Below are 922,746 nucleotides of genomic sequence, written 5' to 3'. Positions count from 1 at the left end.
CAATCTGACCCCGCAATTCCTCTTCATTCATCAAAAAGCGGTCTTCAGTTGGTAATTGCAGAGTGTAGCCCAAAGCAGCCATCCCACGGGGAATAATCGAAATCTTTTCTACGCGACCGTTTCCTGTGGTTAACGCCCCGACCATTGCGTGACCAACTTCATGGTATGCAACAATCTTTTTCTCAGTCTCGTTCATCACGCGACTCTTCTTCTCTAAACCGGCGACAACCCGCTCAATTGCTTCGGCAAAGTCTTCTTGAGCAACACTTTCACGGAGATTGCGAGCTGCTAATAATGCTGCTTCATTTACCAAGTTTGCCAAGTCTGCACCAGCAAAACCAGGGGTACGAGTAGCGATCGCTCTTAAATCTACATCATCTCCTAATTTTACCTTTTGAGCGTGAATCTTGAGAATTGCTTCACGACCAGATAAATCAGGACGGTCTACCAACACTTGGCGGTCAAAGCGACCTGGACGCAGCAATGCAGAGTCAAGGCTTTCGGGGCGGTTGGTAGCTGCTAGGACAATCACAGTCGCATCCCCAGCCGCAAACCCGTCCATCTCTGTTAGTAACTGGTTGAGGGTCTGTTCTCGCTCATCGTTACCACCGTAAAAGCCGTTACTGCTACGAGATTTACCGATCGCATCCAATTCATCAATGAATACAATACAGGGAGCTTGTTTTTTGGCCTGCTCAAACAAATCCCGGACTCTGGAAGAACCCACACCAACAAACAGTTCCACAAACTCGGAACCAGAAATACTAAAGAATGGAACTCCTGCTTCCCCTGCTACAGCTTTCGCTAAAAGTGTTTTACCAGTACCAGGAGGACCAACTAACAGCACACCTTTGGGAATCCTAGCGCCAATTTGCGTAAACCGTGCCGGAGTCTTGAGGAAATCTACAATTTCTACTAACTCAGTTTTGGCTTCTTCTACGCCAGCCACATCTGCAAAGGTGATTTTAGCGGATTCACCTTCAACGTAAACTTTAGCTTTACTCTTACCAATGGAAAGCGCACCTTGAGGGCCACCGCCACCACCACCACGAGCAAGAAAGAACTGCCAAATGCCAATAAAAATCAGTGGTGGAATCACCCAACTCAAGAGGGTTGTAAACCAAGTATTCTTGGGTGGAGGTGTAGCAGCGAATTCAACTCCCTTTTCTTCTAGCAGTTTGGGTAACTCTAAATCAAAAATTGGTGTAGTTGCAAACACCTGTCCTGGCTCGGCACTGTCTGTTTTTAGTTGGTAGCGAATCTCATTTTGACCGACGGAAACGCGGTTGACTTCCCCTTCTTGGACTTGATGAATGAATAAGCTATAAGGAACACCAGTAGGGCCAGAAGCAAATAAACCAGGCAAAAATAAATTTAAGAGCAGGAATAGCCCTGATACTGCCAGTAATATATTAGCGATGATCCGAAACCGAGGTGACTTAGGCTGTTCTTTAATTGCCATAGATATTACCAATCCTTAGAATGAAAATTGTTGAGAATGTGACTTTTGCAGAAAGTCTGCTATTTACCATCTGAATAGCTGAAGCAGCAGCTTATACTGTTTCCAACCAATCAAAAATTTGGGCTAACTGATCCAGTGTTACCAGCCCATACTGCCAAAGGGTCATGGCTAGAAAGTTGGGTGTCTGCTCACAATGTCTCAAAGCAAGAGAAATTGCTCCACCAGAAATACCCAACTCTGCTTCTAAAAAATGCACCAATTGATCTGTAGCTTTCATCGCAATGTTAAACAATGTTAAATAAGTTTTATTTCTGAGAAAGTTTGAGTTGTGTGATGCAATGTCCAAGTTGCATCGCAAAGTTGTTTAATTGGTCTTGATCCTCAAGAATACTACTCATCGTCATAATTTTTCCTGTCTAGCAATATTTGCAGCTTTTTTATTTATGTAACTAAACTTAACAATTAAATTAATCTTTGGGAACTAACGAGCCAATACGGTTTACCGTACTCAAAGAGTTAACACCACTAGAAATGAGAAAATTTTGATGAAGAAAACGCTGTTACAAAAAACGCAGATATTATGAGACGCAAAGAGAAATCCCATATCCTCTGACTTGAAAAAGGCAGAAGGAACAAGTCAGAAAGGGATTTGGGCCACTGAAACGGAGTTCAGTGGGGGTCTTAAACCCAAGTTCCATGATTGTCACGGGCAGAGAGCAAGAATCAGAATTCCCTTCTGCCTTCTGCCTTCTTCAAGTGCAATAGACATTTTGGCAGCTTAATAATGCGATCGCGTCTTTCAATTAAGGCAATATCCCTAACACCAAGATTGTTCTCCCGGAGGATTGTGCAGTAACTCCCGAATATTGGCTTCGATGACCCGATAGCCCACATTGCCGTTGAGTCTCTGCCGTCCTTCATTAAAAATTAGGGTGGGGCTGACTGTAACCGTATGCTCTTTGACTAATTCAAAATCCTGGGATAGCTTGGCATAAGCCTCACCACTATCGATCTGAGCTTCGATAGCTGCGATCGGCAGTCTTAATTCCTCCGCAATTCCAAATTGTACCTTGCGGTCAGAAACGTCTGCCAGTTGGGTAAAAAACGCCTTCCGAAATGCTCTGGTTGCTTTTTCAAATACCTGTTGATTTTGCTCTACTAAACTCTTCGCTTCTAGTAATTGAATCGCATGGAGAAACAAATGACAGGATGTGGATGAAAATGGTGTAACTTTAGTCCAAATATCAGGATGAACGGTGATGTGATCGAACTTTTTCGCAACTTCCTGGACATGATCGCTGTATCCTTGCAATCCACCGCGTTCGCGCCATCGGTTTTCCAGTTTTTCACGAGCAACACCAAAGACGGGGACAAAGTGCTGTGCGATCGCAATCTTGTCTTCAAAGGTTGTTGTCAACTCATCCAAACGAATCTGAGCAATATAAGCCCAAACGCAGAGAACATCGGAAAAGTAAAAAATACGAATCGGTTCCATATTACTTAATCCTTAGAGAGTGCTTATAAAATAAAGATAAAATTTATAGTAGGGTGTGTTAGACCGACGACGGTATATGATTTTGAGAGAAAATATGATTCGTAACGCACCAAATATACCTTAAGATTTGATTTATAAACATCCTCTTATCTCTAATCTGCAAATCTATGAAATTGAACAATGGATCAATTTTTGAATAGGCTATGCGTGGTTGGGCATTTTATGGCGACTTTGCGATCGTGGAGATTTCTCAGCCCAGAACAACAAGACCTTGCTACATGGTCTTTGGTAGCAAATAGTAGATTTTGAGGCAGTCTAGTTCCAGTTTATACTTCCTTTGAATCTGCGATGCCGAATAGCCCAACCTAGACATTGCATCAACTACATACACTCAATTTCTCTCGCAGTTCTCCAGAATCAAAAATTAATAGCCAATGCCTAAAATCAAGTATTTCTATTCTCTAGCAATGACAATATCGTTAGACTTAATGACTGCATAAGCTTCTTTTCCCTCAGATAGTTCCAACTCTTCTGCGGAAGCTCTAGTGATAATTGAGGTTAATTCTACTTTATGAATAATCTCCAGAGTTACCTCACTATTAACGGCTCCATAAACAACTCGTTTAACCACACCTTTAAGAATATTGCGAGAGCTAACTTTTAATGATTTCTTTTGAATACTACTTTCTATGTCAGGCTTTTGAGTGTAATAGATATCTTCCTGTTTTTCCTGCTGAGTTGGTGGTGATATTGGTGTTGAGGAGTGCTGAGTGAGACTACGCACAAGTTCCCGCAGAATCTCAGTCTTGGTGCGTTGAGAGTGTTCGCAGAACTCCTCTAGAATCTTCCGCTCGTCCTCTGAGGTTTGAAATGTAACCCATCCTTGTTCTTTTCTTGGCATAATAATATTATCAATTTTGGTTATCTTGGTAAAATTCTACCAAGTATCAATTCTATATGTGGTTTTAGTAATAACATTTTTTTTCAAGATTTTCGGCATTTTTATCGCAAATTAATTAACTAATCTCATATAGTTAACTACATATATATTTATTTTTTTCTAGATGCGAAATATTTTGTTACTTGAAATTGTCTAAATCAGCACTAAACATTACCAACTAAGATGGTATACCATTACTCTATGGTATTTGTTTGGATAGCGATGCCTACGATGGTCTAAGTCTATGCAAGGATAATCTAGCAGAAAATTCTGCTGGCGTAGGCGTAGCCCGTCGCAGACATCGCTAAGTGCCGTAGTATGATTTAATGTGAGTTCACAGCAGGGGGATGAAACACCTAAAATCGCGTTCTCAAGACCTGCGGAGTTTATTTGAGAACAATATCACTATTGAATACGTAGCAGAACCGCTAAAAGCTATGCCAGCTGATGCTGAGGTGACAGAAGTGCTGCATTGGATGCAGGCACAGAATTTTGACGTTATCGGCGTTGAGACGGGAGATATTATCAGCGGTTATGTAGAACGCTCTAATTTGATTCAAGGTAAAGCAGGAAAGTGTAGCGACTATCAACGGGTGTTTCATCCAAAAGAGCTAATAGCCATTTCCACCCCACTTATAAAGTTACTACCAATTTTGCAACAAACTCCGCGATTGTTTGTCTTAGATTGCAATCAAGTGAGTGGTATTGTTACCTGTGGCGACTTGCAGAAAGCACCCGCGCGAATGTTACTGTTTGGCTTAGTAACGCTACTAGAAATGAATCTGCTGCGGCTGGTGCGGATTTACTATCCCCAAGATTCTTGGCAAAAAGTCCTCAAACCTGAACGCTTAGAAGTTGCTCAACGGCTATGGCGAGAGAGCCAAGAAAGAAACGAAGCTACCGATTTATTAGATTATCTGCAATTCTGTGATAAGCGAGAGTTGATTTTAAATCAGCCAGAACTTCTCCAGCAACTAGGATTAAAGTCCAAGCGGTTTGGTGAACGCTTCCTCAAGTCTGCTGAACAGTTGCGAAACCGATTAGCTCACGCCCAAAATTTAGTTAGTGGTTCCTCTTGGATAGAATTGATTTCTCTAGCAGAGGCGATGGAAAAACTATTAATTCTCTGTGAGGAAGTTGAGTAAAGTAGTCAGCTTTCTTTAATACTAAGCTAATCGTCACTTAAGTTGCATAATAAGAAGATGAAGCCGTTTAAAAGCGACGATGCCGCCCCCAGCCAAGAACTTTTTAACGCCAGAACAAGTTAGCTCCTTACAGCAAGCTCTAAAAGAGAGCGACAAACCACACGTCAGGGAAAGAATTTTAATTATTCTGCTACAGAATGATGGGAAACCGCAACATGAAATTGCTAAATTTTTAGGCTGTTCGCACAGAACAGTGGCATATTGGTGTATGCATGGTGATCCAGATGAGCTAGAAACTCTACATAATAAAAGAGAGTATGAACATTATCGAAAAGCGACTCCTGAATATATTGAACTGTTATTAAAAACTGTTGACCAAGAACCATCAGATTTAGGCTACGACTTCGGCAGATGGACGGCAGAAAGATTAGCCACATATTTAACAAAAGAAACAGGAATTGATTTAAGTAGCTCTCAGGTTAGGAGGATATTAAAGAGAAAAAAGTATAGTTATATCTGGGCTAAATATGACCTAGAAGATAAACAAAATCCTATTGAAAGAGCGAAGTTTAAAGAGAAACTTACTCAATATTTATCAATAGCGCGAGAGCAACCAGAGCGTTTACAGGTATGGTTTTGGGACGAGAGCGGTTTTAGTTTACGCGTGATTCGTCGCAAGGGTTGGGGTAAAAAAGGAAAACGCAAGAATGTTCCAGGTCAACGGCGTTGTGGTCGAGTAAATGTAATGGGGGCAATCAGAGAACTAGACCGAAAACGAGTATGCTTTTTTGTTAAAAAAGGGAACGCAGATATTTTTTATGAGCAATTACAACAATTAAATGAATTAATTAAGCAAGAATGGGTAAGCAAAGGAAACCTTGGTGAGGATTTTGCGAAATATGGGCCAAAGATTATTTTAATTTTAGATAATGCTAGTTTTCATAAACGCAAAGATGTTCTAGCTAAAATATCTGAAGAATTCCCAAATTTTGTTCTAGAGTTCTTGCCCGCTTACAGCCCTGATTACAACATTATCGAGTTAGTCTGGCATTCATGTAAAGAATATATTGCTCATCGGTTATTTAAATCAGTAGATGAATTAAAATCACTGCTAGATAAGCTGTTGAATCAAGGCGAGTTAGTGATTAGGTGGCATCGGAATATAAAACATAAAGGTAATTTCAGCTATGTTGCAGCTTAAATGCTGATTAGCTTATTGAACCACCCGATCAAATCTGCTGCTGTCGAGAAATCTAATAGTGCCTCACTCAAATTCTCTAATTGAGTTAGAGATAATGCTTCAATCTGCGATGTCTACGACGGGCTTTGCCTACGCAATTCTAGACCAACTATACCAATTCGCCGAGGAAGTAGGCGCATGACTACTGACAACGCCTCTTCTCTTCTCCCCTGCTCAATTCCTTGCTCAATTCCTTGTCTAATAATTCTTTGATAGACCACAGATTCCTGCATAAGCTCCTCCCGCAATAAGCTGCTGATTAGATTGTTGTCATATTTTAACCCTGCAAGCAACTGAGTACAGGCTGAGATATTTCTTTGCTGGCTAGGTTCTTCAATCATATCTACCTGAGCAGCAACTTGAGAGAGCAAAGATTCAGGGGAATCTGTTCGCGCCAGAACTGCTAAGGGTAGAAGACCAACAGATGCTAACAAAGGAGCGGGGTCTTGCTCCCAAATCCGAATTGAACGGAAGCGATGAACTGTATTAGTATCGGTAAGAAATATCACAGTTTGCGATTATTGAGTGAATCACTAACTTGAGTACCTGTATAATTGGGAACCCAACCTTCAGCGATCGCAAAATAGCGTATCCCTTTGAAATTCAACGATGCAGTTGGGCTACACCAATGCTCAACGTCGGCGGGAATGTAGAGATAGTCTTGTGCCTGAACTAAAAGCTGTACCTGGCTACCATCAGGTCGCACAAAACCATAAATCATTTCCCCTGCCAACACGTAGAGGGGTTCAGCCGCAGGATGAGTATGGTAACGGCCGTAGGTTGCTATCAGGTGGTGAAGATTGAAGGAACCTGGATGCACGTTTAGCAAGTCACACCAGAGAGCGCCATTTTCTTGCTGAATAAATTCAAAGACGCTGTTATGGAGTTCGACACAATAACGTTTCTCTGACTCAGTTAAAACGGCCTGGTCTAACAGATCGGGGAAGAGAAGCGATGTTCCTGGGTCGTAGTGTCTGAGTTGAATGCCAAGAGGCGCAAGTTCACGAGCTATTTCGCCTAAATCGCTCTCAATCGTACCGTCGTCAAGTAGTAGGTTAGCCATGACCAAAAAGACTAATTAACTGTTAAGAAGAGTATACTCAACTTTGAGTTAATAAGCCACTATTCCCGACTGACAAACCGGGGAATGGGGAATGGGGAATAATCAATGCCCAATGCCCAATGCCAAATGCCCATTCACAGAATAAATTTATCGCCAGAATGATGTTCATTGGTACCACTAGCATCTAAGCTAGTACGGGTGAACTATATATAGCATGGAATGTCTGACTTAATTCTGTTTTGGCATCGGCGCGATTTACGCATTTCTGACAATACGGGACTGGCTGCGGCAAAACGGCGGAGTCCAAAGGTGGTGGGCGTGTTTTGCCTTGATCCGCATATTTTAGAACGGGATGATATTGCTCCTGTGAGAGTAACTTATATGATTGGCTGCTTGCAGAAACTCCAAGAGCGATATGCTAAAGCTGGCAGTGAGTTATTAATCCTCCATGCCAATCCTGTACAAGCGATACCAGCTTTAGCAGAGGCTTTAACAGCTAAAGCTGTTTTTTGGAATTGGGATGTAGAACCTTATTCACAAGAACGCGATCGCACCGTCATAAATGCCCTCAAAGAAAAAGGTATTGAGTTTCTTAACCAAAACTGGGATCAAATCCTCAACTCCCCAGATGAAATCCGCACTGGTGGTAATAGCCCTTACACCGTTTACACCCCCTTCTGGAAAAATTGGATTACCAAACCGAAGGCTCAACCAGTAGAAACACTGCAAAATGTTGAAGGGTTAACGGAAGCTGAACAGAAAATTGCAAAACTTGCAGGAGCGATCGCATTACCTTCAGCGAAAGATTTAGGATTTATTTGGGATGAAGAATTGATTATTGCACCGGGAGAGGCAGCCGCGCAAGAACGATTAGAAGAATTTACTAATAAAGCTATTACTGAATACCAAGAACAGCGAAATTTCCCCGCAGTGGACGGAACATCGCAACTAAGTGCAGCTTTGAAATTTGGGGTAATTGGCATTCGCACCGTTTGGCAAGCCACCATAGAAGCACTAGAAAACAGCCGCAGCGAAGAAACAGCAGTTAATATTCGCACATGGCAACAAGAATTAGCTTGGCGGGAGTTTTATCAACATGCAATGTATAACTTCCCCGAATTAGCTGATGGTGCTTTCCGTGAAACCTTTAAAAACTTTCCTTGGGAAACAAACGAAGAACATTTCCAAGCTTGGTGTGAAGGAAGAACTGGCTACCCAATTGTGGATGCAGCAATGCGTCAGTTAAACGAAAGCGGCTGGATGCACAACCGTTGTCGAATGATTGTCGCCAGTTTCCTCACCAAAGACTTGCTAATTAATCCCCAATTGGGAGAAAAATACTTTATGCAAAAGCTGATTGATGGTGATTTATCTGCTAATAATGGCGGTTGGCAATGGAGTGCTTCTAGCGGTATGGACCCTAAACCTGTGCGGATTTTTAACCCAGCTAGTCAAACACAAAAATTTGATCCAGAGGGAGAATATATTCGGCAATGGGTATCAGAATTGCGGTCTGTAGATACCGAATATTTAGTTACTGGTAAAATTCCACCTTTAGAACGTCATGCTGTTGGCTATCCCGACCCAATTGTGGATCATAAAATCCAACAAAACCAGTTTAAACTGCGTTATCAACAACAAAAAAACATTAGTGGTGGTGAGTAAAATAGTTGTTTTTTAATATTTATTTATAGTATGTCAGGCTAATAAACTTTCCTCCAAAAATGTTTGTAGTCAGGACTTCAGTCCTGATTTTGTTTGCGTAGCTTCTTGGAGAAAGGACTACAGTCTTGACTACAAACTTATGAGTATTTTAACGGCTATCATATTACGTCTTGATAGATACACGAGAAATTGTCCATAAGATGAGCAGGAAAATTAAGTAAATTACGCCCACAAGTCCAAACTCAATCAGAGGGATATAAGTTATTTCGTAAATTCTACCCAAACCGCGTTCTGTCAGTGCATAAACGGCCAGTACACTCACTAGAAAGGTTCCGTAGATAGTACGTTTAGTCCAGATACCCAGAGGTAAACCGTGAAGCTGAGTAAGCACCATAATGCCGAGAAAACCAAAGAGAAATGTTGGCCACTTGGTTTGTCCTAGCATCCATGACACAATGACACTATGTAAAAGCACCGTAATTTCCAAAGTGAATGTCCACCAACGATTTACATGGGTACGGTTAAATATCAACGAGGATTGGAGCAGAAGCAAGAACATATAAAGAAAACCAATTAAGTGCCCCGAAGTCGCTTCCATTGGATGATACCAGAAGGTATAGATAGCGGCGAAGGAGAAAAAATAGCCGTGGTACAGTTTGATAATTTGCAAAAACTGTTGATGGAATGGAACAGAATTGCCAAAAAACAAACCGCGTCGAGGCGTTTCCAAAATCAGTACGAACACCAGTAGAAGTACAACCGCACCTTGAGAAGCCCAAATTGAAGTATCTTGAGCGAGAGCATCGTACCAGATATAAGTTTGGAGAAAGTGTAATGCAATGAATGCACCATTAATGGCCAGCATGAGGTAGTTAATCGGGTGCAACGCTGATTTATATTTCAACTGCGATCGCTGCGCCCACAAGATACACGCCCAAATGCTAAACTGATGCCCAAGGTACATACCCCAAGCCGTTGCTCGACTCCAAAACGTTGGTTGGGGAAGCTTCCAGTAGTACCAGTTTAATCCTTGATCAGGAAGTTTGATGATGCTTGCAGGAATGCTCCCACCAATCCAAATTGCGTAGGTAAGGAGGATGCTTACAAAGATGCCTAACAATAATACTCGGCGGCCTGTCATATTAATTCGTAATTCGTAATTTTTAATAAAAAGAGAGAATAACCTTCTCAAAGTCCTCCTTTTTAAGGAGGATTTAGGAGGATCTAAAGTTTTGGATACATCAGCCATAACTTTTAAGAGATCCTCTAAGACCTAGATTAGACTTCTTGCAAAAGTCGGGAAAAGGGGAAGGGGAAAGGGGGAAAGGTTTGTTATTTTCCCTTTACCCTTTAACCTTTACCCTTTTCCCCTCTCTTGCAAAAAGCACTTTTGCAAGAGGTCTATTGTCAGGCGATACGTTCTGTGTTTGATTCAGATACGTTTTTAGTAACTCGCAAACTAAGAGTCAAAGCTACTAGCATTACTAAAAACCCACTCAAAAAAGGAGCAGAACTTCCAAATTTCATAAAACCAACCCCTGCCCATATTGGCCCACCGATGCGTGCCAAAGCAGAGCAAGAACTGGCAATTCCTAATATTTGCCCTTGTTCTTCTGGGGCTGTCATCTGGGAAATCAGACTGTTTAATATTGGTTGGCTGACACTAATTCCCCATGCCACAAGGGAGGTGGCGACCAACAATAAAATTAAGCTTTGTGAGAATCTAATTAATCCAATTAGTAGTAATCCTAAACCTAACCCTACTATCCCCCAGGTAAGTAACTTTATTTCACCCAATTGTTTCTTGAGAAATCCGAGGAGTCCTCCTTGAATGATTGTGCTGACAATCCCCATGAAGGCAAAAAGATAACTAGTTTGTTGAGGGCCCCAGTTTAATTGTTGCTTAGACCACAAAGCCAATGTAGAGTCCATAGCTGCAACAGCAAAGGTAACTAAAAAGTAGATGCCAACAAGCATACAAAACTGTGGACGCTGCAACAGTTGTAGCAAGTTCAGCCGTCGTTGACGGTAGCGATGAGCTTGCATTTTGGCTCTAGTTTCAGAATTTAGGGATTCTGGAAGTAATACCAAAGCACAAAGCAATGCCAATAAAGATAATCCGGCTGCAAACAACGACGGTAGATGAAAGTTAGCGTTGTCTGGATCTGACCCGATCAGAAGACCTCCGATTGCTGGGCCGAGAATGAAGCCAAGACCAAAAGCTGCTCCGATTATGCCCATGCCACGAGCGCGATTAACTGGCGTGGTAATATCTGCGATGTACGCCTGAGCAGTAGAGATATTCCCTGCCATAATCCCCGCCAAACTACGAGCAATAAACAAAATCCATAATGAGTTGGCAAAACCTAACCCTGCGTATGCTATTACAGAACCAAATAAAGTGAGTAATAGAATCGGACGACGACCGTAGCGATCGCTAAATCTGCCCCATAATGGTGCAAATAAGAACTGCATTAAAGAATAAATAGCTACAAGTAGAGTCGCTTCATTAGGTTGTGCGCCGAATTGTTCAGCATACAAAGGCAGTATCGGCAGGATAATTCCGAAGCCGAGCAAGTCTATAAATACAGTCAAAAATAAGACGAATATAGCCCTGCTATTATTTTTACTCTCCATAGGTACAATTCACTTTTATAAAAAATATGCGTCACTTGGATTAGTTTTGTAGACATCAGGGAATGCTTGAGTGTCAATATCCATTGAATGAAATATAATCAGTTCAAGCAAAATGTGTGAATTTGAGCGTGGTTTAGTAAAATAGCGTGGAACAAACCCACTATAAAAATCAACCCAATAATACTACTAATGAAAGCAACTATAGTCTCGTGCTTCCGTATAGCTTTTTGTATTTTAGTGTCTATGATGTGTTCTAATTCTTTGTATGACATTGACTTTAATCTCGCTAAACATAAAAAGTATATGGAACTTACGTGCTTATATATATAAGTTTGAGTATAGGAATCATCTCTGCTTGTTGAACAATATTTTAGATAAAACCTTGATAAAATCGGATTTTTAGTCTTAGCATATTTTCAACAATCAAATCAGACTCCTATATTTATGAAATCTCTAACTTATGAAATAAAAGCTATTTAGACATTGTGGAAGTGCCAAGGCGTCGGCGTCTTTTTAAAAAAGCACTTGAAACACCAAAAGCTAATACAGCCCAGGTATAAGTCGGTTCGGGAATTGCAATAATACTTAACTGATTAATGGCCAAGCCGTATTGTGGAGCAGAACTACTAAAAACAATTCGTGAGATGTTTGGAGTGTCACTACGAATCCCCAAGAACACTGCTGAATTATCTAATGCTAGCGACGAAGTACTCAGAACAGAGAAACTACCCAACAGATTATTGGCATTATCAAAAGCGTTAATAAAAGTTTCAACTTCCAAATTACTAACGTCTACAGCTATCTGAGTACCAGCACCAAAAACAGGCTGGTCAAAACTAATGCTAAAAGGCCCACCGTTCCCCAAAGTACCAGGATCAGGAGTACCAGGAGGAAGAGGGATAAAACCTGTTGGATCTATACCTCCGAAAAGAATAAAATCTCCTTGGGCGAAGTTAGTCCGAATACCAGGAGGAGGTAAAGTTTGAAAGACAAACGGTGGAGTAATCTGAGGATTATTAGTTGGAGCTATATTTATATCCAACCCTAAACCATCCTGAGATATTGTTGAGAAAGAGTTAGGTAAAAAAGCAGAAAAATCAGGAGATACAGGATTAAAGACTTTACCTAAACTTAACCAATCCACTTCATCATTCCCAGCTAAATCAGTACGCTCATTTACTAAAAATGTAGCTGCTTTAGCTGGTAACGGAAGAAAAGTTATTATAGCTGTAATTGCTGGTAAATATTTGACAGTAAACTTAAACAACTGATTGATCATACAATGACACAGAGCTTACTTTTGAATTAGTTAAAAAAAATAATATCATCAAAATGCAAAAATTAAACACTAAAGTAAGGCAATGTAATGCCAATCTTCAAGAAGATTAAACAAGTACTATGCTTAATGTTTATGTTGCAAAAACTAGTTGATAGCTAGCTGTTAATAGTTGACAATCTAACATCATTTTTGCAACACAGGTTTAGCCTGGTTAATACACAAGTAATTATGTATCTACCACACTCAATTTGTTATTGATTCATTACTAGTCAGTATTTCCATAACAAATTTAAAAAGCTTTAAGTTGTCATTGAGTTATGACTAGTAATAGTTTTAGACTAACTGAATACTCAAATCGGATGAGAGATTTTCAAGGAAGGCGAACTGAGTTCCTTGGAAAGACAAATTACCGTTAGTATTGTCGTAAGAAAAGTCACTGAGGCTAGTAGTACCAAACCCTGTTTTAGAAACTTGGATTACGTCACTTTGACCAAAATTGTAATCTTTGATGGTGTCAAGACCGTCCTTGAGGCTGTTGAAGATAAACTTATCTGCACCGAAACCACCGCTAAGAACATCATTACCTTCTCCACCAATGATGGAGTCATTACCAAAGCCAGCGGAGATAGTGTCATTACCATCTTTACCTTCTAACCGGTTATTTTGGCTATCGCCAGTAATGCTGTCACTTGCATTTGTACCAATGAGATTATCAAAGTTGAGTACATTAAATGTTATTGTCCCTAGACTAGGAACGTTAAGAGCAGAGATAGTTTGCTCCTGTAGGTTAGCGATGACAGATACCCCAGCAAGAGATTGGGAGGAATCTATGGTGTTATTGGCAACACTAGCATCAGCAATAACCGTTTCTACTTTCAAAACTTGGTCTGTTCCAAATCCACCAGCTTTGGTAATTGTCCCTACACCTGATAGGGTGATGGCTCTACCCAGTCTGCTGTAGTCTGCGGTATCCGTACCATCTCCACCATCAATGCTGTCATTGCCTCGACTGCCCTTGAAGGTATCATCGCCTGCACCACCGAACAATGTGTCATTGCCCAGTCCACCATCAATACTGTCATTACCACCTCTACCATCAATCAGGTCATCACCAGCAAGACCAGTTAATTGGTTATTTTGGCTATCGCCCTTCAGGGTGTCATTGTTAATTGTGCCGATGACATTGACAAAGTTGACTACATTAAATGTTAATGTTCCTAAATTAGGAACATTAAGGGCAGAGATAGTTTGGGCTTGTAGGTCAGCATCGGCAGGTACTCCAAGTAAAGATTGAGATGCATCTATAGTGTTGTTGGCAACACTGGCATCAGCAATCACCCTTTCTACTTGAAAAACTGTGTCTGTTCCAAAACCACCAGCTTTTTCAACTGTCCCTACACCTGACAAGGTGATACGTCTACCTAAGCTGCTGTAGTCTACAGTATCAAAGCCCTTTCCACCATTGATGCTGTCGTTACCTCGACTGCCCTTAAATGTGTCATTACCAGCAAGACCAGTTAATTTATTACTTTGGCTATCACCAGCAATGAAGTCACTTTCATTTGTACCGATGACATCATCAAAGTTGACTACAGTAAATGGCAATGTCCCCAGACCAGGAACGTTATTGGCTGTCAAAGTTTGGCTTTGTAGATTAACCGTGATCGATACACCAGCTAAAGATGCGGAAGCATCTATGGTGTTGTTAGCAACACTAGCATCAGCAATAATCTTTTCTACTTGAGATAGAGTGTCTTGACCCAATCCGCCAGCTTTTTTAACTGTCCCTACTTCTGAGAGAGTAATGGTTTGACCCAGCTTGCTGTAGTCTACGGTATCCGTACCAACTCCACCATTAATGCTGTCGTTACCCTGACTACCCTTAATGATGTCATTACCTGCACCACCTAACAAAGTGTCACGTCCTTGTCCACCGTCAATTAGGTCGTCGCCACCTCTACCATCAATCAGGTCATTACCAGTTAGACCAGTTAATTGGTTCTTTTGTCCGTCGCCCTTCAGGGTGTCATTGTTAATTGTGCCGATGACATTATCAAAGTTGACTACATTAAATGTTAATGTTCCCAAACCAGGAACGTTAAGGGCAGAGATAGTTTGGGCTTGTAGGTCAGCATTGGCAGCTACACCAGCTAAAGATGCGGAAGCATCTATAGTGTTGTTGGCAACGCTAGCATCAGCAATTACCTTTTCTACTTGAAAAAGTTGGTCTTTTCCGAGACCATCAGCTTTAGTAACTGTTCCTACTCCTGAGAGAGTAATGGTTTTACCTAATTTGCTGTAGTCTGCGGTATCCGTACCATCTCCACCATCAATGCTGTCGTCACCTTGACCACCTTTAAAGGTGTCATCACCTGCACCACCGAACAATGTGTCATTGCCCAGTCCACCATCAATACTGTCATTACCACCTCTACCATCAATCAGGTCATTACCAGCAAGACCTGTTAATTGGTTATTTTGGCTATCGCCCTTCAGGGTGTCATTGTTAATTGTGCCGATGACATTATCAAAGTTGACTACGTTAAATGTTAATGTTCCTAAGCCAGGAACATTGAGGGCAGAGATAGTTTGGGCTTGTAGGTCAGCATCGGCAGGTACTCCAGACAAAGATTGAGATGCATCTATAGTGTTGTTGGCAACAGTGACATCTGCAATTACTTTTTCTACTTGAAAGAGTTGGTCTTTTCCGAAACCGCCAGCTTTTTCAACAGTCCCTACACCTGACAAGGTGACACGTCTACCTAAGCTACCGTAGTCTGCGGTATCCTCACCATCTGCGCCATTGATGCTGTCGTCACCTCGACTGCCCTTAAATGTGTCATTACCGCCATTCCCAGCCAACGTATCATTACCATCACCACCATCAATGAGGTCATTTCCAAGACCACCAGAGATATTGTCATCGCCTCCACGACCAGAAATTTGATCGTCACTACTAGTACCCACCAAAAAGTCATTGTTAGGAGTACCAACAATAATGGACATAATATATAACCTTTATAGTCTTGCAGATCAAGTTTGCCTGAGCAATGTAATACTCGCATGTTACATTCACTGGAATTATGAATTTATGATGAAATATACTTCAACATAAGTAATGGTCTTTTATATATCTGACCAGAGAAAAATGGTCTTGTTTACTAAAATAAATTATTGAAATTTGTTAAAGAAACTAAAAATACGGGTATTCTGTGCCATAAATTTTATAAAACAATGAAATATAAGACTTATACACTACAAATTCATTGTGATTTTAAGTAAAGAGAATAGGTTGTTTTGCTTTTTTAAAGTATTCATTAATAGTAAATAGACCATCAATACTTTTCGGATAAACCCAAGAATCTCTCTTTTCGTCTGGGGAAAGGTTAATGGGCTTGCGGGTAAAGGTAAATTTAAACCCTTTCCCCTTTAACTAAAAAGTATTGAATAGACCATGCTGTAAGGGCACAGCAATATTTATAAGGCTGTAGTAAGATTTATTACTATTTTTACATAATTATACGTATTAAGGTAAGGTTCGCACTTAGATCAAAATTACCTAGCTTTCAGCCTAGTTTGCATAACTTCCGATACATTACCGCAAATGCGCTGATATTTTAATTTCCCTTCTTCATAAATTCCGCAAAAACACCGTTACGCTATTTGTCCTTGTGATCAAAACTGAGAGCATCCAGTTTATGAGGGCGTGTTTATGACCAACCCTGTAAAGACGGTTATCCAAGTCAATCTGGAGATGGCTCTAGAAGTAGCTCAAGAATTGGAGCAGGCTCCATACACTCAACTCAGTACTTATTGTTTAGAGATTTTACGGGAGATAGGATGTCCTGGTACTGAACTCCCAGTTAACTTACAAACTCGCGATCAGCAGCTAAACTTTATCACAGGCTTTGCATCTTATGCTTTTGGGGAGGTACAAAGTGTATAAAACATTAATTGAAGATATATTTTATGATTCGGAAGGGACAGAAGAAACTACTTTTCCTGCCACAGATGAAGATTTATTAATTTTAACAGAAAAATTTTTAGGGTTTGAAATTCCCTCAAAGGTTTTCTTGCAAGCTATAGCCATTGCTGATTACGACGGTGCAGCGGCTTTTCGCTACGTTGATAATTATTTGATTACTCTCAAGAACAAGAAGAAGTGTAAGCAGCAGAAATTACTTGTGTTAGGTTATTCGACTAAGTTTGACAATAATTGACGTGCTTATTCACCGACTAACTAACAACCAATACGATTTAGATAAGATAATTTGCACGACAGATGTAGAGACGTTGCATTGCAACGTCTCTACAGATATTTGTCCCACATCGATAAGATAGAACAATCCTAAATGAGTTGTGAAAATGCGCGATGTCCAGATCCCCGACTTCTTCGAGAAGTCGGGGATCTAATTTTTCACGAATGATTTAGGATTGCTATAGAACAATTAGAATTTATCTAAAGTTAGTGGTGGGTATTTGTTAGACCAAGGATTTTTATGTATGTGCTAATTACGAATTAGTATTACTCTCTCCCAAGACAAACTTGTTCATAGCTTTTACCTGCAATATCCCAAGTGAATTCTGTTTCTACCAGTTGTCTGCCGTTGTGAGACAATTCTGAACGCAGATGTGGGCGATCAAAGAGTTGACTAATAGCGGTGATGTACTCTGCTGGTTTATTTGCTCGTAATGCTCGTAATATATGACTAGCAGCATCTACGGCTAATCCTTCTAAACCGCGATCGCTAGCTACTACAGGTATACCAGCTGCCATTGCCTCTAAAGTTTTATTTTTAATGCCAAAGCCAGTCCGCATCGGGACAACGCAGATGGTGGCTTGATGTAAATATTCTGCCATTGAAGGTACACGCCCAAGCACATTAATCCCTGGCTTTTTATTAAGTGCTAAAACTTCTGGCACCGGATGAGAACCGACAATATCGAAAGTTGTATCAGGATACAATTTTTGGATTTCTGGTAAGACTTCGTTGCTGAAAAAGCAGACAGCATCAATGTTTGCTAAATTATCCATTGCACCGATAAAAATTAAGCGATGTCCTCCGGGATCTGTGGTGCGCTTGGGGAAAGAAACTAAATCTACGCCATTGGGAATAACTGTAATCTCACTATTGGGGTTAAATTCTTGTAGTTGAATTTTATCTTCTTCTGTTGTCGCGACAATTGCCGAAAATTTAGCACAGTAGTTTTGCTCATAACGACGCAAAAGTGGCAGATTAATTTTGTCTCGGAGGGAATTTTCCGAAATGCCGGTTGCTAGTTGGTTACGACAGGTAGCGTAAACAGAACTATGAACATTAACTATGGTTTTTAGCTGTTTCTGAAAATGTGGCTGCACATAAATTTCATTGACGCTATGTTCGCAGGTAATCACATCACATTTCCCCGCTTCCACCCAGTTATCAACCCAGGTTTGCATCTCAGCTGAGTAACGATTGAGTACGCTTGGTGGTGTTCCCTGTTGCAAAAATCTACCAAATCGTTGTATTTTCTGGAATATTCCGGTGGTTTGAGAATCTGGCGGACGTTCAAAAATGGCTAGATGATCCACACAATCGCGTAGTCCTGCTACTTCTGCGTCTGTAACATCCCCCTCCCGTTGAGTCGCGAGGGTAACATTATGGTTTTGACTCAAGTACTTAAGTAAATTAAATGTCCTGACTTGGGTTCCCCCGCGCGTTGGTGGGTAGGGAAAGGTGGAAGATAGCATTAAAATGTTCATACAAGTAATGAATCAAATGTAATATGTACACCATGACCTCATTAGAGGCTGTATGTCATCATTTGATTTATTAAAAAGAATTCAGGAGTCAGAATTCAGGAGCGGAGCCGGAGACGTTTCCGTTAGCTCCGGTCAGAATCAAGACGCTCCAGGATGAGCTAATGCTACGCTATCGTGGACTTGCTAACGCTGCGCTATCCACCACTCGTACAAAATTCATTCTGTTAGCGGATAGCTAAGGTTTAGCCCATTCTGACTCCTGACCCATGAATTCTGTTCCGGTAAACAAATGCACACCCAATCAAGAGAAATTAACCTGCTGACTCCATCTAGAGAGTTACCTCTATATGGGAAGAGAATTTTAGTAACAGCGCCGAGAAATTATGCTTATAGGTTGTCTGAACAAATCATCAAGAAAGGTGGTTTACCTGTTTTCATGCCTACTATCGAAACCTGCTATTTATCAAACTACACTGAGTTAGATGCTGCTTTAGATCACATAGACGAATTTGATTGGATTGTCTTCACCAGTAGAAATGGGATCGCTGCATTTTTTCACCGCATGAATGATTTAGATATTCCCATCTCTGTGGTGCAAAAATGTCACTTATGTGCTTTAGGAAAAGATGCAGAAAGCTTATTGTCTTTTTGTGGCAAGGTGGATTTAATTCCAGCAGAATCTAGCCCAGCCGGAATTGTGGCTGAATTAGCAAAACTTCCGCAAATTCAAGATAAAAAAGTGCTGATACCTGCTCCAGAAGTGGTTGGTTTGCCTGAACCTGATGTTGTACCCAATTTAATTACGGATTTGCAGAAATTGGGTATAGAAGTAACTCGTGTGCCTACCTATATCACGCAGGGTTTAGACAAAAGTATCTACGGTATTGAATTAAACCTGATACGTCAAGGAATTATTGATGTAATTGCCTTTAGTAGCACAGCGGAAGTAGAAAGCTTTTTGACAATGGTCAATTCGCCAAGCGATTATGAAAGTTGCATTATTGCATGTTTTGGCCCTTATACAACTGCTAATGCGCGAAAGTTGGGTATGAATGTCTCTATCGTGTCTAGGGATTATAGTTCATTTGAGGGATTTGCTGAAGCGATGTCTACGACGGGCTACGCCTACACAGCATTTTTTCCTCTGTGATTTTGATGTGGAGCTTTTGATATATATAAACTAGACCCACTAACCGTTTGAGAATCTAAAACAGTTAACCATAATCAACTCTAGACTAGCAGCACATAAACCCGTAGTATCAAAAATGGAGTTTATATTGAGTTAGGATTTTTTACATGGCAACTTACAAAGTTACATTACGTACCCCAGACGGCGAAAAAGTAATTGAAGTCCCTGAAGATGAATACATTCTAGAGATCGCTAACGAGGAATATGAGCTAGACTTGCCCTATTCCTGTAACGCTGGTTCTTGTTCTACCTGCACCGGAAAGCTGATTTCAGGTGAAATTGACCAAGATGATCAGAACTTCTTAGACAACGATCAAATTGACGCAGGATGGGTTCTCACCTGCGTGGCCAAGCCCCTTTCTGATTGTGTAATCGAAACCCATCAAGAGGAAGCGCTTAACGCTTAACTAAGAAATGTGGATTTAATAAAGAGCAAGTTTTGTAGGGAAGGCAGAATCAGCGGTGGCTACTCTGCGGTTTTTCCGAAAAGAGTACCACCCTTAGCGCAGCATCTCGTAGAGAAGCAGACGCATCAAAAAGCATCATAACTGCCGTTGTGTTAGTGATGAATTTCCGTAAGACATCTAAAATCTGAGGTAGTGCCGTACTGTCGGCCATCACACACCTTACTTGATTTAAAATTTTGCACTTTCCTAAAAAATCTCTATAGGCTAAGTAATTCACACTAGAAAGCGCTCCCCTTTTGGAGAGCGCTTTTTATTTAGTTTATATAGTGCTTCGCAGTTGAGTCCAATTAAGCTAAAACACATCTAATTCAATACTTTTCGGTTAAGGGGAAAAGGGGAATGGGAAAGGGAAAAGAAAAAACCTTTAACCCTTACCCTTTAACCTTTTCCCCAAACCCGATTCCGAGTTAAAAGTGCTTAACCGAGAAGTATTGACATCTAATTTGCATATTAAAATTTTCTCAATACCTTGTAAGGTGGGCATCTTGCCCGCCCTGATTATGCAACTTGAATGCTGATTAGCTTACTACAAACTTTTACTTAATGATGTTATCGCCTTCACCAATTCTTCTGGATCTACAGGCTTAGAGATATGCTGTTGAAATCCGACAGCGATCGCTTGCTGATGATCCATCTCACCAGCATAAGCAGTTAAAGCGATCGCTGGAATAGTCCCGCCTTGCTCTGGTTCCAGACTCCTGATCTGTCGCATCAGCATATAACCGTCCATTTCTGGCATCCCAATATCGCTGACAATTATATTTGGCTGGGATTGACTCAGTGCAGTTAAAGCTTCAAAGGCTGAGGCGACAGCTGTAACAGTTGCACCATATTGTTCCAGCATAAAAGGCAAAAACTCTCGCATATCTGCATCATCATCCACCACGAGAATCTCTAAGCCAGATAGGGGAAAGGACTGAGCCGCCACAACTGCGGAATTATCTTTTGCATCCTTGATTCCCTTGCTTTCATCCTGTATGCATGGAAGTCTGACGGTGAAAGTTGCTCCTCTAGCTTCGCCGAGACTTTCTGCTTGCACAGTTCCCCCGTGAAGTTCTACGAGATGATGGACGATCGCTAATCCTAAACCTAAACCGCCAAATTTTCGAGTTGTAGCACCATCAGCTTGACGGAAATAATCAAAAACATAAGGTAAGAAATCAGGTGCAATTCCCTTCCCTGTATCAGTTACACGGATTTGTACCTGTGAGCCAACTTGCTCTAATTTAATTTTTACTTCTCCTCCAGTAGGAGTAAATTTAATCGCATTGGAAAGAATATTCCAAAAGACTTGTTGCAATCGATTAGCATCCCCTAAAACTTTCCCGATACCAGATTCAATACTTCTGTGAATCTGGATAGATTTAGCCTCTGCTGATAAACGCACAGTCTCGATCGCAGCTTCAATCACTGATACCAAATTAATCTGGCCGAAGTTGAGATTAAGTTTACCTTGAAGGATGCGGGAGACATCAAGCAAATCTTCAATTAATTGGGTTTGTAACTTGGCGTTGCGCTCAATAGTTTCGAGGGCGCGATCGCTTGTTGCTTGATCAAGCTTGCGACTCCGCATCAGTTTTGCCCAACCCAGAATCGGGTTAAGTGGTGTTCTCAATTCATGAGACAGCACCGCTAAAAATTCATCTTTGATGCGGTTTGCAGATTCAGCAGCGCTTCGTGCCGTTTGTTCAGCTTCATAGAGATGGGCACGAGCGATCGCTTGGGCGCATTGTTGAGCCACAGCCAAGAGAAACGCTTGATCTTCCTCACTTAGTTGTTGAGGTTGGGCAAATCCCACACTTATACCTCCAACTGCCAAACCCTCTACCATTAATGGAATAGAAATCCAGGCTTTAAAGTCATATTGGGCATATATTTGGGATAAATGTGGGTAACGAGCAACCCGATTTTCTGTTGGTTGTGCCCAAATAGCTTTCCCAGTTCGTACAGCTTCTGCTAAGGGAGAAGGTGAATCGATGGCAAAATGACGCCAACTATCCACCAAATCTTGTTTATAACCAACCGCACGCACAATTTCCAGTTCAGTTTTACTTTCATTCACCAAGGCGACGAGGGCAGAAGTGGCTCCCAAGGCAGCCATGCTCTGCTCTACAATCACTTCAGATACTTGGGCTGGTGTCAGGGATTCTGAAAGGGCAGCTGTGATGGATTGGAGACGGGCAATGCGTTCTAGGGCTAGTTCTGCTGTTTTTTGTGCTTGCTGCGCTTCTTGGTAAAGGCGGGCATTATCGATGGCGATCGCAGCTCGATGGGCAACATCTTCCGCTAGTGACAAGTCAGCCGTGCTGTAACGACGTTCTGATTCAGCAGTAAAAAAGGAAATTGCACCAAAAATTCTTTCACGTGCCACTAAGGGTAAGATTATACATGACTTTAAACCAAGTTCACGCACAATTCTTAGATGTTCTGCGTCTAAGATGTATTTTAGTAAAGCCGCATCTGGAATTTCAGTTACCATTTCAGCAATTCCTGTACGCAGCACTTTAGGCACACCTTGAGGTTCATCCAACTTTCTGGGATAACGTTGATAAAGTTCCCAACCGAGCTTCACTTTCTCTGGATCTCGGTGAGCAACTGCTACCCGATTAATTAATTGGTTATCTTGCAACAGATCAACGGCACACCAATCGGCCAAGTAAGGCACCACCAGGTTAGCCACACTTGCTAACGTACTTTCGTAATCAAGAGAAGAGGCGAGGGTTGCACTGACTTGAGCCAAAAACGTTGCTCTTTGCTGATCGGCTTCTGCTTCCTGTCGGGCGGTTTGCTCTTGAATTAGTTGGATACGTTTGGCTTCAGATTGTTTGCGATCGGTGATATCAAGCACAATACCACTCATGTGTGTGGCAATACCCGCATCGTCAAAAAAGGCTTTTCCCCGACAGGCTAAGTAACGAATACTGCCGTCATCCCAAATAATTCGATATTCTAAATCATGCTCCAAGCCTTCGTTAATCGCTTGACTTAAGGATTGAGCTAGGAATTCTCGATCATCTGGATGCAGACGAGCTAAAATCGCTTCAGAAGTGCCAGCAAAGGTTTCCGGCGTCAACCCAAATAGTTGATAAATCTGCTCATCCCAGTCAAAGCGATCGCTGGCGATATCCCAACTCCAAACACCGATTTGAGCAGATTTTAACGCCAGGTTGAGTTGTGCTTGGCTATTTTCCAAACCTTGATAAAGACGAGCATTTTCTAGAGAAATAGCAATTTGAACCGTCAAAATTTCCAGTACAGAAAGTTTGTCCTGTGTGAAGGCACTGGAGATTAAATTATTTTCTAAATATAAAATCCCAAGTAATTTTGATTGACGAGCGATCGGCAAACAAAGTACAGATTTAGGTTGCTTTTGAATTATATACTCGTCTTTTGAAAACAGATTTTGCTCAGTGGCATTCTGCAAAATCACTATTTCTTGAGTGCGCTGAACATAATTCAGTATTGATTGAGGAATAACTTGTGAAATTTCACTCTCTAATACAAGTCGAGAAACATTGAGCTTTTCTGCTTGGGGATTAACCTTCGCTTCTACTTCAATCACCATATTTTGCTCGTGTTCTAGCAATAAATAACCGATTTCTGCTCCTGCTTGCTCGACGACAATTTGCATTAATGTCTTCAACAACCGCGAAAAAACAATTTCACTAGATATAGTTTGAGAGGCTTTAACTATTGACAAAAAGTCTAAATGCTCACCTGTGGTAATAAACGTTCCATCAGAGACAAGCTGTTGTTGTGGCAATAGTTGAGGATAGGATTCTTCTAAGTGCTTGACTTTAGCAAATGCCTCCCAACGCATATAAGTATTTTTAGCTACTTCTAAGTATGTTTTGGCAATTAATTCAAACTCTCGCTCAAAATAAAAGTTAGCAGCTAGCTCATTAGCTAAAGCTTCATATTGTACAAATCCCTGCTCACGAGTTGAAGTAATTGATTGCTCATACAGGCGCATTGCTTCCAAATCCCGACCTTCAATTCGAGCTATTTCAGCAGCTACTAATTGAGATTTATGTAAAAAGTTTTCAGGGCCGTGTTTAGCCCAATATTGCAATTGTTGCTGATGTGATTCTAGGGTTTGTAAAAACAGTTTTTGCTCTTGAGAAGAGACTATTGGATAAAGAGCCGTTAGACTTAATGAGTAATATAAAACATAATCTGTTTCAATTGGTAATGCCAGTGTCGTAACTGGAAAATTGGATAATTTTAAGGCACAATTAAGAGCCTCTATATACTGTCGATATGTAAAAAAGATAATTAATTTGATAATGTGATAGAAAATAATTCCACTAACAAACCCTGCATCTGTAATAATAGATAAAGCGCGTGATTCATCAAAACTATCATCACTTAGAGTCAGATTTTGGTGAGTTAGTCCGCGCAGATTCATCAGTAGCATCTGCTGTAGTCTGATTGTCTGATATACAGCCTCATGTTTAGACTGGCGGGCAAATGCGGTGTATTTTTCTAGAGATTTGTATGTCTCTGAAAGTGGATAGCCTAACTGGATAATTTGCCACGATCCTTGATAACCGTTGTAGTTTGCCATCGTCACATCACCTGCTTCTACACAGCCAATAAATCCCCGCTCTAAAAAGGGAATATCGGTGGCAATATGGTTACACCAAACGTTGATATGACTTCCATGAATATGTAGAACAACTCCTCTAAGCTTCAAATCATGCAACTTTTCATTTAATTGAATTGTCATCTCAGAAAATGCGTAGCCTGTAGGAATATCATGGAAAATAGAAACTAACAACATGGCATACATGCTGTAAGCAAAACAAGAATCTTCTGTATTACCAAACTTGAGTGAGTAGTTGACTGCTTTGAGTACTACTAAAGGAAAAATATCAGGTCTACCGAGATAAGTAGGTGGCCCCAAAGTTGTCAACAAACTAATGACTGTTTTAATATTAGGGTCTTGAATTAGTGGAGCATCAATTAAATCAGAAACTTGTCTATTATCTAGATTGGTTAATACCTGGTTTTTTTCAACTGCGATCGCACCTTGTATTTGCTCATTTGAATCAGGAAATATCACACCAAAAATTTTTAAAGCTGCTAATCCCAATATCAACGCCTCTTCATACCTACCTGCAACTTGGTAGAGTCGGATTTGTAATATATAAATATTAGCTTTTTCAATAGATGAGTTTGCTTTAATCAATAGTAGTTTAAATAATTCTTCTGCTTGTTCTAAATTGCCTGTTAAGAATTCACACTCAGCTAGCTCTCTAAATAAAATAAATGTTTGTTCATATTGTTCAATCCAAGCATTCTCACCTAAAAGATGCATGGCAACACTAAAAAATTTTTTAGCAGGAGTATAGGCTGTAGATGCTTTTGCTTTTTTACCAGCAATTAAATTCAATCGTACTAATTCATCTTTTTCTGTTTGCTCAACAATTATATCTACCGCGAGATTGAGTTGATTGACCAAATCAAAAATTTGCTCATTCACTTGTTCATAACTAGCATTCTTCAGCAAAAGCTGCCCAATTTTCAAATGCACTGCCGACTTGAATTCATCAGCAATTAAGGCATAAGCCGCTTGTTGAACTCGGTCATGGTAGAAACGATAGTTTTTTTGGGTACTTTCATCTGACTCTATAGGGATAATTAATCCTCTTAAAATTGCTTCAACAAGTGCATTTGCTGTTCCTTCAATAGATTGTTCCCCAACAAGTGCTAAAACTTCTAAATCAAAGCGATTACCAATACAAGAGGCTAACTTCAGCACTTGTTGAGTCGCAAGTGGAAGTTTTTGCATCCGCTCAATCATTAGATTGACAATATTATCTGTAATACCTTGGGCTTCAATTTCAGCTAGTTTCCATTGCCAAACACCATCTTGGTGATTAAAGTTCAGCAGATTTTCTTGATGTAATATTTTGAGAAATTCATTGACAAAGAAGGGATTTCCGTCAGTTTTTTGGATAATCAATTGGGCAAGAGTTTCTACTTGTTCTGCTGAACTATGTAAGGTATCAGCAATTAACTGATTGACATAGATAGGATTCAACGGTGTAAGCAGAATTTCAGTCGTTCTTGCTCCATACTGGCGAACCTTCTCTATCATCAAATTGAAGGGATGTACAACATCAATTTCATTATCTCGATACGCCAAAATGAAGCAGAGATACTGGATACTAGAGCCAGTAATAATAGTTTGAATTAAATTCAAAGTAGCGGTGTCCGCCCACTGCATATCATCTAAAAAAACAGTGAGTGGATGCTCTTTTTGAGCAAAGATGCTGATAAATTTTTGAAACACCAAATTGAATCGATTTTTAGATTCGGCAGGCCCCAACTCTGGTATATGAGGCTGTTTTCCAACGATTAGTTCAACTTCTGGAATTACATCTGTGATTAGTTTGCCATTGTTCCCTAATGCTGCTTGTATTTGCTTTTTCCAGGTAGCAAGTTGATCTTCAGGTTCAGTTAAAATTTGTCGAGCTAATGTTTGAAAAGCTTGAACAATTGTGGAATAAGGAATATCTCGTTTATACTGATCAAACTTACCAGAGATAAAAACCCCGCGTTCTCTAACAATAGGCTTGTGAATCTCCTTCACAAGAGTTGATTTACCAACGCCAGCATAGCCAGAAACTAGGACAAGTTCTGGTTTGCCTTGATTCACTACTCGCTCAAATGCTTGTAAAAGCTTGGCAATCTCTAGTTCTCGTCCATACAATTTTTGAGGAATTTGAAAGCGCTCTGAGATATCTTGTTCACCCAAAACAAAGGATTGAATTTGTCCAGTTGTCTCCAATTGCTTTAAGCATTTTTCCAAATCAAGTTGTAAACCTAAAGCACTCTGATACCTCTGTTCTGCAACCTTCGACAGCAATTTCATGATGATGTCACAAAGTATTTGAGGAATATCAGAGTTTAGCTTTTTTGGAGATAGTGGAGATTTGGCAATATGACAATGCACCCACTCTAAGGGGTCTTTACCTTGAAATGGTAGCTGACCTGTGAGCATCTCATAAAAGGTAACTCCTAGTGAATACAAATCGCTGCGATGGTCAATTCCTCGATTCATCCGCCCAGTTTGTTCAGGTGATAAATAAGGTAAACTGCCTTCAATGCAACTGGAACTGCTAACTATTTGCTGCTGGTATGGAATGAAGGCAGCAATTCCAAAATCGGAAATTTTTACCTGATTAGTTTCGAGGTTAATTAAAATGTTTTGCGGCTTAATATCCTTGTGGACAATGTGATGAGTGTGGATTTGTGCGAGTTTGCTAGTGATTTCAATAGCAATCTTCAGAAATTGAATAGGCTGTTGAAATTGGTATAGGAACTGGTCGAGCGATCGCGCCTCAAAATCCTCCATAATTAAATAAGGGATTCCCTGGTGTATCTCTAAGGCGTAAGCTTTGACTGCTGCTGTGGTGTTTAACCTTTTAGCGATCGCATATTCGTGTTTGAGTTGTTCAATATTATTGGGTGTGCACTGTTCTGGACGTAGCCCTTTGATGATTACCGGACACTGATCTTTAACCTTAATTCCCCGGTATATGACTGCTTTTACCCCTGCTTTTAACAAAGTGACAATTTGAAATCCGGGTAATGCAATCATCATGCCAAATACTCCAGCCGTGCTTCTTCAGGGATAATCCAAGCTTAATTATTGTATTTTAGATACATTTCCTTGGGCAGATGAAATTTAGATGATATCAGATTGGGATAACCACTTCTGCTGACTCAGAAAGCAAAAATAGGCTAAAATTCAAGCAGAGTAAGCATTTCCCGCTCAGAGACTCCCCATGTTTGATAACCTGCAAACCCAAATTTACCAACTAGAACAATTTGCCAACAGCCTCGTTTCTAACCAACTGACACACCTTAGCGTGGTGAGTGTTGGTATCATCTTTGCCGCTGGCTTGCTCACCAGTCTCACACCCTGTATGCTTTCTATGCTGCCAATTACCATTGGTTACATCGGCGGTTATGAAGCCAAAAGCCGCCTGCAAGCAGCTGCCCAATCAACTTGGTTTGCTTTCGGATTAGCAACTACATTGGCAGGATTGGGTATTATAGCAGGGTTAGTAGGAAAAGTCTATGGTCAAGTGGGAATTGGTTTGCCGATTATCGTCAGCATTATCGCCATTCTCATGGGGCTGAACTTATTAGAAGCACTACCTCTACAATTTCCATCCTTGGGTGAAACCAATTGGATTTCGCCAGATTTACCAGCCGGATTGCGTTCCTATTTGCTGGGACTGACTTTTGGTTTAGTCGCATCCCCTTGTAGCACGCCTGTTTTAGCTAGCTTGTTAAGTTGGATTGCTAGTACACAAGACCTCATTTTAGGCGCTGTTTTGCTACTTTCTTACACAGCCGGTTATGTAACGCCGTTGATTTTGGCGGGTACTTTTACAGCTTCAATTAAAAAGTTACTGGAATTGCGTCGCTGGTCTGGTTGGATTAACCCAGTTAGTGGGGCACTATTGGTAGGATTCGGTGTATTTTCCTTAATTTCTCGGATTCCCCTTGGCAGTTTTTAATATCAATACCTGTATTAGCTTTTACACATAATGACTTTAGAAGATTCAGCGTCCAAAGAATTAAAATGGTGGGCACTACCTGGGAAGTTCTTACGCCAAGAGCTTTTGCCTATACTGACTAACTTACGACTAGCGATCGCACTACTGCTATTGATTGCGATCTTTAGCTCCACCGGTACTGTAATCGAGCAAGGTCAATCACCCGCATTTTACCAAGCCAACTACCCAGAACATCCAGCTTTATTTGGTTTCCTAACTTGGAAGGTAATTCAGGTAGTTGGATTAGACCATGTGTATCGTACCTGGTGGTTTCTGGCATTACTCATCTTATTTGGTACTAGCTTAACTGCTTGTTCTTTTACCCGTCAGTTACCAGCCTTAAAAGCTGCCCAGCGCTGGAAATATTACGAAGAACCACGGCAATTTCAAAAGTTAGCTTTGAGTGCAGAACTAGATCATGGTTCCCTAGATTCCTTAAACCAGATATTACAGAAACACCGCTATAAAATTTTTCCAGATCAAGAAAAAGCAAATCTCCTCTACGCCCGCAAGGGAATAGTTGGACGCATCGGCCCAATTATCGTTCATATTGGCATCGTCGCTATTTTGCTAGGGGGAATTTGGGGGGCGATGACTGGGTTTCTGGCTCAAGAAATGGTTGCCAGTGGCGATACATTTAAAGTGACAAATATTGTCGATGCTGGCCCTTTAGCAGCAGCCCAAGTCCCGAAAGATTGGTCTGTGCGCGTCAATCGTTTTTGGATTGACTACACACCATCTGGTGGCATTGATCAATTTTATTCGGATATGTCTGTCTTGGATAATCAGGGAAAGGAAGTTGACCATAAGAAAATTTTTGTCAACGAACCTCTGCGCTATCATGGCGTAACTTTCTATCAAACTGATTGGGGAATTGCAGGTGTTCGCGTCCAATTTAACAATAGCCCCATTTTTCAGCTACCGATGGCGCAATTGAACACCAACGGTAACGGGCGCATTTGGGGAACTTGGGTTCCAACTAAACCGGATTTGAGTGAGGGTGTCTCCCTATTAGCGAAAGACTTGCAAGGGATGGTATTAATTTATGATGCCACTGGCAAACTCGTTGATACAGTCCGCGCTGGGATGTTCACCGAAATCAATGGCGTGAAGCTGAAAATTCTGGATGTCATTGGTAGCACTGGCTTACAAATTAAAGCCGATCCAGGCATCCCAATTGTTTACACAGGGTTTGGTTTGCTCATGTTGGGTGTGGTGATGAGTTACTTCTCCCACTCGCAAATATGGGCATTGCAAAAAGGCGATCGCTTATATGTTGGTGGCAAAACTAATCGCGCCCAAGTTGCTTTTGAACAAGAAGTTCTAGAAATTTTAGATCGCCTAAGTTCACAACCAAAAGGTGAGGAGAAAGAAACGGCGATTGAAGTTTAAAAGCAGAGGAACGCAAAGTAATCCTCCGCGTTCCTCTGCGATTTCCTCCGCGTCCCTTTGCGTTTAAAACTTACCTTACTTTTGGTGACGCACTTCAACCACAGTATGTACATTACCACGAGGCGTAAAATCTGCTTTCACAGCGACTTCCAACGGATCACAAGCAGCTACAAAATCATCCAAAATTTGATTAGCAGACTCTTCGTGGGAAATATAGCGATCGCGGTAACTATTAATGTAAAGCTTAAGCGCCTTCAATTCCACTACCCGTTCATCAGGTATATATGTAATGTAAATTGTCGCAAAGTCAGGATAACCGGAAAACGGACATTTACAGGTAAATTCCGGCAAAGTAATGGTAATGTCATATCGTCTACCCACACGCGGATTCGGAAAAGTAATTAGTTTACCTTCTGCAATGTCGCGTTCGCCATACTTCATTTCCTGGCTTGCTTGAGATGCACTTTCAGATAATTTATCGGTTGTCATTTGTCATTTGTCATTTGTCATTAGTTTACGTCCTTTTAGTAATTTTGTAGCTTGTTAACTCCTAACTCCTAACTCCCCCTCAATACTCTTCCTTCTGCCAATCTGGACAATTCTCATCTTCACAACCGTTGGGATGCATGGCACAAACTAACAAATTACCACCATAAACTTGACCGTGGTAATGAGTACAACCAATGCAAGCAGGATTCTTTTCGGCTGTAGGTTCAACTGAATAGGGAAAACCCGGATCTACATCTGCTACAATGTCTTCCAGTTCCCAGTAAGCCTCCAACATTGGTTCAGCCAAATCCTGTAAATACTGATCGACTTCAGTGAAAATGTTACTGTGTACTTGCTCAGTGACTTCTTCCGTTAACTCAAAAAATGCGTCTACCACTTCACCCATTCCCAGGAAGAAACGCTCTACTTCATCAGCCACCGTTTCAACGATTTCTACTAAATCTTTTTGCCACTGTTCCATAAACTTGACACCTTTGCAGGCTATAAACAGGACGCTTTGTGTTATCTGGCTTGAAGCACTAAATTACACACTAGGCAATGTATCTTATCAAGTTTCTATCCGAAGTGTCATGTCAAGTTGCCACTGATTGCTAATATTTCGATCAAAGAATACTTTTTATTGATCGCGTTGCAATCGTTTTAGCTCGTCTTGCAGGTTTAGCACTTCTTGGCGTAACTTATCTACATTCTCATCAGTTGATGCCTCTTTCACCGTTGGTTCTTCATCGTCCTCTAAAATTTCAATGCGGCGAGGTTCAGAAGGGGGTGTTGTCTCAGAGGTTTCAGCAGATGGTTGGGCTTGTTGGGCTTGCTTCATCATCTCTTCAACGAAGCGGCGGGCTTCTTCGGTGTTCATTTCGCCCTTGGCAACCATTTCATCTGCCAGTTTTTGGACTTGCGATCGCACTTGGGCTAATTTTCCCCCTGCTTTCTCACCTGCGTAAGAAGCTAATCCAACACCGAGGTAAAAAGCTTTTTGAACAATATCTCCAAAACCAGGCATTGTTGCTGACCGCTCCTAAAAATAGGGCGACCCGGAGACTACGCCTACCACAAGCCTCCCGTGTTGCTGCTACCTTCCGGTTCTGACAAGATTTGGGTGTTGCGATCGCATAGATCCAGGTCTTATAAAAGCATAGCATTAAAATCCAGTAAGTGTGTGTTATTCCATAACAATTCGCCATTCATAAAGTTGATAGGTGACGCAGCCGTGTTTCACCAACGGGTCATCAGCTACAATCGCTTCTGCTTCAGCCTTTGAGGTTGCCTCAAACAGCAACATCCCGCCTCTTTGCTCCGCCCAATAGCCTGTTCGGGCTTTGTGTCCTTTAGTAATCAAGTCCTGAATGTAGGCTTTGTGGGCAGGTACATATTGGTCAAAGGTAGGTTTATCGACTTTGCCTTCTTCAATCTTTACAAACCAAGGCATAAGCGTTTTAACTCCAGTTACAACAGATATCCTGCTTTAGTTATTACTATTTTTGAGCAGCATTTGAGTAGCTATTTAATCAAAAATCTGGGCACTCTGCCTCGATCAGGATGGCTTTGTACCCAGAAACAACAATCAGGCTATAGATTAATCATTAGGGATTCAATATAACTACTACTGTGGTTGCGATCGCAAGTCTTGTAATACTCCCTGCAAAAACTTACCCCATTCCGCCGCCAAAGGGATTTCTGTAAACGGAACCCGCACTGAGCCAGTAGATTCGGAAAATTTAAATTCTAATTCTATAGAACGACCTTTCTCTGGTGGATTCTCTACATCTACTGATTTGTCATCAACTAAAAGCTCGATTTGTTTGATATCAAGCAAAGAGAATGTTTCTAGTTTAATTGGCCCTTTAGGCGTGGGTTTTCCCCAAGTTAGATCATTACCTTTTTGACCTAATACAGAATAAATATCATACTTAGCGCGTTCAAATTGCTCTGCCCAGGCGCGATAGGCTTCAACTTTTTGATACTCCTTCGAGCCTTGCCAAGCCAACCAGAAAAACATTACTAACAGCGGTAACCACAAAAGACCACGTTCCATCGTTTAAAAAAATCCTCAGTCCTGAGTGAAACTTGTAACTAAAAGTGCAAAATCCACCAACAAGTGATGCAGATAAGTTATGGTAGTGAGCAAACTGGCAAAAAGCGGTGATGAGTTAATATGAGAAAACTTATATTATTGTGCTTGTTTGTCATTGGGCTGGGATCTGCCATATTTGGTTTCCTGAATTTTCAGGGATTGGCAGCAAAAGGAGAGTTTGAGACGATTTTGCTTGATTTTCGGGAAGATATTCCATCATCTGTGGTGGAACAGAATTTGCAAGCGATCGCCAAACAATATAACGTTACACCCCAATTAGACAACAAGTTTTCCAAAAAAGATAATGTGTATATTATCAAGGGCGATCGCCAACGGCTCCAAGAACTGAAAAAATCTCAGTTTGCCCAAGCTACAGAATTCATTGAACCAAACTATATCTACAGCAAGATTCCTCAACCAGGTGAAGCCGCTTGGCTAGGAGAATTTTTGCGACCCCAAGAAGACGAAGAAGCAAGTCCTTCATTAACTGGCCCCAATGACCAATATTACAGCAAGCAGTGGAACTTGCACAAAATCGGTATTGAAGGCGCATGGAGTCAAACCAAAGGCAGTGGCATCACAGTTGCAGTGATTGACACCGGGATTACCAAGGTTCGCGACTTGTATGAGACAAAATTCGTCAAGGGCTATGATTTTGTTAACGACCGAGAAGAAGCCACAGACGATAATGGCCACGGTACTCATGTTGCCGGAACTATTGCCCAAGCCACAAATAACAAATATGGCGTAGCTGGAATTGCTTACGAAGCCAGTCTGATGCCGCTGAAGGTACTCAGTCCTTATGGTGGTGGTACTATTGCCGATATTGCCGAAGCGATTAAATTTGCTGCTGATAAAGGCGCAGATGTGATTAATATGAGCTTGGGCGGTAGCGGTGAAAGCAAGTTGATGAAAGAAGCGATCGAGTATGCCCATAGAAAAGGTGTAGTTATTATTGCCGCTGCGGGGAATGAAAACGCTAATGGGGCAAGCTATCCAGCCAGATATCCATACGTCATAGGCGTTTCGGCAATTGGCCCAGATGGCGAAAGAGCACCCTATTCTAATTTTGGTGCAGGGGTAGATATCTCTGCTCCTGGTGGTAGTGAAGCTGGTAAGATTCTCCAAGAAACCATCGATGAAAAGGGTGAAGGTGTATTTCTGGGCTTCCAGGGTACAAGCATGGCTGCTCCCCACGTTGCTGGTGTTGCGGCATTAATCAAAGCTGCTGGCATCCAAGAACCAGATGAAATTTTAAAAGTCCTCAAGCAGTCAGCACGAGTTATTCAAGATGACGGTTTGAACTATTATGGCGCTGGACAACTCAATGCAGAAGCAGCAGTCAAACTAGCATTTAGTGGGCAAATCAGTTTCCCAGATTTCTTTCGATGGTTGCGGGATAGCGGCTATCTTAACCCAGGCTTTTGGATTGATGGTGGTGCGGTAGCACTAATACCAAAGGTTTTAATGGTAGTTGGTTCCTATCTGCTGGCTTGGTTTTTACGGGTTTACTTCCCTTTCACTTGGAGTTGGTCTTTATCTAGTGGACTAATTGCCGGCAGTTCTGGGTTATTCTTCCTCAAGGGAATCTATATTTTTGATCTTCCCCAATGGCCTTTCCGGGTTTTGGGCAGTTCAATTCCCGAACTAGGCAATACCCTCCAAGGAACTGATGCCTTGAATCCCCTATTTGCCAGCGTACTGATTCCCATTGTGTTAATGGCATTGTTGCTGGGACATCCTAGTTGGAAATGGTTTGCCATTGGTTCAACTTTAGGTGTAGCAGCGTGCTTAACTATAAGTGCGTTTTTAGATCCAGCAGTTTGGGGATTAGGAAGTGGTAACTTAGCACGTCTCTTCCTCATTGCCAATGCCCTAATTTGTTATGGACTTGTTCGTTTAGCATTGAAAAACGAAGAAAAAATTGCATAAATGGGGAATGGGGAATTGGGCATGGGGCATAGCGCATGGAGAATTAATTTTATAACTCCTAATTCCTAACTCCCTACTCCCCCACTCAGCACGGGCTAAACGCCCCGCTACCGCTAACAGCACTCAGCACTCAGCACTCAGAACTGTTATGAGCATTACACTTACAGGTACAATCGAACGCCGTGATATTGGCACAGGCGCATGGGCGTTAGTCACAGAAGAGGGTGTTACTTACGAAATCCTCAGAGGGGCTGACAAAGACTTACTCAAAGCCGGACAAAAAGCAAAAGTTAAAGGACAGGTGCGCGAGGATATCATGACTACTGCCATGATTGGCCCTGTCCTGGAGGTCAAATCTTTTGATGTAATTAGTTCTGATTAGCTGTGGAATCCAGAACCTCTTGCAGACGACTTCTAAACTCCCCTTTGGGATGACCTCCTTTTACCTCACCAACAATCTTAAATTCCCCGTCTGGAGAATTGCAGAGGATGTAAGTAGGCCATCCCATTTCTGATTTATCGGGATATTGAGTTAATAAAATCTTGCGATACTTGCGGTAAGCAGTCGTATCTTGCATCTTTACATCGATAAATTCTAAACCCAGTTCTTCTACCACCTTTTTGTCATAAAAAGACATTTTGTGGCAGATGCCGCACTCTTCTGAAGAGAACTTAATCACAGCTAAACTCATGGGTTGGTTACTCTTTGATTCTAGGCAAAGTTTTTTAGCATAATGCCATGAAATATTACCATATAGCTGGGCATTAGTGTCAACCTAAGCCTGAAACCCTACTCCGATATTTTTTCCTCCTTCGCTGCTTCTAGTAGGGAAGGTAATTTTGTCTGAGGTTCTGCCTTTAGCAGCGTGGCTGTCCTGTACTAATGCGATCAATTCTCCTAGTTAGTTAAAAGAATTTCTTTAGGGGAATTTATAAGCAATATTTTATACAAGCCTTATTTCTATAGAATATAACCATAAATATCTCCCCACAAAAAATGGCATTCATCTTCAAAGAAAACTGCGAGTTCTCCAGATACTATGTCACGCTGGTGGGCAAAAAGGCACGCTGCTATTTCTAGTTTTTTTAATAACTAAATCCGGGTCTTTGCGGGGATTATTTTTCTGTGTCTTTTTCCAACTTATATTAACCTGCTTAAACAAGTCTTAGCAGCTTTTAGCAATTCCTAAACTGGGATTTAAGTCAGTAGTAAAATTGATTGAAGATTTAAATAATGAGTGTAGTCCGATCTAAACTTCGTTCTAAATTCTGAATTATTGAACCAGCTTTCAAGGGATAATCCTTGTTATACAGCAGCCTACACGGAGAACTTAATATGACATCTCCAGAAACGGTTATATGGCTACAAGAACGCACGACTTTAGGAATTCTCTCACCTGAAGTGTTAAATGCGATCGCTCAACAAATTGAAGAACAAGTAGTGAGTGCCGAAACTGACTTAGTTAGCGAAGGCACTCCTCCAGAAGCCCTTTATATTCTTGTAGAAGGTCAACTAGAAAGCAATAGCACCAATGAAACCAACCCAGCTTTAGCTTGTGGATTCCTTCCAGGAGCAGTGATTGAACTCAAAGAATTGCTGTTGGATGAATTAACTCCATTCACAATTACTACAGTAACTGAATGTCACTTGTGGGTTGTGCCTGCTGCTAAATTTCGTGAATTAGCCACCCAATACCCCGAAATTGCTCAAGCTTTTTCGCGTCAATTGGCTCAAGAATTAGCTCAGGTTACATCTGCACTTGGCTATGAACAAGAACGTTCCGTAGCTTTGCGGCCATATTTAGTCACCAAGGCGCAACGGGGAATTGTTGGTACAAGTCGCTATGCTGTGCGGCTGCGGGAGCAAATTCGAGAAGCTGCTGCTGACAGCAAATCAGTAGATATTTTCGGTGAACCAGGGCTAGAAAAAGACAACATAGCAGCTCTCATCCACTTTGGTTCTCCAAAACGGCGAGAACCAATTATTAAAGTAAATTGTGGTATTCTTCAAACGAGCGGTGCAGATTTATTCGGTCGCGCTGGCGGCAAACCTGGATTATTGGAATGGTTAGGAGAAGGTACTCTAGTTCTCAACAACATCCAAGAATTGCCCGAAGAATTATTATCTCCCGTAACGCAGTTGCTCAAAACTGGTACGTATACCCCCGTGGCTCGTTCTGGAGAACCATTACCTGAACCTCGCCCCAGTAAAGCCAGAATTCTGATTGTTTCAGAAAAAACTCAGCCGACAATTGAACGTTCTGTTAGTCATATTATTAAAGTACCACCGCTACGGGTGCGGAAAGCCGATATTCAGACACAGGTTGAATATTATACCAGTCTCTACATTCGATCTAGAGGCGTTCCGAAACCGCACATTACCCCAGAAGCTTTGCGTCGCCTCCAGTCTTATGATTTTCCTGGCAACCTCAAAGAATTGAAAAATCTGGTTGAAAGGGCGATCGTGCAAGCTGAGGGTGCCAATGAATTAACAGAAGAAATTTTCTGGCCAGCCGAAACTAAGAAAAAACGATTTCGGGTGAATCTGTTAAATGCCTATCCTTCTTTACGGCGCTTTTTACGTAGTCCCTGGTGGCCCGATCGCATTAACTATGGTTTTACTGCAACGGCTTTTGCGATCACAGTTGCAGTATTATTTATTGGGCCACAAACCCGCGATCGCAATTTCGTATTAAATCTATTTTGGGCTTGGTGGTGGCCTTTCTTCTTATTTCTCTTTCCCTTTTTGGGTCGTGTCTGGTGTTCTGTTTGTCCCTTCATGATTTACGGGGAAATTACCCAAAAGTTATCTTTATGGCTGTGGCCTCGAAAACTCAAACGCTGGCCAAGAGAACAAGCTGAGAAATTGGGCGGATGGTTCATGTTTGGTTTGTTCTCCCTAATTTTCTTATGGGAAGAACTCTGGCATTTAGAAAATACTGCCTACCTCAGCGCTTGTTTACTATTGTTAATTACCTCTGGGGCGATGATTTTCTCGGCTCTTTTTGAGCGGCGATTTTGGTGTCGGTATCTCTGCCCCATTGGTGGGATGAATGGTTTATTTGCCAAACTATCAATGACGGAACTCCGGGCACAGCAAGGTATTTGTTCTGCTAGTTGCACAACTTATCAATGTTATAAAGGTGGACCGCAAAAGGGGGAAGGGCTGGAAACCAATGGATGTCCTCTATACTCCCACCCAGCGCAGTTAGAAGATAACCGAGATTGCGTACTGTGTATGACTTGCCTCAAAGCTTGTCCCCATCGTTCCGTTGAATTTAACTTGCGTCCCCCTGGTATTGAACTGTGGACAACTCATGTACCCCGCACTTATGAAGTAGCATTGTTGTTTTTGCTCTTGGGTGGGATATATCTACATCGCTTGCCAGAGTTGCAGTCTTGGTTGGGGTTAGAACTGGATTTAACTCAGTTTTGGCAACATTTGGGATTATCGCTGCTAGTGTTAATTATCCCAGCGATTCTTACCTTTGCGGCTTATGGCTTGCTCCAAGTGTTCAACTTTAACCGTAAGCCTCGATCATTTGTAGAGCTTGCATACGGCTACTTGCCATTAGTTTTGGGGGGAAATTTAGCTCACTATCTGCGTTTGGGCTTGGGTGAAGGCGGGCGGATTTTACCCGTCACCTTTGCTACTCTTGGTTTGAGTGGTGAACAATTGCCAATATTGGTTGCTCACCCTGCGGTGATTGCCTTCTTGCAAGGTGCAACCATAATTTTCTCAGTGTTAATGACTATATTATTAACGCAAAAGATTGCCAAGCAACCAGTGCGATCGCTCCTTTGGCAACACCTAGCTGCGATCGGGTTGGGAGTTAGTATGTGGGCAATTATCGTGTTTTGAGATTTACATCTTCCACCAGGCGGTTTCTAATCGCCTGGGGTAGGTGCAAAATGTGATTTAAGAACATTCTTCCCTACGAACGTGATAGAAAATACTTATATGATTTATGATTTTTGACTCATAGTGTAAGGATTACAGATAATGCACGTTCTAAAAAGATCCATCAAACCTGCAACTTATATATCATTCCTCCACATATACCAAACTACTTGGGGGACTGCTGGTGATATTTGTTTAATCCGTGAATCTGTAGCTAATGATAGTACAGCGAAGTTTATCGGGCACAAAATTGAACTAGCAATTCCAAGAGGGTTGGAGCGCGATCGCATCGCCAACTGTCCAATAATTAAAGTTGCAGGTAATGTCGGCGACGGACATCCCAAAGAGCATCCGTTGGAATGGGAAGCTTATGAAGGTGTTAGTGAAGAAATAGCTTTAGCGGCTTTGAAACCTTGGGGATTCAAGTTAATTGAGCTTTAATGTGGCAAACCAGGCTTCTAAATCCGCTTGAGCCTGAAAATCTAATAATGCTTCACCGAGATTTTCTAATTGTTCTAAGGAAAGAGTTTCAATCCGGTTTAGCATCTCTTGGGGTAATTCTCCCACCCGTCGAGTAAGTTGACGGAGAATGAGCAATTGCCCTTCTGCTTTTCGTCCTTCTTCCCGTCCTCGTTGTTCACCTTCAGCGAGAATTTCTTGATAAATCACTGACTCGCGCATCATACCCTCCCGAAATAATTGTCGAATCAAGTCTTGATTGTATTTTAACCCCGCTAAAATTTGGGTATACGCGGAAATTTCTGGTCGTTGTCTTGGCTCAAGTTGATTAACTTTTCCCACAACTTGTTGCAACAAAGCTTGGGGTTGCGTGGTTGCGGCCAGTGGTGCTAATGGTAACAAAGCTGGCTCATTGAGGAATGGTTCAGGATTTTCTTCCCATAAGCGAATCACGCGATATTCATGACGGGTAGTTTCGACACAGAAGACAGTTTCAATTACTGTTCCTGGTGCAGGGGGAAGCAGTAATACGACAACTTGCGTTATTGGTAGACGATATAAACGATACAAGCGTACTCAGTAATCTAGCATCCGCAGGGGTAGGGGTGGCGTAGATTCTAGTTTGGTTTGAAATTCCAGATGGAGAATGCGTCCTTGTAGTTGTAAAAATGTGACATAATCAGCGCGAATTGGTTCGATACTCAATTCGGTTTTGAGGACTGTGACGCTTGTTTGTGGTGTACCCAAAACCCAACTGGCAAAGGTAGCAGGATGTTTTTCGGACAGTAGTTTGCAAAGGTTATCAAAAGACATTTGCGATCGCTAACAATCGAACGAGGTATTGTTATTATCTCGTCCAGTGGTTTGAGTGGGCGATGTCTACGACTGGCTATGACGCTCGAAGACTCGCTAACGCTTCGCTATCGGCATCGCACCATCGCTCAAGGAAGCTCAGTACTATACTCTGAGCGTATCTTTTTAAATTCCTGTAATATTTACATTAATATTCCATTTCTGGCTAGGTTGAGTTCTCAGACGGTAAAAAGATAACTGTAGCGATTCCTGATTTACTAATAAAAACCTAACCCCCTTCTCTTTTTCTACCAAGGAAAGAACAGAAACAGCCTTTATTTCTAAATAAATTACGAATTACGAATTACGAATTACGAATTATACAAATGCATCTGCACATAATTAAAAAGCGATCGTCGCCCTTTTTCATTTTTCCCTTTATCCTGCTGTTGACTCTCCTCTTCGCCATGCCTTGGGTGAGTGCGATCAAACTGCATATCCCTAAACCAAAAGCGTGGCAGATTGACGGTATCGTAGCTGCCCTTGATGATGGACATGACGGAGTGAAGTCTCTGGCCCTGAATCAATTAAGTCAATATAGGATGCAAGACTTAACAACTGTGGTCAAAAAACCAGAGGACATAGCCAGAAAAATTCTCAGCATTCTCAAGGATAAATCTGTTGAAGCTTCGGTTCGCGCTGGTGCCGCATCTGTATTAGGAAATCTGGGAGATATAGCTAAACCCTATGCCAAAGACATGGCTGATATCCTCAAAGATAAATCTGTTGAAGCTTCGGTTCGCGCTGGTGCCGCATCTGTATTAGGAAATCTGGGAGATGCTGCTAAACCCTACACCAAGGATGTGGCTGACATTCTCAAAGATAAATCTGTTGAATCGTCGATTCGCCTTGGTGCGGCATCGGCATTGGCAAACTTAGGGGATACTGCTAAACCTTACGTCAAGGATATTGTTGATATCCTCAAGGATAAATCAGTTGATTTTCATGCTGGTTTCGGTTTGATATTGGCATTAGCAAATTTAGAAGAACCAGTTAAACCATATGTCAAAGATATAATCAACTTCCTTAAGTATAAAAAGACTGAATCCAACATTATTACTATTACTGATTATTCCGAGAGTGATAACTATTCCGCTAGTGAATTTTCCCCACTAGCAAATCTGGGGGATGCTGCTAAACCCTATCTCAAAGATATTGCTGACATCCTTAAAGATAAAACAGTTGATGCCGAAGTTCGCTCCCGTGCAGCATTAGTATTTCCATATTTCGGACAAGCTACCCAACCATACATCAAAGATATCATCAACTTCGTGCAGGATAAATCAGTTGATTACTCTGTTCGCTCCAGTGCGGCTGATGCATTGATTAAGTTGAGGGATTCCATTAAACCCTATGTTAAAGATATCGCTGACATCGTTAAGGATAAATCTATTGATTCCACTATTCGTTCCAGTGCAGTTTCTATCTTAGGCAACTTAGGGGATGTTGCTAAACCCTACGTCAAAGATATTACTGACATCGTTAAGGATAAATCCGTCGATAATTCACTTCGTTCCATTGCTGCTGATACATTGAGTAATTTAGGGGATATTGCTAAACCCTATGCCAAAGATATTACTAAAATCTATGCCAAAGAAATAGCTGACATCCTTAAGGATAAATCTGTTAATCTTTTATCTCGTTCTAGCGCAGCTTCTACATTGAGTGACTTGGGAGAAGCAGCCCAACCTTATGTCAAAGATATCCTTGATTTCATCCTGGATGAAGTCAAGGATATCACTGAAGCTTACTATGAGAACGATGAGAAATCAATAGCAGCATATGCTTTAGGTAATTTGGGAAAAATTGCTCAACCTTACGCCAAAGATATTATTAAGATTCTCAGCGATAAATCTGTTGACACTTCACTTCGTTCTGCTATTGCACGTGCTTTAGGGAAAATAGAACAACTAGATTTCGATAGTGTTGTTGTAATTTTGGATAACGTTTATTACGCGGGAGAATCTGAATTTGAACAGTGGCGATTCTTGACATATCTTCTAGGGGCTGGCACTGAAGATGTAATAAAACTGCTCAAATGGCTAGGCAGGCCTCAAGCAATTCCCGATCAGCTAAACCATGATGAAGGCGTCAAAACACTAGAGGTTTTTCGTAAAATTTGGGAACCTAGTAAAGAATTAGTGCGTTTTCGAGAAGACTTAGCAAGACAAATTGCTGTAGTTGCCAGAAAAGTTTCTTGGCAACCACAAGATATTGTTATTTTAGAAACTCACTACAACAACCTCAAAAATGCCGGCTACAACGAAGCTGATTCACTGCAATCAGTAATAGTTAACCTCAAAACTTGGCAGTGGTTTTTCAACGCCAGAACTACTATTTTGATTCATGCTGCCTTTTGGCTTGCCCTCATCTTCGCTTACCCCAAATTTCCCCAAGTCCAAGCCATCTTCTTCTGGAATCCTTGGGTGAGGCGCATTCTCGGTATTGGCTACGTCGGCTTAATTCTCACCTGGGTTCCCTTTTTCCGCGAAAAGTTATTTGAACCCTTCAAGCCTTCCCTACTAGCCGATGCTGGGTTAGATAATTTTAACCCCGAAGCTTACTTCCCAAATTCTAAAGTGAAAGTTCCCGGTGTAGATGAACCCGTACCAATTACCCAAGTGCTACCTAACATCAAAGGACAAGTCATCTTGGAAGGTGATTCTGGCTTGGGTAAGTCAATGTATCTGCGCTATTTGGTAAAAACTTCTGGGCGGCTTGTGGTTTATCTACCTGCCCGCAAGTGTGACAAAGGGGTAATTGAGGCAATTCAAGCCAAGCTGCACGGACAAGCACAAGATGCTGATTTTCTCAAGAACTTAATTTACAGTGGCGCATTAGATATTTGCATTGACGGACTCAATGAAGTTACGGCCGACACCAGGGCAAAAATCTGTCAGTTTGCCGAAAGCTATTTCCGGGGTAACATCATCATGACCACCCAACCCCTAGAGTGGACACCACCCTCAACAGCCAAAATATATAAATTGCTGCCCCTTGAGGAACCACAAATTCAGCAATTTCTGATTTCCCGTCAGCCACGATTGCCCAAAAATGCCAAAGTTCAAGGTACTGATTATGAGCAAGCCACTGCTAGTTTTTTAACCAAAGCCCTCAGTAATCAGCAATCACCACAAGAATTAAGCGCGATTGAGAAGGTTCTCTCTAATCCAATGGATTTAACTGTGGTAGCCCTGATGTTATCCCAAGGCGAATACCCCGATTTATTTCACTTGCAACAACATCAATATCAATTGATGGCAGCAGAATACTTGCAAGAGTGGAACCAGGAATTTCCGCTGAAAAAATTCTCCGATGCTGTCTATCAAATGCGGCTTAAGGACGAGCAAGCGTTACCTGCGGATGAATTTTACCAGGTATTACAGTCATTGGAAGACGATAAATATAAAATGGTTGTCAGCCGTCAGTGGCAAGACGAAAAAGGCGAAGCCAAGAGAGAATGGTACTTCCGCCACGATAAGATTATGGATTTCTTTTTGGTGCAGAACTTTCTCGGCGAGAGTGAAGAAGCTAAAAACCGTCTCCTTGACCACATGGACGACCCCCGTTTTCGTGGTGTCTACTTTTTGCTAGCAACTTTACTCCCGTTAGATGCGGCGAAAGAACTGAAGGAAAAATTAGTTCAATATGCCGCCGATACCAAAGACCATACTGTGAGTGATACCTTTGTGCAATTGTTGCGGCCAAGGTCGTGATATTAATTCGTAATTTGTAATGGGCTACACGCCCTGATGCTAACGTAATTCGTAATTAAGAAAGAGACTTATAGTCTAAAGAGAAGTTTTTGATTTAATTAAAATGAGCCTTTGAACTCCATTAATGAGTCTTTGAACTCCATTAATGAGTCTTTTAGCTCCATTAATGAGGCTTTTAGCTCCATTAATGAGGCTTTAAACTCCATTAATGAGGCTTTGAACTCCATTAATGAGGCTTTGAACTCCATTAATGAGGCTTTGAACTCCATTAATGAGGCTTTGAACTCTATTAATGAGTCTTTTAGCTCCATTAATGAGTCTAGGCTGAGGGTAAATTCTTGATTTAATAAAAATCTGACTTCTCACGTTATGTAGAAAAGCTAACGCTAAACCTAAGCCCTGAGCAAACTTCATTACTAGGGAATGGAAGCGAGGTTTTCTAGAGAATAGTGAAAAGTCAGATATTGCAATGAGTACAAAAAGAGATTGTGTCTCTCCTACCCCCAAGTAAAACCAATGCTCAGTCTACTTGGAACTAAGCTTAATAGATAGGCAAACGGATTAATCACGACCCCATTTGCGATCGCGCTCATAGCGACGGTAATTATCACGGATGTTGCGAAGGTTATTATCCCGGTCATAACGGCGGTTATTGTCCCGGTCATAACGGCGGTTATTATCCCGGTCATAACGGCGGTTATTGTCCCGGTCATAACGGCGATTATTGTCCCGGTCATAACGGCGATTATTGTCCCGGTCATAACGGCGATTATTGTCCCGGTCATAGCGGCGATTATTGTCCCGGTCATAACGGCGGTTATTGTCGCGAATGTTGCGAAAGTCGTTCCGACGGTCATCATCACCATTTCTGTAACGACGACTATGACGTTCGTAATTACCATCATCGTTGCGATCGTAGCTGTAGCTATCTAACTCAGCAAGATAAGACACTGGTGTATTAGCATCAGCTTTTGGAGAAATAGCCAAGGCTGAAGCAGATGCTATCAAGCCGGCTAGCAAAATAGAGGTAAAGCGATTCATGATGTGAGTCAAAAATTGTTGACAGTAATTTATGCAAGTCCAGTCTGTTTAGGAAGAGCAGATTCCACAAGTCTTTAGATCAATCCTATCAGTGTTGAATAACTCGAAAAGTTTTCTTGAGTGCGGTGATTAAGAAAAGTTTTGTTATCTGTGATACTTTTTGACTTTTCAAATCCCGTGAAAAGTTAAAATTAAAATGAATCTTTGAACTCCGTTAATGAGTCTTTGATAGTTCGTGATCGGTTAAGAGGTTGTTTGAAAAGTCTAATTTATTACTAGTACAGCACGGCGGAAATAAACCACCCGTTCCCAATCAACAAAACCCTTACGCTGTTTTAATTTTTAATTTTTAATTTTTAATTCTTAGATATCCTTCAGCACTGCTACCAATTTTTCAATATGTGCTGCTTCATGAGTTGCCATTAAAGATATTCTGATCCGGCTTGTAGGCACTGTAGGAGGACGAATTGCTGGGGCAAAAATACCAGCCTCTCTTAGCTGTTTTCCAGCTTTGAGTGCATCTGTAGCACTGGGTAATTGAAAACATAATATAGGTGATTCAGAAGGCAGTAATTTTAAGTTAGGTAACTGTTGTTGCAGTAAATTTTTCAAGTAATGTACGTTTTGCCACAATTGGGCACGGCGTTGCGGTTCTTGTTGCACTATCTTGATTGCTGTTAAGGCCGCTGCCGTATCAGCAGGCGAAAGCCCAGTGGTATAAATCCAACTGGGTGAGCGGTTTCGCAAAAAGTCAATTAGGGCGCTACTTCCCGCTACGTATCCGCCTAAACTACCCAAAGCTTTACTCAAAGTGCCAACTTGAATTAACTGCTTTCCCGTGCAGCCAAAATGCTCGACACACCCAGCGCCAGTTTTTCCTATGACCCCAGTGGCATGAGCTTCATCGACTAGCAGCATACAGCTAAATTGATCAGCGAGATCAAATAGTGCAGGTAATGGACATAAATCGCCATCCATGCTAAAGACGCTATCAGTAAGAATCAAACAGCGTCGGTAGTTTTGCCGCTGTTCACTCAACTGAGTTTTTAGAACTGCAATATCACAGTGCGGGTATTCCACAACTGCTGCACCACTGAGAATCGCTCCATTTTTCAGACTGGAATGATTGTACTGGTCTGAGAAAACTAAATCACGCTTGCCAACGAGGGCAGTAATTGCACCCAAATTTGCTAGATACCCTGAACTAAATACCAAGGCATCTTCTGTTTGTTTGGTAGATGCGATCGCTTCCTCTAACTCCCTGTGTAATTCTCGATGCCCACTGAGTAATCTAGAACCAGTACTACCAGTTCCAAATTCGGCGATCGCAGCAGTTGCAGCTGCCATCAACCGCTCATCCCCAGCCAATCCCAAATAGTCATTACTGGCAAAATTAATGACCTCTTGCCCAGCTAAAACCACCGTTGCACCCGGACGACCATTGATAGGTTGTACCGAACGATACCAGTCTGCCCGATGAATTGTTGCTAAGGACTGTTCTAGCCAAGCATAAGGATCGCTGGGGATTGGGGATTGGTGACTGGGGATTGGGGACTGGGGACTGGGCATTGGGAATTGGGCATTGGAGGAGAGAATAACTAATGACAAATGACAAATGACAAATGACAAATGACCAATGACAATTAAACTTGTTCGCTACTGAGATGAGCGATCGCTTGTTTAATCCAATCTTCGACATAGGCATCTTTGGGTAGTCCAATATCTTCACTGACTACATGGAGGGCATGACTGACCTCATGGGCAGTATATCCCAAGGCGAAGAGAGTCATTTGCACCTCTTCGAGAATTCCTGGTGCTGGCCCACCTGTGGCGACGAAGAACCCGGCTGATTTGCGCCACTCGACTAATTTGCTTTTCAGTTCCAAACAGATGCGTTCAGCGATTTTTTTACCCACACCTGGAGCCTGAATTAAGATTTGTGTATTGCCAGCGATAATTGCTTGGACTAAATCTGGTAGTTCCAGAGTGTCCAGGAGTGCGATCGCTAAGGCTGCACCAATCCCTGTGACAGTCAGCAAGTGGCGAAATAAATCGCGTTCAGATGGTGAAGCAAAGCCATATAGAAAGGGCACTTCTTCGCGAATTTGCAAATGGGTAAAAATTTGCGCTACTCCTCCCGACTCTGGTAACTGGTTTGCTAGCCGTTGGGGAACTTGCAAATCGTACCCCAAGCCATTCACTTCCAGAGTCAGAATCACGCGATTAGCGCCAATTGTTTGGATACCAGCGACTATACCTTTTAGATAACTAATCATTACAAGAGACCAAAATAATTTAAGCCTTCAATAATTCCACCTGCACAAAAACCTTTTGCCAGGTAGCGATGATCAACGGGATACTCATCGTGCCATTGGAGTAACTCTTTTCGGGCATTCCCCACAATGATTCCCCGTTCGTTGCCTACAGCAAATAAAGCAATATCATTACCCGAATCACCACAGACAACTGTTTGTTCTGCTGCAAATTTCCACTTCTGGCGTAAAAACTGCATTGCCTGACCTTTATCGCTGCTATGGGGTACAATGTCAAGGTCAATACCGCTACTGTAGATTAACTTTACATTTAATTTAGATTTCTGCAACTCTGCTTCAAGTTGTGGTAGAACATTCGCAGATACTTCTTGTTCTAGAAAAAAACTCACTTTGAAGGGACGCTGTTCTGAATCTGGTTGCCGAACTAACTCACGGTATTTGCGGGTAATAGATAATACAGTTTCCCGTTCCCATCCCGCAGAGAGGATTTCTGACCAACCTGAATCTGGAATATCAGTACCATCGAGATAAATTTCTGTACCGACGGAAAGGACAAGGGCATCTGGTTGCAAAAGATTTTTTTGAGCTTGGAGTTCTTTGTAAAGTACAGGCGATCGCCCGGTAGAATAAACAATTTTAGTGCCATATTCTTGGCGATGTTGACTCAGCAGTTGATTTAGTTCTGGCAAAGCGCTGTCATCGCCAACGGTGCGGTACACAAGGGTGTCATCTAAATCGGTTACAAAAAGAAATGGTTTCATAATTAAAGCTCTTGCAAAATTTCGTTATTCTACCGCGCGAAGAGAATTTTGCAAGAGATTTATTTGCTGAATTATTTGTGTAGGTTGGGTGGAGTGAAACGCAACCCAACATTAAGCTGTTAAGCATTTAATTTGCACATTGAGATCGCAGGGGGCAGGGAGCAAGGGAGAGGCTTTGCAGCTTTTACCACCATGAAAATGGTGCAATTTAAATGACGGTTAGCTTACCACCTTATTATGTTGGGTTACGCGATCGCTGCACATTGGTGTCAACTTAACGCGAAACCTCACGTCCCCCAGGGATTGTAAATCCCTGTCTCATAGCTAAAGTCCTCTTCAGAGGACTAAAGAGGGCAAAAATTTTTAGTCTACTTCAGTAAACTTGAGCAATTAGTCTCTTAATTATATTCCCTGGCGGGTGAACAACACCTAATCAGTACGCTATTTTTGGCTTAAGTTGACACTAATGGTCGGAGACTGGGAACGAGGAAATGCTTATCAAGCTAGGTTTTTAGGACTTGTGTGTACACCGTAGCCTTAAAAAAGGGGGAACCGGAGTCAAAGTCCCCCAATTTATCGGGGGATTTAAGGGGATCTAAAACTTTTGATACCGACAAGAGGACTTTTCAAACATCCTCTTAATCTAGTTTGATTTATTCCCACTAACTTACTTACAAGCGATACATCCAAAAAGTAAAGAATTACCAAAGTTTGTTGCACAAGATATCGTGTGGGGAATTCTAACCTGAATAGAAGAATTCCCTGAAAAAGTTATGAGCGCAAAAGTGGATATAACTGTGACACTGGCAGGCTACCAAATTAGAGAGCAACTATACTCAGGTTCACGCACACTCGTGTATCGAGCCGTCAGAGAAGCAGATAACCAAGCAGTTGTGATCAAGCTTTTAAAACGGGAATACCCCACCTTTAGCGAACTCGTACAGTTTCGCAACCAATATGCCCTAGCCAAAAACCTAGATATTCCTGGGATTATTAAGCCCTATAGCCTAGAACCCTACAATAATGGCTATGCTTTGGTGATGGAAGATTTTGGTGGCATATCACTGCGACAATTTACAAAAGAACAACCGCAACACTTAGACCAATTCCTAATTATAGCCCTACAACTAACAGAAATTCTCCACCAGTTACATCAACAACGGGTGATTCATAAAGACATTAAACCCGCTAATATCCTGATTCATCCAGACACCTTGGTGTTAAAGCTGATAGACTTCAGCATTTCCTCCTTGTTACCGAGAGAAACCACCGAAATCCAAAATCCCAATGTCCTGGAAGGAACTCTGGCTTATCTATCACCAGAACAAACAGGACGCATGAATCGGGGGATTGATTACCGCAGCGACTTCTATTCATTGGGAGTAAGTTTCTTTGAGCTACTGACAGGAAAAGTGCCTTTTGATTCTCAAGATCCGATGGAGTTAGTGCATTGTCATATTGCAAAACTTCCTCCTAATGTGTGCGATGTCAACTCTGAGATCCCTTTGGTTGTGGGAGAAATCATTTACAAGCTGATGGCAAAAAATGCCGAAGACCGCTACCAAAGCGCGTTGGGACTAAAATATGATTTGCATTTGTGTATAGAACAACTAAACGAAATCAGGAAAATTGAGAATTTCTCGATTGGAGGGCGAGATATAAGCGATCGCTTCGTAATGGCAGAAAAACTCTATGGCAGGGAGCAAGAAGTTAAAATACTACTAGAAGCATTCGAGCGGGTTGCCAATGGGGCATCGGAGTTCATGTTAGTGGCGGGATTCTCCGGCATTGGTAAAACGGCAGTGGTGAATGAAGTACATAAACCCATTGTCCGGCAACGAGGCTACTTTATCAAAGGCAAGTATGACCAGTTCAACCGCAATATTCCCCTCAGTGCCTTTGTCCAAGCTTTCCGTGACTTAATGGGGCAGTTGTTAGGCGAAAGTGACACCCAATTAAAGCAATGGAAGAAGAAGATTCTGAAAGCTTTGGGGGAAAATGCTCAAGTAATTATTGAGGTGATTCCTGAGTTAGAGGAAATTATCGGGCAACAATCTCCAGTGGTGGAACTCTCAGGTAGTGCTTCCCAGAACCGTTTTAATCTGTTGTTCCAAAAATTTATTCAAGTATTTACTACAGTTACACATCCCTTGGTGATGTTTTTGGATGATTTGCAGTGGGCAGATTCAGCATCATTAAACTTGATTCAGGTGTTGATGGGACAAAGAGAAAGCGGTTTCATGTTATTGATTGGTGCATATCGTGATAATGAAGTTTCACCTGCTCATCCGTTGACATTGACATTAGAAGAAATTAATAAAGCTGGAACTACAGTCAATACAATCACACTAGCTCCCTTGAGTCAAGAAAGTTTAAATTTGCTAGTTACAGATACATTGCAATGTCCAGCAGCGATCGCGCAACCTTTAACCCAGTTAGTCTATCAAAAAACTCAAGGAAACCCCTTTTTCAGCACACAGTTTCTCAAGGCATTACATGAAGAGGGAGCTATTGAATTTGATCCTAAAGCTGGGCATTGGCAGTGTGATATTAGTGATGTGCAATTGCTCTCTCTGAGAGATGATGTGGTAGAGTTCATGGCAATGCAGTTGCAGAAGTTGCCAATTGCCACTCAAAATGCCCTGAAACTAGCCGCGTGCATTGGTAACTCTTTTGAATTAGCAACACTGGCAATTGTCTATGAAAAGTCTCAAGCTGAAACTGCTACTGACTTATGGAAAGCCCTTCAGGAAGGATTAGTAATTCCCAGCAATGATATTTACAAGTTTTATCAGTCAAAATCAGAGTTGTTGATTGAGGAGAATGAACAGATAGAAGCAGATAATAAAGTGATTGTTTTCTACAAGTTTCTGCACGATCGCGTCCAACAAGCTGCTTATTCACTCATTCCCGATAACCAAAAACAACTGATGCACTTAAAAATTGGGCAATTGCTTTTAAGTGTAATGAACGAAACGGAAAAAGAGGAAAAAATCTTCGGGATTGTTAATCAATTAAATAAAGGAGCCGATTTAATTGTCTTAGAATCTGAACGGGAAACATTAGCGAAGCTAAATCTAGCTGCTGCCCAAAAAGCAAAATCTGCAACCGCTTATGTTGCAGCAATTGAATACACCACTAAAGGCATACAACTTCTCACAGCAAATTGTTGGCAGCAATCCTATGAATTAACTTTAGCTCTGCATGATTTAGCCGCAGAATTAACCTGTCTGAGCGGTTACTTTGGGCAAATGGAGCAGATAGTTGATGAGGTACTGCAAAATGCTCGTCAATTACTAGACAAAGTGAAAGTCTATGAAGTGAGAATTCTGGCTGATGTCGCTCAGAGTCAGCAACCCAAAGCCATTAAAACCGCTCTTTCTGCTTTGAAATTATTTGGAGTGTCGTTTCCAGAGCAGCCGACTGATGCAGATATTACTGAAAATTTGCAACAGACTCAAAATGTATTAAAAGGAAAACATTTAGAAGATTTGTTGGAACTGCCGGAGATGAAAGACCTCCGAGGTCTGGCAGTGATCCGAATTTTAGCGACTGTGACAGCAGCAGTATATCAAGCGGTTCCAGCATTACTGCCGTTAATTGTGTCCAAGCAGGTGAGATTATCGGTTGTTTATGGTAATGCTGCGGTATCAGCACAGGCTTATGCTTGGTATGGAGTAATTTTGTGCGGTATTGGAGAAATAGATTTAGGCGATCGCGTTGGTGAACTGGCAATGGGACTACTATCACGCTTCGAGAGTAGAGAATTTAAAGCCAGCACGATCAATATGGTTTATCCTTTCGTGAAGCCTTGGAAACATCATATTCAAAATTCACTCGCTCCTTTGCTTGACGGATACCATAGCGGTCTGGAGATGGGTACTTTAGAATATGCTGCCTACTGTGCCTACAATTATTGTTCGCTGTCCTATTTTCTCGGAAAAGATTTGTCAATCTTAGAACCAGAGATGAAGGTTTACAGTCAGGCATTGGCTCAAATTAAACAGGAAGTTGCTCACAATTATTTGAGAGTCTTTTACCAATCTGTTTTAAATTTACTGGGACAGAGTAAGTGTCCTTGGGAAATTAAAGGTGTGGTTTATGACGAAGAAATGATGTTGCCCAAGCATCAGCAGGCTAACGATCTCTATGCAATGGGAACACTGTATATTAATAAACTAATTCTTTGTTACTTGTTCAATGAGTGGGAACAAGCAACAAAAGTGGCAGTGAATGCCAAACAATATTTGAATGGTGTATCCGGTTGTTTCATGATTCCGGTGTTTCACTTTTACGATTCATTAACTCATCTGGCGATATTATCCAACGCCCAAGGTAAGGAATGTAATAGTTTGCCCCAAGAAGTTGTTAGCAACCAGAAGAAGCTCAAAGAATGGGCAAACCACGCCCCTACAAACCATTTACACAAATTTTATTTGGTAGAAGCAGAGCAGTATCGGGTGTTGGGGCGAATGTATGAAGCAATGGATTACTACGATCGCGCGATCGCATCCGCTAAAGCAAATGCATATATTCAAGAAGAAGCCCTCAGCAATGAACTAGCAGGGAAATTTTACCTCAACTGGGGCAAAGAAAAACTTGCCCAAGCATATATGCAAGAAGCGTACTACTGCTATGCCCGTTGGGGAGCTAAAGCCAAAATCACCGACTTGGAAGAGCGCTATCCTCAGCTTTTGACCGCAATTGTGCAACACCCGCAACCATTACTTACTCCATCTAACACAATTTTTGCCCCATCTTTTAATTCGACTCAAACCTCTAGCTCCAGCAATATTACAGAATTGCTCGACCTGGCAACCGCTCTCAAAGCCTCTCAAACTCTTTCTAGTGAAATTGAATTAGAAAAACTCCTAATGATGCTGCTTCAGATAGTGATTGAAAATGCTGGGGCAGAAAAAAGCGTGTTAATGCTGCTGCAAAGCGATCGCTTGGTGATTAAAGGGGCTATCACCGTTAATACTCAACCCATCGTTCTGCAAAGAATTCCAGTGGAGGAAAGCCAAGATATTCCTTTGAGAGTGATTTATCACGTCAAACATTCCTTACAACCTTTGGTGTTGGCAGATGCCACTACTCATCCAGTCTTTGCCAGTGATAGTTACATTTTGAGCCAACAGCCAAAAAGTATATTATGTAGTCCAATTCTCTATCGGGGTGAATTTGTGGGTATCCTCTATTTGGAGAATAAATTGACGACAGGGGCATTTACTAGCGATCGCGTCGAACTGCTTAACCTGTTATGTACTCAAGCCGCTATTTCTCTAGAAAATGCCCGACTTTATGAGCAGACACAACAAACACTGGTAGAACTGCGTGCCAGTGAAGCCCGCTTCCAGAAGGTGGTTGACAATATTCCAGGCATGGTATTCCAATTCTGTCTGGCTACCGATGGCTCTTTTTGGACACCCTACGTCAGTTCGGGTTGCTATGACTTGTATGAGGTTGATCCAAAGGCAGTCATGGCAGGGGTACACAACATTCACCTCATGGCGCATCCAGACGATTCCTCAACGCTGGGACAGTTAGTTGCTGATTCTGCCCGAATGTTAACGCCTTTTAGTCATGAGTGGCGAATTGTGACTCCTTCAGGCAAAACCAAATGGATTCAATGTGTTTCTCGGCCAGAACAGCAAGCTGATGGCTTGATTGTGTGGGATGGGGTGGTGATTGATATTAGCAATGTCTACGACGAGCTTCGTTTACGCAAACTGGCAGAGCAGCAACTACAAGAGAAAGAGGAGTTTCTGAGCAGCATCTACAACGGAGCCGAAATGAGCATTTTTGTTGTGGATGTGTCGGAAGATCGTCGCTTCTATTACGCTGGATGGAATGCTCTTTCGGAACGAGCGTGTGGAATTCGTAGTGCTGATGCCGTAGGCAAAACGCCCGCTGAAGTGCTTGAGGCAGCACAGGCTGAAATTATGCAACAACAGCTTACTGAGTGCGCTAGAACGGAAATGCCCGTTTATCATGAGCAGTGCCTAACCTTTGATGGGCAAGAAAGCTGGTGGATGATCAATTTCAACCCACTCAAGAATAATGAGGGACGGATTTACCGGATTATTGGCACAAGCTTAGACATTAGCGATCGCAAACGTGCCGAAGCCCAATTAAACCAGCGCACAGCAGAATTAGAGCAAACCCTGCAAGAACTCCAGCACACCCAAACCCAGATGATCCAAGCTGAGAAAATGTCAGGATTGGGACAACTGGTGGCAGGTGTTGCCCATGAAATCAACAACCCAGTCAACTTTATCTTTGGCAATCTTAGCCATGCCAATGAATACACCAAAAATATTCTCAGACTCCTGGAACTTTATCAGAAATATTACCCAAACCCCCATTCTGAGATTCAAGAAGAAGCCGAAACGATGGACTTGGAGTTTTTAGTAGAAGACTTACCCAAACTTATTTATTCCATGCGAATTGGAGCAGAACGCATTCAAAAAATTGTTGTCTCTCTACGCACTTTCTCCCGCATGGATGAAGCCGAGATGAAAGAAGTCGATATTCATGACGGCATTGATAGTACAGTGATGATTCTGCAACATCGACTGAAAGCTAAACCTGATTCTCAAGGCATTGAGATTGTCAAAGCTTATGGGGAGTTACCGCTAGTCGAGTGCTATGCCGGACAACTCAATCAAGTGTTTATGAATCTTTTGAGCAATGCCATTGATGCCCTAGAAGAAGCGGGCAATCAACACCAACTATTAACTCCTACCATTACGATTTGCACTACCCTGGTAGAAGGCAAACAAGTTGCCATTAAAATCACAGATAACGGCCCTGGAATTCCTGCTGATCTCAAGCAAAAATTATTTGATCCATTCTTTACGACAAAACCTGTCGGTAAAGGCACTGGAATGGGACTTTCCATTAGTTATCAGATTGTGGCTGAAAAACACAAAGGCAAATTACAGTGCGTTTCCGAACTGGGGCAGGGAGCCACATTCATCATCATAATTCCAATTTGTCAATCTTAAGCCCCCACCAAATTTTCAAGTTGGTGGTGCAACAATTCCTGCGCCGGTCTGAATCCCCGACTGATAGCGTTGCGGAAAGCGAGTCATCGAGCGTCGCGTCTTTATTCTGACTCCTGTTAGCGATAGCGGGGCGTTTAGCCCATTCTGACTTCTGAATTCTTCTTCAATCATCACTCAAAGTTTCAATCAACAAATCTACCTGCTGCTGTCGTTGCTGCAAAAAACTTTCACACTGGCGCAAATATTCAACAGCACTTGCAAATTGCTCAAATACCGCTTCCAACTCCAACTCACCCGCCTCGATGCGAGTAATAATTCCCTCTATTTCAGCAACCTTCGCCTCATAATTCCAATCTTCTTCAGAACTAGAAGCACTCTTACGTTTAACCATTAACCTCTCTGCGTCCTCTGCGCCTTTGCAGTTCGTTCACTTCTATAACCTTCACTTTAACCCCACCTTGCCCCAACTGAATCACTAATTCTTGCCCTACAGCCAACTCTGCCGCATCACGAGCGATCGCCCCATCTTCCCTTCTCACCACCGCATAACCACGCTGCAACACCGCTTTCGGGTCAAGACTAGCCAACTTTTGCCGCAATAATTCTAGATGTTGCGTTGCTTGCTGCGATCGCCCCGTCGTAATTTGCACCAAATGCTGACGCTTCCAAGCTAACTTTTCCACTTCCTGCTGTACTTGCCGATCTAAGCGCAAACGTCGCAAACGGTTTCGGAATCCTTGCAGTTTATTCTCAGCATTTTCCCTAAAGTCATGCACCGCTTCATGTAAAGCTATAACTCGCTGCCGATGCTCGGTATACAACTCTGAAAGTGCTGGCACAACCATTTCTGCCGCCGCAGTGGGTGTATGCACACAAGCATCTGCAACTAAATCTGCTAAAGATTCATCTCGTTGATGACCGATCCCAGTAATTATAGGAATGGAACAACTAGCCAGCGATCGCACCACTCGTTCATCATTAAAACAAGCCAACTCTTCCACCGCGCCGCCACCCCGCGATAAAATTAGCACTTCGGCGCGGCCATCTCTTTCCACCCGCTCAATTGCCTTGACGATAGATTCCGGCGCTTGCTCACCTTGTACTGTGGCTGGAGAAAATAAAACGTGTAAACCTGGATACCTTTGCTTGAGAGTTTTTTGAATATCACCCCAAGCAGCAGCCGTTGGTGAAGTGACGACAGCGATCGTTTGGGGGTGGATGGGGAGCGATCGCTTTCTTTGTGCGTCGAACAATCCCTCAGCCAGCAAACGATTTTTTAGTTGTTGATAGCGTAGCGCCTGTAAACCAACACCAGCCGGTAAAGTCTGCCAAACTGATAACTGATATTCTCCCCGTTGCGGATACAGGCGAATACTACCCAAAATGATTATCTGCTCACCGGGAACAGGCATTTGGGTGAGTTTTGGCAATTGGCTATTCCATACCACACACTTAATTCCGGCAGTGCGATCGGTATCTTGCAGTGTAAAAAATAATCCACTGCGATGGTGGTTAGCGCTGGAAACTTCGCCAGTTACCCAAACTTGCCGCAATTGTTCATCTTGCTCTAACAGCAAGCGGATATAGTCAGTTAATCCAGATACCGAAAGCGCTGTATCGAGAATCAGAGAGTCGGGAAGGTCGAAAGTCATCAAAGATGCCTGAAAGCATTTGTGCTGGAGAGATTCTAGCATTTTAATGAAAACCAAAGCCTAACCCAGTAAACGCTTCAATTTTTTGTAGACATCATCATCATTGTGCCTACCGACTAAAATCACTTCTATTAAATCGCGATCGGGAAAATACCTGTAAATAATTCGATATTCACCACTATCAACTCGATATAAACCCTGATAACCAGATAGCTGCTCACTATCAGCAGGTAAAGGCTCAACATTCAAAGTCAAAACCTTTTTTGCAAATCTTCTCATTTCAATTCTGGCTCAAGCTGTAGGACTCATATTTGATTTATGAAAAAAATAGTACAACTAAGAAGCCTTCTTGCCTGTTGCCTATTGCCTATTGCCTATTGCCTATTGCCTGCCTACGCAAATTAGTTCAGAAATCAAAGCGGATTCCTATATATTGATGTCGGGGAATACTAAGGTTTATGTTGTGAGTGAGCAAAATTCAACGGTTTATTGATCGCGTGGCGTTGTACTAAGCTTTTATCTCTCCAAAATCAAGCAGTCTAGCTATGTACACTGCGTCAGGGTCAGTTGTTTAGGTAATTTTTTCTTTGAAAACCCTTGCTTACCCAGCCAAAAAAAGCTATCTCTGAATGCAAGTTGGTATCATTGTGCAAAACTACCCTAATCTGGTAGCGATCGAGTTACGATCTTGTCACACCCTTTTTTGATTTGAGAAGTCCTATTCCAGAATTTTCTGGTTAAAATAGTATATCTGTTCTACTCAAGCTCCGAAACCAACACTCCTTAAAACCATATATTTAGATTAGAGGCATTAGAGGCAGAAATGGCTATAAACACCGATACTTCCGGCAAGCAAAAAGCACTGACTATGGTGCTAAACCAGATTGAGCGCAGCTTTGGTAAAGGGGCAATCATGCGCCTGGGCGATGCTACCCGGATGCGGGTGGAAACGATTTCCAGTGGAGCGCTTACCCTAGATTTAGCATTGGGTGGTGGTTTACCCAAGGGGCGGGTAATTGAAATTTATGGGCCGGAAAGTTCCGGTAAAACCACAGTAGCGCTACATGCGCTCGCCGAAGTGCAAAGAAATGGCGGTATTGCTGCCTTTGTTGATGCAGAACACGCCCTTGATCCTACTTATGCTGCGGCATTGGGTGTAGATATTGACAATTTGCTGATTTCCCAACCTGACACTGGCGAATCAGCTTTGGAAATTGTTGATCAGCTTGTGCGCTCTGCTGCGGTTGATATTGTAGTAATTGACTCAGTAGCAGCACTGGTTCCCCGTGCTGAAATTGAAGGCGATATGGGTGACGCCCACGTTGGACTGCAAGCGCGGTTAATGAGCCAAGCTTTGCGTAAAATTACTGGTAACATTGGTAAATCTGGTTGTACAGTAATTTTCATCAACCAGTTGCGGCAAAAAATTGGTGTTACTTACGGTAGCCCAGAAACTACTACTGGCGGTAACGCATTAAAATTTTACGCTTCGGTACGCTTGGATATTCGCCGAATTCAAACCTTGAAAAAAGGTACAGAAGAATTTGGTAATCGCGTTAAAGTCAAAGTCGCCAAAAATAAAGTAGCGCCGCCTTTCAGAATAGCGGAATTTGACATTATTTTCGGCAAAGGTATTTCTACCTTGGGTTGTGTTGTTGACCTAGCAGAAGAAACGGGCATTATTATCCGCAAAGGAGCTTGGTATAGTTACAACGGCGATAATATCTCCCAAGGACGAGACAACGCCATTAAGTATCTAGAAGAAAAGCCTGAATTTGCTGAAGAAATTAAGAAACTGGTGCGTGAAAAGTTAGATAAAGGCGCTGTTGTTTCTGCTAACTCTGTAGCTAAAGCCAGTGAAGAAGATGAAGAGGAAGAAGTCGATTTAGAGCCAGAAGAATAAGGAATGTGGATTTATTAATCTGGAACTGCTAATAGATGGTGCGTTATGAAGAGATATAACGCACCTTATTTTTTCCAAAAATCGAGATTTGGGCATTGTTATACCAATTTGAAAAAAGAATGCGACAAATAGACCATTTGTAGAGACACGATTCATCGCGTCTTTACCCAAGTATGTGTTGCAATCATTAATTTAATTGGTATTAAATACAAGAATGTTTGATATGTACGTCTTGCCCAATGATTTTTCGGTAATCAGTTCCCTAATGTGATTTTGCAGGAAATATGATTTTATTTAACTGCTTGCCCACTGGACAATGCCATTAGAAAAAGAGTCAATTAATTTTTCTAAAGCTTTAATTTCATTTGATTTCAAAGCTTTCGACTTCAACAAATTTTGTATTTGCTTTTCTAAATCTGGAGTTAACTTTTTAGTTTGAATAATTTCTTGAACAAATGTATCCAGTGTTAAAGATTGATAAAGCTCGTGAACTTGAGCGGCAACTCCCTGAGTGCTAAAACGAGACTGAACCCAATTTTGTGCAGCATTGCCATAGCTTTGTTTTAGAGTTGGGCTTTGTAATAGACTGTGAATAGCGATCGCTAATGCCTTAGAATCACAAGGAGGAACTAAAAATCCGGTTTCACCATGCACTACCGTATGCTGCAATCCTCCCACATTACTAGCAATTACGGGTGTTCCGGCTGCCATTGCTTCAATCGCCACTAAACCAAAAGGTTCGTAATAACTCGGTACAACGCAGATATCCCCGGCGGCATAGTAAGCAGGTAACAGCGCTTGAGAAATTCTTCCAGTGAAAACTGTAACGGCTTCCAATCCCAGGTCGTTCACCAAAGTTTCAATGCGTTGTTGTTCTTTGAAGTCTGCTCCATCTTCACGACAACCACCAACTAAATAGAGTTGAAATGCTGAAGGCAACAAATTGGCGCAAGCTCTGACTAGGGTTTCAACTCCCTTGCGGGGGTCAAAGCGTCCTACATACAAGATAATCTGAGAATCTGGAGCAATTCCTAACTGTTGGCGAGCAACTTCTTGACTTACAGAACCAAAGTGTTCGGTATCAATTCCGCAGGGAATAACTTTAATACGTCCATGTTGCGAAATTAACTGACGTAAGTCTTCTACTTCTTGAGGGCTAGTGGATATAACATAATCTGCTTGTTCTAAAATTGCCTTCTCCACACAATCACGAATTGCTGCAATCTGCGGCGGATTCTCCACATTGCGGTATTTAACTGCCCCTATAGAGTGATAGGTATGAACTTGAGGTAATCCCAATCGAGATTTAAGTTCTAATCCTACCCAACCAGAAAGCCAATAATTAGTGTGAATCAACGCATAGCTGCGCCCTGTTCGGTTTTGAAAATCCAGCCAAGCTTCTACAAATTCTGGTAGGTATTCAAATAAATTATTTCTAGAAATGAATTCTGCTGGCCCAGCATTTAGACGAATAGTACGACATCCTGGTGCTAACTCCACAATTTCTTCTTGGTTGGGGTATTCGCGTCGGGTAAACATATCAACCTGACAGCCGCGTTTTGCTAATGCTAACCCCAATTCTCGCACGTAGACATTTTGACCACCTGCCCCTTCTTTGCCAATTTCAGCTGTCGGGTCGCCATGAACTGAAATTAGCGCATACATGGGTTGAGAATTTGGCGTTTCTGGAGCAGAATTTTCTAGAGATTTAACTAAATTTAAAGAGGCAAGAGTATTCATAATTACAATTTCCTTGTAAATGACACAAAAATTCATAAATTGGTTACTTGTAGTAAAACTTCTAATTTTACAAGTTACTTATCATCCAAAGAAACGTGCAAAAACCTTCTAGGAAACATAAACGAATGGCTTACACTTTGTTTTTTATTAGTTTGAGAGCATTCTGAAAGAGAATCAATTAATAACCGAATTGCTTCATTAATTGATATTTGATGCTCTCCTGCATAAACTCTTAGCTTGCGATACTCATTGTTGGTAATAACAAGATTAGAAATATTTACTGAAAAACGAGACATAAAAATATCCTTAAATTTCAAATAAACTTCCCAACGTACTTTTGTTCTGATATATTACGCTTGAAAAGTTGAAATATCGGTTAGGAATGGGGGAAAAATCGGTGATTAAAAAAGTAATGCTATCTAACTAAATGAATCTCCATAGGATTCCTATTTGATTTTTGAAAAAAATCAGTACACTTGAAGAGGCTTGTTGCCTATTGCCTATTGCCTATTCCCTAATTACGCAAATAATTTCATAAATCAAAGCGGATTCCTATATATTAGGACTAGTATTTTATTTTTGAAATCTACTTAGGCTATGTTAGCGATAGCATAATGCAGAATTATAAGGTTGTGGTGTGTTAGCGGAGGTCAAAATTAAAATTCTCCAAGTCAATAATTAAATCGATTTGGAGAACTGGTAGTGTAATGAGGTTAATTTCAGTAATTTAATTGCAGTCTAACAATCAATTGTGGAGATAATGGGCAAATATAAGGTAGAAATCGGTTAGTTTTCTAAAGCTGCTTTAATCGATAGCCCAATCCATGAACTGTCTCAATAAAATCATCGGCAGCACCTGCGTCTTTAAGTTTATACCGTAAACTTTTAATGTGAGACTTAACAGTTTCTTCGCTGGGTGGATCATCAAGCGACCAAATACGCTCAATAATTCCGGCTCGACTTAACACCCGCCGACCGCTTGAAACCATTAGTTCTAAAAGAGCAAATTCTTTGGGTGTTAGGTGTAAGGACTGGCCAGCATAGGTGACTTCATAAGTGCTAGGATTTAAACGCAGATTACCCCAACCAAAGTCTAGGAAAGATGTGGTGGCATTATTACGGCGCAACAGTGCGCGAACACGAGCCATTAACTCTGACATTTCAAAAGGTTTGACCATATAATCATCTGCCCCTGCATCCAACCCGGTAATTTTGTCACCAAGGGTATCGCGTGCTGTTAACATGAGTACAGGTATTGTGCGATTGCGCGACATGCTCCGCTCCCCAATAGGCGATCGCAAGCGTTGACAAAAACTCACACCATCTAACTTGGGTAAGGTAATATCTAGCACCACTAAATCATATTCCAAGACTTTGATGGAATCCCACGCTTGTTCTCCATCTTGAGCCACATCTACCACATATTGACGATCAGTTAGGGCTTCCATCAGCATTTCTGCTAGCTGTACATCATCTTCAACTACCAAAATCCGCATTGTTAGAATATTCGTGAATTAAAAAACTAGGATGAATCCCAATATCTAACCTTAATACTTTCAATTTGAGTTAGGACAAGGAAATATATAAAATTAAAATTCTCCAAACAAACAATTAAATTTATTTGGAGATATTTTAGTGCAAAGGAGTTGATTTTATATAAAACTTTAACAACTAGTTGTGCAGATAAAAGGCAAAAATCGGGTAGAAATCGGTTAGTCATAAAAGTAATTCTGAACTAAGCCTCTGTTGGAAAATATTTACTTTGGTGTCAGGTCTTGGATTAAGATATGGACTCTGAACCATTAATTGATTTTTTCTATGAAATGGTCGCTGGAAAGAAAATGGATTGCCTCTGGTTTTGGCTTGTGTTTATTATTAATGGGTACAGTTAGTCTTATTTCTTACCAAAATGCTACTCAGTTAATTGCAAGTAGCAATCAAGTGAAGGACACGCATGAGGTAATGAAAAATATTATCGACATCTTTGCGACACTAACCGATGCAGAAGCAGGACGTAGGGGTTATATCCTATATGGAGAGCAATCAGAACTAAAACGTTACTATCAGGCAATGCAAAGCCTAGATGCCAAAGTTCAAAAGTTGCAGCAACAAATTGCTGATGACTCCTCTCAACAGCAGCAACTAACGAAGCTAAAATTCTTTATTACTCAAAGAATTGAGTTATCTAAACAGTCAATTAACCTCAAAAAAGCAGGTAAATCAAGCTTTGCTATTCAAGCACCTCTAATTATTCAAGGCAACCAAAACCGTAATCAAATCCGTGAAATACTTACCCAAATGCAAGCTAGGGAGGAACAGTTATTGCAAATTTCGGTCAGAGATTCTCAAGATAATATCCGCAACCGGATGTTAATTGAATTCCTCGGTACTTTCTTGAGTTTTGCTATTTTACTAGGGGTTTATGCCTTGCTTTATCAACAATTAGTTAAGCGCCAGCAAGCAGAAACTATTCAAAAAACTCTAGCTCAAGAAAAAGAACTTAGTGAATTGAAGTTGCGTTTTTTTTCAATGGTATCCCATGAATTTCGTACACCATTGAGTATTATCTTAGGGTCGGCTCAACTATTGGCTCAAAGTAATCAGCAGTGGACAGAAGAAAAGAAACTTAAAAATCTGTATCGCATTCAATCTTCAGCTAGGTCAATGAACCAGTTACTGACCGATATTTTAACTTTGACTAGGGCAGAAGCTGGTAAATTGGAATTTCATCCAGAACTGATAGATTTGGAAGCATTTTGCATTAATTTAATAGAAGACCTCCAATTTTGTAATCAACAACAGCATACTATTAAATTTATCAGTCAAAGTAACTGTACTCATGCCAAATTAGATGAAAATCTACTGTATTCGATTTTGACTAATTTACTCTCAAATGCAATGAAATATTCACCTCCAGAGGGAAGGATTTTCCTAATTCTTAGTTGTGAACCACACGCAATCATTTTCCAAGTCAAAGATAATGGTATAGGAATTCCTTCAGAATTTCATCAGCATTTATTTGAGCCTTTTCATCGTGCTAATAATGTAGGCAAGATAGTTGGCAGTGGACTAGGACTGGCTGTGGTGAAAAAATGCTTAGAAATACATCACGGAGAAATTTATGTAGATACTGAGGTAGGAGGCGGAACAAGTTTTACGATAAAATTTCCCCAACAGGGAACAGTAATAATCAAGAATAAATTAAGCAGTCATAATTAATGAAAATATCCTGCTTCTGAAAGACTTCCGGATGGCCGTCCTGAAACAATATAAGAATCCGCTTTGATTTTTGCACTTACTTGTGTCGGCAAGCAATAGGCAATAAGCAATAGCCTGTTTGAGTTGTACGGTGTTTTTCAAAAATCAAATATGAGTTCTAGAGTATGCTAAGGGCTAGGAAATAGTACAGAATATTTTGATAGGTAAGAAAGTCTAAGTTACACATCTGGTACATTAATTTTAACAATCGATTCAGGAAAAATTATGGCACTATATCTAGACTCAGCGATCGCATCGGAAGCTGAAGTTGTTAAGCTTTGGGGATGGGTGAAAGGTATTACAACAAATCCCACGCTGTTGTCTCAAAGCGATACTCCACCAGAAACCACGCTGAAAAAATTGGTTGCCTTGACTTCTGGCCCGTTATACTATCAACTTATGGCATCTGATAAAGCTGGGATGCTAGCTGAAGGTAGAAAAGCTTTCGAGATTATTGGTTCACAAACAATTTTGAAGATTCCCGCAACACCATTAGGTTTTGAAGTGGTGGCGAGTCTATCGCCAGAGATTACGTGTTCAGTGACAGCGATTTACAGTGCAGCACAGGCAGCAGTAGCACGGGAAGCAGGAGCTAAAATTGCCATAGCTTATGTCAATCGAGCTACTCGGTTATTAGGTGATGGTATTGCTTTGGTGCGGGATATGGCTAGCGTACTCAAAGGCAGTGATACGGAAATCTTGGCAGCTAGTATCAAATCTCCTGAAGAAGCAGCCGCATCATTGCAAGCTGGGGCGCATCATTTGACTTTACCACTAGCAATGTTGCAGGCGATCGCAACTCATGAATTTTCACAAAAAACTGTTGAAGAATTCGCTAAAGGAGGCATTGGTTTAACTAATTCGTATAGGAATCTGCTTTGATTTTTGAATTGAGTTGCGTATACAGGCAATAGGCAAGAAGGCAATAGGAAAGAAGGGTTTTTTAGTTTTACGGAGTTTTTTCAGCAATCAAATATGAGTCCTATATGTGATCAATAAGCGAATTTAGCTAAACTATAAAAGTCAAATTTTCTCAACATCTCCAGAAATGTGAACACCGCAGGTACTTGGAGAACATTAGATAAAATTGCAGTTGCAATAACTCTTTCAAGTGGTGCAGGTAAACTATATACCTGAACCTTTGGGGGAATGGGTACAGCTGCTAAACGAGGCATAATAGCTGCTCTCAGTCCTTGATTTACCATGCTAACGACTGTGGAATCTTCTTGAATGTCGCTAGCAGTATTGATTGGAATTGCCAAAGTCTTCAGGTGGTTGTGAAGAATGCGTCCACAGGGTGTACAAGGAAGCAAAACCGGCGGATAGGCTGCTATGTCTTCCCACGTAATTTTCGGACTGCTAATTTTGGTATGTGGTGGTAGTAAAGCTACATATTCATCCCGAAAAATTTCCCAGGTTTCAAATTCCTCACCAGTTGGTAGACAAGTAATACCAATATCGGCCCGTCCATCACGCAAACACTGTTCTACATGCGTGAAAGCAGAGCACTCTATGATTGTGACAGCAATTTCTGGGAATTGATCGTGAAATTGTGCGATCGCTTTTGGTAATAGATGGGTGGCGACACTCCGAAAAGCCGCAATTCGCACATGACCACCGTGTAAACCTTTATGCAGGTTTGCTTCATGTTGCATCATCTCTAGATGCTGCATTGCTTGACGCGCATGATACAAAATCCGCTCTCCAGCTGGTGTCAGCACAGCACCGTGACGACCTCTGGCAAATAAAGGCACACCCAGTTCTTCTTCTAGGGTGGCAATGGCATGACTAATCGCAGGTTGGGAAAGCTGCAATTCAAAGGCTGCCTCACTAAAGTTACCACGCTCTGCTACTGCAACTATGGCTCGAAGTTGGGATAATTTCATGGGCAATTGATGAAAACAAGAGTATACACATCCTGACTTTATTGTGACAAAAAGGTTGTATTAGTGACTTTTCATATCTATAAATCCCATTTATAGAACCTATGCAAGCCATGATTTGATTCCTAACTGAGATGTTGCTACTGTTTTATCTACTGAGCAACTTTCAGAAACAATTCTATGAATAATCACATTAGGTGTCTACCAACAGAAGATATAGAAATAAATTGTAGTCCGTTATCCCAGAAAAAAATTAGCTCAAATTTATGGAAATCTCTGCATAGTTTATGGAAAAACCTTTTCAAAAAACTCCTAGAAAATCCTAACGAATTACAAGTTTTTCAAAAGGTTGACCGCCACGGTAATATTTATTGGCAAGCTTACGATCCTGCTACGGGAAAATATTTTTCTTCAGGTTCTCAAGCAGATGTGTGTATGTGGATTGAACAGCTTTATAGATATTAAAAAAAATGACACAACTTACTTTAGTAATTGGCAATAAAAATTATTCATCTTGGTCACTTCGTCCTTGGTTAGCGATGAAGCAATTCGGTTTAGAATTCAATGAGATTCGGATTCCTCTCTACAACAACCAAGATTTTTCATCAAAAATTCAGCAATACTCGTCATCAGGAAAAGTACCTGTATTATTGCACGATACACAAACGGTGTGGGATTCTCTCGCGATTTGTGAATATCTAGCTGAAACGTTTCCAACTTTGCAATGGTGGCCAGAGGATAAATCGGCAAGGGCATTAGCCCGTTCCATCAGTGCGGAAATGCACTCAGGGTTTCAAAATTTGCGTCAGAATATGCCAATGAACTGCCGTACTAAATATCCTGGGAAAGGTTTAGTATCCGGTGTACAACAAGATATTGACCGCATTACTAGTATCTGGCAAGAATCACGTCAAAAATTTGGGGCTGGTGGCAATTTATTGTTTGGCAAGTTCACTATTGCGGATGCGTTTTTTGCTCCAGTTGTTCTGCGGTTTGTTACCTATGATGTGCAGTTAGATACTATTTCTAGAGATTATGTTGAGGCAGTTTTGGCACTTCCAGCAATGCAAGAGTGGATAAATGCAGCAAAGAGTGAGACAGAAATTATCTCTCAATACGAGTTTTAGAGAAATAGCAAATAAGAAGAATATGAAGGGGAGAAATATTTTAATTCGAGATGCAAATCAAAGAGATATTCCTGCCATAATGGAATTGATTCATTTAAAAGCTGAATTTGATGGTTGTCTTGAATCTGTAGAAGCAACTCCTCAAAAGCTAGAAATTGATTTGTTTGGAGAAAAGCCCCTTGCTTTTGTTCTTTTGGCTGAAGTTGATGGGGATACTATTGGGTTGGCAACCTATCACTTTATCTATTCAACTTTTTTAGCAAAACCTGGAATTTGGCTTGATGATTTATATGTCAAAGTTGAATATCGAAGCCACCGAGTTGGTCAGGCGTTAATGCTACGCTTGCGCCAGATTGGGCAGGAAAAAGGTTGCGGCAGAATTGATTGGACTGTAGCTGTATCTAACGAAGGTGGAATCAAGTTTTATGAAAAAATAGGTGCAAAGCTCATCAATAAAGTGAAATTGTGTCGCTTAGATGGTCTAGGTATTACAGTAAAGTAGTTATTCTAGTACAGCACGGCGTAAATAAACCACCCATTCCCAATCAACAAAACCCTTACGCTGTCTTCATTTTTAATTTTTAATTTTTAATTCCGCCTTGCGGTACTAGTGCCCACCCTACAAGCAACAAAGTTTCAGGTTAATTTACTCAGTGGTGTTGGTAAACCGTCAATGCTGACTAGATTTTTCTGCTGTTGATATTCTCTAACTCCCTCTTCGCCTTTTTTATTAGCCCAGTTTACTAGAGTCTGGCGCTGACCTCGATATTCATAGAGTGGTACACCAAAACCACAGGATATCTGGATTTTTTCAATATCAGCGACGATAATTTGACGAGTTCCAGGTATCGGCAAAAACTGAGAGTATAGAGAGTTCCAGTCTGGAGAACTCGGTAGAATCGTGCTTCCTTGACCGTAAAGACGCAGGATACACGCAGGTTCTTCAAAAGCACAAAACATAAAGGTTATCCGCCCATTTTCTTCCAAATGGGCGGATGTTTCGTTAGCATTGCCTGTGAGGTCTACGTAACCTACTCGGTTGGGAGAGAAGATGCGAAAGCAATCCAAACCTTTAGGAGACAGATTAATATGGCCTGTAGGACTCAAAGGTGCAGAGCCAACAAAGAAAAGGTGTTGGGCAACAATAAAGTCTTGCAGTTCCTCTGTAATACAGTCAAAAAGTTTAGCCATAGACTGTCTGATTTATATTTGCAGATTTCCCATATTCTCAGCCTATGTCTTAGCTAGGAATCTAGCAAGGCCTAATTGCCGATGTCTAGCTTATCAGAAGGGAGTGGGGAGTGGAGAAAAGTGTTACCGTTTGATGTATCGACTAGCCATTTGGATGGCATCAGCAATATCGACATCACCATCGCCGTCAGCATCTAAGAAGGAATTCAGTACAGAATTTCCGCCAGCTTGGGGATTTTGAGCATTGGCACCTGATTGCAAAAAATTCAGTACCAAAGGTACGGCTAAAGGTAGCAATTGTTGAACTATCCCCGCATCTAACCCAGTGCGTTGGGCAGCAATCTGAGCTACCTGTTGTTGTATCTGAGGAGAAAATAGCGAATTGACGGCTTGGGGGTTAGGAGAAGTCCCAGCATATTGATTCACTAGAGTTTGTGCAGCTTCATTCCCATCAGTGGCTTGCTTTTGTTGTAAAGCAGAACGCACTTGGCCACCCACAATTGACAAAACTGATTGGATGGTAGATGGGTCTGCACCTGTACGATCGCTCAACTGCTGTACAGTGTTAACGATACTTCCCAACTGACCTAAACTGCCCTGTTGATTGGGATTAGCGACGGCACCGAGAATTTGATCGAAAAGTCCCATAAGTTTGTTTTTTCCTTTGTTCTCAAAAAGCTTGCTAAAACTAGCTTAGAGTCTTTATGTGTAGGCAGACTTGCGTCAGTCTCCTAAAACATTAGGACACGCAAGCTTCATAATGAACGAATAAAATTTTGCAAGCTACTAGCTTAAGGATGAGAAATTGGTAAAGCCAACGCAAACTCTGTTCCTTGATTTAGCTCAGATTTGCAAGTAATTTTACCTTGATGTTTTTCTACCACAATCTGATATGCGATCGCTAGCCCCAAACCTGTACCAATACCGCGTGGTTTGGTTGTAAAAAATGTTTCAAATATCTTTTGCTGATTTTCTGGTGAAATACCAGGGCCATTATCCACAATTCGCACGATCGCTAAATCATTCTGCCAACATTCTGTGATAATGGTGACTTCGGGTAAAAATTCGGGATTTTCAGCTAATTTTTCCTCTAATGCATCGATGGCATTACTGAGAAGATTCATAAATACCTGATAAAGTAAACCTGTATAGCCTGGAATCGGTGGAATCTCTCCATAATTGCGAACAAGGCTAATCCCATTTTTCAGGCGATTGTTCAGAATCAACAGTGTACTATCTAGACAAGCGTGTAGCTCTACTAACTGCGCTTCCCCGTCATCTAAACGAGAGAAATCTTTCAAACTCCGCACAATTTCTCGCGTGCGGTCAGCGCCAACTGTCATTGAGTTGAAGAGTTTTGGCAAATCTGCTTCCAAAAATTCCAAATCAATTTCTTCTGCTAATGTTTCCACCGCAGGCGAAGGGTGAGGAACTTCGGCTTTGTATGTTTGCAGCAGCGCTAATAGATCGTCAGTATAGGTTTTCGCGTGTACAAGGTTTCCAGAAATGAAATTTATCGGATTATTAATTTCGTGGGCGACACCAGCCAGCATCCTTCCTAAACTAGACATTTTCTCACTTTGAATGAGTCGGATTTGGGACTCGGCTTGTTGTTCTTCTAAAAGGTGCTTCACCTGTTGAATAAGTTGATTGAGGGAGCTACTTAACGCTCCGACTTCATCTTGTGTAATTACAGGTGCTTGCAAGTCAAAATTAGCTTCTTGGGTAACTCTTTGGGCAATATTCGTCACCGCGTTAATGGGATAGGCGATGATTGTGCTTGTGTAGAAAGCCAGGATGGCAGCGATCGCCACTGACAGCAGCATACTAACAATAATAATCTGAGCTTGGATTAACGCAGCCTTTTCTTGAGCTAAATGAGCCTCATCTTGCCGTTGTTGAAGCGTTTTGGCAAAGTCGGTTAACTCATGGGCAAATTGATAAAACTTCAGAGCATCCTGACTTTGACTGAATTTTGAGATTAATTGCTGCGCTTTTGTAGCTCCCGATGGCTGTGAACTTAATGGCAAAATTTGCCGAATCAGTAACCTGAATTGTTCAAAATATCCGGCTATCGTGCTGTTATATTTTGTGAACAGAGCTTGTAAATCTCTTTCCGAAATAGTTTGACTAAATTCCTGCGCTTGAGCAAGCAAGGTTTCGGCATCCGCTAGATCGCTTTTGAAATCAGCAATTCCCCTTTGCAAAGATTGCGGCTGCTGCAAAAAAGGCAGTATTTCTTGTTGGTGAATCTGTATTTCCAAGAGTTCGCCTTGCAAACTACTTAACAAGCTTCCTTCTTCATCAACCACGATCATTTGTTGTTTAGCTTGCTGAAAATAGCGATCGCCTATTACCAACCCCGCTGTTGTTCCCAAAACTGCAATTCCCAAAGCCAGACCGTAGCCATAAAAAATTTTTTGCCGAATACTAAGCTGGTGGAATCCTTGTTTTACCCAGTTTAAGTATCTTAATTTAGGTGTCGCAATCATGGTACAACTCGCTGTTGAATTTTTTTTAGTAGGTGTTTTTTCATCAAAAACAAGAAATCCAGCCGCAAGTGAGTAAGAACACATTTGATCCAAAATGCGCTCTTAGTTTATCAAAAGTTGCTTTTTTCTACCCTAGCGAAAAATACTGAAATTATGAAGATTAGAAGTCGCGGCTACACAGACAAAACCAGCCCGAGGGGGTTAAAAACCTTCAATTCTCGTTAGTCCAGTGGCGAATTATATTCCAATACGTTTGGGTTAAGGGCTACTGGCAAAAATTTTGGGTTTTCGAGACGCGATAAATCGCCGTCTCTACAAGTGTTTTGGTCTTATCTGAACTGTATTGAATTATATTCGCCCTATACTTTTCAAACAAGCTCTTATCCGAACCGTATTGGAATATCACTCAGTTTTCCAATTAGAGGTATGCACCAATGACCAATGACAAATGACAAATAACCAATGACTACTTAATCCAACCGACTTTATATAGTAGAGAAATAATAAATTGCGAGTAAAAAAAATGACCTTCAATTCCTGGGTTATCTGTCCACAACCAAATCCTAAAGCCAACTTGCGTTTATTCTGCTTCCCCTACGCTGGTGGTAGCTCGGCAATTTTCCGCACATGGCCTAATAATCTACCTAGTAATGTCGAAGTTTGTGCTGTGGAATATCCGGGACGGGGAAGACAGATTAAGTTAGCGCCATTGACGCGATTAGAATCTCTCGTTCAAGCGATCGCTCCAGTTCTGATACCATATTTAGACAAGCCATTCGCTTTCTTCGGTCACAGCATGGGTGGATTAGTTAGCTTCGAGTTGACCCGTCTACTCAACTCTCAGTATAGTCTTGCTCCCTTTCACCTCTTCATCTCTGCTCGTCGCGCCCCACAAATCCCCCTGACAAAACCACCGCTCCACGTCCTATCAGACCATGATTTGATTCACGAGCTACGCAATCTTAACGGTACACCTCAAGCAGTACTAGAGAGCACGGAACTGATGCAGATGTTCCTCCCTATTTTACGGGCAGATTTTGCCGTTCTGGAAACTTATATTTACACTCAAAAACAACCACTAGAGTGTCCTATTAATGTTTTTGGTGGTTTGCAAGACCAAGAAGTTAGTCATGAGGAGCTACAAGCATGGCGAGAGCAGACAATCGCTGCTTTCTCATTACATGAGTTCAATAGTGACCACTTTTTTATCCATTCACACCAACAATCATTACTTAAACTTATATCTCAAGAGTTGCAGATGCGTAAGCGCAGTTCGTAAATGAAGAGTGCTGAGTAATAAGAAGAGTATTCAGCACTTATCACTCAGTATGGTAAACATCGCCCCTGTGTTCATCACATAAACTTTTGCTTCCTCTGCTCACTTTACTGAAGCAGAGGGCAGTTTTCCCGCTGCCTTCTGCCTTTACTGATAAGTAATATTTATACTTATTATTTTTGGGTAGCGATCGCTAATTTTGCCCCTGGAACCTCACGGACTCGATCCATCACAGCCACTACCTTCCCGTGGCCAACTTTTTCATCAGCATTAATAATCACTAACATTTCTGAGTTTGAACCAATTAAAGTCCGCACTTGCTGTGTCAAATCATCAACTGCAACTTGTTTCTTGTTTAGGCTTACCACTCCTTGTTCATCTACCGTGATCGTAATTTTAGAGGGAACTTGCTGTTGTTTTGCCGTAGCTGCCTTCGGTAAATTTACAGGTAAACCTTCTGAACGGGTTAAAAACAGAGTTGACATGATGAAAAATGTCAAAATTGCAAAAATCACGTCAATCATCGGCAAAATGTTGATCTGTAGCGGAAGTTCTGGTTCATCTGGTAGACGCATAAGTTTTTTCTCCTCTTTCATAACGACGGCGGTAGAGTAATTCTAGCTGTCCCCCATACTCCTGAATTAAGGCAATTTGCCGCTGATACAGTCCCCGAAAGGTATTGGCAAACATGAGTATGAATATAGCAACTATCAATCCTGATGCTGTTGATACTAGGGCTTCACTAATCCCAGCGGTAACACTTGCCGTTTTACTACCTCCCACATCACCAAGATTTAGGGAAGCAAAGGAGGTTATCAATCCTAATACTGTGCCGAGAAGCCCTAACAGAGGTGCTAGACTAACGATTGTCTCGAAAAGGTTTTGGAAACGTTTTAACACAGGGATCTCAGCCTGCGATTCGCTTTCTAAAGCCAAACGAAATTCCTCTGGATTTGGCTCCTCTAATTCTAAAGCTGCCAGAAAAATCCGGGCGAGTGGCAAATCTGCATTTTTTTGAAGTTTATCCATTGCACCGACAACATTATCGAGTCGGTAGAGATTCAAAACATCCCGCACCACACGGCTTTGACGCTGATTTATCCTTACCCAAAACCTAATCCGCTCAATGATCAGTGCCACACCCAATACCGAAAATGCCAACAGGGGCCACATGACCACACCACCTGCTGCAAACAAATTTTGAATTCCCATGTAGTGCCTCTATAACCTCATCCACAGTACAAAATCAGACTACCAGAATCTAGCGGAAAGCTGAAAGTTATTCTCAATAAAATATAAAATATAATGATAATTTTTTCAAATGTAACTATCATGAATTTTATTTAATTGTTTGTTGGTTTTATATAAATTTATTTAATTGAATTGAAACAAAAATTAATTTTGTCTGAAAACCATGATTTTAGTAGTTTGATAAAGATGTTTTTACTAGTACGTGGTTCCGTAAGGCTATATCAAGTAATTTTAATTTTTTACTTGATATTTGTAACCGTACATTCTAAGATGACTGAGTTAGTGAGAATAGGTAGCAATAGCTATGAGCTTTTCCGGCATTACTGTCGAGCAACGTTCCAAAGAAGTTGAGGCTCTCAAGTCTTTTCTGACTTACAGTCTAATAGGTTCACTGGCGCTGCATATCGGCGTACTGTCCTCAGGCATAGGCAATTATTTGACGAGAGTGCCCACAGAAGAAGATGACGCAATAGAGTTTGCGATCGTGGATTCTCCGATTGCCGAACCAGAAAAACCAATTGCAGAGATTCCAGAAGAAATTAAAGAAGAACCAGAGATTGTCCAAAAACAGCCTATAGAAACTCCACAAGTACAAAAAACAGTACAAGAATTTATTGAAAGACCAAAAATTCAGCCAGTTCAAGAACAACCAAAACAAACTACTCAAAACCCTCAACCAACAAATAGGGAAATTGCTCCCAAGACAGAAGCCCCTGTGACAGCTGTTGCTCCCTCCACAAACCAAGGTAGTGAAAAGTTAAGAGGAGTTTTGAGCGAACTAAGAGATTCACGAGTCAGTCAAAACACTGGCGGGGGTGGCGGTGGTAGTGGAGTTCTCACAGGCTCCGGTTCTGGTGTTGCTTTAGGTACGGGTTCAGGAAGTGGCTCTGGTAGTGGTACGGGTTCAGGAAGTGGCTCTGGCTCTGGTAATGGTACGGGTTCAGGAATTGGCTCTGGTACAGGCAATGGAGCAGGAAACCGTCTGCCAGTAGCAACAGCGCCAACACTTCCAAAAGTTAACACTTCAGGTAATGGTAATAGTAATGGTCGTGCAGCTTGCCGCGAATGTAATGCCAAGTATCCAGAGGCAGCAAGACGGCGAGGAGTTGAAGGCAGAGTAGAAGTAGCTGTAGATACTGATGCCCAAGGTAATGTTACCAATGTGCGGATTGCTCGCTCCAGTGGAAACCGCGACTTAGATGAAGAAACCGCTAGACAAGCGCGTAACTGGAAACTAAAACCCGCAGAAGGAGGTAGACAAGGAGTATCCATAGCAACTGAATTTGCCATCAAAGGTTCACGGCGATCGCGCCAAGTTCAAGAACGGCAAGCACAAAGACAAGCACAAAGGCAAGCAGAAGAAAGAACCCAGCAAACAAGGGCTGCCAATTCCACAGAGGAAAATCCAAGACGCCGGCGCAGAGAGTTGTCACCCCCATCAAAACCAGCAATATCTGGATTTAGTAGACGGTTGCAACCTCAAAGAGTCGAAAATACTGCTACAAGCCCATCATCTGGAGCTAGAACAACTCGCACTCAAGGAACTGCAAGAGAGTCCTTACGCCGCATCCAGCGTGAACGAGCGACTACTAATTCATCACAAAAGCCACAACCAACCACAAATCGGCGGCGGCGAAGAGATAATGCTAGCCAAAACAAGTTGCGGGAATCTTTGCGCGGTTTACGCAAACAACCTCAATCGCAACCTGCTGCTCCTAGTCAGGAGTAATCTGTCAACATAATTCGTAATTCGTAATGACGCTCGCGGACTCGCTACCGCTACGCTAACGTAATTCGTAATTCAACGAATAAAGTCTTGACTACGAACTTATTTATTAAATCACCGCCTCCTGTTTTTAGGAGGCGGTTGTTTTTTAGACAGGAATGGCTTCGTTAGGCGTCACCCCTCTACCATGAGGAAGAGGGGTTAGGAGTGCGGTAATTTTATGATGGGCAATTAGACACACTGGCGATCGCTTGATTTGCAAATCGATGGAAGTGGAAGTGAGTAATTCTGCACTTCTCCATCCCCAATTTCTCTGATGAGGGCAATGAAAATCGCCTGCGCCTAAGGAATGGTAGTAGTGTTTGCTCATCACCAATTATATGCTGAGAAGATAGTCAATGGCTAACTCTCAAGTTGCTCATCTGCACTTTATGTCTAGATGTCAAATTCACTGATTTGAATAAAACTTCTACATAAACACACACTGATGCGGTTTGATTTGCTTGAATAGCTATATTGATAGGACATTGATAACGTCGGCAATTCACAATTCCTAATTATGGCAAGTAAATTCATTGATGTTAGGGAATATACTGTCAGGGCGCACAAAAGACAGATTCATACTCGTGTTTTCCAGTTTGTCTGTAAAGAGTGTAACGATCTGACAAAGCGCGAGACTTTCGGCCCTCGACCCTTATATTGTGAGAGATGTCGCCCTCCCCAAGCGCCCAAGAAATCCCAGCCAACATCTCAAAAAGCAAAACCCAGAGCAATGTCTTACAAAAGTGACATCGATTTAAATTGATTGACGCCTTATGACTCAAAATGGACAATTAGAACCACCTCCGGGGACTTTTCTCTCACCACTGTTAGAATTACGAGACTATTATGCTCGCCTCACAGAAGAGTATGAACGGCTTTTTGTGCAGGCGCGATCGCAACTCGATCATGTAGAAGCATTGTTGTCTAACTGGTCTTTTTCTGATCCGAACAAGCAGATATCTAGACTGACTGCGGCTGATGAAACCTCAAATCTTTCGCAAGAAGGCTCTCTGCGGTTTTTATCACCCCTTGATGACATCAACGAAATCAACCTGGTAGAGTCTGTAGAGTCAGTACGAAAAGACTCAGATCCGGTTGAGATAGATAATTCTGCTGCTGTTGATACAAAAGAGAGTCAACCTCTAACTACATCAACATCTCCAAAAATCGTTCCAGAGAACAACGATAGTTCAACGAAGGTAGCGGAAATTCCCATGCTACCCCAATATCAGCACGCCCTCTCGCGAATGGAAGCTATCAAACAGCTATTGCAAGAGCAGATAGGGACTGTTTGTCATATTGATTTTATCGTGCGATCGCTTTATGGAGAGTTAGATTCCCATCTATTCAAAGTAGTCAAAGGTAGGGTGCAATCTTCCCTCACCCAAGGCAGAGAAAGGAATTACTGGGTAACTATTCCCGATGAGCCAGGTTGTTATACTCTAGATTTAAGTTTGGTAGCCCCAAGTAATCGCAATGGTGCTTCTAGGAGTATCAAAAACAAAAATAAGAAGCCTTTCGTACCCCCAACAAAAACAGTACCGATGCTCAAGGCATTTGAGGGTCAATTCTTAATTGATGCCCTCACCTCTCTGTTAGAAGAAAATCCAGGTAAAGTTTTCAGCGTTGCTGAAGTCATCGCCGGAATTTATGGAGAACTAGATTCTCAGCAAATTAGAGAGATCAAAAATAAGGTGCTGAATGAACTATCTAGAGGCTATCGGACAGGCAGATTCTCTAGGGTTCCTAATCAAATCGGCTTCTATACTTGGGACTCCAATCTGATATTGAAGGGTAGTTCTCGTTAAATTGGGCATTGGGCATTGGGCATTGGGCATTGGGCATGGAAAAGAGACAAGGTAGACAAGGAAGAGGGGGGAGACAAGAGAGAGACTTGTTCAATAATTCCCCCTTGTCCCCTGCTCCCCTGCTCCCCTGCTCCCCTGCTCCCCTGCTCCCCTGCTCCCCTGCTCCCCTGCTCCCCTGCCCCTCCGCCCCTCCGCCTCTTCCCCACCTACCCCAAAAACAGCTTGTATGCCGGATTCTTATTCTCATCCCAATAGCGATAGCCCAAGTTATTAAGAAAAGCTTGCCACTCTTGCATCTCGTGGGGGGGAACCTGGATACCAACAACAATTCGCCCATAGTCTGCGCCGTTGTTGCGGTAGTGAAAAAGACTAATATTCCAGTCAGGACTCATGGAAGTAACAAACTTCATCAATGCGCCGGGACGTTCGGGAAACTCAAAACGATAGAGCAATTCATTGTGAGCCAAGGGAGAGTGCCCACCTACCATGTGCCGCAGATGTAATTTAGTTAGTTCGTCGTCTGTTAAATCAAGGGTTTTAAATCCTTGAGCTTCAAAGTTTTCTACCATCTTTGCAGCATCAGCACGATTTTGAATTTGTACACCTACAAAAATATGGGCTGTTTTTTCATCAGCAATACGATAATTAAATTCGGTCAGATTCCGGTTGCCAATACATTCACAAAACTGGCGAATACTTCCCCGTTGCTCAGGAATTGTGACTGCAAAGATCGCTTCGCGGCGTTCACCCAACTCTGCACGTTCTGCCACAAAGCGGAGGCGATCAAAGTTCATGTTTGCACCGCAGGCAACAGCAATTAAGGTTTGTCCCTCGATTTGCTCTCGTTCGGCGTAGGCTTTGGCAGCTGCGATCGCTAATGCACCAGCTGGCTCTAAAATGGATCGCGTATCCTCAAACACATCTTTAATTGCAGCACAAGTATCATCTGTATCCACCAGAATAATTTCATCTACATACTGCTGACATAAACGGAAGGTTTCTTCACCTACTTCCCGCACCGCTACGCCATCAGCAAATAACCCCACTTGAGATAAGCGCACCCGATGTCCGGCTTTGAGTGATTGAGACATCGCATCAGCATCTACTGGTTCAACACCAATAATTTTGATTTCAGGACGCAACCGTTTTACATAAGCCCCAATCCCAGAAATTAATCCGCCCCCTCCAATTGCGACAAAAATTGCATGGATGGGTTGCTGATATTGCCTCAAAATTTCCATCCCGATTGTTCCCTGTCCAGCAATTACATGGGGATCATCAAAGGGATGAATAAAGGTCAGTCCTTTTTCTACTTCTAATTCACGAGCATAGCTATAAGCATCATCGTAAGTGTTTCCATGTAACACTACTGCTCCGCCCCTCATTCTAACAGCGTCCACCTTGACTTGGGGTGTGGTTACTGGCATGACGATAATTGCTTTGGTTCCCAAGCGATTGGCTGCAAGAGCGACTCCCTGAGCATGGTTTCCCGCTGATGCTGCAATTACACCCTGTGCCAAGATATCTGGTGGCAGTTGCACCATTTTGTTATAAGCACCCCGGAGTTTAAAGGAAAATACTGACTGCATATCCTCACGTTTCAGCAGGAGTTGATTATTCAACCGCGCAGACAGATTTGGAGCATACTCCAGTGGTGTTTCTTGGGCAACATCGTATACACGGGCAGTTAGAATTTGGATCAGGTAGTCGCAAAACATGGGCGTCAAGCTGTTAGCAAATGCTGGATGGAGATTAATTTTACGTTAGAAGCGATCGCACTGGTTTTATTTAATTGCGCTATCTCGAAATTTTGAGTGAATAAAATTGAAAAATTACTAATACTATTTGGATAGAAATAAGTTCAGTGATTGAAATTATTTGGTGACTTCAAACTGAGTGCGATCGCTCGTAGGTTGATTTTAAACTAGTTTCACCAACTGTCCGAATATTTAGAGGATATTTGTAAAGTATTAAGTTGTATAAAGATTGCCCCTACCCTCCTTAAGAACGAGAGAAATAAATCAAAATTCCCCTTTTTAAGGTAAATTGAGGAGGATATACAAGTATTTGTTACATCACAAACAACTTTTCAAACATCCTCTTAACATCAACAAATAAGTATATTGTTGCTTATGAACATAACTTTTCAATTTATGTTAAAATATGCATGGAAGATTAAATTCGGCTGTGTAGTTTGTTTTTATATATACTTGTATTACAGACCTCTCCGGATCTAAATCTCTACACCCCCTGATTCTGGAGACATTCTATGTCAATTTACGTCGGTAATCTATCTTATGAGGTTAAAGAAGAAGACCTCCGGCACGTCTTTGCAGAATACGGAACTGTCAAAAATGTTCAATTGCCTATCGACCGAGAAACAGGTCGCGTTAGAGGTTTCGGTTTTGTAGAAATGGAATCAGACGCTGAAGAAACAGCAGCAATTGAAGCCCTTGATAATGCCGAGTGGATGGGTCGGAGCTTAAAAGTTAATAAAGCGAAGCCCAAAACAGATGGAGGTTCCTCTGGCGGTAGAAGAGGAAACTATGGTGGCGGTGGCTCTGGCCGCTATTAAGGTCTAAAACCAAGAATTTAATAACTCTAAGGTCTTGAGGGCAGACAAGGCGTCTGCCTTTTTTTATGCTTTGATTGACTGCTGACTTTTCACGTTATGTGGAGAAGTCCACGAAAAACCTAACCCCCTAACCCCCTTCCCGCAGCGGGAAGGGGGAAATTCAAAGTCTCTCTCCTTTTAGGAGAGAGATTTAGAGAGAGGTTTTCCAGATGCCGTGAAAAGTCAGGATTGACTGGACTATTCAACACCATCCAACCACTAATTAAATCTATTTAGTAAAAAAAATATAGTATGACTCAAATAATCGTAGGCGAAAGTGAAGGGATTAAGTGTATCTTATGAAGCTATGCGGCCGCTTTTGTCACAGGTGTAGCAACAATGAACCCAGAAGCTAAACATATTGTTAGCGAACTAAGGCATAAGTTCTACTCTAACTTTGCAGATGCTATGAATATGCCAGTGAGCATAACTGGTACATCTTATAGTAGTAATTCACCGATCGCATCTTGGATGGATCATAGGCAAAGACTGAACTATATAAATGTATACGCTTATACAGCACCAGATGAATTTGTGCCACTCCGCCCATTCATTCTTCGACTGGCTATTAACAAAAGTGCTGGTAGAGTAACGGTGATCAGAAAAGGACAAGTATGCCGAGGTCTTAATTTGTTGTGGGATTTTGAGTTAACTGTGCTACCAAAAGAAATCTTAGACTTTCTTCCCTGGATAGTTAATTTAGTTGAGGCCCATGACAAAAGTTCGCCTTTGTTGCTACAGTCACCACCTCATTCATTTGAATTAAAAGTGCCAGAGGTCGGGTTATTTAAAAACGCATGGACTCAGAAAGCTTGGCTGCTTGCAAATTCGACAATATCTTAATGGTTAGTGCTGAAGTTGATTTTTGCAACCAAATAAAAATATATGTACTTGGCTAAGTTTGACCAATCAGAAAATAGCAAGCTTACTTTAGTTTTGTCAAAAATTAAATAAGAATCCTCTAGAAATGTGGGTTCTAAATAGATAAATAGATGAAAACTACTTTAATAAAGCGATCGCATGGTGACGGATATGATCTTCAATAAAACTGGCGATGAAATAATAACTGTGGTCATAGCCTTCTTGGTAACGCAAGTTTAGCGGCTGGTTAACATCTGCACAAGCCTGCTCAAACACTTCTGGCAGTAATTGTTCCGCTAAAAAATTATCAGCAGTGCCTTGGTCAATAAGAATTGGACTGTGATATCCTACTTTTTTAACTAATTCACTAGCATCATAAGCACGCCAACTTTCTTGATTGTTGCCAAGATAACCACTGAAAGCCTTTTGACCCCAAGGACAACGCATAGGTGCAGTAATAGGTGCAAAAGCTGATACTGTTTTGTAGAGTCCTGGATTTCTCATCGCACAGACAAGCGCCCCGTGTCCCCCCATCGAATGACCGAAAATACCTTGTTTCTCAGGTTGGGCGGGGAAGTTGGCAGTAATTAAAGCAGGTAACTCTTGGACTACATAACTATACATTTGGTAATGTTGACGCCACGGTTCCTCTGTAGCATCAACATAAAAGCCCGCACCCGTGCCAAAGTCCCAGTCATCATCCTCACCTGTAATGTCAGTATTACGCGGGCTAGTATCTGGTGCAACCAATATCAAACCGTACTCAGCTGCAAACCGCTGCACTCCCCCAGCCTTCGCCATAAAATTCTCTTCTGTGCAAGTTAATCCAGAGAGGAAATAGAGAATCGGCACAGGTTTTTGAGTTGCTTGTGGTGGTTGATAAACAGCAAAGCGCATTTCACCGTTACAGATTGAGGAGTGATGACTGTAGAAACCGAGTTTGCCACCAAAGCTTTTATATTCTGAAATGAGGTTGAGGCTAGCCATTGGTTGTATTCTATTTCCTGAGCGGTTGCGGAGAATGATTATTTTACCCTGAACTACCTGGTAATTAGCACGCTATTATTTGACTACATCATATTTGCCATGTGTAAGCGGACGTTGAAAGAGGAAAACTCAAGCGATCGCATGAACTAACCGCCGCTAACGATTATAATTAGCTTTATTTGTAAATGCATAATAATCGTGACGCGTCAAAGTTATCGTCGCGGTAGAGGCATTCAAACCTATTGAAACCTTGTTTTTGAGATATCTCATATAAAGTTTGTTGCGTTTCTGGAAAATCACATGAAGAAATATGGTTTTCAATCATTGAATAATCTTGCGCCGTTAGTGTGGAGCAATATTTCGCTAAATTATCTCGGTATCGTGTAAGGTATGTTTCTCGGTCTTCTTCTTCTCTACGAAAAACATCAATAAGAATAAAAACACCACCAGATTTGAGAAGGGGTTTTAATTGACTAATAAAATCTTCTTTTTGCTCAAGTTGAAAGTGGTGGAGAGCAAAAGAGATGAGAATAACATCAAATTTATCCTGCTGAATGTGGAGGTTAATCAATTCAGAATCTAATTGAGAAAAATCACCTTGCATAAAAGTTAAGTCACATGGAATTATGTCCATGTTTTTTTTAGCAATTTCTAGTGCTTGCGTGGAAAGGTCTATACCTTTATAGGCAGCAATGTTGGTATTTAATAAAGCTTGAGCAGTGAAACTGGCATCACCACACCCAAAATCAAGCATATTAAAGGGTTGTGGAAAGTAATTAACTAGGAAGTTGTGCAGTATATTGTAAATATCACGATGTTTCATGAAATTTTCGTTGAGCAACTTCTGATAAATTTTCCATTGCTCATTGAATAACTCTTCAGGGCGCAAGGAGTCCTCTTCAGTACTTTGGAGTTTTCTGTTCACTGACATTTTGCTTATTTCCTTAATGTAAGAGTTTTGTGAAATCAAGGTTAACCCTGGTTACTTATTTCTGGAGTTTATACCAACTCTGTATGAAGATGCACATCATAATATCCCCCTGTAGTCCCCCAAAGGCATCGGGGGATTATATGCAGCTTCACAAAGAAACGGTATTAGAGGGTGTTTGAAAAGTCCTTTTGTCGGTAGCAAAACGTTTTAGATCCCCCTAAATCCCCACTAATTGCATTCTCTTTTAACCGCATTCTCTTTTAACCATATAACCAGAATTTATAAATTTTACTTTAAAGGCAAAGCAATGTGTAAAGTTGTACCTTTTTGGAATACGCTCTTAATACTAATTTTACCACCGTGGGCTTGAATTATTTGTTGGGCAATAGCTAGTCCTAAACCAAATCCTCCAGTTTGACGAGATCGCTTTTTATCCACTCGATAGAAACGCTCAAAAATATATGGTAAATCAGCTTCAGGAATACCAATACCATTGTCTATAATTTGGATTATAGCCCAACGTGATTGGGTAAATAATTGCAATTGAACTTGACCACCAGCAGGAGTATATTTGCAAGAATTATTAAGTAAATTTATAACTACTTGACGGAGCAAGTCAGCATCACCAAGGACAGTTATACTATTATTTGGCAGCTTGGAAACTAAATTAAGATGTTGTGCATCTGGTTGGTTGGCATAATCATCTGTTATCTGTAAAAGTAAATTATTTAAGTCAATTAATTGTAAAGATTCAGTCGGTAATTTACCTTGATAACGTGCTAGAAATAGCAGATTATTTACTAAAACACTCATTGACTTAGCAATATCATAAATCTTTTGGAAGCGCTGACGTTGCAACTCTATATCAGTAGATTTAGATAAAAAGCCGTATTGAGCATTGCTAATAATTGCTGTCATAGGCGATCGCAATTCGTGGGAAGCATCAGCTGTAAACCTTTGCAGATGATCGTAATTGTGGCGAATTGGTTGCATTGCTAGTCCTCCCAACCACCAACCCGTGAGGGCAACCACACCTAAAGTAATCGGCGCTGAGATAGCCAAAACCATACGGAATTCAGCTAAAGCACTTTCAGTAGCCGTCATCGGCATCGCTGCCTGTAAATAACCAATTAATAAACCATTTTGGTAAACAGGCAACGTCACCTGACGTAGCCAGACTTTGCTATCAGTCTTGATAGTATCAAACCCACCTGAGATTAAAAGGCGATCGCTAGGAATCGTACCAAAAAATTGTACAAGTTGCTTTTGCTCATCGTACCAACTTGCATACACTAGTTGACTATCCGGCAATGGTTGTACCATACTTCCCAACAATGGTACATATTCTAAGTTTAACTGCCGCTGACCATTATGCACTTCCAACTTAACATTAGCTGCCATCAAACTTGTTTTTTTATAAAGTAATCGATCTAGTTCCTCCAACTTATCTATCACTTCCCAATAGTAAACTCCCGCCGCAAATATAATTAGAATACTGCCCATTGTTAGCGTGAACCAACTTGCGAGATTGCGACGGCTGCGATTAAACATAAGTAGTCATTGGTAATCTTCTGATTCTTCTCACTCTCCCAGTTTTTACTGCCTAATTCTAATTTTATTCTTGTGGATTTAAGCGATAACCCATACCATAAACTGTTCTAATCCAGTCTCCTGCACCCAATAGCTGCAAGCGCTGGCGCAACTTGCGTATTAGCACAGTTAAAGCATTACTTTCTGGTTCCATACCACACTCCCACAAAGCATCTTCAATCTGGTTACGAGTTAAAACCTGATTGGGATGGCGCATCAAGTATTCTAGTAATTGTCCTTCACGTGGAGATAATTCTACTTTTACCTGACTCCGTTCTACACTTAATTCAGCTAAATGCAATTGTAAATCTGCTATACGTAAGCTATACCCCTGCCAATTAGGGACTCTTCGTCCCAAAGCACGGACTCGTGCTAAGAGTTCCACCAAATCAGCAGGTTTAACTAGATAATCATCTGCTCCTGCATCTAAACCCATAACTTTGTCGGCTGTGGTGTCTTTAGCAGTTAACATCAATACTGGTGCATTTTTACCAGAGAGACGATACTGACGACACAGAGACAACCCACTAATTGTTGGTAACATCCAATCCACAATTAATAGATCGTAATCTTTTTGTGAAATCAGCCATTGTGCAATTTCCCCATCTTCCGCAGCATCTACAATATATCCGGCCTCGGACAGAATACCTTGTAATGGTTCTAATTGTTCCAAATCGTCTTCTACTATTAAAATCCGCATAAAACTTTTTAGCGTAAAGCCTTGCCATAAAATCATCAACTCTCTTTTAAAATTAGATATGTTAATTACCTCTATGTCTTCTATCTAATTTTAGATTTTAACTTTCAGATTATTCTCCATAAGGAATAAGGTATATCTGCCAATAGGTAGTTATAAACCCTGCTATAGCTTCGCGACTATAAAAAAATTTAGCAGAACTTATGCAAAGCAGCTTACCGCAGGTTATTGCCTCTACATGAATAAAGCGCAGCCTCAGATAGAATTGGCATTAGGATTATTTATAAACTGATAAATTCAAAAATATGCCTGATTTACGTCCACAAATTTTACTATTGACTTTGCCTTTGCTATTTGTAGGAATTGCTTTTTGGGCTGGTAGTGATTTTCTAACAAAGCAATTATTAAGTCTATCTTACAGAACGCCAGATAAATTGCAAGCTGATACACTACCACAGGTTTTACTTGCGCTGAATTTTACACTAATTGATATAAAGATAGACCAAGAAGATAAGTTTACTCAAGTTAAAATTATGACAGCAAATTCCATGCTAAAAAGATTAGAGCTAGAAATTCCCAACTCAAAATTTACCGAAGTAGCGATCGCACAAAAATTAGGATTGTATCCTCAAATCAAAAAATTAAAACGTAATCAACAAATAGAGGTGAAAATCCCCCTGAATTTGACAGCAATCAAAGCTGAAATTGAAAAAAAACAAGGATTTAGCTTAGTTGAGATTAGAACTGCTAATAATGCTCTAAAAAAGTTGAATTTTGTGCTACCAGTCACTGAAGTTAATATATTAGAAGTCATGACTGCTCAATTACTTAATTTATCTCCTGAAAATATTAGGAAACTTATAAGTTATCAAGTTAAAAATCAATCGCAGTTTAAACCACAACCTAAACAACGCATACAAACAGAGAAAGCTGCTAAAACTGAGACAATCTCAATTAGTAATTGAAATGGCAAAGGAGCTAGAGCCAAAGCCCAAATAAAAAGAATCCTCCCGTGAATCATCGTAGTAACTGCCTTACCGTCACTTTCTGATCACATTCTTTTTGTAGATTGAATAAATCAGTTGGAATGTTTAGCTACTAAACTAATTTGCGATTATCTTCAATTTTCTCTAAAGGACTAATATAACAGGAATAATTAAATTGGATAAGAGGTAAATAATATGTCAGTAAATGAAATTTTAGGACAATATATACCAGCCCAACTAAATCTTTCTTTATTCAATTTAAGTCAAACAAACCTATCTAGAGCAAGTTTGAGTAGAGAAAAGCGTGATAGCGAGAAGCTTAATAGAGAGGATACAAGTGTTATAATAGCTTCAGAACCATCTCTGATTTTGGCTCCTTTTATATTGTTAATAATGGGCGGGATAGTTTTTTTTCATAAACTCAAACTGTCTGATCAGACTAATAAGCTAAATAATTTATATGGCTCTCCCTGTCAAAATTGTCATTTTTTATCAAAAAACAGTTATCTCAAATGTGCGGTAAATCCTTCTACTGTTTTCACAAAAGCAGCAATTGATTGTTGTGATTACCAGCCATTACAAAAAAGAAAAAAGTTAGGTCTTCCAATATTTTGGAGCAAAAGGAAAGTTAATTAAAAAATAGGAGGTTCATTATGATAGGTTTCATCATTACTTGGTTAGTCACATCTGTGAGCTTTTTGATTATTGCTAGGCTGCCATTTTTGGGAATAGAAATAGATAGTTTTGGTAAAGCAGCAATTTCCGCCATAGTTTTTGGAATTTTGAATGCTGTTTTGCTGCCAATTCTGACATTTTTTACCTTTCCATTCATTATCCTGACATTAGGATTATTTTTCTTTGTCTTAAATGCCATCATCTTTGGATTGTCGGCTTTAATTGTCCCAGGTTTTAGATTACGTCATGGCTTTTGGAGCGCTTTGCTAGGTTCTATTACTTTAGCAATCATTAACTCAATTCTATTAAGACTTGTGGCTTCAATTACCTGAACCAAATATAACAATTTTAACGCCGTGTGCAACTTTCTCTCAGACCTAACCCCAACCCCTTCCCTACTAGCGTTGGGGAGCAAGAATCAAAGCCTCTCTTCCTGTGCTATCCATTACCCGGATCTTTCTCAACATTTGCGATCGCAGTTGGTTCGATTGGGGCGTATATATTCATCACCCTGTTACCTTTGCTAATTTTGCTCATTTATCCTCCACTGACAGGAAAATGAACGCGCAATTTTAAATTAAGAGGTTGTTTGAAAAGTCTAATTTATTACTAGCCCTGGCGACTGTAAGTCGCGATTATACAGACAAAACCCACCTCCGTGGGTTAGAAACCCTTGATTTTTAACGCTTTCCACGGAGGCGGACTTGGTTTGTGTAGTAGCGTTCGCCCTTGGCGTGCCGGAGGCATTATTCTATTCGCCTAATACTGTTCAAACATCCTCTAAAAATATTTTCTCATGCTTTTTTGACAAACATCAAAATCATGATTGATAAAGAATATCTGTTGTTATTTATTACTGGAGTTAGTACTGTATTTAGTGTTAGTGGTTGCACCTTAGAACGTAATTTCGAGGCAGAAAAACAAGAGTCTGCGATCATAATTCAATCTCAAGGAAGGCGAGCAGACGTACCTTATGTAGCAACACCACCACAAGTAGTAGACGCGATTGGAAAGCAAAGCGAGTGATTCGAGTAAACGCCACAACCCTTTACTTATGGGTAGTGCCTGAGAATGTGCCAGCAAATTTGCGGTAAGTAAGTCGGTGGGAGTAAACCCAATAGGTTCGGATAAGGTTTTTTGATGACACGCCCTAGATCATAAAGACGCGATTTATCGCCGTCTCTACAAAGGACTGATTATTGTAAAGACGGCGATTTATCGCGTCTCTTGCCTTAATTGCGCCGACTTACTTAAATCAGTTGAGAGGGTCGAAACGATTTACTATAATTGATACTCCAATCATTGGCAATCCTATAAGGAAGCAAATTAACCATTGATTTAAATTCAGTGGAGCAGTAGAAAATAAGCTATTCATTAAGTTCCACTGACTAAAAATAATCTGCAAAACTATTGTAGTAGCGATACCAATTCCCATTGCTGAGGCATCACTAAATGTCTGTCTGACTCCCCGAATCGTATTAACTAGAGCCGTTCCTAATTGACTAATACTTAAAAGATAAAAAATTCTTCCGGCGACTAAAGCCTGAATTGCCATTGTTCGGGCTAAATCGATATTTCCTGTAGTTTGTCGTATCCATTCAAATACACCAAAAATCAAAATCCAGTTAAAGAGAGAAATTGCTATAATCCGTTTGACTAAACTTTTAGAAAGTAACGGTTCGCGGGGGCTGCGTGGTGATTGTTCCATTACCCGTTCAGACTTTGGCTCAAAGGCTAAGGGTACTGTCATGGCAATGGAATTCACCATATTCAGCCACAAAACTTGTAAAGATAAAATGGGCAATTCTCTGGCAAATAATACACTAATCAAAATCGTCATCGATTCGCCACCATTAACGGGTAGGATGAAGGCGATCGCTTTGAGCAAATTTCGATAAACAGTCCGCCCTTCCTCAACCGCAGCTTCTATTGAGGCGAAGTTATCATCAGTCAAAATCATATCTGAGGCTTCTTTGGCTACCTCCGTACCAGCGCCTCCCATTGCAATACCAATATCTGCTTGTTTCAGGGCTGGTGCATCATTAACACCATCCCCAGTCATGGCAACAACCTCTCCTTTAGATTGCAGGGCTTCAACGATGCGAAGTTTCTGTTCTGGTGCAACACGGGCGAATACTGCCCCATCTTCTATGGCTGTAGCCAGTTCTGATTGATCCATTTGCGCCAGTTCACTGCCTGTAAAAGCGAGAACTTCACCATTTTTATTGAAGCCCATACTTTGAGCGATCGCTCTTGCAGTTACAGCATGATCGCCTGTAATCATTTTGACTTGAATCCCAGCATTTTGACAGGCTTCTACAGCCTTGATAGCCTCACTTCTGGGCGGATCGATCATCCCTTGCAATCCCAAGAAAACCAAATCTTTTTCGATATCTGCATGATCGAGGGAATCTTGAGCATGGGATACAGATTTATTCGCAAAAGCTAGTACCCGCAAACCAAGATTCGCCATCACATCCACTTCTTGATGTATGGTTTCTGCATCTACGGGGGTAAGGTTTCCCTCAGCATTTAACATCTGCTGACAACGTTTCAGAATTGCCTCTACCGAACCTTTAACGTAAATAGTTTTAACTCGTGAAGAATTTTCTCTACTCCCATCTTCATGCAAAGTTGCCATGTATTGAAACTCAGATTCAAATGGAATCACATCCAGCCTGGGCATTTGGGATTCTAAGTGACTGCGATGTAGTCCAACTTTATCAGCAACAGCTATCAATGCTCCCTCTGTCGGATCGCCAAAAACCTGCCATAGTCCTTCCTTTTGTTCTAGATAGGAATCATTGCATAACAAACCGGCTTTGAGACATTCTGCTAAAGCTGGAAGATTCCGCCAATCTATTGGCTGTTCATCTAATAAAATTTCTCCTTCTGGTACATATCCCGTACCAGTGGCCGTATATTGTTCACCACCGACATAAATTGCTTGTACAGTCATCTGGTTTTCGGTTAGCGTCCCAGTTTTGTCAGAGCAGATGACTGTAGCACCGCCAAGAGTTTCCACCGCTGGCAATTTCCGAACGATCGCATGTCGCCGCGCCATCCGCGAAACCCCGATTGCTAGTGTCACAGTTACTACAGCTGGCAATCCTTCAGGAATCGCACTCACAGCAAAGGCAACAGCCGCTTCAAACATTTCTGCCCAGGTATTGCCGTATCCCAACCCGACTGCAAATGTCAGCGCCGCGATGCCGAGAATGATGTACAGCAGGGTGCGGCTAAATTTATCAAATTTTCGAGTCAAGGGAGTTTTCAGGCTCGTTCCTTGCTCGATGAGTTGGGAAATGCGTCCGGTTTCCGTGGCTTCTCCAATGGCCACCACAATCCCACTACCAGTACCAAAAGTGACAAAGCTACCAGCATAAGCCATATTGAGGCGTTCAGCTAAGGCTGTATCTGTACTCAATGGTTGTGTATTTTTTTCAGTAGCGACTGACTCACCCGTAAGTGCTGATTCATTCACTTGCAGATTTCGGGATTTGATCAGACGCAAATCCGCTGGTACTTTATCGCCAGAAGTTAGTAGTACCAAATCCCCTGGTACCAACTCCGTTGAGGGAACTTGTACCTTTTGGCCGTTGCGAAGGATAGTTGCATTAGTTTGTACTGAAGAAGCCAAGGCTGCGATCGCACTTTCGGCTTTTGATTCTTGAATAAAACCGATAATGGCATTAATTAGGGTTACACCCCAAATTACCCCAGCATTTACCCACTGTCCGATTAAGGCTTTGATAGCACCCGCAATCAGCAAAATGTACAATAACGGTTGGTTAAATTGCAACAAAAATCTTAATACTGGGCTGGTTCCACGTTTACCCTTAAGTTCATTAGTACCAAAACGTTCTTGCCGTTTCACCACCTCATCTGAAGTTAAACCTGTTTCTAGATTTGCGTCTAAATGTTGTGCTACCTTCTGTACCGGTAGATTGTGCCATTCACGTGGCTGCATGATTTTTTCAGATGTTGCTGTCATTTTGTTTGCGCCAAAATTGACTATTAGCTGATCAGCAAAATTATGATAAATAAATGTGATGCAAATGTGAGCAAAATGTGGTGTTGCTCATTTGCAGTAATTTAGCGGATATCATAGAACCCCATTAACTCTGGCGAATCTCAATCAAATCTGCGACTAGTAACAGTTTTGCGTAAATAAACCACCCATCTAAAATGTCTAAAATCCTTACGAATTACGAATTACGAATTACGAATTACGAATTACGTAACTTAGTCCCACACCTTTTACAAAACCCAGCATCTAGATCATGAAAAGCCAAACCACAACCTGAACAAACTGTTTCTACCTGATTAGCAGTTTTTACAACTCGCTTAATTAAATCCCCTATTTGCCAAGGAATCAGAGCAATTCCCGTAAAAATCATCAATACAGTTAGCAAACGCCCTAATTCCGAAATTGGAGTAACATCTCCAAACCCCACAGTTGTCATTGTGACAACAGAAAAATAGAATGCATCCAAAAATGTACCATAATTTTGAGGATTAACCGGATGCTCGACTTGATAAATTAAGCCAGAGTAAATAAAAACAATTGCAAATAATGTAAATAATATTCGCGCAAAAATCATTCCATCTTCGGTGCTGACACTGGCGAATAAAAATTTCCGATCAATAAATCTGATTAGTCGTAAAATCCGAAACCATCGGAGTAGGCGGATAAAACTGATATCTACCATTCCGAGAAAAAATGGTAAAATTGCTAATAAGTCAATAATCGAATAAAAGCTAAAAATATACCTAATTTTGTTTTCTGCACTCCACAGCCGGAGTGAATATTCCACCGCGAAGATGATGACGATCGCAATATCAGCTACATTTAACTGAAACCGCATATCATCAGGAATATTATATGTTTCTACCACAAAAATTCCTGATGATATTAGCACCAAAGAGGCAAGTGTTAAATTAATCGCTCTACCTATTGGTGTTTCCAGGTCTTTTAAGTAAAAATCTGTTTCTTGTCTGCTCAATAACATATTCGACCATTAATACATCTTAATTCCCAGTTATAACATTAGAAATACGATATTATTAACCATTATCCTTATGTTAACCCCAGCTTATATGAACCCAGAATATTTTATGCGTTTAGCATTGGCAGAAGCAAAAGAAGGCGATGCGCCTTATGGTGCAGTGATTGTTAAAGATAACGAAGTTGTTGCCGTAGCTCATAATACTGTGAGGAGAGACAACGATCCATCCGCCCATGCGGAAATCAACGTTATTCGTAGTTTAACGGCAAAACTTAAAAACCTCTCTTTAGAAGGTTATAGCATATATACAACTGGCGAACCTTGTCCAATGTGTGCAACAGCTTGTATTTGGAGTGGTTTGTCAGAAATTGTGTATGGTGCTTCAATTGAAGATTTAATTAGCGTAAATCAATCACAAATTAGTATATCTTGTGAAGAGTTAATTGCTAAGTCATTTAGGAACATCAAAGTCACAAAAGGAGTTTTAAAAAATGAATGTTTGGAATTATTTAAATAAATGTGCAAAAAAAAACTTACATTAACAATCAGAATATGATGTAGTTTTACGGCTTCTGCAATACACTGAAAGTCCCAAAATAAAGCTTTAGTTTCAGTATTAACACACACTACAGCTAATATATAAAAATTCTGTTTTTTATCAAAAATAAAATAGAATTGTTATAGAAGTTAAAATTACGAATTACGAATTACGAATTACGAATTACGAATTATTCAACTTGGCTCATTCAAATAGGATAAATAGGTATTTGCCCAAATTGCAGCTTGAGTGCGATCGCGCAAATTTAACCTGTTTAAAATATTCGTAACATGATTTTTTACCGTCCCCTCAGAAATGTAGAGTTCCTGAGCAATTTCTCGGTTACTAGCCCCTGTAGCAATTAATCGCAAAACCTCTTTTTCTCTAGGGGTAAGTTCAGTTAAACTAGATGGTACAGGCGGTGACTGGGTTGGTGTACCATTAGAAAACTGAGTCAACAGCTTTTTAACTATACCTGGGCCTAATTGAGTATATCCTTTATGAACTGCACGAATCGCAACAGCTAATTCCTCTGAGGGTGTATCTTTCAATAAATAACCCATTGCCCCATTTTGCAACGCTGCTGATACATATTCATCATCATCAAAAGTCGTCAGTACTAAAATCTTAGTTTTGACAAAACGTTTTTGAATCTCTCGTGTGGCTGCAACTCCATCCATAATCGGCATTCTGATATCCAGTAATATTACATCTGGCTGAAATTCAGCAACTAAATTAATCGCCTGTTCACCATTTTCTGCTTCCCCCACTATCTCTAAATCTGCTTCTAATTCTAATAAAGCTCTTAATCCTTGACGAATTAAACTTTGGTCATCTACCAGCAACACTTTAATCATCATGTCAACCTCGTTAAGGGAATATCAACTGTAATTTTGCAACCAGAACCAAGAGCGCTATTAATATTAAACTCACCTCCAATTGCTAAAGTGCGATCGCGCATACTATGAAGCCCAAAACCAGTAGTATTTTGCCTGACATCAAAACCTCTACCATTATCTTGAATTATCAATTGCAAATTCCCTCTTGTTGTAGTGAGTTCCAATTCAACTTTAGTTGCATAAGCATATTTAGATATATTAGTCAAAGATTCTTGAGTAATTCGATAAATAGCGGTATTAATTTCAGGTGGTAAAGAATCTTCAATGTTTATTTGATAAAATGGTAAAATGCCATTGGAGCGATGAAAACTTTCTAAAAGACCAGCGATCGCACGCTCTAAAGACTGTTCTTGTAAAGGATTAGAACGCATAGTAGAAACAGATTGGCGGACATCATTTAGTGCTTTTGAGCCTAATTCCTTTGCTGTTGCTAGAAATGTTTCAGCCTTTCCTGGGTTAGATTGCCACAACTTTAAAGCAGTTTCTAATTGTAGATTTAAAGCAGTTAGAGAGTGTCCTAATGAATCATGAATTTCACGAGCAATACGATTACGTTCTTCTAAGGTAGCTTGATTTTCAATTCTTAGAGCATATTGACGGAGTTTTTCGTTAGCGATCGCTAGCTTTTCTCGACTGTGCCGTTCAGATAACACTGCATTCATCATCAACAACACAAAAACTAAACTTAAGCCAAATACCAGCGACCAATTCAAGCTCAGAAATCGAAAGCGTTCTTGTGCTTGTGGTGATGCCTGAAAATTGAATAACTGATATTTTAGTTGTGTAGTAACTAAAAACAAGGTAAATGATAAACTTGTAACAAATAAACGCCCAGGCAACTGAAAAATTAAGCAACTTCGAGTAACTAAAATTATGTAGAGAAAGGGGAAAAGGCGTGCAAATCTCTCGCCAAAAAGCCCAATCATTAAAATTAACAAAATTTCAATTACTGTGTAAATAATCTTAGCTATCTGGCTATTCCTGGGTAATCTTAAGCCCATTAATGCAAAAGCAATCAGACTATAAATTGACAGTTCTGGCAAGATGCTACAAACTGACAAGTCTGGAAATACACCACAAATTGATAGTTCTTGAAGTCTAGGACGAGAACGCCGTAATGGAGGTGGTATAACTGCTATCAAAGCAGTAATTGCCAGTAGTGTCCACTCTAGATAAAGCAGAGATGGAAAAGGGTGTTTTTTAATTTGAATGGGAGGACTCATTAATCGCGTTGCTCCAGTTATAAATTATAAGTTAGGAGTTAGGAGTTATAAGTTAGGAGTTATAAGTTATAAGTTATAAGTTAGGAGTTCTGAAGAGTTGAGCAGCAGTGGAACCCACTTTAGCTTTTCGCAGAATGAGTAATTAAGAGTAATTGCCAGATGAAACCCATTAATTAATAAGCTAAATAATGACTTGATAAATTAATCATAATCAAAATCTTCATTATTCCTAACTCCTAACTCCTAACTCCTAACTATTTATTGTCAATCATCTTTGTCAAAATTCAATCATGACTAAAGTCACGGGTAGATCCATGACTTTCTCCTCATGTAACTACTGAAGATAAATTCTTATGATGGTGGCATCCAACCAGGAAAAACCCACAAGAAAAGTAATGAAACTCAAAGCATTATCGCTAGTAGCTGGAGCGATCGCTCTAACTTTAACTGCAACCTCATTTGCTGTTAACGCCCAAACAGCCTCTCCTTTATCCCTGCAACTCGCACAAACTCCACAAAAACAAAGGGGCCCTTGGAAAGAATTGGGTCTAACAGATGCCCAAAAAACCCAAATCCAGGCAATTCGCCGCGATAGCCGCGCCAAATTTGAAGCAGTTTTGACCCCAGAACAAAAAGCCAAGTTAGAGGCGGCGAAACAAGCACGTCAGGCTCAACGGCAAGCAGGCCAAGGTCAAGGTCAACGGCAACCCGGTCAACGTCGAGGAAAGGGTGGTTTTGCTGAATTAAATCTGACTGAAGCACAGAAAACCCAAATGCGACAAATCCGCGAGTCTGAAAAACAACAGATTCAAGCAGTCTTCACCCCAGAACAGCGCCAAAAACTAGAGCAATTCCGTCAAAACGCTCCTTCCCGCCGTCAACAAGGCAATCCTCAATAATCATCTTTCAAAAATAGTTAATAATTCTGGGGTGGGCAGTGCAGCCCATCTCATACCAAGATAGATTATGATGCAATCCTTTGCCGCTTCCTCAAATCCCGCTCCTCGTCTGCAACAGGTTTTAGATTTACTCGATCGCATTACTGAAGCACAGGGGCGAGATGTTCCCCAAATTGTGGAAATAGCGAAATTGTCTGTCCTCCCAACTGGCACTTTTGGCAGAACTTGGGCAGACTTCCTCAATGAACATAATTTAAAACCCTTCACTACAGGTAGCCGCCGTAAACAACTGCATGACGGGGTTCATGTCCTCACAGGCTATAGTACAGACTTCATTGGTGAAGCAGAAGTACAAGCATTTTTATTAGGAACCAAATTTAGCATAACTAACTTGTTGCTGGGGTTAGGACTGTTACGAGTTATCCATAAAAATTTAAATTATCAACAACAATTTACCTGGGACAGACTTTGGCAAGCATACCAACGCGGTTGTCACTCCCACTTTGACCCAGATACTTGGCAACCAGAATTACTCTGGCACTTACCCTTAACTGATGTCCAGACATTGTTTGCCATAGTCAAAAATTAACAGACTTCTTGCAGAAGATGGGAAAGGGGAAAAACTTCATCCCCTTTCCCTTTCCCTATTTATCCCGGATTTCTCACCACACCTCTCAAAGCCTGCGCTTGTGCAGGGGTGCAGGGGAGAGTTCAAATACCAAGTTCTTTCCCCTCCGCCCCTCTGCTCCATCAAACACCTGAAGCTTGTGAGAAATACGGGTTTATTCCCCTGCCCAATTTAGTAGACTTTCAAGATAGTTTTGAGTTATGAGTTAATCAAAACTCCTAGCTTGATTAAAATGTCCAAAGAATTCGCAATTGGTAGTAAAGTCCGTGTTGTGGCACTACCAACCTACGTCAAAACTGCTGAACCTATGCCCATGCTGCGCCCACCCAATGTAATTCACATTGGCGAAGAGGGTATAGTCATTGACCGTAGACCCGGTGGATATTGGGGTATTCGCTTTGCCAAAGGGGCCTTTCTCCTAGATAGTCAATACATCGAAAGCACAGATACCCCTCCCGAATCTCACTCAGAATAAGATTTCTCGCAACCAAGAATTGTAAACTTGTGTAAAGTTGTGATTTTGGTTTGCACCATGATTTCCCGCCGCACTTTTTTAAGCATATTATTTGCCAGCTGTATTTCTGTCATCAGCTGGCTGAATTTTACCCCTGTTGCTAATGCTCTTGGTGGTAAACTTCCAGCAGTTAATCAACCTGCACCAGAGTTTACTTTGCCAACTAATACAGGTGATGGCAAAATATCCCTCTCTGATTTACGCGGTAAGTGGTTAGTCCTCTACTTTTATCCTAAAGACTTCACCTCTGGTTGTACTATAGAGGCTCGTCGTTTTCAGCAAGACTTACCCCAATACCTCGAAAAAAATACCCAAATTATTGGCGTAAGTGCTGACGACATCGATTCTCACGCCAAATTTTGTGATTCAGAGGGACTAAAATTTCCTCTGTTGGCTGACACTGATGGTTCAGTGAGTAAAGCTTATGGTTCGTGGCTTGGCTTTTTATCTATGCGCCACAGTTTTATCATCGATCCTCAAGGTGTCTTGCGCGAGACTTTTGTCAAAGTCAACCCAACGATTCACAGTTCAGAAGTCCTGGCACGACTAGAAAAATTACAGTCCGCAGCTTCTTAGACCTAAATTAACAAGACTTGGGACTTCAGCCCGAATCGGTACTAACTTAAAATGTAGTCCTCCTAGCTGCCGCCTCCAGTGGCCAGAGGCAAAGCCTCTTAGAAGACATTCCCAGCCCAGAGGCTGGGAACGAGGCGATAAAAGCTTTGGGGCTTTTTTTAGTACAGCTGCCAAATTTAAAGCGTCAACCTAAAACCCCCGAATGTCGCATCTACAATGCTATTACCGAGAAGTTTAACTTCAAGTCCTCCCATAACTGCGGTTATATCTGTCTCAGATAGTTCCCATTGTTCAACTTGAGTTTTAGGTTGCAAGTTAGTAATTTTGATCCTGGACATACTTTTTCCCTGATATTTTTGAAAGTCTAGGAAAATTTTCGTCCGATTACTTGCTAACCTCATCAACCAAAAGTTATAAAGCTTAGTGTTTACAAGCTTTTTAAACAGACATTAATCTCATGAATCTCATTTTTTGATTCCTTTAACGCACAATAAACCCATATTTTTTGAGTACATTTTTAGCTTGACTATCAGATAGAAACTGGACAAATTCCTTGGCGGCAGAAGTATTTTTGCTACTTTTAATTATTGCTAGCGGATAGACAATTGGTGAGTGAAACTTATCATCCGCAGCGACTACTACTTTTACTTTGTTGGAAATCCTGGCATCAGTGGCATAAACTAAACCCGCTTCGGCATTACCACTTTCTACAGCTGCTAAAACTTGACGCACATTGTTAGCAAAGACCAATTTTGACTTAACCCGATCGTAAAGGTTTAATTTCTTTAAGACTTGCTCCCCATATTGACCGGCCGGCACACTTCTGGGTTCACCGATCGCAATTTTTCTAATCTTACTATCTGTTAAATTGTAGAAGCTACTAATGCCAACAACATCCTCAGCCACAATCAAGACTAGACGGTTATTGGCCAGGTTAGTACGGCTACCTGGTAGCAATAGTCCTTTTTCTTCCAAAGCATCCACTTGTCTTTTAGCAGCAGAAATAAAGATATCCGCTGGTGCACCTTGCTCAATCTGTTGCTGCAAAGCACCAGAAGCCCCAAAGTTATAAGTAATATTGATATTTGATTTACTTTGTTGGTACAAAGGCTTAATTTCTTCTAGTGCATCTTTTAAACTGGCGGCTGCGGACACAAGTATGCTGGTGTTCGACTGTGCTATTACAGCAGAAGGAGTAAATAATGGTAAACCAATTGCTAGCAGCAAGCCAGCAACCGCTACACCCAGAAAGCCAAAAATTTGTCTTCTTTTCATGAAAAAGGCGTTTAAGAGGTTTCTTGCATAAAATTTATGTTAGGTAAAATAGTACCAAATATACCAACTTTTGACCAACTATATCGGTAAAATTATGCCCGGAAAACAACAAGGGTGAATCACATTCCAAACGTCAGAATAGGTAAACCTGGCTGTGAAATCTTTTCGTAGCCTGGTTTACCACTCTGTAGCTGATGAAAGCGCTGGTACTGCTTCCAACTTCTCGGCTTTGTTCTTCAAGATGGTTGGTAATTTGCTGCTGAACGCTTCACCTTCTACAACCTCTCACTGATCGGATTTTCCTGCCTTCTGCCTTTTTCAAAATCACTGTCGTTCAAAGATAAATATAATTGAGGCTGGTTTTTTGCTTATGGGGTGAGACGGCTCCAGTAACTTTAGTAATTGGTAGTTCCTGAGATGGAACTCAGCAATCCATGATTCAACTGTTCTAAAGTACCAGGGAGCAGGATGACATGACCCATCTCCGACTCCTGTCCAGGAAGTTTCGCGCCACCCACTCTTATATGGAGAATCACCACAAACAAGATGAGGATGAAGTGTTTGAATAATTATTTTGCCCTTAGACTCCAACATACTCTGACCTGCCTCAGCGATCTCACCAAGAGCACGTTCCCCAAGAATGGAAAAGTTGCAGATGAAGCAGGAGAACTGGTTAATACTGCCAAATCTCTGTGACGGAAGATCCGAATAGGAAGATACAACAAAGCGGATATCGCCCATGTACCGTGCTGATTCGATTAGATTGCTAATGGCATCAACTCCCCAGCCATTAAACCCGCGATACCAGAGTTCACGGCATAACCACCCTTCACCACACCCGATATCCAAGAACGTTCTCGGTTCAAAATCAACTACAGCTTCTACAATCGCTCTATCTGTGACAAGAACACGGCTCTCAAGAAGCTTGTCACGAACTATACGTGTCCACGGTTTGGCATTCACTACCCATGAATGAAGAATTCGTTGTTCGTTCTGATCCATAAATTGAACTAATCAATTGCTACATCAAGAAATTCTTGAATCGGGGACTGGGGATTGGGAAAATTTGAAGGGGATTCAGATCCCAACCGAATCTTACTCGTATTTTCTTCCCCAGTCCCCAGTCCCGGATAGCCCATTACTCACCTTCAAACTGTGCGGAAATTGGGAATCTTCGCTACTTACATACGTACTTACAGTACTTTCATATAAACTTTATGAAATATTTTTATTTTTAACACAAGTATTTCATGTCTTGATTAATTTATACTATAGGATGAAAAATAAACAATTGCATGTATTATGGGATTATTTTGCTAAAAGCTGTAAAATCCTTCTAACTCATTCTGTAGACATAGTAAGAAATTTACTTTTAGCATTACCAACAGTCTATTAAAAATTGCTGGATAAACTTTTATAAATTATAGATAGAGGTTTTTTAACTTAGTGATTTTAGTTTACACAGTAGGTAATATTCATTTGTAACTTCTGAGTTAATCTCAAACTGAGTCTGGCGGTTAAATGGCATAAAAATAAAATAGTTTTAGCCCTTGCAATACTTCTGATAGTAGCATTGGAACTAAAATATATGTATGTTAAGAATCAATCGAATCTAGCGATAATAATAACATTTTGCCCACGTTTATTAAGGCTTTGAGGAAATTGAAAAATACATGAAAAAGCAATCGCCACAGAACTGGATTATTCCTAAATCTTGGTTACGTCTTATAGTAATTATCCTATTAGTAATAGGTGTATTTTTTCGCTTCGTTAATCTTGATCAAAAACTTTATTGGGGTGATGAGATTTTCTCCTCATTACGCACATCTGGCTATATGCAGTCAGAAATGAAGGAGCAATTAAATAATGGTCGTTTGCTCAACATAGAAGATTTACGTAAGTATCAGTATCCTAATTCTGGAAAAAATACAATTGATACAATCAAAGGGATTATTATAGAAGACTCACAAATTTTGCCGCTATACATTTTGATGGCCCGGTTTTGGGTAGAATTGTTTGGCAATTCTGTAGCAGTGATTAGAAGTTTTTCAGTATTTATTAGTCTGTTCACCTTTCCTTGTCTTTATTGGCTATGTCTAGAATTATTTGAGTCTTCACTAGTAGGGTGGATAGCCATCGGATTAGTAGCTATTTCACCTATTCATGTAGTTTATGCACAAGAAGCACGAGCATACAGTTTAGGGATAGTAGCCATCTTATTATCAAGCGCAGCACTGCTGCGAGCCATGCGCCTTAAAACAAAGGTTAGTTGGTTAATTTATGCAGCAACATTACCACTAGGATTTTATACTCATCTATTTTTTAGTTTGGTTGCTTTCGCACAGGGAATTTATGTAGTTGCAATCGAACGTTTCCGATTGAGCAAAACATTAATTTATTACCTGCTAGCATCGCTTGCGGGGTTTATAACTTTTGTACCTTGGATTTGGATTATTATTACCATCCCTCATGAAGAAGCAGTAGCTTGGACGAATGCTAAACAAACATTATTTACATCAACTGCAAGGTGGGCTGGTATCTTTAGTCGCACGTTTCTTGATTTAGGTATTAGCCCTAGCGATCCAGGAAAAATTAAGCTCCTCTTAATTCCTTTTATTTTAATTATTTTAGCTCTAATGAGCTATTCAATTTATTTTCTCTGTAGAAGAACCTCTAAAGAAGTTTGGTTATTTGTCTTAACTTTGATTGGAGCATTAGGGGTTCCCCTATTGATAACGGATTTCGTCTTTCAAAAGCGATACGCTACTAGTAGATATACACTTCCTTCCGTTTTAGGTATACAGTTAGCTGTTGCTTACTTACTTACCACTAAGATCACGTCTATTTATACTAAAGCTTGGCAAAAAAAGCTCTGGTCATTTGTAGCATTTATGGTAATTATGGGCGGAATTATCTCTTGTACAATTCACTCTCAGGCAAAGATTTGGTGGAACCAATTTCCTGAAAAATATCAAGAATATCCTAAAATTGCTAACATTGTTAGTCAAGCCAATAAACCGCTTTTAATTAGTGATGATAATAACTTACTTCCACCAATACAAATACTTGGTTACTTAGTTGATCCAAAAGTACGATTTCAAATCGTAGGAAAAAATCAGTTACCAGAGATTACTAATGGCTTTAGTGACATATTTTTGTTCTTGTACGAGCCGTCTGACTTCTTGAAGGCTGGAGTTGAAAAAGTTTATAACTCAAAGTTACAGCAGGTAAACAACTATCTCTGGAAAATAACAAAACCTAACTAAAATAAGGATACGGGCACATCTAGCCGTATTTCTCACAAGCTCAGGGCGTTTGATGGAGCAGAAGAGAAGTAATGAGTTATGAGTAATGAGTTATGAGTTATGAGTTATGAGTAAAAACTTCTTACTCATTACTTATTACTTATTACTTATTACTTCTCCCCGGTACTTGCACAGGCTTTAAGAGGTGTGGTGATAAATCCGGGATCTAGCGGTTGAGGGACTACAAAGTGGAACCTAAAAGCAGACAGTTGGTATTTGAATATCCCTTGTAGATTAAAAATTAATATCAATTCGTCGAATAAGTGGCATAATTAGAGCCAAAATATACTTTAATTAAAATCACAATTAAGTATATAGTTATACTGCCGCCGCTTATGTCATCGCCCCTTGAGCGCCCACTAAAATTTGAAATCACACTGCCATCCTCCCATCCTCAGTTATTAGAAGGATTAGATATATGGCTGCGCTTAGGTTTGATATCCGATACTCAAGTTAGGCAGCTATGCCGAGAGTTTTTGGTGTGTCCGGTGGTGTTGCAAGCACAAGCTAAAGCTAAAAACAAGGTAGTATTTGCAACTTACGACCCCGTACAGCAGTTGCCTACAGCAGCTTTACAATCTAGTAGCCGTAGACAACCGCAACCAAAAGCAGCTCAACCCAACTTTATCAGCACAATGTTGCAGTCCTTGGGGGCAGAACTTAGTGTCCGTTGGCTGCTTTTTCTAGGGGTATTTCTGGTAGTGATATCTTCTGGGGTACTGGCTGCAAGTCAGTGGGAGAGGTTTCCCGCTTCTGGACAGTATGGAGTTTTATTTGCTTATACTTTGACTTTTTGGGGGTTAAGCTTTTGGGCGGCTAGGCAAAATAACCTCAGATTGACGGCGCAAACTTTGCTGATTGTCACGCTTTTGTTAGTGCCAGTAAATTTTTGGGCGATGGATAGCTTTCGGTTGTGGCAAAATCCTTTAGATTGGATTGTAGTTGCGATCGCTTCGCCTACTCTCACTGCTATAACTGTTTTACTCTCCAAAAATCGGACTATTTTTGCCAATTTACATACTGGCAAATTACCTTTAGTAAATATTTTGGGGCTGAGTTATCTGCATTGGGGTTGGCAATTAAGAGGATTTCCCTTGATTGCCGTTTATGTGGCAATGATCGGCACAACTATTATTACCGTCTATCACAATGTTTACCAACAGCCGAATACTGTCAGCAGGCAAGATGGAAGCGATGGCAGGAGCTTAAATATTACTTTGTCTGCTGCTGTAATTATTTATGCTTTGATAGTTCTGCTAGTACGGGCAATTTTTGTTGCTGGGGTAAATGTTACCCAGTTGGGGTTAGCTATTGGTATTTGTGGTTGGTTAGTGACTTGGTTGGTACAGCAGGGATGGGAGAGGGCAGTAACATTAATATCCTCTTCATCTCCCTCATCTCCCCCATCCCCCTCATCCCTCTTACTCTGGGAAAAACTTGGTGGCATTTTAATCTTTCTGGGTTGGCTGGTTTCGGTAGTTAATTATCCTTGGCAAGCGATCGCTGTAAGCGGTTTGGGTTTGTGGTTTGTGGGAAGTCGCTTGTGGCGCTACAGTTTAAAGGTAGACTTCGCAGCAGTTTTCGTCATTGGCTTACAGACGATTTGGCTAGGTTGGCGATTAGTACCTGATAGCTTCCAGCAATTAGCGATCGCAACTGGTACTCAACTCACCAATTCTCAAAATGAACCTTGGGCGTTACTGGGTATCGCTTTATTTCCCTACGTAGTTTTGATGGTGGCGCTCACAGATAGCCTCTATCGCAGGCAAAATCGAGAATTAGCTAAATTTGGCGAACTCCTCACCCTCTTATTTGGAACTTTTTTAACAACGATCGCTTTAGTAAACCCCACATTGCGATCGCTAAATCTGCTATTTTCTACCGCCACTCTCGCATTCGTCACCAAACGCCACTCCATTAATTCTTCCCCCTCTCTTCCCCTGGTGTATCTAACTCACATCATCGGGGTGCTGACATTTTGCTCTACCATTAATTGGCTGTTACCAACCCTAACTAATCAAGCCTGGGCAAGTATTTTATTAGCTCTGATGGTTGCAGAATGGGGATTTAGCCTGAGCGATGGACTATGGCGACGTAGTGCATGGGATATCGGTTTAGGGTTAGCCGCCGCTAGTTTTTTCTTATTGTGGATAAATGCAGAATCATCTTGGTATGGCATACCTGATAGCCAAGCTCATTGGGGAGTCTTATGGCTAGTTACGCCTTTAGCTCTCACAGGTGTTGCCAATCGGACAATTATCGAGCGGCAGATTCCTAGCCGTTACTTAAGTGTCTTGGCTGTGGCAGTTGCCCAATTACTTACTTTACAGCTACCAGGAACTCGATTAATCGGTTTGGCTGTCGGTGCAGGATTGATGTTTGCAAATACGCGCTATTTGCGAAACCAGACATCTGCGGTAATTACAGAAGGATTTGCTCTGAGTTTCATTGGGGCGCTGCTATGGACGGGTGTGCCTGGTTTACCTCGCCTCGCCCTTGCTGGTTGGTTTGTTGTAGGAGCGATCGCAACCCTAAGTCTATGGTTAGCACGGACTATTTTGAGCCGACGCGGTAACGAATTAGGAGTTATTTATGCAGCCGCAAGTGATAAATGGGCGATCGCCTTGTGTGGTTTTGAGTTGTTTGGTTTGACACTGTATTCAGTACTGATTTACCGAGGGTTTACTACTTCAGGATTTTTGTACTTAATTGCTACTGCGATCGCTTTGGCAGCCATTGTTTATCGCAGTTGGCGTGAACCGACCAATTGGGCATTTTATGGCATCGGTTGGTCTTTGGAATTGTTGACTGCTCAGGTGTTGGGATTTGGGGAACGATCAATTGTTAGGATAGCGATCGCAAATATCGCATTAGGCTTAATTGCTCAACTTTTAGGAGAGTGGTGGCGGCGACGACATCAATTAGAAAGGCTTCCTAGCAGTTTTCACATTTTGCCATTAATTTATGGCGCATTCAGTGTATTGCTACGTTTGAATACCTTCACCGAGTGGACTGGTTTGTATTCCTTGGGTGTAGCTTTAATTATCATTGGCGTGGGGCGACGGCGCGAGAGCTTTAAACCCCTGCTCTACTTAGGAATTATTGGCGTATCAATTTCTGCTTATGAACTTTTGTTCTATCAAATGTTGCAAGCTTCAGGAGGAGCATTAGGTGATGGATTGATTGCCATGTCTGCCCTTGGTGCCAGTATCATGTATGCTTACCGCATTTTGTCGCCTTGGCTTGTTAGCTACTTACGCTTAACTCCTCAAGAATTGAAAGGAATTGCCCATATTCACTGGGCTTGGAGTAGCTGTTTATTAATGGCTGCCATTCCTCTTCCCATTGGAGTGAACCGTTTGGTGGGATTGGGAACGGGGGTATTTTTGATTCGTTATGCCATCTTTCAGGGACGAAATTTGCAGACTTCCCCCCGTATCTTCGGAGGAATCACAATCGCCGAGATGTGGGTTTACCTTGGCTTATTAGAGGTAGCCGGTATGAGGGTTTATTGGCGCGAGACAGCAGTAGGAAAATTTTGGGCTGGGCCATTAGTTCCTTGGAATGGTGCGATCGCCTGTGTGGTAGCCTATTTTCTATACATTCTGCCTTGGGAAAGTTGGGGTTGGTCAAAAAGACCTTGGCAGCTTGCTGCTTACATCACACCGCTGATAATTTTATGGGAAACCAGACTGCAAACTTACCCGATTACCCTGGTACTCGTAGCTGGATTTTACATCTTCCTGGCAAAAGTTGGTGAAAACATCCGTTTTACATATATCAGTGTAGCGTTGATTGATTGGGCACTTTTCCGTTGGTTTGATTCCTTACGCCTAACTGATGCTTTGTGGTATGTAACACCAATTGGCTTATCACTGCTTTATATTGCTCAAGTAGATACCCAACTGAGGCTACCAGAGTATAAAGTTGCTCGTCATATTCTGAGAGTGCTAGGTAGTGGTTTAATTTGTGGGTGGGCAATTTTATTTAATCAAGACACAGCTTGGATACCCGGAATTTTCAGTCTCATCGCCATTTTTGCCGGATTAGCTTTACGAGTCCGAGCTTTTCTTTACATTGGTACAGCCACTTTTTTAATTACTACTATCTATCAATCGGTAATTTTCAGTTTGCAGTACTCTTTTTTAAAATGGATTGTTGGCTTGCTAGTTGGTATCCTCTTGATTTATATCGCCGCCAACTTTGAAACCCGTCGCGCTCAAATAACTTCCTTAATTCGTAACGCTATTGATGAATTTCAATCATGGGAATAAGGCTGTTTTGGGTATGGTAATTCTGCACTTACTTTCAGATTTCATCGACTGCGATTTTACTGTCAGCGACTCATCTTGTAGTTATTGGTACGAAGGGCGTTGTCCTCAAAGTGGCGTAGGCGTAGCCCGTCGTAGACATCGCCTAAAACTACCCCGTACCTCAATGTCGGAAGCGATCGCGAAGGGATTAATGAAACACCTTGCCAACAATGAATTTTATTCTCGTGAAGGCAAGATGTATGGAATACTATTGGTTGAACTGCCTAATGGCGAACAACGTGTACTCAAAGCCTTTTCCGGTCTTTTGAATGGTTGCAGTTTAGTTGAGGGCTGGGTACCACCAATTCCAGGAAGAGACGAGATTGCTTTAGAGGAAGCCCACACTTTGGCACAGTTGGACGCAATTAAGCAGGAAATTCTTACCTTGAAGCAACTGACCGAACGCCAGCAGTATGAAACCCTGTTTAATGAGTTTGAGCAGCAGTTGCAAGCAATGAGCGATCGCCATCGCCATTGCAAACATCAACGACAGGAAAAACGTCAGCAAATCTGCAATACACTCACTTCAGAAGCACTGACTATTGCTCTTGAACAACTTGACGAAGAGAGTCGTCAGCAGGGAATTGAGCGACGACAACTTAAACGCCAGCAAAATGAAGTATTACAGCCGCTACAACAGTTAATTGCAGCAACGGATGCGCGAATTAGCGAACTGAAACAACAGCGTAAAGCCCTATCCCGTCAACTCCAAGCTCAGATGCACGCTACCTACAGCCTGACAAATTTTTCTGGGCGATCGCAATCATTACAAGAATTGATGCCAGGAGGTTTGCCCACTGGTACAGGAGATTGTTGTGCCCCAAAGCTGCTCCATTACGCTGCAACACACAATCTCAAACCATTGGCAATGGCAGAATTTTGGTGGGGTGCGTCTTCAGTAAATCAAGATAAAATCCAGGGAGAATTTTATGGAGCGTGTGCGGAGCGATGTCAGCCATTAATGGGGTTTTTGCTCTCAGGGTTGAAACCTAACCCCCCAGCCCCCTTCCCTGCAAGGGAAGGGGGAGTAAGAAGCCTCTCTTTACCCATTCTTTATCAAGACGAATGGCTAATTGCTGTAGACAAACCTGCTGGATTACTTTCAGTACCCGGTCGTTATCGCGATCGCCAAGATAGTGTGTTGAGTCGCTTACGTAATTTGTTAGCTGATAGCATGGCACTGGTATCTGTGCATCGCTTAGATCAGGAAACTTCCGGGATTTTGTTGTTAGCACGCGATCGCCAAACCCATCGGCAACTCAGCCAACAGTTTCAGCAACGGCAGATTCACAAGGTTTATGAAGCCATACTTTCCGGTGCTGTGAAAGTTGAGCAAGGTGTGATTGATTTACCACTGTGGGGAGATCCGGAAAATCGCCCTGAACAAAAAGTTGATTGGCAACATGGCAAACCCAGCTTGACACACTTCCAAGTAATGGCGAGAGAAGGAGACTACACCCGCGTAGAATTTACGCCGCGAACAGGACGCACTCATCAGTTGAGAGTTCATGCAGCTGATGCGCGAGGACTTGGGGTAACTATTTTAGGCGATCGCCTTTATGGATGCTGTGCAGTTACTAGTCGGTTACATCTGCACGCCAGAGAACTTCGTTTCGAGCATCCGCAGTTAGAAAAAACCTTTCATTTACAAGCAATTACGCCCTTTTGATAGAATATCTCATCGGCGATGACTAATTCATGGGTATTACCTGTTTCAAACCTGCTAGCTCCAAAATTTGCTGACGCGATCGCTCTGTAGCCAGTTCTGGTAAATCTTTGAGGAGAGTTATTAATTGTTTGCGATCTTCAGCTTCTAGGTTGACCATATTTCCTTTTTGGCATTGTGGACGAACGATACATAATCTAGATGATATGCAATACTACTCGGTTAAGCATTTTGAACCAAAGTTTGGTTTTGGGAAAGGGTTAAAGGTTTTTAATTTCCCTTTCCCCCCGCCCCTTATCCCCAGAGGGGACCCCACCTTCCCCTTTCCCCCTTAACCGACAAGTATTGAGATGATATGGACAATTCCGCCTTTCGGCGTTGCTCCATCCAGAACTATGATCAATCGACTTGCTTTTTAAATTTGTATGTGATAATTTCTGCTTGTAGTTAATTCACCGCTTATCCGACCGACTTATAGTATTTAAAAAAAATTAATATAACAGCTAAGAGGCTTTCCAATAAAAATATCCAACTACAAATGATTGTGAAACACCCCATAAAAGTGGATGATTTATTCCTTGGAAATACCCGAATGAGCGTTAAAGACGAGAGTTATAGAGTTGATCTATAGATTCTCATTCTTGTCTTCTCCTTTTATAAAAGGAGCAGAGGAAAAGTTGCATACAGTACGTTTTTCCCCTCTGCCCCTCTGCTCTCTGCCTCCTGTGCCCAGTCCCCAATTCCCAATCTGGCGATCGCAAATCTAAAATTTAAAATTGTATGACTAAAGTATTCATTCTCGATGCCAACAGACAACCGTTATATCCAGTACGCATCAGCCATGCTAGGCTGCTATTGTCACAAGGAAAAGCTACCGTATTCCAGCGATATCCTTTTACTATCATTCTAAAGGAGTCCCTTTCTCATCTAAAACTTGAGCAACTTGGCTTCAAGATTCATCCTGGTATTAAAATAAATCGTAATTGAATTCTTAATTACGAATTATGAATTACGACTTAGTAATTAATCTTAGTCGCCTCCTAAACAGAGGAATATAGATGACAAACCATACTATTTTAGAACCGTTATCAGAAGACCAATGGTTTATTGAGAGCCAGGAACTACGATCTTTTGTAGCAACAGTGCGGGAAATTAGCGCTAGTACTGTTGACGATCGCACACAAACTCTAGCTAGATTAGAACCCTATTTTCAAGAACTCCTTGCCCAACAGGAATGGCTACCCCAAAAGTTTGCCCAAGTCAATCCCGAAAGCCGGATGGGCGGCGGTATTGGTCAGTGGCTACTTTATCGCGCCAAAGACCGTTCCCTGTCAGTTTTCAGCTTGGTAATTCCTCCAGGTTCCACGACTCCTGTACACGACCATTTAGCCTGGGGATTGATTGGTTTATACAAAGGCAATCAAGAAGAAACAGTCTATCGCCGTGTAGATAACGGTGATGCCGAAGGACACGCACAATTACAAGTAACTGAAGTGCGTATGCTTCAACCAGGGGATATCTACCGCCTCTTACCCCCAGATGGTGATATCCACGCCGTCAAAACCACATCCCAGAACGCATCTGTATCCATTCATATCTTGGGTAATGATACTGGTTGCGTCTTGCGTCACCAGTTCATCCCAGAATCTCACAGCGTCAAATCCTTTCGCTCTGGATATTCCAACGCTCCCTGTAAAGAGGAGGAAGAAAAAGAACATGCCCAAGTACGATAGACCACAACCCCCAGTATTCGAGCGAGTTGAAGACGAACGTCTGCACCGCAAGCAGCGCCTAGCCGCTGCCTTTCGCCTGTTTGGTAAGTTTGGCTTCAGCGAGGGAATCGCAGGTCATATTACGGCTCGCGATCCGGAGTTTACAGACCATTTTTGGGTCAATCCATTCGGAACATACTTCGGTCATATCCGAGTTTCTGACCTGCTCTTAGTTAACAGAGAAGGTGAGGTGGTTAAAGGCGATGCTGAAGTAAATCGAGCTGCTTTTGCCATTCATTCTCAGATTCATGAAGCTCGACCTGATGTAATTGCAGCAGCTCACGCCCATTCACTTTATGGTAAAGCCTGGTCTAGTTTGGGGCGTCTCCTAGACCCCTTGACTCAAGATTCTTGTGCTTTTTACGAAGACCATGCCCTCTTTGACGATTTCACAGGTGTTGTTTTAGAAACTTCTGAAGGTCAACGACTGGCGCAATCTTTAGGGCCAAAGAAAGCCATAATCCTACGTAACCACAGCATTTTAACTGTGGGACATACAGTAGATGAAGCTGCCTTTTGGTACATTAGCTTAGAGCGATCGTGCCAAGCCCAACTGCTAGCAGAAGCTGCCGGTAGACCAACTATTATCAAACACGAAACAGCCCGTTTAACACAAACTCAAGTGGGATCACATACAAGTGGGTGGTTCAGTTTTCAGCCCCTTTACGACAGAATTGTGCGCGAAGAACCTGATTTGTTGAATTAACGCTGTGTTTTTTGGCACTGAGATAAATAAGTGGGGAAGGAGTAATTTACCATCGAGACTCCCTCCTGCATCTATTTCTTGTGTCAAATTTCCCTAAATTTATTTATATACTCCGGTAAACCTATAAGTTTATAGTATTTATATAGCTCAGAGAAATCATTTTGATGATTAACCTAATCTTTCGCCGTTTCATTGCCAAGTGGATATCGTGGATCAAATTCAGGAATATCCCATTTAACAACCAACAGAAGTTATTCTTCTCTTCTTCTCCTTTACCAATAGCGGGGGCTTTTGTTACAGGGCTGTGTTTAAGCTTGCTATTTTCTGCTTGTTCATCGACATCTACTGTTAATTCTTCTAATCCCAGTGCCACACCTGTTAGTAATTCTGCTTCCAGCAAAGCCACAGTAGTCAGATTTGGCTATCAAAAATCGAATATTTTGCTGAAAACCAAAGGTGTCTTAGAAAAACGTTTGTCACCAGATAGTATATCTGTAGAATGGATCGAATTTCCTGCGGGGCCACAATTGCTAGAAGCGATGAATGTCGGTAGTATTGACTTCGGACATGTAGGAGAATCACCGCCGATATTTGCCCAAGCAGCGGGAGCATCATTAACTTACGTGGCTGGTATTGCTGCTAGTCCTGCGGGTTCAGCAATTCTTGTTCCCCAGAATTCCTCAATTCAAAAACTGACTGACCTGAAAGGTAAAAAAATTGCCTTTCAAAAAGGTTCTAGCGCCCACTTATTGTTAGTCCAAGCTTTAGAAAAAGCGGGATTGAAATATACAGATATTGATCCTAAATATTTGCCTCCTGCTGATGCCCGCGCTGCATTTGTTAAGGGTAGTGTAGATGCTTGGGTAATTTGGGACCCTTTCTATGCAGCCGCTCAAGAGGCAACTAAAGCCAGAGTCCTGATTGATGGAACAGGAATTAATAAACAGGGAGGATATTATTTGACAACCCGCAAATTTGTCACCGAAAATCCCCAAACTGTGAAGGCAGTTTTGGAGGAAATTCAAAACTTAGAAGAATGGTCTAAACAGCATCGCGAAGAAGTAGCAAAAACTCTCTCATCCGTGTTAAGAATTGACATAGCAACCATGAGAAAAGCTACTAACAGGCGAACCTTTGGTATTGTGCCAATTGATGATGAGCTGATAAATTTACAACAAAAGGTAGCTGATACATATTATCAGTTAAAGCTGGTTCCTAAACAAGTTAATGTCAGAGATGGAGTGCTAACCAAAGAACAATACGCTGTATTCTCACCAAAGATTTAGACCAGAATCATGAAGAAGAATTCAGAAGTTAAAATTCAGAAGTCAGAATACTTTACGCTGTGCTATCACATGGTGGAACTCCAGAGTTCTGAATTCTTCTTTACTAACAACTTTTGAAATGTAAATCTTGGAATTAATTATGACTAATCCAACAGAACTACTGCGATCGCGCTACGGTGAAATTCCCTTCAATCCTGAAATTGAATGGAATGATTCTCTGACAGCACTGCTATCTCACCGTTCAATCCGGTCTTATCTATCCGATCCTCTACCACCAGGAACTCTGGAGTTACTAATTGCAGCCGCTCAATCTGCGTCTACTTCTTCTAATTTACAAACCTGGAGTGTGGTAGCAGTCGAAGATCAACAGCGCAAAGAGGAGTTATCCAAGCTAGCGGGAAACCAAGCACATATTAAGCAGGTGCCTTTATTCTTGGTTTGGTTAGCAGACTTGGCGCGTCTAAGTTACGTTGCTGACAGTCGCGGCATATCTCATGATGCGCTGGAATATTTGGAAATGTTTGTAATGGCAACAATTGATGCAACATTGGCAGCGCAAAACGCCGCAGTTGCAGCTGAATCACTCGGTTTGGGAACAGTATACATTGGCGGAATCAGGAACCACCCGCAAGAGGTAGCAGAGATATTAAATTTGCCGTCCTCGGTGTATGCTGTATTTGGGCTGTGTGTGGGCTATCCGAATCCTGAAGTAGAAGCAGCGATTAAGCCAAGGTTGCCGCAGTCAGCGATACTTCACCGTGAAACCTATAAATTTGCCGAGCAAGAAGAAGCGATCGCTCACTACAACAACATTATCAAAGAATTCTATACTGAACAAAAGATGAATGTCCCTGGCGATTGGTCAGAACACTCAGCCCAACGCATCGCAACTGTAGAGTCATTGAGAGGACGCGATCGCTTGCGTGAAGCTCTCAACAACCTTGGTTTCAAATTGCGGTAAAGAGTACTGAGTTGCGAGTGCTGAGTACCAAGTACTCTTCTTCTTACTCAGCACGGTAAACAAGAAGGAAGCATCAAAATTATGGATTTGCAACTCAGTGGCAAAGTCCTACAATAATCCTTCCACTTCTTGGCAGTGCAGCACATCTCTTAAATAGACATCTTGCACAAGTTACTTTTGCAATATGTTGGGGAAAGGTTAAAAGTAATTATAAAACTCTCAATACGCTACAACAGAAAAAACTCTCTGTTAAACCTGTGAAAAAACGAGTAACACTCACCTTCCCGAAACGCGCCGTGCAAATGCCTGTCACGTATGTACTGGCTAAAGAGTTCAACGTCGCCGCCAATATTATCCGCGCCCAAGTGGCCCCAAATCAAATTGGCAAACTGGTAGTGGAACTAGCGGGAGATATCGATCAATTAGATGCGGCGATCGAGTGGATGCGATCGCGCCATGTTAATGTTTCTTATACATTAGGCGAAATTGCGATCGACGAAGATGCCTGTGTGCACTGTGGCTTGTGTACTGGGGTTTGTCCTACCGAAGCCCTCACCCTCCATCCAGAGACACACAAATTGACATTCACGCGATCGCGCTGTATTGTCTGCGAACAGTGTATTCCCAGTTGTCCCGTACAAGCAATCTCCACTAACCTTTAACAATCCAAAATCCAAAATTGATACTAGTACAGCACGGCGTAAATAAACCACCCATTCCCAATCAATAAAACCTTTACGCTGTCTTCATTTTTAATTTTTAATTTTTAATTTTTAATTCCGCCTTGCGGTACTAGCCCAGCTTGAACACATCCGCAATTACACTAGCATCACCCACTAGCCTAGTTTTTGCTGGAGAGTCATAAACTACCAATAGTGAAGGTATACCAGCGACATCTTGAAACAGCGTCATTCCCTCAGCATGGTCTTCCCGATTTCCGTATGGAATATCTTGAACAAAATCTGGATTTATGAAGACATTTTCTCTCGAATTCAAACCATTTACCCAACGATAAACTTGCACGGGGCCATCTAAATCCATTGTTGGCCCAGCTAAAATCAACAAATCTTTTCCATCTACATACAAATCCCGAATTCCCAAACCATTCAACCAGAGAAAATGCTTTTTATATAACTCCTTCACTTCCCCAATTTGGCTCAGTTTCATCAGTCCAGCAGTAGAGTCTTCTAACTCTATTTCCAATACCACAGCCCAACCCCGCAATACAGGGCCGCGTAAACCCAAAAAAACGCGGTTTTGATAAATGCCTATTCCTTCAATATCAAAGCCATTATCCTTTCCGGGAATTGCTGCCTTAATGAACGAGCCTAAATGTGGGTCATCTACTAAAGCTGTCATTAGCAAATTACCTTCATTCGTCACCTCTAGTTTAGCGGCATTCAATTGCACATCTGGCTTTTGGGGATGTGGGCAAGATGAGAATAATTTACCATCTAACAGAGGAATCCGTCCTAAGAGGTAACGGTTGGGTTCTGATTCAATTTTTGCTATCCTTTTAAAGTTTTTGGCATCATCTTTATCAGGTTTTGGTTTTTTGCGTTTGTAGCTGTGAGAACCAACAAACCATAAGTAATTATCAGTGTAAGCTAGTCCTTCTATATCAATTTCTTCCTCTTCTGGTGCAGGTAAATTGATAAATTCTGCTACTCTAAATTGTTGGTGATCTGCAAATTTATCAGTATCAACCAAAGATAGACGTTCAATAGTTGAAGTTTCATCTGACCCCAACCATAAATGCTTCTGATGTGTAAGCAGTACTGCTGATAAGTCTTCTCTATGTTCTTTAAAATTATCTACAAAAGTCAAGGAAACTTGATTTAGTAAATCTAATTTTGGCATTTCAAATCGTCTTTATATTTAACAAATGTTAATTATGGTATTATAATATGAGTTTTAATTACTTCAAAAGAATTATTTAGAAATCATCACTTGTATAAATCGCTAGATGGATTTTCTATCTAGACCTTTGATAGATATTGCATACTTACAAAAGAGTATGCAACTATCAATAGTCATAAAAAAAGTTTACAATAATCATTGCATAAAAAAATATCACAAGTATATGCAAATATTTAACTAATGTTATTATGCAATAACCTCATGAGGTAGTCATTAAGAGCAGTTATGAAATTAGCCACACAACCCACGGTAAAAACTCTAGGGGACTACGCCTACCAAGCGATTCAAAAACACTGTAAGAAAACCTTGAAGTGGGAAAAATCAGTGAAGAAAGATGAAGATCCAGAAGCGCTGCACCAAATGCGAGTGGGAATGCGCCGCTTACGGACAGCGGTAACTCGGTTTGGAATAGCGGTCGATGTGTCGAAACCAGTCAGCGATAGAAATATTGGTAAAATAGCTCGTCGTCTTGGTAGTCTGCGAGACTTAGATGTGCTCAAAGAAAGTTTGGAAAACAATTACAAACCAAACTTACCCCGTAAAGAGCAAGAATCTCTGCAAATTGCCTTCACAGCTTTGGCTAAACAACGTGAAGATGTACTATCAAGTGTACAGAAAACCTTAAAGAGTGAATCTTACAAATCTCTAAAAGATGCATTGGATAAGTGGTTAGAGAAACCCAGTTATCAACCTTTTGCATCTGTTACCATTCAGCAAGTACTACCAGACTTACTTTTACCAGAAGTCAGTAGCTTCTTATTGCATCCAGGTTGGCTAGTTGGCACTGAAATTGTGGACTCAGAACTGAAAATTCAGAAAAACTGGGAACCAGAAAAAATTGAGAAACAATTGACAAAAGAAGGCGAAGTTCTTCATAGTTTGCGAAAAGAAGCTAAACGTGTACGCTACCAGATGGAGTTATTTAGTGACTTATATGGTGAGTCTTACGCAGCTTATATTACAGAAGTCAAAAGTATCCAAGAAATTTTGGGTACGATGCAAGATAGTGCGGTTTTAACTGAGTGGCTTGAAGATGTATTCAAGTCAGAACTTCAGACATTGCCCACTCTTGTTAGTTTGTTAACTGAAAATCGTTACCAGTCATGGCAGCAATGGCAACCTTTGCAAGAACGGTATCTGAAAACTGAAACTAGACATAGTTTTCATTTAACAATATTGCACCCACTCTCAGGAGTAATAAATTAAAAGTTACTCTTGATTGGGCAAGGATTGGACTAACGAACAGACAATTGAATAGGAGCCTCTAGAGACAAAACATAAACACTGCTCTGAGGAATTTGTACAATACGGGTATTTTCGGCGGAACGCAAACCTGAAATTATTCCAACAGCACTTCCTAGCATAGCTCCCCGGTCAAACTGTTCGGGATCACCTTGGCTAAAAAAGCCCAAGGTGCTTCCACCAATTCTGCCCCAAACGGAGCCATTCTCGACGGCTTTATCATTAGCTCGCATGTGGGTAATGGTAGTGCCGGGAATTATCTGACTTGATGCTTTAATTGAGATAATTCGACCGTTGACAACCAATGACTGCGCTACAATTTTAGCGCCTCCATCAATGGGTTTGAGGGTAATAGTTACAGGGGTATTTTCTGGCGCTACAACATTACCTTGATTATCTTTAATAGCGCTAGCTAAAGGTAGTGTGAGAGGATAATCCTTTTTTTGCCCAACATCTACGGTAACGGATGCTGGAAATGAGACAATAATCGCTGTATCTTGAGGAATGTTAATCTCTTGATTGACTGCTTGATTCGGCTGAGTTGGCTGAATAATTACTGGTTGAGCGTTCGCTGGTAGGATGATGGAACCCAACACAGATATAGAACAGGCGAGGCTCAACAACATTTGCATTTTCATGACCGTTTTTCCCTTTGATGTGAGTAGTTTTTAGGATTAAATCCCTTCACTCAATCAATAGGTTTGCAGTTCTTGATTTATGCAAGCGGTAGTAAAATCAAAGTTTCGGCTATTGTTTGCGTAAGTACTATACTAAATTAAACACAGTAGGGGCACAGAGTTATGCATTGGTGTCAACTTAACCTGAAAGCCAGCCCAGAACAAGCCTTTAGATATTGTCTCGTTCACAGTCTCCGACTGGGAATGCCTGTCTTTGAGGCTCCGCCTCAAGACTTGCGGTAGAGCCGCTTTTGAGTTGCATTTCTAGCCAGAGGCTGGAAACGAGATTTGAAAAGGATTTTAGCTTAAGTTGACACCAATGATAGTTATGTGCGTCTACTGTGTAATCAAGTTTTAGATGCTGAGACTTTAGCTTTTTGTTAACGCCAGTGTTGAGGTATTTTCAGGTTTTCCGGTAGGATGGTTGTGCGATCGCCAATTGCATGTTCAATCTGCTTTGATTCTAGGTTTTCTGAGCCGCTTAAGTTGGCTCCACAGAGGTTCGCTTCTTGGAGATCAGTTTCTTGTAGGTTAGCTGTACTAAGTAATACACTTTCTAGATTAGCTCCAGCCAGTTTTGCCTTTTGCAAATTACTGCCAATCAGGTTTGCGTCTTGGAGATTGCTACCCTCAAAGTTGACTTCTTCCAAATTGGCATCACAAAGGATTGCTCCTTCTAAGTTGGCATCACAAAGAACTGCCCTTGTCAGATTAGCATCACAAAGGATTGCCCCTTCCAAGTTGGCATCATAAAGAATTGCCTCAGAGAGGTTTGCTTTTCTGAGAACTACGCCTTGGAGATTGGCTTCTGGGAGGATTGCTTTTTGCAGGTTGGCTTCATAGAGGATTGACCCACAAAGATAAGTTACTGATAAGTCTGCCTCAGAGAGATTTGCTCGTGTAAAATTGACCCATTGCAAATTAGCTCCTACGAGAATTGCTCTAGAGAGGTTAGCTTCTGTTAAGTCTGCATTACTGAGGTCTGTATTGCGTAAATCCAGTTTTTGATTTACTGGATCTTTATATGAATCGCGTCGTCCAATGACAGTTAAGGCTGTTTGAATATCTGTAGGTAGTTTTGATGATTCCCGTAATTCGTCATCATATTCATGTTTCATCGAGGCATTCTCACGAATAAAAGCAGCGAGAATTTCCATAATTGTCCAATGATCTTTTGGAGAATCTTTGGCAATTCTTTCTAAAGCATAAATGGCAGCAAATCGTGTTTCAATCTTTTCATTTCCCAGTTGTTCAATTGCTTTAGAAAAGCGTTCGGAAACAATTTCTTGGTGAGTTGGTTGTGTGTAATTAATACTAGTGCCGATATTGTTATCCCAAGCTAGTGTCCCAGCCAGGAGTTGGGTTAATAGACTCTGATTTTCATCTAGAGAGAGTCTGGAAGTATAGTAAGCATTAATTATTAATGCCAATCCTCCAATGATTATGGCGAGAGTTGTTAATGCTTGGGTGATGTATTCGATTTTTTCTTGAGTTGAAAACCCTTGAATATATTCAAAGAATGAAAAAATTAAAGTTAATGATAAAATAAATATAACTGAGATAAATGCCAGCAAAGTCGTGAGTCCATTTGTTTTTATTAAAGACATGTCATAAGTCTTCATATTTGACTCCTTACGGAAATAAATTTAGGTTGATTCTAAGAGCAACTGTAGAGTTATGATAGAGTACAAACACGGATATGCTTAAGCGATTCTTAAAAGCACTGCGTGATAATCATTGATGAAATGCTTGCTAAATAAGAATGCTCTAATTCACAATTCAGAATTGAGGATGCTATCAGGTGTAATTACAGATAACTTCCTGTTGCAGTGAAACGATACTGCCAAACTATAATGATTAAAATTCAATACGCTTGGGTTAAGGGCTAATTGTACAAAATTGTGGGTTTTCGAGACGCGATAAATCACCGTCAAGACAAGTGTTTTGGTCTTATCTGAACTGTATTGGATTAAAATTGCAGATTACTTAATTCACTTTTATCAGCACATCTGACTAAATTAGAAATCGCTACAAGCAATTCCTCTGGGGCTACAGGTTTAACAATGTGCTGTTGAAACCCGGCTTTTAGTGCTTTCTGCTGATTGATTTCACCTGCGTAAGCAGTCAGAGCGATCGCAGGAATCTGTTTTCTCCCTACTGCTGCTTCTTGAGTCCGCACCTGTTCCATCAACATATAGCCGTTCATCTCTGGCATCCCAATATCGCTGAGTAAGATATCTGGCTTTGACTGTGCTAGCGCTTGTAATGCTTCATATCCCGATGCTACTGCGGTGACGATCGCGCCAAACTGTTCCAGGACAAAGCTGAAAAAGTCGCGGGTATCTGCATTGTCATCCACAATCAGGACTTGTATGCCCATGAGAGGAGAAGAGTTAAAAACGGCAGTTGAGGAATCAGTATTCGTGTCATCCTTAACTGTTGCACTGTCCTTGAGCAGTGGGAATCTAACTGTGAAGCTGGCTCCTTGATCCTCGCCAAGACTTTCAACCCAAACCGTTCCACCATGCATCTCAATCAAGTGACGAGCGATCGCTAAACCTAACCCTAACCCACCAAACTTTCTAGTTGTTGTACTATCACCCTGACAGAAATAGTCAAACACATGAGGTAGAAAGTCAGGGTGAATCCCCTTCCCTGTATCGCTCACAGTAATCTGCGCTTGAGTGTCGATGCACTCCAATCGCACATTTACTTTTCCCCCAGTCCCAGTAAACTTAACGGCATTTGATAAAAGATTCCAGAAAACTTGCTGTAAGCGGGCTGAATCACCCAAAACTTTCCCCACAGTTGGATCAAGCATCGTCTCAATTTGAATAGTTTTAGCCTCTGCTGCTAGATGCACCGTTTCCATTGCGGCTTCAATGGTGGATACCAGATCGACTGGGATCATATTGAGGTTGAGTTTGCCTTGGAGGATGCGAGAAACATCCAGCAAGTCTTCAATTAGTTGAGCTTGTAATTTGGCATTGCGCTCAATAGTTTCTAGTCCTTTCTGGAGCAATATCTCATCAAATTTTCGCATTTGCAACAGTTTTGCCCAACCGAGAATCGGATTCAGGGGCGATCGCAATTCATGGGAAAGCACCGCCAGAAACTCATCTTTTATTCGGTTAGCGGCCTCCGCTTCCGCCCTGGCTATTTGCTCAAGTTGCAAAAGGCGATCGCGTTCTGATTCGGTGCGTTTGCGATCGGTGATATCAGTTAGCATCGCGATCGCACCTAAGAATTCACTCTGTTCATTCAAAATCGCTCTTGCAGAAATCAGTGTCCAGATGTACGAACCATCCTTGCAGCGCAATCGACCTTCTTTAAGATCCCTCCCCTCTCCCTTGAGCCACTCCAATTTATCTCCGACTGCCATATCATCAGCCTGATCGATAAAATCAAATATGGAACGACCAAGCATTTCTTCTGCCGCATAACCCAACATTTGAGACAACCGCTGATTCACATACTCTGTTTGGGTTTGAGAATCAATCATCCAGATTCCCTCATAAGAGGTATCAACAATGCGGCGATACCTGGCTTCACTCTTCTGTAAAGACTCCTCTATTTGCTTGCGTTCAAGCCGCTCTTTAGCTTCCCGCAATGCCCGTTGCACCGAGGGAACTAACCGCCCTAGTCGTTGCTTCAACACATAATCAGTTGCACCGTTTTTCAAAGCTTCGATCGCTAATTCTTCACCCAGCACAGCAGAAACAAAGATAAAAGGAACCTCTGAACAGCGATTTCGGGCAATCTCCAAAGCAGAAATTCCATCAAAAGATGGTAGGGCATAATCAGCAAGAATTAAATCGAAAGCCTCTGTTTCCAGAGCCGCTAGAAAATCAGCACCGGTTTCGACTCGGATCAGTTCGCAATTAATTCCTCCTTCAGTTAATACGGCTTGGGCAAGCTCCGCATCTAACAGGCTGTCTTCCAAAAGGAGGAAACGCAGGACATTCATCAGTTTCTCTCCTGTTGAGAATGAGGCGCTGGAGGTAAAGCACCAACGGGAGGCTGATTAATCACTGCCCAAAACAATCCCACACCTTTAATAGAATCGACAAAATCGTGATAATCCACGGGCTTCACAACATAGGCATTGACCCCTAATTCGTAGCATCGAACTAGGTCTGGCTCCTCACGAGAAGAGGTCAGTACCACAACTGGAATAACTCGCATTACTGGGTCAGATTTGAGTTGTGCCAATACTTCTAATCCATCGATTTTAGGTAATTTCAAATCGAGCAGCACAACAACAGGATACCCTTCCATTCGCAACCGAAACAACCCCCGGCGATAAAGATAATCCAGTGCTTCCTCTCCATCACGTACCACCACTACTTCGTTGGCGAGATGGTTTTCTGACAAGGCCGCTAGTATTAATTCTGCATCGTTAGCACTGTCCTCAATTAGCAAAATTCGCTTGAGTTCTTTCATTCACTCTCCTTCTTTGACAATTTAGGCAGCGAGAAATAAAAGGTGGCTCCGCTATCAACTACAGCCTCTGCCCAAACTCGACCATTATGCCGATGAATAATGCGTTGCACGTTTGCCAAACCAACACCTGTTCCTTCAAATTGTGGGTCGCTATGCAGGCGTTGAAATACTCCGAATAGCTTGTGAACATATTGCATATTAAAACCAACGCCGTTATCTTGTACAAAAAAGATAACTTCGTTTTCATTGTCAGTACTTCCAATAGTAATTTCTGCTGGGTTTCGAGTCTGGGTATATTTTACGGCATTGCCTATCAGATTGCGAAGCACAAGCCGTAGCATGGAGGGATCGCCCTGCACTTCTGACAATGACTCGATGTGCCAACTAATTATCCGTCCTGGAGTTTCTGCGATCAAATCGCGTTTTACCTCTTGTACCAATTCCTCCATATTCAGGTTGATATAGCGCATTTCGGTGCGCCCCATCCGAGAAAATGTCAGCAACTCATCAATTAGTATTCCTGCCTGTTTTGCCGTTTCTGAAATTATTTTTAAATAGCGCTGACTCGTTTGATCTAAGCTTGTTGAGGTATGCCGTTTCTGAAGCAATTCGATAAATCCGCCAATGTGGCGCAGCGGTGCTCGCAAGTCGTGAGAGACTGAATAGGAGAAAGATTCGAGTTCCTTGTTAGCGGCTTCGAGTTGGACAGTGCGCTCTTGAATCCGTTGCTCCAGCATTTCATTGAGTTGTTGCAGGGCGGCTTCGGCAACTTTGCGATCGTGAATATCGCTGGCAATGCCCACCCACTTGATAATTTGTCCCGCTGCATCTCGAAATGGCAAACCCCGGACAATATGCCAACGATAGCTACCATCAGAAACTCGACGAAAGCGAATTTCTATTTCATAGTTGGTCGCGTTAGCAACAGCCTCCATCGAAGTTTTAAAGACGCGATCGCGGTCATCGGGGTGAATTACATAAATCCAGCCATAACCAGTGGTCTGCTGCATTGTCAATCCGCTGAAATCTAACCAGTATTGATTGCAATAGGTAATACCACCATCGCTATTGCCCATCCAAATAGCCTGTGGCGACACTTCCGTTAAAATTCGATATCGCTCCTCGCTGTCACGTAGCGCTTTTTCTGCCAGGTTGCGATCGTGAATATCAACACAGGAGCCTATATAGCCGAGAAACTCGCCTGTTGCTGCCAAACGAGGTACACCAGTATCAAAAACCCAACGGTATTCGCCATCAAAACGTCTAAGGCGATATTCCATTGTAAATTTTTGTCGGGCATTAAAAGCATTGGTGTATGTGTCTAAGCAACGCTGAAAATCATCGGGATGAACACCTTCAGTCCAGCCATTGCCTATTTCTTGCTCTAGAGTTCGTCCGGTAAAATCTAGCCAGGGTTTATTAAAGTAGTTACAGAGTGTGTCAGTGCCGGACATCCAAATCAGTACAGGGGCGGTGTCTGCCATTTGGCGAAAACGGGCTTCACTTTCGCGCAACGCTGCTTCTGCCCGTTTGCGATCGCTGATGTCAGTAATCAACGCTGCATACCCTTCAACAGTTCCCTGTTGATTAAACTGGGGAACGTAAATAGCATTAATGTAGCGTGTACCACCATCTTTATAAGGAATTTGACTTTCAAAAGTGACCTGCTCTCCTGCTAGTACTTGTTCCACATAAGGACGAAGCACTTTATAAGCGGATTCACCCAAAACTTCCCAAAGTGTCTTCCCATAAACTTCTGCTGCCGGATGCCCAAACCACTCTTCATAAGCTCGATTGTTGAAGCGGTAGCGTTGTTCTGCATCTACAAAAGAAATCAGAACTGGTAGCGTATCTGTAATTAGGCGAAGTTCTGTTTCTCGTTGCCGCAGTGCTTCCTCATTGGACTCTGTTAAGCGACCAAACCGTACCTGGCTTTCGTGTAGTAACTTCAGATTTGCCTCAGCTTGCTGTTGGGCTATGCGGCGTGATTCGTTGAGCCAACTAATTAACCCTGCTGTTAGCATGAACACAACTAGCGGGATTACAATATTTAGATTGGTAATGTTCTGCGGATAAAGTGGCTTAAAAAAGAAGTAATTGATTGCCAAAGTAGACAAAACAGTTGCAAGTAACCCTGGCCCTAAGCCACCGTACCAGGCACTCACCATCACCGCCGCAAAAAATAGTGCCGCAGGTGTTGGAGTGAGATATGGATTGAGTAGCAGAGTTGCCCACAGTGCTAAGGCAACGGATAGGAAAGCAACACCATAGTGCAACAGTTGCTCCCGAATGAATGTGCCCTTGTCTCTACCGCCAGCAAAGAGGTTTTGGGGTTTAGATACCTTTGCCTTACGACTCATAACCCTACTCTGCTTCTGGGAAATATTGACTTAGCAAACTTTTGCCGGGTTCACCCATTTTCCGTAATATTTCTTCTATTAGTTTTAGCGCTATACGTGAAGAGACTGTATACCCATTCTCCCAACGATTGACTGTTTTGAAGGAAACTCCTACTTTAGCAGCAAACTGTTTCTGAGAGAGGTTAAGTTGCTGCCGAAGTTCCCGAATTAAATCTAAAATTTCCAACCGCTTTGTTAGAGACATCTCCCTTTTTTATTTTTACAGGATCATTGAGGATAGGACACCTGTCTTATTATTTGTCTCTTGCTTAGGGAATATTTCTAAAGTAAGTTGGTTTTGCTGTCACTCTAAGCAACTTTACGCGATGTGCGACTTATTCTTAAAACCCCTCTCCAAACCTCTCCCCGAAACGGAGAGAGGCTTTGATTCTTGCTCCCCTTCCCTTGTAGGGAAGGGGTTGGGGGTTAGGTCTGAGAAAAAGTCGCACACGGCGTAACTTTATCTTTTAAAAGACTCACGTTGAGCCTCAGAAGGTCAAACTTAAGCTTCCCAATGTTCGGGTGGTTGAAGATTTTCCGGTAAGATTGTTGTGCGATCGCCTTTTGCCGATTCAATCTGGTGTTGTTCTAGATTTTCGGCTCCCCAGAGGAATGCCTTCTGTAGGTTGGCTTCACTAAGGTCTGCCCCTTGCAAATTGGTTTTACTGAGATATGCCCCTTGCAGGTTGGCTTCATTGAGATATGCCCCTTGCAGGTTGGCTTCATTGAGATGTGCCCCTTGCAGGTTGGCTTTTCTCAGGACTAACTCTTGCAGATTGGCTTCATTGAGATGTGCCCCTTGCAGATTGGCTTTTCTCAGGACTGCCTTTTGCAGATTGGTTCCTCTCAGGATTCCCCTTTGCAGGTTAGCTTCACTAAGGTCTGCCTTTTGCAGGTCAGCTTTTCTGAGGTCTACTCCTGTAATATCGATATTACTTAAATTCAATCTCTGATTTTTCAAGTCATTCTCACACTTACGCCGTCCAATTACGGTAAGGGCAGCTTGAATATCTGTTTGAAGTTTTGGTTTTTGCTCTATCTCCTCTAACTTCTTACTATTCATCCAATAATTGATTAATGGTTTTGCATTCTCTACCTTTTCCTCGCCTTTTTTCAATGGAGCATTCTCTCGCACAAAAGCCGTGAGGACTTCCATAATTGTCCAGTGATCATCTTTGGAATCTTTGGCAATTCTTTCTAAAGTATAAATTGCCCCTAATCGCGTTTCAATCTTTTCATTTCCAAGCTGTTCAATCGCCTTCGCAAAGCGTTCTGTGATTTGCTTGTCTTGTGCTGCTTCTGCATTTCTTAAAGCAGCTTCGGCACTTTTATTTGCAGCCTCAGCACTTTTATCCATAGCTTCCGCACGTTTAGCTGCATAGAACGCATTGATGAATACAGCAATTCCAACAAAAATTGTTCCAGTAGTTGTTAAAGCTTTAATTCCATAATCTAACCTTTGCTCTGTTGATAAACCTTCAGCATTCACAAAGGCTAAAAAAACAATAAATAAGCAAACAATAAATATAAATGGTAGAACTATTAACCAATTTCTCAGAGAGTCTGTGTTGTTATCGGACATATAGCGAATGGCACTAAGAAAAGCCCAAAGGCTTGTGTAGTCTCGTTCCCAGCCTCCAGGCTGGGAATGTATTTAAAGAGGCTCTGCCTCTTGTCAAGCTACTGGAGGCGGAGCCTACCAGAATGAGTTCCCAGCCTAGAGGCTGGGAACCAGTCAGAGTAAGGGCTGTATCTTTTCTTAGTGCCATTCAGACATATAGCCATATAAATAGAGCCACTTTTTGGAAGTATTAGCTGTCCCATGATAAGCGTTCTTCTTGTAGTTGTCTGTCTATATCCTCAGCAGTTCGAGAAGGGTGTCTACTACGGCTTTCTTCTATAATGTCGAGTACAGAACGATGTTTTGGTTCAGCTTTTTCTGGTAAAATCACAAATACATCAACGCTATCGCCTATTTCAGCTTCTGGAATTTCAATTTCTATTTTGTTTCCTGGTAAAACTTTGGTTGTGATACGTAAAGCTGATTGCATGGTTTTTCCCTGAGCATTTATTAATACTGTAGGCAAGATTGTTCTCTTTTATATTCTCCTACAAGTTATAGAGGGCGGCAGTACCTCATTTATTTCTTGTTTTTCGCTAAATGAATAATCGAATAAATAAAATTAGAAATATAAACGAATTTTTAGGTGTGTCTGTCTTGTTATCAGACATAAATTATGTTTCTTCCTCATCTCCAGAATTATTACGGAGACTTTTGGTAAAAACTATAGCATTAAGTGAAACTGGTAGAATGCGCCCAAATAACGAATGATGCTGTGATAACTTAACCAGACTGCCGCCAATGTGTCGGTGCTTCGATATAATCAGGTAGACGAGTGGTGCGATCGCCAAGTGCCTTTCTAATCTGCTGTAACTCTAAGTTTTTAGCCCCTGTCAAAATTGTCCCTTCCAGTTTGACATCACTGAGGTTAGCTTGGGAAAAGTTAGCTCCCATCAGATTTGCCTGAGTCAAGTTAGCTTGATAAAAGGTTGCCCTATATAAGTTTGCTCCAATGAGGTTGGCTTGATGTAGGTCAGCTTCCGTTAAGCTAGCTTCTGAGAGATTGGCAAAATAAACTTCTGTTTGGTGAAGTTTGGCTGCATTCAAGTTAGCCCCTGAAAGGTTGGCTCCATTCAAGTTAGCCCCTGAAAGGTTGGCTCCAATCAAACCCGTCATTTGCAGGTTGGCTTTCCCCAATTTTGCTCCTTGCAAATTAGCTAGAAACAGCTTTGCTCCAGAGAGATTGGCGACTTTTAAGGTTGCTTGTTGCAAGTTAGCTTTATAAAGGTTTGCTCCCTGTAAATTTGCTGCACGCAGACTTGCTCCAGAGAGGTTAGCTGAACGCAGGTTTGCTCCAGAGAGGTTGGTACGATTGAGGTTAGCCCAACAAAGGTTGGCTCCACATAAGCTAGATTTTAGTAATTTGGTTTCATAGAGAATAGACCTAATGAGTTTAGCGCCACTCAGGTCTGCTTCGCTCAAGTCAGCCCCACGAAGGTCAGCACCACTCAAGTCAGCCCCACGGAGGTCAGCTTGTTGCAGGTTAGCTTTTAGCAGGTCTGCTAGTCTAATATCGGTGCTACGTAAATCAAGTTTCTGATCTTTTGGGTCTTCGAGTAAATTACGCCTGCCGATAACAGTCAGGGCTGCTTGAATATCGGTGCGGATTTTTGGCAATTCTTCATGGAGATTTTGCTCCAACGGCTGTGTCGGACGCGACCCGCCTCTACGCCGACTTGAGTAAACTGCCCCTTGATATTCCGGCTTTTGTTGCTCCCCTTTTAGGTGCTTGATAGGTGCATTTTCTCGCACAAAGGCAGTGAGGATTTGCATGATTGTCCAGTGTTCTTTGGGAAAATCCTGAGCAACTCTTTCTAGTGCATAAATTGCGCCTGTCCGGGTTTCTACCTTTTCATGACCAAGCTGGGAAATTGCCCCCATAAAGCGTTCTGCAATCAATCTGTCTTGATTGATTTTTGCATTTTGAATGCCAATGTCCAGGTTTTTCTCAGCTGCGATCGCATTTTTCTGCATCGCTTGGGCACGCCTTGCTGCATAATAAGTATTAAACATTGCTGCCGATGCGAGAAAAACTATTGCAGTAGTTGTTAATGCTTGGTTTCTATACTGAATTTTTTCCTGGATTGACAATTCTTTAATACTTGACAATACGAAGAAAATTACAGTCAATGAGAAGCCAAATATAACTGTTATAGTTATTAACCAATTCAACAGAGCATCTGTCTTTTTAGAAGACATGGTAAAGATTTTCCTTACAACCTAGAATTATTACTTAGATGTTGCGGAAAAATAGTATAGCATTTAGCAGAAAATTATAATAGGTGTCAAGATACTCATTGAACTAAGGAATAATATTGAATATACTTCTATATTACGGCAGAAACAAACCACCCATTCCAAATCAATGAAACGCTTGCGATACAAGAATTATGAATTACGCTGTACATAGGAAATGGGGAGTAGGGAGTAGGAAGTCGGGAAAATTAATCAAGCGGGCATGATATTAGTATTTTACTGAGAGAATTGGGTTTCTCTAAGGTTTGCCCCATCGAGTATGGCATCATTGAGAATTGCCCCATGCAACCTAGCTAGATATAAACTTGCACAATGCAGGTTAGCTCCAGAAAGGTTAGCTCTTTTTAGATTGGCTACACTGAGGATTGCTCCTTCTAAATTGGCTAGATATAAGTTAGCTCCTTCTAGGTTAGCTGCACTAAGTATTGCTCCCGTTAGATTAGCTTTTATGAGATTGGCACCAGCAAGATTAGCTTGATAGAGATTTGTTTGTTCTAGATTCGCCCCATTTAAGTTTGCTCCTCTCATGTCCGTAAAGCTCAAATCAAGTTGCTCATTTTCTGGGTCTTGATTTGCATTTCTTCTGGCGATAACAGTCAGGGCTGCTTGAATATCTACACGAACTTTTGTTGATAGATTGCTTGTTACTTCCTTTTGGGGCATATAAGGAGCATTCTTTCGTACAAAATTAGTAAGAATGTCGATGATGATCCAGTGGTAATGTGGATGATTATGGGCAATATACTCTAAATCGTTAATTATAGCTAGGCTGGTTTCTATTGTGCTATTTCCCAGCTTTTCACTTGCTATTCTTAAGCGTTGTTTTGGTGACTTATGCTGAGTTTTTTTGACTTGTTCCTGGAAAGCAGGTATCCACAGGAATATTTTTGCTAGCTGGATGTTATTTTTTGATAAAATATCTTTCATGGCATGAAAAGCATTAATAATTACTGAAAAAATCTTCAAGTGGTTACAGTATTTTTAACAATTTATTAGCCCATGCTATTGTTTCATACATGGTTAATATTTGAATATGATAATGCAACAAGCAAAATAGAGAATATAGCGATTTTAGTGTGGATGCATTACAGTCTAACCTCTCTCCTTTTAAGAGAGATACTTTGAGTTTTATTCCCCAATGCTAGCAGTGAAGGTCATGACGGTTAGCCCGCATTTCTCACAAGCTCAAGGCGTTTGATGGAGCAGAGGAGAAGTAATGAGTAATGAGTAATGAGTAATGAGTAAAAACTTCTTACTTCTTACTCATTACTTCTCCCTTGCACAAGCGCAGGCTTTAAGAGGTGTTGTGAGAAATCTGGGTTAGGTTTGTATTCCATGCAATTGAGAACCGCTATATAACTGTTGAGTAAGTAGACATGAACATACATGCTGCTGACTGTCCTCAATTATCAATTGTACTCACTAGTCTTTATTCTTCATTGACAATTAACCCTCGTCATGATGATTTTAACAAGAAAGAATTCAGGAGTCAGGAGCTAGAATTCAATTATAAATTCTGTATGACTGGCGGATAGCGCAGCGTTAGCGAGTATTTTCGAGTCGCATCTAAATAAACGGGTTTAATTCCCCCACTCAATCTCAGATTGAGTAGTCTTGAATGAGTGGCGAGTCTAAATCCTCAACTCATTGATTTTGACTCGTGAATTCTTCTTCAATTTATTCATAATTCTTGATTAACTAAATCTGAGTATCGAAATGCAGCAAAAAATACAGCCAATAGTTAAAGACTTGGTGTTAATTGGTGGGGGTCATAGCCATGCTATTGTCATGAAAATGTTCGGAATGAAACCGTTACCTGGAGTACGCTTAACGTTGATTACCGCAGCATCAGAGACAGCCTATTCTGGAATGTTACCAGGACACATTGCCGGATTTTACACCCATGACGAATGCCATATTGACTTGCGACCCCTGGCGAACTTTGCTCAGGCACAGTTGTATATTGACACGGTAGTTGCCCTAGACTTGGAAAATAACAAAGTTCTTTGTGCGAAAGGACTTGCGGTAGATTTTGATGTGCTGTCTGTTGATATTGGCAGCACTCCGGCCACAATATCTGTATCAGGTGCAGCAGAATATGCGATCGCAGCTAAACCAGTATCGCAGCTATTAGAGCATTGGTATGAACTAATTGCAGCTGTAGGTAAAAATCCTCAAGAACCAATTAGTATTGCGATCGTCGGTGGAGGCGCTGGCGGTGTAGAATTAGCGCTAGCAATGCGATCGCACTTACATCAGATTTTGGATAAAACTCAACAACCAATTGAAAACCTGAAAGTTCATTTATTTCAGCGTGGACAAGAACTGATGCCCAATTACCATCAATCAGTGCGGCATCAACTTCAACAAATTTTAACTGAACGGGGTATTAAGCTCCATCTTGGGGAAACTGTATGTAAAATTGCACCCCTAACCCATAGAGAAACTAAAGCAGTATTTGAAATTAAATGTAAATCTGGGTTGAAAGTAGAGTGCAATAAAATTTTTTGGGTAACACAAGCCTCAGCACCCGAATGGTTAAAAACCGCTGGACTAGGAACTGATGAGCAAGGCTTTATTCTGGTAGAAGACACATTACAATCTCAAACACACCCGCAGGTATTTGCAGCTGGTGATATTGCCACAATGGTAAATGATCCGCGTCCGAAAGCTGGGGTATTTGCTGTTAGACAAGGTAAGCCTTTGTTTGAGAATTTGCAGCGAATTTTATTAGGTAAGTCGCTTAAACCTTATAGACCACAAAAAGAATATTTGAGTTTAATAGGTACAGGAGACAAACGAGCAATCGCAACCAGAGGTATTATCACTCTACCACCCCACAAATTATTGTGGCATTACAAAGATTGGATTGACCGCCGCTTCATGGAACGCTTTCGCTTTGAATAATATTATGTATGGATAATTTAGTTGCGATTCCCACAGTCATTGCACCCCATCCCTTAATCCCTCGGTGTACACATAAGTCAAATTTCCCCCCTTAATTCCCCCGATGCATCTATGGTGTACACACTTATTTATACACAATGCAAAACATAGTAAGATCCCCCTAAATCCACCGATAAATTGGCGCAGTTAGAGGGAGTCAGAAAGAATTGTGTGTACACTGTAGTCTAAAAAAAGAAAGGCTTTGAGTATTACTCCTCAACGCTACAAGGGTTAGGGCTGTTTTTGTTAGGTCTATGCCCTCTTCACTTTCCTTGTGGTCTGGGAAAAGGTTAAGGAAGGGGTAAAGGATGTATTTAAAACCTTTTCCCCTTTTACCGAACCGTATTGGTCTATATTGGACTCAATTGGGAACCGTTATATTATGTGAGACATACCTGATTTGCTTTATGCTTGCAGTTGACAGAGCAGTAAACCAAACCATTGATTTGGATCTGTCCACACATGAAGAGGTAATAAACCCTGTGCGGTGAGTTGCTGTTTGATAGTATTAAGGTCAAATTTGCGAGAAATTTCGGTAAGGATAGTCTCATCTAGGGCAAAATTAACCTTGAGGTTAAGAGCGCGTAATTCTACAATTTGCGATCGCAAGCTGCGTAAATGCATTTCTATTTGATGCTCGCTTTCATTGTAAAATGCCCAGTGTTCAAACTGCGTGGTGTCGAAATTACCCTCAAACCGCTGATTTAAATGCTCCAGCATATTAAGGTTAAAAGCTGCCGTTACTCCTTGGCTGTCGTTATAAGCTGGTTCCAAAATCTGTTTCGGCTTTCGTAAATCTATCCCCAATAATAAATACTCACCTACTTGTAGAGCATTTGTAATTTGAGAGAAGAACACATCACACTCATCAGGTGTCAGATTACCTAAAGTGCTACCAATAAAACAAATCATCCGACTGGGTAATTGCGTCGGTAGGAGTTTTGCAAGGGCTAATTCATAGGTTCCCGCCAGTGCATAAACTTGCAGTAAGGGATAATCTCCTAATAACTGCTTGGCGCTACTTTCCAACATACCTGCACACACATCAATTGGTAGGTAGTGCAGGGGATAACCTAGTCGTTGGTAGGCATCTAGTAAAATGCGGGTTTTGTTAGAACTGCCACTGCCAAGTTCTACCAATTCACAAGGGCCAGTTATCTGGGCAATTTCACTAGCAAACTGCTGTAATATCGTCGTTTCTGTGCGTGTCAGATAATATTCTGGCAAATAACAGATTTGCTCAAACAGATCAGAACCACGGTCGTCATAAAAGTAACAAGGGGGTAGAGATTTAGGTGTTTGAGTTAATCCCTTAACCACATCACTCCCAGCACTAGGTGCAACTATTTGGCTTGCTCCTACCAAACGTTCTATCTGCAAGCGTTTTTCAACGCTGCTTTGAGAAGTAACCTGGCTGTTAACAGCTTTAGATATCGACATTAAACCTCCGTATGCTTGGCGTAATAAGTTACCTTTTCTGGCAGACCTTTACCCCAATCAGTGAAACACATTGTCATAGCTAATAAAATCATGCTTGAGCAATATTGCTCAAGCATTAGTGCTATTTATAGCGATTTTCCCATTAAAATGACAGCAAGTAAGCGTTTAAGTGCTATTACTAACCCGTTACTTCCCCATGACCCATGCCCTATTCCCCATGCCCAAAAACTCCATGCCCTTGTGGGTGGAGTTTTTCATCAGCAGCACAGCGAAACCCTGCGAAAAGTTGGCGTACACCGGGATGATACCAATTGCGAAAACTAGAACGCAGTGCCCAAGAACGAGTTGCCCAACTACCGCCTTTTAAAACACGGTGCTGGTGGTCAAAATAAACTTGCGAGTAACCTCTGTAAGGGTAACTTTGGAAACCGTTGTAGCCATCAAACCAGGAATCTGTCCACTCCCAGACATTGCCGAGAGTATCGTACAAACCATAGGTACTTTGCCCAGCAGGGTAGGCATTTACTGCTGTTGTCTTTCCAATTAGGCTATGTCTAGGATGGGTTACGCCTACACAATTACACTGTTGGGCGGTTGGTTTTTCATCTCCCCAAGGATAGGTGCGGTGACTATTAGTCTGTGCATCCCAACTGACTGCTTTTTCCCATTCGGCTTCTGTGGGTAGCCGCTTACCCACAAACCGGGAGTAAGCCTCGGCCTCATACCAGCTAACACCGCAAACCGGGTGACTATCATAACTCCGTAGCTTGCTGCTGTAGGCATCGCTGCACCAGTAAAGTGGTTGAATCACTGACTCAACTTGTAACCATTGCCAACCGTCTTCTGACCACCATTGAGAATTTTGGTAGCCTCCCGCCTCGATGAATTCACGATACTGTCCACAAGTCACAGGGTAGCGGTCAATCAGATATGTATCCAAATACACTCGATGGGCAGGGCGCTCGTTATCTAGTGCATCAATTGAGTCGCTTCCCTGTTCAAATTCACCTGCTGGGATTCGAATCATTTCGGTAAAAGGAGTGGAGGATGTCGGGATGTGGAGGGTAACAACTTCTGCCTCCTGCCTCTTGTTTAATTCCAAGACAAAACTAATAATTTCACAGTGCTGACTTTCGTGCTGAATCAAAAAGTGCCATAGACGTTCTTGCTGCTCAATGTCAGCTAATTCTAGGTATTCAAGAACTTTTTCTCTAACTGTGTCTAGGTAATAACGAATTTCCTCTAAGTTTGGTAAATGAACACGTTCTGATTTGGGTAAACCATCAGCCGCAAATAGCTTACGGTATTGCGGAAACAAACAAGGGCTACCTGCACTGCGCTCTAGCAACCATAAAGACTCGATATAGGCAATATGCCCCAAGTGCCAGCCAACAGGGCTAAAGTCAGGATGAGGCTGACTACAGAATGTGGCTTCGTCCATATCCTGGAACAGTGCAAAAGTTTGCAGACGACATTCATAAAAGGCTTGAAAAATAACCTCTTTCACACTAGATTTGCTCAATTTGGATCTCACAGTCTGCTCCCACACTAATAATGCTATTTTCTGGGCAAGCAATCCAATTACCTATAAATAGAGGTTCGGATGCAATAATTACAGATTTTGGAAAAGTCGGATCATCTCTTATCCAGTAAAGAGATGGAACTGGTGAATTGGTAGCAAATCGAGAAGCTATCAGGCGATGCCCATCACTAAAAACTACGTTGAGTGAGGCTTCTACTTGATAGCGTTTTGCCATCTCTAAAAGCGTTAATAATGTGTTGCGTAAAGCATATTCTGGAGGTCGATGTTTATTGATTTGACTTTGTGAAAGTAACAAGGCAAAAATGTGTTCAGAGTCAGTACTACCATTAATTTTTTCGTAAAATTCTTGGGTTAAAGTGCTGCGGATTTTTCTGTGTAATGTTTTGTGGAAATTTTCGATTCGTCCATTGTGAATAAATAGCTGTTGTTGATGATTAAAGGGCTGACAATTAGCAAAATCTACAGCTTGGCCTGGTGTAGCACTACGGACATAAGCAAGTACACATTTAGATTCAACGTAACGGCTGAGACTGGGTAAGTTTATATCATTCCAAATAGGCAGGGTATTTTTGTAGATAAAAGGGTCAGTATCTTTTTGACTATGATACCAACCCACACCAAAGCCATCTGCATTTACTACCCCAGAGGTCATTTCGCGGGGTTGATAACTCTGGACTATCAGTGAGTGTTCTGGTTTATACAGAAGATATTCTAAAGAAATAGGCGAACCGAGGTAAGCAAGTAAACGGCACATGATTAAAGTATTTGCTCCCAATAGCTGTATGGAGTAAGCTTTTTCACTGAGAATTAGCTGACTTTTGGATAAATTTGCACTATCGTTGTTAACGAGTGCTACCTCATATCACCCTATTGACCTCCTCACTACACAAAACATTTAGCTTACTAATGTTTGATACAAACTTGTATTATTTTGGCGTAATTTTGAACTTCAGGAGTAATGTTCAATAAAATAGACAAATAATAAAGATTAATTACCAATAATTAAAAACCAATGACTGATGCTTAACTCAATAATGGTAATTTTTCCATATAGACATAATAAAACATGGGTATTTGATGATGAGCTAATGGAACTAATCCAAGAACCATTTGTCAGTGGTATACCCAAAATGATTGATATTTTGGTTGATGGTATTGCTAATGATAATTTAATATAAGAAAAAATTATGAAAATTCCAAACTCTATTATAACAATTATTGAACAACAGCCTTACCCGCTTTTATTTGCAACTATCAGCGGTTCTCACTTATATGGCTTTCCGTCAGATGATTCTGATTATGACTTGCGTGGTGTGCATATTTTACCAGTTACAGAAGTGGTGGGATTAGAGACGGGGAATGAAACTATTGAAGTTTCAGAAGTTCGTGAATCTTTGGAAATTGATTTAGTCACTCATGATGTCAAAAAATTATTTTTGATGCTACTTAAAAAGAATGGCTATGTGTTAGAACAACTGTACTCACCCTTAATATTAACAACTTCACCCGAACATGATGAATTGAAAATTATTGCCAAAAATTGTATTACCCGTCATCATAGCTACCATTATATTGGTTTTGCTACGACACAATGGAAACTTTTCGAGAAAGAAGATGCGTATAGGATTAAGCCGTTACTTTATGTTTATCGAGTCCTGTTAGCTGGGATTTATCTGATGCAAACAGGGATAGTTGAAGCTAATTTAATTAATCTAAATGAGGTTTTTAATTTACCATATATTCCTGATTTAATCGCCCAAAAGTTAGCGGGTACAGAAAGGTCTATTTTGTCAGATTTTAATATAGATTTTCATCAAAGAGAATATGAGCGTCTGCGTAATAGGTTGCAGGAAGCATATGCATCTAGCCCATTACCTGAAGTACCTTCAGCGAGTGCGGCTTTGCATAATTTGTTGATACATTTGAGAACAAGAAGCTATGAATCATGAGTTCATCACTTCTCGCTCATGATTGTTTTAAAATACAGAATTTTAGTAAATTTAAATTATGTATTACTTGTAGATAATGGTACTATAGCAATCCTAAATGAGTTGTGAAAATGTGCGATGTCTAGATCCCCGACTTCTCGAAGAAGTCGGGGATCTAATTTTTCACGAATGATTTAGGATTGCTATAGTTTGTTTATGTTTTAATAGGTAAAATTATTGCAAACTCTGTTCCTTCTTCTAATTCTGAAATTACTTCTATTTTACCTTTGTGTTTATCAATGATCTGATAACAAATACTTAAGCCTAATCCAGTACCTTTACCCACTGGCTTAGTTGTGAAAAAAGGATCAAATAGTTTATTTTTAATCTCTGGTGGAATTCCAGAGCCGTTATCTCTGATCCCTACTTTGATATAATTATTATCTATATTTAATGTATTTATAATAATTTTTCTACTTTTAACTGAATGAGCTTTTTGATCTAGCAGAGCATCTATCGCATTACTCAAAATATTCATAAATACCTGATTTAGTTGTGATGGATAACACTCAATCAAGGGTAAAATTCCATATTTTTTAATTACTTCAATGTCTTGTTGAAGTCTGTGATTAAGAATTAACAGAGTATTTTCAATACCTTCATGAATATCTACCTCTTTCATTTCAGCTTCATCTAATCGAGAAAAATTCCGCAAAGATAACACAATTTCTCGAATACGTTGAGCACCAATTTTCATAGAACAAAGTAGGCTAGGCAAATCTTTATGAATAAAATTTAAATCAATTTTTTCAATGTTTTCTTCTATTAAATGAATAGGATTTGGATATTGTTTCTGGTATAAAGTCACTAGATTTAGCAAATCTTGAGTATAGTCACTAGCGCATTCAATATTCCCATAGATAAAGTTAACAGGATTATTAATTTCATGGGCTATACCTGCTACCATCTGCCCAAGAGAAGACATTTTTTCTGTTTGAATTAATTGCCCCTGAGCTTCTTTTAAGTCTTGCAGAGTTCTTTGAAGTTCTTGGGTTCGTTCTTCTACGCGTTGCTCTAAAGTTTGGCGAGCTAGTTCTAGTTCTTGGGTTCGTTCTTCTACGCGTTGCTCTAAACTTTGGTGAGCTAGCTTTAGTTCTTGGGTGTAATCTTCCACCCATTCCACTAATTGATTAAGAGAAGTAGCTAATGTTCCTACTTCATCATTGCTTGTAATATTAGCTCTCAGTGTAAAATTTGACTCTTGCGTAATTTTTCTGGCAACGCTAGTAACTATTTGTAGGGGACGTGCAATTAACTGACTGGTATATACTGCTAGTATAGCTGCGATCGCACCTGATAACAGCAAGCTTCCAACAATAACTTTAATTCGCAATTTTTGGGCATCACCAAAACTAACATTTGCTTGCTTTTTTTGAATTTCAGCATATCCTATAATCCGAATTAATTCGTCTGAAAGTTTCTCAAACTCAACCGAAAGATTAGCTTCTTGATTCAAAAAAAATAATAACTGTGCCTGGTTAGCTTTTGCTTTGTTTACGGATAACTGATTTTGTTCAATCTGCTGCCAAAAAGCTTTTACTTTCTGAGTATATATTTGGCTATTTTTTTGATAATTGTTCAATAAATTCAACAAGTCCATATTATTTATTGTCAAATCATGGGGGTGTGTCTTTATAAACACCCGTAATTCAGCCAACTGCTGATTAACCTGATTAATTTCGTCAATGAATTTATTTTTTTCAAATTCTAACCAAATAGTATTTTCTAATACAGTAACTAACCTTTGTGGATGGAGCCTTACTCTAGTTATTGTATTTTCTAAATTTTTTAATAGAGATTGTTGTTGATAAGATAAATTTAACTGTTCTTGGGCAAGTGTTTCATAGCGGTATGCAATTAAAAAGCCACTTGTTGTCCCTATAAAAGCAATACTAATTGCTACAGTATAGCCATAAATAATTTTTTTATAAATGCTCCAGTTATCGCTTAAGTAACTAGGATATCTAAAAATAACTTCCAAGCATTTTTTCGTATTAATTATCATTAATTTATCAACTATTTTATTATAAAAAGTTTCCTTGACCGATTTTTTGATAAACTTCACGAATTATATTATAATCAGCATCGTTTGCTAGAATTAACTTGCTTCCTTTATACTTTTGGTTCGCTTTAGCTGTCACCAAACTTTGAATTAGTTTATCTTGATGCTTAATCATACGGGATTGCATATCTGCTATAAAGCTAGATGCAAAATGGTTACTAGCAACAAATACATCATTGGGAAGTAATGGCCCTTTAAATATTACAGAAAAATCTTTTTCAATTAAGCCCTCAGATTCCAAAATGTTTTTGTATCTGTCAGATGCAGTCGCCCAGGCATCTACTTCACCTTTTTTTAATGCTTGTACTCCTCTATCATCCAACATGACAGTTTTGAAGTCAGTTTTTGGATCTAATCCAGCGTCTATTAGTAGCTTTGTGGGAGCAATATGTCCAGAAGTTGAGCCAACTGTTCGCATAGCAATTGTTTTGCCTTTCAATTGAGATAATAATTTAATTTTGCTATCTGCACGAACTACAATAATGCAATGGTAGTTTGTGCGCTCAATAGCAATTATAGGAATAGCCTTTGCCCTGGCATTTAAAATCAAGTATTCTGAAGGCCCTGCAAATACAATATCCACCTCTCTCGATAACAATGCTGGTGCTGCTGCTGTGGGATTTTCCACAGGAAAAAACTCAACTTTTATGCCTAATATTTCTTCTAATGTAGTGCGGAAAATTCCAAAATCTCGTTGTAAATCTTCAATCCCAGTGACATCTGTAACTGCAAATTTAAGGTTTTTTGGTGCAGTTATTGCTATTTGATCTGAGCTATTATTAGTAGAATTTACTCCTGTTGTGCAGCCAGCAGCAAACAGTAGCGAATACCAAAGCAGGTTGCGCCGTTTCATAAGTCTAAATAATATTACAAATGTAAAATTCTTAACTGCTATTTAGTAATATACTTGTGCAGTTTATTGTTTTTTTGTATTCATGACTTCTGTAATATTACGGAAATAAGTTTTATGAATTGGTAATCCTATTTGTTGGAAAATATTAGGTGCGCCTCACTTTAGAAAAATATTTAATTACTAGAAATCGCCGTTCATGATTTTGCAGATAAATAAAATCTGTTATAAAAAGGAGGGAATTTAGCCTCTAATAAATGGAGTTGGGAGTTAGAAACTCCCAACTCCTAACCCAGTAGAGACGCGATTAATCACGTTTCTACCACTCCTAACTTTTTTACAACTTCAAATTCCAAGCAGCGAAAGCTAAAGCACCCCAACCACTAAGAAAGGCTACACCGCCTAGTGGTGCGATCGCTCCCAAGGATTTAATACCGGTTAAGCTAAGGGCATACAAGCTACCTGAGAAAATAGCAATTCCAATGAGAAACAGCCATCCACTGGCGATGAGAGTAGGTTGAGGGGACTCGGTACGACTAATTAGTATGGCTACTAAGAAAAGTGCCAGAGCATGATACATTTGGTAACGAGCGCCAGTTTCAAAAATTTCTAGCGATCGCTCACTAATTTTTTCCCGCAAGGCATGGGAAGCAAAAGCACCAGCCGCAACTGACAAACCGCCTAAAATGGCAGCTACGCTCAAAAAAATCTGCGTCATTACACTTAGCCGTAAGTTTATTATTAGTCATTAGTCATTAGTCATTGGTCATTAGTTAATAACAAGGGACAAATAACAAAGGACAAATGACAATTAGACATCAAAATGATATGATACAGCCCCTTCTTCGTTCACCTTAAAGTTTGCATTGAATTCTTTAGCTTTTTCATCTAAATATTGTCTGGCGTTAGCTGCGGGTATTTGTGATTGTATGGCAAAGCCTAAAACAGTTACGCGCCCATGATTTTCTTGTAGCATCTCATAAAAAATCGATTGCAAGCGATCGCTACGTTGTTGATTAAGTGCCTTTTTCTCCTGCCGACTTTGACGATACAATCCCAATGCTAACCATGCCCCCAGTGTCAGGCTAGGGACACCAAAAATTAGACCACCAACAGCAGTATTATCATCTTCAGGAGTAGGATTTGGTGCGGTAAAATCATACGCATCTTTTACTGGTATGTACACTTTACGTGTAGCAAATTTTTCTAGTGCTGCTGATGCTGAGAGCGTTAAAAACATGAATCCGAGTGTCAGTAGCCAACCGGCAGCCAATTTTTCAGCAGTTTTCATAGTTCCACTTCAGATTTGAACTTTGCTAGAGATTCTAACCTTACTTTTGCAGAGGTTCCAATATATCAATCTACTCCCCTGGACAGTTTTTTAGTGATTGCACCGGACTTCTTGGTGTACCTAGCTTGAAAAAGCAAGCATAATTAAGCGCTTACAAATTACACTAGTAATCATGTAATATTTTAAATATACTTAATTTTATGTAAAGATTCGAGCTTACACCAACTCAGGATGATTGTAGGGCAGGGATTGTGCCTGATTTAACAATGACAGGATAGGGTAGATGTCCATACTACAAAACCATCAATATCATCTCGTCAATATAAAAATTTCTGTTAAAGCTTCTAAGGATAAAATTTATCGGAATAGAGGGGAAATCTGGTTAATTCCTGGGATCATTTTCTTAGGAGCAGCTGCGATCGCTTCCTTTATGATGATTGTTTATGCTCACAATCAGAGCGATAGCCAAAATCGAAAGCTAAACTCAGTACCAAATCCAACATCTTCCAGTGTTAACACTTAAGATTGTCAAATCGCAGCAAAGATATAGTATTTTTCTTGCTGCGATTTTCACATCAGTTACGTGTAGCTTCTAGTAGGCGGGAAAAATAGAAGCGAGTCTTTGTCATTGCCTGTCGTTGCAAAGAAAAGCCATTACTTTCCAAAATTCTCACCACATCAGCCTCACGATGCAAATATGCACGAGTCGCTTTACTTGGCCCAGGAAAGAAACTGCCAATTTTCTTGAGTATACTCAGAGCGCAGGTCTTCGGTGCAAAACTGAGAATTATCCGCGACTGTGCTAAAGAACAGAGGTGAGATATCATCTCATCCGCTTTTTCTTGGGGGTAGTGGATGAGAACATCCAAGCAAATAACGGTATGGTAACTACCACTCAACGATTCCAAATCCTGCACAGCAAAAGTGGGATTTTCACCATTTCCCAAAGTTTCCTTTGCTCTGTCCTTGCCTTCTTCCACCATTTTTTCCGAAATATCGGTGGCATAGACTTTAGCACCATCTCCCGCCAGAGGAATGCTGAGACTACCAACACCACATCCAGCATCACAGATTGATAGCTCTGGTAAATTGTTATCAGCCTTCAGCCAGCCGAGAACTGTATCCACGGTTTGCTGGTGTCCATTGCGGATGTCTAGTTGGACTTTGTTGACTTCGCCATCGCCGTAAATTCGCTTCCAACGGTCAAACCCTGTGGAATTGAAATACTCGCGAACAATCGTTTTGTCGTCGGCTGCGTTCATAAACTTTGATTTTTAGGAGTTCCCAATGCTTAAAATTATCATTGATAGGAACCTATAAAAGCGCTCTTCCAGATTTTTCCAGATGATAGTTCACTCATAAGCAAAGATACTTACGTACACAGAGAAGTTAGAATGCCGAATTCCAGCCAGACGAGCAAAAATCAAGCTGTATAATCAACGGGTTTGAAGTTCCACACAAAACAATAAAATTTAGTGTTCTACAACTCCTGGCGGGTCTGTAGTTTGCTTCCCGTAGGATATCCCCAACTATAGGACTCATATTTGATTTTTGAACAAAACTCAGTACACCTTTATTCCTTCTTCCCAGTCCCCATTGCCCCTAATCCCCAGAGGGGGCCCCGAGTTCCCCAATCCCCAGTCCCTTGCCTCTACGAGTGATTCAGAAATCAAATCGGATTGCTATATATTGATTCTGAATTCTGTATTCTTCTTCAACTTGAGTTTCATCGATTTTAGCTATACCCTTTGCATATAAGAGCAAATTACTTCCAAATAAATGAGTAGATGGTGAGACTTATTCGATTGCTCTCCATTGCTTGGGATTACCAAACTTTATGTTTGAATTTCGCTACTTATTAGCATTATTTTTATCTTTCAATCTTTGTTAAGCTAATATTTTATTTAAACAAAAAATTCTATTTTTCTATGGTTTGACGATTGATGAGCGCTCAATATTATCTATATTCATTTAAATATCCATAAATTTTGTAAGTTAAAATTCCATCGATATTTATATCTATGGATGTAAAAAATCCCTCCTTAAGATAGAATTGACATTGCGATCGCAACATTTATCCTGTTAAAGATTTAATGATCTGTCACTAATGAAACCGAGTATACAAAAATTTTAAGTAAGATTTCGTATGCTTATTGTACATCTACCATTTAGGCTGATTGATTACATATGACACTGAACTCGCTCACAGACAGTCCTATCGTTGCATTTACAATTCTCCTAACAGTAATCTTTACTATACCTCCTATCTTTGAGCGACTGCGACTACCTGGATTAGTGGGTTTGTTAGTAGCAGGCGTAGTACTAGGACAGAATGGATTAAAACTGTTAAATTCTGAGTCTGAAACTATCAATTTGCTCTCGGATATCGGCAAGATTTATTTAATGTTTGTGGCGGGTTTAGAAATTGACCTAGAGCAGTTCCGTAAAACTAAAAATCGCTCAATTGGCTTTGGTATACTGACATTCTTAGTGCCACTAATTGCTGGTATTGCTGTTGGACGTTTATTCAATTTTAGCTGGAATACTGCCGTCCTCATTGGTTCTTTACTAGCCTCTCATACTCTCTTGGCATATCCGATTGTGAGTCGTTTGGGAGTGGTTACAAATGAAGCTGTAACCGTCACAATTGGTGCAACTATTTTTACTGACACAGGTGCTTTGCTGGTGTTAGCAATTTGTGTTGGAATTCATGGGGGGCAATTCTCGGCTTTAAGTTTAGCTACTTTGTTAGGTGGATTAGCAATTTATTCTGCTGTTGTTTTGTTTGGCTTTGACTGGGCAGGAAAAGAGTTTTTTCGCCGCTCTGGGGATGAACAAAGTAACCAGTTTTTGTTTATATTACTAGCATTGTTTTTGGCATCTGTCGGAGCACAGGTAATTGGAATTGAGAAAATTGTTGGTGCATTTTTAGCAGGTTTAGCAGTTAATGATGTTCTAGGACGTAGCCCTGTTAAAGAAAAAATTGAGTTTATTGGCAGTGTTTTATTTATTCCATGTTTCTTTGTGGACATGGGATTATTGATTGATATTCCTGCATTTATAAGAACTCTCAGTTCAGTTTGGCTGACTGTGGTAATTGTAGTAGCTTTGATTGGCAGCAAGTTTATTGCAGCATTCTTAGCCAAACTGTTATACCGCTACAATACGCCAGAATTGCTAACGATGTGGTCATTGTCACTTCCACAGGTAGCAGCCACACTAGCAGCAGCCTTAGTTGCATATCAAACGGTAAATCCTGCTGGTGAGCGCTTAATTAATGAAGGTGTTTTAAACAGTGTGATTGTCCTCATGCTGGTGACAGCAATTTTGGGGCCCATAATAACAGCACGATTTGCTTCTGCGTTACAGCTTTCTCAGACAGATTTTGAAACAGATAGTTTGACAACTTGGTGGGAAAGTAGTGAAACTCAACTAGTAGAACAAAAGCAATATCCATTTACTGTAGTAGTACCAATTTACAATCCCCAAACCCAGCGCTATCTAATAGAAATGGCAGCACTGCTGGCTAGTCATGAATCTGGAAGAATTGTGCCATTAGCTATTACCAGAGCACATATTCAGATGGACAATCCGCAATTAGTAACAGAACTTGATCACAGTCAGCAAAGATTAAGTTTAGCTAGAGAAATCAGTCAAGAATTTGATGTAGAAGTTTCACCTGCCAATCGGATTGATGATGATATAGCTTTGGCAATTAGCCGCACCAGTCGAGAACAAAATGCTAGTTTAATAGTGATGGGTTGGTCACGGACAACAGGTTTACGTGCCCGCTTATTTGGTAATGTCATTGATAGCGTGTTTTGGTCTTCTCACTGTCCGGTAGCAGTTACACGCCTATTGAGCAGTCCCAAGACAATCAAAAGAATTCTTGTACCAGTTGGAGACTTAACGCGCCAAACCATCGGTGCTTTACGGTTTGCTCAAATTTTAGCTGATGTTAATCAGGCGGAAGTTGTGCTGTTACACGTATGCGATCGCAAATCACCCCCGATTCGGGTCGAAAAATTTGTGTCTCAATTGTCTGAAATTGCTTCTAAAAGCCAGTTACAGGTGAATACCAATATCCAAACAATCAAGGGTGATGATGTTGCTAGAGTCGTAATTCGGGAAGCTGAGGCGTTTGATTTAGCAGTATTACGTTCCGTCCGTTATCGCACAGCCGGGGGATTAGCCGTTAGCGAAGTGACAACGCAGATGATTCAAGAATTGAAGTGCTCAATTGTGGTGTTGGGAGAGCCTCATTCGTAATATTGGAGTCAACCTAAGTAAAAAGAGTTGCGATCGCTTTTGGTTCAGTGATGGGAATCGACAAGAGCGATCGCATCCAGCAGTCACGCACATTAGGTTGAGATAACGTTAAAAATTAAAAATTAAAAATGAATACAGCATAAGGGTTTCGTTGATTTGGAATGATTGGTTTATTTCTGCCGTGTTGTACTATAAAATTCATATTTGATTTTTGAAAAAACTCAGTACAACTAAGAAGCCTTCTTGACTATTGCCTATTGCCTTTCCACGCAAATTCGTTCAGAAATCAAAGCGGATTCCTATAGCCTTAATCTATTACCCATTTCAATACCTCCGGGTTTTTGTTATAGCGGTAGGTTACACCATCCTTAGTAGTCACAGACTTTTCTTGACTAGCCTTGCTTCTGATAGTACTAATAGAATAGTCAGTTAATGTCTGAAGCTCTTTATGAGAAAGTCCTATAATTGTGGCGTAGACGCTTTGCGGTGAGGGAGTCGCAGTCTTATCTACGAGAGGCTGCGTCAAGTCGGTTCCCGTCGATTGCGATAGCGTAGCGTTAGCGAGTCTACGAGCGTCACTCTCGATCCCGAAGGTCTTGTCGTTAGACATCGCTGCTGATTCTAGTTTTATTTTGAGTTCATTTTGAGGGTAAATATCTACCGTAATTTGCTCTTTTTGTGATGAGTTAACAGCAATTCCTTTTTGCAATTGATAATCTTGTATAGAAACAAGTTGCCAATTAGATTCTTGTGAAAGTTCTAACACCCATTGATGATAATTAAATAAGCTTTCCCGATGTCCAACACTAATAAAGGTTGTTTTTGTCTCTTGTAACTGTTGATACAACCTTCCTTCATTTTCCAAATCCAAAGCACTCGTTGCTTCGTCTAATATAGTGAAGCTAGGATGAGTAACTATTAGTCGTGCAAAAGCCAGACGTTGTTGTTCTCCCAATGATAATATGTTCTCCCAAGGAACTTCTGTATCGAAGCCATCGACTCGACTTAGCAAGTTTTGCAGATTAACTTGTTGTAGAACCTCTTTGAGTTCTGCATCGGTCATTTGACGACTGGTATTAGGATAAAGTAACTGTTCGCGCAAAGTTCCCAAGATGATATAAGGACGTTGTGGCAAAAACAAGACTTCTTCTAAGGGAGGTCGCACCAGACGACCAGTCCCTGCATTCCATAAACCAGCGATCGCTCTCAATAAAGAACTTTTTCCTCGACCACTTGGCCCCACAATCAATAAACCTTCTCCCGGTTGAACAGACAAAGACAAGTTTTCAACGATTACCTGTTCATAATTGGGCGTTTGTAAGGTGACATTCTCAAAAGCAAGATGATTTTCTTCTAGTGTTTTAATGGTACTTACATTCTCTGGTTGTTTGGTCACTTCTTCTAACGCGCCCGAAAACTCAGCTAAACGCTCAACATAACTCGAAAAATTTCCAGAAGTGCCAAATGCAGTTATTAGTTCTCCCAAAGCAGTAGCAAACATAAAGCTAGCTACACTAGCTTGTCCAACTTGTCCGAAATCAATTTCACCTTTAATATATAAAGGTGCAAGTATGAATAACATAAAAAGTTCGATAGCAACCTGATATGCTCTGTTAAAAACGTCTCTATTTCTCTCCCAATCAATCTTGCGTTTAATGTTGGTTATCAACTTACTAAATCGACGCTCAATTATATTTAATTCTTGTTTTTCTCCTCTAAAAAAAGCTATCGATTCTGCGTGATTGCGAACATGAGTTAGGCAGTAATTATAGTCAGCTTTAGATTCAATTTCCGCTTGATTAATACTATTTAATTCTTGATTTAAGTAGACAGCGATAAAATTACCCATAATCGTATAAATAATCAGAGCAATAGCAATCTGTTGGGAAATTGACCAGATAATTATTGCAAAAGTTATCATTTCCAGTACTTTTTCTAGGAAAGTAGCTGAAAAATTGAGGGCATTACTGGTAATTGGTTCAATTTCTTGGGATAAGCGTTGATCCGGGTTATCAATGTCAGTTTTAAAATTAATTTGATAATAAGCACGATTGCTTAAATATTTATCTAAAATTTGATTATTAAGCCATTTGTACCAATCAAGAGCAATTTGTTTTCTAACAAATCTAGAAAATCCTAATAAAAGCGTTACCAAGACAAGTCCAGCAGCATAAAAGTATATAATATTAACAAATTTAGAATAATCTTTTTCTTGAAGTATGATATCTACTATGTAGCGATTAATAAAACTATTAAAAGCAGTTACACCTACAAATCCGATGATTAGTAATATTAGGAGAATAAGCATTCCCCATGCGCGAATTACGTCTGAGAATGCTCTTTGCCCTGGTTTTGTTGGATACCAGTAAGGCCCAGCGATCGCTTTGACATTCTCCCAGAATTGGGTAAAATCTGAAAAAACATTTCTTGAGGGTTGAGCTTGAACAACTTGGGTTGGCATATTTGAGAAATAAATAAAAATCTTTTATCAACTTTAATACTTTTCAGTGCTGAATAATTAGTAAGAAGTACCGAATAAGTAACTCCAATCAGCGCTAATTTTTCAACTGATATTACCTAGTTGTTGAGTGCGGCTTAAAGCAGCAAGCACTGCATTAGAAATAACAGTTCGCATACTACCTTTTTCTAACTCGTAAAGACCAGCAGCAGTCACTCCGCCAGGACTAGTTACCTTGTTTCGTAAAACTGCTGGATGTTCATCAGTCTGAAACATAAGTTCTACACTACCAGCAATCGTATGCAATGTTAATTCTTGGGCTTGTGTCCGAGTTAAACCCATTTGAACCCCAGCATCAATCATCGCTTCGATGTACAGAAACACAAATCCAGTCCCAGCGCTACTTAACGCCGTTGCCATATCAAGGTAATGTTCATTTTGGGTAGCAAATTCCTTACCTAATGCTTGTAAAATTATTTGGGTATGCGATCGCTGTATCTCTGTCACACTTGATGATGCACTCCAAACCGTAGTCCCATGACCAACTTGTACTGCAATATTGGGCATTGTACGGACAACAGCAGAATGATTCAACCCTTGGCACAGAGATGAAATACTCGCTCCACTCACAATACTAATTACTAAAGCATTAGGTGGAATTTTATCCTTAAGCATACCCAGAACCTCTGCCAAAACCTGCGGCTTCACCGCCAATATCACAATAGATGCGCCAAGAACCGCTTCTATATTGGAGGTTGTAGTACGTACTCCATATTCCCTTTCTAAATGAAGGCATCGCGCAGAAACTGGATCGCTGACTATAATTAGATCGGCTTTTGGAACAATTTTCGTTGATAACAATCTAGTAATTATCATTTCGCCCATCGTGCCACCACCGATAAAGGCAATTTGTAAATCTTCGAGCATATCTTATTCCTATTATTTGATATATTGGCATCAAGATAGATTAGGTTGAATCACAGCTTTTAATACAGAGCCTTGCTCTACATCTGCCAGTGCTTGATTAATTTCTTTTAGTGTATATGAACGACTAATTATGCTTGACCAAGCAATATTTTTACTTGGATCGCTATGACGTTTTAGTAATTCAATCATTCTATAAAAATGGCTGAAATCAATTCCCCAAGTCCCGCGAATATCAATATGTTTTAGATTAATTTCTAGGTGTGGATTGATGAGAATCTCACCCGTATTTGTGTAATGCCCGACAATAACATAGCGACCTCCATTTCGGGTCATATTTAAGCCCTCTTTGACAGCAATAGGAATGCCTGTGGCTTCAATAGTGACATCAGCACCGTGTCCGTTGGTTAATTCCAAAACCCGCTCAATATGTTGTCGTGGATCATCAGCCTTAATTGCAAGGGTTTCATCTACACCGAAGGATTTTGCAACTACTAATCGGCTCTCAAATTTATCTATGACAATTACTTTGCCTGCACCTGATAGCAAAGCTAGAATTGCCGCACTCAAACCCACAGGCCCGCAACCCTGAACCACGACAACATCACCAATTTGAATCTGCGCTCGATCAATAGCGTGTAGTGCAGTTGGTAAGGCACATCCTCCAGCAATGAATTGCTTTGGTGAGACTTCTTCGGGTAAAGTGAGAACTTTAACTCCTGGTTTGAGGTAAATCAGTTCAGACCAACCACCGAGCAATCCATCATTTGCTGAGTAGGTGACACCATAAACTTTACGTTTTGGACAGCGAGTGGATGCTTTGGCTACTAGACAATACCAGCAGTTGTAACAGGTTTCATGGACATCTAAAAAAGTAGCGATCGCTCCAGGCTGAATTAATTTACCATTGACATCACTAACTGCTCCACCTGTTTCCACCACACGACCAACTGAGAAGTGTCCAGGGATGATGGGATACGGTACTCCCTCTAAACGCCCATGTAGTAAATGTACATCAGTTCCACAAACCTCAGAATATAAGGTTTCAAGAATGATTCCACCCTTTTCCAGAATCGGCTCTGGTAATTGTTGCACTTCAACTGGTTGATTAGGTGCAGTCATTACAGCTGCTAAGGGCATGAATTACTCCTCACTATATTTACCAAATTGCTTCCTGCTGCTCACATTCAAGACCACAAAATAATTTCACCGTTAGGTAGTAATCCGATCGCAGAGGTGAAAGTCACACGTTGTCCATCCATCGGTTCAACAGTGTGATAGTTGCGTGTATTGAAAATGAACACATCTCCTACATAAGGTTGGAAGGCGATCGCGTCTGCATCTGCAATTACTGTATCACCATAGCCGTAGGAATCGAGTTTGTATTGGTCATCTCCTGGTTGCCACTGGCGATCGTAAATACGTGTTTGACCATGATTGTTTGGAGAAAATTTCAAGTACAAATTCCAAGAAAGTTGATAAATAACTGTACCAATTTCCCATTTTGATTGTTCTAACGGAGCATAATCAATATGAAGTTGAGTACCCCGTTCTATTTTTCTGATCAGTCCTGCATAATAACTACCATAGAGTGGTTCCGAAGCAATTCGTACAGTCGCACCTGTACACTCTCGAATTTTCACCATTAAGCGTTCTAATGGATTAAAAGAGGCTGCCATAATGCAGTCTCTTAATTTAGTTGTGCGTTCTACTGCTTGAAAATAAGCTGCTTTACTAATGCGATTATATTCAAACACTGTGATACCAATTCGCTCAATCTTAGGATTCACATTTTGATAGCAATCAAAGTTGAATAATTCAGCTTGATTGACTAACATCTCACACTCTTGGGGTGTAGCAAATTCTTTTAGCCGAATTAAAGGAATTCGGTTTTCCAACAGCATTCTTAAAGACTCTGTAGTTAAGGGATACTCTTGTTTTTTGTCCCAAACCTTGGATTTAATCTGGTTAGAAGTAGCAGTCATAATACAGTTCCTTACATTTAAATTTCAACTCAAATGAACTCACTTAATATCTACAGGATGCGGGTTAGATAAGAACTTTAGAGGGCGAATATGATTATCAAATTCAGAGGATGTCTGAGAAGTATCAAATATTTGTTGATCCCCCCTAACCCCCCTTAAAAAAGGGGGGAATAAGATTCTTAAAGTCCCCCTTTTTAAGGGGGATTTAGGGGGATCTCGAAGGGTTAGGTGTATACAAAAAAAACTTTTCAGACATCCTCTCAGGTTTATATTCATCACCTCTAACTTCTTGTGCTTGCTCAATGCAAGATTTTAACTGTTCCGCTAAGACCTGAACGTGGGGTAGATTCATCATCGTCACATGATTCCCTGGGACAAAATGGACATTCACTGGTTCGGCAGAAAATTTGCTCCAGCCCCAGTGCAAATCCTGCAAAATATCAGAAAGTATTTCACTATTAGATTCATCAACCTTGACGACATTCTCCTTGGCGCGTAAGAGAGTAATTTTGGTTGGATAAATCTCTTGTGGTACATAATTAACTACAGCGTTAGCTTTCAGCAGTTGCACCATATTATTAAGCTGCGTAATTTCATCATCAGGAGGTAAGATATCAGCATTTTTTAACCTTTCTAGAACGTATTTCAACTGATCTTCCCAAACCATAGATTGAAGAGTATCAACAGAACAATCCATCTTTTTCCCATAAACAACTTCGATTGTGTCTGCTAATTCAGCCAACCATTTAGTGTTATCCAAATCAAAAGCTGATGGATTTTTCTGATGAAATGGTGCTGTAGTATCAAGAATGGCAACTAAAGCAACCTTATGACCTTTACGAAGTAACTGCTGCGCCATTTCAAAGGCTAATTTACCGCCAAAAGAATGCCCTGCCAAAAAATAAGGCCCCTGCGGTTGAACAACTAAGAGTTCTTGAATATAACGGGCGGCTACATCCTCAACTTGGATAATTAGTTCTTCTCCTTCACCAGGAGCAATTGCTTGGAAACTGTAAAATGGTTGGTCTGAACCCAGACAACGGGCTAAATCATACAAGTAGAAGGGATAGCCCGCAGCCCCTGGAAGACAAAACAAAGGTGGCTTAGAACCGTGCGGCTGAAGTATTACCAAGGGAGATCCACTCTTAGAATCTGAATCGAATGGTACAATAGTTGCCAATTGTTCAATAGTTGGATTTTGGTAAAGGCTGGCGATCGCAATATCTTTACCAAACTGCTTTTTAATTTGAGCCATTAAGTAAGGAGTTAAAAGAGAGTGACCACCGAGGTCAAAAAAGTTATCTTTTACTCCCACTTTGTCAACTTTCAAAATTCTTGACCAGATTTGCGTTAGTTCCAGTTCTACTTGGTTGCGTGGAGCAACATATTTGTCTGAATTACTGCTGTGTAAATCCGGTGTCGGCAATGCACGGCGGTCTACTTTGCCGCTAGGAGTTAGTGGCATTGATTCCAACATTACAAAAGCGCTTGGCACGATGTAGTCTGGTAGCTTTGCTTTCAGGAATTGCCGCAGTTCGCTGATTGTGGGTGTAGAATTCTGATGTGCTACCACGTAAGCAACTAGCCTTTTATCACCCGGAGTGTCTTCGCGGGCAATGATACAACATCCCTCCACATCTCCATGCTGGCTCAGTACTGCTTCAACTTCTCCCAATTCAATGCGGAAACCTCGCACCTTAACTTGATTGTCAATGCGCCCCAGGTATTCGATGTTGCCATCCGGTAAATAGCGGGCTAAATCCCCTGTTTTGTAGAGGCGATCAGAATTAAAGGTTTCCCCTCTGCTCCCCTGCTCCCCTGCTCCTCTGCTTCTTTTGAAGGGATTGAGGATAAATCTCTGTTGTGTTAACTCTGGCCGGTTGAGATAGCCTCGCGCCAAAGAGACACCACCAATGTGCAATTCTCCTGCTACACCCACAGGTACAGGCTGTAAATACTTATCCAAAATGTAAATTTGCGTGTTAGCAATGGGACGACCAATCGGAGGCAGTAGCGGCCAAGTCTCTACTGGATCAGCCAAAGTAAAAGTGATGATTACATGGCTTTCCGATGGCCCGTAATGATTGTGCAAAGTACAATCATTTAATTTGCTTAACCATTGAGAAATCGCGGGAGTAATCTGCAACTGTTCCCCAGCAGTAATGATTTCCCGCAGATGACTATTAACTAATTCACTGCCAACAGCGATTTCAGCTAGTTGCTGTAAAGCAACAAAGGGAACAAACAGTCTCTCAACAGCTTTTTCTTGGAGAAAACCTAACAAAGCTGAGGTATCTCGGCGCAATTCCTCCGTAATTAAGAACAATGTGCCTCCCGAAAACCAGGTAGTGAATATTTCTTGGAAGGAGACATCAAAGCTAATAGGAGCAAATTGCAGCGTTTTTGCTCCAGTGGAAATTGTATTATTTTGCAGTTGCCACAGAATTAGATTGCAAAGAGCAAGCTGATTCAAGGCTACACCTTTAGGCTTACCTGTAGAACCAGAGGTATAAATTACATAAGCCAAATTAGTTGCTTGCACACCAGAGATGAGATTATCCTGACTCGACTGAGAAATCATCTGCCAGTCAGTATCCAAAAAGACGAGGTGAGCTTGATGCTGAGGTAATCTGTCGAAGAGTGAATGTTGGGTTAGCAACACTGAAACTTGGGCATCTTCTAACATGAAAGCCAAACGCTCTTGAGGGTAGTTTGGATCGAGTGGCACATAAGCTCCACCAGCCTTAAGAATGCCAAGTAATCCTACTACCATCTCTAGCGATCGCTCCACACAAATGCCTACCAGCACATCTGCGGATACTCCTAAAGACTTCAGGTAGTGAGCCAACTGGTTAGCACGGCAGTTTAACTGCTGGTAAGTGAGTTGTTGATTTACTCTCCGAGAAGCCTCGCTGCGCTCGTCTACAAACTCCACCGCCACTGCATTGGGTGTACGCTCTACTTGTTCCTCAAACAACTGATGGATAGATTTATCACGGGGATAATCCGTCAGAGTATTGTTCCATTCAACTAATAACTGCTGTTGCTCTGTCTGTGACAGCAGAGGCAATTGCGAAATCCGCTCCTCTGGGTTAGCGACAATTCCAGAGAGCAATGTCACAAAATGTCCAGTCATCCGTTCAATTGTGCTGGCATCAAATAAGTCAGTGTTATATTCCCATACACCCACCAGTCCATTACCAGTGTTTTGTATTGATAAAAACAAATCAAACTTGGCAGTTGTGCTTTCTACTGGCAAAGAACTGATAGTTAAATCAGTAAGCTCTATCTCAGACATAGGCACATTCTGGAGGGCAAACATGACTTGGAAAAGTGGTGTATGACTGAGATCGCGTTCTGGCTGCAATACTTCTACTAGCATTTCAAAAGGTAAGTCCTGATGAGCATAAGCATCTATTGCCATCAATCGAACGCGACCAAGTAATTCGTTAAAGCTGCGATCGCCTGATAAGTCAGTACGTAATACTAAAGTATTGACAAAAAAGCCAATTAACCCTTCAATTTCATTACGATTACGGTTTGCAATTGGCGAACCCACCAAAATATCTTCCGTACCTGTGTAGCGGTAAAGTAGCGTATCAAACGCTGCCAACAACGTCATAAAGAGAGTACAACCTTGCTCCTGGCTCAGTTTTGTCAGCTTATTGCTTAACTCAACTGAGAGTGCAAACTCTTGATGTCCACCAGCGAAAGTCTGCACAGATCCTCTGGGTCGATCTGTTGGTAGGGACAACAAGGCTGGTGCAGCTTTTAGTTGTTGTTGCCAGTAACTTAGTTGAGTTTGCAGTACCGAGCCTTGCAACCAATTTCTTTGCCAGATAGCAAAATCTGCGTACTGAATCGACAGTGGTGTTAAAGGTGATGGCTCACCTTGAGAGTAAGCGTTGTACAGTGCTGCTAGTTCTTGGATAAACACACCCATTGACCAAGCATCAGAGACAATATGGTGCATACATACACTCAAAATGTGTTCTGTCTCGGACAGCACAATTAATGTTGCCCTAACTAATGCTTGATTTGCTAAGTCAAACGGTTGATTAGCTTGTTTTTGCGCTAATTGCTGTGTAGCAATTTCTTGTTCAGTTGTTGATAAATGCTTCAAGTCAACGACTGAAACTGTCCAATTCGTTTGTGTTTGAATAAGTTGAGAAGGTTTTCCATCAACTATCACAAAGTTAGTGCGTAAGGCTTCGTGGCGATTAATGATTTCATACAAGCTTTGTTCTAAGGCAACTTGATTAAGTGTTCCGACTAGACGCAAAGCCATAGGAATGTTGTATATGGCACTGTTCGGCTCGAACTGGTCTAAAAACCATAAACGCTGTTGGGCATAAGACAGTGGTAATTCTGCATTCTCTGCCCTTGGTAAGATGGGTGGGGAAACCAGTTCTAAGTCTTGTTGCTGCAATTGCTCAATCGAACGCGCCAATTCCGCAACTGTTGTTTTGGCAAAGAACTCACGCAATGGTAGTTCCACTTTGAAAATGTTGCGGATACGTGAAACTAGTTGCGTTGCTAGCAGTGAGTGTCCCCCAAGTTCAAAGAAGTTATCATATATACCCACTTGGTCTACTTTCAGGGCTTGTGTCCAAATTTGCGTCAGGATTTCTTCAATCGGAGTGCGCGGGGCGACAAAACTTATTTCCAGTCCCTCACGAGAGTCTGGCGCTCTCAATGCGCGACGGTCTACTTTGCCGTTGGGAGTCAGAGGTAAAGACTCTAGCATCACAAAAGCATGAGGTATCATGTATTGTGGCAGTTGACTAGAAACAAACGATCGCAACTGGCTGATTGTAGGTGGATGCTGTTTATGTCCTACCACGTAGGCGACTAAGCGCTTATCACCAGGATTATCTTCGCGGGCAATAACACAAGCTGCCTGCACATCGTCGTATTGGTTCAGTAATTCTTCAATTTCTCCCAACTCGATACGGAAGCCCCGAATTTTTACCTGATTGTCGATGCGTCCCAGGTATTCAATGTTGCCATCTGGTAAATAGCGTGCTAAATCTCCGGTTTTATAAAGTCGGGGATTAGGGATTGGGGATTGGGGACTGGGGACTGGGAATTGGGAATTGGGAAGAATTTCTGCTCCTCTGCTCCTCTGCTCCCCTGCTTCCCTGCTTCGACCGAAGGGATTGGGAATAAATTTTTCTTTTGTCAACTCTGGACGGTTAAGGTAGCCTCTGGCTAATCCCGCACCACCAATATGCAATTCACCTGGTACACCAATCGGTACTGGTTGCAGATATTCATCTAAAATATAAACCTGGACGTTGGCGATCGCCTTACCAATAGATATTTTATCGTCATCTTCAGTGCATTTTGCGATCGCAGCACAGACACTAGCTTCTGTTGGCCCGTAGGCATTGAAGAAGTTTCTGCCAGCAGACCATTGTCTGATTAATTCAGATGAACTTGCTTCTCCCGCTACAATTATTGTTTGCAGTGCCGGAAGTTCCGACCCAGGCATAACTGCCAAGGCCGATGGTGGTAGGGTGATATGGGTAATGCTGCGATCGCTTAATTGCTCAATTAATGGCTTCCCTGGTAGTAGGGAGTCTTTTGTTCCCAGATACAGCGTTGCACCTGACCCCAGAGCCATCAAAATTTCTGAGATGGAAGCATCAAAACTGAAGGATGCAAACTGAAGAACGCGACTATCCGAAGTCAAGCCAAAATTTTGAATCTGAGCTTGAGCTAAGTTGCATAATCCCTTATGCTCAACCATCACACCTTTAGGTTTACCTGTTGAACCAGAAGTGTAAATCAGATTAGCTAGATGAAAAGCTTTGACTTCACTGGTTGGGTTATCTTGATTATTTTGGGCAATTTGTTCCCAAGCTTCATCTAAACAGATAAGTTTTGCTTGATGCTCAGGAAGTCTGTCAATAAGTCGCTGTTGAGTCAACAGTATAGAAACTTGAGCATCTTCTAACATGAAAGCCAAACGCTCAGTAGGATACTCTGGGTCAAGTGGTACATAAGCTCCACCTGCCTTGAGAATCCCCAACAGTCCCACTACCATATCTATTGAGCGTTCCACACAAATACCCACCAGCGTATCTGGTTTTATATCCAAAGACTGTAAGTAATGAGCTAAATGATTAGCCCGACAATTCAATTGCTGGTAAGTCAGTTGTTGATTTTCAAATACTACAGCTATAGCATCAGGTGTAAGCTCTACCTGCTCCTCAAACAACTGATGAATACACTTATCAACAGGATAGTCTGCTTGAGTATTGTTCCATTCAACTAATAACTGCTGTTGCTCTTTCTCTGACAGCAAAGGCAATTGCGAAATCCGTTCTTCTGGGTTAGCAACAATACCTGAGAGCAATGTCACAAAATGCCCACTCATCCGCTCGATTGTGCTGGCATCAAATAAGTCAGTGTTATATTCCCATATTCCCACTAGTCCAGCACTTGAATTGTGCATTGATAAAGTTAAATCAAACTTAGCAACTGTGCTTTGGGCTGGCAATGAACTGATAGTTAAACCAGCAAGCTCTACTCCAGACATGGGCGCATTCTGGAGGACAAACATCACCTGGAATAGTGGTGGATGGCTGAGATCCCGTTCTGGTTGTAATGCCTCAACTAGCATTTCAAATGGCAACTCTTGATGAGAGTATGCTCCTAGAGCTATTTGCCGAACGCGAGAGAGTAATTCGCTAAAACTGGGGTTGCCCGATAAGTCAGTACGCAACACTAAAGTATTGACAAAAAAGCCAATTAACCCTTCAATTTCACTGTGTTCGCGGTTTGCGATCGCAGACCCTACTAAAATGTCTAATTGTCCTGTGTAGCGGTAAAGTAGGGTATCAAAGGCTGCCAAAAGTGTCATAAACAAAGTTACCCCTTGTTTCTGGCTCAGTTGTGTCAGTTGATTACTTAACTCAACTGAGAGGGCAAACTCTTGAATTGCGCCAGCGAAAGTCTGCACAGCAGGTCTTGGTCGGTCTGTAGGTAGGGACAACAAGGCTGGTGCATCTTTTAGTTGTTGTTGCCAGTACGAGATTTGATTTTGCAGTACCTCTCCTTGCAACCACTCTCTTTGCCAGATGCCAAAATCTGCGTACTGAATCGGCAGTGGTGTTAAAGGTGACGGTTCACCTTGAGAATAAGCGTTGTACAGTGCTGCTAGTTCTTGGACAAATACACCCAATGACCAGGCATCAGAGACAATATGGTGCATACACAGTAACAATATGTGTTCTGTCTTAGACAGCACAATTAATGTCGCTCTGATTAGTGCTCCCTCTGCCAAGTCAAAAGGCTGAATCGCTTGTTGTTGCGCTAATTGCTGTGTAGCGATTTCTTGTTCGCTTAGTGGCAGATGTTCGCACTCAACAACTGAAACTGTCCAATTAATTTGTGTTTGAATAATTTGAGAAGGTTTTCCATCAACCGTAATGAAATTAGTACGTAACGCTTCATGGCGATCGATAATTTCTTGAAAACTTTGTTCTAAGGCAGCCCGATTGAGATTTCCCACTAGATGCAAAGCTAAGGGGATATTGTATATAGAACTGTTCGGCTCTAACTGGTCTAAAAACCACAAACGCTGTTGAGCATAAGATAGGGGTAATTCTTCATTCATCATCTTTTGCTCCTTGGTAGAATGCGTGGAACAGTTAGGTCTGAGTTTTGTTGCTGTAACTTCTCGATTGATGGAGCTAATTCAGCAATGGTCAGGGTATTGAACAATTCGTGTAAAGGGAGTTGGACTTTAAAGCGATCGCGGATGCGTGAAAGTACTTGTGTTGCTAGTAGCGAGTGTCCCCCAAGTTCAAAGAAGTTATCATGTACGCCTACTTGCTCTACTTTCAGCACTTGTGACCAAATTTGTACCAGTATTTCTTCAATCGGAGTGCGCGGGGCTACATATTTTTCTGTGCGTTCACTGTGTAAATCTGGTGCAGGTAAAGCGCGACGGTCTACTTTGCCGTTGGGAGTAAGTGGCATCTCCTCCAACATCACAAAAGCACTTGGAACCATGTAGTCTGGTAGCTTTGCTTTCAGGAATTGCCGCAGTTCATTGATTGTGGGTGTATGCTGATGCGGCACGACGTAGGCAACTAAGCGTTTATCACCTGGATTGTCTTCGTGGGCGGTGACTACAGATGCCTGCACATAATCATGTTGGTTGAGTAATGCCTCAATTTCTCCCAACTCGATGCGGAAACCACGGATTTTTACTTGGTTATCAATTCGTCCGATGTATTCAATTGTGCCATCTGGTAAATAACGCGCTAAATCTCCAGTTTTATATAATTTTGAATTGTCAAAGGGGTTGGAAATGAATTTTTCTTTTGTCAACTCTGGACGGTTGAGATAGCCTCTTGCTAATCCTGCACCAGCAATATGCAATTCTCCTGCTACACCTACAGGAACAGGTTGCAGATGCTCGTCTAAAATGTAAATTTGTGTGTTGGCTATAGGCTGCCCAATCGGTACTGTCCTAAGATTTCCATCTGGAAAGCATTGCCAATAGGTGACATCAATTGCCGCTTCTGTTGGGCCATACAGATTGTGCAATTCACACTCTAACCGAGCAAAAAAGCGTTCCTGAAGTTCTACAGGTAAAGCTTCACCACTACATATAACTCGTTTCAAGCTAAGGCAATTTTCAAGATTTTGTTCTTCTAAGAAAACCTGGAGCATAGAAGGAACAAAATGCAATATTGTAATCTGCTGCTCTAAAATCAGGTTGACCAAGTAAGCACTATCTTTATGTCCTCCTGGTTTAGCCACAACTAAACGCGCTCCTGTGATTAATGGCCAGAAAAACTCCCAAACTGAAACGTCGAAGCTAAAAGGAGTTTTCTGTAAAATGCAATCTACTGCTGTTAATTGATAAGCTTGTTGCATCCACAGCAGGCGATTGCAAATTCCCAAGTGGGTGTTCATTGCTCCTTTGGGCTTGCCAGTGGAACCAGATGTGTAAATTACATAAGCCAAGTTACTAGCTTGCACGGTAGTAATTGGATTTTCCTGACTTGACTGAGAAATAAATTGCCAGTCAGTATCTAAATATACAACCTGCCCTTGATGCTGAGGTAACTTTTCCTTGAGTTGCTGTTGTGTCAGCAGCACTCTCACTTGAGCATCTTCCAGCATGAAGCTCAAGCGTTCTTGTGGATAGTCTGGATCAAGTGGTACATAAGCTCCACCTGCCTTGAGAATCCCTAATAGTCCCACAACCATTTCTATTGAGCGTTCCACACAAATACCCACTAGCACATCTGCTCCCACTCCCAAAGACTGCAAGTAGTGTGCCAACTGGTTAGCGCGATTATTCAACTGCTGGTAAGTGAGTTGTTGATTTTCAAACTCCACTGCTACAGCATCAGGTGTACTCAAACACTGCTCCTCAAATAACTGATGGAGACATTTATCTAGTGGATAATCTACTTGAGTATCGTTCCATTCCACTAATAATTGATGCTGTTCGACTTCTGTCAGCAGGGGCAATTGTGAGATTTGCTGTTCTGGGTTAGCAACAATTCCCTCAAGCAATATTTGGAAATGTCCTAACAAGCGAGTAATTGTTGCATCATCAAAGCGGCTGATATCATAGCTAATCTTTACCAACAATTGCTTACCAGCAGCAGCAATTACAGTCAGAGGATAATTAGTTTGTTCAATAGCGTGAATCTTGTCTATAGAGAAACTGTAATTATGCGATGCCTTCGGCGGCTGGCTACGCACTGCCTCATCAACTGGATAATTCTCAAAGACAACAATGCTCTCGAACAAAGGCGTTCCTCTGTTGATTTCACTCTTACCTTGAATCTCCACCAATGAGCTATATGAATATTGCTCAGATTCAACTTGTTGCGCCTGTAAATCCTTCAACAAAGCCAACACTTGGGTATCGTCTGAAACTTGAACTCGCACTGGCAAGGTGTTAATAAATAGCCCCACCATCGACTCGATACCAACAAGAGATGGCGGACGACCAGATACAGTTACACCAAAAACTACATCAGTTTCTTGGCTGTAGCGACACAGCAGTAATGCCCAAGTTGCTTGCACCAGATTATTGATCGTCAGTTGATGCTTCCGTGCAAAAGTCTGGACTGCGGCTGTCGCTTGCACCGTCAGTTGAATTTGTTGTTCGCTATAGCTAGAATCTAACTTTTTACGGTTTGATAATTGTTTTTTATCAACACTTAAAGGAGTGGGTGCAGTAAAACCTTGGAGTTTTTCTCTCCAAAATTGTTCAGCTTGGGCTAAGTCTTGTTTCTGTAGCCAAGCAATGTAGTCGCGGTAGCTTTGAGTTGGTTGAACAGCTAATTTTTCACTCTGAGAAATTGCTTGATAAAAGTACAATAAGTCTTTAAAAACCAGAGGCATTGACCAACCATCAAGCAATAAGTGATGAGAACTCCAAATAAATTGATAAGTATCTGCACTCAATTGGATGAGGCTCAGGTGTATCAGTGGTGGTTGAGACAGTTGGAAACCTTGTTTTCGTTGTGAGTGCAACAAAAGCTCTAATTGCTGTTGTTGATCTTGTGTAGATAGCTGTTGCCAATCATGGCTGTTGAGGTTAACATCCACCTGCCGATACACTACTTGAAGTGGCTGGGCTAATTGCTCCCAAACAAAAGCAGTCCGCAAGATTGAATGCTGTGCTACCACTTGCTGCCAAGCTTGCTCAAATGCTGTCACATTCAACTTTCCACTCAAAGTTAAACTTAACTGCTGAAAATATACTCCTGAGTCTGGAGCGTACAAACTCTCAAACAGCATACCCTCTTGGGTTGGCGAGAGCGGGTAAATATCTTCAATATTTCTGGAGTTAGTTTTGCCTGATTGATTTTTGAATACTAAACTTGCCAACAGTTGGTCTATTTCTGGCTGATTGAGCTTGACTAGCGAGAAATCTGAAGGTGTATAACCTCCACTCTCAGGCGATGAACAATGAGTAATTAGTCCAAGCAATGTCTTGACAAATTCTTGTGCCAGACTTTCGATTGTGGCGTGCTGGTGGATATTTGGGCTGTAAGCCCAATTTATTTGCAACCGTTCTTCAGTAATAACGCTGTTGATATCTAGTAGATAAGGGCGGTTGTTCTGCAAACCGTGGCTGCGTCCCGCAGACTCAAAAGCTTGCTGCATCCAAGAAGATGTATTGAGCAGTTGGTCAAATTGACCCAAATAATTAAAACTGATTTCTGCTTGCGGTAATGCCTGTAGTTGGGTAGCAACTTCCGCATCCTGACTCAGATAACGCAATAAGCCATAGCCAATTCCTTTATTAGGAATAGCTCGCAGTTGTTCTTTGACAGATTTTAAGGCATCGGCTGGATTTGTTGTTGCTCCCAGTTCCAAAAGTACAGGGAAGATGGTTGTAAACCAACCGATAGTACGCGACAAATCTACACCATCAATAATATCTTCCCGCCCATGACCTTCTAAGTTGAACAGCACAGAGCTTGAGTTAGTCCATCTGCTCAAAACCAGCGCCAAAGCAGTTAGTAGGACATCGTTAATCTGAGTGTTGTAAGCTTTTGGCACATCTTGTAGCAAAGCACGAGTTTGTGCTTCATTTAACGAAACTGTTACTGTACTAACTGCTTCAACAGTGTTTGCCCCTTTTGTATAGTCTACTGGGATAGGAGGAACTGCGGCGCGAGATTCATTCAACCAATAAGCCACCTCAGATTTGAGAGTTTCTGACTGTGCATGTTCGGTTAATTTGTTAGACCAATCTTTGAAAGAAGTTGTTTTAGCAGGCAGTGCGATTACTTTACCTTGAGCAAGTTGCTGATATGCTGTCTGCAAATCCTCTAACAAAATTCGCCAAGAAACGCCGTCAACGACCAAGTGATGGATAACGATAAGTAATCGCGCCCTTTTGTCAATACCCAGATAAAAAAAGGCAACTTGCACTAGATTCTCTGACAGATTCAAACTCGCCTGTAAGCAAGTTGCGCTAGCTTCAATGGCTGCTTGTTGCTCACTCTGTGGGAGTGCCGATAAGTCTATATCAGAGAAAGCAACGCTATCAGTCACAGCAGAGTGAATTTGCTGCCAAGTAGAGTCAGATTGTGTAAAACGTAGGCGCAGAGCATCATGATGTACTAGCAATTGCTGTAACACTTGCTTTAATAGCTCTGGCTTGAGGTCAGCTGGTACTGAAAGCAGAAATGATTGATTAAAGTGATGCGGCTGTTGTAAATTTTGCTCAAAAAACCAGTGTTGAATCGGCGTTAGAGGTAATGTCCCTGTTACCAAACCTTGTTCTATTTGGATAACACTCGCTATGTTTGCTACTACGGCTAATTGTGCAATTGTTTGATGTGCAAATAATTGCTTGAGAGTCAGTTGCAATTCTGCTAGTTTTGCTCTGTTGATGATTTGAAGACTGAGAATAGAATCTCCACCGAGTTCAAAGAAGTTATCGTGAACTCCTACTTGCTCTACTTTGAGAACTTCTGCCCAAATCTGCGCTAATATTTCTTCGATTTGATTGCGTGGGGCTACAAAATTGACTTCTAGTTCTCCACGAGAGTCTGGTGCTTTTAATGCGCGGCGGTCTACCTTGCCGTTGGGAGTAAGAGGCAAGGACTCCAGCATTACAAAAGTATGTGGCACCATGTAGGTAGTCAGTTGGTTAGACAGGAAGGAGCGCAACTGGCTAACTGTAGGTGTCTGTCCTAGATGCGGTACTACGTAGGCGACTAGGCGTTTATCACCTGGGGTATCTTCGCGGGCGATAACACAAGATGCTTGCACATCCTCATGTTGGCTCAGGACTGCTTCTATTTCTCCCAACTCAATGCGGAAACCACGTATTTTTACTTGATTGTCAATTCGCCCCAGGTATTCAATTGTGCCATCTGGTAAATAGCGGGCTAAATCCCCTGTTTTGTAGAGGCGATCAGAATTAAAGGTTTCCCCTCTGCTCCTCTGCTCCCCTGCTCCTCTGCTTCTCTTGAAGGGGTTAGAGATAAATTTCTCTTGTGTCAATTGTGGGCGGTTAAGGTAGCCTTTTGCTAAACCTAAACCACCGATATGCAATTCTCCGGCTACACCTACAGGAACTGGTTGTAAGTGTGAATCTAAAATGTAAAACTGAGTGTTAGCTATGGGACGACCAATGGGCGCGATTGCGCGGAGCGCAGCGCCAGAGGCGATCGCACTTCTAGTTTCTAGTTGCGTTGACTCATTCCTAAGTTGGCAAATACTCGACCAAATTGTTGTTTCTGTCGGCCCATAGAGATTCCATACTTGGGCACCAGTTTCTAGTAATTGATGGGCTAATTGAGGTGGTAAGGCTTCTCCCCCACACAAGAGTTTCATTCCCAACCGTTGAGTAGATAAGCCGGAAGCTACCAGCATTTGCCAAGTCGCTGGAGTCGCTTGCATCACCGTTGTGCTTGAGTGCTGTAACTCCAGTAACAGCCTAGCGCCATCACTGGCGACTTCACGCCCAACTACTACTACCTTTGCTCCTACTATGAGTGGCAGATATAGTTCCAAAGCCGCAATGTCAAAAGATATGGTAGTAAGGGCACAGAAAGTATCAGAGTCAGTTAATCCTGGACAATGACTCATGGAAGCTAAAAAGTTGACTACACCCTTGTGGCTAACTTGCACTCCTTTTGGCTGGCCTGTGGAACCTGAAGTATAAATTACATAGGCCAAGTTTTCTGGTTTGCTGCCAGTGAGTGGATTTTCTCGACTGTGTTGCTCAATGAGTTGGCGATCGCTATCTAAACATACTACCTGTGCGGTATGCTCTGGCAAAGATTCCAATAATGATTGCTGAGTTAACAACACTGGCAGCGCCGCATCATCTAATATGAAACTCAAACGTTGTTGGGGATAGTCTGGGTCAAGTGGCACATAAGCCCCACCTGCCTTGAGGATGCCCAGTAATCCCACAACCATTTCTATGGAGCGCTCCAGACAAATACCCACTAGCACATCTGCTCCCACTCCCAAAGACTGCAAGTAATGTGCTAACTCATTTGCACGACAATTCAACTGTTGATAAGTCAGTTGTTGGTTTTCAAACACCACCGCTACAGCATCGGGTGTAAGCACTACTTGCTCCTCAAACAACTGATGGAGACATTTATCAAGGGGATAATCCGCTTGAGTATTGTTCCACTCCACTAATAATTGATGCTGTTCAATTTGTGTCAGCAGGGGCAATTGTGAGATTTGCTGTTCTGGGTTAGCAATAATTCCCTCAAGCAATGTCACAAAATGCCCACTCATCCGCTCAATTGTGCCTGCATCAAATAAGTCAGTGTTATATTCCCATACACCCACCAGTCCATCAGCAGTATTCTGCATGAATAAATTTAAATCAAACTTGGCAGTTCTGCTTTCTGGCATCAATGGAGTGACGCTTAACCCAGCCAACTCTACTCCAGACAAAGGCACATTCTGAAGTGCAAACATCACTTGGAACAGTGGTGTATGGCTGAGGTCTCTTTGTGGTTGTAATGCTTCCACCAGCATTTCAAAAGGCAAATTCTGATAAGTGTATGCCTCCATTGCCATTTCACGAACGCGACCCAGTAATTCACTAAAGCTCGGATTACCTGCCAAGTTAGTACGCATAACTAAGGTATTGACAAAAAAGCCAATCAACCCTTCTATCTCACTGCGATCGCGGTTAGCAATTGGCGAACCCACCAAAATGTCTTCTGTACCTGTGTAGCGGTAAAGCAGGGTATCAAACGCTGCCAACAACGTCATGAACAAAGTAACCCCTTGCTCCTGGCTCAGTCTTGTCAGCTTATTGCTTAACTCAACTGAGAGTGCAAACTCAAGATGTCCACCAGCGAAAGTCTGCACAGCAGGTCTTGGTCGGTCTGTGGGTAGAGACAACAAGGCTGGTGCATCTTTGAGTTGCTGTTGCCAGTAACTAAGTTGGCTTTGCAGTACACCTCCTTGCAACCATTGTCTTTGCCACAGTGCAAAATCTGCATACTGAATCGGCAGCGGTGCTAAAGGTAACGGTTGAGCTTGAGAATAAGCGTTGTACAGTGCTGCCAGTTCTTGAAGAAACACACTCATTGACCAGCCATCAGAGACAATATGGTGCATACACACTAATAAGATGTGTTCTGTCTCATTAAGCACTACTAATGTCGCCCTAACTAATGCTTGATTTGCCAGGTCAAAAGGCTGAATAGCTTGTTGTCGCGCTAATTGCTGTGTAGTAATTTCTTGTTCGGTTGTTGATAAATGCTTCAAGCTAACAACTGAAACTGTCCAATTCGTTTGTTTTTGAATAATTTGAGTTGGTTGTCCATTAACAGTGACGAAATTGGTGCGTAACGCTTCGTGGCGAGCAATAATTTCATGTAAGCTTTGTTCTAGGGCAACTTGATTCAGAGTTCCGACTAGACGCAAAGCTAAGGGGATGTTGTATAAAGCACTGTTCGGCTCGAACTGGTCTAAAAACCAAAGACGCTGTTGAGCAAATGACAGTGTTAATTGAGCATTCTCTGCCCTTTGTGTGATGAATGGTGTAGAAAGTTCTAAGTCTTGTTGCTGCAATCGCCCAATCGATTGCGCCAATTCGACAACTGTTGCTGAGGCAAACAATTCACGCAATGGTAGTTCCACTTTGAAAATGTTGCGGATACGTGAAACTAGTTGCGTTGCTAGTAGTGAGTGTCCGCCAAATTCAAAGAAGTTATCATGTATGCCTACAAGCTCTAGTTTCAGCACTTGCGCCCAAAGGAGTGCCAGCATTTCCTCAATGGGTGTGCGCGGGGCGACATATTTTTCTAGCAGTGTGGTGTCTAAGTCTGGTTTTGGTAAGGCGCGGCGGTCAACTTTGCCATTTGAAGTCAGGGGTAAGGATTCCAAGATTACAAAAGCACTTGGCACCATGTACTCTGGCAGCTTTGTTTTGAGGAATTGCCGTAGTTCGCTGATTGCGGGTTTACAATCCTGATGTGCTACCACGTAGGCGACTAAGCGTTTATCACCAGGAGTATCCTCACGGGCGATCGCACAAGATACTTGCACATCACTATGTTGGCTCAATACTGCTTCAATTTCGCTCAACTCGATGCGGAAACCACGTATTTTTACTTGGTCGTCAATGCGTTCTATGTATTCTATGCTGCCATTATTGAAATAGCGTGCTTTATCCCCGCTTTTGTAGAGGCGGGAATGTGGTTCATCATTAAAAGGATTGGGGATGAATTTTTCTTGTGTTAATTCTGGACGGTTAAGGTAGCCTCTTGCTAATCCTGCACCACCAATATGCAATTCTCCTAGTACACCTATAGGTACTGGCTGTAAATAAGAGTCCAATATATAGATTTCAACATTGGCTATAGGGCGACCGATGGGTGGTGAAATATTATTATCCCGCCCATTAGAAACTACTAGTCCTGAAGTTGAGACAACAGTATTCTCAGTTGGGCCATAATTATTCACTACCTGGAAAGGGAGTAAACCTGATGGATATCGATGAAGCTTATCCCCCCCAGTTAGCATTGTTCGCAAAGTTGTACTTTCTGGCCATTCCAGAGACAATAATTGCTCTGCCATTGGTGTTGGCAGAAAACTGATTGTGATCTTTTTCGATTCCAACCAATCTTGCAAATCTACTGGAGATAAAAGAATTTCCGGTTTGACTAAATAGATACTTGCTCCTGCGGTCAGGTAAGGCCACAACTCCCATACAGCAGCATCAAATGCTGTTCCTGCTAGCTGAGTAGCTTTGTCTAAGGTCGTGATTTTAAAAGTGCGTTGATGCCAGAACACCAGATTTAATAATGCTTTATGGGCAATCAGCACTCCCTTGGGTTGACCTGTAGAACCGGAGGTGTAAATCACATAAGCCAAGTTAGCTGCTTGTGTCTCAGCGATCAGATTATCCTGACTTAACTGAGAAATAACCTGCCAGTCAGCATCTAAACAAACACGCTGTGCAGTATGCTCAGGCAATCTGTCGAGGAGTTTCTGCTGAGTCAGCAATACTGAAACTTGAGCATCTTCTAACATCAAGCGCAAACGCTCGGTAGGATAGTCTGAAGCAAGTGGCAAATAAGCGCCACCCGCTTTCAGAATCCCTAGCAGTCCCACCACCATTTCTAAGGAACGCTCTACACAAATACCCACTAGCACATCGGCTTTTACACCTAAAGACTTGAGGTAGTGCGCCAACTGGTTAGCGCGACAGTTTAATTCGTGGTATGTAAGATGTTGATTTTCATACACCACTGCTACAGCATCGGGAGTACGTTCAACCTGCTCCTCAAATAACTGATGAATGCATTTATCTTGGGGATAATCTACTCCTGTATCATTCCACTTTAGTAATAACTGCTGTTGTTCAATTTCTGTTAGCAGAGGCAATTGTGAAATCTGCTTTTGAGGATTAGCAACAATTCCTTCGAGTAATGTTTGGAAATGCCCCCTCATCCGCTCGATTGTGCTGGCATCAAACAAGTCAGCATTGTACTGCCACACACTCACCAATCCAGTTGCAGTATTCTGCATTGATAAAGTTAAATCAAACTTGGCAGTTGTGCTTTGGGCTGGCAAGGAACTGATAGTTAAGCCAGCAAGCTCTACTTCAGATATGGGCGCATTCTGGAGGACAAACATCACCTGAAACAGTGGTGTATGGCTGAGGTCGCGTTGTGGCTGCAATGCTTTTACCAACTCCTCAAAAGGCAGGTCTGGATGAGCGTAAGATAAGAGTGTCAGTTGCCGCACTCTACTTAGCAATTGCTGAAAACTTGGGTTGCCCGACAAATCGGTACGTAATACTAAAGTGTTGACAAAAAAGCCAATTAACCCTTCAAGTTCCAAGCGATCGCGGTTAGCAATAGGCGTACCTACTACAATGTCATCGGAGCCTGTATAGCGATAAAGCAAGGTGACATAAGCTGCAAACAGCGTCATGAATAGGGTGGCTCCCTCTTGCCTAGTGAAATTAGCGATCGCTTCACTCAGTTCAACTGAAAATTCTCCATATTGAATTTCACCCCGGAATGTTTGAATCGCTGGTCTTGGTCTGTCTGTGGGTAACTCTAGTAAGGTAGGAGCGTTTTTGAGTAGTTGCTTCCAGTAATCAAGCTGCGTTTGGAGTACTTCTGATTGCAACCATTGTCGCTGCCAAATCGCAAAGTCGGCATACTGAATTGGTAGCTCAGGTAGCTGTGGTGACAAGTTATTGCAGAGGGCTGAGTAAATAGTTGCTAACTCGCGCATCAATACGCCTATTGACCAACCATCCACTACAATGTGGTGTATTGTTAATACCAAAGCGTGTTCTACCTCTGTGAGTTTAACCACAGAAGCTCGGATTAAAGGAGAACTAGTAAGGTTAAAGGGTTGATTAGCTTCAGTTGTGGCTAATTGTTGGCAAGCGATTTCTCTTTCACTTTCAGGTAATTCTGATAGGTCTACTATTGGCACATTTAAGTTTAAGCTGTCAGTAATTGCCTGGACTGGCTGCTCATTGATAGTGCGGAAGTTAGTACGTAAAGCTTCGTGGCGATCGATAATTTTGTTGAGGCTTTGCTCTAGCGCCACGACGTTTAATTTACCGTGAAGTTTTAGAGCGGCTTGTTCGTTATAGGAGGGGTTATCTGGTTCCAACTGGTTTAATAACCAGAGTCGTTCTTGGGCAAAAGACAGAGGTAAGTTCTGAGGACGCTCGGCTTTGATCGGGGGAAAATCTGTATCGGTGTCCGCATTTTTCTCGTGCAGCAAGAAGATAAGTTCTGCTTTATTTTTAGTTAATAAGTCACGAGTTTCTAGTGTCAATACCCCTTTTGGAGCATTAACACGCAACTGCTCACCTTCAACCCACAACTTTACACCCTGTTTACTAAGATCAACTACCAATTGTTCGATATTCACAGAAACATTACCTCTATTCGCCTAATTCGTAATTCGTAATTCGTAATTCGTAATTTAAAATTATTTGTTACTCAGATTGTTATTTCTTCTCTCTCACCTGCGCCAAAGCTTGTATCTGGATCTATTTGTTTTTCTAGCTTTGGTGCTATTTCAGCTATTGTGGGTGACTCAAATAAGTTTGCTACAGATAATCGAATATAAAAAATATTTCGTATTCGGGATAAAACTTGAACAGCTATTAAAGAATCTCCTCCTAATTTAAAAAAATTGTCATTGATTCCCACCTGTTTAATTCCCAATAATTCTTCCCATATATCGGCAATTTTTTGCTCAATCTCATTGCGGGGAGCTAGATAAGAATTAGGTAAATCAGGTCTTGAGTGGAGTGCAGATAATTTTTCTGGCTGAAAAATATCCGACTTTCTTTGTAATGAAATCTCTGATTTCTGGTTATTCTGTTCTAGCCTAGATTTTATGATAAAAGCGGCTGATGCAGAAGCTTGAGCCAATGGCAATAATTTGACCACCTGTTCCAAACTTGAGTGCAAAATAGAGTTGTAGTAAGTATTTAAGGGAGATTCTGAATATGAACCGTTGTTTCCTTTTTGGTAAACCAGTTCATTGAAAATCTCTGAGGGTTCTTGTTCAACAACAATAGCAGCTAAATTTTCACCACAGCGTTGCACTAAATCTAAATCTACTAAAGATGAAGTAGCAAACCTCGCTTTAACTTCTTCTAAATGTTCATTAATATAATCTTGTGAACATGGTAGTAGCTCAGTAAATAACCCCTCCTGTTCCTGTAGCTGTCCTTGCTTAACTAATATTTGCAACCATCTAGAAAACAATTGTTGATAGCGAGGAGAAATATGGCATTGCGTCAACAAATTCTCCAAAGAATACTTTTCTTCGGCATTGCTAAAAGCCCCTAATTGTCTAAATGCAGAGTTGATGTAGGCTGTACATAAACGATTCAACCACTGTATGTTTTCCTGATGTGTTAACTCGTTGAGTTCTACATTTTTAGTATTTGCTTGATTTTGACCTTCTTGTACAAGCGATGTCCATAATTGTGATGGTGTGGGTAATGCTTGCAACTGTCCCCAAGCTGTTTTTTGTGGGGGGTCAATCCAATAACGTTGGCGCTCAAAGGGATAAGTCGGTAAAGGAAGGCGGTAATGCTCTTGGTGACTATAGAATCCAAACCAATCTATATTGACTCCAGCCAGCCAGAGTTGACCTAATGTAGTGAATAAAACATGATTATCAGATTGTTTTTCTTGAGGATGACGTACCGAAGTCAAGACAGTTTGTGCGGCTGCTTTATCTGGATGTCTTTTGACTAATGTAGTTAGTGTGTGTCCTGGGCCTACCTCTAGCAAGACTTGCTCAGGTGTTGCCAAGAATTTCTCGACACCTTGGGCAAACAGCACAGTGGAACGCAGATGTTGAGCGTAGTAGTCGGGATTTGTGGCTTGTGCAACTGTAATCCAAGTACCAGTCAAGTTGGAGATATAAGGAAGTTTTGGCGGATTTAAAGTAACTTTTTTGACTCGTTCTGCAAATGCCTTTAAGATTGGTTCCATCATTTGCGAATGGAAGGCATGGGAAGTATGCAGTTGGCGACATTCAATCCCTTGAGCAGCAAGCTGATTTTGTAGTGTATCTACTGCTGCTGTGGAACCGGAAACTACACACTGGGAGGGTTGATTAATCGCTGCAACAGAAAGTTCTTGCCCTAGTAGGGATTTTATCTTGTCTGCGGGTAGTGGAATTGAAAGCATTGCTCCAGTAGGCAGTTGCTGCATCATCTGTCCGCGTGCTGCTACTAGAGATAAGGCATCTTCTAGGGAAAAAACTTCTGCAAGAGTTGCTGCTACATACTCGCCAATACTGTGACCGATCGCAGCTTGTGGCTCCACTCCATAAGACTGCCATAATTTAGCTAGGGCGTATTCAATTACAAAAATAGCAGGTTGAGCAACGGCTGTTTGTTGAAGTTGCTTTGATGCTTCATCAATCTTTTCTTCACTGGGATAAAGTATGTGACGTAAATCTAGCCCTAGTAATGGTTTAAGAACTTCTGAGCAATAATCAACTTGTTCTTTAAATACTGTCTCAGTTTCATAAATTTCCCGCGCCATGTTGACATACTGAGAACCTTGACCAGGAAACATAAAGACAACAGACCGTTCTGTAATCTCTGTATAGTTGGTAAAAACTTGTTGGGCTGCTAAATTACTGAGAGTTTTGACAGCATCTTCTAAGTCTTGACAAATCAACATCCGTCGGTAATTAAAACCCCGCCGACCACTATTGAGGGTATAAGCTACATCGCCTAAGTCCAGTTCTGGATGCTGTTTTAAATGCGTGATTAAATTAGCTGTTGCTTGCTCAAGCGCACTCGCAGTTTTAGCTGAAAGTACCAACAAGTGTAAAGGACGTTCAATAGCATCTTTAGAATTTTTAATTTTTAATTTTAAATTTTTAATTTCTAAAGGGGCTTCTTCTAAAATTACATGAGCATTAGTACCCCCGATACCAAAAGAACTAACTCCAGCACGGCGAGGAGTGTTATTTGTTTTCCATTCAGTCAGGGTTGTATTGACGTAAAAAGGACTGTTGGCAAAATCAATTTTGGGATTAGGTGTCTCAAAGTGCAAACTAGGAGGCAGCATTTTATTTTGCAGTGCTAATACAGTTTTAATCAAACCTGCCACACCTGCTGCTGTATCTAAATGTCCTAAGTTGGTTTTTAACGAACCAATAGCGCAAAAACCTTTTTTATCAGTACTTTGATTAAAAGCTTGAGTTAAAGCGGCAATTTCAATGGGATCTCCTAAAGGTGTAGCAGTACCATGAGCTTCGATGTAGGAAATTGTTTCGGCATCTACACCAGCTATAACTTGAGCCTCGCCAATGACTGCTGCTTGACCACTAATACTAGGAGCAGTGAAGCCCACTTTCATTGCACCATCATTATTAATCGCCGAACCTTTAATGATTGCATGGATGTGGTCGCGGTCTGCGATCGCATCCTTTAATCTTTTCAATACCACAATCCCAGCACCGCTACTGGCAATTGTTCCTTGTGCCTTAGCATCAAAAGCACGGCAGTGTCCATCAGGAGAAAGAATCATGCCCTCTTGATGCAAATAACCTATTTTTTGAGGAATGCTGAGAGTAACTCCCCCAGCTAAAGCCATGTCACATTCATAATTTAATAGGCTTTGGCAAGCTAAGTGAACAGCAACCAAAGAAGTAGAACAGGCTGTTTGTACATTCACTGCTGTCCCAGTCAAGTTAAGTTTATATGCAACTCGTGTTGGCAAGAAATCTTTATCGTTGGAAATTATTAATTGCAGTGGGTCAACTGTCTCTAATAATTGATGATGAGGGTAGAGATTGTTGACAAGATACCTGTTCATTCCCACACCAGCATAAACCCCGATTAACCCATTATAGGTATGCGGATCATAACCAGCCTTTTCTATTGCCTCCCACGCCAATTCTAAAAATAAGCGTTGTTGGGGATCTATTAATTCAGCTTCTTTCGCACTATAAGCGAAAAAGTTTGCATCAAACAATTCAATGTCTGATAAAACAGCACTAGCTTTTACATAATTAGGATTGTTCAGTAAATCTATAGAAACGCCAGAAGTTATCAATTCTTCATCCGTCAACCTGGAGATAGATTCTATGCCATCACGCAAATTTTGCCAAAAAGAGTCAATATCTTTGGCTTTTGGGAATCTACCAGCAAGAGAAATTATTGCTATTTCAGAATTATTGAAATCATTTATATTAATGGAATCTATCATAATTTTTTACCCTTCCTTTGAGAAAGATACTGTTGCCTAAGCTGTAATTGTTGATTTCTGAAAGCTTTACTTTCAGTTGGAGATTGAGGGCGAGAATTATTTTGTTTTATTAATGTATCTTCTTTATTAAGTTTAGTGCTTAAGTATTGGCTTAATCTATGGATAGTTGGGTAATTAAACATATCAACTATTGACACTTCTAACCCAAATTTCTCTTGCAATTGCTGATTAATTCGTATCAGTAGTAATGAATGACCTCCTAGTTCAAAGAAATTATTGTAAATTCCCACTTTTTCTACTTCCAGTGTTTTTTGCCAAATGCCAGCAATGATTCTTTCTACTTCAGTATTTGGCATTACATAATTTGATAGTTCCTGTTGTAAATCTGGAGCAGGTAAGGCGCGACGGTCTACTTTACCGTTGGGTGTCAGGGGTAAGGACTCCAGCATCACAAAAACACTTGGCACCATATACCCAGGCAGTTTATCGTCAAGAAACTGACGCAGTTCGTCCGTTGTGGGTGTCATCTGTAAATGCGGCACTACGTAGGCGACTAAGCGCTTATTACCTGAAGTTTCTTCACGAGCAATGACACAACATATCTGCACATCATCATGTTGTCCTAGTAATGCTTCAATTTCTGCCAACTCGATGCGGAAGCCCCGAATTTTTACTTGATTGTCTATGCGTCCCAGGTATTCAATGTTGCCATCGGGTAAATAGCGTGCCAAATCCCCAGTTTTATAAAGCCGAGGACTGGGGACTAGGGACTGGGAATTAGGAAGAATTTTTGCTCCTCTGCTCCCCTGCTCCCCTGCTCCCCTGCTTCTTTTAAACGGATTGGGGATGAATTTTTTAGTTGTCAGTTCGGGACGGTTAAGATAGCCTTTTGCTAACCCGACACCAGCAATATGTAACTCTCCTGGGATACCAATGGGAACTGGTTGCAGGTTGCTATCTAGAATATAGATTTGAGTGTTAGCGATCGCTCGACCAATACTCGGTGATATCTGATCTTGCTCCTTGGCAACTACCAGCCCAGAAGTTGTAACAACAGTATTCTCAGTTGGGCCATAATTATTCACTAGTTGGAAGGGGATTAAATCTGATGGATACTGATGAAGCTTATCTCCTCCAGTCAGTATGGAACGCAAAGCCAAATTTTCAGTTGGCCATTCCAAAGACAATAATTCCTGTGCTAGTGGTGTTGGCAGAAAACTGATAGTAATCTGCTTGGAAATCAACCAGTCTCGTAGCTTCACTAACGAGCTAAGGAACTCAGATTTGACTAAGTAGATACTTGCTCCTGCTGTCAGGTAAGGCCACAACTCCCATACAGCAGCATCAAATGCTGTTCCTGCTAGCTGAGTGGCTGTGTCTAAGGTCGTGATGTTAAAAGTGTTTTGATGCCAGAACACCAAATTTAATAATCCTTGATGAGCAATCAGCACTCCCTTGGGTTGACCCGTAGAACCGGAGGTATATATCACATAAGCCAAATTAGTTGCTTGTGTCTCAGTGATGAGATTATCCTGACTTGACTGAGAAATAAGCTGCCAGTCAGTATCCAAACAAACCAGTTTGGCTTGATGTTGGGCCAATCTATCAAGGAGTTTCTGCTGAGTCAGCAACACCGAAACTTGAGCATCTTCTAGCATAAAGTGCAAACGCTCAGTCGGATACTCAGGGTCAAGCGGCAAGTATGCCCCACCCGCCTTAAGAATACCTAGTAGTCCCACCACCATTTCTATTGAGCGTTCCACACAAATGCCCACCAGCATATCTGTGGACACTCCCAAAGACTTGAGATAGTGCGCCAACTGGTTAGCACGACTATTCAACTCGTGGTAAGTGAGTTGTTGATCTTCAAACACAACTGCCACAGCATTAGGTGTACGCCCAACCTGCTCCTCAAACAACTGATGGATACATTTATCTAGTGGATAATCTACCTGAGTATCAGTCCACTCTACTAATAGTTGATGTTGCTCAACTTCTGTTAACAGTGGCAGTTGAGAAATTCGTTCCTCTGGGTTAGCAATAATACCTTCAAGTAATGTCACAAAATGACCCGTCATTCGCTCAATGGTGGATGCATCAAACAAATCAGTGTTGTATTCCCACATCCCAACCAGTCCGGTGGCAGTGTTTTCCATTCCTAAAGTCAGATCAAACTTGGTAGTTGTACTTTTTACCACCAGTGGACTGACAGTTAACCCAGTCAACTCCAATTGTTGAGATATAGGAGCATTTTGGAGGACAAACATCACTTGGAACAGCGGTGTGTGACTGAGATCCCGTTCTGGCTGCAATGCTTCTACTAGCATTTCAAAAGGCAAATTCTGATGAGAGTATGCATCCATCGCCATTTCACGAACACGACCTAGTAATTCGCTAAAGCTAGGATTGCCAGCCAAATTGGTACGCATGACTAAAGTGTTGAGAAAAAAGCCAATTAACCCTTCTATCTCACTGCGATCGCGGTTAGCAATTGGCGAACCCACCAAAATGTCTTCTGTACCTGTGTAGCGGTAAAGTAAGGTGTCAAACGCTGCCAACAGCGTCATGAACAAAGTAACTCCTTGTTGCTGGCTTAGTTGCGTGAGTTTATCAGTTAGTTCCTTGGAGAGGGCAAACTGTTGATATGCTCCCGCGAAAGTCTGCATAGATGGTCTAGGTCGGTCAGTAGGTAGTGACAACAAAGCTGGTGCGTTTGCCAGTTGTTGTTGCCAGTAACTCAATTGGCTTTGTAAGACATCTCCTTGCAACCAATTTCGCTGCCAAATTGCGAAATCTGCGTACTGTATCGGCAGTGGTGTTAAAGGTGACAGATCACCTTGAGAATAAGCATCGTACAAGGCTGCTAGCTCTTGAACAAACACACCCATTGACCAGCCATCGCTAACTATGTGATGCATACACACTAATAAGGTGTGTTCTGTCTCGGACAGCACTACTAATGTTGCCCTAACTAATGCTTCATTTGCTAAGTCAAAGGGCTGTTGTGCTAATTGCTGTAAAGCTGTTTCTTGCTCGATTGTAGATAAATGCTTGAAGTCAACAACTGAGAGTGGGCAATTTTTTTGTGTTTGAATAATTTGAGAAGGTTTTCCATCAACGATGACAAAGTTGGTGCGTAACGCTTCGTGGCGATGAACAATTTCTTGTAAGCTTTGTTCTAAGGCAGTTCGATTAAGAGTTCCGACTAAACGCAAAGCTATGGGGAAGTTGTAGAAGGCGCTGTTTGGGTTTAACTTGTCTAAAAACCATAGCCGTGTTTGGGCATAAGACAGTGGTAATTCTGCATCCTCCGACCTTGGTAAGATGGGTGATGCTGTTAATTCTAAATCCTGTTGCTGCGATCGCTGAATGTTTTGGGATAATTCAGCAACGGTTGGTGCAGCAAATAAGCTACGCAATGGTAGTTCTACTTTCAAGCTGGTACGCACGCGGGAGATGAGTTGCGTTGCTAGTAGGGAATGTCCTCCAAGTTCAAAGAAGTTATCATGTATACCCACTTGCTCTACTTTTAGAACTTGCGCCCAAATTAGTGACAGGATTTCTTCAATTGGGTTACGTGGGGCAATATATTTGTCCAATAATTGGCTATGTAAATCAGGTGCGGGTAATGCGCGACGGTCTAGTTTACCGTTGGGGGTAAGCGGTAAAGCTTCTAAGATAACGATCGCACTTGGCACCATATATTCTGGTAACTTTGACTTCAGGAAGCTACGCACAAAGCTTACTGTGAGCGTCTGCTCTTTTTGAGGCACAATGTAAGCGACTAAGCGTTTGTTCCCAGGAATGTCTTCACGGGCGATGCCTGCGGCGGGCGTAGCCATCGCACAAGATGCTTGCACATCAAGTTGGCTCAGTACTGCTTCAATTTCTCCCAACTCGATGCGGAAACCCCGAATTTTCACCTGATTGTCAATACGCCCCAAGTATTCAATATTGCCATCACTTAAATAGCGTGCTAAGTCCCCTGTTTTGTAAAGGCGATCGGAATTAAAGGTTTCCCCTCTGCTCCCCTGCTCCCCTGCTCCTCTGCTTCTTTTAAAGGGGTTAGGGATGAATTTCTCTTGTGTTAACTCTGGTCGGTTGAAGTAACCTTGCGATAAAAGGACACCAGCAATGTACAATTCTCCTGGTATACCAACGGGTACAGGCTGTAAATACTTATCCAGAATGTAAATTTGCGTGTTGGCAATGGGACGACCAACGGGAGGAAGTAGCGGCCAAGCCTCCACTGAATTAGTCAGAGTAAAACTGGTGGCTAAATGGCTCTCTGATGGCCCATAGTGATTGTGCAAAGTACAATCAGTTAGTTTGCTTAACCATTGAGAAATAGCGGGAGTAATTTGCAACTGTTCTCCAGCAGTAATGATTTCCCGCAAATGACTATTAACTAATTCATCGCCAATAGCAACTTCAGCTAGTTGCTGTAAGGCAACAAAGGGGAGAAACATTCTCTCAATTGCTTTTTGTTGAAGAAAACCTAATAAAGCTGAGGTATCGCGGCGTAATTCCTCCCCAATTAAGAACAATGTGCCTCCAGAACACCAGGTAGTGAATATTTCTTGGAAGGAGACATCAAAGCTAATCGAAGCAAATTGTAGGGTTTTTGCTCCACGAGAAATTTTCAGATTTTCCCGATGCCACAAGATCAGATTGCTAAGGGCAAGCTGATTCATGGCTATACCTTTAGGTTGACCTGTAGAACCAGAAGTATAAATTATATAAGCTAAGTTAGTTGCTTGTACGTCAGAGATGAGATTGTCCTGACCCGATTGGGAAATCAGTTGAGCGTCAGTATCTAAACAAACAAGCTGTGCTTGATGCTGGGGCAATCTATCAACGAGTGACTGCTGGGTTAGCAACACCCTAACTTGAGCATCTTCTAAAATAAAGCTCAAACGCTCAGACGGATATTCCGGGTCAAGTGGCACATAAGCAGCACCCGCTTTGAGAATCCCTAGCAGTCCTATGACCATCTCTAAAGAACGCTCTACACACAGACCAACTAGGGCATCAGATCCTACACCCAAAGACTGCAAGTAGTGTGCCAACTGGTTAGCGCGGTAGTTTAATTCATAGTAAGTCAGTTGTTGATCTTCATATACAACTGCGATCGCATCGGGTGTACTATCCACCTGTTTCTCAAACAACTGATGAATGCACAAATCTTCTGGATAATCTACCTGAGTATCGTTCCACTCGACAAGTAACTTTTGTTGTTCCGGTTGTGTCAGCAGTGGTAATTGAGAAATTCGCTCCTCTGGGTTAGCAATAATACCTTCAAGTAATGTCACAAAATGACCAGTCATTCGCTCAATAGTACTAGCATCAAACAAGTCAGTGTTGTACTCCCACACCCCTACCAAACCGGTAGGAGTGTTCTGCATGATTAAGGTTAAATCAAACCTTGAAGTTGTACCTTTTATTGGCAATGAATTGATAGTTAACCCAGTTAGTTCTAATCCAGATGTCGGCGCATTCTGGAGGACAAACATTACTTGAAACAGTGGTGTATGGCTAAGATCCCGTTCTGGCTGCAATGCTTCTACCAGCATTTCAAAAGGCAAATGCTGATGAGAGTACGCCTCCATTGCCATTTCTCGAACACGAGTCAGTAATTCGCTAAAACTGGGGTTGCCTGATAAGTCAGTACGCATGACTAGAGTATTGACAAAAAAGCCAATTAACCCTTCTATCTCACTGCGATCGCGGTTAGCAATTGGTGAACCCACCAAAATGTCTTCTGTACCTGTGTAGCGGTAAAGCAGCGTATCAAACGCTGCTAACAGCGTCATGAACAGAGTCACCCCTTGCTCTTGGCTGAGTTTTGCCAGCTTATCAGTTAGTTCTTCAGAAAGTGCAAACTCTTGATGTGTCCCTTGGTAAGTTTGCAGAGCCGGTCTGGGTCGGTCTGTGGGTAGCGATAATAAGGTTGGAGCCGAAGCCAATTTTTGTTGCCAATAACTCAATTGGCTTTGTAGTACTTCTCCTTGCAACCACTGTCTTTGCCACAGTGCAAAATCTGCATATTGAATCGGCAGTGGCGCTAAGGTCGAGCTTTTACCTTGAGAATAAGCATTGTAAAGTGCTGCTAGTTCTTGGAGAAACAAACCGATTGACCAGCCATCTGAGACTATGTGGTGTATACACATTAACAGTATGTGTTCTGTCTCGGATAGCACTACTAATGTTGCTCTTACCAATGCTTGTGTAGCCAACTCAAAGGGTTGAATAGCTTGTTGTTGCACTAATTGCTGTGAAGCTATTTCTTGTTCGGTTGTAGATAAATGCTTCAAATCAACAACTGATACTGTCCAATTCGTTTCTGCTTGAATGATTTGTGTTGCCTGTCCATCAACCGTAATGAAATTAGTACGTAACGCTTCGTGGCGATGAATAATTTCTTGGAAGCTTTGTTCTAATGCGGCAACTTCCACAGTTCCTGCTAAACGCAAGGCTATAGACATATTGTAGAAGGGACTGTTTGGCTCGAATTGGTCTAAAAACCACAGACGCTGTTGAGCATAAGACAGTGCTAATTGTGCATTCTCCGCCCTTGGTAAGATAGGTGGTGCAGACAGTTCTAAGTCTTGTTGCTGTAATTGTTCAATTTCTCGTGCTAATTCGGCTAGTGTGGCGGCGGCAAACAACTCTCGCAATGGTAGTTCCACTTTAAAAATGTTGCGGATGCGTGAAACCAATTGTGTTGCTAATAGTGAGTGTCCCCCAAGTTCAAAGAAGTTATCATGTATGCCTACCTGTGGCAGTTGCAGTACTTGTGACCAAGTTTGCGCCAGTATTTCTTCAATTGGAGTACGTGGGGCTACATATTTATCTTTGATTTCGCTGGATAAATCCGGTGCGGGTAAAGCGCGACGGTCTACTTTGCCGTTAGAAGTGAGTGGCATTGACTCCAATATTACAAAAGCACTTGGCACCATGTAGTCTGGTAGCTTTGCTTTCAGGAATTGCCGCAGTTCATTGGTTGTGGGTGTATGCTGATGCGGCACGACGTAGGCAACTAAGCGTTTATCCCCCGTCGTACCTTCGCAGGCAATAACACAAGATGCCTGCACCTCCTCATATTGGTTCAGTAATACCTCAATTTCTCCCAATTCAATGCGGAAACCACGTATTTTTACTTGGTTATCAATTCGTCCGATGTATTCAATTGTGCCATCTGGTAAATAACGCGCTAAATCTCCAGTTTTATAAAGCTGGGGACTGGGGACTAGGGACTGGGAATTAGGAAGAATTTTGGCTCCTTTGCTCCCCTGCTCCCCTACTTCCCTGCTTCTTTTAAACGGATTGGGGATAAATTTCTCGGTTGTCAGATCAAGACGGTTGAGATAGCCTTTTGCTAACCCAACACCAGCAATATGTAACTCTCCTGGGATACCAATGGGAACTGGTTGCAGATGCTCGTCTAAAATGTAAATTTGTGTGTTGGCTATAGGCTGCCCAATCGGTACTGTCCTAAGATTCCCATCTGGAAAGCATTGCCAGTAGGTGACATCAATTGCCGCTTCTGTTGGGCCATACAGATTGTGCAATTCACACTCTAACCGAGCAAAAAAGCGTTCCTGAAGTTCTACAGGCAAAGCTTCACCACTACATATAACTCGTTTCAAGCTACGGCAATTTTTGAGACTTGGTTCTTCTAAGAAAACCTGGAGCATAGAAGGAACAAAATGCAATATTGTAACCTGCTGCTCTAAAATTAGGTTGACCAGGTAAGCACTATCTTTATGTCCACCTGGTTTAGCCACAACTAAACGCGCTCCTGTGATTAATGGCCAGAAGAATTCCCAAACTGAAACGTCGAAGCTAAAAGGAGTTTTCTGTAAAATGCAATCTACTGCTGTTAATTGATAAGCTTGTTGCATCCACAGCAGGCGATTGCAAATTCCCAAGTGGGTGTTCATTGCTCCTTTGGGCTTGCCAGTGGAACCGGATGTGTAAATTACATAAGCCAAGTTACTAGCTTGTACTGTAGTAATTGGATTTTCCTGACTTGACTGAGAAATAAATTGCCAGTCAGTATCTAAATATACAACCTGCCCTTGATGCTGAGGTAATTTTTCAAAAAGTTGCTGTTGTGTCAGCAACACTCTCACTTGAGCATCTTCTAGCATGAAGCTCAAGCGTTCTTGTGGATAATCTGGGTCAAGTGGTACATAAGCTCCACCTGCCTTGAGAATCCCTAACAGTCCTACTACCATTAAGAGCGATCGCTCTACACAAATACCCACCAGCACATCTGCTCCCACTCCCAAAGACTGCAAGTAATGTGCTAACTCATTTACGCGACTATTCAACTGCTGATAAGTCAGTTGTTCGTTTTCAAACACCACCGCTACAGCATCGGGTGTACGCGCTACTTGCTCCTCAAACAACTGATGGAGACATTTATCAAGGGGATAATCCGCTTGAGTATTGTTCCACTCAACCAATAACTGCTGTTGCTCAACTTCCGTCAACAGGGGCAATTGAGAAATGCACTGTTGTGGGTTAGCAATAATACCTTCAAGCAATGTCACAAAATGACCCGTCATTCGCTCAATAGTGCTGGCATCAAACAAGTCAGTGCTATATTCCCAAACACCCACCAGTCCATCAGCAGTATTTTCCATTGACAAGGTAAGATCAAACTTGGCAGTTGTACCTTCTATCAACGTTGAACTGACACTTAACTGATTTAACTCAAAAGTCGATATGGGCGCATTCTGAAGTGTAAACATCACTTGGAATAGCGGTGTATGGCTAAGATCCCGTTCTGGCTGCAATGCTTCCACTAGCATTTCAAATGGTAAATGCTGATGCGAGTATGCCTCCATTGCTATTTCGCGGACACGAGTCAATAATTCGCTAAAACTGGGGTTGCCTGCTAAGTCAGTACGCATCACTAAAGTATTGACAAAAAAGCCAATTAACCCTTCGATCTCACTGCGATCGCGGTTAGCAATGGGAGATCCCACCAAAATGTCTTCTGCACCTGTGTAGCGGTAAAGCAGGGTATCAAACGCTGCCAAAAGTGTCATGAACAAGGTAACTCCTTGTTGTTGACTCAGTTGTGTCAATCTACCAGTGAGTTCAGCAGAAAGCGCAAACTTTTGATATGCACCAGCAAAAGTCTGCACAGCAGGTCTGGGTCGGTCTGTGGGTAGGGACAATAGAGATGGTGCGTTTGCCAGTTGTTGTTGCCAGTAAGTTAGTTGGTTTTGCAGTACATTTCCTTGCAACCACTCTCTTTGCCAGATAGCAAAATCTGCATACTGAATTGGTAGCGGTGCTAAAGGTGACGGCTGACCTTGAGCATAGGCATCATACAGCGCTGCTAGTTCTTGGACAAACACAGCCATTGACCAGCCATCGCTGACAACATGATGCATACAAACTAACAATATGTGTTCTGTCTCCGACAGCACTAGTAATGTTGTCCTGATTAATGCTCCATTTGTCAGGTCAAAAGGCTCAATAGCTTGTTGTCGCGCTAATTCTTGGCTAGTAATTTCTTGATCGGTTGTAGATTTTAAATCAATAACTGAAACTGTCCAATTCGTTTGTGTTTGAATAATTTGAGAAGGTTTTCCATCAACTGTAATAAAGTTGGTGCGTAAGGCTTCGTGGCGATGAATAATCTCTAGTAAGCTTTGTTCTAGGGCTGGTTGATTCAAATTTCCCACTAGACGCAAAGCCATAGGAATATTATAAAAGGCGCTATTCGGCTCGAACTGGTCTAAAAACCATAGACGCTGTTGAGCATAAGACAGTGGTAATTCTGCATCCCTCACCTTTGGTAAGATAGGTCGTTCAGAGAGTTCTAAGTCTTGTTGCTGTAACTGCCTAATTGATTGTGCTAATTCGGCTACTGTCGCTCTTGCAAACAACTCACGTAATCCTAGTTCCACTTTAAAAATGTTGCGGATGCGTGAAACTAATTGTGTTGCTAGTAGCGAGTGTCCGCCAAGTTCAAAGAAGTTGTCATGAATGCCTACTTGCTCTACTTTCAGCACTTGTGTCCAAAGGAGTGCCAGCATTTCTTCCATTGGATTACGAGGTGCAACAAAATTATCTTGTTGTTCGCTATGTAAATCCGGTGTGGGTAATGCACGGCGGTCTACTTTGCCGTTGGGAGTAAGCGGCAGTGACTCCAAGATAACTATTGCATTTGGCACCATGTAATCTGGGAGTTTTGCTTTAAGGAATTGCCGCAGTTCGCTGATTGTGGGTTTACAATCCTGATGTGCTACCACGTAGGCGACTAAGCGTTTATCACCAGGGGTATCTTCCCGGACAATGACACAAGATACTTGCACATCACCATGTTGGCTCAGGACTGCTTCGATTTCGCTCAACTCGATGCGGAAACCACGTATTTTTACTTGATTGTCAATGCGTCCTAAGTATTCTATGTTGCCATCTGCTAAATAGCGTGCCAAATCCCCCGTTTTATAAAGGCGATCGGAATTAAAGGTTTCCCCTCTGCTCCCCTGCTCCCCTGCTCCTCTGCTTCTTTTAAAGGGGTTGGGGATGAATTTCTCTTTTGTCAATTCAGGGCGGTTGAAGTAGCCCTGTGCTAATCCTGCTCCACCAAGATATATTTCTCCTGGCACACCTACTGGTACAGGCTGTAAGTTTTGGTCAAGGATGTAGATTTGCGTATTAGCGATCGCCCGACCAATAGGAATAGTTGTGGCTGTCGTTGCTAAGTCCTCTACCAAATACCAAGAAGAAAACGTAGTGTTCTCTGTTGGCCCATACACATGGAGCAAATGCTGGGGAGCGCCTTTATCTAGTACTTCAAGCACCCATTTGGGATCAACCGCTTCACCACCAAATAATAGATATCGTAGAGAACTAAATGCTTGCGGGACAACGCTGGCTAACTGATTAAATAAAGCTGTGGTTAAAAATAAGACACTGATTTGATGCTCGCGGATATTGACAGCAAATTCTTCTGGGATCAGCAATACGGATTTAGCGATAATGACTAGCTTGGCTCCGGAAAGCAATGCTCCCCAAATCTCAAAGGTGGCTGCATCAAAAGCAATATTTGCCGCTTGAGCAACGCATTCATCAGCTGTTAACTGTATATAGTTGGTATTTAACACCAGTCGATTGACGGCCTGATGAGTGACGGCGACTCCCTTGGGTGTGCCTGTAGAACCAGAGGTGTAAATCACATAAGAGAGGTTTTCTGCACTGACTGTGATATTGAGATTACCCTGATTTGCTTGGCTAATGCTGCGCCAGTCTGTGTCTAAGCAAACGACACAGGCTTGATGTTGAGGAAGAGATTCTACTAATTTCTCTTGAGTCAACAGCACTTTTACTTGAGTGTCTTTGAGCATGAAGCTTAAGCGTTCAGCAGGATACTCAGGGTCAAGTGGTAGGTATGCCCCACCCGCCTTGAGAATCCCCAATAGTCCCACCACCATTTCTAAGGAACGTTCTACACACAAACCCACCAACACATTTTCACCCACACCCAAAGATTGCAAGTAATGGGCTAATTGGTTAGCGCGACAATTCAGCTGTTGGTAAGTCAGTTGTTGATTTTCAAACACAACTGCTACAGCATCGGGAGTACGTTCAACCTGCTCCTCAAATAACTGATGGATACATTTATCTTGGAGATAATCTACACCTCTATCATTCCACTCAACTAATAACTGCTGTTGTTCAATTTCTGTCAGCAGAGGTAATTGCCAAATCTGCTCTTGAGGATTAGCTACAATGCCTTCAAGCAAGGTAACAAAATGCCCTGCCATACGCGTGATTGTACTAGCCTCAAACAAGTCAGTATTGTATTGCCAGCAGAGTTGCAATACTCCCTGAGCTTCCATCACCATTAAATTCAGATCAAAGTCTGCACCCCTTTGATGTCCCAGCAAGTATGGTTTTATCTCAAGCAGTTGTTCTCCACTGTGCAAAAAATTTTCTGTTGGTTCACACCAACGGTGTGCTTGCCAAGTAAAACTAACTTGACATAAAGGAGAACGACTGGGATCTCGTTGTGGCTGGAGTTGTTCTGCTAACAAAGAAAAAGGGTAATCTTGATGCTTTTGGGCTTCTCTAACTGTCTTGCTGACTTGAGCGAGAAATTCTTTGAACGTGGCGTTTTCCTGGACAGAAACTCGTAAAACGTTCAGGTTAACGAAGTAGCCAACAATCTCTTTAAACTCTCTACCCCATCTACCTCTCATCGGGCTTCCTATGAGGATGTCTGTTTGATTGGTGTAGCGGTAAAGTTGCACGTAAAATGCTGCTAGCAGAATCTGATAAAAGCTTGTTCTAGAGACTAGAGCTAGATGATTGAGTTTTTGAATTAACTGTTCATCTAGCTTTGAAATATGTGTTGCTCCTTGAGAAGTCTTTACCGGGGGGCGGGGTTTATCTACAAGCAAATTCAAAATTGGCAATTCGCCAGCTAATTGTTGTTGCCAGTATTGCCAAAGTTTCTCTCCCCTGGAACCTGATAGCATTTCTGACTGCCAGTGGACAAATTCTAGATAAGATTTATTCTTGGTAAAAGAATCTGCTGCCTCTGTCTGCTCTTGACTAACTTGCTCAATTTCACTAACATACAAACTTTGAAATTCACTCAGCAGTAAATCAAAAGACCACATATCACCTGCAATGTGATGCATTGTTAGCAAGAGAATGTGTTCTTCTGCTGAAAGAGTAAATAAATTAACTCTCAAAACTGAATCTTTTTCTAAGTTAAAAGGGCGGTCAGTTATAGCAAATACTTTCTCTTTTAATTGGTTTTCACTCCAATTACTGGCATCTATTACCTCAACATTAAATTTCTGTTGTTGATTAACTTGCTGAACGGGTTTGCCTTCAAAACTGGTATATGTAGTTCTGAGAATAGGATGGTATTCAATAATTTTTTCCCATACACGATTGACAGTAGCAATATTTAAATATGAATTAATTTTTACGGTAATAAATATATTATAAGCAACACTCTCTGGAGCAATTTGGTAGATAAACCACATTGCTTCTTGACCAGAAGACAGTGGGAAAGTTGTTTTTATAATTCTATCCATTAAAACTCCTTAAAACCCTGACAATCTTGGTTATAAAAATACAAATAATGCACAAATAGAGTCTTTGCTACTAAAAAATCTCTTTATTTAGATGAACTTACTCTTTTTATCACTGTTACATTTGCAGTCTTAGAATTGTTTTTCTTGGCTAATATCTAGCTTTTATAGCAAGATATATTTCGCTCTTGTGAGAGTGAAATTAGCTAAATATAATTATGCTCAGACTGAGTTGAGATTAACTAAAAAATAACTATCAAAATTATTTATCAAAAACTTATTTTTTTTGAATTTAAATATCTTGGCATCGGTAAAATTTTCTGTACTAAGTTCATTTTTTCAGTTTGATTTTTTGCTCCTCTGTAATCGGTAAATTTTTAATTTCTTGTGAGGAGAACTTGAACAGATTCGATTTTGCTACGTTCTTTATGAATAGCCTTAATATACTTATCGCTTAATAAGGTAAAGTGAAGTATCATCGGCTAGAATGAAACAGGAAAATGCTAGATAACAATCCGGTACTAAAAGCAGACCACCTACTTAGTGCATTTACTGGGTTAAACTGCAAGGCATTTGATGAACTGTTACAAACGTTTGAAATTGTACTTAATCAGGAGGCGTAGCTTGCCGCCGTAGGCATCGTCTCATCTAGAAAAAAGCAACGAAAACGTTCCCTGTGAGGAGGAAAAAAGGCGAGATTGCGGCAAGTAAAAGACAAGCTATTTTTCATATTGTTCTATTTAAAGTGTTATTCTACCTTTGATATCGTAGGGATGTTGTTTGACGACTACACCACAGTCGGGCACATCGTTGGATACTAAAACTACAATCTTGCTATTAATTAAAATTATTAATTTGTAAGCAACATCATAATTTATTTTTAATCATTCAGTAGATATATTCAGATAAATAATCCCAGTTTTTTCAATAAAACACAAGACCAGTTAAGACAGTTAATAAGATATTTAAGAAAATAGTTAAGAAGTTTAAGAAAGTTAAGAAACTTAAGAAATTTAAGAAAGTTAAGCAGATATTAGGATTCATATTTGATTTCTGAAAAAACTCAGTACAACTAAGAAGCCTTCTTTCCTGTTGCCTATTGCCTGTCTACCCAAATTCGTTCAGAAATCAAAGCGGATTCCTATAGATATTTAAAATATTTTAATGAATCATAATTCGATATGATTCAGTAAGGCTCAAAGCTTTGTAAATTAGGAATTCTAATCAAGATTAAAAATAAACTGTAGTGTATCTTAAAGACTTCTCCTTGTTGTCGCCAATGATACAAAGCAATAGAAGCAGCGCTGCAACGGTTATTGAGCAAGCAATTACCACAAGCAAAACCAGTGAAAAAAGAAATCGTTCTTTGCCCTTCTCCTAGCAAAGACGCTGCGCGAACGGGTGATGCTTACAAACTCGCTAACGCCAGTTCAACGGGACGGAAACCGACACCGCAGACTGGACTCACCAGCACGACAGGTTAGTTTGTTTGGTGGTAACGATGAACCTGTAGCCGAGAGATTCAATTTTAAAATCACTTAATGAATTACAAAGTGTAGTAGTTACTAAAGCAAAAAGTTACTAAAGCAAAACGTCAAAAAGGAAATTTCAAGACCAGTTATAAATTTGAGTAAGCTCAGGCTTTTTCTTACCAGATAACAATCGCATTTTCTTGATTTAGAATGGTTGTGTGATTATTTTAATAATTCTTTAGTTCAAAACACAACTTACTTTTTTATTAACTGTCTTAACTAATACTGCTCAGTTACGCTTATTTGGGCATTATAGACAAAGATATTTCAAGGGGTTGAGCTTACTTTCATCCTTAACCGAGCAGTATTGATGTCTTAACTCTCTCAAGAATTTACTTAAATGTCTTAACTTTCCTTGATTTTTATTTTTAGCTAAGAGAAGATAAGTCTGCACATGATAGAGTAATCGACTTTGGCAGTATCTCTTGAGGAATTATTCTTTAATTATCTAAAAATATATAATTTTTTATAAACAACTTTGTTTTCTTCATAGGCTAATTTAGTTTTCCTTTCCCACTACATATCTGCTGTGAAAAATTATGACCTGTGTTGATTTACATCCTCATTTACATTGGTAATAAGTAGATGAACCTAATTAAATACAAAATGCTTTTTTATTGACTATGCAGGCATAATGCCCACCTCATAACAACAATTAACCTCTTATGGGTTATGGAGTAAACGTCTCACCTGCCCTATCTTCACTTTATTTATGTCCATCTACTCATCACGACGCTTTATTTACTAACCTAGACAAGTTGATTGAGTAATTATATGTGGCGATCAGCTACGCTGGGTGGTTACGCCATCGCTAAAAATCTCAATCTATATTTATCAAAGTTCAATTCAAAAGCGTAACGAAAAGGAAGTAAGCGTAGTGATTTAGAAAGCTAGGTATATAGCATAAAAGTTATGAATAAACTATTCACTGATAGTGATGAAACAGGGCGATCATCGTAAGATAATCCAAGGAAAGATAAGACAGTTAAAACTTAAGCAACAGTAAAAAAAATGAAAACAATAGTTAAATTACATCAGAAAATTTTTGCATTTAAATATAGTATTTTTTACCAAAGTACAAGTATCGCTATTTATAATCATTGACTTGACTATGAGATATCAAGTCGGTGGTAGCCTGAAGTATGATGACTCTACATATATTGTTCGTCAAGCAGACGAACAACTTTATACTGGATTAAAAACAGGAGATTTTTGTTACGTCTTCAACTCCCACCAAACAGGCAAATCATCTCTCCTACACCGGACTATTCATCACTTAGAAAAAGAAAATCATATATGTGTTTATCTGAGTTTAGCTCTATTAGGTACTAATCAAATTACACCTATACAATGGTATAAAGGCATTATTTTCAGCCTGTTTCATAAGTTAAATCTGACAAAACAGGTCAACTTTGAAAGTTGGTGGGAGCAACAATCAGAGCTTGATCCTGTACAACAACTGTATAAATTTGTTGAACAGGTGTTGCTGAAAGAAATTCAAAATAATCGCATTTTCATCTTGATCGACAATATTAATAGCCTCCTAAGTTTGAATTTCCCGATCAACGATTTTTTTATCTGGATTCGTTACTGTTATGAACAGCAAGCACACAACCCAAACTTTCAACGCTTGGGTTTTGCTTTGTTTGGTGTAGCCAGTCCATCTAACCTCATTGTTGATGTTGATCGACATCGAACGCTCTTTAATATTGGTAGAGCAATTAAATTATGTGACTTTCAATTAGATGAGGTTATGCCCCTACTTGCAGGTTTAGAAGAAGTAGTCAGCCAGCCACAAGCAATATTGCTGTATATTATTCATTGGACACAAGGACAACCGTTTCTCACCCAAAAGCTTTGTCATTTAGTTGTGCAAGTTGCCTTAGAAAGTTATAAAGGAACAATTACTATACCGAACGGTACTGAAAGATATTGGGTAGAACAATTGGTGCGATCGCGCATTATTCACCATTGGGAATTCCAAGATGAACCTGAACATTTCCGTACCATAAGAGATCGCTTACTTTTTGACGAACACAAAGCAGGAAAGTTATTAAACATTTATCAACGGGTGTTACAAGTAGAGGAACTAAGGAATAGGAACCCGATAGAGAACTTGATACCAGCCGATAATAGTGAAGAACAGACGCAACTGTTTCTATCTGGTTTGGTGGGAAATTATAACGGCTATCTGAGAGTTAAAAATCCGATTTATCGGAGTATTTTCACTCCTCAATGGGTATTAAGACAGTTAGAAAATCTTCCCTTTTCTTGGTAGGAGCTAGTAATCAGAATACATCTATATAGATAAGTTCTGCATTGTTTATCCGAGAGATAAGTATAAATTATTACTTATTCATGGTGCATCTACTCGTCTATCTTTGGATTTTGCTTGTGCATAATTTCTGCCAAGTTTTTAACCAAGTCTTGATTACAAGTAGTTCCACAACTATTAATAGTCAATATTTAGAGTTCTAATAAAGCGATAATCTTTTCGCAACACACAAGCAAAAAAGTCATAACTTATACAAGTTAAAAATATTACATTATTTAATTACATTTGTACAAATTCAGGTAAATACAAGGACTTCATTTCTTTAGAGAGTTTTTGCAACACAACCATCAAAACACCCAGTGAAAAAGTAGGAAAAGTAGGAAAAGTAGGATAAATAGATAATTGATGTCAGCGTTTACTATCAAGCTAGTATAATGTAACTTGTTTGTTAGAGTTCCAATATATCTTAGGAAAAGATAAAATAAAAATGTATCAAAAATTACCATACTAAATTATAGCTTCAGTATGTAAAAAGAAATATTGCTTGTGACACTCATTTATAACAGCTACTTGGGACAGCAATGTATAAAACTAAACGCGCACGAGGAGTTGTACTAACTTCCACAGGAATTAAACGGTTACAATCAGCAATTCTTTATGCGGAGATAGTAGAAAACAAAGGTGGACACTTGAGTTTAGAAGAAATAAGCTCGCGCATTCATGTTTCTACTAGAACTTTGAGTAAATTATGGTCTTTAAGTGAAAGTGTAGATCAAAAAACTATAAAACTCTGCTTTAGCGCTTTTAATCTAGAATTACACAGCGAAGACTATACCATAGTCAACAAAGCAAATGAGGCTGAAACATCTGAGTTATTGTCTATTGCAAATATAGAAAAAGATTTATCTCAACGTTCTGAATCAACCTCACTTGTCGAAGAACATCACATACAAACTGAACAGATAGAAAATTTTTGGTCATACCCGGATGGCCCAGTGCCTTTAGATTCTCAATTTTATATTGAACGTCCTCCACTAGAGAGAAAGGTTTATCGAGAAGTAACTACTAGTGGCTGCGTGATTCGGATTAAGTCTCCCAAACAGATGGGTAAAAGTTCTCTTGTTTTGCGGCTTTGTGCCTTTGCACAGAAACAAGGGTATCAGACTGTGAATCTGAATTGTTACCAATTCGATAGTGAGTGTCTAACTGATTTAAATAAACTGTTGCGTCGTCTTTGCTGGAAAATTGCAACTCAATTAGGTATAGACCCAAACCTCAAGGAAAACTGGAATGAAGAAATTGGCTACAACTTGAGTAGCGGCTTCTATTTAGAAAACTATTTGCTCGAACAATGTCAAAGCCCAGTAGTTTTAGTGTTGAATGAAATTGACCGTTTTTTTGAATATCCTCACATTTGTCACGAGTTTTTTACATTGTTGCGGTCATGGTGTGAGGAAGCACGACACAATCCCAATTGGCAAAAGCTGAGGTTAGTAATGGTTTACTCAACCGAAGACTATATCTCGATGGATATTAATCTCTCTCCTTTTAATATTGGTCTACCTATCCGTCTGAACGATTTTACTCAACCACAAGTAGAAGATTTAGCTAGGCGGTATAGTTTAGACTCGTTTAAAGCTAAAGATTTTGCCCAACTAATGTCACTAATAGGGGGACATCCAGCACTAATTCAGATTAGTTTGTATTATCTTAGGTCTCAAGAAATGGCCCTGCAAGAAATAATAGAGGAAGCGATCGCCAATGGTGGCATCTACCGCGATCATTTATGGCGACAGTTGATTAAACTGCAAGAAAATCCTAGACTGGCAAAGACTTATGCTGAAATTCTGGCAGCAAAGCAAGGTATTTCTCTTAATCCTATTGACACTTACAAGCTTGAAGGTTTGGGATTAATTCGCTTTGAGGGCGATCGCATCTTACCGCGTTACGGACTCTACCAGTCCTATTTTGCAAAACAGCTATCCACAATTGTTTGATAAAGCAACTATAAGGCACTGACTCAATATCAAATACTGCATAGGCGCAGCCCAACCTAGGCATCGCAGTATTACAGGATCAAATTCGAGGAAATTTTAGTTCTGCGTTTTCAACAAGAGTAGTTAATAGCTGTTTGATATCAAGCGTTTAATTATAATATATTTTTAGTTTAAAATAATTTTTTGCTAACTTTCTTAACTACCTTAACTTTCATTGCATTTTCGCTCTGATGCTGAGAATATCTGGCGTTGCAGAATAGAAATATCGTAAAACTGATGTTTTAGATTGCCAGTGGCTACAACAATTACATACTTACGGTTTACTGTCGGGTTCATTCCGTCCAGAAGACCAAATTTGTATTCTCCGTAGCTACGTTGGTTTAGATCCTACACGTTTTCCCACAGTCAAGTATTTTACTTCGTGGCTTGGTTTATGCTTTGGTAGCCGTGTTACTGGTGGCCAAAGTTAAAAGTTCTAAAACTCGTCCTGTTACGAACCGTGCCGCCACTGCTTTCCGCATGGCTGGACAAACCCTATGTCGTAGTCATTCTGCTTTGGGTGCTTACTATCGTCGTATGCAAGCTAGAATGGGCGCTCCAAAGGCGATTACTGCTATCGCTCATAAACTTGCACGTATTTTTTACTGCCTTTGGACATCTGGCGATCGCTACACTGACCCTGGTATAGATGCTTATGAGCAACAATCTCGAGAGCGCACGCTGAAATTTAGCTGATATGCTAGTTGTTTGCTTAGTTCATTGCTAAATTCGTACAATAATTGCTTGTATAATTCAGTATTTAATCGCTGCTTTAGTTGCTTTTGAATAACAATTTTTAGACCAGCATAGGGACTATCACAAAATATAATTTCAGGTTTTTGTTTACGAATTGCTATATACCCAGCTTTTACCGATTTTGCCGCTTTTTCACGATCAATCCGCTCAGTTGAAAATGCGATCGCTCTCCACTTGTCCCGATAAACTGGAATTAAAGCCTCTTGCTCAGGCGTTAGCGTGTGAATCATTTTTACTAATCAAAAACTTTCATCGAATTGAACGACTTCTAAATGGGGAAAGCATCTTAAGCAATTATGTTTGCACGCCAAATGTCTCTGGATCTACACCCCAATTTACCCAGCGAATCGCTTCACGCGCTGAGTTTATATTTGGTGGAACTCGCAAGGCGTGAATAAACCCTGTGCTAGGACAAGTCATTTTTAATAAATAAATTGATTCTTCATCAACATCAGCATCAATTTTTAATAACGTGTATTCTTGCCAACTATCTAATTCAATAGCTTGTAATTCTTGGCAAAGTCGGGCGTAACCAATACCTTGAATTAACACTCGGCGGAGTTCGGCATTATGCTCTGTTAAAAGCCAGTTAGCTTGCCATTGCTTCGGGTGGATTTTACCGTATTTTTCAGGTAAGGTTACACCGTGGAAGGAGTAGAGGCTATATCCATCGGTAAATTCAATGGCGGGTTCGCCTTCAGCGTGGAGGCGGTTTTCATTGTCGAAGCGCAGGTGAAGGGGGCGATCGCAGATAATTGTTACTTTTTCAAAAGCAAAAATCCAGCCACTTTCTGTAATTAATGATTGATAGTCCTGGAATTTTTTGACATCATAATCAAAACTTAAAACCTTAAAATAAAAATCATGTACACTAGCCTCTGTTGTTTTTCTATTTGGTTGCCAGCATTGAAAATAAATGTTCTCTATATAAGATTCTAAACGTTTTTTTACAGAAACCCATAATTGCTGTCCAATACTATTTTTTACTTGTCTCCAAGGTTTATTTAGTAATTCTTCATTAATTTTGATAAGCAATTCGGACATTAGACATCCATAGAATAGTCTATATCCATCATCCCAACCATTGCTATCTAGTTTAAAATAAAGATAATCGTATGTTGTAATATCTACTATTCCCTGAAATATTGGCGAATTGATTAACTCATTATAAAAATTTATTTGCTTTCCTATGATTCCTGGTAAAGACTGATGAAATTGTTGTTGATTTTTTATTCTAATTCTAAATGATTTATTTAATTTAATAATATTTGAAAAATCAAATTTTCGTCTTAATTGGTCAATTCTATCCAGAAATATCTCACTGAAAGCAGCATAAGGGCTATCGCAAAAAATAATATCAGGTTCTTCAAAGCCAAAAGCAGCATAGGCAACTTTTACAGCTTTCGCCGCTTTTTCACGATCAATTCGCTCAGTTGAAAGCGCGATCGCTCTCCACTTGTCCCGATAAACTGGAATCAAAGCCTCTTGCTCAGGCGTTAACTTCTCAATCAGCGACATAACGCCAACCTTCAGGCTCGTATTCCCTCTGAATTTTCACCATCCAGTCACCTTGGGGAATAGAAATAGCTCTATGCTCCTCATGAGCTAGTAATGCGGACCCTGAAATAACACGTAAGTAGAGTGTGCCATCTTTTTCAGATAATTCCGCCTTGCCATCAGTAATCTGATGTTTATGACCTGTAACTTCGCCTTCTGCCAAAGTTAAATGAGGTATTTTTTGTCCTTCAACCTGCTGCACAGGTAGTAAGATAACATCACCCTGACGAATTGGTTGCATGGTTTTGCTTTCCTGACATGGGTACAAACCCACTTCGCTTTTGCTCTCAAGTTTGATTTAATTTTGGCACAAGCTCTATTAAAGTTGGGAATTGGGCGTTAGTAGTGCTGAGTTAGGAGTTAGGAGTTAAAAGTTAAGAGTTAGGAGTTAAGAGTAGAGACGCGAAAAATCTTTGTCTGTACAAGAGTTAGGAGTTTTGTTTATCTCCTTGTCCCCTTGTCTCCCTTGTCTCCCTTGTCTCCCTCATTTCCCTAGTACAACACGGCGTAAATAAACCACCAATTCAAAATCAATGAAACGCTTACGCTGTATTCATTTTGAATTTTGAATTTTAAATTTTGAATTCCGCCTTGCGGTACTAGTCCTCAGTCCCCAGTCCCCAAATTTAAAAACTGTAGTCGCCAATTATGCGTTAGATAAGTTAAAGATTGAAATAGCTGGAAATTCAGACCCAGCGTACCCTCATTTATCCTCTGGGACAGACTGGGCCCTAAGTTCAGCGAATTTTCTCCCAAGCAGGCAGTTTATGTGAGGATTAAATCACCGCCCTAAGCGTGACCATTTATCTTGACAATTTGCAAAAGTTAACTCAATTTGACTGTTTGGCTTAGTAGCTCTTCTTTTTATTGAAATTTCCATGTCAACTCTCGTCATCGTCGAATCTCCAACCAAAGCTCGTACCATTCGCAACTACCTGCCAGCAGGCTATCGGGTGGAGGCGTCTATGGGTCATGTGCGTGACTTACCCCAGTCGGCTAGTGAAATTCCCGCTGCCGTCAAGGGGGAAACATGGGCGCAGCTAGGGGTAAATGTGGACGCCGACTTTGAACCGGTATATGTTGTCCCGAAAGACAAAAAGAAAATTGTCACCCAGCTAAAAGAAGCCCTCAAGGATGTAGATGAACTGATTCTAGCAACGGACGAAGACCGGGAAGGTGAAAGCATTAGTTGGCATTTATACCAATTGCTGAAGCCAAAAGTTCCCACTAAGCGGATGGTGTTTCACGAAATTACCCAAGAAGCGATCAAAAAAGCTCTGAAAAACTGTCGCAATATTGATGAGCAGTTGGTTCGCGCCCAAGAAACGCGGCGGATTTTAGATCGACTGGTGGGCTATACTCTGTCTCCCCTGCTATGGAAAAAAATCGCCTGGGGATTATCTGCTGGGCGAGTGCAATCTGTAGCCGTGCGACTTTTAGTCACTAGAGAACGCCAACGCCGCGCTTTCCATGAGGGTACCTACTGGGATTTGAAAGCCAGTTTGTCAAAGGAAAAAACCCCCTTTGCTGCCCAGTTGATCACATTAGGAGGAACCAAAATCGCTAACGGTAGCGATTTTGATGCAACGACTGGAGAAATTACCGCAGGTCGCAATGTCTTGTTGCTCAACGAAGAACAAGCGGTAGCCCTCAAGGAACGCCTAACTGGGAAAATCTGGAATGTTAACGACATTGAAGAACGCCCTGTGACGCGCAAACCGTCGCCACCGTTCACCACTTCGACACTGCAACAAGAATCTAACCGGAAATTGCGCCTCTCAGCCCGCGACACAATGCGGGTTGCCCAGAATTTGTACGAGCAAGGGTATATTACCTATATGCGGACAGATTCGGTGCATTTGTCAGATCAAGCGATCGCAGCAGCTCGGAGTTGTGTAGAAAAGCTCTACGGTCAACAATACCTCAGTCCCCAACCCCGGCAATACACCACCAAATCCAAAGGCGCACAAGAGGCACACGAAGCAATTCGTCCAGCGGGTAGCACCTTCCGCACTCCCCAAGAAACTGCTTTGGGCGGTCGAGAACTTGCCGTTTATGATTTGATTTGGAAGCGGACTGTCGCCTGTCAAATGGCTGATTCCCGCCAAACTCAAATTACCGTGCAATTGCAAGTTGAGGACGCTGGATTTCGTTCTTCTGGCAAACGGATTGAATTTCCAGGATACTTACGTGCCTACGTTGAAGGTTCAGACGACCCGGAAGCAGCGCTGGAAGACCAGGAAGTAATTTTGCCGAATCTGAAAGTGGGAGATCATCCAAATTGTACAGAATTGGAAGCGGTCGGGCACGAAACCCAACCGCCAGCTAGATACACCGAAGCTTCTTTGGTGAAAACCTTAGAAAGCGAAGGTATCGGTCGTCCCAGTACCTACGCCAGCATCATTGGCACGATCATCGACAAGGGTTATGCCCATTTGGTGACTAATGCTCTCATTCCCACCTTCACCGCTTTCGCCGTCACCGACTTGCTGGAAAAACATTTCCCAGACATCGTTGATCCTAGTTTTACCTCGAAGATGGAGCAAACCCTCGATGACATTGCCACAGGTGAAGCAAAATGGCTACCCTACTTGCAGCAATTCTATCTGGGAGAAAAAGGGCTGGAAACCCTGGTAAAAGAACGGGAAAGTCAAATTGATGCCACCAAAGCTAGGACTGTGGAACTAGAAAATCTAGATGCCAAAGTCCGCATTGGTAAATATGGCCCCTATATTGAAGTCGAAAATGGTGAAGGAGTGATCACCGCCTCAATTCCCAAAGACCTGACGCCAGCTGATCTCGACCCCAAACAGGTAGAAGTATTGCTGCGCCAAAAAATCACTGGCCCTGACCAGGTAGGTCGCCATCCCGAAACTGGCGAACCGATTTATGTAAAAATTGGCGCTTATGGGCCTTATGTCCAATTAGGGGACAAAACCGACGAAAACCCTAAACCGAAACAAGCCTCCCTACTCAAAGGTGTTACCCCAGAAACCGTTACTCTGGAAATGGCTGTTGGTCTATTGGCACTACCCCGGACATTGGGAGTTCATCCAGTCACTGGCGGCAAAATCCAAGCAAGTTTGGGACGCTTTGGCCCTTATGTCGTTCATGACCAAGGTAAGGAGGGGAAAGACTACCGTTCCCTGAAAGCTGCTGATAATGTATTGGCAATTAGCTTAGAACGGGCATTGGAATTGTTATCCGAACCAAAAAAGGGACGCAGTTCCACTAACAGCAAGTCCAAAGCAGCCTTACGCGAATTGGGTACGCATCCAGAGGACGGGGAAACAGTTAACATCTACGATGGCCCTTATGGCCCTTACATCAAGCATGGCAAAACTAATGTAAGTATCCCAGAAGGTCAAACAGTAGAAGATATAACCCTGGCTGAGGCGCTGAACTTGTTAGCAGCTAAGGCATCGACTGGGAAATCGACTCGCAAAACGAGTAAATCAACGAGTTCCAAATCTAAGTCAACTGCTAAATCATCAACGACCACTGCGAAAAAAAAGGCGATAGAAGACTAATTGTAAGTCAGGCAATTTTGGATTTTGGATTTGTTTCACTCACAAGAAGTGTTAGCATCGCTAGCGTCTCGTAGAAAAGCCTTAGGGCTATCGGCAATCTAAAATCTAATTTTGGCACTCAAGAGTTCAAAGTCCGACTCTTGACCAATATCACTAAGTTAAGATATGGCACTTGCCCTGACTGATTCTCAGTCTGAAGGTTGGGAAGCAGTCAGGGAAACTCCACCAAAGGTAGCAACCTTCTCGGAATACATTCCCAGTCTTAAGACTAGGAACGAGGCAACACAAGCCTTTGGGCTTAACAAGAGTGCCATTCGACTCTTGACCCTTGATATCCATCCTTGATAGGATACAGTTCGGTAGGTTGCAAGTGTGATACTCTAAAAAGTAAGGGAAAACACAACGCTAAATTTTAGAAGTGGCTTATCTCCCAAATACGGGATTGTGTATCAGCCCGATTGGAAGCCAGAGGTGCGAAAATATACCATTTTCTGCGTACCTGTTAATCAAAATTGAGGTAGTATCTCAGGAGCGGTCAGTTCATGGACTATATAGAAAAGGTGCTGGAAAAGGTTAAGGAATTAGCTCGTAGGCTTATTGAGAGCCTATTAGGGCCAGAGGCTGAACCGGAACCGGAACTGATTCCGATTCCTGTAAACGATCGCTCGCGCCGTCGCCACTAAAATCACAGTGGTAAACTCGACCTTACAACCCTTAAGCATTCTGGCATTGCATGGGCCAAACTTAAATTTGCTAGGACAGCGAGAACCAGGAATTTATGGTTCCTTGACACTAGCTGAAATTAACCGCCTGTTAAAAGAAGAAGCATTCAAGTTACAGGCGAAAGTTTTTCCTTTGCAGTCAAATCATGAAGGAATTTTAGTAGATACTATTCATGAGGCGTTAGGGCAATATCAAGGAATTTTGATTAATGCAGGGGCGTACACCCATACAAGTGTGGCATTGCGAGATGCGATCGCTGCTGTTAACTTGCCCACAGTAGAAGTGCATCTGAGCAATATTTACCGTCGGGAAGATTTTCGCCATCATTCTTACATCGCTCCAGTCGCAATTGGGCAAATAAGTGGTTTTGGGGTCCAAAGTTACTTGTTGGGCTTACAAGCTTTAGTGAATCATTTAAGAAAAGACGAAACGTAAAGAATGAAAAATGAATCGATTTTAGAGTTTAGATTTTGGATTAAATTCTTCAATCCAAAATCCAAAATCCAAAATCCAAAATCCAAAATTCTATGCGTTACTCTCCTATAAGTCGGTTTAAAGGAACTTTACTCGGAGCATTCCTGGGAGAAAGTTTAGCCTCTGGTAGTGAAATAAAGTTTCAGGGTTACCTAGATTTAGGCAGAATGGCGGTTGTGGGTACCCAGAGTTTGATAGCATTGGGTAGATTAGATTTAGATGATTGGATAAGGCGTCAGCAACAAGAGTCTCCTCATTTACTAGAAACTGATGACATATCAATAAAAATAATTATTTCCACACTACCAGTAGCACTCTTTTTTCACGAAAATCCAATTAAGCTGCGACAAACCTTGTTGCGTGTGCTAAAAAACTGGGATGATGACCCAGTAGTAAGGGATGGAACACTAGCAGTAGGATATGCGATCGCTCTTGCCCTAACTGAAAAACTCGACCCCCTAACCCTTATCCCCCAAACGGTTTCTTTTCTCGGAGAAACATCGACATCAATACCAAAAAACTTATTAAGAGTCCAGAATTTATTACAACAAGGGGCTGGATTGTCAAGGGCGCAAGCTGAGTTTGCTCAGAAAGAAAAACTCAGTAACGCTATTGCTATGGCATTTTACTGCTTTTTAAGTACCTTGGAAGACTTTCGCCTTGCAGTTTTGCAGGCTACTCACAATGGCAATACTAAAGTGCAAGATGCTACGCCTCTAATCTCACAGGCTACAGGTGCAATTACTGGTGCTTTATCAGGAGCATATAATGGTACAGGTGGAATTCCCGTAAATTGGCAAGTCTTGCTCTTGCAGAGGAATTCTCCAGCATGGGGACTAACTAGCTTTTCTCAAATGTTAGAATTGACCGATGCATTTGTGGCGGTGTGGTCAGGAGTGTATGATATTGCTCTAAATCCAACGGAGTTAACAGAGGAGGAATGTGAGGTGTCTCTGCTTTCAGTTTATGCAGCTCCTCGCGTTATTCGGTCGCGTTAATCTCAATTGACCAAATTAACAAGGGGCTTAAGTACCTTGTTAAAGGTAGGCAAATTTCTGCCATAGTGTACTAGTACAGCACGGCGTAAATAAACCACCCATTCCCAATCAACAAAACCCTTACGCTGTCTTCATTTTTAATTTTTAATTTTTAATTTTTAATTCCGCCTTGCGGTACTAGTCTTATATACTAGAATTTTTCAGTAAACTCTCGGACTGATTCTGTAGGTAGCTATTGTGGTAAATCGGCAACAACAAAGCCCCACCACCATAGTTGCAGCAGCCACAGAGCAAACTTCCCTGATAATTGTCTTTTTTTGAGCTATCAAAGTCGGCAATTGCAGGCAAAGATGATGAAAATGCAGCAATTTTTGCAGTTATTGACCCAGCAATTGACTCACTGGCGGCGACAGTACAAAGGACTACGCCGTAAAGGAAAGTTAATGAGAAGTCCCAAAAGTAAAAGCCATAGAAGGGAACTTATCAGGACTATGGCCACAAATGTATTCCTGTTTTTATCAAAAACCAATGAAAAAAGCGCTCGCCGAAAACAAGAAAGAGCGCTCAGGTTAAAGGCAAAATCGGTCAAAACTAAGAGTGGTATTTATACAGTCGGTTTAGAATGGGTACATGAACAGCGTTCCTTGGTGATTTTAGCGATCGCTGTAGTGTCCCTCACAGGGGTTATTGGGTATAAATTATACAATCAGACTCAACTCCAAGTAGGAAGTCCCGCACCCCAGACATTTACAGCGCCCTACACAGCTAACATCGAAGATCAGAAACAAACAGAAGCCGAACGCAAAGCCATCAGTAAAAGCTCCTTACAAGTGTTGATGGTTAACGTGCGAATCAACGAACAAATCAAGGAAAAATTGCAACAATTTCTTGATGATGGCAACGAAATTCGCGCCGTTGCTGGAGCTTTTCCTTTTTTTGATCCTCTAGTTTTGTCCATCTCTATCCAGCATTACCTCCGCTCCTGTCCTAACCCAGAATGGCAAGCACTGCTATTGGCTCTAGAAAATAGTAAAAATCAGCAGAAGAAAGGAATAGGACAAACTACCACCTCATTCCGTTCATCATTGATAGCCGCTCCTAATCAGGAACGCCAGCCGCACACAACACCACCTAAATCTGATTCCCAGAGTCCAGAAGAGACACAGACAGTTGATTTTTCTCAAAACAGTAATTTTGCTCAAGCAAAAGCAGAACTAGAATCTTACGGCATCGCCACTTCTGAGAAAAACTTGTCCTTACTGATTGCCAAAATTTCCCAAACCCGCCAAAAATTCACCCAAGCCACTGCCAAACTTTTACAGTTGGAGAGCATTAGCCCAGAAGCAGTATATGAGGAATCCCTCATTTTGGATTTGTCAGATGGGGAGTGGGAAAAAACACAAATAGGAATTTATCAGAGTATAGAGCGAATTCTTACCCAGGGCATCCCACTGGGACTGCCACGAAATATCTTACAAGATGCGGTGAGCTTACAAGTGCAGACTTTTGTACCAGAATCCGCTGAACCTTTAGCAAGCAAACTTTTGTTAGCTGTACTCAAGCCGAATCTGCAAAACGATGAGGAACAAACGAGAGAAAACGCTCAAAAGGCTGCTGCGGGGATACCACCGGTGATGGTGAAGGTACAGCGTGGTGAGGTGATTGTCAAAAAAGGAGAACAGATTAGTGCATGGAACTTTGAGGTGCTGGAGCATTATCACCTAATTCGTCGGGAGGTAAAATGGCACGAGTTAGTGAAATTAGCAGGCGTTATTGCGATCGCTATTGGCATTTTTGTCTGGGTAGAACGGCATATTGATTACGAATTACGACAACGCGATCGCCTATTAGTATTACTGCTAACTCTAAGTGTGCCAGGAGTAATCACACTCGGATTGCCATATACCACCTGGAGCGCCCTTGGTTTATTGTTGGGAAGCTTCTACGGCCCCACTTTGGGCTTGACAGTTGTCGGACTGCTGTGGCCGATATTAGGCATTAGCTTGGATATGAGCAAGGCTGCCCTTTTAGCTGGTGTTGGGGGAGGAATATTAGGTAGTTACATTGCACAACGATTGCGATCGCGTGAAGAATTGGCATTATTGGGTATTGCGATCGCTTTAACTCAGGGCGGTATTTACCTGGCTGTTAAAATCTTAATTGGTCAAGCATTTGGTTCAACTTGGTATATCGTCCTCCGAGAAGCCGGATTATTTGCTTTATCCGGTTTAGGCTGGAGTGTTGTCGCTTTAGGGTTGAGTCCTTATCTAGAAAAAGTTTTTGATTTAGTTACCCCAATCCGCCTAGCAGAACTGGCGAATCCTAACCGCCCTTTATTAAAACGACTCGCTACTGAAACTCCCGGAACTTTTCAGCACACGCTACTTGTCGCTACCCTTGCCGAAGCTGCTGCCAAAGAACTAGGATGTAATGTTGAGCTAGTCAGGGCTGGCACATTATATCATGATATTGGCAAAATGCACGACCCTCTTGGCTTTATTGAAAATCAAATGGGGGGGCCGAATAAACATGATACAGAGATTAAAGACCCTTGGAAGAGTGCAGAAATTATTAAAAAGCACGTAACTGAAGGGTTGGTGATGGCGCGGAAACACCTTTTACCGACAGCAATTCAAGCTTTTATTCCAGAGCATCAGGGAACGATGCTAATTGCTTATTTCCATCACCAAGCGTTGCAAATGGCTCAGGAAGATCCAAGTTTAATAGTAGACGACGCAGATTTTCGCTACGATGGCCCAATTCCGCAATCACGGGAAACCGGAATTGTGATGTTAGCAGATTCTTGTGAAGCGGCGTTGCGATCGCTCCAAGGGTCAGATTCAGGTAAGCGTTCCCTTCGCGGCTCGTCTCCCGCAAAAGAGGAAAAGCGATCGGTTAATGTCTCCACCGAACAAGCTTTAACAATGCTAAATAATATCCTGCGTGCCAAATGGCAAGATAATCAACTCGTTGATTCCGGCTTAACACGAGAAGAAATGTCACAAATTGCCCAGATATTTGTGGATGTTTGGCAGCAATTTCATCACAAACGGATTGCTTATCCAAAGTTGAAGGCTGGTAGTACTGCACGTAATTCGTAATGCGATCTCTATCGACTGGCTACACCTACGCATATCTGTTGGCGACCTAATTTAAAAGATGAAGCTGACAACCAATTATGTTAAAAAAACAGTAATACGACCACGTAAAGAAGCATCTGTTGCTGTTTAATACCTAAGATTATTCGTACTTTTGCTAAGTCTCTGATTAACTCAGCCCTGCTGGGTCAAGTCGCTTCTCTACGAGACGCTGCGCGAACGCTCCAATTAAAAATTAAAAATTAAAGACAATTAGTGGGGGCTTGAAACCACCACTAATTGAAGACCGCTAAATTTTCAATTTAGCGGGGGCTTGAAACCCAGAATTAATTAATTCAAAATTATTTTCACTCTTCTCTTCATTTTGAATTTTGCATTTTGAATTCAAAAAAGGTCATTTTGTATGGCTTAGTCTAAACTCCAGTTTAAAGCCGGAATTGTTGATTCCCATTCACGAGTTCTGTACTGCCCCGAACCACCACAACCCGAAAACCCACAAAGTAGTACCAATTTTCACGCCCGTGATAGCGGCGAACCGCCGAGCGGCAATTCCTGGGATTATGTTCCCACGAACCACCACGCAAAAGCCGAAATTTATTATTATCAACTAACCAAGCGCTTTCGTCTGTTGGCGCTCCGTTATAATTTTTGTGCCACTCATCCTGACACCATTCGCATACATTACCATGCATATCAAATAAACCAAAAGGATTGGCAGGAAATTTTCCTACATCTGTTGTTTGCTCACGATATTCACCCTTTGGGCCAGAATTATAGGCGTAATCGCCGTTGTAATTGGCTAAATCAGTTGTAATCGTTTCGCCAAAATAAAACGGCGTAGTAGTTCCCGCCCGACAAGCATATTCCCATTCTGCCTCACTGGGCAAGCGATAGGTTTTCTCAGTATTTTTAGATAGTCGAGCGCAAAACTCAATTGCATCATCCCAAGAAACCTGTTCAACAGGTCGATTAGCACCTTTAAAATAGGATGGTTCGGGATTTAAATCAATATTAACCTTGGGTAAAGCGGCAATAGATGCCCATTGACTCTGAGTTACTGGAAATTTCCCCATAAAAAAGGGTTGAATGGTAACAGGATGCTGTGGACTTTCATCGCCACTTCTTTCTGGCTCACTCTCTGGCGAACCCATGAAAAATTTACCACCGGGAATTGCAACCATCTCCAGAACTACACCATTACCCAGGTTTTCTGTAAAAAACTCAGTGCGTCCACCTGCTTGTCGTTTTTGATACTCTACTTTTTGTTCTTTCTTTAAGCGATCTACATCCTCATCTTTAAGCAGATAGTATTTCCGTAATTTCTCTAATTCAGCTTCGGATTTTTCACGCAACGGATATCCTTGTTCATCTACAAACTTTGTCAAGTATTGCTTGTATTTGTCTAGGTTTTTCTTATATATACCGTAAGGCTCTAATGCTTTTTCTCTAACTGCACTAGCTTCTGTATCTGTTAATTTTAACTTTTCTTGTAAATCTTTTAATATGTCAGATTCCACCAGAGAAATCTCGCCATCAGACGCAAATTCTTCAGCCTTATAACGATACTCAGCTATTGCGGCTTCCCTGCTTACCCGTTTTTGTTCACGTTCCTTAATTAGTTGTTCAGCCGCGAACTTAATTCCCTGAGCTACATTCGTGAATGCATCATCTTGATTACTCCAAGACTTAATAGGTTGGGCATTTTTGGGCAAAGCTTGTAGTTTAGCAAATGGTGCATCTTGCCAAAAAACGTTTCGCAGAATAATTGGAATGACACAAGCTTCTCCCTTTGCGTGGCGTTCTATTGCTGTGGTAACTTCAACATCCGAGCAGTATTCAGAAAATATAAAGTCTGAACTGACTAATAATAAAATGATATCGGCTTTATTTAAATTTTCATTAATCTGCTGATCCCATTCTTTTCCTGGTGGTATTTTGCGATCGTGCCAAGTTGAAGTTATACCTTGGCGTTCCAACATCGTCAGGTGTTTAGCCAGTTCATCCTTTAGGGGTTCGTCGTTGTGAGAGTAGGAACAAAACACCTTGAGTGGTTCCAACGAAACATCTGCCATTTTGCGTCTTCAGGGGTAGTATAAATTACGCTTCTCACAAATTATAGTATTTTTGCCTGATTTCCTTGATAAACTAACTGCGATCGCCAGTGCAACTCCTCATCGTCTCAACCCGGAGATATGATATTGCGATCGCTACATGCTTTGATATATTCTGATGGGACTGCGATCGCTCATAGCATAGAAGGCGAGGCTTTTTCTGATATTGCGATCGCTATATGTTCTTACCTATTTTGATGGTAGTGCGATCGCTATAATTTGCAATTGCTGACACGTAAAGCCCATGTAGAGAAAACCCGTAGAGAGAATACAAAACGATAGTCTTCCAGCGATATCTCTGTATCCATAGGTAATCTGAAATTTTCTGGTTTGGCAGGTTTAAAATATATGGTGTCACTCAAAAGAGACTTATGACCTTAACCCTGAACTTGCCGCCAGAATTAGAACAGTATCTTGCACAACAAGCTAAACAGCAAGGGCTTTCTGTCGAAACATATACCTTGCAGATTTTGCAAGAATATATTCTGCGAGAAGAGAAACAGTCTAAGTTAGTCAATGCGCTTCAGTCTTGGATTGATGAAGGTGACGCTGATGAGCAGCAAAAAACAGGAGAGTACTTAATTCAAGCCTTAGATGAGGATCGTTTATCCGATCGTAAATTATTCCCTTTTGAGTTAAAAGGTATAACTTGGTGAATCAGGTTATTCTGTTAGATTCAGGGCCATTAGGTTTAGTCACAAATCCAAAGTTGTCTGCTGAAAGCTTGGCTTGCACCCAATGGTTGCAAACACTCGTTTCCTCTGGCAGTCGAGTTATAATTCCTGAAATCGCCGATTATGAAGTGCGGCGAGAATTATTACGAGCAAACAAAGTCAAAGGTATTGCTCGTTTAGATGAGTTAAATCAACTTCTAGAATATTTACCCATCACAACAGCTGCAATGCGTCAAGCTGCATTATTCTGGGCACAAGCTCGTCAACAAGGACAACCAACTGCTGGTGATAAGACAATTGACGGTGACATAATTTTAGTAGCCCAAGCTGTAACTATTATCGATGCAGATGTTGCGATTGCAACAACTAATGTTGGTCATTTATCTAGGTTTGTTGCAGCCGATTTGTGGCAGAACATAAAAACAAGTTGAGTGAAACCCAACATCTAATTGGGTTAACGTTGGGTTTCACAGAATTTAACTACCTTGATTAGGCGGTATTTCTTCAGATGGCGGTTCCGCTGGGGGGGCGAGTACCGCATCCGGCGCAATTTCTTCTACGGGAATCGGTTGCTTATCCTCAATTTCTAAATCTGGTTGCGCTGCTTCCACTAATTCGGGAGATGGGGGATGTGGTGGAATCGCTTCCGGTACACTCTCGGTTTTGGCTTCGGTGTCAGTAGTAACTGTCTCCTCTACTGGTTGTTCTGGTATGACAATAGTTTTGTCGATAATCTCAACAGCAGGTTGCTCTGATATTACAGAGATAATATCTTCAGGCTTAGGGGTTGTGGGTGTTTTTTTACTCACAGTCTGCTGCACCTTGTCTTTCGCACCACTGAAGGTACTACCCAGACCTTTTTGCAACTGGCCCAGCCGTTCCTGAAGGGACAACTTATTCACCTGTTCTTGAATGCCAGTTTTCACCGTCTCAGGACTGGGTACTTGGGTTTGTTGTGCCTGCGGGGTCAGTTGGCGACGTAATGATAGAGTTTGCCAGCCAAACCAGACCAAAAGAGCCACACTAGCCACATGACCCAGCAACAAACCCCCAGTAATGCGTGGTGCAAACACCCATAAGACTAAGGCGTAGAACAGTCCCACACCACTCCAGATAAAATCATTCTTGCGGTGGATTTCTGGAAAAAAGAAAGCTGCTATATAAATGGCTAAACTACCAAGACCGACCACCAAAGCTAGGACAAATGCCAGCATTATTTGGTTACTCCTTTAACTAGAGATTGGGGACTGGGGATCGAGTACTGGGGATCGGTTACTGGGTATTAGGTATTAGGAAGAAAAAGTAATTTAGTGAATTAAATTATTTCCTAGTCCCCAGTCTCCAGTCCCCAGTCCCCAGTCCCTCAAATAACAATTTTGCAAATTTTGCCAGTCAATTGTTGATTTAGATACAATTTAAAATTAATTATCCATGTTAGTTGTGAATTTTTGCCCTTTATTCAAGTCTTAAGGTCTTCTTTAGGGGAGAACGGAAAATATCGGACTACCCTTATAGGTAAAGGATCTGCAAGAGTTAGCCAGAAATTTTTTATGACACTACAAAGCTTTGGTGTGATTGGATTAGCCGTTATGGGTGAGAACATCGCTCTCAACGTAGAGCGCAATGGCTTCCCAATTGCAGTTTACAACCGCTCCCGCGAAAAAACGGATGCGTTTATGGCGCAGCGTGCTACAGGAAGGAACGTCAAAGCCGCCTTTACTCTAGAAGAATTCGTTGCCTTATTGGAACGTCCCCGCAAAATCCTAGTAATGGTGCAAGCTGGTAAGCCAGTGGATGCGGTGATTGCTCAACTAAAACCCTTGTTAGACGAAGGCGATATCATTATCGACGGTGGCAACTCTTGGTTTGAAGATACGGAACGACGCACTCAGGAATTAGAACCCGCTGGGCTTCGGTATCTTGGTATGGGTGTCAGTGGCGGTGAAGAAGGGGCGCTAAATGGCCCATCTCTGATGCCTGGAGGTACAACAAGCTCTTACGAGTTTCTATCACCAATTTTCAACAAAATTGCTGCCCAAGTCGATGATGGCCCTTGTGTAACCTACATTGGCCCTGGTGGTTCTGGCCACTATGTCAAAATGGTACACAACGGCATTGAGTATGGCGATATGCAGCTAATTGCTGAAGCCTACGATTTGTTGAAAAATGTCGCTGGATTAAACCCCAGTCAGCTACATGACGTGTTTGCTGAATGGAATACCACCGATGAACTCGATTCATTCTTGATTGAGATTACGAAGAATATCTTCCCATATATTGACCCAGAAACAAATAAACCCCTAGTGGATTTGATTGTTGACGCAGCCGGTCAAAAGGGAACTGGACGCTGGACTGTACAAACTGCATTGGAATTGGGAGTTGCTATTCCCACAATTACAGCAGCAGTTAATGCCCGGATTATATCTTCGATTAAAGATGAGCGGGTTGCAGCATCGAAAGTCCTCACAGGCCCCAGTGGCAAGTATGACGGGCAAACCAAGGACTTTATCAACAAAGTCCGTGATGCTCTCTATTGCTCAAAAATCTGTTCTTATGCTCAAGGGATGGCGTTGCTATCCACAGCTTCAAAAACATATAACTGGAATTTGGATCTGGGCGAAATGGCGCGGATTTGGAAAGGTGGTTGTATTATTCGCGCTCGCTTCTTGAATAAGATTAAGAAGGCTTTTAGCGAAAATCCAGCTTTGCCTAACTTGCTGTTAGCTCCCGAATTTAAGCAGACAATTCTCGACAGACAGACTGCTTGGCGGGAAGTGATTGCGACAGCCGCAACAGTAGGAATTCCAGTACCCGCATTTAGCGCATCCTTGGATTATTTTGACAGCTATCGCCGCGATCGCTTACCTCAAAATCTAACTCAAGCACAACGCGACTACTTCGGCGCACATACCTACCTGCGTCTTGATAAGCCCGGAAGTTTCCATACTGAATGGGTTCCCATTGCTGAAGCCGAGAAGTAAATTTTCACTCATCTAAATTCTCAATTTATTGAGTAAATTTAGACTGTTTCAGAATAAATATTACAAGTGACTCTGAGTTTCAGAGTCACTTTCTTTTTAATACTGAGTTAAATGCAAAATAAAACTGCTGTATCTTATTGATTGATTTTAAGGCAATACGCTTGGGTTAAAAGTTATTGGTGTAGGTAATTGGTCTTTGAAGACGCGATAAATCGCCGTCTCTACAAGTGTTTTGGTCTTATCTGAATTGTATTAGATTTTAAGGATTATTATTACCAAGATATTTGGCTTTTAATTGTTCTAATTCTTCATCTATTTTATTTGTACTAGAAGGCTGAGATGTGGGATTTGGTGGCTGTATTTTATTTGGTTGAGGTTTGCTGCTACCCAAAAACTGGGTTTTCATTTCCTCTAATTCTTTCTCAAGTTGACTCGGAGATTTCGATACAAAAGCGGCTGGAGATTTGAGTGGTGATTGAGGGATAGGTTTTAGTGGAATAGCTGGTGTGGTTGCTACTTGCGACTGTTGATTTAAGTCTTTGAGAACTTCATCTACTGTTTGATAACGCCGAATTGGGATACTTTCTAGCATCTTGTTGAGAATGCGACTCAACTGATTACTAACAGGAGTTTGCAAGTATTGCTGCCATACCCATGTATCGTTATTGGTATCATAAGAATCGAAAGGCGATCGCACTGTTAATAAATTAATACAAGTCGCACCTAAACTGTAAATATCGCTGGCAAAAACAGCCCTACCTCTCATTTGTTCAGGTGCAACATATTCTGGACTCCCAATACTAGTACCAGTTCTATTTAAGGCAGTGCCAGTGGCAGATTTAGCAGCACCAAAATCTACTAATACTAGTTTGCGATCGCTCTCGCGTAAAATAATATTTTCTGGCTTAATATCGCGGTGAATTACGTGTCTAGTATGACAAAATTGCAAAACTGGTAATAAATCACTTAGTAATTGCCAAATTTGTATTTCACTAAAAGCACCTCTATGTGCCAATTCCTGGGCTAAGTTTTGCCCGTCAATAAATTCTTGTACAAGATACTGCCGATTTTCTTGGGTAAAATATGCCAGTAGTTCGGGAATTTGGGGATGTTTGCCCAATTCATCTAACTGCACCGCTTCTTGGTTAAATAACTCTACGGCTTTGGCCAGCGTGTTAGTGCCTTGGGATTGGGGATAAAATTGCTTAATTACGCAGCGTGGTTTTGAGGGTTTATCCTCATCCACAGCTAAGAAGGTTTTGCCAAAACCACCTTGTCCGATTGGTTTGATCGCACGGTAACGTTCTTTGAGGAGTAACTTGGAACCACAAGTCACGCAAAAATTTACATGATCGGGATTTTCAGGCTTGGGACAGTGGGGATTAAGGCAGTAGCTCATACAGGCGATCGCTCTTATATCTCTTTATTTTACTGGCGTTGAGCATGTGGACTTCTGCGAATCCGTTAAACTATGAGCGATGTCTACGACGGGCTACGCCTACGCACTGCTTAACTAGTACAGCACGGCGGAAACAAACATACCATTTCAAATGGCGCAAAAGCTTAGAATACAATTCTTTTGACTTTTGACTTTTAACTTTTGACTTCCGCCTTGCGGTACTAGCCTATACCTTCTATAACTGGATGGAAGTAGAAGGCGAATCCCAACACTGTATAGGTAGCTAATAACAAAGTGCCTTCCAGCCAATTGGACTTACCATCAGAACTAATACTGTTTGCAATCAACACTGACGCAACCACAGCTACTAATTCAAAGGGTTGGAAATCCAAATCCATTGGTTTACCCATTATCCGTCCTGCGATCACCAACACGGGCGCGACAAACAAGGCAATCTGCATACTTGATCCCACTGCTACCGAAAGGGAAAGATCCATTTTATTTTTCATCGCCACGGTGACTGCTGTGGCGTGTTCAGCCGCGTTACCGACGATGGGAACCAAAATCACCCCTGTAAACAGCGCCGTCAAACCTAGCTGAGATGTGGCCACTTCCAGAGAATCTACTAGCATTTCTGACTCAAATGCCACTAGTAAGGTGCATACTAGCAACACGCCAACCCACAACATCATATTTGGTTTAGCATGAGGGATTTCCTCTTCTTCTGTCTCTGCTACACCCACATCATAAAGATAGGAGTGGGTTTTCATCGAAAATAGCAGCGTTAAGGCATAAACCAGGATTAACACTACAGCAACAGCAATAGAAAAATTTTGCAGTGTTTGTTCGTTAATTCCTTGAGAGGTATAATTCATGGCTGTTGGCATCAAAATGGCAATCACCGCCAAATTCATCGAATCAGCATTCACCCGCGCCACTATTGGCTGAAATGTCTGTTCTTTGTAGCGCAGTCCCCCCAAAAGCATGGAAAAACCCATCACCAATAGTAAGTTGCTAATAATCGATCCCGTGATGCTGGCTTTGACTACATCTATTAACCCAGCGTTCAGCGCTACTAGGGCGATGATTAATTCTGTAGCATTGCCAAAGGTGGCGTTTAACAAGCCCCCCAATGATGGCCCGACTACGACAGCAATTTCTTCTGTGGCTGTACCCATCCAAGCTGCTAAGGGCAGAATTGCTAATCCAGCTGTAATGAAAACTATCAATTCTCCCCATTCCAGAAAGTGGGCCGCTACAGAAATCGGGATAAACAGTAATAAAGCGAAAAGAATAATGTTTTTGGTTGACATTTGTTGTCTTAAGTTGAGGGTATCATTCACAGCGAGCAATCCTAATGTTGAAATTTTGAGTGTTGAATTAACAATCGCTTTCACTCATCACTCCGATATGATACTCTCAACCGTCTGTAGACTAATTCAGGAATTGTACTGTTTTCAGCTCACTGCTGTATATGTAAAATTCAATTGCGATATAATAAGTGTTTGTAATCTTTTGTTGCAAAACTATGAAATTGAGCCAAAATATTACACCAAAAATGGGGTTTAATATATTAAAAGACAATTAAAATTTTGATTGGCGCTGCTAACGAGAAACCCCTAACTAAGGCCTTGTTCGATGGCTAATTACTTTGAGCCTTCAGGGAAAGGGCTGTGCGATAACGCAGATTTCCCACTACAATAAAATCGCTTTGTCAAAAATTTCGTTGGATTTTAAAGTTGTTGTTTATACCGGATTTTGTGTACAAACCATTGTAGAAAGGTTTATGCACAATGTTTTCGGTGCAACTGCAAGTTTTTTGTTTTGGATAAATATACATGACTTCTGCTGCTGAAATGCCAGCTAGCTCTGGCTCAACGTTAACATTACATTCAGATCCCAAAAACGCTCACGAAACCGATCCCCTGAGAAAGGCTAATGGTGTTTATGTGACGGTGCATGGTCATTTTTACCAGCCACCAAGGGAAAACCCTTATCTGGACGCAATTGAACGCCAACCGAGCGCTGCGCCTTTCCATGACTGGAATGAGCGGATTCATTGGGAATGCTATCGTCCGAATGCCTTTGCCAGAGTCTTAAATGACCAAGGCGAAGTGGTGGGGATCGTCAACAATTATGAGTATTTCAGTTTTAATATTGGGCCAACGCTGATGTCGTGGCTAGAACGCTACGATGTGGAGGTTTATCAGCGGATTTTAGAGGCGGATGCCAAGAGTAGCCAACGGTTGCATGGTCATGGCAATGCGATCGCGCAAGTATACAATCACATCATCATGCCTCTGGCGAATGAGCGCGACAAATACACCCAAATTCGCTGGGGTAAAGAAGACTTCCGCTCCCGCTTTGGTCGTGATCCCGAAGGAATGTGGCTTGCAGAAACAGGTGTGGATTATGCCACCCTGGAAGCTCTGGTTGCTGAGGGTATTCGCTTCATTATCCTTGCACCATCTCAAGCCCTGCGTTGCCGTCCCCTCCCCACTCCAGATCATCCCCATCCTGAATGGCACGAAGTCGGTGGTAGTCAGATTGATCCCACACGTCCCTATCGTTGTTATTTGAAGCCCACACTAGATACTTCATCTTCACCTCTGAGTGCGATCAAGGAAGGGAGTAGGGAATTGGGAGTAGGGAATGGGGATAGTAACCACTCCCAACTCCCGACTCCCGACTCCCTCCCCTACATTGATATCTTCTTCTACGATGGCCCGATATCGCGAGACATGGGTTTTAGTGATGTCGTTTATAATTCCACTCACTTTGCTGGACGTATTGGTTCGGCAGTACGTGGGGATCATCGTCAAACACAGTTAATCTCTGTGGCGACAGATGGGGAAACCTTCGGACATCACAAAAAAGGAACTGAGAAAACTTTAGCCTACGCCTTTACTAAAGAGTTTCCTCAACAGGGTTGGACTGTAACAAACTTCGCTCATTACCTCAGCTTAAATTCTCCCGGTTGGGAAGTGGAATTAAAGTCAGTCACGGCCTGGAGTTGCGCCCACGGTGTAGACAGATGGCAAGATGACTGTGGTTGCGGTGGAGAAGGCTCAGTTTGGCATCAGAAATGGCGTCGTCCCCTGCGGGATGCCCTAAATTGGCTGCGGGATCAGTTAACTGAGGTGTATGAGGAACATGGTAGGCAGTTATTTCGTGATCCCTGGCAAACACGAGATGAATATATCCAAGTGATGCGCGATCGCTCTGCTACCAATGTCAACCGTTTCCTAGCCCGTCATCAAACTCACAAACTAACCGCCGCCGAACAAGTAGACGCTCTGCGTTTATTGGAAATGCAGCGTCACGCTTTGTTGATGTTCACTAGTTGCGGTTGGTTTTTTGAAGAAATTTCCCGTCCAGAGGGGACACAAATTCTGCGCTACGCCGGCCGTGCTTTGGAATTAGCAGGGGAAGTGGCTGGTGTGCAGTTGGAAAAAGGCTTCGTCAAACGTCTTGGTTTAGCCCCCAGCAATGTGGATGACTTTAAACACGGTGGCGAAATTTATCGGCAACTCGTGTTAACTGCCCAGCTTGGCTTTAAGCAAGTAGCAGCCCATTACGCTATTACTTCTCTGTTTACAAATCAGAAACCAGCACAGACGCACAATTCTTTGCCTAGAAAAGATGCTGCTGATAAACAGTCTCAGCGTTACCACAAAAAAGTTTATTGCTACGCTGCCAATGAGCTAGATTACCAGATGCAACGGATGGGATCGCTAACTCTGGCTGTGGGGAATTTAAAGCTGGTATCAGAGATTACTTGGGAAAGCGAGCATTTGGTATTTGCGGTTCTCCATTTAGGAGGCTGGGATTTCCACTGCTGTATTCAACAATTTACTGGACGGCGTGACTACAGCCAATTAAAAGAAAAGCTGTTCGGCGCACTAAAACAAGCTAGCGCGGCTCATACGATCTTGGCGATGACACAGCTATTTGGCGAAGAAGCTTTTAACTTGCAAAATCTATTTGCTGAAGAACGCCACCGGATTATGCGGCTGCTGAGTGAGGAAACACTGACGCGTTTAGGACAGTTGTATACCCAAGCCTACCGTGATAATTATGGTGTGCTGATGGCGTTTCATCGAGATGAAATAGCAGTACCGCAAGAATTGCAGGTAGCAGCAGATATTGCTTTAGGGCATCGTTGTTTGATGACATTGCGATCGCTAGAGCAAGATATCGCTGATCCCCAAAAGAGTTGGAGTCACATATTAGAATTGGAAGCGATCGCAACTGAAGCAAAACATCTGCGTTGTCGGCTGAATATTCCCGACGGTAAGCAGATGTTAGAACAGTTAATTGCGCGATCGCTCTGGCAATTGTTGCATGATGCTAATGGTAGCTTTAATGCAGATATCCAACTATTGGAGAGATTGATTGATGTCGGGGATCAACTAAATATTGACATTTCCTTACAGCGATCGCAGGAACTATATTTTAGTTGTCTGCACAGTCAGATCGCGCCGGTGTGTATCACTAGTCTTGGCAATGAAGGAGATAATCAGTGTCTTCAGTTGCTCAAGTTGGGTAAAAAGTTAGCCGTTGATGTCAGCATGATCTCAAATCAGTTGGGATAGATGTGGCACATCACAGCGGTGCATTGATATCAACTTAAGTCAAAACCTCGTTCCTAATCGGAGACTGGGAACGAGGTCAATCTTTGGTTAAGTTAGTTGAGGTAAAAATTTTACATAGAGAGAAGGGGAAAATTTTCCCCTTCTCTTTTTAATTGCCTTTACTTAACTTGGGAGCGATCGCAATGGTAAGGATAAAGCCACTCACACCTAAAGAGTCCAAATGTATGTTTCTCAAAAAAGGTTCCTGCGTGGCGGCTACGTGATATATCGATCCCAGCTTTCGTTTTAATCTCATATAGCCAGGGAAAGGCTACTACTAAAACAGCTATGACAGTGAAGAGGTAGAAAAAAGTAGTTTTAATGTTGAGGAATTTTTGCGAATTGCTATTGTGATTTTGAGGCATAGAAATGAGAAACTAATAGCTCATACCATCGTAACCTATAGCTGAAAATATCGCCGGAAACGAGGATCAATTTTGTCTATTTTCTGCTGATTGCAGGTAAAACAAAGAGTTTGGAGATTGCTGATATCGTTTTGACCGCCACGGGCAAGGGGAATGATATGGTCAATGCTAAGGTTAGTTTCTACAGTGGTTTTACCGCAGCTTTGGCATTGATATTTGTCACGTTGAAAAACATAAATTCTTACTTCCGGTGGGATACGAATGCGGGGAGTTTTGCTCATTTATTTAGTTGCTAAGAAATCCTTCCAAGCTGGGTACATCTATCCAACTTGCTTTTGTATGAGATTCATGGGATAAATCCATCAACAACTGAGAATAAATTCCTTCTCGTAGGGATGGTGTAATTTCCTGATTGCGGTCAATTCCTTGCACCCATTGGTCTACTACGCGGATAAATGCAGAAATGCGTCCATCAGCATAATTTTTGGGGAAAATTAACCGATTTGGTATTTCTATTTCCGTTAGAGGTTTACCTGGCTGGGAACCCCAAACACGAAAACCATGTATATAATCTTTTTGATTTTCACTGCCCACTATTAATGTACCGCGATCGCCATATACTTCTACCCAATGGGTTCTTGGTGCATAAACAACTGCACTAATAGAAAGTTGGCAAGGTGTACCATTAGCTAATTCCAGCGTTAATATACAGTTGTCATCTGTATTCACTGGCTTGGATTCCCCACTAACAGGGTCAACTCGCGTAGGAATAGCAGTAGTTAAATGGGCGTTTAATCTACGGACTGGCCCGAATAACCAGTGAATATAATCGAAGGCGTGGGAACCCAAAGATCCTAATGCACCACCTCCTTTATCCTTTTCAGAATACCAATTCCAAGGGCGTGAATTATCAGCACGAGAAGAACCTAACCAATCAATTTTAATTAGGCGTAACTTACCCACATAATCTTCTGACAATAATTCAGCAAATAACTGCCATGCTGGGACAAAGCGAAATTCAAAGTCTACAGTTGCAATGGCGCTTTTTGCTTTCGCTAACTGATAAAGTTCTTTAGCTTCAATTGCATTTAAGGTTGTTGGTTTTTCTAATAATAAATGTTTCCCAGCTTGCAGTACAGTTTTTGCCATTTCATAGTGCAAAAATGGCGGTGTAGAGATGCTGACTGCTTGCACTTCAGGTAATGCCACAATATCTGCAAGTGAGTCAGAGGCATGGCGGATATTATGGGATTCTGCTATAGCTTTAGCTTTATTTATATCTCGATGATAAACAGCAACTACCTCCGTGCGAGGATGTGCTTGAAATCCAGGAATGTGGACTTTTTGACCAAATCCCGTGCCTGCGATCGCAACTCCAATCATATTATTATATACTCCCATATTTATACATATTAGTTATTTAATAATATCATTTTGTCTATCATATCTAATATATCCGAGTCTTTACTTGCATCAAACTTCCTAGCGAATAACTTTTCTGATTGCCTGATTTTTTCAAAATCCTTTTTCTCTAAAATTCTTGGATGATAGGCATTAACGTCACCCCAATCTATATATCTCATGTTATTGTTAACTATTTTATCTTTAAAGGGCGAATTTAAAATAAGTATTTGGTAGAATAGTTCATCTGCCATTAAAGTGTAATTAAACCGATTAACAAACTTAGGGTTGTGTTGGACAAAATCATTTATATAGTTTACACATTCTCCGGTTAAACACCAAAATGCAGAACCTCCATAAAGAGCAAAGTCTTTAGGAAATTTACGTTTATTAGGTAAAAGCAAACTCAAAAATGAATACAAGGAAGATGCAATAGCAGATTTAAATTCACGTTTTTCAGGAAAACAAAAATAATCGTCGTTCCAATGAATATGCCAATATTCTATTCTTCTTAAGCCACCTTCTCTCCATTTACTACAAGGTAGGGGGAAATACTCTATAAATTCTCTACCTTTATTCTCTTGGAGAAATTTACATATTTCTGTATTGGACTTTATTAAATAATCTTGACCAGATAAGTGAATAATATAATCAAAGTAAGTACCTGTTTCGACTATTGATTTTATTCCTTCAAGAGTAGCTATTACAGCGTTAAAACTTCCCCATTTTGAATTATATCTCTTAATAAAAAGTACATTTGGAAAATCTTTAAAATGAGTGAATAAGTGATAGTATGTTTTAGTATCTGCGTTTTTATCTATATGTATAAAAAATGATATATTATTGACATTTAATTTATGAATAAGGCGCACCAATTGTTCAGTATGATTATGGGCTAAAATTATATATGCTATTCTCATAAAAATTATTTAGGTATATAAATAAATTTAAATTTGTTTTTTGTCATTTCAATACTCTATCATTTAATTTCAGTTTCATCATAAAAACTGAACCCCTAAAAAATTAACCAGATAAAAGGCAATATTTAAGATTGTATTATGCTAGAATTCTATACCATAAAGTGAGCCAATAAAAATATAACACTTTAATGTTTATTTGAGAATCATCAATATTACATAACAGAGATATAATCATTTTTATCGTAAAAATCTAACTGTTAAAGGGTAACGATAATGTTCTCCATTGTAAGCTTTGACAGCCGCAAAAGTTACTAAGAATGATTGGAGTAATAGTTTTAATGAAATTAAAGCTATGAGAAAAAATAATAAGCTATCTAAAGTAGTTTTGATTTCATTAAATGAACCATTGGTAACCAGTGCCAGACTAAAGCTAATTAACAATAAAAACAAGGAGATTGCTATGAAAATCAAAGTATAGAATGTTAAAGAAATTTGAAAATTCAGTGATTCCTTCCCTTGTAAATCAATCCAGGGATATTGTGATTTTTTAAATTTCCAGATGATGAGTGGGGCTAAAAGATTGAGGGGTAAATATAAAGGGATACCAATAAATACTAGAAAACATAATAATATCCATCCCAATAAAGCTGATAAATGACACAACATCGCCCATATACGCATTTGTTGTTTAGGTTTTGCTCTCATGGCTTTTTATATGTAAGTGATTTACCAGACACTTCTCCACTGTAATTATCTATAAAAAAGCCAAATAAGAGTTTAAAATCTGAGTATTTCTCGGTCATAATTTTCGGGAAGAGGTTCTATTTCCCAGACTATGCCTTCTCCTGGCAGCAGCGCAACTTCTACGTAAAGTTGTTCTACAGCAGATATAGCAATATCTTCGTTGTTGGGAAAAGGCTGTAAATCTTCAGTGAGTAGTCGGAGTTTAAAACCACCAGGAATAGCTGCACCCACTGTCAGGTTGCGTAACTCAAAGCGCCAAACAGTCGCGTCTGGTTCGTCTTGTGGTGTAATCAGCAATTCATAGATTTGACCTGCGATCGCCAGTTCACGAGATAAAATAGATTCTGGTTGCCTTTGGTCAACACTCCGCGCCCCAGCCGCACTCAGTTGTAAATCAAAGCTTCCCCAACCGGCAGCTTCAGCAACTTGGGAAACACCGCTTTGCAACCATTGGAGAACCGACCACTGTTCTGGTAGTCCCAAGCGTCGTTGATATAAGCTTTTTCGCCACCCGCCATGTTCAATTAACCCTCCCCATAATTGAAAAGGGATAGCTAATCTCGGTGTAAGTATTTCTGGATTTCCCAGACGGGTAATTAAGTTTTGTGCTTGTGGTTGCGGTATAGGAAGAATCTCTTCAATAGCGATACGTGTTGATTCTTCTAAACAAAGTTGCCGCGCCACAGCTAAAACACTGATATCATTGATGATGTCAGCAGCATCAAGAGAATAAGTGCGATCGCCTGGATCATAACTACCCTGAGATTTGAGTTGTGTATGGGTGCAATAACCCCAAACTCTAACATAGCCTTCATCTGGTTCTACCTGCACAGCTAAGTAGTAATCACCTACCCAACTGGGAATATCCACCCATTCTTGCGGTACTCGCAATTCGCTTAAATCAATTGTCTCACTGGGAATCAAGATAAATCGAGTTACATCTAAAGTGATTGCGGTTCCATTTACTATTTCCCAGAAACTCGATAAAACGGTTGTATTTGGCCAGACCTTTGCTTGAGGCGTGAAATCTTCTTGTAACCATAGCAAAATAGCACTTAGGCAAAGTTCATTAATATAACCTTGATAGCCAGAAGTGGGGTTAGAAAAAGATTGACTGTAAACATCCGCTTGATTTTGAGTGGCGGTGGGGATTTCTAAAATCAGGTCAGTTGGGTTAGCAAAAGTAAATATAGTAGTCATGGGGATTGGGGATTGGGGATTGGGGATTGGGGATTTAGGATTGGGGATTGGGGATTTAGGATTTAGGATTTAGGATTGGGGATTTAGGATTAGGGATTGGAGATTGCTTATTTACCCAGTCCCCAGTCCCCAGTCCCCAGTCCCAGTCCCCAGTCCCCAATCCCCAGTCCCTAGTAATAATTTCTCAGCCATTCCTCCATGACTGTATTTATACTTTTGAGTAGGTCTGAGGTAATAGAAATATGCAAATTATCTTGACTCCAGTTAGCCAAAGACCGCAACAAAGCTTCCTGTGCTTTTTTCAGTCGCCGCGAGACAGTATATTGCTGCATTTGTAATTGTTTAGCAATTTTGTCTTGAGTTAGTTCTTGCCCATAGTAAAGTTGTACAATCTCTTGTAATTGCGGTTCAAGTTGAGCGATCGCTACAACTAAAACTTTGTTAATCTCAGTTTGCTGAGAAATTCTAGTTTGTTCTTCTTCTTGGGCGACAATTTCATTGATTAGAGATTCTTGTTGACCTCCCGTAAGATTGTCCAGCCACTCCCAGGAATCATCGCCACCTTTGGGAGTATTCAGAGACTCCGGGGTGGGATAACAATACTTGCGTACAGATTTAGCAGCATTTAGCAGCCATTTTTCCAAAGTTTGGGGATTGACTTGCTGACTACTTTGTGAATTATAAGCTTTAGCGATCGCTTCCCAAACTTTATCGTCGGGTCGAGAAAGTTGGCGGGAAGTACCAGTTTTTGTAGGAATATATAGGGTTGTGAAACAATTCCAAGCCAGGATATAAGCATTAATATTTTCTGGGGATAAGCCAGCATTTTGCAAAGACTCCACCAAAAGCTTTTTAGTGATTTTTCGCAACAGTCCCCAATCTGTACAAATGTCAACTTCCCTCTTTTGGCGCAAAGTTTCGCGGATAGCACCGCTAAAAATGGCATTGGCGTAGTTTTTTAAGGTAAAACCTTGATTAGGGTTAAAACCTTTGAGGACTTTATCAACTTGTGCGATCGCAATCTGAAAACAGTCTGACAGTTTATACTGAGTACTGGCAAAACTAGTAACCGTCTTTTGAGATACCCAATAGCAAGGTTCTTGCAAATAAGCTATAAGATGTTGCCTAGCTATTGACTCAGTTTCGGGAAGCTGCCAAAACTTATACCAATAAAGTGCCCAAAAGTATTCAGAAGTTTCTTGTGGCGTGCGGTTTAAACAACTTTGAATGCTGCGACGCAAATTTGATTCCGTCCCCCAACGACTAAAGCGTTCGCCAGCAAATTGCACAAAAGTTGAAAAGATTTCAATGATGCCTTGTCGAGGTTGCATAAAAATTGGAAAATCCCAAATTAAATCTAGTACACTGTGGCAGAAGTTAGCTTATTTTATAACAAAGGGTTTAATACCAATTTTCTGTAAAGCTGCGTATTATTTTCATCCCTCCCAACCTCCCCTTTATAAGGCTACGGTGTACACACAAGTCAAATTACCCCCCTTAATCCCCCCTTGGAAAGGGGGGAAATAGAAAATCCAGTTCCCTCCCCTTTGCAAGTTATAATCAACGCCTCTTATCCCTTTGGAGTGCGAAAAGGGGAAATAGAAAATCCGGTTCCCTCCCCTTTGCAAGGGGAGGGTTAGGGTGGGGTAAAACGCTGCTTAATCTAAAACGTTTTTTACTAACAAGAGGACTTTTCAAACATCCTCTAACTGAAAAGCGTCTTACTCGTGGTCTAAATACGTAAAATCTACTGCGACATTGCAAGATTCATCATCAAGATTGCAATGTTCTTCATCAAGATTGCAACATTCATCATCAACGTTGCAATGTTCTTCATCAACATTGTAATATTCCTCATCAACATTGCAATATCCCTTATCAACGTTGCAATATCCCTTATCAACGTTGCAATATCCCTTATCAACATTGCAATATCCCTTATCAACATTAAAGCAATTGTGAAGAAAAACAGGTACAGGCTAAAAATTAAGAAAAATTACTCAGACTTAGTTGTTTTTTTTAATAAATACAATTATTCCCTAATTTTACTGAACCAGAAAACAGCCTTGGTAAGGCAAAGTAGCTTTATAAGCATCTCGAAGGAATATATTTATGTCTCGTAAAAAACGTACATCCCGTGTTCTCAAAAAAGCTGAATTGAGATCCGCTGGACTGAAAGCAATTGATTCAAATATGGATTTTGGTGATAATTGCGATTTGCAAAACTTGACTAAATCAATTGAGCAATTACGGACTATGCTTGATGCTTATAACACTGCTTTAACTGTAATTGACTCTTCCAAAACTAAAATTGATGAGATGGAAAAAACTTTAAGCAATCTTACAGATAAGATGGTAAGAGGAGTTGCTTTTAAATATGGTAAAGACAGCAGCGAATATGAGATGGCAGGTGGTATTCGTGATAGCGAACGTATTCGCAAAAGCAGATTGAGCCGCTTGAAAGCTGTTTCAGAAGAAATATCAGATGAAAATCCTAAAACCGCTTAATAAAGTACGACGGTAAGCAGGAGGGAAAGGATAAAAAAGATTCTCGCAAGGGATGTGGAAAATGAACAAACGCTACATTGTTTATTAAACCCTTTTTTTGAACTCCTGCAATTGCCTATAGTGAAGCGTAACCTATTGCAATTTCTTCTAGCTACTGATTCTCTTTGATAAGCAACAATTATATACAGCTACTATCAGGCATTTTCACGCATATTAGATTATGCATTTTGTAGTATAGTTTCATCTTTTATAATGTTGAAAACACTGCAAAATGGGAGTTTTAACCATTTTACTTGTCTAAATACTGATTAGAGTTTATAGTGGTACGGTGTTTTCCGTTCCACTTTACTCGGCAGGTTTATACCATGATTTATTCTGGCAAATTACAAAAGTATTTTGCAGGTTTTTCTGTATCTGTAATATTAGTAGCTGATTTTGTACTCACCCAAAAAACTCTTCCAGTTTCAGCCCAAACGGTAAATACATCTATCGGTAATGCTGTAACATTCAGTTGCAACGATAGTGAAGCGACAATTAAAGGTAAAAATGGGCCCAGAGTATTTAATGGAAATACAAGCATTTACATTGGTTATCAGCAACTTTCAAATAACAAAAACCCTATAACTATTCGCTTCAATAATGGGATAAAAGCATGGTGTCGTACTGATTACGAAACAACCAGGGATGATGGTACAGGTTACGGATTGTATTGGAATGGAAGTAATGTTTTATATGGCGTTTACTCTTCTACTGGTAGTCAGTCTGGGAATGATTTTCGCCGTTTTGCCATTGGACGTTGGTTGCCTAGTTATGGTAGCGGAGGCGGGCCAAAAGTCGCAGTTATAGCCCGGATTAATCCAGCTAATGGCGATGTTTCCGATGCCACATTTTTATCTGCTAGAAAGGCGGATAATGGACAAACTAACTCTTTAGTTGTCAACAACCTATCATGGAATAGCATAAATTCAACTTTGACTGTGCAAGCAAAGTCATGGTGGACTCCCCGTCGCGCTAATACAAATTCTATGAGTTGTTCTGGTTCATCACCTTATCAATATACAGCCATATTTACTGGTGACTTAAGAAAGATGAACTCGGCTTCAGCAAATACTTGTAGTTAAAAAGTTAGGATTCAACTCTCAAATTGAAGAAGCATATTTTTTTCAGTTGTTTGAGAATTGAAAAAAGCCCTAGCGAATAAAATTCACAGTTACACAAATACAGCAGTTGTTTTTTACATAAAGTACAAAGATTCGAGTTTTGAAGCAGGAAGTAAAAACTCTTTCTAGATGATGTGTGAGTCCTACCTTTTGTAACTCAGTTACTTGTAAACTGTTGTAAGAGCTACACCAACTTGAGCTAATAGAACATGAAAATTTCTTAACCCGCCTGTGCGGGTTTTGTCTGTGTAAATGCAGTTTCTAAGGGCCAATTGAACTTCTGATTTCTACCTCCTGAGTTCTGCTGTATCTATCCCTAATTTTTCCCATTTGGACGCTGAATAATCGTCTCCACCACGCGCCGCTTCGCCTTTGGATCAATCCCTACCAAACGCACATATTCACCGCTATATTCTGTTAGAGTTGATTCCAAATTGGAGATTGCATCAGACTCAGCATCAATGTGGCTATTAACACAACTTTGCCAAGAACCTGTGCGAAAACGACGTTCATCTACGTGTTCAATACTAATTTTGTAACCTTGAGATAATAATTGCCGAATCTGTTCTTGTGTCTCTAGAGTCAAATGTGGACTTGACGCTTGCTGTTTCTGGAATCCATTAGTTTTTACTTCTTGAGTTGCACGATTTGACGGTTGACTAATTGGTGTTACAGCAGCAGGTGGTGCAGATTGATTATAATTACCACCTCGATTTAGTCGGTTGTAATCATCAACCAAGTGGGAATTTTCTACCCGTTTTTGTTCACCAACGAGGAAGTTACCAGATTCGATTAAGTGAGACAGCCTGAAATCTGGCTTTTTAAATTCTGGTGGCCCTTGAGTGCTGTTAACTACATTTAAGGATATCTGCTCAAAACCTACCTTATGAATGTAGTTGCGGATTTGTTCGTCATAAATGCGCGATCGCAAAGCGCTAAAAAAGTCAATGGACTGATTGATAAAAGTATCAACTAGCTGTTCAACTTCTTTTTGTGACAGTCCATCCGGTTCAAAAATCCCCTTGACAATTCCCACTTTGTCGTCTCTGTCTGGTTCCCAGTAGAATTTCTCCATCCGTCCATCCCGAATTAACGGTGCATAGAGGGTAGAAAAATCATTACCTGTGACAATAATCGGCACACGATGCAAAGGTGTGGAATCATAGCTTCCCGGCAACTGCACATCTGTGGGATTATCAGCAATATTCATCAGTGTGGCATTTACCAACTGGGTATTGACGGTATATTGAGTACCTTCATCAAAACGTCCAGCACCAGCATCTAAATCGTTAATCATCAGTACACACATTTTGCCGCGTACTTTGATCAGTTCCGCTGTTTCCCGATAGCGTAGCCGAATCAACCGCGCTGGATCTCCTGCATCTGGACTTTCCAATTCGCCGCCAGATACGTGAGTCACTTCGATACCCATTTTTTCGAAGACTAATTGACATTGAAATGTTTTGCCTTCTCCTTTGCGTCCATGAATACCCAAAATCACGGGAACTCGCACGCCAGGAAGTTTCAGGAAATTTTTAGTGATGTGGACAGCCAGTTTGTCCAAAAAGCGGGGAGCGATGTAGTAACCCATGAGCTTGTATGATGAAAAATTAACACTTCTAAGGTTAATGTTAAGTTTTTTTTGAGGATAGCGATCGCTTTTCTTTCACACATGACACAGTTTAACTACGCCTAAGCGCAGCTAAACCTAGTACAGCACGGCGAAAATAAACCACCCATTCCCAATCAACAAAACCCTTACGCTGTCTTCATTTTTAATTTTTAATTTTTAATTCCGCCTTGCGGTACTAAGCATCGCCGCAATCAGTTTAAATTTTATAAAGGAATGTTACACAGTTATTTAACTTTGGGAATTCTACTATTTTGCGATTTCTCTAAGGAATAGCTTGTAGTTAGGCGATAATAATTACATTTGCCAATAAAAGCACAGTTATGATCTGCTGCCTTAATTCAGATTGCCACAATCCGCCCAATAGCGATCGCACAATGTTTTGCTTCAACTGCGGTACAGGATTGGTAGTGCTGAGAAACCGCTATCGCCCGATTAAATCATTAGGTGCTGGGGGATTTGGTAAAACTTATTTGGCAGAAGATATAGACAAATTGAATCAAAAATGTGTCATTAAACAATTTGCCCCACAAGTGCAAGGAACTGGCGCACTGCAAAAAGCCACAGAATTATTTGAACAAGAAGCAAGGCGACTCGAACAATTAGGCGAACATCCGCAAATTCCCACACTATTGGCGTATTTTGAGCAAGAGAATCGTCTGTATTTAGTGCAGCAATTTATCGATGGGCAAAATTTATTGGCTGAATTACAACAGCAGGGAATTTTCAACGAGGAAAAAATCAGAGAATTATTGCTCGATTTGTTAGATATTCTCAAAACAGTTCATCACCACAAAGTTATTCACCGCGATATCAAGCCAGAGAATATTATTCGTCGCAGTGATGGCAAGTTGGTACTAATTGACTTGGGTGCATCCAAGCAACTGACAGCAACAGTGATAACGCAAATAGGAACAACCATTGGTTCCTTTGGTTATGCGCCACTGGAACAAATGCAAGGAGGTGAAGCTTACCCAGCCAGTGATTTATATAGTGTTGGTGCAACTTGCTTTCACCTGTTGAGTGGAATTCACCCTTGGGAACTTTGGCAACGACAAGGTTATGGTTGGGTTACTAATTGGCGACAATATTTGCAGCAACCAGTCAGTCAAGAATTAGGGCGAATCCTGGATAAGTTGTTGAAAGAAGAATACCAGCAGCGTTATCAGTCGGCGGCGGAAGTTTTACAAGCGTTAAATTCACAGCCAATACCAGTAACTCAGCCTCTTACACCTCCAATTACTCCATCACCCCGCCAAAAAAATTCTATTCCAATATATCTTTTTGTTATTCCATTAATTGTATTGATGGGTGGTGGTACTGTTTATTTGCTAGGGCTGACAAATCCAATAAAAATAGAACAGAAAAGTGCTGTTACTTACTATAAAGAAGGATTAGAAAAATACAACAACAAAGATTTTCGCGGTGCAATTGAAGACTACAATCAAGCCATCAAAATTAATCCCAACTATGTAGATGCTTATATAAATCGGGGTTTAGCTCACGATGATTTAGGAGATAAGCAAGCAGCAATTGAAGATTACAATCAAGCCATTAAAATTAATCCTAACTATGCACTAGCTTATTACAATCTGGGTGTAGCTCGCTCTGCTTTAGGGGATAAACAAGCAGCAATTGAAGATTACAACCAAGCCATCAAAATTAATCCCAACTATGCAAATGCTTACTACAATAGAGGTATAGCTCACGATGATTTAGGAGATAAGCAAGCAGCAATTGAAGATTACAACCAAGCCATCAGAAATAATCCTAACTATACACTAGCTTACATTAACCGGGGTGTAACTCGCTCTGCTTTAGGAGATAAGCAAGCAGCAATTGAAGATTACAACCAAGCCATTAAAATTAATCCCAACTATGCACTAGCTTACTACAATCGGGGTGTAGCTCACGATGATTTAGGAGATAAGCAAGCAGCAATTGAAGATTATAACCAAGCCATTAAAATTAATCCCAACTATGCACTAGCTTACTACAACCGGGGTGTAATTTACTATGAATTAGGAGATAAGCAAGTAGCAATTGAAGATTACAACCAAGCCATCAAAAATGATCCTAACTATGCAAATGCTTACTATAACCTGGGTTTAGCTCACTCCACTTTAGGAGATAAGCAAGCAGCAATTGAATATTTTCGTAAATCTGCCAATTTGTATAAACAACAAGGAAAAGAACGTGACTATGAATCTGCTCTAAAACGCATTATACAACTTGAGAAATAATCAAATTACCAACTTGTTCAAAAGTCAGAAATATTATTTGCAAAAGAGAAAAATTATAGTAATTAGAGTTAATCAAGATGACCACTGTAGAAATTGACCAGTTACGGGAACAAGACGCTATCAAGAATTGTTAGCTAAACTCAAAGAAAAGGGGGCGTTGCATATTTGCGGGATGATTTTGCTAGTTTTGTGGGATGGGCCGAAAAGCCATTGGTGTCAACTTAACGCGAAACCGCACGTCCGCCAGTGAACAACACCCAATCAGTACGCTATTTTTGGCTGAAGTTGACACCAGTGGCTTTTCGGCCCACCCTACAAGAATCATCCCTTGATTCAGCAACGCTGAAAAGGGAATTGACACAGATAATTTGTAATTGCTGCTGTTGATGGTGCGTTATGCTGTCGCTACTGGTTATGTCTAAAACGCCCTACTTGTTGATGCGTCCTAGCGCTGATGCCGGTAGATACTTATGATGATATGGGAATTAAAAATTTAACTATGGAAACACAACCGATACAAGTAATTGGAGGTGGACTAGCTGGGACAGAAGCAGCTTGGCAAATAGCCCAAGCTGGAGTGCCAGTAATTTTGCATGAAATGCGTCCAAAGCGATTTAGTCCGGCTCATCATACAGAACATTTGGCAGAATTAGTCTGTAGTAATTCCTTTGGGGCAATGGCAAGCGATCGCGCGGCGGGATTATTGCACGAAGAGTTACGCCAACTCGGTTCGATTGTCATCTCAAAAGCTGATGAACACGCCGTTCCTGCGGGTGGGGCGCTAGCTGTAGACAGAGGACAATTTGGCCAAGATTTAACTGAAACTTTAGCAAATCATCCTTTAGTTGAATTCCGTCGGGGTGAAGTGTCTGCAATTCCTGAAGGGATTGTGGTTTTGGCAACCGGGCCTTTAACTAGTCCTGATTTAGCAGAAGATTTGCAGCGCTTTACAGGGATGGAATACCTCAGCTTTTTCGATGCAGCTAGTCCGATTATCGTGGGAGAATCGATTAATCGTGACATTGCTTTTATGGCATCACGTTATGACAAAGGTGAAGCTGCTTATCTCAACTGCCCAATGAATAAAGAGCAGTACTTGCACTTCCGCGAAGAACTCTGTAAAGCTGAACAAACAGAACTCAAGGGTTTTGAACGGGAAACAGCGAAATTTTTTGAAGCTTGTTTACCCATAGAAGAACTAGCACACCGGGGGGAAGATACCATGCGCTACGGCCCCCTCAAGCCAGTCGGATTGTCAGATACTCGCACAGGGGAACGTCCTTATGCTGTGGTGCAGTTGCGACAAGAAGATAAAGCTGGTCAACTGTGGAACATGGTAGGATTCCAAACTAACCTGCGTTGGGGTGAACAAAAGCGTATATTTCAGTTAATTCCCAGTTTGGAAAAGGCGGAGTTTGTGCGGCTGGGAGTGATGCACCGCAACACTTTTATTAATGCTCCCCAATTAATGCATCCTACCCTGCAATTTAAAGAGCGTCCCACATTATTAGCCGCTGGACAGTTGATTGGTACTGAAGGTTATACCGCTGCGGCTGCGGGTGGCTGCTTGGCGGGAATTAATGCAGCAAGATTAGCTTTGGGTAAAGAAGCTTTGGTTTTACCACCAACAACAATGATGGGTGCGTTATTGGAATTTATTAGTTCCGCTTCGCCGAAGCATTTCCAACCAATGCCACCCAACTTTGGGATTTTCCCCGATTTAGGAATGAAAATCAAAAGTAAACCAGAGCGTTATGGACGTTACCGCGATCGCTCTTTAGCTGATTTGGCAACCTGGAAAGCTAATTGTAATTAATGGGCATTGGGCATGGGGTAAGGGGAAAGATTAAATTTATTCCTTTTCCCTTTAACCTTTAACCTTTTCCCCTGCTCCCGCTGCCCCCATTTCCCCACCTCTATCTATTTTTTAATAGTGACTAATCCATGTATACCTAGCGCCGTAATTACACCTCCCAGTAATCCCCAGGTACCATCGGCAAATACGTTGATGCGATGAATGTAAGTGCGATGATAGGCATACTCTAACTGTCTATCATTGACTTTTCCGACCTCTACCAGGTTTTCCACATTATTTTCAGCTTTGATCAGTGCTGCATAATCGAGATTAAACCAATACAACGATACTCCCACCACCGCCAAACCTGGAAAAACCAAGGTAATTAAGAGAATTGCTATACGTGCGTTCATACACCTCACCCGCTGACCAGTTTTAATTAAAAATTAAAGATTAAAAATTAAAAATTGAAAGAAATAATAATTTTTAATTAATTAATTCTGAGTACAAGCCCCTACTGATAGCGCAGCGTTAGCGAGTCCGCAAGCGTCTTGCAATTTTTAATTTTATATTTTTAATTTTTAATTGGTTTGACATACCTGCTTAATGCTGACATAGCTGGAACCCTTGTGTTACAACTTGGCAGACCAATTTAATAATGTGTTGGCGTGGGTGAATTAGATTTTGGGAATAATCCTCATAGTGTTTGAAAGTATCGTTTTGATTAGGTTCGCACTATGAGAGGGCGATTTCTAGGAAAAAAGCAGATTTATTGTTGTTTTTCTATTGCATTTTGCTGCATTTTGTGGATTTGTTTGGCACTAATTCCAGCCCACGCAACGTCTACAGGGTCTATTGATACTCTGCGACAACAGCAGCAACAAATGAACCAGCAGCAGCAGAGTGTGGTTAACGAGCGCGATCGCTTAACTAATCTCCAACAAGAGGCCCAAAAACACCTCACTGGTTTAAAGCAAAATCTGCAAACTACAGATAGCTATCTTCAAGAGAGTGAATCACGATTACAACTCGCTACCCAACGCCTCCAGCAATTGGAAACTGATTTAGCTGTGGCGGAACGTTCCTATCAGGAGCAGCAAATAGCAACAGTAGCACGATTGCGTTATCTCCAGCGATCGCCTGCATCTGCTGGATGGGCGGTTTTGTTGCAAAGTCAAAATATCAGCGACTTTATCAGCCGTCGTCATCAGTTGAAGTTAGTGTTTCAGGCAGATCAGAAAATTTTGGTAAAACTCAACACCCAAGCAAACCTGATCAATCAACAAAAAACAGACGTAGAACAGCAAAAAAACGAAATTGCTTTAATTCGTGAGCAACTTTTAGCACAAAAATCCGATTATCAAACCCAGGCGCAATCGCAATCAGAATTGATTCAACGCCTCAATAGCGATCGCCTAGCCTTGGAAGCCGCACAAAATCAGCTAGAGAGGGAATCCAAAAATCTGGAAGTCTTGATTCAACAAAAAGTAGCAGAAGCCCAAGCAAAAACCAACAGCCGGACAAGTGTGATCATTCGCGGAACTGGTGTCATGGCATATCCTAGCAATGCTTCTACTAGCAGTCCCTTTGGCTGGCGGATGCACCCTGTTCTCGGCTATCGTCGTTTTCACGCCGGCTTAGATTTTGCCGCTAGCTATGGCAGTACAATTCGAGCAGCCGATTCGGGAACAGTAATTTTTGCTGGGTGGTATGGTGGTTATGGCAAAGCGGTAATTATCGATCACGGCAATGGCATTACAACACTGTACGGACATAGCAGTGAATTATATGTTGCTGACGGACAAGCAGTTGAACGCGGACAAGCGATCGCAGCTGTTGGTTCCACAGGTTTATCGACTGGCCCCCACCTCCACTTTGAAGTGCGTCGCAATGGTACACCTGTAGACCCGACTAATTATCTTTAAAGCTGCAAATCCTATCACAGACGTGCTATAATATGGAAGATTAAGGGCGCGTAGCTCAGTGGATAGAGCAACAGATTCCGGTTCTGTGGGTCGGGGGTTCAAATCCCTCCGCGCTCGTTACCTTTAGAAGACTAAGCACAAAATCGAGAGGTCATTTTCTCTCATAGGATAAAACCAATTTACCCTATGAGACAGAATGCTAACCGATAGTCTGGAACACAAAAATTAGTGTGTCTATGTGGTGAGTGATATAACACTACATATCTTCTTTTCTCATTCAGTCTCTCACCCCTATAACTACCCCAAGCTTTTTTAAAAAATAAAACAATGGGGCATTTGTTGGGGGGAATTCCTAAAGTAGAGGTAGAGGCTAAATCTTCCCTATTAGCAGGACATGGGTTTGATGCAACTAGGATTTTTGTGGAGCGCAATTAATTATGACTGCTTTAACCTTGCAATTACCTTCTAATCTGCAATTTACTGATGAGGAATTTGCACAGATTGTCGCTGTGAATAAAGAATTACGACTAGAGTTAACTGCTGAAGGGGAATTAATTATCATGTCACCGACTGGGGGAGAAACGGGAAACCGTAATTTTGAACTGTATCTTGATTTAGGAGTTTGGAACAGACAAAATAAGCTCGGAAAAGCTTTTGATTCTTCTACTGGGTTTAAATTGCCAAATGGGGCAACTCGTTCCCCTGATGCTTCTTGGATAAGGATAGAAAGATGGGATGCTCTTACCCCAGAACAAAGAAAGAAATTTCTCCCTTTGTGTCCTGATTTTGCAGTGGAATTGGTTTCTGAAACTGATGATGTGGAAGATACTAAATCTAAAATGGAGGAATATTTAGCAAATGGCTTGCAACTGGGTTGGTTAATTAATCCTAAAGATAAACAAGTAATAATTTATCGCCCAAATCTTGCACCAGAAGTTTTACAATCTCCCACAACTTTATCGGGTGAAGATGTTCTTCCTGGTTTTGTTTTAAATTTACAGCAGATTTTTGCATAGATGACTGATTATCTTGATTTTATTTCTACTAAAATTCGCTTAAACCATCGACACTCCCTTTAAACATCAAAAGCCCTGTTAATGTGGGCTACTGGAACTATACTTACAATTTAATAGCGATGCCTACGCATTCTCAGAAATCCCCGTCCAGGAACTTGTAGTAATAACTTCTGATCTTTGATACCACAGCTTTCTTGACGCTCAAATTTATGCTGGTTAAATTCCCATCACCTGTATTTACACTTCTATTAGGACTTGCCATAACTCAAACCTTTGGATGCACAACTCAAAAAGATAATTCAGCGATCGCTCAAACTTCACCGAAGCCAGCACCCCAAATAATTGTGCAACCAGGAGAAGTTCGACCTTTACCAGGCAAGTTAGATACAATACCCGTTTTTAACAGCAATAGCCCAGAATGGATTAAAACTGAGGGTATTTTACTTTCTACCTTTCCTCCAAACGGTAAAAAAGTTCCAGCAGCGCACCTCAATTTTCCCTTTCAGGGACGCTTTGACTTATTTGCCCACCATTACACCCACACTCCCAAGGATTTACAAACGCTATATTTGGGCGTAATCGTAAATAACCCTGGTAAAAAACCTGTAACAGTAGATGTATTGCAAGCCGCAAGTTATTTAATGCAGGATGCACCCTTTGTCACCTTACCCCCCTACATAGAAAATAACGATGGTAAGACTTACTCAGGCCCAGGCGCTCGTGCTGTTAGTGATGTACTCCGAGGTGTTCGACAAACAGATTTTCCCGCAAAGCTGATAATTCCCCCAGGGCAAAGCCGGATGTTATTAAATCATCCGATTCCTGTACGCAATCTAGAAAAGCCAGTGAATGGTCGCTCTAGCTTTATGCGGTTGCGTAGTAGCGATCAAGTTTATGGGGCAAGTTTAGCAATGTTCGCTAAGAAAAATTCTGATAATACAGACCGCCCACCCACTCTTGCAGAATGGCAAGCTTTACTAAATACTGGGAACTTTGCTGGGCCAAGAGATAAAACCCCTACTCCTCTAAATGCTACCAGTGGCGCACTGATTTATGGGCGTGTAGCTGGTGTATCTAGTGGTTCTCAGTGGAAAGCAAAGTTGGTGGATAATCCCCAAAGCAAAAATCTGACTATTCCCCAGCGTGGCAAAGCTATTTCTTATGCTTTAGACACATTGCTCAGTGGACGATTGGGCACTCAACAAATCCAAACGGCCAAAATGCTGGTACGTTATCCAGATACGGCTTATGAAGCACATGGTAATTATGGGGTGGAATATAAACTCACCTTACCCTTAAGCAACGATACCAACCAAAACCAGACCGTGACTGTTACTTTAGAAACACCTTTAAAGGAAGATAAATTATCCCAAGGGGGTCTGCGTTTCCGCAAACCATCGCTAGATTTTCCTTTCTTCCGTGGTACAGTCCGGCTACGCTACTTTGATGACCAAGGTCAACAAAAGACGCGCTACATACATCTATGGCACAGAACTGGTCAGGTGTTAGAACCATTAGTGCAGCTTGTACTTCCACCTTCGACTCAGCGAATAGTACAGGTAGATGTGATTTATCCACCAGATTCGACACCACCGCAAGTGCTGAGTGTAAGAACTTTAGAAAAGTGAGAGTCTCAAAAAAATCAAATAACTTAAGGCTTATATGGTTTTTCAGTACACTAACGCATTTATCGCCATAGCATCGGTTAATTGCGATAACTTAGTAAATTTCTATACTAAATTGCTAGAGCAAAAGCCAGTTCCTTTGATTCCGAATGTCTATGCTGAATTTAATTTGGTTAGTATGCGATTAGGTATTTTTAAACCAAAGAACACAAACGAATCTGAATTTGAAACGATGTCTAATGCCAAAAGTAAGATAAGTTTGTGTTTAGAGGTAAGTAATTTAGAAGATGCGATCGCTCACCTAACTGCTTTGGGCTATCCTCCACCAGGAGACATTTCCATTGCTTCCCACGGCAGAGAAATTTATGCCTATGACCCTGATGGCAATCGTCTGATTTTACATCAAGCTGCTAGAGGGAGTCATTAGTCATTTGTCATTGGTCATTTGCAAAGGACAAAGGACAAAGGACAAAGGACAAATAACAAATAACAAATAACAAAGGACAAAGGACAAATGGCTATAACTCAAAACTATAGATTAAACCTGATTCAATGGTATCCAGGTCACATTGCTAAAGCTGAAAAGAAACTCAAAGAACAGCTGAAGCGCGTAGATGTGGTGTTTGAGGTACGAGACGCCCGGATTCCGTTAGCGACTCACCATCCCCAAATGGCTGAGTGGGTGGAGGGTAAGACACGGGTATTGATACTGAACCGAGTAGATATGATTACGCCGCAAATGCGATCGCTGTGGATAGATTGGTTTAAACGTCAGGGGGAAGTCCCTTATTTTACCAACGCTCAACATGGTAAAGGTATAGCAGAAGTAGCGCGGGCAGCGCAAGCCGCTGGGGTAGAGCTAAATCAAAGAAGAAGCGATCGCGGAATGTTACCCCGTCCAGTGCGGGCTGTAGTGATTGGTTTTCCCAATGTTGGTAAATCAGCTTTGATTAACCGTCTGTTGGGAAAGCGAGTTGTGGAAAGTGCAGCTCGTCCTGGGGTAACCCGCCAACTCCGCTGGGTGCGAATTTCCGAACATTTGGAATTGCTAGATGCTCCTGGTGTCATTCCTGTAAGATTAGAAAATCAAGATGCAGCATTAAAATTAGCTATTTGTGATGATATCGGTGAAGCATCCTACGATAATCAGCTAGTAGCAGCAGCCCTAGTGGATTTACTAAACTATTTGGAAGCTGTAGCCGCAGATTTATTACCAAAAAAACCATTACAGTCCCGTTACCAACTCGATTCGGCGATATCAGACACCGGAGATATCTATTTGCACGCCTTAGCAGAGCATCGTTACAAAGGTGATATAGAGCGAGCTGCAAGGCAACTTTTAACAGATTTTCGCAAGGGGTTGTTGGGTGAAATTAGTTTGGAAGTACCACCCAATTAGGTTAGGTTACAAGCATTTTCAGCCCGTTTTTGAAGCGTTTTACTAAACCTCTCACACATGGGGTGAACGTGAGCGAACCTATCGTCTTTACAACACCCTGAGCAAAAAAGAAAAACAGCGAATTCTGCAAATTTTACGGGTGTGGTTGCGTTACAAAAAGTGAGGAATACTTTGGCGCACTCGCCCACGCCGCCAAAGTCAGTACGAAAATAAAAATAGTCTTTACTAAAGGAACCCTCATCTGCTGTTGGCTCAGAAGAAGTTAGCAATTATCAGGGTAATATCATGTCTACAACAGGCTGCACCTACACACTCCAATAACAGCCTAGTCACAATCAAACAGACATTTCTACTTTCGTGTCGATTTCTGTTCGTATTTGCGTAAAATTGTTTTGCTTGTACGCAAGACACCTAGAGCTAATATTCCTAATGTAAAAGAAGGTTAAGGAATAGAGTCAACTCGACGAGACTTAATGAATCGGCGTAGTAAAAAGCAGATTACTATTGGCCCTTTTTTGAGACAGCAACACTAGAAATTACCTTAATACCTATTGTAGTAATTACATAGAAGCTTGTGGATTATCTTTCAAAAGAAATAGTATATTAGCGGGTTACAACTAACCCTTAGCACCAGTAGCATATAACAAAACATATATCACTTGCTACATTAAATGGTGTTTTAAGTTAGATGATGATTAAAAACTCTTTAGTAATAATCCAACAACCAGAAGTTGGCAAGCTAATTTTTAAACTTCGCACAATCGTTGGTTTGACACAAGAAGAGTTTGCAACATCATTAGGTGTTACTTATTCCACAGTTAATCGTTGGGAAAATGGACATTCCAAGCCATCGCGCCTAGCTATGCACAGAATTGAAGAGATGTTAGCAAAGATAGGTACACAGAGAGAAGAGTTATTAGCAACATATTTACCAAAGAAATTTTAAAGTAAAAAAATATCCTAGATTTATATTGATATTATAAAAACTTGTTAATTTAAAAGACTTGTATCTAAAATAATCTAGCAATTTTATTTACCTATTTAATTTAAATAGACAATTTCTTAGCTTAAATATGTAACATGCCAGCAAAATTAATAGCTTTGTAAAAAGTAGTTGGAGACAAAAAATGATTGCTAATTCAGAATATAAAATTATAGAAAAAATTTCGGATGGTCTAGATACTGTTGTTTATCGGGCACAGGAGCTTACTAATGAAAGAATGGTTATCCTTAAAATACTTAAAAGTGACTACGCTAATCTTGAATGTGTAACAGATTTTAAACATGAATATGAAATTGCTAAATCATTAGATTTACCAGGGGTTATTAAAGCTTATAGGCTAGAAAATTATCAAGATAGTATTGCTTTAGTTCTGGAAGATATTGGAGGACAAAACCTCAAACAATTTGTTACTAATAATAAAATTAATATCATAGATTGCTTAAAACTAGCTATTCAGCTTACGGATATTATTATAGATTTGCATGAACAACATATTATTCATAAAGATATTAAACCACAGAATATAATTATTAACCCTAAATCAATGCAGGTGAAAATTAGTGATTTTAGTATTGCCTCACGCTTGTCAAAAGAAAATGCAATGATTGGCAATCCTAATTTGCTTAAAGGAACACTTGCTTATATGTCTCCAGAGCAAACAGGTCGCATGAATAGGTCGATTGATTACCGCACAGACTTTTACTCTTTAGGCGTAACTTTTTATGAGATACTGACTGGCAAATTGCCATTTAATTGCACTGATCCCTTAGAAATAATTCACTCTCATATTGCCAAACAGCCGATACCTCCTCATGAGATAAATCGAAAAATTCCGGAGGCTGTATCTAATATCATAATGAAACTATTATTTAAAACTGCTGAAGAAAGATATCAAAGTGGCTTAGGGTTAAAAGCAGATTTAGAGATTTGTTTCACGCAGTTGTTAAATAATGGTAAAATCGAAAACTTTATTCCTGGAAAGTTAGATAAATTTAGCCAATTTGCAATTCCTCAAAAGCTTTATGGACGTGAGCCAGAAGTAGAATCTCTTATGTCAGCTTTTGAGCGAGTAAGTGTTGGTAGAAGTGAGATGATCTTAGTTTCAGGTTATGCAGGAATTGGTAAATCTTGCTTAGTTAATGAAATTCATAAGCCTATTCTTCAACAACAGGGATATTTTATTTCTGGTAAATTTGATCAACTTAAGCGAAATATTCCTTATACGGCTCTAATTGAATCATTTCAAGAATTGACCCAACAGTTATTAACAGAAAGCTCTGAAAAAATAATTGTTTTGAAACAGCGACTTTTAGAAGCATTCGGTGAAATTGGTCAAGTTATTATTGATGTTATTCCTGAGATTGAAAAAATTGTAGGTCAACAGCCACCTGTGCCACAATTAGGAGCAATTGAATCCCAAAACCGTTTTAATCGAGCGTTTCAAAAGTTTATTCAAGTATTTACTCAAAAAGAACGCCCACTTGTTCTATTTTTCGATGATTTACAATGGGCAGATTTAGCATCTCTAAAATTGATTCAGATGTTGATGCTTGATGATAGCCAATATTTTTTGATGATTGGGGCTTATCGAGATAACGAAGTCATATCAACTCATCATTTGAATCAAACCTTGAATGAAATCCAAAAATCAGGAGCGATTGTAAATAATATTACACTCAAGCCTTTAAATATTAGTGATGTGCATGAATTAATAGTCGATACACTTCATACTGCAACAGAAAAAACAAAACTACTAGCTGAACTTCTTTTTAATCAAACTCAAGGAAATCCTTTTTTCTTAACTCAGTTGTTCCAAACTATGCACCAAGAAAAGCTATTAAATTTTGACTTTAATAGTGGAACATGGCAGTGGGAAATAAATCAAATTCAGACCATTGGGATTACAGATTATGATGCCTTAGAATTAATTGTCAGAAATATTAAAAAATTGCCCCAAGAGACACAACAGGTATTAAAATTAGCTGCTTGTGTTGGCAATCGGTTTAACATAGATATTCTAGCAATTGTAAATGAAAAATCTCAGTCAGAAACCGCTTCTGAATTATGGGAAGCACTTCAAGCCAGCCTAATTCTGCCCTTGAGCGATAACTATAAAGCTCCATTGTTTTTTGACAAAGACATATCTATATCTTTAGAATCTCAAGAATTAAAAGTTTCATATAAGTTTTTCCACGACCGCATCCAGCAAGCAGCTTATTCCCTGATTCCAGAATCGCACAGAAAACAAACTCACCTCAAAATTGGGCAATTAATACTAGAATCTTGCCAAATTGAGGAAATTGAAGAAAATATTTTTAATATTGTTAACCACTTAAATTTTGGTACTGAATTTATTTGCGATCAATCTCAAAAAGACCAGATAGCTAAATTAAATCTGATAGCTAGCCAAAAAGCAAAAGCATCATCAGCTTATGAAGCTGCTCTTAGCTATTCAACAGGTGGACTAGAATTACTGACACCATCGAGTTGGGAAAACAACTATGACTTGATACTAACACTTCATCTAGAAAGCGTAGAATTAGAGTACTTAAATACTAATTTTACACGAGCAGCTATCCTAACTGAAATTATTCTAGAAAAAGCTAATAATCTGCTCGATCAAGTCAAGGCTTATCAATTACAAATCCAGTTTTATATGGCTCAAAATCAGATGCTTAAAGCCATTGATACTGGACTAGAAGCGATCGCAAAGTTGGGTATTTCTCTCTCAGCAACGCCAAATAAGCAAAGTACTATAGCTAACTTACCTCAGCTTCAAGATTTAGAAAATTTTCCAGTTGTCAAAGATCCTTACATACTTGCGGCTTTAAAAATCCTTGTTACTGTGGGTGGTGCTGCTTTCATTACTGACCCAACAGGGAAAACTTTTCCTCAGATCATCTTGACTGTAGTTAATCTCTGTATTGAACACGGTCATTCGCCTTTGGCTGCTGCTGGATATTCTTGTTATGGCATGGTGTTGTGTAGCCATATAGAAAATATTGATGCTGGATATCGCTCTGGTCAAATAGCTTGGCAGATATTAGAACAGTTTCAAGCCAAGGAACTTAAAAGTAAAGTATACGCGCCATTTTATGGTTTTACTTTTCATTGGAAAGAGCATGTTAGCAAAAGTATTGCTCCTTTACAGGAAGGAATTCAGAACGCGTTAGAAATTGGAGATTTAGAATACGCTGGTTATTGCTCTATCCACTATTGCGGCCATATATTTTTTAGAGGAGAACAACTCGAATCAGTAGTTCAGCAGCAAGCATCATATATTAGTTTACTACAAAAGTTTAAACTAGATTTCCCAATAAACTACATTAAAGTTTGGCATCAATTGACATTAAACTTACAGGGGATGTCACAAGATAAATGTCATTTGGTTGGCGATAGTTTTAATGAAGTAGCAATGTTGCCATATCTCCAAGCTACTAATAATGTTACTTCTTTGTTTGCTGCTTATGTTGCGAAAATGATTCTTCTTTACTTGTTTAAAGATTATACTAAGGCACTTGATAATGCCAAATTAGCTTCAGAATATATCAGCAGTGTGATGGGGATGATTACAATTAGCATCCACAACTTTTATTATTCTTTAGCCATGATTAAGTTATATCCCAATGTTGAAGCTAAAACTCAACAAGAATATATGGCTGCTATCAATGCCAATCAGGAAAAAATGCAGATATGGGCTGGTCACGCTCCTGCTAACTATCAGCATAAATATGATTTAGTAGCGGCAGAAAAAGCGCGAGTTTTAGAACAACCCTTTGTAGCTATGGAGTATTATGAGCTAGCTATTCAAGGGGCCAAAGAACAGGGATATCTTCAAGAAGAAGCACTAGCCAGCGAGTTAGCAGCAGAATTTTACTTTTCCCGTGGTAGAGATCAGCAGGCGATCTTCTATCTGAGAGAATCTTATCATGCTTATATCCGTTGGGGAGCGATCGCAAAAGTCAGTGATTTAGAGTCAAAATACCCCGATTATTGCCCATTGAGGATAAATCAAGAATCATCTAGTTTGAAGGCTAGCTTGCGAACCACTTCAAGTAAGATCAATAATTTGGCATCTTTTGATTTGTCTACAGTTTTTAAAGCTTCGCAAGCTATTTCTAGTGAAATCATGCTAGATGAATTGCTAGCTAAGTTAATGAAAATTGTTATGGAAAATGCTGGTGCACAAACTAGCTGTTTCCTTTTAGAGAAAAATGGTCAAATGGTAATTGAAGCATTTGTGGGAGTTAACAACAATGAGATGTTTTTGGAAACTTCTATGTCTTTAGACAATAGTCTATATGTACCAATATCTATACTCAACTATGTGATGAGAACTAAAGAAAGTGTCGTTATTGGTGATGCTAGCTCTGAAGGAAAATTTACGAGTGATCCTTATATTATTCAGAATCGATGTAAGTCAGTTTTATGTACGCCGATAATTCATCAAAGTAAACTTATCGGAATTTTGTATCTGCAAAATAACTTAACAACTAATGCATTTACTACTGAACGTTTAGAAGTTTTGAAAATTCTGGCCTCTCAAGCAGCTATTTCTATTGAGAATGCCAAGCTGTATACTAATCTATCTAAACTAAATGATAATCTGCAACAAGCTAACCAAGAATTAGAGAATCATAGCAAAAACCTAGAACTAAAAGTTGAAGAACGAACACAGGAATTAAATGAGAAAAATGTGTGTTTGGAAGAGCAAGCACAACAATTAGAACTTACACTAAAACAGCTACAAACGACACAATTACAGATGATTCAAAAAGAAAAAATGTCTGGATTAGGTCAATTAGTTGCTGGTATAGCTCATGAGATTAATAACCCCATTAATTTTATTTATGGCAACATTTCTCATGCTAGTGAATACATTAAAGATATATTGTATCTAATTAAGACTTATCAAAAAATATCACCCAATCTGACTCCTGAAATGCTGGCAGAACAAGAGGATATAGATTTACCATTTTTGCTTGAAGACTTACCAAAATTGCTGTCTTCAATGAAGGTTGGAGCTGATCGGATTCGCCAGATAGTTCTGAGCTTACGTAACTTCTCCCGTTTGGATGAAGCAGAAATGAAGCCAGTAAATATTCATGAAGGTATTGATAGTACTTTACTAATCTTGCAACATCGACTCAAAACTGAGTCAGTCAATGGTAATATTCAAATTATCAAAAATTATGCTTCTTTACCATTAGTAGATTGTTATCCAAGTCAGCTTAACCAAGTATTTATAAATTTATTAGCTAATGCTATTGATGCTTTGGAAGAGTATAACTCTCACCGTTCATTGGAGAAAGATGAACTTAATCCAGGTTATATCAAAATAACTACTGAGTTATTAGAGCCAAATCTGATAGCTGTTCGCATTGCTGATAATGCTTCCGGTATGAGTTCAGATATACTTTCTCAGATTTTTAATCCTTTCTTTACTACTAAACCTATTGGCAAAGGTACTGGTTTAGGATTATCTATTAGCTACACAATTATTGTAGAAAAGCATGGAGGTAAAATCAGTTGTAACTCATTCCCAGGAAAAGGAACTGAGTTCATAATAGAACTTTCAGTCAATCGTAAAAGCTCTAAATTAGTCAAGTAAAAAAATCCAAAACAATTATGATGATTAACAATTATCAAGTTCCAAATGTTGCGAATATATCAATTGATGAAATATTCATGGCTTTGGTAAAAGGAACCATATTAGATGAGTCTTTTGAATCTACCAGGATTGGGAAAATATCACGGTTGACAACGACACAAAGAGATTTATATCTGGATAATCTGCTCCATCCAGATAGCACTATTTTTACTTTAGTAATTTCCGTAAATTTGCCACATAATCTAGACAGATTTATTTGGGAACAAGCAATCAAAATAGTATGCCAAAAAGATGATGCTACTAAAACTAGGTTTGTTTTTTATAAAGGAGAACCTTTTCAGTTTGTAGATCATAATACTGATGTTAATTTTGAATTTATTGATTTAGCAATTAGTCAGAGTTCTTTCAATAGTTTGCAACAAGTTATCGAAAACAAAATTAAAATAAAGTTAGAATTGCAAAAAAGTGATCTATTTAAAAATGTTTTAGTCAAAGATAAACAGGGTAACTATACAGCTATTTTAGGTGCGCCTCATATCCTTTTTGATGGCTATTCTGGGAAAGTTTTCTTTGAAAGAGTTGCAAAAATCTACCAAGATTTAAAAATAGGCAATAACCCTCAAAAATTTGAGGGTTATTCTTTTCATGATTTTATTGACGATGATGTGGCTCGATTTGATACTTCAGAGATTGAGCAGTATTGGCTAGAAACTTTAGGTAAGGTTATTCCTGTTACGCCTTATATCAAAACTGAAACAGAAAACAAGGCTAAATCAAGGAAAGTCCAAATTACTGGGAAAGAACTAGCACAAATTAGAAAATATTGCCAATTAAACAAATGTAGTGTGCCTACATTTTTTAGGGCTGTTTATGGCATTTATTTAAGTAGATATTTACAAGCACCAGCAGATTTTGTGCTTTACGATATTTTTGGCAAAAGAAACGAAAAATTGCTTAATGTTTTAGGTTGTGTTTACCAAGTAGTTCCTATTGTTATACCTCAAGGAAATATTGGAAATAAATCAAGTCTAATCGATTATATTTTATATATAAAAAACTATCGTAAAAATCTAGATAATTTACAAAATATTTCGGTTCTCTTGCAAAGAAACTATTTAAAAGATGAACAAACAAAATTTTTCTATAATTTTTATAATTTCAGTATTCTGAATATTCCTTTTGCTGAAGCCGATTCTAAATTAACTATCCACAATTCTTTTGCCGACAATGAAGTTCATCTTGTCGTTAATGACTTCAATAATAGTTTAGATATAGAAATATTTTATAATCAAAAATATTTTACAGATATAAATTCTTTGGAGAGATTGCTTTTTATCGCAAATCAAGTTAGTCAAGGATGTGAATATTTTCATCAACTGAATATATTGCTAGAAACTGAGCAGAAAGAATTAGGAGAAACTTGGAATGATACTAGTAGAGATTATGCATTAGATAAATGCGTTCATCAACTGTTTGAAGCGCAGGTGGAGCGATCGCCAGATGCTATCGCAGTAGTATTGAAAGAGACACAGAAGCATGAACAGTCTTCACTCACTTACCGAGAGTTAAATCAGCACGCGAACCAGTTAGCACACTACCTACGTTCGCTAGGTGTCAAACCAGATATGCCCATAGGAATCTGTGTAGAGAGAACCCTGGAAATGGCGATCGCAGTTTTGGCAGTTCTCAAAACTGGTGGGGCTTATGTACCAATGGATTCAGCGTATCCCAAGGAACGCCTAGCCTTTATCCTTGAGGATACTCAAGTATCAATACTACTAACTCAACAACAACTATTAACAGAACTTCCCAAAACCAAAGCGCAGATTATCTGTTTAGATACCGACTGGGACAAGATAGGCCAATACAGTCAGGAAAATCCCTCTAGTGAAGTAACACCAGAGAATTTAGCCTATATCATCTACACTTCTGGTTCTACAGGCAGACCGAAAGGCATCTGTTTAGCTCACCGTCCTTTAGTGAATTTACTGCAATGGCATCTAAACTCGCTATTAACAGGTGCTCGTACCCTGCAATTTGCCTCTTTGAGCTTTGATGCTAGTTTTCATGAGATGTTTGCTACTTGGTCTTCAGGAGGAACTTTGTTTCTCATCTCAGAAAACTTGCGTCGGGACACCACAGCTTTAGCTCGCTTTATTCAGAGTCAAGAGATTGAAAAAGTTATCCTGCCTGTTGTCGTATTACAGCAAATGGCAGAAATGGCTGTATCTCACTTGGAATTATTTACTAGTTTAAAAGAAGTTACTACCACAGGTGAGCAACTGCAAATCACCCCAGCCATTGTCAAATTATTCAAATCGCTACCACACTGCTCATTTCATAATCACTACGGGCCATCAGAAACCCATGTAGTCACAGCTTTGACGTTAGATAAAAATCCTGATTCCTGGCCAACTTATCCGTCTATCGGTCGTCCCATAGCTAACACCCAAATCTACATCCTTGATGCAGAGTTAAAGCCAGTTCCTATCGGTGTTCCAGGAGAGCTTTATATTGGTGGCGATAGTTTAGCTAGGGGTTATCTCAATCGACCTGATCTGACTAGTGAACGCTTTATTCTCAATCCTGATGCGAAATCGCACCGCTTATATAAAACAGGTGACTTAGCTTGCTACTTACCAGATGGGAATATTGAATACCTGGGTCGGATAGACCAGCAGGTGAAGATTCGCGGCTTCCGCATTGAGTTGGGGGAAATTGAAGCAATGCTGTTGCAGCATCCTGATGTGCGTGAAGCCGTAGTCATAGCGCGTGAGGATGTGCCTGGAAATAAATATTTAGTCGGTTATGTTGTCTGTGGCTTGATTCCAGAGCAAGTACGCACAGTAAGTAGTAATCTGCGTAAATTTCTCAAACAGAAGTTACCAGATTATATGATGCCTTCCAGTTTTGTGATTTTAGATGCATTACCACTAACAGCTAACGGGAAAGTAGATCGTCGTTCCTTACCAGCACCCGATCGCACTGGACGGAATTTAGAGCAAGATTTTGTCTCACCTCGTACCACCATTGAGGAAGTACTAGCAAAAATTTGGGTGGAAGTTTTGCGATTGGAGCAGATTAGTGTCTACGATAACTTTTTTGAGATTGGGGGACACTCACTGCTAGCAACTCAGGTAATCTCTCGAATACGAGATACCTATCAATTAGATTTACAATTGCGGGGTTTATTTGATGCACCTACTATTGCCAGCTTGGCGGAAAGTATCGAGACACAACTCAAGCAAAATCTGGAATGGCACACTCAAGCGATTGTACCTGTAACACGCAACCAAAACTTGCCTCTTTCCTTTGCCCAGCAGCGATTATGGTTTCTTGAGCAGTTCTTACCCGGCAATCCTTTATACAACTTACCGCAGACTTTTCACCTTGTTGGTCAAGTAAATTTAAGTGCCTTAGAACAGAGCATCAACGAAATTATTCGCCGCCATGAAGTTTTACGCACCACTTTTACTTTCTTAGATGGGCAGCCAGTACAAATTATTGCTCCTACCCTAACTGTATCTCTGCATTTAATAGATTTGAGATTGCTGTCTGACTCGCAAAAAGACACAGAAATCCAGCGATTAACAATTGAGGAGTGCCAACGACCCTTTAACCTCAATGACGGGCCGCTAGTACGAACCACCCTTTTACAGTTAGGTGCAGAAGAATATATACTGCTTTTGAATATTCACCATATTGTTTTTGATGGTTGGTCTGTCGGTACATTTTTCCGAGAACTGAGACTGCTATATCAAGCCTTCGTTAATGGTCAACCTTCTCCCCTTGCTGAACTTCCGATTCAGTATGCAGACTTTGCTCTTTGGCAACGGCAATGGTTGCAAGGAAAAGTATTATCAGAGCAACTAGACTATTGGAAGCAGCAGTTAGCAGATTTACCCATTTTACAGTTACCAAGCGATCGCCCCAGACCAGCAATCCAAACTTATCGCGGGACGCGTCAACCTTTAGCCCTTTCCAAATCTCTCAGCGAGACACTAACTCGCTTCAGTCAGCAGGAGGGAGTTACTTTATTTATGACGCTCTTAGCAGCGTTCCAAACATTGTTATTCCATTATACGAGTAGCGCAGATATCCTAGTAGGTTCGGTAATTGCTAACCGTCACTATCAGGAAATTGAGAGTTTAATTGGATTTTTTGTTAACACCTTAATACTACGCAGTAATTTTTCTGACTCTCCTACTTTTCGCCAGTTGCTCAAGCAAGTGCGAGAAGTGACTTTAGAAGCTTATGCTCATCAAGACCTACCCTTTGAAAAACTGGTAGAGGAACTAGAACCACAACGAGATTTGAGCCGTCATCCCCTGTTCCAAATCGGCTTTGCTCTGCAAAATGTACCCATACCAGCGATAGAACTTTCTGGTATGACCATTAACCATCGCTTAGAACACAATGGCACAGCCAAGTTCGATCTGTTCTTAGAACTATTTGAAACACCAGATGGGATTAGTGGTTGGTTTGAGTACAGTACCGATTTATTTGATGCTGCTACCATCTCTCGCATCGGGGAAAATTTTCAGACTTTAGTTGCAGGTATCGTTGCTAATCCTGACCAGAAAGTTGCAGATTTACCCCTATTAACAACTACTGAGCGCCAACAATTATTAGTGGGATGGAATCAAACTCAAGCAGATTACCCTGAGCAAAGTTGCATTCACCAACTATTTGAAGCGCAAGTAGAGTGTGAGCCTGACTCTGTAGCAGCAATTTTTGCAGAACAGCAAATAACTTATCACGACTTGAATGCCAGAGCCAATCAATTAGCCCGTCATTTACAAACTTTAGGTGTCGGGCCGGATGTATTAGTAGGGATTTATGTGGAGCGATCGCTAGAAATGATTGTAGCTCTATTAGCGATTCTCAAAGTCGGTGGAGCTTATGTACCTCTAGATACCGCCTATCCACAGCAGCGTTTATCCTTAATGTTGGCAGACTCTCAAGTAACAGTGCTATTAACCCAACAAAGTTTATTGGAGCAGCTTCCCGAACATCAAGCTAGTATTGTCTGTCTGGATAGAGATTGGGAGGATATTGCTACTCAAGCCCAAGATAATCTGGATATTAATATCCATCCTGACAATTTAGCTTATGTTATCTACACTTCCGGTTCTACTGGCAAACCAAAAGGTGTAGCGATGCCGCACCGTCCCTTAGTCAACTTAATTACTTGGCAATCGCAAACTTCCACAGTTGGCTTTGGCAGCAAAACACTGCAATATACACCGATTAGCTTTGATGTTTCCTTCCAAGAAATCTTTGCCACCTTAACTACAGGCGGGACATTGGTATTGATTTCGGAATCAATGCGGCGTGAACCCACACAACTGCTGCAATTTCTGAACCGAGAAGGGATTGAGCGCTTGTTCCTACCGTATGTCGCTTTGCAACAATTAGCCGAAATGGCAAGGATAGAAGGCATAGTACCCCGTAGTTTACGCGAAGTGATTACGGCTGGAGAACAGTTACGCATTACAGATGCGATCGCACATTTATTTCACCAATTACCTAACTGTACTCTCCACAACCACTATGGCCCTTCTGAAACTCATGTAGTGACTGCCTTTACCCTCACAAATTCACCTACAGATTGGTCAATTTTGCCCCCCATTGGACGACCGATTGCTAACAGTCAAATGTATCTATTGGATTCTCAATTACAACCTGTTCCTATAGGTGTGCCTGGAGAACTCTATATTGGTGGTATTGGTATAGCACGTGGCTATCTCAACCGCTTGGATCTTACAGATGCTCGGTTTATTCCCAACCCCTTTGAGAATTCAAAATGCGATCGCCTTTATAAAACAGGTGACTTAGCACGTTATCTACCAGATGGCAATATCGAATATCTCAGTCGTATCGATCATCAGGTGAAAATTCGCGGCTTCCGAATCGAGCTAGGAGAGATTGAAATTTTACTAGCACAACATCCCTCTGTCAAAACAAGTGTTGTTATAGATCGGGAAGATGTACCTGGACAAAAGCGTTTGGTAGCTTATGTAGTGCCAAATCAACAATCTGAGAATAACAGCCAACTTACATCAGAACTCCGCCACTTTCTCAAACAAAAGCTACCAGAATATATGTTACCTACAGCTTTTGTATGCTTAGAGAAGTTACCACTAACACCCAGTGGGAAGTTAGATCGTCGAACATTACCTACTCCCGATCAATCCAGACCCATTCTAGAAGTAGCATTAATTACACCTCGTACTCCTACTCAAGAAAAAATGGTCGGTATCTGGACTAAGATACTTGGCATTGATAATCTGGGTATTCAAGATAACTTCTTTGAACTTGGCGGTAATTCCCTATTAGCAGCGCAGTTAATGATATATGTGCGAGAAACTTTTCAAATACAGATGCCTGTAAGATGTATTTTTGAGCAGCAGACTATAGAAGGACTGTGCCAAATAGTTGAGAAATTACATCACGAAGGAAATGCTGCTCTCAATAATGTTATTAGTTTCAAAGCTGAAGCCGTACTCGATTCAAACATTTATCCCCAAGGAGTGCTTGCTAAAGATATCAGTCAGCCAAAACATATTTTCTTAACAGGTGCTACCGGCTTTCTCGGTGCTTTCTTACTACATGAATTGTTGCAGCAAACAGAGGCGAAAATATATTGCCTTGTGCGTGCTGATAATGAAAGTGAAGGTTTTAGAAGATTGCAGAAAAACCTAGAAAAATATTTAATATGGGACGTAAACCAAAGCTCAAGAATTATTGCGATACCAGGAAATTTAGATGAACCTCGTTTAGGACTTTCTTCAGAGCAATTTGAGAGGCTAGCAGAGCAGATTGATGTTATTTATCACAGTGGTGCTGAAGTCGGCTTTGCTAAACCATATTCTCTAATGAAGGCGGCAAATGTTCTTGGCACTCAAGAAGTTCTGAGATTGGCATGTCATGGTCAACTTAAGCCACTACACTACATCTCAACAATTGCTATTTTTAGCACAATTGCTTGTTTTAATCGATTGAATGTCCTTTATGAAGATGATGATATTGATCGTAGTGAAACTTGTCTTTATCAAGATATTGGTTATATACAAAGTAAATGGGTAGCCGAAAAGCTTGTTTGGATTGCGAAATCTAGAGGTATCCCCATAACAGTTATTAGATCGGGATTTTTAATGGGTCATCCGCATACTGGTGTAACTAATACAGATGACTACATATCTAGATTGATCAAAGGTTGTATTCAATTAGGGAGTTTTCCCGATTTAGTCAATCAAAAACAAGATTTAATTACTGTTGATTATGCCAGTAAAGCTATTGTTCAAATATCTACAATGAAAGAATCTTTAGGAAAGGCATTTCATATAGTGCCTTTGGCATCGCAAAATATTGATTTAGCTAGATTATTTGAACTGATATCAACTTGTGGATACCATCTGAAAAAAGTATCTTATGAAGAATGGACAAACGATTTAATTAATCAAGCTCGATACTCTCAAGAAAATTCGTTATTTCCTCTCATCCCCATGTTAACTGAAAAAGTTCATGAAGGGGTGACTGCATGGCAACTATATCAAAACACTCCTGATTTAGACTGTCGCAATACCCTTGAAGCAATTGCTGATACTTCCATCTACAATCCATCAATGGATACTGAATTAATCAGTAAATATTTAGCTTATTTCCAAAATAGCGGATTTTTAAATACAGAATTTGTATAGTAGACAAATTTTTTGAGGAATTTAGCTATTTAGAAATAATATTTGATTTTTTAAATACATGTAGGGTGTGTTAGCAAAGTATAACTCACCCTACTGGCCTGTCAAATCGAGAAATTAGATCGATGTTGGTTTACCTTGGGGAATCTTGCTACATTCTTTAACCCAACCTACATTTTTTTGCAATTGCAATATTTTAGCCTTGCCATACTGATACGTATATTTCAAAAATTAAATACAAGCTTTATAAGTATTATTAATTAATGCTTAAAACATTTATGAACAATTTGAAAACATTTGAGTAATTTAACCCATCAAAAATAATTAAAGCCATTTAAGTGTTCCTCGCAATGTCCCTAAATTTTAAAAGAGTTAAATTTTAATTGTTCATATATCAAAGGGTTTAGTATGTACTTAACAGAAGAACAATTATCAATCTACAAAAATCAAGGATTTCTTTTGTTGTCAGAATACTTTTCTCGTACTGAAGTCGAAATTATGAAAGCAGAATTATCTGCTTTATCTACAGAAAACTCACCAAAGAAGATTCTTGAGAAAGATGGTAAAACTATACGTTCACTTCACGGTTCACATAGTAACAATGATGTTTTCAATTGCCTAACGCGACATCCATTCATTGTTGAGCCTGCTATGCAAATAGTTGGCAATCAAGTATATATATATCAATTCAAAGTAAATCTTAAGGCAGCATTTACTGGTGATATTTGGAAATGGCATCAAGACTATATATACTGGCGTAAGGAGGACGGAATGCCAAAACCACAAGTAGTCAATGCCATGTGTCTGCTAGATGATATGAATGAGTTTAATGGCCCGCTATTTGTTATCCCTGGTTCCCACAAAGAAGAGATGATTGATATTACGGCTGATAATCCTAGAATGAAAAATACAAATACTAATAGTTCTGGTGATAACCCTGCATGGGTATCAAGTTTTAGTGCTAATTTGAAGTATTCTCTGAGCCAGGAATTAGTGGTTGATTTAGTATCAAAGTATGGAATTACTTTGATAAAAGCTGTAGCTGGCTCCGTATTATTTTTTGATAGCAATATTGTACATGCTTCATCAAATAATATCTCTCCGTTTGGGCGTTCTACTGTGATTATTACTTATAATAGTATTGAAAATATTCCCTTACCAGTTCAAAATCCCCGACCAGATTTTCTTGTGAGTAAAGATTATCGACCAGTCACTCCTCTCGCGCCTAATGCGTTATCGCAGTTTTCTCGCATCAAGCTTTAAAATAGATAGGGTAAAACTTATACAGCCTTTCTGCTCAAATCACAATCAATCTTAGATAATAGCTGGGTTTTGGCTTAAGTTGATACCAATGATAGATGTGCTCCCTTTCTGAGGGTTTTATCAAGAAAGGCAGGAGAACTCACCGTGCTGGTCTGGCTGACAAAATTGCAAATTTGGTGGCTCCTCTTCACCAAGGGATCAAACACTCTGAACTGAACCTCCAGCAAAATTGCCTCATTCAATGTAATATTTGTAACATACAGTTGTCGGAATGCAGTTAACAGTGTCATAAAGAAAAGGTGAAGGTTAACCTGTAGGGTATAACTTACCTCACAGCTTTGCACCTCTAGCCTCGATGGATCTATCACACTCATGACTGAACTCACGCTACGCCTACAAGAGGGAGATACCGAGACAACGATCGCAGTTGACCAAGATGTATTTACAATTGGTCGTTTGCCGGAATGTAACTTGTACTTACCTTTTGCTGGAGTATCCCGCAACCATGCTCGCCTGGTGAAAACGGCTGACGGTGTGTGGACTATTGAGGATCTGGGCAGCAAAAACGGGACGCAAGTCAATAAATATCTTGTTAACTTTCCCCAAGAGTTACATCACGGCGATATCATTTGGCTGGGCAATGTTAGCCTGGTAGTGCTGCTCACAAGCCCTGTTTTTCAACCGACGCCTGAATATCTCGGAACTTCGGACAATAATGAGCAAAGAACAATTCTTCACAATGTTGAACAATTACAACAGCAATGGATCGCCGCTGATAGCAAAGATGGCAACATCAACAATAAAGACAAAACTATTGCCCGTCTCAAAGACTTAGTGGACATAGCGAAAAATCTCTGTGCGGCGGCGTCTATAGAAGAAATTTTTTCTCAGGTGCAGCAAGTAGTTTTTCGTTATCTTGATAGTATCGATCGCTTGGCATTATTAATTGATGTCAATGGTTCCGGCCAGTTGGAATTAGTAAATGCTGCCACTAGAAACGTTTCCCAACAAAAACATCTCGCCTCTGATGGTAGTTGGATTAGTCGGAGTATCTGTCAAAAGGTATTTGACGAAAAAGTAGTCATTCAAACCGGTGATACTCATCAGGATGAACGGTTTGCTAGTGAACAGAGTATTTTGGTCAAAGGCATTCGCAGCGCGATGGCAGTGCCTTTATGGGATGAAAATAAAGTTGTGGGCGTACTGTATGCCGACGCCAATCTTTCTTCTTACCATTGGGCAAATGAAGGTGAAGAAGAACTCAGCTTTTTTTCAGCTTTAGCAAACCTTGTAGCTTCGAGCGTGCAGCGTTGGCTACTGGTAGAGAAACTCAAAACTGAAGAGATGATTCGTCACCGACTAGAACGCTATCATTCTCCAGCAGTTGTACAGCAGTTGATATCTGTAGGCGGATTACCGGGTGGTCGTTTAGCTCCCGCCGAGAGTGAAATCAGTATTTTGTTTGCAGATTTGGTTGGCTTTACGGCAATTTCTGAACGATTAACACCAACTGCGATCGCTAAATTATTAAATAATTTATTTGAAGAAATGCTAAAAGAAGTTTTTACTTGCGGCGGCACTTTAGATAAGTATATTGGCGATTGTATCATGGCATTTTTTGGCGCTCCCGAACCACAACTAGATCACGCCGATCGCGCTGTTACTGCTGCTAAGGGAATGCTCACTCGTCTCGAACATCTTAATGCCAATGGTTTTTGGCACGAACCCCTGCAATTACGTATTGCGATTAATAGCGGTAAGGCTGTTGTGGGAGATGTCGGTAGTTCCCAAAGGGTAGACTATACGGCATTAGGCGCGACAATTAATCTTGCGGCTCGTATGGAAGCAGTTTGTCCCCCTAGTGAATGCGTGATTAGTGAAGCCACCCATAAAATGCTTTCACAACCCTCAGACTTCCAGGAAATGGGAGATTATCGTTTCAAGGGTATTGATCGATTAGTAAAGGTTTATCAGACAAATTTGCAGCCAGTACCAACAATGATTGGTCATTAGTCATTAGTCATTAGTCATTTGTCATTTGTCATTTGTCATTTGTCATTAGTCATTAGTCATTTGTCATTGGGCGCTTTTACTGAGTTTTGCCGCTGGCGCCCTAACAAAGAACTAATAACTAATGACAAATTTATCAAGATAAATACATAGTCAAGTTGTATATTTTATTTCCAAAATAATTGCGAGATTGTAATATTCAGCAACTAATTTTTGTTTAAAAGACTAAAATTTGGGTGTAGCTTCCAGAATTGATCTGTGTAACACTAGGAAGCCAACAGTCAAGCTATTTTTTAACGGGAGGTCAGGTAATGGCGATCGCCACTATTAATCCCGCCACTGGGGAGACGCTCAAAACCTTTGATGCGCTCAATGATGCAGAAATTGCCGCTAAACTCGATTTGGCTAATCAGGCTTTTGAACAGTATCGTCAGACTAGTTTCTCTCAACGATCGCACTGGCTACAAAAGGCTGCTGATATTTTAGAGCAAGACAAAGCAGAATTTGCTAAGTTAATGACTCTGGAAATGGGTAAGCCTTTCAAAGCTGCGATCGCGGAAGTTGAAAAATGCGCCGTCGTCTGTCGCTACTATGCCGAACACGCCGCTGGCTTTTTGGCTGATGTTTCTGTAAAAACAGATGCTAGCCAGAGTTTTGTTCGCTACCAACCAATGGGTGCAATCCTCGCGGTGATGCCGTGGAATTTCCCCTTTTGGCAAGTTTTTCGTTTTGCCGCACCAGCACTAATGGCGGGGAATGTCGGCTTACTCAAACACGCTTCCAATGTGCCGCAGTGCGCCTTGGCAATTGAAGATATTATCCGACGAGCAGGTTTTCCTGAAGGTGTTTTTCAAACTCTATTAATCGGTGCTGCTAAAGTTGCCGATTTAATGGCTGATGAACGAGTAAAAGCTGCCACCTTGACAGGAAGCGAACCCGCAGGCATATCCCTCGCCGTCGCCGCCGGCAAACAAATCAAAAAAACAGTTTTGGAATTAGGAGGAAGTGACCCGTTTATTGTGTTAGAAAGTGCTGACTTGGAGACAGCAGTTGTCACAGCAACTACAGCGCGGATGTTGAATAACGGGCAATCATGTATTGCAGCAAAACGTTTTATTGTCGCAGATGCGATCGCAGACAAATTTGAAAAATTGCTTTTAGAAAAATTTGAGACGCTGAAAGTAGGCGATCCCATGCAACCAGATACCGATTTAGGCCCACTGGCTACACCTGGCATTCTCCAGGATTTAGACCAACAAGTGCAAAGTGCCATCAGCAGCGGTGGTAAAGTCCTCACCGGTGGATATCCTTTATCAGATCGTCCAGGGAACTTTTATCCGCCAACGATTATCATAGATATCCCGTCTGACACACCAATTGCAAAAGAAGAATTTTTTGGCCCAGTAGCTTTGCTATTCCGGGTTCCAGATATCGATGCTGCCATTAAACTCGCTAATGACTCACCCTTTGGACTAGGTGCGAGTGCTTGGACAACCAATAACCAAGAGAGCGATCGCTTGGTTGAGGAAATCGAAGCAGGTGCCGTATTTATCAACAGTATGGTCAAATCCGATCCCCGATTGCCCTTTGGTGGTATTAAGCGTTCTGGATATGGCAGAGAATTGAGTATCCAAGGTATACATGAGTTTGTAAATGTCAAAACCGTGTGGGTGAAATAATCAGTCATTAGTCATTGGTCATTAGTCATTAGTCATTGGTCATTGGTCATTGGTCATTAGTCATTAGCCAAAAAAATCACAAGTGACAAAGGACGAAGGACAAATACTTAGGCTTTACCTCGATTTCGCTCGGTACAAGTGGCTGAGTACAAATGACAAATGACAAACGACAAAGGACTAATGACGAAGGACAAATGACAAAGGACAAATGACTAAATAAATAGTTAGGAAATAAAATGAATACAGCAGAATTATTGGTGCAGTGCCTAGAAAATGAAGGAGTGCAATATATTTTTGGACTCCCTGGCGAAGAAAACCTGCACGTTTTGGAAGCGTTGAAACATTCTTCCATAAAATTTATTACGACTCGTCATGAACAGGGTGCAGCATTCATGGCCGATGTCTACGGACGCTTAACTGGAAAAGCCGGAGTGTGTCTTTCTACTCTTGGGCCTGGAGCAACTAACTTGATGACTGGGGTAGCAGATGCTAACCTCGATGGTGCGCCTTTAGTGGCGATTACCGGTCAAGTTGGAACAGATAGAATGCATATTGAATCCCATCAATATTTAGATTTGGTGGCAATGTTTGCACCTGTTACCAAGTGGAATAAGCAGATTGTGCGACCGAGTATTACACCAGAAGTAGTGCGGAAAGCATTTAAGCGATCGCAATCGGAAAAACCTGGTGCAGTTCACATCGATTTGCCAGAAAATATTGCTGCTATGCCCGTCGAAGGCAAACCTTTGCGTAAAGATAATAGCGAAAAAACCTATGCATCTTTTGCTAGCATTCGGGCAGCCGCCGCCGCAATTTCCCAAGCAGTTAACCCGTTAATCTTAGTAGGAAATGGGGCAATTCGCGCTCATGCAAGTGATGCAGTCACACAATTTGCCACCTTGCTGAATATACCTGTTGCCAATACCTTCATGGGTAAAGGCGTGATTCCTTACACACATCAATTAGCTTTGTGGTCAGTAGGATTACAGCAAAGAGACTTCATTACCTGTGGCTTTGATAACACAGATTTAGTAATTGCGATCGGCTATGATTTGATTGAGTTTTCCCCGAAGAAATGGAATCGTAGTGGTGAAATTCCCATTGTGCATATTGGGGTAAGTCCGGCGGAGATTGATAGTAGTTATATTCCCAACGCTGAAGTTGTGGGAGATATTTCAGATTCCCTTTATGAAATTTTAAAATTAGCAGATCGACAAGGTAAACCCGATCCCTTTGCTATCAGTTTAAGGTCAGATATTCGGGCTGATTACGAACAGTATGCCCATGATGATGGATTTCCTATTAAGCCGCAAAAGTTAATTTATGACTTACGGCAAGTGATGGGCCCAGATGATATTGTCATCTCTGATGTTGGCGCACATAAAATGTGGATGGCTCGTCATTATCATTGCCATAGCCCCAATACTTGCATAATTTCCAACGGCTTCGCGGCTATGGGTATTGCCATTCCTGGTGCTTTAGCAGCAAAACTGGTTCATCCCAACCGGAAAGTAGTTGCTGTCACAGGGGATGGTGGCTTTATGATGAATTCTCAGGAATTAGAAACAGCCTTGCGTGTCGGTACGCCCTTTGTCACCATCATCTTTAATGATGGTGGCTACGGGTTAATTGAGTGGAAGCAAGAAAATCAATTTGGCAAAGGAAACTCAGCTTTTGTGCATTTTAGCAATCCTGATTTTGTGAAATTAGCCGAAAGCATGGGTTTAAAAGGCTACCGAGTTGAATCGGCTTTAGATTTGATTCCCACTCTGAAAGAAGCCCTCGCTCAAGATGTACCTGCGGTGATAGATTGTCCCGTAGATTATCGTGAAAATCACCGCTTTAGCCAAAAAGCCGGCGAGTTGAGTTGTACAGTGTAAAAAGTTAGTAGTCTGTCGCATTAGTTCTGAAGGCTTATAAACGTTTGTAGTAAGGACTTTAGTCCTGAATTTTTAAGCACTTAAGTGCTTACTACAAACCCAGCAAAATTAATGGGACAGACTCCAATACTTGTCGGGTTTTGGGGAATTGGGTTTGGGGAAAGGGGAAAGAAAAAACCTTTAACCTTTACCCTTTAACCTTTTCCCCAAACCCAATTCCGAGTTCAAAATGCTTTACCCAAGCAGTATTGGGACAGACCACTCGCGTGTCATTTTGCGCTCTTACTGTGAAGCAGCAAGGCTTTGAGGTTATTGATGCTCAATTAAGCACAGGTGAAATTACAGCCAAGCTCGGTCGTATTGAACAGGCCAGAGTTTATCGTATCCCAGTTGTTTGGCTGCTAGATGTGGCCAGTAAGGATTGCGGAGTAGTTCACGTCCCAACAGCACTATATCAGCTACTTCTGTACGAATAATCTCGTCAGCTTGTTCAGGAGATGTAATTAAGCCCACGGCTCCTGTCGGAATATTAGCTTCGCGGCGGATGCGTTCGGCAAACTCAGTTTGATAACCAGGTTTAATTGGTATATTAACGCCAGGTATAATACCGCCTGATGAAGTATCGATTAGATCAACTCCTAAAGACTTGAGTTTGTTGCTTAAAGCAATACTTTGCTCAATGTCCCAGCCATTATCTGCCCAATCGGTGGCGGAGATGCGTACCCAGAGGGGATGTGTCTGGGGCCAAACCTCTCGGACTGCTTGAACTACTTCTCTGAGAAGACGAGTCCGGTTTTCAAAGCTACCACCATAATCATCTTGACGGTGGTTAGAAAGAGGTGAGAGAAACTGGTGCAGTAAATAACCGTGGGCAGCATGGATTTCAACTACCTTGAAACCGGCTTGCAAAGAACGTTTGGCAGCTTCGACAAAGGCATTAATAACTTGTTGAATTCCCTCAAGACTTAGGGCTTCTGGAACTGGGCTATCTTTGCTAAAGGCGATCGCACTACTCGAAACCAAGGGACGCCAACCTTCCTGAGATTCATCTAGTGCTTTTCCTCCCTTACTCGGTTTGGCAGTACTGGCTTTTCTGCCTGCATGAGCAAGTTGAATACCTGCAACAGCGCCAAAGTTATGAATCAATGCCACAGCTTTGGCTAAAGTTTCTATATGTGCATCTGACCAGATTCCCAAATCTTGCGGGCTAATGCGTCCACGCGGTTCCACAGCTGCTGCCTCTGTGATCACTATACCTGCACCGCCAACTGCGCGAGTAGCCAGATGAATAACGTGCCAATCATTAGCATATCCATTTGTACTGGAATATTGACACATGGGTGAAACGGCGATGCGGTTGCGAAAGGTAACTTCACGAATCTTGAATGGTTCAAACAAATGTGCCATTGATATTGATTCCTTCTCTTGCTAGATAAAAGAAATTGGGGATTGGGGATTGGGTTTACACCATATCAGCCAGTAGCGGCTGATTGTAGTAGACATTGGCCACTGCTAAACCACAAGCGATCGCTAAAGTTAAAACGGTACTGCACTGCGTCAGCGAATTACCATCAGTAGACAGAGCAGTGTGCTCTTTAGAACTCATTATGATGCACCAAAATATAGAATAGTAGCTTAAATACTTGTTGAAGTTTATTGACGCTGTGACGTACTTGAATCTCGATCAAGACTTGAGGAAAGACGAAGTAAAAAAAATGTCATCCTTAATTCTTTCGTATTATTTAAAATAGAGGTATTATTCGACCCTAATAGCTCGAACGACTTGGACTCCTTTTACGTCCTTGATTTGCAAGTTTTTAATTTGTCGATGTTGTATGTTCATAAGCAATATTCTTGGTTAAACTTAAACGAAGCGCTTCAGACGCGGAGGACGCAGAGAGAAAATAGAAGATTCAAGAGTTGAGCAATTCTGGCTCAAGACTCTCCATGTAAAAAGTCTCACCAGTAGCCAACCATAAACTTTGCACCAATTCTTACCCTTGCATCAATGAACCTCCACTTCCAACTCTGATTTTGGTAAATATTTCAAGGTTTGGGCGACTTTTAATCCTTCTAGTTCGATAATTTATTTATATACTACGATAAGTCAATAGATTAATAGTAGTACTGACTATAAGATTTGCATAGATTTTTGAAAATGGTCAAGATTTACGGACAAGCAACAAAAAATTAAACTACCGACACCATGCCTTCCAGGCATGTGAATCGCTGGTGAAGCGTGATACCAATTCACAATAGGCTAACGCCTCGCTCCGCTAACGCAATTAAAAAACTTAGATGTAGCAACGCTTTCAGGGTTTACATCTGCATCGAATTTTTCGTGAAATGGTATGATTTAGAGAAGTTAGGAATCTGAGCCTTTCATGACTCAATCTCTAATTAGATGCTCCCCACTTTCACGAAGAAACAGCTTTCAAATGTGAGGCGTGAGATAAGTAGTTCGAGTCAATCACCCGATTACGCCCAGAAGTTTTAGCCTGTAACAAACATTGATCGGCACGGTGCAGCAGACTTTCTCCTTGCTCATCATCCTCAGATCGCAGAGAAGCTGTACCCAAACTAATGGTGATATTAATTGTCAGTTTATTGTTGAGTGCAAATGGTTCATCGCTGACTATGCGATTGAGACGACGGGCGACTAATAGTGCTTCGTCATCGCTAGTGTTAGCCAGAAGAATTACAAATTCTTCGCCACCATAGCGGAATGCTGTGTCTTGACAGCGCAGATTGTGGCGCAAACGCTGACATAGTATTTGCAAAATGCGATCGCCTGCTAAATGTCCGTGAGTATCGTTAACTTTCTTAAAATGATCTACATCCAGAATAATCAAACTCAGAGAAGTTTTTTGAGTCCTAGCTCTTTGAATTTGCCTGGGCAAGTCCCATTCTAAAGCACGACGATTATTTAATTCTGTCAAGGAATCGGCTAAGGCGATCGCAGATAACATATCATTTGTCCGAATCAAATCTCGGTATTTTTGCGCTTTCCGCAAGCCAACAGTCAATTGAGCAAGTATTAAGCCATGATTAGCAGTCAATTCTGCCAAACTATGGTCTGTTTTTTCTTCAATAAGATGCCAAATATAAGCATCTGCTCCTTGCTTTAGGGCCGCAGCACTCATCTCTAATTCCCTATGCCAACCCTTATTTCTATCAGCTAGCTGTTGGGAACGATCCTCGAAGAGAATACAGTATATCCACGATAGTTTTGTCTGGTCTTTCAACCAAGCGCACAGTTCCATGCTGCCATCTAGGCTAGCCTGTACAAGTATTATATCGGGGGCTGTTGTTTGAATCCGCGATACTGCCTGATTCAAATTGTCCATAACTTCTACACTAAAAGCGGTCGCATAACGGATCTGATCTGGAAGTGTGGCGATAAAGTTATTTTTTCCAAAGACCAGAATAGAAATATTCATTGCTTTATTTTTTATCCTATTTAAATTTTAAAGAATTAGATTGAGTAACTTAATGCTTTTGCCTAATACTAAATATGATGTTTTAGGCTGAGTTAATTTTTTGATATATATTTTTAAAACAACAAATCCACACTATTATTCCAAGTTCAATCTCCTTTTTTGGCTTTAAATTTACTACTACAATTTCTGAAATATCTCCTTCTGACAACTAATGTCTTCTTTACACTTTGTTTTTCAAACAGTAAAAATACTGAATATTATATGGATGTATAAAAATGATTGTTGTAGTTTCTTAAGTGCTATTTCCCTGATAAAATTACCAAAATAAATAGCTTGTAATAACCGTCTTGTTAGGCAGTTAAATTTCTTTTCAAGTAGAAAAATAAAGAAAATATAAAGTTTTTTCATCCAATTATAAAAGCCCAAATTGTATCGTTGAATTAAAAATGTTATTTCCCATAGAAAACCTCAGTCTTTTTCTTTGGAAATCAGGCTTTGATCAAGTATCAGGGTAGGAGTGGAATTTCAAAAAATCATGCAAATCAAATAGACAGGAAAACTCCTTACTACTATGGTTAGTAGCTTTTTGTCACCAATATTCCCTACATTTGCAGAGCAAAGTTATAGGGTGAAAGATTCATAATTTAAGTGAGTTATGAAACTTTGGTTAACAACGTTTTTGCAGGCAAAAGAAAATGTTTCTACCTACGCTTTAATAACTGTTTGTTTATTTAGTTAATTCACATCTTTTTTGTTTGCTGCAACATCATAAATCCAGAAAAAAAGCTAAATAAAAAACTTGATGTCAAAACCTGCCCCTAATGCGGGGAAATTAGTTAGATTCCGCCCGTCGAAGGGCAGAAAAAATATAAAAAATTTTGTTAGCCTCGTCTGGGATATTAAAATCTAAATTTCTGTGACAAGTTAGAACCGATCAGTAACCTTCAACAGTGTAACCAGCAGCAACAATCACCTGTTTGATTGACTCCTCAGAAGCTGCGGATTCCACCATGACGGTTTTAGCGTTAACATCAATATCCACCTTGGCATCAGGTTCCATAACGTGGATAGACTCAGTAATTGTATTTGCACATCCCTCACAAGCAATATTTGATACTTTCAGTTTTAGTGCCATTTGTTACCTCAGTATGGGTTTTTTAAATTATTTCTTAAGGATTAATCTTAACAATCGAAGCCAGATTGTGCATCCCGCCAGAGTCAGATAATGGTATACAAGCGTCCTAATCACTGCATCTTGCTCACCGACTGGCACAATTTGCTGGCAGTAATATGAAACAAAATGCAAGAATATATAAAGTTATTTATGAAAATACACTTATTTAGTGCCGCCACGCCCAAGTTTAAAGTTAAAAACACCTATGTCTTCAAATCCCCAGTACCTAAGCGGTAACGAAATTCGCAACATATTCCTCGACTTCTTTGCCAAACGGGAACACCAAATTCTCCCAAGTGCCTCCCTCGTGCCAGAAGACCCAACCGTGCTGCTGACGATCGCGGGGATGCTACCATTTAAGCCAATATTCTTGGGGCAACGGACACCAGAATTTAAACGGGCCACGACTTCGCAAAAGTGTATCCGCACCAACGATATCGAAAATGTCGGACGCACCAAACGGCATCACACGTTTTTTGAGATGCTGGGTAATTTCAGCTTTGGTGATTATTTTAAAGAACAAGCGATCGCTTGGGGTTGGGAAATCTCTACACAAGTCTTTGGCTTTTCCCCCCAAAATCTGGTTGTCAGCGTTTTTAAAGATGATGATGAAGCTTTTGGAATTTGGCGCGATCAAATCGGTGTACCGATAGCGAGAATTAAACGCTTGGGCGAAGATGATAACTTTTGGGTATCTGGCCCCACTGGCCCTTGTGGCCCTTGTTCCGAAATTTATTATGACTTTCACCCAGAACGCGGTGACGAAAATATAGATTTAGAAGACGATACCCGGTTCATTGAGTTTTACAACCTCGTGTTCATGCAATATAACCGGGATGCTTCCGGGAATTTAACGCCGCTGCAAAACAAGAATATCGACACCGGCATGGGTTTGGAGAGAATGGCGCAAATCCTCCAAAAAGTGCCTAATAATTACGAAACTGACCTGATTTTCCCAATTATCCAAGCAGCAGCCCAAATTGCTGGCATTGATTACCAAAGCAGTGATGAGAAAACCAAAATCTCTCTAAAAGTTATTGGTGATCATGTTCGTTCTGTTGTCCACATGATTGCTGATGAAATCCGCGCTTCCAATGTGGGACGGGGTTATGTGTTGCGGCGGTTAATTCGGCGGGTGGTGCGTCATGGGCGATTAATTGGGATTTCTGGCGAATTTACTACCCAAGTTGCTGAAACTGCGATCGCACTTTCCGAATCAGCTTACCCCAATGTGCGCCAACGAGAAGCAGCAATTAAAGCTGAGTTGCAACGGGAAGAATCGAATTTTCTTAGAACTCTGGATAGAGGCGAAAAACTCCTAGAAGAAATTATCCAAGAGGTGAAACAGCGAGGGGAAACTCAAATTAGCGGTGAAAGTGCATTTACCCTCTATGACACCTACGGATTTCCTCTCGAACTTACTCAAGAAGTTGCCGAGGAAAATAATCTCACAGTCGATGAAGCGGGATTCAATACCGAAATGCAAAAGCAGGTAGAACGTGCCAAAGCAGCACATGAAACCATCGATTTAACTGTGCAAGGTTCCCTCGACAAATTAGCAGAACACATCCAAGTCACTGAGTTTTTGGGTTATACCCAACCTGCGACGACAGCGAAAGTCGAAGCGATTTTGGTAGAAGGTGTTTCCCAAGAGGAAGCAGAAGTGGGGACACAGGTACAAATTATCCTTGACAAAACGCCATTTTATGCTGAATCTGGGGGACAAATTGGCGATCGCGGTTATATCTCTGGTGATGGTATCGTAGTTCGGGTTGATGACGTTAAAAAAGAATCTGATTTCTTTGTTCACTTCGGACGCATCGAACGCGGTACACTGCGCGTAGGCGATAATGTTACAGCCCAAATTGATCCAGCTTGTCGCCGTCGCGCCCAAGCCAACCATACCGCAACGCACCTGTTGCAAGCGGCGTTGAAGAAAATTGTTGATGATAGCATCTCGCAAGCAGGTTCCCTGGTTTCCTTTGACAGATTGCGCTTTGACTTCAACTGTCCCCGTGCGTTGACAGCAGAGGAAGTTCAACAAATTGAGGAACAGGTAAACAGTTGGATTGCCCAAGCACATGCTGCAAAGGTGGAAGTATTACCAATAGCCGAGGCAAAAGCTAGGGGTGCTGTTGCTATGTTCGGGGAAAAATACGGCGACGAAGTGCGCGTGATTGACTTCCCTAGCGTATCAATGGAATTATGCGGTGGAACTCATGTGAGTAACACTGCTGAAATTGGCGTGTTCAAGATTATCTCGGAAGCTGGTGTGGCTTCTGGGGTGCGGCGGATTGAAGCTGTTTCGGGACCAGCAATATTAGATTATCTCAACCTGCGGGATAAAGTAGTTAAAGATTTGAGCGATCGCTTTAAAGTTAAACCCGAAGAATTACCAGATAGAATCACAAGTCTGCAAAGCGAACTGAGAAATAGCCAGAAAGAATTAGAAACCTTGAAGGTACAATTAGCGATCGCTAAATCAGACAGCTTGCTACAAACAGCAGAAATCGTAGGCGAACATAAAATTATTGTCGCCCAATTAGAAGATGTTGATCCAGAATCATTGAAAACCGCAGCCGAACGCTTATTGCAAAAAATCGGTAACGGTGCGGTGGTGCTGGGTTCAGTTCCCGAAGAGGGGAAAGTTAGTATAGTTGCAGCTTTTAGTCCAGAAGTGAACAAAAAAGGACTGCAAGCTGGTAAATTTGTAGGTGCGATCGCTAAAATCTGCGGCGGCGGCGGCGGAGGAAGACCGAACTTAGCCCAAGCTGGCGGACGCGATGCGAGTAAATTACCAGATGCGTTGGGACAAGCAGAAAGTGATTTAAAGTCCGCGTTGGGTTAACCATCTTCCTCAATCCGGTTCGCTTAAGATACTCCCCTCAAAAAGCTACGGTGTACACACATATTTGTACAAAACCAAAATCGTTGTAGATCCTCCTAAATTCCCCTTAAAAATGGGACTTGGAAGTTGTATGTACACCGTAGCTTACTAAGCTTGGTAACAAAACGTGAGTTCGATGAACCTCTCCCTCCCAGCCTCCCTCTGGGAAACGGAAAGGGAGGAGCAACAATTCAGCCTTTTGCTCCCCTCTCCGTGTCGGAGAGGGGTTGGGGGAGAGGTCAAATAAGACTTGTCGAACTCACGTTAACAAAGATTTGGGTGTTCCTCAGTTGCTTAGGAAACGCTATAACCCTCTTCCATCAACCTAGTACCGCAAGGCGTAATTCGTAATTAATTGTTTGCAAAGTTTTCAGACATTTAAAATGGGTGGGTCTTAAGTACTTGTTATGCCAAGAATCAATTCCCTGAATTCAAAATTATTATAAACAAAGGTTTTAATCATATTCACTGTCTACATAACAGTAAATTTTGACTAAAGTTCTTATTAGTAAAAAGTTTCAGTGCATATTATAGCTTAATAGCATAATATGTACTGAAAAAATAATTATTCTTTGCCTGTGTTTGTTTACCGATTTACCCAAAGACTCTAATTACTATGGGTACTAAGCGAATGGATTTTGACCGCCAGCAAATGGATTTGAACCACCAGCAAATGGATTTGAACCACCAGCAAATGGATTTGAACCACCAGCAAATGGATTTGAACCACCAGCGAATGGATTTGAACCACCAGCGAATGGATTTGAACCACCAGCGAATGGATTTGAACCACCAGCAAATGGATTTGAACCACCAGCGAATGGATTTGAACCACCAGCAAATGGATTTTGACCACCCGCAAATGGATTTGAACCACCAGCGAATGGATTTGAACCACCCGCAAATGGATTTGAACCACCCGCAAATGGATTTGAACCACCCGCAAGTGAGGGGATTACGTTATCACCCAGTTCCTCGTTAAGCCTTGAATTAATCTGGTCGTTAATAGTAACTCTCAAACCAAACCCATCTGGTATTTCAGTTGTGCTGATTTGGTTGCCAGCACCAGTCAAAGGGTCACGGCCGCCACCTGCCGATGGATTTACACCGCCTGCAAAGATATTCCAGAAGTTATCATCAGCGAAAGGATTACCGCCATAAGGGAAATCAGTTCCATTATTGCCACTACCACCAAATGGACTACCGCTACCTTGTCCATTACCAACACCGCTAAATATGTTGGAGAGGTCTTCATCACTCAGAACTTCACTCAGGCTACCGAAGGGTGAATTTATCAACGGATTGTTCCCACCAGTAGAAGAGTTACCGCTATCACTATTAATCAAATCTGCCATTAGAACTAATCCTCCTATTTTTAGCATGAAAATCTTGCTCGCATATAGGAATCCAACTTGAGTCTTGCGAGGTCTTGTAAGAACCAAAACTTTATCCGGCAAGCTTTAAAGCAGATTGACTTTTCAAAAAAAGTATGGGATTCCTATAGCTATTTGAACAGACAAAGTTAAGTCTGCTTCATGAATTTCTTGTTTTTTTAGCCAAATAGTTATTAGTTCTTAGTTTGTAATCTATGCTAATTACATCTACAATTTATTTGATTTAGGTTCTCAAGACAATAAAAAATATTTTGATAATTTTGTCAAATCTTTAGATATTTTAATGCAATGATTTAGAAAAAGTGATTAAAGTACTTGATAATAAAGTGAAATTTCCGTTAAATATGATACCGCAATAAACAATGTTTTGATAAATTTGCCAAATTTTTAGATATTTAGCATCATGACTTTGGTTTTGTTCGTCCGAGACACTGTAATTACTTTGAGTTGTTACCGTAATTTGCAAAATACGCATTTACATCAGAGGCTCTGACTAAATAATATAGACAAAGCCTCTGAAAAATAATTGATCAGCAGGAAACTAGAACTCTACACCATGTTTCTTAGCAACTTCAGTTAGTTTTTCATACTGATGTTGTGATGCTTGAGTTAATATCTCTTCAGCCTGTTCTTTAGTACTTCCCTCTTTAGGAATTAAATACTTGACATAAAGAGATACAAAATCAGCAGCGATCGCTAAACCAGATAAACCATGTTTGTCAGCTTCTTTGCCTGCGATCGCAGCTACCAAACCAGCTTTAATTGGGTCTGGTTTAACTTTCATAAACTGCTCAACCAGTTTAGGAACATAGTCTTCTGGTGGCAAATTATCTAACTTACTTCTATCAGGAGTAAAGTTACATTCTGCGGCTTGAGCCTGCTCTAAAACACACCATTCTATGTATTCTTGCAATGCTGCATCGGGAACGCGAGGGAGATAATTATGTAGCGCTAAATCAGACACAAGCTTACCGTGTAAATTGCTGTTTTATGCAAATGCATTAAGGCAAGCCTAACGCACTGTTTCTATAAGTTTTAGTGTGTTACGCTACGAGTTTTGAATATAAGGCATTGGGAATAGGGCATTGGGAATAGGGCATTAGAAAATCTCTGCTCCACTTCCTAATTTCTATTCCCTAATAACTCGCTTTAGATGTTCTTGTCCCCAGTCGCAAAGAGCTTTTAATACAGGTATAAGAGTTCTGCCATAATCTGTAAAAGAATATTGCACTTTTAAAGGTACATCTGAGTACACTTTTCGGTTAACAATTCCATCATTTTCTAGTTCACGAAGTTGTTGAATCAACATTTTTTCAGTAATCTCAGGAATCAATTGTTTCAATTGGCTGTATCGTTTGGCTTCATCCTTCAAATGCCAGAGAATCAAAATTTTCCATTTGCCACCTAAAACTTTTAGTGTTGCTTGCACAAATGATGTGCCTTCAGTTTGCTTTTCTGACATATATTATGCGAACTTACAAAAAAGTAAGTACTTCCCAAAAAGTAAGTATAAGTATATTTTTGGATTAGAGTAATTCCTATTTCGACGGTATATAAGGAAAAGCATGGAAATTTTAGGTGCAATTGCCCTGGTAACTGGCGCAAATGGAGGTCTAGGTAAGTACTTCGTAGAGGGATTGAGAGCGCAAGGTGTAGCCAAAATTTATGCTGGCGCTCGCAAGGTGGATGCTTTAGCTGAACTGGTTGCAACTGATCCGCAGCGAATTATCCCGATTCAGTTAGAAATTACTGATGAAGAATCTGTTTGCCAAGCTGCACTAAAATGTCAAGATGTCAACTTGTTGATTAACAATGCTGGTGTGGGCTTGAACCAAGGATTGATTGCTGCACCTGATTTGTCTTCCGCTAGGGCAGAAATGGAAGTTAATTATTTTGGGACGTTGATTATGTGCCGTGCTTTTGCTCCCATCTTGAAACAAAATGGAGGTGGAGCGATCGCTAATATGGTGTCAATGGTGGCGCGGGTAAATCTTCCTTTGAATGGTAGCTATGGCGCTTCTAAAGCAGCAGTTTTGTCATTGACTCAGGCGGTTCGGGCAGAGTTGGCGGCTCAAAAAACGCTGGTGGTAGCAGTGTTACCAGGAGCGATCGATATTGGTATGGGTAAGTCTTTCCCCGATCCAAAAGTACCTCCAGAAGAAGTGGTTCACGATGCACTGCAAGCTGTGGTTGATGGCATAGAAGAAGTTTACCCAGGTGAACAGGCCAAGCAACTCAATGAGCAACTGATGCAAGACCCCAAAGGAGTTGAAAAGTTTATTGCGACATTTTTACCAGGTTAAAGAGTTGATGGAGCGATCGCATTTGCTATTGCGTCTTTGTCTAGATATATAGAGCGGTTGAAGCTCTTGGACTAGTGGACAAGTGCTACACATCATTCAGATCCCCAACTTCTTCGAGGAACGCTGGCTGATTATCGCCCGCCAGTTTTTTCTAGTTTTCAGCGCAAAAAAATCGCCCCCTGAATTCAGGAGGCGCATCACCAAGGTGGTGTAGAGACGCGGGATTTCGCGTCTTTCGTTTTAGCTAGCAACGTATTCTTTGACATTGGCACGACGGCGACGCAGATGAGCCAAAGCCTGATGCTCTAACTGGCGGACGCGTTCACGGCTGAGATTTAATCTCTCACCCACTTTCGCCAATGACATTTCGTTACCATCTTCTAAACCAAAGCGTAAAGCTACAACTTCTCGCTGTTGTGGTGTTAGTTCTGCTAGCAGGTTGTTCAAGTCTTGGCGTAAGAATTCCTGGTTGGTGTAATACTCTGGTGATGGCCCGTCATCTTCGAGCATTTCTTGCAACTCAGTATCCTGGTTATCACCAACTCGCACATCTAAAGACACTGGTTGACGCGCCATATTCAGGTACTCCCGAATCTGAGCAGGTTCTAGTTCCAGTTCTTTGGCAATTTCCGCTGGAGTCGGCGATCGCCCCAAGGTTTGAGCCAACTCGCGTTGCACTTTTTTGATTTTGTTCAGTTTCTCGGTAATATGGATCGGTAAGCGGATAGTACGACCTTGTTGAGCGATCGCACGGGTAATTGCTTGGCGAATCCACCAGTAAGCATAAGTCGAGAATTTATAACCCCTCATTGGATCAAATTTCTCCACACCCCGCTCTAATCCTAGTGTTCCTTCCTGGATTAAATCCAGAAACTCCATATTCCGCTTTTGATACTTTTTGGCAATAGCAACAACCAAGCGCAAATTCGCTTCGATCATTTTTTGCTTTGCCCGCTTACCTTGGGCCACCGTTTGTTGTATCTCGGTTTCCGATTTTTGAACGTGGTCAGCCCACTCTTGTGAACTCGGTTCCCGTTGCAACTTCTTCGCCAAAGCTTCCTTGGCGTCAATGAGCGTCATCATTTGTTGCACCTGCTTCCCGAAGACAATTTCTTGCTCACGGGTTAGTAGTGCTACACGACCAATTTCTCGCAGATAGGTTCGCACCATATCAGCCGTGAATTTGGTGTTGAGGTTTTCCGTTTGGGTATTGACAGTAGGCATTGGTGCGATGTCCTCTACTCCGTAAATAAAATGTATGTTTTCTTACTAAAATGGGTTGGAAAAAGTAGTACATCTATCACGAAATATCGGGAGCTACCAAAAGCAATTAATCAATTGATACAGCCGTCTTTAAGACGGTAAGCTCCCAATGATAGGTTCCCCTACCTTTCCTAAATTTTCAATCTAATCTTTTATAAGCACGCTGGTTGTTTTGGAGAATTCTTCTTTTGGGCAGTTATGATAACTGGCAAATCCGAAGTCGGTATGAGTTCTACTTAGCTTTATAGTACGATAAATCAGGCAGATAGTAAAGTATCTTAAGATAAAGCCGCTAATTATAATTCAAAATTGCCCGTTTGCAAAAAAATAAACTTCCTTGAAATTACTGACTATATCTATAGTGACGCCAAAAACCCCTCTTCTGTTGCCAAAAACTAGCCGGATAACCGAACTTAATTTGCTGTGAGGATGGAGGGATGTTACGAATTAGTCATTGGTCATTGGTCATTGGTTGTTTGCAAATGACAAATGACAACTGACAAATGACAATCTAGAAACCAAGGTCAGCTTTGGCTAGTTCAGCCGCTGCGAATACTTCTGCGTCAGGTTTTTCTTCCCAGGCTGGCTCACCAATTTCTTCGTAAAAAGTTGCGTCATAAGGCCGGGTACGCACTACTACCGGCATAGGAACAGCGTGACCCAATATTAAAGCTTGTTGCTTCGAGTCTAACTTTGCCAACACCGATCGCAGTCCGCTACCACCAGATACACCCGTAAAAATTGCGTCAATGTCTTTTTCATCATTCAGCAAAGCGGTAATGCGAGTCCCGATCTGGGACATAACTTCATTATCTATGCCCGACGGACGTTGATCAACTACCAAAAGAGTGACGAAATATTTCCGCAGTTCACGGGCAATAGTCCCAAAGATTGTACTTTGTACGATCGCTGGATCAAGAAAACGGTGCGCCTCTTCAATGGTAATCATCAATGGTGTAGGGCGATCGCTAGGATTTTTGCTTTGCAAAAATTTATCTGCTTTCTTGACGTAATGCTCATGAATCCGCCTGGTGATCATATTTGTCACCAACATATAAGAGAGCATATTAGACTGGGAACCAAATTCTATCACAACATTCTTCCCAGATTCCAGACATTGGACAATTTTACTAATGTAATTCTGGGGGCAAACTGCTCGCATATACTTCAAACTATCCATCCGCAAGAGTTTGCGTTGCAATGCCATAATCGAGCCTTTGTGTCCCCGCTTCTCGTCGCAGAACATCTCGATTTCTTCGTTAGTCATATTTAGCAACTGGACAATCCAAGACTTGCCAAACTCGCTGTATAGAATGTTGGCGTTATCTAAGGCTGCGTCAGAGAGTCCTAAATCTCGACTACATAACTTTATATCTTCAACTTCTATTTGCTCATAACTTAAATAAAGTTCTTGAGCATCACGTACACCCCGGCGCTTTGTAGATTCTGGGTCGAGGGTGTAGACTTCCACCTTACTAGGAAATAATTGCTTTAGTCCCTTAACAGTATTGACGTTCTTACCTTCTGCAACGGCTTCCCAGCCATACTCAGAGTGCATATCAAAAATTAAGTTGACTGCCGCGTTTTTACGGATAACGCCAGCTAAAAGTAACCGCGTCAGAAAGGATTTACCAGTACCAGATTTTCCAAAAACCCCATTACTCCGTTCCACAAAGCGGTTTAAATCAATGCAAACGGGCACATCCATATCCAAAGGTTTGCCGATGGAAAAATTGCGCCTTTGGGGGTCATCTTCCCAACCAAATACCCGGCGAAAATCGTCAACACTGGCTTCGTAAACTTGACTAAAGTGGCTAGGAATAGTTTTAACAGGTAACAATTCCATCGTCGTGCTAGTTTGTGGCACAAATGAAGCCAAACCCTTCACTGATGGGAGAAAGGGATTTGCCGATTTGCCATTTGTTGGAGAGAAAGATTCTTCAGATTCGGGAGTAAACATCAACATCGGCGCGAGGTTGATAGTACCATAAGTCCCACTTCCGGCTAAAACATCTCGTAAAAAAGTGTCTTCCCAACTGGGAGGATTAGCAATAATTCGTGCATTAGCGGCTCCCAATGCTACATCTGTCAGCATACAAAAAAAACGCGATCGCATCCCTTGGACAACGAGAAACTTACCTACTCGCATATCTTCCACAGAAATGTCAGGATGCAATCGTACTTCTAAACCTTCAGTTAGAGAACCTTGAATGACCGAACCTAATGGCTGTCCCGAATTCATCTGATTAGTCATTTGTCATTTGTCATTGGTCATTTGTCATTGGTCATTGGTCATTTGTCATTGGTCATTTGTCATTGGTTATCCTCTCCCAATCCCCAATCCCCAATCCCCAATCCCCAATCCCCATTATCTAATCAATTTGAATCGAAGTTGGCGCACTCCCTGTTGCTGAAGTGGTAGTGATTAACGGCCTGCGGAATTGGGCATAAAGGCGATCGCGCCAGGTAAAGAATGGTTCATAATCTATATTCTCTGAAAATATTGGCAATCCTTTACCTCTGATAGAAGCTGGTAAATCCAGATAGGGGCCAGAGGGAAACTTTAGCAATATCGATAACCCGGCTACTGCCAAGTCAGCTAAAGTCGGCTCATCTCCTGTTAAATAAGGACTATCTGCCAATAATAATGTTAAGGCTTCCAAGTCTTGTTTTAAAGATGCGATCGCTGACTGAATCAAATCTGGGCTATAACCTACGCCAAAACCCAACACTGTTAGTAAGTCGCTAGGTACTCCTCCAATCAGACTTTTAAATATATCTGGTGTTGAGGTGGGTAATAAAGACTTACGGAAATTTTGATCTTGACTTATGGCTGCAAATAGTGCTTTGCGACCTTTAACGCCTATGGACTCATCGGCCCATTCTTCTATTAATAAAGTTAAACCCCGTTTTTTAGGATCTTGCGGTATTATTGGGCGATCGGGGTACTCTAAGTCTAAATACTTAGCTATTTCCGTAGAATCCGCAATGTATCTATTACGATCCTTTAATACTGGTACTTGTTTCTGACCAGTCAGCCGGAACAGTTCTACCTGTCCAATCCCAGGCGTTACTTCTATTTTGCGGTAATCTAGTCCTTTAAAATCTAGAATTAGGCGCACTTTCTCTGAGTATTGAGAGAGTTCCCATTGGTATAATTCCAGCATATTGTATACCTTGTAACTGCTCAACTTCGTTAACTTTAACAATTGTATCTTTAGTTAAAGTAATTTGTATTGGCGTTAGTTGCTTAGTTGTCTATTTAATTGACATCAGCGTTGAAGGGATGCCTGATTTTTGGCAAAATTATCGATTAAAAAATATTATTTTCTAATTGATTCAAATATCAAATAATTAAATAATTTAATTCGGCATACATAAATAAACCTAACCGCTCAGTCGCAAGTCTTCAGTCGTTAGTTGAATTTCTGTCACCGTCAGCCTATTTAGATAATTAATTTCTGTACTTTTGTTGAATAATCAATAATTAATTCAGAGATATAGCCTTCTTGCATCTGGGATGTAGGATTTGTGAAACTACTATTTTACGTACAGATTTGTATATAAATTGGCTTTTAAGTAGAATCTTTCTCCAAGCCTATTGTAATTCATAACTTGTAGATGTAAGATTTTCACACTTTCTTATATCTGACGCTACACCAAATGGGGCTTTTTAACTATTTATTTGGTGTCATTGAGAAAATTTGCTCAATTTACATAAAATGTATGCTAGATATGTTTCATACATGTCAGCGTGAGCCGGAGTTAGATATTTTACCTCACCAGCACAAATTATTCTGGTGAAAAATCTTACTTCCCTCTTAAGTTAGATTTTGTGCGTAGCAAAATGTTATAAATCTTTATGTAATGTGTGGACAAAAAGACAAACAAAATTTATGAAGACAAATTACAGCAAATTGCTAACTATGTTAGCAGGCATAGCGGGATTTACTAGTTTCAGCGTCCTCACTACTTTACCATCTGATGCAAAATCGGCACTAAATCCTAATCCTAGTATTTTCAACGAAGCCCCTTATAACCAGGGACAACGCCTTCAAGCAAACGCTCAATACACACCTACTGAGGCTGTTTCCGAAGTACAAAAGGGTAATACCAAACGCCAACAAATAGCACAGAAGAGTGGTGGAACGCTAAATCCCAGACCAAGTATTTTTAACGAGCCTCCTTATAACCGTGGTGGTGCTACGCCTAGTGAACCTACACCCCGCACCCCACGCCCTGGAACTCAACCGACTACACCGACTACTCCACCAGTACCAGGGGCAAGCGATAATCAAGGCAAAAATTTGTTAGCGTTGGCAGAGTCAAATGCTTCTTTTACAACTTTAACCAAGGCTTTGAAAGCAGCAGGATTAACCGGAGCTTTGCAAGGCACAGATAACTTAACTATTTTTGCACCCACTGATGCAGCTTTTGCTAAGTTGCCACCAGATGCTTTGCAAGAATTGTTAAAACCAGATAACAAAGAAGTGTTGCTCAAGATTTTAACTTACCATGTAGTATCTGGTAAGGTATTGTCCACTGATTTGAAGTCTGGCGAAGTTAAAAGCCTGGAAGGTGGTGCAATCAATGTTAAAGTTGATCCTGCTACTGGTGTGACTGTCAATGATGCTAGAGTGACACAGGCAGATATCACAGGCAGCAACGGTGTAATTCACGCAATTGATCAGGTGATTTTGCCTCCTGACTTGTAGTTTTGAAATCATAGTGCAACCTTTAGTAGATTAGGTTGGCATCAAATCTTAATAGGAAAAAATCCCGTTCAGATGGTAATTTTGGACGGTTTTTTTTGTAAATCTCTGCTGCGAGTCAGGGAGGCGGCAACCCCAACAAGGGGCGTTCCCAGTATCCGACTGGGAACGAGGTAATGTTTCAAAGCATTCTCGTTTACTAACTTTCACCTGGTCGTGGCGAAGAGTCCCCCACTATACCTTTATGTTAGTGGCGCGATGTTCGCCCCTCCGGGACTGGGGACTGGGAAAACATTCTAAAATTTGGGAGGGGTTAAAGCCCCGAACATCATTATTTCGTTTGATGACCCAATCCCCAATCCCTAATCCCCAGTCCCTTTGACGTTAAGTTGACACCAATGAGTATTGCTGTGCTTAGTAAGTGGGTTGCATCCAAACGAGAACTGCTATTGATTCACATCACAGGCTAGACATTACATCCCTTGCTACTGCTAAAGTCTGATCAATATCTTCTTCGGTGTGAGCAAAAGATGTAAACCCAGCTTCAAATTGAGAAGGTGCTAAGTAAATACCATGCTCTAACATACCCCGATGAAAGCGTCCAAATTTTGCTGTATCAGACTTTTTCGCATCTTCGTAGTTATGAACTGGGCCAGAGGTAAAGAATAAGCCAAACATCGCGCTGATTTGACCACCGCAAACTGCATGACCAGTCTCTTTAGCAATTTGCAACAAACCATCTGCTAGCTTTTTAGTAATCCGGTCAAGATACTCGTAAGTACCTGGCTTTTGCAGCAATTCTAAAGTCTTAATACCAGCAGTCATCGCCAAAGGATTACCAGAAAGTGTCCCAGCTTGATATACGGGGCCTGCGGGGGCAACCATTGACATAATATCTCGACGACCGCCATAAGCTCCCACTGGCAAACCACCACCAATCACCTTACCCAAGGTGGTTAAATCGGGAGTGACGCCAAATTTTTCCTGAGCGCCACCGTAAGCAATGCGGAACCCAGTCATCACTTCGTCAAATACTAATAATGCTCCATACTCGTGAGTTAGTTCCCGTAATCCTTCTAGGAACCCAGCATCAGGCGCAATAAACCCAGCATTGCCTACGACTGGCTCAAGAATGACACCAGCAATCTCGTCGCGGTTTTCTTCAAACAAGGCTTTGACGGATTCTAGGTCGTTGAAAGGCGCGGTTAGAGTAGTGCTAGTTGCTGCTTTAGGTACTCCCGGTGAGTCTGGCAAGCCAAGTGTGGCAACACCAGAACCCGCCTTCACTAGAAATGTATCGGCATGTCCGTGATAGCAGCCTTCAAACTTGATGATTTTGTCTCGTTTAGTGAAAGCCCGCATCAACCGCAAAACTCCCATACAGGCTTCAGTTCCCGAATTGACAAATCTAACCATTTCGATGCTAGGAACGGCATCGATGACCATTTCTGCCAAAACATTTTCGAGGACTGAGGGAGCGCCGAAACTGGTGCCTTTTTCTAAAGCTTCATGCAACGCTGTAATTACTTCTGGATGAGCATGACCGCAAATAGCTGGTCCCCAAGTGCCTACATAGTCTATGTATTGGTTGCCATCTACATCCCAAATATATGCGCCTTTAACATGATCAAATACAATGGGTTGTCCACCCACAGATTTAAAGGCACGAACAGGAGAACTAACTCCTCCTGGCATCAGGTTTTGAGCAGCGGCGAAGACTTCTTGTGATTTGGTTGTTTTAATTGTGGTATTTACCAAAGTTCTCTCCTAACAGTGGGCAATAAAAAGCTCTATCTTAGGATAGGGTCAAACAGTGCTTAGAATTTCTATCCTATAAAATTAGCTGAACCATAGAAATAACAATATGTTATGCAAGTCCAATGAAGACTTGACTTGAGATATTCAAACTTGATGATTTAAGGCATAATCAGGATTTTTGGCAAACTTTATGATTGCATCAGTCTAAGAGTGTGTCACAGCTAGATCATATAGTTCAATTAAAAAAACTTACCAGTTGCCCTATTCTGAATGGTATCGTGAATCCATAAGTTATTCTCATTAGAACAAACTAGCTGGTATGTCTTCTAACGATTTGCGATCGCTGCATTACACCATCCCTGTTGAAAAAATTCGCTATGACGAACGGGGTCTAGTGCCTGCAATTGTCCAAGACTATCTGGATGGTACTGTCCTGATGATGGCGTGGATGAATCAGGAGTCGTTACAAAAGACTTTGGAAACTGAAGAAACTTGGTTTTGGAGCCGTTCGCGCCAAGAATTATGGCACAAGGGGGCGACTTCGGGGCATCTTCAAAAGGTGCAGAGTATCCGTTATGACTGTGATAGTGATGCGTTGCTCATTGGGGTAGAGCAATTAGGAGATGTTGCCTGTCATACTGGAGAGCGCAGTTGTTTTCACCAAATAGAAGGGAAAATTGCTGCACCACCAGGGGATACATTGTCGCAATTGTTTCAAATAATATGCGATCGCCGCGATCATCCGACTGAAAGTTCTTATACCTGTAAACTATTTGCAGGTGGTGATAACAAAATTTTGAAAAAGATTGGTGAGGAAACCGCTGAGGTGGTAATGGCTTTTAAAGATGATGAAGCAGATGCGATCGCAGGTGAAGTGGCTGATTTGCTGTATCATACTTTGGTTGCCTTAGCTCACCATCAAGTTGATTTGAAATCGGTGTATCGCAAGTTGCAAGAACGTCGTCAATAAAGAATACAAGCAAATGGTAATAAAATAAGCAAGCAGGGAAAGTAGATTAAAAACTTGATTCCCCAAGTTTGTCATGTTTAAACAGGCGTTCCCTTTATGATTGGCCATAACACAATACGGTTCAGTTAAGGTTACTGGTGTAGATAATTTGTCTTTGAAGACGCGATGAATCGCCGTCTCTACAAGTATTTTGTTGCTCATTCTGAACTGTATTGGGCTATAACAGGTTAACTTAACCGTGTGCCTACAGGTTGAACCTCTCTGGCTAAACCAATTGGTGATTAATCAGCCAGAATTCGATTGAGGTACTGTAAAATTGCGAGAGCGATCGCTACACTCAAGATGAAGCCTAGCCAGTAACTATTGGTAATAATTTGTGGTTGATCTAATGCCCATCCACCCAAGGGATGACCAATAAAAGAGCCAACAGCCCAGCACAAAGCATTGATGGAGAAATAGATACCGCGTTGATTTTCCGGGGCTAACTCAGTCACTAAAGAAGCAGAAGATGGAGTATAGGAGACAATCGCCACAGCAAAAACTCCTAATGCCAAAATTACCCAAACCAGATGATGAGATGTGGCTGTACCGCTTACCCAAATCAGTCCAAAACCAATTGCCCAGAAAATGGCAGAAACAGTAAGTGCGAATGTGTGAGAGCAGCGTTTTAAAATACTGGTGACAGGTAACTGACAAATGATGGCGAACACCAGATGCCAAGCAAATAGCCCGCTAATGGTAGTTTCAGTAAATCCCGTGGCAGTACTTTCTACAAGGACAAAGTTTTTGAAGTAAAGCGGCAGGGTGCTGTGGATTTGAGAAATATAGATTGTAAAGAATATATTAACTGCTATGTAGACTAAGAAACGGCGATGTCTAACGACAAGCTGCTTTGCATCTACGCTTAATACTGCCATCCAAGAAGCAAAATGTTCTGTTTTTTCAGATTCCTCTATCTGCTGTTGTTCTGTTTCAATAATTCCTACATAGACAACTCCAAAAAATACCAGAAAAGAGATGGCATCAATCACAAATAGCCAGCGATAACTCCCAATGATCGCGATCAATAACCCAGCAAGTACAATTCCGATCGCTAACCCCAGATTATCAGCTAGTCTGGCGATCGCAAAAGTTTCCCGACGATTGTCAATTTGGCTGGCGTCAGCCACCACAGCTTCAGCCGCCGGCCAATAGAAACCTATCCCTAAACCGCTAATCAAGCTACCGATTACCAAAGAAGTGAAATTATTGGTTGCAGCTAAAACCAGAGAAGCAATTGCTGAAATCGCCGTCGCTAGCAACAAAGTGCGGCGACGTCCCCAGTGTCCAGAATCAGCCAAAAAACCACCCGCAATCCGCCCTACAACGCCGGAAATCGAGGCGCTACCCAAGGCTACCCCCACACTGGTTGCAGATAAACCAAGTTGATTGACAAAAAAGATGGGGGCATAAAACAGGGTACAGCCGGTGCCAACTTCTGAAAGAAATCTACCAATTGCGAAAATCCATACCTGGGGATGTATCGAAGGCAGCCACGATGACAACTGAGACTGAGAAGCTAATTTCATGAGCCTAAAAGTCATAGTTTGGTGACATTTTTGTAATTCTTATCATTGGCTACAATTTTCCTCACTGATTCCACAGGGTTTCCACAGGGATTTTAACAGTTTTCCACAGGTGCTATACGAGCCAATAAGCTTCTTGCCGCCTGACTGGGGATTGTTAATTAACAGCAGCAAGGAACTTCAAGGACTGAGTTTTTGTAAAGTAAAGTAACGAAAAATAGGCTTAAAGCCTTATTCTTTCGTTCGCATTTATTTTTTATACAATCGTTTTTAACATTTCGCAGCATTGACAAACCCACCCCCTCTTGGCGCACAATGATTCGGCTTGCTTTTGTAATCCGTTCAACCGTCAGCATCAAATATGTAAAATATATTACAATTAGATGTAAGCGTAGATTGTCGGCTAGCAAAAGAGCGTGTGAGGTGGACTAATTGCCGTTTCACCGCAAGCAACTTGTCCCTCTTGATTATCCTCATAGGAGGAAAATCTCATGAAATCAACGGTTAGCATCTTTACAGAAATTCCCGAAACACTCCACGAATCCTTAAAAAACTACTTAGAAACCCATCCTGATTGGGATGAAAACAGAGTATTGACGGCGGCGCTATCATTGTTTTTACTCCAAAATGGAGATAGCGATCGCCGTGCTGCGCGAGTTTACCTAGAAACTTTGTTTCACCACTCCTCAGTAGAAATGCCCTGTATCGATTCACCAGCAACAGCTAATTTACTAGACACTCCATAAGTACTGGTTATGAAGGTCGTCATTCTAGCTCATGTTGTTAATGGGGCACAGCGTACACTTGCTCCATTCATCGGATTTTAAGCCAAAGCGATCGCCCATCTGGGGAGTAATACTTCAACGAAAATCGGCGTGAATCCCATACCAACTCTTAGAGACGCTGCGCGAACGAGGGTGGGAGGGATAACCGCCCGCCGATTTAGTCATTAGTCATTGGTGCTAATGACTAATGACCAATGACTAATGACCAATGACTCGAAATCCCCCGGCTTCAAGCCGGGGGATGAGTTAAATAACTACCTATTTTGATTGATTGTCTAAATTTATCTTTTTACTAAAGCTAAAGAAATTCAATAACAGTTTCCTCAAGAGTCAACAGTCAAGAGTTAAAAAAACTCTAGACTGTTAAATCAAGACTTCGCTTCCAAGTGCTGGGAATGAGCAGGAGATTCAAACTTATACCCTACGCCACGTACAGTTTGAATTAATGCTGGCTGACTCGCATCAATTTCAATCTTTTTGCGAATTTGACCGATATGGACATCTACAACCCGCTGGTCGCCGACATACTCATAATCCCATACCTCTTGGATTAGTTCTGCCCGCCGCCAAACTCGACCTGGATGACTGGCTAAAAAATGCAACAAGTCAAATTCCAGAGCAGTTAAGGGTACTGCTTGGTTATTAAGTGCTACCTCCCTTCGCACTGGATCAATCATCAGTTTTTCAAATACCAAGCGTTTTTGCTCGGCCGTAGTTATCACTCGCTGACGCCTCAAAATAGCTCCGACTCTGACTTCTAGCTCTCCTAGCCCAAAAGGCTTGGTGAGATAGTCGTCAGCACCTTTAGCAAAGCCGCGAATTTTGTCAGCTTCGTCAGCACGGCTAGTCAACATTAGAACAAAAACACCATTACGACTTTGCATCTCTTGGCAGAGGTTAAACCCAGTTACATCTGGTAGATTCACATCTAGAATCACCAAATCTGGGTTAAATTGCTCAAATAGAGTTAAGGCTGTCTTTCCATCTTCGGCAGCCTCCACCTGATAGTTCTGTTTAATCAAAAAGCGTTGGATTAAATTCCGAACCGCAGGGTCGTCGTCAACTACAAGAATCTTGGCAGGAGCCATGACCATTACTTTGCACAAAAATTCGTAAGATTAACAAGAGGGTTGCGTAAAAACGCAGTTGCCACTTTGGGACTAACTAAGAATCTACATGGCTCCGGTATAAGAATCCTGACTATTTAAAAATAAATACTCTAATCAGGATTGTGGGCAATGAGAACGCGAAACTTCTGTTAGCCACAGTGTATGAGCGCTCTGACTTTAGCCGCAACAGTTCTTAATACCAAGACACCTTCTTGATCTGAGTTAGGTGGTAACTTAAAACGTTTCAATTTTAAATCGATATGCGGATATATACCACAAGCGATTATTCAGTATAATTAAAAAAATTCGATTAAGGCACAGTAAGTTGCCAAATTTGAAACAGTAAAGTTGATTTTTTCATAAAAACTCTGCATTTTTAGCTACTCTCCGTTCAAATTCTAGATTAGAGCCAGAACTAGGCAACGACATGAGGGTATACACGGAGTTATAGCGATATGTTAAAGTGACTATGGTTGAAATTACAAAGTCGATCAAACTAACCCGTGCTACTATCCTGGTAGGGAATAAAATAGGTTGAGATTTTAATTTCGATCAAAATAAAACCTAAAGCTGTTTTTTCTTCGACAAAAAACTGCCCCTGACTGAGGCTGAAGTAACAAACTCCCATGAGCGATCAAAATCCCTACGAAAAACTTGGGGTATCAGAAGAGGCTAGCTTCGATGAGATTCAGGATGCTCGTAATCGCCTATTCGAGCAACATAGTGGCGATGCCAAGCATTTAGAAGTAATTGAAGCGGCTTACGATGCGATTTTAATGGATCGCTTACGGATGCGCCAGGAAGGTAAAATTAAAGTCCCTGAACGCATTCGGTTCCCAGAGTTGCGAGTGCAATCGCCTCCTAAAGAAAGTCCAACGCCTCGTGAGCAGTCACCTGCATGGCTGCAACGGATGCTGGATCAGCCAACGCCTGCGGATATATTCTTACCAGGGGCTTGGTTTCTTGGTTTGAGTTCTATTAGCCTGTTTTATCCAGAGGGAGGCGATCAGGTTTTGCAGTTGGCATTGGTGGTTGGGGTAGGTACGAGTATTTATTTTCTCAATCGCAAGGAAGGTAAGTTTGGCCGAGCAGTTTTGTTCACCCTGGTCAGTTTAATCATTGGCTTAATCGCTGGGGGACTCTTTGCTATGTGGCTCTTACCACAAATACCATTTCTCAATCTGTCATCGAATCAGTTCTCTAGTGTACTGACGTTTATATTCTTGTGGTTGGTTAGTAGCTTTCTACGCTAAATCTATATACGTAAGTAAGCTTCTAAAGAGAAGATGTGATTGATGTGTATTGTTTATTTGGATGTGATACGTAGTAAGGGCACATAGGTATGTGCCCTTACTACGTATATAACGCGATGTGCGACTTATAGCCGTAGCCAGATTAATTAGGACGCTGCTTGTTTGAGAACGATTTCCATTGGATCACGTAAATTATCCGATGTGGATAAAAGCTTACGAACCCTGCTTTTCAAAGTTGCCCAACACTTTTCAATCCGATTGAGATCAGGTGAATAAGGCGGTAGGTAAACTAACTGACACCCTGCGTCTTCAATTATAGCCGTAGCCACATAGGTTAGGACATTTTGAAAACCCCAAGGCTAGGAATAGTAATACTTTTACCTCCTGCCTCCAGCAAGAACTGCCTTCTGCCTCCTGCTATAGCAATACAAAGCGATGCCGAGAGAAACATTTCAGTGCATAACATATTCACATATTCGGACACCCTGGCATGTTATCTCCAAGCAGCAACCGTGCCAGACTGGGTAAAGCTTCACCATAGGTGGGATGGATGTGAACCGATCGCTCTAACAACTGCCAGGTTGCTCCTGCTTCCATCAGGGATAAAAATACATGCACCAGTTCAGCAGTTTCGTACCCGACCAGGGTTGCTCCCAGGATTTTGTCTGTGTCTCTGTCGATTACCATACGATAAAATCCGAGGTCATGCCCCCACTCAATCGCACGCGCAATTTGGCTCATGGATAAGGTGACAGCAAGCGCGTTGATCCCTTGTTTCTGAGCCTGTTCTAAGGTCATACCCACTCGCCCAACCTGGGGTTCTGTGTAGACTGCATACCCAAGGACGCGATCGCTCCGTGTCCGGTTTTCTCCACATAAAATTGCTTTTAAGCGGCGATAGTCCTCCCACGATACATGGGTAAAGGCCGGCTGTTTGGCAGCATCCCCGATCGCATACACTCCAGAACAGGTGGTATGAAACTGGTCATCAATTTTGACAAACCCTTTATCATCTAGCTCAATTCCACTGTTCGCTGCATTTAATGCACTTGTATTAGGTTTCCGTCCAATCACAATCAGCAACGCTTCTCCCTGGAGTTGTTCGCCATTGCTCAGGGTTAAATTAAACACATTATTATCGTGGGTGACGTGATTCACATTGACTCCAAAGTGGAGCTTAATCCCATCCTGCTTTAATGCTTCTGCTAAGACCGCGCTGACATCAGACTCTTCCTGTCCGAGGACGCGATCGCCCCGGACAATTAAGTGGGTCTGACTACCCAAACGCGCCAGTCCTTGTCCCAATTCCAAGCCAATATAGCCACCTCCAATCACCAATAAACGGGCTGGTAAGGTGTTTAAGTCAAAGAAATTGCGGTTGGTCAGGTAAGGAGTTCCTGCAAGTCCGGAAATGTCAGGAATCAGCGATGATGTGCCCGTGTTAATGATTACCAGAGGAGCCTGAAGGGTAACATCCCCACCTTTGACCGTCCGTTCACCGACAAAAGAAGCTTCGGCACAAATGACTTTGACACCCGCACTTTCCAATCGCTTGCGAATCCCCTGATTAAAGCTGCTGCGGATTCCCCGAACTCGCTCCATGACTGTGGGAAAATCCACTTCAACCTCTGTGTGGATGCCTAACTTCTTGCCCTGGCGCGATCGCCCTGCTGTATGAGCCGCTGCTAAGAAAGCTTTGGATGGAGTACAGCCATAGTTGATGCAACTGCCGCCTAAAGCATCCCGCTCAAACAAGACAACCTTACGTCCCTCATTGGCAAAATCAGCCGCCAGTGGAATGCCACCTTGACCACTGCCGATGACAATGACATCTGCTGTTTCCATCAGTGCTAAACTCCTTGGGGATAGTTTGCTTGCATAAAACTCTCACACTCAAAGTCAAAAATTCTCTGCCATTGAGGTAGGGTTTGGATTGAGTTATGACATCTAAAGCTAGCGAAGCCCACCCGTGATGTACAGCGTTTCGCCAGTGATCCAGCCCGAATCGGAGGAAGCAAGAAAGACAACGGCAGGGGCGATGTCCTGTGGCTGTCCAATGCGACCTAATGGTGTTTGCGCTTCAGTCTGTTGGCGACCTTCGCTCTCGGTAATTCCTGCTGTGTGCGTACCCTCCGTTTCCACCATACCAGGATTGATGGAGTTAACACGGATGTTACGTGAACCTAACTCTTTGGCTAGCGACTTCGTGACGGCATCAACAGCCGCTTTGGTAGCGCTATAGATTGAGGCATTCGCGGGCGCGAGGGTGCTAACGATGGAACTGATATTGATAATGCTGCCGCCCGCCGAGCCGAAGTGCTTGACGGCTTGTTGTGAAGTAAGGATTAATCCCAGCACATTCAGATCGAATTGCTTGTGGAAGTGTTCTTCCGTGATGTCTTCAAGTGGGGAAAATTCATAAATTCCCGCATTGTTGACCAAAATATCAAGCTTGCCAAATGCTTGCTGTGTCTCTGCAAACAGATGTTCGATCTCTGCCTTTTTGGCAACATTTGCCTGAACTGCGATCGCCTTACCACCCGTGCTGACAATCTCATCAACCACGTGATTGGCTCCTTCTTTGCTAGATGCATAGTTGACAACAACGCTTGCACCTTCGGCTGCGAGATGTTTAGCGATCGATGCACCGATGCCTTTAGACGCACCTGTAACGACTGCGATTTTTCCATCTAGTTTTGTCATGCCTTTTATTCCTGTGGTTGTTGGGTTTAAAATATCTGTCCTAAACAGGTGCGAACCTACAAGAATGCACCAATTTAGATTTTTAACGATGTCTCACATCCGTGCATCTGCATCAGGATTTAACGAATTCCAGCAGGTCAGCGTTGAGCTGTTCCTTGCTTGTGTCGCCCAGACTATGCGATCCGCCGGGATATATCTTCAAAGTCGAATTCTTGATGAGCTTCGCAGACAGGAGGGCAGAAGCACCAATCGGCACGATCTGATCGTCATCACCATGAATGATTAACGTCGGCACATCGAATTTCTTCAAATCCTCGGTGAAATCTGTTTCCGAAAACGCCTTAATGCAGTCATAGGAGTTCTTATGGCCAGCCATCATCCCCTGCATCCACCACGAATAGATTAGCCCTTGGGAGACTTTAGCACCGGGTCGATTGAAGCCAAAGAACGGGCCACTGGCTACATCTAGGAAGAACTGCGAGCGATCGGCCAAAAATGCCGCACGAAAGCCGTCAAAGACCTCAATGGGTAGCCCACCCGGATTTGCCTCCGTCTTGAGCATGAGCGGCGGCACTGCGCCCATCAGCACTGCCTTGGAAACGCGCTTGGTGCCGTGGCGGCCGATAAAGCGTGCCAGTTCACCACCGCCGGTAGAGTGTCCGATCATCACTGCATCCTTAATATCCAGCGCCTCCAAAAGCTCTGCCAGATCGTCGGCGTAGGTATCCATATCATTGCCGTTCCACGGTTGGCTTGACCGGCCATGACCGCGACGATCGTGCGCGATGCAACGATAGCCATGTGAGGCGAGAAAAAACATCTGCGATTCCCAAGCATCCGCGCTCAGTGGCCAGCCGTGGCTGAAGACAATGGGCTGTCCTGTGCCCCAGTCTTTGTAATAGATTTGCGTACTATCCTTAGTCGTGATTGTACTCATCTGGCTCCTATGTAAATTGTGATTTCCCAATCTGTATATGGTTTGAACCGTAAAGATAACTGCATCCGCGATCAGTAACTGAATCGATCAGTTGATACATAACTGATTTCAGTCAGCGATCTTCTTGATTTGTCAATACATATAAGCAAATTGCTACTTGATCAGTTGATACATAACTGATTTCAGCAGTCTGATTTTGATGACCTGATTGCTCGCTCAGGTGGCTTATCTACCTTTCAATCAGTTGTCTTTATTATTCAATTTTGGTTCAACTGAGACCACTCAAGTTCTTTAATTTAAGATACCAGTTAAGTTAGGGCTTACACACTTTGTAAGATCAACGGGTAACGATAAAGGCAGCCAGAGCGATCGCTACAACATCCTCAGCAAGGGCAGCAGGAACTGCACCAATCCTTTCAATGGCGGCTATCCGCACCGCCCGACCCCCATACGCACCGACCAGTGCACCCACAATACCAAAGAGCGCTCCAATTATTGCAAAACTGCTGTTTGCTCCGGTGACTAGCCATCCCACAATGCCACCACTGAGAATCCGAGCAATCAACGCAGGGGGACTGGTACGAGAGGGAATTTGCGGCAGCATGTCGCCAATCAACTCAGCCACTGCCAGTACAGCCAGAACGATCCCTATAATGCCGCCACGTGCCAGAAATAAAGCAGCAGGGGCTGTCAACGCTCGCAGTCCCGCAACTAACCCAAGGACAAATGCAGAAATCAATGTCATGAACATAAATAGCCTTTCTGGTATATTTGGATGCCATCTTTAGTCATAATCGTGAGTAACAATCGTGCTCATGAGATTATTCTTCCTTCAATGGGTTGATAATAGTCTGATTAGTCATTCGAGGGTTTGCAGTTAGGTGTTCTTATTCTTCAACACTGGGTTCCTGTCAAACCACTCAAGTTATTTGAGTTAAAACTCAACTTATCAGGTTGTGCGTGATATTCGCGATCTTCTCTGTGAGAAACTGGAAGATGTATTAAGCTGAGACAAGCTAGGGCGAAGTTTTCTTACGACTAAGCCTTCTGCTCCCTACCTTTCTTTGTAATTTATTAACTTGCCAAAAAAATGTAGAAATATCTATTTTAAAACCTGTGTTATTTAATCTTTGAAATAAATAAATCTCGCATACTTGTTAAGCTATTATCCAGGCTATAAGATAGCCAGCACTCAATGAACAAACAAGTGTTCAATACTTACTAGATAATCGTTTTTTGGCAGTTCTCTCAAGATACCTTTGACAATTTTCGGAAATGAATTTATAGTAACTGCTCAACTAAAATATTTTAATCTTTTGTCCAGCGTCTCACATATTTTTGGCTATTTTTATCAGATTTTTGCTAACATTCAACACTTCTGGTTGTATCCTAAAGAGCCTTTTTAGACAAGGTGTTTAGGTTCTAGGACTAAATCTACAGCAGTGCTAAAATCCTTAACAATTAAATCGGGGTAGTAAAGTTCCAATTGGGTGCGATCGCGGATACCAGATTCCACAGCCATCACCTTAATACCATAATTTTTTGCAGCGGTGATGTCGGCTTCCGTATCTCCCACCATCCAGGTATCAGCAGCTGCGGGCAATTCTTTTAAAGCCCTAGCCATCAACAAAGGCTTATCTTCAATATCACGAGTTTTAACGTAGTCGTTACTCAGGCAATAACAACGGTTTTCTGGGAAAAATCTACCTAAATCGTATTTTTTAAAGGCATAATCTAGTTCCCGAACTCGGCGCATGGTCATAACTGCTAAATCAATTCCAGCTTGTTGAATTTTTAACAGTGCATCCACGGCACCTGGTGCGAGAGTGTCATAGTTAAAATAAGCTTCTGTATGAACAGTTTGCCGCCGTAATTGGGCGAATTCTTGTGCTTGGGCTTCGTCTAACCCTGAATTTAAGGCGATTTGTTTTTCGGGAACACGCGATCGCTTTAACTGCCAAAATTCCGCTTTCGGAAGTTCTTGCACTGCTTGGTCTGAGCGACGGGTTTTTTCCAAGCAAAATTGATAAACACGGTAGTACCGTTCGGAAACATCAATAATTGGGCCGTCGAAGTCAGTAATCAGTCTTAGCATCGCTGCAAAATGTTAATTTTTATCAAAATTATCTCAGATATCTGGCTATTTTTAGATCAATAATCTCCACTATTGAATTTAACTAAGTATTTTTTCGTAAAGGCTTTTGTAAAAAGTATCGACGATGACGTAGAGAAAAATCATCTACCTTTAAGCATCTTTAACTATAGTGACAGTTTGAAAAAATACAACTAAGATGTAAGCGTCAGATATCTGGCTGTATCAGCTAACTGATATTGACTAAATACAATACATAGATATAAAGAATGAGTGGTTGACTAGCAGCTATCAAAGTTAAAGACTATCTACGAGTGTTCCTCGTTCTTGTGTAATTGGTATTCGCCGCAAAAATCCTACCAACAGGTTCATCTAATTTTTGGAGACATTGCAGTGTAGTGTCTCTACATTAATTTGGGTTTCTATTTATGAAGAAGGGAAAGGGGAAAAAGTAAAAACCTCGCCTGCAAGTGGCGCGACCTGTTCATCCCTTTCCCCTTTTCCCTTTAACCTTTTCCCTTCTTGTTTATATATCAGGTCTACCAATGAATAATTTTAAATATTTGGGTTGCATTACTTTGTTTGGAATTTTAGCTTCTGCGTCAACGGCTATTGCTCAAACAATACCAGAAACAGCACCGATATTTACCCCCCGCTTTGGAGTACGCTACACCACAGAGGGAGCAGGATATGAATCATTTAGCAGTTTTGAGGGATTTTTGCCTGTTTTACAAACTCCTGGCAATACTTTGACTTTCTTACAAGGGAAGGTTTTATTAGACAATGACTCGAATTTAGCTGGCAATATATTGTTAGGACATCGATTGTTTAGCGAAAAAGCTAATCGGATTATTGGTGGCTATATTTCTTATTCCACCCGTGACACAGGTAAGAGTAATTTTGATCAGTTAGGGCTAGGTTTTGAAGCTTTAGGTAGTTGGGATTTTCGCTTTAATGCTTATCTTCCCTTGAATTCTTCAGAAAACCAAGTTGATCAAACGAATCTGCCATACTTTCAAGGCGATTCATTAATGATACAGCGATCGCGCTTTTTAGAAGTGGCGATGTCTGGTGTAGATGCAGAAGTTGGTACGCGCTTGGCAAGCATTGGTAGTGGCGACTTGCGTGGCTATGCAGGTGTATACTACTACTCTGGAGGTCAATCTAAGGAAGCTTTTGGTTGGAAAACGAGAATCGAAGCTCGTCCTAATGATTTTTTGGGTTTGAGTCTTTCTCTACAAAATGATGACCTATTTGATACTAGGCTGGCTTTTAGTATTGGTGCAAATTTCCCTGGTAGTGGCGCTAGGAGAAGCAAGCCGAAGAAAGATAGCGCTTTAGCGCGGATGGCAACAACAGTAGAGAACCAAGCTGCTATTCTAGTTGCTGTTGAAAAAAGAACTGATGCTTTTGCTGCAACGGTTGAATCAGAAAGCCAAGGTTCTGCAAATAATACTGATACTCCGACAAATAATACTGATACTCCTACCAATAATAACCGCTCCATCATTATCCACGTAGCCCCTGGTGGTACTGGTAATGGTACATTTGAGTCTCCCTTTGGCACAATTGCCGATGCTTTGGCGGTAGCTAAAGCAGACAATGTGATTTATGTTCGTTCTAATCAAGATACTGCTTTTTCACCATTTACTATTCCCGATGGCGTTCGAGTATTCTCTAGTGGGCCTCTACAAGTAGTTAATGTCAAAGATTTGGGAGTCGTCACCCTACCTTTATCGGGTAGTGGGATACATCCAATAATTACTGGTATGGTTCCCACTGGAAATGGATTAATCACACTGGGTAACAATACTGTTATTTCTGGATTTAATATTCAAATTCCTGGTACTGATGATGCCAGAGGCGTTAAGGGAACTAATATTAGTAATGTGAGAATTTTAGATAATAAAATCACCAATGCTTTTAGCGAAGCTATTTATTTAGAAAATGTGACAGGTACGGTAGAAATTGCCAGAAATGCTATCACTGATACACGCAGTCCAGTAATTGATTCTAGTTTAGAAAGTGGTATTTTTGTTTGGAATTACCAAGGTATTACAGATTTAACAATTACCGATAACCGCATCATCACCAACTTTGATGTTGATACTAATTACAGAGTAGATGGCATTGAAGTTAATCTCTGCCGCGATTTTAATGCGCTCTTTGTAGATAAAACTTGTACTAGCAACGCTAGCATTACAGCTAATATCCTCAATAACCAGATTACTTACAATGGTCAAGTTAATGGTGGTTCTGGTGCAGATGGTATCGATTTGAATTTTGGCAATTTAGGTCAAGGCACGTTTGTAGTTAGTGGTAACACCCTGACTAAGATTGTTGATGAAGGAATTTCAATAAATGCCGTTGCTAATTCTAAGGGTAATTTTACTATTACCAATAACATTATTACCGATGTTGGCAATAGTAGTATTAAGGTTGATTTGTTCAAACCTGAAGCTGGAATTCCGGCTGTAAACTTGTTTAACAATAGTATTACTAACTTCACAATTACAGGTAATACTTTAGATACGGCTGCTAATAATGGTATTGACTTTGAAGTGGCAGATAAAGCAGATGTAACTTTGACTATTGCTAATAATATTATCCAAAATATTGGCAATGGTGATAGTAGCGATCGCGCTATTCAATTACAAGCAATAGATAATGCGATCGTTCGTTCTACAATTAGTAGTAATACTATCAACAATATTTCTGGAGATGGTATACAACTAGCTCAAGTTCTTTCTCCCACAATTACTACCAACACCATTACTAATATAGGCGAGCGAGGTATTGTAGTAGAAACTGCTAGCGGCACTACAAATATTAGCGAGAATACCTTAACCGATACCAACCAAGAAAGCATTAAGTTATCGGAAATCACAGGTACGGTAACTATTAGTCAGAACAACATCAATGGTAGCAACAATAATACTGGTATTGACTTTACCAATACCATAGGTGATGTCAATTTAACAATTGCCAATAACCAGTTGACGGAAAACTTTAATGATGTTCGTGTCAGTTTATCTAGTACAACTGGTACAGTACAAATTAATAACAATACCATTGCTAATAATGGTACTGCTGTGGATCTTCAATTAGGGGAAAATACCAATTTAAGCACTGTAGATATTCAAAACAACCAAATCACAGGAACAGATACAAGTACCACATCAAGTGGTATCAACTTCCAAGCATTTGAAAATGCCGCTGCGGGTGATGTCACCGTTTCCGATAATACTATCGATGCCATAACTAATGGTGATGGAATCAGCTTCCAACTCAATGGTACTAATACTGGTAAATTGACAATTTCTAGTAACACAATCAGCAATATCCAAGATACAAATTCAGGAGACTTTAACTTTAGTGATGGCATAAACATAGAATTATTAGACAATGCTAACGCCAATGTCACCCTCTCCAATAACAACATTTCCCAAATCACAGCAGGTAATGGTATTTATATGCAGTTGGCTGGTGGTGATAATGCTCAACAAATTGTAATTACTGACAATACTATTTCCCAAATTACTACAGAAGGTAATGGTATTGACCTGCAATTCTTGGATAATTTTGATGTTTCTAACATTAATACAACGGTGAATCTTGCCAGAAATAATATCTCTGAAATTCAAGGAACTGGTATTAACGTCTTCAACGAAACTTTAGATAATACTGTTAATATTACAGTTGATGCTAACATCATTACTGATACTTCTGGAGATGGGATACAACTACAAAAGGTAACTAATCCTCAAGTTATCAACAACAACATTAATAATGCAGGTGAGCAAGGTATACAGGTAGAAAACGCAAGCGTTACTACTAATGTTAGTAACAATACAATTACAGATGCTCAACAAGAAAGTATTAGCTTATCTGAAGTCATAGGTACAGTTAATGTTAACCAAAATACTGTTAATGGAATTAATAGCAACAATGGCATTGTCATCAGCAATACTACAGGTGCAACAGCTTTAACAGTAAATAGCAATAATTTGACAGAAAACTTTAATGATATTCGCGTCAGTTTAGCTGATACCGCTTCGGGAACCTTACAAATTAACGAAAATATCATCACTAATAATGGTACTGCTGTAGATGTACAATTATCAGATAGTGCTAATTTTAGTAGTGTAACTATCAACAACAACCAAATTAATGGAGTCGATGCAGATATCACATCCAATGGTATTAATCTCCAAGCTTTTAACAATGTCGTTGCTAATAATGTTAGTGTCTCAGGCAATACTATCAACACCATAACCAATGGAGATGGAATTAATCTTCAACTCAATGGAAATAGTAGTGCTGCATTTACCATTTCTAGTAACATAATTAGCAATATTAGAGATACCGTTACTGGAGATTTTAATTTTGTTGATGGCATCAATCTAGAATTTTTTGATAATGCAAATTCTACAGTCAATGTTACTAGTAATAACATCTCAGACATAGCTGGACGAGGTATTAGTGCGGGTAACTTCAGCAATACAACTACTTTGGATGTGCAGATTACAGACAATCAAATTTCAAATACCACTGCTGAAGGTATTGGATTAGATGATTTGCAAGGCAATTTAGAGGTAGTAAATAATAGTATTCAAAATACCCAGGCTATAGGAATTAAACTAACTGGTGGTGAGATAGCAAAAATTACTGATAATACTATTACCAATGCAGGTATGCAAGGTATTCAGGTAGCAAATTCTAACGGTACTATCAATATAGATAGGAATACAATTACCGATGCTAATCAAGAAAGTATTACCTTATCTGAAGTTACAGGTACAGTTACCGTTAATCAGAATATTATTAACGGTTTGAATAACAGTTCTGGTATTTTTACCCAAAATTCTACGGGTAGTGTGGATTTAACAATTGACGATAATAGTTTATCAGAAAACTTAAATGATATTAGCGTCAGTTTATCTGGTACGGCATCCGGTACAGCACAGGTCAATAATAATACCATCTCTAATAATGGCAGTGGTGTGGATGTTCAATTAACAGATAGTGCTAATTTGAGCAGTATAACTATTAATAATAATCAAATCACTGGAGTAGATACAAGTACTGCCTCAAATGGTATAAATTTCCAAGCTGCTGATGATGTTGTTGCTAACAATATTATTGTTTCCGGTAATACTATTAACACCTTAACTAATAAAGATGGGATGAGTTTTCAAGTCAGGAATAATTCTCAGACCATCTTTACAATATCTGGGAACACAATTACCAATGTGCGAGATTTTAATCCAGGAGATTCAAGTTTAAATGATGCTATTAACCTAAAATTCTTTGATGATAATGTTAGCAGTAGTGCTACCATCTCCAACAATGTTCTCTCAGTAATTGATGGAAGTGGTATCGATGCAACTAATAATGGCAACGATAGCACTAATTCAGTAGAGGTAACAATTACAGGAAATCAATTTAGTAACATAGACGATATTAATATTCGTCTTGAAAATATTTCGGATTTTCAAATATAGCCATAACGGAGTAATATATCCTTGGGTGAAGACGCGATTCATCGCGTCTCTACAAAATGGTCTATGTTGTCGCGTTCTTTTTTAAAATTGGTATAACTTGCATAATTAGAGCGGGTAAGATGCACACCCCACTAGAGTTATGTTTAATTCGGTTATTTTAGCTTAGAAGTAGTTATTGCAAAGTACCGCGTTTGATTTGTTCGCTTTCAATGGCTTCAAATAAAGCGCGAAAGTTTCCTTCCCCAAAGCCTTGAGCTTGGAAACGGCGCTCAATAAATTCAAAGAAAAATGTTGGCTGCTCAAAAATTGGCTGGGTAAAAATTTGCAGTAACAAGGGTGCGGAATTTCCTCCCTCTAAAGGAGTATATTCTTGCCAGTCCACGAGAATTTCTTGTTGGGCGATCGCTTCTAGTTCTAGAGGTGATAGTGTCAGTCCTGGACGCTGTTTTAGCTGTGAATAGTAGGTTTGGGGAACTGAGAGTAAGGATAAACCACTGGCACGAAATTTAGCGATCGCACTTACAAGATTAGTCGTCCGTAAGGCAATATGCTGAATTCCTGCGCCCTGGTTGACATCTAGAAATTCCTGAATTTGAGAATTTCTGGAAGCCGGCTCATTAATTGGCAATTGGACGCTACCGTTACGCGAAATCATCACCTGGCTGTGTAAAGCTGAACGATTGGTTTTAATTTTAAATGCTTGCTGGGGTTGAAAATCTAGGATGTTTTCGTACCAAGCCACAGCACGCTCTAATTCACCAACTGCCACATTCAGCACTACGTGATCTATGGCGGTAAAAGTGTTGTCATTTGTCTTTTGTCCTTTGTCAAAAACTAATGACCTTTCTATCAACGTATGAGTAAGTCCACCCCAGGCGGCAATTTTGCCACATTTGAGGAATGCCGTACCCACCTGGCGTTCCTGGACGGGTTGTAGGATTGTAGCACCGTGTTTTTGAGCTAGTGCGATCGCAGTTTCTACATCTTCCACAGCAAAAGCGACATCTGCCACACCAGGTGGATATTGACGCAGAAACTCAGCTACCGGACTTGTGGGTAACAGTGGTGAAGATAGAAAAAAGCAGACAGCACCACTTTGCACCACTTCTGTAGAAGTGTGAAATGAACTGATGCGATCGGCTACTGGTTGAAAACCAAGATGGTGTACAAACCAATCCCGCCATACTTTGGCATCTTCTACATAGAAATGAACGTGATCAATTTTCATAGATACTGAAAATCCAGCATAAAAGTTTATATATCTGTAAATTTTGCCTTTTTTGCTAGATTTTCACGTCTTTCCTAAGCAAGAAATATGTAGGCGCACTCCTCCTTTAAAAGAACAGATGACTATCAGGTTGAATGTTAATTTCCATTGGCACAGCTTGCGGTTCGGCAGAAAGGGCAAAGAAAATAGCATTGGCAGCAGTTTCAGCACTGAGCATTTTTTTTCGGTCTACTTTTAGGTTGACGTTATCCCAAAAAGGAGAATCTACCCCACCAAAGTAGAATAGCGTGAACTTGATACCAAAACGTTTGAGTTCCTCTGCCATGCACTTGCTAAAACCGACAACACCAAACTTAGAAGCAGAATAAGCCGCTGCCATTCCCATCGAATGCTTGCCTAAAATTCCCACCACATTACAAATGTGACCAGACTTGCGCTTTTGCATCTCTTCAGCAGCCGCCTGAGTGGTGTAAAAGCTGCCTTTTAAGTTGACATCTAACATCTTGTCTAAATCAGCGGGTTCCAGGCTGTTGTAGGGCTTGAGTATACCAGCACCAGCTGCATTAACTAAAATATCGATTTGACCAAACTCAGCGATGGTCTTTTCTATCAAAGTATCTACCTGTTGGGGATCAGTAATATCAGTAGGAATGGTCAAAACTTGCCCTGGTAAATCATTTGCCAGTGTTGTTAAACGAACCGCATCTCTCGCAGCCAGTACTAACCGGACTCCCGTAGGCGCAAGTTTGTGTGTTAAAGCTGAACCAATACCACCAGTAGCACCGACAATAACAACGACTTTATCTTGCATCGTATTATTTACATTTCTTTACATCTTTTTACATAATACTGAATTACAGGCTCAGATTGTACGTAGACATCCAGAAAGTATTTACTCGCAGAGTACTGCTGTTACCTCGTATTCCTTGCCATTTGCTTTTAATGTAAATGTGGGAGACGATTTTAGATATTTAAGAAAACTAGAACCTAAGTTTAATTCTTGAATAATTGAATTGGGTGATTTTCCGGTGATTTTTCGTAACTCTGAGCCTAGCCTAGACACAGATAATTTAGTTTTAGGAGATTTTCTTTGTGTATCTTGAATAACTTTTAATAGTAATTTATCTAATGCTTTTTCATTAGTAACTGTCGCAAAAGCTTCTTTTTTTACTTCTTCAATAGATTCTGTAAAAGAGTTATCTAAGACAGAAATTAATTTATCATTTTCTGGTTGACTCGAATTATTTTGAATATTGATATCACATTTTTCTTGAAATAACGTCGCAACATCTACTAGCCTGTTTAATTGGGCATTGATTAATTCCTGTTCACTTTTAATTACATCTTGAATTGTCTCAACAACTTTTACTTTTTCCAAGGATGGAACTTCTGTTGCCATTGATAGTGAATAATCAGTAATCTTGCCACTATTTCGGTTGTCTATGTGCAAACTTTGCCCTTGCCTACGTACCCAATAGACAATCAATCCTTGGTTTTGGAGTTCGTTACAGAGGTGAATTAAAATTCCATCGCTAGAACAGACTAATATTTCTTTAACTGTTGGATAAGAGCGTAAAATACAAGCACCGAATGCAATCATTTTTGCATCAGCACTATTTTTACCTTCAGGTACATGGACAAGTTGATAACCACGGTTATATAGTTCAATATCTTGCTTCCCAATACTGGGATTTCTCCAGTTAGCAAATGCAATTTTAACTTGGAGAGGATACTCACAAATACTAGCTAAAAATAATTCAGAATTAATATCTAATTTTAAGTTTTCTGCATCCAAAAGTAGAAGAGAGATTCCTGTTTGTAACTTCTGTTTAATTTCATCCTTTTGCTGATTTTTCAGGATCAATTGGCTGAACACAGCAGATTCTAGCCAATTAGACGATAATATAGTTTGCAGCAGTTCTTCAGCTAATATAAAATTAAAAGAACCAAGACCTTTCTCTGTAGTTTTTTCTTCTGGCAGGTTTTTTACTAAAGAAAGTTCTGTCTCTTTAGCCATAGATACTTTAGTATGACCATTGCTGTTAGCAAGCAAGTCACTTTCCAAGGAATGAGGAAATGCAGGCTCAAGGAATTGTTTACCACAATTTTTGCAGAGGTAACTCTGCTTGTCATTGTGACGACCATTTTTATAATATGAAGTAGATTCGCACAGAGGACATTTCATTTTGTGATTCAGGTGGTCTAAAAAAGATACCTGTCTTTAAGTATATAGTATAAAAAAAGACTGTCAACGTCAGTTCATATTGCTCAACACAAGAAAAACTCAAAGCAAGCGGAAATTAAATTTAATCCTCATTTTTGCTTGCTTGTACTATTTCATAGCTCTCTGAATAGCTAGAATTTAAGAAATACTTCAACTAACGCGGGCGAAAACATAGTCACGAGTGCGACAATCCACAGGGTTAGTAAAGATTTTATGTGTAGTACCAAATTCAACCATTTGAGTAATACGATTTTCATTGTTATAAAAGAAAGCCGTAAAATCAGATAGACGAGTAACTTGCTGCAAATTGTGAGTAACAATCACAATTGTCAACTCAGAGCGTAAGTTATGGATCAAATGCTCAATTTTTGTACTACCAGCAGGATCAAGACCTGAACAAGGTTCATCCATCAATAAAACATTCGGTTTGACTGCTAAAGCACGGGCAATACATAATCTTTGTTGTTGACCACCTGAAAGCTCTAAAGCAGATTTATGCAGCTTATTTTTCACTTCATCCCAAAGTTCGGCAGCTTTGATGGCAGATTCAACAATCCCATCTAATTCTACTTTCGGATGCCATCCAACTAATTTCACGCCATAAGCTACATTATCGTAAACGCTCATGGGAAAAAGATTTGGCTTGGGAAAAACCATACTCACTTGGCGACGTAAGCGATTGATGTTGACACGACGCTCATAAATACTTTGTCCGTAAAATTCTACTCTTCCTTCAACCTTCACATCTCCTTCTAATTCAGTCATGCGATTTAACGATTTAAGAAAAGTAGACTTGCCACAACCACTAGAACCAATAATTGCCGTGACTTGGTTTTGGTAAATATCCATTGACACGCCTTCAACTATCTTTTGAGTGTCGTAATAGAAGCTGAAGTTTTTGACTCTGATGGCTGGAATTAGTTTACTCATATTCCCAAAACGTGTGAAACAAAACTTGATTCAGTAAAACAGTACAAATCAGCAATGCTGTTTCACTATGTTACTCCCAAAATGAGATATTCATGGAAATTACGTAGCTATACAGTAGTCATCCAGCAGATAAGTGGTTAGTAGATATTTATATAAGGCTGCGTCCCAAAATTGATTTTTTACAGACATTTTCTACCACTTTCTACACATTTACTAATACCTCTTAGTTAAGGGGGAAAGTAGAAAGATTGCTTGCCCTGACTCGTCATATCTTCATGACTTAACCTTTCTGACAAATTGATAAAAATATGATCAGTAAAAAGCAAAGGGTATTTTAAAAAGCAAAATTGTATTTCATTTTTATAATTTTTGCTCTTTGTAATCCTACTTAATTGAATCATTAGATTAGTACCTCATCATTAAAAAGATTAGTCGCTAAAAAATGCCTCAACAATCATGATATTTTAAATTATATTTTTCTGCTGTTATAGTTCAAGTTGAAAAGTTTTGACAATATTTAGAGAGCGTATTTTCTTCTAATTAAAAATAGTGGCTTAACTGCTATAATTTGCCGATTTGGTTTAGATAAAATAACTTGATCAATTAATTTTTAGGTGCTTTTTATTCAAGATGATATAGAAAAATATGTCAAATTCAACAACTATTTTCGGTTTTTGGAAGCTATGTCTGGGTTAAACTAAATCTCGGAATTGGCAAAATTCCCTTGTTGAATAAAGCTAAGATAGAATTCCGCTACAGTGTACTAGTTTACTACCATCGTAGGAACTGTGAAAGTTCAAAGTACTGAATGTGGGTTGAAAATGCTTGTATAGTCTATGTTTTAAGATTTTTTGTTATATCTTCAGCCCCACAGACTCACTAAAAATAGCAGGGGACAGGCAATAGGCTTGAAAATCTCTTTGTGTCGAGGTTTTAGCATAAGTTTAGCTCCGAACCTAGCTGGCAATTGCTATACCTAAAAACTTTAATCATCATTAAATTTACTACGAAAATAAAAAAATAAAGCGCCTGTTGATGCCAAGCGCTTTATCGCAACTTTTAAGTGATTATCATTCTTAGCTGAACTTGTTCTATTTTCGCAAAGTGCGATCGCTCTGTCCAACCCATACATCGCTTGAAGGGGCGAGAAACCAGATATAGCAAGCTTTGAGTTTTCTATAAAATATTCTTATCCAAAACGACCATTCACATAGTCTGCCGTTTGTTGCTTCAAGGGGTGATTAAAAATCTTTTCTGTCCGATCAAATTCCACCAACTCACCTAAATACATAAACGCAGTGTAATCAGAAACACGAGCGGCCTGCTGCATATTGTGAGTGACAATCAAAATCGTCACCGTTTCTTTCAATTGATCGATCAACTCTTCAATGCTGGCGGTAGCTATGGGGTCTAAGGCTGATGTCGGCTCATCAAATAGAACAATCTCAGGGTCAGTCGCCAAAGCGCGGGCGATACACAACCGCTGCTGTTGACCACCAGAAAGGTTAAAAGCTAAATCATTCAAGCGATCCTTGACTTCATTCCACAAAGCTGCTTCATGCAAAGCTTTCTCTACTTTTTCATCAAGGATTGCACGTTTCGATTCACCCCGCACCTTCAAACCGTAAGCTACATTTTCATAAATGGACTTAGGAAAGGGATTAGGTCTTTGAAACACCATACTAATCCGCATCCGTACCTCAATTGGGTCAACTTTATTACTGAGCAGGTTAATCCCATCTGGCTCAAGAGTGATTTCCCCCTTATAGCTATTTCCAGGGTAAAGGTCGTGCATTCGATTAAAACAACGTAACAGGGTGGTTTTACCACATCCAGAAGGCCCAATCAGTGCCGTTACTTGTTTTTCACCCACTGACATATTAATGTCTTTGAGAGCGTGGACTGTTCCACCGTAGTAGAAATTTAGATAATTGACCGAAGCTTTGATGGATTTTTCTAAGGTTGATGATGCAATTTCTACCATTTGATTTTTTTGCGTAAACGATAGCGGATATAAATTGCTACAGCGTTCATAGCCAAAGTAATGGCAATTAGAACAATACCTGCTGCTGCTGCATTCACCTGAAACTCAGCTTGGGGACGAGATACCCAATCGAACATTTGAATGGGCATAACTGTAAACGGAGCGAGTAACCAAGAGAATGAGATGTAAGGAAACTGCCCAGTAATTGGTGGTTCTGGCAAGAAGGCTATAAATGTCAGCGCACCAATAGTAATTAAGGGTGCAGTTTCACCAATAGCTCGTGCCAAGGCAACAATAATCCCAGTGAGAATTGTGCCTGTTGAGTAAGGCAAAATATGATCCCAAATCATTTGCCACTTAGAAGCCCCTGTTGCATAAGCAGCTTCGCGGATACTATTCGGTATAGCACGCAGAGCTTCACGGGTAGAAACGATTACCACTGGCAAAACCAATAACGCCAAGGTAAACCCAGCGGTAATAATACTTCGACCGAAATTGAACCCATAAACAAATACGCCCAAAGCCAAAAGTCCGTAAATAATCGACGGAACACCAGCTAAGTTGGTGACATTAATTTCAATTACATCAGACAACCAATTTTTTCGGGCATACTCTTCTAAGTAAATACCTGATGCTATACCAATGGGTATGGCTACTAAAGACGTTACAAACATTACTAAGAGCGTTCCCATCCAAGCTGAGAGAATGCCTGCTTCTTCCGCCCTGCGACTAGGAAACGAAGTTAAAAATTGCGATGAAAGACGTGGGAAACCATCGGTAATTAAATCAAACAATAATGCCAGTAATGTGACAATACCAAACAGCATTGACAAGATGCCAATAATGTTGAAAATATATTGCGATCGCTTATTCCGGCTAATAGTCTTACGGACTTCTTGAATATTAAGAGTTGTCATATCAATAAATTTCTCGATAGCGCTTGGTGAGAAAATGACCAATGATGTTGAAGACTAAAGTCATTAGCACTAACGTCAGTCCAACTGCAAAGATGGTCTGATATTCCAGGCTGCCATGAGGTAGGTCGCCGAGACTCACTGATACAATGTAGGCTGTCATTGTAGCGGCTGGTTCCATCGGGTTAAGGGTCAAGTTGGGTTGTCCACCCGCAGCAATAGCCACTATCATCGTTTCACCGATCGCACGAGAAATCCCCAAAATGTAAGCCGCAGAGATGCCAGAAATAGAAGCTGGTAATACGACTCGCAAAGCTGTCTGGAAACGGGTAGCCCCCATTGCATAAGAAGCCTCGCGTATATGTGCGGGTACTGTACGCATGGCATCTTCACTCAGGGAACTGACATAAGGAATAATCATAATACCGATGACGAGTCCCGCACTTAACATACTAAAACCAGGTAAATCTGGCAAAATTACCTGCAACAATGGTGTGAGAAATAAGAGCGCAAAATAACCGTAAACTACTGTAGGAATACCCGCCAACAATTCTAAAGCTGGCTTGACAATTTCCCGAATGATGGGTGAAGCAAATTCACTCAAGTAAATAGCAATAATTGTACCTAGTGGTACTGCCACTAATAAAGCAACAAATGTAGTGACTAATGTTCCTGTCACCAGGGGCAAAATACCGTAATGCTTATCATCAAATAACGGTGTCCATTGAGTATCTGTAAGGAATTTCCATAAAGATACTTTTTGAAAAAATAGAATAGATTCGTAAAATAAGATACCGATAATGGCTAGTGTTGTTGCCACAGAGGAAAGTGCCGCTAGAAACAAGACAGACTCTATTGCCCGTTCTTGTAAATCACGCACTAGCTTTCGAGAAAGTTGAGTTTGTTTTACACTACTCATGCTGGGATGCGATCGCTCTTTGGATGATAAATTTAAATAGACAAAGAGAGGTACTACACCTCCCTTTGATGAATTGCAGATTTTGAACTAATTCAAAATTCACAATCAGGCTTATTCTTTAGCTTCACGACTTAATAGTTCTTCAATTTTCAACCCAACTGATTCTTGACCACCAAAAATAGTGCCATATCTCTTCTTATTGAAGTGATTCTGGGCGGTAGTGTATGCTGACGCTGGCAGGGGAACGTATTTTACTTCTTGAGAAAACTTAGCTGCATTTTGCAAGTAAAATTGCACAAACTGCTTGACTTGTGGCTTGTCAATAGACTTGGAACTAACATAGATAAAAATGGGACGAGATAGCGGACTATAAGTGCCATTTTTAACTGTTGTTTCCGAGGGTAATATGCCGTTAACTGGCACTGCCTTCAGTTTATTTTTGTTTTCTGCGTAATAAGCATAACCGAAGTAACCAAGGGCGTTCTTATCACGGCTAACACCTTGTACAAGTACGTTGTCATCTTCGCTAGCAGTAAAGTCACCCCGGCTAGACTTCGATTTGCCAACAACAGCTTCGGTAAAGTAGTCAAAAGTTCCAGAGTTTGCACCAGGGCCAAACAATTTCAGAGGTGCATTGGGGAATCCGTTACGAATCTGATTCCAGTTGTTGACCTTGCCCTGTGCCCCAGGTTCCCAAATTTTCTTCAATTCGGCGACTGTAAGATTTTTTGCCCAGGAATTTTGGGGGTGAACCACCACTGTTAAAGCATCATAAGCTACTGGTAGTTCAACATAACGAATGCCCGCAGCTTTGCAAGCATCGATTTCTTTTTGTAGGATGGGCCGAGATGCACCAGAGATGTCTGTCTCGCCACGACAGAACTTTTTGAAGCCGCCGCCAGTACCAGAAACGCCTACTGTAACTCTCACTCTACCGCTTTGCGCTTTTTGGAAGTCTTCTGCTGCTGCTTCCGTAATTGGGAAAACGGTGCTAGAACCATCAACTGTAACTGTGCTGACGCTTTGGGAATGAACCGCAGATATTGATAGACCAAATGTGGCGGTTACTATTGAGACTAGACCTAATACTGTCAGGCTGTTAAGCTTAAAGTTCATCTTGTTCATAACAAAATTCCTAGTTTGTTGGACATTGAATTTCCGCTAATTCACCTCAATAAATAACTACTTTTTCAAGTTAAAAGTTTAGTGAATAAACGGAATGTCCATAGTCAAGAAGATGACATGAGTAGTTAATGCATGAGTTAAATTTTAGTTAATGAAAGGTTAATCATAATTGATACATTTATTGGGAAAAATATAGCCGGAGTCAGCTATGTAAGCAGCAAATATAAATATATCAATCTAAGAAATATGTAAACTGCTATTTTAGTAATTTAAAATGGATGGTTGATTTACGTCGTTCTGTACTATAAAACTTATATTTTGTTTTTGAAAAAACTCAGTACAACTCAAAGATGCTTCTTTCCCATCGCCTCTTGCCTATTGACTATTGCCTGCTTAAGCAAGTAAGTTCAAAAATTAAAGCTGATTCCTATAGATTGTTTCTAAGCCTTTGGCTACAAAGGTGTCTGACACTGCTTGCTCCTGCAAAACTCACTTTACTACTACTGAATCCCATCCTGCGAAAATATTGATGTTCCTGCAAACTTATAAATGCTTCTATCGGAGTTAAGCGATCGCAACTACTTGTAGCCTAAATCCTGCTTTCTTTTGTTCGTAAGTTTTTGACCTCGATATCAGTCATTAGGGACTTCCAAGAAATAAATTATCCATTTTGTGGGGTGGGTCGAAAAGCCACTGGTGTCTACTTTTGCCAAAAATAGCGTACTGATTGGGTGTTGTTCACCCGCCAGGGATTTACAATCCCTGGCGGACGTGCTGGCGGACGTGCGGTTTCGCGTTAAGTTGACACCAATGGTGGGGACACCCATCCCACAAGAAAATTTGGGATGTTTTTCTATTTGGAAGTCCCTTATGTAAGTAGCTTATACTACGAAAAGTCAATCGGCATTTAGTAATTAAGCAATTTCTGTAAGTATGACACAAACTGCTTTCACAGAGCAAGACAAACCAGAAGATTCAGCGATCGCCCCACTTAACGAATCGCCAAATTGCATACAATTGTGACGAGATGTAAAATCAAAAAACAGTTTAAAAATTGGTCATTCCACACTTTTAACAAAACTCAATATATATACGTTTTATCGTGCCGACTTACTTATTTCCTTATTTCCTGTTAAGAGTTCCCTCTCTACGCAAGTAAGTTTTCCAAATCAAATCGTATTCCTACGCATTTAGTAATTTACTTGATTGCATCGCATTCCTAGAGTTTTAAAAAACGAACTTGCGACTTCTTCTCATTTTTTTAACTATAGGCTCATTTCAACATGAGGGATTTTGTTCAACTTATATCAAGCTGCAATACGCATTTCTGCTATATCCTCACATGGTGAAAGTGCTATGGTTGTGGTAATTTACTAGTGTGTGTGCTTGATCACAGTATTAACGTGTTTAACCTCACTGCTAATTCAAGCAACTTACTATATGCCTTAAGCAGACAACATCTGCCACCATCACTTCCGTCATGCTACACGGCCTATCTGCTTAAAGTTTTCATATATAAATGGTTGTAAATATATTTTTTCTGCTAGAAATCATCTATTAGGTGATTTAAAAAAAAAAATACATTAAGAAAGTACTAAATTCTTCCAATTCCAAGTTGATCGGTGTAGACTAATGGTGTCTCATGATGTAAATATGATGTTTGCAAATCTTTTTTAATCACTTGCATTTATGACACTACCGGAGGTATGATATAAACTTAAATGACTTTGCTAGATGTTCCCCTTAAAGATAATAAACATAGCTGCCAAAAGATTCGCTGTAGAATCTTGCAAGCCAACTTAGACAATACTTGTTTAAGTGAGATTTTTCCTGATTAGTAAAATCTCTAAAAATTATGATGTGCTTTAGAATTTTTATAGTCCTCTAATTCCTGTAGCCTACCCAAAGCTAGCTTTTCAGTGAGTGATTGAGGCTGCACCCTTGAAACTGAGGCTATCCCGGAGGCTCTCCCCTAGACTCGCAAAACCCTAGGGGAATAGCACCGGGCACTAATTGCACATTGTGTAAATCTCTGATTAACCCTACAAGGTTAATCAGATATGTAGTTGTGGTATTTTTGCTGTCAGGCTTTGGTCACACAACTGCAATGGATTAACTTTGCCCATAATTTACGACTCAATGCAATTTATACAATTATGTCACACCATTTTAGTCAAGACAAGGCTGTTAAAAAATTAGGAATGCCTGAAATCGGTCTTTTAAGGCTATTTCCGAGTTAGGTCTTGTTTAAGAGCCTGAAAAATAATCTTCAGCCAGGACAAACTCTTGACAGTCAATATCTGGAAAAATTTTTGACAGTTAGTGATTGATAACTGGAAGAATTTCCATAGCTATCGCTGCATATACCAAATTTTGTTCTGAAGATAAATCCTCTTAATCATCAATTACAGACGCCGCTGATTGTCGAAATGAGCGAACTATAAGGGTGTCGAGTATGTTGATGCAATTAGTTGATGTTTGCCTAAGTCTAGCTAAACAAAGCTTTAGCTCAATTCTTGAGCATTCACATTAGTGATTGTCACATCAACATTGATCACATTAATACTTGGCTTGGTGCAACGATAAAGGCTGTCCACCAAACAAAAATACCTTGTATTTAAGAGAAGGTTTTTACCTTGCTCTTTCCTCCCAACATTACTTTAGGGAGGTTTGGAGTTTCCTCGGTGAAAATACGGCATTCCAAAATATTTTTAATTAACTTTTGTATCTGATTCAGGCTGATAACTAAATTCTGTTGTGGAGATGAGAAAATGCCACCAGTGCTTTCTGAGCAAAATCTGGATGAAAAGCTTTTGCACACTTTGGGTGTAAAGCTTTCAGAAAAAGAATTACAAAACTTCTTAGCAGAAATGGAGATTGTGGAGCCACCAGTAGCAAAGCAGTTTTGGCAATCTGCACAGACTAATCCTGGTATCTACATTATCCTGACAGGGAAAGTTCGACTGTTAGATAGCTCTGAGAATTTAATCACTACCTTTGGTGCATGGTCTTGTTTCGGCGAACTGACTCTGTTTCCCGAAGCTAACTTTAGTCCTTATGTAGTCAGAGCTTCGACAGGCTTAAAACTTGGCTATTTCAGACAAGAGGCATTGCAAATATTAATAGACAAGTATCCCAGCATTCGCGATCGCCTATTTGCCCGTGCAGAACTTTGGGATTTGCTATTGTTATGTCGCCAAACCTCACAATTTCCGGGTCATACATCACAAGTTCCAGGGATGCTCAAAGCCTTATCTCTCTTCGAGCGACACCAGTTAGATCCTGGCTCTATAAGTCCACAAATATCCCAAGATTCCCAGTTGTGGCTATTGTACAGAGGTCAACTACGGCATTCTCAAGGCCATTCTTTGACACCAGGCACTATCTTTGCACAACCAGAACAAGGTGATTGGCAAACAACGCAACCAACAATTACTTACATTCTGAAAAACGACCAGCGGCAAACAGCACTAGAATACCTCCCAGAGTTAGGAAACTGGGGACTGGGGACTGGGGACTGGGGACTGGGGACTGGAGACTTGGGACTGGGAGCTAGGGAAAAAACTTACCAATCTCCAAAAGCCAAAATTATTCCTTTTCCCCAAAGAGAGAAGCAGTCACAACAACAGCCAAAAAAATCCAATTTTTATTTTCCCAGTCCAAAGGTGCAAGTGGGGCATTGGTGGAAACGCCTCACTAAGAGCTATCCCTTTTATGCCCAACAAAGCGCAGCCGATTGCGGCTCTGCTTGCTTGGTGATGGTTGGTAAGTATTGGGGCAAGCATTTTAGTATCAATCGCCTCCGGGATATGACCAACGTTAGCCGCAGTGGTGCATCCCTAAAGGCCATGGCAGCAACAGCAGAAAACCTGGGTTTTTCTACCCGTCCGGTGAAAGCGACTCTTGATAAATTGGCAGAACAACCTTTACCTGCAATTGCTCACTGGGAAGGCAAACACTTTATTGTTGTCTATGAAATCACCAAAAAGCGGGTGATTGTATGTGACCCTGCTCTTGGTCAACGCAGCCTGACAAAAGCTGAATTTCAAGCAGGTTGGAGTGGTTATGCATTGTTACTGCAACCTACAGCTCTCTTAAAAGATGCTAAAGACGAAACTATAAGTTTTTGGAAGTTTTTTGACTTAATTAAACCTCACCATCGGGCACTACTAGAAATCTTTATAGCTTCGATATTAATCCAATTATTTGGGTTGGTAACGCCAGTATTCACCCAGCTTTTGCTCGATCGAGTACTTGTGCAGCGTAGCGTTACAACCTTAAACGCCATTGGTTTAGGGATGATTATTTTTGGGTTGTTTGGTGTTGCTGTCAACGCCCTACGGCAATATCTTCTATTTCATACTGCTAACCGCATTAGTGTCTCCTTACTCGTAGGTTTTATCAAACATACCTACCGCTTGCCCCTTTCCTATTTCGAGTCGCGTTTTGTTGGAGATATCATCTCGCGCATCCAAGAAAACCAAAAAATTCAGCGCTTTCTGACTGGTCAGACACTCTCCATCTTGCTGGATATGCTGACATTGGTAGTTTATCTGAGCTTGATGTTTTCCTATAGCTGGCGAATGTCATTATTTGTATTGTGTACAGTACCGCCATTTTTTATCTTGGCGCTGGCTAGCACAAGTATTTTGCGCCGGATGTCTAGAGAGATTTTTACTGCTGGTACTCAAGAAAAAAGCTATCTCATTGAATCCCTCAGCGGAATTCGTACCGTCCGTTCACTGGCAATCGAACAGACCGTGCGCTGGCGTTGGGAGGAACTGCTGAATGATTTGGTCAAAAAAGGCTTTAATGCTCAGATAATTGGTAATCGCCTGCAAATTATCAGTGGCGTCATTCAAACTTTTGTCAATACTGCATTGCTATGGTATGGAGCAACCCAGGTAATTAATGGCGACCTGACTATTGGACAATTAGTTGCTTTCAATATGTTGGTGGGTAACGTCTTAAGTCCTTTTCAACGGCTGTCTATGTTGTGGAATCAATTACAGGAAATTGTGATTTCCACTGAACGCATTAATGACGTGTTGGAGGCGGAACCAGAAGAAGACTTAGAAACTAAGCCCCGGAAGACTTTGGGTAAGCTCAACGGTAATATTCGCTTTCAGAATGTCACCTTTCGCTATCACCCAGAAAGTGAGATTAACGTACTAGAAAATCTCAACTTTGAGATTCAGCCAGAACAGATGGTTGCAGTGGTGGGGCGCAGTGGTTCTGGAAAAACAACCCTTAGTAAATTGATTTTGGGTTTATATCCACCAACAGACGGCAAAGTATTGATTGATGATCATGACATCACTGCTGTTGCCTTGCGATCGCTCCGTTCTCAAATCGGCGTTGTAGACCAAGATACTTTTCTCTTTGGTGGGACTATTCGTGAAAACATTGCGATCGCTCATCCAGATGCCTCTTTAGAAGAAATTATCCAAGCAGCAAAATATGCCGGAGCCGATGAATTTATTCAAAAACTACCAATGGGTTATGAATCCCAAATTGGTGAAGGCGGCGGTATGCTCTCTGGGGGACAGCGCCAACGTGTAGCGATCGCCCGTGCGTTGCTCGGAAATCCTCGTTTATTGCTGTTTGATGAAGCCACAAGCCACCTAGATTCCGAATCAGAACGAATTATTCAAAACAACCTGAAAACAATTCTTCAAGGACGCACAAGTGTAATCATTGCCCATCGTCTCTCTACAGTCCGCAACGCTGACTTAATCTTAGTTTTAGACCAGGGCGTTTTGGTAGAAAGCGGTACTCACGACGAATTAATCGCCAAAAAAGGTCATTACTACTACCTGAATCACCAACAACTTGCTCAAACCGGTTGAGTCTAGGAACTGAGGACTTGGGACTACTTTGTTTTTTCACTCCATCTACCTTTATTGGAAATAAAACTATGCCATATCCCAATAGATCATCCCCACTTCCCCAAGATGAGCGGGATGAGTATCAAAGTTACACACAGCAAGAAAAACCTGTAGAAGTTAACGAGGAGACAGAGGCAGAAAGTAACAGTCAAGACTTGTACTACGGTACTGAAGAATTGCTAGATGCCTTACCTCGAATTTGGACTCGTGGTTTGTTGTATCTACTCATAGTATTTGCTGGTCTATTTTTGCCTTGGGCAACTCTATCGCGAGTAGATGAAACTGGTACTGCCAGAGGGCGGATAGAACCTAAAGGTGCAACTCAAAAATTAGACTCTCAAACTGGTGGGAGTGTCAAAGCGGTTCGGGTCAAAGAAGGAGATACAGTCAGAGCCGGTCAGGTTCTACTGGAACTCGATTCTGATGTCCTGGAAACGGAGTTGCAACAAATCCAGAGCAAATTGCAAGGGCTACAAAATCGGCAATCGCAACTGGAACTGCTCAAAAATCAACTCCTGATGTCAACTAGCCTTTTGGAGCAACAAAGTAAATCCCAAGAATTAGAAAAAATGGCTCAAGTGAACCAGGCACAGCAAGACCTTGACGCCAAACTAAATAGCTATAACCTCCAAAAGTTAGAAAAACAAGCATTAGTTAAGCAAGCAGAGCAGCAGATTTATACCACTCGCAACGATCAGCAATCGGCTAAAACTCGTTTGAGTATAGATTCTAAGCAAGTTGAACGCTTTAGTAAGCTCGTTCAGGATGGTGCAGTTTCTGCCACCCAAATTGATCAACTCAAAAAAGAAGAACAAGAAAGCAAACGACTCTACAACAAGTCTTTATCAGATATAAAACAAGCACAGTTGCAGTTAACAGGAGAACTAAATCGTTATCAAGTCACTATCAATACATTGGAGTCTGAGATCGAACAAGCAAAACTCCGGCTGCAAGGGGAACAAAGTAGCTATAAAAGCGTGATGCAAGCAGGCAAACTGGCTGTCATGAAAAATCAAGAACAGCTAAAAGACCTACAAACACAAATAACAGCAGTGCAATCAGAAGTTGCTCAGACTAAGAGCCAGATTCTATCTATCAGACTCCAAATGCAGCAACGAGTGGTGCGATCGCCGGTTGATGGGGTGATTTTTGAATTACCCACCACTAAACCGGGAGCAGTAGTCCAACCCGGTCAACGGATTGCCCAAGTCGCACCCCAAAATGCAGACTTCGTACTCAGAGCAAGTATGCCTAATCAAGATAGTGGTTTCTTGAAGCTAGGAATGCCAGTTAAGGTCAAGTTTGATGCCTATCCCTTCCAAGAATATGGCATTGTTGCAGGGAAAGTTACTTGGATTTCTCCTGACTCAAAAGTAAGCCAAACACCTCAAGGGAATGTCGAAATCTATGAGCTAGAAATCACCTTAGATCAGCAGTATGTCGAAAATGGCAACAAACGTATCCCATTAGGTGCCGGTCAGACAGCAAATGCTGATGTCATCATTCGTCAACGGCGCGTGATTGACTTTGTTCTAGATCCGTTCAAGAAACTGCAAAAAGGCGGTTTAGAGATTTAGTTCAGAGTGATCGGGACTGAGGAAGAGTTTCTCTAATTCCCAATCCCCTTAATTATTGGAGATATCATGTTATGCCCCATAATCTAAACATTTCCAGTTCAGATATCATTCACAGTCTCAAACTCTCTTGTCAGATACCTGATCTAGTGGAAGCAATAGCATCGCAAAGCATTATTGCCGAAACCGCCCAAGAGTTAGGAATTACAGTCACACCAGAAGAACTACAGCAAGAAGGAGATGACTTACGGTTCGCTAAGAAGCTTGTTAGAGCTAAAGAAACCTGGACATGGCTAGAAAAACACCACCTGTCTGTGAATGAGTTTGAAGAATTAGCCTACAACAACGTCCTTTCGCGGAAGTTAGCAAATCATTTATTTTCTGCTCAACTCGAAAAGCACTTTTATGAACGTCAACTAGATTATGTCAGTGCTGTTACTTATGAAGTCGTCTTAGAGGATCGAGATTTGGCTTTAGAGCTTTTTTATGCTCTAGAAGAAGGCGAAGTCAATTTTCCAGAAATTGCTCGTCTATATATCTCAGATCCAGAAGTCCGCCGTGCTTATGGATATCAGGGAATCCGATACCGAAAAGATTTTCGTCCAGAGATTGCAGCCGCCGTATTTGCTGCTGCACCACCAGAAGCTCTCAAACCGATTACAACTCCCAAAGGAGTGCATTTAATTTGGGTGGAAGAAGTCATTCAACCCAAATTAGATGAACAGTTGCGCCAAAAAATCATTACAGAATCCTTTGCTGGTTGGTTAAAGCAACAAATCAACGCTATGAAAATAGTCACTCGGCTAGACTCGGACGCAAATATGCGATCGCAGGAGGAATTACTAGAGCAAGTTTAAGTCTGTCATTGACCAACACCCAATAGCTAATTAAGTGTCAAATATTTTTATGGCTGAAAATCTCCCTTTTTTAGGGTTAATTCTTAGAAATATAAAATATTTGAAATGCCTATTTGCTGCGCTAAAAAGCTAACTTGTTTTTTAGCTTCGTCATTTAAAAAATAAAATTTTGCATTACAAAATTCATGTATCTAGAAATTAGAATAATTTCTAGAAGCTTTTGCTGGTATTGATTAAATGGATCAATGCCATATTTTGCTGTTCTTTTTTAGAGCAGAAAACAAATTATTAAATATGATGATTATTGGCTAAATCTATCTTTCTTCTATAAGTAAATCTAATTAAAAAACTTTCAAAAACCTATTGACTTTCACTGTAAATCAACTATAGTTATTACATAGCCAAAAAGAACTTGGCTAGCCGAAAAAAACTAAAAAGATTTACATCATTTCAGGAGAAAATCAATGATTATTGCAGACTTGAACTACTTAGAAATCACCTCTGAAGAAGTTATCGGTGGCTTTGGTTTCGGTTATGGCGATTTCGACATCGACAAAGACGTAGACATCGATGTAGATTTCAATGAAAACATCGATATCGACAAGAACGTAGATGTTGATGTTAACGTCAGCGGCAACCTAGCTACTTCTGAATCAGGCGCTACCGCATTGGGTAACAACAGCTTTGCTGAAACCTTCGCTTTCACCTTCACAAATGATGGTGTTGCTTCTGCTAACGCACTCAGCGTATCTGGTACTAACTAAAAATTAAACTCCACTTACAATGAGTATAAACTCTTGCAAGTAGAGTCGGCTCGAAAGCCTACTAGATTCATAAATTACCGAAAGCTCTCTGCTCATTTGAGCTTTCGGTATTCATTTAAATTACACTGTTTAATTTCAAATAATAGTTTCAGCAACAAATTTTTACAAAACTTAGTCTTCAACCCAACCTATAGTGTATGTAAAGTTCGACCGCCCTGAGTTAAAACTCTAGGGTAGTAGCTATGTGTGCGATGCTTCCCTATAACAGCGTCCTGATCGTAAACCCCTGAAGGTTAGATGAGGATGATTCATTTTAGTATACTAAAAATCAGAATTTTAATCGGTTAAAACCGACTTCAGCTATAGGTTACAGAAACTCAAGTTCCTGGTGGGTGTAGCAATAGAAAGACATATCAGATGTATAAGTTATGACTACACTTCCTGAGTCTCTAGAACTCGCTGTTCAACATTACCAAGCCAAGCGCTTCACCCAAGCCGAACAGGTTTATCGTCAAATTATAGAGGTAAATCCCAGACAAGCAGAGGCACTATACAGCTTAGGTATGCTGGCGCAACAGCAAAAAGAATATCAAAATGCAGAATCATTTTTTCAAGCAACCTTACAATTACAGCCAGAGGTAGCGGCAGTACACAACAGCTTAGGGTATAGTTTACAACAGCAAGGTAAACTAGAGGATGCGATCGCTTGCTATCAAAAAGCACTGGAATTTCTACCCGACTGCATAGAAGTGCAAGCAAATCTCGGTAATGCTCTCCACCTCCAAGGAAAGCTGTCATCGCAGGAAAAAATTTACTATGCAGACTTAAATCAGCAATTTGCTTTAGGTAGACAAAACACGGGTGATTTGAGGATTGCAGAGTTATACTATCGGCAGGCTATTGCATTGCAGCCAGATTTAGTATCAGCTCATAATAATTTAGGAGATGTGCTTCAAAAACAAGCACGGTTAGATGATGCCATCAAGTCTTACCAACAAGCAATAAAAATTCAACCAGACTCTTTTTATGCCTATCACAACTTAGGGCATACTTTGCAGCAAAAAGGTAAGCTGAAGCAAGCAATAGCAACTTATAAAAAAGCGTTAAATATTAAACCAGATTTGGCATTAACCCATAATAATTTGGGAAATATTTGGAAGAAACTCAACAAATTTGATGCTGCTATTGAATCTTATCAAGAAGCAATCAAACTTCAGCCTGATATAAATATCATCCATTACAACTTAGGAACTGTTTTCAGACAAAACGGTAAATTAGAGTCAGCAATCAGAGCATTTGAGCAAGCTTTAAAAATTGCCCCAAATTATGCTCCTGCTAAATTGGGTATTTGTATCAGCCAGCTACCAATTATATATTCTAGTGTTGATGAAATTGAATTCAGCCGCAATCAGTATCAACAGCATTTGCAAAATTTAGCTGAAAGCTATAAATTAACTCAACAGGAAGAACGAGCAAATTCATCTGAAGCTGTGGGCACATTACAGCCTTTTTATCTCGCATATCAAGGCTTAAATGATCGAGATTTACAGCGAACTTATGGACAAATGATTTGTCAGATTATGTCAAGTCGCTATACCCAATGGAGCAAACCGCTTGTTCTCCCGAACTTAGATAAAAATGAAAAGGTTCGGGTTGGTATTGTCTCTAGATTTTTCTGTAATCATTCTAATTGGAAAATCCCTATTAAGGGTTGGGTAGAAAATCTCGATAGAAGTGAATTTGAATTATTTGGTTATCACACTGGAACAACCAAAGATGATTCAACAATCAAAGCCGCCCAAGTTTTGGATAAATTTGTTCAAGGCGTTCGCTCAATTGAACAATGGTGTGATGCGGTAACTGAAGATAAATTACACATCCTGATTTTTCCAGAATTTGGAATGGACCCAATGACTGTACAAATGGGTTGCTTAAGACTAGCACCAATTCAAATGACATCTTGGGGGCATCCTGATACTAGTGGACTACCAACTATTGATTATTACTTGAGCAGTGATTTAATGGAATCAGAAAATGCTCAAGAACACTATACAGAAAAACTAGTTAAACTACCAAATTTATCTATTCATTATACACCTTTAGCAATTAAACCGCAAGCAATTACGAAGGCAGATATAGGTTTAAAAGAAGATGAAATTCTCTTCTGGTGTTGCCAATCTTTGTATAAATACTTGCCCAATCATGATGATGTATTTCCCCTAATTGCGAAGGAATTAGGGAATTCTAAGTTTGTATTTATTAAACATGAGAGTGAAGAAGTTACAGCAGTATTTCGCCAGCGTTTAAACCGTGCTTTTGAAGAATTAGGGCTGAATTACCAAAATCACTGTTTATTTTTGCCTCAGATGAAGAGTCAGACTTTTGCTGGTACTACAGCCTTAGCTGATGTCTTTTTGGATAGTATTGGTTGGTCTGGATGTAACTCTACTTTGGAATCTATTGCCCACAATATTCCGGTTGTTACTTTACCCGGAGAACTGATGCGGGGACGACATACTCTGGCCATCTTGAAGATGATGGGTATAGAAGAAACGATCGCCTCCAATAAAGAAGAATACGTAAAAATCGCTATCCGGCTGGGGAAAGATGCTGAATATCGTCAATATATCTCCCAGCAAGTCGCAGAAAACAAACATAAACTATATGGCGATTTAAAACCAGTCAGAGCGCTGGAAGATTTTCTTTTGCAGCTGGTTAATAAATCCAGAAAATTTGACACCAAAGATGTTACTGAAGCTTTTAAACTTGCAGTTCAACATCATCGAGCCAATCGCCTGGATGAAGCAGAACATTTATATCGTCAGATTATCGACAAACAGCCAGATTATGCAGAAGCACTATATGGGTTAGGAATGCTGGGACAACAGAAAGGTGCATTCGAGGAAGCAGAGAAATTCTTGAGTGTAGCTTCTCAAGTTCAGCCTAACTCTGTAAAAATTTGGTTTAGTTTAGGCAATATTCGTCAAACTCAAGGGCAATTGCCAGAAGCTGAAGTAGCTTACAAAAAAGCTATTGCTCTCCGACCAGATGCAGGGACAATTTACAATAATTTGGGCTATACCTTGCAACAACAAGGTAAATGGGAAGAAGCGATCGCATCTTATCAAAAAGCTCTGGAATTTCAACCCAACTGCACAGAAGCAGATGTCAATTTAGGTAATGCGCTTTTTGCCCAAGGAAAGCTTTCAATCGAGAAACAAACTTACTATGGTCAACTCAACTATAAGTTTGGCATTGCTCGCCAACAAGCAGCTGATTGGAAAACTGCTGCTCTTTACTATCGAGCTGCGATCGCACTACAGCCAGATTTGGTAGAAGCTCATTATAACTTAGGGGTGGTACTGCAAAAACAAGGAGAGATAAAAGCAGCGTAGGCGTAACCCTCAAAAAGCTTTAAAGTTCAATCCTCAACATGGGGAAGCAAACATGAATTTAGAACAGATTTACCAAACTCAGCACCAAGAACTTATCCAATCTAAGTCACCATAAATTTGGATAAGACAATTACTTCAACTTAATCGGAAAACTCGAAAAATTTAAAGTGAAAAATTAAGGAGATAAAAATTATGGTTTTCAGACGAGGAAATAGTAGCAATAACTTACTTGAAGGAACTGCTGAAGACGATCAGCTCTATGGAAGTTTTGGGAACGATACTTTATTAGGGTTAGGAGGAAATGATTTACTTCAGGGCGACCAAGGAAACGATTCCTTAGATGGTGGCGCTGGTAATGATCTCCTCTTTGGTGGTCTTGATAGTGGTAGTGACACCTTATTGGGCGGCACGGGTAATGACTTCCTGGATGGAGGAAGTGGCAACGACAGTCTAGATGGTGGCGATGACGATGACACCATTCAGGGTGGCCAAGGTAATGATACGATTCGCGGTGGGACAGGCAATGATGTCCTCTCAGGAGTCAGTGGCAATAATTTCATCGATGGCGGTGACGGTAATGACTTTATCCAAGGGGCTAGTGGTAGCGATATTAATGGCGGTGGCGTAGATATACTGCGAGGCGGTGCAGGAGAAGATACCATCTTGGGTAATGGACAGAGTGACCAGCTCTACGGCGACGATGGTAATGACTTCCTCGATGGCGGTGGAGATAATGACCTCCTTGATGGCGGCAGCGGTGATGATTCCCTTGATGGCAATATTGGTAATGACACTCTGGCTGGTGGGGCTGGCGCTGACAACCTGAATGGTAACAGTGGTACTGATTTGGTTGATTATTTATCCAGTACAGCCGCAGTCAATGTCAACTTAGCGACTGGTAGCGCTAGCGATGGATTTGGCACTACTGATACATTGATCAACATTGAAGATGCTGCTGGTTCTGCTTTCAACGATATCTTAATTGGCAATACGGGCAATAACCGTCTCATCGGAAACGCTGGTAATGACAGTCTGGATGGAGGTTCTGGTAACGATATTCTAATTGGTGGAGCGGGTAATGACACCCTCAATGGAGGTGCCGGTTTTGATCGGGTAGATTATTCCTCCAGTACGGCAGCTGTCAACGTTAACCTTGCCACTGGTATCGCCAGTGATGGGCTGGGTGGCAGTGATAGGCTACTTAACATAGAAGAAGTTGTCGGTTCTGCTTTCAACGATATCTTAATTGGCAATACGGGCAATAACTTCTTTATCGGTGGGACTGGCAATGACAGCATTGATGGCGGTGCTGGTACTGACCGGGTAAATTATTCTTCTAGTACAGGGGCAGTTGTTGTTAATCTGACGACTGGCATCGCCACTGATGGCTTGGGTGGCACCGATACGCTACTCAACATTGAAGATGTCACTGGTTCCAGTTTCAACGACACCTTAATTGGCAATGCAGGGAATAACGTCTTTGTTGGAGGGGCTGGCAATGACTCCATTGATGGTGGTGCTGGTACTGACCGTGTGGATTATTCCGGCAGTGCAGGGGCAGTTGTTGTTAATCTGACGACTGGCATCGCTACCGGAGGGTCAAGTGTTGGTACTGATACCCTAATTAATATTGAAGATGTCATCGGCTCCACATTCAACGATAACCTGACTGGAAATACTGCAAATAACATTTTCGTAGGCGGGCCTGGTAATGACACCATTGATGGTGGCGATGGTACTGACCGGGTTGATTATTCCTCCAGCATTGCAGGAGTCACCGTTAACTTGGCAACTGGTACTGCTAGCGATGGGTTTGGGGGAACGGATAGCCTGACCAATATTGAAGAAGTCGTTGGTTCTGGCTTTAATGATAGTCTGATCGGAAATACTGCAAATAACCTCTTTGTGGGAGGGGTTGGTAATGACACCATTGATGGCGGTGCTGGTACTGACCAAATTGATTATTCTTCCAGCTTTGCAGGTGTCACCGTTAACTTGAGTTCAGGTACCGCTAGTGATGGATTCGATGATACTGATACGTTGTCCAACCTGGAAAACATAGTTGGTTCCAATTTCAACGACAATTTGACTGGAAATGCTGCTGCTAACTTGCTCAATGGTGGCACTGGCAATGATACGCTGAATGGTGGTGCTGGTAATGATACGCTGACTGGTGGTGCTGGTAGCGATCGCGCCGATTATGCCTCTAGTACCTCAGCAGTCAACGTTGACCTCACAGTAGGTACAGCCAGTGATGGACTAGGCGGCACTGATACCCTAATCGAAATAGAAGAAGCTTCCGGTTCAAGTTTCAACGACACCCTCACCGGGAATACAGCCAATAACTTCCTCAGTGGCGGGTCTGGTAATGACAGCCTGGATGGGGGTGCTGGTAATGACACCGTTGTGGGAGGCGCTGGTAACGATACCCTAAATGGTGGTATTGGAAGTGACCGAGCAGATTATTCTTCCAGTTTAGGGGGAGTGATTGTTGACTTAGCAACTGGTACAGCTAATGATGGACTCGGTGGTACTGACACACTAACTAGCATTGAAGAAGTTGCAGGTTCAAGTTTCAACGACACCCTCACTGGCAATGCAGGTAACAACCTCTTGCTTGGAGGTGCTGGCGATGACATTATTGACGGCGGCGATGGCAATGACTTCATTGATGGAGGTGCTGGTAATGACATTATTGATGGCGGACTTGGTATCGATCAGGTAGATTATTCATCCAGCACAGCAGGTATTATCGTTGATTTGGGAACCGGAACTGCTAGCGACGGACTTAGTGGTACGGATACACTCGCCAACGTTGAAAATGTGACTGGCTCTGCCTTCGCAGATAGGATAACTGGCGACGCTAGCAATAACCTCTTAATTGGAAATGGTGGCAATGACACCCTAGTTGGCGGTGCTGGCAATGATGTCCTCATTGGTGTCGGAGCTAGTAGCAGAAATGCTTCTGCAATTACTATCGGTAGTTTTGGTAATCGAGGATTCCAAGAGGTTGATGTCTTAACTGGCGGAACCGATAATGATCGATTTATTCTGGGAGGTAGTAATGAATTTTACTACTTGGGCAGTGGTACAACTGGTGCCGACATTGCCATTATCGGTCAGGAAACGAGTACAGCTGGAATCTTTGCAAGAGACTTTAATGCAGGTGATTTGATTCAAGTGCAAAAAGGCTTAATTTACAGAATCCAGAACGTATTTAACCCCACTACTTCAATTACCGACACTTATATTTTCGGGACTAATGCTGTTAGTACATCGCCATCTTTCCTTGATTTAATAGGAGTTGTAGTTGGAACCTCCATCAATGAAGTCGCAGGTACTTTACGAGATCAGACTAACGCTAATCTCACATTTCTTAATCAAGCTACTAGTGGAGGTGTTCCAGTTATCCAATGGTTCAACTAGATTAAGGATCTGCAATAAGATTTAGACAACATTTAGTCATAAATTAAGAGGAAAAAATGGAAACAAGCAAAAAAGCCAACCAACAAATGGAAATAAATGACCTAATTGCTGATGCCGTTACTAATGCAGTGACACGAAGAGAGTTATTAGAAACAGAAGAGGCTTTGTTAGGTTTATCTGAAGAAGAATCCGCAGGGATTATGGGTGGCTTAACCTCGCAAATTACAGATACAGATTTGAAGAAAATTGATCTATTGTGTCCACCAACTGTAGTTGGGCTGATTGCGTTGCCTGATGATGAACCAGTTGTTTATCCAACAACTAAACTTCCAGTGAAGGGGATTTGTCCTCCTATTGTAGTTGGGCTGATTGCATTACCCGATGACGAAAACTATCAACTTTCCTAACTCTTAGCCTTCAAATTTTAAAAATACTCTTTCGGTGGAGGGACAATTTATGGAAGACATTACTACTGTTCAGACTACCCTTTGCCCAAGTGCTAGACCCGAATCTGTGGATGGTGTTGTCTTTGGCGTAATTGCTGGAGCGATCGCAGCACCTCGTGTAGCTTATCTCAAACAGCCTCTACCCATCACAGATGAAGTGATGGCAAAAGCTAGCCCAGTTACACCCGCCGAAATTTTTCGCACGGCCGCATCCTGCGCGGAATCGGGTTGTCAGCATTTTGACGGCAAAGACTGTCGTCTCGCAATGCGAATTGTTGAGAAATTGCCCGCAGTAGTAGAGCAACTACCACCTTGTTCTATCCGCCGAGATTGTCGCTGGTGGCAGCAAGAAGGTAAAGCAGCCTGTATGCGATGTCCGCAAATCATCACAGATAACTATTCTTCATCTGAGCAGTTACGTCAAGCAGCAGATCCTTCTATATATTTGCAGACTTGATGATTACTGGAAATACTAGCTGACTTTTACACCCCCAAACTGATATCAAAGGAGACAGCAAAAATATGTCCTTAGCAATTTTTGAGAAAGTTAAAGAGTTCCTTGTCAGAATAGTCAAAGACGAAGCTTTCCGCAGTCAACTAATGAGCGAGAAAGCTGAAGAAGTGAAAAAAGCTTTAGAAAATGGTGGCTATAATTTTTCTCAAAAAGAATTTGAAACAGCCGCTATCCAAATATTAGAATTAAAAGAGCTAGGCGAATTTCACGATCTCAGCGAAGAGGAATTGTTAGGAGCTTTTGGTGGCTTGACAAGAATCAGTGATAGAATTGTCCAGCCACTATATGGGGTAATATACTGGCCTCCCGAAGACGATCATCCACAACCATGGCCGAAACCAAAGCCAATTGACCCGCAGCCAATGTATGGCATAGTAATTGACCCGCTTGATCCGCCTCTACAACCAATGTATGGAGTAGTTATTCCAGAAGAACTAGCATAGCCTAATCAAAGAATGAAATTTCAGGGTGCAAAGTTTAAAGTAATGTCAAAAAAGTTCATTGTCTAAGTATGCAAATAGTTGATTTACCCTATTTAGAGAGTGTTCCCAAAGACGATTTGATTCTAGGTTCTGCTGGAGTGAGCGTCACATCTGAGGCATTCGCTTTTGGTTCAACAAGTTACCTTTTTGTTAGTGCAAATAGTAGTGCTACATCTGCTTCAGACGGTGATTTTACAGAAAATGCTACAGGAGTAGCTGGAGCATTTGGCGATAATGCTATAGCTACTGTAACAGTCGCAGTTGATGGTGATCCGGTGATTGAGAAAACATCCTCTAACTTGTTGCAAAATACTGCTGTTGAAAGTGGTTTTGTAGCCGTGATTAGTTTGCCCTCCAAGCTGACTTTTTACGACTTGTGGAAAAATTTATTTTGAGAATTTTCTAAGTCCTGATTTTCCGTCGGTTCAAGTCAACTTCTAAAACCGAGATTGAGAGTTAACTTATGACATATCATCGCAAAAGCTACGCAGTTTGGGAAATTACCTTAAAATGCAATCTAGCTTGTAGTCACTGTGGTTCCCGCGCCGGACATGAACGCACCAAGGAACTCTCCACAGAGGAAGCTTTGGATCTTGTGAAACAGATGGCCGAAGTTGGAATTAAAGAAGTTACTCTCATCGGTGGTGAGGCATTTCTGCGTCCAGATTGGCTAGAGATTGCCAAAGCTATCAATGATGCAGGGATGCTATGTGGTATGACTACCGGCGGTTATGGCATTTCGTTAGAAACTGCACAGAAAATGAAAGAAGCAGGGATTCGGACTGTCTCTGTTTCTATTGATGGCTTGGAAACAACTCATGATCGTCTGCGGGGAAAAAAAGGCTCTTGGAAATATGCATTTAAAACCATGAGTCATCTACGAGAAGTAGGTATTTCTTTCGGTTGCAATACTCAAATTAACCGCTTGTCAGCACCAGAGTTTCCGCGCATCTATGAGTGCATTCGTGATGCAGGTGCTCGTGCTTGGCAAATTCAGCTGACCGTGCCAATGGGGAATGCAGCCGACAACGCAGACATCCTTCTCCAACCCTATGAACTGTTGGATATTTATCCGATGATCGCCCGTGTCGCGGGACGTGCTTACCAAGAAGGTGTACAACTCCAGGCGGGAAATAATATTGGTTATTACGGCCCTTATGAACGGCTGTTGCGGGGACGGGGTAAGGAGCATGAATTTTCATTTTGGCAAGGTTGCGGTGCAGGACTCTCCACTTTGGGAATAGAAGCTGACGGAGCGATTAAAGGTTGTCCTTCGTTGCCAACTACCGCTTATACAGGTGGTAATATTCGAGAGCGATCGCTGCATGACATTATTGAAAATACAGCCGAATTGCGCTTGAATCTGGGAGCAGGAACACCTGAAGGTACAAAACACCTGTGGGGCTTTTGTAAAACCTGCGAATATGCCGAGCTTTGTCGTGGGGGTTGCAGTTGGACTGCCCATGTTTTCTTTGACAAGAGAGGTAATAATCCTTACTGCCATCATCGCGCCCTTGTTCATGAGGCACAAGACCTGCGGGAGCGTGTAATTCCCCATGTGAAAGCTAAAGGTCTACCTTTTGATAATGGTGAGTTTGAGCTAATTGTCGAGCCTATAAACACTCCTTTGCCAGCAAACGACCCATTACGATTTAGCGCTGACAGCATTCAGTGGCCTGAAAGTTGGCAGCAACAACCCGAAGTTTCTTACTCGCTAGCGAGGCAATAAATCATGGCAGAAAATCCAGAACAAACAACAGACCTAGATTTATCATCATCTGAAGACTTAGAGAAAATACCCCTGCTTCCACGTTCAGCTTGGAATAGTCAATTAACTTATTTAAAGCTGCTGTTAAAAGCGAAGCAAGTCCTCGATAAATCAATACAGTTTAGATAAGACCAAAACACTTGTAGAGACGGCGATTTATCGCGTCTCGAAAACTCCAAAATAATTGCTCCCTAAATATTTACACTTTAAATTCTTTATTAATAAGATAAACAGAGAATTATATGTCAACAATAGCTACACTTTCGGACTTATTGACTCCCAGTCTCAATCTCGATGTCGATTCCACTCTCACCCTCAATTCCTATCGAAATCCCGATCCTAATCCCAGTCCTAATTTTGTTACCGCTCAAGGGGGGACTATTTTTTCCAATTACAGTCAGAGTCCTTCAGCGATTTTGACTACTGCCCAGACAGACACATTAGTTCAAGGTGGCGTTGCTTTAGCTATTGCTGAAGCTCAAGCGATTTTTTTGAGCAATGATCTAACTTTTTCAGCCCTCTTTACTGATACTAGTATTACTGGATTAAGTGGTCAGTTTACAGGTAGTGCCGACAGTGAAACAAAGGTACTTGCTAGTTTTACAGTTGGTGCTAATCAAAGCTTTTATTTTGATTTTTCAGCAGATTTAGCACTAACGGCTAAAGAAATTGAAAATTCCAAAGTTGAATATAACAAAGCTCAGTCTAAAAGTACTTTTTTGGTGTTAGACACCACAGATATTAATAAGCCCAAACTTTTAGATTATTTTGGCATCCAGGGTAGCTTAATATCCTCTAATCAAACCGGCGATCTCATCCTTGGTAATAGTCGCAATATTACGATTAACAGTCGTGATAAAAGTTCTGATATTAATGGCAACAATGGTACTGACTTCCTGAATGGTACTGCTATTGGGACTTATAGGCGGAATTTTACTAGCAATACCAATATAACTGTAGTCGAAATTAATATCAGTGCCGTTGAATTGGCAGGAGATACTTTAATCGGCAATCTAGGTAAAGATGTTATCTATGGAACGATTTGGAACGATAATCTAACAGGAACCAGCGGTGCGGACAAAATTTATGCCAGCTTGGGGAATGATAAGCTATATGGAAAAAATGGTAATGATAACCTCGATGCCGGTCAAGGTAATGATTGGCTAGATGGCGGCGATGGCAATGATTCACTCTATGGCGGTTTTGGCAATGATATCCTGATTGGTGGTAGTGGTAATGATGTCTTAGTTGGTGGTGATGGTAATGACACATTTACTTTCAAACGTGATGATACCTTGCTTAGAAATGACTTTGATGTTATTAAAGATTTCCAGGTTGGTATTGATAAGATTGTATTCAATGATTGGGGTTACATTAATACTAGCCTATGGTTAAAACTAGGTAACATAATAGATACTGAAAATGGTGCTGTTCTCAAATTAAATTTTCTCTTGAATCAAGAAACAATACTAATCTCAGGTGTGAGTGCTAGTCAGATTAACTCTCAATCAATAACATTTACTTAAAGCTAATTACTCTCTAGGAAAACTACTTCTATCCTGGATGATTCCCTCTTAATAAAGTAGGGCTGTTTCTTTTGCTAAAAGGTTCTGATTTACAAGCTTATCAGTCAACTAGTCGCGGCGATCGCACTCCTTAATAAAATTATTGGTAGTACTCTTTACTAGATAATAGTAAATTGTGATAAATATGTTCTTTATTCAAAGCCTCTTCCAAAATCTTGAGGAGTGAAAACTAAGTCACCAAATCCTTACTTAGTTCCTAGTCAATAGTCTCTTTAACTAAAATTTAGTTGCTACTAAATTTTGTTAAGTTATAAATCTAGCTATATAAAGCAAATATAAATTATTAATTTTCAAGTCTGGAAAGCTAAGTAATACCGAAGATCACTGTGAAACTTTGATGAAGTCAACTATTTGTAATACGGGAATGTAGTAGCCTATTACAGAAAACCCACATAATAGGATAAGCAGAGGTTTTATGCCATCAGAAACTATATTTTTACAATCAACTGCTACAAATCCAAGCCCAAACCCTAATTTTGCTAACGCTCAAGGATCTGCTGTTTTCTTCAACTATAGTCAAAGTCCTTCAGGAACTTTAACTCAAGCTCAGACTGACACATTAGTTAAAGGTGGTGTGACTTTAGCTATTGCTGAAGCTGGAGCAACTTTTTTTGACAATGATCCAGCTTTTTCAACACTATTTACTGATAGTAATGGCATTGGGTTAGATGGTTCTTTTTCGGGAAGTGCCAATAGCAAAACAAAGGTGGTCGCTAATTTTGCCGTTGGCGCCAACCAAACTTTCTCTTTCGATTTTTCCGCAGATTTATCACTGTCAGCTAAAGAAATTGAAAATCGTGATGCTGAATATAACCAAGCTAGGTCAAAAACCTCTTTCTTGGTACTAGATACCACAAATCCCAATAAGCCAAAAGTCTTAGATTATTTTGGTATTGAGGGTAACTTAGTTTCCTCTAAAGAAATTGCCAATTTGAGGCTTGCTGGTAGTCGGAATGTTACTCTAATCGATCGTGATAAAACTTCTGATATTGATGGTGACAATGGACAAGACTCGCTAACAGGAAATGCTATTGGTCGTTATCACAATAGGTTTAAGAAAAGTACCAACATAACGATAGTAGAAATTAACGTCAGTGAAGTTAAATTTTTGGGAGACACTTTAATTGACAACTTGGGACAAGACGTTATTTATGGCACGATTAAGAATGATAAGCTGAAAGGAGGGAAACGTGCAGACAAAATTTATGGCAGTCTAGGTAATGATTGGCTGGATGGAAAGAAAGGTAATGATATTCTTGAAGGCGGTCAAGGTAATGATTGGCTATATGGTGATGAGGGTAATGATAAACTTCATGGCGGCTGGGATAATGATGTTTTGATTGGTGGTTGTGGTAATGATATTTTGGTTGGTGGCGAAGGTAATGACAAATTTGTTTTCAACCGTGGCGATAGCTTGTTCAAAGGTGAGTTTGATATCATTCAAGATTTCGAGGTTGGTATCGATAAGATTGTATTTGATGGTTGGGGTAAGCTTAATAGTGAACAATGGTTAGATCAGATGTTTTCTCAAGGTCAGATAACCGATACTGCTGATGGTGTTCTCTTCGATTTTAGTACTGGAATAACTCAAGGAAAATTACTGATTTCAAATGTGACTTCTAACCTGATTACCTCTGACTCAATAACATTTATTTAGTGCTGATTGTAAAACAAGTGCATCTCCATCTGAATTATATAGATATTTCCCCTACGAGGGTTTTAGTATTTGATAATTTCGGCTATTGTTTAAAGACAATTCTTGTCTAGGAAGTGTTTTATCAATTATTTAGGTGCATTTGCCCTACATAAAAATTTCTAAGCTGGCCTAAAAGATGCCAATTTAACATGCAAATTCATTTATGAGTTGTAAAAACAGTTCCAAATACAACATTAAAATCATCACAAAAATGTTGATTCAAAAGCAAAACTTACTCGCCTAATTGCTGTAATTTAAATGGAAATAAGCCAGATTTTTTAGCTAATTAGCCGATTCCCATTTCAATGAAAATTACGGAGTAATAATTTATTTGAAATGACGCAAACAAGCATCACACTAATTTTAACTTCAATGTAAAGGTATAAAAGCTATGGCAATTATCCAAGTTGAGCATCCAGTCATTAATGAATCTTCCTTTGAGCCACAAAACCGACTAGACGGTATCAGTGGTGTGATGCTAATTCATAATGAAGAAGAATTTCTGGCACAGGTAATTGACAGTTGGATTGATGCCGTAGATGAATTAGTTATTGTTTTTAATGACTGCACAGATAGTTCTCCTCAAATCATCGAAGAATATGAGAGGAGGTATTATCCTAAAATCCGAGCTTTTCATTACTTACCACGGGTATATTCACCCAATACAAAGGAGCAATTAGAATTAGATGTAAACAATATTAACTCTTTTACTTTTTATTCTAATTTTAACCTCAGTCAAACGCGATACAAAATATGTGTCGAGATTAGTGGAGATCATGTTGGTATTCCTGAATACCTGAAGAGAATTTATCATTTTCTGAAGACAAATTCGTTGCAAAATACTGCCTTATTTTTCTCCGGAATTAATCTTTGGAAACACCCCAATGATAGTCGGTACTACATAAATTTAAAAGATATTGCCATTGGGAACGGAGACTTAGCATATTGGACTGTTTCACCGCAACATATTTTTGTAAAACATACAAAAAATCCTGTTTTTACTATAGTAAGATTTCCTGGTCTGGAATACCATTATCTAGGTTTTCTTTTTTGGCATACACGTTATTTAAAAAAAGACTATGGACTAGGGAACTATGGCACGTATTCGCAAAAGATAAACCAATTATTATTAGAGAGTAAAATCAGAGAAGAAAAACTGCGTCCCTTATCTCCACAATTAAAGCAAATAAACAAAGATTTTCAATGTATTTCTGTAAAACATTTTCCGCTTTATTTTGATTTTGGCTCTTTGCCTGAGGTTGTAGGTGTTGACAGTGTAATTGAAATATTGCAACAAGCTATTCAACATTACCAAGCTAATCGCTTTACTCAAGCTGAACAGGCTTACCGTCAAGTTTTAGATATTCAGCCCAAACACCCGGAAGCATTGTACAGATTAGGTATCCTAACTGAACAAATGGGTAATCCTCAAAAGGCTGAGGAGTTTTTGAGTAGGGCGTTAGAAGTCCAGCAAAATTCGGTAAAAATCTGGTTTAGTTTGGCTAATTTACGGCAATCACAAGGAAAATTTACCGCGGCTGTAGATGCATATCATCAAACATTGAAACTGCGTCCAAATTCAGCGCCAATATACAACAACCTGGGTTATACTTTTTATCAACAAGGTGAATGGGATGAAGCGATCGCTTGTTATAAAAAAGCTTTAGAACTAAAACCTGAATTTACTGAAGCTGATGTAAATTTGGGCAATGCCCTCCACATTCAAGGGAAACTCTCACCAGATCAACAAGCCTATTATGCACAATTAAATTATAAATTGGGTTTTGCTCGTAAGGATGCAGGCGATTTGAAGACTGCCGAGACTTACTGGCAAACAGCTCTAGAACTAAATCCCAACTATGACGAAGTTTGTCTAAGTTTAGGAGAGATTTACCAAACACAAAATAAACTCCAAGAGGCAGCAGCAGCTTTTCGGCAAGGCTTAACTCTGATTAATCCTCACTATGCCAAAGCTGTAAAAGCTGGGGAAGAAGCTAAAATCCCTCAACAAGCACCAGTAACACCTCAAATTCCTCAAGGGGAAGTAATTGTAGGCAACTATAGTTTTCCCGCCATTCCGAGAGTAGCGGATAGTATAGACAAGCGGCCTTTCTGGAGTGTGGTGATACCAGTATTTAACCGCACTGAATATGTTCTCGAATGCCTGGTGAGCGTGCTACGGCAATGGCCAGGAGAAGAGGAGATGGAAATTATTGTTGTGGATAATGCTAGCACACCACCGATGTATGAGCTAGTAAATGCGATCGCTAAAGGAATAGTCCGCTACTACCGCAATCCACAGAATCTTGGCCCATTACAAAATTTCAATACTGGAATTGCCCTCAGCCGTGGTCAGTGGATTCATCTACTCAATGATGATGACTATGTACTACCTGGATTCTATTCCCAATTACAGCAGGGTCTAAAAGTATGTCCAGATTCTGTAGGAGCAGCTTTTACAGGTTATCAAAATATCAATGAACAAGGGAAAGTAGTTTTCTCCCAAAATATATATGGAGATTACAGAGGTGTAGCTCATCAAGATTGGCTATGGAAGATTGGAGTATCAAACCCATTGAATATGGTTGCAGTGGTAATTCGTCGAGAAACCCATGAAAGGTTAGGAGGCTATCATCCTGAGTTGAAATATACTAGCGACTGGGAACTCTATAAACGCATTGCCGCTGCTTATGATTGGTGGTATGAACCAGAGATATTAGCTTGCTACCGTCAACACTCCAACAATATAACCAGCGAACATTTATTGACTGGAATACAAGGGAAATTTATCCGCCAGGCAATTGAGTTTTCCGAGAGTTATCTGCCGAAAAATCTCTGTTCTCAAATTACTGCAAAAGCTCGTAATCATCATTTTGATTATTGTTTGACAGAAGTAATAATTCCCTTAAAGTCTGGTAATCTTGTCGGTGCTTTTTGTCTACTGCAAGAGACCCTCAAAATTGATAGTTCTCCACAAGCGATAGCAAAGTTATTCACTTGGTTGACTCAAGATGAAGCAGCTCCCCTCCGGGATGAGATTGCTACTAAATTATTTGCTATTTCTGGAGAAAATATTTCAGATAGTATCCCTACTCAATTAAAACCCTTACAAACTGCGATCGCACCATAGGATATGAAAATACTTGTAACTGGAACCGAAGGTTATATCGGCTCGTTATTAGCTCCCCTCTTAATTCAACAAGGTCATGAAGTTATTGGTTTAGATACTGGCTTTTATAAAATAGGTTGGCTATATAATGGCACCAAGGTAACTGCCAAAACCCTCAACAAAGATATCCGTCACATCACAACAGAAGACCTGCAAGGGGTAGAAGCAGTAGTTCACATGGCAGAACTCTCCAACGATCCCCTAGGTCAGTTAGCCCCTAATATCACCTACGATATTAATCATAAAGGCTCAGTACATTTGGCCAAGTTGGCGAAAGCGGCTGGAATCCGCCGCTTTATCTACACCTCTTCATGCAGTGTCTATGGTTTTGCTACTGAAGATTATGTTCACGAAGAGTCTACCATCAATCCCCAAACAGCTTATGCTAAATGCAAAGCGCTTGTCGAACAGGATGTGAAACTCCTTGCTGATGATGGTTTTTCACCCACCTTTCTCCGAAATGCCACAGCCTATGGAGCCTCTCCCAGGATGCGCTTTGATATTGTTTTGAACAATCTAGCAGGTTGGGCATGGACAATTAAAGAAATCAAGATGAACAGTGACGGTACACCTTGGCGACCCCTAGTGCATCTGTTGGATATCTGCAAAGCAATTATCTGTACCTTAGAAGCTCCGCGTGATGTAATTCACAACCAAATTTTTAATGTTGGTGATACAAATAGTAACTATCAAGTCAAACAAATTGCTCAGATAGTTGCAGATATATTTACAGGTTGTCAATTGAGCTTTGGTAAACACGATCCTGACAACCGTAGCTATCGAGTTTCGTTTGATAAAATCAACCAAAATTTACCAGGATTCAAATGTGAGTGGGATGCCCAATGCGGTGCTCAACAACTCTATAATATCTTCCAGCAAATTGACATGGATAGAGAAACATTTGAGTCTAGAGGCTTTACTCGCCTGAAACAACTGGAGTATCTCATTCGCACTCAGCAAATCGATCAAGATTTCTTTTGGCGGACTGTTTAAATTCAAAATCTGATTTTGGCAAAAAAATATAAATTATGAATTTACCCAAACCAATAACTGGTAATTGTATGTTTTGTGGAACAGGGTTGCACCATACCTTTGTCGATTTAGGTATGTCTCCTCCTTGTGAAAGTTATCGCAGTCTCAAACAACTTAATGAAGTTGAGCCTTTTTATCCTCTCCATGTCTATGTTTGCGAAGAGTGTTTTTTAGTTCAACTCCAAGAATACATTAGCCCAGAAAATATTTTTAGCGACTACGCTTATTTCTCCTCTTACTCTGATAGTTGGTTGCAACACGCCAATAAATACGTTGATTTGGTAGTAGAACGTTTTCAATTAAATCAGAAAAGTCAGGTAATAGAAATTGCTAGTAATGATGGCTACTTGCTGCAATACTTTGTTGGTAAAGACATCCCAGCCCTGGGAATAGAGCCAGCAGCAAATGTTGCTGAGGTAGCAATTCAAAAAGGCATTCCTACAGTTGTCAAATTCTTTGGACAGGAGACAGCCAAAGAACAGGTTGCAAAAGGCAAACAGGCAGATTTATTATTGGGAAATAATGTCCTTGCTCACACACCTTATCTCAATGATTTTGTTAAAGGGATGAAAATTATCCTCAAACCGCATGGTGTAATTACTATGGAATTTCCCCACCTGATGCGGTTAATTGAGCAAAATCAGTTTGATACTATTTACCATGAGCATTTCTCTTATTTTTCTTTCCTCACCGTCGAAAAGATTTTTGCTACTCACGGGTTGACAATTTTTGATGTAGAAGAATTAACTACTCATGGCGGTTCTTTGAGAATTTATGCTCGCCATAGTGAAGATTCTTCTAAAGCAATTAGCCATCAAGTATCAGAACTTAAATATAGAGAAGAAGCGGCTGGGTTTACACAATTAGAATACTATTTTTCCTTTGGTGAACAAGTCAAAGAAACTAAACGCAAGTTATTAGATTTCTTGATCAAAGTCAAACGAGAGGGAAAATCGATTGTTGGTTATGGTGCTCCAGGTAAGGGAAATACTCTCTTAAACTACTGTGGTATCCGCACAGATTTTCTTGACTACACAGTAGACCGTAACCCTTACAAACAGGGTCAATTTTTACCAGGAACTCATATTCCAATTTTCCATCCAGACAAAATTGCAGAAACCAAGCCTGACTATGTACTAATTTTGCCCTGGAATTTGAAAAATGAAATTATGGCACAAATAGCTTACATCCGGGATTGGGGAGGTCAATTTGTTGTGCCAATTCCTGAAGTTAATGTCTACTCTTAATTATTTTAATATTTTTTTCATCATCAAAAAGGAGGAAGTGACATGAAAGTAGTTTTATTTTGTGGTGGTTTAGGAACTAGAATGAGAGAGTATTCAGAAAGTATTCCTAAGCCAATGGTGAATATTGGTTATAGACCAATATTATGGCATGTAATGAAATACTACGCTCATTATGGGCACAAAGATTTTATCTTATGTCTTGGTTACAAGGCTGACCTAATTAAAAGCTACTTTTTAAATTACAATGAATGGTTATCTAATAATTTTAGCCTTTCACAGGGTAGCCAAATTCAGTTGTTTAACCGTGATATTCAAGATTGGAATATTACATTTGTAGATACAGGTTTGACTGCCAATATTGGTCAAAGATTCAAGGCAGTAGAAAAGTATCTAGAAGGAGAAGAAGTATTTTTAGCTAACTACAGCGATGGTTTGACAGACTTACATCTACCAACGCACATTAAGCATTTTTATCAACGTGATAAAATCGGTAGTTTTTTGTGTGTCAGACCAAGCCAAAGTTTTCACCTAGTTGACATGGATCAGGATGGCTTAGTCAGGGATCTCAAAGATGTCAAACAACGTGATATTTGGATTAATGGAGGGTATTTTATCTTTAAAAAAGAAATTTTTAACTACATTGAGAAAGGGGAAGAACTTGTCCTTGAACCTTTTCAAAGACTGATTGCCAAAGAAGAACTGATTGCATATAAATACACTGGCTTTTTTGGGGTTATGGATACGTTTAAAGAAAAGCAACAGTTGGATGATATGTATGGTCAAGGCGAAAGACCTTGGGAAGTATGGAGAGATAAACAACTAGAAGTAACCCATGTATGATCCAACTTAGCTTCAACAAGCCAGAAGAATCTGAGTACAAAATCCTTTGTCTAGGTTCTCATTGCGATGATATTGAGATTGGTTGTGGAGGCACAATCTTAAAGCTGATAGAGAATTATCAGTATGTTGTTGTCTATTGGGTTGTCTTTAGTTCCAACGAACAAAGAGCACAGGAAGCAACGACAAGTGCCAATCTTTTTTTAAAAGAAATTCCGGTCAAGAAAATTATCATTAAAAATTTTCGAGATGGTTTTCTACCTTTTCAAGGGATAGAGGTGAAGGAATGCTTTGAGCAGTTGAAGCAGGAATTTGCACCAGATATAATCTTTACTCACCATCGAGACGATCGCCATCAAGATCACCGCTTAATTTCCGATATGACTTGGAATACTTTTAGAAATCATTTAATTTTGGAATATGAGATACCTAAATATGATGGTGATTTGGGTATTCCTAATTTCTTTGTCCATTTAGATGAGTCACTTTGCCGTCGAAAAATACAATATATTTTAGAGGTATTTCCTACCCAAAATAATAAGCAATGGTTTACGGAAGATACTTTTCGCTCAATTCTCAGAATTCGTGGAATTGAATCAAATTCGCCCAGTAAATATGCTGAGGCATTTTACTGTCGAAAAATATTTTTCTAAAAAATTAGATGTTTAATTTTTCTCTCAAATTTGTAAATTCATGATATTCACCGAAACTAAAATCAAAGGGGCATTTATTATTGATTTAGAGTTGCAACGAGATATTCGGGGCTTTTTTGCTCGGACTTTCTGTATTCAGGAATTTAGGGATCATGGTTTAAAACCAACTATTGCCCAATGCAATTTATCTTTTAACTATAAAAAAGGAACGTTGCGGGGTATGCATTATCAAAAGCCTCCTTCTCAAGAAACAAAATTGGTACGTTGCATCCAAGGGGCTATTTATGATGTAATTATTGATTTACGTCTAGAATCTCCTAGCTATTTATCCCATATTGGTATAGAGTTGACCGCTGAAAATCGTCTGGCTCTCTATATTCCCGATAGGTGTGCTCATGGGTTCCAAACGCTGATCGACGAAACTGAAGTAACTTATCAAATGGGTGACTTCTACGCCCCAGAATATGCCTCTGGTTATCGTTATGATGATCCAGCTTTTGGAATTGAATGGCCGTTACCAATAAGTGAAATATCTGAGAAAGATAGGGCTTGGACTTTATTTGAACAGAAAAAGATCGAGACACATCGGGGAGTATAAAAACAGTGAATACAATCTATTTCGATGCCACTGTCAATGACGATGTGAGAAGAGATTATCTTTACAAGGGACAGCTATTTGTTTTTTCTCCCTGTCCCAGCGCGATCGCATTTTGCGAATTTGCTCGTCAAATGGTCGAGGAGGCCTTTGCACCGCTAGATCCTAGAACAGCACAGCATAATTTGCCTATAGAAGCATACGTTGAAATTTTAGCGGAACTCAAGCCAGTCTTTATTCACCACCCTGAATCTAAACAATTCATTCAAGATATCTTGAAGGAAACTGGATGTGACTTAAGGAAAACTTACTTCGATGTACCTCGCCTGAGAACTGCAACTAGTGATGGCTATCTGACATCCGGTATTGCTTACGCTTTTCATCCTCATCGTGATACCTGGTACTCGGCTCCTCCCTGTCAAATCAACTGGTGGCTTCCCATCTACGATATTACGTCAGAAAATGTCATGGCGTTTCATCCTCGCTATTGGAGTCAGCCAGTTAAGAATAGCTCAAGTGGTTATAACTACACTCAATGGAACAAAGAAAGTCGCAAAACTGCTGCCAAACACATTAAAACAGATACGCGCCAGCAACCTTTTCCAGAAGAAACTTTAGAATTAGAGCCACAATTGCGATTGGTTACAAAAGTTGGTGGTATGGTTCTCTTCTCAGGGGCGCAGATGCACTCAACAGTACCCAACACTTCAGGCTATACACGCTTCAGTATCGACTTTAGAACTGTGCATCTAGATGACGTGATTGCTCAACAGGGCGCACCAAATATTGATTCAGCCTGCACAGGAACTTCTTTAGGCGACTTCTTACGGGGTACAGACTTTTGCCGTATACCTGAATATTTGGTGACTCTCTATGACAGCCAAGTACCAACAGAAGCGATCGCTTCTAAATCTTTGACGATCGGCCATTCTGTGTTTGACATGAAATCTTAGTCAAGGAGAAAACTCATGTCTTTGATTAGCTTTAACGCTTTAAAGAAACAGTCTTTTGAAGAATCGCAGGCGTTACAACAAAAAAGTCATTCTCTGATTCCTGGTGGTTCCCATACTTATGCTAAGGGTGATGACCAATTTCCCGAAACAGCACCAGGCTTTATTGTCAGAGGTGAAGGTTGTCATGCGTGGGATTTAGATGGCAATGAATTTATTGAATACGGAATGGGGCTACGTGCTGTAACTTTAGGACACGCTTACCCACCCGTCGTAGAAGCTGCTTATCGGCAAATGCTCCTTGGCAATAATTTCACCCGACCGGCAACTATTGAAGTGGAATGTGCTGAGGAACTACTCAGTTGGATTCCTGGTGCAGACATGGTGAAATTTGCCAAAGACGGCTCAACGGTAACTACCGCAGCCATTACCCTTGCAAGAGCTTATACGGGAAGAGATATGGTTGCCATTTGCGCTGATCATCCTTTCTTTTCATACAATGACTGGTTTATTGGCAGTACTCCTATGTCTGCTGGTATTCCCCAAGTGATTCAAGATTTAACGGTGAAATTTAATTTTAATGATGTTGAAAGTTTAAAAAAGGTTTTTGCTGATCATCCAGGGAAGATTGCTTGTGTCATTTTAGAACCAGCTAAATATGAAGACCCATCCCATAATTTTCTTCATAAGATACAAAAACTCTGCCAAGAAAATGGAGCAATTTTTATCTTTGATGAGATGATTACTGGATTCCGTTGGTCTAGTGGTAATGCCCAAACTTACTACGGTGTTGTTCCTGACTTATCAACATTTGGGAAAAGTATGGGAAACGGTTTTGCTGTTTCGGCATTAGTTGGTAAACGAGAGATTATGGAGTTAGGTGGAATTTATCACGATCAAGAGCGAGTATTTTTACTCTCGACTACTCATGGAGCAGAAAATCATGGACTAGCTGCTGCGATCGCGACGATGAAAATTTTCCGACAACAAGGAGTAATTGAGTATCTATATCAGCAAGGAGAAAGATTACGCCAGGGAATTAATCAGGCGATCGCAGCTAATGAACTCCAAGATTACTTCCAAGTTGTTGGCAAAGCTTGCAATTTAATTTACGTAACTCTTGACGAAAAAAAACAATCATCCCAGGCATTTAGAACTCTATTCCTGCAAGAAACCATCAAACGAGGATTGCTCCTGCCTTCTTTAGTTGTCAGCTTTTCTCATAGTAATCAGGATATTGATCTCACAATTGATGCTATCAGTGAATCTTTAAAGGTTTATCGCAAAGCTCTAGAATCTGGAATTGAAAAGTATTTGATTGGTCGTTCAGTAAAACCTGTATTTAGGAAATATTGTTGATGAAAATACTTAATCTTAATAAGATGCTTTTGCAAAAATTTTATGAGTTTTGTAGAGTGCGTTACGCTATCGTTAACACACCCTACCTATCTTTAAAAAATTAAGCATTAGTTCTATATAAGTCTTTCTTACATTCTTAAATATATATAAACGAGGGAAATATAATGCTAAACAATAATCAATCTGTAATTGATTACAAGATGCAAACTACTTTCACAACAAGTGATATTGCTGAAGATATCTATCAACTGATAACTAAACTATATCCTATCTGTCGTAGTATTACAGGTAATGGCTTTAGAGAAACACTGAAAATTATCCAGCAATATATTCCTTTATCAATCCAGCAAGTACCGACGGGGACTGAGGTATTTGATTGGATAGTTCCGAAAGAATGGAATATTAAAGAGGCCTACATTAAAAACTCTCAAGGTAAGAAAATTGTAGATTTTGCTAACTCGAATCTACACATTGTTAATTATAGTATTCCAGTACATCAAAAGCTATCTCTTCAAGAACTCAAAGCACATTTATTTACACTTGTCGATTATCCTAATTGGATTCCCTATCGGACTTCCTACTATCAAGAAACTTGGGGCTTTTGTCTGAGTCACAATCAATATTTAGAACTAAAGGATGAAGAGTATGAAGTTTTTATTGATTCCTCCCTTGAACCAGGTCATCTGAGCTATGGTGAGTATTATATTCCAGGAGACAGTACTGATGAAGTCTTAATTTCTTGCCATGCCTGTCATCCTTCACTGTGTAATGATAATCTTTCGGGAATTGCGATCGCTACTTTTATCGCTAAATATTTAAGTCAAACTACACCAAGATATTCCTATCGATTTCTCTGGATTCCAGGAACCATTGGCTCAATTACATGGTTAGCTCTCAACGAGGCTAAAGTAAATAATATCAAACATGGCTTGGTATTATCTTGTTTAGGAGATTCAGGAAATTTTACTTACAAAAAAAGCCGTAGAGGTGACGCGGAAATTGATAAAGTTGCTGCTTATGTACTCAAAAACTCAAAACAAAATTGCGAAATTATAGATTTTTTACCCTATGGCTATGATGAGCGACAATATTGCTCACCTGGATTTAATTTAGCTGTAGGTTGCTTGATGCGATCGCCTCATGGTACTTTTCCTGAATACCACACCTCAGCAGATGATTTAAATTTTGTTCAACCCCAATATCTTGCCGAGTCATTCTTCCAATGTAATTCGATACTGGATATCCTCAATAATAACGAAATCTACTACAACAAAAATTCCAAATGTGAACCACAGTTAGGTAAAAGAGGAATATATCGGGCAGCTGGTGGTCACAAAAATAGCGAACTAAATGAAATGGCAATATTGTGGGTTTTAAATTTATCTGATGGTCACCATACTCTCCTAGATATTGCAGAAAGGTCGGGAATACCATTTGATGCGATTAAATATGCTGCTGATACATTATTAACACATGACTTGTTAACAAGTGAAAAGCAAAAATAATCACTCTGAGAAGATATTTGGAAAGTTTTAAAGTGTACTAAAAAACCTCTCTCCGTTTTGGGGCTACGGTTACACACAAGTCCTAAAAACCTATCTTGATGAACCTTTCCTCGTTTTCCTCGTTCCCATACTCTGTATGGAAATGCATTCATTGAGTCTCTGACTCAATATCTGAACATCCTCTTTCCTTATGTGCTGCGTAATAACACTTATTTCTCCTACATATTTTGATCTTATTTTTACATTTTATTTACAATTGCTGCCCGGAAAGTAGCTAAACTTTATACTCTAGGATATACTTTACCTCTTCACTATTGTTTAGAAAAATATCCTATCCAACTTCATGATTACTTGAATTAAATGTCATTACTTATACCATTGTAGTAGCAGTTTACATGATTGATATTAGAGAAGTAGTTTAAAACATAGCTTGTCTAATACATATACATGAATAAAAAATGGGCTGCTAAACGACTTACAATCAACCTCACATCAAGTGAGGCACAGAGACTTGAACAATACTGTTCAATAACGGGAAGACCCGCAACTGATGTAATTAGAGAGTTAATTCGCTCTCTTTCTTCTAAAGAGGAAAAAGCCTCTGAAAACTAGGAAATCACACTGTAAAAAAAGAAACCCAGGGTAAGTACATTTCAATTTGTGAGTGAAATATAGTCCTTAACAGTTATCAGCTAACGGTTAATCCGCATTAAAGTTAGGGGATTTCAATAAGAACACTTTCTTACAAGGTGACGCTCCGATGCCGCTAACAGAGTGGAGACTTCCTCCACTCTGACTTTTTTTTGGGATATTGTGCAATCATCTTGATACACTTGCGTAAGAAAGCGGGAAGCTGACGCAACAGTGGGAGTCTTAAACCGTGAGCTTCCCTCTGGTCGCGGCAGGAAACAGAGAGCATCAAGCAGTTTTCCTCCAGCAATAACTGCCTGATGCCTTCCTTGATAAATAGTAATATTACTGATTTTTTTTAGAAAAATTTAAGTTAGATATAGTGGCTGCCATGTATTTACTTATACTTTAGAAGTATTAAGGATTCGATCTGTAATTTAATTTATTTAATTACAAATAATGATTAGAAGAACCTTGGTTATAAATCAGCCAGAGGTAGGCAAGTTCGTGGGCAAACTGAGGATTTTTCCTGGATGTCTAACACTCAGTTTTGCGATCGCAGCAGTATTATGCAACTATCAAAATGCGATTGCCCAGACTCCCAATCCTCAGACATTACCCCCAGGTCGATTAGAGGATATTCCTGAAACTCCGTTACCATTGGATGTACTACCCAAGCCACCAGACAATAATCAATTGCTTCCATCCCCACAACTACCGAATCAGCCAATTTGGGAACAGGGTGACCCTAATACCAGATTTCGGGTTGATCGCATTGAAGTTTTGGGCAGTACAGTTTTCAAAGCAGAACAGTTTACCGCTATCACAGATCCCTTTGTGGGAAGGGAACTGACCTTTGCTGAGTTGTTGCAAGTTAGAGATGCCATCACAAAGCTATACACTGATAATGGCTATGTAACCACGGGGGCGTTGATTACACCGCAGACAGTAGAAGCTGGGGTGATCAAAATTCAGGTGATCGAAGGCACTGTGCAAGAAATCAAGATTATCGGTAATAGACGATTGCATAGTCAATACATTCGCGATCGCATCCAACTTGGTACTGGCAAACCGCTAAATATACCGCGCTTACTAGAAAAACTACAACTACTCCGTCTCGATCCGCGGATTCAAAACCTGTCAGCCGAGTTGCAAACAGGACTGCAAGTGGGAACCAACGTATTGCAGGTTGAGGTTGAAGAAGCAGAAACTTTTAAACTGACAGCAAATCTGGATAATGGGCGATCGCCAAGTGTCGGCAGTTTTCGTCGGGGAGTGGATCTGCAAGAAGCCAATTTATTGGGCTTGGGCGATACTCTGAGTGTAGGATACGCCAACACCGATGGCAGTAATACCATCAATGTCAATTACGCGCTGCCGATTAATCCCCGTAATGGCACCGTATCCTTCGGTTTTAGCCAGGGATGGAATCGCGTCATTGAAAAGCCATTCAACGTTCTTGATATCCAGTCAAATAGCCGTTCTTACGAATTGGGCTATCGGCAACCACTGCTACAAAAAACAACCCAAGAGCTAGCAATCGGGCTGTCATTTTCGCGCCAGGAAAGCCAAACTGAGTTGGGTATTGATAACATTGGCCCGTTTAAACTCTCCCCTGGTGCAGATGCGAATGGAAAAACTAATATTTCGGCTCTGCGCTTTTTTCAAGAATATACCCAACGAAGTAACCAGTATGTATTTGCGGCGCGATCGCAATTGAGCTTTGGCGTAGATTGGTTCGATGCTAATGTCAGTGATAATGAACCAGATAGCCGCTTTTTCGCATGGCGGGGACAGGCGCAGTGGGTGCGGCAATTAGCGCCAGACACTCTATTTTTAGCTAGGGGCGATTTCCAATTGGCAGCAAATTCCCTAGTACCTTTAGAGCAATTTGGTCTTGGTGGACAGCTAAGTGTACGAGGCTATCGCCAAGATGCATTACTCACAGATAATGGTCTGTTATTATCCGCAGAATTTCGATTCCCTATTGTCCGCGCTAAGAAGATTGGCGGGGTGCTACAACTGACACCCTTCATTGAAGTTGGCAAAGGCTGGAATGTTAAGGGCGAAAATCCATCACCAAGTACACTTCTTAGTACTGGGTTCGGGCTATTGTGGAAACAGGGCGATGACTTCTTAGCCCGCCTAGATTGGGGGATTCCTCTGATCTCAGTGGATGGTGAAAGGCGATCACTCCAAGAAAATGGGCTATACTTCTCGATACGCTATTCACCGTTTTGAGATCGGTTAAATACTATACCGTTTTGGGCATCCTAAATACAAAATATAAATAAAGGCTTGGCGATGAATGCGACCTCTACCAATACTTGTCGGTTAAGGGGAAAAGGGGAAAGAAAAAACCTTTAACCTTTAACCTTTAACCTTTTCCCAAACCCTATTCCGAGTTAAAAATGCACAAAGCGAGCAGTATTGCGACCTCTACTTGGTTGTTTCTGTGTGGTGGAATAGTGCCATTGATGGTAATGCCAACCTGGTGCAGCTTTGCCAATGCCCAGATAACTCCCGATGGCACATTGAATACTACTGTCTCCCAAAGCGGTAATAACTTCACCATCACCAACGGCGATCGAGTTGGTAATAACCTTTTCCATAGCTTTAGCCAATTCTCAGTTCCTACAAACGGCTCGGCATTCTTCAACAACGCCTCAGATGTGCAAAATATTTTCAGTCGCGCCACTGGAGGCAATGTTTCATACATTGATGGTTTAATTCAGGCGAACGGTAGCGCTAATCTGTTTTTGCTTAATCCTAGTGGGATTATTTTCGGCGCCAATGCTCAATTGAATATCGGTGGTTCGTTTATCGGTACAACTGCCAACAGTATTAAATTTGCCGATGGTGTTGAGTTTAGCGCGATTAATTCCCCAGCGACTCCACTGTTGAGCATCAACGTTCCCGTTGGTTTGCAAATGGGTAGCAATCCCGCATCTATAACCGTTCAAGGCACAGGACACTCCTTGAGTAATCCTGGTGGACTGCCTCTTGTGACTCAAAATCCAAGTCTTACAGAATTGCGGATACAGCCGGGAAAAACCCTAGCTTTAGTGGGTGGCAATCTGGAGTTGAAAGGGGCAACGCTCACCGCCAAGCAAGGGCAAGTAGAATTAGGCAGTGTGAGTGGTGCAGGATTGGTTAGTTTGCTCCCAACTTTACAGGGGTATACTTTGGGATATGAAGATGGGCAAAACTTTGGTGATATTCAGCTAGCAGAGCGATCGCTATTAGATATCAGTGGGGTGAATGCAGGTTCCGTTCAAATTCGGGGGCGACACATTCAATTCACCGATGGCTCTCTGGTGCTGGCACGAAATTTCGGCAATCTCCCCGGCGGCGACATTCGCCTTCAGGCTACAGAAGCGATTGATTTGATTGGCAGAACAGCTGATGGCGCAATTCCGAGTGGGGTACGTACCGAAGCTGTGGGTGTCGCAGCTAGTGGGAACATCAGTGTAATTACTCCCCGTCTTACCCTTCAGCAGGGAGGGGGGTTGAATAGCAATTCAGTTGGAGTGGCCCCCAGTGGCAATATCCACATTGATGCAACAGCAATTGAAATGTCTGGCTTCTCACCAATCAATCCAAATAGCGTTAGTACCCTTTCTACTTCTGTTTATGGTTCTGGAAACGCTGGCGATATCTCCATCAAAGCCAATAGTTTACTGGTGTCAAATGGTGCATCACTGATTTCAGCTACATTTGGTAGAGGCTCCAGTGGTAAAGTAGCAATTCGCACTAATCACACCACTGTGATGGGACAAAGCCCCGCCGGGCAATATAGCAACATTAGCTCAACTACATTTGCAACCGGAAACGCCAAAACTTTGACCCTAGATACCGCCAAGTTGCAAATTCTGGATGGGGGAGCAGTTGCGACAACGACATTTTTTGCAGGTAATGGGGGAGATATAAGCATTAACGCTACGGAATCCATCGAAATCAGTGGTCGCAGTCGGAACAATAACAGCAGTATCAACTCATCTACCACTCGACTAATTCCAATACTGCGGCAGAGATTCGGTTTGCCAGATATACTCACAGCGAATGCCGGCAGTGTGAGCATTACCACGCCGAACCTGACGGTGACAGATGGCGGAACAGTCAGTGTCACCAGTCAAGGTAGTGGAAATGGTGGCAGTCTCAACATTACAGCCAATACCATCCGATTAGACCGTCAAGGAAGCATCCAGGCACAAACAGAATCAGGTGATGGAGGTAATATCGCCTTACAAGTTGGGAAGTTGTTGCTGCTGCGTGACAATAGTGCGATCGCAGCAACAGCAGGTGGTAATGGCGATGGAGGTAATATAAACATTAATGCACCCATCATCGCTGGATTAGAAAATAGTGATATTTTTGCCAATGCAGTTCAAGGAAGGGGTGGCAATATTCAAATCACCACCCAAGGCATATTTGGTTTACAATTCCGTCCTCAACTCAGCCCAGAAAACGACATCACCGCCAGTTCGCAATTTGGCGTAAGTGGCACTGTTCAAGTTAATACTATCGGTGTTGATCCAAATTCCGGCTTAGTCGAACTACCAGCAAATGTCACCGATTCATCCCAGCAAATTGCTACAGGTTGTGCTGGCAGTGAAGGCAGTCGGTTTGTGGCAACGGGGCGGGGTGGTATGCCCCAAAATCCTAATCAGGAAGCAAGGAGCGATGTCTACGACGGGCTACGCCTACGCACTTGGTCTGATATTCGCAATTTGAACGCATATCGTCAAAATAGCCCAATTATAGCCAAAATACCAGAAACTCAAAAATCTTTTGTGCAAGCAACTTTCTGGCATCGCAACCCCCAGGGCAAAATCGAGTTAATTGCAGATAAATACCCTGCTCAGACCCAACAAGTATTAACTTGCGCTGATCTACTTACAAGTCTTAACAATGCTAGCAATAATACCATTTATGGGAACTCTAAATACAGAGTATAAAAGGAAACTTGGCCATGAGTGTGAATTCTGCTTGGTTGGGTTTAATTGGTGGAATATTGATCGGTGCGATGTGGTGTGACTTGAGCAATGCCCAAATTATTCCCGACGGAACCCTCAACACCACTGTTTCCGCAAATGGTAATAATTTCACTATTACAAATGGAAATCGTGCTGGCAATAACCTTTTCCACAGCTTCAGCCAATTCTCAATTCCCAGCAACGGCTCGGCATTCTTCAACAACCCCTCAGATATTCAAAATATCTTCAGTCGTGTCACTGGGGGGAGTGTTTCCCAAATTGATGGTTTAATTAAAGCCAATGGTAGCGCCAATCTGTTTTTGCTCAATCCTAGTGGGATTATTTTCGGCACTTATGCTCAATTGAATATTGGTGGTTCATTTGTGGGGACAACGGCGAGTAGTATTAATTTTGCCGATGGGACTCAGTTTAGTGCAGTAAATTCAGCGACAGCACCATTATTAACTATGAGTGTACCCATTGGTTTGCAACTGGGTATTTCTGCTGGTCAGATTCAGGTGCAGAGTAATGGTAATGATGGCATTGTACCTACCAGTAATTTGGGAATAGTAGCTTCTCCAGGAAAAACCATTGCCTTAGTTGGAGGAGATGTTACGTTTACAGGTGGTGTAATTACTGCTCTTGCAGGTCGAATTGAAGTGGGTGCAGTGGCTAGTGGGACTGTAAATCTGACTCCCACACCCACAGGATGGCAATTAGGTTATACACAAGTTGAAAATTTTCGAGATATAAAATTTACGGGGCGTTCTTCTCTGTGGAATCCCGATCCTGTCGGCAATCCTTTTGGGGGTATTCAAGTCGTAGGGCGAGATATTACCCTGGATCAATCCCAAATTGCCGCCGCCACAGCCGGAACTAGGCAGGGTGGTAATATTACGGTGAGTGCAGAGCGATCGCTCTTTTTGGGTGGTGTAAATCCTCAAGCTCAAGCTCCGAGCGCCTGGATTGTCAATCAGGTGGCTCCAGGAGCAACTGGGAACGGGGGAGCAGTGAAACTTCAAGCAGGCGATTTGACTTTACGAGATGGTGCAGCCATTGAAACCCTGAGTTTAGGTGCAGGAGCCGCAGGTACGGTGGAAGTGGTAGCAGATACCATTGCTGCTAGTGGTGTCGTCACTCTGCAATCTCCCTTATTTATATCTGGTACTACTAATAGCCGGATCGCCAGTCAAGTCTATGGAGCCGGAAATGGGGGAGATGTTTCTTTGGTGGCTCGAAAACTCATACTAGAAGATGGTGCTTCAGTCACAACAACCGTCTTTCCGGGGACAACTGGACGGGGTGGAAATATTTCGGTTGATGTCGCAGATGAGATTTATGCCTTACGAGTGAATTCCATTGGGTTTCAGTCCAGTGGTATTACTGCTTCCACATTTGGAATTGGTAATAGTGGAAACATCTATGTTTCTTCAGATAAATTAAATCTCATTGATGGAGGAACAATTAGCACCATTACTTCTCGCTTGTCAGGAATACCTGGTACGGGAATTGGTAACGCTGGAGATGTTACCTTAGTTGTACGTGAAGCAAGCAATTTAGTCGGAGTATCACCCATTTCTCCCTCCCAAAATAGCTTTATTGGCAGTCTCAGTACTGGCTCTGGTAATACTGGCGATGTGTTAATAACGACACCGATACTATCTATCCAAGATGGTGCTACCTTGGGAGTGATTACTGTGCCAGTGGTTGGTGGACTTGGAGACCCCAACCAGGTAACTAATCTGGGGAGCAATGGCTCTGTTACTTTAAATGTAGCCGATCGCTTAACTGTTAGCGGTATCAGTCCCATAACTGGCGGCAGTAGTGTTGTCAATAGCGCCAACTATAGCAGTGCCAAACCTGGAGATGTCACAATCACAACCAATCAATTGCTCGTTCTTAATGGTGGCATCATCAGCAACACAACTGTGGGAACTGGTGATGCTGGGACTTTGACAATTCAAGCCAATGATATTCTGATCGATGGTGAAAATAATTTCGCACTAATCGTTGCTAATGCCCCCCTTTTGGATGCCACTAATCGTAGTTTGTTTAAGCTTCCAGACTCTCCCACCGGTAACACAGGTGTTATCAACATCAGTACTCAGCAATTAACCCTCCGTAATCAAGGTATTATCAGCGTCACTCATCAAGGTATGGGTGATGCAGGAGAGTTAAATATCCAAGCTGATCGAGTTTCTCTAGACGCTGGGACAATTACTGCGACTACGGCATCTGGAAAAGGCGGTAACATCAATCTAGCATTAACCAATACACTTTTGGCTCGTAATGGGAGTCAAATTAATGTCGAAGCACGTGGTAATGGTGATGGTGGCAATATCAACATCAATGCTCCGGTGATTATTGGGTTAGAAAACAGCGATATTATTGCCAATGCTTTGAATGGTAATGGTGGCAATATTCAGATTAGTACTCAAGGCATCTTTGGCTTAAAATTCCGCGATCGCCTCACCCCAGAAAGTGACATCACTGCTAGTTCCCAATTGGGTATCAACGGTATGGTAGATATTAATAATTTCGGTGTTGATCCCAATTCTGGTTTAGTAGAACTAGCAGCAAATATAACAGACCCATCTCAGCAAATTACCGCAGGTTGTTCTGATAATAAAGGCAGCAGTTTTGTAGCGACTGGAAGAGGTGGTGTGCCGCAAAATCCAACGCAGCAAGTGACAAGCAATCGCACTTGGTCTGACATCCGCGATATCTCTGCATACCGCAAAACAGGTAATATAACTGCCCAAATAACAACCTCCCCAGAAACTCTTATTCAAGCTACTTCTTGGCATCACAACGCTCAAGGAAAAATTGAGTTAATTGCAGATAAATCCACCACCCAAATGCAAACATCCTTAACCTGTACTGCGGTTCCCAACTGAAGTCCGAGCCATTGGCATGTCTACAACAAGTTCAGTTTTCATCAAGATAACTACTAAAACTGTTGATGCTGTTCAAAGGCAATGCCATTTAGGGAATTCTATTTATATAAGTATTAATGGGAACCGAGCGATGAAAGCACCCTCTGTTTGCCGGGGTTTGATCAATGTAATGCTGACAGGTGGGATGTTCCTTTGGTGTGGCTCTGTGAGTGCCCAGGTAACTCCTGATGGCACCCTCAATACTACTGTCTCCCAAAGCGGTAATAACTTTACCATTACTAACGGTAGTGCCGCCAACAGTAACCTATTTCACAGTTTCCAGCAGTTTTCGGTTCCCACTGGCGGTTCAGCTACCTTTGATTTAGTGAACACGCCCAATATTTCTACCATCTTCAGCCGTGTTACTGGCGGTAATATCTCTAACATCGATGGCTTGATTCAGACAATTAACAGCAACAACTCCGTTAGTCTGTTCTTGATCAACCCTAGTGGGATAATCTTTGGAGCCAATGCCCAACTAAACATCGGGGGTTCGTTTATTGGTACAACTGCCAACAGTATTAAATTTGCTGATGGCGCTGAGTTTAGCACAATCAATTCTCAATCTACCCCGTTGTTGAGCATCAATGTTCCTATTGGGTTGCAACTGGGCAGCAATCCCGCACCCATCAACGTTAAAGGCACAGGACACTCTTTAATTAATCGTAGTGGACTGACTTTGGTTCCCCCGATTCAGATTCCCGGTTCTACAAAACTGCAGATACAGCCGGGAAACACCCTAGCTTTGGTAGGTGGCGACCTAGATTTAAATGGGGCAAACCTGAGCGCTGAAAAAGGGCGAGTTGAATTGGGTAGTTTAAGCAGTGCAGGATTGGTAAATCTGATACCAAGCGCACAGGGCTATACACTGGGATATGGGAATGTACAAAGCTTTGGTGATATTCAGCTGGCACAGCGATCGCTATTAGATATCAGCGGTGTGAATGCAGGTTCCGTTCAAATTCAGGGTAGGCAAATTCAATTCACTGATGGCTCTCTGGTGCTGGCACAAAATTTTGGCAATCTCCCCGGTGGTGACATTCAACTTCAGGCTACAGAGTCTATTAATCTGATTGCCAAAACAGCTGATGGCACAATTCAGAGCGGAGTGCGTAGTGATGCTTTGGGTATGGGAGCTAGTGGGAATATCAGCGTTATTACTCCCAATCTCACTATCAAGTCGGGAGCGGGGTTGAATAGCACAACTCTTGGAGCAGCTCCCAGTGGCAATATTTACATTGATGCGATCGCCATTGAACTGTCTGGCTTTTTACCCACTAATCCTGCTAACGTCACCACGTTAAACACTACTACACTAGGCACTGGAAATGCTGGTGATGTTTTCGTCAATGGTAATAGTCTACTAGTATCAAGCGGGGCCTCACTATCTTCGACTACCTTTGGTAGTGGTTCTAGCGGTAAAGTGACAATTCGTAATACCAATACCACGGTGATCGGAGAAAGCCCATCTGGACTTTACAGCAACATTAGCTCAACTACATTTGCAACCGGAAGTGCCAAAACCTTGACCCTAGATATTGCCAAATTGCAAATTTTGGATGGAGGAGCAGTTGCCACCACCGCATTTTTTGCAGGTAATGGGGGAGATTTGAGCATCAACGCTACCGAATCAATCACAATCAGCGGTCAAGGTCGGGCAACTAATAGCAGCATTAACGCCTCCACCATCCGACCCGATCCGTTATTGCGGAAACGATTTGGTCTGCCGGATAGATTAACAGCGAATGCCGGCACTGTCAGCATTACCACACCGAACCTAACGCTGACAGATAGCGGGACAGTCAGTGTCACCAGTCAAGGCAGTGGAAATGGTGGCAATATAAACATCAGTGCAGACACCATCCAATTAAAGAATCAAGGGTTTATCCAGGCACAAACAGAATCCGGGAATGGTGGTAATATTGCATTGTCCGGCAGAAACCTGTTACTTCTGCGGAATAATAGCCTGATTACCTCAACAGCTGGCGGCTCAGGGAATGGGGGTAATATCAGTATCAATGCACCCATCATCGCCGGATTAGAAAATAGTGATATTGTCGCCAATGCAGTTGTAGGTAATGGTGGTAACATCCAAATCACCACCCAAGGCATATTTGGCTTACAATTCCGTCCTCAACTCAGCCCAGAAAACGACATCACCGCCAGTTCGCAATTTGGCGTAAGTGGCACTGTTCAAGTTAATACTATCGGTGTTGACCCAAATTCCGGCTTAGTTAAACTACCAGAAAATATCACTGACCCATCGCAGCAAATTACTACAGGTTGTGCCGGCAGTGAAGGCAGTCGGTTTGTGGCAACGGGGCGGGGTGGTGTGCCGCAAAATCCCAGTCAGGAAGTGAGGAGCAATCGCACTTGGTCTGACATCCGCAATATCTCTGCATACCGCAAAACGGGTGATTTAAATGCCCAAATTCCAGCATCACCGAAGGTTCTCACCGAAGCCACAACTTGGCATCGCAACGCAAAGGGCAAAGTTGAGTTAATTGCAGCTCAACCAGTCAACATACAGCCATCTTTAACCTGTGCTGTGGTGTCAAACTAATGGTCTGTCCTATTAGTTCTGAAGGGTTATAAAAGTTTGTAGTAAGGACTTTAGTCCTGGATTTTTAAGCACTTAAGTGCTTACTACAAACCCTGCAAAATTAATGGGACAGACCACTAATCAGTCCCGATGCTGGAAATTCTAGGCAATAGTTGTTCTCAACACGACCATTTCGGGAATCTTAAGAGTATCAGTTAAAAGTAAGTATTTATGCCATGAGAGCAATGCCTAACGACAAGCCGCGAAGCGTCTACGCTTTTCTATCTGCACTCACAACAGGATTTTTGGCTTCCGGGATGGTGTTACCTGTGATACTCATTTGCAGTAGCTACGCAAATGCTCAAGTGATATCTGATAGTACTACCAACAGCCTTGTCAATCCAAACGGTAATAATTTTACTATTCTTAATGGTATTGAAAAAGGTGATAATTTATTTCATAGTTTCAGTAATTTTTCAGTACCAACTGGTGGTTCCGCTAGCTTTGATTTAATCAATACACCAAATATTACAACTATATTTAGTCGAGTTACGGGTGGAAGTGTTTCCAATATTGATGGCTTAATTCGGACTCTTAATAGCAGCAACCCCGTTAGTCTGTTTCTGCTCAATCCCAGTGGCATTGTATTTGGGCCCAATTCCAGCCTAAATATTGGGGGATCATTTGTTGGTACAACTGCCGACAGTATAATATTTGCGGACGGGTTGAAGTTTAATGCCATCGATGCCACACCGCCCTTATTAACTATGAGCGTGCCTGTTGGCTTACAATTTGGCAGCAATCCGGGAGCTATTACAGTCCAAGGGTCAGGGCACAATGCCCAATTAGGCGACTCACTTCAGGTTTCTGGACTGAACATCGGCACAAGAGGATTACAGTTGCAACCTGGAAAAACGCTAGCATTGCTGGGTGGGAATGTTGCCTTGGATGGAGGGTTGCTCTCTGCACCAGGAGGACTAATAGAACTGGGTAGCATCACTAACGGAAGCGTCGCCCTCAATTCCATCCCTCAAGGATTTGCGCTAAGTTATCCCAATGCTTCGAGTTTTGGCGATATTCAGATCAACCAACGAGCTTTAGCATCTACACGCGATCTCAGTAATGAAAGTGGAGGAGCAATCCAAATTCAGGGGAAACAGGTCAGTATCCGAGATGGTTCGCTGATATTAGTGCAAAATCGCAGCAACCAAACTGCTGGTAATATTGCAATCAATGCTACCCAGTCCGTCCAGATCATCGGCAAGTCTCCTGATTTTAAGAGTTCCAGCAGTTTAGTTAATGAAACTATATCCTCCGGCGCGGCAGGGAATATTATCGTCACCACCCCACAATTGAATATTGATCAAGGTGGGTATATCTTCAACCGTACTTTTAACACAGGGCTGGGTGGCAATATTGCACTCAATACTGGTGAAATGCGGGTCAACGGTTTTGCATTTGGCGACCCTTCTCCTTTTCGAGCAGTCAGCCAGATATTAGCCGCTTCCTATGGGACTGGGAAAGGTGGAAATGTTGCCATCTCCACTCAAAACCTGTCTATTTTAGCTGGCGGCAATATAGCAGCAAGACCCTACGCTTCAGGCAATGGCGGCGATGTCACCGTGAAGGCAGATACGATTCAGGTGACAAATGAAGGAGCGCCAAACGGTCTTTATTTTAGTCTCTTGTCTACTGCCACATTCGGGTCTGGTAACGCAGGGGATTTGAAAATCGATACCCGTACACTGTCGATTCAAGCTGGCGGCAGAGTGTCTGCTTCTAGCATAGTTTTAGGAAATGCGGGTTCACTGACTATCAATGCGTCTGAATCGATTGATGTCAATGGTGTAAAAGATGCCCAAAATCCCAGCTATATTGGTACGGCGGTTCGTCCTGTTTTTCGAGTTTCTAGGGCTAATTCCGGTAGTACCACGATTAACACCCCAGTTCTTAACATCAGTAATGGTGCAACGGTTTTTGTCCAGAATCTTGGCTCCGGTAACGCTAGCACCCTGAAGATTAATGCCAACACCCTACGACTCGACAATGGGGCAAGCATTTCAGCATCCACAAAAGCAGGCGAAGGTGGTAATATTAATTTCCAACTGCGGGATCTACTACTGATGCGTCATGGCAGTTTCATTAATGCAGAAGCTGGTGGCAGCGGTAATGGCGGCAATATTACGATCAATGCTCCGATCATTGTGGGTTTAGAAAACAGTGACATTATTGCCAATGCATTTCAAGGAAGGGGTGGCAATATTCAAATTGCAACTCAGGGGATTATCGGACTAAAGTTCCGTCCCGAACTTACTCCCGAAAATGACATCACCGCCAGTTCGCAATTTGGCGTAAGTGGCACTGTTCAAGTTAATACTATCGGTGTTGATCCAAATTCGGGTTTATTCCAACTACCAGTAAATGTCACTGACACATCGCAGCAAATTGCTACAGGTTGTACTGACAGTGAAGGCAGTCGGTTTGTGGCAACGGGGCGGGGTGGTGTGCCGCAAAATCCCAGTCAGGAAGCGAGGAGCAATCGCACTTGGTCTGACATCCGCAATATCTCTGCATACCGTAAAACGGGTGATTTAAATGCCCAAATTCCAGCATCACCGAAGGTTCTCACCGAAGCCACAACTTGGCATCGCAACACAAAGGGCAAAGTTGAGTTAATTGCAGCTCAACCAGTCAACATACAACCATCTTTAACCTGTGCTGCGATGTCAAACTAATCAGTCCCGATGCTGGAAATGGTCAATTCAAATTATTTTGATTCTAGGCAATAGTTGTTCTCAACACGACTATTTCGGGAATCTTAAGAGTATCAGTTAAAAGTAAGTATTTATGCCATGAGAGCGATGCCTAACGACAAGCCGCAAAGCGTCTACGCTTTTCTATCTGCACTCACAACAGGATTTTTGGCTTCCGGGATGGTATTACCTGCAATACTCCTTTGGAGTGGCGACGCAAATGCTCAAGTGATATCTGATAGTACTACCAACAGCCTTGTCAATCCAAACGGTAATAATTTTACTGTTCTTAATGGTATTGAAAAAGGTGATAATTTATTTCATAGTTTCAGTAATTTTTCGGTGCCAACTGGTGGTTCCGCTAGCTTTGATTTAGTCAATACACCAAATATTACAACTATATTTAGTCGAGTTACGGGTGGAAGTGTTTCCAATATTGATGGCTTAATTCGGACTCTTAATAGCAGCAACCCTGTTAGTCTGTTTCTGCTCAATCCCAGTGGAATTGTATTTGGGCGCAATTCCAGGCTAAATATTGGCGGTTCATTCGTTGGTACAACTGCCGAGAGCATAGTATTTGCGGACGGATTTAAGTTTAATGCAAACGATGCTACACCACCTCCCTTATTAACTATGAGCGTGCCCATCGGACTGCAACTCGGAGCTAATGCTGGAACAATTCGCACCCAAGGAACGCCAGCACTCAATTTCCTTTTTCGCCCCTCGCAAATATTCAAGGCTCAAACTGTGGCTTTGGTGGGTGGTGAAATCGACATCAATCAGACCAGTATTGCTAATCCAGACGGAAGATTTGAATTATGGGCATTGCGGAATGCTGAAGTTGGGTTGAATAATCAAACCGGATTGCAACTAACTAGCCCCATTTCTGCTGATTGGGGAACAATTGCACTACGCCAATCCTCGCTCATTGATACTAGTGGGATTAATGGCGGAGCAATCAACATTCGGGGGCGGGGTCTGACACTTGCTGAAGGTTCAGGAATTTCTTCTGCTACTGGTAATTTTGGCCAAGGGCAGGGTATCACTGTCAAAACCACAGAATTTGTAGATTTGTTGGGACTCTCTGCCCCAGCGAATTATGACACCCCTGGATTATTCACTAATGTATCGGGAACTGGGGCAAAAGCAGGAGACATTATCATTGAAACTGAACGTTTACGGATTCTGAATGGAGCTTGGTTGCAGTCCATTAATAATGGCTTTGCCTTTAACTTTTCGACTTTTCAGTCAACCCCAATCAAAGATGCTAGTACTGGAAATATTACTGTTCGTGCTAAAGATGTGGAAGTGAACGGATACAATCCATTTCCCTCTCCTTTTACTGGTATTGCTAATTTCCGACCTAGCGCTATTACTACTTTGGTAAATGGTGGTAACAATAATAATAGTGGCAGTATCACCATTGATGCAGATCGAGTTCATCTGCTCAACGGAGGTCGCATCAGTACAAATATCATTGGCTTTAACTTCCCTGGTTTTGAGTTCATTACTACTGGCAATGCAGGGGACATCTCGATCCGTGCTGAGAGTCTCAAAATTAAGGGGGTCACACCTTCTGGATTGACTGGTGCTGTCATCAGTGGAATTCAACCTTTTGCAGAAGGTTCAGGCGGCAATATCACTATCGACACTGGACATTTGCAAGTAGCAGATGGTGGGGCTATATCTAGTGCGTTATCAGGTACTGGCAAAGCTGGAAATATCGAGATTCATGCAAAAGATGTAGAAGTTAGCGACCCTATGATCGATAGTTTTAGCAATACAGTGAGTGGTATCACTGTTGCAGTAGCTAAGGATGCAGTTGGCCAGGGTGGAAATATTAACCTGCAAGCTGAACGCCTGCGTGTTTTCAACGGTGGACAGATCACCTCATCCAGTTTGGGTCAAGGATCTGCTGGCAGTGTCAATCTGCGAGTTAATGATATAGATGTGCAGGGCATCTCTCAGGCTTTACCCGATGGTCGAATACTACCCAGTACTATCACCGCATCCTCAGCGAATGCCTTTACTGCTCGGTCAGTGAATATCACGACTGATAGCTTGCGTGTCCGTGATGGGGCAGAAATTACCGTCAGCAATTCTGGAACAGGGGATGCGGGTAATCTCAATATCAACGCCCGTAATATCTTCTTGGATAATGGAGCAAACCTGCGGGCCGAAGTGAATGGAGGTAGCCGTGGTAACATCCGTCTTCAAGCAAGTGATTTGCTCTTGTTGCGACGCGGCAGTAACATCATCACCAATGCCCGTGGTGCTTCTACAGGAGGCAACATTGAAATCAGTGCGGGGTCTATTGTTGCTGTCCCAAAAGAAAACAGCGATATTTCGGCTAATGCTGTACTCGGACAAGGTGGCAGCATCCAAATTACCACTCAAGGTATCTTCGGATTGCAATTTCGCGACCAACTCACACCAGATAGTGACATCACCGCCAGTTCTCAATTTGGAGTGAGTGGCACTGTTCAAGTTAATACTATTGGTGTTGATCCAAATTCCGGCTTAGTTGAACTACCAGCAAATGTCACCGATCCATCCCAGCAAATTGCTACAGGCTGCGCGGGCAATGAAGGCAGTCGGTTTGTGGCAACGGGGCGGGGTGGTGTGCCGCAAAATCCTAATCAGGAAGTGAGGAGCAATCGCACTTGGTCTGATCTCCGCGATCTCTCTACACACCACAAAACTGGCAATGTAACAACACAAATATCACCATCATCAAGAACTCTTATTCAAGCTACTGGTTGGAGACGCAATGCTGACGGTAAAATTGAGTTCATTGCTGCTCAACAAGACTATATACAACCATCTTTAACCTGTGCTGCGGTGTCGAACTAATTAGTCCCAACCTTGGAAATGGTAAAGTCAAAACAATCGGAGGTTTTGATATGGCTCAAGTTTTACCCAAAATCTTGAATTTTGAAGAATTTATTGCATGGCTGCCAGAAAACACCGGGAAGCGTTATGAATTACACGATGGGATAATTGTAGAAATGTCTCAACCCAGTGGAAAACATGAAAAAGTTACGGGATTTTTAGCTGGGGAAATTACTGTTGAATATAAGCGATTAAAGTTACCCTACTTTATCCCCAAAACAGCATTAGTAAAACCACCGAGAAAATCGTCGGGTTACTTGCCAGATGTCATATTAATCAATGATGCGAATCTACACAATGAAGAATTATGGTCAAAAGAATCTACTGTAACTCAAGGTGAATCCATCCCTTTAGTTATTGAGGTTGTCAGTACAAATTGGGAAGATGATTATTACACCAAGTTAGGTAATTACGAATCAATGAAGATTCCCGAATATTGGATCGTTGATTATGCAGCTTTGGGAGCAAGAAAATTTATTGGTAATCCGAAACAACCAACTATTTCTATTTATAATCTAGTTGATGAAGAATATCAAGTAGCTCAATTTAGGAATTCTGAACGTATTATATCTGCTACTTTTCCAGGTTTAAACCTGACTGCTAATCAGATTTTTCATGGTGCTTTTTAGAGCATTTTTTGAGGTACAGTTTTGGTAAGTGTAATAATTGCTAATTGTTTTGATTTCAGGAAATAAGTCTTAACTAGACGACAATTTTGGGAATCTTAATACCAGAAGGTCATAGAATTATTTCTGGTATGAGAATAATGGGCAGAAAGATCAGCTTCCGGCTTGACACTTTTCTATTTATAGTCACAACTGGGTTATTCACTCTAGGAATAATGCCATCGGCGATAATCCTGTGGAGTCGCTGTGCGATCGCTCCCTAAAGACTAATCGATGAAAGTTGCAATTGATAGATCCCCCGATCCGTTGGGCAATATGTAAGTGAGCGTTGTGACTGAATCTTTAAACTATCAGTAATTATTTATGCTTTTCCAAATTAAACAACGTCGCTGGCTATATATCAGTCTCAGTATTTTGAGCTTGTGTTTAGCAGTGACCATTACACCTGCTAGAGCATCTCTGCAAGTACCAACAACTTCTACCCTGAATGTGTCTGCATCCACTTCCCAGCCGATCAATTGGCTAGAACAGGGACGAAATCTCTACCATTCAGGACGCTTTGCGGAAGCTGTTACAGTTTGGCAAACGGCAGCACAACAGTATCATACCCAAGGCGATCGCCTAAACGAAGCTCTAAGTTTAAGTTACCTCTCACTAGCACAACAGGAACTTAATCAATGGGAAGCAGCCCAACAGTCTATTGAGCAAAGTCTGAAACTATTGCAAACCTCTATTCCCTCTGCTGATGCAATTCTTTGGGCACAAGCACTCAATACCCAAGCAAACTTGCAATTACATACTGGCAAAGCCGAAATTGCGATCGCCAGTTGGCAACAAGCTCAAAAATATTATGACCAAGCAGGTGACACAATGGGAAGCCTGGGTAGTCAAATCAACCAGGCACAAGCTTTACAAAGTTTAGGATTTTATCGGCGTTCTAAACAACAGTTGGAGGCGCTGACTGAAAAACTCCAAGGGATGCCAGATAATGAAATCAAAGTTAGCGGATTGCGATCGCTTGGTTTGGCCTTGCAAATAATTGGCGACTCTAGTAAAAGTCAACAGGTTTTAGAGCAAAGTTTAGCGATCGCTCGCCAAATTTCAGCCCAACCCCAGTTAAGTTCTATTCTGATCAGCCTGGGACAAACTGCTGTTGACTTGCAAGATCCAGAAACAGGACTAGATTACTTTGAGCAGGCTCAACTCTTAGCCACCAACCCAAGCGATCAGTTGCAAGCGCGTTTAGCTCAGTTTAAGCTTTTCCTCAATTACGACAAACCGAAGTTTGCTAACCCACTCGCACCTCAACTACTCCAACAACTCCGAGAACTCCCCCCCAGTCATACATCTCTCTACGCAGCAATCAATTTTGTTGCCACCGTCAATCATCACCAGTCAAATTCTGACGAAATCCTACCACTCAAAGATTTGGCGCAACTAATGGCAGTCACAGTCAAGTCTGCACAGCAAATCCAAGATACTCAAGCAGAAGCTTATGCATTGCATCAGTGGGGAAAACTCTATCGTCGTACACAGCAGTTATCACAAGCACAGGAGTTAACTCAGAAATCCCTCAACATTGCCCGTCAACTCCAAGCTAACGATATCATTGCTCAATCGGCTTGGCAGGTAGGACAGTTATATAAACAACAAGGCGATCGCGATCAAGCAATTACTGCCTATACAGAAGCAGTCAATGCTTTAAAGGCACTGCGGGGGGATTTGGTGGCTATCAACCCTGATGTTCAGTTCTCTTTTCGCACCAGTGTGGAGCCTGTCTACCGGGAACTGGTTGATTTACTTCTACAGAGTGAAAAACCAGGGAACAGGGAGAATAAAGAGGAATTGGGGCAAGGGTACAAACCCAAGGCATTCGCCTCTGCACTCCGCCCCCCTGCCTCTGATCAACCCAGTCAAGCAGCACTGATGCAAGCTCGTGAATTGATTGAGGCACTCCAAATTGCCGAACTCGATAACTTTTTTCGGGAAGCCTGTTTAGATAGAACTCAACAGATTGATCAAGTTGATCCCACTGCAACTGTCGTTTATCCGATTATTCTGCCAGATCGTTTAACAGTAATCCTCTCAAAAGCAGGGCAACCACTCCGTTCATATTTCATTCACAAATCTCAAACTGAAATTGAGCAAACTCTGGAAAGCTTTTTGGTTACTCTTAACCCTGTTTCGGATTCCAAAGATCGGGATCGATTATCCCAACAGATTTATGATTGGTTGATTCGCCCAGCAGAGGTGGATCAAGCATTCATTGATACTAAAACATTGGTGTTTGTTTTGGATGGTCGGTTGCGAAATATTCCTATAGCAGCTCTTTTTGACGGTAAACAATATCTGATTGAGAAGTATGCTGTGGCGCTCTCACCAGGATTGCAATTAATGGCTACGCGATCAAACCACATCAGTGCGATCGTAGGTGGTATCAGCCAATCCCGCGCTGGTTTTAGTGCTTTACCCGCTGTGGAATCAGAAGTGAAACAAATCTCCAAGGCGATGTCCTCCTCTCTGTTGCTGAACCAGGAATTCACCAGTCAAGCCCTTGCTGAACGAGTGAAATCTAGTAGCGCAGGTATTGTCCACCTAGCAACCCACGGACAGTTTAGTTCTCGTCTCGAAGATACCTTCTTGCTCACTTGGGATGGACAAGTCAACGTTAAGGAGTTATCTGAACTCTTGAAAAATCGGGGTAGCGATCCATCGAAAGCCATAGAGTTGCTGGTATTAAGTGCCTGTGATACAGCAGCCGGAGACGATCGCGCCGTCCTGGGATTGGCGGGATTGGCTGTCAAATCCGGCGCTCGCTCAACTATTGCCACCCTATGGCCCGTCAAAGATCGGGCAGCTGCAATGCTGATGACTCGCTTTTATGACCAACTGCGACAACCTAAAATAACTAAAGCCGAAGCACTAAGACAAGCACAAATTAACTTAATTCGCCAAACTGATTTCCACGATCCCTTCTTTTGGTCTGGCTTTGTTTTGATCGGCAACTGGATTTAGCTACGTAATAACACTGGTTAAAATGTAAGATAATTATGCTGTTTTTTTACATTTTTTTAGTGCTAATCGCTTATACTGATAGTAGAAGTTACCTAACTTGACTGTTACTTAGACTTATTCTCTAAGCTTCTGTCCATAGTCGAAGGAAACATATTTTGCATCACATTGCAATTAAATGAGGTCAAACATTATGAAACGTCGATATTTAGCTAGTACATTGAGCGTTATCGCTCTGATCACTAGCAGTGCATGGACTACTGCCCATGCTGTTACATTTACCCCGCCCACCAACAATGGTGCGCCTAGACAAGCAACCGGAGGTGCTTCTCGCGGTAGTCTCTTTACTCCTAGTGCCGGCAGAGGTGCGCCCAGACAAGCAACCGGAGGAGCTTCTCGCGGTAAACTCTTTACTCCTAGTGCCGGCAAAGGTGCTCCTAGACAAGCAACCGGAGGAGCTTCTCGCGGTAAACTATTTACACCTGCCGCCGGAAAAGGCGCTCCCCAACAAGCAAGTGGAGGTGCTTCTCGCGTTGGTACTTACTACTTGAATCCATCAACTGTAAGCACAACACAACCAGCAGCACTAATCGCCCTCTTGCCCCAAAGCTTTTATGGCACAACTGTGTCTGAACGTCCCACAATTCTGGTGTATCTCCCGTCTTCCAATGCCCAAGAAGCCTTGTTCAGCCTCAAGGATGAAGCTGGCAATATGCAACATCAGATGAGCATTCCAGTTGCGGGAAAAACTGGGGTAATCGCGATCAAATTACCGGACAATGCGCCCGCTTTAGCTGTTGGTAAAAACTATCAATGGTTCCTAGCGCTCAAAGTAGATGGACAACTCAGCCCCAGTACACCTTATGTCGATGGTTGGGTTCAGCGTATCCAGCCCAATGCTGAGTTGGTAACAGCAATGCAAGAAAAAGATGCTGTGAAACAAGCTACAGCTTTGGGTAAAAATGGTGTTTGGTATGACTGTGTAGCAACACTTGCAGCGACATACACAGCCCAACCTAACAATGCAACTCTCCGCAAACAATGGGAAGAACTTCTGTCTTCAGTGAGTTTGAAGGAGATTGTAACAGCGAACTTATTGGCATCTACCAACTAATGCCAATTTGGGCATGGGGCATTGGGCATTGGGCATTGGGAATTGGTGAAAAATTACCCCTCTGCTCCTCTGCTCCTCTGCTCCTCAGCTCCTCAGTCCCCAGTCCCCAGTCCCCAATCCCCATCCCCCTTGTATGGCACAAATATGTGGCGCAGATTCCAGGCTTTAATCCAACGCACTCGTAGCGTTTTGATTATTACTCCCAGCGTTGCTTTAACGGTTATGGTTGGGCAATCGTTGGGACTTTTCAATTTACCGGAATGGAAAATCCGCGACGAATGGGTTCGTCAGCGATCTTCACAGGCGATGCCTATGGCGGGCTACGCCTACGCAGATGAAATTGTGATTGTTACAATTGATGAGCGCGATATCCAATCGGTACGTAAATGGCCAGTTCCAGACTGGGCACTAGCACGATTACTAGAAAAAATTCGGGCGCAACAACCCCGCGCCATTGGACTGGATCTCTATCGAGATTTACCGGAAGGAAGTGGACATGACCAACTTGTTCAAGTCTTCCGCACTACTCCCAATTTAATCGGAGTTGAGAAAATTACTGGTGAACGAGTCAATCCGCCACCGGAATTGAAAAAAAAGGATCAGGTAGGATTAGCAGATTTAGTCTTGGATGGCGATCGCTTTGTGCGTCGTGCCCTGCTGACAGCTGAAGATGCCAAAGAGCAAAACACCATTAAAGCCGGACTGGCAACCCTTGTCGCCCTCAAGTACCTCGAAGCTGAAGGAATTAGCTTAGAAAGCATTGACCCCCAAAAGCAAAAGTTCCAGTTGGGCAAGGAAATTTACCTGCCACTGCAAAATCAAGAAGCAGGTTATACTGATGCCGATTTAGGAGGCTATCAAATTCTACTCAATTGGTATGGTTCGGAATCAGCATTTCGTAAAGTTGCTATGCGCGATGTGTTAGCAGGGAAAATTCCGGCAGATTTGATGCGCGATCGCATGGTATTTATCGGATCAGTTGCCTCCAGTACCAATGATTTCTTCAGCACACCCTTCTCTTCCTGGATATCTGCTCAAAAACCGACTCCAGGTGTCGTTATTCATGCCAATATTGCTCATCAACTAGTACGAGGGGCAAAAACAGGAAAAGCCAGCCTACATGGCGTTTCTGGCACTTTCCTGTCGCTGTGGATTGTTTTGTGGTCTTTTGCTGGTTCTACTGGTAGTTGGTTGTTATCCAATAGCAAGCTGCGGATTCCCGGCGGCAAAATTCTTTGGGCAACTCTAGGCATCAGTGGAACCTGTGTATGGGGTAGCTATGGGATGTTTTTGCATGGTGTTTTAATTCCGGTAACACCCGCCTTAGCTGCGTTTATCGGTAGTGTGATTGCCACAACAAATGCCTATAAACAACGGAAGTTAGAAGAAACAAATCGCCAACTAGAAATTGCCAACAGTCAACTCTTGGATTATTCCAAAACCCTGGAGACAAAAGTCGAAGAACGCACTCATGAATTGGTTGAGGCAAAGCAAGCTGCCGATGCTGCCAATCAGGCAAAAAGTGAATTTCTCGCCAACATGAGCCACGAACTACGTACACCTCTCAATGGCATCCTTGGTTTTGCCCAAGTACTAGAAGGATCGCCAAATATGACAGCTAAAAACCTCGAAGGAGTCAGCATCATCTACCAATGCGGATCGCACCTCCTAATGCTGATTAATGACATTCTCGATCTCTCGAAGATAGAAGCGAGGAAATTGGATTTGGTTGTCACCAGTGTGCATCTGCCCAATTTCTTACATGGTGTGACTGAGATTTGTGGTATCCGAGCTGAACAGAAAGGGATTGGATTTAACGTATTAATTAGCGATCGCTTACCACTTGCCATTGAAGTCGATGAAAAACGGCTGCGGCAAGTGTTGATTAACTTGCTGGGCAACGCGATCAAATTTACAGATAGCGGTGGCGTAACGTTCAAAGTAGAGGTGCTGGGGACTGGGGACTGGGGAGCAGAGGGGCAGAGGGGCAGAGGGGCAGAGGGGCAGAGGGGTAATTTTTCACCAATGCCCAATGCCCAATCCCCAATCACCAATCCCCAATCCCCAACAATCAAGATTCGTTTTCAGATTGAAGACACGGGTATTGGGATGTCACCAGACCAACTGGAAAAAATATTTTTGCCCTTTGAGCAAGCGGGTAAAGCAGGGCAGCGATCTGAAGGTACTGGCTTGGGATTGGCGATTAGCCAAAGAATTGCGGCATTGATGGGGAGCGGAATTCAGGTGCAGAGTCACCTGGGTGAAGGAAGTTGTTTTTGGCTAGATTTGACAGTACCAGTACCACTCGCTCATGACTGGCACGGAGGAGCAATCGCCCCAACTACCCAGAAAATTGCCGGAATTCGGGGTAGTGCGCCTCAGATTCTCATTGTTGATGACGATCGCAACCACTGTTCTATGTTGACCAGTTTGTTGCAAGAAATTGGTTGTCGAACCTTAGAAGCGAGCGATGGCAAAAATGGGCTACAGATGGCAACTGAACACAATCCAGATGTGATTCTGCTCGATTTAGCCATGCCCAATATGGATGGTTTTGAGCTAATGGTTCACTTGCAAGGAAATCCGCAAACCCGCTCTATTCCCATTATTGTCTCTAGTGCCAGTGTCTTTGAAGAAAATCGCCAGCGGAGTTTAGAGGCAGGGGCAAAAGCATTCCTGCCCAAACCCCTGCAGATTGACGAACTACTTAATAGACTGCGATCGCTGTTGGGAGTGGAGTGGATGTATGCCAAATCTTCATCTCAACAGTCGTCTCCCAAAGCTGAATGGGTTCTACCATCCCAGGATGTTTTGCAACAACTCTATCATCTGGCAATGATGGGAGATATCTCAGCGATCGAGGGAATGTTAGGAGAGATAGTTGAGCAAAACAGTCAGCTAGCTCCCTTCGCGGCAGAGTTAAACAAACTCACTGCCAATTTCCAAACTGGAAAAATTCGTAAGTTCCTCAAATCATTTGTCACAACGGAGTTACATCCATGATCGCTGTTTCTGTCTCGAAACCCATACATATTTTGTTGGTGGATGACAATCCCAACAATCTCAAGGTTCTATCTGAAGCGATTCAGGGGTGTGGCTGGAAAGCGCTCATGGCAACAGATGGAGAGTCAGCGATCGAACAAACAGAATATGCCCGTCCCGATCTCATTCTCTTGGATGTGATGATGGCTGGTATTGATGGATTTGAAACTTGTCGCAGGCTGAAAACCAATCCCATCACTCAGAATATTCCGGTGATTTTCATGACTGCCCTGGCCGATTCTACAGATAAGGTGACAGGATTGGAAATTGGTGCAGTTGACTACATTACCAAACCCTTTCAGCAGGAAGAAGTTATTGCCCGTTTAAAGTTACACCTGAAAATTTCCCATCTCACCCGGACATTAGAAGAACGTGTGCAAAACCGCACCGCAGAATTAACTCAATCTCTAGAGCAGTTACAACAAACCCAACTACAAATGATCCAGAGTGAGAAAATGTCCACTCTCGGACAGATGGTTGCAGGTATTGGTCATGAGATTAATAATCCGGTTGGTTTTATTGGCGGGAATATATCTTATATTGAGGAATATGTAAACAATTTGCTTCGTCTGGTGAGCCTCCAACAGCAGAAGCTAGCGCAGCCAGATCCGGAAATTCAAGAGCTTGTTGAAGAAATTGACTTGGAATATCTAGCAGAGGATCTGCCAAAGCTACTGGGATCAATGCGTCAGGGAATTACCCGTCTTAAAGATATCAGTCTTTCTCTGAGAACTTTTACTCGCACAGATATTTCATCTCAGGTGGAGTTTCAGATTCACGAAGGAATTGATAGCACCTTAATGCTGTTGAAACATCGACTCAAAGGCAATGGCGATCGCCCTAAAATCCAAGTTTTAACACAATACGGTGAATTACCTGCAATTAGTTGCTATCCAGGACAACTGAACCAGGTGTTCATGAATATCATCGCCAATGCTATTGATGCATTTGATGAACTCGATCAAAATCACTCCGATCAAAATATTAATGCTTATCCGAACACCATCACCATTACCACATCAGTTGATTCTCAGCAACAAACCGTCACAATTTGCATCCAAGATAACGGCCCCGGTATGCTTGCTGAGGTGCAAGCTAGAATTTTTGAGCAATCTTTCACAACCAAGGCTGTGGGTAAGGGAACCGGGCTGGGATTAGCTATTAGCCACCAAATTATTGTTGAGAAACACAATGGACAAGTCAACTGCTTGTCAATCCCCGGTGAGGGGACAAAGTTCATTATTACTCTGCCCATGTGACCGAAACAGAAAAATACTCTTTAGATTCTTATCTGGAGTATAGCGATCGCCTCTGGGACATTTAAGAATCTAAATGAGAAGTGCGTCAGTGTAGGTATGGCTAATTCTCAATTCCGACGAAAATTTCTCTTGCGTTGTTTGTGCCTTGCGACTTCCTTGCGCTTGTGTTTTTCCAAAGGCGTTTCAAAGTGACGATTCTTTCTCATATCTGGAAAAATACCAGCTTTGGAAACTTCCCTCTTAAATCGACGCAAGGCTGACTCAATTCCTTCATTTTCGCCCACAAATACTTGGGTCATTTTTATCTCCTACTTAATTGATACTAGGCACTTTTAACAGGAAAGGCACTTTTCCTCCTACCTCCTACCTCCTGACTTCTCCCAAGGGGAGACGCTAAAAGCGATCTGCCTTCTGCCTCCTTCACGCCATCCAGTAGACCGGAGCGCAAAAAGGGCAGATAATAATTCTGCCCTTAAGACGTTAAAACTTAATTTTTGATCTTAAAGTTTAGTAGCGATTTCTGTTATATCCGCCGCCACCACCACTGTTGCCTCGGTTTCCACCACCAAAGGAACCGCCTCTATCTTCTTTTGGTTTAGCCTTATTCACTTTAAGGTCACGTCCCATCCACTCAGCACCATCAAGAGCATCAATGGCAGCTGTTTCTTCAGCTTCTGTGCCCATCTCTACAAAAGCAAAGCCGCGTGGACGTCCTGTTTCACGGTCAGTAGGCAACTGAACCCGTTTTACAGTACCGTGTTCGGCAAAAACAGAATTGAGGTCTTCTTGTGTGACCTCGTAGGATAGATTACCTACATAAATTGACATGCATTATCTCCAAAATCATAGGTGTGTAGAGATTTAGATTTCGGAGACAAGCTTGTTAAGACCAAAAGGGAAAAGCCTGTCAATACTAAAAACAAACACTGTAACCGAATTTTATTCTCACTTGATTACCTTAGCACATCATTCAGTTCTTACCCACCGTAAAAAAGGAACTACTAAGAGTTCAGAGGGCTACGGGCGGTATTGGGCATGGGGCATGGTGCATTGGGAATGGGGCATGGGGTATTGGGCATTGGTGAAAAATTACCCCTCTGCTTCTCTGCTCCCCAGTCCCCAGTCTCCAATCCCCAGTCCCTAATCCCCTCAATATAATTAGCAGAAATTCCCCAAATAATTGCAAAATAAATGCAGTTCGTCATTGTTACTACCTGGAAATGCCGACTACACTTGCTGACACCCAAAATTTACTTTCTGACCTGATCGCCCGCTATTCACAGCGTGTAGATTATCTGATGATTCGCCTTGAAGAAGCAGAAGGGACTGATATCTTGTTGCGTGGCGACAAGGTAGAAACTCTCAGTGAAGGCATCTCTATTGGTGGACATATTCGCGCTTGTTATAAAGGTGGATGGGGTTTGAGCTGCTTTAACCAACTGGCGACAATTAAGGATCGTATTGAAGAAGCGATCGCAGCTGCGCGGATGGTTGGTGATGAAGAAACTTTACTTGCACCCATTGACCCGGTGCAAGCAGTATGCATTCTCCCCCTACAAGGTACTGATCCCCGCAAAATCTCCCTCTCGAAGAAAAAACAATTGTGCGATCGCTATGCCCAATTGCTCAAAAGCGTTGATCACCGGATTACCACTACCTCGGTGCGTTACGGTGACAGCGCCCAAAAAGTGATCATAGCTACCTCAGAAGGCACTTTGATCGAGCAATCTTGGGTGGATATGGAAATGCGCTTTGCCGCCACCGCCAGAAATGGCGAAACCGTACAAACTGGACGGGAAACTACTGGCTCTCGCAAAGCTTACGAAGATTTAACTGATTTGGATGAACAGGTAAAAAGTGCAGCTCAAAGAGCGATCGCCGCTTTATCTCTACCATCGGTGAAAGGCAATACTTACACCGTAGTCATTGACCCGATTCTCACGGGTTTATTTGTCCACGAAGCCTTCGGACATCTTTCTGAAGCTGATATGGCTTACGAAAACCCCGATCTCCTGGAAGTTATGACCATTGGACGGCGGTTTGGCCCTGACGAACTCCAAATTTTTGATGGTGCGGCCCCAGAGGGACATCGCGGCAGCTATTTTTATGACGATGAAGGTACACCTGCTACTACAACTCAACTAATTAAAGATGGAGTTTTAGTTGGACGTTTACATTCTCGTGAAACCGCTGGCAAATTGGAGGAAGCACCCACGGGGAACGCTCGCTGTCTCAACTATCACTTTACTCCCATTGTGCGGATGACAAATACTTGGATTGAACGGGGTAAAACCCCAGTCGAAGACTTATTCACCGATATCAAAGAAGGAGTTTATGCTCGTAATTGGTTGGGTGGGATGACAAATGGAGAAATGTTCACCTTTAGTGCTGGGGAAGCGTGGATGATTAGGAACGGCAAAATTGCTGAACCTGTGCGGGATGTGACGCTTTCAGGAAATGTATTCCAAACATTAGCGGATATTGAGGCACTTGGTAATGATTTTTACTGGGATGAATCCGGCGGTTGTGGCAAGGGAGGGCAAAACGGTTTGTCAGTGGGCTGTGGTGGCCCTAGTCTGCGAATTCGAGATGTAGTAGTTGGTGGGGAAACGTAAACCAAAGAGCGAGAACACGCCCCATCTCGCAGAGAATAACTAAGTTTGTAGTAAGAATTTAAGTCCTTACTACAAACCATCAAAATTAATATCCCTCAACATCCCTCCCAAGTATGAAAAAAACTCACAACTCTAGGTAGTAGCGCGAGTAGTTGAAGATGGCTAACCTAAATATTAGGTATTCGACATTCACTCTGGCTTGATATCACTACACCAATCCTCCGTGGCGCGTACTGTGGATTTAGTGCCTGTCTGAATAGCCTTAATCAAACGTTCCTTAGCACAGCGACAGATATGAATGCAGATCAACTCCTGAAAAACTATGCCGCAGGTGTCAGAGATTTTACTGGTGTCAACTTGAGCGAGGCAAACTTAAGGGAAGCTAATCTCAGTGGCATAATTTTAGATAGAGCAATTTTAGATGGAGCTAATCTGAGTCACGCTAATTTAGCCCACGCCAGTTTGATTGAGGCAGACTTAAATGGAGCAGATTTGAGTAATGCTGACCTCAGTGGTAGCAACTTGAGCGGAGCCATCTTGGATGGAGCTATCTTGGATGGAGCAGCAATGGAAGGAGCTAATTTGAGTCAGGCTGATTTAACGGTTGCTAAACTGATTGACACTAACTTGAGTGAGGCAGATTTGCAGGAAGCAAGCTTGATAGCGGCGAATCTAGATGGAGCAGATTTGAGTGGTGCAGACTTAACTGTAGCCGATTTATCTCAGGCCAATCTCACTCAAGCAGATTTGAACCAGACAAATTTGAACGGAGCAAATTTGGAGGGAGCCAATACAGAAGGAACTATCTTAGATGAGAAGGTGTAACATCTCTCGCTGCTAAATTGCAGTATCAACTATAGCGGCGGGATATAAGAGGCTGTTTGAAAAGTGTTTACGCTGTGACTTTAGGCACTTTTAGATCCCCCCTAACCCCCCTTAAAAAGGCTACGGTGTACATACAAGTCGAATTACCCCCCTTAATCCCCCCTTGTCAAGGGGGGAAAAAGAAATCTTGTTCCCTCCCCTTTGCAAGGGGAGGGTTAGGGTGGGGTAAAACCCTGGTTAATCAGCTATTTCAGACTTGTTGTATACACGGTAGCTTAAAAAAGTGGGAACTGGAATCAAAGTCTCCCAATTTATCGGGAGATTTAGAGGGATATAAAACTTTTAATACCAACAAGAGGACTTTTCAAACATCCTCTTAGGCAATTGTCTAGAAGTTTAAAATATCTAAAGATTCTTCTATTTCTAAATCTACGATTCTTTCTCGTGTGTCTTTGAGTGCTTCTAGCTTACCATCTTTACGATATATATCTGCCGCTTTTTGAAAGTCTGCAATTGCTCCCTGTTTATCTGCGATTTCTAAACGAATATTGCCACGATTGTAATAAGCATCAGCATAATTTGAATGAATCTGTATAGCTTGAGTATAATCTTCAATTGCTCCCTCAAAATCTCCTAAATCTGAACGAGCATTACCACGGTTATAAAAAGCATCGGCATAATTAGGATTCATCTGAATTGCTTGAGTATAATCTTCAATTGCTCCCTCAAAATCTCCTAAATCTGAACGAGCATTACCACGTTTTTTATAAGCTATGGCATCTTGAGGATTAATCTTGATCGCTTGGGGAAATCCCGGTTGAGATCCTAATAAATAACGAGCAATTCCACGGTTTTTATACGCATCAGCATAATGGGGGTTAATTTTAATGGCTTGGGTATAATCCTCAATTGCTCCTTGGTTATCTCCTACATGAGAACGAGCTTCAGCCCGATTTTTATAGGCTACGGCAACATTAGGATTAATTCTAATAGCTTGGGTATAATCATTAATTGCTTCTTCTAATCGACCCAGCTGATATAGGGCTAAACCTCTTTTGTTGTAAGATTTTGCATCATGAATATTTATCTGGATTGCCTGAGAATAATCTGCGATCGCAGCTTCGTAATCTCCTATTTGATAATGAGACAAACCTCTTTTGTAATATAAATCAAAATCATTATAATTAGCTTTTAAAGCTTGATCATAGTTGGTAATTGCATTTGTATATTCTCCTTTTTCAAAACATTCATCACCTAATTTTGCATAAAGTATATTTAAATCTTCATCACGATATTCAGGTTGAAAAGAAGATTTTATTAAATGATTATTAGTTGGCTTAGATAGAATTTCCTGTTTCGGAAGATATTTATAAATTGGTGGTTGTTGCCTAGAAGAATTATTTATAGAAGATTGTAACTGTTCTAAATAGCACCATAAACCACCACCATATAGTAATTGCTCTATTCCAAAGGAAATTTTACCAGTTTTCAACTTAATCATCCGGGTTGGGAGAAAACCAGCCAAAAAAAGGTGATACTCAGATTGTGCTTCACTCACATCCTCTTGAATCAAAATGCAAACTACAACTGCATTTTTTTCGACCTCTTCAGAACTAATTGACCATCTTACTCTGTCAATTCGACCATGACGAGATTTAACCTCAATACCAATAGATGGGTCGGAAGTCAAGGTGAAATCTATATTGCCATCACCCCCGAATCGCTTTTCATAATCGACTTCGGTAATAAAATCGGCTAAACGTTCTTTGACAACTTCCTCACCCAACTTCCCTTTGAGATAGCTAATAAAAACATCACGGACTGGTAAAACACGCTTATATTTCTCAGCCATCAGCCAGCAAAATTCCCGTAATGCTCTTAACCTTTCTCCAGAGATAATAGTTAATTCACTATATTGACCTTCTGTTTCACAATGAAGCAGAGAACCAGATGTTAACCTTTTAATAAAATCAGACTGTAGCGATCGCAGTAGTGTAATCCAGTCCATTTATATTTCTGCGAATCTTTTAATGAGATTATTCTATTAAAATATCCATTCGGCGTAAACCTTTTAATTATCTTGCAGGATTTACATCAGTTTTAAAGGTGCAACCATGTCTGATTATGCCAGAGTTTGAGGAGTTGGGAGAGCGCGATCGCTGGGGATAATACATGAAATATTAATTAGTTAACCACCCAATACTTGTCGGGTTTTGGGGAAAGGGGAAAGGGGAAAGAGAAAACCTTTACCCTTTAACCTTTTCCCAAAACCCAATTCCGAGTTCAAAATGCTTTACCCAAGCAGTATTGGCTAACCACCAAGATCGCAAATGACCCCAAATTACAACCCCAAGCTAAAGCCTCTCACCGACCTCGCTTGCGGGGAGAGGGTGGTGTTGTCTACGAAACACTCTTGCGTTCGACCTCCTCCCTCCTGAATCTAAAGCATTAAATGATTCTGTTGACAATTGTCCAAACTTCCCCATCAGAGCGGACATAGGGAACAGAGATTGTTTTGAATCCAGTGATGAAGGGTTTGTAATAAATCTGCCAATACATTGGACTCAGTTGATTGGCACAAGCCTTAAGAAAACGGACTTCTGCCGCCAATTCACCTGCTAGTTGATTGATGCGTTGAGCATGAACCTGTGCGACTTCTTTAGCTTCCTCTAACTGCTGCTGGATGAGAAGTTGTTTTGATTCACCTTGCGATCGCACTAACTTACCTTGTTTTTGTTTTATCTGGCCTTCCAAAGCGGCGATCGCTGCATCTATGCCCTGGAGTTCAACTGATAATTGGGCATTTTCCCTGGCTTGACGGCGGTAAGCTTCCACCATTGCCTGGGGTGATTCATTCTCGCCAGAGATGACATTATTAATAGTGAGTGCAGCGCGTTCTTCTAGGAGAATCTGAATTTGAGATTTAAGCGCCGCCATTTCAGCCTGAATTTGCTCCATAAATCGAGTTTTAAGTGCTGAGTAAAATATTAAAAGCTTTTTGCGCCTTGGGTATCGAGAGAAAGCGATCGCACCTCGGCTGTAATTCCTTCTTCTTGCCAAGCAGCTAACATCGCCGCTTCCACAGCCTCCGAGTGTAATTTATCCGCCAAAGCTAACAGTGTTGGCCCCGCACCACTAATTACCATACCATAAGCACCAGCACTAACAGCTGCGATGTTGAGAGCATCATAACCAGGAATCAAAGCTTTGCGATAGGGCTGATGCAATCTATCTTGCAAAGCCGTCTTTAACCATTGTCCGTTACCAGTTTCCAAGCCGCGTAACAATAATCCCAAATGTGCTGTATTGAAAATCGCATCGGCGCGACTCACTTCAGTGGGGAGAACACCCCGCGCCTCTGAAGTAGAAAGTTCAAAATTAGGAATAGCCACAACTGGTACAACATCTTTATGCCAGGGGACATCACAAATTTCCCAAGCTGTACCACTGGTAGCAGCAAGACGACATCCTCCCAACAAAGCTGGAACTACATTATCAGGATGTCCTTCCATTGCGATCGCTAACTCCATCACCTGCGACTGACTCATCGGCGCACCCTCCAGTTGATTCGCAGCAACTAACCCACCAACAATTGCTGTTGCCGAACTACCCAAACCCCTCGCCAATGGCACACCTAATTTAATCTCTATTTTCACAGTCGGCGGCGTCTGCTCTATATGCTGATAGAACTTGACAAAGGCTTGGTAAAGGAGATTACTCTCATCAGTTTGGACTCGTTCAGCTTCCGAACCCGTGACATGAATAGTTAACCCACCTTCTTCTAGGCGAGTGAACTTGAACTCGTTGTACAGCTTTAATGCTGCACCGATGCAATCAAAACCAGGCCCCAAATTCGCAGTTGTGGCAGGAACAGTAACAGTGATGGCAGAAACAAGAGACATTGGTAAAACTCACTAATCATCAACTAGCATCCCATGTAAAGGGTTGATTTGTTCATGAGTTATGGTAATTGTCTGTAATACCAATTCTCTATGAAGATGCACAGAATAACACATTTGAAGCTCCATGCTAGACAAGGTAATTATTCTATGCAGGCTCACATAGATTTGGTATTAGAAGTTTTATAATACTAGATTGGAATGACGAATTACTTTGACTTACCCTCAATCTACATCTAGTTTATCGAATAGTCTTTTTCCATGAATCACTGCTGCAACAGTTAAAGTGTCACCCTGAATTTGATAGATGATTCGATAGCTATATACAAACTTTTCCCTAATAGTATCATCGCCAAACTCTGGTACTATTCGACCTGAGAAAAGAAAGTTACTCAAGTTAGGAGGAGCAGAGGACACGAGTCAGAATTCCTGAGCCTCCTGCCCTCTGCCTTTCTTGATGATCAGCTATCAATAATCTGTTCTGCTTCGGAAATATACCTAGAAGTTCTCGAAGTTAGCGATCGCTCTTTTCCACAGAAACAAAAAACCTACTTCAAAGTTCCCAAAACGGGCGCTGCCTCAACCTCGGAAATTTGCGGAGCCAAGAATCCCTTAGCATAAATCTGGGGATTTGTTTGCGAGACTATGGCATAAGACTGGCGAAGATTAGCATTGACTGCGACAGTCTTCACGTCGTACATCTGCATCGCCATCTTGGGATAGAAACCAATGCCAATAATCATCAGCAGAAAACAGGCAGCGATAAACACCTCACGGGGTCTAGCATCCTCGTATACTGCATCTTCTGGCACGAGACAGTCTGTACCAAAACAAACTGTTCCGTCATCTTCTTGATTTTCTAAGCCTGCATTATTAATGTCGCATAGCAGTGCTGCGTCTTTACCATAAAACACTTCTCGCAGCATGGAAAGTAGATAAATCGGTGTGAGAATAACTCCAACTGCGGCGAGAAAAACTGTGACGGTGCAGAAAGTCGAACTGTAAACGTCACTGCTTGTCATTCCAACAAATACCGAGAGTTCGCCAGCAAAGCCGCTCATACCGGGAAGCGCTAGAGATGCCATTGCTCCGATTGTAAACAGGGCAAAGACTTTGGGCATGGCTTGACCAATACCGCCCATATCTTTCATTACCATTGTGTGGGTGCGATCGTAAGTAACGCCCGCTAAGAAAAACAGCACCGATGCAATCAAACCATGCGAAATCATCTGCAACATCGCGCCGTTGATTCCCAAATCAGTGAATGAGGCAATCCCCAGCAGTACAAACCCCATGTGAGAAATCGATGAATAAGCTAAACGCCGCTTCATATTGGTCTGAGCAAAGGAGTTCAATGCACCATAGATAATGTTGACAACACCCAGAATAGCTAGAACTGGCGCAAAGTAAATGTGTGCATCGGGAAGTAGTTCAAGATTCAGGCGAATTAGTCCATATCCGCCCATCTTCAGCAATACACCAGCCAAAATCATTGATACAGGAGAGGATGCTTCGCCGTGGGCATCAGGCAACCAAGTATGCATCGGGAAAACAGCAAGCTTGACACCAAATGCAATCAACAACCCTGCATAAAGTAGCAGTTGTAAACCAATGGGATATTCCTTCTTGGCGAGGGCGGTTATATCAAATGTCATATCACCGCCGCCGTGTAGCCCCATTGCTAAGGCTGCCACTAAGATAAATATAGAAGCTGCTGCGGTATACAACAAAAATTTCATAGCCGCATAACGCCGCCTTTGCCCACCCCAAATGCAGACTAGTAGGTAGACGGGGATTAGCTCTACTTCCCACATGATGAAAAATAGCAGCAAGTCTTTGGCAACGAAAACCCCTACTTGTGCAGAATACAGCACCAGCATCAAAAAATAGAAGAGGCGAGGGCGGTGATCAACTTGCCAAGCCGAAAACATCGAGAGTGTGGTGACAAATCCTGCTAGCAGCACAAGTGGTACTGATAGTCCATCGACTGATACCGCCCAGTTCAGACCCAACTGAGGCATCCAGGCATAACTTTCCACCATTTGAAAACTAGCATTGCTGGCATCGTAATGCTTCCAAAAGGCGTAGCACATCAAGGCAAAGTCTGCAATACCTACACCCAGTGCATACCACCGCACGCGCTTGCCATCTTTATCAGGCAGCACAGGGATGAGCAGGGAAGCAACTAGTGGCAGCAAGACAATTGCGGTAAGCCAGGGAAATTGATCCGCTATCATGTATATGAGAAAAAATACTTATTTGGGATGATGTCATTGTACTAAACTTTGTAACAATTTCTTCATAAGTATTTGTCCCAGTTAACCATAAATATTTGTCCCAGTTAACCGCTTTGACTCAAAGACAATTGACTTGAAAATGGCGACTGGGGCCTGGGGAAGAAAGATTTTTAGTTGCTCACGGTACTAATCCAGCCCGCAAGGCACGGACGGCAGCCTGTGTCCGGTCAGCAACACAGAGTTTATTGAGAATACCTCGAACATGAGTTTTTACAGTACCGACTGTTAAATAGAGCCTTTTCGCAATTTCTGCATTGTCACAGCCAGCGACAATCAACTCTAAAACATCCATCTCTCTGTGAGTTAAAGGATAGCTGACTATACTTTTCTCTGTATCTGGGTCAATACCTTCAATCAAGACTCTTTTGCCAGATGCACCTCTGCTGCCATCGGGAAAATCTTGACGTATTTGTTGTAGTACAAGGTCTGCGATCGCTGGATCAATCCATGAGCTACCTGAGTATGTGGTTTGTACAGCCTCCACTAGTTTCTCAGTTTCGATATCCTTCATGCAATAAGAATCTGCACCTGCTGCAAACGCTGCTAAAACTGCCTGTTCACTATTCTGCATCGTTAAAATGAGCAGCTTGGTTGTATAGTCTTCATTTTCTGCTTGATATTGCCTAAATGTGCGTGTTAGCTCAATACCATCCATGTCAGGCAAACCAATGTCAATAGTAGCAACATCCGGCTTGAGACTTTTCAGAAGCTTGATGCCATCAGTTGCATTGGCTGCTTCACCAACAATGTTAAAGTCTGGCTGGGTTTGTAAGGCAGACCGTAAACCGATTCTTGTCAGGTTGTGATCTTCAATCACAAGGATCTTGATTTCACTCATAGTTGCTTAACTTTACTGTTATTTATCTCAAAGTACAGATTAAAATAATCTCGTTCTTCTATTCGGTATCTTATACAAAAAGCAATCTCTTTGGTATTGTTCCCTGAACTTCATCTACCATTAGGCATAAATATGGCAGTTCTTGCTTGAGTGAGGTACAAAAACCCCACCCCCAACCCCTTCACCTTAGCAAGAGGAGAAGACTATGATATACCTCATGTAATTAACGCCATAACCTTATCCCCTGACATCCTCCCACGGAATATAGCCGATAGGATTCCAAGAATTACTTCTTGGGTTTTCTCTTTCCATGACTCGACTTACTTGGAGGAATTTATCCAGCCACGCAGAGGTCGATGTCTCCAAAGAGAATTAACATCACTATGTGCTGCATATTGCAATAATGTATACGTTTAATTACTTAAAAAGAGATTAGATTCGGAAAACTTTAAAGGAAAATATGAATCCTTAATCATCTCAGCGCTGGTGAAGTAAGCTATTACTAGATTTGCTAGGGATAGCCAAGCACTTCTTTTTTTTATTTAGCCATGTCTTTAACTAAAACTGTCAAAAAAGATAAAATTCTCGTTGTCGATGATGTTTTTGACAATCTACTGGTGTTAGAAGCAGTCCTAGAAGATGAGGACTATGAAATTAGCTTGGTGGAAGATAGCAAAATTGCTCTGGCTATGGTTGAGGAGTTACTCCCAGACATAATTCTCTTAGATGTGATGATGCCGGAGATCGATGGCTATGAATTTACTCGCCGCGTTCGACAGAATCAGGCGTTGCCATTTATCCCCATTCTGCTGCTCACGGCTCACTATGAGTCTAGCGTTGTGGAAGGACTTGATGCTGGTGCCGATGACTTCATTCGTAAACCATTTGATCCTGACGAACTACATGCACGAGTGCGATCGCTCCTGCGTCTCAAGCATAGTATCGACGAACGAGATCAGATGGCTAACCTCCGAGCAGATTTTGTCTCGCGTTTTACTCACGATTTACGTATACCACTGGTAGCCTCCAACCGCGTATTAAAATTATTGCTAGAAGGCAGATTTTGCGAAGTTTCGCCACAGTTGCAAGAAATAATTGATACCATGATTGGCAGCAATCAAGACCTGCTGGAAATGGTAAATACCTTGCTAGAAGTTTATCGTCATGAAGCGGGCTGTAAAACCTTAAAAATTTCTCCCTGCAATATTCAGGAATTAGTTAGTGAAGTTTCCCTAGAATTAACTCCCTTAGCTGAAGAAAAAGGATTAGCTGTAAATATTGATCGAGATGAAACTGCAATCACCATCATGGGCGATCGCGTAGAACTGCGACGAGTATTGACAAATCTCATCGGCAATGCTATCAAATTTACAGACAAAGGCTCTGTAGATATTCACTGCTATCTCACTTTGGCAGATGTGACTATTGATATCCAAGATACGGGGCCAGGAATTTCTAAACCAGACCAGGCAAGATTATTCGAGCGATTTCGTCAAGGGAAACACCAACGTTCTGGTAGTGGTTTGGGACTATATCTATCTCGCTACATTATCGAAGCACATCAAGGCACAATCGATGTCATATCTGAACCAGGGCAGGGTAGTACATTCACTATCCGTCTACCTATAGCTAGCGAAAACTAAAAGTGGGGATTCATAGAAAAACCTCGTCTTGGCTAAAGAGGAGAAATCCTGATGAGCAAAGTCGTGGGTTGAACTTTCTAGAGATGAGTAACGTTTTAGGAGAATCGCTCTCTAAAAATAAAGATTCATTTCTTTAGTTTATCTAAAGTCGCGTCTAAGTTATCAAATTACCTTTCTAAGATAGAAGCAGCAACTATAAGTTGCCATACACGACTAAAACCCAACTAACAGCTAGTGGCTGCGGAGAACATAAAAATGGCTAAAACGCCAGAATCCCTAGAATCGCCTATCAATGAAATTACAGACAGAGCCTTAGATCGTGATTGTACAACCTTATCCCGTCACGTCCTCCAACAACTTCAGAGTTTTTCGCCAGATGCACAAGATTTAAGTGCGCTGATGAATCGCATCGCCTTGGCCGGCAAACTGGTTGCTCGGCGCATGAGTCGCGCTGGTTTAATGGAAGGCGTTCTCGGATTTACTGGAGAAGTTAATGTCCAAGGGGAATCCGTCAAAAAGATGGATGTCTACGCCAATGATGTATTTATCTCAGTGTTTAAGCAAAGCGGCTTAGTCTGTCGCCTCGCTTCTGAGGAAATGGAAAATCCCTATTATATCCCCGAAAATTGCCCCATTGGTCGCTATACCCTGCTGTATGACCCAATTGATGGCTCATCTAACACTGATAACAATCTCAGCTTAGGTTCCATTTTCGCCATTCGCCAGCAAGAAGGAACTGATAGCGATGGTAAAGCAACTGACCTCCTCACCAACGGACGTAAGCAGCTTGCTGCCGGATATATCCTGTATGGGCCCTGCACGATGCTGGTTTATACTATAGGTAAGGGCGTTCATTCCTTTGTCCTCGATCCCAGTTTAGGAGAGTTTATTCTCACAGAAGAGAATATTCAGATTCCTAAGCACGGTTCTGTTTACAGCGTCAACGAAGGTAACTTCTGGCAGTGGGAAGAATCGATTCGAGAATACATCCGCTACGTTCATCGCACAGAAGGCTACAGCGCTCGTTATAGCGGCGCAATGGTTAGCGACATCCATAGAATTTTGGTTCAAGGCGGTGTGTTTCTTTACCCAGGCACAATTCAAAACCCAGAAGGGAAATTACGCTTGCTTTATGAAACCGCTCCTCTCGCCTTTTTGATTGAGCAAGCAGGTGGTCGTGCTACTACAGGACTGGTAAATATCTTGGATGTGGTGCCAAAAAAACTGCATCAACGCACGCCTTTAATTATTGGTAGCAAAGAGGATGTCGCAAAGGTGGAATCTTTTATTCAAAACGGACACTAGAAGACTATTCGTAATTCGTAATTCGTAATTCGTAATTACTGTTACGTAAGGGTCTTAGACGTTTTATAAGGGTGACTCATTTTCTGTATGCTGTACTCTCATCTGCCATTAATTAAACGTTAATCATGGTGATTTAGGATTGGGGATGCAAAATAGCGCTTTTTGAAGATCAATTAAGGATTATCTCAGCTGGCCGATGTAATAAGTGATTGGCAACGCCACAATTCAAAAGTAACCATCAATAATTTGATGCGTTTTGCCAACTTTACTTAGAAGCATCACAATACAGGAGTGAAATAAACTAGCTATGTCTACCAATCATCTACTAGAAATTAAGCAATACGGTCAAAGTATCTGGATGGATAATTTGACCCGTGACATTATTCAATCAGGCGAACTCAAAGACCTGGTGGAAAATCAAGGTATATCTGGGATAACTTCTAACCCAGCTATCTTTGAAAAAGCGATCGCTGGTAACGTTATTTATGATGCCGATATCGAAGCTGGAGTTCGGGCTGGCTTACCGACATACAAAATTTACGAATCCCTAGTTTTTAAAGATATCCGTAATGCCTGTGATATTTTACGCCCTGTTTATGAAGCCTCGGATAGACTCGATGGTTATGTGAGTATTGAAGTCCCGCCAACCATCGCCCATGATACTGAAGCAACAATAGCCGAAGCTAGACGCTATTTCCAAGAAATTGATCGGGAAAATTTGATGATTAAAATTCCCGGTACAGAACCTGGTTTGCCAGCAGTGGAACAAGCGATCGCAGATGGTATGAATGTCAATATTACGCTGCTGTTTTCTGTAGAAAGCTATATCAACACAGCTTTGGCTTATATTCGTGGCTTAGAAAAACGGGTAGCTGAGGGTAAGGACATTAGTAGAATTGCTTCAGTCGCTAGCTTCTTCCTCAGCCGGATTGATAGCAACATCGACGCCAAGATTGATGCTAAGTTGAAAAAAGGTGTTGATGATATTGCCGTGGAAGCAAAGCTAAAAGCTGTTAAAGGAAAAGTAGCGATCGCTAACGCTAAGATTGCGTATCAAGAATACAAGAAAATCATTAGAAGCGAGCGTTGGCAAGATTTGGCAGCAAAAGGAGCCACAGTACAACGGCTACTTTGGGCTAGCACCAGTACCAAAGACCCCAACTACAGAGACGTGATGTATATCGAAGAGTTGATTGGTCATGATACTGTCAACACCGTACCACCAGCGACCATTAAAGCTTGTGCCGATCATTGTAACGTAAGCGATCGCTTAGAAACAGATTTAGACAAAGCTTACACGCTGATCGAAAACCTCAAAGATCCCGACATCAACATCGATCTCGATAACGTCATGGATGAACTGTTAGTCGAAGGCATTGACAAGTTTATCCAGCCCTTCCAGTCCTTGATGAACTCTTTAGAAGACAAGATCAAGGTATTGTCACCAGTGTAGGGAACAGAAGAGGGGAAAAGGTTAAAGGGTAAAGGGTAAAGGTATAGTTCTTCCCCTTTCCCCCCGCCCCTTATCCCCAGAGGGGGCCCCACCTTCCCCTTTCCCCCTTTCCCTTTCCCCAATCCAAAATCCAAAATCCAAAATCCAAAATTGTTATGGTTAGTCTGCTAGAAAATCCCTTGCGCGTTGGTCTGCAACAACAAGGGATGCCTGAACCCCAGATTATAGTCATTTTTGGCGCTTCTGGTGATCTCACCTGGCGCAAACTAGTGCCAGCGCTTTACAAATTGCGGCGAGAACGGCGGATTCCCCCAGAAACGACCATTGTCGGTGTGGCACGTCGAGAATGGAGCCACGAGTACTTCCGTGAACAAATGCAAAAGGGCATGGAAGAGGCGCATCCTGATGTCGATTTAGGGGAACTCTGGCAAGACTTCTCTCAAGGTCTGTTCTACAGTCCTGGGGATATAGACAACCCCGAAGGCTACCAGAAACTAAAAAACTTATTGAGTGAATTAGACGAAAAACGGGGCACGCGAGGAAATCGCATGTTCTACCTCTCAGTTGCTCCCTCATTCTTTCCTGAAGCGATTAAGCAGCTAGGAAGCGCCGGGATGCTAGAAGATCCCTACAAACATCGTCTAGTAGTTGAAAAACCCTTTGGTCGAGACTTGGCTTCTGCCCAGAGTCTTAACCAAGTGGTACAGAAATATTGTAAAGAAAACCAAGTATACCGGATTGATCACTACTTGGGTAAAGAAACAGTCCAGAATTTGCTGGTGTTTCGCTTTGCCAATGCGATTTTTGAGCCGTTGTGGAATCGCCAATTTGTTGACCACGTGCAAATTACCGTGGCAGAAACCGTGGGAGTGGAAGACCGGGCTGGTTACTATGAAAGCGCCGGCGCACTACGGGATATGTTGCAAAATCACCTCATGCAACTTTACTGCCTAACGGCAATGGAAGCACCCAACGCAATGGATGCCGACAGCATCCGCACAGAAAAAGTGAAGGTACTCCAAGCTACTCGTTTAGCTGATGTTCACAATCTGTCGCGGTCAGCAGTCCGTGGTCAATATAGTGCTGGCTGGATGAAGGGTCAAGCAGTGCCAGGATATCGAGTAGAACCAGGTGTTGATCCCAACTCCACCACACCCACCTACGTCGCTATGAAGTTTTTGGTAGACAACTGGCGCTGGAAAGGTGTTCCTTTCTACTTGCGTACCGGAAAGCGGATGCCGAAAAAAGTCAGTGAGATTGCCATTCACTTCCGCGAAGTTCCATCTCGGATGTTCCAATCGGCTGCCCAACAGACAAACGCCAATATTTTGACGATGCGGATTCAGCCAAATGAAGGTATTTCCCTGCGTTTTGATGTGAAAATGCCGGGGGCAGAATTCCGCACCCGTTCCGTTGATATGGACTTTAGTTATGGTTCCTTTGGCATCCAAGCAACATCTGATGCCTACGATCGCTTATTCCTTGATTGTATGATGGGCGATCAAACATTGTTCACCCGCGCAGACGAAGTAGAAGCAGCTTGGCAGGTAGTAACACCAGCCCTTTCCGTTTGGGATGCACCCGCCGACGCAAATACTATTCCCCAGTACGAAGCCGGTACCTGGGAACCAGCGGAAGCAGAATTGTTAATTAACCAAGATGGCCGTCGCTGGCGCAGACTTTAAATATTAGTCATTAGTCATTTGTCATTAGTAACTAGTCATTAGTCACTAGTAAAAACACAAATGACAAATGACTAATGACAAAATCCAAAACCCAAAATCCAAAATCCAAAACTTCCTATGGCTCCCCAAGCTTCTACAATTTTTTCACTTCAGGCGCCAAAAGATATTTCGCTTAACGAAATAGAAGCGGAACTTAATCAAATTTGGCAAAGCTACGGCATTACCGGCGAGGACGGTGGGCTTCCTGCTGCGACTCGGGCCACGACATTTAGCTTAGTGGTTTACGAACCAGAAGAAACCCAATATCTTTTGGCCACTTTGGGATTTTACAACGGCCCGCTTGACGGAATTTTAGGGCCTCAGATGGTAGCTGCTTTGCGGCAAGTGCAGACAAAATATGGACTGCCGGATACTGGCACAGCAACACCTGAAACTTTGGCTATCTTGAGAGAAGAATTCACCAAGCGTCAAGGAAACGGGGCTGGTGGGGATAATGGTTCTATTGATCTTCCCAGCTTAAATGCCCCAAGTCCCAGAATTGCCGATGAAATCGCCCTCCGCAACCCTTGCCGGATTATTGCGCTGTTTCCCATTGCTGGCGAAGATGAAGGAGTCAAGGCTCAAGTTTCTGCTTATTGCCCCATCCAAAAGCAATCGTCAAGTACACTAATTTGCTGCGAATATATAACTCTTAGTGGAACTGCTGCTGCCTTGGAACGCATAGGTGGGATGATTCCAGCATTGTTAATTGGCGGCTTACCAAAGTTTCTTTGGTGGAAAGCAACTCCAGTCCCCAACAACACTCTATTCAAGCGCCTGGCAGCAGTTTGTAACAATGTAATTGTGGATTCTTGCCGCTTTAACGAGCCAGAAAGTGATTTACTCCGCCTCCAAGAATTGGTGGAAAGTGGTGTTCCTCTGGCTGACCTAAACTGGCGTCGCCTCTCAGCATGGCAGGAATTGACAGCTGAAGCCTACGACTCACCTCACCGTCGGGCGGCCCTCAGAGAAGTTGACCGAGTAACTATTGATTACGAAAAAGGCAACCCCGCCCAAGCTTTGCTGTTTTTGGGTTGGCTGGCAAGTCGTCTAGAATGGCAGCCAGTTTCATATCAAAAGGAAACGGGAGATTATGACATCACTCGCATTCGTTTTATTGCCCAAGACCAACGGCAAGTGGAAACCGAATTAGCGGGTGTTCCCCTTGCTGATGTGGGTGAGATTGCTGGCGACTTGATTGCCTTGCGCCTCAGTTCGACAAATCCCAAGGCAGACTCTGGTACCGTAATTTGCTCGGAAACTGGTGGCTGTATGCGGATGGAAACCCACGGTGGCGCCCAATCTGCCGGTCTGTTTCAACAGGTGACTTCACTTTCGGAACAAAAGGCGGAAGCATTGCTGAGTCAGCAGGTACAACGTTGGGGACGCGAATCACTTTTTGAAGAAAGCCTGGGAGTGACAGCGAGTATTTTCAAATTGGAAACAAACTAGTAGTCTGTCCCATTAGTTCTGAAGGTTATAAAAGTTTGTAGTAAGGACTTTAGTCCTGTATTTTTAAGCACTTAAGTGCTTACTACAAACCTTGCAAAATTAATGACATAGACTACTAGTATTCTGACAAGAAAACAATGCTTGCTTTGTAGTGAGCGCTAAAACGCTCAAGTCAAGGACTAAAATCCTGGCCCCTATCCTAACGGAGACGCTGGCGTAGCCTGTTGTAGAGAAGACTCGCTAACGCTGCACTATCGTTAGTCACTCATGAGGGAAACCCCCTTCTCTACGAGACGCTCCGCGTTGGCGTCAGCCTCTCACTTTGGGCTACGAGTTACCAAATGCGAAAATCAAACACAAACTCTTCAGATTTTTGGATATTTCAATAATCTGGAGGGTTTTTTATTTTCCTTGGTTTTTGAGTTTTTGAGACGCGATAAATCGCCGTCTCTACAAGTGCAACGTTTGATGCATTGACCTGCAAAAATTAATTAGCCTATTGGCGTGACAAGAGTAGTAGCGTTGGCGTAGCCCACCGTAGGTATCGCTACTACTCTTGTTATAGCCGTAGCCACATAGGTTAGGACATTTTGAAAACCCCAAAGCTAGGAATAGTAATACTTTTACCTCCTGCCTCCAGCAAGAACTGCCTCCTGCCTCCTGCTATAAAATCAATTATCTTAAAACTTTGCAATATAAAATATTCAAAAGTAACTAAGTTGATTCACCAATACTAAACACATCCAACTCGCACCGCCCTAGTAGCAGCTTCCGTGCGGTTGGTTGCTCCTAACTTATTTAGTACCTGACTGACATGATGCCTAATGGTAGAAGGACTCAATTTCATCCGTTGAGCGATCGCATCATTACTCAATCCTAAAGCCAAAAGTGTTAACACCTCTGCCTGTCGCCTGCTCAGTTCATATACAGGAGGGGATGATGGTTGAATCGGTTGCAGCAACGCCTGAATCACCTCTGCTGCCAAAATAGATCTACCAATGGCAGCAGAACGTATGGCATCCGCTAACTCATCAATCGAGACACCCTTGAGCAAGTAGCCGATGGCTCCCGCTTGCATTGCTTTCTGTACTAAGCCCTTGTCTAGAAAACTGGTCAAAATTAAAACCTGAATTTCTGGGTATTTTTTGCGGATAACTTTTGTTACTTCTGCTCCATTCATCCCCATCATCATCAAATCCATCAGCACTACATCTGGTTGCAAGTTTTCGCAAAGACGTACTGCTTCATCTCCATTACCGGCTTCCCCTACTAACTCAATGTCATCAAAGGCTAGCAAGAGAAATTTAATACCTCCCCGCAAGATTTGATGATCGTCAACAGTTATGACCCGAATTGGTTTGACCAATTTATCTGTTTCCATATTTAAATCCGGGCTTTTAAGAGTCTTTTTTTAATATATTGATATTATTTTCTATTATTCCATCATTCGTTTTTTAGATAAAATTCTTAATCTTTAATTTTTATTTGTCAGCAATGAATAATATAAAAATTCACAATCATGAATCATAATGTGTATTTTCCAAATAAGTCAAGATAAATAAATATAACTATATTGCAATCAGGCCAGTTAGGAATATTCTTCTGTAAAAGTAAGGGAATAGGGAATAGGAAACGGAGAACAAAAGCGAAAAAACAAACTTATATGAATTGAAGTGAATTATATTACGAAAAGTAAATGCGTCTACAAACCTTACTATTGAGCTATAAAAAAGCAAAAATGTCGATTGTATCTAGTTAAGTTTATTTGTACCCAGCCTAATGCCTGATTCCCAATTATCAATTTTCTATTCTTGATTCCCTATTTTCAAGATAGGGAGTGACCAACTTAGGGAAATCTCAGTCCCCCTTCCTAAATGGCTTGACAAATGGAAATTAGCGCCAATGCACTCAGCTCGTTCTTTCATAATTGCTATTCCCAAATGGCTAGATGGTATCGGTATCTGTCTGGAGTCAAAACCACAGCCATTATCGCTGATACGCAAGACTATCTTTTGTGAATCGTACTCAAGGCTGACTGACACAAGCGTTGCTTGGGCATGTTTAATAATATTATTCAGTGCTTCTTGAGTAATCCGGTAGAAGACAAGTTTTACCTCATTAGATAAAGGAAAATCGCCTTCTACCGTTGTTGTTATCTGTAAACTTGCTCGTCCAGAAATTGCCTTGGTTAACTGCTGTATTAATTCACCTAATGGTTTCTCTGCTAAACCATCGGGACGTAACTCGATTAGTAAATTTCGCATCTCTGCTAACGCCCCTTGTGTGAGTTGGGCGAGTTCCTCTAATCCTTGTTGGGCTATGCCTGGGTTGCGTTTCCAAACTCTAGGTAAAGCTTCAGCAATGGTCGCTACAGTAAACAATGTCTGCGAGACTGAATCGTGTAAGTCGCGGGCGAGCCGATTTCGCTCGACTTCCACGGCAATTTTTCGTAGCCGTTCGCTTTCTAACAATTGTTCTTGTAGTTTCACCGCTTGGATTAAATCTTTGGATAAGCGTAGACTCATAATTATCACGAAGGACATAAATCCAAACTCAGCCATGTATATAAATTTGATCTTTCCCAAATCTACCAGGCGATCGTGTTGAACAGTTGCGATTAAAATTGCCAAACTTAGTCCGAGAGTGAGTGCCGCTTGCTTCTCACCGCGCCGATATTGAAAGTAACAGGCAAAAAAAAGGAAAACAGTATTACCGATCAAAGCTAATAATTGCAAACTGAATAGGGGATTGAGCGTACCTTCTGGGTGAGGAATCGATTCGCCCCAAGGCAAAGAAATACTTGATAGGTGGCTGATATGAGAGTAGAGAATCCCTGTAGGAGAAATTTCGTTGATTAACAGGCTGATAAAGTACAGGATATTGATTACTAAAATTAAACGCACTGGTCTGAAATTCGTATAGAGAGCCACAAACCAAGCAGTACTTATGCCGTAAGCATATCCGACAGAAGTTAGTAGTTTTCTGGCATTTATGTAATCGTCTACATTCATGGCTTTATATTCAGCTATAAGAGCCAAAATAGAACCAGCAACGGCCAAGCAGCTTAACCCAAAGCAGAAGTTTAGTGCAGGTTTTAATCGCGCAGAGGCAATTATCAAGTGTAAAAGACCAACATATAGGCTAATACCAGCAACTATATTTAGAACGGTTAGAATCAAAGTCATTACTTATTGCCTTAAAAATTTATATCTAGTACCAAATAAGTAATATCACTTAAATAGAAACGTTTCGCTTTTTCTATATAGATTCTCTATTCTTAAATTAGCTAAATGCATCGGGTTGCACCTTTGTTGCATCGACTTGCACCTTTGTTGCATCGGGTTGCACCTTTGTTGCATCGGGTTGCACCTTTGTTGCATCGACTTGCACCTTTGTTGCATCGGGTTGCACCTTTGTTGCATCGGGTTGCACCTTTGTTGCATCGGGTTGCACCTTTGTTGCATCGACTTGCACCTTTGTTGCATCGGGTTGCACCTTTGTTGTATTACAGCAGCTTTCATTAGACATCTCCAGAAATTAATTCTGCGTTAACCGAAAATCCTGTAGAGACGTAGCATTGCTACGTCTCTACATTATTTTTTGGAGATGTCTAGGTTATTCTTCTCACTCCTGTCTTCTACCTCGTGCCTCCTGCCTAAAAACTTCATATAAATGAAAAGTGCTGTAAATCTTCTACTTTACTGATAGTTTTATAGTGTCAATGGGTACATTAAATACATAACTGATAACAGTATGCTAATATGGCTACCCAAAATACAACACGCCGTTTGCGCCCTCAATTAATTAGTGAAGATGTAAGTTCATGGTACGGTTTACAAACCGTCAGTACCTATGAAACTAACCGTGCTGATGCCTCTGCTGTCAAATTACAGCAAGCTTATCAAGCTATGTTAGCCCAGCAACAAGCCGAAACCGAAAAACAAGCTTTATACCGTGCTGCGGCTGATGCTGCACGATTAGCAGAATGGGAATTTCACAATACAGTATTAGCAATGAAACAAGTTGTGCGCGGACAATATGGATTAGATAGCGATCAAGCTCAAGCAGTAGGATTGAAGAAAAAATCGGACTACAAGCGTCCTAGCCGCAAAAAGTCAGTCACATCATGAGCTAAGTAAAATTAAGACATTTTAACAGAGCGATCGCATTTGACATTACTTGTGCGATCGCTTTTTTCATAGATGAGAATCCTGCAAAACTCTCTATCACTTGTCAATACTTGTCGGGTTTTGGGGAAAAGGGGAAAAGGTTCTGTATTATCCCCTTCCCCTTTAACCTTTAACCTTTACCCTTTTCCCCCAAGAGTGCAAAAACCAATGAAAGCAAGAAATCTAGTATAAGTAACAGTTATATAGGACAAAGATCCTAGTCAAAACTTGGATCTTTGTCTGATGCGGTGATTGAGGCGATCGCTATATAATCCATCTCGCTACAGCAAAATTTAAGTAATTACCTCAGCCGACAATGAATAAAATCTGGTTTGGCAATACTTTATTGTTTAGTTCAGTTTTGGCAAGTACCTTACTTGCTAGTCCTAATGTTGCTAGGAGTAACGACTTCACCGTACCCGAAACTCTAGCAAATACAGCACCTTGTCGCCTTAATGTCACTGGTGCTTATCTAACAACAATCTTCAACGCAGATAAAAGCGTCTCCTCTCGTGGAGTCATTACACTAACCGCGGATAGTAACTTTTTTGTCACTGACTCCAATTAAGGTGGTGTCGCCAACGTTTTCAATCCCTTTACTAGCGGACAAGGCGCTTGGAAGTGTAATGGCAAAACTAAGGTGAGTGCTAGGTCTATCACCTTTGCTTTTCCTGGGAGTGCAGGAGCAGGTAGCATTGGCCGCGCCGACTACCAAGCTACCTTTAATCCCCAAACGCAAACAGTACAAGGGACTATCACACTGCGCCTTTTCAACCTCAATGCTAATCCGTTGTTAAATAATGTCCCACCTTTAGGAACATTCAACTTCTCTGGGCAAAAAATCAAACCTAATTAATTATTGAACAAAGAAAGGCAGAGAGAGTTAAAGGTATAAATTATTTCCTTTGCCAAAACGGTATTGAGCCACTTAGATATAGCATTCTCGTTTGGATGCAATACGCTGTAGGGGCGATCGCAAAGGCGATAACCCAAGAAACCAAAACCATGAATAAATTCTTTTTAACTCTTAGCTTTGAACAAACTAGAGCTAGAAAAAGGGCGAAATCTTCCATCAAGTTTTAGTAAATTCAACTTTATGACGAAATTCACCAACACATACCCTAATAACGACGACTCTGGCTCATTGCACAATGCGATCGCTCAAGCTAACAGCGCCAGCGACAATGACATGATCACCTTTGGAGTTTCCAGCCATCAACAAGAGCCAACTGATGACAACCTAGCTAGAACAGCGCCAGAAGCAACCAGTCGCCCAGAGTTAGAAATCAGTGGTTCTCGCCAGTTTACTAGCTGGCTATTTGAACAGAATCTCAGTCTGTCCATCAGCACCTATCAAGCTGGCAAGCTATTTTTCATCGGCTTGCAATCGTCGGGGAAATTGTCAGTTTTCGAGCGCACCTTCGAGCGGTGCATGGGTTTATGGGCAGAAGGCAACAGCCTGTACATGAGTTCGCTCTATCAACTGTGGCGGTTTGAAAATGCCCTAGAGCCTGGCAAAAATCACAATGGCTATGACGTATTGTACGTCCCGCAAGTCGGGTATGTCACCGGAGACTTGGACGTGCATGATGTGGCTTATTCGGGAGAACAAATCGTCTTTGTCAATACATTATTTAGCTGTCTAGCCACAGTCAGCAATACCCATAGTTTCGTCCCGCTATGGCAACCGCCATTTATTTCCAAACTAGCAGCAGAAGACAGATGTCACCTCAACGGTTTGGCAATGGTCAACGGACAGCCGCGCTACGTCAGTGCCACCAGCATGAGTGATGTGGCCGATGGGTGGCGCGACCACCGAGCCAACGGCGGTTGTGTCATCGATACAACCAGCAATCAAGTAATTGTCAGTGGTCTATCGATGCCCCATTCACCGCGATGGTACAGAGACAAGCTGTGGTTACTCAATTCGGGAACCGGAGAATTCGGCTATGTTGACCTGGAAAGGGGAGCATTTGAGCCAGTCACTTTCTGTCCGGGTTACCTACGCGGCCTAACCTTTGCTGGGGAGTTTGCCATTGTCGGGCTATCTTTACCCAGGCATAATAAGACATTTTCGGGTTTGGCTTTGGATGAGAACTTGCGGGTGAAAAATGCCGTACCCCGTTGTGGATTGCTGGTGATTAATTTAACCACAGGGGATATCGTCCATAGCTTGAGGATAGAGGGCGTAGTCACCGAATTGTATGACGTGGTGGCCTTGCCAGGGGTACGGCGACCGATGGCCATCGGCCTCAAAAGTGATGAAATTCGCCGCCTAATTACGATCGGCTAATTTCTCAAGGTTTTCAATTGCTAAAAACAACTAAAACAGGAAAAAATCATGCCTAATTCATCATTAAACCTCTCAGACCTCAATGGCAGCAACGGCTTCGTCATCAATGGCATCGATGCAGGTGACTTCTCAGGCTGGTCGGTAAGCAATGCGGGAGACATCAACGGCGATGGCATCGATGACTTGATTATCGGGGCAGACGGTGCCGACCCCAACGGCAACATTTATGCTGGGGAAAGTTATGTCGTGTTTGGCGGCAGCAGTGTTGGCTCCACGGGCAGCCTCAACCTCTCCAGTCTCAATGGCAGCAACGGCTTCGTCATCAATGGCATCGATGCAAGAGACGGCTCAGGCAGATCGGTGAGCAATGCGGGAGACATTAACGGCGATGGCATCGATGACTTGATTATCGGGGCAAGAAATGCCGACCCCAACGGCAACAGAGATGCTGGGGAAAGTTATGTCGTGTTTGGCGGCAGCAGTGTCGGCTCCACGGGCAGCCTCAACCTCTCCAGTCTCAATGGCAGCAACGGCTTCGTCATCAATGGCATCGATGCTTATGACAACTCAGGCTTCTCGGTGAGCAATGCGGGAGACATCAACGGCGATGGCATTGATGACTTGATTATCGGGGCAATAAATGCCGACCCCAACGGCACCAGAGATGCTGGGGAAAGTTATGTCGTGTTTGGCGGCAGCAGTGTCGGCTCCACTGGCAGCCTCAACCTCTCCAGTCTCAATGGCAGCAACGGCTTCGTCATCAATGGCATTGATGTTCTTGACTACTCAGGCGTCTCGGTGAGCAATGCGGGAGACATCAACGGCGATGGCATCGACGACTTGATTATCGGGGCACAAAATGCCGACTCCAACGGCAACAGAACTGCTGGGAAAAGTTATGTCGTGTTTGGCGGCAGCAGTGTCGGCTCCACGGGCAGCCTCAACCTCTCCAGTCTCAATGGTAGCAACGGCTTCGTCATCAATGGCATCGATGCTTCTGACATCTCAGGCTTCTCGGTGAGCAATGCGGGAGACATCAACGGCGATGGCATTGATGACCTGATTATCGGGGCAGCCAATGCCGACCCCAACGGCAACAGTTTGGCTGGGGAAAGTTATGTCGTGTTTGGCGGCAGCAGTGTCGGCTCCAGTGGCAGCCTCAACCTCTCCAGTCTCAATGGTAGCAACGGCTTCGTCATCAATGGCATCGATGCTTATGACAGATCAGGCTTCTCGGTGAGCAATGCCGGAGATATCAACGGCGATGGCATCGACGACTTGATTATCGGGGCAAGATTTGCCTCCCCCAACGGCAATAATAATGCTGGCGAAAGTTATGTCGTCTTTGGCGGCAGCAGTGTCGGCTCCACTGGCAGCCTCAACCTCTCCAGTCTCAATGGCAGCAACGGCTTCGTCATCAATGGCATCGATGCAGGAGACATCTCAGGCAACTCGGTGAGCAAGGCGGGAGACATCAACGGCGATGGCATCGATGACTTGATTATCGGGGCACCCAATGCCGACCCCAACGGCAACAGTAACGCTGGGGAAAGCTATGTCATCTTCGGTTTCCGCAATAACACTCCCCCTGATGCCGTTGACGACAATGCCAGTACCAACGAAAACACCCCCCTGAGTGGAAATGTCCTGAGTAATGACACCGATGCCAATAACGACCCGCTAACGGTCACGGCGGTCAACGGTAATGCTAGCTATGTGGGCAATCAAATTACCCTGGCTTCCGGTGCTTTGCTAACCGTCAACAGCAATGGCTCTTACACCTACAACCCCAACAGTCAATTTGAATCTCTAGGAACGGGACAGACGGCTAGTGATAGCTTCACCTATACCATCAGCGATGGCAGCGGCAGCGATAGTGCCACCGTTAACCTCACCATCAACGGTGTTAACGATGCACCCACAGTCGCCAATGCCATCGCCAACCAAACCACCTTAGAAGATGGCTTCTTCAGCTTCACCGTTCCAACCAACACCTTTGCTGATGTTGATGCTGGTGATAGCTTAACTTATACTGCCAGCCTCGCTAACGACAACGCCCTACCTAGTTGGTTAAGCTTCGATGCCAATACGCGTACCTTTAGCGGCACACCCAATGACCCAGATAACGGTACAATTAGCATCAAAGTCACTGCAAAAGACAGCAGCAATGCCAGTGTTGACGATACCTTTAACTTGACAGTAACTCCTGTCAACGATGCACCTGTAGCTGGTGATGACTCTGCTAGCGCCAATCAAAATACCCCATTAACCCTGTTGGCTGCTGACTTGTTAGCTAACGATACAGATGTAGACAGTTCTACTTTAAGCATCACGGCTGTGAGTAACGCTGTTAATGGTAGTGTCACCTTAAATAACAGTGGCAATGTCGTCTTTACTCCCACCGCAGGTTTCACTGGCAATGGCAGCTTTAACTATACCCTCAGTGATGGCAATGGTGGCACAGATGTGGCAATGGTGACGGTAGCAGTTGGGGTCAACCTCAACGGCACTAATAATAACGATAACCTCAATGGCACATCTGGTAACGACATCATTAACGGACTCAACGCTCAAGATACCATTTCTGGCAATGCTGGCGATGACTGCCTTGTGGGTGACAATGGTGACGACAAACTTTATGGCGGTACTGGGAACGATAAACTCTATGGTGGTAACGGTCAAGACACATTGTATGGTGATGCTGGTAATGACCGTCTCGAAGGTGATAACGGTGATGACAAACTTTATGGCGGTGACGGTAACGATAGTCTAATTGGTGGTAACGGTCAAGATTTTCTTGTTGGCGGTGCGGGTAACGATTTCCTCGACGGTGACAAGGGAGATGATAACTTAACTGGCGGTATTGGTAGTGATATTTTTGTGTTGGAGAAAGCCGCAGGTCGAGATACAATTACTGATTTTAGTTTAGGTGAAGGCGACAAGATTGGTTTGTCTGGTTTGAATTTCAGTCAGTTGTCTTTCGTTGGTGATGAGATTCGTTTGGGTAATCAAACTTTGGGCATATTGACTGGTTTTGATACTACGACGCTAACGCAAAACAACTTTACTTCTGTTTAAGTCTTTTGGGTGGGCAAATGTTTGCCCACTTCCCCTGCACCTTTGTTGCATCGACTTGCACCTTTGTTGCATCGGCTTGCACCTTTGTTGCATCGACTTGCACCTTTGTTGCATCGGCTTGCACCTTTATTGCATCGGCTTGCACCTTTATTGCATCGGCTTGCACCTTTGTTGCATCGACTTGCACCTTTGTTGCATTGGCTTGCACCTTTGTTGCATCGACTTGCACCTTTAATGCATGAGCGTTGCAAAAATTAGCTTTGCTCTGTCTTGTGAGAATGGAGGCGTTGGAGTAGCCCACCGTAGGTATCGCTACTCTCACGATTCACATAAGTATTAATTATATAGGACAAAGATCCTAGTCAAAACTTGGATCTTTGTCCGATGCGGTCGTTGAGGCGATCGCTATATAATTCATCTCGCCATCAAAAATTTAGACAACTGCCTAGTCAGCAGACTATCAAGCGCTAGCTTTCATCCCCCAATGCAGACAGCATAGGGGACGATCGCGCTGCGCTTTTTTTTAGCCTCAATGCTAATTCGTTATTAAATCATGTCCCACCTAGAGAAACATTCAATTTCTCCAAGCGACAAATACAAGCTAATTAACCATTATGAGTGCCAAAATCCACTTTATCTCCGGCTTACCTCGTTCCGGTTCTACCTTACTTGGAGCCTTACTGCGGCAAAATCCCCGATTTCACGCCAGTATGTCTAGCCCTGTGGGTAGTCTAGTAAATCGAATGCTCGAAGCTATGAGCGAAGACAATGAATTTTCTGTCTTTATCACCCCTGAGCAAAAACGGGCATTAACTTTAAATATTTTTTCCACATTCTACCAATCCCAAGCCGATAAACAAGTCATCTTTGACACTAACCGCTTGTGGTGTAGCAAATTGTCCTTAATTCATGAGCTATTTCCCGGCTCAAAGGTAATTTGCTGCGTGCGGAATGTGGCTTGGATTATGGACAGCATCGAAAGGCTAGTCAGAAAAAACTCCTTTGATGTTTCTCGCTTATTTAACAACTCCACCGAACGCGCCACCGTTTACACCCGTACCGAAGCCTTGAGTCAAGGGGGACGGTTAGTGGGGTTTGCCTATAACGCCCTTAAAGAAGCTTTTTATAGCGAATATAGCTCGCGGTTATTGTTAGTCGATTATGACTTATTAGCGCAAAAGCCGGATAAAGTCTTGCATTTAATTTATCAATTTTTAGAGGCAGAACCATTCGACCATGACTTTGAAAATGTCCAATATGACGCACCAGAATTTGACAACCGACTCAACCTGAAAGGACTGCACACAGTTCGTTCTAAAGTCGAGTTGCAAGAGAGGCAAACCATCTTGCCACCGGATTTATTTACCCAATTTAATCAGTTGTCTTTTTGGACAAATCCTAGCAATAGTTTGGCGAATTTGATTGTTGCCCAACCAACAGACACAACGGTTAAATCTTGATTCCCCTTTTTTTCGGGTGAAAGTCTCTACTCATTCAATTCACACAATAGGAAAAAACCATGCCAGCAGAATCAAATAATTTCATCGTTACTGAATCTACAGATAACGGTCTTGGAAATACTGAAGGTACTCTCAGTTGGGCAATCCTCCAAGCGAACCAACTAGCAGGGGATGACACCATTACCATTAATAGCGATGTCCGTGTCACCGGGGTAATGAAAACCCTGGTGAACAGCAACATCAGCATTGTGGGTAACAACCATAGCATCAGTGGCGATGCCAACAATAACGGCATTAATGATGATGGCGACGTGCGCCCTTTATTCATCTTGTCGGGAACTGTAGGAATTTCTGACTTAACCATCACCAACGGACGAGCTAAAGGCGGTAACGGTAGCGGTGGCGGCGGCGGTGGTGCTGGCTTGGGAGGTGGCTTGTTTATTTATGATGGCAATGTCTCCCTAACTAATGTCGCTTTTAGTAATAATACGGCACAAGGCGGTAATGGCTCGACCGGCTTGGGTGGCGGCGGTGGTGGTATGTTTGGCAATGGCGGCGGCGGCGGCGGTGGACTATTTGGCAACGCCAGCGGCGGCGGCGGTGGCTACGGTGGCAACGGAAACTACGATGGTGGTTCCAATAGCGGCTACAGCGGTAGCACCAGCTTCGGTGGCGGTGGAGACCCTAAAGCTCTTCCCGAAGGCGGCTTCGGTGGTGGCGGATTTAATGGTAACGGTGGCTTTGGTGGTGGCGGTGGCAGTGGTGGCTTCCCCAGTACTGGTGGAAATGGTGGCTACGGCGGCGGCGGTGGCTTCGGTGGCTTCGGTGGTGGCTTGGGTGGCTTTGGCGGTGGTAATAAAGGTTTGTCTCTTGATGGTGGCAGCGGTGCTGGCTTGGGGGGTGGGATCTTCGTTCGCAGTGGCTCTTTAACCCTCAACGACACCAGTTTTACTAACAACACGGCTGTAGGTGGTTCAGCGTTTTCAGGTCAAGGCTTAGGTGGGGCAATCTTCATCATGCAGTCCACCACCAACACCAACAGCAACAACCAGGGAATGCCCAGCGTCCTTGGCACTATCGATTTTGTCGGTTCGTCTACCTTCAGCGGCAACAGTGCAGCTAACGATGCGGGAACTCTCACCAATAATGATGATGTCTACGGTACACAAATACCTGTCACTGCTCCTACTGTCAGCATTACAGCACAAACAGCCATAGCTAATGAAGGCGGTAGCAACGGTGTTTATCGCTTAACTCGCACCGATACCACAGGGGATTTAACCATTAACCTAACTATTGATGGTGTTAGTACAGCTTCGACAGTTGACTATACCCTTAGTGGTGGCAGCGTCAACGTTTCCGGCAATACTTTAACTGTCACCATTGCTGCTGGACAAAGCTTTGTTGACCTTAACCTAGCCGCCATTGATGACATCCAAGCAGAAGCCGACGAAACCCTCAAACTCAACTTAGACACTGGTACTGGCTACACCGTTGACGGCACAAATAATACAGCTACAGTTACCATTGCCGCCAACGATACCGTCGTCACCAACACCAACGATTCTGGTGAAGGTTCATTGCGGCAAGCGATTCTCAATGCTAACGCCTTTGCAGGTGCAGATACAATTACCTTTGCGGGTAGTGTTTTTACCGATGCCACGCCCGATACCATTACCTTAACTTCTGGGCAATTAAATATTACCGATGCACTAACCATCAATGGGCTGGGGGCAAACAACCTCAGTATTAGTGGGAATAATTCCTCTGCTGTTTTTCGAGTAAATGATGGCAATAATAGCAATCAAATTAGTGTAGTAATTAATGATCTAACTGTTACGGGTGGAACAGATAATAGTTTAGCTGGTGGCATTTTTAATCAAGAAAACCTGACTCTATTCAACAGCAGTGTTTCTGAAAATACCGGGAACTATGGCGGCATCTATAATGGCGGTACACTCAGTATAGCTAACAGCACCGTCTTAGGAAATAATGGATCTATCGGCGGCATTCTTAACTTTGGTTCTTTGAGTCTAACTAACAGTAGCGTCTCTGACAATATAGGTACAACCTACGGTGGTATTCAAAACCAAGGTACTCTCCTGAACATAACGGGAAGCACTATCTCTAATAATACGGCTACCAGTGCAGGGGGGGCTGGCGGCATTGCCCACTTTAACGGCACGTTCAATCTAATTAACAGTACCGTCTCTGGTAATACGGGAGTAGTAAATGCTGCTGGCATTTTAAGTATAAGTATTGCCAACCTGACCAATAGCACTATTTCTGGAAATACGACAAAAAATGGCGCTGGTGGCATCTCAAACTCTGGCACGCTAAATCTGATTAATAGTACCGTCACCAATAACACTACTGACTCCGATAACAATGGTACTGGCAATGGTGGCGGTCTACTAAATTTTGGTAATGTCACCGCCCAAAACACAATCATTGCAGGTAACTTCGATTTTGGTAACGAAGCCCCCGATATTTCCGGCGCAGTCAATGGAGATGGCAACAACCTTATCGGTAGCCTAGCTGGCGCATCGGGCACTATCGGCACAGGCAGCGACATCACCTTTGCCTCGGCTGGCATCACCAATATTAACCAAGTCATCGCCGCCCTTGCTAATAACGGTGGTGCTACCCAAACCCACGCTTTAGTTACAGGTTCAGCCGCTATCAACGCCGGCAATAACGCCCTTGTCCCTGGTGGTGTCACCACCGACCAACGCGGAACAGGTTTTAACCGCATTAGCGGCGGCACAGTCGATATCGGAGCTTACGAAGTACAAAATAACAACCCAACAGCTACAGACGACAGCGTAACCACAAATGAAGATACTGCTGTTAACGGTAATGTCTTAACTAATGATACTGACCCCGATACAGGTGATATCCTTACTGTCAGTGCCGTCAACGGCAATTCGGCTAATGTCGGTAATCAAATTACTTTAACTTCTGGTGCGCTGTTAACACTTAATGCTAATGGCACATTTGCTTACAACCCCAACGGTCAATTTGAATCTTTGGCTGTGGGAACAACTGCTGCCGATAGTTTCAATTACACTATCTCTGATGGCAACGGCGGAACTGATACGGCTACCGTTAACGTTACCATCAACGGTGCCAACGACGCACCCACACTAGCAAATGCCATTGCTAACCAAACAACCCTAGAAGATGGCTTCTTCAGCTTTGCTGTTCCCGCCAACACCTTTACCGATGTTGATGCAGATGACAGCTTAACCTACAATGCCAGCCTTGCTAACGGCAACGCCCTACCCACTTGGTTAAGCTTCGATGCCAATACGCGTACCTTTAGCGGCACACCCAATGACCCAGATAACGGTACAATTAGCATCAAAGTCACTGCAAAAGACAGCAGCAATGCCAGTGTTGACGATACCTTTAACTTGACAGTAACTCCTGTCAACGATGCACCTGTAGCTGGTGATGACTCTGCTAGCGCCAATCAAAATACCCCATTAACCCTGTTGGCTGCTGACTTGTTAGCTAACGATACAGATGTAGACAGTTCTACTTTAAGCATCACGGCTGTGAGTAACGCTGTTAATGGTAGTGTCACCTTAAATAACAGTGGCAATGTCGTCTTTACTCCCACCGCAGGTTTCACTGGCAATGGCAGCTTTAACTATACCCTCAGTGATGGCAATGGTGGCACAGATGTGGCAATGGTGACGGTAGCAGTTGGGGTCAACCTCAACGGCACTAATAATAACGATAACCTCAATGGCACATCTGGTAACGACATCATTAACGGACTCAACGCTCAAGATACCATTTCTGGCAATGCTGGCGATGACTGCCTTGTGGGTGACAATGGTGACGACAAACTTTATGGCGGTACTGGGAACGATAAACTCTATGGTGGTAACGGTCAAGACACATTGTATGGTGATGCTGGTAATGACCGTCTCGAAGGTGATAACGGTGATGACAAACTTTATGGCGGTGACGGTAACGATAGTCTAATTGGTGGTAACGGTCAAGATTTTCTTGTTGGCGGTGCGGGTAACGATTTCCTCGACGGTGACAAGGGAGATGATAACTTAACTGGCGGTACTGGTAGCGATATTTTTGTGTTGGAGAAAGCCGCAGGTCGGGAAACGATTACTGATTTTAGTTTAGGTGAGGGCGACAAGATAGGTTTATCTGGTTTGAGTTTTAGTCAGTTGTCTTTCTCTGGTAATCAGATTAGCTTAGGCAATCAAACTTTAGCAGTGCTGACTGGTTTTAATACCACGACGCTGACACAAAGCAACTTTGTCTCTGTTTAAGTCTTTTGGGTGGGTGACTGTTTGCCCACTCCCCCTGCATCTTTGTTGCATCGACTTGCACCTTAATTGCATCGACCGACAACTTTATTGCATCGACTTGCACGTTAATTGTATCGACGGACAACAAAGTGGTATTGGCTTGCACCTTTGTTGCATCGACCAGCAAGTTTGTTGCATTGGCTTGCACCTTTAATGCATGAAAGTTGCAAAAATTAACTTACCTCAATCTTGAGTGAGTGCTGGCGATGTCTACGACAAGGCTTACGCCTACGCTCCTCTCACCTTTCATATAAGTATCAATTATATAGGACAAAGATCCTAGTCAAAACTTGGATCTTTGTACGATGCGCTCACAAAGGCGATCGCTATATAATCTATTTCGCTACAGCAAATTTAGGTAATTACCTAACTAAAAAATGATGCCTCAATTGATGAGGCGATGAATCTTACGCTTTTTTTCCCCAGTTGCGCTTTAGTTGCATTGACTTGGAAAGTTAACTTAACAGACACACAATCATGAATAAATTCTTTTCGACTCTAACCTTAACAACAGCTACAACTGTAGCTATTGCACTCACTGGAGCAGCAATCGGTAATCACCTTGTTTTAGGACAGACATCTATTGACTTAGCCAAGTTACGTAGCGATGCTGTATCTGCACACAATACTCATCGAGCCAAGCATAAAAGTCCTAACGTCACCATTGATAATACTCTCAACGAGAGCGCCCAAGCTTGGGCACAAACCATAGCAGCTAAAGGTGACTTAGAACACAGTACCAATCGAAACAATGTCGGAGAGAACATATACTGGGGTGGAGAGTCACCAAACTTAGGTAGCGAAGCAGTTGACAGCTGGTACAGCGAAGTTAAAGACTATGACTACAACAACCCTGTATTTTCTGGCGACACTGGGCATTTTACTCAAGTAGTCTGGAAGGGCAGTACCAAAGTAGGCTGTGGTGCAGCACCTGGCCCTGCAACAATTGAGGGTACTAAGTACGATGGCGTCTATGTAGTTTGCCAGTATGCTCCCGCAGGTAACGTGAAAGGACAGTTTGCTGATAATGTACTAAAACCGTAGTAGTTGATTAGCGATCGCTAGGTTAAACGTAAAAGGCGATCGCTACATCATCGATTTTGCCACAGCAAAAGTTTAACACTGCCAACAAGTATAAGCACTGATTATATCGGACAAAGATTTTAGTCAAAACTTGGATCTTTGTCCGATGCGGTCACTGAGGCGTAGACGCGTTGCTTCGGCTTGTCGTAAAACATCGCTCTATAATCCACTTCACCGCAGCAAAATTGTCACAACTGCTTAGCCTGTCGAATCACAACCCATAGGTGCAAAAGCTTTTATATCAAAGCCAATTCATCGTGATGACTGCCAAAATCCACTTTATCTCCGGCTTACCTCGTTCCGGTTCCACCTTACTCGGAGCCTTACTGCGGCAAAATCCCCGGTTTCATGCCAGCATGACTAGCCCCGTCGGTAGTCTGGTGAACCGAATGCTAGAAGCGATGAGCGAAGACAACGAGTATTCTGTCTTCATCACCCCAGAGCAAAAACGGGCGTTAACCTTAACAATATTTTCCACATTCTACCAGCCCCAAGCTGATAAAGAAGTCATCTTTGATACTAACCGCTTGTGGTGTAGCAAATTGTCCTTAATTCAGGAGCTATTTCCTGGCTCCAAGGTAATTTGCTGCGTGCGGAATGTGGCTTGGATTATGGACAGTATCGAACGGCTGATTAGAAAAAACGCCTTTGATGTGTCGCGGATGTTTAACAATTCTGGCGAACGTTCCACAGTTTACACCCGCACCGAAGCTTTGAGTGGTGGGGGAAGGTTAGTCGGGTTTGCTTATAACGCCCTCAAAGAAGCGTTTTATAGCGAACACAGTGCTTGTTTGTTGTTGGTGGACCTTCGGCGGCGGTGCCGGTTTCATCAGCGGTAATCAGGGTTTTGCAGGGGGATTCGGTGGTGGTGGCGGCTTCAGTAATAGATTCAGCTCAAGTTTCTCTCCTGTCTTTGGCGGCAATGGTGGCTACGGTGCTGGCGGTGGTGGTTCCAACGGCGCTGGTGGTTTCAGCTCTGGAGGCTCAGGTGGATTTGCTGCTGGCAACGGTAATTCTAGTAGCCAAGGTGGTGGCGGTGCTGGACTCGGCGGTGGTATCTTCGTCCGCAGTGGTTCTTTAAGCCTCAGCAACACCAGCTTTACTAACAACACAGCTACAGGCGGCACGGGTGCTAACTCCGGTCAAGGCTTAGGTGGGGCAATTTTCATCATGCAGTCCACCACTAACACCAACGGCAATAACCAGGGAATGCCCACCGTTCTGCCTACTGTTGATTCTCTAGGTAATCCTACCTTCAGCAGCAACAGTGCAGCTAACGACGCAGGGACACCCACAAATAACAATGATGTCTACGGCACAATTAACGTTACCTCAGCCACTCCCACTGTCGGCATCACGGCACAAACACCAACAGCCAATGAAGGCGGTAGCAACGGTGTTTATCGCCTAACTCGCACCGACACCACAGGGGATTTAACCATTAACCTAACTATTGATGGTATTAGTACGGCTTCGACGGCTGACTATACCCTCAGTGGTGGTAGCGTCAACGTTTCCGGCAATACCTTAACTGTGACCATTGCTGCTGGACAAAGTTTTGTGGATCTTAACCTTGCTGCCATTGACGACATTGCAACCGAAGCAAACGAAACCTTAAAACTTAACTTGGACAGTGGTACTGGTTACACTATCAACAGCACGAATAATACAGCTACTGTCACCATTGCTGACAATGATACCATCGTCACCAACACCAACGATTCTGGTGAAGGTTCTTTGCGGCAAGCGATTCTCAATGCTAATGCCATTGCTGGGGCAAATACGATTACTTTTGCAGGTAGCGTGTTTACCGATGCCACCCCTGACACTATTACTTTGACATCTGGGGCAATGTTAATTACTGATGATGTCACCATTCAGGGAACTGGGGCAAATCAACTGACAGTGAGTGGCAACAATGCCTCCAACGTGTTCAGCATTTTAAATATCGGAACAGATGCTACAATTGACGCTTTGACAATTACCGGAGGTAATGGTAATCCTGGTTCATTTGGTTTTGGTGGAGCGATCCGAAATGATAGTAATCTCACCATTACTAACAGCACCATTAGCAACAGTCAGGCATTTAACGGTGGTGGTATCGGAAATACCGGCACTCTGACTATAATTAACAGCACCATCAGTGGCAATAGTGCTGTGGGCAACTCTGGAGGCGGAATTGTTAATAGTAGTGGCACTCTGACTATAATTAATAGCACCATCAGTGGTAACACAGCAGATCGCATTGGAGGTGGCATAGGCTCTTTTAATGGCAGTACTACCATCATCAGTAGCACCATTACTAATAACACTGCCAAAAATATCCAAAACGATGTAGCAGGTGGCGGAGGAATTTTTAGTAATGACAATCCAACTGTTCAAAATACCATCATTGCGGGTAACTTCGATCTTAGTAATCAAGCCCCTGATATTTCCGGCGCAGTCACAGGCAATGCCAACAACCTCATCGGTAGCCTTACTGGAGCATCTGGCACTATCGGCACAGGCAGCGACATCACCTTTGCCTCGGCTGGCATCACCAATATTAACCAAGTCATCGCCGCCCTTGCTAATAACGGTGGTGGTACCCAAACCCACGCTTTAGTTACAGGTTCAGCCGCTATCAACGCTGGCAATAACGCCCTTGTTCCCTCCGGTGTCGCCACTGACCAACGCGGAACAGGTTTTAACCGCATTAGCGGCGGCACAGTCGATATCGGAGCTTACGAAGTACAAAATAACAACCCAACAGCTACAAACGACAGCGTAACCACTAATGAAGATAATGCTGTTAACGGTAATCTCCTCACCAACGATACTGACCCCGATACAGGTGATATCCTCACCGTCAGTGCCGTAAACGGCAATGCTGCTGATGTAAGCAATCAAATTACCTTACTCTCAGGTGCGCTATTAACGCTCAATGCCAATGGCACTTTTGGCTACAACCCCAACAGTCAATTTGAATCCTTAGCTGCGGGTGCTACTGCCAGCGACAATTTTAATTACACCATCTCCGATGGTAATGGTGGTACTAGCACAGCAACAGTGAACCTGACCATCAACGGTGTTAACGATGCCCCAACTTTAGCAAATGCGATCGCAGATCAAACAACCCTAGAAGATGGTTTCTTCAGCTTTACCGTTCCAGACAATACCTTTGCTGATGTCGATGCTGGTGACAGTTTAACTTATAATGCCACTCTCGCTAACGGCAACCTCTTACCTACCTGGTTAAGCTTCAATGCCAATACTCGCAACTTTAGCGGCACACCCGATGACCCAAATAACGGCACAATTAGCATTAAAGTTACCGCAACTGATACCAGCAATGCCAGTGCTAACGATACCTTTAACCTAACGGTAACTCCCGTCAACGATGCACCTGTAGCTGGTGATGACTCTGCTAGCGCCAATCAAAATACACCTTTGACTTTGCTGAGTGCCGACTTATTGGCTAACGATACCGATGTAGACAGTTCTACTTTAAGCATCTCTGCTGTCAGTAACGGTGTTAACGGAAGTGTCAGCTTAAATGGCAGCGGCAATGTCGTCTTTACTCCCACAGCCAATTTCACTGGTAATGGCAGCTTTAACTATACCGTCAGCGATGGCAATGGTGGCACAGATGTAGCGATGGTAACAGTCGCAGTTGGGGTCAACCTCAACGGCACTAATAATAACGATAACCTCAATGGCACATCCGGCAACGACATCATTAACGGACTCAACGCTCAAGATACGATTTCCGGCAATGCCGGCAATGATAACCTTGTGGGTGACAATGGTGACGATTCACTCACTGGCGGTACTGGCAACGATACTCTTTTAGGCGGTAACGGCCAAGACACACTCTCTGGTGATACTGGTAATGACCGTCTCGAAGGTGATAACGGTGATGACAAACTCTATGGCGGTGACGGTAACGACAGTCTTATCGGAGGTAACGGTCAAGATTTACTTGTTGGTGGTGGGGGTAACGATTTCCTCGACGGTGACAAGGGAGATGATAACTTGACTGGCGGTACTGGTAGCGACATCTTTGTGTTGGAGAAAGCCGCAGGTCGGGAAACAATTACCGATTTTAGTTTAGGTCAGGGCGATAAAATCGGCTTGGCTGGTTTGAGTTTCAATCAGTTGTCTTTCTCTGGTAATGAGATTCGTATAGGTAATCAAACTCTAGCGATACTCACTGCGTTTGATACGACGACGCTGACGCAAGGCAATTTTACTTTGATTTAAGGCGTTGCATATTTGCGGGATGATTTTGCTAGTTTTGTGGAATGGGCATCTTTGCCCGTCCCTTATATTTCAGGGTGGGCGAGACGCCACTGGTGTCAACTTAACGCAAAACCGCACCTCCGCCAGCACGTCCGCCAGGGATTGTAAATCCCTGTCTCATAGCTAAAGTCCTCTGAAGAGGACTAAAGAGAAAGAGCGCAAAAATTTTCAGTCTACTTCAGTAGACTTGAGCAATTAGTCAGGGATTTACAATCCCTGGCGGGTGAACAACACCCAATCAGTACGCTATTTTTGGCTGAAGTTGACACCAGTGGCTTTTTGGCCCACCCTACAAGAATCATCCCTTGATTCAGCAACGCCTGATTTAAGTCTTTTGGGTGGGCAAATGTTTGCCCACCCAAATGCACCTTTGATGCATCGCCCTGCACCTTTGATGCATCGCCCTGCACCTTTGATGCATCGCCCTGCACCTTTGATGCATTGCCCTGCACCTTTGATGCATCGCCCTGCACCTTTGATGCATCGCCCTGCACCTTTGATGCATCGCCTTGCACCTTTGATGCATCGCCCTGCACCTTTGATGCATCGCCCTGCACCTTTGATGCATCGCCTTGCACCTTTGATGCATCGCCTTGCACCTTTGATGCATCGCCTTGCAAGAACGAGCTTACCCTTTGTTTAACTTTGTTTTATCTAAAAATCTCATCTTACTGTTAGCTTTAGGGTTGCAATGGGCACATTAAATATGTAGATTACAACAGTATACTGATATGCCTATCCAAGATAAAACACGTCGTTTGCGCCCTCAAGTAATTAGTGAAGATGTGACTTCATGGCACGGTTTGCAAACGATCGCTACTTATGAAACAACCCGTGCTGATGCCTCTGCTACTAACTTACAGCAAACTTATCAAGCTATGTTAGCCCAGCAACAAGCCGAAACTGAGAAACTAACTTTATACCGTGCTGCTGCTGATGCTGCGCGATTAGCAGAATGGGAATTTCACAATGCGGTATTAGCGATGAAAGAAGTTGTGCGCGGACAATATGGTTCGGATAGCGATCAAGCCCAAGCTGTAGGACTGAAGAAAAAATCAGACCATAAGCGTCCTAGCCGCAAAAAGTTAGTCGCTTCATGAGCTAGGAAAAATTAACGCATTGTACAATGTGCGATCGCTCTACACCAAGAGCAAGAGACGCGATTTATCGCGTCTCTGTGATATAGTCATACTCGCCTCCACGCTCAAGGGCGCGTTTGTAAGCAGGTCGCGCATGAATGCGATCGACAAATTCTTTTAGCTTTGGCCGGTTCTCGATCTCTTCTTTTTGCATAGCGACTACTTCCAGGGGAAAGCTCATTTGGATATCGGCGGCGGTGAATTCCTCTCCTGTAAACCACGTATTTTTACGAAGTTCACCTTCTATATAGTCAAAGTGAAGTTTAATCTGGGGCGCAACAAATCCCCTAACTACGTTGCTGTCTCCTTCCCCGAAATTGTTTAAGACCAGCTTCATTACCAACGGTGGCATTGCAGAGCCTTCGGCGTAATGCAGCCAATATGTATAGCGTAGATGCTCCGGTGTATCGGATGCGGGAACTAGGCGACCATTGCCGTAGCGATTAACGAGGTATTCGATGATAGCACCCGACTCAGCAATGGTGAGGTCTGCATCTGTGATTACTGGTGACTTACCGAGGGGATGAACTTGGCGCAGCGACTCCGGCGCCATCATCGTCTTTGAATCGCGTTCGTAGAATTTAATCTCATATTCGATACCTAATTCCTCAAGCAGCCACAGCACCCGTTGCGATCGCGAGTTGTTAAGATGATGAACAATGATCATAAAAAGGTTCCTTTTCTGGTGGCTGATTACTATCCAATCTGAGCTAATACCAATTCAATTAATGATTACAACACATCCTTGGGTAAAGACGCGATGAATCGCGTCTCTACAAATGGTCTATTTGTCGCATTCTTTTTTCAAATTGGTATAATCTCTAGCTATTAGTCATTATTAGACAAACTTTTTCAGATTAACTCCCCTAATTGGCTAGTTTTCTGCTTTTTAATTGGTATAAAAACCACATTTGTTTCATTTATGGCTTTAATCATTGCCGGAGAACGTAGTGGGGTGGGTAAGACAACAGTCACGCTCACCCTTTTAGCATCTTTACGTCGTCGCGATCGCTTGGTGCAATCTTTCAAGGTAGGCCCAGACTACATTGATCCAATGTTTCATCGACACGTAACTGGTCGTCCTTGTCGGAATTTAGACCCTGTACTGACTTCTGAAGCCTACGTTCAGCAATGTTTTGCCCGTCATAGCCAGTTGAGTGAATATGCCCTAGTAGAAGGGGTGATGGGGTTGTTTGATGGTGTTTCGTCATTGGTCAATAGTCATTTGTCATTTGCAACTGACCAAGGACAAATGACAAAGGACAAAAGACAAATGACTGACTTTGCGAGTACGGCGCACATTGCGCGGCTTTTAGATTTACCTGTGGTGTTGGTGATTGATTGCAGTCGTTTATCTGGTTCTGTCGCTGCGATCGCTCACGGCTATCGATCTTTTGATCCCCGAATTAAAATAGCTGGGGTAATATTAAATCGCGTGGGTAGCGATCGCCATCTCTCTCTCCTCAAAGATTCTCTAGAACCCCTACAATTACCCATTCTCGGCGTACTGCGGCGTCAAGATAACATCACAATTCCTGATCGCCATTTAGGTTTAGTACCTACAGCAGAACTTCCCGAACTCAACGCTTTAATCGATCGTCTCGCCGATTTAGGAGATACTTGCTTCAATTGGCAACACTTATTACCCCTGTTAAAATCAGAACCTCTCCCTCAGCCCCATCATCCCCCTCATCCCCCCTCATCCCCAGTTAGAATTGCTATTGCTCGCGATCGCGCTTTTAATTTCTATTACCAAGACAATCTCGATTTGCTGCAACAGCTTGGTGCAGAACTGGTTTTCTGGAGTCCTTTAGAAGATGCTGCAATACCAAAAGATGTGCAGGGAATGTATTTTGGCGGTGGTTTCCCGGAAGTTTTTGCCCAGCAATTAGCAGAAAATACCAGGGTTCGTGATGCAGTGAAAACGGTAATAATTAAAGGAATGCCTACAATTGCCGAATGCGGAGGATTGATGTATTTATGTGAGCAAATTATCGATTTTGAGGGTAAATCTTGGCCAATGGCGGGAGTTTTACCGACATCTGCTGTGATGGGTGGGCGTTTAACTTTAGGGTATCGTCGCGCAGTAGCTTTGCAAGATAATCTGTTAGTTAAAGCAAATACAACTGTTTACGGACATGAGTTTCATCGTTCCCATTTAACCTTAACTCCCACTCAGCCCCTCTTTGAAACTTCTCGCTACGATTGTGAAGAAAATATGGGATGCGAGGGATGGGGTTTACCTGCAAATGTTCATGCTTCTTATGTTCATCTGCATTGGGGAGAAAGTAGAGAAATTCCCCAACAGTTTCTTCAAGAATGTCTGAAAGTAGCATCTTCAGGAACATGGATTTAAGAGGATGTTTGAAAAGCCTCCTTCAATAACAGATAAACTTTAAACCTAAGAAGAGAGCCGCAACAGTTCCGGAAACAGAAATTTCTCCTTGCATAATTTTATCTAAAACTGATTCTAGAGGAATCAATACAACTTCAATCTCTTCTGTAATATCTAGTTGTTGTTCTCCAACTTTACTCACATTTTCTGCTAAAAATAAATGTATTTGATTGGTATCTTTACTCGGCTTATCGTATAGAGTTACAATTTTTCTAAATTCTTGAGCAATATAACCAGTTTCTTCTGTCAGTTCTCTAATGGCTGCTACTTCTGCGCTCTCTTTTGTAGGATCAAAATTTCCTGCCGGCAGTTCTAAGAAAAATTCACCTACAGCGTGTCTATATTGCCGGACAAAAATAATTTCTCTATTATTGGTGATGGGTAAAACCATCGCCACGTCAGGCTTAATACTGACAAAATAATCATCTACAATTTTACCATTTGGTAATTCTATTTCATCTTGTCTCACCTGACACCAAGGATTATCTAAAACCATTTTTGATTTTAAAATCTTCCATTTCTTTAAGTTATTCATAAAATAAAATGTATGTATAAAAACTTTGTAATTAATGTAAAAAAGTATAACAGATACATCCGATAATCTAAACTTTGAACTTACACTGACTTTGGCAATATCATAATTATGTATAAAAAATATGCAAATAAATGTACATTTATTTACTGTAAATAAGAGATTTCCGTTGACTATTAGTCGAGGTACAACGGCACAGACAACGAATGTATGGGTGAGAATTTCACAGGATGATATCGAAGGCTGGGGGGAAGCATCGCCATTTGGTGTGGGTAATCATCGGCAATCAACTGATGCAATCAAAAATAATCTAGAGCAAGTTGTGCCACTGTTACAAACATTCAGCCCCTTACAACGTCAGGAAATTGAGCAAGTTTTAACACAAAACCAAGTTCCTTCTGCTGCGAGAGCTGCCTTGGATATGGCAATGCACGACTGGTTGGGTAAGCGTGTAGGATTACCGTTGTGGCAAATTTGGGGACTCGATCGCAATCAAATAGTCCCGACCTCTGTCACAATTGGGATTAATTCGCCTGAAGGTGCGATCGCTAGAGCGCAAGACTGGTTAAAATTTACCGATGTCCGCCTTTTCAAGGTGAAGCTAGGTAGTCCAGATGGCATAGGTGCAGATAAAAAAATGCTATTGGCGGTGCGAGAAGAAGCGCCTGAAATAGAATTATTTGTTGATGCCAACGGGGGTTGGAATTTAGAAGATGCGATCGCAATGTGCAATTGGTTGGCAGATTTAGGTATAAAGTATGTAGAGCAGCCATTGCCACGGGGGCAGGAACCAAGTTTAGCAAAACTCAAAGAACATTCTCCCCTCCCCATCTTTGTCGATGAAAGTTGTTTTACAAGCGCTGATATTCCCGATTTGGCAAATTACGTGGATGGTATTAATATCAAACTGATGAAATCAGGGGGACTAACAGAGGCAATGCGAATGGTACATACAGCACGAGCATATCGGTTGCAAGTAATGTTTGGTTGCTATTCTGACAGTTCGCTAGCTAATACAGCAGCATTACAGCTAGCGCCACTAGCTGATTATTTAGATTTAGATAGTCACCTGAATTTAATTGATGACCCTTTTACGGGTGCATTACTAAAAGCAGGAAGAGTTTTGCCAAACGATTTACCAGGTTTGGGAGTACAACACAGTGCGTCTACCACTTAATCAACGAGTAGCTATTTTACTTCATGAGGGAACTATTGGGACTCACGGCAAAACAGGGCTAGCGATTTTACGTTACAGTGAATCCCCAATCGTAGCTGTAATTGATCGCGATTGTGCTGGCAAATCCCTACCAGAATTAACAGGTATCAAGCGTGATGTGCCAATTGTGGCGTCTGTAGCCGCAGCCCTTGAGTACAAGCCGGAAGTTTTAGTAATTGGCATTGCCCCAGGAGGTGGTGCTGTACCAGATGATTACTGGCTGGAAATTAAAGACGCTTTAGAAGCGGGAATGTCGCTGGTGAATGGTTTACATACACCAATGGCAAGCATCCCAGAATTAAATGCACTGCTCAAACCAGGGCAACTAATTTGGGATGTGCGGAAAGAGCCATCTAATATCGGTGTTGCGAGTGGAATGGCACGCACTCTCCCTTGTCGGCGGGTGTTGACAGTGGGAACCGATATGGCCATTGGTAAAATGTCAACTAGCCTAGAGTTACATTGGGCGTCAAAACTGCGGGGTTGGCGTTCTAAGTTCCTCGCCACAGGGCAAACTGGGGTGATGTTAGAAGGGGACGGCGTAGCTTTAGATGCCGTGCGGGTAGATTTTGCCGCTGGTGCTGTGGAACAGATAGTCATGCGCTATGGCAAAAACTACGACATTTTGCACATTGAAGGACAAGGTTCACTTTTACATCCTGGTTCAACGGCAACCCTACCCCTAATTCGTGGTTCCCAACCAACTCAACTGGTGTTAGGACATCGCGCAGGACAAGTTCATGTACGTAATCATCCCCATGTCATAATTCCACCCTTACCAGAGGTGATTCGGCTTTATGAAACTGTTGCTAGTGCCGGTGGTGCTTTTGGAAGTGTTCCTGTAGTGGGTATAGCACTGAACACAGCCCACTTAGATGAAGATGCGGCACAGGAAAGCATCGCTCAAACAATAGCAGAAACGGGGCTACCTTGCACCGATGTAGTCCGCTTTGATGCCAATATTCTTTTGGATGCGGTGATGAAGAATTAGGTTCTCTAGAATGCTTCAACCACTCCTGAAGGAGAAGGAACACTGCGATCGCTTGGCGGCAAAACTGCGAGAATAAAATATAGATCCTTTATCCAGATACTATTTAACTTCTACGCTGTCTTGCTTGTGCCTGTCGCCCGGAATATTATGGATCTTCAGGAAAAACCCATTTTGGCGGTTCCGTCATTTTTTGTCGCAGACGTTCTTGTGCCAACTCCAGCATTTTTTCTAAAGGAGTTTCTTCAATAAATTTTGCGGCTGCTTCTCTAAACTCGATATTGGGACATTTATCCCCTAAAACACACCCGTTAACGCAGGCTTGGGCGCAGTCAATCTTTTGCTCCACAGTAAATTCCTCTTTCTAAAAGCTATGAGGTATGAGTTGTGAGTTATGATTTTCACCCCTAACTCTTCACTCTTAACTCTTGACTATCAGGCATAACCCTCCAGGTAAATTTTACCTTGCCAGTTACCCCTCGACCCTACCTAAATACTTACCATTTAGAAAGTTATGAGTTATGAGTTATGATTTTTACTCCTAACTCCTAACTCCTCACTTTGATAAAGGGCGCTCATGTCGGAAATCTTTGCTACTACTGGAACTATAGCCGCGATCGCTACTGCTGTTGTCCCCCAACAGGGTAGTGTTGGGATTGTGCGGGTGTCAGGTTCTCAAGCAATAGCGATTGCCCAAAGTCTTTTTCATGCACCAGGGCGACAAGTTTGGGAAAGTCACCGGATTCTCTACGGTTACATTCGCCATCCCCAGACGCACAAAATAGTGGATGAAGCCTTGTTGCTGATTATGAAAGCACCCCGTTCTTACACCCGTGAAGATGTTGTAGAATTCCATTGCCACGGGGGAATTATGGCAGTGCAGCAAGTACTACAACTGTGTTTGGAAAATGGGGCTAGACTAGCGCAACCGGGAGAATTTACTCTCCGTGCTTTTTTGAATGGACGATTGGATTTAACTCAAGCCGAAGGTATTGCCGATTTAGTGGGAGCTAAATCACCCCAAGCGGCTCAAAGTGCTTTAGCTGGTTTACAAGGAAAATTAGCTCATCCGATTCGGCAGTTACGCGCTAACTGTTTGGATATTTTGGCAGAAATTGAAGCTCGGATTGATTTTGAGGAAGACCTTCCGCCGCTGGATGATAAAGCAATAATATCAGAAATCGATAAAATTGCCGCAGAAATAACTAAGTTATTGGAAACCAAAGATCAAGGTGAATTGCTACGCACTGGTTTAAAAGTGGCAATTGTTGGGCGTCCGAATGTGGGTAAGTCGAGTTTATTGAACGCTTGGAGCCGGAGCGATCGCGCCATTGTGACTGATTTACCTGGTACAACCCGCGATGTGGTGGAATCCCAGTTAGTTGTCGGGGGAATTCCCGTACAAGTACTAGATACAGCGGGGATTCGGGAAACAACAGACCAAGTGGAAAAAATTGGCGTCGAGCGATCGCATCTTGCCGCCAATGCAGCTGATTTAGTCTTGCTTACCATTGATGCTTCCGCCGGTTGGACAGAAGGCGATCAAGAAATTTATGAAAAAGTACAACACCGTCCGTTGATTATAGTGATTAACAAAATCGATTTAGTAGAAGAAAGCAAAAGAACAACTCTGCAATCCAAAATCCCAAATCGTTCGACTGAGCGTAGCCGAAGTCCAAACTCTAAAATTTTCACAGCCGCAGCCCAAAATCAAGGTATTGACGCTTTAGAAACAGCAATTTTAGAAATAGTTCAATCTGGAAAAGTACAAGCTGCTGATATGGATTTAGCCATTAATCAAAGGCAGGCAGCAGCCTTAACTCAAGCTAAAATATCTTTAGAACAAGTGCAAGCAACAATTGTTCAGCAGTTACCTCTTGATTTTTGGACAATTGACTTACGAGGTGCAATTCAAGCTTTAGGAGAAATCACTGGAGAGGAAGTAACAGAATCAGTTTTAGAGAGGATTTTTAGCCGTTTCTGTATTGGAAAATGACTTTATATAGAACCCAAAGTTTTCCTTTGTTAATTTCATAAAAAAGCGGATAAGTATTATGCCAGTTTTTAGAGAAAATGTTGATTTCTTCTTTGAAGAGTTTATCAAAGTTAGTATTGGAGGAGGTGGGGATGCTAGTGTCTGGGCAGTCGGCAGTTATCAGAGAGAATTCATTTTAACTGTCATTGAGAAAAAAATAGATTCTTTAACTATAGATGACATAGTTGATAAACCAGCTTTTTTTATGTTACAAGACCTAATGAAATTTTCTCCTTATTGGAAATACGATGCGGCAGCGCTTGCTTTAGCAAACCAATTAGCAATATCTAGCTTGTAATTGACTTAGAAGTAGAGTGCATTAGGCACTCATCTCATGTTTTTCCAACCTAAAATCAAATTAAACTTCTTGTCTAATTGGTAGAAAAAAGGCTAAATAAGGATTATGACCGTAACTACCTATAAATGGACAATTCAACGTTATCACCAAGCAATAGAGGCAGGCATCTTTGACGACCAGCCCATTGAACTATTGCGCGGCGACCTCATTGTTATGCCCCCAGAACGAGAACCTCACGCCTACTACAACACAGAAGCAGCTGATTATCTTCGCACACTCCTCGGTGAACGGGTAAAAATCCGCGATGCCAAACCCATTACCTTACCCAACGATTCAGAACCGGCTCCCGATGTTGCGATTGTCAAACCATTAGGTGAGGTCTACCTAGAACACCATCCTTATCCAGAAGATATATTCTGGGTTATTGAATTCTCCAAAGCCACCCTGAGCAAAGATTTAGGTGACAAAAAAGACATCTACGCTGAGGCTGGTATTGTTGAATACTGGGTTGTCAACCTGAAAACTCCGCAGTTAAAAGTATTTCGTGACCTAAAAAATGGGGAATACAAAACTGAACTGACACTAACTACAGGTACTATTTCACCCCTAGCCTTTCCTGATGTATCCGTCCAAGTTGAGCGCTTTATAAGTAAAACATAATACAGTGTATTGTGAAAAGCACGAAAGTACCAAATACCTATTAGAAGTGGGGGACTATGGCTCCCAACTTCTAACTGATAACTGTATAAATAGGAGTTATAAGTTATGAATTAAAAATTCATAACTCATCACTTATAACTCATAATTTATAACTCATTTTCTGTAATCGCTCTTGGAATATTGCCAACAGTTGCCAGTTGCACTGTAAAAGTAGAACCTTCATATAATTTACTTTTTACAGAAATAGATCCACCACAACGCAGTAGCAATTGCTGTACGATTGTTAACCCCAACCCAGCACCACCATAATCTTCTGTTGCTGCTGTACGCACACGATAAAAACGGTCAAAGATTTTGGGAATTTCGTTTTCGGCAATACCGATACCTGTGTCGCGGAATTCTAATTGGACATGATCACCTTGAAGACGGGCACGCACCCATACTTCACCCCCATTAGAGGTAAACTTAATGCTATTGTGCAGCAGATTAATCACAATTTGCCTCAGACCACCACTCACGCACCAAACAGATGGGAGTTCAGTCGGTATGGTGTAGGCTAGCATAATCCCTTTTTCTTGAGCTACAGGTTGGTAGGTACTGACTACTCCAGGCACAATATCTGAGAGCCGCACTGACTCCAAAGCCATTCCTTCCCAATTACGTTCCAGTTGTACCAGTTCCAATAAACCAGTAATCAGGGAATTTTGATGATCGCACTGGGTATTTAACATCTGTAAATAACGTTGTCGCTGGGGGGGTTTAAGATTAGGGGAATTTAATAATGAAAGTGCTGTCTTCATGTGCGTTAGGGGTATACGCAATTCCTGACATACATTTTTTAGATATTCATCTTTGAGTTGCTCTTTATTGTGCAGTTCTTGATTTTGCTGCTGAAACTTGGTGGTGCGTACTGTGATTATTTGACGATTAATTTCATCTTGTCGCAGGAGTTGTTTTGCCAATAATTGATTCATCAATCCGGCTTGAGGTACGCTTGGACAAATAAAATCAGCAGGTAAAATTGGGGATGATTCTGGCGCAATCGCTTGTTTGATACCATCTAATACTTGCTGAATTACTCTCCCCTCAACAGTAGTTATAATCAGCAACGGCTGGTTTTTATTAGTATTTACCTTCCCCAATGTCTGAGTTTTGCGTTTTTTAAGTGGTCGATGAGCCAAAATTAAACTGCAAAACTGGGGCGATAACACCATCAAAAAGTTTTCCCGTCGCAGTTGGCTATCTGGTGGTAGGTGAACGAGGACATGATGGGAAGATGAGGGGGATGAGAAGGTATTTAATTTTCCTTCTCCCTCATCTCCCCCTTTTCCATTTTCGTCAATCTGGCAAGTATAAATGAGACTAGACGCACCTACCGAGGATTGATAACGCGCTAATTCTGATTGCCAAATTTTTTCTGGTGGTAGCTTTACCCATAAAGTGGCTGCAATTTGCTGCTCAATTAGTAAGTCAATTTGTGCTCTCACCAGTGATAGCAGAGTCGCAGGACTGAGGGACAATGGTTTAGGAGGCACTTGCACTCCCATAACCAGTTGATAAACAGACAGATCCTTAGCCAGAGAAACATTCATGAGTCAAGCACAAAAAGGATGAAGCAAGAAATAATTCTGTCTTCGATTTTCACCTTTATGTGTGCATTTTTTACAAAATCCCCACGGAAAGAAATATTAACTATAAAAAACTCTACCCACGAGGGAGCAGGGGAGCAGGGGGAGATGAGGGACAGGGGAAAAGGTTAAAGGGGAAAAGGTTAAAGGGGAAAGGGTAAAGGGATAAATTTAACCTTTCCCCTTACCCCTTTCCCTTTCCCCATGCCCCATGCCCCATGCCCCATGCCCCATGCCCCATGCCCAAATTAAGCTTGTACGTTAAGTCTTTGCTGTAAGGCGTCGCGTGCGTGTTCTCGGTCGTCAAAATGGATTTTTTCGGTGCCGAGAATTTGGTAGTCTTCGTGGCCTTTACCAGCAAGTAACACTCCATCACCGGGTTCTGCTTGTAAAATAGCGGTACGAATTGCGATCGCACGATCGCAAATTACAGTTGGCTGCACTGTGTCAGCGATTCCCGTCAAAATATCTTGCAAAATCCTCTCTGGATCTTCAGTCCGGGGATTATCTGATGTCACTACTGCCACATCAGCTAACTCAGCAGCGATTTTACCCATTTTTGGACGCTTGGTGCGATCGCGATCGCCTCCACAACCAAATACACAAATCACTTTACCCGGTATAAACGGACGTGCAGCTTTCAGTAAATTTTCTAAACTATCGGGTGTGTGGGCATAATCTACAATCACGCTAATATCTTGGTCAGGATTAATCTGTACCCGCTCCATCCGTCCGGGAACTCCTGGGAACTCAGGTATCACAGATGCCACTAACTGCAAATCTAGACCTAAGTGTAAAACTGCTCCTACGGCTGCGAGAAGATTTTCTAAATTATATTGTCCGACTAGGGGCGATCGAAAAGCTACGTCACCTTTTGGTGTATGTAATGTCCCACTGACACCATTCGGCTGGTAATTTAAATCACTCATCCATAAATCAGCGCTGTTGTCGTTGACGCTGTAACTCCAAACGCGTTGGGAATCTAAGGAGGCAATTAACCGCTTCCCGTAGGAATCATCAGCATTAATTATTGCCTGTCCCTTGAGATAATCAGGGCTAAATAACAACGCTTTGGCAGCAAAGTAATCTTCCATGTCGCTGTGATAGTCGAGATGGTCTTGAGTAAGATTACTGAATACCGCTACCTCAAATTCACAACCCAATACTCTACCTTGGGCCAAAGCGTGAGAACTTACTTCCATCACCCCGAACTCACTACCAGCCTTTACCGCCTCAGCTAGCTGCTGTTGCAGTTCTACAGCAAAGGGGGTAGTGTGGGCAGCAGTTTGCTCAAAACCTGCCCAACGAGTGTAGAGAGTTCCCATCAAAGCTGTAGCTAGATTAGCTTTGTTGAGGAGAAATTCAATTAGATGAGTAGTTGTAGTTTTGCCATTTGTACCAGTCACACCCACCAGCTTGAGTTTTTTCCCCGGATAACCGTAAAAAGCACTGGCTATTTGGGCACAAGCTTGAGTTATGTTGCTTGCACTGATGACCACAGCCTGATTTGTGGGAGGATTTTTTTGTGCAGCTTCGGGAGAAACGATCGCAGCCACAGCCCCCGATGCGATCGCACTTTGCCAAAATTCCCCACCATCAACCCGCGTTCCTGGCATCCCAATAAACAAATCTCCCACACGACAAGCATGGGAATTCGTCTTCAAACCCCTAACTTCCACATCCTCCAAAGTCGGATGGCTAGGTAATTGTTCAACACTGTCTACCGCTGTTAGTAATTCCCGCAATTTCATTTTGTGAACCTCGTCACATTCTTAATCTTGCGCTTATTCTGCATTATTTTTTTCTAATTGGCTAAATACTTCCGCAACATTTGCTCCAACTGCTGCACACTAGCACGAGGAGAAGGACGCGGCAATGGTTTCTCACTCGCCTCTTTTTCCTCCTCGCCTCTGTGGTTTGATAAATAAAGTACCGGCACTTCATACTCATACGCAGCAAACCAATCTTCACGAGTCGTAATATCCCTAATTTCCAACTCGAAACTGAGATTTTGGATTTGTTCTAGCTTTTCTTGCAAGCCTTCACATAAATGACAGCCGGGTTTACTGTATAAAATTAATCGCATTGTTTATTTGAGTTGGCGTTAAGAACTTATTTAACTTTATTTGGAAAAATCCGTCAAAAACCTAACCCCCTAACCCCCTTCCCGACGCGGGAAGGGGGAAAATTCAAAGTCTCTCTCCTTTTAGGAGAGAGATTTAGAGAGAGGTTTTCCAGATGCCGTAAAAAGTCAGGAAGTTATAAGTTTAGAATAACGAACCGCGAAGGAGGAGAGATGAAAAGAGAAGAGTTTGATGTGGGTGAGTATGTTGATCAAATGGCGTTGTTGTTGGATTTGCAGCTAAGAGATGAGTATCGTGATGGTGTGGTGGCAAATTTTGAGAGAATTAGTGCGATCGCTAGTCTTGTAAATTCTTTCCCTCTACCAGAGAAAATTGAAGTTGCACCAGTGTTTGAACCATAATGACTTCAACAATAGCTATGTTGATGTTTTAGTAAAATTACTGAGCTTGCAGTATAACTAACGATACTAAGATATTAGCCGACTATATCTTGGAAAATCAGATGAATAATTTCAATGCTTCTAGTTCATTGAAATCTGCGGGTGTCGGTAGATTGTTGATGCGGTTGCTTTGGATGCTGTTAGGATTTGGTATTGCTTCTACGCTATTATCTTTGTTGGAAGTCATAGCAAAGCCACTTTACCAGCTACTTGCTTCTCTTGATGCACTTGTATCAATCATTTCGTTATTTATCAGCTTAATTTCAATCATTGTTTTTTTGGTTTGGCTATATCGTCTCCATGCCGATTTAAAGAATCTATTTAAGGAATATCCGATTACGCCAGGAGGTGCGATCGCGCGATTTCTAATTCCCATATATAGCATTTGGGGAATAGCTAACACGTTGTCCACTTTTGCCGATCGATTTAAAGGGGAAGGTGATGATTTAACACGTTTAAGTGAACAAGTGCGATTGTTAATAGGGCCGCTATATGGTTTTATGATCGGGTCAAACCTTATGACTCGTATGGCTCTTACAGAAAGTTTTAAAAATCCTGAAAACCAATTTTTGCCCTTTTGGTTTTTATTATCTTGTATTCTAGATTTAGGTTTTAGTGCTACTTTACTACAACTAACAAAAACTATGCGGACTGCTATTACTCAAAAAGCTAAACGCGCTATCTCTTAATATTTCAGCATGAATTTTAATTCAGCCGATGCCATCACAATATCAACTGCTGTCCGCGAAGGTAAAGTTAGCGCAGTGGAAGTTACTAAAACTGCATTAGCACGAATAGCAACGCGGGATGATCAACTCAATTGTTTTACGGCTGTCACTGCTGAAACAGCTTTAACAGATGCAGCCCGCATTGACAGGGAAATTGCTCAAGGTAATCATCCGGGAGTGCTGGCTGGTGTGCCTTTTGCGGTGAAAAATCTTTTCGATATTGCTGGTTTAACGACTTTGGCGGGATCGAAAATCAATGCAGAAAATCCAGCAGCAAGCCTTGATGCGACAGCAGTAGCGAAGCTGAAACAAGCGGGTGCTGTGCTGGTTGGCGCTTTGAATATGGATGAGTACGCTTATGGGTTCGTAACGGAAAATTCTCATTACGGCGCTACTCATAACCCCCATGATTTACGGCGAGTTGCTGGTGGTTCATCAGGTGGTTCAGCGGCGGCTGTGGCTGCTGGATTAGTACCGCTGACGCTGGGTTCTGATACTAATGGTTCAATTCGCGTTCCGGCGGCGTTGTGCGGCGTTTTTGGTTTCAAGCCGACTTACGGGAGGTTATCTCGTGCTGGGGTAGCTTTATTTTCTAGCAGTTTTGACCACATTGGCCCTTTTGCGCGATCGGTGCAGGATATCGCGACGGTGTTTGATGTGCTTCAGGGAGAAGACGATCGCGATCCAATTTGTACAAAGCGTCCGCCTGAATTGGTTTTACCACAACTTAAACAGGATATTTCTGATATCAGAATTGCGTTGACGAAGTCCGCCGAAGGCATCGCTGGTGATTATTTCACCAAAGGCGCAGAACCGGAAGCTTTAGCAGCAGTCCAAAAGGTAGCTGATGCAATAGAAGTCACTGAATACGTAATCATACCAGAGGCACACCGCGCCCGTGCAGCAGCCTTTGTGATTACAGCTAGCGAAGGGGCAAATCTGCATTTGGAAAAATTGCGATCGCATCCTCAAGATTTTGATGCGGCTACACGCGATCGCTTTTTGGCTGGGGCGCTAATCCCAAGTAGTTGGTATCTCCAAGCACAACGGTTTAGAAGATGGTATCGCGATCGCGTGCAGGAAGTATTTCAAAATGTCGATGTAATTCTTGCCCCAACTACACCAATTTCCGCACCGTTAATTGGTCAACAAACGATGATTTTGGATGGCGAAGAAATTCTTGTCCGTCCTCATTTAGGGTTATTTACTCAACCATTATCTTTCATTGGTTTACCCGTTTTATCAGTGCCAATTCATCGCCAAAATGCATTACCATTGGGTGTGCAATTAATAGCAGCACCATATAATGAAGCGTTGATTTTAAGGGTTGCGGCTGCGTTAGAGGCAAAAGGTATAGTTTCAGCACCAGTGATTTTTAATGAATAATCGATGATTTGTTGTCATCCCATCTAATACCAATTTAAAAAAAGAATGCGACAAATAGACCATTTGTAGAGACGCGATGAATCGCGTCTTTATCCAAGGATGTGTTGCAATCATTAATTGAATTGGTATAATCTTGGTGCTGTTGCACAATAAAAAGTTAATTTGATTTAAGTAAGTCAGTGAAAAGAATTCAATAATATAAATTAGCTGTAGGGTGTATTATGCCGTAGGCTAACGCACCTGAGATTGTTGACGGTGCGTTGCGCTCTGCGACAACACACCCTACCTTAAAATTCCTTAACATAACTGGAAATATTAGCGAGATGATAAAATTAGTTTAGTAATGTCAGTATTCCAGCATGATGAGAAAATTATGATAACTGCTGACACAACTTCTCAAATTTTGGCAATTCCGCCTTTAGAAAATGGCGACAAGCTCACCCGTCATGAATTTGAGCGACGCTACCATGCCATGCCTAATCTGAAGAAAGCAGAATTGATTGAAGGAGTTGTTTACATGGCATCGCCTGTACGAGCAAAACAACATGGTAAACCCCATAGTCACATTATGACTTGGTTAGGGACTTACGAAGCAGCTACACCAGGAGTAGAAGCACTGGATAACACTACTGTTCTCCTGGATGCTGATAATGAACCCCAACCAGATGCCATATTAAGAATAGAACAAGGTGGACAGTCGCGCATTAACAAGGACGATTATGTAGAAGGTGCGCCAGAATTAATTGTAGAAATTGCCGCTTCTAGTGCTTCCTATGATTTGCATAAAAAGCTGAAAGTGTATCGTCGTAATCAAGTACAAGAATATTTAGTCTGGCGAGTTTATGACCGTCAATTTGATTGGTTTAGGTTACAAGAAGGCGAGTATATTAAACTTGAACCGAATACAGATGATATAGTTTACTCTCAAGTTTTTCCAGGGTTATGGTTAGCGAATTCCGCATTATTATCAGGAGACTTAGCTAAAGCTTTAGCCATTTTGCAGCAGGGATTATCTACACCAGAACATCAAATTTTTGTTGATAAAATATCTATTTAGAGATAAATCTTCCAGGTAGAATTTCAGCACCAATCATTTTTAATTACTAATAAAAAATTAGCGAGATTGCCAACTTCTTCAATAAAGTCAGTAATCAAATTACAGTCAACCACTTTTAAAACAACCTCTCATCTTTGAATCTGTGCGCGATTTATACTCCATCAAAAGTAGATGGATAAACAACCTTTCCCTTATAACTTTCCTGATAGCTTTGCAGTAGTTTAACCATGAAGAATTCCTCTGGTATTGGAAAGGGAGACTCGATTTCATAAACAACAGAAGTTTTAAAGCCAAAACGAGTATAAAATTGGGGATGACCTAGTACAATTACTACGGCTTCTTTATTTGCCTCTGCTATCTCTAACCCGGCTTTGATTAATGCACTACCAATTCCTTGTCTTTGAAACTGTGGACGAACTGCCAAAGGTGCTAAACCAAGTACCTGCAATGTTTCTTCACCCACCAGGTCAATATAGCTAAATAAAATATGACCGACTACAACATTTTCAATTTCTGCAACTAACGAAAGTTCTGGAATATAGCGGTCAGAATGGCGAATTACCTCTACAAGTTTAGCCTCATTCTCCTGTCCAAAGGCTAATGTATTCACCTCAGCTATTGCTGGGTAGTCTGTTAAAGTTTCACAACGAATATTCATGATTTTAAAATCAATTCCATAAAAATCCAGTTTGCACGATGTTCTAAAGGAATTTCTGTTTTTTTCAAATATGGTTTGATATCCTGAAAGCCAAATGCACGATAAAGTGCCTGTGCTTTCTTTACAAAAGGGGCGCTGTCTAAACGTATCCTTGAGTAACCAATGTAGACAGCTTCATTGATGATATCTTGTAACAATGCCCGACCGATTCCTTTTCGGCGAAATTCTGGTCTTACATACATCCTTTTAATTTCCCCAACATCTTCACCAATCTTTCGCAAGCAAACACAGCCGACTATTTTTGACTCGGATTGTCCTAGAAGCAAGCGTCCTGAAGGGGGTAGAAATTCATGAAGTTGAGTCATATATTGCTCAAGGAATGTATTAACATCTAAATTAATGCCGAATTGATCGCTGAATATTAACTTAGTCTCGTTAAAATATTCCCAAAATATTTCCTGTATATGAGATTTATGTTCGTCAGTCTCTATCTGAATAATTTTAAGCAAAGTTTATTTCCCCGCTAAATAATTAAACAAAATCAAAAATCTCCAAATATCAATGGTCATCATTCCAGTAATTGATTTAACTATGTTTCTCAATGGCAACGCAGCAACTCGGCAAGCTCTTGTGAAACAAATTTATCAAGCTTGTCATGAGATTGGTTTCATGTACTTGCAAAATTCGGGAATATCAAAAGAACTCATAAATCAAGTATTCACTCACAGCAAATCTTTCTTCAATTTATCTTTAGAAGTCAAGCAAAAGCAAGCTTGGAGTGATGAATTTAGTAACACGGGTTACGTTGGGATTGAAAGAGAACGTCTTAATCCCAATAACCCAGGCGACTTGAAAGAGGCGTTGAATGTAAACAAACAAGCGGCTGTAGGAATAGATGCTTCTATTGTCACTTTTTATGATAGTTGCATAGAACTTACCAACACGATATTACAAGCTTATGCATTGGCGTTGGAATTGCCAGAAAATTATTTTACAACAAGACATAATCAACAAAATCATACCTTGCGATTATTACACTATCCCCCATTGCAAACACCATCCAAACCCGGACAAGTACGTGCTGGTGAACATTCCGATTATGGCAGTATTACCTTACTTTTCCAAGATGACATTGGCGGGTTGGAAGTACAGATAACATCTGGAGAGTGGATTGCCGCGCCTGCAATTCCTGATACTGTAATAGTCAATACTGGCGATTTAATGCAACGCTGGACAAATCATTTATTTTGCTCAACTAAGCATCGAGTGATGATTCCTAGTGATGATAGGGTGAAGCAGTCCCGGTATTCTATCGCTTTTTTCTGTCATCCTAATGATGATAGCGAAATTACTTGTTTAGAAAGTTGCCAGAAAGAACAATCGCCTATTTATCCCCCTATCCTGGCGGGAGAATATCTTTTAAGTCGTTTACAAGCAAGTTATGGTAATTCGTAATTCGTAATTCGTAATTCGTAATTCGTAGTTAAGAAAGATATTTAATATGAAAACCTACGACTGGATTGTGGTTGGTGGTGGAATTACGGGTGCTGCACTCGCTTATGAATTAGTAAAAACAGGTTTTGCTGTACTTTTGTTGGAGCAATACAGCACACCACAGAATGCAACTCGCTATAGTTATGGTGGACTTGCTTATTGGTCTGGCAATACGCCACTAACTCGGCTATTGTGCGAAGAAGCGATCGCACGTTACCATATCCTATCTCAAGAGTTAGACGCTGATATCCAATTTCGGGAATTAGATTTATTACTGACTATTTCAGCCGCTAATGACCCAGACGCAACTGCGGCATCATATAATCATTTTGCCATTCCACCTCGTTTACTCAGTGTCCAAGAAGCTTGTGAGTTGGAACCGCAGCTAAATCGAGAGGCAATATCTGGTGCTTTAACTGTCAAACACGGTCATATTCACCCAGAAAAAACATCACTTGCTTACATCCAAGCCTTTGAACGTGCTGGGGGTGAAATGCAGATTACCCAAGTTTTGCAAGTCTTGCAAGATGGTGTCAAAACCTCCACTGCAACTTTCCACAGCGCGAATGTTGTCATTTGTGCGGGTGGAATCAGCCGCCAGCTTCTAAAATCTGCTGGTGTTTCCATCAAGCTGTATTTTACCCATGCAGAAATCATTGAAACCCCACCTGTTGATATCAAGCTACGCACTTTAGTTATGCCGGCTAATCTACAACGGTTTCAACTAGAAGCTGAATCTACTCAAGTTGATGAATTGTGGGATGAACTTGGTAATGATTTAGTACCGCCAATTTTAGATGCGGGTGCAATTCAGTTTCCAGACGGTAGTATCCGCATTGGTCAAATTAGCCGTGCGATCGCAGATCCTCATGCCAAGGTAAACTCAGAGGTAAGCGAAAAATGGTTGCGAAGAAGTGTTGGTCAAATTTTACCAACATTGGAGAATTTACCAGGAACTTGGTATCATTGCTTAGTGGCATTTAGTGGCAATCAACTACCCTTAATTGGTGCTATCCCAGGATTTGAAAGCGTTCATGTTTTTTCTGGGTTTAGCAATCCCCTAGTACTTATACCACCTTTGGCAAAACGCTTTGCTAATTTTGCAACTGGCAACGAAGATGAAATAATTACAAAAATGCTAATCTAAAAGCCCCGCAGTGAAAAACACAAAATATTACTGATATTGCTGTGTCAAGCAGCTATCTGTTCAGTAGCGACTAGCATTTTGAAAAAAGACAGATGTTTTCAACTCAATACAGTTCAGATAGAGCAACAAAACCCTGATGTAGAGACGCGATAAATCGCGTCTTCAAAGACTGTCTAGAATCTCAGACATTCGTGGAAGAGAAAGATTTTTCTTCCTCCACAACATAATTGCATAGATATGAAAATATTTATGAAGTTAACAAAGCTTAATATTAAAAAGTTTGTTTTTTATTACAAAAATGAACTTTTTTGTATAACACGTCACTTTTTACTAGTAAACTATCGCACTAATATCACACTTTGAAGATTGATATTGTCAGCTTTCTATAAGTTGGCTGATTCATCAAGAGGAAAATTCATAAAGATATGAGAAGACAATTTAACCGACGCAAGTTTTTAATCTACGGTTCTGCAACTTTTGGAAGCAGCTTTTTTTTGAAAGCTTGCGCGAATAATTCTCCAACTGCAACAGAGACTCCAGCCGCGCCTCCTGCTGCTTCACCAGCGGCGGCGACTGCTGGTGACACCATCAAGATAGGTATTTTGCACTCTTTGAGTGGTACCATGTCTATTAGTGAAAAAAGCGTTGTCGATGCTGAAAAATTAGCAATCAAAGAAATTAACGCTGCTGGTGGTGTCTTAGGTAAACAAATTGAAGCAATTACTGAAGATGGTGCTTCTAACTGGGATACTTTTAGAGAAAAGGCAACCAAGCTAATCGATCAAGATAAAGTTGCTGTAGTTTTTGGTTGTTGGACTTCTGCTAGCCGCAAGAACGTAAAGCCAGTATTCGAGAGCAAAAATCACATGCTCTGGTATCCTGTGCAATATGAAGGTCAAGAGTGTTCTAAAAACATTTTCTACACTGGCGCTGCGCCAAATCAACAAATCGAACCATCTGTTGATTGGTTGTTAAAAAATAAGGGCAAGGAATTCTTTTTAGTTGGCTCTGACTACGTTTTTCCCCGGACAGCTAATACCATCATTAAAGCTCAACTAGAAGCTTTAGGCGGAAAAACAGTTGGTGAAGATTATTTACCTCTTGGTAACACAGAAGTTACACCAATTATCACTAAAATCAAACAAAATTTGCCCAATGGCGGCGTAATTTATAACACTTTGAATGGTGATAGTAATGTTGCTTTCTTCAAACAATTGAAAGGGGCTGGATTGACACCAGATAAATATCCCTCTATGTCTGTAAGTATTGCTGAAGAAGAAGTTAAAGCAATTGGTGTAGAGTATCTCCAAGGTCACTATGCAGCTTGGAACTATTTTCAAACAGTAGATACACCTGCAAATAAAAAGTTTGTGGCAGCTTTCAAGAAAGAGTACGGTGAAAATCGGGTGACAAATGACCCAATGGAAGCAGCATATATTGCAGTTTATTTGTGGAAGCAAGCAGTACAAAAAGCTGGGACTACTGATTTAGAGAAAGTGCGGGCGGCGGCTTATGGTCAAACTCTAGATGCGCCTGAAGGTAAAGTGACAATGGATGCCAATCATCACATATCTAAAATTGTGCGGATTGGTCAAGTTAGACAAGATGGATTGTTTGATATTGTCTATGCTACTCCAACACCAGTTGAGCCAGTTCCTTGGAATCAATTTGTAAAAGAAACTAAAGGATTTGCTTGCGATTGGACTGACCCGGCTAAGGGTGGTAAGTTCAAGAAAGCCTAAATAATTCGTAATTCGTAATTCGTAATTAATTACAAATTACGAATTAGTAAAATTTTTTCTCGTTTCCAGGTTCTTCCGCTTCTATAGGAGGCGGAGCCTCCTAATAGGCATTCCCAGTCTGAGACTGGGAACGAGGCAACGAGGCACACGAGACACTAACTAATCGCTGATAGCTGTTATGGAGAAATAAGTGTTAGCAGGATTTTTAGAAGCTGTATTTAATGGCATTAGTATTGGCGCTGTATTATTGATTGCCGCGTTGGGACTAGCCATTATATTTGGATTGATGGGCGTCATTAATATGGCGCATGGTGAATTGATGATGTTCGGTGCTTATACAACTTATGTTGTACAAAATGTATGTAAGCAATTGGGCGGAGTATGGTTTGAAGTTTATATATTTTTGGCTTTGATTATCGCTTTTCTTTTCACGGCTACCGTGGGATTAATTCTAGAAAAAGGCGTGATTCGTTATCTCTATGGACGCCCGTTAGAAACTCTATTGGCAACTTGGGGAGTAAGTTTGATTTTTCAGCAGTTTGTCCGCAGTGTGAATTGGGTATTAATAATTGGTATCGCCATATTTTCTCTGTTGTTTTTTGGAGGTTTATGGATTTTAAATTCCCGCACAGATTTGGGAAGAGTTCGTAACTGGATTGTGGCGGTGATATTTTTATTATCGCTGGGGGTGACAATCACAACAGGCAATTTATTGAGTCAAACTTATCAGTTAGCAGTAACTCAACCTTGGTTTGGCGCTCAAAATGTGGATGTTACAGCACCGACTTGGTTACAAGCAGGAGTATCTTTAGGTGGTGTCCAATTACCCTTTGCCAGATTATTTATTATTGCTTTAACAATAATCTGTGTATCAGGAATTTACTTATTTTTACAACGTTCTAGCTGGGGTTTAAGAATTCGGGCTGTGACGCAAAACCGGAGTATGAGTGCTTGTTTGGGTATCCCAACTCAAAAGGTTGATGCGATTACTTTTGCACTGGGTTCTGGTTTAGCTGGTGTGGCGGGATGTGCGATTAGTTTGCTTGGTTCTGTAGGGCCAAATACGGGACAAAACTATATTATTGATACTTTTATGGTTGTTGTCGTTGGGGGTGTGGGCAATTTAGCCGGTACTATTTTGGCTGCTTTGGGTATTGGTACGGCTAATTTTTTAATTGGTTCTGGGACTTTGGCTTTGTTGTTGACTCCTGTTAAACCTTTAGCTGATTTCTTTACTTTTTTTGCCACGACGAGTATGGCCAAGGTGATGGTATTTGCGCTGATTATTGTGTTTTTACAGTGGAAGCCTGGGGGGATTTTTCCACAGAAGGGACGTACTGTTGATGTTTAAACCGCAGAGATGCAGAGGATACAGAGAATGATAAAGAAGGGGGGAAGGTTAATTTTAATTGAGGTTGGGGTAGTGATTGCGATCGCACTCTTCCTTATAATTATCATGCCACTGGTGCTTTCGGAGTTTCGCCTAAATTTGTTGGGGCGATTTTTGTCGCTGGCGATCGTGGCTTTGGGTATCGATCTGATTTGGGGTTATACTGGTTTACTAAGTTTGGGACATGGTATTTTCTTTGGTTTGGGTGGATATGCGATCGCAATGTACCTGAAACTGCAAATCCCGACTGGAGAATTACCTGATTTCATGGGACTTTATGGGGTTACGGAACTTCCTGCGTTTTGGCAACCTTTTTATTCCTTTCCTTTGACAATAGCTGCTGTGGTACTAATTCCAGGGTTATTGGCGGGAATATTAGGATATTTAGTATTTCGGAATCGTCTCAAGGGAGTTTATTTTTCTATTTTGACCCAAGCCGGAACTATTGTATTTTTCAACTTCTTTAACGGTCAACAACAATTTTTCAACGGTACGAACGGACTGATAGATTTTACAACTTTCTTTGGGGCAACGGTCAGCGATGCCAAGACGCAATTGATTTTCTACACGCTGACGGTAGTGTTTCTCGCAGCCACCTACGGCGTTTGTCGCTGGTTGACAAGCGGACGCTTTGGGAGGTTGTTGATAGCGATTCGTGATGATGAAAGTCGGGTAAGATTTTCTGGCTACGACCCTACAGATTTTAAGGTGTTGGTGTTTGCAGTTTCCGGTGCGATCGCAGGGATAGCAGGAGCATTTTACACCATTCAAAGTGGTTCTGTATCACCCAGAGCAATGGATATTGCCTTTTCGATTGAAATGGTGATTTGGGTAGCTGTAGGCGGACGCGCTACTTTAATTGGCGCGATTGTCGGAACTTTATTAGTAAATTATGCCCGCACTTTTTTAAGCGAACAATTTGCCGAAATCTGGCTATTTTTCCAAGGCGCACTATTTTTGATAGTCGTCACAGTCCTTCCTGATGGCATAGTGGGATGGTTGCGTAGTCAGAATATTTCCTTTTTCAACCGCCGTCAAGAAATTGCTACATATCCCACCTTGGAAGAAGACCCGGAAGTGCAACATGAACGCGAAAATATTGGAAACTGAAAATGTAACTGTTAATTTTGACGGATTTAGGGCGCTAAACCAGCTTAACTTTAGCATGGATGTAGGTGAATTACGGGTAGTAATTGGCCCAAATGGAGCGGGAAAGACAACGTTTCTGGATGTGATTACCGGGAAAGTGCAACCAACCGTAGGACGAGTTTTATTCAAAGGAAGAAACCTACGTTCTTTACCTGAATATCGAATTGCACGATTGGGAATTGGGCGCAAGTTCCAAACACCCCGAATTTACCTGAATTTAACGCCCCGCGAAAATCTAGAAATTACTATTAACAAGAAGAAAAATGTCTTTTCTACTTTGTTTGAACATTCTAATGCTGTTGAAAAGAATAATATTAAAGGATTGTTAGAAACCATCGGTTTAACGCCAAAAGCAGATATTAGAGCAGGTTTACTTTCTCACGGTGAAAAGCAACGGTTAGAAATTGGAATGTTAGTGGCACAGTCACCAGACTTATTACTCGTTGATGAACCTGTTGCGGGTTTAACAGATGAAGAAACTTATAACATTGGTGAATTACTTTTAGCATTAGCGCAAAGTCATTCAATTTTAGTAATTGAACATGACATGGAATTTGTGCGCCAAATTGCCAAGAAAGTAACGGTTTTACATGAAGGTTCGGTGCTGTGCGAAGGGAATTTTGAAGAAGTTCAAAATGACTCTCGTGTTATTGAAGTATATCTAGGAAAACAGGAAGAGTAGATTTTTACCTTATGCAGATTTAAATACCATTCTATCCCTTTGTTAGCTTAATTCATACCGTAATAAACCATGTCTAACTTTCTATAAGACTCCTGATTTTTGAACAAGACCAGGAGAAAATACGAGTTGTTAAACAGGTGTAAGAAGAGACATATAATTGATGAGATCATTTAATGTGGGGAGACTTAAGTTCTCCTTCCCTATGAGGAAATGGGGGTTTCCAAACCTCTTTCTTTGCAGGAAAGAGGTTTCGAGTATATTTGTTGACTTTCCAAATATCCTCTCACAGATTTTTTTGCACTAAAATTCTCAAGACTATTTCATTCCCAAAAAATCAATAAAATGTAGCAGTGAATATCAGTAAGCTTCTCGTTGATAGCATCTTAAAAACTCCAAGTTTCCTCTATACTCTGATTCTCCAACGCTAGGCACAACAAGCTTTAAAGTGACCCCCAGCACACTTTTTTTGTTCATACTGTTGACATAGTTGATGATGACACGTTATAAACTGTGAAGAAAAATAAATCAGTCTGCCTAATCCACTATATTCCCTGAAAAGTTTTGTGAGTAAGGGTAAACCGGAGCGGAGGAACCAAGTTTGGGGCGTATTTTGAAGAAAGTTAGAGTTAAGAGTGAGGAGTTAAGAGTGAGGAGTTAAAAGTTACTAAATAGATAACTCATAATTCATAACTCAGAACTTATAACTTTTTCAAGAAGGACATCTCTCAGTCCTAGCCCGTCAGCTAACTTCGTCGGCATTGAGAAGAGACTGAACGAGAAGCATTCTTACAAGTAATGCCTTGTTCTCGTCAGTGTCCTTTGGCTGGTAACTTTGTGGTTCGTTGTGCCTGCCCTCGGCCTTGAGAGAGGATAATAATATCTTGATTTCTGGCGTCTGAGGTAGGATTATTTGCCTTGAGGTGAAAATCAGCTATGTTCCAGAATAAGAAACATCGCATTGCTCTAATTTCTGTCGATGGTGACCCGGCTGTTGAAATCGGTCAAGAAGAAGCTGGGGGTCAAAATGTCTATGTGCGTCAAGTAGGTTATGCCCTAGCACAGCAAGGTTGGCAAGTGGATATGTTCACTCGTCGTAGTAGTCCTGACCAAGCTGCGATCGCTCAACATAGTCTGAATTGTCGTACTATTCGATTAAACGCTGGCCCAGCTGAGTTTATTGGGCGAGATAACTTGTTTAACCATTTACCTGAATTTATCGAAGAATTCCAGCGATTCCAGCGACGCCAAGGGTTCCATTACTCCCTAATCCATACCAATTACTGGTTGTCTTCTTGGGTTGGCATGGAATTGAAAAAGCAACAACCACTGATTCAGGTGCATACTTACCACTCTTTAGGAGCGGTTAAATACAGAAGTATTGGCGATGTTCCCGTAATTGCAGCCCAGCGACTAGCTATAGAAAAAGCCTGTCTAGAAACTGTAGACTGCGTGGTTGCGACCAGTCCACAAGAACAGAAACACATGCGGATACTCGTTTCCAGCAAAGGGAACATTGAAATGATTCCCTGTGGTACTGATACTGACAAATTTGGGGAAATTCCGCGGTCTGCTGCACGGGAAAAGTTGGGAATTGCACCAGATGCCAAGATGGTTCTCTATGTTGGTCGCTTTGACCGACGCAAAGGTATTGAAACTTTAGTACGAGCCATTGGCAAGTCGAGTTTAAGGGGTGAGGCTAACCTCCAACTAGTGATTGGGGGTGGTAGTCGTCCAGGTCAGAGTGATGGAATTGAACGCGATCGCATCGCCAGAATTGTCAATGAACTCGGATTAGAAGATTGTACAACCTTTACCGGTCGCCTAGATGAAACTGTCCTCCCCTTCTACTACGCTGCTGCTGATGTCTGCGTAGTTCCCAGTCACTACGAACCTTTTGGTTTAGTTGCCATTGAGGCGATGGCGAGTAAAACTCCAGTCGTAGCTAGTAATGTCGGTGGGTTGCAGTTTACTGTTGTACCAGAGGTCACAGGGTTACTAGCGCCCGCCAAAGATGAAGTGGCTTTTGCTGCTGCCATAGACCGCATTCTGATCAACCCAGCTTGGCGAGACCAGTTAGGTGAAGCAGCAAGGCAACGGACAGAAATTGCTTTTAGTTGGTATAGTGTGGCATTCCGACTGACTCAGCTATACAGTCGTTTGCTGGCTCCAACTGCACCCAATAACCGACCCCGGATTGCAGCTTAATTTTACAGTTTTGAGCGCGGTAATATCCTCAAAGTGATTTTATCGCGCCCAAACAGTCAAAAACAAACTACTCAGCCTAGTTAATTAGGGAATCAGAATTATGCTGAATATTGGAGATTATGCTTTGCATCAAAGAACAGGGCAAGTTGGTCAAGTTTGTGGTTATGGACATCAGGTAATGGATGGAGTTTACACAACTACCCTGAAAGTAAGAGTCAGCAAGGATAAGGGAACTCGTCATCAAAGCAGATTTTTTGAGGATGCTTACTCTGCTTGGATGCTGACAGAGGAAACTTGAAGAAGTGATTGGGGATTAGGAACTGGGGACTGGGAAAACTTGGAAGGGAATTTAGACCCCAATCAAGTTTTGTTCGCGCAGCGTCTCGTAGAGAAGAAAACTCTTCCTAGTTCCCAGTTTTCAGTAAAGATATTTATGGGGAGAATGGCACTAAGAAAAGGGAAAATCGTTGAGGCAGCAGGGGTGTAGAGGAGCAGGGGAGAAAGAAGAAGTTTTAGATATTGCGAACGGACAGTTTAGAAATTCCCCTCTGCACCCTTGCCCCCTGCCCCTCTGCAATCCTTACGCTGCATACTCTTCAGCTTAACAAGCGTGCCATTCATTTATGGGGATTCCTTCTGCCTTCTGCCTCCTGCCTCCTGCCTCCTTAACAGAGTTTGCACCGTAGATTCTGGTTGCTGACGTGCTACAGGTTTTTGCTGTCCGAAACCATCAAACAATTCGTCAAGCTTGACCGTGAAGCCCAAATACGCCCCACCTGCGGAACGTGTCCCAGAAAAATCCCGGTCATCAACTTTACCAAAAACATATCCAGCAGAAAGGCGTAGATTAGGAGTAAGGTAATAACCTGTTTCCAGAACAAAGCCTGTTTCGCTGTAGTTAGATTGACCAATCCAACGAGCCTCACCAACTAAATCCCAGCTATATCCCAAACGATAAGTAGCTCGCAATTGTCCCAGATTAACCATACTTGTACCAACTAAATCGTTGGCTAAATAAGAAGTGCTGTTACGCAAAGCATACTTACCGTAGAATTCCCATTGCCAGTTAGGGGCATAAATAGCCTCTAAAGCAAAGGTATGGTCTTGGGAACCCGTACCACTACCTAACAGAATAGTTTCAGGAATAATTGTCGGATTTTGGCGATATTCATAACGCAACAAAGCATTAAATTTATCGCTATTGGGGTCGCGGTAGGCTAAACCCAGCTTCAAATTAGCGGTATCTCCCAATCCTGAAAGCTTCTGATTGGAAGAGTTTGCTTGTTGATAACGTACCAAAGCCGTCAGAGCCGGAGAAATTTTACCCGCTGCACCTGCGGTAATTACTGTATTACTACCACCAGAAGAGGAGCGATGTTCGTAACGAGCGCTGGCTTGAAACTGGGGATTATCACTGTATTCCAACCCAACGCTGTAACTATCGCCACCCTCAAATCCGATCGCTGATGCTGCTTGACCAAAGGCGTAGGGTTGGGCATATTGTTGACCCGCCGCAGTTCGTCCTAAGAAGTTGCCAAATACGTGTTCGTAAGCTAAATTCAGCCGCAATCCCGGAGCAATAGTCCAGCGGTTATTTAGACCAATTGCACCTTGAGTAGTCAGTTCATTTGCACCACCCAAAATTGAGTAACGACCAGTCAAGGTAGTATCAGTACCGAGTTTGTGTTCACCATTGACACTTAAGCTGGTGATAGAATTACCCGAAAATTGACCGCCAGTATAAAACTGTTGAGCTAAACTGACGCTGACACCAGGAAGTACTGCCCAATTCAACCCTAAAATAGTCCGGTCTGGGTAAACAGTATCTTTTTGGGAAGATAAGCTGAGTTCATTTTGGGCTTGGAAAGTCAGGTTTTTCGCAATGGGAACTGTAAAACGCGATCGCAATTGATTAGAATTACTATTCAGAGCGCTGTCGGGGATACGGTCTTCCCGATTACGATGAATCCAATCTACATCCAGAATAGCTTTACCCAAACGTTGTTGAATCCCAGCGGAAATCGTCGTCAGTGAATTATCAACTTTGCTCCCAGGTATGGCCTCATAACGAGGTGCAAACAGTTCTTCAAAGGTGTCTAGAGGTTGGGGAGCAATCCCAAAATTGTCTTCGTGGTCGTATTGCACCCTAACGTTGGTACTTGAAGTTAGTTTAGCTGTAACCTGCGCTCCATAACGGGTTTGCCCCGGTACAAAGCTGATAGTGGCATTATTGGCAAAACCCGTATCAGCAAAACGATAATAGGCACGACCTTGAATCCCACTGGCAATTTCTCCCTCAGCCTCCAAGCGGTAGGCATCACCACTAACTTTTCCCACAACATCAGAGTCATTAGTGGAATGGGCATATTCTGCGATTAACTTCCCTTTGTCACCCAAAGCAATCAGCGCATCTGCACCGTAGAGTTGAAAGTCACGCACTCCATGATTTTCTTGAACATAAGTTGCTCCTATCCAACTTTCTTGGTTAAGTTTGCGGGAAAGGTTATATTGCAAACGACCAGCATAGATATTGCCGTCAGAGTTTTGGTCGTCATATTGGTAGCTAACAATAATCCGACGTACCAACACTTGTCCAGTTTGATCAATATCGGTGCGAAGAATCGGTTCGCGGAATATTAATGTACCGCGATCGTAGTCGATTTCATAGTCTGGGCCTCGGTTAAGCTGTTTCCGTTCTAATACAGTCCCAGGACGATTGAGTTCTTCTAACTCGATAAAGACATTTTCACTACCTGGTTGTAGTAGTCTGCGAGAGAGGAAGTAATAACCACTAGTACCATCGGGAGCAATGGTATCTCTTTGAAACCCTTCTAAGTTATTCCCATAGAAACCTGTAATTTGTAGGTTTCCTAAGTTGTAGTTAGCTTTAAAACCGTGGAGTTGACGAGTGATAGAAGTAAATTGCTGCGATCGCCGCGCAAATTCTTCTGTGTTGTAGTCACCCCACATACCATAATCTGGATCGGAGCCGGGGATGCGAGCTGAACGCTCGAAACGCAGAAATACACTGTCAATGGAAGGCGCAACTACATCAACTTTCGAGCTATCGCCGTAGACAGGATAATTTTGCTCACTGAATTGGTAAGTTCTAAACAGGCGATTATCGCAGTTACAATCTTCATTCAGGCTACGAGAACTGTTGTATGCACCTGTAAATAACCATTCCCCGATCGCACCAGTGGCAAATATCGCGGAATTGAAATCTAATTGCGTTCTGTTGTCTTTATCTGGAGGGAGGAAATCACGGAAACTGCCGTAATAATTTGTACCTCTAGCACCCAAGCGTAAATCTATGACCCCTGTCACCAAACTCGGACGTAGTGACGTTTCAAATTGCAGTTGAGTAAAGGCTTCTAAATCATTAGCGATCGCGCGAATTGTCACAGTTTGCGCTTTTAGCTGCGATCGCAACATCACTGTAAATTGCCCAGCTTTCGCCTCCACTTGAAATCCCGGTTCATCGGGTTTGAAGTCTTTCCCAACCAACTCGCCAGCAGTAGGGATCAAAGTGACAACAGCATCACGGTTAGAGCGATTACCACTTGCATCGATGAGTTGACCCCGAATTGTCGCCGTAGAACGTCCATCTGCTGGGATACGGGACTCAACTGTTTCTAAAGTTAGTTTTTGTGGCGCTCCCCGAACAGCAACTTGCACTGTTACAGGAGGTTCTGTCCCGCCAACAACTTGTGCAGAGATGGTGTTTGCACCTTCTTTTAACGAGACACCATACCATGTCTGCGTTACCAAGTTTGTGGTGGCATCAGTTTCCGTCCGTCCCACCAAAGAAGGGTCTACCAACGCCCCATTTACCCGCAATTCCACTTGACTACCAGCGGGAAACTGTACAATTACCGTGCTAGCTTGTACATCTACAACACTGTCAGCCGTTGGAGTCAAAATTTTGATTGCTGTAGAAATAGGGATAGTGGGGGACACGGGAATATTTTCCTTCACCCCTTCCGTTGTCCCCGCGTCCTCTACTCCTGCTATTTTGCGTAAGCCTCTAGGTAAATCAACAGAAGTTGCTGGTTGAAATGGTTGTATTTCTGTTGGAGAAGCTTCAAACTGTGTCTCAGTGTCTTTGTATGCTGCTATTTTACGTAAGCCTCTGGGCAAATCAACAGAAGTTGCTGGTTGAAATGGTTGTATTTCCGTTTCACTTGGCTGGATATCTGGAATTGAAGTATCAATAACTGGTGCTGAAGAAGTTGAGGGAAGTTCGAGGGGTGAAAGTTGCTTGTCAGAACTTCCCAAAACATGGGGAGAATTCAAAGTCTCTCCCTTTTTAGAACTTGAAAAGTCAGGATCTTCTACACTCTTATTTGCTTGTGAAAGAGAATCGGGGAAAAGTAGGTTTTCGCTAGTGATTTCAGCTTTGGCGATCGCAGGATACAAAACAAGGCTGAGAGCTACTACTGGCATCGCCCCCATCAATCTCAGGTTAAATGTAGTTGTACAGTGCAGTCTGGGTTTCATTTCTTCACTGACTCCTGAAATGTGGGGGTGACAGCGAAGTTCATACGTACCAAGCCACCAGGTTCTAAATGCACCAAGCGAGATTGGCTATTTCGTTCGCGGAATTTTTCGTTACGAGCTAGGGCGTAACCGGGTACACTGCTGAGGTCTAGAACACCTGTGTGGTATCCAGGTAAAGCATTAGCTAAGGAGAACAAACCATTCGGATCTGTAGTGATGCGGTTCCCGTCTTCTAGAAAAATCACCGCATTTGGTACTCCTGGCTCACCACGCTGTTGTTCACCATCAAAGTTTTTATCAACAAACACTCGACCGATAATCGTGCCACAATCAGAAACGATTCCTGGACGAATTTTCAACTGGTGGGTTGCTGGACCATCCTTGGTGCTAAAACTGTTATCAGCTCGTTGGCCATTCACGATCGCACTATTACGACCATTCCCACGCAGTGAGTCGGCTGTGAGTTGAGCAGCGTAGGCAATATTCAGAACTTTCTCTGTGGGAATCGTTACGTCTGTGCGGAATGTGACTGTGTTTCCATTGCGTTCTGAGGTGATAGTGACTGGTTGACCATCCAACTCTCCCCGCACAGATTTCGGCAAGAAATTGAATCCTAAAGGTAGGTTGTCGGTGATAAATATATTATTTAAACCAGCATCAGCGAGATTTTTCACCGACAGGCGGTAGATTACCGTATCTCCAGGTTCAGCAGCAGCGCGATCGCCTGTTTTGATAATCTGTAACTGATTGGCTTGACACAAATTTGTGGTGAATTCAAAGGCTAATAAATCCAGTCCCACTGTTTCTGCATTGGGAACTAAAACAACTGTTTGCTCTACCCTGGTTTCGCCTGTAAGACTAATTGGTTGACCATCTAGAGAAGTAGCGACATATCGCACGACACCATTACCTTGTGTACCACTACTAGCAAGGATTTCAATTTTGACCCGCCGCTGTTTGTAGATAGAATTTGGTGGTGGATTAACTACAAAAATGTAGGTTCTACCTGGATCAGTTTGACCCTTATTCGGATCAAGTAAAAAATTGTAGACACCCGCAGGGTTATTCGTCACGAAGTAAGGGTTACTATTCTCGATATTTGGCGATTTACCACCAGGAATGTTGTTATTAGGAATATCTGGTAACTCTGTTCGAGTCAGAGAAACCAAACTGCCCAACTCTGTCCCCGTTGGATCACTAGAGTTAGGTTCGTATACCCCAACTGAAAAACCTGTATAGTCAGGTAAGATTGTGCCAGCACAACCTAAAATTCGCCCTAATGGATCAACTAATGGGCTAGGACTAACATTGATCTGACTAGAACTGCCTTGATATTGATAATTACTGCCGGAATCTGTATAAGTATAAGTAGCTTGGTTTATTAATGGCAAAGACGCAACCAGATTGTTATTCTGTTGCGCGATCGCTGGTATAGGTATAGTAGTATGCAAAAAACTTCCCAGAAGAAGAGTAGCTGTTAACCGTCGCCACCATCTACTGCTATAAGTAATTTGCTTTTGGTTTTGAGGACGGCTCACTGAACATATCTCCTCTGGGATACCAAATTTTTTGTTAAGAAAAACACTTATTTATTTGTAAAAATCCGAAATTATTAATCCGATTTGATTTATTAAATGTTGCGTGAGGGTTGTCCTTAGTAGAAAAAACCAAGGAAGACCCCAATTTCAATCAACGCACTTGGGTTTGATAAGTCGCCTTGACTGTCGTTTTTGCTGGAACTGACGGAACCTGTAAACGGATGTGGGTGTAAGCAATGGCCGGTGCTGGTTTAGTTTCCACTTTGCCGTCAGGAAGAATAACTTTAACAGTGGGATTTTCTCCAAAGCTGCGCCCACCATCAATGCTGTAAGTAATTTTTCCATTATTAGCCACATTTGCAGATTTCAGTACGTATATCATTCCCTTGGGAATAGGTTGATTCAGAGTCAAATTCTTCACTAAGCGATCGCTTTTATTTTCGCTACTCAAGGTATATCGCAACACATCTCCCGGTCGTACCACCGCTTGACCTTTTAAAGGTTCCCATTTTTGGCTTTGCTTACCCTGCTGATCCTGTGCCACCACTTGCTTTTCTGCTTCTAAGCGCAATTGAATTTGCCCTTGAGTTTTGATATTCTGAGCAACGGCACTTCCTGAATGCCATCCCGGAATTTGACTGAGAAATGGAACTGTAACAATCAGTGCGATCGCTCCTAAACCTGCAAGAGAAACACGCCTCATATAAATAACCTCAAAAAACTTCCAGAATGTTGATTGTTGACTTATCTTTCCCTGCTTTTACTCAGAAAGAGTCACTCTCTTCTTTACTTCCTGTTTCGGGGTTGGGAATGAGGAAAACTGGTTAGTTTGCAAACCTTGGAGTCCCCAATTCCCAACGAATTAGTTCACCTTACGTTGGAAGGTAAATGTTCTTTGAATACCCGGTGCGATCACGCCAGTTACAGTATCTACATACTTAGTTACATCAGTATTTACCGTAGTTCCAGTTTGGTCGATGCCAGAGCTATTAGCTGGATTACCACTGAAGAATTGGATGGTTGCAGCCCCAGAATCCTTGCCTGAACCAACAATATTGCTAGTATCAATTTGAGTGTTGTTATCATTGTCTAGCGCCCAGTTATTGGGGCTTTGCGTACCATCTTCAACAATCACAACTTTGTCAGCATTCAAAATCACATTCCCAGTTCCAGATTGAGGCTCAGAAATATTGCTGTACTGAATTTGGTACTCAATAATGTTTCCTGGTGCGGGCTTCTTCGCATCGGCACTCAATGTGCCATCATTCCCCTGAACTACAGGCCCAGTTCCTTGTAAGACTCGTGACACTTTTCGCAGTTTCAAGAAGCCAGTGTACACGCGATCGATAGTCTTGTTGGTTGAATCAAAGATATTATCGTTGCCAGTATCCTTAATTCCATCAGCGTTACTATCCGTTGTGTAGTTGTCAATAGAAGCAATGATGGGGACTGGAAAGCCTCTGTCAATATCAGTGGATAACTGCGTACCAGCAGGTAAATCGACTTCTACACCATAGTTGAGAGTTGCATTAGGAGCAAAGTTGGGAATGGTTATTGGTGTAACTGGTCCTGTAAACACTCCATTATTGTAGGTATAAATAGCAGACTGACTATTATAGGTAATAGTCACTTTCGTACCATTCGGTAAATCTCCTGGAACTGTTGGTGGTGTTGGTTCTAGCTTCAAAACGCCTGGATCAGTACCACTGTTTTTAACTGTGTTGGTGAAGCCAACTGACTGAGGATCGAGTAAACTACCAGGGGCCGTACCAGCAGGAACCAGAGAAGATTTGTTCGTGAAGTCATCGTCGGTTCCACCCGATGGCCCAGTTGCATCCGGCGCATTCTGCGGCCCGTTGAATATCGCTGAAGCAACAGGTGCTTGCAGTGTGAAAACGTTTGCTTCACCTCCTGGTGTACCATCACCAGTGTTGTTGTTACCTGTATCAGTTCCAGTTTCTGGAGCTGCTGGAGTAATAATATAGCCATCATCAACGTCGCTAGCCAATAGAGTATCGGGAACACCATCACCATTGGTATCTGTAACCCCATGAGGTGTCATATTCCCTGGTGGGCCACTGTAGTTGCTGGGATTTTGGTCGCCGGAGTCGTCGTAGACTGGGAGATTGCTGCTGGGTGTTTGACCAAATAATTGGGCAATGTTAGCGACGGTTAAGGGTGAAGTTGCAGTTGATTCAACGCCTAGCTGAATCGAGAAGCCATTCACCGTTGTACCAGGAGCAATGGAAGTAATAGTCGCTGGATTATTGATAAAACCAACGCGAGTAATACCAGGGAGAGTGTCAGCACCTTTCAAAGGAAAGGTTTTCCAATTAGCTGTATTCGCATCAGCTGTAACTGGGTCAGTAGTATAAACAGCTTGCCAACCAGGTGGCGGAGTTGGCGCTACTGCCAAATCTGTACCCGCAGGAATCGCATCAGAAACCAAGATATAAGTACCAACAGTACCATCAACATTGATGCTTGTGCCGGTCAAAGCTGCTGGTGTAATTCCCTGTCCTGTGGGATCGTTGGACTCAACTCGCAAACTCAAATCGTAAGTCAGCTTGTCATCTGTAATTGCAGTAGTACCAGCATTGTTATAGCCACTACGAATCTTGAGAACGGTGGCTAAAGTGTAGGTCTTCACCGTTAAACCAACCTGAATTTGCTCGGTGGCGCTAGCCTCCCGTGTACCGTTAACTGGTGCGCCAATTACCTCACCAACAGCACCACCATCGGCGTTATCTACGGTGAAGACGTCACCACCATCAGGACTCCGCAGTTGGTTTTGAGCATCACCAGGAGTATTACCAAGAGTAACAGTAATGATGTCGTTAGTTTGAGCGCCAGCTTGTACGGTAACTGGTACGCGCACCAACACAGTACCACCAACCGGAACTGAGGGTGTATCTACGCCACCTTGGGGAATATTTATCCAAGTTTGACCACCGTCAGTACTATATTGCAGGCTATTAACTGTACCACCATCTGGTAATGTTCCAGAAACAGTACCCGGCCCAGTTGTTGTGGCTTGGTTAGGAATGCGGAATCTGGTTGGGTCGTTACCTACGTTGGTTAGGGTGTAAGTGTAAATGAGTAAGTCACCAACCTGGACTGTGGTATTGGTAGGACTAGAAGTGGCATCTGTGACACCAGACGCAGTGACGGTAATACCAGCAACCTCTGCTACGGTGACAATGACAGTGTTAGAAGTGGAATTAATTGTTGTCCCTGGACTGTTGGGATCTTCGTAGGTTGCTGTTGCGGTGTTACTTATAGATGTACCCGCAGTCGTTCCGTCAGCTAATACAGGTGCGATGAATTGGAAAAAGCTACCAGTTAATAATGCTGTTGCTACTAGAGATTGGTAAAGTTTACGCTGCTTGTTGACAGATTTATTTCGGTTTACCATAAAAGTAGTTTGTTTGTTTGCTGAACTTGTATCTTGGATTTTGAGACAGGATAAAGTTCGGCAATTCCTTAAAGAATTGCCGACTATAGCTGCCCAAAACTTCAACGTTTCGGGAATGCATATTTAAGGAGTGAAATGATTGACACTCCTTGAAAATTATATTGAGGCAATAACCAGAAATAACTTGTCTACTTGTTTTACGCTTACCCTTGAAACTCAAGGCTGGCAATCGCAAATATGTGTAATTTATTACTGTATTTTGCTAAGTTGTTGATGTAAATAGCAATGTAGCTTTTACAGCAAAAAAAATCTTCCGTATAAATAAGTAACTTATCTAGCTATGAATGAGTGCATCAAAGTTGAAAAAGTAACTTTATTTTGGCAACACACATAAAAATTTGACTGGTTTAACTCAGGTGCTAAAAACACTAAAACTTATATCTGAAAATACTTTTGCGTCTTTCCCATCAGAAAGACATACTGCTCAATAGAGTCGTTTAGATAAAAAAATTGAAAGTTAACTAAGTAATCTAAATTACTTAAATGAGATAGTAATTTAAATAAATGCAAATTAAGCATGACTGGAATGCAATTTAGTCATATTATTTAGCCGTGTTAATGCTGAGTAGTTGAAGCTGTTTTCTTTTTTTATAACATTAGATGTATAAGTGTAAATACTAAATGTAGGGATTACTGATGTTAAAGTTTTACAATAATTATTCCTTTCAATACCAAACATACCCGACAATTTTTGTCGGGTATGTTTGACTGGTATTTTTACTCGTGTTACTATCAGGCGACAGTCGACAGACAAACAGGGAAAGCTAGTTTATGACTCAGGCAATCAAAACCCAAACCCAAACCCAAAGCAGCACTGCCTACTTTCAAGCCTTAAAGTGTAAAGAATGTGGTGCGGAATACGAACTCAAAGCCAGTAATGTTTGTGAGTTATGTTTTGGCCCGTTAGAAGTCAAGTATGACTACAACGCCCTACGTCTGACTGTCACTCGTGAAACAATTCAAGCTGGACCCAACTCCATTTGGCGCTATCGTCCCTTTTTGCCTGTCGCAACTGACAATGTTATAGATGTGGGAACGGGTATGACTCCCTTGGTTCGTTCCCATCGTCTTGCCCGTCGCCTGGGTCTAAATAAGCTTTATATAAAAAATGATGCCGTGAATATGCCCACCCTGAGCTTTAAGGATCGGGTGGTGTCAGTTGCTCTATCGAGAGCGCGAGAATTGGGTTTCACTACTGTTTCTTGCGCTAGCACTGGTAACTTGGCAAATTCTACAGCTGCGATCGCAGCTCACGCCGGTTTAGACTGCTGTGTGTTCATCCCCGCAGATTTAGAAGCCGGTAAAATTCTAGGTAGCCTAATCTACAGTCCCACCCTCATGGCCGTCAAGGGCAACTACGATCAAGTAAATCGTCTCTGTTCGGAAGTTGCTAATACACATGGCTGGGGTTTTGTCAATATCAATCTGCGTCCTTACTACTCTGAAGGGTCTAAGACGTTAGGTTTTGAAGTTGCGGAACAACTAGGTTGGGAACTACCGGATCATGTTGTTGCTCCTTTGGCATCTGGTTCATTATTTACAAAAATTTATAAAGGTTTCCAAGAATTTGTAGAAGTTGGTTTGGTAGAAAACAAGAGTGTTCGTTTCAGCGGTGCTCAAGCTGAAGGTTGTTCACCCATCGCCCAAGCCTTCAAAGAAGGACGCGACTTTATTAAGCCAGTTAAACCGAATACAATTGCTAAATCGCTGGCGATCGGCAACCCAGCAGATGGCATTTATGCTGTGGAGTTAGCTCAGAAGACTGGTGGTAATATTGAATCAGTCAATGATGCCGAAATTATTGATGGCATCAAGCTGCTGGCAGAAACCGAAGGCATCTTCACAGAAACGGCTGGTGGTACAACTGTGGCCGTGCTGAAAAAACTGGTAGAAGCTGGCAAGATTGATCCAGATGAAACTACCGTGATTTACATCACTGGCAATGGTCTGAAAACCCAAGAAGCAATCCAAGGCTACGTTGGTGAACCCTTGACTATTGACGCCAAACTCGATAGTTTTGAACGTGCCCTAGAGCGATCGCGTACTCTTGATCGCTTGGAATGGCAACAAGTCCTCGTTTAGTTAGGAGTTATGAGTTATGAGTTTTTTTATTCATAACTCTTTACTCTTAACTTATTCCTAGCTCCTGACTCCTCATTCTTGATTCTTCACTTTTTACTTCTATGGCTGTAAAAGTTTTAGTTCCTACGACTCTTCAAAGTTTTACCAATAATCAAGCTACTCTAGAATCCAGTGGTAGCACCATTGCGGAATTGTTGGAATCCTTAGAAAAAAGCTTTCCTGGGATTAAATCGCGCTTATGCGATGAACAAGGTAAACTACGTCGGTTTGTAAATTTTTATGTCGATAGCGAAGATATCCGCCATTTAGATGGTATAAACACAACTCTTAAAGATGGCGATGAAGTAAGTATTGTCCCAGCTGTTGCAGGTGGTTAATACAGAGAACACTCAATAAAGTAGAAGCATGACCTCGTTCCCAGTCGTCGCAGACTGGGAATGCTTATTAAGAGGCTTCGCTTACCTTACTCACGGGCAAATAATGATGTCCGTTGAGTTTTTGCGATCGCACCAGCGGAATCCGGGTTTAACCTTTACCCTTTTCCCACAAGAGTGCAAAGCACATTTGTAACCATCAATAGCGAAATACCGCAGCTAATGGTGTATTATCTGGCATATCTGCCGACTCAACCGCATAGACAATACCGCCATTCAAAATAGTCTGAGTTGCTGCGAAATCTAATAATTCTTCATCGTTAGGTTCTGCATTGGGATGCACCTGAACCGTTTGCGTGTCTGGGTCAAAAGTACCCCACTGCTGTTGATTGAGAGCGACAATTAACTTGTCAACGCGTCCCTGAGAAGCTGCTGGAATAGTTTCGGTAATTTGGCTGGAGGCTTTTCCAGTTCCCAACAGTTCCCTGTATTGAGCGATCGCCTCTTGTTGTGCTTGTAAAAAGTAAGGTTCCACTATTTCCCAGGCTTGGGTGTGCAATTCCTCTGCTGAGAGGAGTTCTGGATTGCCGATTATACCAGTATCCATGAGATAAGGATAAGTATTTGCTTCTCGATAAATTGGCAAGAGATATTCGACTCCAGCCAGCACCAAAGGAGCATGTTCTTCTTTGAGTAACTCCTGCAATACCTCATTTACCCGATGGAAATATAGGCTGAGATTTTCCTTCTCATCCTCATCACCAGCACCATGACCATGAAATACAGTAACTCCACCAGGAGCGGCGCGTCGTCCACCTACTGCTCCTGGAGTACCTGTATGGGAAGGGGTTTGCCGTTCTGGCTCCTCAAACCGCAATACTTCTTCCAAACTTGGTAATACACCAGTCAGATCAATTTCTTCAATGTGATGGTGCGTACCTTCTAATAGCCGAATCAGATTATGGCTGAGAGCAAGAATATAGAAGTGTCCATCGCTATTAAAGAGAGGGAATAGAGGTTTAAGGTAAAAACGGTTACTAACAATTGCTAATTCTTCAAAATCTATGGGTAGAGAGTAATACCGCAACAAGTCCTGGGAGCGGAAGATTGCTAAACCATCACTCTGATGTTGCCAAAATTCATACTCATCCAGTTCTTTGACTGGTTCAAGTAAGTTTTTCGCATCTTCAGAGCGCCAACTATGTTGTTTAATCAGATATTCTTCAGCTTCTCGAATTAAATTTCTAAACCGGATGGGATTCTGTTGTGTATCTGCCCCTGCGTGATAAGTTGGTAAAAAAATAGATACGCAGACTTCTCTAGGTTGTTTTGCTAGTGTTTCGAGTTCCGCAATAGAGAGTAATTTCATTCCTTTGCCTCGAATATTCGTGATTTAAAACTTGATATTGCAACTTGATTATTACCCTTGAAGCTTTCACTTCAATGTGGGCTGGATATAGCAAGTTACTGAAGAAATGGCGATAAAACCCTTTTGCAAATAAGAATGCTTTTGCCACTATCTTTAGGCTAAAAAGAAAATGTGAAAAACTTGTGAGGAAGTGGTTGATCCTTGAAGAAGGCACTTATGCTGGAGGCAGAGAGCAGAAGGTTATTTTCACTTATAGGATTCAAACCCCTCCTGAAAAGGAGCCACCAAATTTTCAATGTGGTGGGGGTTTAAACCCAAGTTCGCTCCGGTCACGGGCAGAGGGAAAGCACTATTCCTTCTGCCTTCTGCCTTTCTTGATAAAAGCCATCTACCTTCTTCAATGCCAATACTACTCGGGTTTTGCATTTTGAACCCAAAGTTTGGTTTTGGGAAAGGGTTACTGGGTTTGGGTTAAAGGTTTTTAATTTCCCTTTCCCCCAAAACCCGACAAGTATTGTCTTCAATGCTTATTGCCTTCTTGACTTTCCGTACTTGCTATTTCTAAAAGAGTTTTCAGTACAGAGTCAGGGTTAAGACTGATAGAATCAATACCTTGTTCAACCAAAAATTGAGCAAATTCTGGATAGTCACTGGGTGCTTGTCCACAAATCCCTATTTTGCGTCCGTGCTTTTTAACTGTGGCTATGGCTTTGGCAATCATCCGCTTCACAGCTTCATTGCGCTCATCAAATAAATGTGCGACTAATTCAGAATCTCTATCTACTCCTAATATCAATTGTGTCAAGTCATTCGAGCCAATTGAGAACCCATCAAAAATTTCACAAAACTCATCTGCCAATTGCACATTACTAGGTAACTCACACATCACATAGACTTGCAAACTGTTTTCTCCCCGCACCAAACCATGCTTCGCCATCTCGGATAGCACGCGCCGACCTTCTTCGGGAGTACGACAAAATGGCACCATTAAAATTACATTAGTTAAACCCATGCGATCGCGCACATTTTTCATCGCTAGACATTCCAAAGCGAAGCCTTCACGGTAGCGTTCATCGTAGTAGCGAGAAGCACCACGCCACCCCAGCATCGGGTTTTCTTCTTGTGGTTCAAACTGCTTGCCACCCAAAAGATTAGCATATTCATTACTCTTGAAGTCTGACAGGCGGACAATCACAGGTTTTGGATAAAAAGCCGCTGCGATCGTGCCAATACCTTGAGCTAGTTTATCGATAAAGTACGCGGTTTTATCTTCGTATTGGGCAGTTAATTCGGCAATCTGGGATTTAGCCAACTGATCTTCTAATTCATGAAAGTGAATTAATGCCAGCGGATGTGTCTTAATATGATTAGCAATAATAAATTCCATCCGCGCCAATCCCACTCCATCATTTGGGATAGCGGCATAACTTAATGCTTCTTCTGGATTGCCCACATTCATCATAATTTTGGTGCGAGTATGGGGCAAATTTTCCAATGCTAATTCTGTGACTTTATAGGGCAATAAACCTTGGTAAACCTTCCCAGTTTCACCTTCTGCACAAGAAACGGTAATTTCTTGTCCTGTTTTCAATGCGGTAGTGGCATTACCACAACCAACTATTGCCGGAATCCCTATTTCTCTAGCAATAATTGCACTATGGCAAGTACGTCCACCTTGGTTAGTGACAATTGCACTAGCACGTTTCATAATTGGTTCCCAGTCGGGATCCGTGCGATTTGTGACTAGCACTTCTCCAGGTTGAAACTGGTTAATTTGATGCACATCCAAAATAACTTTGGCTTTACCTTGGCCAATCATCTCACCCACACTCCGCCCTGTACTTAACACTTCACCTTTTTGGTGTAATTGATAAGTGCGGAGAACATTTTTAGATTTTTGAGACTGTACTGTTTCGGGACGCGCCTGTACGATAAAAAGTTCATTGGTAATCCCGTCTTTTGCCCATTCAATATCCATTGGTGTGTAGATACCACGGACTTGTGAGTAATGTTCTTCAATAAGGCAGCAAGCTTGGGCTAATTGTAAAATTTCTTTATCACTAAGGGCATATTTTAGGCGATCGCACGACGCGACAGAAATATTTTTGGTCAATTTCGATCCGCCAGGGTCGTAGATCATCTTGATTTCTTTTGTACCCAAGCGCTTTTCTAAAATTGGGCGATATCCCTGCTTTAGGGTAGGTTTAAATACTAAATACTCATCAGGATTGACTGCACCTTGTACTACATTTTCTCCCAAACCATAGGCAGCGGTAATTAGTGCGGCATCTTGAAAACCTGTTTCAGTATCAATTGAAAACATCACTCCAGATGTTGCCAAATCAGAACGCACCATTTTTTGTACACCTACTGAAAGGGCGATGTTGAAGTGGTCAAAGCCTTTAATTTCACGGTAGGAAATAGCGCGGTCAGTATAGATTGAGGCAAAGCATTTGTGGCAGGCTTCTAATACAGCTTGCAACCCGTGGACATTGAGGTAGGTTTCTTGCTGCCCAGCAAAGCTAGCATCAGGTAAGTCTTCAGATGTGGCACTAGAACGGACTGCAACATCCGTATTAGTGCCATATTGTGCTTCAAGGTCTTGATAAGCTTGGGTAATTGCTTGTTGCAATTCTAATGGAAATGGAGTTTGCAGCATTAAAGCCCGTACTTGCTTGCCAACAAAATGGAGATTGTTCACATCTTCTACATTTAAATCTGCAAATAATTGCCGCAATTTAACTTCCAAACCTGCTGAAGAGATAAAGTAGTGATAAGCATAAGCTGTAGTAGCAAAACCTGTAGGAACTTTAATGCCTTTGGGTACAAGCTGCTGAATCATTTCTCCCAAAGAAGCGTTCTTGCCACCTACTAGAGGTATATCTGCAATTCCAACTTTGCTTAAAGGTAATATTAAAGCTTTATCTTGGGAAAGTTGATGAGTAGTTTGTTGATTAACTAGTGCTTCTGGCATGGAAAACTTCCTTTTGTCGAGCTAATCACGAGGTTTATAGTCGTCTCATACTTATGGTTATAGGAAGATTATTTGAGGAACTTGTGAGGGTGGAGGTCAAAAGAAAAAGAGACAGGGGGGAATGGCACTAAGTTAAGCTGAAGGGTAGGCGGCGTAAGGATTGCAGGGGAGCAGGGGTGCAGAGGGACAGAGGAGAATTTCTCTTGCTTCTGTCCGTATGCTTCTTCCTTCTTCTTTCTCCCCTGCTCCTTTGCTCCTCTGCACAAGAGCTGCCTCAACGATTTTCCCTTTTCTTAGTGCCATTCGAGACAGGGGGAGAGACTGAGACGGAGCTTAGACCTCTTGCAAAAGTGCTTTTTGCAAGAGGGGAAAAGGGTAAAGGTTAAAGGGAAAGGGGACAATACAGAACCTTTCCCCTTTTCCCGACTTATGCAAGAAGTCTCTTGTACTTTGCCAAGCGTCCTGGAATGACGGGGCAACTCTTAGAACATAGGTGTCAACTTCATGCGAAATGGGCGGTTAGAAACCGCACGCCAGGTGCTTCAAGTCGGCGGAGCCGCCCAACGCACTGGCTCGTATACACAAACAAAAGCTACCGATCCTGGATTTCAAAACCTTCATGTTTTGACGATCGCTGGAGTAATGTTACCAATATAAGTACTGAGCGATCGCGCAGTTTGCACTAAGAAATTATTGGGATCTACCAGACATGGACTGCAAGCCAAAACTGCCTCTAAAGGAACTGCTACAACTTGTCCATTTTGCCAAGCTACCATCTGTGCAGATTGCCCATTAGCTAATAAATCTACGGCAGCTTTGCCAAAAGCGGTTGCGATCAAACGGTCTAAGGCTGAAGGAATACCACCTCGTTGGATATGTCCTAAAACAGAAACCCGAATATCAATTTGATGATTACTGCAATGGCGAATTTCATCGGCAATATATTGACCCATACCACAGGATGGCTTTTCACAGGATGGATGGCTAGATGAATCGGCTGCTATTTGAGCACCTTCCGCCACGACTACAATTGCAAATCTGCGTCCCCAGCGATCGCGTAATTCTGCCAAATGCTCGCACACACCTTTAATTGTGTAGGGAATTTCGGGAATCAAAATCACATCTGCACCACCTGCAATGCCAGAGTGCAGTGCTAAGTGACCTGCTTTCCGTCCCATAACTTCGACAATCATCACGCGATCGTGACTAGCTGCTGTAAATGTCAAACGATTTAGAGCATCAACAATTGTGTTGACCGCAGTATCAAACCCAACTACTCTTTCTGTCTTGCCTACATCATTATCAATTGTTTTCGGAATGGCAATGAACTGCCAGTTACCTTTGCTTTGCAGTTCGTTGAGAATTGCTAAACTGCCATCTCCACCAATACCAATCAAGGCAGCTAGTTCTAAAGCATGATAGCCTGCAACAATCTCGTCAACATGAGCCAGAGTATCTCCTTTGTTAATGCTACCCAGAATTGTGCCTCCCATATTTAACAAGGGGTCAATACCACGTAGGTCTAGACCATGTATGCTCAGAGGAATTGCCTTTTTCTCTAAAAGCCCTCTAGTCGCATAAGGAATACCCACTACCTCCCAGTTATATGTAAGAGTAGCGTGGTTTACAACTGCCCGAATTACAGCATTGAGTCCAGGACAGTCGCCACCACTGGTAAGAATTCCAAGTCGTTTTTGCATGGTCATAACTCCTCAACAAGAAACAAAGGAAGAGGCAGAGGGCAGAAAGTATAAATAATACTGTCCTCTGCCTCACTTTCTAACCCTGTTTCGGCTATATGTTGAGGTTAATTCAAAAAACTGAGGAAGTTGTGAGGATCTAACTTAGGTATTATGCATCGTTAGTTATCAGCTATTACTATTGATAACTAAGCGGAAATTTAGATATTACTCCCGAAATATAATCTTCCCTCTGTGTCTGGAGTGTGATTAATTGTACGTTCATCCAGCAACGCCGAAAATTCACTTAACTGTCCTCACAAGTTTCTCAAATTGTTTTTTTATTATCTTAACTGTGAGACTCGCAATATCCTGAAGAGACAAGAGGCTCAAACCATGAATTCAGCATCTGCTGTTAAAATTAACAACACGGCAAAAGCACCCTCAGCAACTCGCGGTGATCAGCGCTTTAAGATGCTGGATGCAACTATAAAACGCTATCAGTATCAACAGGATGCACTCATTGAGATATTGCATAAAGCGCAAGAAATTTTTGGCTATTTAGAAAACGAGGTATTAATTTACGTTGCTCACAATCTCAAGCTGCCACCTAGTCGAGTTTATGGTGTTGCCACGTTCTACCATTTGTTTTCACTTGCTCCTAGTGGTGTACATACCTGTGTGGTGTGTACAGGTACAGCTTGTTACGTCAAAGGCGCTCCAGCTATCCTGGCAAATTTAGAAAAGTCTGTCCATATTCACGCTGGTGAAACTTCAGCGGATGGTCAAATTTCACTGCTAACAGCAAGATGTTTAGGTGCTTGTGGAATTGCGCCTGCTGTAGTATTTGATGGCACTGTTTTAGGCAATCAAACTGCTGAATCAGTCCTTGATCGCATCAAAGGATGGTTGCAAGATGGATCTACCTGAATTAATTGAAATTGCCCAAAAAGAACGTGCTTCAGAGAAACTTGTGCAAATTCGCTGTTGTGTTGCTGCTGGTTGTCTGTCTGCGAATTCCCAAGTTGTCAAACAGCGTCTAGAAGAGGCTGTAACAGCAGAGAATTTGACAGAAAAAGTAGAAGTTCGTGGCGTTGGCTGTATGCGTTTGTGCTGTCAAGGGCCATTAGTACAGGTGGAGAAACTGGGGACTGGAGATTGGGTACTGGGGACTGGGGAGGACTCTAAGCAATCTCCACATAGCAAATTGTATGAGAAAGTTACACCTGATGATGCACCATCAATTATCACCGCTATCAATGGAGGAGAGACAACAGTCCAACAGGGTGATTTAACACATCCATTTTTTACATCCCAAATGCCGATTGTTTTAGAAAACAGTGGCAAAGTCGATCCAGAACGCATTCAATCTTATATTGCTGCCAACGGTTATCAAGCGCTTTACCATGTTTTGCGGGAGATGACTCCTAGTGAAGTAGTAGATGCTATTAGCCGCAGCGGTTTACGGGGACGTGGTGGTGCTGGTTATCCTACAGGTTTAAAATGGGCAACAGTTGCTAAAGCAAAAAGTGATGCCTACCATGACCGGAGCGATCGCAAATTTGTAATCTGCAATGCTGATGAGGGAGATCCAGGGGCGTTCATGGATCGCAGTGTACTAGAAAGTGATCCTCATCGCGTTTTGGAAGGAATGGCGATCGCAGCATACTCTATCGGCGCAAACCAAGGCTACATTTACATTCGGGCAGAATATCCCATTGCCATTAATCGTCTGCAAATTGCCATTCGTCAAGCACAACGCCTTGGTATCTTGGGCACACAAATTTTCGACTCTCACTTTGATTTTAAAATTGATATTCGTATCGGTGCTGGTGCTTATGTCTGTGGTGAAGAAACCGCTTTAATGGCTTCTATTGAAGGTAAACGCGGTACTCCTCATCCCCGTCCGCCTTATCCTGCTGAGTCTGGTTTATGGGGCTATCCAACCTTAATTAATAACGTTGAAACTTACGCCAATATTGCACCCATTATTCGCAAAGGTGCTGAATGGTTTGCTAATATCGGCACTCAAAAGAGCAAAGGCACAAAGGTTTTCGCTCTAGCTGGCAAAATCCGTAACACAGGTTTAATAGAAGTACCGATGGGAACTTCACTGCGGCAAATTGTGGAAGCAATGGGCGGTGGCGTACCAGATGGCGGTGTGGTAAAAGCAGTCCAAACTGGTGGCCCTTCTGGGGGATGTATTCCAGCAGCAGCTTTTGATAGTCCAGTAGATTATGAATCACTCACTCAACTGGGTTCGATGATGGGTTCCGGTGGGATGATTGTCATGGATGAAACTACCAACATGGTGGATGTCGCCCGCTTCTTCATGGAGTTTTGCATGGATGAATCGTGTGGTAAATGCATTCCTTGTCGGGTGGGGACGGTGCAGTTGTATAAATTGTTGACAAAGATTAGTGAAGGTAAGGCATCTTTTGCTGATTTGGAATTGTTGGAAGAACTATGTGACATGGTGAAACATACTAGCTTGTGCGGTCTTGGTCAGTCTGCACCCAACCCGGTACTTAGTACCTTACGTTACTTCCGTGATGAGTATTTGGCTTTGATTAGTCATTAGTCATTGGTCATTTGTCATTGGTCATTTGTGATTTTTCGTTTGTATTTATAAAAGACCAATAACTGGAAAAAATGTGCAATTTGAAAGTACATTAGCGTTACCAGGAATCAATAAGAGATGGTTGTAAAAACTTTAACAATTAATGAACAATTAATTAGCGCTCGTGAGGAGGAGACTATTCTCCAAGCGGCGCAGGATGCGGGAATTCATATTCCGACTTTGTGTCACCTAGAAGGAGTTGAAGATGTAGGGGCTTGTCGGCTTTGTTTAGTAGAAATTGCTGGTAGTAATAAACTTCAACCTGCTTGTGTGACAAAAGTTACTGAGGGTATGGAAGTTGAGACAAATAGCGATCGCTTGCAAAAATATCGTCGCACAATCATAGAAATGCTATTTGCTGAAGGCAATCACATTTGCTCAGTTTGCGTAGCTAATGATAATTGCGAATTGCAAGACTTGGCCATTGAGATGGGTATGGATCATGTGCGGTTGCATTACCATTTCCCCGATCGCAAAGTCGATGTTTCTCACCATCGCTTCGGTGTTGACCACAACCGTTGTATTCTTTGCACTCGTTGCGTGCGTGTTTGTGACGAAATTGAAGGAGCGCACACTTGGGATATGGCGGGTAGGGGGACAAATTCTCATGTAATCACTGATTTGAATCAGCCTTGGGGAACCTCAGATACTTGTACTTCCTGTGGGAAATGCATTAATGCTTGCCCTACAGGTGCGCTTTTTGACAAAGGATCAAGCGTCGGAGAAATGAAACACAATCGCGCCAAACTTGATTTCCTAGTCACAGCACGGGAAAAACAACAATGGCTTGTTTAGCTACTGTTCATGAATTAGCACAACGAGGTAAACCTCATGTTACGCCACATCTTAAAAATCTTTTGGTGGCTCCTATTGCTAGCAATATTAACAATATATATATACCTGGGTTTAGCAACTTTCACATCTCAACAGGTGATTGCTACTGTTATTCAATTAGAAGATGCGCCAGGAGAAATCGTTTATCGCTCACAGCAAAAATTAAATGATGAATTAGGAAATTATTGGCAGGTTGTCTTGTTTAAGCGAGTTCATTCTAATAGCAATAAAATATCTTCAATAAGTCTCCGGTTGGTGGGATTTCCTGGTTCTCAGGAACTAGCCCATCCTTTCCCTCTAAAGATTACTAGTGATACAGGTAAAGTATTGACTGCTCCCGATATTTTCCTAGATGAAGCACCAGCACCAACCATCGGTCAGTATGACTTCAAGAATGTTTTGCCTCAATTACCAACTGAAGATTTGTTGATTGGTATACCTGTAGATAGACAACACTTCATTAATCTTTCAATACCTCAATATATCGTGCAGGAATGGCAAGAAGTTGCACTAAAGTCTTGAGTTATAAGGTCAAAGTTCATCCCTATCACCCTCAAAAAAAAAAGAAAATGGCTCGTTTAAAATTAGCAACGGTTTGGCTAGGCGGCTGCTCTGGTTGTCACATGTCTTTTCTCGATTTGGATGAATGGCTAATTGATTTAGCAGGACAGGTAGATTTAGTTTATAGTCCCTTCGCTGATACCAAAGAATATCCTCAAGGGGTGGATGTGGTGTTAGTTGAAGGTGCAGTAGCCAATGAGGAGCACTTGGAAACCATTCGGAAGGTGAGAGAGCGATCGCACATCCTTGTCTCTTTTGGCGATTGTGCTGTCACTGGTAATGTTACTGCTTTACGCAACCCTTTAGGTAGTGCCGAACCTGTTCTTCAGCGTTGTTACATCGAAGCCGCAGATATTCACGCCACAATTCCCCATGAGCCTGGTATTGTACCAACCCTACTAGATCGGGTGATACCAGTGCATACAGTAGTCCCAGTTGATATTTATTTACCAGGTTGTCCACCTGATGCAACTCGGATTAAAGCAGTGTTAGAACCACTTTTAAAGGGAGAAAAACCACAACTAGAAGGACGTGAATTTATCAAGTTTGGTTAACTTCACAAGTTACTCAAATTCTTTATCTAAGTTGAAGGTATTGAATTACAAAACAATTTTAGAAGCAATTATGGTTATGGCAGTTAATTATCGGGAAAGAATCATTGCTATTTGGACAGTATTTCTACTAGGAACATTGTTCCATACACAACTAAATTTAATACCGCTTTTTCACGGGTTACCTGTTGTCGAATCTCAAAAAGCTACAACTATCAATGATATTTCTGGAATTATGTGGTTGATGTTGGGCTTTTTTGTGCTTCCAATGCTGGCAATTATTGCCACTGCTTTTACTGATTCAAAGCGTTATCGAATCGTGCATTTTGGCTTAACTGTCTTTTACAGCATTATGAACTTACTGCACGTGATTTTAGATTTATTTGTCCAGCCACTTCTTTGGTATCAGATAGCCTTGATGGTCTTGTTATTCTTTGTGGGTTTATTATTAAACATTACTGCTTTTAAATGGATGCGGTTGCCAAATATGGCTAATAAATCACAACAACAACTAGAAAGATCACATTTTTAGCTTTTATCGAAACAGAATTCAGGAGTCAGAAGTTATTTTGTACAACTGATTGATTCTGATTTCTGAATTATTCTTCAAGAAACCCGTATAGCATTAGCTTTATTAGAAATTTGGAGAGCATTATGTTGAAAGCATCTGACATTATGACTAAAGATGTTGCCACTATTCGTAGTTCCGCAACAGTGGCCGAAGCAGTCAAACTCTTAAGAACAAGGGACTGGAAAGCGCTGGTTGTAGATCGTCGCCATGAACAAGACGCCTACGGCATGATTACTGAAAAGGATATTGTCTATAAAGTGATTGCTTATGGTAAAGATCCTTGTAGCGTGCGTGTTCATGAAGTGATGACTAAGCCTTGTATCGTCGTCAATCCTGACCTTGGCTTAGAATACATAGCGCGATTATTTGCTGACCATAATTTGCAAAGAGCGCCTGTTATTCAGGGCGAACTACTGGGTATCATTTCCCTCGTTGACATTCTCGCTAATAGTAACTTTCTTCAGCAACCCCACACTATTTTACTAGAACAACAACTTCAGGAAGAAATTAAAAAAGCTCGTGACATTTGCGATCAGAAAGGCATCCATTCAGAAGAATGTGCTGCTGCTTGGGATGCGATTGAGGAATTACAAGCCGACATAGCACATCAACGAGCAGAGAAAGTCGTGAAAACAGCCCTTGAAGAATATTGCGATGAATATCCAGAAGCCAAAAAAAATTATGACAATTGGTGTAGTGGGTAAGCGGCTCAATATATTAAGTTGCTTGTTTAAATAGAGAGCAATTGGAGGAAAAAATATATAGGATTCATATTTGATTTCTGAAAAAACTCAGTACAACTAAGAAGCCTTCTTGACTGTTGCCTATTGCCTATTGCCTGTCTACGCAAATTCGTTTATAAATCAAAGCGGATTCCTATAATTATGACAAAAGATTTAAGAGATTCAAAAGAGCCAAGAATTTTATCTGAAAAATTTGCAAGTCTAGAGTTAGTAGATGGAAAAATTAGTGAAATATCTTTAGTTAATGGAACACTATATGTTCATTTTCAGACTGATGATGAAAAACAATTGACGCTTGTGTTTACAGACGTAGCTGGAGTTGAGATGTTCAATATCCAGAATGCTGAACTGAGTAAATGGACAGTTAGCTTAAACGATCCTTTCATCGAACGAGCTAGAAAACTATCAGAAAAACATACTGAAAAGCTTGTGTGCTATGGTTTTTGGTCGCCTTGGCTAGAAGAGCCACTGATGCGTATTTTAGCTAGTGATTTTGAGATAAATACCTGATATTACCTAGATTTAAAGCTACTTCAACTAGTTAGCAAAATCATTATGAAAAAAGTAATCATCGACCCGGTTACACGAATTGAAGGACATGCCAAAATCAGTATTTATCTGGACGATACAGGACAAGTGAGCGATGCTCGTTTTCATGTCACAGAATTTCGTGGTTTTGAAAAGTTTTGTGAAGGTCGTCCGCTTTGGGAAATGCCAGGAATTACGGCGCGTATTTGTGGGATTTGTCCGGTGAGTCATTTGTTAGCATCAGCAAAGGCAGGCGATCGCATCCTTGCTGTTACAATTCCCAAAGCTGCGGAAAAATTGCGCCGTTTGATGAACTTGGGACAAATTATCCAATCCCACGCCCTGAGTTTCTTCCACCTCAGCGCCCCAGATTTATTATTAGGGATGGATAGCGACCCCCAAAAACGCAATGTATTTGGATTAATTGCAGCTGAACCAGAACTAGCGCGTGGCGGAATCCGCTTACGTCAATTTGGACAAGAAATTATTGAACAATTAGGTGGGCGAAAGATACATCCATCATGGGCGGTTCCTGGTGGTGTCCGTGAACCCTTATCGCCAGAAGGACGCATCCATATTCAGAACCGCATCCCGGAAGCACGCACCACAATATTAGATGCACTGGGTAGATTTAAAGGCTTACTCAATAATTATCAAAAAGAAGTGCAAACCTTTGGGAATTTTCCTAGCTTATTTATGGGTTTAGTTACTTCTGATGGTTTGTGGGAGAACTACGACGGACATATTCGTTTTGTAGATAGCGCTGGAAATATTATTGCTGATAAACTTGATCCAACTCATTATCAAGAATTTATTGGTGAAGCAGTTCAACCAGATTCTTATTTAAAATCCCCTTATTATCGTCCTTTAGGTTATCCTGACCAGAGCGACCATTGTCGTTTAGATAGTGGTATTTATCGGGTGGGGCCGCTAGCACGTCTGAATATTTGCAGTCATATTGGTACACCTTTAGCTGATGCAGAATTGAGAGAATTTAGAGATAGAGGTAAAGGCACTGTCACCTCATCATTTTTCTATCACTATGCTCGATTAATTGAAATTATGGCTTGCATTGAACGCATAGAAATTATGATAGATGACCCAGATTTAATGTCTAAAAAATTGCGTGCTGATGCTGGCATTAATCAATTAGAAGGAGTGGGTGTAAGTGAAGCACCACGTGGGACATTATTTCACCATTATCAAGTTGATGAGAATGGTTTACTTCAAAAAGTAAATTTAGTAATTGCCACAGGTCAGAACAATCTAGCAATGAATCGTACAGTCGCGCAAATTGCCCGACATTTTATTCACGGTTCAGAAATTGCTGAGGGGATGTTAAACCGTGTTGAAGCGGGAATCAGAGCTTTTGACCCTTGTTTGAGTTGTTCAACTCATGCAGCCGGACAAATGCCTTTGCATATTCAATTAGTTGGGAAAGATGGGAATATTGTAAATGAAGTTTGGCGAGATTAATCTATTCAAAATTCTGGATTCTGAATTCTTGCTTGAAAACAACACAGCCACAAAAGTTCTCTCGTAACATTCAATATTTCTTCTTCTGTGATTTGCATTCCAAAACGCAAATCTACCGGGCGCGATAATGCCTAATGGTAGGATAACAGAAGCATGAAAGCGTGAATACAAAACTCCTCATTTCTCCTCAAGAACTCACGTCGCTGTCAGCAGAAAAGTCGTCACAGGCTGTCATTATCGATACGCGAAGCCCCGAAGATTATGCTATTTCTCATATTCCTCAATCCCTAAATATTAGAGATTTTTTCACCTATCTTTTAGAGAATTCTTCTCCAGCAGGATTAAAGGAATTACAAGAGTATTTTGGAGAAATCATGAGCAAGCTGGGAATATCGGGTGCAGAACGGTTAATTGTGTACGAAGATGCCTTAAATAGAGGTTATGGTCAATCTTGTCGAGCAGCTTTCTTACTGAAGTATTTAGGTTGCACTCAGGTATCTATTTTACACGGAGGATATAGAGCATGGCTGACAGAAGGATTACCTACTACCAATGAAGTACCATTACGTGAAAGCAGCATATTTAGATTGCATCCTAACACTGACATGATGGTGACTACCGCCGAGATGTTGCAAGCAATTGACAATCCAGCAATTATTAAATTAGATGTGCGCGATCGCAACGAATGGCTTGGGTTGAATTCTTCTCCCTACCATCCTGATTTTTGTCCCCGCAAAGGCAGAATCCCTAACGCAGTATGGTTAGAATGGCATCATCTAATGAATTCTGAATCGGAAATCCCCACATTCCGATCGCCAGATGAAATCCGAGAAATTTGTCAGTCAGTAGGTATTACTTCAGAGTCCATTGTGTATATTTACTGCTTTAAGGGTTCAAGGGCTGCGAATACATTAATAGCCCTTGAAGAAGCAGGAATTTCTGCTAGAAATTATTTTGGCTCTTGGAATGAATGGTCACGTGACTTATCATTACCCATTGATAGTAGAGTCATGTCAGCTTCAGATAGTTAGTTAGCGAATGTCCAGCCGGGGTATCGACCACAACAACTATTTCCGGCTCTAAGAAAAACCTGCCTGCAATATTGACTAATACTAGAGTTACAGGCAGGTTTAAAACCACTATAAAAATGGATGGATGCAATCTTTAACTAACTGGAATAGGTTGACCACTAGACAGAACCAAAGGAAAATTATGGACATTAGGAGCGTGCATTGCATTTATACCAAGATTGGCACGGTTCAGCATATCAGCGTTGGTTCTAATTACTTCACCCCGACTATCTAAAATGGAATGATTAAAGTTTAACCCATTGATATTAAATGCCATCGAACATACACCCATCGCTGCGAACCAAATACCTATCGTTGGGAATGCTGCTAATAATAAATGGAAAGCACGATGATTTTTACTAGCAAAGATAGGAATCAACAACCGTCCCAAAAAGCTAGAGTGTCCTGCTAGGTACTTGTAAGTAAATTGCTTCTGACCCAACTTATATCCGGCATTAATTGATTCATTTTCATCGGTCTTCCGAATGAGTGTTGAAGTCACCAAAGAACCATGTAAAGAACTAAATAGTGCACCACTGAATATACCTGCTACACCCAACATGTGAAACGGATGCATAAGGATATTGTGATCACCTTGGAAAGCCAACATAAAGTGGAAAGTTCCAGTTATTCCCAAAGGTAAACCATCAGAAAAACTACCTTGACCAATGGGATAAACTAGCAAAACGGAAGTAGCGGCAATAACGGGTGCAGAATAGGCAATTGCTATCCAGGGGCGCATTCCCAAACGATAGCTTAGTTCCCAAAATCGCCCTAGATAGCACCAAATACCAATGAGAAAATGCAGCACAATCAATTGATATGGGCCACCATTGTAGAGCCATTCATCCATTGATGCCGCGTCCCAGATAGGATAAAAGTGCAAACCAATAGCAGCAGAGGTCGGTACAACTGCGGCTGTAATTAAGTTATTACCATCCATCAATGACCCCATGATTGGCTCACGGATGCCATCCATATCTACGCTGGGAGCGGCAATAAAAGCCAAAATAAAACAGATGGTAGCAGCTAACAAGGTGGGAATCGCCAACACACCAAACCAGCCGATGTAAATCCGATTTTCTGTACTAGTAATCCAGCGACAAAAACTATCCCAGAAATCAAAAAAATTAAATTCTCTTTGAGGTTGAACAATGGTACTCATGGTGTGTATCTCCTAAGTAACTCCAAGTTCAAAAAATTTTCACCACTTTTGGTAGATGCCTATTTATAAGAAGGGGAAGGGGGAAGGGGGAAAGGTAAAAACCTCGCCCGCAAGTGGCGCGACCTGTTCATCCCTTTAACCTTTTCCCTTTTCCCTTTTATTCTGCTTGACCTATCTTTTTTGGCTCACAAATTTTCAAGCTAATGAATGCAATAGTTGGGCATCTTTATCTTGAAGGTAGAAAAAGAATTTGAGGAACTTGTGAGGAAATACAGTGCTTATTACAACTTAAATTTTGTCAGGACTCAGATTCACATACCCGCAAAAAAGCAGGAATTATCATGGAACTGGGGGATGTTGCGTCAAAAATCTCAGGCTAACGTGAGCTTCCAATGAACCTCTCCAGGGGATTTTATGAGTTCTTTCCATCACTTCTGCTCATCATCATCCTCCAAACAAAAGATTTACCAGACTATAGAGGTGCTTGGTTGTTGATAAAAATCACAATTCTTGTCTTGACTGGAGAGAATTTGACTATGTGCGATCGCCTGTAGTCATAATTTCTGCTACAGAATACTGATTAGTTTTAATGTTGACTCACAGGTTTATTTATATGTCAACAATCTGAGCAAATTGTGAGCATTTCTTCCAAGCTTCTCTATATCCTCACAAGTTCCTCAAGTTTTGTCTCTAATTTCAGAATAGTGTTGGACAGCAAAAAGTATGAATTTTAATGCGATGGGCTACGCCCCGCCAGAGGCGATCGCAATTGGTTATGGTAATGAGTTGCGTAGTGATGATGGCATTGGGCAACGAGTAGCTAAGGCGTTGCATCTATCAAACGTGAAATCTCTGGCTGTCCACCAACTCACACCCGAATTGGCTGAAGCTTTAGCCCATGCTAATTTGGCAATCTTTATCGATGCTTGTTTCACCTCTGAAAGTTCTCAGGTGCAGGTACAATTGCTCTCACTTGAATCTTTCAACATGATTGCCGGACATACAACCGATCCGCGATCGCTCTTAGCTCTCACTCAAGCTATATACGGTCGTTGTCCACCAGCTTGGTGGATCAAAGTACCAGGCGTAAACTTTGAATTAGGTTGCTATTTATCACCATTTGCTGAAATTGGAGTGGCGATCGCTTTACAAAAAATTACTCAAATTATAGACGAAAATTTCAGCTTACTTATTTAAAATTTTCCTCAAAGGTTACTTTCCACCGCAGGTAACAGCGAATTATGCAAAAGCCTATCCAGTCATCCGTTGATAGCTACGCTCGCCAAAGGCAACGCGTCTATGATATTTTGCAAACTGAGAAAGCGAATCCCCTTGATGCGATCTTTGCACCAAAAAGTGTGGCTGTAATTGGTGCTAGCGAAAAAGCTGGTAGTGTTGGACGCACTCTACTATGGAACTTGATTAGCAATCCTTTTGGTGGAACTGTTTTCCCTGTCAATCCCAAACGGCACAGCATATTGGGAATCAAAGCATACCCGACTATTTCTGATGTACCAGAACTAGTGGATTTAGCAGTGATTGCCACCCCAGCACCAACAGTCCCAGGTATTATTGCTGAGTGTGTAGATGCAGGTGTCAAAGGTGCAATTATTCTTAGTGCTGGTTTTAAAGAAGCTGGTGCAGAGGGTATCGCTTTAGAACAACAAATACTTCAGCAAGCACATCGTGGCAAAATGCGGATTATTGGCCCTAATTGCTTGGGTGTAATGAGTCCACGCACAGGTTTAAATGCAACTTTTGCCAGTGCAATGGCCCGTCCTGGGAATGTGGGCTTTATTAGTCAAAGTGGAGCACTTTGCACTGCTATCCTGGATTGGAGTTTTCGGGAAAACGTTGGTTTTAGCGCCTTTATTTCCCTTGGCTCAATGCTGGATGTGGGTTGGGGAGATTTGATTTACTATTTGAGTGATGACCTGCATACCAAAAGTATTGTAATTTACATGGAATCAATTGGGAATGCGCGATCGTTTTTGTCAGCAGCGCGGGAAGTTGCTCTAACTAAACCGATTATTGTCATAAAAGCAGGTCGGACTGAAGCCGCAGCTAAAGCAGCAGCTTCCCATACTGGCGCACTGACAGGAATTGATGAGGTTCTTGATGCAGCTTTCCGACGTTGTGGAGTGTTGCGCGTCAACAGTATCTCTGATTTGTTCGATATGGCAGAGGTGCTGGCAAAACAACCCCGTCCAAAAGGGCCACGGCTGACAATTTTAACTAACGCAGGTGGGCCTGGAGTACTTGCCACTGATGCTTTGATTGCTGCTGGTGGAGAAGTTGCACCAATTTCTGAAGAAACTAGCGCATCCCTGAATCAACTATTACCAGCACATTGGAGTCACGGCAACCCGATTGATATTCTAGGAGATGCTGACCCACAGAGATATACCAAAGCGTTGGAAATTGCTGCGAAAGATCCCAATAGTGATGGTTTATTGGTGATTCTCACTCCTCAAGCAATGACAGATCCCACCCAAACAGCCGAGCAATTGAAACCCTACGCACAGATAGCTGGTAAACCTATCCTTGCTAGTTGGATGGGAGGAGCAGATATTGCAGCAGGTGAGATGATTCTCAATCGTAACCATATCCCCACATATCCTTACCCTGATACTGCTGCTCGGATATTTAGTTATATGTGGCAGTCTAGTTATAATCTGCGCGGTATCTACGAAACTCCTGTAATGCCTGTATTTGATTCCGCTTCAGGGATACCAGACCGTAACTGTGTGGAAAAAATTATCCAAACAGCCCGTCAGGCTGGGCGAACTATTCTCACAGAGTTTGAATCGAAGCAGATTTTAGCTGCTTATGGTATTCCGGTGGTTGCAACTTGCGTTTCAAAAAGCGAGGATGAAGCAGTTCAATGTGCTGAAACAATTGGCTATCCAGTTGTTTTAAAGCTCTTTTCCCACACAATTACTCATAAAACAGATGTTGGCGGTGTGCAATTAAATCTGAGAAATGCTGAAGCTGTACGACATGCTTACAACGCTATTGCCGAATCTGTGAGTGAGAAAGTAGGTGTTGAGCATTTTTTAGGTGTAACCGTGCAGCCTATGGTAAAAATGGCTGGTTATGAACTAATTATCGGTAGTAGTCTCGATCCACAGTTTGGCCCGGTGTTGCTGTTTGGTACAGGGGGACAACTAGTCGAAGTTTTTCACGATCGCGCGATCGCACTTCCACCCCTCAATACCACTTTAGCGCGGCGCATGATGGAGCAAACGCAGATTTATAAAGCGCTTAAAGGAGTTCGGGAACGCAAAAGTGTTGATATTGCTGCCCTTGAACAATTAATGGTAGTATTTAGTCAATTAGTTGTGGAACAGCCTTGGATTAAGGAAATCGATATTAACCCGTTGCTAGCTTCATCTGAGCAATTAATTGCCCTCGATGCGCGGATTATCCTCCACGAAACAAATGTTGAAGAAGACCAACTACCAAAGTTAGCAATTCGACCTTATCCTACAAAATATGTTAGCAAGTGGACGATGAGAGATGGCACTCCAGTTACCATTCGTCCCATCCGTCCAGAAGATGAGCCGTTGATGGTGCAATTTCACAAGACACTCTCAGAGCAAAGTGTTTATTTTCGTTATTTTCACTTAATTAAGCTCCAGTCGAGAGTAGCCCATGAACGGCTAACACGTATATGCTTTATTGATTACGATCGCGAAATAGCCCTAGTTGTCGAATATCAAAATCCCGAAACGCAGACACGGGAAATATTGGCAGTTGGTCGATTAAGTAAAATACATGGTACGAATGAAGCAGAATTTGCTATTGTGGTGAGCGATCGCTGTCAATGCCAAGGTATAGGAACCGAGTTACTACAAAGGTTACTGCAAGTTAGTCGAGATGAGCAACTCAGCACTATTACTGCTGATATTTTGATTGATAATTATGGTATGCAAAAAGTTTGTGAAAAACTTGGTTTTCATATCGAACGCACAGAAGATCCTACTGTAGTCAAAGCCCAAATCTATACTTAGAAAATTAGTGTAAATTATATTACGGACGTTCATGGCGTTCTTGTTCAGATCGTATTCTTGTTCTGCGTTGCTAGTAATTCTCCGTCTAAAGTCTCCCAACGTAACCAAGTTGCATCAATTCCTTTGTAATTTTCCTGCCAGCGCTGTAATGCCAACTTTAAGGATTCGCTCACCAATTGATGGCGATCGGTAAAGGTTTTGTATTTAACCCTTCCCCTTTAACCTTTTCCCATAAGAGTGCAAAAAGCACTTTTGCAAGAGATTTACTTACCTTACTGTGATGGTTTACACCGAATATGAGGTAATCTAGGTAACTATTCATTTGTGTTGATAGTAAAATTTATAGCTGATAAAAATATCCAATTACAGATAAATTAATATTCATCTTCTATTGGTAAGTATTTGGCAATTTGGCACATTGTAATTAGAGTATTTTGATATATTGCAGAAATTACCAAGATGTTTTTACTTATTATACATAAGACGGGCTAAAGCCCGTCTTTTTTATTGCTGATTATTTGGCATTTTGGCATTACATTCAAATAAAAATATGATATTTTTGCTAAAATGCAAATAATTAAAATATTAAAAGTAAGCTCAACTATTTTTTTTGTTAAGATTATTTGCTAGCCTTACAATCTATTGAGTTTTATTTGTGCTATTTTTCCACAGTTCAAGGTGTATTTCCACTTTCAAGCTATTTAGACGGGATGGTTTATCCCGTCTTTTATTTTGCTTGCTAGTTGGAAAAATCGCTTGAATGTAAGTTCTGGATATAAAAATACTTCTAGTTTTTTTGCTAACTTTAACATCTAAATTAATCTGCCATAGCCTCTAACCTATGGCAGATTAATTTTATATTTTAGGTATTCAATAATACTGGAGTAATGTCTTATCAGGTTTCAGGATATTTGCACACATCCTATAGGAAGATGCCCTATGAATAGAATAATGAGTAAATTAATTCGGGATGTTGTTATGCACTGGATTTATATATAGGTTTGGCTCACCGCCAAACCTTTTTTATATCTATTGAAAATTAGCTATGAGTCATAGAGAATTGAATATGGGGTATTTAAAAATAAATTGGGTATAAGCATTTGTCAATACTTACAGCAAATTTTAAGTTTTTGAAGTACACAATCTAAGTCTCAAACCCTGGCATCAAGACTGTTTTACTCCTGTTAGCCCATTCTGAGTCCTGAATTCTGCTTTCAGTTCTATAATATTTATCTACGAAAAATTAAAAACTAAAAGTACTTCGCAGAATACCAATGGTAACTGAGTCACTATCTGGTGTGTGGCCAGGTTCTAAGATATGAATTATTCCTGGTGTAATACTGATATTATTTGTTAGCTGAAAACGATAAAATGCCTCGATTTGAGTGGTCGTTCCTGGTTGTCCACCTGCACGTCCTAAACCAGTATTTACAAAATCAGGGACATTATTCCCTACAGGTAAGTTGCTACTGGTAATTTTAGGAGGTTGACCAACATAAATCCCCCCCAAATTCCCTTTAGCAAATAAATCAGGGAAATTCATAAACACCATATAATTCGTAGTTTCTACATTTCCTGATTGCCCAGGAATATAAGATTTAGTATAACCACCCCACGCACCTGCACTAATGCGGGGAGAAATTTGCCAAGTTACAGTCGCACCCACGGCGTTAGTTTGCAGCGGTGCTGATTTTCCGGTAGTGGTATTAACTGTAGTTAAGCATTCATCGCCAACAAAGGTTAGTAAACAACCATCAGAAGAGTAATTGTTAACGTAATACAAACTTAAATCGAGAGTATCAGTTGGTGTCAGCAGTAATTGCACACCTGTAGTGGTGGTTCCATCAAATAAACCACTAGCTGTCCCAGAATTTCCTGGTTGATAACTAGTATAAATTGCCTGCAAACTAGCGCGTTTAGTAAATTGCCAATCAATAGCTATACCGCCGTGACCGTATCCCATATTTAAAATTGGGTTTCTTTGGGCAAAATAAGACAGCGGCCCTGTTGCAGCACTTTCTACCCGATTGGGGCCTCGGAAAGCAGCTGGCATACTTACGCCTTCTGTTCCTACCATTACTGCTAATTTATTTGTCACCAGCCAATGCAAATTTAGGTCACTTACAATCAAGCTATCTGTAGGAAATTCGTAGCCAAGTAAAACGTCATTTCGGGAAACACTATTGGTAAATCTAGGCGTAGTTCTTCCTTCACCATCTATAAGACCTGTAAACAAGTAACTGCTGGGAGTGATTTGGCTAGTTAAATATAGTTGCGCGAGGGAGATAACATTAGTGTTTGTCCCCGCATCATCTGTATCTTTTTGTCCATCTCTAGGATTTACATCACCACGATTGCTAGTCCGTCCTTGAATGCCAACTATTAGTAGTCCGTTGAGTTTGGTTGTTGCTGAGAATTGGTTGGCTTTGATTTCGGCTGTTCTGGCTTCTAAACTATCGACACGACCCCGCAAAGTTGCTAATTCAGGGGAAAATTCTGACTGCAATTTTTGTAATATTGCTAAATCTTCGCGAGTCACTAAATCGCTGGTGGCTGTAGTGATTAATTCGTTGACTCTATCTAAACAAGCATTCACACCAGCGGCAAATTCATACCTAGTTAAGGCGCGATTACCGCGATAGCTACTATCTGGATAGCCGGCTATACAACCATAGCGTTCTACTAAAGACTGTAATGCTTGGAATGCCCAATCGTTTGGTTGTACATCCTTGAGTTGAGAAACCGATGTAACTTGCGCCATCGGTTCTTCTGGGGAGGGAGATGAGGGAATAATATTATCGCTCTTAACTCCTGACTCCTGAGTAGTTATTGTATCTATGTACTCTTGTGCTAGTGCTTTTTGTGCAACTCCATTTACTCCCGCAATTAGTAACCATGCGAGCATCCAGGTTTTGCGATGACTGCGGCTAATAAGTCTACCTTTCAATTTTTTACACTCTGCTCACATACTTAAGTGAAGAGTGTATTCGCGATCATCTAGGGTTCACATGGGGACATTTACGGATTTTGTCCCAAATTAGACTTAATGCTTCTGGGCAACTTCTGAAAGGACGAGTATAACAGGGTATTGGGGACTGGGGACTAGGTACTGGGGATTGGGGACTGGGGACTAGGAAAGAGTTTTCTCAATCCCTAATCCCTAATTCCCAATCCCTAATTCCCTATCCCTAATCCCTAGTCCCTAATCTATGGCAAATCGTTCACGAAAGCTGACACCAAAAGCCTCTAAACAAAATAAACCTCATGCAGGTGCAATGAAACGCGTTGTTAAAAAACCCCAGAAAAAACTAAAACGGGGAAGTTGGTTGCCGTCAACGCTAGCGATACCTACGGTGGCAAGCTACGCAATTCTGTTCAGTAGTGCTAGTCTAATTATGGCTTTTGCCTGGATTAGCGTTCTCTTCATTTTCAATCCAGACCAGGTAAGCTGGCTAAATAAAATTTTACCTGCATGGGCACAAATCCCCCTTGGTAATCACGAACGCCCCCAAACTCTCGAACAAATTAAACTCGATTTGAGTAAAAAAAACCAAATATTGGGGGAAACTCTGCCTTTACATCAAGATGTGAAAAAATCATTTTTACTGCCAGTTTTTCAGCAGCGTGCTAATTGTCAATCTGATTGTGAAGAACTGGTGGAACTCAGGGTTTATGAGCGCTCAGAAGAGTTAGAGTTTAAATCTCAGTCAGAAAATTATTACTATCTAGCAACTCAATTACCTATAACTGGCCCAGATGAATCCTTTGTGATTTCTCCCTTACTTGATGGAACATTAGAACCCCAAGATATTAATATTCCCCTACCTTTAAATAAGGTACAACGTTTTGAAGGTGGGACACCATCACCTGGGGTTTGGTTTGATTTGCAGGGTCAACGCCAACAAGGAACTGGTGCGATCGCATACGGTCAGGTTGTATACTACAATCCAGAACGCACGAATTTACTACAAATGTTGTCTTGGACTAGTCCTAATGGACAATTGCCCAAATGGCAGCAGGTAACTGGTGATGGTACAAAAGAGTTAGTGGTTGATCAAACTATAGGTTTAGAACCGCACTTACAGGTTTATCAAGTCAAGCCTCTGAAGTTATTCCTCAAACCGATTCAATTGGAGGAAATTACCCTCAAATCACCAGCTTTCAAGGATTCTGCATACCAAAATGCCCTGTCAATTGCCCGTAGTGGACTGTGGACACCAGCCTTTGAATGGTTGAAGTCAATCAAAAAACAGCGCAAGGGAGTTTTACCAGAGGCGGCGCAAGCGCAAATGGATTTGATTCGTTTGCATTCCCAACTTACCAAAACTCAAGCCCAAAAAAATTGGGCAAGTCCTAGTCAAGAAGCACTAGCAGATTTGATTGATGGTCGCTGGGAGAAGGCTTTACAGGTGTTTGAAGCGTCGCCACATAATGCCCAAGAAATTGCCACCCTACTCAAAGCTGATGAAAAACGGTTGTGGAATCGCACAGCGGCGGCGTTGCGGGTGAACCCAAATAGACGAGAGGTGCAAGCTTGGTTCGCTTTGATTTTAGCGGTTCAGCGGGGAGAAGGACATGCTAATTCTTGGTTAAAGGCGCAACCAAAAATTACAAAAGATAATCTTGCTTATATTCAAGGTCTGTTAGCAAGACTCAATGGTGAGGGTACAAAATCGCAAATATCCTCTACTCACCCTAGTCAGATTGTTGGTACAGTCCAACCAATCACTCAAGTTACTAACACCGACTGGCTGCAAACAAATTCCTCAGCAGATTTGAAACTCACAGATAACCAAGTTTGGTATCAGGTGGAGGTGAGTGCATTTAATGACGGAAAACGCTGGCTAAATTTCCCTTTTGAGAATTTCAACCCACCCAAAACTGACGCCGCTAAATTTTTGGGGAAAACTTTGGGAATCACTTCTGACCCTGAAATCCAGATTGTGGTCTGGTTACCAAATGGAGAACAACAAATTACTATAGCCGCTATCAAAGCGGTGCAACTACGGGGTAAAGTTTTGCGCCTATTAGCCGCTGGTCCAAAAATTCCAGATAATCAAAACGATGTTCTTCAACCAAAACCTTTAGCCCTGACCAATGCAGCACTAGAATGGGTGCAACCATCTCCCATTACTCTACGGGAACTGTATCAACAAAATCCCCAAGGGTTGAAGGTAATGCTATCGAGTTTGTGGCAATCTTTACAGCAATCTGGTGAAGTTCCGGCTGGTGCTATTCCTAGCTTTGAACAGATGCAGGAAAAATTGGGTGACTGGCCTGTTCAAGTGATTGATTTAACAAATAATGCTCAACCAGAAATAATACTGACTATCTCAGCAGAAGCAATAACATCCTTAAATCAGTCTACACCTGGAATTCAGGGGGAGAACACAGAGCAACGCCGTGACCGGACTATAATTTTGTCTGATGGGAATAAAGTCATTTACACTGATTTTACAGGAAATTACTTACAAAGACTCTCTGCGATCGCCAAGCTTTCAGGGGTGCAATCCTTAGCTTTGTTGGTAGAAAATGCTCATAACTACAGTTTGAAGCGCTGGTCAGAGAAAAATCAGCGCTTTGAATAACGCACCCCTGATTCAAATTTCCCCTTTACTCAAATTTAAATTAAAGAGGGGAAAAGCGTGGGCGTAGCCCGTCGTAGACATCGCTATCTATGAAGTCTAACTTATTCTTTTTGGTTAGTTTCGGCTAGACGTTGGTGTTTTAGGTTTTCCAACTGCTGCAACAGAGAGTCTACCTCTGCCTGTAAATGCATCAATTTAGCTTGCTGATCGTCTTGATAGTAAGACTTGGTTAACTTACTGACCCAGTTAGCCTGGGACTCGCGATCGGAAACATTAGATAAACAAGTAGGCATCGCTAATTAAATCCACAACTTAACTCACACCATTAGAAATAATATAATAATGCTCTTTTAAGCTTTATTACATTATTGTATATTTTCAATCAATTACTCTAATGGATTTTAGGTTCAATCATAAGAGACGGTGATCATAATGGCTGTGTTCCAAATAAAACATCGCCCCAACTGTGTAAAGCTTCCATCCAGTGAGATGGTACTTAACAGTACTTAATTGATAGCCTGTCAATTATGGTTGTACGAATTATTATCGCTCTTTTTAGTGAATTTACGCAAGAAATTATATGTAGACTCTATCAAGAATTACGCCAAATTATGAAAAACTCCATCGGTGGAGTTTTTGGGCATGGGGAATGGGAGAAGAGTTTTCCCCTCAGCAAGAGCAGCCCCTCGCTCTTTTAAGTTTCCGTAGGTTAAAAATAAGAGTTTTATAGAGTTATTACGTAACTCCCAGATATTTACCGATCATTTTTCATCCCGTGAACATCCTCAAGCTAATTTGTTGAACCTAATGTCACCGTGGCGGTTATGATAAACTGACGTTCTAAATAAAATAAAAAATAGCAAGTGAAACGCCTGCACCACAAAAAATAATATTCTTAATGGAATTAAGGGACTCTTAACTGGGAACTAGCAAAGAAAAATTCACTTTCTTCCTCTTCCCTATTTTGCACTTCCTTATCCCACCCTCTCTAAAATATCCAATCCTTACATTAAGAAATTTTAAATCCCGTGACTTTGAGCCTGTCTGTTGCTACATCTTATCGCCAACCCTGGCCCGGACTGATAGAAGCCTATCGCGAATATTTGCCTGTCAGCGAAAAAACACCGGTTGTCACTCTATTAGAGGGAAATACACCGCTAATACCAGTGCCAGCGATCGCAGAACGTATTGGCAGACAAGTTCGGGTTTTTGTAAAATACGACGGTCTGAATCCTACCGGCAGCTTCAAAGACCGGGGGATGACTATGGCAATTTCCAAGGCCAAGGAAGCAGGGGCAAAAGCGGTAATTTGTGCCAGCACAGGCAACACCTCAGCCGCCGCCGCCGCTTATGCGAGGCGTGGGGGCATGAATGCCTTTGTACTGATTCCCGACGGCTATGTGGCACTGGGCAAATTAGCTCAAGCGTTGCTGTACGGGGCAGAAGTATTGGCAATTAAAGGTAATTTTGACCAAGCGCTAGAAATTGTCCGCGAGATGGCTGAAACCTATCCAATCACTTTGGTGAATTCGGTCAATCCCTACCGCCTAGAAGGGCAGAAAACAGCAGCCTTTGAAATCGTCGATGCGCTGGGTGATGCCCCAGATTGGCTGTGTATACCTGTGGGCAATGCCGGGAATATAACAGCATATTGGATGGGATTTTGTCAATATCATCAAGCCAAAAAGTGCGATCGCTTACCCCGAATGATGGGATTCCAAGCCGCAGGTGCAGCCCCCTTGGTACATGGACAGCCAGTGGCGCATCCCGAAACCCTAGCGACAGCAATTCGCATTGGCAACCCCGCTAGTTGGGATTTAGCGATCGCAGCCCAAACCGCAAGCCAGGGAAATTTCCATGCCGTCACCGATGCAGAAATTCTCGACGCTTATCGACTTTTGGCAGCGTCAGAAGGCATCTTCTGCGAACCCGCTAGCGCCGCTTCTGTAGCCGGTTTATTGCAGGTGAAAGACCAAATTCCCACAGGGGCGACAGTGGTTTGTGTCCTCACAGGCAATGGTCTTAAAGACCCAGATACAGCCATTAAACACAATCACAGTCAATTTAAACAGGGTATTGCAGCAGAATTGGGCGCAGTTGCTGAGGCAATGGGATTTTAAGATTAACGTGAAGCGTTAGTGTTAGGTAACTCCAATACTTTTCGGTTAAGGGGGAAAGGGCAAAGGGAAAGGGTTTAAATTTACCATTATTGCTTGCAATTGGACAAATTTATCCACCATTTGTAAATATCATTTATCGATTGATTGGTATAGACAAAGTGAATTCAAAGCAGAGAGAAAATTTGGATATTGGAATAAATCGGGGTTATGCAGAAATACCTAGGAAATAGAAGGTTTTCTATTTTTTGTAGTACAAAGGGTTAAAACCGATAAGCAAATATACTTGGCGATTAGAAATCGCGGCTACACAAACTAAGTCCGCCTGCGCGGACTTAAGAAATTGGTGTTTCTTTGTCTCCGACTCCTAGCGATCGCTCACGTGTCAAGCTATCAATAGCATCGCCCAAGGCAGTAGTAAGGCTATTGCGGGTTTGGGCGTGGTTATCTTGCTCGGTTTTCAAAGCTTGGAAAAAGCGATCGCGTTCTTTGATTACGGCGATGAGTTTAGCTTGCAAGTCCTCCACAGATTTTAGCTGCTCTATTTCTTCTTGGATCGCTGTAACTGATGTCCCAGCAGCCAGTGTCTCTGCTTCAATACCCTTAAGTTTATGCAAATCTGCCTTGAGGGATGCGATCGCCTGTTGGGATAATTGGGCATCTGTGCGGCGTTGTTCTGCTTCTGTGTTATAAAGCTGACGCCATTTTTGGGCACTTTCCCAAGCTGCATCGCGCTCGTGTTGCAACTCTGCCATCTGCTCTTTAATTGTCTGGATTTCTGTCAACCACTGTTGTGTTAAATCTTGATTCATAAATAAATAGTCAATAGTCATTAGTCAATGGTCATTAGTCAATGGTCATTAGTCAAGAGAGACGCGATTAATCGCGTCTGTACAAGAGTTAGGAACTCTCTCCCATCCCCCACTCGGTATTATTGCGGTAAAAAGATAGATGCGATCGCTACGCAAAATTTGGCAAAGTAGTTAATAAACCTCATCAGTTTTAACTCTAAATCATGCCAAAGCTTCGTTTTTTCCGCTTTTTTCGCCATCTTAATTGGCGCACGCTCAAAAAAACTTTTTCCCGGACAATGGAAAGACGACTTTTGGGACTCGCCTCGGAAATCGCCTTCAATGCCATGCTATCGCTGTTTCCAGCAATTCTTGCGATCATCACAGCTATTGGCTTATTGGCAGAATCTTTACAAAACACCTTTAAACAACTGGCAATTCTACTAAGTCAAGTCCTACCTGAAGAAGCCCTGGTTCTGATTCGTGATTTTGCGACTACAGAAATTACCAATTCTAGAAATAGCGGTTTGTTTTCTCTGAGCTTTATATTAGCAATTTGGACTGCTTCTGGAGCGGTGAGTACTGCAATGACAGCCCTCGACCAAATCCATCAAATTCCTCCAGAAAAGATCCGCCCCTTTTGGAAAGCCAAGCTAGTCTCTTTGGGATTAACAATCGGTACTATGTTGCTTTTAGTATTGGCTTCTTTGTCAGTGTTTACCAGCGATTGGTTGTTGGGAATGGTAGTAAGCGGAAATAGTTCTTTGATGTTTTTGTTGCATCTTTGGCAACTGTTACGCTGGCCCTTAGCTTTAAGTATTGTTGCTGTTGCCTTTGGCTTTGTCTATCGCTATGGCCCAAGTCAGTGGAACCCAGGTACGCCAATGATGCCTGGAGCAATTTTAGCAGCTGTTTTTTGGGCGATGTTGTCTGCCATATTTCGGCTATATGTAGCGAATTTTGGCAATTATAATAAAGTATATGGTGCTGTAGGGGCTGTGATAGTTTTAATGCTCTGGCTGTCGATGAGCGCTGCTGTTATGCTAATCGGCGATCAGTTGAATGTGACTGTGGGCGATGATATCCGCTTAAAAGCGCAGTCGCAATCTCACGAAAAATATTAATTAGTAAATCCTTGAGAAAATTTTTGCAAAAGCTCATTAGGGGAGTAAAATGTCTAACGATTCAATACAAAGTTAGCGATCGCCTTCATGCCTGATTCTCCTCCTCGATTTTCGATGATTGAACCTGATGCCAAAGCACCCACCTTAAAGCGCCTGCGTCAGCTAAGTCGTTTGCTGGATAATGTTATTACTATTCCTGGCACAAAGATTGGTTTTGGTCTAGATCCAATTTTAGGACTCATACCGATTGGTGGTGATTTTTTGGGAGTGATGTTTTCTTGCTACATCATCCTAGAAGCAGCGCGACTAGGTGTATCTAGAGCCACTTTAGGTAAGATGGTTGTGAACGTTATCATTGATGGCTTGGTAGGTACTGTCCCAGTTTTGGGAGACTTTTTTGATTTTGCTTGGAGAGCTAACACTAATAATATCAAGCTATTAGAAGAGTACTTAAAGTTTCCCAGCGAGCAAAAGAGTGCAGACAAGTGGTTTATCCTTGCCGTTTTGGCTGGGTTGTTGCTAATCTCTATTGTTTTAGTCGCGTTGCCCGTGATACTAATTAGAATCCTGTGGAATGCCTTAACAGGCGGTTAGAATAATTCGTAATTCGTAATGACGCTCCTGCGTCGCTAACGCTGCGCTAACGTAATTCGTAATTAGCGTTCGCCGAACGTCTTGTTAGTTGCTATGCAACTTAAAACCCATAATTGCTTAAATCATTTATTGATAACGGAATGAAAGATTGGTGGCAAGCTACTTTTCCGAAAGGTCGGCAAAGTCTAATTATTACTGATGCTAAAGGGTATCCTGTACAAATTGCTTATGGCGAAAAAGGTAAAGGGAAACCGCTAATTTTATTACATGGCATGGGTAGTTGGAGCTATAATTGGCGCCACAGCATAGCACCATTATCTAAACATTATCGGGTAATTTGTTTTGATGCCAAAGGTTTTGGTTTTTCGGAAAAACCATCATTTCGTAGAGAAGATAATGGTCATCAAGTTATTGAGTTTCAAAGAATTATTCAGGCATTATGTGATGAACCAGCGGTAATTGTGGCTGAATCTCTGGGGGGATTAGTTGCCCTTGCCCTTGCTCAAGAAAACCCGGAGTTAATCGGGCGGCTTGTAGTAGTAAATGTACCTGTTTTTACAGAAAAACTACCCCATTGGGCTATGTGGTTACTTGCCCAAACGCCCTTGGAAGTAATGCAAACAGTTGACTCTTTACGTCTGGCATATTTGTTTGCACCTCTATTTAGAGAAATTATGGCAATAGAAAGACGTGGAGTACTATTTGATCCCTCAATCTTGACAAAGGAAGATGTCTATTGGATAACTTACCCGTTTATTGAATTACCTGGTGCGATCGCAAAAGTTGCCGAAGAGTTACAAATAGCAGCGCTAGAAATTGAGAATTGGCAAGCAAATAAGCCAAATATGCTCACCAAAATTCAAAATAAACTGAGTGCAATTGAGTGTCCTACACTAGTTTTATGGGGTGAACAAGATAGTTGGTTTCCTGCTAGTCATGGTGAAAAATTGCATCGGCATATCCCCAATTCAAAATTGCAGATTTTGTCTAACTGCTGTCATGATGCGTCAACTGGTGCTTTTGAAGTACTAAATGCAGCGATTATTAAGTTTTTACGAGAAACTAACTTCTAAAGGAAAATTCAGAATTCAGAATTCAGAATTCTGACTCCTGACTCCTGACTCTTGAATTCTGTTCCGATAAAAAGAGAGTGAGAGGAAGCATATCCGTTAGCTTCAAACTCCCACTCTGCCATTTGCTGCTGAAGTGAACAGGAATGTATATAGACGTTGCCCGTTATTTGGGGGCTAATGCGTATTTCAACAACAACGCCCATACGCATTTAATATTCCTGTCGCAGCAAATGCCAAACTTGATTATTGATATTTATTTACTGAGAAAAATACTCTGTAAATAATTGGTAGGGATAGTTTTTTATTTTTGTAAATCACTTAGTAAATAGTGTTTTACAAAAGGAATTTGCTTACGTGGTAGTCCCTGACAACAAAACCCTTGAAGTCGTTTATCTTCATACAATTTAACTTGGTTAGTCAAAAGCTGGTTGCCATTTTGGCATGTTTTTAAATTTCCTAATTGCTCATATCTAACTTTTTAAAAGCAGTTAATCAGCTATGTGGCGTTTAGGAGGATTTTCGGCGAACGCCCTCCTATCTTCTCTTATCAATCATTCATATAAGTAGGTAGGCGGGAATAAACTAAACTATATTACTAAAAGTAAATATGCCTAAAATATTTACCAATGATGAATGACAAAGGACAATCCTCGCCAGTTAACTTTATTTACGCCCACCTACTTATAACAAGATTCCCAACTTCTTAGAGAAGTCGGGAATCTGAGCCAAGCTAATTGGCGAAAAGTGTTAATTTAACCGGGTTTTACTTTACGGTAGTATTAATACTGGCGTAAAATTGCAGACAATGAACTATTTTTACGAAGATCCATTAGGTCTGCTAAAGGTTCTATGCGCGTATCCAGGTGGTGCTTGTGTTCTGCTGGTAGAACCGTTACCAGATGCTTTGTTTTAGGTTGCATCTGCATAAGGGGCATCAGTTGTGGCTGTGGCACAAAAATTGGTTGGTTCTTGGGAAGACGTGGTTCCAATCTTTGGTAATGATTCTGTGCCAAGCGTGCCTGATGGCGGTTAACCTGTTTTTGGACTTTTTGCGGTTGCGTTGTCCGGTTAAGCATTCGGAAAATGAGCAAACAACCACTACCACAACTGAGGACGATCGCAGCTACCATCCATAAAGGTGTAGGATTACTACTCTCAGAGGGCACGTTGATTGGTTCTTCAACTATAACTGGGATTTTTTCTGGTTCTTCTTGTGTTACCTGGCCAGCATTACCTAAGCTATACAGGGCAAAAGCACCACCTCCTAGAAACATGGCTAAACACCCAGTTAACAATAGCCAAGGATGATGTGTGACCAGATATATCAGAACATTCGAGCTTTGTTTTAATCTCGATTTCCTGTTTGTCAGCTCTGGAGTAGCCCTTCTTAGTTGGGTTCGCTCGCGCTGTACACTCTGACTTTTTTCCATGATTACTTTCAGATTTGTACCCCTCTAGTCAATAAATTGTACTGGAGGAGTTAATCATCAGGTATCCGTAACAAAATTTCAGATTTTAGTAGCTTTTTTGTAAAACATAAGCTACCAAATCTGGCTAAATTTTGCCACAATTCTGTATTTATTGTGACTTTTTGCTGTGATTATCTAAAAGTCTGTTAGTCTATTTTCTCCCTTAGCGAGGAGAATGTCTTTCAAGAGCAAGTTGAATTAACCGATCAACTAATTCTGGAAAAGAGACTCCACTCTGGGCCCAGAGTTGGGGATACATACTCGTTGCAGTAAAGCCTGGCAAGGTATTTATTTCGTTAATAAAGACTTCTTGTGTCGCTTCCACATAGAAAAAATCTACCCTTGCCAACCCCGCAGCATCAACAGCTGCAAAAGCTTGCAAAGCCATGTCCTGAATTTGACGGGCGATCGCATCTGGAAGTGGTGCAGGTATCAGTAAATCTGCGCGACCCTCAGTATATTTAGTTTCATAATCATAAAAATCGCTGTCATAAGTAATCTCTCCAATGACAGAGGCTTGGGGTTGATCATTACCCAAAACGGCGCACTCGACTTCTCTGGCTACAACACCAGCTTCTACAACTAGCCGACGGTCATAACTGGCAGCACTATCTAAGGCGGCTTCTAATTCTTGACGCGATCGCACTTTGGCAATACCCACTGATGAACCCAAATTAGCAGGCTTGACAAAAGCAGGATAACCTAACGCTGCCTCAATGTCATCACACAATTTTGGAAACACACAAGGATTAGACCAAACCTGCGCTCTAGTTACGGCCTTGTATTTTACCTGTGCTAGTCCCGCTTGCTCAAAAGCCATTTTCATGGCAATTTTATCCATCCCCACCGCCGAACCTAACACCCCAGAACCAACAAAGGGGACTTGCATCAAGGTGAGTAACCCTTGAATTGTCCCGTCTTCACCGTTGGGGCCGTGGAGAATGGGAAACCAAACATCTACTTCCGCAACTTGAGAGGGAGATTGCCACTTGCTCAGGGTTTGAGCTTGAGGGTTGGATGTCAGATGTCCAACAGATGTTGACTGTTCTGATTCCAGTAGGGGACTGCCAGTTCCTAAAACCTTTTGGGGTGCTTCTCCCGCCAGCCAGCGTCCATCTTTTTGGATGTAAAAAGGCAGTATTTCGTACTTATTAGCATTTTCCTCTGCACTCAAAGCTTTAGCGATCGCCCGTGCTGATTTGATCGAAACTTCATGTTCTCCCGAACGACCGCCAAACAGTAACCCCACGCGCAGCTTAGTCATTTTCGGTTCCTCCACACTCCTAAAGCAGATAGCGTATCACAACCTACAAAAGTTGCCATATTTTTCTATATTATTTTATCAAGGAAGGCAGGAGGCAGAAAGCAGAAAGCAGGAGGCAGGAGTTATAAAAATTCCCCATTCCCCATTCCCCATTCCCCATTCCCCATTCCCCATTCCCATTTATTTAACTACTCGTTGTTGATATTCCTGCTCAGTAATCATATCGAGAGTGTTCTCTAGGCGATCAACAAATACGATGCCGTCGAGATGATCATACTCATGTTGAAAAATCCGAGCGATAAAATCGGTTAATTCTTGCTTTTGTAAGTCGCCTTGAGAATCAGTGTATTCTACTTCAATAGATTTATATCGAGGAACTAACCCCCGAATTCCTGGAACACTTAAACAACCTTCCCAATCTTTGACAACTTCCGTTGAATGAGCAATGATTTTGGGATTAATCATCGCCGTGGGTTCCATTTCCGGGGCATTGGGATACCTGGCATTAGGACGGGAAGCCACAATAAATAAACGATAGGATTGTGCTACTTGAGGTGCAGCAATTCCCACACCGTTAGCTTTGGCAACAGTGGCTATTAAGTCTTCAATTAATTTTTGGATATGCTCATCTTGAATATTCTCAACCCAAGCAGCTTTTTGGCGTAATGTTGGATTGCCTAATTGAATTATTGGCGCTAACTCACTCATGATAAAACTCCATTAAGCAATGGGGAATGGGGAATAGGGAATGGGGCATTGGGCAAATGACAAATGACCAATGACAAATGACAAACATCATCCTTCACGTCTTACTGGCAAAGGAGCAGGTTGAACTCTTACTTGAACAATTTGCCCATTGCGTTCCACTTCTATTGGTAAGGTAGTACCGATTTTGCTATTTTCTACTAGCTTTTGTACTTGGTCAATTTTAGTCACAGGCTGGTTACTAATGCTTTTAATCACATCACCAACTCGTAGTCCAGCCTCAGAAGCAGGCGATCGCGGCACAATCTCAACCAGCAAAACGCCTTCATCTGCTGTAAGATTTAAGCGATCGCCTGCTCTACTTGTTATTTTTTCTTTAATATCTGGTGTCAGTGTCACCATCTGAACACCCAAATAAGGATGATCCACCTTACCTGTAGCAATTAATTGCTGGGAAATTCTTTGCACAGTGTTAATCGGGATAGCAAATCCCAAACCTTGAGCGCCTTGAATAATCGCTGTGTTCATCGCAATTACCTGGCCACGAGCATTTAGCAATGGGCCACCGGAGTTACCAGGGTTAATCGCTGCATCTGTTTGAATGTAATCAACCCGCTTGTCACTAGCACCGATATCGCTACCAGAACGACCTGTAGCACTAATAATCCCAGAAGTGACGGTATTATTCAAGCCCAATGGATTACCGATGGCAACTACTGCTTCTCCTGGTTGCAAGGCATCGGAATTACCCACAGCTAGGGTTGGCAGATTATTAGCATCAATTTTGATCACAGCTACATCCGTTACTGCATCTTCACCCAGTACTTTCCCATCAAAAGTCCGGCCATCTTTGAGTGTGACAGTCACTCTATCAGCACCATCTACCACATGGGCATTAGTCAAAATTTGACCTGAAGAATTAATGATAAATCCAGAGCCGCTACCCCGCTCTACTCTTTGTCTAGGCTGTGGCGCTGCGCCTCCAAAAAATCGCCGGAAAAATGGATCGTTGAATTCGTCTGGTACGCGAGGACGAGAAGTGATTGTTCGGGAAGAATCAATGCGAACTACCGCAGGCCCCACATTTTGCACTACTTTCACCACAAAATTAGGATCTCCAGACGAAGAGAAAATTGGTGGTGGGACAATTACCGGATTAGGTTCTGCTGTATTTTGGGCTTGAGTCTGGTTTTGTCGAGTCTCAAAAGTCTTAGCAGGTAGAAGAGAGCAGCTACCCAGTAACACCACTCCTACCCCATATAAGAGCATCCATAACCTGTGGGGCAAACGCCTGCCATCAATATTTTTGGGTGCTGAGTGATGGTTTGTTGTCTTCATGTGTTGTTGCTTCTCCGTGTCAGTCGGTGAGTGTTAGGATCTTGCCTACTGGGTATGTCCCAAAATGATTACAACTTAAAAGCTTATTCTAGGTCTAGCGTGTCTCAATGCTAAATTGGTGCTTTCTCTTCTATTGTGACAATTAGCAGCAAAGGTGGTGGATAATGGAAATTCCCGAAATTCCCATAGAAAGTCTGTGGAGTCAGGTACTAGAGCGCCTACAGCTTGAACTATCCCGACCAACCTTTGAAACTTGGATAAAAACTGCTAGTGCGGAACGATTAGAAAATAATTGCTTGGTTATCCGCACTCCTAACCCATTTGCTCGTAATTGGTTACAGAAGTATTACATCAATACCATTGCTCATGTAGTACAAGATATTCTCGGTCATCCCGTGGGAATTTATATTACTGTTGCTCAAGGTGATGAAGTTTCTAATTTTAGTGAACGAGAGGTTTCTTGGGAATCACCAAATCCTAGCAGTATTTCTGAAGCTGTTCCTAATCACAATCATAAAACTACTGAATTAAACTCTAAATATGTCTTTTCGCGATTTGTAGTTGGTGCCAACAATCGGATGGCTCACGCTGCTTCTTTGGCGGTTGCAGAATATCCAGGTAAAGAGTTTAATCCTTTATTCTTATGCGGTGGTGTCGGCTTGGGTAAAACTCATCTGATGCAAGCTATTGGTCATTATCGCTGGAAAATTTGTCCTGATTGTAAAATATTTTATGTTTCTACTGAGCAGTTTACTAATGATTTAATTACAGCAATCCGTAAGGATAGTATGCAAAGTTTTCGAGAGCATTACCGAGCCGCTGATGTTTTATTAGTTGATGATATTCAGTTCCTTGAAGGGAAGGAATATACCCAAGAAGAATTCTTTTATACTTTTAATACTTTACATGAAGCTGGCAAACAAGTAGTCATTGCTTCTGACCGTCCTCCTAACCAGATTCCTAGTTTACAAGAACGTCTTTGTTCTCGGTTTTCTATGGGGCTAATCGCCGATATCCAAAAGCCGGATTTAGAAACTAGAATGGCAATTCTACAGAAAAAAGCTGAGGATGAAAATATTCAGCTTCCCCGCGATGTAATTGAGTATATTGCTTCTAACTATACTTCTAATATTAGAGAGTTAGAAGGAGCTTTAATTCGGGCTGTGGCTTATATTTCTATTTGGGGTTTACCGATGACGGTGGAAAATATCACACCAGTTTTAGAACCGCCTAATGAAAAAATGGCAGCTACCCCAGAAGCAATCTTAAAGGTTGTGGCTGATAACTTTGATGTTTCAATAGACGATCTCAAAAGTAACTCGCGGCGAAGAGAGATTAGCTGGGCGCGTCAATTGGGAATGTATCTCATGCGCCAACACACGGCTTTGAGTTTGCCGAGAATTGGGGAGGAGTTTGGTGGTAAAGACCATACAACGGTGATTTACAGTTGCGATAAAATTACTCAACTCCAGGAGAGCGATCGCACTTTAGCACAAACTCTACGCCAACTGAGCGATCGCATCAATATGACTAGCCGTTCCCAAAAACCATCGTGAAGATTTATTTTAAGTTTTCCACAACCAGCACCATGAACATTAGCCTTGATGGTTGAATAATTAGTCAAGAATATTAAGTAACGTATAAAAATTGATTAAATTTAACTTAGATTGTGGAAAAAACTGTGGAAAACTTGATATTTTGCTATTAAAACTTAATTAAGTATAATTACCTTGTGGAAAAGTGCCATAGTTTTTCCACAGGTTTTCCACAGATGTAAAGTAGTTTCTGTTAATAATTTTTTCCTTCTGTCTCCTGTCTCTTAGCTCCTGCCTTTCTTTGTAATTTAATAGTAATGACTCGAAGAATTATAACAAGCCGACTTAGAGGATGTTTTAAAAGTGGTTGGCAGTAATTTTAGGCACTTGTTGATCCCCCCAACCCCTCTTAAAAAGGCGGGCAAAATCTCTAAAAGTCCCCCTTTTTAAGGGGGATTTAGGGGGATCTAAAACGTTTTGCTATCGACCAGAGGACTTTTAAAACATCCTCTTAGGAGATGGGAGACGAAACCAGCGGTTAGTTTTGCCAGCGCATCATCCAGAAAGTTTTCAGGTTCGCAAGCGATAACCCATCCCTCTAACGGTTTCAATGAGGTTACTGCCTAGTTTCTTGCGGAGATAACCGACATATACATCGACAATATTAGAACCTGGATTATAGTCGTAGCCCCAAACGTAATCTAGCAGTTGTTCTCGACTTATAACTTGTCCGGGATGACGGCAAAACATTTCTGCCATTGTAAATTCACGAGCAGGTAATTCTACAAAGCGATCGCCTACTTTTACCTGCCGAGTTCGCAAATCAAGCACCACATTACCCGCTTGGAGGAGAAATTCTTGGGCATCTCTCACAGGTCTAGCACTTCGCAAACGCAACTTTACCCGCGCCAGAAGTTCTTCAAATCGGAAGGGTTTGGTGACATAATCATCTGCGCCTCCTTCTAATCCAGCAACTTTATCGTGAATATCACTCCGAGCCGAGAGGATAATTACAGGTAAATCTTCTCCCTGTCCCCGCAGTTCTTCGAGTACCTGAAATCCATCTTTTCCAGGTAATCCCAAATCCAAAATTAGTAAGTCAAAGCTTCCACTATGTGCTATGTCTAGCACATACAACCCATCGGTAACAGTTGTTGTTGTAAAACCTTGCGATCGCAATCCTTTCTCAATAAATGAGGCAATGCGGGGTTCATCTTCAGCGATGAGAATGTTGGCCATAAGCACTCATTTCTTGCGGGGGATCGAGGGGTAAAACGATGGTAAACATCGAACCTTTTCCTAGTTGACTCCGAAGTAACACTTGTCCACCGTGGGCTTCTGCGATCGCTCGGACAATTGACAGTCCCAATCCCGCACCCTCAGAGCGACGACGACTGTTAGAAGTTCGAGCAAAACGTTCAAAAATCCGTTTTTGATCGACAAGGGGAATGCCTTCGCCTGTATCGCGTACCCAGAAACGCACCTTGCCTTTAGCGATCGCACAACCTATGGAGATAGTATCACTCTTTGCTGTATGCTGAGTTGCATTCTGCGCCAGATTAATCACAGCCTCAGTAATTCTTTGGCGGTCAACTATAATCTGACCCCTTGCGATCGCATCTATTTGCCAGTCCCGCTCTGCCAGTGCTTGGGCTTTGACAAATAACTCTTGGGTTAAGTCTGCTACATTCACCGTCGCCAACTGCAAAAAATCTAAGCGTTCTGCCTTCGCCAACAAAATCATGTCATCCACCAGACGGCTCATCCGGTCTAATTCTCCCATGACCAGCGCCAAGGTTTCCTGTTGCTCTTGGGGGTCATCTCCCATCAGTTCCAGATGTCCGCGAACAATGGTAATGGGAGTCCGCAATTCATGCCCAGCATCGTTGACAAATTCCTGCTGGGTAGTAAAAGCTGCCTCTAGTCTGTCCATCATTTCGTTGAATGTCTTTGCTAATTCTGCCAGTTCTCCCTTACCTCGCGCAGGTAAGCGTTGGGTTAAATCTGACTCACTAATTGCATGGGCAGTGGTGGTAATCATTCGTAGGGGAGCTAGCACCCGTCCCGCCGCCAACCATGCCAGAATGAAGGACACCACAAACACTAAACTGGAAACCTCAATAATTACGGAAACTGCTTCTAGAGCTTCTGCGCGTTCACCAACTGCACTATGGGCAACAACGAAGACTCCCTGAGTTTGTCCATTAATTTTAATCGGTTCCACCATGTAAAGGATCTTACTAAGGGCAGGGTCGGAAAATTCTTTTTCTCCCTGTTCTGGTTGAGTTTGCTTTGCCCACCGTTCCATGAGTGGTGAGTCTTTGGCAAGTGGTTTAGGACGCGCTCTGGGGCTAGATTTATAAAATTCACCATCAACAAATGTGATGAAATAAGAGTCATCCTCTGGTAGTCGATATAACAGATAAGCTCTGAAAAGTCTGATCAAATCTTCTTTGGAAGTTGGAGGAGCGATTTGTTTTTTGCCAGCCAGCAACCATTTCAATTGCTCTGGCCCAATCACTATGTCTTCTGAATCATCCTCAGCGAGTGCATCATCTGGAGCAAAGGTTTCACCTTTAATTAACGCATTAAAAGCCGCCATATCTTCTACCATATCTCGACGAACCCGTTCATCAATGCGCTGATCGAGCTTATAGCGAAAGGCGGGAATGGCAATGAGAAATGTTATCCCCAAAATCAGCAAGTACCAGAATAAAATTCGGGTGCGTGCTTCTCCAAATACTTGCTGCCAACCTAAAAACAGTTTCGGTATTTTAATCCCAAACCTGCGATCGCGTTGATGGCTGGTGATGCTGCTCATTTTTACCCCTCCCCACTTGAGACAGTCTATCGCAATTGGGGATTTGTCATTGGTCATTTGTCATTGGTCATTTGTCATTGGTCATTTGTCATTTGTCATTTGTCATTGGTCATTTGTCATTTGTCATTTGTCATTGGTCATTTGTCATTTGTCATTTATCATTTCTCCCCAATCCCCAATCCCCAATCCCCAGTCCCCAATCCCCAGTCCCCAGTCCCCAATCCCCAATCCCCAGTCCCCAATCACTGAGATAAACGCCAAATCTTAATAGTATTATCCTCACAACCGCTGATAAGGGTTTTGTCATCAGGACTGAAGGTAACGGATGTCACTGTGTTAGTGTGCCCCGCCAATGTGAGAATTTCTTCTCCTGTGGCTGGATTCCAAAGTTTGATGGTGCGATCGCGGCTACCACTAGCAATCATTTTACCATCGGCACTGAAGGCTAGGGTTGTGACAGTGTTTACATGTCCCACCAGTGTGCGAATTTCTTTTCCGGTAGCTAGATTCCAAAGTTTAATGGTGCGATCGCGGCTACCACTGGCTAAAGTTTTACCATCTGGACTTATAGCCACTGTTGTTACTGTTTGAGAATTTCCTTCTAATGTCCGGATTGAGTACCCTTTTGTGAGATTCCAGATTTTGATCGTCTTGTCAAAACTCCCACTAGCAAGAATCACGCTATCAGGGCTGATGGCCACTGATCGCACCCAGAATGTATGCCCTACCAGTGTCCGAATTTGCTCTCCTGTTGCTAAATCCCATATTTTGATAGTGTTATCATCACTACCACTAAGTAGGGTCTGGCTATCAGCACTGATGGCTAGGGCATGAACTGAGTCAGAATGCCCTGTAAGAGTGCGAATTTGTTTTCCTGTGCCCAAATTCCAGATTTTGATCGTGTTGTCATCATTACCACTCACCAGAGTTTTGCCATCTGGGCTAATTACCACGGCATTCACCTGCTGAGAATAGGTGTTGAATGAAGAGATTGGGCTTCCGGTTGCGAGATTCCAAAGTTTAATTTTGCGATCGTCGCCACTACTGGTTATGGTTTTGCCATCGGGGCTGATGGCGACGGATAAAACCGAATTTTCATGTCCTTGAAGGGTATTAGCTAAGGAAGCCTTTCCCAAAGTAATATTTAGTGGCTGACCTAAAAACGCTTCATCTTTAGTAGAACTATTATGCTGACTCAGCCTAGAGACTAAACTGGTTTGGATGCGGCGAAAATGTTTATACCAAGATTCTTGAAATCCGAACAACAGAATGAAAGCACTTACCAAGATGAAAGTTTTCAGTAAGGGATAACTTTTTGGTAAATATGGAGCTTTAGTTGGTGGTATTTTCCCAGATGACTTACCCGCTGGTGGTAGTGCGAGGAGTTGTTTTGGAGTCAAGTCTCTGAGAACTTCATCGACTGACTGGTAACGTTCATGGACATCTTTTTTCAAAAGCTTGTCGATGACAAAATCTAACTCAGGATTTAATGGACTCCGTAAATATTCCCGCCAATTACTCACCCAGGCGTACCCAGATTCCATCCACAACTGAAAGGGGGAATTTCCCGTAAGCAGATGAAAGCAGGTAGCCCCCAAACCGAACAAGTCACTGGCGGGGAAAGCTTTACCATCTCTAATCTGTTCTAAGGGAGAATAACCATGTGAACCAATGGATGTGCCAGATTTATGCTGAACTTTGGCGGTAAATTGCTTTGAGGAGCCAAAATCAATCAGGTTTAATCGCCCATCATTTTTATTGCGGATAATATTTTCTGGCTTGATATCGCGATGAATGATTTTGCGATCGTGGATAAATTTCAGGATGGGCAGTAAATCTAACAAAATAGATTGAATTTCCCTAGAATTATATGCCTTGCGCTGTTGCAACTCCTTTAACAAATTTTCTCCATTGACAAACTGCTGCACTAAATATAAGCAGCCATCTTGTTCAAAGTAAGCTAGCAAAGTCGGAATTTGGGGATGTTCCCCAAGGTCTTGTAGTCGCTGCGCTTCTTCAGCAAACAACTCCATCGCCTTTTTTTGCGACCAAGTTCCTTGAAATTTTGGCGCTAATTGCTTGATAACACAGCGTTCATTGAGTTTATCGACATCTTCTGATAGATAGGTTCTCCCAAATCCCCCCTCATCTGAAAGGACTCGGATGACACGGAAGCGATTTCTTAAAAGTGACACCAATGGGGTGCTACAACTTTGGCAAAACTTCTTTCCATTAGGATTCAGGGGATTTGGGCAATCGGGATTTAAGCAGCAGATCATGATCTGACAGGCGCGACTGCATGACAACTTAGGCTAAGTTTGCCCCGAACTTTCCCTTAAGAATATTGACTCTCGCTTACTTGTGGTAGAAAACCCTGTTCTGGGGATTGGGGAATTACTTATATAGCTAGCGTTTGTAAATAGTAGTCAGTCTTCCTCATCTGTGGAAAACTACGAGAGCCATAAGATTAATTATTCTATCGATTATATATTAATCTGAATAGAAATATTTTTCTGAACTGTTAAACCTAGTAATCTTGCTTGTATATTGGCAAGCGATAACTTACTAAGTATTAAAGATAAACCCTGATTAATTAATCATTACTGATAAGCAAATATAGTTAAAATGCTTACTAAATTTGTTTTCGCTATTTAAAATTGCTCATGATTAATTATTCATTTGATACTTTAGGTAAAAAAAGGCTTCAACTAAACTATGCTACCTTGTTTCCTTAAGCCTTGATCTCCATTTCCGAATGGCACTTGCAGTTCTGGCTACAGGTGGCATGTATACATCATAATTGTCGTGTTGTGTAATTTCGTGCTGTGTAATACTTTTATTATTTAATTTTTGGGTAGTTAGACAGTTAGCCAAAGTAGGCAAATAGCTTTCATAACTTAAAGCTTTCATCACTTCCTCAGCGCTCTTAAAGCGTTCATCTAAGGTAAGTTTCACCATTTTTGCTAAAATCTGGGCGAAACTGTCACTAATATTTAGCTGTTTTTGCCAACATATCTCACCAGTATTTGGGTCATAGTCAAATTCTAAAGGACTTTTAGCAGTCAACATATAAATACAAGTTACACCCAATGCATAAATATCACTGGCATAAACTGGACGTAGAGAAAACTGTTCTGGTGGTGCAAATCCTCTAGTCCCGATAAAGTTGGTGTTTGCAGCTTGATTGATAGAGTTTTCACAAGCATTAACTAATTGCTGTTTCACTGCACCAAAATCAATCAGCACTACCCGCCCGTCATACTCACATCGCAATAAATTCTGAGGCTTAATATCGCGATGAATCACATGATGTTTATGAAGATACTGTAATACAGGTAATAATTCTTGCAAAAACTGTTTGACAGAGGCTTCGCTTTTAGGCCCATTTTGTCGTACTTCTCGTGCCAAAGTCAAACCCGGCACATATTCTTGAATTAAAAAAAACTCCCCATTTGCCTGAAAGTAGTCTAGTAGCATGGGAATTTGCGAATGACTGCCGAGTTGGCCCAAAGTTCTTGCTTCTTTTTCAAAGCGTGTACATGCTCTTTGCCAACTTTGAGGACTAGTCACTTTTGGAGAAAGTTGTTTAATGACACACAGGGGATTCCCTGGTAATACGGCATTTTTGGCTAAAAACGTGATGCCAAAACCACCTCTACCCAAAATTTGCAGTATTTCATAGCGATCGCGAAATAGACGTTTAGAACCACACATCTGACCCAACTGAGTTTGTTGTGAAATGCTCTCTTGAGAATTCGTTATTTTCTGAGAAAAACGATTCATTAGTATAAAATATCTGCTCTGAAATGTCTCTAATTCTACGACAATTATTTGTTGGCAACAGTAAGATTACTGAAACTTTGCCAAATCCTCATTACTCTCCTATTAAAAATTCAAAAAGTAAAAATAAATTTTTGTATAACTAAGTAAGTCGGCAAGGATAAATCAAACTATGTTATTTTATTGAAATACACGTAGGGTGTGAAAGAGTTGCGTAACACACCGTCCAAAGACTTTGGTGCGTTAGGACTTTGTTCTAACGCACTCTACGTATACTTAAATTTTTTCAAACATCAAATCGTATTGCTATAAATAAAAATATTAATATTTGCTTGTAGTGATGGCTTCAGCCATCACTACAAACCTTGAATTCAAGGTATTTGTGACTCTTTTATGTCGCTGTCTTGAAGTCTGCCACTTTACTGCTAGAGTGCAGATTCAATATTTGTGTCCAAAGTTCAATTTTGTACTTAAGTACCAATATGTCTTTTAATACAAAACTGGTATAAGACTCATATTTGATTCCTGAAAAAACCCAGTACAACTAAGAAGCCTTCTTTCCTATTGCCTATTGCCTATTGCCTACCTACGCAAATTAGTTCAGAAATCAAAGCGAATTCCTATATAATTCCTAACTTTTTCTAAGCTGGTGGAATTTCTGGAGAGAAAATATCTGTGAAATTTTCCTCAAGTAGCAAATCTGGTGTTTGGATAATAAATGGGAGTTCGGCTCCCACAAGGCCCCTTTGGATGCGTTCTAAAGTCTCACTAAAAACGACAAACAAAGGATATATAGTATTCGCTCCCTCACTCAAAATATGACTGTGCCGGAGAGGCATCAGCCACTCATAATCATTATCGAGGAAAACTTGGGTTTGTCGCCAACGTCCCAACAAATCAGAAAAGTCTTCGTGAGCACGATGAATAAAAACTAAAATTTCAGCTCCAGTTTTGATTTTCCACTCTGGATCGCACATCAAAATTGCTACATCACAGGGTAAGCAAATCGTTTGTGGGGCTGTTGTAGCAGTGTTGCGAAGCCGAACAATTGGCAAGGGGATAGTGATGACACTTTCATCAGGACGGCGCAGACTGGGAATCATCTCCAAGTATGGCCGATATTGCTTTAGTAAGGCGATCGCAGCTAGATGATTGCTGTACTCTGCCAAACTCGCTTCGTACTGAGATTTTTGCACAGTCATAGTTTATTAAATAGTGAGGAGTTAGGAGTTAAGAATAAAATTAATCAGTTAATAGTTAAGAGTTAAAAGTTAGGAATAAAAAAAATAATTCCTAACTCATCACTTCTAACTCTTAACGGGAGGCGGAGCGTCTCCGGCTCCGCTATTAATCCTTTATCCCAGCTTTTCAAATACCGCAAACATCGGTAGATACATAGCTAACAAAATGGTTCCAACCATTCCCCCTAAAACTACAATCATCACTGGTTCTAAAATACTAGTCATTGCTTTTACAGCTTGCTCGACTTCATCTTCATAGAAATCGGCAACTTTCATCAACATTGCATCTAATTCTCCAGTTTCTTCTCCGATACTAATCATCTGAATTGCCATAGCCGGAAAAACGGCATCTTTTTGTAAAGCAAGGCTAATCATACCTCCTTGTTGAATCTCCATGCGGGCTGCATCTATGGCATTGGCAATTACTTGGTTTCCTGATGTATCTCGGACAATTTCCAAACAAGTTAAAATTGGTACACCTGAACGAGTCAAAGAACCAAAAGTCCGGCTAAAGCGGGCAACCGAAGATTTTTGAATTAAGTCACCAAACAACGGCATTTTGAGGGAAAAACGATCAATTGTGATGCGACCAACAGGAGTTTTACCGTATTGTGTAAAGGCAACTTTCAGTCCTACAAGAACAGCGATAAGCACGAAAACTTTCGGGCTTCTTAAAAATTGACTAGCATCCATCAAAAACTGCGTTAAAGCTGGTAATTCAGTTCCGAGTTCTGTAAAAATCTTGGCAAAAATGGGAATAAGAAAAATGGTCATACCAAGAAAGATCGCAACTGCGATAAAACCTACGACCGTGGGATAAGATAATGCTGATTTAATTTGGTTTTGTAGGCGAGCAACATCTTCTAATAACTTGGCTAAACGATTTAATACTTCGTCTAGAACACCACCAACTTCGCCAGCTTGAATCATACTCACATATAATCCATCAAAGCAGTCAGGATGCTTCCGCATTGACTCTGAAAGATTCATTCCGCTTTGAACATCGGTACTAATTTCCACAAGGGCTTGTTTCAATTTAGTATTACTACACTGTTCAGAAAGCACCCCCAGACTTCTAACGATCGCAACTCCCGCATTCATCAAAACGGCAAATTGACGAGAAAAAACGGCTTTGTCCTTCACAGAAACCTTCACTAAGGAATTCTGGAATTTTTTGAAAGCAACATCTGGCTGAAATCCTTGAGATTGCTTGAGTTCTTGAACTACAAAACCTTGATCTCTGAGATTAGTACGAGCTTGCGTCAAGGATTCTGCAACAATTTTTTCCGTTCGGGATTTTCCTTGAGAATCCCGAACACGGGCTACGTAGTTTGGCATAAATTAATTTTTTCAAAATACTCGTTATTTATTGGGCATGTGGCAAAACAGTTCCGTTAGCGGTTGCGGGGCGTTTATCCCGTTCTGAGTAAAGAAGTGAGATTTCCAACTCAGCACTCATAACTGGGAACTCTTGAGGGGCATAAGGGAAAGACTTACTGCAACTTCCTCTCTACTCCCTCATCCTCCTCATTTCCCCAGTTCCTTTAATGCGCTTTGGCAGTCGCACCAGGTTTCGCACCTGCGGCAGCTGCTTGCGGTGTAGAATTACCAATAAGACGTTGGATTTCATCTGGCTTAGAAGTTTTAGACATCGCCGCTTCAAAAGAAATCGTTCCTGCTTTGTAAAAATCGGCTAAAACCTTCTCCAGAGTTTGCATTCCCAATTTGCCGCCAGTTTGAATAGCTGAGTAGATTTGAGATGTTTTGCCTTCTCGAATCAAGTTAGAAATAGCAGGAGTGACAATCAGAATTTCTTGAGCCATCACCCGACCATATTCATTGGGTTTAGGGTTTTTCTTAGACACCAAGGTTTGGCTAAATACCGCCACTAAGGAGTTAGATAACTGCACCCGCACTTGGGTTTGTCTTTCATGAGGGAAAACGTCAATAATCCGGTCAACTGTCTGTGCGGCAGAACTGGTGTGTAGCGTGCCAAATACCAAGTGTCCTGTTTCCGCAGCGGAAATTGCCAAAGAAATCGTTTCCAAATCGCGCATTTCTCCCACCAGAACAATATCTGGATCTTCTCGCAAAGCTGCTTTCAAGGCATTAGCAAAGCTCTTAGTATCTTCACCCAGTTGCCGCTGGTGAACCAAGCTTTTTATTGGTTCGTAGACAAATTCAATTGGGTCTTCCACCGTCAAAATATGCTCTGCCTTGGTGCGGTTAATCAAGTCAATCATTGCCGCTAGGGTAGTTGTCTTACCGGAACCTGTAGGGCCTGTCACCAGAATTAGCCCTCTGGGTTTATCTGTCATTTCCCGCACAATATCTGGCAACCCTAATTTTTCAAAGTTAGGAATCTTAGAACTTAATGCCCGTAAGCAAGCAGCATAAGAACCACGTTCTTTATAGACATTGACCCGGAAGCGAGCTAAACCCTTAACACCATAAGAACAATCCAACTCCCAGTTTTGCTCTAGAGTTTTACGCTGGGTGTTGTTGAGCATACTAAAAATCAGCCTTTGACATTGATCTGCTGTCAATACATCCTCACCTATGGGGGTGAGTTTGCCACTGATACGGAAATAGGGAGGCAAACCTGCGGATAAATGCATATCCGAGCCACCCAATTCAATCAGTTGCTCCATCAAATCTTCAATCATCATTTCCATAGTTATGCTTCCTCTTAATGTTTGTTATTTGTTATTTGTCCTTTGTCATTTGTCAGTTGTCCTTTGTCATTTGTTTAAATTTACTAAGCATCGACTTAATGACTAATGACTAATGACCAATGACTAATGACCAATGACTAATGACTATCAGTCTTAAAACCGAGGTGTCATACAGTAAGGACAATCCAGCCATTCTTGTTTCAATGTGGCATCACAACTCCGACAGGTAAGACCAGTCTTGCGTTTGGCTTTTAACTCTGCTTCTAAACCAGTATCGGTAAACGTCACTCGTTCTACTTCTTCTAGAGTGGTGGAACCTTCACGCACTAAGTCCAAACTGTAAGCCAGCAAGGTTTTCATGCCCTCTTCTATTGCTACTTCCTTGATACGTTCCGTGGGTGCATCTTCGTTGATCAGGGTTTGCAGGTTTTCGGTGACTCGCATAACTTCATAAACACCACAACGCCCTTTGTAGCCGATACCATTACATTTTGAGCAAAGGTGATTTTTGGTTTTGGCTTCGGCGATCGCATCTAATGTCAAGGTGTTAGCTTTATAGAAGGTGATTCCCACATCAGAGGAAGCTGATAGACCATAACGAGCTAGTTCCTCGGTTGTAGGAGTGTAAGGAATGCGACATTCAGAACATACACGCCGCACCAGACGTTGAGCTAGAACGCCAATTAGGGAACTAGAAACCATGAAAGGCTCAATCCCCATTTCTCCCAAACGAGCGATCGCACCTGGGGCATCATTGGTATGTAAGGTAGTTAATACTAAGTGACCAGTCAAGGCAGCCTCAATTGCTGTTTTTGCCGTTTCTTTATCCCGCGTTTCACCCACCAGTAGCACATCTGGATCTTGTCGCAAGAAAGCCCGCAATGCGGTAGCAAAATCCAGCCCTTTTTCCCGAATTACCTGTACTTGAGTAATCCCTGGAAGACTGTACTCAATTGGGTCTTCTACGGTACTGATATTAATTCCGGGATCATTCTTTTCTGAGAGTGCAGAATATAGCGAGGTTGTTTTCCCAGAACCAGTTGGTCCAGTCACCAAAATTAGCCCAAAGGGACGGCTGACCATATCCTTGACAATATCTAAAGTCTCTGGGTCGGTAATTAACTTATCTAATCCCAGTTGGGTGGAGGAGTTATCCAAAATCCGCAGCACCACCTTTTCCCCGTAGCGACTGGGTAAGGTATTCACCCGGAAATCCACTTTGCGTCCCTCAAACATCCGCCGGATACGTCCATCCTGGGGTAGACGGCGTTCAGCAATGTCTAGATTGGAAATGATCTTAAATCGGGCTGTAACTGCTGGGATGATTTTTTTCGGTAGGGGATCAAAAGCTTCACGCAATACGCCATCCTTCCGAAAGCGAATGCGTAAGTTTTCTTCTTGCGGTTCTATATGAATATCAGAAACGCCCTCATGCAAAGCTTTAGCCAGGATTCTGTTAACTAGGTTGATGACTGGGGCATCCTCTGCACCCTTCATCGCTGCCCCTAGATCAGCCTCCATTTCTTCAGGAGCATCTGCAAGATCGAGATTTCCGAGGTTTTCTAAATCCTGATTAATATCTGTAAACTTTTCTTGTTCCAGGTGCTTCTGCTTAACAGCCATTTCATCCAGATATTGGTTGATTAGCTGTTGGTAATCTTCCTGTGTAATTACCATGCGCTGCAACGCCAAACCTTGGGGGCGCAATATGCGGTTCAGGTCATCGGAAGCCTCTAGATTATCTGGAGCGACCATCGCCACTAAAACAGAGGGTGGGGTTTGGTCTTCGTGTTTCGATAGTGGTACTAAACGATGACGACGACAGATATCCACTGGGATGAGGGTTTCAATCAGGTTCCCCATCATCGTGTTGCCAACGGAGTTGACTTCCGGATCAAGGAATTCAACTCCGTATAGTATTTTCAGTTCAAATAGCTGTTGTTTTTTGTATTGCCTGAGTAACTCAGGCGATAGTTGTTGCCCAGTGATTGACTCTAAGACTTCCGTTAAGGGTCTGCCAGATTTGCGGCTTTCAATTAATGCCTGCCTCATCTGTTCGGTATTGACATAGCCAGATTGCACTAGCTTGTTGCCAAAAGGCGAAAACTCTGTTCTGGTAGTTAGAGCGGTACTGCGCCGTTGTGGTGACGAGTTCATAAATGAGCGAATGAGTAGGGAAACCTCTGCTTAAAGTATTCCCAGGCTGTGAGACAGAATTCTCATTTGCCAAAAAAGTCCTGAGTCATAACTCAATACAGTTCAGATAAGACCAAAACACTTGTAGAGAGGGCGATTTATCGCGTCTCAAAACCCACAATTTTCTACTATTAGCCCTTAACCCAAGCGTAGCTAACAGCATAAAAAATCCCAAAGCCAATGCCTTGAGCTATGGAAAAAGAAAAAAAGATTTCCAATAAGCATTGCTAAACCCCTATAGCGCGGATCTATTTACCAATCTCCCCAGTCCCCAGTCCTACTCGTTCGGGTTCCCGCCTTAGTGGCGTCTGGGCTAACGTGTTCACCATTTGTCACAATAAGATGACGGTTATATCAGTTCCAGGAACTTGTCGGCAATAAAATCAGCCTCAGCGGCACGTCGTGGATGACGACGGTTGCAAGCTGTGGAGATACACTGCCATAAATAGGATCTGGAATGAGTAGATAATGATGGATGAAAATAAACAGATAAACAATACAAGCCAGCAATTGGGTGAACCAACAGAGGTAAAGCAAGCAATGAAGAGTGACCCCCCAGCCCAAATTAATTTCAATGAATCTGGAAGCGAGGTGACAGAGCAAGTGGCAGCCCAAACAAATATGTCAGGGGATGCTGCTACTCTCAATTCTGAAAATAGCGTCGCTGCAACTGAGAAAACTGAAGTGGAAACAGCAGCTTTGGCAGAACTAACTCAACAAATCGAGTCCGTTAAAACGCAACTAGAGGAGCGTAGTACTCAATATATGCGGATTGCCGCTGATTTTGAGAATTACCGGAAACGCACTAGTAAAGAAAAAGAAGACCTAGAGTTGCAGGTGAAGCGGAATACGATTTTGGAATTGCTGCCAGTGGTCGATAATTTTGAGCGGGCGCGATCGCACCTGAAACCTCAATCTGATGGCGAAATGACCATGCACAAAAGTTACCAAGGCGTTTACAAACAATTAGTAGATAGCCTGAAGCGCTTGGGTGTATCACCAATGCGTCCTGAAGGTCAAGAATTTGATCCTAACTTGCATGAAGCAGTAATGCGGGAACCTACGGATGAACATCCTGAAGGAACAGTGTTAGAAGAGTTAGTGCGCGGATACTTCTTAGGCGATCGCGTGCTACGCCATGCAATGGTCAAAGTAGCTGCTCCCAAGGAAGATAGCCCTGTAGCATCAGAAGATCAGTCGAGTTCAGCCAACAGTTAAGCTGTAATCGCTCGCCTCGCTGACCTCAAGTGCCTGGGTTCTAGCAAGGACGAGCATCGCGTACCTATACAAGGACAAGGCTTTGGATAACTCTCTGTGTTTCACCTTCTCTCTTGCTACCAGTAACAGGGGTTCCACAGACGTTATCCGCTAGCCTTGGTTCGTAGCACAAAAGTTAGTCCGCGACACATTACAGCAGAAAGACTGAGTAAAAATACTGTCAAATATGGGAAAAGTTATTGGGATCGACTTAGGCACTACTAACAGTTGCGTCGCAGTTTTGGAGGGCGGTCAACCACTTGTGATCTCCAATTCTGAAGGTGGACGAACTACTCCAAGTATTGTGGGATTTGGGAAGAGTGGCGATCGCTTGGTTGGTCAATTGGCAAAGCGCCAAGCCGTAACCAATGCTGAAAACACAATTTACAGTATTAAACGATTTATCGGGCGACGTTGGGAAGACACTGAAGTAGAACGCGATCGCGTCCCCTACAACTGTGTCAAAGGTCGAGATGATACCGTTGATGTCCAAATTCGCTCAAAAAACTACACGCCACAAGAACTATCCGCCATGATCCTGCAAAAGCTGAAGCAGGATGCAGAAAATTTCTTGGGTGAGGAAGTCACTCAAGCAGTGATCACCGTACCAGCATATTTTACAGATGCTCAAAGACAAGCAACTAAAGATGCTGGCACAATTGCAGGCTTAGAAGTCCTACGAATCATTAATGAACCAACAGCTGCGGCTTTAGCTTTCGGATTGGAAAAGCAAGACCAAGAGCAGCTAATTTTAGTATTTGACTTGGGAGGCGGTACTTTTGACGTATCGATCCTGCAACTTGGAGATGGCGTTTTTGAAGTTAAAGCGACTTGTGGTAACAACCACTTGGGTGGAGACGACTTTGATAATGCGATCGTTCTTTGGATGATGGAACGCTTTCAGGAACAAGAGAAAATCGACCTTTCCAAAGACAAGATGGCATTGCAACGCCTGCGGGAAGCAGCGGAAAAGGCAAAAATTGAACTCTCCAATATGGTAAGTACTTCCATCAACTTGCCATTTATCACAGCTGATGACGGCGGGCCAAAGCATCTGGAAATGGAACTCAGCCGCTCTAAATTTGAAGAACTGGCAGGGAAATTAATTGAAGGTACCATCGAACCGATGATCCAAGCACTCAAAGATGCGGATCTCAAACCATCAGCCATAGATCGGATTATTTTGGTAGGTGGTTCTACGCGTATTCCCGCAGTCCAAAACGCCCTGATTAAGTTTTTCAATGGCAAAGCTCCCGATCGCTCCATCAACCCTGACGAAGCTGTAGCATTAGGAGCGGCTATCCAAGCAGGTGTATTGGGTGGCGAAGTCGATAATCTCTTACTATTGGATGTCACCCCTCTATCTTTGGGAATTGAAACCTTGGGTGAAGTATTCACCAAAATTATTGAGCGCAACACTACAATTCCTACGAGTAGATCACAAGTTTTTTCCACAGCAGTTGATGGGCAAACCTCGGTAGAAATTCACATCCTCCAAGGTGAACGAGCAATGTCACGAGATAACAAGAGTCTCGGCAAATTTCTGCTAGCAGGAATTCCCCCATCGCCCCGTGGCGTACCGCAAATTGAAGTATCCTTTGAAATCGATGTTAACGGCATCCTGAAGGTTTCTGCCCAAGATAAAGGTACTGGTAGAGAACAGAGTATTAGGATTACCAATACAGGTGGTTTGAGTAGCAACGAAGTCGAACGGATGCGCCAAGAAGCCGAACTGTTTTCCGAAGAAGATAGAAGACGTAAAGAACTGGTTGAACTTAAAAACCAAGCAGATAATTTGTTGTTCAGCTATGAATCTACTATCAAGGACAATAGCAACTTTATCGGCGAGCAGATGAAAACCTTGGCTAGTGAAAAAGTTTCACAACTCCAAGCTGCAATGATTGACTCCAGCATTTCCACAGTGGAATTTAAGCAGCGCTTAGACGACTTCCAACAAACCCTATTTGCAATTGGTGCTGATGTCTACAACCGAGCTAACAATCAAAGTGATGAGATTGAGGAGTCTTCAGGTAGTCACTTTACCCCAGAAGTAGACTCACCAATGAATGGCACACTAATACCACAATTCAATTTTGATTTTGACGAAGAAAGTACTGCACAGGCTGATTATGAGGCGATAGATTAAGGATTGGGAATGGGGACTGATGACTGGGGACTGGGGACTGGGGACTAGGGACTGGGGACTAGGGACGCAGAGCGAAAATTCCTTTTCTCTGAACTCTTCTCTACCCCTACACTTGTAAATCCTCAATCCCAATCCCCAGTCACTAAGTTGCAAATTTTCATTAAGACATTTTAATATATCTAAATATTTAGCGAAGTTTCACAAGACCCCAGCGGTTTGCTAGATTGTAGAAGCAAATTACTTTGAGCTAGGCAGTGTGCCAGTTCAAATAGACTTCCATTGCATAAGGGTGGTTTTCCACACCTAATGGTGCGGCTAGCCCCTCTGGTTGATGGGCGGGGTTTTCCTCTCCTAAGTAGCACAATTGTAAAAGAGACAGCCGACTCGGCAGTGAGAAGTCTGAGCAGAGGCTTCCCCTGTTCCTAACTTCTATAGCTTTTGTCGTCTCCCACGAGGAAAGCACCTGTTGCTCAAGATTTGTCGGTGATTTTTGTAAAAGGTAAAGGGTAAAATCAGTTATTAACAAAAATTAATTTTATCTTCTGCCTGGACTCCGGCAAGCTTTCCTTTAAAGGATACTGTGTTGCTCTTACATATTCTGTAAAGCAAAACGCCTTCCCGTAAAGTAGCAAGCGACCGTGAGTGACGTTCTACTGACTTCTGCTTTCTTCCTTCTAACTTTTACCTTTGCTATATGGCCCGCGACTATTATGAAATCCTGGGTGTCTCTCGTGACACCGACAAAGAAGAAATCAAACAAGCCTATCGCCGTTTAGCCCGGAAGTATCACCCAGATGTGAACAAAGAACCGGGGGCGGAGGATCGCTTTAAAGAAATTAACCGCGCTTATGAGGTACTCTCAGAACCCGAAACCCGCGCTCGTTACGATCGCTTTGGGCCAGAGGGTGTGTCGGGTGCTGCTGGCTCGGGCTTTCAAGATGTCGGCGATATGGGTGGTTTTGCCGATATCTTTGAAAGCATTTTTAGTGGCTTTGCTGGCGGTATGGGTAATCCCACTCAACAAAGACGGCGCAGTGGGCCTGCGAGGGGCGATGACCTGCGGCTAGACCTGAAGTTAGACTTTCGGGAAGCGGTATTTGGTGGCGAAAAAGAAATTCGCATTTCACATTTAGAAAATTGTGAAGTCTGTAGCGGTTCTGGTGCTAAACCTGGAACCCGCCCTCGGACTTGTTCAACTTGTAGCGGTTCTGGTCAAGTCCGCCGTGTCACGAGAACACCCTTTGGCAGTTTCACCCAAGTCTCTACTTGTCCCACCTGTAATGGCACTGGGATGGTGATTGAAGATAAGTGTGATGCCTGTGATGGTAAGGGCGCAAATCAAGTCACCAAGAAACTCAAAATTACCATTCCCGCTGGGGTGGACAATGGCACACGCTTACGGATTTCTAGTGAAGGAGATTCCGGTCAGCGCGGCGGCCCACCTGGGGATTTGTATGTTTACTTGTTCGTCAATGAGGACGAAGAATTCCAACGGGATGGGATTAATATTCTCTCGGAAATCAAAGTTAGCTACCTGCAAGCAATTTTAGGTTGTCGGTTAGAGGTAGATACGGTAGATGGCCCAGTGGAACTAATTATTCCAGCGGGAACTCAGCCGAATACGGTGATGAAGTTGGAAAATCGCGGCGTACCCCGCTTGGGTAATCCCGTCAGTCGTGGGGATCACATGCTGAACGTCTTAATTGATATTCCCAATAAAGTCACCCCAGAGGAGAGGGAACTGTTGGAGAAGCTGGCTAAAATTAAGGGAGACCGCACTGGTAAAGGCGGTCTAGAAGGATTTTTGGGAAATTTATTTAAGTGATCAAGCCCTCTTCTGTTTCAACTCCCGATGCTCAACTTGATTTACGCGGCACTCCTTGCCCAATTAATTTTGTGCGGACAAAATTACGTCTGGAAAAAATGCCATTGGGAGGTTTGCTAGAAGTCTGGCTAGACCCTGGTGAGCCGATTGAGCAGGTTCCCGATAGTCTGACAATGGCAGGTTATCAGGTGGAACAAATTACAGATTGTGCTGGTTATTTTTCTCTGTTAGTGCGCCGTCCACTTGCTGGCCAATGACAGGGGAAAATTTTGCCGCAACTGGACAGTTATTGGGTACGGTGGTAGCTGTACAGGCTAATTTTTACCGAGTACAGATGGATCAAGAGGATGGGGAGCAGAGGAGTAGGAGAGCAGAGGAGAAACTGAATTTAAATCCCCCTCTGCCCCTCTGCCCCTCTGCCCCCTTGCCTCCCCTCCTGCTTTGTACTCGGCGAACACGTCTGAAAAAAATTGGACAACAGGTGATGGTAGGCGATCGCGTTGTGGTAGAAGAACCAGATTGGGCTGGGGGACGGGGTGCGATCGCTGATGTTTTACCCCGTCAAAGCGAATTAGATCGTCCAGCGATCGCCAATGTCAACCAAATTCTATTGGTATTTGCTGTTGCTGATCCACCTTTGGAACCTTATCAGTTGAGCCGATTTCTGATTAAAGCTGAGTCTACTGGCTTGGATGTGCTTTTATGTTTGAATAAAAGTGATTTAATTTCACCCCAGGAACAGCAGCAAGTTAGCGATCGCCTACTGGATTGGGGCTATGAACCAATATTTATCAGTGTTAAAGATGGTATTAATACTGACCAAGCAGCCAAATACCTGAGCAATAAAATTACTGTAATCGCTGGGCCTTCCGGCGTTGGCAAATCCAGCCTGATTAATACGCTAATTGACTCTGCCAAGCTGCGAGTCGGAGAAGTTTCTGGTAAACTGGCTCGTGGTCGTCATACCACTCGCCATATAGAATTATTTGAGTTGCCTAGCGGTGGTTTACTGGCTGATACTCCCGGCTTTAATCAGCCGGACATGGATTGTATCCCAGAAGAATTAATCCACTATTTTCCAGAAGCCAGAAAGCGGTTAGCAGTTGCTAGCTGTCGATTTAGTGATTGTCTGCATCGAGACGAGCCTGAGTGCGTCGTCCGGGGAGACTGGGAACGATATGAACATTATTTAGAATTTTTGGACGCTGCGATCGCTCATCAAACACAGCTACACCAACAAGCCGATCCAGAATCCACCATGAAGTTAAAAAGCAAAAGCAAAGGCAAAGGGCAGAGTCAATACGAACCTAAGCTAGAAAGTAAAAAATATCGTCGAATTTCTCGGAAGACTCAGTTACAAGACTTGCAAGAGTTATATCGGGATGAGGAATAAAGGAGTGTGAGCGCACTTCTATGCAAAGGTTGGTCACGATAGCATAGATACAAACATAAAAACTATCTTCTATGTCTCAGCCCCTTGCTGCCACCCCTAGTTTAGAAGATGTCACTGAGAGTATAATTTTCCCACCAGGTGATATCTATAGTGACGAACCCCCCTTGGAATCTGATTTACACCGCGAACAAATCGATTTACTCATCCGCTTGATTAAATGGTGGTGGCGCGATCGCGAAGATTTTTATGCTACCGGCAACCTGACGATCTATTTCAGCCCCAATCAGAAAAAGTCAGAAGAATTTCGAGGCCCTGATTTCTTTGTGGTTTTAGATACAGAGAAAAAAGACCGCAAAAGCTGGGTTGTGTGGCAAGAAGACGGCAAATATCCCAATGTGATTATTGAGATGTTATCTGATTCCACTGCCTCGGTTGATAAAAGTTTGAAAAAGCAAATATACCAAAATACATTTCGCACTCCAGATTACTTTTGGTTTGACCCAAATAACCTAGAATTACAGGGATTTCACTTAGTTGATGGGCAATATCAAGACATTGTACCCACTGAGTCAGGTTGGTTGTGGAGTCAGCAGTTAGGGCTGTATTTGGCAGTATATTTGGGCAAATTACGCTTCTTTACACCAGATGGACAGCTAGTGATGTTGCCAGAGGAAGAATCAAATCAACAGTTACAGCAGGTAAACCAACAGTTAGAGCAAACAAATCAACAACTAGAACAAACAAATCAACAACTAGAACAAGAACGTCAACGGGCTGCAATATTGGCAGAACACTTGCGAGCCGCAGGTATTGATCCTGAGCAAATATTCTGAAAAATAGAATTTTATCTCTAAACTAGGCATGGGAAAATAATGCTATGAACCAAACAATATCCGATCAAGTCCGTTGGACAACCTCAGACTTAGAATTACTCACAACTGACGAATGGAAGCGCTATGAAATTGTTGATGGAGAGCTATTTGTGACTAGAGCGCCTCACTGGAGACATCAAGGGACTGCGGGCAATATATACTTAGAATTACAAATTTGGTCTCGCTCTAGTGGGCTGGGGGAAACCCGTCAAACTCCCGGTATAATTTTTACAGATGCCGATAATGTTATACCCGACGTAGTTTGGATTAGTCATGAGCGTTTAGCACAATTACTAGATGATCAAGGGCATTTGAGAGGAGCGCCAGAACTCATTGTGGAAGTGCTTTCTCCTGGGACAACTAACGAACGTAGAGATCGAGAAGCCAAGCTAAAACTATACTCATCCACAGGAGTCCAAGAATATTGGATTGCAAATTGGCAATTACAGCGGCTAGAAGTTTATCGCCGAGAAGCTGCTCAATTAAAACTGATCGCAACCTTTCTGGCTGATGACGAAATTACATCACCGCTGTTGCCAGGTTTCTGTGTTCGAGTTCAGCGTTTTTTTGTATAATTCTGGCGTAGGCGTAGCCCGCAGTAGGCATCGCTCATTAAACTCAGCTGCACCAACTAGCTAGGCAAAGGTCAGAGTCAGTACAAACCCAAGTTAGAAAGTAAAAAATACTGCCAGATTTCTCGGAAGACTCAGTTATAAATGACGTTTTTTTAAACCAACGTGAGTCTCCTATAGAAGCGCACGTTAAGCCAGAATATTGCCGGGAGAAAAACCAAACCCGCAATTGAGTTAAGTCGGCGATCAAAATTCAATATATGTGAAGAAATATAAACTTGAAGTAGGGTGTGTTACGCCGTAGGCTAATGCACCTTGAATTGTTGAGGTGAGTTAGGTGAAAAATTGACAGAATGCTTACGAACCATAGGTCTTGAACCAGAGTAAATATTTTCAGTGCAGGATTATACAATAAACAAATAGGCAGATATTACAACTAGTTAACAACAAAAGGCGATGGAGGCATAACAAATGTTGTGCCCTCACAAGCACTGTAATTAACTCAATTGAAAACTATTCTTACGATCCCCATAAAGTCTTAAAATATTGTTAATTTCAGCCAAACCTCTCGACCTTCAACTTACAAGTATCACCCCAAAATCACTATGGCTATCGGCTACGTCGCGCTTGTACTCCACGCACATCTACCCTTCGTTCGTCACCCGGAAAGTGACTACGTGCTGGAGGAAGAATGGCTCTATGAAGCCATCACAGAAACCTACATCCCCTTATTGAAAGTATTTGAAGGCTTAAAGCGAGACGGTATCGACTTTAAAATCACGATGAGTATGACACCACCTCTAGTGTCGATGCTCCGCGATCCTTTGCTTCAAGAACGCTACGAAGCACACTTAGCTCAACTAGAAGAACTTATAGCACTAGAAGCAGAACATAATGTCAACAACGGGCATCTTCGTTATTTAGCCGAACATTACGCGACTGAGTTTAGCGAAGCGCGTCAGCTATGGGAACGCTACGGCGGTGACTTGGTGACAGCTTTTAAGAAGTTCCAAGACAGCAACAATCTGGAAATCATCACTTGCGGCGCTACTCACGGCTATTTACCGTTGATGAAAATGTATCCACAAGCAGTGTGGGCGCAAATTCAGGTAGCCTGCGAACATTACGAACAAACTTTTGGAAAAGCACCTAGAGGTATTTGGTTGCCGGAATGTGCCTACTATGAAGGTTTAGAGCGGATGCTAGCTGATGCTGGGTTACGCTATTTCCTCACTGATGGGCATGGCATCCTTTACGCTCGTCCCCGGCCGCGCTTCGGCACTTATGCCCCAATTTATACAGAAACTGGTGTTGCTGTTTTTGGTCGAGATCATGAATCTTCCCAACAGGTATGGTCTTCTGAGGTGGGCTATCCTGGGGCGGCAGAATATCGAGAATTTTACAAAGATTTGGGCTGGGAAGCAGAATATGAGTACATCAAGCCCTACATTATGCCCAATGGTCAGCGGAAAAATACGGGTATTAAGTATCATAAAATTACTGGGCGGGGCTTAGGTCTCTCAGATAAGGCGCTCTACGATCCTTATTGGGCTAGGGAAAAGGCCGCAGAACACGCTGCTAATTTTATGTATAATCGAGAGCAGCAATCTGAGCATCTCTATGGTATAATGCAGCGTCCGCCAATTATCGTTTCGCCTTATGACGCAGAGTTATTTGGACATTGGTGGTATGAAGGCCCTTGGTTTATCGATTACCTATTCCGCAAGTCGTGGCATGACCAAAAAACATATCAAATGACCCATTTAGCAGACTATTTGCGTGAGCAGCCGACGCAACAAGTCTGTCGTCCTTCCCAGTCGAGTTGGGGTTTTAAGGGTTTCCACGAGTATTGGTTGAATGAAACGAATGCGTGGATTTATCCGCATTTGCACAAAGCTGCTGAACGGATGATTGAAATTTCGCACCTAGAACCAGAGGATGAGTTGGGGGAAAAAGCATTGAACCAAGCGGCGCGGGAATTGTTATTAGCACAATCTTCCGACTGGGCATTTATTATGCGGACGGGAACGATGGTACCCTATGCAGTTAGACGGACGCGATCGCACCTAATGCGGTTTAATAAGCTCTATGAAGACGTTAAAGTTGGCAAAATTGACAGTGGTTGGCTGGAAAAAGTCGAGTTAATGGATAATATCTTCCCGGAAATTAACTATCGCGTCTACCGTCCGCTATAGTCTCACATAAAAATAATCAACAGCAGTAGGGTGGGCATTGCTCACCCTATATTATTATTAGCTAAAGGCTATCTGGATCAATATTTAATTCTCGAAGTTTAGCGGCTAATCTTTGCGCTTTCTCTTCTGCGGCTTGTCGTGCGCCTGCTTCCTCTTCATGAGTTAGGAGTATTTGACCTGTAGCTGGATTGTAAAAACGCAGTTTTCCCGCCTCCAAGCGTAACTCTAGCCCCAAAACTTCACTCGGTAGAGACACTGTACCATCCGGCAAGATATTGGTTGCCACTGGGAAATAATTCCCATCGACCAAGTGTAAACCCTGAAGTTGGGGATTGAGATAATCGCCTGTGGGGTCATATTGGAAATATTCACGCACTCCCAGAAAGGCATAAATTCCTTTCTTTGCACCTTGGTCTTTGCTGCGGGTGGTTTTTGAGGTAATCTCTAGAACAAAATCTGGGGTTTGATTATTTTCTTCCCAGGTTTTGTAAGAGCGTCTGTCACGGTTTTCCACTCCAAAGACCACAAATACATCTGGTGCGACAACCGATTCTGGATAACCTTTTTCGTAGTAAATAAATAGATTACCAGCGACGTATACATCTGGGTGATTTTGGAAATAAATCCGTAGCGCATTTATTGCATAAGCCAAGTAACTGAATTGGATATCACCTTCAGCCATTGGCTTACCATCCTCATCTGGGTACTCAATCGGGGTAACGGGGATATACTCTACTGAGGCTGTCATGGGCAAATACCTCAACTCAACTAGGGCTAGATTTAATTTAACCTTGTTTTAAGTTGTAGGTACCTGCACATCAATTTAATTATCAGACTTTAACTTATGCATCAAACCAGAAAATTATTCTTATCTCATTAGGAGATCCTAATTCGAGAATTTCTTTAATAAAGTGTTCAGAACAACCTACATATTCTTTATAACTTGTCACCCAAGATACTTCAGTTGTTTCAGGTTCTTGTTTCCAGTTTGGCAGCACAAAATAGAGCTTTTCTCCTGCTGGAAACTCAGCCGGAAACGAAGCACTATCCTGAAATAAGTGTGCATACTGATGTTTTACGTATGCCCATTGAGTTACATACTGATTTTCCCAATCATAATCAATAATCTCTTGAAGCAATAACCAAGAATGTCCAAAATCCAAACCACATTGGTTTTCTGAAAAAGATTGCTTGTAGAAATCATTCATATCTTCAGGAAAACCTCGTGGTTCTGAAATCGGCTCTACGACAGCGTACATTGTTCGGCGTAGATTATCTTGACAAACGCCAGCAAGTGCCGCAAATAATTCATAGGGTCGTCCAATTTCAGTAGATTCTACAGGTACAGTTTTTCCTTTAGACCATTCTTTTTTTACAGGATCGGGAATGGGTTCCCACTTTCCATTTCTATGAATCTCTGCGTAAAGATGTATATCTGTCCCCATATTTATAACTTTCAAATACAGCTACTAATTATTTAGCGTTTGGTAAATTAACTAATCTAATTAATTGATAAAAAAGCCATTAATCTATAATTACATCAGCTAGTAACTCATCCATTTCATGGCTCATTTCTTGAGTATAAGGAATTAGTTTATAAGGTTTCTGCATAACATCATTCATCAAAAAGTCTCATTATAATGCCCTCATCTTCATCAAGATTAACATTCATTATCAGTTTCTAATCTAACTAAGAAATAGACTTGGAAGCTAACATATAAAAAAGACAGGCAAGATGCCTGTCCTACAAATAATGATTTAGCAAAGAATTTAGAAATTCATCTCAGCAGCTTGAACTTTCTCAACCTGCTTCTTCTTCAGCACAAGCATAACTTGAGCCAACATTACAAGAGCGGTGAATGCAATCATCCATTTGACTCTGGAAGCGTCTTGTAATACGATTTCTGCATCTATTTGACCGAATCCACCGACGTTCGGGTTGCTGGTCAAAGCATCACCAGTCTTAACTGCTTGCCCTTCGGAAACAAGTAGGTCTGGCCCTAAAGGAATCGTATCAACGACAACATCACCCGATTCAGGTTGGATGCTTACTAAATATTTAACGTTACCGTCTCCATCTTCCTCTTTGGCAATCTTGGTAATTGTGCCAGTAGCGGAAGCGTTGTAAACAGCGTTATTGCTCTTTTCGCCTGTGGGATAAACTTGTCCGCGTCCCCGATTACCACCTACGTGAACTGAATATTTACCGAAGTGGATGTTTTTGTCGGTTGCGGGGTTAGGAGAAAGAACTGGGAAGACGATTTCCTGATACTGTTCGCCAGGTAAAGGGCCGACGATGACGACGTTATCTTTGCCTTCGCTGTAGGGTTGGTAGAATGTGTCGCCAACTTCTTCTTTAAGTTCTTCGGAAAGACGGTCTTCAGGAGCAATCTTAAAGCCTTCGGGTAGCATCAGTACTGCACCTACGTTCAAGCCAACCTTAGAACCATCGGCACCAACTTGCTGGGCGCTTAGATCGTAGGGGATTTTCACCACAGCTTTGAATACAGTGTCAGGTAGCACCGATTGGGGAACTTCCACTTCTGTAACCTTGGCGGCTAGGTGACAGTTAGCACAAACAATTCGCCCTGTTGGTTCGCGGGGGGTTTCGGGATAGGTTTGCTGCGCCCAAAAGGGATAGGCGGCAGCTGATTGGGGAAGGGCTAGATCGCTGGTGAAGTAAAATGTCACAGTAGCGATCGCTATGAGCAATGTTTTTACAATCGCTCTAGCACTGCGAGTTAACCTCGCTGTTAGGAAAACATTTCTCATCTCTATAAGGGCGACAATTGAATTAGTCATTAGTCATTAGTCATTGGTCATTAGTCATTAGTCATTAAGCCCTGAACGAAGGACAAATGACTAAGGACTAAGGACAAAATTATTAACCCCACCAAGGTGCATCACCGGTGCGGAAGTCGGTTTCAGTCCAAGGGGTTAAAACGATTTTGTCGTCGTTGACGCTGGTATGGGCTAGAGCCAGAGACAGAGGTGCTGGGCCCCGAATCACCTTACCAGTTTCGTCATACTGGGAACCATGACAAGGACATTTAAATTTGTTCTCAGCAACGTTCCAAGGGACGACACAACCTAAGTGGGTGCAGATGGCGTTAATGCCATAATCTTTGATCGCTTCTTTGCTGTCTACCACAATATAGGTAGGATCTCCCTTTAGTCCTTGGACTAGGTTGCGATCGCCTGCATTCCGGTTTTCTAGGAATTTAGCGACGCTAACATCGTTACCTAGCTCATCTTTTGCCGTTGTACCGCCACCAGCGCCACCGGTTGCGGGTGGAATAAAGTAGTTGACAACGGGATACAATGCACCCAGAGCTACTCCAGTGACAGTCCCAAAAGTGAGCAGATTCATGAACTGACGACGCCCCATATCGGGCACGTCTGCTGATTCAGAAAATTGAGCCATAATCTACGCGCTCTTTGTGTATTTTGTTAAGCATTTTGACAAAAGTACTAGTACTTGAGGAACTCTTGTCTAAGTCGAAATGCTAGCGCTCACAACGATGCCATACTTCTTTGTTCCAAGATATAAAAAGCATCTTTTCTGTTAGCATTACATTTCTTTATATCCTTATCATACTGGAGTCACGGAACTTAACATCATAACTAAATGTAAAATCTGATTGAGAAAAGCTATGACAGGACAGGAATTACGCCAGATGTTGCTTGAGAAGTGGGGATATTCTTACGATGTCCAGTTCCGGCGGGCACAGGGAAAGATATTTTTGCAAGTCATGTGGAAATATCTGGAGCAAGCTTCTTTTCCCTTGAGCGAGGCAGAGTACCAAGAACATCTCGATAGCATTGCCAATTATCTTCATGCCTTGGGTGGGTCAACACAGGTACAAACTTTTATTGCCCAAACACGCGATCGCCCCCGGCTCGGCAAGGCTGTTAGCATTCCTCTAGATTTGGGTGAACGTACTTCGGAATGGATATTATGACCTGCTATTGCATTAATGTTAATAAATTTCTGAATATTTACAGTATTTTTATCCCAAAAATACCATAGTATGCTACAGAATTCTTTTGCCCACTGCTACATCTCTATCTGGCTGAATTAATACAACTTCTCCATCGTCTAGCACTACTCCCAAGACTAAAACTTCCGAAATAAAATCGGCAATTTGACGGGGTGGAAAGTTAGTAACAGCTAATATTAATCTGTTGATTAATTCCTCTTGCTCATAAAGTTTAGTAATTTGGGCACTAGATTTTTTAATGCCCAAATTACCAAAATCTATCCACAATTTATAAGCTGGTTTTTTTGCTTTAGGAAACTCTTCAACTTTGATGACTTTGCCAACATGAATCTCAATTTTTTCAAAGTCACTATAACTACTAAACATTTGGTCAAAAACTAAGCACGAACATCTTTTTAGCTATTCCCTGTAACCTGTAACCTGTAACCTATTCCATCTGTTATTTACCTGTGAGCTTCACCAGTCCAACACCACCGAAATAAAGCCCTAAAACTGCTCCAGCTAAAAGACTTTGAGTCAGGGGGTCAGTAGAAGGTGTAAGGACGGCTCCTAAAACCACTGCTCCCATAATTACGTAACGCCAACCAGAAATCATGCGTTCAGACGAGACAATGTTCAAATTACCGAGCAAAAGTTGGATGATGGGAATTTGAAATGCTAAACCAGTGCTGAATAACAGTAGCAGCACAAATTCAAAATATTTATCAATTGACCAAAGTTGTTCGACTACATCTGCTCCGTAGCTGATGAAAAAGTTCAAAGCTGCGGGGATAAGAAGTAAATAGGCAAATATTAACCCCGCCCCAAATAACACACTTGAACCCAAAACCACAGGCCCTAGTAAACGGCGTTCGCGGCGAGTCAGCCCTGGAACTACAAACTGGATAATCTGGTAAAGAATGAAAGGACTAGAAAGTATCAAGCCAGTGTAGGCTGCAACTTTGAGGGAGACAAAGAAATATTCTCCGGGTGCAAGTTGGAGAAACTTTACTCCTTGTGCTGGAACCTCAAGTAGCTGGACAATTGGCTTAACGGCAAAGAAACAGCCGATAATGCCCACTGCTACAGCAATCAGCGAATAGAAAATCCGCAGTCGCAACTCTTCTAGGTGGTCGAAAAGGGACATTTCGATTTCACCTGGCAACTCATCAAGAGGATCGTTGTCTGAGTTGCCATATCCTTCTGAATCGAGATTGGGAACGTTTACAGTATCTACGTCTTGTGAAGGAGTCATGAGTCAGCTAGTAGGCAACATTTATAATTGAGTGATTGCTGAGTGAGGAGTAATTGTTTTTTGTGAGCAGTATTTTAACTCAGCACTCTTCATTATTTTATCTGGGGAATGCAGCTACCTAAGATATGTTTTTGGGTGCTGTGGGTTTTTTGTCCTGTTTTTTGGGCTTGCATCTGCATAAGTTAGTAGGAAGCCATCTTGTAGGCAATGCCTAACCTAAAAAAGGGTGGAACCGATAATTTAAAAATCACGTCTCTGCGGCTAGTAGCGCTGAGTAAATTCACACAACATCAACATATAATACTCAGTTTTGAAAATCCGGTTCATCAAGGTGGCATCTCATCTATACATAGCGCAATCGGAAATTTTTAGCTGAGGTTGGGTATGAACCGGACAATTTGCATTGCCCTGATGGCATTGCCTATTTATTTATACAATGTTGAGCTAAGTACTACAAGTCGTAGTGACGTGCCAATTGTCAAAAACCAGTTTCCCATAATAACTGCTTTAATTGCTTACAGTACAAATTCTCAGTCATACATTTTGCCGTGGCAAATATTGGCTAGAGATGACCAAACCGAAGATTGCCTTCGTGCTGGCATTTGCAAGGATTGATAAAAGAAGGCAGTCCCATTATCAAAGAAAATTAATGGTTGTAAAAAATCAACGTACAGTAGTGGTTACAGGAGCCTCAACAGGAATTGGTCAGGCGTGTGCTTTGCTTTTAGACCAGTTGGGCTTTTCTGTTTTTGCTGGCGTGCGTCAAGATATTGATGCTCAAACACTGAAACAAAAGGGATCACAAAGGCTCATTCCGATTTTTTTAGATGTTACCGACGCTGAATCGATCGCAGCTGCGGTTGATACGGTAACAAATGCAGTCGGTGGTGCGGGGATTTTAGGTTTAGTTAATAATGCCGGAATTGCCGTCCCTGGCCCCTTAGAATTATTAGCGATCGCAGAATTTCAACAACAAATGCTCGTGAATGTCACCGGACAATTAGCAGTGACCCAAGGATTTCTTGGTCTATTACGCCAAAGTCGGGGTCGAATTGTCAATATGGGTTCCATCGCTGGTAGAAGTCCTGCGCCGTTCATGGGAGCTTATAATGCGTCAAAATTTGCCCTCGTTGCACTCACTGATGTGATGCGGATGGAATTACGACCTTGGGGAATCTCAGTTTCTATTATCGAACCTGGTGCGATCGCTACTCCAATCTGGGAAAAGTCCCTAAGTCAATCTGAAATAGCACAGCAGGATCTACCACAATCGGCACAAAATCTTTATGGTCAGGCGATGAATATTGTACGTAAGAAAATGCAGATTCTCGCATCTAAAGGAATTTCTGCGGATATTGTCGCTCAGGCTGTTGTTCACGCGCTCACTGCAAAACAACCCAAAACACGCTATCTCGTTGGACAAGATGCCAAACTTGGAGCTGTGCTGAAGCACATTTTGCCCGATCATCTGCATGACCGGATAATTTTATACTCAATGGGTTTGTAAATTACTTGTTTGTCAGTTCACAAGTACAGCACGGCGTAAATACAACCACCATCTTAGGACTTACGCATTGACGCCAAATAGAAAGCATACAGGGCTTGAAAAACCATATCTGTCGTAGGGGCACAGCATTGCTCATTGGTGTCAACTTAACCCGAAAGCCTGTCTAGAAAAAGCTTTTAGATATTGTCTCGTGTCTCGTTCCCAGTCTCCGGCTGGGAATGCCATCTTAGAGGCTCCGCCTCCCTTGCTGGCGGCAGAGCCGCCAAGAGCAGCATTTCCAGCCCAGAGGCTGGAAACGAGATTTGAAAAGGCTTTTAGCTTAAGTTGACACCTATGAGCAATGCTGTGCCCCTACAGCGCGGGTTTACCGATCATCAAAGAACAATTAATAAAGGCATGAAACGACCTATTTTCGTAAATACATACCATGATTAATTTGTACAGTGCATAAGTCCTATAATCATTCTTTTCGGCTGATATTTGTGTCAGTTAATACTTAATTAGTGGGCTACAGCTTCGCATTCTATGGCAATTTATTACTGAAATCAAGAAAAAATAATTATACTAACCTATTCCAGCTAATTGGTATTAGGTAGACAACTCTTCTTGCCCTATCCATTCAGTGATAGATTGCCATTGGCTTACGTAAACAGTGGTATTTCTACGTTTTTCTTTTTGAGCTTTTTTAGGTAGTTTTCCCATAACAGCATCGGCGAACGAGCTAGATTCATTCCATTTATAAATAGGCATCTCTTGCCAGCATTGGCGACAAAACCAGTAAGTTTCTGCACCGCGTATATGTTCTAAAAGTACGCTTGAACAGCAAGGACAGTAATTCATATTTTTCTCAAATCCTGTGAATAAAAGTGTTATTGCAAATTAGGGAGCCAGTTGAGAAGCCCGTAGATATCTAAAACAATCTGTCTATATTTTGACTATAGTCTTTGAATATGAGGAACTTGTGAGGAAAGTTAAAATACTTAATATTTCTACAAAACTTATACACACTTCTTAAGTAATACTCTCAGGCTTATTGATCTATCTCTTCACAAGATCCTCAAATTATTTTTCGTATCATCGATTAATTTCAAAGATTTCATCCTAACAAGACTATGAATTAAGGTAATCTCTTTAGATAACAGATCATCTATCTCTAATTTGACAATAGAATGAGTTTGGCGACTCTAAAAGTCTATCTACTTCCTGGTTTAGTTACTAACTTGTTCTATATACCCTGTATTTAGTCTTATAAGATTTACAGGGCAGATTTATCAATATAAGTGATTTATTCTCTATTAGAGCCGAATAGTTCCCTATTTTCAACAATTTACTTCTTCTAGCGAACGCTAGCTTCTACTAGTTTGTCCTGATATCAAAAAGATCATTAGAATTGACAAATTAACCATGCGATTCAACGATCAACTGATTAACTTACCTAGCTTAAATCATGTTATTAATCGTTCTCCATTAACGATTAGCCCTGATAGTTTTGTAATTGAAGCTATTATCTTGATGAGTCAGGAAAGATGTAGTAATTATGCACCTACAAGCTTCAACTTTTCATTGGATTTAAACCGCAGAAATCAAACATTAACTGGTTGTGTCTTGGTTTTGGAGAGAGGGAAATTATTAGGCATTTTTACTGAAAAAGATGTAATTAGTCTTATAGCTTCGGGAATAAACTTATCCACGATGACAATGGCTGAAGTGATGACACAGCCAGTAGCTACCCTTATAGAATCAGATTCTCAAGATATTTTCACCGCTTTATCGTTATTGCGTCAGCATCAAACTCACTATTTGCCCGTTTTGGACGATCGCGGGCAAGTGCTAGGAATTATTACCCAGACTAGCTTGCTACAAGCCTTTGACCTGATCAAAATGGTTGGGGTGGTTGACGGTTTACAGCAATTTTTACAAAAACCCACAGATGAATTCCAGCAGGTTAATCAGCCAATTGAGATAGAGCAAGTCCGCTGCCAAACTCAAAATAACTTAAAACTATGGGTTGAGGCTCAATCGGCTGAAATCATGGAAGTTAATCAGGAACTTCAGCAAGCTCTTGAAGAACTCCAGGTAGTGGAAGAAGAACTGCGCGAACAAAACGAAGAGTTAGCCGTTGCCCGTGAGCTAGTAGAATTGGAACGAGAGCGTTACCAAGATTTGTTTGAGTTCGCTCCAGATGCTTACTTGGTAACTGATGCCGCAGGAATTATCCAAGAAGCTAACCAAGCAGCAGCAAAGTTGCTGGCTGTCCGCCAAAAATATTTGGTAAATAAACCATTAATTTTATTTATTGCTCGCCAAGATCACCAGACTTTTACTACCCGACTGAATAATTGGCAGCAGCTACAGGAATGGGAAGTTTACCTAAAACCACGGGGAGGTAGAATTTTCCTGGCTAGCATTAGAGCCGCTGCCATGTACGATTCAGACGGGGATCTTGTTGGTTGGCGCTGGTTAATTTGCAATATTAGCGAACGCCAACAGGCAAAGAAAGCACTGCGCCAAGCTTACGAGGAATTAGAAAAACGAGTGGCGGAACGGACAGCAGAACTTGTCATGTCCAACGTTCTGTTGCAACAAGAAATTACCGAACGCCAACGCGTAGAAGTTGCATTACGACACAGCGAAAACCTCTATCGCCAACTCGTGGAAAGTCAAACTGACATAATTATCCGCGTTAATTTGCAAGGGCAGATTACCTTTGCCAATGTGACTGCTTGTCAAACCTTCGGCTGGAAAGAAGATGAGTTTTGTGGACAGTCATTTTTCCAGTTTATTTATCCAGATGACTTGCCTAAAGCGATGGAAGATATGGTAATTTTAGAATCTTCATTCCATCCCTTGACTAATCTTGAGCGACGTGCATTGACCGTCAATGGTATCCGCTGGTTTCAATGGAATGCGATCGCAATTCGTGATGAAAAAGGAGAGGTTGTTGAAATTCAAGGGGTAGGTAGAGATATTACCGAACAGCAAGCCACGCTACACGAACGCCAACTTGCCGAAGCAGCACTGCGCCAAAGTGAGGAGAAATTTCGCAGTTTTGCCAAACACACCCACGCAATGATCTGGATTGGTAGCCCAGATTCATTTCATCCTTTGTACATTAGTCCTGCTTATGAGAAGATTTGGGGTCGTTCTTCCCAGCATTTATTTGAGCAGCCAGACTCCTGGATAGACAACGTTCATCCAGACGATCGCGATCGCGCCACCCAATCAATTGAGCAACTGCTTAGTGGTAGTCAAACTACTTCAGCAGAATATCGGATTTTGCGACCTGATGGATCAGTGCGCTGGATTTGGAATCGGGGCTTTGCTGTCTATGATGACCAAGGAAAAATTAACTATTATGGTGGCATTGCCGAAGATATCACAGAGCGTAAACTGGCAGAAGAGTCACTGCGCCAGAGTGAGGAGAAATTTCGCACTTTTGCCGAAAATACCCACGCAGTTATCTGGATTGCCAGCACAGATTCATTCCAAACCTTATATGTTAGTCCTGCCTATGAGAAGATTTGGGGTCGCTCTTGCCAAAGTCTATTGGAGCAACCTGAGTTATGGATAGACACCGTTCATCCAGACGATCGCGATCGCTTAACCTTTACAGCAAAGCAACAGCTTGTTAGTGAGTCGGTTTCAATAGAATATCGAATTTTGCGATCTGATGGATCGATGCGCTGGATCTGGGATCGAGGCTTTGCTATCTATGATAACCAAGGAAAAGTTCAGTACTATGGTGGCATTGCCGAAGATATCACTGAGCGCAAACTGTCCGAAGAGTCACTGCAAAAAAGTGAAGCGCGATTGAGTTTAGCTACCGAAGCAGCCCAAATGGGTATATGGGATCGGAACCTGATCGCCAATACTTGTATTTGGTCTGCCAATATGGGGCCACTTTATGGTCTGCCGAGCGACACTTTGTGTCCAACCTTTGAAGACTATTTCAATTTCATCCATCCAGAAGACCACGAATCTGTGGCTGCGAATATCGCTCGGATGATTGAGCAAGGAAAAGGATCTACAGAGTATCGAGTTATCTGGCCCGACGGCAGTTTGCACTGGTTAAACTGCAAAGGTCAAGTCTACTATAACGAACTCGGTCAGCCGATTCGGATGATCGGCACAAATCGGGATGTCACAGAGCGCAAGCTAGCGGAACAAAAAATCTTTGAACAAGCCGCTCTAATTGATATTGCCACCGATGCCATCTTAGTTCGAGATTTCCAATCTCAAATCTTATTCTGGAATCAAGGTGCAGAGCGGATGTACGGTTGGCTGTCTACAGAGGTTATAGGAAAAGATATCCAGGAGATTTTATATCCAGCAGGAACTCAGCAGCAACAAGAAGAACCGCTAAAAAGCGTAATTGAGAGTGGCTCGTGGCAAGGTGAGTTACATAAAATTACAAAATCCGGTCAAAAAATTATTGTGGAAAGCCGCTGGACATTGATGCGCGATGCTGCGGGAGAACCCAAATCTATCCTGACTGTTGATACTGACATCACCCAAAAGAAACAACTCGAAGAACAGTTTTTTCGTACCCAGCGATTGGAAAGCCTTGGTATCCTTGCAGGTGGTATTGCCCACGACTTGAACAATGTATTGACACCAATTTTGGCAGCGGCTCAATTGGTACAGGGAAAATTTTTCCAAGACGAGGAGCATTCTGGGCAACTGCTAGCACTTGTAGAAAGCAATGCCAGACGCGGAGCAGCTTTAGTAAAGCAAGTCTTGTCTTTTGCGCGAGGATATAAAGGAGAGCGGACAATTATCCAAATCGAGTACCTGATTTCAGAAATTATCCAAATTGCTCAACAGACATTTCCCAAATCGATTGAATTTTCCACAGTTATTCCAGAAGACATTTGGGCGATCGCTGGGGACACTACACAACTGCATCAAGTGCTGATGAATCTGGCAGTAAATGCCCGCGATGCTTTGCCAGATGGCGGTAAAATCAAAATTTCTGCGGAAAATAAGTTTATTGATGAAGCTTATGCCGGGATGAATCTCGATGCCAAAGTCGGGCATTATATTGTGATTACCGTCGCCGATAACGGAATTGGCATACCACCAGCAATATTAGATAGAATTTTTGAGCCATTTTTCACCACAAAAGAAGTCAATGCAGGTACGGGACTCGGCCTTTCAACAGTGCTGGGTATTATTAGAAGCCACGATGGTTTTATCAAAGTGTCTAGCAATGTTGGTAAAGGCAGCAAATTTAACCTGTTCTTACCAGCTGTGGAAGCAATCCAAGAGTTCAAGATAGAAGAGATGGAACTGCTCCCAGGACAGGGAGAATTGATTTTAGTTGTAGATGATGAAGCGCAAATTCGGGAGATTGCCACAATCATCTTAGAAAACCATAACTATAAGATACTGGCAGCCAGTAATGGCATAGAAGCGATCGCACTTTATGCCCAACACAAGCATCAAATCAATGCTGTATTGATGGATATAATGATGCCGGAGATGGACGGAATTACCGCTATTCGCACCTTGAAAAAAATGAACAGCCAGGTTCAAATTATTGCCTGTAGCGGATTGAACTCAATGGAGGTGTTTGCTCAAGCCACTGATGCTAATGTGCAAGCAGTTTTATCAAAACCCTATACCGCCAGAGAATTATTGAGCAGTTTACACCACTTATTCAGAGGGTAGTGGGTAGTGCTGAGTGCTGTTAGCGGTAGCGGTAGCGGGGCGTTGAGCCAGTGCTGAGTGGGAAATCTCCCTTCTTTACTCGGAACTGTTTTACCCAATGACAAATGACAAATGACAAATGACAAATGACAAATCCCTCACAAGTTCCTCAAATTGTTTTCCTAACATTAGAATGTGGGCAACGTCGGCAAAATGGGGTTAATCCGGCTGATGAATATTGTTAGGAAAATTAATGATGAGTTAGCGATCGCAGGGCAAATTACACTAGATCAGCTAAAACAAATAGCTGATGAGGGTTATAAATCTGTACTTAATCTACGTTTGCCCGACGAAACAGGCTTACTGGTTGATGAACAGGAGAAGACTGAGCTTTTGGGATTGTACTACGTTAATCTCCCAACTAAATCTGAAGATATTAATAATCAAGATACGCTCCAAATATATCAGACCATCATTGAATTACCCAAGCCAATTCTGATACATTGTGATAATTCAATTCGTTCAGCCGCAATAGTATTGTTGTATATCGCCATCAAACAGGGCATAACATTTGAAAAAGCACTAGAAAAAATTATTAGCTTAGGTTTAATATAAATAATTCGTAATTTTTGAGTTTAACAGATTGCGGAAATTCCCACCTTGTTTGCGTTCGCGCAGCGTGTCGCAGACAGAAGCTAACGCGAACAATGTACTAATACCAATTTGAAAAAGAGAATGCGACAAATAGACCATTTGTAGAGACGCGATTCATCGCGTCTTTACCCAAGGATGTCTTGCAATCATTAATTGAATGGGTATAACAAGGTGGGGATTGATTGTGAGTGGGTGATGACGATTGCATCGAGCAAGACATCATAACTGGCTATTGTCTTTCATTAAACGGCTGTAAGTTCGTTGGGGAATAAAGTGGAGTGGATTGTAACCAACGAAACGCAAAATCAGTACACAAGCCCAAGAATATCGTCCATCGGTAATGGCTTCCATAACCTGCTCTAATTGTTCTGGACTAATGGCTTTGTGAAAATTTTTCTGAGAAGAAGAAATGTGGTAGTTCATAGCTAACCCTGATGTAAGTTATCTAAATCGAGGTGTATCAGTTTATTCCACCATATTCTGTTTTCTGAATTGGCTTGAGCAATATATCTGCAATACAACGACGACGGATGATAATTTTGGCAGTGACTATATTGATTAGCCTTTAATCTGCTTACATTTGGTTTGTTTATGCTACAACTTGCTGGATTTAATTTATTTCAGGGCTTACGCAAACAATAGCCGAAAAGAATGATTTTCAGGTAGGGGCAATTCATGAATTGCTCCTACAGCATATAGTTTTGCGTAATTCCTATATTTATAGGATGATGTTCTACTGGCGTTGGCGTAGCCCACCGAAGGTATCGCTCAAATTTTGCTGTATTGCTTAATCGGGAATAGTGTTTTATGCCTGATTGAGAACTAACTTATATACATAGAATAATCTGTCTTTGCTGCCACTTCAGCCAATTTGGCAGTTTTTTAAATTTGGGCATTGGGGAAAGACTTGCTAACACTTCCTCTCTGCTCAATAACTGCCTTTTTAGTACAATACCCTACACCCAATCTCCAATGCTCTAATACCATAGACTTACAGAGTTTCATCCCAGAGCTAGACGTAAAGATTCTTACAGTTATTTAGCATTATAGGGGAAATGTACCTCAGAGAACCGGAGACTGAAAAGAAAATGAGGTCGTGACCTAGCTAAATTTCTGGAATTCGTCATCATGTATGAACTAGTTCAAGCTGTCTTCAACGGTGATGAAAAAACTGCTCTACATCAGTTAATTTATGCGTTGAGTGTTTCAGGTAAGCGTTACTTCCTGAGAAATGAGATTTTGCAATCTTTTGCCGATTACTGTCATCAATCCCAAAAGCCAGCCTATTTTTACTACTCTTCTTCTGTTGGCAAACTGATACAGTACACCCACGAAATAATTCTCGAAGAGGAAAGTACTTGGTTTGTGATTCGACCCACAATTGCTAACCAAGAAGTTTGGAAATTGACAGCCGATTTGAGTCGGTTTGAGCAAATGACGCCTCAAGCGCTGTTAGATGTGAGAGATCGCTCAGTCAACCGCTACCAACCCCACATCCTCGAAATCGACCTCCGCCCCTTCTATGAAGGTTCCCCAAGAATCGACGACCCCAGAAATATAGGTCAAGGTTTAGCATTCCTCAACCGTTACCTGTGCAGTCAATTGTTGACTGACCCCCAATATTGGGTAGAAATGTTATTTCAAGCGTTACATGGACTGCAATACGATGGTATTCGCCTGTTGTTGAGCGATCGCATTCCTTCTGGTATTCAGTTAGCCAAACAAATTAAGCCAGCCCTCAAATTGCTGAATGAGCGATCGCCTGATGAACCTTATGAAAACTTCCGCTTTGAACTCCAAGACCTCGGCTTTGAGCCAGGTTGGGGTAACACTGCGGCGCGAGTCTCTGAAACCTTAGAACTTCTTGACCGACTTATTTACTCCCCAGAACCCGGCATTTTAGAAACATTTGTAGCCCGCGTCCCCGCCGTCTTTCGCGTCGTCCTCGTTTCCATCCACGGCTGGGTTGGACAGCAAGATGTTTTAGGAAGAGATGAAACACTCGGTCAAGTTATCTACGTCCTCGAACAAGCTCGCAGCTTAGAAAACGAACTGTGTGAACAAATTAAACTCGCTGGACTCGACCAGCTAGGCATTAAACCCCATGTAATTATTCTCACCCGGCTAATTCCTAACTGTGAAGGGACATTTTGTAATCTGCACTTAGAAAAAGTTGACGATACTGAAAATGCTTGGATATTGCGCGTTCCTTTTGGTGAATTCAATCCAGAAATCACGAATAATTGGATTTCTAAATTTGAGATTTGGCCTTATTTAGAACAATTTGCGGTAGATGCAGAAAAACAATTACTAGCTCAATTTAAAGTCAAACCTAATCTTATTATTGGTAACTACAGCGATGGCAATTTAGTAGCTTTTCTCCTATCTCGTCGGATGAAAGTAACTCAGTGTAACATTGCCCATTCTTTAGAAAAACCTAAATATCTATTTAGCAATTTATATTGGCAAGACTTAGAAGAAAAATATCATTTCTCGGCGCAATTTACCGCTGATTTGATTAGCATGAATGCAGCCGACTTTATCATCACATCATCTTATCAAGAAATTGTCGGCACACCTGATACTGTAGGTCAATACGAGTCGTATAAATGCTTTACAATGCCGCAGTTGTATCATGTGGTTGATGGCATTGATTTGTTTAGTCCTAAATTTAACTTAGTGCCGCCGGGAGTAAATGAAGATATTTTCTTTCCCTATAGTCAAAAAGAAAACCGAGATTCTCAGCTTGGTAAGCAAATCCACGACTTACTCTTTAGCCGCGAAGACCCCCAAATATTTGGTCATTTAGATTACCCTAACAAGCGACCAATCTTTGCCGTTGATACTATTACTTCAATCAAAAACCTCACTGGTTTAGCTGAATGCTTTGGTAAAAGTCAGGCGTTGCAAGAGCATTGTAACCTGATTCTTTTAAGCAGTAAACTACATCCACATGAAGCTATAAATATAGAAGAAGCAGAAGAAATTCAAAAACTCTACAACGTTATTGATCAATATAATCTTTATGGCAAGATTCGCTGGGTGGGAATGCGTATCCCTAGCAGCGAACTCGGCGAAGCCTACCGAGTAGTTGCAGATGCTCAGGGATTTTATGTCCATTTTGCCCGCTTTGAATCCTTCGGACGGAGTATTTTGGAAGCAATGATTTCCGGCTTGCCAACTTTCACTACTCAATTTGGCGGTTCTTTAGAAATTATCGAGAACCAAGAAAACGGATTTAATATTAATCCGACGAACTTAGAAGAAACAGCAAATCAAATTCTAGATTTCCTTGAAAAATGCGATGCTCATGGTGAATACTGGCACGAAGTTTCAGAATGGATGAGTCAGCGAATTCATCACAAATATAATTGGCATTTACATAGCAATCAATTATTACTACTGGCTAAAATGTTTAGTTTTTGGAACTTTGTTGCTCCCGAAAATAACGAAGCCAGAGATCGGTATATGGAAACCTTATTTCATCTCATTTATAAGCCCAGAGTCGAGAAGATTTTAGAAAAACATATAGGTGGGTGAGGGATTGGGGACTGGATTCATCCACCTCAAAGACTCATTCCCCATTCCCCCTTCCCCCTTCCCCATTCCCCATTCCCCCTTCCCCATTCCCCATTCCCCCTTCCCCAGTCCCCAGTCCCCAGTCCCCATTCCCCATTCCCTACTCCCCAACTTATGCACACAAAAGGTCGTTCTCGCCATTTTATCTACACAGATTGGATATTAATCGAAACCCAGTTTGATCCTGAGGAATTGCACTCTAAAGAAACCGTCTTTACAATTGGCAATGGATATCTGGGAACAAGGGGTTGTTTTGAGGAAGGTTATCCTCATGCATTGCCAGCTACTTTTATCCACGGTGTCTACGACGATGTGCCGGTGGTGTACACTGAACTGGTAAATTGCCCTGACTGGCTACCCTTGATAGTGATTGTGAATGGCGATCGCTTCCGGCTCGATCAAGGTGAGATATTGCGCTACGATCGCCAGCTTGATTTACGTCAGGGACTTCTCAGCCGTTCTTTGCGTTGGCGCTCTCCTAGTGGAAACACTATAGACATTGGCTTTGAACGCTTTGCTAGTCTTGCAGATCCGCACGTGTTGGCGCTACGCTGCCATTTAACGCCAGTAGATTTTGATGGATTAATTGAAGTTCAAGCTAGTATCAATGGCTATCCAGAAAATCAGGGTTTTAATCACTGGGAAGGACTAGATCAAGGCAAGACCGACCAAGGAATCTGGTTGCAACGCCGCACCCGCAGTTCCCGAATTGAACTCTGTATGGCAGCTAAGGTGACAATATCGGGCACTGAAGCATCTTTACAAGTCAGTACCGCACCTGGTTATCCCACTTTAAGCACGACCTTCTTAGGTAAAGCGCAACAGACTGTAACTGTAGAAAAACTCGTGACAGTTTTCACCTCCCGCGAGGTGGAAACACCAGTCCTAGCCGCTCAAGAAAAACTCGCGCACCTGCCAGACTACGCAACCTTATTAAAAGCCCATGAGCAGGTGTGGGATGAGGTTTGGCAGCAAAGTGACATCCTCATTGAGGGGGATAGCACAGCTACTTTTGCTGTTCGCTACAATCTATTTCAACTGCTGATTGCGGCTCCACTCCATGATGATCGAGTGAGCATTCCGGCGAAAACCCTTTCGGGGTTTGGCTATCGCGGTCATATTTTTTGGGATACAGAAATTTTTATGCTGCCCTTGTTTGTGTTTACCCAACCAGCGATCGCTCGTAATTTACTCAGTTACCGCTGGCACACCTTACCAGGAGCTAGACGCAAAGCAGCCCATTACGGATATAAAGGGGCAATGTTTGCCTGGGAAAGTGCTGGTACCGGAGATGAAGTCACACCACGTTGGGCACTCGAAAGTAATTTTTATGGTGAAGACGTGCGGATTTGGTGCCGCGATCGCGAAATTCATATCAATGCAGATATCCCTTACGCCATTTGGAACTACTGGCAAGCCACTGGTGATGATGACTGGATGCAAAAGGTCGGCGCAGAAGTGATTTTGGATGCCGCTATTTTTTGGGGTAGCCGAGTCGAATTCAATTCTGAGCGCGAACAATACGAAATTCGGGGAGTAATTGGAGCGGATGAATACCATGAATTAGTCCACAACAACGCCTTTACAAACCGGATGGCGCAATGGCATTTAGAGAAAGCGATCGCAGTTTATGATTGGTTGACTGACAAATTCCCCGAACGAGCGGCTGAACTAGAACAGAAACTAAAACTCACCTCCCAAGAGCGAACGCACTGGCAAGATATCATCGCCAAAATATTGTTTCTCTATGACCCATCAACAGGATTAATTGAGCAGTACGAGGGCTTTTTTCAATCGGAAGATATCGATTTAGCAGATTATGAAGGGCGCGATCGCTCTATGCAAGCCATCTTGGGTGTTGAGAAAATCAACAAATATCAAGTAATCAAGCAGCCAGATATCTTGATGCTGCTTTATTTAATGCGGGAATCAGCAGATTTTCCTTACAGCGAAAAAGCATTGCAGACCAACTGGGACTACTATGCACCCCGCACCGATATTACCTATGGTTCGTCCCTTGGCCCGGCAGTTCACGCCATCTTAGCTTCAGATTTGAGCAAATCAATCGAAGCTTACGAACTGTTTATACGGGCGTTAATGGTGGATCTTGAAGATAACCGAGGTAACACCAGTGATGGAATTCACGGCGCTAGTGCTGGTGGCATTTGGCAAGCTGTAATTTTTGGATTCGGCGGCATTCAACTAACCGAAAACGGGCCAGTAGCCAACCCCCATCTGCCCCCAGGCTGGACGCGCCTAAAGTTTAAACTGCACTGGCGCGGGAAATGGCACGATTTTGATCTGCATCAGGGATTGGGGACTGGGGACTGGGGAATGGGGGCTGGGGAGCAGAGGAGCAGAGGGGCAGAGGGGCAGAGGGGTAATTTTTCACCAATCCCCAATCTCCAATCCCCAATCCCCAATCCCCAATCCCCAATCCCCAATCTCCAATCCCCCAACATTCAAGGATTTATTTTTGACCTAGATGGTGTGCTAACAGATACAGCAGAACTTCACTATTTAGGTTGGAAAAAGCTCGCAGATGAAGAGGGTATACCGTTTAATCGGGAGGCTAATGAGGCGCTACGGGGTGTATCCCGTCGTGCTTCCCTCATGCTAATTCTTGGAGATAGACCGTATTCGGAAGCACAAATCCAGGAGATGATGGAGCGCAAGAATCGCTACTATGTGGAATTGATTCAAAATATGACGCCCCAGGATTTGTTGCCAGGTGCGATCGCTCTCTTAAATGAACTGCGGCAAGCTGGGATTAAAATCGGTATTGGTTCAGCTAGTAAAAATGCCCAGACTGTGATCGAGCGATTGGGCATTGCTGACAAAATAGATGCGATCGCTGATGGTTATAGTGTGCAGCAACCAAAACCAGCACCCGACCTATTTCTATACGCAGCCAAGCAGCTAGGAATCGAACCAGAGCAATCTGTGGTTGTAGAAGATGCCGCTGCGGGCATTGAGGCAGCTCTTGCCGCTGGCATGTGGGCAGTAGGACTTGGCCCCGTTGAACGAGTTGGAGCCGCTCATGTTGTCTTACCCAGCCTAGAAGGCATTACATGGGCAGACTTACGAGAGCAATTGAGTCACGTTTCCAGACAAAAACGTTAAAACAGATGAAATTCTGCGATCGCTCTCTTAAAGTTTTTATTTTCATGTCCTGGCTGGCTGAGTTTAATCAAGGCAAAACGCTGTAAGGGCGTTAAAGCTGCCCACTTTTGCTGTGTCAGGGTTACATCTATTTCTTGAGCTTTTTCTTGAACGCTAGGTGGTACATTAGCAGAGTCTAGCCATGCGGGATGAGGCTCAATAGGCAATTTTTTCGCTGGTATACCTGTACGTTGTAAAATTAATTCCTCGATATGTTCGCGGTAAGACTGAATTTCCGTTTCTGTAGTGCAAGGTAATTCGGCTAAAGCTTGACGCTCGGCTGTAGTCATTTGATTCCAATCAGGCAATTTTAGCTTGATGCCACAAGTATCTAATTTGCAACGCACCTGCATAGGAATGCAACGCAGGGAATCAACAAAGTCTGCTTCAAATTGAAAGAAATCTGTCATTGTTCGGCAAACCTAAAGTTGATGGGGAATGGGGAATGGGGAATGGGGAATGGGGAATGGGGAATGGTCTAAATCCCCATTACGAATTACGAATTACGAATTACGAATTACGAATTATTTTAATTTGCGTTTTTGGAATTACTGAGACGAATTATTAAATAACTAATTGATAAGGCAAGAATAGCTATCCCTAAACCAATTATATCAATACCTCCAACTTTTTCTAAGTCAAGAATAATAATTTTTCTGGCAACTGCTATTAAAGAAGTAACAATAACTAATTCAACTTGAAAAACGTGTTTTCGCAAATATGCCGTAATATTTTCTAAGATTTCTAAAGCAATTAAAATATTTAAAAACAAACCGAAAATTTTATATAATGTTGTGTTAAACTTGCCATAAGGTGCTGTAAATAACTCTTTAAAAATAAAGAATCCTAAATCTGCGATCGCTACCAAAATCACAACTACCATGAATAGAGATAGAGCTTTAGAAACTAGCACTTCTATGTTTTCAATAAAGTGCATGAAGTTTTCATCTTTGGTAGCTCCTAAAATTCGCCTCACTAGCTTTTTCATAATGCTGCACCCGATTCTAAAATAAAAGAAAATCCCATAGATTAATCTAAAGGATTAAAAAAGATGACTTGCTAATACTTTGTAAATTTTCTATCTGTTTTTATTCTTTATCCATAGCTAAAATCGAAGCAAGTCGAACCTTTTGTTACTAGATATTTTACCTCTTTGAATATGTTAATTGGTAACAGTCAAAATTAGAGAGTCATAAAAAATAATAATAACTATTGATTATTGCTCATTGACAAAATAGCTTATTTCTGATTATAAATTACCACTTTAGAGGTACACTTAGCAGCTTACCATTGTGAGGATTGGAGTTGATGATGTTTGATTGTAACTTCCACAGAAATTGGTATCAACTGTACCGCACAGGCTTTTAATTCTGGTTGCAGCGAATCGGGGCAAGATTCTGGATGGGTGAGGGCGTTAGCTTCGGCATTATCTGCCCATAGCGAACCCCAATGCATGGGGACAAAAACTGTACCAGGTGCGATCGCTTTTGTGACTTTAGCAGGAAACTTCGCTTTACCCCGACGCGATCGCACTTCCACATACATACTATCTACAATACCTAACCGAGCAGCATCACGGGGATGAATTTCTATAAACGGTTCGGGATGCATTTTGCAAATTTTTTCAATCCGGCCGGTGCGCGTCTGGGTATGCCAGTGTCCGTAAAGTCGCCCATTAGTTAGCACAAACGGATAATCTGGGTCTGGTGGTTCTGCCAATCCCTTTGAGTAATATGCCCCAAATCGAGCGCGTCCGTCAGAGGTGTGAAAGCGCAAATCAGTATATAACCGCTTTCCTGAAGTTTCTCCCCCTGCCTCCCCTGCTCCTCTGCTCCCCCTGCTCTCTTCTGGATGAGGCCATTGAGTCGGCCCTTCTGATTGTAATTGCGCGTGACTGATACCCGTCATATCGCAGGGGCGATCGCTAGTTAGTTTGACAAACTCAGCATAAACTTCAGCAGAGTTAGCAAAGGCAAATTCTTTTTCAAAACCTAATCTCCGTCCAACTTCGGCAAAAATTTCCCAATCGGCTTTCGCTTCTCTTGGTGGTTGACGGAATGCTGAACACAGAGTTACCACCCGTTCGGAGTTTGTCATCACACCAGTTTTTTCACCCCACTGGGCTGCTGGTAGCAGAACATGAGCGTAGGCAGAGGTTTCTGTAGGATAATATGCGTCTTGGTAAATAGTGAAAGGCGATCGCAATAACGCCTTTTTCGTCCGCTCTAAATCTGGCATACTCACAGCTGGATTAGTAGCCGCAATCCACAGTAAGCCTACAGCATCATTTTCCAACCCAGTAATCATGTCCCAAGCAGTCAAACCGGGATTGGGCGAAATCTGTCCTGGCTTGAGTCCCCAAAAATCCTCAACTTCTGCGCGGTGCTGGGGATTTTTTACCACCCGATAACCTGGTAATAAATGCGCTAAACCTCCGGCTTCTCTTCCTCCCATTGCGTTTGGCTGACCAGTGAGGGAAAAAGGGCCAGCGCCAGGTTTGCCAATCTGTCCAGTCATCAGGTGCAGGTTAATGATCGTTCTTACCTTAGCTGTTCCTTCTGAGGATTGATTCACACCCATTGACCACAAAGACAGTACCCGTTGTGATTCACCCCAATAGCGAGCTGCTGTTTCTAAATCTTCAATGCTGATTCCACATCGATGAGCTACTATTTCTGGGGGATAGTGGCGAATCACTTCCGCATAAGCCGGAAAGTTGCTAGTGCAGTCCTCCATAAATATGGTGTCGATGTAGTCCCAGCGCATCAACAAATGAGCAATACCGTTCAACAGGTCGATATCTGTACCGGGACGAATGGCTAAATGCAAGTCAGCGGCTTCTGCGGTTGGCGTGCGACGGGGATCAACCACAATCATTTTGACTTTGCGGTTCTTTTTGTGATATTTTGCCAGCCGATTGAAAACGATGGGGTGACACTCAGCGGTATTGGTACCAATTAAAAATGCACAGTCGGTTAACTCTAAGTCTTCGTAACAGCAAGGCGGGCCATCTGAGCCAAAGCTTTGAATATAGCCAGACACAGCACTAGACATACACAAACGGGAGTTGGCATCAAAATTATTAGTACCCAGACAGCCTTTCATGAGTTTCTGGGCTATGTAATAATCTTCAGTTTGAAACTGACCAGAACCATACATACATAAGGCTTCTGGCCCTTGGGTGAAGCGTATTGTTTGAATGCGCTGCGTGATGAGATCAAAAGCTTCATCCCAACTAACGCGGCGAAACTCTTGATCTAAGGAGTCTCGCATCATTGGGTAATGTAATCTATTTTTATCTAAAGATTCTGCGATCGTTGCACCTTTGACGCAAACCATACCCTGACTGGATGGATGAGCTTTATCGCCCCGCACCCGCCAAATTGGATTACCTTGGCTATCTCGATTAGTTGCTTTGTTATGTTGGGCTGGGGGTGAAACTTCTAAACCACAGCCAACACCACAGTAAGGACAAAGGGTTTTGGTAAATTCACTCATGATTGTGCAACCTCAGATGTAGCGACTGTTTGAAAAGCGCAAGTTAATACAACTTTGCGTAAAATCGTGGTGAATTGAGGGATGAAATTTAAACGCAGAGGGGAGGCAGCGCGTTGCGGGGGTTCCCCCCGTTGTAGCGACTGCCGTCGCGCAAAGTAGAGCGCAGAGGAGCGCAAAGTTTGTTTGAGTCTATTGGCTACGAACTATAAGAATTTATGACAGGTTTATTCTTCGGCTAAAAAGGTAGGATTTTTAGTTACGGTTTCTGGTGCTTCGCCTTCATAAGCAGCAGCAAAGGAGCCTTTTGGTTCTTTGAGGAAGAAGGCACACATAAAAGCACAGATTAAAGCGGCTATACCCATTGTGGTAAAAAGTGTTGGAGCGTCGGTTAAGCTAAAAATTGTCAGGTAAATTACGCCGCCAAAATTACCGTAAGCGCCCACATTACCGGCAATTTGTCCAGTGGCTTCTTTCTTAATCATGGGTACGATGCTGTAGGTTGCACCGCAGCCAGCTTGGGCAAAGTAAGCGGCAAACATTGTAACTGCGATCGCTAGCGGAATTGGCCAGCTACTATTAATAAAATGTGCCGTCAAATAACTAAAACCAATGCCGATACTGATTATTGTCATTGTCCATTTACGGGAGCTAAATTTATCAGAAATTAAGCCACCACTGGGACGAGAAACTAAATTTAAGAACGGATAGGTAGCGGCAATCATTCCAGCGACAACATGCTCTAAAGCAAAGGTTTTTTCAAAGAATGCTGGGAGCATAGAAACAACTGCCAATTCGCTGCCAAAGTTAGTTATATAAGTGAATTCGAGTAAAGCTACTTGACCAAATTGAAAGCGTTCCGATGGAGCGTAAGTTTTTTTACCAGTTAGAAGTTCTCGGTTTACCTGCCAAGCTTGGTAACTTTGGTAAGCAAACAATCCTGCTAATAGCAACCAAGCCAGATACATTTGGCTTAAAGTCAGGAAGTGAATATTCTTTTGTTCTAAGCGCCAAGCTAATAAACCGAGAGCGAAAATCAAACCAAAATTTGAGACAATTAACGCCCAGAAGCTTTTGATACTAGTCACTTCTAGGGAACCATTTTTCTTCGGTTTCTTGTAGACTTTGCCTGCGGGCGTATCTTGAACGCTGTTGTAATAAATTATGCCGTAGATGGCTGTAATGATCCCTGTAAGTGCGATCGCAAATCGCCAGTTAGAAGCACCACCAGCAAAAAAGCTAGTAGAAACTGCAAGTATCGGCAAAGCAAACTCTGCGCCAAAAGCCCCAAAGTTGCCCCAACCGCCATAAATGCCTTGAGCAATTCCCATCTCCTTCGGCTGGAACCATTCCGCCACCATGCGAATACCCACAACAAACCCAGATCCGACAATTCCCATCAGCAAACGACTGATGACTAATTGATTAAAGTCTTGCGCTAGCGCCGTCGCCAAACAAGGAACCACCGCAAACATTAGCAGCATTGAATAGGTGATTCTGGGGCCAAAACGATCCAGAAGCATCCCAATAATTAACCGTGCAGGAATTGTGAGGGCGAGGTTACAGATGCCCAAAGTTTTGATTTGCTCAGGCGCTAAACTTAGTTCTTTGCCAATAGTTGTAGCGAAGGGAGCAAAGTTAAACCAACAGACAAAGGTGAGAAAGAAGGCAAACCAAGTTTGATGTAAGATGCGGTAGCGATCGCTGAATGAAAATAATCCTTTAAGCATTCAAATCTTCCTAATTGAAGAGGACGGCAGAGGAGCAGGGGGGCAGGGGAGCAGAGGAGAATAATAATTCCTGACAAATGACAAATGACAAATGACTCCGCGAAGCGGTCACTCGTCAGCGTGAGCAAATCGGCGGAAGAGGAAGTCTAGAGCGTAGTTTCGCAGGTTGTAGTATTCTGGGTCTTCCATGATGCGGCGACGATTGCGGGGGCGGGAGAAGGGAATATTCAGGATTTCGCCGATGTGAGCAGATGGGCCGTTGGTCATCATCACAACTCTGTCTGCGAGGAAAAGCGCTTCATCGATGTCATGAGTAATCATTAGTACGGTGACTTGATGTTCACGCCAGATTTGCAGGAGTTCTTCTTGTAATTCTTCTTTTGTGATGGCATCTAACGCCCCGAAAGGTTCATCGAGAATCAAGACTTGTGGACGGATGGAAAGGGCACGAGCGATCGCAACTCGTTGTTTCATCCCACCAGAAAGCTGATTGGGTTTCTTGTCAGCCGCTTCTGTGAGTCCCACCATTGCCAAATGTTCTCTGACGATCGCCCGTTTTTCAGCCTGGGGTTTTTTCGGAAACACCGAATCAACAGCCAGATAAACGTTATCAAAGACACTCAGCCAAGGCAGTAGACAATAATTTTGGAATACCATCATCCTGTCGGGGCCTGGTTCGGTGATGGGTTTGTCTTGCAGCAGGACAATACCATCGGTGGGAGTGTTAAACCCAGAAACCATGTTGAGCAGAGTTGATTTGCCGCAGCCAGAGTGACCGATTATGCAAACAAATTCGCCCTCGCGTACTTTCAGGTCAACTCCATCCAGTACGGTATAAGGGCCTTCAGAAGTTGGATAAATTTTGCTTACACCTTCAATCACCAAAAAATCTTCTGCTTTTTTCGTTTGCAGTTTATTAGTTTGGGTTTTGCTGTTTACTATTTGCATCGTGAGTTTATCTATGAGTAGTTTGTTATTTGTTCTTTGTCAGTCACAAATGACTAATGAACGCGATGTGCAACTTAATATTTTGACCTCTCTCCAAACCTCTCTCCTAAAAGGAGAGAGGCTTTGATTTTTGCTCCCCAACGCTAGTAGGGAAGGGGTTGGGGGTTAGGTTTGAGATAAAGTCGCACATGGCGTTATGGCGTTAATGACTAAATAAATACTTCTTCAATACGTATTTGCCGTTTAATTTCCAAGCTTTTGAGATACTCTATCGGCTCTGATGGGTTAAAAACTTTCCCATCAAATAAGTGAACAGGGTCATCTTCTCCGATATCGAGTAAGCCGAGTTCGCGGGCAGCTGCACCAAATATGTCTGTGCGACAGACTCTTTCAATTACCTCCACCCAGTTTTTTGGGAAGGGTGTTAAACCCCAACGTGCCATCTGAGTGGCCATCCATAAAATTTCAGTGCGGTTGGGATAGTTGGTTTGATTGAGATAAAACTGGTTGTATGCTTTGAATTCTTGGGGTTCTGTACCATCGCCGCGATCGTAGCGATCGACGAAACCAGGACGAACATATACAGGATCTATGTCTAAGTACTCAGGACGGCAGAGGATTTCTAAAATTTCTTCGCGGTTGCGGAAATCGTCACAGTATTTACAAGCTTCTAGCAGTGCTTTAACCAGAGCAAGATAAGTTTCTGGATATTTCTGCGCCCAATCTTCCCGCACTCCCAAAACTTTTTTTGGCTGTCCTGACCAAATTTCTAAAGCTGTGGCCGCAACAAAGCCTAAGTCTTGATGAACAGCAAGATAATTCCAGGGTTCTCCAGCACAGTAACCGTCAATATTTCCGGCTTTGAGTTGAGAAACCATTTCCATTGGTGGAATCACCGTTAAGCTGACATCTCTATCGGGATCGATGCCGCCAGCCGCCAGCCAATAACGCAGGATTAGGTTCACCATTGAAGTAGAGTGAGCTACACCCAAAGTCAGAATTTGATCGGGAGCGGCGTTAATCGCTACTTTTAAGTCAGCCAGATTTCTGACACCTTGGTTATACAATCTTTTGCTTAAGGTGATGGCGTTCGCATTGCGAGAGATATTTAAGGCATTGATTATAGGAATTGGTTTTTTACCACCAGCACCCAAAGTTAGGGCTAAGGGCATTCCCGCCAGCATTTGGGCTGCGTCTAATTTGCCAGTAACAACCCCTTGAGCTATTTCCTTCCAGCTATTGGCACGAGTGAGGGTGATATTTTCTAAACCGTACTGGGCAAAGAAGCCTTTTTCTTGAGCAACGATTAAAGGTGCAGCATCAGTCAGAGGCATAAAGCCAATTTCTAAATTGACTTTTTCTAAGCCGTTGCGAGATATGGCTACTGGTGCTGAAGTCTGCTGTGCTTTGCGTTTTTTAACCAGCTTTTGTTGGTTGAGGAAGTAAATCATTTCATTCCGCAGACTGTAGTAGCTGGGATGTTTGACGACTTCCAAGCGTTGACGCGGGCGAGGGATTGGCACTTCGAGGATTTGCCCAATATGAGCTTCTGGGCCATTAGTGAGCATGACAACGCGATCGCTCAACAAAAGCGCCTCATCTACGTCGTGTGTCACCATCACACAAGTAACGTTGTGTTCGTTGCAGATTTTCATCAGTTGTTCTTGCAAACTACCCCGTGTTAGGGCATCCAACGCCCCAAAGGGTTCGTCTAGCAGTAATAACTTGGGACGAGTTGCTAAGGCGCGAGCGATCGCTACCCGTTGTTTCATTCCCCCAGATAACTCGCTAGGACGTTTATTCGCCGCCAGACGCAGCCCCACCATATCAATATGTTCTTCGATAATGCTTCTGCGATCGCCTTTGGATTTACCCTTGTACACTTCATCCACAGCTAGGGCGATATTTTCCCGTACTGTTAACCAAGGCAGCAAAGAGTAGTTTTGAAACACAACCATCCGATCTGGGCTGGGTTCTCTAACTTCCCGCCCTTCCAACGTCACACCTCCAACACTTGCCCTATCTAAACCTGCAATGATGTTGAGCAAAGTAGACTTACCACAACCAGAATGTCCAATTAGAGAAACAAATTCCCCTTCTTGGATTTTCAAATCAATATTTTTTAGAGCAATATATTTGCCGCCATTCGGAAGTTCAAATACACGGTCAATATGGTCAACTTCAACAAAAGTAGTCATTTTTAATTCGTAATTCGTAATGACGCTCGAAGACTCGCTAACGCTGCGCTAACGTAATTCGTAATTGGGGAAGTAACTTATTTCCTATTCCCTATTCCCTAGTCTGGTACAACTTTGCTAGCTATAAAGCCAACCATTCTATCTAGAATTAAGCCGACTAAACCAACATAAATTAGTGCGAGGATAATTTCACTTAAGTTAGTTTCTGTGGTTGTGTTGTAAGCATCCCAAATAAATGAACCAATTCCCACGCCGCCGACTAACATTTCTGCTGCAACGATTGCTAGCCAAGATAAACCAATACCAATGCGTAATCCTGTGAATATATAAGGAACAGTTGCAGGAAACACGACTTTTAGGAAATACTTTAGTCCTTTCAAACGTAAAACTCTAGCTACGTTTACATAGTCTTGAGGAATTTGTTGTACGCCCACCGTGGTGTTGATCACAATCGGCCAAATCGATGTAATGAAAATCACGAAAATAGCTGAAGGATTCGCTTGTTGAAATGCTGCTAAAGAAATTGGTAGCCATGCTAGAGGCGGTACTGTCCGCAACACTTGGAAAATAGGATCTACGGCATTATAGAGTAACTTATTAGCACCAACAAAAATCCCCAATGCAATGCCAACGATTGCTGCTAACGAAAAGCCTAAAGCGACTCTTCCCAAACTACTAAGTATCTGCCAGCCCAAACCTTTATCACTTTCACCATTATCGAAAAATGGATCAATTATAAACGGGTTCCAAGTTTCTGAAAATGTTTCTATTGGGCCCGGTAACCCAAAGTTAGGAGTTAAACAAACTAGTTGCCAAATCGCTAGGAAAATACCTAATGCTACCAGTGGCGGCACAATTTTTTGCGAAACTAATTTATTGAGATTTTTTCGGTTATTTTTTCTGAAATTGCGATTTCCAAGAATAGCTGCCATTACCTTTTTTCTCCAGTTCCCTTTATGTAGCCAAGCGTAAAAAATTAAAGTTTGTAGTAAGGACTTCAGTCCTAACAAACCTTGCTATTAGCGAGAATCATCTCACTAATAACTAGAATTATGTTAGATATTTGATTGTCCCTAAAAGCTTCATTAAACCTTCTTGATTTTTAAGCTTTTCAAATATTCTTCTGGTTTCTCAGGGTCAAATTTTACACCATCAAAGAAAGTCTCAATTCCACGAGAACTACTCTTAGGAATTTCAGCATCAGCAACACCAATAGCTTTAGCTGCTTGTTTCCACAAGTCCTCTTTATTCACTTGATTCACTATTTCTTGAACTTTAGTATCTTTTGGTAAATAGCCCCAGCGGATTTCTTCTGTTAAAAACCAAATATCATGACTTTTGAAAGGATATGAAGCATTATCTACCCAGAATTTCATCGGATGTGAAAAGTTTTGCTCAGTCCGTCCATCGCCGAAGTCAATATTGCCTTTAGACCTTTCTAAAATATCTGCAACAGCAACGTTAAAGTATTTCCGGTCAGAACATATTTTGCACATCTCCTCTTTATTTTCGGCGCGATCGCACCATTGTTGAGCTTCCAAAACTGCCATCAACAATGCCTGTGCAGCATTAGGATTTTGATCAACCCAATCTTTCCGCATTGCAAAAGCTTTTTCTGGGTGATCTTTCCACAACTCGCCTGTAACTAAAGCTGAATAACCTAATTTTTGGTTCACTAATTGAGCATTCCAAGGCTCTCCCACACAGAAAGAATCGATGGTGCTGACTTTCATATTTGCCACCATTTGCGGTGGTGGTACAGGTGATAAAACCACATCTTGATCTGGATTGATACCACCAGCCGCTAACCAATAGCGCATCCATAAATCATGAGTGCCGCCAGGAAAGGTCATACCAAATTTCAAGGCTTTTTGCTCGGCTTTGGCAAGATTCGCAGCTTCTTTCAGCGCCTTACTTTCTAATTTTACATTCAGGTTTTTAAATTTATTTGCAACAGAAATAGCCTGACCATTAGTATTTAATCTTGCCAAAATATACATTGGCACTTTATCGTTAATGGTCATCAAATAAGGCATGGGGCTGAGGATGTGTGCGCCATCAATACCACCGCCAGATGAGCCGATTTTTAAGTTATCACGGGTAACAGGCCAAGATTTTTGTTTGATGACTTCAACATCAGTCATCCCGTATTTGGCAAAGAAACCCTTTTCTTTAGCAATAATTAGGGGAGCAGCATCAGTTAGAGCAATGAATCCTAATTTTGCTTTGCTTGTTTCTACCTTTGGCGCATTCGCTACTGTAGAGACATTGGCAGCCGGAGCCGCAGAGGGTGCATTACCACCTGTTGACGCTGTATTACTACTGGAAGAACAACCATGAGCCAGGATAGAAGCCGCTGCCGCAGTGGTGGTGGTTAAAATAAATTTTCTGCGCGAAATATTTTTCATTTTTCCTTGATTTTTTGTCATTTGTTAAGCACTAGCAATTAAGTAGCAAGGCGTAAATAAATTCAAGTTTGTAGTGACGACTTTAGTCCTAATAATCATTGCTCACCCACTACGAACTAGGATTTTATTTCATGTTTAATGATCCCTACCTACTTACTTACTAACTGTTAATTACTAAAGCTTCTTGCTTGAGCTTTGCCCCAAAGTTTTTGATTAGTAATTCTTGCAATACTGGCTGTAAGTCTTCGCATGGTATGCCTTTGATAACGCAAGTTCCTAAATGAGCATCTTTGCCAACTTTGCCGCCCATATATATATCAACGCCTTCCAAAGTTTTGCCATTTTTACGAGTTTTAGTTCCCATCAAACCAATATCTGCAACTTGGGGTTGTCCGCAAGAGTTGGGGCATCCTGTCCAGTGAATTCGCACTGGCTTGGTGAAGGTTAAGTCTTCTTCTAAGGCTTTAATCATTTCCAGGGCGCGGTTTTTAGTTTCGATGAGGGCAAAGTTGCAAAATTGTGCGCCTGTGCAAGATACTAGCGATCGCGCCAGTAAACCAGGATTAATCGAAAACCTTTCCAGCAAGGGTTCTGTTGAAAATATTTCTAAACGCGATTCAGCAATATTGGGGATAACAATGTTTTGCTCAACTGTAAAACGGATTTCGCCACTGCCGTAAACTTCCGCTAGACGCGCAATTTCAAACATATCTTCGGCATACAACCGCCCGACGGGAATGTGCAAGCCTACATAATTTAATCCTGGTTGTTTTTGTTTATATACCCCGATGTGATCGCGTTTTTCCCAATCGATTTCGTCTTTTGCGGCTGCGGGTAATAATGATTTACCCAAACGGCTTTCTACTTCTGCTCGAAACTTATCTAAACCCCATTCATCAATTAGCCACATCAGGCGAGATTTTTGCCGATTAGCACGCGGGCCATGATCACGAAAGACTTCCAAAACCGCTCTACATACAGCTACCACATCTTCTGGAGCCACCCAAGCATTCAGAGGAATCGCCGCCTCACAACGTTTAGCTGAGAAAAAGCCACCCACAAGGATGTTGAAGCCAAATATTGGGGACTGGGGATTGGGGATTGGGGATTGGGAAGATTTTTCCCCAGTACCAAGTACCCAGTCCCCAGTCCCTTCCTTAAATGCTGGAACAAAAGCTAAATCGTTAATTTCAGCGTGAACTGAATTGTCTCTTCCACCTGCGATCGCAATATTAAACTTCCGTGGTAGATTGCTAAACTCTGGGTTCCCTTCGCCTTTGTTGGTGAGCATATCTTGAATTTGCTGTACCAACTCTCGTGTGTCGTACAACTCATCTGCATCCAACCCCGCCACCGGATCGCCTGTGATATTGCGGACGTTATCCATCCCTGACTGGATAGTGGTTAAACCAACTGCGTGAAATCTATTAAAGATATCTGGTAAATCTTCAATCCTGATCCCCCGTAATTGAATGTTCTGTCTCGTAGTAATATCAGCGCAGCCATCATCTCCGTAACGCTGCACCACTTCAGCCAAAACACGCGTTTGACTACTGGAAAGGATACCGTTAGGCATCCGTAACCGCATCATAAATTTCCCTGGGGTAACTGGACGGAAAAACACGCCCACCCACTTGAGCCGATGATCTCGATCGATTTCGTCCATTGCTTCCCAGCCGAGGGCAGCAAATTTCTCTATCTCGCTCTTGATGGCGAGTCCATCTTTTTGAGCCTTGAATTTCTCGAACTTATTGAGGCTGGTAGTGGTAGTTGCTGTGTCTGTCATGATCTGACTCTCAATGCAAATTACTAATATGGTGAGGATCTGTAGTGGTAATTGCCCAATATCAATCTGTAGCTACATCAGATGCTGTATCTACAAGGGCTAGGGAATAAAAACTTAATATTTGATTACGGCTGATTATTGTTACTCAAAATCATTCCAACGTGAAACTTCAAATCCGTGGTTAGTTAAAGAAAACTTGTCGTCATTTACATTTGGGAAATTTGTCAAGCAGGTTTAGATAATGTTCATGTAACAATTTCGATACTCATAAGTTAAAGCGAGATTTCTGTTAAAATCGTATAAATTGTTACGATTTTTTAGTAAAATTGCTGAAACCGTATAAAGTAAATGCATTTTTTGCATCAAAGTCACCGGCAAGTAAGGCAAAGTGCTTAGTGAAGGGTATTTGAAATGACCGAAGCAATAATCCAGAATTGACTAAAACTTTAGATATTATTTCAGCAACTATGAAACGTCGTGATTTTATGAATTGGGTAGGTTTGGGTTTGATTGGGAGTTCTCTACCTGTTGCGATCGCAGCCTGTTCTTCTCAAACAACTTCAACATCTGGAGATTGGCAAACAGTAGGCACTTCGGCAGAATTAGATAAAACAGGTCAATTGCTGGCGAAAAACTCACCTGCTGGGCCTGTGTTGGTAGTCGGCACATCTGCTGCAAATCTGACAGCTGTCAACCCTACCTGTCCTCATTCAGGCTGTACGGTGGGATGGCAAGCTGAGTCCAAAAAATTCGCCTGTCCCTGTCACGGTTCGGAATTCGGGATTGACGGTAAAGTGCAAAGAGGCCCAGCAACAGAAGCGCTTAAAACTTACGCCGCCAAAATTGAGGGCAATTCAGTTGTAGTCAAGCCAAGTTAAAATAATTCGTAATTCGTAATTCGTAATTCGTAATTTTTAATATGCACTTTAGTGCTTAAATCAGAGATGGAGCCGCTGTTAATAATTTGTGTAATGATGTACTAAAATGCAGAGCAAGGGCAGTTAAAAGCAGCGATTTATTTACGAATTTGTACTTTTATTGTATTCACATAATTCACAATTCAGGGTATGGTGAGTAATATCAATCAGCTTTTAGTGCAAGCCCAAACAGCACATGATATGGCTGATTGGTCATCACTCATTCAATATTTACAACAATTAATTTTAGGGACAGATTCGGAACATCTAGAGATAGTTAAAAATCGAGAATATCTTCTGAAGTTAGCAATTTCAATGTTAGAGATGGGGGATTTTCAACAGCGCTGGGAAATTACCAAAGTGTTGACTAATTTGGGAAATATTGCCATCCCACCACTCATTGAGATATTAGAAGATGAAGAAGCAGAAGAAGAATTACGCTGGTATGCAGCAAGGACTTTAGGCGAATTTCAGCACCCAGAAGCGATCGCACCTTTGCTTGAATTGTTGAAAAGTGATGATGATGAAGAACTCAAAGCGATCGCGGCTACAGCATTAGGGCAAATGGGTACTGTTGCGATCGCTGGACTCTCTGAACTTCTATTAGATGAAGATACAAGGCTTTTTGCGGTGCGATCGCTTTCCTGTATTCCGCAACCAGAAACCATCACACCGCTGTTGAGTGTAGTTCAAGATCCACAACCCGCAATCCGCGCCGCTGCAATTGAAGCCCTCAGCAGCTTTCATGACGAACGTGTACCACCAGTATTGTTAAACGCTTTGGATGATATAGCCGCCATAGTTAGGCGTATAGCCGTGGTTGGTTTAGGTTTTCGCCCCGACTTACGCCAAGCATTAGATTTGGTGACGAGATTGCAACCCAAACTTTACGACTTTAATCTTGATGTTTGTTGTGCAGCCGCAGTTTCCCTTTCTCGTATGGGTTGTGATGAGGCTGCAAAACATTTATTTGATTTGCTTATTTCACCTCACACACCGATAAAGCTGCAATTAGAAACCATCCGCGCTTTCAGTTGGGTGGGGACACCATCCAGTTTGGAATATTTGCAACAAATACTTAATCAAAGTACTTCCGAGACACTTTGGCAAGAAATTGTCACAGTTTTAGGACGAGTGCAAAAACCGCAGTTAACTAAACCAGCCGCAGAAATTTTATTGCAAATACTACGATGCCTTTCCTGCGGAACGCTACGCGAACGGCTAGCTTCTCTACGAGACGCCCCGCGAACGCAACATCCAGCCACAAAGATTGTCAACATCAAAAGTGCGATCGCCTTATCTTTAGGACAGTTAGGCGAAATGCAAGCTATTGAACCATTGATTTCACTGCTAGCTGATTCTAATGCATCGGTGAGACTACATGCGATCGCTGCACTAAAAAATCTGGATGGGGAAGCCGCATATAAACAATTGCAGCAGTTAGCAAATAATGACGCAATCACACCAGATTTAAAACAAGGAATAGCGATCGCTTTGGCTGAGTGGTAATTTCTCTTGAAGATGATGGGGAGCAAGAATTATCCTGAATTTCTTGAACGGGTTCGCAACGGTTTGTAGCTATGAGATGACGATAATATTGTAGTGCTATGTTTGTGGAAATTTGGTAGCTATGACAGAGTTACTTCAAAAGGCGATCGCCAGGTTGAAAACCTTACCCGCCAGTCAACAGGATGTGATTGCTGCAATGATTCTGGAAGAACTTGAAGACGAAATCCGATGGGATGAAGCATTTGCAGGTTCTCAGGATACCCTTGCTGAACTTGCAGCCGAAGCAATGGCTGAGTATCACGCAGGGAAAACACAAGAGTTAGATCCAGAAACTTTGTGAAGTCACGCACAACTGCCAAATTCCGTAAAGCATTTGCTGATCTACCTGAGCAAGTTCAGAAGCAGACACGCGAGGCATATCGCCAATTTAAGCATGATTTTGGACATCCAAGCCTGCGCTTCAAAAAAGTACATCCAGAATTACCAATCTATTCTGCTCGGATCAATAAAAGTTATCGAGCAGTTGGACAGTTAGAAGGCAATACAGTCATTTGGTTTTGGGTTGGTTCACATGCAGAGTATGACATGTTGCTTTCTCAGTTGTAGCCATACAATTTAAAAATATTATCTAAAAATTCACATATTTCAGCAGAAAATAGTCAATTCTTTTTTGGTGAGATTTTCCGAAAAAATCTGTGCAAAGCGGATAATTGACGAGAAAGGCGGTAAAACCTGATTTACTTAAATATAAATCAGAGAAAAAGACCTTTGAAGAAGGCAGAAGGCAGAGGGCAGAGGGCAGAAGGAACAAGTCGTCGATAGGATTCAGACCCCTCCTGACTTGGAGCCACTGAACAAGAGTTCAGTGGGGGCTTTATACCCTTACTCCTTTCAGTCGTGGGCTTTAGCGCGGAGGCAAAATTCCCTTCTGCCTTCTGCCTCCTGCCCTCTGCCTTTCTTGGTAACAAACTCTACTAAATTATGGTTAAAAATCCGTTAACTTAATGAAACCGATAAATGTAATTCAGGCTACATAAAAATGCGCCTAGAGCAGTTGCAAGCCTTTTTAGCGATCGCCCAAACCGGCAGCTTTCAACAAGCAGCGCGAACGTGTGGTATTACCCAATCGACGATTAGTCGCCAAATTCAAGCATTAGAAGCAGATTTGGGGACAGAACTATTTCACAGAACCAGTCATGCCAAGCTGACGTTGGGAGGTGAACTTTTACTACCCCGTATCCGCAAAATTTGCCAAGAATGGCAAACAGCTAAAGAAGAATTAGCCGATTTAATCGCCGGAAAGCAACCAGAACTTTGCATTGCCGTGATTCACTCGCTTTGTGGATCTTACTTACCACCAGTGTTGCAAAAATTTTGTCACGATTATCCAGATGTGCAATTGCGAGTGACTTCATTAGGAAGCGATCGCGCTCTGAAAGTCCTCAAAGATGGATTAGTGGATTTAGCAATTGTGATGAATAATCGCTTTTTAACCACCAGTAGAGAAATGGTAGTAGAAGTGCTTTATGATGAACCTATAGAAATTTTAACCGCAGCCAATCATCCTCTAGCACAATATGAATTTGTCCCTTGGTCGGAGCTAATTCGTTATCCCCAAGTGGTTTTTAAAGATGGTTATGGGATGCAACGCTTAATACAAGATAGATTTGAGCGAATGGAAGCTACACTCCAGTCGGCTTTAGAGGTAAATACCCTAGATGCCTTCCGGGGAGTCGTGCGCCAAGGAGAACTGATAGCTTTGCTACCTCAATCAGCATTACTGGAAGCTCGTCTTGACCCTACCCTGGCGATTCGTTCCTTAGCCAGCAATAATACTAGTGGTTTAGCAGATAGTTCCAGTTTGACTCGTCGAGTAGTTATGGTGACAACTCAAGACCGTTTGCAAATTCCCCCAATCAAGCACTTTTGGCAACTCGTGCGGGAAAATATCCCACTACAAATTGACCAGCAGCGATCGGCTTCTTAATTGCTCTTGATTTACGTGGCGATCTCTTCATCCGGCGGCGGCGTACCATTCCAGTTTTTCCGCCAGCCGTCTTTGGCGTAGGCATCGCACTCAGCGATGAGTAGTATAAATAGAATCAGATTTTTGATACACAGATAAAAGCAGACATTCCCAAACTAGCCTTGGTTGAGCGTAAACAAGTAAGTATTTACGAGCTTGTTCTAGCTGATTGATAATACTAGGCTGATGCCACTGTTGCCAGTAAAACTGCTGAAGATAATCAACTAACCACAATTGTGCTTCTGTATCTAAATCCTGATCAATTTTCTTGGCTAACTCCAAGGCGTTACGGTAAGATTTAGGCGCTTTTTTCAAATCTTCGAGTAATTCCGGGGGAATAGTTTGTAATTGCTCATAAGATGCGATCGCAGTTCCAGCACTACCAGATGCTATGCTCAATACTGCCTGATTTTGCAAAATTTCTTGATGACCTGTTTGCGTAAGTACAACAGCTAAAGACTGTGCATCTAAGCGATAAAAAGGAATGCGTTGACAGCGTGAAACCAAAGTCGGCAACACAGACTCAGGTGTAGGTGCAATTAAAATTAACGTCGCCTGTCCCGGTTCTTCCAAGGTTTTGAGTAAAGCATTCGCTGCGGCTTCTGCCATTGTTTGAGCCTCCTCCAGCACTACCACATTCCTCGGCGCTTCCAAAGGCGGACGACCTAAAAACTCAGTAATTTCCCGAATTTGCTCTAGCCGAATTACAGGTGGCGCTTTACGCTTCAGTCCTTTCTCGGCTGCTTCTGCTGCTGTTAATCGTTGTCCCTGGTGTTGGTATGTTGGTTGCACCCACAACAAAGCTGGATGGTTCCCCTGACGCAAACGGTTTTGTAAAGATGCAGTGACTCCCATTTCACTAGAAAATAGCAATTCCACAAAGCATCTGGCTGCTAAACTTCTTCCTACACCATCTGGCCCCACAAATAGGTAGGCTGGAGCAACCCGGTTTTGTCTAACAGCCTGAGTCAGTAATTCTATACCTTGCTGTTGTCCTATAAGTGGTGTAAATGGATCATTAGTCATTAATAATTACTTAGGAGTTAGGAGTTAGGAGTTATTATTTTTTCTCTGCTCCCCTGCCTCTCTGCTCTCCTGTATAGTTTTAGCTAATTCATAATTTATTCAGTTTTTATGAAGAAAAGCAAATGTTGTCAAACATTTTTTTATAGTTTCGATAATCTGAATACATAAAGGATGAAGAAAAAAGCTCAGACTCTTAAATTATCGCCTACTAATCTGCAAGTTTTCACGGTTATTTGCAGCTAAATTTTGTGGTTACTTTAAATCAGTGAACAGTTCAACATCCTTCAGGGTATCTAAATGTTAGCTAGTTATTTAACGAACATTTACCCCAGCTAAATATCAAAATATTCGGTGATGTTGCAATGACTACTATCAACTATAAAAAACCTTACACTTTCTATGAATGTTTCTTCTACCTGATTTTCATTTAATGAAAACTACAAATCTAGCTAAAGAACCGCCGAGTAATTTGGGTTTTTTACTAATAAAAAAAAATGGTGAAATAAAACCATAACACCGAAATCAAGAGAAATCAAGATTGCCAAAGGAGACTGATATGGAAATCTTCGATTATGTAATTCTGGGAGCCGGACTAGGTGGACTTTCGGCCGCAGCCTGTTTAACTCGACAAGGTTATCGGGTAGCAGTTTTAGAGCAACATTATTTACTTGGTGGATGTTGTCACACCTTTGATTATGGGGAATATAGTTTTTGTGCTGATGTGCATTACATCTCTCAATGTGGTTCTGGTCAGACTATAGCCCAATTTCTTGACTATATTCACCAAGATATACCCTTTAATAGCCTCGATCCTGACTGCATTGATCGAGTCATCACACCAGAGGCAGATTTTAAAATTCCCTTGGGATGGGAGAATTTGCGATCGCGTTTACTCTCCACATTTCCCGAAGAAGCTAGTGCTATTAACCGTTACTGCAATGAAATTCAGCAACTCCACCAAGAAATTCGCAGCCTAGTGCAGGAGGTACACTGGTTTGATCAGAAGTTGTCTGACTGGTTGAAGTTACCAAAATATTTAAATTTATTTTGGAAGCGCAGTTGGACTCTACAAGATTTGTATAACCATGTCGGATTATCGCCTAAACTGCAAGCAGTACTGGCGGGACAAAGTGGCGACTATGCACTACCACCCCAAGAAATTGCCCTACTCACGCACACTTCCCTTGTTTGGGACTACTCAGAAGGTGCTTATTATCCAAAACATCACTTTAAACACTTTGTTAACACCATTGCAGACGTAATTACCGCAGGTGGAGGTGTCATCAAATACTTAACGCCAGTAAGCCATATTCAAGTTAGTAACCACGCTGTTCATAGCATCCTTGCCGATGGTATCAGCTATCGCGCCAGCAAAGCTTATATTAGCGACCTCGACCCGAAATTAACAGTAGAGTTGATGCATGATTCTCAAGCATTGAGTCAAAAAGAGCATCAACGTCTCACTAGTTACGAATACTCAGCCAGTGCTTTCAATATTTACCTGGGTTTAGATAGTCGCTTCGATCCCCAACGCTACGGCATCGGTAACTGGAATATTTGGTATTATCCCACAGGCGACCTAAACAGAGAATATCAACGACAATTGGCAGGTGACTTCAGTCATCCGTGGATTTTCCTCTCTTGTCCGACGATGAAATCTAGTGAACCAGGGGTGGGGCCAGAGGGACATCACGTTTTAGAGATTGCTACTGTCTGTTCTTATGAACCATTTGAACATCTACACAAAACTGACCCAAAAGAGTATAAAGCCAAAAAGCGGGAAGTTTATCAGCAGATCATGACAAGTGTACGAGAGTTAATTCCAGATGTAGACAACTACGCCCGGATGAAAGTTTACGGCACACCTACCACCAGCGAATTTTATCTGGGACAACCGCAGGGTAATATTTACGGCGCGAAATTAATACCTAAACAGGTTGGTTTAAATCGTCTGGGATATACTACAGAATTATCTAACCTGTTTTTAGTAGGGGCAAGTGCTGGGTATCCGAGTGTACCAGGTGTAATTGGGAATGGGATGGATGTTGTAGAACTGCTGACAGGGCAATCTGTATGGCACAAAGCTGAAATATCTCAGCCTTTGGTGGCAGTTGGTTCATGAGTGCTGAGTGCTGAGTATAATTTGTACTTTTTTACTCAGCACTCTTTAGGTTAAGTCATAATTTGATGGAAATGCCTTACCTTCACACCTTAGACGTGAGAAATCTGGATATCTCCGCATGTGCTAATATAGCCGCAGGTTCGCGCTGGAGAGCATTGTAATACTTTCTCTCGAAGGTATTGCCCGTCTCTAAGGGTACAATCAGTGTGCGGACATCAGTAATCAACTTTTGGAAATCGTCCAGCGATATCGGTTCATCTGCTTCGAGCATTTCATCAACTTGCACAACCACTTCAGAAATACGATGTAGCCAAGCAAATTGTTCATGAGCGATGACGAGCTGAAGAAGTTCTCCGTTTGATACTCGTCCACTAACCTGTTCGTAGGCAATACGTTCTGTCTCTAGCAACATCTTGTGAAGGTAGAGTAATTTGTTTCGTAAATCACGCAGATATTGATGTTGACGTATTCTTTGTGAAAGTGTGTTAGAAGTCAATGTTACCCATCCTCTCGTTACAATAGTCTTTGATGGCTTAAATAATTTCTGCGTCAGTATTAATCGCGAGTAGACTATACCGAACAATTACTTCGTGAAGTGATACGCTAGCGATGAGTAGCATCTCCAATAGTGGCGTAGACACTCGCTAGAAGACTTGCAGCTCTTATCATAACTTTTGCTTGCTTTCTCTTCTTTACGAGAGGTTGAACCAACAAGAGCGGCACTCAAGATACATCGCTACTTTCTCACCGTCTTGTGCAAACAGCACCATTTGCCATCTGCCCAACCTCAGTTTATATATTTGGTTTCCTTGCTAAGAAGCATTACGATCAACATATATTTTTATAGTCGTTATATCTTATATCTGATTAATCATATATTAGCATAAACTTATAAGAAGTACATAGTGTAGAACCTATCGAGAAAATATCAATTATGGGAAAACCGTCTTAATGTCGCTAGCATACGTAATTCTAGGTCTTCTTCAGCAGCAAGAAATGACGGGCTACGACCTCAAAACGAGCTGCTTTGATCAATGTATTGCCCATTTGTGGCCAGCAGACCAGGCACAAATTTACAGAACTCTCGATAAGCTAGTTGAGCAAGGCTGGATTACCTGTACGATTGAGATTCAGCACGATCGCCCCAACCGCAAAGTCTACAGTGTGACGGAACCTGGGAAAGCCGAATTCGCCCAATGGCTTGGGATTCATCAGCCCTTACCGACTTTACGAGAGCCAATGCTTGTCCAGTTGCATTTTGCAGATCAGTTGTCAAATGAAACCATTATTCACCTACTGGAGCAACAATTGGCAGCTCGAAGCAAAAAACTTGCTGAATGTGAAACCATCGATTTGCCATTACTCAGTGATGAGTCTGCCAACCGTGAGCAGGTGATGCAAAGGCTCGTGCTGGAGTTGGTAATCCGAAGAGAACAGACCTATATTGATTGGTTGAAAACAGCGATCGCACTTATCAGTCAGCAAAAGCCATTACCCTACTCTACTACTGGTTCATCGCATTAGTTCTGAGGTGTTAGCGGTGGTCAGATTCCCAACTTATTGAGGAAGTCGGGGATCTTGCAGCCCATCAAAATTAATTTTACCTCAGCAATCTCAGACCACTGAGAGTAACTAACACTGTGGAACCTTCATGGCCGATAACGCCGATGGGTAGGTTAATATTTCCCAGAAAGTTGCCTACTAAAAGCAACATAATGAAACCCAACGCTACGACTACATTTTGTTTTACTATGAGTTGCGATCGCCTACCTAAATGTATCGCTACAGCAATTTTTTCTAACTTGTCTGCCATCAGTACTATATCTGCGGTTTCCAATGCCACATCACTACCAGATACTCCCATCGCTATACCTACAGATGCTTGGGCTAAAGCTGGTGCATCATTGATTCCATCGCCTACCATTGCCACAGTTTGATATTGTTGCTGTAGACGGCGGATAACATCGAGCTTATCTTCTGGCAGGAGTTGAGCATATACCTGATCAATTCCTACTGCTTTGGCGACACTGTGAGCAGTTTCCTGATTATCCCCGGTTAACATGACAATTTGTTCAACTCCCAGTTTCTTTAACCGGGTAATAGTTGCAGCTGCTTGCGATCTTACTTCATCTGCGATCGCAATTACACCAATCACCTCTGCCCCTCTGCCCCCCTGCTCCCCTGCTCCCCTTCCTTCCTGTGCTACCCAAACCACAGTTTTACCTTCTTGTTCCCAAGATTGAACTATTTCTCGCAATTCTTCAGGTAAATTTGTGACATACTGTTGGACAAAAACAGCGTTTCCCACAATTACCTGTTGTTCTTGGGCAATTCCCACAATTCCCTGTCCAGGTATAGCTTGCGCTTGGATTGCACCAACCCAATCTAAATCACCAGCCGCCTGTACAATTGCCTTACCGATGGGATGTTCGGAAGATGATTCGACACTAGCAGCAACTTTTAGGACATCATCTTTAGTGTATTTACTAACTGAAATTACCTGAAATACCTGCACCTGCCCTGTTGTGAGAGTACCAGTTTTATCAAATGCGATCGCTCGGACTTTGCCAATCTTCTCCAACTGCGCCCCATTTTTAAACAAAATCCCCTGTCTTGCACCATTGGCGATTCCCGAAAGCAGGGTGGGCATAATTGCAGCCATCAGCGCACAGGGAGAAGCCACCACTAGGAAAGTAAGGGCGCGATAAATTGTGGTTTCCCAATCCCAACCCCAGAGAAATGGCGGTAAAGTTGCCAGTAATATCCCGGCTACTACAATGACTTTGGCATATCCTTTCTCAAAGCGATCGATAAACTCTTGGGAAGGTGGTGCTTCTGTCTGCGCTTGTTCTACCAGGCGAATTACACGCTGAATCAAACTGCTTTGGGCTGGTTTGTGCACCTTAATTTGCAATGCACCATAGCCGTTGAGTGTGCCGGCAAATACTTCTTCGCCCACTGTTTTCTCTACAGGTAAAGACTCACCTGTAATTGCAGCTTGATTGAGGGTGCTGTAACCAGATAAAATTATTCCATCAGTAGGAATTAGCTCTCCGGGTTTGACGACAATCTCATCACCCACTTTTAACTGACTGATAGCAACTTCCTCTTCTCTGCCCTGATGCAAAACCCTTGCTGTATCTGGTGTCAGACTCATCAAACTGCGGATACTCCGCTCAGTGCGCGCCATTGCATAGCCTTCTAGTGCGCCACTGATGGCAAAGATGAGAATCAAAATTGCTCCATCAATAATTAGATGATATTCTCTTCGCCATAAGCCGAGACTAGCAGCACCAATCGCTGCCACAATCATCAGCAAATCTACATCGAGTTCTTTTTCTTTGAAGAGAGTAGTTAATCCTTCTCGCGCACTTTCGTAACCACCAATTACATAAGCAGCCGGTAGCAGTAGAAACGCCAATCCCAACCATCCGAGATGCAAGGCGAACCATCCGAAAAATAGCAGTAAGCCACACAAAAGGGCTGCTACGGTATCTGCGTGTTCTCTGGTGAATTGGCCGAAACGTTGGGGGTAGAGCATGAGAGGTAAATTAACAAGGACTCTCTCACGCTAAACCTTGACATTAATGTTAATGTCAAGGTTTTAACTTAATCGCCTAACCCATCCACGGCGGTACACGGCGGTAGCTCTCCAACCTAGGGCAATACTTTTCGGTTAGGGACTTCCAAAAAATAAATTACCCAATATTGTGGGGTGGGCGTCTCGCCACTGGTGTCAACCTAAGCCAAAAATAGCGTACTGATTGGGTGTTGTTCACCCGCCAGGGATTGTAAATCCCTGACTAATTGCTCAAGTCTACTGAAGTAGACTGAAAATTTTTGCGCTCTTTCTCTTTAGTCCTCTTCAGAGGACTTTAGCTATGAGACAGGGATTTACAATCCCTGGCGGACGTGCTGGCGGAGGTGCGGTTTCGCGTTAAGTTGACACCAGTGGCGTCTCGCCCGCCTTTGCATACGGGCGGGCGCCCACCCCACAAGAAGTAGTTGAGTATTTTTTTATTTGGAAGTCCCTTAAAGGGTAAAAGAAAAGGTTTGAATTCACCTTTCCCCTTACCCTTTAACCTTTTCCCAGACAAAAAGTTGAGATTGTTAGGCTTATTCGAAAAGTATTGCAACCTACGGGAGTTGATGGTGCGATTTGGTGATTTGTCTAATCGGAATTTCAATCCAAAATTCTGTTCCTAACCCCGGCTGAGAATCACATTTAAACACACCACCGTGTTTATCTACGACAATCTGGTAACTAATTGACAACCCCAAGCCAGTGCCTTTTCCTACTGGCTTAGTAGTAAAAAATGGGTCGCAGATTCTTGCCTTCAAGGCTTCGGGTATTCCTGAGCCATTGTCTGCAATGCGAATTACTACACTCTTGACATTGCCTTCAAGTTCCCCAAGAGCAGTACTGATGGTAATTTCACTGCTATGAGGTTGTGATTGAGATTCCCTGTAATCTTCTAGAGCATCGATCGCATTGCTTAAAACATTCATAAATACTTGATTCAGTGGCCCGGCATAGCATTCTACCAAGGGAAGGTCACTGTATTCTTTGACTAATTTAATCGCCGGACTTTCCGGTTTTGCTTTCAAGCGATGCTGCAAAATTAGCAAGGTGCTATCAATGCCCTCATGAATATCAACTGGCTTCTTTTCTGCCTGATCGAGGCGAGAGAAATTCCGTAAACCCAAGACAATCTGCCGGATACGATCAATGCCAACTTTCATGGAAGATAGAGTTTTGGGTAAATCCTCCATGAGAAATTCTAAGTCGATCTCGAAGGCGCGATCGCGAATCTCAGGGCTGGGGTTAGGGGCATTTTGCAAATAAAGGTCTAGTATACTCAGTAAATCTTGGGCGTAATCGTTGACATGATTGATGTTGCCATAAATGAAGTTGACGGGATTGTTAATTTCGTGGGCAATACCAGCTACCAGTTGACCAAGTGAGGACATTTTCTCAGTTTGGATCAGTTGGGTTTGAGTTTGCTGTAAATCATGCAAAGCTTGAGCCAACTTTTGGGTCTGCTCTTTGGTTTGATTATGTAATTGGGCTTGTTGGAGCGCAACCCCAAGCTGATTGGCAATTTGAGTAATAAACTTAATTTCCGAAGCTTCCCAATGGCGGGGTGCAGAATTCTGATATGCTGCTAGCAAGCCCCATAGCTGTTGCCCAATAAATATAGGTGCGATCGCATAAGCCCTTGCCTGAATTTCCTCTAAAACTGCAATGTGGCATTGAGAGTGGCCAGCTTCATAGATGTCATCAACTACAAAAGTTTCATTGTGACGATATCGCCCACCTTGGGTTTCTTGCAAATAGCTATCTTGCCAAATTGTTTTGGTATGGTCACTTACTAGCTTTAACCAGCCATCGCCCACAAACTCGGCGATATATTCACCACTCCAATCAGGCTGGAAGCGGTAGACTGCAACTCGATCGGCTTGTAGTGATTTACAAATTTCTTGGGTGGTTGTCTGAAAAATCGCATCTAGATCAAGGGATTCCCTAACTTTTGCCACAACTTCAAACAATACCCGTTGTTGTTCTGCTGCTTGTTGCAAATCTAACGTCTGTTGTCGTGTCTGATTGAGTAATTCAGCTTGCTGAAGTGCTACTCCCATTTGGGCAGCAATCTGACTGAGAAAGTTAACTTCAGAACCTTTCCATTGCCGAGGGCCGGTGTGTTGATAAGTTGCCAGCAAACCCCAAAGTTTTTGCCCAATAAAAATCGGAGCAAGCACAAAAGCGTGAATTTGAAACTGCTCTAGATTGTCGATATGACACTGAGTAAACCCCATACTATAAATGTCATCGACTGCAAATGTTTCATTGTTGCGGTAACGTCCTCCCTCTGTGTCTTGTAAGTAGGTGTCATTCCAAATTGTATTAATACCTAGTTCAGACTCATTCGACCAGTATGGACTAGCAGCCTCAAAGTCCCCAACAAATTCACCACCCCAACTAGAATCGAAACGATAAACAGAAACGCGATCGGCTTTAATTAATTGACAAACTTCTTTAGTGGTTGTTTGAAAAATAGTATCTGTGTCTAGAGATTCACGAATTTCGGCAATAACTTTAAACACAGCCTGTTCTTGTTCAGATGTCCGTTGTAACTCAATTGTGCGTCTTTTAACTTGTTTTTCTAAATTTTCATTGAAGACTTGTACTTGTTGGTGTAGTTCATACTGCTGAACTGCTGAAGCAAAGTGTTTACCGAGGTTTCTAGCCAGTTCAATGTCTTCAACCGTCCATTTTTGAGCTTGTGCTTTTTTAGATTCGCGCCAAGCCTCAAAGGATCGCCGGGGATACAGTTGCCTGCGATCGCACTCATACTGCCCCGCCCATAAAGTTTCTGTATCTACTTCGTTGCGGAAAATACTTAAGTAGCCTAGTAACTGCTGGCGATACTGGAGTGGAATTGTCAATATGCTGCGAATTTTAGTTGGTTGAAAAGCAACTTGCAAACTTCGCAAGTCAGGGGTGTTATATATATCTGAAATCGCCCAAACATCGTAGTTACTAGACTTATAGTGTTCTTGCCAGATACTATACTGCTCTATGAGTGGATATATAGTTTGTTCTGGCATCACAGGTTGTTCTCCACAGATATAAAGCTTAATACAGTTATTTCCTGGTATTAAGCATTCTGTGAAGCTGGTGATGTTGCCACTGTGGAAATCAAAAGCTGCATTTCTAATACAAAGTCTGCCACCAACACCATTAAAGGCAGCAACAGCCGCTTCTAAGGCTGGTTGTAATACAATCGTCGGCAGTGAATGCAGTAGAGTTGCAATGCGGTTAACGATCGCTTCCCGTTCGGCTGTTTTGCGGACTTGAGCCAGAAGGGTACTTTGAGCGATCGCCACTGACAGTTGATCAACTACCGTCTGTACTGCTTCTAGTTCATATTCTGAAATCAAATGCGCTTGGGAATTATGAGACACCAGCAGCCCCCAGAGTTCATCTTGATAGAGAATAGGCGCTACTACAGAAGACTTTACCCCCATTGCCGTCAAATATTCAATATGGCAGGAATCTACAGGGCGGTAACAGATTTCCTCTGATATAGTTTCTCCATTTTCCAAGTCACGCAGATGAATTTGACCAATTTCTTGAGTCTCAAGATTTACAACAGAACACACCCGTGATTTGATAAATAGTTCACGGGCGCTGAGGGGAATATCGTCAGCAGGAAAATTTAGTCCTAGTAATGATGGCAACCGATTTTCGTAAATTGACTCAGCAATCACTTGACCACTACCATCGGGATGAAATTTGTAAATCATCACGCGGTCAGTTTTTAATAGCGATCGCACCTCTGACGTTGTCACTGTGATAATTTCTTCCAACTCTAAGCTACGTCGGATACGGTTTGTAATGCGACGTAATAAACTTTCTTCATGGCGACATAAGGGCAAATGTTGTTCAATGTTAGAAGTCATTGCTTATAATATATTCAATAAATAATTTACAAAACAAAGATAATTAAATCTAATGACATTTTCAAATTTATTTCATCATTTTGTCTTCAGTAAAACTACGGCAAATTACTAACAAAAATATTTTTGCTTTTTATAAAGATTCACCAAAAATTATAAAAACAGACGCTAATAAAATTGCGTCTGTTGAACTTACGAGGAATGATTCTTGCTGTTTATTTGTAATTTTTTGTTGACAGAAAAACGCCCAACATTAAATTTTTGCGCTGTCAGCAAAGCGGATTTTTAGATAATCGTCCTCCATCTTTGCCCCTGCTGGCTGTAGTGCTGCCAAGGCTTGCGGCAAAACTAAATTACGACGATGGTTGCCAATTGTAATGTTTAATTCGTCTCCGGTTTTACTCAATTGAACTTGGTCTTTAGGAATACCAGGTAAGTAAAGTTCTAAACTGTATTGGTTTTCCTCTTGTACAACTCTTAGAGTTGTTTCTTTGTAATAAACCTGAGTTGGATCTTCATCTTTGTAAAGGGTTTCCTTCAGGCGTTCTAAAGAAGCTAAACCGCACATCTCTTCGGAAAATAGAGGAACTTCTTTTACAGGTAGAGGGTGAAAATCATCATGAATTTCTCGGCGATATTGTTCCTGACTTTCCTTCCAACGTTGGAAAAATGGGTCTTGGACTTCACTTGGAATAATCCGATTAGCCACTACTAAATCTGTTGCAACATTATACAAACTCAGATAGGCATGGGCACGGAGAGACTCTTTAATCACCATCTTTTCAGGATTAGTGACAAGACGCACTGAGGTTTGAGTATTATCTGTTAATACTTTTTCCAGAGCTTCAATTTGTTCGTAAAACTCATAAGGTGCATCCATTACCTCTTTATCAGGTAGCGAAAAACCAGCAATTGGTCTAAACAAAGGTTCCACTAGAGGTCGAAGTGCCACCGAGATGTTTTGAAATGGTTTGTAAAAACGGCGCATATACCAGCCACCGACTTCAGGCAAACTTAGCAAACGCAGTGCTGTGCCGGTGGGGGCCGAGTCGATAATTAAGACATCAAACTCACCTTCATCGTAATGGCGTTTCATTCTCACCAAGCCAAAAATCTCATCCATGCCTGGTAGAATAGCCAATTCTTCCGCCTGTACGCCATCTAAACCCCTTGCCTGTAAAACTTGGGTAATATAACGTTTCACAGCACCCCAGTTTCCCTCCAGTTCTTGTAGCGCATCCAGTTCCGCACCCCACAGATTTGGGCGAATTTTTTGGGGTGCATGTCCCAGTTCCATGTCAAAACTGTCTGCTAGGGAGTGAGCAGGATCTGTACTTAAAACCAATGTCTGATAGCCTAGTTCCGCACAACGGAGTCCAGTTGCAGCAGCGACGGAAGTTTTGCCCACGCCGCCTTTACCGGTCATCAAAATTACACGCATAGATGCTTCTATCCTGCCTGAGGATTTTTTACATTTATTTACATTATCGACTGTTTAAGGAAAATAAATGTTGTTTCAACACGTCTAGGCATTATTATGAACGTTTACCCTAACTCGTCTGTTGGGTTTTGCTGCAATAACTGATCGAGTTTAGTTTCCAGTGCTGAGAGTTTTTTGAGAATTGTGGGGCGATCGCCATCGAGAGAAACTAGTAAATTGGTTATTCTCTCTTGTATGGTGGTTAATTGTGCTACTGCATTCTGGATTTGGAGCATTCCTTCTCGGAGTTCTTGGCGTTCCTGACGTGCTTCCGCCATTTCATCTAACATAGCTTGGACTGTTTTAGCGTTACTCTCAAGTAGATGTTTGAGTTCTTTATCAGTCATTGCGATCGCGCTTTGGAATTGAGTTTATTATTAACTCTAAAGTATTGAGGGATTTTGTTCAGCAATTCCAAATTCAAATTTTGACCTGAGTTTTGGAGTAATGCTGGGATTTCTCCAACAAGCGATGCCTACGGCGAGCTTCTCTACGAGACGCTCCGCGAACGCTAACGCTTAAACCAAAGACCCAAGGCTTGCCAGTAATGCAACTCGCTACAGCATAAAAGATACCGTGCTGGCAGGATGATTTTCAATACCAACAAATCCGCTTGCAGCGTGGCACTCGCACTTGTATTCTTTCAAGATATCCTCAGCCTCACCAAGTATAGTATTTCCTGTTTGAAAGTTGGCAGCATTTAATTGACTTCATGCTCAACGACTCACAACTCTCTCCAGCGACTGATTCCTCTTAAATTTTTGAATTTGGAATTGCTGCCTTTTTCTGCACCCTCTTGACAAATGTGCAATTATCTTAATCTCTTGCTGATGGTCACTGTACAACTTTTTCTCACCATTTAGTCTAAACTTCAGTCATAAATATATAGGACTCATATTTGATTTCTGAAAAAACTCAGTACAACTAAGAAGCCTTCTTGACTGTTGCCTGTTGCCTATTGCCTATTGCCTATTGCCTGCCTACGCAAATTAGTTCAGAAATCAAAGCGGATTCCTATATCTTGGGTGAAAAAGTACTTAAGTTCTGTGCTAAATCTATCTTTGTCTGTAGAGGAATTTGGGTATGCTAAGACGTAAGCGCGGAGTTATACTCACTTCTGTTGGTTTACAGAAGTTCGAAGAAGCAAGGCACAAGTTTGAGTTTCGAGATAATTTTGGCAAGAGATTCACTCTTGAAGAGTTAAGCTACCGCACTAACTTAGACCCTCTAACAATTAGAAAAGTTTTAAACCGTAGAAAGGGAGTTGACAAGCGAACACTTGAGGCTCTCTTTCTTGGTTTTGATAGCCGCCTATGCGAAGGCTACTATTCGACCTCAGACCCCAATTGCCGTCAAGATTGGGGGGAAGCTGTTTCTGTCTTAGCATTTTACGGACGTACAGAAGAACTCAGTACTCTGGATGAGTGGTTGCTGAAGGATCGCTGTCGATTAGTGACCATTCTCGGAATGGGTGGAGTCGGGAAAACTAGTCTGTCGATCAAATTGGCAGAACTTATGCAGGACAAATTTGATTGTATTGTCTGGCGATCGCTATATGACGCTCCACCCATTGATACATTCTTAGCTAGCATCATTCAGTTTCTATCTGACGAGCAAGAAACTGAGGCAGAATTGCCGGAAAGCGTTAGTGATAAGATTTCCCTGCTGCTTAACTACTTTAAGGAGATGCGCTGCTTGGTCGTGTTCGATAATGTAGACGCTGTGTTACGTGGTGGAAGTCGAGCCGGACAATATAACCTTGGATATGAGCAGTATGGCGAACTCCTCAAACGAGTAGGTAAATCAGACCACCAGAGTTGCTTGCTACTCACAACGCGAGAAAAACCTAAAGAGGTTGCCTCTCTAGAAGGAGAAGTCTTACCAGTGCGAACTTTGAGATTGGGTGGACTAAAAGAAGGAGAGGGAGAGGAAATTCTTAAGAGTAAGAGGCTCAAAGGTCTAGAAACTCAATTTAACGCACTGGTCAAACGCTATGGAGGCAATGCCTTAGCCTTAAAAATTGTGGCAACTACGATTCAAGATTTATTTGATGGTTATATTTCTGAGTTTTTAAAAGAGGAAACCACCGTATTTGGCGATCTTCGTGATTTATTAGAGCAGCAATTTGAGCGTTTATCTGATGAGGGAAAAGATGTAATGTACTGGCTAGCGATTAATCGGGAGCCAGTAACCCTCTCCAAATTACGAGAAGATTTAGTATCACCTTTTCCCCAACTCAATTTAATTGAAACGCTGGAATCTTTGGGACGGCGATCGCTCATCGAACGAGATACAGCCTACTTCACCCTACAACCAGTTGTGATGGAGTATGTGACAAGTCGCTTGATTGAGCAAGTTTGTGAGGAGATTGTTAAGCAGGAGTTTTCGCTTTTTAGAAGCCATGCTCTGATCAAAGCTACTGCCAAAGACTATATCAGAGAGACTCAAATTCGTCTCATTCTCTGTGCCGTGATTAACCGATTAATTCTACTGTTGCAAGGCAAAAAAAACTTGGAATATGAACTGACTCAAATCTTACTCAAACAGCGAGAGAAGTCACCCTTGGAGCCGGGATATGTAGCAGGTAATATTCTTAACTTACTCAATCAGCTAGGAACTAATTTAACGGGCTATGATTTTTCTGGCCTCAGCATTTGGCAGGCTGACCTACGAGATGTAAATTTGCAAAATACGAATTTTGCTTACGCCCATCTAGTGAGGTGTACGTTTACTGAAACCTTTGGTGCTATTCATGCGATAGCCTTTAGTCCTGATGGAGAACTTCTGGCGGTAGGTGACAGTAATGGAGAAATTCATCTGTACCAAGTTAGCGATGTGCAACCACTCTTGATCTGCACGCGACATAAAAGTTGGGTAACATCACTGACGTTCAGCCCTGATGGTAAGATTCTCGCTAGCGGTAGCACAGATTACACAATAAAGCTATGGGATGTTAGTACTGGTCAGTGCCTTCGCACCTTAGAAGGGCATACAAATGAGGTTTGGTCGGTTGCATTTAGCCAAGATAATTGCACGTTAGCAAGTGGCAGCGATGACTGCACCGTGAAGCTATGGAATAGCAGCACTGGAGAATGCTTCAAAACACTCCAGGGACATCTTAGTTGGGTACTCTCTGTTGTCTTTAGGGGAGATACTCAACTGTTGAGTGGTAGTGACGATCGCACTCTTAAATTGTGGAATATCAACACTGAACAGTGTATGCAAACGTTTGAAAAACATCATAATAGTGGAATACGGTCAATAAACCTCAGTCCAGATGGTCAGATACTGGCAAGTGGCAGCGAGGATCAAACTATTAGGCTATGGAAAACTCAAACGGGTGAATGTCTCAAAACACTTCTGGGGCATTCAAATCGAGTTTTTTCAGTGGACTTCAGCCCGCAAGGCGACCTTTTGGCTAGCGGTGGGCACGATCAAACTGTGAAACTATGGAGTGTTGATACAGGTGAATGCCTCAAAACGCTTCAAGGACATTTCAGTTGGGTTTTTGCAGTTGCCTTCAGTCCCCAAGGCAAGCTTTTGGCTAGCGGCGGACACGATCAAACCGTGAAGCTATGGAGTGTCGATACAGGTGAATGCCTCAAGACCCTACAAGGATATACCAATCAAATACTCTCTGTTACCTTTAGTCCTGTTAGTGCTAGCTTACCAAGCATTGGTCAAATTTTTGCTAGTAGCAGCCGCGATCGCACTGTGAGGTTATGGGATACCGCAACTGGTGAATGCCTCCAAGTGTTAAAGGGACATTCCAACTCGGTTCATTCAGTTATCTTTAATCATGAAGGAAATATCCTAGTCAGCAGTAGTGTAGATAAAACACTAAAAATATGGGATGTTCCTTCAGGTAAAACCTTAAGAACCTTACAAGGACATCGTGCAGCAGTTTTGTCGATTGCCTTTAGTCCAGATAGCCAGGCGATCGCCAGTGGCAGTGAGGACTGTACTATAAAATTATGGGACGTTCGTTCAGGTCGAACCTTAAGAACCTTACAGGGACATAACGCTGCGGTTTGGTCGGTTGCCTTCATCTCTCAAGGAGAGATATTGGCGAGTGGCTCCTGGGATCAAACGATCAAGTTATGGGATATTCACACGGGTAACTGCCTCAGAACGTTGGCAGGACACACGAGTTGGATTTGGGCAATTGCGATCGCCCCTGATGGTAATACACTAGCAAGTGCTAGTCCAGATCGAACAATCAGACTGTGGAATCCGCACACGGGTGAGTGCCTCAACGTTTTGCAAGCAGACACAAACTGGTTGCAATCGATCGCCTTTAGCCCTGATGGCAAGATACTGGCTAGCACGAGTCACGATCTGACAATCAAGTTGTGGGACGTTTGCACGGGTGAATGCCTGAAAGTTTTGCACGGACATACAGGCTTGGTTTGGTCAGTTGCCTTTAGTCCAGACAACCAAACCTTGGTTAGTGGCGGTGACGATGAAACGATTAGACTTTGGGATATCGGAGCAGGCAAATGCTTAAAAACCATGAGAGCGAGTAAGCCCTATGAGCAAATGAATATTGTCGGAGTTAAAGGTTTAACTGAAGCGGCAACTGCCACGTTGACCTCTTTAGGAGCAGTTATCTAAGCTCAAACCATTAGCCTAGTGGTTCGCCAAGTTCACTTGGCGGGGAAAGGGTAAAGGGTAAAGGGTAAAGGGTAAAGGGTAAAGGGTAAAGGGTAAAGATTTTGAGTTTTTTCCCCTTTACCCCTTCCCCCTTCCCCCTTACCCCTTCCCCTTTACCCCTTCCCCGACTTTTGCAAGAAGTTCACTGAGACATGACTGTTCGGGCTGCTTCGAGGGTGCGATCAATGTCTGCTTCGGTATGAGCTAAAGAAGTAAATCCGGCTTCAAATTGAGATGGAGCTAAATAAACTCCATGTTCTAACATCCCGCGATGGAAACGAGCAAATTTACTTAAGTCAGACTTCTTAGCATCCTCATAATTGCGAACCGGGCCTTCGTTAAAGAAGAAACCAAACATCCCGCTAATCTGACCACCGCAGGCAGCATGACCTGTTTCTTTGGCAATCTCCAGCATCCCCTCTGTGAGTCGCTTTGTAATGCGATCGAGATGCTCGTAAGTTCCAGGTCGTTGCAACAACTCTAACGTCTTGATCCCTGCCGTCATTGCCAGTGGATTGCCCGAAAGCGTTCCGGCTTGATACACGTTTCCGGCTGGAGCAACCATCGACATAATTTCTTGGCGACCACCATAAGCACCGACTGGCAGACCGCCGCCGATCACCTTACCCAAGGTAGTTAAGTCAGGAATGACACCAAATTTCTCCTGCACTCCACCGTAAGCGATCCGAAAGCCTGTCATCACTTCATCAAATACCAGCAGCGCTCCATGTTCTTGCGTCAGTTTTCGCAAACCTTCAAGAAAACCCGCAGCAGGTGGAATAAAACCTGCATTTCCAACCACTGGTTCAAGAATTACACCAGCAATTTCACCGGGATTTTGCTCGAACAATACTTTTACTGCTTCTAAATCGTTGAAAGGAGCGGTCAGCGTGTTGCTAGTCACGGATTTGGGCACACCAGGAGAATCGGGCAAGCCGAGAGTGGCAATACCAGAGCCAGCCTTAACGAGAAACATATCGGCGTGTCCGTGGTAGCAGCCTTCAAACTTGATTGCTTTCTCCCGCCCCGTAAAAGCTCGCATCAGACGAAGAACAGCCATACAAGCTTCCGTGCCGGAGTTGACAAAACGCACCATCTCGATACTAGGAACAGCATCGATTACCATCTGTGCCAGTACATTTTCTAGATAGCAGGGCGCACCGAAGCTAGTTCCTTTTTCTAGGGCATCGTGCAGAGCAGCAATGACTTCAGGATGAGCGTGACCGCAGATAGCCGGCCCCCAACTGCCAACATAATCGATATATTGATTGCCATCCACATCCCAAATGTAAGCGCCAAGGACGCGATCGAATACGATTGGCTGTCCACCAACAGATTTGAAAGCCCGCACGGGGGAACTAACTCCTCCTGGCATTAATTTTTGGGCAGCAGCAAAGATTTCTTCCGATTGAGTGGTTTTTAAGCGAGTCGTTGCAATCATAATTTTTCTCCTGAGATATTTGATCTGATGCGATCGCAAAAAGCGAGAATCTAGTAGTTCGTCAAGGAAACTTGGCGGGGTAAGGGGGAAGGGGGAAGGGGTAAAGGGGAAGGGGGAAAGGGGAAGGATTTTGAGTTTCTTTACCCTTTACCCCACCCTTTACCCCGACAAATGCCAAGAAGTCTATTATTTCAATTCGAGCATGACTTCATTGCGTCTAAATGCGGGCAAGATGAACGGAGAGTCATAAAAAGCATAAATCGCTTTACCTTTTGTCTCGATACCTTGCCGAGCCAGAAAAGCAGATAATTTGGCTTCGTTTTCTTGCAATTGTTCATCCTCAGCTAGACCGGAGAAACGGATTGCCGCTACTTTGTTGCTGGGAACTTCTTTGATAGTAATGCGAGAGTCTTTTGGTTTTGGCAGCGTTGCTAGCGTATATTCTGAGGGCATCACGAACTGTACCGCCCAAGTAGCCCGATCATTTTCCCCCGCTTCTTGTTGAATCACAGGCGCAGTCATGGCGATTTTTTCACTTGGCTGGGATTGCGTGACAGGCGCAGTCATGGCAATTTTGGTTACAGATGTGTTTTCACCAAATATGTAAGCGGCAAGAATCGAAAATGCAGCCTTGTTTGCTCGATCTCTTTCAGTTTGAATTACTGTTTCAGCAACAATTTTTGGCTCGTATTGCCGAATTTCAATATCATCATAAGATTGCAATACGCAATATTTTGGTTCTTCGGTTTGACTCATAAGACTTTCACAAATAGCTAAAATTAATCCCAATAAAAAATCACGATCTCACTAGCCAAATTAGATAGTTTCTTACTTTCCCATTTCTTGTACTAACCGTCCATCTTCCATGTGGATAATGCGATCGGCAATATCGAGAATTCGATTATCGTGAGTGACGAGTAAAATGGTGCAACCCTGCTCTTTAGCTAAACGCTGCATGATATCTACAACATCGCGGCCTGACTTTTTATCGAGAGCAGCAGTAGGTTCGTCGGCAAGAACAATTTTAGGACGACTGACTAGGGCACGAGCGATCGCAACTCGCTGCTTTTGCCCTCCAGAAAGACTATCTGCATAATAATCGATGCGATCGCCTAAACCAACACTTTTCAGAGTATCCGTTGCCAGCCGATCCATATCTTGCTTTAGGTACTCATCGTGTAATTCCAAAGACATTCGGACATTCTGCTTTGCAGTTAAGAAAGTTAATAAATTGTGTGCTTGAAAAATATAACCAATCTGTCGCCGCACTTGCATCAGTTGCCGCTTACTAGCCCCAGATATTTCCTGTCCCAAAACTTTCAGGTTGCCTTCCCGCGCGGATCTCAATCCACCTATTAGTGTTAGTAAAGTGGTTTTACCAGAACCGGATGGCCCAGTCATAATCACAATCTCTCCAGAATAAATGTCGAGATTAATATCAAACAAGACTTGCTTGCAGAGTTCTCCCCGACCGAAGTAGTAATCGAGATGGCAAACTGAAATAACGGGTTTTTGGGAAGTGTTTTGAATTTTGAGTTTTGAACTTTGAGTTCCCTGACTCATTTCTTGCAACATGAGAGTTAAACCGTAAATTTGGGTTTTGTTCTAGAAAACTATGAGTTTTAAAATGCGATATTTTTCTAAGAGGATGTTTTAAAACTCATGATTGATGTATCAAATATTTCTTTACCCCACCCTAACCCTCCCCTTATAAAGGGGAGGGAACCGGATTTTCTTGTTTCCCACCTTTATAAGGCTACGGTGTACACACAAGTCGAAAAAAGCTTGATTTTCCATTCTTCTCTTGTTTATCTCGTTTACCTCGTTTTTATCTCGTTCCCATGTTCTACATGGGAATGCTCCTCGTGGAGGCTCTGCCTCCAATCTGGCATTGAGTCAGAGACTCAATGAATGCATTCCCAGTCGGAGACTGGGAACGAGGAAAGTCTTATCAAGCTAGGTTTTTAGGACTTGTGTGTACACCGTAGCCTTTATAAGGGGGGATTAAGGGGGGTAATAATTCGGTTAAAGTCACAGCTAACTACTTTTAAAACATCCTCTAAACTTCAACTCAAAATTCATCACTCGATTGCTCAAAACTTAGAAGATATCAGCCGGATCGGCTGCTCGTAACTTTTGCATAGCGATCGCTCCGGCTCCAATACACATGACGAAAGTCAAAATTAGCACAGTTCCCGCACGAGCTAGTTTCATCGTAGTCGGTAAAAACGTCACAGACTGAAAAAAGATGTAAAATCCACTCGATAGCAAAAAACCTGGAAGAAAGCCTAAAAGCGCTAAAGTAAAAGCTTCTTGAGCGATAACTCCAATCAGATATATATCGCTGTAACCCATTGCTTTTAACGTTGCGTATTCGGGCAAATGATCGGAGACATCAGTATAGAGAATTTGATAAACGATAACTGCTCCGACTAAAAAACCAATTGCAACACCGAGGTTAAAAGTCGGGCCAATAGAGGAGCCTGTAGACCAATATGCACTTTCACGGGCAGTGAATTCAGCAAGGTTTAGTACTAGTAAATCATCCGGTAGCTTGGCTCGTAAATCAGCCTGGATCTGCTCAATCGAGGCATTTGTTTCTACGTCAACAATACCCAGATCGATTTCGTTTGATCGGCGTTGGGGAAAGAGCCGTAAAAAGGTAGAATCGCTGACGATTAGATTACCGTCAGCAGAAAAAGAAGAACCGAGCTTAAATAATCCAACTATTTTAATTTGATAATCGTTAGCTTGAACAGAAAGCGGATTCTGTTTTTTCAGCAAACTAGGAACGTCCCCAAGCTGAGGAACCAATCCGGCTCTGTCAAACAGCGCTCGATTTAATAATTTTAGTTTATTCAGTTGTCCATCGAGTTCTGGTAAGTCAAATGCTGGCTGATTCGGATCGATTCCGTAGACAAAAATTTGACGGCTAGCTCGATTTTCAGGATTTCGCCACGATGCTTGACTCACATATAGCGTCGCTAGGGATTCTACACCGTTAACACCTGCTATTTTATAGAGCTTATTTCTGGAAAAACTTTTGATAGATTGCAAGTTATCAGACAGTTTATTGACTAAAAATAAATCTCCTTTAAGGGTGGTATAAGGGGTAACTTGCGAATCAAAGAGTGCATCTCTAACTCCTAATTGAAAAAACATCAGAAAATCAGCAAAGGCAATTCCTGCTATTGCAACTAATAAACGGGTCTTTTGACGGCTCATTTGCCGCCAGGCAAGTGGGGTTTTGCGGAATAATTTACCGAATATAAATGTTTTGATAGTCAAGTCGCTTCGCTCCAATTAAAAATTATAAATTCAAAATTCAAAATTCAAGGAACACATCTTTGGGTGAAGTGAAGACGCGATGAATCGCATCTCTACAAAATGGTCTATTTGTCGCATTATTTTTGAGCATTAGTATTAATTTTGCCTGTTGCCTCTTATTGGTTGATATTGTTATTTGGCTGAATGGCAACCTGTACTTGCAAGTTAGTTAAGTTCGCAACTCGTTTGCTATCTTGGGGATCGAGTGCAATTCTCACTTCAATGACTTTGCGATCGAGGTTTTCTCCAGGTTCGCCGCTAGTTACTTCTTGTTGGATCACTTGTAGTCCAATGAGCCGAACGGTTCCGCGTAACTCTGGGGAAAAAGACTCACTCGAAATTGTTACCTGTTGACCTTCACGAACTTTGCCAATATCAGTTTGATATATCTCTGCGATCGCTTGCATGGAGCTAGTTTGTCCGAGTTCGGCAATGCCTTTGGAGCCAACAACTTCTCCGGGTTTGGCTTTAATATCGAGAATGCGACCTGCTATGGGGGCGCGAATATAAACTTCTGCAAGATCAGCTTCAGCCTTTTTGACTGCGGCGATCGCTTTATTGACCTCGGCATCAGCTGCTTGCACATCTACCGGACGTACCTCAGCAATCTCATCTAAGGTTGCCTTAGCTTGCTTGATCTGCTGCCGTAGAGTATCTACACTCTTATTTTGGTTAGCTCTCGCTTCAGTAAGCTGTGCTTGCGTTGTTTCCAGAGCAAGTTGTTTTCGATCTACTTCCACCGCAGAAATCGCTCCGTTTTGGTAAAGCGAGGAATAGCGATTGTACTCACTATTGGCAGTTTTGACTTCGGCTTGCCAGCGAGAGATAGTAGCATCTCTAGTAGCTATTTCGCCCTTTAACTCTTGTTCAAGGCGAGCGATTTCAGCTTTTTGGGCGGCAATCTCTCCAGATTTTGCGCCAGCTTGTACCTTGGCTAACTGTGCCTGGGATACTTTGACTTGTGCTTGTGCTTCTAGTAGAGCATTTTGCAAACGATCGCGCGAATCCATAATGGCGATCGCTTGACCTGCTTTAACGCCACTGCCACGCTGTACAAGCAATTTGGCGACGCGATCGTTGCTTAACGTAGCAGGGACGGATACTTTGATGACTTCCGTTGCTGGTTCTATCCGTCCTAAAGCGGTAATTTCCTCAATCTTTGGTCTGGTTTGCACAACTTCAATGGGTTTGCTGGTTGGTTTTGATTGAGAATTTGATTGAGAAATACCATAGAAAGCGATAATTCCTGTAAGGGCGGTACCACCGACAACGACAGCCAGCGTCCATTGCTTTGAAGGTTTCGAGAGCAATTGTAAATTCATGTCAATCCTTCAAATTTCAGTGAGGACTTTAGTAAAATCGTCCTTGGTCATTAGTCATTTGTCCTTTGTAAATACGAATGACAAATGACAAATGACAAATGACAAATGACAAATGACGAATGACAAGTCTTATGTTTTGACGGCAAAAGTTAAACCAGAAGCGATGTCAGGCTTGCCCAATCTTGAGGCTTTAAGAATACTTGGTATAACTCGGCTTCTGGGGTGTTTGGTTCGGGTTGATAGCCATACTCCCAACGCACTAATGGAGGTAAAGACATCAAAATTGACTCGGTGCGCCCGTTAGTTTGCAGACCGAAAATTGTGCCGCGATCGTAAACTAAATTGAATTCAACGTAGCGTCCGCGCCGATATAATTGAAAATTACGTTCGCGATCGCCATACTCCATTGACTGCCGCCGCTTGACAATTGGCGTGTAAGCAGGTAGAAAAGCTTTACCGCAATCCTGCACGAATGCAAATAATTCTTCCCAATTGCGGGATGCTGGTATGCCAAGGCGATCGCTGGTGATTGCTGCTGTACCTTTGGGATCGGGGCCTCGATAAAGCTGACCTTGACCGTCCTGATAGTCAAAAAAGATCCCACCAATGCCCCGCATTTCTTGACGATGTTTGAGATAAAAATACTCGTCGCACCAAGGTTTAAAGACTGAATAATATTCGGGATCGTGCGCGTCACAAGCCTGCTTTAATGTGTGATGAAAATGGGCTGCATCTTCAGCAAACGGATAGTAAGGCGTTAGATCGATGCCGCCACCAAACCACCAAACCGGGCCAGCTTCAAAGTAGCGGTAGTTGAGATGAACAGTTGGCACGTAAGGATTGCGCGGATGCAATACCATTGAAGTTCCGGTGGCATAAAACTGATGTCCCTCTGCCTCTGGACGTTGTGCCAAGATTGAAGGCGGCAGGTGAGAACCCCAGACTTCAGAAAAGTTAACTCCACCTTGCTCGAATACTGCACCGTCGCGGATGACGCGGGATCTGCCGCCGCCTCCTTCAGGTCGTTCCCATGCATCTTCCTGAAACGTGCCTCCGCCATCTAGCTGTTGCAAACCCTGAGAGATTTCGTCTTGCAACTGTCGCATCAATTGACTGACTCTAATCTTGGCATCAACTGGGGGTAGAGATTTGGATTGAGTTACTTGAGGAGTTAAAGTAGTCTTCATAAGATCAACCTATTTTTCCTAATAACGAACATTTGAAGAAATTCGATAAATTTTGAAAGTTTGTAGGTGTATACACAAATCTTTTAGAGTTGTTGCGTAACGTAGGGAAAGTTAATTTTTGCAGGTCGATGCATCAAAGGTGCAGGTCGATGCATCAAAGGTGCAGGTCGATGCATCAAAGGTGCAGGTCGATGCATCAAAGGTGCGGGTCGATGCATCAAAGGTGCGGGTCGATGCATCAAAGGTGCAGGTCGATGCATCAAAGGTGCAGGTCGATGCATCAAAGGTGCGGGTCGATGCATCAAAGGTGCGGGTCGATGCATTAAAGATAGGGCTTTAAGAACTCTTGGTGTTCTTGGCAGTAGCCTACTCAACTAAGAAGCGCAATATCAAAAATTTACTGTGCTAACACAGGCAAAAACTTCCGAATTAATCCGATAATTACTTCCGGCACTTCCAGTTCTGGATTTAACCCTACATCTTCTAGTTCTATAAATGCTTGGATTGCTTGTGGATTTAGATTTGCAAGGCGACGCCCTACCTCCGGCCCTGTAAACTTCGCTTGGCTTCCCCAAATAAAGATGGTAGGCGTTGTCAATTTTGGAATGTATTCTGATAGATCGAAGCATGAGCTACCTTGTAAAAATGACAGGGCAGCATACTCGGCATTTGGCTGCTGTGCCGATTGCACAAAAGCTTCTACAATTTCGGGAGAAAGACGATTGGGTTGAGCAAACACTCGCTCAAAAAAGTCACGAATGCCAAAGCTGCTGACTTGGCCTGCGTAAAGAACGCGATCGAGAATAGGAATACTGGCAATTTGAGCGAAAAAGCTATTGCTGTAGTATTCTCTAAAATCTTTGACGCCTGAAGGAACCGTGAGAATGAGTGACTTAAACAGGTCGGGACGTTCGATTGCCGCTCGAATTGCAAATGCTCCAGTTAGGGAAGCAGCAATTATTGTTGCAGGGCCTTCGCAAGTCTTCTCGATGAACTCAATCAGCATCGCGATGTAGTCGCCTGGGAGATAATTTTGTTCGGGATGATCCGATCGCCCCCAGCCAATTAAGTCGGGTGCTAACACTCTATACTCCCCTGCAAATGCTGGATACACCTTCGACCACCCGTAGGCAGATGCTCCACCTCCAATACCGTGGAAGAATATCAAAGTTTCGCGGTCGCGCAGCGTGTCCGATGGCGTATCGCCCATTCCATCGGTTGCCCAAAGTTCACCTTGGTTAGTGTAATAGGCCATTTTTCCCAAGGTGGTTAAAGCAGAGCGTTGAACAAAACCGAGTGGAATGAACATACAAGACTTCCTTTTCTACGCCAACGACATTAAATCAAAACTATTGGTCTGCCAACCCAAAAATGTGCTTGTGAGCGCTGGGGAAAGGGTAAGGGATTTAAAACCTTTTCCCCTGCCCCTTATCCCCAAAGGGGGTCCCACCTTCCCCTTTACCCTTTACCCTTTACCCTTTACCCTTTACCCTTTACCCTTTCCCCCTTACCCCTTACCCCGCTTGCGTCACGAAAGCGAACTACTAGAAACTTTAATTGCCAAGTTTCGCTAACCAACGAGCAGCATCTTTGGCATGATAGGTGAGAATTAAGTCAGCGCCAGCCCGTTTAAAGCCAGTCAATGTTTCTATTACCACTCGTTCTTCGTCAATCCAACCGTTGAGGGCAGCAGCTTTAACCATCGAGTATTCGCCAGAAACGTTGTAAGCTGCAACGGGTAAGTTGCTTGCTTCCTTAACGCGCCAGATAATATCCATGTAGGCCAAGGCTGGCTTAACCATTAACATATCTGCACCTTCGGTAATGTCGAGTTCGATTTCTCTTAAGGCTTCACGACCGTTACCGGAGTCCATTTGGTAGGTTCTGCGATCGCCAAATTGCGGTGTTGAGTCGGCGGCATCGCGGAAAGGCCCGTAATAAGCCGAGGCATACTTGGCGGCGTAAGATAATATTGGCGTATCTTGGTAGCCTGCTTCATCTAAACCCGAACGAATGGCTTGGACGAAACCATCCATCATTCCAGATGGCGCGATGATATCTGCACCCGCTTTGACTTGTGAAACTGCCGTTTTTTTCAGCAATTCCAGGGTTGGGTCGTTGAGAACGCGCCCGGTTAAATCTCCTACTTCTAAATAGCCGCAGTGACCGTGACTAGTGTATTCGCACAAGCAAGTATCGACGATAATGATTAAGTTGGGTACAGCTTCTTTAACGGCAGTAGCAGCTTTTTGAACGATCCCGCAATTGTGCCAAGCGCCCGTTGCATCTGAATCCTTATCTTCAGGAATGCCAAATAAAATAATAGCTGGAATGCCGAGGTCGTAGACTTCCTTCGCTTCTTCGACGATTTTATCTACAGAAAGCTGGTAAACTCCAGGCATGGATTTGACTTCGTTAGCGATCGCCTCACCCGGTACGGCAAAAAGCGGGTAGATTAAATCGCTAGTTGTCAGGACGTTTTCGCGCACCATCCGCCGCAATTGGGGATGGCTTCTCAGCCGGCGCGGGCGATGAATTGGAAACATAGTATTAAAATGAACGATCAAAGGCTTTACTTAGCCAATAGACTTCTTGCAGAATATGGGTAAAGGGTAAGGGGTACACACAAGTCTGAAATAGTTTACTCACTGAGTTTTAGTGTCAGTTTTACCCCACCCTAACCCTCCCCGTATGTATTGGGGAGGGAACTAGATTTGCTGTTTCCCCCCTTTCTAAGGGGGGATTAAGGGGGGTAATTCAACTTGTGTCTACCTAACTACGCTGGACTGTCTGGAAAATTTCAGCCAAAATCTCTGTAGCTCCCTGTTGCCGCAATTTATGAGCTAATTGAATACCTAAATTTTCTGCCTCGCTAACAGTGCCGGTAACAGAATCTTTGACTAGACGTTTGCCATCGACGCTGGCGACTAATCCTGTTAATGTCAGTGTATTTCCGTCCAGTTGCGTATCAACACCGATTGGTACTTGGCAGCCACCTTCTAATTCTCGCAAGAAGGCACGTTCGGCTAAAACGCGATCGCGGGTAGGGATGTGTTCGATTGCTTTGAGTAATGACAGCACTTGCAAATCATCAGCGCGGCATTCAATCCCTAACGCTCCCTGTCCGACAGCATAAAGAGAAAGTTCGGTTGGCAGAATTTGATGAATGCGATCGCTCATTCCCAATCGCTGCAACCCTGCTGCTGCCAAAATCAGCACATCGTACTCTCCATCATCTAACTTTGCCAAGCGTGTATTTAAGTTGCCGCGCACATCCTTAAAAGTAAAATGGGGGAAGTGATAACGCAATTGGGCAAGGCGGCGCAAGGAAGAAGTGCCGATAACTGTGCCTTCTGGCAGCGTATCGATTTGCTTATCTTTGTGCTTTTCATGCACAACTAAAGCATCTGCTGGGTTTTCCCGTTCTGTTACGGCTGCTAAGGCTAACCCCTCTGGCAAGCAGGTTGGCAGATCCTTGAGAGAGTGAACCGCAAAGTCAATCTCCTGATTGAGCATTCCCAATTCAAGTTCTTTGGTGAATAATCCCTTATCGCCAATCTTGGCTAATGCCACATCCAAGATGTTGTCGCCTTGGGTGGACATGGTGTGGACTTCAAAGGAAATATCGGGAAAATGCTTTTGGAGTTGTTCTCGAACCCAGTAAGTTTGCACGAGTGCGAGTTGGCTTTTACGAGAACCGATGCGGATGGTGCGAACGGGACTGGAAATATTAGATGAAGCGGGTTGCACTGAAGTCATAGCTTTTAGTTGAGATTGTTTGACGCGTAGTTGAGCTGCTTGACTGTCTCGAAAAAGAAAGCAACATTCTCTTCTGGAGTGTTCGGTAAAATCCCGTGACCGAGATTAAGGATGTGCTTCTGATTCCCCGCTTTGCGGATTGTGTCCAGAATGCGATCGCGGATTAGTTCTTTAGTACCGAATAACACGCAGGGATCGATATTTCCTTGCACTCCAATATTTGCGCCGAGTCGCTGCCGTGCTACTGCCATATCTACAGTCCAGTCTACGCTAATGATATCGACACCCGATTGTGCCATTAACTCTAGGATTCCAGCACTGTTGTTGATATACAAAATCAGAGGCGTGTCCGGGTGCGTTGCTTTCACCTGTTGCACAACTCGTTGCAGGTAAGGTAGAGAAAACGTTTGGAAATCTTCAGGGCTGAGTTGTCCTGCCCAAGAGTCAAACAGTTGCACGATTTGGGCCCCGGCATCAATTTGGTAGCGGGCGTAAACTGCGATCGCATCTGCCAGCTTACCTAAAAATTGATGCAGCATTGCAGGTTGACAGAAAGCCATTCTTTTGATGATGGCGTAGTCTTTCGAGCTTTTACCTTCAATTGCATAGGCAGCTAGCGTCCAAGGAGCGCCAACAAAGCCCAAGACGGTAGCTTGACCGTTAACTTCTTGGCGTAGCGTCCTCAGAATTTGCTGCACGAAGGGTAAAGAAGCTTCGGGATTGAGGTCAGTCAGCGCTTCAATTTGGGCTGGCGTGCGGATTGGCTGCTCGAATATTGGCCCTTTACTTTCGATAATGTCAAAGGAGATACCCATACCAGGCAACGGTGTGAGGATATCTGAGAACATGATCACCCCATCGGGTTGGAAGGCACGGAAAGGTTGCAGCGAGATTTCCACAGCTAAATCAGGGTTCTCGGAGCGATCGCGGAAGGAAGGATACTTCTGACGCAAGTCTCGATAAACTTTCATGTAGCGACCTGCTTGGCGCATCACCCATACCGGAGGGCGATCGAGTACTTCACCTCGCGCCGCTTGCAGTAACGTATAATTCCCCATACATTTCTCCCTGGATTTAATAATTGTCATTTCAAGTATTTGGGATTTGCAACAATCCAATCTTGTGGGGTGGGCATCTTGCCCGCCGCCCTAGTTATGCGAACTCTAAATTTAACGTGAGTTCGACAAGTCTTATTTGACCTCTCCCCCAACCCCTCTCCGACACGGAGAGGGGAGTAAAAAGCTTAATTTTTCGTTGCTCCTCCCTTTCCGTTTCGGAGAGGGCAGGGTGGTTTCATACAACGAGAGAAAAACTAAAACTGGGTTTCAAAGCCTCTCTCCGCTTCGGGGAGAGGTTTGGAGAGGGGTCAAAATCTATGGTTATACATGAAGCAATAAGACAAAAGCTGTTCATGAGCGATCGCCCACTATGGCTGAAACAAACCATTCTGTTTTCTCAGAAGAAGGTGGCGTTAAATTTCCGTTCGAGTTATCTGATTCGGTCTGATAAGGTTTCATACCCCATCCCATAGCCAAACATTTTTGCCGAAGTTTGCGATAAGCAAGAGATAAGTTATCGCAAGGAACGTGAACTTCGTCTGACAACTTATCGGGGACTGCCATCGGATATTCGGACTCAACCACTCCCTTATCTTCCATTACAACTTTATAAGCTGCTCGTTGAAAGATGCCATCAGCCCAAGGGAAAGTTAAAAAACTGCGAAACTGAATTCGCTTGGTAATTGTGGTGCGATCGTCAACAGGAACGTGGACAGTAAAATTAACCAGCTTGCCACGACCGAAGTCAACCACTAACCGAGTAATATTAGGCATATAAAAGCCTAAAGTCACCTTCACATTGGCTTTCAATGGGCGAAACACAAAGGCGAAAAGGTCTTTTGCTTTGGTATAATCTCGGACATTAACTTTAGCGTGACCTTCCCACTCCCCTACATTCAGCTCGTAATCTTCCATTTTTTGCTCTAATGCAAACCCATTGCCAAAGGACTTGGAATGAATAATAGATACATGAGACATATCCATATCATTCTCTAGCGTGCGGGTGTAGTGAGCATTCAGTTCGTATTCAAAGAAAATTTTCTGTAGGCTTGGGTCTTCAAATTCTGGCAAGGGTGGGATTGGTGGACGTTCTTCTTCTGGTAAGTCTCCATAAAATAGCCAGATAAAACCGTATTTTTCCTGGATTGGATAGCTATCTACACGAGCATTCTTGGGAATAGGAATTCCGGGTTGATTAGCAGGAATATTAATACATTTCCCATCTGCTTGAAACTTCCAAGCATGATAGGGGCAATGGATACAATCATCTTTTACCCAACCGAGAGACAAGGCAGCACCACGATGGGGACACCGATCTTGGAGAGCTATCAGTTGTCCTTTAGCGTTACGGTAAAAGACTAATTTCTGATTTAATATCCGCACTTGCTTGGGCTTGTTAGTAACGGCGGCGCTAAACTCACAAGCGTACCAGAAGTTTTTTAACATACTTCCTTCTTGTTATTGCTATTAAGAATCATGGATTTTCTTAAGTTACGCTTTAAGCAATAACTTCTTCGACTTTTGCATGGACTTCAATACTTTCAAGTCTCATTTGAGCAACTTTGAAATGTTCCCGATTCAGTTGAGCAACATTGATGTTTTTTGCTGCTATCTCTACGGTGCTTATTGATAGGGAGGATGTTTGGGCAACAAAACTAGATTGCACCTCTCCTGTATCTAGGTTAAACAACTCTTGCAGAACTTGGAGGACAAGGCGTTGAGCTTCTACATCCCTCTGCGTCCGCAGTTGCACCATCGGTTCGTGGAGAATTTTGTTGATAATCCTTTGAGTTAAGGCTTCAACGGCTTCTTGATGTTTTTTAGCAAAATCAGACCCCATACGGGACAAAGCTTTTTCTAACTCTTGTTCACGAATTTTTTCGAGTTTATCCCGTAAACAGCTAATAATGGAAACGGTTTCTCGCGATCGCAACCAAGTTTGAAATGCGTCTAAATCCTCTTGGATTAATGCTTGCGCCTCTATTGCCATTTGCCGACGACTTTCTTGATTCTGGGCAACGACGGTTTTTAAATCATCAACATTAAACACTCGCACGTGAGGTAACTCATTAACGTCCGCGTCAACGTTACGAGGCACTGAAATATCGACCAGCATCAAAGGCTGTTCGGGTTGCAATGCAGCTTTGAGTTTGGCTTTATCGAGTAAGGGTTCAACTGAAGCAGTGCTGGTAAAGACCAAATCCGCAGTTGCCACTAATGACATCAATTCAGCAAGGGGATAATATTGCACTCCAGCATCACTAAATTGATTCGCCAATTCCTCAGCTCGTTCCAGGGAACGATTGACAATCGAAATTTGAGTTGCGCCTTTAGAGATTAGATGTTGCACCAGTCGCCGAGCCATGTTGCCAGCGCCGACAATTGTCACTCGGCAAGCCGATAACTTCTCTACTTTGATTTGGGCTAATTCTACTGCCGCAGAGCTAACCGAAACCGCACCCGTACCGATTGATGTTTGCGTTCTCACCCGCTTTGCAGTGGTAACGGCTTGCTTGAACAACTGATTGAGGATGCGATCGCCCTGATTGTATTGCTGAACCAGTTGGAAGGTGTGTTTGACTTGAGCTAGAATTTGTCCTTCTCCCAACACCAAGCTATCTAAACCGGAAGCAACTTGCATCAAATGCCTAACAGCATCTTGCTGTAGCAGAGTAAACAAGTATTGATGCAAATCTGCAAAAGGCAGTTTACTATACTCGCAAAGAAACTCTGTAACCTCTTGAGCCGCCCGATCTATCTGGTTTACAACTACGTAAATTTCTAAACGATTACAAGTGCTAAGAATGGCAGCTTCTTCAATGTGAGAGTATTTACACAGCTGAGCGATCGCGTTTTCAATTCGTTCTTCTGGAATACTCAGTTTTTCCCGAATTTCAACCGGGGCTGTTTTGTGACTAAGACCTACAAGTGCGATATTCATGTTTCCTCTTTTGAAGTTTGTCTTCTTCTAGAGCCTCGGTCAAGTAATATGGATGGTTCTAAACAAGATGATTGAGAAGTGACTTATACTGCGATCGCAGACTTAGTAGCAACATTCCCAACAAGTTGGTTTTCCTGTGGCGCGATCTGTTCGTACTCAAAAAAGCCAGAGTTAAATATTCCTTTGGGATCGTACTTACTTTTGATTTGATTAACTTTTGGCCAGTAATCGCCAAATTGGCTTTGCCACTGTTGAATCGTAAAATCTATCCAGCAAGTTAAATATCTTTTTCCGCCCATCTCTAAACTCAGGTTACTGAGCTTTTTCAATTCAGCTAAGATGGGTTGAACTTGCGATTTCGGAATGCTGGGATAAATTCCAAACCCAAAAATTAGTTCTTCGTCTTGCGGTAAACGAAACATCGGCATCTTATTATTCCGGTTTACCAAGCAAAAGCAGCCCATTTGGGCTTTACTAATATCGAGAAAAGAAGGCAACTGTTTGAGAGCCGTTTCAATGTAATTTTTAGCCGATGATGCGGGAAGAAAAACATCCATCCAAGGGTGAGCGATATCCTTACTATCTACTTGAATCATCGGTTCGATGAATTGTGCAAATCCCAAGTCTTCAGTATGGATATGACGGTAAAAATTTAAGCCAGCAAGGATTTCTTTGTCATCAATAGCTTCAATAGAATTTGCTTCAACAGTAATCCGCAAGGTGTAAAACCATTGAATCAAAGGTTGCATTATTCCTGTTGCTCTAGATACTCCTTGCAAACAGGGAACTGGGAAAGATACGAGATGATCCACCCTTTGTTCGGTGACTAAAACCCGTTTGTCATCCAAAAGAGCATCTAGGTTGTCATAGAACAACAAATACGTGCGGGTTTGGGAAGGATAAACTTTGAGTTTGTGCTGAACTTGGGTAATAATTCCAAACTGACCGTAACCACAAAGTACGTGATTAAAAAGTTCGCTGTTTTCTTCAGGCGAACACCAGAGAATATCACCTTCTGCTGTTACGACTTCTAAACCAAGACAATTATCAGCTTGATTTCCGTAACGAAAAGAGGCTGCACCTATACCACCCGCAGAATGAGTTCCTCCTACAGAAACACCAAAATAATTGGTTAATACGGGAGGAACTAAACCATCAGGAATACAAGCATCAATTACTTGATTCCAAGAAGTCCCCGCATCAGCTTTAAACCAGAGTTGCTCTTTTTGGATCTCTCGAATTTTATCGAGATTCCTCATATTTAAAACGATTCCATCTTGGTTTAAAGACTGACCGCCTAACGAATGTCCCGCAGCGCGTGAAGAAACTACTAATCCTTTTTGAGCGGCATATTTAACAGTTTGGGCAATATCGTTAGCGTTTTGAGGAGTGACAACAACTTGAGGAGACTTTTGGAATATACCACCAAAATCTTCGGAAACTTCTGTCAAAATTTCTGAAGCGTTGCTGACTTCACCTGCAATCAAATGCTTGAGGTCTTGAAGAATGCCATTCATAAAAGTTACGATCCTTTAGAAAGAGATGTTTTTAAAAGATTCATCCCAATCTGCAAGATTTTAGGAGTCAAGCGAATCAAATCGAGAATATGAGAGAATAAGCTCGGTGTTTTTTGCGGCTTTACTTCTAACCCTTTGGCAGGTCTTTCATACTTGAACATACAAACGCAGTCACCATCTGCTTGCTTGCTAATAATTGCAGCTTTCATCCCAGGAAATGCTCTCCTGGTTGCTTCTTGTTCCATCTCACAAATAACTCGGCAAGGGCTTTCAAGTCCATATTCTTTGGCAATTGAAAGCACCGGGCAAACTCGTTGAATTTCTAGTGCAGCATCTTTTCCTTCTTGGGAAATATCTACGACTTGCATTTTGAAGCCCATGATCCGAAAGATCGGAATTGCATCGGTAAAGCCTTTCGCTATGGTGGTATTGTCAATGAAAGCACCCATGAACGCTTTTTGATGACTAGGGTAGGCTAACATCATTTGTTCAAAAGCTGCATCTTCTCCAATTTCATCTGACAGTTTCTTGTAGGCTGCAAATCGATTCCTAAACATACTTACTGCTTTGGAAGAATCCATTTGCATCACATCGTTCATGGTAATGTCGCCAATACCTATAACGTTATCCATTGCCAGTTCTCCGTGTTTGTTACTCATTTAAATGACCTAAAAAAACGAGCTAATCGATGGCTAATTACTGCTAAATTTCAGACAGCGATCGCCAGAAACTTTTTTGCTCCTATAATCCTACGATTGACTTCAGGGCTAGCATGTCCTTGGTGATTCAGGGCTAGTATGAATTGAACTCCATAAGTATAGTAAAATGATCGTCAACGTTAGATATCTGCTAGCGAACATACACAAGAATACAATGTCAACTTCTTGCAGTTGTTTGATGGAGAGAGAACTCAACCATTGAGCTTGGAAAAACTTGCTAATTTCAGTTTTGAAGTTGGCGAATTCAGTTGAGTTAGACCAGCGAAATAATTGGTTAATTTTTAGCAAAATACTTGTCGGCAATTTTTCCATAAACACCTTGTTACTTCCTATTTAGAGGCTATCTCTAAAGAAATGTAAAGAGTAAAAATTGGGCGCTTGTTATACCATTTCACTCAATTCTTGATACAAATTACTTTTCTTACTTTCCCTGGCTCAAGAACAGGCTGCCATCTGTATCAATCTTCAGGTGAAACGGTATTAGCCCTCTTTTATCACTTTGGGAGAACCCAATCACTGAAAGCCTTTCAGAGCTTAAATCTTCAGGTTTTGGTTCCAAATTTCAGTTCCTGTTAGAAAATAAACACTCAAAGCTTGACTCGATCAAAGTTTCGGAATCTTGCTTCGATTATTGTTTTCCGAGAGTAACAAAACAGGGTTAGGATTTGGGTAGCCAACATTTTTTATCAGCTGCTGTTTTCAAATCTGCTCTTGACCGTCTTTACACCCATTCCTGGGGATTTCTCAGTACCTCTAGAAGCTTTGCTTCTTGGCTATCAGCGGTGGGTTGGTCATTATAGTTCCAAAAAGCTTCTCCAGGCATACAATTAAGAACACTTTGTGTACTCACGATGCCGCTTTCCAATCCGAATCGAACACCTCTGTCATGCAGTAGAATAAATTCGGCATAACGTCCGCGTCTGATGCGCTGCCAATATTTATCCTGTTCTGTAAACTCCATATCCTTACGTTGTTTGACAATCGGAAAATAAGCAGGGATGAAAGCTTCAGAACAAGTTTTTACGAAGGAAAGTAAAGTTTCGACATCGGAATGTTGTAAATTGTCAAAGAAAATTCCACCTACACCTCTACACTCACTGCGATGAGGAAGATAAAAGTATTCGTCACACCACTTTTTCAAGCGTGGATAGAGTTCTGCATCGTGCTGGTCGCAAGCTGCTTTATGTACTTGATGAAAATGAACTGCATCTTCTTCAAATAAGTAAATTGGTGTTAAATCACCTCCACCGCCAAACCACCAAGAACCAGGTTCAGTGCCATCACCCAATTGGAAGTAGCGATAGTTAACGTGTGCTGTCGGTATCATTGGATTAGATCCATTAATAACAACACTGGTACTCGTAGCGAAGAAAGAAGTACCTTTTTGATCTGGCGTTATAGTTGTTGGGTCAGCCATCACAACATCCGATCCTCGGAAGGTGACACCAGGAGGTAACTCACCTTGCATCGATACGTAGTTGATACCTACTTTTTCAAATACATTCCCGCTCCGCAGCGACTTGTCGATATATATAGCACCATTGCTGTTTTCACCTTGTACCCATTGGCCTCTTTCATCTCTTGTCCAGCGTTGTTCGTCAAGTTTACTTCCATCTATTTCCTCAATAGTTTGGCAAACATTATCGAACATATCTAGCAAAAAACTTTCAACTCTATTACTAATGGGTGGTTGCTTGACTGCTGGATTTTCAAGAATTTGAACCATGACAACTGACCTCGTAGTGACTAAATAGTTATTTGCAAAAAAGGAATTTTGGAATCTAGAAAAATTGGAAGTTGCTTCTCAACCTTTCATCTTGAGGTTGCATTGATTAAGTATGTTTGCTCTGTAGCAAAATTCTGGGAAGGAAAGAGCTAGCATTTCGCGTTAATTACTTTTGGTTTTCGCGTTACCTAAGTCCTTTCACTATCTATCTTTTTACTTTAGTCAGGTTTTTACTAGTGAAGATATAGAATTTTAGGAAAATTATAAAGAAAATATTAAAAACGTAAGTGCCTAGTTTGGACAAGAAAAATAGGATAACTTCAATAGCTATAACCAGTCACACTTCAAATCAGTGTTTGACATTATTTTGACTTAACTAAAAAATAAGTTATTTTTATCTAATATTTAACTTAAACATAATCAATATCTCAGTCTTTAGATAGAAGACAGACTATTATTGTAAATTATTGGTATTTGTACTATTTTTTTAGCTTTTTCAAAAATCGAGACTTCCAGAAAATAAAATATACAGTTAATTGAAATGATAATCATTTTTAAAAGCGAAAAATATGCAAGATAAATATCTGCACTCAAGAGCAACTTAGGAGCAGCCGCACCACCTACTACGAATGAAATAAACACTTTTTTCCCTACTCTCCGTATTTCTTGAAAGTGCAGTAGGACATGACTTTTTTAGTTAAATGTATCCATCAAGTAAGTTTGACTGACTAACTTAACAACTGAATGCTTATCATTCCCAGTCATAGTTTTAGCAAAATATAATGCTGTTTAAATCCCATCATTTTTTTTATTCTAATGATTCTCTAAAATTCAGTTTCGGGTATTTTTTTGAGGTTTAATCTTGGCAATCGGCTTGAGGCAATACCCTAAATCATTTAACTTGACACGAATTGTTTCCGAAGTTGGTAATTCTTCATAAGTATAACCAAATTTATCAATTAACTGCTGTCTAACTTCAGCAGCAGAAAGAGGTGTATACAGTCTTTGGCTTTTACAAATTGGGTCTATTTGGCTTTGTGAATCGACAATTTTTTTGATATTTTCTAAAAGATTTGGTAGTTTTACTTCTGCTTTATAACGCCCTCTACTTCGATAATTATCCACGCAAGTGATACTAGTGCTTAATTCTTTAATTCCTTTACTAATAGTTACACGATTCCATCCTAACTCTCGCTCCGCTAGAGACTGTCCCCCCTGTCCTAATGCCACAACTGTTTGTGCTATAAATTTACGTTTGTCCGCACCTTTTAATTGCTGTGCGGTTTCCTTCAACAACTTTTTCAGTGAATCCGTTAATTGTATTGACATCTTTATCCACCCCAAAATAAAATCATCATTAAATTTACTACAAAAAGGGAAGGGAGAGGCTAAGAACGGCAAGCTCTCCCACTTTTATATAATGATTATCATTATTGTGTTTGTATATTTTATTTTCTGGAATTTTCTTAAAATGCGTGCAGTGTTGTCACTACTAAATAACTTTTTTCTTAACTTCACTAGTCTTTACTGGTGAAAATTTTTAGAAAACTTACCCTAGATCACAAAGGACTTTTGAACTTTTGTTTTTGTAGCCTGGATGTATAAGGAGGAGCAAGAGTCATATACGGTGATTAAAGGTAGTATGCCGAAAGCGCTTAAGTTTCGGTTTAAAGCGCTCTGTGCACAATATGGATTAAAGATGAGTGAAGTCTTGGAAGTATTAATCAGCGAATGGGTAAAGGCTGATGGCCCAACTTCTTCTTTCATGACTAACACCTTAGATGAAGACCGAGACGATATCACGCATATCAAGGCATACATTCCCTCCTCCCTGAAGATACAATTTAAAGTTCTTTGTGCTCAAAGAGAGGTTATGCAACGCTTTATCCTCCACAACCTTATTCGTGAATGGGTAGAAACAACCCATGAAAATGAAAGAAACTTGCCATGAATCTATTATTCCGTTCAACTAACATCGACAAACCTAACAAAAGTAACCAATTAAGTCTAAAGAGTAGTAATCCCTTTATCCAACTGATATTTAACAGGGACACTATATCTGAGACTCGTAAGCTTCTAGATAGAGCTATAGTATCTGCTGCCAAAGATACATTACCCAACTGCAAGCCACCGGCCTTAACTCCCTCCCATTGGATCTGGCAACTTGCCGCTTCCTACCATTTAACTCACTCTACTGGGGTATTAATGGAAGAAGCAGCTGGGCGCTTTGCTGAATTGGGACGCTGGAGTTTAGCACAGTGGGCGGCACAGAAAGCTCGTGAAGAACAAGGTCACGATCGCCTCGCCTTGCTTGATATTCAGTCGATGGGATATGAGGCGGAAGCTGTAGTCAAAGCACTCCTCCCTCCGAGTGCTATGGCTTTGCTGAGTTACTTCACTCAGAGCGTACAAGCAGCAGATCCAATTGGTTGCGTTGGGTATTGCTATACGATGGAACGTCTAGCAATGAATATCAAAGCAGAGCATATTCAACAGGTGGAAGCGATACTACCACCTAATACCTATGCTACTCGCTGCCTGCGAATGCACAGTTGTTTAGGTAGTGACGTAAAGCATGTGGATGAGACAGTTCAAATAGTGGCAGCACTAAGTTCAGAGGAGCGCACTAACATAACTGTCGCCTGCTATGAAACTGCACTGTTGTACTTCGGTTCGCTTAAGGAGAAGTATATATCAGAAGTGGAATTACAGCAGGTATTGAATCAGTTGAGGTTAGATCCTTGTAATCAGAATAATTCTATTCCTCAATACATTTGCTAGTGCAGAGAGCGCTGAACAATGATTAATTTGTTGGCGTTGCAGAGAAAGCGGAATGATTTAGCAAATTGTAAAATTTCTCCGTCTGCTTCCCCTGTACAAGAACTGCCTAAGAACAGCTTGCTACAATTCATCAACTTGTTGTGGAACGCCAATTTGTTTAACCAATTCTTAATTACATACTTGAAACAATCTGAGGAAAATACAATGAACGTCGCAATCACAAGCATTGGGCAGCAATTTTTTGGCTGGAAATCTTTTAGATACTTTTTGAAGCACAACTTCGAGACTTGGTTTCAAGTTCCAAATGACGACGAAATTGAACTGGAAGACTTTTTGAAAGATCAATTCGACCAAGGAATATTTTTTAATATTCCTTCCTCTTTCTAAGCTCTTGTGAGAGGTTAAGATAATGCGTATTTTGTCAATCAGTCAAAATACCCTCTAGACCTCAGTAGAGCGAAAATAGCGATCGCTTGGGCGCGGGCACTCCGCGCCATCACTCAATTATTCAAGCCAATACTAAGTAAGTATCTAGGCATAAATAAATTTAAAGTTTGTAGTGAGTTAGCGCGGTCTTGGGGGTTTCCCCCATGAGCGACTAACGAACCCGAAGGGTAAGGACTTTAGTCCTGATAATCCTTGCTCTGAGCGATAAATCGCTCACTACAAACTAGGAGTTTATTTTATATTTAATTATGTCTATAGCAATCCTAAATCATTAGTGAAAAATTAGATCCCCGACTTCTTCGAGAAGTCGGGGATCTGGACATCGCGCATTTTCACAACTCATTTAGGATTGCTATACCTACTTATATAAGTTTTTCATCTTATTTAGTTGATTATCTAATTTCAGATAATCAACTAAATAATTACTAGATGTTAACGCAATGTTTACAGCTTTTTAACCTCTCTTTATACAACCATAGCTATATTGCGATTGGTAAGTTTTACTGAATTTCTGTAACTTTAACAGAAACAATTGTAGTTTGTTTAAACAAATAAATAGTAACAAATGAAGAAGTCTAATTTTCTCAGGGCTATTCTAACTATTGCTGTACCAACAGCAATATCTTTCACTCTGCTTAATTATCTACAAAAGCCACTAACAGCCCAAACCTCAAGTGTTCATCTAAGAATGGGCAATCCTAGTAATGCTGGCAGTAGTTACAGTAATCTTTTGTTGAGCAAATCTCAATACGCAGTTTCTCACAATTGCTATAGAGGGACACCAAATTGGGTAAGTTGGCAGCTAAACACATCATGGCTAGGAAGCGCACCTCGCCAAGATGATTTTCGTGCAGATACTACATTACCTTCAAACTGCTACAGAGTCACTTCTTCCGATTACACTGGTAGCGGTTTTGATAGGGGACACATGACTGCTTCAGCAGATAGGACAAATACAGTTACCAATAACTCTGCTACTTTTTTAATGACGAATATAATTCCTCAGTCACCTGATAATAATCAGGGGCCTTGGGCTGCACTAGAAAACTATTCTAGAGACTTAGTAAACCAGGGGAAAGAACTCTATATTATTTCGGGTTCCTATGGCACTGGTGGAACTGGGTCGAATGGAACAAGAAACACAATTGCTAATGGTAACGTTACAGTTCCGAACAGAACATGGAAGGTTATTGTAGTATTCAATTCATTAAATTCTAATGCTAGCAACGTCACTACTAACACAAGAGTAATTGCAGTGAATGTGCCTAATTCGCAGGGAATTAGAAATAATAGCTGGAGAGACTACAGAGTTAGTGTTGATTCCATTGAAATAAACACTGGTTACAATTTGCTCTCTAATGTTTCTTCGTCTGTTCAAAGTGTAATTGAGTCTAGAGTTGACAATTTGTAAGGATACTTACTTCACTTAAAACTTAAAGCCTGTCTGTAATTCAATACGGTTCAGTTAAGGGCTAATTGTACAAATTTGTGGGTTTTCGAGACGCGATAAATCGCCGTCTCTACAAGTGTTTTGGTATTATCTGAACTATATTGGTCTATAATTTATAGACAGGCTGATGTTTGATTAGTTAGGTTTCTACAACTTTTGTCGAAATTCCGGCTAAATCTCCAGATGGAGTTTTACCAACAATATAGACATCAATATTTATCGTACCTATGCGATAAACTTTAATATCAGTGAAGGTGTCTTGTAGTATTTTGACAAGTGATTTAAACTTTGGCACATTTTGTTGTTGTATTTCATCGTGCCATTCTTTTTCTTGGGCACAGTTCCGAAAAAAATAATCTAGTTCGACTTCTTCAACTGATGTTTCTTGAGGATGTCCTGCTAACTGGAGAAGTTTTTGAGCGGTCATTGGTTCTTGCGCTTGATTAGACCACAAAAAAACTTCAAAAGGATACTCTGATTCACTTATCATTAACAAACCATCGGAAGCTTGTTTAAGTTTTTCCGTAATCTCGTTAGTCATAAAATTTATTTATGGTTATGAGCATTGATTTTTGAGTTTGCCAATCAGAGAATTAAGATTAATTTGGGTAGGCCAAACTTGAGGAAGATTTCCAGAATTATATCCTCTGTCTTTCAATCCTTGAATAAAAAATTACCTATTTCTCCTCTGCTCCCTGCTCCCTGCCTCTTTTCAATGCCCCATGCCCCATGCCCCATTCCCCATACATGATTCATCAACCTAGTGGATGAGCTTTTAATCTTTCTCAGTTAAAAATGATTCATCTTTTTGATAGAGGGAGCAAATATATCCACTTGTGAACATGGAAAGAACCTTTAGAGGTGGATAAAAATGGCTAAGGCAAATCCAGTTGAAATACAAAAACACTTGAAAGGTGTTGACTATCCCGCGAGTAAGAAAGAATTGACTAAGCACGCTAAAAAGCAAGGAGCAGATAAGGAAATTCTCTCTCTGTTAGAGAAACTGCCAGATGATGAGGAATTTGATAGCCCAGCCGATCTCAATAAAGCTATAGGTGAGATAATCTAGGTTCTTGCTCTGGCGGGGAATAATCTCCTGATTTCCCGCCACTTTTACTGATTAAATGAATTGATTCAATCTGAATCGACTTTTCTAAAGCTTTTGCCATATCGTATAAAGTCAGGGCGGCCACAGAAACGGCAGTTAAGGCTTCCATTTCTACACCAGTTTCAGCTTTAGTTTTAACTGTGGCTTGAATTTGATAACCAGGTAGTTGCGGGTCGGGTATAATCTCGACTGCGATTTTTTGCAAAGGCAAAGGATGACACAGAGGAATTAAAGTGGCTGTTTGCTTGGCTGCCATAATCCCAGCCAATCTTGCAGTTGCCAAAACATCCCCTTTTGGAACATTTCCAGCTTGAATGGCAGCGAAGGTGGCTGGCAGCATCCGCACATTAGCAGCGGCTACTGCTTGGCGGATAGTGGGTGCTTTATCAGACACATCTACCATCTGTGCCTGTCCGTGGTGATCTAGATGGGTTAAGCTGGCAAAATTAGATGGAAAATTATCTTGCGTCATTTAGTTAGAACGTGTTAATATAGATTGTCGGTGAGGGCGTGTAGCTCAGTGGACTAGAGCACGTGGCTACGGACCACGGTGTCGGGGGTTCGAATCCCTCCTCGCCCGTTTTTGAAGGCTAAGAGTTAAAAGTTAGGAGTGAAGAGTTAAATTTCTTCACTCCTAACTTTTAGGTTGTTCAATGAGTAGGCATCTGGAGCTAAACCTAGTGCAAAGCGCAGGGAGTTAGATAGGTTTTTGCTCGACTGGGTGAGGAAGATGACAAGTGCTAGAGAAGTCATCACAGCACCATAGCCAAACATATTGCGGTAGCCTACAAGTTCTGCAATAGTACCCAGAAGAGGAGCAGCGATCGCAATTCCCAGGTCAAGTCCAGCTATGCATATAGCAAAAATTTTCCCCCGTTCTTGCGGCAGTGAGCGGTCTGCCATCATGGTGATGATCATCGAGATCAGTGTACCACCACCAGCACCTTCAACGATCGCAGCCAGTAAGAAAACGATCGCACTGTGAGCTTGCCACAGCAATATTAACCCCAAAACATAGCAAAAAATACCAAAGGTAATAAACAAACCACGACCTAAGCGATCGCTTGCCTTACCAGCAAACACCCTGATACTAAAACTAGAAATTGCCGCAACTGTAAAAAACAGTCCGCCATTGAAGTCCAACTCAGTGGATTTGAGAAACAACGATACAAAGGTATGTACAGCACCGACGGACAAACCAACCAGCAACATAACTATAGTTGGAACTCTCACCTGTGGACTGCTCAAGGTTTGCCAAAAATTGTGATTTTCTCCCTGAGTTTGTTCCTGTGTCTGCACTGGTGGATTATTAACTTGGACAATCCCCAAGAGGGCGCAAAAACCCAATTCAGCAGATAGCAGAAATAATATCCCGTAACCACTGGTAGCTTCTAAATACCCTCCCAAGGCGGGGCCAATTGCTAAACCAAGGGGAGTTGTGAGGCTCATGTAACCTATGATTTCACCACGAGTTTCAGCCGGAGCTAAATCTGCGATTAAGGCACTGTAGCCAGTGGTAAAAGCAGCTACGCTAATGCCGTGAAAAATCCGCACCAGGATGAGTAGCCCAAGTGATTGAGTTGCCAAGTAACCAAAGGGTGCGATCGCAGCTACTATCGTACCAATCAACAAGACAATTTTTCGGCCACGTTCATCGGCTAATCGTCCCAACATTGGGCGAGACAGCAACAACCCAATGGCAAAACTACCCATCACAATCCCAATTTCTTGATTGTTTGCGCCCACATGATCGATGTAAAGCGGTAGGGTTGGTAAGAGCGAAGACAAGCTCGACCAGAATAATAAACCTGCTGTAAATAAAACCAGCAGGTTGCTCCGTAGTTCGGCATCAAAGGTATTAAATGCTTTCAAGGTAGATGCTATTGAATGAGTTTTTTGTTATTTGTTATTTGTCATTTGTCATTTGTCATTTGTCTAGAGTCAACCAAATATTATTTACTTCTAACTATTTACTAATGACCAATGACCAATGACCAATGACCAATGACTAATGACCAATGACCAATGACCAATGACAAATCAATACCATTGTTACCTTACTTAACATTTTTTGCTACTACTTCTCGCACGCGATAGATAGGCCTTCCTTGGGATTCATGGTATGTACGCATGAGCAATTCTGCCAAAAGACCGAAGCAAAACAACTGCACACCAGTTACTAGCAGGAGAACTGCCAAAATTAGCAACGGGCGATTGCCAATCATTTCACCTAAAGCCAATTTGACAAAAGTCAAGTAAATTCCGATCCCCGTTCCCGAAACCATTGAAATCAAGCCCAACAGTCCAAAAACGTGCATCGGGCGGGTGAGGAATTTTTTCATAAACAGAATGGTTAACAAATCCATCAATACCCGGAATGTCCGCCAAATTCCATATTTACTGCGACCAAAGCGACGGGCGTGATGGCGCACGGGTACTTCAGTAATTCTAGCTCCTTCAATGTACGCCAAAGCAGGTAAAAATCGGTGTAATTCCCCGTAGAGATTCATATCTGCCAAAAGTTCTGCACGATAGGCTTTCAGCGAACAGCCATAGTCATGAATATTCACGCTAGTGGTGCGGCGAATTAACCAATTGGCAATTTTGGAAGGAAGTAAGCGATTTACGGCACCATCTTGGCGTTTTTGCCGCCAACCACTGACCAAATCGTAACCTTCATCTAGCTTTGCTAATAACATGGGGATATCAGCTGGGTCATTCTGGAGATCAGCATCTAAAGTGACGATCGCTTTCCCGACTGCATAATAAAATCCAGCAGCCATCGCCGCAGTTTGTCCGTAGTTGCGACGCAAAATTACCACTTTTAAATTAGTACGAATTTGCGCCTCTTTCTTGAGAAATTCCCCGGAACCATCTGTAGAACCATCATCCACGCAAATAATTTCATAATTTATTTGACTAGAGGATAAAGTAGATGCGATCGCTTCTAGTAAAAGCGGCAAACTTTCCACCTCGTCATGTATTGGCAACACCACTGAAACATCTGGGACAATTGCTGAAATAGCCCCATTCTCCTCACTTAACCCTTGATTAACCAACCCACTCCTCATATACCTGTGCGCCCTCAGCGTCTCTGTGGTTCGTAACTCTTGATAACTCTACCAGCACCTCGCAGCTGCTGATAGTACGACTGACTAACCGCATCTCCCTGTTCCGAAAGAATATCAATCCCAATTCCATCGCGTCCCTGATCTTTCCCAGAACTATGGATGTAATAACTATCGGCCAAATAAAGTCCGACATGGGTTGCTTTTTGGCTAGTTCCAAAAAATACTAGATCCCCGGCTGCTAATTCTGCAATAGTAATTGGTTTCGTGAATCCTTCCTGTTGATAGGCATCTCTAGGTAGCCAAATACCCACCGAAGCAAACGCCGCTTGCATTAACCCAGAACAGTCATAATTTGGCCCAACCGTACCACCCCAAAGATAATAATTTGATTGTTGCATCGCTTTTTGGGTAAAGGCGATGACCTCTACTAGGAGTTTTTTAATTTCAGCTTCAGAAAATGTTGCAGCCTGATAAGGTACAGTAGCAGATTGTAATGAATCCAAATCGGAAAAGGATACCCATCCCGGATAGTCATCTTCACACAAACACACCTCAATCGCTGAATTTTGCTGATTTGATGTTACCCATAAATGTCGCCCAGATGCGGCTTGAGTTGCCAAGCGTGTACATTCAGGAGAATCATATAAATTCAGGTCAGCTAAACACTGATACTCCCCTGATTTTGGATTTTGGATTTTGGATTTTAGATTAAAGGACATTATTAGAGAATGATTTTTTTTAATAGAGACGAACAACTCGAAAATATTGGTAATGGCATTTTAGATGCAACTTGGGCAGCCTTTCCGACCTTAGCCCGGAATCAAATTGCCATGACTTGGGTTGTTTATGATCCCCCTGTGCTAGTAAATACTGGTGGGGCGCTGACTCCCAATGCTTTTTGGGATCATCCAGTTCGTGGTTTTACTTATCGCGGTGTTGAACGAATTTATCCCGCTAGTGTAGTCAAGCTATTTTACCTGGTGGCGGTAAACGAATGGCTAGAAAAAGGCATGAGTCAAACTTCCAAGGAGTTGGAACGAGCCTTACGGGATATGATTGTCGATTCTAGTAATGATGCTACCAGCTTGGTTGTGGATATTCTCAGTGGCACTACATCAGGGCCAGAATTACCAACCGGGCCCTTTGAAACCTGGAAATATCAGCGTAATATTGTTAACCGCTATTACCAATCTTTGGGTTGGGAAGAATTGGAGACGATTAACGTCTGTCAAAAAACGTGGGGTGATGGCCCTTATGGACGGGAACGGGCGTTTGTAGGTGAGTTACTGGAAAATCGGAATATGTTGACCACAAATGCGATCGCTAGGTTACTGCATAGTATTGTAGGTGGGGTGGCGGTTTCAAGTGGGCGATCGCAAGCAATGATGGCTTTACTCAAACGGACTCTCAACGATTTACCATCCGACACTGAGGAAAATCAGATCACAGGTTTTTTAGGTGGCGGACTTCCTGAAAATACTCAAATTTGGTCAAAGGCAGGTTGGACAAGTCAAGTTCGCCATGATGCTGCGTATATTGAGTTACCAGAACAGCGTCCTTACCTCTTGGTGGTATTTACTGAAGGCAAAGCACAGGCTAAGAGTCGGGAGATTTTGCCCTTTGTTTCTAAACTAGTTGCCGAAGCGATCGCTAGTTTATGACACAATAATGTTGAAACGATTGGCAGATGCGATCGCTAATGGAGATTATGGCACTGGCGATCGCAGACATTAATCCTGAAACTATGTTACTTGCCCAATCAGGCTTTATTCCCGAAGCGTTGCATTACGCAAAAAAGCGATAATGCTATGATATTATAGGGAATGCATTAACATTTCCCTCAATTCATGACATTTGAATATGAAATAGACACTCAAATGTGTGAATAAATATCTGGAGAGGTGTCCGAGCGGTTCATGGTGACGCACTCGAAATGCGTTTTGGGGAAACTCAACGGGGGTTCGAATCCCCCCCTCTCCGTTTAAAAAAATTACTGAAAAACTAGTACACTGTGGCGGAAGTTTGCCTATCTTTAACGAGTTGCTCAAGTAGGGGCAATTCATGAATTGCCCCTACTTGTCTCTGACTTTTCAGCGCATTTGGAAAAGGTAAGGATTAACCTAACCCCCTAACCCCCTTCCCGATGCGGGAAGGGGGAAAATTCAAAGTCTCTCTCCTAAAAGGAGAGAGATTTAGAGAGAGGTTTTCCAGATACCGTGAAAATTCAGACTTGTCTAATTAATTGAGATGATATCTGGATTCAAACATTCAAACCGTGTTGTACTGGTTCATTATTTGCAACTGAGATGAGATGATGTTTCAGTGCTTACTTAGTCAAGTATTTCCCGAAAAACACTAAAATATACACAGCCAACACAGTTTTTTGGGATAATTGAGATAAACTAATGCCATCGTGTGAGGAGTGAACGATGGTAGATCGCAGCCTGGGGCGAGTACTCTCATTTAGTTTTATCAGCATTTGTTTATATCTGGGTATTAGTATAGGAGTCATTATCCGGCTTGGGCAATCACAGCGATTAAACGCTGCTACTACACCTACTGAGCCGGTGCAATTTCCATTAGTTATCCCTGAACTGACGCCATCAACAACAGAACAAAAAACCTTTCCAAATACTATTACCATCAAAGCCGTTGGAGATATTATTCCCGGCACTAATTTCCCAAACCATAGATTACCTCGTTTTCGAGATCAACTATTACCAAAATCAGTGAGAACTCACTTGCAAGGATCTGATATTTTATTTGGTAATTTTGAAAGTAGTCTAACTAATCATCCCTATACTGACAAAGATATTAGTCGAGGCCAAGTCTTTGCCTTCCGCTCTCCACCTGCATACGCCAAGCTATTTGCTGAGGCTGGTTTTAATGTGTTCAATATGTCGAATAACCATGCAATGGACTTCGGGCCTGTAGGATTCAAAGATACAAAGAAAAATCTTGAGGCTGTGGGCATTGCAACATTAGGTCATAAAAATCAAATTCTTTATTTGGAAGCTAACAATATCCCTGTAGCTATGGTTGGGTTTTCTCCTTATGAGATGTATAATTCCATTCATAATTTAGGAGCAGCCCAAGCACTCATAGCAGAAGCCAAAAATAAAGCCAATATTGTAGTAGTCTCGATGCACGCTGGAGCCGAAGGAACCGGGGCGCTACACGTTAAGAATCAGACAGAGTTTTTTTATGGAGAAAACCGAGGTAATTCGATCAAGTTTGCTCGAAACATGATTGATGCGGGAGCAGACTTAGTACTAGGACATGGGCCTCACGTTCCGAGAGCGATGGAAATTTATAAAGGAAAAATCATTGCCTATTCTTTAGGAAACTTTTTGGGATATAGGACTTTATCTACAAATGCCCAAACAGGTGACTCAATGATTTTAGAAGTTAAACTCAACCCGGCAGGAGATTTGGTATCAAGTAAAATTATTCCTGTTCGGATGGATAGACAGGGAATCCCTCAGATTGATCAGAGTTTTCGGACTGTTAAACTTATGCGTTATTTGAATAATCAAGCTTTTCCCAAGAATCCGGTGAAGATTAATAAGAAAGGGGAAGTTGTTGTACAAAATAGGCTTGCTCCTCGCGAACTCTCTTTAAAATAATTCGTAATTCGTAATTAGTTAAGAGGAGCCAGTACTGTGCTGGATTCACTGCGCTGCTTGATCAAAATCCAAAATTGACTAGTTATTGATTTTGTAGCTTTTCCTCAAACTTTTCAACATTCTGGGGTTGAATATTAGTTGGTGTATTTTGCTTTTCCAGTGTTGGTACTACTACAGCAGAAGGATCTGATTGTCTGGATTCCTTTGGTGGCAATGGTGGTATAACCACAGGGTTGGACGGACTCACGGGTTGAGGAGATACAGAATCTTGATTAGAAGCGGGTAAGTTATTTTGGGGCAAGGGTGCGGGAGAAGCATTCCGAGATGAGCGGATTGCCCGTAGTTTCTCCACTAGCGAGGGTGTGGGTGAAACACTAGGTGAAGGTGTGGATTCTTCAGAATTGCCGCTTTGTGATTCTTCTGTAGGGATGCTACGGGGAGATTCTTCTTGGGAAGAACGACGATTACGCCGACGCTGTTTGGAATTAGAGGCGGGTGCTGATTCGGTTTTTGACGTGCTGTTAGTGTTTTCACCCGGAGATGACGATGTACTATTGAAGTCAGGTACTTTCGCGTCTGGTTGTTGAGTGGGCTGTTCAAAAAGCGGCTTTGCAGTTGGCTGCTGCTGAGATTTGGGTAATATGCTCGTGATCCCAAAACCTGCTGTAGCAGCAACTAGGGCTACACCTATACCAATAAATACCTGAGATGATCCCAGCTTTTTAGCCAGTGCAGGTTCCTTAGCGATGCCTGGGTTGGGCTGCGCCAACGCAGATGGTCTATGAATACGATTTTGGCCGGTTTTCCCAATTATAGTTGCTGCCTGCTGTGCAGATAAATTAACAGTTGGCACTGCGTAAGTGGGTAAAACTTGCGGTGTTCCATTCACCCCATTTCCAGGTAGCAATTGCAGCCACTCAGCAACCGTCGCTGGCCGAAAACGAGACTCTACCGCCATACCGCGCATTACTGCCTGGTTGACAGCAGCGCTTAAATGTGGTTGCAGTTCACGAGGGGAAGGCATTTGCTCGCGATCGCGCAATAATGCTGGCATGGGAACTTGGGCTGTTAATAGTGCATATAAGGTTGCAGCTAAACCATAAACATCTGTGGCGGGTGTACGTGGCGCTTGCGTCAAGTACTGCTCAATGGGGGAATACCCTTCAGAAACCAGACCTGTGTGAGTTTGCCTCACACCCCCATTAAATTCCCTGGCAATGCCAAAATCAATTAATACTACTTCCTGCGTTCCCAGGCGAAGGATGATATTATCTGGTTTGACATCACGATGTAACAAACCATTGTTATGTACTACCTGCAACGCTGCCCCAATTTGCCGGATGTAATGAATTGCTGTGGCTTCTGGCAAAGGTATTCCTGGTAATACAAATGCGTCTCCCAAGGTTTCCCCAGGAATGTATTCCATTACCATATAAGGCAGTCCAGCTTCCACAAAAAAGTCACTAACTCTGACTATATTTGGGTGTATACACGTAGCTAATCGTCTGGCTTCATCTTGGAATTGGCGCTCGAATTTAGCAAAATCAGGATGTTGTCGCAGCCGTTCATTGATGGTTTTCATCACCACCTCCTGACCCAAGTAGTGATGCGTAGCTTTAAAGGTAATGCCAAAGCCACCCCGCCCTATTTCTTGAATTAGGGTATATTTTCCATCCTGCAAAATTGTGCCTGCTAACATAAAGAGTCCTGAGTCCTGAGTGAGCAGATAAGTAGCGAGTCCTGAGTCTTGAGGGATTTCCCAAAAATTTTCCCATATTTTTATCAGGCAGGGTTCTTGCCTGTCTATCCTACGGGATGATTTCGTTGTTGGAATTCCTGAAGTGAGAAAGACCTCCCCATGATCACAACAGTTTTATCTTTCTCAGATGATAGCGCGGGAATGCGGCAAGCCTAAAGCGGAAGACGAGCTAATACCAATTTTGTATGAAGTTCCATCTTGGCATTACCAATGCATATAGAAGAAGTTTCTTCTATAACAGTCATGAATTTATACCTGATTCATGAAAATTCTAATTCAATTGCTCTCCAACTTGCCTAATTATATAACTCCTGAAATATAATCTACGGTAATTATATCGACAAAAAGTATAATAAGCTCTAATCATCACTAATTCTATCGGCAAACCGTATATTATGGATAAAGCAATAAAATAACCTACTTCAAAAGACAGATTTTGAAGTAATCAAGCAATATCTTTTGATATCTGGCTAATTTTGCCGTTTTTATTGAATATCTTCTCAAAGCTTGCTCCCTTAGAGTATTTACCAAGCTGGCAGACATTAGAAAGTTAGAAGGAGTGAATGTGATCAACGCCATACAAATTAACGAAAACTTGACAACTACAGGACAAGTCATACCAAAACAGCTTGAGCAAGCTATCCAAGAAGGTTTTAAGTCTGTTCTCAATTTGCGATCGCCTGATGAACTAGGATTTTCTCAGGATGAGCAAAAAGTCGCGGAAGCATTGGGGCTGTATTATCAAAATGTTCCACTCAAGGTGGATCTGAAAAATTTGAATGAAGAGGTGATTACCAAAATCCTCACGACACTCGAACAAATCCCGAAACCAGCAGTTGTGCATTGTGCCGCCGGGATGCGATCGACTGGAATTGCGCTATTGAGTATCGCTATCCAGGAAGGATTAACACCAGAGGAAACCTTAGCAAAAGCAAGAAATCTCGGCTTTGGATTCTTTGAACACGCTGGCGTTAGTCCCCGATTGAAGGAATTATTTGTGGACTACGTTAACAAACACGCCAAGGTAGCTGTACCTGCTAGCTGATCTTAAATATTAGTGATTTCTAATTGTTATGTCCTAATAGACTAGTACCGTAAGGCGGAATTAAAAATTAAAAATTAAAAATTAGAAATGAATCCAGCATAAGGGTTTCGTTGATTTGGAATGATTGGTTTATTTCCGCCGTGTTGTACTAGACGGCTGTTATACAAATCATTAAATTAAAAACTGCTCTTGCTGAAAGTAGACAAGAGCAGTTTTTAATCGCAAAGCCCAAAACAAGAATTTAGGCATCTTCAAGTTCAAATTGAGCCACCGTAACAGCATTCAAAGCGAAAGCTAAAACTAATGGCATTGGCGACTGAAACCAAAAGGTAAAAAGAATAGCTAGGATTGTGCCGATTACTGCGGACATTGACCACAGTCGTTCTTCAATAGTCAGTCCTTTTTCGGCTTTAATCAATCTAAGAACATGAACTGGGATTGGTTCTGGCATTACCCCACCCGGAGGGAAAGCCCAGAAGTTGTTACGTCGTTCGACAAATAAATCTGTCCAGCCATTTTCTTGGCACCATGCCTCAATCCATTGAAGTGAGTAATGATTCATCATCGGGTTTCGGAGTTTGGTTTGTGGAAGTTGTGTACTTGGTGAATGTAAACTCTTGGAGATTCCTGAAGAACTAACTAATCGCTATAAAATTAACGCTAATTATCCAACTTTTAAGCTTTGTTAAGCAATTGAGACGCATATAATTACGCTCAAACCTTGCTTTCATTAATTAAAAGACTAACAGTTGATCGGGTCTGTTGAATTTAAAAGACAATAAACTTTACTTGAGAAATTGAAAGTCAAGAAACGTAAATAAGTTGGTGAGTATTACTGCTCAATAAAACTCTTTATATCCTGAAATTCAAATCTAAAAATGAAGAATTGTGAACAAATCAATAAGTGTAGACATAGCTCGTTATATGGATTGCTTTATCCAGCTAAACTATTCCTTTAGAGTTAGAAATCTCAAGTTTTATCTGCATCAAAAGCGATAGATTATGCTCTGGGTCTATGTTTTGCTAAAACTTGCTTGATGTGACAGGTAACTTATACTTAGTCATTGCGATTTATTATCTGATATTTAATTTTAGTGCGATCGCAGATTGCCACTCTCTACCTCAAGTAGCAGGGATAATTTCGCTAAGGTAAGAAGTTTCTGCTCTTTTTGCGTTACAAAATATTAAGCAACGGAAATACACGTTCTCCAAGTCCAGTAGCAAGGCTGCGAGTCTCAATTAGTACGATCCAGTCTTGCTAATATTCAAGTGCGGTAATGAAATGCGGCGATTATACACTAAATTGGCTCTCAATATATTTTGGCGGCAAGGGTTGGCATTCCTTCTCGGAATTTTTATCTGGTGTGTGGCCGATCCAGCAGTGGCAGTAGACTGGACTCATCCACTGTCATTTAGTAATGCAGAGTTATCAAGACGTGATTTTTCTGGACAGAGTTTGCAAGCTGCGGAGTTTTCTAACGCCAATATGGAACTGGCTAACTTTTCAAACGCTGACTTACGGGGAGCAGTTATGAGTGCTTCGGTGATGACAAAAGCAAATCTCCACGGAGCGGATTTAACGAATGCAATGGTCGATCAGGTAAACTTGACTAAGGCGGATTTGAGCGATGTAGTTTTCAAAGAAGCTCTTTTGCTCCGCGCCATATTTAATGATGTAAATATAGACGGTGCAGATTTTACAGATGCAATTTTGGATAGAGCGCAAATTAAAGAACTGTGCGAAAAAGCCAGTGGTGTGAATTCCAAAACAGGCGTGCAAACTCGTGATTCTTTAGGATGTCAATGAAGCGTGTTGGTGTAATTGGTGGCGGACAACTAGCCTGGATGATGGCGGATGCAGCACAGAAGCTAGGAGTAGAATTAGTAGTACAAACTCCAAGCGTTCACGACCCGGCCGTGTCAATCGCTCAGGAAACTGTTTTCGCGCCAGTTGATGATGCAAGTGCTACGGAAATATTAGCTCAAAAATGCGATGTTATCACCTTTGAAAACGAATTTGTTAATCTGCAAGCTTTATCTGGTTTAGCACAGCAAGGCGTTTGTTTTCGTCCCAAATTAGAAGCTTTAGCTCCTCTTTTAGATAAATATCATCAGCGTTGCTATTTACGTGATTTGGGCTTACCAGTTCCTCAATTTTTCGCTCTTGAAGAGGGGGAAAATCTTCAATCCGAAATAGAATATCTAGGTTTTCCAGTAGTTTTGAAATCCCGCCGTCATGGTTATGATGGTCAAGGTACTTTCATAATTCAGGATTTTGCTACTTTAGAACAAAAGCTAAGTGATGAAACCACAACAAAGACTTTAAATCAATCACTATTCTTGTTAGAAGAATTTGTTCCTTTTGAAAGAGAACTAGCAATAATTGCAGCTCGTTCTGTGGAGGGAGAAATTGTCACTTATCCAGTAGTGGAAACCCAACAAGAACAACAAGTGTGTCGGCGGGTGATTGCGCCAGCCGAGATTACACCTAATCAAGTAGCAGAAATCCAAGCGATCGCACATACTCTATTAAATAGCCTGGAAGTAGTGGGGATTTTTGGAATTGAGCTATTTCTCAGCGCTGATGGCAAAGTACTGGTAAATGAAATTGCACCCCGTACCCACAATTCTGGGCATTTTTCTCTTGACGCTTGCGAAACTTCTCAGTTTGAGCAGCATCTTCGAGCCGTTTGTGGTTTACCTTTAGGGAATCCGGCTTTGCAGTGCGCTGGTGCTGTAATGGTTAACCTACTGGGGTATGAAAATTCTCACAGCGACTACCAAAGCCAGCGTCAACAAATAGCAGAAATTCCCCAGGCGCACGTTCACTGGTATGGGAAGACAGAATCACGTCCTGGGCGAAAGTTAGGGCATGTCACTGTTTTGCTAGATAATCACGATACAGAATCGGCAGGTGCATACGCCAACAACATCGCCCACACCATAGAATCTATCTGGTATTCCAGGTAAATTGAGCAGAAACTTTTGATGTTGAACACACAACATCTTTTGAAAAGCTATAATGAGTGAGTTGCACTACGACGTTGGTGACTGCCATCAAGTTTTTTGATCTATGCCTTTAATGACAAGGGAGTCAACTGTTCTCGCGGCAGTATACCGGGCATGTACCCGGAAACTTTAAACGAGGAATTTAGGTTCCCACCTGGATAAACCCAGGTCATAAACTTAGGTAAAACGGCGTCGCGGTGAACTTAAAATTATTAGCCCCCAAATTCTAATTGACTTTGGGGGCTTTAATTATTTCAATCAGTTTAAAATAAGCGAACTGACAGCAAAAATTGCCATGTTTTTGGGAAACCTAGATAGTGAGGTTTCAAGAATTAAGCCCTATGGTCAGCATTCCCGGATATCAAGTTAGCAAAGAACTCTACAACGGTTCTCGAACCTTGGTTTATCGCGCTAATCGAGAAACCGACCAAAAATCTGTAGTGATTAAGCTGATGAAAACTGCTTATCCCAGCTTCAGCGAATTGGTACAGTTTCGCAACCAGTTCACCATTGCCAAAAATTTGAATCTACCTGGAATCATCCAAACCTATAGTCTGGAACCCTATCAGAATGGCTATGTGTTAGTGATGGAAGATTTTGGGGGAATTTCTCTTAAAGAATGGGGAGTAGGGAGTAGGGAATGGGGAGTGGGGGGAAGAGTAGAATCTCTGATGGAGTTTTTACAAATTGCGATCGCACTGTGTAATACATTAGATATTCTAATTCGTCATCGGATCATTCACAAAGATATTAAACCCGCCAATATTTTAATTAATCCAGAAACTAAAGAAGTTAAGTTAATTGACTTTAGTATTGCATCTCTACTGCCACGCGAAACTCAAGTCCTGATGAGTCCTAATGTATTAGAAGGGACACTCGGCTATTTGTCTCCAGAGCAAACTGGACGGATGAATCGGGGAATTGATTACCGTAGTGATTTTTATTCTTTGGGTGTAACTTTTTACGAGTTGCTAACAGGGGAATTACCATTTAAATCGCACGATCCGATGGAATTGGTGCATTGTCATATTGCCAAACTTGCGCCAGTTTTAGGGAATAGGAAAGAGATTCCGCAAGTGTTGTCAGACATTGTGATGAAACTGATGGCGAAAAATGCCGAAGACCGCTATCAGAGTGCATTTGGGCTGAAATATGATTTAGAAAATTGTTTACACCAGCTAAAAGAAACGGGGGAAATTGTAAGTTTCCCAATTGCCCGACGGGATGTGTGCGATCGCTTTATTATCCCAGAAAAACTCTATGGTCGCGAGCATGAAGTTGAAACTCTGCTTAAAGCATTTGAACGCGTTACCAACAATCAGACGGAATTAATGCTGGTAGCTGGTTTTTCTGGTATTGGTAAAACGGCTTTAGTTAACGAGGTTCACAAACCCATTGTCCGGCAAAGGGGTTACTTCATCAAAGGCAAATTTGACCAATTTAATCGGAATATTCCCTTCTCTGCTTTTGTGCAAGCGTTTCGAGACTTAATGGGACAATTACTAAGTGAAAGTAATGTCCAATTGTCAACTTGGAAAAATAAAATTTTACAAGTGCTGGGCGATCAAGGACAAGTCATTCTTGAGGTAATTCCTGAACTAGAACAAATTATTGGTCAACAACCACCTGCAACGGAACTTTCACCAAGTTCAGCACAAAATCGCTTCAATTTACTCTTCCAAAAGTTCATTCAGGTATTCACTACAAAAAAACATCCATTAGTAATTTTCCTCGATGATTTGCAGTGGGCTGATTCTGCATCACTCAAATTGATGCAGTTGTTGATGAGCGAGTCAGGAAGTGGCTCTTTACTTTTAATTGGGGCTTATCGAGACAATGAAGTATCTAGCGCCCATCCGTTGATGTTGACTTTAACAGATATTCGCAAGGCTAATGCCACAATTCATAGCATTACTTTAGCTCCGTTAAGTAAAGCTAGTTTAGCTCAATTAGTGGTTAATACCTTGAGTTGTTCAAATGAAATTGCCCAACCTCTAACGCAACTCGTCTATCAAAAAACTCAAGGAAATCCATTTTTTACTACCCAATTTCTCAAAGCATTATATGAAGATGGGCTAATTAGTTTTAATTTTCCTCAAAGTTACTGGCAATGTGATATTTCTGCTGTGAAGGCACTTGCTTTGACCGATGATGTGGTAGAGTTCGTAGCGCTACAGTTGCAGAAGTTGCCAGCAGCAACGCAAAATGTGTTGAAATTAGCCGCGTGTATTGGCAACCAGTTTGATTTGCTAACCTTAGCAATTGTTTCTGAACAATCGGAAACCGAAACGGCAGCATCTTTATGGAAAGCTTTGCAAGAAGGGTTAGTTTTACCTACTAGTGAAGTTTATAAATTTTTTCAAGATAATGGGTATAATTCCGACTCCAACCCCTTGAATTCTAATTTCCAAATCCCTATCTACAAATTTTTACACGATCGCGTGCAGCAAGCGGCTTATTCTCTAATTCCAGATGAAGAGAAACAATTTACCCATCTTAAAATTGGTCAATTACTCTTGCAAAACACCTCTGAATCTCAGCAAGAGGAGCGAATTTTTGAGATTGTTAGTCAGTTGAATTGTGGAATAGCGTTAATCACCCAGCCAAGTGAACGTCAACAATTAGCTCAGTTAAATCTGAATGCTGGTCGAAAAGCAAAAGAAGCTACCGCTTATGGTGCAGCAATTCATTATCTCAAGTCGGGAATGCAGCTGCTACCGATTAATAGTTGGGAAATCGCCTACGAATTGACTCGAAGTTTATACGAAGAAGCTGCCGAAGCTGCTTTTCTCAACAATGAATTTGAGCAGATGGAATCTCTTGTCCAGGTTGTCATCGAAGAAACAATCACCTTACTAGATAGAGTGAACGTTTATGAAGTGCAACTCCAAGCTTATCAGGTGCGGAATCAATCATTCAAAGCGATCGCAATTGGGCGTGAACTTCTCGCTCAACTTGGGGTAACATTACCTGAATCAGTGACACCTCCAGACATTCAGCAATATGTAGTCAACACCCTCTCAGCTTTGGCAGCCAGAAGTATTGAGGGCTTAGTTGATTTGCCATTGATGGACGATACCAAAGCTTTGGTTGCTTTGCGGATTATGGCTAGCATTGCTCCCGCCATCCACCAAACTGCCCCTTATCTGTTTCCAATTATTGCTTGCGAAGAGGTGAATTTATCTCTTAAATACGGCAATGCACCACTTTCTGCACCAGGATATGCAGATTTTGGAATTGTACTTAATATTTGTAACCAACTCGAATCAGGCTACGAATTTGGCCAGCTAGGTTTAATGCTTGTGGATAGACTTCAAGCAAAATCTGTTCAAAGCATGACTCTATTTAAGGTGGGTGCATTGAATCAATTTAATAAACAACATATTCGCACCTCAATTAGGTTATTACAGGAATCCCATACTTTTGGATTAGAGACGGGTGATTTTTTTCATGTGCTGGCATCGATGATTTTTAAGTTATTCTATGTCTATTTAAGTGGCACAGAAGTTTTGGAAATTCTCTTAGCAGATATCAAAGCCTACGAGTCTAATTATGCCCAAAATAAACGCTTATTAAATTTGTCTAATATCGTCTCTCAAACCATTAAAAATCTCACCGAATATAGCAACTATCCAGACTCCATGATTGGTGAAGATTGTCAAGAAGAACTCTTATCTGCGCTCCTCCAAGAAAAGGATGAATTAACACTCCATATATTTTTCTTAAGTAAATTAACACTCAGTTATTTGTTTGAGAATTTTCCAGCAGCAGTTGAAAATGCAAATCAGGGAGAGCAATACCTCAACGGTGGCGCAGGAATGCTATCTGTGCCTGTTTTCTACTACTACGATTCTCTGTCTCGTCTGGCTGTCTATCCAACGGCTGAACCATCTCAACAAGAGCAATTACTCTTAAAGGTTGGCGAAAATCAAGAAAAATTGCAGTTTCGAGCCAAATTTGCACCGATGAATTTCCAGCACAAATTTGATTTGGTGGAAGCAGAACGGCATCGGGTTTTGGGCGAAAAAATAGCGGCAATAGAATTATACGATCGCGCCATAACTCTTGCGAAAGAAAACGAATATATCCAAGAAGAAGCCTTGAGCAATGAACTAGCTGCCAAATTCTATCTCGACTGGGGCAAAGAAAAAATCGCCCAAGTTTATATGCAAGAAGCTTATTACTGCTATGCTCGTTGGGGCGCTAAAGCCAAAACTGAGGATTTAGAAAAACGCTATCCTCAACTCCTGGCTCCCATCTTCCAAGGGCAACATCATCGCTTTCAACTAAGTCCAACTGTCGATGCATCATCATTTCCACATCAAACCATCCACACAAACCTTTCTAGCAGCAGTATTTCGGAAGCCCTCGATTTTGCCACCATCTTTAAAGCCGCACAAGTTCTCTCCAGTGAAATTCAATTAGAGCAATTACTCACTACACTTTTGCAAGTAGTGATGGAAAATGCTGGGGCACAAAAAGCTGCATTACTTGTACTCCAACAAGAAAATTTAGTGGTTGAAGCCATAGCCACTATTGATGAAGGAGTCACCCTATTATCTGCACCATTGTCAACCAGCAAAGATATTCCCATTACACTGGTTAACTTTGTCAAACACAGCTTAAAAACAGTTGTACTGGATGATGCAACGGCACAAACTGATTTTATCGCTGACCCATATTTTATGCAGCAACAACCCAAGAGTGTGTTGTGTACGCCGATATTAAATCAGGGAAAAATCATTGGGTTGCTATATTTAGAAAATCCGCTGACAATTGGTGCATTTACTCGCGATCGCACTGAAGTTATCCAACTGCTATGCGCTCAAGCCGCCATCTCTCTAGAAAATGCCCGTCTTTATCAAGAATCTCAAAATTATGCCCATCAACTAGAGCGATCGCTCGTTCAACTTCGTACTACCGAAGCCCGCTTCCAGAAACTCGCTGATAATATTCCTGGGGCAATTTACCAACTATGTTTAAATACTGACGGTTCAGCTTCAATGCCCTACGTCAGTTCTGGCTGCTACAACCTTTATGAGGTGACAGCAGAGGAAATAATGACAGGAACGCAGAATCTTCGTTCTATGGAACATCCAGATGATTTTGCCAGTATTCAGCAGGCGATGATCTACTCTGCTGAAAACATCACACCATTTCGACACGAATGGCGAATTATCACATCTTCAGGAATCGTAAAATGGCTTCAAGGTGCATCCCAACCAGAGCGACAAGCTGATGGCTCGATTATATGGGATGGCGTAATCATAGATATTAACGAACGCAAACTTGCTGAAGCCGCACTACAAGAGTCTGAAGCTGATTTACGGCAGAAATCTCAGGATTTAGAAGAAGCGCTGCAAAATTTCCAACAAGCCCAATTACAAATGGTGCAAAATGAAAAAATGGCAACCTTGGGTAACTTAGTTGCTGGAGTGGCACATGAAATTAATAATCCCATTGGGTTTCTCAAAGGCAGTGTCAACAATGCCGAAGAGTATATTCAAGACTTACTCGCCCATATCCAATGCTACCAAGAACATTATCCCAATCCGGCGATCGCAGTCATTGAGCATGGCGAAGAAATTGACCTAGAATTCCTGACTGAGGACTTACCAAAGTTAGTAGACTCAATGAAGGTGGCAAGCGATCGGATTAAAGACATTAGCATCAGTCTCCGCACCTTCTCTAGAGCCGATACAACCGAAAAAGTTGCTTGTAACCTCCATGAAGGGATTGAGAGTACCCTGTTGATTTTGAAATATCGCCTCAAAGCTAACGAAAAACGTCCAGCAATTGAAGTGATCACTCAATACGGTAAATTACCACCAGTTAAGTGCTTTTTAGGACAGTTAAATCAAGTATTTATGAACATCCTGGCTAACGCAATTGATGCCTTAGATACATCAATTGAGGGGCGTTCTTTTGCCGAAGTGGAAGCCGAACGTCAGCAAATACTGATTCACACCGAAGTATCCAGTGACCAAAAGATAGTGAAAATTTGCATCAAAGATAACGGTCAGGGAATACCAGAGGAGATTAGAGCGCGGATATTTGACCACCTGTTTACAACCAAGGAAGTTGGGAAAGGAACAGGATTAGGACTCGCGATCGCTCGTCAAATTGTCGAAGAAACCCATGATGGACGGTTGAGTTGCAATTCTGTGCTTGGCGAAGGAACAGAATTTGTCATTGAGATTCCAGTATTTTAACTAACTTGCGATTTTCCTCTCAATGCATAACACTTCTAACTTTTCAGTAGTGCGGAGAACAACAATAGCATAATTCTACAAATCTGTATAACTTGATTCTAAATTAGGTATCGTTCAGAGTTAAGATTACACAATTGCGTCAAATTGTGGTTAAAGCTACAAAAATTGTTAAAACAACTAACTAATACCGTATTTCCAGCCTCGGTCTTCCGACTAGAGAGTGGTTTAACTTTTATTCATCAAGAAATTGCCACCACTCCTGTAGTGGTTGCGGATGTTTGGGTGCGTGCTGGAGCCAGCCTAGAGCCAAAACCGTGGTTCGGTATGGCGCACTTTTTAGAACACATGATTTTTAAAGGTACGGCGACGCTACCCCCTGGAATGTTCGATTCCAAAGTTGAAAACCGGGGTGGCGTGAGCAATGCGGCGACAAGCTATGATTATGCTCATTATTCACTCACCACAGCCGCCCCTTATTTAAAAGATACTCTGCCCTACTTGGGAGAACTCCTGCTGAATGCGGCAATTCCAGAAGATGAATTTAGCCGCGAACGGGATGTGGTACTAGAAGAAATTCGCTCTTGTCAGGACGATTCCGACTGGATAGGATTTCAAGCGCTGATTCAAAGCATCTATCCGCATCACCCTTATGGACGTTCGGTGCTGGGTACTGAGCAAGAACTGATGCAGCAATCGCCAGAAGCAATGCGCTGTTTTCACCGCACTCACTATCAGCCGGAAAACATGACGGTAGTAATTGCAGGGGGTATAGGCCAGGAATCGGCTTTGGAAATGGTAAATCATTCCTTTGCTGATTTTGCCGAACGCTCGAATTGTCCGCAGTTTGAGAAAGTGGCAAAGCCAGTGATAACAGGAATTCACCGTCAAGAACTGTGTTTACCACGCATAGAGCAAGCGCGATTGTTGATGGCGTGGCTTGTACCAGGAGTAGAAGAAATCCGCACTGGCTATGGTTTAGATTTGTTGTCTGTATTATTGGCAGAAGGGCGGACTTCGCGTTTAGTGCGCGATTTGCGAGAAGATTTGCAATTGGTACAGGGAATTTGCAGTAGTTTTTCTCTACAACGGGAATCAAGTTTATTTACAATTACTGCCTGGTTAGAACCAGAAAATCTGGAGGAAGTCGAGTCCTTGATTTGCGCTCATTTGGATGATTTGCAGACTACAGGAATTAGTGAACAAGAACTTGCTCGTACACGCAGGCTGCTATGTAATGAGTATGCGTTTTCTACCGAAACACCAAATCAACTTACAGGGCTTTATGGATATTACAATACCATCGCTCAAGCTGAATTAGCTGTGACATATCCCCAACAGATTCAGTCTTTTGATGCCAAAGAACTGCAAAAATTAGCTAAACAGTATCTATCGCCGGAGAATTACGCGGTTACTGTACTTAAACCGTGTTAGTCATTAGTTATTAGTCATTAGTCATTAGCAAAAGACAAATGACCAATGACAAAAGACAAATGACCAATGACAAAGGACAAATAATAAATGACAACCTTGCTGCAAAAATCGCCTATGCATCGCACCGTATTGAACAATGGCATTGTCGTGCTGGTGGCAGAAAATCCGGCTGCGGACATTATTGCAGCGCGAATTTTTGTGCGTGCCGGTAGTTGTAACGAAAACCGGGAGCTAGCAGGGTTGGCACATTTGTTATCGGCAGTGATGACAAAGGGATGCGATGGACTTTCTAGCTTGGAAATTGCAGAAATCGTCGAGTCTGTAGGGGCGAGTTTAAGTGCGGATGCTGGCACTGATTATTTTTTGCTATCTTTCAAAACCGTAACATCCGATTTTGCGGAAATTTTAGCATTAGCAGGGCGAATTTTGCGATCGCCTACTTTTCCCGAAACTCAAGTGGAATTAGAACGGCGTCTAGCACTCCAAGATATTCGTTCGCAAAAAGAGCAACCGTTCACCGTCGCCTTTGAACAAATGCGGCAGGTAATGTACCAAAATCACCCATACTCTATGTCAGTGCTGGGAGATGAATCCACCATGAGCCGCTTAACTCGTGAGGATTTAGTAGAGTATCACCAAACTTATTTCCGTCCAGATAATGTAGTAATTAGTATTGCTGGCAGGGTTACACCTACAGATGCCGTGACATTGGTGGAAGAAGTTTTTGGTAATTGGCAACCTACAACCCAAGCACTGCCAATACTGAATTTACCTGAGATTAAGGTGGAACCGCAGGTAAGGGTAAAGCCAGTACAGACACAACAATCAATTGTGATGCTCGGTTATTTGGGAACATCGGTGAGTTCTATTGACTACGCCCCACTGAAGTTGCTGTGTACCTACTTGGGAAATGGGCTTTCTAGTCGCTTGTTTGTGGAATTGCGGGAAAAACGAGGTTTAGCTTATGAAGTATCCGCTTTTTACTCCACAAGGCTATTTCCAGCCTCCTTTGTGGTTTATATCGGTACAGCACCGGAGAATACCAGCATTGCCCTAGAAGGACTGCGTACAGAAGTAGATTTATTATCTACGACCGAAGTATCCGAAAGCGCACTCCAGGCTGCAAAAAATAAGATTTTGGGACAGTATGCTTTGGGTAAACAAACGAATGGGCAAATTGCTCAGATATACGGCTGGTATGAAATTTTGGGATTAGGAATTGATTTTGACACCAGATTTCAAGAATTGATTGCGGCGGTGAGTGCCCAGGATGCGATCGCCGCAGCTTGTAAGTATTTAAAAGAGCCTTACTTGTCTTTAGTTGGTCAAGAAGAAGCAATTAATCGTGCGATCGCATCATAATGCTTTTTGAGAAGGATTAGAGAGCAAGCCTATGGGATTATGCGCGTAGCCTAGCGGAGACATTGTAAAATGAAGCAGCTGTTTTTTAGACCAAGCGGCTGTACCATTAGCATGAGAATATTCTGGGAGTAAATTCCATGCAAAGCAGCCTGACAGCAAGTATTTTGAGTTACTTAAAATTACTAGACCCAACTGTAAACCGCTGTAGAATGGAAAAACGGCAAAAGGGTTGGTGGCCAAAGAGGTCTAAATCTTTATCAGCCATTGAAATACTCTTGTTCTCCACTACGCCTCTGCTCATTGCCTCAACGGCTGTAGTATCGATAGCAGCACCGCAAAAAATTGCCCAAGTAAACCCTGGAAATAGCATCAACCGCCCTATCCTCAAAGTTGGTAGCCAAGGCGAACGTGTGGCTGAACTTCAAGCAGCTCTAAAACTTTTGGGTTTTTACTCTGGTGCTGTAGATGGTACATATAGTGAGAATACAGCCAGCGCTGTTTCCCGATTTAAACAAGCCGCTGGCTTGAATCCAGATGGTATTGTTGATGCCAGCACTTGGCAACGACTTTTTCCTAGAGAACCAGTAGTAGCATCAACAGTCCCTTCATCCCAGCCAAGATTTAACTCAGCTACAAATTTCCCTGTCCCAACCCAAGCTAGCAACCTCACTAATGTTGCAAATCCTAACCCCAACCCCCCCAGGCAAGCTGTAACGCAAGTTGCAACTAGCCCTGAACCAAGACCTGCCACCCCAAGACAAGCTGTAAGACCAGTTGCGAATAGCCCTGAACCAAAACCTGCGACTCCAAGACAAGCTGTAAGACCAGTTGCGACTAGCCCTGAACCAAGACCTGCCACCCCAAGAAAAGCTACAACTTCAAGCACACAGAAAACGCCAAATCGTACTACATCAACTACTCGAACTCAGTCAAACACAACTACCAAGCGAACCCCTGGCATTCAATACACCTCAGAAGGATTACCTATTTTGCGTATAGGATTACGTGGTTCTGAAGTTGTAAAGTTGCAACAACAACTGAAAAAGCTTGGTTTCTTGAAAGGTGATGCCGATGGAGACTTTGGCGTGACAACAGAAACCGCTGTGAAAGCTGCACAAAAGCGCTATGGTTTAGAAGCTGACGGCGTAGTTGGTGGCTCTACCTGGGAGGTTCTTTTGCGGCGTTAACCGTATCCCATTGGTGTCAACTTAAGCTAGAAATAGCTTCGCTGCGGGCTTCATAACCCGCCAGAGAATGAATTCTCTGGCTCATAGCTAAAGTCTACTGAAGTAGACTGAATATTTTTGGGGATATCTAGTCATCTGAAGATGATTTTCGCTATGATTCTTGGAACTGAAGTTCCTTGCGGGACATAGTTTTTGCGTTAAGTTGACACCAATGACCGTATCCCTACTCTTCAAACTTGCTACAGGTAGCATCTCACTCATCAGTAACTAAAGATACGGGCAAGATGCCCATCGGACAAAACTGGATAATTTATTTTTTTGGAAATCCTTAATTACAGAGGTTTATCTAAACTGAGAAACCTCTGTAGGGGTTTTGCGATTCACACCATTTTTTATGGATTCACTGCGGTACATCCTGCAATACGATCAAGATACACTGATTAGAAGTATCTCTCTTGCCAACACTGAAAAATTACATTGCTTTTAGCCTGACAAAAGATGATGGCAACTTTAGGAGTCAAGTAGAGCGACACCTGATAGTGTTATAGATCACAACTGGCAATAGTGAAATTAATTAAACTTACTGCTAATTACTCTAAAAAGACTTATGCAACACTTTTTATTAACTTGGCTCGGTACTGCGGTGGCGTTATTTCTTACTGCTAATATCGTTCCGGGATTCCTTATCAAGAATTTTGTGACTGCCTTGGTCGCTGCCCTTGTTATTGGTCTGGTTAATGCATTTATTAGACCAATTTTGCGGATTTTGACGTTTCCGATTACCTTACTCACCTTTGGTTTATTTACATTAGTGATCAACGCCTTAACTCTTTGGCTGGCAAGTGCCCTAACTCCTGGTACTGGTTTTGAGATTCAGGGCTTTTTACCTGCTTTATTAGGTTCAATTGTGCTCGCAATTGTTTCTAGCATAATTAACTATTTTTTGAGAGTTGTTACCTAGAAAATTAGTGAGATTCTGTAATACTAATATTTAAAGCTTGGGCAACAGCTAATGTTACTGCTCCTGGTTGCCCTTGTAGCTGGAAAATTTGTTTAGGAATCAAGAATCTCACCGACAATTTCTCTATGCTTGTGAAGGGAAAAATAGTCAACGATGTGAGTTGAGCGGCTGCAAGAATAGCAGCTGCCTCTGCTACGCTAGGTGTACCTACTTTGAGGTTGGTAATTGTGGCAGGGTTGGGGACACAGACAGAGGCAAGGATTTCCGCAGAAAAGGTTTTTAGGGGCAGATTGCGTAGATGGCAAAATTCTACTAAGCCAACTTCCGAGGCTTTATTGTCAATGGTAGCAATCCCTGCGATCGCACTTGGAAAAAGTTGATTTTCTCGAAAGACTTCCTCAATTGCCCGATCAATCAACTGCCATGAAGTTCCCAGTTTACAGCCAATTCCTACCCATAAAACCTTTTCTACTTGGTTTATTTCCTTATTCAGTTCGTTTTTTCCATTGAGGGCTTGAGGATTGTTTGACATGCTTGAGTTTACTCTAAGAGGTTGTTTGAAAAGTCCTCTTGTTGGTATCAAAAATTTTCGATCCCCCTAAATGCCCCGATCAATTGGGGGACTTTGATTCCAGTTTCTTCCTTTATAAACATCTTTTCTTTCTTAACAGAAACATTGACAAAATCCAGAAAATGTGTGCGTTGAACATTCCATAACGATCGCACTAATTCATATTTCTATTCTGCAACGCCCAAATTATAAATTATCAGAATTGGGATAAACTCTTCCTTTCCAAGCACCGCCGCGCCCTTGCCAGTGACGTAGTGCTGAGTCTAGAGTCATCAGGGTATAGAGAAAAGCGATCGCAGGTAAGCTAAAAGCTAACCAGGGAGAACATTTATAAAAGCGGATCGTCGGGTAGTAAGCCAACGTCATTAACAGCCATCCAAATAAACCTGTAAGTGCGATCGCCCAATCGCTCCAAACTGCACCTAGAATTACACACACAGGTGGAACTAGATAAATCAGAGGCATTCCTACTAAAGTTCCCAATAGTAGTAATGGAGAATAATTCAGTTGGGTATAGGCAGTACGAGCAACCATATCCCAAATCGTCGCCAGCGAGTCATAGGGACGCAGACTCCGAGTCAAGCTACTCAATCCTAGCCAGATACGACCTTGACTGGGGATTGAGCATGGGGCATTGGGCATGGGGCGCTGGGCATGGTTATCTTCTTTGTCCCCCTTGTCTCCTCTGCTCCTCTGCTTCCCTGCTCCCCCACTCTTCTTAACAGCCTGAGCTAAAGCACAATCGTCAATTAGAGCTTTGCGAATCACTTGAATACCCCCAATTCGCTCTAAAGCTTCACGGGCGATCAGAATAGATCCCCCAGCAGCGGCGGCTGTGTGATTTTTGGGATTATTAACCCAGCGGAAGGGATAGAGTTTTTGGAAGAAAAACACGAAAGCTGGAATCAAAAGTTTTTCCCAAAAGCTTTCACACCTGAGTCGCACCATTACCGAAACCAGGTCTAAATCTTCCTGCACAGCTTTAGCAACCAGCCGACGGAGATTCCCAGGATCATGTTCGATATCTGCGTCAGTTAGCAAAAAATAATCGGGTGCAAATTTACTAGCGCTCTTTATACCTTGTTCAACTGCCCAAAGTTTACCCGACCAACCAGGAGGCAGTGATTCACCAGTGATAATATGCAATTGCTGGGGTTTACCTACAGCGTGTGCAACTCCTTCGGCAAAATTTGCTGTCCGGTCTGTGCTGCGATCGTCTACCAAAAAAACGTTGAAAGAACCAGGATAATCTTGGAGAAGGAGCGATCGCAAACTAGTTGGTATTAATTCAGCTTCGTTACGCGCAGGAACGACGACACAAACCACAGGTAAAGATTGTAGCTGAGTTTCTCTAATCTCTAATTGCTGGTCTGTCCGCCAAAACTGTCCCCAAAAACACAGTAATCCTAACCAAATTGTCAAGGATAAGAGGATCAATCCTAATACAATTACATCCATGACCTATTGCAAATTTTCAGCGACTCAGACAGAATACTATGTCTACTGAATATAGGAAAAATTTTTTTATCGGATTGCCGTATTCAAAACTAGTGTTGGGTGTTGAGGTTAAATAGTATTTGATGCAAACACAAGACAGGGTAAAAGTCAATCTCGCAGAAGCGATCGCAGCTAGCCAAGAATATCTGCTTTCAATTCAAAATTCGGCAGGTTACTGGTGGGCAGAGTTGGAATCTAATGTCACCATCACTGCTGAAGTCGTCCTTTTACATAAGATTTGGGGAACAGACCAAGCCAGACCTTTACACAAAGTTGAAGCATATCTGCGTCAAGAGCAACGAGAGCATGGCGGTTGGGAACTTTATTATGGTGATGGCGGAGAACTTAGCACCTCAGTTGAAGCCTACATGGCGCTGAGGCTGCTAGGTGTACCAGCAAATGATCCGGCGATGATTCGGGCGAAAAGTTTTATTCTCCAACGCGGTGGTATCAGCAAAACTCGGATTTTTACCAAGTTACATCTAGCTTTGATTGGCTGCTACAACTGGCGCGGTATTCCCTCGCTACCACCTTGGATAATGCTGTTGCCAAAAGCTTTCCCTGTCAATATCTACGAGATGTCTAGCTGGGCACGTTCCAGTACAGTACCATTATTGATTGTATGCGATCGCAAACCTGTTTTTATCACTGACCCAACTATCAACTTAGATGAGCTATACGCTGAAGGTGTTGATCGAGTCCGGTGGGAATTACCTCAAAGTGGCGACTGGACAGATTTATTCCTCACCCTAGATCAGGGATTCAAGTTGGCAGAAAGCCTGAATTTAGTACCTTTCCGCGAAGAAGGCATCAAAGCCGCCGAAAAATGGATTTTAGAGCGCCAAGAAGCTACAGGCGACTGGGGCGGCATTATTCCGGCGATGCTGAATTCAATGCTAGCTTTGCGGTGTCTGGATTATGACCGAAGCGATCCCATTGTGGAACGAGGTTTGCAAGCAATTGATAACTTTGCCATTGAAACCGAGGATAGTTATCGAGTCCAGCCTTGTGTTTCACCCGTTTGGGATACAGCTTGGGCGATGCGTGCCTTAGTAGAATCTGGCTTTGCACCAGATCATCCGGCTGTGGTAAAGGCTGGAGAATGGTTATTACAAAAACAAATTTTAGATTACGGTGATTGGGCTGTAAAAAATCGCCAGGGAAAACCAGGGGCTTGGGCGTTTGAGTTTGACAATCGCTTTTATCCCGATGTCGATGACTCGGCGGTGGTGGTGATGGCGCTACATTTGGCGAAACTCCCCAATGAAAAAATCAAGCAGGCTGCGATCGCTCGTGCTTTAAACTGGATTGCATCTATGCAGTGTAAACCAGGCGGGTGGGCTGCTTTTGATTTGGACAACGATCAAGATTGGCTTAACTCTATTCCTTATGGCGACTTGAAAGCCATGATCGATCCAAACACCGCAGATGTTACGGCTAGAGTACTAGAAATGCTTGGTGCTTGTGATTTGTCAATTGATAGTGATAGTTTAGAGCGATCGCTAACTTATCTTCTGCGCGAACAAGAAACTGAAGGCTGTTGGTTTGGTCGTTGGGGTGTAAATTATATCTACGGCACTAGTGGCGTTTTGTCAGCCTTAGCCTTAATTGATCCTCAAAAGCATAAACTCAGTATACAACGGGGAGCAACTTGGTTAGTTGGATGTCAAAACCCAGACGGTGGCTGGGGCGAGACTTGCCGCAGCTATGATGATCCCAGTCTCAAAGGCAAAGGAAATAGTACTGCATCTCAAACTGCTTGGGCCTTAATTGGGTTGATCGCAGCAGGTGAAGCTACTGGAAAATTAGCTCTTGAGGTGATTGAACGGGGAATTAGCTACCTGATGGCAACTCAAAAGCCTGATGGTACTTGGTTTGAGGCGGACTTTACAGGTACTGGCTTCCCTTGCCATTTTTATCTCAAGTATCATCTGTATCAACAATACTTTCCTTTAATAGCTTTAGGGCGCTATCAAGCATTAACGAGGGAGTAGGGAGTAGGGAGTAGGGATGTGAGTATTTTCGAGTCGCGTCTGAATAATCGGCGTTTTTGCATCCCCACTAAATTGAAAAATGCCCAATGCCCAATGCCCCAAGCGACGGGGCAACTATCAATACTTGTCGGGTTTTGGGGTAAAGGGTAAAGGGAAAGGGGAAAGAAAAAACCTTTAACCTTTAACCTTTACCCTTTAACCTTTAACCTTTAACCTTTACCCTTTAACCTTTACCCTTTACCCTTTACCCTTTAACCTTTACCCTTTACCCTTTACCCTTTACCCTTTAACCTTTTCCCCAAAACCCAATTCCGAGTTCAAAATGCTTTACCCAAGCAGTATTGGGGCAACTATCCCTCTCCACCCATAAGAGGATAGAGTTTCCCGTCGCTTTCATTAAACTACAACGCGATCGCGTCCTTTTCTTTTTGCTTTATAGAGTGCTTCCTCGGCAGCATTAACTAAAGTAGCAGGCTCAGTTTCTATTGCCGGAATAACACTAGCCACCCCTAAACTCACAGTTAAAACAGCAGCAGGTAAACCACCAATGCTAGGATACTCACACTTAATCCCCAAAGCTTTTACTTGATCTCGAATATGTTCGGCAATGTCCATTGCAACCGTAATCTCTACTTGAGCAAGAATGGCGAATTCTTCACCACCGTAACGAGCCACTAACACTCTACTGCTTTCTTCTCTAAAATCTCCTCTCTGGGAAATCACAAAAGCACTAGCAGTAGAAGAAATCATGCTCTTACTGTATGAAAAACTGCTATTATTTGGTGAGTGGTTGATGCAGTTACAGATAGTATTAGCGATTTGCCGTAAACACTCATCTCCTGCCGAATTTCCGTAAGTTTTATTATAAATTTTAAAATAGTCAATATCGCACAAAATCAGTGATATGGGAGTGCTTTGACGAGCGGATCTTTGCCACTCAATTTGTAGGTAGGTTTGAAAGTAGCGGCGATTAACTAATTGAGTTAGTTCATCTAAGCTAGAGAGGACAAACAACTGTTGATTTTCTTGTTTCAACCGTTCAACATGACTATTGTTGAAATGCTCACTTTTTTTCAGATATTGTCGAAAATATAAACGATATAATTCACATGCAGGAGTACTGCGTAGGCGTAGCCCGTCGTAGACATCGCCTTCTAAATTAATTAACCCTATACTCTCTAATTTATATGCCAATGCTGGCTCTAATTTCACATAATTTGTAGTATTAATCACTTCATAAAAAGCATTTCCCAATTCTGGCTCATCTCGTAGTGCTAACACATACTGCTTTAAATACTCGTGATAAATTCCGGCTTCTGTGGTTGCTTGTTGCAATAGCTGTCCTAAATCCCGTTGTAATCCACCTTTACCTACAAAGTGATACAATGCCAATCGCACTAAATAAGGATTTCCTCCCACCATTGCCATCAAACTGTCGGCATTTTTACCATCTGTCCAATCTAAGCCGTGACGTTGGGCTAAATCCTGCACCTGCTCTTTCGTAAAGGGAGGTAAATTAATTGTTAAACCGATATTAAACGGCGATTGAGTAAGTTTTGGGGGAATCAGAATTTCCGTTGAATAAACCAGAACCAGACGCAGCTTTTGCCAAATTTCTACCCTTTTGGCTTGTTCATGCCACGATCGCACTAATGGTAGCAATTCTCCAGCAATTTCCTGATACTCAAACACCCAATCCACTTCATTTAATACCAAAACAAGGGGACTTGAGAGCGCAGGCAGTAAATATTGTTGAAAATATATAGAGCAGCTGACTTTGCTACCCATATCTTCATGCCAATAATCATTGAGTTTTGGTTCTAGCTGTAACTCCCGACTGACGTTTGCACATAACCAGCGCAAAAATTTATCCAAACTGGCAAAAACTGCTTTATCTGCTTGCTGAAAGTCCAAAGTTACGGTGTGAAAGCCTTGTTTGTTAGCGCGTGCAAGTAACCGGAGAATCAGAGAGCTTTTCCCCATCTTCTTGGGCGCTTTGATACAAATGACACTCCCCGCTTCAGCCATTCCTGCGTAAGCCAGTTCTTCAATTGGCGGGCGAGAGATGTAAAATCTGGAATTAAGGGATACTGGCCCACTAGGAAATTCTAAGGATATCGCCGTAGCTGCTCGGTTGAATTCTTTAACTAACTGCTGATGTGCTTTGCTGAGACGATGATTTTCTAGAGTCTGGCGGAAATTGGACTTATTTATCGGTTCTTTGCATAAACAGCTCAATAATTGCCATAAATGAGCAGCAATTTTCTTGACACGTTCTTCGCCGTAGTCAGCTTCACAGGCTATATTAGCATAGGTTTTTCCTTCCCACGAAGAACGCAATATCAACTCTTGGAGTGTCGTTAAACCGGTTGCTTGACTGGCTTTTAGTAGCAATACTATTTCATCTATAGTCATTACTCATTAACTCTAATTCAGCATGACATTTTCTCACACCATTAAACTTTGCAACTCAATCTACCCTGCTTTGTATAGATAGCAGCCAGTCTTGGTCAAAAAAGCTACAGATAAGCCTTGGCAATTTTTTGTATCCTCAAAAATTTGACGTCACTTAATCATAGAATTTTTTTTACAAAAATTTCGGAGTTTTTAGGTAATTTTATGTGATTTGAACTACTTTTTTTCGACATATCTTAGAATGTAGATGCACACAATGTAGCTATTTTTTTTCTAAAAAATTACCATTGCGATCGCAACACAGGTTACATTCGTCTGTTTACCTTTTTCTCAATTCCATCCCAGTTGATGATATGGGCTGATATATCTCTGAACCTAAGTTACAGCCCAATAAAACCAAGTAGACGATTTGTCCATAACTGGATCGTCAGGGTGCTAAGACAGCGTAGAGAGAGAGCTACAGGATATCTTCCTCATCGTACCAGCAGCTATGCATATCGAAGAACCCACTACCCATGAACCGGAAGTTCCATTGTCAGTACAAGATTCGCCGAGTTTGCCAGAACCAGAAGACTTATCTCAAGAAAATTTAGATGCTTGTCAATACTCACAAGCCGCCTTACAAATGGCATTAATCGCCAGTGGCTTGGGGTTGTGGGATTGGAATCTCATAACTGACAAAACCTATTATGATCCTCAGTGGAAGCACATTCTGGGATATGAAGTAGACGAAATCGACAACGATTATAAATCCTTTGAGCAACTTATACATCCACAAGATTTACCCAGAATTCGCCAGGTATTGGACGATTATCTCCAAGGATGCACACCAGTGTTTGAAGTCGAATTCAGAATGTTGACCAAATCCGGAGAGTGGAAGTGGATTCTGACTTGTGGCAAAGTATTTCAGTGGGATAAATTCGGGAAACCAGTGCGGATGGCGGGGACGCACAAGGATATTACTCAGGATAAGGCGATGTCTACAACGGGCTGCGCCTACGCTACTCAACAATACCAACAATTTGAACAACTCCAAAGAGAAATTGCCCAACGCCAATTTACCGAAGACCAAATTCGGGAAAAATCACAGCAGCTAGAAATTACCCTTGATGAACTCAAATATACCCAAAAGCAGTTATTGCAAAACCAGAAAATGGCTAATCTCGGTCAACTGGTGGCGGATATGGCTAATGAAATTAACAACCCGGTTAGCTTCATCTACGGCAATCTCCATCCCGCCAGTCAATACGCTGAAGACTTAATCAGAATCATAGAACTTTACCAACATCACTATCCCACACCCAGCCCAGTCATTGCCTTACATCTGCAACGCCTCGACCTTAATTTTGTGAAAACAGACTTTTTAAAATTGTTGTGGTCAATGCGAGCCGGCTCTGAGCGCGTCAAAGAAATCGTTTTCGCCTTGCAGAATTTTTCAAGCTCCGACGAAGGTCAAATGAAAAAGGTTGACCTGCATAAAGGACTTGATAGTGTTCTGAGAATTTTGCAGCATCGTCTGAAAGAAAGGCCTGATAGAGCCGGGATTGAAGTAATTAAAACCTTTGGTGAATTACCCTTGATTGAGTGTTATCCTGGTGAATTAAATCAGGTATTTATGAATATCTTAACTAATGCTATTGATGCCTTAGAAGAGAGGATGAAACATGATTATTCTTTTACTCCCAAAATTTTGATTAATACAGAAGTGGTTAGCAGTCATTTATCATTGGTCAATAGTAATGAACCTTGGGCAAATGATAAACAACTAGGGAAAAAATACAAAGTTATAATTCGCATTTCTGACAATGGGAAAGGTATACTTCCCCATATCCAGAGACATATATTTGAACCATTTTTTACGACCAAAACAGTAGGGAAAGGTCAAGGATTAGGGTTATCAATTAGTCGGCAAATTATAGTTGAAAAACATCAAGGTAAACTGAAGTGTAATTCTCAATTAGGTCAAGGTACAGAGTTGGTCATTGAAATGAATACAACAGCAAGACACTATGCCGCTATGAGAAAACACGCCAGCTTTTAGGTAATATTTAAGAAATCCATAAACACAAGCGTTGCCAACAGCATCGGTTGTTTATTTTACCCCATTACCATGATGGGCCAAGGCTGCCATTCCATATTCTGAAGCACGTAACTCCTGATCAGAGATTTCTGGCTCCTTGGTATAGACCGAACTCAGTAAGATATTCAGAACTCCACTTTCTTCAGCTTGACTAACAGCGCGATGTGTAATCAATTCACCTACATTCAGAATCACGTTGTCTTCTGGGTCAAGAATGACACGGGTAACTGGACGACCCAGAGCTTGTTCAATTCGTTGCTTCTTCATTGCCCGTGTGCCGCGTCCTTGTAAGTTTTCTGCCTTCGCTTTCAAGGCTTGCCAAAAAGTATTGAGATTCTCTTGAGCAATACTTGCCCTGTCGCGCAGTTGAACTTTGTTTTCTAACCATCTGTCACTTGCGGTAGAACCGACTGCGGTTGCCAGAGTCAGACCGACTGCATTCAGCAATTCTGCTTCTTTACCGTAAGTCTGGGCCCGATCGAGAAGGGATTCCGTCACAATCTGCCCAGATGCCGCAATAATTAAGCCATCGTTGGCACGCACTGTTTGTACGACTCTACGCCCTCTTGCCTGCTGGATCGCCACATGTCCTACCAGCGAATCAACCGAGTGACGCAGATTAGCGGCGCTACTGTGAGTTAGGCTCCCAATTCGATTACTAGTAGATTCTGTTGCTGCTTGCAAATTGCGACTGATATTGACAGTCAGGCTACCACCCGTAGCTCGATAAAGTTCATCAAGGATACCCATGCGATCGGCCGCTTCTGCATCGACTAGCGTCACTTCCTGCCCCTGTAGTAGCAGTACATTGCCGTCTGGAGTCAGCACATCCCGCTCAACATCCTTGCCAATCACATATACCTTTTGCTCGGCAGGATCAACCAAATTGTTTGTTAGGGAAGCAGTTGCATCTCGAAACAGTCCTTTTTCTGCAACGAGAAAACCCAAAAGTTGATTGCGTTTCTTTTGGACAAGATGGACAGGTCACTGGTGGTGATTACCATGAGCAGGCGTTGGATATTGGTATGGGGATTCGCCCTGACTTGACCGGACGAGGAAAAGGCACTGAGTATGCCAATGCCGTATTGGAATTTGCAGACAGTTTATTTCAGCCAAAAGCTTTTCGGGTGACAATCGCAGCATTCAACAAGCGTGCGATCAGGGTATGGCAGAAATTGGGATTCAAGCATCAGCAATCCTTCGAGCTAGGAAGTGATGGAATGCAATTTATCGTGTTGTTACGAGCAGACTACTGTAACAGCAATCGGTAAACGACGTTAGCCACACTTAAATTGACAGTTAAATAAAACAGCAGTGAATATCTTTACCAGAAGACTGAATCATAAAATGGGAAAATAAGGGTGAGCAATACCACCCTCGAATTTGCAGAGGTATTTATCCAAGACTGATACTTGTGTCCGGTTAGACACAACAAATAATTAAAGTCTCTTTAGCTATGACCAATTCCCATTGCCCCATACCCAATTTTTAGGACAGATAAGCAGCGAATTTTATCACTCAAAATTTATGAATTCGACCGTTCCTTCTCAAACTCGAAAGCCACCTACCCAAGCAATAGGAGCCAAAATTTTCCACTGGTGTAACATCATTAGTCTGTTTATCATGCTCACCAGTGGACTACAAATTTACAACGCCAACCCTGTTTTTGGTGGACGTGCAGGTTTGCACATTCCTCCGATATTTACTTTAGGAGGTTGGCTTGCAGGAGGTAGACACTGGCATTTTGCAGCAATGTGGCTATTCTCCCTAAATCTCTTATGGTATGGAATTTACATTTTAATTACCCGGCGTTGGCGACATCGGTTTGTCGGTGTCAATGACTTCAAAGCATTACAAAAAAGTCAAAATTCTAAGCGTCTAATTTATGCTTGGCATCGGATTGCTTATACAGCAATTATTCCTATTTTGCTGCTGGCATTATTTACAGGAATAGGAATGTATAAACCTGCTCAGTTTCCCTGGATAGTGGATTTGTTTGGTAATTGGCAAGCATTGCGAATCGTTCACTTTGCCTCAGTGCCGCTGGTTATCTTATTTGCAGTGATTCACTCTCGATTAGGGGAGAAAGCTGGAGGCAATCAATTAACAGAATCAATGTTTTAGTAAAAAACTCTGGTCATGGAGATAGATAGACGCGGGTACTAATAACCAATGACAAATGACCAATAACACATGACTAATGACTCTTTTTTCTGCCTCAATTCAAGCTACCGGAGGCGGAGCCTCCCAGAATGGATTCCCAGCCTCCAGGCTGGGAACGAGACGATACAAGGGCTGTATCTTTTCTTAGTGCCATTCGCCCAATGACTAATGACAGATGACAAATGACCAATGACAAATGACCAATGACAAATGACTCTTTTTAAAAAATATGAACTTTTTTGATAAATTGAATGGAAATATCTTGCAAAATCAAAGCTTACTATTTGTAGGACTTGACCCAAATCCAGAGATGATGCCTGTGCGTTATGAATCTGAAGAACTCATTGCTGGTTTGGAGAAGTGGTTACAATTCATTATTGCTGAAACTGCTGATTTCGTTTGTGCTTATAAACCAACACTTGGCTTTTACGAAGCGTTAGGTATTCCAGGTTTAGAACTGCTGTATAAAACTTTAGCAGCTATTCCAGCCAACATCCCAGTTATTTTAGATGCTAAACACAGTGACTTAAATACTAGTACCATCTTTGCTCGGACTGTGTTTACAGAATGGCAGGTAGATGCAATAACTCTCAGTCCCTACACAGGACAAGATCATGTAGCACCTTTTTTGGTCTATCCTGATAAAGCGGTATTTATTTTATGCTGTACTTCTAATCCAGGTGCAGAAGCTTTACAGCAATATCCTACAAACGAATCACCTCTTTATTTACAGGTGGTAAAAGAATCAAAAACTTGGGGAACTCCAGAACAATTGGGTTTGGAAGTGGGAACTACAAATCCTGAAGTTTTAGCACTTATTAGAGCGATCGCGCCGGAACGAATTATTATGGCGCGTAGCATCTGGGCGGAGGGACAAAACCTGAAGCAAATTTTAGAAGTAGGCTTGAATGCTAACGGTGATGGTTTGCTGATTCCTGTTCCTCAAGATATGTTGGGAAACACACAATTATCTGAGCAAATTCAGTCTCTACGCGCAGAAATTAATCAAATAAAAGCTGAAATTATTCACGAAAATTCCACATGTTCTGTGTGGTTTCCTGATGTTTGTTTGCTCAATCAGCATCCCCACCAGGATTTAATTTTACAACTTTATGATATTGACTGCATTATGTTTGGCAGCTTTGTCCAAGCATCGGGAGCTATATTTCCTTATTACATCGACTTACGCAAAATTATTTCCAACCCTCAAGTTTTTAATCAAGTTCTCACAGCTTATGAGGATATTTTGAAAAATCTGAATTTTGATAGGTTAGCAGGTATTCCTTATGGTTCTTTGCCTACTGCGACTGGTTTAGCTTTGCGCCTTCATTGTCCAATGATTTTCCCTCGTAAAGAGGTAAAGGCACACGGAACTCGGAGAGTAATTGAAGGTAACTTTCATCCTGGTGAAACAGTTGTGGTAGTTGATGATATTCTCATCAGTGGCAAAAGTGTTATGGAAGGGGCAGGAAAGTTAGAATCAGCAGGATTAAATGTTAATGATATTGTGGTATTTATCGACCATGAACAAGGAGTAAAAGATAGATTACAACAAAATGGTTATCGTAGTCATGCGGTTTTAACTATTTCAGAAATTACTAATACTTTGTATCAAGCAGGGCGAATAAATGAGGAGCAATTTTTAGCTTTTTCTGAAAGTTAAAAATTGGAATAGTAGGGAGCAAGGAATGGGGAAATATTTTTCTTATCTATTTTCCCTTAAGTCTATTTAATTCTCAAGTTCAATGTATAAATTAGAATAATTTTGATTTTAAAATTAACTATGAATTTTTCACTGAATCAACTACTTAGATGGTTAATTTTTACGCTACTATTTCCTCTAGCTTTTCTTAATGGTTGGCTAGTATTTTTACTGGTTAAAAATTTTCAACCTGTCGTAACAATTCTTGTCTTGGCTACCTTGCTGGCATTCGTTTTAAACTATCCTGTTTCAATTATTCAAAAGCGAGGACTTAAACGTGGCTATGCAGTAGCGTTAGTTTTTATATCAGCATTGATAATTATCATTGCTCTGGGCATTACTTTATTACCCATTGTTTTAGAGCAATTTAATGAGATGGTTAAAGTCTTTCCCCAATGGATTGATTCTAGCGAAGAAAAACTTCAGATTGTAAATGAATGGTTTTTTAGACACAGAATAAATGTGAATCTAAGTCAGTTATTAGCAAAAATTACTGAGCAATTACCCAATGAATTAGAGTTTGTTTCAGACAAGCTTTTAAGCATTATCATAGATACAATTGATAGTATTTCTGAGGCGTTAATCATTGTAGTTCTGACTTTTTATCTATTGTTAGATGGGCCAAGGATTTGGGAGGGTATATTTAAGAAGTTACCTGGAAGTATAGCTCAACAGGTAAGCCAGTCTATTCAGCAAAACTTCCAAAATTATTTGATTGGTCAGGGAACTTTAGCTTTGCTGATGGGTGTTTCAATAACATTATTATTTTTAGCTTTTCAAGTCCAGTTTGGTTTACTCTTTGGTTTGGGAGTTGGGCTTTTGAGCTTAATTCCCTTTGGTGATGTCGTCAGTCTTGTTGTAATAACTTTCATCATAGCCACACATAACTTTTGGTTAGCAGTAAAGGTTTTTGCGGTAGCTGTTGTCATTGACCAGTTAATTGATCAGGCGATCGCACCACGTCTTTTAGGTAAATTTACTGGCATTCGACCAATATGGGTGTTAATTGCTTTGCTTATCGGAACCAATGTTGGTGGAGTCTTAGGTTTACTAGTCGCGGTTCCTGTAGCTGGTTTTATCAAAGATGCAGCAGATGGTTTTTCTAAATCTAGTGATTCCGAGAATGCTGTTGATGGGGAAGCAGCATCAGAATTGTTGGCAGAAGAATCAATATCGCCATGAGTCATTCTGGAGTAATGAGTTATGAGTTATGAGTTATGAGTAAATACCTATTTCTCATCCACTCATTACTCATTTAAAGTCCTTTGACATCCTCACCGGGTTAAAGCTACGGTGATTTCAATCTTGACTCCTGACTCCTGAATTCTGTTCGATAAAAGATTGACTCAGGTTTCCATAAGCTTACGATAACTGGAAGACAGAACTGTTGTTTGGATCAATATTTGTACTAATGTCAGCTTGGGTAAAGGTAGTGCCAAAGAGGGTCAATAACAACTGTCCAGTACCAAAACCTGCATTATTAGCGATGCCATCTCCTAATCGAAACTGACTATTACCGTTAACAATACGCACATCTATTGCACCAATACCACCAAAAGAAAGGATATCTCCCCCTGTTCCCGTTACAAATTCGTTGATTCGGTCTTGACCATCACCCAAGTTATAGCGAATGGTACCGCTGCCATTCCCTCCAGTAAGTGTGTCATTGCCAGCGCCACCATTGAGGTAGTCATTACCTCCACCACCGGTGAGATTGTCAGCGCCAGCACCACCAAACAAGGTGTCATTTCCGCCACCACCAAACAGAGAATCAGCGCCTAAACCGCCGTCTAGATAATCATTCCCTGCATTACCAATTAAGGTGTCATTCCCAGCAGAGCCAAAGAGATTATCGTTGCTGCTGGTTCCGGTGAGGGTGTTGTTAAATTCATCTCCAATATCTAGACCAATTGCATCATCTGGGATCGCACCTGTAAGATCCGCTCCCACAAAAATGGCATCTGTGAAATTTGCTTTAGACAGATCAGCATTTCTCAGGTTGGCATCTGTGAAATTTGCACCAACAGCAAATCCATTAAAAGAAAAACCTTCTGCGTTAGCTTGGGTAAAGTTAGCTCCACTCAAATCAGTATCAGCAAAATCAGCCCCACTCAGGTTTGTTACTGTAACATTGCCATTGGCATCTATAAAGGAACTAAAATCAGCACCAGTTAAAATTAAATCTTCTGCGGAAACGTTGCTGAAATTCGCACCACGAAAACTAACATTACCTGACTGTGTTGGATTTAGTAGTTCTACATCACTGATGGAGAGATCACTGAAATTAGCCAGGTCAAAAATAGAGTTTTGTAAGGTCAAATCCGTGAAGTTTGTCAGACGAAAGTCAGCCCCCGTTGCATCGACGTTGACCAAAATAGTACTATCCAACTCAGCCTCTAGAAAGCTGGCATTCACGAGCGTTGCACCTGTAAAGTCAGCGGCTTTTAGCTTCGCCTTAAATAAATCGGCTCCCGTAAAGTTAGCACTTCTCAGGTTGGGGCGCTCAGATTGTTCACCACTGAGATTAGCTTCCCGCAAATTAGCATTAGTCAGGTTAGCGTTTGATAGATTGATGAATTTCGTGTTAATCAACGATAGATTAGCCTGTCTCAAATTGGCTCCACTGAAATTGACATTTTCTAATGTCGCCTTGAACAAATTCGCTGGTTGAGAAAAGTTATTATTAGGGGCAAAAATTGCACCAGATGCATTTACGTTAAATAGCTTTGCTTCTTCAAAGTTAGTGCCTCGCAACCCTGTATTGACGAATTGAACATTTGTAAGGGTAGCTTTGAAAAAATTGGAGCCATTTAAATTTTGACCGTTAAAATTGTTTCCGGCTAGGCTTTGTTCACTAAAGTTGAAAGCTGTCATATTATGCTCCTCAAAAAAAATTAAGCGGTTTCAAAGTTAAGGAATCAAGCTGGTTTTTGTACTTCAACTTGTTGTTGAGAAGTCTGTTGTTGCAGTTGCTCTTGCAACCAAGAAGAGAAAAGTTCGTTGAGCAACCGTTGCTGCATAGGTTCGTTAAGTTGTGCTGGTATCAGCTTTTCTAGCCGCACAATTACCCACCAATCTCCGATGTGGGTTGGTGGCGATACCTGCTCTGGTTGGCTGATGGCGAGGATTCGCGCTAGTTTGGGATGGGGTGTACTCAATGCAACTGGCCCCACTAAGCCACCAGCCTGAGCTTCTCCACCTTGAGAGTATTGCCTTGCAACTTCAGCAAAGGACTGTTCACCTTCTACCAGGCGGAAGTAAAGTTCTTGAGCAACAGCCGCATCCCGAAGGCGAATTAAAGAGTAGATAACATGATCAAGCTTTGGCTTGAGTTTGTAAAAGTGGGAGTCTAATTTACTACCCCAAGTTGCTTGTTTAAACTTTTCAATTCTCAGGTTGCGGGTTGCTAAATCTAAAAATTGTGTTTCAGTCATGTTCTGCTGCTGCAACCAATTTTGACGTTCAGCTTCTGATGTCAATTGATGCTGTTTGCACAAGTCTTGGTAACACTTGGCTTCTTCTTCTGGTGTGCAGCTAAAGGGTGTGATTGCTTCATCAATCAAAAGTTCTTCCCGGAGCTTTGATAGCAGTTGGTATCGATTCAAGAGAGGGACAATATCTTGAGTTGTTACCGTCTGGTTATGCACTTGTAAGAGTGTTATTGATGAATTTGAGTGATTATCTTGAGTCGTGGTGATCAGTTCTAACTGAGCTTTTTTATGTAGAGAAATTAGATTACTGCTCTGATTTTCTTGCTGTTGTATCCATTGCAGATGTTGGGGTAATAACTGCGACAAGTTATAGCGCTCTAAGATTGTTTCCCTGGCTTTGACCCTGATTGAGTCCATTTTGTCTGGATGGGTGAGTGCTTCTGTAATGCGATCGCAAATTTCCTGGGGTGAAAAAAAGTCTACCAAAAGACCATTAACACCATCTTGGATCACCTCGGTTACAGGAGCAGTTTTGGCAGCTACCAACAAACAACCTACAGATAAAGCCTCCAACATTGACCAAGACAAGACAAAGGGACGGGTGAGATAAACATGGACAGAAGAAGCTTGGAGAACTTGCAGGTATTCAGAATAAGGTAGCCAACCTGTAAAGTGAACTCTGCTTAGGTCAAGATCATATTTTTCCAGCATCACCTCTTTGTAGGTTTTGCCATCAGGTAGTTGTTTGCCGTAAGCTACACGGTTTTCTCCCACAATTACGACATGGCAATGCGGGCGTTGTTGTTGGAGTAAAGCCACCGCCTCGATAAACTGGGGAAATCCCCGATAAGGCTCCATACCCCGCGCCACATAAGTGACGATTTCTTTGGCGTGAGAAAGGTCTAGATTGATGCGTGGGAGAATTAACTTTGCTCCTGGTTTGGGGCAAAAGAATTCCGTGTCAATGCCATCATGAAGGACATTGATTTTATTGTGATATTCCGAGGGAAATTGCTGACGCTGCCAATAAGTGGGAGAAAGACCGCGATCGCAACTATATAAATCCTGTAGAATCGGAGCATTTTTAATCCGAATCCGGGCTTTATCGTCAGCGGTTAAGGGTTCGCTGCGATCGAAGTCGGCATCGGAGCCATGAGCATGATAAAACCACTCGAAATAGCATAGTAATTTGGCATCGGGAAAAATATCTTTGATGAATAAGGTCGGCCCCCAACCCGAATGACCATAGACTACATCGGGAATAAAGTTTTGGGCTTTGAGTTTTTCTGCCAGCCTATAGACACCTTGACCCTGAAGGACAGCATTTTCTAGAGGTCTAACATAGTGATGAGTTTCGGGACGAGCTTCTCGTGTAGGGCTATAGATGACCTTATTAACGCCTGGTAAATTATCTTCCTGACGAGTAGTTCCAAAGAATACTTGGTTATCTTTGTCTTTGGCTAAAGCAGCAGCTACATGGCGAAATTGGGCAGGAAAATTTGGATGCAGAAATAAAATTCGCATTGCTCTTTGATTATTAGTAGTTCTCCAAGGGAACTTGGCGGGTAAAGAGAAAAGGGTAAAGGTGAATGGCACTAAGAAAGATACAGCCCTTGCTCTGTAAAGGCTGGAAATCCATTCTGGGAGGCAGTAGTTTGACAAGAGGCAGAGCCTCTTTTAAATACATTCCCAGCCTCCAGGCTGGGAACGAGACTACACAAGCCTTTGGGCTTTTCTTAGTGCAATTCGGGTAAAGGTGTTTTATCCTTTTCCCCAATCTTCACCCTGCATTTTTGGGTTGGCAGACTATTAGTCTCCTGCCGTCTTCAACTATAAAGACAGCAGGAGAGATAAAATTGAAACAATCAACCCCAAAAGTGGCTCAGTACGTTATCGTGACGCTGCGGCTGCTCTGTTGATTTTCTGGGTACTATCAGGTGTGTGCTACTTGGCTGGTACCCAAGTACACCGCCTGGTTGCCCATTTCTTACGATAGAAAATCGAATTCTGTGACCAGTGCAGGAGCCACGTTAATTACAGTCGCTAACAGTTCGCCAGTTTCAGTAATGGAAATCCGACTACTAGCTTGACCATTAATAACAACACGGCTGATTGTGAGTTCCTCAAACGGTAAGTCAACCTGGAAGAAATCTACACCATCCTGGAAGTCAGTGATAATGTCGCCTACAGGAGCAGGTACAGCTGGCTCACCGGGATCTGGTACTTCAAACCCTACTTCTTCCAACACAAATATGTCAGTACCCGCACCGCCAGTCAGGGTGTCGCGTGCGGTTTGACCTTCCTCGGCGTCTTGTCCACCGAAGAGGGTGTCATTGCCAGCACCGCCTACAAGGCTATCAACTCCTGTTCCACCATCAAGATTGTCATCACCACCTTGACCCAACAGGGTATCATCGCCAGAACCGCCCACTAGGGTGTCAAAACCACCCCCACCTAAGAGGGAGTCGTCGCCGTCAAATTCTTCGGGCCCACCTTCTAAGTAGTCAGCTTCAGCGCCGCCTTGGAGAGTATCATTGCCAGTTCCCCCAAAAAGGGTACTAGTACCAAGACCACCATTGAGGCTGTCATTGCCATCCCCACCATCGAGGGTGTCAAAACCATCCCCACCTAAGAGGATGTCATCACCACCTAAACCATCGAGGAAGTCATCGCCGGTTCCGCCATCTAGGAAATCATTGCCACCACCACTTAAGCTATCAGCATCTCCTTGGAGAGTGTCATTACCATCTCCACCAAAAAGGGTATCAGCGCCAGCCGCACCCAAAGTGTCATCACCGATAAGGAAATCATCACCGCCTAAGCCATCGAGGAAATCATTGCCAGCTCCACCATCAAGAGTGTCGCCTTCGATAAAGCTGTCACTGCCAACTAGCGAGTCGGCACCTGCACCACCGTTGAGATTGCTCTTACCGAAACTGTTATTAGCAGTTGTCAGAGTGTCATTACCAGCTCCGCCGAACAGAGTATCCTCGAAGCCACCAAAGAGCAAGTCATTACCAGCGCCGCCATCGAGGAAGTTTTTCTCATCAAGAACATCGTCCTCACTCTGTCCACCATAGAGGGTGTCATTACCGCCCTCACCAAAGAGGGAGTCCTCGCCAGCATCCCCAAATAGTCTGTCAGCACCGGCTCCACCAAACAAAGTATCTTTATCTTCCCCACCTCGAATGAGGTCATTACCACCTGATCCTAATAACAGATCATCACCAGCAAAGCCGCGAATCGTGTCAGCTGCACTAGTACCTTGAAGGGTATCGGAATCGGGTGTTCCATTTCTAATTGCCATACATTAATCCTTGCTTTTGGGTTTCAAAAAAGTATTTGGCTTGTTTACAACTAAGTTAGTTTTTGTAATTCTCATCACTTCCCCCTCTCCCAAGTTTGAGAGAGGGGCGATTAAGAAATGATGAGAATATATTGGGAGAGATCATCAAACTTACACTGCATAACTACACGATTAAACATCTGCAAATCACATCCTTTGAATTGCTTGAACAATCACAATGTCATTCGTGAATCATTCGCATCTGTGTATTTTTGGTAATACCAAATTGTCAGAGATATTATTTTGTAAGCAAAATAATATTCCTGGCTCACCTAATGATTACCAGAGATTTCATTGCCTTCATTTAATGTTGTAAATGAAGTTATAAAAAAGTATCTTTTGCAACTTGGTATAATGCGGCATCACAAAATTGGACAGTTGTAGCTTCTGCTAACAATTAGAAGCAACAATGACCACAATTCAAATATGATGCGATCGCACACCTTTACTTACCACTTTCTTAAAGTTAAGTTTCACTAACCAGAACTCCCATTTTGCATGAGGTAAAGGTAAAGGTTATGATTTCGACTTTAGGTAAATAGGTCTTTTAACCTTTGATTTCTTTTGAAAACAAAGTGTGCGTCAACCTTTTGTCGACTTTCTTTGGTGATGCATATTCTGTGTAAGACATATATATACTATTTGGCAACTTAGCCACAATAGTAAATCATGACCGCACAGTTATTTGATTTGCCTAATTCATTTCACAATCCGAATTTACATGATTACGTTTTTCCAATTAGGTTATAAATCGATACACCACTGAACACTAGCCGAGAACTGAGAGCCGAGATCGATATACACACTGAACACTAGCCGAGAGCCGAGATTGATAATGAGAACTGTAGGGCTTTTAATAAGATCACTATCAGACAATAATGATCTTTTGCATTAATAGCTGCACGAACACTCTTATGCAAGCAAGAAAAGCTGCTGAGTTTTCTCCAAGTGCCAGAATTTTCACTCCGAAGTTTCAAAAACTTCTTAATCTGTAAAAACTTCTGACTACACCTGATGATATTTATGATGATGGATTAGTAAGCACAATCAAGTTTTCATCCATGTTACATATATTTGTATAGTAAGTTATTTCTGTCAATAGAGGTATATAAAGTTATGCCTAAAGACAGAGAACAGAGCTATTTAATAACTCTTTTGCAGCATTTTATACTAGCTTTTAAACACATTTTTTCTTTTTAAAGAATAAAATAGTCGCATAAATTTTGCCGAAATAGACTAAACTAAATGCGAATTTAGCTATTAAGTAAAACGACAATCCATACAGAGGGTAACAAGATGGTAAAAATTGATTCCCAAAAAACCACACATATTTTCACTAGTTAAAAATTTTACTTAATAACAAAAAATCTATGTTTAGGTTTTCTTTATGTCAACTCTGGTAAGTGGGTGAAGTTATTACTCAATAGATAGATGTTGATGGATTTTGCTTAACTTCAATATATTCTCAAATTTATGGTAAAAATGCAAGGACAGATAAGACATTTAAGCAGCTAGTTATCACGAAATAAATAAGAAGGCACGAATAAACATAAGTATAATAAAGATAGGTAAACGACGCTAAAAGCTTATTCAATAGTGGTTTGAATCTTTTAATTCTATCTTGTTTTAACAACAAATATTTATTTTAAAATCTTGAAAAGAAAGAAAGATTTCGTAAATTAGTGGTTAATTGCGAGTTTAAATAGTCTATTATTTTATTTTTTGAGATTAAAATAAGGGCTAAAGATTACTTCATTAAGCTAATTAGGCGGACAGTATATAAGTGATCAAATTCATACCACGTTAATGCAGGAGTCTTGAGAACTAACTGTATTGCCCCCGTGTGTTGTTGTATCCAAAAAAATTGCATAAAAAAGCCCCTGGTAGAAATACCAGGGGAGAAAGATATAATACCATTTCACTTGATGTTTGTCGGAGATGCCCCTGCTTATGCCTCTAATTAGATGAGAGGCTAGAGTATTTCTCAAATATTACAACAAAAAGTGATCGGGTATAAAATTAACCAACATTTGCCAAGAGCAATTCTCGTTTTTCTAATTTTTGCACTCTCACCTTAGAGTCATCATCAACATCGACAAGTGCTGTGTCTCCATCTGTAATTTCACCAGACAGCATTGCTTCAGCGAGAGAATCTTCTAAAAGGCGCATAATTGCTCGACGTAATGGCCTAGCACCGTAGCTGGGATTGTAGCCTTCTTGTACTACAAGCTCTTTGAAGCGATCGCTAACTTCTAAGATAATTCCCTTTTCTGTCAAGCGCTTAGAAACTTCACGAAGCATAATTTCAGCAATTTGCTTCACTTCATCCCTAGAAAGCTGGGTGAAGACGATAATTTCATCGAGACGGTTAAGGAACTCTGGACGGAAGTAAGCTTTCAATTCTTCATTTACCAAGGTGCGGATGCGGTTATAACTAGCGTCGGCTTGAGTGTCGAAGTCAAAGCCTAAACCACTACCACCTTTTTCAATCACCTTGGAACCGATGTTAGAAGTCAAAATGATCAGCGTGTTCTTGAAGTCAACTTTCCGACCTTTGGCATCGGTAAGATGACCGTCATCCAAGAGTTGCAGCAACATATTGAATACATCGGGGTGTGCTTTTTCGATTTCGTCGAATAGCAGCACTGAGTATGGTTTCCGCCGCACGGCTTCTGTAAGTTGTCCGCCTTCGTCGTATCCGACATAACCAGGAGGCGAACCAATTAACTTGGCGACGGTGTGACTTTCCATGTATTCGGACATATCTAGCCGAATCATTGAGTCTTCCGCACCGAAGAAGTAGGAAGCTAGTGCCTTCGCCAATTCTGTTTTACCGACTCCAGTAGGGCCAGAGAAGATAAAGCTAGCAATGGGACGATTGGGATTTTTCAAGCCTACGCGGGCGCGACGAATACCGCGAGATACAGCCGAGACTGCTTGCTCTTGTCCGATGAGCCGTTGATGCAGAGTGTCTTCTAGGTGCAGGAGCAACTCTGACTCAGATTCAGTGAGTTTGTTGACTGGTACGCCAGTCCAAGAGGCAACGATTTGGGCGATGTCTTCTTCATCAACTACAGTCGAGTTGACAGGTTGCTCGCTTGATGTGAAGGTTGCTTGCAGTTGTTCTGCAAGTTTTAATTCTTGGTCGCGAAGTTGTGTAGCTTTGTCAAAATCTTGGACTCTGACTGCTGCTTCTTTTTCTTTGGTAACGCCAGCGAGTTCACGCTTGAGTTCTTTGTTAGGAGAACTTTGAGAGTTCCGCAGACGAACGCGAGAACCAGCTTCATCAATCAAGTCAATTGCCTTATCTGGCAAAAAGCGATCGCTAATATAGCGGTCTGATAATTCTGCTGCTGCAACAAGTGCCGCATCCAAAATCGTGACTTTGTGGTGTTGTTCGTAAGCACCGCGCAAGCCGTAGAGAATTTGTACGGTTTCCTCTACTGAGGGTTCCCCAACCTTAATCGGTTGGAAACGACGCTCTAGGGCAGCATCGCGCTCGATGTGCTTCCGATATTCATCAAGGGTAGTTGCGCCGATGCACTGGAGTTCTCCTCGTGCTAAGGCAGGTTTGAGGATGTTGGCTGCATCCAATCCACCTTCTGTACCACCAGCGCCAACCAAGGTATGAATTTCGTCAATTACCAAGATGATATTGCCCACGGTGCGGACTTCTTCCACGACTTTTTTGATGCGTTCTTCAAAATCGCCACGGAAACGAGTTCCAGCTACCAATGACCCCATATCGAGGCTGATAACTTGCTTGTCCTGTAAGGTTTCAGGTACATCCTGGTTGACAATCCGTTGAGCTAGACCTTCTGCGATCGCAGTTTTACCAACTCCTGGTTCTCCAATCAAGACTGGGTTGTTCTTAGTCCGGCGACCGAGAATTTGGATTGCCCGCTCAATTTCTTTCTCGCGACCAACTACAGGGTCGAGTCTGCCTTCTTGGGCTAATTTGGTCAAATTTCTGCCAAATTCTTCCATAGTTAGCGGTTGAGTGCGCTTTTGACTACCACTACCAGCGAAAGCCGGTGCATTTTCACCCAAACGGCGAACTATGGCACTGCGGACAGCCTTGAAGTCAACCCCTAGATTTTGCAGTACTTTGGCGGCGACACCTTCACCAGCCTCGGTTAATCCTAAGAGTAAGTGTTCAGTGTTAATGTAATTCTGTCCTAGACTATGAGCTTCTTTAAACGATTGCTCGAAGAGGCTTTTCACCTTAGGAGTAAAAGGAATTTCTGGTGGTACAAAGCCAGAACCCCTACCAATAATTTTTTCTACCTCGCGACGTGCGTCTTTGAGGGTAACGCCTAATTCAGCCAGCACTTTAGCAGCAACCCCAGTTCCTTCTCCCATCAAACCCAGGAGAATTTGTTCAGTTCCTACGAAATTGTGTCCCAGGCGACGTGCTTCCTCCTGAGCTAACATAATTACTCTAATGGCTTCGGAAGTGAAGTGTTCAAACATAATGGGTTCTTGCTCCCTCGCTGCTTGGACTTTGGGTGAGATAAATTCACCCTCATCTAAAGTTTTTTGTATTTTCTTAAGGACTAATGTAACTTTATTTAAAGTTAAGTGGCAGTGTTGAGAGCCGTAAGACATCAGGTGTACTTGCCGTCTACTAGGAGTGCTGAGTACTTAGTAGTGAGTGCTGAGTGGAGTATGTAGGAAGTCAAGAGTTACAAAGTTGACAGTTAAGTTTTCGGTATTTGACAATTTTCTTTTGTCTGTCCTGTTTTTCACTGTCAGCTAAACTTAAAACTCAGGACTTAGCACTCTAAACTCAGGACTGACAATGACTGAAGCAAAGGCCGGTAAAGATCAACAACATCCACTTTATAACCGCGATCGCCCCCTTATTGATATTTTACTCGCTCAAGAGGCGACAGACTATAACTTAGCAGAATTGGCTAGACTGCGAATGCGTTATCAAGGGTTTCCAGGGGCGAGAGACATCCAGAAAGACCTAGATAAAGTCTTGCAGCAGTGGGGTTTGAGCGAAGCCGAGCTTTTTGAGAAAACTCGTCAAATTCACGATTTGGGGGGAATTTACAAAAGTCGTGGTAAGAAAGACGAACAGGATTGGAATTAATTATGGGGGATGGGGAATGGGGAATGGGCATTAGTTATTTTTTCCTATTCCCAACTCCTAACTCCTAAGTCAGCACTGCCTACTGGAATGGCGATCGCTAATTCTGTGCCTTAATCTCATGGGCAATGGCTGTAACAAGATTGCCCAGTACCGACATTTTTTCTTTTTGCACGAGACTGTATTGTGTCTCTTGCAGGTCGTGTAATGCTTGAGTTAATTGTGCTGTTGTGTCGATGAGCTTCAACACACTTGCGTTACACTAAAATATCTTACTTAAAATTGTCAACAGTTCCGCTTGGCTCACTGTTAATCCTGAGCGCAGCCGAAGGTTCAACTTGAATTGCCTCTTCTCCTGTCTCCAGTTGCTCCCGTTGCTTGCCATACTCCCGCAGCTGCTTCAATAGGTTTTCTTGGGACGAGTTAGGAATAGACGGACTGGGGGTTGTTTGAAGGTTGGTATCGATATTTCCAAAATTAGTAGGTGAGGGATTAATCACGTAAACGGGTAGCGACTTTTCATTAAACGTCGCCTGTTGGGTTGGTTCTGGGGTAGGAATTAGATTCTTTGGTTTCCTCACAGCAGCTTTTACCGAATCTAGAGTGGTAGCAACTTGCACTTGTTGCTGCATCTGTTGTGTAGAAGAGACTAAACCACTTAAACCATTCACCAATTGCCGCAGATTTTGGCGAAAATTAGGATCACCTGTCAATTCATCTAAATCAGATGTAATTTTTTGGGTATTTTCAAAGGTTACTCGTGCTGAATCTAAGGTTTGTTGCAGCAGCACCGCATTCTTTGGATCATTTAAGGTTTGAGAAGCATCGCGTAAATTAGCTGAGGCTTGCGCTGCATTTGCTGAAAGAGCTTCTAAATTGTTGAGTAATTCACCTTGAGTCAATCGATTGACAGATGGTGATAAGCTACTGACTGTAACACGCAATTGGTTGCTGGTTTCGGTGATATTGTTCAAAGCACCAACTAGCGCCGAACGATTTGTTGTCAACAGATTATCCAGGTTGTTCAGCAATCGATTTGCTTGAGTTGCAGTTGCACCAAATTTATTTACTGTTTGATTGGCGGATGTATTAAGTTGGTTTGTCGCCCGTTGCACTGAATTAGCTGTGGCTGAAAAGGTAGTAAGTTGTTGTTGTAAACTTTTGGTTAAACCTTGTAAATCCTGACTTAGCTCAGTAAAACTGGATGCTGCACCTGTGGTACTTTCTAGAACCCTATTAATATTTCTATAAAATTTTGGGTCATTGTATACAGCGGCTAGCTCAGTTGAACTGCGAATGAGTGCATCAACACTGATACCAACCTGACCTTTTAACCGAGAGCCATTACAGACTATGAGACTAGTATCACAACTTTTATCTAGGGGTTTAGCAGTCACGACCCCAGAAGGTAAGGTTGTTCTTGGTGTGATATCGATAATACTTTCGCTAATTAACCCGCTTTGATTAGCTTCCACCACTACATTCCGGGGCATAATTAGGTCAGTTTGGGCAATTTCAATCTCTACATCAATAACATTTGCCCTTGGTTGAACCTGGGAAATAGTTCCTACCTTAAAGCCACGATAGCGAACTGCTGCTCCCTTTTGCATTCCGCCAGCGTTGGCAAATTCTACAATAATTTTGTATGAACGACCAGCAGCAGTATACCTATTTAACCACAGAAAAAGTAATCCAAATACCCCTAGTCCTAGCAGGAGTAATAACCCCACAGAACCTTCTCTAAATGTTCGCCCAGACGCGAAGCGGCTTGTCATAAGACCTCGCATTTTTTTACCTCCACCAACAACCAACAACCAATTAGGAGTTAGGAGTTAATAGTTAGGAGTTAATAGTTAGGAATGAATAGTTAGGAATTAATAGTTGAATTTAACTCCTAACTTCTCATTTTTAACTCTTAACTCTTAATTCCTCATTCCTCACTTTTGAGTTTCTAGCCGGCGACTTTAATCGGGCCTTGAACGCTTCCACTAATAAATTGTCTGATCAAGGGATTTTCTGTGTTGTATATTTCACTAACTGTACCCTCCCACTGCACTCTACCTTCATAGAGAAATATAAGTCTATCAGCTGTACGGCGGATAGTGCTGTCTTGGTGGGTAACAACAGCATAAGTACTACAAACTCCATGTAAACATTGTAAATGGCGGATTAAATCTTCGATTACTGTTGAGGCAATGGGATCAAGTCCGGCTGTTGGTTCGTCGTATAGTAGAACTTCTGCGCCTTCGCTGGGACTGTCGGGGTTAGACATAATCGCACGGGCAAAACTCACCCGTTTTCGCATTCCCCCGGAAAGTTCGGCTGGGTAGAGGTGGCCTATTGCTGGTAAACCTACCATCTCCAATTTTTCTTTTACCAAATCTCGGATGCGCGATCGCGGCAGCTTTGAATTTTGATAAAGTAAAAATCCTACATTCTCCTCCACTGTCAGCGAATCAAATAGCGCCGCCTGTTGAAACACCATGCCAATGCCAACCTGTTGGCCACCATCTTCAATCAAACCGTCTCGCCGCACTCCTTGCACATAAATTTCTCCTTCATCGGGAGTAAGTAACCCCGCCATTACTCGTAAGATAGTTGATTTACCAGTCCCCGATGGGCCAATAATCCCCAGTGCTTCTCCCCGGTAAATGGTCAAGTCTACATTATCTAGAACTTTATGGCTACCAAAGGACTTAGAAACACCTTTCAGTTCAATCAATGGTTCAGTCATTAGTTATTAGTCATTGGTCATTGGTCATTAGTCAGTAGAAAATAAACAAATGACTACTGAGAACTAACAAAGGACAAATATGCCCAATAGTGATGTCAGAGTTATTGGTAGGGCATTGTATAGTACATCATAAGTATAAGTATATGATTAGTATTCTGATTAGCAAACTTTATTTTTTTAGCATAATATCTAGTTATTTGCGATGTTTAACGTCCCAAAATACTCTCAACGCAAGGCTGGCAAAGACACCGTAGTAAATAAACGTCTCAGTGATGGTAAAATAAGACTCTAATTTTCTGTAGACATCAGCAAAATTGTCTATTAGTATAAATGTACTTAACTGATATTATAACTACTAAGAAAAAAGCTCCGACAATAAAAATATAATTAATAGGTTTATACCAGATATAAAAATCAAATTTAATTTCTGAAAATCAAAATATTCAGATTTTCAACTTTTTATATAAGTCCAAAACCTTTTTTCATAAATGATTAAGTATAGCTATAGAAAAATTTATTTTCCTGCCATCCAAAGTTATTGCAAGTAACAGAGTTATTAGATGATTGGAGAGTTTAATAGTCTTACCTGTCAATCCTGGAGTTGGCAAAGTCCAAAAATATTTACTAGTATTGTAACAATTACTGTTAAAAAATCAAAGTAAAAATTATGAGTAGCCAATTAGAACAGTTTGCTAGTGATAATTCTTCTGGTATTTGTCCTGAAGCACTGGAATATATGATTAGGGCAAATCATGGTAGTGTTCCAGCTTATGGAAATGATGAATGGACTCAAAAAGCCACAGATTATTTTCGGGAACTATTTGAAATTGATTGTGAAGTATTTTTTACCTTTAACGGTACAGCAGCAAATTCTTTATCTTTAGCTGCTCTTTGTCAGTCATATCACAGCGTTATTTGTCATGAGACATCTCACATAGAAACAGATGAATGTGGCGCACCTGAATTTGCATCTAATGGTTCTAAACTGTTACTAGCTCAAGGTAAAAATGGTAAATTAACATCAGAGTCGATAGAGGCAATTATCACTAAGCGGACTGATATTCATTATCCAAAACCTAAAGTTATTAGTATTACACAATCAACTGAATTAGGGACTTTATATTCTATTGAAGAACTTTTAAGTATTAAAGAAGTTGCGAAAAAGTATAACTTAAAGATTCACATGGATGGCGCTCGTTTTGCAAATGCAGTTGCCGCTATGAATCAAAGCCCTGCTGAAATTACCTGGAAAACTGGAATCGATGTATTGTGCTTTTGTGGTACAAAGAATGGCATGGCATTGGGTGAAGCGATTCTTTTCTTCAACAAAGCATTAGCAGAGGATTTTGACTATCGATGCAAGCAAGCAGGCCAGCTAGCTTCAAAAATGCGGTTTATTTCCGCTCCCTGGTTGGGTTTATTGGAAACCGGTGCTTGGCTAAAAAATGCTAGACATGCTAATCAATGTGCTGAATACTTGGAAAATCAACTATTAAACATAGAAGGCGTGGACTTAATGTTTCCTAGAGAAGCCAACGCCGTATTTGTTAAATTACCTGAACAAGTAATTCACAGCTTAAAAGCCAAGAACTGGCAGTTTTATACATTTATTGGTGTAGGAGGAGTACGTTTTATGTGTTCTTGGAACACTACTCAATCAAGGATTGATGAATTGATTGGTGATATTAAAAACGCAACTCTTGACAAAAAATAAATATAAAAAATGGAAAATAATGAAATAAGTATAGCAATCTTAAAGCTGCTCTAAATTAAGTAAATGCAATTAGTGATAACTGGCAATACAAGTGCTTACTTGGTATTAAACTTCAACCGCACTTTTGGTTGCTGCCACAATCCCAAGCGCTTATTTTGAGCATTAGCTTCTGCAATTAAAAATTGGGTTTTGCTCTCGTAGCAATTTTGTAAAGATTCTCGGTCAACTATAGCATTACCTGACTCTACCAAAAGGAGATTTACTGACCGATTATTCACAAACACTTCACCAGCTGCGTGACCGTTTTTGAGTTGTTCTGTGTTTCTAATTACGACAGGAGTTTGAGGTGGTAGTAGCTGTTTTAGTTTTTGTGTTGCTGCTAAACCAGATGGCTGACCATTTGCCTCTGGCGCATTAATACACGCTAGCTTTATTGTGGTTGTTTGTCCTGCATTATCTTTAACCAAAATTGTGTTCCCGTCTGCAATACCAACTACTGTAGCTAGCACCAAAATTAGTTCAAGTAACTCCATCATTTTGTCCGTAATATTTTATGCATAAACATAATTTTATTTCAGTGCTTAGATTGCTAGTGTGATTTAACTCACAAGTTATAAGTAAAAGTAATAGATATTGCCTGTAGTGGTAAGATGCATTTACGTAAGGAAGTGCGATCGCGTAACTCCTTAAGCTATAGCGATTCTCCTTTGGATTGAATGTATCATAACTACACGTACATTTTTTGTTAGCGATCGCCTACCTTTAGTCTAAGAGGATGTTTGAAAAGTTTTGAGCGAATATAATGCGCTACTACACAAGCTAAGTCCACCTGCGTGGACTAGCAGAAAATCGAGTTTTATAACCCAATACAGTTCAGATAAGACAAAACACTTGTAGAGACGGCGATTTATCGCGTCTCAAAAACCCACAATTTTGTACAATTAGCCCTTAAATAAACCGTATTGTTTTATAACCCGCTTAGGCGGGTTTTGTCTGTGTAGCCGCGACTTCTAGTCGCAGAGGCAAGTAATAATTTAGACTTTTCAAACAACCTCTAAACTCTAGATTGACAAACTTTTTGCCCTTATGGATAAAATAGCCCTGCTTTTTAAAGGGGTCGCCACAAGCAGAAACTATCTTCTTGGGCAAAATATCACTTGGTGTTTATTTAAGTTTTTCGTGAGCAGCCAAAATGATTTTTTCGGTTTCTTCCCAGCTAATACATTTATCGGTTACAGAAACACCATATTTTAATTCTTCTTTACCAGTAATCGGTTGACTACCTTCATACAAATGCGATTCCAGCATCATGCCAACTATTGATGTATTACCATCCACTATTTGCTGAATAATATTTTCTAAGACAGCACCTTGTAATTTGTAATCTTTATTAGTATTGCCGTGGCTACAGTCAATAACAATTCTCGGTGGTAAATTTGCCTGTTTTAATTTCTCTTCTACCACTTTTACATTTGCTGCATCAAAGTTGGGTTGACTACCACCTCTTAAAATTACGTGACCATAACCATTACCTTTAGTTTGAAATACGCTCACCTGTCCGTTTTGATTAATTCCCAGAAAATTATGCGGATTTCCGGCTGATTGGAGAGCATTCAAAGCTACTTGAATATTGCCGTCAGTACCGTTTTTAAAACCCACAGGCATCGAAAGTCCACTTGCCATTTCGCGGTGAGTTTGTGATTCGGTGGTGCGTGCTCCAATGGCAGACCATGTAATCAGTTCACTAATATATTGGGGGATGATCGGATCTAGTGCTTCTGTGCCAGCCGGTAATCCCAACTCTGTAATTTTTAATAATAGCTCTCGTGCAATTAATAACCCATTTTCTACATGGAAAGAATCATCCATATCTGGATCGTTAATTAACCCTTTCCAGCCTACGGTTGTTCTTGGTTTTTCAAAGTAAACTCTCATAATTAGTAGCAGCTTATCCTGGACTCGCTCGGCCAATATTTTCAACCTCTCAGAATATTCGAGCGCTGCTTTTGGATCATGGATTGAGCATGGGCCAACTACTATAAATTTTCTACGATCCTGAAAATCTAGGATATGTTCTATTTCTTGTCTATATGCTAAAACTCTTTGTTCTGCTAATTGTGTTAAAGGGAATTTTGATTTGACTTCATTGGGAGTTAATAAAATGCGATCGTTCTCAATGTTCGCGTTGTCGATATTACTATTAAATAATGTGTTGTGCATGGGATGATTTTGAAACTTTATATACGCACTTCAACTCAGAATTGTAACACAAACTCATGATTTTTTTAAATAGCCTTTTTTATGCTTGACAAATTTCTAATTAGACTGTAGATGATTAAGATCATAAAATAAAAAGGGGGAATATTTTCCCCCTTTTTATTTGCTATTAGACTACTGATTGAGTTGTAGTGTATATTTTTACTGCCATACAAATACTTTAGCTTCGTATGGTCCTAAGTCAGTTATGATGCCATCATCACCAGATTCGACATCATAATTGCCTGTCCACTCGTGCCATGTACCAGCACTAGGAAAGTTAGGAACATGATAGCCAGCGAGGAAGTTTTCTGAGAAATTTGCTATTACAACTACACGAGAACCTTCATCATTCCAACGAGTATAAGCTAATACTTTTGCATCGGCATTTTCGTGGATAAAGTCAATATTTTCTGTGTAAAGTGCATGATTACTTTTACGCAGGTTGGTTAGACCTTTGTATGATTCAAATAAACTACGATTGAGATCATTACCTAACAGTGTCCAATCAATTTTTGATGATTCAGGTTGTTTAGGTTTGTACTCGCCAAATTCTTCTCCCATCCAAATCAAAGGTACGCCAACAGCAGTCATGAGGATGGCTACTCCTAATTTGGCCCGCCTAAAGGCTTCTTCGTTAAAAATCTCACGGTTTCCTAATTCAACCATCACATGGTTATGGTCATGATTGGTGAGGTAATTTACTACATTGGTAGCACCCAAGAAGCCTTGGCGCTTGCAGTCAATAACATCTTTGAGACGCTCTAAATCAAATGTATCACCGCAGATATGTTCTAGAATGCAGTGATAAAAACTGTCATGCCAGCAACCATCCATTGGCCCATCTACATTGGTAATGCTGGTAGTTTCAGGAATGTGTTCAGCAACATTATAAAAAGGCTTTGCACCAGCAGTTTTTTTGGCTTCCTGAACAATCCAGTGCATGAAGTCGTAGTTAGCAATTTGCCTGGCTGCATCATAGCGAATACCATCAAGATGATATTCCTCAATCCAGAAACGGATTGTTTCGCCAATAAATTTCCGCGCTGGATGAATCTCTAATTTTTCGTCATAATGTTCATAATTAAACTCAGGCCCCCAGTTATTATCAGGATCACGAGGTTCATGATGATACCAGTAATCGTGGTCAATTTGTGTTAAGGGAGCAGATGCTTCTGAGTGGTTATAAATACCATCAATAATTACACGAATACCTCTTCCATGACACTCGTCAATCAATTTTTTCAACCCAGCAGTCGAACCATAACTTGATTCTGTTGCAAAAAAGTGGCGCGGATTATAACCCCAGCTATAATCACCAGGATATTCTTTAAGTGGCATCAACTCAATAGCGTTGATTCCTAGTTCACACAAATAATCTAACTTTTCAATGACATGTTTGTACTTACCTCGTGCATAAGGGTCATCCTCGCCACCAGAAAAGTCACCAACATGCAATTCATAAATTACTAATTCGTGGTCAGCAGGTAAAGGTTTATCATCATGTTGCCAAACGTAGGTATCAGTAATCCTTTGCCCATCTTTGATGTGGATAACACCATCATCTTTTCCACTCAATTCATCTATATCTGTTGCATAAGGGTCTGTAACCTCAACCCATTGTTCTGGTTCAAAAAACCATGAATTTGATTGAACGCGAAATTTATATTTATAATCGCCATCTTCTAGTTCAACACTTGTACGAAAATAACCATCATCACCTTTTTCCATTGGAATGTCTTGCCAATCAGAAAAAGAACCAATTAATGCGGCTCCTTTGTTGTAAGGTGCAAATAAATTAAATTCAATTGGCTTTGCCATAGAAGTGTTTGTAATATCAAGGGTTGATAGGAGTATTCTCTGATGCTAAATTGAATTTGCAAATCGCTCTAGAGAAATAATTAGATCAGCAGTGCTTCTATCTTCAGGAATAATTGATAAAAACTTTATAAAATTTAACTATGCTTTTTTGCTTTTTGGCTGTTTGTAACACTTAATGATTGACTAAAATACAGATTTACTGTATTGTATATTTTGCCTATAAAACTAATATTTTTAAATACCTATTACATATAATTGCAAAAATTAAGTACCTAAATCAATAGTTTTTTATTAAACTCTAATATGGTAGATATAAGACTCATGTTTGATTTTTTAAATACATGTAGGGGAGCCAGTGCTTTGCAGAGGTTATCGACGCTCCATAACTCGCTCTAAGCGTACTCCTTCCTAGGTCGAAACAAGCTATGCGGTAGCGTCTCGTAGAGAAGCCATACCGAAGGCATTACCTCTCATACCACTTCGTGGAAGCAAGCTATGCGTTAGCGTCTCTGAAAGAGAAGAGAAGGCTTTACGCTGCGCTTCCGTTGTGGCAAATGGCGTTGTGTTAACCGTAGGCTATGCACCAAAAACTTCGGGTGGTGCGTTACAGAAGCCTTAACCATAAATAATAGACTTGGAGTTTTTCACCCAATCAAATCGGATTGATATAGTCGTTAAAAATAGGATATTTTTTGCCACATATCTGCTGATAAGATTACTCAATTGTGCCGTTAGTTTGTTGCAGATAACTTAACAACCAATTTGCAGCTGTTGCTCTACGAGTTTGCCGAGGTCCAAATTCGCCAATTTTATAACCTTTGAAGCCCAGTTTTTCTTTTAACATTTGTTTATTTTCAGCAGGAATAGAACGAGTCAACTTAACTGTTGCGGGGCGAGATTCCATAAAATCTGGTGGTTGTGGGTAATCATTCTGCCATTCTGGTGCAACTTGGCTAGCGTCCCATTGTGCAGTTGAGGAGTCATAGCGATAGCCTAAATAATGCCATAGCAACTGATTAACTGTGGCATCATCAAATTTCTCTTCGATAATTGCCCAAATTGTTTCTGTATTGAGTGGCGGCAGGTTAGACATAAACAGTTCAAAATTATAAGTGGAAAAATGGACTATTAATTAAATTTACAACAATTAGTAGGTAGTAAAAAATACTTTATCACTACCTTGCTACAATTCCAAAGATAGGGATAATTTTATTTTTATAATGATCATTATGATGGAAATAAAGGCAGCCGTAGGCGACCTGTAAAAGAACGTGGTATTCTCTGGAAACAGAAGTATAAAGAAGAATTACATTTCTATTCTCGTCCTTTGGCAAGCAGTAAATTAGCTAAATACTAAGTCTGCTTGAAGAGATAGGATTTATTAAAAGAGTAAAATTTTAGGAGTAAACCTCTGTCTTTACAAGTTCTTACCGTTCCTAGAGCCACTTCTCAACCCCCCGCAGGTTTAATTGTTACTTTGCATGGTTGGGGAGCTAATGCTGAGGATGTAGCATCATTGTTACCCTTGCTCAACTTACCTGATTACCAGTTTGTATTACCCAATGCACCTTATCCTTATCCCTATTCCCCTGTAGGGAGGGCATGGTATGACCTGCGGGTAGAAAATATGTATGAAGGGTTGGTAGAAAGTCGGCAACTGCTAACAGATTTTTTGGAATCTTTAGAAAGTACCACTGGCGTACCTTTATCACGCACCATTTTATGTGGATTTTCTCAAGGTGGGGCAATGACTTTAGATGTCGGATCAAAATTACCTCTAGCAGGTTTAGCTGTTATGAGTGGGTATTTACATCCTGATGCACTAACAGCAGCTAAAAGTGGAATTTCACCGATTTTAATCAGCCACGGGAGATATGATGAAGTTGTACCTCTGAAAGCTGCTTTGAAGGCACGAGAAACTGTAGAGTCTCTAGGAGTGGCGGTAGAATATCACGAATTTGACATGGGGCATGAAATAAATCCACAAACGTTAGAGGTGCTACGGAATTTCGTTGTAAATCTAATTGGCTAGTCAGAATTACGAATTTTTTATAAATTCTGGTATAAATGCTAAAAATTTCACGAAATGAATCACCTCTAATGAGTAATATATATAGGGTGGCTGCGTTCAGCGCAACTTAACCCATGCTGAAAGCGCGTGCTGCATAAGGGAGGGGCGAGCATTATGACAACTCTAAGCATTTCCAGGAAAGAAATTGCTGCCATGACTGCGGCAGAAGTAGAAGAACTGGCTACACGTCTGGAGCTAGATAATTATAGTAATGCTTTTGAGGGTTTAAATGATTGGCATCTATTGCGAGCGATCGCATTTCAGCGTCCAGAGTTAGTTGAACCCTATATCTACCTCTTAGACTTGGAAGCCTACGATGAAGCGTAGTTGAGAGTTAGAAGTTAGGAGTTAGGAGTTAGAAGTTAGGAGTTAGGAGTTAGAAATTAATATTCGTAACTACTTGCTCCTAAGTTACTACTTAGTCCTAACTTTTTACCATGACTAATCCAAAATTTAACAGGGTTCTAATAGGTGTAGGTGGCGGTATCGCCGCCTACAAAATTTGTGAATTGGTTTCGACGCTGTTTAAAACTGGGGTGGAGGTTCGAGTTATCCTCACCCGTTCGGCGCAAGAATTTATCACGCCTCTGACAATAGCCACTCTATCTCGTCATCCCGCCTACACCGATGATGATTTCTGGAAACCAATTCACTCTCGTCCGTTGCATATTGAGTTGGGTGAATGGGCAGATGTCATGGTAATTGCTCCTTTGACAGCTAATACATTAGCAAAGTTAGCCTACGGGATGGCGGATAATTTACTCACAAATACCGTGCTGGCTTCTACTTGTCCCGTGCTGTTAGCACCCGCAATGAATACGGATATGTGGGAACAGCTATCAGTGCAGCGAAATTGGCAACAGCTATTGATCGATAGTCGATATCATGGGATGAATACAGCATCAGGATTATTAGCGTGCGATCGCATCGGTGCTGGTAGATTAGCAGAACCTCCAGAAATATTCGCTCACATCCAATCGTTGTTACACACTCAAGGTAAACGAGATTTAGTCGGTAAACGAGTGTTAATTAGCGCTGGGGGAACGCGAGAGTATCTTGACCCAGTAAGGTTTATTGGCAATCCTTCCACAGGTAAAATGGGATTAGCTTTAGCACAAGCAGCACTTCACCGAGGCGCAAACGTTACTTTGGTACATGGCCCTGTTAATTGGAATGTACCATTGGGAGTACAAGGGATTCCCGTCATTAGTGCAGACGAAATGCAGCACATCATGGTGGAATGTTTACCCAACGCTGATATCATTGTGATGTCAGCAGCCGTGGCAGATGTGAAGCCAAAAGATTATAGTACAGAAAAATTGCCCAAGCGATCGCTCCCCCAAGCTTTACCTTTGGAACCCGTAGCGGATATAGTCGCCCAGTTAGCAGAACTCAAACAGCCGCATCAGATGTTAATTGGTTTTGCAGCACAAACTGGAGATATTGTCAAGCCCGCATTAGAAAAGTTACAGAAGAAAAAATTAGATGCGATCGTTGCTAATCCCATCGATCAACCTGATAGTGGTTTTGGTAGCGATAATAATCAAGCGATATTTTTAGATATTCAAGGAAATCAGGTAGAAATTGCACCTTGTTCTAAATTAGAAATGGCGCATCAATTATTTGATTTTCTTTCCTTTCCATAGTCTGAAACAGATGAGACAATTAGCAACCGAGTCACCATCTACTTGGCGTTTCATCCCGATGCTTCAGACATCAGGAGCAGTGCAAATGGCGATCGATGCTTGGTTGTTCAACCAATGTGAAAAGGGACAGCACCAACCTACCCTCCGTTTTTATACCTGGTATCCCCACGCGCTCTCTTTGGGACATCTGCAAAAACAATGGCCTGCTGAATGGCATAATCTGATTTACCAGGGACAGGGACTCGATCTAGTTCGTCGACCAACGGGAGGTAGAGCTGTTCTCCATCAGGGAGATTTAAGCTACGCCCTAATTACCTCAGCAAGTAGTGGAAAAAGCTGGGGTACTTATGAAAAAATCTGTAACTTTTTAATTCAAGGCTGGCAAACCTTGGGTATTGAGTTAAATTATGGTTCTGCTGGACGGGGTTACATTCATAATCCCAGTTGTTTCAACACAGCAACAGCCGCGGACTTAGTTACTACCGATGGAAGTAAATTCATTGGTAGCGCCCAACGCAAGGGAAGAAATACCATTCTTCAACACGGCTCAATGATTTTGTCTACAGACAAAGGTTTATTTCAAGAAATCTTTGAACAACCGGCTCCGTGGAATACCTCGCTTTGCAACACACAGGAACAGGATGATTGGATTGTCAAGATTGTGGATACACTGACAGAGACAGCCAAACAGTACTTTGACATAGAACTAGTTACCCAACCATTCACTGATCTCGAATGGCAAGATATCCTGAAATTGCGATCGCTTTATGAGGTGCAAACGCCTATTCCCAAACTTTAGCTTATGTAGAAAATACGTAGAAAGCCAATTCTTTTTAAGTCAAATAGCTGTACAGCGTAGTTTTGCAGGGCAAATGAAAATGCTAAGAGCATAAGAGCAAATCTTACCCCAGAACAAGCCCAAAAGCTGGTAAAGGAAACTACTACTTTCAATTGGGTATAACCCGTATGGTCTATGGCTTTAAGTCACTTTTATAGATTCTACAATATAAGTAAGGCATAAAAATAACGCTTCAATTATATGAAAATACTCTCATCAGAGCTAGTCCATTTGGGATTTGGCAAATATGTGCGTTCTGACCAAGTAACAGCAGTTATACCAATAGAAGAGGAGCGAGGCCCAGGGCGACGAACCTTTGTTCACATTCAAGGGCAAAGCGATCCAATTATCGCCTCTCGCGCTGAAGATACCATCGTGCGTGATTTAGTACAGGAACCACGCGAGGTTACTCAAGCCCGTCAGCAGCAAGAAATTCTTCAAGATTTATTGGTAAATCTAGGTAATGTTAATTCGACTGTGCGACGAATTAGCCGTGATGAAGGCACTTTGGATCTTGATTTGTTAGAGCGACGACTTAAGCAAGTCCTTGAAAATTAATTGTAGAAGTCAGCAAACTTTCATAACGGAGAACGATATTGCTGAATACCATTACAGACCAAGTTTCAGTATCAGATACACAAACAAGATCGCCAAAGTTGTGGATACCTGAACGGGTACTGTTTACACCTGCTGCCTTAGATGAGGATTGGGGGCAGCAGATTCTTGCGCGTGTGCAGTCACTCAACTTACCAATAGAAGAACTATCACAGAACCGTCTGAAGGGTCTGCGCGGTGAATCTGAGCGGGATACTTACAACATCGCCAAGCGTACCTTAGCGGTGGTTACTGCACCACCCAGTTCTTTTAAACTGAGTCCGATCCCACCTTCTGCGGATTGGCAGTTTCACCTTGCCGAAGGTTGTCCGGCTCATTGTCAATACTGCTACCTAGCGGGTAGCTTGTCAGGGCCACCTGTCATCCGCGCTTTTGCCAACTTACCGCAGATATTAGAGAACTTAGCGAATTACGAGCAGAAGGGGAAAACCACAAGTTTTGAAGTTAGCTGTTACACAGATCCATTGGGTATTGAGCATTTAACTGGAAGTCTTGCTGAATGTATCCGTTACTTTGGCACTCGTACCAATGCACATCTACGTTGGGTATCGAAATTTGATGCTGTGGATGGATTACTCGACTTACCACACAATGGCAATACTCGCTGTCGGATGAGCGTTAATGCTGCACCGATTTCTGGTAAGTTTGAAGGTGGCACAGCATCCGTAGCATCCAGACTTAATGCATTGCGACGGTTGGCGTTACCACAAGAACGTGGTGGTGGCGGATATCCTGTAGGCTTGGTGATTGCGCCAATTATGCCGATAGACGATTGGCAGATGCACTATAGTTATTTATTTGACCAGATAAACGAGGCACTGGATTTTGACTGTGATCTTACCTTTGAGTTAATTTCCCATCGGTTCACGCCTGGGTCAAAAGAAGTGTTACAAACTTGGTATCCGCAATCCAAATTAGAGATGGATGAGGCAAAACGCAGTGTCAAGCGTAATAAGTTTGGTGGGACGAAGTACGTTTACGAGAAGGACACCATGAAGGCGTTACGTTGCTTTTTTGAGAGTGAGATTACTAGACGCTTTCCAAATGCTGAAATTCTTTATTGGACTTAGTAGATCACTTCGCTCAAATACAGTTTGAGCAAATTAATTATTGGGCAAGAGAGCGATCAATAGAAGATGCGATCGCTCTCTTTTTAGGTTGCTCAAAAGCTGGTGCGTTAGGCTAAAGCCATAACACACCCTACTTAAGATTTACTTTATAAACTGTCTCTTATGCCTACCCAAAGCTGCATAATTTGGGCAGACGACAGGCGGCGTTATACATTAATAAGTGTATCTGCAATACCGGACTTGTTCTGGCTTAGTCTCAATAGCAAAGGTTTGGAGATGTTTACTTTATCAGAAACTTCTATCCTGGCAGCAATCCTACTGTTAGCTTTAGGCATTTTGGGCTGGGGCTTTTATCGCGCCAGACCTTTTGGTAAGCTGGGAATCTTAGCCTGGTTACAGTCGGTGGTGTTGATGACTCCCTGGCTTCTGTTTTTTGGATTGTTTGCCGCAGGGATTTACGTCAATATAGCGGGTATATTGTTCTTAATAGTGACTTCCGCTGGATTGTACATCTACTTGGGCAGACAGTTACGCGCCGCTGGGCAAGATGACATCCTTAAGCAACGCGCAACAGAAAGGCTTGCTGCTGCTTCCTCAATTGAAGCAAATTCCCCACAACCAACAGCAGCAGAACAAAAAGCGGAGATTCCGCCAATACCGGAAGATGACTTGAATGCAATTAAAGGTATTTTCGGTATCGATACGTTTTTTGCCACAGAAACCATCGCCTACCAAGACGGAGCCATTTTCAAAGGCAATTTGCGGGGAGAACCAGAAGAGACTCACAACCGTCTAACGGCAAGTTTACGGCAACGCCTTGGTGATCAATATCGCCTGTTTTTAGTGGAAAATACAGATGGTAGACCAGTAGTGATTGTCCTGCCGAGTCGCAATGATCCCCGGCCGATGTTGTTATCGCAAAAAGCTTTTGCAGGTATTCTGTTGATAGCGACCATTGCCACAAGTTTAGAAGCTGCGGGATTACTGCTGAATTTTGATTTCTTTGGCAATCCAGCGCGGTTTCAAGAAGCTTTGCCCATCGGTGCTGGGATATTTTCGATTTTAGTCGCTCACGAAATCGGTCATTGGTTACTTGCGCGGCGTCACCAAATCCGCCTTAGCTGGCCTTTCTTTCTACCCGCAGTGCAAATTGGCTCTTTTGGTGCAATTACCCGCTTTGAATCTTTGTTGCCCAACCGCAAGGTATTATTTGATATCGCCTTAGCAGGGCCAGCCGCAGGTGGTATCGTTTCTTTGTTAATGCTGGTGACAGGCTTGCTGCTTTCCCACCCAGGTAGTTTATTTCAATTGCCCAATCAGTTTTTTCAAGGGTCAATTTTGGTGGGAAGTTTGGCGCGAGTTGTCCTTGGTTCGGCTTTACAGTCATCCCTGGTAAGTGTTCATCCCTTAGTGATAATTGGTTGGCTGGGGTTAATTATCACGGCTTTAAACTTAATGCCCGCAGGACAACTAGATGGTGGCCGGATTGTTCAGGCGATTTATGGACGCAAAACCGCAGGACGGGCAACGATCGCAACTTTAATTTTACTGGCGCTAGTGTCTCTCGGTAATATGATTGCCATGTACTGGGCGATCGTCATTTTCTTCTTACAACGAGATCAAGAACGCCCCAGCTTGAATGAAATTACTGAACCCGATGACGCTAGAGCCGGTTTGGGGCTTTTAGCTTTATTCTTGATGATTACTACCCTATTACCTCTGACTCCAGGTTTGGCTGGGCGTTTGGGAATAGGATAGAGAGTGCTGAGTTAGGAGTTGGGAGTTAGGAGTTAGGAGTTAGGAGTTAGGAGTTGTAGGGACGCGATTAATGGCATCTCTACAACTCTCCACCTTTCTACGGTTTCCAACCTGCTAGCAAATTCGGGTAAGCCGTTGGTGTCGGGAAAATTTTCTGGAAGCCGAGTTGACGTTCTTGGGGCTTTTCTTTGCTCATGTTCCAGAGGGTTTCATAGAAAAAGAAAGAGACTCCAGCAAAATTGCGATCGCGTGCTTTTTGCACTTGTGTTTGAATCTGCTGCATCGGTACAGACCGATTTTTCAACCCAGCTAAAATGCCAATACTGACCGGAATATGACGCTGTGCGGCTTTCACTTCTGGGTATTCTAATTCCTTAACAAAAACATTTAAATCATCACGATAGATTTGCAAAACCAAATCTTCAACAATTCCCATGCGTTCCCACTTTTGCCAGTCTGCTAAAAAGTATTCGTAGGAAAAACGTTGAGGATTAGGAGCAACAGAAACTAGGCAATTTTTTTTAGTAGCTTTAATAGCTGTAAATACCCGTTTCATAAAGTCGGTGATTTTGTTCGCTCTCCAGCGCACCCATTCTGGATCTTTAGAGTTTTTGGAGGGAGCTTTACCACGGTGTTCTTTTTTGTAAAGCGCCACCGTATAAGCATCGTATCCTAATTCTGATGGTAAGCCAAAATGGTCATCAAATTGAATGCCATCGATATCGTAGTTTCTGACAATTTCAACGATTAAATCTTGAATAAATTGTTGTACTTCTGGGCGAAAGGGATTTAGCCAAACGCGATTATGTGTGCCTTCTTTGATAATCCGCGTCCCGTCACTCTTACTGGTGAGCCATTGGGGACGATTTTTAGCTAATAGAGAATCCGCTGGTGCCATGAAGCCAAATTCAAACCAGGGAATTACTGTTAACCCTTTTTGATGTCCTACATCAACAATTTCTTTGAGGATATCTCGCCCTTGGAGTCCGGGTGTTGGATCGAGCGATCGCCCGATAACTTTTTGAGCAACTTTGCTAGGATACAATGTATACCCCCAATTCCAAACTGCCGGATATATGGTGTTAAAATTGAGTTCGTCAAGGCGTTGCAAAGATCCCTTGAGGCGATCGCGCTCAAATAACACATCACTATCAATATTTGTTAACCACACCCCCCTTAATTCAGATGTGGGCGTTTGTGGCAAATTAATTTGAGCGTTCAAAGGGAACGATAGCATTACCGTAGCTACCACGCTCAAGGTAAGCATAACGACAAATAACCCCGACTTTCTGCTTTGGCGAATATTCCACCAAGAAAGAAACTCAACACACCACTTTATAAACCTTTTCATCATTTGGTTACAGACATCATCAAATTATGAACGATCAGCATAAATAGCGATCGTTTCGATTGTAAGCGCTAAAACAATCGTCATGAAGTGCATACACCAGAAAACATGAAAGAGGGAGTGTGGACTGGGGATCGTCAATCTTGCCCTTGCCAATCCCAGCTATCAGCTAGTGATTGTCAATTATAATACGAGCGATCGCACTGCGAAAGTCCTGACTCTGATTACAATTTTAGAATGGGAACAATCATTTTCAAAGCTTTGGCGTCAGAGGTGATAGAAAACTACTTGAAGCCGACAAGACATTTTTTGTTAATCTCTATGATGCGACGAATGCTGCGATCGCTAAAGACTTTCCTCGTTCCCAGTCTCCGACTGGGAATGCATTCATTGAGTCTCTGACTCAATGTCTGAGTAGAGACAGTAGCCCCTCATAACTCATTCCCATGCTCTGCATGGAAACGAGATAAACAATGGTAAAAGTACCTCGCCCTTTGTTTGAACGTTTGCGGCACATTGCCGTTTATGCCGCGTAATTTGATAAAGTCGAGCTTAGAAAATAGTCAATCTGTATCTACCGCGTTCCTGTGGATTCTTAGAAGTAACAACTATATAGTAAGTATCATCTTCAGGCAACCTAGCTCGGTCAATTAAACCAGTGTACACACCATTTTTGTCTTTGTCTTTATCGATAGCGATCGTCTGTCCTTGAGAATTTAGCAAAGCTACGTAAGGAGAAAACTCTTCATCAACACTATCTACACGAATACTAACAAGCTGATTTTTTCTTCCTTGAAAATTGGAAATATTGTAAGCGCCGCCATTTTGTTTCAGGGTTGAGCTTTTAGCAGTTAGTTGACCTGTTTCATCCAAAGTATAACTAGCTCTATCATTCCTCAGAGCCAAACTATAGCGACCTATCTCACCGGCATCTCGGCTAGTAACTGCAATCTTATAAGTGCCACTGACAGGTAATCGTGCAAAAATGAATGCATCATCACCACCACTATTTTTATCCAAAGTGCCTTTTTTGACGATGATATTATTATCAGGATCGTGCAAAAACAACAAAGGATTTAAACTCAAGTTATTTGTCCTGCGTGTGTCATTACTACCAATCAGCCGAATTTGGACTAATTGATTTTCTCTACCTTCAAACTCATAGAAATGAAAATATCTACCTTGAGATTGAAAGTCATCCTTACTTAAAATACCCAATGCCACATCTACAAAGTTAATCTCCTTGTAAGTAGGTGTCGCAGGTTGAGAAACTGGTGGACGGTTGGCACTAGCTTGGCGACGTGTCCCTGAATTAGAACTAGCTTGACGACGTGTCCCTGAATTAGAACTAGCTTGACGACGTGTCCCTGAATTAGAACTAGCCTGACGACGTGTCCCTGAATTGGAACTAGCTTGGCGACGTCTCCCTGAGTTCGCACTGGAACTATTGGATGTTGGCTGTGAATTTGCTGGCTGAGACGATACACGAGGAGACTGCTGTACTGGTGACTCAACAGATGTCTTCGGTCTTGGAGATATTGACGCTTGAGAAGGAGGAATTTGCTCAATTCCTTTCGTTACTGCTTCTGGTTGTCTCTCATCTGGTGATTTAGCAATTAGAAAGTCTTGATAATTTTGCGGTCTTCCCAAAGCATTGATAGGTAGCAGATTACTCGTGACCAAAAAACTACTACTCAAGCAACAAATAAAAATGCGGCTTAATTTGCGACCATACTTGTGGTTTTCTAATAGCATAATTATGCTCCTAATTTTGCTGATTTTTTATCTTTAAGCGATGGAATTATTTAATTTTTCATTTCCTGTTTCTTTCCAGCAAATAAAACTAACTTATTTTGAAGACTAAACTAAAATTTAGCCTTTGCCCGTCACCAATTTAATGTGCACCCTACCATGCAGCCCAAATTTTTGTCACCATTAAGCCAGAAAAACTATATATTCAATTGAAACTTCTAGAGTAAATCTCAATTTTGTACGTATCTACTGACCTACAACCTGAAATTACTGTTTTTCGGAATTTTGCTCAGATATTTGTGCAAAACTGAGCCGGATGCTGCCGGATTAATAAATTTTAAGCACAAGTAGATTAGATGCCAATCAATTCGTCAAAAGGCATCGCTCAAGCACAACTTTCTCCAAGTTATTTAAATTGTTCAATACCTGATGAGGTAAGGAAATTGGGGATTTGTATGGTGTCTAAGTGATATTTACTAACAAGAGAGATTATACTGCATGACTTAAAATGAATATATACTCCAATTGAAATGGATTCCCAGTATGCTCTGTTGTGTGAATCCCGATTGCCAAAAACCCCTAAATCCTGACAAAAACAACTATTGCCACAGTTGTAAAGCGGAATTGATACCCTTACTGGGAGGTCGCTATCGGCCTACTCAGGTTTTGTCAGACGAAGGCGGATTTGGTAGAACCTATCTAGCGAAAGATGTACATAAACTCAATGAATGCTGTGTTGTTAAGCAATTCGCACCAAAACTTCAGGGAACTGGGCCACTAACAAAGGCCGTTGAATTATTTAAACAAGAAGCTAGCCGACTTCAAGAACTGGCAGAACACCCGCAAATTCCAACTTTATTGGCTTATTTTGAGCAAAATAGCTATCTATTTTTGGTGCAGCAATTTATCGATGGACAAAACTTGCTCAAAGAATGTGAAACGCGGGGAACCTATAACGAAACAGAGATTCGTCAACTTTTGCTAGATTTACTGCCGGTACTGAAATTTATCCATCAGCGGGGAGTGATTCACCGGGATATCAAGCCACAGAATATTATTCGCCGTCAAAGTGATGGGCGATTAGTGCTAATTGATTTTGGGGCTTCCAAAGTCCTGACGGCAACAGTACAAACTAAAATGGGCACTGTTATTGGCTCACACGGTTACACTGCACTTGAGCAGATGCAAGATGGAAAAGCTTATCCAGCCAGTGATTTATTCAGTTTGGGGGCGACTTGTTTTCATCTACTGACTGGGGTTCGCCCATCTCAACTGTGGATAAAGCAAGGTTATGGTTGGGTTGGGTCTTGGCGGCAATATTTGACCAACCCAGGTAAGGATGAGGTTTCTGTATCTATAGAGTTGGGTGAAGTTTTGGATAAGCTGTTGCAACTAGAAATCCCAAAGCGTTACCAATCGGCTGATGAAGTCATAACAGACTTGACATCTCAGCTATCACCATTGTCATCAGTTCCCCCAACTATACTTACACCAACATTTACAGCCACCGCAGCAAACAAAGGGCCCGTTTCATCAAAAACAAATATCAAGCTGAAAAGTCAACTGCTGCTAGGTTCTAGCATTTTAGCGTTGGGATTAGGGGGAGTTTGGTATTTCCAGAATCGCCCCCATACAATAAGCGAATATTCTGAGCCTATTCCTGAACCTATTTCTGAGCCGATTCAGTCCCAAAAAAGCAAAAGCGTCTCGGAAAATTATTTTCTACCCAAACCCCTGAAGGGACATTACAGCGATGTGAATTCCGTAGCTTTCAGTTCTGATGGTACAACCCTGGGTAGTGCCAGTGATGATAAGACAATCAAGCTATGGAATCTGGCAAGTGGACAGGAAATCCGCACCCTAAAAGGACATTCCAATTGGATTTGGACTATAGGCTTCAGTCCTGATAGCAAGACCCTCGCCAGTGGTAGTGCGGACATGAAAATCAAACTGTGGAATTTGGAGACAGGAAAGTTAATCAGAACTTTGGAGGGACATAGCGATGGAATTACTTCCGTCGCTTTTAGTCCTGATGGCAAAACCCTTGCTAGTGGCAGTGCTAGTAAGGACATGAAAATCAAATTATGGAATCTAGAGACAGGAAAGTTAATTCGCACCTTAGAAGGACATATCAATGGTGTTCCATCTGTAGTTTTCAGTCCTGATGGCAAAACCCTCGCTAGCGGTAGCTGGGACAAGACAATTAAATTGTGGAATGTGGAGACAGGAAAGTTAATCCGCACCTTAGAAGGCAATGCAGAGTCGATTCTTTCAGTCGCTTTTGCTCCCGATGGCGTCACCCTTGCCAGTGGCAGTAGAGATAAGACAATCAAATTGTGGAATGTGAAGACCGGAAAGTTAATCCACACTTTAAAGGGACATAATGATAAGGTTAATTCTGTTGCTTTTTTGCCAAGCAAAAGTTCAGATGGTGTCACCCTTATCAGTGGCAGTAGTGACAAGACAATCAAATTTTGGAATCCAGTCACAGGAAAGGAAATCCGTACTTTAGAGACGGGTTCTGGATATATTTATGCTGTTGCCATTAGCCCAGATGGACAAACTATTGCTGGTGGTGGTAGTGGTGAGAACATTCTCAAGATTTGGCAGATGATTAATTGAAAAGTGCTGATAGTGAAGATTCGGGATAGGTGTCCACTTTTTCGCATTGCATCCCATAATATTTAGTTTGGCTAAAACCTCAGCTAAGTCGTAGCTTCAAGAGATGATATTACTGAGGACTGTTTTATGATAATATTTTTTACGTGATCAGGATTTTAGCTTAAAAAAATATCACAATCCCTTTTTCAACCTACCTGCAAGTGTGGATTGAATATAGGTTTTTTGTTGTCAAAAAATATCCACAACTAAAAGGTTATGATTAATATATTTTTCTTGCTAATACTATTTTCTTCGCTTCTAGGGCGGATTAAATTTCCGGGAATAAATATTGGCATTCATTATTTATTACTTCCTGCATTTAGCTTTGGGATAATCAGTTTATCTACCAAAAATATACCAGAAGTTTTAAGAAAGCATAGAATCATTTTAATATCTATCAGTCTACTGTATTTGTGGATGTGGCTCTCTTCATTCATGAGTCAATTTCCCAATACTGCAATTCTTTATAGTATTAAATATTCTACTTACTTTATATTGTTTTTTGCTTTTTTAGTTCTAACTTTTAGACATTTAAAAACCTCATCGTTAACATTTTACTATCGGTGTATATTATACTTACTACAAGTAATTGCAGTTTTTGGTTTTTTAGAAGCTTTATTCCCCAATCACTGGATTTTTGAATTATTAAAATTTCCAAGTTATTATCCCCAGATTGGTTCAATCATGCAAAATCCTAATCAGTTTGGGGTAATAGTTGCCATTGGATTATGTTTGAGCCTAATTTTAGAAAAACAGAACAATATATCTAAACTTGAATTGTACATAAGCGAATTTGTTTTTCTCATTTCTCTAGCTTTATCTGCTAGCAGAAATGCTTGGTTAGTTTTGATTTTTGGGTTGTTTCTTTTATTGATATATAAAATTATCAGTATTAGAAAAATGATTTTTATTATGAGCTTATGGCTTTTATGTATCGTATCCATACCAGTATCTACATATAGAATTGGTTTGGGAGATAGTAAAATATTTCCCTTAATTAATTTATTTGTAAACAATGCCAGCGAAATAGAGCTTCCTAGTCCTGTAGGAACAGCTTTATCAAGGTTTGCACTTTGGCAGGCAGCTATTACTGAAACTATTAAAAGACCGATTACTGGTATAGGTGTAGGAGTTTTTGCAGAACATATAGGAGTGAAAGTTTTTGGAGTTAAAGGTTATCACGCACATAATATATTTTTAAATGTATTGGTAGAACAAGGAATTATCGGATTATTGTTATTTACTAATTTTTTAGTAAGAGTAGCATCTTATCTTAAATATGCCAATCCTGTGACTATCATTCCAATTATGATGTTTTTAGCATCTCAAATGCCAGATTTTTTTGCCGAAGACTATACTTTTACAACTATTGAATTTTATTTTCTGGCAGCAGCTATCAATTCTCAAAAAGATTTTGTTATTGAATCAAAACCTCAAACTATTTACAATGTTCAAAAAACCCGCAATTGATAAACGTCATTTCAACTTAATATTTCCGAATATATTTGGTTTTAAGGGAGGTATCCAAGTTTACTCAACATTTTTGCTGAAAGCTTTACAAGATGTGTATCCTGATGCTGAGTATGATGTGCTTCTCAAGTATGACAAGCACAATTCAAGACAGCCACAAGACTTGCAATTTTTACCTTCAACAAGATTTCATTATTTTGGAGCTTTCCCAAAATTATTACAAACAATTATGTTTGCCACAAACATAATTGTTTTGGCTATTTTTAAACGTCCTACTATAGTCATATCAACTCATGTTAACTATGCCGTCGCTTGTTATATTCTAAAACTTTTGACTGGGACTCCTTATTGGGTAGTTGCTCATGGCTTAGAAGTTTGGGATATTGAAAATAATGCTACAAAGTTAGCATTACAAAAAGCAGATAAAATTATTAGTGTTAGTAATTACACTCGCCAGCGCTTGCTTCAATCTAATAATATTGACTCAGATAAAGTAGTTATTTTACCTAATACGTTTGATGCCAGTCAATTTAAAATAAATCCTAAACCAACCTATTTACTCAAACGATATAATTTAAAAGATGAGCAGCCTGTAATTCTAACAGTAACGCGATTGGGACGCATGGCAAAATACAAGGGTTATGACCAAATACTTCATGCTTTGGTTAAAATCCGTTTTTATGTCCCTAATGTTCACTTTATTCTTGTAGGTAAAGGAGATGATTTACCTCGAATTAATGCTTTAGTCTCCAGCTTAAATCTACAAGATTGTGTCACTATTGCAGGGTTTGTACCAGATGAAGAATTATGCGCTCATTACAATCTCTGCGATGTTTTTGCTTTGCCTAGTAAAGGGGAAGGATTTGGTATTGTTTATCTAGAAGCTTTAGCTTGTGGTAAACCTGTGTTGGCGGGTAATCAAGATGGTTCTATAGACCCTTTGGCTGAAGGTAAGTTGGGATGTTTAGTTGATCCTGATAACGTAGAAGAAATTGCCCATAATCTAATTAAAATTCTGCAAGGAGATTGCTCTAACCCAGTAATTTACCAACCAGAGTACTTGCAACAAAAAACTATTGAGTCTTATGACTATAGCAATTTTCGTGCGAATTTAGCAAAGTTAGTTGTAGATATTAGTGTCAATTAAAATAAACATTTTGGAAGAATGGACGATTCAGTATTTGTTATATTTCTTGCTTTTGGGTGTATCTGGATTTTGATGGGAGTTGTAGGTTGGATTGCATTTTTAAAATCGGAGGGTGAGGAAATTAAGTTTGGTAAGTGGGGACTTATAGTTGCTATTCCAATCCTAATACCAATAATTGTTTCTCTTATTATTGGTGTATTTTATCACTAGTAAAAATGATATAGTGTTTCCAATATTTTTCGGTTAAGGGGGAAAGGGGAAGGGTTTGAATTTACTTTTCCTCTTTACCCGTCGGGCACATTCACATAAAGTCTTTGAAGGGTTAGTTGGATGGGGTAAAAATTCCGTGGGTTGGCATTATGGCTTGAAACTACATTTGATTATTAACAACAGAGGAGACTTACTTACTTTTAAGCTCACTCTTGCCTGCGCTACCTCCTGCACTTTTTTAGTTCCATCGAACTCACGTTAATTTACGAACTGGCTCAGGCTAAACCTTAGAACAATTTAAACATCTTCTCATCAGGAAACGAAATTAAAATTTGGGAATGAGGTCATTGTCTCCGATACACTCCCCAAAGACAAGAATAAAAATAGCGATTGATAAGGCTTTTTGTTGTCGATGAAACTTTCATTAGTAGTTTGGGAATAATAAATCGTGCCTGAGAAAATTTTTAAATAAATCTCAGCGCATTAGGTGTGTTTTCTCATCGGCAATTCCAGGAGTAAATTGTTCATGAAAGTAAGTTCATCAGGGATTAAGCTAGGTTGTGCAATTGTTAGCAGCACTTGTTTAGCAGCAATGACGATCGCTTTAAGTGGAGCAAGTGCAATTGCTGCTCAATTCATCACAATTCAAAGCACTGGCACATTATCAGGGACTATCGAACTTCCCAGAAACAATCCCAATTTCAATCAAAGTACTACTCGGATTGATACGGATGACACTGGAACTTATTACCGGAACTTAGGAACTAATAATAATCCTGATTATGTTCCTGTATACGAGTCAGACTATTTAAAGGTAGAAACACGCTCTGATGGAAGTCTGCATTACTTTGTTGACTTTAAAGGTATTCCAATTGTCTCCTTTGATGGTGTTCTCACATCGCCGGTTCTCTCTGGTGGTCAGTTGACTGCTTTTCTTTACCAGGGACAATTGCCAGGAACCACATTTCAAGGAGTGGTTCAGGATGAATTTAATCTTACAAAAGCCTTCTATACTGGTACTGTAATCGACCCAGACACCGGAAAGCAGTATCAAGGCACTTTTGAAGTCAGCGGATATGGAGTGCGATATAGCGATCGCAATGGTAGTTCAACTCCCACAGTCTTTGATTTCCAGTCTGATATCCCAGGTTTGCCCAGTGTAACATCCTTGACCATCACTAACGCTACCTTGGCAAGTTTAAGAATCAAAGTACCTATCGATGAAACCTCTATTCCAGAACCCGCTAACATTCTTGGAACCCTAATGGTAGCTGGTTTTGGTATTGTTTTGAAAACGAAGAAAAGACCACTCCCCTAAGCTCGATTTTATCCATTTTCGCCTTCGGGTCATCACGAGGTCATGCGATCGCTAAAAAATGCAGTTTTCCTGCATACATAACATTTAAATAAAGTCTTGGACTGGTTACTTGCACAATACACTGAGACTGCAAGATATTCATCAGTAGCCAGGATGCAGAATGAATTAGAGTAGTGGCGTATTCCAATACGCCACTACTTTTGAATAAAGGGGTTTAAGTAGCTAGCTCAATCTACAATTTAGTGGTTTTCAATTATATGGTTTGCCTGAATTCCTCGGTAATTAACCTCGTCTGAATTCTGAATTTTGACTACTGTATTCTTTTTGAACGCCGTATTAGCACCTACCAAGTATCGGCTGTACGCTTATCATAAGGCTCACCTGTAAAAGGTTGTACGCCAATAACAGGATAAGCATCATCCGTAGGGCCAAAAATCCGCATTGCAGCTTCAGAAATATACTGGGTGATGTTAGCAATGATTTGGGAAATAGCCATAATATTTGGACTCCTTATTTTTGAGTCGCTTTAATTGTGCTACCTCTACTCTAATACTGATATTTAAGGCTGGCTCTAATTCTCAATATATTGAGAATATATGCAATGTTTATTCAGATAACTTCGCAATACTTTAGCTTGTAAAAAAATCAAACTTTTCTCACTCATTGTAATTGTAACATAGTTATTTCTTCAACCCCAGTCTGGAAAATAGGCTGGCAAACAAACTTTCTCTTAAAGGATATTGTTTCTTTTCATTAGCCGCCCTGTCAGATTAACATTATTGCCAGCTTTTACTATTAAAAAACATTAAGTATTTTATAAAGTTAGTATTAATTTGCCGATAAATCTACTGATAGACGGCAATCTCTGAAAATATACTTGCCAGGAGTTGACATTATTTATGGTAAATATTACCATAAATAAAAGAAGCATCTTGTAAGGAAGCTCTTGCATGACAACTTTGCCAGATTTGGACTATGTATATAAACAGCAAAGCCAGCAGAACCAGGAACTAAACCTGTCTGCGGATGATTACAGCTTACTGACCGACCTTTACCAGTTGACAATGGCAGCTTGTTACACAGGTGAAGGTATAGAACAACGACGGGCAAGCTTTGAATTGTCTGTCAGACGATTGCCAGAGGGTTTTGGTTATTTAATTGCAATGGGGCTGACGCAGGCATTGGAATATTTAGCCAAAATCCGCTTTAGTTCCTCGCAAATTGCGGCATTACAAGCAACGGGAATTTTTGCTCACGCAGGTGATCGCTTTTGGTCACTTTTAGCTGAAGGAAAATTCACGGGTGATGTTTGGGCAGTACCAGAAGGGACAGCCGTCTTTGCCAATCAACCACTGTTGCGGGTGGAAGCACCCCTTTGGCAAGCGCAACTAGTGGAAACTTACCTTCTGAATACGATTAATTACCAGACTTTGATTGCGACAAAAGCAGCACGGTTGCGGGATGTAGCAGGGGAAGAAGCAACACTTTTAGAATTTGGAACCAGACGAGCATTTAGTCCGCAGGCTTCCTTGTGGGCGGCGCGGGCGGCCTTGGCAGGTGGGTTAGATTCCACCTCCAATGTGTTAGCAGCGCTACAACTAGGACAACAGCCAAGTGGTACTATGGCACACGCCTTAGTGATGGCGTTATCAGCAATAGAAGGCACTGAAGAACAGGCTTTTAGTGCATTTCATCGATATTTTCCGGGTGCGCCATTGTTGATTGATACTTACAATACCGTTGCTGCTGCCCAGCGCTTGTCCGAAAAAGTAAATTCCGGGGAAATGCAATTAACAGGAGTGAGATTGGACTCAGGAGATTTAGTTACCTTATCAAAACAGGTGCGATCGCTCCTTCCCGGTGTGCCAATTTTTGCCAGTGGTGACTTAGACGAGTGGGAAATTGCCAGATTAAAAGCAGCTGGGGCTGAAATTGATGGTTACGGACTGGGAACACGACTAGTTACAGGTTCGCCCGTAAACGGAGTTTATAAACTTGTAGACATTGATGGCATCCCAGTGATGAAGGAGTCGAGTGGTAAGGTTACTTATCCAGGGCGCAAGCAGATTTTTCGCTCGTTTACGGGAGGTAAGGTAAAAGCAGACAGATTAGGACTCTTAGGTGAAAGTCTTCTGGATGAAGAACCTTTGTTGCAATTGGTAGTGCAGGAAGGTCAACGGGTGCAACCGTTAGAGTCTTTGGCAACAATTCGTCAACGTACCGCAGCCTCAGTTGCCAGTTTGCCACAACAAACACGGCTTTTGGATCATCCTGTGGCTGTAGAAGTGGAGATTTCTGAGGCGTTACGGCTGTTGACTGAAGAAACTAAGAAACGAACCGCAGAGGCACAGAGAACACATAAGTAAAAGTACTCTTTCAGTCTGTCTTAATTACGAACTACGAATTACGAATTACTATGAGAGTTGCTTTGTTTGGAACGAGTGCCGATCCACCAACTGCTGGTCATCAAAAAATTCTGAGTTGGTTGTCTGAGCGTTATGATTGGGTAGCAGTTTGGGCAGCGGATAATCCATTTAAGTCCCATCAAACACCCTTAGAACATCGGGCGGCAATGTTGCGATTGTTGATTGCGGATATAGACGCGCCACGGCACAATGTTGCTTTGGAACAAGAATTGAGTAGCTTTAGAACACTGGAAACAGTGGAAAAAGCGAAGCTTATTTGGGGTGAAGACGCTGAATTGACGTTGATTATTGGTTCAGATTTACTGAGTCAGCTACCACGTTGGTATCGCATTGAAGATTTGTTACAGGAAGTGCAACTACTGATTGTACCGCGACCCGGATATGCAATAGATGAATCTAGTTCAGAGGTAGTGCAAAAGCTGGGAGGGAAGATTGCGATCGCTAGTCTGATCGGTCTAAATGTTTCCTCAACAGCGTACCGCGAACATGGAGATTCTGAAGCCCTCACAGCCCCTGTAGTTGCCTATATTAATCAAGAGCATTTGTACGAATGCCAGGACGTTCCCAAAAAAAGATACCAACTCCGTTAAACCAACAACCTTTGGCCGATTTCAAGGTTGGTGTTGATAATGTAATTTTTTCTGTAGATACTGCCCAAAATCGGCTGTTAGTTCTACTAGTAATGCGACAGCAAGAACCATTTTTAAATCATTGGAGTCTTCCTGGTACTTTAGTGCGTCCAGGAGAGTCTTTAGAAGATGCCGCTTATCGCATTATGGCGGAGAAAATTAAGGTCAACAATCTCTACTTAGAACAACTGTATACCTTTGGCGGGCCGAATCGCGATCCACGGGAAGCAACTGATAGTTATGGTGTGCGTTATCTATCAGTTAGTTACTTTGCCCTAGTGCGATTTGAGGAAGCCGAATTAATTGCCGATCGCATGACTGGCATCGCTTGGTATCCAGTAAAACAAGTGCCACAATTGGCTTTTGACCATAATGAAATTCTGGCCTATGGCCACAGGCGATTACGAAATAAATTAGAGTACAGCCCAGTGGCTTTTGAAGTCTTGCCAGAAATGTTTACCTTGAATGATTTATATCAGTTATACGCCACAGTTTTAGGCGATAACTTTTCTGATTATTCTAATTTTCGGGCGCGTCTACTCAAGTTAGGTTTTTTATGCGATACCGGAATTAAGGTATCACGGGGTGCTGGTCGTCCAGCTAGTTTGTATAAGTTTGACGCCGAAGCTTTTGCCCCCTTAAAAGATAAACCCTTGGTGTTTATTTAGCCAATCACTTGAACGTAAGTTCGATGAACCTCTCCCTCCCAGCCTCCCTCTCCGTTTCGGAGAGGGAGGAGCAACGAGAAATTAATTCAGCTTTTTGCTCCCCTCTAGGCGTCGGAGAGAGGTTGGGGAAGAGGTCAAATAAGACTTGTCGAACTCACGTTACTTTGTAGAGTCCAAAGTCCAGAGTAACTTATGACTCTTGACAAATGACAAATGACCAATGACTAATGACAAATAATATGAAAATTGCGATCGCTCAAATTAATCCTACTATCGGTGATTTGCTTTTAAATGCCCAAAAAATCTTGGAGGCGGCACAACGCGCAGCATCTAGTGGTGCGCGTTTGTTGCTAACACCGGAACTTTCTTTATGTGGCTATCCACCAAGGGATTTATTACTAAATCCTAGTTTTGTGGAAGCGATGGGTATCACTTTACAAAACTTGGCCCAAGATTTACCACCAAATTTAGCTGTGTTGGTAGGAACTGTTGAACAGAACCTCCAAGCACATATTAGTGGTGGTAAAACTTTATTTAACAGCATAGCTTTGTTAGAAAATGGCAAGGTAAAGCAAATTTTTCACAAGCGACTTTTACCTACTTACGATGTATTTGATGAACGTCGCTATTTTGAACCAGGTTTGGAAGCTAATTATTTCACTCTAGATGATATTCATATTGGCGTAACTATTTGCGAAGATTTATGGAATGATGAGGAATTTTGGGGCAAACGTAGTTATACAGTGAATCCGATTGCTGACTTAGCAATCTTGGGTGTAGATTTAATTGTAAATTTGTCTGCTTCCCCCTATACGGTCGGCAAGCAGGAGTTTCGCGAAACGATGCTCAGTCATAGTGCAGTACGTTTTCAACAACCGTTTATTTATGCTAATCAGGTTGGCGGAAATGATGACCTAATTTTTGATGGACGTAGTTTTGCTTTGAATCGGCAAGGTGAAATTATGTCTCGCGCCCGTGGGTTTGACACCGATTTATTAGTAGTTGAATTTGATGAAACACAGCGGGATTTGCAGCTAGGTTCTGTAGAACCGATGTATGAATCGGAAGATGAGGAAATTTGGCAAGCTTTGGTTTTGGGAGTCCGAGATTATGCTCGCAAGTGTCGCTTTTCTAAAGTAGTGTTGGGTTTAAGTGGCGGGATTGATTCTGCCATAGTAGCTGCGATCGCCACAGCTGCACTTGGTAAAGAAAATGTCCTCGGTGTTCTCATGCCTTCCCCTTACAGTTCCGAGCATTCCATCAGTGATGCTTTGGCATTAGCGGACAATTTGGGGATTAAGACTAATCTTTTAGCAATTGGCGAGTTAATGCAAGGCTTTGATCAAACTTTAGGTGATTTGTTTGCGGGTACTGAGTTTGGACTGGCTGAGGAAAATATACAATCCCGGATTCGGGGTAATTTATTAATGGCGATCGCTAATAAATTTGGTTATCTACTTTTATCTACCGGTAACAAGTCAGAAATGGCAGTTGGTTACTGTACTCTCTACGGCGATATGAATGGCGGGTTAGCGGTGATTGCAGATGTTCCTAAAACCCGTGTGTATTCACTTTGTCAATGGTTAAATCGCGATCATCAAATCATCCCACAAAACGTCTTGACTAAAGCACCCAGCGCCGAACTCAAACCAGGTCAAGTGGATCAAGACTCTCTACCGCCCTATGAAATTTTGGACGATATTTTGCAAAGGCTGATTCACAATCACCAATCAGCCACACAAATTGTTGCAGCCGGTCACGATCCGGTGATTGTAGACCGAGTAATCCAAATGGTAGCGCGGGCTGAATTTAAACGGCGACAAGCACCCCCCGGCTTAAAAATCACCGATCGCGCCTTTGGAACTGGTTGGCGAATGCCAATTGCTAGTAATTGGGTTGGTGTCAAAAACGCTTACCAGACTAAAAGCATAGCTACACCTACCTTAGTCTGTTGGGATGGACAAGGTGCTCATCCGCAAATCAAATAATTTTTGTGGTGTATCTAATAGTAAGCTGTAGTCATTACAAAAATCAGTGCGTAATTCTGGAGTAATAAGTAATAAGTAATAAGTAATGAGTAAATACCCATTTCTCATCCACTCATTACTCATTACTCGTAAAATAGATAATTTTCTTTGCGCCTTTGTGTGAGACATTATCCACTAGGAATAAAAAACGATACCTGCGGCGGGCTGCGCCAACACATTCCCATAGCCTAACCCCGCACCTGTCGCAGTGCATTAAAAGCCTTACCTCGCAACCCAACTGGTAACAACGATAACCCTAAACCAGTCCAAGCTTTAGGAGTAGAAAAAGACTGTCCTGCTAAAACTAGCTCTCTGCCTTTTTGCGTTTCACCCTTTTCAATTAAACGCAAACCTAATAATAATTGCGTTTCAGTTAGACGATTTTTCCTGATTGTCTCTATTTTTTCAGACTCAAATTTATAACTTTCTAAATACCGGATTTTATCAAATAAGTAAGGAATGGCTCGATTAATACCTTGCTGCTCTGCATGGTAGCGATATTCCATCAATAATTCTGGTAAGTAATAGCCATTTTTCCCAGCTAAAGCGAGACGCACAAATAAATCATTATCCTCACAATTTTGGAGATTTGGTTGCATATATCCTAATTCTTGCAATGTTTTACGGCGAAATAATGTCGCCCCAACTTGAAAACTTTGCTGAATAAATACAACTTCCAACAAATTATTTACAATACCTGCTGGTAAATTCTTCCTACCCCAGCGTCGAGTATTTTCTTGAGTTTTTACCTCATCCCGCACATTATTAATATCAATTATCCAATGATCTGTACCAACAAAATCAATGCTAGAGTCTTGAGCAAGAATAGCTGCGGTACTTGCGAGAAAATCGGGTGTTAGCCGATCATCATCATCAAATTTAATAAAATATTTACCGGTGGCTGCATCAAAGCCAGAGCGCATATTATTACTTTTACCAATATTTTGCAGATGACGGATATATTTAATCCGCTGGTCTGTGTACTGTGACATCAATTCAGGTGTACCATCGCTAGAACCGTCATCACAAATAATTAGCTCAAAATCTTGCTCAGACTGATTGAGCACACTCTCAATGGCATAAGGGAGGAGATGAACACGATTAAAAGTAGGAATGCAAACAGTAATTTTAGGCATATTGTATACTAATAATTTAAAAATAGAGAAAATAGAACTTTTACATCATAATCAATTGCTAATTTAATCCATCGACAATAAAGCTATATTTAGCGGATACTTCTTTGAATTTTATTCATTGTTTTATTGAAAAAAATATTAGTTTTTGCAATTATGCTGAGTGGTCTTAGCTGTTTTGGTCTTTGTTCTGGCTGTTTGAGAAAGCGATAGTGTAAAAACTCATTTGCATAACAGATATTAATATCTTTTCCTTGACTTAAGTGGGCGAAATCACGAGCAGAATAGCTCATGTAATGGATGCGGTGAATTGGTTTTAAGCCGTCTTGATTGTAAAGAACATTATTAATATTAACGAAGGGATCTGCATTGGCACAGTTACCTGTTCTATCTTCGCCATTAGGGCTAAGTGTAAAGTTAAATAATGGGCGATCGCAGCGCAAAGTCATATAATTAAACAAAAAAGCATCATCCCACCAGCCATATCCATTAATCCATTCAACTTCCCTATGGGTAATTAATCGCTCCTTCATTATTTCAATTTCTTTAACAGTAAATAACCCCCGTTTAGATCCAAAAAAGCTAGAGCAATGCAGTTTAGGACGTATATCTGCTTCTGTATACAGTCCAGTTTTTTCTATAACTGAAATATTTAAAGCTGCAACAGGTCTATCTTTAAGATGTTCCCAGTCATCAAAAACAAAATCGGATGTTTCTAACTTGTCAATTACATTATTAAGTGGCTTCATTGCCAAGCTATCACCATCATAAAATACAAATTTATCAAAAATCCCTTCAAAGGCAACAAACTTTCTTTGTAAATGACTTTTGTACCAGCTAGAGTGTGATAATTTTGTATCTTGTTGTCTGGAATGAGCACCCCAAACCTGATGAGCAAATTCTTCCCAGCGTTGAATTACCTCCCAATTATCAAACAGAATTACATTTTTTCGAGCATTAACTTCTTGCCTAACTAAGTCTAGTTGCTCATCATAAGGAATAATGCAAATAGGAATATCTGCACTAACATTCACCTCAATGCTGTTTAGCAAAGCTACTAGTTGGTCAAACACCACATCATTCGCAAGGGTGTAAATACCGAAAGTATCCATTTTGATAAATCCTTTTTATGTTTAGTCACTGAAGGGATGTTTGAAAAGTATTGTCGGTAACAGCAATACCTCACAAACTTAAGCACCGAGCAAACCTTCCCTATGAGGGAATGGAAGCGGGGATTGTAGTATATTTTGCTACTTTTTAAACATTCTCTGGGTAACGCAAATAATATTATTGTTATTTTCTAATCTATTATTCCCAAGTAATTAATAATATACACATAATTGAAACCTGGCGAAACGCTGATGATTTCAGACGAGTTCTTCTGCTTGGGCAGAGCGAACAGCTTACTGAGTTATTGTTTATGCAATTATGATACTTGGTTGCAGTTGTAGATGTGACTTTAATAATTGATATTTCCTAATCCGCATTACCTCTATAGTTTGCTAATTGGCATTAAGTACAGTATCTTTATCAAGATATCGTATTTATTTGTGAGCGAAGCGCCTGCTGCGATCGCTATGAACATCACTGATGGGAGGGATGAAATACATAGATAGTCTTGGATGGAAGCGGCTAATTTAGTGTTCTAAACTTGGTAATCAGAATAGCATCCTACAATAAATATACGTATGCAAACTATTCATAACCGTAAAGTCAAAGGTGGAGGCTAAACGTTGGCACAATTCCAAGCACAACCTCTGGCTTTGTCAAGCTCTCAAAAAAATTGGGTATTACTCGGTGTCGGACTTGGGGTGTTCATGTCTACCTTAGATGTGGGAATCATCAATGTTGCTTTGCCCACATTGGTGAAAGCCTTTGACACCAGTTTCCCTACAACCCAATGGGCTGTGTTGAGTTACCAGTTGGTCAGTTCCGGCTTAGTTTTGGGAGCAACGCGCCTGGGTGATATGTGGGGCAAGAAGTCCTTATATCAAGGGGGACTTGTTCTCTTCACTTTCAGTTCGCTGTTGTGTGGTTTTGCACCTAGTATTGAATGGTTGATCGGCTTTCGGGCACTTCAAGGACTAGGTGCTGTCTTCGTCTCTGGGCTTGGTTTGGCAATCGTCACAGAAGTTTTTCCCACTTCCGAACGAGGTCGGGCTGTTGGTGTCATCGGTAGTGTAGTATCACTGGGAATTGCTTTTGGCCCTTCTGCTGGCGGACTGCTCTTAAGCTGGTCAGGTTGGCATAGTATATTCTTCATCAATGTACCGCTGGGGATCATAGCTAGTTTCTTAATAGCTAGGGTGGTGCCACCTTCTGTAGGTATTCAGGGCAAACAAAAATTTGACTTTTTTGGAGCCATATTGGCTTTATTGACTCTGGGTAGTTTTGGTCTGGGTATGACACTGGGGCAAAGCCTTGGCTTTAGCAGTATCAATGCATTAGTCTTATTAGCGATCGCCGCCGTGAGTTTTACAACTTTTTTGGTAGTTGAAGCGATCCTAGAACAGCCATTACTAGAACTGCACCTGTTTCGCAATCTTCAATTGAGTATGGGTTTACTGAGTGGCTGGCTAGCATTCACTGTCATTGGCGGTTCGTTACTCATCGTCCCTTTCTTTCTAGAAGGGGTCAAGCAATATCCGACGCTAAAAGTGGGGCTGCTACTAGCCGTGTCGCCTATACTTAGTGGGTTAATTGCCCCCCTGGCTGGAATACTTTCAGACCGCTTTGGTGCGCGACTGATCAGTTCAATTGGACTGGGGTTGATGATTGGCGGCTGTTTGGGGATTAGCACTTTTGATGCTCAAGTTACTGAGCTAGGCTATGTATCGCGCTATTTTATTTACGGCATTGGATTAGGTTTATTCCAATCGCCCAACAATAGCACTGTTATGGGAGCAGTGCCGAGGGAGCGGCTAGGGATTGCTTCTGGGCTGCTGTCTTTATCACGTACTTCAGGTAACACCGTAGGAGTTTCTCTAATCGGGGCAGTATTTGGAGCGTTAATCGCTAGCATGTCTGCGGGCGCAGATGTATCTGTTGCTCCTACTGATGCGATCGTTGCAGGCTTCCAAGGAACTTTTCGTTTTGCAGCCCTAATACTATGTGGCGCAGCAGTTGCATCTGTTTTAAGGATCAGTAAGGAGCAGAGAGCAGGGTGAAAATTCCTCTCCTCAGCTCTCTGCCTCTTTTCAATGCCCAATGCCCCATCCCCAATTAGCAAATCACTAAGGAGTTAGATAAATGACAGGTAAATTAGAAGGAAAAGTAGCAATTATCACTGGTGCTTCAGCGGGAATTGGAGAAGCAACTGCGATCGCTTTGGCTTCAGTTGGAGCAACAGTAGTACTTGCTGCTAGACGTGGCGATCACATTCAGGCATTAGCAGAACGCATCGAAGCTAGTGGTGGCAAGGCATTGCCCATTGTCACCGATGTGACCGATGAAACCCAGGTAAATAACTTGGTGGCAAAGGCAAATGCAGAATTGGGAAGGGTTGATATCCTCGTCAACAATGCGGGGATTGCCTTACTCGGCACCATTGAAGCGGGAAATAGCTCAGACTGGCGGCGATCGTTTGACCTCAACGTATTAGGATTGCTATATGCTACTCATGCTGTTTTGCCTCTGTTGAAGGCGCAAAAATCGGGACATATAGTCAATATTTCCTCAGTAGCTGGCCGGACAGCGCGGGCGGGCGTCGGTGTTTATAATGCGACCAAATGGGGTGTGAATGCCCTCTCGGAAGCATTGCGCCAAGAAGTCCACAAAGAAAATATCCGCGTCACTATTATCGAACCAGGTTTGGTGGATACAGAAATTGACAACCAAATTACCGATCCAGTTGCCAAACAAAGGATCGAAGAACGACGCAAGTCAATTCAACCTCTGCAAAGCGAAGACATCGCTGCTGCGATCGTTTACGCCCTCACCCAACCACCGCACGTTAATGTCAACGAAATCCTTATCCGACCAACAGGACAAGAACACTAAAGTTAAAGGGCACGCTCGTTAAGCCTGCCCTTTTTTAAATAGGAAAAACATAGGTAGAGGTTCAGAAGGCAGAAGGCAGGAGGCTCAGTTGGCAGAAGGAACCCACCCTTACTCATAGTGGGATTGAAACAAGGACGCTTTATACCTCGCTGCAAGCAGTCTCGGTATAATTATTTTTTTTGAAGTGGGCTTTATACTCGTAACTAAAGTTTTTATTGATACTTCTTTCCTTCTGCCCTCTGCCTTCGTACTTCTGCCTTTCTTTGTAAAATATCTCACTCAATTCTGAACAAGTAGCGTTTTTCTACAGCCCTACAATCTTTGATCTTCTGGATGCAAATTGTACCAACTATACCAGTGACGAACTGCTAGCCAAACCGCTGAAAGCAAACCCGCTAGGCTGAGGGTGAGTCCGCTGAAGGGTACTAATAATCCAAAAATAGGTAGCACTGCTCCAGCAATAGTAGGGACGATCGCAGCCAAAGAAGCTCTGCGGCTGCCTCCCAATCCCCATGTTAAAATTAGTAAGATGATGGAAATTAAAGTCCAAGCCAACTGAGCATTGATAACGCGAGCTAGATAGGTCAAAGTCAATAGACAAGCAAAGAAAATACTACCAGCGATCGCTACATTTTTGAAACTCATGGGCAGCGATAAATATAACAACAATATCCACCATAAAAATATTGCTGGCGCTAGTAATAAAAGACGCGGAATTACCCCCGTGTTACCAATAGGCTCGGTATTGGTAAATACTCCAAATGGATTTTTAACTGAAACATTATCGTCAAATTTCCAAGTAAATTGCGTACTGCGTCCGTCAGATTTAATTTCATCAGGTTCAATACCACTGGCAAAATTAGCTGGAGCAAAGTTAGCAATTGCTATAAGGCGGAAGTTAGATAGCATCTGTCCCCCCGCACTATAAACCCAGCGAGGCCCGCCTCTAGCCTGATATGTGACTCGAAAGGTGGTTTCTTCCCCTGGTTGCAGCCGAAAAGGAAAACCATAGTCTCCCGGATTAGTTGGTTGTAACCTAGTCCCGTCACGCTCGATTTTGTAGCTCTTAAGCAGTATGGAGCCGTTGGGTGGCGGTGCTTCAAAGAAAAAATTATTAATATCTTTGAGTTGGTTAACTACTTTATAATCAGCAGTATAATCTGCGCGATAAATTGAGCTACGACCTGGAACATCTACACTTTGGTCAAGCTTGACTTGAATTTGTGAACCAGCCAGCATTAAGAAGCGATTGATCTCTCGCGTCTCATTTACCTTAACTATTTTGCCATCAACTTGAGTGGTATATGAGTATGGCTCTTGAATAGAGTAGCGGACTTGAGGCGCAAATTGTTCAAGCTTTTCACCAGCAACACTTTCAGCTACTTGAGCCACCTTTGCTTGTTCCCAGTGGTGATAGCGATTGCTTAAAGTTGAACAGAGAAAAAATCCTGGTACTAACAGAACTAATACTAGAGTTAAATGCTGCAATCCCCGCAACAGTTGGGAATAACGAACAGCCCATTCGCCAATGAATATAAGTTGTTCAGGCTGACTTCGACGCAGGGAAAAACTGATCAGTGCGATCGCAACTCCCAAAGCTACGATCAAAAATACTAATAATAATGAAGCTTTGAGCGCCTCGGTTCCAAATTGAACAAGCTCAATTGGATGCGTCAAATCGGGTAATCCGGGAATACCTTGAGCAGAAGATGACATTAGCTGATTTTTGCAGAATTTGGACAACCAGACCAATAAAATCTCTTAAAAGTTTCTCGAAAGAGGTATAAATTATTATCCAATCTGGTGACAGTTCTGAATCCCCAATTTAACTTGGTTGCGGCTCTCTGCCTTTAATTAGGTAACGGTAAGCACCCTCAATGACTCCAATAGCAATGGAAAAACCAAAAACTAAGAACTTTAACTAATTAGAAGAATTACCTTGACGAGTTATAATATTTCTTAGAATTGGAAATTTAGCTACAATCATGCCAATTATTCCTGAATAAATAAATATTTCAAGAAGCCACTTCCAATTTCTCCTCACGAAATGTTTGAAACTATTTTTCACTTCTACAGGTTTTCTAATAGTTTTTAAGGTGTAGATTTCTTGACTCCCATCTGGTAGCTTCAACCTTGCAGATACTTTTAAAGTTAAGTCATTTCTACCAACTTCTTTAGGCAAAACATTCCATTCCCATTGAAATATACTTGAATTCGCAAGAATTTGATTGGTTTCAGCCAGAGGTTTAATCTCAAAGTTAAAACCTATCAAGTCAACTTTCATGTATGCATTAATCTTTAATCTTTCTACCCTTACATCAATCCCAAATTCCCTCGATATATCAGCAGACAAATCTTTCGTTAAATTAACTTTTATCAAATTCGGTTCACCAATAAACATTGCCGAAGGCATATTATGAGCAATTTGTCCTTCAGTAAGTTTATCTAAATCAATAGCTACTTTATCATCAGCTTTTACAGGTTGCATAATTGCTGGAAAAACCGTAACTGAAACATCACCATTTTCAGGGTTTATAACACCGACAAATGCAGCAAAAATTAAACCTAAGCTAAATCCTATTATCTTTATTTTATTGCTCATGAAATCTTTCCCGACTGAGTCTTCATGGTTCTATAAACTTGATATTCGTTTTTCTAAAACAGCCGCATCTATTCAACTTTGTATATTCAGAATTTCCTGTAATTTATTCTCATAGAAAAATTCCTTTTCTCCCATTGCTGGAACTAAATCAGTTAACCAGGTTGCTTTCTCGTCATAACGTGCAAAGAAAGGGCGTTTACACCAATTGGGATCGCGTCCTTGCAAAAAAGAAATTACAAATACTTTCTCGCCATAAATCTCAGTTACGCCATCCACTGCAACTTTACCCGGTAGTGCTGACATGACTGGGCCACGAGCTGTACGAGCTAACCCAGACACCTTTTGTATTGCTGCTTGATAAATTTCCCAAGCTCGAATAATTGGTACTTCAAAACAATGTTTTGCTCCAGTATCTCGTTCCATAAACATATAGTAGGGAATGCAACCAAGACGAACTTGTTCTTTCCACATCTTTATCCATACTTGGGGAGAATCATTAATTCCCCGCATCAGTGGCCCTTGGGTGCGAATCTGTGCGCCTGTACTACGAATACGTTGGATTGCTGTTTGAGCAATTTCAGTTTTAATTTCTGTCGGATGATCGTAGTGCGCCATAATCGACAGATGTTTGCCTGAATTAGTCACTTTCTCAAACAAACGTAAGATATCATCAGCATCTTCATCTGTAACAAAGCGATAAGGCCAGTAAGCGACTGATTTAGTACCAATCCGAATTGTTTGGATATGTTCAAAATCAGAATTTAACAGTGGTTCAATATATAAAGCCAGATGTCTAGCTTTCATTGTCATAGGATCTCCGCCAGTAATTAAAACATCTGTGACTTCCTGATGTTGGCGGAGATACTCTTGGAAAAGTCCTGATTCACGGGTAGCAAATTTCATTCCGTCCATTTTCACAAACTGCGGCCAACGGAAACAAAATGTGCAATATGCGTGACAAGTTTGGCCTGCTGTCGGAAAAATTAAGACTGTTTCGGGATATTTATGTTGAATTCCTGGTACTTGTTTTCCATCTAAAGTGGGAATATTATGTTCTGCTTGTCCGGCTGGATGAGGATTGAGTTGCGATCGCATTATATTTACTACTTGACGCAGGTCTTCTGGTGTAGAATTTTGCAGATGCCAAATAACCTTGTCTAGAGATTCAGGAGCCAACATTTCTTTTTGAGGAAAGGTAAGGCGAAAGATGGGATCATTAGGAATATTCTCCCAGTCAATTAGTTCTTCTACTACGTAATTATTGACACGGAACGGCAATACTTGGGCAACTGCTTTCATTGCCAAGCGGTCTGCTGTTGAAAGTTTTTGCAGTTGAGGCAGCCGATCTATATCTTTAATTTCATATAGCTCAATTTTTTTAGGTTTAAGTTGTGACATTTAATTATTATTTTTAATTTATATAAAATACAAAAATTATCTGGAAACTATAATAGAAACAAGTTTGTTTTGGTAAATCATCCAACCGATATAATTTGGCATAATGGCAATCCTCAAAAAAATAATTAGATTTAACAAAAAGAAACTAATACACATTTAAAATAGTGCAATTAAAGAGCATTATGATTAATTAGCCGATTAATCTTCAATAGCACCCAATTCTTTAAGTGTATTTTTTTGTTCTTCCCCTAGACCGGAAATACCCTTGATATTCATTCCTTCATAAGGTCTTTTTGACATGAGTGTTTTGATACACTCTCCAGTTTTGACATTCCATTGCTTAATAGCTCCATCCTGGGAACCACTATACAAAGTTCCATCAGAACTAAAGGTAATAGAACGAACCCAATTATTATGTCCTTGCAAAATAATCAGACGTTTACCTGTGTCAACATCCCAAATTTCTACAGTGTGATTAACGCAAGCACAGCCAATAATCTTACCATCAGGACTAAAAGCAACAGAACGTATCCAATCATTATTGACTAAAATTTTGCAACATTCGCCAGTCTGAACATCCCATAGCCGTACTGTTTTGTCATCACCGCCACTAGCTAATAACCCTCCAAATTGCCCTTGAAAAGCAACAGACCATATTCGCATAGTATGTCCTTCCAAAACCCGAATACATTCCCCTGTATGAACATTCCATAGCCGCAGTGTTTGATCATCACTTCCACTAGCGAGGATTTCACCATCAGGGCTAAAACTGATAGACTGCACCCAATTTGTATGTCCGTGTAATGTTTCAAAGCATTGGCCAGTCCTAATATTCCATAGCTTAATGTTGCAGTCAATACTGCTACTAGCTAAAATTTGACCATCATAACTAAAAGCAATAGAGCGGATGCGATCGCTATTTTGCAAAACTTTCACGCACTGTCCACTCAAAGTATCCCAAAAGCGGATGGTTTGGTCATCACCACCGCTAGCTAATAGTCCCCCAGGAAGCGGACTAAAAGCAACAGACCAAAGTCGGCCAGCGTGTCCTTCCAAAGTGCTGATACATTGGTTAGTCTGAACATCCCACAGCCTGACGGTTTTATCATCATTGCTACTAGCAATTATCTTCCCATCTGGACTGAGGGCTAGATCATGTACCCAATTGGTGTATCCCTGCAAGATTTGGATGCATTGATAAGTCTCGATGTCCCAGAACCGAACGGTTTTGTCATAGCCACCACTAGCGAGTGTTTTTCCATCGGGACTAAATGCAACAGAGAGAATAGAATTACTGTGCGCTTCTAAAGTTTTTAATAATTTTCCTGTTTGAATATCCCAGAGTTTCACAGTTTTGTCGTCGCTACAACTGGCAATAATCCCTCCTCCTTCTGAAGAAGAGATGGGACTCAAGGCTATAGAATGGATTAAATTGGTGTGTCCTGACAAAGTGTTTAATAACTTCCCCGTTTTAACATCCCAGAGTTTCACAGTTTTGTCGTCGCTACAACTGGCAAGTATTTCACCATCAGAACTAAAAACTACAGACTGGACTAATTTGGTATGTCCCTCAAGAGTTTTCAAACATTTACCTGTTTTTACATCCCAAACCCTAACAGTTTGGTCAGCACTACCACTAGCGAGTATTTTTCCATCAGGACTAAATGCAACAGAACGAACAAAATCATTATGATCTTCTAAAATTTCCCAGCATTTTTGGCTATCTAGATCCCAGAGTCTAATGGTTTTATCACTACTAGCGCTGGCGACAATTTTGCCATCATGACTGAAGGCAACAGACCTGACCCAGCTATTGTGTCCATCAAGTTTCATCAGTTGTTTTTGGCTATCAACATCCCAAATTTTCACAGTATGATCATCACTACAACTGACTAAAGTTTTACCATCGGGACTAAAAGCAACAGTTCTTACCCAGTTATCGTGTGCTTTCCAATGAAATAGTTGCTCACCATACGTAGCTTGCCAAAAGCTAATCCGACCATCAGCGTCACCTGTAGCAACAATTTCTCCATTTACAGGGTTAAATGCGACTGATAAAATACTATCGAATATTCCTGTAAATACAGAGTTAGACAAGTCAGAGTTAGCAAAGTTTACATTATGCAAATTTACATTTATTAGGTATGCTTGCCATATTTTTAAATTACTAAAATCACATTCACTTAAATCAATTCCCTGATGACAAAGAAGGTTAATAATATTCCCACCAGCATAGCCCGATGTCAGAGGGGTGTTTACTTGCAGCAATTCTATTATTTTTAATAAATGTTCTTTAATTCGGACTTTGTTACCAAATTTATTAATTAACTTTTCCACAACTGGTTCCAAAATTAAACGAATTTGAGCATTTCTGACCTTTCCTTCTGTTTGCGCTTTGAGTAAAGCGTGGCTTTTTAACAAATAAATATTTTCTAGATTAATCTCGGAAACAATTTCTTCACAAACCTGGTTAACAAATTGGCTAATGATGTATTCCATCACTACAGCCTGAAGCATGAATTTCGCCAAACCCTTCTCGTTAAAAATTAGCGATCGCCGACGCAGAGATTCTAAAGCTTCAATTAATTGTGGTTGTGATGTAGTTGAAATAATATCTGCTTGTAATTCTACAAATGAAGTGGGTTTGCAATTAATTCCTAACCAGTATAAAATTTCTTTTTCTAAATTTGATAGCCGATTAAACTGCTGTTCTAGAAGGTTGCGAATATCTCCAAATAATACCGAAATATCACAACTAATAAACTCTGATATATTGCTGCCAAAAACTTCTTGAATAGTATTGCAAACGATTTTTAAGGCTAAAGGATTACCTGCATATTGATTAATTAACTTGTTCCAGTCTTTCTCTGAACCAAGAAAATCACCTTTGCCTACAAATATGCTTTTTGCAGCGATGTTTTCTAGCCCACTTAGCTGCAATGATCGAACTTTAAGATTGTTCCCTTCTAAGGTGACGATTTCTTTCGGACTTTCACGACTAGTTAAAATCAAACAGCTTTGATGCGGCATTTCCCCAACTTGCCGGAAAAATTCTCCATATTCTTCATATCCTTCTCGATATTGTCCAACATAATCACCTCCAAGTAGGACTGACTCGACATTATCCAATACCAATAAACAGCGATGTTTCCGCAAAAAGGCAATCAATTGCGAAATTCCTACTTCTTTAGGTTCATTCTTTTTAGAGAAGAACTCAATCAGGTCTGCAAAAATCTCCTTAACAGAGGGTGCATGACGTAGCGATCGCCAGATAACATACTCAAACTGTCCCTGAATTTTCTGTGCCAGCTTAATAGATAACGCTGTTTTGCCAATTCCCCCCATCCCAAATATTGCCACCAGTCGGGAACGGTCTTTATTTATCCATTGCTCTAAAACCTCTAACTCCGACTCACGCCCAAAGAAAACCGGGACATCAGGCGCTTCGCCAAAATCATAACAGGATGAGGCATTAACTACTATTGATAACTGATATCTTTCCTGAAAGAGACTCCTAATCACCTCTAATTTCCCAGGAGTACTCCCAGCAATGTCAAACTTTTGGTAAACCGAACCAAGTCGCTTCCGCACTGCGGCTGCACTAATTTCGAGAGTGGTTGCAATAGATTCTGCCGTTTGGCCAGCTAAAGCTAGAAGTAAGGCACTTACCTCAGCCTCAGATACATTGTGTTCGGCTGTAACCGCTCTCAAGAAACTTTCAGGAATTTCCGTCATGAAGTAAATTTCTCCAGCCAAAACTATTTATATATATATGTGAGGTAGATATGAGGTAGATGTGAGATATATTTTTACTGCTTTACACCCAAATCTTCTCTTTTATTCTTACTCCCCTTCCCTTATAGGGAAGGGGTTGGGGGTTAGGTCTGTATTGGACTCAACTTTCCCATGCCCCAGTCCCGTGCCTTGGCGTAGCCCATTATAGACATCGCCAGCCCATTATAGACATCGCCTAGCATTTTACAGAAAAGCGTATTGACAAGCCACTACTAACTATACTCTAAATTATCAATTGTTATCAACTTGTTAATTTCATTTATCAACCTGATTGACAAGATTAATCAAGTAAATGTAGAATCTATAACAATAAATGTAAAATCGATAACAAATTAGGTGTGAATCGCGAGGATAGCTGAAGTAACTAGCACTGAGGTACCCCACACTATGCCAACACCTGAAACTTCAAATTCTGCTCAGGAATTATTTGAGTTGCTTGAAAAAGATATTCTTGCCTGTCACACTTGCAAGGATGGAATAATTGAAGTGAGTATCCGCAAGATCGGAACCGAAGAGTTTGAAGTGCGTGTCATCTCCTTCCGAGGTTCTTTTCGTTGCGTTCATGCGGATCTAAATAGGTATTTAGAGGAGTTACCGACAGATACACAAAGTCAGGTATCTATCTATCGCGATCGCTTTCGAGTGGGATTGAGGGGATTGTTAAAGAAGGGGTTTGGATTACTCAGCCTAGACTTTTCTAAATGCAAGAAGGGAAATACCGCGCCGATATTTGGCTTGATGGTATCTGAGTTGTTGGATATTGACTGAGTTTAGTTGTTTTTGTTGATTATTCTTAGTAATTACAAAAGCCACTGATTTCACCTCAAGGTTTAGAGAAACAGTAGAAAATTGTTTTCGTTCTTGAGGTGAACAAGTGAATAATTTTCCAGCCCAAGAGAGTCTAGGAAAAGACTACAACAGGGTTGATATGGTACTAAAAAGTGCCACGTCAACCCTGTTATTTTGTATTTATTTATCAGGAGGAAAACATGGATACGAATCGTCACAGCTTTTTATTTCGTTTGACTTCCCAATTCATTAAATATTTTGCGTTGGGATTATTTGGTCTAGCGATCGCTTACGTTTTATCAGCTATTTTCGGAAGCTCACATATTGCGATGAGTCTACTACCCTTTGTTTTATATTGGGTTATTTTCCGGTGCGGACTTATTCTTCTTTGCTTAATATTGACGACAGTAATTTTGGAATCTGTTCGTTAAAATCTCACAATATTCGACTTTCACATCTCGAATCACTCTAAGATAATATCCTCGTCCACTCTCAATGAAAAATTTGGCTGCTAGTGTGAAAGTCTGAATTCCTTTGCAAAACTTTTTATAGATGTGAAAAGTTTAGTCTTTAAGTATCCCTATGTGCTAGAAAAGTTTACCAATCTAACACATTAATTTTTTGTCAAAAGTCGGTTAATAAATTATATGGAGATGGAAGTAAGAATGCCAAAAAAACACAGCAATTTTTCTGAACAAGAACAGCTTAATCCTATATTAGTCATCTTAGTAGCAGGTTCGCTCTCTTTGGCAATTGTTGATCAAAGTAATCGCCCTGCATACTTTGATATTGTGAAAATCGCAGTCGTTTATTTTTTTGGCACAACTAAGAGCCAAGGAAATACTAATAAGTCTAACAACACAGATGATTTAGAAATACCAGAAAATTCAAACAGTACAAAATATAAGGATAGTCACGACAAGCCTAAATAAAGAAATGAACTAGTAGTCTGTAAAGAACTAATTGACGGATAAATTACCTGTAGAGATGGCTATTTATCGCGTCTCTCTAAGCATCAAAATGAATTTGACAGACTACTAGTTAAAGAAACGGAAAATAGAAATAAAATCAAAAACCCGGTCATAAAGACCGGGTTTTTGAGCGGAAACAATGGGGCTATATTCCCCGAAGGTTAGTTATAGAGGTTCAGTATAATATCGATGCTCTTGATATGTACTACCACCCCATTGGTATCGATTCCGGAAAATTAACTAAGAATTTGTGAGTAGCCTTGCTTCGTCTCCCAAGATACAGCAACTAACTGGTAGCGTCAGAGTGTAGGATGGAGAAATATTAATTTTCCTACTTTTGCTGATGAACAATGCATTTGGTAGCTGGCAAGAATGGCTAACAGTATTCGCCTATCTAGGTTTCACAGTCTTCATTATCTGGCGCGTGTTTACCGTCGAGAAGAATTAAAAAAGCTGCACACCATCTCACCAGGGTCTTTTTGCTCAAAGGGCAAAACAGTCCCATCTTGTTGAACCTTTACTCGTTCACGACAATTGTAAACCTCGGTGGGTCTTTTTACTCCATCTACGCTAACGGTTGCCCTGTATTCCCAATAATTTTTGGCACTTCGGCTGATACTGAGAATACAAATCTTGTGGTGTAGCCCGTCTGAGACATTGTAATTGTGGCATACAGATGCAAAAGCCGGATTTACCACGGAGAAAGGCAGTATTAATAGCAACATAGATATTATGTATTTAATTCTGTTCATAAAAAATTATTTGGAATTATTTGAAAATATTATTAAATTTTTAAACCCTTTGAGTTGAGTCAATTACTTTTCCCAGTTTGATAGACCAGAGATTTTAACTCCTTAGCACACAAAGCATCAGAACCGCAGCAAAAAAAGCTCACATGTTTTATGTACTATTTTCGGCTAAAGTTTACTAAGCTAAATTGAACCATGCCCAAACACCTCCTCTACTTTGAGGATAAACATCTAGTACAACACAGCGGAAATAAACCAATCATTCCAAATCAACGAAACCCTTATGCTATATTCATTTTTAATTTTTAATTTTTAATTTTTAATTCCGCCTTGCGGCACTAGTGCGTCTGTTCATGTACCATACCCTAATACCAATTCCTAATATCCTGCGGGAAGCAACACTTTGTACGTCTACGTAATTGAGAAAGTCAGATTACATCTGGCTGGGTTTCCGCCATTTGTATCTGTATGTAGTCTTATTTTGGAGAGTTGACACAACATAATGTGCAAAAAAAGTCAGTCGTAAGGACGATAAAATTGCAACCAAAAACAAATTTTGAGCAACCTTGGATTACACGCTGTTTTGCAGCAGTATTGCTTTTCGGTCAAGTGTGGCTACATTTACTCCAAGGAAAAACTTACTATCGCAAGATTCTGCAACATCTGGTGACTGCTGGGCCAGGTTCTATCTCTCCAGTTCTCCTTGTCAGCGGTTTTGCCGGAATGATTTTTACTATTCAGACAGCGAGAGAATTAGTACGATTTGGTGCTGTCAATGCTGTGGGAGGTGCTTTCGCCTTAGCTTTTTGCAGAGAATTGGCTCCAATTTTGACCGCTAGTATTATGGCTGGACAAGTTGGTTCTGCTTTTGCAGCAGAAATAGGTGCAATGCGAGTCACCGAGCAAATTGATGCACTTTATATGCTCAAAACTGATCCTATTGATTATCTAGTACTTCCTAGAGTAATTGCTTGTTGTTTGATGGTGCCTTTGATGACGGTTTTGGCTTTAGTTACGGGCATTATCGGCGGAGTTTTTGCTGCATCACAGTTTTACAAAATTATTCCTGAAACATTTTTAGAATCAGTCAGAAATTTTTTACAACCGTCAGATTTGTTTATTATTTTGCTAAAAGGGTTTATTTTTGGAGTGCTGGTTGCTGTCATTGGCTGTAGTTGGGGTTTAACTACTAGAGGGGGAGCAAAGGAAGTAGGAGAATCGGCAACAAAAGCAGTTGTTACTAGTTGGGTGTCAATTTTTATTATGGATTTTTTCCTCTCTCTAATGCTATTTGAACAGCCTGCATTTTGAACCTAAGCTATTGAAGAACAAGAAAATAAAAAGATTCCCGACTTGTTTAAGAAGTTGGGAATCTGAGCCAAAAAGGAAGTTATGGGTAATGTAATAGTGATTCTGAAGCGTTGGCGCAGCCCAACCCAGGCATCGCTAGCTTTATCGGTTATATTTGATCACGTTAGCGGAATTTGGGAATATATTAACTTGTAGATTAGCGCACCCAAAGCTAAACCTCCCAATGAAAAAATAGACGCAGTGTAAAAGGCTAGTCCTTCCCTAAGACCCGCTCTTTGAAAATCTATCCTGACTAATATAGTCGCTGAAATGATGAGTAAGGTATCAAGAAATACTCGAAACCAGGCAATCATGATAAAGAATAAGAAAGCTGCTAAGACGGCAACGCCGAAAGACCTGGTATTTGATTGAAGCAAAATACTGTAGTAATATGTCATCTTCGGCCAAGGAGCAGTCAACGTTACTAGTAAAAGCAAGATAGCAACTACAGTTGCCACCCACACAAACAGAGGGGCACGTGTTTCAGATATTACCCAGCCCAAAGTACTGTAACTCAGCAGTACTAGCGCCAGCGACACCCAAGGAACTCTTTTCAAAATTGACATGGGTTTATATTTCTAGTACAGGGTCAAGATCCCATAACGTAAGTCTAGTTAATCAAGACTTTATTTTGCTTGAGGGCTTGCTCAGTTGATGATGGTTGTCCTCCCTCAAAGATATCCCAGTATAAAAGGAGTTTTTCACGATGTGGATATCAATGAGACGAGAAACTAGAAGTTCTTGGAGATGAAATTATGTAGATTTTGAGTATATGGCTTAAACTAGTAAGTTTAACATCATATTTCTTATAGCTTCAATCAATAGGCTGTTATGCTGTTCCCAAGAAAGCCAAACAAGTTTGTAGAGAATTGCGGTACAAAGTAGTTAAATATGTTGTTAAACATTTGTAAACTGTTAGCAGCCGAGTAGCCGCGTGTCACATCTTGTTAAGGAATTATCATGAGACAACTTGTTATTGCTGAACGCGTATGCCTCATTGGTCATATCGTGTCAAAAGCCTTTGGACTGGTAGGGATGCTACTGGTAGTACCTAATGCTGAAATAATTTTCAACTTATCGCAGGTTGGAGAAACTGCCATACAGTTAAGTATGGCTGGTGGCGGTGTTGTTGATATTATCTTGGGGACGGTAGCTGTTTCTATTTATGCCTACCGAACCTTGGGATTAGGAAATTGGCTAGCATTTATGCTGCCTGCTGTGTTTATATCTTTGGGGAGTGAACTGCTGGGAACTAGCACAGGGTTTCCATTTGGTGATTATAGCTACTTAAGTGGCTTGGGTTATAAGATTGGCGGGCTAGTTCCTTTCACTATTCCTCTATCTTGGTTTTATGTTGGGCTGTCATCTTACTTAATTGCTAGAACTGGTTTGAAAGTAGCTCAAAAACCCAGTTGGGGACGCCATATTGCTGCTATTGCTGTTGGTGCTTTGCTCTTTACTTGCTGGGACTTTGCTCTTGAGCCAGCTATGAGTCAATCTTCTTTACCTTTCTGGTATTGGGAACAACCAGGAGCTTTCTTTGGGACACCTTACCAGAACTATGCAGGTTGGTTTGGTACTAGCGCACTGTTTATGAGTGTGGCAGGATTATTGTGGAGAAAAGCTTCGATTAAATTAGAGCGATCGCAACTCAATCTGCCCTTAGTCGTTTATTTAACTAACTTTGCCTTCGCCGCCGGACTCAGCTTGGCAGCTGGATTCTCTATACCTGTGTTGCTCGGTTTATTGCTAGGTGTAACTCCGGCTGTGGCGCTGTGGTTAAGGAGTTCAACCACACCCGCCCAAGTTACTGTTGAATCAGTGAGCAAAGAAGTATCGGTAGCAAAAGTTGAAGTTGCCTTGAAATAAGGCGAGAAATTAGGGAGTGGGGAGTGGAGGAGATGAGGGAGATGGGGAAGACAAGGGTAATAGTCAATGCCCCATGCCCCATGCCCTATGCCCCATTTCTAATGACCAATGACCAATGACCAATGACCAATGACCAATGACCAATGACTAATGACTAATGACAACGCTTTGATAGTAGAAAGCGCTATCTCCCTTTTATTGCTATTTATCCAGTTACCAGCAACGGCAATTCTATTTTCGCGCCTGTTAAAGGGGCCAAGACGCCATCCTCCAATAGAACCCCAACAGCCGACACCGGAGCTTTTGGGTAAAGTTAGCGTCGTCGTTCCCACACTAAATGAGGCGCTTCGCATTAGCCCTCTGTTGGCTGGTTTAAGTCAGCAAAGCTATGAAGTTCGGGAAATTATGGTTGTAGATAGCAAGTCTAGTGATGGTACTCCCGACTTGGTAAAAGCCTCACAGCAGAAAGATCCGCGCTTTCGCATAATGACAGATGATCCCTTACCCGATGGTTGGGTAGGGCGTCCTTGGGCGTTGCATAACGGTTTTTTATATAGCTCAGAGGCTAGTCAATGGTTTCTGGGGCTAGATGCTGATATCCAACCACATCCTGGTTTAGTTGCTGGTTTGCTGAAGACGGCCGAAGCACAAGGCTATGACTTGGTTTCCCTTTCACCCCAGTTCATTCTCAAATATCCTGGGGAGTGCTGGCTACAACCTGCTTTGTTGATGACTCTGCTTTACCGATTTGATCCAGCGGGGATTAATACAGAGCAGCCAGAACGGGTGATGGCTAATGGGCAGTGCTTTTTGTGTCGTCGTTCCGTTCTTGCTGCTGTGGGTGGTTATAGTAGTGCAAGGAATTCTTTTTGTGATGATGTCACCTTGGCACGGAATATTGCTGCTCAAGGGTATAAAGTGGGCTTTTTAGACGGCGCAAAGGTGTTGAAAGTACGGATGTATGAAGGGGCGATGGAGACGTGGAAGGAATGGGGGCGAAGTCTCGATCTCAAAGATGCAACTTCTCGTTCTCAGTTGTGGGGAGATTTATGGCTACTCACATCTGTTCAAGGTCTACCTCTTTTAATTGTCTTCACTTACCTGTTGATTTCTTCCCCACTCTTACACTTGCTACAGACGCGATTAATCGCGTCTCTACCCATCCCTACACTTCTCCTGCTGGGACTGAATTTATTCCTGCTGGTGATTCGCTTTGCTATGCTGATAGCGATCGCACCTTCTTATGATCGCACAAACGCTAAAGGCGGCTGGTTATTCTGGCTTTCCCCTTTAGCCGATCCCTTAGCTGTGCTACGAATCTTCTTATCTGCGTTCCGCACCCCGCGCGAGTGGCGAGGACGCAAATATAGTGCTGAGTGATGAGCGCTGTTAGCGGTAGCGGGGCGTTTAGCCCGTGCTGAGTGAGGAGTTAGAAATAAAATTCCCCATTCCCCATTCCCCATTCCCTTAATCCTCTTCACCTCCTACTTGATCCCCACGTTCCAATTCCCAAAGAATTTGATTTCCTTCACGACGTACCCGTGACACTATCCAGTTTCGCCAGCGCCATTGATCTCCACGACTAGTGACAGCGCTAGCGTGGACATCCATCAAGTCTGCTAACTCAGAACTGGTGATTAAGTAGCCTTTTTCAGAAATTTCATCAGCAATACGCAGAGTTTCGACCAAGCTGCGGAGTTGCGAAACCCTCATTTCTGGCGGTTTTTCATCTGTTGCGGCCGCAGTTGGGCCAGTTGATGGTTCCATAACGGTTATTTCTGGTGCAGAAGTACTGATTTCTTGCGGACTTTGGTTAGTTATTCTAGAGTTTTTTTCATAATCAGCTACTTTTGCTACATTTAGTTCATTTTTAGAGGGTAAAGATTTGTAAAGATTTTTGGGAGATAATTGTTGCAGGGAAGGGGTTTTGCCACTAGCGTATGTACGAGCGATCACATCACAACGTTCGTTACCTATGTTACCAGAATGTCCTCGGACGTGTTGCCATTTTACCTGTTGGGTATTGAGTTGATCCAAAATTTCTAAAAGGTCTTGGTTTTGGACTGGTTTACCATCTGATTTTTTCCAGCCTTTCATTTTCCAGCCTTTCACCCACTTGGTAACGCAGTTAATCAGGTATTCGCTATCGGTATGCAGGGTGATGGGTTGAGTTTGTTCAGATGTTTGCAAAAATTGGAGGGCTGCGATCGCAGCTTGCATCTCCATTTTATTATTAGTGGTATGAGGGGATGCATCGCCCATTTCGTGGATTGAACCATCGCTGAAGTAGACAACAACACCCCAGCCGCCAGGGCCAGGATTACCGGTGCAAGCACCATCGGTGTATATGCTTTGAATTGTGGGTTGGGTGGACATGGTTAGGGTATCGAACCGCGAAGGACGCTAAGGCAAGAGTTATTAGCGGCGAATTTTTTTAACAGTATATTTTACTTGATGGCAAAGTTAGACGGGTCTTGATCTCGTCGATGCTTAGTGGGAATGGGGGCTGGCTGTCCATCACCCGCAAGGGCTGCGGTTTTCTCCAGAGATTCCCTCAATCGCTTGGCTGCGTAGATAGACATGTCTCGTGGTACATTAATGCGATCGCGCAAATATCGGAGAGCAACATCAGATCCCGATGGAGGTACACAGTCTTCACCTGTCATCATGTGTGTTAAAGCACAACGTAGCGCTTGATCAAACAATTTATCATCTAAGGGGTTGACTCGGATAATATTGATGCGGTGCTCGATAGTTCGTTTAAGAGCTTCCATGCGGGAGTTTTCTGGTTCTGGATAAGTAACATCTGGTAGCCCAAACCAGGGGCCGTTATCCACCCGCGCTTTATTGAGAAGCATCTGGTTTTCGCCGTTTTCCCAGCAACCCCCCATCTGGGGCGGTAAATCATGTGCATGGGTGTGAAAGTCGCTCTGGGTACCGCAGTAGGTCGGTCGGCTTTCCATTGCTGCAAACCATGCGCTCAAACGAGGGTTTTCCTCCCGCAGTGAGTAGCCTTTGTAGTAGTAAAGGCTCGCATTCATCCGTTCGAGATATGGCGTAAAAATGACATCGACGATGCCGAAGCTATCTAGAAAGTAAGGGCTTGGGGTGCTACCTAGAGCCGACTCTACCCTAGCCACCACGCCGATAAATTGTTCTCGGTTGCGTTGTTCTTGTTGAGAGGAATCGGTTCTAGAGCATAGCCAAGTGCACCAGGCTCTAAATAAAAGTCGTTCTAATTGACGTAGAGGAAGCACCGTGCGGTCTTCCATCCCTTGGTTCAATGGAGCAAATACCTTTTCCAAAGCGATCAAAATGTCATCGCTTTCCTTAATAATCCGTCCATCTAGCTCGATCGCGGGGAGCATTCCTGATGGTACTTTACGTTTGTACCAACTTTCTTTCTCCCCATAGCAGAACATTGTCACTTTTTCGATGCGGTAGGGGATCTGTTTTTCCTCTAGCCATAACCAAACTTTTTGACAGTAAGGACACCAAGCGTGGTTATCGCGATACAGCGTTACCCGCACATCAGATTCGGACTGACCAAACAAGCGCAACCTGGCTTTAGCGTTGGTGAGACCATTAACGGTATCTATTTGATAGTCCGTGAGGGTTTCTAGTTCTTCCCAGCTTAAGGGTGCGGTAGTCATAGGGTGAGTTGCGTAGGGCAATACTTAGGACAATTCTGTACTCTACAATATTATGAACTACCCACAGTTGGCTTCGCCTGAACCTGTTTCTACAGGCAATCCAAAAGATTTGAGAACTTCTAGTAATGCGAATCCGCCCTAAAGGGCTGGGGTTTCTGACTATGTAGAACGTTGAAACACTACTGAAAGATTATTTGCTGGCATTTGGTAAATCTGTTTCAAGGTGAGATTTTGTGCGCTAGCTACTGCTACAACATCATCCAAGTTACGTACACCCCACTCTGGGTTCTCGGCACGTAAATATTCGTCAAAAGCTGTATTACTTGCTGCTTCCAGTTTTCCACTTTGTTTGAAGGGGCCATACAAATAGAGGATACCTCCTGTTTTTAAGATCCGACCTGCTCCTGCCATTAACCCCAAACAGGCTGACCAAGGTGAAATGTGAATCATATTGATGTTGACGATGGCAACAATTGGCTTCTTAGAGAGCCAATCAAATGAACTATTCTCCACTACCCAAACTGGTTCTCTGACATCAAGATGTTGCGGTGGATAAACGTTATCAGATACATTGTGTTCAGTCCATGCAATAATGCTAGCTCTTGATTGTGGATTTGCATCTGTTGGCAGCCACAAACAATCCCTGAGCCTGGAAGCAAAAAAGACTGCGTGTTCACCAGTTCCACTTGCTATCTCTAAAATAGTGCCACTCTCCGGCAACACTTGTAAAAGTACTTCTAGAATTGGTTCGCGGTTACGCTCGGTTGCTGGTGCGTATTGTCGTGCATCTTGGGGTATCATCTCTAGATTGATTTGTAAATTATCTGATCGAATTAAGCTTCTACTTGAGCCAGGAAAGTGCTATGGGGAACCTGTAGCGATCGCGATCCAAAAAAACTCGGAACAACAAAGTTACTAAAATCAAGAAATTCCCACTTTTGATGGTGCTTCTTACTCATTACTCCGAACGATAGGCAACGCGGAGACTTTGGATTAAAATCACCAGAGATGCGATCGCCATCAAGCCGCCCCAAAACCAGTAAGGTAAAAGCAAATACCTCTGCATTTGCGCTGTATCAGAGAGTCCAAGGGAACCAGCAGAACTACTAAATAGATAATTAAGTTGATGGAAGGTACTCACACAAGCTTGTACACCCAAAAATTGAATAGCAAATCCTTGTGCCCAACGAGGTGCTTTCAGGGCGATACCCAAGATTATTAAACCCAGCAAGGGAATTGCTACCAATCCAAACCAGGAACGTACCCAAATTAATGTGGAAAACAGCAAAAAACCGCCTAAAATTTTCAAACAGAGGGTTGCTGCTGTAAAACTGCGGGAAGCCAAAATCAAAGCTGCACCGGCAAGAGGTGGCCCCATTGGGCCTGCTGCTGCAATCAATGCCAGACCAATTGGCCCCAATGACGACCGGATACCATAAGTTGCGACACCGGAACCATTGCTAAAAATCTGCAATTTCTGGAACTGTCCCCCTAATAGGAGTGCCATTAAGCCGTGACCCATTTCATGAAACCAAGTTGCCAGAATTGTAAACGGGTATAAGATATAATCCCCACCTGGTACTTGCCACAGTAAAGCAGTTGCGATCGCTGCTGCAATTAGCCAGGTTAACCCCATGCGTTCAACAACTGGCGGGGCTTCTTTGGTGAGCAAGGTTTCAAAATTTTTACTTGGTTCCCTCATAGGTCACTCAATTTTGGATTTTAGATTTTGGATTTTAGATTTTAGATTTTCTGAAAAATTCAAAATCTAAAATTGGCAGTGTATTTTCATCCATCCTAATGTAATTATTAAGGTAATGGAGTTGCTGGGCAATGCAACAATTCGCACCTCGAAGCGACGGCTGTCAACTATGGCGCTATCAAGAACAACATAGTTATCCGTCGCTTGTCCGATGCGGTTTATTTATTGATCCTCCAAAAGGGATGCCGGAGGGTGGGCAGAAAATGCTTAGACTGATGTCACAATTGATCAAGAATCAGTTAAGCAAGTTGAAAGAGGAATGTCATTAAGTCTCCTTTACCCAAGCTGATGCGATCGCCTGGTCGCAAGCGATGACGGTTTCCTGGTAAAAGTGGCAAATTATTAATGTAAGTACCATTAGAACTTCCCACATCCTCTACATAATGAGCATCTCCCTCGACGCGAATATCTGCATGAATCCGCGAGACAATTTCTGAATTGGGAAATCCTGAAACATCTATATCTGGAGGAATCCGGTCATTGGACTTGCCTATATGAATTACAGAGAGATTTTGCGGCAATTCAATTAGCAAATCGCTTTGAACGTGGATTAACTTCGCTGTAACCTGCTGCAATTGCGTTCTGGCAGCAGTTACAGTTGGTGCTGGTGCCGCTGGCGGGGGTAATTCGGCTTCAGGGGCGGGCGCTGGTTCTAAGGGTGGTGGAGTAGGAATACTTTGTACAGAGACTACAGGTTGAGCTACAACGGTTGGTGCAGGTTCTGGAGGGCTACTGTTTGAAACAGATACCTGTGGTGATGGTTCTGGAGGAACTGCCACCTCTGTTGGTGGTAAAGATGAACTGGGAGGATGGGAGTTAGTAGAACTGCTTATTCCCAAGGAATCTGGTTGTAAAAGTTCTAACAATGGATCGGGTGGAACTAACGCTGGCACTTCCACAGGAACATCGGGAGTAACTGTTGTAGCTACTGTTGCGGGATGAACATGTGGAACTCCTGCTGAGTGAAGGTTATAGCCACACTGACCACAGAATGCAGCATCTGCTTGCACAGTTGCCCCACAACTGGGACAGTTAGTAGTTGCGGGTAACGGTGTATAGCAAGCTTCACACTGGACAGCGCCATCAGGGTTGGGATGATTGCAATTAGGGCAGACGATCATCGATATTTAGCCTTTGTTCAAGATCATCATAGATATAAGTAGTAATCTGTCAAGTTTAAATTGATGGGTAAGCAAGTTTGTAGTAAGGACTTTAGTCCTTATTTTCTAAGCACATTTTGTGCTTACTACAAACCCTCAAAATTAGCTTGACAAAGTAGTAGGACTGGCAAGCAGAAGGCGGCCCTAGTTTTAGATTCTAGCAATTACTGCTGATGGAACGATGAATTGGATACGGGGAGCAGGGGAGCAGGGGAGTAGGGGAGCAGGGGAGCAGGGGGGAAGTTGCAGTAAGTTTTTCCCCTCTGCCCCTCTGCCCCTCTGCCTCTTTCCCATGCCCCATGCCCAATCCCCAATTCCCCATTATTCAATGTTGGAGTTCCAAACCTGCTGCCGCATCTAGCAGCCACCAAAGTTCACCTTGGGGCTGAATTAAGCGGGATGGGTAAGTGAAGTCATCGGCTACAGGTGCAAAAACTTGCGCTAAAGCTGGTCGTTTATTAGCACCAGCAACTAGAAAAATCACGCTACGAGCAGAGTTGATGAAGGGGTATGTGAAGCTTATTCTGGGGTTTCCGTCTTTGTTACCCACAGTCACGAGGCGATCGCGTACTTTAAGAGCCTCTGTATGGGGAAACAAAGATGCAGTATGTGCATCATCACCCATTCCTAGTAATACTACATCCAACGCGGGGAACTCAACCCCAGAAGAATTGAAAAATTCTTTGAGATGTTTTTCATACTTACCAACAGCCAGTTCTGGATTGGCTTCTAAAGTTGGTACGGGGTGAATGTTAGCCGCTGGGATGTCAACACGATCTAGCCAGGCACGACGCGTCATCAGCTCATTGCTATCTGGGTGATCTGGTGGTACATAACGCTCATCCCCCCAGAATATATGAATTTTATCCCAAGGTAGTTTTTGAGTGGCTATCGCTTCGTATAACGGTTTAGGTGTACTGCCGCCAGATAAGGCAATGGTAAACCGCCCACGCTGCTCAATGGCAGTTTCTAATTTGGACAGAATTAATTTTAGCGCTCGTGCAACCAGCGCTGGCTGATCCGGTAGAACTTCAACGGTTTTGTTCATGGCTTCATCATCATATTGCTGGCTTCTGGCAATACAATACCGAACTTATTACAATCCTCCTTTTTAACTTTTGAAACATTTAACATCGTGAATTAAGTAGGCTTGAAAAACCTAGACCCTCCTTATCACCTTCAACGGTAAGTTGTCAGTAGTGAGTCGTACTAACTACTAACTATTCTCATGATTATTTTTATTTACATCCAGCTACTTGATACTTTGTTGATTAACACGATCAAGGATGCATTTATTAATTCTTATTAAAAATTAATAAAACTAATTAATCACAAACAATGCTTCCGAGTTAGCGATCGCTTCACGTTGGGCAATTAACAATTCCTGAATTCCTTTTTGGGCGACATCTAGCAGTTGATCCAACTGAGTGCGGCTAAAGCTACCTTCTTCGGCTGTTCCTTGAACTTCAATTATTCCCAAATGTTGATTCATCACCACATTAAAATCTACGGTTGCAGCCACATCTTCGATATAATTCATATCCAAAAATGGCTCTCCCTCCAGTAATCCTACGGAAACTGCTGCTACCTGTCCACATAAAGGCGATCGCTCCAACACACCCTCTTGCAACAATTGAGAAACTGCATGAGCCAATGCCACAAATGAGCCTGTAATGGCTGTTGTCCTGGTTCCAGCGTCAGCTTGCAACACATCGGCATCCACAGTCAACGTGTATTCTCCCAATGCATCAAAATCCACTGCTGCACGTAAGCTGCGTCCAATTAGACGTTGAATTTCTTGCGTCCGTCCAGATAATTTCAATAATTCCCTTTCTTGGCGTTTTTGGGTAGCAGATGGTAGCATCCGGTACTCAGCAGTTAACCAGCCTTTACCAGTTCCTTCGAGAAACTTCGGAACTCCCTTATTAACGCTAACGGTACAAAGTACCTGAGTATCACCGCATCTTGCGAGAACAGAACCGGGGGCAAAGCGGGTGAAATTGGGGTAAAAGCTGATCGGACGTAGTTCGTAGGGAAGACGACCGTCAGGACGCTGCCAAGCCATTGGATTTGCCTCAAGTTTTACAATACTGACTTAAGATTACCTTAGTGTTGCAAATCATCTTTTTGGGCATTGGGCATTGCCAAGAATTATTTCCTAACTCTTGTACAGACGCGATTAATCGCGTCTCTCCTAACTCTCCCACTCAGCACTCTTCAAGGAACTGAAAACAGAGTCAAAATATTTTGCTGCACCATCTCTGGTGATTGGTCGCCGTTGATGGTCAACAAGCAACGGCGACGGTCGTAATATTCTAGGATGGGAATGGTGCGATCGTAGAATAATTCTACACGGCGCTGCACGATTTCTGGTTGGTCATCTGGTAGCGATCGCCCCAAGGAACGACTAACCATGACTGCTTCTGGAACTTGGAGATAAATTGCCCAGTCTAGCTTTTGCCCTAAATCATCTAATAAAAAATCTAATTCTTCAGCTTGGAAGGCAGTACGGGGATAGCCTTCTAACACCCAATCGCAGTTAATATCTGGTTGTCTGAGGCGAATTCGGATCAATTCAATGATCATTTCGTCTGGAACTAACTCCCCTTTTTGCATATAGGGGCGTGCGTGATATCCTAGTTCACTCAGGCTAGCGTAAACCGAAAGAGAAGTCCGAGGATCAGCTTCCGACCATCGAAATCCCGGCAGGGGCTGATTGCCAGATATTGCTTCCCGTAAAATCTCACCTGTAGAAATCAGAGGAATCTCAAAGTATCTGCAAAGCCTTTGTGCTTGAGTGCTTTTCCCCGATCCTGAACCTCCCAGAATCACCAATCTCACAACAATTTACTCCTCATCCTGTCAAATTCACTACTTGCTAAGTCTGTTTTGCCCAAACAACCAGGAAATCTAACATTTAGCGCTTTTCAGACTTATGCCCAGCTTTTTTAATTAATTGGAACTGTAACTCTTATGTTTTCATTTTTACAAGTACTTTCAGAGGAAAGACAAAAATTTACATCAAAACAACTCTTGACTTCAACACAAACGTAGTGATTGACTAAGAATGCAATTTGCCAAATCCACCATGCCTCTGAAAAACAAATTGATTATACAGACAGATTTGCAATAATTCGCGTCAGCAATAACTCTTAACCTATTGTATTTTTTTAAACTTAACCTTATGGTTGCTCAACTAGAAACTCAAAGTATCAATTCAACCCTGACCCTACCATATCCAGTTGAAGGGCTAGTGCAAGTTTTCACTAGCTCCCATCGCAATTTTTTTACGAGCGTCATGGCTCAATCACTTAGAATAGCTGGACAAGGAACGCCAGTGTTAATAGTGCAGTTCCTTAAAGGAGGTATTCGCCAAGGACAGGAAAAGCCCATACAATTAGGACAAAATTTAGATTGGATTCGGTGTGATTTGCCTCGTTGTATCGATACACCACATCTTGATGATACGGAAAATAAAGCTTTACAAAAGCTGTGGCAGTATACACAACAAGTAGTGTGCGAGAGTAAGTATTCTCTCGTAGTGTTAGATGAGTTAAGTTTAGCGATTAACTTTGGTTTAATTCCTGAAACGGAGGTTTTAGCGTTTCTGGCAAAACGCCCTCCCCACGTCGATATCATTCTCACAGGGCCAGAGATGCCAAAATCTCTCTTAGATGTGGCAGATCAAATTACAGAGATTCGTCGCAGTTATCGACCTTAAACATAAATACTCAGTTCGTGCTACCATATCAAGTCTGTTTGAATTAACGTTAGTAGCGAACTTGTGATTAAGAACGATATCTGGATTACTGAAATGGCTCAACAGGGTTTGATTTCACCCTTTGAGCCAAGCCTAATCCGAAAAGTGCAAAAAGATGAGTCTGTAGCAGTTCAACCCGTAATTAGCTACGGTTTGTCTTCTTATGGCTACGATATACGCCTTTCCTCAGCTGAGTTCCGCATATTTCGCCACATTCCCGGAACTGTAGTTGATCCCAAAAACTTTAATCCCCAAAATCTGGAGCCAACAGCACTGCATACAGATGCCAATGGCAGTTACTTTATTTTACCTGCTCATTCTTATGGACTTGGGGTTGCTCTGGAAAAGCTGGAGGTTCCTGAGAATATTACAGTGATTTGCATAGGTAAAAGCACTTATGCACGTTGTGGAATAATAGCAAATTTAACGCCCGCTGAGGCTGCATGGCGAGGTCATTTAACTTTAGAGTTTTCAAATTCTTCCAGCGCTGATTGTCGTATCTACGCTAATGAAGGCGTGGTGCAATTGCTATTTTTAGAAGGTGAACCCTGCGCTATTAGTTACGAAGCACGTCGGGGTAAATATCAGGATCAGCAAGAAATTGTGACTTTGGCTCGTATTTAGACTGAATGATATCTAAAAAAACTTTACACATTTGGCAAGTCCGAGTTGGTTTGCAACTTGGACATAATCCAATACGAGAACCTAGAAAAGAGTAAACTAGCTTCGGGCTTTCTTCATCGCGTTTCTAGCCAAACCGGTAAATCGGACAAACTAGTAAAATCTAACAGTGCTTCACTCAAATCTTCCAAAACAGGCAAAGGTAAACCAGAAATTGAGGAGCGTATTTCCTGAGAAAGTTCCCCAAATCGCTTAGTCAATTGCCGGAGAATAAGATTAGCTGTTGCTTCCTCCCGTCCTTCTTCCCGTCCTTCCTCCCGTCCTTCTTCCTTTATTTCTTGGTAAACTCGCGTTTCCTTAAGCGTGATTCCTAACATAGACTCTACCTCCGCTTGAGTTAATTGTTCAAATCGGTACACCATGATCGTCGTTATTAATTCAATTATGGCGCGACTCGATGGTGATACCACTTCTTGAGTAGTTCTTGTTAATAAATACCTTGCTTCTTCTGGTGCTTGTTCTTCATCCACTGTAGTTAATACCATCAGCGCCACCCATATAGGTAACTGACGAATATCCCCTAATTCATCTAAATACACCCGATGTATTTGTTCGCCGTTCAGCAATGAGCGGTGAGGATGAATATTGCTTTGCTCAATACTGCGTGACGGGTAAATTATCACTGCTTGCCAGTCGCTAAATCTGGCATGGTTGCGGTAAAAATATAACGAAGATTCAGCCCATACTCTTCATAAAGTTGTTCATCTGTCTTGGAAAGTTGCTCTACTTGGGGAGACTCCAAGACCGCACTTTCCGCTTTCTGGAACTGCACTTCGCAAAAATATACAACCCCAGCACCATCACTTTCAGGTGGTAGAAATACTCCATCAATTTCAAATTTCGGCTCTTTGACGGCGACTGAATCAAAACGATAACTGTCTGCATTATTTGGAGGATTGCTCAATAGCTCAAACAGCAAGGTTGGAGACTGTTGAAACAGTTTGTAAAATATTGAGTCTCGACGCATGAAAGCATTTTACAAATTTTTTATAAGAAGAATTCAGAACTCAGGAGTCAGAATTCAGAATTCAGGATGTAATTTGCCCCAAAAATGATTATGGTGCTAATCTTGCCTTGCCTAGACGCTGCTTTTCATACCATTGTGCGATCGCAGGTGCCCAATCTTCAAAATGAGGCCACATCATTTCACACAACTTTTGAATTTCCAGTTGAGCATCTTTCTTATTTCTCAGATCACAAAAATGCAAGAAAGACCTTAAATTAAAACTAACTACAAAATGCTGGCGATAATCAAAAGGCACTTTACCTCTTGCGTGTTCTTCAGACATTCCAGCCTCAAAATCAGCTTTATATCGTTTAGCTGCTTCTAGACACCACTCCAAGTCTGCTGCTCGTTGCTCTGGTGAATAGTAGTATTTTTTGCCTTGTCTATCAGTGTAATAACCAACGGGACGTAGGTAAAAAACATCTTCTATGTCTTTTTTACCTTCTACTACATCAATAAATTGGTTGCCTGTGTATCTAAAAGATTGGACATCGAATGATACGCCTACACGATGAGTACGAGCCTGCTGCATCACATTGTGAGGAAAGTAACCACAGTTGAAAACAATCTGGGGATGCTCTAAAGGCCCATAGTGTCCCCTCTCACCTGCTAAAAGTCGCTTAACAATAACTTCGCCACTTTGTGACTCCGAAGGCCAGGAGTCGCGCTCATCAAACACGAACCCATCAGTATAGTCCTGGTGCATCGCGGCATAAATCACCTGCTGCGGGTTTGGTGTTTTGGCAATAACCTCTACTCGAAATCGATGCATTAGCTTATCGGGAACGGATTTGTGAATGAAAGTGCTTACGCAGAAGGAGCGGAGCCTGTTCGTTAAACATGGCTTTGAACTCGATCCACTATCATATCTCTGGCTTGGATTTCTACTTGAGCAGATTCAGATACTTTACAAATATTAATAACTTTGTTACAGTTGTTTACATAAGAGAAAAACGAAGGAAAATCACATGCGTACAAGCACTGCTATAATCGACGACCAAGGCAAACTGAACAACTTTGCGATCGAACCAAAAGTTTATATAGATGAGCAAGGCGATCGCACTGGCTTCACTCCTTATGCAGAAATGCTCAACGGTCGTTTAGCAATGATTGGTTTTGTTTCTCTGATAGCATTAGAAGTATTCACCGGACACGGTATCGTTGGCGTTTTGGCAAGTCTGTAAAAACTAATTTTTATAACTTAATTATCAACAAATGTAAGAGACGGTAAATTTACCGTCTCTTAATTTATGTAAAACTTAGTGCTAGAGTGAAAATATACTGATAGCCAAAGCAGTTATCAGCGTAAAAATATTGGGTGAAATATGGCTTTAACTGCTTCAACTATGTTGCCATTAGGCACGAAAGCGCCAGATTTTAATCTACCGGAAGTAGTATCTGGAAAGGCAACTTCACTTTCTACCTTTGCAGATAAAAAAGCACTGTTGGTAATGTTTATTTGTCGGCATTGCCCATTTGTAAAGCACATTCAAAAAGAATTAGTGCAGTTAGGAAAAGATTATTTTACAAGTGATTTAGCGATCGTTGCCATTAGTGCTAACGATGCACACAATTATCCAGATGATGCGCCAGAGTCGTTACAAGCATTTGCCACAGAACAAGGGTTTAATTTTACCTTATGCTACGACGAGAGCCAAGAAACAGCAAAAGCTTACACAGCAGCTTGTACACCAGATTTTTTTGTATTTGATAGCGATCGCCAACTAGTTTATCGGGGACAATTGGATGATAGCCGTCCCAGTAATGATAAACCCGTAACTGGCGCAGATTTACGCGCAGCCATTGAAGCAGTGCTGGCAGATAAACCTGTTACAAACGAGCAAAAGCCGAGTGTTGGTTGCAATATTAAATGGAAACCTGGAAACCAACCCAGTTATTTTGGTTAAAAGGGATTGGGTATTGAGATTAGGGGAGAGGTGACAGGTGACAGGTGACAGGAAATAATCTATACCCTGTAACCTGTAACCTTTACCCTGTTCTCTTCTTCACTCCCCACTCCCATCAATGTTTAATTTCCAAATTCAGTATGTAGCATCCTAATTGGACTTTTTCTGCCCATAATTCATATTCCAGACGCAAATGTTCTGGTAAGGGATGTCCGTTGAGAGTTAGGCTACTAGTAAAATTTCGCAAACGAATAGGATCGTTAGGTTGCAATGACTCAGTTGGCAACCAATAGCGACTAATGCCATAAACGCCCTGTTCCCAAAAGTGACGGTAACTCACTTGGCCGTTACCTTGCATAGTCATGATGACGCGATAAGGAGAAATCTCTAGCCACAAAATTCTGGGACTGTTAGGGGCGTAAGCTTTGCTCTTAGTTTGGGGAAGTCTGTCCTGTGGACTTACTACACTCTCTACTTCGCAGCTAATTAGGGGCGGTGCGGTCAGTAACAAATGGAATCTATCAGTATCTTTTTGATACAATGTTGCGGCAGCTTCGACAACAGACCAGATTGGTAGGTCAGTGGAAATCAGTGATAAGCACACGGGCTTGCGGTGATGGGTCAGCATGGGAGCGATAAGGGCTAAAAGCTATTGAACAAAATGAAATGAACACTCTAGCTGTCTAATAGGTCAAGGGTAAGAAACTAAATACTAAAGCAGCCTTAATATTGATGAATCCGCTGATTTGTTAATAAGCTATACAAATCTGGATAGAAATAGGATGAATATCAGCTTAGACAGCAAAAACAGTACTTTCTCTAGAGAGAGCTAATTCGTAAGTAAAGCTTGTAAATATTCTAAGCCTATAGCCTCAAAACAGTGGGGTCGTTTTAAATGCTAAGAAACCTTTTTGAGGGAGACTTACCGTAGATTAGAGTAAGTTTCATACAGTCAAAAGCAATAAGATACCAGCAAGGAAGTCACCAGCAGCGACAAACTAAGTCCCTGATGAATTTCAGGTGTATTCAAAGCCAGTCTATACTAATGTCGGCTTCTGTTATATCCGTAGAAACTCACGAAAACCTTTCTTATTCAAAACAGTGCTGTAGATGGATAGCGGAGCGTTGAGCCAGCACTTAGTAACAAGTGCTGAGTGAAAAAGCATTAAATTTGTCTCTTCCTTGTGCGTCTCGTAGAGAAGAAAGAGCAAAGATTTCCATGTCAAAACAGCAAAACATGAGTATTCGTGAACTGAGAAGTAATGCGATCGCTAAAGTTAGTTAGTTTGCTTTTATCCCCGTTAGGGGAAGTGGTTATGTAAAGCTACATCCATGCAAACTTAAATTGGGCTGGTTGCAAGTTTACATCCCCGTTAGGGGAAGTGATTATGTAAAGTCTAGTGGTTCTAGTTCAGCACAAATACGTCGATGAGTTTTAGCATACTCACCTCAAAGTAAAATATCTTACTTAAGTTTGTCAAGCTTTTAATACCCCATCAAGTCGATTTCAATAAGCAAAATGCCTGATTGCTTTCTCATTTCAGTGGATTTAGCAAGCAAAAAGGCATATTGCTTTCTCAAAATGCTTAATTGCTTTCTCATTTCGGTATATCGCGCATTCATTTCGGTAGATTCAGCAAGCAAAAAGGCATATTGCTTTCTCAAAATGCTTGATTGCTTTCTCATTTCGGTAGATTCAGCAAGCAAAAAGGCATATTGCTTTCTCAAAAGCTTGATTGCTTTCTCATTTCGGTATATCGCGCATTCATCACAACGATCGCTATGTAACAAAACCATTGTAGAATTGCCGGAGTTTTCTCAAGCTGATCGATACGGAAGTTTTTTAAAGTAAAGAATATTAACCGTACTGAATTAAAAGCTTCATATTATGGCTCGGAGAAAAAGAACCTCTCAGGTGTTAGAAAAAGCAGCGCGTCGTGCTGCTAGCATGAACTCAATTGATCCGAATTTAAGTGTAGGCAATGGACTCACTCTACCGACTTTCTCAAGCCTAATTGAGACGATGCGAACTAGAGAAAATTTATACAATACTGCTCTTTCCAACTTGGATAAGTTGTACCATGAAATGCTCCAAACAGAGCGCGAGTTGGCAGATATGGCAGAACACATGCTCTTAGGAGTTGCTACTCAATATGGTAAAAGTAGTGTGGAGTACGGTATGGCGGGGGGTGTTCCTAAAAACCAGCGCCGAAAGGGACTGCGAGGCGAGTCACCAGTTTCTAATTTACAGGAACCGTCATTCATTGCCAGTGTGAATGGTAACAGCAACAAAAATGGCAACCAGAATGGAAACAAAGCAGCAACGACAAGTTAGCTTGCATGAAAAAGCCCACGAATTCATCCGTGGGCTTTAATAATTAGCATAAAAATCATTCTGATTTATTTTTATTCATTAACGATGCCATTGCACTTGTGAACAGGTCACGAGTGTTACAGCTTAGTACTTATTTGGGAATACTTTTATAGGAGTGATAAGGAAGGCGATCGCGCTAAGACTTTTAATTTAAATGTACTACGTTACGTTGCAATCACTCTATTTTACAAAAAAGACGTATCAATAAACACTAATGTATCAGGAGTAAGCAAGATGGGATTCACTGAAGAGATTGCCAAGCTATCTGAACAAGTGCGTAAGCGATTTGACCAAGTTGTTGGCGAAGAAGCTACTAAAATGGCACTGATTGTTCCTTTTTTGAGCGCTCTTGGCTACGATGTCTATGATCCTAGTGAAGTCATGCCGGAATATGTAGCAGATTTTGCTACTAAAAGATCAGGACAATTTGAAAAGGTAGATTATGCCTTAGCTATTAACGGTACTAAAGTTATGCTCGTAGAAGCAAAAGCCCGTGGTCAAAAAGCTGAGGCACATGATGGACAATTGAGCCGCTATTTTAATGGACTTTTGACAACAAAAGTAGCTATCGTCACTAATGGGGTTGAGTACCGTTTTTTTACAGACTTGCATGATAAAAATGTCATGGACAAGGAGCCATTTTTTACCTTTAACGTTCTGGAATATGATACCAAAGATATTGAGAACCTCAAATTTTTCCATCGTGATAATTTTGAGGTTACAGCTATTACCAACCATGCTGAGGAAATGGTTTATGTAAAAGGCATGACTCAGCTTCTAGGAAATCTTTTACGTTCTCCTTCTGAAGAATTTGTTCGTTTTTTAGTGACGGAACTCGGTACACTTGCCCCTAGCTATGAAATTAAAGGTAGAATTACTGGTAAAATTATTGATAAATTCAAACCAATTGTTAAAAAATCAATTCAAGGAAGTTTAGTAGAGTTAATGACTCGCTCACTTAGTCAGGAAATAACTCAGCCTGTTGAAGTGGAAGTAGAACAAAAGATTGAAGAAGATGAAAAACAACAAGAATCTCAAGAATCAAAAATAGTAACAACTGCTGAAGAAATTGAAGCTTTTGAAAAAATCAAAGCAATTACTAAAACTTCAATAAGTTACAATTTTGAAATCCAATACAGGGATACTGCTTCATACTTTGGTATCAATCTTGGCAAAAGTAATTGGTGGTTTTTAAGACTATATCTGTCTTCGCAGAAAAAAAGTTTTATTACTCGGTTAAGTGTAGATGAAGTAAAGTCTTTAGCTTCAAACTTTGAAGTGCAGGAAGTAGCAGCTTCTCTGGGGGATGCTGCATCAAAAGTAATTATTTCTTCTGTCAGTGATTTTGATAAGCTAACATCACTGATTCTCAGATGTTATGAGGTAGAAGCAGCCAAGCATAAAACATCCACCCCAGATATAATCAGAATGGAAAAATCAGCTTAACTCAAAGTATCTATAGCGATTCTCGAATGGAAGCAATACGGTCTGACCTCTCTCCAAACCTCTCTCCTTTTAGGAGAGAGGCTTTGAATCTTACTCCCCTTCCCTTGTAGGGAAGGGGCTGGGGGTTAGGTCTGTATTTCACTCAACCCAGAAGTACTATAATACAAAACTACACTACCCAAATATCTTTTTGCTGTCTCCCATTCTGAGTTTTGAATATTTGTAGACAAAGGCAGATTGGGAATAACAATATACTCAAAAGACAAATTTATTAAACTAATTTCTTTCTCAGCTACGATTTTTACCTGCTAGCAAATTAGCGATCGCAGTACTAATCGGCTGACCTGTAAACTGTTGGTAGTAAGTAAACCCAGGTGAAGGATTAACCTCGAAGCAATACCAATCATCTCCAGGTGTGCGGCGCAAATCGATGCCGCAAAGAGGTAGATTTATCGCTTTTGCCAAGACTTTACACTGCTGTTCTACTTCTTCAGGAAGATGACAAGCACGGATTTCTGTGGATTCATCATTCTCTGCGGCATAGCGGTAATCATCAGCTTGGGAAATTACCTCGCTGGCAAAAATCTCTGTCCCGACAACATGAACGCGATAATCTCTACCGGGTATATATTGCTGAAACTGAGTCGGACACCAAGATACATTATCAAGGCGTTCTAGATGCTCAATTCCCACACGCGAGACTTTGCTACGAATACCACTGATGGATTTATAAATAATATCGCCGTGGAGTTCCCAAAAAGCTCGTACAGCTTCGGGGTCTGTGGTGACAAGGGTTTCGGGAACTTTGAAGCCGAGTGAGCGAATTTGCTCTAACTGATAAGGTTTAGAGCCGTTAGCAGCCATTGCAGATGGACGGTTAACGACAAAGGCGGGTGTCATTTCTGACCAAGACATTAAGGTATCATCAACTGCGATCGCATGTTGCCAAGCTGGACTATTTACACCTGCTTGGGCAATTTGAGGAAGACGGCGCGAGTCATAGGGGCGTAAGTAAGCAGCAGTGATTTCACTCAAATCAATTTTTTGATACCAAGTGCGAATTTGTCCTTGGACTGGTAAATCTAAAACATCGCCTACAGAAAGTTCAATTTCAGTATCTAAAATATCTCGTTGGTCGAGGAATACTGTAGGTATGCCTAGACTAGTTAGTTCTGAGTGAACTGCTGCTAAAGGAGATTCTTCGGTAATACCCCACAACAAAATCAGCATAAGGTATTACCTCTATTCAAATACTCAAGGATGGCATCACCTACATCTGGTGCAGAAATATCAGTCCACAAATCAGCGCCCAAAAACTCTGCTGGAGATTCACTGCTGCTAAAATGAACAGTCAACAAGTCAACTTCAGCAGCATCAGCGATACGTCTGGCGTATGAAGCTAGGGTTTTTTCAACCTCACCCAAACAGCGATCGCCTACCACCGTTACCTTTACTGAAGATTTTTCGAGAACCTGGGCACACACATTTGCCGACATCGAACTTTGCCGTCGCACTGGACGTACTGGAATACCCAGTTGAGCGGCCGCATAAACCCATTGTTCAGGTCGCCAAGCAGGCCCTAATAAATATGTTGGGGTTGGTCGGTTTAAGACTGGACATTTTAAGCTGGACAACCAAGCAATTAAAAAGGCATTCATTTCCGTAGCGACGTATGCTCGATCTTCAGGGACAATGTGTAGAAGTTCCTGTTCAAAAATAGAAGGTAGGCGACTTAGAACGCCAGTGATTTGATCGAGAGCGATCGCGCAGCCCGTCGGAGACATCGCAACTCCACCTACCACTGCTGAGGAGGATAAGGGGGAATTGATTTCCCCATCAATAGAACTCAAGTAATGTCGCCATCCAACCACTGACAAATCTTCAGGCGTCAGTAGGCTGACACCATGACCATGAGCCGCCCAATTAGCAACCAGCGCCTCAGCGGCTTTGTCATGACGACTGGCGACAATAACCAACACGCTTACTTAATTCCTTGGTTGATTAACTACTTGTTGACCGACGCTTGGGCGTTCTTGGGGCTGGATGAAAGCTTGCCCATTTGCCTGTTCTATTTGATCAAGACGTTGAGCCATCAGACCGATTAGCCGCTGTAGGTCATTTGAACCATCTGCCGAAGTCAGATTTTCAACTTGACTTGTCTCAGGGAGTTTTTCAGCCTGAATTTTCTCGAAGTCTTTATCTTTTTGAACTTTCTCAAATTCTTTAACTTCTATCTTCAGTTCCTTGCTCTGTTTAGATACTGGCGCTGTAAGGGTAAACAGGCTTCCACCAACAGATGTGGGCAAAGAATAAGCTAATTGATCGAAGTCTAAAGCAGAACGAGATACTAATAAGTTCTGAGGCAGGAATGTACCTCTATGTTCAGGCGTCAATAACAGGTTAACTGGAGTTGTTCCTGAAGAAGAGATTAAAGAGATTTCCACATATCCACGAATCTCTAATTTAGCTGCTTTGATGATATCTAGCTTAGTGACATCAGGCAGTAAAGTAACCAAAGCCGTATCGTGGGCAGGAATTTTCAGAGAGTAAGTGAATTTTCTGGGATCGCTTGTAGGAGTTAGGTCTTGAAATTGATTGTCTACACTGACATCCTGAATAAGCACTGTATCAGCTAAGATATCGGGCTTGGGATCACCTAGTTTTAGCGGTGTAGTTAGAGCAAATTGCAGCTTTACTGCAATATTTGAACTGCTAGTATTAGCAATTGTCAAAAAGTAACCTTGGACAACAGTACGGGCAACAGCCTCAGTACCAGGAGCCGCAACAGGTGTAATTGGCTTTACTAAAAGTTCCAAGGTTGAGACTAAAGTTGGTCTTGGTCTAATAATTCCAATTCCGTTTGATATGTCTGTCATCTGTTTGTTTACATCGAAACTACATATCAAACTTAACTGCCTAGACTTATTGACGGATAGTACCCCATAGGGTAGTATTGTGGACAAAAAAAAGTGGTTCTGTAATCAACAGAACCACTAAAGCTTTCGCAAACCTGTTATAACTTAACGAACTGACCCTTGAGCAGAAACAGTATCAATCGGTTTCATCAGGTACAGGCGCAATAACTGCCAGCCATTGGAGATATAAAGTGGCAATTTCTGGAAGATTTGCAGGAATTTGGGAGTGCTGGAGTTAGCGATCGCACCCAACTTCTCATTATTGGATATACAAGTATCCAATCGCTCATAAAACTCTGGATTCTCTACATCCAGCATCAGCGGAAACACGCGACCTGCGTTTTCGTTAGTCTTCTTAATTACATGGATGTCGTATTCTCGCGCATCCAATCCCAGGGTGGCATAAAAGTCCTTGCGTTGGATGTCATTGAGATACATGGTCGCAAACACCGACAACAGGAAGAACCGACTCCACAGCCGTGCTTTCCAATCATTCAACATTTGCGGTTGGGATTTCATAATGGCATCAAAGAAATCACCATGACGGTTTTCATCTTGACACCAATTTTCAAAAAACCGGAAGATGGGATAAACCCGGTCTTCGGGATGTGCTTCTAAATGGCGATAAATAGTGATGTAGCGCCAATAACCGATCTTCTCAGAAAGATAAGTAGCGTAGAAGATGAATTTCGGCTTAAAGAAGGTATAACTGCGGCTCTTAGTCAAAAACCCTAAATCTAGGGACAGATTAAAGTCAGACAAAGCTTTGTTCAAAAAGCCAGCGTGACGTGCTTCATCCCGTGACATCAGGTTAAAGCACTCTGCCAAGACGGGGCTTTTTCCTTTCAAGCGACGGCCAAGTTCTTTATACAGCAAAAAGCCGGAAAACTCTGCTGTACAAGAACGTTCTAGAAATTCAACAAACAATTTGCGAGTTTCCCCGTCAATATGATCCCAGGATTGGTCAAACTCGGCATCCCTAACAAAGTGATGGCGGTTGTAGTCGGTGCGGAACTCTTCGAGAATGGCTTGTAACTCGTCTTCATTGACGGAGATATCCATCCGCGCCATTTCATCAAAATCGGTAGTATAAAACCGAGGTGTTAACAGGGTTTCTTTTGCCGGGACTTTAATCCCTGGCCGGATTTCTTCAAAGCCTGGTTTTTTGAGGGAATCTACCATGTCTTGATTGCTCTTTCGTCTTTATTATCTTAAGTAGACCCTTCGGGTTTGGCACTTCCTCATCGGGAAAACACCCTATGAGCGACTGCTTCACCAGAAAGCCAAGGGTAATGTTCTGTTAAAACGTAACAGCCCACAATAATCCAATTGTATAAAGTTCAGTCTACCAAGGTGCGGGTGAGAAATTTGTAAGCAAAAGATTAAGAGTTGCAACAATCATTCAATGTTTGCGGAACCAAGAATCGCGGATTAGTAGTCAAATAAACTTAGTTCAGTGATAATCACTGTTTCGATCAAGGGAAATAGCACGCGCTTTTTTTTACTTTAAAGCACTAACATCTCAGTAATTTTTCTTGGTTGTGAATACAACATGGAAAACCCATCTTAGACAACAAGAGCAAATCCAAAGGGTTGAAAAGCAAGATGAACCTTGAAAACAATCAACAGAAAGACCGACTTCTTGTCTCTTACATTTTGTGTGCAGTTGGATTTTTCGGGTTGGGAGGGCTGCACCGCTTATACAATGGCAAAATAGGGACGGGTTTGTTGTGGCTGTGTACTTTTGGTTTGTTTTACATAGGGCAGACAGTGGATCTGCTTCTCATCCCCAACATGGTTGACGAATACGAACGCAATTTGAGATTAAAAGCGGGTGTATCTCCCTTGGGTGTGCCGTTGAATCAAGCAGTGGTTGCTTCTCAAGTCCACCGCCCAACAGGCAACCAACTCATGATTAAACTAATTGAAGCGGCGGAAAGTAAGGGTGGTTTTTTAACTGTCACTCAAGGGGTGAAGTTCACGGGAGCTAGCTTTGCTGAAGTGGAAGCTACTCTCAATGAGATGTACAAATCAGGTTATGTAAAAATTGATAACGACCCCAATACTGGAGCCGTTACCTACCATTTCCATGAACTTTAATTTGTCATTTGTTCTTTGTCCTTTGTCATTAGTCATTTGTCCTTTGTAAAAAACAATGACTAATGACTAATGACTAATGACTAATGACCAATGACCAATGACTAATTTATACCTAACCACTTTTGACCATCTAGGCGCTGAACTAAGCCAAATACCAACAAATCGAGGGTAATTTTGCGCTCATCGATTAAGAATGACTCAAGAGTGCTAGGTTTTTTGCCTTCATTACAGGAAAATCCCTTTTTCCCTTGAATATCTTCTTCGGGGAAATACAGATTAAACTGACGCTGACCTGTTTCTTTCCAACTGCCGATAATTTGCCAGCATTCTTGGGCAGATTCAAAGCCAGTGATTGGCACTTTTTGCTTGGCAAAAGACACCTGTAAATCTTGCACACCTTGTTGAGCGATCGCTTTTTGTAAAGCTGGCAAATAGTCTTGCTCGATGAACTCTACAAATGGCTTATCTTCAACAGATGGAGCTTTTTCCTTTTTGGCGGCTTTAGCTGCGGCGGGTTTTTCGTCTACTGCGGCTTTTTCTGCGGCTGCGGCTTTTTCTCGCTTGGGTGGTACTGCAACTGGTTTAGCAGCATTGGGATTATCTTCAGGGTTTGCGGCTTTAGGATCTGGCGTGTTGGCAGTAGGAAGGTTTGTGGCTTCGGGTGATTTTGTACTAGGAACCTGCTGTTCAGCAGTGGTGGGAGCTACTTCTCCCGCTTGATTTTGATTGGTTTGGTCTGCCATTGCTCAGGTCAATCCTTTAATCTTGCTTTGGGAGCGATCGCTCACCTTGATGTATCGGGTATTTTTATTTTGACATACTAGTACCGCAAGGCGGAATTCGTAATTTGTAATTCGTAATTCGTAATTAATTGTTTGCAAGGGTTTCAGACGTTTAAGATGGGTGGCTTATTTACGCCGTGCGGTACTAGTACCGCAAGGCGGAATTCGTAATTTGTAATTCGTAATTCGTAATTAATTGTTTGCAAGGGTTTCAGACGTTTAAGATGGGTGGCTTATTTACGCCGTGCGGTACTAGTACCGCAAGGCGGAATTCGTAATTTGTAATTCAGATAGTGCAAGGATTTCATTGCTTTACCCTTAATCAACCCCTCCGGAAATTAAAATCGAAAATTTATACAGGGCAATTTGGTAGCTCAAAAAAATATTTTTAATAGGTGGGGGCATGACTAATGACTATAGTGAAATTGATGAACTTGAAATGGCAGCAGCTAATTCTGAGCTTAGGCTGTTTCCTACTGATCATTGCCTGTAACAAGTATTATCCAACTCCAAATCCAGATGCTCAACCTCTCAAAGTGGCGACAGATCCCACTTTTATCCCCTTTGAAATCCAAAAGGCTAGCAGTCACTTAGAAGGTTTTGATATTGATTTGATGAATGCGATCGCTAAAGTAGCAGGTTTTGCAGTCCAGTTTGAAACTCTGCCTTTTGATGGGATGATCTCGACCTTGCAAGCCAAAAGAGTCGATGCAGCCATTAGTGGGATTACAATTACTGCTGAACGCCTGAAAACAATTGCTTTTTCCAGACCCTATTTTAAAGCTGGACTAGCGATCGCTGTACGCGAAGACAACCAAAATATTAAAGACTTCAACAGTCTCAAAGGTAAAAAAATTGCTGTACAAATTGGTTCTACTGGGGCAGATTTTGCCAAAACTATCCCCAATGCCAAAATTAGTACGTTTAATTCTGGGCCAGAATTTTTCCAGGACTTACTCAATGGCAATGTTGATGCTGTAGTTAGCGATGCTTTCGCTACTTTATATGCGATTAAAAATGACAAACTCAAAGGCATCAGAGTTGTTGCCGATCTGCTCACTGAAGAATACTACGGAATTGCCACGCCCAAAGATTCCCCTCATCTGGATGCAATTAACAAAGGTATAGCGATTTTGTTATCCAATGGCACTTACAAGCAAATTTATCAAAAATGGTTTAACGCTGAACCTCCAGAATTGCCAGACTCTTGGCAATAGGGCATTGGGCATGATTATGAAAAAGGGTAAAGGGTAAAGGGTAAGGGTGAAAGGGTTTGTTTCTTTATCCTTGTCCCTTTGTCCTCTCATCTCCCTCATTCCCCATTCCCCATTCCCCAATCCCCAATCCCCAATCCCCATTTATAAGCAATTGGCTGCCAATATATGAAATATTTATCTAATATGAGTCACAATTAATACTGCCACCAAAATTCATTGATAAACTACAATCTCTTGTAGGTCTACTGTAGTCAGGGACAGCCAATTGTGGCACCTTGGATCTTAGTGGCTAGAAGCACCTTGGAACGGGAATAAAGGAACTTCCACTATGCTGATTTGCCCTCAGTGTAAATTTGAAAACCCCAATAGCAACAAATTCTGTCAAAACTGTGGTACGTCCCTGACTCACAAGGTCTGTCCTGAATGCAGTACCGATGATGTACCTGTGAATGCACTACGTTGTCACAACTGTGGCACGGAATGTGGAACAGTGCTTTGGGCAATTATTGCTAAAGAAACGACTGGGGAAGCTTTGAGAGTAGACGAGGATGAGGGAGATAAGGAAGATGTGGGAGTAGACGGAGATGAGGAAGCAATACCCTCCGCATCTCCTGTATCCCCTAGTTTTCAGATTGCATTAGGCTCCTATTTAGACTCCCAAGAGCGCTATCAATTGTTAGATACGCTACCTATCCAAACGGAAACTACCTCCATTACTGATGTAGGTGTGAGAGTTCTAGACTGCCAACCGTATCAAATGTCACCCATTGAGGCAATGCTAGCAAGTCAGCAATCAGATTTGCTAACGCCATCAGTAGAAACAAGTGAAATTCCTCACCTTGCTAGACTTTATATTGCCTTACAATCCCAAGGTGAGCGGGGAATACCGCCGATTCATGATGCATGGCAGCAGGGTGATATACAGGTAGTAATAATCGAAGACCGCTCGGATTGGCAGCATTTACTCGATCGGTGGCAAGAAGAAACAACAAGTTCGTTAAAAATTTTACACTGGTGTTATCAAATGGCCCAACTTTGGGCAGTATTGGAACCAGTAAATTGTTGTCAAAGCCTTTTAGATTTGTCGAATTTGCGATTGGATGAAGACCAAACTCTGGCGCTACAAAGATTGTATGTAGAATCATCGAATTCTCAGCCTGCCGTCGAGTCGCCAGAAGATGTCCAAGCCCAAACATCCGATATTCCAGAGGAACCGTTAACTATCCAAGCTTTGGGGCGGGTTTGGCAATCGCTATTTAGGCAATCTCAACGTACTCAATTTGGCTCTGTAGTCCAGATGTTAGGGGATTTAGATGTAGGTAAGATTCAGACGATCGCACAATTGCGATCGCGTTTGGAGGAAATCTCTATTGAAATAGAAGCACTAGGAAACCCAACTTTGCCCCCAATAAAGGAGAAAAACACGGCTGTGTCCACTATCCCGCAATCAGATGAGCCAGAAGATATCATTAGCAAAACTGATGATATGCCAACTGTTGTGTTGGCAATGCAATTAAGTAGCTTAGAAGATGCAGGACGCACAGATGTGGGGCGTCAACGTCATCATAACGAAGACTACTTTGGTATTGAAACCAAAATCCATAAACTGGAGTTGCCCAAAAGTCGAGTCCTGGAAGGGCATGGTTTGTATATTCTCTGCGATGGCATGGGTGGACACGCTGGCGGCGAGATAGCCAGTGAGTTAGCAGTCAAGACCCTAAGGCAATACTTTCAAGAACACTGGATTGCCAACCAACTGCCAACAGAAGAGAGCATTCGTGAGGCAGTGTATTTAGCTAATGAGGCGATTTTTAAGCTCAATCAACAAGATGCCCGTTCTGGAGTTGGGCGTATGGGTACAACTTTGGTAATGCTCTTAATTCAAGATACTGAAGCAGCAGTTGCTCATGTGGGAGATAGCCGTCTCTATCGTCTGACGCGCAAGCGGGGACTAGAACAAGTCACAGTAGATCATGAAGTTGGACAACGGGAAATTACTCGCGGAGTGGAAGCAAGCATCGCTTATGCCCGCCCGGATGCGTACCAACTCACTCAAGCCTTGGGGCCTCGTGACGAAAGCTCGATTAATCCTGATGTTGGCTTTTTCGAGATTAATGAAGATACTCTTCTGCTGTTGGTATCGGATGGTCTATCAGATAATGATTTACTAGAAACCCATTGGCAGACTCACTTAGAACCCTTACTTAGTTCTGGCGCTAACTTAGAACGGGGTGTTACAGACTTAATTGATTTGGCAAACCAACACAATGGTCATGACAACATTACTGGTATACTAATTCGGGCAAAAGTACGCCCAAATCTGGAAAGTTGAAAATTAAGGGACTGGGGACTGGGGACTGGGGACTGGGAAATAATTTTTCTACTCTCCAATCCCTAATCCCCAATCCCTAATCCCCAATCCCCAATCCCTAATTCATTTACCTTGTAGGTTGTATTGTGGTTAGTCTGACCCTGTTAGAACCGCAACAGAAAACGCCCCTCCAGCAGTGGTGCTTTGAGAACTCCTCCATAATTCGGATTGGTCGAGCGGCAGATAATCACGTTGTTTTAACTGATAGTTTAGTTTCGCGGCATCATCTAGAACTTAGACAAGTCGGTTCCGCTAGCAATGGTGATGCTTGGCAGCTGATTAGTCAAGGTACAAATGGGACTTTCCTCAACGGTATCCTTGTAATTCAGAGTCCGTTACCAGATAATTCCCTTTTGCAACTGGCACAGGGAGGCCCAATACTGCAATTCCAACTTCAGGATGTAACAGTACTGGAAACTGGTTTGCGATCGCAACAACAAATGCAAGGCACAGAAGAAAATGCTGCTGCAACACTCTACTCAGCCCAAGGTATAGCAAATTCATCCTACATTTGCACCCACGAAGGTAACTCCCCAAACAATCTGTTTTGCATCCACTGCGGTCAACCTCTCTCAGTGCAACAGAAGATTCGCCATTATCAGGTGTTGCAAACTCTTGGACAAGGAGGTATGGGTACTACTTATCTCGCTTGGGATGCAGCTGGTTTGATTGCGGGTATGCCACAACTTCTGGTGTTGAAGCAAATGAATGCTGATATGCTAAGAATTGCCAAAGCTCAAGAATTATTTGAGCGAGAGGCATACACTCTCAAATCCCTTAACCATCCTGGAATTCCCAAGTATTACGATTTCTTTGTAGAAGGCGGAAAAAAATACTTGGCAATGGAACTAATCCACGGTCAAGATTTAGAAAAACGTGTCTATACTACTGGCCCAGTAACACCAAGCCAAGCGATCGCTTGGATGATCCAAACCTGCGATATCTTAGACTATCTTCATAGCCAAGAGCCTCCACTAATTCACCGCGATATTAAACCCGCCAACTTAATGGTGCGAAGTGCAGTAAATCGCATAGTGGTGCTAGATTTTGGCGCAGTTAAGGAAATTGGCACAGCGCCAGGTACTCGAATTGGTGCAGAAGGTTACTGCGCTCCTGAACAAGAACGAGGACAACCTTTGACTCAATCTGATTTATATGCAATTGGGCCAACATTGATTTTTCTGCTCACAGGGGAAAACCCTTTCAAGTATTATCGCCAAAGAGGGCGAAACTTCAGGTTTGATGTGGCAAAAGTTCCCACCATTAGTTCCCAATTAAGAGATGTGATTGATCGCGCTACAGAACCATTGCCACGCGATCGCTATCAAACTGCAAAAGAATTAGCTGCGGCTTTAGCTGCCTGCAAAGTTTAGAGAGTGGAGAGAAAGGGAGTGGTGAATATTGAATAAAAATTCCTATTCCCTATTCCCTACTCCTCATCCCAAGTTTCTACAGCTAGCAATTCACTAACTGGGTCTTGCATACTAAAGCCAAAGTCAAGCAACTCCTGTTTCCAGTGCTGCCATTCATTACCATAGAGCAAAGCGATTTTCCAGATGCTATCGCTTGGCTTAATAATGTTCGATTCTATGAGTGATTGCACGTTGCGCTGCAATTTCACCATTGGGTGAATCACTTGCTGAGTCATAACCTCGATTGAATTCAGATTTTGTTGGTAAATGCTTAATTAAAACTGCTTTCCATTCTGCAATTGTTGCCGGCCCGTAGAGTGGTGTAATTTGGTAAAGCTAGTCTTAACTTTCTAACTATACCATAACAAACTCTACTAAGTTACTGGTAAATTCGGTTTTGTACGGTAATTACCACCACAAAAGTCCAATTCCACCAAGTAGTCCTTAAACTTTTTGCAGAAACTAGGCATAGATTGAGAGGAAAGGGTTAAGGGATGAGGGGTTAAGGGATGTTTCTGTTTCCCCTTTTCCCTTTAATCTTTCCCTGTCTTCTTTTTCCTCTTTACCTTTAGCCTTTTTCCACAAGATTACAACACTACCTTTTGTAAGAGATATATTCTGGACACTGAGCAGAATCATTATTCGTCTGTGAAGTTTCACTAAGTAGTGTGACTAAGGACGACTAGGAAAATTCTATTTGTTTTAATCACAAAAAATGTGTGTGCTTGTTGAACAACCTATATGACAAGGGCTGGTTTGAAAGTTTTTGACTTACGGGCAAGTTTGCAATTGAGTAGAAATAGCTACTGTTTTTGTTTATTTAAACGTTATTCAGAATATCGCAAACATCTGTCATTAGGTAGAATCATCGCAAATCTTTATATAATTTTAATATTTTGCTCAGAGAAGAAGACTTGTAGGGTTGGTTCTGTCTAGCTGCGGGAGAGGATTTTGCTTTGAAGTATGGGAGCGATCAGATGGCAAAATTGTCGGTGCAGTAGGGTTTAACATAAAGTTCCCTCGTCTTCAGAGTCAGCATTTGAAGTTTGTGTAAAAAATTTTTAGCGAGGATGTTAGTTTCTGTTGGGCAGATGGGTATCTTCATAACGGGAGGCTTGCTAATACCTAAGTATTTACCACAGCAAGTATGTGAGGCATGGCTGGTTCTGATGAAGAATACCTAATCACCCGCAAAAAGCAGATTCAACGGCGACAAAAGATTGTCACGATAGTGTCGATGTTCTCGTTTTTTGGTTCTACGGTATTTGCAGTAATTCCGGCAATTCAACAGGCTAGTCAACCTAAGCCAGCAACTGCGTCTGCTTCTCCTGAGTCAGGATTACAGCAACAGGCGCGGGGCTACGAGTTAGTTTTACAACGAGAACCAGAAAACCAACTTGCTTTGGAGAAACTGTCTTTAGTGCGGTTGCAATTGAAGGATGCCAAAGGTGCAATGGAACTTTTGGAGAAACTCGTGAAGTTGCACCCTGAGAGGCAAGATTACAAAGTTGTATTAGAGCAGGTCAAGAAGCAAGAGGGAAATAGCGTTCGCAGAATAGATAAACAGCCAAAATCCAAGTAAGAATTTCACTTAAATATTTTTGGGAAATAATAATTTTGAGATTACAAAGAATTACAAAATGTTTAATGGCAAATCGATTTTAATTACTGGTGGTACAGGCTCCTTCGGCAAACAATTTGTGAAAACGATTCTCAGCCGATATCAGCCTCAGAAAGTCATAGTTTATTCACGGGATGAACTGAAGCAATATGAGATGGCACAAGAGTTTAACGCACCTGTGATGCGCTATTTTATTGGAGATGTGCGCGATCGCGATCGGCTGCGTCTGGCAATGCGTGGTGTTGATTATGTTATTCATGCTGCGGCACTCAAGCATATTCCTGCTGCTGAGTATAACCCAATGGAATGTATTAAAACAAATATTCACGGGGCAAATAATGTCATTGATGTTGCCATTGAGCAAGAAGTAGAAAAAGTGATTGCTCTATCAACCGATAAGGCAGTTAATCCAATTAATCTTTACGGCGCAACCAAGCTAGCTGCGGATAAACTCTTTGTTGCAGCTAATAATATTGTTGGGACAATGAAAACCCGGTTTGCTGTAGTTCGCTACGGCAATGTTGTCGGTTCAAGAGGATCAGTAGTACCTTTTTTCCAAAAATTGATTCAAGAAAAAGCTACGGAGATTCCTATTACAGATGAACGTATGACCCGTTTTTGGATTACGCTCCAACAGTGTGTAGATTTAGTAATTAATAGTTTTGAAAGAATGCATGGTGGAGAAATATTTGTTCCCAAAATACCTTCAATGAAAATTACCGATTTAGCGGAAACACTTGCACCGGGAGTTACAATTAAAATTGTTGGTATTAGACCAGGCGAAAAATTGCATGAAGCCATGTTTTCTTCTGAAGTTTCACATTTAGTCTTTGAGTTTGCCGATCATTATGTAATTAGACCAACTATTGAATATGCTCATTCTGTGGATTACGCTTGCAACGCTTTAAGTGAAAAAGGAGTCCCTGTTCCAGAAGGTTTTGAGTATAGTTCTGAGATCAATACAGAATGGCTAAAAGGTTTCCAACTATTAGATATGTTAAAGCAATGAGTGGCTACATTCCTTATGGAAGGCAAGATATTAATCAAGAAGATATTGATGCTGTAGTTGAAGTTTTACGCTCAGACTGGATTACTCAAGGTTCAGCTATAGAGAGATTTGAGCAAGCTGTTTCCAACTACTGTGGAGCGAAATATGCCGTAGCGGTTTCTAGTGCGACAGCTGCATTACATATTGCTTGTCTTGCTGCCAGTTTGGAGCAAGGAGATATTCTCTGGACATCACCAAATACCTTTGTTGCTTCAGCTAATTGTGGACTTTACTGTGGTGCAAAGGTTGACTTTGTTGATATTGATCCAAATACCTACAATTTGAGCGTAGATGAATTAGAGCGTAAATTGACTTGGGCAGAAAAGCAAGGTTGTTTGCCTACAGTATTAATACCCGTGCATTTTGCAGGACAATCTTGTGAAATGGAACAAATTGCTGCTTTATCACAGCGTTATGGTTTCAAAGTTATCGAAGATGCTTCTCATGCAATTGGCGGAAGCTATCAGAGACAACCTATTGGTTCCTGTCAATTTTCCGATATGGCAGTTTTTAGCTTTCACCCGGTAAAAATTATTACAACTGGTGAAGGCGGTATGGTGCTAACAAATCAGGAGGAGTTATATCAGAGATTGATTAGATTGCGATCGCATGGCATAACTCGCAATTCAGATTTGATGCAAGGAGAATCTCACGGTTCTTGGTACTATCAGCAGCTGGAATTAGGCTTCAACTATCGCATGACAGATATCCAAGCAGCATTGGGCACTACCCAAATGCAACGACTGGATGAGTTTGTAGAACGTCGCTCCTTTTTAGCCAACCGCTATAATCAGCTACTGCAAGATTTGCCATTGATGCTGCCGTGGCAACATCCAGATAGTAAGTCTAGCTGGCATCTTTATGTGATTAGGCTCAAGCTAGATAAGATTAGTAAAACTCATCGGCAGGTATTTGAAGAACTTCGTCAAGAAGAGATTGGCGTTAATTTGCATTATATTCCCGTTCACATACAGCCTTATCACCAAAAATTAGGTTTTAGCTGGGGTGAATTTCCCCAAGTTGAGAAGTATTACCAGGAAGCAATTTCCCTTCCTTTGTACTACAGCTTGACTCAGGAAGACCAAGATAAGGTGGTAACGACACTGCAAAGGATTTTTCTATGAAAACTGTTGCAATCATTCAAGCTCGTATGGGATCTACTCGTCTACCTGGAAAGGTGATGAAACAACTTTGTGGCAAGACTGTTTTGGCACATGTAATTTATCGGGTTCAAGCTTGTTTGTTAGTTAATGAAGTGATTGTGGCAACAACTACATCTTTAGCAGATGACGTGATTGTTGCAGAAGCAGAAAAATGGGGAGCAAAGTGGTTTCGGGGAAGTGAAGAGAATGTTCTGGAGCGTTATTATCTTGCAGCTCAAGAATATAACGCTGATGTGGTGGTGAGAGTGACTTCTGACTGTCCACTTTTTGATCCTGAGGTACTCTCAAACATGTTGGTATACTTCAAAGGTGGAACAATTAAAGGGTTACAAATACACTATCTTAGTAATTGCTTAAATCGTACCTATCCCCGTGGTTTAGATACAGAAATTTTTACTTTTAAAGCTTTAGAAAGAGCATTTATAGAAGCACAAGAACCATACGAAAGAGAACACGTAACCCCTTATATATACGGGCATCCTGATTTTTTTTCACTACATAATCAAACAAATCATGAAGATATATCTAACTATCGCTTGACTTTAGATACCGAAGAAGATTGGAAATTAATAGAATTAATTTACATAAATTTATATCAAGATGGTGAAATTTTTTCAACCGAGGAAGTAATTTCACTCTTCCAAGAAAAGCCAGAATTGGCAACACTAAATACTCATATTCAGCAAAAAGAAATACATAACTAATTTAATGAATCAAAGTAAAATTGCAATTATTGATTATGGGATGGGTAATCTGCGTTCAGTTGCTAATGCTTTTGCATCTCTCAATTATCCTGCATTTATTACCAAAAATCCAGAGGATTTATCCCAAGCTAGCCATATAGTTTTACCTGGGGTTGGTGCTTTTGGTGATGGTATAAAAAATCTTCAAGCTGCTGGCTGGGTAAATATTCTAGAAAAAGAAGTTATAGAAAACGGTAAACCATTCCTCGGAATTTGTCTGGGTATGCAGTTATTAGCTACTGCTGGAACTGAGTATGGTTATCACAAAGGCTTAAATTGGATTCCTGGTACAGTTAAACGCTTAGAAACCAACGAATCATGTATCCGAGTTCCTCATATAGGATGGAATGATGTTCACTTTTTAAATAAGCACTGTTTATATACTGGATTAGGTGATTTTCAAGTTTTTTATTTTGTACACAGTTATGTATTTTATCCAGAAGATACAAGTAGAGTCTGTGGAGTTACTTATCATGGTTTAGAGTTTGTTTCTAGTATTCAAAAAGGTAATATATATGCAACTCAATTTCATCCAGAGAAGAGCCAAAAAGCTGGATTGACAGTATTAAAAAATTTTATTGAATCATCAACGCAAGATCATGCTTAAAAAAAGGCTTATACCTATCTTACTTCTAAAAAATGGCTTATTAGTTCGTAGTGAATTATTTAAACTTCATCAAATTATTGGTAATCCTATTCATGAAGTTAAACGTTTTAATGAATGGAATATAGATGAATTAATATATCTCGATATTAGTCACAATCACACATACGACTTGCGTCGAGATGACCACAAAGTTAAAGATTTAACCGAACCACTAGCAATATTAGACGAAGTTAGTAAAACTTGTTTTATGCCATTAACTTGGGGAGGGAAAATTCATTCCATTGACCAGATGCAACAAATAATTAATAGAGGTGCTGATAAAATTACAATCAATACAGCAGCTGTAGAAAATCCAGATTTAATTACTCAAGCTGCAAAGTTTTTAGGTAGTCAAGCAATTGTAGTTAGTATTGATGTGTTTCGACATCCTAATGGAGAAACAGAGGTTTTTATTGATGGCGGTAGTAAGCCTACAGGTATGAAACCTGAATTCTGGGCTATAGAAGCAGAACAAAGAGGAGCAGGAGAAATTTTACTAAATAGTATAAATCGTGATGGGACTGGACAAGGCTATGATTTAGAACTCATCAATGTAGTGACCTCTAACACTAAAATTCCAGTTATTGCTTGTGGTGGTGTAGGTAGATATGAGCATTATGTAGAAGGTATAAAAGCTGGCGCTTCTGCTGTTGCTGCTGCTAATATCTGGCATTTTAAGGAATTGTCAGATAGAGGAGGAAAGCGAGCATTGGCAAAGGCTGGGGTTGAAGTTAGATTGTAATATAAATAATTAAAAAAGTAAGATAAATTATGTCAGTTCAATATTGTACAAAATGTGTTTATCCTTCATCAAGTGCAGTTCCTTTAATATTTGATGAGGAAGGAGTCTGTTCTGGGTGTTGTGTTCATAAACAGAATAACTCTATAAATTGGGAGCAGCGCTGGCAATGGTTAAAAGAACTTGCTGATGAGTATCGTAGTGATAGTAACTATGACATTGTTATCCCAGTTAGTGGAGGCAAAGATAGTTACTTTCAGACTCACATTGCTGTTAAGGAATTAGGTCTAAAGCCACTTTTAGTAACTTATCACGGCAACAATTATCTACCTGAAGGCGAATACAATCTTTACCGTATGCGGGAGATATTTAATTGCGATCACATAATTGTTCGCCCCAGTGTAGATACTCTGATTAAAATGAATCGAATTGGTTTTAAGTTACAAGGTGATATGAATTGGCATGGGCACTGCGGCATTTTTACAGTACCTATTCAAGTAGCAGTTCGCTATAAAGTGCCATTAATTTTGTGGGGTGAGCATGGCTTCATGGATTTAGGAGGGATGTATTCTTACAATGATCTTGTGGAATTTACAGCAAAGTTTCGCTTAGAGCACGCGTTGCGGGGGTATGACTGGTATGATTTCACCGATGAAGGTTTAGAAAAGCTTGGGCATCCAGAACTAAAAGAAGGTTTAAGAGGCAAAGACTTATTGTGGGCAAAATATCCATCGGATGAAGAGATTGATGAAGTAGGTGTACGGGGTATTTATCTCAGTAACTTCGTCAACTGGGAGGCAAACGAACACACCAAAATAGTTATGGAATTTTATGGATGGCGTTCAGCACAGCAACCATTTGAGCGTACATATCGAACAATCTCCAACCTGGATGATATGCATGAAAACGGTATTCATGATTACCTCAAATTCGTTAAGTTTGGCTACGGACGTGGTTCTGATCATGCTTGCAAGGATATTAGAGCAGGTCTTATGACTCGTGAACAAGGTATTGAGATGGTACGTAAATACGATCATGTTAAGCCATACCGAGACTTAGAGAGGTGGCTGAAATATGTGAATATGACTGAAGAAGAATTTGACCAGATTTGCGATACCTTTCGCGATCGCCGTGTGTGGCGCATTGAAAATGGACAGTGGGTAAAAGATAACATTTGGGGAGAACCATCAGCTTATGAGCCTGTTCATCAGAGTTAAAAACTCTAAAAAAAGCGTGTAAAAAATAGTGATTATTTGTATACAGGGTATACAAGTTAAATATGCTTAATAACAGTCAGATAGAACAGTTTCATCACGATGGATTTATACTCATACCATCTGTTTTAAAACAAGAGCAAGTAAGACAATTAAGAACTTCTCTGATCAAATTGTTTAACTCGGAAATCAAGTTTGAAGGAGACAACAATAATTTACGAAATGATATTTGTAATAGATATCAAGAATTTAGATGGCTACTTATACATCAGTCTATAGTCTCTTCTTTAAAGTCTTTATTAGGAACAAACTTCGTTTATCTTCCTGAAATTGCAGCGCATAAATCTTTTTATTCAACTTGGCATAAAGATACAACATCACAAGAAGCTACCGGACTTAAGTTTCAATGGGAACCTAATTATTTAATGTTAGAAGCAGCCATATATCTTCAAGATAATGATGAGTATGGTGGTGGTCTTGATGTTATTCCAGGTTCTCATTTATATCCCGATCTATCAATAAATAGTACAGCGCATGATTTTTGGTCAAAAATCACGCCACCACCTTATATTCATTCAATTCCAAGTAAGGCTGGTGATTTGGTTTTATTTGATTTTCGTATTAACCATAAAGCCTCTTTGCCAACCAAATGTGCTGTAGATTCAATACCAGATTCAAAGCAAAAATTTGCAATTTTTATTGCTTGTAGTACCAATAATGGGCATGTTTTTAGTTACAAAAAATTTATTTATAGCCGACCAACATATTACTATTTGAAAGATTATCAATACCAAGAAGATTTTCTTCAATTAGTTAAAGATAACGGACTAATACTTGCTTAATTAATAAAATCAAATATTTATGTTTAAAGAAGCAGACATTCGCCCAAAAGAATTATTAGCAGGACAAGCTGAACTATTAGCTCATGATATAAATCTTTTACTAAAACACAAAAATGATTTTATCTCTGTCACTTGTCCTGCTTGCTGTTCAATAAACAGCGATCGCATTTATGAAAAGTATGGTATTCAGTTTGTGACTTGCCGAGAATGTGAAACAGTTTACGCTAATCCAAGACCTAGACTGGAACATCTAGAAGAGTATTATAAATACTCAAAAAATTATGCTTATTGGAATAAATATATATTTCCAGCTTCTGAAGTAACAAGAAGAGAAAAAATTTTCAAGCCAAGAGTACAAAAAGTTATTGATATTTGCCACAGATTTAATGTATTAACAGACACGATATTAGAGGTTGGAACAGGATTTGGTATTTTTTGCGAAGAGATGAAAAAAACTGGTGTTTTCCAAAAAGTGTTAGGAGTAGAACCTACTCCGGATCTAGCTGAAACTTGTCGTCACCGTGGTATAGAGGTAATTGAAAAACCCATAGAACAAATTGATTTTGGGAATAACCGAATTAATGTAATTGTTAATTTTGAAGTAATTGAGCATCTATTCTCGCCTAAAGAATTTGTATTGAAGTGTTATGAATTTCTAGTTGAAGGAGGAATACTTATTTTAACTTGTCCAAATGTCAAGGGTTTTGATATAGCAATTTTAGGCAATATCTCTAGTGCTATAGATAATGAACATATTAATTTGTTCAATCTTCAATCTTTAACTATTTTGTTAGAATCTTGTGGTTTTGAAGTTATTGAGAAACAAACTCCAGGTCAGTTGGATGCTGAATTAGTACGCAACAAAATTATTTCTGGTGAGTTTGATGTAACTAATCAACCTTTTTTACAACAAATATTAATAGATGATTGGGAAAGCAAAGGCGAAGCTTTCCAGAACTTTTTATCAGAAAATCAACTTTCATCGAATATGTTGTTAGTAGCTAGGAAGCCTTAAATGAATTTGGTAATTCGTACAGATGCTTCAAGGGAAATTGGTACAGGTCATTTAATGCGCTGTTTTGCTTTAGCCCAGACCTGGCAAAAGAATCAAGGGCAAGTTTTTTTCTATATAAATGATAAAGCATCAGTTTTAGCATCTCGATTAATATCACAATCCATACAAGTTGTTTACTTAAATTCCTTGCCGGGAAGTAATGAAGATGCTCACAAAGTATCAAATATGGCACAGCAACTTAGTTGTCAATGGATTGTAATAGATGGCTATAACTTTAACGCAGAGTATCAACGTATAATTAAAGAATATGGTTTAAATTTGTTATTTATTGATGATTATGGACAAGCAAAACATTACTATGCCGATATTGTCTTAAATCAAAATATTTCTGCTCATGAGAGTTTGTATATAAATCGAGAATCTTATACTCAATTATTACTTGGCACGTGCTACACATTATTACGACAGGAGTTTTGGCAGTGGCAAAGATGGCAACGAATAAACCCACCTATAGCCAGTAAGCTACTAATTACAATGGGAGGTGCTGACCCTAATAACGTCACTTTGAAAGTGATTGAAGGGTTACAGCTACTATCAGTTCAAGAACTAGAGGTTGTGGTTGTTGTCGGAGCAAATAATCCCCATTATGAACAACTGAAATTAGCGTCACAAGCATCGCAGTTTACCATTCGGATAGAAAGGAATGTTACAAATATGCCTGAGTTAATAGCTTGGGCTGATCTGGCAGTAACTGCTGGTGGTAGTACTTGCTGGGAACTGGCTTTTATGGGTTTACCCAGTTTGATTTTAATTTTGGCTGAAAACCAACGAGCGATCGCACAAAAATTAAATGAGATGGGAGTATCTGTTTATCTTGGTTGGCATGAAGATGTTTCTGCTGCTGAAATAGCATCGGCGGTTGCTCATTTATTAATAGCTGCACATACACGAGTAGAAATGACTAGATGCGGTCAAGAGTTAGTAGATGGCCAAGGAAGTAAGCGCGTATTGAAATATCTAGAAGCCAAGTTGTTAAAATTACGCTTGGCGTGCCAAGAAGATTGTCGTTTGTTATGGGAATGGTCAAATGACCCAGAGGTAAGGGCTGTTTCCTTTTCCACAGAACTTATACCTTGGGAACATCATGCTCAATGGTTTCAATCACGACTGCACTCTCCTAATTCTATTGTCTACATTGGCCTTGATAGAAATGATGTGCCTATTGGTCAAATTAGATATCAGCTAGAGGGCAATAAAGCCATTATTTCTATTAGTATTGATAGAAAGTTTCGTTATCAAGGGTATGGTATTTCTCTAATTAATTTAGGATGTGAAAAATTATTTTTAGATTCAGAGATTACTGTAATTCATGCCTATATCAAACTCAATAACCAAATATCAATTAACACTTTTTTAAAAGCTGGGTTTCAAAATATGGAGACAACCAAATTAGAAAAAGATGATGTAGTTGATTTAGTCAGGCACAAATAAAACTTCAATTGTAAAATAAAATGCGAGAAATTAACATTGCAGGGAAAAACATCGGTGCTAGCCATCTACCCTTTGTGGTTGCAGAAATGTCTGGGAATCACAACCAATCATTAGAAGTAGCTCTAAAAATTGTTGAAGCAGCGGCAAAAGCTGGGGTACATGGTCTAAAAATCCAGACTTATACTGCCGACACAATGACTTTAGATATAGACGAGGGTGAATTTTATATTAAAGATCCTCAGAGTTTGTGGCTTGGTAAATCACTATATCAGTTATACCAAGAAGCTCATACACCTTGGGAATGGCATAAACCTATATTTGCTCGCTGTAAAGAATTGGGAATAATTGCTTTTAGTACTCCTTTTGATACTACTGCTGTAGATTTTCTCGAATCTCTAGAAGTACCTTGTTATAAAATTGCTTCTTTTGAAAATACTGATTTACCTCTAATTCGTAAAGTTGCCAGCACTGGTAAACCGATGATTATTTCTACTGGTATGGCGACAATTTCAGAGTTAGACGAAACAGTGCGGACAGCGAGGGAAGCTGGTTGTCAGGATTTGATACTACTTAAATGCACCAGTACTTATCCAGCGACACCAAAGGATACTAACTTGCTGACTATCCCTCATTTGCGCGATTTGTTCAATCTACAGGTCGGGTTATCGGATCACACAATAGGGATTGGTGTTGCTGTTGCAGGCGTTGCTTTAGGTGCGACATTCATTGAAAAACACTTTACCCTGCGTCGGGCTGATGGTGGCGTTGATTCTGCTTTTTCAATGGAACCAGAAGAAATGCATCAACTGGTTGTTGAAACTGAAAGTGCTTGGCAAGCGTTAGGTAAGACAAATTACGGCCCGATGGAAGCTGAGAAAGCATCTTTGGCTTTTAAGCGATCGCTCTACATTACCCAAGACATGAAGAAGGGGGATATATTTACGCCAGAGAATCTAAAAGCAATACGTCCTGGTCTTGGCTTACCACCAAAGTATTACGACTTTCTTCTCGGTAAACACATAAAACAAGATGTCAAAAGGGGGACACCAGCTAGATGGGATTGGGTAAATTAGTTAGAGCTAAGATAATCGCCCTAAGTTGTTGAAAATCTCAGAACGAAAGATTTTTTAAAAGATATATTAGCAAGTTAGGAATTTTTCAATTAATTGAATACTAAAATACGGAATGTTTAAAATGTTAACTATCGAAGATGTAATTGCCAGTCAAAAAGACCTTGTTCGGCTATGTGCTGACAGACCATTACAAACTCATGAAGTATTTTTTGGAAATTCTTTCTATGGGATGGACTTTATTATTAAGAAATATGTAAATTTCCCTGAAATATATCCGCTAAAAGTTTTATTGGTACATGGGCCGGATCTGAGCAACAACCATCTCTGGCAAGCAGAGATAGAATCTCCCTTGCTTAATATATATTGTTATCCAAGTTATCGAGAAGATGTGTATATTAACGCAGTTAAAAACTGCGAAACGAAAAAAAACATTATCCCAGCAGCATCACCATTTTTATACGCAACAGAAATTCTGAAAAAAGAACTAAAACCTAATCGAAGTGGAACTATCTTTTTTCCTTCTCACTCTACTGGTTACGTTACAGTTCAAATGGACTTTGAAGCCCTTGCAGAAGAATTAATACATCTTGATGATGAATATCAACCGGTGACAGTATGTCTGTACTGGAAAGATTTTAACTTAGGTAGGCATATTCCATTTCAAAAAAGAGGAATACAAATAGTTTCTGCTGGACATGTTTTTGATCCTAATTTTTTATTCCGTTTTTATCATCTTTGTTCCATGTATCGCTATGCTTCTGGCAATGAGCTAGGAACACACATATTTTATTCCATCAAATCTGGTTGTTCTTACTTTCATTTAAATTCAATTGAGAGTATTTACACGGCTGAAAGTGAAGCTCTACTTAAGCATGACATTGCATACACACCTCCTGATAGAGAATTAGCTTTAAAGTCGCTTTTCGCCGTGCCTAAACCTCAGACTACACCAGCACAAATGGCGATAGTTGATTACTACCTCGGTGCTAAGAATTTCAAATCGAGTCTAGAACTTAGTCAAGAGTTAATTGATGCTGAACTTATGTTTAGGAATCAAAGAAAATCCAGAATTATTTGTCGCTCTCGTAACTTTATACCTAATAGCAGTTTAAAAAAAGATAACAATCATAAGTCCAGTCAATTTAATCAGGTAGAAAGTAGTTTTTTGAAAAGCCAAGAATTACCTTTGGTTAGTATTTGTATTCCTACTTTTAATGGAGAATCTTTTATATTAGAAGCTATTTCTAGTATAATGTCTCAAACTTATCCTTATATAGAAATTATTATTTCTGATGATGATTCTAACGATAAGACCCTACAACTTGTTAAGCTAAGTCTAGAAAAGACTACTGCCATTTTTACAATTATCAAACATGAAAGATATGGATTAGCTAATAATTGGAACTTTTGTATTACTCAAGCTAAAGGTAAGTATATAAAATTTTTATTTCAAGATGATTTATTAGAGTCAACTGCTATTGAAGAAATGGTTAATTTGGCTGAACAAGATGAAGAGATAGGTTTGGTTTTTTCGCCGCGAACACTTTTCACTAATATTGGTCATACCGTTTATGATTCAAACTTTTTAATCGATCACGAAGCTAAAGATGTACACAAATCTTGGTCAAGATTAAAGCCAATTCAATCAGGAAAACAACTTTTGCTAGATCCAAATATACTTGACAATCCAATTAATAAAATTGGAGAGCCAAGCACAGTACTTATTAAAAAAGATGTTTTTGAAAAAGTAGGATTATTTAATTCTGAGTTGTGTCAACTTGTAGATTTGGAGATGTGGCTCAGAATTATGAGCCAATACAAAGTTGGTTTTATTGATAAAGTTTTATCTCATTTTAGGATACATCCACAACAACAAACTCGTCGAAATATTGCTTTAAAAGATGCTATTTTATTAGATTACCAAAAATTCTTTCAGACAATTTACAGTGATATACGGTATCCTCAAGCAACAAGACAACAAGCTCTTTATAGATATGCAGCTTTGAGTGACCAGAATACTGAATTATGTCAACTACGAAAACAAATAGCAGAAGAATGGTTAAATATTTCAGAGGAACAAATAAAAGATAGGTACGCAAGTCTGCTAGGTAAAACATATCAAATATTACTGAGTAGTAGCATTAAATATGAAAGCCTAACTGATGAAGAAGAAAATTTTGCTAATGATATAGTTAAAAATATATCTCAAGGTTTTGAGCAGCCAAAAGCAATTCAGTATTTACTAGCAGCTATGCTGTATTGCCGTGCTGACCAGTTACCATTAAAGCATGACCTCTCTCGTATACCTCGTTGGTTACTTAAGGAGTATCTGCAATTCCTATTTTCATCCCCAGTTAACTTTCAAGAACCGGGTGATGCAGATAATTACTATTACTATATGCAGGGATGGATTGATTACTTACACACATCAATACTAATAAAAAATCCTGATTCTCCCTTGTGGCATGAAATAATTAATAACTTTACTTCCATTGCTAATTTTATCCCCCTATATTTTAATGATCATAATCTTAAAGATATCTATGTTAAACGTGGAGAGATTATAGAATTTTTACTGAACCTGAAAGGATATCAGGTAGATTACGAGTTTGGTGATAGACCTACAAGTAGAAAAAAAATACGCTTGGGTGTCCTGGCTGCACATTTTCTACCTGGTTCTGAAACATTTGCTTACCTGCCTGTTTATGAGTATATAAGTAGAGATTTTGAAGTAATTTTGTACTCTCTTAATCAAACTGGTCATAAACTAGAGCAATATTGTCAAAGCTGTGCTAACTCTTTTAAACTACTGCCACAAGATTTAGTAGAACAGGTAAATATTATTCGTGCTGATGATCTCGATATATTATTTATTGCTACCAATGTGACGGCAGTAACAAATCAAATTTGCTTTTTATCAATGCATCGGTTAGCCAGAATACAAATTACAAGTGGCGGATCTGTGGTAACAACAGGAATGCGGCATATAGATTATTACATTTCTGGTACTCTAACCGATCCATCGCCAACGGCAGAACAGCAATATCAAGAAAAGTTGGTGAAACTTGAAGGGTCTGCTCATTGCTTTAGTTATGGTAATGAGGAAGAAAATGTAACTGTCAAAGTCGATCGAGAAAGTTTGGGTATATGCGAAGAAACAGTTATTTTTATCTCTGGTGCTAACTTCTTTAAAATCATCCCTGAACTAATTGATATTTGGGCAAAAATAATTTCTGGAGTTCCTAACTCTGTTTTAGTGCTTCTGCCATTTGGCCCAAATTGGTCAAACAATTATCCTAAGAAAGCTTTTGTAAATCACTTAATGAAAGTGTTTTCAAAGCATGGAATACCGACAGAAAAATTAATAGTTTTAGATCCTCAGCCCGTGCCAAACCGCCAAGAAGTTAAAGAATACTTCAAAATTGCCGATATTTATCTAGATTCTTTTCCATTTTCTGGAACAACTTCTTTAATAGAACCACTACAGGTTAATTTACCAGTAATTGCTAGACTGGGAACTAGTTTTCGCTCTGCAATGGGGGCTGCAATGGTGCAGACATTAGATATACCTGATTTAGTCGCAGATAGTGAAGAGTCTTATATACAGTTAGCGATCGCACTCGGCAATAACCCTGAATTGCGCCAACAAAAGAGCGCCGAAATCAAGACAAAAATGCAAGCTAATCCTAGTTTTCTAGATAGTCGCTCTTACTCAGATAAAATAGGTAGTCTCTTCCAAGAACTATTTAGTAAATATCTTGCAGATACTCTGAGTCAAAATTTCCGCTTAGGAGATATTAACCTAATTATTTTTCCAGATTGGTTACAGCCAGAAGACTTACTATATCAAGATTTAGCAAGTGTCATTTCTACTCTCACTACTCACCCAGATAAAAGTAACTTAACTCTCCTGATAGATACTCAAAATATTTCAGAAGAAGAAGCCGATATGCTTTTATCGTCTTTGACCATGAATTTGCTCATGGAAGATGATGTCGATATAACTGAGGGGCCAGAAATTTCTCTGCTTAGTAAGATGAGTGATACACAATGGAAAACTCTTTTGCCTAGAATTCAGAATCGAATTGCTTTAGCAACAGATAATCAACAGGCGATCGCACAAGCTAAAGCAGAAACTCTTCTATCCTGCGATGTAGATAGCTTGAGCGCATCTTAAGAAGCGCTTTATAAATAAGTTTGTAGTAAGCACTTCAGTGCTTACTACAAACTTTTCATTATTAGCTTAGACATTGTACTAGTGGTCTATCGCATTAATTTTGATGGGCTGCAATATCCCCGACTTCTTCAAGAAGTCGGGGATCTGACCACCGCTAATTCCTCAGAACTAATGCGATGAACCACTAGCTTTTATTAATATTGAATTTGAGGGGTAAAACCCTCACTAAGAGCTTATTTACCCTCAATATACCTTTGCCACATCTGCTCGTAAGCCTTTTCCATCTCACTGGTAAACTGTTTGCCATTCCACAACGGGGCTGTTTGTCGAGATGCTTTCAATTTCAAAGCCACCTGCTGGCGTAAAGTCTCATCTTTCCCCAAGCGGACACCCCACTCTATATACTCTTCATCAGTCCAAGCAATACCTTCTGTGATACCCGCATTTATCATCATGGTGTAGCTGTTACGCGCTGCAAATTGTTCGCCGACTCGCGTTACTAAAGGGATACCCATCCACAATGTTTCTAAGGTTGTTGTCGCTCCGTTGTAGGGAAATGTATCTAATACAATATCAGCAATTCCTAAATTAGCACGATGAACTGACTCTGAATGAACTTGGGGTAAAAATCGTAAACGAGAACAATCTACACCTTCTTCTTCGGCAATTTGGTAAAAGAAACGTTTAATTGTTCCCTCCTCAGCAAGTCCCTTAATCAAAAAGTAGCTGTTAGGTACTTGTTTGATAATTTGCATTTGCCACTTTGTCGTTTCTGGATGGCGTTTATATCCTCTTTGGGCGCTGAGATATACAACGGCATCCATAGGAATATCCAAGTCATCGCGGCGGAGAGTTGGGACACCAACTTCAAAACCATCTACTGCTATGTAAGTTTGAGGTAATCGCCAAATTTTCTCTGTATAGTAATTTTGTGCATCATCTGGCAGTACATAGGGGTCTGCGATAAAATAATCAATTGCAGGTATGCCTGATGCATCCCACCCCAACCAAGTAACTTGAATTGGGGCTGGCTTGAGTGCCATCACTTCACTAGTAATATCTAGAGTGATGCTATCAAGGTCAATTAAAATATCAATTTCATCTTGATATATCTGGTCAGCAATTTCTAGACCATTCATACCTAATTGACGTGCTTTTCCTGCCTGACCTAGATACCACTCTTGGAGATAGTCGTTTACTAATTGGTAGTTAACAAAATAAGTATGAATATCAAATTTATCTCGATTATGATGCTGAAATAGCCAGCGAGCTAGCCAACCAACAGAATGATTTCTTAAGGCGTAAGATACATAACCAACTTTTAATTTTTTAGTACTAGATAATAAAGCTGCATTATGGATACTTTTGTGAAAATATTGTTTTCCTTCCGACTGGGCGAGAGCTTGGATGTCACCATTAAAAATGTCAGCTAGCTTGTTATGAATTGCTCGGAACGCAGCAGGATTATCTTTAATGTGAGGTATCGCAAAAGATGGTGTAAGTAACCGTAGTATTCTTGCCTCTTCTAAGGGAATTGGTTGGTCTTGGATAAACTGTTGAGATACAGTTTCTAATTCTTCACAAGTTGCACATATCTCTTTCCAATATCCCCCTGCGGACATTAAGCCTCGTAACAGCAAATGGAGTGCAAAAATTTGATCAGCTAAACCTTTTGATAGGGAATAGCATAACCTAGCTGTCTCTATTCCCTGAGAATAATCACGAGCATTTTGATAAAAAACTGCTAAATGTCGCAAAATTTCTACATTTTCTGGCTCTAATCGCAAATGTAATTCCAGAAAAGATGCTGCTAACTTTGGCTGTAGTAATGTGTGACCAATTTTTAAAGCAGATGTAAGCAGTATATCGAAGCATTGATCAGTATCAGCAAAGTAAGGTAAACAAGCTTCTGCTAAATCTAAGTTGATTGGATATAAAGGAATAGTATTTAAGAGTTTTTGTAAAACTTGTATTAATAGTTCGGACTTGATATCTGTTCTTTCTTTTTGTTTTAAGCTTTTAATTAATTCTCCATTACATAACTCCTCAATTACTTCAATATTTTCTAGATTAATAGAATTTAATATAATGTAAAGTAAATTATTGGTATCAATAGGATTAATTTCCCGCATGTGCTGACGAATTAACCAAGCTGTAGAGTATTCTGTCAGATTTTCACGCCTTTCTGCTTCCGTTTGCAAAAATTGAAACAGTTCATTTGTCCAAACTTCTAACTGTTCTTCATCTGCCTCTACCATTGGCAGCATCCAATTCATTTGAGCTTCCGTTTCTTGCCCTTGCAATAGCAATATTAATCCTAAATACCAGTAATAAGAGATAGTATTGGGTTCTATATCTATAGCTTGTAAGTATAATTTTTCTGCTTGCAGATAGTTGCCTTTAATAAAATATTCTTCAGCCTGTTTTTGCCAATTATATGTATCAATAATCATTAGATTCTCTTAGAAAAATGAGGGGGTACATAATGGAAACAAAGTGGATAAAATAATCTACCCACTTTGAAAACTATCTAATTTAATTAAATACAAACTACATGAACAATTAGCTTTGCTATGAAATGGCTCAGATCAACTGTGTTCTCACGCAGTAAGTTACTTTTATACTTATCTCAAAGCAGTGAAGTTAGTGGGACAAGAAGGCCCGTTTACGCCAGCGGTAGCAACACTAGTAGCATCTGCTGCTAAACCACCGTTAACTCTTGCTTTGTCTGCTTCACACAAAATAGCTATGGTAGTAGCTTCACTAGTAGCGGATTGTGTTGCTATACTTACACCACCAACATAAGTTTTTAGGGGTGCAGTACCAATCACTGTATCTGCTTGGTTACTTACTAGGCTAGGGCTACCAGTACCACCACCCTCAATTTTGTATATGTAATTTGTGGTTTGTGTTGCCACCCCAAGACCTAATTTACCAAAGTCAGCTTGGGCTGCAAATTGATTTTGTTCCAAGTAAAAAGCTTGTTGCGCACGGTTCATCGAACCTGTATAAGTTTTAGCTTCTGACTGCTTGGCTTTGTTAGCTTGGTTCAAGAAAGAAGGTAGAGCGATCGCAGACAAAATACCGATGATGATAATTACTACTAGTAATTCAATAAGTGTAAAACCCTCATTTTCATTCTTTTTGTTGAGGATATGTTGCAGAAACTTGGCTTTTAATTCGGTTTTCATAAGTGTTTTCCTGGGGTAGGAAGTGCTTGGGTGTTCTAGATGTAACTTACCCAGCTGCGATCGCTTTCCTATCACCTTCAGAAAAAAAGTTTGGCAAGATCCAGTTACACAATCCAGAATCCTTGTATCCCAATTCACACAGATATAACTAAGCCCCTGGTGTTCACCAAGGGCTAGATTCTTAATTTCGTTTATAAGAGTACTTTATTCAAACTCAGGTGGCCACAGTTCTGATACTGCTAGTTCCCAACCTGGTAGCAAGTCCGGTAATACAAGTGTCTCTCCATTTTGTAATACCACTGGAGTTTGGTTTATTCGATAAATCGTTACTGTCAATTTGTCAGGGTCAATCAATATGCCGACTGTAGATCCAAGTTGCAAAAATAACTGAATCTTCTCTTCAAGCGGTTTAATTCTGTCGCTTTTAGATTTAATCTCAACCATCAAGTCTGGAACTAACTCTACAAAGTCGCGCTTGGTCTTCTTCAGCTGATCAGCTCGAACAAAAGACACGTCAGGGGCACGCAAGTTTCTTTTTTCCGAGTCGTCCTCTTCTATTGTAGGTAATATGAAACCTGCGCTAGAGCCAGTCACTCGCCCTAGCTTGCGCGACATTACCCAAATATTCAAGAAGGTACTCAACCGAGTGCCAATTTCTTCTGACTCGTAATCTGATGGCCCCATAACTATAATTTTCCCTTCTACCAGCTCCATCTGCCATTCTGGATGCTCGGTTTGTAGCTCTTCTAAGTCTGTAATGGTGAAAGACATAATATTACAGAAAATACTCTTATACATATCATAAGTACCACACTCTAAGAAAGTAGGACTTACGCATTGACAGAAAATACCAAATATGTGTTCTTTCAAAAAGCACGTCTGTCGTAGGGGTTTAGCAATGCTAAACCCCTACAGATGACCATCGAAGAACGATTAATAAAAGGCTGAAACGACCTATTTTCGTATGTGCATACCATGATTAAGTTGTACAGTGCGTAAGTCCTAGAAAGCTAAAATTTATTGTATTGAAATAAAAACGGCTATATAGGTTGCCATTAATAGCATCAATGAAAACAGATGTAATTTTTGATGAACTCATCAAGGAACTACCACAGATATTTTTTCAACTTATTGACAAACCTGATACTAATCCCAATATCTATACATTTATTGCACATAGCACCGTAGGCATTTGGCATAGGTGTAGCCCGCCCTTAGACATCGCTTACCATCTGCCATAGCCAATCGTAAATTGTTATGCTATATTAAGCGTAGTCGTTATGAGTTCATATATTTTCATGACTAACCCAACTGTAGAAAACTTGGTAATTATCGGTTCTGGGCCAGCAGGCTACACAGCCGCCATCTATGCTGGACGCGCTAACCTTAAACCCGTTGTATTTGAAGGTTTCCAAGCCGGGGGATTACCTGGTGGGCAACTAATGACAACGACGGAAGTTGAGAATTTTCCGGGATTTCCCAAAGGAATTACTGGGCCGGAACTGATGGATCAGATGAAGGCGCAGGCGGAGCGCTGGGGGGCTGAACTCTATACTGAAGATGTTATATCAGTTGACTTGAGTCAGCGTCCATTTACAGTGCGATCGCAAGAAAGGGAAATAAAAACCAACAGCATCGTCATTGCTACTGGTGCAACAGCAAAGCGTTTAGGTTTACCCAGCGAACATGAATTTTGGAGTCGGGGTATCTCTGCTTGTGCGATTTGCGATGGTGCAACACCAATTTTTCACGGTGCAGAATTAGCTGTAATTGGTGCTGGCGACTCAGCAGCGGAAGAGTCAATTTACCTCACCAAATACGGCTCTAAGGTGAATATGTTAGTACGCACCGATAAAATGCGGGCTTCTAAAGCCATGCAAGACAGGGTTTTGAGCAACCCAAAAATCCAGGTGCATTGGAACACAGAAGCCGTGGATATATTCGGTAGCGATCGCATGGAAGGGGTGAAAATCCGCAATACTAAAACTGGTGAAGAGAGCCAACTGCACGCTAAGGGTTTATTCTACGCCGTTGGTCATACTCCCAACACCTCTCTATTTAAAGGACAATTAGAACTGGATGAGGTAGGTTACGTTGTCACCAAGCCCGGTTCTGTAGAAACCAGTGTAGAAGGGGTTTTTGCTGCTGGCGACGTACAAGATCATGAGTTTCGGCAAGCAATTACGGCTGCTGGTACTGGGTGTATGGCGGCAATGTTGGCAGAACGTTGGTTGTCATCCAGTGGCTTGATTCAAGAATTCCATCAACAGCTAGAAACAGCAGACAATGAATTAGAACATCAGCCAGCCAAAAAGACTGAAGCCGAGGAAGAAGCTGGATTTAACTTGGATGGGACACGCCATGAGGGAGGTTATGCTTTACGGAAATTGTTCCATGAAAGCGATCGCTTACTCCTTGTTAAATACGTCTCTCCTGGTTGTGGCCCTTGTCATACCCTGAAGCCAATTTTAAATAAAGTGGTGGATGAATTTGACAGCAAAATTCACTTTGTGGAAATTGACATCGACAAAGACCGAGATATTGCTGAAAATGCTGGTGTGACAGGAACGCCAACGGTTCAATTGTTCAAAAATAAGGAACTGGTGAAGGAAGTCAAAGGTGTGAAGCAAAAGAGCGAATACCGCCAGTTGATTGAAAGTAGTCTTTGAGATATAGGACTCATATTTGATTTCTGAAAAAACTCAGTACAACTAAGAAGCCTTCTTGACTGTTGCCTGTTGCCTATTGCCTATTGCCTGTCTACGCAAATTCGTTCAGAAATCAAAGTGGATTCCTATAGTAACGTGAGTTCAATGAACCTCTCCCTCCCGGCCTGCCTCTGGGAAACGGAAAGGGAGGAGCAACGAAAAATTCAGCTTTTTGCTCCCCTCTCCGACACGAAGAGGGGTTGGGGGAGAGGTCAAATAAGACTTGTCGAACTCACGTTATAGTAGGTATTGGGGACTGGAAAAGACTTTGCCCAATACCCAATATCCACCATAGCCCAATACTGTTCAGCGAAAGGTTATTGTTGTAGATAATTGGTCTTTGAAGACGCGATTTATCGCGTCTCTACATCAGGGTTTTGTTGCTCATTCCGAACTGTATTGCGCCATAACCTACAACTTTAATGCTCATAATTTGCACCTTGAGGCAATTGCAAATTATGAGCCTACCCCAAAACTGTTCCATTCCTCCTTGACTGCTGAATTAGTCTAAGAGAAAAACTTGTATTTTTAACTATTGAGCTAATTAATATTCATTATCTTTATGATGCTCACTTGTATCTTGCTGAGTTTCTAGTAGCCGTGAAATAAGCATGTCTGGTTTTCTACTAATAATAGACTTAACTTTATCAATAGCAATTACTTCACTGATTTTCACAACCATTTCCCAGAAAGTATCTTCCTCTGTATCTTTGTTGTAAGTTCTATGTTTAAACCACAACAAATCATCCCAAACTCCGATAATTGTGGCGAAATACCACTTATCTCTTACTAGTATCCAGATTTCTTGTTCTAAGTAAGTCTGTAAAAGAGGTTTCACAATGACTAAGATAATGAAAAATATTGTGCAACATATTAAGTAAGTATTAACCGCTAAGACAACAGTTAAAATACTGAAAGTGTGTCAAAAAAATCAAAGGCTGCATCATCAAGATGACTGATTCGTTGATAAAGATTATCACAAACATTGTAGTACTCTGAATAGTAGTTAAAAGCTCTGGCAAAAATAAGGCATAATTTCACCTCTAACTCAGTCTAGCTCTGTATAGACCGCGAAGCAGTCAAACTTTTATTCAGGATGTTTACGCAATCCCCTATCTAATATGTAAAATGGTCAGCGTATCAAGCTTTGCTCCAGGCGATCGCTTTATGGCCATTACAAAACGGCGACTACCGACATTTTTACAGTTTGGCAAAAGTCTCAATCTTTCCCAAAAACTCATGCTCATCGGGTTAGCCATCACCCTATTTTTCATCTTCCTGGCATTCTTCGCTCCCGTATTCCAGGCTTGGGGATGGCTGCAAAACCCTAAAGATTTTCTCTCTAATCCAATTCACGAGCCACCCTCAGCTAAATATTGGTTTGGTACTAGTCGCCTGGGTTATGATGTGTTCTCGCGGACATTGTTCGGCGCTCAAGCTGCTTTGCAGGTGGTAATTTTGGCAACGGCGCTGAGTATGATTATCGGTGTACCTTTGGGGATGCTGAGTGGTTATCTCGGCGGGAAATTGGATAAAGTGTTGCTATTTATTATGGATAGCATCTACACTCTACCAGGGCTACTGCTGTCTGTGACGCTGGCCTTTGTGGTAGGGCGGGGAATATTAAATGCAGCGATCGCTATTAGCATTGCTTACATTCCCCAATATTATCGCGTTGTTCGCAATCATACCGTGAGTGTGAAAACTGAAGTGTTTATCGAAGCTGCTCAAGCAATGGGCGCTTCCACTTGGGTTGTGCTTTCTCGTTATCTGTTTTTCAACGTCATTCAAAGTGTACCCGTCCTCTTCACACTCAACGCCGCTGATGCAATTTTGGTGTTGGGCGGTTTGGGTTTTTTGGGGCTAGGACTTCCCGAAGAAGTGCCAGAATGGGGACATGATTTAAAACAAGCCTTAGAAGCTTTACCTACTGGCATTTGGTGGACTACACTTTTCCCCGGTTTAACCATGACATTCATGGTGGTAGGGTTATCACTACTCGGTGAGGGGTTAAATGAATTTGTCAATCCCCGTTTACGGAGAGAAAATAGAATCCGAAAGTAATCATTGGTCATTAGTCATTAGCAAAAGACGAAGGACAAGGAACAAATGACAAATGACCAATGACAAATGATAAATGACAAATAAACAATAGAGAGATTTGTATGAAAGATAATCTAACGTTAATTGCTGCCGCTACTGGCGGGTTTATGCTTTCCGTTGCCCTTGCTGGTATCTTAAGAGGTACTCCAGTTACAGCTTGGCAGGAGCAATCGAGTTTCCGTACCAAGACTGTTGCTGATTTACGACTCGCACCCAATAAGACAGAAAATTTAGAATTTTTTCGTGCCAAAATCCTAAAACCCTGACGAATTGTTGATTTTGAACTGGAGAATAGGGAATAGGGAATAGCTGTTAACCAATTACCAATGCTCTATGACAAATGACAAATGACAAATGACAAATGACAAATGACAAATGACAAATGACAAATGACAAATGAAGTAATTGGCATTGATGTAGGGGGAACAGCAATTAAGTTGGGGCGTTTTGCCGATGATGGTACTTGTCTGCAATCTTTGACTGTGGCGGCTCCCCAGCCAACAATACCGGAGGCGGTGCTGGCGGTGATCTTAGATGCGATCGCGCGAATTGATCCAGATAATCAAGCTGTAGCTATTGGTGTGGGTACTCCTGGCCCATCCGATGCCGCACAACGCATTGCCAAAATCGCCATTAACTTACCTGGATGGATCGATGTGCCTTTAGCAGACTGGTTAGAAGCTAAAACTGGTAAACCGACTGCGATCGCTAATGATGCTAATTGCGCTCTTTTGGGAGAAGCTTGGCTAGGAGCCGGTCGTCACTTTCAAAATCTAATTTTGCTAACTTTAGGAACTGGGGTTGGTGGCGCAATTATCCTCGATGGCAAACTATTTATTGGACATCAAGGAGCCGGCGGAGAATTGGGTTTAATTTCATTAAATCCTGATGGGCCAATTTGTAATAGTGGCAATCAAGGCTCTTTGGAACAATATGCCTGTGCTACTGCAATTCGCCGCCGCACTCTCAAGGAACCCATCGAATTAGGTGTTCTTGCCCAACAAGGAGATACCGGAGCATTGACTTTTTGGCAAGAATATGGTAGGTATTTGGGAATTGGTTTGACGAGTTTGATTTATGTACTCACACCACAAGCGATCGTCATTGGTGGCGGTATCAGTGGTAGCTTTGAGTTTTTCTTACCAGCAGTGAAGGCGGAAATTGAGAAGCGAGTGCAGCCTTTATCACGAGCGGGTTTACAAATATTGCCAGCGGAGTTAGGCAATTTTGCAGGGATAGTAGGTGCAGCAAAGTTGGCATGGCAACGCTATTCGGAATGTTAGATTATGGTTCAAACAATCCCAGCTAGAGACATCAGTCTTTACGAATTAGAAGAAAAATTTGGTTTACAACTTGCCACAGACAGCAATTTCTTTCCAGAATGGACAGAAAATTTACCAACTCTGACTGATGCAGAGAAGCAAGCGCTGACACGAGTCAAAAGCAACTATTTAAACTTGAATAAGCACCGTCTGATGTCAGAAGAGGCGGTAAAAATGGTAGTGCTGTCTCCTCTACTCGATTTAGCTGGGTTTTATCAACCTCCTTTTGAGATTGAAACCGAGACTTCTGTGGAGATTTCTGCTGAAGACGAAAGCTTTATCGTTAAAGGAAACATTGATGTTCTTGTCATCCAAAAACGTTTTTGGGTACTTGTCATCGAATCTAAAAGCAGCAAATTTGATGTGATGACAGCCCTGCCTCAAGCACTCGCTTATATGCTTGATCGTCCAAATTCTGCACAACCGACTTTTGGTTTACTAATCAACGGTAGAGAATTTGTGTTTGTCAAATTGATTCAACAAGAACATCCTTGGTATGCACGATCTTATGCACTATCAATTGAACGTGATTCAGAACTACACCAAGTACTCAGTATCTTGAAACGCCTTGGAGAATTAATTGTGCTTTTCCCCCCTGAGAAATAGGGATTGACGCTTATCGCCTAACTATACTTGCAACTCAAATCCAGGTAATATATCCTCTCCAGAAAGAATCGCCGGCATTTGAATAACTTCTACAGCTTTTTCGAGTCGGTAAATTTCCACTTGCTGATCTTGAGGATTAATTAGCCAACCTAAACGCAAACCGTTTTCTATGTATTCCTGCATTTTCGCTTGGATAGGTGCAAGCCGGTCTGTCTCGGAACGCAGTTCAATTGCAAAATCAGGTACAAGTGGCGGAAATTTTTTTCGTTGTTCTAGTGTTAAAGCTTCCCACCGTTCCAACTTTACCCAAGATGCATCAGGGGAACGTTTTGCACCATTTGGAAGTATAAAGATAGTTGAAGAACTAAAAACTTTCCCTAACTTAGCTTGACGATTCCAGATTTCTAAATCGGTAATTAGTCCAGCTTCTTGATTTCCGCTTTCTCCTCCTACTGGTGGCATAATAATTAATTTTCCAGCTGCATTCATTTCCAGGCTTAAATCGCCATTAGCAATACATAATTGATAAAATTGCTCATCGGTTAAATGAGCAATCGGTTCTAGATTAAGCACAACAGTATTCATTGAATCTTCACTCGTGCCTTTATTGCTAAAATCGTTATCTTTAGTTAAAAGTTTAGCAAGACTAAGACAAAGAATATCCAGTTGCTTTCTTAACGTATTTCACAACTTTTTCATAAGATTCAGGGTTACTTACAGGGTTGATGATGATGGGAATAGTTCCATCTGGCAACCAAAAAGTTATTCTGCCGTTCGGTTCATGACAAAAAGAACTGATGCAGTTGAGATTAATTACATATTCGTTTTTTTCGTAAATAATTTTCACCCAGTGGGCATGATCTAATTCTAATCCTGTCACACATTCTAAATAATCAAGGATCTTTTGATAATCTTCTAAGTTAGTTTGCGGGTGAATTACTATTGGAATGGCACTATCGGGTAGCCAAAAAGTAACTCTGCCATTCAGTTCATAACAAAAAGCATGGACACGTTCAAAATTCACTACATATTCTCTCCTCTCGTAAAGGATTTTCACCCAGTACGCCACAACATCTCCTCAAGTCCGAAATTTACGAATGATGCACCCTGGATGTCCAAATCTATTGAAACTTTAAGTTAATGTTGCTATGCACCAATTCAAAATCTAAAAAATTAATTTTGAATTACGTTAGCGTAGCGGTAGCGAGTCCACGTACCCTCACTCTTAAGCAAGCTACGCTTTTAGCGTCTGTCTTCGACACGCTGCGCGAACGTAGAGAGCGTCATTACGAATTACGAATTACGAATTACGAATTTTTATGACACCTCCAATGGTGTTGGCGTGCTAGATGTCGAAAGAGAAAGAGCGATCGCTGTTTGAATAAACCCTTTAAATAAGGGATGAGGGCTACTGGGGCGTGATTGAAATTCTGGATGAAATTGGCAAGCAAGAAAGAATGGGTGCTTGGTTAATTCCACAATTTCAACTAAGCGTCCATCGGGAGAAGTACCACTGATCACATAGCCAGACTTTAACAACAAATCGCGGTAAGCATTGTTGAACTCATAGCGATGTCGATGTCGTTCATAAATCACATCTTCTTGATAGAGCTTAAAAGCTAGAGTATCAGGGAGAACACGACAAGGATATAGTCCCAACCGCATTGTACCCCCTAAATCAACCACTTCCTGTTGTTCTGGCAATAAATTAATTACCGGATTAGTTGTATAGGCGTCAAATTCAGCACTGTTAGCACCTGTTAATCCCCCTACATTTCTGGCCCACTCAATTACGGAACATTGCATTCCCAGGCATAAACCCAAAAAGGGAATTTGGCGATCGCGGGCGTATTTAATAGCGGCAATTTTACCATCTACTCCCCGAACCCCGAAACCTCCTGGTACAACTATGCCATCGACACCCGCAAGATAATTTTCGGCTGGTTCAGCTTCCAAGTTTTCTGAGTTCACCCAACGTAGGCGCAGTTTGCCATAAGTGGAAATTGCCGCATGGTTCAACGCTTCCACTACAGATAGATAGGCATCACTTAATTGCACATATTTACCAACAATGGCAATTTCTACCTCATGCTTGGGACTATGTAACCGTTGTACCAGGGTTTGCCACTGTGTCAAATCTGGTTTACGTTGTTCCATGTGCAGCAAGTTCAGTACTTGTTCTGCCATTCCTTCCCGTTCCAGATTTAGCGGTACTTCATAGATACTTTTGGCATCTTGGGAAGTGATGACACATTCTTCGGGTACATCGCAAAATCCCGACAATTTTTGCTTTAATCCCTTGGGTAAGGGGCGATCGCTCCGACAAACTAAAATATCTGGTTGAATACCAATGGATCTCAGTTCTTTAACTGAATGCTGTGTCGGCTTCGTTTTCATCTCACCCGCAGAGGCAATCCACGGTACCAGGGTTACGTGCATGTACAGCACATTCTGCCGTCCCACCTCTTTACGGAACTGGCGAATTGCTTCCAAAAACGGTAGTGATTCAATATCTCCTACCGTACCGCCGATTTCTGTAATGACTACAGAGGGATTTGTGCTTTTAGCAACTCGCAGAATCCGATCTTTAATTTCATTGGTAATATGAGGAATTACCTGTACAGTGCCGCCATTGTAGTCTCCGCGCCGCTCTTTATTGATCACCGCCTGGTAAATCGAACCAGTAGTAACGCAATTCAAACGCGACATCGAAGTATCGGTAAAGCGTTCGTAATGCCCCAAGTCTAAATCTGTCTCCGCACCATCTTGGGTAACAAATACTTCTCCATGCTGAAAGGGACTCATCGTCCCAGGATCGATATTTATATAAGGGTCAAGTTTTAGAATCGACACCGAATATTCGCGCGACTTGAGCAAACGCCCTAAACTTGCTGCTACAATGCCCTTACCAATACTGGAAACTACGCCTCCAGTAACAAAGATAAACTTAGTCATAGTAGTTTGAATTTCTAACAACTTCTAAAAATACATCCCGTCATTGTGCCACAGTTATTGTGGTGTACTATTCTGTGATTTTGCTGTGAAAAACCTTCTAGGATTAGTAATATTGGGCTGTATTCTCACCTCCTCAATTGCATCGGCAGAGCCATCGCTCAGAGTCGTTTTTCCCCAGACAAACTACCAGACGAGTGCCCAAAAAATCTTCTTTCTGGGCACTGCACCACCAGATGGTCAGGTTTTGATCAATAGTAAGCCAATTACCCGCAGCAAAGCTGGTCATTTTTCCCCTAGTTTACCCTTGGAGTTGGGGGAGAATCTTTTTACAGTGCGTCACCAAAATCAAGAACTCCAGATTAAAGTTACAAGGCTTACCACTGGCCCTGAGTTACCACAGGGGTTAGCCTTTGCTAAAGATTCCCTGACTCCCGCAGTTGACATTGCCAGACTACCGGGAGAACTAATTTGTTTTAGCGCGATCGCACCCCCTAACGCTAATGTCTCTGTTAAACTAGCTAATCAAACGATTGCCCTTTCACTTCAACCCCAACAGGCACAACTACCAAGTAATTTGGCAGCTTTGACAGGGCAAAATCAGCCTCATGCCCAGTCTAGCGTAGGTAATTACAAAGGTTGCATCACAGTGCAACAACCTGATCTTGACTCCTTAAGCCTGATTTACGGTAACAACATCATTTCTGGTGCTGTTGTCCCAGACTCAAGTCAAGAGGTAGATTTAGGACAACCTCAGTTTCAACTGACGCTCAATGGCAAGACGATAACTCAACCAGGAACTGGCAAAATTCAAATCCTCTCAAGAGCAAAGTTACCAGTTGTTGAGGTAATTGCAGACGCAGGTGTTGCTCGAACTGGCCCGAGTACCGATTATTCTCGACTCACACCACTGCCCAAAGGCACACGAGCAACAGTTACAGGTAGAGAAAGTGAATGGTTACGCCTCGACAATGGCACCTGGATTAATAGTAAAGAAACGCGCATTTTACCTGGTGCAATTCCGCCACAGACAATAATTCGCAGTGTCGGATACCGTCAAACCCCTGGTGCGACAGAGATAGTCTTCCCCTTGCAAGTTCCTGTACCTGTGAGCGTACAACAAAGTGAGCAAGCTCTCGCCCTCACTCTCTACAATACCACTGCCCAAACGGACATAATTCGCCTGGATGATGACCCCCTAATTAATCGCCTAGACTGGCAACAGGAAGCTCCAGGACAAGTAAAATACACCTTTAACCTCAAAAAAGCTCAACAGTGGGGATATAAGCTGAGATACGACGGAACAACCCTGGTTTTAGCTTTGCGTCATCCGCCTAAAATTGGGAACACAAGACGCAAGCCTTTAGCTAATTTCAAGATTGTACTAGATCCAGGGCATGGCGGTAAAGAATCTGGTGCCAGTGGCCCAACTGGATATTTAGAAAAAGATGTAAATTTGGTGATATCTAAGTTGCTACGCGACGAGTTGGTGAAGCGGGGAGCAACGGTAGTGATGACGCGGGAGGATGACAAGGAGGTTTCTTTAGTAGAACGTCAGGCAATTATCAGTCGAGAAGAACCTGCGATCGCTCTTTCCATACACCACAACTCTCTACCCGATAATGGTGATGCCGAAAAAACCAAGGGATTCGGCACGTTTTGGTATCATCCCCAAGCTCACAGCCCCGCAATATTTTTACAGAACTATGTAGTCAAAAAACTCGGCAGACCTTATTATGGCGTGTTTTGGAACAACCTAGCGCTGACACGTCCCGCTGCTGCGCCATCAGTGTTACTGGAATTGGGTTTTATGAGTAATCCTGATGAATTTGAGGAGATAGTTAACCCAGAAGAACAGAAAAAAATGGCTTATGCGATCGCTCAGGGGATTACGGAGTGGTTTCGGAGCGTGAGATAAATTTTGCTTCTTAATTGTATTTGGTGGAGTGCGATCGCTCTTTGTTCAAACTTTGTGACTTTTATAGTGCGATCGTCAAAACCGTTCCTACTGTATCAATCAAGTAAAATGAAAGTTCAGTAGTTTCTGAGAGGTGTCCGATGACTACGCTTGAGCGCCGCCGTCAACTTCAACAACAAATTGCTCAACTTTCAGATGACCAACTAACTCAGGTTGAGCAATATCTAGCATTTCTTAGTTTTCAGAGAACAGTTCCATCTCCATCAGAAGCGACCAAATCACCTTCCACTGGAGCTTCGATTCTGGCATCTTTAGAGCAAGCACACATTCCCCCCGATTCTCTTCTGGAGAATGAGACTCTAGCAGAACCACCTGAAGATTTTGCTGCTAAGATCGCTGAAATAAAACAACGTGGCGATCGTTCTCAATCTGTGATCCGACGAGGTTCTACAGGTCAAGACTTGCTCAAATTTGCTGGTACTTGGCATGGAGACGACCTAGAGGAGTGCCTAGAATTTCTTGTCAATCAACCAAGCACAACGATGTCAAAGTCTGTCTCTGTCTGTGGTCTATAGATTCGAGGCTTTTCTCTGGGTGTTTTTTGGCTAAGTCCCACTAATGAATTCTCTCGATTCCTTGGTTTCCAACTATCAATAATTTCTTGAATAGACACTAATTCACTAAGATATTCACTCACTTTAATTCTTTGACTTTCGAGAGTATCAATAACCTCATAAGCTTCTACTTCCCTTCTTTGCCGTTGCTTAAGTAAAGAGTCAAATTCATGTTTAAACCTATTGATGTAGTCATTGATTTGCTTCTCGGCTTTACGAAAATCATCTGATACTTGTTGTTCAATAACACGCTGAAGCAACTTTAGGTTTCTCTCTACTTGTAAATCAATATTTTGCTGGATTCCTTGAGAAGTCAGTCGTAAATCAATTTCATAGTAAAATACTGTTTCCTCATACGAAACATCTACTTTGTAGACTTCATCTGATTGACAGCATTGGCTATTCGTCCTTGATTCTTTCTTGCTTCTAATAAATACTTCTTGCTGATGTTGAATTTTAGCATCAATCCCAGAAAATTCAAACTCAGGAAATTGAATTGGATTATTACCTATTTCTACTTGCAAATCAATTTTAATAGACTCAGATAGTTCATCAGAAATAGGCTGTATTTCTTGTTTAATTTTTTGAACTAAACCTTCACGAATTATTCTTGCCTCTCTAACTAATGTGTCCTGAGTATCTAACCAAAAATTTTGTATTATAGGAGTGCAATACTCATTAATGGTTTTACCAATTTTCTCAGCATCGTTTTTATTTTTAACCTTGATTTTATAGGGATCAGAAGTGGAAGAGTCTTCAAACAAAGAACTGAAATTATCCCATATATATGTGAGAAGATTTTGATTATTTTTGTCATTTAAAACCTTTTTAGATTGATTTTCAGCCACTCTATCAATTTCTGATTCTATGCGTTTTTTAGCAGTTTCGGCAAATTTATTAATCCCTTGGCTGAACGTAGTGATTAATGTTTGCTTTTGTGCTTCTACGGACTTTTTTACACTATTCACCTGATATTGGGCTGAATCAGAATGTTTTTTGTACTCTTCTACTTTTTGTTGCAGTTCCTCAACCTCTAACTGCCAGCATCCGATATCTGTAATAAATGTCTCATCAATAGCTTTGGCTGCTTTGTTCAATTCATTTAAAACATCACTCAATAAATTCAATCCTGAATTTTGAGTAATAGTTTGAATTACTGTCTCTTGAATTATCGGAATACCACTCTCATTTAAAGCTTGTGGTGCAATTTCTTCTGGTAAGGGAATGACATCCCTTCCTTTTTCATCTATTTGGGCATATTTAGCACTAAAAAAATGTTTAAAGTCTTTAATATGACTATCAGTTGCCTTACCTTGTTGAATAAGCTTGGATAACAACCCTTGCCATCCACTAACTGAATCAATTCTTGGTTCAGGTATACCAAATTCAATTAAATCTATTCTTAAAGATTCTATAACATCTGCGACAGGTCTATCTCTGTCTGCTTTTCTATCTACTTTATTAAGAATAAAGTAAATCTTACCTGTATTCTCTGCTAAAAATTCTTTACGCTTCTCAATTAAGTCTTTAAGCAATTCTGAGTTCGTGTTGTCCCTAAACGATGTGTAATCCAGAATGAATAATATGGCATCACAAGTTCGGAGAGCTTCTAAAGCAGTCTGCTTTAAAGAAGTGGTGTTAAACGAGGCAGATTCCCACTCATTGGGGCCAGGAGTATCAACTAATGTGAAACCTTTCAGTGATGGCATTGTACTAATCGCTTCAATGGGATGTTCTAATTCAAAGCGTGTAGTATTATCTTGATTAGATTTAGCTCGAATCTCATGGGTACGCTCTAAAAATCTTTGCCGAATTTCGCTTGCTTCACCTTCTATTAAAACTATAGGTTCTCGTTTACCTGCTTGATATTCTAAAAGCCTGGGTGTTTGTCCAACATCAATTGGACGGATATCTGTCCGACAAACTGTGCAAGCTTCTGATTCGCTTGCTAAGACATCTGCACCAATTATGGCATTCAAGAAGGTACTCTTACCTGCTTTCATTGCTGCAATTACGGCAACCTGATATTTTTGCTCTACTAAGGCTTTTAAAGCTTTGGTAAGATTATCTTCAACGCTCTGTAATCCTTGGGTACTATCTCCTTCTTTGAATCTTCCAGCCCGAAGTTCTTTCAAGTACTTTAAAAGTTGATCGCCAGTATCACGAATTCTGTTATAGGTTTCTTGAAATTCTTGTTCAGACATACTTTTAGCTTCTAATTTCATTGTAATTCCCTCCTCGTTTATATTTGACTGATTTGAAACATCTACTGGCTCCCAAATTATTTTGCTTTGTTCAGCAGCTATAAAATTACGTGCATAATAGTCACTGGGTACACAAATTAACTCTTCCTTTATTTTGCAGAGAACATTATTTGTAAGTTCTACTGCGTTGACAAATGCCTTCAAAGCCGCTTCTGTTGGATCTCTATCAATATCCCACATCAGAGAAATAAGACTATGCTGTAATCTAACTGCTAAACGCAAACAATCTTTTTCAACTTCATCTAAAGCGTGCTGGTGAGTTAAATGAATAATCTGTATTTCTGTTTCATCAGCTAGTTCATAGTATTTTTGCTCCAAGTTTGTATATTTATCAGCTAGTTCATTTGCAACAGTCCTATGATGTTTAGCAGCTTGTCTATCACTTTCCCCAACAGCATGAGTAGTAAAAGCACCAACAACTGCTCCAACAGCTAATCCAAGAGCGCCGAAAATAAAAGGAAGCATAAAAACTATGTAATCCTCTAAAATTTAATTCCTATTGTTCTGTGAAAAGATGAGGCAGTTGAGAACTACCAAGCAACTTACTATCTGCTGATGTTAATCCTAGAGACTGAGCAATAGCGACTGATTCACGTAAACGTTGCATAGCCCCTTCTATCCCCGGTGCAATTGGGCGATTTGTAATTTCTTGATTAATTGCTTCCGCTTCAACCAAAAACTCTAGATTTTTCTGGTGTTCATAAATTAGTTCGTTCTCAATTGCTTGTAATCTTTCTAATTCTTGTTGAGTTAAAGATTCATAATAGATTTTCACCGTTTGTTTATGGTCATCGAGGATTTTGAAAAACTCGTAAACCATACCCGCAGTTCCAACAACAGCTAAAACTGGTGCTGCTGCGGTTAAAGCGATCGCAATTGGTGGACAAGCTGCTGCTAATGTTGTGGTTACAAACGCTGTCACGCCCCCAACTGTGCCGCCTTTTACGGTATCTTTCAATGTTTCTATAGCGGCTTCTTGTGCAGAAATTTCACCCCGAACTACGCGCAACGCGTTGGTTAGTAACGAAAATGGTGCTGTCGTCGCTACACCAATGACTGCTCCAAGGGGCGCGGCTTTAACTCCTGCTTTGACTGCACCTGTTAGGTTATCAAAATGCCATTTAGCATCTAGTCTCATTTGCTCCTGCGAAGTCATGGGTTTATCGCCACGGGCTAAATTATCTTTGGCGTTTTCCCACTTGATATTTTTGGGATCATTTGAGCCGCCTTTGCTATGCGGTTTGATATGACTAGCGTGCTTATCTGATAGGTATTTTTGGGTATTAACATCAGCCGATTTGCCATCAATCCCTGCTCTTTGAGATGGAGGGATTTTATCTAACATTTCTTGGGCTTGTACTCTGGTTCTGATCGGATCGCCAGATCGAATCCCACCTTTATATAATCTACGGGCTGCACTTAAGGATAAATCCTGTAATTGGGCGTGTTGAACGTTAATGTTGGCAGCAGCGTTAAAAGCGGAATTACGCTCTTGTTCGTCAGACATGGGTAGACCAATCTAGTGTGATTATTAGCTTATTTTTTTATGGTTCCCATTTGAACACAGATGCGATCGCCCGACTGCCAAACCCAAAAGATGGAATAATGCAGAAGATAGCAAAAATAGCCCTCAATTTATTGAAAGGTGCGTTGGCGTAGCCCGTCGTAGACATCACTGATTTGCCTACTAATGAAAAGCTAGTTGAAGTCTGTGATCAGCTTTTGCCCGTGATTACTAAATTTTTTGGCTTACGATAGCTAAAAATTACTCTACGTCTGGGTCGATACCCATTGCCCTGAGCCGTTCTGCTAATTGTGCAGCCTTTCGTTCTGCTTGCTCGGCTCTTTGCCTTTGCAACTCGGCTTCTTCTTGACCAATCAGTAACAGATTTCCTTCTAAATCCCACCAGCGTAACCAAAATTGCTCAGGATTATTCAAGTAGCTTCCCTGCCATAACCCTAGTTCTACTCCTAAAGGAGGAATTGGGTAGTGGCCTCGCTCATTAGGTTGCATTTTGTGGTAAGAAAAATCTACCAGGTGATAAACTTCCAGTTTGTCATTACTAATTTCATAAATAGCATAGTAGGGAATTCGGATTATTCGCTCATATACCCAGAATTTACCTGGTTTTGCGCCTTCCCGACTACCAGCTAGAGGTAAAGGAGTGATATCTCGTTCTTCATCGCCATTACCACTAGCTAGTTCTATAGCAATCAATGGCGGTATGTATTCCCGCCATAAAACATAGGAGCGGCGGTTTTTGCCATCTAGCCTTGATGGTACACCAGGGACATAAAACCAGTCCGGTGCTGCTGCTCCTTTTTCTGGTGGTTCAGTCTCTCGCCAATAAATACCACAATCTTGACCAATGCAATACTGTCCATCTGGATGTAGGCTTTGCAAAACTTGAGCAATTGAGTCTGTCAAAATGACGGTTTGAGGATGCTCTTGAAAATTTTTCACAAACGTACCATCAGACTCTGGTAGTTGAGTGTGATCGGGAAACTGGGGCGGGATGGCAAGATCAGCAAGTCTTTCACTCATGCTTTAAGAAGTATTGCAGCTATTTATTTAATGCTTTACGCTTCCCATAAGGTGTTAGGAAGTAGTATAACACTCTGCTCCGTCTTGATTTCAGTACTTCTACCCTGCTAGAACCACTTTGATTGCGGATAGAAATATATGAAATCTTATATTTTTAAAGCGTATGTATTTTAAGATAGGCGGGATGGTGGGAGCGATCGCTATTTTATTGAGTAATGGTAGTGCGATCGCTCAAGATGCACAAAGATATCTCACTGTAGGACATGATAAATTAGGAAACAGTGTAGCTCTGGATACAAAAACTATTAAGGGCACTACATACAAGCTTTACGGTATCTATGGAGATGGTATCTTTGAGACTACGTTCGATGCTTCGTGCAAAGAATCGCGGCTTTTTCTTAATCGCATTGCCATTTATGGGTTGGATGGACAACTACTTCAAGAAGATCAGGAAAAAGGAGAAATACCTTTTGTAGCTAATTCTTCACCAGGCAAAGGAATGCAAATTGTTTGTCAAAAGATTGGTGCAGGTGGTTGGTAGGTGCTAAATATTTTACAAGTAGGGAATGGGTAATAGGGAATAGGGAATAGAGAAGAAACTTAATCACTAAATACCCATGCGCAATGCCCAATGCCCCATTCCCAATCAATATACAACTAAGGACAAAACAACGTGTCACGCGTATCTCGTCCTGTAATGGGATTAGTTCCTTTGGCAAGTTTGCACAATTTTTTTTGCTCATCGGAACGCAGCAGCGTATCAGTAAAATCTGCCCCATCAATGATTGCACCGTCAAATCTGGCATTAGCAGCAAAAGCACCCTCCAACAGTGCATTTGTCAAATTTGCTCTGACTAAACGAGCCGAATCTAAAGTGGCATTCCTCAAGTCAGAACCCTCCAAATTCGCAGATTCTAAATTTGCTGCAAAGAAACTGACACCGTTCAAATTAGCGTGGCTGAAGTTGCTCTGGCGAAGATTAGCTTTGGTAAAGCTGGAGTCTGTTAAATCACGTCCTGAGAAATCAGCCTCAACCAAAATTTCTTTATTATATTCGAGTGCCAAAGCTGTTGGAGCAAAACCGACCGTTGCAGTGATGACAATCATTCCCCAGAGGAATAAGCTGAGTATGCTTGCCCAAATTCGATGGTCTGTTTTATGTTTCAACCCTAACTTTGTTGGGGATGAGTCGAGTTTAGAATCCGCTGTGCGTAGGCGTAGACCGCCGCAGGCATCGCTTAACCTAGAATTCGTAGAATTCATGATATTTTTAGTCAATGGCTAACCTTCCTCCATCCCATTATCCAGATATTGGTCATTTAGGAGAAGACCTAGTAGCCCAATGGTTGCAATCTACAGGTTGGATAATTCTGCATCGTCGCTTTTCTAGCCGCTGGGGAGAAATTGATATTATTGCTGAATATCATGCAGCAACTAGCGAACAGAAGAGGAGCAGGGGAGCAGGGGAGCAGGAGAGCAGAGGAACAGGCGAAGAATTCCTAATTCCTAACTCCTCACTCCTAACTCCTCACTCAGCACTGTCTCAACGCAACAGCACTCAGCACTCATTATTGGCATTTGTTGAAGTCAAAACCCGCAGTTCAGGTAGTTGGGATGCTGGGGGAAGAAGTGCAATCACTACACAAAAGCAAGCAAAAATTTGGCGTACAGCTGGAATATTTTTAGCCCAGTATCCTGAGAAGGCAGATTATTCTTGTAGATTTGATGTTGCTATTGTCTACTGTCAAAGAATATCAAAAAATCTGACTGGGGTTACAGCAAGCCAGGAAGCTCTAGCTACTTCATCAGTAGACGGATATAAGTTTAAGCTGCAAGAATACATTCCAGCAGCTTTCGACTCTTCAAGTGATAATGGTTAATCGGTAATGGATAAGATATCTTCATTACCAATGACCAATAATTTTGTAGTGGCGTTACAACCAAATAGTGTCACGCCAAGGTTTCTGGGCAGTAGCCTAAGCCCCGGACAAACTGTTGCCGGAAGGCCTCGATTTCGTCTCTCTCTGGACTACCATGAGAAACGATCGCTACCTGATAGCGACGCATTACGTCCACAGGGCACTGTCCCGCTTCCAAACTCCAAAGTGCCATTTGCACCCTCATTGGCGGTTCATAGCTAATTCCTAATTCGTTTAGAAAAGCCCGAAAGTCGCCATCTTCTTGGGGCGAGACTTGACCTCTGAGTTTGATCCTAACCACCCAGCCATCAATTTGATGAATTACGGTGACGAACGAAACTGGTGTCTGGGGTCTAGCGTGGAGGTGTTGAACGACCCTCAGGGTTAGACTGGCATTTGCCAGATAGTACAAGTATTCCATGTTTGTTGGTGCTTGGGATCAAAGCCAATCCTACATATCTATATTCGTCAATCAGTGCCTGTTCCCGGTAGGGTAAAAGCCCCCGTTTTTAGATGGGGAGGTTTACCCAATTTTTATGTTAATTTTTCCGTGTTACTTAATAGTAACAATCTTATAGCCTAGCGACAAAACTGAGCGAAAATGCCTTAAAGTTCCTTTAGAAGGGAAAGCTAAAACTAGCTTTTTTAAGAGAGTATAAATACTAGATAAAGCAAAAACTAGTACAAGCCAATTTGAAAGATACCTCTCGCCCACAAGCAAAAGATTTGGAATTAGATTGCTCGGTAGCTGGCTATGACTACGAACTACCTCCAGAATTCATTGCCCAAAACCCAGCAGTTCCTAGAGATAGTTCGCGATTGCTGGTAGTTAATTCTTCTACTACAGGCATCGAAACAGCACCCCTACACCACATTTTCCATGATTTGCCTGCACTGCTGCGCTCTGGTGATTTGTTGGTTATGAACAATACAAGAGTCATTCCAGCGCGGCTTTATGGTCATAAATCTACTGGTGCTAAAATCCAGGTGTTGTTGTTGGAAGAACGGCAGCATAACTGTTGGTTAGCTTTAGTTAAGCCAGGAAAAAGCTTCAAACAGGGAGCTAAGATTATTTTTGAACCAAGGCAATTAGGAATTAGGGATCAGGAAGATTCCTACCCAGTCCCCAGTCCCCAGCTAACTGCTACGGTTTTAGAAACAGACGTAGCAACTGGGGGGCGTTTGTTGCAATTTGATGTGCCAGAAGGAAAGTCTTTGGTGCAACTGTTAGAGGTGTTTGGTGAAATCCCGCTACCACCATACATCACAGCTTCAGAAGCTGCTGACGGACAGTATCAGACAGTTTATGCCAAACAGCCAGGAGCGATCGCAGCACCGACGGCAGGATTACACTTTACCCCAGAATTATTAGAAAAGTTGCGCGATCACAATATCAATCAAGCTTTTGTAACGCTGCACGTTGGTGTAGGCACATTCCGCCCTGTGGAAGTGGAGGATGTAACTACCCATCAAATGCATGAAGAATGGATTGAAGTTCCCGCCGCCACAGTAGAGCAAATTCGCGCCACTAAAGCAGCTGGCGGTCGGATTATTGCTGTGGGAACAACGGCAGTCAGGGCTTTAGAAGGGGCGGCTCAATCTGGGAATTTACAACCATTTTGCGGGAAAACAGATTTGTTTATCTATCCCGGCTACCAATGGCGAGTGGTGGATGGTTTGATTACCAATTTTCACTTACCGCGTTCCAGTTTGCTGATGTTGGTAAGTGCCCTAATTGGCAGACAACGGTTATTAAATATATACTCTGAAGCGATCGCTTCAAAGTATCGCTTCTATTCCTTTGGTGATGCCATGCTAATTTTACCGGAAGCCGTAAGAGTCCTTAGCCAGGCATAAGGGCAAGAGGTTTGCTGAAGTTTCAAATGTCACGAAAAGCTATAAACTTTGATCCAAAAGGAAAATGAAATTACCAATTTTGGTATATCATACGTCATGTTAGCTTGAAGTGACTGAACTTCAGCAAATTTTATTTTTTTAGAGAATTACAACATCCAATCCGAGTAATTTTATGCGTGATTTCGCCATTAAATTGGTCAAAACTTTCATCCAGATAATGAATGCTCCAATGCTCATACCGTTTATGGTTAGTACAAATAAAGAAGTAATTCTTGTGGATGTAAGACGATGGGCAAAGATTGTTCATCTAAATGATAGTTTTGACTGGCTTAACTTGCTATATTTGCTTTATAAATATCCAGAATTTAGAACTCTTTACTATTACAGAATTAAGAAAGGGAACTTTATTGGATTGATATTTATGCATATTATCAAGTTTTTTTATAAAGGATGCCCAAGCCTATTTTTATATTGCGAAAATATTGGTTCTGGGCTATTTATTCAACATGGATTTAGTACTATAGTTTCAGCAGAAAGTATTGGTGATAATTGCTGGATTAATCAACAGGTTACGATAGGATATAGCAGTGAAAATAAGCGTCCAACAATTGGCAACAATGTAACGATAAATGCAGGAGCAAAATTGATTGGTAAGATAATTATCAATGATAATGTCACAGTAGGAGCGAATGCAGTCGTAGTCAAAGATGTTCCTAATAATTGTGTTGTTGTCGGTGTTCCAGCCTATGTAATCAAGAGAGATGGCGTGAAAGTAAAAGAGCTGTTGGTTTGAATTTATTTGTTGATTACCAGATTATAAAATCTGTCCAATACTCCGGAATAATGACAGGGATGTTTTCACAAAAGTGGAATGCTCCCAGTGTCAGAAATTATTAATTTTTTGATTTGTAATTTTTTATGCTGTGGTGGGTACTCTGACTTATAAACATATAAGCATAAGTACAGCTATGCCACTCATGTCTAAAAAATGTCAACCTCATCAATGGTTTAACTGGTTATTTAAGGTGACATTTCACCGAAGCCCTGTTCAGCAAAAGCCAGTACTCAGATTTCTGTTTGCTTCCTCTGCATTTTTGGTTTTGGGTGCACCAACAATTACTAATTTTCCAGGAAGCAAGCTGCTGGCAGAAACCGCAATTTCTCAGGATCTCCAAGCAGCTAGCTTTTTTCAGCAGGGAGTGACGCGCTATAATCGCAAAGATTTACAGGGTGCGGAATATGCCTTTCGCCAAGCGTTACAGCGAGATCCTAGCCTTGGGGCCGCGCGAAATTATCTGGGTAATATATTCATGGAGCAAAATCGCCTGGATATAGCTTTACAAGAATATACAGAGGCGATTAGAATTAATCCCAATTTGAGTGAAGCTTATTACAATTTAGGGTTAGTGTTGCACCGACAAGGAGAAAAAGATGCAGCGATTACGGCTTATCGCCAGAGCCTTGTAATAGATTCCACAAGGGTAGCAACGTTATATAATCTGGGTTTGGTGCTTTATGAACAAGGACAACTACAAGAAGCGATCGCAGCATATCAACAAGCAATCAATCTAGATAGCAGCAATGCCAATGCTTATTTTAACTTAGCGATCGCCTTGCAACAACAAGGTCAAACAGAGCTTGCGATCGCCACTTATCGCCAAGCCTTGCAACTAGATCCTAAAAATGCCACAGCCTACAACAACATGGCAAGTTTACTGGCAATCCACGGCCAAGCTTCAGAGGCTATTTCTGTTTATCGGCAAGCTATTCGCCAAAATCCTAAAAATGCCTCAGCTTACTATAACTTAGGAGTCACTTTATATAATCAGGGCGACATCAAGAAAGCTAGTGGAGTCTTGAAACGCGCTCATAACGAATATCGTCAGCAAGGCAATATTGAACAAGTTGAGAAAATTGAGCAGCTAATGCAGCAAATTGCCCAGAAGGCTGGACAACAGCAACCTCAAGCCAGTCAAACAGCTACTCCTGCTCAGAGTTCAGATTCTACAAGTAATGTAGTACAAACACCTGAGCCAAAGACGCCGAATCAACCAGAAACGCCAGTCAACCCTGGCGATGTCCCTGTCTCAGTTGAGCCACAATCTACTTCAACGAGTCCTGGACAATAAAAAAGTCAGAGTTAGGAATAAATTAATAATCTCTAACTCTGCCAATTTTAGATTGAAGGAAAAATCTAAAATCTAAAATCTAAAATTGAATGATCTCTAACTTTTTTTTAAATCGGCAAACGATTGATATCTTTATTGCAACCAATAACGACCATTGCTGAACCACGTTCTAAACGCTTAGTAGGGTCAGGATTAATTTGAAATTTACCATCCTGACTTACTGCTAGCAAATTTAAACCGTAGCGATTACGAAGTTGCAACTCGGTGATTGTTCTGCCGTGAAATTCATCAGGCACAATCAACTCTACAATACTGTTATCTGGGTCGAGGTCAAACCGATCTAAGATTGCTGGTTTGGTAAGAGTACGCGCTAGGGCACAACCTGCTTCATACTCAGGAAAAACAACATGATCTGCACCTACTCGCCGCAAAAGTTTACGGTGAACTTCACTAGAAGCTTTGGCAACTACATGGGGAACACCAGCCTCTTTCACATTTAGGGTAGTTATGATGCTTTCCTGAACGTAGTTACCTATCGCTATAATCACAGTATCAAATTCAAAAATGCCGGCTTCTTTAAGTGCAGCCGGTTCTGTAGAGTCTAGTTGTAAAGCATGACCAACTATTCCCTCGGTTAATGCTTCTGAAACTCGTTTTTCATCAATATCTGTTGCCAGCACTTGATAACCAAAATTGTGCAGGGTGGAACAGACAGATCGACCAAAACGACCTAACCCAATTACAGCAAATTGGTGGTTATCTTTACGTAAACTGCGAAAAAAACTTAATGATGAAAGATTCACCTTTGTTATCCTTATTATGGCTCCCTGTATTTAGGGCAAAAAACGCTTATACTGTTTGAATTAAAAATTTTATTTTTTGCCTTCCAATGTATATTTTATCAGTTTCGTGATTAGTCATTAATCATTAAGTCATTAGTCAAGAATTATTCTCTCCCATTCCCTACTTCCTCTTCCTAACTATCCCACTAGTAAATTTTCTTCAGGATAGTGAATTCTGGTAGGGCGAGGATCTCCTAATACAGCGGACATTAGTAGTAAAACACCTACTCTTCCAACGTACATAGTGAGAATTAATATGAGCTTTGCGGCTGTGGAGATACTTGCTGTAATACCTGTAGAAAGCCCCACGGTAGCGAAGGCTGATACCACTTCAAACAAAATTTGAATAAAATCCAATCTTGGATCTGTAAGGCTAATTAAAATGGTGGCTAAAATCACGGTTGCCACTGAACCCACCAACACACCCACAGCTTTCAAAATTAAATTTATTGCTATTTTGCGATCGTATAACAAAACGTCTTCCTTTCCCTGGAGAATTGCTTTAGTGCAACTGGTCAAGACTCTCAGAGTTGTTGTTTTCATTCCTCCTCCTGTACCACCTGGACTTGCACCAATAAACATCAGTGCAATCGTAATGAATAGTCCAGCGGTAGTCATTTTGCTAATATCGATGGTGTTAAAACCGGCAGTTCTGGGAGTAACTGATTGAAACCAAGCTACTAATATTTGGTCACGAAAGTTTAGAGAGCCAAATGTTTCAGGGTTTCTAATCTCTATACAGAAAAAGGCCACTAACCCTATTACTAATAATATAATAGTGGTGCTAGTTGCAACTTTGAAATCTAAGGAAAATATCTGATTATGATTTTTTCTGAGGATGCGATCGCGCAACCAAAGATACATTTCCATAATTACCTGATAGCCAATCCCCCCAAAGATAATCAACATGGTGACGGTGAAGACTACTAAGAAGGATGACTGATAGCCAATTAAGTTATCTTTAAACAAACTAAAGCCAGCATTGTTCCAAGCATTAATGCTATGAAAAATTGCTAACCAAAGTCCTTGACTCCAGCCATATTTTGGAACAAAAGCTGGTATAAGTAAGAATACGCCTGTAATTTCAAAAATTAAAGTTGTGGCAATAATTGAACGGATAACTTGGGAGCTACCACTCATTCCCGGTCGATCTAAAGCTTGTTGAATAGCAATTTTTTGCCGCATATCAAATTTACGACCAATGAGCAAAATCAGAAATGTGGTAGTTGTCATGTAGCCCAACCCGCCAATCTGAGCTAATAGCGCAATAAATAACTGACCCCAAAAGGAAAAATGAGTACCAGGATCAACTACTGATAAACCTGTGACACAAACTGCGGATGTCGAGGTGAATAGTGCCACAATCAGGTTATCCCATGTACCATTGCTAGTTGAGAAAGGCATCATCAAGAGGATAGTACCGACAGCGATGACAGCCAGAAACCCCAAACAAATTGTGCGAGCAACAGTCATATTAAGGTAAAATTTATAAAATTTTTTCCAGGGAAGATAAACCGGGTCACCCTCTCTGGAAACAAAAACATCTTATTTAATTAAAAACATACATGGTAGCCTACCTGTATGTTTTTTTTGAATTCTACTTCGTCTCAATACTACTTTTTTCATGAGTGCAACACTTTACCAGCAAATCCAGCAGTTCTACGATGCTTCCTCTGGTCTGTGGGAACAGATTTGGGGCGAACACATGCACCACGGCTACTATGGCGCTGATGGCAGCCAGAAAAAAGACCGTCGTCAAGCTCAAATTGATTTAATCGAAGAATTGCTCAATTGGGCAGGGGTACAAGCAGCAGAAAACATCCTGGATGTGGGTTGTGGCATTGGCGGCAGTTCTTTATACCTGGCAGAAAAGTTTAATGCTAAGGCTACAGGGATTACTTTGAGTCCTGTGCAAGCGGCGAGAGCAACGGAACGCGCAATGGAAGCAAATTTGAGTCTAAGAACTCAGTTTCAGGTAGCCAATGCTCAAGCAATGCCTTTTGCTGACGATTCTTTTGACTTGGTTTGGTCACTGGAAAGCGGTGAACACATGCCAGATAAAACTAAGTTTCTCCAGGAGTGCTATCGGGTGTTGAAACCTGGTGGCAAGTTAATTATGGTGACTTGGTGTCATCGAGCGACTGATAAGTTACCACTGACGGCAGATGAGGAAAAGCATTTGCAGGATATTTATCGGGTGTATTGTTTGCCTTATGTAATTTCTTTACCAGAGTACGAAGCGATCGCACTTCAACTTCCATTAAACAATATTCGCACCGCCGATTGGTCGCAGGCTGTCGCCCCCTTTTGGAATGTAGTCATTGATTCGGCATTCACTCCCCAAGCGCTTTGGGGCTTACTAAATGCCGGTTGGACTACTATTCAAGGGGCGTTATCGCTGGGGTTAATGCGTCGCGGTTATGAACGCGGGTTAGTTCGGTTTGGCTTATTTTGCGGCAATAAGTAGAAGGTAGGAAAAAGAGGGAAAACTGCCCTCTTTTTCCTGCCGCGACTCGTTGAACCAAGAATCCTCACCCTAAAAGGGCGGTAGAGTGTCAATAGTTGTTAGAATCACTGTAAGAATTTCCACCATGATGCTCAGTTTTCACCCAGTGCGATCGCTCCTTTTGCACACACATCTTTAAAGTTGCGACAATCATCACAGGAATCCAATGCACCATGTATAATGACCCTTGAATTGTTGCCCAAAGCAAAGACCATCCTCGTAAACGTTGAAATTGGTAAATTCCAGCAATAAAAGCAACCGTCAGAATGATGCTGAGTATTGTCTGGAGGGGAAAAAGAACTGGACGATGGTTATAAAATATAGTCCAAAGTAAATCGGGGATTAGTCCAATTGGCAGAATAAATTGCAATAGAAAAAACAATAACAAATCAATTTCTTTTGCCCAACCTAAAGTAAGAATTTGCGGAAAATAATCCAGGTAACGCTGATAGCCACCTTCAGCCCAACGACAGCGTTGATTCCAAAGTTTTTCCCAAGTAGTTACACCTTCTTCCTGAATTGATGGAACTGTAACAAACTCGATTTCCGCACCTGCTAAATAGAGTTTGAAGCAAAGATCCAAATCATCGGTGACAGTGTTCTCATTCCAACCTTGACACTTTTCTAACAATTCCCGACTAACTAACATTCCATTACCGCGCAGTTCAGACATTCCACCAATAGCAATGCGATGGGTTTGCAGAAAGCTATCACAATTCATTTCCATCTGCTGACAACGCGTTAAAAAGTTGGTATTAGCATTAGAAATTGCTTTTCGCACTTGCACTGCACCGATACCTTGCTTCTGAAATAGAGGTACTGTTTGCCGGAGAAAATTAATAGGTAACTGAGCATCCGCATCACAAACTAGGATAATTTCCCCTCTTGCAAAGGGAAAAACCGCATTCAATGCCCCTGATTTACCACCTTTTGATTCCCGTCGATGAACTTGTAAAGCTGGAAATTGAGTTTGTAATTCCCTCAAAACCTGGGGGGTTTCATCGGTACTGCCGTCATCAACGACCCAGATATCTAAGCGATCGCTTGGATAATTCAATTGATATAAGCTGTAAACTAGATCAGTCAAGACTAGACTTTCATTTTTAGCCGGAACTAAAATCGAGACTGGCGGTAAATAAATTTCACTCTCCATCACCGCCGCAGCTGGTTTTGCTAGCAGCATTCGTAATGTTTGCACAGTCAGGATTGCCGTTAATCCCAGCATCAACCATTGTGTTTCTGGTAGCCAGTGCAGCAAACTCACGCCACCCCAGACCAATAAAACTATTATGGTTGCTTTGAGACGGCGATGAAAGCTAATATTTTTACTGGGCTGATCAGTGTTTTTTCCCACTTTATTTGCTATATCTTTTCGGTTTAGGTTTTTTGCTTAGTCCTGCGACGTAATAGTAGCATCGTCACTACTCCCAAAATAAAACCGCCCACCCCTGCTGCAACTGCTAGAATCCGCCCCAATTGTTGAGCAGAATTCAATACCGGATTATTCAGCAGATTGGAGGAAAAATGCAGCGATTGAATTGTCCATTTATCTTGAAGTTTTTGTAGCACTGCTGTCCATCGCAACGCCATATCAGCCGCGTTGCCATCTTTGAAAGAGAAAGATGCGATCGCCTCTCCAGAGGCAACATCTATCTCTGGAGTGAGAAATGTTCTGAGACTATCTCCCTTCAGTTGCATTTTTATATCTTTAATGGAACTGGAAAACTGCTGATTCCAGTACTTTTCAAACTCAGGAACTTTGTGAAAAATCTGGTTATCAACTGTTGTTATGGTGAAGTTTGGATGCAAGTAAGGCTCGATTTTGGCAAAATCGCGAGTGTTTAGGGCTTGCAGCGCAATATCCCGTGTGCGAATAATTGCATCTATCTCCTGTGGATTTACATCTGCCAGGGCATATTGGGGTAGATTCCAAATTACTAACATTAACAAAACACTCCAAAGTAGCTGAGTGCATTTGTTTATGCTTGCCCATTTCTGTTTGATCATATAAAAAACCTGTAGATTAAGTGACGCTTAATGATAATTTTTTTAATGTTACTACCCACATTCCGCACTTCATTTTATAGGACATAAAGAAATACAATAATCTTGCTTTTCTCCAATACCCCCAAAGTCAGCTAGAGAAGCTACGTTCTTTGGGAAGCGCTGGAAAGATATAGTACATGGCAAATGTCATTTCTACAGACAAGAGTGGTAACTTTAATAAAAGAGAGCGCATGGTTAATACAGGTGATGCAGACTACACGCAGTATTAGTAAAAGGGGAAACCCTGCTTTCCTCACAAGTTCCTCAAATTGTTTTGCTACAAATATAAATGTGGGGCGAAAACTTTTAAGAAATTTAAAATTCAAAAGTTGCTAAACATAGTTGAGGGTTTGGTCATTTTTGACAATCCAACATCTGGAAACCCGAAACCGTAAAGACCAATAACCAATGAAATCGGAGGTCTATATGATGTTTAAAAAGATTTTAGTTGCATTAGATCGCTCAGAAATGGGGCAACGGGTTTTTGAGGAAGCATTGAGTTTAGCAAAGTTAACACAAGCTAGCTTAATGCTATTGCATGTCCTATCTCCCGAAGAAGAGGGTAGTCCTTACGGGCCTATGCTGTCTAATTTTGACTACTATCCGGGATTGAGCCATCAAAGCTTTGAGGTATATCAAAAACAGTGGGATACCTTTAAAAATCAAGGAATCCAAATGTTGCAATCTTTTTGTGTTCAATCTAATACAGCAGGTGTAACTACGGAATTTACACAAAATGTTGGTAATCCTGGTCGGATTATTTGTGACTTAGCCCGTACTTATGGCGCTGACTTAATTGTTATGGGGCGTCGGGGTCATTCTGGACTGATGGAACTATTTCTCGGTAGTGTGAGTAACTACGTCCTTCACCATGCTCCTTGTTCAGTACATATTGTGCATCTTTCAGTTACTCCTAAAAAAGATGAAGTTGTCCAAGAAACTACAAGCAATTTAAGCATTAACTAACTACTAAGATTGCTTGAAGAATAATGCAGAATTAAAAAATAAATCTTAGCCAGCTAAATTCTGAATTTGGTTTATTCTCATCTACCCAGAATTTACTTAAATAGATGATCTCTGTAGAGTCAATCTCAACAACTAATCCTTAACTGTACGGTATTGGGCTAAAATTAAGCGTAGGCGTAGCCCGTCGTAGACATCGCTTTTTCAGTGAGAAGTCCGCTACCGAAAATTAGAGTTGAGAGCGAAAAGTGGATCTATGAAAGAAGATACTATCGAGATCGCTGGTTTTCATGCTCACGTTTACTTTGATACCGAAAGTCGGGATGTAGCTGCGCGTGTACGGGAAGGATTGAGTGCTAGATTTGACGTGCAACTTGGACGCTGGTTTGACAAGCCCATCGGGCCGCACCCACAAGGAATGTATCAAGTTGCTTTTTTACCAAATCAGTTTGATAAAGTCGTTCCTTGGTTAATGCTCAATCGTGAGGGATTGGATATTCTAGTCCACCCTGAAACAGGCGATGCTGTAGCAGACCACGCCGAGCATTCCCTATGGTTAGGAAAAAAGCTAGATTTGAATCTTGAGTTTCTTCGACAGCCTAGTTCTACTTTATCCAATTAAGGGAAGTAGCCTACTTTAATTATGATGACTAAAGCCCCCACTACAAACCTTTAATTATTTATGCGATCGCAAGAAAGGAAAAATGAATAAGGTCGAGCTTAGACTCTGATTGAAACTTAAGCGCAAAAAATTGCTCCTCTTGGCGAAACCCCAAGAGGAGCAATTTTCGTTCTAAGAGAGACGTAGCCTTCCGCATCAGCAGGAAATGAGCATTAAACCCCTTCATTCCACGTAATTGTTTAATAATGTGACCTTTCCCCTGAAAAATAAGGAATCAGTTGCATGGAACAGTATGCTATTAAGCAGCATTCTGATAAAAATAAATTTGTCTAATGAAAAATAATTCTGCGAAGGAAAAAATTGCAGGCATTTCCCGATTTGGCAAAGCTAATTTTAGAGTTACGAAGAAACAAATTTTATTTAGTACCCTTATTTTATGCCTTGGTTTGCTGGGAATAGGTGGTTTCTGGTTTAAGTCCAGATATAAATTTGATGACAAGATGAGTGTCAAGCTACAAGAATTATCGAATGTCGATTATCCAGTTAATCCCGCACCTTTAGGCAAAAACTTTCAAAGATATTCTCAGAGAAAATTAACAATTATTAAGAGAGATGATACGCATTTCGATTTTGTGATTGAGCCAACAGACAACAAAACGGCACAAATAATTATAAAAAATGTTGATTTAGAGCTATTAGTCCCGAAAGCACCCGAATGGGTTAAAAAAGATCAAGGTTTAGAAATAATTGCTTTTACAGACCGGGAGTGGAATAGACAACAGATTAGTTTTCCCGCTAATTCAAAAAATCTGGAAATTGTTGGAGGAGATGGTTTTGAAAAGCAAAACCTCGTAGAGGTCGCTTTGGCGAATAATTGCTTAAATGCCGGATTTTGGGAAATTTTGCTTTTCACTAAAGAGGATGGTAACAAATCCCTTTATTATCAAAGCTGGTTTACCTTTCCGATGGGACATTACAAAAATATTTTTGAAAAAATTAATAATATTTCCTATTGGAAGCATTGGTGGAAATTAGAACACTGGCAAGACCCAAGTGGCACAACATTAAAGACTAATCTTCTGAGAAATATAATTGATGAAAAAGAAGTCGCTACTCAGTTTCCCCTAGATGAAAGGATAATTGTATCGGGAGAACAAGGTAGAAAAGTTAGAACTACGCTAGCGACTAATGTCACAAAATGGGGAGATTTTTACGACGCTAACAAGGAAATTAAATTTGCAAGTTTTCGACCACCAGGATTTTATGATCAAAATAAGCCTTGGGGAAATCAATACTGGAGAATAGGCAAATTTGATAAAGCTATTTTAAGGAACATTAAACCGATTGGTGTTGAACAAAATTTACAGGAAATTGAGTTACTGTTCACAGATACTAAGACTAGTGAACAAAATAGATTATTCATTAGTGGGGTTAATCTCAAAACACTCCCTCAATTGACTGTACAAGAGTATCCTAACGGCTTATATATGCCAATGGGAATTGGGATACCTCCTTTTTATCAAAGCTATGATGAATTAACAAAAAATCATCCAGATGTCAGTCCCTACTTTAGTTTTTTAGTAGATTCACAGGAGCGTTGGATAGATCATCACCACGTAGCGGTTGATGGTTCAGTAATGCACCTTGATAAAAATAACCCAAATCTTTTGCATCTTTACTTGCTATCCTACGAAAGGAATACTTTAATAGCTCATTTATTGATCAATTTAAAATAACGTGAGTTCGATGAACCTCTCCCTCTCCGATACGGAAAGGGAGGAGCAACTAAAAATTCAGCCTTTTGCTCCCCTCTCCGTGTCGGAGAAGGGTTGGGGGAGAGGTCAAATAAGACTTGTCGAACTCACGTTGAAATAGATAACTAACTTCTCTCATTATCTAGCAAGAGAAGAAGAGTTTTCACTTCTGGAATTAAAGTAACTAGTACCGCAAGGCGGAATTAAAAATTAAAAATTAAAAATTAAAAATGAAGACAGCGTAAGGGTTTTGTTGATTGGGAATAGGTGGTTTATTTCCGCCGTGCTGTACTAGTTGATCTTAATATTTAGTCAATCGGTATTTGTTTGAGCAAAGCTATCCACATATCAGACGGATCGGAGTAGTAATCAACTTCTTCAACTTGATATTGATAAGATTCACAACCTTCTCGTAAAATAATGCGATCGCAGGGTTTAATACCTTTCCCGACTCCAGTCATGTACCCGATCATTCCTTCATTGAGGCGCTCAAATACGTAGTCGCTTCCCCAAACTTGTTGGCTATAATCATGGATTTTATTCTTTTGTTTTAATGGATTAGCTGGAAAGCTAACCAAAGATAATTTATTTAAAAAACTAAAACTTAAGTTCATACCTGTTCTGATTGAAGAGAAGGCACTTAAAAAAATTGGAAAATAGGAATAACAGTTCAAAAGTCAGTTTGTTTAAGACTTAATTCTGAGATATTAATATTTAATTTATACTAAATGGATCTTCTGTAAGATAAACCATTGATGTCAGTATGATGCTGTTTTTTAGGTAAAAGTTCACTATTTTTCATATTATTGACTAGTTTGTTACCTTTAATCTTCAGTATTTCATACAACACCAGATGTTATAGCAGCTATTGTTTTACTATTTACTTAAATTTACAGTACTAGGAACCGCATATTCAACTGTAAAATCACCGAATTATTGAACAATATTTGGTCAGATATGAGTGTTTTTTTGTTAGAAATATAATATTTTTTATAAATGTTTTATGTCTTAAGAATGTCGTCTATGTAACTTTTTAAGACAAATAGACTTTAGTCTCCACTCCTGGCTTTTAGGACTATATCTACCTGTTTCAGTAGTAATTCTAGGGTAGAGGAGTTATCTAAAACGACATCTGCATGAGCAACTTTTTCTTCGATAGATAATTGGCTGTTGATCCTGGCTTCTGCCTGTTCTCTATTTAAATGGTTTCTTTGTATCAATCTTTGTAGTTGTTGCTCTTGGGAACAATGCACTACCCAAATTTCTGTAACCAAATCAGTCATTCCCGCTTCAAATAATAGAGGAACTACTAACACCAGTGTTTGTGAGGAAGATTGGGCAATTTCTGTGAGGAAGCGATCGCGCACATAAGGATGAATCAAATTGTCTATCCAGTTGCGTTCATCTTGACGATTAAAGATAACTTCGCCTAACTTTTGGCGGTTGAGGTTGCCATCTGGTAGTAAAATTTGTTCGCCGTAACGTTGAGCGATCACACCCAGAATCGGCGAACCTAAAGATACTGCGTCTCTAGCATAAATATCTGCATCCAAAATCGGCAAGTTATAAGCGCTAGCCAAATAATTTGTGACGGTGGTTTTGCCTGTAGCAATACCGCCAGTTAAGCCGATTATACGTTTTGTCATTTGTCATTTGTCATTTGTCGTTTGTCGTTTGTCGTTTGTCGTTTGTCGTTTGTCATTTGTCATTTGTCGTTTGTCATTTGTCATTTGTCATTTGTTATTTGTCATTTGTCATTTGTCGTTTGTTATTTTCGTCTGCTTCCTCATCTAAGAATTGGTTGCCCATGTGATCAGTGCTTGGGTTAAACCGTCTAAAGTATATTCTTCAGCTTCTATGTCCACACGCCCAAATAAAGAATGGCAAGTTTTGGAGGTTTGGGGGCCGATAGAGGCAATACAAACTCCTTCTAAGAATTGGCTAGGATCAGAGTTGTTAGAAAATATATTGTTAGTAAGTTGACAGAAAAATTGTACAGTTTTAGAACTAGCAAAAGTAATCACATCTACCTTGCGGTTTTGGAGAGCTAACTTTGCCGCATCTGGAATCCCACTAGGACAACAAGATTGATATGCGGCAACTTCTATCACCTTTGCTCCCTTGAGAGTTAATTCCTGAACTAAAATTTCTCTTCCGCCGCTTTCAACTCTGGGAAATAAAACCTTTTTACCATCCAGTTTCTCTGGAAATTTTTCCACTAAAGAGTCGGCGACAAAGTTGGGGGGAATAAAATCTGCTTGGAGAGAGCGTTGTTTAAGACCTTGGGCTGTTTTCTCGCCAACGACGGCAATTTTGACGCCAGCTAAAGCACGGGTATCTTTACCTTGGGTGACTAATCTTTCAAAAAAGTAGTCTATGCCGTTGGTAGAAGTGAGAATTAACCAGTCGAAGTCAGATAAATGAGCGATCGCATCATCCAAAGCTTCCCAACTCGAAGGTGGGCCGATTTCTAAGGTAGGCATTTCGATGACTGTTGCACCTGATGCGATGAGGCGATCGCTAAATTGACTCGATTGGCCAACTGAACGTGTTACCAAGATTGTTTTACCAGTAAGGGGAAGGGGAGAGAGGGAGAAGTTGCTTGACATAGCAGGGAGGCTAGGAGTTTTGGCTGTAGTTGAATCCTGACAATCTATTTTCTCAGGTTGTAAGTACTTGCGTAGCCCAACAACTTCACCAATCACAATTACCGCCGGAGAAAGGGATAATCCGGTGGTTTGTTCCAAAATATTGCCCAGTTGCGCTGTCCAAATTTGTTGATCGGGAGTTCCTGCCCAACGGATGATGGCAATAGGTGTTAAGTGCGATCGCCCGTGTCGCACCAGTTTATGTACAATCTCTGGTAAATGTTGGCCTCCCATCAAAATTACCAGTGTCTCTAAACGTGACAGTGCCTCCCAGTCTAAAACCTCTGGTTCGTGAGCTGTAAATACTGCAAAACAGCGGCTTAAAACTGGATCTGTCAGGGGAATTCCTGCTAACAAAGGTGCTGCAAGGGCTGAGGAAATTCCTGGTACTAGTTCAAAATCACAACCTGATGCTTTCAACGCTTCAATTTCGGAAGCGCAACGCCCAAAAATCAACGGATCACCTGATTTGAGTCGTACAACTTGTTTTCCTTGTAGACAGTGTTTTACCAGTAACTTGTTAATCTCTGCTTGCGTTGTACTGGGTTTGCCACCGCGTTTGCCGACATCTAACTTTAGGCAATCATCTGGTACGCACTGCAATAATTGAGCATCTACTAAAGCATCGTAGACTAACACCTGAGCCGTAGCTAAAAGATTGTAAGCTTTTACTGTTAGGTATGCCACATCTCCAGGCCCAGCACCTACGAGGTAGACTTTACCTCTGTTATTTGTCATTTGTCATTTGTCATTTGTCATTTGTCATTCTTCTCTTGCTCCCCCTGCTTCTTTCCTAGTACAGCACGGCGGAAATAAACCACCCCTTCGGGTTCGGCAGTTCCTCATGGGGGGAACCCCCAAGACCGGACTGCCTCACCATTCCAAATCAATGAAACGCTTACGTTGTATTCATTTTCAATTTTTAATTTTTAATTTTTAATTCCGCCTAGCGGTACTAGTCCCCAATCCCTTCATTGCGTTAATTTTTGGATTAGCTGATCAACTTGCTCAACCATTTCCTTGTTTTCCTCTGCTTGGAATAACTCTCTGGCTTTTTTGAAATTGAAAATCGCTTCTTCTAGTTGTCCTTGCCTTCCCAAAGTGACGCCCAAATTATAGTAAGCATAAGCATTGTTGGGTACGAGGCTAATAGCTTTTTTGTAATGTGCGATCGCTTCTTGTGGTTTGCCTTGATCGTCCATCGCATTTGCCAAACCTGTGTAAGCTTGTGCATGTTTCGGATCAAGGCGAATCGCTTGGGTATATTCGGCGACTGCTTCTGTTGGTTTTCCTTGAGCGTATAAAGCACTTGCTAAATTATAGTGAGCGTCTGCATACTTGGGAGCGAAACTTATGGCTTTTTTGTACTGAGCGATCGCTTCTTCTAGTTGGCCTTGAGCGTACAGAGCATTTCCCAAGGCGTTATAAGCTGCTGAATTTTTCGGATTAAAGGCAATGGCCGCTGTATATTCGGCGACTGCTTCTGTTGCTTTTCCTTGAGCATACAAAGCATTCCCTAAGTAATAGTGAGCGTCTGCATACTTGGGATGGAAGCTAATAGCTTGATTGTATTGGGCGATCGCTTCTTGGAGTTTGCCTTGATCGTACAGAGCATTTCCTAAGTGAAAGTGGGCTTGAGGATACTTAGGATCAAGGCTGATGGCTTTATTATATTGTGCGATCGCTTCTTGAAGTTTGCCTTGATCGTCGAGAGTATTTCCCAAAGCAATATAAGCTTGGATAAATTTTGGTTCTAGTTCAATTGCTTTCCGAAAAGCTGCCTCTGCTCCTTTTAAATCTCCTTGTGTTTGGAGATTGGCTCCTCGCTCGAAGTTAGCAACTGCGTTTCTGTTCTGAGGAAGTGCTGCTTGATTTGAGTTTGGAATTTTTGATAAAACAACGCCAACATCTTTACCAAAGACAGTATTCCCATTACTCAAACACAAGCAGATAATAGCTGCTACCAGTATATTCTTGTTTTTCAGCATTGTTATTACCTTACCTGCTTGGTTTACATGTAATATTGAGTTTGGCTGTCATCGTAAAAACACTCAACTCTCAGTCCCTCTGGGGATTAGGGGCAGGGAGCAAAAGCGTAGCTTTATCCGGGTTCTAGCAGGAATTATAAGTTATTAAACCAACTTGATACAAGTTTCGTCTCATGCAACTGTCCATTTGTACAAAATAGATGGTGCTTTATTAGGAGTAAAAAGTTGTTTTTTAGGTAATTTATGACACTTTTATTTCAAGAAGTTGAGCAATGGCTGCAATTAATTCTTCTGGGTTAAGAGGCTTGGGTAAATGCATCTGAAACCCAGCTTTTAAGGCTTCTTGCTGGTCATCATTTCTCGCAAAGGCAGTCAAGGCAATTGCTGGGATTTGTCCAACTTGTTCTGGTATCAAATTTCTCACTTGATGTATTAACATATAGCCATCCATATCGGGCATACTAATATCGCTGACCAACACATCTAGCTTTACCTCTGCTAGGGTTTGTAATGCTTCATAAGCGGAAGATACCGCAATCACAAAAGCCCCATCTTGCTCTAATACAAAAGCAACAAAATCTCGTGAATCAGCATCATCATCAACAACTAAAACTCGGATGCCATTCAGGGGTAAGGAGTTAGGAACTAAAAACGCAGGGTAGTTTTGTTCATCCGTCAGACTTGGGCTTTCATCTGGCAGAAGCGGTAAGCTCACAGTAAATATTGCCCCTTTCCCCTCACCGTGGCTCTCTGCTTTGACCATACCGCCATGCATTTCGATGATATTACGCACAATTGCCAATCCCAGTCCTAATCCACCAAAATTTCTCGTAGAGGTGCTATCCGCTTGACGGAAATAATCAAACACGAATGGCAAAAAGTCAGCGCTAATTCCCTTACCTGTATCGCTAACTACAATTTGAGCATAGCCATCAGCTTGCTCTAATCGCACTTCTACCTTTCCTCCCTTGGGTGTAAATTTGACAGCGTTAGAAAGGAGATTCCAGACAACTTGCTGCAAACGAGTAGAATCGCCCAAAACTTCTCCCACATCCGGTTCAAATGCCGTATTCACCTCAATCAACTTTGTTTCTGCCGCTAACTGCATTGTTTCTAATGCCGACAATACCGTAGACTCTAGGTTAATCTTCGTAATATTCAGCGTCAGTTTGCCCTGTAAAATTCTGGAGATATCCAGCAAGTCTTCAATGAGTTGAACCTGTAAAGTGGCATTTCGCTCGATTGTGGCTAGTGCTTCAGATGTCTTTACTTGGTCTAACCTGCGGGTTTGCAACAACTTTGACCAGCCGAGAATTGCATTCAGTGGAGTGCGTAATTCGTGAGAAAGAACGGCTAAAAATTCATCTTTAATTCGATTGGCTGTTTCTGCTTTCGCTCGTGCTACTTGTTCTAATTCCAGCAGGTGCGCCCGTTCTTCAAGTATTTGTTTCTGTTCGTGGATATCTGTACAGGTTCCAAACCACTTCACTACAAAACCTTGCTCATCTTTGAGTGGTAAACCTCGCGCTAATTGCCAACGATAAGAGCCATCAGAAGCCCGTTTAAAGCGATATTCATTGTTATACATAATGCCATTTTTGACAGCATTAGACCACACTTCATCAGCACTTTGAATATCATCTGGATGCAATGCAGCCAACCAACCAGAACCCAAAGACTGCTCTAATGTTAGCCCAGTGTAGTCACACCAATTTTGATTAAAATAATCACATTCACCGTTAGGATTAGTTGTCCATACAAGTTGAGGAATTGCCTCAGCTAAGTAACGGTAGCGTTCTTCGCTTTGTCGGAGAACTTCTAAAATGCGTTGGCGTTCCAGGATTTCTTGTTGTAATTGTTCGTTAGTTTTGGTAATTTCATTGGTGCGAACAGCAACCATTTCTTCCAGATGATTCTGATATTTTCGCAGTTCCTTTTCTATCCGTAAGCGTTCGGTTATTTGGGTTTGAAGTTCTTGATTTGCTTGTTCTAGTTGAGCGGGGCTAGGAAATGCCAGTGCTTGGGGAACTAGAGACACAAGATTTGCTGCTGTAATTAAAGATATTGTGGCAGTTATTGCTTTGACAAACCCGGATAGCCAATAGGTTGGATGCCAAAGTGTCCAAATTTCTATTAAATGTGTAGTGCCGCAAGCTACGATAAATGCACTAAACAATAGAAAAATCCAATCAAAGGGCAAATCCTGCCGCTTACGCACAAAGTAAAATAGTGTAGCTGGAATCGAATAATAAGCTAGTGCTATGAGCGAGTCAGATAATATATGTAACCAAACTAAATTGGTTTGCCATAGATAGCAGTGTCCATGTGGAATAAATGATCCTGATGTAAAAAAATTAGTCCACAATTCTGATATTATGTCTGGCATAAACACTTGATTTGTTTTATCTATAAAATTTACTGCTAAATTCCTGTCCTCATTTGATACTATTCTAGTACTAAAATATTATTGATATGGTGTGTATAATTTCTGTAATGCTTAAGGAGAATATAATATGTCTTTACAAACCAAAAAGGCTGTTAGTAGCATCGCTGTTTTGCAAGAAGATAAGCTTTTAAAACTCCCAATATTTTCTAGTCTAAAATCTAAATTAATTCATTGTGGCTATGGTGCTTGTAGCGCATCAGGTTGCAATTGTAAAGGTTATGAAGGGAGTGGTGAAACTTGCGAAAATTGTGGACATAACTACAGTAAACACTGGTAAATTTAAGTCAGAATTCAGGAGTCAGAATAGTTAAAGAATCAGAAGAACATTTGATAAATATACTAATTATTCTAAATTATTTATAAATTCTGAACTTTTACAAATTTCAAAATAAAAACCATTCTCATCATTATGATGAAAATGGTAAAAAATTAGGAGACAGAACAGGAAAATTTAATCTCCGCAACTCTCACTCAACTTAAGATTCACTTGACTTAGCACTCATTTTATCTAACAGTTGAGTGATTTTTTTAGCTTTTTCAGGTTGGCGCTGTTTTTGTAATAAATCTTTAGCTTGTAACAGGTTAGTTTTAGCTTCTTCTTCTCGCTCTTGCTGCATGAGAATATTTGCCAGACGCAAGTAAGCATCAGGATTTTTCGGACTGCGGCGAATTACTTCTCGGAATAATTCTGTTGCTTCCTCTACTTGGCCTTGTTGGTTTAAAACATCTCCCAAAAACAAGCGCACCACATCATTAGTAGAGTTGATGGAAATCACCTTGCGAAAAGCTGCTTCTGCACCTTGGTAATCTTTTGCTTGAGCAAGATTGATTCCTTTTTGAAACAAGTCTGAGGTAATCAAAGTTTTCCAAGCGAAATAGCCCAGGATTGACAGACTGAGAACAACTACAAGAGCAGCGATAATAGAACTAGTGGGAAAGGTTTCTAGCATTGTCTAAGCCAAAAGGCAGGCGATAGGAAAAATTAGATATTCCATAAAAAAGAGTTTCCAGATAAATTGGTAGAATTGAGCGATCGCACTTTTATCTTGTAAGTCTACCGTCGAACTCCGCAACCACAGCCAAACCAACAGCCCCAAATGAGTAACTATCAGGAATATGGGATTAATGGAGGCGATGCGTAGCACCCCAACCAGAATCATTCCCAAATAGCAGACAGTTATTACCCAAAGAGACAGATTAAACACAGCTTGGGGCCCAAGTTTGATGGTGAAAGTAGTAATATTGTAGAGGCGATCGCCTTCCATATCGGGGATATCTTTAAAGATAGCGATCGCAAAGGTAAACACCAAAATAAATAACGTCAGCACCCACACCACAGGCGGAATTGTTTGGCTTTGTTGCAACGCCCAACTGTAATGCAGATATAATCCTAAGTTAACAATCGTACCGCGCACCGAAAAAATACACAGCGCCGCCCAAACAGGAAACTGTTTCAAACGAATTGGCGGTAAAGAATAAGCAGTACCAATAGCCAAACTAATAGCCACCATACCCAATAAAAACGGCCCAGTTAGCCACGCCACAACTAGCGCCAAAATCCCAGTAAAGGCAACAATCAATTGCCCAGTTTGCTGGGAAAATTCACCAGATGCCAACGGTAAATGAGGCTTATTAATCTTGTCAATTTCCACATCTTCTAATTGATTCAGCCCCACAATGTAGACATTGCCACACAGACAAGCAATCCATGCGCCGAAGACAGGGAGTAGAGAACTTGTAGAGACGCGATTCATCGCGTCTGTAGAGATATGATTAATTGCGTCTGTACTAATGGCAATGGCAATTAAATATAAACCTAAAACACTTAGACTTGTACCAATAATTGTATGAGGGCGAGAGAATTTCCAGAAAGCATATAACCAATTGAAAGATGATGGAACAGGGTTGCCTGGTAAAGGGCTGTTTTGAGAACTTTGGCTCATGAGTAGCTTAGATACAGTATTCTGGCTTGTTGTTAATCATTGTCACAGAATTTGGTCATTTGTCATTTGTCATTTGTCATTTGTCATTGGTCATTTGTCATTGGGTATGGAGCATGGTTTCTTTCTCTCTCACTCCCTTATCTCTCTCATTGCCCCATTCCTTCAGACTGTGGGTAGGCATAGCCCCTTGTAGACATCACATTTACCAGTGGGAATCATAACAAACAGATTGACCTGAGTAAATAACCAATGGCTTACCAAAATATTACTGGGTTCCTCCTGCCTCCTGAACGCCTCCCTTTCTTCAAATGACTCTCGATAGATCCAATAACAACCAAAGGGCAAAAAGAATCATGTTGGATTTGCTGATTCAAAACGGGTTAATTTTCGATGGCTTAGGCTCTCCAGCTATTCGCAGAGATATCGGCATTCAAAACGGCCGCATTGTCACCCTTGCACCCTCCTTAACTACCCCAGCGCGTGAAGTGGTTGATGCTTCTGGGTTATGGGTGACACCTGGATTTATAGATATTCATACTCATTACGATTTAGAGTTAGAAATTGCACCAGGATTGAGTGAATCAGTGCGTCATGGTGTTACCAGCGTGGTTATTGGTAACTGTAGCTTGTCTGTTGCGATCGCTCAACCCCAAATCCTGGCTGATATTTTTCAGAGGGTAGAGACACTTTCCCATCGGCTGATTGCAAAATGGTTGAAAAAGTCGGTTTCCTGGCAGACACCAGCAGAATATTTACAGCATTTGCAACAGTTACCCCTTGGCCCCAATGTTGCCCCAATGTTTGGACACAGTGCCTTACGCGCTCATGTGATGGGATTAGAACGCAGCTTAACGGTTCAGCCGACAAAATTTGAACTAAAACTGATGCAGCGCATAGCCAGAGATGCAATAGATGCTGGCTTTATTGGCATTTCTATTGATATGTTTCCCTGGCATCGGATGAGTGGAGAATGGCAAGGCTGCACAATTCCTTCTCAACACGCCAAATTTAAAGAATATGCAATGTTGGCAGATTTATGTCGGCGGTGCGATCGCGTTTTTCAAGTCACACCCAATTTACAACGACTCGCTTCCTTTGTGGATATCCTGCGTATGGGTTCAGGGATTGGAAAAAAACCACTGCGGCTAACAGTCCTCTCAGCTTTAGATGCCGTACACGATCGCAAACTATGGCGAATATTTTCCCCCCTACTTTTTATTTGGAATCGACTTCTAAATGGTAATGTGCGTTTTCAAACCCTAACCGAACCCTTCACCATTTACTCTGATGGATCTGTGACTCCCTTATTTGAAGAATTTTCCACAGGTGCACAACTCAATGGCTGTCAGTCACGAGAAGAAAGGCAACAACTATGGGCATCGGAAATATTTCGTCGTCAGTTTCGCCAAGAATGGCTCAGTAAAAGGCGTAAATCATTCCATCGCCGATTAGATTTGATGGAAGTTATTCACTGTCCCGAAGCAAGTTGGCAAGGGTTAAATTTTGCAGAAATTGCTCATCAAAACCAACAAGAACCAGTAGATTTATTTATCCACGCATTACAAAAATACGATACAGATTTACGCTGGGTGGCAACAGGAGCGAACGATCGCTTAAAACCCCGTTTAGCGATGATGCAGCATCCCCATATTTTGCCTGGTTTTACCGATGCTGGCGCTCATGTCCGCAACCTGGGCTACTATGATGGAGCTTTGTCTTTGCTCAAACAAGCAGTTGCAACAAAATTCATTTCACCTGAAGCTGCGATTTGCCGCGTTACCGGAGAACCGGCTCGTTGGTTTCGTCTTGATACGGGAGTTCTCAAAATTGGTGCTAAAGCCGATATAGTTTTACTTGATCCCAATGCTTTAAATCAGCCAATTAGCCCGCAAGTGCAGATATCAGATCCAGTTTTAGATGGTGAACCTCGAATGGTTAAGCGCGGTTCGGATGAGATTGTGCAAGCGGTTTATATTAATGGGATTCAGGTTGTTTGTCGAGGGAAAGTGAGGGATATTTTGGGGCGTGAAAAGTTGGGAAGTGTTTTGTCACCATTTACTTAAAGAGTATTTCGCGGTGTTCAATCGGGGGAGTAAATTCACGAATAATATTCCAAATTTCGTCATATTCATCTCCAATACAGGTCAGTATAGGAGCCATAATTTTGTTAAATTTTATTGAGGTTTCATAGCTATATCTTCGGGTAGAAGGAAAACAATATTGTAATTTCTAAGCTAGTTATGAAGTTTTCTGATGGATGAAATTATGCTGAACATTATTGCTTGGATAATCCTAGGTTTGATTGCTGGAGCTATAGCGAAAGCTATTTATCCTGGTCGTCAGGGTGGTGGAATGGTTTCAACGATGATTTTAGGTATCGTAGGTGCTGTAATTGGGGGAATTTTAGTTACTCTTTTAGAGACAGGAAGATTTCAATTAACTGCTGCAACCCTCAGTATCCCCGGTGTAATTGTTGCCGTCATTGGCGCAATAATTGCTATCTTTCTATGGAACTTATTAGCTGGGCGTACCAGTTATTAGTTGAATTAAATTGTAGGAAAATCATGCTTAGGGCCAAGTTGTTAGTGATTAACCATTTCAGATTTTGCGTACAGCAAAAACTCCACTTTCTAAAAGTTAGTGGAGTAATTAATGTAAGGCTATTAGTAATGAATCATTGTTAGTAATTCTATTTGCACTGCAAGAACTCGATTAATCTAAAGCTTTCTTAAGTTCGTCTTTAATGTTTTCTACAGTGTGACTAACTTGGGCTTCAGCTTGCTTTGCTTGTCCTTCGGCTTTATCTTGTGGATTACCGGTTATTTCACCCACAACCTCTTGAATTTTTCCTTCAATATTTTTTGCAGTAGCTTCTACTCTTTTTTCGGCACTCATGGTTTTATTCCCAGCTTGTAGTTGATTCATCTATTACATAAATTAACAACAGAGTATTGTTTTTAACTTCCATCAACCGATAGAATAATTTGGTAGATTATGTATCTTAGGATAGATACGAAACGCTACATGAGTACGCAAGTAAAAAAATATTAAAAAAAATATTAATATATCGCAATCCTAAATGAGTTGTGAAAATACGCGATGTCCAGATCCCCGGCTTTTTTGATAAGTCGGGGATCTAACTTTTCACGAAGTATTTATGACTGCTATATGCATCTTCATAGAGAATGAGATCAGTCAAAGCAAATTTTTAAATATAAAGGAAAGTAAAGGAGTGCCAACAAAACGTCAAAAAAATGTCTGGAGGAGTGAGATTAATGACATCATTCGGGGTGCTTGTGGAGGTTTTTTATTTGGCATACCCTTGCTGTATACAATGGAGGTTTGGTGGATTGGATCGCTGGCAAAACCACAACTGATGATGATGGCGATCGCATTGATGTTTGTTGTAGTTTACTTGCTTAATCAGATAGAAGGCTTTCGGAAACGCAGATATACCGGGCTAGCTCATCAAGCCGCAATGGATACTGTCGAAGCGATCGCGATCGGACTAGCTTGCTCTACCTTCGTACTGTTACTACTACGAGAATTGACACCAGAAACTTCCCTAAGGGAATCTTTAGGTAAAATCATCTTTGAAAGTGTGCCCTTTGCTCTCGGTGTAGCATTAGCCAACCAGCTTTTGGGAGATATTGAAAACAGCAATGCAGAAGGACAAGCAACCAACAGCACAACCAAGAACAAAGGGAATGAGTTAAACGCCACCTTCGCAGATTTGGGTGCAACTCTAATTGGTGCAACTGTAATTGCATTTAACATTGCTCCAACAGATGAAATTCCCATGTTAGCAGCCGCAACTTCGCCAGCTTGGGAATTAGCAATGATCGCCGCATCTTTGTTGATTTCTTATGGCATTGTATTTCAGGCAGGCTTTTCTGATCAGCAAAAGCGAAGACAGCAAAAGGGAATTTTCCAAAGACCATCTAGCGAAACTATTATGTCCTACCTAGTTTCGTTGCTAGCAGGGGCTTTTATGCTGTGGTTCTTTCAAAAGTTAACTTTTAGTGACCCCTGGACAATGTGGTTAGATCACACTTTGATACTGGGATTACCTGCAACTATTGGCGGTGCAGCCGGAAGGTTAGCAATATGACTAAAACAGAACAACGACCAAAACGCTCAATCGCTGAGTGGGTAACATTTAGCATCGCCTCATTTATCCTAGCAATCATTGTCAGTCTGGTAGGCTACACTTGGCTGAATGAAAAAAATCAACCTCCCATCCTTGCTGTTACTAAAAAAGAAACAATTCGGGAAATTGATGGACAATTTTATGTTCCCTTTGAAGTAGTTAATAGTGGAGGAGATACGGCTGAGTCAGTTCAGATTATGGCTGAGTTGCTGATTGACGGTAAAGTTACAGAAACAGGAGAGCAACAGATCGACTTTTTATCTAGTGGGGAAAGTGAAGAAGGCGCATTTATATTCAGCAAAAATCCGCGCCAAGGCCAGTTAAATCTGCGTGTTGGTAGCTATAAATTGCCATAACTGAAGCATTTAAAACCGCAGACAAACGGGGGACTTTGATTCCAGTTCCCCCCTTTTTAAGGGGAGCCAGCGCGGTCTTGGGGTCTCCCCAAGTGGAGCGACTGGCGTGGGCTAGCGGGGATCTAGAAGTACCTAAAATCACAGCCAAACACTTGGAAAACAACCTCTAAAGGGCGACAATATACCCACCAAATAAGATTGGATAATTTATGTCTTGGAAATTCTTAAGCTTTAACCTTAGCTTTTGACCAAACGCCATTTTGATCTTCATCATATTGCTGATGAACAGACTCCCAGGCGGCTTGTTCAGCAGTGAACTCGTCATTTTTCTCATTTAAAACGGTGTTATAACACTCAATGAATGTACTCTGAGCTTCATTAGAAAGATGAGCGCGAACCTCTGGAGACAAATCTTCTGGACTATTGCACTGTCCAGGACAAGGACGAGCAAAGGTTTTTTCAATTGTGTTAATTTCTTCGGCACCAGCACTTTCGAGTAGCAATTGAAATTCGCCAGTGCGATCGCTCGGAACTTCTGCCATCAATAAGAATTCGCCAGCTTGTAAGCGGGTTTGGTAGATAGTCGCTTTATCTTCTGGCATTCCTAAAGTAGTTAGAACCGATACTAGACCGGCACCTGCACTACCTGCGATCGCTCCACTAGCAGCCCCCAGTAGCACTGCGCCTATAGGCCCTGCTGCCACGATTGGGCCAACAAAAGGAATAAACAGTACACCTACACCCGTGAGCAAGCTGAGAAAGGAACCAAACAAGGAACCAAAAACTGCCCCTGTTCTCAAACCTCCCAGAATCACATCTTTTTTACTAATAAAGCCAGCAATTCTCGTTTCCGACTGGAAATTTCTGCCCATGACCGAAATATGATCTCTAGGCACACCCCTGTCTAATAAACGTCGAATCACATCATCAATTTGCTTCTGTTCTTTGAATACAGCAGAAATGGTACGTTCTGCTTTATAAACTTCTGCCACTTAAATACTCCTTGTATGTATTATGTTGTTTTTGCAATAAATACGGTGAACAGGTAGATGCAGGCAGAATGAACCCTGTGTGCAACTTTCTCTCAAACGTAATCCCAACACCCTCCCTACATTCGTGCAGCGTGCCGAAAGCAGGGAAGGAAAGCAATAATCAAAGCCTCTCGGATTCTGGGGAGATAAATAGAATTAGGGTCTTAAAAAACGTTATGACTACACACCCACAGCAGTCTTACCTTTTGTTGCTGGCTGTTTACCATCTGGATCTACTCCTTCCCCTTCAATAAATGAACGCAGCATCCAAGCTATCTCTTCATGCTGTTCTAGTAGTCCAGTTAAAAAGTCAGCAGTTCCCTGATCGTGAAACTCTTCACCAGACTGGTCTACATGGTCTCTTAAGTTGCGAATAACCTGCTCGTGATCATGTACTAGATTAGCTACCATTTTCGTTGCTGTGGGAACATTACCACCATGTTCCTTGAGGGTAGCAAGCTTGAGAAATCCCTCTAATGTGCCAACCGGATAACCGCCCAAAGTACGAACCCGTTCTGCCAAGGCATCAATATTTAGAGTTAGCTTTTGGTAGTGTTCTTCCCAAAGCTGATGCAAAGAGCGGAACTGAGGGCCGACAACATCCCAGTGGTATTTTTTGGTTTTCACCAACAGTAGATAGGCATCTGCCAAATCTTGATTCAACAGATTAATTACACCTTGACGCTGTTCTTCGGTCAAACCAATGTTTATCGCACGCATTGTTTTCCATCCCTAAGCAAACTTCTTTATTAACTTCTCAAATTTCCCACCTAATCCACATCAACCAAAGGAAACATTATGAGTTTAGATTAATTATCACATTACATAGTTATACCTATGCCTTAATGGGTAGTATTATTCAGCCAATTTAATAATTAACGATAGAATTCCTATTTTATTTGTAATATTAAAAACCCTAAAAACCCCAACTTTTTAAATAAATCAGGATTTTTGTTTATCATTTTTATATTGAATTGAAGTTGAGATATTAACATTACTAAGTAGTAATGGGTCACTGCTTTTAAGCAATCACCCATTCGTTACTATCGAAAAATTACCAAGGTATTAACTCTGTTACTTACCTGTAACTTTTTCCAACAAATTCTTTACATTCTCTTCCACTGAGGTTGCACCCTGTGAATTTTCAGGACGTTTTTGCTTGTCAATATCAGCAGCTCCCTGAACCTCATTGAGTCCTTGATTGGACTCCTTTTGAACCTTTTTCAATCCTTGGGGTGGTTCTTTAGCGGCTTCATCAGTTTTGCGCTGAATGTCAAGCAGTTGTGTAGTACCTTCGGTAGGGTTACTTTGGTAGCTATCCATTGCAAAAGCAGGAAAAGCATTAGAGAACAATAGTATGGCGCAAGTAAAAGCGACAACTAGAACACGTACTGGACGTAACACGGATAAAACAGAAGCAACAATTTTCATTTGAAGTCCTCAATAACAGCTTTAACAACGCAAAACTTTCACTGAAAGAGTGGAAGCAAGTAACTTTATTTTGCAAATTTGAGCAATAATAAAACTAGCAAGTTACACTGCAATAGGAAAGTTATTGAAAAACGAACCTGACGAAGGAAGAAATTGTCTTTAGTATTTCTGCATATAAGAATTAGCTAGGGATAATAGGCAAATACCACCTTAATTCTTTAGCAAAATGATTACACTTCATATTGACGTTCTTCTTTCCAGGTTCCCTGTTTATACTTTTACTTTGAAAACGCTAACGTCTGCATCAATCTCTAGAATGAAGTTCCCTATATCTGTAGTTACAATAAGATCAGTCTCTAGGCATATCGACTTAATATAGTTTTGGCAGGCTAATGCCTCTACTATATTTATGTTCATTTAGCTCAATTTTATCCAATCAAAGGAATTTAATTGCTATGCACCTTAGAGGATATTTGTAAAGCATCAAGTTATATAAATATCTCCTATGACCCCGCTTTTTAAGCTACGGTATACACACAAGCCCTAAAATCCTTGTTTGGTAATATACAAGCATTAGTACACAAGGTTTTGAGTTCATGTAGAGACGCGATTTATCGCGTCTTCAAAGACCAATTACCTACACCAATAACCCTTAAACCAAGCGTATTAGATTATCAATAGTGTAAATTTATTGATAAAAGCATAACGAAAAATCAAGGATTTAAAAAATAATTTTCCGTTCTTTTCTGTCCATTTGATTCTCAACTAGACTTGTGTATACACGGTAGCTTTTTAAAGTAAGGAGGAAAGGAATCTTACCTTTAAAGTTGATAAGTCTGCCTTATTACTTCTTCTATTGAACTTAAGCGATGGAACATTTCTATTAATTCATGGGATCTTGTTTTTCGCTTCGCCAGCAGCACTTTTAACGGCGTTAAATAATGAATATCTGGGTCATCTCCTAAAGCAACTTCGGCTGCTTGCAATACTTTTGTTGCATTCCCAAAAATATCCTCATTGTCAAATGCTTCTTTTGCAGAAAGTTGGTGTAACATTGCATTGGGTACAGTTGCTCTACCCAGCAAAGTTTTATCTAACACCAAACCTTTCAATAATGTCAGCAAAGCCGCATAGATAGAAAAATCATCACAACTATCACAAGCTTTAAATTCGATGCGTCCTACTTCAGCCGGAATGCGGGCGATTTTTGTCAAGGAAGGTATGCTATTAATCAGTTGTTCCTGCTCCTGAATAAAAACCAGGGCTGCTGGTCTTTTTCCAGTTCTGATAAACGTTCGTACCGATAATCCATCCCATAAACCTCCTTTATAAAAAGGGGAACTATAACTAAAAGGGACAATATAGGGACTGTAATAGGTTAACTTTTTGCCAATATCAATTACATCTTCAGTAGATAAATCTGCCACTGAGATATTTAAATCTGGTCCATAAGACACCATGTGAATATTAGCAGTTTGTTCGTCAGGATAAGCCTCTAGCTGTTTGATTTCATAATCGTTTAATGGAGGTTGAGGCTCAAAACCTGGATTGTAGGGATTAAAACTGACCAAAACTGGTAATAAACCAAAGTTAGCGGCAACCTCACGTAGCAAGTGAAAACTTTCTGATAATTCGGTAATAGCGCCTTGAATATCAGAATGTATAGTTGTTCTAATTTCAATACCTTTAACATGACAGTCTATCACTTCATCGGAATCTGCAAATCTTTCAAATCCCTCAATGTACCATCTTTTCATCTTAATACCCGCATCCCCAACCCGCAGTTGAGGATAGTCGCTAGGGTATGTGGGTAGCTTTTCAATAATTTGATTTAAATCAGCAAATTTGGTGTGGGAAAAATCAGCAAACTTTCCTTCTTTATTCAAAAAAGCGACTTCATGCTCAATGCCAAATAGAAACATTATATATACCTTAAATTTTTAGATTTAACCTAACTTAACTAATGCCAAACGAGACGAATCGCACAGAGGAGGAAATAACATCAGGAAACGATTTATTAGAGAAAACCGTCGGCGATATTTAGTTGGCAGATTGGCATAATTACAGACTTCCATTACTTCGTAACATGAATTCCAGTCTTTAATCTTATGAATATTTGAGATACACCAATCAAATTTTGCTGAGGTGTATTTGAGTGAGTCATGGTGCTTTTGATTCTTCACAATTAGCGGTGAGAAGGAATCAAAGGCAAACCATGAACCAGGAAAATATTGCAAAAGATTTGCAAACAACAGCTTCACTTCCTGTTCATTGAAATACTGCAATACGCCTTCGGCGACAAACATAACAGGTTGTTTGCTAGTAGACTTGATATGCTCAATCCAATTGGTATCTAGAGCAGAAGCAGCGATTAATTTACGGCGTTCCGTTTCTTCAAAAAACTGTCGTCGCAGAACCATGACATCCGGTAAATCTATGTCAAACCAGCAAACCTTGCCGTTATCTACTCGCTCAAAACGTGTGTTCAGTCCTGCACCAATCTCGATAACAGAACCTTGGGGATGTTGATTAAGGTAGTTGCGTACCCAGTTGTCGAGGATAGTTCCTCGTAAACAAGAGCCTATCTGAGAAGATTTAGCAGTAGTAAATTTATCAAATTCGTAGTCGAGCGCTGCAAGAATCTCAGATGATTTAGGATCTACTATGATTGGATCTGCTGCCTGAAGCTCACAAGCTCTAGCCCAGAGGGTAATTAGTAGTGTTTCTTGAACTATACCGAGGTTAACTTTGGTTTTATTCATGAATACCTCCACAACACAGATTAAATCCCCCTTTTTAGTTTAAGTAGAAAAAATTCTCAAGATTACTCTCAAATGGATTTTACCCCAAGACCGACTGTTGCGATTTGAAAACTTCTCTGGTTGATTTCTTGAGGTGGCTACGCTTACGCACTTTCTTGATTTTTGCTGTCGCCACTATCTTCATAGTCACTGTGTAGGGTAGCTTAGTAGTGACTGAGGAAAGCTTGAGACGTGAGTTTATGACAAGTACCGTTCAATCCCCCTACAGCAGCGAACAAATTGCCGCTTGGTTGCGTGGGCTGCTTACTATTGCTTGGGCTGATGGTAATTTTGATGCTCAAGAACAGGAATTAATTGCCAACATCACCAAAGATGAATTAGCTCCTAAGATTCAATGGGACTCACTAGAGATAATTACGCCAGAAGAATTGGCCGCAGTCTTGGGTAAAAGTACACCAACAGCGGAAAATTTTTTAAGGACAGCGGTGATGGTAGCGATCGCTGATGGTACTTATTCTCCCAGTGAAGATCAAGTTCTGCAACAGTTCTGCCAAGCTTTAGAACAGCCGGAGAATTTCCTGGAAGCCCTTCGCCACACCCTGGAACACCCAGAGAAAATTACCCCTACTCCCCTGACAAATGGACTTACAAAACGTCAAATTGATGCACTACACCCCCTACGCGAGTGGCTAGATGGGCTAGATATCCAAGACCCAAGAGTAGCCCGCTTTTTGTGTAAAATGATTCCCTCCCAGTGTCCCTTTGAGCGGGATGTTACCTTATTTGGACGCAAGATTGTCCACATCCCGCCGATGTGTAAAATTAATCCCTTGTATGATCAACTGGTGGGCTTACGTTTCCGCGCCCTCTCTTATCTGGCAGATAAATGTGGTGAAGATGTTTCACCATATATTTGAGTGCTGAGTGGGGAGTGCTGTTAGCGGTAGCGGGGCGTTTAGCCCGTGCTGAGTGCTGAGTGGCGAGTGTGAGTTACAAGTAAAGAGTGAGAAATGAGGTTTTAAAACTTATAATTTATAACTCGCAACTCATAACTCAGCACGGGCTAAACCCTAGCTATCCGATAACAGGACTCTAGAAATATGCAATTTATCGACCAAGCAAAAATTGAAGTTGAAGCTGGTAAGGGCGGCGATGGTATTGTCGCCTTCCGGCGGGAAAAATACGTGCCGACTGGTGGCCCCTCTGGTGGTAATGGGGGACGAGGCGGTTCGGTAATTTTCGTTGCCGATGAAAACCTACAAACTTTGTTGGACTTCAGATACAACCATCGCTTTCAGGCAGAAAAGGGAACTCGTGGTGGGCCAAGTAACTGCACCGGAGCAGGAGGAAAGGATTTGATCATTGAAGTTCCCTGCGGTACAACCATTTATGATGCTGAAACTGGCGAATTGCTGGGGGATTTAACTGAGCCTAAGCAGACTTTGCTGATTGCCCAAGGTGGTAAAGGCGGACTGGGAAATCAGCATTTCTTGAGTAACCGTAACCGCGCCCCAGAATATGCCCTCCCAGGATTACCAGGGGAAATAAAGCAGCTACGCCTGGAGTTGAAACTTTTGGCAGAAGTGGGGATTATTGGCTTACCAAATGCTGGTAAATCCACTTTAATTTCATCTTTATCAGCGGCACGTCCAAAAATCGCAGATTATCCTTTCACTACCCTGATTCCAAATTTGGGTGTAGTGCGGAAACCTACTGGCGATGGTACTGTTTTCGCCGACATTCCTGGACTAATTGAGGGAGCAGCTCACGGAGCAGGGCTGGGGCATGATTTCTTGCGCCACATCGAGCGCACGCGAGTCCTACTTCACTTGATTGATGCCACTAGTGATGATGTGGTTAGAGATTACAACACAATTAAGGAAGAATTACAAGCTTATGGACGGGGTTTAGCAGAGCGCCCGCAAATTTTGGCGCTGAACAAAATTGATGCAGTTGATCGCGAAACTGTCGATTTGGAAGCGTTAGCAACCCAACTTAATCATCTCTCCTACGCCCCGGTTTTTGTGATTTCAGCCGTTACTCGCACCGGATTAGAGCCAATGCTACAAGAAATTTGGGGAATTCTCGACCAAATGAAGGTTCCTGAAGAAGTTGAGGCATTTAGATAATTCGTAATTCGTAATTCGTAATTCGTAATTCGTAATTAATATTTTCAGAAGGGGTAGCTGTCGGCAGTAGAAATACTTTGTTTTTTACTTACGGGTTAAAATTACGAATTACGTAGATTGCTTCTTGCTAGAGGCAAGTATTATTAATTACGAATTATGTTGACGAATCCTGGATCAGGGGAATCTTAATCACAAATTCAGCGCCTTGTCCTGGCTGTGAAATACATTCTAAAGAACCGCCATGTATTTCTGCAATCATCTGGTAGCTGATAGCAACCCCCATCCCCGTACCTTGACCAATAGGCTTGGTGGTAAAGAAGGGGTCGAATAGCTGTTTTTTAACATCTTCTGTTACTCCCAGGCTTCATCCAAGCGTGAGAAAGTTCGCAGAGAACGAAGCACCTCACTATTTTGCATGAGTCCAGTAATATCACTAGTACAACACGGCGGAAATAAACCAATCATTCCAAATCAACGAAAACCTTATGCTGTATTCATTTTTAATTTTTAATTTTTAAGTTTTAATTCCGCCTTGCGGTACTAGCTCTGTCACTCACACCCAAAACTTTATCTAGGAGGTGTGGGAAAAATAGATAATGGCATAGTGACAGTCAATGCTTATGGAGTTTATGCTGATAAAACATTCCCATTAATTGTGAAAATATTTAAACCTAAAAGGACGCTAAAATCAGGAGATAAATATAAAACGAAAATAGATTTAGCGTCGGAAATTATTACAGAATTAATTGATGAAGGTTTTAATATTGAACTAGTATTAGCAGATAGTTTATATGGTGAAAGCAGCCAATTTATTGAAAAGTGAGCGTTATACAACTTAGCTTATGTTGTTGCAATTAGAAGTAATTACGGAGTCTGGTTTCCAGCTATTCAAAGCGTTATCGCTAATAAGTGGTGTAAATTTGACAGAAGTTTTAGTCATCAAAAATCATAAACAAGATATATCTGAGAAATAGTTTATGGTAAAAGAAGAGCCATAAATTACTGGAAAATTACTACTGTTCCAGAAACAATGCCTGAGAATTCTACGTCTTTTGTGATGACAAATCTTCAAGGAAATCTCAAGAAAACTTTAGGCGACCTATATGGATTAAGAACTTGGGTAGAATATGGTTTTCGGCAGTGTAAATAGGAATTGGGTTGGACAGATTATCGTTTTAATAATTTCCAGCATATTGAAAGGTGGTGGGAAATTACTTTTTGTGTTTACACAATGATTACTTTAAATTCTCCAGCCTTTTTATCCTTAAATCAATCTCATCAAATTAAAACTGAGGTACAAGAAAGTCAGGGGAGTGATTTGCAAATTGCAAATTGCAAATTGCGAATTGCGAATTGGACTTACACCTATGTAAGCCAAGTCATGCTGTAGATTCGGTGCTATCCCCGTAATGCCGCCAAGATCAATTTACCCATAGCGCTTGTACTCCTAATACTGTATTCTCTGATAGATTAGCGTCTGCAAAAACAGGGATTAGCAGTAATTCCATTTCGGTTTACATCTGAAAAAGGAACTTTGTAGATTTGTCTATAAAATTACAAACTCTCAAGAGTAAAAATACTATCAATCTCTTTGCCTACTCAGCCAATGTAGGTTAAAAATCTCACCAAACAAACATTTTAGACCTATCCAAGACCCCAAGATGCCTTCTAAGCGAATCTTGTTTATCAGTAACGGCCACGGAGAGGACAACCACACCTCTCACGTTATTCAGACCTTGCGCCAATTGTGTCCTTCTATTGAGATGGCGGCAATGCCGATTGTGGGGGAAGGAAAAGCTTACCGCAGCTTGGACATTCCCATTATTGGGCCCACACAAACAATGCCCTCTGGGGGATTCTTTTACATGAAGCGCCTCTATTTGCTCAAAGATTTTCAATCGGGATTGATTGGGTTAACGTGGCGACAGTTACAAGCGGTGTTAGAGTATGCTCCCAACTGCGATTTAATTATGGCTACTGGGGATTTTGTCTCCCAGACATTTGCTTACTTAACAAAACGTCCTTTCGTTTCGTTTATCTCTTGTCTTTCTGCTATCTATGAAGGGCAATTGCGGATCAATCCGCTGCTGTGGCACGATCTGAATTCTTCTCGATGTCTGACAGTTTTTACCAGAGATTCTTATACGGCTTCTGATCTTCAGCGGCAAGGTATAGCTAAAGCTCAGTTTGGTGGTATTCCGGCTTTAGATCGCCTCGTCCCCGTTGGCAAAAACTTGTACCTAAAACCGGACGTTCCTGCGATCGCACTTTTACCAGGATCGCGGATGCCGGAAGCCGCACGAAATTTCTGTTTGCAGTTGCAACTGGTGGTAGAAATTGCCAAGGTGATGCCTTCAGGATTCCAGTTTCGCGCCGCCTTGGTACCAAATTTGATGGAACAATTAGACGACATTGCTAAAAGCCAAGGTTGGGAACTGAATCAAGGCATACTCACCTATTCTCCTCCAGGAAGTTCTGCTGAGGAATCACCGCTTGTAGAAGTGAGATGTTACTCAGATGCCTTCAGTGATATTTTGTATTACTCTACCCTCGTCATTGGCATGGCAGGGTTGGCAGTGGATTTAGCTGTAGCGATCGGCAAACCGATCATCCAGATTCCCGGAGAGGGCCCGCAATTTACCTATCAATTTGCAGAAGCGCAAACGCGCCTGTTGGGCATAAATGCCCAAACCATCGGCACTAAGCCAGCAACCCCTGAGATTCTCAAGCAAGCAGCGAAACGAGTAGTTGAAACTTTACAAGATTCAGACTACCTCGCTAAGTGCAAAGAAAATGGCCCTGAGCGATTTGGCCCACCCGGCGCATCTGAGAGAATTGCCCGCTTTCTACTAAACTCTCTAGGAGAAACTTGAGTAGAAATTTCGTCAGAATTTAGGAGTCAGTACGGTTCGGTAGCATGGTGTGGTAGGCTAACGCCGTAATGCATCTCAATTCTGACTGGAGGCAGAGCGTCTCCGGCTCCGCTCCTGAATCTTGTACAGACGCGATTCATCGCGTCTCTCTTGTACTCCTAACTCCTGAATTCTTACTTACCTATGAAAGTCCGCTCTAGTTACTGGCAACTGTTGCCTTATCTCTGGCCCCAATGGCCGCTGTTAATTCGGGGATTGGCTTGTATTCTAGGATTTGTGTTATTCACCCTAGCAGTGCCCTATTTAGCAGGTCAGGTCGCTTTTTATCTTGGCCAGGGAAATGTTAACCAGATTGCCTACTGGCTCGGACTAGCCACTGTGGTATTTTTGGTTCGAGGGCTTTGTCAATACGGGCAGAATGTCTTTATGATTGCTGCTGCCCTGAACATGGTTTTAAACTTGCGTAAGCGGGTTTATGCTCACCTGCACAAACTTGGATTAGATTACTTTGAAACCACACAGACAGGAGACTTGACTTATCGCCTGACAGAAGATATTGATCGCGTCGGCGAGATTGTAGACAAGTTATCCCATCAGTTTCTTTCCAATTTTTTGCAGTTAATTGCAATTCCCATTTACATGCTCTACCTGAATTGGCCGCTCACTCTTGCAGGTTTGATTTTGGCTCCTTTAATGGCTTGGTTAATCGGGCAATTTGGTGAGCGATTACTCGTGCTATCTCGCCAGAGCCAAAATCAGGTTTCCAATTTGTCGGCGATGCTAACTGAAGTATTTAGCGGGATTCGCATCGTTCAAGCTTTTGCAGCCCAAGAATATGAGGTGAAGCGATTCAATAAAGAAGCAGAAATCAATCGCCAAGCTAAATATCGCGCTCTACAACTCAAATCCATTCAGTTTCCCGTTGTTGGTTTTTTGGAAGCAGTTAGTATTATGCTGCTGTTTTTATTGGGAGGATGGCAGATTTCTCAGAATCAGCTGACTGCTCAAGGGTTTATCAGTTTCTTAGCTGCTGTGGCTTTACTGATTCAGCCAATCGACTTGTTGATTAGCAATTACAACGAGTACAAACAGACTGAAGCTTCCGTTGAACGCATCTTTGAACTGATGGCGAAGGAGCCTAGTATCAGCGAAAAATCCAATGCTCAGGCAATGCCAAGGGTTATGGGCAAGGTAGAGTATCGTCATGTCGATTTCGCCTACAATCCCGATCAGCCAGTGCTAAAGGATCTCTGCCTGAACGCTTCTCCTGGTGATGTCATTGCCTTGGTTGGTTCTTCTGGAGCAGGTAAATCGACGTTAATTAATCTTTTACTTCGCTTTTATGACCCTCAGAGGGGTCAAATTCTGGTTGATGATATTGATATCCGTGATGTTACACTCACCAGCTTGCGCCATCAAATTGGCATTGTTCCCCAAGATGTTACTCTTTTTTCGGGAACGATCGCTGAAAATATCGGTTATGGTCAGGAAAAATTAGATATATCAGCGATTCAAGAAGCAGCAAAGATTGCCAATGCTCACTCCTTCATCACCCAGTTTTCCCAGGGTTATCATACCTGGGTGGGAGAGCGGGGAGTTAACTTATCAGGAGGACAACGCCAAAGATTAGCGATCGCCAGAGCAGTTGCCAACGATCCTCGAATTCTCATCCTGGATGAAGCCACCTCTGCCCTAGATTCTGAATCAGAAGCACTAGTTCAAGAAGCACTAGAACGAGTGATGCAAAATCGTACCGTGTTTATTATCGCCCATCGCTTGAGCAGCGTTCGTCGGGCTGACTGCATTCTCGTAATCGAACAAGGAGAGGTGGTTGAAGCTGGTACTCACACCTCCCTGTTGTCTCAAGAAGGACGGTATGCCCGTTTTTACGCCCAACAGTTCTACTCTACAGATGAGTAGTAGTCTGTCAATAAATGAGTAATGAGTAATGAGTAATGAGTAATGAGTAATGAGTAATGAGTAATACTTATTACTTGTTACTCATTACTTCAAAATTAAAGACAGTTGGAGTCGGCGATTTATCCCGTCTCTCTAACTTTATCAAATCAACATCCCAGCAACACAAGCGGTGATAAAACCCGCTAACAATCCGCCAATCATTGACCTGACACCCATACGAGCTAAGTCATGCTGGCGATTTGGTGCTATCCCCGCAATGCCACCAATGGTAATGCCAATTGAACCTATATTCGCAAAATTACATAAGGCATAAGTCGCAATAGTTACTGCACGCTGGGAGATTTTACCACTCTCAATTAGTGCCTTCAAATCTAAAAAAGCAATAAACTCATTCAAAATTGTCTTTGTACCTAATAATGCCCCAACTTGCCGACAATCAGCCCAAGGTACGCCCATTAGCCACGCCACGGGAGCCATAATAAAAGACAAAATCCACTGTAATGAGAGTTGCTGTAAGCCTACAAATGATCCCAACCATCCCAAAAGTGCATTGAGAGCAGCCAATAATCCCAAAAAGGCGATAATCATCACCCCAACGTTAACTGCTAGCTTCACACCGTCAATTGCTCCAGTAGTAGCAGCATCAATGACATTTACATAATTCGTTTCTACATCTACTTTTGCTTTACCAAGCGTCTCTGAAACTTCTGTTTCTGGGTAAAGTAATTTTGATACCACCAATGACATGGGAGCAGTCATAAAGAAAGCAGCAATCAGGTGTTCTGTTGGGATGCCAAAGGAAAGATATGCCCCTAGTACTCCACCGGCAATTGTGGCAAAACCACCAGTCATCACGGCATGGAGTTCTGATTGCGTCATATTGGCTACATAAGGCTTAACCATCAACACTGATTCTGTTGGGCCCAAAAAGATATTACCTGCACAGGATAAAGATTCAGAACCCGATGTTTTCATCGTTTTCATCATTACCCACGCCATTACCTTTACCACCATCTGCAAAATGCCGTAGTAATACAAGACGCTGATGAAGGCAGAGAAGAAGATAATTGTCGGCAGCACTTGAAAAGCAAAGAAATGATCTTTAAAATTTTCTCCAAAGACAAATTTTGCACCGACATCAGAAAATGCTAAAAATTGGCTGACAACATCTCCCAGAGATTTAAACGCAGTCAAACCCCAAGGAGTTTTAAGAATCACTAGCGCAAATGCAAACTCCAATCCCAAACCCCATGCTACTATGCGCCAACGCACCGCACGACGATTAATAGAGAAAGCGTAGGATATACCGATAAAAACTAAGATTCCCAACGCAGAGATGGCGCGTTCCATGTTGACTCCTGGAAAGGTATTGCTAAGGCACTTAGTCACAGAGCATACACAAAATCTGCATTTTTTTGTGATTTTGTAGCCAATTACTAGAGTTTTGATGCTGTAAATCAGAATTTAGCGATCGCACATTCATTAAAAAGAGGCAGAGGGCAGGGTGCAGAAGGAAAAACTTTTCTCCCTTTCTCCCTGCTCCCTTGCTTCTTCCCCATTCCCTTCTGCGTGGAGTTTTTCATATCTTGTTACAAAATTGTCTCCCCAAATCTTAAGCACATTTGCATTAATGGGAACAATCAATGTGAACAACAAAAAATTAATCTTATAGGGAAAAGACAATCATGGCAGCACTAATTGGTTATCAAATAAATGAACTAATTTATTCCGGCTCAAAAACCCTAGTACATCGCGGCATTAGAGAATCAGATCAAAAACCAGTCGTGATTAAACTATTACGGCGTGAGTATCCCACATTTTACGAACTCGTGCGGTTTCGCAATCAGTACACCATTGCGAAAAATCTAGATATTGATGGAATTATCAAAACTTATAGTCTAGAGAACTATCAAAACAGCTATGCCTTAGTTATGGAAGACTTGGGTGGCATTTCTCTCCAAGAAGAGATGGCGAAATGGGGAGATAAGGGAATGGGGGGAAGTGCTGATGGGTTGCAGACATTTTTTCACATTGCTTTGCAAATTATCTCCATTCTTGACGGACTATATCACAACCGAGTGATTCACAAAGACATCAAACCCGCCAATATTTTGATTAACCCCACCACAAAAGATATAAGACTCATCGATTTTAGTATCGCTTCCTTACTTTCTAAAGAAACGCAAACTCTGACTAATCCAAATATTCTAGAAGGGACATTAGCATATCTTTCTCCCGAACAAACCGGACGAATGAACCGGGGAATTGACTACCGCAGCGACTTTTATTCCTTGGGTGTCACCTTTTTTGAACTCCTCACCGGACAGTTACCTTTCAAATCTGATGAACCGATGGAATTGGTGTATTGTCATTTGGCAAAGCTTGCTCCACAGGTACATAGTCTCAATCCCAATATTCCCCCAATTCTGTCTGAGATTATCAGCAAACTGATGGCAAAAAATGCCGAAGATAGGTATCAGAGTGCATTAGGGTTGAAATATGACTTAGAAATTTGCTGGCGTCAGTGGCGAGAAACTGGCAGTATTGATGTCTTTGAGTTAGGAGTGCGAGATATTTGCGATCGCTTCATCATCCCAGAAAAGCTCTATGGTCGGCAAGCAGAAGTAGAAAGCTTACTCGCAGCATTTGATAGAGTAGCACAGGGAAACACTGAGATGATTTTAGTAGCAGGTTTCTCTGGTATTGGTAAAACTGCCGTTGTTAACGAAGTCCATAAACCCATTGTGCGACAACGGGGTTATTTTATCAAAGGGAAATATGACCAATTCCAACGCAACATTCCCTTGGGAGCTTTTGTACAAGCATTTCGAGATTTGATGGGGCAATTACTTAGTGAAACCGATGCTCAACTTGAAAAATGGAAAGCCGCAATTCTCACAGCTTTGGGTGAAAATGCTCAAGTAATTATCGAAGTTATTCCCGAACTAGAAAAAATTATTGGGCAACAACCGCCAGTATCTGAACTTTCTGGGACTGCTGGACAAAATCGTTTCAATTTACTGTTTCAGAAATTTATCCAAGTTTTCACAACCAAGGAGCATCCTTTAGTGATGTTTCTTGATGATTTACAATGGGCAGATTCAGCATCTTTGAAGTTTATGCAATTGCTGATGATTGAAGCTGAAATTCACTATATGTTAGTTATTGGTACTTATCGTAATAATGAAGTTTATCCAGGACATCCGTTAATATTGACATTAGAAGAAATTCATAAATCTAGAGAAATTATTAATACTATTATTTTAGATAATCTCAATCGCATAGATGTAAATCATCTAATTAATGATACTCTTAAAGGTGACTTAGTAATTACCCAAAATCTTACAGATTTAGTATATCAAAAAACTCAAGGGAATCCCTTATTCACTAATCAGTTCCTCAAATCGCTGCACGAAGAGAAGTTAATTAACTATAACTTTGATATGGGTCATTGGCAATGTGATATTGCTCAGGTTAGAGCATTAGCTTTTACTGATGATTTAGTAGAGTTTATGGTGCTTCAGTTGCAGAAGTTACCAGAAGCAACTCAAAAAGTTTTGCAGCTTGCAGCTTCTATTGATAATCAGTTTGACTTAGCAACTCTCGCAATTGTCCATGAAAAATCTCTATCAGAGACAGCAGCAGACCTATGGAAAGCTTTGCAAGAAGGTTTAGTCATCCCCACAACTGAGGTTTACAAGTTTTATCAACAGGAGTCAGGAGCATCTCTAATTGCTACTGATTCTTGGATGCTGAATTCTGGCTCCTGTTCATATAAATTTTTGCACGATCGCGTTCAACAAGCTGCTTATTCTCTAATTCCTGAAGACCAAAAACAGACAGTACACCTGAAAATTGGGCGATTAATTTTGAGGAATATTTCTCTTGAACAGCGCGAAGAATATCTCTTTAAATTAGTCAATCAGTTAAATTTGGGAGTTAAACTAATTACTCAGCCAGAGGAACGAGAAGAACTGGCAAAATTAAATCTAACTGCAAGTCATAAAGCCAGAATTTCGACTGCTTATGAAGCTGCTATAGAATACATAAATTTTGGAATTAGGTTACTCACAGAAGATTGCTGGCAAGATCAGTATGAGTTAGCTTTAGCAATGTACTCAACATCTGCCGAGGTAGCCCATCTTAACGGTGATTTTGAACAGATGGAGCAATCAGTACAAGTAATATTAGAACATGGCAAAACCCTGAGCGATAAAGTCAAAGCCTACGAAGTTAAAATCTTATCTCTGGTAGCACAAAATAGAATGTGGGAGGCGATAAAAACGGGACTAAAAGTTCTCAAATTATTGGGGATAGAACTACCCGAACAGCCAACACCAGAAGATATTTCCCGTGGACTACAGGAGACACAATTAGCTTTAGAGGGTAAAGCCATTGAAGACTTACTAGAGTTAAAAGTAATGACTGAGCCAGATAAGTTAGCAGCCATGAGTATATTGACAAATATAGCTGCTGCTGCTTATTTAGTTATCCCAGAACTCTATCCCCTAATATTGTTCAAACAGGTTATGTTATCCCTCAAGTATGGAAATACCGCTAATTCTCTCTATGGATATTCATGTTATGGACTGATTCTGTATACTTTTCTTGGAGATGTTGAATCTGGTTATCAATTCGGTCAATTGACTCTCAGGTTATTAGATAAATTGAATGCTAAAGAATTCATAGCTAAGACCTATGCAGTTGTTTATGGCTCTTTGAATTCTTGGAAAAATCATATTAGAGAACTTTTGCATCCTATACAATCAGCCTATTCTAGCGGGTTAGAAACAGGAGATTTAGAATTTGCAGGTTATTGTGCATTTATTTATTCCTTGAATTCATATTTGGCTGGTAAAGAATTATCTTCCGTAGTACAGATAATAGAAAATTATAGTCAAGGACTCGCACAACTTCGTCAAGAACCATCGCGAATTAGAAATGAACTGTATCGACAAGTAGTGCTTAACTTACTTTCAAGAAATGAAAATCCTTGCCGTTTAATCGGTGATGCTTACAATGAAGAAACCATGTTACCGCTTCATTCCCAAAGTCATGACAAAACCATGATTTGTTCATTGCATTTTAATAAATTGGTTCTCTGTTATTTATTTGGTGAGTATACTCATGCGATTGAAAATGCTGAAATAGCACTGAATTATTTAGATAGTCTGATTGGAAGTCTGATTGTTCCTCTATTTCATTTCTATGATTCTCTAAGCCAATTAGCCGTATATTATGAGGCTTCTGAAGACGAGCAAGCATTCATCTTCAAACGAGTTACATCCAATCAGGAAAAAATGCAGAATTGGGCGCATCATGCACCGATGAATCATTTACATAAGTTTTATTTAGTGGAGGCTGAACGTTATCGCATTCTTGGCGAATATATTCAAGCAATGGAAATGTACGATCGCGCCATTTATGGAGCCAAAGAAAATGAATATATTCAAGAAGAAGCTCTGGCTCACGAACTCGCCGCCAAATTTTATTTGAGATGGGGTAAAGAGCAAATTGCCCAAACCTATTTGACAAATGCTTATTACTGCTATGTTCGTTGGGGCGCTAAAGCCAAAGTTTATGATTTAGAAAAACGTTATCCTCAATTACTCGCCCCAATTCTCCAATGGGAAACAATTCGCCTCAATCCCACAGAAATAGCATCTACTCTCCATAAAATACCCTTGTCTAGTTTTAATGCTGGTATGACAATTTCATCTTCATCTAGTAGCACCAGCATTTCCGAAGCTTTAGATTTAGCAAGTGTTCTCAAAGCATCTCAAGCACTTTCTAGCGAAATTCATTTAGAGAAGTTGCTTTCTACATTAATGCAAGTGGTGATGGAGAATACCGGAGCGAAAAAATGTGCTTTAATTTTACTCAAGGATAATGTTTGGGTGATAGAAGCAATCGCAACATTTCAGAAAGTGCCAACTCTTCTGCAATCTATTCCTATTGAGTTGAGCCAAGATATCCCTTTAACTCCAATTAACTATGTCAAACGCACTTTAGAAACATTGGTAGTTGATGATGCGATTGTGAAAAATTCCTTCACCTCCGACTCCTACATTATCCAACAACAACCCAAGAGTTTGCTGTGTACCCCAATTCTCCATCAAGGGAAGTTAATCGGCATCCTTTATTTAGAAAATAATCTCGTTGCCGGAGTATTCACCCATGAGAGACTCCAAGTAATCAATCTATTGTGTTCACAAGCTGCCATATCTTTAGAAAATGCTTCTCTCTATCAGCGATCGCAAAATAATTCCCAACAATTAGAACACTCACTCACAGATTTAAAGCAGATGCAACTACAATTGGTGCAAAGTGAGAAAATGTCAGCATTGGGTAATTTAGTTGCAGGTGTAGCCCACGAAATCAACAATCCTGTAGGCTTTATTGCAGGTAATATCCAACCTGCTGTTGATTTGGTTGGAGATTTGTTTCACCTGATCGAGCTTTATCAGGAAAAGTTTCCGAATCCGGGTGTAGAAATTGAAGAAGAAATTGCCACAATTGACCTAGAATATATTAGAGAAGATTTGCCAAAAATGATTTCTTCGATGAAATTAGGTATTGACCGCATTCGGAATATTAGCAACAGTTTGCGAACCTTTTCTAGAGCAGATACAGAAAATAAAGTTGCTTTTAATATTCACGATGGCATCGACAGTGCAATTTTGATTCTGAAGCATCGCTTAAAAGCATCGGAACTACATCCAGATATTAAAATAGTGAAAAAATATGGGGATATATCTTTAGTCAAATGTTTTCCTGGGCAACTCAATCAGGTATTTATGAATTTATTAGCAAATGCCATTGATGCTCTAGAGGAGTCTAACATTGGACGTAATTTTCACGAGATTAATAATAGAATTGAGATTAAAACTTGTTTGAATGAAGACAAACATCATGTTTTAATTTACATTCAAGATAATGGTATGGGAATGTCTGAGGAAGTCAAACAAAAGATTTTTAACCATTTATTTACAACTAAATCTGTAGGTAAAGGTACAGGATTAGGATTAGCGATCGCCCGTCAAATTATTGTCGAAAAACATGGCGGCACTCTAGAGGTTAATTCTGTACAGGGAGAAGGTACAGAATTTGTGATTCAAATTCCGATTTAAAATTACCCCTCCGGGCGTGGGTAGCCAAAGCTGAGATGGCTACCAATGAGTGTGTAGAAGTCATTGGGGGCGTGTGCAGCACCCCCTGCACAACCAGGAACCTTGCACTTATCGCTAACAGTTCGGGCGACTTTGTAAAGCTTGGTGGTGTGTGGTGTCATGTCCCAACCTTCGCCACCATAACTTGTGGTTTTTTCAATATTATGTAAAACGATCGCTTCCAGCCGCCAACCATTGATTTTGCATTCGCCCAAACGATAGATATTAGACAATGCTGGATCTGATAAAGCCAGACGTAACTCTCTTTCTATTTGTACAAAGTCAGGCTTTTCCGGCTGCATCTGCAAGTAAGCAAGCAATTCTGCGGCTGATGTGCCAGTTCTAAAAAACACCGATGCATAACCGTCTCCCCCAGAAACGACTCTCCAATCAACTAAGGTGAGTTCTGGTGACTGCGCCAGGGTAACAATCAGTGAGGTATCAGCTTGGTTATCTGTACCAGTTATGCCACCATAACCAGACTCAATGCCAAAATTGCGATCGCAAACACCAATAATTTGCCAGACATAGTGTGCAACAGTAACTATAGGTTCATCTCTTTGTATACCCGACATAACTTCAGCATAGTTGCTCTGGTCAACATACAAATCATAAGAACCTGGAGTATTGGAGTTTCCACATGGCGCATTGATTAATTTGCCAACAAAGTGGCAGTGTTTAAAGCCAGCCAGTGGATGCTGGCGCACCAAAGTAGCAAGGCGTTCAGCATCAGATGGAGCAAAAGTGGCACTGAAGTAGTAATGAGGACCTTGGCCGCATTCTTTGATTTCCCAGAACCAATCCTGAAATGTACTCATCTGTAAAGGCACACACAACAAAATAAGACCAAGATAACTGGTGGCAGATAAAATTAAACACCCAGGATATAACCTCTAGGCGATCGGGTGCAGTAATTTGTTAGGTGGCGTTGGGTTCTTCAGGATCTTCACCCAGGATTTGCTGTGCAGCGTGTCGGATGTACAGAATACGCACCATAGATACTTCTTGATCCTCCAAAATAGTGAAAAGGATGCGATATGAGTTGCGTCCTCGACCATAAAGTAGTTGTCGAATTTCTTGGCTGAAATACTCATTTTCTGGTGCTAAAGGACAGCGCTTCGGCATTTGAGACAAAGAATCAATCGCTTGCAGCAATTCGGCATACCATTGACTTGCCCTTGAAGGGGATGTGACTTGGGACAACCGAAGGAAGGCACTGTCTGCTTCAAACTCCGCCACACTGGAAATTTCGATGCGATATTTCATGAATCAGCTGGCAGATTATACTTGCGACGCTGTTCTTGAGCAAACTCATGAAAAGACCGGAATCGTCCTGTCTCAAAATCATCTAATCCTTGTTGAATCCCCTTTATTGCCTCCTCTGATTCTTGTACTTCCCACTCTAGGACACTGGTAAGCAACTCAGATGCTACAAAACTAACATCTTGACCTTGGCGAGTGGCTTTGTCACGTAATAATGCTTCTAATTCTGGGCTAAGGGTAATGACAATTGGCATAGAGCTACTTCCTTTGGCATTGAGCCTCTGCGCGATATTCTAGCAAACACAGCAATCAGTAGCTATCTAAATATTTTGTATCTTTCATCATACTGTTGATCCTAACCAGAAAGCCTTGTTTCATGGGGTGCAACTGACTTGTTAAGTTATATCTTTATGTACTCTCCAATATTCAAATAGATTTTTAACTTTCACCATCTCTACAGGTTTAAAAATAAAGTGCTGATCCTCTCTATCGAGGTCACTCTGAATATGCCTTCCGATATCTGAATCATCTATCTCATCCAGTTTATTTAAATTATTCGAGAGATAATTCTCAAATTCCTTACGCTCATCATGATTTCTGTATAACAGAAATATAGCCTCTCCACCCCTGCTCTGAAAGTCAATTTTGCTATCTGTCATGAAATTTAGAAACGCTCCATTCCTGCTTTGAAGCACATAGTAGATATACCAAACTTCACGTCTTGATACTCGAATATGACCATTACTAGGTACTGCTAATTCAATCCTCATTTCATCGCAGTACATATAAGGCAGAGTGAACAATGTTGTAGATAAGTATTTAAATTCTGCTTCTCCTATAAACGAACTTTTATTTATATAGAAATAACTAAATATATCCCTAAACTCTTTTGGCTCTCCGAATTTTATTTGATACTCAGGATTATATTTGTGATAAGCACACTCTTTATTTCCTATATCCTTGTCCCATTCCTCTGGCTTCCATAAGAAATCAACGATTCTATCGCTGGGCTGGACATCCAACCCAAAACGTTCTCGCCACATCATTTCAATTATTCTGATGTCAGCACTTTTGTCAATAGGTGTATTCGTATCAATGTTTCTTGTGTAAATGCTGTTTGCTCTTATTTGCTTGTCCCTATCTCTGTACTCGTCTCTTAAATAGTAAGGTTTAAAGGGTTTATCAAAGATTATTAAAACATCTATTTCATGGCTTTCTAATTCAAATGTCCTTAATTCGATCTCTGGTCTTATGTCGCCAGCAAACGGCTTTGAGCGCAAAAAATCGATCAAGTCAGTTTGTGACTTTCTATTTTCGTGCTCTACTCCTTTTATTTCACAGCCAGCTTGAGGATCGCCCACTCCAAATATTAGGTACTTATTTCCCTTATGTAACGAATTAGCGAGACAAAGAATATCGTGAAGCAGTGAAGCCTTATTGTCATGATGCTTCTCTTTAAAATCCCAATATTGACCTTCTCGCTTCGTTGCCACTAACTGTTTGATTTCAGCCTGTAGATTGAAATCCATTAAGACTCCGGACTGCAAAGGTGCAGTTTAACACATTAAATAGGGTAATCATAAGGCACAAGGGGATTGAAGCGTGTTTAATTGGGTTTCACAACCCCATAACCGTGCGATAATGAGCCTCGATTTGTGCTACAGTTTCAGACTTACGCTTTGTCTCCCATTGACTGCGGTTAAATAATTCTTGTCGCAATTCATCAACGTTAATTGTTGTCACTTTCCCATCAGCAACAATTTGCTTACCATTCACCCAAGCACTATCTACAACATTACTAGGACGACCTAAAACTAGCAAACCAATAGGATCTGTACGGGGTAATAATGATAAATTGGTGAGATCATAAAGTACCAAATCTGCTTGTTTCCCCACAGTTAAGGAACCAAGCTTATCTGCTATATTCAGACCCTTTGCACCTCCCAAAGATGCCATTTCTACTGCTTGTCTGGGTGTAATCCAATGCTGATAATCTGAGTCTGTAATATTATGTAAAATAGAACCAATTTTAATAGCTTCTAACAAATCTTGTGAGTCATTACTCGAAGCACCATCACAACCAAAAGTTACATTTATCCCAGCTTGGCGATATTTTAAAATGGGAGCGATGCCACTGCCTAAACGCAAATTACTTAAGGGATTATGAACAACTGTAGATTGAGTTTCGGCGAGGATGGCGATATCAGCATCATTTAACCAGACGCAATGAGCAAGTGAAGTGCGATCGCTCAAAAATCCGATTCTTTTCAAATGTTCCACAGCAGTACAACCGTACTTTTCTTCGGCGAGTTTTTCCTGTGCCCTGGTTTCAAGTAAATGGGAGTGACGACAAAGATTGTAGCGATCGCTTAACTCAGTACATCCCTGAAATAAAGCATCAGTACACAATTGAATTCCCGTTGGCGCAACTAAAATATTTACACCCTCATCTGGGCGATGAAACTGTCTTACCGCCTCTTCAATAATTTCCAATGTTGCCGCAGTTGAGCGAAAATAAGGCTCATGAGTTTGAGTTGATTCCCCGGATGGAATACCTGCGGTGAGAGATTCATCTTGAATTAAGGGGGCGATAAAGGCACGAATTCCTACTTCTCTGTAAGCGCGAGTTGCAATGGCGATCGTTTCTAACTCAAGTCCGGGAATTAACACCAGATGATCTACCACACTCGTCCCGCCGGAAAGTAAGGTTTCCACCGCAGTCCCCAAGGCGCTGAGATAAACCTCTTCGGGATCGAGGGGGGCAAAATCATACAGTTCCGCCAACCATAATTCTAAAGGGAACATTGACATGATTCCTCGCTGCCACATCTCTGATGAGTGGGTGTGGGCGTTGAAAAAGCCAGGTAGCAACAGCTTATTTTTGCCATCTATGGCAGTGCCGATTACTTGTAGATTAGGGGAAATGGCTGCGATCGCACCATCTACAATCTGTACGTCTACCGTTGCATAATCATCACTGACGGCAATCAAAACATTCTGGATGGTGAAATTTAGCATATTTAACCTTGATTAAGTAATTGTATTTTCAACTGAATTTCAAGTTACAAAATAGGAACTGGTGTTGGGTATTGCAATTTTATGAATTTACCATTACGGACATTGGGAGTTGCACCAAATGCGTGGACAGTGAATGATGCGATCGCAGATATCACTCGTCCTCAAAAGACCCCACAACCCGTTATTTTATCAACAGAAACTAAAACCCTGCGCTTAGACTTGGCAAAAGCTGCTATCCTCGTCATTGATATGCAAAACGACTTCTGTCACCCTGATGGCTGGTTAGCGCATATCGGTGTGGACGTAACTCCGGCGCGTCAACCTATTGAACCTTTGAACAACTTACTTCCAGAACTGCGTGAGGCTGGTGTTCCGGTAATTTGGTTAAATTGGGGGAATCGTCCCGACTTGCTCAATATTAGTGCTAGTTCGCGTCATGTTTATAACCCCACAGGGGGAGGTGTGGGATTAGGTGATCCACTGCCAAGCAATGGTGCTAGAGTACTCATGGCAGGTAGTTGGGCCGCAGCAGTAGTAGACGAACTAGAACAACTTCCCGAAGATATTCGTGTGGAAAAATACCGCATGAGTGGGTTTTGGGATACCCCATTAGATAGTATTTTGCGAAATCTGGGAAAGACAACATTATTTTTTGCTGGTGTTAATGCCGATCAATGTGTGCTAACCACGTTATGTGATGCCAATTTCTTAGGATATGATTGCGTATTAGTTAAAGACTGCACTGCTACAACTTCTCCTGAATATTGTTGGCTAGCGACATTGTATAACATCAAACAATGCTTCGGTTTTGTCGCTGACTCGCAAGCAATTTTAACAGCGCTGCAAAAGGGTGAGGAGTAAATCAATTTTGGATTTTGGATTAATTCCATGTATAAATGCTCTTTCTTAGATCAAGAATTTTAGATTTTTTATCGCGGTTCAGTTCGCTTTCTCTCAGACATTTTGAAATTTGGAATAATTAAAAATTTAAAATTCTGTGATTTAGGAATTGGATCTTAGTGTTAGGAATTTTCATACCCATCGATAACTTCAGAGGGGATAAAAAATGTACGCTACTCGTTGTGTAATTCCGGTTATCAAATCTCTCAAAGATTACCAGGTATATCGCATCAGTCCCAACGACTCTAATCGATTAGCAATTATTTTCGATTCGATAAATGCTAATACTTCCTTGACTTGCTGCATAGAAATTTTTGATGTTGGTGGACAAACACCGCCAAATCGCCATCAGTGGGCGGTGGAAATGTTTTTTGTCCTCAAAGGGGAAGCGATCGCCATGTGTGACGGCAAAAGTGCCACAATCAAGGCTGGAGATAGTTTATTAGTGCCTCCTACTGGTACTCATTTGATTAAAAACACTGGTTCTACTCGCTTGTATACGTTGACTGTGATGATTCCCAATGAAGACTTTTCGGAATTGATTCGCAGTGGCATTCCGTCGGAGTTAGATGAAGAAGATATGGCAGTATTGGGGAGATTGAATGCTTTGATGCCCTGTTAAAATAATTCGTAATTCGTAATTCGTAATTCGTAATTCGTAATGACGTTCTCTACGAGACGCTAAAAGCGTAGCTTGCAACTCTTACAGAGTACGCGGACTCGCTAACGTAATTCGTTTCTCGTTCCCATGCTCTGCCTCTGATCAAGCCAAATCCTCATGTAGAGACGCGATTTATCGCGCAATACAGTTCAGAATGAGCAACAAAACACTTGTAGAGACGGCGATTCATCGCGTCTTCAAAGACAAATTATCTACATCAGTAACCTTAACCCAAGCGTATTGGGTAGAAGGCGCAAATCATTTAGAGATTCGTTCTCTCGTTCCCATGAATAACATGGGAACGAGAGAATATTAGGAATGATCAATAATTTGTTTAACAACACCAATAAAGCGTTCCATATCAGCGTGAGTAATAGCTCCCATTGTCGATACTCGAAAGATAGATTGAGCTAAATTTCCCTGTCCAGAATAAATTATGTAGTCCTGTGCTTTCAGTTGGTCATGAAATTCCTCATACTTGAAACCGTCTGGCAAGTAGTAGGCATTCAAGACAACGGATGAACTACCAAGAGGAAGTAGGGGTTTAATTCCCATTGAGGCTAACCCGTCTCTGACTAAGCCGGCAAGTTGGTTGTAATGGCTGTGTCTGACACGCCAACCCCCGGCTTCTGCCATTTCTTGCAGAGCTTCTGTTAAAGCATAAAATGTCTGTACTGATTGCGTAAAAGGTGTGCCACCTCGGTCTTGTTGCTGGCAATAAGTTGCTAAATCTAAATATAATGTGCGGGGGATTGTGTCTACTGACGGCAGTGCATCCCGTTGCAGGATGACGAAGGATACTCCGGGGACACCATGCAGACATTTATTGGCTGTCGCAGCGCAAGCGGTGATTCCCCAATCTGCAAAATTTAATTCTTCAGCACCAAAACTGCTGACTGCATCTACTAATAGTTTGATGCGGCGTTCTTGGCAAATTGGCGCAAGTTCCGCTAAATTATTTAGGCGACCCGTAGTAGTTTCGTGATGGACGACAGCAAGATGGGTGATGTCGGCATTTTCATCCAGGAGTTTGATTAAAGCGTTGATATCGATTTCGGCATCCCAAGGATGGGAAAGTGTGATGTAATCAATGCCGTGGATTTTGGCGATTTTGGATAGTCGTTCGCCATACACACCGTTTTCAATTACCAGCAACTTCCCGTCTGTGGGTACTAGACTGCTAATCATCGCTTCCATCGCGGCGGTTCCAGAACCAGTGAGAAGAACTGCTGCCCAGCCGCTCCCAAGACCATAAACTTGAAGTAGCTGTTCGCGGATTTTGCTTTGAAGTTGGGAAAATTCCACCTCACGATGACACAAGTCGGGACGCAACAGGGCATTTCTAACGCGATCGCTTAAATTAACTGGGCCGGGATTTAGTAAAATCATTTTGTCATTTGTCATTTGTCATTTGTCATTTGTCATTTGTCATTGGTCATTTGTCATTGGTCATTGGTCATTTGTCATTGGTCATTGAGCATTAATAAATAAAGAGTTTGTACTTTGAATTTATTAATTACGAATTACGAATTACGAATTACGAATTACCAATGTGTTTCATGAAGCGTTGTAAAACTGCTTCCGGGGTAAGGTTGGGTCTGGGTAGCTTTTCTAAAGTTCCGGGACGGATTTTTAAATGAGCGAATTTAGGTCTATTGTTAGCATCTGCGGTAAATAAGGCATCTAAAAGCGAAGGGTCGTCTCCGGCTAATGTCACGCCGTAACCGCACGCTTCGGCAATTTTGGCAAAGGAGATACCCGCAGAGACGGTTGCTTGTGCGCCTGTGGAATCGTGGACTTCATTATCTAAAAGAATATGGGTTAAGTTAGCACCGCCATAAGTGCCGATGGTAGCAAAATTACCCATTCGCATCAGTGCTGCCCCATCGCCATCAATGACTACTACCTTGAGGTCTGGACGTGCTAGAGATAATCCCAATCCCATTGAGGAAGCGCAGCCCATCGAGCCGACCATATAAAGATGATTGGCGCTGTCTTTACTAGCAAAGAGTTCGCGTCCCGTATATCCGGTGGTGGCAATTATTACAGTGTTTTCTGGATCGGTAAGTTCCACAATCCGAGCTAATGCTTCGCTGCGAGAGACGCGTTGTTCTTTGTGATCCCGAAAAAAGCTTTGCTGAATATGAGTGCTACTACTATTTTCTCGTTCGGGGATAGAAGAACGGGTGAGGGCATGGGGGGCAATTGTTCCCTTACGCATAATTAGAGCATAAGGTCGGCGCTCTTGTTGCATGTAAGCTGTGGCTCTTTGCAAAACTGGTTCTATCTCTGCTGCATCTGTGGGAAAAAATTCCCAAGGTATAGTAATAGTTTCCAACAATTTATCTGTGATTTGCCCCATTAATTCATGTTGCGGTTCATCTTGTAAATTGTGATCGCCTCGCAGGGTACAAATCAGCAGCAGCGGAATCCGAAAGATATAAGCTAGGGAAGTTAGCGGGTTGACTGCATTCCCCAAACCAGAGTTTTGCATCATCACCACCGCTGGTTTACCAGCAATTGTGGCTCCCGCTGCGATCGCAACAGCATCTCCCTCATTGGCTGCGGAGATATATCTAAGTTGAACGTCATTGATGACGTAGTTAATAAAAGGCGTGAGAAAAGAACAGGGTACACCGGTGTACCACCCAAAGCCAAAATTACGCGCAGCTTCTACAAATTCTTCTGCCTGGATCATATTAAGGGGATTGGGGATTGGGAATTAGGATTGGGAGGAAAGATTATTATTTCAGCTTTAGAACACAAAGACAAAGCATCAAGCTTAAAACTTCCTATTCTCCAGTCCCCAGTCCCCAATCCCTATCGCTTCAATTGAAAAGCAAGGTCAAGATCATCTAAAGAATTAACATCTAACCAGTTACCGCGAATATAAAGTACCTTGATTGGTTTTCCTTGCTCGATTAAATAATTGCATAATTCTGGCAAACCCAAACTGTTAAAATCCGGTCGTTTTTGCAAATCATTGAGTGCTTCACTCAGCCATTCTCTACCTTGACTCCGCAGGCGCAGCATCCCAATCCACCGTCCGCTAGACTTTCCTAATTGCGTTTGTGTTGTTTTAGAAACGCCCAATAAGTTGACATCTTGTCCAAACAAAGAAAGGTCGTCTGGAATTGAGCAATAGGCGTAGTCAGGTGAACCGCTAACAGACTTGTTGTTTGTCACAGAATCAACCACAGCTACAATTTCTCCGGGACATTCTAATAAATCTCGCAAGATGTAGCTTCTAAATAGTAAATCGCCGTAAAGCACCAGCATTTCTTCGCCAAAGCTGGTTTGAGCTACGGCTAAAGATGCTAATTCTCCCGTTGTTTCATAATCTGGGTTGCGGATGACTTTAGTCCCCGGAACATTAATCGTTTCTGCTTTATAACCTGCGACAACAGTAATATCGTTGATAGCAAGTTTCTTAAATTTGTCCACCAACAACCTGAGTAGAGGTTTACCTCCAAGGGGTAACATCACTTTTGGTTTATCTTGCGTCAATCCTGCTAATTCTTTTCCTCTGCTAGCAGCCAGAACGATCGCTTGAGTATTTTGTCGTCCGTTGTTAAAGTAGCGTTTTTCAGCTTCTATGAGTTCATCCGCCCCTTGTAGCCGGAAAATTTCTTTTACGGGAGCAATATCATCTTCAATGTTGATTAAAGTTTCGCTGGCTTTTACTTCACGTGCGATCGCTTGCATACTAGCAACAGCAGCTCGAATCAGATGGTTTGCCCAGATGACCAAATTCACTTCAGCTTTGCGAAAGACATCAGTAGCCGTGCTGTAATATTTAGTCGGTATAATCACTAACGGCGAACGACCCGCCCATTCTTTAGCAAAGGCTAGTACTTGATCAGGACGCGATGATTTACTGTGAATCAAGATCGCGGTTGCTCCGGCAGCGTGGTAAGCTTCAGCTCGGCGCATTGCCTCTGAGAGATCCCACCCGGCAATCAAAGCTTCTAGTCGGGCGACGATGCAAAAATCTGGGTCTGTCTGACTATCTTTGCCTGCCTTAATTTTGCCGCAAAATTCATCAATATCAGCCAAAGCTTGGCGACTACCGTTGATGAAACTGTTGGTTTTAGGAAAAAGCTTATCTTCAATACAGACTCCAGCAATACCTCGCTGTTCTAACTTCTTAACTAGACGACGCATATTATTAAAATTGCCATAACCCGTATCCCCGTCTAACAAAATGGGGATACTGGTGACATCAGACATAAACTCAAGCATTTCCACAATTTGAGTCCAACTGGCTTCATTATTATCTCGAACGCCATATTGAGCCGAAAGGGCTAATCCACTCGCCCAAATTCCTTTAAATCCAGCCTCTTCCACAATGCGGGCGCTAATCCCATTGTGAGCTTCCATGATGAAGTCGAGTTGAGGCGATTCTAGTAATACCCGCAATTGGGCACACTTATTTAATTTTGCAGCGGTATCAATGGGTGCAAATATTTGATGCATCTATTCTGCTTTTCTCAACCTAGTATAATATTGCGGTTCTCAATTACATGGAATACAAGACCTAACCCCCAGCCCCTTCCCTACAAGGGAAGGGGGGTAAGATTTAAAGCCTCTCTCCTAAAAGGAGAGAGGTTTGGAGAGAGGTCAAACTGTAATGTATCCAAACCAAAACCACTATAAATAAAGATATTTTCAGACATTTTCTGCGACTTCTATCTGAGGTAAAATCTCGTTTTGGGCACGTTGAATATCCTGGGGAAAATCGATTTCGAGCCAAGGTAATCCAGTGATGTCTTCATAGCCAAATGTTTCTGGAGTTTCTAACAGCAGATCCCGAATTACTTCTTCATAAGGTTCATTATCCAATCCGTCTGTAACATACTTTTCTGTATGAGTAGCAAGACGGTGAGCAACAGCATTTCCAAAACGAAAGAATCCCACTGACTCGCCGGCAAAATCATAAGTCAAACCAAGAGCTACTTGTTTGCGAAACTCTACTAGATAATTATCTCTGACACAAAGCTTCACGGGTTCATCTCCCGGTTCAAAATCCCGATCCAGCAAGAAGCTGTTGGGTATATTTGTCTTTACCAGTCGTTCGATGATGCGGCGATCGCACAACACGTCTGCATCCATTAATAGTATGTCATCGCCAGTAGCTAAATGTTGACGTAAAGTCCAAAGGCTGATTACACTACCTTTAGTGTAGTCAGGATTATAAATTGTACTGACCCAATTTTCGGCTCCTAATACTTTGATTTCATCCTGAATTCTTTCAGCTTGATAACCCACAGCAATAACTACTTCGTCAATCTGATAATGACGGAGATAGTTGAAATGGCGCTCTAATAGAGATTTGCCGTTAAATTTCAATAAGCATTTGGGTTGGATTTGCCCGTCTTTACCTAAGCGTCGTCCAACGCCAGCAGCTAATATAATTGCCTTCATCGTCAAGTCACCAACAGAGCTACGACACCAGTAAATTTGGAAATTTTCCCAGTATTTTATAATGACTGTATTTTGCTCAATTGAACATATATTAACTAATTCTTAACATGGAAGAAACAGTAACTCTGTATCGCCCTACTGGGCCAAAAGAGCTAGAACTGGTTAAACAAAGTGACTAGACCAAATGACCACCGAGATTACCTGAACAGCCAATTTTGGTTAAGGCTGCGGAAGTGCCCGAAATTGCCAAATTACCCACACAGCAAAAGCTGGTGCCCCAATTGTGGCTGCCATTAGTAACGGCTCTAGTCCATTTAGTAAGGTAACTATGGGAAACAAATACAACACATCTTCAATGTCAAACCCGGCGAAATTTGGTTGACGGCTGGCGTGTTTACCTAAACGCTGTTCCATTTGGTTTCGCAAATGAAATATACAAGCAACAGACACGCCAGATACTATCCCCATCAGCAACGCCCACCAACCAAATTTTCCCTCCCTAAGACCATATCCAATACACACAAACAAAAGAATATGGATGATGGCATCACTAGCTAGATCATACTGATGTCCCCATTTGCTGGTTTTGCCACTTAAACGAGCTAATTCACCATCTGTGTGATCTAGAAAGTTAGATAAAGCAAACAACCATGCCCCAATGTTAGCCCAAATGACATCGCCAACTGCGATTGCAATGGCAGCCGCCAACCCAGTTACAAGTCGCACTGTGGTGAGATGATTGGGATTTACCCAACTGTCTTTTAGAGGTCGAACTAGCCAGTAAGCAAGTTGAGCATCCCAAGGCTTTTTGGTCATAGATGAACTTGAATTTTATGTGGTCTTTGAATATGTATAACACTGACAACTACCACATCTGTCTCAAGATATAGATTTTTATTTTCACTGGTCGCGGAAGTTACCAGATAGGAAGGCAATGGGCAATGGAGCGATCGCTTACTATAGCTCTATCCAAATGTTCTATTCTTTCATGGTTCATTGTCATTAAAACTAATTTGTTGATAATTAAATAGAGTGTGTCGCACAAAGTGGCATAACTTAATCGATAGAAAGAGTCTTAGCGCTAACTTAAACTCGTATATCAAAATTTGAATTTTACTTTTTAGGAAAAATTTCACTCTTCCTCTATATAAACATACTTTTATAGACTCAAATTTTGAATTAGTTTAGTATTAATAAATAATGATTTAGCTTATCTGAAGCTAAATCATATTATTCAGAAATAATTTATTAATTTTATTTATCATATTATCGATTTTTCCAATCATCTATGTCATTTTGAAATCTCTCTTAGTTTTTATTAGTAAATAAGGTGCGTTTCCCCTATGGTCAGAACAAACCATACCCACATGATCAATGCCAGTAGTTTTCATAAAATTTAGGAGTTAAGAGTTATTTAAAAGACTATTCCTGTAAAACGGTCTTTGATACAATCCTAGTCTTCTTCAAGTCTGCTTCTGAAAGTTCTTCGCCAGCTTGCAGGCGAGTGGCAGAAGTTTGCAACACTGTCGCTGCACCTTTATCTCCAATTTGTAAAGCGGTTTTAGCTGCTGTTTGCAGCATCGTGGCTGCACCAGTGCGATCGCCTTGTTGCAATTTCGCCTCGGCTAACTGGGTTTGGCGATACTTCGCTAATGCTAAAATAGACTGTTGTACCTGGGGATTGGATGTTGGTTGATACGCCCGAACTACATCTGCATACACTGGCATGAGGGCCGAAAGTAAACCTTCTTCATTAACTAACGGGTCATCATAACGAATTTGCAGATGCCCGATCACTTGTTTCCCTTCTGGCAACTGTCCCAGATAAATGTTAGCCAAAACTACCCGTTCTACATCCTGCATCAAATCTCCCAAACGCACAGCAAAGCTACCATCAGCTTCGGGTTCCACTGGTAACTCGATTGTGTCTGGGGCAACTTGGGCAATGGGTTTCAATTCTGCTAATCGGACATTGGGCACTAGAGATAATAGCAAGTAAGCATTAGTTAGCCCAATCGATTGAATCCGCCCAAACAGGCGGCTAAATTGCTCCACAGCTTGTTCGGGACGTTCAATATGAGCTAAAGTCCCACCTCCGACATCGGCAATGTTTTCTAGCAAATCCTGATTCCAGCTATTGCCAAATCCAAAAGTGTTGATAGTTAGGTTCAGCTTGGCAGCCTTTTGCGCCAGTTTAAGACAGCGTTTGTTATCATCTCGCCCAATATCCCATTTCCAAATTCGCAAACCGCTTTCACCATGCCCATCCGTCAGCAGAAATGCTTGGGAAACAGCGCCTCTTGTACCCTTCATCAGTTCTGTAATTCCCAGTTCCAAACCATCAGCGATCGCAGTACCGCCGCTAGCAGTCAATTTGCTTTTGATTTGAGATTTGATGCTTTCGGGGTCTTCAATTGCTTGGTTGGGGATAATGACTTCCGCAGTACCGGAAAAAGCCACAACTGAAATGCGATCGCCTACTTTCAACCGATCGATTAATCCTTCCACTGCTTGGATCACCGTTTTGATCGGTTGTCCATGCATGGAACCACTTCTATCCAAAATCAAGCAGAGGTTAAGGGGAAGATTTTGATCGGACTCACCAGCGATTGCAAAAATTGTCATTGCCAGTTGACGTTGGCTACTTGTTTGAGCCACATCAACATTATTGTCATTTAACGCCGAGAGCAATTTAACTTTCATCTAAACCTGAGTTTACTGGGGAGGGGTATCTTGCAAAACTGTTTTCGAGACAATTCTGGTTTTCTTGCGATCGCTTTCAGATAAATCTCCGCCAGCTTGTAGCTGGGTGGCAGAAGTTTGCAACACCGTCGCTGCACCAGTATCTCCCATTTGCAGCGCGGTTTTCGCAGCCGTTTGTAACATCGTCGCCGCACCAGAGCGATCGCCTTGTTGTAATTTCGTCTCGGCTAGCTGGGTTTGACGGTACTTCGCTAATGCCAAAATAGACTGTTGCACCTGGGGATTAAGGTCTGCTTGGTAATTTTTCACTACATGGGCGTAAACTGGGATATTTGGTGTAACTAAACCTACCTTGTTCGCGGCTGGATCATCGTAGCGGACTTGCACATTAGCGATCGCTTGTTCACCTGCTGGCAATTGTCCCAAATAAATATTAGCTAAAATTACCCGTTCTGAATCTTTCATTAAATCTCCCAACCGCACAGCGAAACGTCCATCAGCTTCTTGTTGCAGTGGTAACTCAATTGTGTCTGGGGAAACTTGGGCAATCGGTTTGAGTTCCGCTAGCCGGACATGGGGCATTAGGGACAATAGCAGATAAGCATTGGTCAATCCCACCGTTTGAATCCGGCTAAACAGACGATTAAACTCATCCACTGCCTGTTCGGGTTTTTGAATATAAGATAAAGTACCTAAACCAGCATCAGCAATTTTTTCTAAAACATCTTGGTTCCAATTGTCACCAAATCCCAAAGTGTTTAAAGTCAAATTATAACTAGCAGCCAATTGGGCAAATTTCAAACAGCGGTTGTTATCACCATGTTCATTTTCCCCATCGGTTAATAGGAAAGCTTGAGAAACAGTATCTTTTTTGCCCTTTGCCAACTCCTCAATCCCCAAACGCAATCCTTCATCAATCGCAGTTCCACCATCGGCATTGAGGCGATTAATTTGCTGTTTGATTTTCTCTGGATCTTCGACACTTTGACTAGGTACTAAGACTTTGGCACGGTGATCGAAAACTACAACACTGAGGCGATCGCCAGGATTGAGTCTATCTACCAGACTATTCGCGGCTTTTTTGACCGTTTCTAGCGATCGCCCGTTCATCGAACCACTATGATCGAGAATTAAGCATAAATTCAGGGGTACATTCCGATCTTGAGTCTCTGCGTTGACGAAGCCCGCCGAAGGCATCGCCGAAATCGAAATTCCCAACTGACGTTGACTATTCAGTTGATTCGCGTCCAAATTACCATCATTCAAGGCAGGCTGCAAATTAACCTTCATAACTCAGAGTCCCTATTCAGGATATACATATTAATAAATAACTTCAAAGCACTACTTTAACTCTACGGAAAACCTATCCAACATAAATACACTAATATAATCAGAATATCTTAGAAGCCAAGCATTGGCAGATGCGAAGCCGCCTTCAGCATTAGGGAGAAATCCGCACCTTGAGGAAGACTGGCATCGCGCTAGGATGTATTACAGTTAACGGCATAGTTTCAGGCGATCAGTTGCTATGGACATTTCCCCAATCAAAGCTGTTCAAGCCCCATATTACGGCGATAGCTCTTACCGGACACCACCGCCAGATTTACCTTCCCTCTTATTAAAGGAGCGAATAGTCTATATTGGGATGCCACTGGTGCCTGCTGTCACGGAATTAATCGTGGCCGAATTGCTATTTTTGCAATCCGACGACCCCGAAAAACCGATTAAAATCTACATCAACTCCACCGGCACTTCCGGTTACAGTGGCGAACCTATTGGCTTTGAAACCGAAGCCTTCGCCATCTATGACACCATGAAATATATCAAGCCTCCCATCCACACCATCTGCGTCGGTTCTGCAATGGGTATGGCAGCAATGCTTCTCAGTGCTGGTACAAAAGGCTGCCGCGCCAGTTTGCCTCACTCCTCGATTATCCTGCATCAGCCCAAGAGCTACGCCCAAGGTCAAGCAACGGATATTCAAATTCGCGCTAGGGAAGTTTTGGTAAATAAAGGAGCCTTAGTTGATATCTTGCATCGCACTACTGGACAGCCTCCAGAAAAAATTACTAAAGATATGGATCGGCTGTTATACCTAACACCTTACGAAGCGAAGGAATACGGACTGATTGACCGAGTTTTTGAGAAAGAAGAACTCGCCAATCCCCCACTTCCTGCCAGTGTCCTTTAATTTAGTTAGGAGTTATAAGTTAGGAGTTATGAGTTATGAGTTATTGAAAACTCCTCACTCCTCACTCCTAACTCCTAACTCCTAACTTTCCCACCGCCCCCAAATTATTAAGAACGGAGTAAATTATGCCTATAGGCGTTCCTAAAGTTCCTTACCGGATGCCCGGTGGACAATATACAGATTGGATTAGTATCTACGATCGCCTTTACCGGGAACGGATTATATTCTTGGGGCGAGATATTGATGATGAAATTGCCAATCAAATTATCGCTGTAATGCTGTATCTGGACTCAGATGATCCAGGTAAAGATATTTATATATACATCAATTCTCCCGGTGGGATGGTTACATCTGGCATGGCTATTTTTGACACCATGCAACATATCAAATCAGATGTAGTGACTATTTGCGTCGGTTTAGCTGCTTCAATGGGGTCTTTTTTGCTGGCAGCTGGCACAAAAGGCAAACGGTTAGCATTGCCTCACTCACGGATTATGATTCACCAGCCATCTGGTGGCACCCGTGGACAAGCAACTGATATCGAAATTGAAGCTAAAGAGATTCTTAGGATTCGTCACCAGCTTAATGGCATTTATGCTGATAAAACCGGTCAGACCATAGAAAAAATTGAAAAAGATATGGATCGTGACTTTTTCATGTCTGCTCAAGAGGCTAAGGAATACGGTTTAATTGACCGTGTAATTGAAGACCGAACCTCTGTATTGACAGGGGAATAGGGAGGCAGAGGGGCAGAGGGGCAGAGGGGCAGAGGAGCAGGGGAAGAATAATTAATTGCCCCATTCCCAATGCCCCATTCCCAATGCCCTTCCCAAAACAAACTGTCAACATTGAACTTTAAAATAGCAAATTAGCCCTTATTATTAATAGTTCAGGCTTAAAGCTCATAGCTGGTAGCCCCTATCTCGATATTCGATAGCTCATAGCTCAAGATGGATCTTGGAGATTGCTACCGTTTACTAGGTTTAAGATCGGGAGCTTCTTTTGCTGACATCAAAGCGTCTTACCGACGGCTGGCGCAGCAATATCATCCCGATATCAACCCAGATGACAACAAAGCCAAAGATAAGTTTATTGCCTTGACAGAGGCTTACAAACTCCTGCTGACGGTAGTACTGCCAGAGGAAACTGTTGCCCATTCAAGTCATGTGTCAACTGCGCGTAATGACACCAAGGCAACGCAGCGGCAGAAAACACCAGTAACAACGGTGACAAGCCAAGAATCAGGGAAACCAAAGCCGCCGAATCTATTGGAAATAGAAGAACGGCTAAAGTGGAAGACTTATGAACAATTGCAGCGATTTTTGCAAGAAAGACGATTTCCGCAAGCGATCGCTCTGGCGGAAGCTTTAGCAGATCGCTTGTCAACAGATGCAGAAGTCCGCCAATGGCTAGCGATCGTCTATCAAATTTGGGGACGGGCGCTAATTTCCGAAAAACAACTGCTCAAAGCCAGAATTTATCTCAAAAAAGCTCTGAAGACAGACCCCCATAATAAAACTCTCTGGTATGAAGTCCAGCGCGATTTCCAACGCTTAGAACAAATTTTTTAAGTTTACAAACTTTATCGAGGATGTTGGAGGCAGATAGCGTAGCGTTAGCGAGTCCGCGAGCGTCGGGCAGGAGGCAGGAGTAAGACTGCCCGACGCCTTGCTTTTCTGTAAGAGTACGCGGACTCGCTAATGCTGCGCTATCTGCCTCCTGCCGCGAACAGAGGGAGCAAGAGTTTAAGACCCCACTGTTGCGTCAGCTTTCCGAAGGGTACGAGAGCTTATACCTGCCAAATCATCCAAGGATTCAGCCCCAAATGATTTGTTCCTCCTGCCTCCTGCCTCCTGCCTCCTGAAGAATTACCGCCATCCGCGCAACACTGCTCCCAAAACAGCGATTCCCTCAACAATCTTCTCGGTTGGTTGAAAGCTAAAAGCTAACCTGATGGCATCATCTCCCTGTCCATTGGCATAACAGCGAGTCCCTGATAGAAAGCTGATGCCATGTTCGTTGGCAGTGTTTAGTAGTGCTGTGGCGCTGATATCTGGTGGCAATTTACACCAAACGAAAAAGCCCCCATCTGGTCGCAAAGCAACTACATCACTGGGAAACTCGTGAGCGATCGCTTCTAACAACAAATTACACTTATGCTTGTAGCAAGCGATTAACTCCTGAATGTGATCATCTAGTTTGCCTGTAGCACAGTAGCGGGCAACCACATGGCTGACAAACGGCCCCACTGGCCCCTCACTTTTGAACATTGCCAACCGCTCAATAATTGCTGGATCGCCGCAAGCCCAGCCCAGGCGGATACCAGGCGCAATAATTTTTGAGAAGGTATTCACGTATAAAACCCACCCCTCCTTGTCAAGGGTTGCCAAAGGAGGCACAGCTTCCCCTTGGAAGCGCAAATCGCTGTAAGCATCGTCTTCTACTACCAACACGCCATACTCTGCCGCCAGTGCTACCAGCTTTTGGCGGCGAAATAACGGCATAGTAGTGCCTGTAGGATTATGAAAGGTGGGGATAGTATAAATAAACCGGGGTCGAATGCCCTGTTTCTTCAAATCGCTCAAAGTTTCTTCTAATGCGTCCACATCCATCCCCGACTCATCCACAGGAATGGTAATTACGCGTGCGCCAGCATGGACAAATCTACTAACCACTCCCAAGAAGGTTGGCCCTTCCACAATTACTATGTCGCCAGGTTCGATAAATACATCTGGTAGCAAGCCCAAAATCTGACCAGAACCGTAGCCAATGATCAGGCGATCGCGATCGGCAGCGATTCCTTTAGCCTGCAAGCGGAGGATAATTTGTTCATACAATTGGGCAGAAGGTGGCCCGTAATTCAGGGCGATCGGAGCCTCTTCTGCCAGTACAGCAGCACTTGCAGCAGCCAAGTCAGCGTGGGGAAAGAGAATTGGGTCAGCTAAACCGTAGGCAAAGCTAACAGTAATAATTTTGGTTAACTCAGTGCCGTAAGTTGGTGGTGTGAGGTTTCTAGCTCGTTCGGCGAATAAATCAGTAATTTGGTAAGTAGAGGTGGTGAGAGCCATACAGAGCGAGTTGTCTTCTAGGTTTATGAATATATCAGCATTGCCCGCAAGAAATACTGATAGTCAGCTTTATTCTAAATCTGAACAATGCTACCGTGTTTTCTAAGTAAAGTTTAGTTTTGTCTAATGTCTCATCAATATCTCGACGAGCAAAAATTTTAGACTATTTTTGAATCGATAGTTTATCATCTTCTAGTATTTTCAATATTTTGACTTATTCAAAAGCTAAAAAACCTACCTTTTGTGTCATAAATGATGAGTAAATAAGTGATACATGAAAATATTCATATTAATAACCTATACACAATAATTAAAATCCCAAATTTAAAAATGTTTCACAGCAAGAAAATTGATCCTCGCTCTGCAATAAGCAAGCTACGTGAAAAAATCCAAAATCTAAAATTCAAAATTGATGAACTCAAACATGCTATGGTTACTAAAAATTACATCATTTACTAACATTGATAGTGCATAACTAATGGAGATGGAACAGGACGCTCAATTTGTAACCGTGGTAATTACACAACTTGTCAAACCAGGATGCGAAACTGCTTACGAAGCTTGGTTGAAAGAGATTACCAGAGTTTCCAGAACATATATGGGTCATCTGGGAACAAATGTGATTCGTCCCCAACTTGGGGTGCGAAATGAATATGTGATCATTTTCCGGTTTGACGGTTATGAAAATTTAAAGGTGTGGATGACATCACGCGATCGCGAATATTGGCTCAATCAAGGTAAACATTTGGTTGAATCTGATCCTCATGTTCAACAACTTAGCGGATTAGAAGCTTGGTTTTCTCTTCCTGGTCAACCACTGAAAACTCCACCACGCTATAAAACAGCATTGCTAACTTGGGGGGCTGTATTTGTGTTGATTAATTTGTTGACTACATTTGTAACGCCCCTACTTCGCGCTTTACCTCCCTTAATTATTTCGTTGATAATTACAATTACTATGGTTTTGCTGTTGACATATATTGTCATGCCTAGAGTTAGCCGTTTATTTAGCTTTTGGCTATATCCTAAATCACGAAAAATTTAGCAATTGAAAGGTTGTTCTTGTTCAAGTGCGTAGTTGATATTTGAGAAACTGTCCTAAAGCAGTACTAAACTCAGTTGTAGTAGATGGAGCAACAAAGCTTTTGACTTCAACCGCAATTTTTTCTTGATTTCGTTCAGCTGCTAAAACTTTTTCTGCACCAAGGCCGATGTACATATCCAAACCACCAAAACGCAGGAAAAGTGGGTCATTAGTGATGAGCCAACCCTCTTTCTCCAAAGCGCGTTTTACTGCATCATGGAATATGTCTTTCGCCGCCATAGATTCCTAGAATTTTGATTTCGGTACTATAAAACTAGCTTACTCCCTACCAAACCTGACTTAAATCCAAAACAAACCCAGGTAGCAACGGTTCACCAGAAAGTATCTTAGGATTATCTAATACCTCAACCGCAATATTAGGACAATAAATAAAAACTCGGCGCTGTTTTCTATCAATTAACCAACCAAGTTGAGTGCCATTATCAATATACTCTTGCATCTTGTCTTGCAAAATTCGTAAGTTATCGCTCTCAGAACGCAATTCAATTACAAACTCAGGACAAATCGGTGCAAATTTTTTTCGCAGTTCTGGTGGTATGGCTTCCCAGCGATCGCGTTTTATCCACGCTGCATCTGGAGAACGCACCGCACCATTAGGCAAAGTAAACCCACCACTGGAACCAAACCCTACACCTGTACCATCTTGCTTTGTCCAAATACCCAACTGAACAATAATGTCAAAGTTATGTTGATCAGTTTCGGAACCAGTAGGGGGCATAATTACTAATTCTCCAGCAGCATTGCGTTCGATGCGAAAGTCGTGGTTTAGCTGACAAAATTCATAAAACTGATCTTCGGTTAGTGCGATCGCAGGTTGCAATTGCAAAACCACTGGTATAATTTCTGTGGCTACAGGTAAGTTGGTGGTCATAATTGCTTTGTGGCTACTTCACCTGCTTTAACTATAATCTTTTCACAATTTACGGTGAAATGAGGGTTAACTCATGAAGATTGGAATTATTGGCAGTGGAGACATGGGACGCTCTCTACGAAAAGTTTAGGAATTTAAATTACTTATATGGCACAAAAAGTAGCGATTATTACGGCTGCTAGTCGAGGAATTGGTGCAGGTTGTGCGCGAGAGTTAGCAGCGCAGGGTTATAGGGTTTCACTGATGGCGCGATCGCCTGAGATTCTGGATTTAGCAGATGAATTGGGCGGTATTGGCACTCAAGGATCAATTACCAATTTTCAAGACTTACAGCGATTAGTAGAGACAACTTTAGCTCAATTTGGTCGTATTGATGCAGTCGTAAATAGTTTTGGAGATCCACCTCGACCAGATTTGCTATCTATTTCTGATGAAATGTGGATAGAAAACTTTGAAATGCTGTTTTTGAGTGTTGTCCGCATCGCCAAACTAGTTACAGAAGCAATGCAATATTCAGGAGGCGGTGTCATCGTGAATATTTCCGCGTGTGACTCCCATGAACCAGAATTAGGGACACCCTTTAGCGGTACACTCCGCGCCGCAATGGAAGGGTTTACAAAACTTTATGCCAAGCGTTACAAAGCAGATAGAATTCGCATGGTTTCCGTAGCGCCTTTTTTTGTAGCAGATTCAATGGCAGAGTTAGAGGGATGGAATGTGCCTTCGGATTTGATGCTTGGTCGTCCTACTACCTATGCAGAGTTTGCTAAAATAATTGCTTTTCTGATTTCTGATGATGCCAAGTTTATTACAGGCACAACTTTGAAGGTGGATGAAGCCTATTCTGCTGCTATTTAGTTTTATTTCTAGGTCGGGAAATACAAGCAATCGCACCTGATCGCCCCTCCAAAATGCCAAAATTTTAGGGGTAGTTATCTAACCACCCCTTTATTGCCCTAATAATTTAGAATTTACTTGCAGACCCCTTAATGGGAAGTTAATTTACTCAGAAATGTTAATTGAACTCTCAACTTGAGAAGTAGCCAATGTTGGCGCAGAGAAAATCCGCGAGTACAGACTTGATGGTTGTTGATGAGCAACGACTGGTAGAACTTCACGAGCATGGGCAGCTAATTCTACTGCCTTCACATCATAAGTCTGCGTTGCCAATTTGGGATAGAACCCGATACCGATGATTGGCAGCAATAAACAAGCGGTAATAAATATTTCGCGGGGTTTGACATCAGATATTACAGCATCCAAGTGCAACTCTTGACTTTGTTCACCGTAGAATACTTGACGCAGCATCGACAGTAAATAAATTGGTGTCAAAATCACGCCAACTGCTGACAGTAGCACGACTACAACTTTGAAGCTGGAACTGTAAACATCGCTGGTGGCAATACCCAGAAATACCATCAACTCACCCACAAAACCACTCATTCCGGGTAAGGCGAGAGAAGCCATTGAACCAATGGTAAACAGAGCAAAGGTTTTAGGCATTACCTTAGCCATACCGCCCATTTTATCCATCATCAAGGTGTGGGTGCGATCGTAAGTCACGCCAGACAGGAAGAACAAGCTAGCAGCAATCAAGCCGTGGGAAACCATCTGTAACACTGCACCGCTGATACCTATTTCTGTATAGGACGCAATCCCAATCAGCACAAACCCCATGTGGGCAATTGAAGAGTAAGCCAAGCGCCGTTTGAGATTGGTTTGAGCAAAGGCACAGCAAGCACCATAGACAATGTTAACCACACCCAAAATTGCCAGCACTGGGGCAAAAGTCACATGGGCATTTGGTAACATTTCCACATTGAAGCGGATGAGAGCATAACCACCCATTTTTAACAACACACCAGCCAAAATCATTGAACCGGGTGCTGATGCTTCACCGTGGGCATCAGGTAGCCAAGTGTGTAAAGGAAAAATCGGTAACTTCACACCGAAGGCAATCAAGAAACCCGCATAAATCAACAATTCCAAGGTTTTGGGGTATTCTTTCATTCCCAGAGTCGCCATGTCGAAGGTAACGGTATCTCCAGAGAATGCCATTGCAAAACCGGCAATCAAGATAAATATTGATGCAGCGGCGGTGTAAAGAATGAATTTAGTAGCGGCATAACGGCGATTTTGTCCTCCCCAGATGGAAATCAGCAGGTAAACCGGCACTAACTCGATTTCCCACATCAGGAAGAACAACAGCAAATCTTGGGCGACAAATACGCCAAGCTGGGCGCTGTACATCGCTAACATCAAACCATAAAATAATCGCGGCTTGGTGGTAACTTTCCAAGCCGCGAATATTGCGAGGGTATTTATTAAGCCTGTCAGAAGCAGTAAGGGCATCGATAAACCATCAACCCCCACAGCCCAATGCAAACCTAACTGCGGTATCCAAGGATAGTTTTCTACAAGTTGGAGTGTTGAACTCTGAAAGTCGTAGTTATACCAAAAGGCACAAATCATCAGTGCAAAGTCGGCGATCGCAACTCCCAGACCATACCACCGGACAGTTCTACCTTCTTTGTCTGGGATTAAGGGGATGGCTAAGGCAGCCACCAAGGGTAAGAGGATTATGGCTGTTAGCCAGGGAAATTCAATAGCATTCATCACTTCTGACAATCAATTTGCCTTCTCGCTTTTAATTACATTATATTAAGGAATCAATACTTTTGTAAACATTCTTGAACTCCAAAAGATTAAATTTTTGCTTTTGACAAGAATATATACTCATCGAATGTTGGTTTTTCAGGATAAATAAGAATAAATACTTATCGATTTTTGCCGATTACATTCTAAATGTAAACTTTTGCAACGTCAACGTTAGCTGTCGTTACAATATCGTTGCATTTTCTGTTTAAGCCTACTTGTCAGGGCTGGGTGGCAGCCCAGGAAGGAGGAAAGCCTTATCAAGCTAGGTTTTTAGGACTTGTTTGTACACTGTAATATTCAGTCTATTCTTGCCACTGCTTGACCCCGGATTTCTCACCACACCTCTCAAAGCCTGCGCTTGTGCAGGGGAGAAGTGAGAAGTGAGAAGTGAGAAGTAATAAGTAATGAGTAATAAGTAAGAAGTAATAAGTAAGAAGTTTTTACTCATAACTCATAACTCATAACTCATAACTCATTACTCATTACTCATTACTTCCCCTCTGCTCCATCAAACGCCTGAAGCTTGTGAGAAATACGGGTTGACCTCTGGAGCGCTTCGGTGTGGCGACCAGTCACTTTGGCTATTTGCACTTGTAGAGACGTAGCAATGCTACGTCTCTTTTTGGTAACATGTATTGACAAAAATAAATTAATGTGTAATAACGCAGATAATTGTTGTTCAAATAAATGAAAAAGGAAAGAAACTTGCCCTGATTTGAACATTCACTTTAAGCTTTGTGTAAAAGTAGCTAATTTTGATCTGTTACTGAAAATTCTTCTAAAAGATCATATAGTAAGAACATCTAAACGATAGATGAAATTTGCATTTAACTAATTATTTTTCCGAAGTATATAGAATTTTTACGTAAATAGTAAAAAAACAGTATTTTACTTAAATTTTATTAAGTATTGATAGAAAATTATATGGCTGAGGCGTTTATTTCCTACTCTCGCAAAGATAAAGAGTTCGTCAAAAGGCTTTATGAAGCACTCAAGCAACAGAAGCTAGATATCTGGGTAGACTGGGAAGGAATTCCACCCACGGCAGATTGGCGGAAAGAAATTTATGAAGGAATTGAAGCCGCTGATAATTTTATCTTTATTATTAGTCCAAATTCAGTCGCTTCTAAAGTCTGCTGTGAAGAGATTGCACACGCCCGAAAGCACAATAAACGTTTAGTGCCAATCGTGTGGCAGTATGCTGAAGGTATTGATCCCGAATTAGCTAAAATTAACTATATTTTCTTCCAAGAAAGTAATGATTTTGAGCAAGCTTTTCAATCATTACTCAAAGCACTTGATACTGACCTAGCTCATGTTAAACAGCATACCCGTTTACTCATGGGAGCCTTGGAATGGGATCAGAAAAAACGCAATAATAGTTATTTGCTACAAGGTAGTGAACTCGAAGAAGCAGAGCAATGGTTCACCCAAGGAGCGGGGAAAGAACCTTTGATTACATCACTCCAACAAGAGTATATTGGCGAAAGTCGTAAAGCCCAGAAGATACGTCACAGAAAAAGACTAATTGGCCTGACTTCTGGGTTGTTGATTTCAACGGGATTGGCTATATTTGCAGCTATTGGCTGGAAGCAGGCTGATAAACTGCGGATAGAAGCACAAAAATCGGAACTCCGAGCCTTAATTTCAGCGTCAGATGCACGTTTTACCTCCAATAGAAATACGATTGATGCCCTGATAGAAGGTTTAAAAGCCGGCAAGCAACTCAAACAATTAACTCAAGCCAAAGCCAACATTTCAATTCAGGAACAGCAAGAGGTGATCAAGTTGCTGGGACAGGCGGTTTACTGGGTAAGAGAACGCGATCGCCTCCAGGGACACAGCAATTATATCCAAAGCGTTAGTTTCAGTTCCGATGGAGAAGCGATCGCTACCGCTAGTGGAGACAACACAGTAAAACTTTGGAACAAACAAGGTCTTTTGCAGAAAACTTTAAAAGGACACCTAGATCAAGTACTTAGTGTAAGTTTCAGTCCTAATAGTCAAATCCTTGCTTCTGCCAGTTTAGACGGAACAGTGAAACTCTGGAAACAGGATGGCAAGGAACCTAAAACCTTGAAAAAGCTGAATACTAAAATTCGATCTGTAAGTTTCAGTCATGATGGCAAGATTCTTGCCTCTGGTAGTGACGACAATATAGTGAGACTTTGGAACATACAGGGTCAGGAACTAAAAATCCTCAAGGGGCATACAGGCACTATCTATAGTTTGAGTTTCAGTCCTAATAGTCAAATCCTTGCTTCTGCCAGTTTAGACGGAACCGTGAAACTGTGGAACAAAGACGGTAAAGAACTTAAGACCCTAGAAGAACATAATAATACAGTGACTAGCGTGAGCTTCAGTTCTGATCATACCCTTGCCTCTGCCAGTTTAGATAGAACGGTGAAACTTTGGAATACTGAAGGGAAATTGCTTTCAACTTTTAAGAAATTAGAGGCACAAAGTAGTCGGATCTACAGCGTCAGTTTCAGTCCCGATGGTCAGACCCTTGCCACGGGTAATGATGATAATAGCGTGACACTCTGGCAGAAAAATGGCCAGAAACTTACTACCTTTAGAGGACATAGTAGTAGAGTTAATCAAGTTACTTTCAGCCCCGATGGTCGTACCCTTGCATCTGCTAGTCAAGATAAGTCAGTGAAACTGTGGCAAATTGACCGCCCTTGGCAGACTATTCTTACTGGACATCAGGCTGGTGTCAATCGTGTGAACTTCTCAAGCGACGGGAAAGCGATCGCTACTGCTAGTGATGACGGGACGGTGAAACTCTGGAATCAGCAGGGTAAGGAGATCAAATCGCTTCAGGTAAATAACTACACAATCTGGGATGTGAATTTTAGTCCAGATGGTCAGATAATTGCCGCTGTCAGTTCTGACGAAGGGGTGGTGAGACTGTGGAATTGGCAAGGTCAGCTACTCAAGACTTTAAAGCATGGCGATCGCATTCGCATTCATAGCGTGAGTTTCAGCCCAGACAGCAAAATTATTGCCACCGCTAGTCAAGATAAAACAGTGAAACTTTGGAATCGCCAGGGTCAGATGCTAAGACCTTTAGACCATAGCGCCACTGTCTATAGCGTCAGTTTTAGTCCAGACGGCAAGATGATTGCCACTGGTAGTAATGACGGGGCAGTGAAACTCTGGAATCGGCAAGGTCAGTTACTCAAGATTTTAAACCATAACGCTTCTGTCTACAGCGTCAGTTTTAGCCCTGATAGTCAGACCCTTGCCAGTGCTGGCGCAGATGAGAGAGTAAAACTTTGGCAGCTTGATGGTCGTGCGATCGCTAGTCTTAATGGGCATAGTGCTGCAATCTGGCAAGTAACTTTCAGTCCTGACGGCAAGATGATTGCGACTGCTAGTGATGACGGAACGGTGAAACTTTGGCACAAAGACGGGACTTTGATTATTACTCTTACTGGTCACAGTGGTGAGGTCAATGGGATCAGTTTCAGCCCTGACAGTAAGACTCTCGTTTCTGGGAGTAAAGATGGTACAGCAATTTTGTGGAATGTGGAAAATCTCACCCTAGATAATTTGATGGGGCGTGGATGCGATTGGCTGCATGATTATCTGAAGAATAACCCGAATGTGAGTCAAAGCGATCGCAATCTGTGTGGTGGAGTTCAAACTCAGGCTAAATATTGATTTCGACAATTTTCACTATTATTTCAGGTAGTCAAATGCTTCAAGAAAAGCAATAAATTTTAACTACTTTTTTGCATAAAAAAAACCAAAACCATAGATAAACATAACAGCATAAATCTGAGAGGACATCACCATGTATAAAAAATCAACAGGTTGGATACCAGACTACCCCGATTTTAGAGACTATCGTATGGACGAAATCAATCAGAAGTTAATGATCACAGTCCAAGATATACAGATAAATAATGATAATGATTCCCAAAACAGTATAGAAGAATTGTTTGAGTTATTAAAATTAATAAAAAATGGACTAAATCCAACTCTCGAAGAGACACTTGCCTCAAAGTTCAACAATTTTCAGCAAAAGATAAATAAAGGTTTCAAATTAGTCAATGCTAAAGCTCTTAAAGAACAGATATTTTTAGCTCATGGTTGTGCAGGGCAGGAAGTCTATAATCTTCAACAGAAGTTGCTGGAATTTAGCGAATATGAGCATATTTTTGGAACTGAGGGACAAAAAATTAGGAAATTTGTAGATGATTTTTCAAAATCAGATTATCTGGAATATGGTTATTTTGGTGAAATTACAAAGGAGGCAGTAAAACTATTCAAGAGTATTTTTGGTCTCTCAATTGTCTCAGATGAAAGTATTGATAGGGCTAACACTGATGACAAGGTTGATAGTGTTGTAGATCAAGTAACACTCTATACTTTAAACCAAATTTTAGAAATCTTAAAACTTCAAAAAACAGAAGAAACTTCTAAAGCTAAAAGCACGGAAAAAACAATTAAAAAATGTGGAATGTTTGATCCAGAAATTAAAGAAATTCAAATAAAACTGAATAAACTAGGCTATCTCAAAAATTTAGGAGAAAATAACGGGGCAATAAAAGGATTCTTTGACTATCTAACAGAGGATGCAGTTCAAGAATTTCAAAGACAATATCATCCTTCAAAGGTTGATCATGTTGATGGGATAGTTGACGAAAAGACAAAGAGAATCCTAGATGATCTATATAATGCACAAGCAAAACAATCTTTCGGTGATGATAAACTTAAAAAGGTACAGCAGCTTTTATGTGAGTTAGGAGAATTTGATGGACAAGTAACAGGGTATTCTAGTCGACAGACAGATACAGCTATAAAATCATTTCAAGCTAGATATGAAATAGAAAGAGATGATGTTTATTTCACAAAAAGCTTACAAGTATTAAGTGACTTAGTTGCACTCAAAAAACAACAGCAACGGGAAGTTTTACCTGCATCCTCAACAATACCCATAACCCTTTATGAAATAATCTTAAGGGTTTTTGAAATTTCTGAATTGAAACCTGAACATTTTGTTAATGAAAAAATAATTCCAAAAGCTACGGATAGTATTAATTCTGATCTCGCCAAACACCGAGATGCGTTGAAACGAGCAATTGACATGATAGTTAAATTGGTTGCTCAACTAATTTCTCCTTTAGCTAAACATAGAAATCTTGAAAAAGCTGTAAGAGACGTATTAGATAAGCTAGATCAATGGTTCGATAAATCTGAATACGTTAACTATATCCGTCAAGAAAATAATCAACAAGGGAATAATAAATCAGGGATTAATGCTAAAAACAATAAATATTCTCAGCAAAAGTTGTGGGAAAAATCTAGTATTTTTTCTCAAGCAGAACAGGAAAAAAACTTATTTAAAGACTGGGATTTAAATCCAGTGTCTTTATATATAGCTATTTCAGCAATTTTAAATTTCAAACAATCCCTGAGTAATATTGATAAGAAAATTACTGATCAAGTTTGCCTAGATAAAGATAGAAAAAAGAAATTAGCTACATCTTTAAAAAAGATAGATGATATATTTAAATCTATCAAAGATTTAGAAGTAACTATCAAGAATTTAAAAATTAGTCTGAATTATAATCCTCAAGTTCAGGGAGAAAATAATTCAAAAACTCAACCGAATAATCTGAGAACAGTCATCCAAATCTTACCCGAACGTCAAGATTATCCAAAGCATTTGGAGAAAAGTCTAGAGTTTCAAAGTGATTTACAACTTCCGTTAGAAGGACATTTACAAAAATGTGTAAAACAAAAACAAAAACAAGAAAATAGCAAGAATGTAACTGTATATTTATTAATGCCAGAATTTGTAGATTTAACCTTCTGGTGTTCCCCAATTGAAGACCAAGGCTCATTGGATTCATGTACGGCACATGCCGGTGTTGCTTTAATGGAGTACTTTGAGAAAAGAAGTTTTGATAGATATGTCGATGCTTCTCGGCTCTTTCTTTACAAAGCAACACTCAATCTCATGCATCGTCACGACGATGCAGGAGCATCTCTTCGGGAAACCATGCGGGCAATGGCATTATTTGGCGTGCCTCCAGAAGAGTATTGGCCCTATCAAGAAGACAGGTTTAAAGATGAACCAACCCCTTTTTGCTACTCTTTTGGTCAAAGTTATCAAGCGCTGAAATACTTCCGTCTAAATCCCTTAGGTACTACAGGAAATATACTGTTATTCCGAATTAAAACAGCTTTAGCCGCTGGTTTTCCCTGCGCCTTTGGGTTTACTATGTATTATTCCATCGAGGATTTAAACCCAAGTGGGTATATTCCATACCCAGTTAAAAACGATAAGGTAAAAGGAGGTCATGCTGTTGTTGCAGTTGGCTACGACGACCATAAAGTAATAGAGAACGCTGATGGTAGTAGATGCTCACAAGGAGCATTGCTAATCAGAAACTGTTGGGGAACCCATTGGGGTGAAGGGGGCTATGGTTGGCTTCCTTATGACTATGTATTGGAAGGATTGACAAATGATTGGTGGTCGCTGCTCAAGTCTAAGTGGTTTGAGACAGGACACTTCGGGTTAGAAGCAAACGATTGGGTGTCTAATTTGGGGGGAGGGTCTACAGATGGTACACCAATAGATAACTCTAATCCCTCTAATCCCTCTAATCCGCCTGGAAAATAGCTCAATTGCCTTGGCGCACTATTTTCGGTCTGTTTCTGACACCCGGTTTTGCTTATGTTTTCATTTTTATCCGATCGCACTCTCCTTCTGACAATAATTTTTACAACACTATCCGAACTGACCTATTTACGCGGCGGACTTCCGGTCTAATTTCTGATATTGTGTTTGTCTTCAAAATACCAGGCGGACGAAAGTTTGTGTAGCCGCGATTTCTAATCGCCTGGTATATTTGCAAAGGTGAGATGCTTTCTAACTCTTGACTGTAGTCACCACAGCTTCAACTGTAGCTTTTTGTTCGTCAGCATCTACAGAAGTGACTGCCCAACGTAGTGGTTCGCCTTGTTTCTTTAACTCTGTTTCAATTACTTCTAGTAACTCTGCGGGAGTTTCTTGTAAATCAATTTCTGCGGTAATAAAATGAGTCGTCATTTTGGTAAATCCTGTTGATTTGTAGTTTATAGAATAGCTGACTTCATCTGCGATGAAATACTTATGTAATTTATCAGATTTGGTAATCTCAATGAACAGTTATTCAGTGATGAATAATCATCCGATATACTGATAACTGTTCGCTGATTATTTGCCTTTGCCAAATTGTAACTGATAAAGTACATCTTCCTTTTCCGTCTGAATTTTCAAATCAGAAAGGGGTTTGGCAATACAAAGCAATACGTAACCTTGCTTTTGCAAATCTGGACTAACGCCCATACCATCAGTTTGATCTACAGTTCCCTCGCTTATTTGACCGGCGCAAGTTGTGCAAACACCAGCATTACAAGAACTCGGCAGTTCCAAACCAGCAGCTTCGGCAACTGATAAGATCGTTTCATCTTCGGGAACCTGCAAGGTATGAGTTTTGCCTTGGTGATCAATTTCTACGGTGTAAGTTTTGGGCATATACAAAAGAAGCGTGATGCAACGGACAAATGTATTAGTTTATCTGAATTAGTTAAAAATATCCAGATTTTACTATAAAAATTTAGGTTAAATAGTGAGAATTATAGCAACTAATTCTGAATAAATTATAGATGAGTAACATTATTTACTATACAATACACAAATAAATTAGTTAAATTTGCTTATTATGAATATGCGCGTAGGCGTAGCCCAACCTAGGCATCGCATTTCCTTAGAGACTGTATCTGTTAAGTCTGCCTTTTGGCATTGGTTTGATGTCTTGGAAAGTTGACACCACACAAAAGAAGGCGGCTTGGTCGCTTTATGTAGAATTGGTGACACGGATTGCCCCTTTGGGTCTACGTTCCTCAACCTCAACCTACGCAGTTTAAGTTTTTTGGCCATAACTGAACCGTATTAAATTGTGAATTGCGTTAGCGGAGCGGGGCGTTAGCCCATTGCGAATTGCGAATTATAACTTTACTATTACTGCCAAATGTAATCCTAAAGCATCTAACAAAGAATTTAGACTATAAAACTCAATCTCTCCTTTTTCGCATAGCATCTGGTCAAGTTTATTGTAGAGTTCCTTAACTTGTGCAGAAAGCTGGTCAATTCCACCATGCGCTTCTATGACATTTTTTAGCGCCTTGCTCAACATTTTTGGCTCGCCTTCTTCTAAAACAACTTCGATATAAGCTGCTGCTTCTAGTGGATTTTTTAAGTCTTGAATCAGTTTTTTATGATAGCTTGTACTTTTAGGCATCATCTATCTCTACTCCTGTAGTCTTCCCAATATTCCTTGGCTTTAGCAATATCTTTATCTTGAGTACTTTTATCGCCACCACACAAAAGAATAATAACTGTTTACCCTTCCTGTCCAAAGTATATGCGGTAGCCAGAACCATAGTCTATTCTAAGTTCAAAAACACCATCACCAACTGATTTACACTTCCCCTAAATTACCTTCCTCTACTCGGTCAAGCCTTGCTCGGATTTTAGCCTTTGCTTTTCTATCCCGCAGAGAGTCAAACCACTCAGAAAAAATATCTATACCATCAAATCTTAAATAATTCCTGATTTCTTTTGGCTGAACTTCCATGTTGAAATTTTCCCAAATGCCCGATCGCGTTATCATTGATCGATTCAGGGTGCGATCGCTGTAAATCAACAATATAGACTATGTAGCGATGATTGCACTCACCAACCAACTTTAGTCATCAATGTTATAAGGTTGACTCTTAAAGTTACAACATTAAGCCTTAGAGCTAGAACATAAAGCCTTAAGGTAATAACATTAAGACTTCAGGTTATAACATAAAGCTTTAAGCTTACAACATTAAGCCTTAGAGCTAAAATATAAAGGCTTAAGATTACAAAATTAAGGCTTAATGTTAAAGCAATATGGAATACAAACCATTTGTAGGGGCACAGCAATGCTCACTGGTGTCAACTTAACGCGAAACCGCACGTCCGCCAGAGATTGTAAATCTCTGTCTCATAGCTAAAGTCCTCTGAAGAGGACTAAAGATTGCAAAAATTTTCAGTCTACTTCAGTAGACTTGAGCAATTAGTCAGGGATTTACAATCCCTGGCGGGTGAACAACACCCAATAAGTACGCTATTTTTGGCAAAAGTAGACACCAGTGAGCAATGCTGTGCCCTATTGTCTATTGCTTAAACATAATATTATTTTGTTGAAAATCAGCCTTTGATGATTAAATTCCGAGAAATTACTGGCATAAATAAAAACTTTTACTAAAAAAATGCGCTTTTTGCTGAACCAGAATCTAGGTTAATTGAGACAAAATAGCTCTGTAAAGCTTTTAAAAGTGTAAATTTATGCCTCGAAGAAAACGTAGCTCCCGGATTTTAGAAAAAGCTGAGTTTAGAGTTGCTGGGCTGAAAGCTATTGATCCAAAGATCAATTTTGATGATACTTATAACTTGCAAAACCTGACTCAATTAATAGATAGTTTTCACAATATGCTTGATGAGTATAACGCTGCTATAGCTATGATTGACTCTTCTAGAAAAAAGCTAGATGAAATGGAAAAAACCTTAAGTCAGGTTTCAGATAAAATGCTGATGGGGGTTGGTTTCAAGTACGGCAAAAACAGCAACGAATATGAACTTGCAGGTGGCGTTAGAGACAGCGAACGTATCCGTAAAAGCAGATTGACACGCTTGAAATCTAACACAGATAAAACATCAGATGAAAATGCAATAACCGTCACGCCCTAGCGGGAAGTCAAAAGTCACTGTGAAAATTAAATGTGTCCAGCAGATCCCCGACTTCTCAAAGAAGTCGGGGATCTATTTTGTCACGAATGATTCAGGGCTGCTATATAATAAGACTTTGCATTAACCCAGAACTTCTAAAATCTTAAGATTTAATGACCAGGTTTATACATGATCAATTTGCCAAAGACTATCTAGAAGAATTATTAAAAGATTACGGTGAAGTCAAAGCATCAGAAAAAGTATCAGGAGAGATTAAAGAAATAGATGTTTTATTTACTCCTGCTAAACAACAAAACTCTAATATACAAATACTGGGTTTGTTAGGGAGATTTGCCCAATAGCCTGCGATTATAGAACCATACCGTAATCCAGCTTCTACCGATGAAATCTGCGACTGTATTCTCAAATTATTAGAAATCAAGGCTCTCCTGCGACGAGAAGCTAAGGCAAATAAAACCAAACTTCAAGACTCAGAAATTCCCAAATTGTGGGTTCTTACACCAACCATATCTGAAACTAGATTGTCTAGCTTTGGAACTATTCAAAAACAAGGTTGGTTATCAGGAGTCCATTTTCTGCCAGATGCGTTGCGAACAGCAATTGTAGCAATACACCAACTACCGCAAACACCAGAGACATTATGGTTGAGGCTTTTAGGTAGGGGAAGTGTGCAGTCACAAGCGATTATCGAGTTGCAAGCGTTACCATTAGATCATCCATACCAAAAAGCAACTCTCGAATTAGTTTACAACTTGCGCGAAAACTTGAGAGTAAATCAAGAATTAGAAGCAGATGATAGGGAGTTAATTATGCGACTAGAACCACTTTATCAAAGAGACAGAGAACAAGCCAAAGAAGAGGGCAGGCAAGAAGGAAAAGAAGACTTAATACTGCGTCAACTAAATCGCCGTATTGGTGATATTGATGCATCATTAATCGAGCGAGTTCAAGATTTATCGATTGAACAATTAGAGAATTTAGGAGAGGCATTACTAGATTTTTCTAGTGTTGCTGATTTAGAAGCTTGGTTAAACCAACAATCAATCTAATTTATTACTACACTTGGCGATTAGAAGTCGCGGCTATACGAGACTTTACCCACCTACGTGGGTTAAAAATCCTTGATTTCCTCTTAGTCCACGGAGGTAGACTTTGTTTGTGTAGTAGCGAATTCTATTCGCCTCATACTTTCCAAACTTTCAGTATAAAAAAGTTATTAATAACTGATTACCAGTAAGGCTTTCAGTAATAAAAGTAAGCTAAACTCTTATAGCCAAGTATTGACTAAAAATATTTCATAATTAAAGATAGAACATCCCAATGGAGAACATAAAAATGCTAGAACAATATCGTAAACACGTTGCCGAAAGGGCAGCACTCGGTATTCCTCCTTTACCATTGGATGCGAAACAAACCTCAGAATTATGTGAATTACTGAAAAATCCGCCAAAGGGTCAAGAGGAGATATTATTACATTTATTGCGCGATCGCGTTTCTCCTGGTGTTGATCCAGCAGCTTATGTCAAAGCTGGATTTCTCACCGCTATTGCCAAGAAGGAAATCACCAGTCCGTTGATTGCGCCCATCGAAGCGGTGCAATTGCTGGGCACAATGATTGGTGGTTACAACGTGCAATCTTTAATCGATTTGCTGCAATTGCCCACCGTATCCGTCTCCGACTCATCTGAAACACCTCTGGTAATGGGCGGACAAGGAAAGGAACCCATCGCTGCTTATGCCGCCAACGCCTTAAGCAAAATCCTTTTGGTATATGATGCCTTCCACGATATTTTAGAGTTGTCTAAAACCAATCCTTTCGCCAAGCAGGTGATTGACTCCTGGGCGGAAGCTGAATGGTTTACCATTCACCCCACTGTACCAGAAGCGATTACTGTCACTGTTTTTAAAGTTCCTGGCGAAACCAATACCGACGATTTATCCCCCGCCCAAAGCGCCACAACTCGCCCAGATATTCCCTTACACGCCTTAGTGATGTTAGAGTCACGGCAACCGGGAAGCTTGGCAACTATTGCCGAATTGAAGAAAAAAGGGCATCCTGTAGCTTACGTAGGCGATGTAGTTGGTACAGGTTCCTCGCGTAAATCTGCCATCAACTCCGTATTGTGGCACATGGGAAATGATATACCTTTTGTGCCAAACAAACGCGCTGGGGGTTATGTTTTAGGTGGTGCGATCGCGCCAATTTTCTTTAACACAGCAGAAGATGCCGGTGCTTTGCCTATTCAGTGCGATGTCACCAAACTAGAAACCGGCATGGTAATTACCATCCATCCCTACAAAGGCGAAATCACAAACGTTGCAGGCGAAGTCATTTCCACCTTTGCCCTCAAACCTGACACTATCCTCGATGAAGTCCGCGCAGGTGGACGCATCCCCCTACTAATCGGACGTACCCTCACCGACAAAACTCGTCTTGCACTTGGTTTAGAACCCAGCAAAGTTTTCACCCGTCCCCAGCAAGCCTTTGATACAGGCAAAGGCTATAGCTTGGCACAAAAAATGGTAGGTAAAGCTTGCGGATTACCTGGTGTGCGTCCCGGCACATCTTGCGAACCCATCATTACTACTGTTGGTTCTCAAGATACCACAGGCCCCATGACCCGCGACGAATTAAAAGAACTCGCTTGTCTTGGTTTCAGTGCAGACTTAGTAATCCAAAGTTTCTGCCACACAGCAGCTTATCCCAAACCAGTAGACATCCAAACCCATCACGAACTCCCCGATTTTTTTGCATCTCGTGGCGGTGTCGCTCTCCGTCCCGGTGATGGTATCATCCACTCTTGGTTAAACCGGATGCTGCTACCCGACACCGTGGGAACTGGCGGCGACTCTCACACCCGCTTCCCCTTGGGTATTTCCTTCCCTGCCGGTTCTGGATTAGTAGCCTTTGCAGCCGCCTTGGGTGTGATGCCTTTAGATATGCCAGAGTCAGTTTTGGTAAGATTTAAAGGAGAATTGCAACCAGGTATCACCCTCCGGGATGTTGTGAATGCCATACCCTACGTGGCAATTCAAAAAGGTTTGCTGACAGCAGAGAAGCAGAATAAGAAAAACGTCTTCTCCGGGCGAATTCTGGAAATAGAAGGTTTGCCAGATTTAAAAGTTGAACAAGCCTTTGAACTCACTGATGCAAGTGCCGAACGTTCTTGTGCCGGATGCACAATTAAGCTGAGTGTAGAGACAATTTCTGAATATCTGCGTTCTAACATAGCGCTGTTGAAAAATATGATAGCACGGGGCTATCATGATGCCCGTACCATGCTGCGCCGTGTAGCAAAGATGGAAGAATGGTTAGCAAATCCCGTGTTATTAGAAGGCGATGCCGATGCAGAGTATGCCGAAATAATTGAAATTGATTTGAACGAAATCAAAGAACCAATTGTAGCTGCTCCCAATGACCCCGATAATGTTAAGTTATTATCGGAAGTTGCTAATGATCCAGTGCAAGAAGTATTCGTCGGTTCTTGTATGACGAATATTGGTCATTATCGGGCAACAGCGAAAGTTTTGGAAGGTGCAGGTGAAGTAAAAACTCGCCTGTGGATAGCACCACCAACCCGCATGGATGAACACCAATTAAAAGAAGAAGGTGTATACAGCGTTTTTGGGGCTGCGGGTGCGCGTACAGAAATGCCAGGATGCAGTTTGTGCATGGGTAATCAGGCGCGAGTTGCTGATGGCACAACAGTATTTTCTACCTCTACCCGCAACTTCAATAATCGCATGGGTAAAGATGCGCGAGTGTATCTTGGTTCAGCAGAATTAGCCGCAGTTTGTGCGCTGCTGGGACGGCTTCCCACAGTGCAGGAATACTTGGATATTGTGGCGAGTAGAATTCATCCTTTTGCAGATGATTTGTATCGGTATTTGAACTTTGATCAAATTGCCGGTTTTGAGGATGAAGGGCGCGTGATTGCGTTGGAAGATATGCCAAGGCTTGAAGATATTTTGGGTATGCCAGCTAGTAGTTTGCGTTAGTAAATATAGTAGGGTGGGCAATGCCCACCATGCTAAAATAATCATTTTTGAAAAAGCTGATTAATAGCCAGTAACTCAGGCCCTTCTACAGGTATTGTAGACGAGTCTTTTCTTGTAAAAGCTGTTTTTCCAACAAATGATACTGCTATTTGAGGAGGAACCGTAATTCTAATTACTGACAGTCCTTTATATAATATTGTGTCAAACTTTGCTAGTACCTGTGTTTTAAGTGGTTCAGTAAGAGCAGAGTTTTGAATAGCATTGCTTAATATCCTTACATATTGCTCTGTATCTTTAGTTTTGTTGTGTAAATTTGCTTCTCTGTCAATTCCGACGACATATCTACCATTAATTTCAATAGGTTGAATTTTGTCTAGTTCTTCGATTTTATCAGCATCCTTTTTCGAGTCAGTTACTCCAATATGAATATATCCATCTGTGGCTGAACATAAATTTGCAATTCCACAAATTGTCTCAATAATTCTTTCTAGTAGATCGTAATTGAACTTTCTGCTAATAGACAAATCAAGAAAGCCTTGCTTACATTCATACCTCGTTGTTTCTATACGAGAACGACGTAAAGAGTTTTCAAAATCTAGTGCTAACTCAACTCCATGTCCGAGTAATGGTGGTTCTCTTCTAGCAAAAAAATCTTGAATCAATCCCTTTGTTTGGTTAATATTATTTTTTCTGTCTTCTGTTTTTGTGTAGCGATGACTTAAATCTAGTCGTTGTTGAAGATTCTTTAAAGCAATCATAATACCTGATGGATCTGTTGGAGAGAAATATTGGTGAATGATTAAATCAAAAAAAGCCATAAAAATAGTATAAAATGCAGTTGGGATTGGATTATTACTTTTAGGATTTACTATTTTCAATAAGCACTTTGATTCTGAACTATAAGATTCTATAGTTTCCCTAAGTATAGAAAAAGTTTTTATTATTTCTTCTTCAAGCCTTTTAGGTAGATAAGCGATCAAAGCATGTTCAAGTTTTTGAGCGAAGGAACTATTTGGATCGTAAAGATCATCAAAACGTTCAGTACTTCGTGACAGTGGCTCATGTAACAAAATAGAGTCGGTAAGCCTCATTAACGGTCATTTGACGAGGTGCAGTACTCATAAATTATGATTTTAATATAACTTTAATAACAAATTATACTCTAGGAATTTAAAAACCTGGGTTATATTTAGAACAATTGTATTGTAAAAAATACGCGATCGCACCTTTGTACTTCGCACACAGACCTAACCCCCCAACCCCCTTCCCTACGAGGGAAGGGGGAGAAATCCGGCTCCCCTCTCCGCTTCGGAGAGGGGTTGGGGGAGAGGTCAACCATTATCTAAAGATAAACACCTATTTTCATACTTAATAAATGAATAATCCAACACCCGAAGAACCCTATCCACCGAAAAAAGAGGGAACTCGCAATATTGTAATCGGATACAAAGCAGACTTAGTTAAAGTGCAACGTGCCAAAGAACTTCGTCAGCAAATGACACCAGAAGAAAAAATCCTTTGGCAACATCTTCGTGCTAATCGCCTGAATGGTTTGCACTTTCGCCGTCAGCAGATTATCAATGGCTTTATTGCAGATTTCTACTGTCACTCAACTGCATTAGTGATAGAAGTAGATGGCAAAATTCATGAACGACAAGCCGAATATGATGCAGAACGGGACAAAGTTTTGTCAGCTAGGGGACTACGTTTGTTGCGAATTAAAAATGAAGAAGTGAGACACGAACTTGATAAAGTTTTGATGCGTATTTCCACAGCTTGTTCTCAACAGACCTAACCCCCCAACCCCCTTCCCTACGAGGGAATGGGGAGAAATCTGGCTCCCCTCTCCGCTTCGGAGAGGGGTTGGGGGAGAGGTCAATCCATGCGATCGCGATAAACTGTTAAAATCTAATTACCTGACACCAAAATTTTAACAGGTAGGTGAAAACCAATGGATTTCTACACATAGGAGTTATTAAAATGCTTGAACTTCACAAAACCTATGTTATCGATGACAATCAACGACCTATTGCCGTACAAATTCCTATCGCTGAATTTGAAAAGATTGAAGAGATTCTTGAGGATTATGGTTTAGCAAAACTCATGGAGGAAGTAGAGGAAGAAAAACCATTATCAAAAGATGAAGCACTACAATATTATCAATCACTAAAAAAAGAAAATGTGGCAAGTTGAATATACTAAAAGATTCTTGAAATAACTTGCTACTTTACCAGTTGAGATTCAAAGCCGCATAGAACCTATCGTGTTTCAAGAAATTGAATCAGAGAATCCTTTTTAATTAGGATATCTTGAAAAACTGAAAGGCTATAGTGATAAATATAAGATTCGAGTTGGTGATTATCGGATTGGCGCTACTCTTGATCAAGAAACAAAAACATTAATCTGCCAACTAGTTGCTCATCGCAAAGACATCTACAGAATTTTTCCTTGAAACAAATTAGGAAATGCGATCACTATCAATAGTGTATCTTTGTCAGATACATACATCATGTAATATCTAGGAATTTCGTTTTTGAAACTTCTCCGAAATACTTTCACTAGACAACCTTAGTATTATCTGCCTTTCAACGCCTTTGGTGGTTAGCATAGGCATCGCCTATTTCTTAAGTTCATTTTCTGCGTATTTTGTCAATACCCAAGTCCTGAATTTATTTATTTGTCGGAAGTCCCTTACCCAATAGTCAATTTGGGGGTAAAACTGGGGTAATGTAAAAGGGTCAGGGTGTTTACAAAGCAGCTGTGTTGAATAAAAATTATGTTGTCCGATCAAAGCAGATTTTATCCCATGACGACGAGGGTCTTCTAAATAAGCATTGGTTTCTATGAATTGCGATTTGATACACGGGTGTATATCCGTTAAACGGAATTTGCGCTCCTTAATACCATATATTGTCAAGTTAAGCGCTTATATCTTGCAATAGACAACTTTTACCCTCACGACTGGAGAGCAAAATCTTGGGAATAGAACTACGCAGTTTCGTATTTCTCGACAACCTGCAACCTCAACATGCAGCATATATGGGAACAGTAGCCCAAGGCTTCTTACCATTACCAGGAGATACATCACTGTGGATTGAAATCTCTCCTGGTATCGAAATTAATAAGATTACGGATATAGCCCTGAAATCTGCCTCTGTCCGTCCAGGAGTACAGGTAGTTGAACGACTTTACGGACTATTAGAAGTTCATTCTAGCTCCCAAGGCGAAACACGAGCTGCTGGTCAAGCTATTTTGGCGGCACTGGGAGTCAAAAGAGAGGAATGTCTGAAACCGCGGGTTATTTCTAGTCAGATTATTCGCAACATCGATGCTTATCAAACACAACTGATTAATCGCACGCGCCGGGGACAGCTACTACTAGCAGGTCAAACACTATATGTATTAGAAGTGGAACCTGCTGCTTATGCCGCACTGGCTGCCAATGAAGCGGAGAAAGCAGCGAGGATTAACATTCTTGAAGTTCAAGCTGTAGGTAGCTTTGGACGGCTTTACTTAGGTGGACAAGAACAGGATATTCTAGCAGGGGCGGCGGGAGCGTTAACGGCCATTGAAAGTGTCGCTGGTCGGGTAAATTCTCTGGGTGGGCGTCAGGAGTAAAGGAGAGAAAATGGCAAATCGAGAGCATCTAACTTTACTCAAAGCAGGTGCAGTTACATGGATTGAGTGGAGAAAGAAAAATCCCCAGATTGAACCAGACCTCAGCAGCGCGAATCTGCAAGGCGATAACCTCAGAGGTGCAAACCTTCAAGGGGTAAACTTGAGAAAAGTGGATTTGAGTAATGCTTTACTGGTGCGAGCAAACCTCAGTGGTGCTGACCTCAGTAGTGCCAACCTCTACAAAGCCTTTTTAATTGAAGCTAACCTGAGTGCGGCTAACTTCAGTGTTGCTAACTTGAGTGGTGCTGTACTTACGCAGGCAGATTTGAGTCATGCCAATCTGATTGGAGCCGATTTGAGTCAGGTGGATCTTAGAGGTGCTGCGATCGCATGTGCTAATCTGATTGGCACTGACTTAAGAGGCGCTAACTTGAGAGATGCCGATTTAGGTTCAGCAAAGCTGATGCGGACTAACCTCTCTTTTGCCAACCTCATTGAAGCTAACTTGATTGCAGCTGACCTTAGCGAAGCGAGTTTGTATGAGACGGAAATGTTGGGTGCTTATCTTTACAAAGCTGACCTCTACAAAGCTAATCTGAACAAGGCTCACCTCAGTGGTGCATACCTGTTGCGGGCTAACCTTAGTGAAGCTGACTTGAGTCAAGCAGACTTGAGTTGGACTAACCTCAGAAGCGCGAATTTAGCAGGGGCAAATCTCAGAGGAGCTAACCTTAGAGGAGCCGACATTAGGGGAGCTAACCTCAGTGGTGTAAATCTTCAGGAAGCAATTATGCCTGACGCTTCAAGGCACAATTAGTTTACAGCCGACATTTTGCACCTCAGGCTATCACAATCAGTTTTTTGGGATTTTTATTATTAGACATCTGGTGAAAATTAATTCTGCGTTCCTCGAAATCCTTGGTAGGGACAATTCATGAATTGTCCCTACATCATTTTTGGAGATGCCTAGTAGCTAACGAACCGTTCCCCGCAATATTTCAGTATCAATGGGTTTGATTAGATAAACTAACAGCAGATTCCAAACAATTGCTGCAATCAAAGGTAGTTTGCGAATTAGCTTCACAACTTTTGGTGCAGAACTGCTCTCAATCTCTGCAATTTTCAAGTTGTAACCTGCACAGCGTTGCAGCCGTGGGAAAAACTTGGGGTGTTCAGTATTCAGCATCACCGGAAAAGCCCGTCCCGCAGTTTCATTGGTATTGCGGACAACTTGGAAATCAAATTCTGTGGCATCAAGTCCCAGTGATTTGTAGAATCCGGAACGTTCATGAACTGTCAAGGTGTGGGTAGCAAATACCGAGAGTAAGAAAAAGCGACTCCACAGCTTAGATTTCCAGGTGTTCCAAAGTTGCGGTTGAGAACGCAAAAGCGCTTTGAATATATCTCCGTGGCGGTTTTCGTCCTGACACCAACTTTCAAAGTAGCGGAAGATAGGGTAAAACTCGTTTTCTGGGTGCTTTTCTAGATGTCTGAAAATAATAATGTAACGCCAGTAGCCGATTTTTTCTGATAGGTAAACGGTGTAAAGTACCCACTCAATCGGGAAAAAGGTATAGGTGCGAGTTTTAGTAACAGTGGCTAAATCCAGGGAGACTTTAAAATCGCCCATTGCTTTGTTGAGAAATCCGGCGTGGCGGGCTTCATCACGCGCCATCAGTTGAAATATTTCCGCTAACACTGGACTGCGATTTTTCAGCTTGCGGGATAATTCCTTGAATAGCAAAAAGCCGGAAAACTCAGAAATGCAAGAGCGTTCCAAATACTCTATAAACGCCTGTCTTGCTTCACCACCAATGTGTTCCCAAGACTGCTCAAACGCTTCATCACGAACAAAATGGTGGCGGTTGTAGTCTGTCCGCATTTCTGTCAACATCGCCTGCAACTCCGTTTCCTGGGCAGACAAATCCAGCTTGGCTGCGGTTTCAAAATCTGTAGTATAAAACCGGGGAGTGAGTACCGTTTCTTTACTGGGGGTTTTAATTTCTGGCTTGGGTAGGGTGTTAACCATGAGTGATGAGGCGATGAATCAATAGTTCTATAACTATAAAGTTATGATAAATGTCATTATTTGGCTAGCCCTCTTCACAATCCTTTAGTAAAGTCGGAATTATCGGGACTGCCTTTTTCATAACACAGATACTATATCCGCGAAAGTGTAAAGGGAAAGCCTTTGAAGGCTAGGGTTTAAATATTTTATTAAGTTTTTAAATTTCCCTATCTAAATCAAGTATATAGATATACAGGTATATACTAATATTTGGTTAACCTTACTCAAAGTTTCAGAGGTTTTAATCAGGGGAGTCATTCCGATGATAATTCTCTGCAAGAATCTTGAAATCACACAATATTGCTTTAATCTTATCAAATCACAGTAGTCTAAATAAAAATCCCCGCCACAGTGGGCAGGGATAGTAGTTTTTAGCTAAGACTTGTCTATTAGCTAACAAAATCTTTGTGAGCAGTGACAAGCATCTGAGCTTGTCTTAAAACGTTTCCGAATAAATAAATAGGAATCTGCCAAGCTGCAACGGTAACTTCTTTGACAATATCCTGTACACTAATTGCGATTAATTCATGTTCTGGTGGCTCTCCCTCAACTGCACCAGACCAAGTAAAAGCTAATAAGAAATCCTCGTCTCCAGGTAAGGATGCAATCAAGCATTCTTCTGGTGTTGGCTGGCAAATAATTCCATGATCGTTTGCAAGTTCTACTAGTCTTTGAAAGTTGTTTACGTTCGTCATTTGTCCTTGGGATGTAATGTAATCTCAGTTTTAGAAAAAATCATATTTTTATCTCCAGAACTCAAGTTAGTTGCTCTATACCATAAATTACGAATTATTAATTATTCGGTCAGAGTTAGGAGTTATTGGAGTTGAATCAGACTTAAGTCCAAAATCTTACCGCGATCGCCTGGTTCTATCAGCAACAATTGTTACTGTTTTAAAAAAAGCTAGAGTACCTACTTTTTCGGTTTACCCTATTGACATACACCTCCCTTCTTTACCATTCCAATATTGATGCCCTAATTTCACCCAGGCTGAAGCAGTGCATTGAGAATTGCACTCACTTTTGGGGGAATAGCTGTAAACCGAAGCAGAAAAAGATGCTCGTCAACATTAGATTGTTGAATCACCTTGGCATAGATATGTTCTTCTTCTGTAGCCATTGCTGCTTCAATCAATAGCTTGAGTTTGAGATTACTCAAGAGTTCTAAAGAATGCGGTGATTGCAATTGTGCCCCTTTTTCTGAGAGACTAATCAATGCTCCCAGAAATATTGTTCCCACTGCATGTTTTCCCTGCAAAATAGTGTATTCCACAGGTATTTCTTGATTGAGAATGACAATTTCTTTATCATCTTCAGGCAAGAATAAATTATATTGACCACCAATGCCACGAATTTCACAAATTGTCACAGGGTGTTTTATCCCCTTGGGTTCTATTTGTAGTTGCCCAGCAATGTGGAGGTCAATATTAGCATCCTTACATGTATTTTCGGAAATTAAAATCTGTCCTCCCACGGTATAAGACTCTATTCGGGCAGCCAAATTAACATGACTGCCAATAACTGTATATTGAGCGCGTTTTTGAGAACCAACATTTCCCGCCACAGCTTCACCTGTATTAATTCCAATTCCCATTTCGAGGATTGGGAAATTCATTTGCCGATTTTGTTCATTCACTTGCTGCATTGCCAATTGCATCGCAATAGCACAGGCGATCGCTCGTTGGGAATCATCTTTGCGACTAATTGGCGCACCAAATATTACAAAAATCCCATCACCCATAAACTCATTAATCGTGCCTTTATACTGGTTAATCACATCTGTCATTGTTCCCAGATAAAGATTCAAAATATTTACTACTTCTTCAGGTGGTAATTGTTCAGAAATAGCCGAAAATCCTCTTAAGTCAGACACAAGAACCGTAACTTTTCTTCGTTCTCCCCCTAGCTTTAACCCAGAAGGAGTTTCCAGGATATTGGCAACGATTTCATCAGTTAGATAGCGTCCGAGGGTTTTTCGCATATCGGTAGCACTTTGAGCAATATACTGAGTAAGTGCGATCGCAGAACCTGCAAATGCCAGCATTGAAGGGACAACGGGAATCCACCAACCAGCCAAAAACGCCAGAAAACTACCACCAAGTAAACCGCCACCTGCCAATAAAACACTAACAGCCATGAGGGTTTTCTGGTTGCTACTGTGGCGTTGTAGCCAACACAAGCTAGCACCAATAATTGACCAAATCAAAATTGATAGCCATTCTAGCGACTCAGGTAAACACTTAATTAGTGAACGACCATCCATTGCCGCACTTAAAATTTGACTAATCAAATTAGCATGAATTGTTACACCCGCCATCCGTTCCGGGTCAGTCAATACATTACTGCTGTAAGGCGTATAAAATAGATCCTTCAAACTCTCAGCGGTAGCACCAATTAATACCACCTTGTCTCGCATTAAGTCTCGTGGGATAGAGTTCTCTTGTACTGCGGTAAGAGAGACTTTAGTAAACTGCTGTATGCGTCCTCGATAGTTCAACAGCACTTGGTAACTCCCCGCATCGGCTCGGATATAACCTCCATCATTAGCTTCAAAAATTGGGAAAACACCCCGATTTAATTGCAAGTAATTAGAGTTAGTTGCTGATGGTTTCGCGGTAATACCTTCAGGTTTCAAGTACAGCAATGCCAGTTTCAACCCAAAGCTTTCGAGAATCTCGTCATTATTTAAATTTACGTACAATAATGCTCGCCGAATTTTGCCATCTCCATCTATAGGTAAATCATTCGACCCCACTTGATTAAGTTTTTTCAGTTCTGGAGACGAATCAACCGCCGAACTATCAATAGTATCCGAGACTTTTTGGACTCCAATCAAATTGGGAGTAGACTTAAACACCTTAAGTAAGTCTTGATGACCGGGATTGACAGGTAAATCACGATAAATATCTAAACCAATCGCTCTAGGTTGCTGCTGTTTGATTTTCTCTAACAAACTGGCAAGTTTTCCATCAGACATAGGCCACTGTCCCTGTTTACGCACATCTGCCTCATTAATCTCAACTATGACGATGCGAGTATCAGCCGACTCTCGTGGACGGAGAAGAAAAAATTGATCCAGTGCTGCTAGTTCCAACAATTGCAGTAATCCAGTCAAGCGTAGTGCAATCACCAAGGCTGTAATATTGGGAACAGCAAGTAAAACACCACGCCATTGCCAGATTTGCGGTTTCAGCTTTGCCCACATAATATTTAGTGCTGAGTGCTGAGTGCTGAGTTAGGAGTTGAGAATTCTCTTTGTGCCCAATGTCCTTGTTTAATTTGGTGGTGAATTCTTAGATGTGCAACAATCGATCAATGGTTCTGAAGCGATCGCACTCAAACCTACTGACTTGAAAAATTGTCTCCAATCCAGCCTCGCCTTTAAATTATTCGGTTCAGTCTGGCGTAGCTGCACCAAACTAGTCAACGCTTCATGCCAAATCCCAGCTTCCGCATAGATGGTGGGCAACTTGTACAAATTTGCCTTTGCTAACGTCTCCGATAAAGATGTTCCTGGTTGAGTGCGTTCCACCCAACCATCTACAGTAGGATTTGTACTAGAGTCTTGAGTATTACAAACAATTGTTAAATACCAATGATAAGTTTTACCTACAGCGAGTGCAGGGGCACTGTCAGGAAGTTTGAAGCTAACAATTCCTGGTTTATTCGGTAGTGTAAAAGATGTTTCATAAAATACGTTCTGGTCTTCAGCTAGCAGCAGAAACTTGGCTGTTTTGACTTGAGATGGAGGTACATACCAGAAAAATGTTGGACGTTGAGCAAATGTCAGCCCTAATTTATCTGGAGGTGTTAAGGGAATTATAAGTTTTTTCCCTGTTAGGCAAGAGTTACCACGGGTAGAACCACCAGCACTTGCTGGAGGTTTTCCCCGTTGTGGTGGCTTAAATGTCTGACTAATTTGCCAAGTTTTACTGGAATGGTACGACTGAGCCTGTACCTGCGCTGTTAAAGCAGAAAGCAAACACAAAGGTAAAGAAAAGGCTACAAAATATAGAGATGGTTTAATCCATTTCATATTGATAATGCCTGGGTTTTAGATTAGTCAGGTGAATAAATAGAGTATTCCCAAAAGCAAGATCAGATTTTGCACTCAACTACGAACTATTGGGTATTGGCAAGAGATAACAGCACAAACACTGAACAATTAAATTGGCAGTAAAAATAATTACAAAAAATTGGATGGTTTAGGATTTAGCAGCACGACAAGCGGCTTGATACACAGTTACTTTTCTTACAGTAAATTTCGTGCAACAATTAAGAATCTTTCTTATTTAAGGATATAGCCAGTTAGGGTACTGACTGTTGGAGCGTTAGCTACGTCTCTTCGAGACGCTAGGCCAACGCCGCAGGCATCGCACAAGCGCTGACTTGTCAATTTTCACTGAGCATTGCATCCAGTATTTAGGTGTTTCCTTTCGGATAACTTGAAAAAGCGCTTTAGTTTCAATCATATATCAGCTTGATAATGACAGTAATTATTATTAAACTATGACAAAAATTCTTACAGATACAGATTGGCAAGAATTATGGGCAGAAAGTGAGCAAAATGGTCACGCTTCTTTTCAATCAAAGGGTTTTGAAACTACCCGTAAAGGGAAACTTCTAGATGTCTCTCATACCTTTCAGTGCTGGTCAGAATTACGTAATGGACTATCTATTTCAATACATCAGGAAGAGTTTACTGATGATATTGTGTGGCTTAGAGATATTTTTGATAAATCTCAATTTGGCTTGAGTTTTTTTCTCTCAGGAAAAGTGAGAATTGAACGCCACGGTTTAACTGACAAGACAGACGAAATAGTAGGCAAATATTATTCAGAATGTAACTGTGACATCAAAGAAACTGAATGCTGGAAAGCTGGTGAGAAGTTTTCACGAATTTATCTGAAAATCGAACCGCAGGAATTTTTTCAAAGTTTTGGCGAAGAAGAATTAGAACAAATACCAATTTCCCTGCGCCAAGCAGTGATGAATGGTAAGGTACAGCCTTACTACCAGCAAGGGGAAATCACACAGCAAATGTGGAAAGTCTTATATAATATCCTCAACTGTCCCTATCAAGGCTTAATGAAGCGAATGTATTTGGAAAGTCAAGCAATAGAATTGATTACGCTTCATTTTCAGCAAATTCAGGAGCAGGAGATACGTAATCATAGCTTTCCAGGGAAGAATTTGAGAGATGTTGAGAGAATTTACCAAGCTAAAGAAATTTTGTTGGGTAATCTAGAAAATCCACCCAGCCTGATAGACTTAGCACGACAAGTAGGGATAAATGAATTTAAATTGAAGCGTGGGTTTCGTCAAGTTTTCGGGACATCTGCGTTCAAATATTTGCACAACTATCGCCTGGAAAAAGCGAAACAACTTTTAGCATTAGGAGATATGAAGATTGAAGAAGTAGCATTTAGGGTAGGCTTTGACAGTCGCAGTTACTTTGCTTTAGCTTTTCGCAAAAAATTTGGATTGAATCCCAAACAATACTTTCAACATCATCACAAATCCCTCTAGCATTCAGAAAAAATCCCTCTAGCGTTCAAAAAAAATCCCTCTAGCGTTCAAATTAGAAATCTGAATCCCTTATTGTACATAAACTACTAGTTTAGTTAAGAAAGATTCTTAACAGCTTGTGGGGATAGATGGAGTGGTCTAATACCCTAACCTGTAACGGGAAAGGGGTCAAAAGTCTGATGAATATGTTGGTGTGAGGGAGATTTGGTGATGAGATTAATAAAATCGCTTTCTGGGCTGATGTTTACAGCCTCATTTTTTATACTCGTAACACAGTCAGTGTTGGCTGAAACTGATGGAGTAAATTCAGTAAATGTTAGAGATAAACGCAAAGTTATATCAACTATTCCCCAGTTGAGTGAGGTAGAACTTCCCCAGACGAAGGCCGCACTGTTATTAACTCAGAACCCCGGTGTAGAGGCAATAGTAGAAGTTACAGGGGTACGCATCACCAAAACCGAAAAAGGTGTTGAGATAATTTTAGAAACAACTAAAAGTGATACTCTCCAGCCTGTTCAGAAGAATGAAGCCAATAAATTAATTATCAATGTTCCCAATTCGCAATTGCGTTATGAGGGTGGTAATACATTTCGCCAAGAAAAACCATTTGCCGGAATTGCGGAAGTATTGGTAGTTAATCAAGATAATAATACTATCCAGGTGACAGTAACGGGGGAGACTGAACTCCCAATAGTTGAGTTATTTGATGGAGATGAAGGGCTGATTTTTGGTGTGACACCTGCTGCAACTGCAATGCAGCCACCACAGCAGCCAACAAGTGAAACACCGCAAGAGGAACCAGCAGCGCCAGATGATGAACCAATTGAGTTGGTGGTAACAGGGGAGGAAGACAAGTATCGCGTCACGAATACCACCACTGGGACAAGAACTGATACACCTCTACGTGACCTTCCCCAATCGATTCAGGTTATTCCTCAAGAAGTGCTGCGCGATCAACGCGCTGATATTTCCAGTGCGCTTATTAATGCCCCAAGCGTCCGCACTTCATCTCCAACTAATTTTGAAACATTGCGGATACGAGTTCGAGGATTTTTTACCCAGCCTACGCTAAACGGTTTCAAAGACTCTTTATCTTCTAACCTTGGGCCTGATCTTACAGGAATTGAAAGAATAGAAGTCCTGCAAGGCCCAAACTCTATTTTATTTGGTTCATCATCACCAGGGGGAACGGTTAACTTTGTGACCAAACAACCCCTGCGCGATCCTTACTACTTTGCCGAAGCAACTATTGGTAATTTTAACTTTTACCGTGGTGAAGTGGATCTGTCTGGGCCGTTAGACGATGCAAAGAAAGTACTATATCGGCTTAACGCCTCATACCGAGATCAAGAGTTTTTCATTGACTCTAGCAAAGCTAGAAATCTAGTGATTGCACCGGTAGTGAGTATTGAACTTGGGGAGAATACAAATCTAACTGTTGAAGGCATTTACAAAAACATAAAATCTGAAGGAATTAGTTTTGGCTTGCCTGCAATTGGAACAATACTTTCTAACCCTAATGGCAAAATACCCCGCGATCGCAACGTAAATGAAGGTAGCATTAACACCGAAGTTTCTAGAATTGGGTACACATTAGAGCATAAATTTAGTGAGGCTTGGTCATTTAAAAATTCATTTCAATATAGCAGGTTTTATTCTCCTGATTTAGGCACTTTCCCCGTAGGGCTTTTAGATGATAATCGCACTTTGGAGAGAATCTACATAGAAGGACTCTACGATCAACGCGACTATAGGCTTTTGACCAATGTTATTGGTAAGTTTGCAACTGGCTCAATTAAACATCAATTACTATTTGGCTTTGATTTGGGCAGACAAAGTATAGATTCTAGCGGTATTGATCGAGAAATTGCTCCACTTGATTTGTTCAATCCGATTTATGGTCAGCTACCTGGTGCAATTACATTTGAATCTGATACCAATACCGTGACCGATGAGCTTGGCTTTATCGTGCAAGATCAAGTAACAATTGCAGACAATTTAAAGCTGCTCCTCAGTGGTCGATTTGATAACTTCAAGCAAACTGACAAAGACTTTCTCGCAGATACAGAAACAAGTCAATCTGGGAGTGCCTTTAGTCCCCGTGTGGGCATTCTATATCAGCCAATCCCGCCTATTTCTCTCTATGCTAACTACAGTCAATCGTTCCAGCCAGCAATTGGTCGAGCCTTTGATGAGAGTGAATTTAAGCCAACCAAGGGGACTCAGTTTGAAATTGGAGTCAAAGCAGATTTGAATGACAGGCTTTCAACTACATTGGCGTTGTACGATATTACCCAATCGAATATTGTAACTGACGATCCAGATAACTTAGGCTTTTCTGTTCAAACTGGAGAACAGCGTAGTCAAGGAATCGAACTCAGTCTGGCGGGTGAAATTTTATCAGGATGGAACATCTTTGCTAGCTATGCTTACAACGATGCCCGCGTCACTAAAGATAATATAATTCCAGTCGGGAACCGGGCATTGCAGACAACTCCCCATGCTGCCAGCTTATGGACGACCTATGAAATTCAACGAGGAAACTTACAAGGTTTGGGCTTTGGTTTGGGACTTTTTTATGTAGGCGATCGCGCCGGAGATGCTGGAAATACATTTGAAGTACCCAGCTATTTAACAACTGATGCTGCTATCTTCTACAAGCAAGACAGATTACGTGCTGCGATCAATATCAAAAACCTCTTTAATGTGGATTATTTTGAAAATGCCTTCAATCGATTGCGAGTCTCTCCAGGTGCGCCATTTACTGTGCAGGGAACTATTTCTTGGACGTTTTAAAAAATCAGGGTTTTCATGAAGAGGTTTCTACGCCGTCTCACCTATCTGCTATGTCTGGGAATTGTGGCATTTATACTTGTTTGTGCCTGTAGCCAAAGTAACTATCAAGATGCCATATCTCCAACATCTTCAGCGGAAAATTGTCGAATTATAAAACATCCAATGGGGGAAACCTGCGTTCCACTCAATCCTCAACGAATTGTAGCTTTAGATATCCTGAGTCTTGGTGAAACCGTTGCTTTGGGTATCAAGCCAATGGCAGCAACAATATGGTCTCGGACAGAAATCAATTCCGAAGTTCCCCCTTATTTAGCAGAAAGAATCAAAGGAATTGTTTTACATAGTTATTCTACTAGCCAACCCAATTTAGAGAAAATTCTGCAACTTAAGCCCGACTTAATAATTAGTCCTTCAGATCCGTCATCACGACGGCAGTACAAGCAATTATCACAAATTGCTCCTACCGTATTAGTTCCTTGGGCAGAGATTTCACGAGATTGGAAACAACACTTAAAAGAAACTGCAAAAGTTTTTGACAAAACAGAGGTAGCGACTCAACTCTTAAATGGCTACTCTCAAAGAGTTGAAAAACTAAAACAGAGATTACAGAATAATCGTCCTCAGCCATTTCTGGCATCATTTGTATATGTCAACTCTGGAGGAGTATATCTTGGTATGAAAAAGTCCTTTTCTGGCACAATTTTAAATGATATTGGACTGCTATCTCCCCAATCATCTAATAATTTATCCTTGCCCATTTCCGAGGAAAGTTTTTCTGAAATTGATAGTGATGTTATTTTTATCGGATGTTATCAAAAAAATGATTGTTCTACTTTAGAAAAACTTCGGGGAAAACCCTTATGGTCTAAAGTTAAAGCTGTCCAAAACAAACAAGTATTTCCTGTAGATTTTCAGAGTTGGTATGGGTTTGATTTTCTTGCCGCTCATGCTGTACTGGATGACATTGAGAAGTATTTATAAGACATCTTGCAAAAGTAACTTTTGCAAGATGTTGGGGAAAGGTTAAAGGTTAAAGGGAAAGGGAAAATTCCATCCTTTCCCCCTGCCCCTTATCCCCAGAGGGGGCCCCACCTTCCCCTTTACCCACTTCTGCAAGAAGTCTATAGCAATCCGATAGCGAGTCTTGTCTACGACACGCTACGCAAACGAGCATCTTTGATTTCTGAATCACTCGTAGAGGTAAGGGACTGGGGACTGGGGATTGGGGACTGGGAAGAAGGAATAAAGGTGTGTCCTATAGATTAACAAACCTCTAACTCATGAAAGGATGTCAGTGAGTGTTGCTTTCTTCAGACAGTTAGGTGAGGAGGTACACCATACTCAGGACTCTTCATGGCGTGCGGTACTAGGGAAGGAAGAAGAAGCACCCCTTTTGCTCACAATATGGCAATATATAAAGTTGTAGCTGACCGCCTACGTAGAGGTTTAACGTGGATACCATTGCAATTCCTGCTTTAAATCGGCCAGTGGATGCCACGGTAGAAATTCCCGGTTCTAAAAGTCTTACCAATCGGGCGTTACTTGTTGCAGCTTTGGCGCAAGGTGACTCCCTTTTAGAAAATGCCTTATTTAGTGAAGACAGCGAGTATTTTGCCAAATGTGTAGAGCAATTGGGCATTCCCATTACTTTGAATCCCAATCTGGCTCAAATTCAAATTGCAGGAAGGGGAGGTGAAATCCCAGCTAAACAGGCAGATTTATTTGTGGGTTTGGCAGGTACAGCAGCACGGTTTATCTCGGCGCTGGTGGCATTGGGTAACGGCGAATATCGGCTAGATGGCGTTCCTCGAATGCGAGAACGTCCGATGGGCGATTTGCTGACGGTGCTTGAAACGAGTGGAGCAACTGTTAACTTCGAGGGAAACTCCGGGTTTATGCCCTACACCCTCTATAGCCAGGGATTCACTGGCGGAAATTTTCGCTTGAAAGCCAACCAAACAAGTCAGCAACTTTCGGCATTGCTGATGATTGCGCCGTATGCTCAACAGGATACAAGCATTGAGGTTGAAGGGACATTAGTTTCTCAATCTTACGTCAAAATGACCTGTCGTCTAATGGCAGATTTTGGCGTTGAGGTGATTCAAATCGGTGATAATCAATTTCAGATTAAAGCGGGTCAACGTTACCAAGCTCGACATTACACAATAGAACCCGATGCGTCAAATGCCTCTTACTTTTTCGCTGCTGCCGCCGTCACGGGTGGACGAGTGCGCGTCAAACATTTGACCAAGCAATCCTGTCAGGGTGATATTCTCTGGCTGAATGTTTTAGAACAGATGGGTTGCCAAATTAATGATTCCGATGATTACACCGAAGTGACGGGGCCGAAGCAATTGCAAGGCATCGACATTGATATGAATGATATATCGGATTTGGTGCAAACATTAGCAGCGATCGCACCCTTTGCTAGTTCACCGATTACCATTCGTAACGTGGAACATATTCGATATAAGGAAACCGACCGGATTAAAGCTGTGGTCACAGAGTTGCGTCGGCTAGGAGTGAAGGTTGAAGAATTCGCAGATAGACTGAAAATTGAGCCTGGCCCCATTACCCCGGCGGCGATTGAAACCTATCACGATCATCGAATGGCGATGGCTTTTGCTGTCACTGGCTTAAAGGTTCCAGGGATTGTAATTCAAGATCCTGGCTGTACAGCTAAGACCTTTCCAGATTACTTTACCCGATTCTTCCAAATGTTAGAACAATAAGAGACTGACCAAATAATTACTAATTCGTAATTCGTAATTCGTAATTAAAGAAAGATACAAGTACCTTGATTTATTTACGAATTATGTTGACCAGTATTTTTGTCGCGTCTGTTATACCGGGCGTTGTATATAGCAATCCTAAATCATTCGTAAAAAATTAGATCCCCGACTTCTCGAAGAAGTCGGGGATCTGGACATCGCGCATTTTCACAACTCATTTAGGATTGCTATATTTGCGGGATGATTTTGCTGGTTTTTAGGACGGGCATCTTGCCCGTCCCTTGTATTTACAGACTTCCAATGAGCTAGTTGTCAGCCCCTACAGCAATTTGCTGTAAACCTTTAGAAGGTGAAAGTTGTTCTCAACGTACCGATAATTGCATCGTCGTTATCACTGTTTTGACCAGGAGAGGTCAACCAGATGACACCAGGGGTAATTGAGATGTTATCTGACACGCGATACTTGTAAAATCCTTCAATGTGATAAGGCACATCATTACCAGTTAAACCTGGTCGGTTAAAGGCATAGGGTTCTGCACCAGCGAAAATACCTAAAACGTTACCCTGTTTACCGAAGTCAGGCAAGGCTATGCCAAGACCATAGCTCCAAGCTTCATAATCATCATCAGCACCAAAGCCTGTGACATCGTGGTAAGAAACAAAGCCACTAACTGATAATTTGTCGCTGGGTCTAAAGGCTGCCGATATCCCGTATGAATTACTGGCAGATCCGTCTAGGGCACTTAGGGTGTTAGATTGATTGGTACCTACGACGCGGCTAGTGCCAGTCAAACCACCACCTGCATCAAATAAACCACCACTTCCAGCACCATGATAACCGTGAACGTAGGTAGCAGCGATCGCCAAGCGATCGCCAACACTAAAGTTCAACTGCCCCAGAGCTGCATAGTTACCTTCCAACAAACCTTGACTTACTCCAGGATTATTAGCATTTGACGCTAAGTAGCCTACAGTCAGTGAACTTGGTTTGAAAAAGCTGCCACCGCTACCAAAGGGTAAAGTCAGGGCTGCACCTGCACCACCACCAATCCGATAGATGGGGCTTTCTGAAGCAAAGGTAGACAATGCACCATTACCACCATCAAAGTCCTCAAAGTAAGGATTGTTGGTGGCAGCATAATCGCTATGAATACCTCCGGTGGCTGCAAAGTAAGCTTGGGCTGGGCCTATGGGTACGTAATACGCCAGCCAGTCTATAACGACACTGTTATTTGTACTTCCACCGTTGAGTTGAAAGGTTTGTGTGCCTTCAGCAGTACCACTAATAAGAACATCATCATTTCCTACTTGTGAGAAAGCTGTTGCATTACCGGCTGAAAGACGGGTATGTAAAACGTCTTTACCTGTGAAGCTGGTTTGCAAGTCTAAACGCACCCTATCTTGGAAGACAGTATTGTTCGCATCGCCAGTATTACCGCCAAAGATGTCAGTAACGGCAAAAATAGCTTCACCCACCAATTTGGTGGTAGTAGAAAACTGATTTGCTTCTAGTTCAGCAGTTCGTGCTTCTAGAGAATCTACTCGACCACGCAAAGTTGCCAATTCTGCCGAGAATTCCTCTTGCAAACGCTGGAGGGTCGCCAAATCCTGTTTTGACACCAAGTCAGCAGTTGCCGTCGCAATCAGTTCATTAACCCGATCTAAACAAGCATTCAAACCTGCGGCAAACTCATAACGAGTCAGTGCCCGGTTGCCGCGATAAGTGGAATTTGGGTATCCTGCTATACAGCCGTAGCGTTCAACTAGGGATTGTAAAGCTTGGAATGCCCAATCAGTCGGCTGTACATCAGAAAACTGAGAAACTGATGTGACTTGAGACAGTGAATTCTGATTCTTGCCTTCGCTGCTGTAGCGATTAACTTGTTCTAAAACCTGATTTCCATCAGTCTTTGCTTGGGCAAATAACTGCTGATTAATTTTTGGTTGTTCTGTTTTGATCGATAGTGAAGTACCAATCGCTTCTGGTGCTTCTGTCTGAGCGTATTTTACCTTTGGATCTTCAGAAAAGCTTGCTACTTCAGTAGCCATAGCCTTAGCGGAAACCAACACCGTCACTCCCAAAACTACTGGACTTAGTACCAGAGTTTTCCACAATAGATGAGACATTTTTTATTTTCCTTTCCCAAAAAATAACCCAACTCAGTAGGTTTAAGAAAAAGAGAACAAGCAATTATTCTACTTGTTGGAAATCTTATCAGATTGTAGTGATCTAAGCTATATCTAAGAAAATTTTCCTGGATAAAGAATCGTAAAGTCTTGCTGATGGCTTGTTTGCCAAAGGTCGTGTTTATCCGGGAATTTAGCTCTATTTTGTGCCATTTATGGACTTTAGCTTCTTGTTTTTAACTCTGGTTTTTGGTAGAGCCTTTTTATATCAAATACAGTTCAGTTAAGCATTTCTTGCTTCTCTTTGCGTCCTATCCTTCTCCTTCTGCTGACGGAAATACTGCGCGTAGCTTGCTTCCACGAAGTGGTACGGGAAACCACGTCATATCCATGCGTCCTTTGCTGCTGCGGCAAGCTGCTTTGCGTCTAAGTTAAAAAAATTGACTTTAACAAAGAGTTTTAGCCTTAACTGAACTATATTGCTTTTTATCTTGGTAGAATAGTAGATTTTCACTAGAGTTGGTCATATTTATAGAGAATTGTGAAATTGGCTGAAACTTTTACTTTGCCGCAATGGCAAAGAAATGGTTGAAAATTGATGCAGCTTTTTGAGCTAAACACAATTCACGAGTCAGAATTCAGAATATCGATTTCTTGTCTAAATTCAGAGAGATGATTCATGAGTGAGTTTACCTCCAATCCATAAATTACGAACTACAGCAAATGCTTCCTCAGATTTAGGTAGTCAATTTTTCATAACTATCAGCAGTTGTTTTTTCTAATCCTAGAATGGGATACATATAGGACTCATATTTGATTTCTGAAAAAACTCAGTACAACTAAGAAGCCTTCTTGACTGTTGCCTATTGCCTGCCTATCGCGCTTGCGCTGCGCTTGTCTGCGACACGCTCCGCGAACGCGCACCACGCAAATTAGTTCAGAAATCAAAGCGGATTCCTATATCTGGCTCAAATGTTCCCTGAATGGTCAGAACCAAAGCGTCGATTAAGGCTTTGGCTTTAAGCAGCGTTTCCTGAAACTCCATCTCCGGGTCAGAAAGCGCTATAATCCCGCCACCGATACCGATAGAGGTTTGATGAGGAGTCAAAACAGCAGTCCGAATGACAATATTCAAATCGGCTGAACCATTCAAGCCCAAAAAGCCGATCGCTCCTGAATACACTCCCCGCGCCTCTTGTTCTAGGCGATCAATAATTTGCATGGTGCGGATTTTGGGCGCACCAGTCATCGATCCTCCGGGAAATGAAGCCTGCACACAATCCACCGCTTGTAAGTCTGAACATAACCGCCCGCGTACTGTTGTCACCAACTGATGTACTGTTGTGTATGTTTCTACATCCATTAATTTTGGTACATGGATGCTACCAACTTCACAGACTCGTCCCAAATCATTGCGTAACAGATCCACAATCATCAGATTTTCAGCTCGGTCTTTTTCGCTGTTGCGTAGCTTCTCACGGAGGATGAAATCGGCTTCGGGGGTTTCTCCTCGTGGTAGGGTTCCCTTAATGGGCTTAGTTTCTACCCATCCTTGGCAATCAATCTTTAGAAACCGTTCTGGAGATGAGCAGGCGATCGCTACACTCGCCGCAGGCATCGCAATTTCACCAAAGCGCAAAAATGCAGAGTAAGGAGCAGGATTGATTTTACGTAATGTCCGATAGAACGTCAATGGATTGGGGGTTGCATCGGTGTAAAGCTGATTCGTCAGGCAAACTTGATAAGTTTCCCCTTCGTGAATTTCGTCCAAGCATTGGTGAATATCTTGGATGTAATTTTGGTAAGTACGACTCAAACGGAACTTAACTGGCTGACAATTTTCCTGGGGGAGAAGGGAAGAAAGAGGATCTAAAGTTTCCAGTTGTTGTTGGATAGTATCAAACCAAGTTTCTACCGATTCTGTTTGTCCTTTTTTGATTAATTGCAGTAAATAAAGGCACTGTTCTTGGTGATCAATGGCAATCATGCGATCGGCAAGTAAGAAAATTGCGTCAGGTAATGGTGAAGAATGTACCAATGATGAGCCACACTCTGCCTTGAGTTCATAGCCAAAATAGCCAACAAATCCACAGTTAAAATCAAAGGGTAACTCATCAGCTTGGCAACTTCGGAGGTCAATTTCTCGTTTGAGATACTCAAAAATACTTTCGCTGCGATGAGTAACACGATCTGACTGTGTAACGATAAGTTTTTGCGTTTGGGTATGATATCGCACCAATAGACTGTTTGCTCCGCTGCCATCACCCATAAAGGAGAAGCGAGATAGACCAGGTTCTACACGGCTGCTATCTAGCCAAAAAGCATTTACTGCATCCCCAAACAGCTGTACAAATATTTGTTCTGTATTTGGGCAGATATCTAACTTGCGTGTATACAATTCAAACTTCTCTTCCTGTTTTTGGTGTGGTCGATCGATCACAGGAGTAACAGATCCATATCCAATCCAATATTGCTTTTGTGGACTTCTTGACTCTGCCAAAAGGCTTTCAGACCCCACCCCTTGTGCATGGCTCCCTCTCCTGCCTTCTGCCTCCTGCCTCCTGCCTCCTGCCTCCTGCCTCCTTGACGATTTCTCTATAAATTGCAGCGTTATATCTCGAAAGTTTTCTAGTAATCTTTGCCCATATTCTGTACAAATAGACTCTGGGTGAAACTGCACACCCCAAAAAGGTAGATGCCGATGACGCAATCCCATCACCAATCCTTCTTCAGTCCAAGCAATTTTTTCTAGACACTCAGGTAGTTCATCAGCAACTAGCAACGAGTGATAACGCACCACAGAAAAATTACTAGGAATACCTTGAAATAGTGCCGAATCATTATGATAAATTTTACTGAGTCTACCATGTTGAACTTCCGGTGCATAAATCACTCTTCCACCATGTAGGTAGCCAATTCCTTGATGGCCAAGACAAACTCCTAGCAAGGGCACATCAACGTTCTCAATTATTTGTCGGCAGATTCCAAAATCTTCTGATCTTTCTGGACGACCGGGGCCAGGTGAAATCACAATGTTGTCAAATGCAATTTCTTTTAATTCATCCCAATTAAGCTGATCGTTACGAATTACCAGCGGTTGCTCCCCATTTACTTCAGCAATCATCTGGTAAAGATTAAAAGTATAAGAGTCATAGTTATCAATAATTAATGTTTGCATACATACTCAATTAACTACCATGTAGAACATTTTTGCACTCAGAATAGCACCTAGATTAAGTTATCTGCTACTTTAAATTTTCCGGTTCTACTTTTGTTAATAAATGATGCTCCCATTAACTTTGCAGTCCTTGATTCTGGTTTTGCAGGTACTTCTCAATGACTATTGACAGATTTTTTTGGTTAATCTTGTCTCTAGTGCTTGTGAAGTATCCTAGCACAAGGGATTTCCACCAAAAAACTATCTAATTTTTTGGGGGTGGATGCCCACTTTTGCCTACAAGCATCCACCCCACAAGAAGTAGTTGAGTATTTTTTTTATATTTGCAAGTACCTTGGAGGATGTTTTAAATGTCCTCTAGTTGGTAGCAAAATGTTTTAGTTCCCCCTAAAATCACCGTTAAATTGGGGGAATTTGATTCAGGTTCTCCCCTTTTCAACATAATCAACAAGTGCCTAAAATTACACGCAACTACTTTGAAAATATCCTTTTATGTCTAAGAAAATTTTACCAGAAAAAGAATCGTCAAATATTGCCGATGGTTTGTTTGTTGAAGATCACGTTTATACGGATATCTCACTTGATTGTGTGCCATTTCTGGATTTTACTTTCTTGTTTTTAACCCTGATTTGTGGTAAGTCTTTTTTGTCTTTGTAAAAGTAACAGATTTCCACTAGAGTTGGCCATATTTCTAGAGAACCGTGAAATTGGCTAATAACATCATCGATAATTCTGGAAACATTTTGCTGAAAAAAGTCTGGTTCAAATCCATAGAAGACTCTCGATAAATTCTCAGCAAATAATTGAAGTGACTGCTTGCGTTCTTCATTCTGAGTAGAGATTGAGGCTTTGACTACTTGCCTGTGAATAGCAGAGATTTTTTCCAGAATTTCCTCAGAATCTTGTAAAGTGACTTCGCCTGAGTAATCAAACTTGATTCCCAAATCGTCAAGATGATAAACACTGTTTTTAATCTTCTTTTTCAGCAAGCTACATATTTCTTCATTAAATAGTTCGCTAGCTAGAGGATTACGCATATAGTTATTTCTAATATGGTTTTGGACAGCATCAACGTGTGCAGCTGCAATTCCTTCTTGCTGTATCCAAATCCTGTAGATATAATCTTCAAACCTGAGTCGAGTAGGAAAAAATGGTGGTAAACCTAGCGTATTATCATATCCAGCGACTCCACAATCCATTCTCCAGTTTTTGTTAGTAATCACAGGTCTAAAATTGGTAAGAATATAAAAATCATTCAGGTCATTTGGACTAATTTGGTTTTCATCATTTAGATACATGTGAATGAAATCAAGAGTATCGATATCATTGGTTCCTGTGCGAAAAGTTTGAGCAATTTTGACAATTGCATTATTCAATACTCTCCCCTGTTGTAATAAAAGGCTGTTTTCCCGAAAGTAACCTTTGGTAGTGTTAGTTTCTAAATCCATTGCTGTATCAACAACCAATTCTCCAGCCTCAAAATTTTCCGGTACATGGCTAGCTTTTTGACCGAGAACATCACCAAAAGCTGTGAGTAAGTCAAAAGATTTATGAACATAGCCGCCTTGTTGGCTGGACTTAATTAATTTTCCTCGACATATTTCATCACCTGATAAAGATTCTGGACTAGTTTCAATTAATGCATCTGGTCGCATATCGTCATCTGCACTAACCATTAGATGACCAAGGGTATACATCAACGTGAAGTTGCGATTTCCTCCATAACTAGGTCGGAATAAGTTTTTGACTAGTGATTCTAGTTTCTTATCCCGCAGTCTTTCATTTAAAAATGTAATAAATTGCTCTTTCTGCTGGGGGCCGACATAAAATACATCATTGACTGTCTTTGTCTGTTCTAAAAGTGGGTAATATTTCTCGTGGTTGGCAATACTGGAATCATCAAAGACGATAATTTTTAAAGCATGACCATTTGCCCAGAAATTCTCATCATACTTTTCGATGGTCTGTGCTACATCTCTTAATCGATGAGTTGGAATAACAAATACAGTTTCTTTGTGTTTCATAAAATGTGTTCAGGTTTTTGAAATAAAGTTTAAAAGTTCTCAGCCTAGCAATCACTGCATCGCTGTTGTTGCGCTTCCATCAGGATTAGTCAACTAAATTAAATCGATATGTCGTGGTCTATTCCCAGCTTATTTTTACTATCTTCTAACTGTTTCCAGAGTGCTTCAATTTGACCAAAAGCTTTTTCTGGAGATAGTTTACCACCAGTTTCTAAACAAGTGATGTAGCTAATCTTTTGAGCAAAATCTTGGAGGTTGACATTAAATGCTAGGTTATTTTGCTTAATTTGACCGTAGTAGCGATCGCGCGGATACAAAAAGCTATTTTTAGCTTCATTATTAGGCTGTATCATTAATTTATTCCTGGTGGATGACCTGATTTTTTAGGTATTAAGTAGCTTTCTGAATATTTTTAAAAAGCCTTAGAGCATAACTTTCAAGCGAGAGACTCACTTACTTTGGATTGTAATCAGAGCAATGAAGTGCTTGTTTAGTTAGAGCATTATCAGGGTGTACCGCACAATTTAGATAATGGTTGTTGTTGAAAAATTGGCAGGTTTTACAGGGATGTTGCTGTAAATGTTTGATGCTTATTACTTCGTCTTTATCTTGTGATGCATTTTGTGCTGCATCTTGTACAGCTTTACAGGTATATGAAACGAGATAAACGACAATTGTCCAAACAATCATGAAGGAAATGTGAGCTAAAAACACAGCTACAAAAGGAATGTCACCTTCCTGTGGTTTTGTGTTATTATCTGTTGCCTTTGCCAGATTAGCTTCAGTCAGGGTGGAGTTATGAACACTTTTTTGGGCGGATACATCAAGTCGGACAAGCTCCGAGGTATGCATATTAAAAACCTTTAGTTAGTTGAAATTACATTCAGCAAAGGTTATCTAAATTAAATGTTTGAAGAAGTAAATTTTCATCTGTCTAATAAGATGTGGGATTGAAACTATTTGGTATATCTAAGTCATCGGAATTAACAAGTTGGCTGGCTGCTGGTCTAGCTTCCAGTAGGCAATTGTTGAGTGAATAGTAAACAGAATTAATTTTCTTGAGAGTGACTTTGAGAGCGGGAATCATCATGGGATGTGTTGCTACTGCTAAGATGTAGTCTCCAGCAAAAATATTAGGATTATCTGCTGCCGAAATTACTTTGCTTTCTCTTAAAATTCCAAGAAAAATGCATTGATTGGGTAACTTTATTTCAGTTAAATTAAGACCGCAGTAAACGCTATTGGATTGGATTAAAACACCAAACAGGCTTGGTTCTAAAACTTTTTTGTTTTTCAGCACAAAGCATTTTTTGAACTCTCATATTATTGTGCAGCATTTTATATAATAAATACTTTTTATTAGGTATATTTTCAAGATATATAATATGTATTTAGCAAAGAATATATATGTTTATTTATTAGCTTAATAAGCATATATTTAGAGATATATTTTTAATATAGCAATCCTGATGTAGTCGAAAAAAACATATCCAATACTGCTCAGTTAAGTCTAAAACGGAGTAGTGCTTAGGAACGAAACCCAACATTTATAGAGCTTTGTTGGGTTACGCTTTGCTTCACCCAACCTACGAGTCTCCTTAACTGAAGTGTATTGTGCTATAGCTTTAATTAATCATTCTTGAATAAAAAAATTCCCGACCTATTTAATAAATCGGGAACCTAAAGTTTGTTATTTTAAGCAATCATTAAGAATTGCTATAGATAATTATTCTGAATAGGAAGTGTAGCAATAATCAGAAATACCCCCTTTTTGTTATTTCCTATGCCTTTATCCTTTAATCTGATCCAGAGCTAAATTCAACTTCAAGACATTAACTCCAGGTTCGCCAAAGATGCCGAGAAAGCGTCCATCGGTGTTTTGAGCAATCAAAGTTTCCAATTGGGTAGGCTGAACTCCTCGCGCTTTGGCTATTCGTGCAATTTGTGCGATCGCAGCTTCGGGCGTAATATGGGGGTCAAGGCTAGAACCGGAGGTGTAGACTAAATCGCCATTCGGCTGTACACCTGCTGTTTTCAGACGATTGAAGTCGCCTTCAACTTTTTTACTGGGATCTGGATCATCTTTTCCTTTGATGCGTTCCATTAATGCGGGATTACTGGGAGCCAAGTTACTAGCACCGGAAACTCCGGTTCTTAAAACTCCCGCGTCGTCCTTTTTGGGATCGGCTGTGCTGTAACTGGTGGTACTGGGACGGCTGTTAAAATAGCGATCGCTACTAAAAGGTTGACCAATCAAAGCAGAACCTACAACTTGACCTGTGGTATTTTGCAGTAGACTGCCATTTGCTTGAAAGGGAAACACAATCTGCCCAATGGCAATCATCGCCAAAGGATAAATAATTGCGACTATTACCCAGAGTACCAAGGTAGAACGAATAGCTCTGCTAGCTTCACGTGCAAAACTCATTAGAATTTCTCCGGTACAAACATTACAAAAAATAAATAGATGGAAAGCCCTAGTGTCACCAGCCCTAATAGCCCCAATCCCCAAGATTGACTGCGGGAAAGTTGTTCACCAGTAGCGCCATAGACTAGAGGTGCAACCACGAGGTTGAAACACATCGCCAAGAACAAATACAGTGGTAGCTTTTGTCTACGCCACTGACACCAGATTTCAGTTATTTCTTCTAATACTTGGGATGCTGCAATTGCGCGGCGGATATGAACGGGTTTCATAGTAAATTAAGACAAAGGTAGGATAATATCTATCAGTTTGATGGCAATGAAGGGAGCAACGATGCCGCCAAGACCAAAGATGAAGATGTTGCGACGTAGCAGTTGATCTGCGGTTAAAGGTAAAAACTTCACCCCTTTGAGTGCTAGCGGAATCAGTGCCGGAATAATCAAGGCGTTGTAAATCAGCGCTGAGACGATCGCAGATTGGGCACTCTTTAATCCCATAATATTAAGTGCGCCGATTCCAGCAGCGGCAAATATCGTGGGAATGATCGCAAAATACTTAGCAATATCGTTGGCGATGGAGAATGTTGTCAATGCACCACGGGTAATTAGCAGCTGTTTACCAATCGTTACTAGGTCAATCAACTTGGTGGGATCAGAATCTAAGTCCACCATATTAGCAGCTTCTTTAGCAGCTTGCGTCCCAGAGTTCATTGCCACACCCACGTTTGCTTGAGCCAAAGCAGGCGCATCGTTTGTACCATCCCCGGTCATTGCCACCAGTTTACCCTGAGATTGTTCCGAGCGAATCACCTCAATTTTGTCTTCTGGAGTTGCTTCGGCAATGAAATCATCCACCCCGGCTTCCTGGGCAATCACCGAAGCGGTAATCCGATTATCACCTGTGAGCATGATCGTCTTAACACCCATGCGGCGGAGTTGATCAAATCGTTCCCGCAGTCCAGCTTTGACTATATCTTTGAGATAAATGACACCAAAAATCTCGTCATCTTGGCAAACAGCTAAAGGTGTACCGCCTAACCGGGAAACTCGCTCATAAGCTGCATCTATATCATCAGGAACGTCGCCGCCACGGGAACGGACAAATCCCTTAATGGCATCTACTGCCCCTTTGCGAATTTGTTTGCCATCGGGTAGATTCGTGCCACTCATCCGGGTTTTGGCGGAAAATTCCACACCTTCGGCTTTGTCAACGTTAAAGTCTACCGCCGCCTGGGATTTTTCTGCTAAAAGTACAATTGATTTGCCTTCTGGCGTTTCGTCAAACAAGCTAGCAGCGAGGGAGACTTGCGCCACATCTTTGATTGAGTGATTATTTAGCGGAATAAACTCGTCAGCCATCCGGTTTCCCAAGGTGATTGTGCCTGTCTTATCCAGCACCAAAGTATTGATGTCACCACAAGCTTCTACTGCTCGTCCAGAGGTGGCAATCACATTAAACTGGGCAACTCTATCCATACCAGCGATGCCGATCGCACTGAGTAAACCACCGATAGTTGTCGGAATTAAAGCTACCAGTAGGGAGATTAAGATAGCAACGCTAGCACCCGCCCGCAAACTGTTTCCCGCCTCAACTCCAAAGGCCGTGCTGATAAAGCTGGCGATGTAGTCCACGAAGGGAGGCATAGTTGCCACCACAATTAGGAATACCTGCGTTAACACTGCCAATAATACCGTCAAAGCAATCTCGTTGGGAGTCTTGCTGCGTTCTGCCCCTTCTACCAGGGAAATCATGCGATCGATAAAGCCTTGACCAGGATCAGCACTGATACGAATTGTCAACTCATCGGAGAGTAAGCGTGTACCACCTGTCACCGAACTGGCAATATCTGTACCTGGTTGCTTCAATACAGGGGCAGATTCCCCAGTAATCGCCGACTCATCCACTGAGCCGATGCCTTTAATTACATCCCCATCGGCGGGAATCATATTATTTGCAACCACTTTTACCAAATCGCCCCGTCGCAGTTCCGTAGAATTGACTTTTTCTATGGAACCATCTGGGAGGATTTTATTAGCGATCGTATCCGATCGCGTCGATCGCAGCGAATCAGCCTGTGCTTTACCGCGTCCTTCAGCCACAGCTTCGGCAAAATTGGCAAAAACGAGTGTGAAAAAGAGAATAAAGGTAATTAACCCGTTTAACAGCCGTTGTTGGTTGACATCCGCCTGGATTGTGCCAAACAGATTTGGGTTGAGGGTAACAAGAAAGGTAACAATTGTCCCCACCCAAACAACAAACATCACCGGGTTTCTGACAGTAATTCGCGGATCAAGCTTGACAAATGACTCACGAATTGCCTTTTGGTAAAGCCCCCGCATATCTGTTTTGGGGGTATGTTTGCGCGAGTCACGAGTTCCAGATGGAATACGGGGTGAAGGAGAATCAGTAGTAATTGGCATAGATTAGATTTTGAGCATGAGTCTTTGAGGTCGATGAACGGAGTTCAGAGGTGGATGAATGGAGTTCCGAAATCAATAAACGGAGTGCCGAAATCAATAAACGGAGTTCCGAGATCAATAAACGGAGTTCCGAGATCAATAAACAGAGTGCCGAGGTCAATAAACAGAGTGCCGAAATCAATAAACGGAGTTCCGAGATCAATAAACGGAGTTCCGAGGTCAATGAATAGAGTTCTGAAGTGATGAATCAGTCTCTAATTCCCCTTGTCCATTGGTGTCAAATTAAGGTGAAACCCTTATCAAAACGTGATATTCAGTTCTCTGGCTTTTCATCACGATCTGCGTTACCCCACCCTAACCCTCCCCTTATAAAGGGGAGGGAACAAGATTTTCCGGTTTCCCCCCTTTATAAGGGGGGATTAAGGGGGGTAAAACGCCTGTAGAATAAGCGTTTGAGCTTAAGTTAACACCAATGCCCCTCATCCCCACTCCCTACCCAATACCTTTGGCGATAAAAAATGCTTCACCAATGGGGCCTAATGCTAATACTGGGAAGAATGTCAGTGCGCCCAAGATTAAAATTACGCCTGCGGTAACGCCTATAAATAATCCGGTATCAGTTCGCAATGTACCAGTCGTATAAGGAACAGCTTGCTTACGAGACATACTATCTGCTAAAAACAGCAAACCGATGATGGGAATATAGCGTCCAGCTAGTAAACTGAAGCAGGTACTTAAGTTCCACCACAAAGCGGTTAAAGTTGGTGCCGTACCTGTAGCGATCGCCAAAGGTGAAGGTTGTGAATCTCCCAAGCCTTCAAAGCCAGAACCGTTGTTAGCAGCAGCGGAGGCATATTCATAGATAACTTGAGCAAAGCCGTGGAAACCGGGATTGCTAATTCCTGATAGTTGATCGGGAAATGCTAGGGCGATACCTGCGGGAATCATAATTGCGATCGGGTGAACTAGCAGAAGCAAAAAACTAGCAAGGACAACCTCGCGCTTCTCAATCTTGCGTCCGAGAAATTCTGGTGTGCGTCCCACCATCAACCCTGTGGCGAACACAGCCAAAATTAGGTAAGCGAACAAGTAAGCGGTTCCAGTACCCTGTCCACCCCAAATAATTTGCAGGAACATATTAGAAAGGGTAATAAAACCACCGTTGGGCATAAATGAGTCGTGTAAACTGTTGACTGCGCCGCACATAGTACCAGTTGTACTCGTTGCAAATAGTGCAGATTGTGCCCAACCAAACCGGACTTCTTTACCTTCTAAATTCGGTTGCTGACTACCCAGCAGTGCATTCACAGCCGGATTGCCGTTGTATTCACCAATAGCGGTGACGATGATAAATATTACATAGAGAACGCCCACCATACCGTAGACTAACCAAGCTTGCTTAGTGTTGTTTGCAAACAACCCATAAGTGTAGATTAGGGAAGTGGGAATCGAAAGCATCGCCACAATTTGAATCAAATTAGAAAATCCGTTGGGATTTTCAAAGGGGTGTGCCGAGTTGATGGCGAAAAAGCCGCCGCCGTTTTCCCCTAATTCCTTGATAATTTCAAAATGGGCAACAGGGCCACGAGCGATCGCTTGACTGATATTCGGATCTTCCAAGGTGGGGAATACAGCTACACCCGCCAGTGTTTCGGGAACGCCAGCTGCCATGAGAGCGATCGCGCCGACAATACAAATAGGCAGCAAAATTCGGGTAATCGAGCGAATCAAGTCTACATAAAAGTTGCCCAACGATCTACCAGTCAATCCCCGAATAAAGGCAATCCCCACGGCTAACCCAGTCGCAGCAGAGGTAAACATGTGATAACCAAGTCCCCACATTTGGCTGCCATAGCTCATGTAAGTTTCACCAGAATAATGCTGCTGGTTGGTATTAGTAATAAAAGAAATAGTTGTATGCAGCACTGTATCCCAGGTTGGGGCATCTATCTTTGTTGGGTTTAATGGCAGCCATCCTTGATTCATGATGATCAAGAAAATCAGTAACCCCATTGCTAGGTTGCTGTATAAAATTGCCCGCCCATACTGCCAGCCAGTCATATTTTCTTTAGTTTTAACCCCAACCAAAGAATAAAGTACTCGCTCAACCGGATTCAAAATCGGGTCGAGAAAAGTACTTTGTTCTAGGTATACACGCGCCATATAGCGCCCAAAAACTGGAGTAATTGCTACTACAATCAGTAGAGTTAATACAATTTGAATCCATCCTTCTAGCATCAGTTAATCTAACTCCAACATGAGTAAACTTGAGATATTATCTTGCTATAAATCAGAAATTTTTATGAAGTATATTGGCATCATTGTTAACCAACCTGTAATTATGGGCTTGATTCGTAAATCATGAAGCTTTTTGTTCAAGAATACAAGGTATAAATTGATATTTGAACTAGGCTATAGAAGAAATATATTTCTATATATACAAGTCTTCATAGCGTTTATATATATCTATATCTGCAAATATAGAAAGACAGCTAAATCCTAAACAAATAGCTATCCTTCTTCAATCACTCTAGGCATAGTCAAATAAAAGTAAAAGACTGAATCTTCCTGATATGAAAATATTAGATTTTCTTCGCCTAGCATCTCGCAAAGAAGAAAAAAAATAAACATGATAAGCATTTTCTCGTTCCCAGGCTCCGCCTGGGAATGCATTCATTGAGTCTCTGACTCAATATCTGACTAGAGTCAACAGCCTAGATTAAGGGGGGTAATTTGACGAAGAAAGGCAGAGGGCAGAGGGAAAGAAAAATGCTTGGGTTCAAGCCCCGCCCCTTGTGGGCGATTAACATTTTTTGGGGGAAGGTTCCAGCCCCACCCGCAAGTGGCGTGGCTTTTTCCTCCTTCTGCCTCCTGCCTCCTGCCTTCTGCCTTCTATTGACTTGTGCATACACCGTAGCCTTGAAAAGGGGGAAAAGTTTCTAAAAGTCCCTCAATTTATCGGGGAATTTAGGGGGATCTAAAACGTTTTGCTACCAACTAGAGGACTTTTCAAACAACCTCTTAGAAACTTTAGTAAAAACATGTGTTCTTTCTGCCTCCCGCCTCCTGCCTTTCTTTGTAAGCAATCAACTGGTACTCTGAAACCAAAAATGGGATAAAGCTTACATGCTGAGGCCACTATAAGCCAAAATTTTTATAGACACTCACACAGGTACAGTCAAAATGGATATTAAAAATGGCTTCGTCGGTGCTATTGGTAACACACCTCTGATTCGCTTAAACAGCTTTAGCGAAGAAACAGGGTGTGAAATCCTTGCTAAAGCAGAATTCCTCAATCCCGGTGGTTCCGTCAAAGACCGCGCCGCACTTTATATTATCGAAGACGCAGAAGAGAAAGGTCTACTCAAACCTGGTGGCACTGTCGTAGAAGGAACCGCTGGTAATACTGGCATTGGATTAGCACATATTTGCAACGCCAAAGGCTACAAATGCCTAATTATTATTCCCGATACTCAGTCCCAAGAAAAAATAGACGCACTGACAACACTAGGAGCAGAAGTTCGTCCCATCCCTGCTGTACCGTACAAAGACCCAAACAACTACGTCAAGCTATCTGGCAGAGTCGCTGCTGAGTTAGAAAATGCCATTTGGGCAAATCAGTTTGATAACTTAGCCAATCGCCACGCTCACTACGAAACCACAGGGCCAGAAATTTGGAAGCAGACAGATGGTAAAATAGATGCATGGACAGCTGCAACTGGTACTGGTGGTACTTATGCTGGGGTAGCGTTGTATTTGAAGGAACAAAATCCGGCAATTAAATGCGTTGTTGCCGATCCACTGGGTAGTGCACTTTATAGCTATGTCAAAACTGGCGAAATCAATATAGAAGGAAATTCCATCACCGAAGGCATTGGTAACGGTCGCGTCACAGCCAATATGGAAGGCGCACCCGCTGATGATGCTATCCAAATCGATGACCAAGAAGCTTTACGAGTAGTTTACCAACTGCTGAGAAAAGATGGGCTATTAATGGGTGGTTCAACGGGTATTAATGTTGGGGCTGCTGTCGCCTTAGCCAAGCAGTTGGGCCCAGGACATACCATTGTCACCATTTTATGTGATAGTGGTTCCCGATATCAGTCGCGGATATTCAACCCTGAATGGTTAGCCTCAAAAGGACTTTCAATAGATTAGTCATTAGTCATTGGTCATTAGTCATTAGCAAAGGACAACTGACGAATGACAAATGATAAAGGACAAATGACAAATGACAAACATAACTCAACCATCAAACTTCCCAATAATAGACCAACCCTCTTCTCCTAGATGTGTACGGGTTTGTCAAAATCGCACCTGCAAAAAGCAAGGTGCCCTCAAGGTATTAGCAGCTTTTGCCGCTTTGCCAATCCCCGGTGTGGCGGTGACGGCTAGCAGCTGTTTAGGACAATGTGGCAATGGGCCGATGGTGCTGATATTACCCGATGAAGTTTGGTATAGCGGCGTTCAACCCGATGAAGTATCTCTACTGGTAGAACATCATTTACTAGGTGGACAAAGAGTCAAACAGATGCTCTATTATCGATTTCATCCCCAAAATTGAAGAAGAATAGAGAATTCAATTCTGTTAGCGGATAGCTAAGGTTTAGCCCATTCTGGTGACTGACTTCTAAATTCTGTTTTGTTAAAAATATCAATGTCTGCAATCTTGTTGACTGAAGCGAGGCATCTAATGAATATCCAAAATCTGCGTCAATCCTTAAAACACAAATGGCTGATTTACTACGATCAAAATATTTCCTGGCTGGTAAAAATGCGAGTTTGGGGGACTTATGATGGTCTGCGGCGTCCTTTGTCCGGTTTTATTTTGGCAACCCTGTCTGTTTTGGAACCCCAGTTTGATGAAATACTTGCTTTTATGCTGGATCTGAATAACGATCCAGATAAAATAGTCATCGCTTTAGGTCTTAATTTTAATCCTGATGAAGAGTTACGTTTAATAAAATCAGAACTTTCTGTGGCTACAAGCCAAGTTGACAGCGAGTCGCCATACCAGAAATATTCTGAGGATAAAGATGTGTCATCGGTTGTAACTGCTAGCAAGATTGCGTCTCATTCTCTCGCTGAAATTCTAGACTCAAACTTGCCGCACGCCGATCAACCAGTGCCATCATTTACAGCTAATACTGATACTGAGGTAGTTCGTACACGCAAACCTGAGTTGGTAGTTGCATTTGCAACTAAAACGGCTCCAGATACTCCAGTAAAAACTCCATCATCGGGTTTTATCAGTGAATATCAGCCACTACAATCACCCCTTAAACGCCTCCCTTCAGGAGCATCGCTGACAATGACCACTGAGGTTAATAGTAAAGCCAAAACTATGCCATCTCTAGTATTAGCAACAGAGGTTTCTAGCAACAGTAAACCAGTGCGTAGTCGTCAGACTTCGCCATCTGGGCGACTTCCTTTAGGTGCATTTCTGGCAATTACCACCGAGATTAACAGCAACGGCAAACCAGTGCGATCGCTATCAATTACTACTGAGCTTAAAAGCAACGGCAAACATCCGAATATTCAACCACAAGACGTTAAAAGCAAAGTGAATTTATCAGCCACTAATGCCCGTAGTCTAGCCTCTTGGGTAGATGAATTTTGTCAAGGTACTAGATGGGACGATAAAGACGATATTTTTATTTGAACAATCATAACAATAGATGAAGTACCAAAAAGCAATTACCACTAGAGACGCGTTAGCGTACCACGCTACGCTAACGCATCTCTGTTCTTTCTTAATTACGAATTACGAATTACGAATTACGAATTACAAATTACGGGTACTCGTGAGAAACAAAAGGGATTTCTACTACTTCACCCTCAGTTTCTCCCACTTGGACTTTTAAGCCCACGCCACCAGCTTTAGTGCGAATATAACCCAATCCAAAGTAACCATCAGCGGTTTGGGTGTAACTGGTAAGTTTGCCAACCTTTTCATCTCCAACTGCGATCGCACTTCCAATTTCCGCAGGAGCACTGAGACGAATACCAAGTAAGTGTTGCTTTACACCTTTATATGTATTTAATCTGGCGATGGTTTCTTGCCCAATATAGCAACCTTTATTAAAAGAAATTGTTTGCCACAAACCAACTTCCAAAGGATTGTAATCATCTGTGAGTTCCGAATCTGGGGCGGGGCGACCTTGTAAGATTCGCAAAGTATCCCAGGCGCGATCGCTCATTTCTATCGCCCCAGCTTCTAACAATTTATTCCACACCGTTTCTTTGTCAGTATATGGGAAAGTGAAGGTGTATCCGGGAGCAGCTAACCCACTACCCACAGCAACCCGCACTCCTTCAGCCGGAGCGATGGTGTATACTTGATGACTACCGTAAGGTTGCCCGATAAGTTCGCCAATACCCAACTTTTCTAAAACAGCATCGCTTCCTGGGCCAATCAGGCTGAAGGTGTTGGTGTATTCTGTGATATCAGATAATTCCACCTTATCGGCATAGAAAATATATTTATCCAGCCATTCCATAAGAAACTGGCGGCGGTTGGGTGAAACCAGCAAGATTACCGCATCTTCTCGAACATAGGCGGTTGCTAAATCAATTGTTCTGGCTGTGGAAGTGACAAAAACCGTATCACAACCTTGTCCAGGCTGGAGTATTTGGAAATTGTTAGTACTTTGGTTGTGTAAAAAATTGAGGCGATCGTCGCCAGATACCTTGATGCGTCCCCAGGCGGTGCGATCGCAGATTGCAACCCCAACTCTGGCGGCTTCGATAGCTGCTGCGTCTTGATCGTCAATTGTAGATGTTGGCATGGTGATGAGAACTTGCCCTGTTTCAATGTTGTCGCACTGGAAATCTTAGCAAATAAGCGTTTGCGGCTTCAATCTACCTCTGGTTTTCTTCTGGCGTATAATCAAATCAACAGAAAGTGCCGAACAATAAAAACTTATGAAACGAACTTTTACTGCAAGTGTATGGCAGGAAAGTAACTGGTTTGTAGCACAGTGCTTGGAGATTGATATTGCTAGCCAGGGCGAGACTGAAACTGAGGCATTGGCTAATCTTGAAGAAGCTCTGTCACTGCATTTTGAACCACCAGTAGCTACTATTATTCCTCAAATTAAGACACTTCAGGTAGAAATAGATGCCGCTTAAACCATTACCTTATCGTGAGGTTAAGCGTAGATTAGAGGCAGCAGGCTTTGAGGAAGTTAGCCAAAAGGGTAGTCACGTAAAATTTGTCAAATCTACCGATGAAGGAACCCGTACTGCGATCATACCTCGTCATCGAGAAATTACTATCGGTACGCTGTGCAGTATTTTACGACAAGCTGGGATAAGTGTAGAAGAGTTTGAGAGTTTGTAAGGGCGGCGTAGAAGTGAAAGGGGTTATGGTTAAAGCGATCGCCTAAATTACGAAAAGTACCTATAAACATCTTTACCTGTGCAACACTCTCATAAAAAGCACAGTTTATTCCAGTAATTACTCAGATCATAACTTGGCTAAATCTTGCCGCAAACCCTGCCCAATATATAACTTGAGCAAGGCTTTAGGCGACATATCTTGACTGGCTGCTACTTTTTGGAGCGATCGCAATGTATCTGTTGGTATCTTTATTGATACTGTCTATTTGAGATTTGCTTGCGTACAGTTCCTTCTGCACGTCCCCTAGACTGAGCAATCTCATCATTAGTGTATCCAGCCAGCAACAATTTCAACACCTCTACTTTGCGAGGTGCTTTCCTTACCTCATTAACCCACGCAGGTGGGTTTCGTTTGTATAGCCCCAGAATTCTATTCTGAGGGCATTTATTACCCTTCTGGCAATTTAGCAAACGCCTGCTCAACTAACGCCTTTGACTTAGCATCCAAACGCAACCAATCCACTTCACCAAGTTCATCAATTAAACTAGTATCAATATCAGCAGATTCCTTTTGTGGGGTGTATTCAAGAAAACACACTTCATAACACAGTTCCCACAAATCGATACTTGCTTCTTGCTGTTGACGCTGCAAACGTAGATGATATCCTGGATGGGGCATCGGCAGACGAGTCAGAGTCTTTCTGATTTCATCTGCTTCTTGGGGCGTTGCAGTTTCCATTGCTTGCAACAGTTCAGTCACCAATGCTTTGATTTCATCAGTGGTGCTAGGCGGCCAAATCAGGACATCATGGTAAGTTCCCGTCCAGGAAGATTCATCAAGCTGCTTGCGGATGTTGTCGATAACGCGAATGAAAGCAGGTTGCATGAGAATTTCAGCCTGCTGCCATGCAACTGGATTTGTTATTTTAGGTGGCATTGGTAATAAACAGGGGCACTAAAAGAAAAATAAACAGTCTGCGTTTATTAAAAAGCTGCGTTTTTAATCTAAATCTTTTCTCAAGATAGCGGATTTCATTGAAGAAAATTTGGAGATATTTATTACCAGCTGGAAAATTAGGTAATAACTCTGGGGAGGGAATATGATAGGCAAGCTACTAGACCATCGTTACCAAGTAATTCGAGTCCTCGCGATGGGAGGATTTGGTCAAACATACATTGCCCAAGATACTAGGCGGCCCGGCAACCCTATTTGCGTTGTCAAGCACCTCAAACCCGGAACTGACCCCAGAGTTTTTGATACTGCTAAACGCCTGTTCAACAGCGAAGCTGAAACCTTAGAAAAACTGGGCAACCATGACCAAATACCCAGGCTACTAGCGTATTTTGACGAAAACCAAGAATTCTATTTAGTACAAGAATATATTGAAGGACACACCCTAGCTGAAGAACTTATACCTGGTAAGCGCTGGAATGAAAGCCGAGTAATTCAACTGTTGCAGGAAGTTCTGGAAATTCTCGAATTTGTCCATCGCCAAGGCGTGATTCACCGCGATATCAAACCGGATAATATCATCCGTCGCGCCTCAGATAATAAGTTCGTTTTAGTTGATTTTGGAGCAGTGAAGCAACTGCGTACACAGATGGTAACAGTGGGCGGACAAGCCTCTGCCACAGTAGTTATCGGCACTCCTGGCTATATGCCCACAGAACAAGGGCAAGGTAAACCCCGTCCTAACAGCGACATCTATTCCCTTGGCATCATTGCCATTCAAGCACTAACAGGATTACAGCCGACAGAATTGCAAGAAGACCCAGAAACGGGGGAAATCATCTGGCGTCATTCCGTAACCGTAAACCATCGACTGGCGGCAGTCTTGACTAAGATGGTGCGTTATCACTTCAAAGACCGCTACCAAAACGCTACAGAAGCACTGCAAGCGTGTAAAGACGCGATTAATCCTATACCTACACTTTCCACACCTCAAGAAGCCGCTAAAAATTCTAGTTACCAAGCAGGCAAATCTCAGCCTCAAGTATCTCGGTTGCAAACTGTTGCAGTTGCACCAGCAAATCCTGTCCCCGCGAAACCTGCGCGTAAAGACTCTAGTAAATCCGACCCCTGGCCGATATTAATCGGTATATTATTGGCGGGTGGTGCGGCTGCCTTGGTAGCAAATGTATATCCAAATGTAAAAAATTTAGCTTTAAATCTTACAGGTAAGGATACCGCCTTAGCAAACAAATGCTCGGCTGTTGTCGTCGGAAATTCTAATATTCGTTCTGAACCTAGTTCGATAAATTCTGATAATGTTTTGCAAACTGTTGCTGATAACACCAATTTCGAGGTGACTGGCAAGCGGACAAGACGAGGTTGGATAGAAGTTAAACTTAAATCTGGTCGTTTGGCTTGGGCACACTCGGCTGTGATCACCAATAATCAAGAATGGGGTTCTTGCCTACGCGACAAGGGCATTGCAACTAAGATTGTAGATGATAGTAGCTTGATTGCGACTCGAACAATTCCCAAGGCAAAACCAAAATCGAGGAATGTAGTCACTCCATTACCAGAAAAGCCAAAAGGGTCAACTGATGATGGTGGGAAATCAGAACGATCGCAGCCTAACGATAACAGTGCCAATATTATAGAGCAAGCAAGACAGAAGTACGAATCAGGAGATATAGTTGGAGCGATCGCACTTTTAAGATCGATTCCAGCAAATGCTGCTTCTGGTATCCAAGAGACAGGCAAAATGATTGCTCAGTGGCAGGAAGATTGGGCTAAGGCGGAGGCGTTATCTAATGAGATCAACAAAGCAATAGATGATGGTAAATGGGATAAAGTTTTAGATTATAGAAACCATCCAGAAAAATTGCCTAATACTCAATATTGGCGAAACAAAATAGAACCATTATTTAAACAAGCAGCCGAAAATCTAGCAAAACAGGCATTACCGAAAGTAGAAAATCAAGGTAATCACAAGAGTACCGAACAAAAACTTCCTGATACTAACCAACCTGCCACTACAGAGAGTCCTAATGCTACAGAAACTCCTCAAAGTGGTTTTTAATACCAATTTGAAAAAAGAATGCGACAAATAGACCATTTGTAGAGACGCGATTCATCGCGTCTTTACCCAAGGATGTGTTGCAATCATTAATTTAATTGGTATATAGGAATCCGCTTTGATTTCTGAACTGATTTGCGTAGGCAGGGAATAGGGAATAGGCAATAGGCAATAGGCAACAGGAAAGAAGGCTTCTTAGTTGTACTGAGTTTTTTCAGAAATCAAATATGAGTCCTATAACAGTTACAAGTGTTTACCATATTCAGTGCTGAGTGAAGAAAGAGTACTCAGCATTCTTCATACTTTCAAATTACAATAAACCTCGTTTTCCATTGGGGCGCACAGTCATCCAATTTGTTTTTGCTAGTGCTAACTGCTCATCAGAAATTTTGGCACTGGTGAGATTAGCACCACACAAATTAGCTCCTCGGAGGTTAGCATTGCTAAGATAAGCATTGCTGAGGTCTGCACCTCGCAGGTCTGCCCCTTCTAAATCAGCATGGTTAAAGTATGCTTTGGTCAAATTAGCATCTTTAAGATTTGCTCTAGTCAGACTGGCTCTGCCAAAGTCACTATTGTGAAGATTAGCTCCCTGAAGATTGGTTTTTTGCAATTGAGCAGAATGGAAATTTGTTTGGGATAAGTCAGCCCCTTGCAGATTCAGCAAATTTAAATTGTGTAGGGCAAAATCCCGTCTTCCCTTCAGATAGGCTGTTAATAAACTTTGAGTATCTAACTTCCGCTCAACTCTAGAATTTTGAACTTGTGAACCATTACTGTTGCTGTTAGCTAAAGTGGTTGATTTGGCCATTCCAGAACCCTGGTGCAATCCACCTGCTTCTGCTGCCTTGGCTCGTCTAGCGCGAATTGCTGCCGCTACCTGTGCTACTCCTGTATTGCTAACACCAGTAGAAGGGTGATTAGATAAAACAGCAGAATTTTCCAGGTAGTTATGTGTTCGCTCTTTAGATCCACTATCAGATTTAATCAGTAAACCCTTTGCTAAACTATCTAAGTATGGTTCTATTTCCAAGGCTCTGAGAACTTCTGCCGCTGACTGATAGCGACTACGTACAGACACGTCTAACATTTTTCGCAAGACATTGCTCAAGTGGTCACTCACTTGCACAAGCTGCTCCCACATCATCTCGCCGGTGTTGGGATTGTAATCTAAATCTTTAGGAGTTTTGCTAGTCAGTAAATAAATGCATGTCACCCCTAGTGCATAAATATCACTGGCGTAGACTGGACGCATAGCCATTTGCTCTGGAGGTGCAAAACCAGGAGTACCAATGGCATAAGCAGTTAATGCTGTCTGTCCTGATGGACTTGCCGCACCTTGGCTGATTTGGTTTTTGACGGCACCAAAGTCGATGAGTACCATTCTGGCATCTTGAGTGCGGCGAATTAAGTTGGCTGGCTTGATATCACGGTGGATCACCTTTTGCTCGTGGATGTATTGGAGAAGTGGCAAAACTTCGCTCAAAAATTGCTTGACTCCAGTTTCGCTCAAGATGCCGTTAAGTTTGACCTCCTCCTGCAAGGTATCACCACTGATGTATTCTTGAACTAAGTAGAATTGCTCATGATCTTCAAAATAATCTAACAATCTTGGTACTTGGGGATGATTGCCAATCTTACCTAGAGTTTTGGCTTCTCGCTCAAAGAGTTCTCTGGCCATCTGTAAAACGTGTGGGGCGCTTCCTGATGGGCGTAATTGTTTGATTACGCAACTCGGTTCTCCTGGTAGGCCTTGATCATTGGCTAAGAAGGTTGCTCCAAAGCCACCCTGACCTAATGGTTTGATCACCTGATAGCGATCGCGCAACAGTAGTTGCGAGCCACAAGACTGACACCTTTGGCTATATGCCAAATTTTCTGGATTGGGACAGGTAGGATTTAAGCAGTAGCTCATGCACTCTCAACTCGCTGCACGAATAATCACGGGGAGTGTTATACTCCCTTTCAATTATTTAGATATTCATCAACTCCTGCCAGGTCATTTTTGCTGGAAATCCTTTGAAGAGTTGCTAAAGTTTAGCTAATTTTACGTAAAGCACTCGCTAGAACAAGATAATTTATTATACTTACACTGATAAATTTGGAGGGCAGTGCCCAATGCCAGTTGCTTTACTTGGAGAAACCCCAAGACCACACTGGCTATCCAACAGAAAATCACTGTAGGATTTTGGATGCCCAAATTTGCAGGCAATTTAGCTAGCTTTCATGTTTACACTAATCAACTGTTCGATAAGGGCAAAAACATCACTGCGGCTGAGTTTCTCTTTACCATTAGCAAGGGCGTCAAGAGTTCCATTAGCCAAGGTTAAGGGAATTTGGCAAAAATCTAAGGCTGGGCCAGTAGGAAGGTCTTTAGTATAAGCTTCTGCCAGGGCTAGATTGCGCCGGGCATACTCTTGCATATTTTCTACATTCCAACCCTCTGGGAAGAATTCTACCCCACGCCCCAAATCTTCAGTATGGTTACGCAGGATATTAACTGCTTGTAAGCCCCGACCAAATCCAATTGCCTGGGTACGGTTCGTTTGTGTTCCATCATACCAAGCCCATAAGTCTGAAAGTAACAATCCCACTGCACCTGCAACCCCAAAGGTATAACGATCCAAATCAGCTTCTGTGTAAATTTTCCAGTTTCTTTCTGCCCAATAAGCCATCCGGTCTGCCATTGCAGCAGTGGCATCCCAAATTCGAGGTGCAATGGTGTCTGGTGCTAGCAGCGACCATTCTCTAAGGCTCAAAGTGACTTCTTCTAATGAATTCTCATACCCACTAAATCCTGCAAAGAAAGCATCTACCGCGAAGCCATCAACCCCTGCCTGTAATGTCAGGCTAATGCTTCTTAATAACTTCGCTTTAGTAACATTATCTAATTCAGGATGATCTTCAATTTCATCAATGGCACGCATACACAAATATGCTGATGCTACTGCTTCTTGCAATCCTGGCGGTAAAAGACTAATTGGTATATAAAAAGTTCGGCTAGTTTCTTTGAGGATTTGCAATGCATCTCTACGTAAATTCATGTTTTCACTCCCCGCTTGATTTTTGCACCACATGAAGTTTGCAGTTTTTTGATGATACTGGATATAGTTTTGACTAAACCTTAAAAACTATAGACTATAAGATACGCTAGTATTTCATCTAAAAATTAATAGTTTTGGTGTTGCAATTAACAAAAGTCTCAAATTGATCAAAGTCTAGTCCAGTATATAGGTTTTTGGTTGCAAAAATGTGTGAGGTGTCGTTTGATATAGCTTTCATAAACTTTTAATATAGATATAAAGAATTATGGTAATATTTGGTTGAATATCACAAAATTTTTCCATGAGCAAACATCCATTTTATGGATTTGAAAGCGTTTAATGTCTGCGTTAATCTGACTAAAAAAGTGTAATTATTGTATATATAAAGACAATTTAGGAACAGATGACAACGAATAACAGCATTTGTACGCACCTTGAGATGCGAACAGCGGTTTCCCGAAGAGTTAAGGTAAGTTAAATTGGACACAGATGACTGCGACGGTCTACGTCTACGCTAATCAAATATTGACCATAACCCATAACCATAAGTTCCCGTATATTTACTACATTGACAATAAAAAAGTGAGCTATTTGCCCACTCAACAAAAAATTTATCAATATTTTTACCTAGAACTGATGCGACCAAAGGAATTAAGGGTTTAACAAGAGAGGCAGGAGGTAGGAGGAATAGAAGAATATTGTCCTCTGTCTCCTGCGGCAACCAGAGGGAGTAAGGGTCTAAGTTCCCCACCAAAATCTCTGCCTACTTCATTTGTTTTCCATTGGTGTCAGTCCATTAATGGCTGGGCCGTTGATTACCTCTCCCTGCGTATTAAACCGCGAACCGTGACACGGGCAATCCCAGGTTTTTTCTGAAGAATTCCAGGCGACGATACAATTGAGGTGAGTACAGATTGCAGAATGTTCGTGTAATGTACCGTTTTCATCTCGATAGGCTGCGACTTTTGTCAAACCACGCCGCACTACTGCACCTGTACCGGGAGTGACTTTTTCGACGGAATCAACATCTCCTGGTGTCACCCACTCTAAATACTGGGCAGCAACGTTGAGATTCTCAGATATAAAATCACTTACTCCACCAATTCTCGCACGCGATGGGTCATAAAGCTCTGCCCAGGTATTCTTTCGCCCTAAAATCAAATCAGTTAAGAGTATGCCTGCGATCGTCCCGTGGGTCATTCCTATGCCTGTATCACCGGTGACGATGTAGACGTTTTCCTCATCAAAGGGGTTTTTGCCAATGTAGGCTATACCATCATCAGAATTCATTACCTGACCTGACCAGCGAAATAAAACTTCCTGTGCCATCGGGAAACGTTCTCGCGTCCATGTCTCGAGTTTGGCATATCGTGAGGAGGCATCGTCAGCTTGTCCGGTTTTGTGGTCTTCACCGCCAACAATTAATACATCATACTGTTCGTCAATGCTTTGCGTTCGCACGTAGTGGTAAGGATCGAGGGTATCCCAGTAAAGTGCTTTAAAAACAGAATCGTGAGGCACTTTTGCACCGATGACAAAAGTCATATATGGAGCCTGCTTAAAGTGCATAGTAGCCAAGTTACTGATGGGTGAGTTGGTGGCTACTACCACAGCATCAGCTGTTACAACTTTACCACTGCTCGTCTCAACGCGGGCGGGTAAACCACCTTTGATTTTTTCTACGTGCGTCCCTGTGTAAATTCTCCCGCCACGGCGTTGAATGGCTTCTGCAAGTCCACTTAGATACTTCAGCGGGTCAAATTGTCCTTGTTGGGGAAAGCGTAGACACACTCCTGTATCAAAATCAGTTAGCGGCGCTTTTTTCACCATTTCTACATCAGTCAGTCCAACTCGATGTACTGCTTCTAACTCCTGCTGAATCTCATCTATTGATTTTAGGTCTGGGGGAAAAAGATAGCCGTCAAGTCGCTCAAAGTCACAGTTAATGTTTTCTTGAGTTGCGATCGCCTCTATAGTATTAATTGCTGTTGCATGACTTTGGGCAACAAGTTTTGCACCCTCTTTACCGTGTATTTGCTCCAGTTCGTGGTAGGGATAACTTAGCACGTTCGATAGGTGTGCCGTTGTTCTTGCCGTTTGACCACCACCAATGGGGCCATCATCTAACACGACTACTGACTTACCTTCACGGGTTAACATATAAGCAGTTGACATCCCCGCTATCCCAGCACCGACAACGCACACATCTGCATGAGTATTTTCGGTAAGCACAAGTTGATCTGGGACTTCTGCCGTTGTCATCCAAATAGAAATAGTTTTACCAGAGTCGTTTCGCATATTCTTATAGAGTCTCAAGCCAAATTTAGTTGCTGGAAAGAAAGTTTTAGGGATAAGGGCGATGGCAAGGTAATAGGACTTATGCACAAGATATCTTTCAACTCCTTAACAAGTAGGCTCTAGAGAGTCACCCTTTTTTAAGGCTTGATTGAGGGAGCGATGTTTCAATTTTTCAGTGTGTAGGTCTTGACTAAAAAGGAAGGTAAAATGAAAAATATTTTCGCATTTTCCTTTTTTTGCTGTGCCTCTATATACCTTACTATCCTTGCTAAAACTAAGTTAAGATGTGTATTCCAGCTTGTTGTTTTGTAAGTCTAAACTATTATTTATAAATAAAGTATCTATACGATGATAGACATTGAAAATATACTTTATTGGGGATGAAACTGGCAGAAAAATATACTATGAAAAGAGGTGAGATTATTCTATAATTTCTTTAAATTTTGATTAAGCATGAATTATCAATATTGGTGAAGCTATTAGCTTGTAGTGCTAATCCCAGATTATGGTGAGTAGGGTCAAGGCGTAAGGCTTTTTGGTAGGCGGCGATCGCCTTTGATTTCTTGCTCAGGGATATTGTGCGATCGCTATTGGCTAATTCTCAAAGTCAACAAAGCGATGCCTGCGGTGGGTTGCGCCAACACCTTTTTAACTTGACAGTTCGTGTTCAAAGGTGCAAGCTTGGAGTTCAGAGATGGAATGATGAGGTTGTGAAGGGGAGCGTAGAACCACAGGATCGCACATTGCCTCAATGCGATTCTTGATACAGGCTACATTACTATAAAAGTGAGAATTGTCTCATGAGGAAGACAAAAATAAATTCCTTTCCCCTCGTGGTCGCTACTACGGACAAGTTAAACCAGAAAACTTAGTGTTTAATGCTAACTTGCAAGAATTTGCTCAAAAAGTTAGCATGATCACCAGTTTAGAAAGCAATGGTAAGCTTGACCCAGAAGATGCTTATCAGCAAATTAAGGGACTTTGGAAACAGTTAAAGCATAGTAAGAAGGAACTGGGAATTGGTGAGGAGCCATCAGCAACAGCCTGAAATTCTTCTAACTTTGGGGTAATCACCTCAAACTCATTGCGCCTGAGTGACACTAGAGTTAAATTAATGGTCAACTAACTAATGGCACGCTTGTAAACGTGAAATTATCGCTAGGTCTGGGTGTGGGGGGTTGGGTGTCGGGTGTAGGAAACAATATTTACCAGTGTGGATGTGAAGACTACCCGCGAATACCATTCACATAACCAGCCGTCAAATCGTTCTGTGGTGCGGTAAAAATCTGTTCGACTGTACCATACTCGATTAATCTTCCCATTTCTGCTTGTACCCAAAACAGGGCAGCGTAATCGCCAATGCGTCTAGCTTGAGCGAGGTTGTGGGTGACAATTACCACTGTGTAACGTCCTCGCAAACTGGCAATTAAATCCTCAACTACCCCACTAGAAATCGGATCGAGGGCACTACAGGGTTCATCAAATAATAAAACTTCTGGTTGCAGAACTAAAGCACGAGCAATACACAAACGCTGCTTTTGTCCGCCAGACAGAGATAAGGCAGAGGTATGGAGTCGATCCTTGACTTCGTTCCACAGTCCGACATCTTGGAGTGTGGTTTCAATCAGCCAATCAAGTTTTTCGCGGTTTTTGATCCCGTGTTCTTGTAGTGGAAATGCCAGATTCTTCCAGATTGAGAAGGGGAAAGGATTTGGCTTTTGAAAGATTGTACCCACACGCCGACGTAGGGCGATGCCTTCGGCGAGCGGAGCTAACGCATCTATCCGATTATTAAGAATTTCTAAACCATCTAAACGAATGCTTCCTACAACTTTGGTATGAGGTATTAAATCAGTCAAGCGATTGAGACAACTCAAAAAACTGGTTTTGCCACAACCAGAAGGCCCCACCAGTGCAGTAATCTTACCTGCTGCGATCAGCATGGTTACGTCTGTAAAAGCAGCTTTTTTGCCATAATATAAACTCAGCTGCTCGGTTTGCATTGAAGGCAGAGATAACCGAGAATTTTGTCTAAGTTGCGATTTGTTCATTAAGATGTAATCCTCCTACCTAACCAAGATCGGGCTGTCCACGTTGCGATACCATTTACCAGCAACAATAAAATCAACAACACCAAGGCAGAGGCGTAGGCGTTAGCATCCCCACCAGCAACATTCATTGATAAATCGAAAATGTGAATCGATAGCGATCGCCCAGAATCAAGTAATGACTCTGGCATTCGATCTACATAACCACTGGTAAAAATCAGTGCGGCTGTCTCAGCGATCGCTCTGCCAATTCCCAGAACCAAACCCACAACTAATCCAGGTGTCGCTGCTGGTAATAGCAATTTGCCTAATGTGGTAGTGCGTGATAATCCTAAAGCCGCAGCCCCTAATCGGTAATCAGCCGGAACACTCCGAAATCCTGCTTCTGTGGAACGAATCAGAATTGGCAACACCATACAAGCCAAAGTCAACCCACCGGACAAAATCGAAAAGCCTAATCCCAAGTGAATCGAGAAAAAGGCGTTACCAAACAAGCCAAAAACAATAGATGGGACTCCCGCCAACACATCCAAACTGCGACGCACTAAACGCCCAAAGACACTTTCAGTGGCAGTAAACTCGGCTAACAGTACGGCAGTACCAACACCAAGGGGGAGAGAAACCGCCATACAAACCCCCAATATCAGACAAGTAGAAATCAGAATCGGGGCAATTCCTCCCTCTCGTCCCGCATTCCGAGGTTCAGTTGTCAAAAATTCCCAGGAAATGTGCCCTACACCGTGCCACACGATATCGCCTAAAATCCAGCAGAAAACGGCACTGACAAATAAAGCGATCGCCCAAAGGACAAGAGTAGGTAGTGGAAGCGATTTTTTAGCCATAAATGTTTTTCCTGCTTATAACTTCGGCAACGCCTACTAAAGCGGCGATCGCCACCATCAGCAACAAGCCACTGACAAACAGTGCTGAACGGTGATTTCCTGTGGCATAAGCCATTTCTAAAGCAATATTGGCAGTGAGGGTGCGAAGGGGGTCAAATAAGCTTGTGGGTATTTGGACGACATTGCCACAAACCATCAAGACTGCCATTGTTTCGCCAATGGCCCGTCCCGTTCCTAAAATCAAACCAGTAAATATACCAGACTTAGCAGCCGTTAAAACAACGCTTCTGATTGTTGCCCAGCGAGAAATTCCTAAAGCGGCTGCACCCTGTAAATACTCAGTCGGGACTTCAGAAAAACTGGCTTGTGCTGTTAAGGCGATCGTTGGCAAAATCATTAATGTCAAAATAGCGATTCCCGCTAGCAGGCTAGCTCCTGGTGGTTGGAGTTTGCCAATCAGTGGCACGAGGACAACCAAACCCCAAAACCCGTAAACTACAGAAGGAATACCCGCCAGTAACTCAATTAACTGCCGATAAAATCCGCCAACCAAAGGAGGAGCATAATACTGACAAAATATTGCCGAGCCAATCCCTAAAGGTGCAGCCAACAGTACAGAACCGAGTGTCACCAACAGACTTCCCCACAGCATCGGCATCAGGTTATATAATCCTTCAGCTGGATGCCAAGAGCGATCGCTGACAAAACGCAACCATCCTACTTGTCGCAGTATTGGCAATGCTTCGAGTAATAAGAATCCGGTAATTAATGCAACAATAATACTTGTGATTAGAGCTAATAGCCGTAATATCCACAGAAGAACGATATCACTTTGAGACGGGGACAAAATCTTGCTTTTTAACAATTTCATGGACTTGCGGCGACTGTGCAAACTCAATAAATGCTCGCTCTAACCCTGCCGGCTGAGTTTTAGTAACCAAATTCAGGGGACGGGAAAGTGGAAACTTCCCATTTCGGACATTTTCTGTGGTAGCTGCGACTCTATTCAAAGGCAATAACTTAATCGGATCGCCGTTGTTGATACTAAATTCAGCAGTACCAATAGATACATATCCAATGGCGTTAGGATTACCTGCTACTGTCTTAATGCCTTGCTGATTGTCCCCAATCACAACCGATGATTTGATATCGCTATTCTTAAGTTTGAAGTAGCCAAGAAACAATTCGAGGGTAGAACGTCCCTCAGCTTTGTTGACAACTGTAATCGGTGCATTTTTGCCACTAACTTGTTGCCAGTTGTTAATCTTACCAGTGTAAATATCGATAACTTGTTGATTTGAGAGGGATTTTATGGAATTTTCTTTATGCAAAATAATGCCAATTCCATCGCGGGCAATAGCAAAAGCTTTTAAGTCTTTTTCTTCCTCTTTGAGGCTACGAGATGCCATCCCAATGTTAGCAACGCCTGTACGCGCATCAGCAATACCGCGAGATGAACCTCCTGTTTGCACATCCACTCGTACATCAGGATGCTCTGATTCAAATCGCTTACCAATTTCTGCTGCCAACGGTGCTACTGTACTAGAGCCTGTTAAAACTAACTTTCCCTGTAATTGATTGGTTGGTTGAGTAGCTGTTTTTGAAGATTGCGTACAAGATAGTAGTCCCAAGCAAATTGTGAAACCGACAGTAATAAATGCTAGGGTTTTGAGTTGTTTCATCGAAAAATTGCGTCTAAATTTTTATTCAAAACAGAGCAGACAACAGCCTAAATCAATTGCTTTACCAGTGTTGACCTGTCGAATCGTCGGTACAAAATGATAAAGTACTGCCTTGCCATCTCGTGTCGCCTCCACAAAACCTGCTGACCGCAAAATTTTTAAATGGTGGGATAACAAACTCTGCTCTAGCTTCAAGACAGCATTCAGTTCTCCGACGTGTTTCGGGCCTTCCATGAGAATTTTCACAACAGATAGACGTGTCGTATCTGCTAAAGCTTTAAGTTGACGGGCGCAAAAGTCTGTAGATGATGCATTTTTAAAGTTCATCACTTATCCTTGCTATGGCTTGAATAATCATTGATATGAAAAATTTTTCAAACTTTCTAGAGTCTATCATATTTCTTTTCCTAGAGTGATAGAAAGTGCGGAACGGATCGCACAATTACAGACTATGCATGAATAGCGATCGCAATCTGGCATTTTTGCTTTGTATCTTTATATTGCTAATGAACCTAGCATTAAACCATGCTTTATCTGCGTACACGTGTTCCAATTGCCACGTCTGCAATAACCTCTTAACTTATTCGGTTTCATTGACTAGATGATGACTCTACCATCGCTACTAGAGGAAGAGTTTTGGCAAGAATATCGTGATTTTGAGGAGTCTTTAAGTATGCAGTATGTTACTTCTGTTGAACGATTTGGTATTATCTGCTTCACTGGGAGCAATGCGATTTTGTGAGGTCGGACAAAAAAAGTGCGATGCCTTCGGCGGGCGCAGCCATCGCTGTTTTACAACGTTCGCCCGTAGCTTCAAAGATAAATTCATCCATCTGCCTAATTATGTTTATTGTGGCAAGGTCAGATAGAGCCAATTCAGGCTTTATTTAATAATTGCCGAGGCAAACAAGTTAAGAAGTTTATCGCAAATCTAGTAAAAACATCGCTCTCGCATTATTAACTACAGCTATTACACAAGCTGAACAACTGTGTTCTATTGGTTCTGGTTATGTCGAGTCTGCTATTAAACAGATTGGAGCAAGGATTAAAATTTCCGGCGCACAGTGGAATGTTGAAAGCGTCAACCAAATCCTTTCCCTTCGTTGTGCTTATCTCAATGGTTTACTTGCTATTTGAGTCTTTCTGCCAAAACTGGATGCTCCCCATGTATGTGTCAAAAAATCAGTTATGTTCATTGGCTTGAGGAGATGATGTTATGTTGACTATTTTTGGCTTTTTAGAATTACTCTAACCAAGTATGTAAAGTTTTATATCAACATTCAACGTTTCTGTATAGAATCTAATTCTGGCACAAAAGCGGATGTGTTAACCAATTTGCCTGATAGAACTGAAGCATTAGAATCTGCCTTAAAACTGAATCATATTGTCAAGGACGCAGGATACAGAGGTAAGGCTTGTAAAGTTGTTGACCATGATGGCGAAAAATGATGCTGGAATAATCGAAACTGAGAATTTACATCAGGAGAAAAATATTCAGCCGAGCGTTTTATGGGAAAATTTCAAGCCGTTTTGATAATAACCCATTTTGACTTTTTGATATTGTTTAGATATTGGTCAGCGTAGCGAAAAGCTGCTGCCTTATCGTATTTCGCTATATTCAGGGCTTGTAACAATACCTCTAAAGGAATTGCCACCTGTGTGAGCTTTTCGGCTAATATTACTGACTCTTCTTCTGTTGCTGCTACTGTCGATTCTAATGGTTCAAATTTTATTTGCTTATTTATACGGTTATCTAACATTGCAGTATCAGTCATAAATGCACCTTCAAAACTTGTATAATGCAGTTTTACTGAAAGGCAGCAGGAATGAATCAGTGTTTATGCGGGACTTATTAATCAGCTAACTTCATGAATCCGCACAATTGCCATAGCGAACGCATCTTGATTAAAAATCTTGTTCGCCATCTTTTTCCAAGATGGAAATTAATTCAAACACTTGCATATTTTCTCTCGTCCAAATTTTATCTAGTAACCGCAAATTTTCATAGGGTTTTCGCACGAAAAAAAACTGCGTTTGATCGCTGATTATGACTCAACCAGGATTTAGAAAGATTGTAAAAAATTGACCTGCTCTCTAGTATGACTTCTCGAAAAGCCACTACTCAAATAAGCGTTAGGCATTGTTATTGCCGCCATTAACTGGTATGTCGAAATGCAATACGTCTTCGCGCTCGCCCAGCTTTGTATAAAGTTTAATAGCTGGATCGTCACCGATATCCGCCTGGACGAAAATGACATAAGCTCCACATGCTGCTGCTACTTCCTTCAGCTTCTGAATTAATGCCGTTGCGATCCCCTGCCGTCGGTGTGCAGCAGCAACAGCTAGATCGTAGATATAAATCTCACTGCGCTCCTGCTCGAACTTTTTAAGCTCGTAGGCAGTAAGACCACCAACGACCTCACCTTCTTTCAATGCGGCGATCGCAATGAAGTAGTCACTATCAAGCAGTTGCAGCAGATAATCTGCACTAGGCGGATTCCCATAGGTTTCCACCTGATCGAACGCCTCACCAAAGGTCGCTAATAAAGCTTCCATTAATGCAACGTCCTCCGGCACAATCTGTTGAATGGTTAAATTCATTGGTATTTCCTAAGCTACATTCCTGTTGAGAGGCTATGATTGCAGATGTCCTCAAGTTTTGCACGTTCAAAGTTTAATCCCACCCTCTCTCGCATTACAGTGGCAGCATTTAATGAATGTGCGCTCAAAGCATGGCAAAAAGGCGGATTCCAGCAGGTACAGCCATTTTAAGCACTAGACGATAAGGAACTATTTATTATATTGGTGCAGCATGTTTGAGAAGTCTACTGTAGAACGACGAATTATTTGACCAGAATGGCAGATTGTTTGTCATCAATCTAAATTTTTCTAGGTTTCCTGTTCCAGCAATTTCTATAACTCCATGCCAGAAACCCTAAAAATTAGATACTGAATGCTTACATATCACCTGTGCTGCTATTGAAAGGTTAACCAAAATATAGTCAGCAATTCCTAAACGAGACATTTGGGGCTGGGACTGATTACCCTGATCTATCAAAATCGTTTTACACCCTGCACTATGTCCAGCTTCTACATCACTGAGATTATCACCAATAAACCAAGAATTTGCTAAATCTATATTTTGTTCGCTAGCTGCACGTAAAATCAAGCCTGGTTTTGGTTTACGGCATTCGCAAGCAATTGCATACTCAGATATTACACCATTTGGATGATGGGGACAGTAGTAGAACCCATCTAGCGATAGATCCGCTTTTTCTAATATTTCATTCAATCGCGCTTCCACTCCCGCCAAGGCAGATTCTGGGAAATAATCCCGTGCTACTCCCGACTGGTTAGTAATCACAATTAATTTATATCCAGCTTTGCTAAGTATTTGTAATCCTTCAATAGCACCGATTTTCATTTCGATTAATTGCGGATCAACATTGTTTGGTACATTTTCAATTAAAGTGCCATCTTTATCTAGAAATATCGCCGGCATTTGAGATTGCGAATTTAATTTGTTAGTTCGATGCCAAATTTTCTGATTTTCCAAGAAGTATATTTCCCCATCTTAAATCTAATACCACTTGCAAAAGATGACAACGGTGTTGCCGTGTCTCCCGTGAGCGATCGCGTCCAGCATTATCGCACAGTATAAAACTCGCCAATATAAAAAAGCAAGTATAGTCATTTACAACAGTGGCGAGATTTGATATGCTGCAATTTTAACCAACCTCGCCACAGTACCTGGATACCAATTGGTGTTTTGCTTCGATGTTCTAGGTAGCCGCCAAGACGAGCGATCACTTCGACAGCCCAATTAACTGTTAACACCTTGGGTAGTTTCGGAGATTTAGCTTTCAACAAGGAAAGTTGTGTCTCCGATACACAGCATTACATCATATTCTGCAACAGTTTCCGCCATCATTTGACAGTGCGGCTCTATTATTTTGGCAAATTCAACTTTTGGGTTAGCAAAAACTCATAGGTTCTCTTGAGTACGGTTGCTCCACTGAAGATTTCTGACAGGGCTTTGCCGAATCCAAGACTAAGAGCATAGCCTATGGACATTGCACGCTCATTCAAAGGTTATTTAAACTTGCATAGTTGAGAAGTTAAGACATTATAGACAGGAGAAATTGGTAAATAATAATCTGCGATCGGATCGATAATGACGTATCGAACAGAGTTACCACTAATATCTAATATGGCTAGAATGTTTTTCTGATTCAAGCTAAAAATTTTAATTCCTCTTTGAAACAAACGTTGAAATAAGTATGTGGTCTGAATTTTGAGCAGTTGACGCTTTTGTTCGGGGTCGAGGAAACGATGCAAGGAGAACCTGGATTTGCGAAGGATTTCTGGAAAATCAGGAATGTTGAATGTCTGGCAGAATTCAGGACTAAATCCAGTTTCTGTTTCCCCCAATGGAATACCCTCAATTTTTGGCATAAAGAGTACTCGTTTAAATAAGGCACTCTTGACGCAAGTTTGGAAATGCAAGTAAGCAGGACAAATCTGAAGTAGCACTTTCTCTTGCTCGTTTAACTTGGTTTCAAATTCCCTGGCTAATTGTATGCTCCTAAAAAATTGTTTTCTGGGATTTTCTGCACAAGGGCGAGCTTCAGAACATTTCAATGCCAGATTTGAATCAGGAAACACTCCTAATTTAGAATCATGGCAACCTAAGATGTGGATTCCTCTATGGAATTTCTCGGCGTAAGGATTGATATTGTATTTCTCTTTATTGTTTTCTAGCGTAGCAATCAAATGAACTAACCTGCGGATGAATTCAGAAGGGCTGACAGATTGTTTCTGTAATTGCTCATAAATGCATGGTTCCAGGTCAATTGCGATTTTACCTTGGGAGTAAGTCTGAACACCCAAAGTTGAAGCTATTTTGTTCATATTTTAGAGTATTTACGAGAGGCATACCATCGAATAAATAGCTTTTCTGCTTCAATCCAGACAAATACTAGAGAACTAAATCCAATACAAACCAATAGCTCTAATCCACTCAAGTAATAAGTATTGAAGAAGGAACGGAATGGTTCAACATAAATAAGCATCAGTTGCAGGATACTGGTGACACCAACGGATAGGATAAGGTAGGGATTTGAGAAGGGGTTCACCTCTAACATTAACCGCGTGTTGGAACGGATAGCCAGTGCGTGTCCCATTTGTGCTAAACAAAGCGTAGTAAACACCATAGTCTGCCAGCGATCGCGATCTAACAATTCACTTTGTACCTGAGCAGTGTAGCCGTATGCCCAGACCATCATCAAGATAGTTATCACTGCCAAAATAATGCCAATCCGCTTAGGAAGTTGTTGCATGACGATTGGTCTACCGGGTTCTACTGCCAGTGCTAAAGCCGGAAGTCCATCAGTTACCAAGTTCATCCAGAGAATTTGCAGAGGAGACAACGGTACACCACCCAACCCCAACAATGGAGCAGCTGCGATCGTTAATACCTCACCGATGTTGCTGCCAAGGATGTAGCGAATAAAGCGACGAATGTTGATATAAACAACTCGACCTTCTTCAACTGCCGAGACGATTGTGGTAAAGTTGTCATCCAGTAGCACCATGTCGCTAGCCTCTTTACTGACATCCGTACCGGTAATACCCATTGCCACACCAATATCTGCTTGTTTCAAGGCTGGAGCATCATTAACTCCATCCCCAGTCATAGCAACGACATGTCCTTGGTGCTGGAGAGCTTGGACAATTCGTAACTTATGCTCTGGTGTGACACGAGCATACACGCTAACTTGTAGCACTTGTGCTTCCAGTTCTGTTTGGGTGAGCTTTTGGAGTTCCTGCCCAGTCAGGCAGCGATCGTCTACTTTTGCAATGCCCAAGTCTTGGGCGATCGCCTGTGCGGTCAACTGGTGATCGCCTGTAATCATCACCGGACGAATGCCTGCGGTACGGCATTTCACCACCGCATCACGCACTTCTGGACGGGGGGCATCCAGCATTCCCACCAATCCCAACCAGGTCAAGTTAGTTTCAGCCGTATCTTCAAAATCGCGGTCTGATAATTTTGTCAGGTTCTTACTAGCAAAACCTAAGACCCGTAACCCTTGACTAGCAAGCTGATTATTCTGCTCTAAAATTTGTTGCCGTTGTTGTGCTGTCATGAACACAGACCGATCGCCCTGCTGAATGTGAGTGCAGAGTTCCAGAACGAGTTCGGGCGAGCCTTTGCTAAACACGATCGACAGGCCCTCTCCCAGTTTGTTGGACGTATCCTGCACAATAACGCTCATCTTTTTGCGTTCGGATGAAAAGGGAAACTCAGCAATACGCGAGAACGCTTGCTCCTCTTGGTCTTTGCGAAACCCTCCTTTTCCGGCAACTGCCAGTAACGCTCCTTCGGTTGGATCGCCTAATATTGCCCAGTTGCCATTCTCCTTATGCAACACGGCATCATTACAAAGCACGCACGCCAGAAGCAGCGATCGCTCTTGAGCAGCCAAAGAGTTTTTTGAGCCTCAATAGTATGCCAGGCATGGTTATCAACCGGTTGATAAACTTGAGAATGCGATAGGTTAGCAGACATGGGTAAAATAAATTGCACTAAAAAATAGTTCTTATATCATGGCACTGCACTAGAAAATAGTGCAAGCAGAGATGCATCGAAAATTCTTCTGGCGTTGTTAGAGAAAAGTAGATAGTTTTTCAGTTCAGGTTGGCTCAAAGTGAGGAGAATTGGTTGACAATGATGAACGATGCTTTTAAGCCACAAAGTTTAATTGGCAGACAGCCTGAGCTAGAGCAAACCTGTAAAATTTTGGCGGCTGACCAAGATTTGATGCTCACAGGCGTGACGGGAAGTGGACGGCGAGCGTTGATTCGCTATGCCGCACAGCAAATGGGAGCCAGGATTTTGGAGATCGACTGCTTGCGAGCCACTACCTCTTCTCGCTTTTTAGAGTTGATGGCTTCAGGGATTGTGCAGATATTTGGCACATCGGAAGAACGAACTTTTATTCAGCAGTGCGCTTGTGCCTATCCCTTGCAATTAGAGCAACCAACCGCACATCAAACCCGCTTGGTTTGGCAGGTTCCTCCAAATGATGAATGGCTGATTCTACAAGCCTTATTAAATTTACCTCAGATGATGGCAGAACAGTTAAGCTGTCGGGTAGTTTTTGTCTTTCAGAATTTTCCCCATATTCGCTCCTGGGATCGGGCAGGCCAATGGGAATCATATTTGCGACAAGAAATTCAACGCCAAAACCGGGTTAGTTACGTTATTTTGGCTATAACTCCAGAAGATTGGGTGGAAGATAGCTCGGTTCAATTTGTTTCCTTGCTCCCAATGCCAGACCAAGAAATTCAAACCTGGGTTGTTGAAGCAATGGCAGCAGCAGACTTAAAGTTTGAAGTAGATGCCTTAAAACTGTTTTTGGACTATTCACAAGGACATGTTGGAGATGCCATTGCTTTGGCACGGCGAATTTGGAGCGACCATCATTGCTTTTATCAGGATGAACAAACCAGTTTTGCGCTCCAATCCTCCCCAAAACTCATCCAACTTCATCACGTATATTGCAGCACGTTACGATTGGTCGAAGATTTGACTGTTACCTTTGAATCTCTCCTTTTACTGCTGCCTCCCATTCAGGCACGGGTACTGGAAAGTTTAGCGATCGATCCTACTGATAGCCCTCATTCACGTCCCTATCTTCAGAAACACCAATTTTCACGAGGTGGTGGTTTTCAAGGTGCTCTTACAGGATTGGAACACAAAGGGTTAATTTATGGAGCCAAAGGCGGGTATCGAGTGGCATTACCACTTCTATCGTTTTGGCTCAAACATCGCATTTTGTAACTTTAGTTACTTCCTTTACTTAAATGTTAGGTCAAATCTAGCGGTTTCCCTCATTACTCTTAAGAGTTGATTCGTAAAGAAAATCTAAGGAGAACAGAGCCTCGTTTGACTTAGGCTATAGGCTAAATCAATAACACTTATGTTGTTGTCGATGAGTCGTCTACCCGCAATTAAGAACCAAGAGCGCAAACCTTACCCAAGCGATTTAAGCGATGCCGAATGGTTAATTCTTAAGCCTCTTTTACCCACACCCAAGGGATTTGGGCATCCGGTAGAAGTAGATTTACGAGAAATTCTGAATGCGATTTTCTACGTGCAACGCACCGGGTGTCAGTGGGAAATGCTGCCTCATGACCTTCCTCCTTACACAACGATGTATGGTTACTTTCAAAAATGGCAACGTAAAGGCATTTGGCAACAGATTCACGACCAAGTGCGTCATCAACTGCGACAAAATTTAGGGCGAGATGAATATTCTACCGTTGCGTAGGCGTAGCCCGTCGTAGACATCGCTGATTCTCAATCAGTAAAGACAACGGAAAAAAAGGGGAGGTCTACGGTTTTGATGGTGGCAAGAAGGTTAAAGGACGTAAACGCCATATCGTTGTAGACTCTCAAGGATTGTTACTTGGGGTTTTCGTCACCGAAGCCAATGCCTCAGAAAGACTAGGGGCAGTGGTTGTGCTGGATGAAGCAAAGGAAAAATTGTCCAAATTAGAAGTGATATGGGTAGACCAAGGTTATTCTGGCAAGAACTTTGCCAATGCTGTTACCCAGGTCTGTGGTGAGAAAGTACGGGTGGAAGTGATTGAACGAACCTCCAACACCTTCGAGCAATTGCCCAAGCGATGGATTGTTGAGCGCACTTTTGGCTGGCTGAATCGATTTCGGCGGTTGAGCAAAGATTATGAGGTGTATTCTGAGGTGAGTGAAGCGATGATTTATGGTTCTTTACTTCGTCTCATGGTCAGGCGATTAGCTATTTAACATTTACTTTACGAATCAGCTCTAAGTCTGCACCTGATAAATCAATGTTTGGAGCTTCTTTTGTGCTGATTAGTTTATCTAAGTCAGATTGTACAAAAGCATAAGCTGGGGCATTTATTACTCCAAATAATATAGTTACAACAACAAATGTTAGTACAACTATCTTTTTAATGCTCATTGAGTTCTTCCGTTTGATGAACTTTGCCATAAAACTCTACCTATGATTGGTCTATTAATTAATTGCGGGCTTTTTTAGAACTAATGTTTGTATTGTCTTGTGATAACTCTTAAAGATGCAAGGACAGTTAAGACAGTTAAGAAAATTAAGCCGATCATTTAAATAACTTATAACAAACTAATTGCTTTATAGTAACTTTATAATACCAAGTTATTTTAGTAAAAATCTAAGAACCTATCCCACTAATAAAATTCTATTAATCCAAATGTGAACTGTGGCTAGAGAAAGAAAAGCATTAAAACAGGCGGAAATTCGTTCCCATCGAACAACAAGCCTGCGATATTTTCGTTGAAACCACGCAAAACAACGTTCCTGTTGAAAACGTGGAACTGAGATTTTAATTGGTCTACCCCCGATTTTTCTTTTTCTTCCAAACTCGCTTAGGCCATTGTGGTCTGATACCACGTTTACGTAAAGCAGCACGTTTTTCCTTTGAGTCATAGCCTTTATCAGCAGCAAGTACTTTCAGGCGTTTACGCGGTCTACCGGGTCTATTAGTTTTGACTATAGGTACTAAAAGTCAGCTCCTTTGACATTGCAATATATTCTATGCGTTATGTTGTAATTTTAAAATAGCTAATATCAATTATTGGCAAAACCATAAATTTCAATTTCTTCTTGGCTAAAAGTATCCTTTAATATCTTGCGGAGAACGCGCTGAATGTGAAGGTGTTTTCCTGGCTTAACCTTTGTTAGCGTCAGCAGCAATAAATTATTCTCCCCAAAATTTTCTATTCCAGCTACTCGTGTGGGTTCTAAAACATCCTGCTCATCCGCCTTTAACTGCTGTCCCACTTTCTCAACTACCCTGTACACATGATCCAAATTGGAGTGATATGAAACGCTAACTTCCACCCTTGCATATATATACTGCTTGGAGAAATTGATAATTGATCCAATATCTCCATTCCGAACAATCTGCAATTGTCCATCAGGATGGCGTACTTGAGTAGTTCGCAGTTCAATCGCCTCTACAATCCCCTGAATATTTCTCTCCTCCACTTTGCTAACTTCAACATAATCACCCACCAAATAATAGTTTTCAAACAAAATCAAAAATCCGCAAACAACATCGTTAATCAGGTTTTGCGCCCCCAGACCAACTGCTATGCCCACAATGCCTGCACCTGCTAAGATAGGCGCAGGATCGATACCAATGAGCTTGAGTATGGTAACTGCGGCAGTAAAATAAATAAAATATTTGGCAAAACTCCGAATTAAAGGAATTAGCGTCAGCCGTTTCTGTTGCTGTGAGTCATTCATCATTAGCCTTAATTTGATCGGCTTTCTTGGCATAATCGCAAACCCAGTCTATACCCCGACGCAAGGGTGGGATGCTAAATTTGACTAGCATTAGCAAGCTTACACTTTTCAAGCTTGCCGTGAAGAAATTGACCCAAAATTGACGAGGAATATTGCGAACAAGGTTAAGTTGAAAATCTTGAATGTTTCCACCTCGATAAATCACCATTCCGTTCACACCAATCAGCGCAAGACACAGAATTACAGTAATTAAAATTACAAATTTGCTGATACTCCGGCGCAAGAAAGTAATATTTCCAGTTTTTCCTTGAAGCCAAGAAACTTTAGCGGACTGCTTGAAGATTATGCCAATCAGCCAGTTAAACAGCGAAAAAATGAGAATTAAAAATATGACTTCACCGACGATAATTAGTATGTTCATCTTTATATTAAAAAATGTGGTTATATCCCCGACTTATTAAAGAAGTCGGGGATTTACTGGGCTAATCGACTACTGTATTTCTCATCCTAGTTTGGCTTGTTACGGGTTCTGCGAAACCGTAACGGGGAACTGGAGGAGTTGGGCGATGACCTGGTTCGGCGCATTGACAGGCGCGAGGTCTACGGGTGCTTGCAGCTGGTAAACAGAACCCTGCGGCGGAAACACCGTGAGGTTGTCGTTGAGCAGTGCAGCCGTCTTAGTGTTCGACAGCACCCACGGGGAGCCGCCGCCTGGCGGCTTCTCGATAGTTACTGTGATATCTAGAAACATCGTCTGCCGGAACATCGGCGGTGAATTGCGGAGGACTTCGAGCAGACTGAGTGGTGTCACATCGATATCAGCCTGACTGATAGTAACTCTACCAACCACAGGACTATCAGCCGAGACCTCGAAGCCGATTACTTTTAGCTTGACGCCGCCGAGACCACTAGCGAGGTTCGCCTCTACTCTGACCGTGATCCCTCCCTTAAAGTCCAGCATAAGGGTTCCGAGAACGTCCACTCGTAGGGGTACGTTGACCGCATACATACTCATTGGAATCTCCAAACCGATCGGGGGAAGAAGTTCACCTAGCGCCATAATGTTAATCTCCATTTTTATGATCTCAATCTGGGAATAATAACCGCAGAGAGCGGTTTAGCATTTCTCCCCAGTGATTTTAGTACTCAACCAACCCAAAATTACTGCGTAAAACAACCTCTAATTGAGATTTTGGATTCTGCTCAATTAAGCTAAAACATCAGTTTGTAGTAACGCTTTACGTAATGCAGTTACGGATTCTTCTGTTTCTATCAATCTCTCAAGAGCAAGTGCAATATCATCTTCAACCTTTAACAGTTTAGCTGCTTTTTTTACAGCTTCTTGCTCTTCAGTTGCGTAATGGTCAACACGAGCCATTTGAATTGCATGATACAGTAATGACCTTGATTTAGACCAAGTAGGAACATCAACTGTAATCTTACTCAGTAAATTTCCTAAGTCAGCATTTTTGTATTGAAATGTTTTGTATTTCTCTATTACTTCTTCAGGAGCGCCAGCCAATTGCTGATGATTTACTAACCAATTAAATTCAGCTTCTGAAACCTCTCCATCCGCTCCAGCAATAGCGAGAAGTGCATATCCATAGTTAAGGTATGCTTCAGTGGGAATTGCGGAAATTCCTAAGTTCTTCTTCAAGAATTCTGAAGCTGGTAGCACTTCTGTGGTGTTGCTCATAATTTACCTCTTTGATTTTTTTGAAAGTTTACTGCTTGGCAAATACCATTTATAAATGCAATAGTTATTGCAGTTTTTTAGCCGTATGTTAAACCATTAAATCCCTTGTAAAACTTTTGAGGTGCTATTGGTACACACGCATTTAAATATTCTTAGTGTTAGAGCGAAAATACAAGGAAACTTAAGACACTTAAGCAAATTTTTCAGAAAGTTAAGAGAATGTTTGAAAGTCGCCTTTATCTGTGTGCATGGATGTAGTCTACAAAGTAAAATCTCGGACGAAGCCAGAATTTTAGCCAAGCGTAAGCTCCTAGAGCTAATAGCGCGATCGCAATTAAGGGTAAACCCAGAGTCAGCCGCAATTCATCGCTAAAAAGAGCAACAGCGCAAACAGTAATAGCAAAGTAGATTAAAAGCAGTGCTTGCAAGCGTTGCACAACCAAAAGTGCTTTTTGACAGCTACTACAATGCTGGGTGTGTTGTTTGTAGCGATCAAGGATTTGTTGGCGATCGCCATTGATATTCCTTGTTGCTGGAACATCGATTCCAACTTCGTTCCAAGGTAGTTGTCCGTGACAATAGCGATCAAACCAATTTCTAAACTCTATTACTAAACGGTCTGCACTTGTAGGTAACTGATAGGCATTTTTCCAGCTAGTAGTAGATTGTTGTTGTTGGAGATAATACTCTTGCTGCATCAGAAGCACCATATCTCCATCAATCACCTGATTACGCTCTTTGATATGTTCCCACCAACGAGGCGTGAGATGATGGAGTGTTTTGCCAAAGTTACGGGCAAATTGAATAACAATTCTAGACTTACCTGGAGACACGGGTATACAGTAGCTGACAAGTCCAAGCTGTTTGCTGTTATCGCCAAAATTAAACGCATACTCCAAGCGACAAGGTGGTTGAAAAGTGATTGTTCTTTGCAAACCTCCAACTGTAGTCGCTTCAATCAAATTGGGTGTTGATTCCACAATTTTGAGCGGGATTGGTCTTGCTTTTTTGCGATCGCCTTGCACACCGTGATGAGAAAAAGGAACATGACTCGGATCTGCCACATTTTCCACAAGAGTTTGCCAGTCATACTCTAAATCCCGTACATAAGAAGACCAAACATAGTCTTTGCTATTGTCTACTTTGGGTGACAAAGGTAATGGTATATCGATAGCTTGTTGAGTTGATTTTGCATCTGGCCAAACCCAGAGTAAATCATGGTGCTGACGAGTTGGTAGTGCGGTAGCACACAGATTTTTTTGATTATTGCTGACAAGTTCGGGATTTTCTGCTTGGGGAATATGAGTACAATTTCCCTGGCGATTAAATTGCCAACCGTGATAATTACACATTAAATTCCCTGTTTCGTCGTCAATGCGCCCCTCACTTAAGGGAGCAAGACGATGGGGACATCGATCTAAAAATACCTGAAAAGTTTCAGATGATTTGGGTTTCCAGATAACTAAACGTAGTCCCAAAAGTGTCACTGAAGTTGGTTTTTTGGGATCTAAATCTTCTACTGGTGAAAGCGGATACCAATTTTGAAAAAAATTAAATTCTGGCTTCATTTGGCAAAAATTGGGATGTCGAGTTAGTTTTAGAGGATGTCTGAGAAGTATTAAATATTTCTCTTGATCCCCACTAGGGCGTGTTTTCAAAGTCTTAGATCGCCCCAACCCCCCTTAAAAAGGCTACCGTGTACACACAAGTGACTTATTTTGCTCAAAGCGCTCCCAGACCTAAACCCCAGCCCCAACCCTTGTAGCGTTGGGGAGTAAGATTCAAAGCCCCTCTCCGACACGCAGAGGGGTTTGGGGAGAGGTCTACTGACTTGCGTGTACACCGTAGCTTATAAAGGGGAGAAACGGAATCAAAGTCCCCCTTAAAAAGGGGGATTTAGGGGGATCTACAAGTCTTAAATACAAGACAAAAAGTTTTCAGACATCCTCTTAAAAAATAAGTAGTTTTGAAATTTCCATAAAAACTTGACTTTTTATTAAAGCCTTTATTTATGTCGGCAACTCTTTAGGCAGAGGTTCATCAAACTACGTTAAATAATCTCTTTAAGAAAGTTGAAAATTGTAATTTTTACCGTAGTCGCTGTCGTAATAACGAGTGTTATTGCTTCCCGAAGTGTCATAGGGATCGTATCCATAATTTTCAAACCAGATATTGACCTTCTGAGCATTTTTTGGGATATCAATTTCTACAGGTGAAAGGTAATTATTTTGTGCTTGCCTCAGAGATTTATATTGAACTTGACCGTTATCTTCAAATTGAAGACCTACATCGATTTGCCAACTTGGTGAACCTCTATAACTTGTGCGAAAGTAAGGTAAGCGGCTTTCGTCATAATTGATTGTAAATTTCCCACCTTGGGTTAATTCACCTGTGAGGTTTTCTTGCCAATCTTTAGTAAAATTAATTGTAGCTTTCATGATTTAATGTTGTTTAATTTTGTACTTATACCAATTCTCTATGAAGATGCACATAACAAAACCCCCCTGTAGTCCCCCCCTTGGCAAGGGGGGACGGCGACAGCCGGGGGGGTAAATATATGCAGCTTCACAAAAAAAACGGTATAAGAGCATGAGCTTTTTACGTGAGGTTTTTAAACATCAGTTCTTGGTATTTTTGCTCATAGTAATCTATTTCAGGATTAGAACATTGCCCAGCAGTTATGCACATCTGGTAAAATAAAATAGCCAGTCTGTGAGCAGTAGCAGTAAGAGCTATGGGTGCGACCAAGCGAGGACGTAAGTGGCGATAAAATGCACCCATAGAAGAACGACTTTGAGTCAGAAAAAAGCACCAATGCAGAAAGCATTGGCTGCACGATTGACAACAGTACGAGAGTGAGAGGTTTTGACCTTAGAGCCTGTCACCAGCTCATAATGATTATCAGTATATTTTAGGTATCAGCTTATGATTGTTGCCGAGTAATTTATTACTTGGAAGTCCCTCAGGAGCTTGGTACATCTGTAGACCAATTACAAACCTCAAGCTCAGGATCGAAAACCAGCCTGGTAGTTGCGGTCTCCATTGGACAGTTCTGAAGAACTGGCCTAAGTGAACCATCGCTATCTGCATAGGCGCATTGATAAAAACTTGATTTATCATCAGGATTTGGAAGGCGCTGACCCAGGGATTCACACACAATAGCAGGAGTGCCACTGTCACTATTAGTAGTCTCGGCATTTGCTAATTGTGCTTCGCTAAACCATAAGCCAAGGACGACTAAGCAAACTTGAAAAAGGCAAACTAGATTTTTGATGATTTTCATGGACTTTACCTCGAAAAAATGCAAATGCACGGGATTTCCAAACCGATTATCGATTAAATCCTTTGTAAAACCTTTGAGGAATTACTATTGGTATATATGCCTTTAAATTTTTTCAGTGTCAGAGCCCAAATACAAGGAAAGTTAGGACACTTAAGCAAATTTTTGAGAAAGTTAAGAGGGTGATAGAAAATAAAGCCACAAAGCCAACCCTAGTCTCAGGTTGAAATCTTATTTTTAATTTGTGTTCTCGAAGAGTGACAAAATACAGGTAATCCCATCTGAATTTGCTACAGCATCAAAAGCGATCGCCTACGGCACAGCTACGCTTAACGCAGATTCTGGAGATGACAAATAGAGCGTTCGCTCTTTTCTAAAGCTATATTAGTTTTCAAATAATCTTTGACTATACTGCAACCATAAGTTAGTACATCTAGATTGAGAATGCGCTGCAAGTTCCAAATAATCAGTGTGTTGTCATCACCCCCCGAAACCAAAAAAGTTCCATCGCGGCTGATGGCAATTTTCCTAATCGCTGCGGTATGTCCTTTGAGGGTCGTTAGTTCCGTACCATCAAGTTTCCAAAGCTTGACAGTACCATCTACACTCCCAGAAGCGATTATTTTGCCAGTGCCTGACGGCAGACTATCGCCAACGGGACTGAACGCCACACCCCAAATTGCACCTGTGTGACCTTTGAATGTTCTGACTAATTTGCCGTCAAGTGTCCATAACTTAACGGTATTATCACCGCTTCCAGAAGCCACCATTTTACCGTCAGGACTAAAGGCAACGCTCCATACTACTGCTGAATGTCCGACAAGGGTTTTGAGCAATTTACCCTCCAGCGTCCACAGCTTAACAGTACCATCGCCACTCGCTGAGGCAATCAGCTGCCCGTCGGGACTAAATGCAACTTGCCATACTTCGGCAAGATGTCCTTTTAGAATTTGTGGTGCAGGGCGGTCTCTAGGCCATATCTGAACATTATTGATTACACCAGCTATAGCGATCGCTTGACCATTGGGACTCAATACTGCTGCTGTCATTCTGCTATAAGGATTTTTGTAACTAGCAGTTAATGTCCCATCTGGTCGCCTGAGTTTTATCGTATCATCGTAAGCGGGAAGAGCAATTAACTTGTTATCTTCACTGAAAGAAACCTGAAAGACTATGCTTTTTTCAGTCCAAGCTTTGAGCAATTTGCCTTGACGACTCCAAAATTTAACAGTATTTTCGTGGCTAGCTGTGGCGATGGTGGAACTATCTGAAGCGATCGCTATTGACCAGATCCCTGCACTATGAGCGATCGCACTCTTTTGGAATGGATTTTCACTCTGCCAAAGTCTAACAAGATTTTCTGCGCCCGCAGAAGCTATAAAACTACCGTCAGGACTGAAAGTAACTCCCCAGATAGATGCACTATGTCCTCTGAGCGTTCTTAGTTCTGTTCCATCAATGTTCCAAAGTTTAATCGTTTTGTCGAGACTGGCTGAGGCAATAGTCTGACCATCAGGACTAAACGCTACTCCCGAAACTCCTGCACTATGACCTTTGAGAGTTTTATCAAGGCGATAATTGCCATTGCTGTCTCGCTGCCAAAGTTTAACAGTTTTGTCTTCACTTGCGGTCGCAATAGTCTGACCATTCCGACTAAAAGCTACACCGACAACCCAAGCTGTGTGACCGAAAAGAGGTTGTAGGGATTTGGCGTTCTGCCAGCCATTCGTGTCTCGTCTCAAGAGTTTTACTGTCCCGTCTAAATTCGCAGCCGCAATGGTTTGACTATCAGGACTAAAAGTTACTCCCCAAAACCCAGTTTTATAACCTTGAAACGTTTTCAGCAAAGTGCCATCTAGCTTCCATACTTTCACCGTTTTGTCCCAACCAGCAGAGGCGATAGTCTGACCATCAGGACTAAAAGCTACTCCCCAGACTGAAGCACGACCAATGAATGTTTTAGAAATGTTCCACGATGCGTTTTTAGCATTGTGCTGCCACAGTTTAATAGTACCATCTTCACTTGCCGAGGCAAGTATCTGACCGTCAGGACTAAAAGTGACTGACCTAACTGCTCCCTGATGACCTTTGAGAGTTGCAACTGCTGTACCATCACGTCGCCAAAGTTTGATTGTTTTATCCATACTGGCTGAGGCAATCAAAGAACTATCAGGGCTGACATTTACTGCCATCACAGTTGCCGTATGACCAGAAAGATGATTATATTCATCTGCTCCATAAACTGCTTGTTTTAGTGCATCTTCAACCAGAGGTGCAAGATTTGTGTTTGCTATTTTTAGTTTTTGCAGTTTGTCTTTGGCTTTAATTGCTTCTACAAGCGCATCTAATCTGCGATTTGAAGCGAACAGTCCAACTGAAGAAGATACAATAGCTCGAATTTCGCTACTCTTAGCTTGAGCTTCGCTTTTTTGGGTTTGACGATACAGAATGAAACTCCCGATCGCCAAACCGCTAGAGACGAGCAACCCAATACCCACTCCAACTAGCAAAAACCTTTGTAATCTGGCTGTCTTTTTCTCTTGTACGAGTCGTGCTTGCTCTTGTATCAGTCGTGCTTCTACTTCTTTAGCCCGTGCTGCCTCCAACGCGGTTTGCACTTCAAGGCTATCGCATTCAACACTTGCAGCTAAAAACCGATAATCTAAATCGCCCAGACTTTTGCCCTGCGACCATTTTTGAGCATCTTTGAGTGCCTGTCCTCGCAGTAGGCGCGATTCATCTTTATAACCTGATGCAACCCAAGCATTAAATGTCTGCGAATACGGGCGGAGATTGTCTAGTTGTCTTGATACCCATTCGGCATTAAAAACATTGCGATAGATAAGATTTTTAATTTTGAGATAACCGTTGTGTTTCTCCACTAAACCAGATAACAACAGTTCTGTCTGTTCTCGACTATCATCAATCGGCACAGCAGTGCTGAGTGCTGTTAGCGGTAGCGGGGCGATTAGCCCGTGCTGAGGAGCCAGTCGCGTGGGCGGCTCTGCCGACTTGAGCGAACTGGCGTTGCTGAGTGAGGAGTTATCTCCCTTCTCTCCCCCTGCTTCCCCTGCCCCCCTGCCCCCTTGCCCCCCTGCCTCTTCTGCTTGCAATACCTGCTGATAAATACCCAACAACCGCCCTGCCTGTTGTTCGTTGAATAGTAGGCGATCTCTTATAGTACGTAGATGTTCAGGTTCGTCTTGTGATTGCCAATGTTGAATAATATGCGTTTTTACTAATTGCTCTATCCACAATGCTTCTGTACCTGGAGCCAGAGTAATCATTTCTGTAGTATTTTCATCAGCAAGTTGGACAATTAAATCACAGAGTTTTTGTGTGAGAAACGGTTGTCCTCCCGTCCAATAAATAATCTCTTGCAATATTGCTTGTGGTTGAGCGACTACTTTCTTTAATCCTTGCAGCAGAGGTGTAGCTTCATCTAGTTGAAAGCCTTGTAACTCAATTGCTTTTCCAAGGTTAAAGGGCGTGCGGCGTTTATCAGCTATCAGGTCAGAGGGACTCGCTACACCAAATAGTGCAAATCCCAAACGTTCAAAGTTTGGATTTTCTGGTCGCAGGTTATAACAGTGGCGAATCCAAGCAAAAAAGTCGTTAATTGGAAAATTTAAACTCAGCAGACTATCAATTTCATCAATAAAGATGAAAATGCGTCCAGTTTTGCCGTTTTGTAGAGAATCGCTCTTAACATTTGGCAGTAAAATTTCTTCTACAAAGGAATGTAATTTTTGCACCGAAGAAATGCCCGCTTGCGTCTCCCACCAATGTTTAAAGTTGACCTGCGATCCTAGCTTGAAGCTATGGAACAAGCTGATAATAATGCCTTTGTACCATTTATCTGGTGTAGTAACCTCAATACCCAAGCGCGTCATATCCAAGTAAACACAGCTATGACCTTCTTCTCGAAAACGGTAAAGAGTGCGCTGTAGTAAGGATGACTTACCCATCTGGCGAGAGTTGAAGACGTAACAAAAATCACCGACTTTTAAGCTGTTATAAAGTCTTTCGTCTGCCTGACGGATAACATAAGTGGGATCGTTACCGTGGAGACTACCTCCTACTTGATATCTCATGTTGAAATGTGATTATCAAATAAAAACGATAACAGAATTATTTACCATTTGGCAATGATTTATAAAAAATAAATATTATCAGTTTTACAGTACAGTTGAATGCTATTTATCAGATGATTTCAGGTGAAATAATTACTTTTGGTTGTTCTATTTCAATTTGCACACAGTGTCTTCACTTTTTTATCCTTAACTTTCTTAAATTTCCCAAACAGTTATTTGCTTTATTCCTAAATATCTTAACTTTCCTTGTTATTTATTCCCGATTAAGGGAACATAGTTTGGTAAATCAAATTGTTGCTGCTTATCATAAATTTTAGTTTTATGAGTCATCAAACCAGAATAAATATTACCTGATACTTTTGAAACAGTTAAAGTCATTACATTTCTTGTTCTTCGGAAAATGTATTGTCACACGTCGATAACTGTTTTTGAAAATAAGTACGGTAGAGTTCAAAACGTGGAAAAACGCGATCGCCCTTAAAGCGAATTAATCCCAAACTTTCAAGCTTGTAAGCCTCAATAGGATTAATATAAATACCTTCTTTTGCTGCCAGTACTTTAGCATAAGTCTTTGCTAAACTAGGATTTTTTTGCAGTTTGAGCCAATAGCGCCATAAATGATAGCGGTAGATGCCACCATTGGCGATCGCATCCTCTATTAGTTCTTGCAGAGTCATTTCTTGAGAGCAAAGATAGTACAAACTAATCTGAATCAGCGCGGGATGTCCCCCTACCAATGACATCAATTGAGCAATATCTTTAGGTTGACACCAATTTAAATTATACCGCCTAGCTAAATCTTCTACTTGTCCTTGAGTAAATTCGTTCAAACGAATCGGTAGACCAATATTAAAAGGAGAGAGGTTAATATCCAAAGATATGTATTCTTCAGTTGAATAAACCATCACTAACCTCAGCTTTTGCCAATTGGGGTTGTGTCGTGCTTCCTCACACCACGACCGTAACAAAGCAAAAAAATCTTGACAAATGTGAGGATACTCAAAGAAACGGTCAATATCATTCAATACCAAAACCACTGGGTTTTGACATTGATCGAGTAAATAGTTTTCTAAATAAAACCCACTACTCAAGTTGTAGCCAATTTCTTCATCCCATTTTTCCTTAAGGTTGGGTTCAATACCCAACTTTGTTGCAATTGAAAAGCAAAGACGACGTAACAGCTTATTTAAATCAGTTAAAGACTCACTCTCAAATTGGTCGCAATTCAGATTTACAGTCTGATACCCAAGCTTCTGTGCAAAGGCTAATAGCCGCAATACAAGAGAACTTTTACCCATCTGTTTGGGGGCCCTAATCCGAATTACGCAGCCACTATTAGTTAGTTCTCGATAAATCCTTTTTTCTTTGTAGACGCATTGTACTTATTTACTTATCTTTACATAGTTTGGTTTTTTCACCTTGTTCTACTTAAGTTAATCAGGCCTACAGCTTGAAGTAGTTTAAGATGAACTGGAATTTATTTAAGCTATCGCTGACGGTTCATTGGGTAAGCAATCAGAAAATCACTGATCTACCAACAGGTTGTCCTCACTTCTATTCCAGTTTTGATCACTCTTCTTGATGATTCGCTGTAACACCTGCCTTAGAACACTGAGATGTAAAAATACACTGGGGGGTTTGAGTAGGTGCATCACTTCTAAGAAAAGCTTGTGGATGTCAGGGCTTTCAGCAGCCAGCAGCAACACTTGATCTAGATAGTACTGCATGAGTTGCGTCATCCAATTGGGTCGTCCGCCCACAGTAGTATGCCAGCGAAAATCTTCACCTGTTGCCATCAACCAGGGAACTGTAATTCTTTTGCTAAGTTGTTGTTGAAAGCTTCGGGATAGACCAACTAAATTTCCGTCAGCATGGCGAGATAATTGCTTACTCAAAGACTCATCTAAGGTCAATGCACCTAAAGCCGCAGTAGTCATGCCTTGTCCATAGACAGGATTGAAAGCACAAACCGCATCACCTATTAGCACAAACCCTGACGGTAATCTCGACAGTTTTTCATAGTGAAGCCACCTATTTTCCGTGCGTTGATAGGCAATCAGGGGTGAAATGGCTTGAGCATCTTTAATTGCTTCGTAGATAATTGGATTGCGTAAGCTACGAGCAAAGTCTAAAAACCCAGTTTCGTCAGTTGGTGGATAATCTCGACCAATTCCAGCAAGTGTAACTATCCAACGATTTCCTTCAATCGCAAACATTCCACCACTGCGTGTGCCTGGGGCTTTTGCCGTTACCAATACACCTTGCCAATCAGCCTGAAAGTTTTCTGGAAGTTGATATAAGCGACTAGCGTAGCCCAAAAAGGAATTAATCACAGTTTCTTTTGGCGGTGTATAACCCATTGCTTCTAACCACCGAGGAGCGCGAGAGTTACGTCCGCTAGCATCTACTACTAAATCAGCAGTGAAATCTGTTTGTCTATGGGAGGTATCTTGCCTACGATCAATTTTTTGGCGTACCTGCACTCCTGTGACCTGAGTTTTGTTGGGGTTAGACAGCAAACTAGTAACCTGGGAAGCTTGCACGAATACAACGCGGTTGTTAGCAGCTAATCGACGGCGGATAATCCATTCCAGCAAATTCCGACTTAAACTGTAGATATTCAAATCGGAACTAAAGCGGGGTGTCCATCCTCCTAAGCCATACCACAGGCAACCAGCGCTAGCGTTAATGGCGACTGCGCCGGATGCCGCTAATTCAGTCTGGATACCTGGAAAAAGCTGTTCTAAGATATCCAAACCCCGTTTGAGTAAGATGTGGAAATGATGAGCTTGGGGTACACCAGGACGCTGTTCTGGTTGAGCGCTCAAATGATCGCGTTCGATAATTGTTACCTGATTAAAGTATTTAGTCAGCACTTGCGCTGCTAGCAGTCCAGCGATACTTCCCCCAATGACAAGAGCGTGACGTTCGTTTGGTTGGGTTATAGTTGAATCGAACATCTGATATCCATTCCATAGTTACAGACTCTCATCTGAACATACAACAGGTGATACTTCAATTATCCACAACGTACCAGTATCTCCGATGCGATGCCAACGCTTCATGGCGGGTACGCCATCGCACCCCACCCCGTTCTTAGAGGAAACTTAAAAGCGATCGATCGCCCTCACCGTTGTAGGTCTCTGTGCAGCGCTCTATCACTTTCATAGCGCATAAAAAACGAAGCCCAGTTTTTTGTGCTGGTGACTAGCAGAGTTGATTAATATCTGGAAGTTAGAGCCGTAATCGTCTGAAAGTGCCAAAACTTATAGAAATGAAAAATATTATCTCGATTGTTTGGAATAACTGGTTAAAACCGCACAAAGAATCTGTTTTACTATTTGACTCAACTGCTGCCGCTAGTGAGATTGCCCTGATGCTTAATGGTCAGTGGGATGGCTGCAATGGTGTGATTGTGGCTTCCGGTGATGAAGTAGCTGTTAACACTGCTGCCAAGCTATTAGAAACTACATGGTGTTATCAAGGCGCATCAAAAGCTGTTTTAGACAGAGTAACAACTGATGAAATTTTACGCCGTTATGCAATCGGAGAAAGAAATTTTGTTAATGCTAATTTGAGGTGTGCAGTACTTGCATCAGCGAAACTGAGTGAAATTAACCTAAGTTATGCTCAGTTGAATTGGGCAGACTTAAGTCAAGCCAATCTAAGTTATGCTAATTTAACAGCAGCAGACCTAAGCCTTGCTAATTTAAGTGGAGCCTACCTCAGTAAGGCATACCTAATGAGGACAAACCTAAGCGGGGCAGACCTGCAACAAGCTTCACTTCATGGGGCTAACCTAAGTAGGGCTAACTTAAGTGAAGTTAACCTCACTGGTGCAGATTTAACTCTCGCTAATCTAGCACTAGCAGACCTAAGAGGAGCAAATTTTTACGAATGTAATTTGAGTGGGGCTAACCTAACAGGTGCCTTATTTATTGAGAGTGACTTGGCTTTTGCTAAACAATAATCACGGCTTCAAGCGATCGCCCCCACACCCATGACTGAAACCCACAACCTCGGCATGATTGATACTGAGTATGCCTTGCTGATAGCCCAAGGCTACGACACCAGAGATAGCAAAGGTAGTGAGCATAAATTCGGCACAATCATTACACCATTTCTTAGCCAATTCAAATTGGTCAGTCAATAAATTAAAAGAAAGAAGATTAAATAAGTTAAAGAAACAACTAGATGGTCGGGCAATTACATTAGTAATAGATGAAACAGGAGATAGGAAAAAAGGTAAAAAGACTGATTATGTAGCTAGACAATATTTATCAGTATGAACCCTGTTCGGATCTCAAATCGGATTGCTATAGTCACTTAGTTATTTCCTCACATCCATCATTCGTTCAGGGGTGTACTGATTAAAATTCACTGAGCAATCAGTTACAGTGCCCTCTATTTACCACTAGGAGGAAATATCAGCGTTCGAGTTGGGTGTTGTTGTTAGTGTTCCTTTAGATTTACTTTATAAATAGCCTCTTATGTGTTAAATTTCCTCACAAACGCTTATGAGCATCTGTCGTAACCAACAATTTGCCTGATCCTGCTGTGTAAGTTTGCTCCACAGCATTGAAATCATCCACGGTTGAGTTTGTACAGGAAGTTCAAAAGTTTCTAATGCGCCTTGATATGCCAATGGTGTTACTAATCGTGATGGAACAGCAGCAACCAAGTCAGTTGATGAAATGATTGCTGGTAGTACTAGTAAGTGGGGAGTCGTCAAAACAACTCGGCGTTGGAGGTTGCACTGGGCAAGTGCTTTATCGATTTCACCAACTTCGTCTTGTCTGAGAGTGAAAAGAACATGAAGAAAATTAGCGAAGATTTCTGGTGTGATAGTCGGCTCAGAGAGAATGGGATGCCCAAGACGACAGATGCCGACAAAGTGTTCTGGAAATAAGGGTATTTGCATTGTTTGTCGGGGTGGGTCTTGGAAAACACCCAAGGCTAGATCAATTTCTCGTCGCTCTAATAGTTCTCCCACAAAGTCTTTTGCAAAACCAATTAATCGAAAATTAATGCTTGGTGCAATTCGACGACAAACTTCTAGAAGCTTGGGCATGACAACATAACTAGTGTAATCTGAACTGCCAATTGTAAAAGTACTTCTAGAAGTAGTTGAGTCAAATATTTGGCTCGTTTCCAATGTCTGCCGAATTTGTTGCAGAGCAGCTTTTATACCTTGAGCAACTTCCAGAGCCTTTGCTGTGGGTTGCATTTGTCTGCCAATTCGGATAAATAATTCATCTTGGAATAGTATGCGTAACCTTCCGAGTGCCGCACTCATCGCTGGTTGCCCTAAATACAGCCGTGTTGCTGCTGCTGTTACACTCCTTTCTTCAAAAAGTGCTTCAAAGGCAACTAAAAGATTCAGATCAATGGCAGACAAGTCTATTAATCCCATCGATTAAATATATTATTTTAATCAATTTGATTAATTTAAAACATTTCAGTAAAGTAAAACTGGAAGTTGTGAAAAGTTATAAAAATGACAAATCAGAAAAAGATTGCTGTAGTAACAGGTAGCAATCGTGGGTTAGGATATGCCATAGCTCGTAAATTGTCGCAAATTGGCATCCATGTTGTTCTGACGAGCCGTAATCAAACAGATGGTCTTGCTGTTAAGGAGTCCTTTGAACTTCCAAAGAATTCACCAGACTTAAATTGCCGAGATATTAGCCAACGAAGGTTGAAAGTGCTGCCACCCGATCCTCATGGCTTTGACAGGGATGGGGATGGGATTGGGTGCGAACGGTAAAAACGAGTTGTGGGTCTAGGGGCGGTCGAACCCCCATGTAGACCAGACGAGAGGATTAACCCCCACAATTCGGGTAGGACAGACCGTAATTGGTCTGAGGTGTTCAGAATACATCCACTTTCCACGCTAGGAGCTACGGGTTCAGAACTGGGCTTGGAACACTGAGAATTTTTAAGACAAATAGATACCTCTTAAATGTTGGCTATTTCTCAATAGATACCTCTTAAATGTTGGCTATTTCTCAAATGAATCTACCTATAATAATTTCATCATTCATAATCTGTTTTTATAAATCATGGCAATACTTCAACTGATTGAACCCGAAGTTAAAGATTTAGGTGGGTTTACTGCTCGCCGCAGTTTGCCATATCTTAATCGCCAAATGGTCGGGCCATTTATCTTTTTTGATCATCTTGGCCCGTCCGTTTTGCCCCCTAACAGAGGTATTGATGTACGACCACATCCTCATATCAATCTTGCAACGGTAACTTACTTGTTTGATGGTGCTTTGATGCACCGCGATAGTTTGGGTACTGTGCAGTCAATCCAACCGGGTGCAGTAAACTGGATGACGGCGGGGAAGGGGATTGTACATTCAGAACGATCTCCGGATTATGACCGACATAATGAAGCCAGCATTCATGGAATTCAAACCTGGGTTGCCCTGCCTGTAGAATATGAAGAAACAGATCCAAGTTTCACTCACTATCCTGCTGAAACTCTTCCGACCTGGGAAGAAAATGACGCTGTCATCAAACTCATTGTTGGACAAACACGCTTCTATACCTCACCTGTCAAAGTTTTCTCACCTATTCTTTATTTAGATGTGGCGCTATCTGCCAATGCTCACTTCACTGTCCCCAATGGTTATTCTGAGAGGGCAGTATACAGCGTCACAGAAGGGTTGAAGATTAATGGTGAACTGCTAGAGCCATATCGGTTCGCCATTTTGGAGGCAGGTTATGAGATAAAGGTTTCTGCTGTCGCCGCTGCTCAATGCATTATCATTGGTGGTGAGCCAGTGGGTACACGTTACAAATGGTGGAATTTTGTCTCTAGCCGAGCAGAGCGAATAGAGCAAGCTAAAGCTGATTGGCGCGATCGCCGCTTCGCAAGCTTACCAGATGAAACAGAGTTTATTCCATTACCAGAAGTGGTAACAGAAGCTAATCCTTTCTCCTAGTAGCAGGTCTGATTTCCTGACTTTTTTGTTCTAAATTTTGAATTCTTTTTCAATCTTGTAGCTGTTCATCTGAAGCAAAATGCTCATGATCCCGATGACCAAACCAAGTCTGAAAACTGGTTGCAAAAAACTTCAATCGTTCCAGAATCAAAGCGATCGCACAAAGGCATTGCCCCGATCAGCAATTGTGTACAAGCGTATGCGATTGCTCTGGTATTGCTAAAGAGCGTAAGCGTTTGCTGTTATTGGCAATCGCTTTTCTATCGAATACCAGTCTAAGTTGGAGGAAAAGCCTTAGCCGCCTTAAGTCGAGCTGTTACTAAAACAGTTGTTCATAAATAATTTTGGGCATTATCAACCAGGACAAAAGCTTTTAGCACCATAAATTTATGGTGTAACACGAATTTATTTGGTTGAATTATGGTTGACATCAATATATTAAGGCGAGTAGCATTAAATGTCATTGAGAGCATCTAGCTGCACTTCCACTTCATCTCCTTGTTTCACTAAGGACTTCATTGACTCTGGTACTACAACGCTAAACTGCAAGCGATCGCTACTTTCCAATGTCACTAAAGGTTGTCCAAAATCCGCTATTGCACCTACTTCTGTATGTTTCTTAGTGACGACTCCAGCAAATGGTGCTTTAACAATGCTGCGGTTTAGGTTAGCAATCGTTGGCTTTACTTCTGCTCGTGCTTGCTGAACTTGGGAACGCGCCTGCTTTACTCCTGCTTGTGCTTGCTGGACTTGGAAGCTTGCCTGTTTGACGGCAGTTTTGGCTTGCTCAATTTCCTGCAAGGCTTGTTCAATCCCAGTTTTTGTCTGTTGAATGCGAGCTTCAATTAATGCAACCTGTGTATTGGCTGTATCTAGTTGTAATTGGCTGACTGCACCATCTTTTCGCAGCATAGCCATGCGTTGTTGGTTTAACTGAGCGTCAGCTAGTTGTGCTTGTGCTTCCTGCAATTTAGCTTCGGCTTCCTGTTGACGAACTTCTGCTTGATTGAGTTGTGCTAGAGCTTGAGTTTTGTTTGCTAGGGCCTGAGTTTCGGCCACAGTCGCAACTGTTACACCTGCCTGGGCTTGGGAAATCACAGCCGATGCTTGATTGCGTTGTGCCTGAATATCTTTGACATCAATAATGGCAATGATTTGACCTGCTTTTACTCTATCGCCTTCTTGCACTGGCAAAGTTTTAATCTGCCCCATAACTCGGCTAGTAGTAGTAACGGTTTCTACCGCTTCCAAGGTACCATTCAAGGGGATTCTACCCAGACTGAATGCTTTCTTGGTCAGGGGCGCTTTTACTTTTATAGGTTTGATAGTGCTAGTTATGGTAGCAGTAGATTCCGCAGAATTAGAAAAACAGGATAACACGATAGCTCGCAAGCCTGCGATTGCTAAAAGGGCTGCTAAAAAAAACATATCGTATTTCATTCGCTTACCTTTGCTGTGATACTAACCCAAGACGAATTAAAGCGATTATTTACTAAGGAATTTCTCTCCCCGCGCGATCGCCTACGGCAGGCGCTTGCGCCATCGCACTCTATTTGGCATCACGCAGATGTCATCCAGCACTGGGAACCTTCCTTGAACTATTTAAGAAGTTTCTGCTCTTGAGCGCGATCCCAGGTTATCTGAGGTCACGCTCAAGAGCAGAAACGAACGGCCGTTTCGGTGATTGGGGACACTGCTGGAGTGTAGAAAATTTAATCGTCATGAATTTGAAGAGTTTCACCGTTGGCACGAGTAATACTCAGGGCTTTGAACTCATTGTCGTCATAGTTGCCAACGACGGTGACTTGTTCTCCGACAGAGAGGTTAATGGGTTGTCCTAACTGAGATTCTGCCTCAATGATGATTTGTCCCTTACCATCGTTGAGAATGAACTCGTCATCTAAAAGCTTAGTAACTTGGCCGGAAATACTGGTAACACGAGCGTTTGGCAAATTCTCAATTTGGTTTGGTGCTTTCTGCGCTCCCACCTCAAAAGGCATGAGCAACGCAAACAAACCGGTTAGGACGATAGTGGGTGTAGGATTGAAATTCATTGGTTAAATCCTCCAATCTGATGTGTAATGGACGCTTATTTTCAGATTGTCAGATAAAAGTAACAAGAAGGTAACAGCTTGATCCCCAGCCAGGGTCTTCTTTTACTACGAATGAAAATATTTGCTAGCCCACCCGGTATTGAATTGTTCGTTATGGTGAGGATTTAGGCGTGAATGGTAGTTTGATTTGAAATGTAGAGCCTTCACCCAAACGGCTGATTGCTAGAATTTGTCCCCCATGTACCTGGACAATCTGTTGTGCTAGAGCCAATCCTAACCCGAAGCCTCCTGTATGGCGCGAGCGTACACTATCTACTCGATAAAACCGTTCAAAGATATAGGGTAAATCTGCCTCTGGAATCCCAATACCGCTATCCTGGACTTCAATTACCACCCAACCAGACGCAAGGAAAACTCGTAAGCGAACTCTACCTCCAGACGGCGTGTAGCGGCAGGCATTACTGAGAAGATTTTTTACTGCTTGCCGCATTAAATCTGGATTGATTCTCAACATTACCAATTGTTCAGGAAATTCGCTGGTTAATTCTAAGTTTTTTGCCCTTGCTGAGTGGGTGTATTCCTCTACTAATATTTTGAGCCAGCTAACCAAATTGACGAGGTTAAGTGCATCTGGCTTTAACTGTCCTTCATTTCGAGCTAAGAATAATAAATCACTAATCAGCATTCCCATTGATTCAGCAATCTGGTCGATATTATCTAGAGAACTTTGCTGTTGACTAGGGTCAATTGGTTCGAGCAAACCAAACTGAGCGTAATTCCGAATTGCTTGGAGAGGTGTCCGTAGTTCGTGGGAGGCATCAGCAGTGAAGCGCTGTAATTGCTCGTAGGATTGGCGAATTGGCTGCATAGCCATCCCACCAAGAAACCAACCCGCCAAACCAATTACGCTTAAAGCAATGGGTACACCTACTATTAAAAACAGTCTCAATGACCATAAAGTTTCTTCAACAGACGCTAAAGAAGCTGCTATTTCCAGATAGCCGATTAATTGTTTATCCTGAAAAACCGGAACTGTTAATTGACGCAGCATTTCATTGTGACGAACACTGGTGGAAACGCGATCGCCCTCTTGGGGCGCCTGTTGTGCAGCATCGCCTAACTTAATTGTTTGAAACCCTAGTTGATTATTTAACTGCTCTGATGGAGTGACACCAAAAAACTCTAGTAGTTGCTTTTTGGGAGTGTACCAACGGGCATAAATAATTCTATTGTCAAAGGGCAAAGCTTCACCACCTAAGATGGGGACATCTTCGAGACTAATGCGTTGCTGTTGTTGGTAACGTCCATCTTCAACACCTGCCGCCATCAGCTGCGTTGTGTTGTAAAGTTCTTGGTCAAATGCCCGCAATTGCTCTTTGACTTCTAAAAAGTAAAGTATGGTTGCAAAGATCACCAGAATACTTCCCATTGAGAGTGTAAACCAGCGAGCTAGGTTACGCCTACTGCGGCTAAACATGGGAGGAATGAGCGATCGCATTATTCAGGGGCAACTAATCGATATCCTATACCGTACACGGTCTCAAGCCAATCTTCTGCTTTTATCATCTGTAAGCGTTGCCGCAGTCGATGCACTAACATCGTTATTGCTTTACTATCTGGCTGTATATTCCACTCCCAAAGTGCTTGTTCGATTTGGGCGTGAGTGAGTACTTGCTTAGGATGTCGCAGAAAGTATTCCAGCAATTGAAACTCTCGACCCGATAACTGGACTGTAGCTTCCTGGCGTTCTAACGTTAGAGTGTTGAGATGAAGTTGTAAGTCGGCTAACTCTAGCGTGTCACCTTGCCAGAGTGGCGCTCTGCGTCCCAATGCTCGTACTCGTGCCAATAGTTCTAGCAAACTAAAGGGTTTAACTAGGTAGTCATCTGCACCAACATCCAAAGCAGACACTTTATCCAAAATGGCATCTTTAGCAGTGAGAATCATTACTGGAGCCGTTTTACCTGCTTGGCGATACTTTTGACACAGACTCACACCACTGACCTTGGGCAACATCCAATCTAAAATTAACAGGTCGTAGTCTCTCTCTTGCATTAACCACTGGGCTGTTTCACCATCTTCAGCACCATCTACAACATGTCCGACTTTCGAGAGCGCACCCTGTAGTGGTTGTAACTGAGTAATATCATCCTCTACAAGCAAGATTTTCATTCATTATGTTGTTATACTTTCTATTTTTCTATGATAAATTCATAATCAACCTTTTTCTGTATTATTCCTGTTATCTCAAACTGGGATAAGCCAATCTCTGACAGCCTTCTGAAGCTTTATTTTCTGAGTTTTGGCTAGGAATTTTAGTTTCTGTTAGTAAATAAAGGCTCAAAGCTTTATTTAATGAAAGATTGAAAATTTTACTTCAATTATTGTTTACCGAAAGTGAGAAAACAGGGTTATGGCTCGACCTCGTTGGCTGCAATTTCTAATTAAATTAGGGCTAGAGTTTTGGCTGCCAATACCCTTAATCGGACTGTTTTTTTGGTTAAGTACGGGTTTGCTGACACATCAAGTCTTAAGCTACACCTATGACACAACCGCCCAAATCCACGCCGACTCAAAACATCACATTCAGTTTTCTGTTTCACTCGCTGTTATGTCTATTGAAGCGGTAATTCAACGTCAAGAAAAGTTGACTGAAGTCAAAGTTTACACTGCTGATTCAGTGTTAAAGCAGATGGAATTTGAGTTCCCCGTGACTGAATTTGCTCAAGTTGATGCCGCAAGCGCTCAAGCGTTAGGATTACCGATAACAGCAATTAAGCAGTTAATACGTTATCGCATTGAAAACTAAGGCATTTCCAGAAAATAAAATATACAGTTCCCGAAACTCCGATTCTCTCGTGGCATTTTCTCGGTAGCTAAGGTAGTTAAACACACATTTAAAGACTTTTCAAACATCCTTTAATGCACAAACTAATTTATTAAAAATGGTGTACTTATGAGCAACAATCAACTATCCAACACATATAAGGCGAATACCAGCCTGTACCATTCCAGCTTCAATCCCGCCGCCACCCGCGAAAAGTACTACAGTGATCGGGGCATCATCTGGAAGTGTTGGTTTTTTATCTGTGTTATCAAAATTATTGCAGATATCTAGTTTTGATGATCGCTTTTTAGTTTTCGCTTTTTTGATAAAGGCGATGATATCTTCCCTAGTTGCCCCGTCTTGTTGTAGTGTCCGAATCATTGGGACAGCGCCAGGGGGAATTGAGCCTATACTTCGCCCAATACACACTCCATCAACTCGTTCTTCCCAGTTGTATCCCCATCGCCATAGAGTCGGGTTATTTGGGTCACGCTCACCTATAACTCGTGGGTAAAACGCTATTGAGCCATCAAGTAGCTTTTTCTTTTCTAGATACGGATAGAATCACAAAACCCGCTTTTAACCAGAGTGGAAACATAATTAATTCGTAATTCGTAATTAAAATTATTGGCTTAGGTGGCTTGCATTTCTACACCTTGGGGTTTTGATAGTGCTTGTAATTCTTCCCAAGAATAGTGAGAGGGTAGTTCAATTGGTTTGTGATCTGCTCCTAATCCTAAGCCTACTGTTGGTTGGAGTTCTTCAATGAATTGCTCGGTGTATCCTACCAGTTTATTGGCTGCAACTCCACCAGCGATCGCACCTGCAACGCCACCAATTGCAGCACCAATCTTACCACCCATTGAGCGACCTAGTGCGGCTCCGGCAATTCCGCCTCCGGCTGCTCCCAATCCTGTTGCAATAGGATGAGTATTTGGGGGCGTTTGATTTTCATTTTCTTGGTTAGAAGTAGAGTGTTCTTCTCCAATCACTCAGTATAGGACGACCTTTGCCAGGTATAAGATAGTCGAGCATGATATCAGGAACGAGTTCAAAAGTAAGTGCTTGTGTATAGAAATTCAAAGAGCGATCGCAGTTTGTCACCGTTAAGCCAATAGCTCTAATTCTTTGTACTTGTACATCGGTTTGACTAGACATATTCAATAGCCTCTGTACTTACAATTAACGTTGTGTTTAGAGATTATGTTTAGGGTAAAAGTTTTTTCACCTACCCATTACTCCTTATCCCTTTTTTCCTCATCTCCCAACATTTTCAATAATTTTCTTGCAACTAAAACACCTACAACTCCTGCACCAACTAATTCCACTGCTTGCACGACTTTTTTACCTACATCATGAGGGTCAAGGTGGTGATGGAAAATCTCTTCATCCACCCATTCCGTTGTTGCTTTAAAGTCATGAATTGGTGTTGGCAATAGCGTTAAATAAGTGCCTTGACGGATTAAATGCCCAGATTCGCCTGCAACTTCAAAAACATTGAAAAGGTTAGCAGCAGCATCATTTAACCCCAATTTTAAGAGAGTTCCTCGGATGTTAACCTTAACAGGTTTGAGTTCTTCTCCTAGAGCGATCGCTTTCAAATTGTGAGCAATATTAGCTCCTTGTTGATAAGCAACTTGGGCTGTAGGTGGTAGTGAACTATCTTGAACTGCTGCACAATCACCGCCGGCAAAAACTTCTGGAAAGTCGAGCAATTGCATGGTGGGAGTGATTATGGGACGGTTATGACGATCCCGATGCTCTTTGGGAATTGGTAAGTCTTGAATTAGTGGATGAATGGAAGTACCAGCAGTCCAAATTGTGGTGTATGCTGCCAGTATGTTAACTTGATTATTGCTCTTATATTCAATTGTATTAGGGTGAACAGCAGTGGCTTCTGCTCCCATAAGAATTTCAATTGGTATAGTGCGTTTTTGTAATTCTCTCTCAGCAATTGGGCGTAGTGGATCGTTAATATCACCATCAAGAATTTTTTGACCATGATTAAGCAATACCACGCGAATTTCACTCGAATTGCCTCCTAAAGCGCTATACCAATGTGGTAGAAAATCAGCTAATGTAGCTGCCATTTCTACACCACTTGCACCACCACCAACTATGACTACTGTTAATAGTTTTCGGCGTTGTTCTGAATCTTCAGTTTGGACAGCTTTGTGCAAACAGTCACGTAAATGACGGTCAAGAGCGATCGCATCTGCTTGCGTCCAGAAAGGAAAGGCATTTTCTCTAGCACCTTCAACTTGATGATAGCCAGTTACACTGCCCAAAGCTAATACTAAGTTGCTGTAATTGTAAGAGTTTCCCGATACTAATTTGACTTCCCTTTGATGCAAGTCTATCGATTGCACTGTATCTTGCACAAAGATGACACCACTACCTTTAAGTAGTTCCGAAAAGCGCGGTACTACCTGAAAGCTATCCATCTCACCATCGAAATATTCATATAGTAGCGGCTTAAAGCAAAAGCGCTCATCTTTATCAATCAAGATCACAGAACGAGGATAATGTTCGTGAGCTAAATGTAAGGCTGTAAATAGTCCGGTAAAACCACCGCCGATAATCACAGTTTGATAAACTGGGTTGTTCATAAAATCCCTCGCAAATCTTGTTAAATCAGGATGTTTTATTAATGAAAGCTATGCTATATCAATAAAAAGAAAGCAATTAAAATGACGCTGAGGAATAAAGCAAAGGCAATAGCATATTCGACTCTGCGACTAAAAAATCCCACAGCAGCAATCAGAGCGATCGCTAGCCCAATAATGCCAGCATATTGCTCTTTTTGTAATCCGCGTGCAATTAGTGGATCTTGAACTGGTGCTGGAGTTTCTTGAACTGCTTTTGGGGCTAATTCTGAGGCTGGTATTTCTTGTAAGAATAGATTCATCACATTACTCCTTAAGATACTGAAATTTCTGATTTTTTTATACTCACCAAAGATAGAGAAGTGAGAAAAGAAAGACCCAAACTACATCAACAAAGTGCCAAAAAAGAGTAGTCGCACTTGTCCCAAAATGAGTTTTATTATAATTGCCTGGGATGAATGAACGAATCAGCATAATTATCTGAAGCACAACACCAGCCAGGACGTGTAGACCGTGGAAACCTGTTAGTAAATAAAATGTCGAACCAACTAACCCTGTAGTAAGCTTGAAATCGAGACTTTTCCACTCAATTAATAGACCAACTAAGAAGTAACTTCCCATTGCGATCGTTATTAACCATAGCCAACGAAATTTATTCAGTTTATTACGTTTGAGTGCATTTTCTGCTGGTTGAATAACAAAGCTACTAGAAAGTAATACTATCGTATTGATAACCACAGTTGTAGACAATTCCGGCCCCGAAATACCGGGCGGTAGCCAGTTTTTAGTATTCAGTCGTAGAGCAACATAAGTAAAGATAAAACTCAAAAAAATGATACTTTCTGACAGTAGGAATACCGTAAATCCGAACATTCCTTTACCATGATGATCTTCATGGCTACCGCCACCACTTGGTAGGAAGCGCTGTAACCAATTTGGCAAGCGTCGCCGCCACAGATCAAAACGGATTGGACTTTCATCTATATGAGGACGACGCATAATTCGTAATTCGTAATTCGTAATTCGTAATTCGTAATTCGTAATTAAAATTGGTCTAATTTCTTACTCAATGTTGTTAGAATTTTCGATTACTGAGTACTTTGGATTGCCGTAGTCATAAGGAGGTCTGGTTACAATTGGAATCTCTTCAAAGTTATCTCGTGGAGGTGGTGAAGAGGTTGTCCATTCTAATCCAGTGGCGTGCCAAGGATTGTCAACTGCCCTTGGCCCGTAAAGCCAAGAGCCTACTATGTTAGCAATAAAAGGCAGTGTGGATGCTCCTAGTAAAAATGATGCCAAGCTAGCGATGACGTTCCATCCTTGATACTGTGGATCGTAGGAAGAAACTCGGCGGAGCATTCCTTGTAAACCTAATGGGTGCATGGAGAAGAAGGTAATATTGGCAGGAATAAAGGTTAGCCAAAAATGTAACTTGCCCCAACCTTCAGCATACATTCTTCCAGTTATTTTGGGGAACCAGTAGTAAATTGCCGCGAAGATTGCCATTGTGATCGTATTAAAAACGATGTAATGGAAGTGTCCCACAACAAAGTAAGTGTTATTAACGTGGATATCAAAGGGCGTGGCAGCAAGCATTACACCAGTAACACCGCCAAAAATAAACATGGCTGCACCTCCCATTGCAAACAGCATTGGTGTCTCTAGATGTAGCTTGCTTCTCCAGATGGTGGCAGTCCAAGCGAAGGCTTTAATACCAGTGGGTATAGCAACTAACATTGAGGTAGCCATGAAGGTCATCCGCATCCAACCAGGGGTAGCACTGGTAAACATGTGATGTACCCAAACGAAGATGCTGATAAAAGCAATACCCAAGGTTGCGATCGCAACTGACCGATAACCAAATAACGGATTGCGAGAAAATGCAGGTAAAACCTCAGCAAAAATACCAAAAGCTGGTAGCGCCATGATATAAACTGCTGGGTGGGAGTAGAACCAGAATAGATGTTGATAAATAATTGGATCGCCGTTCCCATCCGGTTTAAAAAATTGTGTGCCAACGGATAGGTCAAGCAACAACAGGATCAATGCACCCGTCAATGCAGGCAAATTAATCAGTTGCAATAACTGGGCACTGAGAACCGACCAAACAAACACAGGCATCCGAAAAAATGTCATCCCTGGGGCGCGCATCCAAAAGATGGTTGTCATAAAGTTGACAGCCCCCATGATGGAAGAAATGCCTATTAAAACTAGGCTGACTATCCAAATAAATTCACCGTTAATCAGTTCACCGCCTGGAATTTGCAGACTAATTGGCGGATAAGACCACCAGCCAGATTGTGCGGTGCCGTTTGGGAGGAAGAAGCTAGATAGTAGTAAAAGACCTGCGGGTGGCAAAATCCAAAAAGAGATGGCGTTGAGCAAGGGAAAAGCCATATCCCGCGCTCCAATCATTAGTGGTACTAAGTAGTTAGAAAGCCCTGCATTGAAGGGAATAATCCACAGGAAAATCATGATTGTCCCGTGCATGGTGAACAAACCGTTATAAAGCGGGCGATCGACCAGATTCGATTCTGGGGTGAGTAACTCAGCCCGAATTAGCATTGCCAACAGCCCACCAATCAGGAAAAACATGAAGGTCATCACCATGTACTGAATTCCAATCACCTTATGATCGGTGTTGAAGCTGAAGTATTGCCGCCAAGTATTACCCTGCTGGTTCTGCGATTCTCGATCCCCGGTAATCTCTTGACTAAAATCATGTGTCATTATTTAATTTCCTTTTATTGGCAATACCAGGTTGAGCAGGTGTGACGGTGTACCAGCCGCTATTAAACAATGTTTTTGGTGGTTGGATATTTTCGGCAACCGCCTGATTTACTGGAGTTGGTTCGCTAGTAGTAGTTTGCGTGAGCCACTGATTATATCGATCGAGGGGTTCAACGTATACATCCGTTTCCATTAAGGCAAAGTAAGTACCACTAAATTGAGAATCTTTCAGCCGATATTTGCCTGCACGAATGGGCGTTAGCACAAGATCAATGTTGCGCCCTGGAATAATATCCTGCTTTAAACGAAACTCAGGGACGTAGAAACCGTGGATCACATCCTGCGCTTGCAGATTTAAGCGAGTGCTTTGATTAATGGGCAGATGCAGTTGATTGCTAGTAACGTTATTTGGATAACGAAAAGACCAATCCCACTGCTTAACGAAAACATCGATAGTTTCAGATGCAGGTTTGGGGCGATCGCCGATGGTTGCGGCGGAGGCAGATTCTATAGGTGTATGCAAATGCACGATTTGCTTTAGACCTAAAATATTTAACTGCTGATAAATATTGAAACTTTGGAAAGCAATCCACACTACTAACAAAGTCGGGGTTGCTGTCCACAATATTTCTAGCTTCGTATCACCTCTAGAAGGGTGTCCCTCGGTGTAGTCTTCTGGAGGAGCGCGATGGAATGCGATCGCATAAACCATAACGCCAATTAGCCCAAGCAAGATAAATGCTCCAATTGAAACTAAGAAGCTAAACAAATCATCTACCCGTTGTGCTTCTGCTGTAGCTTGGGGAGGCATCCAAGAAAACGCCTGTTGCCCAATCCACCGACTAACGACAAGCAGCACTGCTACATAAACCGCTATTAATATATATTCAAAAACACTAAACATAAAATTCAATAAATTTTCGTTTAATTATTTGCTATAAACATTTTTATAAATGGTATTAGCAGCAGTAACATGAATCCCAAATTCTTCTCCCAAATGCGCTCCCAATGTTCCGTGGACGAATAATATGCCTAGCATCGCAATCCCTGCTAACAAGTAACTCCACTGCACCTGTCTAGAAGCATCCTTCCGCCAGCAATAGCGTTGCAAACCTCTCCATACAGTCATGGCGACAATAATCCCCAACAGCAAAACGCCACCCAAACCATGTAAAAGCATCGTCCAACCAGCACTCAACCCCCAAGCACTCTTTTGATCGACTAGTGGATTTGCCAAAAGTAGCTCAAAAAAACCAGCCGCAACCGTGAAAAATGTAATAGCTGCTGCTGCTATCAGGTTGTACCAGCCGACATCAAAAAAGCTAGAACGGATGGTAGCCAATCCCAAAAATTTGAAAATTGGTTTTTCTAAAGAAAACAGCACTCCTGCTATATCAAAAAGAATGGCAATAATAAATAAACCAAGGGTTAGATGTACTAACTGCGGATGTATAGGAATCTCATAAGGTAATCCGTTAGCGCCCAACCGTAATCTCAACTGCTCAATCAGTTGCGGGTTCATGGTGAAACTCCCTGTTTCATGGCTTGAACTACAGGTTCGACGTGCAATCCATACACCCAAAACAGTTTACTCCCCAAATACACTTGCAAAAACACTAAGCAGACTAACAATGTTGCAGCCCCCAAGTAAGCAGGTGGTACTTTTCGGGGGCTGCGGTTGCGAATCACAAAACGCCAAGCTGCGATCGCTGCAACAATCGCCCCCAGTGACCAACCCAAGACGGTATGATAATTCAGCGTTGACTGGGCTGCTTTCTGGGCTTGGGCTAGTCCTGCTTCAAACTGGCCAAAGATAATCGCGATGAAAATTGCGATCGCAGCAACAAACATATTCCAGAAACTCACCTCAAATAAACGCACGTTGTGGGTGAAATAGCCTAGAACATCACAGAAAAAAGAAAAAAACACCATCGCAATCACAAAGTGAACGATAATTGGGTGCAGAGGGTCAGGGTATGGTAGATTCTGGCTATTGAGAGGTAAGGCAGACATCGCTTTTTCCTTGGTGTATCGATTGCTGTGATTACTTAAGATATTTTGTAAAAATAAGATTCAGTATTGACTGTTTGAAGATTTTGAATTTTGCAGATGCTGACAAAATTTAGGAGTCCTAACAATCAATATCTAAAAGATAGAGCAAAAAGCTACTATCTTAGGGATGACTTATCCAAAAATAAATTATGATTTATTCCTAACTACATATCTCCAATTTCCTATTTTATTAAGAAAGGCAGATTGTAAAAGAAATTTATTAAAAATTATCATCAATAATCATACACACCCGAAAATATGCATCTCTACAAGATTAAGAAATAACTTTAGTAAATGGTTACTTGTAATTAATCAAACTCTTGTATAAACAAATCCATATCAAAAAATTGCAATTCCTATAAAATTATCTCCTGCTTAAGAAAGACATGAAACTGACTTCATCCTTTAAAGATTTCATCCAATAATGAAATTGTGATGAAATTTTTATAGTTCTTTCGGTAGAGATATTTATTATTCCAATGGCTAGAAGCGTTAATTCTTCCAAACCTCTAATGTGGTGTCAGAATCAGCAAAATAGCTAGTAAAAAATTAAACACAAAAAATTAAACACATAGGCAAAATGTGTAATTGATATAAAAATTTCAACGTAGGACAGCTTGCTTCAATTTGGATTCAATCATAAGTTTTCAATATTAGCTATCCTCAAACTTTGCAAATGAAAATACATAGCAAGCAAAAATTCTGAAAAAGTATTATGAGTTATTTATTCCCCTTACCTGCTTAAAGGTCAAAAAGCACTTGTGACAGGTGCTAGTTCTGGAATTGGTGAAGCGATCGCGATTACTAAATTTATCGCCGCCTCTATTACTGGCAGTTCCGCTACGACATCAAACCATTAGAAAATAGTTCTTATGATGAGGGGAAGTTGTATCACAACAGCATTAGTTTGTTGTTGGCACATGAAGATAAAACCTATCCTGGCGCATTAATTGCATCTATGGCTATTCCTTGGGGCGAAGCTAAAGACGACCAAGATCAAGGAGGATATCACCTTGTCTGGACGCGGGATCTGGTCAGTAGTGTATCAGGTTTAGTGGCTGCTGGGGAAACAGATACAGCAGTGCGATCGCAATTGCCCAATTCTCAAAGTCAACAAAGCGATACCTGCGGCGGATTGCGACAACGCCTTTTTAACTCGGCAGTTCGTGTTCAAAGGTGCAAGCTTGGAGTTCAGAGGTGGAATGATGCGATCGTAGATACACAGGATCGCACATTGCCTCAATGCAATTCTTGATACAGGCTACATTATTAATTAGCTCAATTTCTCTGCTGCTCGTCCAAGCAGCAACTCGTCGTCAGGCTTCGCCTCTGTAAAACCCGAAATGACTAACAAAGAACTGCTGCAAATTATTGAACAAGCTGTCACAGACAAGGTGACAAGATTAGACCTTTCTCGCAAACGCTTAACAACGCTGCCACCGGAGATTGTTCAACTCACCAACCTGGAAAGGCTCGACCTTGGCAGTAATCAACTGAGTAGTCTGCCACCGGAAATTGTTCAACTCACCAATCTACAAAGGCTCTACCTCAGCAGTAATCAACTGAGCAGTCTGCCACCGGAAATTGTCCAACTCACCAACCTGCAAACCCTCTACCTCTTCAGTAATCAACTGAGCAGCCTGCCACCGGAAATTGTCCAACTCACCAACCTGCAAACTCTCGACCTCAGCGACAATCAACTGAGCAGTCTGCCACCGGAATTTGGCCAACTTACCAACCTGCAATCCCTCAATCTTAGTGACAATCAACTGAGTAGTCTGCCACCAGAAATTGTCCAACTTACCAACCTGCAATCCCTCAATCTTAGTGACAATCAACTGAGTAGTCTGCCACCAGAAATTGTCCAACTTACCAACCTGCAATCCCTCGACCTCGGCATTAATCAACTGAGAAGTCTGCCACCGGAAATTGTTCAACTCACCAACCTGCAATCCCTCGACCTCCGTAACAATCAACTGAGCAGTCTGCCGCTGGAATTGGGACAACTCACTAACCTGCGATCGCTCAACCTCTTCAACAATCAACTGAGTAGTCTGCCACCAAAAATTGTCCAACTCACTAACCTGCCATCGCTCAACCTGAGCAATAATCAACTGAGTAGTCTGCCACCGGAAATTGTCCAACTCACCAACCTTCAATCGCTCTACCTGAGCAATAATCAACTGAGCAGTCTGCCACCGGAAATCAGACAACTCATCAATCTCCGATCGCTCTACCTCGAAAACAATCAACTGAGCAGTCTGCCACCTGAAATCAGACAACTACCAAACCTGAAAAATTTGGATATTCGTAGAAATCCAGTCCCCATTCCACCAGAGATTTTGGGGTCGAAGGATTTAAACCAAGAGCCGGGTGATATGAATGAAATTCTCGATTTCTATTTTCGCGTGCAAAATCCAGATGAAACAGAACCCTTCTACGAAGCAAAATTCTTAATTATTGGCGAAGGAGGAGCCGGCAAAACCTCTTTAGCTAAGAAAATTGCAGATGAAAACTATAAACTCCAGCCAGATGAGGAATCAACCGAAGGCATTGAAGTAATCCAGTGGCACTTTACACTGCCCAATGGCAAAGATTTTCGCGTCAACATCTGGGATTTTGGCGGTCAGGAAGTCTACCACCAAACCCATCAGTTTTTCCTCAGCAAGCGATCGCTCTATGCTTTAGTTGCTGATACTCGCAAAGAAAACACTGATTTTTACTGGTGGCTAAAGGTTGTTGAACTTTTGAGCGACAAAAGCCCAGTTTTTATTATCAAAAACGAAAAACAAGACCGTGATTGCCAAGTCAATGAGCGCCAAATGCGAGGAGAATTCAGCAACCTAGAAAAAATACTGGCAACCAACTTAGATACTAATCGCGGTTTAGCAGAGATTAAAGACGCAATTCAGCTTTACATCAGCAATCTTGAACATGTTGGTACACCTCTACCAAAACTCTGGGTAAGGGTCAGAGCAGCGCTAGAGAACGATTCCCGAAATTATATCAGCTTTGAAGAATACCGTACCCTTTGCCGAGACAATAATTTAACTGACCGTAAAGATATGCTGCGCTTAAGCAACTATCTCCATGACCTGGGCGTTTGCCTGCATTTTCAAGACAATTCTGCACTTAAACACTACGTCATCCTTAAACCCGAATGGGGAACTACTGCCGTCTACAATGTTTTAGACAATGACAATGTTAAGAAAAAGTTGGGTTATTTTACCAAAAACGACCTCGAAGATATTTGGAAAAGCGGCGAATATGCAGATATGGGAGATGAACTCCTGCAATTAATGATGCAGTTCAAGCTTTGCTACGAAATTCCCGGTAATCGTGACACCTATGTTGCACCTCAATTGCTCTCCATTGAAAAAGCTGATTATACCTGGGACGATCGCAATAACTTTATCCTGCGCTACACCTATACATTCATGCCCAAAGGCATCCTCACCCGCTTTATTGTCGAGACGCACCCTTGGATTGAACATCAAAAACTCGTTTGGAAAAGCGGTGTTGTTCTCAACAAAGACCAAACTCGTGCAGAAGTCATTGAAAATTACGAGCAACGGGAAATTAAAATCCGTGTAGCCGGAAACCGCAAAAAAGAATTGATGGCTGTCGTCACCCATGAACTCGAAAAAATCCACAACTCTTATGAACGTTTGCAATATCAAACCCTAGTTCCTTGTAACTGTGAGACTTGCAAAAATCTGCCTATACCTTATTCTTATTCTCTGCAAAAACTCAACAAACGCTTAAACGCTGGTCGTTATCAAATTGAGTGCGAAAACAGCTATGAAATGGTAGATGTCCGCAAGTTAATTGATGATGTCATGTTCCAATCTGCGACAGCAGATAAGGAACTCAACACCCAAGTTGCACAGTTGCAAAACGAACTGGAGCGAAAGCGAGATGAATCATTGACACATCGGTTACGATATGGCAATCAAGAAGAAAAACCCATCATGAATACTCAATCTGCAATGGAATTCGAGAAGGAAATTTTCATCTCTTATGCTTGGAGAGGAGAAAGTGAAGAATTTGTCAATAGTCTAGATAAAGTATTTAATTTAAAAAATATAACTATTGTTCGAGATATGCGAGATTTACGATATAAAGGGCTAATTAAAGAGTTTATGCAACGAATTGGTCGTGGAAAATGTATAATTACTATAATTAGCGATCGCTATCTCAAGTCACCCAATTGTATGTTTGAGCTAGTACAAATTGCTAAAAATGGAAACTTTTATGATCGCATTTTCCCGATTGTTTTATCAGATGCAAAAATATATGATCCTGTTGACCGTGCCGATTATGTAATCCATTGGGAAATAAAAATTCAAGAACTAGAAGCAAAAATTAAATTATTATCTTCCTCTGCAAATATACCAAGTTTGCAAAGGTCAATCAACGAATATATAGAAATTAGAAGCACTATTGATGGACTAGTGGATATTATCCAAAACATGAATACACTGACAGCAGATATTCACAGCCAAACAGAACATGAGGAATTACTGAATGCGATCGCACACCGTTTAGATGAGTAAAAATAGACTATTAGTGAAGTTTAAAGGTGAAGCGATGTCTCCGACGGGCTACTCCTAAGACCTTTTTACTCGACAATTCATGTTCCAATTACGAATTACGAATTACGAATTACGAATTGGTATTAGCCACCCAAAAACCTGCTCAACCGTCAAATCCAGTGTTAAAAACTTTGGTGTGGGAAGACAATCGCTACCTATCAACTCAATAGGTTCCTGTCCTGGTAAAAATGCTAAAATCAGTCGTTCCTCTGGATCGATTAACCATCCTAGCTGAGTACCATGTTTAAGGCAGTGCAAAATATTACTGATAACTTTAGTAGCTCTTTGCTCAGGTGAAAGAATTTCTACAGTCCAGTCGGGATAAATTTCAAAAGCATTGGGTACTTCGCCATCAGCTTCAAAAGGGATTCGTTCCCAAATGAATACAGCAGCATCGGGAACAATAGAACGTCCACCAAAGCTACAACGCAATTCTGGAAAGGCGAGGGCAATTTGTGACGTTTTGGCAACTTGATTTACAGCATCACAAAACTTGAGTTGCAAACGAGAGTGTTTGCCTTGAGGCATAGGTTTCTGGTAAATTCGACCGTCAATAAACTCACTGGCAGGCTTGGTTTCTGGCAGTTTGAGGAATTCTTCGAGGGTGAGAGACGAAGGTGTTGCTGTTGTCATCGCCTTGAGTTCAGTATCATTGCCACTCTGCCAAAATTTTATCGCTTATATTTTCTGCTGAGATAAATCCATCAAGTTTGCCAGCTTGTAAACTACCCGCGCCCCCACATTACCATCCCACTCAGCATCCCCAACTTCGCAGAGATCAAAGCCAATAATTTTTCTGCCACTATTGATCAATTCCCGGAACAGACAAAAAGTTTGCTCTAATTCCAACCCACCTGGAACAGGAGTACCTGTACTCGGACAGAGTTTTGGATCTAGACCATCTATATCAAAGCTAATATGAACATACTCAGGTAAATGACTGATAATTTCTCGGCATAAATCAATCCAAGTTGTTCCAGAGTAAAGCTTTTGCTTAATAGCTGGGTCGTAATAAGCAATAATGCGACTATCAGATTGGTCAATCATTTGCACTTCATCATGACTAATATCACGCAAACCCACCTGCACCAGCTTGGAAATTTGCGGTATTTTCATCGCATTAAACATGATAGACGCATGAGAAAACTCAAATCCCTCATAAGCATCGCGTAAATCTGCGTGGGCATCAATATGCAAAATGCCATAGTTTGAGTATTTAGCCGCTAATGCTTGAAAATAACCTAAAGGTGAACTGTGATCTCCACCAATGACTGCAACTCGCTTACCATGATTAATTGCTTCTTGACAATTTTCAAACAGCCATTGATTCACCTGTTCACCAGCCTGATTAATTTCTGTCAGCACAGGTGTTAAATCTGGTGTATCTGAGAGTTGTTTACCTTGGGCTAATCGCTCAATAATTTTTGCTGCCAAAGTACGATAATATGTGTTCTTCTCTAAAATATCTTGGGGAATTTCCACCATGAAAATTCCCTGTTTCCAACCATTAGGGTTATCAAAATCGAACAAATCTAGTTGAGTTGAAGCATCTAGAATTCGCTGTGGGCCGTTAGCAGTGCCAGCACCATAGGAAACAGTGACTTCCCACGGCACACCAAAGACAATCAGGTTTGCAGAGTCGTAATCGCAAGGCAAACCTAAGAGGTTGCCATTTACTTCACCTACGCCGCTGGGATTGTAGTCTTGTAGTTGATTACTCATCAAATATCTTCTGGATTTAGGTAGATGGACAGCACGCCGCCGAGTGGACATCTGCATTGTAATACAAACAAACAAAGTAGAAAGTGGGGAAGCAGGGGAAGAAGAACTATTGATCAATCCCCAATCCCCAACCCCCAATAACTATTTACCAATATCTTCATTCCATAGTTCGGGGTTAGTTTCAATAAACTCACTCATCATTTGTTCGCATTCGTCAAGATTAAGATCAATTACTTCCACGCCGTGAGATACCATAAATTCTTTAGCACCAGGAAAAGTTCTGGATTCTCCAGCGATGACTTTTTTAATGCCAAATTGTACCACTGCCCCAGCGCACAAGTAACACGGCATTAAGGTTGAATAGAGTGTTGTACCTCTATAACTGCCAACCCTTCCAGCATTGCGGAGACAATCGATTTCGGCATGGGTGACAGGATCGCCGTCTTGCACACGTTTATTGTGTCCTCTGCCGAGAATTTTGCCATCCTTGACGAGAACCGAACCAATGGGAATTCCACCTTCTTGTCTGCCTTGTTTTGCTTCCTGAATTGCAGCTTTGATAAACTCATCCATATTAATAATTCTCCTTTTATGTCAAAACAACTAGTATTAATGGATCACGATGGTGGTGTAGATGATTATCTGGCAACTATGCTGCTGTTGACGATGGATCATATTGAACTCCTTGGTGTTGTCGTCACTCCAGCAGATTGTTACGTTCAACCGGCTGTTAGCGCCACACGTAAAATTATAGATTTGATGGGATTTTCTCATATCCCGGTTGCAGAAAGTACTGTGCGCGGGATTAATCCATTTCCTACTCTCTATCGCCGTGATTCGTTTATCGTTGACCATCTCCCAATTCTCAATCAAAGGGAAACCATCACTACGCCTCTGCTTGCCGAAACAGGTCAAGATTTTATGATTCAGGTGTTACGTGACGCATTAACCCCCGTAACGTTGATGGTAACTGGGCCGTTGACGACGGTTGCAGTAGCATTGGACAAAGCACCAGACATTGAAGCCAAGATTCACAAGATTGTGTGGATGGGGGGTGCGTTAAATGTCCCTGGTAATGTAGAAAAAAGTCTGGAAGCGGGACAAGATGGTTCTGCCGAATGGAATGTTTATTGGGACGCGGTTTCAGCCGCGCGGGTATGGCAAACCCAAATTGAAATTATTATGTGTCCTTTAGATTTAACCAATAATGTCCCTGTCACATCAGAATTAGTGAAAAAAATGGGACGACAACGCCAGTATTCCATCTCTGATTTAGCTGGACAATGTTATGCACTAGTTATCCCCCAAGATTATTATTTTTGGGATGTTTTAGCAACAGCTTATTTGGGACATCCAGAATTTTATCAACTGCGCGAATGGGAAACAGAAATTATCACCACTGGTCTTAGTCAGGGGCGTACTAAAGTGGTTCCCGGTGGTCGGAAAATTTATGCAATGGATAAAGTAGATAAAGAGGCTTTTTATAATTACATTTTGCAGCAATGGGCAAGATAAAAAATAAGCCCCTACAGCGGATAGTTTTGCTTCAGGAGACAAGAGGATGAAGACTGTTATTGCTGGAGTAACCCATGCTTAAAAAAGTGGGATTGGAGCAGAGATAACGCTAGATGCACAACTTGATCAAAAATTAAATAGGAGTCTTATAATCCTTGATTAGGATATTAAAGTTCAATCGGGTTCATTTAAGGGCTAGTTGTACGAAATTGTGGGTTTTTTAGACGCGATAAATCGCCGTCTCTATAAGTGTTTTGGTCTTATCTGAACTGTATTGTATTAAAGCTTAATTTTCATAAATCTCTAATGGCAAATTATCTGGGTCTTTAAAGAAAGTAAATTTTTTACTTGTAATTTCGTCAATTCTAATATTTTCTGTTTCGACACCTTGGGATTTTAAGTAATCAACAGTTTTTTCTATATCATCAACTTTAAAAGCAAGATGTCTTAAACCACAAGCTTCTGGACTACTAAATCTTTGGGGAGGATTTGGGAAAGAGAATAACTCTATCTGAGCACTTTCTCCAATTCGTAAATCTAATTTATAAGAATTTCTCTCGGCGCGAAAAGTCTCTTCAATAATCGGAAAGCCTAAAGTTTCGACATAAAATTTTTTCGAGCGTTCATAGTCAGAACAAATAATAGCTACATGATGAATTCCAGTAGTTTTCATGTGTACTTTTTAAGCTACTAATCATTTACCTATAGCACTTTTAGCAGAGTTTTGCTAGTCTTGGCAAGATAAGGGCTTTAGCAAAGTGCTAATCTGGAAAATGCAAACCTTAATGCCATCAGCCTTAAAGATGCTGATTTACACAGTCCTCAAATATCTGACTTCCGGCAATTTACCCGCTCTGAACTCAGTTACAATTTTCCTCCGTTAGACTGATAATTTCATCGAAGCAGAAGCTTCTGACTAAATTTGCCAATTTTTCTGCCAAAGCAGAATGTGTTGGTGGAATTTGCTCAATTAGTTGGAAAATCCTTTCAGCATCGACTTCGACGGCTGCCTGATTAAGTTCTGTTACCCATTGAGCAGGCATAACGGTAATTGCAGAGCGAAGATCCAAGATAGAAAATTGAATATTATCTAGGTTGTTGTCTGTTGTATCTTCACTGCTTTCTTCTGCGTAAACATAACGCACCTGCAAATATTCAGCTATCTTTTCAAAAATCACCTGCTCCCGGAATGGCTTACGAACCAAGTCGTTGCAACCTGCGGCTAAGATACTTGCTTGTTGTTCTTCAAAAGCACTGGCGGTTAGGGCAATAATTACGGTGCGGTGATTTGTAGTTATATTTTTTTCCCTGGCTCTAATCTCTTTTGTTGCATCGTAACCGTTCATTACAGGCATCCGCATATCCATCCAAATTAGGTGAGGTTGCCAGGTTTGCCAAATAGCGATCGCTTCTTGTCCATTATTCGCAGCTTTAATCTCAAAACCAATGCTACCAAGAAGTTGCACAATTAAATCGCGGTTTTCTTTGCGGTCATCCACTACCAGAACACGGTAAGATGGTTGGTCTGCTGCTAGCTTGAGTACACGCCCCTTACTCAATTTTGGTGCAGCTTTCAAGGCTGCGGCTAAATTCACTTGAATGTCAAAACTAAAAGTAGATCCTTGCCCAACGCTACTCGTCAAGTGAATATCGCCCCCCAGTAACCGCACAAATTGACGGCTGATAGTCAGCCCTAGTCCAGTTCCCTCCTTGGTTTGGATACCGCTTGTTGTCTGAACAAAAGGCTGAAACAAGTTATTCATTTCTTCTGGTGCTATTCCTCGTCCAGTGTCTTCGACTTCAAAGTGAAGGGATGGGGAAGAGGCAGAGGGGCAGGGAGCGGGGGGCAGAGGTCTATGGCAGAAACCTCTAACGCTGACCGGGGGGGCAGAGGGGCAGAGGGGCAGAGGGGAAAGACTTACTGCAACTTCTCCCCTGCTCCCCTGCTCCCCTGCTCCTCTGCTCCCCTGCTCCCCGCTCCCTAATCTGACTCGTAAAGTTACTCCCCCTGTTTGAGTGAACTTGACGGCGTTACCCAAAAGGTTAATAAGAACTTGGCGGAGTTTTCCTTCATCTGTCTGGATGTAACGGGGAAGATTGGGAGCAATTTCAAATCTGAGGAACAATTGCTTTGTTTGTGCCCTTACCTGGAACATTTCTTGTAATGTTTGCAACAGCAGATAAAGGTCGAAGTCTTCAGGGTTGAAAATGATTTGTCCAGCCTCAATTTTGGACATTTCTAGGACATCGTTAATCAGGTTGAGCAAGTGTTCTCCACTGCGGTTAATGGTAGCTAAAGATTCACGTTGGTTTGAGTTGAGACTAGTATCTCGTTCCATTAACTGAGAAAAACCCAGAATCGCATTCAGAGGCGTGCGAAGTTCGTGACTCATGTTAGCGAGGAAAGCACTTTTGGCACGGTTGGCAGTTTCGGCGGCTTCTTTGGCAATTCTCAGCGCTTCTTCTGCTTGATGTCTGGCTCGACCGATCGCAATTATTTCACCTACCAGCTTTAATAGATTTAGATCCTCTTGACTCCAGGTTTGACACAAGTGAATCATCGCTGTACCGACAAATCCAACGACTTTGCCAGAGTGAAGCATGGGTACAGCAACTACAGACTGAAACGACATCCCCTCAAATAGCTTTCTCTCTGCTGTATCAGGTGACAATTCTGCTACACAAGGGATTTGTATATGGTTGCCACGCAGGATTGGAGCATAAAAATAGGGAAAGCTTTCCACAGGAGATCCTTTAGCAAGATCAATCAATGGCTCGACACCTTCGCCACACCATTCATGAATGAGGTCGAATCGGCTTTGATCTTCGGATAATTCAAAGATGCAACTGTGTTCGGCACTAATAAACTCAGCGATCGCTCGCAGTGTAAAATTAATTGCTGTTTCTAAATTTTGGTCAATAAATTGGCGAGAAATGCTACTGAGTAAACTTTCTGCTTGAGTCCGACGTTGTAAAGCTGCTTCTGCTTGTTTGCGATCGCTAATATCACGAGCTACACCCACAATCTGAAAATTACCTTGGGCATCTTGTGTGCGGACTGCATTAGCAGTTAGCCAAACCCAGCCTTTAGTTCGATGTTTGGCGCGGTACTCAGTTCCCGAAATTCCCTCACCTGTTGCCAGGATAGTTTGGGCGGCTTCAAAACATACTGGCACATCATCAGGATGAGTAAATAATGCCAAAGAATTGCCCTCCATTTCACTGGGGGCAAATCCGGTGGTGTTCAATATATTAGGAGAAATATAGTTAAATACCCCATCAGGACTGATGACAAACAGCATATCGTTGACCTTTTCAACGATAGTGCGAAACTTTAACTCACTTTGTTGTAGGGCTGCTTCTGCTTGTTTTCGTTCCAATTCAGCACCGGCACGGGCAGCAAAGATTTTAAGAATGAGTTCCCGTCCCGGATCGTGCTTCATTGGTTTGACATCTATCACTGCTAGATGTCCGATGATTTCGCCGGATGAACTGGTTAGAGGAACGCCAAAAAAACTCTCGGCATTCATCTTCACTAAATCTGCATCTTGGGGGAAAGCGGCTTGTACTGCTTGAGGGTAGTGACAGAGGTTGCCTTCCAAGGTATGTTCACAAGGAGTACCTTGCAATTCATACTCCAAGTTTTCGTTAATAGCCCCGCCACACCAAAATGCTAAAGTGCGGACTTTAGTTTTTGGCTCATCACCAAACTCAGTAACTAGAGCATATTGAACTTGCAATACCTCAGCAAGATAACGAACGCAGGAATTGAAAAATTCATCACCTGTTTTTGCTGCTGTGCCCTCAACAATTAAGCGTAAAGCTTGTTCTTGCTGTTTACGTTCGCTAATATCTGTAAAAACAGAATCGAGACAGGATTCTTCGGCATTGAGGCGCAGTGACAACAGTAACCAAACAACCGAACCATCGAGTCGTCGCAGTGCTATTTCAAAATTACGAACTTCACCGTCCTTTTCTAACTCTGCTAGCATCCGCGTGCGATCGCCTGGATTAACATATAAGTCAGTTGTGAAATACTTGCCAATTAAGTCAGCAGCAGAGGAAAAACCTAATATC

General features: G+C 41.6%; 715 protein-coding genes, 3 tRNA genes, 2 other RNA genes, 16 pseudogenes and 1 riboswitch (2 of these 737 running past the window's edge). Of the genes and pseudogenes, 356 read left to right on the top strand and 380 right to left on the bottom strand.

Annotated elements, in window-relative coordinates; genetic code table 11:
• From ftsH4 to ACWATR_RS03880, 3 genes are all read right to left on the bottom strand, one after another.
• On the bottom strand, positions 1-1,462 hold the 5' portion of the coding sequence (ftsH4, locus tag ACWATR_RS03890) for an ATP-dependent zinc metalloprotease FtsH4 (protein ID WP_460329691.1). 407 nt of this gene lie to the left of the window's left edge; the window shows 1,462 of its 1,869 coding nt (coding positions 1-1,462); it begins with the start codon at positions 1,460-1,462; its stop codon lies off the left edge, out of view.
• A gap of 91 nt (positions 1,463-1,553) precedes the next feature.
• Positions 1,554-1,739, bottom strand: coding sequence for a DUF2949 domain-containing protein (locus ACWATR_RS03885; protein WP_460329689.1), 186 nt, complete (start codon positions 1,737-1,739; stop codon positions 1,554-1,556).
• Positions 1,740-2,279: 540 nt separating this feature from the next.
• Positions 2,280-2,957, bottom strand: a complete 678-nt coding sequence (locus ACWATR_RS03880) for a DsbA family oxidoreductase (protein ID WP_460329687.1) — start codon at positions 2,955-2,957, stop codon at positions 2,280-2,282.
• Between the two features lie 180 nt (positions 2,958-3,137).
• Here ACWATR_RS03880 and ACWATR_RS03875 point away from each other — a divergent pair, with 180 nt between their 5' ends.
• Complete coding sequence (locus ACWATR_RS03875) at positions 3,138-3,266, top strand: hypothetical protein (protein WP_460329685.1); 129 nt, start codon at positions 3,138-3,140, stop codon at positions 3,264-3,266.
• Between the two features lie 145 nt (positions 3,267-3,411).
• Here ACWATR_RS03875 and ACWATR_RS03870 read toward each other — a convergent pair whose 3' ends face one another.
• Positions 3,412-3,858 carry a TOBE domain-containing protein gene (locus tag ACWATR_RS03870; RefSeq protein WP_069072724.1) on the bottom strand — a complete coding sequence of 149 codons (447 nt, stop codon included), beginning with the start codon at positions 3,856-3,858 and terminating at the stop codon, positions 3,412-3,414.
• Between the two features lie 386 nt (positions 3,859-4,244).
• Here ACWATR_RS03870 and ACWATR_RS03865 point away from each other — a divergent pair, with 386 nt between their 5' ends.
• Together ACWATR_RS03865 and ACWATR_RS03860 are read left to right on the top strand one after the other, a co-directional pair.
• On the top strand, positions 4,245-5,042 hold the full coding sequence (locus tag ACWATR_RS03865) for a hypothetical protein (protein ID WP_460329683.1): 798 nt from the start codon (positions 4,245-4,247) through the stop codon (positions 5,040-5,042).
• 79 nt (positions 5,043-5,121) lie between these two features.
• Positions 5,122-6,243, top strand: coding sequence for an IS630 family transposase (locus tag ACWATR_RS03860; protein WP_460329681.1), 1,122 nt, complete (start codon positions 5,122-5,124; stop codon positions 6,241-6,243).
• Here ACWATR_RS03860 and ACWATR_RS03855 read toward each other — a convergent pair.
• Genes ACWATR_RS03855 through ACWATR_RS03845 form a run of 3 tightly spaced genes read right to left on the bottom strand, consistent with a single transcriptional unit; the run spans position 6,240 to position 7,345 of the window.
• Positions 6,240-6,347: a DUF4351 domain-containing protein gene (locus ACWATR_RS03855; protein WP_460340178.1), complete on the bottom strand. Its 108-nt coding sequence runs from the start codon at positions 6,345-6,347 to the stop codon at positions 6,240-6,242. The two genes, ACWATR_RS03860 and ACWATR_RS03855, sit on opposite strands and share 4 nt — an antisense overlap.
• Positions 6,348-6,356: 9 nt before the next feature.
• Positions 6,357-6,791: an RpnC/YadD family protein gene (locus ACWATR_RS03850; RefSeq protein WP_460329679.1), complete on the bottom strand. Its 435-nt coding sequence runs from the start codon at positions 6,789-6,791 to the stop codon at positions 6,357-6,359.
• On the bottom strand, positions 6,788-7,345 hold the full coding sequence (locus ACWATR_RS03845) for an acireductone dioxygenase (RefSeq protein WP_460329677.1): 558 nt from the start codon (positions 7,343-7,345) through the stop codon (positions 6,788-6,790). Before ACWATR_RS03845 ends, ACWATR_RS03850 begins: the two co-directional genes overlap by 4 nt.
• A 219-nt stretch (positions 7,346-7,564) precedes the next feature.
• On the opposite strand from ACWATR_RS03845, the gene ACWATR_RS03840 reads away from it, so the two are divergent.
• Positions 7,565-9,010, top strand: coding sequence for a deoxyribodipyrimidine photo-lyase, 8-HDF type (locus tag ACWATR_RS03840; protein WP_460329676.1), 1,446 nt, complete (start codon positions 7,565-7,567; stop codon positions 9,008-9,010).
• Positions 9,011-9,173: 163 nt separating this feature from the next.
• Here ACWATR_RS03840 and ACWATR_RS03835 read toward each other — a convergent pair whose 3' ends face one another.
• From ACWATR_RS03835 to ACWATR_RS03820, 4 genes are all read right to left on the bottom strand, one after another.
• Positions 9,174-10,151 (bottom strand): hypothetical protein, encoded by a 978-nt coding sequence (locus ACWATR_RS03835; protein ID WP_460329674.1) that lies wholly within the window; start codon positions 10,149-10,151, stop codon positions 9,174-9,176.
• Positions 10,152-10,417: 266 nt separating this feature from the next.
• Positions 10,418-11,647: an MFS transporter gene (locus ACWATR_RS03830; protein WP_460329672.1), complete on the bottom strand. Its 1,230-nt coding sequence runs from the start codon at positions 11,645-11,647 to the stop codon at positions 10,418-10,420.
• 472 nt (positions 11,648-12,119) lie between these two features.
• Positions 12,120-12,926: a hypothetical protein gene (locus ACWATR_RS03825; protein WP_460329670.1), complete on the bottom strand. Its 807-nt coding sequence runs from the start codon at positions 12,924-12,926 to the stop codon at positions 12,120-12,122.
• Between the two features lie 333 nt (positions 12,927-13,259).
• On the bottom strand, positions 13,260-15,932 hold the full coding sequence (locus tag ACWATR_RS03820; protein WP_460329668.1) for a beta strand repeat-containing protein: 2,673 nt from the start codon (positions 15,930-15,932) through the stop codon (positions 13,260-13,262).
• A 706-nt stretch (positions 15,933-16,638) separates the two neighbouring features.
• Between ACWATR_RS03820 and ACWATR_RS03815 the strand changes: the two genes are divergently transcribed.
• Both ACWATR_RS03815 and ACWATR_RS03810 read left to right on the top strand, forming a co-directional pair.
• Positions 16,639-16,872, top strand: coding sequence for a hypothetical protein (locus ACWATR_RS03815; protein WP_069072733.1), 234 nt, complete (start codon positions 16,639-16,641; stop codon positions 16,870-16,872).
• On the top strand, positions 16,865-17,146 hold the full coding sequence (locus ACWATR_RS03810) for a hypothetical protein (RefSeq protein ID WP_460329665.1): 282 nt from the start codon (positions 16,865-16,867) through the stop codon (positions 17,144-17,146). The genes ACWATR_RS03815 and ACWATR_RS03810 overlap by 8 nt, the downstream gene beginning before the upstream one ends.
• 305 nt (positions 17,147-17,451) lie before the next feature.
• Here ACWATR_RS03810 and ACWATR_RS03805 read toward each other — a convergent pair whose 3' ends face one another.
• A complete protein-coding gene (locus ACWATR_RS03805; protein WP_460329663.1) occupies positions 17,452-18,669 on the bottom strand; it encodes a glycosyltransferase family 4 protein in 1,218 nt (405 codons plus the stop codon).
• Between the two features lie 289 nt (positions 18,670-18,958).
• On the opposite strand from ACWATR_RS03805, the gene ACWATR_RS03800 reads away from it, so the two are divergent.
• Positions 18,959-19,819: a uroporphyrinogen-III synthase gene (locus tag ACWATR_RS03800; protein ID WP_460329661.1), complete on the top strand. Its 861-nt coding sequence runs from the start codon at positions 18,959-18,961 to the stop codon at positions 19,817-19,819.
• Positions 19,820-19,965: 146 nt separating this feature from the next.
• Positions 19,966-20,265, top strand: coding sequence for a 2Fe-2S iron-sulfur cluster-binding protein (locus tag ACWATR_RS03795; RefSeq protein ID WP_181931376.1), 300 nt, complete (start codon positions 19,966-19,968; stop codon positions 20,263-20,265).
• A gap of 49 nt (positions 20,266-20,314) precedes the next feature.
• On the opposite strand, the gene ACWATR_RS03790 is transcribed toward ACWATR_RS03795, so the two are convergent.
• Both ACWATR_RS03790 and ACWATR_RS03785 read right to left on the bottom strand, forming a co-directional pair.
• Positions 20,315-20,476, bottom strand: coding sequence for a hypothetical protein (locus ACWATR_RS03790; protein ID WP_460329659.1), 162 nt, complete (start codon positions 20,474-20,476; stop codon positions 20,315-20,317).
• Positions 20,477-20,851: 375 nt separating this feature from the next.
• Entirely contained in the window at positions 20,852-27,937 is a 7,086-nt protein-coding gene (locus ACWATR_RS03785; RefSeq protein ID WP_460329657.1) for an AAA family ATPase, read from the bottom strand.
• Between the two features lie 184 nt (positions 27,938-28,121).
• Here ACWATR_RS03785 and ACWATR_RS03780 point away from each other — a divergent pair, with 184 nt between their 5' ends.
• Positions 28,122-28,862, top strand: a complete 741-nt coding sequence (locus ACWATR_RS03780; RefSeq protein ID WP_460329655.1) for a cytochrome c biogenesis protein CcdA — start codon at positions 28,122-28,124, stop codon at positions 28,860-28,862.
• 30 nt (positions 28,863-28,892) lie between these two features.
• Entirely contained in the window at positions 28,893-30,293 is a 1,401-nt protein-coding gene (locus ACWATR_RS03775; RefSeq protein WP_460329653.1) for a cytochrome c biogenesis protein, read from the top strand.
• Between the two features lie 75 nt (positions 30,294-30,368).
• Here the strand turns inward: ACWATR_RS03775 and queF are convergent, their stop codons facing one another.
• The 6 genes from queF to ACWATR_RS03745 all read right to left on the bottom strand — a co-directional run bounded on the left by queF (position 30,369) and on the right by ACWATR_RS03745 (position 32,838).
• Positions 30,369-30,782 (bottom strand): preQ(1) synthase, encoded by a 414-nt coding sequence (gene queF, locus ACWATR_RS03770; RefSeq protein ID WP_460329651.1) that lies wholly within the window; start codon positions 30,780-30,782, stop codon positions 30,369-30,371.
• 79 nt (positions 30,783-30,861) lie between these two features.
• Positions 30,862-31,263 carry a hypothetical protein gene (locus tag ACWATR_RS03765; RefSeq protein ID WP_069072742.1) on the bottom strand — a complete coding sequence of 134 codons (402 nt, stop codon included), beginning with the start codon at positions 31,261-31,263 and terminating at the stop codon, positions 30,862-30,864.
• 156 nt (positions 31,264-31,419) lie between these two features.
• On the bottom strand, positions 31,420-31,806 hold the full coding sequence (locus ACWATR_RS03760) for a phasin family protein (RefSeq protein ID WP_181931381.1): 387 nt from the start codon (positions 31,804-31,806) through the stop codon (positions 31,420-31,422).
• Between the two features lie 25 nt (positions 31,807-31,831).
• Positions 31,832-31,928: signal recognition particle sRNA small type (gene ffs / locus ACWATR_RS03755), an RNA gene on the bottom strand.
• Between the two features lie 37 nt (positions 31,929-31,965).
• Positions 31,966-32,232: a YciI family protein gene (locus ACWATR_RS03750; RefSeq protein ID WP_069072744.1), complete on the bottom strand. Its 267-nt coding sequence runs from the start codon at positions 32,230-32,232 to the stop codon at positions 31,966-31,968.
• 174 nt (positions 32,233-32,406) lie between these two features.
• Complete coding sequence (locus ACWATR_RS03745; RefSeq protein ID WP_460329648.1) at positions 32,407-32,838, bottom strand: hypothetical protein; 432 nt, start codon at positions 32,836-32,838, stop codon at positions 32,407-32,409.
• Positions 32,839-32,958: 120 nt separating this feature from the next.
• Between ACWATR_RS03745 and ACWATR_RS03740 the strand changes: the two genes are divergently transcribed.
• Together ACWATR_RS03740 and ACWATR_RS03735 are read left to right on the top strand one after the other, a co-directional pair.
• The gene (locus ACWATR_RS03740) at positions 32,959-34,809 is read left to right on the top strand and encodes a S8 family peptidase (RefSeq protein ID WP_460329646.1); all 1,851 of its coding nucleotides are present in this window, start codon (positions 32,959-32,961) and stop codon (positions 34,807-34,809) included.
• A gap of 148 nt (positions 34,810-34,957) precedes the next feature.
• Positions 34,958-35,191 (top strand): hypothetical protein, encoded by a 234-nt coding sequence (locus ACWATR_RS03735; RefSeq protein WP_181931385.1) that lies wholly within the window; start codon positions 34,958-34,960, stop codon positions 35,189-35,191.
• Here the strand turns inward: ACWATR_RS03735 and ACWATR_RS03730 are convergent.
• A complete protein-coding gene (locus tag ACWATR_RS03730) occupies positions 35,178-35,501 on the bottom strand; it encodes a thioredoxin family protein (RefSeq protein ID WP_181931386.1) in 324 nt (107 codons plus the stop codon). The genes ACWATR_RS03735 and ACWATR_RS03730 overlap by 14 nt on opposite strands.
• Positions 35,502-36,145: 644 nt before the next feature.
• On the opposite strand from ACWATR_RS03730, the gene ACWATR_RS03725 reads away from it, so the two are divergent.
• Positions 36,146-38,671 (top strand): AAA-type ATPase lid domain-containing protein, encoded by a 2,526-nt coding sequence (locus ACWATR_RS03725; RefSeq protein WP_460329643.1) that lies wholly within the window; start codon positions 36,146-36,148, stop codon positions 38,669-38,671.
• A 141-nt stretch (positions 38,672-38,812) separates the two neighbouring features.
• A complete protein-coding gene (locus ACWATR_RS03720; RefSeq protein WP_099103867.1) occupies positions 38,813-39,151 on the top strand; it encodes a hypothetical protein in 339 nt (112 codons plus the stop codon).
• Here ACWATR_RS03720 and ACWATR_RS03715 read toward each other — a convergent pair.
• Positions 39,137-39,982 (bottom strand): annotated as a pseudogene (locus ACWATR_RS03715) (Rpn family recombination-promoting nuclease/putative transposase). The gene ACWATR_RS03720 and the pseudogene ACWATR_RS03715 sit on opposite strands and share 15 nt — an antisense overlap.
• A 365-nt stretch (positions 39,983-40,347) precedes the next feature.
• Here ACWATR_RS03715 and ACWATR_RS03710 point away from each other — a divergent pair.
• The gene (locus tag ACWATR_RS03710) at positions 40,348-43,737 is read left to right on the top strand and encodes a HEAT repeat domain-containing protein (RefSeq protein WP_460329641.1); all 3,390 of its coding nucleotides are present in this window, start codon (positions 40,348-40,350) and stop codon (positions 43,735-43,737) included.
• Between the two features lie 98 nt (positions 43,738-43,835).
• Here the strand turns inward: ACWATR_RS03710 and ACWATR_RS03705 are convergent, their stop codons facing one another.
• From ACWATR_RS03705 to ACWATR_RS03685, 5 genes are all read right to left on the bottom strand, one after another.
• A complete protein-coding gene (locus tag ACWATR_RS03705; RefSeq protein WP_460329639.1) occupies positions 43,836-44,048 on the bottom strand; it encodes a hypothetical protein in 213 nt (70 codons plus the stop codon).
• Between the two features lie 250 nt (positions 44,049-44,298).
• Positions 44,299-44,778 (bottom strand): hypothetical protein, encoded by a 480-nt coding sequence (locus ACWATR_RS03700; protein ID WP_460329637.1) that lies wholly within the window; start codon positions 44,776-44,778, stop codon positions 44,299-44,301.
• Between the two features lie 363 nt (positions 44,779-45,141).
• A complete protein-coding gene (bioF, locus tag ACWATR_RS03695; RefSeq protein ID WP_460329635.1) occupies positions 45,142-46,347 on the bottom strand; it encodes an 8-amino-7-oxononanoate synthase in 1,206 nt (401 codons plus the stop codon).
• Positions 46,348-46,421: 74 nt separating this feature from the next.
• Positions 46,422-47,054 carry a Holliday junction branch migration protein RuvA gene (gene ruvA, locus ACWATR_RS03690; protein WP_069069384.1) on the bottom strand — a complete coding sequence of 211 codons (633 nt, stop codon included), beginning with the start codon at positions 47,052-47,054 and terminating at the stop codon, positions 46,422-46,424.
• On the bottom strand, positions 47,054-47,812 hold the full coding sequence (locus tag ACWATR_RS03685; RefSeq protein WP_460329632.1) for a sucrose-phosphate phosphatase: 759 nt from the start codon (positions 47,810-47,812) through the stop codon (positions 47,054-47,056). Before ACWATR_RS03685 ends, ruvA begins: the two co-directional genes overlap by 1 nt.
• Positions 47,813-48,585: 773 nt before the next feature.
• On the opposite strand from ACWATR_RS03685, the gene ACWATR_RS03680 reads away from it, so the two are divergent.
• The gene (locus ACWATR_RS03680; protein ID WP_460329630.1) at positions 48,586-54,819 is read left to right on the top strand and encodes an ATP-binding sensor histidine kinase; all 6,234 of its coding nucleotides are present in this window, start codon (positions 48,586-48,588) and stop codon (positions 54,817-54,819) included.
• Between the two features lie 15 nt (positions 54,820-54,834).
• Here the strand turns inward: ACWATR_RS03680 and ACWATR_RS03675 are convergent, their stop codons facing one another.
• From ACWATR_RS03675 to ACWATR_RS03660, 4 genes are read right to left on the bottom strand one after another with little or no spacing between them, the layout of a single operon-like run.
• A complete protein-coding gene (locus tag ACWATR_RS03675; RefSeq protein ID WP_460329628.1) occupies positions 54,835-54,990 on the bottom strand; it encodes a hypothetical protein in 156 nt (51 codons plus the stop codon).
• Positions 54,983-55,210, bottom strand: coding sequence for an exodeoxyribonuclease VII small subunit (gene xseB, locus ACWATR_RS03670; RefSeq protein WP_460329626.1), 228 nt, complete (start codon positions 55,208-55,210; stop codon positions 54,983-54,985). Before xseB ends, ACWATR_RS03675 begins: the two co-directional genes overlap by 8 nt.
• Entirely contained in the window at positions 55,203-56,471 is a 1,269-nt protein-coding gene (xseA, locus tag ACWATR_RS03665; protein WP_460329624.1) for an exodeoxyribonuclease VII large subunit, read from the bottom strand. Before xseA ends, xseB begins: the two co-directional genes overlap by 8 nt.
• Positions 56,472-56,531: 60 nt before the next feature.
• Positions 56,532-56,750 (bottom strand): type II toxin-antitoxin system RelE family toxin, encoded by a 219-nt coding sequence (locus tag ACWATR_RS03660; protein ID WP_460329622.1) that lies wholly within the window; start codon positions 56,748-56,750, stop codon positions 56,532-56,534.
• Positions 56,751-57,294: 544 nt separating this feature from the next.
• Between ACWATR_RS03660 and recA the strand changes: the two genes are divergently transcribed.
• Positions 57,295-58,374, top strand: coding sequence for a recombinase RecA (gene recA, locus ACWATR_RS03655; protein ID WP_460329620.1), 1,080 nt, complete (start codon positions 57,295-57,297; stop codon positions 58,372-58,374).
• Positions 58,375-58,668: 294 nt separating this feature from the next.
• On the opposite strand, the gene ACWATR_RS03650 is transcribed toward recA, so the two are convergent.
• The 3 genes from ACWATR_RS03650 to ACWATR_RS03640 all read right to left on the bottom strand — a co-directional run bounded on the left by ACWATR_RS03650 (position 58,669) and on the right by ACWATR_RS03640 (position 61,610).
• Entirely contained in the window at positions 58,669-60,114 is a 1,446-nt protein-coding gene (locus ACWATR_RS03650; protein WP_460329618.1) for a glycosyltransferase, read from the bottom strand.
• Positions 60,115-60,188: 74 nt separating this feature from the next.
• Positions 60,189-60,410, bottom strand: coding sequence for a hypothetical protein (locus ACWATR_RS03645; protein ID WP_460329617.1), 222 nt, complete (start codon positions 60,408-60,410; stop codon positions 60,189-60,191).
• Between the two features lie 498 nt (positions 60,411-60,908).
• Positions 60,909-61,610, bottom strand: a complete 702-nt coding sequence (locus ACWATR_RS03640; protein ID WP_460329615.1) for a response regulator transcription factor — start codon at positions 61,608-61,610, stop codon at positions 60,909-60,911.
• 322 nt (positions 61,611-61,932) lie between these two features.
• Here ACWATR_RS03640 and ACWATR_RS03635 point away from each other — a divergent pair, with 322 nt between their 5' ends.
• Together ACWATR_RS03635 and ACWATR_RS03630 are read left to right on the top strand one after the other, a co-directional pair.
• On the top strand, positions 61,933-63,333 hold the full coding sequence (locus tag ACWATR_RS03635) for a sensor histidine kinase (RefSeq protein ID WP_460329613.1): 1,401 nt from the start codon (positions 61,933-61,935) through the stop codon (positions 63,331-63,333).
• Positions 63,334-63,597: 264 nt separating this feature from the next.
• Entirely contained in the window at positions 63,598-64,254 is a 657-nt protein-coding gene (locus tag ACWATR_RS03630) for a transaldolase family protein (protein ID WP_460329611.1), read from the top strand.
• 110 nt (positions 64,255-64,364) lie between these two features.
• Here the strand turns inward: ACWATR_RS03630 and ACWATR_RS03625 are convergent, their stop codons facing one another.
• Positions 64,365-65,258: a LysR family transcriptional regulator gene (locus tag ACWATR_RS03625; protein WP_460329609.1), complete on the bottom strand. Its 894-nt coding sequence runs from the start codon at positions 65,256-65,258 to the stop codon at positions 64,365-64,367.
• A gap of 177 nt (positions 65,259-65,435) precedes the next feature.
• On the opposite strand from ACWATR_RS03625, the gene ACWATR_RS03620 reads away from it, so the two are divergent.
• The 3 genes from ACWATR_RS03620 to ACWATR_RS03610 are packed head-to-tail and all read left to right on the top strand — an operon-like array spanning position 65,436 to position 66,884.
• Complete coding sequence (locus ACWATR_RS03620; protein WP_460329607.1) at positions 65,436-65,720, top strand: hypothetical protein; 285 nt, start codon at positions 65,436-65,438, stop codon at positions 65,718-65,720.
• A 5-nt stretch (positions 65,721-65,725) separates the two neighbouring features.
• A complete protein-coding gene (locus ACWATR_RS03615; RefSeq protein ID WP_460329605.1) occupies positions 65,726-66,382 on the top strand; it encodes a glutathione S-transferase family protein in 657 nt (218 codons plus the stop codon).
• A complete protein-coding gene (locus ACWATR_RS03610) occupies positions 66,348-66,884 on the top strand; it encodes a GNAT family N-acetyltransferase (RefSeq protein ID WP_460329603.1) in 537 nt (178 codons plus the stop codon). The genes ACWATR_RS03615 and ACWATR_RS03610 overlap by 35 nt, the downstream gene beginning before the upstream one ends.
• Before the next feature lie 134 nt (positions 66,885-67,018).
• Here the strand turns inward: ACWATR_RS03610 and ACWATR_RS03605 are convergent, their stop codons facing one another.
• From ACWATR_RS03605 to ACWATR_RS03595, 3 genes are all read right to left on the bottom strand, one after another.
• Complete coding sequence (locus tag ACWATR_RS03605) at positions 67,019-67,573, bottom strand: pyridoxamine 5'-phosphate oxidase family protein (protein WP_460329601.1); 555 nt, start codon at positions 67,571-67,573, stop codon at positions 67,019-67,021.
• A 123-nt stretch (positions 67,574-67,696) separates the two neighbouring features.
• Positions 67,697-68,221 carry a DUF937 domain-containing protein gene (locus tag ACWATR_RS03600; RefSeq protein ID WP_181931406.1) on the bottom strand — a complete coding sequence of 175 codons (525 nt, stop codon included), beginning with the start codon at positions 68,219-68,221 and terminating at the stop codon, positions 67,697-67,699.
• Between the two features lie 143 nt (positions 68,222-68,364).
• A complete protein-coding gene (locus ACWATR_RS03595; RefSeq protein WP_460329599.1) occupies positions 68,365-70,065 on the bottom strand; it encodes a sensor histidine kinase in 1,701 nt (566 codons plus the stop codon).
• A gap of 523 nt (positions 70,066-70,588) precedes the next feature.
• Here ACWATR_RS03595 and ACWATR_RS03590 point away from each other — a divergent pair.
• Entirely contained in the window at positions 70,589-71,344 is a 756-nt protein-coding gene (locus ACWATR_RS03590) for a thioesterase II family protein (RefSeq protein WP_460329597.1), read from the top strand.
• Positions 71,345-71,514: 170 nt separating this feature from the next.
• Here ACWATR_RS03590 and ACWATR_RS03585 read toward each other — a convergent pair whose 3' ends face one another.
• Positions 71,515-71,916, bottom strand: a complete 402-nt coding sequence (locus ACWATR_RS03585) for an ExbD/TolR family protein (RefSeq protein ID WP_069074637.1) — start codon at positions 71,914-71,916, stop codon at positions 71,515-71,517.
• The gene (locus tag ACWATR_RS03580) at positions 71,900-72,553 is read right to left on the bottom strand and encodes a MotA/TolQ/ExbB proton channel family protein (protein WP_460329595.1); all 654 of its coding nucleotides are present in this window, start codon (positions 72,551-72,553) and stop codon (positions 71,900-71,902) included. Before ACWATR_RS03580 ends, ACWATR_RS03585 begins: the two co-directional genes overlap by 17 nt.
• A 343-nt stretch (positions 72,554-72,896) precedes the next feature.
• Here ACWATR_RS03580 and ACWATR_RS03575 point away from each other — a divergent pair, with 343 nt between their 5' ends.
• Positions 72,897-74,321, top strand: a complete 1,425-nt coding sequence (locus tag ACWATR_RS03575) for an energy transducer TonB (protein WP_460329593.1) — start codon at positions 72,897-72,899, stop codon at positions 74,319-74,321.
• 145 nt (positions 74,322-74,466) lie between these two features.
• Here ACWATR_RS03575 and ACWATR_RS03570 read toward each other — a convergent pair whose 3' ends face one another.
• On the bottom strand, positions 74,467-74,688 hold the full coding sequence (locus tag ACWATR_RS03570; RefSeq protein ID WP_460329591.1) for a hypothetical protein: 222 nt from the start codon (positions 74,686-74,688) through the stop codon (positions 74,467-74,469).
• A 189-nt stretch (positions 74,689-74,877) separates the two neighbouring features.
• On the opposite strand from ACWATR_RS03570, the gene ACWATR_RS03565 reads away from it, so the two are divergent.
• Complete coding sequence (locus ACWATR_RS03565) at positions 74,878-75,123, top strand: hypothetical protein (RefSeq protein WP_084227393.1); 246 nt, start codon at positions 74,878-74,880, stop codon at positions 75,121-75,123.
• Between the two features lie 10 nt (positions 75,124-75,133).
• Complete coding sequence (locus ACWATR_RS03560) at positions 75,134-76,168, top strand: hypothetical protein (RefSeq protein WP_460329589.1); 1,035 nt, start codon at positions 75,134-75,136, stop codon at positions 76,166-76,168.
• Positions 76,169-76,374: 206 nt separating this feature from the next.
• Here the strand turns inward: ACWATR_RS03560 and ilvA are convergent, their stop codons facing one another.
• Positions 76,375-77,886: a threonine ammonia-lyase, biosynthetic gene (ilvA, locus tag ACWATR_RS03555; RefSeq protein WP_069074633.1), complete on the bottom strand. Its 1,512-nt coding sequence runs from the start codon at positions 77,884-77,886 to the stop codon at positions 76,375-76,377.
• A gap of 551 nt (positions 77,887-78,437) precedes the next feature.
• Between ilvA and ACWATR_RS03550 the strand changes: the two genes are divergently transcribed.
• Positions 78,438-78,743 (top strand): RNA recognition motif domain-containing protein, encoded by a 306-nt coding sequence (locus tag ACWATR_RS03550; protein ID WP_435022648.1) that lies wholly within the window; start codon positions 78,438-78,440, stop codon positions 78,741-78,743.
• A 378-nt stretch (positions 78,744-79,121) separates the two neighbouring features.
• Positions 79,122-79,625: a hypothetical protein gene (locus tag ACWATR_RS03545; protein ID WP_460329586.1), complete on the top strand. Its 504-nt coding sequence runs from the start codon at positions 79,122-79,124 to the stop codon at positions 79,623-79,625.
• Between the two features lie 156 nt (positions 79,626-79,781).
• Here ACWATR_RS03545 and fghA read toward each other — a convergent pair whose 3' ends face one another.
• The 4 genes from fghA to ACWATR_RS03525 form a co-directional block, all read right to left on the bottom strand.
• Complete coding sequence (fghA, locus tag ACWATR_RS03540; RefSeq protein ID WP_460329584.1) at positions 79,782-80,630, bottom strand: S-formylglutathione hydrolase; 849 nt, start codon at positions 80,628-80,630, stop codon at positions 79,782-79,784.
• A 175-nt stretch (positions 80,631-80,805) separates the two neighbouring features.
• Positions 80,806-81,561 (bottom strand): class I SAM-dependent methyltransferase, encoded by a 756-nt coding sequence (locus ACWATR_RS03535; protein WP_460329582.1) that lies wholly within the window; start codon positions 81,559-81,561, stop codon positions 80,806-80,808.
• A gap of 288 nt (positions 81,562-81,849) precedes the next feature.
• The gene (locus ACWATR_RS03530) at positions 81,850-83,112 is read right to left on the bottom strand and encodes a sensor histidine kinase (RefSeq protein ID WP_460329580.1); all 1,263 of its coding nucleotides are present in this window, start codon (positions 83,110-83,112) and stop codon (positions 81,850-81,852) included.
• Positions 83,113-83,176: 64 nt separating this feature from the next.
• Positions 83,177-83,851: a response regulator transcription factor gene (locus tag ACWATR_RS03525; protein ID WP_460329578.1), complete on the bottom strand. Its 675-nt coding sequence runs from the start codon at positions 83,849-83,851 to the stop codon at positions 83,177-83,179.
• 302 nt (positions 83,852-84,153) lie between these two features.
• On the opposite strand from ACWATR_RS03525, the gene ACWATR_RS03520 reads away from it, so the two are divergent.
• The 4 genes from ACWATR_RS03520 to ACWATR_RS03505 all read left to right on the top strand — a co-directional run bounded on the left by ACWATR_RS03520 (position 84,154) and on the right by ACWATR_RS03505 (position 86,535).
• Positions 84,154-84,813, top strand: a complete 660-nt coding sequence (locus tag ACWATR_RS03520; protein ID WP_460329576.1) for a hypothetical protein — start codon at positions 84,154-84,156, stop codon at positions 84,811-84,813.
• 216 nt (positions 84,814-85,029) lie between these two features.
• A complete protein-coding gene (locus ACWATR_RS03515) occupies positions 85,030-85,470 on the top strand; it encodes a hypothetical protein (RefSeq protein WP_460329574.1) in 441 nt (146 codons plus the stop codon).
• 17 nt (positions 85,471-85,487) lie between these two features.
• Positions 85,488-85,841 (top strand): phage holin family protein, encoded by a 354-nt coding sequence (locus tag ACWATR_RS03510; protein ID WP_460329572.1) that lies wholly within the window; start codon positions 85,488-85,490, stop codon positions 85,839-85,841.
• A gap of 490 nt (positions 85,842-86,331) precedes the next feature.
• Complete coding sequence (locus tag ACWATR_RS03505) at positions 86,332-86,535, top strand: hypothetical protein (RefSeq protein ID WP_460329570.1); 204 nt, start codon at positions 86,332-86,334, stop codon at positions 86,533-86,535.
• Between the two features lie 229 nt (positions 86,536-86,764).
• On the opposite strand, the gene ACWATR_RS03500 is transcribed toward ACWATR_RS03505, so the two are convergent.
• Both ACWATR_RS03500 and ACWATR_RS03495 read right to left on the bottom strand, forming a co-directional pair.
• Positions 86,765-89,503, bottom strand: a complete 2,739-nt coding sequence (locus tag ACWATR_RS03500) for a cation-translocating P-type ATPase (RefSeq protein ID WP_460329568.1) — start codon at positions 89,501-89,503, stop codon at positions 86,765-86,767.
• 235 nt (positions 89,504-89,738) lie between these two features.
• On the bottom strand, positions 89,739-90,521 hold the full coding sequence (locus tag ACWATR_RS03495; protein WP_460329566.1) for an ion transporter: 783 nt from the start codon (positions 90,519-90,521) through the stop codon (positions 89,739-89,741).
• An 88-nt stretch (positions 90,522-90,609) separates the two neighbouring features.
• On the opposite strand from ACWATR_RS03495, the gene ACWATR_RS03490 reads away from it, so the two are divergent.
• The gene (locus ACWATR_RS03490) at positions 90,610-91,035 is read left to right on the top strand and encodes a nucleoside deaminase (protein ID WP_460340175.1); all 426 of its coding nucleotides are present in this window, start codon (positions 90,610-90,612) and stop codon (positions 91,033-91,035) included.
• Positions 91,036-91,250: 215 nt separating this feature from the next.
• Here ACWATR_RS03490 and ACWATR_RS03485 read toward each other — a convergent pair whose 3' ends face one another.
• Together ACWATR_RS03485 and ACWATR_RS03480 are read right to left on the bottom strand one after the other, a co-directional pair.
• Positions 91,251-91,913 (bottom strand): response regulator, encoded by a 663-nt coding sequence (locus tag ACWATR_RS03485; RefSeq protein WP_460340172.1) that lies wholly within the window; start codon positions 91,911-91,913, stop codon positions 91,251-91,253.
• Complete coding sequence (locus tag ACWATR_RS03480; protein ID WP_460329564.1) at positions 91,913-93,178, bottom strand: sensor histidine kinase; 1,266 nt, start codon at positions 93,176-93,178, stop codon at positions 91,913-91,915. The genes ACWATR_RS03485 and ACWATR_RS03480 overlap by 1 nt, the downstream gene beginning before the upstream one ends.
• A 395-nt stretch (positions 93,179-93,573) precedes the next feature.
• On the opposite strand from ACWATR_RS03480, the gene ACWATR_RS03475 reads away from it, so the two are divergent.
• From ACWATR_RS03475 to ACWATR_RS03460, 4 genes are all read left to right on the top strand, one after another.
• Positions 93,574-94,077, top strand: coding sequence for a Spy/CpxP family protein refolding chaperone (locus tag ACWATR_RS03475; RefSeq protein ID WP_460329562.1), 504 nt, complete (start codon positions 93,574-93,576; stop codon positions 94,075-94,077).
• A gap of 67 nt (positions 94,078-94,144) precedes the next feature.
• Positions 94,145-94,666: a Coq4 family protein gene (locus ACWATR_RS03470; RefSeq protein WP_460329560.1), complete on the top strand. Its 522-nt coding sequence runs from the start codon at positions 94,145-94,147 to the stop codon at positions 94,664-94,666.
• A gap of 271 nt (positions 94,667-94,937) precedes the next feature.
• On the top strand, positions 94,938-95,180 hold the full coding sequence (sipA, locus tag ACWATR_RS03465) for a regulatory protein SipA (protein ID WP_460329558.1): 243 nt from the start codon (positions 94,938-94,940) through the stop codon (positions 95,178-95,180).
• Positions 95,181-95,237: 57 nt separating this feature from the next.
• Positions 95,238-95,795, top strand: coding sequence for a peroxiredoxin (locus ACWATR_RS03460; RefSeq protein WP_460329556.1), 558 nt, complete (start codon positions 95,238-95,240; stop codon positions 95,793-95,795).
• Between the two features lie 176 nt (positions 95,796-95,971).
• Here ACWATR_RS03460 and ACWATR_RS03455 read toward each other — a convergent pair whose 3' ends face one another.
• Together ACWATR_RS03455 and modA are read right to left on the bottom strand one after the other, a co-directional pair.
• Positions 95,972-96,133, bottom strand: coding sequence for a hypothetical protein (locus tag ACWATR_RS03455; protein WP_460329554.1), 162 nt, complete (start codon positions 96,131-96,133; stop codon positions 95,972-95,974).
• Between the two features lie 142 nt (positions 96,134-96,275).
• A complete protein-coding gene (gene modA, locus ACWATR_RS03450) occupies positions 96,276-97,070 on the bottom strand; it encodes a molybdate ABC transporter substrate-binding protein (protein ID WP_460329551.1) in 795 nt (264 codons plus the stop codon).
• 154 nt (positions 97,071-97,224) lie between these two features.
• Here modA and ACWATR_RS03445 point away from each other — a divergent pair, with 154 nt between their 5' ends.
• Positions 97,225-97,362 carry a hypothetical protein gene (locus ACWATR_RS03445; RefSeq protein WP_460329549.1) on the top strand — a complete coding sequence of 46 codons (138 nt, stop codon included), beginning with the start codon at positions 97,225-97,227 and terminating at the stop codon, positions 97,360-97,362.
• Between the two features lie 32 nt (positions 97,363-97,394).
• Here ACWATR_RS03445 and ACWATR_RS03440 read toward each other — a convergent pair whose 3' ends face one another.
• The gene (locus ACWATR_RS03440; protein WP_460329547.1) at positions 97,395-98,072 is read right to left on the bottom strand and encodes a class I SAM-dependent methyltransferase; all 678 of its coding nucleotides are present in this window, start codon (positions 98,070-98,072) and stop codon (positions 97,395-97,397) included.
• Between the two features lie 671 nt (positions 98,073-98,743).
• On the opposite strand from ACWATR_RS03440, the gene ACWATR_RS03435 reads away from it, so the two are divergent.
• The 3 genes from ACWATR_RS03435 to ACWATR_RS03425 all read left to right on the top strand — a co-directional run bounded on the left by ACWATR_RS03435 (position 98,744) and on the right by ACWATR_RS03425 (position 106,357).
• Entirely contained in the window at positions 98,744-100,336 is a 1,593-nt protein-coding gene (locus ACWATR_RS03435; protein WP_460329545.1) for a glycosyltransferase family 39 protein, read from the top strand.
• Positions 100,337-100,710: 374 nt separating this feature from the next.
• A complete protein-coding gene (locus tag ACWATR_RS03430; protein WP_460329542.1) occupies positions 100,711-104,649 on the top strand; it encodes a DUF2157 domain-containing protein in 3,939 nt (1,312 codons plus the stop codon).
• A gap of 13 nt (positions 104,650-104,662) precedes the next feature.
• Positions 104,663-106,357 (top strand): RluA family pseudouridine synthase, encoded by a 1,695-nt coding sequence (locus ACWATR_RS03425; protein WP_460340169.1) that lies wholly within the window; start codon positions 104,663-104,665, stop codon positions 106,355-106,357.
• A gap of 22 nt (positions 106,358-106,379) precedes the next feature.
• Here the strand turns inward: ACWATR_RS03425 and ACWATR_RS03420 are convergent, their stop codons facing one another.
• The gene (locus ACWATR_RS03420) at positions 106,380-106,514 is read right to left on the bottom strand and encodes a hypothetical protein (RefSeq protein ID WP_460329540.1); all 135 of its coding nucleotides are present in this window, start codon (positions 106,512-106,514) and stop codon (positions 106,380-106,382) included.
• Positions 106,515-107,134: 620 nt separating this feature from the next.
• Between ACWATR_RS03420 and ACWATR_RS03415 the strand changes: the two genes are divergently transcribed.
• The 6 genes from ACWATR_RS03415 to ACWATR_RS03390 all read left to right on the top strand — a co-directional run bounded on the left by ACWATR_RS03415 (position 107,135) and on the right by ACWATR_RS03390 (position 111,741).
• Positions 107,135-107,341, top strand: a complete 207-nt coding sequence (locus ACWATR_RS03415; protein ID WP_322638086.1) for an RRXRR domain-containing protein — start codon at positions 107,135-107,137, stop codon at positions 107,339-107,341.
• A 71-nt stretch (positions 107,342-107,412) separates the two neighbouring features.
• Positions 107,413-108,087, top strand: a complete 675-nt coding sequence (locus ACWATR_RS03410; protein ID WP_460329538.1) for a cysteine dioxygenase family protein — start codon at positions 107,413-107,415, stop codon at positions 108,085-108,087.
• On the top strand, positions 108,071-108,832 hold the full coding sequence (locus ACWATR_RS03405) for a class II aldolase/adducin family protein (RefSeq protein WP_435027307.1): 762 nt from the start codon (positions 108,071-108,073) through the stop codon (positions 108,830-108,832). The genes ACWATR_RS03410 and ACWATR_RS03405 overlap by 17 nt, the downstream gene beginning before the upstream one ends.
• Positions 108,833-108,996: 164 nt before the next feature.
• Positions 108,997-110,118 (top strand): sulfonate ABC transporter substrate-binding protein, encoded by a 1,122-nt coding sequence (locus ACWATR_RS03400; protein ID WP_460329536.1) that lies wholly within the window; start codon positions 108,997-108,999, stop codon positions 110,116-110,118.
• Between the two features lie 139 nt (positions 110,119-110,257).
• Entirely contained in the window at positions 110,258-111,079 is an 822-nt protein-coding gene (locus ACWATR_RS03395) for an NADPH-dependent oxidoreductase (protein ID WP_460329534.1), read from the top strand.
• Positions 111,080-111,336: 257 nt separating this feature from the next.
• Positions 111,337-111,741: an NIL domain-containing protein gene (locus tag ACWATR_RS03390; RefSeq protein ID WP_460329532.1), complete on the top strand. Its 405-nt coding sequence runs from the start codon at positions 111,337-111,339 to the stop codon at positions 111,739-111,741.
• A gap of 130 nt (positions 111,742-111,871) precedes the next feature.
• On the opposite strand, the gene ACWATR_RS03385 is transcribed toward ACWATR_RS03390, so the two are convergent.
• The gene (locus ACWATR_RS03385) at positions 111,872-112,939 is read right to left on the bottom strand and encodes a DUF3616 domain-containing protein (protein WP_460329530.1); all 1,068 of its coding nucleotides are present in this window, start codon (positions 112,937-112,939) and stop codon (positions 111,872-111,874) included.
• 285 nt (positions 112,940-113,224) lie between these two features.
• On the opposite strand from ACWATR_RS03385, the gene ACWATR_RS03380 reads away from it, so the two are divergent.
• A complete protein-coding gene (locus ACWATR_RS03380) occupies positions 113,225-114,205 on the top strand; it encodes a CHAD domain-containing protein (protein WP_460329528.1) in 981 nt (326 codons plus the stop codon).
• A 29-nt stretch (positions 114,206-114,234) separates the two neighbouring features.
• Here ACWATR_RS03380 and ACWATR_RS03375 read toward each other — a convergent pair whose 3' ends face one another.
• From ACWATR_RS03375 to ACWATR_RS03330, 10 genes are all read right to left on the bottom strand, one after another.
• Positions 114,235-114,879 (bottom strand): hypothetical protein, encoded by a 645-nt coding sequence (locus tag ACWATR_RS03375; protein ID WP_460329526.1) that lies wholly within the window; start codon positions 114,877-114,879, stop codon positions 114,235-114,237.
• Positions 114,880-115,298: 419 nt separating this feature from the next.
• Positions 115,299-116,540, bottom strand: coding sequence for a pentapeptide repeat-containing protein (locus tag ACWATR_RS03370; RefSeq protein WP_460329524.1), 1,242 nt, complete (start codon positions 116,538-116,540; stop codon positions 115,299-115,301).
• A gap of 347 nt (positions 116,541-116,887) precedes the next feature.
• A complete protein-coding gene (locus ACWATR_RS03365; RefSeq protein ID WP_460329522.1) occupies positions 116,888-118,885 on the bottom strand; it encodes a hybrid sensor histidine kinase/response regulator in 1,998 nt (665 codons plus the stop codon).
• Positions 118,885-119,361, bottom strand: coding sequence for a response regulator (locus ACWATR_RS03360; RefSeq protein ID WP_069068535.1), 477 nt, complete (start codon positions 119,359-119,361; stop codon positions 118,885-118,887). The genes ACWATR_RS03365 and ACWATR_RS03360 overlap by 1 nt, the downstream gene beginning before the upstream one ends.
• Positions 119,358-121,721, bottom strand: coding sequence for a PAS domain S-box protein (locus tag ACWATR_RS03355; RefSeq protein WP_460329520.1), 2,364 nt, complete (start codon positions 121,719-121,721; stop codon positions 119,358-119,360). The genes ACWATR_RS03360 and ACWATR_RS03355 overlap by 4 nt, the downstream gene beginning before the upstream one ends.
• Positions 121,722-121,725: 4 nt before the next feature.
• A complete protein-coding gene (locus ACWATR_RS03350) occupies positions 121,726-121,965 on the bottom strand; it encodes a helix-turn-helix domain-containing protein (protein ID WP_460329518.1) in 240 nt (79 codons plus the stop codon).
• Positions 121,966-122,262: 297 nt separating this feature from the next.
• Positions 122,263-123,342 (bottom strand): pentapeptide repeat-containing protein, encoded by a 1,080-nt coding sequence (locus ACWATR_RS03345; protein ID WP_460329516.1) that lies wholly within the window; start codon positions 123,340-123,342, stop codon positions 122,263-122,265.
• Positions 123,343-123,571: 229 nt separating this feature from the next.
• Positions 123,572-123,847 (bottom strand): hypothetical protein, encoded by a 276-nt coding sequence (locus ACWATR_RS03340; RefSeq protein WP_460329514.1) that lies wholly within the window; start codon positions 123,845-123,847, stop codon positions 123,572-123,574.
• A gap of 257 nt (positions 123,848-124,104) precedes the next feature.
• A complete protein-coding gene (locus tag ACWATR_RS03335; protein WP_460329513.1) occupies positions 124,105-125,580 on the bottom strand; it encodes a pentapeptide repeat-containing protein in 1,476 nt (491 codons plus the stop codon).
• A 273-nt stretch (positions 125,581-125,853) separates the two neighbouring features.
• Positions 125,854-126,564: a pentapeptide repeat-containing protein gene (locus tag ACWATR_RS03330; protein ID WP_460329511.1), complete on the bottom strand. Its 711-nt coding sequence runs from the start codon at positions 126,562-126,564 to the stop codon at positions 125,854-125,856.
• A 789-nt stretch (positions 126,565-127,353) separates the two neighbouring features.
• Between ACWATR_RS03330 and ACWATR_RS03325 the strand changes: the two genes are divergently transcribed.
• Complete coding sequence (locus ACWATR_RS03325; RefSeq protein WP_460329509.1) at positions 127,354-128,544, top strand: FAD-dependent oxidoreductase; 1,191 nt, start codon at positions 127,354-127,356, stop codon at positions 128,542-128,544.
• Between the two features lie 444 nt (positions 128,545-128,988).
• Here ACWATR_RS03325 and egtD read toward each other — a convergent pair whose 3' ends face one another.
• From egtD to egtC, 3 genes are all read right to left on the bottom strand, one after another.
• On the bottom strand, positions 128,989-130,023 hold the full coding sequence (gene egtD / locus ACWATR_RS03320) for an L-histidine N(alpha)-methyltransferase (protein WP_460329507.1): 1,035 nt from the start codon (positions 130,021-130,023) through the stop codon (positions 128,989-128,991).
• A gap of 208 nt (positions 130,024-130,231) precedes the next feature.
• On the bottom strand, positions 130,232-131,557 hold the full coding sequence (egtB, locus tag ACWATR_RS03315) for an ergothioneine biosynthesis protein EgtB (RefSeq protein WP_460329505.1): 1,326 nt from the start codon (positions 131,555-131,557) through the stop codon (positions 130,232-130,234).
• A complete protein-coding gene (gene egtC, locus ACWATR_RS03310; protein WP_460329503.1) occupies positions 131,532-132,320 on the bottom strand; it encodes an ergothioneine biosynthesis protein EgtC in 789 nt (262 codons plus the stop codon). Before egtC ends, egtB begins: the two co-directional genes overlap by 26 nt.
• A gap of 433 nt (positions 132,321-132,753) precedes the next feature.
• Between egtC and ACWATR_RS03305 the strand changes: the two genes are divergently transcribed.
• A complete protein-coding gene (locus tag ACWATR_RS03305) occupies positions 132,754-133,515 on the top strand; it encodes a nucleotidyltransferase domain-containing protein (RefSeq protein ID WP_460329501.1) in 762 nt (253 codons plus the stop codon).
• A 193-nt stretch (positions 133,516-133,708) separates the two neighbouring features.
• On the opposite strand, the gene ACWATR_RS03300 is transcribed toward ACWATR_RS03305, so the two are convergent.
• From ACWATR_RS03300 to ACWATR_RS03285, 4 genes are all read right to left on the bottom strand, one after another.
• Positions 133,709-135,619 carry a sensor histidine kinase gene (locus ACWATR_RS03300; RefSeq protein ID WP_460329499.1) on the bottom strand — a complete coding sequence of 637 codons (1,911 nt, stop codon included), beginning with the start codon at positions 135,617-135,619 and terminating at the stop codon, positions 133,709-133,711.
• Positions 135,579-136,469, bottom strand: coding sequence for a phosphate/phosphite/phosphonate ABC transporter substrate-binding protein (gene phnD, locus ACWATR_RS03295; protein WP_460329497.1), 891 nt, complete (start codon positions 136,467-136,469; stop codon positions 135,579-135,581). Before phnD ends, ACWATR_RS03300 begins: the two co-directional genes overlap by 41 nt.
• 334 nt (positions 136,470-136,803) lie before the next feature.
• Positions 136,804-137,184, bottom strand: a complete 381-nt coding sequence (locus ACWATR_RS03290) for a DUF423 domain-containing protein (RefSeq protein WP_435024049.1) — start codon at positions 137,182-137,184, stop codon at positions 136,804-136,806.
• A gap of 93 nt (positions 137,185-137,277) precedes the next feature.
• On the bottom strand, positions 137,278-137,757 hold the full coding sequence (locus ACWATR_RS03285; RefSeq protein ID WP_460329495.1) for a hypothetical protein: 480 nt from the start codon (positions 137,755-137,757) through the stop codon (positions 137,278-137,280).
• A gap of 283 nt (positions 137,758-138,040) precedes the next feature.
• Here ACWATR_RS03285 and ACWATR_RS03280 point away from each other — a divergent pair, with 283 nt between their 5' ends.
• A complete protein-coding gene (locus ACWATR_RS03280) occupies positions 138,041-138,280 on the top strand; it encodes a hypothetical protein (RefSeq protein ID WP_460329493.1) in 240 nt (79 codons plus the stop codon).
• Positions 138,281-138,332: 52 nt separating this feature from the next.
• On the opposite strand, the gene bchM is transcribed toward ACWATR_RS03280, so the two are convergent.
• Complete coding sequence (bchM, locus tag ACWATR_RS03275; protein WP_460329491.1) at positions 138,333-139,019, bottom strand: magnesium protoporphyrin IX methyltransferase; 687 nt, start codon at positions 139,017-139,019, stop codon at positions 138,333-138,335.
• A gap of 925 nt (positions 139,020-139,944) precedes the next feature.
• On the opposite strand from bchM, the gene ACWATR_RS03270 reads away from it, so the two are divergent.
• Complete coding sequence (locus tag ACWATR_RS03270) at positions 139,945-142,026, top strand: cation:proton antiporter domain-containing protein (protein ID WP_460329489.1); 2,082 nt, start codon at positions 139,945-139,947, stop codon at positions 142,024-142,026.
• A 307-nt stretch (positions 142,027-142,333) separates the two neighbouring features.
• Here ACWATR_RS03270 and ACWATR_RS03265 read toward each other — a convergent pair whose 3' ends face one another.
• From ACWATR_RS03265 to ACWATR_RS03230, 8 genes are all read right to left on the bottom strand, one after another.
• Complete coding sequence (locus tag ACWATR_RS03265) at positions 142,334-144,487, bottom strand: ABC transporter ATP-binding protein/permease (RefSeq protein ID WP_460329487.1); 2,154 nt, start codon at positions 144,485-144,487, stop codon at positions 142,334-142,336.
• A 102-nt stretch (positions 144,488-144,589) separates the two neighbouring features.
• Positions 144,590-145,411, bottom strand: a complete 822-nt coding sequence (proC, locus tag ACWATR_RS03260; RefSeq protein ID WP_460329485.1) for a pyrroline-5-carboxylate reductase — start codon at positions 145,409-145,411, stop codon at positions 144,590-144,592.
• 30 nt (positions 145,412-145,441) lie between these two features.
• Complete coding sequence (locus ACWATR_RS03255) at positions 145,442-146,548, bottom strand: zinc-binding dehydrogenase (protein WP_460329483.1); 1,107 nt, start codon at positions 146,546-146,548, stop codon at positions 145,442-145,444.
• A 47-nt stretch (positions 146,549-146,595) separates the two neighbouring features.
• A complete protein-coding gene (locus ACWATR_RS03250; RefSeq protein ID WP_460329481.1) occupies positions 146,596-147,393 on the bottom strand; it encodes a 2OG-Fe(II)-dependent halogenase WelO5 family protein in 798 nt (265 codons plus the stop codon).
• Between the two features lie 205 nt (positions 147,394-147,598).
• Positions 147,599-155,020, bottom strand: a complete 7,422-nt coding sequence (locus ACWATR_RS03245; RefSeq protein WP_460329479.1) for an amino acid adenylation domain-containing protein — start codon at positions 155,018-155,020, stop codon at positions 147,599-147,601.
• Positions 155,017-166,281, bottom strand: coding sequence for an amino acid adenylation domain-containing protein (locus ACWATR_RS03240; protein ID WP_460329477.1), 11,265 nt, complete (start codon positions 166,279-166,281; stop codon positions 155,017-155,019). Before ACWATR_RS03240 ends, ACWATR_RS03245 begins: the two co-directional genes overlap by 4 nt.
• A 71-nt stretch (positions 166,282-166,352) precedes the next feature.
• Positions 166,353-170,102 carry a type I polyketide synthase gene (locus tag ACWATR_RS03235; protein WP_460329475.1) on the bottom strand — a complete coding sequence of 1,250 codons (3,750 nt, stop codon included), beginning with the start codon at positions 170,100-170,102 and terminating at the stop codon, positions 166,353-166,355.
• Positions 170,099-183,178: an amino acid adenylation domain-containing protein gene (locus tag ACWATR_RS03230; RefSeq protein WP_460329473.1), complete on the bottom strand. Its 13,080-nt coding sequence runs from the start codon at positions 183,176-183,178 to the stop codon at positions 170,099-170,101. The genes ACWATR_RS03235 and ACWATR_RS03230 overlap by 4 nt, the downstream gene beginning before the upstream one ends.
• Positions 183,179-184,521: 1,343 nt before the next feature.
• On the opposite strand from ACWATR_RS03230, the gene ACWATR_RS03225 reads away from it, so the two are divergent.
• The 4 genes from ACWATR_RS03225 (at position 184,522) to ACWATR_RS03210 (ending at position 189,714) form a co-directional block, all read left to right on the top strand.
• Positions 184,522-184,659: a hypothetical protein gene (locus tag ACWATR_RS03225; RefSeq protein ID WP_460329471.1), complete on the top strand. Its 138-nt coding sequence runs from the start codon at positions 184,522-184,524 to the stop codon at positions 184,657-184,659.
• A gap of 1,159 nt (positions 184,660-185,818) precedes the next feature.
• Complete coding sequence (locus ACWATR_RS03220) at positions 185,819-186,985, top strand: AAA-like domain-containing protein (protein ID WP_460329469.1); 1,167 nt, start codon at positions 185,819-185,821, stop codon at positions 186,983-186,985.
• Between the two features lie 578 nt (positions 186,986-187,563).
• The gene (locus ACWATR_RS03215; protein WP_460329467.1) at positions 187,564-188,979 is read left to right on the top strand and encodes an AAA-like domain-containing protein; all 1,416 of its coding nucleotides are present in this window, start codon (positions 187,564-187,566) and stop codon (positions 188,977-188,979) included.
• A 456-nt stretch (positions 188,980-189,435) separates the two neighbouring features.
• Entirely contained in the window at positions 189,436-189,714 is a 279-nt protein-coding gene (locus ACWATR_RS03210) for a hypothetical protein (RefSeq protein WP_460329465.1), read from the top strand.
• On the opposite strand, the gene ACWATR_RS03205 is transcribed toward ACWATR_RS03210, so the two are convergent.
• The 3 genes from ACWATR_RS03205 to ACWATR_RS03195 form a co-directional block, all read right to left on the bottom strand.
• Positions 189,672-190,004 carry a hypothetical protein gene (locus ACWATR_RS03205; RefSeq protein WP_460329463.1) on the bottom strand — a complete coding sequence of 111 codons (333 nt, stop codon included), beginning with the start codon at positions 190,002-190,004 and terminating at the stop codon, positions 189,672-189,674. The genes ACWATR_RS03210 and ACWATR_RS03205 overlap by 43 nt on opposite strands.
• Before the next feature lie 64 nt (positions 190,005-190,068).
• Positions 190,069-191,292: a DUF6745 domain-containing protein gene (locus ACWATR_RS03200; protein WP_460329461.1), complete on the bottom strand. Its 1,224-nt coding sequence runs from the start codon at positions 191,290-191,292 to the stop codon at positions 190,069-190,071.
• Positions 191,279-191,572, bottom strand: coding sequence for a hypothetical protein (locus ACWATR_RS03195; protein WP_460329459.1), 294 nt, complete (start codon positions 191,570-191,572; stop codon positions 191,279-191,281). Before ACWATR_RS03195 ends, ACWATR_RS03200 begins: the two co-directional genes overlap by 14 nt.
• A gap of 637 nt (positions 191,573-192,209) precedes the next feature.
• Here ACWATR_RS03195 and topA point away from each other — a divergent pair.
• The 6 genes from topA to ACWATR_RS03165 all read left to right on the top strand — a co-directional run bounded on the left by topA (position 192,210) and on the right by ACWATR_RS03165 (position 200,157).
• Positions 192,210-194,861, top strand: a complete 2,652-nt coding sequence (gene topA, locus ACWATR_RS03190) for a type I DNA topoisomerase (RefSeq protein ID WP_460329457.1) — start codon at positions 192,210-192,212, stop codon at positions 194,859-194,861.
• A gap of 165 nt (positions 194,862-195,026) precedes the next feature.
• Positions 195,027-195,206, top strand: a complete 180-nt coding sequence (locus tag ACWATR_RS03185) for a hypothetical protein (RefSeq protein ID WP_460329455.1) — start codon at positions 195,027-195,029, stop codon at positions 195,204-195,206.
• Between the two features lie 197 nt (positions 195,207-195,403).
• Complete coding sequence (locus tag ACWATR_RS03180; protein ID WP_167407621.1) at positions 195,404-195,544, top strand: hypothetical protein; 141 nt, start codon at positions 195,404-195,406, stop codon at positions 195,542-195,544.
• 7 nt (positions 195,545-195,551) lie between these two features.
• Positions 195,552-196,019 (top strand): type II 3-dehydroquinate dehydratase, encoded by a 468-nt coding sequence (gene aroQ, locus ACWATR_RS03175; protein ID WP_460329453.1) that lies wholly within the window; start codon positions 195,552-195,554, stop codon positions 196,017-196,019.
• Between the two features lie 92 nt (positions 196,020-196,111).
• Positions 196,112-197,056: an ADP-ribosylglycohydrolase family protein gene (locus ACWATR_RS03170; RefSeq protein WP_460329452.1), complete on the top strand. Its 945-nt coding sequence runs from the start codon at positions 196,112-196,114 to the stop codon at positions 197,054-197,056.
• A 353-nt stretch (positions 197,057-197,409) separates the two neighbouring features.
• Positions 197,410-200,157: an HD family phosphohydrolase gene (locus ACWATR_RS03165; protein ID WP_460340166.1), complete on the top strand. Its 2,748-nt coding sequence runs from the start codon at positions 197,410-197,412 to the stop codon at positions 200,155-200,157.
• Between the two features lie 422 nt (positions 200,158-200,579).
• On the opposite strand, the gene ACWATR_RS03160 is transcribed toward ACWATR_RS03165, so the two are convergent.
• A complete protein-coding gene (locus tag ACWATR_RS03160) occupies positions 200,580-202,226 on the bottom strand; it encodes an SUMF1/EgtB/PvdO family nonheme iron enzyme (protein ID WP_460329450.1) in 1,647 nt (548 codons plus the stop codon).
• A 410-nt stretch (positions 202,227-202,636) separates the two neighbouring features.
• Between ACWATR_RS03160 and ACWATR_RS03155 the strand changes: the two genes are divergently transcribed.
• Together ACWATR_RS03155 and ACWATR_RS03150 are read left to right on the top strand one after the other, a co-directional pair.
• Entirely contained in the window at positions 202,637-202,921 is a 285-nt protein-coding gene (locus ACWATR_RS03155; RefSeq protein ID WP_460329448.1) for a hypothetical protein, read from the top strand.
• Positions 202,918-203,370 carry a PIN domain-containing protein gene (locus tag ACWATR_RS03150; protein WP_460329446.1) on the top strand — a complete coding sequence of 151 codons (453 nt, stop codon included), beginning with the start codon at positions 202,918-202,920 and terminating at the stop codon, positions 203,368-203,370. The genes ACWATR_RS03155 and ACWATR_RS03150 overlap by 4 nt, the downstream gene beginning before the upstream one ends.
• A 45-nt stretch (positions 203,371-203,415) precedes the next feature.
• On the opposite strand, the gene ACWATR_RS03145 is transcribed toward ACWATR_RS03150, so the two are convergent.
• Positions 203,416-204,153, bottom strand: a complete 738-nt coding sequence (locus tag ACWATR_RS03145) for a Ycf66 family protein (protein ID WP_069067809.1) — start codon at positions 204,151-204,153, stop codon at positions 203,416-203,418.
• A gap of 336 nt (positions 204,154-204,489) precedes the next feature.
• On the opposite strand from ACWATR_RS03145, the gene gndA reads away from it, so the two are divergent.
• Complete coding sequence (gene gndA, locus ACWATR_RS03140) at positions 204,490-205,920, top strand: NADP-dependent phosphogluconate dehydrogenase (protein ID WP_460329444.1); 1,431 nt, start codon at positions 204,490-204,492, stop codon at positions 205,918-205,920.
• 259 nt (positions 205,921-206,179) lie between these two features.
• Here gndA and ACWATR_RS03135 read toward each other — a convergent pair whose 3' ends face one another.
• Positions 206,180-207,319 carry a protein kinase domain-containing protein gene (locus ACWATR_RS03135; RefSeq protein WP_460329442.1) on the bottom strand — a complete coding sequence of 380 codons (1,140 nt, stop codon included), beginning with the start codon at positions 207,317-207,319 and terminating at the stop codon, positions 206,180-206,182.
• 221 nt (positions 207,320-207,540) lie between these two features.
• A complete protein-coding gene (cax, locus tag ACWATR_RS03130; RefSeq protein ID WP_460329440.1) occupies positions 207,541-208,632 on the bottom strand; it encodes a calcium/proton exchanger in 1,092 nt (363 codons plus the stop codon).
• A 525-nt stretch (positions 208,633-209,157) separates the two neighbouring features.
• Here cax and ACWATR_RS03125 point away from each other — a divergent pair.
• Positions 209,158-211,914, top strand: coding sequence for a DUF3536 domain-containing protein (locus ACWATR_RS03125; RefSeq protein ID WP_460329438.1), 2,757 nt, complete (start codon positions 209,158-209,160; stop codon positions 211,912-211,914).
• A gap of 158 nt (positions 211,915-212,072) precedes the next feature.
• Here the strand turns inward: ACWATR_RS03125 and ACWATR_RS03120 are convergent, their stop codons facing one another.
• From ACWATR_RS03120 to ACWATR_RS03085, 8 genes are all read right to left on the bottom strand, one after another.
• Entirely contained in the window at positions 212,073-212,318 is a 246-nt protein-coding gene (locus tag ACWATR_RS03120; RefSeq protein ID WP_460329436.1) for a hypothetical protein, read from the bottom strand.
• A gap of 35 nt (positions 212,319-212,353) precedes the next feature.
• Complete coding sequence (locus ACWATR_RS03115; RefSeq protein WP_460329434.1) at positions 212,354-212,599, bottom strand: HNH endonuclease; 246 nt, start codon at positions 212,597-212,599, stop codon at positions 212,354-212,356.
• Positions 212,600-212,603: 4 nt separating this feature from the next.
• Complete coding sequence (locus ACWATR_RS03110; RefSeq protein ID WP_460340163.1) at positions 212,604-213,701, bottom strand: Gfo/Idh/MocA family protein; 1,098 nt, start codon at positions 213,699-213,701, stop codon at positions 212,604-212,606.
• Between the two features lie 29 nt (positions 213,702-213,730).
• On the bottom strand, positions 213,731-214,639 hold the full coding sequence (locus ACWATR_RS03105) for a beta-1,6-N-acetylglucosaminyltransferase (protein ID WP_460329432.1): 909 nt from the start codon (positions 214,637-214,639) through the stop codon (positions 213,731-213,733).
• 237 nt (positions 214,640-214,876) lie between these two features.
• Positions 214,877-215,344 carry a DUF4870 domain-containing protein gene (locus ACWATR_RS03100; protein WP_460329430.1) on the bottom strand — a complete coding sequence of 156 codons (468 nt, stop codon included), beginning with the start codon at positions 215,342-215,344 and terminating at the stop codon, positions 214,877-214,879.
• A 72-nt stretch (positions 215,345-215,416) separates the two neighbouring features.
• The gene (locus tag ACWATR_RS03095; RefSeq protein ID WP_460329428.1) at positions 215,417-216,583 is read right to left on the bottom strand and encodes a DUF1822 family protein; all 1,167 of its coding nucleotides are present in this window, start codon (positions 216,581-216,583) and stop codon (positions 215,417-215,419) included.
• A 170-nt stretch (positions 216,584-216,753) separates the two neighbouring features.
• The gene (locus tag ACWATR_RS03090) at positions 216,754-217,914 is read right to left on the bottom strand and encodes a sigma-70 family RNA polymerase sigma factor (protein ID WP_460329426.1); all 1,161 of its coding nucleotides are present in this window, start codon (positions 217,912-217,914) and stop codon (positions 216,754-216,756) included.
• 416 nt (positions 217,915-218,330) lie between these two features.
• On the bottom strand, positions 218,331-218,531 hold the full coding sequence (locus ACWATR_RS03085) for a hypothetical protein (protein ID WP_460329424.1): 201 nt from the start codon (positions 218,529-218,531) through the stop codon (positions 218,331-218,333).
• 164 nt (positions 218,532-218,695) lie between these two features.
• On the opposite strand from ACWATR_RS03085, the gene ACWATR_RS03080 reads away from it, so the two are divergent.
• Both ACWATR_RS03080 and ACWATR_RS03075 read left to right on the top strand, forming a co-directional pair.
• The gene (locus ACWATR_RS03080) at positions 218,696-219,091 is read left to right on the top strand and encodes a hypothetical protein (protein ID WP_460329422.1); all 396 of its coding nucleotides are present in this window, start codon (positions 218,696-218,698) and stop codon (positions 219,089-219,091) included.
• Between the two features lie 365 nt (positions 219,092-219,456).
• Positions 219,457-220,212: a hypothetical protein gene (locus ACWATR_RS03075; RefSeq protein ID WP_460329420.1), complete on the top strand. Its 756-nt coding sequence runs from the start codon at positions 219,457-219,459 to the stop codon at positions 220,210-220,212.
• A 355-nt stretch (positions 220,213-220,567) separates the two neighbouring features.
• On the opposite strand, the gene ACWATR_RS03070 is transcribed toward ACWATR_RS03075, so the two are convergent.
• On the bottom strand, positions 220,568-221,842 hold the full coding sequence (locus ACWATR_RS03070; RefSeq protein ID WP_460329417.1) for a ribulose bisphosphate carboxylase small subunit: 1,275 nt from the start codon (positions 221,840-221,842) through the stop codon (positions 220,568-220,570).
• 362 nt (positions 221,843-222,204) lie between these two features.
• On the opposite strand from ACWATR_RS03070, the gene ACWATR_RS03065 reads away from it, so the two are divergent.
• Both ACWATR_RS03065 and trmFO read left to right on the top strand, forming a co-directional pair.
• The gene (locus ACWATR_RS03065; protein WP_460329415.1) at positions 222,205-224,124 is read left to right on the top strand and encodes a tetratricopeptide repeat protein; all 1,920 of its coding nucleotides are present in this window, start codon (positions 222,205-222,207) and stop codon (positions 224,122-224,124) included.
• A 499-nt stretch (positions 224,125-224,623) separates the two neighbouring features.
• Positions 224,624-225,940: an FADH(2)-oxidizing methylenetetrahydrofolate--tRNA-(uracil(54)-C(5))-methyltransferase TrmFO gene (gene trmFO, locus ACWATR_RS03060; protein WP_460329413.1), complete on the top strand. Its 1,317-nt coding sequence runs from the start codon at positions 224,624-224,626 to the stop codon at positions 225,938-225,940.
• Between the two features lie 104 nt (positions 225,941-226,044).
• Here trmFO and ACWATR_RS03055 read toward each other — a convergent pair whose 3' ends face one another.
• Entirely contained in the window at positions 226,045-226,332 is a 288-nt protein-coding gene (locus ACWATR_RS03055; protein WP_069067825.1) for a hypothetical protein, read from the bottom strand.
• A gap of 324 nt (positions 226,333-226,656) precedes the next feature.
• Between ACWATR_RS03055 and ACWATR_RS03050 the strand changes: the two genes are divergently transcribed.
• From ACWATR_RS03050 to ACWATR_RS02990, 13 genes are all read left to right on the top strand, one after another.
• Positions 226,657-227,844 carry a murein hydrolase activator EnvC family protein gene (locus ACWATR_RS03050; RefSeq protein WP_460329410.1) on the top strand — a complete coding sequence of 396 codons (1,188 nt, stop codon included), beginning with the start codon at positions 226,657-226,659 and terminating at the stop codon, positions 227,842-227,844.
• Positions 227,845-227,888: 44 nt separating this feature from the next.
• Positions 227,889-227,961 (top strand) — tRNA-Arg (locus ACWATR_RS03045).
• A 320-nt stretch (positions 227,962-228,281) separates the two neighbouring features.
• On the top strand, positions 228,282-228,860 hold the full coding sequence (locus ACWATR_RS03040) for a Uma2 family endonuclease (RefSeq protein WP_460329408.1): 579 nt from the start codon (positions 228,282-228,284) through the stop codon (positions 228,858-228,860).
• A gap of 209 nt (positions 228,861-229,069) precedes the next feature.
• A complete protein-coding gene (locus tag ACWATR_RS03035; RefSeq protein ID WP_460329406.1) occupies positions 229,070-230,488 on the top strand; it encodes a DUF3370 domain-containing protein in 1,419 nt (472 codons plus the stop codon).
• Between the two features lie 34 nt (positions 230,489-230,522).
• The gene (locus ACWATR_RS03030; RefSeq protein WP_460329404.1) at positions 230,523-230,912 is read left to right on the top strand and encodes a VOC family protein; all 390 of its coding nucleotides are present in this window, start codon (positions 230,523-230,525) and stop codon (positions 230,910-230,912) included.
• Positions 230,913-230,999: 87 nt separating this feature from the next.
• Positions 231,000-231,884: a ribosome biogenesis GTPase YlqF gene (gene ylqF, locus ACWATR_RS03025; RefSeq protein ID WP_460329402.1), complete on the top strand. Its 885-nt coding sequence runs from the start codon at positions 231,000-231,002 to the stop codon at positions 231,882-231,884.
• A gap of 688 nt (positions 231,885-232,572) precedes the next feature.
• Positions 232,573-232,830: a helix-turn-helix domain-containing protein gene (locus tag ACWATR_RS03020; RefSeq protein ID WP_460329400.1), complete on the top strand. Its 258-nt coding sequence runs from the start codon at positions 232,573-232,575 to the stop codon at positions 232,828-232,830.
• Positions 232,831-233,011: 181 nt separating this feature from the next.
• The gene (locus ACWATR_RS03015; protein ID WP_460329398.1) at positions 233,012-238,498 is read left to right on the top strand and encodes an ATP-binding sensor histidine kinase; all 5,487 of its coding nucleotides are present in this window, start codon (positions 233,012-233,014) and stop codon (positions 238,496-238,498) included.
• 17 nt (positions 238,499-238,515) lie between these two features.
• On the top strand, positions 238,516-246,201 hold the full coding sequence (locus tag ACWATR_RS03010; protein WP_460329396.1) for a non-ribosomal peptide synthetase: 7,686 nt from the start codon (positions 238,516-238,518) through the stop codon (positions 246,199-246,201).
• Positions 246,202-246,606: 405 nt separating this feature from the next.
• The gene (locus ACWATR_RS03005; protein WP_460329394.1) at positions 246,607-247,461 is read left to right on the top strand and encodes a phytanoyl-CoA dioxygenase family protein; all 855 of its coding nucleotides are present in this window, start codon (positions 246,607-246,609) and stop codon (positions 247,459-247,461) included.
• Positions 247,462-247,833: 372 nt separating this feature from the next.
• Positions 247,834-249,474, top strand: a complete 1,641-nt coding sequence (locus tag ACWATR_RS03000) for an adenylate/guanylate cyclase domain-containing protein (protein WP_460329392.1) — start codon at positions 247,834-247,836, stop codon at positions 249,472-249,474.
• 308 nt (positions 249,475-249,782) lie between these two features.
• Positions 249,783-251,150, top strand: coding sequence for an NAD-dependent succinate-semialdehyde dehydrogenase (locus ACWATR_RS02995; protein WP_460329390.1), 1,368 nt, complete (start codon positions 249,783-249,785; stop codon positions 251,148-251,150).
• 236 nt (positions 251,151-251,386) lie between these two features.
• Complete coding sequence (locus ACWATR_RS02990; RefSeq protein ID WP_460329388.1) at positions 251,387-253,030, top strand: acetolactate synthase large subunit; 1,644 nt, start codon at positions 251,387-251,389, stop codon at positions 253,028-253,030.
• Positions 253,031-253,369: 339 nt separating this feature from the next.
• Here ACWATR_RS02990 and namA read toward each other — a convergent pair whose 3' ends face one another.
• The 4 genes from namA to ACWATR_RS02970 form a co-directional block, all read right to left on the bottom strand.
• On the bottom strand, positions 253,370-254,437 hold the full coding sequence (gene namA / locus ACWATR_RS02985; RefSeq protein WP_460329386.1) for an NADPH dehydrogenase NamA: 1,068 nt from the start codon (positions 254,435-254,437) through the stop codon (positions 253,370-253,372).
• Between the two features lie 55 nt (positions 254,438-254,492).
• A complete protein-coding gene (locus ACWATR_RS02980; protein WP_460329384.1) occupies positions 254,493-254,636 on the bottom strand; it encodes a hypothetical protein in 144 nt (47 codons plus the stop codon).
• An 811-nt stretch (positions 254,637-255,447) separates the two neighbouring features.
• Positions 255,448-256,470, bottom strand: coding sequence for a GGDEF domain-containing protein (locus tag ACWATR_RS02975; protein ID WP_460329382.1), 1,023 nt, complete (start codon positions 256,468-256,470; stop codon positions 255,448-255,450).
• A gap of 934 nt (positions 256,471-257,404) precedes the next feature.
• On the bottom strand, positions 257,405-257,605 hold the full coding sequence (locus tag ACWATR_RS02970; protein WP_460329380.1) for a heavy-metal-associated domain-containing protein: 201 nt from the start codon (positions 257,603-257,605) through the stop codon (positions 257,405-257,407).
• Positions 257,606-257,849: 244 nt separating this feature from the next.
• On the opposite strand from ACWATR_RS02970, the gene alaS reads away from it, so the two are divergent.
• Positions 257,850-260,492, top strand: a complete 2,643-nt coding sequence (gene alaS, locus ACWATR_RS02965; RefSeq protein ID WP_460329378.1) for an alanine--tRNA ligase — start codon at positions 257,850-257,852, stop codon at positions 260,490-260,492.
• Positions 260,493-261,154: 662 nt separating this feature from the next.
• Here the strand turns inward: alaS and ACWATR_RS02960 are convergent.
• From ACWATR_RS02960 to ACWATR_RS02950, 3 genes are all read right to left on the bottom strand, one after another.
• Positions 261,155-261,886 (bottom strand): hypothetical protein, encoded by a 732-nt coding sequence (locus ACWATR_RS02960; protein ID WP_460329376.1) that lies wholly within the window; start codon positions 261,884-261,886, stop codon positions 261,155-261,157.
• A 580-nt stretch (positions 261,887-262,466) separates the two neighbouring features.
• Positions 262,467-262,889: a hypothetical protein gene (locus tag ACWATR_RS02955; protein ID WP_460329374.1), complete on the bottom strand. Its 423-nt coding sequence runs from the start codon at positions 262,887-262,889 to the stop codon at positions 262,467-262,469.
• Positions 262,890-263,054: 165 nt separating this feature from the next.
• A complete protein-coding gene (locus tag ACWATR_RS02950) occupies positions 263,055-263,387 on the bottom strand; it encodes a winged helix-turn-helix transcriptional regulator (RefSeq protein ID WP_460329372.1) in 333 nt (110 codons plus the stop codon).
• Between the two features lie 103 nt (positions 263,388-263,490).
• Between ACWATR_RS02950 and ACWATR_RS02945 the strand changes: the two genes are divergently transcribed.
• Positions 263,491-264,228: an SDR family oxidoreductase gene (locus ACWATR_RS02945; RefSeq protein WP_460329370.1), complete on the top strand. Its 738-nt coding sequence runs from the start codon at positions 263,491-263,493 to the stop codon at positions 264,226-264,228.
• A gap of 240 nt (positions 264,229-264,468) precedes the next feature.
• On the opposite strand, the gene ACWATR_RS02940 is transcribed toward ACWATR_RS02945, so the two are convergent.
• From ACWATR_RS02940 to ACWATR_RS02930, 3 genes are all read right to left on the bottom strand, one after another.
• On the bottom strand, positions 264,469-265,452 hold the full coding sequence (locus tag ACWATR_RS02940) for an RNA polymerase sigma factor, RpoD/SigA family (protein WP_460329368.1): 984 nt from the start codon (positions 265,450-265,452) through the stop codon (positions 264,469-264,471).
• Between the two features lie 550 nt (positions 265,453-266,002).
• Positions 266,003-267,733: a helicase HerA domain-containing protein gene (locus ACWATR_RS02935; RefSeq protein WP_460340160.1), complete on the bottom strand. Its 1,731-nt coding sequence runs from the start codon at positions 267,731-267,733 to the stop codon at positions 266,003-266,005.
• A gap of 130 nt (positions 267,734-267,863) precedes the next feature.
• Positions 267,864-268,658: a glutathione S-transferase family protein gene (locus tag ACWATR_RS02930; protein ID WP_460329366.1), complete on the bottom strand. Its 795-nt coding sequence runs from the start codon at positions 268,656-268,658 to the stop codon at positions 267,864-267,866.
• Between the two features lie 729 nt (positions 268,659-269,387).
• Between ACWATR_RS02930 and ACWATR_RS02925 the strand changes: the two genes are divergently transcribed.
• On the top strand, positions 269,388-270,206 hold the full coding sequence (locus ACWATR_RS02925; protein WP_460329364.1) for a fasciclin domain-containing protein: 819 nt from the start codon (positions 269,388-269,390) through the stop codon (positions 270,204-270,206).
• A gap of 456 nt (positions 270,207-270,662) precedes the next feature.
• On the opposite strand, the gene hemL (ACWATR_RS02920) is transcribed toward ACWATR_RS02925, so the two are convergent.
• Entirely contained in the window at positions 270,663-271,961 is a 1,299-nt protein-coding gene (gene hemL / locus ACWATR_RS02920; RefSeq protein ID WP_460329362.1) for a glutamate-1-semialdehyde 2,1-aminomutase, read from the bottom strand.
• A 319-nt stretch (positions 271,962-272,280) separates the two neighbouring features.
• Between hemL (ACWATR_RS02920) and hisIE the strand changes: the two genes are divergently transcribed.
• Positions 272,281-272,931, top strand: coding sequence for a bifunctional phosphoribosyl-AMP cyclohydrolase/phosphoribosyl-ATP diphosphatase HisIE (hisIE, locus tag ACWATR_RS02915; RefSeq protein WP_435026253.1), 651 nt, complete (start codon positions 272,281-272,283; stop codon positions 272,929-272,931).
• A 281-nt stretch (positions 272,932-273,212) separates the two neighbouring features.
• Here hisIE and ACWATR_RS02910 read toward each other — a convergent pair whose 3' ends face one another.
• The gene (locus tag ACWATR_RS02910) at positions 273,213-274,499 is read right to left on the bottom strand and encodes an MFS transporter (protein WP_460329360.1); all 1,287 of its coding nucleotides are present in this window, start codon (positions 274,497-274,499) and stop codon (positions 273,213-273,215) included.
• A gap of 488 nt (positions 274,500-274,987) precedes the next feature.
• On the opposite strand from ACWATR_RS02910, the pseudogene ACWATR_RS02905 reads away from it, so the two are divergent.
• Positions 274,988-275,179, top strand: a pseudogene (locus ACWATR_RS02905) (DUF2811 domain-containing protein); the annotation flags it as partial.
• Between the two features lie 470 nt (positions 275,180-275,649).
• Here the strand turns inward: ACWATR_RS02905 and ACWATR_RS02900 are convergent.
• On the bottom strand, positions 275,650-276,369 hold the full coding sequence (locus ACWATR_RS02900) for a response regulator transcription factor (protein WP_334744259.1): 720 nt from the start codon (positions 276,367-276,369) through the stop codon (positions 275,650-275,652).
• A 647-nt stretch (positions 276,370-277,016) separates the two neighbouring features.
• On the opposite strand from ACWATR_RS02900, the gene ACWATR_RS02895 reads away from it, so the two are divergent.
• Positions 277,017-277,643, top strand: coding sequence for a CPP1-like family protein (locus ACWATR_RS02895; RefSeq protein ID WP_460329357.1), 627 nt, complete (start codon positions 277,017-277,019; stop codon positions 277,641-277,643).
• 146 nt (positions 277,644-277,789) lie between these two features.
• Here ACWATR_RS02895 and ACWATR_RS02890 read toward each other — a convergent pair whose 3' ends face one another.
• The 7 genes and pseudogenes from ACWATR_RS02890 to ACWATR_RS02860 all read right to left on the bottom strand — a co-directional run bounded on the left by ACWATR_RS02890 (position 277,790) and on the right by ACWATR_RS02860 (position 283,378).
• Positions 277,790-277,972, bottom strand: coding sequence for a transposase (locus ACWATR_RS02890; RefSeq protein WP_460329355.1), 183 nt, complete (start codon positions 277,970-277,972; stop codon positions 277,790-277,792).
• A 139-nt stretch (positions 277,973-278,111) separates the two neighbouring features.
• Entirely contained in the window at positions 278,112-279,488 is a 1,377-nt protein-coding gene (locus ACWATR_RS02885; protein WP_460329353.1) for a dihydrolipoyl dehydrogenase family protein, read from the bottom strand.
• A gap of 108 nt (positions 279,489-279,596) precedes the next feature.
• Positions 279,597-280,346, bottom strand: a complete 750-nt coding sequence (locus ACWATR_RS02880) for an SDR family NAD(P)-dependent oxidoreductase (RefSeq protein WP_460329351.1) — start codon at positions 280,344-280,346, stop codon at positions 279,597-279,599.
• A 112-nt stretch (positions 280,347-280,458) separates the two neighbouring features.
• Complete coding sequence (locus ACWATR_RS02875; RefSeq protein ID WP_460329349.1) at positions 280,459-281,283, bottom strand: alpha/beta fold hydrolase; 825 nt, start codon at positions 281,281-281,283, stop codon at positions 280,459-280,461.
• A 337-nt stretch (positions 281,284-281,620) separates the two neighbouring features.
• Complete coding sequence (locus tag ACWATR_RS02870; protein ID WP_460329347.1) at positions 281,621-282,028, bottom strand: hypothetical protein; 408 nt, start codon at positions 282,026-282,028, stop codon at positions 281,621-281,623.
• Positions 282,029-282,371: 343 nt separating this feature from the next.
• Positions 282,372-282,568 (bottom strand): annotated as a pseudogene (locus ACWATR_RS02865) (IS4 family transposase); the annotation flags it as partial.
• A 117-nt stretch (positions 282,569-282,685) separates the two neighbouring features.
• Entirely contained in the window at positions 282,686-283,378 is a 693-nt protein-coding gene (locus ACWATR_RS02860; RefSeq protein WP_460329345.1) for an HAD family hydrolase, read from the bottom strand.
• Positions 283,379-283,920: 542 nt separating this feature from the next.
• Here ACWATR_RS02860 and ACWATR_RS02855 point away from each other — a divergent pair.
• On the top strand, positions 283,921-288,879 hold the full coding sequence (locus ACWATR_RS02855) for a beta strand repeat-containing protein (RefSeq protein ID WP_460329343.1): 4,959 nt from the start codon (positions 283,921-283,923) through the stop codon (positions 288,877-288,879).
• A 172-nt stretch (positions 288,880-289,051) separates the two neighbouring features.
• Here ACWATR_RS02855 and hppD read toward each other — a convergent pair whose 3' ends face one another.
• From hppD to ACWATR_RS02815, 8 genes are all read right to left on the bottom strand, one after another.
• Positions 289,052-290,107, bottom strand: a complete 1,056-nt coding sequence (gene hppD / locus ACWATR_RS02850) for a 4-hydroxyphenylpyruvate dioxygenase (RefSeq protein WP_460329341.1) — start codon at positions 290,105-290,107, stop codon at positions 289,052-289,054.
• A 106-nt stretch (positions 290,108-290,213) separates the two neighbouring features.
• Positions 290,214-290,918: an SDR family oxidoreductase gene (locus ACWATR_RS02845; protein WP_460329338.1), complete on the bottom strand. Its 705-nt coding sequence runs from the start codon at positions 290,916-290,918 to the stop codon at positions 290,214-290,216.
• 81 nt (positions 290,919-290,999) lie between these two features.
• A complete protein-coding gene (locus ACWATR_RS02840) occupies positions 291,000-292,292 on the bottom strand; it encodes an IS1/IS1595 family N-terminal zinc-binding domain-containing protein (protein ID WP_460329336.1) in 1,293 nt (430 codons plus the stop codon).
• A gap of 189 nt (positions 292,293-292,481) precedes the next feature.
• Positions 292,482-293,261 (bottom strand): phosphate ABC transporter ATP-binding protein, encoded by a 780-nt coding sequence (locus ACWATR_RS02835; RefSeq protein ID WP_460329334.1) that lies wholly within the window; start codon positions 293,259-293,261, stop codon positions 292,482-292,484.
• A gap of 1,189 nt (positions 293,262-294,450) precedes the next feature.
• Positions 294,451-295,245, bottom strand: coding sequence for a phosphate ABC transporter ATP-binding protein PstB (pstB, locus tag ACWATR_RS02830; protein WP_069069879.1), 795 nt, complete (start codon positions 295,243-295,245; stop codon positions 294,451-294,453).
• Positions 295,239-296,162, bottom strand: a complete 924-nt coding sequence (pstA, locus tag ACWATR_RS02825) for a phosphate ABC transporter permease PstA (RefSeq protein ID WP_460329332.1) — start codon at positions 296,160-296,162, stop codon at positions 295,239-295,241. The genes pstB and pstA (ACWATR_RS02825) overlap by 7 nt, the downstream gene beginning before the upstream one ends.
• 1 nt (position 296,163) lies before the next feature.
• The gene (pstC, locus tag ACWATR_RS02820; RefSeq protein ID WP_460329330.1) at positions 296,164-297,078 is read right to left on the bottom strand and encodes a phosphate ABC transporter permease subunit PstC; all 915 of its coding nucleotides are present in this window, start codon (positions 297,076-297,078) and stop codon (positions 296,164-296,166) included.
• A gap of 111 nt (positions 297,079-297,189) precedes the next feature.
• Entirely contained in the window at positions 297,190-298,203 is a 1,014-nt protein-coding gene (locus tag ACWATR_RS02815) for a PstS family phosphate ABC transporter substrate-binding protein (RefSeq protein ID WP_460329328.1), read from the bottom strand.
• 2,771 nt (positions 298,204-300,974) lie between these two features.
• On the opposite strand from ACWATR_RS02815, the gene ACWATR_RS02810 reads away from it, so the two are divergent.
• From ACWATR_RS02810 to ACWATR_RS02640, 35 genes are all read left to right on the top strand, one after another.
• Complete coding sequence (locus ACWATR_RS02810; protein WP_460329326.1) at positions 300,975-304,052, top strand: peptidase domain-containing ABC transporter; 3,078 nt, start codon at positions 300,975-300,977, stop codon at positions 304,050-304,052.
• 68 nt (positions 304,053-304,120) lie between these two features.
• On the top strand, positions 304,121-305,668 hold the full coding sequence (locus ACWATR_RS02805; protein WP_460329324.1) for an HlyD family efflux transporter periplasmic adaptor subunit: 1,548 nt from the start codon (positions 304,121-304,123) through the stop codon (positions 305,666-305,668).
• A 71-nt stretch (positions 305,669-305,739) separates the two neighbouring features.
• Positions 305,740-306,522 (top strand): peptidylprolyl isomerase, encoded by a 783-nt coding sequence (locus ACWATR_RS02800; protein ID WP_460329323.1) that lies wholly within the window; start codon positions 305,740-305,742, stop codon positions 306,520-306,522.
• A 464-nt stretch (positions 306,523-306,986) separates the two neighbouring features.
• Positions 306,987-307,286, top strand: coding sequence for a hypothetical protein (locus ACWATR_RS02795; RefSeq protein WP_460329321.1), 300 nt, complete (start codon positions 306,987-306,989; stop codon positions 307,284-307,286).
• A gap of 428 nt (positions 307,287-307,714) precedes the next feature.
• The gene (locus ACWATR_RS02790) at positions 307,715-310,681 is read left to right on the top strand and encodes a tetratricopeptide repeat protein (protein ID WP_460329319.1); all 2,967 of its coding nucleotides are present in this window, start codon (positions 307,715-307,717) and stop codon (positions 310,679-310,681) included.
• A gap of 192 nt (positions 310,682-310,873) precedes the next feature.
• Positions 310,874-314,107: a beta strand repeat-containing protein gene (locus ACWATR_RS02785; protein ID WP_460329317.1), complete on the top strand. Its 3,234-nt coding sequence runs from the start codon at positions 310,874-310,876 to the stop codon at positions 314,105-314,107.
• Positions 314,108-314,163: 56 nt separating this feature from the next.
• The gene (locus tag ACWATR_RS02780; protein ID WP_460329315.1) at positions 314,164-314,514 is read left to right on the top strand and encodes a hypothetical protein; all 351 of its coding nucleotides are present in this window, start codon (positions 314,164-314,166) and stop codon (positions 314,512-314,514) included.
• Between the two features lie 49 nt (positions 314,515-314,563).
• The gene (locus tag ACWATR_RS02775; protein WP_460329313.1) at positions 314,564-315,010 is read left to right on the top strand and encodes a nitrogen fixation protein; all 447 of its coding nucleotides are present in this window, start codon (positions 314,564-314,566) and stop codon (positions 315,008-315,010) included.
• Positions 315,011-315,075: 65 nt separating this feature from the next.
• The gene (locus tag ACWATR_RS02770) at positions 315,076-315,510 is read left to right on the top strand and encodes a Nif11-like leader peptide family RiPP precursor (protein WP_460329311.1); all 435 of its coding nucleotides are present in this window, start codon (positions 315,076-315,078) and stop codon (positions 315,508-315,510) included.
• Between the two features lie 68 nt (positions 315,511-315,578).
• Entirely contained in the window at positions 315,579-315,944 is a 366-nt protein-coding gene (locus ACWATR_RS02765) for a hypothetical protein (protein WP_460329309.1), read from the top strand.
• A gap of 68 nt (positions 315,945-316,012) precedes the next feature.
• Positions 316,013-317,278: a nif11-class peptide radical SAM maturase 3 gene (locus ACWATR_RS02760; RefSeq protein WP_460329307.1), complete on the top strand. Its 1,266-nt coding sequence runs from the start codon at positions 316,013-316,015 to the stop codon at positions 317,276-317,278.
• Positions 317,279-317,281: 3 nt separating this feature from the next.
• On the top strand, positions 317,282-317,446 hold the full coding sequence (locus ACWATR_RS02755; RefSeq protein ID WP_460329305.1) for a hypothetical protein: 165 nt from the start codon (positions 317,282-317,284) through the stop codon (positions 317,444-317,446).
• A gap of 113 nt (positions 317,447-317,559) precedes the next feature.
• Positions 317,560-318,843 carry a calcium-binding protein gene (locus ACWATR_RS02750; protein ID WP_460329303.1) on the top strand — a complete coding sequence of 428 codons (1,284 nt, stop codon included), beginning with the start codon at positions 317,560-317,562 and terminating at the stop codon, positions 318,841-318,843.
• A 475-nt stretch (positions 318,844-319,318) separates the two neighbouring features.
• Positions 319,319-320,560, top strand: a complete 1,242-nt coding sequence (locus ACWATR_RS02745; RefSeq protein ID WP_460329301.1) for a calcium-binding protein — start codon at positions 319,319-319,321, stop codon at positions 320,558-320,560.
• Positions 320,561-320,990: 430 nt separating this feature from the next.
• Positions 320,991-323,729 (top strand): glycosyltransferase, encoded by a 2,739-nt coding sequence (locus tag ACWATR_RS02740; protein WP_460329299.1) that lies wholly within the window; start codon positions 320,991-320,993, stop codon positions 323,727-323,729.
• Between the two features lie 3 nt (positions 323,730-323,732).
• The gene (locus tag ACWATR_RS02735; protein WP_460329297.1) at positions 323,733-324,761 is read left to right on the top strand and encodes an NAD-dependent epimerase/dehydratase family protein; all 1,029 of its coding nucleotides are present in this window, start codon (positions 323,733-323,735) and stop codon (positions 324,759-324,761) included.
• Positions 324,762-324,796: 35 nt separating this feature from the next.
• Positions 324,797-326,047, top strand: a complete 1,251-nt coding sequence (locus ACWATR_RS02730; RefSeq protein WP_460329295.1) for a methyltransferase domain-containing protein — start codon at positions 324,797-324,799, stop codon at positions 326,045-326,047.
• Between the two features lie 42 nt (positions 326,048-326,089).
• Positions 326,090-326,887: a sugar phosphate nucleotidyltransferase gene (locus ACWATR_RS02725; RefSeq protein WP_069069859.1), complete on the top strand. Its 798-nt coding sequence runs from the start codon at positions 326,090-326,092 to the stop codon at positions 326,885-326,887.
• Entirely contained in the window at positions 326,884-327,537 is a 654-nt protein-coding gene (locus tag ACWATR_RS02720; protein WP_460329294.1) for a PIG-L deacetylase family protein, read from the top strand. The genes ACWATR_RS02725 and ACWATR_RS02720 overlap by 4 nt, the downstream gene beginning before the upstream one ends.
• Before the next feature lie 40 nt (positions 327,538-327,577).
• Positions 327,578-328,135 (top strand): dTDP-4-dehydrorhamnose 3,5-epimerase, encoded by a 558-nt coding sequence (rfbC, locus tag ACWATR_RS02715; protein WP_460329292.1) that lies wholly within the window; start codon positions 327,578-327,580, stop codon positions 328,133-328,135.
• A gap of 5 nt (positions 328,136-328,140) precedes the next feature.
• Positions 328,141-329,085: a hypothetical protein gene (locus ACWATR_RS02710; protein WP_460329290.1), complete on the top strand. Its 945-nt coding sequence runs from the start codon at positions 328,141-328,143 to the stop codon at positions 329,083-329,085.
• 15 nt (positions 329,086-329,100) lie between these two features.
• On the top strand, positions 329,101-330,441 hold the full coding sequence (locus tag ACWATR_RS02705; protein ID WP_460329288.1) for a glutamate-1-semialdehyde 2,1-aminomutase: 1,341 nt from the start codon (positions 329,101-329,103) through the stop codon (positions 330,439-330,441).
• A 164-nt stretch (positions 330,442-330,605) separates the two neighbouring features.
• A complete protein-coding gene (locus ACWATR_RS02700; protein ID WP_460329286.1) occupies positions 330,606-331,946 on the top strand; it encodes a DUF4910 domain-containing protein in 1,341 nt (446 codons plus the stop codon).
• 447 nt (positions 331,947-332,393) lie between these two features.
• Positions 332,394-332,558, top strand: a complete 165-nt coding sequence (locus ACWATR_RS02695) for a CopG family transcriptional regulator (protein WP_084226972.1) — start codon at positions 332,394-332,396, stop codon at positions 332,556-332,558.
• Positions 332,559-333,035: 477 nt separating this feature from the next.
• Positions 333,036-334,817, top strand: a complete 1,782-nt coding sequence (locus ACWATR_RS02690; protein ID WP_460329284.1) for a ShlB/FhaC/HecB family hemolysin secretion/activation protein — start codon at positions 333,036-333,038, stop codon at positions 334,815-334,817.
• Between the two features lie 170 nt (positions 334,818-334,987).
• Positions 334,988-337,534, top strand: a complete 2,547-nt coding sequence (locus ACWATR_RS02685; protein WP_460329282.1) for a two-partner secretion domain-containing protein — start codon at positions 334,988-334,990, stop codon at positions 337,532-337,534.
• A gap of 14 nt (positions 337,535-337,548) precedes the next feature.
• On the top strand, positions 337,549-340,449 hold the full coding sequence (locus ACWATR_RS02680; RefSeq protein WP_460329280.1) for a two-partner secretion domain-containing protein: 2,901 nt from the start codon (positions 337,549-337,551) through the stop codon (positions 340,447-340,449).
• 130 nt (positions 340,450-340,579) lie between these two features.
• Complete coding sequence (locus ACWATR_RS02675; RefSeq protein WP_460340157.1) at positions 340,580-343,051, top strand: two-partner secretion domain-containing protein; 2,472 nt, start codon at positions 340,580-340,582, stop codon at positions 343,049-343,051.
• A 224-nt stretch (positions 343,052-343,275) separates the two neighbouring features.
• The gene (locus ACWATR_RS02670; protein WP_460329278.1) at positions 343,276-345,765 is read left to right on the top strand and encodes a two-partner secretion domain-containing protein; all 2,490 of its coding nucleotides are present in this window, start codon (positions 343,276-343,278) and stop codon (positions 345,763-345,765) included.
• A gap of 126 nt (positions 345,766-345,891) precedes the next feature.
• Entirely contained in the window at positions 345,892-348,636 is a 2,745-nt protein-coding gene (locus ACWATR_RS02665) for a two-partner secretion domain-containing protein (protein WP_460329276.1), read from the top strand.
• Positions 348,637-348,686: 50 nt separating this feature from the next.
• Complete coding sequence (locus tag ACWATR_RS02660; protein ID WP_460329274.1) at positions 348,687-349,304, top strand: Uma2 family endonuclease; 618 nt, start codon at positions 348,687-348,689, stop codon at positions 349,302-349,304.
• Between the two features lie 360 nt (positions 349,305-349,664).
• Positions 349,665-352,316, top strand: a complete 2,652-nt coding sequence (locus ACWATR_RS02655) for a CHAT domain-containing protein (protein WP_460329271.1) — start codon at positions 349,665-349,667, stop codon at positions 352,314-352,316.
• A gap of 190 nt (positions 352,317-352,506) precedes the next feature.
• A complete protein-coding gene (locus ACWATR_RS02650) occupies positions 352,507-353,427 on the top strand; it encodes a DUF928 domain-containing protein (protein ID WP_460329268.1) in 921 nt (306 codons plus the stop codon).
• A gap of 144 nt (positions 353,428-353,571) precedes the next feature.
• Entirely contained in the window at positions 353,572-356,430 is a 2,859-nt protein-coding gene (locus tag ACWATR_RS02645) for a CHASE2 domain-containing protein (protein WP_460329265.1), read from the top strand.
• On the top strand, positions 356,427-357,728 hold the full coding sequence (locus ACWATR_RS02640; RefSeq protein ID WP_460329262.1) for a hybrid sensor histidine kinase/response regulator: 1,302 nt from the start codon (positions 356,427-356,429) through the stop codon (positions 357,726-357,728). Before ACWATR_RS02645 ends, ACWATR_RS02640 begins: the two co-directional genes overlap by 4 nt.
• A 107-nt stretch (positions 357,729-357,835) precedes the next feature.
• On the opposite strand, the gene rpsU is transcribed toward ACWATR_RS02640, so the two are convergent.
• The 3 genes from rpsU to ACWATR_RS02625 form a co-directional block, all read right to left on the bottom strand.
• Positions 357,836-358,027, bottom strand: coding sequence for a 30S ribosomal protein S21 (rpsU, locus tag ACWATR_RS02635; protein WP_069073774.1), 192 nt, complete (start codon positions 358,025-358,027; stop codon positions 357,836-357,838).
• A gap of 208 nt (positions 358,028-358,235) precedes the next feature.
• Complete coding sequence (locus ACWATR_RS02630) at positions 358,236-358,556, bottom strand: RNA recognition motif domain-containing protein (protein WP_069073773.1); 321 nt, start codon at positions 358,554-358,556, stop codon at positions 358,236-358,238.
• Positions 358,557-358,729: 173 nt separating this feature from the next.
• Entirely contained in the window at positions 358,730-358,933 is a 204-nt protein-coding gene (locus tag ACWATR_RS02625; RefSeq protein ID WP_460329257.1) for a hypothetical protein, read from the bottom strand.
• Positions 358,934-358,948: 15 nt separating this feature from the next.
• On the opposite strand from ACWATR_RS02625, the gene ACWATR_RS02620 reads away from it, so the two are divergent.
• On the top strand, positions 358,949-360,343 hold the full coding sequence (locus ACWATR_RS02620; RefSeq protein ID WP_460329254.1) for a TldD/PmbA family protein: 1,395 nt from the start codon (positions 358,949-358,951) through the stop codon (positions 360,341-360,343).
• Between the two features lie 294 nt (positions 360,344-360,637).
• Positions 360,638-361,168 (top strand): pentapeptide repeat-containing protein, encoded by a 531-nt coding sequence (locus ACWATR_RS02615; RefSeq protein ID WP_460329251.1) that lies wholly within the window; start codon positions 360,638-360,640, stop codon positions 361,166-361,168.
• A 388-nt stretch (positions 361,169-361,556) separates the two neighbouring features.
• On the opposite strand, the gene ACWATR_RS02610 is transcribed toward ACWATR_RS02615, so the two are convergent.
• From ACWATR_RS02610 to ACWATR_RS02585, 6 genes are all read right to left on the bottom strand, one after another.
• On the bottom strand, positions 361,557-363,176 hold the full coding sequence (locus ACWATR_RS02610; protein WP_460329248.1) for a tetratricopeptide repeat protein: 1,620 nt from the start codon (positions 363,174-363,176) through the stop codon (positions 361,557-361,559).
• A gap of 440 nt (positions 363,177-363,616) precedes the next feature.
• Positions 363,617-364,126, bottom strand: a complete 510-nt coding sequence (locus ACWATR_RS02605) for a hypothetical protein (protein ID WP_460329245.1) — start codon at positions 364,124-364,126, stop codon at positions 363,617-363,619.
• A 29-nt stretch (positions 364,127-364,155) separates the two neighbouring features.
• Positions 364,156-365,070: a homoserine kinase gene (thrB, locus tag ACWATR_RS02600; protein WP_069073766.1), complete on the bottom strand. Its 915-nt coding sequence runs from the start codon at positions 365,068-365,070 to the stop codon at positions 364,156-364,158.
• A 222-nt stretch (positions 365,071-365,292) separates the two neighbouring features.
• On the bottom strand, positions 365,293-365,484 hold the full coding sequence (locus tag ACWATR_RS02595; protein WP_460329242.1) for a type II toxin-antitoxin system RelE/ParE family toxin: 192 nt from the start codon (positions 365,482-365,484) through the stop codon (positions 365,293-365,295).
• Positions 365,485-365,615: 131 nt separating this feature from the next.
• Entirely contained in the window at positions 365,616-367,304 is a 1,689-nt protein-coding gene (locus tag ACWATR_RS02590; protein WP_460329240.1) for an NAD(P)H-quinone oxidoreductase subunit 4, read from the bottom strand.
• 178 nt (positions 367,305-367,482) lie between these two features.
• Entirely contained in the window at positions 367,483-368,202 is a 720-nt protein-coding gene (locus tag ACWATR_RS02585) for a response regulator (RefSeq protein WP_460329237.1), read from the bottom strand.
• 548 nt (positions 368,203-368,750) lie between these two features.
• On the opposite strand from ACWATR_RS02585, the gene ACWATR_RS02580 reads away from it, so the two are divergent.
• The 5 genes from ACWATR_RS02580 to opcA all read left to right on the top strand — a co-directional run bounded on the left by ACWATR_RS02580 (position 368,751) and on the right by opcA (position 375,779).
• Positions 368,751-369,845, top strand: a complete 1,095-nt coding sequence (locus tag ACWATR_RS02580) for a hybrid sensor histidine kinase/response regulator (RefSeq protein WP_460329234.1) — start codon at positions 368,751-368,753, stop codon at positions 369,843-369,845.
• 255 nt (positions 369,846-370,100) lie between these two features.
• Entirely contained in the window at positions 370,101-371,150 is a 1,050-nt protein-coding gene (gene fbp / locus ACWATR_RS02575; protein ID WP_181931171.1) for a class 1 fructose-bisphosphatase, read from the top strand.
• A gap of 307 nt (positions 371,151-371,457) precedes the next feature.
• Positions 371,458-372,603 carry a transaldolase gene (gene tal / locus ACWATR_RS02570; RefSeq protein WP_460329231.1) on the top strand — a complete coding sequence of 382 codons (1,146 nt, stop codon included), beginning with the start codon at positions 371,458-371,460 and terminating at the stop codon, positions 372,601-372,603.
• A 155-nt stretch (positions 372,604-372,758) separates the two neighbouring features.
• On the top strand, positions 372,759-374,288 hold the full coding sequence (zwf, locus tag ACWATR_RS02565) for a glucose-6-phosphate dehydrogenase (protein WP_069073762.1): 1,530 nt from the start codon (positions 372,759-372,761) through the stop codon (positions 374,286-374,288).
• Positions 374,289-374,405: 117 nt separating this feature from the next.
• On the top strand, positions 374,406-375,779 hold the full coding sequence (opcA, locus tag ACWATR_RS02560) for a glucose-6-phosphate dehydrogenase assembly protein OpcA (RefSeq protein WP_460329228.1): 1,374 nt from the start codon (positions 374,406-374,408) through the stop codon (positions 375,777-375,779).
• 733 nt (positions 375,780-376,512) lie between these two features.
• Here opcA and ACWATR_RS02555 read toward each other — a convergent pair.
• From ACWATR_RS02555 to ACWATR_RS02545, 3 genes are all read right to left on the bottom strand, one after another.
• Positions 376,513-377,160: a response regulator gene (locus tag ACWATR_RS02555; RefSeq protein WP_460329225.1), complete on the bottom strand. Its 648-nt coding sequence runs from the start codon at positions 377,158-377,160 to the stop codon at positions 376,513-376,515.
• Positions 377,161-377,584: 424 nt separating this feature from the next.
• Entirely contained in the window at positions 377,585-378,964 is a 1,380-nt protein-coding gene (locus ACWATR_RS02550; protein ID WP_460329222.1) for a sensor histidine kinase, read from the bottom strand.
• A 97-nt stretch (positions 378,965-379,061) separates the two neighbouring features.
• Positions 379,062-379,307, bottom strand: a complete 246-nt coding sequence (locus ACWATR_RS02545) for a hypothetical protein (protein WP_460329219.1) — start codon at positions 379,305-379,307, stop codon at positions 379,062-379,064.
• A gap of 233 nt (positions 379,308-379,540) precedes the next feature.
• Here ACWATR_RS02545 and ACWATR_RS02540 point away from each other — a divergent pair, with 233 nt between their 5' ends.
• The 5 genes from ACWATR_RS02540 to ACWATR_RS02520 all read left to right on the top strand — a co-directional run bounded on the left by ACWATR_RS02540 (position 379,541) and on the right by ACWATR_RS02520 (position 385,319).
• A complete protein-coding gene (locus ACWATR_RS02540; RefSeq protein ID WP_460329217.1) occupies positions 379,541-379,909 on the top strand; it encodes a hypothetical protein in 369 nt (122 codons plus the stop codon).
• Positions 379,910-380,264: 355 nt separating this feature from the next.
• Positions 380,265-380,516: a hypothetical protein gene (locus tag ACWATR_RS02535; RefSeq protein ID WP_460329214.1), complete on the top strand. Its 252-nt coding sequence runs from the start codon at positions 380,265-380,267 to the stop codon at positions 380,514-380,516.
• 72 nt (positions 380,517-380,588) lie between these two features.
• Positions 380,589-380,804 (top strand): hypothetical protein, encoded by a 216-nt coding sequence (locus ACWATR_RS02530; protein WP_460329211.1) that lies wholly within the window; start codon positions 380,589-380,591, stop codon positions 380,802-380,804.
• Positions 380,805-381,044: 240 nt separating this feature from the next.
• Positions 381,045-382,241 (top strand): TIGR03032 family protein, encoded by a 1,197-nt coding sequence (locus tag ACWATR_RS02525; protein ID WP_460329208.1) that lies wholly within the window; start codon positions 381,045-381,047, stop codon positions 382,239-382,241.
• 48 nt (positions 382,242-382,289) lie between these two features.
• Positions 382,290-385,319: an Ig-like domain-containing protein gene (locus ACWATR_RS02520; protein ID WP_460329205.1), complete on the top strand. Its 3,030-nt coding sequence runs from the start codon at positions 382,290-382,292 to the stop codon at positions 385,317-385,319.
• Here ACWATR_RS02520 and ACWATR_RS02515 read toward each other — a convergent pair.
• On the bottom strand, positions 385,306-385,641 hold the full coding sequence (locus ACWATR_RS02515) for a hypothetical protein (protein ID WP_460329203.1): 336 nt from the start codon (positions 385,639-385,641) through the stop codon (positions 385,306-385,308). The two genes, ACWATR_RS02520 and ACWATR_RS02515, sit on opposite strands and share 14 nt — an antisense overlap.
• A 292-nt stretch (positions 385,642-385,933) precedes the next feature.
• On the opposite strand from ACWATR_RS02515, the gene ACWATR_RS02510 reads away from it, so the two are divergent.
• From ACWATR_RS02510 to ACWATR_RS02480, 7 genes are all read left to right on the top strand, one after another.
• The gene (locus ACWATR_RS02510; RefSeq protein ID WP_460329201.1) at positions 385,934-386,779 is read left to right on the top strand and encodes a sulfotransferase family protein; all 846 of its coding nucleotides are present in this window, start codon (positions 385,934-385,936) and stop codon (positions 386,777-386,779) included.
• Positions 386,780-386,838: 59 nt separating this feature from the next.
• Positions 386,839-391,080, top strand: coding sequence for a beta strand repeat-containing protein (locus ACWATR_RS02505; RefSeq protein WP_460329199.1), 4,242 nt, complete (start codon positions 386,839-386,841; stop codon positions 391,078-391,080).
• A gap of 516 nt (positions 391,081-391,596) precedes the next feature.
• The gene (locus tag ACWATR_RS02500) at positions 391,597-392,163 is read left to right on the top strand and encodes a CAP family protein (RefSeq protein ID WP_460329196.1); all 567 of its coding nucleotides are present in this window, start codon (positions 391,597-391,599) and stop codon (positions 392,161-392,163) included.
• Positions 392,164-392,426: 263 nt separating this feature from the next.
• The gene (locus ACWATR_RS02495; protein WP_460329194.1) at positions 392,427-393,041 is read left to right on the top strand and encodes a sulfotransferase; all 615 of its coding nucleotides are present in this window, start codon (positions 392,427-392,429) and stop codon (positions 393,039-393,041) included.
• Positions 392,986-396,444 (top strand): beta strand repeat-containing protein, encoded by a 3,459-nt coding sequence (locus tag ACWATR_RS02490; RefSeq protein WP_460329192.1) that lies wholly within the window; start codon positions 392,986-392,988, stop codon positions 396,442-396,444. The genes ACWATR_RS02495 and ACWATR_RS02490 overlap by 56 nt, the downstream gene beginning before the upstream one ends.
• A 262-nt stretch (positions 396,445-396,706) precedes the next feature.
• Positions 396,707-397,126: a hypothetical protein gene (locus ACWATR_RS02485; protein ID WP_460329189.1), complete on the top strand. Its 420-nt coding sequence runs from the start codon at positions 396,707-396,709 to the stop codon at positions 397,124-397,126.
• 88 nt (positions 397,127-397,214) lie between these two features.
• Positions 397,215-397,583, top strand: coding sequence for a hypothetical protein (locus ACWATR_RS02480; RefSeq protein ID WP_069073757.1), 369 nt, complete (start codon positions 397,215-397,217; stop codon positions 397,581-397,583).
• Between the two features lie 64 nt (positions 397,584-397,647).
• Here ACWATR_RS02480 and ACWATR_RS02475 read toward each other — a convergent pair whose 3' ends face one another.
• Positions 397,648-398,289 carry a glutathione S-transferase family protein gene (locus tag ACWATR_RS02475; protein WP_460329187.1) on the bottom strand — a complete coding sequence of 214 codons (642 nt, stop codon included), beginning with the start codon at positions 398,287-398,289 and terminating at the stop codon, positions 397,648-397,650.
• Between the two features lie 255 nt (positions 398,290-398,544).
• Between ACWATR_RS02475 and ACWATR_RS02470 the strand changes: the two genes are divergently transcribed.
• On the top strand, positions 398,545-399,978 hold the full coding sequence (locus ACWATR_RS02470; protein ID WP_460329184.1) for a cobyrinate a,c-diamide synthase: 1,434 nt from the start codon (positions 398,545-398,547) through the stop codon (positions 399,976-399,978).
• A 22-nt stretch (positions 399,979-400,000) separates the two neighbouring features.
• Here the strand turns inward: ACWATR_RS02470 and ACWATR_RS02465 are convergent, their stop codons facing one another.
• Positions 400,001-400,552, bottom strand: coding sequence for an NUDIX hydrolase (locus tag ACWATR_RS02465; protein ID WP_460329181.1), 552 nt, complete (start codon positions 400,550-400,552; stop codon positions 400,001-400,003).
• A 121-nt stretch (positions 400,553-400,673) separates the two neighbouring features.
• Between ACWATR_RS02465 and ACWATR_RS02460 the strand changes: the two genes are divergently transcribed.
• Positions 400,674-401,726, top strand: a complete 1,053-nt coding sequence (locus ACWATR_RS02460; protein WP_460329179.1) for a dipeptide epimerase — start codon at positions 400,674-400,676, stop codon at positions 401,724-401,726.
• Positions 401,710-402,756 carry a DUF1611 domain-containing protein gene (locus ACWATR_RS02455; protein WP_460329176.1) on the top strand — a complete coding sequence of 349 codons (1,047 nt, stop codon included), beginning with the start codon at positions 401,710-401,712 and terminating at the stop codon, positions 402,754-402,756. The genes ACWATR_RS02460 and ACWATR_RS02455 overlap by 17 nt, the downstream gene beginning before the upstream one ends.
• 145 nt (positions 402,757-402,901) lie before the next feature.
• Here ACWATR_RS02455 and ACWATR_RS02450 read toward each other — a convergent pair whose 3' ends face one another.
• Positions 402,902-403,102, bottom strand: coding sequence for a hypothetical protein (locus tag ACWATR_RS02450; protein ID WP_069070276.1), 201 nt, complete (start codon positions 403,100-403,102; stop codon positions 402,902-402,904).
• 228 nt (positions 403,103-403,330) lie between these two features.
• Here ACWATR_RS02450 and mnmE point away from each other — a divergent pair, with 228 nt between their 5' ends.
• The 3 genes from mnmE (at position 403,331) to ACWATR_RS02435 (ending at position 405,746) form a co-directional block, all read left to right on the top strand.
• The gene (gene mnmE / locus ACWATR_RS02445) at positions 403,331-404,749 is read left to right on the top strand and encodes a tRNA uridine-5-carboxymethylaminomethyl(34) synthesis GTPase MnmE (protein ID WP_460329174.1); all 1,419 of its coding nucleotides are present in this window, start codon (positions 403,331-403,333) and stop codon (positions 404,747-404,749) included.
• Positions 404,750-404,807: 58 nt separating this feature from the next.
• Complete coding sequence (locus tag ACWATR_RS02440; protein WP_460329171.1) at positions 404,808-405,086, top strand: hypothetical protein; 279 nt, start codon at positions 404,808-404,810, stop codon at positions 405,084-405,086.
• A gap of 105 nt (positions 405,087-405,191) precedes the next feature.
• Complete coding sequence (locus tag ACWATR_RS02435) at positions 405,192-405,746, top strand: Uma2 family endonuclease (RefSeq protein WP_460329168.1); 555 nt, start codon at positions 405,192-405,194, stop codon at positions 405,744-405,746.
• A 146-nt stretch (positions 405,747-405,892) separates the two neighbouring features.
• Here ACWATR_RS02435 and ACWATR_RS02430 read toward each other — a convergent pair whose 3' ends face one another.
• From ACWATR_RS02430 to ACWATR_RS02420, 3 genes are all read right to left on the bottom strand, one after another.
• On the bottom strand, positions 405,893-407,338 hold the full coding sequence (locus tag ACWATR_RS02430) for a DICT sensory domain-containing protein (protein WP_460329166.1): 1,446 nt from the start codon (positions 407,336-407,338) through the stop codon (positions 405,893-405,895).
• 284 nt (positions 407,339-407,622) lie between these two features.
• Positions 407,623-409,125 carry a UDP-N-acetylmuramoyl-L-alanyl-D-glutamate--2,6-diaminopimelate ligase gene (locus ACWATR_RS02425; RefSeq protein WP_460329164.1) on the bottom strand — a complete coding sequence of 501 codons (1,503 nt, stop codon included), beginning with the start codon at positions 409,123-409,125 and terminating at the stop codon, positions 407,623-407,625.
• A 53-nt stretch (positions 409,126-409,178) separates the two neighbouring features.
• A complete protein-coding gene (locus ACWATR_RS02420; protein ID WP_460329161.1) occupies positions 409,179-409,460 on the bottom strand; it encodes a glutaredoxin family protein in 282 nt (93 codons plus the stop codon).
• Between the two features lie 210 nt (positions 409,461-409,670).
• On the opposite strand from ACWATR_RS02420, the gene ACWATR_RS02415 reads away from it, so the two are divergent.
• The 4 genes from ACWATR_RS02415 to ACWATR_RS02400 all read left to right on the top strand — a co-directional run bounded on the left by ACWATR_RS02415 (position 409,671) and on the right by ACWATR_RS02400 (position 413,069).
• Positions 409,671-409,859 carry a DUF4089 domain-containing protein gene (locus tag ACWATR_RS02415; protein WP_460329158.1) on the top strand — a complete coding sequence of 63 codons (189 nt, stop codon included), beginning with the start codon at positions 409,671-409,673 and terminating at the stop codon, positions 409,857-409,859.
• A 101-nt stretch (positions 409,860-409,960) separates the two neighbouring features.
• Positions 409,961-410,587 (top strand): hypothetical protein, encoded by a 627-nt coding sequence (locus ACWATR_RS02410; protein ID WP_460329156.1) that lies wholly within the window; start codon positions 409,961-409,963, stop codon positions 410,585-410,587.
• A 9-nt stretch (positions 410,588-410,596) separates the two neighbouring features.
• Positions 410,597-412,012 carry an AtzE family amidohydrolase gene (locus ACWATR_RS02405; protein ID WP_460329154.1) on the top strand — a complete coding sequence of 472 codons (1,416 nt, stop codon included), beginning with the start codon at positions 410,597-410,599 and terminating at the stop codon, positions 412,010-412,012.
• Between the two features lie 373 nt (positions 412,013-412,385).
• Positions 412,386-413,069 (top strand): Uma2 family endonuclease, encoded by a 684-nt coding sequence (locus ACWATR_RS02400; RefSeq protein WP_460329152.1) that lies wholly within the window; start codon positions 412,386-412,388, stop codon positions 413,067-413,069.
• 151 nt (positions 413,070-413,220) lie between these two features.
• On the opposite strand, the gene ACWATR_RS02395 is transcribed toward ACWATR_RS02400, so the two are convergent.
• Together ACWATR_RS02395 and ACWATR_RS02390 are read right to left on the bottom strand one after the other, a co-directional pair.
• On the bottom strand, positions 413,221-413,727 hold the full coding sequence (locus tag ACWATR_RS02395) for a GNAT family N-acetyltransferase (protein ID WP_460329149.1): 507 nt from the start codon (positions 413,725-413,727) through the stop codon (positions 413,221-413,223).
• Positions 413,724-414,236, bottom strand: coding sequence for a GNAT family N-acetyltransferase (locus tag ACWATR_RS02390; protein WP_460329147.1), 513 nt, complete (start codon positions 414,234-414,236; stop codon positions 413,724-413,726). Before ACWATR_RS02390 ends, ACWATR_RS02395 begins: the two co-directional genes overlap by 4 nt.
• Before the next feature lie 52 nt (positions 414,237-414,288).
• Between ACWATR_RS02390 and ACWATR_RS02385 the strand changes: the two genes are divergently transcribed.
• From ACWATR_RS02385 to ACWATR_RS02350, 8 genes are all read left to right on the top strand, one after another.
• The gene (locus tag ACWATR_RS02385; RefSeq protein ID WP_460329145.1) at positions 414,289-415,182 is read left to right on the top strand and encodes an isopenicillin N synthase family dioxygenase; all 894 of its coding nucleotides are present in this window, start codon (positions 414,289-414,291) and stop codon (positions 415,180-415,182) included.
• A gap of 46 nt (positions 415,183-415,228) precedes the next feature.
• Positions 415,229-416,368 (top strand): NAD(P)/FAD-dependent oxidoreductase, encoded by a 1,140-nt coding sequence (locus tag ACWATR_RS02380; protein WP_460329142.1) that lies wholly within the window; start codon positions 415,229-415,231, stop codon positions 416,366-416,368.
• Between the two features lie 425 nt (positions 416,369-416,793).
• Complete coding sequence (urtA, locus tag ACWATR_RS02375; RefSeq protein ID WP_460329139.1) at positions 416,794-418,110, top strand: urea ABC transporter substrate-binding protein; 1,317 nt, start codon at positions 416,794-416,796, stop codon at positions 418,108-418,110.
• Positions 418,111-418,300: 190 nt separating this feature from the next.
• Positions 418,301-419,461, top strand: coding sequence for an urea ABC transporter permease subunit UrtB (gene urtB / locus ACWATR_RS02370; protein ID WP_460329137.1), 1,161 nt, complete (start codon positions 418,301-418,303; stop codon positions 419,459-419,461).
• A gap of 27 nt (positions 419,462-419,488) precedes the next feature.
• Entirely contained in the window at positions 419,489-420,610 is a 1,122-nt protein-coding gene (gene urtC, locus ACWATR_RS02365; protein WP_460329135.1) for an urea ABC transporter permease subunit UrtC, read from the top strand.
• Positions 420,585-421,331 carry an urea ABC transporter ATP-binding protein UrtD gene (gene urtD, locus ACWATR_RS02360; RefSeq protein ID WP_460329133.1) on the top strand — a complete coding sequence of 249 codons (747 nt, stop codon included), beginning with the start codon at positions 420,585-420,587 and terminating at the stop codon, positions 421,329-421,331. The genes urtC and urtD overlap by 26 nt, the downstream gene beginning before the upstream one ends.
• Before the next feature lie 524 nt (positions 421,332-421,855).
• A riboswitch (cyclic di-AMP (ydaO/yuaA leader) is annotated at positions 421,856-422,104 on the top strand.
• 160 nt (positions 422,105-422,264) lie between these two features.
• Positions 422,265-423,536, top strand: coding sequence for a glycosyltransferase (locus ACWATR_RS02355; RefSeq protein ID WP_460329130.1), 1,272 nt, complete (start codon positions 422,265-422,267; stop codon positions 423,534-423,536).
• A 100-nt stretch (positions 423,537-423,636) separates the two neighbouring features.
• A complete protein-coding gene (locus ACWATR_RS02350; RefSeq protein ID WP_460329128.1) occupies positions 423,637-423,834 on the top strand; it encodes a hypothetical protein in 198 nt (65 codons plus the stop codon).
• 323 nt (positions 423,835-424,157) lie between these two features.
• On the opposite strand, the gene ACWATR_RS02345 is transcribed toward ACWATR_RS02350, so the two are convergent.
• The 4 genes from ACWATR_RS02345 to ACWATR_RS02330 form a co-directional block, all read right to left on the bottom strand.
• A complete protein-coding gene (locus tag ACWATR_RS02345; RefSeq protein ID WP_460329125.1) occupies positions 424,158-428,036 on the bottom strand; it encodes a TonB-dependent receptor in 3,879 nt (1,292 codons plus the stop codon).
• Complete coding sequence (locus ACWATR_RS02340) at positions 428,033-429,574, bottom strand: hypothetical protein (protein ID WP_460329123.1); 1,542 nt, start codon at positions 429,572-429,574, stop codon at positions 428,033-428,035. The genes ACWATR_RS02345 and ACWATR_RS02340 overlap by 4 nt, the downstream gene beginning before the upstream one ends.
• 151 nt (positions 429,575-429,725) lie before the next feature.
• A complete protein-coding gene (locus tag ACWATR_RS02335; protein WP_460329120.1) occupies positions 429,726-430,277 on the bottom strand; it encodes a hypothetical protein in 552 nt (183 codons plus the stop codon).
• A 159-nt stretch (positions 430,278-430,436) separates the two neighbouring features.
• Positions 430,437-432,989: a beta strand repeat-containing protein gene (locus ACWATR_RS02330; protein WP_460329118.1), complete on the bottom strand. Its 2,553-nt coding sequence runs from the start codon at positions 432,987-432,989 to the stop codon at positions 430,437-430,439.
• 831 nt (positions 432,990-433,820) lie between these two features.
• Here ACWATR_RS02330 and thrC (ACWATR_RS02325) point away from each other — a divergent pair.
• From thrC (ACWATR_RS02325) to ACWATR_RS02315, 3 genes are all read left to right on the top strand, one after another.
• Entirely contained in the window at positions 433,821-435,131 is a 1,311-nt protein-coding gene (gene thrC, locus ACWATR_RS02325; RefSeq protein WP_460329116.1) for a threonine synthase, read from the top strand.
• A 101-nt stretch (positions 435,132-435,232) separates the two neighbouring features.
• Entirely contained in the window at positions 435,233-435,508 is a 276-nt protein-coding gene (locus ACWATR_RS02320; RefSeq protein WP_181929738.1) for a ubiquitin-like small modifier protein 1, read from the top strand.
• A gap of 28 nt (positions 435,509-435,536) precedes the next feature.
• Positions 435,537-435,701, top strand: a complete 165-nt coding sequence (locus ACWATR_RS02315; protein ID WP_460329113.1) for a hypothetical protein — start codon at positions 435,537-435,539, stop codon at positions 435,699-435,701.
• Between the two features lie 3 nt (positions 435,702-435,704).
• On the opposite strand, the gene ACWATR_RS02310 is transcribed toward ACWATR_RS02315, so the two are convergent.
• Together ACWATR_RS02310 and ppsA are read right to left on the bottom strand one after the other, a co-directional pair.
• The gene (locus tag ACWATR_RS02310; protein WP_460329111.1) at positions 435,705-436,874 is read right to left on the bottom strand and encodes a baeRF7 domain-containing protein; all 1,170 of its coding nucleotides are present in this window, start codon (positions 436,872-436,874) and stop codon (positions 435,705-435,707) included.
• Between the two features lie 520 nt (positions 436,875-437,394).
• A complete protein-coding gene (gene ppsA / locus ACWATR_RS02305; RefSeq protein WP_460329108.1) occupies positions 437,395-439,848 on the bottom strand; it encodes a phosphoenolpyruvate synthase in 2,454 nt (817 codons plus the stop codon).
• Between the two features lie 504 nt (positions 439,849-440,352).
• Between ppsA and ACWATR_RS02300 the strand changes: the two genes are divergently transcribed.
• On the top strand, positions 440,353-440,505 hold the full coding sequence (locus ACWATR_RS02300; RefSeq protein WP_460329106.1) for a hypothetical protein: 153 nt from the start codon (positions 440,353-440,355) through the stop codon (positions 440,503-440,505).
• Here ACWATR_RS02300 and ACWATR_RS02295 read toward each other — a convergent pair.
• Complete coding sequence (locus ACWATR_RS02295; protein ID WP_460329104.1) at positions 440,466-441,548, bottom strand: ATP-dependent 6-phosphofructokinase; 1,083 nt, start codon at positions 441,546-441,548, stop codon at positions 440,466-440,468. The genes ACWATR_RS02300 and ACWATR_RS02295 overlap by 40 nt on opposite strands.
• Before the next feature lie 375 nt (positions 441,549-441,923).
• Between ACWATR_RS02295 and hoxE the strand changes: the two genes are divergently transcribed.
• From hoxE to ACWATR_RS02245, 10 genes are all read left to right on the top strand, one after another.
• Positions 441,924-442,457 (top strand): bidirectional hydrogenase complex protein HoxE, encoded by a 534-nt coding sequence (gene hoxE / locus ACWATR_RS02290; RefSeq protein ID WP_460329101.1) that lies wholly within the window; start codon positions 441,924-441,926, stop codon positions 442,455-442,457.
• Positions 442,444-444,108 carry an NADH-ubiquinone oxidoreductase-F iron-sulfur binding region domain-containing protein gene (locus ACWATR_RS02285; RefSeq protein ID WP_460329098.1) on the top strand — a complete coding sequence of 555 codons (1,665 nt, stop codon included), beginning with the start codon at positions 442,444-442,446 and terminating at the stop codon, positions 444,106-444,108. Before hoxE ends, ACWATR_RS02285 begins: the two co-directional genes overlap by 14 nt.
• Positions 444,109-444,225: 117 nt before the next feature.
• On the top strand, positions 444,226-444,942 hold the full coding sequence (gene hoxU / locus ACWATR_RS02280; protein ID WP_460329097.1) for a bidirectional hydrogenase complex protein HoxU: 717 nt from the start codon (positions 444,226-444,228) through the stop codon (positions 444,940-444,942).
• Between the two features lie 36 nt (positions 444,943-444,978).
• Positions 444,979-445,503, top strand: a complete 525-nt coding sequence (locus ACWATR_RS02275; protein ID WP_460329095.1) for a DUF3122 domain-containing protein — start codon at positions 444,979-444,981, stop codon at positions 445,501-445,503.
• Between the two features lie 47 nt (positions 445,504-445,550).
• Positions 445,551-446,096 carry an NADH-quinone oxidoreductase subunit B family protein gene (locus ACWATR_RS02270; protein WP_460329093.1) on the top strand — a complete coding sequence of 182 codons (546 nt, stop codon included), beginning with the start codon at positions 445,551-445,553 and terminating at the stop codon, positions 446,094-446,096.
• Positions 446,097-446,172: 76 nt separating this feature from the next.
• Positions 446,173-446,625, top strand: a complete 453-nt coding sequence (locus tag ACWATR_RS02265; RefSeq protein WP_460340154.1) for a hypothetical protein — start codon at positions 446,173-446,175, stop codon at positions 446,623-446,625.
• A gap of 122 nt (positions 446,626-446,747) precedes the next feature.
• Positions 446,748-447,368 carry a CBS domain-containing protein gene (locus ACWATR_RS02260; protein ID WP_460329091.1) on the top strand — a complete coding sequence of 207 codons (621 nt, stop codon included), beginning with the start codon at positions 446,748-446,750 and terminating at the stop codon, positions 447,366-447,368.
• A gap of 180 nt (positions 447,369-447,548) precedes the next feature.
• Positions 447,549-447,917 (top strand): HMG-box domain-containing protein, encoded by a 369-nt coding sequence (locus ACWATR_RS02255; protein WP_460329088.1) that lies wholly within the window; start codon positions 447,549-447,551, stop codon positions 447,915-447,917.
• A gap of 45 nt (positions 447,918-447,962) precedes the next feature.
• Positions 447,963-449,411: a Ni/Fe hydrogenase subunit alpha gene (locus ACWATR_RS02250; protein WP_460329085.1), complete on the top strand. Its 1,449-nt coding sequence runs from the start codon at positions 447,963-447,965 to the stop codon at positions 449,409-449,411.
• A gap of 161 nt (positions 449,412-449,572) precedes the next feature.
• Positions 449,573-450,442 carry a sulfurtransferase gene (locus ACWATR_RS02245; protein WP_460329083.1) on the top strand — a complete coding sequence of 290 codons (870 nt, stop codon included), beginning with the start codon at positions 449,573-449,575 and terminating at the stop codon, positions 450,440-450,442.
• A gap of 133 nt (positions 450,443-450,575) precedes the next feature.
• Here ACWATR_RS02245 and ACWATR_RS02240 read toward each other — a convergent pair whose 3' ends face one another.
• Complete coding sequence (locus tag ACWATR_RS02240; RefSeq protein WP_460329081.1) at positions 450,576-451,646, bottom strand: Photosystem Q(B) protein 1; 1,071 nt, start codon at positions 451,644-451,646, stop codon at positions 450,576-450,578.
• Between the two features lie 392 nt (positions 451,647-452,038).
• Between ACWATR_RS02240 and ACWATR_RS02235 the strand changes: the two genes are divergently transcribed.
• The 3 genes from ACWATR_RS02235 (at position 452,039) to ACWATR_RS02225 (ending at position 455,659) form a co-directional block, all read left to right on the top strand.
• Positions 452,039-452,200: a hypothetical protein gene (locus tag ACWATR_RS02235; protein ID WP_460329079.1), complete on the top strand. Its 162-nt coding sequence runs from the start codon at positions 452,039-452,041 to the stop codon at positions 452,198-452,200.
• A 169-nt stretch (positions 452,201-452,369) separates the two neighbouring features.
• A complete protein-coding gene (locus tag ACWATR_RS02230) occupies positions 452,370-452,843 on the top strand; it encodes a hydrogenase maturation protease (protein ID WP_460329076.1) in 474 nt (157 codons plus the stop codon).
• A gap of 44 nt (positions 452,844-452,887) precedes the next feature.
• On the top strand, positions 452,888-455,659 hold the full coding sequence (locus tag ACWATR_RS02225; protein ID WP_460329074.1) for a bifunctional acetate--CoA ligase family protein/GNAT family N-acetyltransferase: 2,772 nt from the start codon (positions 452,888-452,890) through the stop codon (positions 455,657-455,659).
• Between the two features lie 44 nt (positions 455,660-455,703).
• On the opposite strand, the gene ACWATR_RS02220 is transcribed toward ACWATR_RS02225, so the two are convergent.
• Positions 455,704-455,832, bottom strand: coding sequence for a hypothetical protein (locus ACWATR_RS02220; RefSeq protein ID WP_460329071.1), 129 nt, complete (start codon positions 455,830-455,832; stop codon positions 455,704-455,706).
• A 1,070-nt stretch (positions 455,833-456,902) separates the two neighbouring features.
• A complete protein-coding gene (locus tag ACWATR_RS02215) occupies positions 456,903-458,564 on the bottom strand; it encodes an iron uptake porin (protein ID WP_435024750.1) in 1,662 nt (553 codons plus the stop codon).
• A 304-nt stretch (positions 458,565-458,868) separates the two neighbouring features.
• Here ACWATR_RS02215 and ACWATR_RS02210 point away from each other — a divergent pair, with 304 nt between their 5' ends.
• Positions 458,869-461,247 carry a hypothetical protein gene (locus ACWATR_RS02210; protein WP_460329069.1) on the top strand — a complete coding sequence of 793 codons (2,379 nt, stop codon included), beginning with the start codon at positions 458,869-458,871 and terminating at the stop codon, positions 461,245-461,247.
• Between the two features lie 101 nt (positions 461,248-461,348).
• Here ACWATR_RS02210 and ACWATR_RS02205 read toward each other — a convergent pair whose 3' ends face one another.
• Positions 461,349-461,540: a hypothetical protein gene (locus ACWATR_RS02205; protein ID WP_181929754.1), complete on the bottom strand. Its 192-nt coding sequence runs from the start codon at positions 461,538-461,540 to the stop codon at positions 461,349-461,351.
• Positions 461,541-462,275: 735 nt separating this feature from the next.
• On the opposite strand from ACWATR_RS02205, the gene thrC (ACWATR_RS02200) reads away from it, so the two are divergent.
• Positions 462,276-463,367, top strand: a complete 1,092-nt coding sequence (gene thrC, locus ACWATR_RS02200; protein ID WP_069070234.1) for a threonine synthase — start codon at positions 462,276-462,278, stop codon at positions 463,365-463,367.
• A gap of 332 nt (positions 463,368-463,699) precedes the next feature.
• On the opposite strand, the gene ACWATR_RS02195 is transcribed toward thrC (ACWATR_RS02200), so the two are convergent.
• Positions 463,700-464,176 carry a hypothetical protein gene (locus ACWATR_RS02195; protein ID WP_420758589.1) on the bottom strand — a complete coding sequence of 159 codons (477 nt, stop codon included), beginning with the start codon at positions 464,174-464,176 and terminating at the stop codon, positions 463,700-463,702.
• Positions 464,177-464,379: 203 nt separating this feature from the next.
• On the opposite strand from ACWATR_RS02195, the gene ACWATR_RS02190 reads away from it, so the two are divergent.
• The 3 genes from ACWATR_RS02190 to ACWATR_RS02180 all read left to right on the top strand — a co-directional run bounded on the left by ACWATR_RS02190 (position 464,380) and on the right by ACWATR_RS02180 (position 466,946).
• Complete coding sequence (locus tag ACWATR_RS02190; RefSeq protein ID WP_460329065.1) at positions 464,380-465,279, top strand: YihY/virulence factor BrkB family protein; 900 nt, start codon at positions 464,380-464,382, stop codon at positions 465,277-465,279.
• Between the two features lie 87 nt (positions 465,280-465,366).
• Entirely contained in the window at positions 465,367-465,873 is a 507-nt protein-coding gene (locus ACWATR_RS02185; RefSeq protein WP_181929757.1) for a DUF4112 domain-containing protein, read from the top strand.
• A 140-nt stretch (positions 465,874-466,013) separates the two neighbouring features.
• Positions 466,014-466,946, top strand: a complete 933-nt coding sequence (locus tag ACWATR_RS02180; protein WP_460329062.1) for an alpha/beta fold hydrolase — start codon at positions 466,014-466,016, stop codon at positions 466,944-466,946.
• A gap of 779 nt (positions 466,947-467,725) precedes the next feature.
• Here the strand turns inward: ACWATR_RS02180 and ACWATR_RS02175 are convergent.
• From ACWATR_RS02175 to ACWATR_RS02160, 4 genes are all read right to left on the bottom strand, one after another.
• On the bottom strand, positions 467,726-468,376 hold the full coding sequence (locus ACWATR_RS02175; protein WP_460329061.1) for a hypothetical protein: 651 nt from the start codon (positions 468,374-468,376) through the stop codon (positions 467,726-467,728).
• Between the two features lie 202 nt (positions 468,377-468,578).
• On the bottom strand, positions 468,579-469,679 hold the full coding sequence (locus ACWATR_RS02170) for a D-alanine--D-alanine ligase family protein (protein WP_460329058.1): 1,101 nt from the start codon (positions 469,677-469,679) through the stop codon (positions 468,579-468,581).
• A gap of 180 nt (positions 469,680-469,859) precedes the next feature.
• Complete coding sequence (def, locus tag ACWATR_RS02165) at positions 469,860-470,387, bottom strand: peptide deformylase (RefSeq protein ID WP_460329056.1); 528 nt, start codon at positions 470,385-470,387, stop codon at positions 469,860-469,862.
• A gap of 87 nt (positions 470,388-470,474) precedes the next feature.
• Complete coding sequence (locus ACWATR_RS02160) at positions 470,475-471,722, bottom strand: HhoA/HhoB/HtrA family serine endopeptidase (protein WP_460329054.1); 1,248 nt, start codon at positions 471,720-471,722, stop codon at positions 470,475-470,477.
• Positions 471,723-471,886: 164 nt separating this feature from the next.
• On the opposite strand from ACWATR_RS02160, the gene dnaA reads away from it, so the two are divergent.
• Positions 471,887-473,278, top strand: a complete 1,392-nt coding sequence (gene dnaA, locus ACWATR_RS02155; RefSeq protein ID WP_460329052.1) for a chromosomal replication initiator protein DnaA — start codon at positions 471,887-471,889, stop codon at positions 473,276-473,278.
• Positions 473,279-473,827: 549 nt separating this feature from the next.
• Here the strand turns inward: dnaA and ACWATR_RS02150 are convergent.
• The 8 genes from ACWATR_RS02150 to ACWATR_RS02115 form a co-directional block, all read right to left on the bottom strand.
• Positions 473,828-474,496, bottom strand: a complete 669-nt coding sequence (locus ACWATR_RS02150) for a response regulator transcription factor (protein WP_460329049.1) — start codon at positions 474,494-474,496, stop codon at positions 473,828-473,830.
• Complete coding sequence (locus tag ACWATR_RS02145; RefSeq protein ID WP_460340150.1) at positions 474,474-476,078, bottom strand: sensor histidine kinase; 1,605 nt, start codon at positions 476,076-476,078, stop codon at positions 474,474-474,476. Before ACWATR_RS02145 ends, ACWATR_RS02150 begins: the two co-directional genes overlap by 23 nt.
• Positions 476,079-476,320: 242 nt before the next feature.
• The gene (locus ACWATR_RS02140; RefSeq protein WP_460329046.1) at positions 476,321-478,357 is read right to left on the bottom strand and encodes a protein kinase domain-containing protein; all 2,037 of its coding nucleotides are present in this window, start codon (positions 478,355-478,357) and stop codon (positions 476,321-476,323) included.
• A gap of 439 nt (positions 478,358-478,796) precedes the next feature.
• Positions 478,797-479,861: a protein kinase domain-containing protein gene (locus ACWATR_RS02135; protein ID WP_460329042.1), complete on the bottom strand. Its 1,065-nt coding sequence runs from the start codon at positions 479,859-479,861 to the stop codon at positions 478,797-478,799.
• Between the two features lie 638 nt (positions 479,862-480,499).
• Entirely contained in the window at positions 480,500-481,060 is a 561-nt protein-coding gene (locus tag ACWATR_RS02130) for a hypothetical protein (RefSeq protein WP_181929767.1), read from the bottom strand.
• 153 nt (positions 481,061-481,213) lie between these two features.
• Entirely contained in the window at positions 481,214-482,437 is a 1,224-nt protein-coding gene (locus ACWATR_RS02125) for a type II secretion system F family protein (protein WP_460329039.1), read from the bottom strand.
• Between the two features lie 206 nt (positions 482,438-482,643).
• Positions 482,644-483,774 carry a type IV pilus twitching motility protein PilT gene (locus tag ACWATR_RS02120; RefSeq protein ID WP_069070219.1) on the bottom strand — a complete coding sequence of 377 codons (1,131 nt, stop codon included), beginning with the start codon at positions 483,772-483,774 and terminating at the stop codon, positions 482,644-482,646.
• Between the two features lie 153 nt (positions 483,775-483,927).
• Positions 483,928-485,931, bottom strand: coding sequence for a GspE/PulE family protein (locus ACWATR_RS02115; RefSeq protein ID WP_460329037.1), 2,004 nt, complete (start codon positions 485,929-485,931; stop codon positions 483,928-483,930).
• Positions 485,932-486,438: 507 nt separating this feature from the next.
• Here ACWATR_RS02115 and grpE point away from each other — a divergent pair.
• The gene (gene grpE, locus ACWATR_RS02110; protein WP_460329035.1) at positions 486,439-487,188 is read left to right on the top strand and encodes a nucleotide exchange factor GrpE; all 750 of its coding nucleotides are present in this window, start codon (positions 486,439-486,441) and stop codon (positions 487,186-487,188) included.
• Positions 487,189-487,414: 226 nt separating this feature from the next.
• The gene (gene dnaK / locus ACWATR_RS02105; RefSeq protein WP_460329033.1) at positions 487,415-489,373 is read left to right on the top strand and encodes a molecular chaperone DnaK; all 1,959 of its coding nucleotides are present in this window, start codon (positions 487,415-487,417) and stop codon (positions 489,371-489,373) included.
• Positions 489,374-489,620: 247 nt separating this feature from the next.
• Here the strand turns inward: dnaK and ACWATR_RS02100 are convergent, their stop codons facing one another.
• Positions 489,621-489,899: a hypothetical protein gene (locus tag ACWATR_RS02100; protein WP_460329030.1), complete on the bottom strand. Its 279-nt coding sequence runs from the start codon at positions 489,897-489,899 to the stop codon at positions 489,621-489,623.
• A gap of 168 nt (positions 489,900-490,067) precedes the next feature.
• Here ACWATR_RS02100 and dnaJ point away from each other — a divergent pair, with 168 nt between their 5' ends.
• The 6 genes from dnaJ to ACWATR_RS02070 all read left to right on the top strand — a co-directional run bounded on the left by dnaJ (position 490,068) and on the right by ACWATR_RS02070 (position 496,230).
• Entirely contained in the window at positions 490,068-491,198 is a 1,131-nt protein-coding gene (gene dnaJ, locus ACWATR_RS02095; RefSeq protein WP_069070215.1) for a molecular chaperone DnaJ, read from the top strand.
• Complete coding sequence (locus ACWATR_RS02090) at positions 491,198-491,455, top strand: sulfurtransferase TusA family protein (protein WP_069070283.1); 258 nt, start codon at positions 491,198-491,200, stop codon at positions 491,453-491,455. The genes dnaJ and ACWATR_RS02090 overlap by 1 nt, the downstream gene beginning before the upstream one ends.
• Positions 491,452-492,591, top strand: a complete 1,140-nt coding sequence (gene rsgA, locus ACWATR_RS02085) for a small ribosomal subunit biogenesis GTPase RsgA (protein WP_460329027.1) — start codon at positions 491,452-491,454, stop codon at positions 492,589-492,591. The genes ACWATR_RS02090 and rsgA overlap by 4 nt, the downstream gene beginning before the upstream one ends.
• A gap of 71 nt (positions 492,592-492,662) precedes the next feature.
• On the top strand, positions 492,663-493,424 hold the full coding sequence (locus ACWATR_RS02080; protein WP_460329025.1) for a Uma2 family endonuclease: 762 nt from the start codon (positions 492,663-492,665) through the stop codon (positions 493,422-493,424).
• Between the two features lie 44 nt (positions 493,425-493,468).
• Positions 493,469-494,038, top strand: coding sequence for a Uma2 family endonuclease (locus ACWATR_RS02075; protein ID WP_460329023.1), 570 nt, complete (start codon positions 493,469-493,471; stop codon positions 494,036-494,038).
• 602 nt (positions 494,039-494,640) lie between these two features.
• Positions 494,641-496,230, top strand: coding sequence for a glycoside hydrolase family 57 protein (locus ACWATR_RS02070; RefSeq protein ID WP_460329021.1), 1,590 nt, complete (start codon positions 494,641-494,643; stop codon positions 496,228-496,230).
• 61 nt (positions 496,231-496,291) lie between these two features.
• Here the strand turns inward: ACWATR_RS02070 and ACWATR_RS02065 are convergent, their stop codons facing one another.
• From ACWATR_RS02065 to petC, 4 genes are all read right to left on the bottom strand, one after another.
• A complete protein-coding gene (locus ACWATR_RS02065; RefSeq protein WP_460329018.1) occupies positions 496,292-496,978 on the bottom strand; it encodes a Uma2 family endonuclease in 687 nt (228 codons plus the stop codon).
• A 94-nt stretch (positions 496,979-497,072) separates the two neighbouring features.
• A complete protein-coding gene (locus ACWATR_RS02060) occupies positions 497,073-497,690 on the bottom strand; it encodes a hypothetical protein (protein WP_460329016.1) in 618 nt (205 codons plus the stop codon).
• A gap of 310 nt (positions 497,691-498,000) precedes the next feature.
• The gene (gene petA, locus ACWATR_RS02055) at positions 498,001-499,002 is read right to left on the bottom strand and encodes a cytochrome f (protein ID WP_460340146.1); all 1,002 of its coding nucleotides are present in this window, start codon (positions 499,000-499,002) and stop codon (positions 498,001-498,003) included.
• 112 nt (positions 499,003-499,114) lie between these two features.
• On the bottom strand, positions 499,115-499,654 hold the full coding sequence (gene petC / locus ACWATR_RS02050; protein ID WP_460329013.1) for a cytochrome b6-f complex iron-sulfur subunit: 540 nt from the start codon (positions 499,652-499,654) through the stop codon (positions 499,115-499,117).
• Between the two features lie 229 nt (positions 499,655-499,883).
• On the opposite strand from petC, the gene ACWATR_RS02045 reads away from it, so the two are divergent.
• Positions 499,884-500,192: a DUF3067 family protein gene (locus ACWATR_RS02045; protein ID WP_460329011.1), complete on the top strand. Its 309-nt coding sequence runs from the start codon at positions 499,884-499,886 to the stop codon at positions 500,190-500,192.
• A gap of 72 nt (positions 500,193-500,264) precedes the next feature.
• Here the strand turns inward: ACWATR_RS02045 and ACWATR_RS02040 are convergent, their stop codons facing one another.
• Together ACWATR_RS02040 and tatC are read right to left on the bottom strand one after the other, a co-directional pair.
• On the bottom strand, positions 500,265-500,597 hold the full coding sequence (locus tag ACWATR_RS02040) for a tRNA-binding protein (RefSeq protein WP_181929779.1): 333 nt from the start codon (positions 500,595-500,597) through the stop codon (positions 500,265-500,267).
• Positions 500,598-500,670: 73 nt separating this feature from the next.
• The gene (gene tatC, locus ACWATR_RS02035; protein WP_181929780.1) at positions 500,671-501,465 is read right to left on the bottom strand and encodes a twin-arginine translocase subunit TatC; all 795 of its coding nucleotides are present in this window, start codon (positions 501,463-501,465) and stop codon (positions 500,671-500,673) included.
• Positions 501,466-501,849: 384 nt separating this feature from the next.
• Here tatC and ACWATR_RS02030 point away from each other — a divergent pair, with 384 nt between their 5' ends.
• From ACWATR_RS02030 to ACWATR_RS02020, 3 genes are all read left to right on the top strand, one after another.
• Positions 501,850-502,080 (top strand): hypothetical protein, encoded by a 231-nt coding sequence (locus tag ACWATR_RS02030; protein ID WP_460329008.1) that lies wholly within the window; start codon positions 501,850-501,852, stop codon positions 502,078-502,080.
• Positions 502,081-502,114: 34 nt separating this feature from the next.
• Positions 502,115-502,972: an SDR family NAD(P)-dependent oxidoreductase gene (locus ACWATR_RS02025; RefSeq protein WP_460329006.1), complete on the top strand. Its 858-nt coding sequence runs from the start codon at positions 502,115-502,117 to the stop codon at positions 502,970-502,972.
• A gap of 190 nt (positions 502,973-503,162) precedes the next feature.
• Positions 503,163-503,300, top strand: coding sequence for a hypothetical protein (locus ACWATR_RS02020; RefSeq protein ID WP_460329004.1), 138 nt, complete (start codon positions 503,163-503,165; stop codon positions 503,298-503,300).
• 260 nt (positions 503,301-503,560) lie between these two features.
• Here the strand turns inward: ACWATR_RS02020 and ACWATR_RS02015 are convergent, their stop codons facing one another.
• Positions 503,561-503,812: a hypothetical protein gene (locus ACWATR_RS02015; protein ID WP_460329001.1), complete on the bottom strand. Its 252-nt coding sequence runs from the start codon at positions 503,810-503,812 to the stop codon at positions 503,561-503,563.
• Positions 503,813-504,376: 564 nt separating this feature from the next.
• Here ACWATR_RS02015 and ACWATR_RS02010 point away from each other — a divergent pair.
• Together ACWATR_RS02010 and ACWATR_RS02005 are read left to right on the top strand one after the other, a co-directional pair.
• Entirely contained in the window at positions 504,377-508,642 is a 4,266-nt protein-coding gene (locus tag ACWATR_RS02010; protein ID WP_460328998.1) for a PAS domain S-box protein, read from the top strand.
• 210 nt (positions 508,643-508,852) lie between these two features.
• Positions 508,853-509,236 (top strand): protein tyrosine phosphatase family protein, encoded by a 384-nt coding sequence (locus ACWATR_RS02005; RefSeq protein WP_460328995.1) that lies wholly within the window; start codon positions 508,853-508,855, stop codon positions 509,234-509,236.
• Positions 509,237-509,497: 261 nt separating this feature from the next.
• Here the strand turns inward: ACWATR_RS02005 and ACWATR_RS02000 are convergent.
• A pseudogene (locus ACWATR_RS02000) lies at positions 509,498-509,698 on the bottom strand (HetP family heterocyst commitment protein); the annotation flags it as partial.
• A gap of 705 nt (positions 509,699-510,403) precedes the next feature.
• On the opposite strand from ACWATR_RS02000, the gene ACWATR_RS01995 reads away from it, so the two are divergent.
• Together ACWATR_RS01995 and pgmB are read left to right on the top strand one after the other, a co-directional pair.
• Positions 510,404-512,815, top strand: coding sequence for a sucrose synthase (locus ACWATR_RS01995; protein ID WP_460328992.1), 2,412 nt, complete (start codon positions 510,404-510,406; stop codon positions 512,813-512,815).
• 153 nt (positions 512,816-512,968) lie between these two features.
• Positions 512,969-515,977 carry a beta-phosphoglucomutase gene (pgmB, locus tag ACWATR_RS01990; RefSeq protein WP_460328990.1) on the top strand — a complete coding sequence of 1,003 codons (3,009 nt, stop codon included), beginning with the start codon at positions 512,969-512,971 and terminating at the stop codon, positions 515,975-515,977.
• On the opposite strand, the gene ACWATR_RS01985 is transcribed toward pgmB, so the two are convergent.
• The 9 genes from ACWATR_RS01985 to ACWATR_RS01945 all read right to left on the bottom strand — a co-directional run bounded on the left by ACWATR_RS01985 (position 515,974) and on the right by ACWATR_RS01945 (position 528,581).
• Positions 515,974-516,426: a nitrate reductase associated protein gene (locus tag ACWATR_RS01985; protein WP_460328988.1), complete on the bottom strand. Its 453-nt coding sequence runs from the start codon at positions 516,424-516,426 to the stop codon at positions 515,974-515,976. The two genes, pgmB and ACWATR_RS01985, sit on opposite strands and share 4 nt — an antisense overlap.
• A 119-nt stretch (positions 516,427-516,545) precedes the next feature.
• Positions 516,546-517,004, bottom strand: coding sequence for a phosphate-starvation-inducible PsiE family protein (locus ACWATR_RS01980; protein WP_460328986.1), 459 nt, complete (start codon positions 517,002-517,004; stop codon positions 516,546-516,548).
• A 296-nt stretch (positions 517,005-517,300) separates the two neighbouring features.
• A complete protein-coding gene (locus ACWATR_RS01975) occupies positions 517,301-519,514 on the bottom strand; it encodes a molybdopterin oxidoreductase family protein (protein ID WP_460328983.1) in 2,214 nt (737 codons plus the stop codon).
• A gap of 224 nt (positions 519,515-519,738) precedes the next feature.
• Entirely contained in the window at positions 519,739-521,241 is a 1,503-nt protein-coding gene (locus tag ACWATR_RS01970) for a NarK family nitrate/nitrite MFS transporter (RefSeq protein WP_460328981.1), read from the bottom strand.
• A 108-nt stretch (positions 521,242-521,349) separates the two neighbouring features.
• Entirely contained in the window at positions 521,350-522,189 is an 840-nt protein-coding gene (locus tag ACWATR_RS01965) for a nitrate ABC transporter ATP-binding protein (RefSeq protein WP_069070194.1), read from the bottom strand.
• Positions 522,190-522,398: 209 nt separating this feature from the next.
• Positions 522,399-524,387 (bottom strand): ABC transporter ATP-binding/substrate-binding protein, encoded by a 1,989-nt coding sequence (locus ACWATR_RS01960; protein WP_460328978.1) that lies wholly within the window; start codon positions 524,385-524,387, stop codon positions 522,399-522,401.
• A gap of 98 nt (positions 524,388-524,485) precedes the next feature.
• Entirely contained in the window at positions 524,486-525,319 is an 834-nt protein-coding gene (gene ntrB, locus ACWATR_RS01955; RefSeq protein ID WP_460328976.1) for a nitrate ABC transporter permease, read from the bottom strand.
• A gap of 153 nt (positions 525,320-525,472) precedes the next feature.
• A complete protein-coding gene (locus ACWATR_RS01950) occupies positions 525,473-526,795 on the bottom strand; it encodes a CmpA/NrtA family ABC transporter substrate-binding protein (RefSeq protein ID WP_460328974.1) in 1,323 nt (440 codons plus the stop codon).
• A gap of 160 nt (positions 526,796-526,955) precedes the next feature.
• On the bottom strand, positions 526,956-528,581 hold the full coding sequence (locus tag ACWATR_RS01945) for a ferredoxin--nitrite reductase (RefSeq protein ID WP_460328972.1): 1,626 nt from the start codon (positions 528,579-528,581) through the stop codon (positions 526,956-526,958).
• A 467-nt stretch (positions 528,582-529,048) separates the two neighbouring features.
• Between ACWATR_RS01945 and ACWATR_RS01940 the strand changes: the two genes are divergently transcribed.
• The 5 genes from ACWATR_RS01940 (at position 529,049) to ACWATR_RS01920 (ending at position 532,994) form a co-directional block, all read left to right on the top strand.
• Positions 529,049-529,459, top strand: a complete 411-nt coding sequence (locus ACWATR_RS01940) for a QcrA and Rieske domain-containing protein (protein WP_460328970.1) — start codon at positions 529,049-529,051, stop codon at positions 529,457-529,459.
• A 189-nt stretch (positions 529,460-529,648) separates the two neighbouring features.
• On the top strand, positions 529,649-531,007 hold the full coding sequence (locus ACWATR_RS01935) for a HEAT repeat domain-containing protein (protein WP_460328967.1): 1,359 nt from the start codon (positions 529,649-529,651) through the stop codon (positions 531,005-531,007).
• Positions 531,008-531,128: 121 nt separating this feature from the next.
• Positions 531,129-531,347 carry a hypothetical protein gene (locus ACWATR_RS01930; protein ID WP_460328965.1) on the top strand — a complete coding sequence of 73 codons (219 nt, stop codon included), beginning with the start codon at positions 531,129-531,131 and terminating at the stop codon, positions 531,345-531,347.
• Positions 531,344-531,613, top strand: coding sequence for a ParE family toxin-like protein (locus ACWATR_RS01925; protein WP_460328963.1), 270 nt, complete (start codon positions 531,344-531,346; stop codon positions 531,611-531,613). Before ACWATR_RS01930 ends, ACWATR_RS01925 begins: the two co-directional genes overlap by 4 nt.
• A gap of 433 nt (positions 531,614-532,046) precedes the next feature.
• A complete protein-coding gene (locus ACWATR_RS01920; RefSeq protein ID WP_460328961.1) occupies positions 532,047-532,994 on the top strand; it encodes a LysR family transcriptional regulator in 948 nt (315 codons plus the stop codon).
• A gap of 90 nt (positions 532,995-533,084) precedes the next feature.
• On the opposite strand, the gene ACWATR_RS01915 is transcribed toward ACWATR_RS01920, so the two are convergent.
• On the bottom strand, positions 533,085-534,059 hold the full coding sequence (locus tag ACWATR_RS01915; RefSeq protein WP_460328959.1) for a DNA polymerase III subunit delta': 975 nt from the start codon (positions 534,057-534,059) through the stop codon (positions 533,085-533,087).
• 556 nt (positions 534,060-534,615) lie between these two features.
• Between ACWATR_RS01915 and ACWATR_RS01910 the strand changes: the two genes are divergently transcribed.
• Positions 534,616-536,181 (top strand): phytoene desaturase family protein, encoded by a 1,566-nt coding sequence (locus ACWATR_RS01910; protein ID WP_460328956.1) that lies wholly within the window; start codon positions 534,616-534,618, stop codon positions 536,179-536,181.
• Positions 536,182-536,263: 82 nt separating this feature from the next.
• Here the strand turns inward: ACWATR_RS01910 and ACWATR_RS01905 are convergent, their stop codons facing one another.
• Positions 536,264-536,677, bottom strand: coding sequence for a hypothetical protein (locus tag ACWATR_RS01905; protein ID WP_176727225.1), 414 nt, complete (start codon positions 536,675-536,677; stop codon positions 536,264-536,266).
• Between the two features lie 455 nt (positions 536,678-537,132).
• Here ACWATR_RS01905 and ACWATR_RS01900 point away from each other — a divergent pair, with 455 nt between their 5' ends.
• On the top strand, positions 537,133-537,705 hold the full coding sequence (locus tag ACWATR_RS01900) for a PadR family transcriptional regulator (protein WP_460328953.1): 573 nt from the start codon (positions 537,133-537,135) through the stop codon (positions 537,703-537,705).
• Positions 537,706-537,781: 76 nt separating this feature from the next.
• On the opposite strand, the gene ACWATR_RS01895 is transcribed toward ACWATR_RS01900, so the two are convergent.
• From ACWATR_RS01895 to ACWATR_RS01880, 4 genes are all read right to left on the bottom strand, one after another.
• Positions 537,782-539,722 carry a heavy metal translocating P-type ATPase gene (locus ACWATR_RS01895; protein ID WP_460328950.1) on the bottom strand — a complete coding sequence of 647 codons (1,941 nt, stop codon included), beginning with the start codon at positions 539,720-539,722 and terminating at the stop codon, positions 537,782-537,784.
• A 596-nt stretch (positions 539,723-540,318) separates the two neighbouring features.
• Positions 540,319-543,645, bottom strand: coding sequence for a GAF domain-containing protein (locus ACWATR_RS01890; RefSeq protein WP_460328948.1), 3,327 nt, complete (start codon positions 543,643-543,645; stop codon positions 540,319-540,321).
• A gap of 250 nt (positions 543,646-543,895) precedes the next feature.
• Entirely contained in the window at positions 543,896-545,083 is a 1,188-nt protein-coding gene (locus tag ACWATR_RS01885) for a TRC40/GET3/ArsA family transport-energizing ATPase (protein WP_460328945.1), read from the bottom strand.
• Between the two features lie 104 nt (positions 545,084-545,187).
• Positions 545,188-545,469 carry a hypothetical protein gene (locus ACWATR_RS01880; RefSeq protein ID WP_069074808.1) on the bottom strand — a complete coding sequence of 94 codons (282 nt, stop codon included), beginning with the start codon at positions 545,467-545,469 and terminating at the stop codon, positions 545,188-545,190.
• 736 nt (positions 545,470-546,205) lie between these two features.
• Here ACWATR_RS01880 and ACWATR_RS01875 point away from each other — a divergent pair.
• On the top strand, positions 546,206-549,736 hold the full coding sequence (locus ACWATR_RS01875; protein ID WP_460328942.1) for a WD40 domain-containing protein: 3,531 nt from the start codon (positions 546,206-546,208) through the stop codon (positions 549,734-549,736).
• Between the two features lie 181 nt (positions 549,737-549,917).
• On the opposite strand, the gene hemL (ACWATR_RS01870) is transcribed toward ACWATR_RS01875, so the two are convergent.
• The 17 genes and pseudogenes from hemL (ACWATR_RS01870) to ACWATR_RS01790 form a co-directional block, all read right to left on the bottom strand.
• Positions 549,918-551,216, bottom strand: a complete 1,299-nt coding sequence (hemL, locus tag ACWATR_RS01870; protein WP_460328940.1) for a glutamate-1-semialdehyde 2,1-aminomutase — start codon at positions 551,214-551,216, stop codon at positions 549,918-549,920.
• Between the two features lie 186 nt (positions 551,217-551,402).
• Positions 551,403-551,972 carry an SOUL family heme-binding protein gene (locus ACWATR_RS01865; protein WP_420762883.1) on the bottom strand — a complete coding sequence of 190 codons (570 nt, stop codon included), beginning with the start codon at positions 551,970-551,972 and terminating at the stop codon, positions 551,403-551,405.
• A 72-nt stretch (positions 551,973-552,044) separates the two neighbouring features.
• Positions 552,045-552,779 (bottom strand): DevA family ABC transporter ATP-binding protein, encoded by a 735-nt coding sequence (locus ACWATR_RS01860; RefSeq protein WP_460340144.1) that lies wholly within the window; start codon positions 552,777-552,779, stop codon positions 552,045-552,047.
• A gap of 537 nt (positions 552,780-553,316) precedes the next feature.
• On the bottom strand, positions 553,317-554,504 hold the full coding sequence (gene devC / locus ACWATR_RS01855) for an ABC transporter permease DevC (protein ID WP_460328936.1): 1,188 nt from the start codon (positions 554,502-554,504) through the stop codon (positions 553,317-553,319).
• 155 nt (positions 554,505-554,659) lie between these two features.
• A complete protein-coding gene (locus ACWATR_RS01850; RefSeq protein WP_460328934.1) occupies positions 554,660-555,865 on the bottom strand; it encodes an ABC exporter membrane fusion protein in 1,206 nt (401 codons plus the stop codon).
• Positions 555,866-556,014: 149 nt separating this feature from the next.
• Entirely contained in the window at positions 556,015-557,052 is a 1,038-nt protein-coding gene (hemF, locus tag ACWATR_RS01845; RefSeq protein ID WP_460328931.1) for an oxygen-dependent coproporphyrinogen oxidase, read from the bottom strand.
• A gap of 83 nt (positions 557,053-557,135) precedes the next feature.
• The gene (locus ACWATR_RS01840; RefSeq protein WP_460328929.1) at positions 557,136-557,375 is read right to left on the bottom strand and encodes a hypothetical protein; all 240 of its coding nucleotides are present in this window, start codon (positions 557,373-557,375) and stop codon (positions 557,136-557,138) included.
• A gap of 74 nt (positions 557,376-557,449) precedes the next feature.
• A complete protein-coding gene (locus tag ACWATR_RS01835; RefSeq protein ID WP_460328927.1) occupies positions 557,450-558,361 on the bottom strand; it encodes an alpha/beta fold hydrolase in 912 nt (303 codons plus the stop codon).
• A 244-nt stretch (positions 558,362-558,605) separates the two neighbouring features.
• Positions 558,606-559,598 carry a porphobilinogen synthase gene (gene hemB / locus ACWATR_RS01830; protein ID WP_460328925.1) on the bottom strand — a complete coding sequence of 331 codons (993 nt, stop codon included), beginning with the start codon at positions 559,596-559,598 and terminating at the stop codon, positions 558,606-558,608.
• Positions 559,599-559,824: 226 nt separating this feature from the next.
• Entirely contained in the window at positions 559,825-560,811 is a 987-nt protein-coding gene (gene hemC, locus ACWATR_RS01825) for a hydroxymethylbilane synthase (RefSeq protein WP_460328922.1), read from the bottom strand.
• Between the two features lie 5 nt (positions 560,812-560,816).
• On the bottom strand, positions 560,817-561,869 hold the full coding sequence (hemE, locus tag ACWATR_RS01820; RefSeq protein WP_460328920.1) for a uroporphyrinogen decarboxylase: 1,053 nt from the start codon (positions 561,867-561,869) through the stop codon (positions 560,817-560,819).
• A 351-nt stretch (positions 561,870-562,220) separates the two neighbouring features.
• Positions 562,221-563,315 carry an aromatic ring-hydroxylating dioxygenase subunit alpha gene (locus ACWATR_RS01815; RefSeq protein ID WP_460328918.1) on the bottom strand — a complete coding sequence of 365 codons (1,095 nt, stop codon included), beginning with the start codon at positions 563,313-563,315 and terminating at the stop codon, positions 562,221-562,223.
• A gap of 52 nt (positions 563,316-563,367) precedes the next feature.
• Positions 563,368-564,810 carry a glutamyl-tRNA reductase gene (locus ACWATR_RS01810; protein WP_460328915.1) on the bottom strand — a complete coding sequence of 481 codons (1,443 nt, stop codon included), beginning with the start codon at positions 564,808-564,810 and terminating at the stop codon, positions 563,368-563,370.
• 83 nt (positions 564,811-564,893) lie between these two features.
• Positions 564,894-566,327: an FAD-binding protein gene (locus ACWATR_RS01805; RefSeq protein ID WP_460328913.1), complete on the bottom strand. Its 1,434-nt coding sequence runs from the start codon at positions 566,325-566,327 to the stop codon at positions 564,894-564,896.
• 5 nt (positions 566,328-566,332) lie between these two features.
• The gene (locus ACWATR_RS01800) at positions 566,333-566,986 is read right to left on the bottom strand and encodes an L-2-amino-thiazoline-4-carboxylic acid hydrolase (RefSeq protein WP_460328910.1); all 654 of its coding nucleotides are present in this window, start codon (positions 566,984-566,986) and stop codon (positions 566,333-566,335) included.
• A gap of 781 nt (positions 566,987-567,767) precedes the next feature.
• Positions 567,768-568,772 (bottom strand): oxygen-dependent coproporphyrinogen oxidase, encoded by a 1,005-nt coding sequence (hemF, locus tag ACWATR_RS01795; protein WP_460328908.1) that lies wholly within the window; start codon positions 568,770-568,772, stop codon positions 567,768-567,770.
• Between the two features lie 830 nt (positions 568,773-569,602).
• Positions 569,603-570,095, bottom strand: a pseudogene (locus ACWATR_RS01790) (ISAzo13-like element transposase-related protein); the annotation flags it as partial.
• Between the two features lie 319 nt (positions 570,096-570,414).
• Between ACWATR_RS01790 and ACWATR_RS01785 the strand changes: the two are divergent.
• The 4 genes from ACWATR_RS01785 (at position 570,415) to ACWATR_RS01770 (ending at position 573,411) form a co-directional block, all read left to right on the top strand.
• The gene (locus ACWATR_RS01785) at positions 570,415-570,723 is read left to right on the top strand and encodes a hypothetical protein (RefSeq protein ID WP_335052654.1); all 309 of its coding nucleotides are present in this window, start codon (positions 570,415-570,417) and stop codon (positions 570,721-570,723) included.
• On the top strand, positions 570,720-571,553 hold the full coding sequence (locus ACWATR_RS01780; RefSeq protein ID WP_460328905.1) for a hypothetical protein: 834 nt from the start codon (positions 570,720-570,722) through the stop codon (positions 571,551-571,553). Before ACWATR_RS01785 ends, ACWATR_RS01780 begins: the two co-directional genes overlap by 4 nt.
• 18 nt (positions 571,554-571,571) lie before the next feature.
• Positions 571,572-571,940, top strand: a complete 369-nt coding sequence (locus ACWATR_RS01775; protein ID WP_460328903.1) for a hypothetical protein — start codon at positions 571,572-571,574, stop codon at positions 571,938-571,940.
• Positions 571,941-572,565: 625 nt separating this feature from the next.
• Positions 572,566-573,411, top strand: coding sequence for a DNA/RNA non-specific endonuclease (locus tag ACWATR_RS01770; RefSeq protein ID WP_460328901.1), 846 nt, complete (start codon positions 572,566-572,568; stop codon positions 573,409-573,411).
• Positions 573,412-573,589: 178 nt separating this feature from the next.
• On the opposite strand, the gene ACWATR_RS01765 is transcribed toward ACWATR_RS01770, so the two are convergent.
• Complete coding sequence (locus ACWATR_RS01765) at positions 573,590-573,991, bottom strand: nuclease A inhibitor family protein (RefSeq protein WP_460328898.1); 402 nt, start codon at positions 573,989-573,991, stop codon at positions 573,590-573,592.
• Positions 573,992-574,321: 330 nt separating this feature from the next.
• On the opposite strand from ACWATR_RS01765, the gene ACWATR_RS01760 reads away from it, so the two are divergent.
• Positions 574,322-574,519, top strand: a complete 198-nt coding sequence (locus ACWATR_RS01760) for a DUF2795 domain-containing protein (protein WP_460328896.1) — start codon at positions 574,322-574,324, stop codon at positions 574,517-574,519.
• On the opposite strand, the gene moaC is transcribed toward ACWATR_RS01760, so the two are convergent.
• Positions 574,500-575,030: a cyclic pyranopterin monophosphate synthase MoaC gene (moaC, locus tag ACWATR_RS01755; RefSeq protein ID WP_460328894.1), complete on the bottom strand. Its 531-nt coding sequence runs from the start codon at positions 575,028-575,030 to the stop codon at positions 574,500-574,502. The two genes, ACWATR_RS01760 and moaC, sit on opposite strands and share 20 nt — an antisense overlap.
• Positions 575,031-575,064: 34 nt before the next feature.
• Here moaC and ACWATR_RS01750 point away from each other — a divergent pair.
• Positions 575,065-575,138: transfer RNA gene (locus ACWATR_RS01750), tRNA-Arg, on the top strand.
• Between the two features lie 38 nt (positions 575,139-575,176).
• On the opposite strand, the gene ACWATR_RS01745 is transcribed toward ACWATR_RS01750, so the two are convergent.
• The 3 genes from ACWATR_RS01745 to ACWATR_RS01735 all read right to left on the bottom strand — a co-directional run bounded on the left by ACWATR_RS01745 (position 575,177) and on the right by ACWATR_RS01735 (position 578,348).
• Positions 575,177-576,430: an MFS transporter gene (locus ACWATR_RS01745; protein ID WP_460328892.1), complete on the bottom strand. Its 1,254-nt coding sequence runs from the start codon at positions 576,428-576,430 to the stop codon at positions 575,177-575,179.
• A gap of 185 nt (positions 576,431-576,615) precedes the next feature.
• Positions 576,616-577,629: a glycosyltransferase family 2 protein gene (locus ACWATR_RS01740; RefSeq protein ID WP_460328890.1), complete on the bottom strand. Its 1,014-nt coding sequence runs from the start codon at positions 577,627-577,629 to the stop codon at positions 576,616-576,618.
• A 14-nt stretch (positions 577,630-577,643) separates the two neighbouring features.
• Complete coding sequence (locus ACWATR_RS01735) at positions 577,644-578,348, bottom strand: C40 family peptidase (RefSeq protein ID WP_460328888.1); 705 nt, start codon at positions 578,346-578,348, stop codon at positions 577,644-577,646.
• A gap of 9 nt (positions 578,349-578,357) precedes the next feature.
• On the opposite strand from ACWATR_RS01735, the gene ACWATR_RS01730 reads away from it, so the two are divergent.
• From ACWATR_RS01730 to ACWATR_RS01720, 3 genes are all read left to right on the top strand, one after another.
• Positions 578,358-579,290: a serine hydrolase gene (locus tag ACWATR_RS01730; protein WP_460328886.1), complete on the top strand. Its 933-nt coding sequence runs from the start codon at positions 578,358-578,360 to the stop codon at positions 579,288-579,290.
• A gap of 234 nt (positions 579,291-579,524) precedes the next feature.
• A tRNA-Ser gene (locus ACWATR_RS01725) sits at positions 579,525-579,609 on the top strand.
• A 449-nt stretch (positions 579,610-580,058) separates the two neighbouring features.
• Positions 580,059-581,255, top strand: a complete 1,197-nt coding sequence (locus ACWATR_RS01720; RefSeq protein ID WP_460328884.1) for a CapA family protein — start codon at positions 580,059-580,061, stop codon at positions 581,253-581,255.
• 82 nt (positions 581,256-581,337) lie between these two features.
• Here the strand turns inward: ACWATR_RS01720 and ACWATR_RS01715 are convergent, their stop codons facing one another.
• A complete protein-coding gene (locus ACWATR_RS01715; protein WP_460328882.1) occupies positions 581,338-582,954 on the bottom strand; it encodes a serine/threonine protein kinase in 1,617 nt (538 codons plus the stop codon).
• A 625-nt stretch (positions 582,955-583,579) separates the two neighbouring features.
• Here ACWATR_RS01715 and ACWATR_RS01710 point away from each other — a divergent pair.
• Positions 583,580-584,059, top strand: coding sequence for a protein tyrosine phosphatase family protein (locus ACWATR_RS01710; protein WP_460328880.1), 480 nt, complete (start codon positions 583,580-583,582; stop codon positions 584,057-584,059).
• Between the two features lie 241 nt (positions 584,060-584,300).
• Here the strand turns inward: ACWATR_RS01710 and ACWATR_RS01705 are convergent, their stop codons facing one another.
• Positions 584,301-584,624, bottom strand: a complete 324-nt coding sequence (locus ACWATR_RS01705; RefSeq protein WP_176726984.1) for a slr1957 family protein — start codon at positions 584,622-584,624, stop codon at positions 584,301-584,303.
• Between the two features lie 717 nt (positions 584,625-585,341).
• Between ACWATR_RS01705 and ACWATR_RS01700 the strand changes: the two genes are divergently transcribed.
• From ACWATR_RS01700 to ACWATR_RS01665, 8 genes are all read left to right on the top strand, one after another.
• On the top strand, positions 585,342-585,866 hold the full coding sequence (locus ACWATR_RS01700; RefSeq protein WP_460328877.1) for a pentapeptide repeat-containing protein: 525 nt from the start codon (positions 585,342-585,344) through the stop codon (positions 585,864-585,866).
• Positions 585,863-587,029: a 5-(carboxyamino)imidazole ribonucleotide synthase gene (locus ACWATR_RS01695; protein ID WP_460340141.1), complete on the top strand. Its 1,167-nt coding sequence runs from the start codon at positions 585,863-585,865 to the stop codon at positions 587,027-587,029. The genes ACWATR_RS01700 and ACWATR_RS01695 overlap by 4 nt, the downstream gene beginning before the upstream one ends.
• Before the next feature lie 60 nt (positions 587,030-587,089).
• Positions 587,090-587,273, top strand: a non-coding RNA gene (gene ssrS, locus ACWATR_RS01690) — 6S RNA.
• A 136-nt stretch (positions 587,274-587,409) separates the two neighbouring features.
• Complete coding sequence (locus ACWATR_RS01685) at positions 587,410-593,280, top strand: trifunctional serine/threonine-protein kinase/ATP-binding protein/sensor histidine kinase (protein WP_460328876.1); 5,871 nt, start codon at positions 587,410-587,412, stop codon at positions 593,278-593,280.
• A 165-nt stretch (positions 593,281-593,445) separates the two neighbouring features.
• Entirely contained in the window at positions 593,446-594,711 is a 1,266-nt protein-coding gene (locus ACWATR_RS01680) for a M16 family metallopeptidase (RefSeq protein ID WP_460328874.1), read from the top strand.
• A gap of 87 nt (positions 594,712-594,798) precedes the next feature.
• Positions 594,799-596,073, top strand: coding sequence for a M16 family metallopeptidase (locus tag ACWATR_RS01675; RefSeq protein ID WP_460328872.1), 1,275 nt, complete (start codon positions 594,799-594,801; stop codon positions 596,071-596,073).
• Positions 596,074-596,210: 137 nt separating this feature from the next.
• Positions 596,211-597,260 carry a peptidoglycan-binding domain-containing protein gene (locus ACWATR_RS01670; protein ID WP_460328870.1) on the top strand — a complete coding sequence of 350 codons (1,050 nt, stop codon included), beginning with the start codon at positions 596,211-596,213 and terminating at the stop codon, positions 597,258-597,260.
• A 607-nt stretch (positions 597,261-597,867) separates the two neighbouring features.
• Positions 597,868-598,221 (top strand): phage holin family protein, encoded by a 354-nt coding sequence (locus tag ACWATR_RS01665; protein ID WP_460328868.1) that lies wholly within the window; start codon positions 597,868-597,870, stop codon positions 598,219-598,221.
• 4 nt (positions 598,222-598,225) lie between these two features.
• On the opposite strand, the gene ACWATR_RS01660 is transcribed toward ACWATR_RS01665, so the two are convergent.
• Together ACWATR_RS01660 and ACWATR_RS01655 are read right to left on the bottom strand one after the other, a co-directional pair.
• A complete protein-coding gene (locus tag ACWATR_RS01660; RefSeq protein ID WP_460328866.1) occupies positions 598,226-598,753 on the bottom strand; it encodes a cobalamin biosynthesis protein in 528 nt (175 codons plus the stop codon).
• Positions 598,754-598,978: 225 nt separating this feature from the next.
• A complete protein-coding gene (locus ACWATR_RS01655; protein ID WP_460328864.1) occupies positions 598,979-600,250 on the bottom strand; it encodes a glycosyltransferase in 1,272 nt (423 codons plus the stop codon).
• 122 nt (positions 600,251-600,372) lie between these two features.
• On the opposite strand from ACWATR_RS01655, the gene shc reads away from it, so the two are divergent.
• Positions 600,373-602,283: a squalene--hopene cyclase gene (shc, locus tag ACWATR_RS01650; protein ID WP_460328862.1), complete on the top strand. Its 1,911-nt coding sequence runs from the start codon at positions 600,373-600,375 to the stop codon at positions 602,281-602,283.
• 396 nt (positions 602,284-602,679) lie between these two features.
• On the opposite strand, the gene ACWATR_RS01645 is transcribed toward shc, so the two are convergent.
• Complete coding sequence (locus ACWATR_RS01645) at positions 602,680-604,698, bottom strand: AAA-like domain-containing protein (RefSeq protein ID WP_460328860.1); 2,019 nt, start codon at positions 604,696-604,698, stop codon at positions 602,680-602,682.
• Between the two features lie 490 nt (positions 604,699-605,188).
• Between ACWATR_RS01645 and ACWATR_RS01640 the strand changes: the two genes are divergently transcribed.
• Positions 605,189-606,739, top strand: coding sequence for a PAS domain-containing protein (locus ACWATR_RS01640; protein ID WP_460328858.1), 1,551 nt, complete (start codon positions 605,189-605,191; stop codon positions 606,737-606,739).
• Positions 606,740-606,790: 51 nt separating this feature from the next.
• Here ACWATR_RS01640 and ACWATR_RS01635 read toward each other — a convergent pair whose 3' ends face one another.
• On the bottom strand, positions 606,791-607,663 hold the full coding sequence (locus ACWATR_RS01635; protein ID WP_460328856.1) for a hypothetical protein: 873 nt from the start codon (positions 607,661-607,663) through the stop codon (positions 606,791-606,793).
• A 20-nt stretch (positions 607,664-607,683) separates the two neighbouring features.
• On the opposite strand from ACWATR_RS01635, the gene ACWATR_RS01630 reads away from it, so the two are divergent.
• The 4 genes from ACWATR_RS01630 (at position 607,684) to ACWATR_RS01615 (ending at position 611,825) form a co-directional block, all read left to right on the top strand.
• A complete protein-coding gene (locus ACWATR_RS01630) occupies positions 607,684-608,049 on the top strand; it encodes a GNAT family N-acetyltransferase (RefSeq protein ID WP_460328854.1) in 366 nt (121 codons plus the stop codon).
• A gap of 256 nt (positions 608,050-608,305) precedes the next feature.
• Entirely contained in the window at positions 608,306-608,902 is a 597-nt protein-coding gene (locus ACWATR_RS01625; RefSeq protein ID WP_460328852.1) for a cytochrome b/b6 domain-containing protein, read from the top strand.
• Between the two features lie 268 nt (positions 608,903-609,170).
• Positions 609,171-610,604 (top strand): bifunctional orotidine-5'-phosphate decarboxylase/orotate phosphoribosyltransferase, encoded by a 1,434-nt coding sequence (locus ACWATR_RS01620; RefSeq protein WP_460328850.1) that lies wholly within the window; start codon positions 609,171-609,173, stop codon positions 610,602-610,604.
• A 120-nt stretch (positions 610,605-610,724) separates the two neighbouring features.
• A complete protein-coding gene (locus tag ACWATR_RS01615; RefSeq protein WP_460328848.1) occupies positions 610,725-611,825 on the top strand; it encodes an AI-2E family transporter in 1,101 nt (366 codons plus the stop codon).
• A 180-nt stretch (positions 611,826-612,005) separates the two neighbouring features.
• Here ACWATR_RS01615 and ACWATR_RS01610 read toward each other — a convergent pair whose 3' ends face one another.
• The 4 genes from ACWATR_RS01610 to ACWATR_RS01595 form a co-directional block, all read right to left on the bottom strand.
• Positions 612,006-613,517: a pentapeptide repeat-containing protein gene (locus ACWATR_RS01610; RefSeq protein WP_460328846.1), complete on the bottom strand. Its 1,512-nt coding sequence runs from the start codon at positions 613,515-613,517 to the stop codon at positions 612,006-612,008.
• A 44-nt stretch (positions 613,518-613,561) separates the two neighbouring features.
• Positions 613,562-615,598: a glycosyltransferase gene (locus ACWATR_RS01605; protein ID WP_460328844.1), complete on the bottom strand. Its 2,037-nt coding sequence runs from the start codon at positions 615,596-615,598 to the stop codon at positions 613,562-613,564.
• 463 nt (positions 615,599-616,061) lie between these two features.
• Positions 616,062-617,381, bottom strand: coding sequence for a calcium-binding protein (locus ACWATR_RS01600; RefSeq protein WP_460328842.1), 1,320 nt, complete (start codon positions 617,379-617,381; stop codon positions 616,062-616,064).
• A 2,058-nt stretch (positions 617,382-619,439) separates the two neighbouring features.
• Positions 619,440-621,893 (bottom strand): ATP-dependent Clp protease ATP-binding subunit, encoded by a 2,454-nt coding sequence (locus tag ACWATR_RS01595; RefSeq protein ID WP_460340138.1) that lies wholly within the window; start codon positions 621,891-621,893, stop codon positions 619,440-619,442.
• Between the two features lie 328 nt (positions 621,894-622,221).
• Here ACWATR_RS01595 and ACWATR_RS01590 point away from each other — a divergent pair, with 328 nt between their 5' ends.
• Positions 622,222-622,518, top strand: coding sequence for a DUF3288 family protein (locus ACWATR_RS01590; protein WP_181930522.1), 297 nt, complete (start codon positions 622,222-622,224; stop codon positions 622,516-622,518).
• Between the two features lie 97 nt (positions 622,519-622,615).
• On the opposite strand, the gene ACWATR_RS01585 is transcribed toward ACWATR_RS01590, so the two are convergent.
• The 3 genes from ACWATR_RS01585 to ACWATR_RS01575 form a co-directional block, all read right to left on the bottom strand.
• On the bottom strand, positions 622,616-622,765 hold the full coding sequence (locus tag ACWATR_RS01585) for a hypothetical protein (protein ID WP_460328840.1): 150 nt from the start codon (positions 622,763-622,765) through the stop codon (positions 622,616-622,618).
• A gap of 22 nt (positions 622,766-622,787) precedes the next feature.
• On the bottom strand, positions 622,788-624,302 hold the full coding sequence (locus tag ACWATR_RS01580) for an MlaD family protein (protein ID WP_460328838.1): 1,515 nt from the start codon (positions 624,300-624,302) through the stop codon (positions 622,788-622,790).
• 164 nt (positions 624,303-624,466) lie between these two features.
• On the bottom strand, positions 624,467-625,249 hold the full coding sequence (locus tag ACWATR_RS01575; RefSeq protein ID WP_181930524.1) for an ABC transporter ATP-binding protein: 783 nt from the start codon (positions 625,247-625,249) through the stop codon (positions 624,467-624,469).
• A gap of 667 nt (positions 625,250-625,916) precedes the next feature.
• Here ACWATR_RS01575 and ACWATR_RS01570 point away from each other — a divergent pair.
• Positions 625,917-626,963, top strand: coding sequence for a threonine aldolase family protein (locus ACWATR_RS01570; RefSeq protein ID WP_460328836.1), 1,047 nt, complete (start codon positions 625,917-625,919; stop codon positions 626,961-626,963).
• Positions 626,964-627,058: 95 nt separating this feature from the next.
• Here ACWATR_RS01570 and ACWATR_RS01565 read toward each other — a convergent pair whose 3' ends face one another.
• From ACWATR_RS01565 to ACWATR_RS01550, 4 genes are all read right to left on the bottom strand, one after another.
• Positions 627,059-627,499 (bottom strand): thermonuclease family protein, encoded by a 441-nt coding sequence (locus ACWATR_RS01565; RefSeq protein WP_460328833.1) that lies wholly within the window; start codon positions 627,497-627,499, stop codon positions 627,059-627,061.
• Positions 627,500-628,127: 628 nt separating this feature from the next.
• Positions 628,128-629,183 carry a 3-deoxy-7-phosphoheptulonate synthase gene (locus ACWATR_RS01560; RefSeq protein ID WP_460328831.1) on the bottom strand — a complete coding sequence of 352 codons (1,056 nt, stop codon included), beginning with the start codon at positions 629,181-629,183 and terminating at the stop codon, positions 628,128-628,130.
• Between the two features lie 198 nt (positions 629,184-629,381).
• Positions 629,382-631,040: an alpha-amylase family glycosyl hydrolase gene (locus ACWATR_RS01555; protein WP_460328830.1), complete on the bottom strand. Its 1,659-nt coding sequence runs from the start codon at positions 631,038-631,040 to the stop codon at positions 629,382-629,384.
• Between the two features lie 715 nt (positions 631,041-631,755).
• Positions 631,756-632,133, bottom strand: a complete 378-nt coding sequence (locus tag ACWATR_RS01550) for a DUF1823 family protein (protein ID WP_460328828.1) — start codon at positions 632,131-632,133, stop codon at positions 631,756-631,758.
• Between the two features lie 318 nt (positions 632,134-632,451).
• Between ACWATR_RS01550 and ACWATR_RS01545 the strand changes: the two genes are divergently transcribed.
• The 8 genes from ACWATR_RS01545 to ACWATR_RS01510 all read left to right on the top strand — a co-directional run bounded on the left by ACWATR_RS01545 (position 632,452) and on the right by ACWATR_RS01510 (position 639,038).
• Complete coding sequence (locus tag ACWATR_RS01545; protein ID WP_460340135.1) at positions 632,452-633,072, top strand: alpha/beta hydrolase; 621 nt, start codon at positions 632,452-632,454, stop codon at positions 633,070-633,072.
• A 153-nt stretch (positions 633,073-633,225) separates the two neighbouring features.
• The gene (gene isiD, locus ACWATR_RS01540) at positions 633,226-633,438 is read left to right on the top strand and encodes a protein IsiD (RefSeq protein ID WP_435024949.1); all 213 of its coding nucleotides are present in this window, start codon (positions 633,226-633,228) and stop codon (positions 633,436-633,438) included.
• Between the two features lie 110 nt (positions 633,439-633,548).
• Complete coding sequence (gene coaBC / locus ACWATR_RS01535; RefSeq protein WP_460328825.1) at positions 633,549-634,757, top strand: bifunctional phosphopantothenoylcysteine decarboxylase/phosphopantothenate--cysteine ligase CoaBC; 1,209 nt, start codon at positions 633,549-633,551, stop codon at positions 634,755-634,757.
• A gap of 10 nt (positions 634,758-634,767) precedes the next feature.
• Positions 634,768-635,556: a lipoate--protein ligase family protein gene (locus tag ACWATR_RS01530; protein WP_460328823.1), complete on the top strand. Its 789-nt coding sequence runs from the start codon at positions 634,768-634,770 to the stop codon at positions 635,554-635,556.
• Between the two features lie 240 nt (positions 635,557-635,796).
• Positions 635,797-636,153: a hypothetical protein gene (locus tag ACWATR_RS01525; protein ID WP_181930530.1), complete on the top strand. Its 357-nt coding sequence runs from the start codon at positions 635,797-635,799 to the stop codon at positions 636,151-636,153.
• Between the two features lie 104 nt (positions 636,154-636,257).
• Positions 636,258-637,280 carry a spore photoproduct lyase family protein gene (locus ACWATR_RS01520; RefSeq protein WP_460340132.1) on the top strand — a complete coding sequence of 341 codons (1,023 nt, stop codon included), beginning with the start codon at positions 636,258-636,260 and terminating at the stop codon, positions 637,278-637,280.
• On the top strand, positions 637,271-637,396 hold the full coding sequence (locus ACWATR_RS01515; protein ID WP_460328821.1) for a hypothetical protein: 126 nt from the start codon (positions 637,271-637,273) through the stop codon (positions 637,394-637,396). The genes ACWATR_RS01520 and ACWATR_RS01515 overlap by 10 nt, the downstream gene beginning before the upstream one ends.
• A gap of 160 nt (positions 637,397-637,556) precedes the next feature.
• Positions 637,557-639,038, top strand: a complete 1,482-nt coding sequence (locus tag ACWATR_RS01510; RefSeq protein WP_460340129.1) for a site-2 protease family protein — start codon at positions 637,557-637,559, stop codon at positions 639,036-639,038.
• A 97-nt stretch (positions 639,039-639,135) separates the two neighbouring features.
• Here the strand turns inward: ACWATR_RS01510 and ACWATR_RS01505 are convergent, their stop codons facing one another.
• Positions 639,136-640,389 (bottom strand): glycoside hydrolase family 10 protein, encoded by a 1,254-nt coding sequence (locus ACWATR_RS01505; RefSeq protein ID WP_460340126.1) that lies wholly within the window; start codon positions 640,387-640,389, stop codon positions 639,136-639,138.
• Between the two features lie 234 nt (positions 640,390-640,623).
• Here ACWATR_RS01505 and ACWATR_RS01500 point away from each other — a divergent pair, with 234 nt between their 5' ends.
• A complete protein-coding gene (locus tag ACWATR_RS01500) occupies positions 640,624-640,788 on the top strand; it encodes a hypothetical protein (protein WP_460328819.1) in 165 nt (54 codons plus the stop codon).
• Positions 640,789-640,938: 150 nt separating this feature from the next.
• Here the strand turns inward: ACWATR_RS01500 and ACWATR_RS01495 are convergent, their stop codons facing one another.
• On the bottom strand, positions 640,939-642,141 hold the full coding sequence (locus tag ACWATR_RS01495; RefSeq protein ID WP_460328815.1) for a pre-peptidase C-terminal domain-containing protein: 1,203 nt from the start codon (positions 642,139-642,141) through the stop codon (positions 640,939-640,941).
• 540 nt (positions 642,142-642,681) lie between these two features.
• On the opposite strand from ACWATR_RS01495, the gene ACWATR_RS01490 reads away from it, so the two are divergent.
• The 6 genes and pseudogenes from ACWATR_RS01490 (at position 642,682) to ACWATR_RS01465 (ending at position 648,944) form a co-directional block, all read left to right on the top strand.
• Positions 642,682-644,760 (top strand): protein kinase domain-containing protein, encoded by a 2,079-nt coding sequence (locus ACWATR_RS01490; protein WP_460328813.1) that lies wholly within the window; start codon positions 642,682-642,684, stop codon positions 644,758-644,760.
• A 255-nt stretch (positions 644,761-645,015) separates the two neighbouring features.
• Positions 645,016-646,269: an O-antigen ligase family protein gene (locus ACWATR_RS01485; protein ID WP_460328811.1), complete on the top strand. Its 1,254-nt coding sequence runs from the start codon at positions 645,016-645,018 to the stop codon at positions 646,267-646,269.
• Positions 646,247-647,416 (top strand): glycosyltransferase, encoded by a 1,170-nt coding sequence (locus ACWATR_RS01480; RefSeq protein WP_460328809.1) that lies wholly within the window; start codon positions 646,247-646,249, stop codon positions 647,414-647,416. Before ACWATR_RS01485 ends, ACWATR_RS01480 begins: the two co-directional genes overlap by 23 nt.
• A gap of 18 nt (positions 647,417-647,434) precedes the next feature.
• Positions 647,435-647,626 carry a hypothetical protein gene (locus ACWATR_RS01475; RefSeq protein WP_181930207.1) on the top strand — a complete coding sequence of 64 codons (192 nt, stop codon included), beginning with the start codon at positions 647,435-647,437 and terminating at the stop codon, positions 647,624-647,626.
• Positions 647,627-647,708: 82 nt separating this feature from the next.
• Positions 647,709-647,843 (top strand): annotated as a pseudogene (locus tag ACWATR_RS01470) (transposase); the annotation flags it as partial.
• A 309-nt stretch (positions 647,844-648,152) separates the two neighbouring features.
• Positions 648,153-648,944, top strand: coding sequence for a hypothetical protein (locus tag ACWATR_RS01465; RefSeq protein WP_460328806.1), 792 nt, complete (start codon positions 648,153-648,155; stop codon positions 648,942-648,944).
• Positions 648,945-649,287: 343 nt separating this feature from the next.
• Here ACWATR_RS01465 and ACWATR_RS01460 read toward each other — a convergent pair whose 3' ends face one another.
• A complete protein-coding gene (locus tag ACWATR_RS01460; RefSeq protein ID WP_069070042.1) occupies positions 649,288-649,440 on the bottom strand; it encodes a nicotinate phosphoribosyltransferase in 153 nt (50 codons plus the stop codon).
• 454 nt (positions 649,441-649,894) lie between these two features.
• On the opposite strand from ACWATR_RS01460, the gene ACWATR_RS01455 reads away from it, so the two are divergent.
• The 4 genes from ACWATR_RS01455 (at position 649,895) to ACWATR_RS01440 (ending at position 654,655) form a co-directional block, all read left to right on the top strand.
• Positions 649,895-651,310: a nicotinate phosphoribosyltransferase gene (locus ACWATR_RS01455; RefSeq protein WP_460328804.1), complete on the top strand. Its 1,416-nt coding sequence runs from the start codon at positions 649,895-649,897 to the stop codon at positions 651,308-651,310.
• A 50-nt stretch (positions 651,311-651,360) separates the two neighbouring features.
• A complete protein-coding gene (locus ACWATR_RS01450; protein WP_460328802.1) occupies positions 651,361-651,960 on the top strand; it encodes a nicotinate-nucleotide adenylyltransferase in 600 nt (199 codons plus the stop codon).
• Positions 651,921-652,667, top strand: a complete 747-nt coding sequence (locus ACWATR_RS01445; protein WP_069070045.1) for an NUDIX hydrolase — start codon at positions 651,921-651,923, stop codon at positions 652,665-652,667. Before ACWATR_RS01450 ends, ACWATR_RS01445 begins: the two co-directional genes overlap by 40 nt.
• Before the next feature lie 239 nt (positions 652,668-652,906).
• The gene (locus ACWATR_RS01440; protein WP_460340122.1) at positions 652,907-654,655 is read left to right on the top strand and encodes an NAD+ synthase; all 1,749 of its coding nucleotides are present in this window, start codon (positions 652,907-652,909) and stop codon (positions 654,653-654,655) included.
• A gap of 227 nt (positions 654,656-654,882) precedes the next feature.
• On the opposite strand, the gene ACWATR_RS01435 is transcribed toward ACWATR_RS01440, so the two are convergent.
• Both ACWATR_RS01435 and ACWATR_RS01430 read right to left on the bottom strand, forming a co-directional pair.
• Complete coding sequence (locus ACWATR_RS01435) at positions 654,883-655,830, bottom strand: glycosyltransferase family 2 protein (RefSeq protein WP_460328799.1); 948 nt, start codon at positions 655,828-655,830, stop codon at positions 654,883-654,885.
• Between the two features lie 89 nt (positions 655,831-655,919).
• The gene (locus ACWATR_RS01430; RefSeq protein WP_460328797.1) at positions 655,920-656,939 is read right to left on the bottom strand and encodes an Npun_R2821/Npun_R2822 family protein; all 1,020 of its coding nucleotides are present in this window, start codon (positions 656,937-656,939) and stop codon (positions 655,920-655,922) included.
• Positions 656,940-657,560: 621 nt separating this feature from the next.
• Between ACWATR_RS01430 and ACWATR_RS01425 the strand changes: the two genes are divergently transcribed.
• Entirely contained in the window at positions 657,561-658,994 is a 1,434-nt protein-coding gene (locus tag ACWATR_RS01425; RefSeq protein WP_460328794.1) for an MFS transporter, read from the top strand.
• A gap of 82 nt (positions 658,995-659,076) precedes the next feature.
• Entirely contained in the window at positions 659,077-659,826 is a 750-nt protein-coding gene (locus ACWATR_RS01420; protein WP_460328792.1) for an SDR family NAD(P)-dependent oxidoreductase, read from the top strand.
• A gap of 312 nt (positions 659,827-660,138) precedes the next feature.
• Here ACWATR_RS01420 and ACWATR_RS01415 read toward each other — a convergent pair whose 3' ends face one another.
• The 4 genes from ACWATR_RS01415 to ACWATR_RS01400 all read right to left on the bottom strand — a co-directional run bounded on the left by ACWATR_RS01415 (position 660,139) and on the right by ACWATR_RS01400 (position 667,561).
• Positions 660,139-661,542, bottom strand: coding sequence for a hypothetical protein (locus ACWATR_RS01415; RefSeq protein WP_460328790.1), 1,404 nt, complete (start codon positions 661,540-661,542; stop codon positions 660,139-660,141).
• 205 nt (positions 661,543-661,747) lie between these two features.
• Positions 661,748-662,428 (bottom strand): hypothetical protein, encoded by a 681-nt coding sequence (locus tag ACWATR_RS01410; protein WP_460328787.1) that lies wholly within the window; start codon positions 662,426-662,428, stop codon positions 661,748-661,750.
• Between the two features lie 72 nt (positions 662,429-662,500).
• Positions 662,501-663,826, bottom strand: coding sequence for a KamA family radical SAM protein (locus ACWATR_RS01405; protein ID WP_460328785.1), 1,326 nt, complete (start codon positions 663,824-663,826; stop codon positions 662,501-662,503).
• Positions 663,827-664,024: 198 nt separating this feature from the next.
• A complete protein-coding gene (locus ACWATR_RS01400; protein ID WP_460328783.1) occupies positions 664,025-667,561 on the bottom strand; it encodes a WD40 domain-containing protein in 3,537 nt (1,178 codons plus the stop codon).
• 447 nt (positions 667,562-668,008) lie between these two features.
• On the opposite strand from ACWATR_RS01400, the gene ACWATR_RS01395 reads away from it, so the two are divergent.
• Together ACWATR_RS01395 and ACWATR_RS01390 are read left to right on the top strand one after the other, a co-directional pair.
• Positions 668,009-668,389 carry a hypothetical protein gene (locus tag ACWATR_RS01395; RefSeq protein ID WP_460328781.1) on the top strand — a complete coding sequence of 127 codons (381 nt, stop codon included), beginning with the start codon at positions 668,009-668,011 and terminating at the stop codon, positions 668,387-668,389.
• Between the two features lie 686 nt (positions 668,390-669,075).
• Complete coding sequence (locus tag ACWATR_RS01390) at positions 669,076-669,342, top strand: hypothetical protein (protein WP_460328779.1); 267 nt, start codon at positions 669,076-669,078, stop codon at positions 669,340-669,342.
• A gap of 467 nt (positions 669,343-669,809) precedes the next feature.
• Here ACWATR_RS01390 and ACWATR_RS01385 read toward each other — a convergent pair whose 3' ends face one another.
• Positions 669,810-670,106, bottom strand: coding sequence for a hypothetical protein (locus tag ACWATR_RS01385; protein ID WP_460328777.1), 297 nt, complete (start codon positions 670,104-670,106; stop codon positions 669,810-669,812).
• A gap of 561 nt (positions 670,107-670,667) precedes the next feature.
• Here ACWATR_RS01385 and ACWATR_RS01380 point away from each other — a divergent pair.
• Positions 670,668-671,441 (top strand): MlaE family lipid ABC transporter permease subunit, encoded by a 774-nt coding sequence (locus tag ACWATR_RS01380; RefSeq protein WP_069072925.1) that lies wholly within the window; start codon positions 670,668-670,670, stop codon positions 671,439-671,441.
• A 158-nt stretch (positions 671,442-671,599) separates the two neighbouring features.
• Here ACWATR_RS01380 and ACWATR_RS01375 read toward each other — a convergent pair whose 3' ends face one another.
• Positions 671,600-672,046: a hypothetical protein gene (locus ACWATR_RS01375; protein ID WP_069072926.1), complete on the bottom strand. Its 447-nt coding sequence runs from the start codon at positions 672,044-672,046 to the stop codon at positions 671,600-671,602.
• Positions 672,047-672,440: 394 nt separating this feature from the next.
• On the opposite strand from ACWATR_RS01375, the gene cruF reads away from it, so the two are divergent.
• The gene (gene cruF / locus ACWATR_RS01370; RefSeq protein WP_460328774.1) at positions 672,441-673,349 is read left to right on the top strand and encodes a gamma-carotene 1'-hydroxylase CruF; all 909 of its coding nucleotides are present in this window, start codon (positions 672,441-672,443) and stop codon (positions 673,347-673,349) included.
• A 150-nt stretch (positions 673,350-673,499) separates the two neighbouring features.
• A complete protein-coding gene (gene cruG / locus ACWATR_RS01365) occupies positions 673,500-674,729 on the top strand; it encodes a 2'-O-glycosyltransferase CruG (RefSeq protein ID WP_460328772.1) in 1,230 nt (409 codons plus the stop codon).
• Between the two features lie 87 nt (positions 674,730-674,816).
• Here the strand turns inward: cruG and rnhA are convergent, their stop codons facing one another.
• The 9 genes from rnhA to ACWATR_RS01320 form a co-directional block, all read right to left on the bottom strand.
• The gene (gene rnhA / locus ACWATR_RS01360; RefSeq protein WP_460328770.1) at positions 674,817-675,725 is read right to left on the bottom strand and encodes a ribonuclease HI; all 909 of its coding nucleotides are present in this window, start codon (positions 675,723-675,725) and stop codon (positions 674,817-674,819) included.
• Positions 675,726-675,796: 71 nt separating this feature from the next.
• Positions 675,797-677,002: a glutathione S-transferase family protein gene (locus ACWATR_RS01355; protein ID WP_460328767.1), complete on the bottom strand. Its 1,206-nt coding sequence runs from the start codon at positions 677,000-677,002 to the stop codon at positions 675,797-675,799.
• A gap of 159 nt (positions 677,003-677,161) precedes the next feature.
• Positions 677,162-677,803 carry a DUF938 domain-containing protein gene (locus ACWATR_RS01350; protein ID WP_460328765.1) on the bottom strand — a complete coding sequence of 214 codons (642 nt, stop codon included), beginning with the start codon at positions 677,801-677,803 and terminating at the stop codon, positions 677,162-677,164.
• A 32-nt stretch (positions 677,804-677,835) separates the two neighbouring features.
• Positions 677,836-677,961 carry a hypothetical protein gene (locus ACWATR_RS01345; protein ID WP_460328763.1) on the bottom strand — a complete coding sequence of 42 codons (126 nt, stop codon included), beginning with the start codon at positions 677,959-677,961 and terminating at the stop codon, positions 677,836-677,838.
• Positions 677,961-678,704, bottom strand: a complete 744-nt coding sequence (locus ACWATR_RS01340; protein WP_460328761.1) for a M50 family metallopeptidase — start codon at positions 678,702-678,704, stop codon at positions 677,961-677,963. Before ACWATR_RS01340 ends, ACWATR_RS01345 begins: the two co-directional genes overlap by 1 nt.
• Positions 678,705-679,003: 299 nt before the next feature.
• Entirely contained in the window at positions 679,004-679,885 is an 882-nt protein-coding gene (locus tag ACWATR_RS01335) for an FHA domain-containing protein (protein ID WP_460328759.1), read from the bottom strand.
• 364 nt (positions 679,886-680,249) lie between these two features.
• Complete coding sequence (gene pgl, locus ACWATR_RS01330) at positions 680,250-680,972, bottom strand: 6-phosphogluconolactonase (protein WP_460328757.1); 723 nt, start codon at positions 680,970-680,972, stop codon at positions 680,250-680,252.
• A gap of 273 nt (positions 680,973-681,245) precedes the next feature.
• The gene (gene rph, locus ACWATR_RS01325; protein ID WP_460328755.1) at positions 681,246-681,989 is read right to left on the bottom strand and encodes a ribonuclease PH; all 744 of its coding nucleotides are present in this window, start codon (positions 681,987-681,989) and stop codon (positions 681,246-681,248) included.
• Between the two features lie 152 nt (positions 681,990-682,141).
• Positions 682,142-682,765 (bottom strand): adenylate kinase family protein, encoded by a 624-nt coding sequence (locus tag ACWATR_RS01320; RefSeq protein ID WP_460328753.1) that lies wholly within the window; start codon positions 682,763-682,765, stop codon positions 682,142-682,144.
• Positions 682,766-683,108: 343 nt separating this feature from the next.
• On the opposite strand from ACWATR_RS01320, the gene ACWATR_RS01315 reads away from it, so the two are divergent.
• Positions 683,109-683,645 (top strand): P-loop NTPase family protein, encoded by a 537-nt coding sequence (locus tag ACWATR_RS01315; RefSeq protein WP_460328751.1) that lies wholly within the window; start codon positions 683,109-683,111, stop codon positions 683,643-683,645.
• Between the two features lie 93 nt (positions 683,646-683,738).
• Positions 683,739-684,308, top strand: coding sequence for a dCTP deaminase (gene dcd, locus ACWATR_RS01310; RefSeq protein ID WP_460340119.1), 570 nt, complete (start codon positions 683,739-683,741; stop codon positions 684,306-684,308).
• A gap of 113 nt (positions 684,309-684,421) precedes the next feature.
• Here the strand turns inward: dcd and ACWATR_RS01305 are convergent.
• Positions 684,422-685,332, bottom strand: a pseudogene (locus ACWATR_RS01305) (DUF2887 domain-containing protein).
• Positions 685,333-685,420: 88 nt separating this feature from the next.
• Positions 685,421-686,143, bottom strand: a complete 723-nt coding sequence (gene thyX / locus ACWATR_RS01300) for an FAD-dependent thymidylate synthase (RefSeq protein WP_069072943.1) — start codon at positions 686,141-686,143, stop codon at positions 685,421-685,423.
• A 196-nt stretch (positions 686,144-686,339) separates the two neighbouring features.
• On the opposite strand from thyX, the gene ACWATR_RS01295 reads away from it, so the two are divergent.
• Both ACWATR_RS01295 and ACWATR_RS01290 read left to right on the top strand, forming a co-directional pair.
• Positions 686,340-686,555, top strand: coding sequence for a chlorophyll a/b-binding protein (locus ACWATR_RS01295; protein WP_094348273.1), 216 nt, complete (start codon positions 686,340-686,342; stop codon positions 686,553-686,555).
• A gap of 141 nt (positions 686,556-686,696) precedes the next feature.
• Complete coding sequence (locus ACWATR_RS01290; protein ID WP_460328747.1) at positions 686,697-687,278, top strand: thioredoxin family protein; 582 nt, start codon at positions 686,697-686,699, stop codon at positions 687,276-687,278.
• A gap of 115 nt (positions 687,279-687,393) precedes the next feature.
• Here the strand turns inward: ACWATR_RS01290 and ACWATR_RS01285 are convergent, their stop codons facing one another.
• A complete protein-coding gene (locus ACWATR_RS01285) occupies positions 687,394-687,906 on the bottom strand; it encodes a hypothetical protein (protein ID WP_069072946.1) in 513 nt (170 codons plus the stop codon).
• Between the two features lie 519 nt (positions 687,907-688,425).
• On the opposite strand from ACWATR_RS01285, the gene ACWATR_RS01280 reads away from it, so the two are divergent.
• Positions 688,426-688,563, top strand: coding sequence for a hypothetical protein (locus tag ACWATR_RS01280; RefSeq protein ID WP_460328745.1), 138 nt, complete (start codon positions 688,426-688,428; stop codon positions 688,561-688,563).
• Positions 688,564-688,763: 200 nt separating this feature from the next.
• Here the strand turns inward: ACWATR_RS01280 and ACWATR_RS01275 are convergent, their stop codons facing one another.
• Positions 688,764-689,075: a hypothetical protein gene (locus ACWATR_RS01275; RefSeq protein ID WP_460328743.1), complete on the bottom strand. Its 312-nt coding sequence runs from the start codon at positions 689,073-689,075 to the stop codon at positions 688,764-688,766.
• 91 nt (positions 689,076-689,166) lie between these two features.
• On the opposite strand from ACWATR_RS01275, the gene ACWATR_RS01270 reads away from it, so the two are divergent.
• Positions 689,167-689,613, top strand: a complete 447-nt coding sequence (locus ACWATR_RS01270) for a hypothetical protein (protein ID WP_460328741.1) — start codon at positions 689,167-689,169, stop codon at positions 689,611-689,613.
• A 273-nt stretch (positions 689,614-689,886) separates the two neighbouring features.
• The gene (locus ACWATR_RS01265) at positions 689,887-691,098 is read left to right on the top strand and encodes a type I restriction endonuclease (protein ID WP_460328739.1); all 1,212 of its coding nucleotides are present in this window, start codon (positions 689,887-689,889) and stop codon (positions 691,096-691,098) included.
• Between the two features lie 288 nt (positions 691,099-691,386).
• On the opposite strand, the gene ACWATR_RS01260 is transcribed toward ACWATR_RS01265, so the two are convergent.
• From ACWATR_RS01260 to acsF (ACWATR_RS01245), 4 genes are all read right to left on the bottom strand, one after another.
• Positions 691,387-692,328 carry an ATP-grasp domain-containing protein gene (locus ACWATR_RS01260; protein ID WP_460328737.1) on the bottom strand — a complete coding sequence of 314 codons (942 nt, stop codon included), beginning with the start codon at positions 692,326-692,328 and terminating at the stop codon, positions 691,387-691,389.
• Positions 692,322-693,077, bottom strand: coding sequence for a hypothetical protein (locus tag ACWATR_RS01255; protein WP_460328735.1), 756 nt, complete (start codon positions 693,075-693,077; stop codon positions 692,322-692,324). The genes ACWATR_RS01260 and ACWATR_RS01255 overlap by 7 nt, the downstream gene beginning before the upstream one ends.
• 6 nt (positions 693,078-693,083) lie before the next feature.
• Entirely contained in the window at positions 693,084-693,974 is an 891-nt protein-coding gene (locus tag ACWATR_RS01250; RefSeq protein ID WP_460328733.1) for a hypothetical protein, read from the bottom strand.
• Between the two features lie 144 nt (positions 693,975-694,118).
• Positions 694,119-695,195 carry a magnesium-protoporphyrin IX monomethyl ester (oxidative) cyclase gene (gene acsF, locus ACWATR_RS01245; RefSeq protein ID WP_460328730.1) on the bottom strand — a complete coding sequence of 359 codons (1,077 nt, stop codon included), beginning with the start codon at positions 695,193-695,195 and terminating at the stop codon, positions 694,119-694,121.
• 423 nt (positions 695,196-695,618) lie between these two features.
• Here acsF (ACWATR_RS01245) and ACWATR_RS01240 point away from each other — a divergent pair, with 423 nt between their 5' ends.
• A complete protein-coding gene (locus ACWATR_RS01240; protein ID WP_181930107.1) occupies positions 695,619-696,113 on the top strand; it encodes a TM2 domain-containing protein in 495 nt (164 codons plus the stop codon).
• Between the two features lie 101 nt (positions 696,114-696,214).
• On the opposite strand, the gene ACWATR_RS01235 is transcribed toward ACWATR_RS01240, so the two are convergent.
• Entirely contained in the window at positions 696,215-696,856 is a 642-nt protein-coding gene (locus ACWATR_RS01235) for a DUF2996 domain-containing protein (protein WP_460328727.1), read from the bottom strand.
• Between the two features lie 449 nt (positions 696,857-697,305).
• Here ACWATR_RS01235 and ACWATR_RS01230 point away from each other — a divergent pair, with 449 nt between their 5' ends.
• The 3 genes from ACWATR_RS01230 to ACWATR_RS01220 all read left to right on the top strand — a co-directional run bounded on the left by ACWATR_RS01230 (position 697,306) and on the right by ACWATR_RS01220 (position 701,856).
• Positions 697,306-698,112: a basic amino acid ABC transporter substrate-binding protein gene (locus ACWATR_RS01230; RefSeq protein ID WP_460328725.1), complete on the top strand. Its 807-nt coding sequence runs from the start codon at positions 697,306-697,308 to the stop codon at positions 698,110-698,112.
• 328 nt (positions 698,113-698,440) lie between these two features.
• Positions 698,441-700,444 carry a serine/threonine phosphatase gene (locus tag ACWATR_RS01225; protein WP_460328723.1) on the top strand — a complete coding sequence of 668 codons (2,004 nt, stop codon included), beginning with the start codon at positions 698,441-698,443 and terminating at the stop codon, positions 700,442-700,444.
• A 125-nt stretch (positions 700,445-700,569) separates the two neighbouring features.
• On the top strand, positions 700,570-701,856 hold the full coding sequence (locus tag ACWATR_RS01220) for a protein kinase domain-containing protein (protein WP_460328721.1): 1,287 nt from the start codon (positions 700,570-700,572) through the stop codon (positions 701,854-701,856).
• A 56-nt stretch (positions 701,857-701,912) separates the two neighbouring features.
• On the opposite strand, the gene ACWATR_RS01215 is transcribed toward ACWATR_RS01220, so the two are convergent.
• A complete protein-coding gene (locus tag ACWATR_RS01215; RefSeq protein ID WP_012407469.1) occupies positions 701,913-702,131 on the bottom strand; it encodes a DUF4327 family protein in 219 nt (72 codons plus the stop codon).
• A 920-nt stretch (positions 702,132-703,051) separates the two neighbouring features.
• Between ACWATR_RS01215 and ACWATR_RS01210 the strand changes: the two genes are divergently transcribed.
• From ACWATR_RS01210 to ACWATR_RS01155, 12 genes are all read left to right on the top strand, one after another.
• Positions 703,052-703,477 (top strand): tetratricopeptide repeat protein, encoded by a 426-nt coding sequence (locus ACWATR_RS01210; RefSeq protein WP_460328718.1) that lies wholly within the window; start codon positions 703,052-703,054, stop codon positions 703,475-703,477.
• A 58-nt stretch (positions 703,478-703,535) separates the two neighbouring features.
• Positions 703,536-704,525, top strand: a complete 990-nt coding sequence (pseB, locus tag ACWATR_RS01205) for a UDP-N-acetylglucosamine 4,6-dehydratase (inverting) (protein WP_460328715.1) — start codon at positions 703,536-703,538, stop codon at positions 704,523-704,525.
• Positions 704,483-705,688, top strand: a complete 1,206-nt coding sequence (pseC, locus tag ACWATR_RS01200) for a UDP-4-amino-4,6-dideoxy-N-acetyl-beta-L-altrosamine transaminase (RefSeq protein ID WP_460328712.1) — start codon at positions 704,483-704,485, stop codon at positions 705,686-705,688. The genes pseB and pseC overlap by 43 nt, the downstream gene beginning before the upstream one ends.
• Positions 705,685-706,431: a cytidylyltransferase domain-containing protein gene (locus ACWATR_RS01195; RefSeq protein ID WP_460328709.1), complete on the top strand. Its 747-nt coding sequence runs from the start codon at positions 705,685-705,687 to the stop codon at positions 706,429-706,431. Before pseC ends, ACWATR_RS01195 begins: the two co-directional genes overlap by 4 nt.
• A gap of 4 nt (positions 706,432-706,435) precedes the next feature.
• Positions 706,436-707,077, top strand: a complete 642-nt coding sequence (gene hisH, locus ACWATR_RS01190) for an imidazole glycerol phosphate synthase subunit HisH (protein WP_460328707.1) — start codon at positions 706,436-706,438, stop codon at positions 707,075-707,077.
• The gene (hisF, locus tag ACWATR_RS01185) at positions 707,049-707,858 is read left to right on the top strand and encodes an imidazole glycerol phosphate synthase subunit HisF (protein ID WP_460328705.1); all 810 of its coding nucleotides are present in this window, start codon (positions 707,049-707,051) and stop codon (positions 707,856-707,858) included. The genes hisH and hisF overlap by 29 nt, the downstream gene beginning before the upstream one ends.
• Before the next feature lie 29 nt (positions 707,859-707,887).
• Positions 707,888-709,072 carry an N-acetyl sugar amidotransferase gene (locus ACWATR_RS01180; RefSeq protein WP_460328703.1) on the top strand — a complete coding sequence of 395 codons (1,185 nt, stop codon included), beginning with the start codon at positions 707,888-707,890 and terminating at the stop codon, positions 709,070-709,072.
• A gap of 62 nt (positions 709,073-709,134) precedes the next feature.
• Positions 709,135-709,911, top strand: a complete 777-nt coding sequence (locus ACWATR_RS01175; protein ID WP_460328701.1) for a phytanoyl-CoA dioxygenase family protein — start codon at positions 709,135-709,137, stop codon at positions 709,909-709,911.
• Positions 709,912-709,930: 19 nt separating this feature from the next.
• A complete protein-coding gene (locus ACWATR_RS01170) occupies positions 709,931-710,926 on the top strand; it encodes a class I SAM-dependent methyltransferase (protein WP_460328698.1) in 996 nt (331 codons plus the stop codon).
• Positions 710,927-712,417: a UDP-2,4-diacetamido-2,4,6-trideoxy-beta-L-altropyranose hydrolase gene (pseG, locus tag ACWATR_RS01165; RefSeq protein WP_460328695.1), complete on the top strand. Its 1,491-nt coding sequence runs from the start codon at positions 710,927-710,929 to the stop codon at positions 712,415-712,417.
• Between the two features lie 20 nt (positions 712,418-712,437).
• A complete protein-coding gene (gene pseI / locus ACWATR_RS01160; RefSeq protein WP_460328693.1) occupies positions 712,438-713,490 on the top strand; it encodes a pseudaminic acid synthase in 1,053 nt (350 codons plus the stop codon).
• A gap of 121 nt (positions 713,491-713,611) precedes the next feature.
• Positions 713,612-717,667, top strand: a complete 4,056-nt coding sequence (locus ACWATR_RS01155) for an O-linked N-acetylglucosamine transferase family protein (RefSeq protein ID WP_460328691.1) — start codon at positions 713,612-713,614, stop codon at positions 717,665-717,667.
• A 233-nt stretch (positions 717,668-717,900) separates the two neighbouring features.
• On the opposite strand, the gene ACWATR_RS01150 is transcribed toward ACWATR_RS01155, so the two are convergent.
• From ACWATR_RS01150 to ACWATR_RS01140, 3 genes are all read right to left on the bottom strand, one after another.
• The gene (locus ACWATR_RS01150; RefSeq protein WP_460328689.1) at positions 717,901-720,120 is read right to left on the bottom strand and encodes an O-linked N-acetylglucosamine transferase, SPINDLY family protein; all 2,220 of its coding nucleotides are present in this window, start codon (positions 720,118-720,120) and stop codon (positions 717,901-717,903) included.
• 171 nt (positions 720,121-720,291) lie between these two features.
• Entirely contained in the window at positions 720,292-720,858 is a 567-nt protein-coding gene (locus ACWATR_RS01145) for a type IV pilin-like G/H family protein (protein WP_460328688.1), read from the bottom strand.
• A gap of 204 nt (positions 720,859-721,062) precedes the next feature.
• Positions 721,063-721,629 carry a Uma2 family endonuclease gene (locus ACWATR_RS01140; RefSeq protein WP_460328687.1) on the bottom strand — a complete coding sequence of 189 codons (567 nt, stop codon included), beginning with the start codon at positions 721,627-721,629 and terminating at the stop codon, positions 721,063-721,065.
• Positions 721,630-721,925: 296 nt separating this feature from the next.
• Between ACWATR_RS01140 and ACWATR_RS01135 the strand changes: the two genes are divergently transcribed.
• Both ACWATR_RS01135 and trxB read left to right on the top strand, forming a co-directional pair.
• Positions 721,926-722,099: a hypothetical protein gene (locus tag ACWATR_RS01135; RefSeq protein WP_460328685.1), complete on the top strand. Its 174-nt coding sequence runs from the start codon at positions 721,926-721,928 to the stop codon at positions 722,097-722,099.
• A gap of 57 nt (positions 722,100-722,156) precedes the next feature.
• Positions 722,157-723,527 carry a thioredoxin-disulfide reductase gene (trxB, locus tag ACWATR_RS01130; RefSeq protein WP_460328683.1) on the top strand — a complete coding sequence of 457 codons (1,371 nt, stop codon included), beginning with the start codon at positions 722,157-722,159 and terminating at the stop codon, positions 723,525-723,527.
• 583 nt (positions 723,528-724,110) lie between these two features.
• On the opposite strand, the gene ACWATR_RS01125 is transcribed toward trxB, so the two are convergent.
• Entirely contained in the window at positions 724,111-724,404 is a 294-nt protein-coding gene (locus ACWATR_RS01125) for a hypothetical protein (RefSeq protein ID WP_460328681.1), read from the bottom strand.
• A 329-nt stretch (positions 724,405-724,733) separates the two neighbouring features.
• Between ACWATR_RS01125 and ACWATR_RS01120 the strand changes: the two genes are divergently transcribed.
• The 4 genes from ACWATR_RS01120 (at position 724,734) to ACWATR_RS01105 (ending at position 727,597) form a co-directional block, all read left to right on the top strand.
• The gene (locus tag ACWATR_RS01120; protein ID WP_229461304.1) at positions 724,734-725,630 is read left to right on the top strand and encodes an ABC transporter permease; all 897 of its coding nucleotides are present in this window, start codon (positions 724,734-724,736) and stop codon (positions 725,628-725,630) included.
• 101 nt (positions 725,631-725,731) lie between these two features.
• On the top strand, positions 725,732-725,935 hold the full coding sequence (locus ACWATR_RS01115) for a hypothetical protein (RefSeq protein ID WP_069072966.1): 204 nt from the start codon (positions 725,732-725,734) through the stop codon (positions 725,933-725,935).
• A 123-nt stretch (positions 725,936-726,058) separates the two neighbouring features.
• Positions 726,059-726,952, top strand: coding sequence for an ROK family protein (locus tag ACWATR_RS01110; protein WP_460328679.1), 894 nt, complete (start codon positions 726,059-726,061; stop codon positions 726,950-726,952).
• Positions 726,953-726,955: 3 nt separating this feature from the next.
• The gene (locus ACWATR_RS01105) at positions 726,956-727,597 is read left to right on the top strand and encodes a type I restriction endonuclease (protein ID WP_460328677.1); all 642 of its coding nucleotides are present in this window, start codon (positions 726,956-726,958) and stop codon (positions 727,595-727,597) included.
• Between the two features lie 21 nt (positions 727,598-727,618).
• Here ACWATR_RS01105 and ACWATR_RS01100 read toward each other — a convergent pair whose 3' ends face one another.
• The 3 genes from ACWATR_RS01100 to ACWATR_RS01090 form a co-directional block, all read right to left on the bottom strand.
• On the bottom strand, positions 727,619-728,182 hold the full coding sequence (locus ACWATR_RS01100; protein WP_460328675.1) for a Uma2 family endonuclease: 564 nt from the start codon (positions 728,180-728,182) through the stop codon (positions 727,619-727,621).
• Between the two features lie 61 nt (positions 728,183-728,243).
• Entirely contained in the window at positions 728,244-728,666 is a 423-nt protein-coding gene (locus ACWATR_RS01095; RefSeq protein WP_069072970.1) for a hypothetical protein, read from the bottom strand.
• 248 nt (positions 728,667-728,914) lie between these two features.
• On the bottom strand, positions 728,915-730,552 hold the full coding sequence (locus tag ACWATR_RS01090; RefSeq protein WP_460328672.1) for a CTP synthase: 1,638 nt from the start codon (positions 730,550-730,552) through the stop codon (positions 728,915-728,917).
• An 85-nt stretch (positions 730,553-730,637) separates the two neighbouring features.
• Here ACWATR_RS01090 and ACWATR_RS01085 point away from each other — a divergent pair, with 85 nt between their 5' ends.
• Both ACWATR_RS01085 and ACWATR_RS01080 read left to right on the top strand, forming a co-directional pair.
• Positions 730,638-732,467: an N-acetylmuramoyl-L-alanine amidase gene (locus ACWATR_RS01085; protein ID WP_460328670.1), complete on the top strand. Its 1,830-nt coding sequence runs from the start codon at positions 730,638-730,640 to the stop codon at positions 732,465-732,467.
• Positions 732,468-732,607: 140 nt separating this feature from the next.
• Entirely contained in the window at positions 732,608-733,042 is a 435-nt protein-coding gene (locus tag ACWATR_RS01080) for a hypothetical protein (protein ID WP_460328668.1), read from the top strand.
• Here the strand turns inward: ACWATR_RS01080 and ACWATR_RS01075 are convergent.
• From ACWATR_RS01075 to ACWATR_RS01060, 4 genes are all read right to left on the bottom strand, one after another.
• Entirely contained in the window at positions 732,994-735,810 is a 2,817-nt protein-coding gene (locus ACWATR_RS01075) for a dynamin family protein (protein WP_460328666.1), read from the bottom strand. The two genes, ACWATR_RS01080 and ACWATR_RS01075, sit on opposite strands and share 49 nt — an antisense overlap.
• A 31-nt stretch (positions 735,811-735,841) precedes the next feature.
• Positions 735,842-736,852 carry a hypothetical protein gene (locus ACWATR_RS01070; RefSeq protein ID WP_460328664.1) on the bottom strand — a complete coding sequence of 337 codons (1,011 nt, stop codon included), beginning with the start codon at positions 736,850-736,852 and terminating at the stop codon, positions 735,842-735,844.
• 37 nt (positions 736,853-736,889) lie between these two features.
• Complete coding sequence (locus ACWATR_RS01065; protein WP_460328661.1) at positions 736,890-737,018, bottom strand: hypothetical protein; 129 nt, start codon at positions 737,016-737,018, stop codon at positions 736,890-736,892.
• Between the two features lie 92 nt (positions 737,019-737,110).
• Positions 737,111-737,890: a Uma2 family endonuclease gene (locus ACWATR_RS01060; protein WP_460328659.1), complete on the bottom strand. Its 780-nt coding sequence runs from the start codon at positions 737,888-737,890 to the stop codon at positions 737,111-737,113.
• 163 nt (positions 737,891-738,053) lie between these two features.
• Here ACWATR_RS01060 and ACWATR_RS01055 point away from each other — a divergent pair, with 163 nt between their 5' ends.
• A complete protein-coding gene (locus tag ACWATR_RS01055; protein WP_460328657.1) occupies positions 738,054-738,431 on the top strand; it encodes a hypothetical protein in 378 nt (125 codons plus the stop codon).
• A 116-nt stretch (positions 738,432-738,547) separates the two neighbouring features.
• Here ACWATR_RS01055 and ACWATR_RS01050 read toward each other — a convergent pair whose 3' ends face one another.
• Positions 738,548-739,153 carry a pentapeptide repeat-containing protein gene (locus tag ACWATR_RS01050; RefSeq protein ID WP_460328654.1) on the bottom strand — a complete coding sequence of 202 codons (606 nt, stop codon included), beginning with the start codon at positions 739,151-739,153 and terminating at the stop codon, positions 738,548-738,550.
• A gap of 14 nt (positions 739,154-739,167) precedes the next feature.
• Between ACWATR_RS01050 and ACWATR_RS01045 the strand changes: the two genes are divergently transcribed.
• Positions 739,168-739,770 carry a YraN family protein gene (locus ACWATR_RS01045; RefSeq protein WP_460328652.1) on the top strand — a complete coding sequence of 201 codons (603 nt, stop codon included), beginning with the start codon at positions 739,168-739,170 and terminating at the stop codon, positions 739,768-739,770.
• A 70-nt stretch (positions 739,771-739,840) separates the two neighbouring features.
• Here ACWATR_RS01045 and ACWATR_RS01040 read toward each other — a convergent pair whose 3' ends face one another.
• Positions 739,841-740,230, bottom strand: coding sequence for a hypothetical protein (locus ACWATR_RS01040; RefSeq protein ID WP_069068139.1), 390 nt, complete (start codon positions 740,228-740,230; stop codon positions 739,841-739,843).
• A gap of 245 nt (positions 740,231-740,475) precedes the next feature.
• Between ACWATR_RS01040 and queA the strand changes: the two genes are divergently transcribed.
• The 3 genes from queA to ACWATR_RS01025 all read left to right on the top strand — a co-directional run bounded on the left by queA (position 740,476) and on the right by ACWATR_RS01025 (position 743,795).
• The gene (queA, locus tag ACWATR_RS01035; RefSeq protein WP_460340115.1) at positions 740,476-741,666 is read left to right on the top strand and encodes a tRNA preQ1(34) S-adenosylmethionine ribosyltransferase-isomerase QueA; all 1,191 of its coding nucleotides are present in this window, start codon (positions 740,476-740,478) and stop codon (positions 741,664-741,666) included.
• Positions 741,667-741,838: 172 nt separating this feature from the next.
• Positions 741,839-742,459, top strand: coding sequence for a serine O-acetyltransferase (locus tag ACWATR_RS01030; protein ID WP_460328649.1), 621 nt, complete (start codon positions 741,839-741,841; stop codon positions 742,457-742,459).
• A 184-nt stretch (positions 742,460-742,643) separates the two neighbouring features.
• Positions 742,644-743,795 carry a tetratricopeptide repeat protein gene (locus tag ACWATR_RS01025; protein WP_460340112.1) on the top strand — a complete coding sequence of 384 codons (1,152 nt, stop codon included), beginning with the start codon at positions 742,644-742,646 and terminating at the stop codon, positions 743,793-743,795.
• Between the two features lie 107 nt (positions 743,796-743,902).
• Here the strand turns inward: ACWATR_RS01025 and ACWATR_RS01020 are convergent, their stop codons facing one another.
• The gene (locus ACWATR_RS01020) at positions 743,903-744,598 is read right to left on the bottom strand and encodes a potassium channel family protein (RefSeq protein WP_069068136.1); all 696 of its coding nucleotides are present in this window, start codon (positions 744,596-744,598) and stop codon (positions 743,903-743,905) included.
• 177 nt (positions 744,599-744,775) lie between these two features.
• The gene (locus tag ACWATR_RS01015; protein WP_460328646.1) at positions 744,776-746,110 is read right to left on the bottom strand and encodes a TrkH family potassium uptake protein; all 1,335 of its coding nucleotides are present in this window, start codon (positions 746,108-746,110) and stop codon (positions 744,776-744,778) included.
• A gap of 151 nt (positions 746,111-746,261) precedes the next feature.
• Here ACWATR_RS01015 and ACWATR_RS01010 point away from each other — a divergent pair, with 151 nt between their 5' ends.
• On the top strand, positions 746,262-747,104 hold the full coding sequence (locus tag ACWATR_RS01010) for a methyltransferase domain-containing protein (protein WP_460328644.1): 843 nt from the start codon (positions 746,262-746,264) through the stop codon (positions 747,102-747,104).
• Positions 747,105-747,192: 88 nt separating this feature from the next.
• Here the strand turns inward: ACWATR_RS01010 and ACWATR_RS01005 are convergent, their stop codons facing one another.
• Positions 747,193-748,497, bottom strand: a complete 1,305-nt coding sequence (locus tag ACWATR_RS01005) for a glycosyltransferase family 2 protein (RefSeq protein ID WP_460328642.1) — start codon at positions 748,495-748,497, stop codon at positions 747,193-747,195.
• A 23-nt stretch (positions 748,498-748,520) separates the two neighbouring features.
• Entirely contained in the window at positions 748,521-749,150 is a 630-nt protein-coding gene (locus tag ACWATR_RS01000) for a YybH family protein (RefSeq protein ID WP_460328640.1), read from the bottom strand.
• 468 nt (positions 749,151-749,618) lie between these two features.
• Here ACWATR_RS01000 and ACWATR_RS00995 point away from each other — a divergent pair, with 468 nt between their 5' ends.
• From ACWATR_RS00995 to ACWATR_RS00985, 3 genes are all read left to right on the top strand, one after another.
• Positions 749,619-750,155, top strand: coding sequence for a universal stress protein (locus ACWATR_RS00995; RefSeq protein WP_069068131.1), 537 nt, complete (start codon positions 749,619-749,621; stop codon positions 750,153-750,155).
• 253 nt (positions 750,156-750,408) lie between these two features.
• A complete protein-coding gene (locus ACWATR_RS00990) occupies positions 750,409-750,774 on the top strand; it encodes a DOPA 4,5-dioxygenase family protein (protein ID WP_460328638.1) in 366 nt (121 codons plus the stop codon).
• A 332-nt stretch (positions 750,775-751,106) separates the two neighbouring features.
• A complete protein-coding gene (locus ACWATR_RS00985; RefSeq protein WP_460328636.1) occupies positions 751,107-752,510 on the top strand; it encodes a hypothetical protein in 1,404 nt (467 codons plus the stop codon).
• A 326-nt stretch (positions 752,511-752,836) separates the two neighbouring features.
• On the opposite strand, the gene ACWATR_RS00980 is transcribed toward ACWATR_RS00985, so the two are convergent.
• The 5 genes from ACWATR_RS00980 to ACWATR_RS00960 all read right to left on the bottom strand — a co-directional run bounded on the left by ACWATR_RS00980 (position 752,837) and on the right by ACWATR_RS00960 (position 759,550).
• Positions 752,837-753,142, bottom strand: coding sequence for a hypothetical protein (locus tag ACWATR_RS00980; protein ID WP_181930072.1), 306 nt, complete (start codon positions 753,140-753,142; stop codon positions 752,837-752,839).
• 435 nt (positions 753,143-753,577) lie between these two features.
• Entirely contained in the window at positions 753,578-754,174 is a 597-nt protein-coding gene (gene coaE, locus ACWATR_RS00975) for a dephospho-CoA kinase (RefSeq protein ID WP_460328633.1), read from the bottom strand.
• Positions 754,175-754,318: 144 nt separating this feature from the next.
• Positions 754,319-755,914: a uroporphyrinogen-III C-methyltransferase gene (cobA, locus tag ACWATR_RS00970; RefSeq protein ID WP_460328630.1), complete on the bottom strand. Its 1,596-nt coding sequence runs from the start codon at positions 755,912-755,914 to the stop codon at positions 754,319-754,321.
• Positions 755,915-756,147: 233 nt separating this feature from the next.
• On the bottom strand, positions 756,148-757,164 hold the full coding sequence (locus tag ACWATR_RS00965) for a tetratricopeptide repeat protein (RefSeq protein ID WP_460328628.1): 1,017 nt from the start codon (positions 757,162-757,164) through the stop codon (positions 756,148-756,150).
• A 241-nt stretch (positions 757,165-757,405) separates the two neighbouring features.
• A complete protein-coding gene (locus tag ACWATR_RS00960; protein ID WP_460328626.1) occupies positions 757,406-759,550 on the bottom strand; it encodes a hybrid sensor histidine kinase/response regulator in 2,145 nt (714 codons plus the stop codon).
• A gap of 127 nt (positions 759,551-759,677) precedes the next feature.
• On the opposite strand from ACWATR_RS00960, the gene ACWATR_RS00955 reads away from it, so the two are divergent.
• The gene (locus ACWATR_RS00955; protein ID WP_460328624.1) at positions 759,678-759,887 is read left to right on the top strand and encodes a hypothetical protein; all 210 of its coding nucleotides are present in this window, start codon (positions 759,678-759,680) and stop codon (positions 759,885-759,887) included.
• A gap of 199 nt (positions 759,888-760,086) precedes the next feature.
• Here the strand turns inward: ACWATR_RS00955 and ACWATR_RS00950 are convergent, their stop codons facing one another.
• Entirely contained in the window at positions 760,087-760,560 is a 474-nt protein-coding gene (locus tag ACWATR_RS00950; protein WP_420759916.1) for a tetratricopeptide repeat protein, read from the bottom strand.
• Positions 760,561-760,563: 3 nt separating this feature from the next.
• Positions 760,564-761,553, bottom strand: a complete 990-nt coding sequence (locus tag ACWATR_RS00945; protein ID WP_460328621.1) for a homogentisate phytyltransferase — start codon at positions 761,551-761,553, stop codon at positions 760,564-760,566.
• A 353-nt stretch (positions 761,554-761,906) separates the two neighbouring features.
• Between ACWATR_RS00945 and ACWATR_RS00940 the strand changes: the two genes are divergently transcribed.
• Both ACWATR_RS00940 and ACWATR_RS00935 read left to right on the top strand, forming a co-directional pair.
• The gene (locus tag ACWATR_RS00940; RefSeq protein WP_460328619.1) at positions 761,907-763,616 is read left to right on the top strand and encodes an N-acyl-D-amino-acid deacylase family protein; all 1,710 of its coding nucleotides are present in this window, start codon (positions 761,907-761,909) and stop codon (positions 763,614-763,616) included.
• Positions 763,617-763,821: 205 nt separating this feature from the next.
• Positions 763,822-764,094: a GlsB/YeaQ/YmgE family stress response membrane protein gene (locus ACWATR_RS00935; RefSeq protein WP_181932539.1), complete on the top strand. Its 273-nt coding sequence runs from the start codon at positions 763,822-763,824 to the stop codon at positions 764,092-764,094.
• Between the two features lie 171 nt (positions 764,095-764,265).
• Here ACWATR_RS00935 and ACWATR_RS00930 read toward each other — a convergent pair whose 3' ends face one another.
• Positions 764,266-764,448, bottom strand: a complete 183-nt coding sequence (locus tag ACWATR_RS00930) for a CsbD family protein (RefSeq protein ID WP_181930064.1) — start codon at positions 764,446-764,448, stop codon at positions 764,266-764,268.
• A gap of 337 nt (positions 764,449-764,785) precedes the next feature.
• On the opposite strand from ACWATR_RS00930, the gene ACWATR_RS00925 reads away from it, so the two are divergent.
• Both ACWATR_RS00925 and ACWATR_RS00920 read left to right on the top strand, forming a co-directional pair.
• Positions 764,786-765,664, top strand: coding sequence for a TIGR02587 family membrane protein (locus ACWATR_RS00925; RefSeq protein WP_460328617.1), 879 nt, complete (start codon positions 764,786-764,788; stop codon positions 765,662-765,664).
• Positions 765,661-766,059 carry a TIGR02588 family protein gene (locus ACWATR_RS00920; protein WP_460328615.1) on the top strand — a complete coding sequence of 133 codons (399 nt, stop codon included), beginning with the start codon at positions 765,661-765,663 and terminating at the stop codon, positions 766,057-766,059. The genes ACWATR_RS00925 and ACWATR_RS00920 overlap by 4 nt, the downstream gene beginning before the upstream one ends.
• A gap of 224 nt (positions 766,060-766,283) precedes the next feature.
• On the opposite strand, the gene ACWATR_RS00915 is transcribed toward ACWATR_RS00920, so the two are convergent.
• The 5 genes from ACWATR_RS00915 to ACWATR_RS00895 all read right to left on the bottom strand — a co-directional run bounded on the left by ACWATR_RS00915 (position 766,284) and on the right by ACWATR_RS00895 (position 771,283).
• Positions 766,284-767,051, bottom strand: coding sequence for a ChaB family protein (locus ACWATR_RS00915; RefSeq protein WP_069070336.1), 768 nt, complete (start codon positions 767,049-767,051; stop codon positions 766,284-766,286).
• A gap of 219 nt (positions 767,052-767,270) precedes the next feature.
• Positions 767,271-767,810 (bottom strand): Dps family protein, encoded by a 540-nt coding sequence (locus ACWATR_RS00910; protein WP_460328612.1) that lies wholly within the window; start codon positions 767,808-767,810, stop codon positions 767,271-767,273.
• A gap of 354 nt (positions 767,811-768,164) precedes the next feature.
• Positions 768,165-768,521: a hypothetical protein gene (locus ACWATR_RS00905; RefSeq protein WP_069070334.1), complete on the bottom strand. Its 357-nt coding sequence runs from the start codon at positions 768,519-768,521 to the stop codon at positions 768,165-768,167.
• 821 nt (positions 768,522-769,342) lie between these two features.
• Positions 769,343-770,443, bottom strand: coding sequence for a glutamate-cysteine ligase family protein (locus tag ACWATR_RS00900; protein ID WP_460328609.1), 1,101 nt, complete (start codon positions 770,441-770,443; stop codon positions 769,343-769,345).
• Positions 770,444-770,467: 24 nt separating this feature from the next.
• A complete protein-coding gene (locus tag ACWATR_RS00895) occupies positions 770,468-771,283 on the bottom strand; it encodes a class I SAM-dependent methyltransferase (RefSeq protein ID WP_460328607.1) in 816 nt (271 codons plus the stop codon).
• 239 nt (positions 771,284-771,522) lie between these two features.
• Between ACWATR_RS00895 and ACWATR_RS00890 the strand changes: the two genes are divergently transcribed.
• The gene (locus tag ACWATR_RS00890) at positions 771,523-772,200 is read left to right on the top strand and encodes a Mo-dependent nitrogenase C-terminal domain-containing protein (protein WP_460328605.1); all 678 of its coding nucleotides are present in this window, start codon (positions 771,523-771,525) and stop codon (positions 772,198-772,200) included.
• A gap of 183 nt (positions 772,201-772,383) precedes the next feature.
• Positions 772,384-773,412, top strand: a complete 1,029-nt coding sequence (gene obgE, locus ACWATR_RS00885) for a GTPase ObgE (protein ID WP_181930056.1) — start codon at positions 772,384-772,386, stop codon at positions 773,410-773,412.
• A gap of 154 nt (positions 773,413-773,566) precedes the next feature.
• On the opposite strand, the gene ACWATR_RS00880 is transcribed toward obgE, so the two are convergent.
• Positions 773,567-773,773 (bottom strand): ATP-binding protein, encoded by a 207-nt coding sequence (locus ACWATR_RS00880; RefSeq protein WP_460340107.1) that lies wholly within the window; start codon positions 773,771-773,773, stop codon positions 773,567-773,569.
• A 207-nt stretch (positions 773,774-773,980) separates the two neighbouring features.
• On the opposite strand from ACWATR_RS00880, the pseudogene ACWATR_RS00875 reads away from it, so the two are divergent.
• The 3 genes and pseudogenes from ACWATR_RS00875 to ACWATR_RS00865 form a co-directional block, all read left to right on the top strand.
• Positions 773,981-774,730: pseudogene (locus tag ACWATR_RS00875) on the top strand (transposase); the annotation flags it as partial.
• A gap of 343 nt (positions 774,731-775,073) precedes the next feature.
• Positions 775,074-776,285, top strand: coding sequence for a lipid-A-disaccharide synthase-related protein (locus ACWATR_RS00870; protein ID WP_460328603.1), 1,212 nt, complete (start codon positions 775,074-775,076; stop codon positions 776,283-776,285).
• A 183-nt stretch (positions 776,286-776,468) separates the two neighbouring features.
• Complete coding sequence (locus tag ACWATR_RS00865; protein WP_460328600.1) at positions 776,469-778,205, top strand: ABC transporter ATP-binding protein; 1,737 nt, start codon at positions 776,469-776,471, stop codon at positions 778,203-778,205.
• A gap of 141 nt (positions 778,206-778,346) precedes the next feature.
• Here the strand turns inward: ACWATR_RS00865 and ACWATR_RS00860 are convergent, their stop codons facing one another.
• The gene (locus tag ACWATR_RS00860) at positions 778,347-779,555 is read right to left on the bottom strand and encodes a NupC/NupG family nucleoside CNT transporter (protein WP_460340104.1); all 1,209 of its coding nucleotides are present in this window, start codon (positions 779,553-779,555) and stop codon (positions 778,347-778,349) included.
• 335 nt (positions 779,556-779,890) lie between these two features.
• Between ACWATR_RS00860 and ACWATR_RS00855 the strand changes: the two genes are divergently transcribed.
• Positions 779,891-785,335: a trifunctional serine/threonine-protein kinase/ATP-binding protein/sensor histidine kinase gene (locus tag ACWATR_RS00855; RefSeq protein WP_460328598.1), complete on the top strand. Its 5,445-nt coding sequence runs from the start codon at positions 779,891-779,893 to the stop codon at positions 785,333-785,335.
• Between the two features lie 2 nt (positions 785,336-785,337).
• On the opposite strand, the gene ACWATR_RS00850 is transcribed toward ACWATR_RS00855, so the two are convergent.
• The 5 genes from ACWATR_RS00850 to ACWATR_RS00830 all read right to left on the bottom strand — a co-directional run bounded on the left by ACWATR_RS00850 (position 785,338) and on the right by ACWATR_RS00830 (position 789,655).
• A complete protein-coding gene (locus tag ACWATR_RS00850) occupies positions 785,338-786,192 on the bottom strand; it encodes a hypothetical protein (protein WP_460328596.1) in 855 nt (284 codons plus the stop codon).
• Between the two features lie 100 nt (positions 786,193-786,292).
• On the bottom strand, positions 786,293-786,640 hold the full coding sequence (locus ACWATR_RS00845; protein WP_460328593.1) for a type II toxin-antitoxin system RelE/ParE family toxin: 348 nt from the start codon (positions 786,638-786,640) through the stop codon (positions 786,293-786,295).
• Positions 786,637-786,891 carry a hypothetical protein gene (locus tag ACWATR_RS00840; RefSeq protein ID WP_435025706.1) on the bottom strand — a complete coding sequence of 85 codons (255 nt, stop codon included), beginning with the start codon at positions 786,889-786,891 and terminating at the stop codon, positions 786,637-786,639. The genes ACWATR_RS00845 and ACWATR_RS00840 overlap by 4 nt, the downstream gene beginning before the upstream one ends.
• A gap of 141 nt (positions 786,892-787,032) precedes the next feature.
• Positions 787,033-788,166, bottom strand: a complete 1,134-nt coding sequence (locus ACWATR_RS00835) for an ATP-binding protein (RefSeq protein WP_460328589.1) — start codon at positions 788,164-788,166, stop codon at positions 787,033-787,035.
• An 88-nt stretch (positions 788,167-788,254) separates the two neighbouring features.
• Positions 788,255-789,655 carry an amidohydrolase gene (locus tag ACWATR_RS00830; RefSeq protein ID WP_460328587.1) on the bottom strand — a complete coding sequence of 467 codons (1,401 nt, stop codon included), beginning with the start codon at positions 789,653-789,655 and terminating at the stop codon, positions 788,255-788,257.
• Between the two features lie 81 nt (positions 789,656-789,736).
• On the opposite strand from ACWATR_RS00830, the gene ACWATR_RS00825 reads away from it, so the two are divergent.
• The 3 genes from ACWATR_RS00825 (at position 789,737) to ACWATR_RS00815 (ending at position 791,532) form a co-directional block, all read left to right on the top strand.
• On the top strand, positions 789,737-790,516 hold the full coding sequence (locus tag ACWATR_RS00825) for a cysteine hydrolase family protein (RefSeq protein WP_460328585.1): 780 nt from the start codon (positions 789,737-789,739) through the stop codon (positions 790,514-790,516).
• 205 nt (positions 790,517-790,721) lie between these two features.
• Positions 790,722-791,177: a cupin domain-containing protein gene (locus ACWATR_RS00820; RefSeq protein ID WP_460328583.1), complete on the top strand. Its 456-nt coding sequence runs from the start codon at positions 790,722-790,724 to the stop codon at positions 791,175-791,177.
• Between the two features lie 193 nt (positions 791,178-791,370).
• Positions 791,371-791,532: a hypothetical protein gene (locus ACWATR_RS00815; protein WP_460328581.1), complete on the top strand. Its 162-nt coding sequence runs from the start codon at positions 791,371-791,373 to the stop codon at positions 791,530-791,532.
• Here the strand turns inward: ACWATR_RS00815 and ACWATR_RS00810 are convergent.
• The 7 genes from ACWATR_RS00810 to ACWATR_RS00780 all read right to left on the bottom strand — a co-directional run bounded on the left by ACWATR_RS00810 (position 791,529) and on the right by ACWATR_RS00780 (position 800,633).
• Positions 791,529-792,620 (bottom strand): 2-aminoethylphosphonate aminotransferase, encoded by a 1,092-nt coding sequence (locus tag ACWATR_RS00810; protein WP_460328579.1) that lies wholly within the window; start codon positions 792,618-792,620, stop codon positions 791,529-791,531. The genes ACWATR_RS00815 and ACWATR_RS00810 overlap by 4 nt on opposite strands.
• Positions 792,621-792,753: 133 nt before the next feature.
• Entirely contained in the window at positions 792,754-793,914 is a 1,161-nt protein-coding gene (aepY, locus tag ACWATR_RS00805) for a phosphonopyruvate decarboxylase (protein WP_460328576.1), read from the bottom strand.
• A 122-nt stretch (positions 793,915-794,036) separates the two neighbouring features.
• Positions 794,037-795,692 (bottom strand): phosphoenolpyruvate mutase, encoded by a 1,656-nt coding sequence (aepX, locus tag ACWATR_RS00800; protein WP_460328573.1) that lies wholly within the window; start codon positions 795,690-795,692, stop codon positions 794,037-794,039.
• Positions 795,693-795,884: 192 nt separating this feature from the next.
• On the bottom strand, positions 795,885-796,640 hold the full coding sequence (locus ACWATR_RS00795) for a phosphocholine cytidylyltransferase family protein (protein WP_460328571.1): 756 nt from the start codon (positions 796,638-796,640) through the stop codon (positions 795,885-795,887).
• 219 nt (positions 796,641-796,859) lie between these two features.
• On the bottom strand, positions 796,860-797,456 hold the full coding sequence (locus tag ACWATR_RS00790; protein ID WP_460328569.1) for a CDP-alcohol phosphatidyltransferase family protein: 597 nt from the start codon (positions 797,454-797,456) through the stop codon (positions 796,860-796,862).
• A 606-nt stretch (positions 797,457-798,062) separates the two neighbouring features.
• Positions 798,063-799,343: a vWA domain-containing protein gene (locus ACWATR_RS00785; RefSeq protein ID WP_460328567.1), complete on the bottom strand. Its 1,281-nt coding sequence runs from the start codon at positions 799,341-799,343 to the stop codon at positions 798,063-798,065.
• 12 nt (positions 799,344-799,355) lie between these two features.
• On the bottom strand, positions 799,356-800,633 hold the full coding sequence (locus ACWATR_RS00780) for a vWA domain-containing protein (RefSeq protein WP_460328565.1): 1,278 nt from the start codon (positions 800,631-800,633) through the stop codon (positions 799,356-799,358).
• Positions 800,634-800,871: 238 nt separating this feature from the next.
• Between ACWATR_RS00780 and ACWATR_RS00775 the strand changes: the two genes are divergently transcribed.
• The 3 genes from ACWATR_RS00775 to ACWATR_RS00765 all read left to right on the top strand — a co-directional run bounded on the left by ACWATR_RS00775 (position 800,872) and on the right by ACWATR_RS00765 (position 803,105).
• The gene (locus ACWATR_RS00775) at positions 800,872-801,534 is read left to right on the top strand and encodes an ATP-dependent Clp protease proteolytic subunit (protein WP_460328563.1); all 663 of its coding nucleotides are present in this window, start codon (positions 800,872-800,874) and stop codon (positions 801,532-801,534) included.
• A gap of 125 nt (positions 801,535-801,659) precedes the next feature.
• Entirely contained in the window at positions 801,660-802,271 is a 612-nt protein-coding gene (locus ACWATR_RS00770) for an ATP-dependent Clp protease proteolytic subunit (RefSeq protein ID WP_460328560.1), read from the top strand.
• 213 nt (positions 802,272-802,484) lie between these two features.
• Positions 802,485-803,105, top strand: coding sequence for a J domain-containing protein (locus tag ACWATR_RS00765; RefSeq protein WP_069072493.1), 621 nt, complete (start codon positions 802,485-802,487; stop codon positions 803,103-803,105).
• A 297-nt stretch (positions 803,106-803,402) separates the two neighbouring features.
• Here ACWATR_RS00765 and ACWATR_RS00760 read toward each other — a convergent pair whose 3' ends face one another.
• Entirely contained in the window at positions 803,403-804,602 is a 1,200-nt protein-coding gene (locus ACWATR_RS00760) for an aminotransferase-like domain-containing protein (RefSeq protein ID WP_460328557.1), read from the bottom strand.
• A 484-nt stretch (positions 804,603-805,086) separates the two neighbouring features.
• On the opposite strand from ACWATR_RS00760, the gene ACWATR_RS00755 reads away from it, so the two are divergent.
• Positions 805,087-805,647, top strand: a complete 561-nt coding sequence (locus ACWATR_RS00755) for an antibiotic biosynthesis monooxygenase (RefSeq protein WP_460340101.1) — start codon at positions 805,087-805,089, stop codon at positions 805,645-805,647.
• Between the two features lie 30 nt (positions 805,648-805,677).
• On the opposite strand, the pseudogene ACWATR_RS00750 reads toward ACWATR_RS00755, so the two are convergent.
• Positions 805,678-805,926 (bottom strand): annotated as a pseudogene (locus ACWATR_RS00750) (element excision factor XisH family protein); the annotation flags it as partial.
• Between the two features lie 46 nt (positions 805,927-805,972).
• On the bottom strand, positions 805,973-806,578 hold the full coding sequence (locus ACWATR_RS00745) for a Uma2 family endonuclease (RefSeq protein ID WP_460328555.1): 606 nt from the start codon (positions 806,576-806,578) through the stop codon (positions 805,973-805,975).
• A gap of 147 nt (positions 806,579-806,725) precedes the next feature.
• On the opposite strand from ACWATR_RS00745, the gene ACWATR_RS00740 reads away from it, so the two are divergent.
• On the top strand, positions 806,726-807,436 hold the full coding sequence (locus ACWATR_RS00740) for an SDR family oxidoreductase (RefSeq protein ID WP_460328553.1): 711 nt from the start codon (positions 806,726-806,728) through the stop codon (positions 807,434-807,436).
• A gap of 144 nt (positions 807,437-807,580) precedes the next feature.
• Here ACWATR_RS00740 and ACWATR_RS00735 read toward each other — a convergent pair whose 3' ends face one another.
• A complete protein-coding gene (locus ACWATR_RS00735) occupies positions 807,581-809,194 on the bottom strand; it encodes an NAD(P)H-quinone oxidoreductase subunit 4 (protein WP_460328551.1) in 1,614 nt (537 codons plus the stop codon).
• 966 nt (positions 809,195-810,160) lie between these two features.
• Here ACWATR_RS00735 and ACWATR_RS00730 point away from each other — a divergent pair.
• The 3 genes from ACWATR_RS00730 (at position 810,161) to ACWATR_RS00720 (ending at position 816,079) form a co-directional block, all read left to right on the top strand.
• Positions 810,161-812,905: a toll/interleukin-1 receptor domain-containing protein gene (locus ACWATR_RS00730; protein ID WP_460328549.1), complete on the top strand. Its 2,745-nt coding sequence runs from the start codon at positions 810,161-810,163 to the stop codon at positions 812,903-812,905.
• Positions 812,906-813,038: 133 nt separating this feature from the next.
• Complete coding sequence (locus tag ACWATR_RS00725; protein WP_460328547.1) at positions 813,039-815,876, top strand: peptidoglycan-binding protein; 2,838 nt, start codon at positions 813,039-813,041, stop codon at positions 815,874-815,876.
• 5 nt (positions 815,877-815,881) lie between these two features.
• Positions 815,882-816,079 (top strand): hypothetical protein, encoded by a 198-nt coding sequence (locus ACWATR_RS00720; RefSeq protein ID WP_460328545.1) that lies wholly within the window; start codon positions 815,882-815,884, stop codon positions 816,077-816,079.
• 46 nt (positions 816,080-816,125) lie between these two features.
• On the opposite strand, the gene ACWATR_RS00715 is transcribed toward ACWATR_RS00720, so the two are convergent.
• From ACWATR_RS00715 to ACWATR_RS00700, 4 genes and pseudogenes are all read right to left on the bottom strand, one after another.
• Positions 816,126-816,305 carry a hypothetical protein gene (locus ACWATR_RS00715; protein ID WP_094351499.1) on the bottom strand — a complete coding sequence of 60 codons (180 nt, stop codon included), beginning with the start codon at positions 816,303-816,305 and terminating at the stop codon, positions 816,126-816,128.
• Between the two features lie 147 nt (positions 816,306-816,452).
• Entirely contained in the window at positions 816,453-816,773 is a 321-nt protein-coding gene (locus tag ACWATR_RS00710; protein ID WP_460328542.1) for a 2Fe-2S iron-sulfur cluster-binding protein, read from the bottom strand.
• Between the two features lie 472 nt (positions 816,774-817,245).
• Positions 817,246-817,539 (bottom strand): helix-turn-helix domain-containing transcriptional regulator, encoded by a 294-nt coding sequence (locus ACWATR_RS00705; protein WP_460340098.1) that lies wholly within the window; start codon positions 817,537-817,539, stop codon positions 817,246-817,248.
• A pseudogene (locus ACWATR_RS00700) lies at positions 817,539-817,875 on the bottom strand (type II toxin-antitoxin system RelE/ParE family toxin). Before ACWATR_RS00700 ends, ACWATR_RS00705 begins: the two are co-directional and overlap by 1 nt.
• 740 nt (positions 817,876-818,615) lie before the next feature.
• Between ACWATR_RS00700 and ACWATR_RS00695 the strand changes: the two are divergent.
• The 3 genes and pseudogenes from ACWATR_RS00695 to acnB all read left to right on the top strand — a co-directional run bounded on the left by ACWATR_RS00695 (position 818,616) and on the right by acnB (position 823,016).
• The gene (locus ACWATR_RS00695) at positions 818,616-819,017 is read left to right on the top strand and encodes a hypothetical protein (RefSeq protein WP_460328540.1); all 402 of its coding nucleotides are present in this window, start codon (positions 818,616-818,618) and stop codon (positions 819,015-819,017) included.
• 152 nt (positions 819,018-819,169) lie between these two features.
• A pseudogene (locus ACWATR_RS00690) lies at positions 819,170-820,066 on the top strand (DUF4351 domain-containing protein).
• Positions 820,067-820,352: 286 nt separating this feature from the next.
• Positions 820,353-823,016, top strand: a complete 2,664-nt coding sequence (acnB, locus tag ACWATR_RS00685) for a bifunctional aconitate hydratase 2/2-methylisocitrate dehydratase (protein ID WP_460328538.1) — start codon at positions 820,353-820,355, stop codon at positions 823,014-823,016.
• A gap of 41 nt (positions 823,017-823,057) precedes the next feature.
• Here acnB and ACWATR_RS00680 read toward each other — a convergent pair whose 3' ends face one another.
• Positions 823,058-824,107, bottom strand: a complete 1,050-nt coding sequence (locus ACWATR_RS00680) for an AlbA family DNA-binding domain-containing protein (protein WP_460328535.1) — start codon at positions 824,105-824,107, stop codon at positions 823,058-823,060.
• Between the two features lie 284 nt (positions 824,108-824,391).
• Here ACWATR_RS00680 and ACWATR_RS00675 point away from each other — a divergent pair, with 284 nt between their 5' ends.
• The 4 genes from ACWATR_RS00675 (at position 824,392) to ACWATR_RS00660 (ending at position 827,451) form a co-directional block, all read left to right on the top strand.
• A complete protein-coding gene (locus ACWATR_RS00675) occupies positions 824,392-824,811 on the top strand; it encodes an endonuclease domain-containing protein (RefSeq protein WP_460328533.1) in 420 nt (139 codons plus the stop codon).
• 185 nt (positions 824,812-824,996) lie between these two features.
• Positions 824,997-825,209, top strand: a complete 213-nt coding sequence (locus ACWATR_RS00670; RefSeq protein ID WP_460328531.1) for a hypothetical protein — start codon at positions 824,997-824,999, stop codon at positions 825,207-825,209.
• 783 nt (positions 825,210-825,992) lie between these two features.
• Complete coding sequence (locus tag ACWATR_RS00665) at positions 825,993-826,634, top strand: hypothetical protein (protein WP_104908762.1); 642 nt, start codon at positions 825,993-825,995, stop codon at positions 826,632-826,634.
• A 10-nt stretch (positions 826,635-826,644) separates the two neighbouring features.
• Positions 826,645-827,451 carry a pentapeptide repeat-containing protein gene (locus ACWATR_RS00660; RefSeq protein WP_460328527.1) on the top strand — a complete coding sequence of 269 codons (807 nt, stop codon included), beginning with the start codon at positions 826,645-826,647 and terminating at the stop codon, positions 827,449-827,451.
• A 156-nt stretch (positions 827,452-827,607) separates the two neighbouring features.
• On the opposite strand, the gene acsF (ACWATR_RS00655) is transcribed toward ACWATR_RS00660, so the two are convergent.
• From acsF (ACWATR_RS00655) to ACWATR_RS00640, 4 genes are all read right to left on the bottom strand, one after another.
• Positions 827,608-828,663, bottom strand: a complete 1,056-nt coding sequence (gene acsF / locus ACWATR_RS00655) for a magnesium-protoporphyrin IX monomethyl ester (oxidative) cyclase (RefSeq protein ID WP_460328525.1) — start codon at positions 828,661-828,663, stop codon at positions 827,608-827,610.
• Positions 828,664-829,091: 428 nt separating this feature from the next.
• Complete coding sequence (locus tag ACWATR_RS00650; protein ID WP_435024757.1) at positions 829,092-829,397, bottom strand: hypothetical protein; 306 nt, start codon at positions 829,395-829,397, stop codon at positions 829,092-829,094.
• A 287-nt stretch (positions 829,398-829,684) separates the two neighbouring features.
• Entirely contained in the window at positions 829,685-831,907 is a 2,223-nt protein-coding gene (locus ACWATR_RS00645) for a CHASE2 domain-containing protein (RefSeq protein ID WP_460328523.1), read from the bottom strand.
• Between the two features lie 69 nt (positions 831,908-831,976).
• A complete protein-coding gene (locus ACWATR_RS00640) occupies positions 831,977-832,738 on the bottom strand; it encodes a DUF928 domain-containing protein (RefSeq protein ID WP_460328521.1) in 762 nt (253 codons plus the stop codon).
• Between the two features lie 473 nt (positions 832,739-833,211).
• Between ACWATR_RS00640 and ACWATR_RS00635 the strand changes: the two genes are divergently transcribed.
• The 4 genes from ACWATR_RS00635 (at position 833,212) to aroA (ending at position 839,759) form a co-directional block, all read left to right on the top strand.
• On the top strand, positions 833,212-834,231 hold the full coding sequence (locus ACWATR_RS00635; RefSeq protein WP_460328519.1) for a helix-turn-helix transcriptional regulator: 1,020 nt from the start codon (positions 833,212-833,214) through the stop codon (positions 834,229-834,231).
• A gap of 210 nt (positions 834,232-834,441) precedes the next feature.
• The gene (locus ACWATR_RS00630) at positions 834,442-837,027 is read left to right on the top strand and encodes a TonB-dependent siderophore receptor (protein WP_460328517.1); all 2,586 of its coding nucleotides are present in this window, start codon (positions 834,442-834,444) and stop codon (positions 837,025-837,027) included.
• A gap of 15 nt (positions 837,028-837,042) precedes the next feature.
• Positions 837,043-838,008 (top strand): iron-siderophore ABC transporter substrate-binding protein, encoded by a 966-nt coding sequence (locus tag ACWATR_RS00625; RefSeq protein WP_460328515.1) that lies wholly within the window; start codon positions 837,043-837,045, stop codon positions 838,006-838,008.
• A gap of 470 nt (positions 838,009-838,478) precedes the next feature.
• Positions 838,479-839,759 (top strand): 3-phosphoshikimate 1-carboxyvinyltransferase, encoded by a 1,281-nt coding sequence (gene aroA, locus ACWATR_RS00620; protein ID WP_460328513.1) that lies wholly within the window; start codon positions 838,479-838,481, stop codon positions 839,757-839,759.
• A 342-nt stretch (positions 839,760-840,101) separates the two neighbouring features.
• Here the strand turns inward: aroA and ACWATR_RS00615 are convergent, their stop codons facing one another.
• The 10 genes from ACWATR_RS00615 to kdpA form a co-directional block, all read right to left on the bottom strand.
• Positions 840,102-841,886 carry an iron uptake porin gene (locus ACWATR_RS00615; RefSeq protein WP_460328510.1) on the bottom strand — a complete coding sequence of 595 codons (1,785 nt, stop codon included), beginning with the start codon at positions 841,884-841,886 and terminating at the stop codon, positions 840,102-840,104.
• Between the two features lie 937 nt (positions 841,887-842,823).
• Entirely contained in the window at positions 842,824-845,064 is a 2,241-nt protein-coding gene (pabB, locus tag ACWATR_RS00610) for an aminodeoxychorismate synthase component I (RefSeq protein WP_460328508.1), read from the bottom strand.
• A 563-nt stretch (positions 845,065-845,627) separates the two neighbouring features.
• The gene (locus tag ACWATR_RS00605) at positions 845,628-847,088 is read right to left on the bottom strand and encodes a hypothetical protein (RefSeq protein WP_460328505.1); all 1,461 of its coding nucleotides are present in this window, start codon (positions 847,086-847,088) and stop codon (positions 845,628-845,630) included.
• A 98-nt stretch (positions 847,089-847,186) separates the two neighbouring features.
• A complete protein-coding gene (locus tag ACWATR_RS00600; RefSeq protein ID WP_460328503.1) occupies positions 847,187-847,441 on the bottom strand; it encodes a DUF7219 family protein in 255 nt (84 codons plus the stop codon).
• Between the two features lie 100 nt (positions 847,442-847,541).
• Complete coding sequence (locus ACWATR_RS00595; RefSeq protein ID WP_460328500.1) at positions 847,542-847,940, bottom strand: hypothetical protein; 399 nt, start codon at positions 847,938-847,940, stop codon at positions 847,542-847,544.
• 82 nt (positions 847,941-848,022) lie between these two features.
• Positions 848,023-848,388 (bottom strand): TrkA C-terminal domain-containing protein, encoded by a 366-nt coding sequence (locus ACWATR_RS00590; RefSeq protein WP_460328498.1) that lies wholly within the window; start codon positions 848,386-848,388, stop codon positions 848,023-848,025.
• 489 nt (positions 848,389-848,877) lie between these two features.
• Positions 848,878-849,516 (bottom strand): K(+)-transporting ATPase subunit C, encoded by a 639-nt coding sequence (gene kdpC, locus ACWATR_RS00585; protein ID WP_460328495.1) that lies wholly within the window; start codon positions 849,514-849,516, stop codon positions 848,878-848,880.
• The gene (locus ACWATR_RS00580; RefSeq protein ID WP_420759429.1) at positions 849,516-849,785 is read right to left on the bottom strand and encodes a potassium-transporting ATPase subunit F; all 270 of its coding nucleotides are present in this window, start codon (positions 849,783-849,785) and stop codon (positions 849,516-849,518) included. The genes kdpC and ACWATR_RS00580 overlap by 1 nt, the downstream gene beginning before the upstream one ends.
• A gap of 6 nt (positions 849,786-849,791) precedes the next feature.
• Positions 849,792-851,933 carry a potassium-transporting ATPase subunit KdpB gene (gene kdpB / locus ACWATR_RS00575; RefSeq protein ID WP_460328491.1) on the bottom strand — a complete coding sequence of 714 codons (2,142 nt, stop codon included), beginning with the start codon at positions 851,931-851,933 and terminating at the stop codon, positions 849,792-849,794.
• 492 nt (positions 851,934-852,425) lie between these two features.
• Positions 852,426-854,171 carry a potassium-transporting ATPase subunit KdpA gene (gene kdpA, locus ACWATR_RS00570; RefSeq protein ID WP_460328489.1) on the bottom strand — a complete coding sequence of 582 codons (1,746 nt, stop codon included), beginning with the start codon at positions 854,169-854,171 and terminating at the stop codon, positions 852,426-852,428.
• A gap of 945 nt (positions 854,172-855,116) precedes the next feature.
• Between kdpA and ACWATR_RS00565 the strand changes: the two genes are divergently transcribed.
• From ACWATR_RS00565 to ACWATR_RS00555, 3 genes are all read left to right on the top strand, one after another.
• Complete coding sequence (locus ACWATR_RS00565) at positions 855,117-856,091, top strand: cysteine synthase A (RefSeq protein WP_460328487.1); 975 nt, start codon at positions 855,117-855,119, stop codon at positions 856,089-856,091.
• Between the two features lie 73 nt (positions 856,092-856,164).
• Entirely contained in the window at positions 856,165-856,497 is a 333-nt protein-coding gene (locus tag ACWATR_RS00560) for a (2Fe-2S) ferredoxin domain-containing protein (protein WP_069069889.1), read from the top strand.
• A gap of 129 nt (positions 856,498-856,626) precedes the next feature.
• A complete protein-coding gene (locus ACWATR_RS00555; protein ID WP_460328484.1) occupies positions 856,627-857,595 on the top strand; it encodes a DUF5331 domain-containing protein in 969 nt (322 codons plus the stop codon).
• Between the two features lie 130 nt (positions 857,596-857,725).
• Here ACWATR_RS00555 and ygfZ read toward each other — a convergent pair whose 3' ends face one another.
• Entirely contained in the window at positions 857,726-858,721 is a 996-nt protein-coding gene (gene ygfZ / locus ACWATR_RS00550) for a CAF17-like 4Fe-4S cluster assembly/insertion protein YgfZ (protein WP_460328482.1), read from the bottom strand.
• Positions 858,722-858,857: 136 nt separating this feature from the next.
• Here ygfZ and ACWATR_RS00545 point away from each other — a divergent pair, with 136 nt between their 5' ends.
• Together ACWATR_RS00545 and ACWATR_RS00540 are read left to right on the top strand one after the other, a co-directional pair.
• Positions 858,858-859,064: a type II toxin-antitoxin system HicB family antitoxin gene (locus tag ACWATR_RS00545; protein ID WP_460328479.1), complete on the top strand. Its 207-nt coding sequence runs from the start codon at positions 858,858-858,860 to the stop codon at positions 859,062-859,064.
• On the top strand, positions 859,054-859,275 hold the full coding sequence (locus tag ACWATR_RS00540) for a type II toxin-antitoxin system HicA family toxin (RefSeq protein WP_460328477.1): 222 nt from the start codon (positions 859,054-859,056) through the stop codon (positions 859,273-859,275). Before ACWATR_RS00545 ends, ACWATR_RS00540 begins: the two co-directional genes overlap by 11 nt.
• 447 nt (positions 859,276-859,722) lie before the next feature.
• Here the strand turns inward: ACWATR_RS00540 and ACWATR_RS00535 are convergent, their stop codons facing one another.
• Positions 859,723-860,211, bottom strand: coding sequence for a hypothetical protein (locus tag ACWATR_RS00535; RefSeq protein WP_460328475.1), 489 nt, complete (start codon positions 860,209-860,211; stop codon positions 859,723-859,725).
• A gap of 163 nt (positions 860,212-860,374) precedes the next feature.
• Between ACWATR_RS00535 and ACWATR_RS00530 the strand changes: the two genes are divergently transcribed.
• Positions 860,375-862,303, top strand: coding sequence for a protein kinase domain-containing protein (locus ACWATR_RS00530; protein ID WP_460328473.1), 1,929 nt, complete (start codon positions 860,375-860,377; stop codon positions 862,301-862,303).
• Between the two features lie 307 nt (positions 862,304-862,610).
• Here the strand turns inward: ACWATR_RS00530 and ACWATR_RS00525 are convergent, their stop codons facing one another.
• The 3 genes from ACWATR_RS00525 to ACWATR_RS00515 form a co-directional block, all read right to left on the bottom strand.
• Positions 862,611-864,215, bottom strand: a complete 1,605-nt coding sequence (locus ACWATR_RS00525) for a serine/threonine-protein kinase (protein ID WP_435024779.1) — start codon at positions 864,213-864,215, stop codon at positions 862,611-862,613.
• Positions 864,216-864,513: 298 nt separating this feature from the next.
• Entirely contained in the window at positions 864,514-865,344 is an 831-nt protein-coding gene (locus ACWATR_RS00520) for a squalene/phytoene synthase family protein (protein WP_460328470.1), read from the bottom strand.
• A 768-nt stretch (positions 865,345-866,112) separates the two neighbouring features.
• A complete protein-coding gene (locus ACWATR_RS00515) occupies positions 866,113-867,642 on the bottom strand; it encodes an FAD-dependent oxidoreductase (RefSeq protein WP_460328469.1) in 1,530 nt (509 codons plus the stop codon).
• 793 nt (positions 867,643-868,435) lie between these two features.
• On the opposite strand from ACWATR_RS00515, the gene ACWATR_RS00510 reads away from it, so the two are divergent.
• Complete coding sequence (locus ACWATR_RS00510; protein ID WP_460328467.1) at positions 868,436-868,690, top strand: DUF7219 family protein; 255 nt, start codon at positions 868,436-868,438, stop codon at positions 868,688-868,690.
• 178 nt (positions 868,691-868,868) lie between these two features.
• On the opposite strand, the gene ACWATR_RS00505 is transcribed toward ACWATR_RS00510, so the two are convergent.
• From ACWATR_RS00505 to ACWATR_RS00485, 5 genes are read right to left on the bottom strand one after another with little or no spacing between them, the layout of a single operon-like run.
• Positions 868,869-869,693 carry a phosphate ABC transporter ATP-binding protein gene (locus tag ACWATR_RS00505; protein ID WP_460328465.1) on the bottom strand — a complete coding sequence of 275 codons (825 nt, stop codon included), beginning with the start codon at positions 869,691-869,693 and terminating at the stop codon, positions 868,869-868,871.
• Positions 869,693-870,532 carry a phosphate ABC transporter permease PstA gene (gene pstA / locus ACWATR_RS00500; RefSeq protein WP_460328464.1) on the bottom strand — a complete coding sequence of 280 codons (840 nt, stop codon included), beginning with the start codon at positions 870,530-870,532 and terminating at the stop codon, positions 869,693-869,695. The genes ACWATR_RS00505 and pstA (ACWATR_RS00500) overlap by 1 nt, the downstream gene beginning before the upstream one ends.
• Positions 870,525-871,379, bottom strand: a complete 855-nt coding sequence (gene pstC, locus ACWATR_RS00495) for a phosphate ABC transporter permease subunit PstC (RefSeq protein ID WP_460328463.1) — start codon at positions 871,377-871,379, stop codon at positions 870,525-870,527. Before pstC (ACWATR_RS00495) ends, pstA (ACWATR_RS00500) begins: the two co-directional genes overlap by 8 nt.
• Complete coding sequence (locus ACWATR_RS00490) at positions 871,360-872,214, bottom strand: phosphate ABC transporter substrate-binding protein (RefSeq protein WP_460328461.1); 855 nt, start codon at positions 872,212-872,214, stop codon at positions 871,360-871,362. Before ACWATR_RS00490 ends, pstC (ACWATR_RS00495) begins: the two co-directional genes overlap by 20 nt.
• A 21-nt stretch (positions 872,215-872,235) precedes the next feature.
• Positions 872,236-872,541, bottom strand: coding sequence for an ArsR/SmtB family transcription factor (locus ACWATR_RS00485; RefSeq protein ID WP_292721949.1), 306 nt, complete (start codon positions 872,539-872,541; stop codon positions 872,236-872,238).
• A 274-nt stretch (positions 872,542-872,815) separates the two neighbouring features.
• Between ACWATR_RS00485 and ACWATR_RS00480 the strand changes: the two genes are divergently transcribed.
• From ACWATR_RS00480 to ACWATR_RS00470, 3 genes and pseudogenes are all read left to right on the top strand, one after another.
• Positions 872,816-872,956, top strand: coding sequence for a hypothetical protein (locus ACWATR_RS00480; protein ID WP_460328458.1), 141 nt, complete (start codon positions 872,816-872,818; stop codon positions 872,954-872,956).
• A gap of 105 nt (positions 872,957-873,061) precedes the next feature.
• A pseudogene (locus tag ACWATR_RS00475) lies at positions 873,062-873,351 on the top strand (ISKra4 family transposase); the annotation flags it as partial.
• Between the two features lie 186 nt (positions 873,352-873,537).
• The gene (locus ACWATR_RS00470) at positions 873,538-873,663 is read left to right on the top strand and encodes a hypothetical protein (RefSeq protein ID WP_460328456.1); all 126 of its coding nucleotides are present in this window, start codon (positions 873,538-873,540) and stop codon (positions 873,661-873,663) included.
• A gap of 71 nt (positions 873,664-873,734) precedes the next feature.
• Here the strand turns inward: ACWATR_RS00470 and ACWATR_RS00465 are convergent, their stop codons facing one another.
• Both ACWATR_RS00465 and ACWATR_RS00460 read right to left on the bottom strand, forming a co-directional pair.
• Positions 873,735-873,989 carry a hypothetical protein gene (locus ACWATR_RS00465; protein ID WP_460328454.1) on the bottom strand — a complete coding sequence of 85 codons (255 nt, stop codon included), beginning with the start codon at positions 873,987-873,989 and terminating at the stop codon, positions 873,735-873,737.
• 358 nt (positions 873,990-874,347) lie between these two features.
• Positions 874,348-874,815 (bottom strand): AAC(3)-I family aminoglycoside N-acetyltransferase, encoded by a 468-nt coding sequence (locus ACWATR_RS00460; protein WP_460328452.1) that lies wholly within the window; start codon positions 874,813-874,815, stop codon positions 874,348-874,350.
• 45 nt (positions 874,816-874,860) lie between these two features.
• On the opposite strand from ACWATR_RS00460, the gene ACWATR_RS00455 reads away from it, so the two are divergent.
• Positions 874,861-874,986, top strand: a complete 126-nt coding sequence (locus ACWATR_RS00455; RefSeq protein WP_460328450.1) for a hypothetical protein — start codon at positions 874,861-874,863, stop codon at positions 874,984-874,986.
• A 163-nt stretch (positions 874,987-875,149) separates the two neighbouring features.
• On the opposite strand, the gene ACWATR_RS00450 is transcribed toward ACWATR_RS00455, so the two are convergent.
• Entirely contained in the window at positions 875,150-875,716 is a 567-nt protein-coding gene (locus ACWATR_RS00450; RefSeq protein WP_460328448.1) for a D-glycero-alpha-D-manno-heptose-1,7-bisphosphate 7-phosphatase, read from the bottom strand.
• 30 nt (positions 875,717-875,746) lie between these two features.
• On the opposite strand from ACWATR_RS00450, the gene ACWATR_RS00445 reads away from it, so the two are divergent.
• Positions 875,747-875,875 (top strand): hypothetical protein, encoded by a 129-nt coding sequence (locus ACWATR_RS00445; protein WP_255264458.1) that lies wholly within the window; start codon positions 875,747-875,749, stop codon positions 875,873-875,875.
• A 29-nt stretch (positions 875,876-875,904) separates the two neighbouring features.
• On the opposite strand, the pseudogene ACWATR_RS00440 reads toward ACWATR_RS00445, so the two are convergent.
• The 4 genes and pseudogenes from ACWATR_RS00440 to ACWATR_RS00425 all read right to left on the bottom strand — a co-directional run.
• Positions 875,905-876,084: pseudogene (locus ACWATR_RS00440) on the bottom strand (hypothetical protein); the annotation flags it as partial.
• 78 nt (positions 876,085-876,162) lie between these two features.
• Positions 876,163-876,303 carry an IS4/Tn5 family transposase DNA-binding protein gene (locus ACWATR_RS00435; protein WP_460328446.1) on the bottom strand — a complete coding sequence of 47 codons (141 nt, stop codon included), beginning with the start codon at positions 876,301-876,303 and terminating at the stop codon, positions 876,163-876,165.
• A gap of 3 nt (positions 876,304-876,306) precedes the next feature.
• A complete protein-coding gene (locus ACWATR_RS00430; protein ID WP_460328444.1) occupies positions 876,307-877,125 on the bottom strand; it encodes a hypothetical protein in 819 nt (272 codons plus the stop codon).
• Positions 877,122-878,684: pseudogene (locus tag ACWATR_RS00425) on the bottom strand (cation-translocating P-type ATPase); the annotation flags it as partial. The pseudogene ACWATR_RS00425 and the gene ACWATR_RS00430, both read right to left, overlap by 4 nt.
• 260 nt (positions 878,685-878,944) lie before the next feature.
• On the opposite strand from ACWATR_RS00425, the gene ACWATR_RS00420 reads away from it, so the two are divergent.
• Together ACWATR_RS00420 and ACWATR_RS00415 are read left to right on the top strand one after the other, a co-directional pair.
• A complete protein-coding gene (locus ACWATR_RS00420; protein WP_460328442.1) occupies positions 878,945-880,060 on the top strand; it encodes an ATP-binding protein in 1,116 nt (371 codons plus the stop codon).
• 151 nt (positions 880,061-880,211) lie between these two features.
• Positions 880,212-881,047: pseudogene (locus tag ACWATR_RS00415) on the top strand (IS5 family transposase).
• On the opposite strand, the gene ACWATR_RS00410 reads toward ACWATR_RS00415, so the two are convergent.
• The 12 genes from ACWATR_RS00410 to ACWATR_RS00355 all read right to left on the bottom strand — a co-directional run bounded on the left by ACWATR_RS00410 (position 881,040) and on the right by ACWATR_RS00355 (position 894,578).
• On the bottom strand, positions 881,040-881,225 hold the full coding sequence (locus tag ACWATR_RS00410) for a hypothetical protein (protein ID WP_460328440.1): 186 nt from the start codon (positions 881,223-881,225) through the stop codon (positions 881,040-881,042). The pseudogene ACWATR_RS00415 and the gene ACWATR_RS00410 sit on opposite strands and share 8 nt — an antisense overlap.
• A gap of 642 nt (positions 881,226-881,867) precedes the next feature.
• Entirely contained in the window at positions 881,868-882,551 is a 684-nt protein-coding gene (locus tag ACWATR_RS00405; protein WP_460328438.1) for a mechanosensitive ion channel family protein, read from the bottom strand.
• A complete protein-coding gene (locus ACWATR_RS00400; protein WP_460328435.1) occupies positions 882,541-882,969 on the bottom strand; it encodes a hypothetical protein in 429 nt (142 codons plus the stop codon). Before ACWATR_RS00400 ends, ACWATR_RS00405 begins: the two co-directional genes overlap by 11 nt.
• Before the next feature lie 99 nt (positions 882,970-883,068).
• A complete protein-coding gene (locus tag ACWATR_RS00395; RefSeq protein WP_460328432.1) occupies positions 883,069-883,623 on the bottom strand; it encodes a hypothetical protein in 555 nt (184 codons plus the stop codon).
• A gap of 132 nt (positions 883,624-883,755) precedes the next feature.
• Complete coding sequence (locus ACWATR_RS00390) at positions 883,756-884,244, bottom strand: tellurite resistance TerB family protein (RefSeq protein WP_460328430.1); 489 nt, start codon at positions 884,242-884,244, stop codon at positions 883,756-883,758.
• Between the two features lie 236 nt (positions 884,245-884,480).
• Complete coding sequence (locus tag ACWATR_RS00385) at positions 884,481-885,812, bottom strand: aromatic ring-hydroxylating dioxygenase subunit alpha (protein ID WP_460328427.1); 1,332 nt, start codon at positions 885,810-885,812, stop codon at positions 884,481-884,483.
• A 495-nt stretch (positions 885,813-886,307) separates the two neighbouring features.
• The gene (locus ACWATR_RS00380; protein ID WP_460328425.1) at positions 886,308-886,682 is read right to left on the bottom strand and encodes a DUF6209 family protein; all 375 of its coding nucleotides are present in this window, start codon (positions 886,680-886,682) and stop codon (positions 886,308-886,310) included.
• A gap of 160 nt (positions 886,683-886,842) precedes the next feature.
• Positions 886,843-887,025 (bottom strand): hypothetical protein, encoded by a 183-nt coding sequence (locus ACWATR_RS00375; protein WP_460328423.1) that lies wholly within the window; start codon positions 887,023-887,025, stop codon positions 886,843-886,845.
• A gap of 181 nt (positions 887,026-887,206) precedes the next feature.
• The gene (locus tag ACWATR_RS00370; RefSeq protein ID WP_460328421.1) at positions 887,207-887,527 is read right to left on the bottom strand and encodes a chitin binding peritrophin-A domain-containing protein; all 321 of its coding nucleotides are present in this window, start codon (positions 887,525-887,527) and stop codon (positions 887,207-887,209) included.
• 326 nt (positions 887,528-887,853) lie between these two features.
• Positions 887,854-891,618 (bottom strand): WD40 domain-containing protein, encoded by a 3,765-nt coding sequence (locus ACWATR_RS00365; RefSeq protein ID WP_460328419.1) that lies wholly within the window; start codon positions 891,616-891,618, stop codon positions 887,854-887,856.
• A 377-nt stretch (positions 891,619-891,995) separates the two neighbouring features.
• Positions 891,996-892,973, bottom strand: a complete 978-nt coding sequence (locus tag ACWATR_RS00360) for an AAA-like domain-containing protein (RefSeq protein WP_460340095.1) — start codon at positions 892,971-892,973, stop codon at positions 891,996-891,998.
• A gap of 168 nt (positions 892,974-893,141) precedes the next feature.
• Entirely contained in the window at positions 893,142-894,578 is a 1,437-nt protein-coding gene (locus tag ACWATR_RS00355) for an FAD-dependent oxidoreductase (RefSeq protein ID WP_460328417.1), read from the bottom strand.
• Positions 894,579-894,892: 314 nt separating this feature from the next.
• Between ACWATR_RS00355 and ACWATR_RS00350 the strand changes: the two genes are divergently transcribed.
• Positions 894,893-895,588 (top strand): pentapeptide repeat-containing protein, encoded by a 696-nt coding sequence (locus tag ACWATR_RS00350; protein ID WP_460328415.1) that lies wholly within the window; start codon positions 894,893-894,895, stop codon positions 895,586-895,588.
• Positions 895,589-895,676: 88 nt separating this feature from the next.
• Positions 895,677-895,898: pseudogene (locus ACWATR_RS00345) on the top strand (transposase); the annotation flags it as partial.
• Between the two features lie 215 nt (positions 895,899-896,113).
• Here ACWATR_RS00345 and ACWATR_RS00340 read toward each other — a convergent pair.
• Positions 896,114-897,031, bottom strand: coding sequence for a LysR family transcriptional regulator (locus tag ACWATR_RS00340; RefSeq protein WP_460328413.1), 918 nt, complete (start codon positions 897,029-897,031; stop codon positions 896,114-896,116).
• An 84-nt stretch (positions 897,032-897,115) separates the two neighbouring features.
• Between ACWATR_RS00340 and ACWATR_RS00335 the strand changes: the two genes are divergently transcribed.
• Both ACWATR_RS00335 and ACWATR_RS00330 read left to right on the top strand, forming a co-directional pair.
• Complete coding sequence (locus ACWATR_RS00335; protein ID WP_460328411.1) at positions 897,116-897,385, top strand: excalibur calcium-binding domain-containing protein; 270 nt, start codon at positions 897,116-897,118, stop codon at positions 897,383-897,385.
• A gap of 295 nt (positions 897,386-897,680) precedes the next feature.
• Positions 897,681-898,568 carry a pirin family protein gene (locus ACWATR_RS00330; protein ID WP_460328409.1) on the top strand — a complete coding sequence of 296 codons (888 nt, stop codon included), beginning with the start codon at positions 897,681-897,683 and terminating at the stop codon, positions 898,566-898,568.
• Positions 898,569-899,021: 453 nt separating this feature from the next.
• On the opposite strand, the gene ACWATR_RS00325 is transcribed toward ACWATR_RS00330, so the two are convergent.
• The 4 genes from ACWATR_RS00325 to ACWATR_RS00310 all read right to left on the bottom strand — a co-directional run bounded on the left by ACWATR_RS00325 (position 899,022) and on the right by ACWATR_RS00310 (position 902,794).
• Positions 899,022-900,008 carry an HlyD family secretion protein gene (locus ACWATR_RS00325; protein ID WP_460328407.1) on the bottom strand — a complete coding sequence of 329 codons (987 nt, stop codon included), beginning with the start codon at positions 900,006-900,008 and terminating at the stop codon, positions 899,022-899,024.
• Between the two features lie 272 nt (positions 900,009-900,280).
• The gene (locus tag ACWATR_RS00320; RefSeq protein WP_460328405.1) at positions 900,281-900,622 is read right to left on the bottom strand and encodes a hypothetical protein; all 342 of its coding nucleotides are present in this window, start codon (positions 900,620-900,622) and stop codon (positions 900,281-900,283) included.
• A gap of 151 nt (positions 900,623-900,773) precedes the next feature.
• Positions 900,774-902,099 carry a sensor histidine kinase gene (locus ACWATR_RS00315; RefSeq protein WP_460340092.1) on the bottom strand — a complete coding sequence of 442 codons (1,326 nt, stop codon included), beginning with the start codon at positions 902,097-902,099 and terminating at the stop codon, positions 900,774-900,776.
• A 20-nt stretch (positions 902,100-902,119) separates the two neighbouring features.
• Entirely contained in the window at positions 902,120-902,794 is a 675-nt protein-coding gene (locus ACWATR_RS00310) for a response regulator transcription factor (RefSeq protein ID WP_460328403.1), read from the bottom strand.
• Between the two features lie 241 nt (positions 902,795-903,035).
• On the opposite strand from ACWATR_RS00310, the gene ACWATR_RS00305 reads away from it, so the two are divergent.
• Positions 903,036-903,431, top strand: coding sequence for a hypothetical protein (locus ACWATR_RS00305; protein ID WP_460328401.1), 396 nt, complete (start codon positions 903,036-903,038; stop codon positions 903,429-903,431).
• A 162-nt stretch (positions 903,432-903,593) separates the two neighbouring features.
• Here the strand turns inward: ACWATR_RS00305 and ACWATR_RS00300 are convergent, their stop codons facing one another.
• From ACWATR_RS00300 to ACWATR_RS00255, 10 genes are all read right to left on the bottom strand, one after another.
• Positions 903,594-903,830, bottom strand: coding sequence for a hypothetical protein (locus tag ACWATR_RS00300; protein WP_460328399.1), 237 nt, complete (start codon positions 903,828-903,830; stop codon positions 903,594-903,596).
• 251 nt (positions 903,831-904,081) lie between these two features.
• The gene (locus ACWATR_RS00295; protein ID WP_460328397.1) at positions 904,082-904,441 is read right to left on the bottom strand and encodes a hypothetical protein; all 360 of its coding nucleotides are present in this window, start codon (positions 904,439-904,441) and stop codon (positions 904,082-904,084) included.
• The gene (locus ACWATR_RS00290) at positions 904,413-904,607 is read right to left on the bottom strand and encodes a VOC family protein (protein ID WP_460328394.1); all 195 of its coding nucleotides are present in this window, start codon (positions 904,605-904,607) and stop codon (positions 904,413-904,415) included. The genes ACWATR_RS00295 and ACWATR_RS00290 overlap by 29 nt, the downstream gene beginning before the upstream one ends.
• A 77-nt stretch (positions 904,608-904,684) precedes the next feature.
• On the bottom strand, positions 904,685-906,058 hold the full coding sequence (locus tag ACWATR_RS00285; protein WP_460328391.1) for an NAD(P)/FAD-dependent oxidoreductase: 1,374 nt from the start codon (positions 906,056-906,058) through the stop codon (positions 904,685-904,687).
• A gap of 53 nt (positions 906,059-906,111) precedes the next feature.
• Positions 906,112-906,357, bottom strand: a complete 246-nt coding sequence (locus ACWATR_RS00280; protein WP_460328389.1) for a hypothetical protein — start codon at positions 906,355-906,357, stop codon at positions 906,112-906,114.
• Positions 906,358-906,400: 43 nt separating this feature from the next.
• A complete protein-coding gene (locus tag ACWATR_RS00275) occupies positions 906,401-907,057 on the bottom strand; it encodes a cytochrome c oxidase subunit 3 (protein ID WP_460340089.1) in 657 nt (218 codons plus the stop codon).
• A gap of 60 nt (positions 907,058-907,117) precedes the next feature.
• Positions 907,118-908,785 carry a cytochrome c oxidase subunit I gene (locus tag ACWATR_RS00270; protein WP_460328387.1) on the bottom strand — a complete coding sequence of 556 codons (1,668 nt, stop codon included), beginning with the start codon at positions 908,783-908,785 and terminating at the stop codon, positions 907,118-907,120.
• Entirely contained in the window at positions 908,775-909,689 is a 915-nt protein-coding gene (locus ACWATR_RS00265; protein WP_460328384.1) for a cytochrome c oxidase subunit II, read from the bottom strand. The genes ACWATR_RS00270 and ACWATR_RS00265 overlap by 11 nt, the downstream gene beginning before the upstream one ends.
• Before the next feature lie 24 nt (positions 909,690-909,713).
• On the bottom strand, positions 909,714-910,307 hold the full coding sequence (locus ACWATR_RS00260) for a DUF2231 domain-containing protein (protein ID WP_460328382.1): 594 nt from the start codon (positions 910,305-910,307) through the stop codon (positions 909,714-909,716).
• Complete coding sequence (locus tag ACWATR_RS00255; RefSeq protein ID WP_460328380.1) at positions 910,304-910,798, bottom strand: DUF2231 domain-containing protein; 495 nt, start codon at positions 910,796-910,798, stop codon at positions 910,304-910,306. The genes ACWATR_RS00260 and ACWATR_RS00255 overlap by 4 nt, the downstream gene beginning before the upstream one ends.
• 925 nt (positions 910,799-911,723) lie before the next feature.
• Between ACWATR_RS00255 and ACWATR_RS00250 the strand changes: the two genes are divergently transcribed.
• Positions 911,724-912,092 (top strand): glycoside hydrolase family 15 protein, encoded by a 369-nt coding sequence (locus ACWATR_RS00250; protein ID WP_460328378.1) that lies wholly within the window; start codon positions 911,724-911,726, stop codon positions 912,090-912,092.
• A gap of 88 nt (positions 912,093-912,180) precedes the next feature.
• Positions 912,181-915,393 (top strand): leucine-rich repeat domain-containing protein, encoded by a 3,213-nt coding sequence (locus tag ACWATR_RS00245; protein ID WP_460328376.1) that lies wholly within the window; start codon positions 912,181-912,183, stop codon positions 915,391-915,393.
• Positions 915,394-915,495: 102 nt separating this feature from the next.
• Here the strand turns inward: ACWATR_RS00245 and ACWATR_RS00240 are convergent, their stop codons facing one another.
• The 3 genes from ACWATR_RS00240 to ACWATR_RS00230 all read right to left on the bottom strand — a co-directional run bounded on the left by ACWATR_RS00240 (position 915,496) and on the right by ACWATR_RS00230 (position 917,727).
• The gene (locus tag ACWATR_RS00240; RefSeq protein ID WP_460328374.1) at positions 915,496-916,065 is read right to left on the bottom strand and encodes a Uma2 family endonuclease; all 570 of its coding nucleotides are present in this window, start codon (positions 916,063-916,065) and stop codon (positions 915,496-915,498) included.
• A 45-nt stretch (positions 916,066-916,110) separates the two neighbouring features.
• Entirely contained in the window at positions 916,111-917,154 is a 1,044-nt protein-coding gene (gene speB / locus ACWATR_RS00235; RefSeq protein ID WP_460328372.1) for an agmatinase SpeB, read from the bottom strand.
• 141 nt (positions 917,155-917,295) lie between these two features.
• Complete coding sequence (locus ACWATR_RS00230) at positions 917,296-917,727, bottom strand: nucleoside deaminase (RefSeq protein ID WP_460328370.1); 432 nt, start codon at positions 917,725-917,727, stop codon at positions 917,296-917,298.
• 18 nt (positions 917,728-917,745) lie between these two features.
• On the opposite strand from ACWATR_RS00230, the gene ACWATR_RS00225 reads away from it, so the two are divergent.
• Complete coding sequence (locus ACWATR_RS00225; RefSeq protein ID WP_460328368.1) at positions 917,746-918,669, top strand: nucleoside hydrolase; 924 nt, start codon at positions 917,746-917,748, stop codon at positions 918,667-918,669.
• A 286-nt stretch (positions 918,670-918,955) separates the two neighbouring features.
• On the opposite strand, the gene gloA2 is transcribed toward ACWATR_RS00225, so the two are convergent.
• Both gloA2 and ACWATR_RS00215 read right to left on the bottom strand, forming a co-directional pair.
• Positions 918,956-919,342: an SMU1112c/YaeR family gloxylase I-like metalloprotein gene (gloA2, locus tag ACWATR_RS00220; RefSeq protein WP_460328366.1), complete on the bottom strand. Its 387-nt coding sequence runs from the start codon at positions 919,340-919,342 to the stop codon at positions 918,956-918,958.
• A gap of 187 nt (positions 919,343-919,529) precedes the next feature.
• Positions 919,530-922,746: the 3' portion of a PAS domain S-box protein gene (locus ACWATR_RS00215; RefSeq protein WP_460328364.1), read on the bottom strand. Its footprint extends 2,435 nt past the window's final position; the window shows 3,217 of its 5,652 coding nt (coding positions 2,436-5,652); its start codon lies beyond the right edge, outside the window; the stop codon is at positions 919,530-919,532.

The sequence above is a fragment of the Nostoc sp. UIC 10890 genome (assembly GCF_054786515.1).
This window is presented reverse-complemented; position numbering and strand designations above follow the sequence as displayed.

Coding starts and splice junctions, on each gene's coding strand:
- ACWATR_RS03885 (WP_460329689.1), bottom strand. CDS start 1,739: ATGAAAGCTACAGATCAATTGGTGCATTTTTTAGAAGCAGAGTTGGGT.
- ACWATR_RS03880 (WP_460329687.1), bottom strand. CDS start 2,957: ATGGAACCGATTCGTATTTTTTACTTTTCCGATGTTCTCTGCGTTTGG.
- ACWATR_RS03875 (WP_460329685.1), top strand. CDS start 3,138: ATGGATCAATTTTTGAATAGGCTATGCGTGGTTGGGCATTTTATGGCG.
- ACWATR_RS03870 (WP_069072724.1), bottom strand. CDS start 3,858: ATGCCAAGAAAAGAACAAGGATGGGTTACATTTCAAACCTCAGAGGAC.
- ACWATR_RS03865 (WP_460329683.1), top strand. CDS start 4,245: ATGAAACACCTAAAATCGCGTTCTCAAGACCTGCGGAGTTTATTTGAG.
- ACWATR_RS03860 (WP_460329681.1), top strand. CDS start 5,122: ATGCCGCCCCCAGCCAAGAACTTTTTAACGCCAGAACAAGTTAGCTCC.
- ACWATR_RS03845 (WP_460329677.1), bottom strand. CDS start 7,345: ATGGCTAACCTACTACTTGACGACGGTACGATTGAGAGCGATTTAGGC.
- ACWATR_RS03840 (WP_460329676.1), top strand. CDS start 7,565: ATGTCTGACTTAATTCTGTTTTGGCATCGGCGCGATTTACGCATTTCT.
- ACWATR_RS03835 (WP_460329674.1), bottom strand. CDS start 10,151: ATGACAGGCCGCCGAGTATTATTGTTAGGCATCTTTGTAAGCATCCTC.
- ACWATR_RS03830 (WP_460329672.1), bottom strand. CDS start 11,647: ATGGAGAGTAAAAATAATAGCAGGGCTATATTCGTCTTATTTTTGACT.
- ACWATR_RS03825 (WP_460329670.1), bottom strand. CDS start 12,926: ATGATCAATCAGTTGTTTAAGTTTACTGTCAAATATTTACCAGCAATT.
- ACWATR_RS03820 (WP_460329668.1), bottom strand. CDS start 15,932: ATGTCCATTATTGTTGGTACTCCTAACAATGACTTTTTGGTGGGTACT.
- ACWATR_RS03815 (WP_069072733.1), top strand. CDS start 16,639: ATGACCAACCCTGTAAAGACGGTTATCCAAGTCAATCTGGAGATGGCT.
- ACWATR_RS03805 (WP_460329663.1), bottom strand. CDS start 18,669: ATGAACATTTTAATGCTATCTTCCACCTTTCCCTACCCACCAACGCGC.
- ACWATR_RS03800 (WP_460329661.1), top strand. CDS start 18,959: ATGCACACCCAATCAAGAGAAATTAACCTGCTGACTCCATCTAGAGAG.
- ACWATR_RS03795 (WP_181931376.1), top strand. CDS start 19,966: ATGGCAACTTACAAAGTTACATTACGTACCCCAGACGGCGAAAAAGTA.
- ACWATR_RS03790 (WP_460329659.1), bottom strand. CDS start 20,476: ATGGCCGACAGTACGGCACTACCTCAGATTTTAGATGTCTTACGGAAA.
- ACWATR_RS03785 (WP_460329657.1), bottom strand. CDS start 27,937: ATGATGATTGCATTACCCGGATTTCAAATTGTCACTTTGTTAAAAGCA.
- ACWATR_RS03780 (WP_460329655.1), top strand. CDS start 28,122: ATGTTTGATAACCTGCAAACCCAAATTTACCAACTAGAACAATTTGCC.
- ACWATR_RS03775 (WP_460329653.1), top strand. CDS start 28,893: ATGACTTTAGAAGATTCAGCGTCCAAAGAATTAAAATGGTGGGCACTA.
- queF (WP_460329651.1), bottom strand. CDS start 30,782: ATGACAACCGATAAATTATCTGAAAGTGCATCTCAAGCAAGCCAGGAA.
- ACWATR_RS03765 (WP_069072742.1), bottom strand. CDS start 31,263: ATGGAACAGTGGCAAAAAGATTTAGTAGAAATCGTTGAAACGGTGGCT.
- ACWATR_RS03760 (WP_181931381.1), bottom strand. CDS start 31,806: ATGCCTGGTTTTGGAGATATTGTTCAAAAAGCTTTTTACCTCGGTGTT.
- ACWATR_RS03750 (WP_069072744.1), bottom strand. CDS start 32,232: ATGCCTTGGTTTGTAAAGATTGAAGAAGGCAAAGTCGATAAACCTACC.
- ACWATR_RS03745 (WP_460329648.1), bottom strand. CDS start 32,838: ATGGAACGTGGTCTTTTGTGGTTACCGCTGTTAGTAATGTTTTTCTGG.
- ACWATR_RS03740 (WP_460329646.1), top strand. CDS start 32,959: ATGAGAAAACTTATATTATTGTGCTTGTTTGTCATTGGGCTGGGATCT.
- ACWATR_RS03735 (WP_181931385.1), top strand. CDS start 34,958: ATGAGCATTACACTTACAGGTACAATCGAACGCCGTGATATTGGCACA.
- ACWATR_RS03730 (WP_181931386.1), bottom strand. CDS start 35,501: ATGAGTTTAGCTGTGATTAAGTTCTCTTCAGAAGAGTGCGGCATCTGC.
- ACWATR_RS03725 (WP_460329643.1), top strand. CDS start 36,146: ATGACATCTCCAGAAACGGTTATATGGCTACAAGAACGCACGACTTTA.
- ACWATR_RS03720 (WP_099103867.1), top strand. CDS start 38,813: ATGCACGTTCTAAAAAGATCCATCAAACCTGCAACTTATATATCATTC.
- ACWATR_RS03710 (WP_460329641.1), top strand. CDS start 40,348: ATGCATCTGCACATAATTAAAAAGCGATCGTCGCCCTTTTTCATTTTT.
- ACWATR_RS03705 (WP_460329639.1), bottom strand. CDS start 44,048: ATGGAGCTAAAAGACTCATTAATAGAGTTCAAAGCCTCATTAATGGAG.
- ACWATR_RS03700 (WP_460329637.1), bottom strand. CDS start 44,778: ATGAATCGCTTTACCTCTATTTTGCTAGCCGGCTTGATAGCATCTGCT.
- bioF (WP_460329635.1), bottom strand. CDS start 46,347: ATGCCCAGTCCCCAGTCCCCAATCCCCAGTCACCAATCCCCAATCCCC.
- ruvA (WP_069069384.1), bottom strand. CDS start 47,054: ATGATTAGTTATCTAAAAGGTATAGTCGCTGGTATCCAAACAATTGGC.
- ACWATR_RS03685 (WP_460329632.1), bottom strand. CDS start 47,812: ATGAAACCATTTCTTTTTGTAACCGATTTAGATGACACCCTTGTGTAC.
- ACWATR_RS03680 (WP_460329630.1), top strand. CDS start 48,586: ATGAGCGCAAAAGTGGATATAACTGTGACACTGGCAGGCTACCAAATT.
- ACWATR_RS03675 (WP_460329628.1), bottom strand. CDS start 54,990: ATGATTGAAGAAGAATTCAGAAGTCAGAATGGGCTAAACGCCCCGCTA.
- xseB (WP_460329626.1), bottom strand. CDS start 55,210: ATGGTTAAACGTAAGAGTGCTTCTAGTTCTGAAGAAGATTGGAATTAT.
- xseA (WP_460329624.1), bottom strand. CDS start 56,471: ATGACTTTCGACCTTCCCGACTCTCTGATTCTCGATACAGCGCTTTCG.
- ACWATR_RS03660 (WP_460329622.1), bottom strand. CDS start 56,750: ATGAGAAGATTTGCAAAAAAGGTTTTGACTTTGAATGTTGAGCCTTTA.
- recA (WP_460329620.1), top strand. CDS start 57,295: ATGGCTATAAACACCGATACTTCCGGCAAGCAAAAAGCACTGACTATG.
- ACWATR_RS03650 (WP_460329618.1), bottom strand. CDS start 60,114: ATGAATACTCTTGCCTCTTTAAATTTAGTTAAATCTCTAGAAAATTCT.
- ACWATR_RS03645 (WP_460329617.1), bottom strand. CDS start 60,410: ATGTCTCGTTTTTCAGTAAATATTTCTAATCTTGTTATTACCAACAAT.
- ACWATR_RS03640 (WP_460329615.1), bottom strand. CDS start 61,610: ATGCGGATTTTGGTAGTTGAAGATGATGTACAGCTAGCAGAAATGCTG.
- ACWATR_RS03635 (WP_460329613.1), top strand. CDS start 61,933: ATGAAATGGTCGCTGGAAAGAAAATGGATTGCCTCTGGTTTTGGCTTG.
- ACWATR_RS03630 (WP_460329611.1), top strand. CDS start 63,598: ATGGCACTATATCTAGACTCAGCGATCGCATCGGAAGCTGAAGTTGTT.
- ACWATR_RS03625 (WP_460329609.1), bottom strand. CDS start 65,258: ATGAAATTATCCCAACTTCGAGCCATAGTTGCAGTAGCAGAGCGTGGT.
- ACWATR_RS03620 (WP_460329607.1), top strand. CDS start 65,436: ATGAATAATCACATTAGGTGTCTACCAACAGAAGATATAGAAATAAAT.
- ACWATR_RS03615 (WP_460329605.1), top strand. CDS start 65,726: ATGACACAACTTACTTTAGTAATTGGCAATAAAAATTATTCATCTTGG.
- ACWATR_RS03605 (WP_460329601.1), bottom strand. CDS start 67,573: ATGGCTAAACTTTTTGACTGTATTACAGAGGAACTGCAAGACTTTATT.
- ACWATR_RS03600 (WP_181931406.1), bottom strand. CDS start 68,221: ATGGGACTTTTCGATCAAATTCTCGGTGCCGTCGCTAATCCCAATCAA.
- ACWATR_RS03595 (WP_460329599.1), bottom strand. CDS start 70,065: ATGATTGCGACACCTAAATTAAGATACTTAAACTGGGTAAAACAAGGA.
- ACWATR_RS03590 (WP_460329597.1), top strand. CDS start 70,589: ATGACCTTCAATTCCTGGGTTATCTGTCCACAACCAAATCCTAAAGCC.
- ACWATR_RS03585 (WP_069074637.1), bottom strand. CDS start 71,916: ATGCGTCTACCAGATGAACCAGAACTTCCGCTACAGATCAACATTTTG.
- ACWATR_RS03580 (WP_460329595.1), bottom strand. CDS start 72,553: ATGGGAATTCAAAATTTGTTTGCAGCAGGTGGTGTGGTCATGTGGCCC.
- ACWATR_RS03575 (WP_460329593.1), top strand. CDS start 72,897: ATGAGCTTTTCCGGCATTACTGTCGAGCAACGTTCCAAAGAAGTTGAG.
- ACWATR_RS03570 (WP_460329591.1), bottom strand. CDS start 74,688: ATGAGCAAACACTACTACCATTCCTTAGGCGCAGGCGATTTTCATTGC.
- ACWATR_RS03565 (WP_084227393.1), top strand. CDS start 74,878: ATGGCAAGTAAATTCATTGATGTTAGGGAATATACTGTCAGGGCGCAC.
- ACWATR_RS03560 (WP_460329589.1), top strand. CDS start 75,134: ATGACTCAAAATGGACAATTAGAACCACCTCCGGGGACTTTTCTCTCA.
- ilvA (WP_069074633.1), bottom strand. CDS start 77,886: ATGTTTTGCGACTACCTGATCCAAATTCTAACTGCCCGTGTATACGAT.
- ACWATR_RS03550 (WP_435022648.1), top strand. CDS start 78,438: ATGTCAATTTACGTCGGTAATCTATCTTATGAGGTTAAAGAAGAAGAC.
- ACWATR_RS03545 (WP_460329586.1), top strand. CDS start 79,122: ATGAACCCAGAAGCTAAACATATTGTTAGCGAACTAAGGCATAAGTTC.
- fghA (WP_460329584.1), bottom strand. CDS start 80,630: ATGGCTAGCCTCAACCTCATTTCAGAATATAAAAGCTTTGGTGGCAAA.
- ACWATR_RS03535 (WP_460329582.1), bottom strand. CDS start 81,561: ATGTCAGTGAACAGAAAACTCCAAAGTACTGAAGAGGACTCCTTGCGC.
- ACWATR_RS03530 (WP_460329580.1), bottom strand. CDS start 83,112: ATGTTTAATCGCAGCCGTCGCAATCTCGCAAGTTGGTTCACGCTAACA.
- ACWATR_RS03525 (WP_460329578.1), bottom strand. CDS start 83,851: ATGCGGATTTTAATAGTAGAAGACGATTTGGAACAATTAGAACCATTA.
- ACWATR_RS03520 (WP_460329576.1), top strand. CDS start 84,154: ATGCCTGATTTACGTCCACAAATTTTACTATTGACTTTGCCTTTGCTA.
- ACWATR_RS03515 (WP_460329574.1), top strand. CDS start 85,030: ATGTCAGTAAATGAAATTTTAGGACAATATATACCAGCCCAACTAAAT.
- ACWATR_RS03510 (WP_460329572.1), top strand. CDS start 85,488: ATGATAGGTTTCATCATTACTTGGTTAGTCACATCTGTGAGCTTTTTG.
- ACWATR_RS03505 (WP_460329570.1), top strand. CDS start 86,332: ATGATTGATAAAGAATATCTGTTGTTATTTATTACTGGAGTTAGTACT.
- ACWATR_RS03500 (WP_460329568.1), bottom strand. CDS start 89,503: ATGACAGCAACATCTGAAAAAATCATGCAGCCACGTGAATGGCACAAT.
- ACWATR_RS03495 (WP_460329566.1), bottom strand. CDS start 90,521: ATGTTATTGAGCAGACAAGAAACAGATTTTTACTTAAAAGACCTGGAA.
- ACWATR_RS03490 (WP_460340175.1), top strand. CDS start 90,610: ATGAACCCAGAATATTTTATGCGTTTAGCATTGGCAGAAGCAAAAGAA.
- ACWATR_RS03485 (WP_460340172.1), bottom strand. CDS start 91,913: ATGATTAAAGTGTTGCTGGTAGATGACCAAAGTTTAATTCGTCAAGGA.
- ACWATR_RS03480 (WP_460329564.1), bottom strand. CDS start 93,178: ATGAGTCCTCCCATTCAAATTAAAAAACACCCTTTTCCATCTCTGCTT.
- ACWATR_RS03475 (WP_460329562.1), top strand. CDS start 93,574: ATGAAACTCAAAGCATTATCGCTAGTAGCTGGAGCGATCGCTCTAACT.
- ACWATR_RS03470 (WP_460329560.1), top strand. CDS start 94,145: ATGATGCAATCCTTTGCCGCTTCCTCAAATCCCGCTCCTCGTCTGCAA.
- sipA (WP_460329558.1), top strand. CDS start 94,938: ATGTCCAAAGAATTCGCAATTGGTAGTAAAGTCCGTGTTGTGGCACTA.
- ACWATR_RS03460 (WP_460329556.1), top strand. CDS start 95,238: ATGATTTCCCGCCGCACTTTTTTAAGCATATTATTTGCCAGCTGTATT.
- ACWATR_RS03455 (WP_460329554.1), bottom strand. CDS start 96,133: ATGTCCAGGATCAAAATTACTAACTTGCAACCTAAAACTCAAGTTGAA.
- modA (WP_460329551.1), bottom strand. CDS start 97,070: ATGAAAAGAAGACAAATTTTTGGCTTTCTGGGTGTAGCGGTTGCTGGC.
- ACWATR_RS03440 (WP_460329547.1), bottom strand. CDS start 98,072: ATGGATCAGAACGAACAACGAATTCTTCATTCATGGGTAGTGAATGCC.
- ACWATR_RS03435 (WP_460329545.1), top strand. CDS start 98,744: ATGAAAAAGCAATCGCCACAGAACTGGATTATTCCTAAATCTTGGTTA.
- ACWATR_RS03430 (WP_460329542.1), top strand. CDS start 100,711: ATGTCATCGCCCCTTGAGCGCCCACTAAAATTTGAAATCACACTGCCA.
- ACWATR_RS03425 (WP_460340169.1), top strand. CDS start 104,663: ATGGTAATTCTGCACTTACTTTCAGATTTCATCGACTGCGATTTTACT.
- ACWATR_RS03420 (WP_460329540.1), bottom strand. CDS start 106,514: ATGGTCAACCTAGAAGCTGAAGATCGCAAACAATTAATAACTCTCCTC.
- ACWATR_RS03415 (WP_322638086.1), top strand. CDS start 107,135: ATGACTAAAGTATTCATTCTCGATGCCAACAGACAACCGTTATATCCA.
- ACWATR_RS03410 (WP_460329538.1), top strand. CDS start 107,413: ATGACAAACCATACTATTTTAGAACCGTTATCAGAAGACCAATGGTTT.
- ACWATR_RS03405 (WP_435027307.1), top strand. CDS start 108,071: ATGCCCAAGTACGATAGACCACAACCCCCAGTATTCGAGCGAGTTGAA.
- ACWATR_RS03400 (WP_460329536.1), top strand. CDS start 108,997: ATGATTAACCTAATCTTTCGCCGTTTCATTGCCAAGTGGATATCGTGG.
- ACWATR_RS03395 (WP_460329534.1), top strand. CDS start 110,258: ATGACTAATCCAACAGAACTACTGCGATCGCGCTACGGTGAAATTCCC.
- ACWATR_RS03385 (WP_460329530.1), bottom strand. CDS start 112,939: ATGCCAAAATTAGATTTACTAAATCAAGTTTCCTTGACTTTTGTAGAT.
- ACWATR_RS03380 (WP_460329528.1), top strand. CDS start 113,225: ATGAAATTAGCCACACAACCCACGGTAAAAACTCTAGGGGACTACGCC.
- ACWATR_RS03375 (WP_460329526.1), bottom strand. CDS start 114,879: ATGAAAATGCAAATGTTGTTGAGCCTCGCCTGTTCTATATCTGTGTTG.
- ACWATR_RS03370 (WP_460329524.1), bottom strand. CDS start 116,540: ATGAAGACTTATGACATGTCTTTAATAAAAACAAATGGACTCACGACT.
- ACWATR_RS03365 (WP_460329522.1), bottom strand. CDS start 118,885: ATGAATGTCCTGCGTTTCCTCCTTTTGGAAGACAGCCTGTTAGATGCG.
- ACWATR_RS03360 (WP_069068535.1), bottom strand. CDS start 119,361: ATGAAAGAACTCAAGCGAATTTTGCTAATTGAGGACAGTGCTAACGAT.
- ACWATR_RS03355 (WP_460329520.1), bottom strand. CDS start 121,721: ATGAGTCGTAAGGCAAAGGTATCTAAACCCCAAAACCTCTTTGCTGGC.
- ACWATR_RS03350 (WP_460329518.1), bottom strand. CDS start 121,965: ATGTCTCTAACAAAGCGGTTGGAAATTTTAGATTTAATTCGGGAACTT.
- ACWATR_RS03345 (WP_460329516.1), bottom strand. CDS start 123,342: ATGTCCGATAACAACACAGACTCTCTGAGAAATTGGTTAATAGTTCTA.
- ACWATR_RS03335 (WP_460329513.1), bottom strand. CDS start 125,580: ATGTCTTCTAAAAAGACAGATGCTCTGTTGAATTGGTTAATAACTATA.
- ACWATR_RS03330 (WP_460329511.1), bottom strand. CDS start 126,564: ATGAAAGATATTTTATCAAAAAATAACATCCAGCTAGCAAAAATATTC.
- ACWATR_RS03325 (WP_460329509.1), top strand. CDS start 127,354: ATGCAGCAAAAAATACAGCCAATAGTTAAAGACTTGGTGTTAATTGGT.
- egtD (WP_460329507.1), bottom strand. CDS start 130,023: ATGTCGATATCTAAAGCTGTTAACAGCCAGGTTACTTCTCAAAGCAGC.
- egtC (WP_460329503.1), bottom strand. CDS start 132,320: ATGTGCCGTTTACTTGCTTACCTCGGTTCGCCTATTTCTTTAGAATAT.
- ACWATR_RS03305 (WP_460329501.1), top strand. CDS start 132,754: ATGAAAATTCCAAACTCTATTATAACAATTATTGAACAACAGCCTTAC.
- phnD (WP_460329497.1), bottom strand. CDS start 136,469: ATGAAACGGCGCAACCTGCTTTGGTATTCGCTACTGTTTGCTGCTGGC.
- ACWATR_RS03290 (WP_435024049.1), bottom strand. CDS start 137,184: ATGACGCAGATTTTTTTGAGCGTAGCTGCCATTTTAGGCGGTTTGTCA.
- ACWATR_RS03285 (WP_460329495.1), bottom strand. CDS start 137,757: ATGAAAACTGCTGAAAAATTGGCTGCCGGTTGGCTACTGACACTCGGA.
- ACWATR_RS03280 (WP_460329493.1), top strand. CDS start 138,041: ATGTCCATACTACAAAACCATCAATATCATCTCGTCAATATAAAAATT.
- bchM (WP_460329491.1), bottom strand. CDS start 139,019: ATGAACGCAGCCGACGACAAAACGATTGTTCGCGAGTATTTCAATTCC.
- ACWATR_RS03270 (WP_460329489.1), top strand. CDS start 139,945: ATGACACTGAACTCGCTCACAGACAGTCCTATCGTTGCATTTACAATT.
- ACWATR_RS03265 (WP_460329487.1), bottom strand. CDS start 144,487: ATGCCAACCCAAGTTGTTCAAGCTCAACCCTCAAGAAATGTTTTTTCA.
- proC (WP_460329485.1), bottom strand. CDS start 145,411: ATGCTCGAAGATTTACAAATTGCCTTTATCGGTGGTGGCACGATGGGC.
- ACWATR_RS03255 (WP_460329483.1), bottom strand. CDS start 146,548: ATGCCCTTAGCAGCTGTAATGACTGCACCTAATCAACCAGTTGAAGTG.
- ACWATR_RS03250 (WP_460329481.1), bottom strand. CDS start 147,393: ATGACTGCTACTTCTAACCAGATTAAATCCAAGGTTTGGGACAAAAAA.
- ACWATR_RS03245 (WP_460329479.1), bottom strand. CDS start 155,020: ATGATGAATGAAGAATTACCCCTATCTTATGCTCAACAGCGTTTGTGG.
- ACWATR_RS03235 (WP_460329475.1), bottom strand. CDS start 170,102: ATGATAGATTCCATTAATATAAATGATTTCAATAATTCTGAAATAGCA.
- ACWATR_RS03230 (WP_460329473.1), bottom strand. CDS start 183,178: ATGGATAGAATTATAAAAACAACTTTCCCACTGTCTTCTGGTCAAGAA.
- ACWATR_RS03220 (WP_460329469.1), top strand. CDS start 185,819: ATGAGATATCAAGTCGGTGGTAGCCTGAAGTATGATGACTCTACATAT.
- ACWATR_RS03215 (WP_460329467.1), top strand. CDS start 187,564: ATGTATAAAACTAAACGCGCACGAGGAGTTGTACTAACTTCCACAGGA.
- ACWATR_RS03205 (WP_460329463.1), bottom strand. CDS start 190,004: ATGATTCACACGCTAACGCCTGAGCAAGAGGCTTTAATTCCAGTTTAT.
- ACWATR_RS03200 (WP_460329461.1), bottom strand. CDS start 191,292: ATGTCGCTGATTGAGAAGTTAACGCCTGAGCAAGAGGCTTTGATTCCA.
- ACWATR_RS03195 (WP_460329459.1), bottom strand. CDS start 191,572: ATGCAACCAATTCGTCAGGGTGATGTTATCTTACTACCTGTGCAGCAG.
- topA (WP_460329457.1), top strand. CDS start 192,210: ATGTCAACTCTCGTCATCGTCGAATCTCCAACCAAAGCTCGTACCATT.
- ACWATR_RS03185 (WP_460329455.1), top strand. CDS start 195,027: ATGGCACTTGCCCTGACTGATTCTCAGTCTGAAGGTTGGGAAGCAGTC.
- ACWATR_RS03180 (WP_167407621.1), top strand. CDS start 195,404: ATGGACTATATAGAAAAGGTGCTGGAAAAGGTTAAGGAATTAGCTCGT.
- ACWATR_RS03170 (WP_460329452.1), top strand. CDS start 196,112: ATGCGTTACTCTCCTATAAGTCGGTTTAAAGGAACTTTACTCGGAGCA.
- ACWATR_RS03165 (WP_460340166.1), top strand. CDS start 197,410: ATGAAAATGCAGCAATTTTTGCAGTTATTGACCCAGCAATTGACTCAC.
- ACWATR_RS03160 (WP_460329450.1), bottom strand. CDS start 202,226: ATGGCAGATGTTTCGTTGGAACCACTCAAGGTGTTTTGTTCCTACTCT.
- ACWATR_RS03155 (WP_460329448.1), top strand. CDS start 202,637: ATGACCTTAACCCTGAACTTGCCGCCAGAATTAGAACAGTATCTTGCA.
- ACWATR_RS03145 (WP_069067809.1), bottom strand. CDS start 204,153: ATGCTGGCATTTGTCCTAGCTTTGGTGGTCGGTCTTGGTAGTTTAGCC.
- gndA (WP_460329444.1), top strand. CDS start 204,490: ATGACACTACAAAGCTTTGGTGTGATTGGATTAGCCGTTATGGGTGAG.
- ACWATR_RS03135 (WP_460329442.1), bottom strand. CDS start 207,319: ATGAGCTACTGCCTTAATCCCCACTGTCCCAAGCCTGAAAATCCCGAT.
- cax (WP_460329440.1), bottom strand. CDS start 208,632: ATGTCAACCAAAAACATTATTCTTTTCGCTTTATTACTGTTTATCCCG.
- ACWATR_RS03125 (WP_460329438.1), top strand. CDS start 209,158: ATGACTTCTGCTGCTGAAATGCCAGCTAGCTCTGGCTCAACGTTAACA.
- ACWATR_RS03120 (WP_460329436.1), bottom strand. CDS start 212,318: ATGCCTCAAAATCACAATAGCAATTCGCAAAAATTCCTCAACATTAAA.
- ACWATR_RS03115 (WP_460329434.1), bottom strand. CDS start 212,599: ATGAGCAAAACTCCCCGCATTCGTATCCCACCGGAAGTAAGAATTTAT.
- ACWATR_RS03110 (WP_460340163.1), bottom strand. CDS start 213,701: ATGATTGGAGTTGCGATCGCAGGCACGGGATTTGGTCAAAAAGTCCAC.
- ACWATR_RS03105 (WP_460329432.1), bottom strand. CDS start 214,639: ATGAGAATAGCATATATAATTTTAGCCCATAATCATACTGAACAATTG.
- ACWATR_RS03100 (WP_460329430.1), bottom strand. CDS start 215,344: ATGAGAGCAAAACCTAAACAACAAATGCGTATATGGGCGATGTTGTGT.
- ACWATR_RS03095 (WP_460329428.1), bottom strand. CDS start 216,583: ATGACTACTATATTTACTTTTGCTAACCCAACTGACCTGATTTTAGAA.
- ACWATR_RS03090 (WP_460329426.1), bottom strand. CDS start 217,914: ATGCAACCTCGACAAGGCATCATTGAAATCTTTTCAACTTTTGTGCAA.
- ACWATR_RS03085 (WP_460329424.1), bottom strand. CDS start 218,531: ATGTTGATAAGGGATATTGCAATGTTGATAAGGGATATTGCAACGTTG.
- ACWATR_RS03080 (WP_460329422.1), top strand. CDS start 218,696: ATGTCTCGTAAAAAACGTACATCCCGTGTTCTCAAAAAAGCTGAATTG.
- ACWATR_RS03075 (WP_460329420.1), top strand. CDS start 219,457: ATGATTTATTCTGGCAAATTACAAAAGTATTTTGCAGGTTTTTCTGTA.
- ACWATR_RS03070 (WP_460329417.1), bottom strand. CDS start 221,842: ATGGGTTACTACATCGCTCCCCGCTTTTTGGACAAACTGGCTGTCCAC.
- ACWATR_RS03065 (WP_460329415.1), top strand. CDS start 222,205: ATGATCTGCTGCCTTAATTCAGATTGCCACAATCCGCCCAATAGCGAT.
- trmFO (WP_460329413.1), top strand. CDS start 224,624: ATGGAAACACAACCGATACAAGTAATTGGAGGTGGACTAGCTGGGACA.
- ACWATR_RS03055 (WP_069067825.1), bottom strand. CDS start 226,332: ATGAACGCACGTATAGCAATTCTCTTAATTACCTTGGTTTTTCCAGGT.
- ACWATR_RS03050 (WP_460329410.1), top strand. CDS start 226,657: ATGAGAGGGCGATTTCTAGGAAAAAAGCAGATTTATTGTTGTTTTTCT.
- ACWATR_RS03040 (WP_460329408.1), top strand. CDS start 228,282: ATGACTGCTTTAACCTTGCAATTACCTTCTAATCTGCAATTTACTGAT.
- ACWATR_RS03035 (WP_460329406.1), top strand. CDS start 229,070: ATGCTGGTTAAATTCCCATCACCTGTATTTACACTTCTATTAGGACTT.
- ACWATR_RS03030 (WP_460329404.1), top strand. CDS start 230,523: ATGGTTTTTCAGTACACTAACGCATTTATCGCCATAGCATCGGTTAAT.
- ylqF (WP_460329402.1), top strand. CDS start 231,000: ATGGCTATAACTCAAAACTATAGATTAAACCTGATTCAATGGTATCCA.
- ACWATR_RS03020 (WP_460329400.1), top strand. CDS start 232,573: ATGATGATTAAAAACTCTTTAGTAATAATCCAACAACCAGAAGTTGGC.
- ACWATR_RS03015 (WP_460329398.1), top strand. CDS start 233,012: ATGATTGCTAATTCAGAATATAAAATTATAGAAAAAATTTCGGATGGT.
- ACWATR_RS03010 (WP_460329396.1), top strand. CDS start 238,516: ATGATGATTAACAATTATCAAGTTCCAAATGTTGCGAATATATCAATT.
- ACWATR_RS03005 (WP_460329394.1), top strand. CDS start 246,607: ATGTACTTAACAGAAGAACAATTATCAATCTACAAAAATCAAGGATTT.
- ACWATR_RS03000 (WP_460329392.1), top strand. CDS start 247,834: ATGACTGAACTCACGCTACGCCTACAAGAGGGAGATACCGAGACAACG.
- ACWATR_RS02995 (WP_460329390.1), top strand. CDS start 249,783: ATGGCGATCGCCACTATTAATCCCGCCACTGGGGAGACGCTCAAAACC.
- ACWATR_RS02990 (WP_460329388.1), top strand. CDS start 251,387: ATGAATACAGCAGAATTATTGGTGCAGTGCCTAGAAAATGAAGGAGTG.
- namA (WP_460329386.1), bottom strand. CDS start 254,437: ATGGCACATTTGTTTGAACCATTCAAGATTCGTGAAGTTACCTTTCGC.
- ACWATR_RS02980 (WP_460329384.1), bottom strand. CDS start 254,636: ATGAGTTCTAAAGAGCACACTGCTCTGTCTACTGATGGTAATTCGCTG.
- ACWATR_RS02975 (WP_460329382.1), bottom strand. CDS start 256,470: ATGAATATTTCTATTCTGGTCTTTGGAAAAAATAACTTTATCGCCACA.
- ACWATR_RS02970 (WP_460329380.1), bottom strand. CDS start 257,605: ATGGCACTAAAACTGAAAGTATCAAATATTGCTTGTGAGGGATGTGCA.
- alaS (WP_460329378.1), top strand. CDS start 257,850: ATGTCTTCAAATCCCCAGTACCTAAGCGGTAACGAAATTCGCAACATA.
- ACWATR_RS02960 (WP_460329376.1), bottom strand. CDS start 261,886: ATGGCAGATTTGATTAATAGTGATAGCGGTAACTCTTCTACTGGTGGG.
- ACWATR_RS02950 (WP_460329372.1), bottom strand. CDS start 263,387: ATGTCAGAAAAGCAAACTGAAGGCACATCATTTGTGCAAGCAACACTA.
- ACWATR_RS02945 (WP_460329370.1), top strand. CDS start 263,491: ATGGAAATTTTAGGTGCAATTGCCCTGGTAACTGGCGCAAATGGAGGT.
- ACWATR_RS02940 (WP_460329368.1), bottom strand. CDS start 265,452: ATGCCTACTGTCAATACCCAAACGGAAAACCTCAACACCAAATTCACG.
- ACWATR_RS02935 (WP_460340160.1), bottom strand. CDS start 267,733: ATGAATTCGGGACAGCCATTAGGTTCGGTCATTCAAGGTTCTCTAACT.
- ACWATR_RS02930 (WP_460329366.1), bottom strand. CDS start 268,658: ATGCTGGAATTATACCAATGGGAACTCTCTCAATACTCAGAGAAAGTG.
- ACWATR_RS02925 (WP_460329364.1), top strand. CDS start 269,388: ATGAAGACAAATTACAGCAAATTGCTAACTATGTTAGCAGGCATAGCG.
- hisIE (WP_435026253.1), top strand. CDS start 272,281: ATGTCTTCTAACGATTTGCGATCGCTGCATTACACCATCCCTGTTGAA.
- ACWATR_RS02910 (WP_460329360.1), bottom strand. CDS start 274,499: ATGAAATTAGCTTCTCAGTCTCAGTTGTCATCGTGGCTGCCTTCGATA.
- ACWATR_RS02900 (WP_334744259.1), bottom strand. CDS start 276,369: ATGGCTCCTGCCAAGATTCTTGTAGTTGACGACGACCCTGCGGTTCGG.
- ACWATR_RS02895 (WP_460329357.1), top strand. CDS start 277,017: ATGAGCGATCAAAATCCCTACGAAAAACTTGGGGTATCAGAAGAGGCT.
- ACWATR_RS02885 (WP_460329353.1), bottom strand. CDS start 279,488: ATGGAAACAGCAGATGTCATTGTCATCGGCAGTGGTCAAGGTGGCATT.
- ACWATR_RS02880 (WP_460329351.1), bottom strand. CDS start 280,346: ATGACAAAACTAGATGGAAAAATCGCAGTCGTTACAGGTGCGTCTAAA.
- ACWATR_RS02875 (WP_460329349.1), bottom strand. CDS start 281,283: ATGAGTACAATCACGACTAAGGATAGTACGCAAATCTATTACAAAGAC.
- ACWATR_RS02870 (WP_460329347.1), bottom strand. CDS start 282,028: ATGACATTGATTTCTGCATTTGTCCTTGGGTTAGTTGCGGGACTGCGA.
- ACWATR_RS02860 (WP_460329345.1), bottom strand. CDS start 283,378: ATGCTAAGACTGATTACTGACTTCGACGGCCCAATTATTGATGTTTCC.
- ACWATR_RS02855 (WP_460329343.1), top strand. CDS start 283,921: ATGAATAATTTTAAATATTTGGGTTGCATTACTTTGTTTGGAATTTTA.
- hppD (WP_460329341.1), bottom strand. CDS start 290,107: ATGAAAATTGATCACGTTCATTTCTATGTAGAAGATGCCAAAGTATGG.
- ACWATR_RS02845 (WP_460329338.1), bottom strand. CDS start 290,918: ATGCAAGATAAAGTCGTTGTTATTGTCGGTGCTACTGGTGGTATTGGT.
- ACWATR_RS02840 (WP_460329336.1), bottom strand. CDS start 292,292: ATGAAATGTCCTCTGTGCGAATCTACTTCATATTATAAAAATGGTCGT.
- ACWATR_RS02835 (WP_460329334.1), bottom strand. CDS start 293,261: ATGAGTAAACTAATTCCAGCCATCAGAGTCAAAAACTTCAGCTTCTAT.
- pstB (WP_069069879.1), bottom strand. CDS start 295,245: ATGGTAGAAATTGCATCATCAACCTTAGAAAAATCCATCAAAGCTTCG.
- pstA (WP_460329332.1), bottom strand. CDS start 296,162: ATGACAACTCTTAATATTCAAGAAGTCCGTAAGACTATTAGCCGGAAT.
- pstC (WP_460329330.1), bottom strand. CDS start 297,078: ATGAGTAGTGTAAAACAAACTCAACTTTCTCGAAAGCTAGTGCGTGAT.
- ACWATR_RS02815 (WP_460329328.1), bottom strand. CDS start 298,203: ATGAACAAGATGAACTTTAAGCTTAACAGCCTGACAGTATTAGGTCTA.
- ACWATR_RS02810 (WP_460329326.1), top strand. CDS start 300,975: ATGCCACCAGTGCTTTCTGAGCAAAATCTGGATGAAAAGCTTTTGCAC.
- ACWATR_RS02805 (WP_460329324.1), top strand. CDS start 304,121: ATGCCATATCCCAATAGATCATCCCCACTTCCCCAAGATGAGCGGGAT.
- ACWATR_RS02800 (WP_460329323.1), top strand. CDS start 305,740: ATGCCCCATAATCTAAACATTTCCAGTTCAGATATCATTCACAGTCTC.
- ACWATR_RS02795 (WP_460329321.1), top strand. CDS start 306,987: ATGATTATTGCAGACTTGAACTACTTAGAAATCACCTCTGAAGAAGTT.
- ACWATR_RS02790 (WP_460329319.1), top strand. CDS start 307,715: ATGACTACACTTCCTGAGTCTCTAGAACTCGCTGTTCAACATTACCAA.
- ACWATR_RS02785 (WP_460329317.1), top strand. CDS start 310,874: ATGGTTTTCAGACGAGGAAATAGTAGCAATAACTTACTTGAAGGAACT.
- ACWATR_RS02780 (WP_460329315.1), top strand. CDS start 314,164: ATGGAAACAAGCAAAAAAGCCAACCAACAAATGGAAATAAATGACCTA.
- ACWATR_RS02775 (WP_460329313.1), top strand. CDS start 314,564: ATGGAAGACATTACTACTGTTCAGACTACCCTTTGCCCAAGTGCTAGA.
- ACWATR_RS02770 (WP_460329311.1), top strand. CDS start 315,076: ATGTCCTTAGCAATTTTTGAGAAAGTTAAAGAGTTCCTTGTCAGAATA.
- ACWATR_RS02765 (WP_460329309.1), top strand. CDS start 315,579: ATGCAAATAGTTGATTTACCCTATTTAGAGAGTGTTCCCAAAGACGAT.
- ACWATR_RS02760 (WP_460329307.1), top strand. CDS start 316,013: ATGACATATCATCGCAAAAGCTACGCAGTTTGGGAAATTACCTTAAAA.
- ACWATR_RS02755 (WP_460329305.1), top strand. CDS start 317,282: ATGGCAGAAAATCCAGAACAAACAACAGACCTAGATTTATCATCATCT.
- ACWATR_RS02750 (WP_460329303.1), top strand. CDS start 317,560: ATGTCAACAATAGCTACACTTTCGGACTTATTGACTCCCAGTCTCAAT.
- ACWATR_RS02745 (WP_460329301.1), top strand. CDS start 319,319: ATGCCATCAGAAACTATATTTTTACAATCAACTGCTACAAATCCAAGC.
- ACWATR_RS02740 (WP_460329299.1), top strand. CDS start 320,991: ATGGCAATTATCCAAGTTGAGCATCCAGTCATTAATGAATCTTCCTTT.
- ACWATR_RS02735 (WP_460329297.1), top strand. CDS start 323,733: ATGAAAATACTTGTAACTGGAACCGAAGGTTATATCGGCTCGTTATTA.
- ACWATR_RS02730 (WP_460329295.1), top strand. CDS start 324,797: ATGAATTTACCCAAACCAATAACTGGTAATTGTATGTTTTGTGGAACA.
- ACWATR_RS02725 (WP_069069859.1), top strand. CDS start 326,090: ATGAAAGTAGTTTTATTTTGTGGTGGTTTAGGAACTAGAATGAGAGAG.
- ACWATR_RS02720 (WP_460329294.1), top strand. CDS start 326,884: ATGATCCAACTTAGCTTCAACAAGCCAGAAGAATCTGAGTACAAAATC.
- rfbC (WP_460329292.1), top strand. CDS start 327,578: ATGATATTCACCGAAACTAAAATCAAAGGGGCATTTATTATTGATTTA.
- ACWATR_RS02705 (WP_460329288.1), top strand. CDS start 329,101: ATGTCTTTGATTAGCTTTAACGCTTTAAAGAAACAGTCTTTTGAAGAA.
- ACWATR_RS02700 (WP_460329286.1), top strand. CDS start 330,606: ATGCTAAACAATAATCAATCTGTAATTGATTACAAGATGCAAACTACT.
- ACWATR_RS02695 (WP_084226972.1), top strand. CDS start 332,394: ATGAATAAAAAATGGGCTGCTAAACGACTTACAATCAACCTCACATCA.
- ACWATR_RS02690 (WP_460329284.1), top strand. CDS start 333,036: ATGATTAGAAGAACCTTGGTTATAAATCAGCCAGAGGTAGGCAAGTTC.
- ACWATR_RS02685 (WP_460329282.1), top strand. CDS start 334,988: ATGCACAAAGCGAGCAGTATTGCGACCTCTACTTGGTTGTTTCTGTGT.
- ACWATR_RS02680 (WP_460329280.1), top strand. CDS start 337,549: ATGAGTGTGAATTCTGCTTGGTTGGGTTTAATTGGTGGAATATTGATC.
- ACWATR_RS02675 (WP_460340157.1), top strand. CDS start 340,580: ATGAAAGCACCCTCTGTTTGCCGGGGTTTGATCAATGTAATGCTGACA.
- ACWATR_RS02670 (WP_460329278.1), top strand. CDS start 343,276: ATGCCTAACGACAAGCCGCGAAGCGTCTACGCTTTTCTATCTGCACTC.
- ACWATR_RS02665 (WP_460329276.1), top strand. CDS start 345,892: ATGCCTAACGACAAGCCGCAAAGCGTCTACGCTTTTCTATCTGCACTC.
- ACWATR_RS02660 (WP_460329274.1), top strand. CDS start 348,687: ATGGCTCAAGTTTTACCCAAAATCTTGAATTTTGAAGAATTTATTGCA.
- ACWATR_RS02655 (WP_460329271.1), top strand. CDS start 349,665: ATGCTTTTCCAAATTAAACAACGTCGCTGGCTATATATCAGTCTCAGT.
- ACWATR_RS02650 (WP_460329268.1), top strand. CDS start 352,507: ATGAAACGTCGATATTTAGCTAGTACATTGAGCGTTATCGCTCTGATC.
- ACWATR_RS02645 (WP_460329265.1), top strand. CDS start 353,572: ATGTGGCGCAGATTCCAGGCTTTAATCCAACGCACTCGTAGCGTTTTG.
- ACWATR_RS02640 (WP_460329262.1), top strand. CDS start 356,427: ATGATCGCTGTTTCTGTCTCGAAACCCATACATATTTTGTTGGTGGAT.
- rpsU (WP_069073774.1), bottom strand. CDS start 358,027: ATGACCCAAGTATTTGTGGGCGAAAATGAAGGAATTGAGTCAGCCTTG.
- ACWATR_RS02630 (WP_069073773.1), bottom strand. CDS start 358,556: ATGTCAATTTATGTAGGTAATCTATCCTACGAGGTCACACAAGAAGAC.
- ACWATR_RS02625 (WP_460329257.1), bottom strand. CDS start 358,933: ATGACGAACTGCATTTATTTTGCAATTATTTGGGGAATTTCTGCTAAT.
- ACWATR_RS02620 (WP_460329254.1), top strand. CDS start 358,949: ATGCCGACTACACTTGCTGACACCCAAAATTTACTTTCTGACCTGATC.
- ACWATR_RS02615 (WP_460329251.1), top strand. CDS start 360,638: ATGAATGCAGATCAACTCCTGAAAAACTATGCCGCAGGTGTCAGAGAT.
- ACWATR_RS02610 (WP_460329248.1), bottom strand. CDS start 363,176: ATGGACTGGATTACACTACTGCGATCGCTACAGTCTGATTTTATTAAA.
- ACWATR_RS02605 (WP_460329245.1), bottom strand. CDS start 364,126: ATGGAGCAAATTCAGGCTGAAATGGCGGCGCTTAAATCTCAAATTCAG.
- thrB (WP_069073766.1), bottom strand. CDS start 365,070: ATGTCTCTTGTTTCTGCCATCACTGTTACTGTTCCTGCCACAACTGCG.
- ACWATR_RS02590 (WP_460329240.1), bottom strand. CDS start 367,304: ATGATAGCGGATCAATTTCCCTGGCTTACCGCAATTGTCTTGCTGCCA.
- ACWATR_RS02585 (WP_460329237.1), bottom strand. CDS start 368,202: ATGAGTGAAATCAAGATCCTTGTGATTGAAGATCACAACCTGACAAGA.
- ACWATR_RS02580 (WP_460329234.1), top strand. CDS start 368,751: ATGTCTTTAACTAAAACTGTCAAAAAAGATAAAATTCTCGTTGTCGAT.
- fbp (WP_181931171.1), top strand. CDS start 370,101: ATGGCTAAAACGCCAGAATCCCTAGAATCGCCTATCAATGAAATTACA.
- tal (WP_460329231.1), top strand. CDS start 371,458: ATGTCTACCAATCATCTACTAGAAATTAAGCAATACGGTCAAAGTATC.
- zwf (WP_069073762.1), top strand. CDS start 372,759: ATGGTTAGTCTGCTAGAAAATCCCTTGCGCGTTGGTCTGCAACAACAA.
- opcA (WP_460329228.1), top strand. CDS start 374,406: ATGGCTCCCCAAGCTTCTACAATTTTTTCACTTCAGGCGCCAAAAGAT.
- ACWATR_RS02555 (WP_460329225.1), bottom strand. CDS start 377,160: ATGGAAACAGATAAATTGGTCAAACCAATTCGGGTCATAACTGTTGAC.
- ACWATR_RS02550 (WP_460329222.1), bottom strand. CDS start 378,964: ATGACTTTGATTCTAACCGTTCTAAATATAGTTGCTGGTATTAGCCTA.
- ACWATR_RS02545 (WP_460329219.1), bottom strand. CDS start 379,307: ATGTCTAATGAAAGCTGCTGTAATACAACAAAGGTGCAACCCGATGCA.
- ACWATR_RS02540 (WP_460329217.1), top strand. CDS start 379,541: ATGGCTACCCAAAATACAACACGCCGTTTGCGCCCTCAATTAATTAGT.
- ACWATR_RS02535 (WP_460329214.1), top strand. CDS start 380,265: ATGAATAAAATCTGGTTTGGCAATACTTTATTGTTTAGTTCAGTTTTG.
- ACWATR_RS02525 (WP_460329208.1), top strand. CDS start 381,045: ATGACGAAATTCACCAACACATACCCTAATAACGACGACTCTGGCTCA.
- ACWATR_RS02520 (WP_460329205.1), top strand. CDS start 382,290: ATGCCTAATTCATCATTAAACCTCTCAGACCTCAATGGCAGCAACGGC.
- ACWATR_RS02510 (WP_460329201.1), top strand. CDS start 385,934: ATGAGTGCCAAAATCCACTTTATCTCCGGCTTACCTCGTTCCGGTTCT.
- ACWATR_RS02505 (WP_460329199.1), top strand. CDS start 386,839: ATGCCAGCAGAATCAAATAATTTCATCGTTACTGAATCTACAGATAAC.
- ACWATR_RS02500 (WP_460329196.1), top strand. CDS start 391,597: ATGAATAAATTCTTTTCGACTCTAACCTTAACAACAGCTACAACTGTA.
- ACWATR_RS02480 (WP_069073757.1), top strand. CDS start 397,215: ATGCCTATCCAAGATAAAACACGTCGTTTGCGCCCTCAAGTAATTAGT.
- ACWATR_RS02475 (WP_460329187.1), bottom strand. CDS start 398,289: ATGATCATTGTTCATCATCTTAACAACTCGCGATCGCAACGGGTGCTG.
- ACWATR_RS02470 (WP_460329184.1), top strand. CDS start 398,545: ATGGCTTTAATCATTGCCGGAGAACGTAGTGGGGTGGGTAAGACAACA.
- ACWATR_RS02465 (WP_460329181.1), bottom strand. CDS start 400,552: ATGAATAACTTAAAGAAATGGAAGATTTTAAAATCAAAAATGGTTTTA.
- ACWATR_RS02460 (WP_460329179.1), top strand. CDS start 400,674: ATGCAAATAAATGTACATTTATTTACTGTAAATAAGAGATTTCCGTTG.
- mnmE (WP_460329174.1), top strand. CDS start 403,331: ATGTCGGAAATCTTTGCTACTACTGGAACTATAGCCGCGATCGCTACT.
- ACWATR_RS02440 (WP_460329171.1), top strand. CDS start 404,808: ATGCCAGTTTTTAGAGAAAATGTTGATTTCTTCTTTGAAGAGTTTATC.
- ACWATR_RS02435 (WP_460329168.1), top strand. CDS start 405,192: ATGACCGTAACTACCTATAAATGGACAATTCAACGTTATCACCAAGCA.
- ACWATR_RS02430 (WP_460329166.1), bottom strand. CDS start 407,338: ATGAATGTTTCTCTGGCTAAGGATCTGTCTGTTTATCAACTGGTTATG.
- ACWATR_RS02425 (WP_460329164.1), bottom strand. CDS start 409,125: ATGAAATTGCGGGAATTACTAACAGCGGTAGACAGTGTTGAACAATTA.
- ACWATR_RS02420 (WP_460329161.1), bottom strand. CDS start 409,460: ATGCGATTAATTTTATACAGTAAACCCGGCTGTCATTTATGTGAAGGC.
- ACWATR_RS02415 (WP_460329158.1), top strand. CDS start 409,671: ATGAAAAGAGAAGAGTTTGATGTGGGTGAGTATGTTGATCAAATGGCG.
- ACWATR_RS02410 (WP_460329156.1), top strand. CDS start 409,961: ATGAATAATTTCAATGCTTCTAGTTCATTGAAATCTGCGGGTGTCGGT.
- ACWATR_RS02405 (WP_460329154.1), top strand. CDS start 410,597: ATGAATTTTAATTCAGCCGATGCCATCACAATATCAACTGCTGTCCGC.
- ACWATR_RS02400 (WP_460329152.1), top strand. CDS start 412,386: ATGATAACTGCTGACACAACTTCTCAAATTTTGGCAATTCCGCCTTTA.
- ACWATR_RS02395 (WP_460329149.1), bottom strand. CDS start 413,727: ATGAATATTCGTTGTGAAACTTTAACAGACTACCCAGCAATAGCTGAG.
- ACWATR_RS02385 (WP_460329145.1), top strand. CDS start 414,289: ATGGTCATCATTCCAGTAATTGATTTAACTATGTTTCTCAATGGCAAC.
- ACWATR_RS02380 (WP_460329142.1), top strand. CDS start 415,229: ATGAAAACCTACGACTGGATTGTGGTTGGTGGTGGAATTACGGGTGCT.
- urtA (WP_460329139.1), top strand. CDS start 416,794: ATGAGAAGACAATTTAACCGACGCAAGTTTTTAATCTACGGTTCTGCA.
- urtC (WP_460329135.1), top strand. CDS start 419,489: ATGATAAAGAAGGGGGGAAGGTTAATTTTAATTGAGGTTGGGGTAGTG.
- urtD (WP_460329133.1), top strand. CDS start 420,585: ATGAACGCGAAAATATTGGAAACTGAAAATGTAACTGTTAATTTTGAC.
- ACWATR_RS02355 (WP_460329130.1), top strand. CDS start 422,265: ATGTTCCAGAATAAGAAACATCGCATTGCTCTAATTTCTGTCGATGGT.
- ACWATR_RS02350 (WP_460329128.1), top strand. CDS start 423,637: ATGCTGAATATTGGAGATTATGCTTTGCATCAAAGAACAGGGCAAGTT.
- ACWATR_RS02345 (WP_460329125.1), bottom strand. CDS start 428,036: ATGAAACCCAGACTGCACTGTACAACTACATTTAACCTGAGATTGATG.
- ACWATR_RS02335 (WP_460329120.1), bottom strand. CDS start 430,277: ATGAGGCGTGTTTCTCTTGCAGGTTTAGGAGCGATCGCACTGATTGTT.
- ACWATR_RS02330 (WP_460329118.1), bottom strand. CDS start 432,989: ATGGTAAACCGAAATAAATCTGTCAACAAGCAGCGTAAACTTTACCAA.
- thrC (WP_460329116.1), top strand. CDS start 433,821: ATGACTCAGGCAATCAAAACCCAAACCCAAACCCAAAGCAGCACTGCC.
- ACWATR_RS02320 (WP_181929738.1), top strand. CDS start 435,233: ATGGCTGTAAAAGTTTTAGTTCCTACGACTCTTCAAAGTTTTACCAAT.
- ACWATR_RS02315 (WP_460329113.1), top strand. CDS start 435,537: ATGACCTCGTTCCCAGTCGTCGCAGACTGGGAATGCTTATTAAGAGGC.
- ACWATR_RS02310 (WP_460329111.1), bottom strand. CDS start 436,874: ATGAAATTACTCTCTATTGCGGAACTCGAAACACTAGCAAAACAACCT.
- ppsA (WP_460329108.1), bottom strand. CDS start 439,848: ATGCCAGAAGCACTAGTTAATCAACAAACTACTCATCAACTTTCCCAA.
- ACWATR_RS02300 (WP_460329106.1), top strand. CDS start 440,353: ATGCGAAATGGGCGGTTAGAAACCGCACGCCAGGTGCTTCAAGTCGGC.
- ACWATR_RS02295 (WP_460329104.1), bottom strand. CDS start 441,548: ATGCAAAAACGACTTGGAATTCTTACCAGTGGTGGCGACTGTCCTGGA.
- hoxE (WP_460329101.1), top strand. CDS start 441,924: ATGAATTCAGCATCTGCTGTTAAAATTAACAACACGGCAAAAGCACCC.
- ACWATR_RS02285 (WP_460329098.1), top strand. CDS start 442,444: ATGGATCTACCTGAATTAATTGAAATTGCCCAAAAAGAACGTGCTTCA.
- hoxU (WP_460329097.1), top strand. CDS start 444,226: ATGGTTGTAAAAACTTTAACAATTAATGAACAATTAATTAGCGCTCGT.
- ACWATR_RS02275 (WP_460329095.1), top strand. CDS start 444,979: ATGTTACGCCACATCTTAAAAATCTTTTGGTGGCTCCTATTGCTAGCA.
- ACWATR_RS02270 (WP_460329093.1), top strand. CDS start 445,551: ATGGCTCGTTTAAAATTAGCAACGGTTTGGCTAGGCGGCTGCTCTGGT.
- ACWATR_RS02265 (WP_460340154.1), top strand. CDS start 446,173: ATGGCAGTTAATTATCGGGAAAGAATCATTGCTATTTGGACAGTATTT.
- ACWATR_RS02260 (WP_460329091.1), top strand. CDS start 446,748: ATGTTGAAAGCATCTGACATTATGACTAAAGATGTTGCCACTATTCGT.
- ACWATR_RS02255 (WP_460329088.1), top strand. CDS start 447,549: ATGACAAAAGATTTAAGAGATTCAAAAGAGCCAAGAATTTTATCTGAA.
- ACWATR_RS02250 (WP_460329085.1), top strand. CDS start 447,963: ATGAAAAAAGTAATCATCGACCCGGTTACACGAATTGAAGGACATGCC.
- ACWATR_RS02240 (WP_460329081.1), bottom strand. CDS start 451,646: ATGAGTACCATTGTTCAACCTCAAAGAGAATTTAATTTTTTTGATTTC.
- ACWATR_RS02235 (WP_460329079.1), top strand. CDS start 452,039: ATGAACCTCTCCAGGGGATTTTATGAGTTCTTTCCATCACTTCTGCTC.
- ACWATR_RS02230 (WP_460329076.1), top strand. CDS start 452,370: ATGAATTTTAATGCGATGGGCTACGCCCCGCCAGAGGCGATCGCAATT.
- ACWATR_RS02225 (WP_460329074.1), top strand. CDS start 452,888: ATGCAAAAGCCTATCCAGTCATCCGTTGATAGCTACGCTCGCCAAAGG.
- ACWATR_RS02215 (WP_435024750.1), bottom strand. CDS start 458,564: ATGCTCGCATGGTTACTAATTGCGGGAGTAAATGGAGTTGCACAAAAA.
- ACWATR_RS02210 (WP_460329069.1), top strand. CDS start 458,869: ATGGCAAATCGTTCACGAAAGCTGACACCAAAAGCCTCTAAACAAAAT.
- ACWATR_RS02205 (WP_181929754.1), bottom strand. CDS start 461,540: ATGCCTACTTGTTTATCTAATGTTTCCGATCGCGAGTCCCAGGCTAAC.
- ACWATR_RS02195 (WP_420758589.1), bottom strand. CDS start 464,176: ATGAATCAAGATTTAACACAACAGTGGTTGACAGAAATCCAGACAATT.
- ACWATR_RS02190 (WP_460329065.1), top strand. CDS start 464,380: ATGCCAAAGCTTCGTTTTTTCCGCTTTTTTCGCCATCTTAATTGGCGC.
- ACWATR_RS02185 (WP_181929757.1), top strand. CDS start 465,367: ATGCCTGATTCTCCTCCTCGATTTTCGATGATTGAACCTGATGCCAAA.
- ACWATR_RS02180 (WP_460329062.1), top strand. CDS start 466,014: ATGAAAGATTGGTGGCAAGCTACTTTTCCGAAAGGTCGGCAAAGTCTA.
- ACWATR_RS02175 (WP_460329061.1), bottom strand. CDS start 468,376: ATGGAAAAAAGTCAGAGTGTACAGCGCGAGCGAACCCAACTAAGAAGG.
- ACWATR_RS02170 (WP_460329058.1), bottom strand. CDS start 469,679: ATGACTAAGCTGCGCGTGGGGTTACTGTTTGGCGGTCGTTCGGGAGAA.
- def (WP_460329056.1), bottom strand. CDS start 470,387: ATGAGTGAGTTAGCGCCAATAATTCAATTAGGCAATCCAACATTACGC.
- ACWATR_RS02160 (WP_460329054.1), bottom strand. CDS start 471,722: ATGAAGACAACAAACCATCACTCAGCACCCAAAAATATTGATGGCAGG.
- dnaA (WP_460329052.1), top strand. CDS start 471,887: ATGGAAATTCCCGAAATTCCCATAGAAAGTCTGTGGAGTCAGGTACTA.
- ACWATR_RS02150 (WP_460329049.1), bottom strand. CDS start 474,496: ATGGCCAACATTCTCATCGCTGAAGATGAACCCCGCATTGCCTCATTT.
- ACWATR_RS02145 (WP_460340150.1), bottom strand. CDS start 476,078: ATGAGCAGCATCACCAGCCATCAACGCGATCGCAGGTTTGGGATTAAA.
- ACWATR_RS02140 (WP_460329046.1), bottom strand. CDS start 478,357: ATGATCTGCTGCTTAAATCCCGATTGCCCAAATCCCCTGAATCCTAAT.
- ACWATR_RS02135 (WP_460329042.1), bottom strand. CDS start 479,861: ATGAATCGTTTTTCTCAGAAAATAACGAATTCTCAAGAGAGCATTTCA.
- ACWATR_RS02130 (WP_181929767.1), bottom strand. CDS start 481,060: ATGACTGTGCAAAAATCTCAGTACGAAGCGAGTTTGGCAGAGTACAGC.
- ACWATR_RS02125 (WP_460329039.1), bottom strand. CDS start 482,437: ATGCCAAACTACGTAGCCCGTGTTCGGGATTCTCAAGGAAAATCCCGA.
- ACWATR_RS02120 (WP_069070219.1), bottom strand. CDS start 483,774: ATGGAAATGATGATTGAAGATTTGATGGAGCAACTGATTGAATTGGGT.
- ACWATR_RS02115 (WP_460329037.1), bottom strand. CDS start 485,931: ATGAACTCGTCACCACAACGGCGCAGTACCGCTCTAACTACCAGAACA.
- grpE (WP_460329035.1), top strand. CDS start 486,439: ATGATGGATGAAAATAAACAGATAAACAATACAAGCCAGCAATTGGGT.
- dnaK (WP_460329033.1), top strand. CDS start 487,415: ATGGGAAAAGTTATTGGGATCGACTTAGGCACTACTAACAGTTGCGTC.
- dnaJ (WP_069070215.1), top strand. CDS start 490,068: ATGGCCCGCGACTATTATGAAATCCTGGGTGTCTCTCGTGACACCGAC.
- rsgA (WP_460329027.1), top strand. CDS start 491,452: ATGACAGGGGAAAATTTTGCCGCAACTGGACAGTTATTGGGTACGGTG.
- ACWATR_RS02080 (WP_460329025.1), top strand. CDS start 492,663: ATGTCTCAGCCCCTTGCTGCCACCCCTAGTTTAGAAGATGTCACTGAG.
- ACWATR_RS02075 (WP_460329023.1), top strand. CDS start 493,469: ATGAACCAAACAATATCCGATCAAGTCCGTTGGACAACCTCAGACTTA.
- ACWATR_RS02070 (WP_460329021.1), top strand. CDS start 494,641: ATGGCTATCGGCTACGTCGCGCTTGTACTCCACGCACATCTACCCTTC.
- ACWATR_RS02065 (WP_460329018.1), bottom strand. CDS start 496,978: ATGACAGCCTCAGTAGAGTATATCCCCGTTACCCCGATTGAGTACCCA.
- petA (WP_460340146.1), bottom strand. CDS start 499,002: ATGAGAAATGTTTTCCTAACAGCGAGGTTAACTCGCAGTGCTAGAGCG.
- petC (WP_460329013.1), bottom strand. CDS start 499,654: ATGGCTCAATTTTCTGAATCAGCAGACGTGCCCGATATGGGGCGTCGT.
- ACWATR_RS02045 (WP_460329011.1), top strand. CDS start 499,884: ATGACAGGACAGGAATTACGCCAGATGTTGCTTGAGAAGTGGGGATAT.
- ACWATR_RS02040 (WP_181929779.1), bottom strand. CDS start 500,597: ATGTTTAGTAGTTATAGTGACTTTGAAAAAATTGAGATTCATGTTGGC.
- tatC (WP_181929780.1), bottom strand. CDS start 501,465: ATGACTCCTTCACAAGACGTAGATACTGTAAACGTTCCCAATCTCGAT.
- ACWATR_RS02030 (WP_460329008.1), top strand. CDS start 501,850: ATGAACCGGACAATTTGCATTGCCCTGATGGCATTGCCTATTTATTTA.
- ACWATR_RS02025 (WP_460329006.1), top strand. CDS start 502,115: ATGGTTGTAAAAAATCAACGTACAGTAGTGGTTACAGGAGCCTCAACA.
- ACWATR_RS02015 (WP_460329001.1), bottom strand. CDS start 503,812: ATGAATTACTGTCCTTGCTGTTCAAGCGTACTTTTAGAACATATACGC.
- ACWATR_RS02010 (WP_460328998.1), top strand. CDS start 504,377: ATGCGATTCAACGATCAACTGATTAACTTACCTAGCTTAAATCATGTT.
- ACWATR_RS02005 (WP_460328995.1), top strand. CDS start 508,853: ATGAATATTGTTAGGAAAATTAATGATGAGTTAGCGATCGCAGGGCAA.
- ACWATR_RS01995 (WP_460328992.1), top strand. CDS start 510,404: ATGTATGAACTAGTTCAAGCTGTCTTCAACGGTGATGAAAAAACTGCT.
- pgmB (WP_460328990.1), top strand. CDS start 512,969: ATGCACACAAAAGGTCGTTCTCGCCATTTTATCTACACAGATTGGATA.
- ACWATR_RS01985 (WP_460328988.1), bottom strand. CDS start 516,426: ATGACAGATTTCTTTCAATTTGAAGCAGACTTTGTTGATTCCCTGCGT.
- ACWATR_RS01980 (WP_460328986.1), bottom strand. CDS start 517,004: ATGAAAAAGCTAGTGAGGCGAATTTTAGGAGCTACCAAAGATGAAAAC.
- ACWATR_RS01975 (WP_460328983.1), bottom strand. CDS start 519,514: ATGAGTGAATTTACCAAAACCCTTTGTCCTTACTGTGGTGTTGGCTGT.
- ACWATR_RS01970 (WP_460328981.1), bottom strand. CDS start 521,241: ATGCTTAAAGGATTATTTTCATTCAGCGATCGCTACCGCATCTTACAT.
- ACWATR_RS01965 (WP_069070194.1), bottom strand. CDS start 522,189: ATGCAAATAGTAAACAGCAAAACCCAAACTAATAAACTGCAAACGAAA.
- ACWATR_RS01960 (WP_460328978.1), bottom strand. CDS start 524,387: ATGACTACTTTTGTTGAAGTTGACCATATTGACCGTGTATTTGAACTT.
- ntrB (WP_460328976.1), bottom strand. CDS start 525,319: ATGGCAGCTATTCTTGGAAATCGCAATTTCAGAAAAAATAACCGAAAA.
- ACWATR_RS01950 (WP_460328974.1), bottom strand. CDS start 526,795: ATGAAAAATATTTCGCGCAGAAAATTTATTTTAACCACCACCACTGCG.
- ACWATR_RS01945 (WP_460328972.1), bottom strand. CDS start 528,581: ATGACAGACACAGCAACTACCACTACCAGCCTCAATAAGTTCGAGAAA.
- ACWATR_RS01940 (WP_460328970.1), top strand. CDS start 529,049: ATGAAACGTCGTGATTTTATGAATTGGGTAGGTTTGGGTTTGATTGGG.
- ACWATR_RS01935 (WP_460328967.1), top strand. CDS start 529,649: ATGGTGAGTAATATCAATCAGCTTTTAGTGCAAGCCCAAACAGCACAT.
- ACWATR_RS01930 (WP_460328965.1), top strand. CDS start 531,129: ATGACAGAGTTACTTCAAAAGGCGATCGCCAGGTTGAAAACCTTACCC.
- ACWATR_RS01920 (WP_460328961.1), top strand. CDS start 532,047: ATGCGCCTAGAGCAGTTGCAAGCCTTTTTAGCGATCGCCCAAACCGGC.
- ACWATR_RS01915 (WP_460328959.1), bottom strand. CDS start 534,059: ATGACTAATGATCCATTTACACCACTTATAGGACAACAGCAAGGTATA.
- ACWATR_RS01910 (WP_460328956.1), top strand. CDS start 534,616: ATGGAAATCTTCGATTATGTAATTCTGGGAGCCGGACTAGGTGGACTT.
- ACWATR_RS01900 (WP_460328953.1), top strand. CDS start 537,133: ATGTCGCTAGCATACGTAATTCTAGGTCTTCTTCAGCAGCAAGAAATG.
- ACWATR_RS01895 (WP_460328950.1), bottom strand. CDS start 539,722: ATGCTCTACCCCCAACGTTTCGGCCAATTCACCAGAGAACACGCAGAT.
- ACWATR_RS01890 (WP_460328948.1), bottom strand. CDS start 543,645: ATGACTTCTAACATTGAACAACATTTGCCCTTATGTCGCCATGAAGAA.
- ACWATR_RS01885 (WP_460328945.1), bottom strand. CDS start 545,083: ATGCGTGTAATTTTGATGACCGGTAAAGGCGGCGTGGGCAAAACTTCC.
- ACWATR_RS01880 (WP_069074808.1), bottom strand. CDS start 545,469: ATGACTGATAAAGAACTCAAACATCTACTTGAGAGTAACGCTAAAACA.
- ACWATR_RS01875 (WP_460328942.1), top strand. CDS start 546,206: ATGCTAAGACGTAAGCGCGGAGTTATACTCACTTCTGTTGGTTTACAG.
- hemL (WP_460328940.1), bottom strand. CDS start 551,216: ATGATTGCAACGACTCGCTTAAAAACCACTCAATCGGAAGAAATCTTT.
- ACWATR_RS01865 (WP_420762883.1), bottom strand. CDS start 551,972: ATGAGTCAAACCGAAGAACCAAAATATTGCGTATTGCAATCTTATGAT.
- ACWATR_RS01860 (WP_460340144.1), bottom strand. CDS start 552,779: ATGAGTCAGGGAACTCAAAGTTCAAAACTCAAAATTCAAAACACTTCC.
- ACWATR_RS01850 (WP_460328934.1), bottom strand. CDS start 555,865: ATGAATTTACAATTGCTCTCGAAACCTTCAAAGCAATGGACGCTGGCT.
- hemF (WP_460328931.1), bottom strand. CDS start 557,052: ATGAAGACTACTTTAACTCCTCAAGTAACTCAATCCAAATCTCTACCC.
- ACWATR_RS01840 (WP_460328929.1), bottom strand. CDS start 557,375: ATGCATCGACCCGCACCTTTGATGCATCGACCCGCACCTTTGATGCAT.
- ACWATR_RS01835 (WP_460328927.1), bottom strand. CDS start 558,361: ATGTTCATTCCACTCGGTTTTGTTCAACGCTCTGCTTTAACCACCTTG.
- hemB (WP_460328925.1), bottom strand. CDS start 559,598: ATGTTTCCAATTCATCGCCCGCGCCGGCTGAGAAGCCATCCCCAATTG.
- hemC (WP_460328922.1), bottom strand. CDS start 560,811: ATGACTTCAGTGCAACCCGCTTCATCTAATATTTCCAGTCCCGTTCGC.
- hemE (WP_460328920.1), bottom strand. CDS start 561,869: ATGGGGAATTATACGTTACTGCAAGCGGCGCGAGGTGAAGTACTCGAT.
- ACWATR_RS01815 (WP_460328918.1), bottom strand. CDS start 563,315: ATGTTAAAAAACTTCTGGTACGCTTGTGAGTTTAGCGCCGCCGTTACT.
- ACWATR_RS01810 (WP_460328915.1), bottom strand. CDS start 564,810: ATGAATATCGCACTTGTAGGTCTTAGTCACAAAACAGCCCCGGTTGAA.
- ACWATR_RS01805 (WP_460328913.1), bottom strand. CDS start 566,327: ATGAATGGCATTCTTCAAGACCTCAAGCATTTGATTGCAGGTGAAGTC.
- ACWATR_RS01800 (WP_460328910.1), bottom strand. CDS start 566,986: ATGAGTAACAAACACGGAGAACTGGCAATGGATAACGTTATAGGTATT.
- hemF (WP_460328908.1), bottom strand. CDS start 568,772: ATGGTTCAAATTCTTGAAAATCCAGCAGTCAAGCAACCACCCATTAGT.
- ACWATR_RS01785 (WP_335052654.1), top strand. CDS start 570,415: ATGCCGAAAGCGCTTAAGTTTCGGTTTAAAGCGCTCTGTGCACAATAT.
- ACWATR_RS01780 (WP_460328905.1), top strand. CDS start 570,720: ATGAATCTATTATTCCGTTCAACTAACATCGACAAACCTAACAAAAGT.
- ACWATR_RS01775 (WP_460328903.1), top strand. CDS start 571,572: ATGATTAATTTGTTGGCGTTGCAGAGAAAGCGGAATGATTTAGCAAAT.
- ACWATR_RS01770 (WP_460328901.1), top strand. CDS start 572,566: ATGAAGAAGTCTAATTTTCTCAGGGCTATTCTAACTATTGCTGTACCA.
- ACWATR_RS01765 (WP_460328898.1), bottom strand. CDS start 573,991: ATGACTAACGAGATTACGGAAAAACTTAAACAAGCTTCCGATGGTTTG.
- ACWATR_RS01760 (WP_460328896.1), top strand. CDS start 574,322: ATGGCTAAGGCAAATCCAGTTGAAATACAAAAACACTTGAAAGGTGTT.
- moaC (WP_460328894.1), bottom strand. CDS start 575,030: ATGACGCAAGATAATTTTCCATCTAATTTTGCCAGCTTAACCCATCTA.
- ACWATR_RS01740 (WP_460328890.1), bottom strand. CDS start 577,629: ATGAGGAGTGGGTTGGTTAATCAAGGGTTAAGTGAGGAGAATGGGGCT.
- ACWATR_RS01735 (WP_460328888.1), bottom strand. CDS start 578,348: ATGTCCTTTAATCTAAAATCCAAAATCCAAAATCCAAAATCAGGGGAG.
- ACWATR_RS01730 (WP_460328886.1), top strand. CDS start 578,358: ATGATTTTTTTTAATAGAGACGAACAACTCGAAAATATTGGTAATGGC.
- ACWATR_RS01720 (WP_460328884.1), top strand. CDS start 580,059: ATGGTAGATCGCAGCCTGGGGCGAGTACTCTCATTTAGTTTTATCAGC.
- ACWATR_RS01715 (WP_460328882.1), bottom strand. CDS start 582,954: ATGTTAGCAGGCACAATTTTGCAGGATGGAAAATATACCCTAATTCAA.
- ACWATR_RS01705 (WP_176726984.1), bottom strand. CDS start 584,624: ATGATGAATCATTACTCACTTCAATGGATTGAGGCATGGTGCCAAGAA.
- ACWATR_RS01700 (WP_460328877.1), top strand. CDS start 585,342: ATGCGGCGATTATACACTAAATTGGCTCTCAATATATTTTGGCGGCAA.
- ACWATR_RS01695 (WP_460340141.1), top strand. CDS start 585,863: ATGAAGCGTGTTGGTGTAATTGGTGGCGGACAACTAGCCTGGATGATG.
- ACWATR_RS01685 (WP_460328876.1), top strand. CDS start 587,410: ATGGTCAGCATTCCCGGATATCAAGTTAGCAAAGAACTCTACAACGGT.
- ACWATR_RS01675 (WP_460328872.1), top strand. CDS start 594,799: ATGACAACCTTGCTGCAAAAATCGCCTATGCATCGCACCGTATTGAAC.
- ACWATR_RS01670 (WP_460328870.1), top strand. CDS start 596,211: ATGCAAAGCAGCCTGACAGCAAGTATTTTGAGTTACTTAAAATTACTA.
- ACWATR_RS01665 (WP_460328868.1), top strand. CDS start 597,868: ATGCAACACTTTTTATTAACTTGGCTCGGTACTGCGGTGGCGTTATTT.
- ACWATR_RS01660 (WP_460328866.1), bottom strand. CDS start 598,753: ATGTCAAACAATCCTCAAGCCCTCAATGGAAAAAACGAACTGAATAAG.
- ACWATR_RS01655 (WP_460328864.1), bottom strand. CDS start 600,250: ATGGATGTAATTGTATTAGGATTGATCCTCTTATCCTTGACAATTTGG.
- shc (WP_460328862.1), top strand. CDS start 600,373: ATGCAAACACAAGACAGGGTAAAAGTCAATCTCGCAGAAGCGATCGCA.
- ACWATR_RS01645 (WP_460328860.1), bottom strand. CDS start 604,698: ATGACTATAGATGAAATAGTATTGCTACTAAAAGCCAGTCAAGCAACC.
- ACWATR_RS01640 (WP_460328858.1), top strand. CDS start 605,189: ATGCATATCGAAGAACCCACTACCCATGAACCGGAAGTTCCATTGTCA.
- ACWATR_RS01625 (WP_460328852.1), top strand. CDS start 608,306: ATGAATTCGACCGTTCCTTCTCAAACTCGAAAGCCACCTACCCAAGCA.
- ACWATR_RS01620 (WP_460328850.1), top strand. CDS start 609,171: ATGAACTTTTTTGATAAATTGAATGGAAATATCTTGCAAAATCAAAGC.
- ACWATR_RS01615 (WP_460328848.1), top strand. CDS start 610,725: ATGAATTTTTCACTGAATCAACTACTTAGATGGTTAATTTTTACGCTA.
- ACWATR_RS01610 (WP_460328846.1), bottom strand. CDS start 613,517: ATGACAGCTTTCAACTTTAGTGAACAAAGCCTAGCCGGAAACAATTTT.
- ACWATR_RS01605 (WP_460328844.1), bottom strand. CDS start 615,598: ATGCGAATTTTATTTCTGCATCCAAATTTTCCTGCCCAATTTCGCCAT.
- ACWATR_RS01600 (WP_460328842.1), bottom strand. CDS start 617,381: ATGGCAATTAGAAATGGAACACCCGATTCCGATACCCTTCAAGGTACT.
- ACWATR_RS01595 (WP_460340138.1), bottom strand. CDS start 621,893: ATGTTTGAACACTTCACTTCCGAAGCCATTAGAGTAATTATGTTAGCT.
- ACWATR_RS01590 (WP_181930522.1), top strand. CDS start 622,222: ATGACTGAAGCAAAGGCCGGTAAAGATCAACAACATCCACTTTATAAC.
- ACWATR_RS01580 (WP_460328838.1), bottom strand. CDS start 624,302: ATGCGAGGTCTTATGACAAGCCGCTTCGCGTCTGGGCGAACATTTAGA.
- ACWATR_RS01575 (WP_181930524.1), bottom strand. CDS start 625,249: ATGACTGAACCATTGATTGAACTGAAAGGTGTTTCTAAGTCCTTTGGT.
- ACWATR_RS01570 (WP_460328836.1), top strand. CDS start 625,917: ATGAGTAGCCAATTAGAACAGTTTGCTAGTGATAATTCTTCTGGTATT.
- ACWATR_RS01565 (WP_460328833.1), bottom strand. CDS start 627,499: ATGATGGAGTTACTTGAACTAATTTTGGTGCTAGCTACAGTAGTTGGT.
- ACWATR_RS01560 (WP_460328831.1), bottom strand. CDS start 629,183: ATGCACAACACATTATTTAATAGTAATATCGACAACGCGAACATTGAG.
- ACWATR_RS01555 (WP_460328830.1), bottom strand. CDS start 631,040: ATGGCAAAGCCAATTGAATTTAATTTATTTGCACCTTACAACAAAGGA.
- ACWATR_RS01550 (WP_460328828.1), bottom strand. CDS start 632,133: ATGTCTAACCTGCCGCCACTCAATACAGAAACAATTTGGGCAATTATC.
- isiD (WP_435024949.1), top strand. CDS start 633,226: ATGACAACTCTAAGCATTTCCAGGAAAGAAATTGCTGCCATGACTGCG.
- coaBC (WP_460328825.1), top strand. CDS start 633,549: ATGACTAATCCAAAATTTAACAGGGTTCTAATAGGTGTAGGTGGCGGT.
- ACWATR_RS01530 (WP_460328823.1), top strand. CDS start 634,768: ATGAGACAATTAGCAACCGAGTCACCATCTACTTGGCGTTTCATCCCG.
- ACWATR_RS01525 (WP_181930530.1), top strand. CDS start 635,797: ATGAAAATACTCTCATCAGAGCTAGTCCATTTGGGATTTGGCAAATAT.
- ACWATR_RS01510 (WP_460340129.1), top strand. CDS start 637,557: ATGTTTACTTTATCAGAAACTTCTATCCTGGCAGCAATCCTACTGTTA.
- ACWATR_RS01505 (WP_460340126.1), bottom strand. CDS start 640,389: ATGAAAAGGTTTATAAAGTGGTGTGTTGAGTTTCTTTCTTGGTGGAAT.
- ACWATR_RS01500 (WP_460328819.1), top strand. CDS start 640,624: ATGGGAACAATCATTTTCAAAGCTTTGGCGTCAGAGGTGATAGAAAAC.
- ACWATR_RS01495 (WP_460328815.1), bottom strand. CDS start 642,141: ATGCTATTAGAAAACCACAAGTATGGTCGCAAATTAAGCCGCATTTTT.
- ACWATR_RS01490 (WP_460328813.1), top strand. CDS start 642,682: ATGCTCTGTTGTGTGAATCCCGATTGCCAAAAACCCCTAAATCCTGAC.
- ACWATR_RS01485 (WP_460328811.1), top strand. CDS start 645,016: ATGATTAATATATTTTTCTTGCTAATACTATTTTCTTCGCTTCTAGGG.
- ACWATR_RS01480 (WP_460328809.1), top strand. CDS start 646,247: ATGTTCAAAAAACCCGCAATTGATAAACGTCATTTCAACTTAATATTT.
- ACWATR_RS01475 (WP_181930207.1), top strand. CDS start 647,435: ATGGACGATTCAGTATTTGTTATATTTCTTGCTTTTGGGTGTATCTGG.
- ACWATR_RS01465 (WP_460328806.1), top strand. CDS start 648,153: ATGAAAGTAAGTTCATCAGGGATTAAGCTAGGTTGTGCAATTGTTAGC.
- ACWATR_RS01460 (WP_069070042.1), bottom strand. CDS start 649,440: ATGGCTATTTCCCAAATCATTGCTAACATCACCCAGTATATTTCTGAA.
- ACWATR_RS01455 (WP_460328804.1), top strand. CDS start 649,895: ATGACAACTTTGCCAGATTTGGACTATGTATATAAACAGCAAAGCCAG.
- ACWATR_RS01450 (WP_460328802.1), top strand. CDS start 651,361: ATGAGAGTTGCTTTGTTTGGAACGAGTGCCGATCCACCAACTGCTGGT.
- ACWATR_RS01445 (WP_069070045.1), top strand. CDS start 651,921: ATGCCAGGACGTTCCCAAAAAAAGATACCAACTCCGTTAAACCAACAA.
- ACWATR_RS01440 (WP_460340122.1), top strand. CDS start 652,907: ATGAAAATTGCGATCGCTCAAATTAATCCTACTATCGGTGATTTGCTT.
- ACWATR_RS01435 (WP_460328799.1), bottom strand. CDS start 655,830: ATGCCTAAAATTACTGTTTGCATTCCTACTTTTAATCGTGTTCATCTC.
- ACWATR_RS01430 (WP_460328797.1), bottom strand. CDS start 656,939: ATGGATACTTTCGGTATTTACACCCTTGCGAATGATGTGGTGTTTGAC.
- ACWATR_RS01420 (WP_460328792.1), top strand. CDS start 659,077: ATGACAGGTAAATTAGAAGGAAAAGTAGCAATTATCACTGGTGCTTCA.
- ACWATR_RS01415 (WP_460328790.1), bottom strand. CDS start 661,542: ATGTCATCTTCTGCTCAAGGTATTCCCGGATTACCCGATTTGACGCAT.
- ACWATR_RS01410 (WP_460328787.1), bottom strand. CDS start 662,428: ATGAGCAATAAAATAAAGATAATAGGATTTAGCTTAGGTTTAATTTTT.
- ACWATR_RS01405 (WP_460328785.1), bottom strand. CDS start 663,826: ATGTCACAACTTAAACCTAAAAAAATTGAGCTATATGAAATTAAAGAT.
- ACWATR_RS01400 (WP_460328783.1), bottom strand. CDS start 667,561: ATGACGGAAATTCCTGAAAGTTTCTTGAGAGCGGTTACAGCCGAACAC.
- ACWATR_RS01395 (WP_460328781.1), top strand. CDS start 668,009: ATGCCAACACCTGAAACTTCAAATTCTGCTCAGGAATTATTTGAGTTG.
- ACWATR_RS01390 (WP_460328779.1), top strand. CDS start 669,076: ATGCCAAAAAAACACAGCAATTTTTCTGAACAAGAACAGCTTAATCCT.
- ACWATR_RS01385 (WP_460328777.1), bottom strand. CDS start 670,106: ATGTTGCTATTAATACTGCCTTTCTCCGTGGTAAATCCGGCTTTTGCA.
- ACWATR_RS01375 (WP_069072926.1), bottom strand. CDS start 672,046: ATGTCAATTTTGAAAAGAGTTCCTTGGGTGTCGCTGGCGCTAGTACTG.
- cruF (WP_460328774.1), top strand. CDS start 672,441: ATGAGACAACTTGTTATTGCTGAACGCGTATGCCTCATTGGTCATATC.
- cruG (WP_460328772.1), top strand. CDS start 673,500: ATGACTAATGACAACGCTTTGATAGTAGAAAGCGCTATCTCCCTTTTA.
- rnhA (WP_460328770.1), bottom strand. CDS start 675,725: ATGTCCACCCAACCCACAATTCAAAGCATATACACCGATGGTGCTTGC.
- ACWATR_RS01355 (WP_460328767.1), bottom strand. CDS start 677,002: ATGACTACCGCACCCTTAAGCTGGGAAGAACTAGAAACCCTCACGGAC.
- ACWATR_RS01350 (WP_460328765.1), bottom strand. CDS start 677,803: ATGATACCCCAAGATGCACGACAATACGCACCAGCAACCGAGCGTAAC.
- ACWATR_RS01345 (WP_460328763.1), bottom strand. CDS start 677,961: ATGAGTAAGAAGCACCATCAAAAGTGGGAATTTCTTGATTTTAGTAAC.
- ACWATR_RS01340 (WP_460328761.1), bottom strand. CDS start 678,704: ATGAGGGAACCAAGTAAAAATTTTGAAACCTTGCTCACCAAAGAAGCC.
- ACWATR_RS01335 (WP_460328759.1), bottom strand. CDS start 679,885: ATGATCGTCTGCCCTAATTGCAATCATCCCAACCCTGATGGCGCTGTC.
- pgl (WP_460328757.1), bottom strand. CDS start 680,972: ATGAACAAAACCGTTGAAGTTCTACCGGATCAGCCAGCGCTGGTTGCA.
- rph (WP_460328755.1), bottom strand. CDS start 681,989: ATGGCTTGGCAGCGTCCTGACGGTCGTCTTCCCTACGAACTACGTCCG.
- ACWATR_RS01315 (WP_460328751.1), top strand. CDS start 683,109: ATGGTTGCTCAACTAGAAACTCAAAGTATCAATTCAACCCTGACCCTA.
- dcd (WP_460340119.1), top strand. CDS start 683,739: ATGGCTCAACAGGGTTTGATTTCACCCTTTGAGCCAAGCCTAATCCGA.
- thyX (WP_069072943.1), bottom strand. CDS start 686,143: ATGCATCGATTTCGAGTAGAGGTTATTGCCAAAACACCAAACCCGCAG.
- ACWATR_RS01295 (WP_094348273.1), top strand. CDS start 686,340: ATGCGTACAAGCACTGCTATAATCGACGACCAAGGCAAACTGAACAAC.
- ACWATR_RS01290 (WP_460328747.1), top strand. CDS start 686,697: ATGGCTTTAACTGCTTCAACTATGTTGCCATTAGGCACGAAAGCGCCA.
- ACWATR_RS01285 (WP_069072946.1), bottom strand. CDS start 687,906: ATGCTGACCCATCACCGCAAGCCCGTGTGCTTATCACTGATTTCCACT.
- ACWATR_RS01275 (WP_460328743.1), bottom strand. CDS start 689,075: ATGGTTTTGTTACATAGCGATCGTTGTGATGAATGCGCGATATACCGA.
- ACWATR_RS01270 (WP_460328741.1), top strand. CDS start 689,167: ATGGCTCGGAGAAAAAGAACCTCTCAGGTGTTAGAAAAAGCAGCGCGT.
- ACWATR_RS01265 (WP_460328739.1), top strand. CDS start 689,887: ATGGGATTCACTGAAGAGATTGCCAAGCTATCTGAACAAGTGCGTAAG.
- ACWATR_RS01260 (WP_460328737.1), bottom strand. CDS start 692,328: ATGCTGATTTTGTTGTGGGGTATTACCGAAGAATCTCCTTTAGCAGCA.
- ACWATR_RS01250 (WP_460328733.1), bottom strand. CDS start 693,974: ATGACAGACATATCAAACGGAATTGGAATTATTAGACCAAGACCAACT.
- acsF (WP_460328730.1), bottom strand. CDS start 695,195: ATGGTAGATTCCCTCAAAAAACCAGGCTTTGAAGAAATCCGGCCAGGG.
- ACWATR_RS01240 (WP_181930107.1), top strand. CDS start 695,619: ATGAACCTTGAAAACAATCAACAGAAAGACCGACTTCTTGTCTCTTAC.
- ACWATR_RS01235 (WP_460328727.1), bottom strand. CDS start 696,856: ATGGCAGACCAAACCAATCAAAATCAAGCGGGAGAAGTAGCTCCCACC.
- ACWATR_RS01230 (WP_460328725.1), top strand. CDS start 697,306: ATGACTATAGTGAAATTGATGAACTTGAAATGGCAGCAGCTAATTCTG.
- ACWATR_RS01225 (WP_460328723.1), top strand. CDS start 698,441: ATGCTGATTTGCCCTCAGTGTAAATTTGAAAACCCCAATAGCAACAAA.
- ACWATR_RS01215 (WP_012407469.1), bottom strand. CDS start 702,131: ATGACTCAGCAAGTGATTCACCCAATGGTGAAATTGCAGCGCAACGTG.
- ACWATR_RS01210 (WP_460328718.1), top strand. CDS start 703,052: ATGGCTGGTTCTGATGAAGAATACCTAATCACCCGCAAAAAGCAGATT.
- pseB (WP_460328715.1), top strand. CDS start 703,536: ATGTTTAATGGCAAATCGATTTTAATTACTGGTGGTACAGGCTCCTTC.
- pseC (WP_460328712.1), top strand. CDS start 704,483: ATGGCTAAAAGGTTTCCAACTATTAGATATGTTAAAGCAATGAGTGGC.
- ACWATR_RS01195 (WP_460328709.1), top strand. CDS start 705,685: ATGAAAACTGTTGCAATCATTCAAGCTCGTATGGGATCTACTCGTCTA.
- hisH (WP_460328707.1), top strand. CDS start 706,436: ATGAATCAAAGTAAAATTGCAATTATTGATTATGGGATGGGTAATCTG.
- ACWATR_RS01180 (WP_460328703.1), top strand. CDS start 707,888: ATGTCAGTTCAATATTGTACAAAATGTGTTTATCCTTCATCAAGTGCA.
- ACWATR_RS01175 (WP_460328701.1), top strand. CDS start 709,135: ATGCTTAATAACAGTCAGATAGAACAGTTTCATCACGATGGATTTATA.
- ACWATR_RS01170 (WP_460328698.1), top strand. CDS start 709,931: ATGTTTAAAGAAGCAGACATTCGCCCAAAAGAATTATTAGCAGGACAA.
- pseG (WP_460328695.1), top strand. CDS start 710,927: ATGAATTTGGTAATTCGTACAGATGCTTCAAGGGAAATTGGTACAGGT.
- pseI (WP_460328693.1), top strand. CDS start 712,438: ATGCGAGAAATTAACATTGCAGGGAAAAACATCGGTGCTAGCCATCTA.
- ACWATR_RS01155 (WP_460328691.1), top strand. CDS start 713,612: ATGTTAACTATCGAAGATGTAATTGCCAGTCAAAAAGACCTTGTTCGG.
- ACWATR_RS01150 (WP_460328689.1), bottom strand. CDS start 720,120: ATGATTATTGATACATATAATTGGCAAAAACAGGCTGAAGAATATTTT.
- ACWATR_RS01145 (WP_460328688.1), bottom strand. CDS start 720,858: ATGAAAACCGAATTAAAAGCCAAGTTTCTGCAACATATCCTCAACAAA.
- ACWATR_RS01140 (WP_460328687.1), bottom strand. CDS start 721,629: ATGTCTTTCACCATTACAGACTTAGAAGAGCTACAAACCGAGCATCCA.
- ACWATR_RS01135 (WP_460328685.1), top strand. CDS start 721,926: ATGAAAACAGATGTAATTTTTGATGAACTCATCAAGGAACTACCACAG.
- trxB (WP_460328683.1), top strand. CDS start 722,157: ATGACTAACCCAACTGTAGAAAACTTGGTAATTATCGGTTCTGGGCCA.
- ACWATR_RS01120 (WP_229461304.1), top strand. CDS start 724,734: ATGGCCATTACAAAACGGCGACTACCGACATTTTTACAGTTTGGCAAA.
- ACWATR_RS01115 (WP_069072966.1), top strand. CDS start 725,732: ATGAAAGATAATCTAACGTTAATTGCTGCCGCTACTGGCGGGTTTATG.
- ACWATR_RS01110 (WP_460328679.1), top strand. CDS start 726,059: ATGACAAATGAAGTAATTGGCATTGATGTAGGGGGAACAGCAATTAAG.
- ACWATR_RS01105 (WP_460328677.1), top strand. CDS start 726,956: ATGGTTCAAACAATCCCAGCTAGAGACATCAGTCTTTACGAATTAGAA.
- ACWATR_RS01100 (WP_460328675.1), bottom strand. CDS start 728,182: ATGAATACTGTTGTGCTTAATCTAGAACCGATTGCTCATTTAACCGAT.
- ACWATR_RS01090 (WP_460328672.1), bottom strand. CDS start 730,552: ATGACTAAGTTTATCTTTGTTACTGGAGGCGTAGTTTCCAGTATTGGT.
- ACWATR_RS01080 (WP_460328668.1), top strand. CDS start 732,608: ATGACTACGCTTGAGCGCCGCCGTCAACTTCAACAACAAATTGCTCAA.
- ACWATR_RS01075 (WP_460328666.1), bottom strand. CDS start 735,810: ATGCTTCCTTTTATTTTCGGCGCTCTTGGATTAGCTGTTGGAGCAGTT.
- ACWATR_RS01070 (WP_460328664.1), bottom strand. CDS start 736,852: ATGTCTGACGAACAAGAGCGTAATTCCGCTTTTAACGCTGCTGCCAAC.
- ACWATR_RS01065 (WP_460328661.1), bottom strand. CDS start 737,018: ATGTCTACGACGGGCTACGCCAACGCACCTTTCAATAAATTGAGGGCT.
- ACWATR_RS01060 (WP_460328659.1), bottom strand. CDS start 737,890: ATGAGTGAAAGACTTGCTGATCTTGCCATCCCGCCCCAGTTTCCCGAT.
- ACWATR_RS01055 (WP_460328657.1), top strand. CDS start 738,054: ATGTATTTTAAGATAGGCGGGATGGTGGGAGCGATCGCTATTTTATTG.
- ACWATR_RS01050 (WP_460328654.1), bottom strand. CDS start 739,153: ATGAATTCTACGAATTCTAGGTTAAGCGATGCCTGCGGCGGTCTACGC.
- ACWATR_RS01045 (WP_460328652.1), top strand. CDS start 739,168: ATGGCTAACCTTCCTCCATCCCATTATCCAGATATTGGTCATTTAGGA.
- ACWATR_RS01040 (WP_069068139.1), bottom strand. CDS start 740,230: ATGGAATACTTGTACTATCTGGCAAATGCCAGTCTAACCCTGAGGGTC.
- ACWATR_RS01030 (WP_460328649.1), top strand. CDS start 741,839: ATGCGTGATTTCGCCATTAAATTGGTCAAAACTTTCATCCAGATAATG.
- ACWATR_RS01025 (WP_460340112.1), top strand. CDS start 742,644: ATGTCTAAAAAATGTCAACCTCATCAATGGTTTAACTGGTTATTTAAG.
- ACWATR_RS01015 (WP_460328646.1), bottom strand. CDS start 746,110: ATGACTGTTGCTCGCACAATTTGTTTGGGGTTTCTGGCTGTCATCGCT.
- ACWATR_RS01010 (WP_460328644.1), top strand. CDS start 746,262: ATGAGTGCAACACTTTACCAGCAAATCCAGCAGTTCTACGATGCTTCC.
- ACWATR_RS01000 (WP_460328640.1), bottom strand. CDS start 749,150: ATGATCAAACAGAAATGGGCAAGCATAAACAAATGCACTCAGCTACTT.
- ACWATR_RS00995 (WP_069068131.1), top strand. CDS start 749,619: ATGTTTAAAAAGATTTTAGTTGCATTAGATCGCTCAGAAATGGGGCAA.
- ACWATR_RS00990 (WP_460328638.1), top strand. CDS start 750,409: ATGAAAGAAGATACTATCGAGATCGCTGGTTTTCATGCTCACGTTTAC.
- ACWATR_RS00985 (WP_460328636.1), top strand. CDS start 751,107: ATGAAAAATAATTCTGCGAAGGAAAAAATTGCAGGCATTTCCCGATTT.
- ACWATR_RS00980 (WP_181930072.1), bottom strand. CDS start 753,142: ATGAACTTAAGTTTTAGTTTTTTAAATAAATTATCTTTGGTTAGCTTT.
- coaE (WP_460328633.1), bottom strand. CDS start 754,174: ATGACAAAACGTATAATCGGCTTAACTGGCGGTATTGCTACAGGCAAA.
- cobA (WP_460328630.1), bottom strand. CDS start 755,914: ATGACAAATAACAGAGGTAAAGTCTACCTCGTAGGTGCTGGGCCTGGA.
- ACWATR_RS00965 (WP_460328628.1), bottom strand. CDS start 757,164: ATGCTGAAAAACAAGAATATACTGGTAGCAGCTATTATCTGCTTGTGT.
- ACWATR_RS00960 (WP_460328626.1), bottom strand. CDS start 759,550: ATGCCAGACATAATATCAGAATTGTGGACTAATTTTTTTACATCAGGA.
- ACWATR_RS00955 (WP_460328624.1), top strand. CDS start 759,678: ATGTCTTTACAAACCAAAAAGGCTGTTAGTAGCATCGCTGTTTTGCAA.
- ACWATR_RS00950 (WP_420759916.1), bottom strand. CDS start 760,560: ATGCTAGAAACCTTTCCCACTAGTTCTATTATCGCTGCTCTTGTAGTT.
- ACWATR_RS00945 (WP_460328621.1), bottom strand. CDS start 761,553: ATGAGCCAAAGTTCTCAAAACAGCCCTTTACCAGGCAACCCTGTTCCA.
- ACWATR_RS00940 (WP_460328619.1), top strand. CDS start 761,907: ATGTTGGATTTGCTGATTCAAAACGGGTTAATTTTCGATGGCTTAGGC.
- ACWATR_RS00930 (WP_181930064.1), bottom strand. CDS start 764,448: ATGAGTGCCGAAAAAAGAGTAGAAGCTACTGCAAAAAATATTGAAGGA.
- ACWATR_RS00920 (WP_460328615.1), top strand. CDS start 765,661: ATGACTAAAACAGAACAACGACCAAAACGCTCAATCGCTGAGTGGGTA.
- ACWATR_RS00910 (WP_460328612.1), bottom strand. CDS start 767,810: ATGCGTGCGATAAACATTGGTTTGACCGAAGAACAGCGTCAAGGTGTA.
- ACWATR_RS00905 (WP_069070334.1), bottom strand. CDS start 768,521: ATGAAAATTGTTGCTTCTGTTTTATCCGTGTTACGTCCAGTACGTGTT.
- ACWATR_RS00900 (WP_460328609.1), bottom strand. CDS start 770,443: ATGTTTCTATTTGGCATTGAGCATGAAGTCGCTTTTTTGAATAAAGAA.
- ACWATR_RS00895 (WP_460328607.1), bottom strand. CDS start 771,283: ATGAATAAAACCAAAGTTAACCTCGGTATAGTTCAAGAAACACTACTA.
- ACWATR_RS00890 (WP_460328605.1), top strand. CDS start 771,523: ATGACAAGTACCGTTCAATCCCCCTACAGCAGCGAACAAATTGCCGCT.
- obgE (WP_181930056.1), top strand. CDS start 772,384: ATGCAATTTATCGACCAAGCAAAAATTGAAGTTGAAGCTGGTAAGGGC.
- ACWATR_RS00870 (WP_460328603.1), top strand. CDS start 775,074: ATGCCTTCTAAGCGAATCTTGTTTATCAGTAACGGCCACGGAGAGGAC.
- ACWATR_RS00865 (WP_460328600.1), top strand. CDS start 776,469: ATGAAAGTCCGCTCTAGTTACTGGCAACTGTTGCCTTATCTCTGGCCC.
- ACWATR_RS00860 (WP_460340104.1), bottom strand. CDS start 779,555: ATGGAACGCGCCATCTCTGCGTTGGGAATCTTAGTTTTTATCGGTATA.
- ACWATR_RS00855 (WP_460328598.1), top strand. CDS start 779,891: ATGGCAGCACTAATTGGTTATCAAATAAATGAACTAATTTATTCCGGC.
- ACWATR_RS00850 (WP_460328596.1), bottom strand. CDS start 786,192: ATGAGTACATTTCAGGATTGGTTCTGGGAAATCAAAGAATGCGGCCAA.
- ACWATR_RS00845 (WP_460328593.1), bottom strand. CDS start 786,640: ATGAAATATCGCATCGAAATTTCCAGTGTGGCGGAGTTTGAAGCAGAC.
- ACWATR_RS00840 (WP_435025706.1), bottom strand. CDS start 786,891: ATGCCAATTGTCATTACCCTTAGCCCAGAATTAGAAGCATTATTACGT.
- ACWATR_RS00835 (WP_460328589.1), bottom strand. CDS start 788,166: ATGGATTTCAATCTACAGGCTGAAATCAAACAGTTAGTGGCAACGAAG.
- ACWATR_RS00830 (WP_460328587.1), bottom strand. CDS start 789,655: ATGCTAAATTTCACCATCCAGAATGTTTTGATTGCCGTCAGTGATGAT.
- ACWATR_RS00825 (WP_460328585.1), top strand. CDS start 789,737: ATGAATTTACCATTACGGACATTGGGAGTTGCACCAAATGCGTGGACA.
- ACWATR_RS00820 (WP_460328583.1), top strand. CDS start 790,722: ATGTACGCTACTCGTTGTGTAATTCCGGTTATCAAATCTCTCAAAGAT.
- ACWATR_RS00815 (WP_460328581.1), top strand. CDS start 791,371: ATGAGCAACAAAACACTTGTAGAGACGGCGATTCATCGCGTCTTCAAA.
- ACWATR_RS00810 (WP_460328579.1), bottom strand. CDS start 792,620: ATGACAAATGACAAAATGATTTTACTAAATCCCGGCCCAGTTAATTTA.
- aepY (WP_460328576.1), bottom strand. CDS start 793,914: ATGATCCAGGCAGAAGAATTTGTAGAAGCTGCGCGTAATTTTGGCTTT.
- aepX (WP_460328573.1), bottom strand. CDS start 795,692: ATGCATCAAATATTTGCACCCATTGATACCGCTGCAAAATTAAATAAG.
- ACWATR_RS00795 (WP_460328571.1), bottom strand. CDS start 796,640: ATGAAGGCAATTATATTAGCTGCTGGCGTTGGACGACGCTTAGGTAAA.
- ACWATR_RS00790 (WP_460328569.1), bottom strand. CDS start 797,456: ATGACCAAAAAGCCTTGGGATGCTCAACTTGCTTACTGGCTAGTTCGA.
- ACWATR_RS00785 (WP_460328567.1), bottom strand. CDS start 799,343: ATGAAAGTTAAATTGCTCTCGGCGTTAAATGACAATAATGTTGATGTG.
- ACWATR_RS00780 (WP_460328565.1), bottom strand. CDS start 800,633: ATGAAGGTTAATTTGCAGCCTGCCTTGAATGATGGTAATTTGGACGCG.
- ACWATR_RS00775 (WP_460328563.1), top strand. CDS start 800,872: ATGGACATTTCCCCAATCAAAGCTGTTCAAGCCCCATATTACGGCGAT.
- ACWATR_RS00770 (WP_460328560.1), top strand. CDS start 801,660: ATGCCTATAGGCGTTCCTAAAGTTCCTTACCGGATGCCCGGTGGACAA.
- ACWATR_RS00765 (WP_069072493.1), top strand. CDS start 802,485: ATGGATCTTGGAGATTGCTACCGTTTACTAGGTTTAAGATCGGGAGCT.
- ACWATR_RS00760 (WP_460328557.1), bottom strand. CDS start 804,602: ATGGCTCTCACCACCTCTACTTACCAAATTACTGATTTATTCGCCGAA.
- ACWATR_RS00755 (WP_460340101.1), top strand. CDS start 805,087: ATGGAACAGGACGCTCAATTTGTAACCGTGGTAATTACACAACTTGTC.
- ACWATR_RS00745 (WP_460328555.1), bottom strand. CDS start 806,578: ATGACCACCAACTTACCTGTAGCCACAGAAATTATACCAGTGGTTTTG.
- ACWATR_RS00740 (WP_460328553.1), top strand. CDS start 806,726: ATGGCACAAAAAGTAGCGATTATTACGGCTGCTAGTCGAGGAATTGGT.
- ACWATR_RS00735 (WP_460328551.1), bottom strand. CDS start 809,194: ATGAATGCTATTGAATTTCCCTGGCTAACAGCCATAATCCTCTTACCC.
- ACWATR_RS00730 (WP_460328549.1), top strand. CDS start 810,161: ATGGCTGAGGCGTTTATTTCCTACTCTCGCAAAGATAAAGAGTTCGTC.
- ACWATR_RS00725 (WP_460328547.1), top strand. CDS start 813,039: ATGTATAAAAAATCAACAGGTTGGATACCAGACTACCCCGATTTTAGA.
- ACWATR_RS00715 (WP_094351499.1), bottom strand. CDS start 816,305: ATGACGACTCATTTTATTACCGCAGAAATTGATTTACAAGAAACTCCC.
- ACWATR_RS00710 (WP_460328542.1), bottom strand. CDS start 816,773: ATGCCCAAAACTTACACCGTAGAAATTGATCACCAAGGCAAAACTCAT.
- ACWATR_RS00705 (WP_460340098.1), bottom strand. CDS start 817,539: ATGCCTAAAAGTACAAGCTATCATAAAAAACTGATTCAAGACTTAAAA.
- ACWATR_RS00695 (WP_460328540.1), top strand. CDS start 818,616: ATGCCTCGAAGAAAACGTAGCTCCCGGATTTTAGAAAAAGCTGAGTTT.
- acnB (WP_460328538.1), top strand. CDS start 820,353: ATGCTAGAACAATATCGTAAACACGTTGCCGAAAGGGCAGCACTCGGT.
- ACWATR_RS00680 (WP_460328535.1), bottom strand. CDS start 824,107: ATGAGGCTTACCGACTCTATTTTGTTACATGAGCCACTGTCACGAAGT.
- ACWATR_RS00675 (WP_460328533.1), top strand. CDS start 824,392: ATGAATAATCCAACACCCGAAGAACCCTATCCACCGAAAAAAGAGGGA.
- ACWATR_RS00670 (WP_460328531.1), top strand. CDS start 824,997: ATGCTTGAACTTCACAAAACCTATGTTATCGATGACAATCAACGACCT.
- ACWATR_RS00660 (WP_460328527.1), top strand. CDS start 826,645: ATGGCAAATCGAGAGCATCTAACTTTACTCAAAGCAGGTGCAGTTACA.
- acsF (WP_460328525.1), bottom strand. CDS start 828,663: ATGGTTAACACCCTACCCAAGCCAGAAATTAAAACCCCCAGTAAAGAA.
- ACWATR_RS00650 (WP_435024757.1), bottom strand. CDS start 829,397: ATGACGAACGTAAACAACTTTCAAAGACTAGTAGAACTTGCAAACGAT.
- ACWATR_RS00645 (WP_460328523.1), bottom strand. CDS start 831,907: ATGTGGGCAAAGCTGAAACCGCAAATCTGGCAATGGCGTGGTGTTTTA.
- ACWATR_RS00640 (WP_460328521.1), bottom strand. CDS start 832,738: ATGAAATGGATTAAACCATCTCTATATTTTGTAGCCTTTTCTTTACCT.
- ACWATR_RS00635 (WP_460328519.1), top strand. CDS start 833,212: ATGACAAAAATTCTTACAGATACAGATTGGCAAGAATTATGGGCAGAA.
- ACWATR_RS00630 (WP_460328517.1), top strand. CDS start 834,442: ATGAGATTAATAAAATCGCTTTCTGGGCTGATGTTTACAGCCTCATTT.
- ACWATR_RS00625 (WP_460328515.1), top strand. CDS start 837,043: ATGAAGAGGTTTCTACGCCGTCTCACCTATCTGCTATGTCTGGGAATT.
- ACWATR_RS00615 (WP_460328510.1), bottom strand. CDS start 841,886: ATGTCTCATCTATTGTGGAAAACTCTGGTACTAAGTCCAGTAGTTTTG.
- pabB (WP_460328508.1), bottom strand. CDS start 845,064: ATGCAAACATTAATTATTGATAACTATGACTCTTATACTTTTAATCTT.
- ACWATR_RS00605 (WP_460328505.1), bottom strand. CDS start 847,088: ATGAAACACAAAGAAACTGTATTTGTTATTCCAACTCATCGATTAAGA.
- ACWATR_RS00600 (WP_460328503.1), bottom strand. CDS start 847,441: ATGATACAGCCTAATAATGAAGCTAAAAATAGCTTTTTGTATCCGCGC.
- ACWATR_RS00595 (WP_460328500.1), bottom strand. CDS start 847,940: ATGCATACCTCGGAGCTTGTCCGACTTGATGTATCCGCCCAAAAAAGT.
- kdpC (WP_460328495.1), bottom strand. CDS start 849,516: ATGAGTTTTGCACGTGAAGCTAGCAGAGCTATTCGTTCTACCTTGGTA.
- ACWATR_RS00580 (WP_420759429.1), bottom strand. CDS start 849,785: ATGAAACCCGTTCATATCCGCCGCGCAATTGCAGCATCCCAAGTATTA.
- kdpB (WP_460328491.1), bottom strand. CDS start 851,933: ATGCCAATTACTACTGATTCTCCTTCACCCCGTATTCCATCTGGAACT.
- kdpA (WP_460328489.1), bottom strand. CDS start 854,171: ATGCTAGAAGGATGGATTCAAATTGTATTAACTCTACTGATTGTAGTA.
- ACWATR_RS00565 (WP_460328487.1), top strand. CDS start 855,117: ATGGATATTAAAAATGGCTTCGTCGGTGCTATTGGTAACACACCTCTG.
- ACWATR_RS00560 (WP_069069889.1), top strand. CDS start 856,165: ATGACAAACATAACTCAACCATCAAACTTCCCAATAATAGACCAACCC.
- ACWATR_RS00555 (WP_460328484.1), top strand. CDS start 856,627: ATGAATATCCAAAATCTGCGTCAATCCTTAAAACACAAATGGCTGATT.
- ygfZ (WP_460328482.1), bottom strand. CDS start 858,721: ATGCCAACATCTACAATTGACGATCAAGACGCAGCAGCTATCGAAGCC.
- ACWATR_RS00545 (WP_460328479.1), top strand. CDS start 858,858: ATGAAACGAACTTTTACTGCAAGTGTATGGCAGGAAAGTAACTGGTTT.
- ACWATR_RS00540 (WP_460328477.1), top strand. CDS start 859,054: ATGCCGCTTAAACCATTACCTTATCGTGAGGTTAAGCGTAGATTAGAG.
- ACWATR_RS00535 (WP_460328475.1), bottom strand. CDS start 860,211: ATGCCACCTAAAATAACAAATCCAGTTGCATGGCAGCAGGCTGAAATT.
- ACWATR_RS00530 (WP_460328473.1), top strand. CDS start 860,375: ATGATAGGCAAGCTACTAGACCATCGTTACCAAGTAATTCGAGTCCTC.
- ACWATR_RS00525 (WP_435024779.1), bottom strand. CDS start 864,215: ATGAGCTACTGCTTAAATCCTACCTGTCCCAATCCAGAAAATTTGGCA.
- ACWATR_RS00520 (WP_460328470.1), bottom strand. CDS start 865,344: ATGAATTTACGTAGAGATGCATTGCAAATCCTCAAAGAAACTAGCCGA.
- ACWATR_RS00515 (WP_460328469.1), bottom strand. CDS start 867,642: ATGCGAAACGACTCTGGTAAAACTATTTCTATTTGGATGACAACGGCA.
- ACWATR_RS00505 (WP_460328465.1), bottom strand. CDS start 869,693: ATGAACAAATCGCAACTTAGACAAAATTCTCGGTTATCTCTGCCTTCA.
- pstA (WP_460328464.1), bottom strand. CDS start 870,532: ATGGCTAAAAAATCGCTTCCACTACCTACTCTTGTCCTTTGGGCGATC.
- ACWATR_RS00490 (WP_460328461.1), bottom strand. CDS start 872,214: ATGAAACAACTCAAAACCCTAGCATTTATTACTGTCGGTTTCACAATT.
- ACWATR_RS00485 (WP_292721949.1), bottom strand. CDS start 872,541: ATGAACTTTAAAAATGCATCATCTACAGACTTTTGCGCCCGTCAACTT.
- ACWATR_RS00480 (WP_460328458.1), top strand. CDS start 872,816: ATGATGACTCTACCATCGCTACTAGAGGAAGAGTTTTGGCAAGAATAT.
- ACWATR_RS00465 (WP_460328454.1), bottom strand. CDS start 873,989: ATGACTGATACTGCAATGTTAGATAACCGTATAAATAAGCAAATAAAA.
- ACWATR_RS00460 (WP_460328452.1), bottom strand. CDS start 874,815: ATGAATTTAACCATTCAACAGATTGTGCCGGAGGACGTTGCATTAATG.
- ACWATR_RS00455 (WP_460328450.1), top strand. CDS start 874,861: ATGTCCTCAAGTTTTGCACGTTCAAAGTTTAATCCCACCCTCTCTCGC.
- ACWATR_RS00450 (WP_460328448.1), bottom strand. CDS start 875,716: ATGCCGGCGATATTTCTAGATAAAGATGGCACTTTAATTGAAAATGTA.
- ACWATR_RS00445 (WP_255264458.1), top strand. CDS start 875,747: ATGCCAAATTTTCTGATTTTCCAAGAAGTATATTTCCCCATCTTAAAT.
- ACWATR_RS00430 (WP_460328444.1), bottom strand. CDS start 877,125: ATGAACAAAATAGCTTCAACTTTGGGTGTTCAGACTTACTCCCAAGGT.
- ACWATR_RS00420 (WP_460328442.1), top strand. CDS start 878,945: ATGATGAACGATGCTTTTAAGCCACAAAGTTTAATTGGCAGACAGCCT.
- ACWATR_RS00410 (WP_460328440.1), bottom strand. CDS start 881,225: ATGAGCATTAAAAAGATAGTTGTACTAACATTTGTTGTTGTAACTATA.
- ACWATR_RS00405 (WP_460328438.1), bottom strand. CDS start 882,551: ATGATGAATGACTCACAGCAACAGAAACGGCTGACGCTAATTCCTTTA.
- ACWATR_RS00400 (WP_460328435.1), bottom strand. CDS start 882,969: ATGAACATACTAATTATCGTCGGTGAAGTCATATTTTTAATTCTCATT.
- ACWATR_RS00395 (WP_460328432.1), bottom strand. CDS start 883,623: ATGGAGATTAACATTATGGCGCTAGGTGAACTTCTTCCCCCGATCGGT.
- ACWATR_RS00390 (WP_460328430.1), bottom strand. CDS start 884,244: ATGAGCAACACCACAGAAGTGCTACCAGCTTCAGAATTCTTGAAGAAG.
- ACWATR_RS00385 (WP_460328427.1), bottom strand. CDS start 885,812: ATGAAGCCAGAATTTAATTTTTTTCAAAATTGGTATCCGCTTTCACCA.
- ACWATR_RS00380 (WP_460328425.1), bottom strand. CDS start 886,682: ATGAAAGCTACAATTAATTTTACTAAAGATTGGCAAGAAAACCTCACA.
- ACWATR_RS00375 (WP_460328423.1), bottom strand. CDS start 887,025: ATGGGTGCATTTTATCGCCACTTACGTCCTCGCTTGGTCGCACCCATA.
- ACWATR_RS00370 (WP_460328421.1), bottom strand. CDS start 887,527: ATGAAAATCATCAAAAATCTAGTTTGCCTTTTTCAAGTTTGCTTAGTC.
- ACWATR_RS00365 (WP_460328419.1), bottom strand. CDS start 891,618: ATGAGATATCAAGTAGGAGGTAGTCTCCACGGTAACGATCCCACTTAT.
- ACWATR_RS00355 (WP_460328417.1), bottom strand. CDS start 894,578: ATGTTCGATTCAACTATAACCCAACCAAACGAACGTCACGCTCTTGTC.
- ACWATR_RS00350 (WP_460328415.1), top strand. CDS start 894,893: ATGAAAAATATTATCTCGATTGTTTGGAATAACTGGTTAAAACCGCAC.
- ACWATR_RS00340 (WP_460328413.1), bottom strand. CDS start 897,031: ATGGGATTAATAGACTTGTCTGCCATTGATCTGAATCTTTTAGTTGCC.
- ACWATR_RS00335 (WP_460328411.1), top strand. CDS start 897,116: ATGACAAATCAGAAAAAGATTGCTGTAGTAACAGGTAGCAATCGTGGG.
- ACWATR_RS00330 (WP_460328409.1), top strand. CDS start 897,681: ATGGCAATACTTCAACTGATTGAACCCGAAGTTAAAGATTTAGGTGGG.
- ACWATR_RS00325 (WP_460328407.1), bottom strand. CDS start 900,008: ATGAAATACGATATGTTTTTTTTAGCAGCCCTTTTAGCAATCGCAGGC.
- ACWATR_RS00320 (WP_460328405.1), bottom strand. CDS start 900,622: ATGAATTTCAATCCTACACCCACTATCGTCCTAACCGGTTTGTTTGCG.
- ACWATR_RS00315 (WP_460340092.1), bottom strand. CDS start 902,099: ATGTTTAGCCGCAGTAGGCGTAACCTAGCTCGCTGGTTTACACTCTCA.
- ACWATR_RS00310 (WP_460328403.1), bottom strand. CDS start 902,794: ATGAAAATCTTGCTTGTAGAGGATGATATTACTCAGTTACAACCACTA.
- ACWATR_RS00305 (WP_460328401.1), top strand. CDS start 903,036: ATGGCTCGACCTCGTTGGCTGCAATTTCTAATTAAATTAGGGCTAGAG.
- ACWATR_RS00300 (WP_460328399.1), bottom strand. CDS start 903,830: ATGATTCGGACACTACAACAAGACGGGGCAACTAGGGAAGATATCATC.
- ACWATR_RS00290 (WP_460328394.1), bottom strand. CDS start 904,607: ATGTCTAGTCAAACCGATGTACAAGTACAAAGAATTAGAGCTATTGGC.
- ACWATR_RS00285 (WP_460328391.1), bottom strand. CDS start 906,058: ATGAACAACCCAGTTTATCAAACTGTGATTATCGGCGGTGGTTTTACC.
- ACWATR_RS00280 (WP_460328389.1), bottom strand. CDS start 906,357: ATGAATCTATTCTTACAAGAAATACCAGCCTCAGAATTAGCCCCAAAA.
- ACWATR_RS00270 (WP_460328387.1), bottom strand. CDS start 908,785: ATGACACATGATTTTAGTCAAGAGATTACCGGGGATCGAGAATCGCAG.
- ACWATR_RS00265 (WP_460328384.1), bottom strand. CDS start 909,689: ATGTTTAGTGTTTTTGAATATATATTAATAGCGGTTTATGTAGCAGTG.
- ACWATR_RS00260 (WP_460328382.1), bottom strand. CDS start 910,307: ATGAACCCGCAACTGATTGAGCAGTTGAGATTACGGTTGGGCGCTAAC.
- ACWATR_RS00255 (WP_460328380.1), bottom strand. CDS start 910,798: ATGTCTGCCTTACCTCTCAATAGCCAGAATCTACCATACCCTGACCCT.
- ACWATR_RS00245 (WP_460328376.1), top strand. CDS start 912,181: ATGACTAACAAAGAACTGCTGCAAATTATTGAACAAGCTGTCACAGAC.
- ACWATR_RS00240 (WP_460328374.1), bottom strand. CDS start 916,065: ATGACAACAGCAACACCTTCGTCTCTCACCCTCGAAGAATTCCTCAAA.
- speB (WP_460328372.1), bottom strand. CDS start 917,154: ATGAGTAATCAACTACAAGACTACAATCCCAGCGGCGTAGGTGAAGTA.
- ACWATR_RS00230 (WP_460328370.1), bottom strand. CDS start 917,727: ATGGATGAGTTTATCAAAGCTGCAATTCAGGAAGCAAAACAAGGCAGA.
- ACWATR_RS00225 (WP_460328368.1), top strand. CDS start 917,746: ATGTCAAAACAACTAGTATTAATGGATCACGATGGTGGTGTAGATGAT.
- gloA2 (WP_460328366.1), bottom strand. CDS start 919,342: ATGAAAACTACTGGAATTCATCATGTAGCTATTATTTGTTCTGACTAT.